This is a genomic window from Psychrobacillus sp. FSL H8-0487, assembly GCF_038008385.1.
GTDB classification, from domain to species: domain Bacteria; phylum Bacillota; class Bacilli; order Bacillales_A; family Planococcaceae; genus Psychrobacillus; species Psychrobacillus psychrotolerans.
Window position 1 is genome coordinate 749,729 of the sequence record NZ_JBBOZA010000001.1, and the last position, 922,746, is coordinate 1,672,474.

Here is a 922,746-nt window from a genome sequence, read left to right on the forward strand (position 1 = left end):
TAGTCTACAAATCCATGATATCCAGGGAGCAGGACACTATACTACTTTTGACAATCAAACAGTAGAAGGAATTCAAGGAGTCGTTACTTACTCGTTCTTGTTAAATGGTGCAACCTACTATCATATCCAAACACCAGATGAGTTAGCGGATACAAACCCACATACTTCTGAAGCCATTGTCCTTTACAGCGGAACAAACACATGGCCGATTAAAGTAGGAGATTTAGTATCAGTCACTGGGAAAGTGAGTGAATTTGCATATGACGGCTACGATGATCGTCAAACAACAGATTTGAAAACAACACAAATAAATGTTCGAAATGACCAAGGAGGAAAAGTCTCAGTCATTAAAAGTGGTGCAGCTTTACCAACTCCAATCATAATCGATGAAACTAAAATGTCTCTAGCTAAAATTGATAGCGACAATCTTACCGTTTTCAATCCAACAGTGGACGCAATCGATTTCTGGGAAAGTATTGAAGGAATGCTTGTACAAGTTGGAAATGTCAAAGCGGTGGCTCCACAAGAGCATGGAGACTTGATTACCGTTTTGGAAAATGCTCCAACAAACTCTCTTCATGGCGGGGTTTTATATGAGAAGGCCAATCAAAATCCGAACCGCATACAATTCCGTTTGGAACCAAATGGACCTGGTCGTGATTTCGAAGTAGCAACTGGAGATAAGTTTAAAGGGCCGATTACTGGAGTCGTAGGCTATTCATTCCAAAACTTTAAGATCTATGTCTCTTTAGCTGATATGAAGGCTGCTCATTCAAAAGGAACTGCGACACCAGAAAAAACAACAATTGTGAAAGAAGAAGATAAGCTAACAATTGCTTCTTATAACTTAGAAAACTTCTCGAATAACAAAACATCCACTACAGACGACAAAGCGCGTAAATTAGCAAGAGCAATTGCTACGGATATGCAAAGTCCTGATATTGTTGGTGTAACTGAAGTACAAGATAATAACGGAGAAAGCAGTGGAGACTCGAAGGCAGATCAAAGCTATACAAGACTTATTACAGCGATTAAAACAGCTGGAGGAGCAGACTACAAATATGTAAATATTGACCCTGTAAACAACTCAGATGGAGGTGCACCAAATGCAAATATTCGGGTTGGATTCCTATACAATCCGGACCGAGTAAAATTGACAGAAGGTGGTTCACCAGGAAGTGCGACAACGGCGGTTGGTTACAAAGATGGCAAGCTAACACATAACCCAGGTCGTATCGATCCAACAAATAGTGCATTTAACAGCAGCCGTAAACCATTAGTAGCTCAATTTGATTTTAAAGGCGAGAGCGTCATCGTTATTGCTAATCACTGGAACTCCAAAAGTGGTGATACACCATTATTTGGATCCATTCAACCACCGAAATACGACAGTGAAGGCCAACGTAAAAAAATTGCAAAAGTCGTGTCTGACTTTGTTGTAGATATTAAAACGAAAAACCCAGCAGCGAATGTTGTATCACTAGGTGATTTTAACGATTATCAATTTGCCGATGCCCTTTTAATTCACGAGGGTGAACAGATGACAAATATGATTAACAAAGTGGAAACGTCAGATCGATACACATACCTCTACCAAGGTAACTCACAAGTACTAGATCATATTTTAGTAACGAAAAATTTAGAATATAAAACGAAAATTGACATTCTTCATATTAATGCAGATTTCACTGATATGGCAGGACGTGCAAGTGACCACGATCCAGTAATGGTACAAATTGATCTATTAGAAGAAGATGTTGTTATTCCAATTACAGCTGAAAAAACATACGACATCAAAAATCTTCAAACGAAAAAACTAACTATTAGTAAGCCTAGTGTTTCTATTACTCTTGATGATTCATCCGAAATCATGGAAGGCATTCTGGTCATGAGTGGTTATGCAGAATTCCATGGAGCTGGCTTTGCAGAGCAAACGGTAACGATTAAGCCAGAAAATGCTGGCGCAATTATGGATTTCAAAGGTACCATTGTCCAAAAAGTAATTATTGATGGTACGAACATAAAAGAAATAAGAGGCGCTGAAAATATTCAAGAATTTGAATTTATTAACGGAGCAGATAGTAAAAATATTAAATTCACAAATTCCAAAGGGGAACCCATTGTGGTTCCTTCTTTACCTGGTGAAAATCAAGCACCAGTATTAAAGAAAGGTATTCCGAGTCATACAGTTAAAATTGGAGAGACCATTTCAATCCTATTAACGGATTATTTTGCAGACCCAGAAAACCAAGTACTAACTTTTACTTCTACATTAGGAACGATAGAAGGGGCAACGTTAAAACTAACCCTTGAAGAGGGAAGTCATATTGTAGGAGTTACCGCTACAGATGGTGAAGAAAGTGTAACAACAAGCTTCAGTGTACGCGTAACTTCGGCTAGTTCACCTACCGATGAATATTACAAAGATGCCAACGGTAAAGAAGGTCAAGCATTAAAAAATGCACTACATGAAATAATTGACGACCATACTCAACTTTCTTACGACCAAGTATGGTTAGCATTACGTGAAACAGATGAAAACCCAAACAATAAAAACAATGTCATATTGTTTTACTCTGGAGTATCCCGTTCTAAAACTGCCAATGGTGGAAACGTAGGTCAGTGGAACCGAGAACATACATGGGCTAAATCACATGGTGACTTCGGGACAAGTAAAGGACCCGGTACGGACATCCACCATTTGCGTCCGACAGATGTACAAGTGAACAGCTCAAGAGGAAATTTAGATTTTGATAATGGGGGAAGTCCTGTTAATAATTGTAATGGGTGCTATAAAGACGGAGACTCATTTGAACCGCCTAATCGTGTAAAAGGAGATGTCGCTCGAATTTTATTTTACATGGCAACTCGCTATGAAAAAGGAGATAAAGTAGATTTAGAACTAAACGAAAAGCTCGGTAATGGTAGCGCACCATATCATGGAAAGCTCTCCACCTTACTAAAATGGCATGAGCAAGATCCAGTAGATGAATTTGAACGCAATCGCAATGAAACCATTCAAAAATGGCAAGGTAACCGTAATCCGTTCATCGACCACCCGGAATGGGCAACATCAATCTGGAACTAGCACCTAATCCTAGAAATTTTAATAAATTGAAGTCCTGTAGAGATCCATCTCTGCAGGGCTTTTTATAATCTTCTTACACTTTCTATACGAGAGCAACAGACACCAATACGAGAGTTATCCTTATCTATACGGAAGAGTCACCGTCGCATACGATAGCCTCCCTACCTCACCCCCCATAAAAATACTAATTACTAATTTTTCTCATAGCATGGCCCATCTATTCATACAATGTATCAGTATCATATTTTGCATCAGTGTGCCTGATGCTTGTACAAAAATCCTAATGATACTTGCAGAAAGGATGCGGTCTTGAAAGAACATGCAGAAATGTTATTGCACAAAATTGCTGAACAGGGGGAAATCGAATGAGGAAGAAAATGTTTAATAAGGCCTTTAGTGCGTTCTTAATTCTAATGATGGTCTTTGCAATGCTAGCTCCAACAAGTGCGTTTGCTAACACAGGAAAGACGCCGTTTAAATCACAGGAGCCAAGCGAAAGTACATTGGCGATGAAAGCGGCTATTGCTGAACAACTAAGTCTTACAAATAGTGGTCCAACACTTCACAAAGATTTACAAGGATTATCTGGGGATGAAGAAGTGGCAGTAATTGTTCATCTTTCAGAAAAACCTGTAGCTCTTGAAAAAGGAATTACAGAGTTAGCGGGTAAAAGTTTTACGAAATCAGCGGCTAGCTCTGTCAAAGCAAAAGTAATTTCACAGCAAGCATCTGTAAAAAAAGAAATGAACAATAAAATGATTTCTTATAAAGAAATTTTTTCATATGACACAGTATTAAATGGCTTTGCAGCTAGCGTAAAAGCTAGCGATCTTGCTAAATTACTAACCATTAATGGTGTTACATTAGTCGAGCCAGATGCAACAGTGTATGCAATGAAAGACTCAAGTTCACTTCAACCGGCAAATCCAGAGGCGGATACACCAGTTGATGCCGCAATGAATACAAGTATCTCTTTCTTAGGCATTGAAAAGCTTTGGAACGAAGGAATTGAAGGACAAGGGGTTAAAGTAGCGGTACTTGATACAGGAATTGATGCGGATCATCCAGAATTTGCAGGTATTTATAAAGGTGGAAAGAACTTCATTCCAAATTCATCCACTTATACAAAAACACGCACAGAAGATGATGCTTCGGAGACATTACCTTCTGAACGTCCAGCAGGGACACCTGAATTTAATACAACGGGAAGTTCATTTTATACATCACATGGTACGCATGTTGCTGGCACAATTGCAGCAATTGGAGCAAATGAATATGGCATTAAAGGGATTGCACCTAAAGTAGATCTTTATGCATATCGTGTACTGGGAGCATATGGTAGTGGTTCAACTTCAGGTATAGTAAAGGCAATAGATACAGCAGTAATTGAAAAAATGGACGTTATCAACCTTTCACTTGGCGGAGGAGCAAACTCTGAAACGGATGCAGGATCATTTGCTATAAATAATGCTATGATGGCTGGGACTATCGGAGTTGTCGCAACAGGTAATGATGGTCCAAACCGTGGCACGATGGGAACTCCTGCTACAGCACGTTTAGGAATTGCAGTGGGTAACACAACAAATCCCGAAACGATGCATAACGGAGAAGTAAAAGTTTCAGTTGGAGACTATAACTTAACGAAACAACTTCAGTTAATGGGTACAACTTTTGGGAAGGATTTAGCAACACAACTTCAAGGTGAGTTTGACTTAGTGGCAGTACCCGGACTAGGGGAAGTAAAAGATTTTGAAGGAATTGATGTGAAAGGGAAAGTAGCTTTAATTGCTCGTGGTTCCATCGCATTTGTCGATAAAATTGAAAATGCGAGAGCGCAAGGAGCAGTTGCTACAATTATTCATAACTCTGCAACAGGATCGGGTACACCAAATGCATCAGGTACATTCCTTGGAGATTCATTTGCCTTCATTCCAACAGTTGATATGTCTTATACGGATGGAATGGCAATCCGCGCTGAACTAGCAAAAGGAACAGGCAAAGTTAGCTTTGGTAAGTTTGCATCCACAAAAACACTTGGAGATGACGTAAACGATTCAAGTTCACGTGGACCATCTACACCAAACTTTGATATTAAACCAGATGTAAGTGCACCTGGAACAAATATTATGTCTACGATTCCAATGTACAAAAAAGATTTTCCAGATGCTGTTTACGGGGAAGCATATGATCGTAAAACAGGAACTTCTATGGCAACACCACATATCGCTGGTATTGCTGCACTGGTAAAACAAGCAAATCCTGATTGGAATGCTTTTGATGTAAAAGTAGCGCTCTCCAATACGGCTAAAATCTTGGATACAACGAAGTATGATGTATTCGCTCAAGGTGCAGGCCGAGTAGATGCGTATGCAGCAGCTCATCCTGGTGCACTTGCTTATGCATTAGATACAGCGGTACGAGATGCTTCTGGAGCAGTAGTAGAAAACTTAAAGGGGACAGTTACTTTCGGCCCTCAATCACTGAAAGAAGGTAATATTTCCGTTACAAAAGAAATTTTAGTGAAAGATATTGCTGGTAAAGGTGGAAACTATAACGTCTCCGTAGATGTAACAAAATCATTTGGTGACGCAAAAGTGACGATTGACAAACCGACATTTAATCTTGCTGGAGAACAAGTGTTAAAAGTTACATTGACTGCTTCTAAAGCAACTGCACCTAATGGTTCTGAAATACTAGGATATATTCATATTACACCAGTTGATGGAACTAAGACGGAAACCTCCCTTTCTGTAGATAAAACAGAATTGAACATGAAAACGGGAGACAAACTTCAACTGAATGTAATAGAAACAACAACTCCAGTTGAAAGTGATTACACAGAAATTTCATTACCATTTGCAGCAGACTTTGGTGGAGCAGAGGCAACACAATTAAAAGATTACAAAATTTCAACAACAGATTTATCCTTTAATGGGGACGGAGTTCAAGATTCCGCAGTTCTTTCGTTTACATTAACTGGTGACGTAACAACAAACTATATAGAACTTTGGGATATTATGAATCCTGAAGGTGGGGAATACGGGGATGGCTATATTGGTTACTTACATTCAGGTGCAGCACTAGCAAAAGGATCTTATACCCTGAATGTTGCCGGACAGTACAAACCATGGGGTACTGCACCTGCAACAACTATTCCAGATGGTCTATATACAGTTGACTTTACTGGAGTTGCTGCTTCAGGAGTTGTCCAAGACTATGTAGGACCAATTGTAGTAAAAACTACGAAACCAGTAGTTAGTGGTTCTGTGACAGACGGAGTCGCAACAGGCCAAGTTACAGACAAATATATTGATTATAATGAAGAATTATATTTATACGGTTTAGACTATAATTTAAATGAAAAATTAAAAGCTTCCTATATTGCTACTGTAAATGGCATAGAAAAAGCAGCGGTCGCCTTTAATTTGAACCAAGATGGTAGCTTTACATTCCCAGTAACAGCTGACACAGACTCAATTAAATTAATTATTAAAGATGCAGCTGGTAACAGTGGAGAGCAAGTTATTGCAGGAGCAATTGTACCAACAGAGCCAGTAACGCCTGAAGAAGGAACAACACCTGAAGAAGAAACAACTCCAGTAGAACCAGGAGTACCTGAAGAAGAAACAACACCGGAAGAACCAACTGTTCCTGAAGAAGGAACAACGCCAGAAGAACCAACAGAATCGCTACTTAATACTAGTGAAACTTTAAGTATAGCTTCTTTTGAAACAAAAGAACTTCCACAACTGGTATTTGTTTCACCTTATGAAAATTTAGTTACACCAGATGAAATAGCTCCGAATAATAACAATTTTATAGACGGTCCGCCAAGCTATGGCACATTCGCATCGGATACTGTACTGAATGTAACGAAAGATGCAACTTACACAGTAGCTGATCCAAAAGTAGTTTCCGTAACAGAAGGATTAGTAACAGCTAAAGCAGCAGGTAAAACCACTATTACAGTAAAACATGGTGGCAAGGAAGTAACGGTAAATGTGACAGTTACAAATCCACCAACAACAGATCCAGGAACGCCAAGTAACCCAGGAAATCCTGGAGGCGGAGGTGGAAGCCCTGGAGCACCAAATCCAAGTCCGACTAAGCCAGATCCAGTAAAACCTACACCACCAGTGACACCAACGCCAAAACCAATCATATTTACAGACGTACCTGCTAAACATTGGGCTGCGGATTATATCCAAAAAGCTGCATTATTAGGCTTTATGAAGGGATATCCAGATGGCTCATTTAAACCAGAACAATCTTTAACACGTGCACAAGCAACATCGTTAATCGTTCGTGCATTAAAATTAGAAACACAAGAAGCAGCACCATTCTCGGATATCGCAAGTTATGCGACAGAAACAAAATCAGAAATTGCTGCAGGCTTTAAATTCGGCATTATCAAAGGGGAGAATGGGAAATTTAAACCTTCTGAAAAAGTGACGCGTGCGCAGCTTGCTTTAATGATTGAACGTGCATATGCATCTAAAACAGGTAAAAAATATGTAGCTACTAAAATAGCACCATTCTCTGATATTGCTGCCTACGACGAAGAAACAATCAATGCGATCTCTATGCTTTATGAGCTACAAGTAGTGGATGGTTCTGATGGTAAATTTAAACCGGCAGATCCGACAACTCGCGCCCATGCTGCGAAAATATTCACTAATTTTATGGGTGGATTAAAATAAAGTAATTAACTCTCCTTCTGTCCTAAAAGGCGGAAGGAGAGTTAATTTTGTTCTATTATGAAAACCGCAAAATCCCTGCTCCGCCAGTATATTTCCATTTACTGAAAGTAACTCAAGAAGAGCCCCAAGTATCATCACTGAACCCCATTAACGTCCCATGGAGAGCAAATGCCAGATGAAAGAAAATTCTAGCTAATAGCATTAAAATATTGAACTCCTTTTTCACCATCCTAAAGAAATAGAACAAACTTCCGTTCTACAAGTAAATATCTCTGTTCAGCGAGTATCAATCTACCGAGAGAGCTTATTCATCAAATGAAAGAAAGTAATTCTTTAAATAGCAAACAACCAGCACAATATAAAGAGTTATATAGTTAATGGAATCTAATATAAATACAAAGGGAGACAATGCCTTTGGTTTTACGACAAAAAAAGAACCTCCATAACCGCACAAAGTAACGTTATATTCTAAATGAACTGGTTATACTGAACTATATAAAAGATAAAAATTTGGAAACTGTGAAGTGCGTTCTGTATCTGGGCACCTAGGACGTATGGAGTGATTGGTGCAACCGGCCTGATTAGATGTGAGCTTATTGCTCAATTTAATTGGGCTTTTATTATTAGAGGGGAGGGGTTTAGGATTAGCAAAGAGTATGGTAAACGAATTATTACAGTGACACAGAAAATGACTGGCTCCAACAGGTCAATTATTAATTTAAATTCATTTAAGTCGATTCTCCAACTGGCTGATGAAAAAAAGCTTCCGATATTTTTAAACAAGAATCTGGATGAAGGTCGTCCCATTTTTTTTATAGTAGAAGGCAATTATGTATATAGCTATGAGTCGGCAGGTAGAGAGCTAGTTCGAAATACTACTACAAATGTTTCAGCTTTTCGTAACGTGTATGCGGAGAGTTAATCCGATTGAAACTTTTATTAAAAAGTATCTTTCCAGTAATTTGAACTTATTATTTCTCTATAGATACGTTTCACTTATTTTGACTTCATTTCTCTATTTATCTGGATCTCAACCCTCACTCATTTTTAAAGTTGGTGCTGTTGGATCTCTATGTATTGCAGCATGGATATTGACGGGATTACAACGGAGATATCTGGAGAATACAAATATAGTAAAAACAATTGTTTTAATTGAAACGTTTGGTATGACTTTGTTGCTCATATTTACTGGTGGCGTTTACAGTCCATTTAGCTGGTATGCATTGAATCCGATACTTGTTGCAGCAATCCTTTTAACCCCGCTATTTTGTTGGGGAATATTAACATTTTGTCTAGTAAGTGCAACATATATTGCACAACAGAAAAATAATATATTCATGCTTCTAGAAGGGAAATCCTATATCTATCTCGGCTTTATATTAATAACGATGCTAATAGGTTTGTTTTCTAGATTAACAAAAGAATTAAGGGAACACATAGAAGAGCTACACCAGGCAAATAATAAGCTAGCAAATATGAATGAGATATACGAGGAGACATTAAAGCAAATTATGTCCTTATATAACTTGTTGGAATCCCACTCTTCCAATATTAGTCCAAAAAAGCTAACAGAGACCATGACGCTAGCATTGATGAAATGCATGCAAAAGGATATGGCCTTCTTTTGGATAAAGGATTATACCTCTCAAAAAAACTATACTTCGAATGAGACAACTAATAGAAATTTAGATATGGATTTAACAAGAGACTGGGAGTATATAAGGCAACAAAAGAACGCCTTTACACATATTTATCAGAATGAACAGTATTGGATGAAGGTTATTAGGACAACGGAGTATATAGGAGTAATTGGTGTAAACATGTCTACTAATACAGAGATAAGAAATACTCTATTACTTCACCGTACATTCGAGTTTCTCGCAGAGCTTAGTGAATTGCTGTTGGAAAGAATTCATATGGATCGTATGATGGTTCATATGAAAATTACCGAAGAACGAAATCGGATTGCAAATGAAATACATGATAGTATATCACAGAAATTGTTTGGGATCGTCTATTCATTGCATAGTCTACAAGTTAAAAGTCGGAATATTGAAATTAGTGAACTTGAAAAGGAATTTGAGTTTTTGTCACAGACAGCTAATACGACAATGAAGGAACTACGGGCTTCTATTTATCAGTTAAGTACGGCTAAGAAGGGTGAAAAGCCGTTTCTTACGCTTATTGAAAATTATTTGGTGGAATATGCAAAGCTAAATGACATTCGTATTGTCTATGATCTTACTGGTGAAGAATCGTCCATTTCTACAAATAACAAAAACGGTCTATATCGAATCATATGTGAAGCGTGTGGAAATGCGGTAAGACATGGTAGGTGTACAGTAATCGAAATAACACTAGCTTTAGAAGAAGATAAAATTTATCTAGTCATTAAAGATAATGGAATAGGTATTCAGACGAAGATGGGATGTATGGAAGGCCAAGGGATTGGGCTTCCTAATATGCAAGAAATTGTCTATTCTATGGGGGGCACATTTCAGATAGGTGCACCTTATAAAATGGGAACTACTATTCAAATTGATATACCACAAGTTAAAAAGCAGAAAAAACAAGAGGTGTTGGGATAATGAGGGTAGTAATAATTGACGATCATCCATTAATTCGAAGAGGCTTGAATTCATTATTTTCCTTAAACGAATCTATGGATGTAATTGGAGAAGCTACTAATAGAAGAGAAGCGATGGAACTATTGAATGCAGTAAAACCAGACATAGCAATCGTAGACCTCCGATTAGGTGAGGAATCCGGAATCGAACTAATAATAGAGGCCATGCGTGTAGGTATTACCAGCAAGTTTGTCATACTTACTTCTTCCACGAATGAGGAAGACTTTAAAAGAGCAAAGGAAATTGGGGTGGTTGGTTATTTATTAAAAGAAGCCCTACCCGAAGAGCTTCTACATGCACTTCAAATGATTGGAAAGGGTCGTAAATACTATGATCCTAATGTTTTAGATCTACTCATGAAAGCTCCAGTTCCCTTGGATGAAGATGGTCATATTGAACAACTAACTCCTAAAGAGAAAGAGATATTAATCGAGCTAGGCAAGGGACATTCTAACAAAGAAATCTCCAAGACTCTTTATATAACCGAATTCACAGTGAAAAAACACGTCAGCCAAGTATTTGCGAAGCTAGGTCTTGCAGATAGAACTCAAGCAGCCTTATACGCAAACGCCACTGGCCTCGTCAAATACGTTGTGAATTCTTAATAGAATTAGTGGGGTAAGTAGAGTTCTAAGAGGGTTTAATAGTTAAAATACAATAACAATAGAATAGGTGGAAAAAACATGAAAAAAATCGTGACTTTTATAAGTGCATTAATTCTTTCTCTTATACTTGCCTTACCTACAGTGAATGCTGCTAGTTATAGCGATATACCTTCTACTCATGCATATCAAAAAGAAATATCATACTTATCTAGTTTGAATATTATTAACGGATATAGCGATAGTACATTTAAACCTTCCAATCTGGTGACTAATCGACAGGCTGCAGTTATGTTAGTAAGAGCGTTGAAGCTCGAAAATGAAGATACAGTGAATCCTGGTTTTAAAGATGTACCAACAACAGATTCAAGCTATAAAGAAATTGCCATTGCTACAGCAAATGGAATCTTTCCAAAAGGAACTAAATTTTCTCCCAACTCTCCTATCACACGTGAAGGAATGGCACGTGCTTTGGCAAATGCATTCAACCTAACAGGAACATATTCTGGTACTTTTTCTGATGTATCAAAAGATTATTGGGGATATGAATATATTGTAAAATTAGCAGCTAATAATATCACAACAGGTTATGATGATGGATCATTCAAACCAAAGAATACATTAACACGTGCACATTTTTCGGTATTTTTAGCACGCTCAATTAATCCAGAGATGCGTCCGACCGCAGTAAACAAACCACAAGTGGGGATAGGATTCTATCAAGGCCTAGTTCCAAAAAATTATAAAAATCCAGTAGATTTAAGTTATTTCAATACTTCAACGGAAGGCTATAGTGGTGATTATTTTAACAAAGCTAGTTATACAGGCAGTAAAACTAGTGGTACTTATTCATTACATTTAACAGATGAAAATGAATATGCTGATAGTAATCACACATATAGTGAAGATAAAACCCAGTTTACGTTTGACTCACATTGGACGCCTAAAGTTACGGTAAACTACCCAGTAACTGTAGGTGACAAAACTAGTTCTCGACATTTATATAAGGAGTATACTTACAATGAAGCGATTTATGACGGAAATGGTGAATGGATAGATAGTAAGGAAATCCTTATGAAAGAAAGAGAAGAAAAAATTACTAATAAGGTCATTTCTATCAATGGTACGAAAGACATTGGTGATAAGGAATTTCATAACCTAATTGTAATTGAACAGACAACAAATGACCCGTTTTTTGGAGTAGTAACCTACTATTTTTCGAAGAATGAAGGGTTAATGGGGTATTTTGGAAAGTCAATGACCTCTTCGAAAGAATTCCCTTACGATGAGTGATTTTCAAGAGCACAGCTGAAATGACAATCCCGTGTTGATTTTCCTAAGAAGATGAAAACCAAATTAACATAAAAAAGTATCTCAGTACAGTGTTTTCAAACATGGACTTGTGTATATAACCCCTGCATATAGAAATGGAGATCAATCGTCAAAACCTTTCGCATATCCTAAGAAAACTTCATAAACTATAATGTGGACTAAAACATAAACTCTCCCTGTCTCTAATTTTAGATGGGGAAGAGTTTATGATTTTTTATATACAAAACTATTTTAAAATAATAACTTCTAAATATCTTTTAAGGGAAACATATGGAAACTTTATATTGTTTTTGTTTCATAAATAAGATAGAGGGGGAGTATTTGTTAGAAGGATTCAAAATAATTTAAGTAATAGTACCGCAAAATATACCACAATATTACAAAAAATGACCTGATTGGGAACTTTTTTGGAATATTTTGTTTTAGTATTGCCTTTTAATGTGTTATAGTTGACCTTATAGGACATTATCATTATATTTTTAACAAACAAGGAGGAAATTGGATGAAGAATAATAAAAAAGCATACCAAAAGTTATTTAAAGTAGCGTTGGCAACATCAGTAGCAGCAGGTGCAATAGTAACTGTAGCTCCATTTAACACCGAAGCGGCAGGTTTCTCCGATTTAAAAACGACACATGCACATTATACTTCAGTAATGGATTTATCTGACAGAGGAGTGATTAAAGGTTTTACAGACGGTACTTTTAAACCAGAAGCTTCCGTTACTCGTGGACAAGCTGCAAAAATTATTGCTCTAACATTAGGCTTAGATACTAAAAACGTTATAAATCCAGGTTTCAAAGATATTAAAGCCGATAATGAATACTATGGTCCAATTGCTGCACTTGTAGCTGAAGGTATTGTATCAGGTAAAGAAAATGGTACGTACGCTCCAGGTGAAAAGTTGACACGTAGCCAAATGGCGAAAATTATCACATTAGCATTCGGATTTAAAGAAGGAAAGCTTACTGATACTAAGTTTAAAGATGTGAAAGCAACTGATTGGTACAATGGTTACCTTCAAACTCTACTAGACAATGAAATTACAACTGGAACAACTGCAACTACTTTTTCTCCGTACGATAATGTAAAACGTGGACAAATGGCATCATTCGTTGTACGCGCTGAAGCTGCTGCAAAACCGGTAACAGTAATAAGTGTGTCAGATAACTCTGTAGAAACTTCCGCTGGGACTTATACAGTTGCGGAAGATTTGAAGAAAGTTTTCAATGCGACAAACGCAGCGGCACTTAAAAATGCAAATATTAAGTTCACTGAAAAAGACGGTCAAATTGTTGCTGTAAAATCTCTAGAGATTACTGCTGATGGAACACAAGCTGCTAATATCGTATTTGATGGAGCAAGCGCTTCTATTACAAGTGATGTAAAAGTAAATGGAGACTATGTAACTGTTAAAAACCTTACGATCAATGGTAACTTAGCAATTGGTAAAGGTGTAGAAAACAGCTTTCTAGCAGACAAAATCGTAGTTAAAGGGAACACAGAAGTTTCCAACAAATCTACAGGTGTATCTGCAGCGGCTGTAAAAGTTGATGCAAAAATCACTTTCACCAATTCAACACTTGGTAAAGTTGTTTTAAACAAACTTAATGCACTATTAAACTTAACAGGTACTAGTTCTGTAACTTCAGTGAATGTAGAGTCAAATGCTACTATCACTGCTGATAGCAATATCACTATCCCAGTCGTAACAGCAGGAACTGGCGTAAGTGAAGTAACATTAAATGCAGCTACTAAAGAATTCTTTGTTAATGCTTTAAACTTTGCATTAAACGGTACTGCTAAAATCGAATCACTTGAACTGGTAAATAAAGACTTGAAAATAACACTAGGAACTAGCCTATCTATAGTAGATTTAGTATTACCAGTAGGGAAAGTTGCTTCAGAGTTAATCAGTAACTTCTCCGCTGTAAAAGATAAAATTCAAGAAATTGGCGGAGTTAAAAACCCTGATGCATCACCAGTGACACCTCCAGCATCTGGCGGAGGCGGCGGCACCGGCGGTGATAATGGATCTGGCGGTGGCGGTACCGGTACCGATTATGCTCCAGGAAATACATTACTAAATACTACCCTTTCAGCAAATGTAGGAGCAGGAAATACTAATGATCTTACTGTAACTTTAAATGAATCTACCAATGTATTTACAGTTAAAATCTCTAGTAATTCGACTGCAGTCCTTTCAGAATTTGAAACAGCAATCATTGATGTATTTACTCCTTTAAAAAATAGATCAGTTGTAAATTCTGCAAGAGTTAGCTTCACTGCTTATGGTCGTGACTATGTAATAAGTGATCCAAATATCAATAACAATCAAGACGTAGCAACAATAATTAATAATGCGTTAAACGAAGTTATTAATACTGGAATTACTGACCAGACTGCACTGAATTTACTAATTGGAAATTCTTTGACTATATCATTACAAGGAACAATTGATTCAAAACCTTTTAATACTACTTATGTATTTAATTTTGAAAGTAAATAAATAAGAAGTAAAGAAGTAAAGAAGTAAATAAGTAAAAACTCTACTTTTCTATATAGATTTGTAGAGTTTTTTAATTATACAAATTTAGAATAATAATATATCTCGTGATATCTCCCCCCATAATTCTCCAAATTCCCACAATATTCTATACGAACTTCAGCCTACATGCTAAACTAGTGTTAATATACTATTTTCCAAGAAAGGGGATTTTTATGAAGAAGAAACGTAAAAGAGGTAGAAAAGGAAAAAAACTGAAAATATTCTTATCGGTAGCTTTAGTTATTATCCTCGGAGCTGTAGGTTACCTACTATATGAATTTAAGTTTAAAACATATGACGTGGCAGATGATGAGGTTTCAGAGATTGTGGAAGATCCATATGTGTTGGAATTACCAGATGGTAGTAAAATTACGATGGATAAGGATGGAAATGTTGTAGAGGACAATTCTTCAACACAAACTGTTTCTAATGCAGGAAATTCAACATCAGTTGATGGGTCACCTGAACAAACAGAAACTTCAGGCCAAGAAGGGTCAACAAATTCCAATAATACTTCTTCTGAAGCAGGGGCTGATGGATCGACAACTACACCAGTATCCTCCGGCGGTTCGACAGCAGAACCAACAGTTGGTTCTATAAAAGAAAAGTATATCCCTGCTTTTTCAGCGCTTGAAGGACAAGCAGATGCAAAAATAAATGCACTAATTGGCCGTGCCAAAGCGGAGTATAAAACTAAGCAAACAAACGGGGAAGGAATTGACTTCGGTTATTTCTACAATAAATACATGGCTGCTGCAGAAGGTCTAGAAGGAAATACGGATACCATTTTCAATGGAGTTCTAGCAGCGGTAGAAAAAGATCTGGCAGCAAATGGCTTTGACAAATCATATGCAAATAGCTTTAAAAGCGAATATGAAGCTACGAAAAAAGCAAGAAGAGATAGCATTATTAGTAAAGCGCTCGGCAGATAAAAGCTTTTACAAAAAACGTTAGGACCTTTTACTAGGATCTAACGTTTTTTGCATTATCCTCTTAATACAAATGTAAACACTTAAAAAAGTTACCGCACCACACATATCAAGAAATACATCTTGCCCTGAAGGAGTCCGACCTCCCGTTAGCTGTTGATGGTATTCATCGGCAAGCGCCAAGATAAGTGTACACAGAAGAGCTAACCAAAAATGCAGTGTATTCCTCGGTAAAATAGCGTAAAAACCTATTGCGGCTAAACCAAAGAGAAAGAAGTGGGCACTCTTTCGAATGATAAATTCAACAAAATGATAATAACCTCGTTCTTCTACGGAGATTGTGTGACCCCAATATGGTAATTCTATTTTCTTGAGCTGACTTTCTAATGGTTTGGAGGTGAGTAAGTCTTCAAATAAGGGTATAAGAGACTGTTCCTCGTATGTTTGTCCAGAAGAGAAAAACAAAAGAAACAGTAGTATAAGTAAAAATATTAGTTTTTTCATAATAGAATAGTACCATATATTCGGGGGAAGTTCATTTGCTTTAGAAAACAAATGTTATACATATTCCCTCGAAAATTGTGAGAATTTGTCATCTAACAAGTAGCAATTATGTTATAATAGAGTCTATTAGGAAAATTCAATTGAAGAGTGAAGGGGAACATAGTACATATGGAAGAAACGATTAGTTTACAAGATTTATTTAAAACGATAAAGAAAAGAATGTCTTTAATTGTCGGATTAACATTTCTAGCAGTTGTAATTGCAGGTATTATTAGCTATTTCTTTTTAACACCAATCTATCAGTCTTCAACTCAAATTCTTGTCAATCAGCAAAAGGCACCTCAACAGCAACAACAATATGATTCCCAAGACATACAAACGAATCTTCAATTGATAAATACATATAACGTGATTATTAAAAGTCCAGCAATCCTTTCAAAGGTAATTCAAAATTTAGACTTGGATACAACACCTGCTGAACTCACGAAAAATATCACAGTTACGAGTGAACAAAATTCCCAAGTAGTAACAATAAGCGTACAAGATCCTGAATCTTTTAGAGCAGTAGATATAGCCAATACTACCGCAGCAGTATTTCAAGAAGAGATCAAAACATTGATGAATGTCGACAATGTGAATATTCTATCCCCTGCAATTCAACAGGAGAATCCATCACCAGTTAAACCGAACAAAATACTGAATATGGCAATTGCCGGAGTGATTGGGTTAATGCTTGGAGTAGGAATTGCTTTTTTACTAGAATATCTAGATACTTCCATCCGGAAAGAACAAGATGTGGAAGACCTCCTTCAGTTACCGATACTAGGCTTGATAAGTCCATTCCCTGAGAACAAAGATGTGGACGTTATGACTAATGTCAAATCGCGAAGAAAGAAGGTATAAGTAAATATGGCGAATAAGAAAAAAACAAATAGTTTAAGAGACGTAGCACGTAAGTTAGTAGTCGTAACAGATCCTAAGTCGGTTGTATCCGAACAATTTCGTACGACTCGTACAAATATAAACTTTTCGATGCCTGATGGTGACTTATCTACACTCCTAATTACCTCTTCTTTACCATCCGAGGGTAAGTCTACCGTATCGGCAAATTTAGCCTGTTTATTTGCACAAGAAGGTAAAAAGGTTGTGCTGATAGATGCAGATATGCGTAAGCCAACTGTGCATTACACGTTTCATATGACGAACACGATAGGGCTATCTAACTTGCTTACTAAAAAAATAGATGCGATGGAAGCAGTAAAGGAAACAGACATAGAAAATTTAAAAATCATCACAAGTGGTCCAATTCCCCCCAACCCAGCTGACTTACTTAGTGCTAAGTCAATGGATGAAGTAATAGTAGAACTTAAAAAGGAATTTGACCTGATTCTTTTTGATGCGCCTCCCGTGTTATCGGTGACGGATGCACAGATTTTGGCAAACAAAAGTGAAGGTACTATCCTAGTCATAAGTGCAGGATCTACAGATAAGGATAGTGCTTTAAAAGCGAAAGAGTTGCTACTAGCGTCCAAAGCAAAGATTATCGGGACTGTTATGAATAACTTCAAGCTTGAAAAGGATCATTACTACTATCAGTACTATGGAACTACTGAGTAAAAGCACTTAGGTGACTTTTGCTCTTTTTTTATTACTTAATATAGAAGATATAGGAGAATTCAACATGATAGATATTCACAGCCATATATTATACTCAGTGGATGATGGACCATCACAATTAGAAGAAACGATACAGATGTTTGAACAAGCGATAAGAGAGGGGATTACAGAGATAATATCCACTTCTCATGCGCATCATCCCTATTACAATGCGAGTGCTGCTGCAGTAACAGAGCAAATAGCTTCTTTGCAACAAGCGATAAAGGAAAGACAGCTACCTTTAACATTGCATAGAGGTCATGAAGTAAGATTAAAGGAAAATTTAGTAGAACTACTGAAAAAAAAGGAAATTCATACGTTAGCAGAATCCAAATACTTATTGTTAGAGTTGCCATCTAGCGGTATACCGAAATATACAATAGATATTATCCACCAGTTATTATCAGAGAATATACTACCTATTATTGCTCACCCAGAAAGAAACAAAGCAATTGCAGAAAATCCATCACGATTGGCAAAACTTATAAATCATGGAGCAGTATCGCAAATAACTGCTGGCAGTCTAGCCGGGCATTTTGGACGAGGCATTCAGAAGCTATCATTAGAGTTAGTAGATGCCAACTTAGTGCATACGTATGGATCGGATGTTCATAACTTGAAAAAGAGACCCTTTAAGTTTGATGCGGGATTAAGATTTTTAGAAAAGCATAAGAGACTAGATGCTGTCGATATTTTCCTCGAAAATAATGCAAGAATTATAGAAAACAACGAAATTATTATTTTAGAGCCAGAAGAACTAGGAAGACAGAAATGGTGGAATATCTTTACTTAAGAGGTGCGAATTTAGTAAGTATATGACGAAAATTGAAATGGCTATTATATAACCTATCACATAATATTCCTATAAGAATGTATCACAATGAAACTTTGTAACTACTTCTCCTAATATTTTGGATATTAATAGAATGTTTTTTCCTATTACATTTCCAGGGTGTTATAATTACATGTAGTTATTTTGGAGTTTTTTGTTGAAAAGGAGTGTTCAAATGTCATTGCCGAAGAGAATGTCATTACTCATCATTGTCGATTCAGCTATCGTATTATTTTCTATTTATATAGGTTACTTTATCTTATATCCAATTGATAATCTTTTAAGTAATACATTCCTTTTGATGAGTTCTCTAGCGATTTTCCTTGCACATCATGGATTTGCTATGTATTACGGACTTTATCGGAAGGTGTGGGAATATGCATCTATACGGGAGCTAGTGTCGATTTATAAAGCTGTTACTCTATCAATCTTAACGGTAGCTTTAGTACAATATTTAGTAAGAGGGGATGTATTAATACGTGCACTATCCATCACTTGGATGCTACATATTTTACTTATAGGTGGATCTAGACTTTCGTGGAGAGTTTTCCGAGATACTTATATATCCGGAGACAAGTCGACGGAGAAACGTAAACGAACATTAATCATAGGGGCTGGCTCTGCAGGGACAATGATAGCTAGACAACTACTAAAAAATACAGACTCTCCGCTAAAGCCAATAGCGTTTTTAGACGATGGATCAGCTAAGAAAGGTCTAGAGATTTTTAATATACGTGTACTTGGTGGAACCGATATTATCGCAGATGCTGTGTTGGATTTAGATATCGAACATATTATTATTGCGATACCCTCACTTGATAAATCTACAATAGCAGTTATTATGCAAAAATGCTTGGATACAGGTATTCACACACAGACAATGCCGTTTATCGAGGATTTGCTGACAGGAAAAGTTTCAGTCAACGAAATAAGAGATGTGAGAATTGAAGATTTACTTGGTCGTGACGAAGTAGAATTAGATTTAGATGCCATATCCTCTAAACTAACCGATAAAAAGATTTTAGTAACCGGAGCAGGCGGCTCGATTGGTTCTGAAATTTGTCGACAGGTAATAAGATTTAACCCTAAAGAAATAATTCTTCTAGGTCACGGTGAAAACTCTATATATACAATAGACATGGAACTACGACAAAAGGTTGCATCAAATACTAAAATAATTCCACTCATTGCAGATGTACAGGATCGCAATCGTATCTTTGACATTATGTCCGAGCATAAACCAGATGTGATTTATCATGCGGCAGCTCATAAGCATGTTCCGTTAATGGAGTACAACCCTATGGAAGCAGTCAAAAACAATATATTTGGAACGAAAAATGTGGCAGAGGCAGCAGATACGTTTGGCGTAGGCCATTTTGTCATGATTTCTACAGATAAAGCAGTGAACCCTCCTAATATAATGGGCGCTACGAAGCGTTTTGCAGAAATGATTGTTCAGAATCTTGCGAAAGAAAGTAAAACTAAATTTGCCGCTGTGCGTTTTGGAAATGTATTAGGATCTAGAGGTAGTGTTGTACCACTGTTTAAAAAGCAAATTGCAGTAGGTGGACCAATAACAGTAACAGATCCAGAAATGACTCGTTATTTCATGACTATTCCAGAAGCATCTAGACTAGTCATTCAAGCGGGAACACTTGCAAGTGGTGGAGAAATTTTCGTGCTCGATATGGGTGAGCCAGTGAAAATTGTTGACTTAGCTAAAAATCTGATCAAGCTATCGGGCTATAGCGTTGAGGAAATAGGTATAAATTATTCAGGTATTCGACCTGGAGAGAAGCTATTTGAAGAACTACTGGATGAAGATGAGATTCAGAGTAAGTATATATTTCCGAAAATTCATATTGGTGCAGCAACTCCGATAAGTCAGATGGAGTTGGAATATGTGATTGGGAAGTTACCAGAGATTTCAATTGATGAAATGAAGGAATTACTAATAGGACTTGCTAATCGGAAGAATGTAGAGTCATTAGTTTCGATGAAAGAGGCAAGTGCAACACATCAGGGGGCAATATGATGCAAAAAGTAAGAAAAGCTATTATTCCAGCAGCTGGACTTGGAACCCGTTTCCTTCCTGCAACGAAAGCAATGCCGAAAGAAATGCTACCAATTGTCGACAAACCAACCATTCAATATATTGTGGAAGAAGCAATTGAATCAGGTATTGAAGATATTATTATCGTAACAGGTAGAGGGAAAAGATCGATTGAAGATCATTTCGATAACTCATTTGAACTAGAACAGCTACTCGAAGACAAAGGCAAGACGGATGTCCTTGCAGATGTACGTAAATCTGCAAACATTGAAATCCACTATATTCGCCAAAAAGAACCAAAAGGTCTCGGACATGCTGTATGGTGTGCACGCAAGTTTATAGGGGACGAACCGTTTGCCGTATTACTAGGAGACGATATAGTCCAAGCGGAAACACCAGGTTTAAAACAACTGATGAATGTATTTGATAAAAAACAAACGTCCGTTATAGGCGTGCAACAAGTAGAAGATCATCAAACTCACCGTTACGGTATTATAGATCCTTTAGCCCAAGTTGGTCGTACTTATGAAGTTCGTAACTTTGTTGAAAAACCAGCTGCTGGGACTGCACCATCGAATTTGGCTATTATGGGGCGATATATATTAACTCCTGAGATATTTAGGTTCTTGGATAGACAGGAACAAGGAGCAGGTGGAGAGATTCAGTTGACGGATGCGATTCAGTATTTGAATGAAATGCAGACGGTGTATGCTTATGATTTTGAGGGTAAGCGGTATGATGTTGGGGAGAAGTTAGGGTTTATACAGACTACTATTGAGATGGCACTTCAACGAGATGAGCTAAAAACGGATTTACTTCTTTATTTAGAAAATTTATTAGAGCATGAGAAGAATCTTAGTAGAAAATAATCCACTATATAATAGAAGGAAGTCATATAAATGAGTGAAAGAATCTTCCTATCATCTCCACATATGAGTGATGAAGGTTATGAACAGCAATATGTTCAAGAAGCATTTGATACAAACTGGATTGCTCCACTTGGAGAAAATGTTAATCAATTTGAAAATGAACTAGCTGATATGGTTGGTATTAAAGCAGCTGCAGCATTAACTTCGGGAACAGCTGCCATTCACATGGCTCTTAAAGCAGCAAATGTAGGTGAAGGAGATATCGTCTTTTGCTCTACACTCACATTCTCGGCTACAGCTAACCCAATCATTTATCAAAATGCTATTCCTGTATTTATAGATAGCGATTATGAAACATGGAATATGTGTCCGAAGGCTTTGGAAGAAGCTTTTGAAAAATATCCGAATGTAAAAGCAGTGATTGTCGTACATCTTTACGGAATGTCTGCGGATATGGACAAAATAGTAGCACTTTGTAAAAAACATAATGTTGCTCTTATAGAAGATGCTGCCGAGTCACTAGGAACTTACTATAAAGGTAAACACACTGGAACTTTTGGAGATTACGGCATCTTCTCTTTTAATGGGAATAAAATCATTACCACTTCAGGTGGCGGAATGCTAGTTTCTAATAATGAAGAAAGAATCGCAAAATCTAGGTTTTGGGCTACTCAATCAAGAGATCAAGCCAGACATTACCAACATAGTGAACTTGGCTTCAATTACCGTATGAGCAATGTAGTTGCTGGTATTGGTAGAGGACAGCTTAAAGTGTTGAAAGATCGAGTAGCTAAGAAAAATTATATTCTTGCATTTTATAAAAGAGAACTTAATGGGCTAGAAGGTATTGAGTTCATGCCTAGTAATGAGTGGAATGAGCCTAACTATTGGTTAAGTGGTATGAATTTATATGGAAAAATTAGACCAATTGACGTAATGGATGCTCTTGAAAAAGAAAATATTGAGTCAAGACCTGTATGGAAGCCTATGCATTTGCAACCTTTCTTTGAGAAGTATGACTTTGTTGGGACAGATGTTTCGGAGAAGTTGTTTGAGAATGGGATTTGTTTGCCAAGTGATACGAAGATGATGGATGAGGATTTGAAGAGAGTTTGTGAGATTATTAAAGGGTTGTGGAAAGAATAATGAATGGCTTTTATAAAAGGTATGTAAAGAGAATAATTGATTTCATATTATCTTTAATGGCTATTATTGTATTAAGTCCAATTCTTTTGATAGTTGCTATTCTTGTAAGAGTTAAGCTTGGGGGTCCAATATTGTTTAAGCAGGAGAGACCAGGACTTCATGAAAAGATATTTATGATGTATAAGTTTAGAACGATGACGGATCAGAGAGATGCGAATGGGGAGTTATTACCTGACAGTGTGAGACTCACTGAGTTTGGTAGAATACTTCGTTCTACATCACTTGATGAACTTCCGGGACTATTTAATATAATAAAAGGTGATATGTCAATTGTAGGACCAAGACCATTATTAGTCCAATATTTACCTCTATATAATGTTCATCAAAAACGACGTCATGATGTTAGACCAGGCTTATCTGGTTTGGCACAGATTAGTGGTAGGAATGCTATTAGTTGGGAAGGTAAGTTTAAAAAGGATGTAGAGTATGTAGACAATGTGAGCTTTCTGGGAGACTGGAAGATTATTTTCCTTACTATTAAGAAGGTTTTTGTAAGGGAAGGTATTAATTCAGAGAGTACTGCAACGATGGAACCTTTTAAAGGAAGTAAAAGATAGGGGAGTATTTAGATGAAAGATATCGTGATAATTGGAGCAGGTGGATTTGGAAGAGAAGTTGCTTGGTTAATTGAAGATATAAATAAAATTAATGAAGAATGGAATATTATCGGGTTTGTAGATGATAATGAAAGCATTCAAGGTACAAATATAAATGGATATAAAGTTATTGGCAATATTGAATGGCTCAAAAATCAAAAGCTTAATTTAGTGAATGCAATCGGAGATACAATAGTGAAAAAGAAAGTAATTGGAAGACTAATAGAGAGTGAGAATACCTATCCAGTATTAATTCACCCAAGCGTTATTTTTTCAGACCAAGTATCATTTGGAGAAGGTTCTATAATATGCGCAGCTAACATTATTACAACTAATATTGAAATTGGTAACCATGTAATCATTAACTTAAACTGTACGATTGGACATGATGTGGTGCTAGGTAATTATACAACTGTTCTACCGAGTGTAAACGTTTCTGGTTTTGTGAAGACCGAGGAATGTGTAAGTATTGGAACCGGATCGGCTGTCATTCAAGGTGTGAAAATTGGTGAGAATACTGTTATTGGAGCAGGTTCCGTGGTTGTAAAAGATTTACCTGCTAACTGTACAGCTGTGGGGGCACCTGCAAAACCAATTAAATTTCATAATTAATATTTAGTATTTTTCTACTCAATGCCAACCGCTACTAACTATTGAATTAGGTATAAATGACATGTTGATTAGAGATAAATCTCATAAGAAGTTTGGTAAGGAGAGACAATGATGAAAAAAATCCTAATATTGGCAAATAATGATGTTGGTTTGTTTAAATTTAGAAAGGAGCTCATAGAAGAATTAGTAAAACAATATGAGGTATATATTTCACTTCCTTATGGAGACTTAATCCCTAAACTAGAAGAGTTAGGCTGTAAATTTATTGACACACCAATTAGTAGAAGAGGCACTAATCCATTAACGGATATTAAGTTGTTCTTGAATTATAGGAGTATTATTAAAGAAATCGGGCCAGATGTCGTTCTAACATATACTATAAAACCAAATATTTATGGAGGAATGGCATCTAGAATGATTGCAGTTCCTTACATTGCAAATATTACTGGTTTAGGTACTGCGGTTGAAAATGGCAGTATATTACAACGTATAACATTGTTTTTGTATAAGATATCACTAGAAACAGCTAAATGTGTATTTTTTCAAAACAAAGAAAATCAAGACTTTATTACGGATAAAATTGCAATTAGCAATCATAGATTGATACCTGGTTCAGGTGTTAATCTCGAGCGATATTCAATAATGGATTACCCATCGGGTGAAATAGTTAATTTTCTTTTTATTGCTCGTATTATGAAAGAAAAAGGAATTGATCAGTATCTAGAGGCTGCTGAATACATTAGAAAAAAATACACAAATACTGCATTTCATATCTTAGGTTATTGTGAAGATGCTTATGAAGACATTTTAAAAGAGTTGCAGGATAAAGGTATTGTTCAATACCATGGTATGCAAAGTGACGTTCGAAAGTTTCATGTGAATTCACACTGTACAATTCATCCCACGTATTATCCAGAAGGTATGTCTAACGTTTTACTTGAAAGTGCTGCTTGTGGAAGGCCAATGATAACAACAAATAGAGCGGGATGTAGAGAAATAATCGAGGATGGTAAAAATGGTTATTTTATAGAGCAAAAAAATAGTCAAGATTTAGTCGAAAAAATAGAAAAGTTTTTAAAGTTAGATAATAAAACTAAAAAGCAAATGGGAATTTCAGCAAGAAAGAAAATGGAGAATGAGTTTGATAGAAAAATAGTGGTGCAATCATATAAAGAAGAGATAGAAAAAGCCATGAGGTGATGAAGATTGGATTATAAAAAAATAATAAAGAATAAAGAGTTGCGATTTAAAATTTTACATTATCTAAGTTTTATTCCGGATTCTTGGATGCTTAAGCTACAATATAGAATAAAAATGGGTACGAAATTAAATTTGAAAAAACCCCAACGGTGGACTGAAAAGTTACAATGGTACAAGATATATTACAGAACTCCTCTTATGACTATATGTGCTGATAAGTATAATGTGCGAAAATATATTGAAAATAAGGGGTTAGATAATATATTGAATAGGCTATACAATGTTTATGAAAGTATAGACCAAATTGATTTAGATTTGTTACCCAAAAAATTTGTTATGAAGACTACTAATGGTAGTGGGACAAATATTTTATGTAAAGATAAGTCAGAATTACAACTAGATACAGTAAAGCGGTCTCTAAATGAATGGATGTTAAGGGATAACTTTTCGTCAGGAAGAGAGTGGTCATATAAAGATGTTCCTCCTAAAATAATAGTAGAAGAGTATTTGGAAGATGATAATAACCTTTTTGAGGGAATTAATGATTATAAGTTCTTTTGTTTTAATGGAAAGGCCAAATACATTGTATTCGATGTTGATAGAAATATAGATCATAAAAGGAATATCTATGATGCGGATTGGAATTTTATTGATGTCAGTACTGATCACCCGAACTTTGGGGATTGTGTTCCAAAGCCAGAAGGAATTAAAGAGATGTTGAGAGTTGCTAATATACTTGCTGTAGACTTTCCATTTGTCCGCGTTGATTTATATTGGATAAACAGTAAGGTGTATTTCGGAGAATTAACATTTTATCCATGGTCTGGGTATGTTCAATTTTATCCAGATGAGTTTGATTTTGAATTAGGTAAGCAATTCATTTTGCCAGAAAAAATATAAAAGAGGAAGATTAGTAATGTTAATTCGTATTTTGCATATTGTTACAAAGATGGATGCCGCTGGGATCGAAACGTTATTGATGAATTTTTACAGGAATATTGATAGAACAAAAGTACAATTTGACTTTTTAACTCATAGGAGTGAAAAGGGGTTTTATGACGATGAGATATCAGAACTTGGAGGAAGAATATACACAGTTCCTGCAATTAATCCGTTTAAACATCAGCAATATTTGAATTCATTGGACGAATTTTTTGACAATCATAGAGAGTATAAAATAGTTCATTCCCATATTAATACATACAGTATGTATCCACTGCGTGCTGCCATGAAGGCTGGGGTTCCAATTAGAATTGCACATAGTCATATTGCGAATGTACCATTTGATTTAAAGACACCTTTTAGAATCTATACTAAATCTAAGTTAACAAAGTATTCAACACACAATTTTGCTTGTTCAGAAATGGCAGGATTGTGGTTATTTGGCCGTGAAATAGCTTCTAATGGAACATTTAAAGTAATAAATAATTCAATAGATGCTTCGAAATATGTATATAATGAAGTTACTCAAAAAAATATTAGAAAGCAAATGGATATCGAAGGTAAATTTGTAATAGGTCATATTGGTAGGTTTAGTAAACAAAAAAATCATTTTTTTCTTGTTGATATATTTCATGAAATTTATAAAAAAGATCCAAATTCAGTATTAGTATTGATCGGTGAGGGTCCTCTTCAGAGTTCAATAGAAAAAAAAATAGAAGAATTAAAATTAAAAGAAAGTGTGATCTTTACAGGTGTTTCTACTAATGTAAATGAGCTGTTACAAGTAATGGATGTATTTGTTTTTCCTTCTAGATTTGAGGGCCTTGGGATAGTCGCAGTTGAAGCGCAGGCCGCTGGAGTTCCATGCATAGTATCTGAATATATTCCAGAAGAAGCATTTATTACTAATATAATAGAAAAGATATCTTTAAGTAAAAGTCCAAATGAGTGGGCTAATGCAATTTTAAAATTGGGTAATCATAAGAAAAAAAACACTCTTCAAGAAATAAACAAAGCAAAATTTGACATTGCTGAACAAAAAAATGAGTTGGAATATTTCTACCTGAATTCCCTTAAAGAATTAATATAATCTTAGTCCTACTATCTAAAAGAAATTAAAACTTAATTGAGAAATTATGATAACTAATCTAAAAACCATTGCAAATCTAAAAATACTTTGTAGCCTTAGTAAGGCTCAAAGATATTAAATGCTAATTGTACGAAAGGATCATTAATTTGAAAAAAATTTTATATTTTGGAATGACTGAGAATCTTGGTGGCACAGAAAGTTTTATTATTAATTTTTGGCGTGAATTTGATAATAAAAATATTAAGATTGATTTTGTAAAAACAGGAGATCATTTATACTTTGAAGATGAAATTCTTAAAAAAAAAGTCGAATTTTCACCCTGCCAACTAGAAGAAAAAATCCAATTAAATACTTTATAGCAGTATATAATTTTATTAAAAAACATAAAGAATATCAAATTATTCATGTCCATCTAAACACATGTAGCAGTATAGAACCAATAATAGTTTCTAAGTTATGTGGTAGAAAAGTTTTCGTGCATAGCCATAGTACATGGAAGGGCACGAAGAAAATTACAAAAATACTTCATAATCTTAATAAATTTATTATGAACTATATGGTAGACTTGAGATTAGCATGTTCATCCATGGCTGCAAAGGAAATGTTTGGCAAGAATGAACACATATTAATTAAGAATGCAATTCCAGCAAAAGAATATATATATAATGATAAAATAAGAAAGGAAGTAAGGACCCAATATGGTCTTGAGAAAAAGTTTATAATAGGACATGTTGGACGTCTATCATATTCAAAAAATCATGAATTTTTACTTAAAATATTCGTTAACATACATGAAAAAAATAAAGATGCTATTCTTTTATTGGTTGGAGATGGCGAGTTGCGAAACGATATTGAGAAAAAAATAGAAGAATTAGGTTTAAAAGAGCATGTAATATTAACTGGAGTCCGTAATGATATTTCAAGATTGTTACAGGCTATGGATGTGTTTGTATTTCCGTCTCATTTTGAAGGACTTGGAATTGTTGCTATTGAGGCACAGGCTTCGGGATTACCTTGTGTAATTTCAGATACTATTCCGCAAGAGGCTTTAATTACAAACGATATTAAACAAGTTTCATTAAATGTAGGTGTGGAAGTCTGGGCAGAAACAATACTGAATTATAAAGATAGTTTTAATAGAAAAAATACTTATCAGGAAATTAATAATGCTGGTTATGATATTAAAGAAGAATCATCGAAGTTAGAACAACTATATTTAAATAATATCTAAAATCTTTATAAAAATTAGGTTGATGGAGAACTGTTTACATGAGTTTAATAAATAAAAGTAATAAAATTTATTCTAAAAATTCAAATCGGTTTAATGTATTGATCATATACATTTTCATACTTATAGCTATTAGTTTAATTTCAACTTTAATAATTTCATTTGATAATGATAAGCCTACCTATTATAATTTATTACCATTATTGCCTATATCCTTTGGTTTAATCTCATGTGTTTTTGCAAATATTTATAATTATTTCTTTAGAAGTATAAGTGTAACTATTATTATAGCAACGTATTTTATGAGACTAGTAATTGTTCCTGTTTTTATGAGCTTTGGTGGTTATACTTCAAAAATAACAAACACAGAGGTTTTATTTTATGTTGATAATGCTATTTTATTAATGATATTTGAAATGATAATAGTTTTTAGCTTGTTGGCATTGAGTGTGAGTAAACTATCATTATCAGCAAGAAACGTAACAAAAAAAATAAAGATAAAAGAACAGTTTATTTCAAAATCACTAATTTTTAAAATTTTTCTATTTGGTTTAATAAGTTTTGAAATTTTAGTATTATTTTTGCATCCAGAGGTAGCTTCATATGTAGGTTTATTTACTCAATTTTCAGAGCAAGGAAGATTAGAACATGCAATTCAATCTATATACGTCCGAGAGATAGTACCGGGCCTTATTTTCACTTTATTCACTTTTATATTTAATATACTGCAGCTAATAATTCCAATATTATGTATTCAATTTATTAATCTAAAATTTGGAAAAGCTAATACCAAATTTGCAGTAAATTTATCGATTTTTGTTGTGTTTTTAACAGGAATAATTATGACCTCTGAAAAAGCAAACTCTATACTTATTGCATTGTCTCTTTTTTTAATTATTTACAATATCTACCCAACTCATATAAGGAAAAAAATTCCGTTTTTTGTTCTCTTTTTTATTGTTCTTGTTTTTGCTGGTTTAATCTTTAAATCAGGTGCAAATAGCAATAATAATTTCTTAAGCTCGATATCCACAATATTGAATGCATATTTTAGCGGACCAGCAAATGTAGCCGTGTCATTTTTAATGAGAGATGATATAAATATAAATATATTCTTATCGGATATAGGAAATTCCATTCCGTTCATCAAATTTTTCTTTCAAGATTTGATGACAACACCAAAGTTGTTTAATTATACTTTATATGGAAATACCAACTTTGCTGATCAAATAATACCTATGATAGGGCAAGGGTATTTTTATTTCGGATTTTTGTTATCACCAATCTTAGCATGCTTATTTATTAAGTTAGCTTTACTGTTTGAGAAAAAAGGAAATAGAGAAAGTAATGTTTTTAGTAAATATATATATATATTTATATCTATTGGTTTTGCTTCAGGACCTATTTTATATAGTTTAAATATTATGATTGGTGTATTTTGTACACAAGTTATATATATTTTAATAGTGAAAATTTCAAGTAAAAAGAAAAGAAATAAAATTCGATATAATTAAAATATGGAAGTTGGAAATTCTATTCGAACAAACAAATCGGGAATTGGTATTAGTTTTAATTAGAAACCAAATTAATTTACTGTTCGAAAATTTAATAAATTAGAGGAAAAAAATGCGTATAAAAAGTTCAATGGTAAATTTAGTTTTTGCTATTACAGGGCAGAGTTTAGGTTTATTAATCAGTTTTTTTGCTAGAATAGTTTTTATTCAAATCTTGGGGAAAGAATATTTAGGTCTTAATGGTCTTTTTACAAATATTTTAAGTTTACTTTCTTTAGTAGAATTAGGGATAGGTCCAGCAATAACTTATAGTTTATATAAACCTCTTGCTCATAAAGATATTTCTAAAGTAAAGTCACTGATGAGATTGTATAAAAAAGCATATATTACTATAGGAATACTTATTTTAATTTTAGGACTTTTGATGATGACTTTTTTAGAAGTTTTTATTAAAACTATTCCAGATATTCCTTACATCCATTTAATTTTCTTTCTTTTTGTATTGAATTCAGCAATATCTTACTTTTATTCTTATAAGCGAGCTTTAATCATTTCGGACCAAAAGCGCTATATTGCCACAATTTATAGATATTCATTTTTTATTTTATTAAATATTATTCAAATATTTATGTTGTATTTAACACAAAATTTTATTTTATTTCTTATTTGTCAAATATTAGTTACACTTGCTGAAAATATTGTCGTTTCAAAAAAAGCAGATAAACTGTATCCTTATTTAAAAGAAAAAAATATCCAAAAGGTTGATCAAGAAACATTTAAAGAAATTACTAAAAACGTACGTGCTATGATTGCTCATAAACTAGGCGGAGTAGTAGTAAATTCTACAGATAGTATTATTATATCTAAATTTTCAGGTCTAGTCACACTGGGAGTATTATCAAATTATCAGCTAATTATTAATGCATTAAATTTAATAACATCGCAAATATTTGCATCAATAACTGCTAGTGTAGGAAATTTAGGAGCAACTGAGAGTAAAGAAAAAAGTTTAGATATATTTAAAGTTGTATTTTTTATAAACTTTTGGCTTTATGGTTTTATATCGATCTCGTTAGTAATACTTATAAATCCATTCATTGAATTGTGGATTGGTAAAGAATTTGTCTTGAACATAAGTATAATATTTGTTATTATTTTAAATTTCTATCTAACAGGTATGAGAAAGAGTGTTTTAACTTTTAAAGAAGCATTAGGATTATATTGGTATGATCGATACAAGCCTTTGTTTGAAGTATTTATCAATCTTATTGCATCATTAATTTTAGTTCAAAAGTTTGGTATGCTTGGCGTCTTTATTGGTACAACTATAAGCACTATTACTACTTGTTTTTGGATTGAACCATTAGTTCTTTATAAGTATGGTTTTAAATCACCAGTATTTCCTTTTTTCTTTAAATACTTTATATACAGTCTTGTTACTGTTTCTATGGGTATCTTTATGATGGAAGTTAATGGATATTTCATTGGGGTTACATTGCTTAATTTTGTTGTTCAGTTATTCATTTGTATATTTGTGATTAATGGCATGTTTTTATTGCTATTTTATAGAACTGCTGAATTTAAATACCTAATACATATAGCGAACAATTTGTTTATTGGATTAAAGAAGAAGTAAGTTTTGATTATTGTCAATAAATATCTGGAATTTAGAGATAATAAAGATAACTTTACACCTAGAAGAAGTTAATAGGGAAGATACTTATCAGTATAATAGTAAAGGATGGCAGAACTATGTACAAAATAGCAGTAGCAGGAACAGGGTATGTAGGCTTAGTAGCAGGCGTATGTTTTGCTGAAGTAGGTCATCAAGTAACTTGTGTTGATATTGATGAAGTTAAAGTCGAACTCATGAAGTCTGGTAAAGCTCCTATCCATGAAACTGGATTAGAAGAACTAATGCAGAAAAATTATGCTTCAGGGAGATTGGATTATACAATTGATTTTAAATCTGCATATAAAGATGCAGATGCAATTTTTATTGGCGTAGGTACACCAGAACAGCCGGATGGTTCCGCAAATCTATCATATATTGCAACAGTTGCAAGACAAATTGCGGAGTCTGTTGAAAAAGATTGTTTAGTCGTTGTGAAATCGACAGTACCTGTTGGAACGAATGATAAAGTGGAACAGTTTATTCAAGACTTTTTAGTAAATGATGTGCGTGTGGAAGTGGCGTCAAATCCTGAGTTTTTAGCTCAAGGTTCAGCTGTACATGATACGTTACATGCAGAGCGAATTATTATCGGTACTGAGAGTGAATGGGCAGAACAAGTATTAAAGGGTATTTATGATCCATTTAATTTACCAATTGTTTCTGTCAATAGACGATCTGCGGAAATGATTAAGTATGCATCAAATGATTTTCTTGCCCTTAAAATTTCATATATGAATGATATCGCAAACCTTTGTGAGTTAGTTGGAGCTGATATTCAGGACGTTGCCAAAGGAATGAGTTTTGATAGTCGTATTGGAGGTAAGTTTTTAAATGCAGGTATTGGTTACGGTGGTTCTTGTTTCCCAAAAGATACGAAAGCATTAGAGAATTTAGCAAAACAAAATAATTATGAACTAAAAACGGTGAAGGCTGCTATTGACGTGAACCAAGATCAAAAAACTAAGTTATATAAAAAAGCTAGCAAAAGACTAATTACCTTTAGTGGTCTTAAAGTAGCGGTGCTAGGGTTGACTTTTAAACCTGGAACGGACGATTTACGAGAAGCAGCTTCTCTTGAAAACGTGCCATTGTTATTAGAGCAAGGTGCTGATATCTATGCCTATGACCCTATTGGAGCGGAGAACTTTGCTAGAGTGCATCCCGAAGGTAAGAATGGCAAAGGGACTATTACGTATGTTTCCAATATAGATCATGCATTAGATGGAGCAAATGTCTGCTTTATCTTTACTGAATGGGGAGAAGTCAAAGCCGTGACGCCTGAGACTTATAAGAAGTCGATGAGAACTCCTTTAGTATACGATGGAAGAAACATCTATAATGTAGAAGAGATGCTACAAGCAGGGGTAGAGTACTACTCCATTGGAAGAAAGCCTATTACTAGAGAAGTACTAATGGAGGCGAAAACGCTTGAATTACATTAGTTTAGATTGTAATAAAGTATACTTAGTCACTGGCGCAGCAGGTTTCATTGGTTATTTCTTATCAAGGAAACTCCTAGAACAAGGCTGTTCTGTGATAGGTATTGATAATCTGAATGATTACTATGATGTAAACCTTAAATATACTCGCTTAGAACAGCTCAAGCTTTATGAGAATTTTACCTTTATCAAAGGTGACATTTCTGACAAGTCAATGATTACGAATATCTTTGAAGTGTACAAACCTAATATTATCGTAAACCTAGCTGCCCAAGCAGGCGTGCGTTATTCAATTGAGAATCCAGATGTATATATTCAAAGTAATATTGTAGGATTTTATAATATCCTTGAAGCATGTAGAAATTACCCAGTTGATCATCTAGTATATGCTTCATCAAGTTCTGTTTATGGATCTAACAAAAAGGTTCCTTTTGAAGAAACAGATTTTGTGGACAATCCTGTATCTCTTTATGCAGCTACGAAAAAGTCAAATGAATTAATGGCTCATACTTATAGTCATCTATATAATATTCCAGCTACAGGTCTTCGATTCTTTACTGTATATGGACCAATGGGACGCCCAGATATGGCCTACTTTGGATTTACAGATAAATATTTTGCAGGGGAATCTATAAAGATATTTAATAACGGTGACTTTGAAAATGACTTATATAGAGATTTTACATTTGTAGATGATATTGTAGAAGGAATTGAACGTCTTTTAAGCAATACTCCTATAGGGGAAGTGCAACATAAAGTGTTTAATATCGGTAACAATAACCCTGAGAAGTTAATGGTATTTATCGATACATTAGAGAAATGTTTGGGCAATGCTTTGGGTAAAGAGGTAGTTTTTGATAAAGTATTCGAACCTATTAAACCTGGTGATGTACCTGCTACATATGCATCTACTGATTTATTAAAAGAAGCTGTAGGTTTTAAACCAGAGACTTCGATTGCAGAAGGTTTACAGAAATTCGCAAATTGGTATGTGGAGTATTATAAGGTTGACTAAGGGAAAAATGAAAAATAGCTATTCTATTACGTACTTTTATAAGTTACGCAATAGAATAGCTATTTTAGATTGCAGACAAAGTATATTAGTAATCTTAGAAAGATATTAAAATATGCTGTGTTAGCAAAAATAGTTAGCACCAAAAAATGCCCAAATGAATAAAGGTATTCTCCCCACTAGGTAGATTGATGAAAAACAAAATCTGATAAGGTTCTCCTTAGTGAAATTAGAGTATTATCATACAGCTTGAACCGCTTCTACTTCAACTAAAAGATGGTTCCACCTCGAACCAACGACTCTCTTTCTCACAGAGACGAAAACGCTTCGTTTTGCGAAAGGTGAAGGCGTAAATGGTGAACCATTAGAGCGAGTTTCCTTTGCGGAAGGCGAATCCATAAAAACGCATGGCTGTGTTAGAAACAGTTCTACACTATTTTGACAATAGACTACAATTTCATTTGCAAAACCATAAAAACACTCCTTTTGGTCATTTTCTGGAGAAAGGAGTGTTAACTTTTTGTTGGAAATGGAACAAAATTTAGGTGTTTGAAAGTAGCTATTTTTTAGAATTTTATTTATTGAAATGCGGACAAAAATCCAAACGTGTCCCTGTGTCAGAAACAAAGAAATAAAAAATATTGAATAATTTTAGATATTCATACATATGGTTTACAGAAGTCATAATCACTGGTCGATAATTCGTTCAAAAGCAATTGGCTTACCGCCAGTTACCTAAATGAAGCGAATGTGACGTAAACCTATATTTATATTCCACCTCGGAATTTTTAGGCAATCGTACATTTCCTTTTTTTGGATGCGTGTGATCGGCTATAAAACTGGAGGTTATTTGTCGTGGAAAACTTAAAAATGAAGAACACACAGTTAACGTATGGAGCTTTTCGTGGACCTAAATATCTATTAACAGGCCCAACGGGTTCTGGAAAAACAACATTTGTATCAAAGCTTGTTAATCCAAAGGCAGTCTCAATTATCACTCAAATGGTCGGTCAGGGCAGTTCTACTCTAAAGCCTAAAACATTTGTGATTTCTGCGGAAGTAGATTTTGAAAACTGTATAAGAATATGTGCAAAGCCGAATAGTCAGCCATTGAACCGCCATGACTATGATGAAGTTATTATGGAAACCTTTAGCTTGTTGGCAAAGCAGGCAGCAAAAGAAAATGTGAGAGTTGTTGAAACTGCTGAAAACCTTCTTATGAAAGGTTTTATAAAAGGAGAGAACTATGTGTCTTTCCTCGGTTTGTTGGAGGATGAAGGTTATGAGTGGATACAAGAAACAGCAGCTATTATTGATGAAGTCCAACGTGACGAATTGCGAGATTTATATGATGTTGCCCACGCTCGATTAGAAGATCCTGAATCTAAGAAGGCGAAGAGTAAAAGCATGGATTCTATTGATGCGAAGCTAGTAGACGTCTTTTGTGATTATTTGGACGGGACGGTCCATCAATTTTCTGGTAAAGATATTGGCTATAAATTAGCTGAACAATATAACAAGATTAATAATTTATTTACGACACTTGCGCAAGACTTTTTTGATAGTTCCGATGTTACACAAGATGGGTATTATACGATTGATTTCCCTTTATCTAACTTTATGGATGAGGAAAAGATTGAAAAAAGAAATGCCTTTTTCAGTAATAACGCTAATGAAGAAAATGTTTCAATAGAAGTGTTATATGAAGATATCATTGTATATGTTGGTATTAACATGGGGCTTGTTAAGGGCTTAGGATCAACCGCAGAGCAGTTTCATAACCGTAATGGGTTTATGGAGTTTGGCTTAATCGATACAATGGGTGCTTTTCATAAATATGGAGATAAGCAAGATGTGAAACACTACTTTGAGCAGTTAACTCGTGAGAATGATTATGACGGTGTTGTCCTGTTGACTCCCCTTTATTTAGGTGCAAATGAAAAAAAATTTTTGCAATTATCAAGTGACTTCTTTAGACAATTCCCATTTCATTTAGATGTCATTATGATTAGTAATAAAGTAGATATGGTTATTGATCAGTTTAAAAAGGAGTGGGCTAGCAAGAACATGGCCAATGACCCATTCAGTGATTTAGGAGGTTTTGGTGGTGAGGTAGAACCTAATTTAGATGACTTAAAAGAACACATAGACCATACGATAAAGCTGGTAGAACAGGAGGTTATATCAAATATTAATGATGAGGGGAATGGGCGTGCTAGTGTGTTGGCGCATTATGCAACCTCGTTTGTTGAAAATAGAATTGATCCTTTAGGTCTAACCCAATTAAAAAGTCTACCTCAAACGATAATAGAAATGATGAAGCGTTTTGGGCGGGCGAAAAAGTCATCGCATAAAATTAAAATAGAATTCGACCCAACCTACGGTTCTGACATTGGCATCCGTATTAATTCACCTTCTCTAGAGAGTGGAATGCAAAAGGTGTTAGATCCAGTTATGTTTCATAATATTATGCAGAACTGTAGAGCCAATGTTGGAAAAATCCCACACGGAAATAGCTTTAATGCTTTAATATTACGGTTATCATCTGGAGAAGGCCATCATGTGATATTGGATCAAAGGTTTGTAAATGTACATTCGTTTGATGTTAACTTTCCAGGAACTATTAAAAACTCAATTACAAAAAGTAAAGACGATTTAAAAAACATTCTTCGTCAATGCATTAAATTTGAAGGAGTGATAAATCTGACTCCTGATGTAGAGAAAGCACTATTTTTAAGGTTTCTTTCTCGGATAAACACTAAAAATATAACGGCATCGCTAGTTTATGAACAAACTTTTAGACCGGTACTGACTAAACCGTATTATGCATTTGGAGCAAAATTTCAATCGTATATTAATAATGTTAAAGTAAAACTTACAAATGCTAATCAGTGTTCTTGGTATGTATTAGCAGTAGAAAAAGAGGTACACAGAGCATTTAAATCGATGCTTGATACTGATGTATTGTATAAAAAGTAGAATGATATTAAGAGGGTGATTCTAAAAGGGATCATTCTTTTGTATATAAATGTAAGAAGCTCTTACACTTCATTCCTGAATAACTAATTATATTGTAAGTCTAAAGTCCATCCATCCAATCAAGAAACTCCTTCACGACTTTGCATGAAAAATGCGTCCCAGTTTCAGAAAATAAAGGTCTTGAGCAGCTTTTTATGAAATTACCACTGATTTTAGCTCGTTGATTATATTATTAGGTAATTTTTGAACCTTTGATTCTACTTGAAATTGGAAAGCGATTGAAGTAAAAAGGTCTTTTATTTCCTCATTACTATTTATTTTATATAACATTCAATTAAGTTTAAGTTTTCTATTTTACTTTCCTTTATAAAATGTAATGTTGTATTTCTCTTTAGAAGAAATTCAAACTCTCCGGGTCTACAACTAATGAAATTAACATAAAACCCATTTGTTCCTTTAGGGACATATATTTTTAAACGATATTTGTAATTGAAAACATGAGCAGGTGAATTATTTAACAGGGAAGTACTCATATATCCTTTCTCGATAAATTTTCTTTTCTTTTTAAATGGGTTAAAATTAATCGTTCTGTATACTATAATGTTTTCATTAACTCTATGTCCTTGGAGGAATTGATCCAAAGATTTTATTTCTCCGGAATTTATTTCTGTTGCTTCGGTTTCGTTTCTTAAGACTAGATTTAATGTAGGAGTATCTTCTTTGCAATATGTAGCTATTGTCTTCATAACTTCATTGTTAACTTCAGTGTTTTTATAATTTTGATTAGCCCACTGTTCAGCTTCATCTTCCTCGTTAAAATTTTTGAATGAAATTAGATTATGTTTTCTAGAAAAAAAACTCAATTCATCATCTCCTCCTGTAATAATAGGATATAGAAATTAATTTTATTTAGAACCTATATATACTATCAAAAAAGAAAAAGGAGACACTGTATTGGGCTCAATTGTACGCTCTTTTAGCGATTAACTAGAAATCGCTATTAAACAGTAATTAGTAATCATATATAAAAAAAGGAAAGCAGTCGAATTAAAACCTGAATTTCACGTCGCCGTTGAAGAAACAATTCAGAATTGTCTTGTACACAGGGACCTTTAAAAACGCTTCCCTGTGTTAGAAACAATTCTACATTATTCTGACAACTCAATAAAATGCATTATTTAATAAGTAAGCACCAAATAACGTCGACCTGACTAGTGGGTAGGCGTTATTTAGTGTTAAAAAACATCCCTGTGTTGGAAAGAATTCTACACTATTCTGACAATTAGCTGGAATTCATGTGACTTTATAGAAAACCTTGCAGAGTATAAACAGTTAACCCGAAAAAACGAGGGTTTAACCATTCTTAACCATCGCAGTTATTGACTAGTAGAAGAGGAAAAAGCCTTGCAAAAACTTTTCTTTACAAGGCACTATTAAATTATCTTTAGTTTAATATGTTTTTTAATTTAGGAATATAATAATTCTCTATATATTGGGAATCTAAATCTACATAAAGGCGACCATCACTTAATAACCAAAAAAGTTCCCCGCCATTAGTCATTGATACCGGATTTCCAACTGCTATTGCATTAGTTGGCTTCGTGCGTTTGTAAACTTCAGGCCCGTCTTCAGTAAGGTGAGTGTCATTGGAAAGTTGAAAGTACTTATCTTCTCTTGTGTTAAAAAGAAAACTTGGTCCAGAACTATAAATATGTTGTACATTAGAAATAGACGATACTCGCATGAAACCAATATTTGTTTTCATTGCTAGAAAGTCACCGTCGACAATTAACCTGTTATTAGAAACAAATACGTCATTGTCACCTGTAAGGAAAGCATACATGTCGGAATCATTAACTGCAATTTGTGTTACAACTTGTGCAAATGGTAATTTCACAAGTTCATCTTGCTGATCTGCCCATTGGTTTAGTTGTCCTATACTTTGCACGGATCCATCTTTTTGTAACACAAACAGTACTTTGGAGCCTGCCTCAATTTGTTTTACATTAGAGGGTGTAAGTTTCTTTATCGGAGAATCTTCATTTGTACCAAGCTTCAGAAAGTCATTTCTATCATAAATATATAACTCACCGGATTTCGTCAAAGCGGCAACAAATGCCCCACCAGATGCAATGGTTTCAATGTTGCTCAAGGACTTAATCTGTTTAGCCCCAGTATATTCATCATTTATTTCCCATACAGTACCATCTTTCTTCAGGATATATCCATTTTCCAATTCCTTCACATTTTTCGACAATTGAGTATACGTTTTTATATAACGATCTACTCCTGTTTCAATTCCAGAATTCCATTTAATAACATTACCGCTTATTGATAAAGCTGCTATTAGAAACTCTTGCTTTTGAGCGTCAAATCCTATAGACAATGGTATTTCTGGCAAAGAATTATCCATTTGATAGGACGGTTCTAATACTCTTGCAAGAAATACCGCAAAGTGAATGCGTGTTAATGGAATGTTGGGTTTAAATGATCCGTCATTGTAACCTGTTGTAATATTATTTGACGCTAAAATAGATATAAAAGCAGCTTGGGGGTTGGTAACTGGAACATCTCTAAATGTTTTGTTATATTGCTTCTTTAGAGAAAATGCATTGACTATTATTTTAGCCATTTGAGCGCGTGTCAGAACTGCATTTGACTCAAAAATAGCATTCCCGTTTTTATCCGTCTTTCCACTAATAATCCCCAACTCAAGTGCACTCGCAATATATGCATAACCGACATCACTTTCCCCTACATCCGAAAAATTAGGATTTTTTACATTTGTATAATCGACTTCAAGCGAGCGCATTAACATAGAAACGGCTTCCAATCTCGTAATTTGGTCATTTGGTCTAAATTCCCCTTGTTCTTGTACAATCCCTTCATCAACTAAAAACTGAATTTCCTCTTTGTACTCCTTCACATCAGTAAATGCGGCATTTGCTATTCCAGGTAAACAAAAAATCGAGAAGAAAATCAAACATAGAATTTTTTTCATAATGAGCCCCTTTAATCATTATTTTGATAATTGCAGTTTATTAGTTGAAGATTTTATTAAGACTAATGATGTGCACTTCCTATAACATTATTAATGGAAGAAGATAGATAAATATTAATCATTTCATGTATATGTTAGAAACTCAATAAACATGTCCAATAGATTTAGGGATAAAAAAGCATCCCTGTAAGACAGCGTCCCTGTGTCATCCACAATTTTGGGGGCAATTGAGTCTGACGCAGGGACGCTGGAAACGACCGAGGAGCTAGAGAGTTACTACATATTCAAAGAGTGAAAAGTTCGCCGTGGGATTAATAGTGGGTACTTACGAGACTAAGTTATCATACTCACCTCCCATGTGAAATCTTACTCTAAATACTATGTGTTTTTCTATGCAATTCTCTGCTTCGTCATTTTGCATTTCAATGTACAGTTATTATGCAATACACATATGTTCATGCAAACCTACATAAATCAAATACTTTTCATAATTGTTTCTTACACAGGGACAAAAAAAGGGAACAAAAACAAAACGAAAAATAGCAGCAACTGTTACTCATTCCTCATGTTCCTGAAAGAATTCAAATAACTTTTGTTTGCATAATTCTTCAAAAACACCTACAAAATAGCCAGCGATATTATAGATTTTTTTCTTTTGCGTAGCACGTAAAGCAATCGTCAGTGCTTGGTAACCAACATCTTCATAAAACTTCTGTTCTAGAGGGAGTAGCTGAATGCTACGGTAAGTAAGACTTCGATATACTCCGTACAAACGGCTTACGAGTTGCTGATCTGCTCCCAGCACAGCAAAAACTGTAGATTTGAACTGCTGATAGAACGAAGAATTTTTATTTTCATGAAAGAATCCACAGGATTTACAGAGTAGACGTTTTCTGTAGAATACGTATTATATAATAATTCTTTTTTAGAGATTAAAGAGATATCGGTTTCTTTTTCCGGAATGATAGTAGCAGCCCTTTGTAAGACAAGGTTTTCCTGCTCCCCACGAGTGATCAAACACGACTGGTCATAGTAAGGTAAAATGACTAAAATATTGCATAGCCTTTAGAAACTCTTCGAATGGTCGGAACCTTTTTGATGATCAACAGTTTTTCTAACTTACGCAAAGATCTTCTAACCGTAGCCTCCGATTTATCCGTAGCATAGCAAATCGTCGACACCTTCAAATGAGAAGCACCAGGAAACTTACATGCATATTGCGCTACCAGCGAAAGCAATGCACGGTCCGTCTCATTCATCTCCCCATAATTTACAAGTGTATGTTTTTCCACATGCTGATCCATTTCTGCTACTGTTTTAAAAGATTGATAAGCAGTAAGATAACTAGTCATCTGTACCTTCCTCCCATTTAAATAATGATAAGTCGCTGTCATTAGTTAAATAGTAGTATTTTGGAAGAAAGGATACATAAAGCAGTAAGAAAATCGCGCCCCTGCTTATCATACCGATTATAATTTAGCACCACTCCTGTATAATGAATTTACGTAATATTTCATTAATTTATTAAAGGAATCAAGACATTTAATTGCACTTTAATGGTTCACTTAGTTCTTGGTTAGTTTAATGTTGTAAATAAGACGCTACCTCAGGTAGGGATGTTTAATTAGATTATTATTCCTTAAAGAGCGACAACTATTTTTGCAACAGGTGCTATAGGAACAATAATTACAAAAGGATGCTCTTTAATAAGGAGTAGAGTGGGGGATATTATGTTAGAAAAGTTAGCTCAAGAGATTGCCAATACGACAAGTCAGGTTATTGGTCATGATGTACTAATTACTGATCAGCACGGAATTGTTCTTGGTTCAAGTGATCTCACAAGGATAGGTACATTACACCAAGCTTCTCTCGGTGCTATTTTCCGCCGAAAAGAAATGACTCATAGTGAAACTGTATCAAGGAAGATGAAGGGCGTTAAAGCAGGAATGACCATACCGATTGAATTGTTTGGGGACTATGTGGGAACGGTTGGGATTACAGGGGAACCTTCTGAAGTAGAAAAGTTTGGGATGTTAGCAAAAAAATACGCGGAAATACTATTACGAGAAGAAATCTCTAATAAGTCTTCTCTCTTGCGTGAGAGAGCACTGCAGAGTCTAGTTCAGGAAATTTCTATATTTAATTCCATACATAATGATGAAATGTTATTACAAGCTCGAGGTAGAGAATTGGGATATGACTTGAAGCGAACACGCATCGCCATTGTTATTGATTTTACTCAATTCAACCATATGCCAAATGAAAACCATCAACAGTTGTTAAAAATGGGGTCACCAGAGTTACATTTAGACTTTTTAAAGATAGAGCCTAGAGTAAAAAAAGTTTTTTCTAGTAGTGAAGATATTACAATTTCCTTGGGATCAGACAAATACGTTGTTCTCCATATATTAGATAATAAAATTAATGAAAGTGAAGTTTATACAAATGTAAAAAATAAGTGTAATGGACTCATCTTAAGTTTAAAAGAGTTAGAGGTTTACGCATCCATTGGTATTGGCACAATCGGGTATGATTTAAACGGTATAAATGCATCATATCATGCCGCTTGGAGAGCAATTCGAATTGGTAAAAAAGTGGATAATTCTCCTGAGGTTTTTAATATAAAGGATTTTATCTTGGAAGAATTATTATCCTATATTCACGAAAACAATGCTCGTCGTTTCATAGATGAAACGCTTATCGAGTTGAAGAAATCACCAGATTACGATGAACTATCTCGTACTATTCTAGTATGGTGTGAATCCAGCTTAAGTCCAATTAATTCTGCTGAAAAATTGAATATCCACCGTAATACTCTTTTCTATCGATTGACTAAAATCGAACAGATAACAGGAGCTAATCTAAGGGATTTCAGAAAAGTACTGCCATTTTATATAGCCTTGAAGATAACACAAATCAACGATTCTGAAATGGAAGAAATTTAGAATGTGCTCTGCGCACAAAAAAACAATGTTTTTTAATGGAATATTTAGTCTCTAAACATAATGCATATAACCACTTTACAATATAAGATACTTATATAAACAAAATTCAGAAAATTAAAAATGGTGGTGGGTTGTATTTGGAAATTTTAGATTGGTTGATTGTTATTGGTTATTTTGCCTTGATTGGTTTGATTGGATATCAAACAAGCAGGCGTATAAAAAATGTAAAAGACTATAATGTTGCAGGAGAGAAAGTTACATGGACCGTACTTTTTGCAAGTTTGTCGGCTTCCGTATTAGGAGGAGGAGCCTCGACTGGTATGGCGGGAAATGTTTATAACGATGGATATGTCTTTATGTTTGCCTTTTTTGCCTATGGGATTGCTAGCATTTTAGTTGGTTATTTTATTGCTCCCCGGTTAAAAGCTTATAAGGGAGCACAAACCGTAGGAGATATTATGGAAAGGCACTACGGGAAGTCAGCGAAATTAATAACGGGAATTCTCTCGGTAGGATTATGTACGGGAATTTTAGGTGGGCAAGCGTTAGCGTTAGGTACAATGTTTAATGTGATTTTAGGTATTCCACCCGTTGTAGGTATTCTCATCGGTATGGGATCTGTCATTGTCTACACGGCTTTTGGCGGAATAATGGCAGTTATACATACGGATAATCTTCAATTTATCCTGCTGGGTGTCATATTACCGCTTACACTAATCATCGGGCTGTTTTCGGTGGGAGGAACGGATATATTAGTTGCAAATATCCCTGATCTACATTTTACGTTGTTCGGAAATTGGGAGATAGCTACGTTTATTGGATTATTCGTTACTTTTCTTTTAGGGGAAGCTCTGATTCCACCGTATACACAACGAGTTTTTTCAGCTAAAGATTCTAAAACAGCTAGAAAAGGGTATATAATCTCTGGTTTCTTTTCCTTTGGATTCTTCTTCATCACAGCGTCTTTAGGCTTAATCGCTTTTGTATTATTCCCTGGGATTCAATCAGACCAGGCTTTGCCAACTATTGTAAAAGAACTTTTACCAGTTGGTGTTCTGGGACTAGCGATAGCTGCATTAATGGCCGTCATTATGTCTACGGCAAGTTCGTTTTTAAACTCAACGACCGTTTCTTTTATGCGCGATATCTATCCTTTTATTACGAGAAAAAAACAATCAGATAAACACGAATTATTTACAGGAAGAGTATTGACCATAATTGTCGGCATTGCTGCTTTGATTTTTGCTTTAAATGTCCCGAGTATCATAGCGGCATTGGAATATTCTTATTATCTTTGGGCACCGACCATTGTATTCCCGTTGGTGATGGGAATTATGCGGAAAATTCATAATCCAAAAGCTGGTATATATTCAATCATTGTAGGAATGGCTATCACTCTAATTTGGACTTTTCCCTTACAAGAACCTTTTGGTTTATCGGGGGTTCTCCCTGGATTTATAGCGAATATCATTACCTATATGACCATTTATCTATTAACAAAAAACAATAATGTAGTAGATTTAACAAATACAGTAGATAAGGGGATGCTCATGAATGATATTGTATAGTTTTTTACTCTACTTCATACCAGTTTTACTGATAATAGTTACCCTTATTACGGGTTACGTATGCACAAAACAATATATAAATGATGTCATTAAGAAATAGCAAGTGTGGGGAGTAATAGAAGAATCGTTAGATAGAAAATGTAGAAGGAGGAATAGTATGAAAAGAACGGTAGCAGTTTTAGGTGGAGGAAATGGTGGGCATACGTTAGCCGCAGATTTAAGTTTGGCAGGACATACAGTTCATTTATTTGAAATGGAAAAATTCAGTTACGCAATGAAAGGCGTTTTTGAATCGAAACGCATTGAATGTCTTGGTGATGTCTTAAATGGAACTGCAGAAATAGCTATGGTAACAAATGATATTGACCAGGCATTAGACGGTGCAGAGATTATCCTTATCGCTGTCCCTGCTTTTGCACATAGAGATTATGCAAAGCTTTTAGCAAATAAAGTGAAAGCAGACCAATTAGTCGTTCTTTTACCCGGGACGCTTGGATCGTTAGAATTCGCAAAGATTTGGGGAGATTTAGGGGTAAATAGCGACGTGGTGTTAGCGGAGTCAGATACCCTTCCATACGCAACAAGACTAGAGGGTGCTGGAAGAGTTCGAGTTAACGTAAAGATTAAAGTCCAAATAGGTGTGTTTCCTTCCATTCATACGGATTGGGCAGTGGCGTTACTCAATGATATCTTGAATATCGTACCTGTAAGTAATATCCTTGAGGCAGGGCTAAGTAGTATGAATCCAATTGACCATCCTCCAGGAACGATTTTAAATGCCGGTCGCATTGAGCGTTCCAATGGAGAATTTTATATTTATGAAGAAGGAATGACTCCATCGGTTATTCGAGTTATGGAACAACTGGATGAGGAAAGATTAAATATAGGTCAACAGTTCGGTTTGAATCTGATGACGATTGCGGAGCTTCTACATACTTCAGGGTATGGCCCGAAAGGCACTACCGGGGAGGTATTAAACGGTAGCCAAAGTTTGACACCGATTAAAGGACCCACTTCTTTAAATTCACGTTACTTATCTGAAGATATTCCTTTTGGATTGCGAACATTTGCATCTATCGCAAGTCATATTGGCTTAGAAACACCAGTCATGGATTCATTAATCACTTTAGGAGAAATTCTTGTAGGGGAATCCCTTCAATCAGATGAAAGAACAATCAAAGAACTAGGTATCAGCGAGCTTAGTAGCGAAGAAATTATAGAATTTATCCGAACAGGAAAGCGTAAAGTGGTTGTGTAAGTGATTAACAAACATTAGCATGCGAGGTAAAAGTTAAAATAAGCACATCAATAAAATCCCTGAAAACTTACTATTAGTAAAGTTTTCAGGGATTTTTATGAGATTCAATTACAGTGTTTCCGTACCGGCGGAGGAACATTAAGGATGTTGAAAAGAAAAAAAGTACCTAAATCATTATAATTAAAACCGACCTATTGAGTTATAGACATGCTTTAAAAGCATAGTATAGCTATATTGAAAATAGGGGGTAAATTCATTGTCTAATGCTTATATAGACATATTGGCATACTTTGGAATTGGCGGTGCCCATCCTGGAGGCTTTAGTCTAACCCAATCTATATTGGAAGCTGAAAATATACCACCAACCCATTCTGTATTGGATATAGGTTGTGGAACAGGGCAAACGGCAGCTTTCTTAGCCGAAAGATTTAATAGTCAGGTGACAGCGATTGATAAGCATCCCGTTATGGTAGAAAAAGCAAGACAACGATTTAAAAATAATAAGTCATCCGTCCATGTGATGGAAGGAGATATACAAAATATGGAATTTGTAGATAATTCCTTCGACTTAGTTATAGCCGAGTCTGTTATTGTTTTTACGGATATATCGAAGACGTTAAATGAACTTTCTAGGGTTTTGAAAAGTGACGGGACTTTAATTATGATTGAAATGGTAGCGGAGCAATACCTATCAGAAGAAAAACAACAAAAAGCATGTAGTCTTTACGGTATCAATGAAATATTAGATAAAGATGAATGGATATTGCGTTTACATCAAGCTGGGTTTACTCAAGTTGAAATAATGAGGACGCCATCTGTGCTTCTTCAAAGTGAAATTAACGACATCAATCCATCGGAAAACATAAAAATGGAACTCTTTGAGCTATGGGAGGAGCATAACGAGTTTATATTTCATAACCGGGATTTCATCGGGTATCGTGCCTTTAAATGTCGTAAAGCATAGTAGTAGTAGTAGTAGTAGTAGTAGTAGTAGTAGTTGACACGTTTCCCTGTGTAAAAAACTATTCTGACATTAAAAAGTTTGAACAATTTTTAAAAAAGATGTTTAATCCGTTTTAAGCGGGGTATATATTTAGTACAAGGCGGAACTACCGTAGGAAGGGACTGGTAAACGATGTGTTTACAAAAGACTTCGATGGATGATTTGCACAGCCTTGGCGGAAAATTTGCTTTACTGACGAAAGGTACGCTCGTCGGGAACCGATATATTTAGGTTCCGTTCCAACGTTTTTTACATGTAAGTGAAAGTTAAGTTTTTTGTGGAAGTGCACCTCAATGTCTAATAGTTTTTATTAGACACTCTTTACTGCACTGACGAGATGAAGTTTTAAATTGTCAGTTCCGGTTTATCCAAGCAACATAACAAATTTTCCGAGTGTATTCCCTGTTTAGGGAAAGAAGAAAGCGCAGTCCTTTTAGGATTGCGCTTTTTTCTTTTTTTATGAAGTTTATTATTCATTTTCCTTAAATACTTCTCCAGCAATTCCCATTGCATGAACTGCTTTTGGAAAGCCTACGTATCCGGTACAGTGGAGGATGATTTCGATAATTTCTTCTTTTGTTAGACCTACATTTAAGGCTGCTTGTAAGTGAACTCTTAGTTGATCGAAAGCACCTTGGGTGATCAGACTTGTGAGTGTGATTATTTCCCGTTGTGCGTGGGAAAGGGTGTTTCTCGAGTAGAGGTCGCCAAAGCCAAATGATACGATCATGTTCCATAGATCGGGTGAAATATCTTTGATGCCTGCCATGCCATTCCGTACTTCTTGCGAAAATAGTTCTTCCATTGCATTTATACCGGCCTCGTACCTTTTGTTGGTATCCATATTACTGCCTCCCCATTGTTGGTGGTATTTCGTTTTCATCTACTAATACTTCAATGACAATTGGTTTGTTTGTTTGTTCAATCTTATGTAATGCTTCGGCTATTTTATCGGTTAACTCATAAGGGTTCAGGCAGGTAAATGCTTCGAGCCCCATAGATTCCGCAAAGCGTGCTACATTCAGTGGAGTTTCATAGACACCACCGATAGATGTACCGATCATTTTTTGCATGCCTTTTTCCACCATATCTAAGCGTCCATTATTTAGCACGATGAATAACACCGCGGAGTTATAATTGAAAGCTGTTGAAAGTTCCGTGCCATGCATGAACATACATCCGTCTCCAACTAGACATACGATCTTTTCTTCCGGGGCAGCAAGTTTCGCGCCGATGGAATAGCCAATTCCGTTGCCCATTGCTCCGAATATATCATCAAAGAAGAACGTTCCTGGCTTATATATGTCAAAATATTTGATGCCATAAAAAGAGTGGCTCCCATCATCTCCGAAAACAATTGCATCGTGGGGAAGTGCATATCGCATCGAGCGCAATGCTTGGATAGCAGACATTCGTTCACCAGGGTTATTTTCCTGCAGCAATATATCATCGATTGGCTTTAAGAATGCTTCGCTATTTGTTTTTGGTATATCTTTTAATATTGCAGTCAGGTTTGCTTTTATATCCCCAAGTATAGGTGTAGTTGGCACCTGTATCGATTTACCTATAAAGGTTTGGTCATAATCGAAGTGGATTAGATGCTCTGGATACATCGCTTCCGATAATCCAGCGATAGACATATCACTTAACTGCGAACCAATAACAAGCATTAGGTCCACTTTTTCTTTTACATATGCAGTTGCTTCGTCTGTACCACCTAGTCCGAATGCACCTAAGGATAGCCTATGGTTGGAAGGGAATGATCCTTTCCCACCGGGCGTGGTAATGACAGGGATATTCCAATGCTCAGCAAGATGCTGCACTTCTGAGTAGGCTTTACTAGAATGCACACCTTTTCCTAAAAAGAGAAGAGGACGCTTTGCTATATTTAGTTTATCTATTACATCGCTCGTTTTAGGAGAAATCATTGCATGCGATTCTGGTAAATCTAGCAAGAACGGTTCAATCTGTTCTAACAAAATATCAAATGCGATCGACAGATGTACAGGTCCTTTTACACCAGATACTGCTTTTTCTAGTGCATGCTGCAAGAATGGCTGTAGCATATCTCCTCGTTCGACCCGAGCGCTAAACTTCGTGACAGATTTGAACATGTCCACTAGGTCCGCACCAAATATACTAGAATCCTGACCCATTGCTTTTCCGGTATCCTTCATCGAAGGGTGTCCAGTAATGATTAATAAAGGGAGATTAGATGCTTTTGCCTGGCCAGCAGCCGTGAGTAAATTAGTACCACCTGGACCAGACGTACCAACTGCAACTCCAATTTTTTGATTCATCAAGGCATAGCCAGCAGCTTCAAACCCTGCAGCCGCTTCGTGTTTACTTAATACAAATTCCATATCATGATTTAATATCTCAAACAGTATAGGGGATATGGCCTTCCCGGGAATGCCGAAAATATGATGAATTCCCCAGTGCTTAAAATTTGCTACTAATACCGATGATGTTGTTTTCATGGTGTCATTCTCCCTTTAAGGTCATTATTGTTCTAAATAGATTCTCTCAATCTCGTCTACAGGAAGAGGTTTACTAAAGAAATATCCTTGCGAAATATCACATTGATGGGTTTTCAGGAATTCTAGCTGTTCCTTTGTTTCCACGCCTTCAGCAATTACCTCTTTATGAAGATTATGTGCTAAGGAGATAATCGCTTTGATAATGACAGCATCTTGTTCATTGTTCATAATTTCACTGACGAACGATTTATCGATTTTAATATAATCGATTGGAAAATTCTTTAGGTAATTAAGCGAACTATAACCAGTACCAAAGTCGTCAATACTAATGCCGATACCGAGTGCTTTCAACTGCTCCAATACGTGGATAGAGTATTCGTATTCCATCGCCATATACTCCGTAATTTCCACGACCACATAAGCCGGATTGATACCTGTTCGTTCCAGTACCTCTTCCATATAAGTAATGAGATTTCTAGTTAGAAATTGTTGCGTCGATAAATTAACGGACACTTTTACAGGTGTCATTCCAGCATCTTGCCACTTTTTGTTTTGCGTACAGGCCTCATCAATGACCCATTCTCCAATTTGAGTGATCATCCCGTTTTCTTCTGCAAGTTTGATAAACTTATCTGGAGGTATCTGCCCAAGCGTTGGATGTTGCCAGCGTATTAATGCTTCAAACCCAATCAATTGACCAGTTTCGTTATTAATCTGAGGTTGATAATGGAGAACGAACTCATTTTTCTCCAGTGCTCTTCTTAAATCTATCTCGAGCATATAATCGTCCAACATGGCATCTAATAATTCAGATGTATGCACGACATAGCGATTTTTCCCTTGCGATTTTGCCTGATACATTGCATTATCCGCATAGACCATCAGCTGTTCCATTGTAATAGGATAGTCGGGATATATAGCAACTCCAATACTAGCAGTTGTATATAATTCCTTGCCGTCCACAAGAAATGGTTGTAGCAAGAGTTGAAGTATCTCTTCCGCTTTTGCTGTGACATAGTCTGTATCCGTAAAATCTTGCAATAGGAAAATAAATTCATCGCCGCCCATTCGTGCCAGCATCTCATTTTCTGCTAGGCAACCACTTAAACGAGTACTTACCTCGATTAATAACTTATCGCCGTAGGAATGGCTAAAGTTGTCATTAATGATTTTAAAACGATCCAAGTCGATATATAGGAGTGCTAAGGTCTTGTGATGACCTGTACTTAGTTCCTTAATAATGGATTCTATTTCCTTATTCATATATCGTCTGTTTGGCAGATTTGTTAAATCATCGTGAAAGGCTAAATAATTATATTGTTCCTGCAATGTGTATCGATCTGAAATGTCTCTAAACTGACCAAAGGCACCAATCATTTTGTCATCCTCATAAATGGGTTGTGCATCGAATAGGCAAACTACTAGGTTACCTGCATCATCTTCAAATTTTATTTCTTCATTTTTAAATATTTTTCCACTTTCCAATACTTCTTTGAAATACCTTCCAGTTAAATGCGATTCTAAAATATTTTTTCCCACTACTGATTCTCTACTGTTCTTTGAAATCATTTGAGCGAAATTATTAAACTCGGTTGTAATTCCTTTTTCATCCGTAATAACAATGCCGTTTCTAGTTCTACTTAACATAATCTGGTTCATAATATTAAGTTTCTTGTTTTGTTTTCTCAACAAGAGTTCTCTTTCGATCGAGTCAACAGACTGGGCGAGCATTGATAAAAACAGCTCATTTTGAAACTGGATAGGCATCATGATACACACGCTACCGAGCAAGTCATTGTCATCTGTATAGTTGAATGTAGTACCGTAGCAAGCTATTTCTTGAAGAAAGGTATGATAATGTTGTTCGCCTATCAGACTAATCGGATGTCTTTGCTGCAATGTCAGGCTAATAACATTCGTACCCGTCTCTTCTTGGATGAACAGGCTACCAGGTTTAATACCGAATTGTTCAATAGTAGACTTGATCGTTTCGTCGCCTTCAATTTCAAGCAAATACCCTGCAGCATCCGAAACGACAACTAGTATCGGAGTGCCTTTTAAGGAATCCAGTAACTTGTTGGAGAAAAAGCTAACCACTGATAATATTTCACTATACGATTTTCGCTTCTGTTCAAAAGCCACTTCGCTTAAAAAAGTCTTTGGTCTAGATACCTCGTTTGGATCCATCCCTGCAACCTTGCAGATTCTCTTAGACTCTGTAATGTAGTATGGCTCTGTAGTATTCATATTCTCCTCCTATAAAAATCTCTTTCCTATGTATACCCTCTTTTCAGAAAGGTGCGTAGTTTTTGATATAAAATAACAAAAAAAAGAATCCGCTCCTACAAAGGTTAAGACTGCTACGAAATAACCTGTAGAAAGAATTCCTAATCATAAATACTTTACTCTAAAAAGGGATTAAATTCAACAAAATGTCCCTGTGTAACAAACAATTCTGACAATAACGGATTTCAATATGTGTCCCTAGAATTGTGTCCTACACAGGGAACAACGTACTAATACATTACGTTTCCTACTCTAAAACATAACGTTCCCTGCGCCGTTACTACCGATAGACTCATTGGTTAATACAAGAGGAGTTTATTATTCTTAGGCTACCTAGGAATAAACGAATCATGCATGAATCTAAAGGAATATGGCATTGACGGATTTTGAAGAAGTATTGGAGCAGTTTGACCCGATGATTTCTGCTTGTATTCGAAAGCTAAACATTTATAAGAATCATGAAATCTATCGGCAAGCAGGGAGAATTGCATTATGGAAAGCATGGGTGAAGTTCGATGAGGGCAAGGGGAATTTTGCACCTTATGCTTATCGTTCCATATACGGTGGAATGTTGGATGAGTTGAAAAAAGAGAAGCGGCAGGAAGAGTACACTGACCCCATGGAGGATGAGAAACTAGCAGTCATGCTAGAAAAATCAATTGTTCTAAGTATAGTGAGTGAGGATTTAGAAAGAGCGATTGAATCCTTGCAAGCACAAGAGCGAGAACTACTGATGTGGATTTTTGTGGAGGGAATCTCGCTTCAGCAGGCAGCGACTCGAGTAGGAATAACGATACCAGGTATTAAAAAGAGACGGGAAAGAATCCTTGTAAAATTGAGAGAGCGAATAGAAACATAAGGTTTTCAAGAGAATCCAAGCCGAGAAAGTAAATTTCGACACTTTCTCGGTATTTATTTAGTAATAGTTTACCACTCGGACAGGAAAAAATGGTGAGGGATAGGACTAAGTTCTAAATATCCTATAAGAAAAAGGGGGAATTAGGAATTATTTTTAAAATATTCAATAAATTTAGTTAATTTAGACTAGTAAGTTCTGAAGTGTTTTGATAGGATAGACATGTATAGAGAGGGGACAAAAAGGGGGAAGTGTGATGAAGAAGGTTAAAGGGAATTCCGAATTGGTTAATCCCGAGACGTTAATGCTAGAATCCGTATTTACTGGGAAGGAAAAGACACGAATCGTGACGACCCATGGTATTTATTATTCAGAAGAGAGTACTTTACATTTGTTGGAAGGTGCGTGTAATCGCTATGCATCGACATTAGAAGGTCATTTAAAGGCAATAAAAAAATTGATGAATTATTCTGTAAAGACACCTCTGTTGATAGAACCAAATCTTTTCGGTGCTTTTCCAACTATGTCCTATAGACATTTGGAGTGTGTTTGGATATTCAATCACCCTATTCATGTGGAGGAGGTAACCAAAGGAAAGTCAATAATCCATTTTCCAAATGGTCACTCGGTTTTTGTCAATGCTTCCAAGCATGTATTGCTCAAACAACATCAAAGACTACACACCTCGTTAAATATATATGGTATCCACCACCATCGAAAAAAGTAGGGGACAAAGGAACCATAAAGTAACGTTTCAATTGTTTACGTAACTAAAAAGCTAAAGAATAGCATTGAAGGGTACTAAAATTATTGTCTCCTAACTAAATATTTTAAGAGTGTGGCGTCTGAAGATACTTTCAGATGCTTTTTTCTGCATATTATTGCAGTATAGTAAGTTCGTGGAATATTTTCCTTACTATAGAAAAAATGCTGTAAAAACAAGAGTAATATATGGGTTTATCTGTTAAGATAAATAGACATAATTGGAAAAGGTATAAGGTGGGATTGGTATGTTAAGTAAGCTTTTGCGTAAAAGGCAACCAGTAATAACCAGCGATTTAACTAAAAGAAAAGAGCTTGCGCAAATAGAACAATTGCCTGCCCATATAGCCATTATTATGGATGGAAATGGTAGGTGGGCAAAAAAACGCTCCTTACCAAGAATTGCCGGACACTATGAGGGGATGCAAACAGTTAGAAAGATAACAAGGTTTGCCAATGATGTCGGGATAAAAACGTTAACGTTGTATGCATTCTCTACGGAAAACTGGAAAAGACCCAAAAAAGAAGTAGAATATTTGATGAGGTTACCAGAAGAATTTATGGGCACCTATTTACCTGAGTTAATCGAGCAAAATGTTCAGGTGCAAATGATGGGGAATATCGATCTCCTCCCGGATCATACAAAAAGAGCCATAACAAAAGCAGTAGAAAGAACCTCTGATAATGATGGACTTATATTAAACTTCGCTTTAAATTATGGTAGTCGAGATGAAATTATTCAATCAGTTCAACAGATTGTAAACAAAGTGCAGCTCGGGACCATTTCCTGTGACGATATTACAGAAGACTTGATCAGTAGTCACTTAATGACAAAAGACTTAACGGAACCAGATTTACTAATCCGTACAAGTGGAGAGATTCGCCTTAGTAATTTCATGCTTTGGCAGCTAGCGTATACGGAGTTTTGGTTTACCAATACACTATGGCCTGATTTTGATGAACCTTGTTTAATGGATGCAATCGAAAGCTATCAAAAAAGAAATCGAAAATATGGTGGACTTAGAGAAGAAGATGTAGAAAAGAAGTAATAGATAAAACTTAATAGAGCAATAGAAACCCCATATCCATGAGTTATATGGGGTTTTGTTATATGAATTATTATTGAAAATGTTCATTTTACATACAATTTAGGTATTCAAATTTCTTCACATAATTGCAACCTTCACAAGCAAAACCAATTTGAACTTTGGTTTCTGGATGCTGATAGTAGATTTCATTCCAACCACATATATCACATTCCATCACATGAAAAATATCTCTAGGTCCGATGATAGTATCAAGTAGTAAAACAAAATCATTTTGCAATAACACACACTCCTTCGTTTTTTATTACTCACTATATCAGTAGGAATATAAAAATATCGTCGAAACCTTGTAAAGAGTTGAAAACATTTTATACTATACTTTTTTACTGTTCTTTATTCATTGGCAAAGAATTTTGTGTAAATGGAAGATTTAAAATGAAAAAACATTATAATTTAGGCATAGTCTTGTTGTGGATGATTTTAATCTATTTTCTTTTCACAGCAAACTGTATACGAGTCTATTAGGTTAAGTAGCGTGACCACTATGGTATTTACTAATATATTGGAATTATTTTTTCCGAATTCCGCATTTGAAGAAGAAAGTTTGGAACGGTAACATAGAAATCTTCGCACTTGTATTACCGATGTGGGCAGTGAAGCTTGCGTTGTATACTTCCATCGCCATTGGAAGTTTAGTAGGAATTTATCCAGCATTAAAGGCAGCAAGTATGAAACCTAGTAAGGCTTTACGGTTTGAGAAGACTTTTGGAAAATTGTAGTATATATGAATAGAATTTGGTGTTAAACTTTTCATAGAATATTAGATTGGAGTGTCGTATTTGATGAAATATTTCATATATCCTGTAGTTTTATTTGCATTAGGACTTTTATCACCGAATGTTTCCTATGCACAGACTGGAAACGAGGAATTATCTGGAACAGATAGAGTAATCGTGGAGCTAATAAATGAGGAGGGTAAAGAAGAGATTGAGAGTTTAACTTGGGATGAGTTAGAAAAGATGGAAGATATTCAACAGGTTGAAGTATTAGAACCCGATTATATTCGCTCCATCGGTGTTGTCCATACGAGTGAAGTGATGGAACCAACATGGTCAGTAAAGCGAATTGGTGTAGAACAGATGAAGAAGCAGCTAATATCGAAAAAAAAAGATGTAATTGTGGCTATTATTGATACTGGAGTAGACAATACACATCCATTGTTAGATGGTAGAGTGATGGCAGGTTACGATTTTGTAGATAATGATAGAAATCCGATGGACAAGCATATGCACGGAACGCATGTTGCAGGAATTATTGCACAATCCACGCCTGAGAATGTAAAAGTACTCCCTATACGTTCTCTAGATGAAAAGGGAAATGGATATGACACGAACATTGCTAAAGGAATTCACTATGCTGTAGATAATGGTGCTTCTATTATAAATATGAGTTTAGCGGGCGAAAACTATAGCACATATTTGGCAAATGCTATTGAATATGCGATTCAGCACGATGTACTAGTTGTAGTCGCATCAGGAAATAAAGGAATGAGTACGGAAAACTTTTACCCTGCATCCGAAAAAAGAGTAATAGTCGTCTCTGCAACAGATCAACACGATCAGGTAGCGGATTTTAGCAATACGGGTGCGTCGATTGACATTGCTGCTCCTGGTGTAAGTATTCTTTCCAGTATTCCAGGAGGAAAATATGCTCTTATGGATGGAACGTCAATGGCTGCACCTCATATTAGCGCTGTGTCATCCATGATAAAACTAGATGACCCGACTCGAACTATTCAAGAAATAGAAAAGTTACTCAAAAAATATGTAGATGATAAAGGTGCAACTAACTGGGACTCACTTTATGGAGAAGGAATTGTTAATGTTTCTTCCTATGAAAAGCATTCTCTCATCCAGCAAACACTTGCATCGGCAAATTATATCAACTTACCAAAATACACAAACGTTCCACTTAACAAAAAGTGGACAATCAATTTTAATCGTATACTCACCGACACTAAAATCATTTCTGTAGCTCTATACTCAGATGAACAAGAAGAACCCATTAAGGTTTCTTTTACAAAAGGTACAGCTAAGTTAATGGTTACACCCATTACTAATTTTGAACCAAACGCTCCCTATTTGCTCGACATTAGAGTTGTTGGTGGCGATCGATACCTGATGAATTTCCAAACAGGTTCCATGTAGAAGTAGTTGTACCAAGCGAAAAGAAACCATATTGACCGAAGATGATCAAACTGGTTTCTTTTTCGATTAATAATAACTTTTCTATAAGTCTTTCTTTAAATAGTAGTGCTTGTAGTCTCTTCCTACGTTATCTAAACTACCAAAGACTTCGTACCCATTTTTTTCATAAAACCCCAATGCTTGAAAGCTTAAAGTATCTAACTTTATAAAATCACATTCTTTTTCCCTTGCTATCTTCTCCATTTCTACCAATAATTTCGTTCCAAATCCTGATTTCCGTATATCTTCATCAATCATAAAAATATGGATTTCTAGCCAATTCCAACATACTTCAGCTAATATTCCACCCCGTACATTCCCACTATCATCCTTCAGATATAAATTAATTTCTTCGTATCTTCCTCTTAAATCTTCTGGAAAGTATTTTAAATTAAACTTATACAGCTCCTCATTAATATATTGTTTATCTGTTTTGTTTGTTTCTCTAGAAATATGTAAGTTCATAAGTGATTTCTCCTTCTATATTATGGAATAGGAAAGGTATGGAATTGGAATACTGCATTTTTACTTAATTGTTGGGAGGGATACTTTGTCAACCCAATCCTGAATGAATCGCTCTTGATGTGTATTCAAATTAGGTAGGTCATGACGGGGAAAAAAACGATGTTCATGACTTTCATCAGTTTTATGAAGTAACTCCCCTGTAAAGCTATATGTATGAAAAATAATCTGAACGCTGAAAATTTTATCGCCATTTTGATACTCTGTAAATCCTTCGTCACCTGAATAAAGACCAAACAATTGTAATTGTTCAACCGTTAATCCTGTTTCTTCAAGTGTTTCTCGAATAGCAGTTTCAAGAAACGTTTCTCCAGGCTCCATAACCCCACCCGGAATTCCCCATACATCCTGATCTGTACGATGTTGCAGTAAAATCTGATCCTTATGCTCAATAATAATCCCGCAACCTACTGTCATTAGCATTTCATTACCGATTAACGCACGAATTGTTTGTATGTAACTCATTATTGCCTCCATAATCTTATGTTTTGATGAATAAATAGCATTCTAGAGACGAGGTCCTCCTTAGAAAACTATTTCTTTAATAATAGGTTCGACAAATAAAACGTGTAATCCTTCTTACTATAAGTTTATCTGGTGCTATATAGTTTCTGGCACGTCCACCATATTTAAAATAAGACTATAATTTCTCATTGTGAAATATCTTGATTTCAAACTTCTTTTGACTTTACTATGTAAGTAACTTACCATTTATGTAGAGCTTTTTTAATAAAGGAGGTATATATGATTAAGGAATGGAATTTATTACGAGCAGTTACATGTTTATGTATTGTTTTTTTACATAGCACAACGCAAACGGCTTCAATTGTTTCTTATCCCGAAATCGAGTATTATCAATTTTTTCGAATTCTTTTGTGTTTCGCAACCCCAACATTCATCGTTCTGTCGGTTATTATATTAGCCAATAGGTATCCTGAAAAATTACCAAGCAACTTCTGGGAAAGTAGATTTAAGTTTATTTTTCTACCATTTCTCTCTTTCGCATTAATAGATGCGTTAGTCGTTTCTTATTCTACAAATACTGGTACATATTTTGCGGTGAAACTACTAAAAAATATAATGACAGGTTCCTTTGAGGGATGGTTTATCCTTGTTATATTCCAATTTTACTTTTTACATTTTCTTGTAACAAAATATAAAGTGTCGATGGCTTGGTTGGTTCCTACAAGTATCTTAATAATGTTATGGTACTTAAACTGGATGGAAAATAATCCAGATATATTTTTAGATTTCAACTATATACTCAAATTACCCTTTCTAGCTTGGGTGGGTTATTTTGCATTAGGTTATATAATTGGAAAGAATTATACAGTTATTTCCCAAAAACTATTTAAGCATAGATGGGCAACATTGTTATACATAGGTGTATCTTTTTCGCTTGTTTTTCTTTCCTATGAAGCTGGAAATACTCTAGTATATTCACGTAGATTTGATTTATTTCCATTTGTTTTATCGGTAACCTGTGCGCTGATTGCTTGGGGCCAGGCTATTCCTAACTTTAAAGTAGTGAAAATGCTTAATGACAATGCTTTTGGGATTTTCCTTGTTCACTGGCAAGTTCAGGTATTTTTAGCACCAATTACGGCAAATTACTTCCAACACACAAGTACCAGAGTTGTGGCATTGTTTATATTCTCTTTATTGGTATCTTTAATCGTTATCAAATTAATCTCGCTACTACCTTTTGGAGAATATATTATAGGAAAAACAAAGAAAAAAGCTCAAAATGATATCAAACTAGAACCGATTACAACATAAAGAAAGTCAGCAATCTTTTCAAATAAATTTAAGTGCTATAACTGCTACCAAGCGGTATAATATTCACTAGGTGATAAATATGAAAACAATCTCAATCTTAATACCAGCTTACAATGAGGAGCAGGTACTACATACTTTGATCAACCGATTAGATGCAGTAACAAGTGGACTGCCAAATTATCAATTTGAGTATTTATTCGTTAATGATGGCAGTACGGATAATACCCTATTTTTGTTAAAACAATTGGTGAATCATAGAAACGATATATCATATGTGAATCTTTCTCGGAATTTTGGAAAAGAGGTGGCGATGCTTGCTGGGTTTGACCATACAAAGGGACAAGCAGTTATTATTATTGATGCAGACCTACAAGACCCTCCAGAGCTCATCCCTGAAATGATTAGCTATTGGGAACAAGGCTATGATGATGTGTTTGCAAAGCGTCGTAGTAGAGCAGGGGAATCTTGGTTTAAAAAATGGTCCTCTTCCAGGTACTATAAGATATTGGAGACCCTTTCAAATATCCCAGTACAGCGCGACACAGGGGATTTTCGTTTGTTAGATCGTCGTTGTATTGATGCATTACAACAGTTACGCGAAGGTCAGCGGTACACTAAAGGTATGTATAGCTGGATTGGCTTTAACAAAAAGGAAATTCTTTTCGACCGTGATCCACGTGCAGCGGGGGAAACTAAATGGAATTATGGAAAACTTTTTAATCTGGCCATCGATGGAATTACATCTTCAACGATTGCGCCACTTCGCTTCTCTTCGTTGTTGGGTGTAATAATTTCTGTAGCGGCATTCTTCTTCATGATTATCGTTGTTATTCGTGCGTTTTTATATGGTGATCCTGTACCTGGATATCCATCTCTTATGGCAGTAATTCTATTTTTAGGTGGTATTCAGCTTTTATCATTAGGGATTATTGGAGAATATTTAGGAAAGGTTTTCTATGAGACCAAAGACCGACCTGTGTATTTTGTAGAAGAATATGTTTCCACTATCAAAAAAGATGATTCGGCTGAATAAGCTGGAATCATCTTTTTAATATTTTTCGGGATAGTAAAAAAGTAAAAGGAATTGTAACTACGGAAGCAATAAGAGCACCGATTCGATCATCCACCCCAAAATATGTAGAAAGTATATATAGTACAATAGTCGATATAATTATTTGGACGATATATGTCAAAGGAAATCGGAAAAATTTTCGCCATGTAGGTTTTGTATTATATGTAAAGTAAGAGTTCAAATAAAATGATCCTATCATACTTATGACAAAAGCTATCCAGTGGGAAGGCAAAAAATGCCAATCTATAACCTGAGAAAATAGTAAATACCACCCATAATAATGAAGCGTATTTAAAACTCCAACAATTATAAACTTCATTAACTCATTACGCATTTCAAAACCTCCATAAAGTGTATTGTACCTTAAACTATACTGTATCGTAAACTTTGCTAAAAAAAGGGTCATGTACCTAGAGGATTTTAGTTAAAAGGTAACTATGATTCGCTAGTATTCGACAGTACACTTAAAAGAGTACATTAGAAATGGGGGAAACGATGAAAAATTCACTAAAAATAATGGGAGCATTTCTCATCATGCTCCTCATCTGGAATAGTTATACGAATGTGACCAAAGCCTCTACTTTTCGTGAAGTATATACCGTGAACAGTGCATCCGGAGTTATTTTAAGAGAAGCTCCATCGACTGGTTCTACGTCACTTCATCACATGACTTACGGGACATCTGGAACTGTTTTTTCTGTAGAAAATGGTTGGGCTCGAATTCAAGTCGACGGTATAACAGGTTATGCGCCAGTTAGCTTTTTGAAAAAAGCAGTAGGGAACATAAAAATAGCAAGCTCTAAGGGTGGCGTTATTGTTCGAGAATCTGCAAGTGCAACCAGCAAGAATCTTGCAACACTTCAATATAAAATGATTGTCGAAGAATTTTCCGCTGAAAATGGATGGTCATTCGTTCAATACGGCAATATTACTGGATATGTTGCCTCTAACTTTATCGGGAAGCCAACTACTTATCCAGCTACAGTGACCTCTAAAAGTGGCGTAGTCGTGAAGAACATTGCGAGTTCAAGTGGTGCGAGTGTTGGGGCACTAATAAATAGAAAGAATGTCTTAGTCCATTCAGAGTTAGCTGGTTGGGCTTATGTGACTGCTGGAGATATGAGAGGGTATGTAGTAGCGAGCTTTCTTTCAAAGGGAACAGCTGCACCAACCACTAGCAATATAGTAAATCCCAAGCAGATCATTACACATCAAAAAATGACGACTTATTTACAACAGATCGCAGCAAAATATCCAAGCTTCACAGAACTAAAACAAATAGGAGCATCTGTAGAAAAGCGTCCCATTTATGCAATACGTATAGGAAATGGTAAAAAAGAAGTATTATTTGATGCTTCCGTTCATGCAAGAGAACATATGACAACAAATGTTTTGCTCGAAATGATCGACACATATAGTGCACACTATGCGGCGGGTAGTTCTTACCAGGGATACAATGTTAAATCTGTTTTGGACAAGACAGCAATCTGGTTTGTGCCAATGGTCAATCCTGACGGGGTAACACTTGTCCAATTGGGAGCAAATGCAGTAGCAAACAAGTCAAATGTCCTTGCTATTAATGGAAGCAGTAACTTTAACCGTTGGAAGTCCAATATCCGCGGCGTTGACTTAAATGATAATTTTGACTCGAGATGGTCTAAAATTAACAATTCTAGATCAGGCCCTTCCTATATGCAATATAGAGGTCCTCATGCATTTAGTGAGCCAGAGGCACAGGCATTAGGAAATTTCATGACTAGTAGACCTTTTAAAACGAATATCTCTTATCATTCATCTGGTCAAATTATGTATTGGTTTAATTATCAAAAAACAGCAGAGCTTAATAGAGATAAAGCTTTAGCCAACCAATTATCACAAATCACTGGATATAAGGTAATGCCTCCGCAATACCTTCCAGGTTCGGGAGCATCTGGTGATTACTTTATCCAAGAAACTGGGATGCCAGGTATCGTCCTCGAAATTTCACCATATGCAGGTGACAACCCTGTACCTTTAAGTAGATGGGATCGTATATGGACCGAAAATTCTAAGATTGGTTTATATATCGCAAATGAAGCATCTAAAAGATAGTCCTTTTACCTACAAATCGACATGATTTGTAGGTTTTTTTACATTTGAAACAATAATCAACATCACCTAGTTTACATACCTTATAAAAGGGGTACTCAGTTGCTAATGGTACAATGTAAAGTAGGGTGGGGAAAAAATGAGGAGTATGTTAGTTAAAATGGTGTTGGGATGTTCGTTAAGTTTAGTTTTCTTTTTTCCTAATATTGCTCTTAGTAGTTCAGGGGAGACAACAGGGACAGATAGAGTAATAGTAGAAATAACAGATAAAGAAGGAAATAAAGAAACAAAAAGCATTCCTGTAGATGAAGTTCAACCAAAATCAACCTTTAGGATATCCTCTTCTATGAGAGATCAGATAAACATTTTGCAACCAGATTATATACGAACAATTGATATGGCTCAAACAACAGATAAATATACTAAATCATGGTCGGTTAACCGGGTGGGAACAGAATGGATGAAATCAAAGATTGCTTCAAATGATGAAGAAGTAATCGTTGCTGTTATTGATACGGGGATAGATTATACCCATTCCTTCCTAAGAGAGAGAATGATAGATGGATATGACTTTGTTGATAATGACTCGGATCCAATGGATGAGCATTTTCATGGTACGCATGTAGCTGGAATTATAGTAGAATCAACAACAGCCAATATCAAAATTATGCCAATACGGGCGCTCAATCACTCTGGAAATGGCTATGATTCGAATATAGCTAAAGGAATCCATTTCGCTGTGGATAATGGTGCATCTATCGTGAACATGAGCTTCCAAGGAAATGAATATTCCGAGCATTTAGCACAAGCAATTGACTACGCACTTTCTAAAAATGTACTAGTCGTCGTATCATCTGGAAATCTTAGTGATGATACAGCTAATTACTATCCTGCTTCCGAAGAGAAAATATTAGTTGTATCCGCAACTGACCAAACTGATCAAATTGCTAGTTTTAGTAACACCGGTCATTCCATTGACATATCAGCACCTGGCGTCAGTGTCGTTTCCAGTGTGCCAGGAGAAAAGTATGCCGCCTTGCATGGCACATCTATGGCCGCTCCATATGTGAGTGGTGTCGCAGCTATGCTAATGTTAGAAGCACCAACTAGTTCGATAAAAGAAATTGAAAAAACGTTAAAAACTTATGTTGACGATAAAGGTGTTACAAACTGGGATCCGTTATATGGTGAAGGTATCCTTAATGTCTCTAATTATAAAAAGTATTCCCTAATATCGAGCGCGGTTAGTGCAAGTGATTATATTAATCTTCCCGAACATTCCAATGTTCCATTAGATAAGAAGTGGACCATATTGTTTAACCAAGTATTCTCGGACGACTCAACGATTGCTGTTAAACTATACACTGAGAACTATGAGATTCCTATAAAGCTCACACCAAACTTAGCTAACAAAAAAATAATGGTAGCTCCTATCGAGAACTATCAAGCTAACACGGATTATCTATTAGAAATTCAAGTGAAAAATGGAGATAAATATTTGATGAGATTTACAACAAAATAACTCTTTTTAGACTTGTAGATACGTTAAAATTATCTACAAGTCTATTTTTGTGTCGAGGAATTGTGTTGGTAGTTGGAGGAGATTATGTTTTGGTTGAATTTGTTTAGGAGGTGGTTGGATGTTGTTGTATGGTGGATAGAAGAATTTATGTGTCAGTTGGTAGAAGTTATGTGGTAGCCAGTTGCTGTTTAAAACATTGAATAAGCCGCCACAAGGGCGGCGGCTTATTCAATGTAATTTTATATTCACTTATTTACTAAATATCTGCGGGCGCCTGCATAATTTCTTTTATATGCCCCAGCATTCATCGATTCAATTTTCACCTTGGATGAAGCATTCGGAGCATGAAGCATTTTACCTGACCCAACGTATAAACCAACATGATAGACTTTTCCTTTACCACTGGCTCCTGCAAAAAATACTAAATCCCCAGGTTGTAAATTCTTTTTAGATACAGCAGTTCCTTTTGTTGCTTGATAAAAGGAGTCGCGTGGGATAAGGATTCCATGGTTTTTATAGACAGCATAAATAATTCCCGAGCAGTCATAGCCATATGCCGATGTACCAGCCCATAAGTATGGGAGATCTAAGAACCTTTTTGCTTCATTAACAATATCCTTTTGAGATGGTTTTGGAATGGCAACGTAATTTTTATATGTTTTAGCATCTTTTTTACTTAATAATTTGACTATATTTCCTGGTGTTTGCACGTAAAACCACTTTTCATCTTCTTTAATAATTGGGAGAATAGTAGAGTAACTGATATCCATAAACTTTTTCTTTTCTGCGTTATTATTATACAAAGTTGCCACCTTTGAAGTTACAATTGCAATGGAACAATTAGTATAGTTGGTCGTTGTAGATTTAATATGTGTTTTAGGAACCCAACCTGGATATCCTTCTTTTTGATAAGGTACATATTGATCTTTAATAGCGACACGAACCCAATTGCCCGTACTTTTAAGAACTGTTACTTCGTCTCCATATAGAGCCTGTGTATCTGTCTTTCCGACAAGCCACCATTTTTGTGATAGACTCATATCTTTTGTCCATTTCTTTATATCAACAGGGATTGAAGTGGAAGGTCTATCTACTTTTCTAGACATATTAGGTTTATTCCAAAGAGAGGTTACGGAAACATTTACTTTGAAAGTCTCTTTTTTACTTGGCTCTTCACACGATTTTGGAACAGGCACAGGCACAGGAACCGGAACCGGAACCGGAACCGGAACCGGAACCGGCTCTGGCACGGGTTCAGGAGTTGGAGCAGGCTTACTTAAATCTTTTCGAAAAACAGGATTTAGTATTCTTGCTAAAAATACTACGTAATTAGATTTCGTTGTTAGCGAATCAGGTTTGAATGTATTATCTGGGTAGCCAGTTGTTATTTTGTTTGCGATAAGGGCTTGAATAGACTCATTGGCCCAATGAGAAGAATCGACATCTTGGAAAGAGAGAGTTGTTGTGCCAGTGAGCTTAAAGGCATTAGTTAAAATAATAGCCATCTGTCCACGGGTTAAAGGATCGTTTGGCTTAAATTCACCTGCTGCGTTGCCACTCATAATTTGCTCATCAACAATTGCTGCTATTAAAGGGAAATACTCATCTGTTGGATTTACATCAACAAAATCAGGAGTTGGTCTATTTTCTAGGTTAATCGCAAGGGCATTTATTAGGATTTCTACTGCTTGTATACGGGTAATAGAGGTATCTCCACCGAAGTCCGTAGTAGGATCAGATGTAAGTATTCCTTTTTCTATAAGATAGGTAATCTCAGCTATAATAGGGGAGTCTTCCGGAATATCTTTAAAAACTGGAGCAGCTAAAGTAATTGAGGGTAATAAGAATAATGTGAAAGCTAAGATTAAAATGGTGACTTTTTTGGACATAATTACCTCCTGAATGTTAAATAGTGTGCAAATAGTATATGGTTAAACATTATTACCTAGAACAATTTAATTACAAATAAATAGGACAATAATAATGGGTAAATGCCAGTAAATTTAATACTAACTGTAAATTTAGAAAAGTCAATTTATTTTTATTGGGATAATAGTAGGTAAAAAGGATAAGTATTTTACGCTATTTGGCCAAAGTATAAAACTTTTTGTAACCTATTAGGTTGAAATGCGTTGTTAATGATGAGAGACTTCTTGTAGACTGATAGATTAGGAGGGGAAGTATATGAAGAAGTTAATGTTGATTTTAAGCTTTATATTAGTGTTAGGATTTTCATCTATTGTTCAAGCCGCAGGATTCCAAGATGTGCAAACGAGTCATCCATTTTATAAGCATATCAATTACCTATATGACGAGGGCATTGTAAATGGTGTGGATGCAGATCATTACAAGCCAAGTAATTATGTGACGAGAAGCCAAGCTGCATTAATGGTAGCTCGAGCTTTGAACTTGAACTTAACGGCTAAGAATACTATTTTTACTGATGTAGGGGATGATCACCATGCATCTGGTGCTATTCAATCTGCAGCTGATGCAGGTATTATTAACGGATATCCTGATGGAACTTTTAAACCGAATAATTATGTAACAAGAGGTCAGATGGCTAGTTTTATCGCACGCGCATTTGAGATGGAGGAAGAGGCACTACCATTTGCGGATGTCCCCCTGAATTCTTCTGCATATTCGGATATTCGAAAAGCCACTGCATTTGGAGTAGTTAGTGGCTATGCGAATGGGGAGTTTAGACCGAACAATTCAGTAACTCGTGCACATTTTGCTGGGTTTTTGGCAAGAGCGTTGAATGATGATTTACGTTTGACGGCAGATACCTGTGGATATGATCCAAATATTAAATCAAACCCAGATCGTCAAACGATGAACTGCTTGCTTACAACTGCAGCTAGAAATGCTGAAGTGCCAATTCCAGCGGAAATCGTTAAGGGGATAGCTTCCGTAGAGAGTAATGGATGGATTCATTTCCAATCTAATGGTGAGCCAATTATAAGTAGCGATGGCGGTATTGGGTTAATGCAAATTACGAGTACAGCAGGTTATGACGTGGAACGTATAAAATATGATTTAGTATATAATATTGATACTGCTATCGATATGCTTGGAAAAAATTATAAAAGAAGCAGTTTGCCAAAAATAGAGAATGCTAAACCAGAAGATTTAGAGGGATGGTATTTTGCAATAATGGCATACAATGGGACGAAAGCAGTCAATAGTCCGGTCTATCAGGCAACCGGAAAAAGAAATCCAAACGCATATCAAGAACGAGTCTATCAAACTATGGAGAAAAATGGATTATTAGAAACGAGTATTGACTTGTTAGATTTCAAAAAAGAAGACTTTATTTACGCGGAGGAAACAAACAATATAGAATTTGTTAAGAAATCATATCCATTAACTTCAAGCACCCTTACTACTGAGGAGTATGGAAATGGAGATAAAGTAAAATACAATGGATCAGGTCTTCGCAGTTCACCAAGTACTCAGTCGCCACTGACCTCGATTACAAAAGGTTCTGTAGTAACTATCATAGGTTCACCGGTATTTGATGAAAACAAAAATTCTACTAATCATTTTGTTTGGTATCCAGTCCAAACAGTTATAAATGGAAAAAGTGTAACTGGGTATATTGCTTCTCCGTACATTGTAAAGTAGCTTAAAACCGATTCCTTTCTTTGGGAATCGGTTTTTTTCTATGTTCTCCCCAGAAATTTTGCAATTCCTCACATAATTACCCCTAATCACCACATAAACCTAATGTTTCAAATATACTTCTGCCTATTAACGTAATAGTAGTTTTTTAAATTTACGAATTAATTACACTATTTACTTATTATCTTTGTTACAATTGTGTTGGTTTAATATTCCAAGTTGAGAAAGAAGGAAATTATTTTATGTGGAAAAAAGTTTCAGCATCAGCACTTGCGTTATCGCTTACAGTAGGGGGATTTGCGAATGTTGACTATGCTTCTGCGGCAAAAAGTCCAGATGTTACACGTGGTGATTATGTAAAAACAATGATCGACGCTATGGGTATAGAGTTAGGTACTGGAAAATCCGTTAAGTTTAATGATGTTCCTGATTCGTTAAAGCCCTACATTGAGAAAGCGCTGGAGTTAAAGCTTATAACTGGAAAGTCTGCGACTGTTTTCGCTCCAGATGAAAAGCTAACTCGTGAGCATGCATTTATTATTGCAACAAGAGCTATTGAAACAGATAAAACTTTTTCGGAGAATTTGTTAAACAAATTTACAGATAAAAATAAAATTAAGGTATCCAATCATAGTGAAATTGCAAAGGCAATTGGATTAGGATTCTTAAATGGATATCCAGATAAAACTGTAAGACCTTCTAATATTGTTAGTAAACATGAAATGAATAATATATTAAAACGCTTCTTGACAGAATATAAAAAGTCTCCATCTACTGTTTCGTTAAGAATCTTAGGAACTTCTGACATTCATACGAACATCGTAAACTATGACTACTATAAGGATACTGATTCTAATAGTTTAGGCCTTGCAAAAACTGCTACGCTTATTAAGAATGCTCGTTCAGAAAATAGCAATTCGTTACTTTTCGATAACGGAGATGCAATTCAAGGAACTCCACTCGGTTCGTACAAGCAAGCTGTAGATAAATTAGTAGATGGGGAAGAACACCCATCTGTAACGGCAATGGAACTACTTCAATATGATGGTGCTACATTCGGAAACCATGAGTTTAACTATGGTTTGGACTATTTAGATGAAGTAATGGATGATGCCAATTTCCCATATGTAAATGCAAATGTTCGTGATGCAGCAACGGGTAAATTAGCTTATGAGCCATATGTGTTAATTGACAAAGAAGTAGTTGACTCTAAAGGGAAGAAATCTATTATCCAAGTTGGAGTAACAGGTATCGTACCACCTCAAATTCTAAAATGGGACAAGTCTCACTTAGAAGGAAAAGTAAAGGTAGACGATTCAGTACAAGCAGTAGAAGCAATTGTTCCTGAGATGAAAAAAGCAGGAGCAGACGTAATTGTAGTTCTTTCCCATTCAGGTCTTGGAGATACCAAGCATGAGGTTGGCGAAGAGGATGTTACGTATCTTCTGACGAAAGTTAAAGACGTTGATGCTATTATTACAGGACATGCGCACCAAGTATTCCCTGGTAAAGTGGATGCATCTTTAACTAATGTGGATATCGAAAACGGCACTATTAATGGTATTCCAGTTGTTATGCCTGGTAAATTCGGTAGTCATTTAGGTGTAATCGATCTAGATCTAGTGAAAAAAGGTAACGAATGGGAAGTAAAACAATCTAAAGCGGAAGTTCGCACTATCGCTAAAGATTCAACGGATGTTGATAAAACAGTTGTAGACGCTGTAAAAGAAGCACATGAAGGAACAATTAAATATGTACGTCAAGCCGTAGGAACAACTACAGCTGATATTCATAGTTACTTCTCACAAGTACAAGATGATCCATCGATTCAAATCGTAACAAATGCGCAAACGCAGTATGTAAAAGCTAAACTAAAAGGTACAGCTAATGAGAAATTGCCAGTCCTTTCAGCAGGTGCGCCATTTAAAGCAGGAACAAGAAGCGATCCTGAGTACTACACATATGTACCAAAAGGCGAGCTAGCAATTAAAAACGTAGCTGACTTATATTTATACGACAACACTGTAGCAACGGTTAAAGTAACTGGAGCAGATGTTAAAGAATGGTTGGAAATGTCTGCGGGTCAATTTAACCAAATTGATGCAACTAAAACTGGCGACCAACAGCTGATCAATACAGACTTCCGCTCATACAACTATGACGTAATTGATGGGGTAACATACGAAATTGATGTGACGAAACCAGCAAAATACGATGCAGATGGAAATCTAGTAAATGACAAATCATCACGTATTACAAATTTACAATACGATGGTAAACCAATTGACTTAAAACAAGAATTCATCGTTGCAACAAATAACTACCGTGCAAATGGAACATTCCCAGGCGTACGAAATGCAACAGCAATTGAAATCTACCCAGATGAAAACCGTCAAACAATTATCGACTACATTCTTGCAGAGAAAACAATCGATCCATCTGCTGACGGCAACTGGAAATTCGCAGCACTACCAGGTAACGCAACAATCGTATTCGAATCCTCTAAACAAGCAGAAAAAGTAATCCCTGCTGACGGCAATATTAAGTATGTAGGTGAAGGTACGGATGGTTTTGGGAAGTATTCTATTAAGTGACCCTGTGTAGCACACAATTCTGATATCTAACTGTAGTATGCACACTCTCTAGGTTTTCTCTGGAGGGTGTGTTTTTTTGTTCCTGTGTACGAATACTTCAAAATTGTTTCGTACAAAGGGACAATTTTTTTTCCATAGCACTAGTAATTGACTTGTACATCCTTCAAATCTAAGATTAATCTAGATATCCATACATTATTCAATCAGTCAGCTGAAACTAACTGTTGAAATAGAAGGGCGGGGATTGTTAATTGATTACAAATGATTTTTATTCGCAGGAAAATGTAGGACCTTACGAGATTTATAATTTAGGAGATTTTAACTTGGAAGATGGCGGTATTATTCCAAATTTGAAGTTGGTATATACCACGCACGGTGAGTTAAACAGGTCAAAAAATAATGTAATAGTCATTCCTACTTGGTTTTCGGGTACAAGTAAAGATTATGAATCTTATATTGGTATAGACAGAGCTTTAAATCCGAGTGAATACTTCATCATAGTCATTAATCAGATTGGAAATGGAGTTTCCAGTTCTCCTCATAATAGCCCGGATCCTATTTCGATGGCGAACTTTCCGAATGTTCGAATTGGGGATGATGTGAGAGCACAACATAAACTCATTACTGAGAAGTATGGGATTGAAGAAATTGCTTTAGTTGTTGGGGCGTCGATGGGTGCTCAACAGACGTATGAATGGGCGGTTCGCTATCCAAATATGGTCAAACGAGCAGCGCCAATTGCGGGGACTGCCAAAAATACAGTGCATGATTTTTTATTTACCAAAACATTAAATGATGCAATTACGTCAGATCCAGGTTGGAAGGATGGAAATTATTCTTCCCATTTAGAAGTTTCAGATGGTTTAAAAAGGCATGCGGATATTTGGGCAGTGTTAGGACTGAGTACGGAGTTTTATAAACAAGAAAAATGGACTTTATTCGATATGAATAGTGTAGAAGAATTCATCAATGAATTTCTACACCCTTTATATGAAAGTTTGGATCCCAATTCATTACTTACAATGGGTTGGAAATGGCAACGTGGAGACGTCAGTCGAAATACAGGAGACAGTCTAGAAGAAGCACTTGGGCGAATAAAAGCAAAAGTGTTTGTTATGCCTATTAGCGATGATATGTTTTTTACAGTTAGAGATTGTGAAGCCGAGCAAAAAATGATTCCAAACAGTGAGTTAAAAATAGTTAATAGTGTTTGCGGTCATTTCGGTCTTTCTTTCTGGAGTAGATGGAGCGGATTACCATAGACAAATAGATAATTATTTAAATGAACTTTTATCTATCAATGTGGTAGAACCAGTTTGATTTTTTTGTCCCTATGTAAGAAACAATTCTATTAAATTAGCCCTCAGGAATTTACTTCTTGAGGGCTAATTTGTATGGAATTTAAATAGTCAGCTGTCCCTGTGTAAGAAACAATTGCAAATTGTTTCTTACACAGGGACAGCATATCATGTTCAAACTTGAACGAGCATATAGTACAAAAAGCAACAAAGGGGAAAATATATTGAATCGGAAAATACTTGATAAACAAGGGATTTTGCTTAATATTACAGCAACAGATTGGGAGGATGCTGTACGTATTTGTGGAGATTTACTTGTGCAAACGGGAAAAGTGGAAACAACTTATGTGGAGGCAATGATTCGTAATATACATGAGCTTGGACCATATATTCTAATAGCACCTAGTGTTGCAATGCCTCATGCACGTCCGGAAGATGGCGTGATTCAAGAAGGTATTAGTGTTGTCGTTTTAAAAGAGGAGATCGCATTTGAAAACGGCAAAAAATTTAAGGTATTAATAGGCTTGGCTGCTTTAAATAGTAAGTCTCATATTGACATTTTACAAAAAGTTGCGGAGGTGATTTCTCAAGCAGAATCTATTGAGCGTTTAAAAAATGCAACTAGGTATGATGAAATTCTTCGTTTATTCAATGAAAAAGAGGAGCATGAGTCTTGAAAATACTAGCAGTCTGTGGAATGGGTTTTGGATCTAGCATGATGTTGAAAATGACAATTGAAAAAATATTAAAGGAAAAAGGTATTACAGCGGATGTAGAGACTGCCGATTTTACTACAGCATCGAGTATATATGCAGATTTTATATTCACTAATGAAGAATTTGCTAAACAATTGGAGGGAGGAAAAGTAAAGGTTGTTAGTGTGAAAAATATTGCGGATTTAAATGAAGTTAGAGGTGCATTGGAGTCAGTATTAAACACATAAGGGGGATAGAGTATGGCTTTTTTTGAATTCTTAATGAATGAAATTTTAAGCATTCCTGCTGTGTTAGTTGGTTTAATGGTATTTATCGGACTCGTTGCTCAGCGTGCCGCTACGACGAAAGTGATGTCTGGGACGCTTAAGAGTATTATTGGTTTTCTTATACTTGGTGCTGGTGCGGGGGTCATTGTAGGTTCTTTAGATTCGTTAGGTGGAATTATTGATGAAGCTTTCCATATTCAAGGGGTAATACCGAATAATGAAGCGATTGTTGCTATCGCTCAGCAAATGTTCGGTACGGAAACAGCACTTATAATGGGATTTGGATTTATTGCAAATATATTATTTGCCCGTTTTACGCCATGGAAGTATATCTTTTTAACGGGACATCATACATTCTTTATGGCGGCTTTGTTGTCAGCTGTGTTAGGAACTACTGGGATGGATGGAGCTACTCTGGTTATTGTAGGTTCCTTATTATTAGGTTTTTTCATGGTAGCGATGCCTGCACTTGGTCAACCGTTTATGAGGCAAGTTACTGGAAATGACGATATTGCGATTGGTCATTTTGGGACGTTTGGTTATATTGCTGCCGGCTTTATTGGGAAATGGTTTGGCAATAAATCAAAATCCACTGAGGATATTGTAATCTCTGAGAAATGGTCATTTTTGAAGGATTCCTTAATCACTACTGCTTTAACAATGATAGCTATTTTCATCATTTTAGCGGTTCTAGCAGGTTCTGATGTGGTGTCTAATTTCTCTGGAGACCAAAACTATATTATGTTCAGTATTATGCAAGGTATTATGTTCGCTGCCGGGTTAAGTATTATTTTACTCGGAGTCCGTATGATTCTAAATGAAATCGTACCAGCATTTAAAGGTATTGCAGATAAGCTTGTTCCGGGGGCAAAACCTGCACTAGATATACCGATAGTATTCCCATATGCTCCAACTGCTGTAATGATTGGGTTCCTTTTCAGTTTTGCTGGAGGGCTTATTAGTATGGCGTTGTTAGGTGTATTGTCATTGCCTCTGATCATTCCGGGTCTTGTTCCTCATTTCTTTACTGGAGCGGGTGCGGGAGTATTTGGTAATGCAACAGGCGGTCGAATTGGTGCTGCTGCAGGTGGATTTGTAAATGGTGTATTAATCAGCTTCTTGCCAGCGTTTTTACTACCTGTGTTAGGAGAACTTGGTTTTGCAAATACAACATTTGGTGATTCTGATTTTGGTGTAATCGGTATTATTATTGGATACATTGCAAGTCTATTTAACTAAAATTTAAAGGTAGCCTTCTTTCGATTGGGAGAAGGTTACCTAATTTTATGAGGAGAGGTATTTTATTGATAGAGTCGATTGAACAACTAAGATTGACAGCTACTGTGCTGAGAAAAAGGATATTATCTACTGCTTATTATAAAAAACAGGGCCATGTTGGTGGTTCCTTATCTTGTGCAGATATTTTAGTTAGTTTATTTTTTCGTCAATTATCTATAGATCCGTCTAATCCAAGATGGGAAGATAGAGACCGCTTTGTGTTATCAAAGGGGCACACGGCATTGGGGTTATATGCGACATTGGCACTGAGAGGATACATTTCCGAAGAGGAACTTAAAACCTTCGATCAATTCGAGTCACGTTTACAAGCACACCCGGATATGACCAAGTTAGATGCGTTAGATATGTCGACAGGTTCCTTGGGACAGGGATTATCAGCTGCGGTTGGTATGGCAATAGGTGCGAAAAGGTTAAAGAAAGACTTTCATGTGTATTGTTTGATAGGCGACGGAGAATCGCAGGAAGGTCAAGTTTGGGAAGCTGCAAATATTGCTGAAAAGTATAAGTTAGATAACCTCATTGTTATTATGGATCAAAACGGGCTGCAGCAATATGGTTGGAAAAATGGCCATGACAGAATGAATCCAGAGAGTAACGGAAGAAGGAAGTTTGCCAGTTTTGGATTTGAAACATGGGAAGTAGATGGACATAGTATAGAAGATTTAGTTGCTGTGCTGGATGAGGTGAAGGGTAGGGGGAATGGTCAGCCTAAAGCAATTATTGCTAATACGACAAAGGGGAAAGGTGTTCGTTTTATGGAGAATAATTATGTTTGGCATTCTAAAGCCCCTAATGATGAGGAGTATAATATAGCGCTAACTGAACTAGAAGAGGGGGATTAACGGCATGTCTATAAGTGTACGCGACCAATTTGGAAAGCAATTAGCAAAGTTAGCAAAAGAGGATTCTAGAGTCCTTGCACTTGATGGAGATCTTGGAAATTCAACTCGTCTCGATTCTATAGAGAAGGAAACAGCCGATTCCTTTTTACAGATGGGAATTGCGGAACAAAATATGGTAGGGGTAGCAGCTGGTCTAGCTTCGGTAGGATTTCAGCCTTGGGTGTGCAGCTTTGCCACTTTTTTAACGAAAAGAGCATTAGACCAAATTATAGTCAGTGTTGCCCAGACTAATTTTGATGTGAAGCTAGTTGGCAGCTATAGCGGATTGCTAACTAGCAACACTGGTAAAACGCATCATTCCTTAGATGATATCGCGATCATGACGACAATCCCAAATATGACTGTCATAGCTCCAGGCGATGCTAGGGAAACGGTTGCTGCTATGAAAGCTATGCATAGAACAGTGGGACCTATGTATTTAAGGCTTACTAGGGATGAAACGATTCCTTCCTTTTTACCTGATGAAGACTTTGAAATTGGAAAAGGTAAAACTTTGGCGGAAGGTACGGATATGTTAGTAGTAACTACCGGGAGTACTACTTATCGTGTTGCCGAGGCAATTAAGCAAATGGAAGACGTTTCGATTGCTCATCAACATTTCCCAACCCTAAAGCCATTTGATAAAGAGCTGTTAATAGAAGGAGCTAGAAAAGTTCGTCAAGTAGTAACGGTGGAGGAGCATTATAAACGTGGCGGTCTCGGAAGTATTGTTTCAGAGATATTGTCAGAAAGCTTACCAAGGAAGATTTACAGAATTGGAGTTCCCGACAATTTTTTTGGTTGTGGAACAGATGAAGAATTATTAGAGGTAACCGGGCTTTCGGTGGAAGCTATTAGGAAGTCGTTGATTGACTTGTCCTTGTGTAAGAAACAATTTTGAATTGTTTCTTACGCAGGGATGTTTTTATATAAAAATATAAAATAAGTAATTCTAATTATCTATTTAAAAGCGTGAGTGTTATAATAATTTCAATATAATGTATAGTAGTGGGTTAATAGGTCTAATTATGGGTATATGAAAGTAGTAAAGATCCTGGAGTACCTCGACAAAATTTGTAGCAAATTAGGTGTTTCAATATATTACTAGTCTATTAAGTTTTAACGACATTGACTAATCTAGCAAGAGTTTAATATAAAATGTAGCTAATTACCATTTAGACCTTAGGAGGAGCAAGACATGACAGCAATTGAATTAAATGATGAATTTAAAAAAATATTGGAATACGGATACATATTAGGAAACGAAAATAAAACGATCAAAGCAAACGAGTTTATCGATGAGATGTCAGCTCAATTAAAAGTTTTATTTGAAAAGAGTAATGACCCTGTGTAACAAACAATTTTAATAAATATTAGTTTCATAAACCAATTAAGAAAATCGCCCTCAAGACTTCCAAGTTTGAGGGCGATTTTTTTGTTGATTTATTGGGGAAAGTTATCCGTTTAGCGAGTAAAGAGTGAGTATCGAAGGTAGGAGAGCGAGTAAGAGGAATCTGGAAATGAGTAAGCATGCACCTATCATTTTAAATTTAATTAATTATCAGAATAGTTTGCTGCACAGGGACGCAAAAAAAGAGACCAAATAGGAACCACCAAAAAAAGACAAAAAAAGTCCAAAACAAACATTGATTTCTCCAAAAAAGGTATTATAATTAACTTAAAAATACATGTCATATACATGTGTTTTATAGAATAAACTAATTATAAATAACACCATAAAACAAAAAAAGAGAATTGTATGGTGTTTATAAAGATACATATGTATTTTTATTTTGAAAGGTGAGGGAAACATTGAATGTTGCAAATATAGGTATTATTTTTGATGAAGTTAATGCGGAGAAAAATTGGGCGAATGGCAGCAATGTATTTGAGAATTTTTTGTTTGAAATTTTAGATCACTTTAGACTGCCTTATAAAAAAATAAATGAAATAGATGAGTATAGTGACTTTGATCTGTTAATCGTAGGTCACACGAGTAATAGTGTAGCGGCAAGCGCAAAAATATTAGCATATGCTCATACTGGTGGAACGGTAGTTTCATATGGCGGATTGGATGCTATTCGAAGTAAATTAGGATTTGCTAATATGTTTTCAACTAGTAAGGGTTATGCAGATTTATCTGCTTTTTTAAACCAACCTACCCCTTTGCGTTTTCTGGATGCACAGCCGTGGATTCTAAAAGGTAATTTAGAAGTGAAGGAATTTGGTTCTGTAAGTGATGAGGCAAAAACATGGCAGGGAGCATCTGCACTACAAAAAATTCAATATGGAACAGGAACGATTGAACGTTGGTCCATCCCGATTCCTCAGACAATAGTGGGATTACAGCAAGGAACGAAAGCTGTTGTGGAGGATGGGACACCAGCACCGGATGGTTCGGCAAATTTAGATGAGGATATCCTAAAAGCAGAGGACGGCTTTGAACTCGATTGGGTTTTGGATAGAGCGTTTACTGAAAGTGGAATGCCTTATTTCCCACATCCATATGCTGACCTTTGGAAAGAAGTAATAATAGAGCATCTCATAAAAATAGCACTAGGAAAAGGACTAACACTTCCATTTCTGGACTTTTGGCCTGCTGGTGTAGAGCATGTGGCAATGATATCCCATGATAGCGATCTAAATGTAGATGAATCTGCTCAAATTACTTTAGATACTTTGAAGGCTGCAGATGTACAGACTACATGGTGTATGATTGCGCCAGGATATAGCCCATCGATATACGATCAAATAAAAGAGAATGGCCATGAAATCGCCCTCCATTATAATGCTTTAGAAATGGAAGACGGGGTATGGTCCGAAGAAACTTTCCATTCTCAAAAAGAGTGGTTAGAAAAAACGACAAGTACGGCCCAAATTGTTTCGAACAAAAATCACTATACACGTTTTGAGGGTTGGGGCGAGCTATACGTTTGGTGTGAAAATAATGGGATACAAGTGGATCAATCTAGGGGACCAAGCAAAAAAGGAAATGTTGGGTTCTTATTTGGAACATGTCATCCTTATTTTCCGATTGCTTGGGCAGATGAAAAAAATAGATTATATGATGTTCTAGAAATTGGTTTCTTAACTCAGGATTTAAATCACAACACACTATCAGATGTGAGTGTTATTCAACCATTTTTAAATGGAGTAAAACTCGTAAATGGAGTGGCGCATTTTCTGTTCCATCAACATCATATTTACAACCAACCAAAAGTAAAAGAAGCTATTATTCAACTAATCACAACTGCTAAAGAACAAGGATTTACATTCTGGACTAGTAAACAAATAAATGATTGGGAACGAGCACGTCGTTCTGTAACAATTGATGGTACTAGTCGTTCTGGTATAAAGGTAACTAGCCTAGATGAAGAAAGTGATTTTGTGTTACTCATTCCTGTAGCTGATAATGTTGAATCTGATTTGGTAGTGAAACGATTCGGTATTTGTTGTAAGCAAGTTAGAGTGAACTGATCCTAATATGGGGGGCTAATAATGGGAGATAATATACTAGCATTACATGGTGGCCCGAAGGTAAAAGTGACACCTTTTGGAACAGGCAAACGTTTTGGATTAGAGGAAGCAAAGGAATTACTAGAGGCACTCGAGCAAAATACATTATTTTATCACTTTGGCAATAAAGTAAAACAGTTTTTACAGGATTTTAACGATCTATATAATGTAAAATACAGTGTCGCGACATCCTCTGGAACTGCAGCACTTCATGTTGCACTTGGAGCAGCTGGTATATCGGTTGGAGATGAAGTAATTACAAGCCCTATTACTGACCAAGGAACGGTGGTTGGAATTCTCTATCAAAATGCTATACCCATTTTTGCCGATTTGGATCCCCATTGCTATACTATGACTGCTGAATCTATCGAAGAAAAAATAACAGCAAAGACGAAGGCGATAATAGTTGTGCATTTAGCCGGCAACCCATGCGATATGGACCCTATCATGGAACTCGCTAAAAAGTATAATCTTAGAGTAATAGAGGATTGTGCTCAGAGTTATTTAACTACTTATAAAGGGCAACTTACTGGTACAATTGGGCATTACGGATGTTTTAGTACAAATGATTTCAAGCATATTTCTACTGGTGACGGAGGAATGGTGACCGTAAACTCAGGGGACGAATCAGATTATTTTACGACGCATGCATTTGCAGATAAAAATTATCGAAGACAAGAAGATACTGTGATGAAGGATTTAGAATACTTAGCGCCGAATTACCGTATGACAGAGTTACAAGGTGCGGTTGGAATTGCGCAGTTAAAAAAGCTTAACTGGATTTGTACAAGACGCAATGGGTTAGGGGAACGCTTACAGCAAGGAATCGCTACCATTAAAGCTGTTAATCCAATGAAAATAACCGGTGAAGGTTGGTGTAGTTATTGGTTTTATATGCTAACTTTAAATTTGGAACAGCTTACATGTACACGAGAGGAGTTTTCGGAAGCTTTAGCAGCAGAAGGAATTCCAAACCAACCTGGATATATTCCGAAGGTGTTATATGCACAGCCTATATTTCAAAAGGAGCAGGCGTATTTAAATAGCCATTATCCATTTAATCTAGGTTCCTATGATTATTCCATAGGAAGCTGTCCAAACGCCGAGAATATTTTAGAAACGGCCATTCGATTAAATATAAGTGAATTCTATACAGATCAAGATATAGAAGATATGATCATAGCCATCAGTAAAGTTGCTTCCTATTACTATAGGCACAATTCATAACAAAGTAATTACTTATTAGATCAACGTTGATTTCCGCTCCAACGCACTTTCATGTTTCGAAGCTAGCGCAGCGATGCAGAAACAGGCGGACGCTTTCCGTGGGCACGGCTTCAATCTCCTCGTCACTACGTTCCTGCGGGGCTTTCAGCTCGTGCACCTGTCGCTTCGCTATCGGTGCAGAAAACATTTCCTGTTCCCACTGGAGTCGCCGCCTTACGCTCCAATTAATAAAGTTCCTTTTAACTAAATGGAGTTATTGAATATAGTGTTACATAAATATGCGTATTTTATAAAGAAGTAAGTAAATATTTCTGGAAGGAGGGTCACCGTGCGCGATAATTTATTTGCAGATTACGGGATCCCCGTTTCAGCAGAGGAAGAAAGAACAGCTGCTATATGTATGAATTCAGAAGGTGACTATAGATTTGTGATTGCTGCGAAAGGGTTTGTTATTATTGTCAATTTGGAAAACGACGATGTAAAACAAGTATTCTTTCCGGAAAACAATGACGAATATCCTTATGCCTCCTTTAGTAGCAATGGATTATTTTATACTGGTGCAGCAAATATGTTTATGGTATTGGACCCTTTTAAGGAACAATTTATTCATTATAGTGTGATTGAAAATGGGGAAGAAATTGTAGGCTTTAGCTTTGCGGAGGACTTAGCAGGTAATATTTATTTTACTTCGTATCCGCACTGTCATTTACTTAAGTTTTCGCCTCCTTCTAAAGAGGTTATAGATTTTGGCAGTATGGACCTGACCGAAAAGTATCCAGGAACTGTTGCGATTGATCAGACAGGATGGGCATATTTAGGCATTGGAACGGAAAATAAAAATATTGTTGCCTATCATATAGAAAAAGGTTTGAAAAAAGGCCTTATTGAAGGACCGCAAAGGAAAAAAGGAACTGGATTTGTCTATCTAGGAGAAGATGGATCGGTATACGGACATATAGGAGATACCAGTTCTCCTGAGAGGATGAAGTTCTCTAATGGTGACTTCGAAACTGTCGCTATAGAAAAACTACCTCTTTCTTTATATGCAGGTACTGCATTTCAACGAATTCATCGCTATAAAGAAGGAAACTATCGGGTAGAGAAATACACCCTTTCAGAAGGTTTGATTGAACTTATCCATAGAGAAACAACACAAACTAAAAAAATTCAGTTTAGCTATACTTCCGATGGAGCAAAGTTGTCAACCATTTACCTTGGCTCAGATAACAATATATACGGTACTTCCATGCATCCACTACAATTTTTCCAGTTTAATAGTTCCACGAACACAATGACTAATTTTGGTGGAGAGGTTATTGAAAAAGGAGGAGGCGGGAATATTCCAGCCTATGCTTCTAGTGGGAATTTACTTATTGGAGTCGCATACGCAGGTGGAAAGCTATATGAATTTGATACGACGAAGAAGTTCAAAAAGAGTCAAAATCCGAAGTTGGTATTACAAGAAGAGAGTATCCATCGACCTCGCTGCGCAATTACTCTAAAGGACCAAGAACATATTGTTTGGGGAGGATTTCCTGGATATGGAATGGTCGGGGGATCATTAGGTATCTATCATATGAAAACGGAAGTAAATCTTCTGCTGACACATGAACAATTAGTAGAGAACCAAAGTACGATTAGCCTCGGACAATTGAGCTCTGGAGATATTCTGGGTGGAACGAGTATTGAGACACCAGGGGGAGCAGAGTCACGAGAAAGAGAAGCACGTTTATATGTATTAGACTGGAAGACTCAAAAGGTAAAAAATAGTTTTGTTCCAATTCAAGGTGCTCGGGAAATTGCTCAAATTTTTGTGGACCAATTTAATCGTGCTCATTGTCTAACAGATCAAAGTATCTATTTTGTATGTGATCCATCTACCGAACAAATACTTTTTCAAACAGATTTATCTAACTGGGGACAAATTGTACGAAATAGTTTTGCTTATGATGTAACGACTAATAAGCTCTTTTGTCTTCTAAGTGAAGCATTGCTTCGTATAGAGATCCAAGAGAAAAAGTGTGTAGAACCCCAAGTTGTTCATGCTCTACCAATGAGTGCAAGTAGTGGCCTTGTACTCAAAAACGATCGAATCTACTATGGTAGCGGAAGTCATTTATGTAGTATTCAAACTAGCGAAAAATAGAGGAGGGATGAAGACCATCTATACAATAAAAGCGATTGAAAAAGACGGGGCCCAACCGTTATTACAGAGTATAGGGAATATAGACGACTGGTATAAAAAAAGATCAAAGATACACCAGGATTGGTTAAATTGTATTGGTGGTCTTCCTCCTTTAGTTAAACCAGAGATGAAGATTAACTCATGGGAGATCTTTACCGATTATTACCTGATCAACATTTGCTACGCTACAGTTTTTGAAGACTGGGTACCTGCCAATCTTTTAGTTCCGAAACTACAACAAGTAGAAAACTTAACATCCAAAAGTGATGTACTTCACTTACTTAACTGCACGAATAGCAAGCCGTTTCCAGCAGTGATCGCTCTCCATCCGACGAGCGATAATGGAAAAGAAGATATATGTACAACAGCTGGAAGAAAGAATAGACAGTATGGATTGGAGCTTGTAAAAAGAGGATATGTAGTCTTAGCTCCAGATACGATAACTGCAGGAGAACGCGTTTTACCAAACGACAAGCCGTTTCAAACATCGACATTTGATAAGAAACACCCAGAGTGGTCCGCGGTTGCTAAGATGATTATTGACCATCAACAAGGTATTAGCTTACTGGAAAAACTGAGTATAGTAGACAAAACCAACATTGGAGCTATTGGGCATTCGTTAGGTGGGTATAATAGCTTCTTTCTAGCTGGAGTTGACAGAAGGATTAAAGCAGTTGTTTGTAGCTGTGGATTCTCTTTGTTTGCACAAGATCCAGAACAGCATCGGTGGGGCAAAAGAGAGTGGTTCAGCCATATTCCAAAGATTAGTGATTATATAAATGAAGGAATTGTACCATTTGAGTTCACTGAAATAGCTGCTCTAGTTGCTCCGACTCCGTTATTCATGTGGATGGGGCAAAATGATCACATATTTCCTCATTGGGAATCTGCAGCCAAAGGGTTAGTGGAACTTAACACCTTATATGAATGGATGGAAACAGGAGAACGCTTTACATCATTAATAGGAAACTCTGGGCATGACTTTCCATCTGAGATTCGTCAACTGGCCTATAGCTTTCTAGATCAATGGCTTAGTTAAAGTAGTCGTTCAAGTTTTCAAAGCAAATATGCTATCCTAAATAAATATAAACTAATCAATATGGTAGGGAGTTGAGACAATTGCTAAAACGGAAAAGTGCATTTGAAGATCGCTATAACAAGTTCATACATGAATTAAAAAATGAAATTATTTCGGGAAAGTTAAAGCCTGGAGAATTCATTCTCCCTGAAAATACATTAAGCAAAGTATATGACTTAAGTAGAGTATCTATTAGAAAAGTATTGGCAGAACTAGTAGATGAAGGCCTTATCGAGAAGATACCTGGAAAAGGAAACCGGGTAACTATTCCAAATGATACGCAAAAACAAACAATTACTTTAGGATGGTTTTCACATTCTTATGAGTTAGAAGTTGTTCATAAAATTATTGAACGATTTGAGATGCTCAACCCGTTCACGAAAGTAAATCTACAATTACTACCTAATAGTCAATATGTTTATAATCTAAAACAATCTTTGAAGCATGAGAGCGGACCAGATGTATTTATATTATCTGATTATCATTTTCGGGAACTAATGGATTCCAATTCATTGGATATCATAGATCCCTACTTACCGTATTTTATAGACCCAGAAAAAGATAGTTATAAACAAGTATTTGAAATGTTCACATACGACAAGAAAATTCCTGTAACACCTTTTGTATTCTCTCCAGTGATGATTTGCTATAATCGACGAATGTTTGAAGAGGCGGGAATTGCAAAGGATTTCAAAATGGAAAACTGGGATGATTTATTAGAGTTAGCAACCCGTACTACGAAGGAAATGGATAGAGAAGGCATGATTAACGAATACGGCTTTTGTTTTTCCTCCTCTACGAATCGTTGGCCGGTTTTTCTTTTGCAGAATAAGGGTAGTTTCATGGCAACCGATAGATCTAAATCCGTTATGAACAGTAAAGAAAATATAGAAGCATTGAATTACTGCGCTGATTTAATGTATAAGCATCAAGTTTCTCCAATTTTCTCTCATGGGAGTAATGAACTTGCCGAAAATCTTTTCATGCGAGAAGGAGCAGCAATGATTTTGACTACTTACTATTTTATGAATGAATTTAGAGATCATAAAATTGAATGGGACGTTGTTCCGCCTCCTCAAAATGATGCTCAAGGAACATTAATCATAGGAGGAGCTTTAGGGATTAGTGCAAATAGCAAAATAAAAGAATCTGCTCAAGCATTTGTTCAATTTATGGTAAGTACAGAAGCACAAACATTACTCAAGCAAAATGGTTGTACGATTCCAATGCTTCGCGAAGTTGCCGAGGATAACCATCTTCTGCAATCAGGCATTCATCCTGAAAAGTATAATGCTTTTAAAGAAGCTATGGGATTCTCCAAGACAATGAAAGACCTTCATCTCACCATTGAGGAGACTGAACTAGTAGAACGAGAGATGCAATTTTTCTGGGCCAATATGGAAAAGGCAGAGGATACGTGTAAACGAATTGAAGAACTTCTAAATTCAAAACAAGCGGTAAATAACGTTTAAACGTATTTGAAGTTCATCCATTCTCAAAGGAAATATGTTTTTAAAGAGGTGATTTACATGGAACTAACTGGTTGGAGAGGTTCACTATATCATTATATGGATTGGGCATTAAAGCTTGCATATCTCAATATTCTTTGGTTAGTAGGGATAATCATTGGTATAGGAATTGCAGGTTTTTTTCCCTCAACCGCGGCAATGTTCTCTGTAATTAGGAAGTGGACCCAAGAAGAGGAAGATATAAAGGTATTCGCTCATTTTAAAAACGAATATAAAAAGGAATTTCTTCAGTCCAATAAATATGGCTATTCCTGGGCAGTTCTCGGAGTAATAATATATGTAGATTTACAGTTCTTCCGTGGCATTCCTACTATTTGGGCATTAGTTATTTCTTTGTTCTTTTTTATACTTGGTGCCATTTATATAGTTTCTTTACTGTATGCATTCCCTGTTTACGCTCAATTTCAATTAACTATAAAGCAATACTTTAAAAATTGTTTACTCATTGTCCTTTCTAATCCATTATTTTCTGTATTAATGGTCTTAGGATTTTATTTCCCCTATTATTTAATGACTAAGGTTCCAGGGTTAATACCATTTTTCGGAGGCAGTCTTATAAGTCTAGTGTTAGTGATTATTTCTAATAGAATGTTCGAAACATTAGAGAAAAATAATAAGAAGTATATAGAAGAACAAGAAATAAAATAGTAAGTGTTTAATATGTACAAATCAAATTATTATAGAATACATGTATATTACATGTACTGAATGGAGTTAAAAGAAAGCAGGAATTTGAAAGGGGAGATTAGTTATTGAAACTAAAAGTCAAAAAAATTGACCCGCTAGATTCACCTTTAGCAGTATCAAATAATATCCCGATTAAAAGAAAAAAGAATTCCTTGAAAAGTAAATTATGGCGGGATCGCTATTTGTTACTACTAATCTTCCCCGGAGTTCTATACTTTCTTATTTATCGTTATATACCAATGGCAGGAATACTTTTAGCATTTAAGGATTATAGCCCGTTTCGAGGATTCGCAGAGAGTCCGTGGGTAGGGTTAAAGTATTTCAAACTAATCTTTGAAGATGCAGAAGTTATTCAAGTTATATGGAATACGTTACAAATTTCTATGCTACAAATCTTTTTTGCTTTTCCTATCTCTATAGTACTTGCCTTAATGCTGAATGAAATTAGAAATCAAGTTTATAAAAGATTTCTCCAGTCTATTGTATATTTACCACATTTCTTATCATGGGTAGTCGTAGTTGGGATAACCGTTATATTTCTTAGAAGTGAAGGGTTGATCAACGGAGTTTTAGTAAATTTTCTGGATCTCAATCCAATTCCGTTTTTAACAGACCCCACTTTGTTCAAACCTATAGTCATTTTACAGGTTATTTGGAAGGAATCAGGATGGGGTACTATTCTTTTCTTAGCTGCATTATCTGGTATAAGTCCACATCTATATGAGGCTGCTGTGATAGACGGAGCAAGTAGACTAAGGCAAATGTGGCATATCACTTTGCCAGCTCTTAAGAGTACAATTGTCATCCTATTAATACTTCGTTTAGGAAATGTCATGGATAGTGGGTTCGAGCAAATCTTTCTAATGTTGAACCCTTTCAATATGGAAACAGGAAATGTATTAGATACGTATGTGTATTTTAAAGGGATCCAGCAGGCTAACTTTAGTTTTGCCACAGCTGTAGGGCTGTTTAAAGGAATTATAGGTTTAATACTTGTTGTACTTGCCAATAGACTTGCGAAGAAGTTTGGCGAAGACGGCTTGTATTGAAGGACTTATAGATTTTGGTAGGGGGGTAGATTATGTTCAAATCTTCTGGTGGGGAAAGGGTAATGGAAATCATTAATAACATCGTTTTGTTATTAATAGCTGTAACGATGCTCTTTCCCTTCCTTTACATTTTTTCTGTTTCATTTTCAAGCGTAAGTGATGTACTCAATAGTGATTTCCTTTTATGGCCAAAGGAATGGGTGACAGACGCCTATTCGTATATCTTAGGGTCGGATCAATTTATCCGTTCTTTAGGGGTAACCGTTTATATTACTGTGGTTGGAACATTTGTTAATCTAGTTTTCACATCAACGATGGCCTATTCTTTAACAAGAAATATTATTGGACAACGATTAATCTTGTTCTTAGTATTGTTTACAATCTTATTTTCTGCGGGAATGATTCCAACTTATATTATTGTGAAAGAAACTGGATTATTAAATTCGTTATGGGCATTAATCATACCAGTGGCGATCAGTCCTTTTAACTTAATCATCATGACTCAATTCTTTAAAGGAATTCCAGAGGAACTAACAGAGGCTGCCATTATAGACGGGGCCAATGATATTCAAATTTTTACTAAAGTGATTTTACCGTTATCTAAGCCTGCTTTGGCAGCATTTGGTCTGTTTTATGCAGTGGGTCATTGGAATAGCTACTTCTCGGGAGTGCTCTACTTGAATGATCCGTCGAAGTGGCCAATACAAGTTATTTTACGCCAAATTGTTATTGTAAATGAACCAAATGCTGCACTGGGCGGTCATGCAGCAATGTTAGAGGCTTTACCTCCTCCAGAAACGGTTCAAATGGCGGCAATTTTATTGGCAACCTTACCAATACTTATTGTTTATCCGTTCTTACAAAAACATTTTGCAAAAGGAGTGATGCTTGGATCTGTAAAGGGTTAGTAACTAGAAATTTGTCTGTACTACTGTTTTACGAAGCCTTACAATAAGATAATTGGAGGGGTTAATGTGAAGAAAAAGCACAAAATAATTAGCTTTCTACTTCTTTTCCTAAGTTTTATGTTAGTTGCATGTACGGATGAAAAAACAGATGAAAAAGCAACTGTGGACGAAGGAAATGAAACAGCAGGAGAAAAAGCACCAGTTACACAAATTGATCCATTTGATCATTCAGAAAAATATACAATTACGGGGATGACATTCCGTTTTGGTGATCCACCTCCCTTAAAAAGTCCTGGTTTAGATATGATAAATGAGCGATTTAACGTAGATTATAAACCAGAGATTATCCCTCAAGGGGACTATGTGGAAAAATCATCTGCCATTGTAGCATCAGGCGCTATGCCAGATTTAATTGGATTTCAAGCTGGCGATACCCGTTTTTATCAGTGGGCAGAAGATGGAGCATTTCTACCTTTAGATGACTATTTATCACATTATGCAACGTTAGGAAACATTCCAGACTATATTTATAATTCTTTTAAAGTAGATGGAAAGATTTACGGCATTCCACGCTATTCTAATCCATATCCTGTAACGCCAATTATTCGTCAAGACTGGTTAGATAAATTAGGAATGGAAGTTCCAACAAATTACGAAGAGTTAGAGAAAATTGCCATCGCATTTACAAAAGAAGATCCAGATGGGAATGGTAAGGACGATACGTATGGGGTAGCTATTGGAGAAAATATTAACCCAAGTTTTAATATGGGAACTTACTGGGACTTCAATTCTTGGTACCACCAAAATGATGATGGTGATTTTATCCCTGGTATCATTTCGGATGGAAGAAAAGATTTAGTTCAATTTTTTGCTAATTTGTATAAAGAAGGCGCGATGACAAAAGACTTTGCAGTACTTGATTGGGCTAGTACTAATAATGAGTTTTACTCTGGTAAAGCAGGAATTTTCGTTGCTGGTGTTTCAGGAATGTCACAGGAATACTTTGATGGATTATTAGCTATTAATCCGGATGCAAAGCTTGTAGCAATTCCACCATTTGAAGCACCTGACAAATCGAAAGGATTTACAATGGGCTCAGGTAACTCAGGTATTCTTGCTTTAAATGCTAATCTTGCTAAAGACGAGGGTAAAATATACCGTGCATTAGAGTTAGTAGACTTTGGGAAAACATATTTCCCAGCTGAGGAAAAAAATCCGCAAAACGCGGACTTTGATTTCTATTTAGGTAAAGAAGGAACAGGTTATAATATGGAAAATGGATTGCCTGTTCAAGTTCCAACATTCTCTTCTGAAGGACTTTCTCCGTCAACTTATTTCCTAGATAACAGAGAACAGGTGCCTGAGGATGCGAAGATTACCTATGCAGATAGCTATACATTACCAGAATTGAAAGAGATGACCGCATCATTACAAGAAATGTTTGAAACGACCGATTTATATGTGGATCCTTCTCATGGAGTGCAATCCCCAACAAACCAAGAAAAGGGTACGGATCTATTTCAATTCTTAATCAATGAACAATCGAAAATGATTGCTGGCCAAAGACCATTATCAGACTGGGACGCACTTGTTAAAGAATATTTAGCAAAAGGCGGCGAAGCAATCATTAAAGAGACAAACGAAGGAATTAAGTCAAAAGGTTATACAGAAAGAGAATGGAAGTAATAAGAATATAGCCTGTTCGCTCATGCGAATAGGCTATTTTTAAAATATTTTTCCATCTGAAGCAGATAAAAAATGAAGTTGGAGGGTTTCAGTTGAAAACAGTCGAAGAACTAGAAAACTTAATGACCGAGCCATCGGATGCATTGGTAGAGGATATGCGTAAAATAGACGGAAATATTTTGATATTAGGTATTGGAGGCAAAATGGGACCGACATTAGCTATTATGGCTAAAAGAGCGATTGATAAAGCTGGAGTAGACAAAAAAGTGATTGGTGTATCTCGATTTTCCAATGGCACCTTAAAAGAAGATTTAGAAAAAGCCGGAATTGAAATAATTTCCACAGATTTATTAAACGATGAGCAATTGAAACTTCTTCCGAAAGAGAAAAATATCATTTATATGGCAGGCAATAAATTCGGGACAACTGGAAATGAACACTTTACTTGGGCAATGAATACATATTTGCCTGGTAGAGTAGCAGAGCACTTTAAAGGAGCAAATATTGTGGCTTTCTCTACTGGAAATGTTTATCCACTGGTACCACTTACACAAGGTGGCTGTGATGAACTGCATGAGGTTGCTCCAGTTGGAGAGTATGGTCAATCCTCTCTTGGGAGAGAAAGAGTGTTTACTTACTTCTCTCATAAAGATAATACGCCACTAACTGTTTTTAGATTAAATTATGCAATTGATATGAGATATGGCGTATTACTAGAAATAGCTCGTTCTGTATATAACGGAATTCCTTTGGACTTATCGATGGGTCATGTAAATGTTATTTGGCAAGGTGATGCAAATGAATATGCAATTAGATCATTGTTAAGAGCTAGCTCTCCTCCTACTATTCTAAATGTAACGGGACCAGAAACGTTATCAGTTCGATGGCTTGCAAATGAATTTGGAACGTTGCTAGGAAAAACTCCGGTTTTTGAAGGAGTAGAACAAGAAAATGCATTATTAAATAATGCCAGTAAAGCACATAAGGAATTTGGATATCCGCGTGTCTCCATAAGAGAGATGATTGAGTGGACAGCAACGTGGGTAGCCAACGATGGAGAAACGATTAATAAACCGACGCACTTTCAGGAACGGAAGGGGCAATTCTAAATGTCTTTAACACCAGAATTACAAAAGCATTTACAAGATGGAGCCTTTATCCCAGCTCATCCTTTAGCCTTGACAAGGGAGAAACAATTAGATGAATATGCCCAAAGAAGATTGACTAGATATTATATGGAGGCTGGTGTAGGTGGAATTGCAGTAGGTGTTCATACAACTCAATTTGAAATTAGAGATCCACAGTTTAATTTGTACGAAATTGTTTTACGGTTGGCGATGGAGGAAATTGAAAAAGCACAGTTACAGCGTCCATTCCTGAAAATAGCAGGTGCTTGTGGTAATACGGAGCAGGCTTTAAAAGAAACGAAAATAGCTAAAGAGTTAGGCTACGATATGGTACTTTTAAGTAACGGTGGGTTACAAGATTATTCTGAAAAGGAACTTATTGATCGAACGAAAGTTGTTGCAAATGAGTTGCCAGTGTTTGGTTTTTACTTGCAACCAGCTGTTGGGGGAAGAATCTTCAGTTATAAGTTCTGGGAGGAATTTGCAAGTATTCAAAACGTAGTAGCTATTAAAATGGCGCCTTTTGATAGGTATTTAACAATGGATGTAATTAGAGCTGTGTGTGCTTCACCTAGAAGAGATGAAATTGCACTTTACACTGGAAATGACGATAATATTATTTTGGATTTATTGACAATGTACGAATTTGAAGTAGATGGTAGGAAGGAGAGCAAAAGCATAGTTGGTGGTCTCCTAGGTCATTGGTCGGTCTGGACTCATGAAGCCGTGAAGCTTTTTGAGAAAGTAAAAGATGCTAGGCTTCATAGTCAAATAGATAAGCACTGGTTTTCTATTGCACAAAATGTCACAGATGCGAATTCAGCATTCTTTGATTCTAAAAATAGTTTCAAAGGGAGTATTGCTGGGATCAATGATGTGCTGAGCAGACAAGGTCTACTGCAAGGAAATTGGTGTTTAACTGACCATGAAGTTTTAAGTCCAGGTCAAGCAAAAGAAATCGACCGTGTTTATGAAACGTATCCACAGTTAAATGATGATGTTTTTGTACAGAATTTTCTTAGAAAAGACACAGAGTAGTTAATAGGAAAGACACATTAACATTCATGTGTCTTTTCGTTTTAAAGAAGGAAGGTTTTAACTTTACTAATAAATGCGGAGGATAGTCTATGAAAATAGGTTTAATAGGTTTGGATACATCTCATAGTGAGATTTTCACGCGATTGTTAAACGATTCGGAGGACGCTCATCATGTAAAAGGTGCTCAAATAACACATGTTATTCCAACTTACTCCGAAGACTTACGCATCAGTCGGGAACGTTTCCCTCAATACTACGAAATCGTCACCAATAAATATGGAGTTATTCCAGTTGAAGATGTAGAAGAGTTTATGACGGTCGTTGATGCAGTAATTATCGGAACGGTAGATGGTAGAAATCATTTAGAATGGTTTAAAAAAGTGGTTAGTTATAGTAAACCAGTATTCATCGATAAACCGATTGTCATGAACAGTTGGGAAATGAAAGAATTAATCAATCTTAGTAAAATTTATAATACCCCTGTTATGAGTTCCTCCTCTTTGAGATTTTCAGAATCAGTTGTACAAGCAAAAAGTGCAGATATCCAGAGTGGCTATTTTTTTGGACCGACCCCTCGTCAAGAGCAAATGCCAGGATACTTTTGGTATGGGATTCACTTAGTTGAAATGGTTGTCACTATATTTGGTACCGAAGTTGAAAAAATGAAAGTAGAGACATATAAGGATTGCGAACAAATTCACATGACATTTTCTAACGGAAAACACGCCATCATTCGAGGAGAAAACGAGTGGCATAATCGATTTGGAGCAACTATGCATACCAAAGAAAATGTTCATTCCTTACGTTTATGGGAAGAGGAGAAACCGTATTACGCAGGGTTAATCGAGCAAGTCGTACAATTTTTTGAAACTGGCATATCTCCGGTACCCATTGAGGAGACGAAGGAGATTGTTGGGTTACTCGAGGAGGTTTCGTCCCTGTGTAGTAAACAATTCTGAATGTTTTTAAATATACTTACTTTAGGTATAGTCCATTACACTTTAAACGTTTATACTAAATGGTAGATGGTGGTAATGTAGAAAGTAGGTAGATATAATGGCATCGATTGATCGCGAACTTTATGAATACATTCTTGTAAATTCAAGTAATATTACAACCAAATGGTTTACCGCAAAATGTGATTTTGACAGCCCTTTTTATTCTAATAATTTGAATCCCGAAATAGACAAAGTTTTAAAAGAGCAGCATGCATTAACTATTAGTACCGTAGCTTATGCTTTTTTGGAGGAAGAAAACGGCTTTCAGGAGCAACTTTTAATATGGGCTGAAACAGTAGCCCAAAGTAGAATTGAACATAATATACCGATCCATGACGTCATAAAGGCGCTAAATAAAACGCGTGAAACAATATGGCTATTTGTAGAGAACTTTGCATTTGCACATCATGATGATTTGCTCAATACCGTTGTGTTGAAGTGGAGTCGCTTGTTTAATACCGCATTCGATCAACTTATTCATAGTTTTTCGGAAAGGTATTACTATCTATCTAACAATAGATTGAATGCCCAACAAGCGTTGATAAATGAACTTAGTGTACCAGTCATACCAATTTTAGAGAGTGTCGGAGTTTTACCTATAGTAGGGGATATCGATACATTTAGGAGCAGGTTATTATTGGAAAGTGTCCCTAATACATGTGTGGAAATGAATATAGACAAACTTTTCATAGATATTTCATCTGTCACGTTTATGGATACAATGGTAGCAAATGAATTATTCCGTTTAATAGATGTACTTCAATTGCTTGGCATTAAGACTGTCTTATCTGGTATTCGACCTGAAGTGGCGCAGACTTCGATTCAACTTGGAGTCAATTTCGGGAATATTTCTACTTTTAGTTCATTAAAGCAAGCCTTGTTAAGGACTGGAGTTTATACTATTAGTGGAACTAGTAAAAAATAGAAGTTTAAAAAATAAAACACTTACAGGAGAGGTCTGTAAGTGTTTTTTTATGTCCCTGTGTAGCAAATAAATCTGAATGAAAAAAATAACGGGATTTAAGTATTAATAAATCTATTAATTTAAACCAATTATATTAGTATAAAATACTAATATATAATTTTGAATTAGGTTCAAAAGATATGCATTATATTTAGTAAACTAATACTATTTTACAATCTTTTGAATAATTAGAAATTTCGGTATTCGCACTAGTTTAATTGTGATAAATTGGTATTGTCACACTTAATTGGAAGTGTGAAAACTCAAGTTAAAGGGGAAATGAGATTTGAAGAAGTTTAAGTTTACGAAGTTCTTTAGTAGTATGCTAGCTGTGATTATGGTTTTATCTCTATTGGTTCCATTCTCAAATGCTAGTGCTGAAGAAGTTAAACCATTCAAGCAGAATAGTCAAAGTGAAAGTACTATTCAACTGAAGGCTGCTATAGCGGAACAATTGAGCTTATCTAAAGATGGCCCAACCCTTCATGAAAGTTTACAAAATGTGTCAGGCAATCAAGATGTTGCAGTAATTATTCATTTATCCGAGAAGCCTGTAGCACTAGAACAAGGAATTAGCCAAGTGAAAGGCAACAAATTCTCAAATGCGCGCGCAAATCAGGTCCGTGCAAATGTAAAAGCTCAACAAGCAAAAGTGAAAAAAGAACTAACTGTTAAACAGGTTCAATTAAAGCAAGGATATACGTTTGATACAGTATTGAACGGATTTGCAGCAACAGTTAAAGCAAGTGACATTCCGAAATTATTAACTGTAGAAGGAATTACGTTAATCGAACCAGATGCTACTGTTTATGCATCAGAAGAAAATACAACTAAATCTTCCGGTCTTATAAAAGATGAAACATTAGAAGCTCAAATGAATACAAGTGTTTCCTTCCTAGGCATTGAACAGCTATGGGATGAAGGAATTGAAGGACAAGGGGTTAAAGTAGCGGTACTTGATACAGGTATTGATGCAGATCATCCTGAGTTTGCTGGTATTTATAAAGGCGGGAAGAACTTCATTCCAAATTCATCTACTTATGCGAAAAATCGTGCAGATGATGATGCTTCCGAGACATTACCTTCGGAACGCCCAGCGGGAACACCTGAATTTAATACAACAGGAAGTTCATTTTATACATCACATGGTACACATGTAGCCGGAACGATAGCAGCAATTGGTGCAAACGAATTCGGTATTAAAGGGATTGCACCTAAAGTAGATTTGTATGCTTACCGTGTACTTGGAGCGTATGGTAGCGGAGCAACTTCAGGAATAGTTAAAGCAATTGAAACAGCTGTAATAGAAGAGATGGATGTTATTAATCTATCACTTGGTGGTGGAGCTAACTCTGAAACGGATGCAGGTTCATTTGCGATTAATAACGCGATGATTGCTGGAACTATTGGAGTAATTGCAACTGGTAACTCTGGTCCAAATCGTGGAACAATGGGAACTCCGGCTACTGCACGTTTAGGGATTGCAGTGGGTAACACAACGAATCCTGAAACAATGTATAACGGACAAGTAAATCTTACGGTTGGAGATTACAACTTAACGAAACAACTACAATTAATGGGCACAACATTTGGGCAAAATTTAGCAACACAACTACAAGGTGAGTTTGACCTAGTTGAAGTACCTGGGCTAGGGGAAGTAAAAGATTTTGAAGGAATTGATGTCAAAGGGAAAGTAGCTTTGATTGCTCGTGGTTCTATCGCATTTGTCGATAAAATTGAAAATGCAAGAGCGCAAGGAGCAGTTGCTACAATTATTCATAACTCAGCGACAGGATCAGGTGCGCCAAATGCATCAGGTACATTCCTTGGAGATTCATTTGCCTTCATTCCGACATTTGATATGTCCTATACGGATGGAATGGCAATCCGTGCGGAATTAGCAAAAGGAACAGGTAAAGTAAGCTTTGGTCAGTTTGCATCCACAAAAACACTTGGTGACGATGTAAACGATTCTAGTTCACGTGGACCATCTACACCAAACTTTGATATTAAACCAGATGTAAGTGCACCTGGAACAAATATTATGTCTACTATTCCAATGTACAAAAAAGATTTCCCTGAGGCTGTTTACGACGAAGCATATGATCGTAAAACAGGAACTTCTATGGCAACACCGCATATCGCAGGTATTGCTGCGCTTGTAAAACAAGCAAATCCTGATTGGAATGCTTTTGATGTAAAAGTAGCGCTTTCCAATACGGCTAAAATATTGGATACAAATAAGTATGATGTATTTGCTCAAGGTGCAGGTCGTGTAAATGCGTATGCAGCGGCACATCCAGAAATTCTTGCGTATGCATTAGATACGGCTGTATTAGATAGCAATGGAGCTATTGTGGATAACGTGAAAGGAACAGTTACTTTCGGTCCTCAATCATTGAAAGATGGTAATATTTCCGTCACAAAAGAGATTTTAGTAAAAGATATTGCTGGTAAAGGTGGAAACTATAACGTCTCAGTAGATGTAACAAAATCATTTGGTGACGCAAAAGTGACGATAGACAAACCGACATTCAATCTTGCTGGAGAGCAAGTGTTAAAAGTTACATTGACTGCTTCTAAAGCAACTGCACCTAATGGTTCTGAAATACTAGGATATATCCATATTAACGGTGGTAATTCAGAAGTTTCCTTGCCATTTGCGGCTGACTTTGGTGGAGCAGAGGCAACACAATTAAAAGACTACAAAATTTCAACAACAGATTTATCCTTTAATGGGGACGGAGTTCAAGACTCCGCAGTTCTTTCGTTTACATTAACTGGTGACGTAACAACAAACTATATTGAACTTTGGGATATTATGAATCCTGAAGGTGGGGAATACGGGGATGGCTATATTGGTTACTTACATTCAGGTTCCGCACTAGCAAAAGGATCTTATAACCTGAATATTGCAGGACAATATAAACCGTGGGGCACAGATCCTGCTACTACTATTCCTGATGGCTTATACACTATAGACTTCACTGGTGTTGCAGCTTCTGGAGTTGTGCAAGATTATGTTGGACCAGTTATCGTGAAAACAACAAAACCAGAAGTTGCTGGAACAGTAACTGAAGGCGTTGCAACTGGTCAAGTAACAGACAAATATATCGATTATAATGAAGAACTATATTTGTATGGATTAGACTATAATTTAAATGAGAAATTAAAAGCTTCCTATGTTTCTACTGTCAATGGTGAAGCAACTGCACCAGTAGCGTTTAACTTGAACCAAGACGGTAGCTTTACATTCCCAGTAACAGCTGAAACAGATTCAGTAAAAGTAATCGTTAAGGATGCTGCAGGAAATGTTGGCGAAGCATTAATTTATGAAAAAGAAATAGTAGAACCAGTAATAACTCTTTCTGTTAATCCAACTACGCTAGACTTAACTGCTGGAGAAACATCTCAACTGACTGTAACAGAAACATCTACACCTGTAGAAGGTGATGCAACTGATAAAGATGTAACAACAGAAGCAACTTATGTCGTAGCAGACGAAAGTATCGCTACAGTTAAAAATGGAGTAGTAACCGCAGTGGCAGAAGGTACGTCAACAATTACTGTTTCATATGGTAAAAATGAAGTTACCGTAAATATTACAGTAAAAGCACCTGTCGTTGTTGAACCTGTAGTAACACTAACTATCGACCAAGATCAGGTAGAAACTAGACCTGGTAAGGAAGTAAAAGTGAAAATTACAGAAGTTACAACTGTAGATGGTAAGACAACAGAAAAAGACGTAACGAACCTTGCATCATACAAAGTTAACAAAAATAACGTGGCGTCCGTTAATGCTGGCGTGGTAAAAGGTAAAGGCCCTGGAGAAACAACAGTTACCGTAACATATGGTAAGCATACGCTGACATTCGATGTGACTGTAGTAAACCCGGGAAAGGGTAATAATAAGTAAAAAACACTAAAAGAAGCAGCCCTACTCGATAGAAATGTTGAGTAGGGCATTTTTTTTCCCTGTGTAGCAAGCAATTCATAATTATCAGAATAGTTTGATGCACAGGGAACATCAGGGATGATTAAGCAATAGACTACCAGCTTTTATTTGTTTTTTGCATGGATTTATTTTTATAATATTTAACCGTGTCCATGTAACTTGCTATCCGGAAAAGTTATAGAGATGTAGATTTCAAATGATGTAATCGGGAAACTTTCCTGGTATACGTTTAGTTTAGTAGCAATCTTTGGACTATCTTTATTTGCAGTTACTAAAACAAATATGCATCCAATTCTAATCATTTTGCTGTCTGGAGTTTGTGGAATTATATTATATAGTTAAGATGTATAGGAGCTGAAAAAATGAACAAAGAAAATTCTTGTTGCTCAGTGAATAGAAATAGACAATCGATTCAAACCAGAGAGAATATAGTACAAAATAAAGAAAAGCTAGTTAAGGAAATAAAATTTAAAGAGAAAATGGTCTATTTGTCTGGAGGGGAATTTATAATGGGGACAAATGATCATGATGGCTCCCCAGAAGATGGAGAAGGACCTGCAAGAAGAATGAGCGTTTCTCCATTTTACATAGATCGCCATACAGTAACGAATAAAGAGTTTATGCAATTTGTTCAGGAAACAGGATATCAAACGGAGGCAGAGCAATTTGGTTGGTCATTTGTTTTTTATCACTTTGTAGAAAAAAATAAAGCAAAGGTAATACAACAGGTTCCTGGAACCCCATGGTGGCTAGTTGTTGAAGAAGCCTACTGGTACCAACCAGAAGGTCATGGATCTACAATCGACAATCGACAATCGAATGGATCATCCTGTTATTCAAGTATCCTGGAATGATGCAATAGCTTTCTGTGACTGGGCTGGAAAACGCTTACCAACAGAAGCAGAATGGGAATTTGCAGCGCGTGGGGGTCTGGAACAAAAGAAATATGCCTGGGGAGATGAATTAACTCCAAATGGTAAGCATCACTGTAATATTTGGCAAGGTAACTTTCCATATGAAAATACGAATGAGGATGGTTATCTAGGAACTGCGCCAGCACAGTCTTTCCCAAACCAATGGATTTGGTCTTTATAATGTAGCAGGGAATATATGGGAGTGGTGCTCGGACGCTAGACAAACAGATTCGATGGAATCTCAAAGTCATGCTTCAAAAGTGATGCGAGGTGGCTCTTATCTATGTCATGAGTCTTATTGTAATCGTTATAGAGTGGCTGCACGTAGTTCTAATACATCAGATAGTTCTACAGGAAATATTGGCTTTAGATGTGTAAGTGACGTTTGATAACTGATGGTAAGTAGATTAATAGAGGCAAGATATAATTAGAGGTACCGTTAATTCAAGCTCAATGTACGAGGGATAGATTTACTATAAGTAGAAAACAGAGGGATTTTGGTAAAGCAATAGAAAAGTAAATTAGATACCTATACTAAATCTAAGGTTTCCTTCATAGGAGGGAACCTTTTATAGAGTTTTCATCGAATAGGTTCTATCCTCTGTTTCTTCAATAACTCGGCAAACTGATTTGCGGGTACTGGTTTGGAAAACAAATATCCCTGAACGGTGTTGCAATTATAGTTTTGTAGAACCTTCAATTGCTCCATAGTTTCAACGCCTTCTGCGATTACATCCATGTTTAAGTGATTTGATAATTGCAGAATCATATGTACGATAAAATTTGCATCTTCTTGCTTAGTGTTACTCAAATCTTTAATAAAAGAACGATCAATTTTTAATATGTCAATTTTTCCATTAAAATGATGCAAATGGGATAACGAAGAGTAGCCAGTTCCAAAGTCATCTAAGGCAATTTTAATCCCTAACTTTTTTAACGCATCTAATTGGGAGAATACAATTTCCTCGTTCCTCATAATAGAAGTTTCGGTAATCTCTATTTCTAAATAACGAGCTTCAAGCTTAGTTTGCTCTAGTGTTTCCCTAGTACTGTTAACTAAATCTGTCTCCATGAAGCGTGAGGCAGATAAGTTGATAGACACTGGAATAGCAGGAAGTTTCGCATCTTGCCAAGCTTTATTTTGAGCACATGCAGTTTTCTTAACCCATTTGCCAATATCATTAATAAAACCTATTTTTTCAGCCAACGGAATAAAATCATTGGGCGATATTAACCCTAATTTAGGATGATTCCATCTAATAAGTGCCTCGGCACCAATAATAATATTTTCTTTCGTATTCACTTTAGGCTGGTAATACAATTCAAACTCGTTTCTATGTATTGCATATATAAGGTCCAATTCCAGCACGGAGGAGGAAGAAACAATTGCTTGGTCGCTATCCACTCCATTTAAGCTATTTAAATCAGTTTCACTATTTTTTTGATGATTATTTTTATTAACTGCGCTATGCTTAATAGACGAAAGAGTCGGTTCAAGATTCACTTTAGGCTGCATTGGTTTTTCTCCTTATATATGATTTGGTTTTGAAAGAGAAATCCAATAAGACTTTATCATAACAATCTTATTGGACGTGTCATCATTAGTTTGTGAAAGGTAAGTCATAAGTAGTAATTGGTTGTTTAAATGATTTTGCCTCTTCATTGTTACCATTTGGATAAAGTGCAACTGCTAATACGATTAATAAGATAATAGATAATTTTTTCATGTTTTTTTCCGTCCTTTTTTATATGATTTGGGGTGATTCTGTTGGAAATGAAATATTTAGGCTTAGAGATTAGTAAACTGAGAGCTGAGGCGGGTATTTCCCAAAAAGAGCTCTCAAAGGATATTTGTACACAGTCAACAATTAGTAGAATTGAAGCTGGTGAAGTATACCCAGCAATAGATACATTATTGAAAATAGCTTTAAAACTACAAGTCCCAGTAGAATACTTTATTGAAATGCTATTTCATAAAAACGTTTTTAAAAGTGAAGAACTAATAAATGATATTGAGTTTCACTTAAAAGAGCATAATTATCAAAAAATAATATCGATTATTAATTCAAATCAAATTGATAAAGATAATATTTGGTTAGATTTATACTGTGATTATATTTTAAATACTGCTAGATATTATTTAAAAATTATTTCACCAGAAGAATGTATAGTTAACTTAAAAAGTATTTTAAACTATTCAAATCCAACCACTATCCAGTTCAGATTTTTGCAAATAAAAATTAATAATACTATTGCTAACGTCCACGGTGAAAATGGTGAGAGTCAGAAGTGTCTATTTTATTACAATAAAATATTAAAAGAGCACATCCACAAAAACTACAGTGATTATAAAATATATAAAACTCTAATAACTGTTTTATTTAATAAATGTAAGATCCTTTATGATCTCAAAGAATACGATGAAGCTCTAAATACAGCAAATCAAGGAATCCAAAAGTCAAAGGAAAGTTCCTTTATGTTCCTAACTGGAAAATTCCTATACTATAAAGGCCAATGCTTAGAAAAGAAAGCGGCTCCTATAGATGAAATCAAAGAAGTGTATCAACAAGCACTGTTCTTCTTCGAGTTTCAAGATTTGCCTTTTTACATTCAAGCAATTAATCAAAATAAAAAGCAATTTTTACGGTAGACTGGGAGTCTTGGATTGATTCTCATAAAGTTTCTATTGGTAGAGTGATCTCCCCCATTTCCAAAAGAATATTACACACATTCGTTACTAAAAGATCATTTTATAAATGAGTACTAATTGCTTAACTATTCGTGTTTAAAATCCTTTTTACATTTCAAATATACTAGATAATTTGAAAAAAATCTGTAGGATATGCATAAATGGATATTTTCTTAAGTAATCTATAATTAGTTTCAACAACTTTTATTTAAAATTTTTCCTTAACAAGAATATCGGTCATTTTCTTAAGCTTTCACTTTGTAGAAGAAGCATCATAAATGGATATAAAATGGTGATACTAATGCTATTAGGAGGAATGCGATATGAAAGTGAGAATAGAGTGGATTTACAAAACGAAGCGAGGAGCGGAGATGGATTTCTTTTCAGAGGAAGTGCCCGCAGCGCAAGCGTTGCTATTTGCCGAAGATATGGAGCGTACCGGTCGACTAAAGCAAGTTACTTTTGTGGATAGGTTTGATAGTTCGTGGACAGTAAAGGAATTGAAGGGGTATTTGAAAGGTATTGAGACGGAGCCACATAATGTCACGGTTTATTTTGATGGGGGATATGATCGAGATACGAAAAGTTCGGGGCTAGGTTGTGTTATTTATTATGAACAAAATGGCAAGTCTTATAGACTTAGAAGAAATGCTGCTACGACGGGTTTGGAATCGAATAATGAGGCGGAGTACGCTGCTATGCATTTAGGGTTACAGGAATTGGATTTGCTAGGAGTTCATCATTTGCCTGTTCGATTTATAGGTGATTCACAGGTTGTGATTAATCATTTAAATGGTGAATGGCCAGTAATTGAGCAGGATTTAACTGGGTGGGCAGATCGAATTGAAGGAAAACTATCGAAGCTTGGCATACAAGCAGAATATGAGTTGGTGCCAAGGAAAATGAATGGAGAAGCAGACCGTCTTGCTACTCAAGGTTTAAATGGTATTGAGATTCAGGCTGTTATTGAATTAGTAAAGGATTGAATGTTAAAATGATGTTGATCATTAACTATATACAATATAAATAAACACCAGTGCCTAAGAGAGACACTGGTGTTTATTTATATTTTTAATCTTATAAGTGTGCTGCATTTTCCTGTTTTGCTGGTGAATCATTATTATCTTCTGGTAATGACTCTTCTTTTTTAGCTAATTTTTTATGTTGTGACTTAGGAAATGCTTGTTTTGCCTCAGCTTTTGAGTTAGCATCCTGTACGTTTTCGTTATAATATTGGACGCTTGTCATTGCTCCCTCTTCCACCATACGATTATCATCTGGATCGTTTGGATCAGAGTAACCTGTCTTTGTCGCCTGACTAGGTTTTGTGTTCTGAGAAGACATCATTGAATCGATCTTCGTTTTCGAATTTTTTACTGCTGTTTTTAATTGAGCTTTATTGTTTTTGTTTGTGAAATATACTGCTGCTAGCGCAGTAGCTGCCCCTATTATCAGAGATCTTTTATTTCCGTTTGCCATAAATCATCACTCCCTTTCCTTATATATACCCAAATGTTTTCATGCTCAATCCTTTTACTATTTATTTCATTTTTGTTTGTTTTAATATTCAATGGCAGTACAAATGCCCGATAACGTTTATCCTCATAATAGTGTAAAATAATTGTCTACATACATAAAAAGGAGAATAAAAGCATGACAGGAAACACACACATCATCGGCGGTCTTGCAGCAAGTCTTGCTTTTGCCCAAGTTTCAAATTATGATCCGGTATTATTAGTTGGAGCAGGCGTTGTTGGGGCAATCATCCCGGACATATGCCACGGAGGTAGTAAAATAGGTCGCAAATTTAAAGTATTATCAAAGGTGATTAACACACTTTTCGGGCATCGTTCATTCACACACAGTTTACTATTTTTAGTATTAATGGCATTTCTTTTGAATGGTTTTATTAACAATGATTCCATTATACTTGGTTTTCTGGTTGGGATGGCAAGTCATTACATACTTGATATGGCAACAAAAAATGGTATTAAATTAATGTACCCACTTAAGATAACGGTTCGATTTCCTGTAACTACGAGAACTGGTGGTACAGTTGAGTATGTCGTATTTGCAGCTTTATCAGTACTAACGGTCTATTTTGGCTACGGTGTATTTGGTAAATATATCTAAATCATTCAATATAGGATGTAATTCTGTAGAATATTTTTCATAACTATATAAATAAAAGAGGCTTATTCCACTTGTCCCGGGGGCGAAACAGTGGAGTAAGCCTCTTTTGTTAGTTATTGCACTCTTGCAAAACCGAAACCAGAAGCATAGTCGTCGCCAGTTGCTGCGCCGCTACCTCCTTTAATATCTACTGCTCTCGCACGGGTTTGTAAATTTGTGCGGAGTTGTGTATGGGACCAAGAGGGGTTTTGGGACCATACCTTTGCTGCCAGTCCAGCTACATGGGGAGTGGCCATTGATGTTCCGCTTATTGTATTATATCCACCATTATTCCAAGTGGAATATATAGATGCTCCAGGAGCTGAAATTTCTATATCTCCTTGTTGAATTACATAGTCTCCGTCAGTGGAGCTATATCCGCGTGAGGAGAAATCAGCAACCCGGTATGTACCGTTTTGTTGACGATTTTCTAGAGCTGCTACAGCCACAGCATTTACTAAGGCTCCTGGATAACCTATTGATCCTTGGGAAGGACCTGAATTTCCTGCAGCTGCAATTATTAATACTCCTTTGTTATAAGCGTAATTTACAGCACTTGTTATTAAACTATTACTAGCAGAAGAGCCAAGAGACATATTAATAACTGTTTTTGTTCCCGTAGAAACGGCTTGATCGGCTGCATGTCTAATTGCTGCGGCGATATCATCTGAATATCCCGATCCATCATCTCCTAGAACTTTATAAGCCCATAAGTCAGCACTTGGTGCTACTCCGTAAATTCCTGCTCCATCACTCCCACCATCTGCAAGGGCAGTGCCGGCAACATGCGTACCATGTCCATTTGCATCATTGCAGCTATTATTGACAATTGGAGTAGCGGTAGTAAAGTTTTTACATTGTTCCACTGTATTAGTTAAGTCATAATGATTAATATTTACTCCAGTATCTAAAACCGCAATATTAATACCTGCTCCACCAGAAGTAGCCGTTAAACTTGAATTATTATAAATAGCTTTTATTCCCCAAGGGGTTTGCTCGGTTGGATATTCACCTGCCATTGTTTCGAATTCAGAAGAACGTACATCTGCATCAAGTGTTACTTTGTCAATTTTTGTTACGGTTATATTTTTGTTTTTTTGAAGTGCATCATATTGGTTTTGGTTCATATTAGTGGAGAAACCATTCTCAGTTAACTTCCAACGAACTTGGTATTGATTTTTTATATTATTTTTTGTAGATTTATTATTACTTTCAACATAAACTCGAAATGTCTCTGATCCTTTAGCAGAATCGATTAATTCGGAAGAAGTTGCGTTTACTAATGAAGTACCTTGCAGTGGTATTGTTAATGAACCGATTAATGCTGCGCTTAGTAATAATAATTTTGCTTTGTTCATTTCTCCAAAACTCCTTTTCGATTTTTTTGTAGTGCAATTTAAAACTAGCATACAAAAGTAATTTTGTTTATTGGGAAAATTTAAACTACTATAGTATTATAAGAAAACTAGAAAGAATGTGATTATATGAAAATAGGACCATTGATCAAATATCATCGCACGAAGAAAAAAATGACCCAAGCTAAACTCTGTGAGGGGATTTGTTCAATCACGCATCTAAGTAAAATTGAGAATAATTTTAGAGAAGGAAATGCTGAAACAATTCAATTATTACTAGAACGCTTAAAAATCGATATAAAAGAAGTGGAAAAAGGGGAACGCAATATTCAATACCTACTCGACGAATTTGTTTCTTACCTTCAATATTATGATTTAGAAAAGTTACCTCTAGCTTATAAACAATTAGAAAATTTTAAGGACTTTATTGTTTTTACAGACTTTATGTACTTGTATGAACTATATAAGTTTAGGTACTTTCTATCTATGAATGAGCTAAAGGAAGCAGAGAAACAATATAAATGGTTACATGTTCAGAAACAGAATTTTTCCCAACATGAGAGGTATTTACTTTCCTATTTCCATTCGATATCTTTAGTAACAAGAGGTAAATATACGGAAGCTGATAAGAATCTAATGAAAATTATTCGACAAAATATTAATCTAGGTGTTTTTAAAGGAGAGGTTCTTTACCATATTGCGGTAGTTAAAGGCCACTTGGAGGAATCCAATCAAGCAATAATTTACGGAGAAAAAGCTTTGGAATATTTTAAAGAACAAATTAACTTTAAAAGAATTCTTTACACGTTGTTATCGCTTTCGATGAATTATTCACGTGTAAAAGTCTATGACAAAGCACTAGAAACATATGGACACTTACTAAGAAACGCTGAAATATTTAATTATGATTCTTTACTTCCTCAGGTTTATCATAATATTGGAGATTTACATTACATAATGGGGAATTATTCTATAGCAAATGCCTATTTTAAGAAGAGCCAAACAAGAATGCTAAGAGATACGGAAGATTTTCTATTATGTCTTTTCAATCTTGGACAAACAGAATACCAACTACAAAATTGGGATGCGAGCAAAGGTAATTTTGAATTATTAAAAGAAGAAGCTAGTAAACTTAAGGTTCACCATTATGGAATGTACGCAACCTTTTATTTAATACTCTTAGATAACAAAAAGTCCAAAGCCATGGATTATTTAGAGAAGAAGTTATTGCCGTATATTTCTACTGATGGGCGTTGTGCTGATGCGTATAAACTTTTTTCAAACCTCCTTTCTGATTTTTACAAGGAAGAAGGTAAATTTGATAAAGCAGTTTATTTTAAACTTTAAGGAGGTGAATCTTTATGAAGAAAGCTTTCGTAGTTTTAGCTATCATAGTAGTTTCTATTTCAATTAACTTGAATGTAGACAAAGTAGAATCTGTCGCAAATAGTACCATGTCAGATAGTCTATATCTTCCTATTCATCCTCCTATTATTTAAATAAGGGATCGCTTTTTACCAGTCTTTGAGTCAATTAACTCTGAGACTGTTATTTTTTTATGATAATTGAAATCTAAATATTCTCATATTGACTAATGGGTAGTGGAAATGGGATAGTAGAGAGAATATTATTAGAGGGGGATTACATATGACCAAAGCTTTAGTATTAGGTGGAACAAGGTTTTTTGGTGTGCAGTTAGTCGAATCTTTGTTGCAACAGGGAGTTGAAGTGACCGTTGCCTCGCGAGGTAATGTGGAAGATCCGTTTGGAGATAAAGTAAGTCGTATTAAGGTTGATCGTCTCAATGTGGGCAATATGCAGAAGAATTTTGTACATACGGATTGGGATATCGTATTTGATCAAATATGTTATTCATCTCAAGAAGCGATTGATACAATCGATGTGTTTGCCGGTAAAACGAAAAAGTATGTATTCACTTCTTCTAAATCCGTTTATGAACTAGGTGGTGGAGAACAAGGATTTATAGAAGAGGATTTCAATCCATTTGAATACAACTTAAATATTGGGCCAAAAGAAGACTTTTCGTATGGTGAAGGAAAAAGACAGGCAGAAGCAGCATTTTTCAGTCGTGCACCTTTCCCGGTTGTCGCTGTAAGATTTCCTATTGTAATTGGTATAAACGACTATACGGATAGACTCAATTATTATATTAAAAAAGTTCGAGATCAAGCTGATATTCATTTGGTCAATTTAGAAGCTGCCATGGATTTTATATCAGAGGAAGAGGCTGGCGATTTCTTAGCTTGGGTTGGGCAATCCGATTTTGAAGGTCCGATTAATGCGACATCTAATGGAAATGTGAAAATAGGAGAATTGCTTGCCTATATAGAAGAAAAGGTTGGCAAAACAGCGAAAGTAGTAGCAGATACGAAAGAAGAGAGTGATTCACCGTACAATATTTCTAAAACTTGGTTGATCAGCAATGAAAAAGCTGAGCGGCAAGGATATGAGTTTAGGGAGCTTAAAGAATATCTTCCTAGCCTAATAGAGGAGGCATTAATGAAAATAAATGCTAAATAGGTTCCTAGACTCTATTTAGCAAAAGTGAAAGATGCTCGTATCACAAGCATACAATCATTATATATTCCACCAGGAGGAGTGTTTGGGTATAAAAGCTGTAATTGGTGTGTCGTCAAATATAAAAGAGGATTTGCTATCAGTTCCAATGAGTAATGTGCGTGCAATCACACAATTTGGAGGAGTTCCAATTGTGTTACCAAATTTAGTAGGAGATGAAATTACAGAAATCGCAAATACAATTAATGGTCTTTTACTAACTGGTGGTGGAGATATTGACCCGACATTATTTGGAGAAGAGCCACTTCCGGGTCTAGGTAATATTGTTCCAGAGCGAGATCTATTTGAAATGGCACTTGTTCAAAAAATGCTAGAGTTAAATAAACCTGTTTTAGGAATTTGTCGTGGAGCCCAAATTATGAGTATTGCGATGGGCGGGGATATGTATCAGGATATCTATTCTCAAAAGGATGGACCATTACTACAGCATGATCAGCAGGCTCCAAATTGGCATGGCTCTCATTTTGTTGAAGTGACGGAGGAATCTTTGTTACGCAAAATAGTTGGAATGGAAAAATTTAAGGTGAACAGTTATCATCATCAGGCACTTAGAAATATGCCAGCAGGTTTTATCGTCAGTGGTGTCGCTAGTGATGGTGTAATTGAAGCTTTTGAAAGTACGAAGCATCTATTCGTTATGGGTATACAGTGGCATCCGGAGAGCTTGTTAACAAAAGGGGATGCTAGTTCGTGTGCAATATTTCAAGCCTTTATGAATGCATGTATGAAATGAATGTAGAATGTATTGTCTAGCTGTTGGACCTAAGCTTTAATAAACGACTGTTTATACAGTCGTTTTTATTATTCTCCTTTTTACTTAAAAAATGTAATTCATGAAATGTTTTTTCTAGGGAAAGCTATTTGAATCATGAATGAGGAGGTATTGCTTTGAAAATCGGGCTGAGGCAAGGGTTTTTTGTTTGTGTGCTTTCCTTTTTAATATCGACTAATGTTTCGGCCGCGGAGAAAGAGCCGACGCGTGAAGAAATTTTGGAAATGCGCATGGACTACTATATAAAGTATTCAAGTGAGATGCTCCCATGGTATTACTTGGCAGCAATTGACCAATACGAACGCAATTTACAAGAAGTTCGCAGTGATCTCCCAAAACGAGAGGGAGTTGTGGCGTTTCAATTTTCCGATGACTTTTGGGTTGGATTATTGAATCCTATAAAAGATGATCGGAATAGTACATCCATCACTTTTTTTGATGGTAGTGGACTTGATGGGAATAATGATGGCTTTGCTGATCTTAAACACGATGATGATGTGATGTTTACATTAACAAATTATTTAAGTGAGCGTGTCGTAACAGAAGAAGATTTTGAAAAAACACTGAAGGACTATTACACTCGAGATGAAGCAGTTAAACAAATTATGACAAATGCTGAAATTTATAAGCATTATAATACGGTAGACCTAGATGGACGTGCATTTCCACTGGCACTTCAGCATAATTACAGTTACCGCAGTACTTGGGGTGACAGAAGAGGCTGGGGCGGACGACGGATGCACGAAGGAACCGATTTGTTCGCTTCCTATGGTGTACCTGTGAAGTCCACAACTTATGGAATTGTAGAAACAAAAGGTTGGAATGATTATGGTGGCTGGCGTGTTGGAATTCGTGATGTAAATAATACTTATCATTACTATGCTCACTTATCAGGCTATGCAAAGGAATTAAAAGAAGGAGATATTTTGGAGCCAGGAACCGTTATCGGCTATGTCGGAAGCTCGGGTTATGGTCGGGAGGGGACCTCTGGTAAATTCCCACCACATTTACATTATGGAATGTATAAATTTAACGGACGTACAGAATGGGCTTATGATCCTTTCCCATTGTTAAAACGTTGGGAGCAGCAGGAAAAGAGTGCGAAAAAGAATCCAGCAGCAAATTAGTTGCTGGATTTACATTTCTATAAAAGCAAGCGTTAACCAAAAAAAATGAAGGAATAACACACTTACATAGAGAAAAATAGCAACATTCAATAAAACTACTATAAATGGTCTCGATTTTAATTTGGAAACAATACCTATTAGTAAAATAGGAAGAGCAATTTTTATCAGATAAAAGCCTATTAAGTTACCTTCATATAGGTTCCGCATAATAGGATTTGCTTCTGTAATATGATGACTTTGAATACCAAAATCGGTAAAGAAAGCATCGAGAGTAGCAAGTATTAATAGGATTATTCCTAATTTGACTAATTTATTTTGTATGAATGAGAGGGGATTTGTAAGCAATAGAAAATGTACTCCTTTTACTTTTTTCTATTAGTATGTGATTGAAGCAGCGGATTATATTCTTCATTTGCAAAATAGCTTACAATGAGATGAGGTAGGAAAGGATGTGCTAAAAATGAAGGATGTTCCATTTGTTTGTTCTTGGTCGGGAGGGAAGGATTCTGCGATGGCCTATTATCGGGCAATGAAAATGGGGATGAAACCGAAGAGGTTACTGACCATGTTCGAAGAAGAAGGAGAAATTTCTAAATCTCATGCACTACCATTTGAAGTAGTGACAGCTCAGGCAGAACGGTTAGGAATACCATTATCTATAAAAGAAGCAAGCTGGAGTTCCTATGAGGGACTATTTACCGAAGCAATGGACGAATGTCACGCTGAAGGAATTACTCATGGTGTGTTTGGAGATATTGATCTAGATGGGCATTTAGAATGGGTTCAAAATACATGTGCAAAATCGGATATAGTTGCGGTTCATCCCTTATGGAAAGAACCACGCCATAAAATTATTGTAGATTTGATAGATGCAGGATTTGAAGCCTGGATTGTAGTAGTGAACACTACAATGATGCCAGCTGAGTTTGTTGGAAGGAAGTTTTCAAAAGAGTTGATAGTACAATTGGAAGCTCTAGGAATTGATGCTTGTGGAGAAAATGGAGAATTTCACACGGTTGTTGTGGATGGCCCCATATTTTCTAGTAGAGTGCCTATAAAAATTGGACAGACTATAGTAAAGGGTGACTATATTTTCTCTCCGGTAATGATTAATGATTAATACAAACGGAAAAGGGTATCGTAAAGAAGAAAATACATATTATTTTGAAATGGTGGAGGAGAAAATTGACCAAAATGAATAGAGGAATTATAACTGCTTTATCGGCAATAGGTCTAGCACAGGGTTTGAAGGTATTAACACATAAGAAATTGACGGGCAATTGGGATTTGAAACAGGCGTTTACTACAGGGGGAATGCCAAGTTCTCACTCTGCAGGTGTCGCAGCATTAGCATCTTATGTTGCTGCCAATAAGGGAACTCGACATACAGAAACTGCTCTTGCTGTTGTTTTCGGGGCAATTGTTATGTATGATGCGCAGGGAATTCGAAGACATACAGGGGAAATTGCACAATTAGTAAACGATTTGGAAGATAATATTGCAGCACTTTCAGGGAATTTTCCAAGTTTTGAATATGTTCAAAGAGAAGGCGAATTAAAAGAACTTCTTGGACATCAACCAGTAGAAGTAATGGCAGGTGCAATATTAGGAACTGCATTTGGGATATTATGCGCTAAATTAGAAGATTAATTAATCCATTTAGATAGGAAAGGCCGAGTTAGATAGTAATTCTAACTTGGCCTTTCCTTTATTTATAGTCCATCTTCATACTCAATCTCTAAATCTGTTAAACAAACTCTAATAAATTGACAAAATAAAACCAAGTTGAAAAGCTCCAACTTGGCTAAATAAGGTTATTTCTTAGAATCGGTATAGGTTTTAACTTCCTTTTCACCATTATAAGCAATCTCTAAATTAAAGTTTTTATATTCTTCAATACCAAAGGCAAGTGTCACTCTTTGAATGACATCTTCATCTGCCATATCTTTGTTTAGTTGTAGCTCGCCTAAAACAGAATGAAGAAGTTCCTTGGCTTCTTCTCCTTTGATATCAGCAGCATCGAGTTCATTGGAGTAAAGAGAGTCTTTCGGTTCTTTACTATATTGAGCAACTACCGCATCTTTTGTATCGGCAGTATCTATTTTTAGATTAAACGTTTCGAATGCTACTTCTTTTGGCTCCTCTTCAGGAGTTTCTACAACAGTATCCTCTTCTGTTGTTACTTCTTCTTGTTTTTGAACTTCTGTTTCATTTAGTTCGTTTTCTTCTACCTCATCATTGTTGTCTCCACAAGCTCCTAGCAGTAATGCCGAAGTTAGAAATGTAGATGTAAGTACTTTAAATTTGGTGGTTTTCATCTAGTTGGCTCCTTTCCAGGTGTTTAAACCTACTCTTTTATTATATAACCCAAATTGTTCGCCTTAAACATTTTCGTATATTTTCAAATAAATGTAGAAAATGAGAAAATGATTATGATTATAATAATGGGGGTAAAGAAAAGCAATATTAAGTATAGGAAGGTGATGGAATGGGAAATTATAAAGAAATTACAACAGTTATTCAGTGGAAGAATATCTTTGATGAGTCAAAGGATAAAGCAATCCTAGTGTTCAAACATAGTACAACATGTCCTGTGAGTGCACATGCGTACGGGGAATTTACAGCTTTTAATAATTCAATAGAAAGTTATTTAGTGAAAGTTATAGAAAATCGTGCAGTATCTAATGAGATTTCAAATGACCTTGGCATTCAACATGAATCTCCTCAGGCGTTTGTCATAGCAAATAGTGATGTTGTATGGAATGCCTCTCACTGGAAAATTACGAAAAAGGAGTTAGATAAAGTAACTGGATCATTATAATAGATTGGAGCAATGAAATGGAATCAATACTAAAAGTAAAAAATTATTTAGTGGATAATGCCGAGAAGATTATACGAGACATGACGGATACAGCAAACGACAATCATAACCCGAAATTATCACCGGAAGAGCTGGAACAATTCATTCAAAAAAATACGCAGTTTTTAGTATTGTTGGCAGATTCCTTACAAGGTTCAAGAGAGTCGGCAGAGGAAGAACTGAAACAATGGAGTAAACAGACGGGGGAAGAAGAAGCTAAATTGTTCCGTCGATTTTCTAACATTATGAAACCGTACGCAAATCGCCGATTAATATTTTTACAAAAAATTTCTCAAATATCCATGGAGCATGGACTGTCTACAGAAGATGTTATTAAAGTAAATAATCGCTTTTGTTATTTAATGGATGTCAGTATGGCAGAAACGATTAGTGCGTATGAAATGTATCGGGATAAGTCAATAAAAGATCATCAACGTGAAATCAATGCACTATCTGCACCAATTGTTCCTATTCAGGACGGTGTGGCAGTATTACCATTAATAGGAGCGATTGATTATACACGGGTGCAGCATTTATTAAATTATGTTGTTCCGACCATTCCAGATTTGAAAATTGACTATCTCATTATTGACTTTAGTGGAACTATGGCAATAGATATGGAAATAGCACAGCATATATTCACTATTCACAATGTGCTCGGATTATTAGGTATCCATGTGTTATTCTCCGGTATTCGTCCTAACTTATCGATGACTGTTGTGAAAGCAGGGATTGATTTTACCTCTTTTAATACATATGGTAGTGTAAAAATGGCCATTAATAGTTTGAAGTAATAATCTGCAATAAATTCAATCCTATCTTCGAGGATTGGATTTTTTTGTATTTCTGTTTAACTTTTCTTTGTGGTGGGTAACTAATCTATGTCAAGGATAAAAAGTTGAATTGAAGGAGGAGAGAGTATGCTAGATCGTTATTACTGGAATGATACCTTATCTTATATACCGGAGTTAGTTGTTGCAATTCTTGTGCTTCTTATTGGATTTATCGTTGCAAAAGTATTGGAAAATGCAACTCACAAATTATTACGTAAATTTAGGGTAAATGAACGGTTAGGAAACACGAAGTCTAAATGGACCGTAGAAAAAGTTATTAGTAAGGTTGTTTTCTTCATCGTATTGATTTTAGCACTTGTTTTATTCTTTAATATATTGAATTTAAATACGATGGCAGCACCATTTGTTTCGATGTATTCTGGTTTGACGGGGGCTTTCTTGAACATTTTGAAAGCTGCTTTGATATTATTATTTGCTTGGGTTTTAGCTACTGTTGTGAAAAAAGGGATTCAAATGCTTGGATCAAAGTTCAATTTGAACAAGTATTCGGAGAAAGCAGGGTTTGACGCAAAACCTGAAAATCAAATGAAGTGGACAGATACTGCAGCTAAAGTTGCGTATTACTTAATCTTCCTATTATTCATTCCAGCAGTGTTAAGTGCACTAGGAATTGATGGGTTAAGTGGACCGTTTGAAGGAATGCTCGCGAGTTTCTTTACCTTTATACCGAAGTTAATATCAGCGGTACTTGTATTTGCTATTGGTTGGTTTATTGCGAAACTAGTTCGTAACTTACTAGAAAAGTTATTGCATTCAGCAGGATTGGACCGCTTAGCTGATAAATGGAAATTGTCCTCGTTTGTTGAGGGAACAAGTTTATCTAAAATTGTAGGCATCCTTGCATTTGTTTTAATAATGATTCCAGTTTCCATTACAGCACTGGAGATTTTAGAATTAGAAGGTATTTCAGGACCAGCCATTGCAATGTTAAATGATGTCATGACAATGCTGCCGAAAATTTTCGTAGCAATTGTTCTTGTATTAGTTGGTATTGTTGCAGCTAAATGGGTCAAGGATGTGGTTGTATCTCTCCTTGAAAAATTAGGTGTGAATTCTATTTTTGGAAAAATGGGCTTCCAATCTGCTAATGGAGCAGCACCATCGTTTGCTACTTTAATAGGGACAATTGTACAAGTCATTATTATCCTACTATTTGTAGTGGAAGCACTTCAATTATTAGAGCTAGACTTTATGGTAACACTGGCAACAGGTCTCTTTGCTTACTTGCCATCTGTAATTGCAGCTATTATTATTCTAGCGGTAGGCTTCTGGTTAGCTAGTTTAGTAGAAAAAATAGTTGGGAACGTGATGACGCATTCATCAGGAACACCACATTTCCTTCGTTATGTAGCAAAATATGCTATATTAGCATTTGCATTTTTCATGGCATTAGACCAATTAGGTATTGCCGCATCTATTATTAACGCAGCATTCATCCTTATTCTTGGAGGAGTGGCATTAGCATTCGGACTTGCATTTGGACTAGGTGGTCGTGAGCATGCTACAAAATATTTATCGAAAATGGAAAAAAGCTTAAATGATGCAGAAGTTTCTACTGAAAGATATCAACAAGAAAAAGAAACAATGAAAGAATCATTTATAGAAAACTTTCAAGATCCTAAAAAAGCGGAACAAAGCTTAAAGGGCACAAGTCCCCATATGGACGAAGTCAACCCTATTCAAGATGCGGATGTAAATGTTGTAAACCCAGCTCATGAGGAAGATTCTCCGAGTACGGGCTATAATATCCCATCAACGGATGATCTTCACCCGTTTGAAGACTTACCACCAATTGATGAAAGAAAAGATGAACAATAATATATGAATTGGCTCCAGTGAGTATAAAACTCGCTGGAGCTTTTTTTTGGAAAGGAATATTTTTTTGTATTTAGAAGCGAAAATTATTAATGACCACCATGATCATCGATCGATTATTGTCGCGGATCAATCGATTATTGCTATTGATCGCTCAATTATTAGTGGCTATCGATCGATTTTATGGGATCATCAATCGATTCACACTTTTATATGGTTGGAATTCCCCGTTAAAATAGTTATCGTTTTGCTACTAATTATGTATAATAACATTAAAGTTATAATATTATATAAATTCAGAATAATTGAATGTTAGATAGGATAAAGGGGGAATTGAATGTTAGTATCAGAGAGATTGGCATACTTAGCAAAGGAAACACCTAAGAAAATTATCACTTCTTTTCAAGGCAGGGAGACAAGCTACAAGGAATTGTTCGAGCAGGCAAAACGTCTTGCAGGATATTTTCAATCGAAAGGGTATGAGCAGGAAGATATCATAGCGGTATATTTGATAAATTCCGATTATTTTCTGACTTGTTATTATGCATGTCAGTTAGGCGGATTTACAATTCTTCCGATTAATACGAAGTTAACTGCTCCAGAAGTCAATTATATATTTAAGCATTCAGAGGCAAAGGCCTTAATATATGATACTCGATTACACTCAATATTAAATGACCTTCCAGAAACAATGAATAGTTTTGAGGATCTTTTATATTTAGGAGAAGAAAATACGCTTCTGGAAGTGTTCAATAATGATAGTTTGTTATTTAATGAAGGAAAAGTAGATGAAAATACAACGACTGTTATCTTTTACACATCTGGTACGACAGGTAAGCCAAAAGGGGTTATGCTTTCGGCGGCGAATGTTCGAGCAACGGCGAAGCTTTATGTGGAAGCACTTGAACTAAACTCAGCAGATCGTATGCAAATAGTAGCTCCTCTTTTTCATTGTGCAGCAAGTCATGTATTTAGTATCCCGGTTATTTATGCTGGTGGAACTGTTGTTATTGAAGAAGGCTTTTCTCCAGAACAAACAATGGATACATTAGAACAAGAGAAAATCACTGTCTTTTTTGGTGTTCCAGCGATGTATAGTATCTTATTGAATAGCCCTAAAATGGAAATACTCAAGTTAACTAATCTAAGATTGTTTACGTATGGTGCAGCGCCTATGCCATTTGAGTTAATCCGTAAAATAAAAGCAATGTATCCAGAAGTGAAAGTTCAAAATATATATGGGCAAACGGAAAACTCGCCGGCGGCAACGACGTTGAAGGATCGTTATGCCCTTAAGAAAGTAGGATCTGTCGGAGAGCCGGTACCAGGAACACAAGTGCGAGTAGTTGGCGAGCAAGGTAACCCTTTGCCTATTGGGCAAGTAGGTGAAATTGTTGTGAAGGGCCCTCAGTTAATGAAGGGATATTTGAAAAATGATGAAGCAACACGACAGGCAATTAGAGATGGGTGGCTGTACACTGGGGATTTAGGACGAATGGATGAGGATGGTCTATTATATATTGTCGACCGAAAAAAAGATATGATCATTCGTGGTGGAGAAAATGTATTCCCAGTAGAAGTAGAAGAGGTGCTTTATGAAATACCGGAAGTACTAGAAGCCGCAGTAATTGGTGTCCCTCATGAGGTATATGGGGAAGTTCCAAAGGCGTATGTAGTTTTGAAGGAAGGGAAACTACTTAAAGAAGAAGATATATTGGTTAAATGCTCCAAAAGTTTAGCGAAATATAAGCTCCCCGTAGAAGTCGAATTTATCGACTGCTTACCACGTAATGCAAGTGGAAAAGTCCTAAAGACTACATTACGAGACTGATAATAATGACATTCTACTTCTGATAAGGAATAGGATGTCTTTTTTTGTATTTCTCCAAATAATTAGCTAACCTGCAAAATTCATGTACAAGCGTAACTGATACAAAATAAAAAACAGACAAAAAGATGCCTGGTCTTCTAAAAAAATGTAGATATGCAATTGATTTCTGCTCCGAGCGTCCACATGTAACGGAAATCAGTAGTATGATTCATTCCATAACTACGTATTCATACTGTGTTTTTATATACTTATCTATTAAAAAAGCTTTCGGAGAGAAGATCCGAAAGCTAGAGTGTATTGAATCATGCAGCAATTACGATTTTCTTTTTCAGGAATCCAAGGGTTATAGCTGTTATAAAGGATCCCACGAGAATAGCGAATGCATACAATAGTATATTTATCGCACCTCCATCAACAAGGCCGATCACAAAAATTCCACCGTGAGGAGCGCGCAAACCAATGTCAAACAGCATTACCAATGCACCAGTGACTGCAGCTCCGGCAACAGAAGCTGGGATAACGCGTGCGGGATCTGCTGCTGCAAACGGAATAACACCTTCCGTGATAAAGCTAGCACCGAGCACATAAGCTGTCTTGCCGGCTTCTCGTTCAGGTTTTGTGAATTTATTTTTGAAAAGTGTGGTAGAAATCGCTACGCCAAGTGGCGGTACCATTCCTGCTGCCATGACAGTAGCAATGAAATTAAAGTTTTGTGCATCAAGCATAGCAATGCCAAATGTATAAGCCGCTTTATTGACAGGACCGCCCATATCAATAGCCATCATGCCTCCTAGAAGTAATCCGACAAGCACTAGATTTGTCCCACCAAGGCTTTCAAGAAAACTTGAAATGCCTGTATAGACTTTAGTCAATTCAGGATTGACTAACATCATGATTATTCCAGTAATGGCAATTGAAAACACTGGGAAGAACAATACTGGATTTAACCCTTCAAGTGAATTAGGAAGTCTTGAAAATATTTTTTTGACTAACAGCGTAACATAACCAGCGAGGAACCCGGCAATCAGTCCACCAAGAAATCCGGAACCACCACTTGCTCCTTCAACGCCTGTAACGGTTATAGCAATCAGTCCGCCGACCATTCCTGGTGCAAATCCCGGACGTTCGGCAATACTCATTGCGATAAATCCGGCTAGAACTGGAACCATTAGGAAGAAGGCATTGCCTCCACCAATAGTATTCAGCATCGCAGCGAATTCATTGTATTCAGGACTGTCAGGATTTGATGCATTTATGCCCCAGAAGAAGGAAATGGCAATTAGAATACCCCCACCTACGACAAATGGTAGCATATTGGAAACACCGTTCATTAAATGTTTATAAAACCCGCCTTTACCTTCACTAGAGGATGCTTCATCCTTTGAATTGTCATGCTTATAGATCGGTGCATCTTGGTTAACCGCTCGATTCAGTAAATCGTCTGTTTCATAAATGGCTTTGCCAACTGCAGTCTGGATGACATGTTTTCCATCGAAACGAGCCATATCCACTTTGGTATCTGCTGCCACGATAATAGCTTCTGCTTCTGTAATTTCCGCATCGGTCAGCCGATTTTTTACACCACTCGAGCCATTGGTTTCCACTTTCAGTGTAATACCAAGTTCTTTTGCACGATCATTGAGTTTTTCTGCCGCCATATAGGTATGGGCGATTCCTGTCGGACAGGCCGTAACCGCTAGAATCTTTTTAGCGGATGAACGAGGTTCATCCTTTTCTTCAAGCGGCTTTTCTGACCCTTCGGCTTCCATTTCCTTGTCTGTAATCGCTTGCAAAACTTGCTGTTTAGAACTGGCTGCAAGAATACGTGAACGGAATTTTTCATCCATTAAAAATGTGGCTAGTCTTGACAAGGCTTCCAGATGATCATCATTGGCACCTTCAGTGGCTGCAATCATGAAAAATAGATGAGCGGGTTGGCCATCCAATGATTCATAGTCGAGACCATGTTCAGATCTGCCGAATGCAATGGCTGGAGCATCGACTGCTACTGACTTGGCATGAGGAATGGCAATGCCTTCGCCAATACCTGTAGTGCTCTGATTTTCACGCGTTAGAATATCCTTCAGGAACGCTTGGCGGTCCACTAGTTTTCCGGCCTGTTCCAATTGTCCAGTCAATTCTTCCAGAACCTGTTGTTTTGAAGTGGCATTTAAATTCAGTATAATTGTTTCTTCTGTCAATAATTGTGTAATTTTCATCCTGTCACATCCTTCATCAGATTGGGGTGATTTCTACTTGTTCAAGTAATACTTCGACGCCTTGTTGATCACATAAATCTGAACGGAAGGCCGTGGCGCTTCCACTTGCAACACCGTAACGAAAAGCTTTTTCAGGATTTTCGTCTTTTGAATAGGAAGCGATGAAACCAGAAACGAGTGAATCGCCTGATCCTACTGTATTGATGACAAGACCAGTCGGCGCTTTAGCTCTTAAAGAGAGGTCTTTGGTAACGAGTAAAGCCCCGTCGCCGCCCATCGACACGATGACATGTTTGATGCCATTTTCTAAAAGTCTTCTGGCATAGTGATGCGCATCCTTAATAGTTGTGATTTCGGTATCGAATAATTCTCCTAGTTCCTCGAGGTTAGGCTTGATCAAAAAGCAGGGTACTTTTGTCAGTTTTTTCAGTGCTTGACCGGAAGTATCAAGTACAAAGTGCACTCCGTTCTCCCTACAGATTTCCGCAAGGTCAAGAAAATAGCTATCGGAGATGGAGATAGGAAGACTGCCCGCAAGAATGAACCAATCGCCTGTTTTCATGCCTTTTACTTTATTTGTGAGAACTAGTAATTGTTGCACCGTTAATTTTGGACCTGGCCCGTTTAATTCTGTTTCTTTATCTGCCTTTATTTTAATATTTATCCGGGTTATTTCAGAAGTTTCAATGAAATCAGTATCTACTCCTTCTTTTTGTAGAAATTCTTCTATATAGCTACCTGTAAAGCCGCCAGTAAATCCTAGGGCTTTGCTCTTAACACCAAGTCTGTTCAATACTCTGGAAACATTAATACCCTTGCCGCCAGGATAATAATATACTTCTTCGGAGCGGTTTAGTTTTCCATTTTCGAATGCCGCCAGGAAAACGGTATAATCGATTGATGGTGTAATAGTGCAAGTATAAATCATTCGAGCACCACCTTTACTGAAGTTTTTTTTCTGAAAATATCCAAAGTTTCTGCCGGTATACTATCGATGATGAGTTCGGCCTTTTCCAAATCCATGATTTTCGCAAAACTAACTTGATTGATTTTTGAATGATCAGCTAGCACAAAGGTTTTTCTAGACAAGGAACTTGCCAATAGTTTGATAGCTGCTTCTTCAGGATCGGGTGTCGTATACCCATATTGCTCATGCAGACCATTAACACCAAGAAAACAAATATCAAAACGATAATTTTTCATAGCCTGGGCAGTTTGAGAACCGACAAATGCACTCGTTTTAGACTTAAATAGTCCACCGGTTAAATACGTGGTGATGCCATAATCTTTCAAGGCATCAACGAGGGTCAAACCATTAGTTACAACCAAAAGGTTTTTGTTTTGCAAAAATGGAATCATTTGAAAAGTTGTGGTACCAGCATCCAAATAGACGCTGTCTCCTTCTTTGATCAGTTCCGCTGCAGCTTGTGCAACATGAATTTTTTCGGCTAGATTTTGAGTAGATTTATCTGTCACACTTTGTTCTATTAGATTGTTCCTAGTCAGAATAGCGCCTCCGAAAACGCGTTCTAGTTTCTGCTGGCTTTCAAGTTCTGTTAAATCTCTTCGAATTGTCGATTCGGAAGCCGCAGTTTCATCCACCAATTCTTGGATTTTTACCGTTTGTTTTTTTTCTAGCTTTTTTAAGATATAAGCATGTCTCTCGTTTGTTAACAAGTAATCAACCGCTTTCTTGAATAGAGTTAAATTTCTGTTAAATTAATAATACCTGAATTCATAATTTAATTCAATCACAAACATTCATAAACGTCCAAAAACAATCATTTTTTCTCTCTTTCTTAATTTTGCTCTCAACCTTTATCTAATGATGAATGGCGACAATAAACTAAGTCTTTGAGTATCTTTATAACGAGATATTATCCTGGTGCATTTTTGAAAAAATGATATAAAAGTAATGCGTATTATTTTTAATAATATTTTTATGATTTTTATACAACTAATTTTTAAATACGAAAACGAAAAAATATTAAGTAACTCTATATGGGAAAATTTAATGACAAAAGTCTATGAGCTTATAGGTCTAGTATTTTTGGAGGTTTTTGATAGGAATTTTGACTATAAGATTATGTAATGGTATTTATTATAATAAAGGAAAAGTTTTCTAATACTTATAAAAAAATTCTAGTTTATAGATTTTTTGAAATTAATAATTTTATTAGGTTTATAAACTAATAGATCGAGGGTATTGGGTATTAGTGGAACTTTGAATGTAGGAAGTACCTGTGGGTTCTGTTGAAAGCACTACACAGTTATTTTATAAATGTCATAAAATTTCAAAGAAAAGGGAGATGTTTGGAATGTCAGGAATTATTCGCGTAACACCAGCTGAGTTAGATGCTATGGCTTCTCGCTACAATCATGAATCAGGGGAGGTTGCTTCACAAATTGGTCGCCTAGATGGCATGATCGGTGAATTACAATCGATGTGGGAAGGTTCTTCTAGTGCTGCATTCGCTGAGCAATATGAAAGACTAAAACCTCATTTCAATGAAATGCGTGAATTATTAAGTGAAGTAGGTATTCAATTAAGCCGCGCTGGTCAAGCACTACAAGATGCAGATCAACAAGTTGCTAGTCAAATTCGTGGATAATTTATCAGTTAGCTTGTAAAAAAGTAGGGCGTCATTCCCACACAGGAAGGCGCTTTTTCCTTAAATGGGGTGAAAAAAGTGTATATAGAAATTACTGTTGATCTTTCTAAATACGATGGAAAAATCATCGATTTAAGACTTTCCGATTATTATACAATGAAAAAAATGATTGATATTGCCTGGCAAGCCAGTTCTATTTCAAAAAATCCACGCGAAGGTCATTGGGTGCGCGTTGTGAATAAAGATAAAATATTCCCGGGACATTTGACGTTAGCCCATTGCGGTATAACGACAGGTGATCGAATTGAAATTATTTGATAGGAGCTACAAAGATGGTCAATCATTCACATACATACTTGAAAAACCGAATCGGTGCGGAAATTAATGAAGAACCTTCTAAAACTACTTTTGTCTTTCAGAAAGAGAGAGTTGGGTTTAAACGAACAGAAGAGATTATTTTTTTAAAAGAAGTTAATCCAAAAATAAAAAAAGACATAGTCATAACCGACGATGAGTTAATTATTCAAGCAGATATTCCCGCATCTTTTAAGAGATATGATGCTATCCATGTGGAGGATGAAAAGTCTAGGTGGATGTTTGCATACCAATTAGTGGGAAAGGTATATTCACATCCTTACCCGCGCTTAAATTTAATCGTTTCTCCGGAAAATATTGTATATAGCAAAGGGATGGATCCGAGTTTTCTTTATTTTGGAGTGTTAGGTAGTTTACCACCCTTTGAAACAAATGATGAGCGGGTCTGGTTAGAAACAAAAGCCGTAGTTGCAGCTGCAATAGACGGCTCTTTCACATTTGAGGAGTATTTAAAGTATTCTGAGATTCTTGAATTGAGGGAACTAGGCTCTACGATTATGACAATGAAAGAAAGTGACTCCCTACTTAATTACATAAGTCAGCAAATGGAGTTATTAGAACAAAAAGAACTAGAAAATGTGAAGCTTCCTCGAAAGAAATGGAAATTTACTAAGTGGTTATCGATTGGGTTAGGTGTACTTATTATTCCTGCTATTGTATTTGCAATTATTTACTTCGTACATGAAAAGCCAAAAAACGAAGCCTTTATCGATAGTCAAATGTCATTCCTCGGTCAAAACTACAGCCAAGTAGTAACAATATTAAGCCCTTATAGCGTTAAGTCCATGCCGTTTATCGTGCTGTACGAACTTGCCTATTCCTCCGTTACAAATGAACGCTTAGATGAAGAACAAAAGAAAAATGTACTTTCTAATATTACCTTGCAAACGGATCCTGATTATTTGAAGTATTGGATTTATCTCGGACGTGGTGAGGCAGAAAATGCTGTGGATATCGCTAGAGCAATGGAAGATGGAGAGTTAATCACTTATGGTCTGTTGAAATTAAGAGAAGAAGTGAAGGCAGATAAAGATTTAACTGGTGAAGAAATGCAAGAAAAGCTAAATGAAATAGATCAAGAAGTAGCGGAATATGAGAAGTTAATGGAAGAAATAGAAGAACAAGAACAACAAGCAATAGAACAACAGGAACAGCAAGAACAAGAAAAAGAAGAACTAAAGAAAAAGGAAAAAGAACAACAAGCGCTGGAACAAAAACAAAAGGAACAACAAGAACTAGATCAAAAGCAAAAGGAACAACAAGAACTAGATCAAAAGCAAAAGGAACAACAAGATCAGCAAAAAACGGAACAACCAAAGTAATAGCAAACAAAAATATTGCTCCCTATATAAAATTCGAAAATGAATTGAAAGAAGGTGTACCTATTGCAACAATTATGGTTGTTTTATGACGAAAACTATCAGCAAATTACAATTCCTGAAAAAGGTTTTACCGCTTTGACGATTGGTCCAGCAATTGAACATGATATAACGATTCAGACGTTTCCCTTTATAAATGGACCATTAACGTTAAAAAAAGAGGAGGAAGGACTCGCCGTTTATAGCGAAGATAATTCCTTTGGAAAGTTAACAGATGATGAGGGATTGACAATTGAACAAAAGGAAAAGTCCCTCCACCTATATGCTTTTTCCACTCCGGTCTCTTCCGGAACATACTATATAGACTTTAAAAATGAAGTTTCATTTGATACCCAATTAGAAATCGCAACATTTCAAAGGCTGAAAACTAGTTTTCCAAGAATAGAATCTGGACATTTTTCACTAAATCAAATCGCAGATGGGTGGATTATAAAAAAAGACTACGGGTGTCCATTATATGTAAATGGGAAATTAGTGGACTCTAACACGATTCTAGCTAACGGTGATGTGCTTCAGTGGGCTTTTATGGAGATGAAATTACTTCAAAAAGACTTAATAGAGGTAACTGCTGCAGTTCCTTATACGACGAAACTTCCTATAATTGACATTCCGGCATCTGAAATATTGCAGATGTATCCAGATTATCGTCGAACACCAAGAATGATTTATGATCTTCCAGATGACAAAGTTTCGTTAACATTTCCTACCCAAGAAACGGAGGCTTCTGGAAGAGGATTATTGCTTATTATAGCACCGCCACTTGTGATGCTTGTTGTAATGGCACTTGTAGCTATTTTCATCCCAAGAGGAATTTTCGTCATTATTTCTATTACTATGTTTTTAACAGTATTAGTTACCTCTACCGTTCAATACTTCCGAGACAAAAAGAAAGATAAGCGAAATGCGGAAAAAAGACTTCGAGTTTATACCGCCTATTTAGAGAATATGAGAGAACAGCTTTATGAATTATCCGAGAAGCAGAAGAAAGTATTGACCTACCATTTTCCCTCTTTTGAAGAAATGAAACAAATGACGGAAGACTTGTCTAGTAGAATTTGGGAAAGAACGCTAGAAAGCCATGATTTTTTAGAATTCAGATTAGGAACAGGAAATGTGAAAGCTAGCTATGAAGTTAAACTATCCTCTGGAGATTTAGCAAACCGAGAAATAGATGATTTACTAGAACAAGCTCAGCGAATGGAAAAGGTTTACAAAGAAATTCCAGACGCACCAATTACAACGAAGTTATCAGAAGGCATCTTAGGTTTAACTGGTAAAGAAACCGTTATAAAGCGTGAATTACAACAAATAATTGGTCAATTGGCATTTTCACAAAGCTATCATGATACAAGATTTATCTATATTTTCAATCATGAGGAATATGCCGAAATGGAATGGATGAAATGGTTACCACATTTTAAACTGCCGCATATGCATGCAAGAGGTTTGATACATAACGAAGAAACGAGAGATCAATTATTATCTTCGTTATATGAAATTATTCGAGAGCGAGATACTGACGTCCAAAAGGGGAAAACAATATTTGCCCCCCATTTAGTTTTCTTCGTGTCAGATTATTCGCTGCTTGCTGAGCATGTCATCTTAGAATACTTAGAAAGCCAGCATACAAAAGACCTTGGCATATCTGTTGTTTTCGCAGAGTCTGCGCAGGAACGAATGACCGAAAATGTTCATACGCTCATTCGATATGTAAATGAACGCGAAGGAGATATCCTCATTGAGGCAGGAAAGGCTGTTGATATTCCTTTTTATTTAGATGAATTTGATGCTTCGACTAATGAAAGGTTTACACGAATGCTTCGAACATTGAATCACCAAGTAGGCATTAAAAACTCGATTCCAAACTCGGTAGGTTTCCTAGAGATGTTTGGTGTGAAAGATGTAGAGGATGTACCAATAGCACGAAATTGGACATTGAATGAGTCAGCAAAATCACTTGCTGTTCCAATTGGTTTCAAAGGGAAGAATGAACTTGTAGCATTGAATTTGCATGAAAAGGCGCATGGTCCCCATGGATTGTTAGCGGGGACAACTGGTTCAGGTAAAAGTGAATTTTTACAGACATATATTTTATCGCTTGCAGTCCATTATCATCCCCATGAAGTAGCTTTCTTATTAATCGACTATAAAGGTGGAGGAATGGCTCAACCTTTCAAGCATATTCCCCATCTTTTGGGAACAATTACGAATATAGAAGGTAGTAAAAACTTTAGTATGCGAGCACTTGCATCTATAAATAGTGAGCTCAAACGAAGACAACGTCTATTTGATCGATATGTTGTGTCGCATATTGATGATTACACAACCTTGTATAAAGAAGGAAAGGCAATGGAACCTCTTCCTCATCTATTCCTTATTTCGGATGAATTTGCAGAGTTAAAACGAGAGGAACCAGATTTTATACGAGAGCTTGTGAGTACGGCTCGAATTGGGCGAAGTTTAGGGGTACATCTTATACTGGCTACTCAAAAGCCCGGCGGTATTATTGACGAACAGATTTGGAGTAATGCGAGATTTCGAGTTGCACTAAAGGTTCAGGATGCATCGGATAGTAAAGAAATCCTGAAGAACGGAGATGCGGCTACGATTACTGTAACTGGACGTGGTTATTTGCAAGTTGGAAATAATGAAGTGTATGAGCTATTTCAATCTGCATGGAGTGGGGCTCCTTACAAGGAGGAAGTTTTAGAGGGTGAAGACGATGTGGCACTTATCACAGATCTTGGTTTATATCCACTTTCTGGTATTGCGACAAATGTGAAAAAGAAATCTAGTGGCTTGACAGAAATGGAGGCAGTTACTGCTAAAATTGCTAAGATAACTAGTGATTTGAATATCCAAAAGGTGGCTAGTCCTTGGTTGGAGCCGTTACCTTTGCGTCTTGAAAAACAACAAGAGGTAACTACTATTCAACCAGGGTTCCCTGTAGGAATGATTGATGAACCAGAAAAGCAAAGTCAGTCATCAATTGCCTATAACTGGACAAAGGATGGAAATATTGGCGTGTTCGGTTCCTCAGGGTATGGGAAATCATATACATTACTTACAACTATATTGGGACTTGCGGAAAATCTTTCTCCAGAAGAAGCAAATTTTTACTTGCTTGATTATGGAAATGGCTCGCTACTTCCTCTCAGACAGCTCCCTCATACTGCTGATTATTTCACGATTGATGAAGAGTTAAAAAGAGAAAAACTAGTGAAGCTTATGAAAGAAGAAATCACCAAAAGAAAGGTTACTTTCCAACAATCAGAGGTTAGTAACATTCATATGTATAATAATTTATCGACGGAAAAGTTACCTCTTCTATATATAGCCGTTGATAATTATGATATTGTCCGTGAGGAAATGGAAGAATTGGAAGCACAACTAATTCAATTTGGTCGAGATGGTCAATCGCTTGGAATTTACCTGTTTGTGGCTGCAACAAGAGTTCAATCCGTTCGACAGTCCTTAATGAATAATTTAAAAACTAAAATTGTTCATTATTTAATGGATGCAACGGAATCATTTACAGTAATCGGACGAGTACCATTTGACCTAGAACCTTTCCCGGGTAGAGCAATTCTAAAGAAAGAAGATGCCTACTTTACTCAAATTTACTTGCCAGCTAGTGGGGCAGATGACTATGAAGTATTAGAATCTATTAAGAATAAAGTAAGTAATTTAAGAGCGCAATATAAGGAAGGAACACATCCGTTACCAATTCCAATGCTTCCACTAGAGCTATCAGCTTCAAGTTTCTCTTTCTACTTGGATGGAAAGAAAAAGGATGCAATCGTTCCAATTGGATTGGATGAGGATACAGTTCTTCCAATTACCATCGACTTTAAGAAAAATCGTCATTGTCTACTCATAGGGCAAGTCCAAAGAGGGAAGACCAATACGATCACTTTGATGCTTCACACACTATTAGAACAGAAAACAGGGTTTATCTCTATATTTGATTCGTTTGACAGAGGATTATCCAAATTTACTGCTTATGAATCCATTGATTATCTGGAAACGAAAGAGAATTTAGTGGAATGGATTACTCGGACAGAGCAATATTATGCGGAAGTCGAACGGGACTATCTTGAAAGTATTCAACAAGGGAATCCAGGAAAAATCACGCTTTCTTATTTCATCATCGATGGCTATACAAGATTCCTGCAAGTAGCTGATATTACCATACAGGACAGACTAGCGAAATTGATGAAACGATACGGTCACTTAGGATTTAATGTCATCGTGTCTGGGAATAACGCTGAAATTACGAAGGGCTATGATGCCTTTACGAATGAGTTGAAGCTTGTTAGACAGGCGCTCGTCTACATGAAAAAGTCAGAGCAGACTTTGTTTACAGTTGCATATGAACGAAAAGAAGCAGAGCTTCCACTTGGATTTGCACATTATATTTTAAATGGGAATGCCATTAAAGTTAAAATCCCTTTAAGTGAGTTGGAGAGGACGAACGTACAATGAAATCAACTAAAAATACCAGACTATTAAAATATGGTGTTGGAATTCTATTAATACTAGTTATTCCTATTATCTTTTTCCAACTGATGGGCGTTAATATTCTCGATTTGAATAACTCGAACAAGCGCACTATTGCAATCGTAAATGAAGATATGGGATTAACAAAAGATGCAGAACAAGTACAAATGGGTGTCGAAGTAGTCTCTATTTTAGCAGAGGACTCAGATTTTGGTTGGAAAGTAATGGGACGTGGTGCGGCAGAAAATGGGTTAAAGTCTAACCAATACGATGCCATTGTTTATATTCCTTCCAATTTCTCGGAAAATATAATGTCTTATGATGAACAAAATCCGAAAAAAGCAGAGTTTGCTTATCAAGTTCAGCGTCAGAAAACGGGATTGCGTAAGGAACAGGTTTTACATGAAATAGAAGTAGCAACGGACCGCGTAAATGATAAAATTTCCACTTTATACTGGAGCTATATAGCGCAGGAAATGAATCATATAAAAAAAGAGTTTACGAGCATTTTAGGAAAAGAAACAGAATTCCTTAGTTCCATGTCTGCTTATTATAAGCCTGAGTCAGAAACATTAGCTGAACAGATGCAAACGCAAAAAGACCAAATGGCAGCATTGCAAACGACAATCGGGTCGGCAAATAATGCACATAATAGTCGAATTGAAAATGCAGATGCATTCGGATTACAGATGAATAACTTCATCACCTATATTCAGCAGTATAAAGAATTTCAAAATACACAAAGGCAAATATTACAACAAATACAGGATGCCAGTTTGGCAAAAATTCACGCAACAGCAGCAACACAGGCTGAACAATTTAATCAGTCCGTGCAAATGTTAGAAGAAAGTAATAACAATATAAATGAAGAAATTCAAAAAGTGAATTATGTTATCGATACAAATAAAGAAAAATTTAATGAATTATCCGAACTACGTAAAAATGAAGTGGATCGTCAACTGACAGATTTACTAGTAGTGCAGGGAACTGCAATCGATCGCTACAATAATACAATCTTAGATAGTTTAGAAAAAGGCATAGAAGCAGGGAAAAGTGGGAATGCAGTTCTTGCAGCAGCTTCCATAGGAACAGAGCCGAACCAATTTACTTCTATTAAAGAACAACTGGAGAAAAAAGCTGCGGACAAAGCTTCCGTTGTTCTACCTGGTTTAGAAGAACAGCGTGTGAAAGTGGATAGTATATTAACAGGGTTAACCTCTTTAAAAACAAAAGTGGCTGAAACGGATCCTGCATCGGCTTTTATAAGTGAAATTGATATCCTTCAAGCAGAATTAGGCTCGATTACAGCAGCTTTATCAGAAAGAGAAGCTACATGGGCTAATACAAACCAAACCGCAACGACTGACTATACGCAAGCTTCTGCAGAGTATGCAAAACTATTGGAAAACTATAACTCTATTTATAGAGAATACGAGTCTATACAACAAATTATAAATACTTACCCAACTGATACTGCACGTATTGGAATGGAAATAATGCAAAAAGAAAATGATTTGCTTGCTAACCCTAACGTTTCAAAGAATCAAAAAAGTAGATTACAAGAACTATTTGCAAAGGGAGCAGCTAAAACAGATACTAGTTCTTTGTTATCCTACTATGCTACTTTAGAGCAATTTGAATTTACGCTCAATGAGGGTGGAGGTAGTGCAAATAAGGATGCTATTTTAAAGGATGAAATTTTAACAGCATTGTTGAAAAATGTGGTAAATATTAATGAATTGGAGTTAGAAGGTTGGACTTCGGTTGAAGAAGGTATTCCAGAAACAGAACTAGGAATGTCTGATTTAAGTACAACATTTGCTGCAATCATGTCTGGTTACAAGGAAACTGCGGAACAACAGCACGCTTCTTTGATCAGCGAACTAAATTCTATCGATGAACAAGCAAATATTTTACTTGCTCAAATTCAGAATCCAGCGAATATGATTCCATCTGGAGAACCGGTGGCAACTACCTCTGAAGGGCAAGTAATGGCTGGTCAACAAAATGTCACTTCTCAGCTTGTAACATTAAGTGGAATGATTCAATCTTTATCGCAAAAACAAAGCAGTTTAGTAGATTATGCAAATGATTTAACTGTGAAAGCAGACAATATAAAAGAGACATCTAATGAATTCAGTGGTAAATGGGATACGAATGTAAATGCTATGTCTGATTTTGATAATGATATTCAAGAGTTTCTAGCTAACACGTATGTAGATGGTCAGGAAAATGGATATGCATTTAATCACTTTGTGAATCCATTGGAAGTAAAAGGCGAAGCAGCTGTTTCGGATGAAATGGAAAAAGTTCCGCCTGTTATTTTATTTATCATTCTACTAATTAGTAGTTTATTAATCGGCTATTTCTCTTATCAGATGAAAGAAGGACCTATTGGACTCCAGTTAGCTCTGACTGCTCTATTGTCTATACTTGTTGGTCTTATTATCAGTTTCTACAGTGTCTATATGTATATTTTAAATGACCACCGTGCACTAGAATGGACAATCTTTACTATTCTTTTATTGCTTGCTGGCGCAGCTATCATTCGTGCTGCATTAGAGTTCGGACAATCCGTTGGGTGGCTAGCTAGTGTGGCGTTGATGTGTTTATACATCATTCCATTATTAATACTTGCTGTACCTGATATTAATATGCCAGATGTCTTGTCTGCTGTTTATATGTCTATCAAATATGAACCTGAAACTAGCTTTATATGGGGAGCAGTGATTACAGCAATTATCTCTCTAGCAATGCTTGCTACTACTTACTTTATGAGTACTAATAAATCAAGAGCATCTGTGGCAGATGAAGCGTATGAGAGCTAAATACCGGTTCATCCTCCCACTGTTAGTATTAATGTTTATAGGAACTAGTTTTATCGTTGTTGCAGAAGAACCTAAAGAAGCAAAAGACTTGGATCCTTTGATTTATGAAAAACTAGAATTTAAGAAAAATACCGATTATCTACATGACAAGCAAAAAACAGAGATGAAAAATACAATTCCTGAAAAGCAATTTGATATATACTTTGACGGGAGAAATAAGCTTCCTAATCGAGGAGATACATCCTTTTTGTTTCAAACAGCTGAGCGCGGGGAAAAAAGTACCGTAACTGCGAAATCTTCAGAGCTAAAATTATTTTCTAGTTCTGATACAAAGAAACTAGAATTATCAGCTGCCGACATGAAGGAAGAGAAATCTTCAAATAATAGCGTAAGAAATATCCTGTTTTTCGGAATAATAGCGCTAGGTGTTCTGATGTTATTTGTCATTCTTTTACCAAGGCTAGTCAATGCTAATGATTCCAAAATAATTGCAAAATGAATTAGGAGGTAATGTATATGCTTGGTCATTATTATGCACTCTTAGCTAAAAAGAGGGAAGATTTGCAGAGATTAATAACATGTCAATCTTCTTTGCAGGGGAAACAATCCGAATATAACACGAATGAACCCAAATGTTTGGAACCGGAACTAACATCCACTACTTGGCAAGGAAATCACGCAAATAAGTTTGACGATATACGGGAATCTGGCATTCACACTAGTTATGTAGATATATCGGGAACTCAATTTTCTAATGTATTTAGTGCTATTTCCGCGAAAATTAGTGAATTGAATGCAGAAATTATATCGATTCAACAGATTATCGCCAATATTGAAGCAGAACAAGCACGGCAAGCTCAAGCGAAAGCATACTAACTTGCAAGGGGGAGAAACGTTATGTCTACAGAAGTTAAAATCGTCTATGCAGATGTAGAAAATCAGCTTGGAGAAATGACTGGTGCAGTTAATCTACTCAATCCAAAAGCAGAACCACCTATTAGTGGAAATACCCTAGATGTTGTTACAAAATTTAATGAGCTATCCTTAAAATTGGATCAATTACTTGTAAGATATCAAACATTGTCGACTGGAAATATTCAAACAACTTCTGCTTCTATTGACTTTATGGAAGAGTCCGATCAAAAAATATCAGCAGCGATGCAATGTACAGTAAATGGAACTAGTGTGGTGGCGAGATGAAAATACTAAGCGTACAACCATTTCATGAGGGACTTCAAGGGAATATTAATATGCTGTCAAGACTAGAAGGGGAAATTAATGCGATTCAAACTGCGGTTCAAGGCTTAGTTATGATGGAGGCATCGCTTAAAGGAGAAGGTGGGAATGCAATAAGATCATTCTATAATGATTGCCATCTCCCCTTTCTGCATTTCTTTTTAACATTTAAAGACCTATTCAATACAACCCTTACTACGATGAATTCCGCCTTGGATACTTTAGAGCCGGATGCTAATGGCTATATTCGACAAGCATATCTGGAAGGAGAAGTAGAAGATGGTCTAAACGAAATTTCTCAAGTAACCACTAGTTTAACGGACGAATCCAATAGTATTATCAATTCTGTTTCCGATATAGTTCCACTGCCACATTTAGACGATAGTGGTGTGCAAGAAGGTGTAACTAGCGCTAAAACATCTAGAAATAATACGGTTTCGGATTTAAATGAATTCGATTTGTCTCAAACCAATGCACTGCTTCTTATAGAGGCAGCCATGTTAAATATGGAAGCATGGCTAACAGATATGGAGTATTTAATGGAAGAAGGATTAACGGATGTTAACTTCCCAGCCGATAGTTGGAACTCAGTGCAAGATGCAACGCCGATTGGTCAATTTTATTTGCAGCATCAAATAGACATGCTTGCCTCAAATCCACGAGTAGAAGAAAATGGTGTGGAAGTGTCAGCCCCTACCCCTACTTCTACTGCTAAGGAAAGTTTATGGGAAGCTATTATGTCTACTGTAGGAGTTGGTATTGCCGATTGGAAAGAAAAACCTATTAATGCAGCTGCTACTTTATTTGGCACAGCTTTAGTTGGGAACTCCACTTACAAAGAAGTAAGATTAGCTGCCCAGGGCTTTGGAATTACTAGAACTACTAGAACAACGAAACAGAATGTCACGAAAACAGTTATTAAGATTACTAGACCAGACTTAATTGGAGTTAAAAATAAAACATACTCTGGAGCAAATGCGACAAACTATGAAAAGATTTTTAAAAGAGTAGATACAGCAACAAATATCAAATCCACGTTTCGTTTTTCTGCAAATAAACTTGGATATATTGGAGTATTTGCTACAGCCGGTGGAGATATCGTACATGGTATACAAAATAATGAGTCTGCGAGCGAAATAGCTGGTAATGTAACAGGTGACGTTGCAGTTGCTGGTGCATCAATGGCAGCTTCAGCATGGGCTGGGGCACAAGCTGGAGCAATGGTAGGTGTAGCTGGAGGACCCTTAGGCGTTGTTGCAGGAGCTGTTGCAGGATTAGTCGTAGGTGTCGTCGTAACTGCTGTTTTAAGTAAAGTGAAAATTATGGACGTTGATGGTGATGGTGAGACCGATTCTATAGGTGATGCTATTAAAATAGGAACTAAAGGTCTTATTGACGGTGTTGCTGGTTGGTTTGATTAATAGATTAATTGGAGGAGAAAGTGATTAAACAGCAAAATATGGACAGTAATACATTGTCTTACTTAAAATTTCAAACTCCCGAGATGAATAAAAAAAATATTATAGTATTTTTCATTATACTTTTATATTTCACCGGAATAATTCCTATAATAGGTGAACCGTTTTCCTATTCATTTTTTATGGCAGCAATAATACCAATTGCACTCATTTCTATATGGGCAATTGTTTATGTAATTGATCCTTATAAAAATGAAAAGTCCTATTATTTATTCTTCGGTATTTATGGAATAGTGAATACGTATGTATTTTTCTTAGTTGTAGTAAAACTACTTTATGTGAATATTGGAGTAGAAGGTACTAAACCGTTTGTTTTATGGCTAATGTTATTTATAGCTCTGTTAGTAGGAGTGAATATATTAAATGTTAGAGCTTTAAATTCAGGAACGTATGATAAGTTACAGAAGAAAAAGAGTCTAAATATGTCATGGGCAATGATTGGGGCTTTAGGGTATATTGTCGGTCAGTTTATATTATCGTTCATTTACAGTGATGACGCGGTAAGTACACTACTGATTGTGTTAGTTTCTTTACTTGCTCTTTTGACTTCCTATTTTTCCGTTTATATTCATCGTTATTATTTTATTCATAAGAATATAGAACTGGTAAAACAGGTATATCCAAACTTTAGTTTGCCGAAAAGTGAGAGAAATACGAGAAAGAAAAAGTTAAAATAAACGGTATATTTTAGCTGGAGTTAGTAAGGAGAGAATTCTAATTCAAAAAGAAAAAATGGATAACATTTTCTCGTCTTATTTAAAATTTGACTCACCTAAATCTAATAAAGAAGGAGTAATAGGATACTTACTTTTATTTTTGTATTTAATGGGGGTTTTCCCTATTTTAGCGGTTCCCTTCTCATTGCCATTTTTATTAGCAGCTATTGTCCCTGCAGCTTTAATAACATGTTGGGGAATTATTTATATAATAGATCCTTATAAATATGAAAAATCCTATTATTTATATTTAGGGGTATACGGTGTCGTCAATACTTACGTCTTTTTTGTAAGCATACAAAAAATGCTATACAAAAATCTTGAAATAAATGGTTGGTCTCCATTTATGTTTAATATAATATTATTCATTCTACTAATTTTGGGGATGAACTGGATGAACTGGAAAGCTCTTTATAGTGAGACATATTATAAGTTACAACAAAAAAGTTCTATTCCAGTAGGATGGGCATCTATCGCAGGGGCTTCGTATATATTAGGACAAATAATATTGTCCTTTGTCTATACAGACTCGGGGATCAGTATATTAATGATAGTTTGTCTTACTCTTTTATCTTTTTTTACGGCATTTTTATCTATTAATATTCACCGATACTTTTTTATCAGAAAGCATATGGATAGAGCGTTGGCAATTTACCCAGAATTCGGTTTACCAAAGGATGAGAGGCACGGAAACGAAAAGAAAAAAAGAAAGAGAAAAAAAAAGAAAAAGAAATAGAGGAAGAAGGGAAAATAATGATTCCAACATTTACTGTACAAGACATTTTTGTAATGATGCAAACGTTAAATACGAAAACTTTAATAGGCTTTTCGAATCCCTTCGAACATTTAACAAAGTACGAAATTGAAACGGAATGGGAGAAAACCTATAAAAAACTACATAAGATAAATCTAATTGACTTAGTCGATAAGGAAATAAAATTAGAAGAAAACTTTGGAAATGCACTATGGATCATGTCACGTACCAATATGGTTGTGGAGATTATAAAAGATGGGACTCAAAAAAGTTATTTTTATTTTAGTAAAGACCATGTAGTGGAATGCAAAGAGAACGATGACAGTGAGTTTACATTATATGTACATGGAACTCCAGACTATGTTTGGAATAATGTTATTTATCCTCGAATGCTTTTAGGTGTAGAAAGTCGCTCAAACGGTGAAGGGGAAACTATTCTTATACCTACTTCTTCCTATAATTCGTGGGTTAAAGCACGTTCCATAACGGATGTACAGAACTTGGAATCTATCAATTCGGGTGAGATTTGGAAGAGTGTTAGTAGTCAGTTGGATGCTGCATTAAAAAGTATGGTACATAATAATCGATTAATGGTATTTTTTAAAGAGGATAATCATTGGGTTATCGAAGGGATGCATGTGTTGACTTCACCTAGAAATAATTGGACATTCAAAATGGTGAAAAAAGACAATAAAGAGTTATTGGAAGGAAAACAAAGTTCCAATTTGGAAATTGTTTCAGAAATCTTAGATGTGTTAGTAAGGATGCAAAATCAACAAACAACACTTAATAAGTGATAGTAGAGAAATCAAGCACCTTTTCGTAAGTTGAAAAGAGTGCTTGTTGTCTATGGAGTAATATTTGTTTTATTCTTTTATGTATTATATTAACCCTCCAACAATACTAATAATAATTCTTTTGAGTGGGGAGTGTATCAATGGCTTGTAAGCTGAGTGAACAGGATTTTGAAGTGCTAAAAGAGCCTCTTAAATCAGGAAGACAGGCACCTGGTTCAATAGCTGGAGCACTATTTTTGACTATATTTCTACAGGGAATTCTATTTTCATTAGAGTATTTCTTTGTAGGAGTTAACACTACCTATCCATATAAAGATGAAATACTTTCAGTTCATTTATGGATAACTGGCGTATTAATTTTGTTTTCTCTTCTTTATTCTATTCCTGCAGTATATAAAAGAAGCGACAAAATGCAGTATTTTATTTCCATTTTAGTATCACAAAATTTATTTTCTGTTAGCTTTTTAATCTGTGCATTATTTTTGATAGGGAATGACGATGGGAGTGGAACAAAGGAAAGCTCAGAATCTTTACTAAACTTTACCTATGTAACGCTTGGAATTGGGCTGTTGGTCTTCGTTCTCACATGTATTCGTTTCTATATTTTGTTACAAAGAGGGGAGTATAGAAAAGGATCAAAAAAAGAAGAACTTCGTGGACGGTTTGAAGTGAAATCATATATACCTGTTGCTACTGTTGCAGGTACAGGATTGGTTTTTGTCATACAATATATTGCTAGAATATCTACACTCAATGATTTAAATATGATCATTTTCATTGTTATAGGTATAGGTTTATTTTTTACTATGGTATTTGTATTGCCAGAACAATTGGTGATATTATATTGTAAAATTCGTTTTCAAAGTTTTAACTTCAATGAGCGAGGTTATTTAAAGTAGAATACTATTAAATAATAGTAGAGAAATCAGGCACTTTTTTGTGTAATTAATCAAAGTGCCTGAAATCTCTATAGTAGAATTTCTTATGTATTTTCATGAAGTATTTTGACATTTAATTTTTCTAATTGCGCTAGGTTGATTGTATAGCTGTTTTCGGTCTCTACAAATATTCCGCCATCAACTTTATTTCTTTCAGCTGTACGGATATCTGTATTCGTTTCGAATATCAGATTATTACCACCTTTAAATTTCAGGTAAAATTTATACTTTTTCAATTCACCAGTATTACGCAATATTCTCCCTCCTTTAACGGAGTATAGCATTTGCCTATCTAAAGGTTAATAGATAAAAGATAGTTTTATTGGGTATATAGTTTATGAGACTTAATGAGGATACCTTTCTTATAGAATAAATTAGGTGATATTACTTAAGTAGTATATAATGAAGGGATGCTGAAAATACTGAATTAGAGAATATAAAGGAGTTTGATCATATGGGAAACAATACAATAAAAACGGAATTACCAGAGAATTATGAAGAACTAAAAAAGGCAGCTAATCGTACTGCAAGCTGGAAATCGCGTTACGATGCAGTAGTTGAATTAGGAAAGTATAATCACAGCCAAGTGAAGGATATATTAAGAACAAGACTTGCAAATGATCCGGTTTACAAAGTACAAGAGGCTGCTTTCCAAAGTTTATTGGATTTTGGAGAAGAAGCACAATTACCAAAGCGTAAAAAGTTTGAGTTAGTAAAAGGAGCAAACAAAGTGTTTGTTCGTGTTAAAAAGAGTTTGCCTAAAGACCATACATTTGAAGAGTTTTTAACAAAGTTAAAGAGAATGCGTATTGATGTATATGATACGTATGAAGGTGACAAAGGCGATGAATTCAAAACTTGGTTAGAAAACGAATGGTCTAACTTAAAATAATTTTAAATACAAAAAAGCAATTGTCTTCATAGGCAACTGCTTTTTTCGTGCATAAATTTATTATTTATACTTCTGAATTAAGTTGTATTCGGTAATAAGATTAAGTTTTTATAGAAAATAATTTAGTAAATAATAAGTATAAGTAATAATATTCCTTATTAGATTGACACTTAATAGGGTAGCGCATATATTTTAAATAGATAGTTAGTAATGATTGGAGAGAATATCATGGGGAAATTATGGGATACACCTGAGAAGCTGCGTACTTTGTTATGTGAATTGGTTAGTTGGGATAGTATTACTTTAACAGAAGGTGAAAGAGCATTTGCACCAAAATTAGTGAATAAGTTAGGGGAACTTCGCTATTTTCAAGACCGTCCGAGTTTATTACAAATGCATGATGCGGGGCTAGGAAGACAAGTAGTGACGGCATTATACAAACATCCTGAGGCGACCGAAACAGTAGTATTGATCAGTCATTTTGATACAGTTCAGACGGAAGAGTACGGTGTATTACAGCCGCTTGCGTATTTCCCTGAAGAGTTAACAAAAAGATTGATGGAAAATCCAGAAGAATTACCAGAAAGTGCTCGTGCGGATTTGGAGACTGGTAAATATTTGTTTGGTCGCGGTACGATGGATATGAAGATGGGTCTTGCCTTACATATGCAGTTGATAGAAAAAGCAAGTGTCGAGGAGTGGCCGATCAATCTTATTTTGACAACGGTTCCAGATGAAGAAGTCAATTCTGCTGGTATGCGTGCTGCTGTTACACATTTAGTACGAATACGGGAGGAATTCAACTTAACTTATAAGCTATTTTTAAATAGTGAACCTTCTTTTTCTCAAAATCCTACTGATATTGCAGAATATATTTATACAGGGTCGATAGGCAAAATTATGCCTGCTGCTTTGTTTTATGGGAAGGAAACGCATGTTGGGGAACCTATGAAAGGTATGACTGCCAATTATATTGCATCTTTCTTAACACAACGTATGGAATGGAATGATTTATTCCGGGAAACAGATCTTGGAGAAAGTACGCCGTTACCTGTTTCATTGCAGCAAAAGGATTTAAAATTATCTTATTCTACCCAAACACCTTATCGTGCTGTTGCATTATACAATGTGTTTTTACTAAAACGTACTGCATCGGAAGTAATGGATCTGTTCGAGGAAGTAACAGAAGATGCAATGAAGGCATTGAATGAAAGTTATTCCATGATTTGTGAGCGTGAACAAGTAACAGGTGTGGGACAAGTAAAAGTTATACGTTATGCAGAACTATTAGCATACGCAAATAAAAAGCTAGGCATCGAACAAGTGGAACAGCTTAAAGCACAAACACTTTCTAATGAGGAGTGGGATGATAGAGAAAAATCACTTCGTATCGTAGATGATCTGATGATCCAGTGTCAAGAGCTTGCACCAGCAACAGTGATCCTATTCGCGCCACCTTATTATCCGGCAGTGAACACATCGGATGATCCGGTGATAAAAGATGCAGTAGAATTGATGCAGCAAGCAGGTCGATCGTTTAACAACAAAATTGATCAAATACATTATTTCAATGGAATTTCCGATTTAAGTTATGTCAATTACGTGGATGACGGCAAAGGTTGGACCGCATTTGAAAAAAACACACCTGTTTGGGGAGATACTTATGATATTCCTTTTAACGATATGGCGAAGCTAAAAGGTCCTGTTTTGAACGTTGGACCATTTGGTAAAGATGCGCACCAAAAAACAGAGAGACTTCATGTAGACAGTGCATTTGTGGAGATGCCCGAAATGCTAGAAAAATTGTTGAAGAGTTTGTACTAAGTATACAAAAAAGACTTGAAGTCTAAGACTGTAGACAAACTCAATTTTAGGTGTATAGAGTTGAATATTAAACTCGGCAAGACCCACCACTTCGCTTTCCGTGGGCTTGGCTTCAGCCTCCTCGTCACTACGAAAACATATGCTCCTGCGTTTACTCGTCGCAAAGACATTGGTCAAACAAAGTTCGACCACTGTCTTTCCTGCGGGGTCTTCAGCTCAAGCTTTTCCCACTGGAGTCTTTGTGGTGGACCTTGCCTTATAAACAGTTCCAATAGAGTATTCAATATATAAGATGAATAAACATCCTTAGGAACATTCATAACCGTTTATAAAAATACCTTTGTCGTCAAGAGACTTCCTAAAAAAGGAAGTCTTTTTTACTTGCGCTTGTTAGCTGATTACTTTCGGATATAAGATGCGTGTATATTGTCGCTACAAATTGACTCACTAAAAGAGATAATTTACTTTCGAAACGAAAAAAACTGTTATATTTATGACTGATGGTTAGTTTACTAATCGCGTAACTTATTAGACTCTTTTGTATTTTAATAATATTTTGTTTATAAATATGTTGAATATCTTGGTTTTTTTGGAGATAATGAAACTAATAATTTTTTACGATAGGAGTAATTGGATGGAAATAACAATGAGAACTAATTTAGAACATAAAAATAGAGCAAATGATTATGTGCATGAAGTATTCGAACTAGTAAAGAATAGAAATCAAGGGGAAAAGGAATTTTTACAGGCAGCACGTGAAATCTTTGATTCACTACGACCTGTATTTCTAAAGCATCCCGAATATATACATAATGGCATTTTAGAACGCATAACGGAACCGGATCGAGTTATTACGTTCCGTGTTGCATGGGAAGATGACACTGGAAAAGTCCAGGTAAACCGTGGTTTCCGCGTCCAATTTAATAATAGCTTGGGGCCATATAAGGGAGGAATCCGTTTTCATCCAACGGTAAATAGTAGTATTATGAAATTTTTAGCTTTCGAACAGACATTTAAAAATGCTTTGACCGGACAACCGATAGGAGCAGGTAAAGGTGGATCGGATTTCAATCCTAAAGGGAAGTCGGAACGTGAGATCATGAGATTTACCCAAAGCTTCATCACCGAGTTAAGCAAATATATCGGACCTGATATGGATGTTCCGGCTGGAGATATCGGTGTTGGGAAAAGAGAGATTGGTTATATGTTCGGTCAGTATAATCGTTTAAAAGGTGGTTACGAGGCAGGAGTGTTCACCGGAAAAGATCCAAACCACGGTGGGAGTCTAGGTCGTAAAGAGGCTACAGGTTATGGGACAGTCTATTTTGTAGAAGAAATGTTGAATGCAAAAAACGATACCTTTGAAGGAAAAAAAGTAGTCGTTTCCGGATCTGGGAATGTTGCAATATATGCTATGGAGAAAGCTATAGAGCTTGGTGCAGTGGTATTAGCGTGTAGTGATTCAAGTGGGTATATTTATGATCCTCAGGGGATTGACGTAGAAACGGTTAAACAGTTAAAAGAGTTGGACAGTAAAAGAATTCAGGAATATATAAAGACTCATCCAAATGCAGTCTATCATGACGGCTGCACAGACATTTGGTCAGTAGCCTGTGACATTGCATTACCTTGCGCCACACAAAATGAAATGGAAAAAGAAGATGCTTTGTTGTTAATAGAAAATGGAGTAAAAGCAGTAGGGGAAGGTGCTAATATGCCTTGCACCGAGGAAGCTATTCTTGCATTCCAGGCAAAAGGGGTATTATTTGCTCCAGCTAAAGCAGCAAATGCTGGCGGCGTTGCAGTTTCCGCAATGGAAATGTCACAAAATAGCATGCGCTTATCATGGACTGTGGAAGAAGTAGATGAAAAGTTGAAACAGGTAATGAAGAATATATATACAAGTTGTTATAGTGCTGCAGAAAGTTACGGCCATCCAGGTAATCTGGTAATTGGAGCTAATATAGCAGGTTTCCTTAAAGTGGCGGATGCAATGGTAGCACATGGCATACATTAATCAATACAAAAGGGGCAACTCGAATAGAGTTGCTCCTTTTGCATATTTAGCATTGGTTCTTACTATGACAATAAAATTAGCTGTGGTTAAAGTAGTAATAAAACCTTTCGGAATTCACTGTTGAAATAGGGATACTATTATTCAATGAAATAGATACACATTGCTTAACACTATAAGAAATAAAGAAAGAGGTTGGTCTCGACAAAGTCGTGACCAACCTCTTTAAAAAACTTACGGGAAACCTGATTAAAGCTTAAATTTATTAACAATCTGATTTAATTGATGTGCAATATCATTTGTCTCGTTTGAACGAAGGGCAATCTCATCAATGGAAGCAGTTGTTTCTTCTGTTGCTGCTGAAATGGATGTAGTAACCTGCTCAATCTCTCTTATCGATTCAGTAAGTTGCGTGATTAACTCAACGACCTGTTTTGAATTATCGGCTTCTATTGTTGTCAGCTCTGAGATCATGGAAATTTCTTCAACTGTAATGGCAACGGCTGTAGAAATATCACTTAATGATTGAGAGGTCTGAAGGACAGTAGAAGAACCTGTTTCGATTAACTTTGTACTTTCTTCAGTAGATTCTACTACTAACTTAATACTCTCTGTAATGTCTTTTATAATTGTTTCAACTTGATCAACTTCGCTATTGGATTGTTCAGCTAGTTTTCTTACCTCTTCAGCGACTACAGCGAAGCCTTTTCCATGCTCTCCTGCACGAGCTGCCTCAATCGAAGCATTCAGTGCCAGTAAATTGGTTTGAGCTGCAATTGCTGAAATAGATCCAGTAATTTGTTGAATCTGTTTTGTTGCCTCATTTAGACGGCCAATTGTTTCACTGGTTTCAATAGAAGCAGTTTTGATTTTATCCATATCATGACTAATCTCACTTGCACGTGTCAGACCTTCCTTGGCAGTGTCCATAGTAGTTTTGGAATTTATGACCGTTGAATCTGCTCGATCTTTTGAAATTTGTAAACCTTGTGCGAGATTTTGCAAGATTTCGGATGAACGTTCTGCAGTAATCGTACCATCAGATACCGATGCGGCAGTTTCACTCATGTTTGTAGATACTTGATGAACAGCATCCTTCATCTCATTAAGAGAGATAGAGTTATTCTCGACATTATTCGTTAATTTTACTGATGTCGTTTGAATTGTTCCTATAATTTCTCTTAGATTTGACGCTAATGTATTTAATATTTTACTTAAATCTCCAACCTCGTCTTTACTAGTAAAGTTGGTGTCCTCTACTGTTAAATTACCTTTTGCAATTTCGCCAGCGTGTGCAATAAGTGCTGAAAGTGGTTTTGTTTTTCTTCTTATTAAATATAAAGTAATTAATGATGCTAAAATCAGTGGAATCAAACTAATAAGTATCCCCTTACTAACTACGTCCCATGTACGATCTGATACAATAGATGCATCAAAATCAATAACACTTATAGCGATAATATCCTTTGAAGGATCATGATCTTCAAAAATAGGTGCATATCCAGATAGTCTTTCTAAGTCAGCAAATTCATAAGCCTCTGAATAAGTAGCATGTTGCATTTCTACTAACATTGCAACAGCTTCTTTATCTATGTAAAACTGATCTCCGGCTTTGAACCCATCTTCTCTTAAATTGTCATCCATAGCGAGCAGTTTACCATCTAAATCTATAATGTACTGTGTTTCAAAGATTTCTTTATGAGCAGTAGTCCAATTTAGTTGTTCCCCAACACTTTCAATTGCTGAAGTATCTCCTGCTAGAATCTTTTTAACATCATCCGGTTGGATTAACCCAGTTGTGATATTGGCACATCCATATGCCTCAATTCCTGCTGCTTTATATAACTCGTTATAAGCAGTGTTGTACGTGGCAACGGAAGTGATTAATAGCATAGAAGCAATTATCCCAACAATGATCATTCCTAGATGCACTGTTAAATTATTTTTCATTTTAAACTCTCTCCTGTCTAACTTTCAAACTTATATAACATTTATAACATAACAATAGGGATAAAGATATAGTATTATAAGCGTGATTAATGCGCAAATGTGACTAATTACCTTCCATTTTAAATTTAAATGTATAATTCTTTGTCTTATTAACAGGCAAACTATTATAGGAAACACAGATTTAATTTATAAATTGATTTAGAATAATTTGAATCTATTAATAAAAAGTCTATCGAAACGACATAAACTCTGTAATATTATTGTTACACAACTGTAAAGGTAGTTTTGTTTGAAAGATGTTAGTATGGGTATAGAGAAATTTTCCGACATGAAAATAAATTTTTCAATCACATCTTTGGGGGAACATAATTTTGACTTCTTTGTTTAAAAAAATCATTACAATCTTTAGTTTAACTGTAGTTTTAGCCGCGGGAACATTTGCAGGAAATACAGAAGCAGCAAGCACTGTAGCATCCAATGAAATAGTATCGAGTGCGAAAAGTTTAGTAGGAATTAAATATCGTTATGGTGGAACAACGAAGGCTGGTTTTGATTGTTCAGGTTATATCGGTTATGTTTACAAAAGTAAAGGTGTTAACTTACCAAGAACAGCAGCAGGCATGTATAACTCTGGAAAAACAGTGAAAAAAGCAAATTTAGCAGTAGGAGACTTAGTATTCTTTAACACATCGGGTAAAGGCGTATCTCATGTTGGAATGTACATAGGTAGCAATAAATTTATCCATGCTTCAACTTCTAAAGGCGTTCGAGTAGATAAGTTAAATGATCCTTATTACTGGGGTAAAAAGTATGTTGGTGCTAAAAGAGTAGCAACTGTTACAGTAGCAAAAAAATAATTAAAATTATACAACCGTTCCGGCAATTTGCTGGAACGGTTTTTTGACTCATGTAATTTTATAATGGAGAATGTTGTCAAAAGGTGAAGTAAAGTTAGATAGTTTTAAATTATTTGAAAATAGTTTTAAAAAGGTATTTCTAATTTACGTAAAAGTAGTATAATTGCATATAATATATTGCACACTTAAAATTGTCGCAATTTACTAATTTATTCGATAGGGGACAAACACCATGAATAGTCTAAAAATCCGTTTCACAGAAAATGAAATGAAAAATGAGAAAACACCAGCTGAGCAGTTAGTGTTCGGTACAAAATTTACAGATCATATGTTTGTCGCTGATTATACTGAAGGGACAGGTTGGCATGATCATCGAATTGTCCCTTATCAAGCCCTTACTTTAGATCCATCAGCATCCATTTTACATTATGGTCAAACAGTTTTTGAAGGAATGAAAGCATATCTGTCAGAGGATGGAATTGTTCGTTTGTTTCGTCCAGAACAAAATATGAAACGTATGAATATTTCAGCTGATCGACTAAGTATGCCTCAAATAGAAGAGGAGTTAGCTCTTGAAGCTTTAAAACAGTTATTAGAAATAGATAAAGAGTGGATTCCTAAAGAGCCAGGTACTTCGTTATATATTAGACCTTTTATGATTGCAACAGAAGCGCATCTAGGAGTGTCCGCTTCTAAAACATATACATTCATTATTATTATGTCTCCAGTAGGATCTTATTATAAAGAAGGAATTCATCCAGTAAAGATTTTAGTGGAAAGTGAATATGTACGGGCGGTAGCGGGTGGAACTGGAACAGCAAAAACTGCTGGGAATTATGCTTCAAGTCTAAAAGCCCAGGAAGTTGCCGATCGTGAAGGCTACGCCCAGGTACTTTGGTTAGATGGACTAGAAAGAAAGTACATTGAAGAAGTAGGAAGTATGAATGTATTCTTTAAAATCGATGGCGAAGTAGTTACTCCAGCCTTAAATGGAAGTATTTTAGATGGGATAACGAGAAAATCCATCATTGAATTATTAAAATACTGGGGTGTCCCAATTACTGAACGCAAAGTTTCAATGGAAGAAATTCGTGAAGCGTACTTGAACGGAAAACTGGATGAGGCTTTTGGAACTGGTACTGCCGCTGTAATTTCCCCGATTGGAGAATTACGTTGGAAAGGGGAATTGTTCTACGTAAATAACGGAGAAACAGGAGAACTTTCACAAAAACTATATGAAACACTAACTGGTATTCAAAGAGGCGTTATAGAAGATCCATTTGGTTGGGTTGTTGAATTAAAAAAATAATATTTCGATATCGCTTCTCTTAACGGAGAGGCGATCATTTTATGTTGGCAGAATGGAGAATACTGATGAAACCACTAATAGGCATATGTGCCAACTATTTATCCGACGATGCAATAGGACTAGCAGCTGGCATTGGGGCGAAATATCAAGAATGGCAGTTACTAGCGGATGATTATATTGTAGCTATTGAAAGAGCCGGAGGGGTTCCAGTTATTTTACCTATCACTAGAGAAGTAGAAACTTTGATGCCACTCCTTCAGAAGTTGGACGGAATACTATTTTCTGGTGGTTCTGATATTGATCCGAATTTATATGGAGAATATCCGAAATTTGGTTTAGGAGCTATTGAACCACGCAGAGATGCTCATGAGATCAGACTGGCTCAGATTGCTTTAACGAAGTTAAACATACCAGTACTGGGCATATGTCGTGGAATGCAATTGCTTACAGTAGCAACGGGAGGCAAGCTTTATCAGGATTTAGCATCTCAAAAACCAGAAGGAATTAACCACTCCGTTCCAAAATCCATCAGACATCATGCATTTCATCCGGTTAGGATGGAAGTTGGTTCTGTATTGTATAATATTTATCAAGGTGACGTTTTGACAGTAAATAGTTTCCATCACCAAGCAGTAAAAGAGTTAGGGCAAGGTTTTAAAGCAACAATGATTGCTCCTGATGGAATTATAGAAGGGATGGAATGGGAAGAGTCAAACCGATTTGTTGTAGCCGTCCAATGGCATCCCGAAATGATGGAAGAAAAAGTGGATACAATCCGACCGATTTTCACTGCATTTGTTGAGGCTAGTAAAATGACGGCCGAAGTTAACGAATTAGTAGCATCAGTAGAGACTATAGCATAATGATGAAGAAAGTCCTCCCTACGTCAAGCTATATGGACGATGGAAGGATTTTTCTACTTCAATTTGAATAGTTTCACAGTACATAGTATAAGTTTGCATTTTTAATTCAGGATACTTTTTTATTAATGAATTTAGTAAATGCGTGTTAATATAAGAAGGTTTTCTTATTTTCTTATCCGTATAAAATATAAAGGAACTATAAGGGTAGTTTGCCAATCCTTCTAGGATAGCTCTTTGTGTATAAAGATGATTTCGATGAATATACTTACTAGCTTTTAATAACTCCTTCGCATCAGAAATCATATTAGTGTAATATCTAGTTTCGAATAACTGATCAGAGTATTTATATTTACGCTTAAAATAGGATGAGTATTGTTGATTAATGAATATTAAAACTTCAGAAAGTGGGATTATGGGAGAACGTATTAATAAATGGTAGTGGTTATTCGTAAGAGAGTAAGCGATTATAGTAAAAGTGTACATATTATTTGCCTGGTATAGCGTAGTAGTAAAAAATATGAAATCTTCTTTGTTTTTAAAAATATTTTGCTTATTATTGCCACGCATCGTAATATGATAAAATATTTCTGGTTGCCATACTTTCCTAATATTACCCATTTAAACCTTCCCCTCCTCTATATATTGATAACACTATATTTTATAAAAGCTTAAAATGCAATTGTCATAATTTGTGCTTTTAAGCAACAATTTCATTTTCACCTCAAAAACAGTCTCAAAACTCCATTTATCTCAAAGTTAAAGCCTCAAAATAAAATTCTTTAATAGTTCTCTATATGACAAGTAAACTAATGGAGTCAGTTATTATCGCATGATGTAGAAACTACATTGCGCTTTGTATGATAAAATAGGGGGAAAAGGAGTGTTTATATGAAGGACAAGGTGTTAATTGTAGAAGATGAAAAAAATATTGCACGTGTTCTTCAGTTGGAACTAGAATTTGAAGGATACGATGTAGATATTGCATATACAGGAACTGATGGATTGATCAAATATCGGGAGCAACAATGGGATTTAGTTTTACTCGATTTAATGCTTCCAGGTTTAAATGGCTTAGATGTATTGAGACGAATCCGTGCTACAGAAGACGAAACACCAGTAATCTTATTAACAGCAAAAAATAATACAGAAGATAAAGTCACTGGCTTGGATCTTGGGGCAAATGATTATGTTACTAAACCTTTTGAAATTGAGGAATTACTTGCACGTGTTCGCTCGGCAATTCGATTTACTAAAACATCGAGTGTAACTCCTGTTCAGGAGGAGAATATTCATGTTTTTCATACGCTTTCACTGAATGAGCAAACACGGGAAATTACTAATTCTGGAGAGTCTATCAATCTAACTCCACGAGAATATGACCTGCTATTATATATGTTGAAGCATCCTAACCAAGTATTGTCACGCGAACAGTTATTAGATGCTGTCTGGGGGTTTGATTATTATGGAGATACGAATGTTGTTGATGTTTATATACGTTATGTTCGGAAAAAGTTAGAAGAAAAACAACAATCTTCTTTAATTCAAACAGTGCGGGGCGTCGGATATGTGTTGAAGGAGCAAAAGAATGAAGCTTAAAACGAAAATACATCTATTCTCTACCCTATTGACGTTCCTAATCATAGGATTAATGAATATAGGTGTATATTTTTTATTTGAGGATATGGCCTATGATTCGGAATATACCCAGTTTAACTCGGATGTAGATGAAATGATCCAGGCATTAAGTAAAATGAAAGAAAAGGACGATCCTGCAACTATTTTACGTACTTATATTCCGCCTAATGGTGGGATTCGCATCTTAAATAATAAAGAAGAGCTGCAATTAGTTGTTCAGTCCATTGAAGAAATAACAAATTATCAACCTAACTTTGAAGATGGTGAACGTTACTCGATAGGTATGCTCAACGGGTCTCCTGTTTTGACGATTAGCAAACCAGTTATTTGGTCAAATGGAGAAGTAGTAGAAGTTCAAACGATGAAACAATTATTAGAAGTAGGAAACAATCTAGACTTTCTTCGACTTATCCTGCTTGGTGTCACCGTAGGTGGAATGCTATTAATGGCCTTATCAAGTGTTACTTTAGGAAAAATTATTACGAACCCAATTAGTAAATTAATCAATACAATGTCCCATAGTAGGATTTCAGGTAAATATGAAAAAATTACTGTCCACCCAAATCGAAAGGACGAAATGGCACAAATGGGCATCGCTTTTAATGAAATGATGGAGCAGCTGGAACAAAATTATAAAAAGCAGGAGCAATTTGTTTCTGATGCATCTCACGAATTAAAAACACCGTTAACAGTAATAGAAAGCTATGCAAAACTATTGTCTCGACATGGTTTCAATAATATTGAAATTGCGGAAGAATCCGTTCAGGCAATTATTAATGAAACTAGTAGAATGAAAGAAATGGTCTCACAAATGCTCGTTCTAGCAAAAAGCAACGGGAAACAACAACATAAATATGAATTAATAGATGTAAACATTTTAGTAACCGAAACTTTACAGTCGATGCGAACTGCATATGATCGAAATTTTCTTTTAAAAGGAGAAGGACCATTCTATATAAGTACAGATACTGAGCAACTAAGACAATTGCTTTTTATCATTTTGGATAACGCTCGTAAATACAGTGAAAAAGATATAAAGACAACTATTGCTGAAACTGATGATGGAGTTACTATTTCTATCATGGATTATGGGGATGGGATTCCGAAAGAAGACTTGGATCGGATTTTTGATCGTTTTTACCGAGTCGATGAGGCAAGAAATCGTAAAACGGGAGGTACTGGACTTGGTATGGCAATTGCAAAAGATATAGCAAACCGGCTATCTGCAACTTTAACTATTCAGAGTATGGTAGGATTTGGTACAACCATCCATATTTTTCTTCCCTCTAATCAAATTCTCATTGATTTTTAATGTTCGTCTATTAAGATGAATTTGAGGAGGCGTGCGTGAATGAAGTTTATGAAGATGAAAAAGTTTTTTATCGTTTGTTTCGCTACATTGGGAATTATAGTAATTGTATTCATAGTCAACATTGGCTCAGATCAATTGCCTATAACTGAAAACAATGTACGCACCCAACTCGAGCAAATGTATGATGCAGAAGTAGCAGAAGTGAAGAAAAATGAAGATGTTTATGAAGCTATTATCGCTAAGAGTGGACAAGTGTATTTGGTAGAAATGAATGCAACCACTGGTGATGTAAACTCGTTAGAGCACACAGATGAATTCACTATTAAAGAAGTACCTATTATAAAAAAAGAAGTCACTAATGGAGTAGTAGATAAGAGCCCAGTAGTTAGCCCAAAATCTACAAAAACCCAGCTTACTGCTGAAAAAGGGAAAAGTATAGGAGTTTCCTCCAAAGGGAGTTCTAACTTAGTGATTGCCGAAAAACCAAAAGAAGAAACTTCTAAGATAAAAAACGTCGGAAGTTCCAAAAATAATGAGAACAAAAAAGAAGGAACTTCAAAAACAGTTGAAGAGAAACCTATTAAAGTTATTAAAGACGTGTTAAATAAAGAAGTGAATAAAACTGAAACAGCTACTAAGGACAATAAAAAAGTAGAAAATGAAAAAAAAGAAGAGAAGATAGCAAAAGCCGAAGCTTCTAAAATAGCTAATGAATCTGAATTGCTTAAAGAAGATTCTGAACAGTTAGAAGTACTGAAGATCGAACCAACAAAAGCCGAAGCTTCTAAAACAGCAATATTAGAAGTTCCCAAATCAGAAGAATCGCAATCCTCCACAGAAACAATATCACTAAAGTCGGAAGAAACTAGTGACAATAATGCTACGATCCTCATTACTGCCGAAGAGTCTATTAAGCTTGCTATTGCATACCAAAAAGGTATAGTAGAAAGTAATAAATTTATTCGAACGAATGAAGGCGGGTATTATTTAGTTGTGATGGAAGTAGAATCATCGAAAGAAAAGAAACCAAAAGCAACTTTGCAAATACATGCAATATCTGGAAAGGTAATTTCGATTACGTGGCAATAAACACTCTCATCAAATTCTAATATAACTCTCTTGGTATTCTCATTTACTTACTATATTATAAAGTTAACAAATGAATATTGAACAGCTATATTAATTGGGGAAATATATTAGGGCAACCAACCTTAAATTAAACTTGATAGCTATATAAAATAACCACCTCATTCTATTATTCCCCGTAGATGAGGTGATTTTTATTGCATAAAATAAATGCATAGTTAAAAAGCGCAGTTCACTTTGTGAAGTGCGCTTTTAATAATTGCTCAATGAAATTAAAGAACAACTGGATGATTGAGTTCCATCAAATAGTTTCTGTCTTTTTGGTTAAGGCTTGTTTTAGACTTCCCTTGGTAAACAAAAAAGACTTAAATCCCAAAATAAAGGATTTTTGGATTAATTCTCCTTTTATTTGCGTTTATTTCGTTTTGTTAAACGTCCAAGTGCAAATGCACCGGCAGCAAGACCAATCATTGTATTAGTATTTTTATTGAAAACTTGTTTTACAACTAAGTTCATATTGGCTGGACGCTCTGCAAGACGTCGCATGAAGTAACCGTACCAATCTTGTCCAAATGGTACGTACGTACAGAAGTTGTAGCCTTCGCTAGCAAGTTGTTGTTGCATTTCTGTGCGGAAGCCATATAACATTTGGAATTCAAACTTATCATAAGGAATGTCATTATCTTTAATGAACTGTTTGATATGGTTAATCACATTATGATCATGAGTTGCAATAGAAGTAAATTTACCATTAAGAAGATGCCATTCAATAAGCTCTACATAGTTTTTATCAATTTCTTCCTTTGTTTGATACGCATATTCAACAGGTTCTTTATAAGCTCCTTTTACAATACGTAGGCGGAAGTTTTTGTACTTTTGAATATCTTCCTCTGCACGGTAGAAGTATGCTTGAATTACAGTTCCCACATTATCATAGTTTTTAGAAAGCTCGTCCAAAATATCGAATGATGGTTGTAAATGTTTGGTAGATTCCATATCAATATTGATGAAAGTACCATATTTATGTGCGATTTCAACAATTTCTTTTAAGTTATTTAATGCGAAGTCATAGTCAATATCAAGCCCAAGTTGGGATGGTTTTAAAGAAATATGCGCATCCACTTGATGTTCTTCAATTGCCTCAATTACTGCGATAATTTGTTCTTTAGCAGCCAATGCTTCTTCTTTTACGAAAACAAATTCGCCTAAATTATCTACTGTACAAGAGATACCCATTGCATTTAGCTTTTTGATGCTTTCAATAGTCTCTTCAATGTTTGTCCCAGCAACAACATGCTGTGCTCCCATTTTTAAACCATATTTTTTTGCGGCACCATTTAATACTTGATTCTCCGACAAAGCCATAAAGATATCTTTTAACATTGTAATGCTCCTATCTCTGTTTTGATGCTTAGATTATACCATAGTTCGCCTTGCTTTTAGTATTCATTTAGCTAACGTATGCCAAATTTTGTAGAAAAAAGGAGTGTGATATTTCTGGTTATTCAGAAATATTAAATAGGTAGGAGTTTAGATAAATTAAACAAATTGAGTTACTAAAGGTTGAGAAAATAGACATTAAGTATTTTATAAATCTCTTAGCAGTTTTGCGATTTGAAAGTATTTAAAAGAAGTAATATTTTTACGGTGATAAATATTAATAGAATATTACAACAATATTATTAAATAATATTGTTGTATTACAGTATAGTGATTTCTGTTAATTGAAAAAAGATAGGGGTACCAAAATAAAGAGGTTATATATTGTAAATTTTTCCATAGGTAATATTAGAACATCATATTTAGAGTCGCCCACTAATGAGAAAGAGGAGGAATTCTATATGAAGATTAATACTTTTAAAGTAACAGCTGCATCGGCTTTATTGGCTACAACAATTTTGGGATCACCGGTATTGGGAAATGCCCATGGTAAGGGAGAAGGTAGAGACGGTGGGCACAAAGATGACAAACAACGTTCTCGTCAAATGATTGGACAAAACCAAGATAATAGAGATAGAGGATATAAAATTAAAGGACAGTAAAATTACTGATAAAAATAAAGTTAAAAATAAGTTAGAGAAAGTAGAAAGCAAAACAGAGAAGTCCTCGAAAAAAATAAATGAAGTAAACACGTCAAATACAGTTCAAAATAAAGTGAAAAAAGTAGCGAAAGTTCCGGTAGTTTCATATGCAGAAGCAGATGAGTATGGGAAAATGACCGTTTTACCGTTAATTGCAGGGTTGGAAACTGCAAGAGCCAGTTTAGATTGGGATAATCTAACGAAAATTTATAACTTATTATTCAAAGAATTAAAAAAAGGAACTGAGATCTTCGGTAAAGTAGAAGGAAAGGAGAATCGTGACAGATTGATTGCCACGTATAAAGTTCCTGCCATTGAAAAAAGTACAGAGCTAGCTTTGCCAATATCTATTTACAATGGTATTAATCAAATAGAAGACCTTTTAAAAGCTAAAAACACAGTGAAAGCGGCTGTGAAAATTGAAAAACAGAAATTGTTAGTAGACAAATTAGGGAATATTGAAAATGATGCACTACTCACTAATTTGGTTGAAAAAGTAAACTCAGTAGATTCGAAAATTAAAGCTACCAAGGCTACAAGTAATAACTATCAAGCAGTTTCAATGAAAAAAGATCAGATGATTAGTCTGATCTTTTTTTCACTCTAAACAACTTTATTGTTCATAGGTTAACATAAAATCCTCTATTCAAAGACGATCGTATCTAACAAATAACGTTGAATTACTTTCATATTCGGTTCATAACCTATTCCATTCCCTTTTGGAACTTCTATATAGCCATTCTCCACAACTATTTCCGGGGAAATGATATCCTCCTCCCAATAATGAGAAGACCCTGCAGTATCACCTGGCAGTGTAAAATTGGGTAACGAGGTGAGGGCGATGTTATGTGCACGACCGATTCCTGTCTCTAACATTCCACCACACCAAACAGGAATGCCTTTTTCCATACATAAATCATGAATTTTCTTTGCTTCCGTCAGACCTCCAACACGCGCAATTTTTATATTTATAACATTTGTGCTCCCAAGCTCGATTGCTTTACGTGCATCAGCTACAGATAAAATACTTTCATCTAAGCAAATAGGGGTATTCAGCTGTTTTTGTAGTTGAGCATGATCGACAATATCATCATAAGCAAGTGGCTGTTCAATCATCATTAGCTGAAAATCATCCAGTTGTTTTAAAAGTTCAATATCCTCGAGTGTATAGGCTGAATTCGCATCAGCCATTAGAGGGTAATTAGGAAATGCTTCTCTCAGTTTTTGAATCACTTCGATATCATATCCAGGTTTGATTTTCACTTTAATTCGTTTGTACCCTTCTTTGATGTAATTGCTGACTACTTCTAATAATTTCTCTGTTGTTGTTTGGATGCCGATGCTAATGCCTACTTCAATTTTCTCGGTAACTCCTCCAAGTGCTTGTGAAAGTGATTGAGCAGTTCGTTTAGCATATAAGTCCCAAATAGCCCCTTCCACAGCAGCCTTTGCCATATTATTCTTTCGGATAGGTGCAAAAATTGCGCTTACTTCATCTGGATGACTAATTTCTTTGCTCAACACAAGTGGTATTAAAAAGTCCCTTATCATATGTAAAGTAGTTTGAACGGTTTCTTCTGTGTACCATGGTGCTTGGAAAGCTGCGGACTCTCCCCAACCAGAGTTTCCATTTTCATCAAAGACCTCTAGTAAGAAAAATTCTTTTTCTTGCATACTTCCAAAGCTAGTTACAAATGGGTTTTTCATTGTCATTTTCATATGCCGCATAGTTATTTTTTTTATAATCATGTTTAATAACTCCTCTAAAAACACTGTTATTATTCAACTTATCATGTTCTAGCTACTAAAACAAATTAAAAAAACCCTACTACTGTAGGGAAGTTAAGGTGTTTCATAATCCTCTTTTTCGATTTCCACTGTCGAAACAGGGGCGCCTTCCCAAATCATTTGAAGGGAAGCTTGTATATCTAAGTCATTTCTATAAGCCATTTCTTCTGGTTCAACTGGATTTGGTTTAATAGAAATCTCCTCCTTCCATTCTTTCTACTATTATATTAATCAAAAATAAAATAAATCATGGAACATTCAAATTTATTTTGATTATCAAAATCGGTTGAAAAAGGATTTTTAATGACGAAATGGCGGTGAAAATTCTATAGTTGTATTTAATGATATATTCTGACAATTGAAATAACTAATTGAGCAAGTAAAATAAGAGGAAATGAAGGGAGTGGATAAATTATGACAGTTGAGTATCTAGTACAAGTAATGAATCGCAGTATTCAAAAAGTGGAGGAAACAGTTGACCAGGTAGAACGTCATACAAATATGTCTAAGGCAGATCAGCATCAAATTATGCAAGCAGTATTGGAACTGAGTGACCGGATAAAATTAATTGAAATGCAAATAGATATAAATAAGATGAAAAGAATTCAGTAAAATGTATGTAATACTTCGAGTATTATGAGCATGCTTAGTATAAGAGATTGACATACTACTCAAAATGATGTAAATTACCAAATGGACGAACGTTTTTAGTTCATTTGATAATAATATTCGTATTTGGGAGTGTATATGATGGAAAATGTATTCGATTATGAAGATATTCAATTAATTCCGGCGAAATGTGTAGTTAATAGTAGATCAGAATGTGATACTACAGTCACACTTGGGGGACATAATTTTAAATTGCCAGTAGTGCCTGCTAATATGCAGACAATTATAGATGAAAATATTGCAAATTATTTAGCTGAAAATGGTTATTTTTATATAATGCATCGCTTTGAACCACAAAAACGTATTGCCTTCATCAAGAGTATGCAATCACGTAGCTTAATTGCATCAATAAGTGTGGGTGTCAAAGAAGAAGAATACACATTTGTAGAACAGTTGGCGGAAGAAAATCTAGTACCTGAGTTCATCACCATTGATATTGCGCACGGTCATTCTAATGCAGTTATTAACATGATTAAACATCTTAAAAAACATTTACCGAATAGCTTTGTCATTGCTGGTAATGTTGGAACTCCAGAAGCAGTAAGAGAGTTAGAAAATGCTGGAGCGGATGCAACGAAAGTTGGAATCGGACCTGGGAAAGTATGTATCACGAAGATTAAAACAGGATTTGGAACAGGTGGTTGGCAACTTGCGGCATTGCGTTGGTGTGCAAAAGCAGCTAGCAAACCCATAATTGCAGATGGTGGAATTCGTACACATGGTGATATTGCAAAATCCGTTCGTTTTGGCGCTTCTATGGTTATGATTGGCTCTCTATTTGCAGGTCATGAAGAATCTCCTGGAGTTACAGTCGAAAAAGATGGCAAGCAGTATAAAGAATACTTCGGTTCTGCATCTGAATTTCAAAAAGGCGAAAAGAAAAATGTTGAAGGTAAAAAAATGTTTGTAGAATATAAAGGTCCGCTAGAAGATACTTTAAGAGAAATGGAACAAGACTTGCAATCTTCTATATCATATTCAGGTGGAAATAAATTAGAGTCGATTCGTAATGTAGACTATGTAATCGTAAAGAACTCTATTTTCAATGGCGATAAAGTTTACTAAAAATTAATGTTATTTTAGATCTCTGAGTGCTACAATAAAGTTGATATTTATTGTTTGAATAATTACATTATTTGAGAAGAGGAGTGTTCTAAAATGGCTATTAATATATATCTTACTTTTAACGGGAATTGTCGAGAAGCTGCAGAATTTTATGCAGAAGTATTTAAGACAGAAAAACCAGAGATTATGACTTTCGGTGAATCACCGCAAAGCCCGGATTTTGTATTGCCTGCAGAAGCAAAAGACTTAGTTCTCCACACTCGCTTAAATATTAATGGAAGCAATATAATGTTCTCTGATACGTTTCCAGGATCACCGTTTACGGAAGGAAATAATATCAGTTTAGCTTTTGTAAGTAATGAAGAAGATACGGTTAAATCCGCATTTAATGCTCTTAAAGAAGGCGGTAAAGTGAGCATGGATCTTCAAGAAACATTTTGGAGTAAATGTTACGGTTCCTTAAGAGATAAGTTCGGTATTGAATGGCAATTTAGCCACGAACCAGATCAACTACCACAATAAAATAGGAAGTCATGCAATGTTCAAGTATACATTGCATGACTTTTTTTATTACTAAATAATTCAGAATGTAATAATAAATCGATGCTGTTTAAAGTATACTAGCATATATACCTACTAGAAAATTAATAGAAAGAAGAGATTAACCGATGAATATACAAATAAATCCTCGAGCACAAGCATTGAAAATTCCTGGAACACGACAATTCTCCAATCAATTAGTTCATTACCCGGATGCCGTTAATTTAACGATTGGTCAGCCGGATTTTCCGACACCTGCATCAGTAAAAGAAGCAGGTATCCGGGCAATTGAACAAAATTTAACCGGGTATTCGCATAATGCAGGGCTGCTAGAGTTAAGAAATGCAGTGAACTCTTTTTTCTTTGACAAATATGGTTTTTCATATGATCTTCAAAGTGAAATTATTATAACAAATGGTGCTAGTGAAGCAATCGATGCAGTCTTTCGAACAATTTTAGTAGAAGGAGACGAGGTTATTCTACCAGCTCCTACTTATTCAGGGTATGTACCTGTGATTGAACTTTGTGGAGCGAAAGTAGTGTATTTAGATACGACGGACACTAATTTCCAACCGTCTGCAGAAAGACTTGCAAACTTGATCAATGAGCGAACAAAAGCCGTGTTTTTCAATAATCCCTCTAATCCTACTGGGGTTGTTCTTACAAAAGAGACGATGGATGAATTAGTTGATGTGATACAAGAAAAGAATATATTTGTACTAACAGATGAAATATATAGCGAGAATACTTTCTCAGGAAAGCATCATTCCTTTGCAAGCTATGAGGAAATACGTGAAAAATTATTTTATATTCATGGTGTTTCCAAGTCGCATTCGATGACGGGTTGGCGAATCGGCTTCCTGATGGGGCCAGTAAATGTGATGGAGCATGTAGTAAAAGTGCATGCCTTCAATACAATTTGTGCCTCACTACCTGCCCAATATGCAGCAATGGAAGCACTCACAAATGCCAAAGACACTCCAAGTGAGATGAACTTGGAATATGTGAAAAGACGTGACTTTGTATTTAATCGACTAATAGAGATGGGACTGACGGTGGAAAAGCCAAATGGCGCTTTTTATATATTCCCTGATATAAGAAAGTATGGAATGAATTCCTTTGAGTTTGCTACGAAGCTATTACAGGAGGGCGGTGTGGCTGTCGTTCCTGGAAGCGCGTTTACAGCATACGGAGAAGGTTTCATACGCATTTCCTATGCGTACAATATGGCTGTGCTAGAAAAAGGAATGAATAGACTAGAAGAATTCCTTCTTACATTAAGTCCATCTCAATTCCTCTAGATTACGACGTGTTCATGACACAAATTAAAGGCTAATTCCATTATTTTGGAATAGCCTTTTTGCTATTGTCCTTCAAAATCTCCCGTAACACTAGTATTCAACCATCAACAGCGAGTAAAGCTTATTCGGCCATAGCTTCTTATTATTGCACTATTGTAGTTCCAAATGATCCTTCAATGTCCACGTGACATCGCTCATCTCTTCATCGTTGGGTACATAATACCAAATGCCGTCCATTCGCTGGCCACTACCATGCGTAAGCGTAATAGATTCGACATTTGTCAGTGAAGACTTATAACCTTTTTGAATATCCATCATTTGATCAAATGTCATATTTGTTCGAATGTTGTCCGCTAAGGAGGCCAAGAGATCCTTATAGTTGAGGAAGCTATTAAAAGAAGCCCCTTCCTTTAATATAGCTAAGAGAACTTGTTTTTGACGCTCCTGTCTTCCAAAGTCACCTAAGGGATCATTCTTTCGCATGCGAACATAACTAAGAGCACTATCACCGTCTAAATGTATGGGACCAGCTGCAAATTGGTAACCGTTTTCTTCAAAAGCAGATCGGTTCTCAACCGTGACACCGCCAACACTATCGACAATCTCTAAAAAACTTTCCATATTCACCTGTAAAACATAGTCAATTGGAATATCTAGAAGATTTTCAACAGAACGAAGGGCCATATCTATCCCACCGAAGGCGTAGGCATGATTTAATTTATCCATTTTCTCTAATCCGATAATTTCTGTATATGTGTCTCTTGGGATGCTTAATACTTTAACTGAAGCTAGAGAGGGGTTAGCGGTGAGGACAATAATAGTGTCGGACCGTCCGATATCTGCATCCCGTTCATCCACACCGAGTAGTAAAATGGAAATTGGTTCCTTTTCTACGAGTTCTACTTTCGTTTTTCTAAGTTCAGAAACTTTGCGAATCTTTGGTTCATGAATTGTATCGAGTGTAGTGGATACATTTTGATAAATACTTGTTGCGTATATAACACCAACTAAAAGGAAGCAACTAATAATTGTAATCCAAATTGTTTTCTTCGACATTCATGGTCCTCATTTCTTATAACTACAAGCCTTTTTGTAAATATATGAGTGTAAGTCCCAGAATATTAATTAGAACTGGTAATAGTATGTATAGTTTGGTTCTTTATTAAACAAGCGAAATAAATTAGATAAATTCTCAATTTACTTAAACTTAATATTTAAAATTATCTAAACTATAGTATAGTTAAAGAGATACATATTATAAAAGGGATGGTGTAGGAATGTATAGAAAAACTTACAAAAGTATAACAGCAGCATTAACGATTGCGGCTGGTTTGGGATTAGCTTTAGCACCTCAAACGAGTTTGGCAGCTGAGGGAGATTTTAACCTTACTATTATGCATACAAATGACACACATGCAAATGTGGATGCTGTTGCAAAAAGAGCGACAGTAGTAAAACAGATTCGTAGTGAACACAAAAATAATCTTCTTCTTGACGCAGGTGATGTTTTCTCTGGGACTCTATACTTTAACCAATATACTGGTTTAGCTGATCTAGAGTTTATGAATTTATTAAAATATGATGCGATGACTTTCGGAAACCATGAATTTGATTTAGGTGCTACATCAGATGGCCATTTAGGTCTTGCAGAATTCGTCAAAAAAGCCGGTTTTCCATTTGTAAGTGCAAATGTAGATTTCTCGAAGGATGTACTATTTGAAGGACTTCAAAATAAAGAATATTCATCTTCAGCTTCTAATGGTGAAATATATAATGGAATTATTAAAGAAATTGATGGAGAAAAAGTAGGTATTTTTGGATTGACAACTGCTGAAACTGTAGATATTTCTAGCCCTAATGATATAGCATTTGCGGATTATATAGAAGCCGCTAAGGGAGCAGTAGCTGCATTTGAAAAAGCTGGTGTCAATAAAATTATTGCTCTTACTCATATTGGTTATGATGATGCTGCAAAATATGATAATGATTTATTACTTGCGGAAAAGGTACCTGGAATCGATATCATTGTTGGTGGTCATACACATACAAAACTGGACGCACCTAAAGAGTTAACTGTAAAAGGTAAACCAGTTCTTATCGTTCAAGCAAATGAATACAATAAATTTTTAGGTCAATTAGATGTTTCATTTAATACGGAAGGTGTTATTACAGATCATACTGGTATTTTACATGATGTTGCAGCGGTAGAAATAGCTGATCCAGAAACAGTAAAACTACTAAAACCATATACTGATTCTATAGACAAAGTAAAAAACACCTCAACAGGTAAAGTAGCTTTACAGGGTCTTAATGGTGGACGTGGACTTTGGGGCGTTCGTGCCGGTGAAACGAATCTTGGTAACTTAATAACTGATGGTATGTTAGCTTCGGCCAAAAAAATAGACTCCGAAACTGTTATCGCTATGCAGAATGGAGGGGGAATTCGTGCTTCCATTGATGCTGGAGATATTACTGTTGGAGAAGTTCTAACCGTAATGCCTTTTGGTAATGCACTTGCTATAGCCTCAGTTACAGGTGAAGAGATTAAATCATTACTTGAACATGCTATTAGTGAGTTTCCTAAAGAAAAAGGAGCATTTTTACATGTTTCAGGTTTAAAATATGCTTTTGATGGGACTGCTGAAGCAGGGAAACGTGTTCTAAATATACAAGTTAAAGAAGGAGACAAGTATATAGAGTTAAATAATTCTAAAACATACAAAGTCGCTACAAATACATTTACAGCAAAAGGTGGAGATGGTTTCAAAGCTTTTGAAACTGCTTATGCTGAAGGTAGAGTTAGTGAACCAGGAAATGTAGACTGGGAAATGTTTATTGAATATATCACGACACTTGAAACAGTTAATCCGACAGAAGAAGGACGTATAAATGCAGTACTTCCTTTCAAAGACATAAATGCAACTGACTGGCACTATTCTTACATCCAAGACATATTCTATTCAGGTTTAGCGAAAGGAACTAATAGTACAACCTATTCTCCAAATAAACAATTGACTCGTGCTCAAGCTACATCATTAATTGTACGTGCACTTGGTTTGGAAGCAAAAGGGACTGCTACTTTTACAGATGTGGTTAATCTTCACGCTGATACAAAAGCTGAAATTGCTGCTGCGGCTGAGGCTGGTATTATAAAAGGGGTTGATGGTAAGTTCATGCCTCACAAGGCTATCACTCGTGCACAATTTGCGTTAATGCTTAACAGAGCTTATGATGCGAAAGTAGAAGTAGACTATGTAGTAAAAGGCAAATCTACATTTTCCGATTTAGGGAAATATGATGGAGAGTTTGTTAAAGCTATTAACATGGTAGAAGAATTAAATATTGGTTCTGGTACTGATGGGAAATTTAGACCTACTGAAGGAACTACTCGTGCCCAGGCGGCAAAATTTGTTTCCAATTTTACTAATTTATTAAAATAGATTCTAAAAGTCCCTTCACATCCATTGTGAAGGGATTCCTAGTTTATAGTCTACTTTTGATGTGTATACATAATATAAAGGAGGTAATTACTTGAGAAAGTTTAATAAATTCCTATTGTTGGGTTTAATCATGCTCGTGCTGTTTCCAGGAACTGTCCAGGCTTCTCTATTTACAGATGTTAAGGACGATGAATGGTATTATCCTGTATTAGTCTCCAACCAGAAAAACAATATTATTACTGGTTACCCAGACGGGACTTTTCGTCCTAATAATTCTATAAGTAGAGCCCAAGTAGCGCAAATTATAAATAGAGTTTTAAAATTATCTAATTCTACAAATTACCAACCTTCATTTATTGATGTTTCGAGTGATCATCCTGCATATCAGGACATTGCTGCGCTAACAAAAGCGGGAATATTTAATAACGGTAGAAATTTCAATCCCAATGATACTTTGACGCGAGCACAGCTATCTAAAATTATCGTTTTAATAAATGACTTCCAAGTGCAACAAGAAGTAAAAAGTTCATTTACAGACGTTTTGGAAAGTCATTGGGCGAACTCTTATATATCTTTTTTAGCAAAAGCAGGAATTACAACTGGTAAAACTAAAACTACTTTTGCACCTAACAATGCAGTAACAAGAATTCAGGCGCTAGTATTGTTAAATAGAAGTATGGAATATAAGAAAAACCCTTCAACTGATGAAACTATTTATGATCCATTTGAAAAAGTTTATAAGAAAATTGAACAAGCAAATGAGAGTTTTATCTCTGAAACTATTAAACTAGTTAATTTGGAGCGAAACAAGCATGGGTTAACTGCATTAGTTGAAGACAAAGTGCTATCCCAAATAGCATTTATAAAAGCGGATGACATGATTTTAAATAATTATTTTGAACATACTTCTCCAATATATGGAGCACCTTGGGATATGGCAGATGGGTTCGGTTACTTCTATAAGACCTTTGGTGAAAACATTGCCCATGGTTATGAAGAGTCAAATGAGGTGGTTACAGCATGGATGAATTCTCCAGGTCACCGGGCGAATATACTAAATAGTAAGTACACAACAATTGGTGTAGGTATAGCTTTAAATGAAAGTAACCAATATTATTATGTCCATATGTTCTCCAGTAAATAACACAATAAAGAGCTGATCAAGTCGTTTTAATCTTGAATCAGCTTTTTAATGTGTTATTTAAACAAATTCTGTAGTAATATCCTCTTGTTTTGTCATTAAAAAGAGTTATTTGTAGGGAAATTATGAAATTGAGTAAAAATGAGGATATTAATGGAAGCGAATCTTTGATATTATCGTAGGAGGATAAAGGAGAGGAGCTCAAAAGTGTTAGATAAATTAAAAAATATTATTACTATCAGTCTTGTGCTAGTATTAGCTTTTTCGCTATCGCTACAAGTGAATGCTGCAAATACTTTCTCAGATGTGTCGAATTCGGATGAAGGTTATAAAGAAATTGAATATATATATGTCAAGGGGATTATAAAAGGTTACAAAAGTGGCGGAGGTCAAAAGTTTCAACCAAATGAAGTATTAACTCGCTATCAAGCAGCTAAAATGCTTGTTCTAGCAGGTGGACATGGACCGTTAAAGGTTAGTAAATCGAGTTTCAAAGACGTTAAATTAAATGAATCTGAATACATTGAACAAGCAGTTAAACTAGGATACATGACCGCTACAGGAAATGGAAACTTTAGCCCTTTCAAACCTTTTACTCGGGATGATATGAGTATGGCTCTAGTAAAGACTTTCAAGTTAAGCTTAACTGAACATGCAAATAAGCCTATAATATTCACAGATATAAATAATAATGATGCATTAGCAAAATATGTTAAAGCTATAATGTATAACGGCATTACAAAAGGTTCACAAGGGAAATATATGCCGAATAGTGGAGTAACACGAAAACAATTTGCTCTTTTTATTGCTCGAGGAATGGAAGACGAATTTAAAGTAAACAAAGAAGTAGACGGGGTTACTGTGCCCGACTCTAGTAAGTCGGTAGGACAAGTCATTATTAATGTTAATAATGATACGTTAAATGTTCGAGCGGAGCCAAGCAATTCTGGAACAGTCGTAGGTAAATTAGTGGATAAAGAAAAGGTATTTGTCTATGAAATTACAGGAGACTGGCTAAAAATAGATTATAAAGGCAAATTACAGTACATTAGTAAATCATATACCAGTTTCTTAGATGTAAATGGCAAAGAAATTGGTGCATCTACAGGAAAAGTATCAACGACATCACCTGATTTAAACATTAGAAGCAAACCAACTTCAAACTCAACTATTGTTAATACTGTAAGTCAAAATACGGAATTGCTAACGTATGGGCTATACAATGGCTGGTATTTAGTAAAAGTCGATAATATACCAGGTTATATTAGTGCAACCTATACAAAGGATGCAACTAAACCTGAAGTAACAGTACCGGACAATTTAGGCAACCTGACTGGTAAAGTAACTGCAGCATCACTAAATGTTCGAAGTGGTCCAGGAGCATCTTATGCAAGTGTAGGTAGTTTGACAAAAGGTAAGGTAGTAACAGTTGAAAGTCTTAATGGTGCTTGGGCAAAAGTTAAATATGCTGGTGGACAAGGCTATGTAAGTAAAACCTATTTAAAACTGGTTAACCAATCTGGAAGTGTATTAAAGAACAGAATTATTTTAATAGATGCTGGTCATGGTGGAAAAGATCCAGGTGCTTCTAGTCAAGGTGTTACAGAAAAAAGTATAGTTCTCAAAGTATCAAAATTGGTGGAACAAAAACTTAAAAATGCAGGTGCGGGGGTTATCATGTCAAGAACTGGTGATACTTTTCCCTCACTTCAAGACCGCGTAGCACTTTCCAAGTCTACTAACTCAGAACTGTATGTAAGCATTCATGTAAATGCAGCTACCAGCAAAACAGCAAATGGAACGGAAACATTCTACAATTTATCAGCGAATGATAATGGTGCGGAAAGTAAAGTGCTTGCCACGAAAATTCAACAAGAAATTATAAAAAATGCAAATATGAATAATCGTGGTATAAAAGAAGGTGAGTTCTACGTAATTAAACAAATGGAAATTCCATCTGTACTGGTAGAACTAGGGTTTATATCAAATCAGCAAGATTTTAATAAGCTAGTGAATGACAAATATATTGAAATTTATGCTCAATCTATCTTTAATGGAATACGTGATTACTACTCAGTTCAATAGTATTCCGGTTCAGAGGCAGTGCTTAGTCAATCAATGACGAAGTGCTGCCTTTTTTGTCTGTAATCTTTTTGTTATATTTTTGTTATTTATATGTGATGAAACTGTAATGTTTAGTGCCTCCAAATGATGGTATGCTTACTACAGATTTTGCTAAAGAGAGAGGTTATACAACATAATGTTTAGGAATTTTTTAAAAGTATGTTTACTAAGTTCAGCCTTACTGATGATGAACATCTCAGCAGCTAATGCTGCATCGCCAAGTGAAATTAAAACGAAAGCTTATAATTATATTGGAACACCATATGTATATGGTGGCACTACGTCTAAGGGCTTTGACTGCTCTGGATTTATTCAACAAGTATTTCAGGATACAGCCATAGTCTTACCGAGAACAACTTCAGAACAATTTAAAGAAGGAATAACTGTAAGTAAAAGTGATTTAGAGACAGGTGATTTGGTATTCTTTAATACATCTGGCAAGGGTGTTTCTCATGCCGGAATATATATTGGATCTAACCAGTTCATTCATTCATCTTCCTCCAATGGAGTAAGTGTTTCTTCTATTAATGATCCTTATTATTGGGGCGATAAATACATAGGTGCAAAGAGAGTATTAGACCAATCACAAACTTCAGAAAAAGTTGAAGTAAAATCTGCAAGTATAGATATGAGCATTTTTGCTAGTAGAGCAGAAGTAGCGAAAAGTATCGTAGAGCAATTGAACCTTCCGCTAGCAGCTACAAAAGCAAATTATTCAGATGTCCCATCAACTTCTAAATATTATGAAGCAATAAATTCAGTGACCGCAGCTGGAATATTTAGTGGTAATGAACAAGGTAAATTTAATCCTTCTAAACCAATAACTAGAGCACATGTTGCGAAAGTTTTAGTCGAAGCTTTTAACTTGAAATCGACAACTGGTACTTATAACTTTACCGATGTAAGTAATTCACACTGGGCGAGTGAATATGTTCAAATATTAGCTCAAAATGGGATAACAATAGGAAAGCCTGATGGAAGCTTCGGAATAAATGATAATGTTACTTATTCACAAATGAATACCTTTATGACAAGACTTAAATAAGTAGATAGCTAAAATATACCCTTTGAGTAGTGATTATAAACCATGTAAATCATGGAATTTATATGACTACTTAGAGGGTTTCTATTTTTTAAAAATAAGAATTTAACAGTAATAGTAATTTGCAGAAATTGGACATAAACTTTTCAATGCGAAAAGGTATTTTATAAGTAAATATGATATAATAAAAAAATGCAATCTAGGGACTAGTTAGTTCCAAACGAAAGGAAGAACAAGATGAAGAGTGTTATTGTCCTTAGGCACTGTTACATAAAGGCATCATTGAATTTTTTTTCAAGCCTGCAGTTTATACTCAATAAAAGCATAAACTTTGTAAATAAAGTAGCCTCATATAGTTATCAACAATTGCATTCGAAAATATATTATGACAATCTAATACTTCCTATTAATACAGGTGGGATTGGTTATGAATAAATTGAAGTTCGCATCTATATTTTTACTATTATCTACAATAGTTTTGAAATTCTCAAGCATGATTAGAGATCTAGTTATAGCAGCTTACTTTGCCGATTCATTTGAAGCAGATGTGTATTTTGCTGCTATGACGATTCCAAACGCAATTATCTTGTTTTTACTTACGGGTATGAAAGATGCTTTTTTACCAAGTTATTATAAGTTTGAGGCGATTGGTAGAGGAGATTCTCATCTAACAAATATTATTAAGGGTACTTTTTGGATAGCTTTAGGAATAGCGGTTATTGGAATGCTACTAAGCTCACCGATTATACATACATTTTATCCGAGTTTTTCTGAATTTGAAGGCGGAATGGAAATTGCCATTTGGACAAGTATAATATATTTTTCCTCCGTTGTTTTAGTTGGAGTAAATGCTGTTTATGAGGGTTACTTTGATGCAAAAAAGAAGTTTTCTTTTTCTGTCTTTTCACAAACAAGTGTAGTATTAGTAACAATTGTATTTACGCTTTTATTTCATGATTTAATAGGAATAATCGCTGTGCCAATCGGATATTTAGCAGGAACTATATTGAGTTTACTTATTAAATTTGTTTATCGAACACCTAAGAAGTTTTTAAGCTGGAAACAGAAAATGGATAAAAAAGAAGTATTCGATTTTTATGGAATCTTCCTACCTGTTGGCTTGACTATAGCAGTTGGTCAAATTAACTTGACGGTAAATACTTTTTTTGCAGCTAGAATAGGTGTAGAAGGTACTGTATCAAATCTGAACTATGCATTTAGATTAGTTAATATTCCACAAGCAATCTTTGCTGTAACAATAGCAACAATTGTTTTCCCTATAATCGCTAGTGCAAGATCAGAGAATAATATGGTGAAATTCCGTAGGGGTATAGAAAAAGGAATATTATACCTACTTGTTTTCTTAACACCAGCTTTAACTGGAATGGTCTTTCTAATGGAAGAGTTAGTGAGTATCGTATACGAACGTGGTGCATTTACTGCTGCTTCTACTCAAGTAACAGCATCCTATGCAGTTTTATATATAGGTTCAACGTTCTTTTATTCTATTCAGGCTATAATTGCAAAAGGGTTTTATACTTTGGAAAAGGGTCATTATATGATGAGAATCGGTATAATCTCGATTTTTCTTAATATTATATCGAACTGGATATTTTCCAATTATTTTGGTGCACAAGGGATAGCGTTGTCAACTTCCATTGTTGCCGTTTTGTATTCTACAATTACTTTTGTAACTTTATGGAAGCTCATTGGTGGAATGAGCAAACTCTATTTGTTGAAAAATACTTTGCAAGTTGTAATTGCTACAACTACCATGTTTGTAACTATTAATATGGTAGACAAATTTACGGAAATAGCTGATTTACCACCACTATTACACATATTAACAATTGCTTTACCTGGTGCAGTAGTTTACTTTTTAGTTCTCATGTTATTCAAAAATGAATTCGTGAAAACTATTTTATCTAAGGGAGGAAATTCATCATCTATCTAGTGATGGTTACTAAATTATGAAAAATAACATAAAAAAACAAATTAAAAATTTGAACAAAATCGATACATTCTCACCATATTTCTTTTTACCATTTATATTAGTTTTATATTTCTTTATAAGTCTTTTTGATTTTCACCGATTTGAATTATTTAATGTAAATACATCCATCTGGCCGTCAGTTTTCTTAGCATTACTCTTTTACTATTTAGGCGTTTACTTTGTAGACAAAAAAGGGTGGACTTTCCCCACTCTTGGACTTTCTTTTCTTAGAGGGTATGTAATGTGGATGATTTGGGCACTTGTAATAATAGGAGCACTTGCATATTTTACAATGATGACAGGTGGAGATGTGGGGATTTCTGATGAATCCGTGCGTCGTAATCTTGATCCAAAGTTAAACTTTTTAAGTCAGCTACTTTGGTTTGGTGCTATTCTCATATTATCTTTAAAAATTATTAAGGAAAAAACTCTAACTAAAGGTAAATTGCTTATATATGCTGTTATTTATGGCGTAATAATGGTGGCATTCCTGATGATGGGATATAGAACGCCTATTATATTAATGCTATTTACAGGACTGATTATTTTTCATTATGCTGTTAAACGCATTAAGTTAACTTGGTTTTTAACTACCTTATTAATAATAGGAGTTTTCTTCTCACTATTCGGTTTCTTTAGAGTACTATCTGAAGATACAACCAAGGACTTTAACTCCAGAGAGCAACCAGATGTTGAACTGTCCGAGACTGATGAAGAAAAGTTAATTTCAGTTGAAAGAAAAGTTAATCTTGTTCCCAAATGGATACGTTCACTGAACGGAGAAGCTGTTACTGGACATATCGTTTTAAGTAAAATTATTGAGTCTACAGAAGAAGATGGTTATCTATATGGAGAAATACATGGTGGTATTTTCTCTACCGTTCTACCTGGTGAGCAAATTTCACCTCGTATGAAGGTTACAGAAATCGTAAACTCATTAAGCGTTGAAGAAGGTAAATATATAACTCGACCAACTAGAACTACAACACCAACATATATTGGTCAGCTCTTCTTAGACGGAGGATACTTGTTAGTTGCAATTGGATTCTTATTATATGGAGTGATCATTTCCATGTTGTATAATCAGGTAAAAAGAAACGGATATGATAGTTACCAGGCGGTGGCATTTGCGTTTGTATTAACTATTTTTACAGTTTCTATGCATACTGGATTGTTAGACTTAATATTCCTTCTAATGATTGGCTTTGTTATATTAACCGCAGCGTTGAGTAATGATAAGAAGTTAAAAGTTACGTCTTAATACAAACAACATATAAAAAAAGTCTCACACTTAAAACCTAGTGTGAGACTTTTTTTGATGAAAATAATTTCGGGAGTTTGATCTACTTTAGTCAAAGTGGCAAGAGATTGGTAGTAAGTAAAAAAAGAAAGAGCAGAGAAACTGCCCTTTCCATGAAAATTATTGAATCGTATTAATATCACGAACTAAGTCTTTATGAATAAACAAAGTCTGGTAGGTAGGAGAATCTGATAAAACTTCAACAAAACCATTAATATTAGGATTTACAATAATAACAGGCATATCGGAAAGCTTATAAGTAAATGCTGCCGAGAAATTTAGTGATGCATCCTTACGTACATTGACACCAGATGTTGTTGTCATTCCAATTTTGTAAGCTCCAGCATCTTTGAATCCTAAGAATTTATCAATTTTGTAGTATTGGCCAGCAGCTTTCGCACCCCAATATGGATCTGAAGCATATCTTACATTGAAGCCAATTGATTTATTTCCAAAAATTGCTCCATTTGCATACCCAGCAGTAGGGGGAATATAGTTTAAATTCCAAAATTTCTCCATCAGCTCTGTAATATTAGCTTCTACCGATGTAAATTTTTTGTTTAATGGATTTGTATCTGTTACATATAAACCAAATAGATTATTGTTGGTAAGAGCATGACTACTCAATCCATAAGTACTTTCGTTTTGAGCAAGTGCTAGAATCATAAGAGCATTAACTTGATATTTTGCTTCTGTAAGTTTTAATACTTCTCCTAAACCTACTAATTTACTGTTTAGTGTCGCGTCTTTATAATTTGGATAGCTCTTAGGAGATTGTTTATAAAGATTTTCAAGTCTGGTTAGTTCACTCATAATGTACGAGTCTATTTCTACAGCTGTATAATTTGTTTTGGACCGTGCAGGAAGGAACTGATAGTAATTAAAGTATTCCCCTGAAATAGCTGAATTATTTTCGTTATAGAAAGTATAACCATTCCAGCTGTAATATTTTTTTCCGGCCAGTAAGGAAGATGGTGCTTTTCCTATTATATAAGAAGCTTCCCTATTAGTAGAGTTATAGAAAATAGTATGTTTTAACTCACCATTTGTGACACTATAATAGGATCTGTTTGTTAAGAGTACATATGGCTTTAATGTTACTTTATCTAGTTTTACATATCCTATTCGATCAGCATATTGCACTTTTGCCCAGAATATCTTCTTACCAGAATAGTCCTCTTCAACCTCCGTACCCAAGTATTCCATTTCAGTATCAGTAGTTGCCGATGTTGAGACATACCTATTTTCTTCTTTAGGTAGGCTATAGACAACTGTATAGCCGTTTGTAATAACAAGACCAGATGGCATTTTAATAATGTTACCATTGCGTTCTATAACTTGGTTGGTTTTGGTAATTCCTTTTTGAGCTTCTTCAAATGACTTATATGGCTTACTATTAACTAATTCTTTGTTCACTATTTCTTTTACTTCAAAGGATAGGAAGTCTGGAAGACCTGCATAACCATTATCCTTTGCCACTTCTACTAATCTGTATATGAAAGTAGCTGCTTGTGCTATAGTTGTACTTTTTTGGGGATAAAAGTATACATTATTTCCTTCTGAACTTCCTTTTATAATTCCTAATTTTGCCCCAACAGAAACAGCAGTAATATACTCTTTCACAATATCTTTAGAATCTGTAAAAGTTAAATTACCAGTACTTGTCGGTATTGCTAAATAATCTAGTACGCGTGAGATCATAACGGCCATATGTTGGCGAGTGATAATCTCATTAGGTTTAAATTTTCCATCGGGATACCCTGTAATTATGCCAACTTCTGCTGCACTTAGAATATCTTTGGCAAATGGATGTGTAGAATATACATCTGTAAACGTACTCTCACTACTTGTGGGTAGTTGTAAGATCTTTGAAAGGTAACTAGCAAATTCTCCCCTAGTAACAGCACGGTATGGATAGTATTTACCGTCCTTATCGGGAAGTAAAATGTTATTTTCTACTAAATAGGTTAGTGATTTTTCATGCGAATTGCCAGTAAAATTACTTGCGGATGCATTTAGACTAGTAAATATACTAAAAGAGAGTAGCAATAAACCTACTAAAATAATTATTTTCTTCATAATTTAACACCTTTCTAATTATAGCTTGAATCATATTTTAACAGAATTAAACATTTTCTTTAAGAGTAAAAGGTCTCTAGTTTCATGAAAAATTGGTAAATGACTATATAAAATGAAACAAATGGAACATAGAATTCAAGTCTACAGTTTGTTATGCTCTTAATAGAATGGAAAGGATGGTGTAAGCTCTTAATTAAATGGAGCGTATAAATATGAAAAGTAAAGTTTTAAAAATAATTTTTATGTTACTAGTAATTATGATTATGGTGCCTCTTCAAGGATTAGCAGCACAAACAATAAACAAAGATATGAAGTTATCTACGGGAGTTCAGTACAAACAATACACAAATACTGGAGCTAAAGTTAACTCTATTAATCATCTAGCTATTAATCTAAATGATGCATATACAAAGGTAAGTATTGGATTGCCAAAGGATTTTAAAAGTAAGGAAACGACAACTAGTATTGCGACTCGAGACTCTTCGGAAGGCAATAGAGTAGTTGGTGCAGTAAATGCGGCATTTTTTGATATGAGTGAGGGATATCCACTTTTTTTACTCTCCCAACAAAATGAAATATTAAACGGTGGAGTTCTACTCGATTCAACTACAGAATATTTTAACCAACCGATTGCTTTTGGGGTAACGGCAAATGGAAATGCAGAAATAGATCTTTATGATTTTGATATAAAGATGAATTATGATAATTTGTCCTATGATATATCAGGATTGAATAGAGAAAGACGTGCTGATGAAGCAATTATCTTTACACCACAAAACATAAATACCGCTACAAACTCCAATCAATATGGTACCGAAGTAGTGTTTGAAACTGATACACCAATAAATTCTACATATTATGGTCAAAAAATTACGGGGAAAATAAAAAGCATTCATATGGGTTCTACCGCAAAAGTAACAATTCCCCAAAATGGTTTTGTATTATCTTTTCATGGTCCTAAATGGCGTGCAATTGGAGATAAGATGAAAATTGGAGAAGAGGTATCCGTTTCATTCGATATTGACTCTAAGTGGAAAGATTCACAATTCATGCTTGCAAGCGGACCAATGCTTGTAAAGGATGGAAAGAAACACGTTACTATGAATCTCTCAAGTTCTAGAGCAACTGAAGTTACTTCACGAAGTGCTATAGCAATTAGCCAAGATAAGAAAACTGTTCATCTAGTAACTGTTGATGGAGCAAATAAGAAAGGGATGAATATGTCCCAATTCGCAGATTATCTAGTTAGTCTTGGAGTTGATCGAGCTCTTAACCTAGATGGTGGTGGCTCGACAACTATGGGCATTAGAAACTATGGAAGTAATGCAGTTGTTTTGGCAAACACCCCTTCCGCAGGATCTCAAAGAAGAGTTTCAGCAATCTTAGAGGCTATTAGTACGGCTCCAACAAGTAACCCGAACTCTATCAACCTTTCTCGTAATACCGTGGGTACTATGTTAGTAGGCGCAACTTCTTCCTATAAGATTAACTATATATTAGATGAATTTTATAATCCTATAACAGTAAGTACTAGCAAGATAGTAAATAAGTCAGATAATAACTTAGTGTCATTTAATGGTACAAGTTTTACTGCTTTAAAAGAAGGTTCTGATAGAGTCCGTATAAATTACGATACTGCTACCCAATCATTCCCTCTAACAATTGTTTCGGGACCTACTAATTTGACGATTAAAGCTAGTGGGACATCAGCAAATGTTAATAGCAAGCTGACATTTACCGCAACTGCAACGGATGTAGACAAAAAAGCCTTGATTTATTCACCAGAACAGCTGAAATGGACAGTTGAAGGGGATATTGGGACTGTCTCATCAGCTGGAGTATTCACAGCGGGTAACAAGGCAGGAACTGGTAAAATAATTGCTCAGTTAGGTACAAAAAAAGCATCAGTCGGAATAGAAGTAAAATCAACAACAAAACCTACTACAAAATTTAGTGATATCCTAACTACAAATCCGTATATTACCGAGATTAATTATTTAACTAGTAAAGGTTTTATAAATGGTTATGAGGATGGAACATTTAGACCGAATAATGACATTACTAGAGCGCATGCGGCACTACTAATTAGTAGAATAAAAGGGTTAAACCTAGAAAGTATTACTGACCCTAATTTCCAGGATGTGCCAAAAACGCATCCGTATTATAAAGAAATAGCAGCAATAGCCAATTTAAATATTGTATCCGGTAAACAAAATGGAAAGTTTGATCCAAATGGCAAGTTAACTAGAGCTCAAATGGCTAAGATTTTAGTTAATGCTTATAATTTATCAGGAACAACAAATAAAAAATTTACGGATGTATCCAGTCAACACTGGGCTGTTAATGAAATAAGTGCATTAACTGCAAGCGGAGTTACCACTGGATTCCAGGATGGGACTTATAAGCCGGAAAGCCCTATTAATAGACTACATTTCAGTGTGTTCTTATATAGAATAACTCAATAGTTAATAAAAGCCTCTCCATCGTATGTGGCGAGGCTTTTATTATGTTATAATCAGATATTATAAAGACAAAAGGATGTTAAATAGATGAAAATAGGGATTGTGGGGAATTATGGGAATAATAATAATGGGGATGAAGCAATTCTATCAGGCATCCTTCAACAATTATTACATAATTTTCCTATACAAATAGAAGATATTACGGTTTTCAGTAACAATCCTCAACAAACTGTTAACCGTTATGGCGTAAAAAGTTATCCCCTCTACTATAAAAAGGGGAGGAATATCAATACTTTTATACATACGTACAAAAAAAATAGGAACTATATTAAATCACTGGATTTGTTGGTTATTGGCGGTGGTGGAATACTTATGGACTTTTATAAAAGAGAAGCTCAATTGTTTGGAACTTATGCATTAATGGCTAAGAATATGAGTGTTCCATACGTTGTATATGGCTGTGGTGCAGGTCCTATTCACACTTCTATGGGAAAATGGAGCTTAAGATTTATGTGTAGATTTGCAGATAGTATATCTGTAAGAGACCCACAATCGAAGCAACTTTTAGAAAGTATTGGTGTCAAAAGACCAATCACCATTATAGGAGATCCAGCATTTACCTTAAAACCAACATCAACTTCAAAGACGTACAATTCAACTCCAACTAAAATAGGGGTTTCTGCAGTGCCTTTCTTCAATTCCAATTATTGGCCACAGGGCAGTGAATCTAAATACAAGGCTTATATAAATGCAATGGCAAAAAATTTAGATAAACTAGCAGAAGCGCATGATGTAGAGTTTACTTTTTTTGCAACTAAGTTTCCTCAAGATGTGGATGCGACAAAACATATTAAAAACTCGATGAAATACAAAGAGCATGTCCAGATTATTGATAAAAATCTAATGCCACAAGAAATACTAGAAATAACTAACTTACAAGATGTTGTTATTGGAACTAGATTACATTCACTTATTCTAGCTACTGCAACAGCCACACCTATCATTGCGGTTTCTTATCATAAAAAAGTAAACGATTTTATGCATTTAGCGGGCTTAGGAGAATACTGTTTTAGTATGGATAGTATTGAACACAGTGAACTTATGTTTAAAGATTCTTTTAGTAAGATGAAAAAAGATTGGGATGGAACCGTAGAAAATACAAAAAAACTTTCCACTCATTTTAATGAAGAAGCTCGCAAAGGAGCTTCACAATTTACGAAGGCAGTGAGATAATATGAAGAAAATTTTTGTTATTAGTAATATGTATCCTACATCCAATCACCTATCCTATGGTATTTTCGTGAAAAATCAGGTGGAAGCTTTAAGAAAAGCGGGTATGGACGTCGAAATAGGAGCAAATACTAATCCGGCAACAGGGATGAAAAATGCTCTTAAAAAGTATACTTTATGGGCACTAAAGGTTATGAAAAAAGGAATATTCCAAAAAAAGAGTATTTCTATTACTCATGCACATTATGTATTTCCGTCAGGAGTTTTTTCATTATTCTTAAAGAAATTATTTAAAATTCCTTATGTAGTAACAGCACACGGCGGAGATATTGAAAAGATGGCAAAGAAAAATGCCACTATTCGAAAATGGACGACTACTATCTTACAAGAAAGTGCACATATCATAGCTGTTGGACCGACCCTTGCAGAGCAAATTGAAATAGACTTTCAGGTGCCTAAGGATAAAATTACGATTATGAGTATGGGTGTTAGTCGAGAAGTTTTCAAGATTGGCGATCAAAGCGAAGCAAGAAAACTTCTAAAATTATCATCAGATGAATTCCTATTCTCTTTTGTAGGAAATGTGATTAGACAAAAAGGTGTAGAAGAATTACTTCAAGCTTTTCAACAGGTTAAATTAGCTACAAATAGGAAAGTAAAACTAGCTATAATTGGCTCACGTCGAGATACATCCTTTATGGAAAAAATAGCACCTCTTTTAAACGACGATGTGCTATTAATTGATCCTGTTAAACAAGCAGATCTTGTCACATGGTTTCAAGCAAGTGATGTTTTTGTGCTGCCATCACATATTGAGGGCTTTGGATTAGTCGCTTTAGAGGCTATCGCATGTGGTATACCAGTTATTGCTTCGGACGTAGGGGGATTGTCTTCCTTATTAGCCAATGATGCAGGTCATTTAGTAGCTTCGCAAAATGCAAGCGCCCTAAAAGAGGAAATGTTAAAATCACTGGAATCTGAAAACTATTTTAATAGTAAAGAAACTGAGAAGATATTATATAAGCATGATGAAAAAAATATTATAAAAGATCTAATATCAATCTATGAGACTGCTGTTCCTGAGGGTAACAAATAGTGAATACATTTTTAAAAATTGTAGGAGCAGTAGCAGTTATAAATATAGTTGCTAGATTGTTTGGTTTTTTAAGAGAAATGATTATAGGATATCAGTACGGTACTAGCTATATAGCAGACAGTATTTTTACCGCGTACACAATTCCAAATTTCCTCTATTTAGTAATTGGTGGTGCATTTACTACTGCTTTCATATCCATATACAATCAAAAAAAAACAGATCAAGGATTATTTGTTAAACAAGCATTTACAACTGTAATTACGACAATTATTATAATTACTATCCTAATGTTATTGGCAACGAATCCAATATTGAATCTATTTTTCGGAGAAATGTCTGATGAAGAAAGTAGACTCGCTAGAAATTTGTTTTATTGGATGATGCCATCAACAATCTTCTTAGTCTTATCAACTTGGCTTAGTGGCATGTTAAATGTTAATGGCAAGTTTCACTTATCTAGTATCTCCATTCTTCTATACAATGCAGTATTCTTAATAATTTCCGTAGTGAGTTCTTATTGGATAGGACCAATCGCATATGGAATAGGCGCTTTAATCAGTGCATTGATCATGGTTGGATTTCTTATAAAAGGGTATAGAAAGCTAGAGAAGTTTCCAATTGGTGTATCCTTTCAACAAACCTGGACAACAAAACAACTTTGGAGGCTTGCACTTCCAATTATGCTTGGTGGAGCAACGATTCAATTTTATGCACTCATTCAGCGTATATTTTCAGCAACTCTATCAGATGGGTTTGTTTCGGCAGTAAATTATGCGACGAAGCTTACACAATTCCCACAAGCTATATTGATGACAGCAGTGACGACAGTAATATATCCAATGTTAAGTAAAAAAGTTGCTGAGAAAGATCATAATGCAGTAAAGAAAATATATACTAGTGGACTTAGATATTTAGTTATACTGTTAGTACCGGTGACCATTTTTTCCTTTTTTTATGCTGAAAACCTTATTCAAATTATATTTGAATACGGAAATTTTGATGAGGTCTCTACTGCTATAACAGCGCCAATTTTAGAAATATTTTTATTAACCATGTTCTTCTTAGCTGCGAATACGTATGTGACAAGATTCTATTATGCAAAAGGGAACTCAATTACACCAGTCATCTTTAGTATTATTAATGTCTTTGTTATTAATATAATTATAATTTATTTCTTGATTGACTCTATTGGAGCAATGGCTATAGCATGGGGAACTTTAATTTCTTCCGTTATAAATTTCATTATGTTATTTGTATATGCTAACAAGAAATATGAGTTAACCTTTTTTAATAGCTGGAACAAAGGAATTGGAAAGATATTTGTTGCGATTTTATTAATGGGATTTGTAACATATTTTTCAAACGAATTTATTCAATTATCTTCTAAATGGTTAACATTTTTGGTTGGATTGAGTATATTTGGATTCAGTTATGTGTGTTTCTTCCTATTGCTTAAAGTTGCTGAAGCAAATATAATTTTGATGAAACTAAAAAGTAGTATAAAACGTCTTATAAATATAAAAAATAAATGATATTATGTATATTTCCATGTTATAATGTATTGGATTTGAATAATACAGATTTAGATGAGGAGGAGAGACATGCTTGCCTTTACACTAGTGTTGGCATTTGTCGCATCCGTACTATTTACACCACTTGTAAAAAAATTAGCGTTTCGCGTTGGAGCAGTAGATAAACCAAACTATAGAAAAGTTCATGCTAAGATTATGCCGAGACTAGGTGGATTAGCTATCTTTATGGCCTTCCTGGTTGCTTTTTTTGTTTATAGACCCGATGGTCAATATGACAAAGCAATGTTACTTGGAGCGTTAATAATTATCATTACAGGTGCTTTAGATGATATGTTTGAGATTACAGCAAAAGCAAAATTACTTGGGCAACTTTTAGCAGCCTCAAGTGTTGCCATATATGGGGGACTACAAATTGAGTTTATAAACATTCCATTTATAGGCTATGAATTACAGTTTGGTTATTTTGCAATCCCGCTTACTATTTTATGGATTATAGCTATTACAAATGCAATAAATTTAATCGATGGTTTAGATGGATTGGCAGCTGGTGTTTCTGCCATAGCACTCTTAACACTATCAGGAATGGCTATTATAATGGGGACTCCATTTGTTGCTGCAATGGCAGCTATATTGGCAGCTAGCACATTAGGTTTCTTAGTATTTAACTTTTATCCTGCGAAGATTTTCATGGGAGATACAGGTGCACTGTTCCTTGGTTATATGATATCAGTACTTGCATTACTTGGATTTAAAGGTATAACAATGTTTGCATTGATCATCCCTATAATAATGCTTGGTGTACCTATTTCAGATACATTCTTTGCAATTGTTAGAAGATATCGCTCAAAACAGCCATTAATGGCTCCAGATAAATCTCATTTACATCATTGCTTATTAAATGTAGGATTTACACATCGTCAAACAGTTCTTATCATTTATGCAATAGCTGCAATGTTTGGTATTGCGGCATTAATATTCTCACAAGCAACAATGTGGGGAGCAATCCTCTTGCTAGTTGTTATGCTTATAGCGATTGAATTATTTGTAGAAGCAGTTGGTTTAGCAGGAAAAAATTATAGACCACTCTTAAATTTAGTGAAAATAATAGGTAGATCATAAAAAAACCTTTCATTCTATTATATAGAATGAAAGGTTTTTTTATGTTTATAGAGAATAAAAGATTATTAGAATATGTTATAGTGAATGAAAAAGGAGCTAAGAAGAAAATATTTCTTCTTAGCTCCTTATCTTTGCTAAGGGCGACTATCTGCTGCATAATTACTGCTTGTATCGGAATTATTACCTGAAATATTACTTGTTTCTGGCTGTAATCCAAGATGGCTTTTAAGAATATCTCTCGTTTCATCAAGGCTTTCATCGTCTAATTTCCAATAATAAACACCAGTTGACATATCATCATAACCTTCAAGAGATAGAGTATCTATTTGAGGCATTCCCTTTTTAATATATTCAAAGAAGGATTTCATTTCATCAAATGTTAAATCAGTCTTCATATTTTCTCCGACAGCATCAATCACTTCACCGTATTTAGTAAAGGACGAGGCAGAACTAGCTTTCTTAATAATAGAAGAAAGGATCATTTGTTGACGTTTCCCTCGTTCAATATCATTATCAAGTTTCCGAGTTCTAGCTAAAGCTAATGCTTCTCGACCGTTAAGCTCTTGTAATCCAGGGTTTAATGCAACTGTACGTTGATCGTTCTCATCTTTTTCTAGTAACTTATAAGGAACCTCGGCTTCGATTCCTCCTAACGCATCGATAACATCGATAAATGCATCAAAGTTCATTTTCACATAATAGTCTACTGGTACTTCTAGTAAATCTTCAATTGTTTCTATAGAAGCTCTAGTCCCACCATATGAATGAGCATGGGTAATTTTATCTTCATACCCGACTTCATCTATATAAACATATGAATCACGCGGGACACTTACTAATTTTACGGTTTTGGTCTTGTTGTTCAGCGTAGCTAGCATGAGTGCATCAGAGCGGCTGTTTGTGTCACCTTGACCACGTTGCTCACTATCGTCAATTCCTATAAAAAGAACTGAGACATTATCATTCAATGGTTCAACTTTCTCATCGCGTAATGGAGATTGATCTCGATTATCCACAATTTCAAAAGCTTTGTCTGCAGCAGTTTCTGCCTTTTTGGTTAAGAAAACTGCATAGGTAGATAAAGAAATAAGTAAGGACCCAATTACTATAAGAGAAACGGTTAAGAATTTGCGCTTCTTACTACTTTTCTTTTTCTCCTTTTTATATGCTCTTCTATTCATTTTTATAATCTCCCTTTATTCTAGATAACGCTAATAAGACGAAGAATCGACAAAATAGTTTCTTAAAATTTGGCATGCCCCTTATTATACTATGAATTTGATTATAGGTAAATTTATTTCATTACGAATTCCAAAAACTCTTTTTCGACAAGTTCGACTTTCGCCTGTCCATTAGTCATTTCAGCCATCCAGTTAATAAAGGTTTCTTCTTCATCTGCTTTTGTAAATACCATTACTTCGACAAGATCCGCATAGTTAATCTCTTTTAGAGGATAGACGGAGTTCCGAACTTCATTTTCCACTTTTCCTAGCCATGTGTAGTCTATAGAGATCTTCATCAGATGATGCAGCTTTCGTTCCACCACTTTTGCGGCGTCAATTCCTTCTGTAGTTGCTTTCCCGTAAGCTCTGATAAGTCCGCCACCACCGAGCTTAATACCCCCAAAGTAACGAGTGACGACAACAACTGTATCCTGTAGACCCTGTTTCTTCAATACTTCGAGCATTGGGACTCCTGCAGTTCCACTTGGTTCCCCATCATCATTGGCTTTTTGTATATTGTCATGCTCGCCAATAATGTATGCAGAGCAGTTGTGGTTAGCACTTTTATGCTTTTCTTTGATATTATTAATAAAATCTTGCGCTTGTTGTTCTGTTTCAGCCCGGCTCACATACGTTAGAAAACGTGATTTTTGAATGATTAATTCGCTCTCGCCATAGCCTTGGATAGTATGGTAATCTTTTCTCATAGATATATTTCCCCTCCTGATTCTATTGAAACATAGTTGTAAAGTAATTTTAATTTATTTTTAGTCACTTAGTGCTATAATAGGACATGTCATCATTTGTGAATGAGGACTCATTTGGGCGCATAAAGGAGAAAAAACAGATGACGAATATGAATTTTGAAACGCAATCGTTAGATGTTATTTTCGATCGAATGGTCGAAGTGATGGATCATTCGAAAAAGGATATATTCATTATAAGCGAACAGAGTCGACAAAGCTTTGAAGAAATGAAAGTGGAGTTAGAAATTATTCGTGGAGATATCGAGACAGTTATTATAGAAGGAGATTTGCTCGAATCAAAATCGAGGCACTCCCGAAATCGATTAGCTGAGGTTTCCAAGAATTTTGACTCGTACGATGAACCACAAGTTCGCCAAGCTTACGAAACTGCAAATGAAATTCAAATAAATCTTCTCATCAAACGTAGTGAGGAACGTCAGCTTAGACTTAGAAGAGATGATTTAGAACGCAGATTACAGGGCTTGCTAGAAATGATTGAACGTGCCGATCATCTGGTCAATCAGGTGAATATCGTCATGAATTACTTAACATCCGATTTGAAAAATGTAGGAGCAGCACTTGAAAATGCAAAAATTAAACAAGATTTCACCTTGAAAATTATCGAAGCGCAAGAAGAAGAGCGTAAAAGACTTTCAAGGGAAATTCATGATGGCCCTGCGCAAATGCTAGCGAATGTTCTTCTTAGAACAGATTTAATCAATCTTACATATCAGCAGCGTGGTGGAGAAGCAGCGATGAAAGAAATTTTAGACCTTAAAAAAATGGTTCGTGATGCTCTTTCAGAAGTACGTCGTATTATTTACGATCTACGACCTATGGCATTAGACGATTTAGGTTTAATACCAACGCTTCGAAAGTATATTACAACAATCGAAGAATACAACCCAACAGGTAGGATTAATTTCCAAAACTTTGGAGAAGAGAAAAGACTAGATACCAATTTTGAAGTAGCCATTTTCCGTATTGTCCAAGAGTGCTTAACGAATGGAACTAAACACGGGAAATTTACTGAAGCTTGGGTGAAAGTAGAATGGTTGAAACAAAAGATAAATATTATCGTCAAAGATAATGGAGCTGGTTTTGATCCAGAAGTAGCAAAAGAAAAATCCTTTGGTTTAATCGGAATGAAGGAACGAGTGGATTTGTTAGAAGGATCGATGAAAGTTATATCATCCCCTGGCAAAGGAACTAGTATTTTGTTTAGTATTCCATTAAATGAGGAATAGTAAATATGGCTTTTTAATTATAGGAGGAAATGAACATGACAAAAATAATAATCATAGATGATCACCAACTATTTCGCGAAGGAGTAAAACGTATTTTAGACTTTGAAGACTCTTTCGAAGTAATAGCAGAAGGTGACGACGGCCACGACGTTTTAAGTCTTTATGAAAAATATCTTCCAGATGTAGTATTGATGGACATCAATATGCCTACTAAAAATGGGGTAGAGGCTACAGGAGAATTACTAGTGAAATTCCCAGAAGCAAAAGTAATCATCCTTTCTATCCATGATGATGAGTCATACGTATCACACGCACTAAAAACAGGTGCTCTTGGATACATGCTAAAAGAAATGGATGCCAATGCAATTGTCTCCGCTATCAAAGTAGTAGCAAAAGGCGGTTCATACTTACATCCAAAAGTTACGAAGAACCTAGTTGCAGAATTCCGTCGCTTAAGCGAGCGCGAAAACAAAGGGAACTTCCATCAAACAGAAATTCGTCGTCCATTCCATTTACTAACAAAACGTGAATGCGAAGTACTTCAGTTACTAACAGATGGCCAAAGTAACCGCACAATCGGAGAAACACTATTCATCTCCGAAAAAACCGTAAAAAATCACGTATCCAGCATCCTTCAAAAAATGAACGTAAACGACCGCACCCAAGCCGTAGTAACCGGCATCAAAAACGGTTGGGTTGAAGTACGCTAATAATCATATATAATCCCACTCCAGTGTTTTGGAGTGGGATTTTGTTTTTTGGAGAAATACCGCTTTAAAAAGAGAAAGTTGCGCCAATGGAAGCAAATGTTGCGCGTAAAGCCACCAATGTAGCGAGAAACGACCTGGAAGTTGCGCAACCGCTGCCGAACGTTGCGAATCGCAAAAAAATTAACCCAAACGAAGTGAATGTTGCGGCAACGACGACCAATGTAGCGAGAAACGACCTGGAAGTTGCGCAACCACCAACAAACGTTGCACATCCCAAAAATGTTGCCCCAAACGAAGTAATGTTGCGAGAACGCCCACCAATGTTGCGGATAACCAATTAGAAGTTGCGCCAACCCCCACCGAACGTTTCACATCGCAAAAACATCACACCCGATTCATTTACTTCTCCACAAAGTATCGACTAGGACCAGAACCATGGGCTATCAAATCCATACTATTCAACATGCGCGATGCAGTATACTTTGAATCTATCATGCAAAATCTACGAAACTCTTTATTGGTGATTTTTCTATCAATTATCCGAAAGTAATCTCTGACAGCTGATTTATGGGCATAGCGATTATTTTTTCCACATGCCATACAACGCCACGTAGTATTCACACGTCTCATCCCCAAAACCCCACAACCAGGACACTCCACGCCTAGCCGAATCTCACTCACATTAATTAGATAATATTCACAAAGTGGAGGATACTCATAAGCGGACCTATTCTCCTCCAAAAGCTTCCCAACAACATCTAACTCTTCAACAGAAAAACTATTCTCACCACCAGAATTATTGTAAATCTGTGTCACTCTCTCAACCATACTCTCTAACTTATAAATGGGATAATGGGTAGGTTTTTGCATTATGCGGCAGGACTTGGCGGTCATGATGACAGCACCAGTCACTTTCATCTGTGGAAGGTTATTACGTAGAAATTCTTTCATGAAGCGAATATGTCGCATCAATTGAAAATACGGATTAGAAATGGGGGTCTCTGTTCCATTCTCTTCTTTATAAAAATCATCTAACTCTTCATTAAAATACAAGCGTCCACTTATATTCTTTGACTCGAGAACTATACAACATCGGTCGGTCACTACAAGGCAATCTATCTGCACTTTCCAATCATCCAGCACCAAACAGACATCCGAGAATACACGAAACTTACCGGCCAACCGCAACTCTCTCAGCCTCTTAAAAACCCTCTCCTCTCCGCGAACTCCAGCATCCATTTTCCGAATCTCTTCACGAATAAATTCAGAAGACGGAGATCCATCATTCAACCTTTTGAACAACGCAAAATGTCCACTCAATCCTTCAGCTCCTTTCTACCTATATCTTACATTCCAATACCGGAATATTCTACCTATTTTAAATGGGAACTTAATAATTGAGTTTTCGTCCTAATTATGACAAAATAACCTTCAGCAGGAGGAGACATATATGAAAATAATCCAAGCCATTACACTCGCGGCCTTCACACTAACGCTGGCAGCTTGCAATAGTAACGACGAAACAGCGCAAAACGCTAATTCCGCAACCGACATCGCTCCAACGAACACACAAACGACAACGGATCACGGTGCAGAAGATAAAAGCGAAACCAATATAGGCTTCGAATTGTCAGGTGACAATATTGAAGAAGCAACAAATGTACCAGAAAAAGAAAAAACGGCATTACTCGAATCTTTCACGGAATACATGGAATCATTTAACGCAGAAGACCCAGAACGCTATATGAACACAATTTCTAAAAATCCAGAAGGCTTCAACTACGACGCTGAAAAAGTCAAAGTAGAAGAAACGTTCAACGACTTTAACACAATCCGTACTGCTGATAATATTACGATTATTGAATATGATAAATCACAAGCTCAAGTATTCTCCAATATCCATACTTCTTTTGAACAAATGGACACAGGTGCTAAACTTGAACAGAACGGACGCCAAGTAACTGTATTCGTCAAAGAAGATGGCAAATGGCTAGTTTCTAGCGTCTACTATATAGGCGAAACAACTGAATAACAACGTATTCCCCAGACATATATGATAAATATCATGTTTGGGCTTTTTTATGCTATCATTTCTACCAATTATTCAGTAAACTACAATTAGGAGTGTGATTTATTAAATGAAGACAGCAATCGTAACCGACAGCACCGCATATATCCCGAAAGAAATTCGTGACCAACTGAATATTCATATGGTGCCGCTAAGCGTTGTCATCGGAAATGACACCTATCAAGAAGAAATAGACATTAACACCACAGAATTCTACGATAAAATCCGTAAAGGTGGAGCGCTTCCAAAGACATCCCAACCAGCCTTAGGAACTTTTATCGAAACATATGAAAAACTAGCAAAAGAGAACGACGCAGTTATCTCTATCCACCTATCTAGTGGCATCAGCGGAACGCTTGCCGGAGCAGAACAAGCAGGAGAAATGGTAGCTAACCTCGACGTACGAACGTTCGACACTGAAATTTCCTGTATGGTACAGGGCTTCTACGTACTTAAAGCAGCTGAAATGGCAGAGCAAGGTGCTTCACCGGACGCTATCCTACAAGAACTAAACAATATGAAACAAACGATGCGTGCATACTTTATGGTCGACAATCTAGACCATCTTCACCGCGGAGGAAGACTAACTGGCTTCGAGCGCGTCATCGGTTCCGTACTGCAAGTTAAACCGATTCTACACTTTGAAAACAAAGTCATCGTGCCGTATGAAAAAGTTCGTACGCGTAAAAAAGCGATGAAACGTATTTCGGACATGCTTCAAGAAGACTCAAACAAATTCAACATAAAAGCGACAATCATTCATGCTAACTACGAAAACGAAGCAATCGCATGGAAAGAAGAACTTCAAGCAACAATGCCAAACGTAGACTTCACGATCAGCTACTTCGGTCCTGTTATCGGTACACATCTTGGGGAAGGGTCCATGGGTCTTGGTTGGTACAAGATTAACTAATGAGGAGAATGCTCATGAACAAACAGCTCCAACAATTTCTAACTGGCCGCATATGGCTTCGCGAACACACCCCATTCCCACGCGAAGTCATCGACGCCCACATCGACTCCGGTCACATCCACCTAAAACCTGGTGTCCTCACAAAATCAGATTCAAACCTTTTTTGGCAATCAAACATGAACACCTGCAACAGATGCCACAATACGAACCCATCCTTATTTCACTCATTCAACTGTGCCCGTTGCAACAAAATTTGTACGTATTGCCGCCACTGTATCCGAATGGGGCGGGTGAGTAGTTGTTCTGAATTACTCCTTTGGGACAAGCAGCATGCTCGCAGCGCGAACGCACATGTCTTTAAATGGAACGGCCAGCTTACACCTCTCCAACAAAAGGCAAGTGAAGAACTACTCAATAGTGTCGAGCAAAACCAATCCCACCTAGTCCATGCAGTATGCGGAGCAGGAAAAACAGAACTCCTATTTCCAGCAATATTTGCATGTTTACAAGCTGGAAAAAGAGTTTGCGTTGCTGCACCAAGAACCGATGTAATTTTAGAGTTATTCCCTCGATTCCAGAAAGTCTTCCCAAACACAACAATTCATGAACTGTACGGTGGCTCACCTGACCAACATGATTTCGCCGAATTAGTACTTGCAACAACACACCAACTCTATAGATTTGAAAATGCCTTCGATGTCGTATTTGTCGACGAAGCAGATGCCTTTCCTTATTATGCTGATGAAACCCTCCAAAAAGCAGTTACTAAAGCCGCAAAACAAGACGCTGCCATTCACTATGTAACAGCCACTCCTACAAAATCATTAAAAACAACCAACCAATCTATACTCACAAGAAGATATCACGGCTACGACCTTCCAGTCCCTAAATTTGTAAGTTTATGGGGTTACGCTAGACAACTCAAAAAAGGAAAAATTCCTTCGAAACTACAAAACTGGATAAATGAAAAAATAGAAACAAACACGCCTTTTCTTATCTTCTTGCCTACTATCGAAATGCTAGAGAACTTCCCAGGTGATTTACCAAGGGTTCATGCAGAGCACCCAGATAGGAAAGAACTAGTGATGCAATTACGCGAAAAGAAAATCCCGGGCTTATTAACAACGACCATATTAGAAAGAGGAGTTACGATTGAAAACGTGAATGTAGCTGTAGTTGGAGCAGAGCAGCTCATCTTCACCTCCAGTGCGCTCATTCAAATAAGTGGACGAGTCGGTAGATCAGCACAGTATCCAGATGGAGACATTACTTTCTTTCACCACGGAATAAGCAGAGAAATGGATAAAGCGCAAGATGCGATAGAAGGGTGGAATCAATCATGACGTGTTTAATTTGTGGCACACTTTACCAACCATCAGCAACTTGGTCCAAGCTATTTTTATACGAGTTGGATTCTTCTACCTGCAAGAGATGCTTCGCAAAATTTGAAATCTCAAAGTCGACCATCGATTTTACCGATTTCCTAGACACTCCTTATGAAGGAGCAGTAGACTCAGTCTTTTGTCTATACACTTATAACGAACCGATGAAAGAATATCTACACCAATACAAATTCCTCCAGGACGTTGCATTAGCAAAAGTATTTTCTGGGAAGTTACAACAAGCATTTCAGAAGAATGGAGGCATTGTCGTACCCATTCCAATGCACCCAGAAAAGCTAAAGTTACGTACATTCTCCCATGTGGACGAGCTCTTAAATGCAGCACAAATTCCTTTTCAACATGTACTCACCAAAAAAACATCCGATTCTCAAGGGAAGAAAACAAAAAAAGAACGATTAAAAACAACAAACCTCTTCGAAGTAATAGGTATCATCGAAGCAACAAATTATATTTTATTCGATGATATTTACACAACTGGTGCTACCATCCATCATGCAGCAAAGATTTTAAAGGATGCAGGGGCCAAAAGAGTCGAAGTAATAACTTTAATAAAAGGGTAACTTGCCGATAAATAAAGTAAGAATAATATTTGGAGGTAACAACATGGGTGAACTAAAAAATTGTCCTTCATGCGACGAGTTTTTTAACTATACGGGATTGAGAGAAGTATGTAACAACTGCGCAATGAACGAAGAAAAACTGTACGAAACTGTCTACCGCTTCCTTCGCAAACGTGAAAACCGAGCAGCAACAGTAGAAAGAATTGTAGAAGCAACTGGAGTAGAAGAGTCATTACTACATAAATGGGTACGAAAAAATCGTCTTCAACCAGCCATGTTCCCGAACCTAGGCTATCCATGCGATAACTGTGGGAAAATAACACAATCAGGTAAACTATGTATAAAATGTACGGACGAATTAAAATCCGGTCTTCGTCAATTTGACGCAGCAAAAGAATTCCGCGAAAAAGTGTCTCAACAAGAAACTGGGACTTATTATTCAGACAGCAAGAAAAAATAACTCTCACCTTGTGTGGGAGTTTTTCTATGGGATGATAAAAGAAATTAAAATTGAGTTCCACTCAATAAAGCATGAGTATAACTCAAGCTCCTGATAGTTCCTTCAAAAGACCTTCTAATTCCACTAACCCCTTTAATTCCCAAGACCTATTCCACACAAATCGTTCAAATTACTCTAAACAATTCATTTTTCATGCCGAAATAATACATAGAGACTTCGAAAAGAAGAGGAGGACGAAATTTATGAAGATCACAAATATTGGTGTAAACCAAGTAAATCCATACAAACGCAATCAACAACAAGCTGAAAAAGTACAAAATACAACGAAAACAGCTGCAGATCAATTGGAAATTTCGTCTGCTGCGAAAAGCATGCAAACAAAATCATCTGTTGAAGTACAACAAGCGGAACGAGTGGCAGCTATAAAAGCTGACATCGACGCAGGAACTTACAAGGTAGATGCGAAACAATTAGCATCGAATATCCTGGATTACTACCGCTTATAAAAGGAGCTTACACACATGTCCATCGTTAAAATCATGCAGTCACTTACCAAACTAGATATGCTCCACAAAAGCTTGCTAGAGGTTGCATACAAAAAAACAGAAGCTATCAAAACGGGGGACATGGACAGTCTAAACCAACTGCTCAAGGAAGAGCAGGCACATGTAGCAGGCATTTCACAGCTTGAACAACAGCGTCAATCAGAGGTAACGGATTACCTTCGAGCAAAAGGAATTGCTCCTACTGACAACCCAACTGTTGCACTTGTCTTAGAAAATACCAACACAGACGAAGAAAATGCTCAACTAACAAAAACACGTAACAATCTATTGTTAACATTAGATACATTAAAAAACCAAAATGATTTGAACCAAAAACTAACAATGCAATCACTACAATTTGTTAACTTAACATTAGATGCATTAAGACCAAAGCCTGATCAAATAAACTACTCGAGATCTGAAGTACAAAGTCCCTCAAAAGACAAAGTTTACTTCGACTCACAAGCATAAGGAGGCGAACCCATGGGCTCAACATTTATGGGACTAGAAACAAGTAAACGCGGACTATACACACAACAATCCGCACTATATACAACTGGACATAATATCTCCAATGCAAACACGATAGGCTATTCTCGCCAACGAGTGAACATGGAAGCGACATTAGGATACCCAGGGACAGGTTTAAATGCACCAAAAATCCCAGGCCATCTTGGTACGGGTGTGCAAGCGCATTCTGTTCAACGTATTCGTGATTCTTTTATAGATACACAATATCGTCAAGAAGCCAATAAGTTAGGGTACTGGGAATCAAGATCTCAGGCAATCACACAAATGGAAGACGTGTTAAACGAACCTTCCGAATACGGATTAGCCAAATCGATGGATGAATTTTGGAAATCACTTCAAGACTTAAGTGTAAATCCAGAAAACGGGGGAGCTCGTTCTGTAGTAGTACAACGTGGGGTCGCAGTAGCTGATTCCTTCAATTACTTTTCCAAATCAATTTCACAAATCCAAGAAAATGCAGGTAAAGAAATCGGAATTTCATTAAAAGATGTAAACTCGATTTTAGAACAAATTGCTAGCATTAACGAACAGATACAAGCGATTGAACCAAACGGCTATATGCCAAATGACTTGTATGATGTTCGTGACACGTTGCTAGATGAGTTGTCCACGTACTTCCCAATCGAAACTAGTAATGTTAAGTCTGGTGGTAATTCCTTAGCTATTGCAGAGGGTTCTGTGACCGTATCTTTGAAATTAAAAGATGGTACGTCCCTAAAATTGATTGATGGAAAAGACTTTGCTCAACTACGTAATACTGGTCCAAGTGAAACAGATGGAGTGACACCAAAATCAGCAATCGAAGGCTTTCATATTGTCAGAATAGACATTAATGGAAATGATGTCCCTCTTAATAATAATTGGACGGATGCTGGAGCAGCAGTAACTCAAAATATCAATTCCTTTAGCGATTTAGGCAAACTTAAATCACTTGTAAATTCATATGGTCAAGTCACAGGCGATCCAGCAGCACCTGTAAAAGGATTATATCCAGATATGCTTACAAAATTAAATGAAATGGCGAAAGCATTTGCAGAGGAATTCAATAAAATTCACATGGGTGATCCAGCTAACACTACAAAGTATCCGCAAGGTTCAGATATTTATGGAAACCAAGGTGGAACTTTCTTTATTAATAAAGATGATAAAAGCGGAGCAGGAATAACTGCTGGAAATATCTATATCTCTTCAGATATTATTGCAGATCCAGGTAAAGTTGTTGCTTCTGATTCCAAGCCTGGAGATATTGAACCAGGTAACGGAAAGTTTGCATTAGTTCTAGCAAACATGAAATTTGCTAGCTTAGGTGACTTAGGAAATGTAAGTGCTCAAACCTATTTTGAAGGTCTTATCGGTCAATTAGGTGTAGACGGTCAACAAGCTTCCCGATTAGCTTTCAACTCAGCAACGCTGCAACAAGCAGTAACAGAACGTCGTGCCTCTGTTAGCTCTGTGTCACTGGATGAAGAAATGACAAATATGATCATTTTCCAACAAGCCTACAATGCATCGGCACGTATGATTACAGTAGTAGACGAAACATTAGACAAAATTATCAACGGCATGGGCCGTGTGGGATTATAATAGGGGGAACTAAACATGCGTGTAACCCAATCAATGCTATCGAATAATATGTTACGTAACTTATCAAATAGCTATAATAAAATGGGGAAACTTCAAAATCAAATTGAGACTGGGAAAAAAGTGAATCGTCCATCTGATGATCCAGTGGTGGCGATGAAGGGAATTGGCTACCGAACAGCCTTAGATAAAGTAGAGCAATTTCAACGTAATATCGGAGAAGTAAACAACTTATTAGACAGTTCTGACGATGCATTAGATAAAGTAGGCTCAGCTTTACACCGGGCCAATGAACTAGCAGTAAAAGCTGCCAGTGACACTACCACAGCAGATGATCGTGCAAAAATCGAAAGTGAGTTAGACCAACTCAGAGCACATATTCAAAACATTGCTAACACAAAAGTTGGAGATAAATATATTTTTAGTGGAACTAAGACGACAACACCTTTATTTGATGAAAAAACAGGTGAATATCCGACAACAAATTTAGATGGATTTAATAAAGATATTGAAATAGAAGTTTTCGATGGGATAACACTTAAAGCGAATACAAATGTAATTGATGTATTTAAAAATATCGATCAAATGTTTCAAGATATAAAAGATGGTAATGTCGACTACAGTGAGGCAATCGGCAAAATTGATGAACAAATGAATGGAGTTCTAACAACACGTGCTGACATTGGAGCTCGTCAAAACCGTGTAGAACTAATGAATGATCGATTGCAATCACAAGAGGTAATTGCTACTAAACAAATGTCTGAAAACGAAGACATTGACTACGAAAAGGCAATTACTGAAATGATTACCCAAGAATCGATTCACCGTGCCGCCCTGTCAGTAGGTGCTCGAATCATTCAACCAAGCTTAGTAGACTTTTTACGATAATATGAATGCGAAAGCGTCTATCTCAGCTCCGACAAGTAAATGGGGAGATTCATAGTCCAACACCTTGGACGTAGAAGACTCCCATTTAACCTCGAGGAGCTAGACGCTGAAGCTAGACAATAACAAAAGCGTTTGGACATATGCTCCAAACGCTTTCTTTAAAGGGTGAGAAAAGATGAATATCCCAAAACTCCAAATAAACTCAACAAAAGCACAAATCAGTTTAAATATACAAAAACCAGTGCAAAAAATTGAACAACCAAGTGCAAACCTAGATTTACAACAACCAAAAGCAATACAAACGATGAAAACAACGAAACCACAACTTTCGATAGACACGGAGCAAGCTCGAGCTGATGTCGATCTAAAAAGCGCCAGAAGAAGAATTGAAGACTTTGCTACAGAAGGGCGTCAAGGTGTATCAGAAGGTATCGCCAGACGTGCGCAGCAAGGAACCGAATTGATGAAAATCGAAAACGGCGGAAATCCCATAAAATCACATGCCCAACAAACGGGAAGACAACCCTATTCTTCCTTATCCATCAAATTCATTCCAACTCATGGTAGTGTAAAGGTCAACTTTCAACCGGGAAGTGTGGATATAAAAGTAGAACCACAACAAGTGATTAATAATACAACAACCAATAAGCCAATTCAAAACTATACACCAGGAAAAGTGTTAGTGGGAATGCAACAGCACGCATCCATTCAAATAGATTGGCTTGTATAAATAGATAGGAGTAAATTATATGAATCTCAAAACAGCATATTCAGGAGAGGTAGTGATTGATTCTACCGATATTCTTAAATTCGAACACGGAATTCCAGGATTCGAAGCTGAAAAAGAATTTGTATTACTTCCCATAGAAGATAATGAGGAGTTTACTGTCTTACAATCTTTGAAAACAGAAGAATTGGCATTCATTGTTACAAATCCTTATAACATCACGATAAACTATAATATTGAACTTGACGAAGCAACGGTACATGCTCTTCAAATAGTGGAACAAAAAGAGGTCGCTGTCTTTGCAATTGTATCCTTGAAAGAAACGATTGCAGAATCGACTGTAAACTTAAAAGCACCTATTATTCTAAATACATCCAACAAAAAAGCTAAACAAGTAATCTTAAACAATGAAGAGTACAGTATTCGTCACCTCATATCTTCAGAAAGTAAAAAGGGGTGATTAAATGCTAGTATTATCCCGAAAAGTTGGGGAAACGATTTGGATTGGGGAAGACATCGAAATCGTAATCTCAGAAGTAAAAGGCGAACAAGTAAAAATAGGAATCAGAGCACCGAGAAGTATTGATGTAATTCGTGGCGAATTAAGACAGGATGTGTCTACTTCTAATACTGAAGCAGTACTAAAAAACATGGACATTTTTAAGCCAAAAAAATAACAATTTATTAAATCGACAAAAAGATTCGAAAAATTTTATAAAACTATTAAACAATGTAAAAACATTCCGATACTATCTATGTAAGCAAGAAAAACGGGGTCCGGCCGGCTCGGTTCTCTTGTCTCATACAAAAAAACAAACCACTGCTCACAAGGAAGTGAGCAACACATTCCAAGGAGGAACTAATAATGAGAATTAATCACAATATCGCAGCACTTAACACACACCGTCAGTTGAACAGTGCAACTACTGCACAGTCTAAATCAATGGAGAAACTAGCGTCAGGTCTTCGTATCAATAAAGCTGGGGACGATGCAGCTGGACTAGCAATTTCAGAGAAAATGCGTGGACAGATTCGCGGGTTAGACCAAGCTTCTAAAAACTCACAAGATGGTATTTCTATGATTGCAACTGCTGAGGGTGCATTAAATGAAACTCATGACATTATGCAACGTATGCGTGAGTTGTCTGTTCAATCTTCAAATGATACAAATACAGCTGAAGATCGTAAAAATATTCAAGACGAAGTAAAACAATTGGGTGAAGAAATACAACGAATTGGTGAACAAACAGAATTTAACACAAAAAAATTAATCAATGGTGATATGGGTGCTGGTGTTAGTACTTCAACAACTCATGCTCTTACAGGCTCTTTGGAAAGTACAATGGGCGATGCTACAGCATTAAGTGGCCTTCTTGATGCTAATGGTAATAACTTGCAGTTAGCTGTCGGTGATAAGTTCACAATGACATGGTCAGAAAACGGTACTCAAAAGTCTGCTACACACACTGTAGGGGCCTTAACAGAGACTTTAAAAGATGTAACTGATAAAATTGCGGCTGATGCATCAGTGGCTTCTGTTGCCACAACTGCAGGGAAAATGGTTGTAACTTCTGCAACTGCTGGAACTGCAGGTCAAATAAATGGTCTTTCAATTTCGGTTACTAGTGCAGATGGAACAAGAAAAGAAGCTGCATCAAATGCCTTGTCTAACTTCACTACTACAACGGAAGCAAAAGATAAACGTGCGGATGGAAGTGCTGATTTTCAAATTGGTTCAAATCAAGGACAAACTCTCAACCTATCAGTAAATGATATGAGAGCAAGTACTTTGGGAGTAAGGGACCTTCAAGTTGGCTCAAAATCTCAAGCTGGAACTGCAATTAAAGTATTAGATCAGGCTATACAAAAAGTGTCTGTTGAACGTTCTAAACTCGGTGCAAATCAAAACCGTTTAGAACATACAATAAACAACTTGAACACTTCTTCTGAAAACCTAACTGCTGCGGAATCTCGTATCCGTGACGTAGACATGGCGAAAGAAATGATGAACCAAACTAAGAACTCTATTCTTTCTCAAGCAGCACAAGCAATGTTGGCTCAAGCTAACCAACAACCACAAGGCGTACTTCAATTACTTCGTTAATCATCGCCCCACAGCTTAGATTAGCTAAAAAATAGAGACTCTAGGGAATTTTCCTAGGGTCTCTTTTTATGCACTCTCATTCTCTAATACAGGCTGTCTGTAAGGGGGGTTATTCTTCATAATACTAAATACTATGTTTACGAGTCTTCTTTCTACATAGACCATAGCTTGTTTCTTCTTACGCCCCTCTTTGATTTTACTTTGATAATAATCATACATGATTGAGTTCATATTTTTTCTTATTTGTGTTAAGGCAAGGGAGTAAAAGGCTTTGTTAAGTTCTCTGTTACCTAATTTGTTTGAGTAATTTCTTTGGCTTTCCCCCGAACTGTGTTCAAGTGGAGCTATTCCAGCTATTCCAGCTAATTTAGCTAGTTTATTTGCCTTAGGAAACCTATTGACATCTCCAATATTGGCTAAGAACGTAGGTGCCAGTACTGTATCAATACCATTTATAGTCTTGAGCGGATATCCTGTTACGTCGATTAAGTTATCAAGGGTTTTATCAAGACCATGAATCTGACTTTCTAGATGTTCGAGGGAATTTATGAAAGATATCACACTTTCATTTTGTTCCTTCTGATAACCTGTCTTATTCCAGCCGCTATTATCAATAGCTAATAGTAACTCTTTTGCCTTCTTTTTAGGTACTGATTTATTAAAATTTTTTAGTTCTTCTATCAGTTCTCGCTCTGTGACCCCTTCAAGTAAGTTTGGTGAAGGATATTTCTTGAAGAAACCTTTTGCCGTTTTACTTTCTAGATCCTTAAAAAATTCTTTATGCATGGGGTAATGATGAACAAGGATATTCTGAAGTGACATTTTGAAATTGGCTTGTACACGTAATTTTTATGACTTACTACATTGAAACCTAGGCGGTCGTCCTTCTTGTTTCGTAGATAGTCATCTACTGTCATCTGCTAAATAGGTTGATTAAAAAAACTATGCTATTTCATGAATCCTCTTCCATACATGGTAAGAACATATATCTTATGGAAAATATAGGTTTAAACTATTCCTGAAGTGACGATATAACTACTGGTAGGAAATTCATTAGTTATTTGTAATGTTATGGATTAAAAATTTCTAGGAGTGTTGTTATGACGAAGAAAAAAACAATTAAGAATCAATCGTTTTTAGTTCCAATGTGGGTATTTATATTAACTATTTTTGAAAAACTATCACTTTTTGCTTTGATTGGATTTTTATTACCTAAGTTAAGAAGAAAGTATTGGTTTGTTGATAGTTGGGTAATTGGAAATTTACTTCTTTCAATTATTTCAGTGTATTTAGTCTATTTGCAAATAGTTCCGCATTATTTATCATATTGCTTGATGATTTATGGGTTTATTCGAGTATTTGAAATTTTTATTTATCAACTGAATGTTTTGCTTGTTCATCCTTTTAGACATGAAAATCCAGCTAGTTATTCACTTGTAGGATATAGGAGAATGACAATAGCTCTTGTACATAATTTTTTTGAAATTGTCTTTTGGTTTGCTACGACATATGTGGTATTTCAATTTTCTTTTGATACCTCACTAGAGAATCTAAACCCTTTCATTCTTATTTATTTTAGTTTTCTAACGATGGTGAGTTACACTAGTAATTTGGATAATAATAGTTGGACATTATTAGCTACGATTGTTCTTCATTTCCAAGCATTAATCGGTTTATTTATGACTCTTCTTTCACTAGCTAGGTTTATATCTTTATTACCTAGGCCAGGTACACTTGATATTTCTGAGCAAGAACAAGATATGAAGGAGCATATTAGTCGTATTGAACAAAAGTTAGAAGAGGTGAGAAGACAAATGATAAAGTGATTGAACGTAAAAATGGAATAAATGCATGTAATAGTACAAAGAAAAAAGGCTATAAATTGGTATGAATATTAAGTGGTATGACATGTTTTATTAAAGTTTGCCGGAGGAAATAAATGGTGAAGTATTTAAGGCCTTTTTTCAAAAATTAATAGTTTAATAGCACAAAGAGGATTGCTTGGCTATGGGGAAGATTTGAAGATCATGTAAATGACGGTTATTTAAACTAAATTTGCAATATATCACTACTGTTAACAGTAATTTTTTTTAGTAATGAGTTGAATAAATATAAATTAGATATTAATCTTATAGATGCGGAAAAATCAGGTGGGATAAGAATTAAATTAAACAAGACATATAATAGCAAAAATCGGACTTTGAAACCTACTAGCACTGGGGAGTCCGTTTTTTGTATTTTATGAGATTTTTAATTAATCATCCTTTCTTGTTAAGATAATTTCTAAAGAACCGATATAAACAATAAGATATATACTCAACAAGGAGGCAAGATCCGTATGGTCAATCGAATTTCTGATTCTGTTGTAAATATTCCACAAAATACATCTTTAATAACAGCTGGTATTGAACCGGTTGTACCCGTTTCTACAGAAAGTGAAAATAACTCACTTTCAAAGGGAAATGCTGAACAAGAGTATTTACCTGCTGAAAAAGCGAAAAAAATGGCAGATAGTATGAATAACTTTTTGGAGACAACTAACACCGAATTACGATTCAAGTATCATGATGAGTTGGAAACCTATTATGTGACATTGGTAAATTCAAAAACAGATGAAGTCGTTCGAGAAATTCCTTCAAAAAAACTGTTGGATATGTATGCGGCTATGTGTGATTTTGTCGGATTATTTGTAGACAAGAAAATATAAAGGGTTGGTGATTTCGTGCGTATTACTGGATTAGCAAGTGGTATGGATACTGAAACAATGATTAAAGATATGATGAAGGCTCAGCGTATTCCTTTAGATAAGATAATGCAGAAGAAGCAATACATGGAATGGCAAAGAGATGATTATCGAGCAGCAAATAAAAAACTATTTGATTTTCGTAATTTAACAAGCGATACTATGTTGCGTCAATCTACTTATATTCAAAAGACGGTGACTAGTTCAGCACCTGATGAAATTAGTGTGAAAAATGTAAACTCGACAAGCGATTTCACTGGGAAGATTAAAGTGAAACAGCTTGCGGAAGCAGCTACTATGCAGAGTACTGATCGAGTTTTAGCTTCTGATGCTGATTTGACTAAAAAACTAAAAGATTTGAATGTTCAAGTGCCCTCTACATTCACAATAAAAGCGATAAAAGAGGATGGAACGTTAGATAAAGTTGGTTATGAAGTTAAAATTGATGAAAACTCCACTATGCAAAGTGTGTTGGACGACATCAACAAAAGTTCGGGTGTGAATGCATTCTATGATTCCTTTACTGGAAAGATGGCATTTACTGCAAAAAATAGTGGTGAGATTGCAAATACAATTGGACCGGATGGAACTACTATTATTAACAATCCATCAGAGATTGTAGTCGAGGGAGATACTAATAATTTCTTGAAATTTGATACAGCAGTAGCGTCAGAAGGTAAGAATGCAATTTTTGTTTACAATGGTTTAGAGACACAGCGTCAATCTAATACTTTCCAAATCAATGGATTCGAAATCACATTGAAAAAAGCAACCCAAACAGACATTACATTTAGTTCTGCACCAGACACAGATAAAATTCTTGAATCAGTGACTAAATTTGTAGATCAATATAACAAGTTAATTGAGAATTTAAACAGCGAAATTCGCGAAAAAAAATATAGGGACTTCCAACCTTTATCTTCTGAAGAAAAAGCCGATTTGAAAGATAAAGAAATCGAACTTTGGGAAGAAAAAGCGAAAAGTGGAACGCTAAGGAATGATAGTGTTATTTCCAGTGCATTAAGTCAATTGCGTACTGCTTTGAATTCAGCTGTTGGTGGAGTAACGGGGGCCGATAGATTAAGTGAAATTGGTATTACAACTTCTAGCAACTATATGGAAAATGGAAAATTGGTGATTGATGAAGAGAAGTTGCGTAAAGCAATTTCAGATGATCCTAACCAGGTGTATGAACTTTTTGCAGGGGATGGTGCTACGGATTCAGAGAAAGGTTTGGCTAGAAAATTAATAGCTACTTTAGATGATACGCGTAAGAAAGTTATTGAAAAAGCTGGTACGGATACAGCGGTAAACACTACTTTCTCACTTGGACGTACATTAAAAGGCTACGATGATCAAATTACCCGTTTTGAAGCTCGCTTAGAAATGGTTGAAAGTCGCTATTATAAACAATTCTCGGCTATGGAATCTGCAATACTACGCGCGAATAGCCAATCTTCCTATTTAATGAATGCATTTGGCGGCGGTCAATAATAAATAATCTACAATCGTTACAAAAAAGAGGAGTGTTATCATGGCTGTGAATAACCCATATCAAGCTTATCAACAAAATAGTGTGACCCAATCTACACCGGGTGAGTTAACTCTTATGCTATATAATGGCTGTTTGAAGTTTTTGAACCAAGCAAAAAAAGGGATAGAAACAAAAGATATTGAGTTAAAAAATACGAATATCCAAAAAGCACAAAATATTTTACGTGAGTTAATGATTACGCTTGATCAAACACAAACTATCTCACAATCAATGGCTAGTTTATATGAATACATGATTAATCGTTTAATAGAAGCAAATATTAACAATGATGCTTCTCTTGTGGATGAAGTATATGCATTAACAACTGAATTTCGTGATACATGGAAACAAGTGATTCAAATAAATCGTCAAAAACAATATGGCTCCACAGGTGAAATATGATACGAGAGAGTCTAAACACCTGGAGAAATGTTACGGAACAGCTAGTACGTATTCTAGATGAGCGAGAAGAAGAAAAGCGAGATGCTATTATTTCTCAAATAGATGAGTTATTGAACCAACGTGATGTATTACAAGCGTCCATTCAAGAACCTTTTACAGATGAGGAAAAGACATTTGGACAAACGCTTCTTTCATTAGAAAAGATTCTTCAAGCAAAACTAAAAGTGTATATGAAAGATATACGTTTAGATATTTCTGACCAACAAAAAAAGAAAGTTTCGGTCCACGCCTACATGGATCCTTACAATAAGGTGTTCCGAGACGGTACTTTTTACGATAGTAAAAAATAAACAAACCGGCATTAGCTCATGCTTGTGCCGGTTTTTTATATTTACATATGAAATGGAGCTTTACAATGACAACTTTAACAGAAGAACAAACACATTTAGTTCGAGAATATACAGAAATGCTTGTGAACGTTGATGAAGCATTTGAATACGTGGTAGCAAGTTTTTCAGATTACGCTAAAACAGAAGGTGACCTTATATTAAGCGACATTCTTTCTGCTTTTGTTCAACTTATACAAGTGAATGAGGACTTAACGACTATTTACCATGAAAATATGGAAGTGAAGAACTCCATTATTAATTTCCAAGAAGTTATTGGTGCAGCTGAGAAGCTAAACGGTATTTTTGAAAAGTCTCAGGAAAAACAAGAGGTAGTTCAACAATATCTATACCCAGCATATAAAAAGTGGTATGAATCTATTCATCCACAATTAGTCGTATATACACAAGTATAAAATCAAACCCAATGAGGAAGAATCATTGGGTTATTTTTCTATCTTCAAAACTTATACTCCTTCAACAACCCCTCCAACTTCAAAGCCAGCCCAATACTCCCATCCACCTTCAACTTCCCAAACATAAAAGCAGTAGTGCTATTCAAATCTCCTGCAAGTAGTTTCATAAAGTCTTTCGAGCTTAATGTTAACTTACAATCTGCCTTGATCGAAGTGTCGTCCGAAACTTCAGCCGTTCCATTGGCTAAGATGAGCTGTTTCACACTTGGATGATCTCCAGTTAAATGAAACTCATAACGTACATTTTCATTTTGAATTGGTGCGGGGTTTTCATTCATCGTTGTTTCGATTAGTTGCCAAGTTTCGTTCATATATAATCTTCCTCTCTATTTGTGACTGAATATTCATTCATATTTAATTTTCTCATATTCGTCTCTTTTTGGCGAGTTAATATTTCCTGGGAAATTAAAAAATAGTAATGTGATTAGTAAGTAGAAATGTTATTATAAATATAATAGTTAAATAGAAGGAGGGTCTTTATGTTCAAGAAAGTGCTAATAGTAACAGTCTTACTTATTTCCTTTGCATCATCTGCTAGTGCTAATACCTTATATGAAGTTAAAAAGGGTGATACCCTATCGAAAATAGCTAAGCTTAATAAGGTGACAATCAATGATATTCGTTCATGGAATAAGTTGACGAAGGATAGTGTTTACATCAAACAAAAGTTAGTAGTGAAAAAGCCCGCTGTTGCGACTAAAACTCCGGCAAAGGTTGTTACTACTAAACCTGTTGTAGTTACTAGTACATCGAAACAGGAGACAGTAGTTACTCCAGTACAAGTAAAGGATGCACAGCTGATCACTGCACCATTCCAAGAACAAGAAAAGAGTTTATCTGGTAAGGGACAAGCTATGTATCCGTTAATAGTAGATTTTGCAAAACGTCTAGAAGGCATACCGTACGTATATGGTGGTTTTACAATGTCGGGGTTCGACTGTAGTGGATTTATTTATTTCTTACATACACAAGCTGGTTTAGATATTACGAGACAAAGTAGTGAGAGTTACTTCGCACAAACATCTGTTGTTTCGATACCTGTTGTAGGGGATTTAGTATTTTTCCAAAATACATATAAACAAGGAATCTCTCATATGGGAATTTACATAGGTGATAATAAGTTTATCCATGCGGGGTCTAAAGGTGTGGAAGTGACGAGTTTAGATTCTTCTTATTGGAAAGAACATTTTATTTCATTTAATCGATTTAATGCATTAACTGTGAAGTAAGGTCAAGGGGGATTAGACATGAAGTGGACTATCGGTAGGAAGATGTGGCTAGGGTTTGTTGCTATTTTAGTATTATTAATCATCGTTTCGGTTTTATCGGTTATGACGATTATGGATACCAGTGATAAATATCGATTTTTGCTAGATGATCGAGTAGTTAAAGTGAATCTAGTAAAAGATATTGAGTTATCTCAAAAAGACACGTCCGGAGCACTAATGGATTATTTACTATTTACTACAGATGCATCCAGAGCAAGTGTAGAGGAACATCAACAAATTACGAATAATTTAACTGCTGAATTACGTAATAAGTTGTTTTCAGAAGAGACGTTAGAGATGATGACAGAATTTGAAAAGAAAAATGATATGTTTGCGGCTATTAATGCAGATGCGATTAAAGCGAAAATGGAAAAAGATACTGCGGCGGTCAATAAACTTACTGCAAATGCGAAAACTACAAATGCAGATGCGTTAGTAGTACTAGAAGAAATTGAAAAGTTTTTACAAGACGATATGGATAAAACTAGAGAAGAGCTTACTAGTTATGAATTTGGGGCAAAAGTATTCGTTAGCTCCTTAGCGGCATTAGGTGTTTTACTAGGTGTTATACTTGCATACTTTATCAGTAGAAGTATCTCAGCACCCGTGAAGCGTGTTACGGCAGGCCTTACAGAAATTGCAACAGGTAACTTATTAGTTGATCCTATTGTGATTAAAAATAAAGATGAAGTCGGCGAAATGGCCACAGCATTTAATACAATGTCTAAAGACTTAAGAGATATTGTATCAGGAGTACGAGATTCTTCTATCCAGCTTGCTGCTAATGCAGAGGAACTTTCCGCTAGCTCAGAAGAAAGCTTAGCATCTTCTCAAATGGTAGCGAAATCTGCGGGAGCTCAAATGGTCTCAAGTGAACAGCAAGTGCATCATATGGATTCATCGGTTCAGTCAATGACAGAGCTATCACAAGGCATCAGTCAAATTTCTGTTAGCAACGAAGAAATGCTAGTGGCTGCAAATGATGTACAAAAACTAGTTCATACAGGATCTGATGTTGTATCAGATGTTGCTAAACAAATGGATACTATTCACACAACATTTACTGATACGACTATAATTATGAAGAATATGGCGAAGCATTCCAATGATATTCAGACGGTTACTGCTTTAATAACGGATATATCAGAACAAACGAATCTATTAGCATTGAATGCCGCAATTGAAGCAGCAAGAGCTGGTGAATATGGTAAAGGCTTTGCAGTTGTAGCCGATGAGGTGCGTAAACTTGCAGAGCAATCTAAGAACTCTGCTACAGAAATAGCTTCTATGGTTCAACTGATTCAAAGTGCATCAGGTGAGGCTGTTCATGCTATAACAGATGGTGGCGAGAAAGTGGAAGCTGGTATCGCTAAAACAACGGAATCCTTAAAGGTATTCCAAGGCATTGAAGAGGCTGTTGGAGAAGTAGGTCTTAAAGTAGAATCGGTTTCTGCAGCTATTGAGCAAATACAAGCTATGGCGGAGTCTGTTTCACAGGGCGCGATAGAAGTACAGCGACTTGCAACGCTTGCAGCAGATGGAGCTAATGATACTAGTGCAGCGACAGAGCAACAAATCGCTGCAAATGAAGAGATTTCATCCAATGCACAAGCATTAGCGGATCTTGCTGAAGCATTACAAAATAATGTGAGTCATTTTAAAATTTAAATTAAAACTGTCTATCCTATGTCATTTTATATGGCATAGGATATTTTACTATATTTTTTCAAAATATATGTGTCCAAATACCCTCCTGTTATGTATAATGATATAGTTACATTAGAATCATATAATACTAATATAAATAGGAAAAAGGGGATACAAATGAAGTTGACAATATCTAAGAAAATGTGGTTTGGTTTTAGTGCTGTTTTACTATTACTAGTAATCACAAGTGTTATTACTCAAGTAGGAACGTCAATGCTAACGGATAGATACAAGGGGCTATTAGATGATGACGTTGCAAAGATAGATTTAGTAGAAGAGATTACTGTCATTCAAAAAGATATGGCTACTGCTATATTAGAGTTTGTTATGTTCGGTAAGAGAGAAGCTGTGGATAAGTTCGATGCTGAAATAGAGAAAGGTTCCGTTGCAGCACGAGCTTTAATAGAAAAAGCTCCAGATGCAGAGTCCATGGAGTTAATGAAAGAGCTTCAAACGGAAACAGTGAAGTTATTTGAAAATAACAGTAAAATTATTGAAATGAAAAATGCGAATCAGCCTTTTGAACAATATGCAGCAAACTCATCGGAAATTAATGCCGGAGTACTTGATATTTTGGCAGAATTACAACAAGTCCAAGAAGAAAATTTGGCAGATACACGAGCGGAATTAGAAAAGTTTGAGGCTAACACGTCAAAATTACTAATTTTATTAACTATAGTAGCAATTATTATTGGAATTCTGATTTCTTACTTCATCGGAAAATCTATTTCTAATCCAATTCAAAAAGTAACGAAAGGTCTGGAAGAAATTTCTAATGGTAACTTAGCAGTTGAACCAATTATTATTAAAAATAAAGATGAAGTAGGCACAATGGCGAAAACATTTAATAAAATGTCGAACGATTTACAACAAATTGTATCAAGTGTACGCGATTCATCGATGCAGTTAGCAGCAAATGCAGAAGAACTTTCTGCTAGCTCCGAAGAAAGTCTTGCATCCTCTCAAATGGTAGCGAAATCTGCTGAAGAGCAAATGGTAGCGAGTGAACAACAGGTAAAACATATGGAGTCATCAATGAACTCTATGGAAGGTCTTAAGCAGGGCGTTTCAGAAATTGCTTCAAGTAACGATGAAATGTTACAAGCGACAGATGGCGTGCAAACTTTAGTAACAAAGGGTTCTTCTGTTGTATCAGAAGTAGCTAACCAAATGGAAACGATCCATACTACTTTCACTGAAACAACTGAAATTATGAAAAACATGGCTAAGCACTCTGATGAAATTCAAAACATTACATCGCTTATAACAGATATCTCCGAACAAACGAACTTACTTGCATTAAATGCTGCAATTGAAGCAGCTCGTGCAGGAGAATATGGTAAAGGTTTCGCGGTTGTTGCGGAAGAAGTTCGTAAGCTTGCGGAGCAATCGAAAAATTCCGCTTCTGAAATTGAGTCAATGGTTAAACTAATCCAATCTGCATCAGGGTCAGCAGTTAAAGCTATAACAACTGGTGGAGATAAAGTAGAGCAAGGTCTTGCGAAAACGACAGAATCTCTTCATGTTTTCGAAGAAATTGAAACTAGTGTAGTGGAGGTAGTGAACAAAGTAGAGCTAGTAACATCGGCTATTGGACAAATTCAAGAGATGGCTAATTCTGTTACAGAGAGTGCTCAACAAGTACAAACAATTGCTACGCACGCTGCAGATAGCGCAAGTGACACAAGTGCTGCTACAGAACAACAATTAGCTGCAAACGAAGAAATTTCTTCCAATGCTCAGTCTCTAGCAGATTTAGCAGAACAGCTACAAAATGAAGTTAGTCATTTTAAACTATAATTTTCCATGACCCTAAATTTTAAGTTAGATTTAGGGCCTTTTATTGCCTAAAATATAAATATTTTGACAATAAATGTAGTCAACTTTCCACTTGTATAATTAGGTTTGAATAGCATGTTTAGAGAAAAAGGGGATAATTATGAAATTAACAATTTCTAAGAAATTATGGGGTGGATTTACAGCAGTATTGGTGCTGTTAATAATAGCGAGTGCAATGTCTATGTGGACAACTTACGACATATCAAGTAAATATGATTCACTAATTGATGAAGAAATGGAACATGTGTCTCTTATCGAGAAAGTGGAACTAATTCAAAAGGACACGTCCACTTCAGTATTAGAGTATTTAATGTTTAGCAAACTAACTTCAGTGGAAAAACTAGAAAACAATTATAAACAAGTGACGGAGATTACAACTTCACTTTCTAGTGATCTTAAAGATACGACTTCAAAAGAGTTAGTAGAAGAATTACAGAAGAAATCTAAACAACTATACGAATCAAACAATCAAATAATTGAAATAAAAAAGAAAAATGGTATGTACCAAAAGAATGCATCCGAATCTACAAAGCTTAACTTGGAGATTGCGGAAGTATTAGTAGAACTAAAAACAAATGTAGAAAAAAGAGCAGAACAAACAAGAGACGAATTAAATACAAATGTAGGAACAGCTAATATTGTTACACTAATATTAACTATTCTTAGTATCGTAGTTGGAGTACTCGTATCACACTTTATAAGTAGAAGTATAGCTAAACCTATTACTAAAGTGACGAATGGTCTTGTAGAAATTGCAGACGGCAATCTTACAATAGAGCCAATTATTATAAAGAATAAAGATGAAGTTGGAGAAATGGCCACTACTTTTAACAAAATGTCTGGTGATTTACAACGTATAGTTTCTGGTGTCCGTGATTCATCGATGCAATTAGCAGCAAACGCGGAAGAACTAACTGCTAGTTCCGAAGAAAGCTTGGCATCTTCCCAAATGGTAGCAAAATCTGCGGAAGCTCAAATGCTAGCAAGTGATGAACAAGTAAATCACATGGATGCTTCAATGCAATCCATGACAGACTTACAAAAAGGTGTTTCACAAATTGCTTCAAGTAATGACGAAATGTTAAAAGCTACAGACGGAGTGCGATCGCTCGTTAGACAAGGGTCTAACGTCGTTACAAATGTAGCTAGTCAAATGGATAATATTTATACAACTTTCCATGAAACAACAGAAATTATGAAAAACATGGCAAAGCATTCCGATGAAATTCAAAACATTACTTCTATGATTACAGATATTTCCGATCAAACCAATCTGCTGGCATTGAATGCAGCAATTGAAGCAGCGCGCGCAGGTGAATACGGAAAAGGCTTTGCAGTTGTAGCAGAAGAAGTGCGCAAACTTGCGGAGCAATCCAAAAACTCAGCAGCAGAAATAGCAGCCATGGTCAATTTAATCCAAACGGCATCGAGTTCAGCGGTTAAAGCAATCACTTCGGGCGGAGAAAAAGTGGAAGAGGGCTTAGCGCAAACAACTGAATCCCTAAATGTCTTCCATCAAATTGAAACAAGCGTAGACGACGTTGTACAAAAAGTAGAATCCGTTACAATCGCTATAAGTAATATCCAAGAAATATCTAGGTCCGTAACCGAAAGTGTCCAACAAGTTCAATCATTAGCAACACAAGCGGCAGACGGAGCAAGTGATACAAGCGCTGCAACCGAACAACAATTAGCAGCAAACGAAGAAATTTCATCCAATGCTCAATTCCTAGCAGACTTAGCAGAAAAACTACAAAACGAAGTAAGTCACTTTAAAATATAACTAACACGACTCCTATTGCTTATAGGAGTTGTTTTTCTGTAGAAGTAGAGGGAAATTGCGCAAATGAACCGCAATGTTGAGAGAATGAGGCAGGATGTTTCAGATAAGATACCTCATGTTGTGCCAACAAGAAAAACGTTGCGAGAAACTAGAAAGTTGCGCAAAATTATATCACCCTAATTCTCAAAGATTATCTTCTAACATTCCAGAACTCGTCACAAAGTTATCAAGGGAAATCAGGTATACTTGCGGTAGGGAGTTGTTTCGAAATGTATACATTCATTATTTTCATACATGTGATAAGTGCAGTTTTATCGATAGGTCCGTTTTTTGTTCTGTTCCCGTTATTAAATAGGATGAAAGGCAAAAATAAAGAGATGATTGATACATCATTAGAAGTATTCCAAGCAGCTATTCGTCTAGTTAAACACGCTGGCCATGTGCTTGTTGGTTCAGGGATTCTACTTGTATGGCAAGGGAACTGGCCATGGACAACCTCGTGGGTAGTTATGACAATTGTCGTGATGGTAAGTTCAATCGTATTCCTAGCAAGAGCATTTAAACCAAATATTCGAGAATTCCGCGCAGGAACGATTGATTTGGATACACTCATCAAAAAATTAAAGTCCAATGTGTGGAAATATATATTATTGTTATTACTCATGCTTTGGTTCATGGTTGCAAAGCCAAATTTGTGGTAATAGATCGATCACCCTTTCTCTTTTTCGAGAAAGGGTTTTTATTTGTAAACTTGTGATTATTGATTTAGATATTGTGATTTGTAATGCGTGACTTGCGATTCTTCCAAACCAACTTGCGATTCACTGTGAACAACTTGCGAATAGACACACACAATTTGCGATTCAAAAGATATAACTCCTCCACAACTCTAATATCTTCCAAACTCATGTCATTTTAATAAAAAGTTCACAATTATTTTTTCTTTCTGCGAAATGCGATATATCGCAGATGAAAGCGATTACAAACAAAAAGAATATTCGAAAATAACTGACAATTTAAAAATTGGGTGTTGACGGGGCATTTTAAAGGCGATATGATATCAACAATATATTAATTATTGTGAGAAAATTCACAATGATAAATATTCAGAGCTGCAAAGCTAAACGCTACATAAGCGGAAAGTATAGGAGCGATTGAATTGAGAAGTGACATGATAAAAAAAGGCGTCGATCGCGCCCCACACAGAAGCTTGCTTTATGCAACTGGGGTTAAAACGAAAGATTTAGATAAACCGTTTATCGGTGTTTGTAACTCCTATATTGATATTATTCCTGGTCATATGCACTTAAACAAATTTGCCGAAGTTGTGAAAGCAGCTATTCGTGAAGCAGGAGGAATTCCATTTGAGTTCAACACGATTGGTGTAGACGATGGAATTGCAATGGGTCACATCGGCATGAGATATTCACTTCCTAGCCGAGAGCTTATTGCAGATTCTGCTGAAACAGTTATTAATGCGCACTGGTTCGATGGAGTGTTCTATATTCCAAACTGTGACAAGATCACACCAGGTATGTTAATGGCAGCAGTAAGAACGAATGTCCCATCTGTGTTTGTTTCAGGTGGTCCGATGGAAGCTGGTACTTCAGCCGACGGGAAACAACTTTCACTCACTTCTGTGTTTGAAGGAGTAGGTTCTTATAAGTCAGGTGGTATGTCAGCAGAAGAGTTACTAGATATTGAACAAAATGCATGTCCAACATGTGGGTCATGTTCAGGTATGTTCACTGCGAACTCCATGAACTCCTTAATGGAAATGCTAGGAGTGACACCTCCGGGTAATGGAACGATTATTGCAACTTCCGATGAACGTCATCGCCTTATAAAAGAAGCAGCACATCATCTAATACGAATGGTAAAAGAAGATGTGAAGCCTAGAGATTTAATAACAAAAGAAACGATCGATGATGCATTTGCGCTAGATATGGCAATGGGTGGTTCAACAAACACTGTTCTCCACACATTAGCAATTGCACACGAAGCTGAAATTGAATATAACGTGCGTGAGATTAATGAAGTCGCAAAACGTATTCCTTACTTATCGAAGATTATGCCAGCATCTGATTACTCCATGCATGATGTTCATCTAGCAGGAGGAGTTAGTGCCATTATAAAAGAGCTTTGTGAGATTCCTGGAGCGGTTCATCCAGATCGACTAACGATTACTGGAAAGTCACTCTATGAAAATGTGAAAGAAGCAGAAATTACGAATGATCAAGTCATACGCCGAAAAGAAAATCCATATAGTCCTGTAGGAGGCTTATCCGTATTATTTGGAAATATTGCTCCTGAAGGCGGAGTGATTAAAGTAGGTGCGGTGGATCCTTCTATTAAAGAGTTCACTGGTAAAGCGATTGTGTTTGATTCACAAGAAGCTGCACAAGAAGCGATTGATGATGGTACCGTTCAAGCAGGTCATGTCGTTGTTATCCGCTACGAAGGTCCAAAGGGTGGACCAGGAATGCCGGAAATGCTTGGACCAACTTCCGCGATTCAAGGCCGCGGATTAGGAACACAAGTAGCACTAATAACAGACGGTCGTTTCTCCGGAGCATCTCGAGGGATTTCAATCGGACATATTTCTCCAGAAGCTGCAGATGGGGGACCAATTGCTTTAGTTCAAAATGATGATTTGATCGCTATTGATTTAACAAATAGAACGATAGACTTACAAGTTAGCGATGAGGAATTAGCTTCTAGACAAGCAAACTTACAACCATTTGAACCAAAGATTAAAAAAGGGTATTTAGCAAGATATTCAAAACTAGTAACTTCAGCAAGTACTGGTGGAGTAATGAAAATCTAAGGATAAACTTTACAAACGGTTTTTATTAAAAATCAAATATATAAATCATTGATGAGGCAAAAGTTAAAGGAACCTTGTATTAACAGAGAGTCGGTGTGGTGGGAACCGACAATACAACCTTTAGCGACATCCCCTCGGAGTGAAGTGTTGAACGGGAAACCTTTTAGATACTTCCGGGTGTAGTTTAGCTACTCCCGTTATAAATGGATAGTGGGCAATTGCTTGTTATCTGCGAGGTAGCGGTTGCGCTACGAACTAGGGTGGTACCATGAAAAGAATTTCATCCCTATACAAAAGAACGATGGTTTCTTTGTGTGGGGTGAGATTCTTTTCTTTTTTATACATTTAACTTTAGTCATTTAAAGTGAGAGTTAAGTGAAGTTTTTCAAGCAAACTGGGCGATTTGATTAAAAAGGAGGAATTAATGATGAAGTTGACCGTTGAGGAAACTGAGCAAGTTTATGAAGAGCCAATAACCACACAGGCTCCTACACAGTTGAATGGTGCAGATGTTTTTATCGAAACGTTGAAGAAGCATCAGGTTGAAGTAATATTTGGTTATCCAGGTGGTGCGGTTCTACCTATTTATGACGCATTGTACAAAAATCCGATTAAACATATTCTTGCAAGACATGAACAAGGCGCTATTCATGCAGCGGAAGGATATGCCCGTGTTTCTGGAAAAGTTGGAGTAGTGATTGCTACTTCGGGACCAGGTGCAACGAATTTAGTTACCGGCATTGCCGATGCGATGATGGATTCCATTCCGTTAGTCGTGTTTACAGGGCAGGTTGCTACTACCGTGATTGGTACAGATGCATTCCAAGAAGCAGATATTATCGGTATTACGCAGCCTATAACTAAACATAATTACCAAGTAAAAGATGTAGCTGATTTTCCAAGAATCATTAACGAAGCTTTTCATATTGCTTCTACAGGTCGTCCAGGACCAGTTGTCGTAGATATACCTAAAAATATGGCTACCGGATTGTTCGTAACGCCAAAAGACGAAGATCAGGAAGTAAATCTTCCAGGGTATCAGCCAACGACAAAGCCAAACTTTTTACAAATTCAAAAAGCGGCTCAAGCTATTTCTACCGCCAAACAACCGTTAATCCTTGCTGGAGCAGGAGTATTATTTGCAAAAGCATCAGACGAACTTGCTGAATTTGCTGAAAAATATCAAATTCCAGTGACGAATACGCTGCTAGGATTAGGGGGCATCGAAGGTAATCATCCACTATTCCTCGGAATGGCAGGCATGCACGGAACCTATACAGCGAACATGGCCATCCAAACATGTGACTTACTTATAAATGTCGGTGCACGGTTTGATGACCGTTTAACAGGAAATTTAAATTATTTTGCTCCAAACGCTAGAGTTGTTCATATTGATATAGATCCAGCAGAAATTGGCAAAAACGTTCCAACAGAAATTCCGATTGTAGCGGATGCGAAAGAAGCATTAGAAGCTTTGATAGCGCATGATGCACCGAATGGAAATACAGCCGCTTGGCTAGAAAGCTTAAATATTTCTAAAGAGCAATATCCATTTCATTATCAAGCTAGCAAGGAACGTGGATTGCTTCCGCAGCAAGTTCTCGAGCTAGTACATGAGTATACAAACGGAGACGCGGTTGTCACAACTGACGTTGGACAGCATCAAATGTGGACTGCACAATATTATAAATTCAATCATCCACATAACTGGGTAACATCCGGAGGACTAGGGACGATGGGGTTTGGTTTTCCAGCAGCAATTGGTGCACAGCTAGCAAAGCCTGATGCGAAAGTGGTTTCAATTGTTGGGGATGCAGGTTTCCAAATGACGTTACAGGAATTATCTCTATTACAAGAGCTGAGAATTCCAGTAAAGGTAATTATTTTAAACAATCAAGCACTTGGTATGGTCCGCCAGTGGCAAGAGACTTTCCACGGTGAAAGGTACTCACAATCATTAATTTCGGTTCAACCAGATTTCGTGAAACTAGCGGAAGCTTACGATATCAAAGGGTATAAAATTGAAACGTTTGAAGACGCGAAGGTTCAGTTAAAAGAAGCATTAGAATCAGATGAACCAGTATTAATCGATTGCCGAGTAGTACAAAAAGAATTAGTCTATCCAATGGTTGTTCCAGGCACAGCCCTACATGAAATGATTGGGGTGAAACCAGAATGAAACGAATCATCACAGTAACCGTGATCAATCAAAGTGGAGTACTCAATCGTGTGACTGGCTTACTTATGAAGCGTCAGTTCAACATTGAAAGTATCACAGTAGGGCATACAGAAAATCCGCAAATTTCTAAAATGACATTTGTCGTAAATGTGGAGGATGAACAAAAGCTTGAGCAGCTATTAAAGCAACTACAAAAACAAGTAGATGTTCTGAAAGTAAATGATATTACCGAAAAACAAATTGTCGTAAGAGAACTGGCACTCGTAAAAGTTGCGTCGCCACCAACTGTAAGAGCAGAGGTTAATAGTATTATAGAACCTTTCCGTGCTTCTATTATTGATACTGGTAAAAACGTAGTCACTTTCCAAGTAACAGGTAGTCCAGAAAAAATTGATGCATTCATCGATTTGCTCAAACCCTATGGCATTAAAGAACTAACAAGAACAGGCGTAACCGCTTTTGTTCGCGAAACACAGAAAGTAAACGGCCCACAGCTATCCATTTTGAAATGAAATAGTGGCTTATGGATATTTAATGAAAGATTTTAGAAACTTATTTAATTGGAGTGTAATGCGGCGACTCCAGCGGGAAAAGCGAGTCCAGGTGAGACCCCACAGGAGACTTAGAAGAACGAAGGCTAAAAGCGCCACATCGTGTGGCAACGCCTTCGCGACCAACATTGTGTTGGCCTGAGGAGGCTCACGGACCGCCCGCGGAAAGCGTCCGCATGGAACGGAAATCTTTAGAAGTGATTAATGAATAAAAAATATAAAAAAACCAAATTCGAGGAGGAAATAACAATGGCTAAAATGTATTATAACGGAGATATCAACGAAGGACTTTTACAAGACAAAAAAATCGCAATCATCGGGTACGGATCACAAGGTCACGCACACGCACAAAACCTTAAGGATTCAGGATTTGATGTAATAGTTGGTATTCGTGCCGGTAAATCATTCGATCAAGCAAAAGAGGATGGTCTAGAAGTATATTCTGTAAAAGAAGCGGCAGAAAAAGCAGACGTTATCATGATCTTATTGCCAGATGAAAGACAAAAAGCAGTGTATGAAGCAGAAATTCAACCTTCGTTAAAAGCTGGCAAAACATTAGTATTCGCACATGGCTTCAACGTACATTTTGGTCAAATCGTTCCTCCAACAGATGTGGATGTATTCCTAGTAGCACCAAAAGGTCCTGGTCAATTAGTGCGTAGAACATTCGAAGCAGGAGCAGGAGTACCTGGATTATTCGCAGTTTACCAAGATGCAACTGGTCAGGCAAAGGATCTAGCACTTGCTTATGCAAAAGGTATCGGAGCTGCACGTGCAGGCGTTCTAGAAACAACGTTTAAAGAAGAAACGGAAACAGATTTATTCGGAGAGCAAGCGGTACTTTGTGGTAGTACAACTGCAATCGTTAAAGCTGGTTTCGAAACATTAGTAGAAGCAGGTTACCAACCAGAGCTTGCTTACTTTGAAACTTTACACGAATTAAAACTAATCGTTGACCTTATGTACGAAGGAGGAATGGCTACAATGCGTTCTTCCATCTCAGACACTGCAGAGTGGGGAGATTTCGTATCAGGACCACGTATCATTGATGCATCTGTTAAAGATCGTATGAAAGACGTATTAACAGATATTCAAGACGGTACTTTTGCAAGAGAATGGATTAAAGAAAACGAAACAGATCGACCAAAATATAATGCTATTAAAAAAGCAGAATCAGAGCACCAAATTGAAGTAGTTGGAGCTAAATTACGTGAAATGATGCCTTTCATCAATGAAGGGAAAAAAGTCAAGAAAGAAGTGGTGACTAGTGCGCAAAATTGAATTCTTTGACACAACTCTACGTGACGGCGAACAATCAGCTGGTATTAATTTAAATACAAAAGAAAAGTTAGAGATTGCTCGTCAGTTAGAAAAGTACGGTGTTTCCATTATTGAAGCAGGGTTTCCTGCTTCATCCCCTGGGGACTTCGAGGCAGTTAAGCTAATTGCAGATACGGTGAAAAATTCAGTCGTTACTGGTCTAGCTCGGTCGATTAAAAGTGATATCGAAACTTCTTGGGAAGCATTAAAAGGTGGAGTGCAACCACATCTTCACACATTTATCGCAACTTCACCGATTCATATGCAATATAAGTTAAATAAAACACCTGAGCAAGTAATCGAAATTGCTGTGGAATCTGTGAAACTAGCAAAAAAATATTTTCCACTTGTGCAGTGGTCTGCAGAGGATGCAACTCGCTCCGACAAGGATTTCTTAGTTCGTATTATGAATGAAGTCATTAAAGCAGGAGCAACAACAATTAATATTCCCGATACAGTGGGCTATGCGAGTCCTATTGAATACGGAGCTCTCTTCAAATACTTAAGTGAAAACGTAACAGGTATCGAAAAAGTGAAATTATCAGCTCATTGTCATGATGACTTAGGAATGGCTGTAGCTAATACATTAGCAGCTATCGAAAATGGAGCAACGCAAGTAGAAGGTACGATTAATGGTATCGGTGAACGTGCGGGTAATGCAGCACTGGAGGAAGTAGCTGTTGCACTACATATTCGCAACGATTATTACCAAGCAGATTCTGGCATTATATTAAAAGAAACAAAACGTACTAGTCAACTAGTAAGTCAGCTTACAGGCGTTGTAATTCAGCCCAATAAAGCGGTTGTCGGAAAAAATGCATTTGCACATGAATCTGGAATTCACCAAGATGGCATGCTTAAAAACCCGGAAACGTATGAAATCATTACACCTGATCTAATCGGTGACGTAGCTACTGAACTTGTTCTTGGAAAACATTCCGGTCGTCATGCTTTCTTCTCGAGAGCCGCGGAAATGGGCTTCCAGTTAAGTGATGAGAAACTAAATGCCGCATTTGTCGCATTTAAGAAACTGGCAGATCGTAAGAAAGAAATTGCAGAAGAGGACTTATTTGTTTTATTAACTGATCAGCAAGTGAAGAGCGGAGAAGTGGAATTGTATGAATTAGAGGAATTAGTCGTCCACTATGAAAACAATGTCCCAACCTCTACGATTACTGTAAAAGTACCATCAGGTGAACAAGTAGTGGAAACTTGCGCAGGTTCAGGTGCAGTAGAAGCAATATTCAATACACTAGAAAAGATTGTGAACGGCGAAGTTCGCATTTTAGATTACCGTGTATCGTCTGTATCTAAAGGACGCGACGCACTCGGTGAGGCAGTAATCAACTTAACACTCAACGGCAAAACATCCACTGGTAGAAATGCTTCCCAAGATGTATTGAAAGCATCTGCCAGAGCGTATATCAACGCCATCAATCGTCAATTAGTAAACGTTCAAATAAAAGAACAAGCCGCAGTAGGACAGTGAATAGGTGTTTGTAGTGAAAGGTGGCGACTCCAGCGGGATAAGCGAGTAAGTTGAGACCCCGCAGGGAGCGTAGCGAACGAGTAGGCTCGACCTCGCCCGCGGAAAGCGTCCACCTGTAACGGCTCAAAAGCCTTTTAAATCAACTTTGTAAATAAAAAAATGGGAGTGAATGAGATGGAAAAAACGATAACGGTATTACCGGGAGACGGAATCGGTCCAGAAGTAACAGAGGCAGCAGTAAAGGTGCTTCAAGCAATTGCAAAACGTTATAACCATACGTTCAACTTGCAATACGGATTAATAGGTGGAGCAGCAATTGATGCTTGTGAAAACCCACTTCCAGAAGAAACAATTAACGCATGTAGTCAAAGTGATGCCATCCTATTAGGCGCAGTAGGTGGGCCAAAATGGGATCAAAATCCATCTCATTTACGTCCGGAAAAAGGTTTGCTAGCTATTCGTAAGCATTTTGGATTGTACGCTAATATTCGTCCAGTCAAAGCGATTCCTGCATTACTAGAAGCATCTCCTCTTAAAAAGGAGGTAGCAGAATCAGTAGATTTAGTCATTGTACGCGAGTTAACGGGTGGTTTATATTTTGCTGAACCACGTAAGAAAACAAATGATTACGCAGTCGATACGTTAGTTTATACCCGCAATGAGATTGAACGAATTGTAGATACTGCTTTCCAATTAGCAAGAAGCCGTCGCGGCAAGCTCGCTTCTGTGGATAAAGCGAATGTATTGGATTCTAGTAAACTATGGCGTCAAATTGTGGAAGAGAAAAAACAAGGATATCCAGATGTGGAAGTAGAGCATATGCTAGTCGATTCAACAGCGATGAAGCTAATTACAAAGCCAGATTACTTTGACGTAATTGTAACGGAAAATATGTTTGGAGATATTTTAAGTGATGAAGCTTCCGTAATCACTGGTTCTTTAGGAATGCTGCCATCTGCAAGTACGCGTGAGGATGGTTTTGGTTTATATGAACCGGTCCATGGCTCTGCTCCTGATATCGCTGGACAAAATAAAGCAAATCCAGCCGCTACAATTCTTTCAACAGCAATGATGCTACGTGAGTCTTTCCAAATGGAAACAGAAGCAGCAGCAATTGAAGACGCAGTATTCAATGTATTAAATGATGGTAACTTCACAAGTGACTTAGAAATAAAGGGAAAACGAGTGCTTTCTACTACAGAATGGACTTCAAAAGTTTTAGAAGAATTAGACTCAGAATTTGTATCAGATAGTATTATGTTTTCTTATGTCTAACCAAAAGGAGAGAAACTAAATGGCAAAAACGATTATTGAGAAAATTTGGGATGAACATATTGTGTACGAGGAAGAAGGTAAACCAGACCTTCTCTACATCGATTTACACTTAATCCATGAGGTGACATCTCCCCAAGCGTTTGAAGGGTTACGACTAAATAATCGTAAGGTGCGTCGGCCAGATCTATGTTATGCAACGATGGATCACAATGTCCCAACTCGAAATAGAGAACAGATTAAAGACGTTATCGCTCGTAAACAAATTTCTACACTTCAACAAAACTGTGAAGAGTTTGGCGTTCCACTTGCCAATATGGACCATCCGGACCAAGGGATTGTTCATATTATCGGACCAGAGCTAGGTCTAACTCAGCCTGGTAAAACAATTGTTTGTGGAGACAGTCATACATCTACACATGGTGCATTTGGTGCCATAGCTTTTGGTATCGGTACTAGTGAAGTGGAGCATGTACTTTCAACGCAAACTTTATGGCAAGCTAAACCGAAAACAATGCAAATTAAAGTGACGGGTGAGCTTGGATATGGCGTTGCTGCAAAGGATATTATTTTAGCAATCATTGCGAAGTTTGGTATCGATATGGGTACAGGTTACATCGTCGAATATACTGGCGAAGCGATTCGAAAGCTATCAATGGAAGAGCGTATGACGATTTGTAATATGTCGATTGAAGCAGGGGCACGTGCTGGTTTGATCAGCCCGGATGAAACAACAGTTGAATTCCTTAGAGGGCGTGAGCATGTACCGGCAGGGGAAGCTTTTGAAACAGAAGCAGCACGTTGGTTAGCCCTAGCAACGGAAGAAGGGGCACTTTACGATAAAACGGTAGAAATTTCTACAGATGAAATTGAGCCGTTTGTCACATGGGGTACCAATCCTTCGATGGGTTCTGGTGTATCGCAAAATATACCATACACATCCGATTTTGCTGAAATAAGTGATCAACAAGCACATGAAAAAGCATTAGCTTATATGGGACTAGAACAAGGGATGCCGCTAGAGGACATCGCTATATCAAATGTATTTATCGGATCGTGTACAAATGCACGCTTAAGCGATCTTCGCACAGCAGCAACTGTTATTGCAGGTCGCAAAGTACATCCCAATGTTACTGCGATTGTCGTTCCAGGATCGCAAACGGTTAAAAAACAAGCAGAGCAAGAAGGCATCGACCAAATATTCCTTCATGCAGGATTTGAATGGCGCGAATCAGGCTGCAGTATGTGCCTAGCGATGAATGATGATATCGTTCCAGCAGGAGAGCACTGTGCATCCACTTCTAATCGAAACTTTGAAGGCCGTCAAGGTGCGGGTTCGAAAACACATCTGATGAGCCCAGCAATGGCAGCAGCAGCTGCAATCGAAGGTCATATTGTAGATATTCGCAAATTTGGACTAGTAAATGCATAAGGAGGAGGAAACTAAATGGAGCCTATCAATGAAATTAACAGTGTCATCACACCTTTAAATCAAAAAAATGTAGACACAGATCAAATTATCTCGAAAGAATTTCTAAAACGTATCGAACGTACTGGATTTGGAAAATACCTATTTTACCACTGGCGCTTCGATGCGAATGATCAACCAATTAAAGACTTCGTATTAAATGATGAACGATATAAAGAATCTACAATTCTAGTAGCCCATGATAACTTTGGATGTGGCTCCTCCCGTGAACATGCTCCTTGGTCCATCTTGGATTACGGATTTAGAGTAGTCATTGCACCGAGCTTTGCGGATATCTTCTATAATAACTGCATGAAAAATGGAATTTTACCGATTAAGTTATCGGTGAGTGAAGTGGAAGCCTTGCTAAGCAAAGAAGTATATAATGTCGCAGTTAATCTAGAAGCGCAAACCATAACAGGCGAAGATGGTGTGGTATATTCATTTGATATTGATCCATACCAAAAGAAAATGCTTCTAAATGGATGGGACGAAATTTCCTTAACCTTCCAATATGAAGATAAAATTAAAGCTTATGAAGACAAAAGAATAGCTAATTAGCAACTCAAAAACACCACTCCCTGATTGAGGAAAGTGGTGTTTTGATGTTTTACAAGAAGAGTGATTATAATATTGCGAGAGTTGCGTAAATCGAGGTATACGTTGCGTATACGACTTAAGATGTTGCGAATAATAAAAACGATGCGCAAAACTGTAATGCTCCGATTTTAATCCCATCATTTGCGATTTGTATCGACTAACTTGCGATTCCACACAATCATCTTGCGATATGTATCCACTAACTTGTGATTCTTTCCACAGACCTTGCGATTAACACTAACTAATTTGCGATTCACCATTATTACAAGCTCATCCTAAACTCTTCTCTTGACTTTATTAAGTAACTAAAATATAATTACTTACGAAAAGTAACCTATATAAATAACTGGAGGTATCAACATGAAATATCATAATAAACCAAACACATTTGTAGAATTAGTAGAGTTAAAGGTAGTGGATCTTCAGCGTTCCGTAGAATTTTATGAGAATATCATAGGCTTTACAATATTGGAACAGCAAGCTAACAAAATATATCTTACTGCCGATGGAAAAACAGCACTTCTTTCTATTGAACAACCAGAAAATATTATGCCAACTCAACAAAAAACTGCTGGATTATATCACTTTGCGTTATTATTACCAACACGTGCTGATTTAGGGGCAATTTTAAGATATTTTTCTGAGCTTAACATTAGAGTGGGAGCAGGAGATCACCTAGTTAGTGAAGCACTATATTTAAATGATCCTGATGGAAATGGCATTGAGATTTATACTGATCGTCCAGATTCTGAGTGGAAATGGGAAAATGAGTATGTGGAAATGGCTACCCTTCAAATTAATGCACAAAGTATTTTGACGGAAGGAGCTAATACCCCGTGGAATGGTTTGCCAGCAGGAACTGTAATGGGACATATACATTTACATGTCTCTGAACTAGATTTAACGAAAGAATTTTACAATGCTTTAGGTTTTGAGGTGATGACTCCTAATTATCCTGGTGCATTATTTATGGGAGCTGGTAAATACCATCACCATATTGGATTAAATACTTGGGCGGGAATTGGAGCACCTCCTACACCAGAAAACGTGGTTGGGTTAAAAGCATTCTCTGTCGTTTATCCTTCAAATGAAGAACTTCAAATAGCAATTACGAAAGTAAAAGCATTTGGATCAGAAATTTTTGAAGAAAATGGTATATACACCGTTAAAGATCCTTCTCAAAATAAAATTAAATTAACTATAAAATAAACAAATGACTCCGAGAAAATCGGAGTCATTTTTGAATCTTCTCCCTCTATCTATAGCTTCAACAAATTTCTACTCTCGCATCTTCATTTCGTTCATTTTTGAAATCATCTATCTGTGACAAAATATGCTTGAATTCGATCTTCCAAATCTATATAAGGTATTTTGTTGTTTCTTGCATTTATATCGACACCTCTAATCAGAGTATTCGACAGGTTAATACAATAAATTAAAGAGAAAAAAATTGAAATTTTACTAAGACTATTAAGAGGTTACACCGAAAGCTCCTTTGTAAATTTGTAAAATCCTTGTAAAGTTTCAGAAAACACACTCATTTAAGCAAAGTGTTATGCTATATTTCAGTGGGAGGTCGGAATACCTATGAAAAAATGGTCTACTATACCACTGCGAATGAAGTATTTAATTGCTATTTTTAGTTCCTTTATCTTATTTGGAGCGATGACTGTCTTATTGATTTTCCAAGTAGTTCACAACCAAGATTTAGCTAATGATATGGAAGTCTACTCACAAAATGTCGAGAGTACGGATATTATGCGATCGGAGGTAGCGAGTTTATATATTGCCATTTCCAATTTTGCTGGAGATCCTCTAGAAGAGTTTGACAAAGATTATGAATCGACAAAAGAGAATCTAGTTAATCTACAAATTTCTTCAAGTAAACAGATGCCCTATGTAGATTGGAAAACTTTCTCAGAAACCTTACAATCAATACAAACTACATATGAGAATAACTTAAAGGAATCGGTTATGAACAAAGAAAATGTCGCCAAACGAAGACAACTTCAGTCCATCAATGAAAAGTATGTAAGCCTGACAGTATTGCTAAAAGACGCTAGACAACTTGAATCTGACAAAAGAATTCTTTTAATAGAGGAAATGTCAGAGAGCCAGAAAAATACAATTTATATTGTCGTTGCATCGTTTCTAATCGCGGGATTACTATCACTCGCTCTAGTATTATTGACAAATCGACAAATTAAGACTCAGCTTTCGAAAGTAGTACTATCTGCAAAAGATATATCTCTAGGAAAACTAAATAGTGAACAAATAGACATATTATCAAACGATGAAATAGGAGAAGTATCAAAAGCGATGAATGAGATGAGAGCTAATCTTATTAATATCGTAAAAACGATCAAACTTACTGCAGAAAATCTAAATGCTAATAGCGTAAAGCTAAAGGGATATTCTAAGAATACGGTCGATAGTACAAATACCGTTAAACTAGCTATCCATGAAACTGGTGGAAGCATGCGCAATCAAAAAGAAGCTTCTATCGGTATCCGATCCTTTCTAGAGGAATTCTCCCATACTTTTGATGAAGTAACAGAGAAGGTTATTAAGTTAAACGGGGATTCAGCTATTGCTGTACAAATGGCGGATGAAAGTGCACTGGCATTGAGAAAAACGGCTGTAGAGTCTGCAAGGTTACGAAACTTATTTAAAGAAGCAGATCAAGAAAGAAAGCTACTTCAAGAAAGAACAGAGGAAATCGCTAGAATGACCACAATTGTACAGGCGATTTCAAAACAAACAAACCTCTTGGCACTGAATGCTGGCATAGAGGCTGCTAGATCAGGTGAAGATGGTAAAGGATTTGCTGTTGTAGCTGCAGAAGTGAAGAAATTGGCAGATGAAGTATCTGTTACAGCAAATACTATACGTCAAATATCCAATTCGATTACTCAACAAGGTACTCAAATGGCAAATGTGTTTGTCGAAGGAATGGAAACTTCCAAAAATAATGATGCAACGTTTAAAATGTTACATCAAAAGATGGATAAAATAGTTTCCTACATAAGAGATTCCAAGTATCAAAACGACCATATGAAAGATTCTATGTTAACTATTGAAAAAGAAAAGAATACTTCTGAGAAACTCATTTTTGCATTAATAGAATCGATAGAATCTAACACAGTACAAATGGAACTAACAGATGACATGCTTCTAGCTAATGTTCAAAATATCGAAAAGCTATCTAAATTGATAAATGATGTGAATGAGCAGGCAATTATTTTGGAGAATTCAAGCACAAGATTTGTAATATAAACTCTACCTAACAAGTAATCTTTTTTATACTTGTTAGGTTTTTTATATGCAAACGCTTGGAAATACTCGTTTTTCTTTGTAACATAATTGTTACATAACTGTAAAATTAAAAAGGTTTAAAGAATGGTAACATGAGTTTAGAGAAATAATCAGAAAATTTAAGACCTTGGGGGAACACGATGAATTTGAAATCTATGTCGCAAAAAGTCACGGCTATGTTATTATTATCTGTTCTCTTAGTAACAGCACCATTCGCAGTAAATACGCAAGCCGCAAGTTCTGTTAACTCATCTGAATTAGTCGCAACAGCTAAAGATTTAATTGGAACGAAATATCGTGGTGGCGGTACAACAAAAGCAGGTTTTGATTGTTCAGGATTCGTAAGTTATGTGTATAAAGATTTAGGAGTAAGCCTTCCGAGAACATCTTCTGGAATGTACGCTTCGGGTTCTAAGGTAGGTAAAAGTGATTTAGCTTCTGGTGACCTAGTATTCTTTAATACAGCTGGTAAAGGTGTATCGCATGTTGGTATATATATTGGTGACGGGAAATTTATCCACTCATCCTCTTCAAAAGGTGTTAAAATCGATAAGTTAAGTGATCCTCATTATTGGGGAGACCGCTATGTAGGAGCTAAACGAATTGCTGATGTAACAGTAGCGATAAATAAATAAAACATATACATGTCTGTTCTATCGTATAATTTACGGTAGAACTTTTTTGTTTCTTAAAATAGTGTAAATTATCTCATATCATTTGATAATTCTTTCCTCATTATGCATAATGAAGAAATATAAAATTTAAAAATATCGGAAGGAGAGGTGGATTTGAAGTATAATCGCAATGAATATTTTCGTTATACATTTGAAGAACCCTGTGACGCAACCTTTCGTCTAATCAAGCAAAACGAAGGCAATGTTGGTGTGGAGTTATCAAACAAAGGTGCCTGCAAAATCATAGACATAAGTCCGAATGGCTTGAAGTTGTTTAGCGAATTATTTATCTCCATAGATCAATTACATCATGTGGAACTGAATTTCACGTTAGATACAAATCCTATTTCCATGGTTGGGGAATTTGTATGGTCCCACCGCAAAGCATGGGGCCATGAGTATGGTGTTAAGTTGGTTGGAGATAGTGAAAGTGAACAGATGATTATTGGAGAGCTAAAAAAACGTCGACGGAAAGAAATGGAACTTAAAAAGTAAAAAATATTACAAGTTTCGACAAAAAATAAATAAAAACTTTAAAATAAGAAGGATATTTTAAAGGTGGTGTTGAAATATATATATAGAGTTAAATTAAAGGAGGAGTTTTCATGCTAAACTTTAACGTTCGTGGAGAAAATATTGAGGTGACTCCTGCAATACGTGAGTACGTTGAAGGTAAGATTGATAAAGTAGACCGTTACTTCAACGAAGAGATTCAAGCGACTGCAAACGTTAACTTAAAAGTGTATAACGACAAACAAACAAAAGTGGAAGTAACAATTCCTATGAAAAACTTAACACTACGAGCAGAAGAACGTAATGCAGATATGTATGCTGCAGTGGACTTAATCGTAGATAAACTAGAACGTCAAATTAGAAAATATAAAACAAAAGTAAATCGCAAGTTCCGTGAGCGTGAAGGTGTAGCTACATTTTTTGCTACAATCGATCCACCTGAAGGAGCAACTGATCATTCCGAAGAGGATGAATATAATATCGTCCGTACAAAACAGTTCGACCTAAAACCAATGGACCAAGAAGAAGCGGTATTGCAAATGAACATGCTTGGTCATAACTTCTTCATCTTTACAGATGCTGAGTCTAATGGTACTCATATCGTTTATAAACGCAGAGATGGAAAATACGGCTTAATCGAAACTAACTAAGCCTTTAAAGACTTATATCCAACTCTCCTCGTAATTGCGAGGAGAGTTTTTTGATTTAATAATGGACCTTATTTGCGTGCCTTTAGAACGAATGGTAAAATGTAGAGTAAGATATTAAATGGGAAGTGAAAATAGATGCTGGGTGTATTAAACAAAGTGTTCGATTTGAATAAACGTGAACTAAAACGCTTAGAAAAAATTGCGGATAAAGTAGAAGCATTAGAAAGTACAATGGAAGCCTTAACTGATGATGAACTTCGTGGGAAAACAGACGAGTTCCGCGGACGTTATGCAAAAGGAGAAAACATAGATAGTTTATTGCCAGAAGCATTTGCAGTAGCACGTGAAGGATCTAGACGTGTACTTGGAATGTTCCCTTTCCGTGTTCAAATTATGGGAGCAGCTGCTCTAAACGAAGGTAATATTGCGGAAATGAAGACTGGGGAAGGTAAAACACTAACTTCTACATTATCCATTTATTTAAATGCAATTACTGGTCTTGGTGCGCATGTTGTTACGGTCAATGAATACTTATCTAGTCGTGATGCTGCGGAGATGGGAAAATTATATAATTTCCTAGGTTTAAGTGTGGGATTAAATTTAAATTCCATGTCCAAAGAAGAAAAACGTGAAGCTTATGCTGCGGATGTTACGTATTCGACGAATAATGAGCTTGGATTCGATTATTTAAGAGATAATATGGTGTTATACAAAGAAGATAAAGTGCAACGTCCACTTCACTACGCTGTAATTGATGAAGTTGACTCGATCTTAATCGATGAAGCTAGAACGCCTTTAATCATTTCTGGACAAGCCAATAAAGCAGCACTTCTTTATAAACAAGCAAATGCATTTGTACGTACCTTAACAAAAGAAGTAGATTATTCTTATGAAGAATCTACAAAAGGTGTAACACTAACGGATACAGGTGTTGAAAAAGTAGAAAAAGCTTTTAATATAGATAACTTATTTGACTTGACTCATGTGCGTTTAAACCATGCAATCAATCAATCACTTAAAGCCCACGCTTCTATGCATTTGGATGTCGATTATGTCGTTCAAGAAGGTGACATTGTTATCGTCGATTCGTTTACGGGTCGTCTGATGAAAGGTCGTCGTTACAGTGATGGTCTTCATCAAGCGATTGAAGCAAAAGAAGGCTTAGAGGTTCAAAATGAGTCAATGACAATGGCTACAATTACATTCCAAAACTTCTTCCGTATGTACGATAAGTTGTCTGGTATGACAGGTACGGCAAAAACAGAGGAAGAAGAATTCCGTAATATATACAATATGAACGTTATTGCGATTCCAACAAATCGCCCAATAGCAAGGGATGACCGTGCAGATTTAATCTATGCTTCTATGAATGGTAAATACGAAGCAGCAGCGGCTGATATTGCAGAACGCAATAAAAATGGTCAACCAGTTCTAATAGGTACTGTTGCCATTGAAACCTCTGAAATTATTTCTAAATTGTTAACTAAACATGGCATTAAGCATAATGTATTAAATGCCAAAAATCATGAACATGAAGCAGAAATTATTGCGACTGCGGGACATTTAGGTTCTGTAACGATTGCAACAAATATGGCTGGTCGTGGTACAGATATTAAATTAGGTGACGGTGTCATTGAAGTTGGTGGATTAGCGGTTATTGGTACAGAGCGACATGAATCTCGTCGTATAGATAACCAATTACGTGGACGTTCTGGTCGTCAAGGTGACCCAGGGGTAACACAGTTCTACCTATCGATGGAAGATGAGTTAATGCGCAGATTTGGTTCCGATAATATGCGTGCGATGATGTCTAAGCTTGGTATGGATGACTCACAGCCAATTCAATCTAAAATGGTATCTCGTGCTGTGGAATCAGCACAAAAACGTGTAGAAGGAAATAACTTCGATTCACGTAAGCGTTTATTACAATATGATGATGTACTACGTCAACAACGTGAAATCATTTATAAAGAACGTAATGAAGTACTTGAAACAGATAATATGCGTGTACTAGTGGAGTCGATGCTATTTGGCGCAATTGAACGTTTAGTATCTACTCATACAAGCTCAGAGAATAAGGCAGACTGGAGCTTAAAAGGGATTGAAGACTATATTCAAGCGAATTTGTTGCCTGAAGGTGTCATTACACAATCAGAATTAGAAAGTTTATCTTCTGAAGAAATGATCGAAAAAATCAAACAAGAAGTTATAAGTTTCTACGATGCGAAAGAAGAAGAAATGACTGCCGAACGTATGCGCGAGTTTGAAAAGGTAGTATTACTTCGTTCTATTGACTCTAAGTGGATCGATCATATCGATGCAATGGATCAACTTCGCCAAGGAATTCATTTGCGTGCATATGGGCAAACGGATCCACTTCGCGAATACCAAAGTGAAGGATTCGCTATGTTCGAAGCAATGGTCGATTCCATCCAGGAAGACGTTGCTAAATATGCGATGAAAGCAGAAATTCGCAATAACTTAGAACGTGAAGAAGTAGCAAAAGGGCAAGCTGTAAATCCAAAAGAAGAAAGCGGCCCAGTGAAGAAAAAACCTATGCGTAAAGAAGTTTCTGTCGGACGAAACGACCTATGTCCATGTGGTAGCGGTGAAAAGTTCAAAAACTGTCACGGTGCAGTAAAATAATATAAAAAGCGCAAGACGCCTGTAACCCTCGACCGGCCTTGGAAAACTTTATCTTAATCGTAAGCGACTCGAGAGGTTGGCGTCTGTAGCAAGCCACTAAGAAATGCAGAATACGTTTACATGTCTTTACAATGTTATTGTAACGACAAAGTTTGAGCTATAACTAGACACCAGAAAGTCGGAGGAATACAAATGATAGAAATTGCAACAGTACGTAATGAACTAGATAGAACTTCAGGAAAGTTAAAAGACTTTAGGGGGTCTCTTTGACTTAGAAAACAAAGAGGTTCGTATTCAAGAATTAGAGGAGCTAATGACATTTCCTGATTTTTGGGATGATGCACAAGGAGCTCAAAAAGTAATAAATGAAACTAATGCTCTAAAAACAATAGTAGAAGAATATCGTTCTCTTGAATCTACGCAAGAAGATTTGGAAATGACTTTGGAATTGATCAAAGAAATGCCAGATGAAGAGTTGCAAGAAGATCTTGGGAAAGAACTCAATGAGTTTACAAACAAGCTGAGTGACTTTGAATTACAAATGTTACTTAGTGAAGAATACGACAAGCATAATGCAATTTTAGAATTGCATCCAGGTGCGGGTGGTACAGAGTCTCAAGATTGGGGTTCTATATTGCTTCGTATGTACCAACGATGGGCAGATAAACGCGGCTTTAAAGTAGAAACGATTGATTATTTACCTGGAGATGAAGCTGGTATTAAATCGGTAACTCTACTCATTAAAGGACATAATGCATATGGCTATCTAAAGGCGGAGAAAGGCGTTCATCGTCTTGTACGTATTTCACCTTTCGACTCATCAGGGCGCCGTCATACTTCATTTGTATCCTGCGAAGTAATGCCAGAGTTTACAGATGAAATTGAAATTGATATTCGGACAGAAGATTTGAAAGTTGACACTTATCGTGCAACTGGCGCTGGTGGACAGCATATTAATACAACTGACTCAGCCGTTCGTATTACGCATTTACCAACAAATACGGTTGTTACTTGTCAGTCAGAACGTTCGCAGATAAAAAATCGTGAGCATGCGATGAAATTATTAAAATCAAAATTATATCAATTGAAGATCGAAGAACAAGAAGCACAGTTATTAGAAATCCGTGGGGAACAAAAAGAAATCGGATGGGGAAGCCAAATACGTTCGTACGTATTCCACCCATACTCCATGGTAAAAGACCACCGTACAAATGAAGAAAGCGGAAATGTTCATGCCGTTGTAGACGGTGAAATTGATCCGTTTATTCACGCTTATCTACGGTCAAAAATAAACTAATAGACGTTTTAGAAACCGATGTTATAATTATATAGCATCGGTTTTTTAATTTTCAGAATATAAAGGACAGGGGAAAGAGTAATGAATATTAATGAGTTGAAAAATGAAGACTTACAGAGAAAAAATGTCATTTTATTTTTAGCTTATGCATTAGCAGCAGGTTTAGGATTACTTGTTCAAATTATTATTCAACAGGCAGTAGTTGTCATTATTTCAATTGGAATTCCATTTGTCATATCCGTAATTATGTTTATTATCGCTCGAAAGTCGATATATTTCGCACGTATATTCCCATATTTCGCCATACTAGCGGGGGCTATTACAGCCGTCAGCATGAGTTATTTCAATGAAGTAAGCATCGCTACAATCGTTTTAGCACTTTTCATACTAATTCTAAGCAGTTTACATTCAAAGCAGAGTATTTTTGTATACGGTTACATTTTATGCGTGTTCGCAATGATATTAAATGTAATGTGGGATGATTCAGGTATTTTTGAAGGACGAACTGTGAATATTTTCTTCATCCAGTTCATAATGGCACTAGGTATCTTCTTACAAGTAAGGCAAAGTAAGAATCTATTCACGAAAGTTGAAAAACTTTTAGAAGATGCTAAAGTTAAATCTGATGAAGAAACATTTCTACATCAAAAACTGGAAACTGCAGTGTCTGTCATTACATCTAATTTGGAGCAAATTCGTACGAATACATTTAATACAAACAATGCACAGGCAGAAATGCTTGTTGCGGTAGGGGAAGTAAGTATTGGTTCTCAAAAACAAGCAGATCATGTAGTGGATATTGTAAAATCTACTGAGGCCACTTCTGATTCAGTAAAAGAAATGGCTGGACATTTACATGAAATCGTCAAACAAGCTGAATTTGCAGAACAGAATGCTTCGGACGGTTCTATAGTGATGGAAAAGATGAAAAATGAAATTGATGAATTCACCGTATTTTTTGTGGAACTCAATAAAACATTTAATGGTCTTTCCGAAAAAATTAATGAAACAAATAATTTTGCGAGTGATATTCGCCAAATAACAGCACAAACTAATCTTCTAGCCTTGAACGCATCTATAGAAGCCGCAAGAGCTGGAGAACTTGGAAAAGGGTTTGCCGTTGTGGCAGAAGAAATCCGAAAGCTTGCTGGTGTCACTGATCAGTCTCTAGAAAAAATAGATGATAATTTAAACCAATTAAACAAATACAATCAAGAAGCTCTTAAAAAGTTAGAAAATGGAGTAAATCAAATTTATGCACAAGTTTCAACAGCCGATAAATCAAATAAATCATTTAATAAACTTCATGAAACAATGAAGAAACTGCAAAACGAGTTAGCTAAGTTCTTAAAGGATGTAGATATTATCTCCAATAATACAGAATCCATTAATATTAGTACGAGTGAATTTGCGGCTATTATTGAAGAAAGTACCGCGACTGTAGAAGAATTCAATGCAACACTTGTGCAAATAACAGAAGATCAGCAGGCAATTGCCAACTATATCGACGAAACGTATAAAGAAGCCCAAAGCATTAATACAAAATAGTTACTTAAAGAGTGTGTCTTAGGACATGCTCTTTTTAAATACAAATTAAAAAATATAGAGTGAACACTCCAGTTCATGGAATACTGATTTCCATTTCAGCTGGGCGCTTTCCGCGGGAACTCGACTTTCTCGCTTATTTGCTGGAGTCGTATTAACTATTAATTATAAATGAGCTTATCTAAACATGATAAAAGGTAAGGTTACAGTATCTAACATATTTGCCTAGAATGTTAGTTAGCGATTTATACGGCATATTGTCCGAAGGCAGTCAATTTAATAGTTACTTATTTTAATAAAAACACACAAATATGGTGTACTTTGTTGATTGGTGCGGAGGGAGGCGACTCCAATGGAATAGGATGTGTTAAAAGCCCCGCAGGAACGCTTAAGAGGAACTAAGGCTAAGAACGCCACTTCGTGTGGCAACGCCTTCGTGACCAACATCCTGTTGGCCTGAGGAGATTGAAGCTATGCCCACGGAAAGCGTCCGCCCAGAGCAAAAATCAACTTTATAATTATATTTTTAATCACTTATCCATGAACTTGAAAACAATTGTATGTATAACTCACTGTTTTGGAGAGATAACATCTATATAAGACAATCCACAACTCTCCTTTTCATCCACTTCACCTCGTCAACACGCCATCTTGTTGAAGTTCACAAATTACTTTTCACTTGTTATACTAGTGCAGGCAAACAAAGAATGTGGATGAAAGAGGAATGAAATGGAAACTAATATTAATCGTAGACAATATAAAGAACCACACCCCATTATTAAAAATTCCAAGGATTATGTTTATGTAATCATTGGTGCAGCTATTATTGCGATTGCATTCAACGTTTTTTTGTTACCGAACCAAGTAGCTTCTGGTGGAGTTAGCGGAATTAGTACAATCTTAAAAGGAGTCTTTGGTTGGGCGCCTGGACTTGTGCAATATGCATTTAATATTCCATTGTTTATAGCAGGACTTATATTTTTAGGCGCTAAATTTGGTATTAAATCGTTTGTCGGTACATTAGTGCTACCAGCAGTTGTTCTATTGACGGCTGCCTGGGAACCATGGACGATGAATCCATTACTTGGCGCATTGTTTGGTGGAATTAGTGTTGGTTTAGGTTTGGGTATCGTTTTTAGAGGTGGCGCATCTACAGGCGGAACAGATTTAGCAGCACAAATTATTACGAAGTATACGGGATTCTCTCTTGGGACAAGTGTGCTGTTAATAGATGGATTGATCGTACTTAGTGCAGCTTTTGTTTTTGATATTGAAAGGGCCCTTTATGCGTTAATAGCATTATTTGTTACCACTAAAACGATTGATCTCGTGCAACTAGGTTTTAGTCAATCAAAAATGATTTATATTATTACGAATAAACAGGATGAAATTAGAGATGCTATATATACCGAGATTGATCGCGGTGTAACGAAACTTCCAGCTTATGGTGGGTATACGAATGTGGAAAGACCAATTTTAATGGTCGTGGCTTATCAGACAGAGTTCACAAAGTTGAAACATATCATCAAAACTATTGACCCTGCTGCTTTTGTCATAGTTTCGGATGCCTATGAAGTACTGGGAGAAGGTTTCAAAAGATCATAAGTAAGGTATAATGAGTATGCAGATTAAATTTAACTTAGGGAGGTAATAACATGAATAAGAAACTCTTAGCTTTAATATTTGGAGCAGGATTAGTACTTGCTGCATGTGGTGGCGGAGATGATAAAGCTGATAAAGATACATCAACAGACTCTGGCACTACAACTACTGAAACAGCTTCAGTTGACGCAGAGAAAATTGTTAGCGCAAAATGTATTAGCTGTCATGGTCAAAACTTAGAGGGACAAGGTAACTTCCCGGCCCTTAACAATGTAGGTTCACGCCTATCACAAGATGAAATTTTAAATGTAATTGAAAACGGTAGAGGCGCAATGCCAGGAGGTATTATTTCTGGAGATGACGCAACTGCAGTAGCAGAGTGGTTAGCTGCTAAGAAATAATCTTTGAAAGTTAACAAACGAAATCAGTTGCTCTTTGAGTAGCTGATTTTTTTATTGAAATAAAAGAAGGAATCTTCTCACATAATGTAGAATATGGGGTAGTGGGTACAAGGTATGTAAGTGAAATTTACTAGTTAGGATAAAACGTAGATTCGACTTTAGACAATTCCCCCTATAATTACCTATAAAATGAAATCTAATTGTAACAAATAATAGCGTTTCTAATGTTATAATAGGCGTGTTGCATTTTATGACGAATCTAAATAGGTGGTTTATTAATGATAGAAATGATAAATGTCTACAAGAAATACCCAAATGGTATTGTTGCCGCAAACGGTATTGATGTAAAGATTGAACAAGGTGACTTTGTCTATGTAGTTGGACCAAGTGGAGCAGGAAAAACGACATTCATCAAAATGATGTATCGAGAAGAACGCCCAACCTCAGGAGATATTTTAATAAATGGTATCAATTTAGCTACTCTAAAAAATAGTAAAGTTCCCCTTTTAAGACGCCAAATCGGTGTAGTGTTCCAAGATTTTAAATTATTACCACGTTTGAGTGTTTATGAAAATGTGGCGTTTGCATTAGAAGTTATAGAAGAAACACCAAAAGTGATACGACAAAAAGTTATGGATGTATTAGAACTGGTAGGGTTGAAAGGCAAAGCAAGAATGTTCCCAACGGAGCTTTCAGGTGGAGAACAACAACGTGTGTCAATTGCAAGATCCATCGTCAATAGACCCAAACTTGTTATAGCAGATGAACCTACAGGAAACTTAGACCCAGAAACCTCATGGGAAATTATGAATATATTTAAAGAAATTAATGCTCGAGGAACAACAATTATTATGGCAACTCATAATAGAGAAATTGTTAATACTATTAGACACCGTGTTATTGCAGTTGAGGGTGGATTAATCACTCGAGACGAATACGGAGGAGAATACGGTTATGAAGGGTAGAACATTAGCAAGACACTTTAGAGAAAGCTTAAAGAGCATCAGTCGTAACGGATGGATGACATTTGCTTCGGTTAGTGCGGTAACAGTTACATTATTACTTGTCGGCGTTTTCGTCATGATTATGATGAACTTGAACAAAGTAGCAGATGACTTGGAGAAAGACGTAGAGATTAAGGTCTATGTCGAATTAACAGCAGATGAAGCAGCTATTACAAAGCTAGAACAAGATATTAAAGACACAACTGGAATTGAAGAAGTTACATATTCTCCAAAAGGAGAAGAATTAAGTAAATTAGTAGTTGATTTTGGAGAAGATTTACGATTATTTGAACAACAGAATCCACTACATGATGTGTTTTATGCTAAAGCTACCAACCCTCAGGAAACAGAAAAAGTGGCAGCAAAATTAGATCGTCTCGATAATACGTTTGAAGTTAAGTATGGGGAAGGTAAAATAGAAAAACTATTCTCCTTCTTGAACACAGGGAGAAATGTTGGATTAGTGCTAATCTTGGCATTACTATTTACAGCAATGTTCCTAATATCTAACACCATTCGTATCACAATTGTTGCAAGAAGAAGAGATATCGAAATTATGAAACTAGTAGGAGCAACGAATTGGTTTATTCGTATTCCATTCATCTTAGAAGGTATGTGGCTAGGGATTTTAGGAGCGATCATTCCTATAACATTAGTTACAGTACTCTACTCTAATATCTATAAATTGTTAGAGCCAAAATTAGAGTCAGGAAACTTATTTAAACTGCTCGAATTCTCGCCATTTATTTATCAAGTAAACGCATTAATATTATTAATGGGTGTACTTATTGGTATTTGGGGAAGTTTCATGTCGGTTCGTAAATTTTTACGGGTATAATTGGTAAATTGAAGGGAGCAAGATAGGTTTTGAGAAAACAGTCTAAATGGATGCTAAGAATTATGGCTATAGCTACTACTGGGGCACTTTTAATAACGACTCCTAGCGCTTTAGCGAATACTCTAGATGATTTAAAACAGGAACAAAAACAATTAGAGCAAAAGAAAAATAATATTGACTCAACTATCAAACATACAGAAGGTAAAATCGATCAAAATGTATCGAAAATAGATCAAATTATGGCTCAAATTAAAGAGTTAGACACTAAGATTATTAATACAGAATCACAGATTTCGGAAGTATTAAACCAAATAAAATTAACAACTACTGAAATTGAAAAGTTACAAGCTTCTATTAAAGAGCTTGAAAGAAAAATTGAAGAACGCGATCAACTACTAAAAGAACGTATTCGTGCTGTTCAAGTAAGCGGAGGATCTGTAAGTTACCTAGATGTTTTATTAGGGGCAAATAGTTTCATCGATTTTATCGACCGTTTTTCTGCTGTCAACACGCTGATGGATGCAGATCGTACTATCTTAGAAGAGCAAGCAAATGATAAAAAGCAATTAGAAGAACAACAGGCAAGTTTAAACAAAAAATTGCAACAGCAAGAAGATAGCAAAAATGAACTTTTAAGTTTAAAGGCCTCTCTGGATGGACAAAAAGCTTCTAAAGGTAATTTAGTAGACCAACTAGAGGTAGAGCAAGCAAAATTACATGAAGAAAAAGAAGTTTTAGAAACGGAATATGACGAAATTCTAAACTTAAGTCAAGAAACACAAAACAAAATCGTTTCTGAACAAAAAAGATTAGCAGAAGTTGCAAGAAAAGCAGCTGAAGAAAAGAAACGTAAAGAAGCAGCAGAAAGAAAACGTCAGCAAGCAGCTAGTGGTGGTGGTGGTGGTTCTTCAATAGCCATTCCAAATGTCTCTGCTGGGGCATGGACAAAACCAGCATCAGGTCGATACACTTCTGGATATGGTAGTAGAACACATCCAATTTCAGGAGGAGTAAAAACTCACTACGGTATTGATATTGCGAACAGTACAGGTACACCAGTACTATCTGCTGCTGATGGAGTTATTTCTTACGCTTCTCCACTGAGCACATACGGGAATGTAATCATGGTGACACATTCTATTGATGGTCAGACATTTACTTCTTTATATGCGCATTTAAGTAGTATTAAAGTTGGTGTTGGACAAGTTGTATCAAAAGGTCAGATTATTGGAGCGATAGGTACTACCGGTAATTCTACTGGACCTCATTTACATTTTGAGATTCATATTGGAAACTGGGAAGGTATGGCCAAAAACTCTGTTAACCCACTGAGATATATTTCATTATAATAGTATCCAACGCTTTTCCATTCGTGGAGAAGCGTTTTTTTATTGTAGATTTCATAATAAAATTCAAAATTGCTTATGGAAAGGGCTACTATGATTTTCGTTCTGTGCGGACGCTTACCGCGGGCGGTCCGTGAGCCTCCTGGAGAGTCTCACCTGGACACGCTTTTCCCGCAGGAGTCGCCGCACTGCATTTCAATCAATAAGTGAGTAGTGTTAACTTTGAAATTGAATCGATTTTAGTAGTATAAAAACGATGATTTGGAAATTTTAATATAGAAGGAAAAAACACTAGCTAGATTATTCAGCAAATAACCGATAGTAGTAAGTAACAAAAGGCAGTTACTACTGTGATTTACGTTTCGTGCGGACGCTTTCCGCGGGCGGTCCGTGAGCCTCTTGCAGAGTCTCACCTGGACACGCTGTTGCCGCTGGATTCGCCGCACTGCACTTCAATCAATAAGTGAGTAGTGTTAACTTTAAAATTGAATTTATTGAGTAGTATAAAAACGATGAATTGGAAATTTTAATATAGGAGGAAAAACACTAGCTAGATTATTCAGCAAATAACCGATTGTAGTAAGTAACAAAAGGCAGTTACTACTGTGTGATTTCCGTTCCGTGCGGACGCTTTCCGCGGGCGGTCCGTGAGCCTCCTGCGGAGTCTCACCAGGACACGCTGTTGCCGCAGGAGTCGCCGCACTGCACTTCAATCAATAAGGGAGTAGTGTTAACTTTAAATATTCAATTGTTGGTAGTATAAAAACGATGAATTGGAAATTTTAATATAGAAGGAAAAAACATTAGCTAGATTTTTCAGCAAATAACCGATAGTAGTAAGTAACAAAAGGCAGTTACTACTGTGATTTCCGTTCCGTGCGGACGCTTTCCGCGGGCGGTCCGTGAGCCTCCTGCGGAGTCTCACCAGGACACGTTGTTGCCGCAGGAGTCGCCGCACTGCACTTCAATCAATAAGTGAGTAGGTGTTAACTTTAAAATTCAATTGATTTAGTAGTATAAAAACGATGAATTGGAAATTTTAATATAGATGGAAAAAACACTAGCTAGATTATTCAGCAAATAACCGATAGTAGTAAGTAAAAAAGCAGTTACTACTGTGATTTACGTTCCGTGCGGACGCTTTCCGCGGGCGGTCCGTGAGCCTCTTGCAGAGTCTCACCTGGACACGCTGTTGCCGCTGGAGTCGCCGCACAGCACTTCAATCAATAAGTGAGTAGGTGTTAACTTTAAAATTCAATTGATTTAGTAGTATAAAAACGATAAATTGGAAAAGGTTAGTTAAGAGAAAATGATTCAGATCTAAAGAAATTAAATCCAGTATCATCAGTGATACTTAGGATGTGCGCCTTTCAAGCCGCATGAGCGCGAAGAATGAGACTTCTGAAAGGATGAAGGAGCTGAAAGCGACCATCCTGGAAGGCTCATGCGTAGCGTGCGGCCAGCGCCCATCTGTTTAGAAAACATTTTAAGAATGAGTTACTCGCTCTGGGTCTGTAATCTATTAGCGTCTGATATCTTAATAATGAACACTTCATAACTATAGATATTCAATTTAGTATCATCAGTGGTACTTAGGATGTGCGCCTTTCAAGCCGCATGAGCGCGAAGAATGAGACTTCATAAAGGATGAAGGAGCTGAAAGCGACTATCCTAGAAGGCTCATGCGTAGCGTGCGGCCAGCGCCCATCCGTTTAGAAGACATTTCATTAATCATTTACTCACACAGGAACGTTAAATACAAGCGGAACTGATTCAAATACTCCCACAATTCACTAGATACTGGCGTTCACAATGGGTTTACTCACCCTGCATACTCGCGAAACGGAAAAAATTGTCATAAATTAGCAAGAATGATTACTTTCTAATGATTTGTCTCTTTAGAATAATCTTCTCTATGTCATCAGCAGAAACTAGGATGTGCGCCTTCCAAGCTGCATGAGCGCGAAGAATGAAACTTCCCAAAGGATGAAGGAGCTGAAAGCGACCATCCTAGAAGGCTCATGCGTAGCTGCGACCAGCGTACATCCGTTTAGAAGACATTTCATTAATCATTTACTCACACAGGAACGTTAAATACAAGCGGACCTGATTCAAATACACGCACAATTCACTCGATACTGGCGTTCACAATGGGTTTACTCACCCTGCATACTTATTTACTCGCGAAACGGAAAAAATTCTCTAACAGCGGAACATAATTACTTTCTATTGTTATATTGTCCCTTTAGAATATATTCTCTATGTCATCAGCAGAAACTAGGATGTGCGCCTTTCAAGCCGCATGAGCGCGAAGAATGAGACTTCCTAAAGGATGAAGGAGCTGAAAGCGCCCATCCTGGGAGGCTCATGCGTAGCGTGCGGCCAGCGCCCATCCGTTTAGAGAACATTTTCATTAGCATAAATATCATTTACTCACTCAGGAACGTTAAATACAAGCGGACCTGATTCAAATACTCGCATAATTCACTAGATACTGGCGTTCACAATGGATTTACTCACTCTGCAAACTTATTTACTCTCGAAAAGGGGAAAATTCCCATAAATTAGCTAAGAATGATTACTTTCTAATGATTTGTCGTTTTAGAATATCTTCTCTATGTCATCAGCAGAAACTAGGATGTGCGCCTTCCAAGCCGCATGAGCGCGAAGAATGAGACTTCCTAAAGGATGAAGGAGCTGAAAGCGACCATCCTAGAAAGCTCATGCGTAGCGTGCGGCCAGCGCACATCCGTTTAGAGAACATTTTCATTAGCATAAATATCATTTACTCACTCAGGAACGTTAAATACAAGCGTACCTGCCTCAAATACTCGCATAATTCAATAGATACTGGCGGTCACAATGGATTTACTCACTCTGCAAACTTATTTACTCGCGAAACGGAAAAAATCCCCATAAATTAGCGAAGAATGATTAATTTCTAATGATTCGTCCCTTTAGAATATCTTCTCTATGTCATTAGCAGAAACTAGGATGTGCGCCTTCCAAGCCGCTTGAGCGCGAAGAATGAAACTTCATAAAGGATGAAAGAGCTGAAAGCGATCATCCTAGAAGGCTCATGCTTAGCGTGTGGCTAGCGCACATCCGTTTAGAAAATATTTCATAAGCTTACTTTTCACTACATAGTCACAATTGCAACTCTTTTAATTCGTATTTTAGGCAACGGATAACATATAATAAGGGCAGAGAAATGTATGTACCAAGTAGGAGGTATTATATGAAAAAGAAAATAATTGCGCTAGTAGTTATTGCTGCTCTAATAGGAATAGCCACAATATCGTTTGTTAGAGGTAATATCGATGAACAAGAAGCATTTGCAGGGGAGCAGATGGGCACAGATTTGGCAAAAAATCCTGCGAACGAAGGTTTAGGTCAAGGGAATGTGGCACCTAACTTTACACTCACGACATTAGCTGGCGAGGAAGTTACGCTCGCAGATTATAAAGGGAAGAAAATTGTTTTAAATTTGTGGGCAACTTGGTGTGGACCATGTAAAGCAGAAATGCCACATATGCAAAACTATTACGAAGATATGGCAGAGAAAGAAAATGTAGAAATTTTAGCTGTCAATTTGACAAGTAGCGATGTTGGAATCGATAAAGTGAAAGCCTTCCAAGATGATTATGCACTTAGCTTTCCTATACTTTTAGATGAAGATGGAATAGTTGGAGAAACCTATCAAGCGATTACAATACCAACGACGTATATGATCGATACGACAGGGACCATCCAAAATAAGATTGTTGGTCCAATGGATGAGCAAATGTTAGCAGACTATATAAGTAATTTAAAATAAGAATCGATTTTTGGGGCAAGTATTAAACTCCTCTTTTCACACATATATTAGTGGAAAAGTAGGAGGTTGAACTTGCGCAAAAGTCGATTTTTTCTTTATGGATTGCTAGTCGTTGTTGTTTTAGGTATCGGGTATATGTGGTTGATGAAACCATCAGCTACAGAACAAAAAGATGTAAGCAATAGTCAAGTCATTGATGAAGCGTTTCAATTGATCAAAAAAGAAGCAGTATTCTCCAAAAATGACAGTCTGCTCGTTGAAGGAGCGATTCGTGGTATGGCTGAGGCATTAGAGGATCCGCATAGTACGTATTTAACTATGGAAGAAGCAGCGAACCAAGAAGCATCACTAGCGGAGGAACGGGTTGGAATTGGAGCGGAGATTATGCTTTCGGCAGGAAAGTTTGTCGTAGTAGCACCTTTAAAAGATTCACCTGCTTTTAAAGCTGGCTTAAAGCCTCAGGATGAAATCGTTCGAGTAAATGAAGAAAGAGTAGAAGGAAAGTCAATGACGCAGTTAATGCAGTTATTAAGCGGTAAAAAAGGTACTAGTATAAAAATGACTGTATATCGGTCTAGTGAGAATCGCCATGTCGAATTACATATGAAACGGGACACGATTGCGATGCATACGGTTTCCAGTGATGTTTATGAAGTAGATGATTATTCTCTAGGCATTGTCAATATTTCATTATTCGGAGAGAAGACTGGAGAAGAATGGGAGAAACAAACGAAAGCTCTGGTAGAACGAGGAATAGATGGACTTGTAATTGATGTTCGAGGAAATCCAGGTGGCTATTTATATAGTGTTTCGACAATAATCGGTACTTTACTACCGAATGGTTCCACTTTTGCTTATATGCAAGATGCCAAAGGCGTTTTGGAAATGCTAAATACTGAAGCAAAAGATAATCAGTATTTAAACAAGCTCCCGGTGGTGTTGCTACAAAATGGGGGTAGTGCTTCAGCAAGTGAAGTATTAGCTGGGGCTTTAAAGGATAATAAGCGTGCAATGATTGTTGGCGAAAAAAGTTTTGGTAAGGGGACAGTGCAAGAAACACACCCACTTCAAAATGGAGGAAAGCTTAAAATCTCCACTCATAAATGGCTTACTCCGAAACAAGAGTGGATCCATCACAAAGGAATTCAAGCAGATTTACAGGTCGAGCCAGATGAATTATATATGATGGATATAAAATACTATCAAGGGAATTTTCATGTGGGAGACTTCGGGGAGGAAATAAAGTATGTTCAACAAGTATTAGGGGCAATTGGTTATAATATCAGTCGTCAGGATGGATATTTTGATGAAGATACACAGGATGCTATTGAAAAGTATCGACAAGAGAGAAGCCTAGACGAGTATAACGAGATTGATGATGTATTATTTCAGTCATTATCAAAAACTATTCTAGATTATAAAACTAGTAGAGAAAACGATAAACAGTTCCAAATGGGAGTGAGTTATTTACTTCACGATATCAAATAACAAAGTATATACGAAAATCCTATACGCAAAGCCCTCTACGTTTGTTACAATAATAGGAAGTATAGTTGTAAGTGAGGGGATGCGTATGGTGCAAGAAGTATTAATCGAATTGGTTAAAGGAATTGGACGTTTTTTCCTCCATCCAGCAGTATATGTTACGCTTCTCTTCTCAATATTGATCGGATACGTTCGCGTTAAAAGAGAAAGAAGACAATTTCGCACGAGGCTACTATGGGGATGGACCGAGGCAAAGGGGTTCTTGCTAGATGGTATCATTTGGGCACTTATTTTATCAGTTATTAGCGTAGCTATCGGATTAGTTATTCCTAATTCATGGCTATTGATATATAGCATGTGGATGCTATTATTTATACTATTGTTTACGTATCAGTTTGGTTCTGCTATTTATACAATTGCATTAGGTACGGCAACTGCCTATGCTATGTATACATTTAACTGGAGTTTAGACGTATTTACTTGGACTGTTTCTGGACTCGATGTTCTTCAGGCAGGAATTGTGCCAGTTGCTATAATTGCTGGATTGTTACTCATTGTAGAGGGCGTCCTTATTCAAAAGCATGGGTCAGCTCAAGCTTCACCAAAACTGGTTACTACTCATAGAGGTATCGAATCGATTGTATATCATGTGAAAAAATTATGGTTATTACCTATACTACTGGTGATTCCGGGGGATGTTATTCCTACGTATTTACCTTATTGGCCACAGTTTACACTAGGAGAAACTGCTTTTTCTTTCGTTGTATTTCCATTTGTAATTGGTTTCCAACAAAAATCTCAACATTCTCTACCTATTCATTTTTTTGCTGGGTACGGTAAAATTGTTTGGCAACTAGGAATTGTTATTACAATAATTGCAGCGATCGGTTATTTTGAGCCATTAGTAAGTGCAATTGCTATACTAATAGGTGTCATAGCGAGATTGCTAATTACTATTATAAAATACCAACAAGAAAAAACAGGGAACTATGCTGTATCGCCACAATCGAATGGTGTTATGATTGCAGGTGTGCTTTCTGGATCTCCTGCCGAGAAAATGGGTCTTTTAATAGGAGAACGTATTGTTAAAGTGAACGGACAGAAAGTTGAAAATGAACAGGAATTATATGAAGCAGTTCAAATAAATGCTGCTCATTGTCGCCTAGAAGTGCTAGATTCAAACGGAGAATTACGTCTTCGTCAGCACATACTATTTAGACATGATCATTATCGACTAGGTCTAATCTTAGTTAGATAGGAGAAGCTATGGAATCACTATCAATCACAACTCAAATAATATTGGCTATTTTTGCTCCGGGATTAATGGTCGTGTTATTTACACGTATCACTTTCAATCATTATGTTGCGCTAGTATTAACCGTAGCATTATTCGCAGCATCGGTCTACGCAGGCTATACACATAGATGGTGGATTTATGTGATTGACGCTGCATCCCTTACATTAGGATTTTGGTATAGTACCAATATGAAAACTAGTAATAATAAAGAAAATCCGCCTCTGTAAAGAGAGCGGATTTTTTGTTCTAAAAACTATGTACAAACAAACGGATTAAAATATCAAGCTATATACGGCTAAAACTCCAATTGTTCCAAGAACTACAATCATCACATTTGAAAATAGAAAAGCTAAACTAAACGCTACGGCTGCTCCTATTAAGCCAAATAAAAGATTGTCTTGTTGGACATATAAAATAGCCGGGAATATTAAAGCTCCTAATACTGCATAAGGAATATTACGCAATACGCCCGATACGACTGGAGGCAATTCTTTCCCTTCTAAAAAGGTAAGAGGAAATGCCCTTGGAATATATGTCACCAGTGCCATCCCAAGCAAAGTCCACCAATACCACATCCCCATTTTGTTACGCCCCTTTCGGTAAGTTTTTCCCTCTTTTTGCATAAATTACTTCAATTAAAATAGAAGATACCAATGTAGCAACTAAGATGGACCAACCAGTTGATAATAGCCCGGTCCAATAAAAGAAACCGTTAATTACTGCAGCTACAAGCGCAAGCATTACCACTTTACGATTTCCACGCATGGATGGAACAAGCAATCCAACAAACATCGCATACAAAGCAATGGACATTGCTGCTTTTAAAAATGCCGGGAGATTTGCACCAATGACATGTCCAACTGCGGTAAATATAACCCAGCTGCTATATGCAATTACAGCTACGCCAAAAGCAAAGGGAGTAGTTATTTTACTTTCTTTTTGTGTAGCCAATACTGAGAAACTCTCATCTGTAATACCAAAAGCATAAATCCCTTTGACCCATCTTTTTTCACTTTGCATCTTTTCATTAAGTGCAGCCGTCATTAAGAAGTGACGAATATTAACGACAAATGTATTTAAAACGATTAAAATAGGGTCAACCCCTTTTGAAATTAGTGTGAGGGACATATATTGAGCTGCTCCTGCATAAACAAAAATACTCATCGCGGTTGCTTCCCAAATAGATAGTCCGGTCGTTTTTGCTAGCAAGCCAAATGTCAGTGCAACTGGAAAGTAGCCGATCGCTATACTGACTCCAGCTTTCAAACCCGATAAAAACGAATTTTTATTCACAAAATGTTCACCACCTAAATGCATAATCATCAAATTATACTATAATTAGAGAGTTTTATGTACAGCAAAAATGGGAATAGTATAAATATACATATTTGGAGGAGAGCCAAATGCCGGAATGGTTTTCATTAGAAACTTTAACTAACTTAACACATGATTATCGAGCACTTGGACCGCTAATTGGTATCTTATTACCTTTTTTGGAAGCCTTTCTTCCATTTTTACCTTTAGTCGTTTTCATAGTAGCAAACGTCAATGCCTATGGATTATTGTTTGGATTTTTAATATCCTGGATAGGGTCTGTAGCTGGTTCCTATGCAGTATTCCTAGTCATCCGAAAATATGGACGAGCTCGCGCATTAGGTTTTATTACAAGACATATTAAAATTCAAAAATTAATAAAATGGGTAGAGCGAAATGGATTTGGACCACTCTTTTTACTCGTTTGTTTTCCATTTACACCTTCTGCTCTAGTTAATATTGTTGCAGGTCTTTCAGATATGAAGAAAAACACATATTTCTGGACACTGGCATTAGGTAAACTCATTATGATTTTCGTTGTTAGTTTTATTGGATCTGACATCAAAGCATTAATCACTCAACCAATTAGAACCGCTATTGTTATTTTTGTCATTGCAATCCTATGGTTTGTAGGTAAGGCAATTGAAAAGAGATTAAATAAAAAAGTAGAGGCTGATTTTAGATTGATCAGCAGCGAACGAAAAAACAAAAGAGGAGAAAGTCTTGAATAATGTGAAAAAAGAAATATGGGAATGGTTGGCAGCACTTGTAATAGGTATTTTAATCGTGACACTTGTCAAAGTATTCCTCGTGACAAATTATGAAGTAGTGGGCCAGTCAATGATGCCCACATTAAACGATAAAGATAAGGTAATAGTTAGTAAAATGACAGAAGTTAAACGCATGGATATTGTGATCTTCCATGGTGATCAGCAAGAAGATTATGTAAAACGTGTAATTGGTCTGCCAGGTGATACGATTACCTATGAGAATGATGAGTTGTTTATAAACAATAAAAGAGTAAAAGAACCTTATTTGCAGTCTTATAGTGCGTTCAATAATCCAAATGAGAACTTTACAGGTGATTTTGAATTAGAGGAACTAACAGGAAGTCAAAGGGTTCCGTCTGGAAAGTTATTTGTTCTAGGCGATAATCGTATTTCTAGTATGGATAGCCGATATTTCTATTTTGTAGATACTGAAGAAATTGTTGGTACGGTAAAAGCACGCTACTGGCCAATATCACAAGCTACATCCCAATTTTATTCCGAATAATTTCCCTCTCTGTAGTATGTTTTGTACAATAGAGATAGGAGATTATTCGGTTTTTTAATATTCCACAAAATATTGGATAACTCTAACATTCACAAAAATTATCTTCAGCATACTAAGCAAATTAATAGATTGTTCCTAGAAGGATATGTTGCTTTACGCTACATATGAACCTTCAGGAAGTCGTTAAAGCTCCTTCATCCAGGATTATTTATCCGTCCTGAGAGGTAAATGAGCACCGAGAGCAAGTAACGAATAGCAGTGCAAGTAACCAGTAAAAAGGTTGAGATTTCATTATAAGATATTAACTCACTAGAAAGGAGATTGAAAACCCAATGTCGCTACGAATAGTCAGTGGCCGATCAGGCTCTGGAAAAACAACTTTTATCCACGAAGAAATAATCACAGCTCTACAAAAAGCTCCTATAGGAGACCCAATATTCTACATAGTACCTGACCAGATGTCCTTTTCCAGTGAATATGACCTTGCAGCCGAATCCGGACTACCTGGGCTAATAAGAGCACAAGTAACGACATTTAAACGACTAGCATGGCGCGTTCTCCAAGAAACAGGAGGAATAGCTAAAGAAGAAATAAGTGGCTTCGGTTACCGAATGCTCATTCGTAGCCTACTTGAAAACCACAAAGACGAATTTACACTATTTAAACGAGCAGCAACCAAAAGAGGATTCACCGATCAAATTGAAGTGCTACTAAAAGAGTTTAGTAGATACTGTATGGATTATTCCACAATGGCAAATGCCCTAAACAATTTAGAAAATGTAAATGCACCCAAAACACTTATTGATAAATCCTCTGATATCATGCTGATGCTTGAAAAGGTTGAGCAAAAATTAGGCGTTAGCTACATTGACGGAGAAGGATACTTAACCTTATTAGCAAATAAAATAAAAGACTCTAGCCTCCTTGCAAATACAGATTTATATATAGATGGGTTTACTTCATTTACGCCGAGAGAATTAGAGATTATCGAGCAATTAATGAAACAAGTAAAACGTATTACCGTTGCCCTTCCTATGGAATCATTACAGGATGCAGTAGATGAACAATCTCTTTTTTATCAGCCTGCCAATACATGTGCAAGATTATTAGAAATAGCGCAGATGGAAAAGGTAGAAATTGAAGAGACTGTACATCAATCTGAACAGAAACGATTTAGGTCACCAGAAATTGCTCATATAGAGGCAAATCTTGATCAGCTTCCTCCTTTGCAAGCAAAATCAGAAGGAAATATTCACATAACGGAAGCAGCCAATCGTCGTGCGGAGATGCATGCTATAGCAAGACACATACGTGAGCTCATGCAACAAAAAAGTATTCGGTTTAACGAAATGGCTATTTTGCATAGAGATGCTGATACATACGAAGGTTTAATCGAGACTATTTTTCCACAGTATGATATACCGTTTTTCATTAGTAAGAAGAAACCAATGTTACATCACCCGCTCATTGAACTTAGTCGAACTATTCTTGAGATAATCCGAACAGACTGGAAGTATGAACCAGTTTTTCGTGCAGTGAAGACGGATTTGTTTTTCCCATTAGATGCTTCTAAAAAAACTTGGAGAGAGCGTGCTGATCGTTTAGAAAATTTTGTGTTGGCATTCGGAATTTATGGAGATAGATGGCTTGATGAGAGACGTTGGGTTTATAAAAAATATCGAGGCTTAGAGTTTTATTCCAAAGTACAAACAGATGAAGAGAAGAGTATTCAAGCAGTTATTCATACAATGAGAGATTTAATCGTCAAACCAATAAAACTTCTTTCCGATCAGCTGAAACAATGTAGAACTGGTAAGGATTTTGCAATAGCTATTTATACATTTATAGAGGCACTTAACGTATATGAAAAGTTACAAAGCTTAAAGCAAGCGGAAGAAGAAAATGGCCAATTGCTTCTAGCTTCCGAACATGAACAAGTGTGGAACGAATGGGTAAATGTAATAGACCAATTTGTCTTGATGTTTGGTGAAAAGGAAATGTCCTTGGAGGAAGTAGCGAAAATTTTAGACGAGGGTTACGACCAACTTACTTTTTCGGGCATTCCGCCGACGATTGATCAAGTAATAGTTGGAAATGTAGATATTATTCGGCTCACAAATATTAAAGCAGCATTTGTAGTAGGTGTTAACGATGGAGCATATCCAAAACGGATGGACCATGAAGGGTTATTAACAGATACTGAGCGTGAATGGTTCACGCAAATTGGCTTTGAACTAGCACCTACATCGAAAATGCGTTTAATGGATGAAAACTATTTAATATATAAAGCACTCGTAACCGCATCTCATTTCCTATACGTATCGTATCCGATGGCAGATAACGAAGGAAAAGCACTGTTGCCTTCCTTGTATATAAAAAAACTTCATCAGATGGTAAGCGACTTACCGGTCGAAATAGCTGTTGTGGATCCAAGTGATATGCTCTCGGACGAATTAGACTTAACTTCCATTAGTCATCCACGCCCTACATTACCTTATGTGGTTATGCAACTTCGAGGAGCACTAGCAACAGGTAAGTTAACTGAAGTGTGGCAGTCCGTTTATCAATATTATTTAGAGGATCCATATTGGTCCAAATTATTGAAGAGAATTACAAAGCCATTAATCCATGGCAATAAAACCGAAAGATTAAATGAAGAAATGACTGCTGCTTTATACGGAGAAACAATGATTTCTAGTGTGTCTCGGGTAGAGAAATACTATAGTTGTCCGTTTGCGCATTATGCATCCTATGGCCTAAAGTTAGAAGAACGTGCGGAGTATAGATTAGAAGCACCACAAATGGGAGACTTATTCCATGCGGCGTTAAAATGGATTGCGGATGAAACGAAGCGTATAGATATACAATGGTCTGATTTAACCCGCCCGCAATGCCACCAGCTTGCTAGACAAGCGGTCGATTATATTGTGCCTGTTTTTGTCCACCAATTGTTATTAAGTACAAACCGCTATCGATACATTCAACGAAAATTGGAACAAATCGTTGCTAATACGTTAATCGCTTTAAGTAGACATTCTAAAGGCTCGGGCTTTGTCCCGATAGCTATAGAAGCAGGGTTTGGTCCTGGAGAGGTATTGCCAGCTTTAGAAATTCCACTGAAGCGGAACCGGAAAATGCAATTACGCGGTCGAATTGACCGTGTTGATGCAGCTAATATTAACGGCAATATGTTTGTTCGAATTGTCGATTATAAATCTTCTAAAAAAGGGATTGATTTGAATGAGGTATACCATGGTATTTCTCTTCAAATGTTAACTTATTTAGATGTCGCTGTTGAAAATGCTGATGTGTGGCTACATGAAGATGCTGATCCAGCAGGAGTTTTATATGTGCATATGCATAATCCATTTATCCAATCACAAAAAGAAATGCAAGAGGAAGAACTTGAGGATGCTATTTATAAATCATATAAAATGAATGGCCTACTACTTGATGATCCAGAAGTAATTATGGAAATGGACGATCAGATCTCAGGATTTTCAAAGGTTATTCCCGTACGCATGAACAAAGACGGTAACTTATCGAGATCATCGTCCAAAGTAGTAGAACCGGAGCAAATGAGATTACTGCAGTCCTTTGTTCGTAAAAAGCATGAACAAGCAGGAAACGGGATGAATGCTGGCGATACTCGAGTATTACCCTATCGAATAAAAGATAAAATGCCATGTAATTATTGCTCGTTCCGTAGTGTTTGCCAATTTGATCCCGCGGATCCCGCACAACAAGTACGTGCATTGAAAGTGGAGCAGCCTGAAATAATAGCTGAAAAAATACGTGAGGAGATGAGTCCACATGAACATTCCTAATATGCCAGCAGAGTTAACATGGACACCTGCACAATGGAAGGCTATCTGGGCAACAGGTGCTGATGTACTTGTATCCGCTGCTGCAGGCTCGGGAAAAACCGCTGTTCTCATCGACCGACTCATACAAAAAGTCATTGCAAAAGAACAGCCGATCAATGTCGATGAGTTACTGGTTGTTACTTTTACTAATGCTTCGGCAGCAGAAATGCGTCATCGTATGGGAGAGGCCCTTGAAAAGGCTATTGCAAATGATCCAACATCGAATCACTTACGAAAGCAACTAAGTCTATTAAACAAAGCACAAATTTCTACATTGCATTCATTTTGTTTAAATATTGTTCGACAATACGCTTATATGCTTACGATAGACCCAGGATTCCGTATTGCAAATGAAACAGAAGCTGCAATTATGCGTGACGATATGTTAGCAGAAGTGCTAGAAGAAGCTTATCATGTCGACAATCCAGAGCCTATGTATCGATTATCGGACAGTTTCACATCCGATCGTGATGATCAATCCATCGAAGTGATGATTGAAAAGCTCTATTCTTATTCACGCGTTCATCCGGAGCCAGAGAAATGGTTACTGGCAATACCCGAAGCATATAATCTTTCGGAAGACATGACTATAGATGAGTTATCCTTTATCGGTTCATTGAAACTTGCGATCATACATCATTTAGAAGAGGCAATCGCCGTAACTGAAGAGATTCGTCGACTTGCAAACGAACCAAATGGGCCAGCACCTCTTGCAGATACTGCGGTAATCGACCAGCAAATGATTCAAGAGGCAGTAGACTTGATGAAAAATAGCTCTTGGCAAAGTGTTTTTCATTATTTCCAGGGCATTAAATGGGGAAGAGCGGCAGCGATAAAAAAAGACTCTTGCGATGAAGGGTTGAAAAACCAAGCGACTAACAAACGTACGAAAGTGAAGAAAATCATCAATGACTTAAAGGATAATTATTTCACTCGAACACCTGAAAGATTGTTAGAGGAAATGCGTTTAATGGCCCCACAGCTGCAAAAACTAGTGGAATTGACTATAGCATATGGGGAACGTTATACCACAGCTAAAAATGAAAAAGGTCTAGTCGACTTTTCAGACTTGGAACATTACGCATTAGATATTCTATCGGAGCAGGGGGAAAATGGTGAACTCATTCCTTCCGAAATAGCGAAGGAATATAAAGCTCGTTTTAAAGAAGTGCTTGTGGATGAATATCAGGATACAAATTTACTACAAGAAACCATTTTACAATTTGTTAAAAGTGGAGATGAAAATACTGGTAATATGTTCATGGTAGGGGATGTAAAGCAATCCATTTATCGTTTCCGTTTAGCGGAGCCAATGCTATTTTTAGGGAAATATCTCGCATTTAACGATCTTCCAATCGATTCAGGTATCAAAATCGATTTAAATGCCAATTTCCGCAGTAGAAAAGAAGTATTGCATGCAACGAACTATATTTTCAGTCAAATTATGGGTGAACAAGTTGGGGAAATTCAATACGATGAAGCAGCTTCGTTAAAACCTGGAGCACCGTATGAAGAAATCGAAACTCCTGTTGAACTGGCACTGTTATATGAAGTGGAGGACGGTAGTGCAGAACCAACTGAAGATGACGAAGAAACAATCGAAGTAATGGCAGAAGAAGAACTTAAAAAGTCACAAGCTGAAGCACGATATATTATTTCAAAAATAGACGAACTGATTCAATCCGAAGCAACTGTCTACGATCCATGGACAAAAACTCATCGACCCGTCCGGTATAGCGATATGGTCATATTAATGCGGTCGATGACATGGTCAGGAGAGGTTACAGAGCAATTTAAAGAAGCGGGTATTCCACTATATGCAGAGCTTTCGAAAGGATATTTTGAAGCAATTGAAGTGCTGATCATGCTACATACGTTGCGTACAATAGATAATCCATATCAAGATATATCACTTGCATCTGTTCTTAGGTCGCCGTTTGTTGGTCTAACAGAATCTGAGCTTGCACTTATCCGATTATCTGCTCCAAAAGAGCCTTTCTACGATGCGATGAAAACCTTTGTGTCTACCGGAGGAGCTGGACTATCATCTGATACTGCTGAGAAGCTGCAAAGATTTTTACTTCAATATGAAGATTGGCGCGATTTAAGTAGGAGAGGCTCACTTGCCGATTTAATATGGCAGATTTACCTAGATACGCATTACTACGAAATAGTAGGTGCGATGCCAAATGGTAAGCAAAGACAAGCAAACCTTCGTATTCTACACGACCGTGCAATCGATTATGAGAAAACTTCTTTTCGTGGGCTGTTCCGCTTTTTACGTTTCATCGATCGTATGCGTAAACGAGGGGATGACTTAGGGGCTGCACGTTCTATAGGAGAAAAGGAAAATGTTGTTCGTTTAATGACTATTCATTCTTCTAAAGGATTGGAATTTCCAGTTGTGTTCTTAGCGGGAATGGGTAGACCCTTTAACCAAATGGATTTTAATGAAGCTTATTTATTTGACCAATCTTTTGGACTTGCAGTAAAAGCAATTGATCCTGACAAGCGAATTTCTTACACTTCATTGCCATTTTTGTCTATGAAGGAACAAAAGCAAATGGAATTGAAAGCAGAGGAAATGCGAGTTTTATATGTAGCAATGACACGTGCGAAAGAACAATTATTCCTCATTGGGTCTATAAAAGATTTAGCAAAAACGTTAGAAAAATGGGTTGATGCCCAAAATGTTTTGAGTGAAGAAATGTTACCGGGTTATATGCGTGCGAAAGCGAAAGGGTATTTAGACTGGATTGGTCCAGCTTTAGCAAGACATACAAATTTCAGGCAGCTATCGGAAGTAAATGAAGCAAATCTCGTAGATAGCGAATCAAAATGGAAGATTGTTGCTAAATGTGTAGATGATTTAAAGCGCACTGTACAAGAGGAAGAAAAAGAGGCTGTTTTACTTGAGCAGCTAATAGATCCATCAAAAAGTGTTTATTCGCAGGATATTAAGGACCGTTTCGATACACCATATGTCCATGAAATTTCTACTCATAAACGTTCAAAGCAAACAGTTAGTGAGATGAAGAAAATTCAGCAGCTAATGGAACAATCGGACGATGACTATTTTAAAATGTCTGGTCCAACTAATCTAAAAAAAGTTGCAAAGCGTCCTTTCTTCCTGCAGCAGGAAACAGCTTTGACAGGTGCAGAAGCAGGTACTGCGGTCCATGCATTTATGCAAAATGTCGATCTTCAGGAACAAAAAAATGAAGAGCAGGTTCTCCTATTTGCAGAAAGGCTGGAAGAACGTGAAATTTTAACTAAAGCTGAACGAGCTGCTATAAAACCTAAGCAAATGGTTTCCTTCTTCCAGTCAGAAATGGCAGAACGTCTACGAAATGCGAAAGAAATTATGCGAGAATTTCCTTTTACGTATGCATTAGAGGACGCAGATGGAGATAAACAGATTATCCAAGGGGTCGTAGATTGCTTGTTTTTGGAAGAGGATGGTCGTTGGGTTTTATTGGACTATAAAACAGATAAAGTAAAGCATTTAGTTAAGGACGACTCCATATTACAAAAAGAGATGCAACAACGTTATCAGCTGCAATTGTCTCTTTATACACAGGCAATTGAGGCGATATTACAAGTAGAGATAAAAGAAAAAGTACTATACTTATTTGACGTAAATAGAACAGTGTCATTTTAGGGGGAAAAAGCTTGGCTATTAAACCAACAGGAGTCAATGAACGAATTATTTCGATAGATGTCATGAGAGGTTTTGCTCTACTCGGCATATTTGTCGTTAATATGCTATTTTTCCACTCTCCATATATTTATATAAATCCGTATACTTGGTTTCAAAATCCAAGTGATTTTGAAACGTTTAAAATGATTGACATTTTTGTACAAGGAAGTGTATATCCACTGTTTTCCATGTTATTTGGTTACGGTTTGGCTATGCAATTTCTGAAGTCTACGGCTAACGGCGGTCCATTTGCCAAATTTGCCGTTCGACGATTGACTATATTGTTAATAATCGGATGTATTCATGCGTTTCTTATTTGGGCCGGTGATATTTTGATAACTTATGCCCTAGCAGGATTTGTATTAATACTGATGATTAGATTAAAGCCAATTTGGTTACTACTCATTAGTATCTTCTTATTCTTAATACCAAATGGATTACTTTACGGTTTAGTATATTTAGGATCTTTATTAGAGCCAAATGCCACGATTATTTATACTGGCATTCAGGAAATTGAAGCTTCTATTGTTGCATATGGCCAAGGATCATGGGGCGATATTTTCTCTCAACGATTAGCAGACTGGTTATATATGAGTGGAAATGGACTCATCGTCATTTCGATGCTATTTACTATCGTCCCCTTCCTACTACTAGGTGCAGCAGCAGCAAAATGGAAGCTTATCGAAAGAGTAAGAGAATTAAAAGTATATTGGATGATTACAGTGTTAGTAATGTTAATAGTCGGTACAGTTATTAAATGGCTTCCATATTTACTAGAAGCAAACTTATTTACTATGGGTATCCAAGATACTTTTGGAGGACCACTTCAAGCAATAGCCTACGCAGGTATAATTGCATTAGTTTGCTCGATTCCTTTCGCAGCAAAAATACTTTCACCAATTTCGAAGGTTGGTAGAATGTCGATGACGACCTATTTAATGCAATCTATTATTGCGACTACTATTTTTTATGCTTATGGATTCGGATTATACGGGAAAATCGATTTAAGCACAGGAACGTGGATGGCTATAGGGATTTATGCTTTTCAAGTAGTCTTTGCAGAGATTTGGTTTACGAAATTTAAGCAAGGTCCGGTAGAAATGTTATGGAGAAAACTGACTTATTCGAATAATTAGTCGAAAATAGATGAAAATGAAGTTAATTTGTAATAGACTAAGAGATAGATTAAAACTTTTAAGGGAGTGTCCATCAAATGAAACTGTTATCATACCGTTTAAACGACAAAATTTACTTCGGACCAAAAGTAAAAAAAGAAGAGGCAGTATGGGATGTATTACACATTCAGGAGACGCTCCAAGTATTACCCAAATTTCCCACTACTATTATAGATGGAGTAGGTTTAGGGATGGATTTTCTCGAACAAATCCGTAAATTAGTAGAAGCGGCATCAAAGGCTGAACAGCCAAATAACTTCAAACGTTCCTTTACAGAAATAGAGTGGCTTTCACCAATTCCAAGAACACCAAAAAATATTATGGCAATTGGTAAAAACTATGCAGATCATGCAAAAGAAATGGGTGGAACGGCAAGTCAATTTGTTGTATTTACGAAATCTCCCACTTCCATTGCAGCAGATGAGCAAACTCTATCATTACACGCAGATATTACAAATTCCTTCGACTACGAAGGCGAGCTAGCTATTGTAATCGGTAAACAAGGAAAAAATATTCCAGAAAAATTAGCTTATGATTATATATTCGGTTACACAATTGCCAATGACTTAACTGCGCGTGATCTACAAACGAAGCATCAGCAATATTTCTTAGGGAAAAGTCTTGAAGGGTCATGTCCTATGGGGCCTTATGTAGTAACGAAGGATGAGTTACCAAATCCACAGGAGCTAGTTGTTGTGACTAAGGTAAATGATGAGATTCGTCAAAATGGTAAAACTTCCGATATGGTGTTTACAGTGGAACAAATTATTGCCGAGATTTCTAAGTCTGTTACCCTCGAGCCAGGTGATGTTATATTAACTGGAACACCGGCTGGGGTCGGCAAGGGATTTAATCCACCACGTTACTTAAAATCAGGAGATGTGGTAAAAATATCTATTGAAGGAATAGGTACATTAGTGAACAAATTCGAGTAACATGGTACACTAAATAGGATAGTAGTAAACTACAAGTATATTGAGGTGGAAAAAATGGATTTTCTAGCAAGAACAGATTTACACATTACCACTTGGGTAGTCGCACTAATCCTATTTTTTGTAGCATTAGCGATTGCTAAACCTAAAGTAGTTCATATGATTTTACGTTTGTTCTACATCCTAATCATCATTTCTGGGGTTGCTTTGTTCATCAAGGGCATGGACTTTGGTGAAGGAATGCTTTACGGATTTAAGTTCCTAGCAGGCATATTAGTAATTGGAATGATGGAAATGACTTTAGTGAAAAAGGCAAAAGGGAAACCGTACACAACTTTCTTAGTGTTAGTATTTGTTTTCTTCTTGATCGCACTTTTCCTTGGGTTCAAATTACCAATGGGTATCAACTTTTTAGCATAGGTTTTGGGAAGCTTTCACTTAGTGAAAGCTTCTTTTCATTTTATTGATATTGTGCTATTTTGAGAGAATAAGAGAGGGGGAGCTTTAGGTGGGAATAACATTGCTAATATTAGTCATTGTTCTAATGCTTGTTTTTGTAGGTGCGTCAGTTGTCATTGCAAATCTACAAAAAAACAATACTGATTCTCCTGGTGAACTCCAATCACATATCCTTCAAGAATTTCATAAAATCGAGAAACCACCAGAGTGATTGGTGGTTTTGTTTTTTATAAAAGTGTACTGCGGACAAGGGAATTGGAAAAAGGAACAGATGGTGTTTTCAGCCTATCAACATCTCAAAAAGTCACTCGGTAGTCGTAATGTAAAACATTGTTATAAAGCACTAGAAATACTTTTAGTATAGCTGTCACAGTTTGGACGAAATATAATAGATATTTAATGCTTTAATGGCGAAACAATAGCGATTAAAACAGAGCTTTGTTAAAATGAAATGTATATGCGTCAAAGGAGGATTTACCTTGAAGTTTACAAAATGGATTATAACTGGATTGCTGATGAGTAGTCTTTGCCTTACAACAACTCAGGTGAGCAATGCAGAAACGAATAACTCTATACATAACGAAAGTATTTATGATCTATATGTAGATCGTTACTTCAATAAATTAGGAACGAATGATTATGAGGTCAATCCCAAAGATCCCAATGCATTCGCAGGTGGGGACTTTCTAGGTGTTTTAGAAAAGATGACACATATTAAAGATATGGGTTTCACTACAATCTCTATTGGTCCTGTTTTTTCTACTGAATCTTATGATGGAAAGCGAATCTTGGATTTTGAAGAACTAGAGAGACACTTTGGGACAACGGAAGAATTTAACGAGTTATTAGATGAATCACACAAAAAAGATATGAAGATTATGGTTGAATTTCCTCTAAATAACTTTAGTGACCAACATATTTGGTCAACCGACAACAAAAAGAGTGATTGGGTACTATCAACAGAAAATGGTCAGATGCAATTGGATTTGACTAATAATGATGTACAACAGGCTCTTATTGATACCATCGTAAAATTTGCAGAAACCTACAAAATTGATGGAGTTAAATTGTCAGAGTTGGAGGGAGCGCCAACTGCATTTATTAATGATTTAATCGCTGCAGTAAAAGAAGTTCGTGATCCTATGTATGTCATCGCACTCGAAGAGTCAGAAGCGAATTTTGACTTGGACTATTCAGAACAGCAAATGATAGATTTCCGGGATACTTTCAAAAATACAGATTTACCTTCAGAGTCTATTTCTTCTACAAATGAAGATAGCCTTGTAATGGTGGATAATTTGTTAACAGAGAGAATTACGTATCATAGTGCAGTGGAAAATATGTTTCCGCCTACTCGCATTAAGATGGCAATCGGTACAATTCTTACATTACCGGGAGTACCGTATATGACATATGGTACGGAAATAGCGATGAATGGTCAAAAACCACAAGATAGCCACCAAATCATGAATTTCCGGGTAGATGAAGAGTTAATTGAATACTTAAAGGATATGGCCTCCATTCGCACAAAGTCTGAAGCAATGCGAACTGGTAAAATGGAATTATTAGAAAACAAAGATGGTTATGCAGTATACAAACGTTCTTCGGATGAAGAAACATTTTATGTGGTAGTGAATAATACAAGTGAGACCAAAAGAATAGATCTTTCTAGTGATGAAATCGGTGAAGATAAAGAACTGCTTGGTTTATTTGAATCGGATATAGTCCGTGCTACCGATGATGGTTCTTACCGTTTAGTATTAGATAGAGAGATTGTCGAAGTATATCAAGTTAAAGATGATACAGGACTAAATAGTGCTTATATCGCTGCAATGGTCATTGCTTATCTACTGTTTATGTTATTTTTGATCATTGTTTGGCGTAAAGGGAAACAACGCCGAGTAGATGAAGAAAAAAGTAAATAACTAAAAAAACTGTCCACCTGTATTTACGGGTGAACAGTTTTTTTGTGGGACTGCGAAAAACTATTTTTTACTAGGGAAATTATGAAGAGGTGGAGATACCAACCACCCTTTACTTTTGTTTAAGCGTAGAATTTTTGCACCAATTTGAGTTTTAGCTATATGAAATTGTCCGTAAAGCATAGCAATATCTTCGCGGATACTTTCACCCATTACTTTGCTACATGCTACTAGTCCAGCAGCTGAATCCATGGCTAATGCCGCTCCAATTTCAGGGTCATTAAATCGTGCACCAACCGGAATATCTTCAAGTCGAGCATCTGCGCGAGCAGGGGGTGCAGGTGGTAAACCAACGGAATTTACTTTTAATATCTTCTCAATTTGTTTATTTTCTTCTTCCATAGCTTTATAGCACTCTTCTATCAACTGTTTTAGTTCATCATCACCTGCATGATTATAAAAAGTTTGATATGCGGCGATTAACCCGTTATTAATTACTAAGTTTGACCACAGAGCATATACTTCACCGTAATGTAAAGGTTCTTCTTTTGGATTACCACTCAAAATTCCCATTGTCTCACTCCTAGTTTATATTTTCACAGAATTTCTCCATGTAAATGGTAGTATGTGAAGTAAATGAGAAAGTATTCTCCAAAAAAAATAAGATCTACATAAACTATAGATCTTACTTTAACTTTTATGGTCGTTTATTTAAGAAAAACAGTCCCATTGTTCCTGGACCAACGTGCGCACCAATAGTTGAACCGATGGAATATATTTCAATATTCTTCGGATTGAATCTTTCTACAATCATTTGCTTTAAATCTAGTACTGTCGCTTCATCATCACTATGACAAAGAGCGATTGTCTGTTCACTTATAGTATCTCCTCGTTCATCCATCATATCAAGCATACGCTTCAACACTTTTTTACGTCCACGGATTTTCTCTAAAGGCACGAGCTTGCCTTCTTCTACGTGGAGCAGTGGTTTAATATTAAGTAACCCTCCAACAAATGCGCTCGCTTTAGAAACTCTCCCACCACGTGCTAAATAATCTAAATCCTCCACGGTAAATAAATGTTCCATATGCTCGGCATGAAAATGTGCTTTTTCAATAATTTGAGCCGCATCCATTCCTTCATCACGCAGTCTAACTACTTCTTTAACGACCAAACCATATCCTAGTGATGCACATTGAGTATCGATAATCGTCAGTTTTAAATCTGGATACGTTTCTAATAATTGTTCCCGCATCATCATAGCTGTGCTATAGGTTCCGGAAAGAGCCGATGAAAATGCAATATATAATCCTTCTTCTCCTGACTTTGCAAGATCTTCAAATAAGCGTAAAAATAATTCAGGTGAAACTTGTGAAGTTTTTGGATGCTTCCCTGCACGTATTGCAGCATAAACTTCCGAAGAATCAATACTAATAATATCCTCGTATTCATCTTCCTCAATATGAACTCTAAGTGGTGCTAAAAGAACGTTATTTTCTTCAAAAAAACTCTTAGGTAAATCTGAAGCACTATCAGCAAATATTCTCATTTCCCATCCTCCTGTAACTCTATTTATTTGTATTAATTTCATAATTACTTGTTTCAAATTTAATATAACTTTTGCGTGGCATCATATTTTTAATCATTTTAGAAATTGTTGATTTTGGTTGTTGGAGGGTAACGTGTCCGCCTGGAGTGAAAAACAGCAGAATCTATTTAGTTAAGTTTAATCTTTCTATTAGGAATTCTGCAATACCATCTTCATTATTCGTTAAAGTTACTTCATTGGCGATGGATTGAAGAGGACTAATTGCATTACCCATAGCTACTCCAACACCAGCATATTCTATCATTTCTAAATCATTATCTTCATCACCAAACGCAATAATACGTTCCTTTGGTATGTTTAAGAACTTGGATACTTGGGAGAGTCCAACCGCCTTATTTAAACCATGGCGTACAATTTCAATAACATCCCAAGGTGCACCCCAACGACGATGATCGATTACTTCCGCGTGAACATCTCTTAAATGCTGGCGTACTAAATCGACCGAGTCTTCTTCTGCGTGGATAAGTAAACTAGTTGGGTCTGTTTTCAAAAGGCTGCGTAAATCTCCGGTAGTTACCTGTGGATTCCCTAATGAAAATGCTGAGAGTATTTTTTCATCGTGATAATGTAAATATACATCATCTAATACCTCCGCGAGCATATTTTTGATGGAATAACCTTCTACCGCTTCAACTACTTGTTTGACAACCTTTAAATCTATCGGTGTATGTACAGTTTTCCATGAGGATCTTCCAGGATGATGAACAAATGCTCCGTTAAAGTTAACAATTGGTGTACTCAAACCGAGCTCTTTATAATACATTTCACTGGATCTATAAGGTCTACCAGTGGCAATCATTACTTCATGTCCCTCATTTTTTGCCTGCTGAAGTATATTTTTAGTTTTTGTTGAAATTACTTTTTCATCGGTCAATAAAGTACCATCTAAATCTAACACGATTAAATTTGGTTTCATAAAAAAAACTCCCTTCTATCTTACTTTAAAGTGTATCGTTTTCAATGAATAACGTCAAAATGTAAAATCAGCCTCTTTGAACTCTTAAGATTACTTTGGTAGAATAATGATAGAAGAAAGGCGGGATAGCAATGATAGTTACTACCGAGGCATGGGGAAACATTCCGTTATTACATATTTTTAAAGAAGAAACAAAAAAGGATGCTCCAATTGTCATCTTTTTACACGGATTTGAAAGTGGAAAAGAGCATAACCTACATTACGCTTACCAACTTGTACAACAAGGCTGTCGCGTCATTTTACCAGATGCACATCTACATGGAGAACGAGATGAAAAATTAGATGAAGTAGAAATAAGTCTTCGTTTTTGGGAAATTGTTTTAACTTCTATCGAAGAAGTTGGGCATATTAAGCTTGAGTTAGAAAAACGTGGCTATTTCACAGGTCAAAAAATTGGTATAGGTGGAACGTCAATGGGTGGTATTACTACTCTAGGCTGTTTAACAGTCTATCCATGGATTGACGCTGCTGCTATTATGATGGGTACGCCTGGTTATGTAGAACTTGCGAAAGGACAAATTGCTTCCGTTGAACAAAAAGGATTCAAAGTACCATTGAATGCGGTTGAACGAAAAAATATGTTCGACACATTAGCTACTTTTGACGCATCAAACTATCCTGATAATCTTATTGAAACGCCATTATTCTTCTGGCATGGAGAAAAGGATCCTGTAGTACCATATGAACCAACTGCCCAATTTATCGCTTCGCTTAGAAAGCGATATGATAAAAAGAACATAGTCTTGATGAACGAGAAGTCAGCTGGACATGCAGTATCACGAAAAGGATTGCTAGCTTCTATGCAGTGGCTTGCGGATAGTTTGGCATAAACTGTTGAGTTTGATATGATTGATATATAGCCTGTTAAGCGGGATAAAATAGAGGAGGTTTTCAATATGAGTCAAGATGAAGAACAAGACATGAAGGATAGTATGATGGCCGCTCTGGAAAATGTTATCGACCCTGAACTAGGCATAGATATTGTCAATTTAGGTTTAGTATATGATGTGCAATTAGCAGATGAAGATATTGCAAAAGTTACCATGACATTAACATCAATCGGTTGTCCAATGGGTCCACAGATTGTAGATCAAGTAAAAACAGCACTTAGTGAACTACCTGAAGTAAAAGGAACAGATGTGAATGTTGTCTTCAATCCACCATGGTCAAAAGACAATATGTCCCGCTACGCTAAAATAGCACTAGGAATTAGATAATAAAATACATCGAGTAAAAAGTCGAATCCTAGTAGATTCGACTTTTTATTATGAAGCTCCACAATAGTGCCCTGAGTTAAACACGATTCCTTCTAAGTTTCACCTTCCAAAATCCAAACAAAAAAGCCGCTGAATTAGCTCAGCAGCTAGTCAATTCGACAAATATGCAATGGACAGTTATCACACTCAACTTCTGTGCGTAAAAAAGGTAGATTATGAATTGTAATCATACCATTATCTAACGATAGAACCCTTTTTTTCTTTAAGTCATTTAAAATCCGATTTACAACTTCTCTGCTAGTAGCACAAAAGTTGGCCAACTCTTGATTGGTCAATGCGCGATCTATTAGTATACCACCATCCTCTTGTTTTACCCCATATGTATTTGTTAATCGTATTAATGTGGACAATAACGCACCTTTTTTCCCATGGAGCAATAAATCTCTTAAGCGAGTTTCGTTTTTTAAATTATGCACTTGTAGGATTTGAAGCCATTCTTTCATAAGAGTAGAATCATCCGATAAGTATTTTTCCAATGTAGAACGAGATAATACTAATAAGTGGGTAGGTTCTATTGCATTTGCCGAAACGGAATGATACAAAACTTCGCAAAAAATAGAAGTTTCTCCTATAATCGTATTATTTCCAGTAATTCTCAAAGTTAATATTTTTCCGCTTTCTGTATCCTTACTTATGCGAATGGTACCTGTTTTTACAAGAAAAACATCTTCTGACCTTTCACCTTCTAAAAAAATGGATTGATCTTTATCTACTTTTAAGTTGACTCCATATTGTTCGAATAGTGCATGTATACCTTGTGAATTGGAACTTTGTTCATTCATAATTATTACTTCCTTTCCGATATTCACATTTGTTTTCATATGTGCACTTTCATATATAATAGCATATTTAGGTAATTTACTTAACCAAATATCATGCCATATTTCTTTACAAAGGTTATAGGAAAAACGTATACTTATATTAGTCAAAGAAGGTCAAACTATTTCGCGAGGAGAGGTTTGTAAAATGCAAATGAAACAGCAAGATGAAAAAAGTCCTTTAGAAACGTACGGTAGAAATCTAGTAAATGCAGTCAAAGAGGGGAAAATGGATCCTGTTATTGGGCGTGATCAGGAAATAAGGGATGTTATTCGAATCCTATCGAGAAAAACGAAAAATAATCCTGTATTAATAGGCGAACCAGGGGTAGGGAAAACGGCCATTGTAGAAGGACTAGCCCAGCGAATTGTACGTAAGGATGTACCAGAAGGCTTGAAAGAGAAACAGATTTTTGAGCTTGATATGAGTTCGTTAATCGCTGGTGCAAAATATCGCGGAGAATTTGAAGAACGCCTTCAAGCCGTTTTAAAGCAAGTGAAAGATAGCGAAGGACAAATTATTTTATTCATCGATGAAATTCATACGATAGTTGGCGCAGGGAAATCTGATGGTGCAATGGATGCCGGTAATATGTTGAAACCAATGTTAGCGCGCGGGGAATTGCATTGTATTGGAGCTACAACACTCGATGAATATCGAATGTATATTGAGAAGGACCCAGCACTTGAAAGACGCTTCCAACAAGTAATGGTCAGAGAACCTTCTATAGAAGATACAGTTTCTATTTTACGCGGACTGAAAGAACGCTATGAACTACATCACGGGGTGCGAATCCATGACCGAGCAATTGTAGCAGCGGCAGAGCTTTCAAATCGCTATATAACAGAACGGTTTTTGCCAGACAAAGCAATCGATTTAGTTGATGAGGCTTGCGCGATGATTCGGACAGAAATCGATTCAATGCCGCAGGAACTCGACGAAGTTACAAGAAAAATGATGCAGCTTCAAATTGAAGAACAAGCGTTAATGAAAGAAAAGGATGCAGCAAGTCAAAAAAGACTAGAGCAATTGCGTAAGGATTTAAAAGAATTAGAGACTTCAACAAGTGAAATGCGAACAAAATGGCAGCTAGAAAAAGAGGCTATTCAAGTAATTCAACAAAAACGAGAAGTACTGGATCTCTATCGCCGAGAATTAGAAGAGGCGGAAAATCAATACGATTTAAACTTAGCAGCAGAGCTTCGCCATGGTAAAATTCCCACACTAGAAAAAGAGCTTCAAGTGTATGAAAACCAAGTAAATGAAGATACAGAAACTCGTCTATTACGAGAAGAGGTAACAGCAGAGGAAATTGCCTCTATTGTTTCAAGATGGACTGGTATTCCTGTAACAAAGCTGGTAGAGGGAGAAAGAGAAAAGCTTTTACGCTTGAATGAAACATTAGGAGAGCGAGTAGTTGGACAAGATCAAGCTGTCCAGTTAGTGACAGAGGCGGTTTGGCGTGCAAGAGCAGGTATTAAAGATCCTCATAAACCAATTGGATCTTTCTTATTTTTAGGGCCTACGGGAGTTGGTAAAACGGAACTTGCTAAATCATTAGCGGCAAATTTATTTGACTCTGAGGAGCATTTTATACGTATTGATATGTCGGAATATATGGAAAAGCACAGTGTTTCTCGTTTGGTTGGAGCACCTCCAGGATATATCGGGTATGAAGAAGGCGGTCAATTAACAGAGGCTGTTCGTAGAAATCCGTATTCAGTCGTGTTGCTCGATGAAATAGAAAAAGCACATCCAGATGTCGCAAATATTTTATTGCAATTGATGGATGATGGACGAATAACGGATAGCCAAGGTAGAATTGTAAACTTTACAAATACAATTGTCATCTTAACTTCTAATATTGGCTCAGGGTACTTAGCAAATACAACTGGGGAAGTATCGGAACAAGATGAAAGCCTTGTGATGAGTGCATTACGTGAACATTTTAAACCAGAATTATTAAATCGTTTAGATGATATTATTATGTTCCATTCCTTAACCACGCATCATTTCATTAAGATTACAGAAAAATATGTGAAACAACTTCAAAGTCGTTTGCATGAACAAGAAATAGAGTTGCAAGTAGATGATTCAGTGATACGGTGGATTGTTGAGGAAGGTACAGATGCAGCATTTGGTGCAAGACCATTGAGACGATATATTCAACGTTACTTAGAAACGGCAGTAGCTAAATTGCTAATCGGTGGTACTGTTCTACCTGGCAGTAAGGTAGTTGCTAAAATGGAAGAGGATGAACTGAAAATCATGATGGAAAGTTAATAAAATCACAAGTATTAGGAAGAACTACAGGAAAACCAGACAAAAAGACGCGCGGTCCTCAAAAAACAGAAACGTAGATATGCCGTTGATTTCCTCTGCGATCGGGCGCTTTCCGCGGGCACGGCTTCAGCCACTTCTCTCGCTTACGCTCAGTCCAGGGTCTTCAGCTCGCGCGGTCCCGCTGGAGTCGCCGCTCTGCGCTCCAATCAACTAGACACACTTTATATAAAAGTATAATTGGATTTAAAACCACTTAAATATACTAGTTCTATCTTAAAATAAGTAATGATGAAATAGACTCAAATAAAAGAAAACCCAATCGCCTCTACATGATAAAATAGTATTCCTAACTAGGCAGACGGTTTTATCACTTTATTAACTTTGATTACTCTTATTATCTTAGGGATATACTTTGCCCTATCTCAGAGTGAAGACTACACTTTATATTGCGTGAAGTGGAAGGTGGCGACTCTTAGCGGGAGAGCTTGAGCTGAAGAACCCGCAGGAGCTTGCGGAGGAGGCTGAAGCCAAGCCCGCGGAAAGCGTCCACCTGAAATCGAAATCAGTAGCATTATTCATTCTTAAAAGTCCCGTAAAACCAGTGTTCATGTTGCATTTTTATATACTTTCTTGTCTATCACTAAAAAAAAGCCTCCCGTGTGGGAAGGCTTTTTTAGTGATGTGCTTTAGCTGTTGGTTCCTCAGGAATGATAGCTGCGATAATTAGAACCATAATTGCAACTGGAATGGACATGATAATACCATTCATGAACACAAATTCAACGTTTTGCACGGAACTTACTACATAATTTAACATTGTAACTAAAACTACTGACCAAAATACTGTCATTATATATTGCATGTAATTTCACCTCAGGCGCTAATTTTATATATATATCATAACATAGCATAGCATATTACAAAAGAATATTTGGCAAAAGGAACTCTGTTGTTGAAAAATGTACATATATTCGTTATTATTAATACCAGGTACTAATAATAGATTATAAGAAAAGAGGAACTTTCATGAATGCGGGAATAATTGGTTTAGGAACATATTCACCTGAGCATGTTTTGACAAATGAAGACCTTGAGAAAAGAATGGATACATCTGATGAATGGATAAGAACAATGACTGGTATAGAAGAACGTAGAATTGCTGGAGAAGAAGAAAATACATCTCATATGGCTGTGAAAGCTGCAAAAGAAGCTATAAAAGACGCAGGAATAACAGCTGATCAAATTGGATTGATACTTGTAGCGACGGTAACACCAGACCGTCCTTTTCCAAGTGTTTCAACAATGATACAGGAACAAATTGGCGCAACAAATGCTGCTGCAATGGACTTGTCGGCTGCTTGTGCAGGTTTTATGTATGGACTTGTTACAGCGAAGCAATTTGTGGAGTCTGATACATATTCCCACGTGCTTGTTGTGGGAGTAGAAAAACTCTCTAAAATTACTAATTGGGAAGATAGAAATACAGCAGTATTATTCGGAGATGGTGCTGGTGCTGCGGTAATTAGTAAAGTGTCAGAAGGACGAGGAATTTTATCTTTTGAACTCGGTGCTGATGGTAGTGGTGGGAAGCATTTATCACAAGAAGGTCCTCATCTTCATATGAATGGACGAGAAGTATTTAAATTTGCAGTAAGACAAATGGGCGAATCTGCGATTAATGTAATAGAAAAAGCTGGTCTAAACAAAGAAGAAGTGGATATGCTCATTCCACATCAAGCCAATATCCGTATAATGGAATCGTCCAGAGAAAGACTAGGATTACCAATTGAAAAGATGTCTAAAACAATCCATAAATACGGTAATACATCTTCGGCTTCTATACCATTGTCGTTATATGATGAAGTGATAAATGGCAAAGTAAAAGATGATGATATTATTGTGATGGTTGGCTTTGGTGGAGGATTAACTTGGGGTGCAATTGCATTAAAATGGGGAAAATAAGCGAACAATTTGGAAGGATGAATCTTACATGATGAAACGCAGAGTAGTAGTTACGGGTTTAGGAGCTGTTACACCACTAGGTAATAATATAGAAACAACTTGGTCGGGTATTAAAGAAGGAAAATCTGGAGTAGGTATGCTGACAAGATTAGATGCATCACAGTTTGCTGCTAAGGTTGCTGCTGAAGTAAAAGACTTTGATATAGAAAAATATATTGAAAGAAAAGAAGCACGAAAAATGGATCGCTTTACCCATTACGCATTAGCTGCTTCTATTATGGCTGTCGAAGATGCCAACCTGACAATAACAGAAGAAATTGGTCTTCGTACAGGAGTATGGATTGGTTCTGGTATAGGGGGAATGGAGACTTATGAAGCACAATTCCGTATCTTCTTAGAAAAAGGAGCACGCCGAGTAAGTCCATTTTTTGTACCAATGATGATTCCAGATATGGCAGCAGGGCAAGTATCCATTCATTTTGGCGCGAAGGCTATTAATTCTTGTTCGGTAACAGCGTGTGCATCTGGCACAAACTCAATTGGAGATGCATTTAAGGTGATTGAACGTGGGGATGCAGACGTGATGATTACAGGCGGAGCAGAATCACCTATTACTCATATGTCTGTAGCAGGATTTGTATCAAATACTGCCCTTACGTTAAATACAGATCCTGAGAAAGCATCTCGTCCATTTGATGCAAATCGCGATGGATTTGTAATTGGAGAAGGCGCTGGGATTATTATTTTAGAGGAATATGAACATGCCGTTGCACGTGGAGCTAAAATTTATGCGGAAATTATCGGATATGGCTCAACTGGAGATGCACATCATATTACAGCACCAGCACCAGGAGGCGAAGGTGCAGCTCGTGCGATGAAACAAGCCCTTGACGATGCTACAATTTCACCAGAACAAGTAGATTATATTAATGCGCATGGAACGAGTACACCATACAACGACCATTTTGAAACAATGGCAGTGAAAACTGTGTTTGGAGAACATGCATATAAACTTGCTATGAGTTCTACTAAGTCTATGACAGGCCATCTTTTAGGTGCTGCAGGTGGCGTTGAAGCAATCTTCACTGTATTAGCATTAAAAGAGGGAATATTACCACCGACAATGAATTTAGACACTCCAGATCCAGAATGTGATTTAGACTATGTGCCAAATGCTGCAAGAAAAGAAGACATCGAATATGCTATGAGTAATTCATTAGGTTTCGGTGGACATAATGCAAGTATATTATTCAAAAAAATATAAAATTATTCTCTCAAAGCATTTCCAAGGTTTATTTGGAAATGCTTTTTTTGAATTCTATAATTCATCGCTTTAAAGTGTTGATTCATCAGTGTTTTAATACACAAAACAACTTTTTTGTAAGAGAAAATGTTGAAATATGACGAATATATTAATATTCCAATAAAATATTTTAATTATTTATATATGCTTCAATCCTATGTTATAACTAGCTTTTTAGATTATTTAAATTTTCTCAAAGTATCCAATTAATCAAATAATGAAAAAATAATATTGCGATTGTAATAGAACTGTAATAGAATTTAACCAGAAGGTAATAATAAACAGAAAATTTAAACATTGAATGAGCAAGTAGACTTCTAAAATAATAGTTTAGTAGAGCGATTACTGAAAGGAGCAATATGTTGAACAACTTAGATCAGCTTTTAACCATAAACGACTTACATACAGGTTTTCGCATAAAAGATACATATTACGATGCGGTTGATGGTGTATCCCTAACCTTAAGAAGAAATGAAATACTTGCAGTAGTGGGCGAGTCAGGTTGCGGGAAATCTACATTAGCCACTTCTATTATTGGACTATATGACCATAACAAGACACGAGTTCAAGGAGAAATTCTATATAATGGGGAAAACCTAGCCCTGTTGAAAGAGGATAAGTTAAATGATGTCCGTGGAGAAGAAATAGGAATGATTTTCCAAGATCCGTTATCAGCTTTAAACCCATTAATGAGAATTGGTGAGCAGATTGAAGAAGGTCTTGTGTATCATACTAAAATGTCAAAACAAGAGCGCAATACGCGTGTATTAGAATTACTAAAACAAGTAGGAATCCCGAATCCAGATCGAATTGCTAAACAGTTTCCCCACCAACTTTCAGGCGGGATGAGACAACGTGTAATTATTGCAATTGCTATTTCTTGTAAACCAAATATTATTATTGCTGATGAACCGACAACTGCATTAGATGTTACAATTCAAGCTCAGATTCTGGATCTGTTGAAAGAACTTCAAAATGAAACAGGAGCAGGTATTGTATTAATCACACATGATTTAGGTGTAGTAGCTGAAACGGCTGACCGTGTTGTAGTTATGTATGCTGGGCAAATTATTGAAGAAGCACCTGTAGATGAGTTGTTTGCAAATCCTAGACATCCATATACACGTTCACTACTAAATTCTATTCCACAGATGAATAGTGAGAATGAAAAGCTACAAGTAATACAAGGTATGGTACCATCGTTAGTAAAATTACCAAGAGTAGGATGTAGATTTGCAGATCGTATCCCTTGGATTCCTGCTGAAGCACATGAAGAAAATCCGACATTGCATGAAGTATCTCCAGGTCATCTCGTTAGATGTACATGCTGGCAGCATTTTCACTTTGAAAGTGAAAAAGGAGGTAATCCCCTATGAGTTTCATGCAAATTAATGACCTAAAGGTGCATTACCCTATTCGTGGAGGATTTTTCAATACAGTTGTAGATAATGTGCACGCTGTAGATGGAATAAATCTTGAATTTGAAAAAGGGAAAGCATATGGACTAGTAGGAGAATCAGGTTGTGGAAAATCTACAACTGGCAAATCTATTATCGGTCTAGAGAAAATTACATCTGGAAACATTATTTATGAAGGCGTGGATGTTACAAACAAAGTAAGAAGTAGAAATTCCGCCTATAACCGTGATATCCAAATGATTTTCCAGGATGCACACTCTAGTTTGAATCCGCGAAAAAGAGTAGAGGATATCATCGCAGAACCTATTCGTAATTTCTTGAAACTTTCTCCTGGTGAAGAAAGAAAAAGAATAAATGAATTACTGGCGATTGTTGGGATGAGTGAGGAAGCAAGAATCAAATATCCCCATGAATTTTCAGGTGGACAAAAACAACGTATAGGTATTGCAAGAGCAATTGCAAGTAATCCCAAACTAATTATTGCTGATGAACCAGTATCGGCACTCGATTTATCCGTTCAGGCACAGGTTTTAAACTTTTTAAAAGATATTCAAGAGGAGTTTGGATTGAGTTTCTTATTTATATCCCACGATCTGGGAGTAGTTAAACATATGTGTGATAATATCTCGATTATGTATAAAGGACGTTTTGTAGAGTCTGGTAATCGAAATGATATTTATACAAATCCTCAACATATATACACGAAAAGATTACTGTCTGCAATACCCGAAGTAAATCCGACAAATCGCGAAGAGCGAAAGAATATTCGAAGAGCTGTAGAAGTAGATTATTTAACGAATCACCATAATTATTATGATGAGAATGGAAGAGTTTTTGATTTACAAACAATCTCCAATACACATCAAGTGGCAATGAGTGCTCAGAACAAAGGGGGCATGTAATATGTGGAAAACAATAATTAGGCGTATTCTCGTAATGATTCCACAATTATTTGTACTTAGTCTTTTAATATTTATAATGGCGAAGTTTATGCCTGGGGACCCTTTTACAGGATTAATCACTCCAGAAACAGATCCCGCTAGAGTAGAAGAACTTCGTATTAAAGCTGGTTTCTATGACCCATGGTATGTTCAATATGTGAACTGGATTGGGAATGCTTTTCAAGGAGACTTTGGACGTAGCTACACCTTTAACGTCCCTGTTGCTGATTTAATCGGAGAGCGTGCGTTGAATACATTATGGTTATCTTTGTTAAGTGTATTTTTATTATATTTAATTGCCATTCCACTAGGAGTTATAGCTGGTAGATTCCATGACTCTTTCCTAGATAAAACGATTGTATTGTATAGCTTTATAGTTTTTGCCATACCAACATTTGTATTAGGATTGATCAATCTGTTCTTCTTCGGATACGAATTAGGTTGGTTCCCTACTAGTGGGACCGTAGATATTAAATACGAGTCTGGAACAGCTGGCTTCATATGGAGTAAGTTCTATCATATTTTATTACCAGCGATTACGTATGCCTTACTTGCGACTACTGGGATTATTCAGTACTTACGTTCCGAAATTATTGATTCTAAGTCGTTAGATTATGTACGGACTGCGAAAAGTAAAGGTATTCCGATCAATAAAGTATATTCTCGTCATATATTACGTAACTCGTTGTTACCGATTGCAGCCTTTTTAGGGTTTACAATTACAGGACTTCTAACTGGATCTATCTTTATTGAAACTATTTTTGGATATCATGGTATGGGACAATTGTTCATTCACGCAATTAATGGGCGTGATTATAGTGTAATTACAGCACTTGTTATGCTTTTTGGATTCTTAACATTATTAGGAAGTCTATTATCCGATATCATCATGAGCATCGTTGACCCTCGAATTAGGATTGACTAAAAAATAATGGATAAGGAGAGTCCAAATAATGAAAAATACGGAAGCTATTGAAGCATCAAAAGAGATGAAAGTAAGCTCTCCCCCGACTGGTTTTCAAGTTATTGCGCGGGAGTTTATGAAAGATAAATTAGCAATGTTCTCATTAATATCGTTAATTGTAGTTATTGGAAGCATATATATATGGGCATGGCAAATTGACCAAACTCAGCTTATGCGAATCAGCTTGCGTGACAAGCTAGCAGAACCAGGTGAAAAATTCTGGTTAGGAGCCGATAAAGGTGGGCGGGATATCCTTGGCCAATTAGTAGTAGGTGCGCGTAACTCATTGACAATTGCAATATCAGTTACATTATTAACAGGCTTTATCGGTGTAGTCATTGGTTTAGTGACAGGCTATTTTGGAGGATGGATTGATAATATCTTTATGCGTATTATTGATTTCTTCATTACTATACCTTCTCTTATGATTATCATTGTATTTGTAACTATCGTACCAAAATATAATATTCTCATATTCATTTTAATAATGAGTGTATTCTTATGGGTAGGTACTGCGCGGGTTATTCGAAGTAAAGCTCTTTCTGAAAGTAGGAGAGACTATATAAATGCATCGAAAACATTAGGCACAGGTAATTTTGTTATTATTTTCAAAGAAATGATGCCGAATTTAAGCTCTCTATTAATCGTGGAGATGACACTAAATTTTGCTGGAAATGTCGGATTGGAAACTGGACTATCGTTTTTAGGTTTTGGTTTACCGCCGTCTACACCAAGTTTAGGAACACTTGTAAGCTATGCAACAGATCCATTCATAATGGAAAATGCCTGGTGGAACTGGTTGCCAGCAGCATTACTAATCTTATTACTTATGTTAGCGATCAATTATGTTGGTCAGGCAATTCGAAGATCTGCTGATGCACGTCAACGACTTGGTTAAAAATAGTTATTAGACGCTAGAGCGTTTGATATATAAAAAGAGAATAAAAAGGAGGAAAAAGAATGAATAAGAAACTTTTAGCTTTACTTGCATTACTTTTGACAATGATGCTAGTTCTTGCCGCGTGTAATTCAGATGAAGACACTTCAAAACCTGCTGATGAGCCGGATAAGACAGAAGACGGTGGAGAAAAGGAAGATGATGGTGCAGAGGAAAATGCTGAAGAGCCTGCCTCAGACGATTTATTCTCTGTAGTACTTGATAACGAAGGCGAAGCTATTAAAGGAGGAACTTTACAAGTTGCATTAGTAAATGATTCTCCATTCCAAGGTATCTTCTCTTATACTCTATATGAAGATGCTTATGATGCTGAAATAATGGATTTCGCAACTAATGTACTGTTTGACACTGATGGAGATTTCCTAATTTCTGATGGTGGTATTGCTACATTAGAAGTTGACGATGCTAACAATAAAGCAACTGTTAAGATTAAAGACGGAGTTAAATGGTCAGATGGAGAGCCTCTTAAAATTGAGGATTTAATCCAACCTTACTTAATTATTGGCCATCCTGATTATGCAGGAGTTCGTTATGATTCAGACTTCCAAAATATCGTTGGTGCTGTAGAATATCATGATGGAAAAGCAGATACAATTTCAGGTTTGAAAAAAGTGGATGAAACTACTTTAGAAATTTCATTCAACAAAGTTTCTCCAGCAATCTACTCAGGTGGAGATGGACTATGGTTTTATGCTGAACCAAGTCATATCGTAAAAGATATTCCTGTTGCTGAATTACTTGAAAGTGATGCTGTACGTAAAAACCCAGTTACTCTAGGGGCATTCAAATTCGACAAAATCGTTCCTGGTGAGACTGTACAATTTGTACGCAATGACAACTACTGGAAAGGTCAAGCGAAACTGGATGGGGTAGTGATCAAAACAGTTCCAACTGCATCAGCTGCTAAAGCATTAGAAACTGGTGAATACGATATGGCTCTTTCTTTCCCAACAAGCGCTTATGAAAATGTAAAAGATCTTGAAAATATTACGCTTCTTGGTCGTCAAGAATTGTACTACTCTTATGTAGGATTCAAACTTGGGAAATATGACTATGATGCAAGTGTTGCAATTACAAATGAAGAAGAAGCAAAAATGGGTGACAAAGTACTACGTCAAGCAATGGGTTACGCTTTAGACATCGAGCAAGTTAATGAAGTATTCTACTTCGACTTACGTGAGCGTGCTAATTCTCTAATTCCACCAGTATTTAAATCATTCCATGATTCTTCTATTGAAGGATATAACTATGATCCTGAAAAAGCTAAACAATTATTAGACGAAGCTGGATATAAAGATACTGATGGCGATGGTCTACGTGAAGATAAAAATGGAGAAAAACTTTCTATTAAATTAGCAGCTATGGCTGGTGATGAAACACAAGAACAAGTAATCTCTTACTACCTACAAAACTGGGGTGAGGTTGGCTTAGACGTACAATTAGCTACAGGTCGTCTAATCGAATTCAATACATTCTATGATAAAGTTCAAGCAGATGATCCAGAAATCGATGTATTTATGGGTGCATGGGGTACAGGTACAAACCCATCTCCAGCAGGTTTATACTCTAAAACAGCTGTTTATAACTTCAGCCGTTACACATCTGAAGACCTTGAAGGATTGTTAACTGCAATCGATTCTCCTGAAGCAATTGATGGAGAGTTCCGTGCTAAGAAGTTCCGTGAATGGCAAGAATATATGCAAGATGTTTCTGCTGTAATTCCTATGCAATTCCGTTACGAATTACGCCCAATCAATGATCGTGTGAAAAACTGGGACTTCGGTTATGACACTGATTTCGATTATATCGATGTCGAACTAGTGGCTGATACTCCAGTTAAATAAATATTTTTTAAAAAAACCGCTCTTAAACGAAAGTTTAAGAGCGGTTTTTCATATGGTCTTATAAGGATGTGATACTAATAAGATTATTAATATTTTTAGTCAGTTATGGAATAGCAGTAATTAGCTGCTCACATTTAGTACTTTATTTGAACTTTTTATCGCTAGGCTACTCTTGGAGATCCGTCCTCATGTATATGATGGTGTCGACGGATTTTATACTTTTATGTGTGTCTATACTAGCAATTACTTTAGTCGTCTTCTTCCGAGACCCATTGCAGCTTCCATCTTAACTAAAGTTTCATTTGCAAGAGCCTGGGCTTTCTCTGCTCCTAAGTCTAGAATTTCATCCAGCTCAGTAGAATTGAGTAACTGCTCATATCTTTGTTGAATAGGGGTAAGATGCGCAATAATGACTTCGGCCACGGAAGCTTTGAAATCTCCATATCCCTTACCTTCATATTTTTGTACAAGTGTTGGGATGGATACGTCTGTTAAAGCGGATTCAATTGTTAAGAGATTAGAAACTCCGGGTTTGTTTTCAGGATCGAAAGCAACGATACCTTCAGAATCTGTAACAGAGCTTTTAATTTTCTTTTCAATTTCCTTTGGACTATCCAAAAGTCTTATCGTAGCTTTAAGATTGGAATCTGATTTACTCATTTTCTTCAGTGGGTCTTGTAAGGATTTAATACGAGCTCCATTTTTGGGTAATTGAATTTGCGGAACGGTCAATACTTCACCATAACGTTTGTTGAATCTTTCAGCTAAGTCTCTCGTTAACTCGACATGTTGAGTTTGATCATCACCAACAGGTACAATATCCGTTTGGTATAAAAGTATATCCGCTGCCATCAATGGTGGATAAGTTAACAATGCTGCTGAAACAGCATCTTTACCAGTAGATTTATCTTTGAACTGAGTCATTCTTTCCAATTCACCAATATACGAAATACATTGCATAATCCAGCCAGCTTGTGTGTGAGCAGGAACTTCAGACTGTATAAATAAGGTGGATTTCTCCGGATCAATACCGACAGCAATATATAATGCTGCCAATGAGCGGATATGATCACTTAGTTCTTTCGGGTCCTGCGCAATTGTAATAGCATGCTGATCTACTATACAAAACACACAATCATAATCATGTTGTAATGCAGTGAATTGTCGGAAGGCACCAATGTAATTCCCCAGTGTGATAATTCCTGTTGGTTGTACGCCTGAAAAGATCTTCTTCATTTTTACTATCTCCTTTTGTATTGAAAAATAAAAAAAACATCACGCATCCCTATAAAAGGGACGAATGATGTTAAATCCGTGGTACCACCCAGCTTGCTAAAATAATTAGCCACTCTTGTTTCGTAACGTGAACGGGACGGTATATGCTACTTTACTTTCACATATACTGCTCAGAAGCCCATTCCATCTACCGTATGATCTGTTCACAGCGACCACAGACTCTCTTAGCATACGTCAGTAAATGTACTTTTCTTCTTCAAAGCTAAATTATTTAGTTTTGATTATTATATATAGAAGAAACACAAAAATCAAGGGATCTTAATTAGCTATAATAGATGAACAAAGCGATACACATACAAAACAAACTCGATAGTCCTAATGCGATAATCGGTTTATGTGGAAAAGAAAATACTTCTGATGGTAATCGCATCTGGCTTACATCATTTTTCATATGTTTAGGAGTAAATACTTTACGTGTACTTTCCGTAAAAAAATCAAAAAAACCTCCTGAAACGACATAAGTCATTAACCCTATAAATGTAATTGTACCGCCGACAAAAAAGGACATATTTATATAAGGTACGAGTTGGATTGTTTTATTAACTGTAAGCATTAATATAACAATTATTACCTGACAACTAAGAAAGTAAATCAATCTTTTTTTCATATTTCACCTCTATCATTTTTAAATTATAAAATAGACACAGAAAATATGCAAAAAATTGATTATTTAAATTGCCAAAAAAAAGCAATTTCTTTTCCAAAGATTCACAATTGTTAGGACAATGTAATGATATTGTTACACTATTGTAAAAATATAAAAAAAAAACCTGTACAAGCTTGAAAGAAAATGTATAATAATAAATGTAATGAATTTTTCTGAATATTTAAGGAGGTTATTTATTTGAAGAATAGCAAGCTTGTATGGCTTTTAAGCCTACTGTTAGTTGTTGCTTTATTCCTAGCTGCATGTGGTGGCGATGATAAGGAAACTAAAGATGATACAACTACAGACACAGACGATAAAGACGCAACAACTGAAGAAACAGAAGTAGCAGCAGACGAGGAACAAGTTCTTAACTTGATCATGACTGCTGAAATTCCAACAATGGATTCAGCTCTAGTAACTGACGCAGTTGGTTTTGATCTACTTAACAACGTAAACGAAGGTTTATACCGTTTGAATCAAGAAAACATTGCTGTTCCTGCAATCTCTGATGGGGAACCCAAAGTTTCTGAAGATGGATTAGTTTATACTTTCACATTACGTGATTCTAACTGGTCTGATGGTACTCCAGTAACTGCTAATGACTTTGAATATTCATGGAAGCGTGCTATGAACCCAGATACTGCATCTGAATATGGTCCATATATGATGGCTGGTGTCATCAAAAACGCTACTGCAATTTCTAATGGCGAAATGGAATACACTGAGTTAGGTGTTAAAGCACTTGATGAAAAAACTTTAGAAGTTTCTCTTGAAAAACCAATTCCTTACTTCTTATCACTAATGTCATTTGGAACATTCTTACCACAAAGTGAAGCATTCGTTACTGCGCAAGGTGAAAACTACGCGAAAAACTCTGAATCACTTTTATACAACGGACCGTTTACACTTGCTAAATGGGACGGAACAGGTTTATCTTGGCAACTACTTAAAAATGAAGAGTACTGGGATAAAGAAACTGTAAAGCTTACTGAAATTAATTATGATGTTATAAAAGAAACTGCAACAGCAGTTAACTTATATACAAATGGTGAAAAAGACCGTGCTGGACTATCTGGAGAATATGCAATGCAATATGCTGCTGATCCAGAGTTAGTAAATGAATTAGAAACTTCAGTATTCTATTTCAAATATAACCAAGAACGTAATGGAGAAAAAACTCCACTTGCTAACGTAAATATTCGTGAAGCAATTAGTAAAGCATTCAACAAAGAAGATTTAGCTTCTGTTGTATTAGCAAATGGTTCGACAGCTGCTTATTCATTCATTCCTTCAGATTTCGTGTTTGATGAAGATGGAAAGGACTTCCGTGACGTTAACGGAGACATGGCTGTATTCAATGTAGATGAAGCAAAAGCTGCATGGGAAAAAGGTTTATCAGAACTAGGAGTTACTGAACTTTCGATAGAAATTCTAGGTGGAGACACTGAACTTTCTAAAAAAATGGATGAATACTTCAAATCTCAATTAGAAGGTAATTTACCAGGATTGTCTATTACTCTTAAAGAAGTTCCATTTAATGTTCGTTTAGATCTTGATACAAACCAAGACTATGATATTCAAGTTGCAGGATGGGGACCAGATTATCAAGATCCATTCACATTCTTAAGCCTATGGGAAACTGATGGCGGTAACAACCAAATGTCATTCTCAAATCCTGAATACGATCAATTATTACAAGATATCAATGGTTCATTGGCTCTAGATACTGAAGCTCGTTGGGAAGCAATGGCTAAAGCTGAAAAAATGATCGTTGATGAAGAATTTGCAGTTGGACCAATCTACCAACGTGGATTAATGTTCCTTCAAAAACCATATGTAAAAGGTATAATTGCTCACCCATTCGGTGGAGATTATAGTTACAAATGGGCATATATTGAAGGTAAATAAGCTTATTAATAATTTTTAAAATCTCATAGCTAGAGAGTATATGGTTCCTAATGGATCATGTACTCTCTTTTTAAATGAATCAGAATTCACAAAATATTTAATATTATATTTTAGTTTTGACAACTATCCACATTAAATGTTTAATATATTAGTAGCATGTTAATGTCAAAAAAATATTGTTTGTTGGAGGTGCAAAGATGACAAAATACATTACTCGTCGTATTTTTTATATGTTTATTACGTTTTTCCTGATTGCGACGGCAACATTTTTTTTAATGAAGGCGCTTCCAGGATCCCCGATTAGCTCTGCTTCAAAACTATCCCCTACACAACTTGCGGTAGTTGAAGCGAAATATGGATTAGATCAACCGATTCCAGTACAGTATGCTAAGTATATGCTGAATCTAGCGCAAGGTGATTTAGGAAATTCATTCCAATTTAAGAATGCCAGCGTTACAGATTTAATAATAGATCGACTAGGACCATCTCTGATACTGGGTACTCAAGGTTTAGTTCTTGGTGTGACGCTCGGTATACTATTGGGCATGATTGCAGCATTAAGGCAAAATACTATTTGGGATTACGGTAGTACATTCGTGGCTATCATCGGTATATCTATTCCATCTTTCGTTTTTGCAACTTTCCTTCAATATTGGTTGGCAGTTCAATGGGAACTATTCCCGGTGGCATTGTGGAAGGATGGCTGGATGTCCAGCGTACTCCCATCTATTGCTTTAGCAATGGGACCACTTGCAACAGCTTCTCGATTTATACGAACGGAAATGATTGAGGTTTTAAGTTCGGATTATATTACTCTAGCAAAATCTAAAGGGGCCAACGGTTTTGAAATTGCATTTAAGCATGCTTTCCGAAATGCATTGATCCCGCTAGTTACAGTTTTAGGACCACTTGCAGCTGGATTATTAACTGGATCTCTAGTTATTGAACAAATCTTTGCAATCCCGGGTATCGGAGAGCAATTTGTTAAATCCATTATGTCTAATGACTTCTCTATAATTATGGGAACTACATTATTCTTCTCTGCATTCTTAATTGTCGTAATATTCTTAGTAGATGTGCTTTATGGCATTATCGATCCACGTATTCGTTTGTCAGGAGGTAAAGATTAATGAAACACGACTTACAAAAACCACCTGCATCTTCTTTTGAAAGAATTGAAATTGATTCTAGTCATGCGGAGCGTATATCAAAACCAAGTTTGAGTTTCTGGCAGGACGCTTGGCTTCGTATACGCAAGAACAAAGCGGCTATAGTTAGTATGTTCATTTTGGCATTCATAATCATCATGGCTTTTGTCGGACCTATGATTAGTCCACATGACTCGGAAACACAAACTATCACACACGCTAATTTACCACCAAAAGTTCCGGGTATTGAAAAGCTTGGAATAATGAATGGTGTAGGAACTCTTGCAGGTAAAGAAGTAGACTTATATGAGATGAAAAAGGTTGATACTTATTATTGGTTTGGTACAGACGGTCTTGGCCGTGATATGTTCTCTCGTGTTTGGGAAGGTACTCAAATCTCCTTATTTATCGCTTTTGTGGCAGCATTAATCGATATGGTAATCGGAGTTGCATACGGCGGTATTTCCGGATACTATGGTGGTCGTGTTGATGATATTATGCAACGTATTGTAGAAATTCTATACGGAATTCCAACACTTGTAATTGTTATTCTCATGCTTAGCTTTATGGACCCAGGAATAACGGCTATTATTATTGCTATTACTATAACCGGATGGATTGGTATGTCCCGTATAGTGCGTGGTCAAGTATTAAAATTCAAAAATCAAGAATTTGTATTAGCTTCACGCACATTGGGTGCTACAGATAGTAGAATTATTACTAAACATATTTTACCTAATATATTAGGTATTATTATCATTAATACAATGTTCACTATTCCAACTGCCATTTTCTTTGAAGCCTTTTTAAGCTTCATTGGACTAGGTTTACAACCACCTGATGCATCACTTGGGACACTAATAAACGATGGATATAAATTAATTAAGTTCCAACCACATATTCTATTGTACCCATCGATTATTATTAGTTTACTAATGATTGCATTCAACTTACTAGGTGATGGACTACGTGACGCACTTGATCCGAAGATGAAAGACTAAAGGAGGAAAGCGAATATGGAAAAGATATTAGAAGTTAAAAACCTAGAGCTTTCCTTCCATACATTTGCTGGTGAAGTAAAGGCCATTCGTGGCGTTAACTTCGACTTAAAAAAAGGGGAAACACTGGCAATAGTAGGAGAGTCTGGCTCTGGTAAATCAGTTACAACAAAAGCAATTATGCGTTTGTTACCTGAATCTAGTTCAGAATTTAAAAATGGTCAAATCTTATTTAACGGAAAAGATTTAACTAAGTTATCAGATAAAGAGATGCAAAAGATTCGTGGAAAAGATATTTCAATGATTTTCCAAGATCCAATGACTTCTTTGAATCCTACAATGACTATCGGCAACCAAATTATGGAACCAATTTTGAAACACCAAAAAATTGGGAAAGCTGAAGCACGTAAAGTAGCAATAGACTTATTGCGTTTAGTTGGTATGCCGAAACCTGAGGCGCGTATTAAGCAATATCCTCACCAATTCTCTGGTGGTCAACGTCAACGTATTGTTATTGCTATTGCGCTAGCATGTAATCCACAGATTCTTATTGCGGATGAGCCAACTACTGCATTAGATGTAACGATTCAAGCACAAATTTTAGAGTTAATGAAAGACCTTCAAAAGAAAATAGATACATCTATCATCTTCATTACACATGATCTTGGGGTCGTGGCAAATGTTGCGGATAGAGTAGCTGTTATGTATGGTGGTAAAATAGTTGAGATTGGGACCGTAGATGAAATATTCTATAACCCTCAACACCCTTATACATGGGGCTTACTAAGTTCAATGCCTTCATTAGATAGTGCTGATGAAAAATTATATGCAATTCCAGGAACACCACCTGATTTATTGTATCCACCTAAAGGTGATGCATTTGCACTACGTAGTGATTATGCTTTGAAAATAGACTTAGAAGAAGCACCACCATTTTTTAAAGTAAGTGATACGCACTCAGCTGCTACATGGTTGTTACATCCGGATGCTCCACAAGTTGAGCCTCCACTAGCAATTGTAGAACGTATGAAAAAGTTCCCAGGCAGCCGCTATTATGAAGGAACGGAAGGAGGGACTTACTAATGGCTGAAAAATTACTAGAAATTAAAAATCTTAAGCAGTATTTCAATCAAGGTAAGCCTAATGAAGTTCGTGCGGTAGACGATATCAGTTTCGATATATATAAAGGGGAAACACTTGGACTAGTAGGGGAATCTGGCTGTGGTAAATCCACAACAGGTCGAACAATTATACGCCTTTACGAAGCAACAGATGGACAAGTAATTTATGATGGTATTAACGTTCATGATAAAAAGTCGAAAAAAGATTTAAAATCATTTAACCGTAAAATGCAAATGATCTTCCAAGATCCTTATGCTTCGCTAAATCCGCGTATGAAAGTACTGGATATTATTGCGGAAGGTTTAGACATTCATGGACTTGTTAAAAATCCAAAAGAACGTAAAGAACGTGTTGTGGAATTATTAGAAACTGTAGGGTTGAACCGTGAGCACGCTGACCGTTATGCACATGAGTTTTCTGGTGGACAAAGACAACGTCTAGGTATTGCGAGAGCACTAGCTGTTAATCCAGAATTCATCATTGCCGATGAGCCAATCTCGGCATTAGACGTTTCTATTCAAGCACAAGTAGTTAACTTACTAAAAGAATTACAAGAAGAAAAAGGCTTAACTTATTTGTTTATCGCCCATGATTTATCAATGGTTAAGTATATTTCCGATCGAATCGGTGTTATGTATTTTGGTAAGTTAGTAGAACTAGCTTCTGCGGAGGATTTATATAAAAATCCAATGCATCCATATACACAGTCACTATTGTCAGCTATACCACTTCCAGATCCAAATTATGAACGTACTCGTGTGCGTAAATCATACGATCCTGCTTCTCATAATTATCAAGATGGGGAAGAGATAGCAATGCGCGAAGTAACGCCTGGACATTTTGTATATTGTTCAACAAAAGAGCTTGCCACTTTACAAACTATTTCAGGTTCACAAGTATAATAAATCAGCGACCATTCATACGAATGGTCGCTTTTTTTGAAAGAAAGTATATAAGGTACTGCACTGGATTCCAAGTAAATGATATGAAAATACTCACACCTTGCGATAAACCTTTCAATGAAGTATTACTTACTAGATTGACTGGAGTGTAATGTGGTGTCTTCTATAGGGCCGAGAAAACGTCAGCGGAAAGTATTTTGTGGACAAACGATGTGGTTCACCTCTTCAAGTATTAGCTGACTAATTAATAAAGCCGATATTCTGTACGAAGTGCCTTTTATATCATAAATTGATTTAATCGTATTTTTATGGGTATACATACAAGGTAAATATGAAATTCTCGCACTCTATTTATTTTTGGTCTAATGGCACTTTCTTTCATAGTTTGAACTTGTTAGAATAGAGTGACTTATAGGAGAGGGATTTTTAAAATATGAAAAAGTATCTAAGAGTAATAGCTTCGGCATCGATAGCAATGACAGTATTTATACCTGGTGCGGTTAGTGCCGAAACAAATTTATTTTCAAAAGAATTTTCTACTAAAGAATTTAGCTTTCAAGCAATAGACGAAACTCTTGTATCTTCATCTAAATTATTCACATATGATTCTGGTTTGACATTTGAATATCCAGATGCGGTAAGAGGTGTATATGTAACAGGGCATTCCGCAGGTGGAGAACGTTTTAATGATCTAGTGAATTTAATGGACACAACAGATTTAAACGCAATGGTTGTTGATATTAAAGATGATTTTGGAAACCTTACATACATCCCCAAAGAAGATTCAGCATTAGCAAAATACGATATTGGGAAACCATACATAAAAGATCCGCAAAAAATATTGAAAACCATGGAAGAAAAGAAAATTTACCCGATAGCGCGTATCGTTATCTTTAAAGATACAGAGCTTGCGGAGAGAAAGCCTGAATGGTCATTTGTAGATGGTACATCAGTCTGGAAAAATGGACGTGGGGAAGCATTTGTTAATCCTTTTATGAAAGAGGTATGGGATTATAATGTGGAAATAGCAATTGAGGCAGCTAAAATGGGCTTTAAGGAAATTCAATTTGACTATGTTCGTTTTCCAGAAGGTTTTGAGAAGAGAGAAAACACGTTAAAATACTCAATGGGTGAATATGAAAAGTCAGACCTAGATTTTGTTCAACGTAGGGTTTCGGCAGTTACAGATTTTGTAGCTTATGCAAAAGAAAAGCTTAAACCATATGGTGCTCAACTATCGGTTGATATTTTTGGATATTCAGCTACATTACCAGAGGCACCGGGAATCGGTCAAAATTTTAGTAAAATATCTGAAAATGTGGACGTAATTTCTTCCATGATTTACCCAAGTCATTGGACCTCTTACTTTGGAATTGCAAAACCAGATTTAGAGCCATATAGATTAGTACAAGAATATGCGAAGGTTGAAAATGCTAAACTGGCAGAGCTGGAAAACCCGCCTGTCTCACGTCCATGGCTACAAGATTTTACTGCTTCGTATTTAGGGGCGGGGAATTATCAACAATATGGTAAAGAGGAAGTAGAGGCCCAGATTAAGGCATTAAGCGAAGCTGGGATTAAAGAATATTTATTATGGAATGCAGGCAATAAGTATACTAAAGGCGTAGATTATACTCCTTAGGCATAGAATAACAAGAAAGTAGAATGATATTATCATTCTACTTTTTTCTTTTTTGAAACCTTTTTGCATTTAAAACGTACTATTAAGTATAACAGTTATTTTCATTAAGTATCACTAATTGAGAAAATAGTATTTTATGTTGGAGATGTTTAAGTTCTTGAAATGGTGGGTAATAATTAGTATATAACTAAAAATGATTCATTCTATATAAGGATTACCTAATAAGTAACACGAAATTGTGACAGTAATTTTTCCTAGTTAAATTTTTCATTAAAACGTATTTTAAAAAAATTAAAAGTGGTGTATACTAAAGAAAGTATATAACTACATTAAATTAATTATAATCTACTTTATATAACACAGACATTTGAAGGGACGTGTTTTTTAAAATGATGGTAACTTTATTCACTTCACCAAGTTGTACTTCTTGTAGAAAAGCAAAAGCGTGGTTAGAAGAGCATGAGATTGCATATAAAGAACGTAATATTTTTTCAGAACCACTTAGTATAAGTGAAATAAAAGAAATCCTTCGTATGACAGAAGACGGAACAGATGAAATTATATCAACACGATCTAAAATATTTCAAAAGCTGAATGTTGATTTAGAAAGTCTCCCGTTACAACGTCTTTACGAACTAATTCAAGAACATCCTGGCTTGCTACGTCGACCAATTATTTTAGATGAAAAGCGTCTACAAGTTGGTTACAATGAAGATGAAATTCGTAGATTCTTACCTAGAAAAGTACGTGCTTATCAATTACTTGAAGCACAACGTCTAGTTAACTAGTGTAATATTAAGCTAATTGTTTTTCAAAGTACTTTTTTGAAAAATAATTGGCTTTTCTTTTTTTCTTCCACTTGCATTCAAGGCTAAATTTTTCTACAATCCATGTAGTTTGATTAATAATTTTAAAAGTTAAGCAGGAATCCTTTTCTTTTTTTTATAAACGACATACAATAGTAATAGACACTACACATTTGAGACGGTAAGAAGCGAAAGGAGATGTGTTAAATGGATATCGAGCGTATCAATGATAACACTTTCAAAGTATACATTTCATACATCGACATTGAAGAAAGAGGCTTCAGCCGAGATGAAATCTGGTTCAATAAGGATAAGAGCGAGCAGCTTTTTTGGGAAATGATGGATGAGGTTCATGATGATGATCATTTTGAAGAATTAGATGGTCCTTTATGGATTCAAGTTCATGCGATGGAAAAAGGTTTGGAAGTGATTGTTACAAGAACGGAATTAACAAAACAAGATGAGCGTTTAGGGAATAATTCAGATGCTGATGATATATCTAGTAAAATATTTAAAAATGGGGTATCAAGTTCTATCGGTCCACATGAGTTTGATGATTTTTCAAGTTATATGGATGAATTAGATGAAATTCCAACGGATTATACATTTGTTTTTGAAAGCTTTGAGGATGTAATTGGGCTAGCAAAAAAATTAGATGAGGCAGATTTACAGACTTCTTTGTATTTTTATGAAGAGAAGTATTATTTGCATATCGTTTTTGATTTTGATGAAACCGAATTTGAATTGGTACTTAATACATTAAGTGTTGTTTCAGAGTTTGCAAATAATTCAAAGACAACCATTCATATAATTCAAGAGTATGGAAAAGAAATAATTTCCAGTGGAGTTCTAGACGAGTTAAATAAACATTTTTAAAACCTTCTATTTATAGAAGGTTTTTTTGATTGCTTCTTTATAGAATCTTTCTGAACATGCGCTAATACTTTTGTTTAAAGTAGTTGCATTATTTTTTGAAAATTTGTATATTGGTATTTGGAGGTGATACCAATATTATCAGCTTTAACAAGAGACGGAGAAATAATTGTACCTGCACAACATCCTCGAACCTTTTTAGATGTTTTAAAAACGAGCAATACCTTCTCCTGCGCTCAATGTAGCGAACAAGTTATTTTGAAAAATGGACCAATAAAAATCCCACATTTTGCTCATACTCGGAATATTTCCTGCAATCAGGCTTTTTCAGAAGGAGAAAGCGAGGACCATTTAAATGGTAAATTGGATTTATATGAGTTTTTGCAGAAACATTCATCATCCGTAGAATTAGAAGCTTACCTACCTTTTCTTCATCAAAGACCCGACCTATATGTTCAAAGCAATGTATACAAATTTGCAATAGAATTCCAGTGTAGTCAAATCCCCGTTACCACAATTCAGGAGCGTACAAATGGCTATATAACTAAGCAAATTATTCCTCTATGGATCTTGCGGACACCGAGAAGTTCCGACTTTCCAATCCATGAAATAGGCACTATGAAGCTATCCTCCTTTCGGCAACAGTTCTTTTATACGACCCCAAATGGAAAAACAATACTCACCTATTGCCCTCGAACAAAGTATTTTCATTATATTGCAAATCCAATGCATGTAAAGGCTAATAATTATATTGTAAAAGTTAAGAAGCTATCCTTGGAAGAGCAGTCCTGGCCCTTTGCGATACTAAAAAAGAATTCATGGGAAGAGTTTCAAAAATACTTATGCTTATACAAGCACCAGCGCTCCAAGCATTTAGACAATCTATACTTTTTTAATAGAAAAGGAGTCCAATCCTTGTTCCTCCAAATATGCTATAGATGGCGAATGCATCCCAAGAAAGTACCTTTTTTTATAGGTATTCCAACTAAACTAGCTGTTGTTTTTCCTACCCATGCGATTGAATGGCAAATTCAGTTTATAGATTATTTACATCAACTAGGTCTATCCATTCTACAAGCAGACTATCAAAATTGTGAAACTTTTCTATTAGATAGAAAGATATCATCCCAACCTTCCTCAGAACATATAAAAGCAGTAGAAAACTATCTTAATACGCTTCAACGCTGTCTAATTTCTACTGAAGATGCAATATATAATAGTAAAATGAATTATTATTTAATGAAACGATTGTTATACAGTGAATTCCTTGCAAATTGATTTGAATATTGAGAAAATAGAAGGTGATTCGAAATTCGAAACAGTAAGAGGGGGAGTTTAGTTTGACTACAGATACAAAAAATAAAATATTGACTCGTGACGAAGTAGCAGAAAATTTAACTTGGAAATTAGAAGATATTTTTGCTTCAAATGATGAATGGGAAAAAGAATATCTAGAGGTAGCGAAATTGTCAGAGAAGGCATCTTCTTATCAGGGAACAATCAGTAATGGTGCTGAAGCTCTGTTAGAAGTGTTGGCTTACCGTGATGAAATTACTTCAAGATTGCGTAAACTATATACATTTGCACATATGAGAACGGACCAAGATACTGCAAATAGCACATATCAGGCGATGGATAGCCGTATAAAATCATTGTATGTGAAAGTGTCTACTGTGCTATCGTTTTTAGTGCCAGAAATTCTTTCCGTCGATGAGACTGTAATTGCTAGTTATTTAGCTAAAAACAAGGATTTACAAGTTTATAAACAATTACTTGAAGAGATTAATAAAGAGCGTCCTCATGTACTTCCAAAAGAACAGGAAGCATTATTGGCACAGTTTTCGGAAGTTGCAGGTGCATCAGCTGATACCTTTGGTAAACTAAATAATGCAGATTTAGAATTTCCATTTATCAAAGATGAAGATGGCAATGATGTCCAACTAACTCATGGCAGATACTCACGTTTCTTAGAAAGTGAAGATCCGCGTGTACGTGAAGATGCTTTTAAGGCGATGTATGATACGTATGGAAAATTCCGAAACACATTTGCTTCAACGCTTACAGGGAATATTAAAGGAGACAATGTTAACGCTAAAATTCGTAACTATAAATCGGCACGTGAAGCTGCTATGTCTAACAATCATATTCCTGAGAGTGTATATGACAACTTAGTAAATACAGTCAATAAAAATGTTCATTTACTTCATCGATATGTAGCTCTAAGAAAAAAAGTATTAGGCTTAGAGGAAGTGCATATGTGGGATTTATACACCCCATTAGTGAAAGAATTGGATATGGAGTACACATACGAAGAGGCAAGTGATGCGATGCTTAAAAGCTTTGAACCTCTAGGTGATGAATACGTGTCTATTGTCAAGCAAGGACTTGAAAATCGTTGGGTTGATGTAGTAGAAACGAAAGGTAAACGTTCTGGCGCTTATTCTTCAGGAACATATGGTACAAACCCATATATACTTATGAACTGGCAAAACAACGTTAACAACCTTTTTACGCTTGCACATGAATTTGGCCATAGTATTCATAGTTATTATACTAGAGCTAATCAGCCTTATGTTTACGGAGATTATTCTATATTCGTGGCAGAGGTAGCTTCTACATGTAACGAAGCATTATTGAATGATTATCTACTAAAAACGATTGATGATCCAAAGAAACGTATTTACTTATTAAATCACTGGTTAGAAGGGTTCCGTGGAACTGTTTTCCGTCAAACTATGTTTGCGGAGTTTGAACATATTATTCACCAATTGGATCAAGATGGTGAAGCTTTAACAGCAGATAAACTGACAGAAGAATATTATAAGTTAAATCAAAAGTACTTTGGGGATGATATTGTAATTGACGAACAAATAGGATTGGAATGGGCTAGAATTCCTCATTTCTATTACAACTACTATGTATACCAATATGCGACTGGTTTAAGCGCTGCAACTGCTTTAAGTAACCAAATTTTGACGGAAGGTAAGCCGGCTGTAGACCGTTATATTAACGAGTTCCTAAAAGCAGGATGTTCGGATTATCCAATCGAAGTATTGAAAAAAGCTGGCGTAGACATGAACACTGCTGCTCCTATTGAAGAAGCGTGTCGCGTATTTGAAGAAAAATTAAATGAATTAGAACAACTACTTTTAGGAGAATAACAAAAAGGCTTGGCTTAATGCCAAGTTTTTTTTATGGAAATATACCGTAAGCACCAAAATACCTGAAAAAGAGATGCTGGTCGTAGTGAAAATGCGATGAAACATCTAAAAAGAAATTCGGCGATCATACGGATGAGCCGTCCAGTGTAATTCACCAACGGAAAATAGGTTTTAATATAGTGTCAGCTTTATCGTTCTCAGTAGTGCGCTGATAATATGTTAGGGATAGAGGTAAGACGTCCTATGATGTATGACGAATTTGTGAAAAGATAAGCTAATATATTGTATTATATAATATGGCGTGGTAAAGTAAGAGTGTGAAATAAATCACAAGATAACATACACCCCTTTGTTTGAACGTGAACATTTCTCCCATCCCCTTTGTAAATGAAAACACCCTTTCCTCGGTAGGAGGAAAGGGTGTTTTCTGTATTTATGACAATAAACAACGGCCTATCTTATAAAAGATAGGACGTTGTTTATTTATTTTAACCGCCATAATACGGTATTTGGTAAGAGTAGTCTTTCAACCTTTTGCAATAATAGAAGTTTTTTAAGCTCACGTTCTGCTAATTGATTAGAAATATTATAATAGCTTGCAATCTCACTTGTAGTTAAAGAATGGAATCGATCAAAAAGTTTTTCAAGCAACGGAGGGTCTTGTATTTCAGGCTCTTTATTTAACATTTCTTGTAGAATTTGTACATATATCTCGTAAGGATAATTTCCAGAAACTTTTAAGCCTTCATCTTCGATATTTTCATTAAAGAATACAATACTTGGAAAAGAGTCGACTTCCATTTCACAAGTAATGGATAAGTCGCTTTGGAAGGACCTAGCACATTCATTGGAAATAAAATCCCGTGTAAATTCATCAACATCGAGTTTAACTTCTTCTGCTATTTCCTGTAAAACAGAAAAGGATGTAACATTTTTAGTCTTCAAAAACAAATATTCTTGTATTTTTATGAAAAACCGTAAAGCAGCTTTTTTCCCTTGGAATTCAGCAGCTTTTACAGCAATTGAAGGGAAAACTGAATGTTCTATTTTAGAAATACTGAATGGATCATTACTCAAATCGGCATTGGGAAAGTTACAAACTGTATTTAACTTATTCAGTTTAGTACTTAATACAGTGCGTACAGTAAAGTACTGGCCATACTCTACTTGCAATTTCCGTAGGGTAGGTTGCATATCCCAACAAGTTGGACAAAGTGGGTCCAAAAAAACATACATTTCAAGCGGCTTGTTTACTACTGGGGATGTGCACGTATCAGACGGAATTTGTATTCTTGTCACGTTTTCTCCTCCTCATGACTCGTTTGATTGACCATGTGGTTGGCTGTAAGTTCTAAACGGCGATAAAATGTATCCCGAGACTTCCCTTCTAAACCCACTGTATCCATCGCATCTCTCATACAGGAAAGCCATGCTTGTGCTCTTTCAGGAGTGATAGGGAATGGATTATGTCGCATTTTCATCATCGGATGTCCGTGTTCTTCTGTATATAAATTAGGTCCACCTAAATATTGAGTTAAAAATTGTTTTTGTTTTCTTGCTGTTTCCGATAAATCATTAGGGAAAATCGGTATAAGCAGTGGATGCTTTGCTACATTGCCGTAAAACGTATCAACGAGCAGATGTAATTTTTCTGCTCCGATTTCATCGTAAGGAAGTATAGGCTGTTGTGTCATTTTCTTTACCCCTTTGCTCTAGCACTATATTCATTCTATCAACGAAACCTAAATATCTCAAACAATTAGATTATCTCATAGTAAACGGTAGTCGAATTTTAGTGTAGATAACTAACGAAAAATCTAATGAAAATAAGCCTTTTAATCCCTTTTGATAGGACAAATACATTATTTTATCTTATTCCCTCACCAAAGGGAATGGCATAAAAAAACAACCTACTAATATTAATAGGTTGTTAATGTTTCGGTTATGCATGGAAGTTATTCATCACTTTTTGTACGTAATTTTGTGTTTCTTTATATGGTGGAATACCATCGTATTTTTTTACTGCTCCTGGTCCTGCATTGTATGCAGCAAGCGCTGTTTCAATATTGCCATCAAATTTAGTAAGCATTTGACTTATATATTTTGCCCCACCCATTATATTTTGTTCAGGATCTAATGAATTAGTAACGCCTAAATACTTAGCCGTACCTGGCATTAATTGCATCAATCCGGAAGCACCAGCAGAACTAGTAGCAGAGGGGTTAAAGTTAGACTCTTGTTTAATAATTGAAGAAATCAGTTTTTCTGGAACATTGTACTTTTCTGCAGCTCGTTTAATAATTTCATCATAGTCTGTCCCATTTGTAGTAGGGGTTGAATAAGAAGAGATTAAATCCGCTAAATTACTCTGTGCAGAGTTTACACTAGATGGAACAAATACAGGGGATTTTCCACTATATAATAATGAAGAAATATCTTCATTTGTCTGACTCCCTGTACTAGCTTGTAAAACTTGTCCTAACATATCAGAAAATAAGGAAGGATTGGAAGAGTCATTTTGAGAGCTTTGCACACTACCTAAAGTTTGCATTGCATTTATTTCCATTAAAACTTTTAAGGATTGAATATCCAAAGGGATCAACCTTTCAACATATTGTTATATTTCACTAGGCGAGCAATTTTCTTATCAGTGTGTCGAATTGGAATATTATGTGCTTCCAACAATTCAAGAAACACTTTTTTTCCATAATTTACATCACTACTCTCATATTCTACCTCATAATCCTCTGTTTGACTATAAATGGAGTGATCTAAAAAAAGAGTCCCGTTTTTATAGGACATTTCGACACGATTTGTTTGTAAGCTTCCGATACAGAGTAAAGGAGTGGCAAGATTAAATTGCTGTAGAAAGGGAATAGAAGGGAAAGTGGATTGATTGATAATAGCATCCCTTTCAAAATCAGACACTTCTACTGTATTTTCTTCCATCACATGTTCTTCTATCGGTCGTTTAAGAGTAAGTTCATTTTTATTTGTTAATACGCGCAAGCGAAAGCCCATCCGATTGTCCTTGAAAAAGTTATTTTGTGTATCAAAGTAATAATTTGTTTGGGTGTGAAAGTCCTTTTGATCTATTTGAAAAAAGGATACAAAGCATTCAAATTCTTGTTTTGTTAGTAAGTTTTTAAACTCTATTTCTTTTTCGGATTGCATATTACACGACCTTTCCTATTATTTCTATTATATGCGCTTTTCAAAGAGATTCAATATGTTAAAATAGTGGAAGCATAGACAGAAAGGAACGATTTATTTTGCCTATTACTTATAATGTGCTTAGTGGTGTCCAATTAGAAAATGATATACGCTTTACGCTAGAAGTATTACCTAATAATCCTCAACTAAAAGCAGCGGGTCAAATGATTACTGATTCAGACTTTATGGCTTTTATTTATCTCTTAGAAGATGAAATAGGATATCATTACTTAAAGTTTGGTCAAGAAGTTTGGCCATTACTTGTAAACACCTTAAAAGCTGAAAAAGATCCATCGTTGCAAATCGGTGACAAAGAATTGATCTTACAGGGCTTTAAAGAGGAACTGAACATGCTAATTTTCAATATAGAAGGTAATGACAATTACGGTGCAGATTTCTCCAGAGCAGTGGAAGAAGCATTTAGTGAAATTTTACAACCATAGAACTAAGGTCATTGGAAGTGGAGGACAAGCTTATGGGGCAATGGGATCGCTTTTTAGAGCCGTACAAGCAAGCTGTGTCAGAGTTAAAAGTAAAACTAAAAGGAATGCGCGCGCAGTTTGAAAGAGATAATACAAATTCACCTATCGAATTTGTAACTGGTCGTGTCAAACCGTTGGCAAGTATATATGATAAATCACTTGAAAAAGGAATCTTATTTGAGCCTTCTGATACGTTAGCGCAAGAAATACCAGATATTGCTGGTTTACGGATGATGTGTCAATTTGTAGATGATATAGAAACTGTCGTAGTTCTGTTGCGCGCTAGAAATGACATAAGAATAGTAGAAGAGCGCGATTATATTTCCCACAAGAAACAAAGTGGGTATAGATCCTATCATATGATTATTGAATATCCAGTTCAAACAATTCACGGGGAGATAAATATTCTCGCTGAAATTCAAATACGTACATTAGCGATGAATTTTTGGGCATCTATCGAGCATTCATTGAATTACAAATATAAAGGAATCTTTCCAGAAGAAATTAAAAAAAGACTTCAATATGCGGCAGAAGCAGCATTTCGGTTAGATGAAGAAATGTCTTTAATCCGTGGAGAAATTCAAGAAGCACAAAAATACTTTAGTGAAAATAAGGAACTTTCTCATCCAAATCTCCTGGAATCCAAAAACGAAAGAGAGGGAACATGAATTATGAAATTTTTTATATTGTCCCGAAATGATGATTTATCGAATGAATTAATGGAAAGTGCCAAAACGTATCTAGTAGATTTTGGACTCGTTATTGATGAAGAAAATCCGGATATCGTCTTATCCATTGGTGGGGACGGCACATTATTACATGCATTTCATAAATATAAACATTTAACCCCTTCTGTTGCTTTTGTCGGACTTCATACAGGGCATCTAGGATTTTATGCGGACTGGAAACCAGAAGAGATTGAAAAACTTGTTATTAGCATTGCGAAAAAAGAATTTGAAGTAATAGAATATCCTTTACTTGAAGTAACGATCAATTATAAACATGGGGAAGACAGTTCGGTCTATTTAGCATTAAATGAGTCTACTGTAAAATCACCTGATGTTACATTAGTAATGGATGTGGAACTGAACGGAGATCATTTTGAGCGATTCAGAGGAGATGGTTTATGTATGTCTACTCCTTCCGGGAGTACGGCATATAACAAAGCACTTGGAGGGGCCATTGTGCATCCTTCGTTAGAAGCTATTCAACTTGCGGAAATTGCATCTATTAATAACAGGGTCTTCCGAACAGTTGGTTCATCACTGGTCTTACCGAAACATCACTCTTGTTTACTAAAGCCTGTGAAAGGACCGGATTTCATGGTTACTGTAGACCATCTTCAGTTATTACACAAAGATGTTCAATCTATTAAGTATCGAGTAGCAGATGAAAAAGTTCGTTTTGCTCGGTTTAGATCATTTCCTTTTTGGCATAGAGTACATTCTTCCTTTATCGATAGTGATTTAGAAATATGAAAGAAGATTTAATCCATTTAGAATTTCGAGTAAATGAGTCGCAACAATTACTTCGGGATGCAATTCGGCAATACGGTATTTCGAAAAAAGCATTGACTAGTATTAAATACGAAGGTGGGCAAATTACGGTTAATGGAGTGGAGAAGACCGTACGCCATAAGTTAGATATAGGGGATTCGGTCAAAATTACATTTCCACCTGAGAAAAAGAGTTTGGGATTAATACCTCAGCAAGTCGACTTTCCAATTTTGATGGAGGATGACCATCTTCTCATTCTTACAAAAGTTGCCGGCATAAGCACAATTCCATCTCGCGAACATCCCACCGGAACAATGGCCAATTATATAGCTGGATATTTGGAGAAAAGTGGACTGTCTTCTACAGTACATATTGTAACTAGGCTTGATAAGGACACTTCTGGTATCATTTGTGTGGCTAAGCATCGTCACGCACATCATTTATTAAGTGAAATGCAAAAATTAGGCCAAATTTCACGTGCTTATGAGGCTTTCGTTCACGGTCATATTGAACAAGATGAATTAGTTATTGATGCTCCTATTGGTAGAAAAAATGGTAGTATTATTGAACGTATTATCGATGACAATGGTAAACAGGCTAAAACCACTGTTCACGTATTATCTCGTTTTGAAATCGACGGAAAAAAACTTACGCATGTACGATTATATTTACATACTGGTCGTACACATCAGATTCGAGTACATATGATGTCTATTGGTCATCCATTAATCGGAGACGATCTATATGGTGGTGAACTCCAAATCATAAGTAGGCAAGCACTTCATGCGAAAGAACTAAAATTGATACACCCATTTACAAAAGAGCGTATGCACTTAGTTGCTCCATTTCCAGAAGATATGAAAGCGCTGATTCCCACTAATTATTCCTAAGTGACAGGAAGAATGGTGGGATTTCATATTTTTAGTAACTGAGTTCGTATTTATAAAAAGTTAGTGGTAGCCAAACCAACCTCATCGGTTTCTAATCCAGACGGACACGTCATTCCCTGTCACTTCGTCCACAGGGCGGTTTTAACATGGGAATCGCAGCTTTACGCTCCAATCAGCGAAGGTCATTAAACAAATACGAATTATAGGTTATAATTTAAGTTGTTTTGTGTGTTTCATATTGTTGATTTAGTTAAAAGATTACCTAAATTTTATATTAAATTATTTCCTAGGGAATATTAACATTGCTTATTTAGTGCTTACTTCATACAATAAATAAGCAAAATGCAGAGAGGAGGAGAAAGTGTGAAAGATGAAATCACCCAAGAGCCCTTAGAGGAATCTATCTTAATTGAATTTCTATTGAATGAATCAATGGAAGAGTTTAGAGAAGAATTTATGCAACTACATCCGTATGATCAGTCCATATTTTTTGAAAAGGTGGAGCCAGATGTACGTATGAAAATTTATCATTACCTTTCTCCTAAAGAAATAGCTGAACTATTTGAAGCAACAAAATTTGATGGCGAGCAATATGATTTGTTTATGCAGGAAATGGATATTACATATGCTGCAGATATGCTTTCCTTTATGTTTACAGATAATGCAGTAGATGTTCTAAATGAGTTAGGTAAAGATAAGGTTGCTAGTTATTTAAACATTATGGATAAGGAATCTGCAAAAGAAATTAAGGACCTCTTGCATTATGAGGAATATACAGCTGGGTCCATCATGACAACAGAATATGTAGTCATTCCAGAAAATTCAACATGTCGCTCAGCAATGACTATTTTGCGTAGCGCTGCACCTGAAGCAGAAACCATTTATTATTTATTTGTGGTGGATGATGATCATAAACTATCCGGTGTTATTTCACTACGTGATTTAATCATTGCAGATGAAGATACATTGATAAAGGATATTATGAATGACCGCGTAGTAAGTGTTTTAGTAAGTGTTGATCAAGAAGAAGTAGCAAGAATGATTAAAGACTATGATTTCCTAGCTGTTCCAGTAGTAGATTTTAAAAATCATTTACTGGGAATTGTAACGGTCGATGATATTTTAGATGTATTAGACGAAGAAGCATCAGATGATTACTCGAAACTTGCTGGTGTATCCAATATGGACACCTTTGATAAAGGACCATTACAAGCTGCTAGAAAAAGACTGCCTTGGCTTATTATTTTGTTATTCCTAGGAATGCTCACTGCTAATCTAATGAGTATTTTTGAACAAACACTAGATAAAGTTGCACTTCTTGCTGTATTCATTCCCCTAATCGCTGGTATGGCTGGTAATAGTGGGACACAAGCTCTAGCCGTTGCAGTTCGTGGTATTGCAACAGGAGATATAGAAGAAGAAAGTAAGACGAAATTACTTTTTAGGGAAGCTGGCACAGGACTGATTACTGGTCTCATTTGTGGTTTGCTTGTGGTCGGAGTAGTATTTTTTTGGAAACATGATTTGCTAATTGGTATTTTGGTTGGTTCATCGATTTTTGGTTCGATTTTTGTTGCTACTTTGGGAGGTTCTTTTATTCCTTTATTGATGCATCGAATGAAAATAGATCCCGCAGTCGCATCGGGACCATTTATCACAACAGTAAATGATGTCGTGAGTATTTTAATTTACCTTGGATTGGCCACTTTATTTATTTCATCATTGTAGTTTGTATCATATTTTTTAAAATTGCATAAAGTAAAGGAAAAAGGATGTGCTAATGAACTCATTTAATGATCCTTTGCTCTTTATAAAAGGCCCACCAGTTTTTCATCTGCCACCAAATGAACGAGCTGTAATTCCATACGAATTACTTGATGAAAGTACATCGATTTATGAAATACAGAAAAGTTATTCGACGAAGACACTAGCAATTATAGATAAATTAAAATTTTTAGCAAAACCATTTCAACGTAAAGTATATCAACCGTTAATATTTCATCTAAAAGGTGGAGTAACTGTGCCAGGTGAAGTAGAGCGGGTTGAAGAAAGTCAAGTTACTTTACTAGTTGGAAAAGAAGAATTGATGACGGTTCCATTAGAAGAGATCGAAAAGATTATGTGGCGTGGAAGTATATTGAAGTGAACTTAGGCTATCCTATTGTAGGATAGCTTTTTTGTGTTTAAAGAAATCATTGACAGGTGTTTCAAAAAAAACCACTAAAAAACCGCTCGGGTTCCCCCGAACGGAATAGACACTACAGATGAAACGATCAGTCACATACATCTAAAAATACATCGGCGATACATTCAATTGCACAGAAACAATTCAAATCTACAGTAATACAACTGCCAGTTGATCTGAAATTTCTAACTTTACAAAGTTTTCTTAAGTCGATTTTTGTACCACAATCGTTTAATAAATCAACTTCGTTACGTTCTCTGTCAAGTGGCTCTAAAACTCTTAATGTTGCACAGCAACCATCAAAGATATCTTCTACACGGAAGTAAACTGAAATACAATCACAATCAAATCTATCATTATCACGGAAGAACGCTTTAAAAGGATCTCCATCTTTAGTTAATAACATAAATACTCGTGTGTCTGCTTGACGTCTACTAGCAGGGCTAACAAGACCTCCAAGTGGTTCTAGAAAACAATTTGTCGGACATTGAGGGCAATCATCTGTTGCTTGATCTTGAATGTCCTTAATAGCACGGACAACATCACAAACACAATTTCCAGACTGCGTTACATCGGTAACATCACCTAATTTTCCACAACCCATTAAAATTCACCTCCTCTTCATCTCTTACTAACGTATGTGGGAAGTTCATCTTGACAAGGGCAAATATCTCGTAAGCAATTTGCATATTTCAAATACCAGCGAGCATACTAACACAAAAAAAGGAGCAAGTAATCATATGAAAAAAAGCTTAACTGTTTTTCTAATGGTTTTATTGTTGGGCGCTTGTTCAAGCGAGAAAGAAAAAGTGATATTCCCCTCAGATAATTCCTCTTCTTTAAAACCAATCATGCAAAAACAAGATACGATTTATGGTTATAAAAGTGTGATAAATGAGGAAGATATTTTAGTTGCAATCAATATAAATCGCTTCGATCGTTTCAATAAAGCAAAAATCGAAAAAAAAATTACTAAACAAATTGAAAAACAATTTCCGGAAAAGAAAGTACTTGTTACAGGGGATCAAAAACTTATGTGGGAAGTAGAAACCATCATCGAAAAGAAATTGAAACAAAAGGAACTAAAAAAGTCGATTGAAAAAATAAAATTGTTATCAAAGGAAGAGACCTAATGGACCAACAACAATTTCAAAAAATAGTAGATGAAAAAAATCCCAAAGTGCCATTTTTTATGAACATATTCAAAGCATTCATTGTTGGAGGAATCATCTGTACTATAGGACAACTTATTACATTTTTCTATATGCGCTTTTTCCCTTTTACAGAGGGGACTGCTGGAAATCCAACGGTTGCTACTTTAGTATTTATCGCAATGATTCTTACCGGAACTGGTTTATACAAAAAAATTGCCCAAATCGGGGGTGCTGGATCAGCGGTACCCGTTACAGGATTTGGTAATGCAGTAATTTCAGCTGCAATAGAGCATAAATCGGAAGGGTATGTATTAGGGGTTGGAGGCAATATGTTCAAACTTGCAGGATCGGTCATTTTATTTGGTGTACTATCTGCATTTGTCGTTGCACTTATTAAAACAATATTAGTGAATATAGGTGTTGTCTCATGGTAAATACGTTTGGAACTCTTCAGTTTACAACTAAAATTTGTATAGCCAATACGGGAACAGTGGTGGGACCAGTAGAAAAGGATAGTACTTTTGCTGATTCCTTTGATGAGGTTCTTTCATTAGAAACAGAAAAAGATGAAACAAATGAGCAGGCACATGCTCGGATGATTGAAAGTGCATGTCATTGGGCTGCTAAAAAAGGTCATACTCAAGTAGATAAAGTAGATGTTCTGATAGGAGGAGATCTTATCAATCAGTTATCTCCAACGAATTTTGCAGCGCGGAGCCTGGCTATCCCATACTTGGGGGTTTTTTCAGCTTGTGCCAGTTCGATGGAATCGGTTATTCTTGGCTGTCTTTTATTGGAGTCAGGAAATGCGCGGACTGTACTTGCGGGGGCTTCTAGTCATCATCAAGCTGTAGAGCGTCAATTTAGGTACCCGTTGGAGTATGGAACTCAAAAACCCAAAACATCTCAATGGACTGTAACTGGAGCAGGTTTTTCTCTGTTAGAAAAAGACTTGAAAAATACTCCAGTCGTCACCCATGCAACTATTGGCAAAGTGGTGGATAGTCAACAAACTAACCCATTACATATGGGTGCAGCAATGGCCTCGGCTGCTAGAGATACAATCGAGCGACATTTAACGAATACGAATAGTAAAATGGCTGACTTCGATGTAATTATGACAGGGGATTTAGGCAATATAGGAATTTCTATATTAAAGGAAATGTTTCAAGATGAAAATACTGGTGTTATCTTGCAAGATGCGGGTGCTCAGTTCTATGGAAATGATAAGTTTTTCAATGCAGGTGGTAGTGGAGCAGGCTGTTCTGCTGTTGTTTTCTTCGGTCAAATATACGATCAGTTAAAAAAAGGATCTTTTAAACGTGTTTTGTTAGTAGCTACAGGGGCATTATTATCCCCTTTATCATTTCAACAAGGGGAAACAATCCCTTGTATTGCTCATGCTATTGAATGTCGTATGGAAAAGAGGGGTTAACATGATTTCATCATTAGTGACTGCTTTTATCGTTGGTGGTTTGATATGTGTTGTTGGTCAAATTTTCATGGATGTATTTAAACTAACACCTGCACATACATTAAGTACTTTAGTGGTATTAGGTTCTATATTAGATGGGTTTGGTCTATATGAGCCATTGATTGACTTTGCTGGTGCAGGAGCGACGGTTCCTATAACTTCCTTTGGAAATTCTTTGACACACGGAGCACTAGCAGAAGCAGAAAAGCATGGGTTAATAGGTGTATTGACTGGAATGTTTGAAGTAACAAGCTCTGGTATAAGCTCTGCAATATTGTTTGGTGTCATTGGAGCGTTCATTTTTCAAAAGCGGAAGACAACGTACTAGTTGATTCGCCCTTTTTTCCTTTCTCCTCTCGCATACAATAAGTTGAAGAGGAGAGGAGGGAAAGAGTATGTATGACTACTGTGGTGGAGGATGCCAAGGATACCAAGGATACCCGGGGTATGCTGGAGGCAACGAATATGGTGGCAACAAAAGTTCAACCTTTGTACTAATCGTTGTATTGTTTATATTACTAATCATTGTTGGTAGAAGCTTTCTCCCTTATTAATAAAAAACAATAAGATGTGAGGGGGAAAAATTATGCAAAATTCATTTTTTAAATCTATAGAAAATAAAACCGGTGTGTCAATGGATGACCTATTTACGCTTGCCAATGCCATCTCACATGCTGATTTTACGGATGAGAAACAAGTTCGTAAAATTGTACGTAAAGTTGGCAAGTTAGCAAATAAACCTGTTTCTCAGGAATTAGAAGATGAACTTACACGCTCTATTTTACAGAGTGGTAGTTCGTTAAGTTTAGCAGATATTCAAAAACTATTATAAGTTTGTAAATTAATTAAACTTTTTATAAAAAAATAGGTTTAAGAATAATAGGATAGGGTAAAGCGTAATATAATAAAAATAATGTGGGGGTGGAGAACATGGGATATATTCTTCCAATACAACCGATTCAATCACAAGTTTATGCTAATAGAATGATTGGGAATGATTATAATTTTGCTTATATTGATAATATTCAACCTGTAAAATTTAAATCTGGTTTTGATGATCACTTAGAAGAGCAGGAACAATTTTTAGAAAAGGAAGCAGAGCAATTAATGGAACAAGAAAGACCATCAATCCAACCATTATTTAAAGGCTTTATCCATCCAAATCCAGTAAACTTATCTCCACTAATAGCTGAAATCAGTGGTAAAGGAAACAGTGTTAATACGTATGTTTAGTTCATAGTATTAGAAAAATCGCTTATCTACGATAAGCGATTTTTTCAGGATGAATCTTAATTATGAACTAACAACAACGAAAATAAAAGGTCCAGCTAATTCCATCATGGGATTAGCTGGACCTTTATTTATTACTCCGTCTGACTAAGTACTATGGTTATTTTTTATGTCCTTTTTTCTTTTCCTCTGAATGTTTCTCATCGTCAGCACTTTTTTCATTTGATTCTTTTTTTTCGTGTTTTTTCTTTTTATCTTTTTTGTCTTCATCTGTATTTTCAAAATTACTTGATTCTTTATGTTCTTTTTTAGTGTCTTGTTTTTTCTCTGAATCCTTTGAGTTCTTTTTTTCCTTTTTCTCTTTATCTTCTTTACTATCTTTTTCTTTTTTCGAATCCTTGTCTTTTTTGTTCACTGATCCTTCCTTTGCTCCTATTGTTTCATCTTCTGATTCGCTTACATTTTTATCGGCAATATCATTTGATGTATCTTCCGATTTATGATGAGGCATTTTTTTCTTTTTGTGGTCTTTCAAAATACTCACTACTTTCTATGATTTTAATGACACTATTACAGAATATGAAGAGATGCATCATATTGTTCGGGGAGTTAAGGTGATGGGGTGCTTGTATAATTAAAGTGAAATGGGCGTTTAACCAATACTCAGGTCCTCCAAGATACATATAGATACAAGGATAACTTAAAAGGAGGTTAGAAAGATGAATAAGAAAATGTTACTCTCTCTAGTAGACAAAGTAATTAAAGTAGATAGAGGAGGCCCAGAATCGAGAGTAGGTTTACTCTTGTCAGCTGAGGACGATTACTTTACTTTATTAACAGAAAACGATGGAATTATATATTATAGTACACAACATATTAAAAGTTTGACGAATCATTCTAAAAACCAGACAGAATTTAATCTTGAAATACCGAAAGATTTTGAGTATATTCAAGCCGATGATTTCAAAGGTATTTTGAATTGTCTAACACTACAGTGGGTAAAAATTAATCGTGGTGGGCCTGAAACACTAGAAGGTGTTTTAGATTCAGTTACAGATGATTATGCGATAATTGTGGCGAACGAAGAAATAATTCGAGTTGCTTTATTCCATATTCGTAATATTAGTTATGGAGTGAAGATTGAAAAAACGAAAAAAGACAAAGATAAAAGTGGTAAAGAGGAAAATAAAAATAACAAAGAAGATAATAAAAATGAATCAAAGAATCAAGAAGAAGCAAAGTAAAGCTAGTAAATAAGTATGCATTCGTCGCTTTTTTAATTAAAAGCGACGAATATTCTATAAGGGAGGTGACCTCCAAGTGCAGAAAAGAAACTTCGAAAACGTATTGTATGCCAATGAAAAGAAGAGTATAGGATTGTATTTAGCTAATAATCAATTCGTTGAAGGTATCTTATTAGATATTCAAGAAAATCATATTGTTTTGGAAGTGAATGAAAATACTTTCTATATAGCGATACATCAAATACAAGCAATTTCTAAGAATACTACCGATTTGTCTTTAGCAAAGAAGTTTAGTCCATATCTAGTTAGAAATGATATGACAGATGTGTTAATTGCATTAAGGTACCAATGGGTTACGGTAAAGAAATACGGAATTCCTACTCTTTACGGAATATTAAGCAGTATCTTCGAGGATCATATCATTCTAATAAATAGGAAAGAGTTATTTTTTATTCCTATTTCACATATTACCGATATTTCTAGCAATATATCTGAAAGTGACCTCTATTTTTCCAATAAGAAGGAACAACTGGCTATCCAAAAACTATACAGATTTAGTATTAGCAAAGGTTCTATTGAGGTTAGAAATGAGAATTTATCTGTGGAACAGGACAGAACTAAACTAATGGCCAATAAGATTGTTGCAAATGTGACAGCTCCTCTACGCGAACCGGAAGTAAGGAAGAATACAACCCCTGGTGAATTAACAGAGAAAGTTAGTACTTTAGTTAGTAAACAAGAAGTTGAGGCAGTGACGATTGGGATTACTGATAAATTAGTGGACCAGATTAAAATAACTGGGTTAGAGGATAATTACACTTCTGCTAAAGCTGAATTGGAGCAAAAAGGTAGCAGTGGAGATTTAGCAATTGCCGAGGCTATTATTTTAGAGTTAGAAGAGGAAGTATCCAGTATAGATGAAGTCGAAAGTGAAGTAACAGACTTAATAGCTGAAGATAAATTATTAGATAAAGCTATTCCTCCTCAATCAGAAGAACAACTTGAGATTTACCTAGATGAAATAAAAGATAAAATTGAAGAAGAACAAGTTAGTTTTGATTCCAATGAAGAACTAAATATTCCTGAAAAAAGGTCGGAAGTGAAGGGGAAAGATGTACTTCTAACGGCTTGGAGCTCAATGAATAGTGATCAATCTACTATTACATTACCAAAGAAAAATGATTTGAAAAATAAAATGACACCCCCAATTGAAAATAAATTAGTGACCACGTCCAAGCCGGAGCTAAATGAACAGACAGATTTTTCAAAACAATTTGGTGGAAACTCGGATGGGCAAGACAAACTAGATATCTTAGATAATCCACCGCGAACATTAGAAAAAAAAAACCCTCAATTAAATGTAAATGTGATGAGTAAAAAAGAAGTGAATGAAATGTTGGAGCAGCAATACTTTGCCTTGATGAATTACGCAGCAGTTCAAATTTCAAATGCGGTAAATTTTAAACAAACAGATAACAAATTATATTTTCACCCAAGAGTCGAGGGCAGTCCAGAAAAAGTGAGACAGTATGAAATGATTTATGGTTATCCAATATATGACTCTAGGCACGACACAGCTGCAATAGAAAAACAATATATATCGCTAATGAGACATGCAACGACAATGTACCGGAAGTTAAGACGGTAGTGTTTCCAGGACGAGTAAATACTAAAAGGAGTTGTGACCTTGAATAAAATTATTCAAAGTCTACTGAAGGAGTATGTCCAAATAGAGGTGTCAGGAAAAAAGTATTAAAGGGTACTCTAATTGATGTGGGAACAGATATTATAGTTATTTTCAATGGTACAGATTATATGTATATTCCTATCATTCATATCCATAGCTTCTGTCCTCTAAAGAAAAATGAGTTAGATACCCTTGCCCCAATAGAGTATTCTAGTATTAAAACTAGTGGAAATAATTATGAACTATCCTTACGAGTAACGCTACATCAAGCTCAGGGAAAGAGCACTGAAATATACTTAATAGATGATCAGCCCCTACATGGTTATATCACTGAGATAATGGATGATTATTTTGAATTTTATTCGCCGATTTATAAAACTATGTATATATCTACCAAACATTTAAAGTGGCTAATTCCTTATCCTACAAATGAATGTCCTTACGGGTTAAATAATCTGAAGTTCCAACTATCAGTGACAGAAGCTAGTGTTGATACTTTTAAAAACAAAATAGAAAAATTTATAGATAAGATTATTGTGTTTAATATTGGTGGAAGTAAGAGTCATATTGGAACTATAAAAAATGTAGAAGAACAAGTTGTCGAGTTGGAGGCAGCTAGAGCAGTTAAGGATTATATAAATATTGATCATATAAAAACGATTCACGGAGTATAAAAAATGTATATATTATATATAAAATTAGAAGCATGAAATATTTCATGCTTCTTGAAGTTGGGGATAGATAGAATTTATTTATTCTATTATGTAAAATAGTGAGTTTTATAGATTATTTTAGAGAATATGGACATACACCTCGTTTCTCTAATGGGAAAGGAATATACATACAAGGAAGGGGACAATCATAATAAGGAGAGGAAATGGTATATGTATGAGTTTGCAAATTGGAATCGCCATTCTGGTGTTCCTATCTACGATGCTAGTCATTTTTGTAAGACCTAGAGAAGTAAATGAAGCTTGGCCAGCAACAATTGGCGCTGGGATATTATTATTTGCAGGAATTGTGACTTTAGCAGACGTGTTTGATATTATCGATAAAGTTGGAGGGGCGTCCATTACGATAATATCGACAGTTGTCATGGCTGTCATATTGGAAAGCTTCGGTTTTTTCAACTGGGTAGCTACTAGAATTGTAGCTTTTTCAAAAGGATCAGGTTATCGATTGTATTGGTATATACAGTTATTATGTTTTGGAATGACATTATTGTTCAATAATGACGGGAGTATTTTGATAACAACTCCCATTTTAATACTACTACTTAAGAACATGAGACTAAAACCTCCTCAACAAATCCCCTATTTAATCAGTGGAGCTTTAATTGCGACTGCCTCCAGCGCACCTATCGGAGTAAGCAATCTAGTTAACTTAATAGCATTAAAGATTGTTGATATGTCTTTATGGATGCATACTTTAATGATGTTTGTCCCAGCAACTTTAGGGTTATTATTTATGTCCTGTTTGATGTTTGTCATTGTGAAGAAAAGACTGCCTGAAACTTTACCAAACTCTCTCATTAATGTGGAGGAATCATTTTTTACTCAAAACTTTCATCCACTGAAAGCAAGTATCTCCCTGGAGACGAAACATAAGCGTAGTAAATTTATGTTCAAGATCCTATTCTTTGTCTTAGTTGTAAGAGGGATGCTATTTTTTGCTTCTTATGTAAATATTCCCATTGAAATCGTTGCAGCAATTAGTTCGCTTATTCTATTACTATGGAGAGGGTATTATTTAAAATCTAATCCAATAGATATTTTGAAAAAGACTCCATGGCATATTCTACTTTTTGCATTTTCTATGTACGTAATTATCTACGGCCTACACAATGTCGGTCTAACTGCACTACTAGTTGAGTGGTGTGAACCGATTGTTCAGCAGGGGTTATTCCAAGCTAGTTTCATCATGGGGGGGGTAGTGTCCATACTATCAAACCTTTTTAACAATCATCCAGCCTTAATGATTGGGACGATAACATTAACAGAAATGGGCTTAGACCCGATTACTTTAAAAACAATTTATCTTGCCAATATTATTGGAAGCGATATGGGTTCACTGTTGTTGCCAATTGGCACACTTGCTTCTCTTATTTGGATGGACATCTTAAGGAAAAATAAAATTAAAATTACATGGAAAGATTATTTGAGCATCTCGATAAAAGTAATTCCTATAACAACGATTGTAACGTTAACCCTCTTATACTTTTGGGTGCAAATCGTTTTTAATTGAAAGAGATGAAAAGCCTATGATTAAGCGGGAACTTTTCAAACAAAATGGAGATTTCCTGCTTTACTATTTAAAACAAAAAACCATAAAAAGTCTTATCTCCAACTAGGATGTTTATGAAGTTTGGAATATTTTGATGAATTTTATATGGATACATATATGGTTTGAATTCATTCGTTAATAGTATATATATGATATAGCATGAAAGAATGCCACGGAAATGAAAATTTTGTAAATATTGGTCACTCAAAAAGTTTCCAAACGTAAAATGGAGAGTCTGACGTTAGTCAAAACTCTCCATAAAATTGTCGTATTAAATTTGTTTCTCCATCGCTCTGTGAGGAATTCCAGCCTCTAAAAATTCAGGTGAGGTAATAGTATAATTTCTTTTTTCATAAAAAAGAATGGCCTGACTTTGTGCATTTAGCTTTAGCTTATTAATGCCGGTAGAATTCGAGTAGTCCTCCATGCATTGCATCATGAGATTACCTAACTTTCGTCCACGATAACTTGGAAGAATACATACTCTTTCTACTTTACCTATTCCAGGTTCAATAACTCTAATTCTACCTGCGCCGAATGGAGTGCCTTCGTCGTATGCTACAAAATGTACTGCCTCTTCGTCATGCTCATCCAGTTCAAGATGAAGAGGGACGTCCTGTTCTTCAACAAAAACTTTTCTTCTAATTTTTATAGCATCTTCATATTCTTTTTCAGTTTCCACTTTCTTTGCGTACACCAATACTTACTCAGCTCCAGACAATCTAAATGTTTCGTATACAGTCCATGATCCATCTTCCAGTTGATATAAAAGATGTAGGCGATCGATTTCTTCTTCAAACTGTGCACCAATCATTTTCAATTGTGGCAGTATATCATCATGTTCACTTGCGTTCATCTTTTGAGCAATTGTAATATGAGGAACAAAAGAATAGCTTTCATCCTCATTATATTGAATATCATTTAAATCCTCATGCAGTTTAACTAGCTCAGCTGTTGGTTCCACATGAAAGTATATAGCATTAGTAACAGGGGCAAATGAACTTACCTTAGTTGTTTTTAAAGTAAATGGTTTATGATTACGCACTACTTTATTAACCTTTTCTGCGATGGTTTTAATCTCATTTTCATCGGCTTCAAATACACCTTTGACCGTCATATGTGGAGTGATTAAAGCATAGTGAGGGTCATAACGCTTTCTATAGGAGTTTGCGAAGTCCTGTACCTTTTTAGATGGAAAAGCAACAATTCCGTATTTCATTTTTCATTACCTCCTCAAATTATTAAAATACCAATATTACCTATTATAACAAATCTTTCTCTATAGGCTAAAATTTTGCAACAACGCTCTTTTTATATCTGGTTGCCAAAGCTTCCAAGTATGGTCTCCTGTTAATTCGTCATAAAAGGTCAAAAATCCTTTATTTTTAAATAAATTGTGTAACTCTCTATTTGGAGTAATGAAGTCCGTTAATAAACCGTCCCCTGTTTTCACGGCTTTTTCTTCCGTTCCAATGACGTGGTAAAGAGAAAATGCATGAACGTCTTTATATTTCTCGACGGATTCTATTACAGCCTGATTGACAAGTGGGGAGTGCATTATTACTCTTCCAAATGTATTTGGATAGGCTAAAGCTGTCATGAGTGACACAGTAGCAGCTAACGAATCGCCTATTAGTGATCTTCCCATTCCAACTTGATAAGTAGGATAGTTTTCATCTATATACGGTACTAATTCTTGCGCCAAGAAACGTTTGTAAGCAGGAAATTGAGAACCATCTGGATGATATTTATCTCTTCGATCTTTTACGTTTTTATAAGGTACTCCAACTATGATTATGTTCTCAATTGCTTGTTCTTCATATAACTCATCAGCCATTCGAGAAATTCTTCCTAGTTGAAAATAGTCTTTTCCGTCAGATGCTATTAGTACAGAGTATTTATAGAGAGGTGAATAATTTGGAGGCAAGTATATTAGAAGTTGCATTTCTTCCTGTAAAGCCTCACTAAAAAGCGATATATCTTGTATAGTTCCCTTGTTCATAATTTCCTCCTAATATCATTCATGTAGTACAGAAATTGTATCATATACTAGCAAAGAGGTATAATAAACGAAATGATAAAACAACAAGGGGGATAACAATATGGATAGACAAACATCTAGAGTCCATTCTCGTGAAGTAGAGCAAGCTACCAAAGACGCGTTAAAAAGACGTGGAGTTACTTTGGAAGAAATAGCAGAGATTGTATTTGAGATGCAATTTCCTTACAATAAGGGACTTACTATAGAACATTGTATAGAATCTGTTAAAAGTGTATTGAAAAAAAGAGAAATGCAACATGCGATATTAGTTGGTATCGAACTTGACGAGTTGGCAGAGAAGAAAATGCTATCTGCACCATTGCAACAAATAGTGGAAGCAGATGAAGGTTTGTTTGGGGTAGACGAAACGATTGCATTGGGAGCTGTATTTACTTATGGCAGTATAGCAGTAACTACATTTGGCCATTTAGATAAAAACAAAATTGGACTTATTTCAAAATTAGATACTAAAATTGGAGGAGCAGTTCATACATTTTTAGATGATTTAGTGGCGAGCATCGCTTCTAGTGCAGCTTCACGTTTAGCGCATCGGACAAGAGATTTAGAAGAACAAAATGAAACCTTTGCAGATATTTCACCTGAAGAAACAGTTCCAGAAGCTAAAATAAAAGGCGCAAGAACATAATATAAAAAATACAGTCAGTGGCGCCATCTCCCACTGATTGCATTTTTACTCACCGGACTTTTTGAAACCCGCTTGTATAGCATCCTGCTCAGTACAAAACCATTCTTCAGGATTAGTTTGTTCATAATATTTCCCGCTAGGTATATGGTAAATTTTTTTGCCTTGCCGATTAATATTGCCTTTGATATTACATTGTTCAGTTGTGGATTTTTCTTCTGCATTATTATTAGTTAGAACTTCAGCATTAAAACCTCTATTAGTAACATAGTTATCTGTCTCCCATATACCAATACTTCTTTCTTTAGCCACTTTAGAAGCTTCCTCAAACTCGTCTAAATATCGAGTGTTCGGAGGGAAGATATAGGCTGTCCTTGCTAGTCCCTCTTCGAGCAAAGTTTCTTGGACGCTTTCGCCGTCTACATACACATAAGCGAGCATTCTCCCATAGTCGTCTAGTCGATTTCCTACATCAAACTCAATGGTTACATTCCCACTCTTTATTATTTCCTTGTTGCGTTGTTTTGCTTCTTCACCAAATGGTTGTTTTCCTAGAGTGTGATGATTTGTTTCGGGAGTGTCTATTAACAAGTATCGAACTTTTTCTATGTCTCCATTATATTTAACTTTAATCGTATCACCGTCAATAACTTCCACAACTTCAACAGCTATTTGATTGGTACTTCCATCAGTTTGAATCACACCATTAGTGGAACTTTCATCACAACCATATAGAAGTACAGTGAATAGAACTAGATAAGAAAAAATCTTCTTCATTTATTATCACCCATTGTAGTTTAGCATATAAATAAAGAGGAAATAAAAAATCAGCTTTTCCTTATACAATAGAAGGGAAAAGCTGAAATCCTAAATAGATTATTCAATTAGTGTTTCTCCATTTCACCTTGATCCTCTTGAAAATATAAAAATGTTTCTTCTTCTAGTTCATTTAAACGCTCTTTATTTAGCCCTAATGCGAAAGCTCCTGTAAAAATGGGCTCCCACCAAGTTTCTGTTTCAGTCATTATTATTTCCTCCCTTTTAATAATTTGTTTTGTTTATATATACGATTTTTATACCCTGCTGAGCTTCGCATATAAACCAATTACGTGAAAAATGAATCGTTTAGCACAGGGATTCTGAAGTCTTATAGACTTATAGTTGTAGTCTATTGGTGGAAATGACTTCTTGCAATTAGTATTCCACGAAAGGTAGACTTCATGTATTGCATATTAAATGTTTATTCTTTCTTCTATTAGAAAAAAATAGTATGATTCCTTTAAGATTAAATGAATAAAAGGGGAGAATAAAAAATGAAATTTTCAGAGCAACAATTAAACCATATGCTAGAAGAGCATCAAGCCTATTTTTATGCTGGAATGACTCGACCTGTAGAATTTCGAATAGCCCAATTAGAAATACTTAAAAGTACGATTAAAAAATATGAAGCAGAAGTAATAGAAGCATTATACAAGGATTTAAGAAAGAGTGAATTCGAAGCCTATGTCACAGAAATAGGATTAGTTTATGACAATATTTCCTTTATGATTAAAAATATTGCGCAGTGGATGGAACCGAAGTACGTAAAAACACCTGTTGCTTTAATGCCATCTAAAAGCTTTGTTGTAAATGATCCTTATGGAACCGTATTAATAATTGCACCATTCAATTATCCATTCCAACTTATTATGGAGCCGCTAATTGGAGCAATTATTGGAGGAAATTGTGCAGTTATTAAACCTTCAGAAGCAACACCTCACACCACTAATATAGTGAAGAAAATTATTTCTGAAGCATTTGATCCGAGATATATTAGAGTATTAGAGGGAGAGAAGGAAGAAACCTCTTTGTTAATACATGCTCCTTTTGATTTTATATTTTTTACTGGAAGCGTCCAAGTAGGAAAAATAGTGATGAAAGCAGCTGCAGAGCGATTAACACCCATTGCTTTAGAATTAGGTGGGAAAAGTCCAGCGATTGTGGATCATACTGCAAATTTAGCTGTAGCAGCTAAACGTATTGTATGGGGGAAATTTGTGAATGCAGGTCAAACATGTATAGCGCCCGATTATGTATTAGTGGAAGAATCGGTAAAAGATAAGTTTATCGAACAGATGAAAAAAGCAATTAAACAGTTTTACGGAAAAGAATTGCAACAAAGTCCTGACCTAGGAAGAATAGTAAATGGTAATCATTTTGATCGCCTTAAGAGAATTTTAGAAGAGGAAAGTGACCATATTATTTTTGGAGGGAAAACGGATCGTGATGATTTGTTTATGGAACCAACTTTATTGAATGGAGTTGATTTCAATAGTCCGTCGATGGAAGAGGAATTATTTGGGCCGATACTACCTATAATTGCTTACAATGATTTACGGACTATAATCCAGCAAATTCGTAAGTTTCCAAAACCTTTGGCTGCTTATATGTTTAGTGAACATGAGAAAGCGCAGCAATTCTTTCTTCAAGAGCTACCATTTGGAGGAGGCTGTATAAATGACACAATCACGCATGCTGGAAGTGCTCATTTACCATTTGGCGGAGTAGGGAACTCAGGAGTACAATCCTATCACGGAGAAGCAAGCTTTACTCTATTTACACATCAAAAGTCTATCGTGAAAAAAAATACAAGCTTACCAGTAAATATCGTTTTCCCACCTTACAAGAACAAAGTGAAGCTAGTGAGAGGCTTACTAAAGTAATGGTATCACCCAATAGAGCTTTATAAAATGAGAAAAGCCATTCTAGTCTTTGTACTAGAATGGCTTTTTTTAAATACTTAATAGATTTCAAAATGTCACAATTCATAAATAACAAGTGAGTTATTATGGTGATTCCATTGACAAAGGGTGACTATTTTACTAAAATTGACTTAAATTACTAATACTAAACAATCATTTTAGGTAGGTGAGGCACTATGAAGTCTGTATTTAATACAAATAACGATGAATTATTATATGAAGTTAAAACTGCAATCTTCAATGAGTCATTGGGTAGCGATATAGCACTTCAGGAAAAGCTAGATGATGCCTTTTTTAAAATGGAGCTCATGGACTATGCAGTGAATGAAACGATGATAATAGGAGTGACCAATAAGGTAGGGCAAATATTATTCGTGAATGACCGCTTCTGCCAGATTACAGGATACTGTAAAGAAGAACTAATTGGAAATACACATAGAATTATTAACTCGAAAACTCATCCTGAAGCTTTCTTTAAAGACATGTGGTCTACTATTCTAAATGGACATACATGGACAGGTGAGATATGTAATAGACGTAAGAATGGCGAATTATATTGGGTGAAAACGTATATAATACCTGTTGAAACTAACGGATACGATACCTATTTTCTAAGTATCCGTACTGATATTACTATAGAAAAAGAAAAGGAAATATTATTGCAGTCCAAACTACTTTCTTCCTTTGAAACTGTGGCACACCATATAAACAATCTTGTCTTCAAAGTGGAAAAAGATAGTGAAAATAATTATGGTTTTTCATTGTTGACTGGGAAATTAGCCTCAGAGTTTTTAGCAAAGAAAGGTCTACAAACGATTCAACCTAGCATTAATTCCATAAAAAATAAAATATTAATTCCTATTTATAATATGAATACATACATCTCAGAAGAGATGACAAATCGATTATTATTTTATCTAAAAAAAGTTATTACTGGTGAGGAGGTCTCTTATAAGGAATGGTTAGATGATAGATGTATACATATTACAATCTCTCCTATTGAAACAAATGGAACAATAAGTGGCGCGATTGGTATTGGAAACGATATTACGGAACTTGAGTCGGCAAGGACTAAATTGACTGAGCTTGCCTACCGAGATCATTTGACAAATTCGTTTAATACTGCGGCTTTAGAAAGAGATATTATACAAGTGATAAACGAAAAAACACCTTTTAGTTTTCTATATATTGATTTGGACAGATTTAAAAACATTAATGATTCACTTGGTCATTTTACTGGTGACTCCCTCTTGAAGTTAGTAACGGCTAGGATTAAGAAATTTTACAATACTACAGGGGAGTTATATCGCATTGGTGGGGATGAATTTGTTGTGCTTATTAAGGGGCAAGCGGAAAGAACTAAAATGCTAGAAAATGCAAAGCTACTTATTCAAAAGGTAGAAGAACCTTTTAATATAGAAGAAATGGAAATTCATATATCCTGTTCCATTGGGATAGCTTCTTTTCCACTACATGGATCTAGTTATAAAGAAATTCACCGAGCAGCTGATTTAGCGTTAAATATTTCAAAGGAGAATGGTAAACGAAATGCGGTGCTGTTTGATTTGAAACATATGGAGGGGTATATCAACAAAGTAAGCTTAGAAAGTGATATACGTAGCGGATTGGACAAGCATGAATTTTATCTTGTCTATCAACCAAAAGTCAATTTAAAAAGAGGAAAGATTGAAGGCTATGAAGCACTGATACGTTGGAATAAAAAAGGAAAAGAAATTATTCCTCCAAATGATTTCATACCTTTCGCAGAAGAAACGGGGCTCATTATCTCCATTGGTAAATATGTTTTAGAAGAAGCATGTAGACAAGCTGCATTGTGGATTAAACAAGGGGTCCGTTTTAAAACTATTTCCGTTAATATAAGTCCTATAGAGCTAGAGCAAAATGATTTCTTAGCAAATGTACATACAATTCTAGAAAAAACAGGTTTACCTCCTCATTATTTAGAAATTGAGTTGACTGAAAATGTTTTGATGAAAAATATGGAAAGATTATTGAAGATATTACATGAACTTGAGTCAATGGGTATTAAACTTGCAATGGATGACTTCGGTTCTGGTTTTTCTAATTTCCGATATTTAAGTGAGTTACCGATTCATACATTGAAAATTGACCGTAGTTTGACAAGCCAAGTATTAATAGGTAGAGATGCAGTAATAGTATCCTCTATTATTAAAATTGGTCATAGCCTTGGTCTCGAAGTAGTAGCAGAAGGAGTAGAGACAGCGGAGGTCATTGAGTTTTTAAGAGAAAATGACTGTCATACTGTCCAAGGATATTATTTCTCTAAACCTTTAGAGGTCTATCAAGTACCTGAATTTGTGCTGGGAAATTAAATAAAAAAGTGGATTTACTCTTTCGTCTAGTCTATGACAACAGATAAGTAGTATTACTTTATCTAATGATAATCTAGAACCTTAAAGTGAATCCGCTTTTTTAGTTGTTGAAATAGTATTCTAATTAGGTGTATCTGATTATATAAGATTTTGTTAAGATAAGACTAAGGTAGTGAAAGGGGATAAAAAAGTGTCATATACATTTGAAGCAAAAGAAACAGTAGCATTATTAAAGCAATTAGTAGAAATTCCTAGTCCGTCTGGTTATACAAAAGAGATTATGGACTTTATGGAAAATATATTAAAGAAACTGCAAGTGAATTATATTCGGACAAATAAAGGTGCATTAATCGCTACTATAAAAGGAACAGATGATACAAAGCATCGACTTTTAACAGCCCATACAGACACATTAGGTGCGATGGTAAAAGAAGTGAAAGGTAGCGGAAGATTAAAACTTACGATGGTAGGCGGCTTTAATTGGAATGCTGTGGAAGGTGAGTACTGTACAATTCATACAGCAGATGGCAAAAAAATTAGAGGTACTATTTTAATGCATCAAACAACTGTGCATGTATATAAGAATGCGAGTGGTTTACCTAGGGATGAGCAAAATATCGAGGTTCGTATAGATGAAAAAGTATTAACGGCTGAAGATACACGTAAATTAGGTGTAGAGGTTGGAGATTTTGTTTCATTTGACCCTCGATTTGAAGAAACTGAAAATGGTTTTATCAAATCTCGCCATCTCGATGACAAAGCGAGTACAGCATTACTACTGCAATTAGTCAAAACCATTCAAGATACAGACATGACATTACCTCATACAACACATTTCTATATTTCTAATAATGAGGAGATCGGATATGGTGGTAACTCTAATGTGCCGGCTGAAACGGTGGAATATTTGGCTGTTGATATGGGTGCTATCGGAGATGGTCAATCGTCTGATGAGTACACCGTGTCTATTTGTGCAAAGGATTCTTCAGGACCTTACCATTACGAGCTAACTCGACGATTAGTAGAATTGGCGAAAAATGAAAATATTGAATATAAGTTGGATATTTATCCTTACTATGGATCTGACGCATCGGCGGCTATTCGTGCAGGATATGATGTGAAGCATGCACTATTGGGACCTGGTATTGAAGCATCTCATGCATACGAGCGTACACATATTGATTCGTTGGAAAATACAGCAAAACTTTTATATAGTTACGTAAATACAAAAATGTCTTAAGAGTCCTGCTTATTTAAGCTTAGCGCCTAACCTGCCAGATTCAATTTCGAATATAGGTTAAAGGTATACTGTGCCTTTAACCAATATTTGAAGTGATTTCTAGGTCGAAATTGGCGCTTTCGCTTTTTTTATCAAACTTCAACGTCATGCTCCATGAGTGATAACATATGGTTCGATAAAGAGGAAAAATGGTTTTTGCTGCGGTTTTTCCATTGATTTTCAGAGTAAACATTAGCACTTACGCTTTTTTTACTTGTTTTTTGCTCCCTAAATCCATATGATAAGAAAGTGAAATAAGAAGGAGATATAACAGAATGGATATAAAATTACAAGATGAAATATTGAAAAGAAGAACCTTTGCAATTATTTCCCATCCCGATGCTGGTAAAACGACTATTACGGAAAAGCTTTTGTACTTTGGTGGAGCTATTCGTGATGCAGGTACAGTTAAAGGTAAAAAATCCGGGAAATTTGCAACGTCTGACTGGATGGAAATCGAAAAGCAACGTGGAATTTCGGTAACATCATCCGTTATGCAATTTGACTATAATAATTGTCGTATAAATATATTGGATACACCTGGACATCAGGACTTTAGTGAAGATACGTATCGTACACTAATGGCTGTTGATAGTGCAGTTATGATAGTCGATGCTGCAAAAGGTATTGAAGCTCAAACGTTAAAACTATTTAAAGTTTGTCGTATGAGAGGAATTCCTATTTTTACGTTTATAAACAAACTTGACCGTCAAGGGAAAGAACCACTTGAACTTATGGAAGAGTTGGAAGAGGTTCTAGGTATTCAATCATATGCCATGAACTGGCCAATAGGTATGGGGAAAGAATTTTTAGGGATTTATGATCGTTTTAATGGACGGATTGAACAATTCCGTACGGATGAATCAGAGAGATTTCTTCCTATAGATGAGAATGGAGAACTTGCCGTAGATCATTCGATGAAAGCAACTTCTTATTACACTCAAGCAATGGAAGATATTATGCTGCTAAATGAAGCAGGTAATGATTTTGATGAGGAAAAAGTACTTGCAGGTGATTTAACACCAGTATTCTTTGGTAGTGCTTTAACAAATTTCGGGGTTCAAACATTTTTGGAGACTTATTTACAGTTTGCTCCAACCCCTCAACCACGCATGACTGAAAAAGAGGAAGAAGTAAATCCATTAAATGAAGATTTTTCTGGGTTTATCTTTAAAATTCAAGCAAATATGAATCCAGCTCATCGTGACCGTATTGCTTTTGTGCGAATTGTCTCTGGTAAATTTGAGCGTGGAATGACCGTGACTTTGGCTCGAACGGGGAAAACCTTCAAAGTGACACAATCTACACAATTTTTAGCAGATGACCGTGAAACAGTTGAAACAGCAGTTGCGGGAGATATAATTGGCCTATACGATGTAGGGAACTATCAAATAGGGGATACTGTTGTTGGAGGCAAAAAAGCATTTACGTATGAAAAACTACCTCAATTTACACCGGAATTATTTGTGAAAGTAACTGCTAAAAACGTACTTAAGTCGAAGCATTTCCATAAAGGAATCCAACAGTTAGTGCAAGAAGGAGCAATCCAATACTATAAGACACTTCATACAGAAGAAGTTATTTTAGGTGCTGTTGGACAGCTTCAATTTGAAGTGTTTGAGCATCGTATGAATAACGAATACAATGTCGATGTTCGAATGGAATCGATTGGCTCAAAAGTAGCACGATGGATTGAAAATGAGGAAGATGTAAAGGAATCGATGACAGGTCCACGCTCGATGCTTGTCCGAGATCGATATGATAATTATGTATTCCTGTTTGAAAATGAGTTCGCTACTCGTTGGTTCCAAGACAAATACGAGCATATTAAACTTTATAATTTACTTTAATCTCCAAGAGGTTGCCTATCAGGTGACCTCTTTCTTTTGTAATAATGGAAATTTTTTTACTAGCGGTCGAGAGCCAAATACTAGCGCTTCCAGTGGTTATACCTCTTGGAGCTCTATATATTACTGCTGTCATACTAGACTAAGCGTTCTCGAGGCACAATAACTTTCCAAGTGAAATTTTTATCCGAAAAAAGCGTGTAATAGCGTTCAATCTCATGGGGGCTTTTATTTACATGTGATAAAAATTTGAACTCTTCTTCTGTAGAGCATATGATATAAATAGCACAATAAGAAGGTGGTCCCCCGAAAATGAAAATTAGTGACTTTTCTATAAAAAGACCCGTATTTACAATTGTTATAATGTTCTTAATCATAATTCTGGGCGGGGTTTCATTTTTTAAAATACCTGTTACGTTAATACCAGATTTAAATCCACCAATCGCAGTAGTTGTTACAAATTATCAAGGGGCAAGCCCAGTTGAGGTAGATGAGAAAATTACGAAGCCCCTGGAAGCTTCACTTAGCACTTTGCCAGGAATTGAGTCTGTAAATAGTACTTCGCAAGAAGGGGCAAATTTCATCTTGCTAGAATTTGATTGGTCTACGGATATGGATGCTATTCAAATGGATGTTATGCAGCGTATCGATATTATTCCTCTCCCTGATGGAGCAGACAAACCACGATTCCTTAAATTTGATCCTGCCCAATTCCCGGTTATCCAACTTGCACTGAATGCGGAGAATTCTGAAACTGATATTCAGCTAATAGCTAAGCAATTAGAGAAAGAACTGTTAAGAACTGAAGGAGTTGCAAGTGTTAATATATCTGGTTCTTTGGTGGAAGAAGTGCAGATTTTACTGGATCAAGAGAAATTAAAAGCTAAAGGACTTACACAGTCAGATATTGTACAAGTCATTCAAGTAAATAATATTTCCCTTCCAGGTAATCCCGTTGAAACAAACGAGGATAAATCACTTACTACTCGTATCATTAGTACACTAACGTCTGTAGATGATATTAAAAACTTAGTTGTCACAGTTAACCCGTTAGATGGAACGGAAGTTACAATTGCTGATGTAGCAACGGTAGATTTAACAAAGGCAGAGCAGTTTTCGGAAACTAGAGCTAACGATGCACCGGCTGTTTTACTATCAGTTTTCCAAGAATCTAGTGCTAATACAGCTAATGTCTCCACATCTTTTCAAGAAGCATTAGATAAGCAATTGGAGAAAAAGGCGTTTCAAAATGTAAATGCCAATATACTTTTTGACCAAGGTGACTATGTGAAAATTGCCATTAATAATATTGGAACTACTCTTATAACGGGTGGATTACTGGCAATGGTTATATTATTTATATTCTTAAAGGGCATAAGAAGTCCTATTATAGTTGGGGTTGCTATTCCGTATTCCGTTATTGTCACGTTTGTTCTTATGTATTTTGCTGGTTTTTCTCTAAATATTATGACATTAGGAGCATTAGCTCTTGGTATAGGGATGCTTGTGGATAACTCCATTGTTGTTATTGAGAATATTGAACGACATTTAGGGTTAGGAAAAACACCAAAAGAAGCTGCCAGTATTGGAACGAAGGAGGTAGCAGGTGCTATAACTGCTTCGACTTTGACTACGGTAGCTGTGTTTGTTCCAGTTCTCTTTTTATCTGGTCTAATTGGACAGATATTCACAGAATTTGCGCTTACGATATCTTTCAGCTTGTTTGCATCATTAGTAGTAGCCATTACTGTTATTCCGATGATGGCAAGTAAATTATTGAAAAAGCCAAAAGGAAATATAGAGGCTAGAAGAAGAAGGTCGAAAACGTATAGTAATTTCGAACGATCGATTAAGTGGACTTTAGGTCATCGTGCCATGATATTAATAATTACCGTGATTCTTTTAGTAGTTTCGACTATCGGCTTATTCCGCGTTGGGACAGAATTTTTACCCGCTACAGATGAAGGATTTGTTACTATTGCGGTAGATCTAGAAAAGGGCTCTTCTTTTGCAGCTACTGATAAAGTAGTCAAGAAAGTAGAAAAAATTCTAAAAAAAGAAGAGGATATCGAGGTTTATGTCAGCTTTGTTGGAGGCAGTCAAGAAGGACAGTCTAGAGGAAGTGCAAATTCTAATACAGCAGAAATTTCTGTGAAATTAAAAGCATTAGAGGATAGAAATCGTTCTGTTTTCACTTTTGTAGATGAAGTGCAACCTAAGGTGGTAAAAGCTGTCGGAGCTGATGCAGAGATAAATTTCAATGTCCAAACTGCTTCTGGTTCTTCTCCGAATGTTGTGTCATTTACTGTGTTGTCTAACGATAAGAAAAAATTAGACACAGCAGTGAATCAATTACAGCAAGATTTAACCAGCTTAGATGGAGTTGTCCAAGTTACAAATGATTTAACTACTAAAGTAGAAGAAGTTCAGATAAATGTCATTCGAGAGAATGCTATAGATTATGGAATTGCTCCTGCGCAAATAGCTCAGACAGTAAATAATATGACGAGAGGGGTATTAACTTCTCAAATTATTGATGAAAATGATCAAGTTTTAGGTGTGTATGTAAAGTTTGATGAAAAGTATAGAAGTAATCTAGAGCAGTTGAAGCAATTGCAATTACGTACTCCTTCTGGTCAGTACATTGCTCTGGAAGAAATTGCGACAATTGATATAGCAGAAGGACCTGTAGCCATTCGAAGTGTCGATCAAGCTAGTGCAATCTCATTTTCAGTAAAATATGAGTCGGCGTATTCGCTAGGTGAAATGTCAGATTTAATCGATGAGATTATTCAGGAACAGAAATTTACAGAGGATATTGCCGTATCTTTTGGAGGCGATCGAGAATTATTAGATAACTCCAAGAATGATATGATATTAGCTGTAATACTTGCTGTAGTATTGGTGTTTATAGTGATGGCAGCACAGTTTGAATCATTCAAATATCCTTTTGTAATTATGTTCACTGTTCCACTCGTGGTGATAGGTATTTTCATTGGACTATTTACGACTAATTTACCAATAAGTATTTCTGCTATAATAGGAATTTTAATACTAGTGGGAATTGTTGTAAACAATGGTATTGTGTTGGTCGATTATATTAACCAACGTAAAAGGGATGGTATGTCTTCATATGATGCAATTATTACATCTGTACGTGATCGTGTACGTCCAATACTGATGACAGCATTGACGACAATATTAGGCTTAGTACCATTAGCTTTAGGAATTGGGGAAGGTACCGAGATTAATCAGCCAATGGCAATCACAGTAATAGGGGGATTAATAAGCTCCACTTTCCTCACACTATACGTAGTTCCGGTCATCTATAGTCTATTTGATAAAGAAACCAGAAGGAAACATCCAAATATTCTGTAAAATAGGGAAAAGAGTCTTCAGTTGGAGACTCTTTTTTTGTATACTGTAAAAAAGGGGTGTTTTTATTGTCGTCAGCATTAATAACAGGATTTCCAGGCTTTTTGGCAAAGAATATTATTAAAGAGTTAAGAAAGCAGGATGCTTATTCCAAAATATATGTACTTGTACTCCCTTCACAAAGTGGTTTAGCGGAGAAAATGATTGCTGAAATTTATCAAGATCAACACCATTCTCAAACTATTGAAATAATAGAAGGAGACATAACTCTACCGGATGTGGGGATTATTAAGAATACACTTGAAAAGTTACGAGACGAAGTCGAATATATTTGGCATCTTGCCGCTATATATGATTTAGCTGTCCCTAAGGAAATTGCATGGAAAGTAAATGTTCACGGTACAGAAATGTTTAATAGAGTAGTTCCACAGTTCTCTAAACTAAAGCGATATACATATTTTAGTACGGCTTATGTTGCAGGTTTGAGAGAAGGGAAATTATTAGAAACAGAATTAATTCGTCCAGCAGGATTTAAAAACCATTACGAAGAAACAAAATATGAGGCTGAATTACTTGTTGAAAAGTTAAAGGAAACAATACCCGTTACAATTATTCGACCGGGAATTGTAAGAGGCCACTCAGAAACTGGAGAAACGATTAAATTTGATGGTCCATACTTCTTTGTAAATATGATTTCTAACCTAAGAAAGCTTCCTTTTCTCCCATATTTAGGTAAATCCACTGCATGTATAAACGTAGTTCCAAGTGATTACATAACGAAAGCAGCCATCTATTGTTCACATAGCGAAGAAGCCATTGGTAAAACGCTTCATTTAACTGATCCCAATCCTTATCCAGTGGAAGAGGTATATAGAGCATTCGTAAAAGAACTTACAGGAAAGTATCCTAAAGGAAGGCTCCCGCTACCAATTGCGAAAACCGCAGTTGCTTTGTCTCCAGTTAGGAAATTCTTACAAGTTGAAAAAGAAACATTAGATTATCTAACATGGAATGCCACATTTGATACGACAAATGCTGAAAGTATTCTTACCAAAGTAGATATTACATGTCCAGACTTCATTCAAACGGTACCGACAATGATAGCATTCTATAATAAGCATAAGAATGACACTTCTTTTCATATTCCGATAAAGTGAACTTGAGCCCTCATTTATTTAAGACGTTTTAGCAGATTAAAAGTGATAATCATACGAATCGTTAATGTAGCATATAGTAGTTATTAGTTTACAAGAGGAAGAATAATGGTATAATTAGAACATAATTAAATAAACTTTTGACTAACGTCAAAGGGGAGTAGCTATAGGGAAACCTATTTCATAGTCGTCATTACGTGGTTATGCCACCGGTTATGATAGCAATTATAATATTTTTGCTTAGCAAGACCTTTGCCTTTTTAAGGCATGGGTCTTTTTATATGCAAAAAAGGAGGATTTTTTTATGGACACGGCAATATTATTGGAATACGGTTGGGTGTTATTAGTTCTAGTTGGTTTAGAAGGATTATTAGCAGCCGATAATGCAGTCGTAATGGCTGTAATGGTAAAACATTTACCGAAGGCGCAACAGAAAAAAGCATTGTTTTACGGTTTACTAGGTGCTTTTGTATTTAGATTTTTAGCGTTATTCATGATTACTTTCTTGGTGAATATTTGGCAGGTTCAAGCATTAGGAGCGGCATACTTGTTATTCATATCTATAAAACATATTTATGATCAACGTAAAAGCCCTGGACCACATATAGATGTGGAAGGAATGGAGCCTAAAAAAGGATCCGGTTTCTGGATGACTGTATTAAAAGTAGAGCTTGCAGATATAGCATTTGCTATTGACTCTATGCTAGCTGCAGTTGCAATAGCAGTAACATTACCATATTGGGGAACTTATGAAATTGGTGGTATTAATGGAGGGCAATTCGCAGTTATGTTCCTAGGCGGAATCATTGGTCTAATAATTATGCGATTTGCTGCACATAAATTCGTACAATTACTAGAGAAGATGCCTACATTAGAAACAGCTGCATTCTTAATCGTAGGATGGGTTGGGGTTAAACTTACTGTTATGACTTTATCACATCCAAACGTTGGCGTGTTAGATGAGCATTTCCCACATTCTACTCCATGGAAGTTAACTTTCTGGATCGTATTACTTGCGATTGCTATTGGTGGATACCTTTTAGGTGTTGCAAAACAGAAAAAAGAAGCAAAATAATTAGAGTAAAAGTGTAAAAAGATAGTTTTAGCTATCTTTTTACGCTTTTTTTTTTTACAATGAGATAATGATTACTCGAAATGTTGAAAGGAAATAAAATAATGAAGCAGCCACAACTTAAAAAGAGATTAAAATTTACACCTGCTCAAGTAATTGTTACGTATTATTTTATTGCTATAGCTATTTCAGTAGTTCTTCTTTCTCTTCCAGGAGTGCATAAACCTGGTGTAGAAGTCGCATTCATTGATAGTTTGTTCACGGCAGTGAGCGCAGTCTCTGTTACTGGTTTGACTGCAGTCAGTATTTTGGATACATATAGTGTCTTTGGTTATTTCATGATTATTCTTATTTTACAACTTGGTGGAATTGGAATTATGTCACTAGGGACTTTTGTCTGGTTAATAGCTGGGAAGAAGATTGGTTTACGTGAACGGCAGTTAATAATGGTAGATCACAATCAATCTAACTTATCAGGCGTTGTTCATCTAATAAAAGAGATTGTTAAAATTCTATTGCTTGTCCAAACTATTGGCGCAGCGCTATTAACTGTCTATTTTACACAGTATTTTGATACGATAAAACAGGCAGCAATTCATGGAATATTCACATCTGTATCCGCAACAACTAATGCTGGGTTTGATATTACTGGGCAATCATTATATGCATATCATCATGATTATTTTGTTCAAACGATTACAGGAATATTAATCGTTTTTGGAGCGATAGGTTTTCCAGTTTTAATTGAGGTAAAAGAGTTTTTATCGAACAAAAATAAGAATTTCCGCTTTTCTTTGTTTACGAAGTTAACGACTATTACATATGGAGCATTGTTGCTATTTGGAACTGTTATGATTTTTATATTAGAATTTTTTAATTCATTTAAAAGTATGCCGTGGCACGAGAAGTTTTTTACTGCATTTTTTCATTCAATTTCCACGCGGTCAGCAGGACTAACGACGATAGACGTTACTATATTTAGCGAAGGCACCAATTTTTTGATGAGTGTTTTAATGTTCATTGGTGCTTCACCTAGTTCTGTTGGAGGCGGAATTCGTACTACAACTTTCGCTATTGCGCTTCTATTTTTAATCCATTTTTCAAGGGGCAAAGAGAATATCCAAATTTTTGGTCGGGAGATTCACTTAATAGATGTGTATCGCTCGTATGCTGTTATTATTCTAGCTTTAGTAATGGTATTCACTGCTACCATACTTCTGACTGTAACGGAGCCTGGAGTTCCAATTTCCTCCTTAATATTTGAAATTACTTCTGCTTTTGGAACTTGTGGTATGAGTCTAGGTATTACAGGGGATTTGTCGAATATTGGAAAGGTTATTATTATGATTCTGATGTTCATAGGTAGAGTTGGATTAATCTCCTTCTTATTCACATTAGGAGGTAAGCATAACAAAACAAAGTATCATTATCCGAAAGAACGTGTAATTATTGGGTGAATGAAAAAACGAGCTATTCCTTTACGGATAGCTCGTTTTATTTTAGAAAAATAAGAAAGGCTCTATATTATTTGTGCACAAATGATAAGTGAGGAAACTCTGATTTACCAAAGGTAGTCAGTAGATATCCTTCTTTTTCTTCTATAGATCCTTGCATAAATGCATCTACATCAATAGAAACTGGTGTGATGAACGTTTGTTTGTATAATTCTCTTTCATTCAGCTGAAGCGTTGTAAAGGACTCCCCAGCAAGCTCTGGATTATCTAGTAATAATTTATACATCTTGGATTGTTCTTCCTTACTAAGGTCATTATTCCACCAAGGCTTACGAGGTTGAAACTTTTGGTTAGATAAATAATCTAATTTCATGACACTTCGAATAGTAGGCAATGATATATGATCTAGTCCTTCCAAGAACGTATAAAGTCTAGTATATAAATCCTCCAATTGATGACCGATTCTAGACCAGTTACGCTCTTCCCAGAATGTACCGAACTCTTGGAAGAAATCGAAAGGAGATTCAAATACATGTTCGAATAAATACTCTAATGTGCGGTCCATCCGGTGAGCATTCCAATACTTCTCCAGAACATCTTCTACTTGTTTAATACGCAAAATATCATCGAAGGTTAACACATTATTTGAAAATATTTCATATGGAGCTTGATCTACATAAACGTAGCCATATTTCTGGGCTTCAACTCTTAGTCCAGTTCCACGAAGTAACTTTAGAAAACCTAACTGAAGTTCCTCCGGACGCATTTCGAAGACTTCATTAAAAGTATTTCTAAATGAAGAATAATCTTCTTCTGGAAGACCTGCGATCAAATCTAAATGTTGGGCAATCTTTCCACCACTTTTAACCATAGTTACAGTACGTTTTAGCTTTTCAAAGTTCTGGCGACGTTGTACAAGTTCATTTGTTAAATCATTTGTAGATTGAACACCTATTTCAAAACGGAATAATCCTGCTGGAGCATTGTCGTTTAAAAATTGAATTACTTCAGGACGCATTATATCTGCAGTTATTTCGAATTGAAAAACAACTCCCGGTTGATGTTCGTCAATTAAAAATTGGAACATTTCCATTGCATAACTTCGACTAATATTAAATGTTCGATCCACAAATTTAATGATTCTTGCACCATTTTCCATCAAATAACGAATATCCTCTTTGACTTTGTCACGGTTAAAATATCGAACCCCAACCTCTATAGAAGATAAGCAAAATTGACAAGAGAAGGGGCATCCTCTACTTGTTTCTACATAGACAATACGTTTCGACAAATCAGGTAGATCTTCTACAAAACGATAGGGGGAGGGAGATAATCTTAAATCGAGTTTTGGAGGTAGCGGATTAAGTATAAATTTGTCATCTCGAACATAAGCTAAACCAGGAACATCTTTTATAGTTTGTTTATCGGATAAATAATTTAGTAAATCTTTAAAGGACTGTTCTCCTTCACCGACAACTACGTAATCTATTTCTCTAATTTGTCGAAGCCAGACATTAGTATCATAAGAAACTTCAGGACCACCTAAAACGACAACAACAGATGGGTCCACAGTTTTTAGCATTTTAATAACTTTTATTGTTTCTTCAATGTTCCAAATATAACAGCTAAAACCAACTACATTAGGCTTCTTTTGATAAAGGTCTGCCACAATATTAAACGTTGGATCTTTAATGGTATATTCAACTATTAAGGGGTGATACTCGGGTTCAGCATATGCTTTTAAACAGCGTAGTGCCAAGTTTGTATGTATAAACTTAGCATTCAATGTAGTTAATATAATATTCATTGTTCATAAACTCCTTTATTAGTATTTCTATTGTATCAGTCATTACTACTGTCGACAATATAGGTCAAAAGAATTATGTCAATCTGTCCGTCATTGTGGAATAATCAGAATAAATAATCACGTATAAATAAAATCTCTGTTTTTCAATCTTGTGGTGGAAATAATCCGAAAAGGCGGGTGTTTTCTTGTTAACAAAATATGAATATAAAGAAAATTTAGGGAATATATTCGAGCTTTTCTCGAGTGGACTTATATTTATTAATGACAAAGGGATATTATTAGATATGAATTCATATGCCGAAAAAATTCTAGACATCAACAAAGATGACTATGTTGGTAATCATGCTAATGATTTATGTGAGATGTTTAGTGTAAGTGATGAGGAGAAAAAGTTCCTAGTAAAAAAACTTAAAAAAGAAGGATATTTGGAAAATCATATGGAATACCAACCGATCGTTGGTGAATATAAATATGTACATGTAGTAATTTCTAAACAAAGTGATAGTGATTTATATTTATTAGAAATTAGTGATGAATCGGAAAAAATATATATGAAGAAAAGATTGGATCAATCGGAATCACTGCGAACATTAGGCCAATTAGCAGCAGGAATAGCACATGAAATTCGAAATCCTATGACATCTTTGAAAGGTTTTACTCAATTATTAACTCAAAATGCAACGGATGATGCGAAGCGTTACTTAACTGTAATTAATGAAGAAATCAATAAAATGGAAGAAATACTTACTCAATTTTTAGAACTCTCCAAACCAAGTAAATCTAAGTTTACTGTCATAAATATTGAAGAGATAATACTAGAAGTAGTGAGCTTTATGGGTCCCCAAGCATTACTAAAATCAATCAACCTTCATGTTACTAGCCAAACAAACGGAGAGTGTCAGGTAATTGGCGATAGTCAGCTACTTAAGCAGGTATTTGTAAACGCTATTAAAAATGGAATGGAAGCAATGCCTGATGGGGGAAATATTAATATTAATATTAATATTTCTTATAAGATAGGGAAGTTTGTTAGTATTTCTGTCTGTGATGAAGGACAAGGCATTGATGATGAACATATCAATAAAATTTTTCAGCCTTTTTTCACTACTAAATCAACCGGGACAGGTCTAGGGCTCTCACATGTTTACAAAGTAATTGAAGAGCATGGTGGAAATATAGAAGTTAGTAGTGTAGTAGAACAAGGTACTACTTTTGAATTTGTCCTTCCATTAAATAATAGTTTATAAAGCTTTTTGACATTTCAAAGCTTAGACCTATATAATAGTGGGTAATGTATTTTATATAGGTGAGGATGACGAAATATGACAGCTGAACAGTCAAACAGTGCATTAAAACTATTCATAGTATTATCTCGTGCCCATAAAGTAATCCATGAATGTACGAATCAGTTTTTTCAAGAAAATGGTTTAAATCCAACCGAATTTGCTGTACTAGAGCTTTTATATCATAAAGGTAAACAACCCCTTCAGCAAATTGGTAACAAAATTTTGTTGGCAAGTGGTTCTATTACGTATGTAGTTGATAAATTAGAAGGACGAGGGTATGTTAAAAGAGTATCGAGTCCTACGGATAGACGTGTAACATATGCAGAAATATCCGAAGAAGGTACGTTGTTTATGGATGAACTATTTCCGCGCCATGAGGAACAATTAGTAAGTCTTATGGGTGCATTATCCGAAGATGAAAAGCAGGAAGTCATTGAACTTACAAAAAAGTTAGGTTTATCAATTAAAAACTTATCATATTAATATTTTATCCTTTGAACCTTGCAATGTGAGCGGGGTTTTTGTTTTTTACCGAAAGAGATAGTGAGTGAAATTTGAATCTTCGAATGGATCACGCTCTAGTTTTCAAGAAAAATACTAGCCTGTTTTAAAAAGATATTAAAAAAAGAAGGAGTGGTCATGACGTTAGTCATGACCACTCCTTCAATAATTAGTCGGTTAATAATATAGCGAGTACTGTAATTATTTAGATTTAATTGTTTCAGCCATTTGTACAAATTTCTCAAGTGCAGGTGTAGCAGCTGTGTCAAAAACAGTTAACTTAACGAGCAATCCATCACGTTCAAATACATATCCAGAAACTTTGCCATCAGTTGTATCGATCTGATGAGCGGAAACATTTTTGATAGAATCATGTGTAGGAATCATATTGTCGTCCGTAATTTCTGTAACAGTAGAAGATTCATTGGATGCTTGCAATGAAGCCATTATATTCTCTTGAATTTCTTCAAGAGTAATTTCCTCTGCCGAGAAAGTTTCAATACGCATAGATTGTAAATCGTTTTCTTGGTTAAATAATAGGTCTTTATTTGGTTCTTCAGCAGTTAACTCATAGCCCTCCAACACAGTGATGGAATAGTTATTACTATCACTTTCCGTTGAGGTCCCTTCTAATTCTTTCTCAGGTGAAGCAGCTTGTGTTGTATCAACCTCACTATTTTCCGTTACTTCTGGGGAAGTTGTTACTTCCGTATTTTCAGTTTCTTGTGTATTACTATCCTGTTTCTCGGTTGATGTACTTGTCCCACAAGCTGTGAGAATTACTGTTAGTAATAGCATAGAAAGTAGCGTATAAATTTTTTTCATCCTTATTCAGCTCCCTTTTATAAAATAAAGTCTTTGCTTTTCATTCAATACTTGTCCAAATTCAGCATCTCAAGTTGCTACAGAATCTCAGCGATTGTTGGCTAACAAAGTACTCGCACATATTGACGAAAAGGTTTTTCATATGTTTCAAGTGATGGGTAATATTAAAAACAATAGAACAAGCAATGTGATATGGGCGAGAACAATTGCAGTAATACTACGTTTCCACTCATATAGTATACCAAAGATGATCCCTACGAAAAATCCTCCTAATATACCTATCCAAAAACCAGTGAAAATGAACGACAATCCAAATAGTAACGAACTTAACGCAACAGCATATTTAGGCTTCATAAATTTTTTTAATTTTTGTTGGATTAGTCCTCTCCAAAATACCTCTTCCCCAGGAGCGATGATGAATACTAACAGGAGATAATGCCAGATAGCGGATGGTCCAAAATGATTTAGAAATTTATCTATACTATTTGTCCAACTAGCTGGTCCCATGTCGATTAATAAGTATGATACTAGAATGCCTGCATAAGCAAATATCCCGAACATAACTCCAAGAAAAATTAAGCGAACTGAATTGTTGTCTTCTTCCATTTTGGAGAAGTAGAAAAAAGCTGCCATTAGGAAAAACACAGAAAACGTATAAAAGTACCAAAAAACTTCTTCGTTCGAAAAAGTAATCCAGGACAAAAAGTAAGCAAGAAATAGTGAAAATACTAACTGATAAATGGATAATTGACGAAACATAATACACATCCTTCTTATATTTAAAAAACCGTTCATCTTTTGAGAGGAACGGCATGACGTTTAATCTTCATTACTATATAATATTTTATAACGCTTATGATTTATTACTGTCTTTTCTTCTGCCTCAAGCTCGTTAAAGTTCTCCATATAAGTTAAGTTAACGATTACAGAATTTTCATTGACTTTTTCTACAATGCCTTGAAGACCATCTTTGAATTCAATAATATTCCCAACTTCAGCTATTTTCATAGAGTGCCCCATCCCCTTAAGAACGTAATATAATACAGTTTGCCTTAAAATAAGGAGTACGTAAAGTATTTTCACTGAAAATCTTAAAATATTTGTGAAAGGAATGAGATATATGCATGAATCATATGAAGAAAAACTTAATATGCTTAAAAATAGAGATCTTAAAGAAATAATCATCGAAAAAAATGAATTTCTAGCTTTTAGAAAAGAATTAGTTTTGCGCGAGGATTTTAAACACTTTTCTGGTAATGCAAAACAAGGTGGGCAGGTAGTATACACTTATTTAGATGTAGCTAGAAGTTAAGGATGTCATTAATTGTCGTCCGTTTGTTGGTTTAGCGCTTTTCAAAAATAGGTATACTTTAAAGAATATACATTTTTAAAAGGGGCGATTCAGTATGTCAGAAACAAGGTCAAATCAATTAGAAGTTACAAGAGAAAAAATGATAAAGTGCGCGATAGAAAAAGGAATCTTAAACAATGAAACGATTAAGTTAAGTGAAGAATTAGATCAATTATTAAATGATTTCCAATATACTGATATGAGTGATATAGAAACAAAAATAGAAGGATAATAGGGGGAGAGAGTAGATTGAGTAATATATCATTATTACAACAAGAACTGAACAAAGCTATCATTGGGAGAGAAACAGAAATTAAATTTATGTTAATGGGGTTGTTAGTGCAGGGTCATGTACTATTGGAAAGTGTTCCTGGCTCCGGTAAAACAATGATGGCTAAAGCTTTTGCAGAAGCTATTCATGGTGAATTTAAGCGTCTACAGTTTACTCCAGATGTATTACCTTCAGATGTTACAGGTATTAGTTATTTTCATCCTCAAAAACAAGAATTTGTTCTTCGGGTAGGACCAATAATGAGTAATATATTACTAGCTGATGAGATTAATCGTGCTACTCCTCGAACCCAGTCTAGTTTGTTAGAAGCAATGGAAGAAAAGCAGGTCTCAATAGATGGGGAAACAATTCCTCTGTTAAAACCATTTATGGTAATTGCCACACAAAATCCTGTCGAATCACAACAAGGAACTTTTCCATTGCCAGCAGCGCAGTTAGATCGTTTTTTGTTTAAATTGGCGATAGATTATCCTTCAAAGGATGAAGAAAAAACTATTCTAAAACAATTTGGTCGCACTCCAGGAAAAGTAAATATAGAGAAAATCGTATCTTTGGATCAGATCGAGATGTGGTCTGAACAAGTGAAAGAAATAACCGTGCATGAGGATATCATGACCTATATTATTCAAATTGTGCATAGTACAAGGAATCATCCGTACATAGAACTTGGACTTAGTAGCCGTGCTTCTCTGGCTATTCTTCAAGCAGCGAAGGCATATGCATTTGTGAACAACAGAACATTTGTAACACCGGATGATGTGAAGAGTGTTATCGAACCAGTATGTCTTCACCGCATGAAGTTATCACCTCAAGGAATGCTAATTCATAATTTAGCAGAGATTTTAACAACAATAGTTGAAGAGGTGGAAGCACCAGTGGAGGCTAATGTGCGATGAATTGGAATCGTCATGGTGCAGGTATGAAGAATACTAGAATGTATATAGATGTTCTAGTATTTTCTCTTATTCTCTGCTTTCTATTTAAGCAGTATATTTTAGTAACAATTATTTCATTTTTACTGATAGTAGCGCTGTTACAAATAATTTATTATCACCGAGTTGGAAAAAGGTTCGAATTTGTAAATGAAATAAAAAGAATACGCTTAATGAAAAACACTTCCTCTGATTTTACATTGACTTTTCACAACAAAGGACTCCCAATTTGGAATGCAGTTCTAAAAATTAGTTTTCAAACGAATATAGCTCCAGATGGTATAGCCAATACAACTATAGGAGAGTTTCACGAGGTTAGAATTCCTTTTTCAATAGGATATAAAAAAACCGTTTCCTTAAAGGTACCTATTAAAGGGATATCCAGAGGCCTTGCTAGAATTAGACAGCTCGAAGTACTGATACCTCATCCATTAACAGAAGGATCTATATTACTAGAGTACAAGCCGTTTATATTAATAGATGCTATTGTTTTTCCTACTATAAATGAAGTGAACACTAATTTTCCACCATCTAAATTGAAGCAAGGTGACTTACCTTTGAATGCTTCTTTGTTTGATGATCCTTTCTTCCCTGTAGGTACACGGGAATACGAGCCTGGCGATCAATTTCATCATATTCATTGGAAGGCTAGTGCAAAGACGGGACAATTACAAACAAAAGTTTTTACACGTGTGGCCAATGTGTCTGCTCTATTTGTTGTTAATGTTGGAGAAAGATACAGCGTTCTTTCTGATTTTGAAGAAAAAATAGAATGGCTAGCTTCCTACATAGATGCTTGCTACAGAGAAGATATCCCTTTCTCATTTGCTATAAATATCCGAGCAACAGGAAAAGTTCCTTTTGTACATCTACCACTTGGTAGTGGGGATTCGCATCGTATCCAAGCAATGGAATTGCTTTCCATCCTATCGATAGCTAATAGTATTATTCCTTTTGATAGATTACTAGCATACATAGATATACATGAGGAGTTACCAGTGGTGACGTATGTAATGACGCCTCATGTAGATAATTTTACATTGTGGCTCCATCGATGGGAGCAGAGCACGAATGTAATATTAATGGCGTCTACAAAGGTAGGGGGCATATCTAATGAATGAAGTGCTTAGTTCGAAAATGGTTCAAGCGGAGTCCCTGGGCAAATACATACAAGATATATGGATAATTGCCTTAGTGTCCGTTATTTTTCATCAGGAAACGAATATTGTGTTACCTTTTTTATGGATCATACTTCAGGTTTTCATTGTTAGCTGCGTGCAAATAATTATGAGTAAAACTGGTCCAAGGCCAATAATTCCGTATATAGTTCCTATGGGTGTTTTACTAATACTATTTCTATTTAATAGCCCACTCTGGTTATACATAATTGGGACGGGAATATCTATATGGCGCCTACAAATACGATTTAATAAAATTCAAGACGAACAGTCAGTAGAAAGTAATTATCATTTGAGTTTCTTCCTAGTATTTTTAGTAGTTCATTTTATTTGCTTAATCATTGGGATTGAGGACTATATTTTTCCTTTATATAGCATCGTCATTTTAGGTATTGTGATCCAAGGTGCAACGAGACTATATGCTGTGTGGATAAGCACAAATAAACAAAATTCAGCTTCCTTGTCTCACGTAGCAGGTGGATTTTCTATCGGATTAGTATTTGTAGTTGGTTTATCAATGTTGGTTTATTTTACAATACCATTGATAAGAACTGGGTTCGGTTTTCTGCTAGGTAAGGTGATGACTATAGCTATCATTCCATTTGTCCCTCTATTGGAATATCTAGACAAGTTATTAAATAAGTTAGAAATAAAAATTCCGGAAGAAATGGAACGCATCCCATCAGAAGAGCAAACGGAACTTGAACCACAAGAAGTTGTATCCGAAACTTTGGGAGGAGCTTTTCCATTTGAATTAATCTTCATTGTTTTAGCTATTCTGGCGATTATACTTTTTCTTCGATTTTTAATGAAAAACAAACCAGATGAGCTAATTGCAGAGCCTAGTGTAATTCATTATTTGAATAAAGAATTAGAAGATCAAAAAGAAGAACATGAACACATTGGTCAGCAATCCCTGTATAAAGTGGATACGTCTCTATTAAGAGAGAAGTATCAACAATTTGAAGTAGAGGCTTCGTTCTATACTTATAACCGGGCTAAAAGTGAGACAGTTCGTGATTGGTTCCGACGAATGGAATGGGTCGTGCAGGACGAGTTCTTTCAAGTATACGAAGAAGTAAGATACGGGGGCCAAACGATTTCTTCAGAGAAGGCCCAACTTTTTCAAACAAACCTGAAAACAATAAAAAATGAATTTTTTTTAGAAAAAGATGTTTAAAAAATATGGAGCGGGGCATAATAATAAAGAACACAGCAACATTCTCATTTCCCCCTTTTTAAGGATCATCCAAAAGTTATATGGATGGTCCTCTTTTTTTGGTACACTTAATGTATTAAAAAATATAAATGGGGGATTAACTATGTCAAAAAAATTTAATGTTGGTTTTATTGGTACAGGCGTAATGGGGAAAAGTTTAGTAAAGCATCTATTGAATGCTCATCATGAAGTAACGATTTATACAAGAACAAAAGAGAAGGCAGCTGACTTAGTCAAAGAAGGAGCAGTATTGGTTTCTTCCCCTAGCGAGGTTGCAAAGAAAGTAGAGATATTATTCACTATGGTTGGCTATCCACACGATGTGGAGGAAGTGTATTTTGGCGATAATGGTATTTTTCAAATAGACAATGTCAATCTAATTGTGATAGATATGACAACTTCGACACCAACTTTAGCTAAGAAAATTGAAGAAAAAGCAAAAGAGAAAGGGATGCTATCGTTAGATGCCCCTGTTTCTGGAGGAGATATTGGTGCACAGCTTGGAAAGCTTTCTATTATGTGTGGTGGGGAAAAATCGACATTTGAACAAGCACTTCCTTTTCTAAGTCTATTTGGAGAAACGATTTTATACCAAGGGGCAGCTGGTGCTGGTCAGCATACTAAAATGTGTAACCAAATAACTATCGCTACAGGTATGATTGGTGTTTGTGAGGCATTAGCTTATGGAAGAAAGGCTGGCTTAGACTTAGACCAAGTTTTACGTTCCATTTCAACAGGAGCAGCAGGATCATGGTCACTTAGTAATTTGGCCCCAAGAATGATAGCAGGAAATAATGAGCCTGGCTTTTATATTAAGCACTTTGTGAAAGACATGAAGATTGCTTTAGAAGAGGCGGATAAAATGGGTCTTCAATTACCAGGTATAGCACTTGCCAAATCCTTATATGAGGAACTAATGGAAGACGGGTATTCCGAAAATGGTACACAAGCCCTAATAAATATGTACAAATAATATAGTAATTATTTACTACTACATGTTATAATAACTGTACATATTATGAAGGTAGGCGAATTATCGTGAGCGACCAAAAAGGAATATTACTTGAAAGTGGCACAAATGAATTAGAAATCGTGGAATTTCAGGTTGGACAAAATAAATTTGGTATAAATGTGATTAAAGTTAAAGAAATAATTCAGCCTATTGGCATTACATTTATTCCACACGCGCACCCCCATGTGGAAGGGATTGTTCAACTTCGCGGAGAGGTATTGCCTGTAGTAAGCATGAACCGAGTCTTAGGAATTCCTGTTCAAAACAAGAGTGATCAAGAAAAATTTATAGTAGCAGAGTTCAATAAACAACGTGTCGTTTTCCATGTAGATAATGTCACGCAAATTCATCGTATCTCTTGGGATCAAATTGAAAAACCATCAGATATTTATCAAGGTAGCTCTTCCCATGTTATTGGAGTTATTAAAAGACAAGAAGAAATGATTCTATTAATAGATTTCGAGAAAATTATTGTCGATATTAATCCAGAATCAGGTATTAGTGTGGAGTCTGTGAAAAAACTTGGTAAACGTGAGCGATCAGATAAAAAAATTGTAATAGCAGAGGACTCCCCCTTACTTCGTAAACTATTACATGACACTTTGACGGAAGCAGGTTACGCAAACCTAGAATTTTTTGAGAACGGATTAGATGCTATTAACTATTTAGACCAAATAACTAAAGTGACGAATGATATTGCTGAGCATGTACAAATCGTTGTAACAGATATCGAAATGCCTCAGATGGATGGTCATACATTGACTAAAAAGATAAAAGAGCATACTATTTTATCCAAGTTGCCTGTACTTATTTTCTCCAGTTTGATTACGGATGATCTTCGTCATAAAGGAGACCAAGTCGGAGCAGAGGACCAAATTAGTAAACCAGAAATAGCTGAGTTGGTCTTGAAAATCGACAAATTTATTTTGTAGGTTCGTCTAGGTTTATATTGAATAACTCAAAAAAACTAGCAAGGGGATTAGTTTCTTCCTGCTAGTTTTTTTGTATATAATTTCTTACCTGTCTAAATAGGATTTCATGGTACGTTTATAGTTTTCTTTCATGTAAGACTTAGTACAAACAACAGGTTGCTTTGAAGGCTTTTTTACAATAAGTTGAGGACCAATATAATCGGTAAGTAACTGTTTAGCCATTTTTAAATTCATCTTTCTAATTGGGTTTCGATATGAGTCGTCTAAATGCCCAAGGTGGGGGAGGTTCTTAAAATCTTCTTTTACCGGAATCATATGAAAATAGTAGTCGGCATACTGGATTAAGACAGAGGATTGTTGTTGACTATTTTTAGGGTTTCGTACGAAATGAAGACCAACTTTTTTTGCTTTATTTTCAGCTATTAACTTTTCAATCGTTAACTTTTTTAATTCGTATAGCGGTTTATTGTCTATTGCTGTTTTCGCATGACGATTAACAGTATAAATTGCTGTTGCTATGTTTTTTTCATCAAATATAACGGACATATAATCCTCCTCGAAAGTTGCTCCATAATTATATCATACCAATTTTGTAGTTAATTGTGTACACAAACCAAAAGAATAGTGAAAAATAAATATATTTGAATAATTATCCTAAAGAAAGTAGTGAACAAACCGATAAAATGAAGTAAAGTTATTTATATATCAAGTACTTTTATGTAATCATTGGAGGACTATATGCATAATTCATCAAATAAAAATTTAGCTATCAGTGATTATTTAATAAAGATTATCGACGAAAATCCTTTGATTCCAACATTTTTGTTGAAAAAAGAGGAACAAAATAAATTTTCATTAATTTATGTAAATGATGCTGCTACTTCAATTTTAAATCCGTTAGATCAAAGCACATTAGAAGTAGTGTTAAACCAATTACAACCTATGCTTGTCAATAATAGTAAGCATAAGCTTTATCCAAATATACCTTTTACTATACATAAAAATTTATTTACATATGATATAACCATTGTCCTACTAGAAGATGGAATAGAACCGATCTATAGTGTGACAATGTATGATATGACGAACGAGGAGAAAGAAATAAGTATTTTAAAAGAGTTTAAAGATAAATATCTGTCTCTTTTTAATAATAATTTGGACCCCGTCATATCCGTTTTTGAGAATGGAGAGATCCTCGATCTAAACGGTACTACTTCAAAAATTTTAGGGTATAATCCAAAAGACTTAGTAGGACAATCTATTGAAATGTTAATAGACGAAAATTCGAGGAGAAATTTCCAGTTAATGATGAAACAAACATTAACAGGCTATCCTACAGAAATGCAAAGTTGCTTAATACAGCATGTTAAAGGGCATTATATACCGATGTATATAAAGGCTATCCCACTGGAAAAAAATAATATTGTGACTACTTTTCACTTAGTTCTGCGCGATACAACCGCAGAATCTGATGAACAAGAACAGCTATATTATCTTGCATATCATGATCACCTTACTGGCTTGTGGAATAGACGTGCATTGAAGGAACATTTACAAGATAATGTGGTGAATGCAATGTCAGGAACTGAAATTTCAGTAGTTAGGATAGATTTAGATCGTTTTAAAATGATAAATGAATCACTTGGCTACAATTACGGTGATGAATTGCTCAAGAAAATTGCAGATCGACTTGGATTATATATTGATAAATCCAGTAATTTATATAGACAAAGTGGCGACGAATTTGTTTTTATAGCGGTTGGTAAATCTAGAGACGAAACTAGTGACTTTGCAGAGAATATATTATTAGAACTTTCTAAACCTTTATACTTAGACCATCAAGAATATTTCGTCACGGCTTCAATTGGGATTTCGATGTTCCCCTATGATGGGAAAAAAATGGATGAGTTACTTATCAAAGCAGATCAAGCATTATATATTGCTAAAGATAGAGGAAGGGCACATTACCGTTTCTATCAAGAACAAATGAACTTAGCTTTTCCTAATGATGCATTAATGGAATCACATTTAAGAAGAGCAATTGAGAAGGAAGAATTCTCTATCCATTACCAGCCGCAAGTTAATCTAGTAACTGGTGAGATAAATTCGTTTGAAGCATTACTTCGTTGGAATAATAGGAAGTTTGGATATGTATCCCCTATGAATTTTATACCACTTGCAGAAGAATCAGGAATGATTATGCAAATAGGAGAATGGGTGCTAGAAGAAGTTTGTAAGCAGCTAAAGTATTGGCAAGAAAAAGGCTATCGCCCAGTTAGAATCGCAGTAAATATATCGCCAAAACAGTTTATCCAAGATAACTTCGCTAGAAAGATTAACGAAAAAATACAAAAGTATGGTATCAGTCCGAGTTCGTTAGAAGTGGAGATTACCGAGAGTGCTATGACCGATATGCAAGATACTTTTTCTACTTTAAAAGAACTGAAGAATATAGGAGTTGTTATTTCAATTGATGACTTCGGAACTGGTTATTCTTCACTAAGTTATTTAAAGAAATATCCTATTGATATTATTAAAATAGATCAATCTTTTATCAAAGATATGGAATTAGACGATAAAAATGCAGCTATTGCTAGAACTATTATCCAACTTGCGCACAACTTAGGGATGGAAGTAATTGCTGAGGGAGTGGAAAAGGATCGACAAGTAGAAATTCTCAAAGCGGCAAATTGCCAAAAAGCTCAGGGCTATTTGTTCAGTAAACCTGTCTCAATTGAACATATCAATGAATCTTATATGCAACGCACAAAGCCGTAAATTCGTTTAGAGAATTTACGGCTTTTTTTTATTATCTATGATAATATAATGAGTGAATGTTCATTCAATTTAAAAGGGGTGTTTATATTGTTAAAAGAGAAGACGATAATAGTTACTGGTGGTTCAAACGGGATGGGAAAATACATGGCGATGAAATTTGTTTCAGAAGGAGCAAATGTAGTCATAACTGGCCGAGATTTAGAAAAGTTGAAGAGCGCTAAAAAGGAAATAGAAGCATATGGTAGTAATATAGCGTACTTCCAAATGGATGTTCGTGAGCCTGAGCATGTAGAAGCAATGATTCAATTTGCAGATCAAACATTTGGCCATATTGATGGTTTAGTTAATAATGCAGCGGGTAATTTTATAGTAGAAGCTGAAAAACTTTCCCCTAATGGTTGGAAAGCAGTAATCGATATCGTACTTAATGGTTCTTTCTATTGTTCAAGTGCTATTGGAAACTATTGGATTAGCAAGGGGAGTAAAGGTTCTATTTTAAATATGCTTGCTACATATGCATGGGGGGCAGGAGCAGGAGTTGTCCATTCAGCTGCTGCAAAAGCTGGGGTAATGTCGTTAACAAGAACTTTAGCGGTTGAATGGGGAAGTAAATATGGTATCCGTGTAAATGGTATAGCCCCAGGACCTATCGAACGTACTGGTGGAGCAGGAAAACTATGGGAATCTGAAGAAGCTGCGAAACGAACACTTCAATCAGTACCACTGGGCCGACTTGGAAAACCAGAGGAGATTGCAGAACTCGCAACATTTATATTATCCGACAAGGCTTCATATATGAATGGAGAGATTGTTACGTTAGATGGCGGGCAATGGTTGAATCCTAATCCTTTCTAACATAAAAGTAAGCGATTACATGGTTTTTTTATTCCTTTAATATGCTATGATAGTTACATAGGGTGTTTTCTTATGATGAAAGCAAACAAAGGAGTAGGATGCAATGATAACTGTGAGCAGCAAAGACTTTTTACAAATTCCTATTTTGGAATTCATTATTTCTGCAGAGAAGGTTGCACATGTACAATTAGGAAATAACGCAGAACATGCTTTACTTGTACTTACTAAAACTGGATATTCTTCGATTCCAGTATTAGATGTAAAATATAGACTTCAGGGGTTAATAAGCTCTCAACAAATTACGGATGAAATTTTAGGATTAGAACATATTGAATATGAACGTTTACCAGATTTAAAAGTTGACGATATTATGAAAAAAGACATCGCGGTTATTCATGTAGATGAAAAATTTCAAAAAGGGTTGGATTTATTAGTAGATAACCCGTATATATGTGTCGTAGATGATGAGAAGACCTTTTTGGGGATTTTAACAAGAAGAGTTATTTTAAAGCAAATGAAAAAGTATCTTTATCAAGCACAATAAAATTTTAAACAGTTAGAAGGGAAGGCCAATCCTAGTTGGCCTTCTTTTTTTAGGAAAGTATACATTTGAACATAGAGTTTATGACCATATGAGAATAAATACTAAGGATTTTTGTTCAGGTGGAGCGATGATCAATAACCGTCGCTACAATATCTCATTTGTCTCACTCATCCCGCCGAAGTGGTGCCCTTGGATTTATAGTACTGTACCGGGAGCTTCTATCCGTTTTTTCTTATAAGCGTATAAAGCTTAAAATAATCCTATCCGAAAAGAGGTAAGCAAATGGTAACAGATTTTTTAATAATTCGTACATTAGCTGAGGAACAAAATATGAGAAAAGCAGCGGAAAGACTGTTTTTGTCTCAACCGGCATTGTCTCTTAGGCTGCAAACAATTGAAAAAGAGTGGAATACTAAGCTTTTTTTGAGATCACAAAAAGGTCTAACGGTTACGCCAGAGGGGGAACTTGTCATTGAGTTTGCTAACCAGATGCTTCAACAAAGAGAAGAAGTATTTGAAGCAATTCAATCCTTATCATCGAAAGTACATGGGACATTGAAAATTGCATGTGCTTCGATCGTTGGACAAAATTGGCTGCCAAAAGTATTAAAAGACTTTGTACAAACTTATCCAGAAGCGAAAATCTCATTATTGACCGGATGGAGCTCAGAAATTGTGAAATCTATTTATGATGGCGAGGCGCAGATTGGCATAGTGCGTGGCCAATCTGACTGGAAGGGAAATAAGATTCATTTGTTTAGAGATACTTTATATTTGGTGGACAAGGAGATGACGTCGATAGAGGAAGTGTTGACGACGGATAAGCCCTTTATTCAATTTAAAAGTGATTCTAACTACTACCAGGAAATTCAACAATGGTGGCAAAAACATTTTACGGTTAATCCGAAAAGGCAAATTATTGTCGATCAAATTGAAACTTGTAAGCAAATGGCGCTAAATGGAATAGGTTATGCAATTCTACCGTCGATCACTTTAACGGGTCATGAAGATGTCAACAAAATACCATTAACGAATAATGAAGAGCAATTTGAATTGACAAGAGATACATGGTTAATCGGCTATGATGCGGCTTTCAATTTACCCCAGGTTAATGCTTTTGTCGAAATTGTAAAAAAACATGCAAATAACTTTCAATAATGGAACCTAACGATACCATTAACGTACTAATACATATATAGACAAGGGGGGAAAAAGATGTATATTAAAAAGTTTGTGGTGGTTATTTCAGCATTAATATTTTATTTAATATTTACGCCATCATTAGAAGCTTTAGCTGCACCTGAACCTGAACTAAATGTAAAAGTAACAACTGGGTTTAATGGAAAAGCAAAATATGGGGAAGGATTGCCTATAACTCTAACCGTAGAAAACAAGGGAGATGCATTTTCAGGTGACATTGTCCTAGATTTAGCGGAATCCTATCGTTTAGGAAATGCCCAGTCTATTCCTTTTGAAATTGGCGCAGGGGAAACAAAAACTATCCAAATTGCAGTAAGTGGGCTATCGGAAGACTATATGTATTCTGGAAATAGTGTTCAGTTGATTCACTTTTTTGAAGGAGGATGGGAAAAAGGGAAATCTATTGCCTACAAAGGAAATAAGACGGTGAAACCAAATTTTTCAGACCCTGCAACTACTTTCTATTTAACATTGACGGAAAGTGCAGATCGCTTAAAGTTTCTCACTCAACTGAAACAACCAAATCAGGTGAACAACGAAATTATCCATGTAGCCCAGCAGAGTAACTTTACGTTACCTGATGAAGGGGTTGCTTGGGAAATGGCAGATTATATTATTATCGATGAGTTTGTAATTGCTGATTTAACGGAACAACAACAGCAAGCATTTATCGATTATGTATCGTCAGGCGGAATAATAGTAATTGGAGCCTCTGATAATGTAATAGGTGAGCTTGGAAATCTAGCTGACTATTTACCACTAAACTTACATACGACAACACAAAGTATTACTCCTCAGAATCTAAGTGCATTAACAGGGAGCTTGTTGACTAATGATTTAAAGTTATATGATGCGACTTTAAACAATGGGTCTACCCCACTAGTCCAACTCGATGGGATGATACTAGCTGGCAAGAAACAATTGGGAAGAGGAACAATCATCCAAACCACTTTTTCACTAGGGGATGCACCATTGGCAGATGATCCCGTTTATAATGACTTAATGTCTACTATATTGCAGTCAGTTCAAGTGAAAAATACACAAAGTATGTATGGTTATAATATGAAAGACGAGCTTGTATACAATCTAGGGGAAACGAATTCGTTATTTAGTTCCTTTAAGGTATCTACACCACTAATGATTGGAATTGTCGTATTTTATATGATCATAATAGTTCCACTGTTATATATTATTTTGAAAAGAAAAGATAAGCGTGAGTATGCTTGGGGTATCATTCCTCTCACTGCAATAATTGCATCCCTGGCTATTTTTGGATACGGCGCCAAGGATCGAATAGCAAGGCCGCAAGTTCAGCAATCATCGTTTCTTCAAGTAAATGAAGATAAGAGCCTACAAGGATATTATGCTGAATCTATATTGAGTAACAAAGGTGGAGATTTCACTTTTGAAGCGCCAAATACTACTACGATGGTTGCAAAAAGAGGTACTAACTCATTAACAGGTCAAACTGCAAATGTGCATGAAAATGCTATTATGGAAAAACATGCAGCCAAGAGTGAACTGATCTTCCGTGATGTTGGTTATTGGTCTGTATCTTCCTTATTTGGGGAGACCCAATTGCAAGACGTAGGTAACTTTAATGTAGATTTAACAGTAGATTCTAGTAAAATACATGGTACAGTTCAAAGTAATTTTCCTTTTGGCTTAAAGGATGTTTCTATTTGGTCGGGTAGTAAGCTATATAAGTTAGGTGACATGGCTGCTGGAGAAAAAATAGAGATAAATAAGGATTTGGGTACCGTTATGTTAATGCCCATTTCTAACCCATACGCTAGTGCAAGCTATGGAACATATAATGCAAATCAAATGGATCTAATAACACAACGTAAGCAAGCACTTTATTCATCAAGTCTTATGTTAAATAATTCAAATTCAACACCTGCTATAACTGGTTTTGCAGAAGATAATATTCTTCCAGTTGAATTGAAGGATAAAAAAGTGGAGCTTTCTGCCTTGCATTTAGTTATTCAACCTTTCACAGCTACTACTATTTTCTCTGGTGAATTTACACTCCCAGCTAATACGTTCTCAGTAGTTGTAAATACCGAGCAATTCGGTAAATACATGGAACCAGTCCAAGGCAATAACTTCGAGTGGTATTTAGATGATGGAGAATATAATGTGCACTGGAAAGTTCCAGACACACTTCCTTTAGATAAGGTGAATTGGACGCAGTTACAGATAGCGAATACAGATCGAAATTCTCATACTATTGAAATTTGGAACTTAGAAACAAAATCTTTTGAAGAGATTACAGAAAGTCGATTTACTTTAAATGAAAATATTAATACGTATATCGATCAATCAGGAGTAATCCAATACAAATTAATTAAAAAATCAGTACAAGGCGATCCATATACACGACTTCCAGAAGTGCGTATGAAGGGGGAAGTGAAGCAATGATAGAAATTAAAGGATTAACTAAAAAATACGGCTCATTTTTTGCACTTAATGATCTAAATTTAACGCTACAAGAAGGCACTGTATTTGGTTTCGTAGGTGCAAACGGAGCAGGGAAATCGACCACTTTTTCTATACTGGCTACATTACTGCAACCAACCTCTGGTGACGCCATTGTAAATGGCAAAAGTGTAAGGACAGATGCAAGTGAAGTACGTAAACAAATTGGTTATATGCCTGACTTTTTTGGAGTGTATGATCAGTTGAAAGCAAATGAATATTTAGATTTTTATGGCGCTAGTTATGGGATTTCTGAAGCGGAAAGAAAAGTATTAATTCCACAGTTGCTCGAACTAGTGAACTTGACTCATAAGCGTTATGAATATGTGGATTTACTTTCACGAGGGATGAAACAACGCTTATGCCTTGCACGAGCATTGATACATGATCCAAAGGTTCTTATATTGGATGAACCAGCTTCTGGACTTGATCCAAGAGCGCGGGTAGAGATGAGAGATATTTTAAAGCAGCTAAAAGGAATGGGAAAAACGATTCTTATATCCTCCCATATATTACCGGAGTTAGCGGAAATGTGTGATGAAATAGGTGTAATAGATGGGGGAAGACTGATCGCGCATGGCTCCGTTGCAGATATCCAAGCTCAGCTTGCAGGAGAAAGACATATTACGGTGAAAGTAAAAGGATTATTAGAAAATGTTGCTACTTTTTTTGAAGAGGATCCTTTTGTCTCTTCTGTGGAATTACACACGGATAAAAATTCAGTGACCTTCAATTATCGAGGGACTGATGACGATCAAATCGATTTACTTAAAAAGGCAATGGACCATTCGATTAGAATTATTTCCTTCGCCGAGACAGAAACGGATCTTGAGGATGTCTTTATGGAAATAACGAAAGGAGCGAAATAAATGAAGCAGGTGTTTTCTAACCCGGTATTGGTAAAGGAAATAAAGTTGCGCTTTCGTTCCCCAAAAAGTTTTGTAGGAATTCTATTTTATTTAATTGCTATGTGTATTTTTGTCTTTGGATTTATTTTACTAACAACTCAATTTACAGGAACTGGATATTTCCGTCCAGAAGAAAGCTTTTTTATGTTTGCAATGCTTACTTATATACAATTAGGTTTAATACTTTTCATCACTCCAGGCTTAACGGCAGGTGCTATTAGCTCAGAGCGGGAGAAACAAACATTGAATATATTATTAACGACCGCACAAACTTCTTTCCAAATTATTTCGGGCAAATTAACGTCATCTATTGCCTTTTTATTACTATTATTAATAGCCGGATTACCTATTTATAGTATGGTTTTCTTATTCGGTGGGGTATCACCAGGTCAATTAGGAATTATATTCTTGTTTTTCTTTTTAACGATGCTTGCTATTGGAAGTATTGGAATTATGTACTCGACCATCATTCGTAAGACGATTGTTTCTATGATTGCAACATATGGAACAATGATTTTCTTAAGTGGGGTGACGGGTTTTATTTATTTAGTAATTACAGGAATGAACAGCATGGTAGCTGGTTCGATGGCATCTTCCCCGTTCGGGCATTTCTTTGCGAGTATAAATCCGGTGGTCCTCGTCTTAACACTTATATCACCAGGGTCAGATACATTTATAACAGATACAACGAAGGTCGATTTCCCTATTTGGGCAGGCTACGCCATCTTCTATATTTGTATTACAGTAATATCAATTTTCATATCGGTGAAAAAATTACGAGTAAATATGAAACGGACAAAATAAGGAGGACAAATGGATGACTACTCCGAAAAAACTGATCAGATACGTCCAAAGGGCAAGAAATAGTCTAGCTATGGAGCATTATGTCAGAATGCTCCAAGCGGCCCTCTTTTATGGTTTTAGTGCCACTGCGCTTATCCTATTGGTATCTCGTTTATTTGTCTTTCCATATTATTTAAGAACTTCCATCATTGTTGGAAGTTCTGTTTTTATAGGCACTTATCTTTATGGTTTTTGGAAAAGACCCTCAAGTGGAGAAGCAGTACAAAAGTTGGACGCATATTTTGTTGATAATTTACTTGTAAGTGCTTTAAGTTTTCTAGAGGGGAAATCTCTTCTTGCTAAAGGATTAATATGCAAAGCAGAAACAAACAGTGAGAGTGCTTTCCTTCTTTTTAAGAAGCGTGACAAAAAATACTTTAAGCCCAAATGGATTATAGGGCTTGTTTTGGCTTTTGCAGCGGTTCTCAGTTTGTATGTATTCCCAGCTGCAACGCAATTAGAAGCTAAGGATTTGGAACAAGAGAAAGAGATTGTAAAGGAACTAAAGAAAGAAGTAAGTAAGCTTGAGAAAAAGGAATTGTCAAAGCCAGTAAAAAAAGAATTGAATGATCTTAAAGAAAAACTTAAAGATTTAGATATAGCAGAAGAAACTTTGCGTGAAGTGGTGAAAAAGCAAAAAGAATTAGCACTAAAAGAACAGAAGCTAGAAGAAAAGAAAAAGGTAGCCGAACAAGAAGGGACGTCTGAATCCTCTTTAAGTACCGAGGAGCAAAAAGAACTCGCTTCGTTAGAGGATATTAATAATGCACTAGCTAAAAGTGCATCAAATTCTCGAACTACACTAAGTAAGATGGGGAAATCTTTACCATACAGTGCTGGGGTAGCTCAAAATAATAGTTCGCAATCTTCAAGCAATAAAAATGGGCAGCAGGGAAAAAATCCACCTAATTCTGGCGCAGGACAAAGTCAAAGTCAAAGTCAAAGTCAAAGTCAAAGTCAAGGCCAGGGACAGGGACAGGGACAAGGCCAGGGACAAGGCCAAGGCCAGGGACAGGGACAAGGACAAGGACAAGGACAAGGACAGGGTCAAGGCCAAGGACAGGGTCAAGGCCAAGGAACAGGGTCAGGCGCAGGTTTAGGTTCAGGAAGTAGAGATTTACTGTCTATACCTACAAGGATTGGTGGAAACGGGAAAACTTCAGTCGATTCAGGTGGACTTGGAGACGGAAATTCTGCTAGTGAACAACCAGCGGATACTGCTATAACACGCGGCTCATCAAGACCATATAAAGAGGTAGTTAATGATTATTCGGAGTCTTATATAAAAAGTTCCGAGCGCATGCAATTACCAGCTGACTTACAAAGAATCGTTCAAGATTACTTTTCATCAGTTGAAAAAAGAGAATAACGGAGGGGAAACATGACTTATACAACAGAAGACTATATGGATATGAGTAAGCGTTTAGATGATGTTCGAACGGAAATAGGTCAATTTATAGTTGGTCAAAAGGAGGCTGTTGAATTCTCCATTTATTGTGTGTTGGCTGATGGGCATGCCCTCCTCGAGGGATTACCCGGATTGGGTAAAACAATGCTCATACGGACAGTTTCGGAAGTGTTAGATTTATCCTTTTCACGTATTCAATTCACGCCTGATTTAATGCCATCTGATATAACTGGTACTAGTATGATTGAAAGATTAGAAAATGGTAAACAACAATTTACCTTTCAAAAGGGACCAATCTTTAGCCAAATGGTGTTAGCTGATGAGATAAATCGCGCCACACCTAAAACACAAAGTGCACTGTTAGAGGCTATGGGAGAAAAAACAGTTACCGTGCTCGGTGACACTAAACAAATGGACCGACCTTTCTTCGTCCTTGCAACTCAAAATCCAATTGAAATGGAAGGTACCTACCCTTTACCAGAAGCTCAAATGGATCGTTTTTTATGTAAAATATTAGTAGCATATCCTTCTAAAGCCGAGTTAATGGAAATAACAAAACGCACGACAGGTGGGTTAACGATTCAACTGAATAAAGTAATGAACGCAGAAGAAATAGTGCGTGCACAGCAAATGGTAAAGGAAGTACTTATAGCAGATGATATGTTGGAATATGCAGTAGATATTATTGCCGCAACGCATCCTGAGGAAGCAAGCATCCCAGAAATAGCACAATATGTTCAATATGGAAGTGGTCCTCGTGGATTACAAAGTCTCATAAAGTTAGCCAAAGCGAGAGCATTGGTTGCTGGGAGATATCATGTGTCGATAGCGGATATTAAAACAGTTGCTAAACCGGTATTGAGACATCGTTTATTACTCAATTATGAAGGGGAAGCAGAAGGTAAAACGGCAGATGCACTAATCGATCTTATCTTACAAACAGTAAAACAAGGACAAGTTGTATGAGTAGTGAACAATTAGTACCAAAGGATTGGGCAGGTAAGCTAAGTAGATTATCCATCTCAACTAAATCGAATCTCAGAGGCCAACATAAAGGCTCCCACCGTTCTCAGCGTTTTGGTGCATCTCTAGATTTTTCGGATTTTCGCGAATACTCGCCAGGTGATGATGTACGGCAAATAGATTGGAATGTTTATGCACGTACAGACAAGTATTTTATTAAACGTTTTTTAGACGAACAAGAAATGCGAGTGCATATCTTACTTGATACGACTAAGTCTATGGGAGATTCACTGAAATGGAACTTTGCTAAGCAATTAGCTGCTTCTTTAGGAATTCTTGTATTACAGAGAGATGATCGATTATCTTTTTCAGCTGTTAATGAAGACAAAAAGCCGCCCTTTAGAAGAAAGGGTGCAACCTACCGAAAAGCGTTCGTTCAAACTATTTCTGACATAGACGAACCAGCAATGACTTCCACTTTTACAGATAATGCACTTCCTTTTTTACCTAAAGATAGTACTGTATTGTTTGTGATTACAGATTGTTTAGAAAGTATTGAGTCATGGGAACGATTTCTACAGAAATTGCCAAAATTCGCTGGTGATATTCGAATATTACAAGTAGTCACTGATGAGGAGCTCGCTCCATCATACGGTGGGGATGTTCAATTAGAAGATATTGAAACGTTGGAACAAGTAAATGTCTCGATTTCCACCAGGGTACTTGAATCATTTCATCGAGAAAGAAAAGAGCATCAACAACGATTAGAACTACTTTGTCATAAGTTTGGTATTAAAATACTGCAGGTAAATGCACATGAAGGAATATCACATACAATGTTTCAACAATTATTAAGAGCAAATTGGGTGCAATGAGGTGAATAGGTTTGGGTATTAATCAGTTAATATATTCTTGGACAGCCATTTTCCCAATTGCTGTGCTTTTATATTATTTTTTTCGAAAAAAATATGTAAAAAAATCTGTTTCCTCTACACTGTTTTGGCAGGAGGCAATGAAGGAAACAAAGGCATCCCCATATTTACAACATTTGCAGCGGAATGCTTTGTTTTATTTACAAATGCTCGCCATGCTTTTGCTGGTTCTAGCATTACTTCAACCGTATTGGAAAACAAAATCGATTGCTGGGGAACAGATTGTGTTTGTCGTAGATACTTCTGCAACGATGAAAGTAAATGTAAATAACGCTACTTCTCTTTTTGAACAGCATAGAAGTAAAATGCTTGAGTTAGTCGAGGAATTATCGGGTAAGCCCTTAACATTAATCACAACGGGAAATGAGCCAGTTGTCCTATTGAGGCAAGAAAAGAATACAGAGCAAATGATTAAAGAGATAAATAAACTAGAGATAAGCTATGAAGCAGAAAATATGTCAAAGTCTCTTGATTTTACCCAATCCTTTTTTCAAGATAAAGCAACCTCTGTGTATATTTTTACAGATGATTTAAAAAGGCAATCTCTTCCGTTGCAACATGAAAATGTAAGCTGGAATGTGGAAGCTTTAACAACTGAGGTTACCAATGCATCTATTAAAAGATTTGGTGCAACAGAAACAGCAAATGGAATTTCTACACTAGTTCAAATTGAAAATCAGTCAGAAAAAGAGAGTACAACAGAGCTGACGATATCCAATGAAGAGAAAATATTAGTAACGGAAGTTGTCAATTTACCGCCAAAAGAAACGATTACATTATCTTTTGATGAACTAGTCAATTCAAGTTATTTAAAAGCAAATATAGACATCCAAGATTCTTACCTTTTAGATAATGAAAATATTATATTCATGCAGGATCAATTGTCTAATGTTTTCATAGATAGCACCATACATTCGCTAGTTCGAACTGCTTTTCAGTCATTAGACATTAAAGTGAGTAGTGTTCCTCCAGAGCAAGTTGGTTTGTTGAAGGATGAAGGTATGATGGTCACCAATCAGTTTGGCGTAAATATAGAGGATGAAAGGCCAATCTTATATATAGGCAGGAACGATGCTATACCAAAGGAAGTAAATGGAAACGTTCAGACAACTGAATCTCCATTATTTGCTTTTGCTGATTTAAGGGACATATATGTGAGTTCAGTGTATCCGCCTATAGAGGGCTATACTACTATTGCTTCTGTAGGGGATGATCCATTCATCCAAACCTCACCATCTGGAAATATTATTATTCTTGCAGATATTCAAATGACAGATTGGCCACTGAGTCCTACGTTTCCACTATTTATGTGGAGTGTAAAGGAGCAACTTTCATCAGGAAGTGATTATTTAGGAACATTCACTCCTAACGAGAGAAAGCCTTTATCTCTTGGTGCTTTGGACGAGTGGGAAATTTATACGATGAATGATGAATATGAGTATGCTATTGAAAATGGTGGGAAGTTTGTAGCACCAAATAAACCAGGCATATATGTTCTACGTTCGAAAGATGCTGAGAAGAATCTTTCTGTCATATTGCCTCAAGAGGAAAAAGTAATTGAAAAAGGTACTTCATATAAAGTGAATGGACAACAGATGAATGCTGATGAAGACTATCAAGCCAATTCCTTTGTTCCATTTATATTAATATTACTAATTTTACTATTTGTAATAGAGTGGGAGGTGCAAAGAAGACGTGGATTTACGAGTTGACCAACCACTTTGGCTTTTACTATTAATTCCTATTGGCTTTTATTTTCTTTGGACTTGGCGAAAAGATAAGAAAATCTTTAAGCGAGAGGGGAAAGTAGTCTTTAGTATACGGATACTGGCTATTCTGTGCTTAATATTAGGAATTACTAATCCCTACCTTTTGTTACCTATCAAAGAAGAGCAGGTTCTGTTTTTGGTAGATCGCTCTGCTTCTCTACAAGGAACTGACAAACAAATAACGGAGTGGGTAGATGAAAGTTTAAAATCTAAAAAAATGAGCCATTTAGTAGGTGTTTATACATTTGCAGAGAATTTTCAAACGGAAGTAGCGCTAACAACGGGAGAAGTGAATTTACCAGTTTTCACTCCTATGTCAGATCCAAGTAATACAGATTTAGCGAAAGCCCTGCAGCTTTCAACAGGTATTATTGAGCCAAACAAAGCTACAAGAATTGTCCTCTTTACAGATGGGATAGAAACAATTGGATCTGTTAGTGATGAAATTGTGAAAATCGCAGGAGGGAATGTCACGATAGATGTTGTTCAAATGGCTCGACTGTCATCGGAAGATGTCGCTATAACTTCCTTTGAGACGCCGCCTGTGGCTTTTGAAGGAGAACAGCAACAATTAAATGTTACCCTTGATGCCACAAGTGAAGCAGTGGCCGAGTTACTTCTATATCAAAATGATCAGCTACTCACGCGCGAACAAATAAATGTAGAACCTGGCACTAATACGTATACATTTAGAAATGCATCTAAGGGCGAAGGATTACTTAAATATGAAGTACAAGTTGTGCTGGCCGAGGATGGACTAATAGAGAATAACAAGTTGACAAGTGTCACAAATGTAGAGAGTTCTCCACGACTTCTAATAGTTACGCATGACGGTAATTCTTCTAATATTGCCACAGTCATTGATCAACAAGCGATTACAACGGATGTTATAGATGCAGGTGTCCTGCCTTTTGATTTATCAAATTATTTATCATATGATGCGATTATATTTGATAATGTACCTGGTCATGTCGTCGGTGAACAGAAGATGATGGTTATTGAACAGGCTGTGAAAAACTTTGGTGTAGGCTTTATGATGGTCGGAGGGAAAAACAGCTTTGGCTTAGGAGGCTATTTTAAGAGTCCTATTGAGCGATTATTACCAGTGGAGATGGAGATAAAAGGAAAGCAACAACTGCCTTCACTGGGGTTAATCATCGTTATGGATAGGTCAGGTAGTATGAGTGGAACAAAATTAGAATATGCGAAGGAAGCAGCAGCGCGTTCTGTAGAAATGCTTCGAGAAGGAGATACACTCGGATTTATCGCTTTTGATGATCGACCATGGGAAATAATTGAGACTGCTCCATTGAATGACCAAGAAACAGCTGTAGAAAGCATACTATCTGTAGGGACAGGCGGAGGAACAGAAATTTATACGAGCTTAGCGCTAGCATACGAAAATTTATCACCTCTTAAACTTCAGCGAAAGCATATTATCTTGTTGACAGATGGTCAGTCAGCTACCAACAATGACTATCAAACGTTGATAGAAGGTGGTAAAGAGGGATTAATAACAGTCTCCACTGTTGCAGTTGGGCAAGATGCGGATAGATCTTTACTAGAAAGTTTAGCAGAAATGGGAGGGGGCACGTTCTACGATGTCCAAGATGAATCTACTATTCCTGCTATAATGTCCACCGAGACAGCAATTATCTCAAGAACCTATATTGAAGATAATCCGTTCTATCCCACTATTTTTGGAGATGCTGCATGGACAAGTTTGTTTGCAGAAGGAGTTCCTCAAATGAATGCCTATATTGCCACAACACCTAAACAAACAGCTTCCGTTGTTGTTGAAAGTGAAAAAGAGGATCCGGTATTAGCTGAATGGATGTATGGACTCGGTCGCACAATTGCTTTTACATCGGATTCCACTGGTGAATGGAGTGGTGACCTAGCGAGATGGGCTAATTGGGGAGATTTTTGGAATACAGCAGTCTCCAGGTTACTACCAGCATATAGTGAGGTGCCTTTTTCTATTCAAAAGTCCTCGGATGAATCCTTTACTGTTACAGATCCGTCAGGAAAGTCATCATTTTTGGACGTAGCAGTTGTCAATGAAAAAGGCGAAGAGGTTTCTGTTACATCTGAAGCAATTGCACCAGGTAAAGCAAGGGTAACAATAGATAGTGAACCAGGATTAGTGTTTTTCCGAATTTCCAATGAACAAGATGCTGTTTACCAGGCAGGTATTTCCGTTCCTTATAGCGAGGAATACAAAATACAAAAGCCGAATACAGCAATTCTGGAGATGATTACAAGTAGAACAAATGGAAAGATGCTAACCGAACCATCTGAAGCTTTCCGAGAAATGCAACTCTCTAGTTCAGAGAAACAATCTATTCAACAGTCTCTTCTATTGTTAGCTATCTTCTTGTTCTTTTTTGATATTACAATAAGAAGATTTGGTTTCCACTTATTGCTTTCTCCGTTCAAAAGATCTGGTAAAAAAGCGGAGCCAGTAAATACGACTACAACCTACGTGGGGAAACTAGTTAGAGAAAAGAAAAAGAGATAAGGCATAAAATTACCCAAAAAGGATGCTTGATGGTTGTGACAGAAGTCATAACCATCAAGCATCCTTAAAATTTCACTTCCGAGAAAGAGTATTGATAAGTTAATTCGAAATTAAATTATCGGTTTTTTTCTTTTAATCCATATAAGTGTGATAGCCCACGAAGCTAGTAGTATGATAGATCCTACAATGAACGGATAGCTTATATTAATATCAAAAAACATCCCTGCTAGCGCTGGTCCAATCATACTTCCTAAACTCATATAAGCATTATTCATACCAGCAGCATATCCTTGCTCATTACCAGCCATTTTAGAAATTACTGTATTTACTGCTGGTCGGATGAGTGTAGTTGCAGTAGAGAAGATAGATGCGACAAGTAATACAAGTGCAAAGCCGTCTACTACAAAGAATAGTAGAAAAGCTATTGCAGCAACAACCAAATTGACTAAGATAACATTTAATTCGCCAAAACGTTTAAATAGTTTCTCCACTACTAATGTTTGCACGATGACACCTATAAACCCACCAACTGTTAAGACAACAGCAATATCCTGTGGAGTATAGTTATACTTATGATCTACATATAATGAGAACGTCGTTTGGAAGTTTGCTATTCCAAAAGTGAAAACAAAAATTATGATTAACATCATGAAGTAAGGTGTCTTCACTGAATTTTTCATCTGTGTGATGATGTTTTCGCGCTTTTTAGGCTCCGACGGTATTTCGGAAACAGTATTTTTAATATCGGGTAGAATGATTAAAGATATTATTCCTGCAATCAAAGCTGCTAAAGATGCCATGTAAAATGGGAACGATAAGCTTACACTTGCTAAAAATCCTCCAAGCGCTGGTCCAATCATAAAGCCTAGTGACATAGAAGCTCCTAAGAATCCCATTCCTTTCCCACGCTCTTCTAATGTAGTAATATCTGCAACAAATGCCATAGTGGCTGGTATTAAAAAGGCTCCCCCAATACCACTTATAAATCGTGCAGCATACAACATCCATTCATATGTAGCTAACCCAAACCATAATTGAGATGCCGAAAAAATGACCAATCCTACAATAATTAGTTTTTTTCGTCCCAGTTTATCAGATAGGTCACCTGCAAGTGGGGAAAATAGAAACTGACCTAAGGCAAAGGAAGCTATAATAAATCCGAGAGCTTGACCTGCAACACCAAAGGTTTCTAGGTATTGAGGCATTACTGGAATTACTAATCCTATCCCCGACATAGCAATAAACATATTGAACATTAAAATATATAATGCCGAACTATTTGTTTTCTTCGCCATAATACTCCTGCTTTCTGTAATTACTTTTATGCGTCTATAGATTCTACCATATTCCTAAAAGAATAAAAACTTTCGAGTAACGAATTATATAATATTTAACATAAAAAAAACTGAGAAAAAAGACGCCCAATCCTCTAAAAATATGCCGTTGATTTCCGCTGCGAGCAACGCTTTCCGTGGGCACAGCTTCAGCCGATTCGCTCGCTCCGCTCCCCCTGCGGAAAGCGGCCACTGAAATAGAAACCAGTAGTATTATTATTCATTCATTCTCTCTTTCAATCATTAAAATAGTGTATATGGTAATTTATTATATAATTTCTACGCAATAAAAAGAGCCGTCACTATGACGACTCTCCCATTTAGTTAGCGCTCATTTTAAATTCTAAGAATAGTTCGTTATATTTACCAAGCATTTCAAGACCTAGGTTTTTATATACTTCTAGATTTTCTCTAGCTTCTTCTAGAGGATAGAATCGCTCATCAGAAGTTACTTCTTCATCCATTAACTCAATTGCTGCGGTATTTGGGATAGAATATCCAACATAATCTGCATTTTGTGCGGCAACTTCTGCATCTAACATAAAGTTGATAAACTCATGAGCACCTTCCACATTTGCAGCAGTTTTAGGTATAACCATATTATCGAACCAAAGATTCGATCCCTCTTCAGGGACTGAATAATCTAATCCTTCGTTTTCCCACATCATATCAGCTGCTTGCCCAGAGAAAGTAATAGCTACGGAAGCTTCTTCATTTATCATTAGCTGAGTTACTTCATCTCCGATAATTGCTTTTACATTTGGAGTCAATTCCTTCAGTTTCGCCGTAGCTTCCAGCAATTCTTTTTCTTCCGTAGAGTTAAGGGAATAACCGAGACTATTTAATCCCATCCCAATAATTTCACGTGCACCGTCTACTAGTAACACTTCACCTTCTAAAGATGGGTCCCAAAGTGATTCCCAGCTATCAAAGGTCTGTCCGTCTAGAAGAGAAGGATTGAACACAACTCCAACTGTTCCCCAGAAATAAGGAATGGAGTATTTATTTTTAGGGTCAAATGCTAAGTCTAAAAAGTATGGATCAATATTGCTTAGATTCGGAATTTTAGAATGATCAATTTCTTGCAATAGATCATTTTCTTTCATCTTTTCAATTGCGTACTCTGAAGGTACCGCAATATCATAAGAAGTTCCGCCTTGTTCTATTTTTGTCATCATTGCTTCATTGGAGTCAAATGTTTCGTACACAACACGATAACCTGATTCTTCTTCAAATTGAGAGATCAAATCGGGATCGATGTATTCACCCCAGTTAAAGATAGTTAATGTATCACTACTGGCATTGCCAGAGCTTTGGTTTAAATATTTATTGACACCAAACAAAATGATACAAACGACAACAATGGCTAAAGTTGCTCTAGTTATTTCTTTCATTTTCGAACCCCCATTCCGACAGGGTTTTTCCCGCGTTGGCTAACAAAATAATACCCAACCACGAGAACTAGTGTCACTATAAATATGATTCCCGATAAAGCATTAATCGTTAACGTAATACCAGTTCTTGCCATGGAGTAAATTTCAACTGAAAGTGTGCTAAAGCCATTTCCTGTAACAAAGAAAGTAACTGCGAAATCATCAAGAGAATATGTTAAGGCCATAAAAAATCCTGCGAAGATTCCAGGTTTAACAAAAGGGATAATTACGCGTGTCAGAATATCACGTTTGGATGCGCCAAGATCTGCTGCTGCATCAATGAGCGTACTATTCATGTCTTGTAGCTTCGGTAATACCATTAATACAACAATGGGTATACTAAATGCAATATGAGAAATTAATACGGATGCAAATCCAAGTTTTACCCCAATAGCTGTAAATAGTATTAGGAACGATGCACCAATAACAACATCGGGACTTACTATTAATACATTATTTAAAGAAAGGATAGATCTGCGCAGTGATTTGTTTCGCATAAATACAATGCCGATTGAACCAAATACACCAACTATTGTTGCTATTAATGCAGAAAGTAAAGCAACAATTACTGTATTGAGAAGTATCATGATCAAACGAGTATCTGAAAAGACAGCAGAATAATGTTCCCAAGTAAATGATTCAAAATTATTCATATTTCCACCACTATTAAACGAGTAAAAAATCAGATATAAGATAGGCGTATATAAAACGATAAATACAAGGGCTAAGTAAAACTTCGCTGACTTACTTGTTTTTTCCATTTGCATAGGCCCCCTTATCACGTTGACCAGTAATGATCATTATAATTACCATAAAGATGATTAAGAAAACGGCGATTGTGGAACCCATTCCCCAGTTTTGGGTAACTAAGAATTGCTGCTCAATAGCTGTACCCAAAGTAATAACTTTATTCCCCGCGATTAATCGAGTAATCATGAATAGCGAAAGGGAAGGGATAAATACAGCTTGAATTCCAGCTTTTACCCCATTAATAGTTAATGGTAGAATCACCTTTGAAAATGTCGTCCAGCTAGATGCACCTAAATCTCGACTAGCATCCATTAAGGAAGGATTTAACTTATCCAATGAATTAAAAATAGGCAAAATCATAAATGGGATAAATATATAGACTGATACAAAAACGAAACTAAAATCTGTAAATAAAATTTGTGTTTCTTCCAACCCAAATACATTTAGAAATGCATTTACAGGACCATATAAACCAAAAATTCCGATAAAAGCATAAGTTTTCAATAATAAATTTATCCAAGAGGGAATGATGATTAACAGCAACCAAAGCTGTTTATGTCGTGTTTTTGTTAGCAAATATGCTGTTGGATATGCAATAAGTAAAGTAAAAAAAGTTATAAGAAATGCATACCAAAACGAACTCAAGGTTAACTTTAAGTAAACTGAAGTAAAAAAGTTTTGATAATTATCTAAAGTGAAGTTTCCACTTAAATCGAAAAAGGAATAATATGCAATTAGAGCAATGGGAGCAACAACAAATAATACAATCCACACATAATAAGGTATTAAATAAAATGCTTTGGTAGTTTTAGTTTGCATATGCGTCTTCTCCATAAGACTCGAGACGTTTGTCAAATTCTTCTTCTGTTTCATTTAAACGCATAACGTGAATAGCCTCCGGGTCGAAATCTAAACCAATAGAAGCACCAACGTCTGCTTTTTTCGTAGAATGTACTAGCCATTCATTTCCCTCATCATCGTAAGTAGAAAGTTCATAGTGAACTCCTCTAAATAATTGTGTATCTACTTTTACCTTCATTTTCCCTTTATCAACAGCTGTTATTTCTAAATCTTCTGGACGAATGACGATATCTATTTTTTCGTTTGGATTTAGTCCTTGATCTACACATTCAAACTCTTTGTCACCAATTTTTACGCGGAAATCAGCGACCATTGTACCAGAAACAATATTTGACTCTCCGATAAAGTCAGCTACATAGCGATTAATCGGCTCATCATATATATCCATTGGAGTACCACTTTGTTCAATTTCGCCTTCATTTAACACGAAAATTTCATCAGACATTGCCAATGCTTCTTCTTGGTCATGTGTTACGAATATAAAAGTTTTGCCAAGTCTTTGTTGAAGCTCACGTAACTCATATTGCATTTCAGAACGTAATTTTAAATCTAATGCAGAAAGGGGCTCGTCCAATAGAATGATTTCAGGATCATTTACAATGGCACGTGCAATTGCTACACGTTGTCTTTGTCCGCCTGACATTTCAGCAATTTCTCTTTTTTCATAACCTACTAAGTTAACAAATTTCAAAGCTTCTATTACTTTTTGTTCGATTACTTTTTTGCCAAGCTTTTTAATGCGAAGACCGAATGCTACATTTTCAAATACATTTAAATGGGGAAATAACGCATAATCTTGAAATACTGTATTTACCTGTCTTTCATTGGCGGGGACATTATTAATGAGTTTGCCGTTAAAGTAAATACTTCCACTTGTAGGTTGCATAAAACCAGCGATTAAACGTAAAATTGTTGTTTTCCCACAACCAGATGGACCTAGTAAAGTATAAAATTTCCCTCGCTCTAACTCTAAGTTGATATTTTTTAATACGGTCGTTTCTGCATCATATGATTTTGTCACATTTTCAAAACGAATAATAGTATTGTCAGACATAATATACCTCCATTGTTATTTAAGTATCTTACAAATAAGAATTGTTAACGACATAGATTACCTTTGAAATTTCTTCCGCTGCATTTTGTAGCAGATGATTATCTGAAGCATCAAAATAAAGTGATTCACCAGCTGTAGCTATATAGTTTTGTTTACCTATAGTGAGTGTCACTTTCCCTTGTAGCACGTATATGAAAGTCTCGGAAAGAGAAGGTTCGAATTGTTTAAATTGTCCCCCAATATCCAATGAAATTAGTACTGGCTCCATTTCATTTTCATTGGATTCTGAAATTAGCCAATGAAGCTTGTACTTTTTTTCATCATCCAAGTAAATAGTTTGTTCTTCTTTCGGGTAATACACTTTCGTGCGAGAATGATCATCGTCATCAAAAAAATCTTTTGGCTTGGAACCTAGGACGTTTAAGATTGAAAACAATGTTTCGATAGAAGGAGAGTTTATATCTCTTTCCAATTGAGATATAAAACCTTTACTTAAATCGGTTCTTTCACCTAATTCTTCTTGTGTCAGTCCTTTTTTTAAGCGCAACTGTTTAATTTTTTTCCCAATTTGCATATTTTTAGGCTCCTTCGGAAATAAACTAGTATTTTTCAGACAAAGTTTATTTTAACACAACTTAAAGTTTACTTTAACAATTTATTTGAGGAATATCAAAATTTTTTTCTTTAACAGAACAAACGCTATTTTTGAAGAATGCATATACTAATGAATGCTGAAAGAAAGAAGGGATATAGGCAGTGAAGTTACGTACTAAATTACCGTCATTTCCAATGGATCCGAGATGGATAAATGGACAGATAAACAATGACAGACTAATAGGGGAAAAGCCCGTCCTAGTTTACTTTTGGTCAGTGAGCTGTTCATTATGTGGAGGAGCATATAATAACGTTAGATTGTGGAAAGAAAAATATAAGGAAAGTTTTCATGTAGTAGGCATTCATATGCCAAGATCTAGAGATGACTTATTCGAGAAGCCTATTCTAGATGCAATTCAACGAGGAAGGATGAAGGATTCTATTTATTTGGATCATGAACTAATCGTGACCAATCAATTTCAAAATCGAGTAGTTCCATCTTTTTATTTGTTTGATAAGAAAGGGCTATTAAGGCATATGCAAGCAGGCGAAAAAGGAATGATGATGTTAGAAAAAAGGCTGCTAATGCTTATAAATGAAAACGTAAAATAATGATTAAATTCTCTATCAATTAAAGGATTGGATATGTTAAACTTATCGCATTAGATATGTAGGAGGCATTTAGGATGCACAAAGAATTTGTTGTAGTCGGTTTAGGTAGATTCGGTGGTAGTATTGTCAGAGAGCTGATTGATCAAGGAGCAGATGTTATGGCAATTGATATAGCATCTGAACGTGTAGATGAGTTTGCGACCATTGCCACTCAGGCGGTAGTTGCTGATACAACAGACGAAGCTGTGCTGAAATCATTGGGTATTAGAAATTTTGAACATGTTATTGTTGCTATTGGAGACGATATTCAATCTAGTATTTTGACTACCTTAATGCTAAAAGAGATTGGCGTTAAGAAAATTACAGTCAAAGCACAAAATGATTACCATGAAAAGGTGTTAAGAAAAATTGGAGCAGATCAGGTAGTACATCCTGAAAGAGATATGGGTATTAGAATTGCAAACAATATTCTTTCCAACAATGTATTAGACTATCTTGAACTTTCTGATGAACATTCTATTATGGAAATAAGAGTCAATGAGAAAATAGCAAGTAAATCACTTATTGATTTAGATATCCGTGCAAAATATGGCATTAATATTGTGGCGATTAAACGAGGGAATAATATTATAGTTTCTCCACAGGCCGATGAAAATCTAATACTTAATGATGTGTTAATCATTATTGGAGCGGACGTAGATATTATACGTTTTGAAAAGAAAGTATTATCTTAAAAAAAGTATAAGTTATATAAAAGAGACTGTTTGTGACTCATGTCATAAACAGTCTCTTTGTGTATTAGTGAACTAATATATAACCCAAAGAAATCATTCTCCAAGTGTAAACCGAACACATAATTACTATTTCTCGTGAAATACTAGGTTTACGAGGAGGTGTGAAATGTCCAAAAAACCGGTTAGTACCAATAAGGAAGATGGTCACTTAGCATGGTGGCAACTATCTCTTATCGGAGTAGGATGTATTATTGGCACAGGATTTTTCTTAGCTTCTAGCATAGCCATCCAAATGACTGGTCCTTCGGTTATATTGGCTTTCACTATGGCAGCTTGTGCTACCTATATTGTGTTTGAGGCACTTGCTAAAATGTCAGCGAATGATCCACAAAAAGGATCATTTCGAACTTATGCCAAAAAAGCTTATGGACGTTGGGCGGGATTTAGTAGTGGGTGGGTTTACTGGTGTTCTGAAATATTGATCATTGGTAGTCAATTGACAGCGATATCTCTGTTAACCAAACTTTGGTTTCCAAAGGTAGCTCTATGGATATTTGCATTAATTTATGCAATTTGCGGATTGTTAGTGTTATTCATAGGAGCAAAGGCATTTGGAAAACTAGAAAGTGTATTCGCAGTGATGAAGATTGCTGCTATTTTTATGTTCATCATAATTGCAGTTTTGGCATTGACTGGAGTAATAGATGGCAACCCTAAAGATAATATTCCAAGTACATTAGAAGGTTTCTTTCCGAAAGGAATTTTAGGTTTTTGGAGTGCTCTTCTATTTGCATTTTATGCACATGGTGGAATTGAAGTAATGGGTGTCATGGCTATTCATCTGAAAAAGAAAGAAGATGCACCAAAATCGGGTAAGGTCATGTTAGGATTACTTGGTATAATCTATGTCACGTCTCTTATCTTGGCGTTATTATTAATGCCATATACTAAATTTAAGGATGACAAGAGCCCATTTGTTACAGCATTATCCGGTTTTAATCTGGATTTTTTTCCTCATGTTTTTACAGCGGCTATTATTATTGCGGGTTTTTCAACTATGTCAGCATCCCTATTCTCAGTTACGACAATTCTTACTACCTTATCTGAAGAGGGGGATGCACCAGCCATATTTAGTAAGCAAACAAAAAAGAAGTTTAAGATGCCTTTACCAGCAATAGCTCTAACTTCTGTAGGTCTTATTCTTTCTATAGTTACTTCCTTGTTGCTACCAGATAAAGTTTATCAGTATATAACTACTGCAGCCGCATTGATGTTGCTTTATAATTGGCTGTTTATCTTAGCTATGTATCACAGGCTAGTGGACACAACGAAAGCTGATAAGGTAAAAAGAGTAATCGGTATTATTCTTGTTTCGGCAGCTGTCAGTGGGGCGCTTTTTCATTCAACTAGTCGACCAGGTTTCTTCATCAGCGTCATATTCCTATCAATTATCGCGATCATCGTATTATTTTTACGCAAAAAGTGGAAAAAAGAAGAGGTTTAAAAAAGTAATTGATAAGCTTGAATGCCAAAATAAATTCCGAAACCAAGCATGGACAAAGAGGAAATGATAGAAATGATAACTAAAAATTTATTGGAAAGAAATTTCCGTGCACCACTAGATAGGAAAGCCATAAAAGTATCCCATAAAATAATACCCCCAATAATTGCAAAGCTATATAAAATGAGTTGACTATCCGTAATTTTTTGAGAGGCTTCAGCTAGTACTGAACCAAATATTCCTAACCAGAAAAGAATGGTTAAAGGGTTTAGCAAAGACAAAAGAAATCCTGAAGATAATGACTGTCTAAATCTAACTCTTTTTTCTTTATGGAAATTTAACTTAATCTTATGGAGCGTTAGTAGACTTTCTATCCCGGTGTAAGTTAGAACAAAGCATCCAAAGGACCATAGAAATATTTTGATATATGGAGAATCCACAAATTGTCCCACTCCAAAATAGACTAAAACCATATATAAAATATCAGCCAACAAAGCACCAAAGCCAAAAATCCATGCATGAAAGAATCCGTTCTTTATACCTGTATTTAATTGTGCCGCATTGACAGGTCGCACGGGTGCCGCTAAGGAAATACCTAAAAAAATATAAGTAAATATTGAGTTCATACTAGATGCCTCCATTGAAATGATATCCATGTATGATATTCAAAAGAGGGGACACGTACAACTAAGTTTTAGGGAAAAAAAATAACCTCAGAATTTTAGATTCTGAGGTTATTACTTATACTTCCATAATAATTGGAAGTATCATTGGACGACGTTTCGTCTTTTCATATAAATAAGGACTTAGAACGTCTATAATTTCATTTTTTAATTCAGACCATTCAGTCTCTTTACTTTGAATAGTGTATCGTAAATGTTTATTCAACATTTGTTGTGCCTCATTAATCATTGTTCCTGATTCACGCATATAAACGAAACCACGAGAGATAATATCAGGACCTGATACAATTTTTTTCTTCTCCATATCAGCACTTACTACAACAATAACTAAGCCTTCCTCTGATAAGACACGACGATCACGAAGAACAATATTCCCAATATCTCCAATTCCACTTCCGTCAATATAAATATCGCCAGAAGGAATTCGGCCAGCAACATGTGCTTCATCCGCACTCAAGGCAAGTACTTCTCCGTTTTCCATAATAAAGGTATTATCCGGATCTACATCGCAATCTACTGCTAATTCAGTATGAATCTTCAGCATTCGATACTCTCCGTGAATAGGCATGAAGAACTTAGGCTTCATAAGACGAAGCATAAGCTTATTCTCTTCTTGTGAACCATGCCCGGAAGTGTGAATATTGTTTAATGAACCGTGGATTACTTCTGCTCCTGCACGGAATAGTAAGTTAATCGTACGATTGACACTTGCTCTATTTCCAGGGATAGGTGAAGAAGAAAATACTACTGTATCTCCAGGTTGAATTTGAATTTGTCGATGTGTACCGTTAGCGATACGAGATAATGCTGCCATCGGTTCCCCTTGACTACCTGTACAAAGTATAAGTACTTCGTTCGCTGGTAATCGGTTCAATGCGCTTACATCCACAAACGTTTCTTTTGGAGCTGTAATATAACCAAGTTCACGACCGATTGTCATAGCATTATCCATGCTTCGACCAAAGACAGCAATTTTACGTCCGTGAAGAACAGCTGCGTCGGTTACTTGTTGAAGTCTATGAATATTAGATGCAAAAGTAGCAAAGATAATACGACCATCTACCTTACGGAAAATAGAATCCATGCTTTCTCCGACTTTACGCTCTGACATTGTAAAATTAGGGATTTCTGCATTTGTACTATCTGATAGTAAGCATAGCACTCCATCTTTTCCGATTTCAGCCATTTTTGTTAAGTTTGCTGGTTCACCTACAGGTGTGAAATCAAATTTAAAGTCACCCGTATGCACAATATTGCCGGGTGGTGTTTTTACCACTATCCCAAATGCATCTGGAATACTATGTGTTGTACGATAGAAACTTACAGAAGTTTTTCTAAACTTGATAACATCTTCTTCTTGAATAACGATCATTTTTGTTTGGCGTAGTAAGCCATGCTCTTCTAATTTATTTCTTAATAAACCAAGGGCAAGCTTTCCTCCGTAAACGGGTACATTAATTTGTTTTAAAAGATAGGGAATACCACCGATATGATCTTCGTGACCGTGAGTGATAAAGAGTCCTTTAATCTTGTCCACATTTTTTACTAAATAAGTGTAATCAGGAATTACATAATCAATGCCGAGTAAATCATCCTCTGGGAATTTAATACCAGCATCGATTAATATTATTTCATCTTGGAATTGAACGCCATATGTGTTTTTGCCGATTTCGCCTAGTCCGCCGAGGGCGAAAACCGCAGTTTGGTCATTTTTTACAAATTTCATATATTAAATCTTCTCTACTTTGTAATTCTCGCCGGCTTGTTCGTACTCTAAATGATTACCTTCAAGCAACTGAATTAATTCGATATTATATTTGCGGTCTATTAATAGCGCACGAACTTCGCGCTCAGTTTCAGCCTCTACATATAAACATTGTGTGTTTTCGCGAACTGGTACTTCTAGTACATTCTCTTGATAATAAACTTTAAAAATCATTTTATACTCTCCTTTTTCACGTTCAAAATAAATCAATTCTCTTTATATTATCATGACACTTATTTAAAATAAAGAAAAGCCCTCCATTTTAGAGGGCAAAAGTATTTTACCTGCGTTACGAGTAGTGTAATATCCCGATTTTAAGCCTTGTCCTAAAACTTTGGCGTTAGCGGGAGATTAAATTTACGTAAGCGGTCAAATGTTAAAACTATCAATCCTGTAGTGAAAAACTGAGGATTGAAGCCTACTTTAAGCAATCGTTTTGTTTCTAAGCATTCCACCGAGCCGTCTCAACCATTTCCTTTTCAGGCGTTTCAACATGGCTATTCACTCCTTATAGAGTATTATATACGCAAGAGTGAAATGTGTAAAGGATTATGACTGAAAAGTCAAATAATTCGCATTTTAGAATGGAGGATTTTTATGAAAAACAAAATTTTATTTTTTGATATTGATGGAACGATTTTAGACCATGATAAAAATATTCCCGATGGAGTAGAAGAGTCACTTCAAAAGGCCAGAGATAATGGACATGAAATTGTCATATCGACTGGACGCTCTCCTTTTACTGCTCAAGCTGTTTTAGATCGATTGAAAATAGATTCGTTTGTTTGTTATAATGGCCAAATTGTTCAGTTCAGAGGAGAAGTATTACATAAAGGGATTGTTGAGAGGGAAGAGTTGGCCCGACTAACGGAGTTTGCGAACAAAAGAAAGCAATCAGTTGTGTATATGGACAGTGATGAAATGGTTTCTAGCTTTCCTGATCACCAAGATGTATTCGATAGTATATCTACACTGAAAATAAATTTCCCGCGTTATGCAGAGGATTTCTATTTGACGAATGATATTCATCAAGCGCTTATCTTTTGCAGTTTAGAGGAACAAAAGGAATATGAACAAGCTTTTCCAAATTTAAAATTTGTCCGCTGGCACCGTGTTTCCTGTGATGTTCTTCCTAAAGGGATTTCAAAGGCTAAAGGGATGGATCTTTTGTTAAAACATATTGGAAGAGGACCCGAAGATGCGATAGCTTTCGGTGATGGCCTAAATGATATAGAAATGCTTCAGTTCGCTGGTACAAGTGTCGCAATGGGGAACTGTGTCGAAGAGTTAAGGGAACATGCTACCTTTGTTACGGATCATGTATCAGAGAGTGGGCTTTCCAACGCAATGAAAAAATTAAGGTTAATTTAAGGAGTTTACTAGATGTCCAAAAAGTTTGTCCTCATATATGGTGATGCATTTGTCGATTATATTGCAGAAGATCAAAGCAATAGTCGATTCACAAAGTTTTTAGGTGGTGCGACCGTTAATGTTGCTGCAGGAGTAGCACGACTCGGAGCAGCATCTTCGTTCATAACTGTAACCGGAGAAAATGAAACATCTGAATTTGTTAGAAATGAATTAGCAGCGGAGGGAGTAGATCTATCCTTTTCGCAAATAGTTCCCGAAAAAGAGGTTAGCGGTGTATATGTACATCTCTTGGAGAACAATGAACGTCATTTTGAACGTTATGTTGATGTTACCCCTGACATCCAAGTAGACTTTTCCGCTATTAAGAACGAGATAATTCATGAAACATCTGTTTTTCATTTTTGTTCTGGTACCCTATTTCATCCTATAGCTCTTGGGACAACTAGAAAAATTGTAGAGAATATGAAAAAGTCAAATGTACTTATTTCTTTTGATGCTAACATTAGACCATTACGTTGGAGTAGTGAAGAGAGTTGTAGAGAAACCATCTCTTCCTTTTTTAATATGGTTGATATATTGAAGTTAACAGAGGAAGAATTATTCTTTTTAACGGAAACGACATCTATAGAAGATGGTATCAAATCTATGCAGCAATATAATATCGAGGCTTTACTTATTACTATTGGTGCAGAGGGGACTTATGCGGTGCTTCACGGGGAAGTAGTACATGTTCCGGTAGAAAAAGTAATACCAGTCGATACGACTGGTGCTGGAGATGCTTTTGTCGCAGGCATTCTTTCAAAGATATACTTGGAGGGGCATCCTTCCACAAAAGAGGACTGGATACGTTACATCGCATTTAGTAATAGGTTAGGTGGAATCTGTGCCACTAAACCTGGTGCATTATCTGCTATGCCAAGATTGAAAGACTTACAATAATGGAGAGTGCAAAATGGTGGTTATAGTTGGTGCAATTACAAATAAAAAGTCTCGAATAGCCATCATATCACTACTACAAACGACAAATTAGAAACTTGAATACGATAACTAAAACGCCGGTTCTACATACGTAGGACCGGCGTTTTGTGTAAAAGTTTAAACTCGTTCATAAGGTACCGAATCTGGAATCGGAGCATATGGATTTTCTTTGTTGATGTGATCATAAAACATGATGCCATTTAAATGATCGAGTTCATGTTGGAAAGCAATAGCTGCTAATCCTTTTAAGCGTTTTTTAAATGGAGTTCCATCTGGGTAAAACCCTGTCGCGGTAATGCGTGCATATCTTGGCACATATCCTTCGATTACTTCATCTACAGATAAGCAACCTTCTCCAGCAGAAATATACGTTCTTTCTACGGAGTGACTAATTATTTTGGGGTTAACTGCTACGAAGCTTACTTCTAGATCGTTTTCATCTTCTAAGTGAAGTGCGAACATTCTTTTGTTAGCATTTACCTGTGGAGCAGCAATTCCAATTCCTGGTCGTATTTTATATTTTTCAACCATTTCATCGTCTTGGCTGTTAATAACATATTCCAGTAAATCATTGGCAAGAATTATATCTTCTTGTGATAATGGGAAGATAAGATCTTCTGTTTTTGTACGTAAAGATGGATGACCATCTCTGACAATATCATTCATTAAAATCATTTTTAATCGTCCTTTCAATGTTCATATATCTATTATAGCGAAATTTGTCTGTATACTAAACAAAAAACAGCCTATTCGTCAGTTGAATTTAATAGTTAATACAATTATAGTTGAATGGGTATAGGAGGTTACATGATGAAAATAAATAAATTTGTACTCATTTTAAGTAGTATATTACTACTTGCCGGCTGTAACTTTGGGGAGTCGACAGAAGAAAAGTTATCTAACATCTTAACGGAAATTTACGATCAAGAAGCCGATTATAGAGATGTACAAAAAGAACTAGCAGAAACAGAATCCAAAGAACAGGCAAACTTTCAGAAAATGATGGAACTGACTAAAGATCAAAAGGAAGAACTTACTACAATGGTAGAAGATACGGCAACTCTATTAGAAACTAGATTAACTTTAGTAGAAAAGGAAGCTGCATCGATAAACGCTACTACTGAGGATATTAAAAAAATTAATACACTTATTTCAGAAACCAAGGAAGCTTCGGAGAAAGAAACTTTAAAAAAAATGGAGACTTCATTGGAAGAACGTATTACAGCATATGAAGAAGTAACGACTAACTATAATGAGTTAGCTGATCTGCAACAAAATTTATATAATATGTTAATAGATGAATCTGCAGATATAACTGTCATTCAAGCACAGGTTCAAGATGTAAACATGCACAATGAAGTAGTGAAAAAATCCGTTGAAAAGTTTAATGAAGCAACAGCAAGGGTAAATGAAGTGAAGGAAGAAGTCTTAACTTCGTTACAGAAAGATGGAAAATAAAAAAGCAGCTCTAGACAGAGCTGCTTTTTTATATAAATATAGCAATCTGATATAGTACAGACATAATTTAGTAGTAGTACAGTTTATATAAGTTCTAATATTCCGACAATTAAATACATGGGTTTCATATGATTGACCCTGGATTTATTCTTGAGTATACTAAAAAGGAAATGTTGTTGTACTACTATAATTAAATAATAATTTTAATACAGAAGAAAAGGAGAGATGTAATAATGGCTGCAAACAAACCAGCGCAGTTAGACCCTATGAAAACGCTTCATGAAATCGAAGAAAAGTTTGAAATGTTTCAGATTTTAAATGAAGAAGGGGAAATTGTAAACGAAAAAGCAAATCCTAACTTATCTGACGAGGAACTAGTAGAGTTGATGAGTCGTATGGTTTATACACGTATTTTAGATCAACGCTCTATCTCTTTAAATAGACAAGGACGTTTAGGCTTCTATGCTCCAACAGCGGGTCAAGAAGCTTCTCAACTAGCTTCTCAATATGCTTTAGAAAAAGATGATTTTATCTTACCTGGATATCGTGATGTACCTCAAATAGTTTGGCATGGCTTACCTTTATGGCAAGCGTTTCTATTCTCACGTGGGCATTTTATGGGGAACCAAATTCCTGAAGGTGTAAATGTTTTCCCACCACAAATAATTATTGGTGCTCAATTTATCCAAGCGGCTGGTGTTGCACTTGGTATGCAAAAACGTGGTAAAAAAGCAATCGCCATTACTTATACGGGTGACGGTGGATCATCACAAGGGGACTTCTATGAAGGTATTAACTTTGCTGGAGCATTCCGTGTTCCTGCAGTGTTTATCGTTCAGAACAACCAATTTGCGATTTCTACCCCTCGCGAACTACAAACATCTGCTAAAACAATTGCACAAAAAGGAATTGCAGCTGGTATTCCTAGTGTTCTAGTTGATGGCATGGATCCACTTGCTGTTTATGCTGCTACGAAAGATGCTAGAGAACGTGCCATTAAAGGTGACGGACCTAGTCTTATTGAAACAGTATGTTATCGTTACGGTCCTCATACGATGGCTGGCGATGATCCGACTCGTTACCGTACTTCAGAAACTGATTCTGAATGGGAAAAGAAAGATCCATTAGTTCGTTTCCGTAAATACCTGGAAACAAAAGGTATCTGGAGTGAAGAAAAAGAAGCAGAAGTAATTGAAAAAGCAAAAGAAGAAATTAAAGAAGCTGTTAAGAAAGCAGATGCAGCACCAAAACAAAAAGTAACGGACCTTATCAATATTATGTATGAAGAAAATCCATATAACTTAGATGAGCAATTAGCTTACTACACTGAGAAGGAGTCGAAGTAACCGATGGCACAAATGACGATGATTCAAGCAATTACGGATGCACTCCGTACTGAGCTTAAAAATGATGAAAACGTTCTAGTCTTCGGTGAAGACGTAGGCGTTAACGGCGGAGTTTTCCGTGCAACTGAAGGATTACAAAAAGAATTCGGAGAAGATCGTGTATTTGATACACCACTTGCTGAGTCAGGTATTGGTGGTCTTGCCGTAGGTCTTTCCCTACAAGGGTTCCGTCCTGTTCCAGAAATTCAATTCTTTGGATTTGTTTTTGAAGTAATGGATTCTATAGCTGGTCAGCTAGCTCGTATGCGTTTCCGTACAGGGGGAGCATTTAATGCACCTGTTACAATCCGTTCTCCATTCGGTGGAGGAGTTCATACACCAGAAATGCATGCTGATAGTTTAGAGCTTCTTATGACTTCAACACCAGGTGTAAAAGTGGTTATTCCTTCTACTCCATACGATGCAAAAGGACTATTAATCTCTGCAATTCGTGATAATGATCCAGTAATTTTCCTTGAGCACATGAAATTATATCGTTCATTCCGTGGAGAAGTACCGGAAGAAGAATATACAATTCCTCTTGGAAAAGCTGATGTTAAACGTGAGGGTACAGATTTAACAATTATTGCTTACGGTGCAATGGTACACGAAAGTTTGAAGGCAGCGGAAGAACTTGAAAAAGAAGGGCACTCTGTAGAAGTAATCGATTTACGTACAGTTCAACCTTTGGATATCGAAACAATTATTGCTTCTGTAGAAAAAACGAATCGTGCAATGGTTGTTCAAGAAGCACAAAAACAAGCAGGGATTGCGGCAAACATTGTAGCAGAAATTACAGAGCGTGCTATTTTAAGTTTAGAAGCTCCAGTATTACGAGTAACTGCTCCAGACACTGTTTTCCCATTCTCTCAAGCAGAAACGGTTTGGTTACCGAATGCTACGGATATAGTAAATACAGCTAAAAAAGTTTTAACATTCTAATTTAAAATCTGCTATAGAAAGGGTGAATACATTGTCATTTGAATTTCGATTACCAGATATCGGTGAGGGTATACATGAAGGTGAAATTGTTAAGTGGTTTGTAAAAGCGGGCGATGAGGTACAAGAGGACGATATTTTATGCGAAGTGCAAAATGATAAAGCGGTTGTAGAAATTCCATCTCCTGTAAAAGGGAAAGTTACAGAAGTTCTTGTAAGTGAAGGAACAGTAGCTATCGTTGGAGATGTGCTTATTAAGCTTGATGCTCCTGGTTATGAAGACCTTAAATTTAAAGGCGATCATAGTGATGAGGAAAAAGCAGAAGAAAAAACAGAAGCGCAAGTTCAAGCAACTGCTGAAGATGGCCAATCAGTAGACAAAGAAAAGGTTGAAACTCTAGCAAAAAATGTTGAAGCTTCAGCGGAGAAAGTGACGACAACACCTAAAGAACAACCAAAAGGTGATACACGCGTTATTGCTATGCCTTCAGTTCGCAAGTTTGCACGTGAAAACGATGTAAGTATTTCGGATGTAACGGGTTCAGGTAAAAATGGCCGCGTTTTAAAAGAAGACATTGAAACTTTCTTATCCGGAGATCAGCCTACTGCAGTGGAAGAAAAAGCTGAAACAACTACTAATGCAGAAGCTGAACAACCAACTAAAACTTCAGCACCAGTTACATTTGAAGGTGAATTCCCTGAAACTAGAGAAAAACTTTCACCGATGCGTAAAGCAATCGCTAAAGCAATGGTACATTCTAAACATACAGCTCCACATGTAACGTTAATGGATGAAGTAGATGTTACTGAACTTGTTGCACATCGTAAGAAATTTAAAGAAATTGCTGCTGAAAAAAATATCAAGTTAACATATTTACCTTATGTAGTTAAGGCTTTAGTAAGTACTTTAAGAGAATTCCCTGCGTTAAACACATCTTATGATGATGAAACAAACGAGGTAATCCAAAAACATTACTTCAATATAGGTATTGCAGCTGATACGGATAAAGGTCTATTAGTTCCGGTTATCAAAAATGCTGATCGTAAGTCGGTTTTTGCAATTTCAGATGAAATTAATGCACTAGCTGGAAAAGCGCGTGATGGTAAACTTGCTGCTGCCGAAATGAAAGGTGCATCTTGTTCTATTACAAATATCGGGTCCGCGGGTGGACAATGGTTCACACCAGTTATCAACCATCCAGAAGTCGCTATTTTAGGAATTGGTCGAATTTCAGAGAAACCAGTAATAAAAAATAGTGAAATTGTGGCTGCACCTGTGTTAGCATTATCATTGAGCTTTGATCACCGAATGATCGATGGTGCGACTGCTCAACATGCGTTGAATCACATGAAGCGTTTGCTTAGCAGTCCAGAATTATTATTAATGGAGGCGTAAAAAATGGTAGTAGGAGATTTCCCAATCGAAACAGATACACTTGTAATAGGTTCAGGCCCTGGTGGATATGTTGCAGCAATTCGTGCAGCGCAAACAGGACAAAAAGTCGTAGTTGTGGAAAAAGAACATATCGGAGGAGTTTGCTTAAACGTAGGATGTATTCCTTCTAAAGCATTAATCTCTGTTGGTCACCGTTTTGAACAAGCAAAACATGCTGATGATATGGGAATTACAGCTACAGATGTAAAAATCGATTTTTCTAAATCACAAGCTTTTAAAGACAGTGTAGTAAAAAAACTGACTAGCGGTGTTTCTGGATTATTAAAAGGAAACAATGTCGAAGTAGTTATGGGCGAAGCTTATTTTGTTGATGCTAATACTGTACGTGTAATGGATGAAAAATCTGCGCAAACATATACATTTAAAAATGCAATTATTGCAACAGGATCTCGTCCTGTAGAAATTCCAACTTTTAAATACTCTAAACGTGTTTTAAACTCTACTAGTGCATTAAGTTTACCTGAAATTCCAGAAAACTTAGTTGTAATTGGTGGAGGATATATCGGTACAGAACTAGGTTCAGCATTTGCTAACTTGGGTTCAAAAGTTACGATTGTTGAAGGTGGCGATGATATTCTTGCTGGCTTCGAAAAACAAATGACAACAATTGTTAAAAAAGGCTTGAAGAAAAAAGGCGTGGAAATAGCTGTTAAAGCATCTGCAAAAGGTGTGGAAGAGTCAGATACTGGCGTAGTAGTAACTTATGAAGTTGGCGGAGAAGAGAAAAAAGTTGAAGCTGATTACGTTCTAGTTACTGTAGGTCGTCGTCCAAATACGGATGAAATGGGTCTGGAGGAAATTGGCATTAAATTCGCTGAACGTGGATTATTAGAGGTTGACAAACAATGTCGTACAAGCATTTCTAATATTTACGCTATTGGTGATATTGTTGCTGGTCCTCAGCTTGCACATAAAGCATCATACGAAGGAAAAGTAGCTGCAGAAGCAATCGCTGGGCAAACATCTGTTGTAGATTACCTAGCAATTCCTGCTGTTTGCTTTACAGATCCTGAAATGGCTACAGTGGGTCTTAATGAAGCACAAGCGAAAGAGCAAGGATATGACGTTGCTGCAGGGAAATTCCCATTTGGAGCAAATGGTCGTGCACTAGCTTTAAACGCTACAGATGGTTTCGTAAAACTAGTTTCACGTAAAGAAGATGGTTTATTACTTGGAGCTCAAATCGTAGGTCAAGGTGCTTCAGATATGATTGCTGAACTTGGTTTAGCAATTGAAGCGGGAATGACTGTTGAAGATATTGCAATGACTATTCATGCTCACCCAACTTTAGGTGAAATTGCGATGGAAGCTGCAGAAGTAGTTATGGGTCATCCAATTCATATTCTATCTAAATAACTTCTAACTTAAGTTTAACAATAGACTTGTTCGCTTTTGCGGCAGGTCTATTGTTTTTATTGTGGAAAGAAATTCTTCTGTTAAAGTTAATATGACTTTCTATATTTGAATAGTAATGAAGGGAATTGGGGAAATCCGTCGAATGAATAAAAAAGGGGTGATACATATGCTTGAAAACTCAAAAGGTATTGTAAGAAGAAAAGTAATAGTAAATATGAATGAAGTGCTTGAAAATCATAGAGATGATCATCTTCATATTTTGTATAAGTACCGTGGATTAGAAAATTACACTTCACAGTTATTGAATTATATTGAAGACGGTATCGCAGCAGGTGATTACGTGGTTCTTATAGAGAACTCTCGTCTTTACCCTGTTATTCAAAAAGAATTAAACGCACGTTTAACGAAAGAACAATTAGAGTTAATTCATTATGTAAATAGTATGGATTTCTATTGGTCAAGTGGAAGTTATCATCCTCCCTCAATCGCAGAGTATTTTAGTAAAACAATACAGTCTTATGTGGAAAATAAACTTTCTTTTCGCGCATGGGCACATGTCGAGTGGGCTAGCATGGAAGAGCCGCTACATCTTATAAAAGATCTTGAGGAAATAGTAGATGAAGCGGTAAATTCACTTTCCTTTCCCTTAATCTGTGCATATGAAGGAGAGAAAATGCCAGATTTTCTCAAAAATAGTTTGATGGAAACACATCCTTATGTTCTACTGGATGACGACTTCATAATCTCGGAACAATATCAGTCTTCGAAAACACTCTAAGGAAATCCTCTTTAGTGTGTTTTCTTTTTAACTACTATCAATCTAGTTTGCCTGTTAAAATATAGAGGAAGGGACTGGGTGATCATATTGAAACATACAACTTGGATGATATCAGCAGTAATGTTACTTGGACTTTCTGCATGTAGTGACGGTGATGAAAAGCCTAAAACAGTAAAAGAAAGTAATGAGACTACTACAGTATCTCAAGAACCTGTAGTAGAAGAAGTGGAAGAGGTTGTAGAAGAAGAAGTAGTGATCCAAGAAACTGAATCACTATACGAGCTAAATGAGGCAAATTGGACATTCAAACCAATTAAAGATGCCAATCCCAAAGCAGTTTTGCTTACAATCGATGATGCTCCTGAAAAATACGCAGTAGAAATGGCAAAAACGTTGAAAGAGTTAAATGCACCGGCTATATTTTTCGTAAATGGTCATTTTCTAGACACAGATGATGAAAAGAATAACTTAAAAGCAATTTACGATATGGGATTCTCTATTGGAAATCATACGCAAACACATGTAAATTTAAAAGAGAGCTCTGAGGAGCAGCAAAAAGAAGAAATTATAAAAGTAAATGAGACAGTAGAAGCTGTAATTGGCGAAAAACCGAAGTTCTTCCGAGCGCCTTTTGGGGTTAATACAGATTTTAGTAAGAGCCTTGTTAAGCAAGAGGGTATGCTTTTAATGAACTGGACATATGGATATGATTGGGAAAAACAATATCGGGATGCTGCTAGTTTGACGGATATTATGGTGAACACTGAATATTTGACAGACGGGGCTAATTTGTTAATGCATGATCGGGAATGGACTGCACAGGCATTACGAGGTATTGTGGAGGGTCTTCGTGCAAATGGATACGATTTAATTGATCCAAAAACAATTAAAGGAATACAATAATCTAAAGACCTTTGGATAATCCAAAGGTCTTCCTTTATGAATAAGAAAGTAGCTATTCTCTATTATTCTAAAATCACTTACCTGTTCTAAGACTTCCAGGAGGGCGAAGTACAGACAAACGTCCTTTGGTTACTGGGGAAGCTTGTCCAAATCATATCGGGAACGCATTAAACAGGTTTTGTACTTAAAGGTCCTGCGTATTTTTGTCTGGTTATATTAATAGACAGTGTATCTAAATCGGCGTAGAATTATTCCCTATATATCTATCAGTTTCTTGGAGGTGGAAGCTTTAAAAGAAATTCTTTTAAAGCAAAAAAATGGTTAAAGTTATCCGAATTGTATTTCAAGTAGTTATTTTATATCTTTTCTCGTTTATCGGGTCATGGATCGTTCAAAGTCTCTCTCTTCAATTTCCAGGGAGTATTGTCGGGTTGTTATTACTCTTTGTTTGCTTATATTTCAGAATAATACCGGTAGAACTTATAAAAGATGGGGCTGGATTTTTATTGGCTTTTCTAGCGTTATTTTTTATACCAGCGACTGTTGGAATTATGGATTATCCAGAACTCTTATCATGGGCTGGTTTAGGAATGGTATTAGCTATTGTACTTAGTACTGTAATTACTATTATTTTCACAGGAAGGTTCTGTCAGTACCTTGAGCGGAAGCTATTAGAAAAGGAGCTGATTGAATGATTGCATCCATGATGATAGTAGGAACTATTGTGCTTTTTTATATTATGTCTATCGTCTATAAACGATTTACATACCCGTTATTGTTACCTATTCTTTCTACAACTGTACTAATTGTTCTTATTTTAATAATTAGTAAAACACCTTATGATTCCTATATGTCTGGTGGTAAGTGGATAAATGAATTATTAGGGCCAGCTGTTGTTAGTATGGCCTATCCATTATATATTCATAAAGAGAAAATCTATAAATACAAGTTCCCGATTATCTTAAGTGTATTAAGTGCTCTTTTTTCAGGGATAATCAGTATTATGATATTATCTAAGTTATTGTCATTTGAAGAACATATTCTATTATCATTATTACCGAAATCCATCACTTCACCTGTTGCTATTCCGATAAGTGAAACAATAGGCGGTATACCAACTTTAACAGCTGTCTTCGTTATTCTTGCAGGTTTAGTGGGGGCTATTCTGGGACCCACTATTTTTAAAGTTTGTCGTATTGATAAGGCGATAAGTCGAGGGATTTCCATGGGAAGTGCTTCTCATGGTATTGGTGTATCTAAACTAGGAGAATACGGTGAGGAAACGTTAACAATGGGCTCTGTTTCAATGACTTTGAGTGCTATATTCGGGTCTTTCATTTTCCCGTTAATTGCTCTATTAATCTAGTTCTAAATTTAAGACTTCATTACAGTATGTGCATAATATAACGTATAAAAAAAGGAACTCATCGCCACGAGTTCCTTTTTTGTCAATATATAGCTTGATGTTCTTTAATGACATGAATCATTTCAAGTGTATCGTCCTCAGGACCTTGTACAGGCAATCCTGCTTCCATATTCATCGCTATATAATCGATATTACCCTGTGTAATTATTTCCCCGGGAATAAAGATTGGAATACCAGGCGGATATACCATTACAAACTCTGCAGAAATACGTCCACTTGCCTCTTTCAGAGGTACAGACTCTGTAGCCGCATAGAAAGCATCTCTTGGAGACATGGCAAGCCCAGGTATTTCAGGCAAAGTAACAAAAGGTTCTAATACCACTGCATCGGATTCATGTGCTGCAACCATTCTCGAAAGAGCATTAACAAGTAAATTAACCTCTTTCTTTGTATCTCCGAGTGTAATAAGGCATAAAATATTATACAGGTCAGAAAGCTCTACTTCTATATTTGCTTTTTCTCTCAGCCAAATTTCCGCATCATAGCCTGTCATGCCTAAGTCTTTCACACTTATTAATAGTTTAGTAGGATCAAAGTCAAATGTTGCAGACGTTTTTAAAATTTCATCTCCAACACAACGGATATGCGGAATAGCGTTAATACGTTTACGTGTATCTTTTGCAAGGCGAATGGCATCACCTATCAAGTCTTCCCCATGAATGGCTAACTGACGTCTAGCGGTGTCTAAAGATGCTAGTAATGGATAAGAAGTAGAAGTTGTCGTTAGCATAGACAAGATAGATTGTACGCGCTTAGTAGAAACTAACCCTTTTCTTACATTCAATATAGAACTTTGCGTCATGGAGCCGCCTAATTTATGCACAGAGGTTGCAGCCATGTCCGCACCAGCTTGCATTGCAGAAATAGGAAGAGAATCGTGAAAATGTATATGAACTCCGTGCGCTTCGTCTACCACAACTGGAATTCCCTTTTCGTGAGATAGCTCTACAATTCTTTTAAGATCTGCTGCCAATCCAAAATAGGTAGGATTAATAACTAGTAGTCCTTTTGCATCTGGATGTGCCTCTAATGCTTTTTCCACTGACTCTACGGAAATACCATGAGAGATACCTAATTCTTTATCTACTTCAGGATGGATAAAAACAGGGATCGCACCTGCAAAAACAATAGCGGACATAATCGATTTATGTACATTTCGCGGAATAAGGATTTTATCTCCAGGTCCACAAATAGTAAGTATCATGGTCATAATAGCACCACTTGTCCCTTGAACGGAGAAAAAAGTTTCATCCGCACCAAATGCTTCTGCCGCTAAATGTTGTGCTTGTTTAATGACACCTTTAGGAGAATGTAAATCATCTAATGGTGCAATATTGATCAAATCTATTGAAAGTACATTATCTCCAACGAACTCTCGAAATGCAGGGTCCATCCCTTTTCCTTTTTTATGCCCAGGAATATGAAACTGGATTGGATGACGATTACGATGCTTAAGTAATGCATCGAATAATGGAGTTTCTAATTGTGACAACGCTCCAACCACCTTAAGATAAATTTTTTTAAAACAAAAGAAATTATAGCATCTCATGTTCATTAATACTATTAAAATAATTGTCATTTGTATCATCAGAACAATTTTATTACACTATTCATATAAGGGGGGATTAGGAATGGCTTTTCAAACAAAGGTTACTGATTTATTAGGTACTAACTTTCCGATTATTCAAGGGGGACTGGCATATTTAGCATACTCGGAGTTATGTGCGGCTGTATCAAATGCGGGAGGCTTAGGACAGGTAACTGCTATGAGTTTGAAGACGCCAGATGAGCTACGTAAAGAAATACTTAAAGTAAGAATGTTAACGGAGAAACCTTTTGGTGTGAATTTCGCAATTGGACAGACTGGGAGACCTTATGAACATATGCTCCAAGTTGCTATTGATGAAGAAGTTCCAGTGATATCAATGACTGGTGGAAATCCAGCTCCTATTTTAGAAAAACTAGCAAATACATCTATTAAAAAATTAGTGTTAGTTGCAGCTAAGCGACAGGCTCAAAAGGCAGAACAACTTGGGGCGGACGCAGTAATGGTTGTTGGACAGGAGGGCGGGGGGCATTTAGGTAGAGATGATGTCGGATCTATCGTACTAATTCCTCAAGTGGTTGACGCTGTATCCATTCCAGTAATCGCTTCTGGTGGTATTGCAGATGGTCGAGGATGGATGGCTGCTCACGCACTTGGAGCAGAAGGGATTGAAATGGGGACAAGGTTCATCGCCACAAAAGAATGTATACATGCCTCCATGGCTTATCAAAATACATTAATAAAGAGCGGAGAAATGGATACAGTAGTTATCAAAAGATCCATTGGTGCTCCGGCAAGAGCTTTAAAAAATAGTTGGACTGATGAAATTTTAAGTATTGAAAAAGAGAATCCAACATATGATGCTCTTAAGGACTACATTAGCGGTAAGGCTAATAAGCAATTTATATATGAAGGCGATGAACGAAATGGATTTGGATGGGCTGGGCAATCAGTCGGGTTAATCGAAGATATACCTTCCGTACAGGAGCTATTCAATCGAATGGAAATGCAAGCAATGAACATACGAAATAAATGGAAATAATAGGAGGCAATATTATATGGAATACACATATCCTTTCTCTTTGGATTGGTCCACAGAAGAAATAGTAGATGTAGTGCAATTTTTTGAAGCGATAGAAAAAGCATATGAAAATGGGATCAAACGAGAGGAACTATTAAAGAGATATCGTAGGTTTAAAGAAATAGTACCTTCTATTGCAGAAGAGAAAACATATTTTCGTGAATTTGAAAAAGAAAGTGGATATATAAGTTTTCCTATTATTAAAAAGATGAAAGAACAATCGGAGAATATTATCATTAAAGGATAAAAATACCTCCTATACTCAAATAGTATAGGAGGAAAGTTTTTTACTTCATTTGGACCATCGTTTTATAAATTGGTAGTAAATGATCAAAAGTTTCTTCTGCAAATTTCAAAAATTCTTCCTCTGTAAATTGAACTGCTTCGTCTTTACTAATATGGCGGCCTACTAAAAATTCTGCTTTTTTTACATCTTTTAACCGTACCAACAGTTGTTCAAGACCTTCTTTCTTTTCTTTTTTTAACAAGGAGGCATCTGGCTTCATATGATCACCAGAAATGATAAAGTCCGAAGGCAAGTTGTTAAACAAACTTTTTTTCTTTAATAATCGTTCAGCAATGTTCACTTTATCGGGTGCTTCATAAATAACCGCCAAGATAATAAAAGCATGACTTCCCCATAACCCTATTTGGAAGTGAGGGAGTGCCTTGTAGCCTCTTTTATAAGGTGCAAATGCTACCCAACTATCTTTTGGAGGATTCACTGACCGTCTAGCATGCTTTGCTACATGAGCGTAATACTCTTGTCCGAGTAATGTAGAAAAATAATGACTATAATGATTTCCTAACTCTTCGAACTTAGGTCTAACTTTTTCGATCAATCCAGCCATTCTGTTTTCAAGTCCATCTATTTGAAAGACATCAAAATCTTCCTTTGTCCAAAATGTTTTGCTCATATGTAAACTCCTTTCAACTTCTATGTTTATTTTATAGGAAAATTGGGTAAAAATCTTGTAAGTAGTATTTTTCAGTAGACATTATTTATATAACCGCATACTTTATTATAAAGAATCTTCTGAATATTACGATACAAAAAAAGAAGGGGTGGTAGTGATGAGACAGGTAGTGCATATTATTCGTAAAGAAGACTTGGAAAAAGAAAAAATACAAACATTAAAAATGGAGTTAGACTATGAACTTGCAACGTTATTTGATGCAATGACGACTAACAATGAAAAAGAGATAAATGGATCTAAAACCCGCCTAGCTGAGATTCACCAGCTTTTGGAGGAACTCAATGCTCTCGATTAATGTTCCAATTATAGGAGTACCTTAAAAAAACACCTGCTAATGATAAGACAGCCGGTGTTTTTTTCTTTATACTAATAACATAAGCGTTAAAAAGGGGTGGGACAATTGGATTTACACAAGCTAGATACATACGCAAAGTCGTTAATAAAGGAAGCGGCATATAACATTAAAACTTCCTTATCTTCTGAACTCATTATTGAATCGAAATCCGAAGCCAATGACTTGGTTACTAATATCGATAAAGAAACAGAGCAATTTTTTATTAGGCATATAAAAGCAGATTTTGCTGAGCATCGAATATTTGGTGAAGAAGGATTCGGTGATGACATAAAAGATTTAAGCGGCTATGTATGGTTACTTGATCCGATAGACGGTACAACAAACTTCATACACCAAAAACAAAATTTTGCTATCTCATTAGGAATATTTAAAGATGGAGTAGGAATTCTTGGGTATATATATAATGTGATGGAGGATTCATTACTTAGTGGGTCCTTAAATGGTGGTGCCTATCTGGATGATTTGCGGTTGCCGAAGTTAAGTTCTGCTTCAGTGGAGGAGGCAGTCGTGGGAGTAAACGCAAGATGGGTAGTGCCAAATAGATATGTACATTATGAAGGGATGGTGAAATTACTTCAAACTGTTAGAGGTACTCGGTCACTTGGTTCTGCAGCAATCGAAATATCATATGTAGTAACAGGAAGGCTAGATGCCTATATGTCCATGCGATTATCACCTTGGGATATAGCCGGTGGATTGGTTATTGCAAAAGAGGTCGGAGCAATTGCTACGAATTTAGCATTTGAACATCTAGATTTACTAGATGCTGATAGCTTTATCGTTTCTAAACCAGGATTACATGAAGAATTATTAAAGGATTATATTCAACTAAAATAAAATCCAGCAGTATGAATCCTGCTGGATGGTATCTCGTATTTAAAGTAAACCTTCATCACGCATTTTTTTCTTTGTTTTGAAACCAAATCCCATAATAACAAATAATAAGATAAGAAATATAAAAACAAGTGGAATATTTCGCAATGCAATAGCGATTCCTATAAGTGCCATTGATAAAATTGCACCTAGAGAATATAGAACAAAAATCCATTTAATACTACCCAAATTGATTACCTCCAAAATAAATGATAAAAAATAATGTTACTTTAGTTTCACTTGTGATATAATAACACAGTTATGGACTCGAAAAAAGAATATGGAGTGGAAATATGACAAATATACGTCAAGATTTAAGAAACATTGCAATTATAGCACACGTTGACCATGGAAAAACGACATTAGTCGACCAATTATTGAAACAATCAGGAACTTTTCGTTCAAATGAACATGTTGATGAAAGAGCCATGGACTCGAATGATATAGAACGTGAACGCGGAATTACCATTTTAGCAAAAAATACAGCAGTCGATTACAACGGCACACGTATTAATATTCTTGATACGCCTGGACATGCTGACTTCGGTGGCGAAGTAGAACGTATTTTGAAAATGGTAGATGGTGTTTTACTAGTAGTAGATGCATATGAAGGTTGTATGCCTCAAACCCGTTTCGTATTGAAAAAAGCGTTAGAACAAAAATTAACGCCAATCGTAGTAGTAAACAAAGTAGATAAAGATTCAGCTCGTCCACTAGAAGTAGTAGATGAAGTTCTAGAATTGTTTATTGAATTAGGTGCGGATGAAGATCAATTAGAATTCCCAGTTATTTACGCTTCAGGTGTAAACGGAACTTCTTCTTTAGATGAAGATCCTGCTAAACAAGAAGAAAACATGAAATCACTTTTCGAAATGATTATCTCTGCTATTCCAGCACCAATTGACAACTCAGATGAGCCATTACAATTCCAAGTAGCTTTACTTGATTATAATGACTATGTTGGCCGTATTGGTATTGGTCGTGTATTCCGTGGAACAATTGAAGTAGGTCAACAAATTTCATTAATGAAACTTGATGGTACTGTTAAAAATTACCGTGTAACTAAATTATTTGGTTTCTTCGGATTAAAACGCGATGAAATCCAATCAGCTAAAGCTGGGGATCTAATTGCTGTTTCTGGTATGGAAGATATTAACGTAGGTGAAACAGTTTGTCCTACAACTCATCAAGAAGCATTAGTTCCATTACGTATTGATGAGCCTACATTACAAATGACTTTCTTAACAAACAACTCACCTTTCGTAGGTCGTGAAGGTAAATGGATTACTTCAAGTAAAATTGAAGAGCGTCTTCGTTCTCAATTAGAAACTGATGTATCTTTACGTGTTGAAGATACTGATTCTCCAGATGCTTGGACTGTTTCAGGTCGCGGAGAGCTTCATTTGTCGATCTTAATCGAAAATATGCGTCGTGAAGGCTTTGAATTACAAGTTTCAAAACCACAAGTAATCATCCGTGAAATTGACGGGAAAAAATGTGAACCAATCGAACGCGTTCAAATTGATGTACCAGAAGATAGTGTAGGTTCAATTATTGAATCTATGGGTACTCGTAAAGGCGAAATGATTGATATGGTCAACAATGGTAGTGGACAAGTTCGTTTAATCTTTATGGTTCCTGCTCGTGGGCTAATTGGTTATTCAACTGAATTCATGTCAATTACTAAAGGTTACGGTATCATCAATCATACATTCGATAGCTACCAACCAGTAGTTTCTGGTCGTGTTGGCGGACGTCATCAAGGTGTACTTGTTTCTATGGAAACTGGTAAATCAACAACTTACGGTATGATGGGTATTGAAGACCGTGGTACTTTATTCGTTGAACCAGGTACTGATATATATGAAGGTATGATCGTAGGAGAAAATACTCGTGATGCTGATATCACTGTAAATATTACAAAAGCAAAACAAAAAACAAATATCCGTTCTGCAAACAAAGACCAAACGAACGTAATTAAAAGACCTCGTATTTTAACGCTTGAAGAAGCAATTGAGTTCTTAGGGGACGATGAGTATTTAGAAATAACTCCTCAGTCAATCCGTTTACGTAAAAAAGTTCTTGAGAAGAGCGAGCGCGAACGTGTAACGAAAAAAATGAAAAATGCAGAACTTTAATAGCAACTGAAAGGGTGAATAACCTTGGAGGAAAAGCAATTCGTATTTGGTAGAATGTCTAGTATATCAAGATATATTTATGAGGTTATGCCAACTTACGATATAGCTGGTTATGTACTATTTCTTTTAATCTTCTTTCTGTCTGTGCTTGTGTACAAGCTTGGATTTGCAAAGAAATTGCGTTTTAGCCAAAATATCGTCATTTATGCATTTTTGTTATTAGGTTGTCTAATGTTGACGTTCCTTGCGTTTTTCCTTCCCGTAGTGGAGGGATTAATCGTGGCGGCATTAATCCTAATAATTTATAAAATACGTTTACGACTTGAAAAAAGACAAAGCCCGACTACTTAAATGTAGTCGAGCTTTTTCTTTTGAAGATAAACATTGATAAAGGAAATTCACTGTGAATACAGGTTTTCTGATGCATGTAAGAATGAAAAATACTGCTGATTTCCGTTTCAGGTGGACGCTTTCCGCGGGCGTTGCCTCAGCCTCCTCGCTTCGCGGTGGGGTCTTCGCCTAACGCTTTTCCCGCTGGAGACGCTACCTAGCACTCCAATCAATATAATGAGTAGTAGTCAACTGTAAGATTAAGCATAGCTTATCGTTTAGATGATAATAGTAGTCAAAGTTAATATAGTGATATTACCTAAAAGTTAGGGATACTATTCTGTATTGAAGGATAAAGAAGGAAGATTTCCTTTCTCACTAGTGAAAATGCAGTGAAATAGTAGATGTTTACTAATTAAAGAAGCGGAGCCTGCGAACGAAATTGCATCTTCGTGAGCTTGCTCTATCAATTGGAAAGTAACTTATCTCTAGTTATCCAAAAACGTACTTAACTGTTTCTAAGAGTTGTAGGAGTGGGACGGATAGATAAACGCCATAAGATTACCGAAAAAAGGGATGCTGGTTGGTTGTGACGAACAGTCACAACCAACCAGCATCCCTAAAAAATTCTCTCGATAATCATATAGAAAACGTATATCCAAAGCCCTTCGAAAACGATAGAAACTGGTATTGACCTAAAGCTAATTTACGATGTTTAATGTTTAAAATTCATTTTCAATCAGTCGTGAACTCTTATAAAAAATGAACTTTCCGCTTGCTAGACGGCGGTTTGTTCTTTCTTCAATGCGATCATGGCACTCAGGGCACATGTACGTGTGAATTGGGCGGTTTCTGAGTTTTTTCGCAAGTGGTAAATCATCTGGAAGCTCATCTATTCGATCGCAAATCGCGCATTGTACTTTCATCTAAACATCTCCTATTCTACACGGAATGCTGTGACAAATTTGATTGGAGCATTAATATTTGTTCCATCTTTTTTTAATATATGAACAGGACCATCCTCACGTAGTGGTTTACCTTTATGACTAAATTTCAATAATAGCTTATCTAAGTCTTCTAAAGAGAATATATATTCTTCCTCAGTAGTTTCAATCACAACTTTTGTAGCATTTGGCAAAGGTTCAGAATTTAGGATAAATGGCTTCATATCAATTCCGAAAGTACTTGTCAGTGCTTTTGTCCGTTCATATTTTTTCTCTGTTTGAAGAGTTGGTGGGTTTGTAGAGCCCTCGATAATCTCTCGTGACCAATGAGCAGATGTAACTTTTGTATACTCTTCTAGTTCATCTTTATATTCATACTTCCCAGAAAAAAACTCATCCAGATCGATTTTACGATCATCAAAAATCCAAACAGTAGGGTCTAATGTAATATTAAATTTAACTGCACCTTTAACTGGTATAATAAGTTCCAACAGAATTGCCTCCTCTAAACTATCTAATCTTCATAAGTATACCTTTAAATTAAAAAGTTCTAAAGAATATTTAACTATTTAGCTAACTTCAATAAGAGAATGCTTGCAATTTTCCTCTTCAAAAGATACACTTTAGGGAGCTAAATAATTAGAAATAATAAAAATGGGGGCGTCCTCATGGATACTAATATACAAATTTCGTATCAAGAAAAAGCTTTAGAGCTTTTGAAAAAAGATGCAGAAAAAATCGCGCAGCTTATAAAAGTGCAGATGGATAATTTAATGATGCCTCAATGCCCTCTATACGAAGAGGTTTTAGACACGCAAATGTTTGGATTATCTCGTGAAATAGATTTTGCGGTAAAACTTGGACTTTTAGAAAAGAGTGAAGGAAAAGAGATTGTTGCCTCACTTGAAAAAGAAATGTCTGTTTTACATGAGATCCATACAGAAAAATAATAAAACTCAAACAAACTATCTGTTTGAGTTTTTTTTCTATCCAAAGAAATAGAGGTATGATTATATGACTACATATTTAAAACGTTACGCTAAAAACTTTGACTACCCATTATTTTTTGTATACTTAGCTTTGTGCCTTTTCGGTTTGGTAATGATTTATAGCGCCAGTATGGGGTGGGCCGTACTCAATTATGGGTGGGAGCCAGATTACTTCTTTAATAAGCAAAAAACTAACTTATTACTTTGTATTCCGGTTTTATTTATAACAGCTTTTTTTCCATATAAACATTATAAAAACAAAACAGTAATGAAACTCATGCTTCTTGTGATGTTTACACTTTTATTTTCCGTCCACTTTATCGGTGTGGGTGGAGAGAGTGGTTCGCAAAGTTGGATAGATATAGGTTTTAATGTACAACCATCCGAAATTGCTAAACTAGTAATAATTTTATATTTCGCAGGTATATTTGCAAAAAAATCAGAAAATGGTACATTAAATAAATTAAACGAATCTGTTGGACCACCATTAATCGTGTTATTTTTTGTTTTCGTTTCAATCATGATGGAGACGGATGTTGGAAATACAATGATTATTAGTTTCGTTGCTATTTCAGTAATTGCAGCAAGTGGAATTAAATTTAAATCATTTTCCAAAATAATCGGATTAATTGGTATAGTTATAGTAGCGGGATTGTTTGCCATCTATATGCTAAAAGATGCGTTGTTGACAGAACGTCGTAGAGGGAGGTTAGAAGCGTTTTTCAATCCTTTTGATTACGAGCAAGGATTTGGATATCAAATTGTAAATGGTTATATTGCTATTGGATCAGGTGGTTTAACTGGTTTAGGCTTAGGGAATTCCAATCAGAAATATGGATATTTACCAGAACCACATACTGATTTTATCATGGCTATCATAGCAGAAGAACTTGGACTAATCGGAGTATTAATTGTTTTATGTGGATTGTTTTTTATTGTTTTTAAAGCTATTAGTATTGCTTTATCTACAAAAGATCCACAAGCTCGCATGATCGCTGCGGGTATTGGTAGTATTATAGGGTTTCAAACCTTTATAAATTTAGGTGGAATGCTTGGAATTATTCCGCTAACTGGGGTACCACTTCCGTTTATAAGTTACGGGGGTACTTCCGTAATTATTTTATCGGCAGCACTTGGGATATTGATGAACGTATCTATGTTCGTGAAGCATGAAAAAAATAGACAATAAGGGGCGAATTGAATGAATAAGATTAAAAAGATTGTAGTTGCAAACAGGGGAGAAATTGCAATCCGTATTTTTCGAGCATGTACGGAGTTAAACCTTCGAACAGTCGCTATATATTCAAGAGAAGATACCGGCTCGTTCCATCGATTTAAATCCGATGAGTCTTATCTTGTTGGTGAAGGTAAGAAGCCTATTGATGCATACTTAGATATTGAAGATATTATTCGAATTGCTAAAGAAAGTAAGGCTGATGCCATTCACCCGGGGTATGGTTTCCTTTCTGAAAATGTGGATTTTGCGAAGAGATGTGAAGAAGAAGGAATTATTTTCATCGGTCCAACATCCAAGCATTTAGATATGTTTGGTGATAAAGTAAAAGCCCGTGAACAAGCAACATTAGCGGGTATACCTGTTATACCGGGTAGCGATGGTCCTTTAGATACTGTAGAAGAGGTTAAGGCATTTGGGGAAGCCCATGGCTATCCATTAATGATTAAAGCTTCTTTAGGTGGCGGTGGACGCGGGATGCGCGTTGTTCAAACGGAAGATGAGCTTGAAAGTGCATTTGAACGTGCTAAATCAGAAGCGAAAGCGGCTTTTGGTTCAGATGAAGTATATGTAGAACGCTGTATTTTCGAACCTAAACATATTGAAGTTCAAATTCTAGGGGATACTCAAGGTAATTTAATCCATTTATATGAACGTGATTGTTCTATTCAAAGAAGACATCAAAAGGTCGTAGAAATAGCACCTTCAAATTCCTTGAATTCAGAATTGCGTGATAAAATATGTGATGCAGCTGTCCAATTAATGAATAATGTATCTTACATAAATGCAGGAACAGTAGAGTTTTTAGTGACAGATAATGAATTCTTTTTTATCGAAGTAAACCCACGCATTCAAGTGGAACATACAATTACAGAAATGATTACTGGGGTGGATATTGTCCATGCACAGATTAAAATCGCAGATGGTATTGCTCTTAATAGTGAAGAGATGGGGATTCCAAAGCAAGAAGATATCCCATTATTCGGATTCGCTATTCAGTCAAGAGTAACAACGGAGGACCCTTTAAATAACTTCATGCCTGATACAGGAAAGTTAATGGTATATCGTTCGGGTGGAGGGTTTGGTGTACGCTTAGACGCAGGAAATGGTTTCCAAGGGGCTATCATCACCCCGTACTACGATTCTCTGTTAGTTAAAGTTAGTACTTGGGGTATGTCCTTCAAGGAAGCTGCTGCTAAAATGGACAGAAATTTACAGGAGTTCCGAATCCGGGGGATTAAAACGAATATCCCATTTTTAGAAAATGTCGTAAAACATCTGAGCTTCATTTCTGGACAATTTAATACGAGTTTCATTGATTCTACACCTGAGTTGTTTTTATTCCCTAATCGCAAAGACCGTGGTACTAAGTTGTTAAATTATATAGGGAACGTTACTGTTAATGGTTTCCCAGGTATCGAGAAAAAGTCCAAGCCTATCTTTGGAGAGGCTAGAACACCTAGTTTTGATCTGAGCACTGCTCCACCTAAAGGCACAAAACAAATTTTAGATGAACAAGGTGCCGATGGAGTGATTAAATGGGTGAAGGAGCAACAGGGCGTTCTATTAACGGATACAACTTTCCGAGATGCACATCAATCATTATTAGCAACACGCGTTCGCTCTCATGACATGTTCGGTATTGCGAAAGAATCAGCGCAAGGAATGCATAATTTGTTTTCATATGAAATGTGGGGAGGAGCAACTTTTGACGTTGCTTACCGCTTCTTAAAAGAAAATCCATGGGATCGTTTGATAAAAATGAGAGAAATGATTCCAAATGTCTTACTCCAAATGTTATTCCGTGGAGCCAATGCAGTAGGATACAAAAACTACCCAGATAACGTTATAAAGGAATTTATACAAAAATCTGCAGAAGCGGGCATTGACGTGTTCCGAATCTTTGACAGCTTAAACTGGATAAAAGGGATGGAAGTTGCGATAGATGCAACTAGACAATCAGGGAAGATAGCAGAAGCTGCGTTATGTTACACAGGAGACATTTTAGATGACTCTAGAGACAAATATACGGTGCAGTATTATAAAGACATGGCAAAAGAATTAGAAAGCGCTGGAGCGCATATTCTAGCGATTAAAGATATGGCTGGATTATTAAAACCTGAAGCAGCTTATCGCTTAGTAAGCGAGTTAAAGAGCACGGTTGACATTCCTATACATCTTCATACACATGATACAAGCGGTAACGGAGTATTTACTTATGCAAAAGCAATTGAAGCTGGTGTAGATATAGTCGACACGGCATTAGGGGCTATGGCAGGTCTAACCTCTCAACCGAGTGCAAGTAGCCTAAGTTATGCGTTAAAAGGATCGAACAGAGAAGTTATAGGAAATATCGATGCTTTTGAGAAAATTTCTTATTACTGGGAAGATGTCCGCAAGTATTATCAAGACTTTGAAAGCGGTATGATGAGTCCACATACGGAAGTTTATGTTCATGAGATGCCAGGTGGCCAATATAGTAATCTTCAACAACAAGCGAAAGCAGTAGGGCTTGGCGATCGCTGGGAAGAAGTAAAAGAGATGTATTCTCGCGTTAACATGTTATTTGGTGATGTGGTAAAAGTTACTCCTTCTTCTAAGGTAGTAGGGGATATGGCTCTATTCATGGTACAAAATAACTTAGACGAAGTTTCTGTCATTACGAGAGGTAAAACCATCGATTTCCCAGATTCCGTTATAGAGTTTTTTGAAGGATATATTGGGCAACCTTATGGGGGATTCCCAAAAGAGTTACAGAAAGTAATTTTAAAAGATCGTGAACCAATTACAGTGCGTCCGGGTGAATTATTGGAGCCGGTTGATTTCGAAGCGATTAAAGAAATGCTATTCCATAAATTAGATCGCCCTGTTACTAGCCAAGAAGTTCTTGCTTATACGCTATATCCAAAGGTTTTTGAAGAATATAGTGAAACAGATAAAAACTTTGGGGATGTTTCTGTACTAGATACGCCGACGTTTTTATACGGATTGAGATTAGGAGAAGAAATTGAAGTAGAAATCGAAGTTGGAAAAACGTTAATCATCAAGTTGGTGTCTATAAGTGAGCCGACTCATGATGGTAACCGTATTATTTACTTCGAACTAAATGGTCAACCACGAGAAATTTCTATTCAAGATATGAATGTAGAAGTGAGTCATTTATCAAAACCTAAGGCGGATTTAACGAATGATGGTCATATTGGAGCAACTATGCCAGGTACTGTTCTGAAGGTTGCCATTTCTACAGGAAGCAAAGTAAAAAGAGGTCAACATCTTCTTATTACAGAAGCGATGAAAATGGAAACTACAGTGCAAGCACCATTTAATGGAGTTGTAAAAGAGATTCATGTTGTTGCTGGAGAAGCAATTGCAACAGGTGATTTATTGATTGTCATGGATAAAGAATAATTAAAAGGCTGTTAGACATTTCTGTCTAACAGCCTTTATTCTTTTTAGTTATTCAATTTACTTCTGGATAACAATAGAATCATATAACAGAGTAAACCGAATAGTAAGGAGATAAATAAAGAATGTAGTAAAGCTAAGTAAAGATTAAGTTTAGTTAATACAACTAACATACCGGTAACTACTTGGCACGAAACTAATATTAAAGAGATGGTCCATCCCCAGTAAATTGCGCGTTGCTGTTTATAATTTCGCATTACATGAATCGCAATAATGAGTATCCATATAAATATTAATCCTGCAGCAGCTCGATGTCCCATTTGGACCCACTCGTATAAATTAGTAGGAAGAGCAAACTGGTCATTATTGCATAAGGGCCAATCGTTACATATGAGACTAGATTCTGTATGTCGTACTAATGCGCCGGTGTAAATAACAATATAAGAATAAAGTGTTACACCAATTGTATGGAATTTTAATGTTTTGCCGATTCTAATCTTATCTGTATCAAACTTGCGATCAATCTCAAAAATTAATAAGGTCAGTAATAACACCGAAGCAAAAGAGATTAGAGAGATTCCAAAATGAAGAGCCAGTATAAAGTCACCTTGTCCCCATTTTACCTGGGCAGCACCAATTAATGCTTGCGCTACTAAGAAAAAAACTGCCATTGCTGATAAAAATTTTGTTTCTCGGACATGTCCAAGTGCTTTCCATGCCCAAACTGCAAGTGCTACGATTAATATACCAACAGCACCTGTAACTAGACGATGAGAGAATTCAATTAATACTTCAGCTGTTATAACATCAGGTATAAGTTGTCCATTACAGCCAGGCCAGTGTCTACCGCAACCCATACCACTATCGGTCTTAGTAACTAATGCTCCTCCTAATAGAATGAGCAGCATACCTACTGTAGAAGCAACAGCTAACCATTTTAAAATTTTATGAATGTGCATTACGCCACCTACTTTGTGTATCTTGCTCGTCTTGAAAAGACGGTATCTGCTTTTTGATGATATCGAATCGCGATGGAAAATACAATGTATAACCTTCAAACTAATATACCTAGTTATAGTTATTCACAAAATGTTCATAAATTCGTACTCTAACTTTCACAAATAAAATCTAGAAATGATTTACTATTGATATGTTCTGAGTATAAAAAAACTATCTAAACTATATTTATGCGAAAATTATCATTAACTGTAGAAATTAAGAAAGATTTTCGTTATAGTAAAAGGTAGCGGAATATGCTTACAACTTTGAAAGGAGGGGCAGCATGTCAAATGGTCATTCTATTACCGCGACTAATGAGAGGGAATCTGAACAAATTAATAATACTTTTTATCAAGATTTTCTATCGCTCATTAAAATAGGTATAGTTAACTCTAACTTATTTACAACATTTACTGGTATGTGGCTAGCATTTCAATTTACGGATCGAAACTTTCTTAGAGAGTTAGACATATTATTTTATACGCTAATTGGATCAGGCATGATTATCGCAGGTTCTGCAGCTATGAATAATTTTATCGATCGTGATATAGATCCTGTCATGAAGAGCAAAAAAGGTAGACCTACAGTTACTGGACGTTTTAGTCCAACATCAGTGTTAATAACTTCGTTTTCACTAATGATTGTAGGTGAAATATTGTTGTTTATGGCCTCTACTTCAGCTGGAGTTTGGGGACTAGCAGGAATCGTCAGTTACGTTGTGTTATACTCGATGTGGTCTAAACGAAAACATGTGAGTAATACTATAGTTGGCAGTATATCTGGCGCAATACCGCCGGTGATTGGATGGGCAGCTGTTGAACCTAGCTTAGGTTTTGGAGCATTAGCTTTATTTTTAATTATGTTTGCATGGCAACCTCCACACTTTTATGCGCTTGCGATGAAGCGCACGGAAGAATATCGTGCTGCTAATATTCCCATGCTGCCTGTAGTAAAAGGTTTCAAACGTACAAAAGTGTCAATTCTTTTATGGATTCTATTATTATTCCCATTACCATTTTTATTGATGGATTTAGGTGTACTATTTGTTGTGTTGGCAACAGCACTTAACTTGGGGTGGTTATACTTCTCTATAAAAGGTTTCCGTGTGAAAGATGATATCAAGTGGGCGACAGGGATGTTTATATATTCCTTAAACTATATGACGATATTATTCGTAGCTATAATTATTTTTTCTATCTTTATCTAATTGCTGGAATTCTTTCTTTAGTCAACAAGAATTCATATAAACAGAACCACAGTCCAAAGAAACATGAAAACAACTATGAAAGAGGGGTTTGATTTAGCTATGATGAGAGGGCTTAAAAAATGGCGACTTTTTTCACTGTTAGCAGCTCTAACGATTTTCTTATCGGGTTGTGGCGAAGAATACTTATCAACGCTTACACCTGCAGGACAAGTCGGAAGAGATCAATTTAATTTGTTATTACTATCATCTGCTATTATGGCTTTAGTTATTATTGTAGTAGTAATTATTTATGTTGTTGCACTAGTGAAATTCCGTCGTAAAAAAGTTGGGGAAGATGTTATTCCTAAACAAGTAGAAGGAAGTCATACGCTTGAAATAGTATGGACAGTTATTCCAATATTACTGTTAATCGTTCTGGCTATTCCAACTGTTTACTATACGTATAAACATGCTGATGTAGCTGCAATGGATCAAGTAGACGAAGAAGGTAACAAAACAAATGTAACAGTAAATGTTACTGCTAAACTGTATTGGTGGGAATTTGAGTATCCAGACCTTGGAATAGTTACATCTCAAGAGTTAGTAGTACCAACTGATCAAAAAGTATTTTTCAATTTAAAAGCTGCTGATGTGAAGCACTCCTTCTGGATTCCTACAGCAGGTGGTAAAATGGATACAAACGTAGAAAACGTTAACCAGTTCTATTTAGAATTTGATGACGCATCTGCAAGTTTAGAACAAGGTGTGTTCTATGGTAAATGTGCGGAACTTTGTGGACCGTCACATGCTCTAATGGATTTCAAAGTTAAAACATTGGAATCAGACGATTTCAATGCTTGGGTTGAATCTATGAAAACTACACAAAATGTTGCAACAGATGATCTTGCAACAGAAGGTGAAGAAATCTTTAATACTAGCTGTATAGCTTGTCATGCTACTTCAGGAGCAGGCACTACAGGTGGAGTAGGACCAAACTTAGCTACTTTTGGTGACCGTAATCGTGTTGCTGGATTTATGGCTCATGATGAAGAAAACTTAAAAAAATGGATTAATAATCCTCAAGAGTACAAACCGGGTAACTTAATGCCTCAGCCAGAAGCTATTAACGATGGCGAAAAGTTTAGTGAAGCTCAATTAGATGCTCTTGCAGCATACCTAATGGGACTATCTGTAGAAAAATAAGTTCCACAGATAAATTATGAGGGAGGTTAAAGTTGTGAGTTCTATCGCAAAGAAAAAAGGCTTTGGCGCAACTTTATGGGACTATTTAACAACAGTAGACCATAAAAAAATTGCAGTCATGTACCTTGCTGCCGGCGGTTTGTTCTTCGTAATCGGTGGTATTGAGGCAATGCTTATTCGTATTCAATTAGCACAACCAGATAATGATTTTGTTAGTGCTGGACTGTTCAATGAAATTATTACAATGCACGGAACAACGATGATTTTCCTAGCGGCCATGCCGATATTATTTGGATTTATGAACGCCGTAATGCCACTTCAAATTGGTGCACGTGACGTAGCGTTTCCATTTCTAAATTCACTTGGATTTTGGTTATTCTTGTTCGGTGGTATTTTCCTTAACCTATCTTGGTTTATGGGAGGAGCGCCTGATGCGGGATGGACTTCTTACGCATCATTATCGCTAGCGTCTCCTGGTCATGGTATTGACTTTTATGCACTTGGACTTCAAATAGCCGGTGCTGGTACTTATATAGGAGGTATTAACTTCCTTGTAACGATCATTAATATGCGTGCACCAGGTATGACATACATGCGTATGCCATTGTTTACTTGGACTACATTTGTAGCTAGTGCATTGATATTATTCGCATTCCCACCACTTACTATTGGTTTATTTTTCTTAATCTTAGACCGCATGTTCGGTGGTAACTTCTTTGATCATACAATGGGTGGTAATACGATTATTTGGGAGCATTTATTCTGGATTTTCGGGCATCCTGAAGTATACATCTTAATATTACCTGCGTTTGGTATATTCTCAGAAATATTTGCTTTATTCTCACGTAAACGTTTATTCGGTTACTCTTCTATGGTTTTTGCAACTGTATTAATCGGTTTCTTAGGCTTCATGGTTTGGGCTCACCATATGTTTACGGTTGGTTTAGGACCAACAGCTAATGCTATTTTCGCAGTTGCTACTATGGCAATCGCTGTTCCTACTGGTATGAAAATATTTAACTGGTTGCTTACGATTTGGGGAGGAAGTATTAAAGTTACAACTCCAATGCTTTATGCGTTAGGATTCATTCCTTCATTCGTAGCAGGTGGGGTAACTGGTATTATGCAAGCAGCAGCTCCGCTTGATTATCAATTACATGATTCATACTTTATCGTTGCTCATTTCCACTATGTAATCGTAGGTGGGGTAGTGTTAGCAATTTTAGCAGCAGTACACTTATATTGGCCTTTAATGTTCAACCAAATGTTAAGTGAAAAACTAGGTAAATGGACGTTCTGGTTCTTCTTTATTGGATTCCATTTAACTTTCTTCATACAGCATTTCTTAGGACTAATGGGTATGCCACGTCGCGTATTTACGTTCGGAGCAGATCAAGGTTGGGATTTATTCAACTTAATCAGTTCAATTGGAGCTGCATTCATGGCAGTGGGAGTTATTATTCTAGTAGTGAACATTATCATAACAGTTGTTAAGAATGTACCTGCTGGCAATGATCCATGGGAAGACGGCCGTACTTTAGAGTGGGCTATTCCTCAACCAGTTCCGTTTTATAACTTTAAACAAACTCCACTTGTTCGTGGATTAGATACATTCTGGATTGAAAAACAAGAAGGTAATAAAGAAGGTATGACATATGCAGAACCACTTTCTGATATCCATATGCCTAACAATTCAATCATTCCAATTGTTATGACTTTCGGTTTGTTTATCGCTGCATTTGGAGCATTATATAACGGTGAAAAAGATTGGGCTATTCCTGTTATAGTATTAGGTTTAGCAATTACACTTGGTTCTATGGCTGTTCGTTCTATAAAAGATGATCATGGATTCCATATTCACAAAGAAGATTTAATGAATGATAAAGGGGGTAAATAATAATGGACTTTAATAAAAAGTACACCCCACAAACTTGGCCAGATCATCCTGAGCAAGTTACTTTAGAAGGTAAGAATAAGTTTTTAGGTTTTTGGTTATTCCTTGGTGGAGAAACTGTACTATTTGCAAGTTTGTTTGCTACGTATTTAGCGCTTAAAAACAAAGGCCCAAGTGGGATGGAATTCTCTACTAACACACTATTCGAATTACCATTAGTATTTATTATGACGATGATTCTATTAACTTCATCGCTAACTAGTGTGTATGCAATGTATCATATGAAAAACCATAATTTTAGAGGTATGCAAACTTGGTTGGCTATCACAGTTCTGTTGGGATTAGCATTCTTAGGTTTAGAAATTTATGAGTTTAATCACTATGTACATTTAGGTTTTCATTATGGACAAAGTGCTTTCTCATCTGCATTCTTTACGCTTGTAGGTACTCATGGATTGCACGTTGTAATTGGACTAGGATGGATTATTCTATTAATGGTACGTAATGCAAAACGTGGATTTAGTTTGTATAATGCACCAAAATACTATACTGCTTCCCTATACTGGCATTTCATTGATGTAGTTTGGGTGTTCATCTTTACAGTAGTATACTTGATGGGAGTTGTTGGTTAATATGTCACACGACGCTCAAGTTTATGTGAGATCTCAAACAGAATTTGATTATATTAAGCAAAAACGCAAAAAGGATATGCGTAACCAAGTTACTACTTTTGGGATTATGATATTCTTAACTTTAATTTCTTTTACAGCAGTAGCTGCTGGATTTTCTGTCTATCTAATCGTTCCAGTGATTTTATTACTTGCTGCAATTCAAGTAGTGTTACAGCTTTACTACTTCATGCATATGAGTGAAAAAAATCATCAGGTAGTTGCGTTTTTCTTATACAGTGCTGTTTTGTTAGCTTTCACTTTTATCTTAACTTTCCTTACTATTATTTGGTGGGGTTAAACAACTTAAAGCCGAGACAAAGTTAAAAACTTTGTCTCGGCTTTTTTTGAGTAAAATGATATTTGAAAATAGGGAAATGTCATAGTTCGTTCATTGAAGTTATTGGGTTTGACCTATATAATAGAGGAAGTTACCTAAAAAGGAGCGATGATACTTATGCCTATAAGTATATTTGGATTCCAAGCATTGTGGAGCCCTATAATGATTGGTGTTATAGTATTTTTAACTATTTTATATTTTTTAATAACGGTCAAATGGCGAAATGACTTTAAAGTATCAGAGCCACTAAAAAAGAAAGAGGCTGCTTATTTTCTAATAGGTATAGTTCTTTTATATATTGTGAAAGGTTCACCTGTAGATTTAATGGCACATATAATGTTCTCTTTCCATATGGTTCAGATGGCATTATTGTTATTGTTAGTTCCGCCATTACTGATGAAAGGTATTCCTTGGTGGGTTTGGAAAGTAGTAATAGAATTGCCAGTAGTTCGTAAGGTTTTTCCAATATTAACAAAGCCATTACTAGCGCTTATAGTATTTTCTGGTTTGTTTTCGATTTATCACATTCCTTTGTTATTTGATACTATCAAACTGGATGAAGGACTACATGGCACATATACGTTTATCCTGTTCATCTCAGCAGTTTTCATGTGGTGGTCTATTATAGATATTGAGGAAGTTACTCAACGACTACATGGTTTAAAGAAGATTGGCTTCATAATAGGCAGTGCAGTCTTAATAACTCCTGCATGTGCGTTAATTATATTTACTGGGACACCTTTATATGATACGTATACGAATCCAGATGTTTGGTTGAAAGCAATGGAGCTATGTGTACCTGCAAGTACATTAGCAGGACTATCATTGAGTGGACCTGAATTATTTTCTAATATGTCACCTATCGATGATCAACAACTGGGTGGAATACTGATGAAAATCGTACAGGAAATAATTTATGCTGCATTTTTAATGTCTATTTTCTTCAAGTGGTATAAAAATGAACAAGATAATGCAGATGAAATCACACAAAAAGCTCTGGATGATTTAAAAGTCCAAGCTGACCTTTAAACTTAATAAAGTTATTCGAGGAGAATGATTAATGAATTTACCGGTTCTACCAACTATAAGTACATTTTTTATCGTGTTAAGTGCGGTGTTAGTTGCAATAGGTTGGGCACTTATTAAACAAAGAAAAATTAATGCCCACAAAAAAACGATGACTGCTGCTGCAATTTCGGCTTTACTTTTCTTCATCATCTATGCATCGCGAACTATTTTCATCGGAAATACAGCTTTTGGTGGTCCTGATGACATTAAAATTTACTACACTATCTTTTTGATATTCCATATTACATTAGCAACGACTGGTGCAGTTTTTGGCCTAGTTACTTTATACTTAGGTTATAAAAATAACATTAAAAAGCATCGTAAGATTGGGCCAATCACCAGTGTTATTTGGTTCTTTGTTGCAATAACAGGGGTTGCTGTGTATTTATTGCTATACGTATTCTATCATGGTGGAGAAACTACCTCAGTTATTAAAGCAATAATAGGCGGATAGATAAAGAACAAAACAAAAGGCAACGTTCTTATGGATTTATTCCATAAGAACGTTGCCTTTTAAAGATCATTAGAGTAGCTGCATTCTATTTTGCACTTTTACTTAATCATTTAAACCTTAAAATTTAGTTTTAGCATGCCGGACTCTTTTGCAGTGATAAATATGATAACAACGAGTGGACCTATTAAAAATCCAATAAAACCGAAAAGCTTTGCTCCGATAAACATAGCTATAAGGATTGCTAATGGAGATATACCCATTTGGGATCCCATCAACTTTGGTTCCACTGCTCTACGTATTATTAGTAAAACGACAGCTAAAATAGCCAATTTGGTTCCCATCACCATGTCTCCAGTTAAATAATGATAAATAGCCCAAGGTGCTAAAATAGCTATTGAACCTAATATAGGGATGATATCGATTATCCAAATGACAACAGCCATTATTAAAGCATATTTTGGTGTAATAATAAGCAGTAGCCCAAGGAATGCTGCACCTAAGATGATGAAGCTTGCTATAATTTGGGCTTTCATAAATCCAATAGCCACTTTTTTTATACTAGCAAACATAAATCGTACTTTACTTGCAGTATTATCAGTTAAATAATAAAAAAACTTTACTTGTAAATTATGCAAATCTAACATAAATAAAAAAAGAGCAATAATAAAAACTATAAAACTAACTAAGAAGTTTGGAATATTCGTCAGCAATGCAGTAATATTGCTATAGCTAAGTATATCTAGCAGGGCATCTCTCATACTTTCTAGTGTAGCGTCAAATTTATTTTGAATTGATTCTACTACTTCTTTAGGGAGTCCTTCTGTATATCGAAATAAACTGTTTTGCATATCAATCCATAATCCAGTCCAGTTATTAATATATGTAGGAATAGTCTGAGAGGTATAAATAAGCTGGCTAAAGAGTTTTGTTATTATTAAGTATAAAAGTCCGGAAATGACACTGATAAAAAGAGCAAAATTTGTTATGACTGCAGGTTTCCGCTTCCATTTAAATGTTTTTTGAGTGAACTTTACAATTGGCTCAATTATAATAGCAGTCAGTAATGCGAGTATAATAGGTATGGAAACTGGAAGGATAAATATTATTAACAACAAAAGAAAAATGCTTACAAAAAGATATTTTATATATTCCTTTTTAAAAAGATTTAAGACCATCATACACTCCTTTTCTATCGTTTATTAACAGTATAGACAAATTAGTAAATTTTGAACAGAAAAAACGCAAGAGAATGAAACTCTTGCGTTTTAGGATATTCCTATTATGCGTGAATTTCAAAAGCAGCTAACTCTGTTTTTACTGCAGCTAATGTTTGTTCACTTGATTTTAGTAAATGTTTTGGGAAAACTTCATTTTCACCATATTCAACACCATGAGGATAATAGTGTTTTCCTATAACAGGTTTTAAAAGAGTAATGTTCGCATCATGAGCACCTACATCGCCATCTTTTGTAAAACCAAATACTCGAAGATAAAAAGTACCTTCTTTGATTATATACTTTTTATCATATGTTACACGTTCATAATCCCATTGACCTGCACGAACTAAACCATGCTTTTTCATAAGATCGTCTAATATATTTAGATCAATGACAGTGTTTTCTATACCAGTGTTTTCGAAATACATTAAATTGTCCTCCCTCACGTTCATATTCCAAATAGAATCTGTTCCTACTAATATTAATGCAAATTTCATAATGTTGCAATGGTAACATTGTGTCTTTCTAGTTAAGCTTGGTATACTAGGAGAAATGGGGGAAGAAAAAGGTGAAAAAGATATGATGAATAATCTAATTAGAATTGTTATCGCTATAGCTATAGTACTAGTGATATTTATATATTTTGATAATCCTGTACATGAAAATAAACTGATAACTGGTTCCAATAATTCAGGTCAAGTAATTCCTGATACTACTCCGGAAGTTGTGGAGGTGGAGACAGTATTTACACGTCCTAAAGATGGCATTTCAACATTAGTAGGAGAATCGGCCCAATCGGTTGTGGAGATGTTAGGAAAACCAACTAGAACCGAGCCATCAGCATTTGGTTATGAATGGTGGGTGTACAATCAATCTCTTACAACTTATTTATTAATAGGTATAGAAGGAGACAAAGTAACTCAAGCCTTTGCAGCTGGAAAAAATGTAGAAGTGGCTCCATATAAAATTGGGCAACAACTAGCTGATATATATCGATTTACACTAGTACAATCGGAAATTACATTTTCCATAGATTCAAATACGTATACTTTTACACTTTCGGAAGAGGACATAAACAATAGAATACTAGTTCAGTTTGATAATTTATTTGCTATGTTATACATTGATACAGAAAGTCAACAATTAGAAGCAGTGAGATTTACAGATCCAAAGACTATTTTGTTACATAAGCCATATGATATTTTATATAACGGAATCATGGTAGAAGCAAAAACTCCCGACTCTCTTTCACAAGTAGCAATAGATCGTGCCAATGAGCGTCAAATTTATGAACTGACAAACGTATATCGTTATCGGAATGGTCTCCAACTTTTAGTATCTGATAATGAATTGCAAAATATAGCGATGGCTAATAGTGAAGAAATGGCTAGAAACAATATTGTGGCCAATGAAAAATTTGAAGTATCTAAGTTTAGTGATCAATTGAAAGAATCATCCATTGAATTTTCTAGTGCTGCCGGTAATACAGCTGCTTTTTACTTTGATGCTGGGGAAGCTGTAAATGGTTGGTTGAACTCTAAAGACCATCGAGAAATCTTATTAGGTAAAGACTTTACACATACTGGTATTGGGGTATACGGTAGCTATTATACTCAAAACTTTATCGAACGAAAAGCAGTAAATACACCCAAAAACATACCTCAATAATTAGTTAGAGACAAAGGTACCTTCACTATCCAAATACAAAGACCGAATATGCAAAGGCACTTGATGAAGAGCAGCGAATGTAGCTGCTCTTTTTTGTATGACTTCGATTGGCTCATCAATCTTTTCTTCAAGCTCTTTATAAGTCATAAAAGGAATAAGTTCCACATTGTCACTAGTAAACGGATCTGACGTCATTATACCAGGTACATCTTTATAAAATTCAACTACATCTGCATTCAAATGATAGCCATAGACTACTGCTGTTAAATCACTACCTCCTCTTCCTAATGTAGTGAAATTATGGGTGCTTTCTGAAAAACCTTGAAAACCAGGAACGATAACACAATGGAAATTTTTAAATGCTTGGTTTACAGAACTAAGATCTACTTTCTTTATAAGAGCATTTCCATACGTATCGTTCGTAATAATGCCAGCACTTTTCCCATAAAGAAGAGTAGAAGATATTCCTTGCGCTTTAAGTTCTGTTGTTAATACGGCACTCGAGATTAGTTCTCCACATGCGGAGAGTAAATCAGTTTCAATACTACTGTCGTTTAAAGGAAGCAAATCTAAAAGAGTATCAGTTGCATAGGGCTTTCCTCTACGTCCCATTGCTGAAACAACGACAAGAACCTGTTGATGGGTATTAATTGCTTGTTGGATTCGTTGTATTACTAATTGTCTGTTCTGATGATTTTGCATGGCAATACCGCCAAATTTTTGAACAATCATAATCTCAACCACTCTATTCGTGACATTTCAAACACTCCGTTCATACGATACAGGGAATTCATTTTACTGTATGCGATTTTACAAGAATGGTGTAGGGAGTGTGGTACTATTTATCCGTTAAACGAACTTTTAGAAGGATTAACATATAGGATTATCGGTGACTTTTCAATATGCCGTAAGAGCAAAATCATCAATTATTCAAAGCAAATTAAAGAAGGGGATATTTTTGTTTCCGAAAGAAATAATCTTCGCATTATTGATGAAGCAATTCAACTAGGGGCAATTGCAATAATTTCAGAAGTTTTTATAGCTGACTGCAGTGTTCCTCAGATTATTATTCCTTCGGATTTGGACCGGTTAAAGCAGAAAATTAGTGAAAAAACATACGAACTATATGGAACCAAAATGAAAACTGTAGCAATAACAGGTACTAATGGTAAAACAACAGTTGCATCTTTCATTGCTCAATTACTCATGCAGCAAAGGAAATCGGTTTGTGTAATCGGAACATTAGGCGTGTTTATAAACGGTAGGCAGTTGAAGCAAAATTTTCGAAATAATACTACGTTGCCATTTTATGATTTTATCCAAATTGTTCAGCATTGTTACAAGCATTCTGTTGAGTTCATTATATTAGAAGCATCTTCTCAAGGATTATTGGACAATCGATTGGGAAGCTATCCAATCGATATCGGTGTATTTTTAAATATTGGAAAAGATCATCTTGAATTTCATGGGGGAATGGTTCCTTACAAGAAATCAAAAGAATTACTCGTCCCGTTATGTAAAAAACTAGTAGTTAACGCAGATGACGAATGGTGTAGATCAGTAGCAGAAAATTCTTTTTTACCTATTACTAGTTTCGGTATAGATACTCGTAATGCGGTTGCTTTTAAACAGGAAAATGAAGCAGAAGACGAGATAATATATAAATTTAAGGTAAAGAACGAAGAGATTGAAGTGCGAATGAGAAATAGTGGATTTTATAACGGGATGAATCTCGCTGCAGCACTTGCGTCGTTATGGACTTTGAATATCCCGCTACAAAATATAAAACCAGTAACACTTCCAACTGGTAGATTTCAACAAATTGATAACCTTAAGGGGATAAAAGTATTCATCGACTATGCGCATACTCCCGATGCTCTGGAAGTATGTCTTACAACTATTAAATCCTTCGCTAAAAATAATATTTACGTTGTTTTTGGATGTGGAGGAGATAGAGATAAGAAAAAAAGAAACGAAATGGGGAAAGTTGCGACAACTTTTGCAACAAAGGCTATAATCACCTCGGATAATCCGCGTAGTGAAAGTCCAGCAGATATTATTAAAGATATTGTAAGAGGATTAGATGTACAGAAGTTTCAAATAGAACTAGATCGCAAAAAAGCTATTATATATGCTTTACAAATGGCGCAAGCAGGGGATACCGTGTTAATAGCAGGAAAGGGACATGAACAAGAGCAAATTTTACATGACCTTGTAGTCCCTTTTTCTGATCGTGATGTAGTTAATACCTATTTTGAAGAAGAGGGCGGGTTAATCACAAAAAATGATCCAGTAGCATAAGCTATTTTTCTTCCATCCGGTTGTGTTACCGTACATTCCATAACTATCGTTTGACGACCCTTATGTAGATATTTAGCAGTTGCGATTAAGGTTTTTTCTGTTGATGCTTTAACATAATGAATTGTCATATTCGTTGTAACTGCACCTTTGCCCTCAGGGTGTAGATCTCTGTTGATTAAAAAACCCATCGCATTATCGGAAAGTGTAGCAATAATACCGCCATGAGGCATATTGAAACTATTATGCGAGATTGGAGTTATTGGCATCGTGACAGTACATTGGCCTTCGTCATACTGGGTGTCCATTTGAAATACAGCATTTAAGTATGTAGGTGCTTCATTTTGTTGTTTTTGTTGAATCGCATTTAGAAAATCATTTACTAGGCTAAGTTCCTGTTCTGATGCATTTTCTGTCACTGTTTCAAATAAATTTTGTAGTTTGTTCATTATTTTCTCCTAACAATAAGTTAATAGTTTGGCATTTATTTTTACTTTTCTGGTATGATTAACAAGATTGGAGGTTAATCAAAATGATTATGACAAACGAATGGGTCGAGATAATGGATCAATCGGATATATTATGTACTATGATTCTTTCCTCTGAACAATTTTATCAATACTTAGATGCACATCGTGCTGTATATACAGATACATCTTTAGTAGGTGAGGTTAATAGCTTCACTAGGCTAAAAGAGCAATACGAAGAGGTTCAACGTTTCGGGAAATACCATCCTGATTATTCGAAAGTTATGAAAGACATCCGAGTAACTAAACGAAAATTAGATATGGTAGATGCAGTGGCGAATTTGAAAGTCGCTGAGAACGAATTGCAGGACTTACTGGACGAAGTGAGTTTATTAATTGGTAAATCTGTTTCAGAAGGTGTTAAAGTTCCTGTTAGTAACCCATTTTTTGCTTCTTCGGGTTCTAGTTGTGGAAGTGGCTGTGGTACAGGTGGATCTTGTTCTTGTTCAGCTTAAAGTTTCAAAAAGATTAGATGTGTGCATAAAATGCACACATCTTTTTTTTACAAAGAAATAAAGAGTCAATTTTATAATTATGTAATTAGTAGTATAATTCGAATAAAGTTGACTTCCACTCCAGGCGGACGCTTTCCGCGGGCACGGCTTCAATCTCCTCGTCACTGCGTTCCTGCGGGGCTTTCAGCTCGCGCTGTTCCCGCTGGAGTCGCCACCTTGCGTTCCAATCAACAATGATTGATTAAGAAGTGTAACCTTATAAACACTGTAATTTCTTCTGCACTGGACGCTTTTTGGTCCTAGCCTTAGTTGGGCACTACTATCTCAATTGATTGCAGTGTAAGGTGGCGACTCCAGCGGGATGAGTGAGACAGATGAGATATCACAACGACGCGAAGCGACGGTGATGGCTCATCGCTCACCCCGCGGAAAGCGTCCACCTGAAACGGAAATCAATAGAGGTGATATATATTATAGTTGAATCATACTTCTTCTAATTTAGAAACTAATCTAATTTCAAAACTTCCATTGCTAAGTCGGGTCTGTCGGTAATTATTCCTTTAGCGCCATTGCTGATAAGTTTTTTCATCACTTCTGGATCATTAATTGTCCAATAGTGAACAGGGATATTTAATGAATTCAAAAACTTTATAAATCCAGGATTATCAAGTGGAAATACATTTGATTTGACTGGAATCTGAAAAACATCTGCCTTTGGATGATATAGATGTTTTAGTTTGCTTGAGTATGCTGTATAGGCTTTTCTTACTTCTTTTTCACTGGCAGCAATTGCAACCGAGTTTTGTGCATATAGGTTAAATCTATCTAGTTGATCATCATAAAAACTCGCAACCACAACTCGATCGAATGCTTGATGTTCCTCTAAAAGTCTCCAAAGTTTTGAAGGCATTAAACTACCTTCATAGGTATTGGGTGCATCTTTCATATCCATATTGATAAGCATCTGTGGATATGAAATTAATAATTCCCCTAAAGTGATAATCTGTTCTCCACAATTTTTGTAAGAAGGAACTCCTTCAATATCTAAAAAATGATGCCCAAGATCTGCTTCTTTCAATTGGGCTAACGTATAATCAGATATTCTACCAGTAAAGTTAGTAACTCTGTTTAATTCTTCATCATGAAATACAACTATCTCTTCATCTTTTGTCAGTCTTATATCAATTTCAAAACCATGGACTCCAAGTTTGGCGGCTTGTTCAAATGCAGAAGGAGAGCATTCGGGTGCAAGAGCGGAGCCCCCACGATGAGCCAATATAATAGGTTGTTCATATTCCAATGCTTTTTTGGTGGTACGACTTTCGGGTTTAGAAAGTACTTTAGTACTAGCCCATGCTGCACCTGCAGCAGCAGCAAGTGCGAAAGCTACATTTGATTTTTTACCCATAGTTTCAATTCCTCCTTAAAAGAGTAAAATGTTTTTTTAAAAATATATAGGCATTTTCCTATTATATCTAAAGAACACAAAACTGTCAGTTAGTTGTTGTTGCTATCAAATTCCTCCCTATGTTATTCTTGAGAGGAAGAAATGAGGGGAAAAGTATGACAGAAAGACAAGGACTAATTGTCTATGTACATCATTTAAAACAAGCTAAATCCTTGCGAAAGTTTGGTCACGTTCATTATATTTCTAAAAGACAAAAATATGTCGTATTATATTGCGATCAAGATCAAATTGACGCTGCTAAGCAAAAGATGAACAAACTGCCTTATGTCAAGGAAATTTTAGAGTCATATAGACCGTTTTTAAAAACTGAATTTGAAAATAGTAAACCAGATAAAGCAAAAGAATACGATTACAAAATCGGACTGTAACTAGCCTATTGAAGCGGTGGTATTAAATTGTTTAAACGTAAGATACCGATTATATACTGATAATATAAATTAACATCCACATAGATGGAAGAATGTTTTATATCGACTGTTACAGGTTGGATAGCTATTTCGTTTAAAGCTTCCTTAAAAATACTGAGTCGTTTAGATTCTTTTTGGGTTTCAACAATACCCTCTCGACATATATATATGGGAAAGAAATTTGCAGTATTTACTGGTTTTAGAGCAATTGCTATGGAAAAATATTTTATATCGTCTTTAGTTGAAGAAAATATAAATGCTTGGTGTATACGCTCTTTGTTTACTTTTGCGAGTTCACATAGCTCGTAAATATCGCCATAACCTTCGCCTAGTTCTATAAAACGTTGGATCAATTGAAAACACTTCCTTTCTCATATATCTTACCACTTTGTTGGAGGACAATTCTATGAAATTTGTTTTAAGTTTTTTATGCCTATTCCTAATTGTAACTAATAGTGTTTTGCTCTTATTTCAATATGATGCGTACTCTTCAGGATTAGAAGAGAATGGACAAGTATTCTTCTATGAACAGGATGTAGAGATGAAAGTAAAAAAGGATAAGATTGTTATTAAACAACATTTTATCAATCTTCCTGAGGAAGAAGTTATTGTAACATGGCCGATTAATAGCGAAAATAGAAGCTGTGATTTAGATACGAGTGATAGTTGCAACCGCTTAACTGAAGACATGACTACGTTTAAAGCAGAAGAAAACTCTAAACAGAGCATTTCCTATGAAATTCCTTTAGTAGACGGTTTAAAGGATGGCCAATTAATCCAAGACTTCCTAGTTAAAATAGAAACTGGGGCTGTTTCGCTAACTTCACTTCAAATTACAGATGAACTAAAAAGAGGCGGTATGTGGGTATCAGGATTGCCTTTAATCGGTAAAACTTCCCTTGAGCTAATCGATTATTCACTTTCTATTGGCGCTGGGGATGTAGAAGAATTATATTGGCAGCAGAATGTCTTGCCTATCCAATATGAAGATGATTATTTTACAGTATACGCTTCGACTACTTTGCCGGATGAAATCACTAACTTACTTGGGGAATTAGATTATATAAATAGCGAACATTTAGCTGTAATTTTTGAGAAAAACAAAAGTAATATTGATGCTTCTCGAATTGCGTTTGTTCAACAGGAGGATATTGCTTCTATTCAAAATGAACTTATCGTTAAGAATATACAAGCACAATATGAATTACCTCGAGAGGATCAATTGATAGCTGAAGTCCTAAGTAGCTTTTTGTTAGACTTGCCTGTTGGCTCTCCAAAATCCAGTTGGATGTACGAAACGATAACAAATTATTTAACTTCCGAACAACGAAAGAAGTTTCAAACTGCTTTACTTAACAACAAACAAAAACTTACTGCAGCGAAGTTTGATGAGATTTTGACAGATATTATCAATCTAAAAACCTCCTTCTTTGTTTTGAATGAGCAGGCAGGTGCTGAAAATTTTCCATTATTATTTGAAGATTATAGACCCTTATATATCAATGAGTTACAACAGGAAAAAATGAAAGTTCTTTTTAAGGATGGCAAAATTCTTTATGAAGCAGAACCGCTGCTTTCTAATTTGGGATATACACTTAACCACACAGACAAGGGTTTATATGTGCAAAATGCAACAAGAGCATTTCGTTTTCCGATTCAAGAACCTTTCTATGTATTAAATGAAAAAAGATATGATGCTTTATCAGAACCATTTGAAGATATAGGTTCGCAGTTGTATATTGAAGAAGCGTGGATGATACGTTTGTTTTTAGTGAATATTGAAAAACAAGAAAAACGTATAAATATTACGCAATCCGCACTATTTTAGCATTGGAGTGTAGTTATGAGAGTAATATCAGGTTCGAGGAAAGGACTGCCATTAAAAGCAGTCCCTGGAATGAATACAAGACCTACCACCGATAAGGTAAAAGAGTCTATTTTTAATATAATTGGTCCATATTTTGATGGCGGTATTGCCGTTGACCTGTTTGCAGGCAGTGGTAACTTGGGTATCGAATCTTTAAGTAGAGGTATTGATACATGTATTTTTATCGAAAAAGATCCAAAAGCTATCCAAACTATAAAAGATAATTTGACGAAGTGTCGTCTGGAGGATTCTGGTGAAATATTCAAAGCTGATGCTACGAGAGCGGTAAAGGCTATTGAGAAAAGAGAACTCAAAATTGACTTATTATTTGTGGATCCTCCATATGACAAGTTAGTGTATTATGACTTAGTTCAATCATTAGTAGATAAAGGATGTATGAGTAAATCTGCTATTATTGTTTGTGAACATGAGAAAAATGTCACACTTGAAAAATCATATGGTGACTTTGAGCTAGTGAAAAAAGAGATATATGGAGGTACGGTCATCTCTATTTATCGTTGCCTTAAAGAAGAGGAGAATTAAATTGGGAAAAATAGCAGTAGTGCCAGGAACTTTTGATCCAATTACGAATGGTCATTTAGATATTATAAATCGAGGGGCATCTATTTTTGGAGAAGTTTTTATCGTTGTTTTGAATAACTCATCCAAAAACCCACTTTTCTCTGTGGAGGAAAGAATGCAATTGATCATAGATGCTACTTCTCATTTGCCAAACGTCAAGGTTCAAACATTTTCAGGGTTATTGATAGATTATGCTGAAAGTGTAAATGCAAGTGTTATTATTCGTGGTTTACGGGCTGTTTCTGATTTTGAGTATGAAATGCAAATCACTTCTATGAATCGAGTACTAAATAATAAAATAGAAACGTTCTTTATCATGACCAAAAATCAATATTCCTTCCTAAGTTCAAGTATCGTAAAAGAAGTAGCTAGGTATGGGGGCAAAATAGATGAACTTGTGCCATCTCATGTAGAGAAAGCATTAATAGAAAAATATAATACATATTAATGAATAGAGAACCTTGCGATTATGCAGGGTTCTTTTTTAAATATAGATAAAAATGCCTTATGCACAATATTCATGACGCTTTAAAGGATGAATAATACTGTTGTACTGCTTTCAGGCAAATGCAGTTCAAGCTATCCTATTAAACTCTCTAAGGGTTAAGATAATAGAGGATAAGGGCAGTCAAAGTGAATGTATGGATATTACCGTCTGCCTAAACAGAGATATGATTTTGTAGTCTTAAAAGAGACATTATATCAGATTATGTATCTTTTATTATTTTTACTATTTCACAGTGTTATAAAAAGAAAAACAGTACTGGAATTATTAGCATATGAAGAAAGCGGAAAAGGATGTATTTACGAATACTGATATTTGCTTTTTGAGCAAGAACGATTATTTGCATATGAATACTTATACCACTAAAAGCAATAATAAAAGCAACTACTAAAGGTAATAGTGCGGAGCCTGACAACATTTCACCAGCTAAGCTAATCCCACCAGTCATTTCAAAGAGAGATGCGACGAAAACAAGTAAGGTAGGGGAAATATTCGGTAAAATTTCTTTGACAGATTCAAATACGATAAAACTAACTGTAGTAAAAAATATAACCGTTGTACCGATTAGCAATAGTATTTGATATGTCTCTTTAATACTTTCCTGAAATGGAGATTCAGAAGACCTTTGAATATGTGTACTTGGTTGAATGGGTGGAGATAACACAATAAATACTAGCAAAAAAACTAAATTCACAGCATGTATAATGATTAAAAGTTTAATACCAGCAATTTCTGCATGGAAAATTTCAATTCCTACAAAGCCAATAACAAACATTGGACTAGGTGCATGGCATATCGCAAGCAACCAACTTGCATTGTTTTTATTTAAAGTACCTATATCTTTTAACGATGTTATAACTGCAGCTCCACTTGGAAATCCACCTATTGCACTTAGCAAATAAATATTTAAATACATTTTATATTTGTTAGTAGTATTTAAAAACGAGTTCTTAGAACGAATAAATAGCTGTGTTATTACTAAGTAGGGGAGTAAATAGGGTAGTAAAGCGGTAGTGAAAATCCTCATTCCTTCTAGTGCACCTTTGTGGGCAACGCCAGGCTGTAAAAATAAAAGTATAATAAGTGCCCAACTACCGATTGTTATTAGTCTATGCATGTAAAATTCATCCTTTGTTCACATAAATTTTGTCAGAAAAAAATGGAAGTGATAAACTAATATTCAAATGTGTTGTAGAAAGAGAGGGATAATTAAATGAAGAAGAGAAATCCGATAATCCTTCTTTTCATAGTAGTAATAGTGTTAGCGTTAGGTTTTTATCCGATGGACTCTTATATTTCTAAACCAGGTGGTGCATACGAACTTGAACCATTTGTAGAAGTAGATGGTGGGGATCAGGATGACGAGGGTACATTGAGTCTCCTAACAATCGCACTAGCAAAAGCTACCCCGGTTACTTATGCTTTTGCCAAAATAACGGACAACCAAAAAATATACAAAGCAAATGAAATTCGCCAAGAAGACGAAGATGAAACAGAATATAATGTTCGTCAATTAAAGCTTATGTCTAATTCTCAATTTAATGCTATTTCAGTTGCATTTAACCGAGCAAATAAGCCCTACACTATATCAAATAATGGGATATTTATTTTTAACGTGGTGGATGATAGTGCAGCTGATGGAATATTAGAAGCTGGCGATAAAATTTTACAAATGGATGATATCGGAGAATTAACCGAAGAGTCTATAAGAACATACTTAACTGGCAAAGGAGAAGGCGATGTCATTCGTCTAAAGGTTGAGCGTGATGGAAAACAGTTGGATAAAGAAGTATCCCTTAAAACAATACCTGGAGTGCTTGAAACGCCAAGTATCGGTATTAGTTATACGGCAGACAAAAAAGTGGAAACAACTCCTGTCGTACATATTAACTCCGAAGATATTGGAGGACCATCTGCTGGACTAATGTTCACCTTGGAAATCTTAAATCAATTATTACCTGAAGATATTACGAAGGGCTATAAAATAGCAGGTACTGGTGAAATGGGTCCTGATGGGACAGTAGGAAGAATTGGTGGGATAGATTTAAAAGTTATAGCTGCGGACAATAAAGACATGGAAATAATGTTCGCTCCTGATGATGATATTGATCCAACTATTTTAGCAAATAATCCTGATTTGACATCTAATTATGAAGAAGCTCTAAAATCTGCAAGAAAAATAGGTACGAAAATGAAAATCGTACCTGTGAAAACGATTGATGATGCTCTTGCGTATTTAGATCAGTTAAAGCCCAAATAAGCTATTCGATAATGGGAGCAATACGAAAATCACTTCCAACCATAGATTCTCCATACGAAGACTGTAAACCTAAGTAGTAGAGGTCGGCAGCTTTAATATCTAGTTGCAACTGTGTATCTTTTTTACTTGCGGCTACTCTACTTACAAGTGGAAGCTGCAAGTCTTTTTTTATGCTCTGTAAATATGCCTGTCCATTCTTGTTCATAGCTAAGGGTCTTATATATGTGGGAAAATCGATTTCTCGCAATTGGTTCCAAGTAAAATCTGTATAAATATGTGTTAGCATCCGCTGAATACGTGTCCATGTAAAACGCTTAGATTTTATCTGTTGCATAAAAGATTGAAAGTTCGTATGTGTTTTTGCCGCTTTCCAAATAGCATTTTCCATCCCTTCGGTAACTTCTGCTATTTGACCAAGCTCTTCTCTAGAGGAGCGAATTATTAGTAATCGTAATGCTGGATAGAACTGTTCCCAACTACCAAAAGATTCGTTATTGCTTTCCCATTCTGTTAATCCTAAAAGGCTTGTACTAGGCATGAAAGCATTTACCTCCGAAAGCTTCTGACCTTCAAAAAGCAATTTGCGAATACCCGTGGCACTGGCAATAGTTTCTGTTTTCAGAGCATCATCATGATAATTTGCCACGACACGTTGAATTGTCTCTGGCTTAATATCACTATTTAAATGATTTGCAGCCTGTATGTAATGGTATCCTAATATATTATTGGGTTTAGATAAATCTACTAATCGAACCGTCGTAGCTTCAGAAATTTCATTATAGGCTTCATTTAACGCTTTAGGATAACTAATACCTTTTTTCATATAACTTGCAATGGCCGTATTATATTCGTCATTTTTGGTTAATAATAGATTATAGGTTTCTTGAAATGCTTCTAATGATCCCTCTTCACTGCCGAAACAAAAGGAATGACATTTTAAAGCATCTAACAAGAAAATAGCACCTTTAGCAAAATCACTTGCCTGGGCAGTTGCAAATGCATAGGGAAGTTCAACTACTAAGTCAACACCCGCTGCAACGGCCATTTTTGATCGAGTCCATTTGTCAACAAGTGCTGGTTCGCCGCGCTGTAGAAAGTTCCCAGACATCACAGCAATGATAATATCGCTATTCGTTTTGATGCGGGTTTGTTGCAAATGGTGTAAATGACCGTTATGAAATGGATTATATTCTACAACAATTCCAGTTGCTTTCATATTCAAATCAAATCCTTTCTTTTATGCAAGTATAATGTTAAAATATTGTAGTGACAAGAAATTATCTTGACATCTAAATTCAGTCATTATATAATCAACTTTGTTGTCTTGAGGTGATAATCGTATGAAATGGACAATTCATCAGCTATCTAAATATCGTGAGAACGGACTAACTTTAGATGAATTCGTGGAACTCGAAAACGTGAAGAAGCGGAACCAAGACGTTCGAAGGATTTCAGCCGTTCACGTAAAAGGGCACTGCACATTTGGTGCAGCGCAAATGACTTGTCACTTTCAGCTTTCTGGAACTCTTATTTTACCGTGTGCACGCACATGGGAGGATGTAGAATTTCCATTTGAGATTGAATCTGATGAAATCTTCAACTGGTCTGAGTCAGCATTAACTTCTGCTAGCGACTATGATAATTTTCATGTAGTAGAAGGGGATGTTATTAACGTTGACCCAGTTCTAGAAGAATTAATTCTTCTGGAAATTCCAATGCAAGTGTATAAAGAAGGTGCAGACCACTTTAGACATGAGGGTGGAAATGGTTGGAGCTATGCAACAGATGAAGAACTTAAAGAAATGCAGGAAGATGAACAACCAAAAGTAGATCCAAGACTTGCTGATTTAGCAAAGTATTTTGATCAGACAGACGAATAATAGATCTGTAAGGAGGTGCCACCTATGGCAGTACCAGCTAGAAGAACTTCTAAAACTGTAAAAAGAAAACGCCGTACACATTTTAAATTATCCGTACCTGGTATGGTTGCTTGTTCAAACTGTGGTGAAATGAAATTGGCTCACCGTATTTGTAAATCTTGCGGTCAATACAAAGGGAAAGAAGTATTGAGCAAATAATTCAGTATTTGTTCCTTAAAAGACTACCAAAGAGATCATGGCTCTTGGGTAGTCTTTTTTTCTATATATATTTTAAAAAGGGGTGTCAGAATATGGATTATACTATAGTAAAAAAAGATGAAATTATCATTTTTGAAATAAATAGACCTGCCATTCATAATGCGATAAATATGGAAGTCTTAGCAGGTTTTAAAGAATTAGTACATACAGTGAAAAATGATAGTTCCATCAAACTAGCAGTAATTACTGGAGCAGGTGATAAGTCTTTTTGTTCTGGTGGTGATTTATCTGTTCTTCACAAGTTAAAAACAGAGCAAGAATCATTTGAAATGTTAAGTGAGGCGGCAACTATTTTGTATGAAGTCGCTACAATGACTATTCCAACATTAGCATTAGTTAACGGAACTGCAGTTGGTGGAGGCTGTGAGATTGCAACCTTATGTGATTATCGTTTAGTAAAGAAAGATGCAAGATGTGGATTCATACAAGGTCAGTTGGCCATTACTTCTGGATGGGGTGGTGGAACCTATTTATGGGAAAAAGGAATGCGTCAGGATCACACTCTCCAAATGCTTACTGAAGCGGTACCTTACTCATCTGACAAACTTCAAACTATTGGGTGGGTAACGGAAATTTTTGAAGGACATAAATATACAGCACTTGAAGCTTTTGTGCAAAGAATGATTGTGCCTCATGAGACTGTATTAAGAGCATACAAAATGCAATTAATACGTAAGTGGGAGCAGTCAAAATTATACGAAAGAATTATGGAAGAGGTAAGAACTTGTTCTGTTCTTTGGGAGCAGGAAGTACATCACGATGCGGTCAATTCATTTTTATCTAAAAAGAAATAATATGAGAGTCTATTTGCACCCACTTTGCATATATTAATAAAAAAGCAAAGGGTGATCCAGATGAATGTGAAATTGAGAAAAGATAGTTGGACTGAGGAAGAAGATAATCTTCTAAAAGAAATAATTTTGAATAAAATTAATCAAGGCCACACGCAAATTTCTGGTTTTCAAGAAGCAAGTGTATTACTTGGTAGATCTAAGCAAGCCTGTGCATTCCGGTGGAACAAAAATCTACGCCCTCAAATTATGAAAAAAGAACATAAACCAACTTCTTATTCTACTAAAGAGGCAGCAGATTCCTCCTCCCTTCAAAACCATTTGCAACTGGCGATGGAAAGTTACGATGAGATGAAGCATTCTTATAATGAAATTTCAAGTGCATACAATTTGTTGAAAAATGATTATGAACAGCTTTTAAACTGGGTTAAACAAGGTATTACGCATATTGAACGCAAGTAAAAGAAGCCTTTTTATAGGGCTTCTTTTGTTGTTCCTGGGGAGACAAAGCAGAATTTAGTTGAAATCGCTTTCAACAATCGTATAGACTAATATAGATGGGGGAAATGTTCAAACGAAGGGGGAAGTAAGATGAAGAAAGTATTAATCGCCAATAGGGGAGAAATCGCAAGACGTATTATTAAAACATGTAAGCGATTAAATATTGAAACAGTAGCAATCTATTCAGAAGCTGATAAAGATTTACCTTATGTGAAAGAAGCGGACTATGCTTTTGAGATTGGCCCGAGTCAAGTTCAGCAATCCTATTTAAAAGTAGATGATATTATCGCTCTTGCAAAAAGAGAAAAAGTGGATGCGATTCATCCGGGATATGGTTTTTTATCAGAGAATGCTGATTTTGCTCGTAAAGCAGAGGCTGAAGGTATAGTTTTTATCGGTCCTAGTCCTGATACAATGGAAAAAATGGGAGATAAAATCGAGTCAAGAATTACAATGATCAATGCAAACGTGCCAGTTGTCCCAGGAACAGAAGCGGGACTTGCTTCTGTAGAAGATGCGATAACGGCAGCTTCTTCGATTGGATATCCAATCATGCTTAAGGCAAGTGCAGGGGGTGGCGGCATAGGGATGATTCGTTGTGACGATGAAGAGACCCTCCTTAAACATTTTGAATCGATTAAAACACGAGCAAAATCGTATTTTGGTAGTGATGTAGTTTTTCTTGAAAAGTTCATTGATTCCTCTAGACATATTGAAGTGCAGATTTTTGGGGATACACATGGTAATATCGTTCATTTATTTGAACGAAATTGTTCGGTTCAGCGTCGTAACCAAAAAGTTCTAGAAGAGGCACCTTCTCCGAACTTCCCACAAGAAGCAAGAGAGAAATTATGGGAAGCTGCTGTGAATGCAGCGAAAGCTGTAAATTATATAAATGCTGGAACGGTAGAATTTATAGTAGATCATAATCATCAGTTTTACTTTTTAGAGATGAATACTCGACTACAAGTAGAGCATCCCATTACCGAAGCTATCACTGGGTTCGATTTAGTGGAATGGCAGTTAAGAGTTGCTGCCGGGGAAGAACTACCTGTGAGAGACCAAGCTTCGATAAAGTCTAATGGACATGCGATAGAGTTTAGAATATATGCAGAGGATCCAAAAACATTTTTCCCATCACCTGGAACTATTACAGTTCAAAATTGGGAAACAGATGAGGATGTCCGGATTGATGCTGGTTATGCGGAAGGTGACAAAGTTACACCATTCTATGATCCGATGATTTCTAAGGTTATTATCCATGCAGAAAATAGAAAATTAGCAATAGAGTCTGCACAAAAAGTATTCTCTTCTGCTAAAATAGAAGGTGTGAAAACAAATATTCCACTATTCCAACAGTTCTTGGATGATGAGAGTTTCATCAGTGGGGAGTATTCAACATCCGTTTTAGGGGAATGGATGGACAAACAAAGGGAGGAAGTTTCAAAATGAAAAATTTAGAATCGACTATGGCAGGTACAGTATTTACCGTAAATGTAGCAATTGGAGAAGAAGTGGCAGCTGGACAAGTAGTAATGGTGTTGGAATCCATGAAAATGGAGATTCCAATTGAAGCAGAAACAGCGGGTAAAATTGCCACAATCAATGCAAATGAAGGCGACTTCGTCAATGAAGGCGATGTATTAGTAACGTTTGAATAAAGGGGGTTTTACAACGTGGGAGAAACAAAAGCGTATAATGATAGATTAGAAGAAAAACTGGCATCTGTTTATTCAGGGGGACAAGCAAAATACCATGAAAAGATGAAAGAGCAAAACAAATTATTTGTACGAGATCGTTTAGCGTTACTTTTTGATAATGGGGAATACATCGAAGATGGTCGCTTTGCGAATGTGGAAGCAGGAGATTTGCCAGCAGATGGTGTTGTGACTGCTACCGGTAAAGTAAATGGGCAAACTGTTTGTGTCATGGCAAATGATTCCACTGTGAAAGCTGGGTCGTGGGGATCACGTACTGTAGAAAAAATAATTCGTATCCAAGAAATAGCAGAAAAAAATAGAGTACCAATGTTGTATCTAGTAGACTCAGCGGGAGCGCGTATTACCGATCAGCTAGATATGTTTCCAAATAGACGAGGAGCAGGAAGGATATTCCATAACCAAGTAAGGCTATCAGGGTTCATTCCACAAATTTGCCTATTATTTGGTCCTTCCGCTGCTGGGGGAGCTTACATCCCTGCTTTTTGTGATATTGTCTTTATGGTTGAAGGCAATGCTTCGATGTATTTAGGCTCACCTCGTATGGCAGAAAAAGTAATCGGTGAAAAAGTGACGCTAGAAGAGATGGGTGGAGCCCGTATGCACTGCACAGTCAGTGGAGTAGGGGACGTTCTTGTTTCAACAGAAGAAGAAGCAATTTCCGAGGCTAAACGCTATTTGGACTTCTTCCCGGCGAATTATACGGAGAAACCAAAACAAGTGGAACCTAAAGCCATTAAAGAAGGAAGAACACTAGAAGCAATCATTCCTGAAAATCAAAACGCGCCATTTGATATGTACGAAGCAATTGAAGCAATTATCGATGAAGGTACGTTCTTTGATGTGAAGAAGTTGTTTGCCCCTGAGTTAATTACAGGCTTAGCGCGAATTGATGGCAGAGCAGTAGGAATTATTGCCAATCAACCAAAAGCTAAAGGTGGAGTGCTATTCGTAGATTCAGCGGATAAGGCTACAAAATTCATCTCACTGTGTGATGCGTTTTCAATTCCGCTACTATTCTTAGCGGATGTTCCTGGGTTTATGATAGGAACGAAAGTAGAACGTGCTGGAATTATAAGACATGGGGCGAAGCTTATTGCAGCAATGAGTTCTGCAACAGTTCCAAAAATATCTGTTATAGTACGTAAAGCATACGGAGCAGGTTTATATGCAATGGCTGGTCCTGCATTTGAGCCGGATGTATGCATTGCCTTGCCTACTGCTCAAATAGCTGTGATGGGCCCAGAAGCGGCAGTAAATGCTGTGTACTCAAACAAAATTGAGGCAATCGAAGATCCAAAAGAACGTCTGAAATTTGTTCAACAAAAACATGCGGAATATAAAGAGGAAATTGATATTTATAAACTTGCTTCTGAAATGATTATCGATGAAATTGTAGCACCAAGCGATTTACGCGCAGAACTTGCAAATCGACTACGTTTTTATGAAGATAAACAAATAGTAAATGCACCTCGAAAACATCCGGTGCTTCCTGTATAATAATGATAAAGCTAAGGTCTACCCCAGAGGTAGACCTTTTTTAAGAGAAAGTATATATATATAAATTTACCATAACACTGGGTTTATAGAACTTTTAAGAACGGAGCGGAAAGAAACAGCATATCTACGTCTCTGATCTTAGAAGACCAAGAGTCTTTTTTCGGTTTTGCTAGAGTGAAAAAGTACCTGCTTTATTAAAGAACTTGGGGGTGACTTATGAAAATCGGTATTGTTGGTGCAGGAGCGATAGGCCTCCTATTTGGTGCATATTTGTCGGAATCAGATCATGACATTACTTTTTTAGTCAGAAAAACTAGTAAAGTACATCATTTATACATAGAAAAGAAAACGGAAAATCCGAAACAAATTACTTGTGATATAGTTTCGGACATAACTGATTTAAAACAAATGGATCTTATTATTATTGCAGTGAAGTATCATCATCTTACACATTTAGAAGATCAGCTAAATTCTTTACCAAAGCATATCCCTCTTCTGTTTTTGCAAAATGGTTTATCACACATATCTTTTCTACGGAAGTTACCACAAGAAACTGTCCTTATTGGTTCTGTATTACATGGTGCTACGAAAATAAATAATTCCACGGTTCAACACTTAGGAATAGGTCCAACTTATATTGGGTTTTATAAAGGGCAATGGGCTTCCATTAATAGTTTAATGGGGGGTAATAACGAGGAATTCCCTTTGATCTTTACCGGTGATATCGAACAAATGGTTGTGAAGAAAGCTATGTTAAATTGCTTGATTAATCCTTTGACTACTATTGCTCAAGTGACTAATGGGGAGCTAGTTGAAAATGACTCCTATAAAGCTATATTGAGAGGCATGTACGACGAAATGATGTTTGCTTTTGATGACTGGCGAGAAAGGATTACATGGGAGGAGGTTGTCTCCCTGTGTGAAAATACCAGGGAAAATCGTTCCTCTATGCTCAAGGACTTTGAGAATGGGCGAATGATGGAGTTAGATACCATTGTTGGAGCTATAATAGAAAAAGCCGCTCAAAGAAATAAAACTTTGCCTATTTTACAAGCATTCTATTTATTATTAAGTGAAATAAACAAAGAAGGTGATTACCGTCGTTAATGTTCTTTCGATTTTTGTAATATACCCAGTAGTCGTGTTTTTGCTTACATTTATCATTTGTAAATTTGTTTTACATAAAAGAAAAAAATCAATTGGCATTGCGTCCGATGTTTCGACTTTCTTTTTATACTTTTCTACTGCTAATTTGTTCTCATTCCTTTTCTCGAAAGGGATTGGTTGGTATCTTATTATTTTTTCCATTATATTAGCGACGATTATGACATGTTTAGACTGGCGTTCTAAAAAAGAAATTGAAATAATTCCATTGTTGAGGAAAATTTGGAGAATACTATTTTTACTATTATGTTGTTTTTATGCATTTTTATGGTTATTCGGAGTTATCCAATATGTTTTAACCTATATAAGCTAATAATTTTTACACATATATAGTAAGTGTTATACTCTTAAAGTATTTAAAATGATAGCTTTGGTGAATTTTCGCCAAAATGAACTTGAAAATAATAGAGGTGGAAAAAACGTGCGATTAGAGCAGTACACACAACCATTCGCTTCCTCATTTTATAAGAAATATTTGGAGGATGTAGCTAATTTATCTTCTTTCTTTCATTATGAATGGAACCAAAAGGCACTTAACAAAAGGGTTAAAGAAGCTAATTTTACTAAACATAAAAGAAATGAGCTTGCTGATGTAATTACTTCTTATATGAGTGAATATGGTATTTCAAAAAAAAGTAGTCAGCATATAAATGAACTTAAAGACAATGGGGTTGTAGTTATAGGCGGGCAGCAAGCAGGGATTCTTTCTGGACCGTTATATTCAATTCATAAAGCAATTTCGGTTATTACATTGGCAAAACAACAAAGAGAAACTCTAGGAGTACCTGTTATACCTGTTTTTTGGATTGCTGGAGAAGATCATGATATCGATGAGATAAATCATGTATACATAGATAGAAGCCGAACACTTCAAAAGCTTGTTTATCCAGAAAAGTCTCGAACGAAAAAAATTGCATCTGAAGCTACTTTTGATCACCAGTTAATAAAAGAGTATTTAGATGAAATTTTCAAAAGTTTACCCGAAACCTTATATACGAAAGATCTTAAATCTAATGTTTTAGAGCTTTTAGATAATAATTTAACGTATACAAGCTTTTTTACAGCCTTGATGAACGAACTATTTCAAGAGGAAGGTCTACTCTTAATAGACGCTGCGTATGAGCCATTAAGAAAATTGGAAAGTGATTATTTTCAACTTCAAATATTACATTCTTCAGAACTAGCTAAAGTAGTATTTGAGCATGAAGAAAAAATAGCGCTTGAAGGATTTGGTTCACCGATACAAGCAAAAGAGTCAGCGGCTCATTTGTTTTATGTTGAAGCAGGAGAACGTTTCTTATTAGAACGAGTGAACAATCAATTTGTTCATGAGGCAAAGGGAATCTCATTTACGTTGGACGAGATGATGGAAATTGCAAGAGAACATCCGGAGAAGTTAAGTAATAATGTGGTAACTAGACCAATCATGCAGGAAATGGTCTTTCCAGTACTAAGCTTTATTGCTGGACCAGGCGAGATTGCATATTGGGGCGTATTAAAAACAGCATTTGAGTTGTTTGACATGAAAATGCCAGTTCTAATGCCCCGTATTAGTATTTCGATAGTCAATGCAAATACGCAATCCTTATTAGAAAAGTTATCCTTTACGATTGAAGATGTGTGGGATGGATCTTTACAAGATGCTAAGTTGCACTATATAAATAGCAATCGTAACGAGGAAGTTCCTCACTTGATAGAGGAAATAAAAGCAGATCTTATAGAAAAGTACGGGAAGTTGGAGCAACTTTTGATGAAAGACGGTTTGAAGTTATCTCCATTAGTACAAAAGAATTTAAAAAATCATGAAAAACAATTGAATTTTATTAATAACGCAATTGAAGATACATTCCTTAGTAAGTTAGATGCGACTACTAATCGTTATGATCGTATTAGTATGAACTTAATGCCTAACGATGGTCTTCAAGAACGAACATATACACCGATTCAATTGATGAATGAGTATGGTCCATCTCTGATTAAACAGCTCTTAGAAGTACCATATGAATTTAATGGTAAACATCACGTGATTTATTTATAATTTGTATCCCCACTTTCATTAGTGGGGATTTTTTTTCTTGTTTTACAGTTTTCCAACTAGAGAGCTCAAGATTCCAACTAAACGTGCCAGAATCCCAACTAAGGGTACCAATATTCCAACTAACGACTAAATAGAGCTTCCTTCGCTTGGATTCTTGTCACTTGCCCCCACTTTTAAGATAATTCCTTCCTAATTTCACTGGAAATCGCAATAAACACAGGAACTTTTCCAAACTTTTCATGTATCAAAGTTATAGGATTTCTTTGTAGAATTTACTAGAAAACTTGTCTCAACAAGTACTAATTACACATTTTAAAGAAATATCGTCCTGTTTTTAAAAAAACGGTGGAGGAAAGTGGGGCGTTGTGGTATGTTAATGACATAAAGTGGGGTGAGTAGCATGTTCATGGGCGAATATCAACATAACGTTGATGCAAAGGGACGGTTAATAATACCATCCAAATTTCGAGAACACTTAGATGACAGTTTTGTCCTTACACGTGGTCTTGATAATTGCTTATTTGGTTATCCTATGAATGAATGGCGAAAACTCGAAGACAAACTTAAAGAACTTCCTGTAACGAAGAAAGATGCTCGAGCATTTACTCGTTTTTTCTTTTCCGGTGCAACCGAAGTAGAAATAGACAAGCAAGGGCGTATCAACATTCCGAGTAATCTCAGAAGTTATGCGAAGATGGATAAGGAATGTATCGTACTTGGAGTGTCAAATCGGCTTGAAATTTGGGCTAAAGATGCTTGGGAAAATTATTTTGTGGAGTCTGAGGATTCTTTCAATGATATTGCAGAAAATATGATTGGCTTTGATATATAACTCATCTAACTGGGTTTGTCCCGGTGGATTGTATTAAAGTCTAGACAAATGTCTTGGATTTCAGAGTTAAAGTTTAACTAGGAATAAATACGCCAAGATGTATTTTATTAAGAGGAGGAGAAACGCTTGTTTCATCATACGACCGTATTACTAAAAGAAACAGTAGATGGACTAGCTATTCGTCCTGATGGGATCTATGTGGATTGCACGCTAGGCGGAGCTGGCCACAGTGAATACTTAGTACAACAATTAAATGAAAAAGGTAGACTAATTTGCTTTGATCAAGATATGACTGCCATTGAAAATGCAAAGCTAAAACTTGCACCTTATTTAGACAAAGTTACCTTTGTCCATGCAAATTTTCGTTATCTAAAAGATGAACTTAACCAAATTGGTATTGAAAAGGTTGATGGGATTTTATATGACTTAGGTGTATCCTCTCCCCAATTAGACACACCGGAGCGAGGGTTTAGTTATAACTACGATGCCCCGTTAGATATGCGAATGGATCAAACAAGTGAGTTAACTGCTTACCATGTAGTCAATGATTGGCCATATGAAAAATTACTTAAGATATTTTTCCGTTACGGAGAAGAAAAGTTTTCTAAACAAATTGCGCGCAAAATTGAGAAGGCAAGAGAAGTTGAACCAATTGCTACCACTTTCCAACTTGTTGAGCTTATAAAAGAAGGTATTCCAGCTGCTGCTAGAAGAACGGGTGGACATCCTGCTAAACGAACTTTCCAGGCAATCCGAATTGCTGTAAATGATGAATTAGGTGCAGCAGAAGACTCACTAGAAGATGCAATTAAGCTTATAAAAGTAGGAGGAAGAGTAAGTGTTATTACCTTCCATTCCTTAGAAGATAGATTAACTAAAACAATTTTCAAAGAAGCATCTTCTTTACCAGAGTTACCACCAAATTTACCAATGATTCCAGCTGGTATGGAGCCAATGTTAAGAGTGGTTACAAGGAAACCGATAGTCCCTTCGGAAGAAGAGTTGGCAGTAAATAATCGCTCTCGTTCGGCTAAGTTACGTATTGTGGAAAAATTAATCGAAAAGGGAAGTGTCTAAATGGCTTTACGTAAACAGCAATCACAAACATACATACCACGCCCTTCTTACACTGAACAACCACAGGTACAGAAGCAGGCGAAAAAAAGTAATAATCTTATTTCTAAAGGAGAAAAAATACTATTAGTCGGGTTGTTAGCAATAGTTACTGCTTTATCTGTCATGATTATTCAAACGGAAAGCGCTGTGCGAGCAACTACTACAGATATTGCACTAATGGAAAAGGAAATTGACTCTACTATAAAAAATAATACTGACTTATCAGTACAAGTAAATGAATTATCTACCTATGACCGTATTTGGAAAAAGGCGGAAGAGCTCGGTTTGAAACTGAATGAGCAAAACGTTAAGGTAGTGCCAGGACAATGAATAAGAAATTTCGTTTTCAATGGGGAGCCTTTCTAATGTTTTTATTATATGGAGGGCTCTTTTTCTTATTACTTAGTCGTTTTGTATTTATACAATATACGGGTACTGCTGAAGGTCAAGTATTATCAACGAAGGCAGAGCACAAGTATAGTAGAGAACAGGTTCTTCAAGCTAGTAGAGGGAAAATAGTTGATCGTAACGGCGAGATAATAGCGCAGGATACACTTAGCTATAAAATGATCGCTGTCATTAGCCCGAACGCTTCTAACAATAGTGGTATACAAAGGCATGTTAGTGATCCAGCTAACACGGCCAAAGTTTTAGCAAAGTATATTGATATGACAGAACAAGAGATTACTAGTTTACTAGAGAAAAGTATAAAATCCGAGAAATACCAAGTTGAATTTGGTAAAGCTGGCAGGGATATTAGCAACAAAGTTATGGAAGAGATAAAAAGCAACAAACTACCTGGAATAACTTTTATCGAAGATTTAAAAAGATTATATCCTAATGGTCAGTTTGCTTCGCATTTGATAGGTTTTGCTTTAAAGGAAGAGAAAGAAGATGGAACAGCTGAACCTGTTGGCAAAATGGGTCTTGAATATATTTACGATGAAGAGTTAACCGGCACTCCTGGGAAAGTCGAATTCAAAAGTGATACTAAAGGCTTCTTACTACCGAATGCTGAGAAGATGGTGACAGAAGCTAAAAATGGCTTAGACATCTACCTCACTTTAGATAAGACCATACAAAACTTTTTAGAAGAAGCGATGAATACGGCACAAGAAAAATATAATCCAGAACGGATTACGGCTGTTGTAGCAGATCCAAAAACTGGGGAAATATTAGCTATGTCCCAGCGCCCTTCCTTTGAACCGAATACAAGAGAAGGATTATCTACTAACTGGCTAAATGAAGTAACTGAGCAAACGATTGAGCCAGGATCTACCTTTAAGATATTCACATTAGCCGCCGCTATCGAAGAAGGGGTCTGGGCACCTAATGCTACATATAAATCGGGTTCCTATAAGATCTTTGATAGAACTATAAGGGATCATAATGTAGTAGGGTGGGGGAATATAACGTATTTAGAAGGTTTCCAACGTTCATCCAATGTTTCAATGGCGTACTTGCTTAACCAAATAGGAGAGGAAACGTTCAATGAATATATTAAACTCTTTGGATTTGGACAGAAGACGGGTATAGACCTTCCCAATGAAGCAACTGGAATTATAGCAAATGGTGGTCCAGTTGAACGTATAACTACAACATATGGTCAGGGAACAACCGTAACACCTATACAAATGGTGCAAGGAATGACTGCTATAGCAAACGAAGGGAAGATGATGCAACCCTTTATAATTGATAAAATTGTCAATCCTAATACTAATGATGTAGTGGAGAATCATAAAGAGGCTGAAAAGAAATCTCCTATTTCTGCAGAAACTGCGCAGCAGGTAAAAGAAATATTGGCAAGTACGGTAACGTCAGAAAAAGGTACTGCCCAGAAATTTAAGTTGAATGGATATACTTCAGCAGGTAAAACTGGTACTGCTCAAATATCAAAACCTGGAGGGGGCTACTATAAAAATGATTTCCTACACTCATTCTTAGGAATGGCTCCTGTAGAGGATCCGCAGTTAATTGTTTATGTAATGGTTCATCGACCAAAATTGGAAATGACGGAAACTGGTTCTGATACAACATCCGAAATTTTCAACGCAGTGACAGAAAGAAGCTTGAAATATTTAAATATTGAGCCGGAAAACTTGGAACTTGCAGAATCAATTGAAATGCCGAATGTAGTTGGGGAAGATTTAATGGCAAGTCAAAGTAAATTGGAAGCACAAGGATTAAAGACAGTAGTTATCGGTCAGTCGGATAAGGTAGAAGAACAATATCCAGCGGCAAAAACAAGTGCTATTTCAAATAGTATAGTCTTTCTAAAGGGACAGGGAGATATTCAATTACCTGACTTTAAAGGTTGGTCGAAAAGAAATATTATGATATATAAATCGTTATCTAAGTTACCAATAGAAATTGTTGGAGAAGGTTTTGTAAATGAACAGAGCTTGACTGGAGGATCGATCGTAACTGCAGATACTCCAATCGTCGTGAAACTTGCAACTCCAGCAGAAGTAACAAATAATAAGGAAAATTTAGACGAATCACAAACTGATTTACCTCAGGACTAAATAGGGATAGAATAGTTAGTGTCATTTTCTCATAAGTTATCTAAAACGGACTAAAGGGGATTTGGCAATTTCAAAGTTAAAACAAATTGTACGTCTGCGCCTGATTTGGATTATGATTATTTTTTTGTTCGTCCTAGTTCTTCTCAAATTAGTTCAGCTTCAATTTTTCCAATTTGATGAGCTTACGACAAAGGCAAAAGAAAGCTGGGATAGAGAACTACCTTATGCTTCTCTCCGCGGGAATATTTTAGATCGTAATGGAGAAGTTATTGTAGGAAACAAGCTTGCACCGACCTTATTTTATATGCCTTCTCAAAATGAGAATCCTGAGCAAGTAGCCGAAGAAATTGGTTCCTTAATAGGGATGGACAAAAATGAGCTTTTAGAGCAAATAAACAAAAGAGCATACTTAGTGAAAATTGCACCTAAAGGAAAAAATATCTCGAGTGAACTTGCTATGGAAATACAAGATAAGAATATTAAAGGTTTGTATGCAGGAGTCGATTATTTAAGAGACTATCCATATGGCAATATGTTATCTAGATTAATAGGTTTTACTGGTTATGATGCACAAGGGCTTGCGGGAATCGAGTACCAATATGATTCTATTTTAAAAGGCAAATCCTCTGCTGTACGAATGTTTACCGATGCAAAAGGAGTACCACTTCCACATGTGGACGATGGATGGAAAAATGGTGTAAAAGGCAATCATGTACAGTTGACAGTGGATTTAGATATTCAGCAAGTAGTGGAACGTGAATTATCGCAAGCTATGCAGAAATATGAAGCGACACAAGCGATTGCGATTGTTATGAACCCCAAAAATGGTGAAATATTAGCACTTGCTTCTGCTCCTAATTTCGATCCGTCGGACTATCAAGAGGTGGATTCGACCGTTTACAATCGTAACTTACCAGTCTGGATGACTTTTGAACCTGGTTCAACTTTTAAGATTATTACATTGAGTGCGGCATTAGAAGAGAATGTAGTAGACTTACAGAATGATCACTTTCATGATAAAGGATATACCATGGTAGAAGGCTCTAGGCTTCGTTGCTGGAAAAGATCAGGACATGGAAATCAAACATTTTTAGAAGTTGTTGAAAATTCTTGCAACCCTGGTTTTATTGAGTTAGGAAATAGAGTAGGCGCAGAGAAGTTACAAGAATACATACGTAACTTTGGGTTCGGTAAATCTACAGGTTCAGGGATGGCAGGGGAATCCTCGGGTATTCTATTTAGTAAAGAGAACTTTGGACCAGTTGAACACGCCACAACCTCTTTTGGTCAAGGTATTTCAGTCACCCCTATTCAACAAGTGCAAGCTGTAGCTGCGGCAGTAAATGGTGGGTATCTATATAAGCCATTTATTGTAAAAAATACAATAGATGGTGAAACAAACGAAATCTTATCAAGTAGTGAACCAGAGATGAAGCGTCAAGTTATTAGTGAGGAAACTTCAGCCATTGTGCGAGATGCTCTGGAACATGTAGTTGCGGAGGGGTCGGGTAGAAATGCTTATCGTGATCAACTTCGAATTGGTGGCAAGACAGGTACAGCGCAAAAAGTTCAAAATGGCCGGTATATGGATGGAGAGTACATTGTATCCTTTATAGGTTTTGCACCAGCAGATAATCCAGAACTTATCGTATATGTTGCCATCGACAACCCTAAACACAGCACTCAATTCGGGGGAGTAATAGCAGCACCTATTGTTGGTCAAATTTTGGAAGATTCACTGAAGACAAAAGGAAGCGGCACCCAGATAGAAAAAGAGTATAGATGGGGAGATGTAGAGCAAGTACGTACACCGAACCTGGTAGGAACAAAAAGGAAGGAAATAACGTCCTATATGTATCCTTTCAATATTGTTTGGCATGGTGATGGAGACGAAATAATCTCTCAGCTGCCAAAAGAAAATGGGCTCATCCCATTAGATGGAACAATTCATGTATACACAAATAAATAAAATAGTACATTCATTAATAGTTGATCGTATTTAAGGAGATTTTTTTATGACATTGTCTACAACGGTTATTACACTTATTGTTAGTTTTATACTTACAGTTATTCTTGCTCCAATTGTTATTCCTTATTTAAGAAGGATGAAATTTGGTCAAAGCATAAGAGAAGAAGGGCCTCAGTCGCATCAAGTAAAGGCAGGTACACCTACAATGGGAGGGCTGATTTTCTTAACCTCCATCATTATTTCAACACTTGCTCTATCCCTTTATTTTGATAAATTAACGACTCAGTCCATTGTTTTGTTAGTTATCCTAGTAGGTTTTGGTGTTATTGGATTTTTGGATGATTTTATAAAAGTCGTTTTAAAAAGAAATTTAGGCTTAACATCTATCCAGAAACTAATTGGTCAAATTATTATTGCGATCATTGCCTACTTCTTATTAAAACAAGGACCCTTTGATACAAATATAGTTATACCATTTACAGAAATGGAACTTCAATTAGGTCAATTGTATATTGCATTTCTTATCTTTTGGCTAGTTGGTTTTTCAAATGCCGTTAATTTGACAGATGGCTTAGATGGATTAGTTGCAGGAACAGCAACAGTTGCCTTTGCAGCATTTGGTGTTCTAGCGCTTGCTTATGAACAGAGTGATATAGCTATATTTACATTCTGTGTATCAGGAGCACTTTTAGGGTTTTTATTGTTTAACAAATATCCAGCAAAAGTGTTTATGGGAGATACGGGTTCTCTTGCATTAGGTGGTGCGCTGGCCATGGTATCTATTCTAGTGAAACATGAATTATTATTGCTAATTGTTGGGATTATCTTTGTAATTGAAACGTTATCGGTGATATTACAAGTGATTAGCTTTAAAACAACGGGCAAACGTATATTCAAAATGAGTCCGATTCACCATCACTTTGAATTGTCGGGTTGGAATGAACGTAAAATAGTTACAGTGTTCTGGGCAATAGGTTTCATAGCTGCAATGATTGTAGTCTGCTTGGAGGTTTTGTGAGATGAAGAAATTACCACATGTAGTTCATAAAAAAATACTTGTTTTAGGTTTGGCAAAAAGCGGTACTGCAGCAGCTGAAACGCTACATGACTTAGGAGCATTTGTTACTGTGAATGATGCTAAGCCATTCGAGCAAAATGAAAATGCTCAGTACTTGTTATCAAAAGGTTTAACTGTTATTTGTGGAAGTCATCCTGAAGATATCTTAGATGAAGGCTTTAGTTTAATCGTCAAGAATCCTGGAATACCTTATAACAATCCAGTTATTACAGAGGCAAATAAAAGAGGAATACCTGTATGGACAGAAGTAGAACTTGCGTATCGTATTAGCGATGCTCCAATGATCGGAATAACCGGTTCAAATGGAAAGACTACAACTACTACATTGATATTTGAAATGCTTGCAGCTGCCGATAAAAAGCCCAAAATAGCTGGTAATATTGGTACAGTTGCAACTACTGTTGCAAAAGAAGCGACAGCAGAGAATATTATCGTAACCGAATTATCTTCATTTCAGCTTATGGGTACAGAAGAGTTAAAGCCAAAAGTTTCTGTACTACTTAACTTATATGAAGCGCATTTAGATTACCATAAAGATTTTCAGGAATATACAGATGCTAAATTTAAAATTACCCAACAACAAGATGCTACTGATTGGCTAGTTTATAATGGAGAACAGCAAATAGTGAAAGACTATGCTCAAATGAGTAAGGCAGCCAAAATACCTTTTTATGTTAGTAGTAAGACAAAAGAGGGTATAAGTGCAGATGAGCTATACGTCTACTGGAACGGTGAACGATTATTTGAACGATCTATTATTGCGCTGAGAGGTAAGCATAATTTAGAGAATGTACTTGCTGCGACAGCGACAGCATTACTGATGAAATGTCCTATTGAAGCTATTATACAAGTATTATCAACATTCCACGGGGTTAAACATCGTACTCAATTCATCAGGGAATGGAAAGGCCGTAAATTTTATAATGACTCAAAAGCTACAAATGCACTTGCAACTAAAAGTGCTCTAGAAGGTTTTACAGAGCCAGTTATATTAATAGCAGGTGGTGTGGACCGCGGCCATTCATTTGATGAACTAATACCTTACTTAGATCGTGTGAAAGCATTAGTCCATTACGGAGCAACTAAAGATCGATTGCAAAAGTTTGGAGAAGAGCAAGGAATCTCCTCGGTAGTTAGCACAGAAACCTTAGGTGAAGCATTTAAAATGGCATTAGCGACTTCATCCGAAGGGGATATCGTATTGCTTTCACCTTCATGTGCAAGTTGGGATCAATATGAAAGCTTTGAGATTCGTGGAGATGAATTTATCGACCATGTTACATCTTTAAAAGAGTAATGAAAGGATGACCTAAACGAAAGATACAAGAAAATTTATTTTCCTATCTTCTGTATTGTTTTTATCCATCATTGGTATATTCTTTGTCCACTCAGCGGGTTCCTATTGGAGCGAAGTCCATTACAAAGGACAAATGCCATTTGCATTAAAACAAGCAGCATATCTTATTGTAGGGATAGTTGGAGCCTTCATTATTCAAAAGGCAAGTTTCATACGGTCTGATGGATTTTGGAGAGGATTATATATAGTTGCGATTCTCATGCTAATTGGCGTTTTAATCCCTGGTATTGGAGTGGTTCGAAATGGATCACAAAGTTGGATTTCTCTTGGATTTATGAATTTTCAACCAGCAGAGTTAGCTAAAATAGCAGTATTAGGAGTGTTAGCTAACTCTCTAGCAAATGTAAAAAATTCTAGAATGAAAATGTATATTCAAAGTGGCCTTTTGTTATTATTGCCAATTGGCTTTATCATGGTTCAACCAGACTTTGGTTCCGCTTTTGTATTGGTTGTTGCTGTATTCTTTTTATTGTTTGCAGCAGGACTTCCGTTCAAGTTCTTTCTTTGGATAGGTATGAGTGGCATTATTGCTTTTGTACTGCTAATTGTTTCTGCTCCATACCGACTTGTGCGAATACAAGCCTTTCTAGATCCTTGGAATGACCCACTGGGATCCGGATTTCAAGCAATACAATCATTGCTTGCCATAGGTCCAGCTGGATTATTTGGTTTTGGGTATGGAAATAGCCGCCAGAAGTTTTTGTATTTGCCTGAACCACAAAATGATTTCATCTTTTCTATTTTGTTGGAGGAGTCAGGTTTCATCGGTGGGTTCATAATCGTATTAGCATTTTTAACGTTTTTTTCAACCAGTTTTTCGATGGCTGCGCGTGCAAAAACACGTGAACGTCAGTTAATGATTATTGGATTTACCTCTCTATTAGCAGTACAAACATTTTTAAATATGGGGGTAGTTACAGGTCTATTGCCAGTGACTGGGGTAACCTTGCCATTCATCAGTTATGGAGGTTCTTCGTTAGTGATGACCTGGGGGATTATTGGAATTATTTTAAACTTAGCTCAAGAAACTGAAAAAGAAGGGAGGCGGTAGAATGGAAAAAATCATCGATATTGAAGATCGTATACCTACCTTAAAAGAACGCAGAAGACGTAGAACAAATAAAAAATTTTCCATTCTACTTTTTCTCTTTGTTACTACGTTATTAATAGTTTTATATTTTCAATCCTCTTACAGTCAGGTTCAAAAGATTACAGTGGACGGTGAAAAACTAGTACCTAAAGAATTGTACATAGAGGAGAGTACCTTGAATATTGGCGAGTCGATGTGGAGTTTTAATGAAAGTAAAATTGAAAACCTCTTGGCTAAGAACGCATGGGTAGAATCAGTACAAGTTAAGCGAAAGTGGTTAACATCCGTTCATATTCAAGTTAATGAGTTTCATCAAATAGGTTATTTAGAGGATGGAGATTTTCTTCATATAATTTTAGAGAATGGACAGATTATTAAAACAGATGGACAAGTTTTACCAAAGGATGGACCTATCTTTTCAGGTTTTGACAATGAAAAAAACCGTTTGAGGATGATAAAAGAATTAAAATTATTGGACAGCGAAGTGTTAACAGGTATTTCTCAAATTAAATATGCACCAACTGAAAATGATGCATACTCTATCCTAGTATTTATGAATGATGGAAATGAAGTTAAGGCGATCATTCCATCATTCGGAGAAAAAATGAATTTTTATCCTTCCATTGTTTCTCAGCTAAATCCCGAAGTGAAGGGTGTTATTGATTTGGAAGTAGGGACATTTTTCCAACCATTTAAAGATGTGTATAATGTACCAGTAGAAGAGGAGGTTGTGGAAAGTGAAGAAGACCAAACTCCTTAAAGTACCATCTAGAGGGCTTATTACTATATCGATGGTAAGTTTAGTGTTAGGATTTATACTTGCATATTCGTATAGTATCTCATCTGAAGATAACGAAAAAAACGCTTCAAATCTCTCGAATTTCCAAGAACAAGAAAAGTATAGAGAAAAATTAGTGGAACAAAAAGAACGCAATAAAGAGCTAACAGAAGAAATTACTGATAAGCAACAAAAAATCCGTGCTTTTGAACATTCTTTTGTAGAGAGTGAAGAAAGTGTAGAAGAATTAGTAGAGGAAGCAGAAATACTTCGATTATTGATTGGAGATATTCCCTCACAAGGAAAAGGTATTACTGTTTCATTGGAAGACGGAGCTTATAATCCTTCTCAAGAAAATCCAAATGACTATATAGTACATGAAAGTCACGTATTTAAAGTGATTAATGAGCTTAAAATATCTGGTGCAGAAGCTATATCTATTAATGGCCAAAGACTTCATGCAAACTCTTATATAAGATGTACAGGCCCAGTGATTGTAGTAGATGGAAAGACCTTTCCAGCACCATTTACGATTGAAGCAGTAGGAGATCCGAAAGTATTGCTCTCTTCCGTAAATCTAGGAGGAGGTGTTGTTGACCAACTTACTAGTGATAATATAGTGGTGACTGTAGGAGAAAAAGATTTAATAACAATGCCTGCTTTACGTGAAGATGATTATAGCTAACTAATATAGTAATGCTACTCAACTGGGTGGGGTTTCTTCAATTCCCACTGGTAGTAAAACGGGATATAAGGAGGCCGAATAATGAGAAAAACCGTCTATATTCGGTTTACTATAGTTTTGTTAATAATTGGCTTTATGTTAGCGATACAATTTAACACAGTTCAAAATCCTGAAACAAGAGATACACGAGATATATGGGCTATTCGTCAAGAATTATCCAAAGAAACCGAAACACATTCCGAGCTGCTTTCGGAAATTTATGTATTAGATCAAACAATCTTGAAATATGGAAACATGGTAAGCGAAAGTGCAGAACTTGCTTTACAGGATACAGTAGAACAATTAAAAAAAGATATAGGTCTGGTTGAACATACGGGTCCAGGAATTATTATTAAAGTGGAGCCATCCTTAGAAAGCGTAGCACTTGGACAACCTGTGGAAGGTATTTCACCAGATTTGCTCATCCGACTTATTAATGAAATCAATCGTTTTAAAGCAAATGATATTGAAGTGGATGGTAAACGAATTATCTATTCTTCCCCAATTAGAGATGTAAATGGTAAAACTACAGTGAATAATATACCAGTAAGAAATGCACCATTTACTATTAAAATTGGAACCTCCACTTTTGAGGATGCGCAAAAAATGTATAATCAGTTAGAGGCCTCCACAATCGGAGATGACTTTTATATTGATAATTTAAAACTGAAGATTGGTAAGCCCGAGCAAAATATCACGATTTCCTCTTATGACCAAGCTCTAAATAACCAATTCTTAAAAGAAGTACCGGAAGGGGAGTCATGAAATGTGGTTGCCATTATTAGGGCTGATACTTGGGATTTCCCTCGGTTTATTAACGGAAATACAAATCCCTGAAATATATGAAAGCTATTTGTCTATAGCGGTATTGGCAGCACTTGATACTCTATTCGGAGGCATACGTGCACATCTACAGCATGTCTATGATGACAAAGTATTCGTTTCAGGATTTTTCTTCAATATAGCCCTTGCTGCAGCTTTAGCATTTTTAGGTGTACACTTAGGGATAGATTTATACCTAGCGGCGATTTTTGCGTTCGGTGTACGATTATTTCAGAATATAGCAGTTATCCGTCGAATTTTGCTCACAAAATGGTCAGAAAGAAAAAATTAATAAATTATTAGGTTTAAATTGACTATTTCTTTAGAAAATTTTAGACTTTATACTATTTTTACACTAGAATAATAAATAAAGAGTTCTTAGGAGGTGCCACGGGTTGAATCAATCAGAATTATACGTATCACTAGATATTGGGTCGTCTTCCATTAAGGTCTTAATCGGCGAAATGAATGAAGACTCGCTGCACGTAATTGGTGTTGGAAATGTAAAATCAAACGGAATTAGAAAAGGCACCATCGTAGATATAGATGCAACAGTTCAATCAATTAAAAAAGCGGTAAGTGAAGCCGAAAGAATGATCGGTATGTCTATTAATGAAATTGTATTAGGTATTCCGGCAAATATGGCAAATATACAAAATGTTAAGGGAGTAGTGGCTGTTAATCGTGATGATAGAGAAATAACTGATGGTGACTTAGAACGTGTTATAGAGTCAGCTCAAGTTATGTCTATTCCTCCTGAGAGAGAGCTTATTAATATAGCACCAAAACAATTCATCGTCGATCACTTAGAAGAAATTAAGGATCCACGTGGAATGATCGGGACACGTTTGGAGCTTGACGGTATTATGATGACTACATCCAAAACAATTTTACATAACGTGTTAAGATGTGTGGAAAGAGCTGGCCTTCAAATTAGAGAGATTTACTTACAGCCTTTAGCTGGTGGACACTTTGCATTAACCGAAGACGAAAAAAATCATGGGACAGCTTATATCGATATAGGTGGTGGTTCCACGACGATTGCTATTTTCAATGAAGGCCATTTAGTAAGCACTTCCGTTATTCCAGTTGGCGGTGACCATATTACAAAAGATTTATCGATTGTCTTAAAAACACCAACTGAACAAGCTGAAATGATTAAACTAAAATATGGACATGCTTTCTATGATGATGCTTCAGATGATGAACTATTTGAAGTGCCAGTAATAGGTGCAGATATGAAAGAACAATACTCACAACGTTATATTGCCGAAATCATTGGAGTTCGACTAGAAGAATTATTTGAAATGGTTCTAGAAGAATTTTATCGACTTGGGTTACAAGACTTACCAGGCGGAGTAGTTATTACTGGTGGAGTTTCTAAACTAGAAGGCTTAGGACAGTTAGCAAGACATATCCTTCAAACAAGAGTGAGACTATATACTCCAGATTACATTGGGGTTCGAGAACCTCAATATACAACTGCAGTTGGTCTTATAAGATATGCCTATAAAGAAGATCTTTTCTATGGTAAAATTGGTGATAGCCATGCGTTAGCGCATTCGGTTTCAAATGAAGCAGTTGCCGTTTCTAAAAAACAAAAACAGTCTGCTCAATCGACTAATGAACACAAGGATAGCGCCATGACAAAAGCAAAGAGATTTTTTGACAAGTTTTTTGAATAACAAACCATTTATCATAGCAGATAGAACATAGGAGGCAATAGCATGTTAGAATTTGAAACAAATGAAGATCAATTAGCGATCATTAAAGTTATTGGAGTAGGTGGTGGCGGTAATAACGCTGTAAATCGTATGATTGAACATGGTGTTCAAGGTGTAGATTTTATCGCTGTTAATACGGATGCGCAAGCACTCAATATGTCAAAAGCCGAAGTGAAATTACAAATTGGTGGAAAACTAACTCGTGGACTTGGTGCAGGAGCAAACCCTGAAGTCGGGAAAAAAGCAGCTGAAGAAAGTAAAGAGTTAATCGAGGAAGCTCTTAGAGGAGCGGATATGGTATTCGTAACAGCCGGTATGGGTGGCGGTACTGGAACTGGTGCAGCACCAGTTATTGCTCAAATCGCACGTGATTTAGGGGCATTAACAGTAGGTGTTGTAACACGTCCATTTACTTTTGAGGGGCGTAAACGTGCTACTCAAGCAGTAGGCGGAATTAGTATGATGAAAGAATCAGTAGACACATTAATCGTCATTCCAAATGATCGTTTGTTAGAAATCGTTGATAAAAACACGCCAATGCTAGAAGCATTCAGAGAAGCGGATAATGTTTTACGTCAAGGGGTTCAAGGTATTTCTGATTTGATCGCTGTACCTGGTCTTATCAATCTTGACTTTGCAGATGTTAAAACTATTATGTCTAACAAAGGTGCTGCTCTGATGGGTATCGGTATTTCTGCAGGAGAAAATCGTGCAGCTGAAGCGGCGAAAAAGGCTATTTCAAGTCCACTGCTTGAAACTTCAATAGACGGTGCGACAGGAGTCTTGATGAATATTACTGGTGGATCTAACTTAAGTCTATTTGAAGTGCAAGAAGCAGCTGATATTGTTGCCTCTGCATCCGATGAAGAAGTTAATATGATCTTCGGTTCGGTTATTAATGATAACTTAAAAGATGAAATAGTTGTAACTGTAATTGCAACAGGATTCAATGAAGAGTTAATCACACAAAAACAACCGCGTAGCACAGGATTTGGTGGAAACAGAGCACCACAACAACCAACAACAGCACCTATTAGAGAACAACGTAAAGAAGAAGTGCCGCAACAACAAGCGCCTCAACAAGAACGTCATGTTTCTCATAACCAACAAGAGGATGCGTTAGATATCCCAACTTTCTTAAGAAATCGTCAACGCAGAAACTAAACTAATATGCAAAAAGCAATCACTTCGGTGATTGCTTTTTTTTTTGAGTAAGTATATAAAAAATTATCGTTAATATTGGGTTCATGATAACTTTTTTGAATGGATTATCCTGCTGATTTCCGTTTCAGGTGGGGTTCAAAGGCTAAGAGCGCCACATCGTGTGGCAATGCCTTCGTGACCAGCATCTTGTTGGCCTCCGTGGGGTGAGCGATGAGCGATCACCGTCGCTAACGCGTCGATGTGATATCTCATCTGTCTCACTCATCCCACTGGAGTCGCCAACTTCCACTACAATCAAATATTAGTAGTACTCCACTATAAGGATATAGCATTGTTTTTTTGCTTAGATGATCAGGTTGGTCAAAAATTAGAAAGTAACCAATTATCTGTAATCGCTTTTCAATTAGAAATACTATAATCCAAAGAAGGATGGAGAAAGTAGATTTTCTTTCATACTGGTGGAAATTAAGAGAAATAATAAGTGTTCATTAAGTAAAACAGCAAAATTGCAAACGAAATTACATCTTCGAGAGCTTTCTCTATTAATAGTTAGTATTTATTCTCTAGTTATCCAAAACCGAACTAACCTGTTTCTAAAAGTTGTAGGAGGGCGGCGGAAAGACAAATGCCAAAGATTACTGAGAAAAAGGGATGGTGTTCGTGACGTCAGTCACGAACACCACCTTAAAAAAAATCAATCGGTAATCATACAGCAAAACTTCTGTCCAAAGCACTCCAGAAACGATAGAAACAGGTTTTTACCTTAAGGACCGTGTATCTTTTGCCCGGTTTTTCTTATGCATTACAAAGATGGAGGATATAAACTTTACACGACTTTTTGTTAAATCAAAATTTTTCCTAGTTATTATTATGTCGTAAAAAAAGAACGTTTTTGAACGGTCTTTTGACAAATTTCTTACACTTTAGATGCTAAGCTTTAATCAAAAGGAGGGAAGTTATGTATGCGGAAGTAATGATTGTAACCAATACTTTTTTCAATTACACCGTTTTAGCATTTGCCAATAAAATTGGGTGGATTGAAAATCAGAAAAGGTATTTATTTCTTTCTGCTCTAACAGCTGGAGTAATTACAGTCGTTTTCTCTCATTCTTTATTCGCAATATTTTTATCGTTTTTTGTAATGATTTCAATCGCTTTTTGGAAAAAACGTTCACAGATAATTAAAGCAATTATATTAACATTACTTGCTAGTGTCTTTGCTGGAGGATTGCTTACAGCTATCGCACCTTTGTATGACAATAGTGGTAATTTGTTTATGATTATTAATTTTGCCTTAATAGCGACTGGTGGTTTATATTTTTTGACAAAAAATGTATTGCATTTAAATATAGCAAATTCCGAAAGAGAGCTATTATATTCATCCAACGTTACGTTATTTGGAGTTTCTCAAGAATTAACCCTTTTTATAGATTCGGGAAATGTGTGTACAGAACCATTATCCAATGATCCTGTTCACTTTGTAGCGGCAGAAATGTTGCAAGAGATATTACCATATGAGTTATTTAAAGCAATTAGTGAATGGGAGTTTGAGGGAAGTGCTAGTTTGGATAAGATACCAAAAGAGTATGTTAGCAAATTACGATTAATACCAATTGCAACGATACAAAAACATAAAACATGGGTTATTGGTATCAAGTATGATCAGTGGTTGGTTGACGGTCAACCGTTACCTAAAGGATATATTGTGATGACGAAAGCAAAAGAAAAGTTTCCACATGAGGCGGATGGAATACTGCAAAGTTCCTCATATTTTCACTTGAAGAAAAGGAGTGTAGGCTAATGCTGATGAAATGGTTCCGTAAAGTTTATTATTGGGTACTATCTTTTAGACGAAAAAGTGTACATTATATTGGAGGCAATGAATCATTACCTAAACCATTATCGAGAGAAGAAGAAAGAGAAATGTTACTCGCATTTATGGATGGCGATGATCATGCAAGAGATGTACTAATTGAAAGAAACTTAAGGTTAGTTGTTTATATTGCGAGAAGATTTGATCAAACAAATACAAATATAGAAGATCTTATAAGTATTGGTTCTATAGGTCTTATAAAGGCAGTAGAAACATTTAATCTAGATAAAGGTATCAAGCTTGCCACTTATGCATCTAGATGTATAGAGAACGAAATTTTAATGCATTTACGAAAGACGAACCGTATGAAGTCAGAGGTTTCTTTTGATGAACCTTTAAATTCGGATTCAGATGGCAATGAACTATTATTATCAGATATTTTAGGGACTAGTGAAGATTTAATCATTGAAGATGTGGAAAAAAAACTAGAGCGCCAACATGTGTTCGAAGCAATAAATTTACTTGGAAATAGAGAAAAATATATAATGCAATGTCGGTTTGGGTTAAACGGCAAGGAAGAAATGACTCAAAAAGAAGTTGCTGATCATTTAGGTATTTCACAATCATATATATCCCGATTAGAAAAGAAAATAATATTGGATTTAAAGGAGCTCTTAAACGAACCTATTGCTTAATGGTTGAAATTGGATAGTATCATAAAGAATAATCTTACCTATACCGGACAAACTGACTTAGAACAATTAAAAAGTCCGGAGGAAGATCTATGACGAGAACAAAAGTTGAATTATGCGGCATTGATACATCTAAGCTTCCTTTACTTAAGCATGAAGAAATGAAAGAATTATTTATCCGATTACAAGCTGGTGAAGAATCTGTTAAAGACGAACTAGTAATGTGTAATTTAAGGTTAGTTTTAAGTCTAGTACAAAGGTTTGCTTACAGGGGAGAGCAAGCTGATGATCTGTTTCAAGTTGGTTGTATTGGACTCATCAAGTCTATTGAGAACTTCGATCTAAAGCATAACGTCCGTTTTTCTACGTATGCAGTTCCTATGATTATTGGAGAAATAAAAAGACATTTACGTGATCACCATTCAGTACGAGTATCAAGATCTTTGAGAGATATTGCATATAAAGCTATGAAAGCAAAGGAACAGTTTATAAACGAGCATTTACAAGAGCCAACCTTGGATGATTTATCCAAAGAGCTAGATATTCCGGTGGAAGATATTTTAATTGCTTTAGATGCCATTCAGGATCCAGTGTCTTTGCAAGAACCGATATTCAGTGACGGTGGCGATGCTATTTATATGATGGACCAATTATGCGACAATGATGTATCGGAAGATCAATGGGTCACTTATTTTACTGTGAAAGAAAGTTTTCAGAAGCTAGATACAAGACAAAAGAAAATATTAACGAAGAGAATTTACTATGGTGCAACGCAAACAGAAATAGCGATGGACTTAGGGCTATCACAAGCGCAGATATCTCGATTGGAAAAGAGTGCTTTATCAACTATTCAAAGTCAATTGAATCCATAATATTACTTCACCAAAGACAGACGTTTTTTTCTTTATAGAAAAAAACGTTTTTCTGTTTCATAAATTTAGAAAACGACAATAGTTAATACGTTTTGCAAGTCCCTGGGTTAATATTTCCCGGTTTGCGTGTAAAACTTTGACGAAAGCATGTTGTTGAAAGTGTGTATTCATCCTAACAAAGCTAGTAAAAGAGTTCCCTTATGAGTAAATCCAAACAAAGGTTTCATCATAATGGAATGGGTTTTTTTCCTATTTCGTTCATATACTAAATAAAGGGGGTTAGTGATGAAATTTTCAGATGCACAGCAAAAAGAAGTAATAGAAGCGAAAAGTGGTCAATTATTAGGCTATATTGTGGATGCAGAAATTGATAAAGACACTGGTTTTATTATTTCATTTATAGTAGAGGAAAATGGCGCTTATCCAACTTTTTTTAATAAAAAAAGAGAAACGAAGAAAATAGCAGTACAAAATATAGCGATAATTGGAAAAGATGTTATAATTGTCTCAAAAATATAGTCTTACAATGTTCTTCATTGATAAAACAACTTTTCATTGATACAATAAATATAAACAATTGATGAAAAGTTGGGTTTCGAATGACAAATGTAAAACAAAATTTAGAACAAATTCAACAACGTATGCAAAGTGCTAGCAATCGAGCAAATAGAAAGTTAGAAGATATAACTCTAATTGCAGTTACAAAGGAAGTTTCTGTTAATCGAACAAATGAAGTAATCGAGAATCGTGTTATGCATTTGGGTGAAAATAGACCAGAGGGTTTAAAGAAGAAGTTAGATGCCATTTCTAGTGATGTTCAATGGCATTACATAGGGTCACTTCAAACAAGAAAAGTGAAATCAGTAATTAATCATATAAAATACCTGCATTCATTGGATCGGATGAGCCTTGCAGATGAAATTGAGAAAAGAGCTACCTCTACGAAGGATTGTTTTGTACAAGTAAACGTATCGCAAGAAGAGTCAAAGCATGGTCTTCCTTATGATGAAGTAGAAGCATTTATAGATCAACTCCACAACCATGAAAAAATTCGTGTTATTGGACTTATGACGATGGCTCCTAATACAGAAGATGACACAATCATCCGAAATGTTTTTCAAAAATTGAAGCAACTTCAAAGTAAAATAGCAGCTAAACAAATAGTTAACGCACCTTGTACAGAACTTTCCATGGGAATGTCTGGAGACTATGAAATAGCAATAGAAGAAGGTGCTACCTTTATAAGAATTGGAACAGCATTGGTTGGAAAAGAGAAGGAGGGTATTGAATAGCATGAAAAACTGGATGAAAAATTTCTTTTACTTAGATGAAGAAGAGGAAGCATCAGAAACGCAGCAGTCAAGACCTCAACAACAAAAAACGTCAGATAACAATATAAAGCAACAAACAGCAAAGTCAGTACCTAAAGAACGTAAATTCAATACCACGCCTAAGGAAATAAATACTCCTAATCTTGTTAGTATTCAAAATGTCCAAAAGTCTTCCAAAGTAATATTAATAGAGCCAAGAGTATATGCAGAAGCACAAGATATATCTGAACACTTAAAAAGTAAAAAAGCAGTGATTGTAAATTTGCAACGTATTGACAAGGAACAAGGAATTCGAATTATCGACTTTTTAAGTGGAACAGTGTACGCTTTAGGTGGAGATATACAAAGAATAGGTACGGATATATTCCTTTGTGCACCCGATTCAGTAGAAGTCGATGGAGCAATATCGGATTATTACTATAACGACCTAGATTAACAGAGGAGTAATTATACTATGGCATTAGTTTTAACTTTATTAAGTTTAGGTGTTCGAATTTATTCGTATGCATTAATTGCATATATTTTAATGTCTTGGGTACCTAGCATTCAACAATCGAGTTTCGGGAAGTTTTTAGGTAGAATTTGTGAACCATACTTAGAACCGTTTAGAAAAATTATTCCACCACTAGGAATGATTGATATTTCACCAATCGTTGCAATTTTTGTATTAAACCTAGCAATGACGGGTATATATTATATAGCTAATATAGTTCTCTAACCTCACTTCCGTGGGGTTTTTTACTATAATTGAAAGGGAAATATTATAATGGAAAATGTATTGCAACATTTTAGAAAAGAAGAACAGCCTTTTATTGAGCAGGTTGTAAGTATGATGCGGGAAGTAGAGGACCGATATGCACCTAAGTTAACGGACTTTCTAGATCCTAGGCAGCAATTTATAGTAGACTCGATTCGTAGACAATATGAAGATATTGGTTCTAGCGCTGAAGGTGCATTAGAGGATGCGGAGAGAAGAAGAGTTCTATTGTTTCCATCCTATTATGTGCCATCGGAAATTGATTTCTCTATGAGAGTAGTTGAGGTCCATTACCCTACTAAATTTGTAACGTTAAAACATAAGGACGTGCTTGGTTCGATGATGTCCTTAGGAATTGATCGGAGTAAATTTGGAGATATACGTGTACAAGATGGTGCCATTCAGTTCGTGGTAGCTTTAGAGGTACTGGATTATGTCCGAGCTAATTTTACATCTATTGGAAAAGTGAAAGTTCATATCGATGATGTAGGAAATCCACAAGACTATTTTGTTCAACAGGAGGAATGGATGACTGAAACCTTAACGGTAAGCTCACTCCGTTTAGACACTGTAATTGCCTCAATTTTTAATATTTCTCGTCAAAAGTCTGCATCTCTTATTCAAAGTGGGAAAGTGAAAGTGAACTGGTCCGAGAAAGATCAAGTATCCCTTGAATTACAAGAACTCGATCTCATTTCTATAAGAGGACATGGAAGAGTGAAATTAATCATGATGGAAGGCAGGACAAAAAAAGATAAAATTCGATTACAAATAGGTAGATTAGAACTAAAAAATTAATTTTTATAAGAATATTTCAAATATAGATGTATTCAATCTCGTAGAAATGTATAATGGGAGAAAGAATACAAGTTTAGTAAAGTGAAGGAGATGTTAAAATGCCACTAACACCACTTGATATACATAACAAGGAATTTAGTAAAGGATTTAGAGGGTACAATGAAGATGAAGTAAATGAATTCCTTGACCAAATAATGAAGGACCTTGAAATTTTGACGAAAGAAAAAAAAGAATTAGAAACAAAGCTTAAAACATCAAGCGAACAGGTTGGTCATTTTACTTCGATTGAAGAAACACTACATAAATCCATTGTCGTTGCTCAGGAGGCTGCAGAAGAAGTCCGTCGCAATTCACAAAAAGAAGCGAAGCTAATTGTGAAAGAGGCAGAGAAAAATGCTGACCGAATCGTTAATGAAGCTTTAACGAAAGCTAGAAGAATTGCGATGGAAATAGAGGATCTAAAGAAACAATCAAAAGTTTTCCGCAATCGCTTTAAAATGTTAGTAGAAGCACAGTTAGACTTGATCAATACTGATGATTGGAATCATTTAATGCAATATGATGTGGATACAGAAGTAATTGATCGACTATCTGTAACAGAAGATTAACATTTCTTGACTCATCGCCATACTTTACCTATAATAATTTCATATCATATAATATGCGTAGAAAAAGACGTCTAAATTTGTTTTTGATAAAGCGACCTGAGGATGGTGAGAGCTCAGGAATATAAACTCTTTAGATTATCACTTTGGAGCAAGGGCACTGAACTTTTTAGTAAGTGTCTTCGGTTAGTGCCCCGTTATGGCATTCTAAGCGGCGATTTTTTGAGAAATCGCAAGTAGGGTGGTACCGCGAGCATAACTCCTCGTCCCTTTTTGGGATGTGGAGTTTTTTTGTTTACGTGTAGATTAATACAATTTTTACGTTTTTACTAATTAGGAGGTAATAAGATGGAATACAAAGATACGTTATTAATGCCTAAGACAGCTTTCCCAATGCGTGGAAACTTACCGGTGAAAGAGTTAGAAATCCAAGCAAAATGGGCAGAGCAGGATATCTATAAAAAAGTACAGGATCATACAAAAGATCGACCATTTTTTGTACTGCATGATGGACCACCGTACGCAAATGGTGATCTTCATATGGGTCACGCATTAAACAAAGTATTGAAAGATATGATTGTCCGTCATAAGTCTATGACAGGTTTCCACGCACCGTATGTTCCAGGTTGGGATACACATGGTCTTCCAATCGAGCAAGCATTAACAAATAAAGGTGTGAAACGTAAAGAACTGTCTTTAGCAGAGTTTAGAAAGCTATGTGAAGAGTATGCTTATCAACAAATTGATAATCAACGCTCGCAGTTCAAACGTCTGGGTGTTCGTGGTGACTGGGAAAATCCATATGTTACATTGACTCCTGATTTTGAATCACGTCAAATCGAAGTATTCGGTGCAATGGCTAAAAAAGGATACATTTATAAAGGATTAAAGCCTGTTTACTGGTCACCTTCAAGTGAATCAGCATTAGCAGAAGCTGAAATTGAATACCAAGATAAAAAATCACCATCTATCTATGTAAGCTTTAAGGTAACGGAAGGTAAAGGAGTTCTTGAAGAAGGAACAAAGTTTATCATTTGGACTACAACACCTTGGACTATTCCTGCGAACTTAGCTATTTCTTTACATCCAAAAGTGGAGTATGCAGTTGTCGAAACGAAGGGTTCTAAGTTTGTAGTTGCATTAGATCTAGTAAAAGCTGTTGCAGAAGAATTAGGCTGGGAAGAATATACAGTAGAGCGTACACTATTAGGTCAAGAAATGGATCGCTTAGTTGCAAAACATCCATTATACGATCGTGATTCTCTTATCATTCTTGGAGAGCATGTAACAACTGAATCTGGTACTGGTTGTGTTCATACAGCGCCTGGTCACGGGGAAGATGACTTTTATGTTGGTAAAGCTTATGGATTAGATGTCCTTTGTCCAGTGGATGACCGCGGTGTTATGACTGCTGAAGCACCAGGTTTTGAGGGATTATTTTATGATACATCTAACAAAGCAATTACAGAAGCTCTAGAAGCTGCTGGTGCACTTGAGAAACTTACATTCTTTACGCATTCATATCCACATGACTGGCGTACAAAAAAACCAGTTATTTATCGTGCTACCGCTCAATGGTTTGCTTCAATTGAGGCATTTAGAGATGAATTACTACAAGCAATTCGAGATACAAAATTTACTCCTGCATGGGGAGAGACTCGTCTATTTAACATGATTCGTGATCGTGGAGACTGGTGTATTTCTCGACAACGTGTATGGGGGGTTCCAATTCCGGTATTTTATGGGGAAGATGGAGAACCAATCCTGACAGAAGAGACGATTTCACATGTTTCTAAACTATTCCGAGAGCACGGATCGAATATTTGGTTTGAAAGAGAAGCGAAGGAATTATTACCTGAAGGATTCACTCATATTGGTAGTCCAAATGGTATCTTTACAAAAGAAACAGATATTATGGATGTATGGTTTGATTCGGGTTCATCTCATCAAGGTGTTCTAGAAGAACGGGATGATTTAGTATTCCCAGCTGACTTATACCTAGAGGGATCAGATCAGTATCGTGGTTGGTTTAACTCTTCTCTAATCACAAGTACTGCTATGTTTGGTCATGCTCCTTATAAAGGATTGTTAAGCCATGGTTTCACATTAGATGGCAATGGTCGTAAAATGAGTAAATCCTTAGGTAACGTTATCGTTCCTTCCAAAGTGATCAATCAGTTAGGTGCGGACATTGTACGTTTATGGGTAGCTTCCGTGGATTATACAGCAGATGTACGTGTTTCTGATGCGATTTTCAAACAAGTATCCGAAGTATATCGTAAAATTCGTAATACTTTCCGATTCTTGCATGGTAATATCAGTGATTTCCATCCGGTTAATAATCGTGTGGAATTTAAAGATCTACGTGAAGTCGATCAATATATGTATATGAAACTTCAAGAAGTAATTTCTACAGTAAGAGCGGCATATGATCGCTATGATTTCGCAAGTGTATATCATACGATTAATAATTTTGTATCAAGTGAGCTAAGTTCATTCTACTTAGACATTGCAAAAGATGTTGTGTATATCTATGGGGAGGATCACCCAGATCGTCGTGCAATGCAAACAGTTATGTATGATACGCTACTAGCGCTATTAAAACTATTAACACCTATTCTGCCTCATACAACAGATGAGCTTTGGGCTTACTTAGAGCATGAAACAGCAGAAAGTATTCAATTAACAGATATGCCAGAAGCCGTTAATTATCCTGAATTTAAAGAGTTAGCAGCTAAGTGGGATAAAATTATGGAATTACGTGATGATGTTCTAAAAGCATTAGAAGAAGCACGTAATGCAAAAACTATTGGTAAATCATTAGAAGCTAAAGTAGCTCTATATGTAAATGATGACTATAAAGAATTATTTGAAACAGATGCGATCGACTTTGCTCAATTGTTTATCGTTTCTAAGTTTGAATTAGGCGGGGCTCCTTCTGACGCACCTGCTAACAGCTTGGCATTAGAACATGCTTCCGTTGTAGTAGAAAAAGCAGATGGTGAAAAATGTGAGCGTTGCTGGACAATTTCCGAAACAGTGGGAACAGTAGAAGCACACCCAACATTATGTGCACGTTGCGCAGAGGTTGTGAAGTAAATAGTACGAAGAAATGTGGTCCTATTTTATATAGGGCCACATTTTTAAATATTTCGTTTTAATGAAGAGAGCCCTTAAATTCAACAATATACCTCATAACTGTAATGGAAGTCTATAATACAGCCGATCTAGTGCATAATATAAATACTCCTCATAAGCTGAAGAACATTTTCTATATTGAAATTTCTCTGCTCTTTTACGAATTGTATGGTTCTGTGTTAAACTAAGTGGAGAGTGTTCAATTTTTTACTGTAAAGAATTTGTTATGTGGGGGAAATAATGTGTGGAAATTTTATGGACTAGCTGCTTTTTTCATTGCGTTAGATCAATGGACCAAATGGCTTGTCGTTAAGAATATGTCACTTGGTGAACGAATTATTTTGTGGGACCCTTACCTAGCGCTACTTTCTCATAGAAATAAAGGAGCAGCCTGGGGCATTCTGCAAGGAAAAATAGGATTCTTTACCATAGTCACTATCATTGTTATCATTGGAATTATCTATTACTTCCATAAAGAAGCAAAAGGAAAACCGATGTTTCAAGTCGGTTTGATGTTACTGCTTGGTGGAGCAATTGGGAACTTTATTGACCGACTTTGGAGAGGCGAAGTAGTAGATTTCGTCGATGTTTTAATACCTATTATCAATTATGATTTTCCTATTTTTAATGTGGCGGATGCTGCACTAACTATCGGAGTTATAATTATAATAATATTTGTATTTCAGGAAGAACGAGCTGAAAAGAAAAAGGTGAAGTAATGGAAGATTTAACATTTATTATTGAAAATGAACAAGCAAAAGAGCGTATTGATAAAGCAGTGGCATCTTTTGAATCAGATTGGTCACGTACGCAGATCCAAAACTTTATAAAAGATGGACATGTTACTGTAAACAATGAACCAGCCAAGTCCAATTATAAAGTGAAAGTAGGAGATGTTATTGTCGTAACACCTCCCGATGCTATACCACTGGATATCCAAGCAGAAAACCTAAATTTAGAAATTATTTATGAAGATGCGGATGTCGTAGTAGTTTATAAACCTCGTGGAATGGTAGTACACCCTGCACCAGGGCATACAACTGGGACCCTCGTTAACGGTTTAATGCATCAGATTAAAGATTTGTCGGGTATTAACGGAGTTATGCGACCTGGAATTGTGCATCGTATTGACAAAGATACAACAGGTTTACTGATGGTAGCTAAAAATGATGTTGCACATGTCTCTTTAGTAGATCAACTGGTTAAGAAAACAGTTACTCGTAAATACACAGCAATTGTGCACGGCCGAATAGCGCATGATAAAGGGACAATAGATGCACCTATCGCTCGAGATAAAAGAGAAAGACAAAATATGGCAGTAGTGGATAACGGCAAACATGCTGTTACACATTTCCGCGTATTAGATAGATTTGATAAATTTACGTTAGTTGAATGCCAATTAGAAACTGGACGTACTCATCAAATTCGTGTGCATATGAAATATATTGGTTACCCACTTGCTGGAGATCCAAAATATGGTCCGAAGAAAACGATTAACTTTGATGGACAAGTTTTACATGCAGGATTATTAGGTTTCATTCACCCGAAAACGGGAGAATACTTAGAGTTCTCATACCCACTTCCAGATGATTTTACTAATTTGATACAAAATTTAAAAAATCAAACGTTGATTAATGAGGAATAGTACTCTATACTAAAAACAAGCAAACATTTACTTGCTAGTAATTTAAAAACTATATAGCTTCACCTTTAATAACAGTCCAGAGAGGCTGAGAAGGTACATGTGAACGTGACTCACTATCAATCTGCGGATTTTTAGGAATCACTCTACTTAATAACGCATTTACAACCTTCTAGGCTCTCGAGTCTAGAAGGTTTTTTATTTTGTTCAAAGGAGATGAGAAGGAAATGGGAGAAAAAGCAAATATTCTAGATGAGAAAGCGATAAATCGAGCACTCACAAGAATTGCACATGAAATTATTGAACGTAACAAAGGGATTGATGAGTGTATTCTAGTGGGCATTAAAACTAGAGGAGCGTTTTTAGCGAAACGTTTAGCAGATCGGATCGAGGTAATTGAGGGCAAGCCGATAAAAACAGGAGAGCTCGATATTACACTTTATAGAGATGACTTATCGTTAAAAAATAATACCGATGAACCTTTAGTACAGCAAGTGGATATTACGCATGATGTGAAAGATAAAAAAGTTATTCTAGTGGATGATGTTTTGTACACAGGTCGAACAGTACGAGCGGCAATGGATGCAGTTATGGATCTTGGAAGACCAGCTCAAATACAGTTAGCGGTATTAATCGATAGAGGGCACCGCGAGCTACCTATTAGAGCAGATTATGTTGGCAAAAATATACCCACTTCTAGTGGGGAGAGAATTGTCGTCAAAGTAACGGAAACAGACGAGGTAGATGCAGTATCCATTTACGAATAAGAATCTATTTAAAAGGTAGGGAAAATTCATGTCAAATGCCATTTTAGATGTAAATGATAAGCCATCAAGTGGACAGCTCATCACTTTAAGTTTTCAACATATGTTTGCAATGTTCGGATCGACTATTTTGGTACCGCAACTAGTAGGTTTGAGTCCTGCAATTGCATTATTAACAAGTGGGATTGCAACAATAATCTTCTTACTCGTAACTAAATTTCAAGTGCCGGCATATTTAGGATCGTCGTTCGCATTCATCGCACCAATTCTTGTGGCAGTAAATGGCTTGAATGAAGCGGGGGAAGCTATTAATCCGGGTAATGCAATGATCGGTGCGGTTTTCGTAGGATTGGTTTACGGAATTGTGTCGCTCGTAATTTGGAAAAGTGGCTATAAGTGGATTATGAAGCTGTTACCAGCAATCGTTGTTGGACCAGTCATCATGGTCATTGGATTAGGACTATCTGGTGTGGCAGTGGATATGGCGATGAATATAACAAATGCAGATTCAGGCTTAAAAGAATATAGCTTCTTACATTTCTCAGCGGCATTAGTGACATTGTTTACGGCAATTATCTGTACGGTTTTCTTTAAAAATATTATTAGTACAATGCCAATCTTAATAGGTTTAGTGGTGGGTTATATATATTCCATTATTATTGGGATTGTTGACTTTGCCCCAATTAAAGAAGCAAAATTATTTGCTTCACCAGACTTTATGCTACCTGGGGTACATTATGACTTTGTCATTACTACGAATATTTTACTAGTAATGGTGCCAATCGTCATCGTTACTATATCCGAGCATATTGGACATCAGCTCGTATTAGGAAAAGTTGTAGAGAGAGACTACATAAAAGAACCAGGGCTGCATAGGTCATTATTAGGTGATGGCTTAGGTACTTTAGTAAGTGCACTTATCGGTGGTCCACCTAAAACTACCTACGGGGAGAACATTGGAGTTTTAGCCATCACTCGTATTTATAGTGTCTATGTGATATTGGGTGCTGCTGTTGTGGCAATTCTACTATCATTCTTTGGAAAAGCGATGGCAGTTATATCAACGATACCAACAGCAGTCCTAGGTGGCGTATCTATTCTGTTATTTGGGATAATTGCAGCAAGTGGTTTACGGATGTTAGTTGATGCAAAAGTAGATTTCGGCAATAGTCGAAACTTAGTTATTGCATCCGTCATTCTCGTAATAGGAATTGGAGGAGCAAAATTCATCGTTACGGAAGCACTTAGCATTGAGGGTATGGCTTTAGCAGCAATTATCGGAGTTATACTAAATCTCATCCTACCTGGAAGAAAGCAAGCAGAAAGTACGGATTTATATCAAACTAAATAATTGGCCTTTTAAGAAGTTGAACAGTGAGTCAGCAAAAGGTTCGGATAGCAAGTTGGGATATTTCATATGATCCTGCTACTTGTCTATGCTTAAACGAACCTTCTCGAGACTTTTTCGAGGAGGTTTTCCTATTATTTGGATATTATCAAAAAATGCTTGGTGAGAAAGAAAGGTAGATGTTAAATGAAAAATTTGGTATCAATGAAAGAATTATCGACAGATCAAATACTTTCCATATTAAATCAAACAAAAGCGTTTCATGATGGTACTTCCTCAACCTTGAGGAATAATTACATGGTTTCAAACCTATTTTTTGAGCCTAGTACCAGAACGAAGATGAGTTTTGAAATGGCAGAAAGAAAGCTAAATTTAGAGGTCCTTCCATTCGATGCTGGATTCTCAAGCACCCTTAAAGGGGAAACACTTTATGACACAGTAAAAGTTTTAGAATCTATCGGTCTAGATGTATTAGTAATTAGGCATGAACAAAATAATTATTTTGAGGAACTCGTTGGAAAAGTAAAACCTGTAATTATTAACGGGGGAGACGGTACAGGAAATCATCCGACGCAAAGCCTTTTGGACATTTATACTATTTGGCAAGAGTTTGGGACCTTGCAAAATAAAGTAATAACAATTGTTGGGGATATTAGCCATAGTCGTGTTGCCAGATCAAATGCAGATGCACTTACAAGACTAGGCGCACAAGTCCGATTTGTATGTCCACCAGAATGGCAAGGAGAATTCGAAGCATTTAATAATTTCGACGAGGTAATAGAAGATAGTGATGTTCTCATGATGCTTCGTGTTCAACACGAAAGACATGATGGGAAGACAATATTTTCTAAAGAGCAATATCACCAAGCGTATGGTCTCACACTAGAACGAGAGAAAAAAATGAACAAAAGTGCAATTATCATGCATCCAGCACCATTTAACAGAGATGTGGAAATAGCCACTGAATTAGTTGAATGTAATCGTTCAAGAATCTTTAAACAAATGGAAAATGGTGTTTTTGTTCGCATGGCTGTCATTGAAATGATTTTGAAAGGGAGAGAATAACATGACAATAATTATTCAAAACGTTCAAATAGTTAACAATGAAGGGGAATTTGAAACGACTGCTGTTTTAGTTGAAGATGGTAAGATTGCTGCAATCGGAGCCAATGTCACATCAACTGTAGCACAACAAATAGATGGTAAAGGTCTCTTGCTCTCTCCGGGGTTTATTGATGTTCATGTACATTTACGTGAGCCAGGTGGAGAGCAGAAGGAAACGATAGAAACAGGAACAAATGCTGCCGCTAAAGGGGGCTATACAACTATTTGTGCTATGCCAAATACAAGACCAGTGCCTGATACAGCCGAAAACTTCTCACATGTTTTAGATTTAGTAGAGAAAAACGCACTTGTACGTGTCTTGCCATATGGTTCTATTACTATTCGACAAGCAGGTAAAGAAAGAACAGATATTAAATCGTTGAAAAATCTTGGAGCCTTTGCTTTAACGGATGATGGTGTTGGTGTTCAAGCTGCAGGTACAATGCTGGAAGCAATGGAAGAAGCTGCGAAATTTAATATTCCAATTGTTGCGCATTGTGAAGATAACTCGTTAATCTACGGTGGAGTTATGCATAAAGGAAAACGAAGTGAAGAGCTTGGATTGAAGGGGATCCCATCAGTTTCAGAATCCGTACATATTGCGCGTGATATTTTACTCGCAGAAGCAGCAGGGGCTCATTATCATGTATGTCATGTAAGTACAAAAGAATCTGTACGAGTAATACGAGACGCTAAAAAAGCAGGTATTCACGTAACAGCGGAAGTAAGTCCTCATCATTTAATACTTTGTGAGGATGATATTCCATCTGATGAAGCAATTTGGAAAATGAACCCACCACTTAGAGCTAAAGAAGATATGATGGCACTACGAGCGGGGTTAGTAGATGGAACTTTAGATTTTATCGCCACTGATCATGCTCCTCATACAGAAGAAGAAAAATCAAATGGATTTGAAAAAGCGCCGTTCGGAATTGTCGGTTTAGAGACAGCATTCCCATTATTATATACTCACTTCGTAAAACCTGGTGAGTGGACATTACAGCAACTATTGGATTACCTAACTATTAAACCAGCCAAAGTATTCGGATTTGAGTTTGGGAAGCTAGAAGTAGGATCACCAGCGGATTTGGTTTTAATAGACTTAAAAAAAGAACAAAAAATAGATAAAGAAACATTTATATCTAAAGGAAAAAATACACCGTTTAACGGAATTGTTTGTAATGGTTGGCCACAACTGACAATGTATAACGGAGAAATCGTATGGCAGGAGGAACAAATATGAAAACAAGATATTTAATATTAGAAGACGGTACGGTGTTTAAGGGAAATGCATTTGGTAGTGATGCAGGGACAATTGGTGAAGTGATTTTTACAACTGCCATGACAGGCTATCAAGAATCTATATCAGATCCTTCTAACTGTGGACAAATATTGACGTTTACGTATCCAATGGTTGGTAACTACGGTGTAAATCCTGATGATTTTGAAGCTATTAAAATAGGTCTTTCCGGAGTGGTTATAAGAGAGCTTGCGGAACAACCATCAAATTTCAGAAGTACAGGTACTTTGAGTGAATTTTTAAAAGGGAAAAACGTTCCAGCAATTGAAGGAATCGATACGAGAAAGCTTACTCGTATTATTCGTAAGCATGGTTCTCTAAAAGGCAGACTTACAAATGCTGGTGAAGAAGTGAATGTGGATCAAATTGTAAAAGAACTTCTCGCTACGGAAATCCCCAAAAATGTAGTGCAACAAGTTTCTATAACTCGTCCATATCCAAGTCCCGGACGAGGAAAGAGAGTCGTACTTGTGGACTTTGGTATGAAACACGGCATATTAAGAGAGCTAAATAAAAGAGATTGCGATATTATTGTTGTCCCTTATAATACATCAGCAACTGAAATTCTAGGTATGTACCCTGATGGTGTCATGCTATCTAACGGACCTGGAGATCCAACTGATATTCCAGAAGCAATTGAAATGGTCAAAGGAATTATTGGGAAAGTGCCGATTTTCGGAGTATGCCTTGGACATCAACTTATTTCACTTGCAAGTGGCGCTACATCCTTCAAGTTAAAATTTGGACATCGCGGAGGAAATCACCCAGTAAAAGATCTCAGAACTGGAAAAACAGAGTTAACTTCTCAAAACCACGGTTATGCAATTGATGCAGATTCCATCGCACAAACAGATTTAGAAATAACACATATAGCGTTAAATGATGGCACGGTTGAAGGAGTAAGACATACTAAATTCCCGGTATTCTGTGTTCAGTTCCACCCAGAAGGATCATCGGGACCAGAAGATTCAAAACATCTATTTGATGAGTTTATCGAACTAATGAATGCTGAAAGCAAAAAGGAGAGTTCACATGCCTAAACGTAAAGATATAAAAACAATACTAGTAATAGGTTCTGGTCCAATTGTAATCGGCCAAGCAGCGGAATTCGATTATGCGGGTACACAAGCATGTATCTCACTAAGAGAAGAAGGTTATAGTGTTATTTTAGTGAATTCAAATCCTGCAACTATTATGACAGATACAGAAATTGCAGATAAAGTTTATATTGAACCTCTCACGTTACCATTTGTTAGTAAAATCATTCGTAAAGAACGTCCAGATGCCATCTTACCAACACTTGGGGGACAAACTGGACTAAATATGGCAATTGAACTCGATGAGTCCGGCATTTTAGATGAACTAGGAATTGAAATATTAGGTACAAAACTGGAAGCTATTCACAAAGCGGAAGACCGAGATTTATTCCGTACGTTGATGAATGAATTAAATGAACCAGTTCCCGATAGCGATATTATTCATAATCTGGAAGAAGCAAAAGCATTTGTTGAGCGAATTGGTTATCCAGTTATTGTCCGTCCGGCATTTACAATGGGTGGAACTGGCGGGGGTATTTGTTATAACGATAACGATTTAGCTGAAATAGTGACAAGTGGTTTAAAATATAGTCCGGTTACACAGTGTTTACTCGAGAAATCCATTGCTGGATATAAAGAGATAGAATACGAAGTAATGCGTGATTCTGCGGATAATGCAATTGTTGTATGTAATATGGAAAACTTCGACGCTGTTGGGATCCATACTGGGGACTCAATTGTTGTTGCTCCTACACAAACATTGTCAGACCGAGAAAACCAAATGCTTCGAAATGTATCTTTAAAAATTATTCGTGCACTTAAAATTGAGGGTGGATGTAATGTACAGTTAGCACTGGATCCACATAGCTTCAATTACTATATTATTGAAGTGAACCCACGAGTTAGCCGTTCTTCTGCATTGGCATCAAAAGCAACTGGCTATCCAATTGCAAAACTTGCCGCTAAAATTGCTGTTGGTCTTACATTGGATGAGATGATGAATCCAGTTACCCAAAAAACCTACGCTTGTTTCGAGCCAGCATTGGATTATATTGTTGCCAAAATTCCTAGATGGCCATTCGATAAATTTGAATCGGCAAAACGTAATCTAGGAACACAAATGAAAGCTACTGGAGAAGTAATGTCTTTAGGCCGTACATTTGAGGAAGCAATTCTTAAATCAATACGTTCACTGGAAACTGGGCACTTCCATATCGAAATGAAAAATAGTGAATCAATTACAGATGCGTGGATGGAAAAACGCATTCGTCGTGCGGGTGATGAAAGATTATTCTTTATAGGAGAAGCACTCCGCCGTGGAGTATCTGTAGAAACGATACATGAGTGGAGTCAGATCGATCAATTTTTCTTAAACAAGCTTCAAAATATCGTGAAGTACGAACAAGTAATCCAAGCAAATCCTTTCGATCAAGAAGTGTTATATAAAGCAAAACGTATGGGCTTTGCAGATAAAACTATTGCAAAATATTGGCATGTAACTGAATTAGAAGTTTATAAATTTAAAAAAGAAAATGGAATTGTACCAGTTTATAAAATGGTCGATACGTGTGCAGGGGAGTTTGAGTCTGAAACACCTTACTTTTATGGAACATATGAAGAGGAAAATGAATCTATTCGTACGGAAAAGGAAAGTGTGATTGTGTTAGGGTCAGGGCCGATCCGTATTGGTCAAGGGGTTGAGTTTGACTATGCAACTGTACATTCTGTATGGGCGATAAAAGAAGCGGGCTATGAGGCAATTATTATTAATAATAACCCTGAAACAGTTTCAACCGATTTCTCCATTTCAGATAAATTATATTTTGAACCACTCACATTAGAAGATGTTATGCACATCGTAGACTTAGAGCAGCCAAAAGGGGTAGTTGTTCAATTTGGAGGACAAACGGCTATCAACTTAGCTGCTGGGTTGGAAGAAAGAGGAGTGAAAATTTTAGGTACAACGCTAGAGGACATTGATCGTGCAGAAAATCGTAATAAGTTTGAAGCAGCTCTTCATGAAATAGATATTCCACAGCCACTCGGAAAAACTGCTGTGTCTGTAGAAGAAGCAACGACCATTGCCAATGAAATAGGATACCCAGTATTAGTGAGACCTTCATACGTACTTGGTGGGCGTGCCATGCAAATTGTCTACACCGAAGACGAGATTAAACATTATATGGAGAATGCGGTGGAAGCAAGTCCTGAAAAACCAGTTTTGATTGACCGCTACTTAACTGGAACAGAAATAGAAGTAGATGCAATTTGTGATGGTGAAAATGTGTTAATACCAGGAATCATGGAACATATTGAACGTGCAGGAGTCCATTCTGGTGACTCAATTGCTGTGTATCCTCCACAGAAGCTTTCGCAATACCAGATGGATACATTGGTAGATTACACAACAAGACTTGCAAAAGGATTGAAAATTGTTGGATTGATGAATATTCAATATGTTATTTCAAAAGATGAGGTTTATGTTATTGAAGTAAATCCACGTTCAAGTCGTACTGTACCATTCTTAAGTAAAATCACATCAATTCCGATGGCGAATATCGCAACAAAAGCGATTTTAAGTCAATCAATTATAGAACAAGGTTATACACCAGGACTTGCTCCAACTAGCCCAGGTGTATATGTAAAAGTACCAGTGTTCAGTTTTGCGAAACTTCGTCGTGTAGACATTACACTCGGACCTGAGATGAAATCTACTGGTGAAGTAATGGGCAAAGATATCACGCTTGAAAAAGCATTATACAAAGGTTTAGTAGCAGCGGGTATGGAAATTAAAGATCATGGCACAGTGCTAATGACTATCTCAGATAAAGATAAAGCAGAAGGCATCGAAATTGCGAAAAGATTCTATGCAATAGGATTCCGCATTATGGCTACTCAAGGTACTGCTGAAGCAATTAAAAATGTTGGGATTCCAGTAGATATCGTTGATAAAATAGGTTCAAAAGGAACTACTTTACTAGATGTAATTCAAAAAGGGGAAGCACAATTTATCATTAATACGTTAACAAAAGGAATGCAGCCAGAACGTGATGGATTCCGTATTCGTAGAGAATCCGTAGAAAATGGCATCCCTTGTTTAACTTCATTAGATACTGCAGAAGCAATGCTGCGTGTCATTGAGTCAATGACATTCTCAACTGAAACGATGAAACATCAGGAGGTAAAGGCATGATTAGACAAGAACAAATGCAAGTCGTAAAACAAAGTGCTATTGCGACGAACATTTTTGAACTCACATTGACTGGACAGTTAGTACTGGATATGAAACAACCAGGTCAATTTGTCCATCTAAGAGTGTCTGATCAAATGGAACCTTTGCTAAGAAGACCAATAAGTATTTCATCTATAAATGAAAAAACTTTAGAATTTACAATGATATATCGCGCAGAAGGCAGAGGGACTACACTTCTTTCTGAAAAGAAACCAGGGGACCAAGTGGATGTACTTGGACCCCTTGGAAATGGTTTTCCAATTGATAAAGTAGAAGTGGGTCAGAAGGCTTTGCTAATAGGTGGCGGAATTGGTGTGCCACCTCTATTTGAACTATCTAAAAGGCTTGTGGAAAAAGGTGTAAAGCCTATTCATGTATTAGGATTTCAGTCGGAAGATGTTGTTTTTTATGAAAAACAATTTCAAGAACTTGGAGAAACTTATATTGTGACAGTGGACGGTAGCCATGGCTCTACTGGATTCGTAACAAATGTGTTAGAAAAGCTAGAAGATGATTTTGCAGTTTACTATAGCTGTGGGCCAACACCGATGCTAGCTGCTCTAGAAAAACTATACCCAGAAAAAGAAGGTTATTTATCTTTTGAACAACGTATGGGTTGTGGAATAGGGGCATGTTTTGCTTGTGTTTGCGATACAACAGAAAAAATAGAGGCTGATTATGTGAAGGTTTGTTCAGATGGTCCAGTGTTCCCGTCAGGAGTTGTTCGAGTATGAATAGATTAGCTACCCTTTTACCAGGTCTTTCTTTGAAAAATCCAATCATGCCAGCTTCTGGTTGCTTTGGGTTTGGTAAAGAATATGCGAAGTTATATGATTTATCGCAATTAGGTGCCATTATGATAAAGGCCACAACTCCTGAAACAAGATTAGGTAACCCTACACCACGTGTGGCAGAAACGCCGTCAGGAATGTTAAATGCAATTGGCCTGCAAAATCCAGGCCTAAAGAAAGTATTAGAAAATGAACTGACTTGGCTCGAACAATACGAAGTGCCAATTATAGCAAATGTTGCAGGCTATACTACAGAAGATTATGTCACGGTAGCAGAGGCAATCTCTCAAGCACCAAATGTTCATGCGCTTGAGCTAAATATTTCTTGTCCAAATGTGAAGCAAGGGGGAATTACATTTGGAACAGATCCTCTTATTGCTGAGGAGTTAACAAAAGCGGTGACAGCTGTTTCCTCTGTCCCTGTATATGTGAAGCTATCTCCAAATGTAACGGATATTGGAGAAATTGCAAAAGCGGTAGAAGCAGGCGGAGCTGATGGTATTACGATGATTAATACATTATTAGGATTGCGCTTAGACACTAAAACTGGTCGTCCAGTAATTGCAAATGTCACTGGTGGTCTTTCCGGTCCAGCTATTAAGCCAGTAGCACTTCGTATGGTTTATGATGTAGCCCAAAAAGTGTCTATCCCTATTATTGGAATGGGTGGTATTACTAACATTGATGATGTCGTGGATTTCTTATCGGCAGGAGCAAGTGCGGTTGCGATAGGGACAGCAAACTTTGTTGATCCATTCATTTGTCCTAATTTAATCGAACAGCTTCCAGCAAAATTAGATGAACTAGGATTTAACACCGTAACAGATTTAGTTGGAAGGAGTCATCGACTATGTTAAACAGTCCAATTATTGCATTAGACTTTGCCTCTGCAGAAGATGCATACCAATTTCTCACTCCATTTGAGCAGTCATTATTTGTAAAAGTAGGGATGGAATTATATTTACAAGAAGGGCCTTCTATTGTGTATCAACTAAAAGAGATGGGTCATGATGTTTTTCTTGATTTGAAGCTACATGATATTCCAAATACAGTAGGGCATGCGATGAAAGGTCTCGCTCGTTTAGGAGCAGATTTGGTGAATGTGCATGCGGCAGGTGGAGTAGCAATGATGATTGCAGCACGTGAAGGATTAGATGCTGGCACCACTGCTGGTAGTAAAAGACCTTCTATTATTGCTGTAACGCAACTAACTTCCACTTCTGAATTGCAAATGCAGCAAGAACAGCTGGTACAAACAACGATAGACGCATCAGTTGTTCATTATGCAGAGCTAGCTAAAACAGCAGCGCTAGATGGAGTCGTATGCTCCGTTTTAGAAGCCAAGAAAATTGCATCTGTCTGTGGTGAAGAATTTTTACGTGTTACTCCTGGTATTCGTTTAGCAGAAGGAGAAGCGCATGATCAGGTACGTGTTGCAACTCCAGCGAATGCTCGAATCCTTGGTTCTTCTCATATTGTGGTAGGTCGTGCAATAACAAAAGCGAATGACCCAATACAAGCATATGAAACTATTTTAAAAATGTGGGAGGAAAATGCATGAGCTTAGAAAACAAAATTGCCAAGGCACTTCTGGAAGTTGGTGCAGTTGCATTAAAACCGAACGATCCATTCACATGGGCTTCTGGTATTAAATCTCCAATATATTGTGATAACCGTATTACGATGTCATCACCAGCTATTCGAAAAGAAATTGCTCAGGGATTAGCAGAAGCCATCGACAAAAACTTCCCAGGAACTGAAGCAGTAGCTGGTACGGCAACTGCGGGGATTCCCCATGCTGCTTGGGTGAGTGATGTACTGGAACTTCCGATGATGTATGTCCGTTCAAAAGCAAAGGAACATGGTCGTGGCAATCAAATTGAAGGTAAAGTAGTCGCAGGACAAAAAGTAGTAGTCATTGAAGATCTAATCTCGACAGGTGGAAGCAGTCTAGTGGCAGTAGAAGCACTTCAAAAAGAGGGTCTAGAAGTACTAGGTGTTGTTTGTATTTTTACTTATGGACTACTAAAAGCAGATCAAGCATTTGAAGAAGCAGGGATTTCGTTCGTCAGTTTAACAAATTACGATGCTTTAACAACTGCTGCAAAAGAAGCAAGAATAATTAATCAAGAAGATATTCCTATGCTTGCTAAATGGCATAGTGATTTAAAAAGTGGACTACTACAATAGACTAAGTTGTAAACGATCTCTCTACAAAAGAGGGATCGTTTTTTATAGACAATTTTAACTTGAAACTAATTCTATTCTTACTCGTATATTTAGAAGGCTTTTTGTTAAGAGGAATTATGGGGAATTCAAAAGTTATTCATGAGTATACTGAAAAAAGGATAGAGCTATTTTGGTGGATTTTTTATCTGGTTGTTTTAACAGTAGGCTTTATTATTGGCTAAACATTAATAGTTTTTCCGATATATTTGCTTATTCAATTCGGGTCACCTTGTCTTATTTTTCCTCTTATACTTTGCTTGAATGAAACGAAATGAATAGTTATGCACTTATTTTTGTTATATGATGAGTTAATGATATGGAGAGAGCGAGTGTAATCGATGAAAATTTTAACAGTGATGGACCTTGTGAATAGATTTTCTCTAGAAGTTTTATCTGGTCACAATCAATTCCAGCGGGTAGTAAAGAAAACAAAAGTTCGACGTCCAGGCTTGGAGTTTATGGACAAGTTCGATTTTATAGCAACGGAACATATTCAAATCCTAGGGAAAAATGAAATAAATTATTTACACACACTCCAGATTGAAGAGTGTAAGTTACGTATAGGTAACATTATTCAATACGATCCACCTTGTATAATAATTACCTCCAACCAGGCCGAGCCTCCCGGTCTAATACAATATTGTGTAGAAAATGATATCCCACTATTGCGCACTCCTGATTCTACAAGCGCAGTAAGTGCAAAACTAGATGCATTTGTTGTAAAAGCGATGGCTCCAGAGATTTCAATTCATGGTGTTTGTGTGAATGTATCTGGTATGGGCATTTTGTTGCGGGGGAAATCTGGTGTCGGTAAAAGTGAAACAGCACATACACTAATAGGGCGTGGCCATAGGCTAGTAGCAGATGATATCGTTGTGTTAAAAAAGCTAAGTCCACAGACTCTTTTAGGTTCCCATAATGAGAAAAATAAAGAATTTTTGGCGCTACGAAGTATTGGTTTGTTGAATGTAGTCCGCCTATATGGCCGCACTGCATTTCAAGAGGAAACTCGAATCGCATTAGATATTGAGTTAACTAAATGGGAAAGCAATACATTAAATAATGAATTAGAATTAGAAACAAAATTTATAGATTATATGGGTGTTCAAATACCGCATATGCAAATCCAATTACAACCTGGCCGTGATGTTGCGGGACTTATTGAGGCGGCGGCAAATAATTGGTATTTAAAACAGCAAGGGTATAGTGCTGCAGAAGAGTTTGTAAAGCGATTAGAGGAAGATTTTGAAGAGGAAGGTTAATATTAATTGTTGGTTACATCATATTAGCAATAGGACTGTAATACTTGGTGGGATAACTAAAAACGTGCTATGTAGTCACTCGAAGTTTTCGACTGGTACTAAGCACGTTTTCAGTTTGAAGAAAGTATAGTCAAATATTGCTTATTGTAGAATGTTTGGTGTAGTTGAATTCTTATGACTTGATTTCGATACTTCTACTATGATGGATGAGTCTATATTCGAATTGTTAGATTTTCCGTTTGTATCAGTGTTTGCTTTTGCGGGAGCAGCTTGCTTATCATTAGTACTAGAAGCTGATTTTGAGTTGTTTCCACTTGATGTAGCATTTTTCTTACTAGTTCCCTCACTAGTTCCGGAAGCTTGTTTTTGCTCATTTTTAGTACCTGATGATTGTTGTGAACTTGCCATATTCGTTACTTCTTTGACTGCTTGACTTAACTGAGGGGCAATAGTTTGAGCGAGGTTACCGATTGATGATGAATTGCTCCCCATATTACTTTGGTCAGCCGAATTGCTAGTCTGATTTCCTCCTGCGTTCTGTGAGCCAGAAGTATTTTGAGACGAATTAGCATTTGTTAGTTTTTGTGCAAGACTTCCAACCATTTGCATGATCCCACCATGCTGGTTGTCAGTATTCCCACCTGATGCATATTGTCCTGTTTGAGTTCCATTAGCCATCTGGTTACTGGAATTGGCTTGTGCACCTGATTTAGCATTTTCATTTGCTAAATTATCCATCACCGTACCAATCGCTTTCGTCGGACAAAACTTTGTTGCTCCTTCAGCAGCTTTCATAGAACCAAAAAGGACGAGCATCTTCCCGCTTCTGCTTTTAGGTTCATGTAAAAGTCGTACAGTTCCATAAGTGGTCATTATTGAACCTAACATGAACCGAAAAAAAGCAGTTCCTGGACTAAGGTTTTGTTGGTTAAATGCCATTTGTCATGACCTCCTCTTTTCATTTTTTATTTCTCGGGAAATACTTTAATGTCAAAAAACAGATAATTAATTTAATCTTATCTGTTTCAGCATTATAATCCCCCCATCTACAGGTTTTATGCTATTGAATTGTTTTCCTTATCGATAGATGGAATTATCTTTTCATCATTTGATCTTGCGCCATTCTAACCATTTCTTTCACCATACTCCCACCAATTGGTCCACCAATTTTGCCTGCTTGTGCTGAAGTAAGTTTACCGTTATATCCATTATTTAAGGGAATACTTAACTCTTCTGCAACTTCGTATTTTACATCGTCCGGATTATTGCTTTTTAGCTTATAACCTTGCTCCTTCATAACTCGCAACTTTAATTTATCTAACTCCTCACGTGCAGAAGGTACTAGTATTTTATTTTTTTGCGGCATTTTGTTTCACTCCTTTTTGGTAGTCTTTCCGCAAAAGGAAAGCTTATTCTTTTAAAGATAATGCCCGATGCATAAAGAATTATATATAAATAACTAGGAATTCACTTTACCCTAATATTTTAAATGATTTTAATTAATATAATTAATTTCATTAATATTGAAAAAGATACTATAATATCATTTGGCGGTAAAAATTATCGCCATTCAAATAGGATTCCTATACAATATGAGGAATATTATTCGTATGGGGGAATTGACTATGGAACTTCGCAATCTAAAGACCTTTTTAGTTGTAGCTGAATGTGGAGGATTTACTCGAGCTGGTGAGCAGTTGGGATACACACAGTCGACAGTTACAAATCATGTAAGGGCATTGGAGGAAGCTGTTGGAAATCGCCTTTTTGACCGGCTAGGAAAAACAGTTGTTCTAACAGATGCAGGGAACCATTTAGCATCGTATGCAAAGGAAATATTACATCTTTATCAGGAAGCGGTCGATTCTTCCCGATTAAATACAGAGCCTTCCGGTACAGTATTGATCGGAGCAAATGAATCTTTAATGGTATATAGACTGCCAACTATTTTATATGAATTCAAAAGGCTGTATCCAAAAGTCCAACTTATATTACAACCTTCCGAAAGTCAGGAGCTTAATAATGAGTTGAAATCTGGGAAATTTGACTTGGCTTTATTTACAAATCCTGAAAAATTAGGACCTGACATTGTTACGAATGATTTAGTAAGAGAGACGTTGGTAATGATTGCACCTGCAGGACATCGATTATGTGGTAAAGCGATGATAACTCCAAACGACTTGGAAGATGAAGTATTACTTTTAACAGAGACCGGAAGCTATCGCGATTTGCTAGAAAGATGGATTAAAGAGGAGGGTGTTGGTTGTTCACGAATAGCTTTTTGGAATATCGAAGCTATTAAACAATCAGTGAAGTGTGGATTAGGTCTTTCCTATCTCCCTTTGATGACGGTGAGAGAAGAACTAGAACGAGGCAGCTTAGTTGCTTTACCTTGGGTGCACAGTGATGAATTTGTGACTACTCAACTAGCGTATCACAAAGATAAATGGCTTACCCCAGCAATGAATAAATTAATAGAAATAATCGAGAAGCACGCAAAGAAATGGGAGTCGGAAGACCGACAGTAAACTACATAGAGTGACACCTCCATCCGTGGAGGATTACAGCCTGTAAAAAGGGATAGAGTAGAATTTTTGTCTGGTTATTCGTAGGAGGATATACATAATATGGCACAACAACGTATGAAAGAAATATTGTTAATCATTATTGGATCATTGTTATTCGCAGTTGGGATTAACTATTTTGCAATTCCGTACAGATTATCCGAAGGCGGGGTAATTGGGGTAACGGTAATTACCTATTATCTATTTGAATGGTCACCAGGGGTTGTCAACCTGATGATTAATGCGGTCCTTTTGGCTATTGGTTATAAATTTTTTGACAAAAAGACAATGATATATACAGTAATTGGAATTGTTTTTTCTTCTTTGTTTCTGTTTCTAACAGAAGATGTAGGTCATCAATTGAATGGCGATACATTGCTAGCTGCTCTTTTCTCTGGTGTGTTTGTAGGTCTTGGTCTGGGTTTAATGTTCAGAGCAGGCGGAACTTCCGGAGGATCAGCCATTTTAGCTCGTTTAGCCAATCAGTATTTAGGATGGAGTCTAGGAAAAGGTGTTTTAGTTATTGATATTATTGTTATTGCGGGATCTGTATTTATCATTGGACAGGAAAAAGCAATGTACACGCTTGTTGCCGTATTTTTAGGTTCAAAAGTGATTGACTATGTAATTGAAGGATTAAATAGTCGAACTGCAGTGACAATTATCTCTGAACATTCGGAAGAGATTCGCCAATTTATAGTGTCCAATATGTCGCGTGGTGTAACAATTCTAGAAGGTCGAGGCGGGTACAGTCAAAATCAAAAAGAAGTTCTCTATATTGTTATAAACCAACCTGAACTAGTACAGCTGAAGCAAACTGTCAGTAGCGTAGATAAAAATGCGTTCGTTGTTGTTCACGAAGTCCGCGATGTATTAGGTAGTAGTTTTAGTGTCAATTAAAATAAAAGAAGATTTGGGTTAATAATTTGAAAGGCCACTTGATGTTAACGCATCAAGTGGTCTTTCCCATTGGTATTGATATTTCCCAAATAATGTTTGGAATGAACAAGTAAAGACTAAATTATTTATGTCTTGGTTAAGCTTGTATTGAGTCTCTTATGGTTGTTAGAAAGGTTGAAAATTAAAAGTCTTACTCTATAGGAAGTGTATTATCCGCTTATATTATGAATATGGTATGTAAAGACTATTTTGGCTTTAGTAAACAAAAATATTTTCCTTATTTTCGGAAAGAGGTGTTCAAGATGAGTTTTAAGATTGCAATCTTAGTATGTTTAACTCTAATGGGTCTCATTGCTATCATAACTTACTATTTAGGGAAAAAGGTATCAACGAACTTATTCAAATATATCCCTGTTTTTGCTTTGGGTTTTGGTTCAATCTTTTTTTACACTAGGCTAAAATTTATATCGTACCCAAATTCCTTCGAGAGCATTTTCGATAAAGTAGCTATTTTTTGTCTTTTAGTCGTGTTCACTATCGCATTGTTAGAAGCAGTCATCATAGAGATTGTAGCTAATACAGAATTATTTCGAAAAGGTTTTCTAGTTACGCGAAAAAGATTGAAATTATTAACTATAAAAAAAGAACAGGTCTGACAGAAGTAAAGATTTACTTCCAACAGACCTTTCTTTTAGCTTTTTTAGGTTAACATCTTTCTACTTCTTCATATTTCTAATCTTTTCTTCGTCCGGTGTGATAAATAAGGTGGTCTGTTCAAAATAGATGACAAATCCAGGTTTTGCCCCATTTGGTTTTTTCACTTGTTTAATTACGGTATAATCTACCGGAACTGAGGAAGATTCGCGTGCTTTACTAAAATATGCTGCAAGATTTGCTGCTTCTAATAGTGCTTGTTCTGACGGATTCTCTGAATGTATAACTACATGGGATCCAGGGATATCCTTTGTATGAAGCCATGTATCCGTTTTACGAGCTAATTTAAAAGTTACAAAATCATTCTGTTTATTGTTTTTGCCGACAGATATCTCGGTACCATCCGAGGCGATAAATCTTTCTGGTGTTGGCTTAACGGGCTTTTTCTTCTTTTTCGAAGCACGCATTTTCAGTAATCCTTGCTCCATTAACTCTTCTCGAATTTCTTCAATATCAGTTGGAGAGGCTTGCATTACTTGTTGGAGCAGCAACTCAAAGTAAGCAATATCATCTTTGGTAATTTCAAATTGCTGTTCTATTTTTAATAATGCAGTTTTAGCTTTTGTATAACGGCTATAATACTTTTGTGCATTTTGCGTAGCAGTTTTTCGGACATCTAAAGGAATCACAATTGTTTTTTCATTTTCATCGTAATAATTTACTAGCTCTACTTCTTTTAATCCTTTTTCAATCGCATGTGCATTTGCCATGACTAGCTCACCAAATAGTTGATAAGTTTCTAAGTTCTCTGCTTGTTCAAAGTCTTTTTGGAGTTTTTTCATTTTTAACTTCAATTTGTTTAATTCGTTTTGAAGCCATTTTTCTAAATCTCCTGCTTGCTGCTTCACACGGTCGCGTTCTGCTTTTGCAAAATAGACCCGATCCAATAAATTACCTAAACTTGCTTCATCGAATTTTTCGCCTTCCAAATGAGTTAATGCATTTGGTGAATAATAGGATTTTCCATTTACTTCTACAATTTGTTTTGTAGAGCCACCTTGCGTAATCTCTTGGATAAACTCCTTATAAATCTCCACTCTATCCGTTGAACTTTGGAATCTATACATGATTTCCTTCGCATGTAATGGAGAAAAACCAGAAATTTGATCCAAAATTTCTTTCGAATCATTAGCCGATTTAAGTACTGCTTCTAGTTTTTCTGAAACATCGAGTGGATTCAGCTTGTTTTGAGAAGGAGGAGCAATATAGGGCTGTCCTGGTAAAATAGTACGATAACTATTCATAGAAGGAGAGAGATGCTTTATACTTTCTAAGATTAAATTGCGAGTTGGATCTACTAAAAGCAAATTACTGTGACGTCCCATTATTTCCATATGAATTTCACGGGAAATATCATCACCGATTTCGTTTTTACTTTGTATTTGGAAAATAATAATTCGATCACTTTCATGTTGATGAATTCCAGTAATAATTCCACCTTCTAAATGCTTACGCAATACCATACAAAATAGTGGTGGTTGGGCTGGATTGTCAATTGTTTCGTGTGTAATTTGTACGCGTGAATAAGATGAATGAACTGAGAACAAAAGTTTGTAATTTTTACCTTGAGCTCTAATATGCATTAATATCTCTTGTGAATTGGGCTGGTGTATTTTAGAAATACGTCCGGACACGAGTTGTTGTAATTCTGTTGTCATAGATATAGTAAATAAACCGTCAAATGCCATAAGTACTCCTCTTTCAAATCATTATTTTTATTGTGCTGCGTGCGCCTTCGATATATCGAGCTCGAGCACCTAGTGCCTATAGTTACTTCATAATATCGAGGTCTTAGGATGTAGGTCATTTATTCGTTGTGACACGACGTCACTAAATTAGACGACTTCTAAAGCATCGGCGCTTGCACTTATCTAATATATCTTATCATTTTCCAGTACACTTGTGTTATAATCAGTTAAGTATGTAATTGGAAGAATTCGTTGTAGTATGACTGTATTTGAAGGAGACGTTATGCGAAGAGAAAAAGGTATATTGATCGTTTTATCAGGTCCATCAGGAGTAGGTAAAGGGACAGTTAGAAAAGAGTTGTTTTCCGAACCCGGTACAAACTATGAGTACTCTATTTCTATGACTACAAGAAGCCCTCGTGAAGGTGAAGTAGACGGAGTAGATTATTTCTTTAAACAAAAAGAAGAATTTGAACAACTGATTGAAGAAGGTAAATTGTTAGAGTATGCAGCATATGTGGGGAATTATTATGGAACTCCTATCGACTATGTGAATGCTACGTTAGATTCGGGACGCGATGTTTTCTTGGAAATTGAAGTTCAAGGAGCAGCGCTTGTTCGCGAGAAAGCTCCAGAGGCTTTATTTATATTCCTTGCGCCTCCAAGCCTTTCTGAACTCCAACAAAGACTTATTGGCCGAGGAACGGAAACAGAAGATGTCATCAGTTCACGTATTCAAGCTGCACGACAAGAGCTTGAAATGATGCATTTATATGATTATGTTGTAGAAAACGATGAAGTGTCTAAAGCATGTGCGAAAATTAATGCAATTGTCGTAGCCGAACATTGTCGTCGTGAACGTGTAGAAAAAAGATATTCAGCTATGCTGGAAGGAGAAATTTAATATGTTATATCCATCTGTAGATTCTTTAAAAACGCAAATCGATTCAAAATATTCTTTAGTGACGGTCGCATCCAAGCGAGCTCGTCAGTTACAAGAAGAAGGCGGAGAACGTCTAACTTCATATGTGTCCTATAAAAAAGTAGGAAGAGCGTTAGAGGAAGTTGCAGCTGGTGAGTTAACTATATTATCATCAAATGATTCTGTAGTTTATGAAGACGAAGTTTAAATATTTTTGTTAGCAATGACCTCCCAAAGAATGTACGTTTCTTTGGGAGGTTGTTGTTTAGAGGAGAGAATTCATAATGTTAACTTCTAAAAAAATTCTTATCTGTGTTACTGGTGGAATTGCTGTATACAAAGCAGTTGCGCTGGTTAGTAAATTGACTCAAGCAGGCGCAAATGTAAAAGTAATGATGACAAAATCAGCAATGGAATTTGTGCAGCCGTTAAGCTTCCAAGCAATGTCTAGGAATGATGTGTATTTTGACACATTTGATGAAAAGGATTCTAGTGTAATTGCACATATAGATTTAGCAGACTGGGCTGACCTGGTAATTGTAGCACCAGCAACAGCTAATGTAATTGGTAAGTTAGCAAATGGTATTGCAGATGATATGGTCACTACTACTTTATTAGCGACTACTGCTGATGTATGGATAGCACCTGCGATGAACGTACATATGTATGATAATGCTGCGGTTATTCGCAATATTGCCCAACTTTCAAAAGATGGATTTCATTTTATAGAGCCTTCTGAAGGTTTTTTAGCATGTGGATATGTTGGGAAAGGTCGTTTAGAGGAACCAGAGAAGATTGTACAGTTGGTGGAGGGATATTTTGTCCCGAAAGAACTACCTTTAAAAGGGAAAAAAGTTGTAGTTACAGCCGGACCAACAAGAGAGAGAATAGATCCTGTTCGTTTTTTAACTAACTTTTCTAGTGGGAAAATGGGTTACGCTATGGCAGAAGCAGCAGCTAGTCTAGGAGCTGAAACAATTTTGATATCAGGACCTGTCAGTTTAAATCCACCACCAAATGTAACACTTGTTTCTGTAGAAAGTGCCAAAGAAATGTTAGATGCCGTTTTACTTCATTTTGATACAGCAACAATGGTTGTCAAAACTGCTGCTGTGGCAGATTACAAACCAAAGGAAGTTCATTTGCAAAAGATGAAAAAACAACCAGGGGAGTCTGTAATTGTATTAGAAAGAACTACTGACATTCTTTTGGAGTTAGGGAAACGAAAAAAAGACCAATTATTAATAGGTTTTGCAGCAGAAACCAATGATGTGATCCACTATGCTAAAAGCAAGTTAGATAAGAAAAATGCAGATTATATTATTGCTAATGACGTGACGGAGGAAGGATCTGGATTTGGAACAGATACGAATGCTGTTACGTTAGTAGGTAAAAATATAGAACAGTATTTTGGACATCAAACTAAAAAAGTGCTCGCTCTACAATTACTGCAAACTATTATTCAATTGGAGAAAGATGATGCCAAATGATAGTAGAAGTTATCGTAGATGTATCAGCTTATCCTATTGATCGTCCTTTTGACTATATAGTTCCTGATAAATTAGAGACAGTGATAGAGCGTGGAAGTCGAGTGCATGTACCCTTTGGAAATAGAAAAGTACAGGGGTTTATAACGAATATTAAAGAAAAATCTGATTTAGATATGTCCAAGCTAAAAGCGATTATCTCAATAATCGATGTGGAGCCTGTTATAACCGATGAATTATTACAGCTTTCCAAGTGGATGACACAAAAAACACTCTGTTATGAAATAGATGCACTTCAAGTGATGTTACCTGCCGCTCTTCGTGCTTCATATAAAAAAGAAATTCGATTAGTAGAACATGATGGTATAGATATAGAAACATTAGCTCTGTTTGGGTCAAAAGAGTCTATATCATACGAAATTTTTGAAAAAGCCGGCATGCTAAAACAGATGAAAAAATATCTGGAACAAGGGAAGTTCCAGTTAGATACTGTCATTAAGCAACAAGGTAAGGTAAAAACAATTACCAAGTATCGTATGGTACAGGATGAGGAATTAGTTCTATCACAACTAAATACGCTACCCAAAAATGCAATCAAACAAAAAGAACTTATTGAATGGCTGTTACTTAAGAAGCAACCTTCGTATACAATGCTAGAACTTAAAGATTCTACGCAAACAAATAATCATACGGTTAAAGCTTTAATAGACAAAGGTATCTTAGAAACAAAAAACAAAGAAATATACCGTGAAATAAACAGCCTAGAGTATAACGATCAGGATCATAGATTTAAATTGACAGACGAACAACAGGAAGCTCTTTCTAAAATTAACAATGCACAGGATAATAATGAACATACTACTTTTCTGTTACATGGCATTACGGGTAGCGGGAAAACGGAAATTTATTTGAATGCTATTGAAAAGTCAATCAATGAAGGCAAACAGGCAATTATGCTTGTACCTGAAATATCATTGACCCCCCAAATGACTAGAAGATTTAAATTACGTTTTGACGATCAAGTAGCTGTTATGCATAGTGGGCTATCTGTCGGAGAAAAATTTGATGAATGGCGAAAAATTTGGCGTGGGGAAGTTAAAGTTGTTGTAGGAGCTAGATCTGCCATTTTTGCACCTTTTAAAAATTTAGGTTTGATAATTCTCGACGAGGAGCATGAATCTACATATAAACAAGAAGATACACCAAGATACCATGCAAGAGATGTTGCTATATGGAGAAGTAATTTTCATCAATGTCCCGTTATTTTAGGAAGTGCAACACCTTCACTTGAATCATATGCACGAGCTTCCAAGGGTGTATACAGTTTGTTAACATTACAAATGCGTGCAAAAGAACAGCCCTTACCAGTCGTGAATATTGTAGATATGCGTGCAGAGTTGAAAAATGGTAATCGTTCCATGTTCAGTGTAGATCTTGCGGATGCTGTAAGAGAAAAGCTAGAGAAAAAAGAACAAATTGTATTATTTTTAAACAAAAGAGGATTTTCATCATTCGTACTTTGCAGAGATTGTGGAACTGTAGTTGAATGCGATAATTGTGATATTTCGTTAACTTATCATCGAGAAGGCGAGCAACTGAAATGTCATTATTGCGGACATGAAGAGCCTGTACCGAAGCAATGTCCAGAATGTCAAAGTGAGCATATACGATTTTTCGGAACGGGAACTCAAAAAGTAGAAGAGGAAATCACTAAGTTATTTCCTTATGCAAGAGTTCTACGGATGGATGTAGATACGACTAGGACAAAGGGTTCTCATGAACGGATCTTAAAACAATTCGGAGACGGAGAAGCAGATATTTTGCTTGGTACCCAGATGATTGCTAAAGGGCTTGATTTCCCTAATATAACACTGGTTGGAGTGTTAAACGCGGATACCACTCTGCATTTAGCCGATTTTAGAGCCGCTGAAAAAACATTTCAGCTTATGACACAAGTTAGTGGTCGAGCTGGTCGACACGATAAAGAGGGACAGGTATACATTCAAACTTATACCCCAGAGCACTATGCCATTGAATATTCAAAGTCACAGTTGTATGAACCGTTCTATCATAAAGAAATGCTAGTACGAAAACAGTTTGAATATCCACCTTTCTACTATTTAACACTTGTTCAAGTAACACATGAAAATGTTATGTTAGCATCGGAATATGCAAAATTAGCGACTGATTGGTTACGAGAGAATCTGTCCCCTACTACGATGGTCATAGGACCAACATCTAGCGCTATTAGTAAGATACAAAATAGATATCGTTACCAATGTTTGATAAAATACAAAAAAGAACCAATACTAGTTGAAAAACTTCAACAGTTAATAAAAATATACCGAACAGAGTGGATAAAAAAAGGAATCATTTTAACGATTGATTTAGATCCATCCACTATTTTATAAGGTGTTTGAAAAGAGGAAAAGAAATGGCAGTACGTTCAATCATTACACATCCCAATGATGTATTATTAAAGAAATGTGAAGAAGTTACCAAGTTTGACAATAAATTAGCGGAACTTTTAGACGATATGTATGACACGATGGTTGCTTCAGATGGAATCGGCATAGCTGCACCACAAGTTGGAGAGACGATCCAGGCAGCTATCGTCGACTTAGGTGAAGGGCAAGATATTATCGAAATGATTAATCCTGAGATAGTGGAAGTCGGAGGTTCAGAAATAGAAGTGGAAGGATGTCTTAGTTTTCCCGACATTTATGGAGAAGTAGAACGTCCATTTTTTGTGAAAGTAGAAGCTCAAGATCGAACAGGAGCTTTATATGAATTACAAGCAGAGGATTATGAGGCAAGAGCGATTTTACATGAAATTGACCATTTGCACGGTGTTTTATTTACTACTAAGGTTGTTCGTTACGTTGAATTAGATGAAATTGAAAATGAGGTGGAAGAAGTATGACTTCTATTATCTTCATGGGCACCCCAGCATTCTCTGCCCCTATCTTGAGAATGTTAGTAGAAGAAGGCTATAAAGTAAAGGCTGTCGTGACTCAACCAGATCGACCAGTAGGGCGGAAGAAAGTGCTAACGGCCCCACCTGTCAAAGAAGAAGCTATTGAGCTTGGCTTACCTGTCATTCAACCAAACAAACTAAAGGGTTCCGAAGAGCTAGAGCAAATTATCGCACTAAAACCAGATTTGATCATCACCGCCGCTTTTGGTCAGATTCTTCCAAAAGAATTGTTAGACGTTCCTGAACTGGGATGCATAAATGTTCATGCCTCGTTGCTTCCTGCATACCGTGGAGGAGCTCCAATTCATCAGGCGATTATTGATGGCCAAAGCAAAACTGGTGTCACTATAATGTATATGGAAGAGAAATTAGACGCTGGAGATATCATCTCGCAAAGTGAGATATCTATTGAACATACGGATGATACCGGACTATTATTTGAAAAACTAAGTGCAGTAGGCTCTAACCTACTTAAAGAAACACTGCCTTCGATTATCGCTAAAGAGAATAATCGGACAAAACAAGATGACAGCCTAGTGACATTTGCTAAAAATATTTCTCGTGAACAAGAAAGAATGGACTGGAATAATTCAGCACTACAATTACACAATCAAGTCCGTGGGCTCCATCCGTGGCCTGTAGCATATACAACATTAGAGGGACAAGTAGTGAAGGTATGGAAAGCGGATACTATTAACACTCAAACAAACGAAAAGCCTGGAACTGTTGTAAAAATTGAGTCGGATTATTTCGTTGTACAAACTGGCAAATCAGATGCAATTCGCATTAATGAGTTACAACCAGCAGGTAAGAAGAAAATGTCCGCTGAAGATTATTTGCGCGGTGTAGGTTCGAAATTGCGAATAGGAGATACTTTTGAATGACTAAAAAAAATGAAAAGATTTGGACAGGTAATGTTCGAGATGCAGCCCTTACTATATTAATGGCTGTTGAAAAGCAACAAGCTTATAGTAACTTACTGTTACACCAAACAATCGAAAAATATACGATTGACGCTAAAGACCGCGCTTTGCTTACGGAACTAACATACGGCACACTTCAATATAAAATGACACTAGATTACTATTTGCAACCGTTTATAAAAGGTAAGTTAGATGACTGGGTGAAGCAATTACTCCGATTATCCTTATATCAAATTCATTATTTATCTCGAATTCCTGATCATGCTGCTGTGAACGAAGCAGTAGAAATCGCGAAAAGAAGAGGACATAAAGGGATTGCCTCAGCGGTTAACGGTATATTGCGGTCCATTTTAAGAGAAGGCGTACGTTCAACGGAAGATATTAAGGATAGAGAAGAGAGACTTTCCATCGAAACGAGCCACCCTCTATGGATGGTGAAGCGTTTCATATCCCAATATGGTTTTGAAACAACAGAAAAAATGTTAAAAGAAAACAACGAACCACCTGTGACTACTTTGCGAGTAAACTTATTTAAACGTACCGTTGATCAAGTAGTTCATCAAATGACTCAAGAAGGTCATGTAGTAGCTAAAAGTGAAATCATTCCTGAATGTATTTACCTGATCAACGGACAAGCAGCGAGAACAACTGCTTATCAAGAAGGCTTTGTGACCATTCAAGATGAAAGTTCAATGATTCCATCCTATGTTCTTCAGCCAGAACCTGGAATGACCGTTCTAGATATGTGTTCAGCACCAGGTGGGAAAACTACTCATATTGCTGAAAAAATGAAAAATACAGGGAAACTTGTAGCAATGGATATTCACCAGCATAAATTAAAGCTAGTGAAGGAAAATGCGGAACGTTTAGGATTTAGTTTCATTGAAACAGTGGAGATGGACGGAAGAAAAGCTAGTGAAAACTTTGCAGAACAATCATTTGATCGAATACTTGTTGATGCTCCGTGCAGTGGACTTGGCGTTATGAAACGTAAGCCAGATATTAAATATACTAAACAGGAAAAAGATTTTGCTTCTCTTAAACCAATTCAAATGAATTTGCTTGAAGAAGCATATAAACTATTAAAACCAGATGGATTAATGGTCTATAGTACTTGTACAGTGGATTTAGAGGAAAATGAAGGTACAACACAACTATTTTTAGATGCACATCCAGATATGAAACTTCAGCATTTTCCAGACGTTATTAAACGTATAAAGAATCAGGAAAAAGAAGGAACGCTTCAGATTTTCCCACAAGATTTACGCAGTGATGGATTTTACGTAGCTCTATTCCAAAAACAGAAATAGAGAACACTCTTTGCCAAATTCAAAAGAGGTGAATGATAAGATGAAGTTTGTTGTGAAGACGGATGTAGGTATGAAAAGAACGGTAAATGAAGATAGAGTAGAGGTTTTTAGGCGAGAAGACGGTCGTTTGCTAGCTGTAGTTGCTGATGGAATGGGTGGGCACAATGCTGGGGACGTAGCTAGTGACTTAGCTGTTTCTGAATTTAAAAAGTATTTTGCTGCATTCAATCCATTTATAGTAAAAGCAAAAGACTGGTTAACCTATACATTTCAATCGATTAACCAAACGGTCATGAGACATTCTAAAATGAGCGTAGAGTGCGCAGGTATGGGTACAACGTTAATCGCGGGTTTGTTTGAAAATCACCAAGGGATTATTGCCCATGTAGGGGATAGTCGCGTCTATTTAATATCTCCTGCGCAAGTGCTTCAAATTACACGAGATCATTCATATGTAAATGTGCTCATCGATTCGGGTGAAATAAGTGAAGAACAAGCGAAGACCCATCCCAACAAAAATGTTCTCATGAAAGCCATTGGTACGGAACGAACAATTCAACCAGATTTCTACGATATCGAGTTCCAACCAAACTCTTATTTACTTTTTTGTACAGACGGTTTGAGTAATAAGATAAGTGAATCATTAATGCAGTCCATTTTATATTCCAGTAAGACACTGGAAGAAAAAGGTCAAGATTTAGTGGAAGAAGCAAATAGTTTAGGTGGAGAAGATAATATTTCTTTAATCCTATTATATAACAATGCTGAGGAGGTGTAAGGATGCTGTTAGGCAAACGAATAAGTGGTAGATATAAATTACTTGAAATGATTGGCGGAGGCGGCATGTCCAATGTATATTTGGCACATGATATGATTTTAGATCGCGACGTAGCGATAAAAATATTACGGTATGATTTTGCAAATGAAGAAGAATTACGCCGCAGATTCCAACGTGAGGCCCTTTCTGCAACAAGCCTTACACATCCACATATTGTCAATATATATGATGTAGGCGAAGATGAGGATATTCATTATATTGTGATGGAATATGTGAAGGGTAAAACATTAAAAGAATACATATTGCAGAATGCACCGGTTTCACCAACAAAATCAGTATTGTTTATGAAGCAACTTACTTCAGCAATTTCTACTGCGCATAATAATCATATTATTCATCGTGATATAAAGCCACAGAACATTTTGTTGGATGAAGAGGAAAATGTAAAGGTAACTGACTTCGGTATTGCGATGGCACTTAGTGCCACATCTTATACACAGACGAACTCTGTTCTAGGTACAGTGCATTATCTATCGCCTGAACAAGCGCGAGGTGGCACAGCCACGAAACAGTCGGATATTTATGCTTTAGGTATCGTGTTATTTGAGCTATTAACTGGACAACTACCATTTTCAGGGGAGTCTGCAGTATCAATCGCCTTAAAGCATTTACAAACTGAAACACCGTCTATACGGAAAATTATTCCCTCTATACCACAAAGTATTGAAAATGTCGTCTTCAAGGCTACAGCAAAAGACCCAAAAGATAGATATCTTACGGCAGAAGAAATGGCAGATGATTTAGCAACTGCTCTATCACCTGAAAGAGCAGAAGAAGCAAAATTTGCAGTAGCTATTGATGATGATGCAACGAAGGTATTGCCTGTTATTAAAGAGCCTGTGCCATTTAATGAGATAGCTGACACCCAAAAAATATCCACATCAGATAAAGTTTCAAAACCAGGGAAGCCAAAAAGTAAGAACAAAAAAAGGAAGATATTTGGTGGGATATTAGGTGGACTAGTCCTATTAATATTATTAAGTTTCATCGTATTTCCGGGTCTCTTTAAAGCCGAAAAGGTAGAAGTTCCTGATGTTTCTAACCTAGAATTAGAAGAGGCGATTGAACAATTAGAGTCAGAAGGATTTAAAATTGGCGATGAAACATTAGAAGTTTCAGATGAAGTGGAAGAAAACAAAATTATTCGCACCACACCGGAAGCCGGTAAGTTTCGTGAAAAAAATAGTGAAATTCATTTATTTATATCGTCTGGAAAAGAATCTTTTGTCCTTGAAAATTATATCGGTAAGAATATAGATCAAGTAACTACATTGTTACCAAATTTCAATATAGAGATAAGTGAAGACTTTGATGATCAGCCAAAAGGAACTATAATAAAACAAACACCTGCTGCAGGAGAAGAGGTCATACCAGATGAAACAGATCTTCTATTTTCTGTCAGTAAAGGCCCAGATTTACGCACAGTTAGTGATTTGACTGATTGGAATGAAAAAGCTTTAAGTGATTATGAAAAATCATCTGGATTTAAGATTAAAGTTGCAAACAGAAAAAATTCGGACTCCATTCCAAAAGGAAATGTGATGGAACAATCACCGAAACCAAATGCAAAAGTAGATCCTGGAAGTACAATAAACGTAACAATTTCTGACGGTCCAAAGGCCAAGCCTACTAAATTCGTCGTGAAAACAGTTACGATTCCTTATGAACAACCTGCCGAAGAAGAGAAAGAAGAACCCGTTGAAGGCGAGGGCGATGAGGAAGAGGAAATAAAAGAAGAACCAGTTGCTCAGAAGCAAGTAGTTCGGATATACATTGAAGACAAAACACGTTCAATGTTGGAGCCTGCCGAAGAATTTGAACTTACTGAAACGGTTGTAAAACAATTGAAATTAGAAATTAGTGAAGGTAAAAAAGCAGCATATCGAATTGAGGTAAACTCTAAAACAATCTTGCAAGAAACAATTGGGTATGATGATTAAGAATAGGGAGGTTTCGGATGCCAACAGGTCAAATAAGAAAAGCATTAAGTGGATTTTATTATGTTTACGATAATGGAAAGGTTATCCAGTGTCGCGGGCGAGGTATATTTAGAAACAGAGGAGAATCACCTTTAGTCGGTGACTTTGTTGACTATACGGTGGAAGGAAATAATGATGGGACCATTACAGTTATCCATGAGAGAAAAAACAATTTAGTCCGTCCGCCTATTGCAAATATCGATCAGGCGATATTGGTTTTTTCCATTAAGGAACCAGACTTTAATACAATCTTACTCGATCGATTCCTAGTAGTATTAGAATCTTTTCATATTGAACCGATTATTTGTTTGACGAAAAGTGATCTAATGGATGAAAAATTAGAAACTCAAATTAGGGAATATATGAAGGATTACGAAAAAATAGGGTATCAATTATTTATGACATATAAAGACGATCCAGCGTTTGATGAGAAAATTACTCCTCTATTGGAAGGCAAGACAACTGTTTTGGCAGGTCAATCTGGTGTGGGTAAATCTACTTTGTTGAATACCATTTTACCTTCCTTAGATTTAAAAACTGGTGTTATTTCTAATGCATTAGGGCGAGGTAAACATACGACTAGACACGTGGAACTTATCGAGGTTTGCGGAGGTCTGCTCGCTGATACACCAGGTTTCAGCTCATTTGAGTTTGACTTGATGGAAAAAGAAGAACTTTATCGGTGTTTTCCGGAGTTTGTAGTTAAGCAAAATGATTGTAAGTTTAGAGAGTGCATGCATGTTAAGGAACCGAAATGTGCAGTAAAAGAAGCTGTAGATTCTGGTGAGATTAAGGCATATCGTTACAAACATTACTTGCAATTCTTAGAAGAAATTATGGATAGAAAGCCGAGGTACTAAATTATGGTGAAAATAGCTCCATCAATATTAGCAGCAAACTTTTCTAAACTTGGAGAAGAAGTATTAGAAGTAGAAAAAGCTGGTGCAGAACTAATTCATATCGATGTAATGGATGGTCATTTTGTTCCCAATATTACAATGGGACCAATTGTTGTGGAGGCACTTCGCCCACTTACAAAATTACCTTTAGATGTTCATTTAATGATTGAAAACGCAGATCAGTATATTGAGTCATTCGCCAAAGCGGGAGCAGATTATATTACAGTTCACGTAGAAGCGTGTCCTCATTTGCATAGAACTATCCAATTAATCCGTTCATTCGGTGTTAAACCTGGCGTTGTACTGAACCCACATACCCCAATAGAAACAATCCAGCACGTACTGGAAGATATAGATATGGTTCTTTTCATGACTGTTAACCCAGGATTTGGTGGACAGAAGTTTATTCACTCGGTTGTCCCTAAAGTGAAGCAGTTATCTGATATTATCAAACAACGAAATCTATCGATTGAGATTGAAATTGATGGTGGTATAAATGAAGAAACGATTAAACCTTGTGTCGAAGCTGGAGCTACTATATTAGTTGCAGGATCTGCCATTTATAATGCCCCTGATAAAGCAAAAGCTTTGCAAGCGATTAAAGCGGCCGGTTTAAGTGTAGTACCAAAATGAAACGTGTAGTTGTTTGTTCAGGTGGACCATCTAAGGAAGTTGTTGATTTTAAACAACTTCCTTTTCATCGAGACGAAGCTATTTTTATAGGTGCTGATCGGGGTGCATTGTGGTTGTTGAAAGAGGGCATATTACCAAATGAAGCAATCGGTGATTTTGATTCCCTAACAACAGAAGAGCTAAATTTGATGAAGACTAAAGTACAAAAAGTTACGGAACTACAATCGGAAAAGGATGAAACGGATACTCATATTGCCATCCTCACTGCTTTAGACTATAAACCCAATGAAGTAATCGTAACAGGAATAACTGGCGGACGGTTAGATCACTATGAGGCAGCTTTACATGATATTTGTCGTTTGCAATTAAAAAATCCATCAATAATATTTTCCATCCAAAACAAACAAAATATTATACAGTTTTTACCTGCAGGAACACATCAGATAAATTATGATGATCATTATAAATATGTGTCTTTTTTCTCTTTTGGAGAACAGGTAGAAAATATGACTTTACATGGATTTTTGTACAATGTTGATAAGGAATTTATGGATGTAGGGAATGCAAAATTTACAAGTAATGAACTTAAAGACCAAACAGGTACTATCTCTTTTACCGCGGGCATATGTTTAATGATAAGAAGTAGCGACTAAAAGGGAGGAATTGTGTGAAGGTCTACACATTTAGATTGCCTAAATCCGTAAGTAGTTTTGTGAAGGTTTGTATACGGCTATTTAAAAAAGAAGAAAAGAAGAAATGAAAAAATGCCAGGTCGACGAAAGTCGGTCTGGCATTAATTATGAGTGCGATTAAACGCGCTCAATTTTTCCTGATTTTAAAGCTCTCGCAGAAACCCATACACGTTTTGGTTTACCGTCTACAAGAATGCGTACTTTTTGAAGGTTAGCTCCCCATGTACGTTTAGTAGAGTTCATTGCGTGAGAACGAGCATTACCCGAACGAGCTTTACGCCCAGTGATTGCACATACTTTTGGCATTATATTTCCTCCTTTAAAAAAGAAGCTGAAAGATTTTTCAGTTCGATATTTCACATACTTTAATAATTTACCACAGACCTTAATGAAGTGCAAGACTTATCAAGAAAAAAACCTTTACAGTATAAAAAAGTGTAAGCGCCTATGCAAGCCCCGAAAAGCGCTGGAGGGATTTCAAGAAAAGGCGTCGTCCTTTGCCTTTCCTGAAATCCTGAAGCGACTCGAGGGGCTAGGCGCTGGAACTAGCCAGTATAAAAAAGCGTAAGACGCCGTTTAGCAGCGAAAATCACTGGAAGACTTAGTTTAAGAAAAATAATAGTGCCGCTGTGATTTCCACTTCAGGTGGACGCTTTCCGTGGGCGTTGCTTCAGCCTCCTCGCTTCGCTGAGGTGTCTTCGCCTAACGCTGTTCCCGCTGGAGTCGCCACCTTACGCTACAATCAATAAGTATGTAGTAATATATTATAAGATTTAACAAAGCTTATCGCTTAAATGTTAAGGTTGGTAAAATTTTAGAAAGTGTTATATGTAACCGCTTTTGAAATAGAAGTGTTATTATCCAATGATAGTTGAAGATTGCATACTTCCTTTATACTAGTGGCAATAAAGGAAGTAGTAAGTGTTTGCCCTCTAGAGAAGTATTATAGCTCCCGAAATTATATCTTCGAGAGCTTCCACTATGTATAGAAAGGTATCTTTTCTCTAGTTATCCGAAAATGTACTAACCTGTCTCTAAGAGTTAAAGTAGGGTGTAAGACAGACAAATGCTATAAAATTACCTATACAAAGAAGTGATAAAACAGGTTGTATAAAACTAGCACATTTTCCCAAACCGTTGAAAAAGTGGACGAAAGTAAACGTCTCTTTTATAATTTTAATGGGTGTAGTACAATAAAAGATAGTCAAAAAGACTTGGAGGTCTTATCATGTCAATTGAATTGAAAAATGAATTCGGACTAATTGATATATCACAAGATACAGTTGCTCAAATTGCTGGAGGAGCCGCTATTGAATGTTATGGAATAGTTGGTATGGCTTCAAAGCATCAAATTCGCGATGGATTAACAGATATATTAAGAAAAGAAAACTTCACTAAAGGTGTTTTAGTGAGACAAGAAAAAGAAGATTTACATATTGATATGTATATTATAGTTAGCTATGGCACAAAAATTTCAGAAATAGCCTACCAAGTACAGTCAAAAGTCAAATACACACTAAACAAATCTCTTGGTATGTCAGTGAAATCCGTTAATGTGTATGTTCAAGGAGTTCGCGTGGCAAACGTGTAAATAAGGAGAGAAAATAATGAAATCAATCAATGGTATCCAATTTGCAGACATGGTTCAGATGGGAGCACATCATCTTTTCCAAAATGCTGATTACGTAGATGCATTAAATGTATTTCCTGTACCAGATGGTGACACAGGGACTAATATGAATTTATCCATGACTTCAGGGGCAAAAGAAACAGCAGCCCATACTCATGAGCATATTGGAAAAACAGCTCAAGCACTTTCTAAAGGTTTACTTATGGGTGCTCGTGGAAATTCAGGAGTAATTTTATCTCAATTATTCCGTGGCTTCGGTAAATCAATCGAACAGTTAGATGTATTAAATGCAAAACAATTTGCTGATGCACTTAACTATGGTGTGGAAACTGCATATAAAGCGGTTATGAAGCCGGTTGAAGGTACTATCTTAACTGTTGCAAAGGATTCTGCTCGAAAAGCTGTAGAGGTTAGCGAAGATGTGGATGACATTCGTGAGCTAATGGAAGCGATAGTAGATGAAGCCAAAAAATCATTGGATAGAACACCTGATCTTCTACCCGTCCTAAAAGAAGTAGGAGTAGTTGATAGCGGTGGACAAGGACTAGTGTTTGTTTATGAAGGATTTTTAGCGAGTCTAAAAGGGGAAGCGTTACCGAGTAAGACGGTAGGGTCTTCAATGGATGATCTTGTTAGCGCTGAACATCATATGAATGTTCAAGGATTTATGGATACTGCTGATATTGAATTCGGCTTTTGTACAGAATTTATGGTTCGTTTTGAAGAAGGAAAAAAATCATTTGATGAAACGGCTTTTCGTAATGATTTAAGTGAATATGGGGATTCTTTACTAGTTATTTCGGATGATGAAATTGCAAAAATTCATATTCATTCAGAAACACCAGGTGAGGTTTTAACATATGGACAACAATATGGTGACCTTATCAAGATTAAAATTGAAAATATGCGTCAGCAACATACAGAAATCGTGGGAGAAGGATATTCCACTGGAGCAACAACGAAAAAAACAGAGGTTCATCCATATGCAATTGTTACTGTAGCGATGGGGACTGGCGTTTCTGAACTATTAAAAAGCTTAGGTGCATCAGCAGTTATCGAAGGTGGACAAACGATGAATCCATCTACTGAAGATATTGTCAAAGCTGTACAAGCGGTTGGAGCAGAGCGCGTATTGATCTTACCTAACAACAAAAATATCGTAATGGCTGCTGAGCAAGCTGCGGAAATACTAGGTATCGAAGCTGCTGTAGTTCCTACCAAAACAATCCCGCAAGGAATGGCTGCAATATTAGCCTTTAACCCGCAAGCAACTGTCGAGGAAAATAAAAACAATATGACCGAAGCATATGCACATGTCAAAACAGGACAAGTAACATTTGCTGTTCGAGATACATCTATTGATGGAGTCGAGATTAAAAAAGATGATTTCATGGCGCTTGCAGAAGGTAAGATTGTACTTTCTAAACCTTCCTTAAAAGAAGTAACTACTAGCTTGATCAAGTCATTAATGGATGAAGAGTCCGAAATAGTTACGGTCATTTATGGAGAAGATGTAAGTGCAGAGGATGCGAACGAATTCGCAGCTTTTATTGAAGCACATTATAAAGATATAGAAGTAGAAGTCTATAATGGGAAACAACCACTTTACCCATATATCTTATCTGTAGAATAATTTAGAAACCATGTAGAGCTAATCTTCTCTACATGGTTTTTTTATGTTTATAATTTAGAGCGAAAAATATTAAACAAGACCACATTAACTATTTAAGGTCTGGAACCCATATTTTATAAAGGATATTAGATTGGCTCACCCTGTGCCATGAATGGTTTGGTTCGTATCCTAATACATACACTAGAAAATATATCCCCGTATCTAATTGCCGAAGTTTACTAGATAAAATATAATACTTTGTTTATTTTGAGGTTAGAGTGTAAAATGGGGGTACTAAAACATCATGTGGAGGTTTAATCAGTGAAATTTAAATCTGTTTTTGATATTATCGGGCCAGTTATGATAGGTCCGTCCTCCTCCCATACTGCTGGGGCAGCTCGTATAGGGCGAGTAGCTAGGGACTTATTTGGAAAACAGCCTACATGGGCAAAAATATATTTATACGGGTCTTTCGCAGAAACATATAAAGGTCACGGAACGGATAAAGCAATTGTTGGTGGTTTGCTAGATTATGATACTTTTGATGAACGCATTAAAACAGCGTTTGAGGACGCGAAGCAAGCTGGTTTAACATATGAATTTATACCAGAGACCGCACATACAGAGCATCCGAATACTACACGGATCGTCATTGGTGACGAAAGCCGTGAAATGTCTATGGTCGGAATTTCTATTGGCGGCGGAAAGACGGAAATTACAGAGTTGAATGGTTTTCCACTACGTCTTTCAGGTGAACTAGCGGCTATTTTAGTAGTTCATGAGGATCGTTCAGGGTGTATTGCAAGTGTGTCAAACTGTTTAGCAAAATATGATATTAATATTGGACATATGGAAGTTTCGAGACGAGAAAAAGGAAATATGGCTTTGATGGTTATTGAAATCGATCAAAATGTGAATGAACAAATATTAAATGAAATTAGTGAATTGCCTAATATTACGCAAGTAACAAGAATCGCCGATTAAGGGGGAATACAAATGGAAGTTCTATTTCGTAACGTTCGTGAATTAGTAGAGCGAGCAACCCGGGAAAACAAACTGATCTCTGAAATAATGATAGAACAGGAAATAATGATTACAGATCGTTCTAGAGAAGATATAATGGCTCAAATGGATCGTAATTTGACGGTTATGGAAGAGGCTGTTGAAAAAGGCCTTCGTGGTGTTCAATCTACTTCGGGTCTCACTGGTGGAGATGCAGTTTTACTACAAAACTATCTTAAAAAAGGAAATACTCTTACAGGAGGGCTTATGTTAGATGCTGTTAGTAAAGCAGTGGCAACTAACGAAGTTAATGCTGCTATGGGAACGATATGTGCAACACCAACAGCAGGTTCGGCGGGAGTAGTTCCTGGTACTTTATTTGCAGTAAAAAACAAATTGAATCCTACTAGAGAACAGATGATACGGTACTTGTTCACATCTGGTGCTTTTGGATTTATAGTAGCGAATAATGCTTCTATTTCAGGAGCAGAGGGCGGTTGTCAGGCAGAAGTTGGTTCTGCTTCAGGAATGGCGGCAGCAGCAATCGTAGAAATGGCGGGAGGATCTCCTGCTCAATGTGCGGAAGCTTTTGCGATAACATTAAAAAACATGCTTGGGTTAGTTTGTGATCCAGTAGCTGGATTAGTAGAAGTACCTTGTGTGAAAAGAAATGCGATGGGTGCCGCTAATTCATTAGTGGCAGCAGATATGGCGCTAGCGGGTGTAACTAGTCGAATTCCATGTGACGAAGTAATAGATGCAATGTATCGAATTGGTCAATCGATGCCCTCTACTTTAAAAGAAACTGGTCAAGGTGGTCTTGCAGCAACACCTACTGGTAGATGGTTAGAGTCTAAAATTTTTGGTGGAGCAGTAGTTGGAAGTGGAAACTAATAAGTATGATTTAGTCGCTTCTCTAAAGGGAGTGGGAAGTAGTACAGCAAACGCCTTGCAAGACCTAGGTATTGTTACTTTAGAGGATTTAGTTATGACATTCCCTTATAGACACGAGGATTTCCGACTAAAAAATTTGGCAGAGACTGCGCATAATGAACGAGTGACAGTAGAAGGAAGGGTCGAAAGTGAGCCTTCCCTTCTTTTTTTAGGGAAAAACAAATCCAGAATGCAAGTTCGAATACTAGCAGGACAACACTTAATAAAGGCTGTATTTTTCAACCAAGGCTATTTAAAAGATAAGATAATTCCAGGTTCTATCGTAACCGTATCGGGAAAATGGGATCGAGGTAGACAGGTCATTAATGTCTCTACTTTTTCAATTGGACCAAAAACGGATTTACAAGATTTTGAACCGGTATATTCTTTAAAAGGCTCGATCAATCAAAAAACATTTCGTAAGTTCATGAGGCAAGCACTGGATCATTTAAAGGGATCTTTAGTAGATCCACTACCAGATTCTATTCGAGTGCCATACCGTTTACCAGGTATATCAGATGCTTTAGAAGGTATTCATTTCCCTCTAGATGCGGAACATTCCAAAGATGCAAGAAGGCGTTTTGTGTATGAGGAATTATTAGTTTTTCAATTAAAAATGCAGGCTATTAAAAAGGTTCGAAAAGAACAAAATGTAGGGAATGGGATTGCCTTCCATAATGATCTAGTTAAGAAGCTAATCGAAACTTTGCCATATGAACTTACAAATGCTCAAAAAAGAGTCGTCAATGAGATATGTCGAGACTTACGGGAACCTCATCGTATGAATCGCTTACTTCAGGGGGATGTTGGGTCTGGAAAAACAATAGTCGCCGCAATTTGTTTATATGCCGTCATTACAGCGGGGTATCAAGGAGCATTAATGGCTCCTACCGAAATCTTAGCTGAGCAGCATGCTAGTTCACTTGACGAATGGTTAGCTCCTATAGGTGTCCGAATTGCTTTACTGACCGGTTCAACAAAAACTAAAGCTAGAAGAGCAGTCTTAGAAAATCTAGCAGCTGGGACTATAGATCTTTTAATAGGGACGCATGCATTAATTCAACCAGATGTTGTATTTAAAAAGCTTGGGCTTGTCATAACCGATGAGCAGCATAGATTTGGTGTGGAGCAGCGGAGAGTCCTAAAAGACAAAGGGGAAAATCCAGATGTTCTTTTTATGACCGCGACTCCTATTCCTCGTACTTTAGCTATTACGGCTTTTGGGGAAATGGATGTTTCCATTATCGATGAAATGCCTGCAGGTCGTAAGAAGATTGAAACACATTGGATGAAACCTGATCAGCTACATAAATTGATAGCTCGATTAAAAAGTGAACTGGCTACCGGAAGACAAGCTTATATAATTTGTCCTTTAATCGAGGAGTCTGAAAAGCTTGATGTCCAAAATGCGGTAGATGTGTATAACATGATGACAGAAGAACTGAAGGGCACCTGCACAGTTGGTTTAATGCACGGAAGACTCCATTCGGATGAGAAAGAACAAGTAATGAGAGATTTCTCAGAAGGTGCTATCCAGGTATTAGTTTCCACTACAGTTGTAGAGGTTGGTGTAAATGTTCCGAATGCAACATTTATGATAATTTTCGATGCAGAGCGTTTTGGTCTAGCCCAGTTACATCAACTACGAGGTCGAGTTGGTCGAGGCGAACATCAATCATTTTGTGTATTGTTAGCTGATCCAAAGTCCGAAGAAGGAAAAGAGCGAATGGTTTCCATGACCGAGACTAATGATGGCTTTATACTAGCAGAAAAAGATTTAGAACTTCGAGGTCCTGGTGACTTTTTTGGGAAAAAACAAAGTGGACTTCCAGAATTTAAAGTAGCAGATCTTGTGCATGATTATCGTGCTTTAAATACTGCTAAAGTGGATGCTGAGAGGTTATTAGACTCTAAAGAATTTTGGGATTCGAGTGAAATGGCGGGACTCCGCGAGATGCTGATAAATTCAAAAGCTATGGATGGAGAACGAATTGATTAAAGAGAATGTAAGAAGGATTTTGAATCTATTCTTGCATTCTTTTTTTAATATTTATATACTGATATTAGTACCAAGTGCTAAAATGGTGGTGAGGATATGAAATACTCCAAAAAGGATAGGCAGAAATTACTTTTAGAAACATTAGATAAAAACCCGTTTGTGACGGATGAAAATTTAGCTTCTACTTTTCATGTAAGTGTTCAAACTATCCGACTGGATAGAATGGAATTATCTATTCCGGAATTGCGAGAACGTATTAAGTCAGTTGCTGCTCATAATTTTGGAGAAGACGTCAAGTCTCTTCCAATTGACGAAGTAATTGGAGAGATTATTGATATAGATTTGGATAAACAAGCGATTTCCATATTAGATATTACACATGATCATGTTTTTGCTAGAAATGGTATAGCAAGAGGACACCATTTATTTGCTCAGGCCAATTCATTAGCCGTTGCGGTTATAAATGATGATTTAGCGCTTACTCGAAAGTCTAATCTTACATTTGTTAAACCTGTAAAAGTAGGAGATCGTGTAATTGCTAAAGCAGTCGTGACATCCAGTGATGTCGAAAAGAATAGTACGTTAATAGAGGTTACTAGCAAGGTAGAAAATGAGACGGTTTTCGTTGGTCAATTTAGCATGTACCGAGTAACGATGTCATAAAAAAGGTGATTAATAATGAAAATTTCAATAGATGCAATGGGTGGGGACAATGCTCCTCATGAAATAGTAAAAGGCGTTTACGAGGCGTTAGAAGCGTTCCAAGATATAGAAATTCAGTTATATGGTGATGAGGAAAAGCTTGCCTCGTTAATAACGAAACATCAACGTTTAATAGTTATACATACAGATGAAGTAATTGAAGGGACAGATGAGCCTGTTCGTGCAATTAGAAGAAAGAAAAACTCCTCCTTGGTTAAAATGGCTGAATCTGTGAAAAGTGGAGATTCAGATGCTTGCGTGTCAGCGGGGAATACTGGCGCTTTAATGGCGGCTGGATTATTTATAGTTGGTCGTATCGATCAAGTAGATCGTCCTGCTTTAGCACCGACATTACCTACGCTTGATGGAAAAGGGTTTGTTATGTTGGATTTAGGTGCCAATGCCGATGCAAAACCTGAGCATTTAGAGCAGTTTGCGGTTATGGGTAGTATATATGCTGAGAAAGTTCGCGGTATTTCGAATCCTCGTGTGGGGCTGCTGAATATTGGGACAGAAGATATTAAAGGAAACGAGTTAACTAAAGCTGCCTTTAAGCTTTTAAAAGACGCACCTATTAATTTCGTGGGTAATGTGGAATCTAGAGATTTACTTAATGGAGTAGCGGACGTGGTTGTGACGGATGGTTTTACTGGGAACATGGTACTTAAAACGATTGAAGGTACAGCTTCGGGCATATTTACTTTATTGAAGGAAGCTTTTAATACATCTGCTAAAACAAAAATATCTTATTTACTGGCAAAAAATGAACTTAAAGTGTTAAAAAACACATTAGATTACTCCGAATATGGAGGAGCAGGATTATTCGGTCTGAAAGCTCCAGTTATTAAAGCGCATGGTTCCTCGAACGGTCGAGCTATCTATCATGCCATCAGACAGGCTCGTACAATGGTGGAGCATAATGTTGCGGACATAATTTCAACTACATTACGAAAGGAATCACCCAATGACTAAAATTGCTTTTATCTTCCCTGGCCAAGGTTCACAAACAGTGGGCATGGGTCAACAATTAGTAGAGAATAATACAGATTGTCATCATTTTTATGAACAAGCAAATGAAGTATTAGGATTTTCTTTGAGTGAGCTTATGTTGAATGGACCTGCAGAGGAACTTACCAAAACCTATAATGCACAGCCGGCATTACTCACTACAAGTTCCATGATTGCACACAAACTAAAACAAGCTGGAATCATACCTAATTTTACCGCTGGTCATAGTTTAGGTGAATATTCTGCCCTAGTTGCGTCAGATGTTCTAAGCTTTGCAGAAGCGGTTTTATTAGTTCATCAAAGAGGTTTATATATGAATGAAGCAGTACCTGCCGGAAAAGGTGCGATGACTGCGATTCTCGGATTAGGCAAAGATGAATTAGCAGCTGTTACTCATGATGTCACTTCAAACGGTGAGGTTGTGCAAATAGCTAATTTAAATTGTCCAGGTCAGATTGTTATTTCGGGAACTGCTGCAGGAGTATTAGAAGCATCAAGTAAAGCAAAAGAAGCTGGTGCTAAAAGAGCGATTCCTCTAGTAGTAAGTGGACCATTCCACTCCGAACTAATGAGACCTGCAGCGCAGCAATTAGATGCTGCAATTTCAGCAATTGAACTAAAGCAAGCTTCTATACCTGTCATTTCAAATGTAACTGCTGAACCAGTTACAGATGCTAGCCATATTAAAAATTTACTAGTTGAACAATTGTATTCACCTGTTCGTTGGGAAGAATCGATTCAACAGATGATAGAGCAAGGAACGACTATTTTTGTAGAATGTGGTCCTGGTAAAGTCTTAAGTGGTTTAGTGAAAAAGATCGATCGATCTGTAACTACTTATTGTGTGCATGATGAAGAGACATTACAGCAAGTTATTACTGAGCTAGGAGTTGAGCAACATGGGTAAATTAGATGGGAAATCTGCAATTGTAACTGGTGCTTCTCGCGGGATAGGAAAAGATATTGCTTTATACCTTGCGAATGAGGGAGCTAAGGTTGCTGTTAACTATAGTGGGAGTAAAGAGAGAGCAGAAGCTGTGGTAGAAGAAATTAAAGATTCAGGTGGAGAGGCTTTTGCTATTCAAGCGAATGTAGACAAAGCAGATGATGTTCAAAATCTAATAAGCTCCACTTTAGAGGAATTTGGTTCGATTGATATTTTAGTAAACAATGCTGGTATCACTCGTGATAATCTACTTATGCGTATGAAGGAACAAGAGTGGGATGATGTGCTTAATACGAATTTAAAAGGTGTTTTTCTTTGTACAAAAGCTGTGACAAGACAAATGATGAAACAACGAGCAGGGAGAATTATTAATATTACGTCGATTGTTGGAGTTTCTGGGAATGCAGGGCAGGCCAATTATGTCGCTGCTAAAGCTGGGGTTATTGGTCTAACTAAGTCATCTGCTAAAGAATTGGCCAGTCGTAATATAACAGTGAACTCGGTTGCACCTGGATTTATAACAACAGATATGACAGATGCTTTACCGGAAGATATTAAGTCTCAAATGTTAAGCCAGATTCCACTAGCTAAATTTGGAAATCCGGTAGACATCGCTAAGGCGGTTGCATTTTTAGCCTCGGAAGACGCAAATTATATAACTGGTCAAACAATTCATGTAAATGGCGGCATGTATATGTAAGGCTCCAGTCTATATAGGAGTTTTATGTATAAATTGTAGTAGCACTTTCATTACAAAGCAGTTTTTTGTATAATCATTGAGGGGAGGTGACTAATGTGTCAACTGTTTTAGAACGCGTAACTAAAGTAATCATCGATCGTCTAGGAGTAGATGAGAACGAAGTAAAATTAGAAGCATCTTTTCGTGAAGATTTAGGTGCAGACTCTCTAGATGTGGTAGAATTAGTAATGGAATTAGAAGATGAATTCGATATGGAAATTTCAGATGAAGATGCTGAACAAATTTCAACTGTAGGTAGTGCAGTTAAATATATTGAAAGCAAACAAGGTTAAATATTATGCAGTAGGAAGTCTACTACATAAAATTTAATAGTAGCAGAGGCGTTCTACTTATTCCATGTGAATAAGAGAACGTCTCTATTTCTTTTTGCACATTAGGCTAGAAACGGGTAAACTTAGATGAACATATGATAAGTGGAAAGGCAGATAATTCATGAAAGTAAATCGCAAAAAAAATAATATTCGCAGAGTAATTTTTTCAGAAACTGTAAAAGAACAATTTGAGCAGTTTCAGGAGCATTTCCAAATAAGATTTGAAAATCCAACATTATTGTATCAAGCCTTTACCCATTCATCTTATGTGAATGAGCATCGTCGTAAATTTTTTGCCGATAACGAACGTCTAGAGTTCCTTGGAGACGCAGTATTAGAATTGTCCGTTTCTCAATATTTATTTCAAAAATATACTGGCATGAGTGAAGGCGAGTTAACTAAACTCCGAGCGGCCATCGTTTGTGAGCCATCTCTTGTATTGTTTGCAAATGAGTTGAACTTCGGCAAATATGTATTGTTAGGAAAAGGGGAAGAGCTAACGGGCGGTCGTGAAAGACCTGCACTTTTAGCAGACGTTTTTGAAGCATATATCGGTGCATTATATTTAGATCAGGGATTAGAAACAGTTATAGAGTTTTTAGAAAAAATTGTTTTCCCCAAAATCGAACTCGGTGCTTTTTCGCATGTGATGGATTATAAAAGTCAATTACAAGAAATTATTCAACAACAAAATATTGGTACGTTAAGCTATGAAATAGTAGAGGAAAAAGGACCGGCTCATAATCGTACTTTTGTTTCTCGGGTTATTTTAAACACTAAAGAACTGGGTATCGGCGATGGTCGTTCTAAAAAAGAGGCAGAACAACAAGCTGCAAGACTTGCTATACTCGCATTAAGGGATTCAGAACAGGGGGAATAGTCATTGTTCCTTAAAAGATTAGAAATTGTTGGATTTAAATCTTTTGCAGACCGTATTGGAATTGATTTTGTTCCAGGAGTTACTGCAGTAGTAGGGCCAAATGGTAGTGGAAAAAGTAATGTTACAGATGCAATAAGATGGGTTTTAGGAGAGCAGTCTGCGAAGTCTCTTCGAGGTGCAAAAATGGAGGATGTCATTTTTGCCGGAAGTGATTCTAGAAAAGCATTGAACTTTGCAGAAGTGAACTTGATATTAGATAATGCAGACCAACGGGTAGCTCTTGATTTTTCGGAAATTAGTGTGACTAGAAGAGTGTTCCGTTCTGGCGACAGTGAATACTTGTTAAATAAACAAACATGCAGATTGAAGGATATTACGGACTTATTTATGGATTCTGGGCTTGGAAAAGAAGCGTTTTCTATTATTTCTCAAGGCCGGGTCGACGAAATACTAAATAGTCGACCTGAAGATCGCCGTACTATTTTTGAAGAAACTGCAGGTGTTTTAAAGTACAAGCAACGTAAAAAGAAAGCTGAATTCAAGCTAATTGAAACAGACGATAACTTAAATCGTGTTCTCGATATTTTGCATGAATTGGATAGTCGAATGGAGCCTTTGCAGATTCAATCCTCTCTGGCGTCCGATTATTTAATAATGTCCGCAGAACTTAAGGATATTGAAATTGCAGTTATCGCTCATGATTTAAGGGATTTTGTTCAAGAAAATATAGAATTAAAAACAAAGTTAAGTGAACTTCAGCACATCAAACAGTCTCTACTTTTACAAATTGACGAGCTGGAAAAAAATATTCAGCAAGACAGAAAAGTAATGACCGCTAGTGATGAAAAGTTGGATACAGAGCAAAGTGAACTAGTAGAATCCAGTTCTGAATTAGAACGCTTGGAAGGCAGAAAGCTGCTTTTGGCGGAGAAACAACAAAATGCTAGTCAACAAATATCGCAGCTTAAAAAGGCGCTAGCAGAAGAACGTTATAAAGTTCAAACGCTAGAAGAGCAAATGAAAACGAATAACAAAGAAAAATCTAATAAACAAGCTCAACTTAAAGTACTTCGTGCTAAAAAGGTTCAAATCGATCATGTGTTGAGTAAATCTGCTTCTGAAATGGAAGAAGAAATTGAAGATTTGAAAAGTACATATATCGATTTGCTAAATGAAGAAGCAACTATGAAGAACGAGATGAAACATATGGAGCAACAACTTCACTTTGAACTCGTTACTTCAGAAAAAATGGTTGCAGACTACCAAGAAATTAAAAACGAATTAGAAAAGCTAACAATCCGCAAAAACGAGTTAGACCCGTTATTGTCAAAATGTCAAAAGGATCTACAAGCAAGGCTTACGGATTATAAAACAAAAAGAGAAGTTTCAGAACGTCTAGAAGGTTCCTTTGAAGAGCAACAAACAATGCTTCAAAAAGCCTATCAGATGAAACACCAAATGCAAGCAAGAAGAGATTCATTGGAAGAGTTAGAATCTGAGTTTTCCGGGTTTTTCCAAGGAGTTAAAGAGGTTCTTATTGCGCGAGAAAAGAAGGAACTAAAAGGTATTCACGGAGCTGTTGCTGAACTAATTCAAATACCAGAATCATATATGACGGCAATTGATACTGCTATTGGTCCGCAATCTCAGCATATAATTACGGATAGTAGCCAGGATGCTAGAATTGCAATAGATTGGTTAAAGAAGAAAAGGGTAGGCCGAGCAACATTCCTACCACTACAGGTTATGAAATCTCGTAAAATAAACGAGTTCACACTCAATTCTATTCAAGACCATCCATCTTTTGTAAATACAGCGGATAAACTTGTTAATTATTCTGAAGGCTATCAAATTATTGTAGAAAATCTTCTTGGTAATATTATAATTGCCAAAGATTTAAAAGGGGCCAATGAAATGGCTGCTCGACTGCAATATAAATTCCGTTTCGTTACATTAGATGGAGATGTAGTAAATGCCGGAGGATCTTTAACAGGGGGGTCTGTTAAACAGCAGTCTTCTTTATTTACTCGTAAAGCAGAGCTTGAACAACTTAATATCAAGCTAGTAGAACTAGAAAAATCTGTTTTAGAAGCAGAAGTTTCTGTTTCTAAAAGAAAACAAGAAGTACAAGACTTGAAAATAGATTTAGAAGACACTCGAATTTCTGGTGAGCAACTAAGAGAATTAGAGCATAAACTTCTTTCAGAATCTAGAGAATGTGCTGCTATAATTTCTAGATTGACAAGTCAGTTATTGGAATATGACGAGGAAAAAACAGAGAAGAATCATCTCCATGAAGGCTTAGTTCAGAAAAAAACGCAAACTGCTGCCAGAAGTAAAGAAATTAACGAGTCATTGATTTCTATTCAGAAAACAATTGATGAACTACAGTCGTTGAAGCAACAATCTTTGCAAGAGAAAGATAAATTCCAAAATGAGTTAGGCGAATTACTTTCTCTTATCGCTGTTGTCAATGAACAACTATCTCAACTTGAGAAAGAAAAAGCTCTTTTGGAACAGTCTAGTACGGTGAGTGTACAAAAAGTGACAACCTTACAAAAGGAAATCGCTTGGTATGAAAATGATGACCAAGGGGAGACATCTCCGGAAGAATTAATAGATCTAATCGAAAAACATAAAAAGAAAAAAGAGTATTTAATCGTTCAAATACAATCAGGTAAAACTAAGCGGTCAGAACTTGCACAATTAATATTGCAAGCAGAACTGTCATTAAAACAATTGCAACAACAAGCTAATATACATCTTATGGATGAACGAACGTTAGACATAAAACAAAGTAAAATTGAAGTAGAAATGAAGTCGTTACAAAATCATTTAGAAGAAACTTATGAAATGACATTAGAAGATGCAGAGCAGAATTATCCATTTGACATGGACGAGGATTTGGCCCGTAAAAAGGTTAAATTATTAAAGCGCTCTATTGAAGAATTGGGTCCGATAAATCTTAGTTCCATTCAGGAGTTTGAACAAGTAAACGAACGTCATTCATTCCTAACTGAACAAAGAGAAGATTTGTTATCCGCTCAAGAGACATTACATGAGGTTATTAAAGAAATGGATGAAGAGATGACCATTCGTTTTGAAACAACCTTCAATGAAATTCAACGTCATTTTAAAGTAGTGTTCCGAGAACTATTTGGTGGTGGTCAGGCAGATTTGTTATTAACAGACCCAACGTCGTTACTTGATACGGGGATAGAGATTCTGGCTCAGCCTCCAGGGAAAAAATTACAAAACCTTTCTTTATTATCTGGTGGAGAACGAGCACTTACAGCCATTGCTTTACTATTCTCGATTTTACGAACACGCCCAGTTCCATTTTGTATTTTGGATGAAGTGGAAGCAGCACTTGACGAGGCTAATGTCACACGTTATAGCGATTATTTAAAGAAATTCAGCAACGATACACAGTTTATCGTGATTACACATCGTAAGGGTACAATGGAAGGCGCGGACGTCCTATATGGTATTACCATGCAGGAATCTGGTATTTCTAAATTAGTTTCTGTTAAATTAGAAGAGGAATTAGTAACTTAAAAGGAGTTTATATATGAGCTTTTTTAAAAAATTCAAAGAAAAAATGTTAGGTTCTACTCCAGAAGCAGAAGAAACAGTTTCTATAACAAATAAGTTTAAAGAAGGTCTTTCCAAAACAAGAAACCAATTTACGTCAAAGGTAAATGATTTAGTAGCCAAATATCGTAAAGTGGACGAAGACTTTTTTGAAGAACTAGAGGAAATATTACTTCAAGCGGATGTAGGTTTCGAAACAGTAACAGAATTAATGGATTCATTACGCTTTGAAGTACAACGCAAAAACATTAAAAATACTTCTGGCATTCAATCGGTTATTTCTGAGAAGTTAGTAGAAATTTATAATGCTGGTGAGGACGACGTAACGGAGCTTCAACTTGAAGAAAATGATTTATCTGTTATTTTGTTTGTCGGAGTGAACGGCGTTGGTAAAACGACGACGATAGGAAAACTTGCCCATCGTTTAAAAGGGGAAGGGAAAAACGTTATGCTAGCAGCGGGGGATACGTTCCGTGCTGGGGCTATCGAACAACTGCAAGTATGGGGAGATAGAGTAGGAGTCGAAGTTATTAAGCAGTCAGAAGGCTCCGATCCTGCAGCAGTTATGTATGACGCTGTAAGAGCTGCTAAATCTCGCGGTGTAGATGTGCTAATCTGTGATACTGCAGGTAGGCTACAAAACAAAGTAAACTTAATGAATGAGTTGGAAAAAATTCATCGTGTAATTTCTCGTGAAATACCAAATGCTCCTCATGAAGTGCTACTTGCGCTTGATGCTACTACAGGACAAAATGCACTTGTTCAAGCACAAACGTTTAAAGAAGTAACAAATGTAACGGGTATTGTCTTAACTAAGCTAGATGGTACGGCAAAAGGTGGTATCGTACTCGCGATACGCAATAAACTGCATATTCCCGTAAAGTTTGTTGGTCTAGGAGAACAGATGGATGATTTACAACCATTTGACGCAGAAAAGTATGTATATGGTCTTTTCGCTGATGGATTAGACTTGGAAGAAGCAGAAGAAATAGAGTCAGACAAGTAATTTTACTTGACAGATGTCTTTTCTCTTACTAAACTAGAGTATGATAAGTGATTAGCGAATGGGGAAAGTAATAACCCCATGCTGTAATTGATATGGTAAGGAGAGATGGAAATGATTGAAAAAACAACTCGCATGAATTTTCTCTTCGATTTTTACCAGGCTTTATTAACAGATAAACAAAGAAGCTATATGCAACTTTATTATTTAGATGATTTGTCTCTTGGGGAAATAGCAGAAGAATATACTATTTCAAGGCAGGCTGTATATGACAATATACGTCGAACTGAAGCTATGTTAGAAGAGTATGAGGAAAAACTAAGTCTGTTTTCCAAATTTCAACGTAGACAAGAAACGGTGGAACAACTGCTTTCTCTTGTAGAAGATCAATCATCTGAAAAAGAACTGATTCAACTCATTAATCAATTAAAAGAATGGGATTAGGAGGCGAACGTGCATGGCGTTTGAAGGATTAGCAGAGCGACTCCAAGGTACACTTCAGAAGATTAAAGGTAAAGGTAAAATCTCTGAAGCTGATGTAAAAGAAATGATGAGAGAAGTTCGTTATGCACTTCTTGAGGCAGACGTTAACTTAAAAGTAGTAAAAGAATTCGTTAAAAATGTTTCGGACCGTGCCGTTGGTCAAGACGTGATGAAAAGTTTAACGCCTGGTCAACAGGTTGTTAAAATCGTTAAAGATGAATTGACAGAACTGATGGGTGGAGAGCAAAGTCAAATTTCTTTCTCTACGAGACCCCCTACGGTTATTATGATGGTCGGTTTGCAAGGGGCAGGGAAAACAACTACTACTGGTAAATTAGCCAATGTCCTGCGTAAAAAGTACAACAAAAAGCCTTTATTGGTTGCTGCGGATATTTATAGACCAGCGGCCGTTCAACAGCTGCAAACTATCGGGAAACAGCTTTCTTTACCTGTGTTTGCATTGGGGACCGATATTTCCCCTGTTGAAATTGTTAAGCAGGCTATAGAACAAGCTAAGGAAGAACATCACGATGTAGTTATTATAGATACCGCTGGACGTCTTCATATTGATGAGACACTTATGCAAGAGTTAAAAGATATACGCGCAATTAAAGAACCTGATGAGGTATTTTTAGTTGTAGATGCAATGACTGGTCAGGATGCAGTCAACGTAGCAAATAATTTTAACGAAGCTATAGGTATTACCGGTGTCGTTTTAACGAAATTAGATGGAGATACACGTGGTGGTGCTGCGTTATCTATTCGCTCCGTTACTCAAAAACCGATTAAATTTGTCGGGATGGGTGAAAAAATGGATGCATTAGAGCCTTTCCATCCGGAACGAATGGCTTCTAGAATTTTAGGTATGGGCGATATGATGTCACTTATCGAAAAAGCTCAGGCAAATGTCGATGAAGAACGTGCGAAGGAATTAGAAGAGAAATTCCGTACGCAAAGTTTCACATTCGATGATTTCTTAGAGCAAATTGGTCAAGTGAAACAAATGGGACCTTTAGATGAAATTCTAAAAATGTTACCAGGTGCAGGTAAAATCAAAGGGTTGGAAAATGCGAAGGTAGATGAAAAACAGATGGATCGTGTAGAAGCCATCATTTATTCGATGACTACGCAGGAAAAAACAACTCCCGAGATACTTAATGGACCAAGAAAAAAGAGAATTGCTAAAGGGTCTGGTACATCTATTCAAGATATAAACAGATTACTGAAACAATTTGAAGACATGAAAAAAATGATGAAACAAATGACCAATATGCAACAAAAAGGCAAGAAAAAGATGAAAATGCCTGGTCTAGACTCATTATTTAAATAAAAAATATAGGGTGTTAAGAAAAAACACTTTACAAACAAATAAAAGCTTGATAATATACTATCTTGTGTGAAACTATTCGGAGGTGCAATGAAAATGGCAGTAAAAATTCGTTTAAAACGTATCGGAGCTAAAAAGTCTCCTTTCTATCGTATTGTAGTAGCAGACTCTCGCTCACCACGTGATGGTCGTCAAATTGAAACAGTAGGTACTTACAACCCACTTACTAAACCAGCTGAAGTTAAAATTAACGAAGAATTAGCTTTAAAATGGCTTCAAGACGGTGCAAAACCATCTGATACAGTACGTAACTTGTTCTCAGAACAAGGAATTATGGAGAAATTCCATAACGCAAAACTCGGCAAATAATCGGAGGGGACAATGTGAAGCAGCTGATCGAAGCAATCGTTAAACCGATAGTTGATTATCCAGAAAATGTGAAGGTTGAAAAAGAAGAAAATATAAACCGTATAGTTTATAAACTTTCTGTTCATCCTGAAGATATGGGAAAAGTAATTGGCAAACAAGGGCGTGTCGCGAAAGCAATTCGTACAATTGTTTACTCAGCAGCAGGCAGTCACCAAAAGAAAAAAACATATGTCGACATATTAGATTAAAAAGGAAGAACAATTTGTTCTTCCTTTTTTGATAGGTAGAAAACATTATACTCAGTATATGCGTAGCTCCATATATAAAAATGTCCTGTTAACAATTGTTTAAGGAACTTGTTAGAATGAATAATCCCATGATTTCCGTTACAGCTGGACGCTTTCCGCGGGCGTTTCCTCAGCCTCCTCGCTTTGAAAACATATGCTCCTGCGGTTACTCGTCGCAAAGACATTACCCAAACAAAGTTTGGCCAATGTCTTCGCTGCGGGGTCTTCGCCTAACGCTTCCCGCTGGAGTCGCCACCTTGCACTACAATTAATTAATGTGCAGTACTACACAAAAGATTGGGCATAGTTTATCGCTAAAATAAAAAGATTGGTCAAATTTTTAGCGATCAATTAAAATCAATTGTAATTATTTTAAATTAAAAAATGTTATCCAATAATAGATGAAGAATGCAGAAATCAATTTATATTATTTGAGAGAAAATACGACATTGTATGCAACTTTTCTTATATTACGTGGTTATGGTTGAATGTAGCGCAGGTCGGCGACTCCAGTGGGACAGCACGAGGGAGAGACTACAGGCTCGAGCCGTGCCCACGGAAAGCGTCCGACCGGAGTGGAAATCAACGGCATATTTAAATTTTTTTTGACTAGGAGGTAATCTTAATGGAATGGTTTAATGTAGGAAAGATAGTAAATACACATGGTATTTGGGGAGAGGTTCGAGTAATCTCCACGACTGACTTTGCAGATGAACGCTACGAGGTTGGAAGTGAACTTGCTTTACATAAAGCGGATGGTTCTAAACCAATTATGGTTAAGGTAGCAAGTCATCGTAGACATAAGAACTTTGATCTATTAACTTTTGAAGGTTATTCATTGTTAAAAGATGTAGATGTATTTCGTAATGCCATTTTAAAGGTATCTGAAAAATATCTTTCTGATTTAGAAGAAAATGAGTTCTATTTTCATGAAATTATAGGCTGTACAGTAGAGTCTACGGATGGCGAAATCATTGGAACTATAACGGAAATTATTCAAACGGGTGCTAATGATGTATGGACAGTACACCCAGAACAAGGGAAAAAAGATCACTATATCCCATATATTGAGGACGTAGTCAAATCAATTGATATTGAACATAAGAAAATTACCATAGAAGTATTGGATGGTTTACTGTCATGATGAATATTCACATTCTTTCTCTTTTTCCAGAAATGTTTACTGGTGTATTTAACTCATCTATTTTGAAAAAGGCCCAAGAAAAGAATGAAGTAGAAATAAATGTCGTGAATTTTAGAGACTACTCAGGGAATAAACATCATCAAGTAGATGATTATCCTTATGGTGGTGGGGCAGGTATGGTATTAAAGCCAGAACCTATTTTTAATGCCATAGAGGCACTTCCGCCGAGTCAAGGGACAAATAGACGTATTATCCTTTTGTGTCCACAGGGAGAGCGTTTTACGCAAAAAAAAGCGGAAGAGCTTGCTATGGAACAAGAGCTTGTTTTTATTTGCGGACATTATGAAGGCTACGATGAACGAATTCGGGAATATCTAGTTACTGATGAAATTTCTATAGGGGACTTTGTATTAACAGGCGGTGAGTTAGCAGCCATGACTGTGGTAGATAGCGTGGTAAGGTTACTGCCTAATGTATTAGGAAATGCAGAATCGCATGAAAAAGATTCTTTTTCGACTGGTTTGTTAGAGCATCCCCATTATACTCGTCCGGTTGAATATCGAGGTTATAAAGTTCCAGATGTTTTAATGTCTGGAAACCATGCGGCAATTGATAAATGGCGCAAACAACAATCTTTAAATAGAACGTTCACACGCAGACCTGATTTATTGGATCAAATAGAATTGACCTCGGAACAGGAATGTTTATTAAAAGAAATAAAAGGATAGTAATTTTATAATAATTATTGCGTCCGGTAATTAGGTGTGTTATATTTTATTATGTACTTTTATGGAAAGTACTGATTTTGGGTGTTCCGCTGCAACAGCAACTGTGTGTAAGAGCATTCTACAGAAGGAGAGAAAATGATGCAAAACATTATTTCAGAAATCACTAAAGAACAATTACGTTCAGACCTTCCTACATTCCGTCCTGGGGACACAGTTCGTGTTCACGTTAAGGTTGTAGAGGGAACTCGCGAACGTATCCAAATGTACGAAGGAGTTGTAATTAAACGTCGTGGTGGCGGAATTAGCGAAACTTTCACAGTTCGTAAAATTTCATCCGGTGTTGGTGTTGAACGTACATTCCCTGTACACACACCAAAAATTGCAAACTTAGAAGTTACTCGTCGTGGTAAAGTTCGTCGTGCTAAATTGTACTACTTACGTGACCTACGTGGTAAAGCAGCTCGTATTAAAGAACGTCGTTAATAGCAAAAGTAGATGTTGTAGCAAAGGTGGTTCCACTTTTGCTACAACATTTTTTATTTGAAGATAAGAAATTATACAATGTAGCATGAACACCCGATTTGAAGAACATTTAAGGGTGAATAATACTACTGATTTCCGTAGAGCATATAATAGAGTCATTAAAAGGGTATTTACTTTTTGTTCATGATAAACAAATCACACAAACTCCACGAAAATTGGATATTTGTTTTTGCTTGAAAAGAGTTTTCCTTGTACAATAAAGAGAATAACCAAAGGGGGCAAGTTAATGGAACAAGCAAAAAAGCAAAAGAATGAATTATGGGAATGGTCAAAAGCTTTATTAATTGCTTTTGGACTAGCTGCGATAATTCGCTTCTTTTTATTCACACCTATCGTAGTAGACGGAGAATCAATGATGCCCACATTAGAAAATGGCGATCGTATGGTTGTTAACAAGATCGGCTATATGGTTGGTGAGCCAGATCGTTTTGACATAGTAGTATTCCATGCCCCAGAGCAAAAAAATTATATTAAACGTGTAATAGGCCTACCTGGTGATCATGTGGAGTTTATAAATGATCAATTATACGTTAATGGAAAAGAAGTAGATGAACCATATTTAGATCAATATAAAAGTGAAATAACGGACGGTACACTAACAGAGGACTTCGCTATAGAAGGGACTCCTGCCGATGAGGAGATAATCCCTGAAGGTTATATTTTTGTTATGGGTGATAATCGAAGATATAGTAAAGACAGTCGACATATTGGACTAGTCGCTATTGATGAAGTTATTGGTAATACGAATATTGTTTTTTGGCCTCTGAATGAAATTGGTTTTATAAAGTAACAGGAGGTGCACGATGACAATTCAATGGTTTCCAGGTCATATGGCCAAAGCACGAAGAGAAGTAACCGAAAACTTAAAATTAGTGGATATCGTGTTTGAATTAATAGACGCACGATTACCACTATCATCTCGAAATCCAATGATAGATGAAGTGATCCATCAAAAAACGCGATTACTTATTTTAAATAAAATGGATATGGCAGATGAAATGCAGACTAAAAAATGGATTGCTTATTTCGAGGAAAAAGGACATCCAGCAGTGGCGATTAACTCTCTAGAGGGAAAAGGACTACAAACTGTATTCAAGGCCGCAAAAGAGCTTTTAAAGCCTAAATGGGATCGTATGAGAGATAGAGGAATAAAACCTCGTGCAATTCGCGCAATGATTGTTGGAATTCCGAATGTAGGGAAGTCCACGCTGATTAATCGTTTTGCCAAGAAAAATATAGCAAGAACAGGTAATACGCCTGGTGTTACGAAAAGACAACAATGGATCAAAGTAGAAAGAGAAATTGAATTGTTAGATACACCGGGTATCTTGTGGCCAAAGTTTGAAGATCAGCAAGTTGGTTATAAGCTTGCGCTTACTGGTGCTATTAAAGATGCCGTTATTAATATGGAAGATTTAGCGGTATATGGTCTAAACTTCTTGCAGGACCACTATCCAAAGCGGATGGAAGAACGGTATCAGATTACAGAAGTAAGCAAAGATTTAGTAGAAACTTTTGATCATATTGGCAAGTTAAGAAGATGTTATAGAAATGGTACCGAAATAGATTACGATCAAGTATCAGAACTAGTTGTTCGAGATGTGCGCAATCTAAATCTAGGTAGGTTAACGTTTGATTTTGTGGAAGAATATTAATGTTACTGATACCCTTTTTGCCAAATGGTAAAAAGGGTTTTCTCGTTTCTAAAGAGTGTTAGATGGAAGTGGATTTGTTGAATTTTATATATTATTGCCGATACATAGAATAAGAGTTAGAAAGCTGATGTGAATGAGATGTTAAGTATAAAAGAGATAAAAGAAAAATTAGAGCAATCTACAGGTTTAGAAACATGGATAACGGAGTTAGAGCAGGATGAACGAATTGGTGCACGCAAACTGTGGACAAGTTGGAAAAGAAAACAACAACAATTACTAGTAGAACGTCAGGCGCATGAAGAAAAAGTAGCCTTCGATAGAAGTTATTGTTCGGAGGATAAGAGTTTAGTAGCGGGAGTGGATGAAGCTGGAAGAGGTCCTTTGGCAGGTCCGGTCGTCACAGCTGCTGTAATCCTTCGAAATGATACGAAAGAATTAATAGGCCTAGATGACTCAAAACAAGTTTCTAGAACTAAACGAAATGAGCTAGCTATAGCGATTAAACAAAATGCAATTGCGTACAGCATACACTTTCAAACAGTTGAAAAAATCGATCAGTTGAATATTTATGAAGCAACGAAACAATCCATGACAGAAGCTGTTTTAAACTTAGAAGAAAAACCGAATGTCGTATTAGTAGATGCGATGAAATTGCCTATTGACATCGAAACGCATTCTATTATAAAAGGGGATGCAAAAAGCTTGGCAATTGCAGCAGCATCTATTTTAGCTAAAACCGCTCGAGACGAATACATGGATCAGTTACATGAGCAATTTCCGATGTATTTATTTAACAAACATGCAGGCTATGGTACAAAGTTACATGTCGAAATGATAGAGAAATATGGTCCTACCCAGCACCATCGAAAATCATTTGAGCCGATTAAATCAATATTAAGAATGAGGTGATTACGTGACTTCCACATCTTTTTCAATTACTCAATCATCTGCAGCTTCCGGGATAACTTCTTCTTTACAAGCACCTATGAAGGAAGGGCAAGTAGTTCATGGAACGATTAAAAAATTGTATCCAAACCAAACTGCCGAAGTACAAATTGGCAATCAAAAAGTAATAGCAAAATTAGAGACTCCACTAAAAGCTGGGGATTCTCATTTTTTTCAAGTAGAGAAATCAGCACCTGAATTACAACTAAAGGTAGTTACAGGGCCTCTCACACAAGGAAATACGTTAGCACAACAAGGCCAACAATTATTACAAGCAATGAACTTACCAAAAACAACTGAAATGCAAGCAGCTGTGCAGTTTTTTATAAAACAACAATTACCGGTTTCTAAAGATACATTAGTACAAGTAGAACAATTATTAAAACAAATGCCAAAAGATGTAACGTTAAAAGGTGCCCTCGAGGCTATCCAAAAAATAGTCGATATGAAACTGCCTTTAACTTTTACTATGCTCCAGACAGTAATGAGCGGGAAATCTACGGATGGAATGCATAATATTCTTCAAAATTTACAAACCCAATTACAGCAGGATCAAACAGTTATGCCAGGTTTAAAAAATAATATCCTACAAAACATACAAAAGTTAGCAGAGCCATTTAATGGCCCAGTTGCTGGAGCGATACTAGGTAAGCAGATAGAAAATCTTCAAAACCAACAATCCCCTCTATCATCACGCTTACCGATTCTACAAACGTTAAAGGAATCCAATGTGCTGCCAGCTACTGCGAGCCTTTTGAATCCAACCCCGATTACTGGTCAGCCGGCAATTGCAAATTCAGCTGGAGAATTGTTATTAAAACTTGAACAAGCCTCTCCTACAGAAAAGGGGCAAGTGTTAGAACAAGTTCGTAGTTGGGTTAGTCAACAGTCTTCATTAACGACCACCCAAAAGAATGAAGTGATAGCTTTACTGAAAAATAATAGTCAACCTAATCAACTTCAGCTAGTGAATAATGCATTGACAAAAATATTTGCCGAGCAAAGTCAGCAAGCAATTTTTACAAAAGATTTAAACGGGTTAACTCCCAAGGACCACTTGGTGTCGTTATTAGGGAAAGGCATTACAGAAGAAGCTATAACTCAAAATTTACAAAATGTAACGAATATAAGTAGAAACCCTACCAGCAGTAATATACTTACTCAAACCGTCATTCAAGCAGAGCAACAAGTTATGCAGCAATTAGATGGAAAAGCATTTGAGCACGCTATAAAAGATGTCTTACGATCTCTAGGATTCGGTTATGAAGCAAAACTAGGAAATAATAGCGAGGAAATAAGACAACTAGCTTCTCAATTAAAGCCACAAATTGTGGAGTTAATGCAAAACCAGACCATTTCTACTGCATTGAGAGATAGTGCAGAAACAGTGCTTGCACGCATGAATGGATTACAAATATTATCCAATGAAAATGGGCCGCAACATCAGTTGCTGATGCAAGTTCCTTTAGAGTTTCTAGGTAAAAAAATGGATGCTACACTTGAGTGGAATGGTCGGATGAAAGAAGACGGTAAAATCGACTCCGATTTTGCTAGGATTATGTTTTATTTGCAGCTAGATACTTTAAAAGAAACTGTTGTAGATATGCAAGTGCAAAATAGAGTCGTTTCGATTACTTTATATAACAATGACAAGGATTTAGTTCCAGTTGTAGATAAATTTAAAGAAATATTAAAGCAAGGGTTATCATCGGTAGGATATCAACTCTCGGGAGTATTCGTAAAAAGCTTTGAGGAACAAAAAATCACATCGGCTTTGATGGCAAAATCAAAGGCGCTTGATGCACAAGGAGTAGACATTCGTATATGAAAGATGAAAGGTATACTAGAAAAGAAGCTGTAGCAATAACGTATAATCCCGATCTTAATGATGCACCGAAGATAGTAGCAAAAGGAAAGGGTAAAATAGCAGAAAATATTTTAGCGAGAGCCGAAGAATTTAATGTTCCCGTCCAAGAGGATGCAAGTTTAGTAGAACTTCTCGGACAATTGGATATAAACCAATCGATTCCAGAGGAGTTATATCAGGCGGTAGCAGAGGTCTTTGCTTATATTTACAAAATAGATAAAGAAAAAGGAAATGCTATAAGATCTACCGACACATAGTCTGAATATTCGTCGTATTACGTAAATGCTATACTTTTGTGGACAAAATGTGACACTTTTAATACAATTAGAAGGGTAGTAAATTACTTGACATAAGTTTGATTGGAGGATGTAAGATGAATATCCATGAATATCAAGGAAAACAACTCCTTAGACAATATGGTGTAGCAGTTTCTAACGGGATTGTAGCTTTCTCACCTGAAGAGGCAGTTAAAGCGGCAAAAGAATTAGGAACAAGCGTTATCGTTGTTAAAGCTCAAATTCACGCAGGTGGTCGTGGTAAAGCTGGTGGAGTTAAAATCGCTAAAAATTTAGATGAGGTACGTGAATACGCGAAGGAATTACTAGGTAAAGTACTTGTTACTCACCAAACTGGTCCTGAAGGTAAAGAAATTAAACGCTTACTTATCGAAGAAGGAAGCGACATCAAGAAAGAATATTATGTGGGTCTAGTTTTAGACCGTTCAACTTCACGTGTAACATTAATGGGCTCTGAAGAGGGCGGTATGGACATTGAAGAAGTGGCTGCAAATTCTCCTGAAAAACTTTTCTATGAAGAAATTGATCCAGTTGTAGGATTAACAGGCTTCCAAGCACGCCGTATGGCATTTAATATGAACATTCCTGCTAAACTTGTGAACAAAGCAGCTAAATTTATGCTTGGTTTATATCAAGTTTATAAAGAAAAAGATGCTTCAATCGTTGAGATTAACCCATTAGTAGTAACTGCTGATGGCGATGTTTTAGCGCTAGATGCTAAATTCAACTTCGATGGAAATGCTCTATATCGTCATCAAGACATTTTAGAGATGCGCGACTATGATGAAGAGGATCCAAAAGAAATTGAAGCTTCAAAATATGACCTAAGCTATATCTCTTTAGATGGAAATATCGGTTGTATGGTTAATGGTGCAGGACTAGCTATGGCAACAATGGATACGATTAGCTATTACGGCGGATCACCCGCAAACTTCCTTGACGTTGGGGGCGGCGCGACTGCTGAAAAAGTTACAGAAGCATTCAAAATCATCCTTTCTGATAAAAATGTAAAAGGTATTTTTGTTAATATCTTCGGTGGAATTATGAAGTGTGATATTATCGCTGAAGGTGTTATTATTGCAGCGAAAGAATTAGGATTAGTAGTTCCACTTGTCGTTCGTTTAGAAGGAACTAACGTAGAATTAGGTAAAAAACTATTGAATGAATCGGGCTTAAATATCGTTGCTGCAGATTCAATGGCAGACGGCGCTCAAAAAATCGTTAATCTTGTAGGATAAGAAAGGCAGGGACAAAAAGTGAGCATATATATTAATAAAGATACTAAAGTAATTGTACAAGGAATTACGGGCTCAACTGCTCTTTTCCATACAAAGCAAATGTTAGAATATGGAACTAAAATCGTTGCTGGGGTTACACCTGGTAAAGGTGGAACAGAAGTAGAAGGAGTACCAGTTTTCAATACAGTTGAAGATGCTGTTAAAGCTACTGGCGCTAATGTTTCAGTAATTTATGTTCCAGCACCATTTGCTGCAGATGCGATTTTAGAGGCTGTTGATGCTGATTTAGATATGACTATTTGTATTACTGAACATATCCCAGTGCTAGACATGGTTAACGTTAGACGTTACATGGAAGGTAAGAAAACTCGTCTAGTTGGACCAAACTGTCCAGGTGTTATTACTGCAGATGAATGTAAAATTGGTATTATGCCAGGATACATCAACACTAAAGGTCATGTAGGAGTAGTATCTCGTTCAGGAACACTGACTTATGAGGCTGTTCTACAGTTAACTGATGCAGGTATTGGCCAATCTACATCTGTAGGTATTGGTGGAGATCCGGTCAACGGAACAAACTTCATCGATGTTCTAAAAGAATTCAACGATGACCCTGACACATATGCAGCAGTAATGATTGGGGAAATTGGTGGAACTGCAGAGGAAGAAGCAGCTGCATGGATCAAAGAAAATATGACAAAACCTGTTATTGGATTCATCGGTGGACAAACTGCACCTGAAGGCAAACGTATGGGTCATGCTGGAGCTATTATTTCTGGTGGACAAGGTACTGCAGAAGGAAAAATCAAAGCAATGGAAGCAGCTGGTATGAAAGTTGCAGCAACTCCATCTGTTATTGGTGCAACTTTAATCGAAGCGATTAAAGAAGCGGGTATATACGATTCTTGTAAAACACATTAATAAAGAGGTACGGCGCATCGGATGGTGCTGCCGTATTTTTTAAAATTAATATAACTGATTATTCGGTGTTCTAAAGGCTGACTCCAGTGAGGATTCCCTTGAACAACTTCAGAGTTCCCGAAATAGTATCAAACTTATATATTTCAGGGCTTTTAGCGTATGTAGAATACCTTAAAAGTGTCGTATTATCCGGTACAACACAAAGTTTTAAACCTGCAATAACTTATAAATCAGGCGCTCCCGCTTGTCAAAAAAGGAGGAAACCAATGGGTAAGAGTCCGTTTATTAACCGCTTTTTAGCTTTACATTATGTGTTTCCAGTACCATTAAATAAGCTATTTCCTCTATTAGAATATGATCCAGAACTAGAGAAATTTGAAAAAATTCCCCCGCAAAAATTGGCGAAATTATGTAAAATATCCCTCGAACGTGCTATTAAACTGCAAAAAATATTCCTAGAATTTGTCGAAATTCCAATGCTGCAAATGTATAAAAAACACTCGATTCTCCCCATTCTATTTTCTGATCCCAACTATCCTAAAAGTCTATTAGATTTGTATGACCCTCCTGCAGTAATATATTTAAAAGGTAAGTCAGAACTACTTACGAACTCTAAGAAACTAGCAATTATTGGTTCGAGAGAGGCAACAGATTATTCGGCCGAAAGTATTAAGGCAATACTTCCTCCTTTAATACAAGAAAAGTATGTGATTATTAGTGGTCTTGCAAAGGGGGCAGACACATTAGCCCATCAAATAACTATGAGTTTAGGTGGAAAAACGATTGGAGTACTAGGAACAGGTTTCTTTCACGTTTATCCTAAACAAAATCTTAAGTTAGCTACCGATATGGAGAAAAGTCAGTTGTTATTAACAGAGTATCCTCCGTATATAACTCCACAAAAGTGGAATTTCCCTAGGAGAAATCGAATAATAAGTGGACTCTCCCAAGGTGTAGTTATCACAGAAGCAACAGAAAAGAGTGGTACAGTTTCTACTATGGAACATGCTTTAGAAAATGGTAAGGAGATTTTTGCTATCCCGGGATCTATCCTTTCTCCGCTATCTATAGGACCGCATTTGCTTATATTGGAAGGTGCGAAACCTGTGTGGAATGGACATCAAATACTGGAAGAGTTAAATAAATAAAAAAACAAAAAAATGAAAAGTCTTGCTTTTATAAGAAAACTGTTATACATTTTGCAACAGGTATTTGTTTTGTAGATTAAAGCGAGTTACCTTCTATAAGGAGGGAAATTTATGTCGGATTATTTAGTAATTGTAGAATCACCAGCAAAGGCAAAAACAATAGAAAAATATCTTGGGAAAAAATATAAAGTCAAAGCATCGATTGGTCACGTTCGTGATCTTCCTAGAAGTCAAATGGGTGTAAATACAGAAAATAATTACGAACCAAAGTATATTACAATTAGGGGTAAAGGCCCGGTACTACAAGAATTAAAAACAGCAGCCAAAAAAGCGAAGAAAATTTATCTCGCGGCTGACCCCGACAGAGAAGGGGAAGCAATTGCATGGCACTTAGCTAACTCATTAAACGTTGATATTGAATCAGATTGTCGAGTAGTATTCAATGAAATTACAAAAGAAGCAATCCTCGAATCGTTTAAACATCCTAGACCAATAAATATGGATTTAGTAGATTCTCAGCAAGCAAGAAGAATTTTGGATCGACTTGTAGGTTACAATATAAGTCCTATCCTATGGAAAAAAGTAAAAAAAGGCCTTTCAGCTGGCCGAGTTCAATCTGTAGCTCTTCGTTTAATCATTGACCGGGAAAATGAAATTAATAGTTTCACGCCGGAAGAGTACTGGACGATTGAAGGACAATTTGACAAGAATAAGAAAGCCTTCGATGCACTTTATTATGGAAGTGAGAAAGAAAAGAGAAAACTTTCAAATAAAGAAGAAGTAAAAGAAGTACTGAAGTCGATGAAGGGCAAAAAATTTGAAGTTGCCAATGTCGTTAAAAAAGAACGGAAACGTAATCCTGCCCTTTCTTTTACTACTTCATCCCTTCAACAAGAAGCCGCAAGAAAACTAAACTTCCGAGCTAGAAAAACAATGATGTTAGCACAGCAACTGTATGAGGGAATCGACCTAGGGAAAAAACAAGGAACGGTCGGCTTGATTACTTATATGCGTACTGATTCTACAAGAATCTCGGATAGTGCAAAAGCAGAAGCTCAAGAATATATAAAAAACGAATTTGGATCTGAATATATTTCTACAAAAAAAGTAGAAAAGCAATCGAAAAAAGCACAAGATGCCCACGAAGCTGTTCGACCAACAAGTGTACTTAGAACACCAAGTGAACTAAAAGCGATTCTATCGCGTGACCAACTAAAATTATACAAACTAATATGGGAACGTTTTATAGCTAGCCAAATGGAATCTGCTATACTAGATACAGTGGCTGTTGACCTTAAAAATGGGGAAGTTTACTTTAGAGCAAATGGCTCCCAAGTTAAATTCCCAGGATTTATGAAAGTGTATGTGGAAGGTTCAGATGATCAAACCGACGATAAAGACAAGCTATTACCAGTTTTAGAAATCGGAGATAAAGTTAATGCATTGGCTATTGATCCGAAACAACATTTTACTCAACCTCCTCCAAGATACTCAGAGGCAAGACTTGTAAAAACATTAGAAGAATTAGGGATAGGTAGACCGTCTACTTATGCTCCAACATTAGATACGATTCAAAAACGTGGTTACGTTGCATTAGAGACGAAGCGTTTTGTTCCTACTGAACTTGGAACAATCGTCCATCAGCTAGTATTTGAATTCTTCCCGGAAATTTTGGATATTGAGTTCACGGCCCAGATGGAAAGAGATTTAGATAGTGTAGAAGAGGGACAAGTAAAATGGGTCGAAGTTATTGATGGCTTCTATCAAGGTTTTGAGAAGCGTGTCGTGTATGCTGACGCTGAGATGGAGAAAATTGTTATTAAAGATGAACCAACAGGAGAAGATTGTGAAAACTGTGGTTCACCAATGGTATATAAATTAGGGCGTTATGGTAAATTTATGGCTTGCAGTAACTTCCCAGAATGTCGTAATACAAAAGCAATCATCAAAGAGATAGGGGTCCCATGTAAAGCATGTGGGGAAGGCCAGATTGTGGAAAGAAAAAGTAAAACAAAACGTTTGTTTTATGGCTGTAACCAATATCCAACTTGTGAATTTGTTTCTTGGGACAAGCCAATAAGTCGACCATGTCCGAAATGTAACGAAATGTTAGTGGAAAAGAAATTGAAAAAAGGTATACAAATACAATGTGTTGCGTGTGATTATAAAGAAGATCCGCAAAGTTAGAAAGAAGGATACGACATGACTGAAATAGTAAACGTTATTGGTGCAGGATTAGCAGGAAGTGAGGCAGCGTGGCAAATTGCAAAAAGAGGTATAAAAGTACGTCTTTACGAAATGCGCCCTGTTAAACAAACTCCTGCGCATCATACGGACAAATTTGCTGAATTGGTATGCTCCAATTCGCTTAGAGCTAACAACTTAACTAATGCTGTAGGCGTTATTAAAGAAGAAATGCGTATGTTGGACTCTATTATTATACAATCTGCAGATAACAGTAGTGTACCTGCAGGAGGTGCTCTTGCTGTAGACAGACATGATTTCTCGGGTAGAGTTACAGATGCTATACGCAATCATCCGCTAATCGAAATTGTCAATGAGGAAGTAACAGAAATTCCAGAAGGTATAACCGTAATAGCAACCGGTCCATTAACTTCTCCAGCTCTTGCTGAAAAAGTGAAAGACATGACTGGCCAAGACTACTTGTATTTCTATGATGCAGCTGCTCCTATCGTTGAAAAGGATAGTATAGATATGGATAAAGTGTATCTAAAATCGAGATATGATAAAGGCGAAGCTGCATATCTCAATTGTCCAATGACGGAGGACGAATTTAATCGTTTTTATGATGCACTAATAGCTGCGGAAGTTGTGCCTTTAAAGGAGTTTGAAAAAGAAATTTTCTTTGAAGGCTGTATGCCAGTAGAAGTGATGGCAGCACGTGGGAGAAAGACATTATTATTTGGTCCGATGAAGCCTGTAGGTTTAGAAGATCCTAAAACTGGTCAACGTCCTTATGCAGTAGTTCAGCTTCGACAAGATGACGGTGCAGGAACACTTTACAATATTGTTGGTTTCCAAACACACTTGAAATGGGGACCACAAAAAGAAGTACTGAAGTTAATACCTGGTCTTGAAAACGTAGAGATAGTCCGTTATGGAGTTATGCATCGTAATACGTTCATTAATTCGCCATATGTCCTAGAACCAACTTATCAGTTAAAAGCAAATAACCAAATTTTCTTTGCTGGTCAAATGACGGGTGTAGAAGGTTATGTGGAGTCAGCTGGTAGCGGGTTATTGGCCGGGATAAATGCAGCTAAGCTTGCAAAAGGGGAAGAATTAGTCGTATTTCCACCTGAAACAGCGCTAGGAAGTATGGCGAGATATATTACTGAAGCGAACCCGAGAAACTTCCAACCTATGAATATCAACTTTGGTTTATTCCCTGAATTACAGCCGAAAGTTAGAGATAAAAAGGTGAAAGTAGAACAATTGGCAAATCGAGCGTTGACGACAATTCGAAATTTTATGAAAAAGACTGCGTTATAATTGCTAAAAGCCTCTTAAAAGTTGTATACTTTTAGAGGCTTTTACAATGGTTTATACTGGAGTTGATAATCATTATTGGATTTGAAGAACTTCATGCATTTATACAATACATACAATTAGAAAAAAATTATTCCGTTCATACAGTTCAGGAGTATGAAAAAGATATAAAGCAGTTTTTATCTTTTTTAAACAATGAAGGTGTTACGGATCTAAATGAAGTTGAGTATATTCACGCAAGATTGTATGTAACAAAGTTATATGATGAAAAGTTAGCGAGAACCTCTATATCGAGAAAGATATCCTCCATTCGCTCTTATTATAAATTCCTACACAAAGAATATAATGTTCGAGATGATGCGTTTCAATCTTTGTTTCATCCTAAAAGAGAAAAAAAACTTCCTCATTTCTTTTATGAAGAAGAAATGGTGCAATTGTTTGAGGGAAATAAGGGAACAGATTCTCTATCTGTACGAAATATTGCTATTTTAGAACTATTATACGCGACGGGGATGCGAGTGAGTGAACTTACATCGATTGAACTGCGTCATATAGATAGTAGCTATGGAGTCATGCGAGTGATGGGTAAAGGAAGAAAAGAACGATATGTCCCGGTCGGTGATTTTGCTTTAGCAGCGATAGATGACTATTTACAAAATAGTCGACCAAAACTGATGAAGAAAACCTCCCATACATTTTTATTCGTCAATAGTCGAGGAGAGCATTTAACGACAGATGGCGTAAGATATATTTTGAACCAAATGTTGAAAAAAGCCTCGATGAACTCAACTATTTATCCACATATGCTAAGACATACATTCGCTACACATTTATTAAATAATGGTGCTGATCTTAGGAGTGTGCAAGAGCTATTAGGACATTCCAGCTTATCTTCCACACAGATATATACACATGTAACAAAAGAGCATTTACGTAAAACTTATATGAATGCGCATCCGCGTGCGTAAATATTGGAGGTAATTTTAAATGGGTAATATTCATGCAACCACGATATTTGCAGTTAGTCACAATGGTAGCCAAGCAATGGCCGGAGATGGTCAAGTGACATTAGGTAACCAAGTAGTGATGAAACACACTGCGAAAAAAGTAAGAAGGCTTTTTAACGGTCAAGTTGTAGCAGGTTTTGCTGGCTCCGTAGCAGATGCTTTTACACTTTTTGAAATGTTTGAAGGCAAGCTGTTAGAATATAACGGCAATCTACAAAGAGCAGCAGTCGAACTTGCTAAACAATGGCGAGGAGATAAAATGCTTCGTCAATTAGAGGCAATGCTTCTAGTGATGGATAAAAATAGTTTGTTACTTGTTTCTGGAACTGGAGAGGTAATCGAACCAGATGATGGTATTTTAGCTATCGGTTCTGGTGGGAATTATGCATTAGCTGCTGGGAGAGCATTAAAACAGTTTGCAGGAGAGAATATGACAGCAGAAGAAATTGCTAAAGCGGCTCTAACTACTGCTGCAGACATATGTGTTTTTACAAACCATCAAATTATTGTGGAGGTATTAGGTGAATGAAAGAAGCTAACTTAACCCCAAAACAAATTACAGAGCATTTAAATAAATACATTGTTGGACAGGAAGCTGCTAAGAAAGCAGTAGCCGTTGCACTACGAAATCGTTATCGTCGACAATTATTAGACGATGAGATGAAAAATGAAGTGATTCCGAAGAATATTTTAATGATTGGACCTACCGGAGTCGGTAAAACAGAAATCGCTAGAAGAATTGCTAAGTTAACGAAGGCTCCATTTATCAAAGTAGAAGCGACCAAATTTACTGAAGTAGGCTACGTCGGTAGAGATGTGGAATCTATGGTAAGAGATTTAGTGGAAGCAGCTATTCGAATTGTTCGAGAAGAAAAGATGGACGAAGTGAAAGACCAAGCTATTCGATTGGCGAACGACGCGATTGTTAAGTTACTTGTACCTTCTTTGAAGAAAAAGAACGCAAATTCCAATCCATTTGAAGCGTTATTTGGAGGGAAGGAAGAAGATACTACAGATGTAGAAGATACAGATGTACGTTTAAAACGTTCGCAAATTGCCGAAGATTTAAGAGATGGCAAATTGGAGGATGAATTTATTACTGTGGAGGTTGTTGAACAAACTCCGTCTTTATTTGATGCTCTACAACCAGGTGGTATGGAGAGTATGGGCATGAATATGCAGGATGCCTTATCTAATCTTATGCCGAAGAAAAAGAAAAAGCGTAAAATGAAAGTAAAAGATGCCCGAAAAGTATTAATGCAAGAAGAAGCGAACAAACTAATAGACAAAGATGAACTTGCTCAAATAGCCATAGAAAAGACAGAACAAACAGGGATCATTTTTATTGATGAAATGGACAAAATAGCAAGTAAAAATAGTGGAGGATCTTCTGCGGATGTTTCGCGTGAAGGTGTTCAACGGGATATTCTACCAATAGTAGAAGGATCTACAGTTACCACAAAATATGGTGCAGTTAAAACGGACTATATTTTGTTTATAGCAGCAGGAGCTTTCCATATGGCTAAGCCGTCTGACTTAATCCCTGAATTACAAGGTCGTTTCCCAATTCGTGTAGAATTAGAAAAATTGACAAAAGATGATTTTGTCCGTATTTTAAAAGAACCGCGCCAATCACTTATTAAACAATATGAAGCTCTGTTGGAAACCGAAGGAGTAACTATTACGTTTTCAGAAGAAGCTATTGAAAGAATTGGTGAGATTGCGTATGAAGTCAATCAGGAGACCGATAATATAGGAGCGAGACGTCTTCACACTATTTTAGAGAAGATTTTAGAAGAGCTTTCGTTTGAAGCATCTGACATTTCTCCTGCTCATATACAGATTACTCCTGCATATATTGACGGCAAACTTGACAATATTGTGAAAAACAGAGATTTATCTCAATTTATATTGTAAAATCAAATCGTATTAGTATCTAAAACAATTAAAAACCTTTAGAATATTAAAATAAATAGGAAAATTAAATGGAGGATTCAATTCATGAATTTATTAACGAAAACAAGAAAGATTAACTCGATGTTACAAGCTTCTGCTGGTAAGCCAGTAAACTTTAAGGAAATGGCTGCTACTTTAAGCGAAGTAATTGAAAGTAATGCTTTCATCGTATCTAGAAAAGGAAAATTATTAGGTTTTGAAGTTTATCAACAAATTGAAAACGAACGTATTATTAAAATGATGGAAGAGCGTCAATTCCCTGAGAAATATACAAAAAACCTTTTTCATGTGGATGAAACATCATCGAATTTAGATGTATACAGTGAGCACTCGGTATTCCCTGAAGAAAACCGCGAACTATTTAAAGATGGTCTTACAACAATTGTACCAATCATCGGTGGTGGAGAGCGTTTGGGTACATTAATCTTAGGTCGTCTGAAACAAGAATTTGAAGACGATGATTTGATCCTTGGTGAATACGGTGCAACAGTAGTTGGAATGGAAATCTTACGCGAAAAATCAGAAGAAATTGAAGAAGAAGCTCGTAGTAAAGCAATTGTACAAATGGCTATCAACTCATTATCTTACAGTGAACTAGAAGCAATTGAACATATATTTGAAGAGTTAGATGGCAGTGAAGGTCTATTAGTAGCATCTAAAATAGCTGATCGTGTTGGAATAACAAGATCTGTTATCGTTAATGCACTTCGTAAACTAGAAAGTGCTGGAGTTATTGAATCAAGATCACTTGGGATGAAAGGAACATATATCAAAGTATTAAATGATAAGTTTCTTGCAGAATTAGCTCAACTTAAAATGAAATAATTTTTAAAACACCTTTCCTCGTCATGAGGAAAGGTGTTTTTTTTATGGGGAGATAATCGCAAATACAAATAGTTGTTTTTTACTATTTTGATGATAGAAACCTATACTATGACCAGAATTGACACATAATGTCGATGTTTATCAAATAAAAAGGAAAATAGTCCTATTAATTAGATGAAAAATCAATAGACACAATGTTACATAATCATTACAATTAGATTATTGTGATATTCAAAGATAGTTATTAAAAATTTTGTCTAAATATTTAAATAACGAGGTGAAAAAAATGAGTATATTTAGTGGTACTATTTCAAGTTTAGAAAAAGGCTTAGACTTTTCTGCGACGAAACAAAAGACAATTGCGCAAAATATAGCAAATGTCGACACGCCAAACTATAAGGCGAAAAGCGTCAGTTTTAATGAATTTTTATCTAGTGCTAAGCAATCCACTATCTCTGCAAATAGAACGCAAGCAAAGCATATTGATTTTGAAACTAAGGCAAGTACAGCAGGTGTGTTCAATTATTCAAATTACAGCTATAACCATAATGGTAATGGCGTAGACATGGATAAAGAACAAGCAAATCTAGCAACCAATCAAATCTACTATAATGCATTAATAGATCGAATGAGTGGTAAGTTAAATACGCTCCAAACTGTTGTTAGGGGAGGAAGCTAATTATGTCTATATTCCACGGTATGAATACAACAGCTTCAGCGTTAACTGCACAGAGGCTTAGAATGGATGTAATTTCCTCTAATATGGCAAATGTAGATACTACTCGAGCTAAACTTGTGAATGGTGAATGGCAAGCTTATAGAAGAAAGTCAGTAACATTGAAGCCAATCGATGGAAATTTTTCGAATTTTTTAAATGTAGCCATGGGTTCATCGGACAATAGAAGTGTTGGAAATGGAGTAAAAGTTACTAATGTAAAAGAAGATACAGAAACTCCTTTTAAATTAGTATACGATCCAACACATATTGATGCTGATGAAAATGGATATGTGGAAATGCCAAATGTTGATCCCTTAAAAGAAATGGTCGATTTAATATCGGCTACACGATCTTATGAAGCAAATGTAACAGTTTTCAATGCAAACAAAGCAATGTTATCTAAAGCTTTGGAAATAGGTAAATAAGAAAGAAGGTATAGTTTAAATGGCAATAGAATCCGTTTCATTATTTAATCCTTCACAAATAAATCCAGTTTCGCCAACTTCGAAACTAAGTCCTTCAGAAGCACAAGGTGACTTCGGCGATTTTTTAAAATCAGCCATTCAATCTGTAAATGAAAATCAAAAAGCTTCCGACGTAGCTACTGAAAAGCTTATAAACGGTGGCGATATCGAATTACACGATGTAATGATTGCCTCTCAAAAAGCAAGTATTACATTAAATACTACCTTAGAAATTAGAAACAAAGTTGTAGAGGCATATCAAGAAATTATGCGTATGCAAGTTTAACCTCTTTCGGTTAACGCGATAAATTTGGCAAAAATATTCACCATAACCGGAGGATAATAATGAATGAACGTATAAAGAAAATGACAAGCGACGTAACAATTTTTTGGAAAAGTCGCACTAAAATGCAAAAAGGAACAATGATTGGCAGTTTGTTAGCTGTTATTATTCTGGCGATAGTTATTACTACAATGATGAATAAAGTTAACTTCGTTCCGCTGTATACAGATGTATCTCCATCTGAAATAGGACGTATTAAAGAAACATTAGATGCACAAGGAGTTCCCAATGAAATTGCTCCAGGAGGGACATCTATCCTAGTACCAGCAGAGCAAGTGGATTCGTTATTAGTACAACTAGCTGCGGAGGGTTATCCACAATCAGGTATGATTGACTATAATTTCTTCTCTCAAAATGCTGGATTTGGTATGACTGATAATGAGTTTAATGTACTAAAGCTAGCTTCTATGCAAACAGAACTCGGTAAGTTGATAAAAGGTGTCGAGGGAGTAAAGGAAGCGCAAGTAATGATTACATTGCCGGAAGAAGGTGTATTTCTTTCACAAAGCAATGAAACTGCTAGTGCGGCAATAATTTTGAATACAGAGGCTGGGTATAAATTTACAGATTCACAGATTTTGTCCTTATACAACTTAGTATCCAAGTCCATTCCTAATTTAGCTGCAGAAGATATTAGTATTAGAAATCAGTACTTAGAGTACTTTGACTTAGAGCAAGCAAATGCAAATACAGCCGGTGCAAATGTATCCGATCAAATGTCAATCAAGAAAACAATTGAGCGTGATTTACAACGTCAAGTTCAAACGATGTTAGGTACTTTGATGGGACAAGATAAAGTAGTTGTCTCTATTACTACGGATATTGATTTTAAACAGGAAAATCGAGAAGAGAATCTAGTGGAACCTGTTGATGAAGAAAATATGGCTGGAATTGAAATTAGTGCACAGCGTATTTCTGAAACCTTTACTGGTGAAAATCCTGTAGCAGGAGGTACTCCGGCAACAGAAGATGCAACTGACAATTTCACGAACTATGTAGAAGGCTCCACATCAAATGGAGATTATGAACGACTAGAAGATACGATTAATAGTGATGTAAATCGAATTAAAAAAGAGATAGTTGAAAGTCCTTATAAAATTAGAGACATAGGCATTCAGGTTATGGTGGAACCACCTAATCCAGAAGATATAACAACTATGCCTGACGGTGTAGAACAGGATATAGAACAAATTCTTGCAACAATAATCCGCACTTCTATAGATGAAGAAGCTGGAGGAGAATTGACAGAGGAATTACTACAAGAAAAAATTGTCGTATCAGTACAACCATTTAATGGGAAAGCTACTGCGATAGCAAATACACAATCGGCTATTCCTTGGTGGGTTTATGTAATAGGTGGAATTCTACTTGTTGCAATAATTCTATTAGTTGTATCTTTACTTCGCTCTAGAAAAACCGATGAGGAAGAAATGATTATTCTAGAAGAACAACGTGAGGAATTTAATGTCGATGATATTAACACAGAAAAAGAAACAGAATCGACTCTTAGACGAAAACAATTAGAGAAAATGGCGAAAGATAAGCCAGAAGAATTTGCGAAGTTATTACGTACTTGGATAGCGGAGGATTGACTTTATACCAAAAATAAAGTTAAAGCCTCCGGCGAATGTCATAGATTCTGAAACAATATTACCCGGCTTGCCGGATTCAAAATCTTGATGTAAGTACGCCGAGGCGTAATTGATTGGGGGAACGGCTGTGAACAAGAAAGAAAAAGATTTAAGTGGTAAACAAAAAGCCGCGCTCTTATTAATTTCTCTCGGACCTGAAGTGTCTGCTTCTATTTATAAACATTTAAATGAAGAAGAAATTGAGCGTTTAACTCTTGAAATTTCAGGTGTAAAAAAAGTAGAGCCTAACATTAAAGAAGATATAATAGAAGAATTCCACACGATAGCATTAGCACAGGACTATATCTCACAGGGGGGTATTGGATACGCAAAAACAGTTTTAGAAAAAGCATTAGGCACGGAACATGCTCAGGCAATTATCAATCGACTCACATCATCTCTACAAGTGAGACCATTCGATTTTGCCAGACGTGCAGAGCCTGCCCAACTGTTTAACTTTATCCAAAATGAACACCCACAAACGATAGCTTTAATTCTCTCCTATTTAGAGGCGCAGCAAGCAGGAATTATTCTTTCCTCTTTACCACAGGAAATGCAAGCAGATATAGCTAAACGAATAGCAACGATGGACTCAACTTCTCCTGAAGTTATTAGTGAAATAGAATCAGTACTTGAACGCAAGCTTTCTTCAACAGTGACACAGGATTATACGGAAACAGGCGGTATAGATGCTGTCGTAGAAGTATTAAATGGTGTGGATAGAACTACGGAGAAAACCATTTTAGATGCTTTAGAAATACAAGATCCAGAACTTGCAGAAGAGATTAAGAAAAGAATGTTCGTATTCGAAGATATTGTTACATTGGATAATCGCTCGATTCAACGAGTTATTCGTGATTGTGAAAACGAAGATTTATTACTTTCTATGAAGGTTTCTAGTGAAGAAGTTAAAGACGTAATTTTCCGCAATATGTCTGTACGGATGGCTGATACATTTAAAGAAGAAATGGAAATTATGGGTCCAGTTCGTTTACGTGACGTAGAGGAAGCGCAATCTAGAATAGTAACGGTAATTAGAAGACTTGAAGATGCAGGAGAAATAATAATTGCTCGTGGTGGAGGAGATGACATCATTGTCTAAAATTTTCCGAAATGTATATTTGAGTGAATCGAAGGAAAATACCAAACCCATTCAAATAAGGAATTTATATGTTCAAGAAATGATGAACACAGACGAGCCGTTAACGATTGATGTTCTTACACAAGAGAGAAGTAAAATGTTGGAACAGGTAAACCAAGAGATAGTAGAAAAACGAGCTTTATTAACACAAGATATTGAAGAGACGAAACAATATGTTGAAAACCAGTTGAATGCATGGGAAGAAGAAAAGATTGCTTATCAGCAACAGGCATATGACGAAGCCTTTATACAAGGCTTAGAAGAGGGACGTTCAAAAGCTCAAGCCGATATGCAAAGCTCGCTAAAACTTGCTAATGATACGATGAAAATTGCTCATGAGAATGCTGCGAATTATTTACAACAACAAGAACAGGTCATTTTAGAACTAGCTCTACGAACAGCAGAGAGAATTATTGCCACGAAGCTAGAGGATAATGAAGAACTATTTTTATCTATTGTAAAAAGAGGGTTAAAAGAAGCGAGAGAAATGAAAGTGATTAAACTATATGTATCTCCCACTTACTTTGAACTTGTATCTAATAATAGAGAAGAGCTTTCCTCCATTTTTCCTGTAGATGTTCCATTTATGGTTTTTGTTGATGAAGATATGAATGAAACTGATTGTTATATAGAAACAAATCACGGAAGAATTGTAGTAAGTATTGATGAGCAATTGCAAGAATTACGACGTAAGCTTGTGGATATTCTAGACAATATGGAGTGAATGTGATGAAAGCTGTAGATTTAATACAACAAATTTCGAATATACCTACATTTAAAAAATATGGTCGAGTTAGTCGAGTTGTTGGATTAATGATTGAATCACAAGGTCCTGAAAGTTCCGTAGGTGATGTATGTAAAATCCATATAAACTCCGTCAAAACAGGAGCTTCTATTATTCTTGCTGAAGTTGTTGGTTTTAAGGAAGAAATTGTCGTCTTAATGCCCTATACGAATATAAGAGAGATATCTACTGGTTGTTTAGTCGAAGGAACAAATAGTCCATTAGAGATTAAGGTAGGGCCGGAACTTATAGGAAAAGTATTAGATTCCATGGGCAATCCAATTGATGGATCTGTTTTACCAAAGGGTTTAATGACTGTTGGAACAGAAAAAGATTCTCCAAATCCTTTAACTAGACCACCTATTGAAGAGCAAATAGAAGTAGGTGTTAAGGCAATTGACGGAATGCTTACTGTCGGAAAAGGCCAAAGGGTCGGTATTTTTGCTGGCTCGGGGGTAGGGAAAAGTACATTGCTTGGAATGATTGCTAGAAATACTAATGCGGATTTAAACGTCATTGCACTAATTGGAGAGCGCGGCAGGGAAGTACGAGAGTTTATCGAAAGAGATTTGGGAAAAGAAGGTTTAGAGAAATCGATTGTCGTAGCAGCTACTTCTGACCAACCTGCATTAATGCGCATAAAAGGTGCTTTTACAGCTACTGCTATTGCAGAATACTTCCGAGACAAAGGGTTAAACGTAATGCTTATGATGGACTCCGTGACTCGTGTAGCGATGGCACAACGGGAAGTTGGTCTTGCAGTTGGAGAACCTCCAGCTACAAGAGGATATACGCCTTCTGTATTCTCTATCTTGCCTAAGTTGCTTGAACGAACTGGCACAAATGAAAACGGCACAATTACAGCGTTCTATACTGTATTGGTAGATGGCGATGATATGAATGAACCAATAGCTGATACAGTTCGCGGAATATTAGATGGTCATATTGTGTTGGATCGTTCACTTGCTAACAAGGGACAGTATCCTGCTATTAATGTATTAAAAAGCATTAGTCGATTGATGAATCATATTTCAGACGACAAACATGTGAAAGCAGCGGAAAGATTACGAGATTTATATTTCACGTACGATAAATCAGAAGATCTTATTAATATTGGTGCATATAAGCGTGGGACATCTCGTGAGATTGATGAAGCTATACAATATGAACCTTTAATTACTTCCTTTTTAAAACAAGGGTATTTAGAGAAAGTATCTTTGGATTCTTCCGTCGATGAATTAGTGAAATTATCAGGTGGTGTTTCATAAATGGTTGCTTATCAGTTTAAATTTGCTAAAGTTCTAACGATTCGAGAACAAGAAAAATCAGAAACGGAATTGGCTTACAAAGAATCCGTGTCGTCCTTCGAGAAGGTTGCTACAGAGTTATATAATTTGTTGAAAAAGAAAGAAGATACAACAGATACTCAAAACAATCTGCTTATTTCTGGCCTTTCAGTAGACAATATTCATCATTATTCGAATTATATCGACGGTCTTCAAAAAAGAATTGATGTTGTTCAAAAGGAAGTTGTCCAAGCAAGATCTAAAATGAATTGGATGGAAGAAAAGCTACTCGAAAAGTCATTAGAGGTAAAAAAGTTTGAGAAGATTAAAGAAAAAGACCTATCACAGTTTCAAGAAGAGCAACAAAGACTAGAAACGATTCAATTAGATGAAATATCTTCTTTAAAGTTTCAAAACAAAGAGATTAGGTGAGTAGAAGCATGGCTGAAGCAAAAGGTTTAAGTAAAATAAAAATGCTCTTTTATTGGTTTATCATTCCTCTTTTATTTGCTTTACTTCTCTTACTGGTACTTGCTCAAATAGCAAATATAAATGTTTTTGAAAAAGCAAAAGAGATAGCTGGTTTTAGTGAAGAGCAGGTATTAACAGTAGACAAAAAAACAGAAGTACTAGAAGAAAGAGTAGTCTCGTTACAAGCTGAAATTCAAGAAAAAGAAGCTCGAATTGATAAAGTTCAAACGGAACTTGATAATTCTGCAACTGAGAAGGAAGCATTATTAATAGAACAAGAAAGATTGTTAGAAGAAATTGCAACATTAACAAGGAATCAGGAAAGTGCTAAACGAGATTATGCTGAAGTTGTTTCTACATTTGAAAAAATGTCCGCAAAAAAGGCTGCTCCAGTTATAACAAAGATGAGTGATGCGGAAGCTTTACGTATTTTAACAAGTCTCAAACCAGATACGGTAGCAAGCATTTATGAAAAAATGACTCCAGAAGATGCTGCAAAATATACAGAGTTAATGACGAAATAATTATTTCCATTTGAAGGGAGGTGAATATAAACGTGAATATCGCAATGCCCACAGGTACAAATGTAAATGCTGCTATTCAAACTAGTAGTAAAATACAAACGACTATGAATAACAGTCAAAAGTTCGGTTCCGTATTTGGACAAGTTTTATCTAATTCACAAGTACAAGCCACTGCTACACAACAAGGAAATCCCGATGGAAATGTACTACAAGACCTGTTAGCAATTCTAAATGCAACTTCATTAGAAGAGCTTCAATCAGTACTAGGAACAGAAGATTTAACTGTAAATCCTAAAGAGTTAAAAGCCCTTTTAGATAAGTTATTAGGTGCCGACAGTGATGTAAAAACGAATGAAGAAATACAACAATCAAATGTCTGGGATTTACTTGCTGGTATAAATGTGCAGGCAACCAAACTTACAGATGCGATTACTTCTTCTCTAAATGGACAAGGGCCAAGTGCTCCGGCAGATGCAAAACAAGCGATAGAATTACTAAAAATCGCACAGTTAATAGGAAATAAATCGGATTTAACCATTAAAGAAGAATCTACACTTTTTGATATGAAGCAGTTGCTTGAAAATGTGAAGGAAGTAGTAAGTAAATTGCCAACTAGTGAAACAATTTCTTCACCACAATTATTAAAACAACCGATTATTCATACTCAAATGGTAGTGAAACAAACTGCTCACACTTTACAAACAGAAGTTGTAACTGAAACAAAAGAAATTACATCAAACGTACAAGGCAGTACTACCACAGTAGTTCAAATAAAAGTAGAATCAGTTTCCTTAACCTTACCAACAGAAAAGGCTGGTCAGTCTGAGGAATTTATAAAAGAATTACAAAAAGTAATGAACCGTGTGCAGTTTGGACAAACAGGCGGTGTAAATAGACTAGTTCTTAAGCTATTTCCAGAGCATCTAGGTACGATTCGAATTGAATTGATACAAAAAGATGGTATGTTAACAGCAAGAATACTAGCATCAACTGCCTTAGGTAAAGAAATGTTGGATTCTAACTCAAGTCAATTGAGACAAGGTTTTGCAGGACAAAACATTCAACTGGAAAAGTTAGAGATTAGCCAGGCTTTACAAGATTCGGTGAGACAAGAGAAGCAGCAAAACTTCCAACAATCTTTTAAACAACAACAGCAAGAGCAGTCTAATGAAGAGACAAATACGGAAAGTCAGGAAACACCAATTTCCTTTGACGATTTCTTAACAGATATGGAGGTTTAACAGATGGCAGATATGACCCCAATTACTAAAGGCATGTATTTATCTAACAAAGCACCAACAACAAAAACCACAGGTAGTGGCGAATTAGGAAAAGATGCATTTTTAAAAATCCTTATGACACAGCTTCAAAACCAGGATCCAACTAAACCGATGGATGATGCACAATTTATATCACAAATGGCGCAGTTTTCATCTTTAGAACAGATGACTAACTTAACGAAAGCCTTTGAAGAATTTGCAGGTGTACAACAACAAAGTCAAATGATCGAATTCAGTAACTTTGTAGGCAAAGAAGTAAAGTGGCATGAACTTACAGATAAATTAGATGCTGATGGAAAGCCGATAACAAACGAAGGTACTGGATCTATTACAGGTATTAAATTTGTAGATGGAAGCGTGGAATTCACGTTAGCAGATGGAAAGAAGATAAATCCTGGAAATATTTCAGAAGTATTATCGAGTAGTTCTAATTCCAATAGTTTAGTAGAAGCTAGCATGCTAATTGGTAAAACAGTAGGTTATCAAAATGGAGATACCGTAAGCTCAGGAGTAGTACAATCAGTTTCAAAAAAAGATGGAAGTATTGTATATAATTTAGGTGGAGACGTGTCGATCAAAGCCGATCAGTTTATATCTATCCAATAAGAACGGAGACTTGCAATGGACAATATTTCGATAAATCGTGTTCCGCTGCAAACAAAAATCCGTCAACCAATCACATCCAATCAGGTAGCTTCACCAAAACAATCATTCTTACATCATTTACATGAAGCATCTGTTCAAACAGAATTAAAAGTTAGTAAACACGCCAACCAACGTTTACAAGAAAGAAATATTTATATTTCAGATGCAGAATGGCAAATAGTAAGCGACAAAGTTTCAGAAGCACGCTCTAAAGGTGTGAACGACTCACTCGTATTGATGGACCAAGCAGCATTAATTGTCAGTGCAAAAAATTCCACTGTCATTACTGCTATGAATCGCACGGAAGCGAAAAACCAATTATTCACAAATATTGACGGTACAATCGTACTGAACTAATTAAAATAGCAGGACCTGTAAAGGATGCTATGTGCAGCGGACTGATTGAAGCTAGCACGCAAATTGAAGGGAGAAAAAATATATGATTCGCTCAATGTACTCAGGTATTTCAGGTTTAAAAAACTTCCAAACAAAATTGGATGTAATAGGTAACAATATTGCTAACGTAAATACTTATGGTTTTAAAAAGGGTCGTACGGTATTTAAAGATCTTATTTCCCAGACAACTTCGGGGGCATCTGCAGCAACAGGTACACGTGGTGGTGTTAACGCGAAACAAGTGGGATTAGGTTCACAATTATCTGCCATTGATACAATCCATGCTGGTGGTTCACTTCAATCCACAGGTAATACTTTGGATTTAGCTATATCAGGTGATGGATTTTTTCAAGTAGCGGATGGCACAGGTGCCACAGCAACTGCCGGTCCTACAGGATATACAAATTATTTATATACACGAGCAGGAAACTTTTATATGGATCAGAGTGGATACTTAGTTAATTCTGACGGTAAATATGTCGTTGGTGTAGCTGGAACGCCAACTGGTACCCCAGCTAGTTATCCATTAGCTAGTTCTGTAACTGTCACTGCAAATAATGGTAATCTAGATTCTACTGCGCCATTTAATGGTATCCCTGATAAGAGTCCTGTTGGTACGGCAGGTACTTATAAACCAATACAAATCCCAACTGATGCTCAAAGTATGAGTATAAGCCAAGATGGTACTGTCACGTTTGTAGACAAAGGTGGAGAATTAAGATGGGCTGGTCAATTAGTGTTAGCTAAATTTCCTAATTCTGGTGGTTTAGAAAAAGCAGGTAATAATTATTTTAAATCATCGCCTAACTCTGGGACTCCCTTGAATGGTACTGGTACTCAAGATGGTCTTGGAACGATCAACTCTGGTTTCCTAGAAATGTCTAACGTAGATTTGTCAGAAGAATTCACAGACATGATCGTTGCACAACGTGGATTCCAAGCGAATACTCGTATTATTACAACTTCAGATTCTATTTTAGAAGAATTAATCAACTTAAAACGTTAATCTATTAAACTTTAAATTTACTTGAAAGGGAGGGTTGGGCCGTTCCTAAATGGTTCTGGCCCTTCATTATGATTAAGCTTACTCGTTTAAACGGCAAGGAGTTTTCGTTAAATGCTCTGTACATAGAGACTGTGGAGTCTTTTCCAGATACGACGATTACACTTACAAATGGTCATAAATATGTAGCGTTGGAATCTAGGGATGAAGTATACTCCAAAATATCTCAGTTTTACAAAGAAGTACATATTTTATCGAACCCGCATATAAGAGGTGAACAAGATGAAGAGTAAAAATAAACTATTAACCATTATGCTTATTATTTTAGTTTCGATTACATTATTAGGGGTAGTAGCTTTGCTAATAGTAATGCAGTTAAACAAAGCAGATAAAGATGATAAGCCGACCATTGATGAAATTATCGAATCCTCTGTAGATATACCAGAGATAACTACTAATCTAGCGTCAAATAAATTTATCCGTATATCTTTAAAGGTCCAGACGGACAGCGTTAAAGCAGCAGAAGAATTAACTAAACGGGATTTCCAAGTGAAAAATATAGTGATCACAGAACTATCTGAAATGACTCCTGAAGAATTAGATGGTAAAAAAGGTAAAGCAGTATTTGAATCAGCGCTTAAAACAAAAATTGGTGAGCTAATGGATGATGGAGAAATTCAACAAGTTTATATCACTTCTTATATTATTCAATAAAGAATATTTAAAAATTGGAGGTGGGCAGATTGGCAGGAGATATATTATCTCAATCGGAAATAGATGCGTTGTTGAGTGCACTCTCGACAGGTGAAATGACAGCAGATGAAATGAAAAGCGAACAAGAAGCTAGGAAAATAAGGACATATGATTTCAAAAGAGCACTTCGCTTTTCAAAAGATCAGATTCGAAGTTTAACGAGAATTCATGAAAACTTTGCTCGTCTATTAACCACATTTTTTTCTGCCCAGTTAAGAACATACGTACAAATTTCGGTCGTTTCAGTCGATCAAATACCTTTCGAAGAATTTGTTCGTTCGGTACCACATATGACATTGATCAATGTGTTTGAAGTACCACCGTTAGAAGGTAATATTCTGATGGAAATAAATCCTAATATTGCTTACTCCATGTTGGATCTAATGATGGGTGGAAAAGGACAAGCTCATACAAAAGTAGATAATTTAACGGAAATTGAAACGAAGATTATGACGAATTTATTTGAGCGTTCGTTTGATAATTTACGAGAAGCCTGGATAAATATTGCAGATATCGATCCGATATTAACAGAGCTAGAGGTTAATCCACAATTTTTACAAATGATTTCTCCCAATGAAACAGTTGTTGTAATATCCTTCAACACTATTATTGGTGAAACAAGTGGAATGATTAATATTTGTATTCCTCATGTAGTTTTAGAACCAATTGTACCGAACTTATCTGTGCGTTATTGGATGCAAACAAATAAAAAAGAAGTTTCACCTGAACAATTAGCTGTTCTGAAAAAACGAGTGAATGCTGCAGAAATACCTATAGTCGCAGAAATTGGGACAACGGATATATCTATAGAAGATTTATTGTATTTACAATTAGGAGATGTCATTCAGTTAAATACTAAAATTGATGACTCATTAACCGTTAAAGTTGGTGGTATTCCTAAATTTATTGGTCAACCTGGAAAACTAAAAAAACGAATGGCTGTACAAGTCATTGAAACTGTGAAAGGAGGAGAGGATGATGATGAGTGATGATATGCTCTCCCAAGACGAAATTGAGGCTCTCCTTAGAGGAACGAATATAAATGAGGAAGCTTCGAAAGAAGTAGAGATGGAAGATGTAAATGTAGAAGATTATTTAGATTCATTTGCTCAAGACACACTTGGAGAAATTGGTAATATCTCATTTGGTAGTTCTGCTACAGCCCTGTCTTCTCTTTTAGGACAAAAAGTAGATATTACTACACCTAATATTAGTATGATTAATAGTAGAAAATTACAAGAAGAGTTTCCTCATCCATATGTAGCAGTCCAAGTACAATATACTGCTGGACTAATCGGTATGAATCTTCTCGTTATAAAACAATCGGATGCTGCTATTATTGCAGACTTAATGCTTGGTGGAGATGGTTTAGATCCAAAGCCTGAACTTAGTGAAATACAGTTGAGCGCAGTTCAAGAAGCGATGAACCAAATGATGGGTTCCGCAGCAACATCAATGTCTACCGTTTTCAACAAAAAAGTAGATATTTCACCGCCTACGATCGACCTTATGAATCTTATGGAAGGGGAAGGAACAGATGCCATCCCTGAAAATGAGTTACTTATTAAAATATCTTTCCGTCTTAAAATTGGAGATTTAATCGATTCTAATATTATGCAACTACTACCATTAGAATTTGGGCAAAGCTTAGTGAAATCCTTAATAGGAGAAGATGAACCTGAATTAGCTGCTACTATTACAGAAGAAAAGGTATATCAAGCGCCTGTTCAACAGCAGCCTTCCATGCAAACACAACAAGTACATGAAGTGCCTTCGCAAGCGCCAATACAGTATACTCAGCAGCAAACACGACCGCAGGCACCGCCAGTGGAAGTGCAACAAGCACAATTTGCAAGCTTTGAAGCGCCGAGTTTATCGCAAAATGAATCGAGAAATTTAAATTTACTACTTGATATTCCTCTCCAAGTAACAGTAGAATTAGGTCGTACTAAGAGAACTGTAAAAGAGATTTTGGAACTAACAAGTGGCTCCATCATTGAACTAGACAAACTTGCTGGAGAGCCTGTTGATATTCTTGTCAATAATCGACATGTAGCCAAAGGGGAAGTCGTTGTTATTGATGAGAATTTTGGTGTACGTATTACAGATATTTTAAGTCAAGCAGAACGTATAAACAATTTAAGATAAGCACTGGAGGAGACATATTATGTCGAAAAGAATTTTAGTAGTAGATGACGCAGCTTTTATGAGAATGATGATTAAAGATATTTTAAGCAAAAATGGTTTTGAAGTTGTAGGTGAAGCTGGAGATGGAGTTCAAGCAATTGAAAAGTACAATGAGCTTAAACCAGATTTAGTAACGATGGATATAACAATGCCAGAAATGGATGGAATTGCAGCTTTGAAAGAGATTAAAGCAAAAGACCCGACTGCGACAATCATTATGTGTTCAGCAATGGGCCAACAAGCGATGGTTATTGATGCAATCCAAGCTGGAGCAAAAGATTTCATCGTTAAGCCTTTCCAAGCGGATCGTGTAATTGAAGCTATTTCCAAAGCTTTAGGGTAATGACATGAGGAAATTTCCCCTCGTTTTAAGTGTATTTCTTTTTTTAACTTTTGGAACTCAGCTTGTTGTGAAAGCAGAGGTAGATTCAAATGAAAGTGTTGAACAATACCTAAAGAACAATAATTCCAAAAATGAAAAAGATTCTGAAGTAATTATAGAAGAAACCCCAGATACTACAGAAACGACAGAACCCGTTTCTGCAGATGTTTCTGTTACAGCATGGGATTACATCAAAATGGTGCTTGCCCTTTTGTTTGTTATTGCTTTACTCTACGGAGTACTTCGTTTTGTAAATAGTAGAAACAAAACCTTTCAAACCAACCAGCTTATTCAGAATTTAGGTGGGGTCGGGGTAGGTCAAGGTAAATCATTACAGCTAATGCAAGTAGGTAATTCTATATTTTTAGTTGGTATTGGGGAAGATATTACTTTGTTAAAAGAAATAACCGATCCAGTAGAGATAGAAAATTTAACGAAAATATATGAAGCAAAAATAGATGTTGGAAAAAGTATTCCTTACATATTTGAGATAGTTGGTCGCTTGAAAGACAAAGGAACCTCACAGAAAAAGGAAAGTAAGCAACCTTCGTTTAAGGAGACATTCCAAAAGAGACTTCAAGATATTCAAAAAGACCGTAGTAATGTATTAAAGGATTGGAAGACGAAGGAGCGCGATAACAATGAATGAATTTGTCCAGTTTTTTTCGGACAGCGACCCGGCCAATCTTTCCACATCTATAAAATTAATGCTTTTACTAACGGTCTTATCTTTAGCTCCTAGTATATTAATATTAATGACTTCTTTTGCTAGAATAGTTATAATTTTATCATTTGTACGAACTGCACTTGCGACTAACCAAATGCCTCCGAACCAAGTGATAGTTGGTTTAGCGTTATTTTTAACATTTTTCATCATGGCTCCTACATTACAACAAGTCAATGAAGAGGCATTAACTCCTTTGTTTAATGAAGATATTACTTTAGAAGAGGCTTATGAAAATGCTAGTGGTCCCTTCAAAGAGTTCATGAGTAAGCATACAAGACAAAAAGATTTGGAACTTTTCCTAAGATATTCAGAAGCAGAAAGACCTGAAACAATAGAGGATATTCCATTAACGGTGATGGTACCTGCTTTTGCACTTAGTGAGATTAAGACAGCTTTCCAAATTGGATTTATGATTTTTATCCCTTTTTTAGTTATTGATATGATTGTGGCGAGTGTACTGATGTCAATGGGTATGATGATGTTACCGCCAGTTATGATCTCTTTACCGTTTAAAATATTATTGTTTGTATTGGTAGATGGATGGTATTTAGTGATGAAGTCTATATTACAAAGTTTTTAGGAGCTGATTGTATTGAATAATGAAATGGTAATTTCAATTGCCGAACGAGCAATTTGGGTCATTCTTCTTGCATCAGGTCCTCTTCTTTTAGTTGCTTTAATAACAGGTCTTGCGGTAAGTATTTTTCAGGCGACCACACAAATCCAGGAACAAACTCTTGCATTTGTGCCTAAAATTGTTGCAGTTTTAGTAGCTATCGTTTTCTTTGGTCCATGGATGCTTTCACAAGTAACTTCTTATGCAGCAGATATTTTTGAGAATTTGATAAGATACATTGGTTGATACGATGGATGAAATTTTACCAAATTTAACTGTATTTTTACTAATCGTTGCCCGTGTAACCGCATTTTTTGTAGTGTTACCATTATTCTCACATCGAACAATACCTGCATCACATCGGATAGCATTTGCTGTAGTTCTATCTTGGATGATGTATTATACGTTGGATGTAGAACCGTTTGAAATAAATGGAGATTATATTCTGTTAATCATTAAAGAAGTTATATCTGGATTATTTATAGGTTTACTAGCGTATATCATTATGTCAGCTGTTCAAATTGCGGGTGGATTTATCGATTTTCAGATGGGATTTGCAATGGCTAACGTTATTGACCCACAGACAGGTGCACAAAGTCCTTTAATTGGTCAGTTCTTGAATACTCTAGCTCTATTGTTGTTATTAGCACTAAATGGTCATCATTTATTGTTGGATGGTATTTTCTATAGCTATCAATTTATGCCGATGGAAATGGTTTGGCCAGCTTTTGGACAAGAAAATTATGTGGAATTTATTATGAAAACTTTTGCTGGCGTTTTTGCTGTTGCATTTCAAATGTCTATCCCAATAGTTGCGACACTATTTCTTGTGGATGTAGCCCTTGGTATAACTGCGAGAACGGTACCACAGTTAAATATTTTTGTCATAGGATATCCGATAAAAATAGGTGTAGGGTTTTTAGTCCTTCTCGTGATGATGGCTGTACTAATGGCAGTGATACAGAAAATGTTTGAAATTTTGGTCGTCGCAATGCGTGACTTGATGATAATTTTAGGTGGTGGCTAATATGATTGCTCTACGCTTAGATCTGCAGTTTTTTGCGGGAGAAAAAACAGAAAAAGCGACTCCTAAAAAGAGAGAAGATTCTCGTAAAAAAGGGCAAGTTTTAAAGAGTCCAGATGTAACAAGTGCTATTGTGTTACTCTCTGTTTTTGTTTTTCTATTTTTCTTTGCTGGTTTTTTAAGAACAGAGATATTTACATTTTTTAGTGTTGCATTTACTCATTATATGTTGATAGAAACCCTGACCATTGATACTGCAATCATTATTTATAAGGATATGTTAATTGAAATGGCTATGGTTCTGCTACCAATCATGTTAGTGGCTGTAGTAGCGGCTATAGCGGCAAATTTCTTTCAGTTTGGACTGCTATTTACGACAGAACCATTGAAATTTGATCTGAAAAAGATTGATCCTATAAAAGGTCTCAAAAGGATCTTTTCGATTAAAGCAATTATAGAGCTATTAAAATCTATCTTAAAAATATCATTTATTGGTTCTGTAACTACTTTAATATTATGGATGAATTTGGAACAGGTATTATCTCTATCATTCAAAACAGGTTGGGATACACTCGCCACTGTTGGATGGTTAACCGGAACTATGGGTATAGCTGCATCCTGTGTATTGTTGTTCATATCCATTTTAGATTTCTTTTATCAAAAATTTGACTATGAAAAAAATCTGAAGATGTCTAAGCAGGACATTAAAGATGAACATAAAAACTCGGACGGGGATCCAATTATAAAGTCACGTATACGGCAAAGACAAAGGGAAATGGCAATGCGTCGGATGATGCAAGAAATCCCTACAGCAGATGTTGTTATTACAAATCCAACACATTTTGCTATTGCTCTAAAATATGATGATGAATCAATGGAAGCTCCAACAGTAGTTGCAAAAGGTGCCGATTTCGTTGCACAAAAGATAAAACTAATTGCTAAGGAAAATAACGTGGTCATGGTAGAAAATAGACCACTAGCTCGTTCAATGTATGACCAAGTAGAAGTAGGTCAACGTATTCCAGATGAGTTTTTCAAAGCAGTTGCTGAAGTATTAGCTTATGTGTATCGTATTAAACAAAAAATTTAATGGCAAAGTTAGAGGTGGAAGTAAATGCAAGTCCGTGATATAACCGTATTGGCAGCTGTAATATCTATAGTGGCGATGCTCGTAATACCTCTTCCTCATTGGTTAATAAGTTTTCTTATTATTATAAATATTACAATAGCGTTATTAATATTAATGACTGCTATGAATATGAAAGAAGCTTTAGAGTTCTCTGTATTTCCAACTATCGTTCTACTTGTTACTTTATTTAGGCTTGCATTAAATATTTCTACAACAAGAGCAATTTTAGCAGAAGGTGATGCAGGTAAAGTAGTTGAAACCTTTGGTACCTTTGTTACAGGTGGGAATATGCTCGTTGGTTTAGTCGTATTTGCTATTTTGGTTATTATCAACTTTATCGTAATTACAAAAGGTGCGGAGCGTGTTTCTGAGGTTGCAGCTCGTTTTACACTCGATGCTATGCCTGGTAAACAAATGAGTATTGATGCGGATTTAAATGCAGGGATGATTTCTGAGAAAGAAGCTCGTGAAAGACGTGAAAAGGTTAGTGGCGAAGCGGACTTCTACGGAGCTATGGACGGGGCAACCAAGTTCGTAAAAGGGGATGCCATTGCGGGTATTATTATCGTTATAATAAACTTGTTATTCGGAATTATTATTGGTGTTGTTCAATTTGGACTTCCTTTTGGGGAAGCCGCAGTTCTGTTTTCTACTCTTACAGTTGGGGACGGTCTTGTTTCTCAAATACCAGCATTATTAATATCCACAGCTACAGGGATTGTTGTAACAAGAGCTGCATCTAAAGGTAATCTGGGTGGAGATATAACAGGACAATTGTTCAATCAGCCAAAACTTCTTTACGTAGCAGCCGTGACAATAACGCTTTTAGGTATTGTAACCCCGATTGGTTTAGTCTTAACTTTACCTATTGCTATTGCACTTGCCGTAGGAGCTTATATGATAAGTAAGGCTAGTCAAGAGGGTCCTGAAGAGTTGGAAGAATTTGAAGAGGAAGTTACAACGGATAATATGAAGAGTCCTGAAAATGTCATTAATCTACTAAATGTAGATCCAATAGAATTCGAGTTTGGTTATGGTTTGATTCCATTAGTGGATGCTGCCCAAGGCGGAGATTTACTTGATCGTGTTGTAATGATTCGTAGACAACTAGCACTTGAATTAGGTGTAGTTATTCCAGTAGTGAGAATACGAGATAATATTCAACTTCAACCAAACGAATATCGGATAAAAATAAAAGGTAATGAAATGGCTAGAGGCGAACTTCTTTTAGATCATTATTTAGCGATGAGTCCTGGTGATGATGATTCGATTGAAGGAATAGATACTGTAGAACCTTCCTTTGGATTACCTGCTAAATGGATAACGGAATCTGTCAAAGAGGAAGCGGAGATACTAGGTTATACCGTTGTCGATCCTCCAAGTGTTGTTTCGACACATATGACTGAAATTATCCGTAATAATGCACATGAATTATTAGGTCGTCAAGAAACAAAACAATTAATAGACCATATTAGAGAGACATATCCAATTTTAGTAGACGAGTTAACCCCTACTCCATTAACTGTAGGAGAAATTCAAAAAATATTGAGCAATCTACTAAGAGAGCATGTATCTATTCGAAACTTGCCAATCATTTTTGAGACACTTGCTGACTATTCAAAAATGACGTCGGATGCCGATGTATTAACAGAATACGCAAGACAATCTCTAGCGAAGCAGATTACAACTCAATATGCCGGAAATAACAATGTACTAAAAGTATTAACAGTCTCCGGAAAAGTAGAAAAACTTATTGCAGACAGTATTCAACAAACAGAACATGGGAACTATTTATCCATTGATCCTAATGATTCACAAGCTATATTGGAGTCTATGGCAAAAGAGATAGAGCGAGCTTCCATGATGGAACAGTCTCCAATTATTCTTTGTTCTCCTGCAGTAAGAATGTATGTTAGGCAAATGACGGAAAGATATTTCCCTCAAGTCCCAATTCTTTCCTATAATGAATTGGAATCCTCCATTGAGGTACAAAGTGTCGGGGTGGTGAATGTAGATTGAAGATGAAAAAATATACGGCTAGTACTATGCCCGAAGCAATGAAATTAATTCGTAAAGAACTTGGTGATGAAGCAGTTATACTAAGTTCTAAAGTAGTCTTTTCTAAAGGGTTTTTAGGTTTGTTTAAGAAAAAATCTATTGAAGTGTTAGCTGGAATGGATACAATCGAACAACCGAATAATACATTTGAGATGCCAACTATGGTGTCTCAAGAACAACAAAATGTTTCTTTAGAGATCCAAAAAGAATTAGCAGACTTAAAACAAATGGTTAAGAATATTAAAATTCCGGAAATGTTAAGTTCATACCCAGCTGAGATGAAAACTCTTATGGACTTTTTAGAAGAGCAAGAATTGTCAGAGGAGCTGATCACATCTGTTTGTGATGAGCTTTTTGTGCATCATAAAAAGAATACTGATGCTTTTGAAATAGAAGATCAACTTAGTCTAACCAAAAATTCTCTTCAAACTCAAATGGAGCATCTTCCGTTTGGTGGAATTTCTTATACTAAAAAATATATAAATGTACTTGGACCAACTGGTGTAGGAAAAACGACTACGATTGCTAAAATAGCTGCACGTGCAATTTTAGAAAAAAAGAAAAAGGTTGGCTTTATTACGACCGATACATATCGTATTGCAGCTATTGAACAACTAAAAACCTATGCTGGATTATTACAATCTCCATTAGAAATTGTATATAACGAAAAAGATTTACAAGAAGCAATGGTAAAGTTCGAACATTTAGATATCGTTTTTATCGATACGGCAGGTAGGAACTTTAAAGAAACTAAATTTGTAAGAGATTTGCAAAAGCTAATCGAATTTGAAGTGGATACGGAAACCTTCCTAGTACTCTCGTCTACATCTAAACAAAAAGACATGGAAGTGATAATAGAACAATTTAGTGAATTTCCTATTGATAAATTTATCTTTACGAAGATAGATGAAACAAATACTATTGGCTCAATTATCAATTTAATGGTTAAATATAATAAAGGACTTGCTTACTATACGGATGGTCAAGAAGTCCCGGAAGATATTATGGAAGCTAGTCTTGAAGGATTACTCAAATTGTTTTTAAAGGGGATTCGCTATGAGAGATCAAGCTGAAGAACTTAGAATGAAAATGCTTCGTAATCAAAACAGGCTTGGGCGTTCCTTAGCGGTAGTTAGCGGTAAGGGTGGAGTTGGAAAAAGTAATTTTTCTATAAATTTCAGCACAACTTTAAGTGGGCATGGCAAAAAAGTGGTGCTAATTGATATGGATATTGGAATGGGCAATATTCATATTTTACTAGGAAAATCGGTTCAATATAACTTGAAAGATTATTTAGTTGGAGAACAGCCCATAGAATCTGTGTTGTTTGAAGGTCCAAATGGCTTGCAATATATATCTGGAGGTTCTGGGTTAAGTGGTGTGATGGAGTGGACAGATGAAATGTTCAATCGCTTAATAGAAGCTTTCGAATATTTACAGAAAACCTTTGACTACATAGTTTTTGATATGGGGGCCGGTGCAACTAGTCAGACATTAGATTTGTTAATGTCTGTGGACGATATTATCGTCATTACGACAGCGGAGCCTACCTCTATTACGGATGCATATTCTATGATGAAATACATTTATTATAAAGATTCTGAAAAAAATTTCTATCTTATTTGCAATAGAGCATTTAGCGATGAAGAAGGGGCTGAAACAACGGGAAGATTAAAACTAGCTATGTCCAAGTTTCTCTCCAAAGAAATTACAATATTAGGTGTATTGCCCGAAGATACAGTTGTTCGAAAGGCAGTAAGGGAACAAACGCCATTTTCTATCTTATATCCACAAGCTGAAATAACGAAAAAGTTAAAAAAGATAGTCTATACATTTACCGACTTGGAAGATGCAATAGAAGCTACACCTAAGCAAACTAATTTCATATCTCGATTAAAAAGTCTTTTTTCAGGAAGGACGTGAGATGATGGACAATAAGTCAAAAAAGAAGTTATTAGTTGTAGATGACTCTGCATTTATGCGAAAACTAATCAGTGATTTCTTTGTGGATAGTAAATCGATAGAGGTAGTTGGGATTGCAAGAAATGGAAAAGACGCAATCGAAAAAATTAAAACTCTACAACCAGATGTTCTCACTATGGACGTTGAAATGCCTGTGATGAATGGTTTGGAGGCGCTCCGCCAAATAATGTTAGAAACACCAGTTCCTGTTGTAATGCTTTCCAGTACGACGAAAAGTGGAGCGGAAAGCACGATGCAAGCGATGGATTATGGCGCGGTAGATTTTATAGCAAAACCAAGCGGTACTATTTCCTTAGATTTACATAAGGTTAAAATGGAATTAGTAGAAAAAGTGGAACATGCTGCACAAGTATCCATTAACAAAATGCAGAAACGCTCATCATTACCTATAAGTTATGGAATATCAAAAAGTATCGAATTGAGAAATATACCTGAGAATACTAATACTGTTAAATGGGACAAGGCCAAAAAGAAAATGGTCTTAATTGGTACTTCAACAGGAGGACCTCGAGCTCTTCAGGAAGTAATTACAAAACTTCCAAAGAATATGAAAGCTCCTGTATTAGTCGTTCAACATATGCCGGCTGGATTTACAAAGTCTTTGGCACAAAGGCTCAATCAATTATCTGAAATTGAGGTAAAAGAAGCAGAAGATGGGGATTTACTACAAGATGGACACGCGTATATAGCACCTGGTGGCTTTCATATGCGTATACAGAAAAGAGTTTCGGCCTATTACATCGTTCTTGATGACAAAGAACCGCCTCGAGCAGGACATAGACCAGCGGTAGATGTACTTTTTGAAGATAATAGTCAGTTCAATGATTTCGACAAGATTGCCGTTATTATGACAGGAATGGGATCTGATGGATCTCTCGGTCTAAAACAGTTAAAAAATAGTGGAAACGTTGTGGCTATAACGGAATCGGCGAGTACATGTATTGTATATGGAATGCCAAAAGCTGCAGTAGAAACTAATTTAGTAAATGAAGTAGTAGATTTAGATCAAATAGCAAAAACTATCATACAATATCTACCTTAAGGGGTGTTAATCAATGGATACAAATCCATATTTTGAAATGTTTATAGAAGAAAGTAAGGAACATTTACAAGCCTGCAATGAACATTTACTAGAATTAGAAAAAAATCCTGAAAACATTGCAATTGTTAATGAAGTATTCCGCTCTGCACATACTTTAAAAGGTATGTCCGCAACGATGGGGTATGAGGATATCGCTAATTTAACACATAAAATGGAAAACATTTTAGATGAAATTAGAAACGGGCGTTTGCATGTAACAGTAGAATTATTAGACGTTGTTTTCATTGCTGTAGATCAATTAGAAGAGATGGTAATGGATATTGCTTCTGGTGGAAAAGGAAATCTAGATGTAACAGATACTGTTCAAAAGCTACATAAAATAGAAACAGGAGAAGAAATTCCAGTTGCTGCGACTACAGTAGAAGTCGCTGTAGAAAGTAATATTTCTCAAGAAAATTGGTTGTCTTATGATGATTATGAAATGACAGTTATAGAACAATCAGTCGAACAGGATTTCTCTACGTATGAAATTTCTGTCAAGCTGCGCGAAGATTGCTTGCTAAAGGCTGCAAGAGTATATATGGTCTTTGAATTATTAGAGAAAATGGGAGATGTTATAAAATCTTCACCCTCCGTTGAGAAGTTAGAAGGAGAAGATTTTGATGAAATTTTCTATGTAGCTCTAGTTACAAATGAGCCTTCCGAAGATGTGCAGAAGAAATTGATGAAGGTATCTGAAGTAACAGAAGTACTAGTTAACTCAGTTACATTAGAGCAACTGAAAAAACGCAATAATATCGAGGGTGCTAAAGTAGAAGAGACTCCATTTCCGGAAAAAACAGAAGTTATAGAAGGTAGTCAAGAGGTAGTGGCAGTAAAAACTACTGAAAAATCTCCTACTTCTAAAAGCAATCAAGTTCAGTCTAGTAAAACTATTCGTGTAAATATAGAACGTTTAGATGTATTGATGAATTTGTTTGAGGAGTTAGTAATTGATCGTGGTCGTCTACAATCAATCTCTGAGGAGTTACACAATAGCGAACTAGATGAAACAGTAGAACGCATGTCCCGTATCACTGGTGACCTTCAAAATATTATATTAAATATGCGTATGGTTCCAGTAGAAACGGTATTTAATAGATTCCCGAAAATGGTACGTCAATTAGCGCGTGATTTAAACAAAAAGATCAATTTAGAAGTTATTGGGGCAGAAACTGAATTAGATCGTACAGTCATTGATGAAATTGGAGATCCTCTTGTTCACTTAATTAGAAATTCTCTAGATCATGGTGTTGAAAGTCCTGAAATTCGTTTAGCTAAAGGTAAACCAGAGGAAGGTACAGTTGTTCTCCGTGCATACCATAGCGGAAATCATGTATTTATCGAGATTGAGGATGATGGTGCAGGTATTAACCGTGAGAAAGTGTTGAAAAAAGCTATAGCAAAAGGAATTGTATCGAATGAAGTAGCGCAAACACTAAGTGATAAACAAGTAGCAGAGCTTATTCTCTCTTCCGGTTTCTCTACTGCCGATGTTATTTCAGATGTTTCGGGTAGGGGAGTTGGTTTAGACGTTGTAAAAACGACAATTGAATCTCTTGGTGGTTTTATAGATATTTCGTCGACGGAAGGAAAAGGTTCTCTATTTTCTATTCAATTACCGTTAACACTTTCTATCATTTCCGTAATGCTTGTAGAACTTGGAGAAGAAATTTACGCTATCCCGCTATCTTCTATTATTGAGACTGCTATTATACGTTCTTCTGATATTTTAAATGCTCATAACCAAAAAGTGATCGATTTCCGTGGGAAAGTTGTTCCACTAGTATTTTTAGAAAATGTTTTTGATGTTCCGAGAGAAAGTACTGATGATGAATTCCATTCGGTTGTTCTTGTCCGTAAAGGAGATAAAATGGCTGGTCTCGTAGTAGATTCATTTATCGGTCAACAAGAAATTGTTTTAAAATCACTTGGTGCATATTTATCAAGTGTGTTCGCAATCTCTGGTGCAACTATTTTAGGTAATGGTAAAGTAGCACTTATTGTAGATTGTAATGCATTAATCAGTTAAAGAGCATCAATTAGAAAGGATGAGATAGCATTATGACAGAAGCCGTAGATTATAAAAATTTAAAAGTAGTCGTTTTTCAATTGGCAGATAAAGAGTATGTTATACCTGTTAGTCAGGTACAAGGCATTGAAAAACTTATATATATTACACGTGTGCCTAAAACTCCAGACTTTGTAAAAGGAGTTATCAACTTACGAGGAGTAGTTACTCCTATAATAGACTTAAAGAATCGCTTTGGATTAGGTGAGAGCAGTTTAGGTGAATCTACTCGTATTATTATAATTACGTTGGATGATATGAATGTCGGTGTAATTGTTGACTCTGCTAATGATGTATTAGATATACCTCTTGATGCAATTGAACCACAGCCTGAAGTGGTTGGAGGAATGGAATCAGATTTTATAGCTGGAGTAGCTAAAATCGATAGCCGCCTTTTAATACTACTGAACTTAAATCTTGTGTTAAATCCTATAAAGTCAGGAGTTTAATAAATGTACGATGATAAAATAACTTCTATACATTTAGATGTCTTAAAGGAAATAGGAAATATTGGTGCTGCACATGCTGCAACGGCATTATCGACATTGTTAAACAAAAAGATTGATATGAAGGTTCCAAAAGTAGAAATGGTATCCTTTGATGACATGATGGATTTAGCGGGAGGTCCGGAGAGGGTTGTTGCTGGTATTTATCTTCGGATTGAAGGAGATGTAACAGGTAGCATGTTCTTTGTACTACCTGTAGAACAAGCAAATCGATTTATCCGAAGATTGATACAAGATGAGGGCTTCGATTTTCAAACAGGTGAAGTTTCTGAAATAGGTGTCTCTGCCATGCAAGAGCTTGGTAATATACTTTCTGGTTCTTATCTATCTGCACTATCAGATTTTACTTCTTTAAAAATATATCCTACTGTGCCTGCCCTAAGCGTAGATATGGTAGGGGCTATTATTAGTTTTGGATTGGTAGAGTTATCCCATGTAAGTGATTATGTTATTGTAATTGATACTGCTATCAATGAAGAAGATGTTCCGAATGAGGAAAGTGTGAAAGGGCATTTCTTTTTATTGCCGGATCCAGAATCATTTGAAGCTATTTTTAAAGCTTTAGGAGTTAGCTAATATGAACGCACAGGGTCAAATAGTTAAAGTCGGTATTGCCGATATGAATATTGCAAAAGCTCCGGATAAAATACGTACTTCAGGACTTGGTTCATGTGTAGGGGTTGTTTTATATGACGACAGATCCACGACGGTAGGCATGGTCCATGTTATGCTGCCAGATTCAAGTCTTGGTAGGACTGAGGTAGTAAATATTGCGAAATTTGCGGATACTGGCATTCCTGCTATGGTGGAGCAACTCAAAATAGAGGGTATTCAGCCTTTTAAGTTAAAAGCTAAGATTGCTGGAGGAGCTCAAATGTTTCAATTTTCTTCTACTAAAGATACAATGCGAATCGGACCACGTAATGTTGAAGCAGTAAAAGAGTATTTAAAAAAGTATTCTATTCCTATAATCGCAGAAGATACTGGGGGAAATAGTGGTAGAACGATAGAATTTGATCCTATAACCAAATTACTAAATATTCGAACGGTGAATCAAGGAGTGAGAGATATATAATGGTAGGAACTATTCTTTCTAATTTTTGGGTAGCGCTTATTGCTTTTACTATATACTTTTTATTCTCATATCCTTTTATAGAGGGAATGGGTATTATTCTTGAAGCATGTATTATCTCTTTTGGATTTTTCCTTCTAACATTTTTAGCTAGGGCAATTATTAGTTATATAATTAGTAATCCGCAGGAAGAAATAGAAGACATACCTATTGCAAATGATGCCGGTATTTTAAAATCTGAAATTTCTCCAGAAGATTACGCTGAGTTAGTAAAGACAATGTTAGAGGAAGATGAAAAACCCAATGCAATATAACATAATATATTAAAAAATGAGGGGATCGATAGTTTCGATTCCCCTTTTTAGTGAGATTTTTGTTATAATAACTCTAATGATCAGATATATGGGAGAGGGGGATAATTGTGGCAAATCAAGATTCGACAGATGAACAGGTTCTTTGGAAGAGTTGGACTGAAAGCAAAGATCCTCAAGCCGGAGATTTACTCATGAGAAAATATGTGCCACTTGTAAACTATCATGTGCAAAGAATTGGTGCGGGTATCCCTAAAAATATATCTAGAGAAGAGCTTAAAAGTTTAGGAATGATGGGATTATTTGATGCTCTGAACAAGTTTGACTATAGTAGAGAGCTGAAATTTGATACTTATGCTTCCTTTCGTGTAAGAGGGGCTATTATCGACGGTTTAAGAAAAGAAGATTGGCTTCCACGTTCTTCAAGAGAAAAATCCAAGAAATTAGAAACGAAAATTGAAGAACTCGAGCAAAAGTTGATGAGACATGCGTCTGCTGAAGAGATAGCAGAATTTGTCGAGTTACCTGTTGAAGAGATTTATCAAACTGTACAGGAACATTTTTTCTCAAATGTACTGTCTATAGATGAGCAATTACAAGAAAGTGAAGAACCTGAACATAAATCATATGTAATTCGAGATGACTCTCAGAAAACACCAGAACAACAAATGGTCCAGCAGGAACTAATTGGTGATTTAGCCGGTCAAATTCAACAATTAAATGAAAATGAACAATTAGTGTTAAGTTTATTTTATACGGAAGAACTAACGCTCACAGTTATTGGGGAGATGCTTGGTCTATCTACATCGAGAATATCTCAAATTCATTCGAAAGCACTTTTTAAACTCAGAAAACTATTAATGCCTGAAATGACGAATGTATAGATAAAGGGGATACTACTATGAGTTTAAAACTAGCAGAACTTCAAATAGCTATTCCTAAAACCTTTGATGCTGGTAAAATAGCAGATCAAATACAACAACAAGGTGCAATTAGTCAATCTAACGCGCAAGCTGCCTCTGAAAAACAGCTAGAAAAAAATAGGGAAACCGTCATCAAGTCTTCGGAAACTTCGGAGACAAGCTCTCAGGACGAAGAGAAAGAGCGTATGGAGCACGAGCGGCAGAACAGAGAAAAGAAAGAGCGAGAATTGAAAGAGACAAAGCATCCCTTCAAAGGAAACTTTGTAGATTTTAGTGGTTAGGAGCAGTTATGTTAACGACTTTATTTATAATATTATTCTTAATGCAAGTTATAAGTTTTTACTTCATTGCTCTATTAAATGCCAAGATTTCTAAGTTTAATGAGATGGAACGAAAACAACAACAAGTTTTATTGGACATTGAAGATTCTTTTAGTGCTTATATAGCAGAAATCACAGATGAAAATAATCGCCTTATACAGGAATTACAAAATACAGAAGTACCTCATACTACATTTTCTAAAATTGCAGAAAATCCATCAACAAAAGAAGCTAGAGTATTTGAACCACCAACTTCTTTCGTCTCTAAGCAAGTTGCAGCAAGTAGTTATATGAAATCAGCTCAAACAACAGCAAAAAAAGTACCGGAAACTATGAGAGAAAAAGTGTTATTTCACCATGAAGAAGGAAGAGATCCTGACGAAATAGCGAAAATTCTCCAAATAGGAAAGACTGAAGTTGAACTTTTCCTGAAATTTAAAGATTAAAATAGTTGAAAGTATAAAAATGATATGTTATATTAGAAAACGGTATGAATACACACGCAGTTCGGATGGACTTAGCAGGTGCTCTATTTATAGAGTAGCTAAAGAAAAATGATGAATGCGGAAGACTAAACCAAACCAGGAGGAAACAAATCATGTCAGTAATCTCAATGAAGCAATTATTAGAGGCTGGTGTACACTTCGGTCACCAAACTCGCCGTTGGAATCCAAAAATGAAAAAATACATTTTTGTTGAACGTAACGGAATCTACATCATCGATCTTCAAAAAACGGTGAAAAAATTAGAAGAAGCTTATGATTTCATGCGTCAAGTAGGTCAAGACGGTGGGAAAGTTCTTTTCGTAGGAACTAAAAAACAAGCTCAAGAAGCTATTAAAGAAGAAGCAGAACGTTCAGGTAACTACTATATTAACCAACGTTGGTTAGGTGGTACTTTAACTAACTTCGGTACTATTCAAAAACGTGTAGCTCGTCTTAAAGCTATTGAAAAAATGGAAGAAGACGGTACGTTTGAAGTACTTCCTAAAAAAGAAGTTGTTCAACTTAAAAAACAACACGAACGTCTTGTTAAATTCTTAGGCGGTATCCGTGATATGAAAGCTGTTCCAGATGTAATGTTCGTAGTAGATCCACGTAAAGAGCGTATTGCTGTTGCAGAAGCTCGCAAACTTAACATTCCATTAGTAGGAATTGTTGATACAAACTGTGATCCAGATGAAATCGACTATGTAATTCCTGCAAATGATGATGCAATTCGTGCAGTTAAATTATTAACAGCTAAAATGGCGGATGCATTACTAGAAGCAAGACAAGGTGAAGACGAAGAAGTAACTTCTGCTGAAGTTGCAGCTGAGTAATACCTGAGTAATACGAATGTAATTAACAGGTGATAAGCGGCCAAACCTCTTATCACCTTTTTTTGAGAAAATGACATATTAATTGTACTAGGAGGAATTTATAATGGCAGTTACAGCACAAATGGTTAAAGAATTGCGTGAAAAAACTGGTGCAGGTATGATGGACTGTAAAAAAGCATTAGTAGAATCAGACGGTAATTTAGAAGCAGCAATCGACTTTTTACGTGAAAAAGGTCTTTCTTCTGCAGCTAAAAAAGCAGATCGTATCGCAGCGGAAGGTACTACTTTCATCCAAGTGGAAGGAAACAAAGCTGTATTACTAGAAATGAATGCTGAAACTGATTTTGTTTCTAAAAATGAATCTTTCCAACATTTAGTAAAAACTGTAGCATCTCATTTATTAGCTACAGAGCCAGCTTCAGTAGAAGAAGCACTACCTACAATTATTGAAGAAGGATTAACAGTAGAAAACTTAATCTCTAACGCAGTTGCGAAAATTGGAGAAAAAATTACATTACGTCGTTTTGTAATTGAAAATAAAACAGATGCAGATGCATTTGGTCCATACCTACACATGGGAGGACGTATCGGGGTTCTTACAGTAATTGAAGGATCAACTGATGAGCAAGCGGCTAAAGATGTAGCAATGCATATTGCAGCATTAAACCCTTCTTATATTTCACGTGATGAAGTTTCTGCTGAAGAAGTAGAACACGAACGCAAAATATTAACAGAACAAGCTCTAAACGAAGGAAAACCTGAAAATATCGTTGCTAAAATGGTAGAAGGTCGTCTTGGTAAATACTTTGAAGAAGTTTGTGTATTAGACCAATCATTCGTTAAAAACCCTGACCAAAAAGTAAAAACATTTGTTGAATCAACTGGTGGTAAACTAGTTTCATTCACACGTTACGCTGTTGGTGAAGGAATCGAAAAACGTGAAGACAACTTCGCTGAAGAAGTAATGAACCAAGTAAAAGGTAATTAATATAAGAAAAGCGGCAGACACCGTTCGACTCGATGGTTCAGCGCTTCCCCCGCGGAAGGCATTATCTTGAAACGAAAACCGGTAGTCGTCAATATGCGTCGTTGCTAGAAATAATATCAATAACAACCGGGGGACACGTAATTTGTGTTCCCTATTTTTCAAGATAGAGATGGAGGATACCTATGAACAAACCACAATACGAAAGAATCGTTTTAAAATTGAGTGGCGAGGCATTAGCTGGAGAACAAGGTTTCGGTTTATCTCCTGACATTATTAAATCTGTAGCCGAACAAGTGAAAGAAGTTGTAGATCTTGGAGTAGAGGTTGCGGTAGTTGTAGGTGGAGGAAATATATGGCGAGGTAAAGTAGGAAGCGAAATGGGCATGGATCGTGCTACAGCGGACTATATGGGTATGCTTGCTACAGTAATGAATTCACTAGCTCTACAAGATTCTCTTGAAAAAGCGGGTGTCGAAACACGTGTTCAGACATCTATCGAGATGCGACAAGTCGCAGAGCCTTACATACGTAGAAGAGCCATTCGTCATTTAGAAAAAAAACGAGTAGTTATTTTTGCAGCGGGAACAGGTAATCCATACTTCTCTACTGACACAACTGCAGCTTTAAGAGCAGCTGAGATAGAAGCAGATGTTATATTAATGGCCAAAAATAATGTAGATGGTGTTTACTCTGCTGATCCTAAAACGGATAGTACGGCAGTGAAATATGATACACTATCATTTATCGAAGTAATTCAACAAGGACTCCAAGTAATGGATTCTACAGCGTCTACTTTATGTATGGACAATGATATAGAGCTTATTGTATTTTCGATTATGGAAAAAGGAAATATTAAAAAGGCTGTGCTCGGGGAAACCATAGGGACAGTCGTTAGGAGGAATTCTTAATGCCGAAAAAAGTGATAGAGCAAACAAGTGATAAAATGACTAAAACAATATCGGTTTTTAGTAGAGAATTATCTACTATCCGTGCTGGGCGTGCTAGTGCTTCCCTACTTGACAAAATTACAGTAGATTATTATGGAGCTCCAACCCCTATCAATCAAATGGCTGGTATTTCTATACCAGAAGCTCGCTTATTAACAATCCTTCCTTATGATAAAACTATTTTAGGAGATATTGAAAAAGCGATCATGAAATCAGATTTAGGTATTACTCCTACTAATGATGGAACACTAATTCGTATTGCAATTCCAGCATTAACGGAAGAGCGTCGTAAAGAATTAGTAAAACTAGTAAAAAAAGAAGCAGAAGAAGCAAAAGTAAATGTTCGTAACGTTCGTCGTGACGGTAATGATGATTTGAAAAAACTTGAAAAATCTGGTGGAATTACAGAAGACGAGCTAAGAAATTATACAGAAGAAATTCAAAAACTTACAGATGCTAACATTGAAAAAATTGATGCAATTACTAAAGATAAAGAAAAAGAAATTTTAGAAGTTTAAACCTTATGAAGATGTAGTGAAGGTTAATGCTTTAATAAATACCAAAGTCTTCTTCAAATGATTTGTCTAGGTTAAGTATTTCTGAACTTTTATTTAAAAAAGGCGTCCTTTGAAAGGGACGTCTTTTTATATATGGGTTTATTTGTTATGATAGGGATAGACGTTCGACTTGGTAGATTGGGGGGTTCTAAATGTTTAATAAACTAATTCGTAAAAATGAGAAAAAGATCAATATTCATTTAGATGAACGTAAAGAAAATGCCCAAAAGGAACAGTTACCTAGCCATATTGCAATTATTATGGATGGGAACGGTAGATGGGCTAAAAAGAGGTCACTTCCCCGTATTGCTGGTCATCACGAAGGTATGAAGACTGTAAAAAAAATTACTCTATTTGCAAATGAAGTCGGGATAGATACGTTAACCTTGTACGCTTTTTCCACAGAAAATTGGAAACGTCCAAAAATGGAAGTCGAGTTTTTAATGCGACTACCCGAAGAATTTTTAGGGACGTATTTACCGGAGTTAATCGAACAAAATGTTCAAGTACGAATGATGGGAAATCATGATATGCTGCCTGAGCATACAAAAAGAGCTATTTATAAAGCGATGGATGAAACTGCCCAAAATGATGGACTGATTCTTAACTTTGCTATGAATTATGGAAGTAGAGATGAAATTGTACAGGCAGTCAAACGTATTGCAAAACAAATCGAACAAAAAGAGATTTTAGAGGATGAAATTACAGAAGAATTGCTGACAAATAATTTAATGACCAAAGACTTGTCGGAACCAGATCTTCTCATTCGAACAAGTGGTGAAGTTCGACTGAGTAACTTTATGCTTTGGCAGCTTGCTTACACGGAGTTTTGGTTTACAGAAACGCTTTGGCCAGACTTTGATGAGGCATGCTTATTAGAAGCTATTGAAAGTTATCAAAAAAGGAATAGAAGATATGGTGGACTTAAGGGGGAAGAAGTAAATTGAAACAGCGGATAATAACAGGTGCTATTGCTTTGGCACTATTTCTCCCAATTGTTTTGTTGGGAGGACCTGTTTTCACTATATTAGTATACATAATTGCAGCAGTAGGATTATATGAAATGCTTCGCATGAAGGACTTAAGTTTATTTTCATTCGCCAGTTTAGTTTCGTATCTACTCCTGTTTCTTTTGCTATTGCCATCATCATTTACAGATGATATTTTGCATTATACAGGGCACACGAAATTAGAGTGGTTGTTTGTTGGAGTATTTTTAGTATTAATCTATACAGTATTGGTGAAAAATCGTTTCACTTTTGATGATGCAGCTTTTGTCATTTTAAGTACACTATATGTTGGTATTGGTTTTTACTATTTTATTGAAACAAGAAATGAAGGTTTAGCATACGTTATTTTTGCATTGCTGATCGTATGGACAACAGATTCTGGAGCTTATTTTACCGGACGAAAAATCGGAAAAAGAAAATTATGGCCTGATATTTCTCCAAATAAAACAGTAGAAGGTTTTGTTGGAGGCATTATTTGGGCATTAATCACTGCTTTCATTATTCAATGGATAAGCCCACTTACTTCATCGATGCTTGTATTGATAGGAATTACAATTATTTCTTCTGTTTTTGGACAACTAGGTGACTTAGTAGAATCAGCGATAAAAAGACATTATAATGTGAAAGACTCTGGTAAATTATTGCCAGGTCATGGTGGAATTTTAGATCGATTTGACAGTATTTTATTTGTCTTACCGCTTCTTCACTTTTTACATTTTATCTAAGGAGACGACATTATTTCATGGTTAAAAAAATAAGTTTATTAGGTGCAACTGGTTCTATCGGGATACAAACACTGGATATAATAAAAGAGCATCCAGATAAGTTTCAACTAGTAGCATTTTCAGCGGGAAAAAATATAGAAATTACGAAGCAAATAATTCGAGATTTTTCAGTTCCTCTAGTTTCTGTGTTATTTGAAGAGGATGCAGTTCTGTTAGGGAAAGAATTTCCACGAACAGAACTAGTATTTGGTGATCAGGGATTAGTACAAGTTGCTGCTCATGCAAATGCAGATGTTTTAGTGAATGCTGTACTTGGAAGTGTAGGATTAAGACCAACATTAGAAGCTATTAAAAAAGGAATAACAATTGCAATTGCGAACAAAGAAACATTAGTAACTGCTGGACACTTAGTAATGAATGCAGCTAAGCAATATAATGTACCAATACTGCCGGTCGACAGCGAACATTCAGCCTTGTTTCAAGCGATGAACGGAGAAAAGCGTTCTGAAATTGCAAAGCTCATCATTACTGCTTCAGGTGGAAGCTTTAGAGACTTTACTCGGGAAGAGCTTAAAAATGTAACGGTAAAAGATGCACTGAATCATCCTAACTGGTCTATGGGGTCGAAAATAACAATTGATTCAGCCACAATGATGAACAAAGGTTTAGAAGTTATTGAGGCGCGAGTATTATTTGATATTCCTTATGATGATATAGAAGTGTTACTTCATCGAGAGAGTATTATACATTCATTAGTTGAATTCCAAGATACTAGTGTTATTGCTCAATTAGGAACACCAGATATGCGTGTACCTATCCAATATGCATTGTCTTATCCGGAGAGATTGACAAGAGAGTCAGCACCACGACTTAACTTAGCTCAAATAGGTAAGTTACATTTTGAAGAAATGGATTACACACGTTATCATGCTTTGAAATTAGCTATTGATGCAGGACGAGCAGGCGGAACTATGACAACGGTCCTAAATGCTGCAAACGAGGCTGCTGTATCCTTGTTTTTACAAGAAAAAATTGGTTTCTTAACAATTGATGAGCTAATCGAACGAGCTATGGATGAGCATACGATTCTTTCAAATCCAGATTTAGAAACTATTCTTCATGTAGATGCAAAAACAAGAAAATCTATTGAGAACATGGTAAAATGAAGAGATGTGAAAGTAAAAGCATAAACAGCTAGAAACTAAAGGTGGGATATAGTGGAGACAGCCATTGCGTTTATAATTATATTTGGAAGTATTGTATTTTTCCATGAACTCGGGCATTTTATCTTTGCAAAACAAGCTGGAATCATGGTGCGTGAGTTTGCAATAGGTATGGGACCAAAAATCTTTGGATATACAAAAGGTGAGACTCTTTATACACTACGATTATTGCCTATCGGTGGATATGTTCGTATGGCAGGAGAAGATATGGACTCCGTTGAGCTACAGCCGGGCTTTCGATTAGGAATCCGTTTAAATGATCAAGACGAAATTGATCAGATTTTATTAAATCAAAATAAGCATTATCCTGATATGTTGTTTTTAGAAGTAGAAAAATCTGATTTAACCGATAAAATGTTTATCGAGGGATACAATGAAGAAGAAAAGTTAGTAAGGTACAATGTAGCACGAAATGCTGTCATTAATGAAAAAGGCAGTGAAACAATCATTGCGCCAGCAGATCGTCAATTCGGATCCAAAACAGTTGGGCAGCGATCACTAACTATTTTTGCAGGACCACTTTTTAACTTTATCCTATCGTTTTTCATTTTCTTAGCGCTTGGGTTGTTTCAAGGAGTACCAACATATGAACCTGTTATTACAACAGTTGTGAAAGACAGTCCTGCTGCTCAAGCGGGCATGCAAGATGGCGATTTGGTAACTAAAATAGATGGATCTTCCATCACGACATGGGACGAATTATCAGAAAAAGTGAAAGTAAGTTCAAATGAACTGATGGAATTTACAGTAGAACGTGATGGACAAGAAGTTAATCTGTCTATGACACCCCAAGAAGTTGTAGCTGGAAAAGAAAAAGTTGGACAAATTGGTGTACAATACACTAGTCCAATGGAAAAAAATCCTGCCAAGGCGGTTGTCTTTGGAGCAGAGCAAACATATGAATGGACTAAACGTATATTTACGATACTTGGCACATTAATTACTGGTAATTTCTCTATAGATGATTTATCAGGTCCTGTTGGAATATATAAAGCGACTGAAGAAGTAGCGCAATATGGTGTATTCAATTTAATGCATTGGGCTGCAATACTTAGTATAAATCTAGGGATTATGAATTTATTACCATTACCAGCATTAGATGGTGGTAGACTATTATTCTTCTTGTTTGAAGCTTTACGAGGAAAACCGATAGATAAACAAAAAGAAGGTATGGTCCACTTTGTAGGTATTATGCTATTGATGGTACTAATGGTTGTCGTTACATGGAATGATATACAAAGATTTTTCTTCAATGGGTAAATAATTTTAAGGGGGGAAGTTCAATCATCTGAACTTCCTTTCTTTTACTGTGTATATAAAAGCACAAGCATCTAACACCCCAGACTAGCGCTGGAGCTAGACAGATCAGGGAGGGATACAAACTATGGACGACGGTAAAATGAGGATGCATTTGTTATTGCAGCAACTGGAGTTAACAGAGGATTCCTTCGTAAAGCATTTTGAAAATGCATCCATCGATCGATTCACTGTACATAAAAAAAATAGACAATGGGCTTTTCAAATTCAACTACAGGCCGTATTACCAATAGATGTATTTACGATTTTTCAAACAAGGTTAATAGAAAAGTTTTCTGGTATAGCGAATATCTTACTCACTATTCAAAGTGAAGGAAAAGACGTATCGCAGGAGCTTATCAACCAATATTGGCCATTAGTTCTGAAAGAATTAAGTGACATGGCACCACCTTTAAAAGACCGCTTATTAAAACAACAGCCCGAATGGAACGGTCAGATGATTCATTTAACCTGTGGGCAGGAAATTGAATTGCGAACGTTTAAAAAGAAATATATCGAACAATTGTCAGATGTATATGTAGGGTTTGGATTTCCAAAAATAGCATTCGACTTCCGTTTAGTTGAAGATACAGAAGCAATAGCGCAAGCGCAGTTAGAATTTCTTGAACAACGTCGTTTAGAAGAAGAAATGTTAGGTCAAAAAGCGTTAGAAGATATGCAAAAACGTGATCAAAATAGAACAGAGAATGGTATTCAGAATACAGACGGTCCTTTCCAACTAGGAGTGCCTCTTAAAAAAGATGAGCCAATTATTGACATAAAATCGATTCAAGATGAGGAACGCAGAGTAACGATCGAAGGTTTTGTATTCGACGTCGAAGTCAAAGAGTTGCGAAGTGGTCGTTCTCTTCTGACTGCAAAAGTTACTGACTATACAGATTCTATTTTAGTGAAGATGTTCTCTAGAGATAAAGAAGATGCCCAAATGATGGAACGACTACAAAAGGGAATGTGGATAAAGGTTAGAGGTTCCGTGCAAAATGATACTTTTGTACGAGATTTAATCATTATGGCACAAGATATGAATGAGATAAATCCGGCGGTACGAATCGATACAGCGAAAGAAAAACGTGTAGAGTTACATCTACATACACCGATGAGTCAAATGGATGCTGTTTCCTCTGTATCCTCACTTGTATCACAAGCAGCAAAATGGGGACATAAAGCTATAGCAATTACAGATCATGCGAATCTACAATCATTTCCTGAAGCATATGCTGCTGGGAAAAAGAATGGTATTAAAATTCTATATGGATTAGAAGCAAATCTTGTACATGATGGTGTTCCTATTGCTTATGATGAACAGCATACTGCATTAGAGGATGCTGTATATGTTGTATTTGATGTTGAAACTACAGGCTTATCTGCTACTTACGATAAAATAATTGAGTTGGCAGCTGTAAAAATGCAAAATGGTAATATTATCGATAAATTTGAACGATTTGTTAATCCGCATCACGCTCTTTCCGCTACTACGATCGAGTTAACTGGAATTACAGATGACATGGTTCAAAATGCGCCTGAAATAGAACAGGTTATAAAGGACTTTTATGAATTTATAGGTGATGGCATACTTGTTGCTCATAATGCATCTTTTGATATGGGCTTTCTATATGAAGGTTATCGGAGAACAGGAATAGATTATTTCAGTCATCCGGTTATAGACACATTAGAGCTAGCTAGGTTCTTACATCCAGAGATGAAGTCCCATCGACTTGGTACTCTAACTAAAAAGTTCAATATTGAGTTAACACAAGCACATAGAGCGATATTTGACTGTGAGGCAACAGGATATTTACTACTACATTTGTTAAAAGAAGCTGAGGAACATAAGATAGAGTTTCTAGATGACTTTAACAAGCATATTGGACAAGGGGATTCATATAAACGAGCTCGACCAACTCATTGCACAATCTTAGCTAAAAATGAGGTAGGTTTAAAAAACTTGTTCAAATTAGTATCACTTGCTCATACAACTACTTTCTATCGTGTACCTAGAATAAAAAGGTCAGTGCTGCAAAAACATAGAGAAGGGCTGATCATTGGTTCAGGGTGTGATAAGGGAGAGGTTTTTGAAGGTCTAATGCAAAAACCATTAGAGCAAGTGGAGGAAATTGCACAGTTTTATGATTACTTAGAAATACATCCTAAAGAAGTATATTCTCATTTAATCGAGGCAGAACTAGTTAGAGACGAATGGAACTTAGAAGATATCATCCGTAAAATGCTCAAACTAGGTAAAAAATTGAATTTACCAGTTGTAGCAACCGGCAATGTACATTACTTGCATGAAAATGATGCTATTTTTAGAAAAATACTTGTAAACTCACAAGGTGGAGCTAACCCGTTAAATCGTAACGGGTTACCTAAAGTACATTTTCGCACAACTAATGAAATGTTAGATGCCTTTGCCTTTCTTGGAGAAGACCTAGCAAAAGAGATTGTTGTCACTAATCCTCAAAAAATAGCCGATTCTCTTGAAGACATAAAACCGATTAAAGATGATTTATATACCCCAAAGATTGAGGGAGCAGATGAGGAAGTTAGATCTCTTACTTATTCCAAAGCAAAAGAAATTTATGGAGAAGTACTACCAGAGATAGTAGAAGCACGAATTGAGAAGGAATTAACATCTATTATTGGTCATGGTTTTGCGGTAATTTATTTGATTTCACATAAATTAGTGAAAAAATCTCTAGATGATGGCTATTTAGTTGGATCCAGGGGATCGGTAGGTTCTTCTCTTGTAGCTACAATGACAGAAATTACGGAAGTAAATCCACTACCGCCGCATTATGTATGTCCAAGTTGTCAGCATTCAGAGTTTTTCCAAGACGGATCGGTTGGTTCTGGGTTCGACTTACCTAACAAAAATTGTATTAACTGCGATACACCATATGTAAAAGAGGGGCAAGATATCCCGTTTGAGACTTTCCTTGGATTCAAAGGAGATAAAGTTCCAGATATAGATTTAAACTTTAGTGGTGAATATCAGCCTATTGCACATAATTACACCAAGGAATTATTCGGCGAGGACTATGTGTTTCGTGCTGGTACAATCGGAACGGTAGCTGAAAAAACAGCTTATGGATATGTCAGGGGCTATATGAACGATAATAATTTGGCTCTTCGTGGTGCTGAAATTGATCGTTTAGTTCAAGGATGTTCTGGTGTTAAGCGATCAACGGGTCAACATCCAGGTGGAATCATTGTTGTTCCTGATTATATGGATATATATGACTTTACCCCAATACAGTTTCCGGCCGATGCGCAGGATTCTGAATGGAAAACAACTCATTTTGATTTTCATTCCATTCATGATAATTTGCTAAAACTCGATATACTGGGACACGATGATCCTACTGTTATTCGTATGCTTCAAGACTTATCGGGAATTGATCCTAAGACAATTCCTACAGATGATCCAGAAGTGATGAAAATATTTAGTGGGACGGAATCGCTAGGCGTAACGGAAGAGCAAATAGACTGTAAAACTGGGACACTTGGAATTCCAGAGTTTGGTACTCGTTTTGTAAGACAAATGCTAGAAGAAACGAAACCTTCTACTTTCTCAGAACTTGTCCAAATATCTGGTTTATCTCATGGGACAGATGTATGGCTTGGAAATGCTCAAGAGTTGATACAAGCGGGGACTTGTCAGCTCTCTGATGTAATTGGATGTCGTGATGATATTATGGTTTACCTAATCTATCAAGGGTTAGATCCTTCCTTAGCATTTAAAATTATGGAGTCAGTTCGGAAAGGTAAAGGGCTAACTCCAGAATTTGAAGCTGAGATGAAAAAACAAGGGGTAGCTAATTGGTATATTGAATCCTGTAAAAAGATCAAATACATGTTCCCGAAAGCACATGCTGCTGCCTATGTATTAATGGCAGTTCGTATTGCATACTTTAAGGTGCATTACCCCATAATATATTATGCGGCATATCTTACTGTAAGAGCTTCTGACTTTGATTTGATCTCAATGGTCAACGGATCTCAAACAATTCGAGCAAAACTAGATGAGATTAATGCAAAGGGTCTTGAAGCATCTCCAAAAGAAAAAAACTTATTAACAGTATTAGAAATTGCATTGGAAATGACAGAACGAGGCATTAAAATTCAAAAAGTTGATCTATACAAATCACATGCAAATGAATTTATTATAGAAGGAAATACATTAATTCCTCCTTTTGATTCGATACCAGGATTAGGTACAAATGTTGCATTTCAAATTGCTAAAGCACGAATTGATGGTGAATTTTTATCCAAGGAAGATCTTCAACAAAGAGGTAAAGTATCCAAGACAATCATCGAATATATGGATGCGATGGGCTGTCTAGAAGGTCTGCCAGATGCCAATCAGCTTTCGTTGTTTTAGGAGGTAATTTGCAAGGCACCATGATGTATGGTAATATAAAACTACCAATGTTTCATAGTTCTGTGACGAAAGAGTGGGATTTCCCGCTCTTTTCTGTTGTTATATAGAAAATCATTGTTGTGTAGGAGGCTTATATGAGTAATATTATTAGTAAAATTGAAGAGCTTGTATCGCCTATTTTACAAGAGTTAAATTTAGATCTTGTAGATATAGAATATGTAAAAGAAGGTCGAGATTGGTTTTTACGTATTTATATTGATACTCCAAATGGCGGCATTGATATTGAACAATGTGCTCAAGTTAGTGAAAAACTAAGTGAAAAGTTAGATGTAGAAGATCCAATATCAGAAAATTACTTTTTAGAGGTTTCTTCTCCTGGAGCAGAACGACCTTTGAAAAAGGATTCGGATTTCACGAATGCGATTGGTAAGCATGTTTTTATCAAAACATACGAGCCAGTGAACGGAGCTAAGGAATTTGAAGGAACATTACTTTCTTATTCAATAGAAGAAGGCGCATTAATTGAAGTACGTGTGAAAACAAGAAGAGTAAAAATTCAAATTGAAAAAGAGAAAATTGCGCTTGCCCGTTTAGCAATTGATTTCTCTGCATAACGTATATGGAGGAGTGAAAGCAGTGAGTAGTGAATTTTTAGATGCGTTAACTGCGCTCGAACAACAAAAGGGAATTTCAAGAGATGTTTTAATAGAAGCAATAGAAGCTGCTTTAGTAACTGCCTATAAAAGAAATTTTAACCAAGCCCAAAATGTTCGTGTCGATATTAACCTTGCTACTGGTACTATGCTTGTTTATTCAAGAAAAGATGTAGTAGAAGAAGTAGCAGACGACCGTCTGCAAGTATCCTTAGAGGATGCTCAAGTTATAAATCCACACTATGCGATTGGTGATGTAGTTGAAGAGGAAGTTACACCACGTAATTTCGGTCGTATTGCAGCTCAAACGGCGAAGCAAGTTGTTACTCAACGTGTACGTGAAGCTGAACGTGGTCTTATCTACGAAGAATATGTGGATCGTGAAGATGATATTGTAAATGGTATTGTAGAACGATTAGATGCTCGTAATATTTACGTGGGATTAGGAAAAGTTGAGGCTGTATTACCAGCAAATGAACAAATCCAAACAGAGACATTCCGACCACATGAACGTATTAAAGTGTATATTACGAAAGTAGAACGTACTACTCGTGGACCACAAGTATTTGTTTCTAGAACTCACCCTGGCTTACTTCGTCGTTTGTTTGAAATGGAAGTTCCAGAAATCTTTGAAGGCATTGTAGAGATTAAGTCTATTGCTCGTGAAGCAGGGGACCGCTCGAAGATTTCCGTTTTTGCACATAATGATGAAATTGATCCTGTTGGTTCATGTGTTGGTGCAAAGGGAGCTCGAGTACAAACAATTGTTAACGAGTTAAGTGGAGAGAAAATTGACATAGTTGAATGGTCTGAAGATCCAGTAGTGTTTGTTGCAAATGCGCTTAGTCCTTCTAAAGTAATCGACGTTCAAGTAAATGAAGATGAAAAATCTACAACGGTAGTAGTACCAGATTATCAGTTGTCACTTGCAATTGGTAAGAGAGGTCAAAATGCTCGTCTTGCAGCAAAACTGACTGGCTGGAAAATCGATATTAAGAGCGAAACTGATGCAAGAGAACTTGGAATTTATCCAAATGAAAATTCTCCACAGCTTATCGTAGAAAAAATGGATGAAGAAGAATTGGATGATTTCGATTTTTATAAAGAAGAACAATAAGCAAGGATGGTGATTTAAAATGGCGGTTCAAAAGAAAATACCGTTACGTAAATGTGTTGCTACTGGTGAAATGTTTCCGAAAAAAGAAATGATTCGTATAGTCCGTTCGAAAGAAGGAGAAGTTTCCGTAGACCTAACAGGTAAAAAATCTGGTCGTGGCGCTTATGTATCCAAATCTATCGAAGCGGTAAACCAAGCGAAAAAGAAAAATTCACTAGGCACTCATTTAGAAGCACCAATTCCAAATGAAGTATATGACCAGTTAATCGTTGTTATTGAAAGAGATAAACTCAAATGAAAATAGAAGAACAGATATCTAATCTTTTAGGTTTAGCGACTCGAGCAAGAAAAACAATAACTGGTGAAGAATTAGTTGTAAAAGAAATAAGAAGTCAAAAGGCTAAACTAGTTGTTTTATCAAATGACGCTTCTAAAAATACAGCAAAAAAAATTAATGATAAATGTGCATCTTTTAACGTTGAGCTGCATGTCTTTGGAGACCGGCACGATCTCGGACATGCGACGGGAAAAGAGGCCAGGGTGGCAATAGCCATTATGGATGACGGTTTCGCTAAAAAACTGTCCGGCCTTCTCAACGAATATAACCGGGGGTGAGCTAATGACTAAAATCAGAGTTCATGAATATGCGAGACAAATAGATAAATCGAGTAAAGAAGTTATTGAGCAATTAGGAAAGATGAATATTCAAGTGACGAATCATATGTCTACACTTGAAGGAGAAACTATCTCTAAACTAGATGGTATTTATAAAAATTCTTCACAATCAAATACTAAACCTGCTTCAACATCTTCAAAACCTGCACAACAGACTCAATCAAGACCAACAAACTCAAACCAAGGTCAACAAAGACCAACATCTGGCGGGCAATCAAGACCGTCTAACCAAGGTCAACAAAGACCAACATCTGGTGGACAATCAAGACCGTCTAACCAAGGCCAACAAAGACCGGCATCTGGCGGACAGTCAAGACCGTCTAACCAAGGTCAACAAAGACCAACATCTGGCGGACAATCAAGACCGTCTAACCAAACGAATACAAATGCTGCAGCTTCAGGAAGTAATACGCAATCTAGCAGCACGCAAGGAACAAATAACCAACCTAAAAAGACGTTTACAAATAACAAAGCTCCAGCGGGTGCTTATCGTCCAGGTGGTCAAAATCGTCCAGGTGGCAATAGACCGGGTCAAAAATTCCAAAAACGTAGAAAAGGTCCTACTACACCAGTTCAACCACCAGTACCAAGAAAAGAACGTGAACTTCCAGCGAAGATTACGTTTACCGATTCTTTAACTGTTCTTGAACTTTCGAAAAAAATTGGTCGTGAACCAGCAGAAATTATCAAAAAATTATTCCTACTTGGCGTAATGGCAACAATAAACCAAGTATTAGATAAGGATGCAATTGAACTTATTTGTGCAGACTATGGTGTAGAAGTTGAAGAAGAAATCCGTATCGACATTACTGATTTAGAAGTTCACTTCGATCCAACGCCAGAAGACAGCACTAATCAATCAGAGCGTCCACCAGTTGTTACAATTATGGGTCACGTCGATCATGGTAAAACAACACTTCTTGACTCAATTCGTCATACAAAAGTAACTGCAGGAGAAGCCGGTGGTATTACTCAACATATCGGTGCTTACATGATTGAAGACAACGACAAGAAGATTACATTCCTAGATACACCAGGACATGCTGCATTTACGACAATGCGTGCACGTGGTGCAAAAATTACGGATATCACGATTCTTGTAGTTGCAGCTGATGATGGTGTTATGCCTCAAACAGTAGAAGCTATTAACCATGCGAAAGCTGCTGAAGTGCCAATTATCGTAGCAGTAAATAAAATGGATAAACCATCTGCCAATCCTGACCGTGTAATGCAAGAGTTAACAGAACATGGCTTAGTTCCTGAGGCATGGGGTGGAGATACTATCTTCGTACCAATCTCAGCACTAAAAGGAGAAGGAATCGACAACTTGTTAGAAATGGTTTTACTTGTTTCAGAAGTTGGAGAGTTAAGAGCAAATCCAAAACGTCTTGCTTTAGGAACTGTAATTGAAGCTCAACTTGACAAAGGTCGTGGTTCTGTTGCTACATTACTAGTTCAAGATGGTACATTAAAAGTTGGAGACCCTATCGTTGTTGGTCATGCATTCGGACGCGTAAGAGCAATGGTTAATGATCTTGGTCGCCGTGTGAAAGAGGCAGGACCATCTACTCCAGTTGAAATAACTGGTCTAAACGAAGTGCCACAAGCTGGAGACCGCTTTGTAGTATTCGAAGATGAAAAAACAGCTCGACAAGTTGGAGAGTCTCGTGCATCAGAAGCACAAGTTACTCAACGCTCAGAAAAAACTCGTGTAACATTAGACAATTTATTTGATCAAATGAAACAAGGGGAAATGAAAGAGCTTAACTTAATCGTTAAAGCAGACGTACAAGGAACTGTTGAAGCGATGGCTGCTTCCCTTATGAAGATAGATGTAGAAGGTGTTAACGTTCGCATCATTCATACTGGAGCTGGAGCAATTACTGAATCAGATATTAGTTTGGCAGCTGCATCGAATGCAATTGTTATCGGATTTAACGTTCGTCCGGATACAAATGCAAAACGTATGGCCGACCAAGAAGGCGTAGATATTCGTTTACACCGTATTATTTATAAAGTAATCGAAGAAATTGAATTTGCAATGAAGGGGCTACTTGACCCTGAGTTCCAAGAGAAAATTATCGGTCAAGCCGAAATTCGTGAAACTTTCAAAGTATCTAAAGTTGGTACGATTGCTGGTTCTTACGTAACGGAAGGTAAAATTTCTAGAGATAGTGGTGTACGTGTTATTCGTGAAGGAATTGTTATTTTCGAAGGCGAACTAGATACGCTAAAACGCTTTAAAGATGATGCTAAAGAAGTTGCTAAAGGATATGAGTGTGGTATCACTATTAAAAACTTCAATGATATCAAAGAAGGCGATATCGTGGAAGCTTATATCATGGAAGAAATTAAACGCTAATGATTGTCTATGCAGACTGTGAATTTCTCATTCCTACTGCACATTCTTTAAAAGAAAAACGAGCTGTTCTTCAAAGAATGCTCACAAGAACAAAACAAAAGTATAATGTTTCTATTTCAGAATTAGATCATCAGGATACGTGGCAGCGTACTAGCATTGGAATCGTTGCAATTGCTTCTCAAAAAGATGCGGCCGAACGAGAGCTAATGAACGCAATCCGATTTCTTGAATCTAATCCTGAATGGGAATGTATTAATATAAGTAAAGAATACTTATAAAGAAAATGAGGTGTAGCGATCATGTCAATGCGTGCTAACCGAGTTGCTGAGCAAATGAAAAAAGAATTGGGCGAAATTATCGGACGAAAATTAAAGGACCCACGTATCGGTTTTGTCACTATCACAGATGTAGCTGTTACTGGTGATTTACAACAAGCGACCATTTATGTTACGGTGCTTGATGGAAACCGCGCGGATACTTTAAGAGCTTTAGAACAAGCTAAAGGATTTATTCGTTCTGAAATAGGTCAACGTATTCGCTTACGTATAACGCCTGAACTAATCTTTGAATATGATGAATCTGCAGCATATGGTAATCGTATAGATGATTTATTAAGACAAATTAATAAGCCATCTGAGTAATAAAAACTAAGAAGTCTGCTTTGTTATTAAAGCAGACTTCTTTGTTATATATACAAGGGGTGAACTGGATGTACGAAGGAATATTGCCTTTATGGAAAGAAAAAGGAATGACCTCACACGATTGTGTTTTTAAACTTAGAAAAATATTGAAGATGAAAAGAATTGGCCATACAGGAACATTGGATCCAAGTGTGGAAGGAGTTTTACCTATTTGTTTAGGGCAGGCTACAAAAGTGTCAGAATATATAATGGATCAAGGGAAGACGTATATAGCTACTATTTCTATTGGTACATCAACAACTACTGAAGATGCAGACGGTGACATCGTTGTAAATGACATAACTCCTAAGTCTTTTTCTCGTGAACAAATTTTAGAAGTATTAGCGAAACTGACTGGGGAGATTACTCAAATTCCCCCGATGTATTCTGCAGTAAAAGTGAATGGAAAAAAACTATATGAATACGCTCGAGAAGGAAAAGAAGTAGAACGCCCAAGTAGGAAAGTGATGATTCACAATATAAGATTATTGGATGAAGCCCCTACTTTTTCAGGACAAGAAGTTACGTTCAACATTGAAGTCGACTGTGGAAAAGGTACCTATATTCGTACCCTTGCTGTTCAAATCGGGGAATTACTGGGATATCCAGCACATATGTCATCTCTAGTAAGAACAGCTTCTGGAAGCTTTTCTAAAGATCAGTGTCTCACTTTAAGTGAGGTGCAAGCTGCTGTGGATGAAGGTTCATTATCTGTAACATTACTTCCCTTAAAAGATGCATTAGCGACTTGGCCAACAGTTGAAGTCAATGATGATAACAACAAAAGTATAACTAATGGACAAGTAGTAGAAATTCATCCGTTATTAGCTGAAAACGAAAAAATAGTATTCGAACTGTTGGAAAATCCGATAGCAGTTTATATTAAACATCCGACGAAAAGTGGTATGATGAAACCAGAAAAAATGTTTTCATCTGAAAAAGGAGATTAATATGGACGTATATCACTTATCCTATCCAAACCATTTATTTAAAAATGATAAAAATGAAGCTTACTCTTTAGCGATTGGTTTTTTCGACGGAGTGCATAAAGGGCATCAAGCAGTCATTCAGGAAGCCCTCGATAAAGGGAAAGAGAAGAATATCAAAACAGCTGTGATGACATTTGATCCGCATCCTTCATTAGTACTTGGTGGCAGAAAAGAGAAAGTATTTTATATTACACCTATTCAAGAAAAAACAGATATATTGCAAAGCTTAGGGGTAGATGCAGTTTTTGTTGTTCGGTTTACTTCCGATTTTGCAAAGTTAACACCCGAAAAGTTTATAGAATTCTTTATAAACGGGACGAATGTCAAACACGTTACAGCCGGCTTTGACTTTTCATTTGGAGCTTTTGGTAAAGGTACCATGAAAGATATGGAGATTCTCTCTGAAGGGAAATATTCTGTATCAGTCGTAGAGAAAAAACAGCTCGTGGACGAGAAGATTAGCTCAACTAGAATAAGAGCTGAGCTAACGGCGGGTAATATGGAGCAAGTCAGAGAATTATTAGGCCGACCTTTCAAGTTAACAGGAGTTGTGATCCATGGTGACAAAAGAGGGAGAACTATAAACTTTCCAACGGCGAATGTTGAACCGACCGAAGGGCAATTTACACCAGCAACTGGCGTGTACGCAGTTAAAATACGCGTTCAGGAGACTTGGCATGAGGGAGTATGTAATGTAGGTTACAAACCAACATTTAATAATCCCGATGAGAAAAGACTTTCTATTGAAGTACATATTATTGATTTTGATCAATCCATCTATGGTGAGGAAGTAACGGTCCATTGGTATAAGCGAATTAGATCGGAACAAAAGTTCAATGGAATTGACGAGTTAAAAGAACAAATTGGAAAAGACAAGCAAGTTGCGATCGAGTTTTTTAAAAATGAAAATGAATAATAATAGATGGGCTACCGGAGATTAATTTCGGTAGCTTTTTTAAAATAGAAAAATACATCGTGTTTTAAGAGTCAAAAAATGAATAAATAATACTTGTGATTTCCGTTTCAACGTACTTTCATGTTTCGAAGCTAGCTTAGCGATGCAGAAACAGGTGGACGCGTTTCGCGGGGTGAGCGATGAGCTATCACCACAGCACACGCGTCGCTGTGATATCTCATCTGTCTCACTCATCCCGCTGAAGTCGCCACCTTACTCTCCAATCAATTGAGTGAGTAGTACTTAACTATTGATAGATCATAGCTTCTTGCATATAGAATAATAGTAGCCAAATTTAATATAGGGATATAACAGTCTAATATTGAATTGGGCTGTTATCATGTAACAAAGAATGTAGAAAGTGGATTTTCTTTATCTTAGTCTCTGTCAGCCAAATTTTCCAATCATATAAAGTGGATATAATTGATTGGAGCGCAGAGTGGCGACTCCAGTGGGACAGCGCGAGCTGAAGACCCTGGACTGAGCCTAAGCGAGGGAAGCGGCTGAAGTCGTGCCCACGGAAAGCGTCCGCTCGGAGCGGAAATCAATGACCTATCTACATTTGTATTTTTAGAGGATCGTTTTTTTACTTTGTTTTTAAAAGAATAATTCGATCTTGTCACTTACTAATTAGTTGCTTCACCAATCTATTTATGATAATCTTTATAAGTACAATACCGTACTTAACCTTTCCTTGGCTTTTTCGATTCTCCAACGATTGCTCAGGATTAGGGGATAACAAGAATTTTAGGAGGAAACCAACATGGCAATTACACAAGAACGCAAAAATGAATTAATCGCTGAGTACAGAACTCACGAAAGTGATACTGGATCTGCTGATATTCAAATCGCAATTCTTACAGAAGAGATTAACTCTTTAAACGAACATTTACGTACTCATAAGAAAGATCATCACTCACGTCGTGGTCTATTCAAAATGGTTGGACGTCGCCGTAACTTATTAAAATACTTACGTGAAAACGAAGTATCACGTTACCGTGATCTAATCGCAAAACTTGGTTTACGTCGATAAGATTCGATTTAGGAAAGCGGGATTTATCCCGCTTTTTCTTTTGCATAAAAAACTTCGCATAGTTGAAAGATTTTTGATACACTACTTATGATACATATAACTTTTATATACCCTTTTTTAAAGGAGTTTTTGAAGTCGAGAGGAGTCCAGATTACATGAGTGAAAAGAAAGTATTTACGTACGAATGGGCAGGACGCCCGTTGCAAGTAGAAATAGGACAACTTGCAAAACAAGCGAACGGGGCAGTATTAGTACGATATGGTGATACAACTGTATTATCTGTAGCAACTGCATCGAAAAACCCTAAGAATTTAGATTTCTTCCCTTTAACTGTGAACTATGAAGAAAAACTTTACGCTGTAGGTAAAATCCCAGGCGGATTTATCAAACGTGAAGGACGTCCTTCAGAACGAGCAATCTTAACAAGTCGTTTGATTGACCGTCCAATTCGTCCTTTATTCCCAGATGGTTTCCGTAATGAAGTTCAAGTGATTTCAATCGTGATGTCTGTTGATCAAAACTGTTCTTCTGAGATGGCGGCAATGTTAGGTTCATCTTTAGCGCTTAGCGTTTCAGATATCCCATTTGACGGTCCAATAGCTGGCGTTCAGGTAGGTTTAATTGGAGAAGAACTAATTATCAATCCAACTGTAGAGCAAATGGGTAAGAGCACTTTAGACTTGGTAGTAGCCGGGACAAAAGATGCGATTAACATGGTTGAAGCAGGGGCTAAAGAAGTTTCAGAGGAAACGGTACTTGAGGCAATTATGTTCGGTCATAATGAAATTATCAAGTTAATCGAATTCCAAGAAAAAGTAGTAGCTGAAGTTGGAAAAGCGAAAAAAGATATTCCTCTTTTTGAGTTAGATAAAGTACTTTTTGAAAAAGTAAAAGGTATTTGTGAAACAAAACTTGTACAAGCAATACAAGTACAAGAAAAACATGCTCGTGAAGATGCTATTACTGAAGTAAAAACAGAAGTCATTGCAATTTATACAGAAAAAGAAGCAACTGATGAGACGTTGAAGCAAGTACGTGAAATTTTAGATGCAATGGTGAAAGATGAAGTTCGTCGTTTGATAACAGAAGACAAAATTCGTCCTGATGGTCGTGGAGTAGCGGAAATTCGTCCACTATCTTCAGAAGTTGGCGTATTGCCTAGAACTCACGGTTCTGGATTGTTTACACGTGGACAAACACAAGCTTTGAGCATATGTACTTTAGGGCCCCTTGGTGATGTGCAAATTATCGATGGAATTGGCTTAGAAGAAACAAAACGTTTCATGCATCACTATAACTTCCCTCAGTTTAGTGTAGGAGAAACTGGTCCTATCCGTGCTCCAGGTCGTCGCGAAATTGGTCATGGTGCTTTAGGAGAGCGCGCTCTAGAGGCAGTTCTTCCAGATGAAGCTGATTTCCCATACACACTTCGTTTAGTAGCAGAAGTGTTAGAATCCAATGGATCAACATCACAAGCTAGTATTTGTGCATCAACTCTAGCAATGATGGATGCAGGTGTTCCTTTGAAAGCACCAGTTGCAGGGATTGCAATGGGACTTGTGAAAAAAGGTGAACATTATACTGTATTAACGGATATTCAGGGAATGGAAGATCATCTTGGAGATATGGACTTTAAAGTAGCTGGTACATCTAAAGGTATTACAGCACTTCAAATGGATATTAAAATTGATGGACTATCAAGAACAATTCTTGAAGAAGCGTTAGAGCAAGCTAAAATTGGTCGTATGCAAATTTTAGAAAGTATGCTTGCAACAATTTCTGATCCACGTGAGAAACTGTCCAAATATGCACCTAAAATTGTTGTGATTAAGATTAATCCGGATAAAATCCGTGATGTAATTGGACCAGGTGGTAAACAAATTAATAAAATTATCGATGAAACTGGCGTGAAAATTGATACAGAGCAAGATGGTACAATTTATATCGCATCAGCTGATGAAGAGATGATTGCACGTGCAAAAGAAATTATCGAGAACATTGTACGAGTAGCGCAAGTTGGCGAATATTATCTTGGGAAAGTTAAACGAATTGAAAAATTCGGTGCTTTCGTAGAATTATTCACTGGCAAAGATGGCTTATTGCATATTTCCGAAATTCAAGAAGAACGTACGAAAAATGTGGAAGATGTTCTAAAACTTGGGGATGAGCTATTAGTGAAAGTAATTGAAATTGATAATCAAGGTCGTGTCAATTTATCTCGTAAAATTGTTGTAAAAGAAGAAAAAGAACGCGCTGAGCAACAAGAAAACAAATAATTAATCAATTACATCAGCATGACAAAAAAGGTTGACCGTAGCCGTGTTGCTACGGCAACCTTTTTAAATAGCTGAATAGAATAAACTGAGGTGTTAATTTGATAAATAAACTAACTTGTAAAAATGGAATACGAATTGTTTCAGAACATATTCCTTATGTACGATCTGTGGCTGTAGGGATTTGGGTCGAGGCAGGATCAAGGTATGAGTTACCAGAAGAAAATGGCTTAACTCATTTTATTGAGCATATGTTATTTAAAGGAACTGAAACGAGAACTGCGAAACAAATTGCAGAAGAATTTGATCGTATTGGTGGTAATATCAATGCTTTCACTTCTAAAGAGAATACATGCTACTATGCAAAAGTATTAGATCATCATGCAGAACATGCAGTAGAAATACTAGCAGATATGTTTTTCCACTCTCAATTTGATGCAAATGAAATTGAGAAAGAAAGACAGGTTGTTTTGGAAGAGATTAATATGGTAGAGGACACACCCGATGATATTGTGCATGAATATTTATGGCAAGCGATGTATGAAAATGACCCGCTTGGTGCACCTATTTTAGGCACAGAGGAAACGTTGAATAGTTTCACAAAAGAAACGATTCAAGCATACATGAAAAAACATTATACCCCAGAAAATGTAGTTATATCTGTTGCGGGTAATATTCCAGAAGGACTACTAGAGTATATTGAAACATTATTTAGCCAACTAGAAAAATCGAGTAATGAGAAAATACCTATGGCAACTCCAGAGTTGAGAGCAGTACATGTCGAAAACTTTAGAGAAACTGAGCAAGCACATCTTTGTTTAGCCTATCCAAGTTTAAGTGTAAAGGCTGATAACATTTATAGCCTAGTTGTGATGAACAATATCTTGGGTGGAAGTATGTCTTCTAGGCTTTTCCAAGAAATCAGAGAAGAAAAAGGTCTTGCTTACTCGATCTATTCTTATCATTCGTCATATGAAGATACTGGTGCTCTTGCTATTTATGGTGGGACTTCTAGCAACCAATTGGAAGAACTATCTATGTCAATTCAGCAAGCGATACAAAATGTTCTTGAAAAAGGATTCACAGAAACAGAAGTATCTAATGCAAAAGAGCAATTGAAAGGTAATCTACTCCTTGGCTTAGAGAGCTCCAATGCTCGAATGAGCCGTAATGGTAAAAATGAATTGCTGTATGGTGAACATCGTTCATTAGATGAAGTAAGTGCATCAATTGATGAAGTCTCCTTACAATCGGTAATGGATCTTGCTGCAGAGACATTTTCCCATAAACCAGCCATCTCAATCATTAAACCAAAAGTCGATCAAATTTGATCGGCTTTTTTTATATTGGAAATATATTTTTTGTTTTTTAAGGACCAGGCGTCTTCTTTCCCGTTTTTTTATATTCACTTTGTACTGCGAAATGGCATATATATAAATAGAAATCAATAAGGGGGAGAATGATTGTTACTTTCGGAACTTGCAGAAAAAGAGCTGATCCAAGTTAAGGACGGGGCGAGATATGGCAAACTAGCAGACACTGAGTTACTCTTCAATCCTGAAAATGGGAAAATAGAAGGTTTTGAAGTTTTTCAAAAAACAGGATCCTTTTTTCAAGGAAATAAATCAGCGAAAAAAAAGGAATTTATCTCATGGGAAGAAATAATTCTCATTGGTAAAGATAGAATTCTGTTTAATGAGGCAAACAATGAAATTGGAAATAGTGAATATTCGTGAAAGAAAAATGTGCAATCATAGGTACAGACGCCCGTCTATCGTTTTTGAAGGAAACATTAGATAACGAACTAGAAGTAAAAATCTTTCCAACGACGATTTGGACGGAAGAACTAAAAGTCGCAATAATGGATTATCAACCTACCATCATTTTTTTACCTATTCCACCATTACAAATAGATAGTTCTTTCGTTTTGCCTGAGTCATGTCTTCTCCTTTTCGTTGGAAAAACGAATACAGAAATTGAACAGGAAATACAAAATAGCCAGGTCCATGCTTTTTATTATTTAGAGGATGAACAGTGGATTTGGGAAAATGCAAATCTTACAGCAGAGGGATTTATATATAACTTTTATAGAAGTGAAAACGAATCTATTTATAATAAAAAATTCATCATAACTGGGTATGGAAGAGTGGGAAAAAGACTTGCTTTTGCTCTACATCATTTAGGGGCAGAGGTAATTATCTCGGTTCGCTCTGAACATCAATTATTTGAGGCAAAAAGCTATGGATATCAGATAGAACAATTTGAGCATGTTGTTCATAATCAAGAAGCAGATACCAGCTATCTGATAAACACTATTCCAAACAGATGGCTGAGCACGTCTGATACGGCTAGATTTAAAAAAGTGTATGATCTAGCTTCAAATCCAGGATGTTTACTCGAGTCAGCCAATTCAATCCCAACAAATTATATCCATTCAACTAGCTTACCAGGATTGTATTTTCCCAAAGATGCAGGATATTTGATAGCAAAAGCTGTGCAAACTCAATTGGCTCTACTGGAGGGGGAAAAATAGTGTTAAAAGGTTTTCGAATTGGATTAGGAATAACTGCTTCTCATTGTACTTATGAGGAAGTTATCCCAATGATTAAACAGTTTACTGATCTAGGGGCAACTGTAGTTCCTATTATTACGTATTCTGTATTAACTGCGGCAACACGTTTTGGAACAGGGGAAGAATGGATTGAGAAAATAGAAGAGGCAAGTGGTAGTAAAGTAGTGTCAAAAATAGTGGAGGCAGAACCATTTGGACCTACAAACCCACTGGATTGTATGGTAATTGCTCCGATGACAGGCAACTCTATTAGTAAGCTTGCAAATGCCCAAACAGATTCACCTGTGTTGATGGCGGCAAAAGCAACATTGCGAAATGGAAAACCAGTAGTTCTTGGAATATCCACAAATGATGCATTAGGATTGAATGGAATGAACATTATGAAATTACTTTCTACTAAAAACATATACTTTATCCCCTTTGGCCAAGATAATCCTCATAGCAAACCAAACTCACTCATTGCTGACTTTACAAAAATAATTCCAACAGTTGAACATGCGATTCAATTCAAACAATTCCAGCCTTTGCTCATAAGTCATAAATTATAAATATTGATGAAGATGTATTTTCATGTATAATAAAATACAATATCAAAAATAGCATAGGTCTAGGGGGAGAGCTTTTCATGTTACAAGGTTATACAGTAGCAATTGTAGGAGCGACAGGAGCAGTCGGTCAAAAAATCATTGAAAAATTAGTAGAAAGAAGTTTTCCATACAAAACGTTAAAGTTATTAGCTTCTAAAAAATCAGCGGGTAAACAAGTAGAAGTAGATGGAAGTTCTTATACTATTGAAGAAGCAACACCTGAAGCTTTTGAAGGTGTAGATGTAGCATTTTTCTCTGCAGGTGGTTCAATTTCTAAAGTTCTAGCAAAAGAAGCCAGCAATAGAGGGGCAATCGTAATTGATAACACAAGCGCCTTCCGGATGGATAAAGATACACCACTTGTAGTTCCTGAAGTAAATAAACAAGCCTTACATGAACAAACAGGGATTATTGCTAATCCAAATTGTTCCACTATTCAGATGGTTTGCGCACTTGAACCAATTCGTCAGAAATTTGGTCTAACCAAAGTAATAGTTTCAACTTACCAAGCGGTATCGGGTGCCGGAGCTGCTGCAATTAATGAATTGACAACACAAAGTGAAGGTATAAAAGATAAACAAGCAAAACCAGAAATCTTACCTGTTAAAAGTGCTGAAAAGCATTATCCTATCGCAGGTAATGTTATTCCTCAAATTGACGTGTTCACCGAAGATGGATTCACTTTTGAGGAACATAAAATGATGGATGAAACTAAAAAAATTATGTCTTTACCAAATCTTGCTATTGCAGCAACTTGTGTAAGAGTGCCCGTTGTTACCGGACATTCCGAATCTGTCTATGTAGAGGTAGATCAAGAGAATGTATCAATCGATCAGCTAAAACAACTACTTGCAAACTCAGAGGGGATTACGTTACAAGACGCTCCTGACCAACAATTTTATCCTATGCCGTACTATGCAGATGGTAAAGACGACGTATTTGTAGGACGTTTAAGAAAAGATCCTTCCAACGATAAAGGATTTCATATGTGGATAGTATCAGATAATTTATTGAAAGGTGCAGCGCTAAACTCTATACAAATTGCAGAAGCACTTATTGCTGAAGGTATATTAAAAGAGGTGTAAAAATGAAGATAGGACCAATTGCTACGGCAATGGTTACCCCATTTCAAATAGATGGTTCCATCAATTATACTGTGACAGAATTATTAATTGAACATTTACTTTCGACAGGGACTGACTCTCTTGTCGTTTGTGGGACAACAGGAGAATCTCCAACTTTAACAATGGAAGAAAAACTTAAATTTATTAAATTCGTAGTAGAGAAAGTAAACAAAAGAGTACCTGTCATTGCAGGTACTGGAAGTAATAGCACAGCCGCATCCATTGACTTGTCTATAAAGGCTGAGGCTCTGGGAGTGGATGGCCTAATGATTGTCACCCCTTATTATAACAAACCCAATCAACGCGGGCTGATAGCTCATTATGAAGCTATTGCAAATGAAACAATACTGCCAATTATCATATACAATATTCCAAGCCGTTCTGTTATCAATATGGAACTTGATACATTGGTAGCTTTAAGTGAAATACCCTCCATTAAGTTTTTAAAAGATGCTAGTGGTAATTTAGATCAGATGACTCGAATAATGGCTAAAACAAAAGGGAATTTAGAAGTGTATAGCGGAGATGATTCACTGACTCTTCCATTACTAGCAATAGGGGGTACTGGAGTAATTTCGGTTGCTTCCCATATTGTAGGAAATGATATGAAGAAAATGATGGAAGCTTTTCAAAATGGAAATCATACGGAAGCTGCAAGAATTCATCAATCATTATTGCCGTTAATACAGGCACTCTTCAAACACCCCAACCCGATTGTCGTAAAATATGCGCTTTCTAAGATAGGATTAGAAGTGGGAAGCTTACGCTTACCACTCACTGAGATGACCGAAAGAGAAAAGCAGGAATTTGATGTAATCTGGGATGAATATTTGAATACTCAATAATTTGGCAGAAAGGCTGAAGATTTCCTATTTCAGCCTTTTTTTTATTTGTGTGAATCGCTGACGTCCGATATAATGAAAATACGTGGATGTTGGTCGGGTTAACTTCTTTTATAAAAAATTTAACAAGCTAACGTAAATAGATATCTCCCACCCTTGGAAAGGGCGGAGAGACGAATACTAATTAATAAGTAATAAAGATTCAGGAAGTACAAGCATTTGCTAGAAAGTAAAGCTTTCGGAGGATGTAAAAGGTGTTGAATGGAGACTTAGACTACAGAAAGCATAAAATCGTATTACTATTCGATAGTTGCAAACTGAACTGCATGACGCAGGACTAAGCACCATACACATCTAGATACAATTTCTCTGAGGCGTAATTGATTTATAGGAGGAAAAGATTTGGTAAAAGTAAAAAATGAACTTATTCGAATTATACCGCTCGGTGGAGTTGGAGAAATCGGAAAAGCAATGTACGTAGTAGAAATAGATGAAGAAATTTTTGTCGTAGATAGTGGTTTAATGTTCCCAGAAAATGAAATGCTAGGAATAGATATTGTAATTCCTGACATTACGTACTTAGTAGAAAACAAGGATCGTGTAAAAGGGATCTTCTTAACACACGGTCACGAAGATGCGATTGGTTCCATTTCATATTTACTTCAAAAAGTACAAGCACCGGTATATGGCTCTAAACTGACAATTGCTTTAGCAAAAACGCATTTAAAAGCGTTACCGACGAAACAACCAGTCAAGTTTTTCGAAGTAACAAATAAAAGTCGCATGAATTTCCAAGGAACCTATGTTACTTTTTTCCATACAACGCATAGTATTCCTGATTCTCTTGGGATTGTATTCCATACGTCTGAAGGTGCAATCGTTCATACCGGAGAATTTAAGTTCGACCAATCGGCTAAAGGAAAGTATCGTCCTGACATAGCAAAAATTGCTGGTTTAGGAGAAGATGGTGTATTTATACTTCTATCTGATTCAACAGAAGCAGAAAGACCAGGTTATACAACTTCTGAAGCAGTAATCGAAAACCAATTATCAGAAACATTCCACGCTGCTAAAGGTCGTATACTAGTCGCACTATATGCATCTAATTTTATTCGAATTCAACAAGTTATTGACAAAGCAATTGAAACAGGCAAAAAAGTCGCAATTGCAGGAAAAAGCTTAGAAAATATTTTCGAAATAGGGTTAGATCTAGGGTATTTCACTGTAGAAGAGGAGACAATTATTTCTATCAAGGAAATCTCTAAATACAATGATGAAAATATTGTAGTTATTGTCTCAGGTACACAAGGTGAACCACTAGAAGCCTTAGAAAAAATGATCCGTAAGCATCATAAAGATATTAAAATAAAAGATACAGATACTGTCTTGATCACGTTTACACCTTCTCCAGGTATGGAAGTAGGAATGTATAATACGATGAACCAGATTGCAAAAGTTGGAGCAAAAGTTCTTACTTCTGAAAAAAATGTTCATGTATCAGGTCATGGTAGTCAAGAAGATTTAAAAATGATGTTAAATCTAACAAAACCTAAATACTTTATACCAATTCAAGGGGAATATCGCATGTTGATAGCCCATTCAAAATTAGCTCAAGCAATTGGTATGACCAAATCGGAAATTTTCATCGCCGATAAAGGGGATATCGTAGAATATAAGAGTGGTAAAATGAGAATGAGTGGTCGAGTTCAAGCTGGCAATATCTTAATAGATGGAATCGGTGTTGGAGATGTAGGCAATATTGTTTTACGCGATCGCAAGCTGCTTTCACAAGATGGTATATTTATTGTTGTTGTTACTTTAAACCGAGCACAGAAGAAAATTGCTTCTGGACCAGAAATTCTTTCGAGAGGATTTGTTTATGTTCGTGAATCTGAAGAACTAATGGAAGAGTCTGCTAAGCTGGTCAGAACTGTTGTTGAAAAATATGTGAATAAAGAAACGTTTGAATGGACAAACATTAAACAAGAAATCCGTGATACGCTAAATTCATATTTATTCCAACAAACCAAAAGACGTCCAATGATTATCCCTATTATTATGGAATATTAATATGAATAAAGGATTTCCTTTCCGAATACGGAAGGAAATCCTTTTTATCTTAAAAGACAAGAAAGTATATAAAAAAGTAACTTGAATAAGTCATCCGTGGCAAGGGAAAGAATGAATAGTATTCTGATTTAATACAGTTGGACTATTTCTGCGTGTACGACTAGTATGAGGGAAATGTCTGTTCATAATCCTCCCGAAAACGTTCGTTGCCTGTTTAAGGACCTGGCGCATATTTCTGTTTTTTCTTCTAATAGATTTTTAAAATTACTTAGAAAGTAGGTGACACTTTGGCAAGAAAGAAAAAAAGACCAACTAAAAAGCCGTCTAAAAAAACAATGCATCCGCTCCTTTATGAAATTATTGGACTATTAATTATTGGATTATCCATTATTTCGTTTTTTGAATATGGGCTTGTGGGTGAATTTTTGTCTTATATTAGTTATTTCTTATTTGGGAATTGGCATATTGCAGTTCCATTTATGCTAATCGTGTATGCACTTATTATAATGATCAAACAATCCGTACCGGCATGGAACCATAGATTACTTTTAGGCTGTGCTTTTGTTTTGGGAAGTTTATTGTTATTTAGCCATATCGCATTATTTCAACAATTATTTGAAGGAAAAGCATTAGTAACCAACTCTGTTTTAAGAGAAAGCTATCGCGTTCTAGTAGAAAGCGGTGGGATTACCAATAGAAATACCTCATTAGGCGGCGGAATAATAGGTGCAATACTTTTTGCATCATTCCATGTTCTGTTTGCTTCGGCCGGTGCAAAAGTAGCGGGCTGGCTAATGTTATTTATAGGAATTGTGTTACTGACTGGAAAAGCCTTAGTTCCTTACTTAGTAGAAACGTTTCCGAAGCTAAAAGAAAGCTTCCTAAACAGACCGAAAAAAAAGAAGAAAAAACCTACACCTACAGCTACTCCTGTTAGTGGTCAGTCCCGTCGAAACAAAAAACAGGCTGCACAGGAAGAGGCTGTAACTGTAATAGAAGCAGTTCCTTTAGAAATAGAAGAAGAGGAGCAGTCTACTTCACCGATCATTTCTGCATTTACCGAACGTATAGCTAGAAAAGAAGTGGTAGAGCAGCCATCTGAACCCGTTGAACCTATAGAGATTAATTTGGAAAATGAAGCAGTTGAGAATGAAGATTATCAACTACCCTCTATTAGTTTGTTAGATGCACCTGCTCATAGTGATCAAAGTGGTGAATTGAATGCGATTCAAGCTAATGCTAAAAAACTAGAACAAACATTTTTAAGTTTTGGTGTTAAGGCAAAGGTTACTCAAGTTCACTTAGGTCCAGCAGTAACAAAATATGAAGTTCTACCTGATGTAGGGGTGAAAGTTAGTAGGATCGTTAGTTTACATGATGATCTAGCTTTGGCCTTAGCAGCGAGAGATATTCGGATTGAGGCACCTATACCTGGGAAATCGGCGATAGGGATCGAAGTCCCAAATAAGGAAGTAGCTATTGTAAGTTTGAGAGAAGTTTTGGAATCAGAAGAAAATAATATGCCGAGTCAGAAGCTATTAATTGGCTTTGGACGCGATGTAACTGGGCAAGCTGTGCTGGCCCAATTAAATAAAATGCCACATTTACTAGTAGCTGGATCTACTGGGAGTGGGAAGAGTGTTTGTATCAATGGCATAATTACAAGTATAATGATGCGAGCAAAACCGCATGAAGTGAAAATGATGATGATTGATCCAAAAATGGTAGAGCTTAATATGTATAATGGGATACCGCATCTACTTGCGCCCGTTGTAACGGACCCACGAAAAGCATCACAGGCCTTGAAGAAAATAGTCTCTGAAATGGAAAGAAGATATGAGTTGTTTTCTCATACAGGCACAAGAAATATGCAAGGGTACAATGAGCATATTGACAGATGGAACGAAGAGAATGAAGAAAAACATCCGAAACTTCCGTTTATAGTGGTTATAGTAGATGAATTAGCGGACTTAATGATGGTTGCTTCTAGTGATGTAGAAGATTCTATCACTCGCTTGGCTCAGATGGCTCGTGCAGCTGGGATTCATTTGATTATTGCTACACAAAGACCGAGCGTTGACGTGATAACAGGGATTATTAAAGCTAATATTCCTTCAAGAATTGCATTTGCTGTTTCCTCAGCAATTGACTCCAGAACTATTTTAGATATGGGAGGAGCAGAAAAACTATTAGGTAGAGGGGATATGTTATTTCTTCCAGCCGGTAGCTCGAAGCCAGTCCGAGTACAAGGGGCATTTTTATCAGATGCAGAAGTTGAAAGAATTGTAGATTTTGTTATTGAACAACAAAAGGCTAATTATCAAGATGAAATGATTCCAGATGAAGTGCAAGAGTCGGCAGAACAGTTAGATAGAGATGAATTATATGATGATGTTGTGCAACTAGTAACTGAAATGCAAACTGCTTCCGTCTCATTACTTCAAAGAAGATTTAGAATTGGTTATTCCAGAGCAGCCAGAATTATCGATCAGCTAGAACTTAGTGGGGTTGTCGGACCTTATGAGGGAAGTAAGCCAAGACAAGTACTGGTTTCTAAACACTCTGTGGATGATGATATTATGTAACCTAAAAGGTTAAATAGTATCACACTTTATAGAAAAAGTATGACAAAATAATTACAAATTCACATACTTTTTGTATCAACTTTTAAAATAATATAAATAAAAGTATTTATTTCATGTATTAAAAATGTTATAGTATGACTGATTAGTAGGAAAGTTTTACATCAGAGGTCTGATCTCTTCAAAATGGTGGTGTTTTAGATGACAATAAAAGTAGACCATCGGCATTTATATTTACAAGTGATTGATCGTCTTAAACAAGACATCGATAAGGGCATATTCAAAGAAAAGGAAAAGCTTCCTTCAGAATTTGAATTGGCCAAGTCATTAGGAGTAAGTCGCGCAACTTTAAGAGAAGCTCTTCGCTTATTGGAAGAAGAAAATGTAATAGTCAGAAGACATGGAGTGGGCACGTTTGTAAATTCTAAGCCCATTTTCACGTCTGGTATCGAACAGCTTTCTAGCGTCTCATCTATGATTCGTAAGGCTGGAATGGAACCAGGTACAGTTTACTTGAGTTCTATGCAAGCGATTCCATCTGAGGATGATATTTTAAGATTCCAGTGTGGAGATGAGCAATCGATTGTTACAATGGAACGTGTCCGTACTGCAAATGACGAACCGGTTGTGTATTGTGTCGATAAGGTTCCGAAAAATTATTTACCTAATGATTTTCTCATTAGAGAAGAAGGCTCTATTTTTACTGCATTAGAAGAGTCTGGAGAAATACATATTTCATATGCGGTGACTTACATTGATCCTGTGGGTTACCACGAGATCGCATCTCCTACTTTGAACTGTGAGCCAGAAACTTCCTTGCTTGTTTTAAAACAACTCCATTACGATGAAAACGATCGTGTGGTTTTGTACTCGAAGAATTATTTTCGAGCGGATAAATTTAGCTTTCACGTTGTTCGGAAAAGGGTGTAAAATGCAACAATTCCTGCTAATAAGAAAATAAATGGGGGTTTTCAAATTGACAAAACGTAAATTTGGATTAGGTCTATCACTAGTACTTGCTGCTGGAACTATCCTAGGAGCATGTGGGTCTAAAGATGAAGAAACAACTACACCAAAAGATTCAGAAGGAACAGGTTCTGAAGGTACAACTGAAGCAGTAGATTTTTCTCTAGCAATGGTAACTGACGTTGGTGGGGTTGATGACAAATCATTCAACCAATCAGCTTGGGAAGGTATTGAAGCGTTTGGTAAAGAAAATGGTCTTGAAAAAGGCGATGGTGGATATGACTACCTTCAATCAACATCAGATGCAGATTATATTACAAACATAAATAACTTAGTACGTCGCGACTTTGATGTAGTATATGGTATTGGATTCCTAATGGAAGAACCAATTAAAACGATTGCTGCACAACAAAAAGACGCTCAACTTGCAATCATCGATTCAATCGTTGATGCTCCAAACGTTGCTTCTGTAATGTTCAAAGAGCAAGAGGGATCATTCCTTGCAGGTGTTGCTGCTGCTCTAATGTCTGAGTCTAAACAAATCGGTTTTGTTGGTGGAATGGAAATTCCGGTAATTGAACGTTTTGAAGCAGGATTCTTAGAAGGTGTTAAAGCTGTAGATCCATCTATTAAAGTAGATGTTCAATACACTGGTAAATTTGATGATGCTGCACTTGGTAAAACAACTGCTAACCGTATGTATTCTTCAGGCGTAGATATTATTTTCCACGCTGCTGGTGGTACAGGTAATGGTGTATTTGCAGAAGCAAAAGAACGTAAAACAAAAGATGCTAACGCAAACGTATGGGTAATCGGAGTTGACTCTGACCAATACGAAGAAGGTGCTGTAGGCGATACTAACGTAACACTTACTTCTATGTTGAAAAAAGTTGGAACTGCAGTTCAAAACATTGCAAAAGATGCAATGGCTGGAAACTTCCCAGGTGGAACAACTGTAACTTATGGTTTAGCTGAAGAAGGTGTTGGTCTTGCGGATTCTCGTGGAGCTATTCCACAAGATGTTCTTGACCAAATTGATGAGTTCACTAAGAAAATCGCTGATGGGGAAATCGTTGTTCCTGAAACAGTAGAATAATAATATTAACGAACATCATAAAGACCGATCTCTCTCGGTCTTTATGATATTTTAAATTAGTAGACGAAAGATTTTAACTATTCAAAAGTCTAGAGTCTTTCGTGTATTAATTTAGTACTAGTATGATAGTGGGGAGTGAGTTCATTGGATTATGTAATAGAGATGCTTGGCATAAGGAAAGAGTTTGGATCGTTTGTTGCAAATGATAACATTACCCTTCAGTTAAAAAAGGGAGAAATACATGCTCTTTTAGGAGAAAATGGTGCTGGTAAATCCACGCTTATGAACGTTTTGTTCGGATTATATCAACCAGAGGCCGGCGAGATAAAAGTAAAAGGAAAGACAGTTAAAGTTACAGACCCAAATGTTGCCAATGATTTAGGCATAGGAATGGTGCATCAGCATTTCATGCTCGTTGAAAACTTTACAGTAACAGAAAATATAATATTAGGTAATGAATTAACTAAAGCTGGTATGGTGAATATTAAAGATGCAGCTAAGAAAATTCAAAAATTGTCTGAAATGTATGGATTAGATGTAGATCCTAATGCGAAGATTGAAGATATTTCGGTTGGGATGCAGCAACGAGTTGAAATTTTGAAAACGCTTTATCGTGGTGCGGATATTCTTATTTTTGATGAGCCGACTGCTTCACTAACTCCTCAAGAAATAAATGAACTTATACAAATTATGAAACGCTTAATACAAGAAGGTAAATCGATTATATTAATAACACATAAGTTAAAAGAGATTATGGATGTATCTGATCGAGTAACAGTTATTCGTAAAGGTGAAGGAATTGGTACTGTTATAACTGCAGAAACAAATCCCAATGAATTAGCATCATTAATGGTTGGTAGACAAGTAGAATTCAAAACTGTTAAAAGTGAAGCTAATCCAACAGACGATACACTTGTTGTTAAAGACCTAGTAGTCGCAGATTATCGTGGTATTGATAAAGTAAAAGGCCTAAACCTAACAGTCCGCAAAGGAGAAATTCTAGGGATTGCTGGTATTGATGGGAATGGTCAAAGTGAGTTAATCGAAGCAATCACTGGTCTTCGCAAAGCAAAAGCCGGTTCTGTTTCGATAAACGGGAAAGATATTACGAACAAAAAGCCACGTAAAATTACGGAGGCTGGTGTAGGGCATATTCCACAAGATCGTCATAAGCATGGTTTAGTTTTAGACTTTTCAATCGGACATAATATTGCATTACAAACTTACTATCAAAAACCTATTTCAAAAAGTGGAATTATGAATTATAAAAAAGTTTCTGAGTTGGCGCAAAAAGTTATTAATGATTTTGATGTGCGAACGCAAGGAGAGCATACACCTGCTCGTGCACTGTCTGGAGGAAATCAGCAAAAAGCAATTATTGGACGAGAGGTTTTACGTGATCCAGATTTGTTAATCGCAGCTTTACCGACACGAGGCCTTGATGTAGGAGCTATTGAATTTATACACCAACGTCTTATTGAACAACGAGACAACGGAAAAGCGGTACTTCTACTTTCATTCGAATTAGATGAAGTTATGAATGTATCCGATCGTATTGCAGTTATTTATGATGGACAAATTGTAGATACATTATTGCCAAAAGAAACCTCAGAACAAGAACTTGGTTTATTGATGGCGGGTCAAAAGAAGAATTCAAACATAGCTAAACAGGGGGATACAACTCATGTCGAATAGAGTAGTCAATATACTTGTCCCTGTAATTTCTGTTATTTTAGGATTACTTGTAGGTGCCATTGTCATGCTGGTAAGTGGGTATGATCCTATACTAGGTTACACGGCACTATGGAATGGTATTTTTGGAGATGCTTATGCAATTGGAGAGACAATTCGTCAAATCACTCCATATTTACTTGCTGGTTTATCCGTGGCATTTGCTTTCCGTACAGGACTATTTAATATCGGGGTGGAAGGGCAATTATTAGTTGGATGGTTTGCCGCTTCTTATGTAGGGATTGCATTTGATCTACCGATGTATATCCATCTACCATTCGCTATTATCGCAGCAGCATTAGCTGGAGCGGCCTGGGCTTTTATCCCAGGTTTATTAAAAGCGAAACTACAGGTACATGAAGTAATTGTAACAATTATGATGAACTATATTGCCTTACATACAACAAACGCTTTAATTAAAGTGGTGTCGGATGGTGGAGACAATACTGGAACGATTAATGCTTCGGCTTCATTGAAATCTGCATTTTTCGAAAGTATTACAGATTACTCTCGTTTGCATTATGGTATTTTCATAGCTCTTGCTATGGTACTGCTAATGTGGTTTATATTAGAAAAAACAACAACTGGTTATGAGTTAAAATCGGTTGGATTTAACAAACATGCATCTGAGTATGCAGGGATGAATGTAAACAAAAATATCATTCTTTCGATGGTTATTGCTGGAGCATTTGCTGGATTAGCTGGTGCTATGGAAGCATTAGGTACGTTCCAATATGCAAATGTTAAGGGTGGATTTACTGGAATTGGATTTGATGGAATAGCAGTAGCTTTATTAGGTGCCAATACACCACTAGGAGTAATTTTCGGTGCGGTGTTATTTGGATCATTAAAATACGGAGCTCTCAATATGCCAAACGAAGCTGGTATTCCAGTAGAAATCGTTTCTATTGTAATAGCTATTATCATATTCTTCGTAGCGTGTGGATACGTTATTCGCTATTTCCTAGAAAAAGCGAACAAGAAAAAGGAGGCGAAGTAATATGAGCTTCTTAGATGTTTTATATTTTATTATTCCAGCAGCTATTTTCTATGCAGCTCCGTTAATCTTCGTAGCAATAGGAGGAGTCTTCTCCGAACGTTCTGGTGTTATTAACATCGGACTAGAAGGTTTAATGGTTATGGGAGCATTCATCGGTATTCTATTTAACTTAATGTTCGTGGATACATTTGGCGCAATGACTCCATGGGTTTCGTTAATCGCAGCAATGCTTGTATCCGGATTATTCTCTGTTATGCATGCTGTAGCATCGATTTCTTTCCGCGCGGATCAAACAATATCCGGGGTTGCGATCAATATGCTAGGTGTTGCAATTGCTCTTTTCTCGGTGAAAATGATCTATGGTAAAGGGCAAACAGATTATATTCAAGAACGATTTATCCGATTCGATATTCCATTCTTGAGTGATTTACCAGTAATTGGACCTATGTTATTTAAAGATGTATATGGTACCTCTATTTTAGCGATTGGTATCGCTGTGATGGCTTGGTTTGTTATTTATAAAACTCCATTTGGATTACGTCTCCGTGCAGTTGGGGAACATCCAATGGCAGCAGATACAATGGGTGTAAATGTAACAAAAATGCGTTATATTGCAGTTATCCTATCAGGTGCGCTTGCAGGTTTAGGTGGAGCAGTATATTCTCAATCGATTTCTGGTGAATTCAGTCATACTACTATAAATGGTCAAGGGTTCATGGCACTGGCTGCCATGATATTTGGTAAATGGCATCCACTAGGAGCGCTTGGAGCGGCATTATTCTTTGGATTCGCTCAAGCATTAAGTATAATTGGTGGACAAATTCCATATGTGAAAGAAGTGCCAACATACTTCTTACACATCTTGCCTTATGCTTTAACTATTTTGGCGGTTGCTGGATTTATTGGAAGAGCATACGCACCAAGAGCAAGTGGGATTCCTTATATCAAAGGAAAACGTTAATTGATAGTTTTGTAGTGAAGATACTCTAAACTTTTTATAATTTGATTGGAACATAAATCGACAGTCAAGTATTCAATGCTTAAAATTTAATGGAAAAAATGGAAGAGGGGCCAATTAATTGGTCCCTTTTTGTTTGTACTGATATAATTAGAGGATGTATAGTGAATCACTATCTGAGATACACTAGAAAGAAAAAGGGGGATCACTTATGTTTCAACAATTTGAACTTGCAAGTGGCGTAAAGCTTTTTGTGAGACCAACAGAACAATTTAAAACGATCAATATATCGTTCAAATGGAAACAACCATTAACAGTAGAAAAAGCTGCTGTGCGTGCAGTATTAGCGAATATCTTACAATTTAGCAATGAAGTATATCCTACAAATGTAGCTTTTAGAAAACGTTTAGATGATTTGTACGGTGCCGTCTTATACTTTGATACGACGAAAAAAGGGAGCCACCATATTTTTTCATTGAACGCAGAAACTGTAAATGATGCATACTTATCCAATGAAAAAATTGTCGATGAAGTCTTTTCTTTATTACATACGGTTATTTTCAAGCCAAATTTGGTGAATGGGAAATTTGATGAGTCGATTGTTAAACGAGAAAAAGAACAGGTTATTGAACGTATTCAATCTATGTATGATGACAAAACAAGATACGCTCAACAGCGCTTGTTAGAGAATATTCGCCCTAATAGTCCTGCTTCCATAACGTCTAATGGGACAGTAGAAGCTGTCAAAGCAATTACAAACGATCAACTGATTGATATGCATCATGATTTACTAACAAAAGATGATTTATCCATCTATATAGTAGGGGATGTTAACGTGCAGGAAATAAAAGATAAAATGCAAAGTCATTTTTCTTTTGCTGATCGTACAGAGAAGATTGTAAAAGCAGTAGATATACCAAAAGAAAGTAATAACAAGGAATTTCTTCATGAAATTCAAGATATGAAACAAGGTAAGCTCCATATTGCTTATCAAACACCTATCACATTCTTCTCGGAAGAATTTCCGGTTATGCAGCTGACGAATGGTATTTTAGGTGGATTTTCACATTCGAAGATTTTTATGAACGTACGTGAAAAGGAAAGTATGGCCTATTATGCATCGAGCAGTTATTCTTCGCTCTATGGTTTAATCTTTGTGCTAGCAGGAATAGATTCTAATTTACAAGAAAAAGCAGTTGCATTAATCGATGAACAACTAAAAGCATTGCAAAACGGTGAAATCTCTGACTTAGAATTAAATCAAACGAAATCCATGCTTACCAATCAGTTGAAAGAAGCTTTGGATTCAGCACGTGCTCAAATTGAAATTTATGATCAATATAAAGAGCTAAATACCTCTTTCACTGTTGAAGAATGGGTAGAAAAATGGATGCATGTTACAAAAGAAGAAATACAACAAATGGCTTTAACAATTGAAAAGGAATTTGTTTATTTCCTTTCAGGTAAGGAAGGTGCAACAAATGAATAAAGAGTATTTTCAACAATTAGATGAAACATTATATAAAGAAACACTTCCAAATGGATTAGATGTCTATATTCTTCCTAAAAAAGATTTCTCTAAGACATTTGTCACTTTTACCACAAAATATGGCTCGATTGACCGTGAATTTATACCTCTAGGTAAAGAGGAGCCTGTTGTTGTTCCTGATGGAATTGCCCATTTTCTAGAACATAAAATGTTCGAAAAAGAAGAAGGAGATGTATTCCAAAAGTTCAGCGAAAAAGGGGCATCTGCGAATGCATTTACTTCTTTTACGAGAACAGCGTACTTGTTTTCTTCGACCGACCATGTTTTAGATAATACGAAAACTTTATTGGATTTCGTGCAACAGCCATATTTTACAGAACAGACAGTAGAAAAGGAAAAAGGAATAATTGGTCAAGAAATTACTATGTATGATGATCAACCAGATTGGCGTTTATACTTTGGAACAATCGAAAATATGTATAAAGAGCATCCAGTAAAGATTGATATTGCTGGTACAATTGACACGATTAGTCATATTACTGCAGAACATCTTTATGAGTGTTACAACACTTTCTATCATCCATCAAATATGGTGCTTTTCGTAGTGGGAGCTGTTAATCCAGAAGAAATGATGGATTTCATCAAAGCAGATCAAGCGGCGAAGAAATTCGAGGAGCCACAAGAAATTAAACGTTTCTATCCTGAAGAACAAAAAGCAGTGGATATAAAAGAGCGTACTCTTCAGATGGATGTTCAAAAGCCTAAAGTTTTATTCGGTATTAAAGCTAGTAATACGGATATTTCCGGTGATGAAATGTTAAATTACGAGTTGGCAATGCAAGTTGCGATTGAAATGATATTTGGCAGAAGTTCTGCATTTTATCAAGAAATATATGAAAATGGTTGGATTGATGAATCTTACTCTGCTGATTTCTCTATGGAGCAAGGATATGGATTTACAATGATTGGTTCAGATACTGTTAATCCAACTGAACTAAACGACAAAATAAAAGAAACGATTAAGCATTTTGCTTCCAATTGGAACGTAGAAGAACAGGACTTACAACGTATTGTCCGTAAAAAAATAGGCTTTTTCTTACGTGCGCTGAATTCGATAGAATATATTGCCAATCAATTTACTCGTTATTCATTTAATGACATGAATTTGTTTGATGTAGTGCCAGCTCTAGAAAAACTTACAATGGACCAAGTGAAATCGGCATTCCTATCGTTAGCAGACGAAGATGCTCATACTGTGTTTACCATATTACCTTTTGAGAAACAAAATGACTAAAAAGTTTGCATTAGTGCTAGGTGCATCTGGTGAAATTGGTTCCGCAATTTGTCGTAATCTTGCAGAAGCTGGTTGGTCCTTGTACCTTCACTATGCTAATAATAATAAGCGTATTGAAAAGCTGTTAACAGAACTAAATGAGTCCTATTCTGAACAAGAGTTTATGGTTGTGCATGCGGATATGAGTAAGGCAGATTGTATTGAAAAAGTTGCAGATAGCATCTTCGCCCTTAATGCAATTGTATTTGCCCAAGGGCATAGCCTTTACAAAGGATTAGAGGATACTACTATAGATGAGATACGTTTGTTGTTTCAAGTGCATGTAGAACATCCTATGGCCTTATTAGGAAAACTAAATAGCAAGCTTCGACAACAGACTAGTAGCTCAGTCGTCTTTGTAGGTAGTATATGGGGAGATACGGGTGCATCTTATGAAGTGGCTTACTCTGCTGCTAAAGGTGCTCAGCATGCTCTTGTAAAGGCTTATGCTAAAGAGGTTGCCTTACAGAGGACAAGGGTAAATGCAGTTTCTCCAGGTTTTATCGATACAAAGATGAATACCCATATTGAAGAAGAAGCTCGTCAGCTGATTTTGGAAGAAATCCCTGCCGGTATTTTGGGATCTCCACAAGATATAGCGAATGCTGTCGCATTTTTAACGAGCGAAAAGGCAAGTTATATAACCGGTCAAGTTATTCGAGTAAATGGAGGATGGTATATTTAATTTCCTCCTTACTGTTTTTTATAGTGAGCACAAGGGTAAAAGAAAGGAGAGTATTACAGTCTCTTTTCTTTTTTTCTTTTATTCGACTACAAAATCATATATGATAGAACTAATCATGAAGTGAAACGTCATCTACAGAGAAGGGAAAGATATAACATGGCTAGTGAATGGTTTTTTGAATATGAAATTCAAGTTAATCGTCCGGGACTTTTAGGTGACATTTCTTCTTTACTTGGTATGCTTCGAGTTAATATTGTAACGATCAATGGTGTAGATGAAGGCAGACGGGGTATGCTTATAAAAGCAGAGAAAAAAGAAAATATTGAACGTTTTGAACATATTATTTCTACTATGGAAACGATTCAGTTGACTAAATTCAGGGAACCCAAACTCAGAGATCGACTTGCGGTTCGTCATGGCCGGTATATTCAGCGTGACGCAGACGATAAAAAAACCTTTAGATTTGTGCGTAATGAACTAGGGCTCTTAGTAGATTTCATGGCTGAAATCTTTAAGCAAGAAGGGCATAAACTAATTGGGATTAGAGGTATGCCGAGAGTAGGGAAAACGGAATCGGTCGTCGCAGCAAGTGTATGTGCAAATAAAAAGTGGATATTCTTGTCTTCTACAATGATTAAGCAAACGATTAGAAACCAATTGGCAGGGGATGAGTTTAGCGATCGTAATATTTTTATATTAGATGGAATTGTAACGAGAAAATCAAACGATGAAAAGCATCTCCAATTAGTCAGGGAAATGATGCGGATGCCAACAATCAAAGTTGTTGAACATCCGGATATGTTCATCCAACATTCGGAGTATTCTATTGATGATTTTGATTATATTATCGAGCTTCGTCACACTCCTGACGAACAAATCACATATGAAATGATGGAAAAAAACCACGGAATGTCTGACAAAGGAATGACTGGCTTTGGCGGATTTGGTGGATTCAATTTTTAACGGGCAGGTGTTTTAGTTGACTGAACTTGGGGCTCGCTTAAAAGAAGCGAGAACAGCAAAAGGTTATAGTATTGAGGATTTGCAAGAAATAACAAAAATTCAAAAACGGTACTTGGCAGGTATTGAAGAAGGAAATTATGCAAGTATGCCAGGTGCATTTTATGTTCGTGCATTTATTAAACAATATGCAGAGGCAGTTGGATTAAATGGAGACGAATTATTAGAAACGTATAAATCGGAGATTCCTTCGCCATCCAACGAGGATGTAACGAAGAGTATTCCTACAACTCCTTCTAGAAGAGCATTAGGAGGCCGATCATCTAGTAAGATCATGGAGATTTTCCCAATGATTATGGTAGTAGTCTTTGTTATCGCAATTATCATAATGTCGTGGTTTTTATTCCAAAACAGGGCGGATGAGCCGGAAGATACTGTAACAAGTGATGAGCTAACACAAGAGAACAAGCCAACATTTGAGGACAATGAAAATATACAACCTGCTGATAAGGAAGAGCCTAAGGAAGAAGAAACAGTTGAAGAGGTAGAAGAAGAAGAAGAAGAACCAAAACCTACACAACAGCTAAGTTTCGTCGATTTACAAGGGGTAACTTCAAATTATAATTTAACCGGTGCGGAAACCTATTTAGTAAAATTGGTTGCAGTAAATACTACATGGTTGAATATTAGGGATGAAAACGACAAAATTATTGCGGATCAATCTGTAAAGGCTGGAGAAACGTACGAATTTGATGCAAGTGCATTATCGAAAATACGTATACGTCTTGGACACGCTCCAGGAAATATTGTTACAATAAATGATGAAGTTGTAGAGTTTAAAAGTGCAGAAATTACTCAAAATGCAGTAATACAGTTCAACAAATAGTCATCTTTATGATGGCTATTTTATTTGATATTGAAAGGAGTTATTTTTTATGAAAATGAATATACCAAATCAAATCTCTTTGTTCCGTATATTTTTAATCCCAATTTTTATGTTTTTTATGCTTATAGACTTCAATTGGGGAGATATTACACTACTGGGAGCAACAATTCCAGTTGGACATTTAGTAGGTGCAATTATCTTTATAATTGCTTCTATTACTGATTTTATAGATGGTTACTATGCGAGAAAGTATAACTTAGTTACCAATATGGGGAAATTTCTTGACCCTCTCGCAGACAAATTATTAGTTTCTGCAGCTCTAATCATTTTAGTTGAGTTTGGAATGGCACCGTCATGGGTAGTTATATTAATTATTAGCCGTGAGTTTGCAGTAACTGGCCTTCGATTAATATTAGCGAATGAAGGCGAGGTAGTCGCAGCCAATCAACTAGGCAAAATAAAAATGTGGACTCAAATAGTTGCGATTTCTTCCCTATTATTGGGTAATATATTCTTTGAAATGTTCCATATTCCTTTTGATATGATCATGCTTTACGTGTGTTTATTCTTTACTGTATGGTCTGGATGGGATTACTTTTATTTGAATCGCAAAGTGTTACTAGATTCTAAGTAGGAAGGAAGTACTTTATGAAAGCAGAAATTATTGCAGTAGGTTCTGAATTATTACTAGGTCAGATTTCTAATACAAATGCCCGCTTTATATCTACTCAGCTAGCAGAGATTGGGTTGGACGTATACTATCATACGGTAGTAGGAGACAATGCGGATAGGTTGGTAGAATCCATCCAAATAGCAGAAAAACGTGCGGATTTAATCATATTCACAGGTGGGTTAGGTCCTACAAAAGATGATTTAACAAAAGAAACTATTGCCAAGCATTTGGGAATGAACTTAGTGCTAGATAATCATGCAATCATGTATATTGAGGATTTCTTTAAGCGTATGGGTCGCAATATGACAGAAAACAACAAAAAACAAGCACTTGTTTTAGAAGGAAGCACCGTATTAGAAAACAAACATGGTATGGCACCTGGTATGTTACTAACTACCGATAGTCATTCATATATGCTTCTTCCTGGTCCACCAAAAGAGATGGAGCCTATGTTCCAATTTGAAGCGAAGCCACTATTACCGAAGCTTCTTTTAGATGAAAATGTTATTATGTCCCATGTTATTCGGTTCTATGGAATAGGGGAAGCCGAGCTAGAAACAGAAGTCCAAGATCTCCTAGATAACCAAACAAATCCCACACTTGCACCCCTTGCTTCTGATGGAGAGGTTACTCTTCGATTAACAGCAAAGAGTAATTCGGAGGATGAGGCTTGGAAAAAGATTGAAGCATTACAAGCTGAAATTTTAAACAGAGTTGGTAAATTTGTTTATGGATATAATAATGACTCTTTACCTTCGAAACTTAGAGAAATACTTATCGAAAATGACTTGACTATTTCAGCAGCTGAAAGCATGACAGCAGGACTTTTCCAATCAGAACTTGCTGCAGTGCCGGGAATGGGAGAAGCATTGGTTGGTGGGATGATCACTTATACAGAAGACGTGAAGATAAACCAACTAGGTGTAGATGCTGCTATTATTGAGAAATATAGCGTTGTTTCAAGTGAATGTGCAGAGCAAATGGCACTTAAAGTAAAAGAAAAATTTCAAACCGATATAGGTGTAGGTATTACTGGAGCTGCTGGTCCTGATGGTCATGGAGGGCAACCTGCTGGCACGATTTGGATTGGAATTGCATTAGGGGATTCGAAGCCAGTGACCTATAAGCTCAATCTTTCAGGTTTACGAAACACGAACAGAATTAGAACAGTGAAATTTACAATCTATTATCTAATAAGACTACTGCGTGAGCAAACATTATCGAAAATTTAATTTAGATCAATAAAACGGCCCAAAATTCAATTTTGAGTCGTTTTTCATACTCAAAATTAAATAGATGCAAAAAATAAACGAATGAACGTTCGCTTTTTTCTTGTAAATTTCTCAAAGACCGAGTATAGTAAGAATAGAAATAAAAAACATCATCATTTCTTTTAGGAGGAAATTAATTGGCTAATAATGATCGCAAAGCAGCATTAGATATGGCGTTAAAACAAATAGAGAAACAATTCGGTAAAGGTTCTGTTATGAGATTAGGAGAAAAGACAAATCTTGAAATTTCTACTTCTTCAAGTGGTTCTTTAGCATTGGATGCTGCATTAGGAATAGGTGGATATCCAAGAGGACGTATTATTGAAATATACGGCCCAGAGAGTTCAGGTAAAACTACAGTAGCACTGCACGCAATTGCAGAAATACAAAAAACTGGTGGGCAAGCTGCATTCATCGATGCTGAGCATGCATTAGATCCAGTTTACGCACAAAAACTAGGTGTAAATATTGATGAATTACTTTTATCTCAACCGGATACAGGGGAGCAGGCACTTGAAATTGCAGAAGCACTAGTACGTAGTGGTGCAATTGAAATACTAGTAATTGACTCTGTAGCAGCTTTAGTACCTAAAGCTGAAATTGAAGGAGAGATGGGAGATTCTCATATGGGTCTTCAAGCTCGACTAATGTCTCAAGCATTACGTAAACTTTCTGGTGTTATTAGTAAATCGAACACAATCGCTATTTTCATCAACCAAGTTCGTGAAAAAATTGGAGTAATGTTCGGAAATCCGGAAACTACAACAGGTGGTCGTGCGCTTAAATTCTATAGTTCTGTGCGTTTAGAAGTAAGACGGGCAGAAGCAATCAAGCATGGTACAGATATTATGGGTAATAAAACAAAAATTAAAGTAGTGAAGAACAAAGTTGCTCCACCATTTAGAACTGCGGAAGTAGATATTATGTATGGTGAAGGAATTTCTCAAGAAGGAGAAGTAGTTGATATTGGTTCTGAATATGACATTATTCAAAAAAGTGGTTCTTGGTATGCGTACAATGAGGAGCGTATAGGACAAGGTAGAGAAAATGCAAAACAATATTTAAAAGAGAATCCTGCTATTAAAGCAGAAATTACAGGTAAAATCCGTGAATCTCTTGGAATGGCAGCAGGGTCTTTAACGATTGGTGCACATGACATTGAAGAGGACGAAGACGAAGAATTTGAATTATTATTAGAGGATAAGTAATAACAAGAAAGAAAGTCTCTCATTCATTTGAGAGACTTTTTTTGAAAACATATAAATTGTATGTTGTAGACTAGTTCCTTCTGGATAAATAATAATCCTGTTATAATTTCCGTTTCAAATGACTTGTCATTCATCTCGGGCTTTAAAATTAGTAACATTATCAAATAGAAAATGGCTTATTTAAGCACCTCTAAAAGGATAGAAACAAGTTTTGATCTTATAAAAGCTTGTGTTTAAATTCATTTGAATGGAATTTTGCACAAACATCTATCTATTTTGTCCTACTTTATATATATTATACCTCCCTTCCTTGACAGAGTATTTCTACATCTATACAATTAAAATTGTATAATTTCTTTATTATTAAATGATTATAGGCATTACGTATATGGTTTTGTATATACGTGCCGACTGAAACTAAAAAGTATAGCATTAGGGGGTGTTCGAATGACAGAAATTATCATCTCCGCTTTGCTTGGTCTGATTGTCGGTGCCGTTGTTGGTTATATTTATCTAAAAAACGTGAACGATTCAAAAGTGACTGGTGCAAAACAATCTTCAGCTAATCTCATAGATGAAGCAAAGCGAGAAGCGGAAGCGTTGAAGAAAGAAGCACTTTTAGAAGCCAAAGATGAAGCTCACCAATTACGAAATGAAGCAGAATCTGACATCCGTGAACGCCGTATGGAACTGCAAAAACAGGAAAATCGGTTAGTACAAAGAGAAGAGAACCTTGATCGTAAAGATGATGCTCTAAACAAGAGAGAAGTAAGTCTTGAGCGTAAAGATGATGCTCTAACTGAAAGACAACAGCATATCGAACAAAAAGAACGCAAAGTGGATGAACTAGTTAAAGAGCAACAAACAGAACTAGAAAGAATTTCTACTTTAACCCGTGAAGAAGCGAAGTCAATAATTCTTCAGGAAGTAGAGAATGAGCTTACTACGGATATTGCTGTGATGACAAAGGAATCGGAGACTAGAGCTAAAGAAGAATCCGATAAAAAATCTCGAGAGATTCTTTCCCTTGCGTTACAACGTTTTGCTGCAGACCATGTTGCTGAAACAACGGTTTCTGTAGTGAATCTGCCGAATGATGAGATGAAAGGTCGCATTATAGGACGTGAAGGTCGAAACATTCGAACACTTGAAACGTTAACTGGTATCGATTTAATTATTGACGATACACCAGAAGCAGTAATTCTTTCAGGCTTTGATCCAATTCGAAGAGAAACAGCTCGTTTAGCACTTGAAAAACTGGTACAGGATGGACGAATTCATCCGGCGCGAATCGAAGAAATGGTAGAAAAGTCTAGAAGAGAAGTAGATGAACAAATTCGTGAAATTGGAGAACAAACTACTTTCGATATGGGGATTCATAATTTACATCCAGATCTTATGAAAATTCTAGGTAGACTTCGTTATCGTACAAGTTATGGCCAAAATGTATTAAAACACTCCACAGAAGTTGCCTACTTGTCAGGGTTGTTGGCAGCAGAGCTTGGTGAAGATGTAACACTTGCAAGACGTGCAGGGTTGCTACATGACATTGGGAAAGCAATTGACCATGAAGTGGAAGGTAGCCACGTAGAAATCGGTGTCGAGCTAGCAACAAAATACAAAGAACATCCAGTAGTTATTAATAGTATTGCTTCCCATCATGGGGATACAGAAGCTACTTCCGTTATTGCTGTATTAGTGGCAGCTGCCGATGCATTATCTGCAGCACGACCTGGTGCAAGAAGTGAAACATTAGAAAACTACATTCGTCGCTTGGAGAAATTAGAGGAAATTTCTGAATCCTATGAAGGTGTAGAAAAATCATTCGCTATTCAAGCTGGTCGAGAAATTCGTATTATGGTTCGTCCAGATCAAATTGATGACTTAACTGCTCATCGTTTGGCAAGAGATATCCGTAAACGAATTGAAGAAGAGTTAGATTATCCTGGTCATATAAAAGTGACTGTTATTAGAGAAACTAGAGCAGTAGAATATGCAAAATAACATCTAGTATAGATGTGAATGCTTTATGGTAGTATTAACAAAAAGGCTTCGAAATGAAGCCTTTTTTTCGTGAAAGGAATTGATGTAGTAATGAGAATATTATTTATAGGTGATATCGTTGGTTCAATGGGACGAGACACGTTAGAGGATTATCTACCAAGACTGAGAAGAAAATACGATGTAGATGTAGTCATTGCAAATGGAGAAAACGCAGCGGCAGGACGCGGGATTACAAAAAGTATTTTCCAGTCATTGCTCCATATGGGAGTAGATGTGGTGACAATGGGTAACCATACTTGGGATCAAAAAGAAATCATGGATTTTATCGATGACACAGACTACTTAATACGACCTGCCAATTTTTCAGAAGACGCACCTGGTAAAGGAATGACATCCATTTCTAAAAATGGTCATACCATATCAGTGATTAATATGCATGGTAGAACGTTTCTACCACCACATGATGATCCTTTTAAAATGGCAACAGAGATGGTGTCAGAAGCCCAAAAGCTATCACCGATTGTCTTTGTAGACTTCCATGCCGAAGCGACAAGTGAAAAAATTGCATTTGGTTGGCATTTAGATGGAAAAGCTTCTGTTGTTGTAGGAACACATACACATGTTCAAACTGCAGATTCTCGTATTTTACCTGGAGGTACCGCATATATTACAGACGTGGGAATGACAGGTCCTTATGATGGAGTTTTGGGTATGAAAAAAGAGGATGTACTTTACCGCTTTCAAACAAATATGCCAACGCGATTCGAGGTACCGAAGGAAGGTCGTTCTGTGCTCAGTGGTTTCTTCGTAGAAGTGGACAATACTACTGGAAAAGCGATACACCAGGAAAGAATTTATATAAATGAGGATTACCCATTTAAAGGTTAAAAAGTCTAAAAGATTACTCCTGCGCATACGTTAGGTTATGGACCAGAAGCAAGTTCATAATATAGCGACAAAAGGAGAAATGATAGTGGATTCTTTAAAAGTATCTTCCCGTTCAAACCCAAATTCAGTTGCTGGGGCATTAGTTGCAGTAATAAGAGAACAAGGGTATGCAGAGATGCAAGCAGTAGGAGCAGGAGCATTAAACCAGGCTATCAAAGCGATAGCAATTGCCAGAGGATTTGTAGCTCCAAGTGGAACAGACTTAACTTGTTCTCCTGCCTTCACCGATATTGTCATTTCAGGTGAAGATCGAACAGCTTTAAAGTTACTTGTTGAAAAAAGATCAAAATAGACGAGAGGTCGCTGCTCATAGAGTAGCGACCTCTCTTTTGTAAGAGGTCTGGTGAGCACTGATAATAGCGAAATGATTTCAGTTGGATTAGCTTCAGCCTCCTCGCCGCATTTCACTCCAAACTATTCGAATAAAATGTGACGATAAGCTTCCGTCAAAGGTCTGAATTTCTATAAAAATATAGAGAATACATAGTGATAACTTAAACTTCATGATAAACTTATGAAGGAAATTAGTATTTAATCGAATAGTAAGGAGATGTTTATATGTTGCAACAGCTTTCTTGGAAAGTAGGAGGGCAGCAAGGAGAGGGAATTGAGAGTACAGGAGAAATATTCTCAATGGCGATGAATCGCCTTGGATACTATCTATACGGATACCGTCATTTCTCTTCACGTATTAAAGGTGGCCATACAAACAATAAAATCTGTGTACGCCCAACACAAGTTCGTACAATACCAGATGATTTAGATATTTTAGTAGCATTTGATCAAGAAACAATTGATGTAAATTACAAAGAGTTAACGGAAAAAAGCATTGTTTTAGCAGATGCAAAATTCTCACCAGTGGCACCTGAAGACTGTAAGGCCCCAATGTATATCGTCCCTTTCACAGAGATAGCTGCAGAACTTGGGACATCTCTTATGAAAAACATGGTAGCAATTGGCGCCAGTGCAGCATTACTTAACTTAGACAAAGCAGTATTCCAAGGTGTGGTAGATGAAATATTCGGTAAAAAAGGACAAGAAGTAGTAGAAAAAAACATGCAAGCTATTCAACAAGGTTTTGATACAATGGCGGAGCAGCTCGGAGATCGTCTAGGAGAATGGGAAATTGCTCCTGCGGATGGAAAACACCGTATGTTCATGATTGGAAACGATGCAATTGCATTTGGGGCATTAGCTGCAGGTGTTCGTTTTATGGCAGCATATCCAATCACACCTGCCTCAGAAATTATGGAATATATGATTAAAAAACTACCACTCTTTGGTGGTGCAGTTATTCAAACAGAAGATGAAATTGCTGCCGCTACAATGGCGATTGGTTCAAACTATGGAGGTGTTCGTGCATTTACTGCATCAGCGGGTCCAGGACTGTCGCTCATGATGGAAGCAATCGGACTTTCTGGTATGACTGAACAACCACTTGTCATCGTGGATACACAGCGTGGTGGACCTTCAACAGGTTTACCAACTAAACAGGAACAATCCGACTTAATGCAAATGATTTATGGAACACATGGCGAAATTCCAAAAGTGGTTATTGCACCAAGTACTGGAGAAGAAGCTTTCTACGATACTATTCAAGCATTCAATATTGCAGAAGAATTGCAACTTCCCGTAATAATCTTATCTGATTTACAACTATCACTTGGTAAACAAACAGTGGAGCCATTTGATTATTCGAAGGTTGAAATTCGTCGTGGAAAATTAGTGGAGAATGAAGAAATACCGGTAACGGAAGATAAATCGTACTTCAAACGCTATGAACTGACTGAAGATGGGGTATCACCACGTGTCTTACCAGGCACACAGCATGCGATTCATCATGTAACTGGTGTAGAGCATGATGAAACAGGTAAACCATCGGAGGCAGCTACAAATCGTAAGGCTCAAATGGACAAACGTTTAGGAAAGCTTAATCATATTAACTTCAAAGAGCCTGTATATGTAAACGCACCATATGAAGAGGCTGATATACTATTTGTTGGTTTCAACTCTACTAGAGGTGTGTTGGAAGAATTACAACAAACACTTATTGAAAGTGATGTTAAAGTAAATCATGCGCATATTCGCTTAATCCACCCATTCCCAGTGACGGAAATGCAATCACTAGTTGCGAAAGCAAAAAAAGTGGTAGTAGTGGAAAACAATGCAACTGGACAATTAGCAAATATCATCAAAATGAATGTCGGTGGTCATGATAAATTGGTGAGTGTCACAAAATATGATGGCACACCATTTTTACCATTACAGCTTGCAAAACAAGTAAAGGAGTTGCTAACAGATGGTAACATTTAAAGATTTTCGTAATAACGTAAAACCTAACTGGTGTCCAGGATGTGGTGACTTCTCAGTGCAGGCAGCGATTCAACGTGCTGCTGCAAATGTTGGCATTCAACCACATGATTTAGCTGTAATTTCTGGTATCGGTTGTTCTGGACGTATTTCTGGATATATTCACTCATACGGTTTTCATGGCATTCATGGGCGTGCACTACCAATAGCTCAGGGCCTAAAAATGGCAAACAAAGATTTACACGTTATCGCTTCTGGTGGAGATGGAGATGGCTTTGCAATAGGTATGGGTCATACCATTCACTCGATACGTCGTAATGTAGATATAACTTATGTTGTTATGGATAACCAAATCTACGGATTAACAAAAGGGCAAACGTCTCCACGTTCAGCAGAGGGCTTTAAAACGAAGTCAACTCCTGGTGGAGCAATTGAACCATCCGTGCAGCCATTAGAACTAGCTCTTACATCCGGAGCAACATTTGTAGCGCAAGGATTTTCTTCTGATATTAAAGAGCTAACTGCTATTATTGAGGCGGGCATTAATCACAAAGGCTTCTCGTTTATAAATGTATTTAGCCCATGTGTAACATACAATAAAGTAAATACGTATGACTGGTTTAAAGAGCATTTAACTAAGCTTTCTGCTGTAGAAGGATATGACTCTACAAACAGAGATGAAGCTATGAAATTAGTAATGGAAACAAAAGGTCTTGTAACAGGTATCATATATCAAGACGAAAATGCACCATCATACCAAGAACAAGTTCCTGGGTATGCGCCAACACCACTTGTCGATCAAAATTTGAAGATGAGTGAACAGGAATTCAATGCTTTAATTCAAGACTTTATGTAATGGTTTCAGGGCTCATGAATGTCAAAAGTTCATGAGCTTTTTTTCTGCGAACGAAAGCCCATTAAAAATGGATTATGGCCTATAACAAGCCTATAGCCCATAAAAACTAAGCAAGTCCATAAATGATAGAGTATAGCCCATAAATATTCTCATCTAGCCCTCTAGCATGAAGATATAGCCCATAACCTCTCCCAACTAATCCCGATAAACTAAGTATATGCACTTAATTTGTCTAATTAGGCAATTTTAAGCTGAAAGCCTTGTGGCAATACATAACTATTCAGTATAATAGTAGGGATATTCGTACTTTTCACGAATGAAGGAAAGGAGAGTTCTTATGAACGAGGAATCACGTTTACAAAGTACTCAAGTGAAGGAAGCTAGCTCTTTGAATAAAAAATCCGATAAGGATTATAGTAAATATTTTCAAGCAGTCTATACTCCACCATCATTAAAAGATGCGAAAAAACGTGGCAAAGAAGAAATAGAGTACCATAACGACTTTGCTATTGCAGAACAATTTAAAGATATGGGTCAAAACAGAAAATTTTATATACGCACATACGGTTGTCAAATGAATGAACATGATACAGAAGTAATGGCAGGTATTTTCATGCAACTAGGTTATGAACCTACGGATACTGTAGATGATGCCAATGTGGTTTTACTTAATACTTGTGCAATTCGTGAAAACGCTGAAAATAAAGTATTTGGTGAGCTTGGTCACTTTAAGCATTTAAAACAAAAAAATCCTGATGTCCTAATTGGTGTATGCGGATGTATGTCCCAAGAAGAATCAGTTGTAAAAAAAATATTAAAAACTTACAATCAAGTAGATATGATTTTTGGAACACATAATATTCACCGTCTTCCTGAAATATTAAACGAAGCATACCTTTCAAAAGAAATGGTTGTAGAGGTTTGGTCTAAAGAAGGAGACGTTATAGAAAATCTGCCGCGAGTACGTAAAGGTTCTATTAAAGCCTGGGTCAACATTATGTACGGCTGCGATAAATTCTGTACATATTGTATCGTTCCATATACACGTGGAAAAGAGCGTAGTCGTCGTCCGGAAGATATTATTCAAGAAATTAGACATCTTGCTGCGCAAGGATACAAAGAAGTAACATTGCTTGGTCAAAATGTTAATGCTTACGGAAAAGACTTTGAAGATTTGAATTATCGATTTGGTGATTTAATGGATGATCTTCGGAAAATTGACGTAGCACGTATTCGTTTCATGACTAGTCATCCTAGAGACTTCGATGATCATTTGATCGAAGTGCTTGCCAAGGGAGGAAATTTAGTCGACCACATTCATTTACCTGTTCAATCTGGGTCTTCGGATATTCTTAAAATAATGGCTCGTAAGTACACAAGAGAGCACTACTTAGAGCTAGTTAGAAAGATAAAAGCAGCTATACCGAACGTCTCATTGACAACGGATATAATTGTTGGCTTTCCAAATGAAACAGAGGAACAATTTGAAGAAACAATGTCTTTGTATAAAGAAGTAGGATTCGAAATAGCATACACGTACATTTACTCTCCTCGAGAAGGTACACCAGCTGCAAAAATGGTAGATAACGTACCGATGGAAGTGAAAAAACAACGACTTCAGCGATTAAATAAGCTGGTGAATGATATGTCTGCGGAGGCTATGAAAAAGCATGATGGACAAATTGTGGAAGTTTTAGTCGAAGGTGAAAGTAAGAATAATCCTGACGTACTTGCAGGTTATACGAGCAAAAGTAAACTAGTAAATTTTGTAGGACCAAAAGATATCATTGGGACATTAGTTAAGGTTAAAATAGTAGAAGCAAAAACATGGTCACTTACTGGGGAACTAGTAAATGAAATAATCGAGCAAAAGGTGGGAGTATAATGTCTACAACTAAATATACAAGAGAAGATATTATTGAAAAAGCAAAAGAAATAGCAACAATGATTGCAAATACGGAGGAAGTTGAATTCTTCAAACGTGCAGAAGAACAAATTAATGAGAATACTAAGGTACGTGAAAAAATAGCAAGTCTAAAAAGCTTACAAAAACAAGCAGTTAACTTTCAACATTTAGGGAAAGAAAAAGCACTTAGCCTAATAGAAGGAAAAATTGCTGCTATCGAAGAAGAAATCGATGGACTACCAATTGTACAAGAATTTAAACAATCCCAAGGTGATGTAAATAGCCTTCTACAATTAGTAGCTAATTCCATTTCTAACAATGTAACCAATCAAATTATTGAAGCAACTGAAGGTGATTTACTTAGAGGCGAAACTGGTTCAAAAGTAAAAAACACAACATATGATGGTTGCTCATAAGTAGAGCTTAAAATAGAGCATGCATGTAATCCTAACACGATTATATGCATGCTTTTTTCAATGCTTCTAAAACCTGAAAATACTAAATAGGTTGACAATTAAATAAACTTATATGTTAATATTAATAAGTGCAAGGGGATTTTATATAAAAAGGGAGGAAATGGAATGAAAAGAAGGCAATTAAAGTTGTTGAGCATACTAAGTATTTTAGTTTTAATGATACTTGCAGCCTGTGGTTCTACAGATGAGGATTCTTCTGATAGTGATTCAGGTAAAACTAAAGAGGATATTAAATTTTTAAGTATGCTAACTGGTGGAACGCAAGGAACCTACTATCCGTTAGGTGGAACTTTTGCGGATCTAATCACTACGGAAACAGGTGTTAAAACTACTGCGGAGGTATCTCAAGCATCAGCAGCTAATATGACAGCATTACAAGAAGGCGAAGGAAATATCGCTTTCGTTCAAACGGATATTGCTTACTATGGTACTGAAGGAATAATGATGTTTGAAGGTAAGAAAACAGATGCTGTTTCTGCACTAGGTGCGTTATATCCTGAAACAGTTCAATTAGTAACATTAGCGGATTCTGGAATTACTTCTTTTGAAGATCTTAAGGGGAAAAAGGTTTCTGTTGGAGCTCCAGGATCAGGTACTTATGCAAATGCAGAGCAATTGCTTGAGATCCATGGTTTGTCAATGGAGGATATTGAAGCGCAAAGTTTAGATTTCGGTGAGTCAACAGATGGTATTCAGTCTGGACAAATTGATGCTGCATTTATTACGGCTGGTTATCCAACTGGTGCTGTAGAAGCGCTAAATGCTACAAACAAAGTTTCGATTATTTCAGTGAGCGATGAAAAAGCAGATGCATTAATCGAGAAATATCCATATTATGCGAAGGATACAATCCCAGCTGGTACTTATGGTATTAAGGGAGAAACACCTACAGTTTCAGTACTTGCAATGCTAGCAGTAAACAAAGATCTTTCTGAAGACTTAGTATATAAAATAACAAAAGCGATATATGGAAATACAGATAAAATTAGTCATGCAAAAGGTGAATTCATCAAAGCCGAAACAGCTCTAGATGGTATAGGAATTGAAGTTCATCCCGGAGCAAAAAAATACTTCGATGAAGTCAATAAATAATTATAAAGTAAGAAGGGGCTCTGTTGCGAATTGCTTCGAGTCCCTTTTTGTTAAAAAAAGTGAGGATTAATCACTTTATGAAAAAAATAATTTGGCCATTTTTGATTATTTTCTTTTTAACTTTATTTTGTTTTATCCCTATTTTCTCAGCTTTTACTTTTACAGAAACTAGGACCGAGCACCCAAGTATTCATTTTATCCCATTAGAAAAAAAGGATCACTTTCAAATTATATTTACACATACTATTCACCTGACTGATGTGATAGAGAATTATAGAGTATTAGAATCAAATGAAATTAAATTGGCTTCTATGCAATATAGTGATGTGGCGATTGGCATGCCTGGTTATGCAGAGGAAGGCCAGACATTGAGTTATGAAAATGGTGTTTACACGCTTAAATACGATAAAGCGGTATTAAAGGATTTTATTTTACATATTGGAGATGTGGACAATAAATTAGATTTTCATTACAACGAGAAAAGTTTCGATTTAAAAGAAGAGTTAGATCGAGGCAAGTCTTATGAATTTAAAGTAAAAAAAATATCACTCTTTGAAAAAGTGAAAGGAGTCGAATTAAATGAAAGATAAGAACCAACAACCATTACAAGACGATCAGTTTGAAGAGCTATCTTTGGAAGAACAGCAAGAAATATTAGAAAAGTACGATCTAGAGTCGAACACTCGGACATTAGGTGGAGTGCTAAAATATATTATCTATTTTGGATTAATGGCATTCTCTTTATTTCAACTTTATACAGCCATATATGGTCAATTTCCCGCTCAAATACAACGAACAGTCCATTTAGGTTTCGGTCTAGTTTTTATCTTTTTACTTTTTCCAGCACGTAGAAAATTTTCGAAGACAAAAATACCATGGTATGATTTCATACTAACAGCTGGTGCTTTGTTAATTGGAACTTATTGGACGATAAATTATACTCGTTTAGTACAAAGTTTAGGTTCATTGGAGAGTATGGACTTCATTGTTGGATTACTAGCAGTATTGCTTGTATTAGAGGCTTCTAGAAGAGCGGTTGGTTTGCCTATTACTATAATTGCTGCAATCTTTTTAGTGTACGCATACCTAGGACCTTATTTCCCAGCATTTATGGCTCATAGGGGTCAAAGTGTCGATAATATTGTGAATTTAATGTTCTACACAACTGATGGTATTTTAGGAACACCTCTTGCTGTTTCATCTACTTATATTTTTGCCTTTTTGCTTTTCGGAGCATTTTTAGTGAAAACCGGAGTAGGACAATATTTTAATGATTTGTCTGTTGCAGTGGCTGGAAAGTTAGTTGGAGGTCCTGCAAAGGTTGCTATTTTTTCATCTGCTTTACAGGGTACTATTTCGGGAAGTTCGGTAGCAAATGTTGTTACTTCTGGTGCCTACACAATTCCAATGATGAAATCGCTTGGGTATAAGAAGGAGTTTGCTGGTGCAGTTGAAGCATCGTCTTCTACTGGTGGACAGTTGATGCCACCAATTATGGGTGCAGCCGCATTCTTAATGGTTGAATTTATAGGACGTGGAGTAACGTACTGGGATATTGCAAAAGCAGCGGCAATTCCAGCTCTATTATATTTTACAGGAATATGGATTATGACCCATTTTGAAGCGAAGCGTTTAGGTTTAAAAGGATTAACAGATGATCAAATGCCAGATCGGAAGGAAATCTTTAAAAAGATTTATTTAATTTTACCTATTTTCCTAATCATTATTTTAATGATGGTAGGCGTTCCTGTTATTCATTCAGCGTTATATGGGATTTTAGCTTGTATTGCAGTAGGGTTTATCAACAAAGATACTAAACTTGGTATCAAGGAAATTTTAGATGCTTTAGTGGATGGGGCAAGAACAGCTTTAGCGGTTGTTGCAGCTACTGCGTGTGCAGGAATTATCGTCGGAGTAGTAGTAAAAACTGGATTAGGCTTAAGTCTAGCTACAAGTTTGGTTAAATTAGCTGGTGGAAGTATCTTATTAACATTATTCTTTGTTATGATAGCTTCTCTAATTTTAGGGATGGGTGCACCAACTACAGCAAACTATGTAATTACATCTACAATTGCAGCACCAGCGATTATTACTTTGTTAGCGCCTGATGTTGCACAAAGTGCAGTTCCAATTGTTGTTCTATTATCTGCACATTTCTTTGTTTTCTATTTTGGAATAATAGCAGATATTACACCTCCTGTTGCACTCGCCGCCTTTGCCGCTTCAGGGATATCTGGTGGAGATCCTATAAAGACCGGTTTAGAGGCTTCGAAATTAGCAATTGCAGCCTTTATAATTCCATACATGGTGGTCTTTTCTCCAACATTGTTAATGATTGATACCACTTTGTGGGAAATTATCTGGGTCACATTTACTGCAATAATAGGGATGATTTCTATTGGCGCAGGAATGATAGGGTATTGGTATAGAAAGGTTAATTGGTTGGAAAGAATTTTGGCAGTAGGAGCAGGATTACTATTGATCTACCCAGAGAGCATGTCGGATATAATAGGGCTTGTATTATTTGGGGTACTATTTGCAATTCAATTATATACTCGGGAAAAGGAAGACACGAAAATTATAGCAGTATAAACATAAAAAATACGAACCATAATGGTTCGTATTTTTATGTTTTCTTCAAATCGAGAGATACTTGTTTAAATATTAGGGAATGCCTATTATAGGGCATTCTCTTTTAATAGGCAAAAGAGAGCCAAGGGAAGCGTATCTGTAGCGTGTAAGGGTATAATAATGAATAATAAGTAACTAGTATTGCTTTTTTAACTCAAGAAAGGAAGATTCGATGAAGGAAGAGAATTTAAATATAGGATGGAACTTGGAAAATACGTATACCGAACTTCCAGAATTACTGCATACAGCTATAAATGTAAACCCTGTTAGTAATCCTAAACTGGTTATATTAAACGATACGGTGGCAACATCTCTTGGGCTAAATTCGAAAGAGCTAGAAAGTACTCATGGTGTTGAGGTACTTGCTGGTAATAAGGTGATTGAGGGCGGTATACCTTTAGCTCAGGCTTATGCTGGTCATCAATTTGGAAATTTTACCATGTTAGGTGATGGAAGAGCACTGTTGCTTGGTGAACAAATAACTCCGTCGGGGGAGCTAGTAGACGTACAATTGAAAGGCTCTGGTAGAACACCATATTCTCGTGGGGGAGACGGACGAGCGGGCCTCGGGCCGATGTTACGTGAATATATTATTAGTGAATCGATGCATGCTCTAGGAATTCCAACAACCAGAAGCTTATCAGTAGTTACAACCGGAGAGAGTATTATGCGAGAAACTGTTCAACCGGGTGCAGTGATGACACGTATTGCTGCAAGTCATTTACGTGTAGGTACTTTTCAATTCGCTGCAAAATGGGGCACATTCGAAGATCTTAAAGCTTTAGCGGATTATGCAATAGAAAGACATTACCCAATTTTATTGGCTAATGAAAATCGCTATCTTGCATTCCTTAAAGAAGTGATTGAACGCCAAGCGGCATTGATAGCAAAATGGCAACTTGTCGGTTTTATACATGGAGTGATGAACACAGATAATATGACAATAAGCGGAGAGACAATCGATTATGGACCTTGTGCTTTTATGGATATATATAATCCGAAAACAGTATTTAGTTCCATTGATAGACAAGGTCGTTATGCTTATGAAAATCAGCCAAATATAGCCGCATGGAACTTAGCGAGATTGGCAGAAAGTTTATTGCCTCTTATTCACGAAGATCTGGATGAAGCTGTGCAGCAAGCGCAAGAAGCGATGGTGGCCTACCCTGTAACTTATGAAAATTATTGGTTAACAGGAATGGGGAATAAGCTAGGGATTTTTAATATAGAAAAAGAGGATATTTCCCTAATCGAAAACCTTCTTGAACTTATGGAAAAATACGAAGTAGATTATACAAATACATTCCGATTATTGACTCTTGATAAAGTGGAAGAAACTGAATTATTCGGTAAAAATGGATTTGAACAATGGTATGAAAAATGGAAAACTAGACTTGAAAATCAACAGGTGTCAGAAGAATTTATAAAGCAACTAATGCAGAAAAGTAATCCAGTAGTTATTCCGAGAAATCATCGAGTAGAAGAAGCGCTTGATGCAGCAGTGAATAATGAGGACTATAGTGTATTAAACAATTTGCTAAGTGTAATTTCACATCCTTATGATTACAAGGCAGACTATATGGATTATACTACTCTTCCTCCTGATACTTCAGGACCGTACAAAACGTTTTGCGGTACCTAATGCTAGGGAAAGAAAAGTCTGTGAACCTTAAAAGTTTACGGGCTTTTCTCACTTACAGGAGAGGATAAATATCAAAAACTGAAAAGTATTACGTTATGCAGATTTAATCTTGTAACTCAGTCTTTTTTTCTTTAAAATTAATAGTAATCATATTTGTTTAATCTTTTTATGAATAAGGGAGTTTTAGAAATTATGCAGAAAAATAAAGTAGCGGATAAAGTCCGTAGAATAATTTTAATCGTAATAGGAGCAGCTATAGCTGGTTATGCACTGGAAGCAGTGTTAATACCAAACTCAGTTATTGACGGCGGCGTAACAGGTGTTAGTATCATGGGAACATATTTGTTTAATATACCACTTGGACTTTTACTCTTTATATTAAATATACCGTTTGTATATATTGGTTATAAACAAGTGGGGAAAACCTTTGCAATAATGAGTATTATTGGTATAGCATCCCTATCTATTTCAACAGTTTTAATGCATCAAATTGAGCCGATTCTGAGTGCAAAAGATCCACTATTAGTAGTAATATCTGGAGGGGTAATGCTAGGTATTGGTATTGGTGTGGTATTACGTAACGGTGGTGCACTTGATGGTGCAGAAGTTTTAGCGGTTCTAGTATCTCGAAAAGTACCATTTTCAGTAGGAGATATAATCTTATTTATTAATGCGTTTATTTTTCTAGGTGCTGGTTTTATATATGGTTTAGAAGGAGCACTCTATTCAGCTACTACTTATTACATAGCTAAAATAGTTATTGATGTTATTCAAGTTGGACTTGAAAGTTCCAAATCAGTTCGAATAGTTAGTAAAGAATCCGAGGAAATTGGGTCTGCCATACAGGATCGTTTAGGTCGTGGTGTAACGTACTCCAGTGGTCGCGGAGGTTTCTCCAATGAAACTATGGATATTGTTACATGTGTAATCACTCGCATGGAAGAAAACAAGTTAATAACAATTATTAAAGAATTGGATCCTGGTGCTTTTATTGTGATCACAGATGTGGCAGAAGTAAGAGGCGGTACGTTCAAAAAACGAGATATTCACTAAAATATAAATACCCGTTAGATGAGTATATACGCTCATTTAACGGGTATTATTGTTTTAAAGTTATTTTCGTTTCTTCTTCCCGAGATCTTTTACAGAAGTTTTGCTTTTATCTACCACTTTTTCAAATTCTACCTGAACCTGAATACCATTTTCTTCTGTTTCCTGTACATTAATTACTTTACCTTTTCTACCTTTGATTTTAAGATCATCATCGATGGAAGGGATATCTCTTAATACTTGAGTTAAAATAACCATATTTTTCTCCATAAAATGAACTGCAAACATTTCCATTTCCCCTTACTTTATAATTTAGAATCTATGTATTTTATGATTATTTAAAAGTTATAGAACTTTAAAATAGATAAACCATATTAGTTTATTGTTAAATTGTTTAGTGTTAAACTAAATTGGAAATCATTAGAGAAAAAGGAGTGTTAAAGATGAGTAAACTTCAAGATAAAGTTGTAATCATTACTGGTGGTGCTGGTGGAATTGGATTTGGGATGGCAAAAGCAATGGCTAAAGAAGGAGCAATCGTTGCAATTGTAGATGTGAATGAGGAGACAGGTAAAGCAAGTGAGAAATTGTTACAAGAAATTTCCCCAAGATCAATGTTTTTAAAAGCAGATCTTATGGATCGCGAAAACTTACCAAACATCATTAAAACAATAGTTGATAACTATGGTAAGTTGGATGTACTTGTAAATAATGCACATGCATCAAAACAATTAACGATTGAGAATATTACACAAGCGGATCTTGATCTATCATTTGGGACTGGATTCTATCCAACATTCTTTTTAATGCAGGCTGCACTGCCTTACTTAAAAGAAACAAAAGGAAATATTATTAACTTTGCTTCAGGGGCAGGATTGGCTGGTCATGAAACTCAAGGAGCATATGCTGCTGCTAAAGAAGCAATTCGTGGGATATCACGTGTAGCTGCAAACGAATGGGGTCGTTTTGGTATTAATGTGAATATTATCAGTCCAGTTGCTAACTCAGAGGGAGTACAAGCATGGGCAAAAGCTCAACCTGAATATTATGAAGCAGTACTAAGTAAAATACCGATGGGTCGTTTCGGTGAAGTAGAAGAGGATATTGGACGTGTAGCAGTATTTTTAGCTAGTGAGGATTCAAGATATATTACAGGTCAAACGATGATGGTTGATGGTGGATCCATCATGTTGCGTTAATAGAAGGATTTAGTATGGAGAAAACAAATTTATTTAAATTGATTCACGCAACTGAAATAATCTCAAACGAAAATATAGTTAAATTCTCTTCTAAATTTGAATTTCCAGTAGGAATATCTGCAATTTTGGTACTAGCTCAATTACGTGCAAATGGTCCGGTAATGCAAAGTGATTTAGCAGAGACCTTAGGGTATACAAAAGGAGCAATCACAAATATTTCTAGCAAGCTCGTGAAGTTCGAATTAGCGGAACGACTGTATAGTGAAGAAGATCGCCGGACGATCCATCTTCAGATTACAGAAAAAGGGCGATCTGCTTTAATGGAAGCACAAAAGATTGGCGAAGAAATATTTGTGGAGTTATTTGAAGAGTTGACTGTGGAAGAGTTAGATCAGTATTTATATATACAGCAAAAAATATTAAACAGTATGAAAAATAAAAGATTGTCATCATTATGAACTAATTATTTTTTTAGAGAAAAGTTGCTAAGACCCTCAACACAAGAGGTTCTTAGCTTTTTATGTTTTTCAAAATCCTTTTGTATCATGTAAAAGTACTCAACTCCTTGCAATTAAGATATGAAATTGTTATGCTAATAACAATTTTATAACATTCCTTCGGGGTCGGGTGAAATTCCCAATCGACAGTAAGAGAGAAATCTCAAAGCCTGTGAGCCGTAAAACGCATGATTTGGTGAGAATCCAAAGCCGACAGTTAAAGTCTGGATGGGAGAAGGAGAAAGTCGCCTATTTGGAGGTTTTTTAGTTATGCTAAAAAAGGAACAAAAGGCTTATTAAAGTATGACTTCTCTCGCATCCATAAATTTGGGTGCGTTTTTTAATGTCTAGCTATAGCGTTTGTCGGGACATGATACCGCGAGCATAGGCACTTCTACTTTTTAAAATTGAATAACTATCCTTCGGGGTCGGGTGAAATTCCCAATCGACAGTAAGAGAGAAATCTCAAAGCCTGTGAGCCGTAAAACGCATGATTTGGTGGAAATCCAAAGCCGACAGTTATAGTCTGGATGGGAGAAGGAGTAGTTCAATGCTTTTTGAGAGAAAAACACAAAAGGCTTATTTGAATCTACCTAATTTCCCTCCGACACTTAAGTGTACGGAGGTTTTTGTTTGAAGTAGGCTTTAGATTCCATCTAAAAGTACTTACTAATAAGGAGGATACGATGTTTACAGGAATTGTTGAAGAGCTTGGCACCATTAAGAACGTACAAACATCTGCTAGCAGTATGCAACTTATTATCCGAGCAAAACGAATTTTAGAGGACATCAAATTAGGTGATAGTATTGCAGTGAATGGTGTCTGTTTAACAGTAATCGCATTTTCAAGATTTGAATTTACAGTGGACGTTATGCCAGAGACGTTTTATGCAACTACAACAAAATTATTAAATAGCAGTTCAGTTGTCAATTTAGAAAGAGCATTAGAGGCAAACGGTCGATTCGGTGGACATTTCGTTACAGGACATGTGGATGGTGTGGGTACCATATTGAAAAAGCGCCATGCAGCAAATGCAGTGTATATCGATATTATAGTATCAGAAGAAGCAAGTCACTTTTGTATTCCAAAGGGGTCTATAACGATTGATGGAACAAGTTTAACTATTTTTGATATAAATAAGTCGACAGTAACAGTTTCATTAATTCCCCACACAAATAAGGAAACAGTTCTAGGCATGAAAAAAGCGGGTGAACTCGTTAATATCGAAGGTGACATGCTAGGGAAGTACGTGCATCAATTTAGTACAAAGAAAAATGAATCGACTATCACCCAGGACTTTTTACAGCAGAACGGTTTTTAAGGAGAAATTAGCATGCTAAATACGATAGAAGAAGCAATTACAGATTTAACACAAGGAAAGCTTATTATTTTAGTAGATGATGAAAACCGCGAAAATGAAGGGGATTTCCTTTGCTTAGCAGAATTTGCAACACCAGAAAACATCAATTTCATGGCGAAGTATGGTCGAGGATTGATTTGTATGCCTATTCATGAAGAAATCGCAGAGGTATTGCAATTACATCCGATGGTTTCTAATAATACAGATTCTCATCAAACTGCATTTACTGTGTCGATTGATCATGAAAACACTTCAACGGGCATAAGTGCATTTGATCGATCAGAGACGATGTTACAAGTCATTAAGCCACAAGCAAAGGCACAACAGTTTAAACGACCAGGACATGTCTTTCCGCTAATCGCAAAGCCAGGTGGTGTACTGGAAAGACGAGGTCATACGGAAGCTGCAGTTGACCTTGCCATGCTTTGTGCATCAGCTAAATCAGGTGTAATTTGCGAAATAATGAACGATGATGGTTCAATGGCACGCTTACCAGATTTACTGGAACTTGCCAAACAATATCAATTAAAGATTGTCACAATCGAAGAACTATCAAGGTACTTAATAAATATTAAAGCTAGCTAAGGAGAGAATAAGATGGTAAAAACAATCGAAGCAAATTTAATCGGAACAGATTTGAAAGTAGGTATTGTTGTCGGACGTTTTAATGATTTCATCAATGCAAAACTAGTTGACGGTGCAATAGATGGGTTAAAACGTCATGGTGTCGTTGAAGAAAGTATTGAAGTTGCTTGGGTTCCTGGTGTATTTGAAGTACCATTTATTGCAAAAAAAATGGCGGATTCCCAAAAATACGATGCAATCATTGGTCTTGGTACAGTAATCAGAGGTTCAACGACACACTATGATTATGTTTGCAACGAAGCAGCAAAAGGAATTGCACAAGTAGGTTTACAAACTGGAGTACCAGTTATTTTTGGTATCGTTACTACAGAATCTATAGAACAAGCTATTGAACGGGCAGGTACAAAGGTCGGAAACAAAGGATACGATGCAGCCGTCTCTGCAATTGAGATGGCCAATCTGTTAAAGGTTATGGCGTGATAAAATTGGTTTACTTAAATTTAGAAATGACTTAGAAACAATAGAAAAAGTATAAACAATTAATCCGAAACTTCATGGATTTGAACATGGATCAATTCATTAGTATCAGTAATATATTCAATTTTAACAGAGACTCCAAATTCTTTGTCACTCTCTTTTAACCTTAGACGGAACTTTTCAATGGTCGAATTTTCTTTCGGTTCACTTCCTTCATAAAGATAGTCAATTATACTTGCATGGGGAAATTTGGATTGAGTTTCTTTTACAGCAACTTGTCCCCATTTAGCATAGGCAGGGGTTTCCTGATGAGTAGGAGCGGTTGTAGGTATATATGTTGTTAATGTCTGCATAGAAGCTATAATGGTAAGTTCGATAACTAGTTTTTGCATAATTCATCACTTCTCCTTTCCTTTAGAATGTGTCATTCAAAAGAAATCATTCTATCGTTATTTTGATTCCTAATGAGGAGAGCAATAATTCTGACAAAATATAAAATTGTAATATAATGAAAGAAGAACATGATTTGAATTAGAGGGGGCAACATAATGGAATTAGGATTAGCTGGAAAAGTAGCAATCGTTACGGGCTCAAGTAAAGGGATAGGTTTACAAACAGCTTTACAATTAGTGCAAGAAGGAGCTAAGGTAACTCTTTGTGCTCGAGGAGAAGAACAATTAAAAGAGGCTGCGGCATTTATTAAAAGTGAAACAGGGGCACAAGTACTTATTGTTCCTGCGGATATTACCAAAGAAGAAGCATGCAAAGAAATTATTCAAAAAACAGTAGATCATTATGGACGTATTGATATTTTAGTTAATAATGCTGGTACTTCTTCTGCAAACCCTTTTGAATCAGTAGAAACAGATTTGTGGCAAACAGATTTAGATTTAAAATTATTTGGAGCTATAAATACGTCAAAAGCTGTAATACCCTATATGAGAAAAGCGGGCGGAGGAGCAATTGTAAACGTAACAGCAGTATTAGGAAAAACACCTCCTGCTAGTTCGCTGCCAACAACTGTTAGTCGAGCAGCTGGAATGGCATTGACTAAAGCGATGAGCAAAGATTTGGGAAAAGATAATATTCGAGTTAATACAGTATGTATTGGTCTTATTAGAAGTCATCAAATCGAATTGAAGTGGAAAAAAGAAGCTCCAGAACTTACTTGGGAAGAATATTCTAAAAATGTAGTTGGTCCAACGATTCCACTTCAGAGAATTGGTGAAACTTTAGAAGCAGCAAATGTCATTACTTTTTTAGTGTCAGATGCCGCGTCTTATGTAACGGGAACATCTGTTAATATTGATGGTGGATCTGGTGGGACGCTTTAAATAAAAAAAGAACCCGAATGTAAACTCCTTTAGGATCCGTCACACCTCAGCTTCTGTAGAATAATATAGTGCTATGAACAACCTAATACAGTAGGGGTGAGCGTATGCCGGCTATAACGGGGAGACAGTATATTGAACGGATTGATGAGCTAAAAACGGATATTTGGATTGAGGGGAAACGTGTAACAGGTAACATTTCGGAGCATCCTGCGTTTAAAGGAATTATTAAGAGTCAGGCTGCATTATATGAACTTCAGCATCATCAAGACTTAAAGGATATTTTAACGTATCTATCTCCAACAACTAAAAATAGGGTTGGTATTTCATATTTACAGCCAAAGACGAAGGAAGATTTAGTAACAAGACGCACAATGATTCAGCAATGGGCTAGGAGTAACAACGGGTTAATGGGGAGAAGTCCAGATTATATGAACACAGTTTTAATGGCTCTAGCTTCATCTGTGCACCTTTTGCAGGATCAAAAAAACTGTTTCCCGGAAAACCTACAATCATTTTATGAATACGCAAGAGAAAAAGATATTTCTATGACTCATACATTTATAGAGCCACAAGTAAATCGGACTCAATTGTATATAGAACGTTCGAAAGAGCCAATTGCTGCAAAAATTGTAGATAAAAACGAGCATGGAATTATTATAAAAGGGGCTCGACTTCTTGCGACACAAGGTGGAATAACGGATGAGCTTTTAGTTATCTCTGCAAATGGGAAGGAAGAAGATGGAAATGGTTTCGCATTTTCAATACCTAGTAATACAACAGGGTTAAGGTTCATATGTAGAGAATCATTTGTTGGAGGTGATTCGTCTTTTAACTATCCATTAAGTTCAAGGTTTGAAGAAATGGATAGTATTGTTGTATTTGATAACGTATTAGTGCCTTGGGAACGTGTATTTTTTTATGATAATGTTCCTATCACCAATATTTTTATGAGATCGAATTCTTTCTTGCCTTTTACACTTCATCAAGTAGTATCTAGGCAAATTGTGAAAACTGAATTCATATTAGGAATAGTCCATTCTATTATTGAAACTATTAATATTGGGGAATACCAACATGTGCAAGAAAAAGTCTCTGAAATAATTATTGCTTTGGAAACAATGAAAGCACTAGTGATTAAATCAGAAGTAGAAGCCAAAATAGACAAAGGTGGATGGATGCAGCCAGATCGGTCTACATTACAAATTGCCATGAATGTATATCCTCGCGTATATCCGCGTTTTACCGAAATTATTCAACTATTAGGTGCCAGCGGATTAATGTCTATTCCAACAGGAAGTACTTTTCAATCACCTGTAGGAAATGAATTAAATCATTACTTACAATCTCATGAAAATACGGGTGAGGATCGTGTACAACTTTTCCGCTTAGCGTGGGATTTAACAATGAGTTCTTTTGGTACTCGGCAAACGTTATACGAACGTTTCTTCTTCGGTGATCCTGTTAGACTAGCTAGTCAGCTATACTTCTCCTATGACGCAGATGAATATATGCAACGAGTGAAAGATTTTCTCGATTTATCTAAGGAACATTAAGAGAAATGTAGTATTTAAATACGGTGACATAACAACCTATAATTGTATAGAGCCAACCCCATCCTTTTTCTTAGATGGGGTTGTTGTATGTCTTCTATACAAATAGTTTATAAGTCTTATCAAGCAGATACCTTGAAGTAATAGTAACTTGATTCTATTATCTAATGGAGACGTTATATAATGAAGGGAAGTAAATATATGAATAAGAGACTTCAACCTGTTCCTGTATCAGTTTTGGATTTAGTGGCAGTAAAGGAAGGCCAAACAAACAAAGAGGCTTTTGAGGATATGGTTAGCCTAGCGCAACACGTAGAAAAGATCGGTTACAGTCGATACTGGCTAACAGAACATCATAATTCACCGAATGTTGTTAGTTCAGCAACTTCCATTCTAATCGGCCATGTGTTGGAAAATACCGAAACGATTAAAGTAGGATCAGGTGGAATTATGTTACCAAATCATGCACCTCTTGTAGTTGCAGAGCAGTTTGGGACACTGGAAAATATCTATCCAAATAGACTAGATTTAGGACTTGGTCGTGCACCTGGTACAGACATGCAAACAGCTCGTGCACTCCGCAGGACTACACAGGAAACTGCTTTTTCTTTTCCACAGGACGTGGTAGAATTGCAAAATTACTTTAAATCGCTAGATAACCAAGGAGCTGTTCGCGCATTTCCGGGAGTCGGTGCCAATGTACCAATATATATTCTAGGTTCAAGTACTTCAAGTGCACAATTAGCTGCTCGTTTAGGACTACCGTATGCATTTGCTGCACATTTTGCTCCTCAGCAGTTGGAACATGCAATACAAATTTACCGAAATCAGTTTGTTCCTTCAGAGTATTTATCTGAACCTTATGTGATTGTTTGTGTAAATGTAATAGGAGCAGAAACTGATGGAGAAGCGAAACTGCTTTCTACTACTAGTGATCGATTTTATTTAAATGTGGTGTCTGGTAAAAAGAGCTTATTACAGCCGCCAGTGGAAAGCTTGAATGGTGTGTGGAATCATTTAGAGGAAAATGCAGTACGTGCAATGTCGACTTATACTTTTAAAGGCAGTCGAAATACAATAACTGAGCAATTAAAACCATTCTTAGAAATATACCATGTAAATGAATTGATGGCTGTTACATATGTTTATGACCAGGAAGCTAGAAAACGTTCATATGAAATATTCAAGGAAGCCGTTGACCAACTTTAAAAGCAAACGAAACATGACGAATCCCTAAAGGACCTCGTTATGTTTTTTTATTATTTTATAAAGTTAACTAAATCCCAAATGCTGATTTACAAATTAAAATCTTGGGTAGTAGTAGCATTGGATACTAAACGCATAGTAGAATCTGAAATTTGTAACTAAGAAAATAAAGATTTTTAAAGACTAGGTACTGTTGCTTTTCCAATTGAAAAATTTTGCATAATATATAATTATTAAATGTTTTAATGGAAGCGCTTTCGTCTTTGTTTAAATTGTCTAGAATAAAAGAAATTGGTTAACAATCACTGTATAGATATTATTAAAGGAGGTCTCGTATATGAAAGTCAACAATGCTATGGAAGTTTTAGATCGGATGCGTTTACCGAATGGAGCCTATACTGCCAGTGTTTCGCAAGACTACAATTATGTCTGGATACGTGATATTGTATACACAGTTTTGCCTTTTTTACAAAGCCAATCTGATCGGTATGAAAAAGCATATTATGCGTTATTTGATCTATTTAAAACCTATGAATGGAAAATAGACATCCATAGAGAACAAAAACCAGTCTACCTTTTTGAATATATCCACTCACGCTATTCTACAGATTTAGAGGAATTGAACCAAGAATGGGGTCACGCTCAAAATGATGCAATTGGAGCATTTTTATGGGGTGTGGGAGTAGGGGTGAGCCATGGTCATAAAGTTATTCGTGATGAGAAAGATATCGCTATTGTTCAGAAGCTGGTCGATTATTTAGAGTGTCTTCAATACTGGCAGGCAAAGGATAATGGTATGTGGGAAGAGAATATGGAACTTCATGCCTCAAGTGTAGGAGCTTGTGTTGCTGGATTACGTTCTGTGAAAATGTTAGTAAACGTAAAGGATGAACTAATTCAAAAAGGTGAAGAGACGTTGCGTTTTCTTTTACCTAGAGAAAGTGAAACGAAAGAAACAGATTTATCCCTGCTTTCACTAATCTATCCATATCGTATAGTTGAAAGGAAAACTGCTCTTAAAATAGTTGAAATGGTTTCTGAAAAACTTGAACGCACACATGGCTGTATTCGTTATCACAATGATCAGTATTATAACGAAGGCAGCGAAGCAGAATGGTGCTTTGGACTACCTTGGCTCGGACTATGTTATTTGGAGCTAGGTATGTATGACAAAGCTTTCGAATATATTAGTAAAACAGAGCGAATTATCCCAGAAAATTGGGAAGTTCCTGAGTTATATATTGGTGGTAAAAATGTTCCAAATGGTAACACTCCACTTGCTTGGTCTGTCTCACTTTCCTACTTATTTTTAAATCGTATGATTGATGCATCTTCTACCCCAAAAGGGAGGACAGCTAATAGCTAATCTCTGGTCAATGCACTTTAGTGTATTATCGTTATTAATATTTACAGAACAAAATATATTAGTAAAAGTCCTTCAGTGCATGGAGGATTTTTTATTTTGTCGAAATTTATATATTATTGGCAATAGTGAAATATTAAAAGGTGTTTAAAGATTAATGGCGAATAATTTAGGGGAGAACTGGTATTTGAATGAAAAGAATCATAGATTGAAAGAGGTGTTTAAATGGTAGAGATTATGAAGTTGGATCACCGGCGACTCCCAAGTGATTTTGATGTATACCTTTTTCATGAAGGAACGTTGTATGAAAGCTATAAGATGCTTGGAGCTCATCTAATTGAAGAGAACGAAGTGCAAGGAGTTCGTTTTGCAGTTTGGGCACCGAATGCTAAAAAGGTATCGGTTGTAGGTAATTTTAACAATTGGATTGGTACAATGCATCGATTGGAACGTTTGGATCAATCTGGAATCTGGGTGCTATTTGTTCCCGACTTAGCACAAGGAGATATTTATAAGTATGAGGTTACAGGTCCAGACGGACAAAAAGTATTAAAAGCAGATCCTTATGCTTTTTATACGCAGCTTCGACCAGAAACAGCTTCTATTATCTACAATTTAAATGCATTTGAATGGTCAGATCAGAAATGGATGACTCAGCGAGTAAAGAAAGATATGTATCATAAACCGATGGCTATTTATGAAGTTCATTTGGCTTCCTGGAAACAAAAAGAAGATGGTGAGTTTTATAGTTATCAAGAATTTGCTGACGAACTAATTGAGTATGCAATCGATAATGGATTTACCCATATTGAGTTAATGCCTGTTATGGAGCATCCTTACGATGGTTCATGGGGTTACCAAATTACTGGTTATTATTCAGCGACTAGCAGATATGGGACGCCTGAGCAATTAATGTATTTTATAGATCAATGCCATCAACAAGGGCTTGGTGTGATTCTTGATTGGGTGCCAGCGCATTTTTGTAAGGATATCCATGGACTTGGAAGATTTGATGGGACGCCTCTGTTCGAATCAGCAGATCCCATGCGAGCAGAGAGACCTATCTGGGGAACATATAGCTTTGACTATAGTAAACCCGAAGTCGTCAGCTTTCTCATTTCAAACGCCATATTTTGGATGGATGTCTATCATGTAGATGGATTTCGGATTGATGCAGTTTCATCCATGATTTATTTAAATCATGATAATCCTCTTCCTGTAGAGTTGAAGAATCAGTATGGTGGAGGAGAGAATCTCGAAGCAATTGAATTTCTAAAAAAGCTAAATGAAATCATTTTCCGGAGATTTCCTGGCGCACTTATGATGGCGGAGGAAGCTACGGAATGGCCACTTGTAACAAGTCCTACAAGTCTAGGGGGTCTTGGGTTTAACTACAAATGGAATATGGGCTGGTCTAATGATGTACTCAAATATATGAAGCTGGATGTGAATGAACGACCGAAGCATCATCACTTATTAACCTTTTCCTTTTTATATGCATTTTCGGAAAACTTTGTTCTTCCATTTTCGCATGATGAAATGGTTCACGGCAAAAAGTCATTACTAAATAAAATGCCCGGGGATTACTGGCAAAAATTTGCGAACTTACGCCTTTTATTTGGCTATTTGTTTACGCATCCCGGCAAAAAGCTTTTATTTATGGGTAGTGAATTTGGTCAATTTGACGAATGGAAATATCAGCAGGAGATGGATTGGATGCTGTTAGATTTTGACGCTCACTCTAGTTTTTTTAATTACTATAAAGAGTTAAATAAATTTTATCAAAAAACCACTTCCCTTTGGCGGCTGGATCATGAGCAAGCTGGATTTCAGTGGATCGATGCAGACAATACGGAACAAAGTGTGATTACGTTTATGAGAAAAGGAAAACGTAAGGGTGATTACTGCATTATAGTTTGTAATTTTTCAACCGAGGTTTACCACAATTATCAAATAGGAGTTCCTACTAAAGGTAATTATTATGAAGCATTTAGTAGTGATGCTGCATCATTTGGTGGTTCGGGACAGTTGAATTCTACTATTAGGAGCACTAATCCATTTCCTCGTAACAATCAACCTTATAGCCTAGAAATAACTGTACCACCATTAGGAATGGCGATATTCATGAAAGAAACAAAAACTAGAAAAAGGGGAGACCATCTAAATGGCATCTAAAAAGTGGATTGCAATGCTTTTAGCAGGAGGTCAAGGTTCGAGGCTCGGGGAATTGACGAGTGACTTAGCTAAACCCGCAGTACCATTTGGAGGGAAATACCGAATTATCGATTTTACGTTAAGTAACTGTACACATTCGGGTATCGATACCGTTGGCATACTTACTCAATATCGGCCGCATATTTTAAATTCATATATTGGAAACGGACGGCCATGGGATCTGGACCGTAATAACGGTGGGGTTTCTATGCTTCCACCTTATCAAGGGAAAGATGGCGGTGAATGGTATAAAGGTACGGCTAATGCTGTGTACCAAAATTTTCATTTTATCGATCATAATGATCCGGAATATGTACTTGTAATTTCGGGGGATCATATTTATAAGATGGATTATAACAAAATGCTTGAAGATCATATGGAAAATGATGCACATGCGACCATTGCTGTCATAGAGGTACCTTGGGCAGAAGCAAATCGCTTTGGTATTATGAATACCAACGAAACTGATCAAATTATACAATTCGATGAAAAACCACAAAATCCAAAAAGTAACCTAGCCTCCATGGGTGTATATATATTTAATTGGAACCATCTTAAACAATATTTAACAGAAGACGAAGAGGATATTAGCTCTTCTAATGACTTTGGAAAAGATATTATACCAAAAATGCTGAAGAATGAAGCAAAACTACAAGCGTACCGATTTAAAGGCTACTGGAAAGATGTCGGGACGATTGAAAGCTTGTGGGAGGCACATATGGATCTATTGGAAGAACCATCAAATTTTAAGTTAGGAGATCCAAACTGGCAAATTTACGCAGGAAACGCCAACCACCCTCCACAATATATATCAGAAGATGCGAATGTAACCCAATCATTAGTGAATGAAGGCTGTTTAGTATTTGGGAATGTCGACCATTCTGTTCTGTCATATAATGTTCAAGTTGGAAGTGGCTCAAATGTAAAGAATTCGGTCATTATGCCAAATGTAAAAATTGGAAATAATGTAATAATAGAAAAAGCAATAATCGGTAGCGGTACAGTTATAGAAGATGGGGCAATAATCTCTGACACGAAAAAAGGACTTATATTAATAGGAGAAAATCAACAAATATCTTCGGAAAGTGCTTTGCTGCAAGCTTTATAATAGGAGGTATTTTTAATGAGGAATGTCTTAGGTGTTATTAATCTTGTAAATGAAAGACCTATATTAAAAGAATTGACCCATCACCGTTGTTTAGCTTCCTTACCTTTTGGCGGACGCTACCGAATGATTGACTTTACAATGTCCAACTTTATGAACGTCTCAATAAGTAAAGTTGCTATTTTCACCAAAGATAAATATCGGTCATTGATGGATCATCTTGGCTCCGGAAAGGAATGGGATTTGGATCACCGCTCACAAGGTCTATTTATACTTCCGTCCATTCATCCAGATGAAAAGATTAAAGGCGACTTACAACAATTCTATGATCATTTAGAATTTTTTCAACGAGCAACTGCAGATACTGTAATTATTGCACCCGGTCACCATATTTGTAAAATTGACTTTAATGATGTGTTAAAAAAACATGAAAGCAATAAAGCAGATATTACGGTTCTGTATAAGGATTATGATGGGGGGGCAGTTAAAAGGCCCATTTATCATCAGTGTTCACTGGACACTGACGGTGCAGTTCGTGATATAAACTTTTTTACAGCACCGAAGAAAGGTGACCATATATGTTTAGAAACATATGTGATTAAGAAACAACTTTTAATAGATTTAATAAAGAATTGCATAGAATACGATGAATATGATTTTTTAAAAGATATTGTGAAAGCTAACTTGATAAATCTTAAAGTGCAAGGGTATCAATACACGGGTTATATGCCATTTATTCACTCCTTAGAAACATACCATGCTAGTAATATGGAGTTTCTTAACCCAGAAATTCTTCGACATTTTTTCTATGATTCATGGGAAGTTTTCACCAAGATCAAACACGAAGCTCCTGCCGAATTTACGAATTCCTCCAAGGTATCTAACTCATTAATCGCCAATGGATGTATTATCGAAGGCACTGTGGAAAATAGTATTATTTTTCGTGGAGTAAAGGTTAAAAAGGGAGCGGTGGTGAAAAATAGTATCATTATGCAAAAAGGGGATATTGAAGAGGGAGCACGTATAGAAAACGTAATTACGGATAAACAAGTAATTATCACTAAAAATCAGAAAATCACAGCGATAAATAAGCCGGTTGTTATCAAAAAAGAAGTAGTAGTTTAAACGGGAGGTCCACTTACATGAATGTGTTATTTGCAGCCTCAGAGTGCGCTCCATTTATAAAGACAGGGGGGTTAGGCGATGTGATTGGTGCTTTACCCCATTCTTTAAAAGAACAGGGCGTCAATGTTAGCATAATATTGCCTAAATACGATGATCTCCCATTACAGTTTAAAGAACAAATGCAATGGATTAAAAGTATTGAAGTACCTGTAGGATGGAGACGTCAATTTTGTGGTATAGAGAAAATTCACTATCAGGGAATAACCGTATATTTTCTGGATAACGAATACTATTTTAAAAGACATGGTAGCTATGGATTTAGAGATGATGGTGAACGGTTTGCATTCTTCTCTCGGGCTGTACTAGAAGCTATACCTTTTTTAGAAGAGCGCCCGCATATAATACATTGCCATGACTGGCAAACAGGATTGATACCTGTCCAATTGAAAGCCAATTATAACAACAACCCATACTATCAGGGATTAAAAACTGTGTTTACCATTCACAATTTACGCTACCAAGGGGTATATCCTAAATCAGTTCTGTCTGATTTATTGGATCTTGACGACCAATATTACCGTATAGATGCCTTAGAGTTTTATGGGAGTATTAGTTATCTCAAGGGAGGACTAGCTTTTGCAGACTGCCTAACGACTGTAAGTCCAACCTATGCATCTGAAATACAGTCTTCCTACTATGGCGAAAAACTGGACGGGTTTTTACGTAAAAGAGGTGCTAATCTGCAAGGAATCATAAATGGATTAGACAATGACTGCTATAATCCTAAAAGTGATGGAAGTTTATTGCTTCCATTCGATGATTCTAAGGGAAAGGCAGCTAATAAAAAACATTTACAGGAAACACTCGGCCTACCTATACAAGCTAATACTCCGATCATATCAATGGTTACTAGATTAGTTGACCAGAAAGGGATAGATTTGATTTTACATGTCTTTCATGAAATCATCGGTTTGGATGTTCAGTTTGTTTTACTAGGAACTGGAGATCATCAGTATGAAGAATCGTTCAGATATTTTGAAGACATTTATCCTGATAGGGTGTCAGCTAATCTGTTTTTTGACGAATCATTGGCTCGACAAATTTATGCTGGTTCAGATATATTTCTAATGCCATCCCAATTTGAGCCATGCGGAATAGGGCAATTACTCGCCTTTCGATACGGAACCTTGCCGCTCGTCCGTGAAACAGGTGGGCTGAAGGATACAGTAATTCCTTACAATGAAATAACCGAAGAAGGAACTGGATTCAGCTTTGCTAATTATAATGCCCATGAATTGTTACATACAATTGAACGTGCAGTAGGCCTATTTCGCTTCCAACCTACAAAGTGGAACAACCTGATAGAACGCGCAATGGATTTGGATTTTAGCTGGTCAGCGTCTTCTCTACAATATATAAAATTGTATGAGGAACTCCTAAAATCGGATAAATAAAACAGAAAGGATGACGCAGACTCAAAAGTTGCGTCATCTTTAGTCTGCAATTAAAAGTCAAGTGAGCCTAGAACACCAATTAATGATTTTTATCTGTTTTTTTGGTTATTTTGTTTTTCATTTTTACCTTTGGCTTCGTTTGAAGATAATTCTCCTGAAAATTCTTCTCGATTATCGCTTCGTGAATTTGGTTCTTTTTTCTTAAAGTTTGGTTTGCTTTTGTTTGACAAAGTTAAGTCACCTCCTAGAGTTTAATGTGCTCCGTATAGTTGGAGTTATTCAAAATGATAAGTTCTTTAATTTTAAGGTGAAAAACGTATTAGTTCGTTGAAGTTCTATATTTCATTTTTTCTGCTTACACTTAATGTAAGTAAGTGTGAATGGAGATGAATGGTCTTGGTAAAAAAATACGGAATATCCGCTCTTTTGTTATTTGGAGTATATATATTAGTGATGTATGTATATATTTTTCATAGCAATAGTGGAGGTATACCTGAATCCTTGCAGGGGACAGTCGCAGATCCGCATACTTTTATGTCGGAGCAAGAAGTATACCTGAGTGAGGAATATTCAAAAATAAAGAATTTCCTCTTTTTTGTCGCGACACCTTTTGAGTGGCTAGTTTACATTTTCATATTAGTTTCTGGCCTTTCTCAAGCGTTTGAAAACTCGCTACTCATTAAAGTAAAATGGGGAATTATTAAAAAAGCAGTATATTTATTCTTGTTGTCCTTGTTTATATTCATCGTGTTATTTCCATTGGACTATTATAGGTATTATTTAAGTAAAAACTACGGAATCAGCAACCAAAATTTTTCTTCTTGGATGCGAGATAATCTCATCGATTTTTGGGTCAACTATGGTATGACTGTAGTGATTGTAACGGTGCTGTATTGGCTTATCTATAAAAACACAAAGAAATGGTGGATAAATGCTAGCCTCTTAATGATACCGTTCTCTATATTCATGATGTTCATTCAACCAGTAGTAATCGATCCATTATATAATGATTTCTATCCGTTAACGGATAAAGAATTAGAAACAAAAATTCTCACATTAGCTGAGCAAGCAAATATTCCTGCCAACCATGTATATGAAGTGAATATGGCAGAAAAGACAAATGCTCTGAACGCTTATGTAACGGGAATCGGGAGTAATTCAAGAATCGTATTATGGGATACGACATTAAATCAGCTAACAGAGGGTGAAATTCTATTCGTAATGGCACATGAAATGGGCCATTATGTAGAGAAACATATTTATATTGGAATAGTAGTGTACACTTTCACGACCATTTTAGGGTTATGGTTAATAGCAAAACTAATGCCTTGGATAATCGCTCGTTTCGGAAGTCGCTTAAAAATAAAACAGATACACGCTATTCATTCGTTTCCACTGTTTCTACTAATTACATCCGTTCTTTCATTCGCTTCTAGTCCGTTAACAAATTACATTTCCAGGTATGAAGAAACAAGAGCTGATGATTACGCAATCGAGTTAGTGGCAGAGCCAAGTGCTGCTGTGAGCACTTTTCAAAAACTAACCATAGCTGGATTAAATGAAGTGAATCCTCCACTCCTAGTAAAATGGTTTCGATATTCTCATCCAACAATGCTTGAAAGAATTAATAAAGTAGTCGATGATACCAGTGAATAAGAAGAAAGAAAAAAAGACTTGCCCATTACGGTGCAAGTCTTTTGATAGTTCATATAACTAAAGAAATTAATATTAAACTTCATTTATTATGGCTAATTTTATCATTAAAGTGCCTGTAAAATAAGGCCGATTGTAGAGTATATTATTACCGTAAAATAAATAACAATCATGTGCACTAAAGAGAATTTGAACATTTTATTTGCCCAATCTTTTATATCCATTTTGCGTGTACCGAATAGGCTCAAGCCTAACCAAAATAAGCCTAGAGCAAGTGACACTAAGGTTAGACCTAAGCTTAGTGGTAAAAATAAAAAGCTAGATAGCACTAATAAAATTAAATAGAAGTTTGTTTGAATATATGTGCGTTTTTTCCCCATGACAACAGGGAGCATCGGTATTTTTGCTGCAGCGTAATCTGCTTTCTTGCGAATGGCTATAGAGTAAAAGTGTGGCATTTGCCATATGACCATTATTAAAAATAACGCCCAACAAGCTGGATGCCAAATATCAGGACCGACTGCTGCCCAACCGATTAAAGGAGGCATAGCTCCTGAAATACTACCAACTTCCGTATTCCAAATAGTATGACGTTTTGTCCACATTGTATAAGGGACTACGTAGAAAAACACCCCTAAGAACCCTAGTAAAGATGCTAACGGAGAAGCTATATATAATAAAATTAATCCGATTACTAATAATAAAATAGCAACGATCAAAACTTTCTTAATCGATATTTCACCTGTTACAGTTGGACGAACCTTAGTCCGTGCCATAATGGCATCAATATCGCGGTCATAAATGTTATTGAATGAACCTGCCGCAGCAATTACAGCTGCTGTACCTAAAAATGCAAACACTATATTCCAAATATTATCTGTAAAGCTGTACTGATATGTATATAATGCGAGCATTAATCCAGCAACCATTGGAATTAGATTGGACTTGATAATTCCTGTTTTAACTACTTGAGCCCATAACGTCTTTTGTGATTTTTTGTTCATTGTATTTGTTAGCTCCTTGTTTACCCACTTGAACTAATATAACCTAATTGCTTAGCAAAATTCCATTATATTATCTCTTTTTCTTCATTACTTATGAACATTTTAGGGCTATTTCTACATATATAAGACGGATGTCGAGCATTTTTGCATTTAGAACAATGCAAGCAGTACCTAAATTTCTCTCATAGTCTTTGTATATATGATTCTATCACTATTTTCGGGGCAAAATATGTTTTTATACTTATCAAATTCTTTGGTATAGAATATAACCATCTTTTGAACATACTAAAAAAATAAAGTATTTTAAATGTAGAATGAAAGATAGATATAAAATGGAATTTAAATAAGGAGGGGACAGTTTGATAGATAAAGAAAAACAAATAGAGACACTTCTCTATGGAAATCCATTAGACTTTGCTTGTAAAACGCTGGGTGTTCCAAATATGAGAAATCATGAATACTCTAAAGTTTTTACAGTTAGCAATGAAGAGGTATATGAATATATTACAATTCACGGTCTGCCACATAGTGATTCAGCGAGTAAGTATTCTCTAGATGAGGGTTTCCATTATTTTGAGGAAGAAGGTAATTGGTATACCTTTTTTAGAGAGAGAGGTTGCATCTACAATGAACAGAACTTTGATGACTATGAACTTGGTAAAAAGTATATAGTTACTACTTTGCTACAATTAAGTGGTACTGGGTTATATTAGTTGTTGTTTTTAACGAACTATTGTAAATTTGGCCTATCCATTTTCAACTTTCATCTTTCACCTCCTATCAATAATGGTATTTTGATTAACTGCAATATACTTGATTTGTCTAAAGCATAAAGAAAGAAATTTTTAAACTTGTGTTGTATATTGTTTATTGAGGAGGGATTATTTATGATTAACGAAGAAATAAAAAAGTTATCGGATATTTTGTTACAAAGTCTCTATGATTATCATTTTGCTAATAATGGCGGAAGTTATACATTACCTAAAGCAATGGTTAATGCTGACCCCAGTAGCAAACATGCTATTGAATACCTTATCGAACAGGGTTATGCCATAGATAGTGGGCAAGGATCAGAAAACCTTGTTTTAGCAATAACAGCTCAAGGCATGGACTATATTAATAATAAATAAGTAATCAAAGGAACGTCCACCCGGGCGTTCTTTTTAAATGTATACAGGAGCTCGACCATTGGGAAAAAGTGACGAGAGAGCAGTCAATTTCGATTCAATAGTGCATTTAATGTGTATTCAGTAAATGGAAAACGCGACAGACAAGTTTTCTATATTTTGCTAAATGGATTGGATGGTTGTTAGGTGTGATAAACTAAAGATGTTAGGGAAAAGGAAGTGGACGTTGATATGGAGATAGAGATTTCAGAAACAACAGAAAAACACATTTTAGAAAAGTATCCACATTTAACAAAAAGCGATGTACAAGTTCTTTTCTCAGAAGGACAAATTGTTAAAGAGCCCGAAGATATTTCATTTAAACCAGAACATGAATTAAGATTTGATCACTTAAAACGATCAAGTTGCACGCTACACGTTCCCAAGACGATAGCAAACATATTAGAAGTTGACTCAACTATTGACTTAATCCCAGATGAGGATGGGATTATCTTCAAACAAGAAATGGAAGGCAATTGAACTTTGCCTCCCAGTAATGTACATTTGTTAAAAGCTAAACATTGAATACTAACGAAGGACAACTGATGGTAGTTGTTCTTTATTTTGCCTAATTAATTTGTGACAATCAATTCCAATCACATTATGATTATTGAGGAGGGGTGTGTATACCCTGCCAATTCTACTAATGGTCTTTTCGTTAATTATTTCATAACTAAACTTGCTCAATAAATTCGTTTCCCCCCTTGACCATTACCTATTTTGACTAGCATTATTAAATTTCATGTATACTATTGTTAAATAGGATTTTGGAGGGACATTTTTGGAAAAACTTATTATAAATGCTGGAGAAGTACAAAAATTTTTAGCTAAACAGCATGGAAACGCATTTGATATTTCATCAAGTTCGCTTGTTTCAGACTTGTATAGCGCTTCTCTGCTAGTACGCCATGATATTGAAAAAGAACTTTTAATGAATCAGAAGCTTTCTTGGTCGGCCATGCTTATGCTTTATACACTTTGGGTTTGGGGGCCAAGTGAAACAAGAATTATCGCAAAACGATTACAATTAGCTACTTCGTCGGTAACAAGCTTAACGAATACACTTGAAAAAAAGGGGCTCGTTTTTCGTACGTATGAACCAAAAGACCGCCGATTAGTTTTAGTAAATCTAGCAGCCTCTGGAGTTGATTTACTTACTGTCTTATCTAAAGAAGTAAATGAGAGAGAACAGGTTCTTACGAGCAAATTAACAAAAGAAGAAATAGATCAATTCAACCATTTATTACATAAATTACTAAATAAATAATTTCCCTTATATAAGACCATAAACAAAAAGGTTGTGAGTAGACACAAAAATGTCTGCTCATAACCTTTTTTAAAATAACTATATACAGGACTAATTAAAGTGGGTATTACAAAAGTTGCAAAATATTAGTTCCAGTGACCGGCCTTCATTAATTTCTCTTTTTGTTTAAATGCAACCGTTACTAATAACATGGAGATAACGATCATCACGATAATCGCGACTAATACAATATTATAAGAATCTGTTAAATCTTTTATTAATGAGTAAAGTGGTAAAGCTACGATACCTGCAACAGCTAAACCTATAGAAGCAGTAGCATAAATATCAGCATAGTTTTTGTTACCGAATAATGAAATGGTAAGTAGAGGTCCTAATGTACCGATAGATGATGACAAGAAACCAAATATAATAGCACCGATCATAATCATTACTTTAATTTCACCGAATAACAGGAATAAAATGAATGTTACTAAACCAGAAATTAAGGCTACAAAAGTAGTACCTTTTGCACCAATTTTATCTGCTAAGAAACCAAATGTTAATGAACCAATTAATAAACCAACCATGAATAGCCCCATTAAAGTACCACCGAATGCAGTATCGAAGCCTTTAGTAATTGCGAAAGTTGGTACGTGTTGTGCGAATGCAGCAACAGATGTTAAGAAGAAGAAAAATGCCATTAATGCGAAAAAGGCAGGAGATTTTTTCGCAATGTTAGATGCGATCCCTTTGTTTGCTTCTTCATTAGCAGCAGTTGCTTCCGTGTCTTCTGCGTTTATTTCGTCATCTCCATAAGCACCTTTTTTACCAGGAGCAAAACGGATGAATAATAAAATTACGATAATTGCCCCTACACCTAATGTTAAACCAGAAGTAGTGTAAGCTGAACGCCAGCCTTCATTTGCAATTAATTTACCAACCCAAGGAGCGATAAAAGCACCGAAAGCACCAACAGTCGCCATCATAATACCTAAAGCTAAACCTTTAGATTTTTTGAACCAGTTGTTAATAATTACTGGACCAGCGATTTGTGCAACGATAACATAACCAATCGCACATGGAATGGCAAGTATGTACCAGCCCCATACGCTGTTCATGAAGCCCATTGCAGCGAATGCACCTGCGTGGAAAATAACACCTACAATTAAAATAATACGGATATCCGCTTTTGTGATTAATTTACCAGCAAATGGTAAGAATATCATCGTTACGATTGACATAATCGATACGTATAAAGATAAACTAGATAAACTCATACCTAAGTCATCTGAAACAGGTGTTAAGAATAAACCTGTTGCGTTGTTAAGACCACCACGAGCAAAACCCATCATGATCGCAACACCTAGTAAAACGAACCAAGCATAATGAATGCCTTTTTTTGACTTGTTTGCCATCTTAATATAACTCCCTTTATATTTTCTTCTAGATGTATGCGATTTCAAAGTATTAAAACCAAAAAAAAGCTTTATAAGGACAGTAAGCCTATCAATAAATTAATGTGAGGTTTTAAGTTTAATACCGAATATAATGGTTGTTCACTCGTGACTCGAATGACAACTGTTATACCTTAGGAACTTTAAAGCATAATTAGAGACTTCAATATTATGCAACAAAAACTACAAAATGGAAATCTTTTTATTTCAATTCGAATGATATTTTATATTTATGTGAAGATATACTCTATTAAACTTAATAGTAAAACCCTTAAACAAGCGGAAATCACAGGGAATAACCACTAACGTTGGTGGTTATTCAACTGCGTTTTTTTGAAGAGGGCATATAACCTTGCATAAAAATGTTGAAGATTGTCCAATGCTTTTGAATACCTAACAACTAGCTGAAATTGATGATTACCAAACTAACTACTTATGAATTGATGGAATACTTCATTACCATTAATCCGTATTGGTCGAAGTAACCGAGTTCAAAGGATAAATTATTTAATAGGCTTCACAAAAATAGGTGTGTGGTTTATAAGTTGAAAATGTTGTTTAAATAAAAAAAGTCACAACCCTATATATATCAAAGGTTGTGACTGCATTATTAGTATGGTCCCGAGTGGCCTCGAACCAGCGACCCCCATTTTGTCAAAGAACTCACCGCTAGCTTGACGGATGAGGTAAACAGTATCACGGATTTGGTGAGTAATATTGTTGCCTTTCCCGTGATAGCGAAGTGCTGAAGAGGTGGGGATTAGTTCACTATCGATTTCTTTGAGCAAAAAGCTTTTTCTTTATGTTTAAGTAGTTTTTCATTTCGTAAGTCAAATAAAATAGATTCGCTCGTACTTCAAATTCTTCTCTTGTCTTCGGTAACTCCATCTCGCGGATTATGGCATTTAATTCATCTAACTTATTTATTGAAATGTTCGTTGTATCTCCCGAGTGAACGTTCCTACTTAAATCCTCCAAGAATTCTGCGAACATTTCTTTCTGTTTGATGTCTAGGCTAAAGGAAGAGAAAATAGCAATGATTTTCATCATATGCTTTAGAAGTTCTAGTTGATCCTCTCTCATTTCCAAATAATAATAATCTATATTTTGTTTTCGTAATAGTTGATTTTCTACATCTTGATTGGCAAGGCTTTTGGATTGATTGATTAAATCTTCTACTTCAAGTATTTCCTTCCCATCCCAGTTCCGCATATTATCCCTTAAATGGGCAGAGAATTCATAAAGTATAATTTCAAACCGTTTTTCAATCTCCTTTTTAAAAACCTCAATATCTCGTTTGAAATTTGGCATGAAACTATTGACGAGAACAGCAATTCCCATCCCGATGAAAATAATGTATAGCTCGTTCAGAAACATTGTCCAGTCAGCATTCTTTACCGTATAAACATGTAATACGACAACCATACTTGTGACAAAACCACCCTGAATGTGAGCTCTTACGAGGATTGGAACAAATAACAAAATAAATAAAGAAAAGACAATGGGATGATAACCTAATACCTCGAATATCAATGAACCAAGCAGCAAAGATAAAAGGGAGGCAAAGAATTTATCCTTAATAGTAATTAATGTCTTTTTTTTCGTTTTCTCAATACACATAATAACAATAATTGCTGCAAATGTTGCAAATTCCAAATCCAATAAACTCGCAATCCACATTGCCAGCCCTGCTCCTACAGCAGTCTTTATCGTCCGATAGCCCATACCAGTCATGGAAGCACCACCTTATTTTATTTTCTATGTAATACTTGCAGGTTATCTGTTTTGATATTCACTTAATTCACATATATGTATTCAATAATACACTCTTAACCAAATTCCATCGACTTCGATCAATATGTAGTGTATTCATTGAATAGTTCCCGAACGATTACTCCTAATTCATCTATTTATAGTTTAACACGGAGATAATAAACTTTTATATACTGGTGCATCTTCAGTCGTTCAGATTTAGATGTCTCTACAGTAAATGTCTCGTAGGAGTTACGCAATTATGAGTACAAATAGCTAACACAATTCGAAACACGGATATTCTTTCCATGTTAAAAGAAATTTATTTGAAAATATGTAAGCTACCTTGGTTCAAGATTTAGTGCAGAGAGATACGTGGAATAAAGATATATTAAGATATTATGTGCATATAATTACCAATTAAAATCCTAAGATTATCATGTAAACTATAAAGATGAGAAGTTGAGAATCTCCCTTCGAAACTCTCTTACAATCATAATGAAAATAGATTGGGGCCTCACTGTTGAAGAAGTGAGGCTTTAACTTATTTATTCATTTAACTTACATAGAAGGTATGATAATTTTTAAGGAGGATAGATTACTATGGAAAAATATATTGTTGAACAAATTGACGATTTCTTTGGTGTGTTTTCTAATAATAAAAACAAAGATCTAAATCGTTTACTTATCCCGTATAAATTGATTAAGGTTCCTTTGAGTAAAGGGGACGTAGTCGAAATAGAAAGAAATGATAAGGGGTACCAAATAAATGTTTTATAAGTAAGAGATGTAGTGGAGTAATTATTCTAGTCATTTTTAAACGCCTATAATATAGGTGTTTTTTTATATTCAAAAAATTTAAGAACAGTTCGTAAAAGTTCACTTTTACGAACTGTTCTTAAAGTGTCATTATTGTGGACTTTATCCTTATGATTATTTCACCAAGACAAAATCAATGATTGGTCTTGTTTGTAATTCTTTTTTTGCTTCTCGAATCGGTTTGATTGCTGTTAATTCAACAACCATTTCGCGAACAACATTCCGCTTAGTCATTACATCTTCCAATATTTGTTGAAACGATAGATGTTGGTATTTTTCTTCGCTTACGAGTAAAGTAATCTTATCAGCTTTCCAATCTCCTCTATATCCATAATCGGCCCGCCAATAATAAGGTTGTGAAAAATAACCGAATGATTGTAAAAAGTACTGCTTTACATGAGTTGGGTCTTCAAAAGCATCATCACTTGCTCCGTATGGAAGTCGAAATTTGGCCTTCGCACCCGGTTTTGCAATCCGATGAAGTTCCTGCATCATCGGTAATGTATGTTGAATATGTTCAATTAAATGACTCCCATAAAACTCCTCAATACTGTTATCTTCAAACGGAAGTGGAACTTCCGCACAGGCATCCAAATTTGCAATAACATCCACACCTTTTAGTGCAACAAAATCCAGATTGATCCAATCCTCAAGAATTGTATGCCCGCATCCAAGATGAAGACGATTTAACTCCATTTGTTCAGCATTACTTTCATTCAATAACATTCATTCCTTTCAGAAACAAAATGATCAATTAAAAACGTCTACAATTGCTCAAACTAGTATATGAACGAATTTCTTTTCTGTTCACAGTCCTTGTCATATCGTGGGACGCCTGAAAAGTCCGGTGATCTAGCTATTCTACAATGAGAAATAAAACTAAATTGGAGAAGTATTCCGATTTAACGAAATTAAAAATGAAAAAACCAACAAGATTTAAAGGAAGGTGGTTAATTTTGTATAATTATAAATTCTCAACTGCTTATTTTGCTTCCTCTGGAGCAAGTTTTTCTGCATATTATGAAATTAATTGATCATAAATAGCTGAATTTGGTATATTCATAGTTTCTTAAAATGATGAGCCTTTTTCAATGTGGCTACTTTCCATTCAAATTTAATGTGCCTGTCTTCAATATTTTCCTGTGGAGTAAGCTCAATATGCAATAGATAAAGCAGATTTAATTAGGGTTTGAGACGTATCATAAGGGGTGCTTATAATGATAGGCGGTAGTCATTCTTTCTACACTCTAAGTCAACTTCGAAAGAGGTTAGGTGACATCTTCTAGTTATCGGTTAAAAGTAAAGTAACAAAACAAAAAAAGCACTCACATACGTGAGTGCTTGGGGAGAAAATAAGGCTTACCAACCACGGAACCTTACTATATTAGTATAATACAGTTTGGTGGGGTTTTAATTTCCTTTATTTAGCTGTATATCCAATTACCCAACAATGACCTATATTATTTCGAGCTACCGGTTAAATAGTTAATATGATTGAGGAGGATTATGAATAGAGAAACTCTCAAATCAATGTGTGAGTGATCTAGCACGTTCCTTTAAATACAAACCATTTTTTTATTGTGCTTTGAAATTATTAGTGTCCATTTGGGCATGATATCAAGTAGAAGTTACCTAAGGAGGAAAGGAATTGGAAGTATTATTAAATAAAATACACGAAGATATTGATTATCTCAACTCGCAGGGTAAGCAGGTAAAGGAAATAAGAATGAACCCAAACATTTTTGAGAGTATGATTGAACTTACTGATGTTAAGTTTTCAAAGGGTGTAGCTACTGTATTTGGAATTATTATCAAAGCAGATGAAAGTATTGAAAAATATGTATTTGTTCTTGATGAGGTCACTTAATTACAAGTGGCTTTTTTTGTACCCCAACAATACTACAAATAATCATTACTAACCACATCTATTAGTACAAAGAAGTTGTGTGCAGTAATATAGCTGAATTTTTTGTTTTTTTGTAGATATGTATCTTCTTAACCTTTTTCTCTTTTTTAAATATTTTTACATCTTTTAATGGAAAAATATAATATTGACGATTCAAATTAAACTTGTTATGATTCTCCTATTGTTTTTAAAAAGAAAATATATACCTTGTATAAATTCAAGAATATGGCTTGAGAGTTTCTACCAGCTACCAATAAATAGCTGACTACAAGGAATGGGAAATTAATGATATTTTTTTATCCCATTTTGTAGAGAAACTTTGTCCAAATAGTGGTCAAAGTTTTTTTGCTATCCAGAGAAAGTAAAATGAATAGGTTGTAACACGAACCTAGGATCATTACCTTCAATCTTGCAAATAGGAGATTACAACATGAAAAACTTTTTTAAATTTGCAGAACGGGGTACTTCCTATAAAACGGAAACACTTGCCGGTATCACAACTTTCTTATCTATTGCCTATATTTTAGTCGTGAATCCAATTATCCTAAGCCAATCTGGTATGGATCATGGTGCTGTATTTACTGCAACTGCTCTTACTGCAATCATCGGTACACTTCTGATGGGCTTACTTGCGAACTTCCCAATCGCCATTGCACCTAGTATGGGATTAAATTCATTCTTTACTTTTTCGGTATGTATTGGAATGGGTATTGACTGGCAAGTTACTTTAACGGGCGTTTTTGTTGCCGGAATCATTTTTATGCTATTAAGTTTAATGAAAATTCGTGAGAAAATTATTAATATCATTCCAATCGATTTAAAATACGCTATCGCTTCTGGTATTGGATTTTTCATCACATTTATCGGTTTAAAAAATGGTGGAATCATTATCGGCAATGCGGATACATTTGTTTCGATTGGTGATTTAACTTCACCGATGACCTTATTAGCTATTATTGGTCTTATTATTACAATCATTATGTTAGTACGTGGGATTAATGGCGGTATTTTCTACGCAATGGTTATTACAACGGGTATTGGTATGATTTTCGGTTTAATCGAAGTTCCTTCATCGATTATTGGAAGTATCCCAAGCCTAGAACCAACATTTGGTGTTGTGTTTGGCCATTTAGATGAAATCTTTAATGTACAAACACTGACAGTTATTTTCACCTTCTTAATCGTTGCCTTCTTTGATACAGCTGGTGCATTAATTGGATTAACGAGCCAAGCAGGAATGATGAAAGGTAATAAGATTCCGAATATCGGTAAAGGATTACTTGCTGATTCTGCTGCTGGTGTAATTGGTGCTATTTTAGGTACCTCAACTCCTGCTACAAGCGTTGAATCTTCTGCTGGTATTGCTGTCGGAGGAAAAACTGGCTTTACTTCTGTCGTTATAGCGGCTTGTTTTGTAGTTGCTTTATTCTTCTCCCCACTTGTTAACGTTATTTCGGTGGAAGTTACATCAGCTGCATTAATTATTGTAGGTGCCTTAATGGCAATGGAAATCCGTAAGATTGATTGGACGAAGTTAGAAATTGTCATTCCATCATTTTTGACAATTATTATGATGCCTCTAACTTCTAGTGTTGCAATCGGTATTGGATTAGGTTTTATTCTTTATCCAATTTGTTTAGTAGCACAAAAGCGTTATAAAGAAATTCATCCAATTATGTATGTTCTTTGTTTATTATTCCTTTTATACTTTGCATTTATCGTATAGGAAAGAGTATTAGAGACCTAGGAACACACATTTGTGATTGGATAGAAAGCAACACCTAAAGGAACATACACTATGAAAGAAAGTAATAGTACAGTTTTATTTAACCCTGCTTATTAATTTGAGCGGGTTTTTTTTGTTAGATGTTTTGTTTAAAGGAACCAAAGAAAGAAACAAATATAATTCTTAATGACAAGGTGGATTACCTTAGTCGCTCAACAATCTTTGCATAATCTATAAATATTAATTAGAAAGGAGGAGGATAAGATGTCTGGTTATAATGGAGGAGACTGCTACGGCGATAATTCTAATAACGGATCTAGCTTCGTATTGATTGTAGTATTGTTTATCTTACTTGTTATTGTGGGAGCTAGTTTTATGAGTTACTAAAAAAGGAAAATTACGAGAGAGTTAGCTTAGCCAATAACACTTTTTAGACATGGATATAATGATATGTCTTCTTTCAGGAAAAGTGTTAGTTAAGAGAACTTTTCTTTTTGTACTTCCTTCTTTAAAAGCGCCTTCTCATTCATTGAGATGGTCGCTTTTTTATTTCCCCAAAAATTACTAGTTGTAAAATAGAACTATTGTTCGTATACTAAAAAACAAGAGGGGGAACGAATGTGCGTATAAATATTTTGAAGTCGTTGCAGTTTGATCAAATATCTGAAATGATTTATATGAATAATAACGGTGAAATTAGCAAGCGAAGAGTAAAGGTATTAAGTGTGGAAAGTAATACATTTAAAGCTTTTTGTTTTTTACGAAATACTAAAAGGACTTTTAAAGTAAATAATGTACTAGCATTTGTTCCCTTCACACAAAAGGAGCGTGAAGTTATATGAACGTTGAATTTTACGAACCAGTTTTTGATTTATCCAAGGTTCAAGATAGAGGGAATAAAAAATGGGTAGCTATGATGCTTCCCGAACACGTTTCTTTACTTAGAGAATACGGTAAAGAGATTAAAAGAGAACCTATCCCTGAATTAGATGAATGGGATTATGATGCAATTCAACATACTTTAGATATGGCCATTAAAAGCAAAGCGGATACTAAAGTTAAATTGTGGAGAGATGGAGCATTCTTTTACAATAGAGGAATTGTAGAAAGTGTGGATTTACGAAGAAGAGTTATTGAACTAGAAGACCCATTTTCTTTGCTACAATTAAAATTAGATGAAATAGTAGATGTAACCATAATAGATTAAGGTTGTGAAAGTATTGGATAGAACCGAGGAACTATTTAACCAATTAATGGATGAGCATCCTCCAGAATTAATACTTGGTGCATTAGATGAAATGTCACGAATGAATAGGAACGAATTATTATCACTTGGAAGTAAAAATATAAATAGAGTTGAGGCTGCAGAAGCTAAAAACCACCAACCTGATTAATGGAAGGTGATTTATTTTATTAACAATAATTCTATTAAAGTGCTTGTCTTTCTGACATATAAAGCGTTAAATCGTATAGGGAATGATTAGATGCAAAATGTAATTAAACCAATTAAAGTAAAGTTAGAAAACCAATCATAAACAATAAATCTAAGGGGTGCTTGTTTCAGAAACCTTAACAGATAAAAGGACTTCTATGAATAAATAAAACATGACTTAATGGCAGACTTACACGTCTGCCAATTTTTTATTATTTTTTGTAACGAATTCCTCATAACTTAGTCTTATTTATGAAAGGAGGTAGAAATGTGCCTGAATTTGAGAGGATTTACAATCAATACTTTAGGGATGTCTACTCGTTTGTACTGTTGTTAAGTCGCAACGAAAAGATAGCTGAAGAAATTACACAAGAAACATTTTTTAAGGCATTAAAAAATATTGATAAATTTAGCGGGAAGTGCAAACTTAATGTATGGCTTTGTCAAATAGCTAAGAATACATACTTTACCTATCTCAATAAACAAAAGCGTTTTGATACTGACGATATACCTGAAGTAAGTGTAAGTAGTATTGAAGAAATCATACTAAATAAGGAAGAAATTTTCCGTATTCACAAGGTATTACGTCACTTAGAAGAGCCTTATAAAGAAGTTTTTACGTTAAGAGTATTTGGTGAACTTTCCTTCAAACAAATAAGTGAACTCTTTGAGAGAACGGAAAGTTGGGCGAGAGTCACGTTTCACCGAGCCAAACGTAAAATTCAAGATTTGCTAAAGGAGGAATAGGAAATGAGTAAAGTATCATGTGAAATAGTTCAAGATTTGCTTCCATTATATTATGACAATGTGTGTAGTGATGATAGCAAAAGAATAGTAGAAGAACACCTTGTTGAATGTGAGAGTTGCAAAGAGGAACTATATAGAATAAAAGCTGATTTTATATTACCAAAAGAAGAAATGGAGAGAAATAAGAATGATGGCAGTGCTATTAAAGGTATTTCATCTTTCTGGAACCGTTCAAAAACCAAATCATTTATTAAAGGGGGAATAATTAGTGCATTATTGTTATCGTTTATCACATTAGGATATTACGGTTTGTTTCATTGGCACATAACAAACGTTCCAATCGAAATGGTAGAGATAAAGAACGTAAGTAAGTTGGAAAACGGAAGTATCGTTTATGAAAATGATATAACAGATGGTTATAGTATATATAGAATAAAATATGATATGGATGAAAAAGGGAACTTTTACTTAACTCCATTACGACCAATAATTAAGAGCAGGGCACAGCCGCCATATTCTATGGTGAAGGGGTATGATATTTTTAATATCGAAGGTCAAGAAATGAATCGTGAGGGTGCGGAGATAAAGGCGTTGTATTACGGAACTCCAGAAGATAATATATTGATTTGGAAAAAAGGAATGGATTTACCCAAGGCAAGCAAAGATATAGAAGATATGTTTCACGTTGAATAAAATGAGGGCGTTGCATTCGTCCAACTATCAGTTACTTTAATCGTATGAGGGAGATAACCGAGTGACCTAAAGGAAGTTGCATTACACGGTTATTCAAATGATACTGAAGATGAAACTTAAGATAGAGTATTACCGACTATATATACAGGGGGTGTTACATTGGTTCAAAAATTATTTTATGTACTGATTGCATTAATATTTTTAATGATTAGTGGATGTTCGAATGATGGGGAAGTAACCACTGTAACAATTGATAGTATTGATGCTGAAGAGATTTTAAAATTGGATTCTAATGCTGATATTTTTCAATATGATGGAGTTATCTACAAAACTAATATTGATTGGGTTGAAGAATTGTCTTTAACAAAAGATGTTCAAATCGGTGAAATAAAAACAAAAAATGATGCAAATACAAATTTTAAAGATGAGATGTCGAATAAACTTCCTGTTGGTGCAAAGATTTTTTCTGCCAAAGAAAGAGGAGATATTTTAATTGTTGAATCTGAAGGAGAAATCAAAAAATATCTTGTAATCGTTGAAGGGTAGATGGACTCATGGATAATATTAAAGTGGTTAGAAAGCTTACGCTTATTTTAGGAAGACATCATGATGGAGAAGAAACTCTAAATAGTATAAAAACAGAGTATTCTTCTAAATCTGTGGAAGAATTAGTAGTTTTAGCTTAAGTGGGGATTCAATTTGGAAAATCATAGAGGCATACCTAATAAGAGCAAGAGCAATTCTGAAATTAACTCATGAAGGATTAGCTATTACTGAAATTGTAGGAAATAGTCCAGGTGCACGTACATATTCAACTGTGCGCGCATTTTTTAGATACTTACGTCCACATTTTTCCTTCATTATCCAGGTATGTACATACTCTAATTCACCAGGGTTTAAATCGATGAAAATGAAAGGCTAATTGTTATTGGCAAGTAGCGATAAAAACTACCAGTGGATGAGTGTATTAGCAACATTCTTTAGACTCCAGCTTTTTAAATAACAACATTTACTTACATATTAGCAAGTTCTCTCAGTAAAGATAAAATCAAACTACATATTCATTACTATCTATTTAACTACTATTTTCTTTATCTGGTAGTGAAAGAGTCACGTTCTATTTTTTGTTTATTAATTCGTATGGTTTATTTTTTTGGATATTATCACTTCTCCCTTTACCTTCTCACGTATAAATGGAATATTATAACTATTAATAGTTTGCTGGAGGGGGAGAAGCATGTTCATCTGTGGGGTATTATTGTATAATAAAGAATATTTTGAAGTGGCTATTTCTATATGCTCGATGAGGCAAAGCCTATGAAAATATTGGATGTAGATATATTTCAAGATGGGTTACAGCGCAACCTAACTATGTTAGACAGGCTAAGCAGTGAAATGAAATCAATCCACCAGGCGGTGGAGGGTCTAGTTCAGATGGAGGATCAATTAAAGGGAGCAGGAGGTAATGCCATCCGCTCTTTTTACCAGGAATGTCATTTACCGTTTCTTCATTTTTTTCAGTTGTTTTTCTGAACAGTTTAAACAAGTGCTTAACCAGATGGAGGCAGCACTTCATTCACTGGAACCTGATTCCTCCGGTTACATACTCGAAACTTTCCTTGACGGAGAGCTAGAACAGGGACTTACGCTTATTGGCGAACTCACTGCTAGCTTAACGGATGAGGCAAACAGTATCATGGATCAAGTGAGTGATATTGTAGCCCTGCCCCATTTAGACGATAGCGGAGTGCAGGAGGGAGTCATTAGTTCTAAAAGAAAACGTGATGATACCTTAACGCAACTTTATGAATTTGATGCTACCCAGACATACGCACTGAACCCCATTGAACAAGGTTTGCAGTCAATGGACACATGGCTGACGGATATGGAAGGACTGTTCCAAGCTGGGGTGAAGGATATAAACTTTTTGCCGAGTCAGTGGGATGTCCTTACGTTTAGAAATGATATTAGAACAGAGCTGTTCTCAAAAGTATACTTAAATCCAAGTGACTTATGGGTAAAAGAACAGGAGCAACTAATCGGTACGATGATTACTGCAGCGACTTTCCAAACGTTGGAAGGAAAGAAACTGAAGACTATTGAAGAAAACGTAGCGGAAAATATAAAATATCATGCGTATGATAATGGTTTACTCATTAAAGAGTATGTTGTAGGGCAAACAGTTTTCTATGAAGTTGTTTCCAAAGTTGAATATAAAGAAGAGGTTATAGTCGACAAACCGAAAGAAAACAAATTACTAGATTCTTTTCAGTTTGTATTAGATATTGCAGGGCTTATACCTGGTGTTGGTGAAATAGCAGATGGCATAAATGGTGTTATCTATTCAGCCAGAGGGGATGCATTAAATGCGGGACTTTCTTTTTCGGCGATGATTCCCTTTGCAGGCTGGGCGAGTACGGCTGGAAAATTCGTAAATAAAGGAAGCGATTTATATTCATCAAGAAATGTTTTGAGTACGGAGAAGGTGGAGTCCATCTATTCGCCAATTTACCAGGATGTCGTCAACAGTCCACTGGGCAAAACTCAAAATCAACTAGATACCTTATATAAAACTCATTCCGAATTGAATACGCCAAATGCCCTTATGTTTAATTTGCCACCTGTAAAAACTGATATCCCTACGACCATCAAAAGTGGAGATGCGGATATTGGAGCTAAGGGTACGGATAAAGTTGATGCTCAAAAAATTATAAACAAAGACGGATCTGTTACTATTAAAGGTGAAGGAGTCATTTCAGAGGTTATTGATAATAGACCTTATCAAGATCCTAAAAGTAGACCATCATTTAGAAAGAGAGTACCCGAAGTAACTTTTGAGAATGCAAAAGGTCCAGATGGATTGGTGCGAGATCCACTCTATCCAGAAAAAATAATTGAATGGGAACCTGGTCAACCTAGAAAAAATGTTTGGGACATGGGACATCTTCCAGAACATAAATATTCCGATATGCATAAGAGATATTTAAATGGTGAGTTAACACCAAAAGAATTACGGGATTGGTATAATAATCCTGATAACTATCGTCCAGAATTACCGAGTACTAATAGGAGTCATAAAATAGAATAATTAACAGGGGTGTTGACAATAAAAGTAGATTTAATTGCAAAATTAAAAAATACGAGTGAATTTATGAAAGTATACAAAGATGGTGATGAAAAAAACGTATTTGATGGGAAAAGTTTGATATTTTTTTCGTTGTCAAATACTGACTTACCTTCACGCTATGAAATCAGTAATTTTTTATTAGATAAAAATATTGATGTCTTATGTAAAAATGATGAAGGTGAGACCGTGCTACATGTTTTATTAGGGCAACGAAAAAATGATATTGAGGAAACTTATAGATTATGTAAAAGATTTATCGAAAATGGTGTTAATATAAATGAGAAAGATGGAAAGGGGCAAGTTGCATTAATTTATATAATTCGAATGAATAAATCAGACGAAGAATTAGAAAAGTTATATAATTTGTATTTTTCTCAACCAAATTTAGATTTTAATTCTAAAGATAATACAGGATTTTCAGCTATTGAATACGCTAGAAAATTCCCATATAGATCAAGTTTTATTGAAAGGGTTGAAAGGTATGAATCAAAAAGAACCTATTGAATTTATTAAAAAAGCTGGGGCATGTATTGTTTCAAAAAATATAATAAATGAAACAGGAAAGTTGAAATGGATATTGAGAGAGAAATCTATAGATGCAGTGGATAATGGTTGGAGATTTTTTTCAGAAAATGATGATGATGAATACATTAATAATCCTGATAATTTAGTAGTTTGTGATTTTAATACAGTAGCAAATATAGAACCGGCCATTTGGGGAATATACGAACTACCAATAGGTAGTGACTTACAATTAGTTTCTGAAAATGGAAAAATAAGATTTGTTGATAATTTAACTGGTAAAGAAGTTTGACGATCTTTAATTAGTTTTAATTTCAAATTAATTGGTAGTCATGGATTGGATAGTACTATTGCTCTTCCTAACCTTGATGATGAAATTGTATCACTAGCTAGTCATTTAAGTCTTTACATTAGGCTGTGAACTGACTATCCTAATAAAACACCCTATTATGCAGCCAATTGACGGTATTGAACCGACGATTGGCTGTTTAGTTTCGTGTGAATATGGAAATATGGAGATCGTCAGTTTGCATTAGATTTAGCCGGGCTCATACCTGTTGTTGGTGTGGTATCAGATGGCGTAAATGGTGTTATCTATGCGGCAAGAGGGATGCTTTAAATACTGGACTATCTTTTTCTGCGATAATTCCCTTTGCAGGCTGGGCAAGTACGGGTGGAAAAATTCGTAAAAGGAAGCGATTTATATCAATCAAGAAATGTTTTGACTACGGAAAAATTAGAGTCCACCTATTAGCCAGTTTATCAAGATGTTGACAACAGTCCACTAGGCAAAACTCAAAATCAACTAGATACCTTTTATAAAACTCATTCCCAATTGAATACGTCAAATGCCCTTATGTTTAATTTGCCACCTGCAAAAACGGATATTCCTAAGAGTATCAAAAGTGGAGATGCTAAGACTGAAATAAAGAATGTGGATGTAGGGGCTAAGGGTACGGTAAGGCAGATAGACTATACTAGAGGTTTTGACGTGGCGCCTAAATATAGTTCTTATGAGCAAAGGGTAAAAACTACACCCGTTAATAAAGGTGAATGGAGTAGCGAACGAGCAGAATCGTTATTTATCTCTGATAAGACCGGAGAAATTAAAAAATATCTTGATGAGGCTGGTGTTGACTGATTTGAGTACAAAAACGGAATGCCAGACTTCTCTTCATTTTCCAAAGGTGAAATTAAATTAGAAAACATGACTAATGATAGAAAATCAAATTTTTCGATTGCTAATGAAGAATTGGCGAAAAAGTGGAGTACACCAGATCAAAAATGGACAACAGAAGATATAGCTGATTGGCGAGAAGATAATAAATATACTTGGCACGAACTTAATGACTTGGAAACAATACAATTGGTACCAAGTAAAATCAATAGTGTTTTTAAACATTTGGGTGGAGTTGGCGAATATAATATAAAAGTTAAGTTAGGAGAGTAATAAGAAATGACAATTATTAATGATGATTTATTTGGAAAACTTGAATATAAAAACGACTTTTGGAGAGGAAAAACAACTATTAGAATGTTCGATTTGGAAAAAGAAATAATATTAAGCGTTGATGCACAAGAAAGTGCTGATTTTTCAAATGTACAAAGAGAAGCATTTCTTAATTTTATTCAAGATATGAAAAATATAATAAATGAGGCAGAAAAGCAAGTATATGATTACTATATTGAGAACTATGAAGAGTACAGAGAGATGTTAGGGAATAATTCAGAAGCAGACAATTTTGCTCCAAAAATTGATTCTATTTCAGATTTAAAAAGATTAGTGAAGCCAACTGAATTAATTGTAAGAAGAGTAAGGAAGAATGGAAAAAGAAGACTGGGTTTGCTTTGCGATGTCTCTTGGGATATTGAAAATGGTTTAGGAATAAAAATTGAAGACGAAATTGTAGAAGAAGTAGGTTATCAAGATATTGTACTTTAAATCAGCAAATATAACTGATGCTAAGATTGACCTTGAATGGCTAACAGCTTATTCAAGGTTTTTTTGATGTCGTCAACAGTCCACTGGGCAGAACTCAATATCAACTAGATACCTTTTATAAAACTCATTCCCAATTGAATACTCCATATACCCTTATGTTTAATTTGTCATCTGCAAAAACGGATATCCCTACGAGTATCAAAAGTGGAGATGCGGATATTGGGGATAAGGGTACGGGTAATAAAACTAATGCGTGAAGGCGTGGATCACCAGTATTAATTATGAAACATGACAAGTTGTCGCTAATAGGAGTAGTAAGAAGTGGTGACGAGGAAGAAAGCCATACGGAGTGTTTAAAGACTGATTTCTTTAATCGTATTAATAAGGAATTTAAATTTGTGCCAGAGAATACGTGGTAGGTTAGTTATCTAAGTTGAATTAAACAATAAATAGTTAGTTAGATTTGAGCAAACTCATTTGTTGTTGATGAGTTCGCTTCTCCTTATAAATCTTATTAATAAATTTCATTTATGCTCTTCTTTTTCCAAACCCAATATTACTACTTTAAAACTAAAAAGTATGCGTAAGTCCAAAATGAGGAACTATTTTATTAATCAATTTGAATAGCAAAGTGAGATCCATGATTGTGGGAGAAAGTTAGCTGTTTTACCTGGTTCATATATTTTCTCCCTAACAATTTTTCTTTGTTTTTCTTATAATTTCAGAAGTTTTACTATTCATATGTTTTTTTAGATTTTCTTCTAATTTTATAATTTTCTAATTTTTTGATTAACATTTGTAAATTCACTTTCCATAGAATTAATCTTTTCCAAATGTTCAACCCTTTGTTTTTGGTATTTAATTTCTAGTTCTTTTTTTTGAATCTCTTTATTATCTAAATTTTGATTTTTCTTTCTGTTATTAAGTTCTGATACATAGAATAATACAAATGCAAAAGCAAAAGAGAGCATGGTTGCTTGGGGTCCATATTTATCAATCATCGGAATTATAGCTGGGTTAACATTTATATTCAATATGGACAATTTTGTTGTGCAATTATTCATCTTCCTTTTATGTATCATAACATTTTTAATTATTGATTTAAGAATTTTTGGTATTAAGTTTGGACATGAGGATATTACGCATTTCGAAAGAATTTTAATATGGCTAGTAATACTTATTATTGCTGTCTCTTTTTTATCATTTTTTTGGGAAAGTCTGTACAAATTGATGGTTTATTTTTTTGGATATTATCACTTCTCCCTTTACCTCCTCGCGTATAAATGGAATATTATAACTATTAATAGTTTGCTAGAGGGGGAGAAGCATGTTCACCTGTAGGGTATTATTGTATAATAAAGAAAATTGGGAAGTATTTATTTCTAAGAAGAGGCAAAGCCTATGAAATTATTGGATGTAGATTTATTTCAAGATGGGCTACACCGCAACCTAACTATGTTAGACAGGCTAAGCAGTGAAATGAAATCAATTCACCAGGCGGTGGAGGGTCTAGTCCAGATGGAGGATCAATTAAAGGGAGCGGGAGGAAATGCGATACGCTCTTTTTACCAGGAATGTCATTTGCCGTTTCTTCATTTTTTTCAGTTGTTTTCTGAACAGTTTAAACAAGTGCTTAACCAGATGGAGGCAGCACTTTATTCATTGGAACCTGATTCCTCCGGTTACATACTCGAAACTTTCCTAGATGGGGAGCTAGAGCAGGGACTTACACTTATTGGCGAACTAACGGCTAGCTTGACGGATGAGGCAAATAGTAACATGGATCAAGTGAGCGATATTGTTGCCCTTCCCCATCTAGACGACAGTGGAGTGCAGGAGGGAGTCATTAGTTCTAAGAGAAAACGGGATGATATGTTAAACCAACTCTATGAATTTGATGCTACCCAGACGTATGCACTGAGTCCGATTGAACAAGGTTTACAGACGATGGACAAGTGGTTGACGGATATGGAAGGACTGTTCCAAGCTGGGGTGAAGGATATAAACTTTTTACCGAGTCAGTGGGATGTCCTTACGTTTAGAAGCGACATTAGAACAGAATTGTTTCCGAAGGTATACTTAAATCCAAATGACTTATGGGTAAAAGAACAGGAACAGTTGATCGGTACGATGATTACCGCAGCGACTTTCCAAACGTTGGAAGGAAAGAAACTGAAGACTATGGAAGAAAACGTAGCGGAAAATATAAAATATCATGCGTATGATAATGGTTTACTCATTAAAGAGTATGTGGTAAACGAAACTGTTTTCTACGAAGTTGTTTCTAAGGTTGAATATAAAGAAGAAGCCGTTACAGTCGACAAACCGAAAGAAAACAAATTCCTAGATTCTTTACAGTTGGGTTTGGATATAGCGGGATTTATACCAGTTGCAGGTGAAATTGCAGATGCGGCAAATGGTCTTATCTATTCAGCTAGAGGGGATGCATTAAATGCGACACTTTCTTTTTCAGCGATGATTCCGATTATAGGTTCAGTTAGTACGGGTGGGAAGCTTGCGGTAAAAGGAAGTAAGGCAATAGAGGAAGCTCAGGATGCGATACTTCTGAGATACGCTCAGGGTTAGTGGAAGTAATAAGATTAAATAAATCGAAATATCCGGATATGTTTAATAGATAACAGGGGGTAGACTCAATTGGAAATTCTATTTGAACTTACTGAATTAAAGAATAATCGATTGTTAAGAGATGAGAATGAAGTAGAAAAATTTGAGAAATCTATAGAAAATATTTTAGAGATGAAAGATGTTAGTCATATAGAAGTATTGTGTCAAGGGTTTGATGATTTAAATGAAAACGACGAAGTAATGTTTGGATTGATTCATGCGATTGAATCTTATGATAACATTGTTGATTCTGAAGCATCTCTAAAAGTATTAGCAAACTCTATTCCTAAAATGCTTCCTCATGCTAAAGAATGGTTAAAGATACTTCAAAAGAGGATCTTAAATCATGAGCCATCGTTGAATATTTATAAGGAAATTATACCTACCTTGAATAAAGATGTTCAAGCATATATTATTTCTCAATTAATTGTTATTAAAGAAAAGAACACAAGTAAATTTGAAAAAAGTGTAAATTTAATATTGGAATACTTAAAATAATATTACAACCTTGAATGGATACAACCTTTCAAGGTTTCTTTTTGCTCTTTTTACCAGGAATGTCATTTACCGTTTCTTCATTTTTTCCAGTTGTTTTCTGAACAGTTTAAACAAGTGCTTAACCAGATGGAGGCAGCACTTCATTCACTGGACCCTGATTCCTCCGGTTACATACTCGAAACATTCCTAGAAGGAGACAAGAACAGGGACTTATACTTATCGGTGATCTCACCGCTAGCTTGACGGATGAGGCAAACAGCATTATGGATCAGGTGAGCGATATTGTCGGCCTTCCCCACTTAGAATAGCGGAGTGCAGGAGGGAGTCATTAGTTCTAAAAGAAAACGTGATGATACTTTAACGCAACTTTATGAATTTGATGCTACCCAGACTTACGCACTGAGTGAGTGGCACTTAGTTTCAAGGGCTCCACAATTTAAGTATTGGAATATTGGTGCTGAAGAGATTAAAGATTTAAGAACAGCTATAACCGATGTCAAATTTGTCAATCCAAACGGTGTTCATGGAGGATTAGGCTCAACTAAAGCACATAATGAATTGTTAGCAATAATAGATACTTCTAGCGACTATAATACATTTGTTAGACGACTTAATAATTGGGCTAATTAAGATTAGAGGGTGGAGTTTCGTCTTTACCACAAGGTCTAAGATTAAAGTAGGAGGATACTATAATGGAAAAACAAGGATGGGTTTCAATTTGGTTAGGGAATATTAACGATGAGGACTCAATAGGAGAGTATGTTGATTTAACGTATGATGAGGAGGGCGAGTCTGTCCCTTCCCAATTCTTTATCGATTTTAATATTGATATGGATGAAACAGATGAGGATACTATAGAAAAAGCGGTCTATAAGAATAGTAGTAGTGATATTTCAGCATTATTAGATGGCTGTTCGTATGAAGAAATTGTCATCCCAAAAATCCAGAAAAGTATAAACCTAAAGAAATCATATAATGCAGTAATTTTAATATATAATTTTGAATATAAAAATGAAATTAGTTCAACAGGTACTTTTGACTTTATTGCTACTACAAATTATGAATAAGATAACTTTAAAAGGTTCTAATTAGTAAGTCTCCAGGCAAAGAGATTGATATACCTGAGATATAATGTAATTTATGTGAAACCTTGATTGGCAAAGTGCCTTTCAAGGTTTCTTTGTTGAAGAGATACCTAGTGACGAATGAACTATTTATTACTTACAGAATAGAGATAAACCTTGCAATCCCAATCTGATGATTTAACAAATTTTTTAGTACGTACAACACCTTTAAATTGTATGCCCTATTTAATGAATTTCATTTTGTGTAAATAACTGTTCAACTAGAAAAGCAGAACAGAACAGATACTATCACACGTTCAAGCAGATGGTGAAATAAAGCGAGAATATCAGACATCTAGAGATTTTATCATTCAAAGCATAGTTCGAGATATTATTTTTAAGAAACAGGAAATCAAGAAGGTGGATAAAGAGTTAAAGGTAACTATTCAGACATTAGGTATGCAGCTTGAAACTATGCCAGGAATTGATACGGTTACTTCGTCCGCTTTAATTGCAGAAATCGGTGATATTCATCGGTTCGTAAACTCTGATAAACTTGCAAGATATGCAGTAATAGCCCCTATCAAAATGGGTTCGGGCGGTAAGGAAACGATGAAGAAAACGAAACAAGGTAATCGAAAGCTATATGACATCTTTTACTACCTAGCTGTCCAACAAGTTCAAGTATGTAAAGGGAGTAAAATTCCTCGTAATCCTGTCTTTTACGCTTACTATAATCAAAAGTTAAGTGAAGGGAAATCTAAGTCTCAAGCCCTTCTTTGCATTATGAGAAGATTAGTCAGAATAATCTATTGTATGATGAAAAATAAGACGGCTTATATCATGCCAGATCAACCTGAAACTATAGCTAGTTAATCATATGGATGGTGGTTGAATAGACTGCCATCCTTTTATTAAGTACTTTTTTGAAATTCCTAAGGGTACGGATAATGCTAAAAGGCCAGGGGGATATCTAAAGGGAGATGTTGATGAACATGGCTATTTAAGTCCTGGGGTTAATCGCGCAACAGGAAATAAAAATATTGCTTCAGATAATCGAATACAGTCTCACCATCCAATACAAAATGAATGGGCGAATAGATGGGCTAGAGAGGGAGGATTTGATTATAACGAAAAGAAAGCTTCCGCAATACTTCTCCCTTCAAGCTCGGGCCAATCCCATGCAATAATTTCTTCTATGCAGAGGAAACGGAGAAAAACTGAGGGCTTTAATTCAGATATACGTTATGAATTTAATGAGAGCTATAGGGAAATGATTGAGGCAGGAGTTGATCCAAAAACTGCCCGTAAAGCAATGGGAGATGCATATAAATATTTTGATAGTTTAGGAGGATTTGTCAAATGATTAAATTATCCAAGGTTTCAGACTTGGCAAAAAATACAGCAGCAAGTGATATTGAAATCCAAGAAGTAGAAAATCTATTGAAATTAGAATTACCAAATGTATACAAGGATTTATTAAGATATACAAATGGCTTTTCAATAGGTGGTGGGTTGGTTATTTATGGTACGGAAGATCTAGTGGAAAGAAATGAAACTTGGGAAGTAGATGAGTATGCAAGTGGGTTTGTTGCTATCGGTGACGATGGTGGAGGAAATGTTTTTCTAATGTTTCAAGATGCGGATGAAAAAGAGGTATTAGTTATTGATTCTGGGGATATGAATCCAAGCCATTCTAATTTAGTTACCTCGGATTTTAACAAATGGGTGAATAGTGGTTGTTTAAATGAAATAGATCAGAAAACAAGTATTGAGATCCCTGATACTTGTAATATTTTGTTAGTAAAACCTCCTAATGAAGGCTTAAAAGATTTAATAAAAATAAAGAACGTATTAGGAATTGAAATTTCAACAGCAGATTTGCTTAAGGGTTCAAAAAACCCTCCATTTATATTAGTAGAAAGATTTCCATATGGTAAGGCGAAAAAACTAATGGAAAAATTAGGTTCAACTAGTACGGTGCTGAGTATAGAACCTATTCGGCACTGACTGTCCTTTTTGGGGCCGAAATAAAACATAAAACACCCTATTATGCAGCCAATTGACGGTATTGAACCGGCGATTGGCTGTTTAGTTTCGTATGTATTATGGATCAAATGAGCAATATTGTTGCCCTGCCTCATTTAGACGATAGCGGAGTGCAGGAGGAAACGGTGATACAACAGGGTTTCTTATATGTACTATCCAAAGGATGGTCTCGACTGGTCTCGAACCAGCGACCCCCACCTTGTCAAATTTGTTCCCTTAAATAACCGGTTAAACTGAATTCAATATAGTTAAATAAGTCTGATTTAATAAGGTTTTCATGACTGTTAAAGTCATTCCAGTAAAATAAGTTCGGTACAAAAAAATAATTATGCGGACAAATTGCAGACAAAAGAGTAAACAGGTGGTCTGTATTACTCATTTAATGAAAACAGATTGATGAATCTACAATAGTGAAAGATATGGAACTAAAGGAAGCAAGAGCAGACTACCAAGCAAGGTGAGAAAAGGAGAAATTGAAAAAGGTCATCATAAGCAAGGTTTATCTTTTGGTGGTGAAAATGTAAATTCTAACATAAAGAAAACAGGAGAGTCATCTAATCGCCGTGAGCAAATTGATGATTTGGATTTGGATTTTTATCGTGAGTTGGGTTATGGTAAAAAGGATGCTAAGGTATTAAAAATACATGAGAATGAAGATAGTATTATTTTATTTAGTAATAATCCACAACATACAGAGTTACTACCTTTCAAAATTAAGTTTTGAAATTGCAACGAGAAAATGGAAGTAGATAATTCGTAGGGTGAAAGTAGGTGTATTTATGAATGGATCACAAAATCTTATGAACAGTATATGGTTTGGAGAAAAACCAACTCTTTCCCAATCTCAAATCAAAGAAAATTTATTGAAGGCCGTTACAGAAACGGAAGTTATACTTAACTTAATAGAATTATATAAAATAGGGGATTTTACTCAAACACCATTATTAATACAATTAATGAATCATACTAAAGATGAGGCAGTTTTGAACTTATGTATTAGAGTATTTTTAGTTATCGCAACGCATGATGACATAAGGGAATCAAATAATCTTCGCTTTCTTGGTGAGGGAACAGAAGAAACAATAAACACTTTTGCATCAGCAGCCACTACATCACTCTCTCTTCATATAATTCCATACTTATTAGCATTACTTGAAGAATGGGATGAAATTAGTGATACATCTCTTATTATTAAAGATTCTATTGGTTCTTTCCTTAACTTTGAAGAACAAATTGGGGAAGAGGCAACTGTAGATGAAATAGGGGATTTTTATTATAAATATTGTGAGAAGCATGAGACGGGAAATTATTACTTTCAAGAAAATTTAGCTTTTCCTGGAGACTTGGCAAAAAAGTTAGTACAGAGAGTTATGATTGCAGCAAATAATGAAGAACCATTAAGTATGGAGTTAATCCCATCTTTATTATCAATTTGGAGTGGTGAAAAGGCGCCTGGGGATTTTAGCACTATCATTAGTGCAAGCAATTATAAAGATTTGATTGAATATATAAATGGACTTCCCATGAAAAACTGGGAAAAGGGTAAAAAATATTTTTACGGATACAAGCTTTAAACAATAAAAGCCTGGTAAATGGTATTTAAAGTTATTGATATATATTTTATATTGCAGTAACATTCTAGAGATTTTTAGATAAGTTACATGACTAAGATATGATTTACCAATACGACATTTTAAATCTATGAAGTTTTTTTAAGAAAAAACTCCAAAATTTATGAAATTACACAGGCTCATTGGTTTAAAGATAGAAAAAGTACAGAATTACTTTATATAGCTAACTATAAAGCACTTGATTGCACTGCATTTTAGGTAACAAGTGTTTTTGTTTTACATAAGATATTTAAGTTATGAACGACATTATTGATACTTTACTGAAATTCATAGCCCATGAAGGTAGTACATCATGGAGTACGGGGAAGATTTAAAAATACGCCAACAAGATTTTAGAGATGGAAGAATAGGTAATGGGTTCAATTCAAAAATTAAATGTTTTTTTTACAATTGTATTCATAAAATAAAAGAAAACTTTGAGAATAGGGATGATGTGGATGAAACAACCTTAGATCTTATTTCAAACCTAGAAGAAGTTAAAACGATTTACTTCATAAATTCAGATAAATTCGGAGCACGTAAAAATGTGTCCCTGTGTTAGAAACATTCGGGTTTATTTAAACAAACATGAATACTTAAATATTCATGTTTGTTTCAAACACAGGGACAAAATTGAATTGGAGTATATAATTAAAGGAGTAGAAGGACTTGATAATGAATGAGATTTTTGTTAAATCACTTTATGAGTCTATAGTTAAAGAGAATCTGAAAATATACAAAAACTTGTATGAAACTACGAATGTGACTCCTAAAACGGATGAAGAGAGTTTAACTGATGAAAATAAAGATATATTAATGAGGATAATTGAACAAACCATGATTGATACTATTTCAAACATGCTAGGAGTAATTGATGGAAGTTCAACTTTAAAAGATTGTTCGTTTGAACCTAAATTACTGCTTGATTCTATTGATACTGAAGGAGAACTGCAAGATTCGTTTTTAGAATTCATAGAAGAAAGTGATAGTATCAGCTAATTGAATTTATTATTACAGAGTTTTTCATTTAGAGCACAATTAAGATAAATTTCTATTACCTTGATTGGCTAAATGCCTCTCAAGGTTTTTTTCTATGATTTATATTAAATCAGCTGATATTTGAATGAGACAATTAGAAAATAATTTGTTTGAGAATCGAGAAAACACGAAAATTTTTTGTGAAAAGCATTGTGCGCTACACTTTATAAAGCAGGAAATAGGCATGGTGGAAACCGAAAGAAAACAAATTCCTAGATTCTTTACAGTTTGTATTAGATATTGCAGGGCTTATACCTGGTGTTGGTAAAATAGCAACTGGCATAAATGGTGTTATCTATTCAACAAGAGGGGATGCATTAAATGCGACACTTTCTTTTTCGGCGAGGATTCCCTTTGCAGGCTGGGCGAGTACGGCTGGAAAATTCGTAAATAAAGGAAGCGATTTATATTCATTAAGAAATGTTTTGAGTACGGAGAAGGTGGAGTCCATCTATTCGCCAATGTATCAAGATGTCGTCAACAGTCCATTAGGCAAAACTCAAAATCAACTAGATATCTTATCTAACACTCATTCCCAATTAGGTACGCCAAATGCCCTAATGTTTAATTTGCCATCAGCAAAAACGGATATCCCTACGAGTATTAAAAGTATAGATGCCGATGTTAAAACTGAAATTAAGAATCTTGATGTTGGGGCTAATGGTACGGATAATGTTAAACCTACTAGTAATAGACTAAAATATATGGGGAGAACACCAAGTAAGTTATCAAAAACTGAAAGAGAAGTTATTGAAAGAATGTCTCAAGAAGATAAGATACAAAAAGTACGTGGCAAAACTCAATTCTTAGACGGTGAAAATAAATGGCGTCCCTTAAATGAAGCGGACATGGCACACAAACGGATGCCGTTACTTGGTGGAATGAAGTTGGAAGGGATTATGGTCCTAAGTCTAAGGAGGTAAGAGAATGGATGCTTGATTCCAATAATTATTATCTGGAACATTATAGTATAAACCGTTCTCAAGGTGCTAGTTTAGGTCGGAAATATTTACCATCGGAAAATTAGGGGGAGTTTATATTGGAATTACAAGATGAACTTTATGAAAGAATAGTTAGTTTATGTTCACAAGGTGATGACTTAGTTAATAATTTTGAATTTGAGAATGCAATAATAATGTACTTGAAAGCTTTAGATTTAGTTCCTGAACCTAAACATAATTGGGCAGCAAGTACCTGGATTTACACAGCATTAGGTGATACATGTTATATAAATAAAGATTTTGATGCTTCTAAAGACTTCTTATTTAATGCGATTAATTGCCCTAATGGAATAGAAAACCCTTTTATATTGTTACGTCTCGGTGAAGATTGGTATGAATTAGGAGATGTTAATAAAGCGAAAGAATATTTACTAAGAGCATATATTCTTGAAGGATACTCAATTTTTGAAAACGAAGATGATAAATACTTTGATGTTATTAAAGGTGAAATTTAGGAGATGATTAATAATGGCTTATGTAACAGGTGAAAAAGGTGCTCACATACAGGGATTGATGGATCAGAGCAATGAAGAATTTGATAAAGGAAATTTAGAAGAGTCTGTTTCTTTATTAGAACAAGCATGGGGAGAACTTCCGGCTGACAAAATAATTTTTGATGAAAGTTTTTTAATAATATGGGGTATTTTAGATATATCTATTATATTAAACGATACTGTAAGGATGAAAAAATGGGTTGATAATATATTTGTCGCTGATCCCGCAAGAGGAGATACAGGAGAAAGAGAATTGTGGGCTGGAAAGGTGGCTTTTGAGTTAGGTGATTTATCAGTAGCAAAAGAGTATCTTGATACAGCAAATCAGAAATCAAGAGGTAGGTGCTTTGGTGTAGAAGATGCGAAGTATTTGAAATTTCTAAAAAACAATAAATAGTATGGAACATATATGAACTTAAAGCACTTGTCTACTGTAAGCGACAAGTGCTTTTTTACATTTTTACTTACATGGGTCTAAAGATTACGATTATTTATAGGTTAAATGACTGGAGATTATAGTGATCAGAAGGATTTTTTGGGTCCGGTATCAGAGAAACATATTTGTAATGCAGAAGAAAACCTTGGGTTGAAGTTTCCACAAAGCTATCTTGGAGATGCTGGTATTTCAGAAGATACTGTAAACGATATTACAAATAAAGCGTTAAATCATATGAAAAATACTCTATAATAAGGAATGATAAGATGCAAAATGAATTAAACCAATTAATGATGAAGTTAAAAAAATCAATTATGAATGAGAATTTTATTGATGTTACTTATGATGTTGTTGAAGAAATAGAAGAAAGGGAGGATGCTTTTGAAGCCATTTTGCCCATTTTTAAGTTGATGGAAAAATATCCAAATATAAATTTTGGTAGACCTGGGCCTCTTGTGCATTTTGTTGAAAAGTTTTATAAAAATGGATATGAAGAAAAGCTTGTTGAATCACTTAAAAGGGAACCTACACAACATACTGTTTGGATGTTAAATAGAGTTATCAATGGTTCTCAAGGGGACAGAAAAGCATATTTTATAAATGTATTGGATAATATTATTGCGTTTCCTAATCTTGATGAAGAAATTGTATCACTTGCTAGACATTTTAAGTCTTTACATGAATAAGTATTAAGTTAAAAGAATTTCAATATAATCCTGATAACTATAGATTAGAGACGCCTCTACAAATCGAAGTCATGAATTTGAATAAATAAAAGGGGGTAGAGAAATAAAAATATTAAATATTTTTGATGCTGCTAGAGATGGAACGCTTGATGACTTAAAGAGGTTTTACGATGGTAACATTAACCAAGTTGATGAGGAATTAGATATTAATTTACTGTATAGCATTGGCAAATGATAAAAATTCAAATGAAAAAATTAAAATTATTAATTTTTTAATAGAAGAAGGAATAGATTTAAATTATTCTACGTGAAAAAATAATAGATATACTTTGCATATGTTTTATTTCAATGTCCTTCGTCCTAGTCCTGATTATAGTTTAGAGGTTACTAAAATCTTTATTGATAATGGCTTAAATATAAATGCCGTAGACAGATATAATGCAATTCCTTTTAAATATGCAATTACAATAAATAAATTACCAACTAACGATAATAAAACATTATATAAATTACTTTTGGATCATGGCTCAAATTATAAATTAGAGGATGTATTTAATAAATCTTGTTTAGATTATTGTAAAGAATATTCTTGGAGAAATGATTTAGTAGATATTATTAAGGAGTATGAACATGGAAAAAATTAATTTGGATTATGGTGGATTTGTTGTTTCAAATAACGTAATCGAAGGGAAACCGATAAGGTATACGTTCCGAGAAAAGTCAGATATTCCAAAATTGAATGGATGGACAATTTATTCCATCGAAGATAATGATGATTATGTTAATAATCCTGATAACTTTAAAATAATGGGGGCGACTTCAATAATAAAAATTGCCCCAGTTATGTTAGAAATTTTTGATGCTCCATATGGAACAGATATATGTTGGCTATATGAAGAAGGAGTTCATATTGGATTTTATGATTTAGTAAATGAGAAAGAAATTAGTATTAGTGAAATTTTAAGTGATAAATAATTTATTAAATGTTAACACTGGCTATGAATTAGGAGACGTTAATAAAGCGAAAGAATATGCACTAAAAGCATATATTCTTGTGACTTGAAGCATAAACTTTCCGTGTGGAAGGTTTATGCTTTATTTAGTTCTACAACAGAATTTATCAATTAAGTAATCACTTCTGCATCTAGGGAAGAAGTTTTGACATTGACAGTCTAAGGGTACGGATAATCTCGGAATTATCTCAGCTAACTCAATGTTCGCCTGGAAATGTTATTTTTGGTCAATTAGATAACTTAGGACGACCAACTGGAGTAATAGCTGCAATTACACAGGATGTGATTGTGACTGGTAGTAAGGCTAGTCAATCAATTTTGCCACATGGATTCTTAGGTGGTGGACCAGGGAGTCTGGGTCATGCGCGGGGACATTTATTGAGTAACCAATTGGGTGGTTCAGGGAAAGATGCAAGAAATTTAGTCACTCTTTACCAGTTACCTGTAAACTCTCCAGTTATGAGAGATTTTGAGACTTCTGTTCGATCAGCTGTTGATAGAGGTGAAGATATAAGATATCTATCAATTCTAATTTGGCTTTTCTTTAGATGTAACAATATTAAATAAAAAATAGGAGTGTATATATTTGGATAAATTAATTAAAATTCTTCCTCCACCAGAATTTCCACAAAAAACTGAAGATAAAGAACAATGGCGAATTTTTTTTGATACACTTGGTTCGGAATTGCCTTCAGATTATGTGAAATTTATCGAAACTTATGGTACTGGTGGCGTTGACAATTTTTTGTGGATATTAACTCCATTTGTAAATGATGATAATGTAAATTATCTTGTGAAACAGAAGGAAATGACGAATGCTTATATTCAATCTAAGAAAAGTTTTCCACAGTATTATAAACATGATGTTTACCCTTCAAACGGTGGATTACTTCCATGGGGATACACAGATAACGGTGATGAATTATACTGGTTAACCGAGGGAGGGCCTGACGAGTGGAAAATTGTGGTGTACGAGTCGAGGGCACCGGAGAATTATACTTATTTACTTACAATGGTAGAGTTTTTATATCGAATAATAACTAAAGAATTAGTATGCAATGCGTTCCCAGATGACTTTCCAAGTGATGAAACTGCATTTGTTTCAGTAAATGTTGAGTAGTTTACTTAACCTTGATTGGCTTAATGCCTCTCAAGGCATTTTATTTAAAACAAAGCTGCAGCGACTTTTCTAGCGATGCATGGAAAGAAAGTTAAGACTATTGAAGAAAACGTAGCGGAAAATATAAAATATCATGCGTATGATAATGGTTTACTCATTAAAGAGTATGTAGTAGATCAAACTGTTTCTACAAAGTTGTTTCCAAGGTTGAATATAAAGAAGAGTCCGTTACTGTAGACAAACCGTAAGAAAACAAATTACTAGATTCTTTACAGTTTGGATTAGATATAGCAGGCTTTATACCTGTTTTTGGTGAAATAGCGGATGGCGTAAATGGAGTTATCTATACGGCAAGAGGGGATGCATTAAATGCAAGCCTTTCTTTTTCCGCGATGATTCCCGTTGCTGGCTGGGTAAGTACGGGTGGAAAATTCGTAAATAAAGGAAGCGATTTATATTCATCAAGAGATGTTTTGAGTACGGAGAAGGTGGAGTCCATCTATTCGCCAATTTATCAAGATGTCGTCAACAGTCCACTGGGTAAACTCAATATCAATTAGATGATACCTTATATAAAACTCATTCCCAATTGAATACGCCAAATGCCCTTATTTTGCCACCTGCCAAAACGGATATCCCTACGAGCATCAAAAGTGGAGATGCTGATGTTAAGACTGAAATAAAGAATGTGGATGTTGGTGCTAAGGGTACGGATAATCCTAGAACAAGGTTACCAAGAAATAATGGTCATTGGGAAGGTGAACCAGGTAATGGAAAATGGTATTCTGATAAGCCAGAAGTTATAAGTATAACGAATGGTGAAGGGGTGGAATTTGCAAAGAGTAGACCTAACTTCACACCTTGGTCAGAGGGTAATATTGTATTTGAAAAAGGAAAGTTAACTGGTTCGAATGATGACTTTTCAATAGTATATGAAAAAATACAACATGGGAATGTTCCGCATATTGGTTCTGCATCTGATTTAAGAGGAGGATATTAAATGGAACAATTAAAAAAGAAGCTAGAGGAAGTAATTGACTTTGATATAAAAGAGATAGATAAAATTTGGGGTGAAGATGACATAAAAACACTTGAAGAAAATTATAAGTTAAAGTTACCTCAAGATTATGAATTTTATTTGCAACATTATGGTAATGATTATATTAAAGAAGATTATCGTTTTATTCCTTCATTAGATTTGCCGAAAAAAATTAAGCAAACTCAATTCGAGATAGACTCTATTTACGGATTATATAATGACGAGAATAAAATTGATAACAAAGCAAACTATTATAAAAGTATATTACCAACTGATTTATTTCCAATTGCAGATTTACCAGGCAAAGATTTAATTTGCATAGGAAAGTCAGATGATAAAAAAAATAAAATATATATTTGGTTTCACGAAATGGAAGGAGAGAATGTTTTCTTGGTTTCTGACTCTTTTGAAGGTTTTATACAAGACTTTAAAAGTATAAAAGTAACTAAAAACAATCTCGATAACGTTAAATTAAATTTGGGTGATAAATTAAATGCACTTCTAAATAATGCTTCTAAAAAAATATAAATGAATTAAGTTAAACTAACGAAAATTTACAAATAATTAGAGTTGCGGAGGAGAAATAGAAATATTTGAGAATTTTAATGAGTGCTTTAAAGCGAAAAAAACCTTGATTGGAAAAATGCCTTTCAAGGTTTTTAAATTCTAATTTCTTTCCTTGTAGTAAAAGAATCATGGTCTATTTTTTGTTTATTAATTCGTAGGTGTTAGCGGAGTACAGGAGGGAGTTATTAGTTCAAAATGAAAATGTGATGATATTTTAACGCAAATTTTTTGAATTTGCTGGGTGGGCAAGTACGGGTGGTAAACTTGCTGTAAAAGGAAGTAAGGCAATAGAGGAAGCTCAGGATGCGAGCGAAGCAGTGGATAATGGTACTAATGGAGATAGAGGTATAGATACAACTGTTAAACCAAATGATGTAGTGCCTTATCGACCTAGTAATTCAAAAATCATCATGGTGTTATGGATGTAAGGGCTAAATATAATGTTCCAAACTATGTAAGTAGGGGTGGGAATACCCCAACAGTAGCACTTTTAAAAGAACAATATGCTGCTACAAAAGCTATTTATTGGCAATCAGTCTCTCCAAGGGAGATACAAGAACTAACAGAAAGAATGTTTGATGCTGCAAATGTTCCCAAATCAGCCAGACAAGAATATTATAGTTCCTTTAATAAATATAATTATCGGGAGTGAAGCTAATGGAAAAGATAAAGCAGTTGCTCACGCACATAAACACGTTACCACATTGTCGTATCTTTGAGCCTTCTGGATTACCCATTATTGACGAAGAAAAAGATATTTTATCTAATGATTTAAAAGAGTTTTATAGTCTTTGTGGGGGATTAGTTCTATTTGAAAATGAAGAGTATCCAATTTATCTTGTGTCTCCTGATAATTTTGTACTGGCAAATCCAATAATAGTAGGAGAATTATGTGAAGAAGATATTTCATCTAACTGGTATATTATTGGTAATGATGGAACGGATGAATACTTAACGATTGACCTCAATGAAGATAGACTAGGTAGATGCTACGATAGTTTTTATGACCGTCATGGGCTTGTAGGGGAATCCCAGATTATAGCTACTTCGTTTACTGATTTACTTGACGCACTTATAAAAAATAAAGGGCAATATTGGTATTGGCTAAGAAGTGATTTTATCTCCCTAGGTGACGCATATGATGATATTGAATAGCTAATCATTTGTATAAAGAAAAAAGTCGACCTTGATTGGCTATATGCCTTTCAGGGTTTCTTTTTTTGTTGGGGACTATCCAGTGACGAATAGTTCATTGGTGCAATTACCAAAAGAATGATAAGCAGGTTTAGAAGTTTCATTAGAACAGAGCTGTTCCCAAAAGTATACTTAAATCCGAATGACTTATGGGTAAAAGAACAGGAGCAACTAATCGGTACGATGATTACCGAAGCGACTTTCCCAACGTTGGAAGGAAAGAAACTAAAGACTATAGAAGAAAACGTAGCGGAAAATATTAAATATCCGTATGAAGTTTTTAGGAGAAATGATATAGACTGGAATCATGTAAGAACTTCTGGAGATAAGAGATTTATTGGTAAAACAAATGCTGAAGCATTTGGTAGTGGGTTAGCGCCGCAATTACTTGATGGAGGACTTGCAACTCTACATCATATTGGACAAGATTCAAGAGGTCCTTTAGCTGAAGCAAGTACAAGATATCATGGAGTTGGAAAATATGGTCGAGATATTTTACACAGCCAATTTGGTAAAAGTAAACCTAACCCTAGTTTTCCTATAGATCGAAAAAAATTCAATGCAGATACAAGAGAATATTGGAAATTTAGAGTAGAAAATAAATAAATTGTAGAGAGGGATTGTAGTATGGATAAAAAAATTTTAGAAATGAAAAAAAGTTACGAAACTCTTTTTCCTGAAGATGGAATTAACAATGCAGAGTTAATAGAAATAGAAAAAAAATTAGAAATAGAATTGCCAGAATCTTTTTGCGAAATATCAACATTTTTTAGTGGCGGATATTTGGGTAGTATAAGTAATTATTCTTTTACCAGGGTGGATAGTAGCTTAAATATCATCGATGAAACAATTAGATTGAGAGAGACTGTAAATTTGCCAACCAGATTTGTCGTTCTAGCTGAGCCATCAGAAAGTCTTATAGTCATGGATACAAAAAGTACTCCCTCAGTTATTTGGTTTGATGCAGTGGAAATTTCTGAAATAGAAAAAAACTCTTTTACCTCAAAACCAGATGAATGGGATACCTATGCTGATTATTTTAAAGTATTTCTTGAGGAAGAAGAGGAAGAGCGAGGGTTATAGGTTTCACAACTCCTTATAAGATATTGTGATAGTAGGTGATACATGTTAGTGAATAAAGAATTGGTGCTTTTAAAGACACCTTAGTTTATGCGATTAATTGCCCTGATGGCATCGAAAACCATTTATTATGTGTCCACTTGGCAGAACTCAATATCAACTAGATACCTTATATAACACTCATTCCCAATTGAATACGCCAAAAGCCCTTATTTTGCCACCTGCCAAAACGGATATCCCTACGAGCATCAAAAGTGGAGATGCCGATGTTAAGACTGAAATAAAGAATGTGGATGTTGGTGGTAAGGGTACGGATAATGTCGTCACTACGGATAGTCGTCCTGATTTCGTCGGTAAATTAAAAGGTGAGGAAGTCATACTTCCTAATGTTAAAATAGAAAAGGTTACGTTTAATAAAAGAAATCCAAATGACACAGCTCATTTGCGAAAGGATTTTACTAAGTTCAGGAAAGATATGTTGAAATCTATGGCTAATAATCCTGAAAAAATAAAAGAACTAAAAAAGGCTGGAATTTCAGATAATGATATTGAAGATATGAATGAATACGGACTAGTTCCTGACGGTTGGCACGTCCATCATAAAATCCCTTTGGATCAAAGTGGTACCAATGATGTGGAAAACTTAGTTCTAATAAAAAACGATCCCTATCACAAGGTTATTACAAATGAGCAAAATTCATTAACAAAGGGTATGAAACCTGGGGACAGTAAAATAGTTGATTTTCCTATTCCAGAAGGAAACATTTATCCTCCTAATAAGGAATAAATAATTTTAGAAGGTGATTATATGTGGAGAGAGCAAGTTAGTCAGATTTCCAAAATAAGAGAGAAACGAAATCGAAAACTCAATTTACCTACCAATGAAAACGAGTTATCAAGATTTCGTAAATCTGTAGTAGAAAAATTTGGTGAAGATGTACTGCCACAGCAATACTATGAATATCTACAAACAGTTAATGGGATTGAATTTAATGGACTTATAATTTATGGAATTGACCAAATTTTTTTGGATTCGAAGCCAATAAATCATGTGGATAGTTTTTTTGATGCGAATGAGACATGGGAGTCAATTAAAGACGAAGATGAACTGATTTTTTTTGGAGATTCAGATATAGCTTGGTATTGTTATAATATTTCTAAAAAAAGTTTTGTTGAACTAGATAAGCCTTCAGGTGAGCTTATGGAAAATTTTTGCGATTTTGACACTATGCTTGAATCTGCTTTCTCTTCAGCACTTAGTTAAATGTATAATCCGCAGCCAATTTTTGGAGGATGGACAGTGTAGTGTAGCACACAGAACCATACCAACAACTAACTGTTTAAAGGTATGAGATAATAGCAACTGATTCTGGCTATTTGTTATTGGAATTCGTAAAGAAAGAAATTGAAGATTATTATTCACTATTTCTGACCTTGATTGGCTTATGCCTTTCAAGGTTTCTTTTGTTAAAACTGAAATTAAGATATCAAAAACTGGAAGAGAAGTTATTGAGAGAATGTCTCAAGAAAATAAGATACAAGACGGTGAAAATAAATGGCGTCCCTTAAATGAAGCGGCCATGGCACACAAAACGGATGCCGTTACTTGGTGGAATGAAGTTCGAAGGGATTATGGTCCTAAGTCTAAAGAGGTAAGAGAATGGATGCTTGATTCCAATAATTATTATCTGGAACATTATAGTAGTTACGACACTCAAAGGCATAAAAAAAGACCGTCTATTGACAGTCATGTTCTTGAAGTTAAACTACTCATTATTTAACATTAAGTAACTTCTGTTTAAACTCACTCAACACTCTTTTTCGTTCTTCATAATCATCTTCACCGGCTTCTTCCCAAAGTTCAAGGTCTGCACCACGTTTAATCAATTCAATAGCATTCTTACGCACTTGTTCTTGAAGACACTTTTTATCTAACTGTATTGCTGAAAGACCAATATATACTAAAGACAGTACTTCCAAATCATCATCAATATTATATTTACCTAAATATTCCTCTAATATTATTTGAGTTGCTAATTCTACAGATTTACCTTCTTCCAAGTAATCAATAAAATCACCCCTTACATCACAAGTAGTATCATCATCAAATATTCCTGTTCCCCAAGCACCCATTATTAACACTCCTCAATCTTTTACCTTTAGTTTAACTGAAAACAGTTTTTATAAATAGAATTTCATAAGATTATTTTCTTCAAAATTACGAAGATATAGGGAACTATCAATATTCAACACATTCAAGAGAGTACTCATATTCACGAAACAATGCACCACCACACCACTCAAAAGGCACCCTCAATAGTCGCTACTAAAAAGAGGTGTCTAGGGAAATAATGAATAGGTTATATAAACACCCTCACAGCGTCTACAATGAGATATGAGAGGTCTAAAGAAGAAGAGGGATAAAAAAGGGGGAGGGGTGAAGGATAGAACTAGCCTCATGTGGACCGTGTAGAGAGGGTAAAGAGAGTAGAGAAAGAAGAAAAGAATAGGTAATGTATGACAAAGGAAAGGAGAGAGAGAGAACGGCAACCAACAAAAAGACAACAGAAAAAGAGAGAAAGGAATAACTGAAAAAGGGTAATTAAGTACAGATGACGCTATTAGTTCTGCTTATTGGAATTGGTATAGATTCACATAATAGGAAGGGGGTATTGGGAGTCTTAAGGCCTATAACACCCTCGACCGATGCCCAAACTAGATTAACACCATTTTTAAAACTGTATTGTCACAAACCTTGTTGTAGAAGGCAATTCTAAGCCTTTTAACTTTCATTCAGTGGGTAGTTATCCATCTCGAATTGTCTAAAAGGCAATGTAATAAAGGGATGGTTAGAGATTTAGCTAATATTTTAGCAGCGACTTTAAAAAATAAATTTGTGGAATTTTATAGAAAGTATTTCTCTGTTTTGGCGAAAATCATCAACACAACAAACTGAATTTATGATAGTAGAGTGAAATAGCCGTTTTGGAGATATTACTTTGCCCCTACATGAAATTTCACTATATACCACTTCACTATTTGAATAGAAACACCGGTTATCTGTTGTATTACGCACGGAAACAGGGTCAAAACAAGATCCTCGAAATGTGTTACATGCGTTGAAAAGACTGATTACCACTTCAAACGTAACCCGTATTCGATTCCATGATTTCCGTCATACCCACGCATCTATTTTAATTTCTAAGGGAGTTGATGTTGTGAAGGTGTCAAAACGTTTGGGACACGCGAATGCTAAAATTACCTTAGAAACATATGCTCACCTCGTACCAGATGAAAATTACGATTTAGCAGATGTTTTTGAAAAAACACTGGAAAAAATCTCGTGAGCAATCCGTGAGCATTTGTAAAATCCGAGGTTTAGTATAGGAAGTGTTCCGAAAGAAAAAAGCCCTTAAACGTTGTTATATCAACGTTTACAGGCTATAGGAAATGATGGTCCCGACTGGTCTCGAACCAGCGACCCCCACCTTGTCGAATTTGTAACCCCTGAAGTTTGTCAACGGTGACCGCTTCTTCTTTATATTCACTTCGTTCCGCACAAATATTTCCAACTAGCCATGAATTTTCCACTGAAACTCAGATTAATTAAACGGTTGCCTCGACTAAATGTGCTGTTTTTAGGCGGCGGCGTACTACAACACCAAACCATGCAGCTAGTACTGCTTTTATTACACCTACTATAATAAACGGTGCCACGCCACCCATAAATGCTGCTGTCCACGTCAAGTCAGCAATGATTTTTAACCAAACTGTCCCGAATAACAGTGTGACAACCATACCAATTAAATTTGCCACAATTGCATGTGAAATTGTGACACTAAATTTTCTCAAGTAAAGTCCCATAAGTATCGCTGATGGCAAGAATCCAATAATATAGCCACCTGTTGGCCCAACTACAATCCCTAATCCTCCTGAAAACCCACTGAATACTGGCATCCCTACTGCGCCAATTAATATATACACTATTACCGATAATACACCTAATCTCATTCCTAGAATGGTAACGACTAAACCGATTGCTAAAGTTTGCCCAGTAATTGGTACGAGTGGAAGAGGAATCGTCACCTGCGCGAGTATAGAAATAATTGCTGCGCCAATTGCTGCTAATACATATTGATAAGTACCACCCTTTTTCAAAATAAACTGCCCCCTTTAATGTGTTAACCTGTTTTTTTATTTTGGTTAACACAAAGGTAAAACACTTCACTTATATTGTCAATGAAAATTTTTTAAAAAAATTTCAGATGATATCTATTCGAATGCATAGTCGGTAGAAAAAAGCAGTAGCCGTCCCTCGATTAAAAAAAATGGTGTAACAGTAAAAGAAGACTATTAATTAAAAACTTGCAGTGACCTAAACAAACGAGACAAATAAAAACACCTTTCGTTGAAAAACGGGTATACAAAACCTAAATTCAATGCGGAGATGTTTTTTCTATGGGTACAAGAGTCAGTTATCCAGTAGAAGTAAAAATGAAGGCTATTGAAATGCGATTGGCTAAGGTACCTGTAAAAGAAGTAATGGAAGAATTAAATATTCGAAACTATACGCAGTTGAAAACATGGATGAGATGGTATCGAAATGGAGAAATCCACCGTGTTTACCAACGAGTTGGCAAACAATATACCTTCGGCAAAGGACCGGAATATGAAAGTGAAACAGCCAAACTACAGGCCGAGAATCGGTATTTGAAACAGCAGATTGAAGTCTTAAAAAAGTACGAGGAATTGGAAAGGAAGTGGCGCCAAAAGTAGTGATTCAATTAGTAGAAGAGTTAAAGGGTGTAATGCAGGTTGGAGAGATCTGTCCTCACCTTGGCGTAGGTTGCTCATCCTACTTAGGTATGGTTTTTTCTTTTTAGACCTAGATAATATAATAGGAAATTGTGTGTTGTTATAATTTCAAAAAAAACGTTTTTAAATTCGTCACACATCGGTCACGTAACACTAATTTTTACTTATTTTAAAGGCTATAAATGAAATTGAAAAAAGCCTAAAACCGTTGAGGTTAAAGGCTTTTGAATAGATGGTCCCGACTGGTCTCGAACCAGCGACCCCCACCTTGTCGAATTTATCTCGCTTATATAATCTAGATAAACTGAGTTCGATTAGATTAAATAAGTCTGGTTTAATAAGGTTTTCGAGACAGTGAAAATCATTTCAGTAAAGTAAGATCGGTACAGAAAATTAATTATGAGGACAAATTGCGGACAAAAGAGTAGACAGGTGGTCTGTATTACTACTTTTATGAAAACAGTGTGTAACAGTTGTTTCTTAGTTTCCCCTCATTATAAAACATCTTCATATCATTCGTTTTTCATTTTTTGAGCTACCTTCCATAGAAATTCATCTTTAGCAAATACAAATCAAAGATAAATCGTTCATCAGTGTAACCATATTTATCAAGGACAATTTTTAAACAATCAGTAGATCCAAAGCCAACATGCAATTCCCCTATTAATTCTCTTTTAGGCTGAATTTCTATACTAAAACTGCTCCCATCTCAGATTCGAAACCGTAAACGACATGCTTAGATCTCACTTTATTTTGGTAGTCTTTTACAATCAATATTCCGGAAACAATGGTTACAGGATTGGTACTTAGGTTTCTTAAGGAAATATCTAAAAGTGCGGTTCCATCTTCAGGCTTTATGGCTCTCAGATGTTCACCAATTATTTTAATTTCAAATTCCAATATGTAATTTCCATGGAGCACGGAAACTATTCAGTAGTTGAATAAGAATAGAGACTGGGACATAGCTAGTCTATCAATTAAAAAAACGTGAAATCGGTCAACTTGATTTCACGTTTTTTTAGGTAGCTTATTTCTTGTAAGAAATACTCCATTGTAGTTGTTTGGGAGATATCCTTATCCTGGTAAGCATCCGCTGTAATAAAAAACTATAAATAATTGTAATTAAAGCCTCGCAAACTTTACTAGGTCGTAAAGTTTGCGAGGCTTTTTATTTTCGGTGAATTTTATCTTAACCCTTTTTTGTTTTAGAGGAATCCTTAGCTAGAAGGTTTTCTCTGCGTAAAGATAAATCTCTCCAGTAATAAGTTGTACCAGGATGTTATCGTTTTCGAAAAAACACATCCTATTTAACTCCACTTAGTTTATTTATGAATAGTTCTCAATTTATATCTATTTTACCTTATAAACACTTTAAAAGTTGTCAAAACTAGAAAGTATTATAAAACGTTAGAAGGTATGAATTTGAAAAAAGTCGGTCCAATAAGTATTTTACACGTTGTTGCTTTATCCATGACTATGATTGGATTAAAAAATCATGTCACTATTCTACCTCCTATTCTAGAGGTAGGAGGTAGAGATGGGTGGATTTCTGTCATATTGGCTGCAGTAATCATGGGCTTATGGATTTTTATACTTGTTTATATTTATAAGCAAGCTAAACAGAGGCCATTGTTGGAGTGGCTTCAGGAGGCAACAGGTCCCAAAACTAGTACAATTTTTCGTTACGTAGTAGGGATCTATCTGTTCGTATCGGCGGCCTTTACAATGCGTGAAGCGATGCAATGGGTGAAAACAACCTTCTTGCCTACCACCTCCATTATCGTCTTATTAATAATTTATATCGTTTTGTGCATCCTATTAGCAACTAGCAGTATTCAAACTATTGCCATTGTAAATGTCATGGTCTTGTTTGGTGTTTTAGTTTTAGGTTTTTTTGTAGCCTTTGTGAATATTCAAGTGAAGGATTATTCATTACTACGACCTTTTTTGGAGCATGGCTGGGAGCCAGTGCTAAAAGCCAGTGTTTTTCCTGCTGCAGGTTATATCGAGCTAATACTACTTCTCTTTTTACAACAACATATTAAGGACAAGATGAGATGGTTCCATTTTGCGATCATTCTGTTCTTGTTAATGGGGCTAACCTTAGGTCCATTATTGGGGGCTATTACAGAGTTTGGACCACACGAGGCAGCCGAACAAAATTATCCGGCATATGAGGAATGGGGTTTAGTTACCATTGGGCAGTTCATTGAACATCTAGACTTTTTTTCCATCTACCAATGGTTAACTGGTGCCTTTATACGTGTTGGACTTCTCTTATTCATCACAGTTGACCTTCTTAAAATGAATAAAAAGAAGTCTGTATGGTTCATATTAGCCCCTGCGTTCTTTATCCTTTGTATGATTTTAACCGTAATAAATGACAATTTATTTCTTTTCATCAAAGGTAATTACTTTCTTATAGCTACTTTCGTATTCTTTTTACTCGTATCAATCTTCCTGTTCTTGATAGCTTTCTTTCATAAAAAAACAACTAAAAAAGAGAAAAAACGTAGGAAAGGAGGTAAACAAAGTGAAACCACCGGAGGGGATACTAAATCTTCACACAATAAAGGAACTATTCAAGAAGAATGAAGATGTCATATTTCAGTTGTACAACTACGGGAAATATAAAGTCCATTTTATCACCTGTGATTCTATGATCGATCTTCAACTACTAAATGAGACCATTGTTCCACGGGTACAAGAAACGTGTAGTGAGGTTAGCGAGGAACCACTTGAAGAGTTCATTTTGAATAAGCTTTATATACCAGATTTACAAAAGGTTAAGACAAAAGAAGATTTAATCTCAAGAATCTTTAATGGTTTTCTAATTCTTTATTTTGAGGATGAAAATCTTACGCTCTCAAGTAATATTGCTAAAAAGCCGAATAGAAATCCTGAGGAGTCTAGGATGGAAGTACTTATTAAGGGGCCAAGGGATAATTTTATTGAGGATATATCGGTTAATATTGCTTTAATAAGAAAAAGATTACCTACCAATTCCCTGAACGTGGAAAAACTCGAATTAGGAAAAAGGTCAAAAACGACAGTTGCCGTACTTTATATGGATGATATTGCTAATAAGGATATTCTGAAGGATATTATGAGTCAATTAAATGAAGTGGATATTGATATCGTTTTTAGTGGTGAACTGCTACTAGAAATGATAAATAAAAGATCGCCTATCTTCCCAAGAAATGATTATACAGGTCGGCCAGACTTTGCTGTACAAGCTTTAGTAAGGGGAAGGTTTGTTATTCTAGTAGATGGTGTCTCTTATGTAGTCATTACTCCTGTCAATTTGTTTTTACTTTTAAAAGCAGGGGAAGACGTGGAATATCCAATCGCTTTTAGTAGTGCGGAAAGAGTGCTGAGGATAATTGGTCTAATGATAGGATTAGCTTTGCCAGCCTTTTGGCTAGCGCTTACTACTTTTCATCAGGACCAACTACCCTTTCAATTACTAGCCACCGTTGTTCAAAATAATTCCGGACTACCGTTGCCCTCAGCCGTTGAAATGCTGACGATGCTTGGTATGTTTGAGTTATTTAGGGAGGCAGGCTTACGATTGCCAAGCGTTATTGGTGGAACCATAAGTGTAGTAGGTGGTCTAATCATAGGGGATGCAGCTATAAGAGCAGGCTTAACTAGCCCTGCAATGATTGTTGTGATAGCTATATCCACAATCGCCACCTTCACTTTAGTGAATCAGTCGCTTGTCACTGCTGTAAGTATAGTTCGAATCATACTCATACTGATTACATCTATTCTAGGATTGTTTGGATTTTTTATTGCTTTATATTTTTTATTGCTTTATTTATCAAATATCAGAATATTTGGAGTTCCTTATATGAATATTGCAACGGATTTGAGCTGGTCAACTATTAAAAGATCTCTTATAAGGCCTGCGCCCAAAAACTATAAAGAACGTCCTCATTCTTTAAACCCTCAGGATTCTACTCGAATTGGAGGAGAAGATGATGAAGAGAATAACTAAACAATTGTGCATTCTTTGCTTAGTTCTACCTCTACTTACCAGCTGTTGGGATGTGGATGAACCAAATAGAATACGATACATCTATGCAATAGGGATAGATTATAAAGAGGATAAGTATGAAATACATGCTCAAATCATCGACTTCATCAATATTGCAAAAACGGAGCAACCAAACCAGGATGCTATTCAGGTGGAAGTTGGCAAGGCTAAAGGAGACACTATAGAAGAGGCATTCTTTGAATTGTATAAATCGACGGATTTGAAGTTATTCTGGGGGCATATGACATATATGGTACTTTCAGAGGAAGCGCTTAAAGAAGGAAGAGCTAATGTTGTTATTAACGCCTTTTTAAGATTTAGGGAGATTAGATATCAAACGTGGGTATATTCAACGAATGATCCTATCGGTGAAATTATGTTGCTAAATCCTCTTTTTAACAGCGCCATGACTAGACTTAAACTAGCAGATCCTATGAGTTCATACCAACAAGAGTCCTTTGTAGAACCAATAGATTTTCGGAAGCTCGTTATCCGTTTAAATGAACCTAGTTACGAAGTAAACATACCCTATGTGAAAATAGACGATAATTGGGAGAATGAAAAAGAAAAAGATAAACTACCGAAATTCGAGGGAGTAGGTGTCGTTACTCCAGATGAATTTAAAGGCTTTATCTCAGGCGAAAAGATTAATGGATTACAGTGGATGACTAAGGAAACTAAAAAAGGGGAAATTACAATTCCTCGTGAAGATAAGTTTGTTTCGATTACTATAGATAATCTAAAAATAAAAGTAAAACCTAAAGTTCAAGGCAATGATGTAAAATTTGAAGTAAAATTAAATATGAATGCTTTACTAAGTAGCTTTGAAGGAAAAATTACTGAGAAAGAGATTCGCCAATTTGTGAAGAAACAAATAAAGAAAGAAATCGAAGAAACCTATTTAGAAGGACTGGAAAAAGACGTGGATATTTATCGTCTATCAGAATATTTGTACAGAAGTGATGTGAAGAATTGGAACAAAGTACAAAAGGATGGCAAAGTCCCCTTGACAGAAAACTCTATTAGCAGCATAACAATAGATGTTAATAAAGTTTATACAGGGAGAAAAGCATTTAAAGAAACAATTGAGTAGCTTAATTGCTTGTTCTATAGGAAATAAGGGGATAGGATAGAAGAAAATGTTCTATTTTCCTTATTAATTTATAAAAAATGATAAATACCCTTGACAATAAATCAAACAGGGTAAACATATGGGTAGAAAAGCGGGGTTCTCACCTAAAGCTATGCAAAAAGCTATTGAGCAGTATAGCAATAGAGCTGATAACAAAAATGCAGGGGTATTTTTAAAGCACCATATGGAAAAGTATAAAGAAAATATGGAGAAAATACCTGAAGAAGAAATAGCTATTGTGCCACCTACTTTAGGTTTAAAGATAATTGACGAACTTTTAACAGTAACAAATGAAGATATAGCAGAATTATTTATTAATTTACTCACGAATGCTTCTACTCTATCTGGAGTGAGATATGCACATCCAAGTTTTATCGAAGTAATTAAAAACATAAGTGAAGATGAAGCTAAGATAATAAACGAAGTTTATCATAGACAACAAAATAATGTTCAATATACCTACTTAGCAAAACTAGATGGAGGAGTTATTCCTTTAACAGATAAAGTTAACAACGTTGCAACTTTATTAAGTTTAAATTTTGAGGAAAATTCAACCGTTTATATGGAAAATTTTATTAAACTAGGTATACTGGAAGACACTAGTGTTTATTATGACTTTCAAATTGATGAATTTGAGAAACTAGAGCACATTTTGTTAGAAAAAAAGAAATTGTTTGAAGAAAGAGTTTTTGAGCAACAAAAGAATGGGAAGTGGTTGAATGCAAGTATTATCCTCAATAAGGGAAATTATATTTTAAGTTCCTATGGTAAAAGTTTTGTAGATAGTGTTACAAGTAATAAAGCTAGCACCGATTAAGACTTTTCAATTGAAATTCTAAACAATTCAGAACGTCCACATGGACGTTCTTTTTATTATCCATATATCTAAAGGGGGACTGAGGATGATGGAAGGAGAGAAAGCAGGTGACACGTTTGCAAATTACAGGATTTAAATCAATCGGAGCGTTATTAGCTGGTTTTGCTATGTATATGCTCCAAATTGTAAACGAGGCGATAGTTGTCCTCGTTTTTTTAATGTTTCTAGATATGCTAACAGGTGTAATGAGGTCATTTTTGACAAAGAGTTGGAACCTACTGTGTGGTAAAATAAGTTTAAATGAAATGCCAGAAAATTTGTATATAGTTCTTAATTATAATTATTGTCTTCCGATAACAATTTAGTGGACAAAATCTAATATTATCGAGGGATAAAATGAAAAAGAAGAGGAAAAAACGAAAAGCACTAAAGTATTTCTTTTTAATAATTTTGATCATATTTTTATTCTTTGGTCTCATGAGTTGCGCTAAAGACATGGAAATAATAAAAAAAGAGAAAGCAGAAGAATTTATTTCTTATTGTGAAAATCCCTATGCGTTTTGGAAAGGTGTTAATGGAAAAAGCTGTGATGATGCAAGAAAAACTTATTATGAATACACAGATGAAGAGTGGAAAAAAGCAAAGAGGAGTTTAATAGAAACCGAGGGTATTACTGAGGACGACTATTTATCTGACGTAATAAAGGAAGAAAGGCAAGAGTAATCCTAATTTAGAGAATTGGTTATTGTGGTAGGGGAAATTACAAATAGTGGTTTATATTTATAGGTTTTACGATAGATTTATTTAAATTTTTGCACCATATTTGCACCAATCATGAAAATGGAAATAAAATCAATATAAATAAAAAAGTCGTAAACCTTATTGTAGCAAGGTTTACGACAGTGATTTATGATGGTCCCGACTGGTCTCGAACCAGCGACCCCCACCTTGTCGAGGTGGTGCATAGTTTACAGAGTGTTCTAGAAGTCTTTGCTTATAAGGTTTCATTGTTTATTAATTTTACATTATTTTATTAATTGGGGACATTCCGTCGCCATTATGTCGCCAATAATACGCCCTCTAAAGCCAAGTTTTTTGTATGTAGTTACTTTAATAATTAATTATTCATTTGTTGTAGATGAATACCGAATAGGTAGACTGAAAGAATGTCACATTAATGCGTTATATTTTAAGAATCCAGTCTTTTACTAGATTGGGTTCTTTTTTATATTCTATTATTCATGTTTGTTTTTATAGGAGCAGCTACAACTTAGACTAGCCCAGGTTGATAGTAAATCTATCGGGGGGGATGGTTACAGGTTAAACGCTATTCACCTAAGTGTTAACCACTTGAACAGATGCTTACTGAAAAGAGGTACTAAATATTTGTAAGTTTTAATATAGAAATAGAAGAAATTATCACAGGTGTATCTGAGATTATAACTTTTAATAACCCTAAAAAATATGATTATTCTACATTGGTTAGATAGATTTTAAACTTATTATAAGTAAACTTATTTTTTTATGAAGATGATATGTGAGAACTGTGAGCAAAGCCATTTTGAAGGGTTAGTTCAAAGCTATGGAAGCCCTATACTTTCCGAGGAATTAATACACTTGATTCTAATATAACCCGTTCTCGATATAGCTACATGGATTTGATTGTTAAACGAAACGAAAACCTCTTAGGGAAAATTCTAAGAGGTTTTTTTGTAATCAAGAAAGTACTTCTGTTTGTACTAATTTAATATACTTCAAATGTGTTTTATTTAGTCCATTGATGTTGCTAAGATTTTTTAGCATATCTTTATTTGTATGCATAGGTTTTAGTAGTTCTTTTCTTTTAGAAACAAAACCGTTTGAGATTAGGAAATTATTAGTTAGAAAAATTCCATTTATATCTAGTATATATTCAATTATTTTAAATATTTTTTCAATGTTTCTAGTTGTACTTTTAAAACAATCATTAAACATCATTGGGAGTTTATTATGTGCAATCATTTCCAACATTTTTAAAAGTTCGATACTGAAAGAAGGCTCAATACCGCTTTCTACATAAACTCCATTGTCAATTACAATAATATCGTGTGATTTTGAGAAATCAATTATTTCACGTAAGGATTCATTGTGGAGAGTAACTTTGGGATAACTTATACCTTTATTAGACCACGAGCCTAGATGTCTAAGTGCAGCCGCTGTCATTGGATATGATTTTAATAAAGTTAAATAAATATTGTTTTTGGATGGCACTTGATAACATAGGGATTCTAAATCTACCCTTTTGAAATACTCAATAGAACTATATGTTAACTGTTTTACAGAGCTTTCGGGCAGAGGGCTTTTTTTAAAGCCATACTTCATGGCAGCTTCATCTGTGCTAACTAGGTTTTCAAATTCACTATTTCTAATTGCAACTACTACTAATGCTCTAATCTCAATTGAAGCATCAAAAGGTTCAAAATGAGTTGCTTCTTCTAATCCAATTGTTAAAATAGCTCTTCTACTTTTAACATCATTCCAAATGCTTAAAAGGGAATATAGACGGGGAGTAATGTCTTCAATAATAGAATCAACCACTATAAACGGTAAGTTGTAGGAGTTCAAAAAAGGTTTTAGTATCTGTTCTTCATACGTTTTTACAACATCCATCATAAAATCACTTCTTTCTAAGTATTTCTCCTTTTAATTGTAAGACCTAACAGATATTAATAGTAGGCTTATATTGCTACTTTTAAGAATTTATTTTTCCTATATTCCCAAATTACAACCATTACTTTTACAATAGAAAATGTAAGAACATATTAGGAAGTGGTGGTTGCCCAATAATTGTGAACGGAATATATGTCTGAACCTTTGATATAACTGCTAAAGTAACTCGCTATACATTACAAAACGCTACAGCTGTAGCTGTATTATTCTTAACTACAGAAGCAGTAGTAGCAGATATTCCAGAAGCAGACGGCGGTATGGGTATGCCTGATATGGGCGGCATGATGTAATTCTTTTTACATCAGTTTCTGTGAAGTAGTGTAAATCACAATTAGTACAGTTATAACCACTTCTCATAATTAGAGAGGTGGTTATTTTTTATGCTTTTGAAATTTGCTTCTCAAGATTTTTTAGCGGATAGAAAGACACGCATAATACATTGAATAACTTAAAATATATAAAGAAGAAAGCTTATGAAAAAAACATACACCAGTTAAGTTTAAATCCAGCCTTTATTTGGACTGGGTTCTTTTCATTGTCTCAAAGAGCAGACGTACATACATAATCAGTCTCATAACTAACCTCTAGAAGCCATTAGAATCATTTTTAAGGCTTCTGTTTAGTAAAGTGACAATTATATCTATGGATAGTCTCTGATAGTTGTAACGCTTAATATGCAGGTTTAAATACTTAAGTGCTATAATAATAGTTATAGCACCTAATTAATGTAAAATAAATATATATAATGAACTATTTTTGGTTGCTTATTGAGAGTTTGATATGTACAATAAGAACTAATAGAAGTAATAAAGTATTTATATTGTATAAAAGATAGACTTACAAAAACAGAAAGTGGTGAAAAATTGGATAATCAAATGCTAATTGAAGAATATGTTAAAAATGAAAAAGACAAAAATATGTTACTAACTGCAACTACTTTGAGTGAAGAAGATTTAAGTATTCAATATACACTATTAGAAATTTATTTAAATACACTAACAAAGCTATATGATTTTGAAATCATATTAAAAGACAAACGAACGTACAAATTGGACACTTCTAAGTATGTTGTTAGGGTAGCTATTTTAGATTCAGGTGACTACTGTTTTTATACAATAAATAAAAGGACAAATCAGAAAGGAAATTATAGAAGAGCTCTTAGCTTCAGAGCTTTTAAATTTAGTCTTGAAAAATTCGTCTTATGATAAATATTGTAATGGAGGGAAATGTTGTGATTATAGATAAAGAAATTTATAGAGAATTTATTAAAGATGAATATAAACTTCAATTCTATTTAGGTGAAGATGAAGAGCCCGAAATAGTTAGTCAAATTTTGTCCATTATAATAAGATATCTAAAATCTTTAGATGAAGAAGGGGATATCGAGAACTTTTCCTTTGAGGGAAATCGATTTGAGATTAATACACCAAGATATCTTATATATATATTGGTCATTCACAGTGGAGATGTTTTTCGGTATACTCTCAACAAGAAGACAAATCGTAAAGTTAATTATGATAAAAGAATGGGCTTGGATTCAAGAGCAGTTCTGAAAATGATAGGAAATTTTCTATGAAAAGGGAGCGAATATGCTCTCTTTTTTAATTTATTTTAGAAAATTTATATTTGGGGGATTTTGGTACAGTTATTAGGAAATTATACCTGAAGAATTTATTCTGAGGCCATTTTTGATACTATTAATAAGCATATAGATTTTTTAAACATAGGAGGTAGAATTATGACAGTATCAGATTTAATTTCTCTTGAAGAAGTAGAAGCATGGAACAGCGGTGACATTATAACAATTGCAGCACCAACTGGAAAAGGGAAAAGCCACTTCATTAAGAATTCAGTTTATGAAGTTGCAAAACAAAACGGTAAACGTATTTTATTCTTAGTGCATCGGACAAATTGTTATACTCAATTTGCTGATGACCTTCAAGAGAAAGTAGAAGACGGTGAAATTGTACAAGAAGATAAAACAGATATTATTGACTTGAAAACATACCAATCTATTGATATGCAAAATAGTAATAAGAATATTCCAGACTTTAATTTAAATAAGTATGACTATATTGTATGTGACGAGTTCCATTATTTTATGTCGGATGCTTCATTTAATGGAACCACAGATGTTTCACTGGAAGCTATCTTAAATGAATCTGATGCAGTAAGAATATTAGTGAGTGCAACGAGTAAGTATATGAAATATTATCTAAAAGAATTAAATGAATTTGAAACAATTGATTATGAATTTGAACCTGATACTAATTTCATTGAACGTCTGGAGTTCTATTATAATGATAATGTTCTAGAAAAATATATTGATGGTGCGATAAAAAAACAACTTAAATCAATATTTTTTATTGATAACACCAAGAAAGCGTATGAGTTACACATGAAATATAAAGATATAACATTCTTTAACTGTGCAAAAGGTAATGATTATTACCGATATGTAAATGATAAACAAATTGAAAATATGCTTATAAATAAGGGATTTGATAAAGTAGATGAAGATGGCAATGAGGACTCTACTGCAGGCAAATTGATTCTAATTACTACTAGTGTTATGGATGCAGGAGTAAGCATTTTGGATGATGATTTAAAGCATATTGTATGTGACATTAAGGACACTGAAAAGCTAATTCAGTGTATTGGTCGTAAACGTAGAAAAGAAGGAGAAAAAATTATCCTTCATATTAAAGCTTTAAGTAATAAACAACTCGGTGGTATCGAATCCTCAGCAAAAATTAACAATAAGCATGCTGATTATCTAAAAGAACATGGAGAAATTGAATACATCAAAGAATACGGAAGGGAATACGATAAGACTAATACTATCTACATTAAGAATAAAGAAGAGGGTGGCTTGGAATTAGTAGTAAATGAAATGAGATATACGCATAATTTTATCAAATACAAAGAAATGTTGCATATGAAGAAATTTAACTCTAAGCATAACTACTGTGAATATATAAAGTCTAAATTCAAAGCTGAAGAGTATACTATTTATAGCTTAGAGTCAGAGCAAAAAAAGATTGAATTGGAAAACTATCTTTCTGGTATATTAGGTAACCGCTTATCCAAAAACGAACAGAAGGAATTAATAGAGATAATTGATTTGAAAGTAAATGGTAGAATGATAAGAAGCTATGAAAAACTTAATCAAGGGTTAGAAATGCTTAACTTAAAATATAGAATAACCGCTAAGAAAAGTAATAGTACTAGATATTGGACTATTGAGAAATTAAAATGAAGGGACAATTTAGGTGATAACCTTTATATTAAGCTATACAACAATATTGTCCCTATTGGAAATAGAAAAAGATAATTCAATTGGTGAGGGTTACGAAGTAACCAGAACGCGGGTAAAGGCTGCAAGCCTTTAAGTATTTAAGGAAATTACTAGTAGTGTATCGACCTTCAAAGTTGGTACACTTTTTTATTTGTTAATGGAGTGGATAAGTGTAAAAAAATTTACTGTTAAATTACGATAGGCATAATAAATTCAGTAATACTATTTGACGAAAACCCTTATGTATCAACTGTTTTCTACAATCTGCTCCTAGGATATTTCACTTCTATCGAAGTAAATTAGCTCTCGAATAGGTTTTTAGTTTATTAGACATGTACAAAAACCCTATTAATCTAATGATTTGGATACACCAATATATCATATTCGGCTTCGATGAGATTCGATAGAGGAATATTGATGTGTGACATATCGTGTTTGGAGCAGTTGTTATTAGATATAGTAGTAGTGAGAGGCTATGTTAAAGTTATTGGTTGAATTTGTATAGAAAAATGAGCTTGGAGAGGGAATTTCCAAGCCCTGCGATTTAGTTCAATAAGAAAAAGTGCTTTACTCCTTCTTGAAGTAAAGCATGCGTTAGTTGAATAAATCCAATTATTAGCTATTAGCTATATCTATTATATTTTTCTACATATTTTTACTTTGTTGAAGAAGTTTAGATTGCCCTGCCCTTTCCCATCCTTCCACAGTCTCATATGCTTTTTCAGGAGTAAACCCTTTTCCTACAAGAACCCCCATTAGAATAAATTCTTGAAGAATATGAGTAGCATTTATTCCTCTTGTAACATCCTCCAATCCTTCATTTACCAAAAATTCAGTGTACCGTACCCATTCATCTGGAGTCTTGCCAGAAATAACTGTATTTCCATTGCTATGACCGTTTTCTTGTTGAGCAGCCATCGCATCTGCTTTCGTAGGATGAACAGTACCGAATGGATGGTTAGGAGGAGCATATATTGAATAAAGCTTTAGTGGAATATTACCTGTATTTGTAAGATTATGCCATGTTCCAGCAGGTATCATGATTGCAGAATCATCATATACATTTCTTCTAAAATTTAAATTATCTTTACTCTTGCCCATTTGAGTAATACCCTGACCCTGTTCAATACGTAAAAATTGGTCAACATCAGGATGTATTTCTAGTCCAATATCTTCTCCGGGATTTAGACTCATTAATGTAACCTGCAAATGGTTTCCAGTCCATATTGCTGTACGATAAGTGTTGTTTTGTTTCGTAGCTTCATTAATATTAATGACAAATGGGTTAGCTCCAAAATCTTTTAACATTCCTCTTACATTACCATTAGAAACGTTATAGGCTTCAAATTGATTTGCTCGAATTGTCCCATCAGGATTAGACCAGTTATTTGGGTTACCACTATAATTATATGAATCATTTCGATAATAAGGGTACTGATATAGATAACCATAAGGAGTATAATACATTTTTTTCAATCCTTTCACAGATGCATGTATTATAATATGCCCCTATTTTAAAAATGTCCTTTTTATATTTTTAATGGAAACAAGTATTATTCTTATCTAAATTAAAATTACATACATTACTTGACTCTTCCGTACATAATCTCATGATAAATGTATTAATTTTACTAAATCAACGTCGCGTTACTTTTTTCTTAGCCCATCTCTTATTGAACTAACCTGCTTCTTTAGTTCAATAACAAAAAAGGCTTTACTCCTTCTTGAAGTAAAGCACCCGTTACTTTAAGTGTAATTCTTCACAATGTACCTTGCTTAAACCTTGGCATAAATACAAGTATCAGTCAGTTTACTTCCATCTGCGGATAAATCCTCATTCTTTAAAATCCCTTCTAACTCAAATCCTAATTTTTCAGGAATAGAACGACTCTTTAGGTTTGTGGATTCACATCTAATTTCAACTCTCTTAAAGTTCATATGATTTAAACCTAGTTCACATAGTCCTTTTACCGCTTCTAACATATATCCGTTACCCATAAATCTTGTGTTAATCCAATAACCAATATGACTTTTTGGGATGTCCCAGTTTAAACCTTCAAAACTTGTTACTCCTATAAAATCATTAGTTTCTTTATGGAAAATCAGGAAACGTAAACTATCTCTTTTCATGAAGTTAATATATGCTTCTCTCAAATTTACTTCTGTTTCCTCCAGAGTAGGGATTGTCTGTGCAAATGGCAACCAAGCCTTTAATTCATTAAAAGAATCTTTAATTGCATCATTAACAATAGTACCGTCTCCTGATTGCCTAGGTGCTCGTAATAATAACCTTTCTGTCTCTATTTGTAATGGAATGTCTAATAATAATGGATTCACTACAATTCCCCCTTGCCATAACTTATTTATTATATCCTTGTTAAACTCTACTTCTTACTTTAGTTGAATAACAATACAGGCTATCTACTACAGACCTCACTTATGTATATTCTTCAACCTTGTTAAACTAACCTGCTGCTTTACTTGAACAAGAAAAGAGAGTTGTATCATCAGCTCTCCAATTTACTAAAGCACCCGTTAGTTGAAGAAAGTTCGGATTTTAGTACGGGTTACACCCTTTCTAACACTTAATAACAATTATCAGACCTACCATCAAACGATATAGTGAATCGTGCTGACTTAGGGTCGTTATTCGATGTTGAATCCATACCATTTTGATACATTGAATTAGGTATTTTCTTTATTCTTACACCTGAATTATTCAAGTAGTACGCCTCTGTTTTATGCCAACCGATTTTATTGAAATCTTCCTGAGATGTAGAAGTTATTACCTTCCCATCTTTAGGAATATCTATTATTATTTCATTATCCATCATGTCTAAGGGTTCATGTCCCTTTTGACTATAATAGATTGTCATACAACCTTTAAATCCTTCAGGAACGTGATAAATAACTGTCTCTTTTGAGGTGTCTATGTTAGCAATTAGTACTATAAGAAGTACCCCTATTAAAACAATTGCAATCCATCTTTTCTTCCACTTCAACATGTACTCCTCCCATTTTAATAAACGTGAGATTTTTTTATAATATTCTTCTTCAACTAAACTGCTTCGTTAGTTCAATAAGAAAAAGAGTTACCTCTGGCACCCCGTGATTTTTTACTAAAGCATCCGTTAATTGAATAAGTTCAACAAAGAGGGCATCAATCCTTTTAAAATCAAGGGAAATTTTAGTACTACAAGATTATTTTTATCTCTTCAACTTTGCTCCCAAATTTTTCAGGAGCTTCGTTCTTGATATCATTTAATAAGTTCAATACCATCTCCTGATTTTGAACATCAACCTCTTTTAATGCTTCTCCAAATAGTTTCCTATATTCATCATGGTTTAAAATCCTAAAATGCAAAATTTCTATCCAATCTCTGCATTTTTCAATGTTATCTGGAATGGCATTTATCAGTGATTTTAAACCTTCTTTTGGAGAAAATTCACTTAAATATTCTATTGTGTGTACAAGCCCCCACATTACTTCTTCATGTTCTGTGTCATCCTCTAATACTTCAATCAACTTTCCAATTATATTATAATCCTCTGTTTTACCTATATCTTCTAATGCTTCTTCAAATAATAGAATTTCATTTTCAGTTCTCATAAAACGATTTAACTTCAAAGTATTGATTTGATTATTTAATTTCATGTGACTCCACCTCTTTAGCTCCAAATTTCTATATGCACCAACATTCTTATTCAACTAATCTGCCTCGTTAGTTCAATAAGAAAAAAGGCTTTACTCCTTCTTGAAGTAAAGCACGCGTTAGTTGAAGAAGAAAGATTGAGTTGTAAATGAATTACAATAGAAACATCAACAACCAAGTTATACTAAATATGATATAAGTAGCTGAAATAGTCATCCAAAATGTATTTTTAGAGGTACCAGCATTACTATCACTACTAACTTTTTTGATTAATGCTACTAAATTTAAGCAAAATACTATTGCTAAAATTGGATTTAAAAAAAATCCTGCTTGAACTAATAATTCCATATTGTCACCCCTCATTTGTAAAAGGAAATACTCAAAAACTACACTAATATTGACAAATTCGTCATTCTTCAAATAATATCCTCTAATTGAACTAAACTGCTGCGTTAGTTTAAGTGAACACTTTCACAATCTTATATTTATTTTAACATAAATACTCAGCGTTAAAGTTAAATAGAGGAACCAATTTCAATTTATTATTAGATAGTTCTTAATGATTTCAAGTTATGAAAATATTGGTTTTCGTAACCTAGAAAAGATACAATAATATTAACAAAATGTTACATAAAGTGGGGTATTTCAAATGGGTGAAGTGGTAAAGGTGGAAGTCTTCGCAGAAAATAAAAAAGTGAATGAAGCTATTCAACAACAAGTTAATAAGAAGTTAGAAATGTATAAAGGTGACTTCAAGCGATTTGAACAGTATTGCAAGGAATCTAGCAGAGCTATTTCATTTGATGCACTAGAGAAATATCTATATCAAACTATCGCAGAAGATAAACTAAAGCTATCGACATTTAATAGACGTGCTGCTGGTGTATCTTATTATCTTGTCAACCAATACAACCAGTTTGAAACAGTGGGACAAAAGCAACGTATTGCGCAGTTACGTAGTATGTATAACGATAAAGGACACAGCGAACAGAAGTTGATGAAAGGACAGTCAGCAAAGGATAAAGAAGAAGTAATGAACGAGATAAATAAACTTGATACAAGAGCGAAAGCGATTAGCTTATTAAATCTAATTACAGCGTGTAGACCGTCAGAAATGATTACTATTCAGATGAAGCATATTGATTTAGATAATCATTCAATCAGTGTATATATGCAAAAACAAAGTCAATGGAAAACAAAACGATTAACACTTGAATGTGTGAATGCTTTACGCAAATATATTAAAGAGTATCAGCTTACAGATGAAAATTATCTTGTATGCAGAACAGATAAACATGGAAACATACAACGAGATAAATCAATTAGCGATACAGCATATAGAAAATCCGTTCATAAGTGGTTAGGATTTGCACCCTATAGCTTACGTAAAACTCAAATAAGTAGTATGCATGAAGCTGGGGCAGATTTAGCGACAATCGCCAAACAGAGTGGACATAAGAGCTTAGAGACTATTACTAAGCATTATTTGGAAGTGAATGACACAACAGTAGACAAATATCTGTAAATCAAACTAAAAAGAGCGTTTATTTATTAAAATGAACTGCTCCAATTGTCTATATAAATAGAAGAAACAGCCATAAAATAATGATTTTATCAATAAGTTGTTAGTGTTTAAAGTACTACAAATTAGGGGTTTTAGTATAGTGTGATTTGATGATGGGGCGGTATTTTCCAACCTAAGAAAAAATAGTAGTGAAGTGAAAAGCAGAGCTGGTACTATTCTACAACCAAAGTATAGATTTAAGGAGCAGCCATATATTATTGGACTGCTCCTATCTTTTATATATAGAATATGGAATCTATTATTATGAACAATTTTTTAATCTTTACAATGAAATCACAATTTTATTTATTTGTACTATCATAAAAACTTGCATAACTGTGGGATTAAAAATAAGTGTAAATAATTTTATAAAAAACGATAAACGAGGAAACAAGCGAAATGAAAAAATTACTTAAAATGAACAGAGTAAAGAAAACAGATAATTGAAGACAGTACATTATTAGTTGCCTAAAGTGGAGCATGTTATTGATGCACTTTTTTATATATTCATATTACTTCACTAAAATGGTATGATTTTCCTGGTGAGATTGTATAGATTAATAAAAAGGAGGTGCAGAAATGGCTAAAAAGAAAGAGAGAATGTGTCCATGCGGAAGTAAAATATTATTTTCTAATTGTTGTCTATATCCTAAAGAGGGTGATACACCTGAAGAAATTAAAAAGAAGATTACTAGAGTAGTAATTTCTACATTTGATTACGTTGGTGAAAATAGAGGAGAAACATGTCTGTATGTTTCTACTTTGATAAAGGATATTCTAAATGAATTTGGAATAAAAAGTTATGTAGTAGCAGGTTCATCTAAATGGAAGTATGTAACAACCTTTTATGCATGGAATCCTCCAAAAGAATTCCATGCATGGGTTGTAACAGAGTATGGAGAAAAAATAGATTTAGCATGTGATGCATTAAATGAACGAATTGATATGCAAGATAAAATCGGGAAAAATACACCAACGAGATGCTGGAAAAAAGAATTAAGTGATAGAGAATATATACCAAAAGATTTTGGCGCTAAAAGTTTTTCTTTTGACTATAAAGGATACAATAAAATTAAAAATCAAGCTTTCAAGCAACTAAGAATGTAATTTATATAATGGCTAAAAAAGAAATCTAGACTATTCAATGTAATAAAACGATTAACGAATTCAAGGAGGGACTGAAATAAATGGGAGATTTATTAAAAGATATGGAATACTGTATAAAATATTCAACAGACTATTATAGATTTGAATTTATTAATTGGCTATCTAATATCTGCCCAATAGTTGATGGTGGTAGGGGAATGGTAATCACAGGAGATTGTATAAAAGAAGATGAAATCATAAAAGAGCATACTCAGAGACTACAATTGATAAATAAAAGTTTTGCTAGTAATGAAGAAATTGAAAAAATGTTTTTATTACTTTTAAAGAGTTTGTTGGATGAATTTATCGGAAAATATGTACATAAACAGGAAGGAAAAGAAGTTATTCTTTTGACTTTATATGCGTTTAAAGAATCAAATTCATTATTTAGCTCTGTTTTACTTTCAAATATATATGGGGAAAGCATGAAATTTAATCATTCTTTATTACAATTAGTATCAGATACATTGTCTAATTACAAAAAAGATAATAATAAACTAGATGTCTTTAAAGAAATTGAAGGATTACTTGCGAAAGATAAATATGGGATTGAAGTATTAATAGAGAGTATAATTGATTATACTCCAAGTGAGGGTACGATAGACTTCAACAACTTTCATTCTAATATTGCAAAATATGTTCGAGATATAGGAAATTTAATTACATTAAAGGATTTTGTTATTTCTAACCTCCTAAGTAGCACAACCATATTTTGCAACCCTGATGGAAATTTAATAGTAGAGATGGAACATGACGATGTCCAAAAAGTACAAGAAATTAACACTCAAAATATAGAATGGTTAGAAAAAAAAGAAAATGATAAATTTATTGTAAATGAGAAATATCATAAAAGATTAAATCATGTTATTAAAGTAAGATTAGGGTTAAATGAGGAGGAAATAACTGAATTATTTAATATGATTGGTAAAGAGAAATCCACATGGCAACTTTGGAAAATGGAAGGTCTTGAAAAATATTTTTTGAAATTTAACGAATATAATCTGGATGATATAAGAAAATTTATTGATGTTCTAACTAGATATCCTGAGACATTTAATATAAATCGCTTTTTAGATAGTAAAAGGAATTCAAGAATTTCAAGAAAATGTATTATTCCTATTTTAGATGATTTTTGTATTTTCTCAGATAATGTATTAATGGAAGTCTTATCGTATTTAATGATTGATGTATATGATAGAACTTTTTACGAAGGTGAATTAAAGAAAAGAGTTGAAAAAATTCTTGGAGATATTGATATTAGTTTCGAAATAGAAGTATTGACAAAACTTTTGACTTTTGACGATGTAAAAGTAAAACATTCGTTGCACAAGATAAAAAATACAGAGATTTGTTCACCAAATGAAATAGATTTATTACTGATACATAATCATGATATTTTTGTAATTGAGTGTAAAAATTTCATATTTAAAAGTGACCTAAAAGCAATTAATAATGAACTTATGAAAATGAAAAAGTCTATATCGTATAAGTTAAAAACTAAAATTGATTTTGTAAATAAAAATTTGGAATTGATTTTAAATAATGAATTTGATATACATGATAATATTGCTGAATACAAAATTCATGGTATTATAATAACAAATAAATTTTCAATTTCTTCAGCTTATAAAGATTTATCATATGACTCAATTAATTACACACAAGTCCTTAACTACTTTGGTAAGAAGCTTAATAAAGAATAAAATATCTGCAGATTAATAAAATATATAACTATACTAAATTTTATAAAAAGTTTCATATAGATGAGCTAGAAACGAAAGATTATACAAGAGTGTGTAGGAAGACTTCCAGGGAGTCCATCCTATTAAAATTGAACGGACACTTACGAAATTGAACCCTCTTATATGAAACTGTATGCACGGTGGTGTAAGAGGGTGGCTAGTCAATTTGTCTCCTACTCGATTATGTAGGAGCTCTTGCTCTCAGTGAAATATTCTAGAAGTGGTCTATGCCTCTCATTTAGCCCCCTCTAACTACTCCCCATAATATTAAATTTTGGAGCAGCCAAAAATCATTGGTCTGCTCCTTTTTTATATAGCCACTATTAAATTAAATGAAGCCTTGAACAATAATAATGATATAATTATTTGGAATATTAAGATAGAAATGGAGGTAATTCGTATATGAAAAATGATACCTATGAATAAAAGTAATTTGCATGTTAATTATCGCTCTTAGTTTTGTAACTATTGCTTGGAGTATGTGGAAACTTGTTGGTATATTGTCAATTTAAATAGAAAGTGAAGACGTTAAGCGATAAATGAAAAGTCTTATGCAGCAATGCTTCTACATTTCACTGATACTCGTACAATTAATAAAGTGAGATGTTGTTGTTGTTGTTTTACTTTTTCAAAAAATAAATAAATACAGGAGGAGACAATGGAAATATTTCTATGGGATAAATATGGAGAAGAAGTAAATGAAAAAACAAAGTATTGGGTAGATGTATGGGTAGATTTAATTGATAACTATAACAAAAACGCTTACGGTCTTAAATTAATCAATCCACATATTATTATAAATGAAATTATAGATGAAATCATATCTAATAAAATGAGAAACAAAGAAAATAAATCATATTTATTAAAACAAATAAATATTTTTTTAGAAAGTGACAAAGTAATTATTCAGAAATATAAATCTGAATTTATTACTATTAGAGAATATTGGATCTACGTCAAGATTCTGGACACAAAAAGATTAAGTTTTTTTCTGCACAACCACCATTCATGGAGTGTTCCACATCCCAAGTAAATCGTCAAAGTGAAAAGAGCCTTTGACAATTTACTTGGGATGTGGAGAGAATAATTCATGGATGTTGTGCCTGAAAAATGTGGGGGGATTGGCTTATACCCCTAAGACTCAGGCTGCTGCGCGACACATTATTTCATACGCCTCTGGCGTTACAAAGCCGATGCTTCCATGAATTCGTTTGCGATTATACCAACCTTCTATATATTGAAATAAGGAGATTCTCGCATTCTCAAAGTATTCATATCTTTTTTGATAAACTTCTTCTTTTTTGAGTGTGGCATGAAAGGACTCGATGCATGCATTGTCATAAGGACATCCTTTTCGACTGAATGATGCAATCATTTCATATCTTTTTAACTGTTCTTGAAATGCCTCACTTGTATATTGAGTACCCAGATCCGTATGGATGATTAGTCCCGGCGCTGGATTTTGGGCTTTGACGGCACTTTTTAAAGCATCCAACACGATTTCTGTGGTCATCGTACGGGAAAACTTGTAGCCTACTATTTTCTTTGAATGCAAATCGAGGACAGACGCTAGATAACACCAGCCATCTCGAAGCGTATGGATATACGTGATATCTGCCACCCATTTTTCATTGATTGTGGTTGTTGTAAAATCTTGCTTCAACACATTTTCTCGTTCTTCCACTGGTGTCTGTGTACTTGCTGGACGGTATTTCTTTACAATGTTTGACTGGATGCCTGCTCGTTTCATCAGACGTTGGACTCTTTTTATACTGCAAGAATAGCCTTCTTTTAAAAGTACTCGATGTATTTTTGGGGCGCCATAGATACCTTTGCTTTCTTTATGAATCGCTATTATACGATCCAATATTGCCTCATTGGCCACGTGGTAGCTGTTCAGTTTCTTATGAAATGATTGATAATAAGTACTTTTAGGCATCTTTAAAATGCGACACATCACTTGTACTGGATGATGTCCGCTTTCATTTGTAATGTAGTCGATCAGTTCTTCGTCCTCTATTTTCTCGCGAATATGGTCATAGCCTTTTTTAGGATTTCAAGCTCCTGTTTTAACCGGAGGTTTTCTTTTTGAATCATTTCTACATCGGATACAGTTAATTCCTTTGTCCCTTCGATTGTAGAGAGTTGTTTAATCCATTTATAGATGGTTACTTCTGAAACACCATATTCGCTAGATAGTTGGCTGACCGGGGTACCTGAGCTGTGAAGCTCCACTACTGTTTGTTTAAATTCTTGGTTATAACGTTTTTGACTCATAATACAGACACGACCTTTCGTTAGTTCAATTTTATTGACTTAACCAAGATGTGTCCATATATCTATTCTACATTCATATCTTAATTCTGATAAAAATGAATATTTATTAAGTATCTGTAGAAAAATTAATAATATCTTTATTAGCGATACTTACCTAATACAAACATATGAAATGTTAAAATCTGTTCTAAAATCCACCGAAAAAAATCAATATACAAACATAGCTCTCTTAAGTCAAAGTATTATTGTCGAACTATTACTTAAGGGATATTCCATGAAAAGTATTAAAAAAATGCCATTAGATATATTTTCAAAAGAAAATTCTTTTTATACGAATTATCCACATAATATGAAGCAAGAAGAATATGAGAACGTTGAGGAATATTATGCTGCTTTAAAAGAAAAGATTGATAATCTTGCTATTTCAGATAGATTAAATGATTTTGAACTATACTTTGATATAGAACCATTTGAACAAATTGTAATATTCCCTATTGAGGGATTAATAACATATGAAGGATATAAATTAGGCGATGTTAATTTTTATTCACCAAGAGTCGAAAAATATATTAAAAATCCCTCAGATTCAGACTATGAATTATTTAATAGAAAAGAAGAAGATATTTTTAATGCAATAGTGAAAGTTAAAGCAATTGACTATATATCAGGCAAAAGAATGGCGATAGACAAAATTGAAAAGAGTTTTGATTTACTAAAAACCTATTATGGCAGTAAAACTAATTTGATTATTAATAGTAGTAAATATATTACATTAAATAAAGAGTATAAAATAGCATCCAGTGGAAGTTCTTCAAAAAATGATGAGTATTTTAAATTAAAAAACTCTCTTGAAATTGATAACTACGAGAATAATGAGATTGACCTTATTTTTCAAAACCTTGAAAAATATATTTTTCAAAGTCTGGAAATGCATTCTCAAACTCAGAGTAAAATAATTTCATCTCTCCATTGGTTTAGAAAAGGAGAAGAAACAGTAAAGGCGGAAGATAAATTACTTAATTACTGGATAGTAGTTGAAAATTTATTGGATTTTAAAGTAGGAAATGAAGATAGTAAAAGCTTAATTTTAAATAAAGATATAGAAAATACTTTTAATTTGGCAAAAGAGTTAATTCCATCTATTGAGATAAAAGAGCTGAAAATGAGTATATTCCTTGAGTTATTTATGTATTTACGAAATTTAATGGGGCGAGCTTCTATTTCAACTTCAACTGGAGAGATACGGAAAGCACTTGAAATTCCTATGGAATTACAGAATATTTGTAATCTTAATTCGACGGGGTCTTTTAATTTAGAGCCTTTTGTAAAGAATTTAGAAGAGCTTAAAAAATATAGTAATAGAAAGATTATTAGCGATAAGATTGAAACAGCTCTAAATTTTTACCAAGATAATAGTTTTGCTCATACCTTTTTTGAAGAAAAAATAAAGTTGATACAAGATGAATTATTAAATATATATAGGTATAGAAATAAAATAGTACATAACGCACATTATGATGATACTTTACTGCCTCATTATGTTAAAAAAATACAAAATTATGCAAATAATTTGTTGAGGTATGTACTGTATGAACAAAGTATTAATAATACTATAACTTTAAAAGAGATATTCTTTAAAGTACACTATGAAACGAAACTGTTGTTAAAAAAATTAAATGATGAAGAAAATATAGATATTTTTAGTTATAAAATGTGATTTACTCACCACTAAAAAAATAATAATAAGTTCTATGGGTGAGTCTATTTAGTAAAGACTCACCCACTTTTATATCTATAAAAGAATCATTTATTGTGATTGTTGAATAGCTTAAATAACTATAAAATAAGTGTTTTGATGAATAAGGTTTAGGGGGGGAGCTGTTTCCCAATTTTTGAAGAGGATTTATTCAAGTAAGCAGAGGGGGCAAGTATTTTCACACACTCATAGTAAAAGAGTATTCATATCGTTGGGTTGTTCCTTTTTTAGATTGCCATTATTAAATCAAATGAAGCTTAAACAGGTGATATTGTAAAAATAAGTATTGTAGATTCAGAATATTTAATAGAAATTTTGGAAGATGAAATAACTGATATGAAAGATAAAGTTAGCTCTTTGCTTGAAAAATTAAAGAATAAGCAGTGGCTAACTTGCAACCTAACCTAATTGGGCAGGTTGTTTTTTTATGCCATATAAGTGGAGTCTGTTTTCCCATCAGACAGCTAAGATTTATATGGACGAATTTGCGAATATGTACACGTAAGGAAAAGTGAACCGCGCAAAAATTTTATTGAGTGGTTTGAGAAATGAATAAAGTGATGTGAGAATACCAACTCTTTACTTCTGTGGGAGTAAGATGCAAGGATTGAGTATGCTATCCTATTCTTTTTTGTATGTTCGGTAACGAAAATAGAGATAGTTAGCATTAGTTATGCACATCATAAGCTAAAATAATTAATTGTAAATAATTTTAATTTTGTTTAGCTTAAAAAAGTAGCTGCTAAAAATAAATAAATAATTTTTGTGATTTTTTCATATGGATAGTTGGTATAATAGGGTTTTTATATTTAGCAGCAAAAAAAAATAAAAATATTCATTGAAAGAAAGATTAGCTCATGTTACAGTGAGCATGACGAAAAATAAGGGGGAAGTTTAATGGTATTAAGAATCAATAAGAGGCTAGATTATTTTTCAAGTTTTGACCCTACTAAAGAATCGAAACCTATTTCTTTAGGAAATTTATGTAAGGACATTGAAGAAGGTCGTTTGACACTTCCTATTTTCCAAACGGGTATTCGATGGAAAGTAGAAAAATCGGTTGAATTATTGAATTTTCAACTTACTGGAAAAGCAGCTGTTGCGCCTATTTCTATTAATATTATTGAAAATAAGGATATTGCAGTACCGCAAGTTAAATTTATTTCAAGAGATTTAGTTCCAGAAGAAGAATTAGGGGGGAAACATTCGGTAAACGATGGTCAGCAGCGTATTAGTTGCAACTTTAAAGCGTATACTGATGACGATGAGTTTCGTAATATAGTTTTAGATATTACAACTGGAAAATTCCTTTTAAATAGTGGTACGATGCGAAAGTCGCAAATTCCAGTGGGGAAACTTTATAATAAAGACCCTAAAGTTTTTGAAAAATTCTGTAGAGATAATGCTGAGATGCAGACTTTTGAAGTTCAAAGTTTACTAACTAGAATTCGAAATAAGTTCCTTTCATACTACTATACTGTTAACTATGCAAAAGACTTATCTGGAGAAGAACAAATGGAGTGGTTTGAAGTACTAAATTTAGCTGGAAGTAGAGTTACAGATACAGAAATGCATTTAACTGAAATGTTAGTAAAAGGTGTTGATTACTATAAAGAGTACGCTGAGAAGTTCGGAGAAAAGTTAAAAGAGTCTGGATTAGATGGATTATTTGTACAAAAAGCTACAGAAATTTCAATTCCTTTAGCAGCTTTAAATCCTGCTTATGAAATCATCAAAGAAAAGTCCCATACGGCAAACTTTAGTCCGATGCCTTCTGATGTCAAAGCTTCATTGATTAGTAAACTTAAAGCAGAACAGCTACGTATTATTTTTAGTTGGACTTTAGGGTCTCTAGATAGGGTGCTCGCTTTTATTGAGGAGCAGCAATTAACAGAACCTAAACGGATTGATTATTTAACATACCTAGTGGGGGCGTTTGTAGTTTTAGGGGAGGCGGAACTAAATCAAGCTCAAATAGACTTTTTAGTGGAGTGGTATCAAAAGGTTGAATTTACTAAGAAAGATAATGGAGCTCGTCGCAAAATCTTTGATGAATTAATTGAAGTAGCAAAAATGTAGTTTGATAAGATAAAAAAATAAAGTTTGCTGCAAGTAAAGGAATTAAAAATATAAGAGTAAGCACATTGTCAAAAGGGAGTTCTATTGAACTCCTTTTGTGTTATGTTGTCAGTAATTCAAAGAACAATTGCAATATAATTTCTTGCTACGTTATAATAGAAGAAAGGCAATTAACTAACCGAGTTAGTAAAAGGTTAGACTCTCTTAGCAAACGTAGACGTACCTAAATACTTCGGTGGTATTACAAAAGAAGAGCTTGTTCAATTAATTTATTGATAAATGGAAGAGAGTCTGACGTATGTTGGGCTCTTTTTATATTTCACAGGATTTTCGAATTTTGCTTTTGAGGATTTATGATTGACAACGCTAATTTAATGAAATACCTTTTAAATACAAGGAACAATCATGGCTTTAGAGGGCATCACGAGAGGATGTTTGCTATGAAAGGTTCAGTAAGAAAAGATGGTAGCAGTTGGTTGTATGAGGTAACGGTTAATACTGACCCTATTACTAATAAAAGAACAAGGAAAAAGAAAAGAGGCTTTAAAACAAAGCGAGAAGCGGAAAAAGCACTAGCTGCGTTAATTACTACTGTAGATAGTGGAAAGTATATTGAATCATCAACAATGCTTTTTGAAGAGTATTTACAAGAATGGTTTCAGACAAAGCGAAGCCAAATAGGGAAACAGACTGCTAAAAATTATGAATCTAATATACTGCATCATATAATTCCATATTTAGGGAAGAATCCCTTGTCCAAGTTAAATACGCCCATTATCCAAAAGTTCATCAATTCATTAGTTGATAAAGGCTTGTCCAATGCTACTATTAAAAAGATTTATAACATCTTAAATAACGCCATTCAGAAGGCATTTAATCTTGAGTTAATATCTAAGAATATAGCGTCAATGGTTGAATTACCGCAAGTTGTTAGGATTGAAATGAAGGTATGGAGTATTGACGAAGTAAAATTATTTCTAAAGGCAGCAAAGGAAAGTAGATATTATATTGCTTTTCATTTAGCCATTACAACTGGAGTAAGACAAGGGGAACTGTTAGCTTTGAGATGGAAAGACGTTGATTTGGAACGGGGAACGATTCATATCAGACAAACTTTAAGTCATGATGGAAAAGAGTTTTTATCAGGTGCTAAAACCGCTTCTGGTATTCGTCCAATTAGCTTATTATCTGAAACCATTAATATGCTGAAAAAACATAAGACCACAATTGTAAAAGAAAAACTAAAAGCTGGAACAGACTATAATGATAATGATTTAGTAGTCTGTACGTGTTTTGGAACGGTGTTAACTCCTAGAAACTTAACAAGGACATTTAAAGGATTAATTGAAAAAGCGAATGTACCTATAATTAGGTTTCATGATTTAAGACATACACATGCTACTTCACTTTTGATAGAGGGTATACATCCAAAGATTGTTGCGGAACGATTAGGTCATAGTAGAGTAAGTATGACATTAGATATCTATTCGCATGTATTGCCAAATATGCAAAAAGAAGCAGCAGAGAAATTAAATAAAAGCCTATTTGGATGTTGATTATTTCATACTGTCGCCAATGGGTCGCCAAATCCGTCGCCATTTAGCCAAATACACTTAAACGTCTCAGAGTTTATTAAAAGAAAAAACCCGTAAACGTTGATATATAAACGTTTACAGGTTATGAAAAATGATGGTCCCGACTGGTCTCGAACCAGCGACCCCCACCTTGTCGAGGTGGATTAATAATGAAGGAATGTTGTTGTAGAGGGCTTTATAGTAGTGTTAATTATCATCATTTTTATTGTTTTTTATTATTTAATCCCAGTTTTAACCCCAATTTAACCCCAATCATTTATTTATTGATTTAGGTTGGAAGAGGCTTTCTAAGGTATCGGCTGCAGCTTGATCAGCAGAACGCAACGCATGTCCATAAGTGTCCATTGTGATTTTAATATTTGCATGGCCCAATCGTTCTGAAATTATTTTAGCATGTACACCCTGAGCAATAAGTAAACTTGCTGAAGTATGCCGTAGATCATGAAGTCGAATGTATTTAATGTCTAATTTCTTAGCGAATTTATTCCACCAGTGAGTTGCAGAAGAAGGATGAGCAAATGTTCCATTCCGTTGATGGAATAACCATTCACGGTCTGTTTCTGTCCAGTTCTTGGCCTTTAACTTTTCTTGTATCCAATAAACGCGATACTTTCTTAACTCTTCTACAACAGATGTTGGAAGAGAAACAAGACGATTCGATGAATCAGTTTTTGTATTTTTAATTTCTGTTTTTCCATCAGCTGATATAATGCTTTCATGTATATCAATTCGACTGTTTTCGAAATCGATATCTGACCATTCAAGTGCTAAGTTTTCACCACGTCTGATACCAGCAACAATTGCAAGTATCGCAAACATGCGCCATTTGAAAGGTTCATCATTCAGAGCCTTAAATATAATTGCAACTTCATCTTCATCATAAGCGTTCACTTCTTTTTTATTTCTATTCTTAGGTTTTGTAACGCCATCTAAAGGATTTTTCACAAGTACCTTCCATTGAATGGCGTATTTAAAAATACTTCGCAATGTTCTATAAACATCAAACTTAGTATAAAAAGAAAGTTCTACTGTACTACCATCTTTTCTCTTCAATCCGTCCATGAGCGATTGCAACATCATAGTGTTGATCTCGTCCATTCGAACATGACCAATCACAGGTAAGATGTTAAGGGTTAACTTAGATTCATAGTTAGCAAAAGTTGTACTGGACAGTTCTTTCTTTGCGAATTTCTCTAGCCACTCGTTTGCAAATGCTGAAAACAACATTTTCTCCGGCAGTACATAGTTTCCAGATAGGACTTCATCTTTAAACTTTAAATATTCACGATCCAAATATTCCTTAAGTTGCTTAGGTGTGTATTTACCCTCCACAGTTAAAGATTTACGTTCTTTTGGATACTTACCTTCAGCATTTTTAGGTAGGTAGACAGTGAAACGATAAGAGTTATCGCCGCGCTTCTCTATATTCGCCAATGTAATCTCTCCTTTCAATTGTATAAGAAAAGAGCTTGCTCATTTAGCTAGCCCTTGTGAGTAAAAGTCATTCATTAGAAATTCACGATTAACTTTTCTAAACGACCAATGATTCTTATGTTTCTATCCGTATTAGGATTGAAAATACGAGGAGGATATTTTTGATTTTCACTTTGAAGAATAAAGTTACCATTACTTCTAAAGATTCTTTTTAAAACAATTTCATCCTCTATACAAACAGCTGCTATCTCTCCGTTTTCAACTTCGTCTTGCTTTCTCATAAATAATATATCTCCATCAAATATTCGAGCACCTGTCATTGAATCGCCACATGCACGAACATAAAAATAGTCTCCGCTTTTTAACCACTCTTCAGGCGTAGCAATATACTCAGATGGTGTTTCGTAGATAACTAAACCTTCTCCACAAGATACATTTCCGTAAAGTGGAATATGAACTTCTTCTGAATTGTTATATTCTTCAACATCAAAAAAGTGTGTAAATGGAACATTAAATATATCTGCCATCATCATAATCTTATCCATTAATGGTTTATTAGCATCTCGTTCCCAAGCCGATACTGCAGTAGGAGCAACGCCTAATTTTTTAGCAAGGCTCTCTTGTGTGTATTTATGTTCTTTCCTTAAAGTTTTAATTTTTGTTCCAACACTCACGTTAATTCACCCCGAATTTAATAATAAATTAATTATATATTGTAACTGTAATAAAGTACAGTAAAACTGAAACTTTTATATCATTTTTGTATATAAGTACAGAAAGTGTGTTGTTTTTTGTTGAAACTACAGAAAATCTGTAGTATTGTAATAACAGGAGGTGAACAGATATGAATTATACTTTAGAACAAGCGCGAATATTAGCTGGGTTAACACAACTCGAAATGTCTAAAAAAATGAAGATGTCAGAGAAAACGTATATCCAGTACGAAAAGTATCGTCGCATTCTTCGTATGGATCAAGCTTACTTATTCATGAAACATGTGAACGTCCCGTTTAATAGTATAATTTTTTTTGCTGGTCAACTACAGAATTTCTGTAGTTCGAAAGGTGAAGTATTTAATACTCAGGTGAATTGAGGTGATTGGCTTGGAAAAAATTACTCTGACTGTAAATGAAGTAGCCGAATTATTAGGAGTATCTATTGGAACTATTTATACAATGGCAAGACTACATGAAATACCTCATAAAAAAATTCGAGGACGAGTTTTATTCCATAAAGAAACTATTGAAAAATGGTTTACCAATGAGGAGGTATCACAGTGAGAAAATTAAACAATTATTTCTTTGACACTGAATCTATTAATCTATCAGATGGTCTTTGGTTCTACGGAACATACATCGTCACAATTGCAATCACATTAGGAATATTCATTTCAATCTTATAAAGGAGATGAAGTAATTGAAACTTAGTAAATGGTTATCCATTCCATTAGAACAACGACTTGTGCTGATTAGTAATGCGATTAAGTCATCTAAAGTTTTCAAATAGAATCGAAGGGAGAAAACGATTATGAAAAATAGATTCAGAGATTTGAATGCTAAAGCAAAATTTCACTTAGAACAGTTGATGGAGGAAATTCATCATGTTGCTTATAACGAAGGTTATGAAGTTGGACATGAAGTTGGTAAGCAAGAACCAATCAAAGGTGTAAGACCTTTAACGGCAATATTTGATGAAATGCATGATGTTCCAATTTTAACGCCTAATCAACAACGTGCTGAATTGATACAGAAGGCTAAGGATTTTGTAGAAGCTATGAAATGTGGAGAAGGAAATGTTTTTGATAAAGTCGGTCGTCTTAGCAGATTAGAATTCTACAGAAAGAATAATAGAGTGACTTGTGTTATAAACCCTTGGGATAACTATTCTAAACGTTCCATTGGACGATCAACATGTTCACAAGGAGATGTATTCAACGAACATATAGGACAAGTAATTGCATTTGCTAAGGCAAAGAACATATCCATTCCAGTAGAGTTTTTGGAAGCTGTTCAACCGAGTGAGGTTTTGGTTGGGATGATAGTTAGAAATGAAAAAGAGTTTCCGGAAGCTGCAGAAGGACCAATTAACAGAGGTGAAATATTTAAAGTCGTTAAAAATGATAGACCTCCGACAAAAGGTGAATGCCAAACAAATTCTGGAATTGCTAAATCTGCAACCATCATCGACGACACAAATGCGCAATACGAGATTCCATCATGAATAAGAATATTCAACAACTAGCTGCAATGGTCGCTGTGGTTGATAAATCCATTCAAAACGATAATATGGAACAGATTATCAGTGTTGATGTTGTGAAATTTCCAGAAACAAAAATTCATATCACGAAAGAATTATTTCTATCCACTTTTTCCGAATATGAAAGAGGTCCACTTAAATATTTAGAAGGACAACAAGAATTGTTTGTTTACCTGGAAGGTATTAGAGTTTTCGCACTTACAGATATAGAAGGTGATTCAAATGCCGAATGACATCGAAAATCCAATATTAAGCGGTGGTCATCCACAGATTGATACTTACCAGTCAATTATTCTAGGCGATTGCACAAACACAAAATGTAATGAAGATATCTATTCTGGTGAAGGTTATGAATTTAATGGTCAATTATTTTGTGGAACACATTGTATTGGTGAGCATTTGGTTAATGAAGGACATGCTATTGAGTTGAGTGTGAGGTATTGAGAGGAGGTGTAATAAATGATTGTACGTGATTTAATCGCAAGTTTACTAGATTACGATATGGACGCTAAAGTCGAAATTCGAGTTGATTCGAAAGAAGATTCGTTTGATACAACTGAATTCGAAATGGAGGAAATTAGTTTTTCTTTCAGCAAATATGTAACTTTAAAAATTAAGCCAGATAGTCATGTAGTTGTTGATGAAGCTTCCTATGAAGATTTAAAACAAGAAAAAATTGAATCCGAAGAACTTGCAGAAAGAATGAGTTCATTTGTGGAAGAGTTGGAACAAAAGGTTAATGAAATGGAACTAAATTAAAAAAGACCCCTTTGCAGAGAGGTCCTTAAATCAATACATCTAATAATTATTATACACAAAATGGAGGGGAATATAAATGAACAAACTTCAAGAAGTTGAATTAGAAGAAATGGATTCGGTTGAATCTGAATTTAATAAATTCGAAATTAATGATATCGATAGCTTGAATTGGGCTTTTCGTAAATTATCAGCTTTAAAGTCTAAGGAAAAAGAAACGAAGCAACTTGCAGATAAGGAGCGCATTCGCATTACATCCTGGGAGCAAAAGGAACTATCAGCTGTGAGAAGTAGCATCGATTTTTTCGAAACGATGGCAGCTCAATATCATATGAAGCAACTTGCAGAAGATCCTAAGGCTAAAACAATCAGTACCCCTTATGGAAAAGTGAAATCAACAACTAGTAAGGCTCAACCGGATAAAGAAGATGAAGATAAGCTTCTCGCATTTGTTAAAGCGAATAATTTACCTTTCGTTAAAACCACTGAAGAAATCAAGTGGGGTGACTTGAAGAAAACGTTACAAGTCGTTGAAAAAGATGGTGTACAAATTGTAATCAATGTAAACGGACAAGCAGTTCCAGGTGCAACAGTAAAACCACAAACTACTACTTTCAAAGTAGAAATAGAATAGGAGACTAAATTCATGGCAAAAGTACAACTTAATCAAAAGGAACAACATTACGCAGGCACTCGTGAGCAAGCTGAAGAAATCGTTTTAACTGCTAAAGAAAACGAAAATCTTCAAATGCACAAAATCTCTGAGAAATATAACAAGTTTGGTCAATATTTCTTAATCGATTTAACTTTCGCTTATCAAACTCCTAAAGAAGTAATGGAGAGTCGTCCACAAGATGATGCGCCAGAAGGACAAATGACTATTGATGAAGGTGTTGAATACACTCTCGAAAAAGACGGCAGTATTTCTGTTCCTGAAGGTCAAATATCTGATGAAGAAATCGATGCAGTTGAATTTGTGGAAGAACAAGAGGAATCAGAAACACCAATAGATCCAGTAAATGATGATGAATTGCCATTTTAATAAAGGAGTGTGGAAGTATTGACTCAACAATTTGATTTCAGCACTCACAATGCAGAACAAATTACAGACAAACCTGGCAAAACTTATTTAACATATTGCCCACCTGGATTAGGAAAAACTCACACGTTGAATTTTCTTCCTGGTAAAACATTGGTGCTTGATGTAGATAGGACTAGCCATGTATTAAAAGGTAATCCAAATATCGACATCATATATGTTGATAATCAGAACACTTGGGATTTTTGGCAAGCGTTGTTACTTCACCTTGAATCAATCAAAGGGAAATATGACAACATTGCTATTGATAACGTTTCCGAATTGGAACGCTGCTTACTTTCAAACCTTGGATACATCGGAAAAAATCAAGGAGTTCCTGCACAAGGTGATTATCAAAAAATGCAATTCAGAGTAGTGAATAGTTTCAGATGGATGAAAAACTTAGCGGATCGCATTGTATTCACCGCTTGGGAAACAACGGATTTATATACGTCAGCAGATGGTCAACAATATAACCGGAGCTACCCTCAAATTAACGGGAAAATTCTTAACAACGTATTAGGTTTATGCGATGTAGTTGGTCGATTAATGATTAAGGATGAAGGTATTAGAGGATTTATATTAGAAGGCACTAATAGTATTTATGCAAAAAACCAATTAGACACTCGCAAAGGATGCAAGCAAGAAGACATTTTTCTATCAACATCCAATGATGAAGTGATCACAGAAGGAGAGAAAAAATAATGTCATTTTTTAAATTTGATGAAGAAAACGCAAGCTCGGGGTTTGAATTAGTAGCAGAAGGAAAATACGAAGCAACAATCGTTAATGCAGTTGCTGGATTAACAGGAAACAAAGATCCAAAAATTACAGTAGATTTTGAGATTCGTAGTGATGTTCCTCAAAATCATCAAGGTGCAAAGGTTTTATATAACACCTTCACATTCAGTCACGAAGTAGCGGTGAAGATTGTAAACTCTTTATTAAAATCATGTGGGTTCTCACATGGCCACGATTTCAAGGGTGCAGATGATATGGCTAAGCAATTAATCGGTAAGAATCTACAAATCACTATAAAGCACGAAGAATACGACAAAGAGGTAGATGGTAAGAAAGAGAAACGTACTGCTGCTAAAGCAAAATATTATGATGTTTCCACTATTAATCCACCTGTTTCATCGGCTGGTCCAATAGTTGTCGGCGATGACGATCTACCATTCTAAATAAAACTTAATAGAGAGGTCGGTATTTAGCTGACTTCTCTTTTTTTTACCCAAAAACAGAGAAATACATCAATATCGGAGGGCAATATGAAAGAAAATCCATACAATTTTAATGAAATCCCAGCTGAATTAAAAGCTCTCCCTCAATGGATTTTGTGGAAGTCTGAGAAAAAGGGTGAAAGATACACAAAGGTTCCATATCAAACAGATGGAGTTATGGCACAAGCGAATAACAGAAGTACCTGGTCCACATTTGCAACAGCCGTTAAATTTTACCTGGATGGTGAATATGACGGAATTGGTTTCGTATTCAGTCGTCAAGATAATTACATCGGAATTGATATAGACAAGTGTGTTGTAGATGGCAAGGTTAATACCTTTGCAAATGAGATCATCGAAACGATTGATTCATATACCGAATTCTCTCCAAGTAGAGAAGGTATTCATATCATTGTCAAAGGGAATCTTCCACAGAATGTTATTGGAACGGGTCGCAAAAATACGCAGCATGGATTAGAAATTTATTCATACGGTCGTTATTTCACCTTTACTGGAAATACGGAAAATGCAAATGAGATTTATGAACGAACAGATGAGTTGGCAGAAGTATTCGAACAATATTTTGATGATAGTGACATCCAAGGCCGAGTGAATCTAGCTGAATTTGAAAAAGATGAAATCAAACTTTCCAATGAATCATTATGGGAGAAAATGTTCCGTAGTAAAAATGGTGACGAGATCCGTAGTTTATACAATGGAAATTTACTAAAGGACGATCACTCAGGAAGTGATTTAGCATTATCCAACCATCTTGCATTTTGGACCGGTAAAAGTTCCACTCGAATGGATTCAATGTTTCGTGAAACAGGTCTTATGCGTGATAAATGGGATATTATCCATCATTCCAGTGGAGAAACATACGGGGAAAGAACAATTGCAGAAGCAATATCCTCTACTACTACAACTATTTTAGATAACAAACAGCAATACGAAGAATTTTCTTTTGACTTCCACAATGATGATGTAGAAGTTGTGGAGGACAAACCGAAAAAGAAATTTCGTTTGAACGAATTAGGAAATGCTGAACGTATTGCAAGTGAATATGGACACATTATCCGTTATGTAGGCGATATGGGATGGATGATCTGGGACGGAAAACGTTGGAAATTTGATAACAAAAAGCAAATTGAACGTATTGCAAACAAGGTCCTACGTGAATTAGAAAAATCAGAAGACGAATTCGAACGGAAATGGGCTCGATCTTGTGGCAAACGTAATATTCGTATGAATAGCATCAAAGATTTAATGCCGTTGGTACCAGGAGAAAGAGAAGAATTCGATATGCATAAGTATTTGTTCAATATCGAAAATGGAATTATTGATTTGAAAACAGGCAAGTTGCAGCAACACGATAGAGATTTGAGATTAACCAAAATATCAAGTGTCTCATTCGATGAAAATGCTAAATGTCCTGCATGGTTAAAATTCCTAGATCAAATATTCAAAGGCGATAAAGATTTTATTGATTACATGCAACGTTTGGTGGGTTATTCACTTACAGGTGACATTTCCGAACAGTCGATGTATTTCTTAGTCGGTAGTGGATCAAATGGTAAATCAACGTATGTGAACACTGTAAAAAACCTTCTTGGTGATTATGGATTACAAACGAAATCAGATACTTTTATCAAGAAAAAAGATACAGGTGCAAACAATGATATTGCCAGACTAGCTAGTGCACGATTTGTATCAGCTGTTGAATCAGAAGAGGGCGAAAAGTTACAGGAATCACTTGTAAAAACAATAACAGGTGGAGAGCCGATTTTAGCTCGTTTCTTGCGTCAAGAATTCTTCGAGTTTACACCTGAGTTTAAAGTGTTCTTCACTACAAACCATAAACCAATTATTGGTGGTGTGGATGATGGTATTTGGCGCAGGGTGAAGATCATTCCATTTACTTTAAGTCTAAAACCACATGAACGAGATAAAAAACTTGAAGAAAAGTTGTCGCTAGAAATGCCAGGGATATTAAATTGGGCAATTGAAGGCTGCCTGAAGTGGCAGAAGTCGGGCTTGAAAGAACCTCGTGTAGTAGTAGAAGCAACAGGTAACTACAAAGAGGATATGGATATTTTAGCGCCATTCTTAAATGAAGCTTGCTACATCGATGAACCAAAAAATGAATCCATCAAAATCGAAGCGAAAGAATTATACAACGTTTATGACAGTTGGTGCTATAAATCCGGCGAACGTACTCTGGGGAATCGATCGTTTTATAGAATGTTGGAAACAAAAGGTTTTGGAAAAGTAAAAGGTGCAGGAAATAAATCATTTTTAACAGGAATTACCATAAAAGAGCGTGCGCCCGTTACTAAAGGTGTTACCGAAAACAGTGAAAATGGTTTTTTTAAGGTCATTCAATAACCCAAAGTTACTTTAAATAATCCTTAGTAAAATAGTATGAATTAAGTAATGCCAACGCTTTAAGTTAGATATTTATTAATATAGTTATTTTAGTTATTGGGATATTAGTTAATAAAAAATAAAAAATATATATATACAGTCTCTTAAGAGCACTAACCTGGTTTTTCGATAACGAAACTAACTTTTTAAGGTGAAAATAGAGTTGAACTATTGATACTACAACGTTTCCGAAGATTTTCCTTTAATAACTTTCGGTTGCTTAAGGGTTATTTTAGTTAGTTTAAGCGCATCTTTTAAAATATTGATAACGAGGTGATATAAATGGATGAATTTATCAGAGAGAATATTGTAAAAAAAGAAAATCATGAAATAACGCAAGATGAAGTATATGCAAGATATTTGAGATATTGCGAAGCAATAAATATTAAACCTCTAAATAAAGTTTGGTTCGGAAGAAGTATGAACGTATTCGATTTCAGCACAAAACAGATTGGAAATAATACAAGAATTTATCATGGTTTGGGGCTGAATGAATGCAAGTATTAAAGATCCTATCAGACATTTGGAAAAGTGGTGCTGATATGAAATTAGATTCTGATGGACAAATTGAATTGAAAAATCATCAATTAGTACCAGCGGAAACAATGAAGGTTGCTGAAGGTATATTTCCAAAAATCGAAAAATGGTTCCAATCATGGAAAAACGAAAGTAGTGAAAATATCACACTTATGAAAATGGTTCATCAAATGTGCGGATGGCAACAAAACGATAAATTGAATGAATGGCTATGTGCTGAAGATGATTCACTCGAATTATTTAACGACTGGATGATCATGCTCGCTCAAAATGGTTGGATAGATATTTATTCCGATTTTCGATTATATGCAAATGATGAATCTATAAAAATGGGAAAAGAATTATATAAGCGTGCGGTGATGTATGCGAAGAAAGGGGCATGACGATGAGAGAGATTAAGTTTCGTCTTTGGTGCAAAGATTTAGAAGAAATTATTGAGGTTAATAAAATGGGGTTCGAAAACAATGAGTTATGGTACATCGAATGCATTGACCATGATAAAGAGTTACTATACTTCTCAGAAAAAAATGACCATGTATTAATGCGATACACAGGCCTATTGGATATCAAAGGTAAACAGATTTATGATGCTGATTTAATTAAAGATGACGAAAACTTCATTTGGGAAGTCATTTACAAGCAAGGTGCTTTTTACGCTAAGTGTGATGATTTGATGGCAGTACAATTGCTTTCATCAGTAAATCTATTCGGAGTTGTTGTAGGAAACAAATACGATAATCCTGAATTGTTAGGTGATACGAATTGATTTCTTACCATTACACAGATACCGAATTAAATAAAATTCTTAAAACACTCACGATTGTCGTTGATACTCGTGAAAATGTAAATGGCCATATCCTTGATTATTTGAACCAAAAGCAAATACCAGTGAAAATTCAAAAATTAGATACTGGTGATTATGGTTGCATGATTCCTAGAAATGAAGAGTTAGGAATAACACGAGATATTTATTTAAGTAGTCGCGTTGAACGTAAAGCACACATAGATGAGATCACAGGTAACTTACAAAAAGATACACGTTCTGCATTTGAAAATGAGTTAATTCGTTCGCAAGGCATTCCCTTCACTTTAATTGTGGAGGACCAAGACGGTTACTCGAAAATGATAAATGGTAAATATCGTTCGAAATACAATCCTTTAGCTTTACTTGGAACACTGAATACTTTCAAAGCAAAATATAATTTTGAAATTGTCTATATGGATAAGAAATTCAGTGGAAATTGGATATATCACCACTTTTATTACCAAGCTAAGCATTATTTAAAATCAGGAGCTTTTTAATATTAAAGGAGTGTTCACATGACAACAAATCCATATGGATATATGCAAAACAACCAAATAACAATCAATCGTGGAACTATCGAAGAATTAAACTCTGCTATTGCTGATTTAGTAGAACGTGGATATGAAGTAGTTAAACGTGATGATACTGAATCTGTTACCTATGGGAAGAATTTCAACTATAACGATGGTCGTGGAAGTAGATATAAATACAAAGGTGATGATGTTAGTTTTTCGAAGTGTAGGGCGGTTATGAGAAGAATTGTACCTTATGGGGAGGAATCAAAATGATTACCGACATTATCATTCTAGTAATAGCTATTGGAGTTCTTGTAAATAGTTTTGCTGTTATAAATTTAGTGAAGCGTGTTAAACGATTGGAGAAGTAACTGCAACGTTGACACATAATGCGAAATCCAAAATACAAATTAACCTTTTAAAAAGTATTTATTCTAAGTGAGAAGTGGATTCACCATAAATATACACAGCTTCGGTTAAAAGCTGAATATCACATTTTATATGTTCTTTGATCTCCAAACATTCACATAAGTAATAGTCATCAATTAATTTATTTAGTTCTTTATAAATAAGATTCATAACAAACACCTCCTTTTAATAGTACCTTAGTATTGATTATTATGCCCTATTGTTAAGGCAACGAAACATTAAAATAAAATAATTACCAAAATTGTCGCAGTCGACACATTAGGCGAGATAAGGAGGAATAGAAAATTGAAAAGATGGGATTGTGATATGTGCAATACAGATATAGAGGTTGCTGATGATTACGAAGCTGAGATTTGTTGTAGTGGTTATATGTGTGGTTGCTACGGAAAGCCAGTAAATCCTGTACTTTGTGACAAATGCGAAGAACAATTATTCGGAAAATCAATAAATTAGTTTACAACGCAGTTCGACCAAAAGGTGAAGGAAGGAAACCATGAAAACTCAATTTACAAATGAAGAACTTAAAATCATGAGACAACATAATGTGCCTGAGACAGTGGCGTACAACAGGTTTCATTTTCAAAAGTGGACTAAGCAAAGAGCCATTACAGAAGAATTACATTATGGCAAAGGTAGGAGGAAGGTGAAGGTAGATGTCTGACAAACAACGATTAGCTTCTATTAAACACAATTTAATCCCTAACATTCACACGTTAGGATTAGAACTCGATACGCAAAAAGCAATAGTCAGTGATATTCGATTCCTAACTGAACAAGCACAAAGTCTTGAGAATGCAGTCAAATGGGGACAAGAAAAGGAAAAAGAAGCAAAGCAATTGCGTAAACAACTGGAGGCATTGAATTGACTATAGATGAAGAAATCATAGCAAATGATATCTTGCGTGAAGTAAGTAATTTACTAGAATTACAGACTGTTAAAGGAATAGCTAAATATGGTCATACTGTTGAACCGGATTCGCTTTCTGTTCTCCAATGGCATAAGCATCATCGAGAGGAATTATTAGATTCTCTTGTATATACAACAATATTAATAAATCAGATGGAAAAGGCTCTATCTGTGGAGGGAAAACAATGAACTACGAAACAACCATGGTTACAGTCAATACACATATACTCCAGGAACGTTTTAGACAAAATATTAAATGGGGTAAGCAAAATCATAACAATGGTAGATGGTTAGCAATCCTCGGTGAAGAGTTCGGAGAAGTATGTGAAGCAATGCAACAAGGTAGTATTGCCAGTAAAGATACCGATGCGAATAATCTTTATGAAGAATTAATACATGTAGCTGCTGTTGCGAGTGCATTTGCTGAACAGGTATTAAGAGACGGAAAGTAGGTGGTCCATGTGTATGAATGGTTAAAAAACTATCAAAATCTTGAAGATGAAATTGCAGATTTAGAATTTAATATTAATCGAAATAAAAACGAACTAGATCGTTGGGTTTCTGGAGACTTAATAAAAGTAAAATTAACTTCTGAGAGCCATGGTGCTCAGTTGGAAGAAATAATTGAAGTAGCTGAACGTGAATTAGCAACTAAAATGAACGACTTAGAAGATATGAAAAAGTTAATTAACACATTTAGAGGACTAGAAAACAAAATTCTTTATATGAAGCATGTGGAGGGTAAAACACTTATTTCAATTGCAGATGAAATAGGTAAAAGTCCAAATTATATTTACAATAAGCATGCACAGATTATGAAGATGATTGATTATGCACACAGCGTGAATGGTTGACATATGGGAGGAAGGAGTGAATCCATGAAGGTCAGAAAAGAATACCGAGTATGCGATAGATGCGAGGATAAAATAAATGAACGTTGGTATAGATTGGTTAACATAACAAGGTTTAAAAGAAGATTGATCGTAGAAGGACATGTACTCGATAGAGCGTTTGACTTATGCGGAAAATGTACCGAAAAGTTTGATCGTTTCATGGAAGGTTCTCTTGATGATGACAAACCAACAGAACACGAAAAGTATTTTCGGAAATAACAAATCTTAGTAACCAAGGAATTTCAGAAACCTAACTTAATGTGATGTTAAGTTGTAATTAAATTATAGAAGCTATTGAAAAAACCAATTATTATAAGACTATAAAGAACCGACGAAAAAGTTCTTTAAAGTTTTCTCCCTTCGAAAAAAGCATCTGGACTTAATTGTTCGGGTGCTTTTATAATGTAAAATTACTAGAAGGACTTTCCCTTTTACTTGTCGAATAGTGACAAAAAGAAAGGGGAGTGTATAAATGAAAGATTTATTAAAAGTTCTTACGGTACAAGAAGGATCAGTAGATAAGTATTTAAATGAGGGTTGGGAAATAATTGACACAACTAAAGAAGGTTACGGTGATGGAGGATTCTATTTAAAATATCACTTAGGACTATCAACTAGATCGATGATGAAAAAATATAAAGAGATTATTGATACTTACGAGGATTATGGTTTTAAAGAACAATTATTCGAAAAGGTCGCTGTCAATAATGGTGAAAAATACGAGGATTACTCCAATACGCAAAGCGGTCGGAGAACTAAAGATATAACGACAGACTTTATGGAAAGATATGAAAAGGTTGTTCATGATAAAGAAGTTGTTTATTTTAAGAAGAATGATAAAGATGGAGAGATTTATTTTTAAATAGTTTTATCAAATTTCTATCAGTGACAATCATTTCCAATCACATTATGATTAGTGTGGAGGGAGGTGTTATGCATGACAAAATCGCCTACATTATTAGAGGCAATAGAATTTACTCCTGGTGGAGGAGCACTGCTTGGTGTAATAAAAGAAACAATGAGACTCACTGGTTTAACGAAAGAGGAAATTAGTGAAAGATTAGAACCGTACACTGATATAATTTTACGTGAGAGTCCTTTAACTGATGAAGAAATAAAAGAAATTACCGCTGTACTTTTAAAGAAAAATAAATGACAAAATCAGAGTCACATCCATTCGGGTGTGGCTTTTTATTATACATAAAAGGATGTGACTGTATGTGTTTAAAGTGTTCCTTGATGCCTTTATTTGAAAAGGGTGTAGAAAGAAGGCTCGAAGAATCAATAATGCAAGGCACAACACCAAGATACAACCATAAAAACAATTACAGAAATGGTATACGGAACATGCTTAAAAGGTAATCGAAAATCCTGAAAGGATGTGGTCATTCTTGAATACTGATAAGTCAAATCGAGAAAGGGAATGGTGATCCATTATCTGTGAGCTATCAGTTGAATAGTAAATATGATTGTGGAGGGATTACGTGACTATAACGAAAGTAATAGATTGGCAAAGCTTAAATGGTAAGTCATTAAAGATCATTGTAGCTGAACCAAACAATACGGTTATTGGGATAGATGAAGAATCAGGTAAGTCTTATGTGTTACATCAAGAACAACCAATGATGTTAAGAACATTTGATATAGAACCTACTAAGAGGCGTGGTTGGTTATAACAATTGATTGTGGAGGGATATGAATGGCAAATAAATGTTTCAACTATCCAAATTGTAACAATGAAGCAACAACAGAATTTTGTCCCGAATGTTTAATGAATGGAGGAATCAAGGTGGAGAAAGTAAATGATAGATTAACAAAAGAAGATCTAACAAACCTATTCGATGTAGCACGCGAGAAACAATTACCATTTATATTTGTATCAATTGAAGCTGAAGGCATAAAAGAAGTAATCGCTTTTCCTTCTGAATCATTCGATGCTAAAGAAAAGTTTTACAACAACGCTTACAGTGATGAGTTAGTACATGTAATGAATAGCAAAGTACGTATCACTAATGTTATTGCTGGGGATGTTGCAGCATTACTTTACATTTAACTGAGAGTAACAGGTAGGTGATTAACATTGTCTGAATACAAATCAGTAGAACAAAAAGCAAAGTTCTATAACAGTTATGCATGGAGAAAGTTATCTAAACACATTAAACAACGTGACAACAACGAATGCCAAGAATGTAAACGCAACGGTAAAGTTTCTATTGATACCAATGAATACAGTGAGAAAGCAAAGCGAAAGAAAATAAAACTCGTTGTCCATCACATTAAAGAACTAGAGCATCATCCAGAGTTAGCATTAGATACAGACAATCTCGAAGTAGTATGCGTTGATTGTCACAACAAAGAACATGATCGTTCATTCGAAAAGAAGATAAACAAATGGGAATCAGACGAGAGGTGGTAAGGATTATGAATAAAAAAATAAATATATTACCCCCCCTCAAAATATTTTGAGAAAAAACTTTTGGCCCTACACCGGTTGGAGCCTGTTCTGTCCAGATTTTTAGAGAAAAGCATGAATCCACGTGAGAGGGGGGAGGGGTATATTGGAAATCGAGAAATTAGAACTGCAATTGATGAGTCGTATTGATTGCGACGACTTGATTGAAGTCAAAAAAATTAAACGTTACATCCAGCTGATAAATTTAGATATTCAATGTGATGCTGCTATTGAAAAAGATGGGGCTACAATTATTGTCGAAAATGGCAAACAGCGATATATCAAGACGCATCCGGCCATGACAGAAAAAATGAAAATTAATACTCAGCTAATTGCTCTTGAAAAGTCATTCAATTTTGTTAGCGAAGGAGCAGCCCCTTCCTCTACTGCATCAACTGTGGAAGGAAAAGAAGAATTTACGGATGCTGATTTAGTTGATTAGTAATAAGTATGTAGATGAATATATTCAGCTCTATGAATCTGGGAAGATAAAACTAAATAAAGAACGGATCCAACTGATTGAATATTTGCAAGAGCATGTATTGAATCGGAATGATTTGTATTTCAATGACGAAATGATTGAGAACTGTATTAAGTTTGGTGAGAAGTGGTATTTTCCACTGCAGCCATTCCAAAAGTTCTTGATAGCATTCGTCTTTTTATTTTTCACTAAGAACGATCGCGTATTTTACCGTAAGCATTTATGGATGATTGGTCGTGGTGCTGGTAAGAATGGTTTGATTTCAGTAATCACTCATTTCTTAACAACTCCCCTTCACGGAATACGTGAATATAACGTCTCTATCGTCGCGAACAGTGAAGAACAGGCGAAGACATCCTTTGATGAAACATACGGTGTAATCGGACGAAATAGCACCTTAAAAGCGATGTTCGCACGAACGAAAGAAAAAATTACAAATAAGAAAACAGAATCTGTTTTAAAATACCGTACATCCAATGGTGAAACAAAAGATGGTTTACGTGACGGTATGGTTGTGTTTGATGAAATTCATCAATATGAATCAAACAAAGATGTAAGGGTTCATGTTAGTGGTCTTGGTAAAAAAGCAAATCCACGTGAATTTTATATTGGTACAGATGGATATGTGCGTGATGGATTCTTAGATAAGTTGAAAGAAAAGGCTTTGAAGGTATTACGTGGAGAAGCAAGAGCAAATGCCTTGTTCCCCTTTATCTGCAAATTGGATGATGAATCAGAAATCGATGATGCATCTAATTGGGAGAAATCTAATCCAATGTTATGTGAACCTCGTAGCGGTTACGCACAAGGTTTATTCGACACCATATTTGAAGAGTACGAAGATTTAGAGGACGATCCTTCCAATCGTGAAGAATTCATGACAAAGCGTATGAATTTACCTATTACGGATTTGGAAAAGTCAGTTGCGAAATGGGAAGAAATTCTTGCTACTAACCGACCTATTCCGGAGGATGAATTAATAGGTCGCGAATGTATCGGATGTTTGGATTATGCGAGTATTCGCGATTTCGCTGCATGTGGCTTGTTGTTCCGCGACAACGGTGATTATATTTTCAAAACGCACTCATACGCACGTAAAGAATTTGTTGATAAATTCTACAGCTATTCTAAGAAACATGACGCAGAAATGGCTGGGAAGAAAAAATTTGCGCCTATCCGTAAATGGGAAGAAGAAGGTCTTCTTACTGTGATAGATGCAGAAACAATAGATCCTAATGCAATTGTGCAATGGTTTGTGCAGATGCGCGAATTATATAATATCAAAAAAATTATTGCCGATAATTTCCGAATGGAATCATTGAGACCTCTCTTTGAAGCTGAAGGATTTGAAGTGGAAGTGGTGAGGAATCCAAAAGCCATCCACAGTTTATTAGCTCCACGTATTGAAATGGCATTTGCGAACAGAAAAATTATTTGGGGAGATAATCCTTTAATGAATTGGTACACAAACAATGTCCTGGTGTTTATTAAAAAAGATGGCAACAAAGAGTATTTGAAGAAAGAGCCGATTCGACGTAAAACAGACGGCTTCCAAGCTTTCGTACATGGCTTATACAGAGCAGATGAGATTGTGGAAGACAGTAGTTTCTTCATCGGTGATATTGATTTCTAAAGGGGGTGATAAAATTTGGGATTCTTAGATGCAATTTTTAAAAGAAATAGCGAGTTAGAATTTTTGTTTGATATGGAATTATTCGAAGATAAAGCCAAGAGATTACACATGAAAAAGCTAGCTATAGAAACGTGCATTTCGTTTATCGGGAGGACGATCAGTCAATCGGAATTTAGAGTGAAAAATGGCGATACCTTTATAAAAGATGAACTGTATTACCGTTTGAATGTACGGCCCAGTAAAAATGTGACGGCTAGTACGTTTTGGCAAACATTTATTTATAAATATATTTTCGAAAATGAGTGCTTAATTATTCAAGCAGATAAAGGTGATCTATTAATAGCGGATAGCTTTATTCATAAAGAATATGCGGTATTTGATGATATATTTTCAAATGTTGTTGTGAAAGATTTCGAATTCAAAAGGACTTTCAAGCAAAGTGAAGTTATTCATCTAAGATATGGAAATGAAAAATTAACTCCACTAATTGATAGTCTATTCACAGATTACGGGGATTTGTTCGGCAGCGTTTTAAAAGCTCAAAAAAGAAAGAACCAGATTCGCGGAACCGTAGATATGGATATGACTACTGCCAAAACTGAAGAAGAACGTGAAAAACTAAAAGGCTATATCAATAAGCTTTACGATGCATTTGAAAAGAAGGACATTGCAATTGTTCCTCAACAAAAAGGCGTTAAATACGAAGAAGTATCATCCAATGGATTAGCTGGTCAAAGCGTAGATGAAATTAATAAAGTGACAAATGGATTTTTAGATCAAATTGCATTTGCTCTTGGTATTCCTATTAGTCTTTTGCGAGGAGATATGGCTGATGTAGAAAAACAGACGAAGAACTATATGTTTTTTACCATTGCTCCTTTGCTGAAAAAGATAAAAGATGAAGCTAATGTAAAGTTTTTTACTCAAAAAGAATACCTTGCCGGACAGAGTATTGAGATTCGAAAAGCTTCATATCGTGATATTTTCGACTTGGCTACTTCTATTGATAAATTGAAATCCTCAGGTTTTGCTAGTAGTAATGAATTAAGAGATGTAGCAGGATGGGAAAGGGTAGATGATCCAATTATGGACGCTTACTTTGTCACTAAAAACTATCAAGAAGGTTCAGAAGCACTTAAAGGGGGTGAGAATGAATAATGCGTAGAAATTTGAAAGAGGATTTTTTAAAGTCCTTCAAAAACCAGTCTCACATTGAGCAATTAAAAAAAGTTGAGCGTAAGTTCGAAACGTTTCAAAATGAAACAACGAATGCTACAGAAATAACGATATACGGAATTATCGGAGATTCATGGTGGGATGATTCAGTTTCAGCAGCGGATATTGATAATGCTCTTAAATCTATTAATGGTGATATTGTTATCAACTTAAATAGTCCTGGTGGTGACGCTTTTGACGGTATTGCTATTTATAACCGCTTGAAGAAACATGATGGCAAAGTAATTATCAATATTGACGGTTGGGCGTGTTCAGCAGCTTCAGTTATTGCAATGGCAGCAGATGAATTAAATATGGGTATGGGATCAATGATTATGATTCATGAAGCGAGCACTATTGTATGGGGCAGTAAAACGGACATGCGTAAAGAAGCGGATGTTTTAGACAACCTAGAGGATGGAATCATTGATATCTACATGACTAAAGCAAATGTTGAACGTGAAGAAATGCGTAACATGGTAGATGCTGAAACGTGGTTTAGTGCACAAAAAGCAATTGAAATTGGCTTCGCTACTGCTACATCATCAACTGTGGAGGACAATGACGACGATGAACTAACTCAAATGAAAGTAGAAATGCAAGCTATGAAAGATGAGCTACATCAATTAAAAAATATGGAACCAGAAAAGCCAACTCCTGTTAAACAAAACAGAGCAGTAAGGCTTTTTTAATTACACAAAAAATGGAGGAATTATATAATGACAATTAAATTCAACAAATCAGAAACGTTTCAAAATGCAAAAGCAGCACTTACTGCAGTTTTATCAAAAGAGGAAGTAACAGAAAAGGAAACAACTGAAGCGTACGAAAATTATTTCTATGCACTTCAAACTGAAGTTTCTACTGCTATTCGAAACCAAGTTAATGACGAAATGCTTGACCGTTCTATTATTCAAAATAGAGGGCAAAATGTTTTAACTTCTGAAGAGACAAAATTTTTCAAGAACGCTGTAGAATTTGGTGGATTTGATAAAGAAACAATTCTACCGGTAACTACACAGGAACGTATCTTTGAGGATATCGTTCAGGAACATCCATTACTTGATGCATTAGGACTTCAAGATCTTGGTGCAGTAACTCGCTACATTTACTCTGATGCTGAAAAGAACTTTGTATGGGGTGAATTGTTCGGTCCTATTGCTGGTCAAATTGCTGCTGGTTTCAGAGAAGAACAAATTTCTCAATTGAAACTTACTGCTTTCGCTGTTCTACCAAATGACATGATTGAACTTGGACCAGTGTGGGTTGAGCGTTATGTGCGTACTGTAGCGGTTGAAACTATCTCTGTTGGTCTTGAATACGGTTTCGTTAATGGTAATGGACAGTCTCAACCAATCGGATTAATGAAAGATAAGAATCCAGATACAGGTGCTATCACAGATAAAGTTTCATCTGGAACTTTAACTTTCGCACCATCGGAACGTGGTGAGGTTATAGCAGGAGAACTTTATGGGGTGGTTAGTGCTTTATCTAAGAATGCAAAAGGTGAAACTCGTAAGGTGAAAAATAAAGTAGTTATGGTAATCAATCCTATTGATGAAATTGCAGTCTCTTTCCGTAATACTATTCAAACAGCAAATGGTCAATGGGTAATGGCACTTCCATATAACCTTCAAGTTGTTGAGTCAGAAGAAATCCCTGTTAAAAAAGCACTATTCTTTGTAAAAGGTGAATACGTTGCTGCAATCGCAGGTGGTTACAAGTTGAAGAAATTTGATCAAACTTTAGCTATGGAAGATGCAACTTTATTTACAATCAAACAGTTTGCGAATGGTAAACCAAAGGACAACAATGCTGCATTAGTTTATGACTTGGATATTGATTTTACAACTACACCATCAGTCTAATAAATAGAAAAGGAGTAGATGAAGATGGCATACGAAGTAATTAACAAATTCATTGATTCTGAGGACAATAACACACTCTATAACGTAGGTGATAAGTATCCGAAAGGAGACTTCAAACCTACCAAAAAACGTATTGATGAATTATCCAAAGTACATCCGAAGTACAAGGTTGCTTTTGTTAAAGAAAAAGAGCAGCCGAAGGATAAAAAGAAATCAACAAAGGAGTGAGTTGAATGGATGTAACTCCTGAAATTTTAAATGAGTTTAAAGAAAGGATGCGATTAGGGGATGATGAAGATTCAAACCTATTACGTATCCTTTTATCATCCCTACAAGCTTTGACTAAGGTTTGTGGGGATTATGATATCCAAACTGACGAGACGTTTAAAGAGCTTGTTTTTGAGCGTTCTCGTTATGCTTATAATGATTCATTGGAATACTTCAATGATAATTTTCTAAGCATGATTAATAGTTTAGGAATCTCTAAAGCCTTGGATGAAATTGTGTTAGAAGGTGATGCAAATGCAGAAATTTAAATATAAACCTAAACCAAATGCAGGGAATATGAGGCATCGAATCACCTTTCTAAAACCACCAGGTGAAATAGTAAACGGTTGGCCATCCAAAGAATGGTCGGAGCATGTGACTGTGTGGGCTGAAATTAAAACATTAAAAGGCGCTCGATTATTTGAAGCAGCAGCTGTTCAAATGCAAGATATGAAAACTTTCGGGATTCGATACCGTGATGATGTGAGTGACAATATGAGGATCCGTCATAAAGGACAGGATTACGATATAACCTCTATGACAAATGACGATGAGAAGGATGAATATTTCACCATTCTTGTTCGGGAGGTGCTTTGATTGGAATTACAACTAACAGGTTTGGAAGAAACACTTCAAAACTTAAGTAGCTTAAATATATCGGAGCAACTAGAAAACAAAGCATTAAACAAAGCCGGGAAAATTACTCAAAAAGCAATTATTGCTGAAGCAAACTTTGGCGATCGTTCTGATGGAGTAATCAAGGAGAATATCAAACTAAAGCGTCCAAAAAATGGCGAGGTTGTCATCCACACTGGACGAGCTTATCATTCTCATATACTTGAGTTTGGACGAAGCGCAGGGTCTACCATAACCAAAGGCGGAAAAAAAGTAACGTGGGGTAAAATTAATCCAAATCCATTTTTCTCTCGAGGATACGAACAAAGTAAATCAGAATCTATGAATGCAATAATCGAAGAAATTCAGGGAGCGCTAGGACTATGAGAGATATAGTTGATTTGGTGTCGTCCACACTTACAAGCATTGGAGTTAAATCTGCTTTTCAATCGTATCCACCAGGACCCAATGGTTTACCTGCTGAGTATGTTACTTTTTTAGAATATACTTCAAATCCTTCATTAGAAGCCGCTGACAAGGAAATAGAAACCGAGAGACTAATACAAGTAAATGTTTGGTCAAAGGGCAACTACTATCAGCTTGTGGAGGACATACGCAAGGTACTAGAACAAACAGGATTTCAACGAACATCAGAATTTGATGCACCTTATACAGATGGCGATTCGCACTTTAACAAAGTGTTGCGATTCGCTTTTTTTGATGAATATTAAAAAACACTAGGAGGAATTACAAATATGGCTATTCAAGAAAAAGTAGAAAAAATTAGTCTTAAAAAATTACATTACGCGGTGATGACAGATGAAACAACAGAGGAGCACGGAGAAGTTAAAACAATGAACATGCCTATTGAATTAACTCTTACTCCCAACTTTTCAGAAGGTACATTTGATGCAGGAGATCAAGTAGTTGCGAATGAAGTTCAACTGGATACGATTACACTTGCTGGACAAGTCGCTGATTTACCTTCAGAAGTACAAGCGGACTGGTATGGTCACCAATTATCTGATGATAAAGGTGTAATTATGAACACTAATGATACACCTAATTACTTAGCGATTGGTTTTGAATCAGGATCTAAATTAGTTTGGTTATTTAAAGCTAAGATTCGTCCAACTGAAGAATCAAATGCTACGAAGAAAAAAGGTGAAATTGCATATAAACAAAGTGGATTCAGTGGAGAAGTTATTCCGTTAGCAGATGGAACGCTTAAACACACAATACGAACTACTGATCCACTTGTTACAGAAACACCAACTACATTCTTTGCAACTGTTAAAAAACCAGTAGTAACACCAACACCATAATTTGAGAGGGGTCTAGTACCTCTCTTTTTTATTTATCAAAATAAGAAATGAGGAATTATACATGAAGATAGTATTGCGTGTGGATGGCAAAGAAAGAACATATACAGAGGATTTTGTAAAAGGAATCGTCTTTCGAAAAGCTTTGGAATTGAACAAGAAAGTTCGTGAAGCAACTAACGTTGGTGAAGCTGAATTTTATGATGAATTCGTTGATTTTCTAGCGTTCGCATTTGGTAATCAATTCACTGCAGAAGAAGCTTGGGATGGATTGAGTGTTACACAGATTCAAACAGAGCCAACTCGTATATTCAACGAAGTATTAGGCTTAGGGGGATTAGTTACTCAACCAGGTGATGAAGAGGGAAACGAAACGGGGAAGTAACAGATTTCGATTCCTATGAATGGATAAAAGGTTGGTATCGTGAGCGAATGCAAGAAGGATATAAACTACATGAAATAGATCAAATGGATATTAGATTTTTCTTTGAATTACGAATGATTGAAATGGAAAATGTCACAGCTGATGAATTGCCATGGCTGTGATTTTTTGTGTTCAAAAATAAGACAGTGACTGAAAGACGGTGAGAATATGACAACAGAAATTGGAAGTTTAGCAGTTTCCCTATCCATGGATGCTTCGAATTTTAACGGATCCATCAATCAGATGAATAGACATCTTAGTTCAATGGGTTCTGAATTAAGAGCTGCTAAAGCATTAGGTGCAGATTATGGAAAATCTGTGGAGGGATTAACATCTAAAAAAGAAATATTAACAAGATCCGTTGCTACTTCATCAGTTAAATTAACCGAAGAACGTCGTAAGTATGATGAATTAGTTGCTAGTGGAACAGCGAATGAAGCAACGCTAGAACGTCAAGCTAGACGTGTAAATGAAGCACAAACTCAATATAACCGTTTAACTACAGAATTAAATGAAGTTACAGAAGAATTGCGAATTCAATCCTCTGCATGGACTCAAGCCGGAGAACGTATGGAAGCTGTCGGCAATAAAATGAAAGCTATTGGCGACGGTATGACTAATGTTGGTAAGAAAATGTCCATGGCAATTACGGCACCAATTGTCGCTGCAGGTACTGCATCAGTTAAAATGGCAGCAGATTTTGAAGCACAAATGGATAGAGTTGGAGCAATAGCCGGTGCTACTGCAGGAGAAATGGATGCATTGAATGAATCTGCATTGAGATTAGGTGCCGATACTTCAAAATCTGCAAGCGAAGTAGCTGTTGCAATGGAAGATATGGCGGCTATGGGATTCAATGCAGTGGAGATTATGGGTGCTATGCCTGGTGTAATTTCAGCTTCTGAAGCATCTGGTGAATCGTTAGCATTAGCAGCACAAACGGTTGCAGCAGCTTTAAATGTATGGGGACTTGAAGCATCTGAAGCAAGTAGAGTGGCGGATGTCTTGGCAATGGCGGCTAATACGTCAGCTGCAGGAATTGACGATATGCAATTAGCGTTTAAATACGCAGGTGCACCAGCGGCAGCATTAGGAATACAACTTGAAGAAGTAGCAGCTGCTATTGGTATTATGACGGATTCCGGTTTAGATGGCTCTAACGCAGGTACTGCTTTACGTGCATCTTTATTAGCATTAAATAATCCAGCTAAAGCACAAGAGAAAATAATGAAGCAATTAGGATTTTCTTTAACAGATAGTAGCGGAGAAGCTAAAAGTCTATCTGGAATAGTTGGAGATTTAGCTAAGTCACTGGAAGGTGAAACGGAAGCGCAAAAGGTAGCAACGCTTGCAAAATTAGTCGGAACAGAAGCGGTTAGTGGATTCCTTGCGCTGATTAAAGCAGGTCCAACAGAAATAGATAAAATGACTACAGCACTTGAAAATAGTGGTGGAGCTTCTGCCGAAACTGCTGCTAAGATGAAAGACAATTTAAATGGTGCTCTTGAAGAATTGGGCGGAACTATTGAAACTGCAGCAATAACTATTGGTAATAAACTAATTCCAACTCTTCGAGAAGGCGCAGAATCTATCCAAGGAATGGTAGATAAGTTCAACGCTCTTTCACCAGAAGCACAAAAGAATATTCTTGTAATGGCAGGAATAGCGGCAGCAATTGGTCCTGTATTAGTTATAGGTGGAACATTAGTTAGTTCAATCGGTGCAATTATTACGGCAGCAGGAGCAATGGCTGGAGCAATAGGTGTTGCTGGAGGTGCTACTGCCACTTTTGGTGGAGCATTAGCAGTTATCACCGGTCCTATTGGATTAACAGTAGCGGCAGTAGCAGGACTTGGATTGGCAGTCGGTTTGATTGCTAAAGATTTAAGGGAAGATGCAATTCCAGAAGTTGATAGATTTGGAGAAAGTGTTTCAGAATCTACCAAAAAGGCATTAGGATCATACTTCGAATTATCTGATGGTGTATCGCAGTCGATGGCTAACCTATCTATAACTTCTGGAACAGTTACTGAAGAAATTAAAAATAGCATGGTAGCTCAATTTGATGAAATGAATAATCAAATTTTAGCAGGTATGGAACAAAAGCATGCTGAACAAATTGAAGAATCGAGAATTTTCTTTGCGAATTCAAATGTGCTTTCGGATGAGCAAGAAGCTAGAATTTTAGAACGCCAAGTTAATTCTTCAGCGCAACAAAAAGCAGAACAACAAGATCGCGAAGATAGATTTAATGCAATTATAGAAAAGGCTTATCAAGAAAAAAGAGAATTAACAACTATAGAAGAGGCAGCGATTAACGGTATTAAGGAAGAAATGAATCGAGCTGCAGTTAAAAATCTATCTGACAGTGAAATTGAGCAAAAGATTATTCTTGAACGTATGGCTTTGGCGGCAGGAGATTTATCTGCACGACAAGCAGCGGAAGTTGTAAAAAACTCGGCTGAGCAACGCGATAAAACCATCAAAGCTGCAGAAGAACAATACGACGGTCAGTTGGGTTGGATTATCCGTCAACGTGATGAAACACATGACATAACAAAGGAACAAGCCGACCGAATGATTGCTGAAGCAGGCAAGTCAAGAGATTCTACAGTTGCTCACGCTAAAGGCATGCATAGTGAAGTAGTAGGAGAAGCAAAAAAACAAGCACAAGGACATGTTAAAGAAGTTGATTGGGAAACTGGTCAAATCAAGTCTAAGTGGGGAGTTTTATGGGGTGATTTGAAAAAGGGGTGGAATGATTATACATCCTACCTAACTAACACCAACATGAAGCAAATTGGTGTAGATCTCATGAGCGGATTAAAGAATGGGATTGACTCCATGGGCGGAGCTATTATCAAATCAATGAAAGATGTTTCAGGATGGATTACTAAAACCATTAGAACAGATCAAGAAGTCAAATCTCCATCTCGTAAAATGAAGCGCATCGGAGTAAACATTGGTGAAGGATTAGCTATTGGTATTGCTTCCACAAAGTCTATAAATGAAAAAGCGATAAATGAAGTCGGTAAAACTATTACAGACGTAACCAAAAAGAACGCTTCTGAGATAGCTAAGATAGCATCTGATGCAGAAAAAGAACGGACTGCTATACAAAAAGAAAGTGCAGCTAAAATTGAAGAAATAGAGCGTAAGTCAGCACAAAATGTGGAGACGATTCAAAAAACATCCGTCAATAAAAAAGGAGCGCTTACTGCATCTGGTTCACAACGTTTAATTAATGATAAACGTGATACTGCCGCTAAGATCGCAAAAATTGAAGAAGATGAGCAAAAGAAACTTGCGAAAGTTAATGATAAATCTTGGGCTGACATACAGAAAAAAGAACAAGAAATATCTAATGAACGTCTTAGTTCTGTAAAAAAATTCATCTCCGATAAAAAAGCAGCTGAAGAAATTTCGTTAAATGATGAAGTGGAAATTTGGAAGGTTTCAATTAAACATTTCAAAGATGGTACAGAAGAAAAAAGAATTGCTCAACTAGCTTTGCGAGATGCTCAACGTGCAGTTGATAAAGAAATGCTTGAATCAGGTATTGCTTACATCGATGAAAAGAAACGACTTGGTCAAATTTCTCTTCAAGATGAAATCAGATTGCTAGATGAACTTAGTTCGCATTTTGCCGAACACTCTACTAAATTTGAAACTATCCAGAAACGTAAAGCACAAGTGGTGAAGCAAGTTAATGATGATGTCATTAGAATCAATGAGAATTTTTCCGCTAAGATGGTCGATATCGATAAAAAGATGTCAGACGGAATATTAAAAGCTAATGAAGAACTTGCGAGTAAAACGAAGTCCATTAATGAGCGTTTGGCAGCTGATACTTTAAAAGCTAAAGAAGAATTAGCTACTAAATCACAATCGATAAACGATCGATTAATTGCGGATCAACAACGCTTAACTGATGAGTATGCTAAAGCTGTGGATGACCAGTACAAAAAAGTACTTAACTCCACTGGACTATTTGAAAGATTCGATATGATTCCAAAACAATCAGGTGATGCTCTTTCTAAAAATCTACAATCTCAATTAGATGGCTTAAAAAGTTGGGAAGCGGAAATCGGTAAGTTATCGAACAAAGCGATTGACGATGGTTTACTAGCTGAATTAAAAGAGATGGGACCTAAAGCTCTTCCACAGTTATTAGCCCTTAATTCAATGACTGAAGAACAGTTGAGTAATTATTCGAATATGTATCAAGAAAAATCAGCATTTGCTCGCGCTTCAGCTGAAAAAGAAATGGCAGGATTGAAAGAAGATACTCAGCGACGTTTGGAAGAATTACGAGCAGTTGCTAATGTGGAATTAGAGCAACTTAAAAATGACACATATATCCGTATTAATGAAATGCGAATGATAGCAGATTCGGAATTAGCGCAATTAAGAACTGATACAAATTTCCGTATTACAGAAATGCGTTTTGCTGCTAATGAGCAATTGAACTTGTTAAAAACAGAGTGGGTTACTGAGATTAACAACATTACGAAAGCCACTGACGAGGAATTTAAGTCGTTGACAGATGTCGGTAAGAACGCAGGACAAAACTTACTAGACGGATTAGCTTCAATGGAATCATCTTTGGTTGAAAAAGCGAGAAATATTGCAATGGCAGTTAATGCAGCATTACAAAGTACGCTTGGTGGTTCTGGAACTGTGGATATTAGTGGAGTTGGTGCTTCTGGAACATCTTATACACCATCATCAAAAAGCTATACTGCATCAAGTACGATTAACGTATATGCACCAACAGCAAGCGCATCTGAAATAGCACGCAAAAACCAACAATTGCAACGAGATTTAGCTATGCAATGGTAAGGGAGGGTGTACATGAAAAAACTATCTTATACAAACTCAAAAGGGGATTCAATCACTTTTGATCGTCACAATTATCTGTTCACCGCCCTTACTGGTTTTGGTGAGGTTGGGGCAGATATTCAAACGCAGAAAGCGCCATATCAAGATGGGTCAACATTTATCGACGTGGTTCTAAATGAGAGAGCAATTTCGTTTGAGGTTTCAATACTAGGAATAAATGAAGTGGATATTGCGCAGAAACGAACTAAGCTTGCGCAGGTATTCAATCCCAAACTTGGTATGGGAAAGTTATCTTATAAGGTGGGTACGGTTGAAAGAGTAATAGATGTCGTTGTAGAACATGTTCCGACGTTTTTACCAGGTAAGGATGTTAGAGGGAGAAGGTTTCAGCGGTCAGTCATTGACCTAATGGCGCACAACCCATTTTGGAGGACTGAAAATGAGCATGTAGAACAACTAGTAACATTTAGTGGAGGCTTAACTTTCCCATTAATTCTACCAACTATTTTTGGTAATCAAAAATTAGATGCGAAGTCCAGGATTATCGTTAATGATGGTGATTCACCAACACCAATAGAGGCTACTTTTGAAGGTCCGGCAACTTCTCCTATTCGAATCGAGAATGAAACAACTGGTAAATTTATTGAAGTAGCGCAAAATTTATTAGCGGGTGAAAAGTTATGGATAAGTACTGCATTTGGGAAAAAAAGAGTGGAAAAAATAGCGGTTGATGGCACGAGAACCAATGCCTTTAACTATATAAATCTAGCGAGTACATTCTTCCAATTAGAATCAGGTAATAATCTATTAACCTACTCAACTGGTGAAGATTACGAGAAAGCCCCAGTCACAATAAAATTCTATCCAAGATATTTAGCAGTTTAAAAAGTGAGGTGAGATGAATGGCAGAAGAATTTTTTATGTTTGATTCAGTCGATGCAGATCGTGAAGTGACTGCTGCTGATTTTGCAAAATATTATCATGAGCTACTTACTAACGGTGTGTTTTATCGAAACAATTTACCCTCATTAAAAGTAGCAAAAAGTGTTGGGCTAGTTTCCAATATAGAAATAGGCGCCGCTTTTGTGGAGGGCTATCTGTATAGGAATACCGCACCAATTGATTTATTACATGCTACTGGTAACGCATCGTTTCCACGTATTGACCGAGTGGTTGTCCGTTTAAATCGTAACATTGCTAATCGTGATATACGTGTTGTTATTAAACAGGGTATACCTGCAACCACTCCATTAGTTCCTGCACTTGAACGAAATGATTTAGTTTATGAATTAAGCCTAGCACAAGTACGAGTGAACGCAGGAACTCCTGCAATTGCGACTGTCATAGATGAACGATTAGATCAATCATTGTGTGGAGTAGTATCAAGTATTGTTCAAGTGCCGACTGATGTATTTCAACAGCAATGGAACAACTTCATTGGATCTATTCAAACTGGAGCTCCAGCACTCGGTGGAATGTTAATTAGTGTGCAAAATACAGCACCTACAAATCCGAAAAATAAAGATATTTGGATAGATACAAATTAATAGTTTTAAAGTCACAGATTGAAACGAGGTGAAATAAATGATTCGGATATTTTCAGATGGATTTGAGTTTATTACAGAGATTGATGCAATTGAAAGTGTGATGTGGACAAAACGATGGCATAAACAAGGTGAATTCCAAATTGTTGTTAATCAACACATGGAGAATGTGGATGAGTTGTTAGAAGGGCGCATAATTAATATTGGATTGGATAAGACGGGTGTTATTGCTCATATTGAAGAAACAACATCCGAGAACGGTAAAGGTAGCGATCAATTACTTATAAGAGGATATGATTTAAAAGGGTTGATAGCTAAGCGCTTTACTATCCCTCCTGTTGGACAAGCCTATGATGCACAGACATCAAACGCTGAAACATTAATGAAACGGTTTGTTAATAACAATGCAGTCACGACTACACCAGAACGTATAATTCCAAACTTATCAATTGCTCCCAATCTAAATCGTGGGAGCTCTTTCTTTTATCAGACTCGTTTCAAAAACTTAGCTGATGAATTAGAAAAAATAAGTGTCTCGTCTGGAATAGGATGGGATGTTTTGTTTGATGGAACTTCTTATGCGTTTGATGCACTTGAGGGTCGAGACTTAACCAGTATCCAGAACATAAATCCTCCTGTTATTTTTAGCGCTGAATTTGATAACGTAAAATCACAAAAGGTGATTGAATCGGCTCTCGATTACAAAAACGTAGCAATTGTGGCCGGGCAAGGTGAAGGTGCTGAACGTGAAGTAGTTTTAATTGGTAATGCAAGCGGTCTTGCAAGAAATGAGATTTATATTGATGCTCGTGATATCGAAGAAGGTGGAAACCTTTTAGATCGTGGGGAGCAAAAACTAGCTGAATACGCAAGAGTAGAATCTTTTGAAACATCTGTTTTAACATATGGTCCATTTGTTTACGGTCAAGATTGGAATTTAGGCGACATCGTAACTGTTCAAAATGCAAAGAAAACACGTACTGCACATTTACGAGTAACAGAAGTTGTGGAAGTCATCGAAAAAGATGGGTATCAACTAGATGCTATTTTTGGTCAGCCAATGCCTACAATCATCGAGAAAATTAAACGTGAATTAGATGAGCCTGTTTCTGAAGGTGGAACGATAGGCGAAACTGGAACTCCTGGTACAGATGGTGTGGATGGTGTTGGACTTGACTATGTGTGGAATGGAACATCTCTTGGGGTTAAACGTAATGACGACACGAGCTTTCAATACTCCAACCTTATCGGACCTCGAGGGTTGCAAGGGCCACAAGGATTAAAAGGTGATACCGGTTCTTTTGGTCCTCAAGGCATACAGGGTCCTATCGGTGCTACCGGTCCACAAGGATTAAAGGGAGATAAGGGTAATACCGGTGATGTCGGTCCACAGGGACCAATTGGTTTGACTGGTGCAAAAGGCGATATAGGAGCACAAGGACCAATTGGAGCAACAGGAGCAAGAGGTTTACAAGGAATTCAAGGCGTTCAAGGTCCCAAGGGCGACAAAGGCGACACAGGGTTAACTGGACCACAGGGTATTCAAGGTCCAAAGGGAGATACAGGCGACCAAGGTGAGATGGGTCCCCCCGGATCCTCTCAATCTTATGTATTATTTGAGAAAGAATTTGTCACTACAGAAGATCAAGTGTCATATAGTTGGACGGATGGAGTGAATTATCCTGTTGGGATTAGGGCGGTAAATTTATTTGTAAATGGCGAAAGACAACCACAAACTGCTTTTACAGAACACGCAAACGGTAAAGGTATCACCTTGAAACAAGGATTATCTGAAGGGCAATACATTTTAGTTTCAGCTCAAATGGCAGTGGTTGATATACAAGGTCCTAAAGGCGAAAAAGGAGATACAGGTGAAACCGGACCAATCGGACCCATTGGACCACAGGGAATCCAGGGTGTGAAAGGAAATACCGGTTCAACCGGAGCTACTGGTCCGACAGGTCCTATTGGTCCTCAAGGACTCAAAGGTGACATGGGTTCACAGGGTGCTCAAGGTATTCAAGGACCACAAGGTGTAGCTGGTCAAGACGGTAAGACCTGGCACTCAAGCACCGCTATTCCTGCAACCAGTTTGGGTGTAGTTGGTGATTTTCATCTAAATACATCTACCTGGGATATCCGAGAGAAAACAGGAGCTAGCGTTTGGACAGTTCGAGGAAATATTAAAGGTGTTGTTGGTGCAACTGGTGCTCAGGGTCCACAAGGAATTCAAGGGGTAAAAGGGGACACTGGATCTGTTGGACCCCAAGGTCCAATAGGTCTAACTGGTGCACAAGGAATACAGGGAATAAAAGGTGATAAAGGGGATAAGGGTGACGTTGGAGCAACTGGACCTCAAGGAATTCAAGGTTTGAAGGGTGATACAGGTTCTACAGGTGCCCAAGGGATTCAAGGTCCTAAAGGAGACACAGGACCGATAGGACCACAGGGACCCAAAGGGGATAAAGGAGAGCCAGGTGCAGCGGTAGCAGATTCCGTTGAATGGGCGAAAGTGTTAAATAAGCCTAATAACCTTGAAACTACTACCGGTTCACAAGACAAGATTGATGCTTACAAAGCGTATCACGCAGGAACCACCGCACCAACAAATAAAAATCTTATATGGATTGACACAAATTAAAAGGAGTTGAAAATATGGCACAAGATAAATATTGGGACGGTACCAAATGGGTGCCAATCTCTGCATCTTACGAAGAGTTTACGACACATAAGGCAGAAGATGCGATACACCTAGCAACTGGTACTGCTAACGCAATTACAATATTAACAGGCTCAGATTACACCTATGGACAGTTTAAACAACTAAGATTTAAAGCAGTTGCAAACAACACAGGGAATGTAACTATTAATGTAGATGGTAAAGGTATTGTTCCTGCATTAAAGTTTGACGGTACTCAATTAGCTGCAGGAGCCATCAAAGCAAACAAAATCTATGATTGGTACTACGACACTGCAAGTGGTGGACGTTTTTTCTTAATAGCTAAAGCATCGGGAACCGCCGTTGTTGGGGATGTTTTAGCAGGAAAACCTTTCAGCAACGATGATGGTGAGCAAATTGGAACAATGCCTAATAGGGGTAGTGTAGGTACACAAAATCTTACATCTCAAAATGCACAGTACGTCATACCCGCAGGTTACCATAACGGTTTAGGAAAAGTACAAGCCACTTATGAAGCAGGCAGACCCATGCAAATGGGAACATTTAACGGTGCTTCACCAGTTCTCACTATTACTGGATTACCGTTTACTCCAATAAGAGTTATGTTTTTTAACACTAATGGTTACGACTGGTGGGGTCTTGCTGAAAAAACGACACCTTCTCCTAACACTTGGAAGATGGTGTGGTGGAACGTAAGTAATGGTGCTACGGTAGTCAAACTTTCTGACCCTGTAAGTTGGACAGCTAATGGATTTACATTACCTAACGTTTATGTCCCTAATACTATTGGAACATGGATAGCATTTGGTTGAAATATTAAGGAGGAATTAATTTGAAAAAAACATTGATTATTTATGACAAAACGGGATATGTTATGTCAATCAGAAGTGGAGAGCCAGCACCAAGAGAACCTATAGGAGTTCCATTTTTGTGGGTAGATATTCCAGAAGGTAAACAAATAAAAACCACAGACGGAATAGGTGTAGATGTTTCAGTAACACCGCATCAAGTTATTTTAGAGGATATACCAAAAACAGAAGCCGAAATACTTAACGACAAATTAGATAATGCAATATTAGAGTTAACAACTCTTATTTCAATGGGAGGTATGTAATTTATGTTTACCAAAAATAGTGTAATCGTACAAACATGGGTAAAGGCGGTGCGAAATGGTGATAAAGAGTTGTCGGAAGTGCCTAACTTATCTAACCTTGTTGCTGTTGTTACTGAAGTTGTGGAAGGAGGCGAGCCAAATGTTTAATGAAAATAGTGTGATTGTACAAGTGTGGTTTAGTGCAGTTTTGGGCGGGGCATACACATACGAAAAAGTACCGAATCTATCTAATTTACGTGATGAAGTGGGTAAGAAGTTAACGACAATGGGATATGATATTAAAGAAGACGCAGCTTAAGCTAGCGTTATTTTTTATTAAATTCTAATGTTGCTAGCCAATCAAAAAAAATTGTATATAAAACCTTCTTTCGATACCGATATTAGTAGTGTGGTTACTGAGAGTGGGTGATGAGATGGTAATTTTTATTTTTGAAGTAATAAAAGATTTGGATGATTACAAGTGGTTACTAACAATTATTGGTTTTTTGGGTCCTATGATTCTTTTTACGATAAAAACATGGATTGACAATTACAATAATATTCCATTAGAGAGAATACTTACTTCTAATATTAGTAATATAAGTAACGAGATATTTATTATTATTACTATTTTTATAAGTTGTTTTTTCTTATTGTTATTTGGGGTTTCTGATGAAATGGAAGATATGATAGAAAGTTCCTCAGTTAAGATAGTTTTCATCTCTCTTCTTTTCTCCGACTTTATACTTACTGGTGTAATAATTATTTTTAGAAGTATATATTTATATTTTATGAAACCAAAGTATGAATACTTTGTAATGTTCAATAAAACAGATGAGTATTCTGAATGGAAATTAGTAAAACATAGTGGTAAAAGAGGATACATGATTCGAAATAATAAAGGAGTAATTTCATTTATCCAAGATATCTCTACAATTCAATTTAAAGAAGTGAAGAGGAAAAAATAATTATATTTTATATGGAACATCTGTGAAAAAAAGGGCTTTTCAATTATCGCTACAACATATGAGGAACATTATGTGTCGTATCAATAATTAAATAATCAACATCTAGGGCATCCAATTGGGTGCTCTTTTTATTTATAAAAAAGGGGTGAGAGGGTGACACGAGGAGTAGGTTCAATGCAAGAAACCTTTGAAAAGGTTATAAAACATGATGAACTATTTCATGATGAAGTTTTACCGAGATTAAAAAAAGTAGAAGAAGTACAAGAGGATTTTAGATTAGAGATGGCAGAATTTAGAGTGGAAATAGGGAAGATTACTGCATCTCAAACTAGCTTAGAATTGACGGTTATGAAAGACGGTCAACAAACCAGGGACTTACTTGGTAAATTCGTTGATCATTATTTCAGTACAGATGATAAAAAGCTTGTGACGAAAGAAAAGGTCACGATGAGACGACTAAGTAGGACAGAAAAAATTATACTTGGTTTTTTCGCTATTCTCGGTGGATCTGGCGGCGTAATTGCAGGAGTAATAACTATCATGGAAAAATTTCAATAATTGGAGGAATACACAATGAAAATTAACTGGAAAGTACGATTCAAACACAAACCATTTTTAATTGCATTATTCGCTTTAGTGATGTTACTTGTTCAACAGGTAGCATCTTTTTTTGGATTCGATACAACTATTTACAACAACCAGGTAACAGATTTATTTAATACAGTATTAGCAATTTTAGTATTGCTAGGTGTAGTCTCTGATCCAACTACAGAAGGAATGTCGGATAGCAAACAGGCTATGTATTATAACAAACCGCGCGATGAGGTGAAATAATGATTGTATCATTAAAAACACTCATAGATCGCTCTGTTAAACGTTTAGGTAATGTTCATCCACAGATAAAAGAATACACCATTGAACTACTTACTCGATGTTATAAAGAGGGTATCTTAATACAGATTTCAAGTGGTTATCGTTCCAATATAGACCAAGCATATATTTATGGACAAGGTAGACCATCGTACACTTGGAATGGCAAAAAATATGGTTCTAGTGGATCTATTGTTTCTAATGCTCAACCTGGTGCATCCGTCCACAATTATGGACTAGCAATAGATTACTTCCTAGTATCAGATGATGGCAATCAATCATTGTGGACGGTCAACGATAAGTGGAGACGTGTTGGAGCTATTGCTAAATCAATGGGATTTGAGTGGGGTGGAGATTGGACAAGTTTTAAAGATTATCCTCATTTGCAATTCACGAAAGGATTATCTATTGCACAATTAAAAGAAGGAAAACGTCCATCATTCCCACCAATAAAAAAAGAGGAGGTCAAAGAGGTGACAATTACAAAAGGTATCTTCCGTATTAAAACAGGAACATTTCCAAATGCTCGAGCATTCGGAGATGCAGCGGAAAAAATTAAAGCTGATTTTGGGATGTTGATATATGAGGCTGCTGATACTACTTCATTCAATCCTAACTATCGTATTTACACCGGAACATTTACTACAAAAGAAGCTGCAGAGGATGCAGAAGCGAAGATTAAAGAGAAATATGGATGGATCACCTATCTGATTGATGAAACAAAATAATTTTATTGTTGCCCTGCCTACTTTATTGTGGGTGGGGCTTTTTATTGTGATGATTTTTGTCGAAATAATGCTTTACTACTATTTTGTTGATATATTAGAAGTATACAGAAAGGGGTGCTAAATAATGTTTACAATTAAAGATACTATGTTTGTTCAAGATTTATTTAAGCTAACTAAACCTAAATTAAAAGAAATAGCTACAAATTTAGACATTGACTCTACTTTAAACAAGAACGAGCTTGTAATTAGGATAAATGAAAAAAAGGATGAGTTAACTACTACGGCTACAAAGGTTATTGAGGAATCAATATTGGCAACCAAGTCTACTGCAATAACTTGGTTTAAGTTTGATCCAAAGTTGACTCATGATGAGTTTAAAGATTTAGTTATTGAAAACACTGCATTTAATCCGTTTGAAGAAACTAATCAATACGATGAAAACAATCTTACTACGGAACCTACACTTTTGGTAGCATCATCTAGAGAGGATCAGACGGGTGTTTATTTACGATTTATTTATAAAAGTGGCGTAAGATACGAAACTACACCTACTTCAATTCGTCCTGTGTCCAGAGCAACTATTTCTACTGTTTATTATGATGTTGAAATGGGGATATTAGAAGTAAGAGGAGATACAAAAAAGTCATTAGAAATAGCTAGAACTGTCGCACAAATGTTAAATTTACAAGTTACTATGGAACCAGTTGAAACACCATTTAATCAAGAAATCGGTAGTATAGCTGATCAATTAGGTGGAAAGCTAATAGAAACTACTTCTAAGCCAGAAATATATTTTGAAGAGTTTAGTGAAGATGAGCTAAATTCTGTTTTTGGAGTGCTTCACACTTTAGATGAATATATGCAAACAAAAGATTCCAGTGCATTAGAAGTGCAATTACAAGCAGTATCCGATTCTTTTGGACAAGGGGAGGCAATGGTACCATTTGCAGCTCTAGTGTTATCGGGATTAGAAACGGTTGGTGTTGCAAGTAGTAGCGAAATAAGAACATTGCCTCTTTTTAGTTATTTAGAACCACATCTACAACATCAAGGTGGATTTATCAAGTTTCCTTATACAATTAGGAATGTAGAAGAAACATTTACCATAAGAATAGGTATGAATACAAATAGTGTGGTTTTTGTATCACAAGTAACAGAAGAAATAATTGACTTTGTTAGACGGAATGTTATTATTTAATTAATTCTCTAAAGGAGGTTAGATCATGACAAATAAGTTTGTATTAAGAGGGGAAATTGAAAAATTTCTAGAAATTTTGTCTATAAGTCGTGTAGACAGATTTTATCCTACAGCTTTGTCTAAATATCTCAATATACCTCCTAGTGAAGCGTTTAATTATTTATTAGAACGTGCAGGAACTGGTGACCAGCTACTTTTAAAGTGGGAAGTAAGATGCCCAGAATGTAGTCGAACACTTGAAATAACAGAGCAACGTGATTTAATTAATGAGTATGAATGTAATTGTGGAGAAGAAATTGAAATTACAATGAAGGATTTATATCCAGTATTTCAAATTAATCCTGAATATAAAGCATATATAAAAGATGAAAAAAAAAAAGTTCAGTACTGGACAACTCCACTGAAAATATTGGATTATCCCCTAGTATTTTAAACGGGAGTTCAATGGATTTAGAGAGTTTAGTAAAAGATGAGTCATACTTTTCGGGAAAAGCAATGTCAGTACTTAAAGAGGCAGTTGTTGTATTTAATTTAGCAGAAGGGGGAATTATTATGGCTGAAGAGTTTAATGATAGAAAGATACTAGGTAGTTTCAATAATTCAGAGCTATCTGGAAATAATGCAATTCAATCTGACCATGTTACCCAATCACAACAAATAAGTAAGGGTGAATATGAAAAAGCTTTCGATGAGTTGAATGAATTAATAAAGGGTCTCTCCGATGAAATTGTTAAAGAACAGGCTGAGTTGTTTTCTGAAACATTGAAAGAAGCGTTAAAGGCAAAAGATAAGTCTAAAGGCGAGAAGGTTATTAAGTTCTTAGTTACTACTTTAGGTTTAGTTACACCATTAGTAACAATTGCACGACTCACAGGAATTCCACTGCCTAATTAATATTTCAAGAATGAAAAGCGACCTACTCTTTATTGAGTTGGTCGCTTTTTTATTCTATAGAAATTATTAGAGGTATACGTAACTTACCTGTACTAGTCCATCCTCTCGCTTTCACTTTGCAATTATAAGGTGTAGTCATTGAAATCAACTTTTCTCTAACTTCCTTAGTAAATCCGATTGACACACTTCCTATATAACTTCCATCCACACTTCTTAGTTGCACAGTTAATGGACCAAATGTAACCTTCGAAACAATACATTCGTGATAACTCCAATTAATAATTTTCCTCCAATTGTCAGAACGTTTGCCAGTTAAATATGGTGTTTTTAAACGTTTAGCTACAATACCTTCCATTTTGTTTTCTTTCATTAAATTAAATACCGCTTCGCCTTCAGTGTATATGTAAGGTACTAAATTAATATGTGGTACATCTATATTTGATAAAGCTTCAGTGAGTATTCCTTTTCTTTCTTCCAGTGGGTACCTTGTAACTAATTCATTTTTATAGGTAATAATATCAAAGGCCATAAACATTATTTCTTGGTCTAGATTTCCACTAAACCGAGACATTACGCCTTCAAAATCATCTGGTGCTACAGTTCCAGGTGCTATTAGTTCTCCATCGAGTAATACTTCAGGACCTGAAAATTTAAGTTCTGGGAAACGATTTGTTGTAATTGTGCCATGACGTGTATATGAGAAGTTATTACCTACTAAAAGTCTTATTCCATCGTATTTAGGTTCATAAATCCAACCTTCTTCTGAACTAACCTTATCTTGATACTTTAAAAGCATTGGTTTCACGGTTTTCATAATGCTTCATCCACCTCAACATATATTATTTCCAATTAGAAAAATTACAATACATAGGTGATGTGAATGAAATTAGAAAAATTTACTTGTTGTAAAATCAAACGAATGTTCGTATACTAAACAAAAGAAGGAGGGAACAAGTGTGCGTATAAATCTAATGAAATGTATGGAACGGAATCAGCTAGTTGAATTAATGTATTTGGATTCTAAGGGGAATATAAGTCAAAGACGAGTGAAGGTCCTAAAGATTCAAGGTGATATTTTTCAAGGGTTTTGTTTTAATCGAAATGCTAAACGTACTTTTATTATTAATAATGTGCTCGCATGTGTTCCCATAATTCATAAGGAGCGTGAAGTTGTATGAACAAACGTCAATTGCAAATTTATGAGTACATCAAACACTTTTTAGCTGAAAATAAATATTCTCCATCAATGAGAGAGATCACTGCAGCAGTTGGTCTAAAATCTGTTTCATCCGTACATGGTCACCTGGACAGACTGAGAGAGAAAGGCTATATCGATTTCATAAACTCATCCCCAAGAACTTTACAAATAATCCGATGATTGATTATAGCAAACTACCTAACCGTTCCATTGCTTGTATCGATATGATGAGTTTTTATGCGTCCTGTATTGCAGTATTACACGACTTAGATGTTAGGACAGTACCTATTGCAGTCGTAGGGAATTTAGAGCAAAAAGGCTCTGTAGTATTGGCTGCATCACCTGCAATGAAAAAGAGATTTCGAGTAAAAACTGGAACACGACTTTATGAAATACCTAATCATCCAGACATAAGAATATTCGAACCTAAGATGCAGTACTTTCTCGATATGTCGATGGCAGTTACTAATATCCTCCACAAATACGTACCTCCTGAAGCGGTTCATGTTTATAGTGTGGATGAATCCTTTATTGATCTTACTGGTACTGAAAAACTTTGGGGACCACCAGAACGGACTATTAAAGAAATACAAAAAGAAATATTAGAAACCTTACAATTACATTCAACAGCTGGTATGGGTCCCAATATGTTAATGGCAAAATTAGCACTAGACCTAGATGCAAAGAAAACAGGTTTTGCTAAATGGAGCTATGAAGATGTTCAAACAAAACTATGGCCAGTAACTCCGTTAACAGAAATGTGGGGAATTGGTAGAGGTACTGAAAAAACATTAAATAATATGGGGATTTTTAGCATAGGTCAGTTAGCTAGAACACCTTTGGAAATATTAGAAGAAAAATTTGGTGTTATGGGTAATCAATTATTTCATCATGCACACGGAATCGATTTATCAGATATGGGCTCGCCTATAGAGGACCGACAAGTCAGCTTTGGTAAAAGTCAAATCCTCATGAGAGACTATACGAAAATTGAAGATGTAAAAGCAGTCATACTAGAAATGTGTGAGGATGTAACAAAGAGAGCAAGAGATACTTTCCAATCAGCTAGAACTATTTCATTAGGAATTGGTTATAGTAAAGATGCTTTTGGTGGAGGATTTCAGCGATCTCGAACAATTCATGAGGCCACGAACGATACCATGAAAATATATAATGTCTGCTTAGATTTATTAAAAGAAAATTATAATAGAAATCCTGTTAGGCAAATAGCCATTTCCATAACAAAATTAGAAGATGAACATTCCATGCAGCTTAACTTTTTCGAAAAGGACAATTGGAAAATACGAAAACTAGCTACTGCAATGGATAACATTCGAAATAGATTTGGTTCCGCCTCATTATTAAGAGCGGTATCCTATACTCCTGCAGGTACAGCGGTTAAAAGGTCGAAAATGGTTGGTGGCCATAAAGAATAGGAGGACTTTGTTTGATTAGAGATCGCGGTATGATGAAATGGCAAGGCATGATGTTAACGGAGCATGTAGCGATGTTGAAAGAATATAACCAGGAAATTAAAAAAGATCCTAAACCAGAGCTAGACGAATGGGACTATGATGCCATCCAACATACTTTAGATGCTGCTATTAAAAGTAAAGCGGATACGAAAATTAAAAGATGGAAAAATGGAGAATTTATTTATAATAGAGGAACAGTAGAAAGTGTGGATTTACAAAGAAGAGTAATCGAACTTGATGATCCATTTTATTTATTAAAATTAAATTTAGACGAAATAGTAGATGTAACTATAATGGATTAAATAGAAGGACTTTCCTTCCCCCTATCGAATAGATACTCAAAGGGGGGAGTTAAGTGAAAAAATATGAAGTCAAAGTTACTTTTTATAACGGACAAAGGTATGATTTTGAAACTAATTCAGATGTACGGAGTTTAAAGCCCATTGATATAAATGGCGCACGTATGATTATGACAGAAGAAGAAGTTGCAATTAATATTATTCATATTAAAGACATGAAGGTAATTGAACGAACTTAATATTAGTATAAAACCACCAACCAGATTAATGGAAGGTGGTTGTTTTTATTTTATATTGAAATCTTGTCTGCCTAATTCGTCGCCGCCAATACCTTGATTAGCAACTAATGTGACAGGTGTTTCTAAGTCATCTAATTCATATGCCATTGCATTCTTAACAGTACCATCCTTTTTTATAGATTCCATTTGAGAGTCTAAAAAAGCTTCATCTGGAAGTGAACCTACTTCTAATTCGTTTATAGAATTAGGATTATTATCTTGGATAACTGTGAATACAGCGAACCATGCAGTCATTGGGTCAATATCTTTGTCACTTAAATTTGTTGTATCGTACCAAATAGCGAATACCGGTTTTTCACTATATTCATTTCCTGGCTCACCTGGTTGAATTACTTTTGTTTCAGTAATATTTATTTTTAAGTCGACTAATTTAGCTTCATTATCCTTAAAATAAACATCACTAGTGGTTTTTTCAGTAGTTTCTTTTTCCTCTACACTTGTATTAACTGGAGTGGCTTCTTCTGTTTCTTTGGTTGTTTTTTCATCATCACCACATGCGCCAAGTAGCAACATACTAATGACAGCGGCACTAAAAATTATTTTATTTTTCATATACTTATTCTCTCCCTTCATTACTCATCTTAGTAGATTTGTAATTGAAAGTACATAACAAAAAACAGACAACTTTAATTAGTTATCTGTTTTTTTAAATAGAATTTCTATTTGCATATCCAATGCTTCAGCTATCTTTTCTAAATCAGCAACGGAGTATGAGCCACTAGCCATTTTCTTAGATAGGTTTGATTGAGTCATACCAATTTTTTCTGCTAGTTGTGTAGCGTTAATTTCCTTGTCCACTAATAACTTCTTTATTTCCTTAGTTAATTCCATCCTCTCACTCCTTAATTATTCTTATTAAAGATATTATATCACAAATTCAAATAAAATATGAATTAAATTCATGAAATAGTTGTATTATTAATTTAAATCATATAATATGAATTTAAGGAATAAATAATGAAGGTGTGGTGAAAACAATGGCATTCGAATACCTGTCAGAGCATGCAACATTCAAATCTGTGGAGGACATGGATTCAAACGTAAAAAAGCATATTGATAAATACAGATTAGATTTAACTACATCGGAACGTGCCATTGTTTTCATGATTGCTGGCCGTTCATTAATGTATCCTGGTGCTAGTCATTTGAAAGCTGAAACTATTGCAGACAAAACTAATACTTCTCGTAGTACAGTAATGAGAGGAATTAAGAAACTGATCTCATTAAAAATTATTGAAAAAGTAACCCAAACGAAGTTAAACGGAATCAAAGGAGCGAGCATTTATAAAATTTTACCTTATGATGACACATCGAATGTGACACAACGAGAAGAGGTAGCTGAAGCTAGTAACGACGTGGCTTGTCCTCCACAATGTGAGGACCTAAGCATTAAATCTTTTAATCTTTTAAGTTCTAAACAAGCAAAAAATATATATAGCATTTCAGAAGAATTAGCTTTGCAATCTGAAAACAAAAAAGCATACATGACTGAGTACCAGGTGATGTTATTTGATTTCATGAATAGCTTATCAATGAAAGAGGAATTAAAGGATCAGTTGCATAAAGCAGTGTTATCTACTGATCTGAATAATATATCTGATTTCATTAAAGCGAAGAATGTTATTTTCAAGATTATTAGTGATATTGCAGATGGAACATTGACGATTACTAACACATTACGAAGTGCATTCGTAGGAGCTTATAATAAAGCATTTGAGCGTTCTAATAAGAAGACATCCACTTCCTCATCTGTGGAGGAACAACCACGTGTGAGTAAGCCTGTGAAGTTTTATAATTGGTTAGAAGAGGTAGAAAGTCGTCCACAGATTGATAGTAGTGGTCATTATTCAAATTTGGAGAATTGGTTGTTGTGGTAGGGGAGATACTGCCTTGTGGTTTATCTTTATAAGTTTTACTTTAGATTTATATGAATTTTAACCCCATTTTAACCCCATTGACGATACTTTTAAAAGTGTCTGTATAAATAAAAAAGCCACAACCCTATATGTACCAAAGGTTGTGACTGCATTATTAATATGGTCCCGACTGGTCTCGAACCAGCGACCCCCACCTTGTCGAGGTGGTGCTCTCCCAACTGAGCTACAAGACCGATTTAATGTAAAGAACTCTTTAAAAATTAATGTTTCTAGATATAAATATACTATAATGTAGGGCGCTAGTATATACCTAAAAAATCCTGAAGTGCAAAGATCAACATCCAAGATTACAACCAAATAAAAAATCATATCCTTGAAGGCTTAACGCCTTTCAAGGTTATTTTTTAGTTTAGTTATATAAAAAAGGAGAAATTAGAATCTAGTCAGGTAATACAATAAAATGCATTACATATTATCAACTTTTCTTAAGCTACAAAAGCTATAGTATAAAATTACTTCTCACATGCAATGCCATCTTTATCACGATCGCTTTTAATGTTAGCTTCATAAATCTCTTTTGATACAAAAGGAGTAAATTTAGTTTTTCCGCCTTTGTTTTTAATATTTGCAGCCTTGGCTACTCCACCTTTATAGGTTTTGTTTAACTCTGTGCAATTGCTGAATTTCTTAGCTGCCGCCTCTGTCTCTGTCGGTGCTGTTGTAGAAACCCCCAAAATTAATGTTGCGGAAAGTATGATTACAGAAAATCGTTTCATAGTAAATCCTCCTAAGTTTTTGAACTAAGTTGTGGTGAGTCAAAAGGTGCGTGTAAAGATAACTACATATTACAATATAATATGGGAAAATCTCCTTTGATTTTACCAAAATATTCAATGTTACCTAGACTTTAACATAAAGTAGGCGAATGTGTATATAGCATATAAATTAATTCGATTATTTCTACTGACATAAAATCCTCACATCTTTCTTAGTTCTGTCACTTGTCTGTAGTGGCTCCATTCTACTAAGATGGAGAGATGGGGAGGTGCTACGATAATGTTATTGGAAGCACAGGACTTTATTCATCTTTTTTATAGGGAAACTGGTAAGGCGGAAATAGACATGCATATACGTTTAAAAGAAATAGAAAGTCAGATTAATACAGTAGGTGCCTACGAACACACTACTGAAGAGCTAGAATTCGGTGCCAAGGTGGCATGGCGTAATAGTAATAAATGCATAGGTCGTCTGTTTTGGCAAAGCCTTACCGTTTTTGATAAACGACATTTACATAACGAGGAAGCTGTATTTGAGGCACTCATCGCCCATATGCAGTTTGCGACAAATGAAGGTCGAATTCGGCCGACTATCACAATATTTTCACAAAAGGATATTCGCGTATGGAATCATCAGCTTATCCGATATGCTGGCTATGAAACGGAGAACTGGATTATTGGAGATTCCGATTCCATAGAATTCACGAAAAAATGTGAGGAACTTGGTTGGAAGGGGAAGAGAACCAATTTTGATGTGTTGCCACTTGTTATTCAGGTGAAGGATCACCCACCGAAATTATTTGATATTCCGGAGCAGTATATTTTAGAGGTACCAATTCGTCATCCTGAATATGACTGGTTTGAAGATTTAGAGATGAAGTGGTATGCAGTACCCATGATCTCGAACATGAAGTTGGAGATTGGAGGCATTACGTACGCTGCTGCTCCGTTTAATGGATGGTATATGGGCACAGAAATTGGTGCACGAAACTTAGCTGATGACTATCGCTACAATATGTTACCTTCAGTTGCTAGAGGAATGGGATTAAATACGAAATCTAATGCTTCTCTGTGGAAAGACAGGGCTCTTTTGGAACTAAATACAGCTGTATTGTTTTCCTTCAAAAAAGATGGTGTCAGTATTGTAGATCATCATACGGCTGCGCAACAATTTAAGAAATTTGAAGAAATTGAGAAAGATGCAGGTCGTGACGTCACAGGTAATTGGACATGGCTTATTCCTCCAATGTCACCTGCCACCACGCATATTTTTCATAAGCCATATAATAATGAGAAAGTAACGCCGAATTATTCCTATCAACCTTCACCGTATTAAAAAAGGAGCATGATTAATCATGCTCCTTTTAAATGTAAATTTAATTTGTTCTTTAGACTTCCTCCGAAACAAAACGATCTCTTCCTGCATGCATTCCAGCAAAGAAAAGAAGAATAACAGTTACGATAAATAGTATTTTAGGAATCTCCCAGCTACCCGTTGCATCATGGATAAATCCAAAAAATACAGGACCGACTGCTGCAAGTAAATAACCAAATGACTGCGCAACACCCGATAAATCTGCTGCTCCCATAGGGGTACGCGAACGAAGAGAAAAGAACATCATGACCAGTCCGAATGATGCCCCACCACCTAAGCCTAGTGCAACCATCCATAGAAGTGTCAGTGAGATATCCCCATATAACAGTCCAGTGAAGCCTATTAAATAGAAAATCGTAAATACCAAAACTAATATTCGCTGATCCTTAAATCGACCCGCAAGAATTGGGATAAGAAAAGTCATTGGAAGTTGTGCAAATTGCATAATGGACAGCATCCAGCCGGATTTTTCGGCCTCCATTCCTTGGGTTTGCAATATTTCAGGAATCCATGCTGCAGTTGTATAAAATATGAGTGATTGTAAACCCATGCATAAAGTAATTGTCCATGTTAGAGGTGATTTTAATATTGACTTGGCTTTTTCTACATTAGTTGAAGAGGGCACGACATCTATTTCTTGTTTTTTCTTGACCTGAGGTAACCAAATAATACATGCAATTATTGCAAGAATAGCCCAAAATCCGAGCGCACCTTGCCAACCATAAGATGTTCCATCTGCTATTGGATAGCTGATACCTGCACCAATACCCGCAGATAAGTTCATAGAAACAGTGAATACTCCAGTCATAAGTCCAAGCTGTAAAGGAAATTTTAGCTTTATAAAACTTGGAAGTAGTACATTTCCAAATGCTATAGCAACACCTATAAGCGCAGTACCTAAAAGTAAAAGAAAGGGCGTTCCGAGCGAACGAATAATAATTCCTATTGCCAACAATAGAATAGCTAGAAATAGTGTCATTTCCATCCCAAGTCGTCGCGCAATCTTTGGGACAAAGGGAGAGACAATAGCAAAAGCTAGCAGAGGAATCGTTGTGATAAATCCTGCAAGGACATTGGAAATGTCTAGTCCATCTCGTATATACGAGATAATTGGTCCAACGGCGGTAAGCGGTGCACGTAGAGTGGTGGAGATGAAAACAATTCCAATTATCAATAAAATAAAAGCCTTTTTATTCATTTCATTAGTAGTTAACAAATATCTTCTCTCCTTACGAGATTATGTAGTCCAACTTTAGAAAATGCTACACTCTTTGTCCTTGAAGTTCAATAGTTAGAATTAGAAAGAATTTTCTCTATATCAAAATAATGGAATATTGAGAGTATTGATATGATAATATGAATATGTAAATATTTAGAATTTGAGAATGATATATACAGAGGGGGAGTATGATGAATACTAAAAAAGTGTTGTCACTGAATGGTGTTTCAAAGAGTTTTGGACACAAACAAGTATTAAAAGGTGTCAATTTAGATGTATATGAAGGTCAAATTATTGGCTATATCGGACCAAATGGAGCAGGGAAAAGTACAACTGTCAAACTAATGCTTGGTCTAATAGATGGCTACACAGGGCTTATTGAAATTTTCGGAGAAAATATTATTAAAGGTGATTATTCCTATAAAAAACGCATTGGCTACGTGCCGGAGACAGCCGAGCTCTATGAAAATCTAACTGCTTTTGAATATCTCACCTTCACTGGCGAACTTTATGGATTAAGCAGTAAAGAGGCGGAGGTAAAGGCTTTCGGATTGATGAAGGAATTTGGTTTAGAGGCTGTTTTTCATCAACGAATTTCCTCCTTTTCCAAAGGGATGAAACAGAAGGTATTAATCATATCTAGTTTGCTACATAACCCAGATTTATTGTTTTTTGATGAACCGTTAAGTGGTCTAGATGCAAACAGTGTCATGGTTATTAAGGAAATACTAGCAAAGCTTGCAGAACAAGGGAAGACTATTTTTTATTCTTCACATATTATGGATGTCGTTGAGAAAATTAGTAATCGCATTGTACTATTAGTAGATGGTCAAGTTGTGGCAGATGGATCTTTTGAAGAGTTGAAAATGCAAAACCAGGAAGGTTCTTTAGAAGACATCTTCAATCAGTTGACTGGTTTTACTGAGCATGAGGAAATTGCAGAGCGATTTGTGAATTTAGTTCGTGGAGGCAGGAAAGATGAATGATTTTGCGTCACTGAGAATTCTAGATCGCTTTAGGTCCGTTTTTCAAAGGTTGAATATAGACTATGATGTGATGCGTTTGATCTTACAGCTAAAGCTGACGATGGATAGTAGAAGAATGCAAGCAATTTTTAGTGGTTCTAATGTGAAAAAAGAAGGAAATCAGTTTCTTAAATCCTTATGGATGTATGGGTTATTTGGTGTTCTCTTTTTAGTTCCTTTTCTATTTTTAGGCAATGAGTTTCTGTTCTCACTTACTATCATGTTTAGCTCGTTATTTATCATTTTAATGACATCGATGGTTTCTGATTTTTCTGCTGTTCTACTAGATATACGAGACAAAAATATTCTTCATCCGAAACCTATTAGCGCAAAGACTTTAAATGCAGCGAAGATTACTCATATTATGATATATATGGTTCTTTTAACTGGTTCGTTTGTAATTATTCCTCTCATTGTCAGTGTCTTTAAGTTTGGTATTATATTTGCGCTCCTGTTTTTATTTGAAATATTATTGGTTAGCAGTTTGTCTGTAGTATTGACTGCCTTTGTATATCTATTTATCCTACGTTTCTTCAGTGGGGAAATGTTAAAGGATGTTATTAACTACGTGCAAATTTTCCTGGCGATTGGCATGGCGATTAGTTATCAATTAGTGGGTCGTGTGTTTCAAATAGTTAATATTGACATTACGTATACTTTTACATGGTGGCATATGTTCCTCCCGCCATTTTGGTTTGCCGCCCCCTTCGAATTAATCTTAAATAAAGATTTTTCCGTTCCGATTATTATCTTATCGCTGTTTGCTATTCTAGCTCCATTTCTTGCAATAGCACTATATATACGTTTAATGCCGTCCTTTGAAAGAAATCTTTCTAAATTACAAAGTGATGCTAACAGAACGAAAAAGCGAAACCGTCAATTACAAGGAGTTTGGGCAAGAATTCTTTGTAGAACCAAAGAGGAACGGACTTTTTATAAGTTTGCCACTCTACTGTTAAAAGAAGAAAGAGAACTAAAGCTCAAAATATTTCCTTTGTTAGGATTTGCGATTATTTTTCCTTTTATCTTTTTATTCAATACGATAAGCTCTAGTTCATTTGAGGAAATGAGAAGTGGAAGTTCTTTTATGGTCATCTATTTTTCTTTAATAATGATTCCATCCGTTGTGCAAATGCTAGAGTACTCTGGTAACTATAAAGGGCAATGGATTTTTTATGCAGCTCCTATCAAAAATAAAGCACTTGTATATAGTGCAACTTTAAAAGCGAGTATCATGAATTATTTCATACCTATTTTAGCGATTTTAAGTGTAATATTTCTCTGGATTTTTTCTTTCCGAATTTTTTTGGACTTAGTGGTTGTTCTACTAGCTACAATCGTTCTAACACTCGTATCCTATGGGATTTTTAGTAAAGGGAAGTTCCCTTTCATAAGCTCACATGAGCATACGCAAACTAATGGCTTCATCAAAGTTTTCGGCAGCATGTTCCTAGTTGGGGTTATGGCAGCGATACATGCATTTATTTTGCTCATTCCTTATGGTTTACCGATATATGCGGTCATTCTGTTTATAAGTATTATCATAGGTTGGAAATTAATGTTCTCAAGAGGGTAACAACGAGGGAGGTTAGGGCTTTGCAAACAACAGAAGATATAAAAAATTTAATACTAGAAGATAAATGGATGATGGATATATTAAGAGCAACTCAACGACTAGACCTTCCAGACTGGTGGATATGCGCGGGATTTGTTCGGTCCAAAATCTGGGATGCATTACATGGCTATATAGAAAGAACGCCTTTAGAAGATATCGATGTAATTTATTTTGATGCTAACAATAAGGAAGAATCAGAGGAAAAAAAGTGGGAGGATCAATTACGTAAACTAATGCCAACAATTCCTTGGTCAGTAAAAAATCAGGCGAGAATGCACAAGATCAATAATTTGCCGCCTTATCATTCTTCAGCGGAGGGAATAGCCAATTTTCCTGAAACGGTGACTGCCATTGGAGTGAAATTAATTGGACAAAATGATATAGCGCTCGTAGCTCCATATGGGGTAGCGGACATTCTGAAGCTACATGTGAAACCAGTCCCTCACTTTGCAGAAGATAAAAATCTTATGGTAGTATTTGAGCAACGTATTCAGGGGAAAAACTGGCAGTCAAATTGGCCTAAAATAACAATTGAATAGACGTATGATGTGACAAAAAGTGAGTTAATGATGGTTTTCCTCTTTTTATTCTACATAACATTTGTAACAAGATGAACCGATTGGGCGATGGGCGCATATGATGTTATGACTTGATTACAAGGAGGAAAAAAATGAAACACATGCGCCATATTGTGACGAAAGCTGTTGTTGCGAAAGGTAAAAAGAGAACAGAATCCTGTGAAGTGCTTCGTCCACCGAATACACCATCGAGTATTTTAGGTTGCTGGGTTATTAATCACACATGTTCGTCTAAAAAACACGGAAGATATGTAGAAGTAACTGGGAAATTTGATATTAACGTTTGGTATGCGCACCATGACCATTCCAAAACGTCCGTATTCACGGAAACAATCAATTATAAAGATCGCATTAAACTACATTATCGCGATAAAGACACTACGGGAGAAGAAGTACATGTACGTGTGCTGCAACAACCAAACTGTACAGAGGCTATTATTATTTCAGGTGGTACACAATTCCAAGTAACAGTAGAAAGAGAGATACTTGTTGAGGTCGTTGGGGAAACAACTATTTGTATTCAAGTACATGAAGCGGAATTTGAAGAAGAATGGGCATATGGAGAAGAAAGTTCATCTAGTTCATCTTCCAGTTCCTCTAGTTCGAGTTCCACAGGCTCCTCTAAAGAAGTGGATGATTCTTCGTCCATTTAACAAGCCGGCTATTACTACCGGCTTTTTTTTGACGAAAAATAATTTAAGCACTGTATTATTTTTCTCTCGTTAGCTTTATAAATACCATTTTCAAATGAAAATATGCAGGCATGTAGTAAAGAAATTTTTGGAAGTGCTTATAAAGTTCATTCCATTATAAAACACTGAATATCTCTCGTGATAAAGGAAAAACTAACAAAGATTAAAAACGAGAGGAGTGTTCTCAATGAAAGAACGTAAGCAACCACATGAAAAGTTCAAACTAAAAGATAACGGATTATCATCGATGCAAGAAGTTATATATCCAAAAGAATTCAAGCGTGCTGACAAAGAGTCATTTAAGAAAAATCCAATTAAAAAGTAACAGACTATTTGAACCCTGATTAGGTTACTTATTCAGGGTTCATTTTATTCGTCATGAATAGATGAATCCTTTCATTGATTCTTCCAACTCCCTCATTTTTCATTGTTTTTTGGTATAATCATTATATTAGTAAAGAAGAGAGAAGGATTTAAATGACTACACAGACTCCAATGATGCAACAATACTTAAAAATTAAAGAAGACCACATAGATGCGTTTTTATTTTTTCGTTTAGGTGATTTTTATGAATTGTTTCATGATGATGCTATTAAAGCTGCCGCGATTTTAGAAATTACATTGACCAGTAGGAAGGACAATATTCCGATGTGTGGCGTTCCTCATCATTCTGCGCAAGGATATATTGAAACACTTATAAGTAAAGGATATAAGGTCGCTATTTGTGAGCAGGTAGAAGATCCAAAGCATGCAAAGGGTGTTGTGAAAAGAGAAGTTGTACGTCTTGTTACACCAGGGACGCTTATAGAAGGAAAAGCAATGCAAACCAAGTCTAACTATTTTATTGCTTCTGCTGACTTACTTGCATCAAACGAAGTTGCTTTTGCTTATTTGGATGTTTCGACAGGTGATGGTTTTACGACTATTCTTTCTGGTGATGAAAAAGAGGTCGTACAGGAACTACTCTCCATCCAAGCAAAAGAACTAATCGTCAGTGAACAAATGTATGTACTGATTAATGATTTATCAACAATCCATGATTTTACGGTTTCGATTGAAAAAGAGGAGTTAACAGATGAAGCGATTCAAAAGTACATTCCGAATCATCCTAAACAAACGCATCAAACAGTAAAAAGACTTTTACAATACATTCAAAAAACACAAAAACAATCTCTTTTACATATTCAGCCTTTCACGTTTCAGCAAAGAGAATCCTTTTTGGCAATGGACTACCATTCCAAACGGAATCTAGAGCTAATATCATCTATCCGAAGTGGTGACCAAAAAGGGACGTTATTATGGCTACTAGATGAAACGGTAACGGCAATGGGAGGCCGAAAGTTAAAGCAATGGATTCATCAGCCACTTGCAAACAAACAATCGATTGAAGCACGTCAAGAAATAGTGACAAGTTTTCTAAATGACTTTATGCTTCGTGAGGAGATTAAAGAGGCTTTTAAGGAAGTATATGATTTAGAAAGACTTGTAGGAAGAATTGGATTTGGAAGTGCTGGAGGAAGGGACCTTGCGCAGTTAAGACAATCTCTTTCAAAGGTGCCAATTATAAAGCAACTACTCAGTGAATCGGAAGATATGGTGTTGCAAAAACTTGGAGCTGCTTTAGAGGATTGTGAAGTTATTTGGAGAAAGTTACAAGAAGCAATCAGTGAAAATCCTCCGATTGCCGTAAAAGACGGTGGAGTGATTAATAACGGTTACCATGAACGACTGGACCAACTTCGCGATGCTTCCGTTAACGGTAAAAAATGGATTGCCGCATTAGAGCAAAGAGAAAGAGAAATTACAGGTGCCAAAAATCTAAAAATAGGATATAACCGTATTTTTGGCTACTATATTGAGTTAACTAAATCGTATATTCATTTAGCAGATGAGTCTAGATATGTTCGAAAACAAACGCTTGCGAACGCTGAAAGATATATAACAGATGAACTGAAAGAAAAAGAATCTCTTATTTTATCTGCAGAAGATGAAAGCCTAGTACTTGAATATGAACTATTTACCCAAGTTAGGGAAGAAATTAAAACATATATACCGCTTGTTCAGAAATTGGCAAAACAAATTAGTGAGCTAGATGTCTTTATATCATTTGCTCAAGTGGCAGAGGACCATCGTTTAACAAAGCCTGTGTTTCATGATTCTAATGCCATGATCATTAAAGAAGGTAGACATCCAGTTGTTGAGAAAATGATGAACAATCAGCTATATGTACCGAATGATTGTGTACTTACGGAAGAGACCAATATGCTGTTGATCACCGGACCAAATATGTCGGGTAAAAGTACTTTTATGAGACAAATCGCGATTACAACGGTGATGGCGCAAATAGGGTGCTATGTACCTGCAGAATCTGCAAAGTTACCAATTGTCGATAAAATATTTACTCGTATTGGAGCTGCGGATGATTTGGCGGGTGGCCAAAGTACATTTATGATTGAAATGATGGAATCACAGCATGCTATTATGAATGCAACAAATAAGAGCTTGCTTTTGTTTGATGAGATTGGGCGCGGTACTTCCACATATGATGGCATGAGCTTAGCTCAGGCAATGATGGAATATATTCATGAAAATATAGGTGCTAATACGCTATTTTCTACACATTATCATGAACTGACTGAGTTAGAAGAATCGTTATCGAAGCTTCGAAATGTTCATGTTTCAGCAACAGAAAAAGATGGCAAAGTTGTCTTTCTACATAAGTTAAAAGATGGCCCAGCGGATAAGAGTTACGGTATTCACGTAGCTGAGTTGGCGCAACTACCAGAACAAATTATTTGCCGCGCCCGTGAGATTTTAGCAACTTTTGAAGATCAGGAAGAAAAGGGAGAAAGTGCTGTAAATGTAAGCGAAACGCAATTATCATTTTTTGATGAGCAACCAAAGATACGTAAAGAACTAGTTACTATCCCAGAAAATAAAGCGACAGATAAAATTATGAAAAAGTTAAAGAAAGTCAATATATCGGGTACTACTCCATTAGAAGCGTTACAACTTTTATACGAGCTACAAAAAGAGCTAGAATAACCCAAAAGTAGGTGAATGAAATGGGACAAATCATTGTAATGGACGAATTGCTGTCCAACAAAATTGCAGCCGGTGAAGTGGTGGAAAGACCAGCTTCTGTTGTAAAAGAATTAGTTGAAAATGCCATAGATGCTGATAGTACTTCTATTGAAATTACGCTGGAAGAAGCAGGACTGTCTAAAATTCAAGTTACCGATAATGGTAAGGGGATGGACGCAGATGATGCGCTAAAATCATTTTCTAGACATGCGACCTCTAAAATAACTACAGAGCATGACCTTTTTAGAATCCGTTCATTAGGTTTTCGGGGAGAGGCACTTGCTAGTATAGCCTCTGTATCTAAGATTAGTTTATGGACATCAAATGGTGAAAATATTGGGTCAAAAGTAGAGTTAGAAGGTGGGAGGGTAATATCTAATACCCCAGGTCCGATTCGGAGAGGAACGGATATTGTTGTAAGTCAACTATTTTACAATACGCCAGCTCGTTTAAAATACTTGAAGACGATTCAAACGGAATTAGGTCATTCAATAGATTTGATAAATCGCTTAGCAATCAGTTATCCAGGGATTGCCTTTAAACTTACGCACAATCAACAAACCATTATGCAGACGAGTGGTAGAGGCGATTTAAAACAAGTTTTGGCTGCCATATACGGAATATCTAACGTGAAAAAAATGGTCGCTTTCGACAATGATTCATCGGATTTTCGTATTTCTGGTTTTGCGACATTGCCAGAAATAACGAGAGCATCTAAAAACTATATAACGGTTTTAGTGAACGGTCGTTGGGTAAAGCACTATGGTATAAATAATGCGATAGTAGATAGCTACCATACATTGTTGCCGATAGGTAGATATCCAATAGTAGTTCTAAATATTGAAATGGATCCAATTCTTACCGATGTCAATGTTCATCCGGCCAAGCATCAAATTCGACTAAGCAAAGAAAAAGAGCTAATGGAATTGGTTCGTATAACAATCCGTTCTATTATGCATCGAGTGCAGAAACCACCAGAAATTATAGAGAAGCCAGTTGAGAAAAAGCAACCAAGTGTACAATTCAATTTCTTTAAACAGACGTATGAGCCAGTTCAAAAGGATCCAATAACACCTGCCAATGATGGAGTGTATTTTGACCAGGCTCACAGTTCACCTGAAAAACAGACAAGTATCATATATGAAGAAGTAGATCCGCTTACAGACTTCGAAGTCCAACCAATTGAAAATATCGAAGAGAAGAAGCCATTTCCTGATTTACATGTAGTAGGTCAAATCCATGGAACATACATTGTTGCCCAAAGTGATGATGGTTTTTACTTGATAGATCAACATGCTGCACAAGAACGGGTTAAATATGAGTTTTACAAGGAGAAGATAGGGGAAGTAAATGCAGATGAGCGACAATCGCTGTTGCTGCCGCTAACTTTTCACTATTCTTTGGACGAGGCATACCGTATTAAAGAGTCTTTGGATGAATTAATAAATGTAGGGATATTTTTAGAGGAGTTTGGTTCTTCAAGCTTTGTCGTAAGAGATTATCCTACATGGTTCCCTAAAGGTCAAGAAACGAAGATTATTGAAGGTCTAATCGAACAAGTATTGAATAACCGTAAAACAGATATAAAAAAACTGCGAGAAGATGCAGCAATTATGATGAGCTGTAAGCTTTCTATCAAAGCAAATCATTATTTAACGATGAGGGATATGGAGCAGTTGCTTGAAAGCTTAAAAAATGCAAAGCATCCATTGACTTGTCCACATGGTAGACCAGTTATCATACATTTTTCTACTTATGAAGTGGAGAAAATGTTCAAACGAGTTATGTAGGGGGAAGCCAAAATGGGAAAATATATATTATCGATCGATCAAGGAACGACAAGCTCTAGAGCAATACTATTTGATGAGCTCGGCAATATTGTTCACTCTGCTCAACGAGAATTTAAACAATATTTTCCTAAATCTGGTTGGGTTGAGCATGACGCAAAAGAAATCTGGGGATCTGTATTATCCGTATTAGCTGCTGTTCTAACGGAAAGTGGTAGCCAACCAGAGGACGTTCATGCTATTGGAATTACAAACCAACGGGAGACGACCGTTGTATGGAACAAACACACGGGAAGACCGGTATACAACGCGATTGTTTGGCAATCGAGACAAACACAATCCATCATTGAAGAATTGAAGAAGGCTGATTTAGAAACGTTTTTCCAAGAGAAGACGGGCTTGAAATTGGACCCGTATTTTTCTGCAACAAAGGTAAAATGGATACTGGATAATGTGGATGGTGCGAGAGAACAAGCAGAAGCAGGCGATTTACTTTTTGGAACGATAGATACATGGCTAATTTGGAAGCTCTCTAATGGAAAAGCCCATGTTACGGACTACTCCAATGCTTCCAGAACAATGCTCTATAATATATATGATCAGCAATGGGATGCAGAGATTTGCGAGAAGCTTGCTATACCTATGGAAATGCTTCCAAAGGTTGCCTCATCATCTGAAGTATATGCACAGACAGATCCTTCTGTTTTCTTTGGTAAAGAAATAGATATAGCAGGAGCTGCTGGAGATCAACAGGCTGCGCTTTTTGGGCAATGCTGTTTTGACAAAGGCATGGCGAAAAACACATATGGCACTGGCTGCTTTATGCTTTTAAATACGGGAGAAGAAGCAGTTGCCTCTCCGTCTGGTTTATTGACAACTATTGCGTGGGGGATTAATGGTAAAGTAACCTACGCGTTAGAAGGTAGCGTATTCGTTGCTGGCTCTGCAATTCAGTGGCTTCGAGATGGGCTTCGCATGATAAAAAGTGCACCTGAATCTGAAGTTTATGCAAAAAAAGTTGGATCCACAGACGGGGTCTATTTTGTTCCCGCATTTGTAGGATTAGGAACGCCTTATTGGGATTCTGAAGCGAGAGGCTCTATTTTCGGATTAACTAGGGGAACAACTAAAGAGCATTTCATCCGTGCGACGATAGAATCCCTCGCTTATCAAACAAAAGATGTGCTTGATACGATGGAAAAAGATTCTGGAGTAGATGTAGAGACATTGCGAGTTGATGGTGGAGCAGTAAGCAATGAGTTTCTTATGCAGTTCCAAAGTGATATGTTAAATTTGCCTGTTGAACTTGCCAAGCTTAATGAAACCACGGCGTTAGGAGCGGCTTTCCTAGCGGGTCTAGCTACAGGCTTCTGGAAAAATGAACAAGAACTTACTAACTTGCGAGAAAGTCAAAAGCAGTACAAGCCAAAAATGGAAACGAAGAAAAGAGATCAACTATATAGAGGCTGGACAAAAGCAGTTGAGGCAACACGTATTTTCAAACTTTCAGATGAAGAGGTGGAATGATTGAAGTCTTCTGTAGAACGCGAGCAAATAGTGAATACTTTAAATTATTATGAGTTTGACTTATTGGTGATAGGTGGAGGTATAACCGGCGCGGGTATTGCGCTAGATGCCGTTACTCGAGGCATGTCTGTTGCGTTAGTAGAGATGCAGGATTTTGCTGCGGGAACTTCTAGTCGGTCAACAAAACTTGTGCATGGTGGTTTACGATATTTAAAGCAATTAGAAGTGAAAATGGTTGCGGATGTAGGCAAAGAAAGAGAAATAGTGTATGAAAATGCAGTTCATGTGACGGAGCCTATATGGATGCTACTGCCCTTTCATAAAAAAGGAACATTTGGTCCTCTCACTACATCAGCTGGGTTGAAAATGTATGATTATTTAGCTGGTGTCAAAAAAGATGAGAGAAGATTAATGCTTTCTGACCATGAAGCTCTGGAAAAAGAACCCCTCCTAAAAAGTAAAGGTTTACTTGGTGGAGGTTATTATGTTGAATATCGTACGGACGATGCTCGACTAACCATTGAGGTCATGAAAAAAGCAATGGAAAAAGGGGCAGTGTGCTTAAACTATGCTAAAGCTCGTTCCTTTATTTATGATGACTATAACCAGGTAATTGGAGCGGAAATTGTAGATACAGTAAGCAATAAAAGAATTTCGATTCATGCAAAAAAAATAGTAAATGCTACTGGTCCTTGGGTAGATGGAGTTCGTGCTTTAGATGCTATTGAAAATAACAAAAAACTGAAGCTCACAAAAGGTGTTCATGTGGTTATCGATCAATCTGTTTTCCCTCTTAAACAAGCTGTCTATTTTGATACTCCTGATAAACGAATGGTTTTTGCTATCCCAAGAGATGGAAAAACATATGTAGGGACTACGGATACATTCTTTGAAGGTGATATTCGACATCCTGTAGCAACGCCGGAAGATGTCGATTATCTAATTGAAGCCATTCATGCTATGTTTCCATTAGTTCACGTTACAGCAAATCAAGTGGAGTCTACTTGGGCAGGGGTTCGTCCATTAATATATGAGGATGGAAAGGATCCATCCGAAATTTCTCGAAAAGATGAGATTTGGCAATCGGAGGCAGGCTTATTTACAATAGCTGGAGGTAAACTAACAGGATATCGGAAAATGGCAGAAACAATAGTAGATAAAATATCCAAACAATTAGGAAATGAAAAATATGGTCCATGTGTAACTAAGCGTTTATCATTATCCGGTGGGGATATTGGTGGCTCTGAGCAATGGGAAGCCTTTCTTACTCAGAAGGAAGAAGTGGCTCCAGCTTATGGTCTATCTCGTATAGAAGGTAGAAAATTGGCTAAAATGTATGGGACGAATGTCGATAAAGTATTTCAGTATGCACAAATTCTTTCTACTATCCCTTCAACTTTGCCTTTATCGCTTGTCGCTCAAATCTATTACGCGGTGCATGAAGAAATGGCATATTCTCCTGTAGACTTTTTAGTAAGAAGAACAGGTATGCTCTATTTTGATATACAGCATTTTAAAGAGTATAAAGAAGAAGTAGTAAAAGTGATGGAGCAATTATTGCATTACTCTAAAGAAGAAACGACTGCGTTTAATAAACAACTAGAAATACTTTATACCGAAGCTACATTAAAAGAAAGCAGGGATTAAGCTGAAAACTATCTTAGAAGGCAAAATGTCAGATAATCATCTTATTCATATTGTTAAGTTTTCCCCTGATACACCCCCAATAGCTCATATCCATCTTCTGCATGGAATGGTAGAGCATATCGGTCGTTATGATGAATTCGCAACATTCTTAATGAGTAAAGGTTTTGTTGTTACTGGTCATGATCATCGTGGTCATGGCATAACTGCTGAAAAAAACGGTGAATTTGGCTATTTTGCAGATAAGTTAGGATTCGAGCGTGTAACAGAAGATGTTCGGGAAGTGTTATTGCATGTGCGAGAGGAATTGGGTGATATGCCGCTCATTCTATTTGGCCATAGTATGGGGTCGTTTGTAGCTCGTAGATATATGCAAAAGTATAGCGACTCTTTAACTAAAGTGGTCCTTTCAGGTACTACTTTTAGTCCTGGAGTTATGAGTGAAATCGGTAAAGTGGTCGCTCAGCTTGTATCCGCTGCTAAAAGCCCAAAATCTGAAGGGACTTTGATAAATGGTATGGCATTCGGAGGATTTAATAAACAAATTCAAGATACGAAGACGCCATTTGACTGGCTTACAACTGATGAAACAGAAGTACAAAAATATATAGAAGATCCACTATGTGGTTTCGTACCATCGAACCGATTTTATATAGATCTATTTGATGGGTTAAGAATAATCCACGATGACAAAAAAAATAATCATATAAAAAAAGATTTACCTGTTTTAATTATTAGTGGTATCAAGGACCCTGTTGGTAAGGATGGCAAGGATTTATTTAAAGTCGCAAAGGGCTATAAAAAAGTCGGAATGTCTAAAGTTACTGTCCATTTGGTAGAGGATGCAAGGCATGAAATACTAAAAGAGGTAAACAAACTTCAAACATATGAAATAATTGTAAATTGGATGTTGGAATAATGCTAAATAGAACAAACGTAATTGCTATAGTCGGGCCAACTGCTGTTGGGAAAACAGCTTTAAGTATTGAATTGGCTAAAGCATTTAATGGAGAAATTATTAATGGCGACTCCATGCAGGTGTACCGTGAGCTTGATATTGGAACTGCAAAAGTTACAAAAGAAGAAATGGAGGGAATTCCTCATCATCTTCTAGATATTAAAAGTCCAGAAGAGAGTTTCTCTGTAGCGGAGTACCAAAGCCTCGTCCGAGGAAAAATTGAAGAAATTACAGCAAGAGGTAAACTTCCGATAATAGTAGGAGGAACTGGTCTATATATTCAGTCGGTTCTGTTTGACTTTAGATTTACGGAACAACCGGATCGCGATGAAAACAGACTCGCCGAATTAGAAAAAATGTCTCCTGATGATCTATTTGACCTTTTGCATTCTCTGGATCCAGAAGCAGCAATGGAAATACATCCGAATAACGTCCAACGGGTAATTCGGGCAATTGAACGAGTAGAGCTTACAGGGAAACAAAAGAATGCTATAGAGCAAAACCAAGGCCATGAGAAGGTTTATCATCATTATATTATTGGCCTATCCATAGATCGGGAGCAATTATATAATCGTATCAATCAGCGAGTAGATATAATGTTGGAAAATGGGCTTCTAGAAGAAGTGAAAACGCTCCATAGTAAAGGGATCAGAGATGTGCAATCCATCCAGGCAATTGGCTATAAAGAAATATATGCTTATTTGGACGGAGATGTTTCCTTCGAAGATGCAATAGAACAATTAAAGCAAAACTCGAGAAGGTATGCAAAAAGGCAACTAACCTATTTCCGAAATAAAATGGCTATTAATTGGTTTAATCCTTTCACGGATGCAAAAAAAATATTGAAAGAAATTAATGAGTTTATGCAGGAAAAAGAATAAAAAAAGCGAATATTAACATAGTAGTGTGTTTAAACATGCAAATTGTATAATGGGGGTATTGGGATGAAACCTACAAATATTCAGGATTTATATTTAAATCAACTTAGAAAAAACGACATTTTTGTAACAGTATTTTTGTTAAATGGTTTCCAACTAAAAGGGTTAGTTAAGTCATACGATAATTTCACTGTCCTGTTTGAATCAGATGGAAAGCAACAGTTAATCTACAAACATGCAATTTCCACATTTGCTCCTTCAAAACCAGTTAAACTGACAGAAGAATAATATGGATTGTTTGACAGATAGCTATGCTCCCATTATGATTTTATAGAAGAAATCACAGAAGCGGAGAGTTTAAAATGAATGTTATTACAACAGAACAACTTTTAGAAAAATTAGATGCTGGTGAGCAAATCAGTGTCATAGATGTACGTGAAAGTGATGAAGTGGCAACTGGGATTATTCCTGGAGCTAAACATATCGCTTTAGGTCAAATCGAAAACAGCATGGATCAACTCGACAAATCAGTTCCTCATTACATAGTTTGTAAAGCAGGTGGCCGTAGTGCAATGGCCTGTGAGATTTTAGAGGAAAACGGATATGAGGTTACGAACATTGCTGGTGGTATGATGGACTGGGACGGAGAGTTACAGTTCTAACTTAACTTATCAAATTACAGTGGACTTTATCGATAGAGCTCGATAAAGTCTGGGCTCAAATAGGCCAAGGTATATTTGATAATAACTAAGGGCTAATTTCATTTATGAGATTAGTCTTTTCTATTTGTAATATAAATATTAGGAGAATATAACATGACATTTACAACAACTTTATCGAATGAAATATTAGAGCTTGCTGAGAAGGTAGAATCCAAAGTAGCGCCATATCAAAAGCTTGTAGAAAAAACTGCCTTTTTAAATCAACAAAAAGTAATTCAAGCCTTTAAGACACATGGTGTTAGTGATCATCATTTTCACCCATCCTTTGGATATGGCTATGATGATGAGGGACGAGATACATTAGAAAAAGTGTATGCAACGACATTTGGTTCAGAGGCTGCGCTTGTTCGCCCTCAAATTATTTCAGGTACACATGCTATTTCTATTAGTTTGTTCGGCGTCTTAAGACCACAGGACGAATTGCTATATATAACCGGTAAACCTTACGACACGTTACAATCGATCGTAAGTGGTGGAGAAGAGGATACAGGGTCTTTAGCTGACTTTGGTATATCGTATAATCATATAGATTTACTGGAAACTGGGGACATCAATTGGGATGCTGTAAAAAATGCTGTAAAAAGCAATACTAAGGTAATTGCTATTCAACGTTCGAAGGGCTATGCGGTACGTCCTTCGTTTACAATAGATCAGATTAAGCAAATGGTTATCGAAATTAGAAGTATAAAAGAGGATGCAGTAATTTTCGTAGACAATTGTTATGGAGAATTTGTAGAAGAGTTGGAACCTACAGATGTAGGGGCAGATCTAATGGCTGGTTCTCTGATTAAAAACCCAGGTGGTGGGCTAGCGAAAATTGGTGGCTATATAGCGGGTAAAGAAGAATTTGTCACTAAATGTGCATACCGTATGACTTCTCCTGGTATAGGAGCGGAAGCAGGCGCTTCTTTACATGCATTAATGGATATGTATCAAGGATTCTTCCTTGCCCCACATGTCGTATCTCAGGCAGTCAAAGGAGCTATCTTCACTTCAGCTCTTTTAGAGGAGGTAGGAATGAACACGGAACCCCATTTTGCCGAGCAGCGCACCGATTTAATACAATCGGTCTCTTTTCAAAATGCTGAACAAATGATTCAATTTTGCAAAGCAATACAAATGCATTCTCCGGTAAATGCTCAATTTATGCCTGAACCGGCTTATATGCCTGGTTATGCAGATGATGTCATAATGGCGGCAGGTACATTTGTACAAGGTTCTAGTATGGAGTTAACAGCTGATGGACCGATTCGTCCACCTTATACAGCGTTTATCCAAGGTGGATTAACCTATGAACATGTGAAATATGCTATTTTAGGGGCCGTACAAACGTTAAACAGATAGTAAAGTGAAGCCATTTCCGATTAACAGGGAGTGGTTTTAATTTTCTGAAAAATAATTGTTAGTTTTCCTGACATGATGTTGACATGTTAGCTAACATAACATATAATAATCTTATAACCTACTAGGAGGTGCAGTGATGGAAAAGGAATGGAGACGCTCGATGCCATTACTTTCGATGAATATTGTTATGCAGCTGACTGGTTTGACTGCTAGACAAATTCGTTACTATGAAGAGCAAGAACTGGTTCACCCTGCACGGACGGAAGGTAAACAACGCATGTTTTCATTGGATGATATAGATATACTTTTGGAGATTAAGGATCTACTAAAAACAGGAGTTAATATTGCTGGGATTAAACAAATCTTTGAAATGAAAAATAGTCCAATTACTACGAAAGATGTTCGACAAGTGATTTCGGACAGAGAACTACGTGCAATTGTAAAAGAAGAAATGCATTTAGCTCAAAGGCAACAAAGAGCTTCTTTACGACAAGGGGACCTATCTCGATTTTTCAGATAATCGAGGTTCATATATAACTTAAATAGGAGAGTGAAATAATGAGCAAGTATACAAAAGAGGATATTAAAAAGTTCGTTCAAGAACATGAGGTGAATTTTATTCGTCTTCAGTTTACAGACATACTAGGTACGATTAAAAACGTAGAAATTCCAGTGGGTCAGCTCGATAAAGCTCTTGACAATAAAATGATGTTCGACGGATCTTCTATTGAAGGATTTGTACGAATTGAAGAATCAGATATGTACTTAGTACCAGATTTAGATACATGGGTAGTATTCCCGTGGATTACGGGCAAAGGGAAAGTAGCTCGTTTAATCTGTGATGTAAATAAAGCAGACGGAACTCCATTTGCAGGAGATCCTCGTAATAATTTAAAACGTGTCTTGAAGGAAATGGAAGAGTTAGGATTTACAAGCTTTAACTTAGGACCTGAACCTGAATTTTTCCTATTCAAATTAGATGCGGCGGGAGAGCCAACGCTTGAACTGAATGACCATGGTGGTTACTTTGACTTAGCACCTATGGATTTAGGTGAAAACTGCCGCCGTGATATCGTTTTAGAACTTGAGGAAATGGGCTTTGAAATTGAAGCATCTCATCATGAGGTTGCTCCAGGTCAACATGAAATTGACTTTAAGTATGCTGATGCAGTGACAGCATGTGATAATATTCAAACGTTCAAACTGGTTGTTAAAACAATTGCACGTAAACACGGATTGCATGCGACGTTCATGCCAAAACCACTATTTGGTGTAAATGGTTCAGGAATGCACTTTAACGTATCTCTATTTAAAGGGAAAAACAATGCATTCTATGATGAATCAGCTGAAATTGGCTTAAGTGAAACAGCTATGCAATTTATGGCCGGTGTACTGAAGCATGTACAAAGCTTTACAGCGATTACAAACCCGTTAGTTAACTCGTATAAACGTCTCGTTCCTGGATACGAAGCACCTTGTTATGTAGCTTGGTCAGGACAAAATAGAAGTCCTTTAATCCGAATTCCTTCTTCAAGAGGTGTAAGTACACGTATTGAAGTTCGTTCAGTAGATCCTGCAGCAAATCCATATCTTGCAATGGCAGTAATTCTACAAGCAGGATTAGATGGTATCAAAAATAAACTAACTCCTCCACCAGCAGTAGACCGTAATATTTACGTGATGACAGAAGAGGAACGTATTGAAAATGGTATTCATAATCTACCTCCAACTTTACATGCTGCTGTACAAGAATTAGGTAAGAATGAAATTATTCGCGGAGCACTTGGTGAGCATATCTACGCTAACTTTGTAGAAGCGAAAGAAATCGAATGGGATATGTTCCGTACAACTGTACACCCATGGGAACGTGAGCAATACTTGAAAATGTATTAATAGTAAAAGCGTTGGGGCACTATGCTCCCAACGCTTTTTTATTTGTTATAGGTTCGTGGTAAGTATTTTAAATAATACCACATTTCTAGCATGAAATTATTCAATTTCTTTCATGTACTCATCAAATTTATCTATAGAACGTGCAGCAATCTTCTTGGAAACATGTGCATATTCGTCCGATGTATTTTGCATAGAACCGTGGCCCAGTTGTTCCTGTACAAACTTCATATCAGTACCAGCTTCCAATAACAAAACAGCATGTGTGTGTCTTGAGAGATATTCCCAATTTCCTCTAAGCATTCTTTAAAAGCATTAAAAGGGTAGACTTAGGTAAAGGTGTACCATTATCACGACACAAAACAAGATTCAAAACGTGACTAACCGGTGCTTTACTTCAAGAAAAAAGAGTTGCCTATGCAACTCAATTTACTTTAAATGTAGCCTACTTTTTAATTTAGTTAATGAACGATGTATTAGATATCATTTATTCAAAACCATTTTGGGGATGGCGCAGGAGATGCACATAAATACTAAAGTATTATTGCATCTCCTGTTTCTATATTTTACAAACAAGCCTCTAATGCAATTTTCATCATATTATTTAATGATGTTTGCCTTTCTTCAGCACTAATTTCCTCATGGGTTACTAAAGAATCTGAGATAGTTAGTATACTCGCTGCTTTTTTCCCTAATATTCGTGCGTTATGGAATAATGCATAGCTTTCCATTTCTGTACAAATACAATTATGGTCATTATAAAAATCAACATGATTTGGAACATTATCTTCATGATAAAATACATCACTTGAATGTACTCTACCTTTAACAATAGGAGTGTGGATGCGATTTGCAGCATCTTCAATCTTCTTCGTTAATAACTCGTTAGGAAGCTGGATATCATTTTCTACCCCAGCTTGAACCTTTGCAAATGTTGATTCACTCCATGCACTATCTACAAGAACAATATCATGAATGTTAAGTTCATCTGTATAAGCACCTGCACTACCTACTCGAATAATATTTTCTACATCATAGAACTTAAATAACTCGTAAGAATAAATACCTATACTTGCCATTCCCATCCCAGATCCCATTACGGATATTTGTTTTCCTTTATAACTTCCTGTATAACCAAACATGTTACGTACACTATTAAACTGAACTGGATTTTCTAAATATGTTTCTGCAATATATTTCGCACGCAAAGGATCTCCTGGCATTAAAACTGTTTTTGCAATATCTTCAAATTTTGCAGTATTATGTGCTGTTGTCATGTGATATCTCTCTCCATTTCGTATTTAAGACAGACCACTTATAATCAGTTGCCTGTATAGTGGTCTAACTTACATTATATTGTCGAGTAATTGTCACGGTCAAGGTTATATGAATAATGTCCGGCGAAACAAGCCGAAAAGGGGTGAGCGGGGATGCCCGAAAGAGTTGGACTAAGTAAGGTCGTGGGAAATTATAAATCAACAATCATGGTCACTCCATCTGAATTTGTATAGATTGTAAATTCTTAAAAAGTGTCTGTTTATTTTTTCTATGGTACTATCAAAATAGTAATATTTTGAATGCTATAATCGTGAATTTATGACGAAAGTAGGAAATCAATTGGACAGAAATCAAAATTTGTATGATTTTCTTAAAAGTAAAACATGGCAATTAACAGAAAGATGGTATGAGAGTCTAAACAAAGATCAAAATGGAATTTATGGTACTTCTAATCTAGAAGAGATACAATTGCTTAAACAACAAAACCATCTATTCCATGAAAAATTCGTTGAAATGTTTAATAACTCAGATGAAGTATGTGAAAAAAGTTTTGATGATTTTATTACAATGATTGTTAATGATGAAGGTCACCAACATACTCTGCTTACAGAAATAATAGGGGAATTTTTTAGGCAACAACAACTTTACTTGGAATTGCTCGAAGAATTTATGGATCAGTATCCTAATGAACTTTCAAGCAAACAAATAATAGCGTATACAAACGCTATATTGACTACAATCAATAACGTTGTACTCAAATTTACTAATGAATTTATTGAACAATCCAAAATAAGATTAAAATCCCAACAAGAGATGATTATTGAACTAAGTGCACCGGTAATTAAATTAGATAGCACCATAGCTTTGTTACCACTAGTTGGAGAAATTGACACAAACAGAGCCAAAGTAATTTTAGAATCAACACTGCAACAATGTTCTAAATTGCAAATCAATCACTTATATATTGATTTGCTAGGGGTTCCTATTGTAGATACAATGGTTGCACATCAGCTTTTTCACATGATTAATGCGCTAAAATTAATTGGAGTAAGTACTTCATTATCAGGTGTACGTCCAAGTATTGCACAAACAACCGTACAACTAGGGATTGATTTTAGAGATATAAAAACTTATTCAAGTATTGAACAAGCTATGAGAAAACATAATAACAATTAATAAGGGGACGTTCCATTAGGAGCGTTCTTTTTAATTATCCATATATCTAAAGGGGAAGTGAGAGAAAATACCGCACAAATTGGTATCGGTTTAATAGTTAACAGCTCAGGTCTAATAGATTTAGCTGAATACAATAACTATGTGGATGCCTTTATACTATTTTTAATTGCAGGGGTGTAGTTGCAGATCCTACTACACAAGGATCTGATAGTAAACAAGCTTTAATTTATAACAAACCAAAAGAGAAATGAGGTGAGATTATGACTGTATTAGTAAAGACATTAATAAATCGTTCTGTTAATCGTATAGGAGCTGTTCATCCTTCTTTGAAGGAATATACAATTGAATTAATTAAGCGTTGTTACAATGAAGGTATTTACGTGCAAATATCATCTGGATTCCGTTCGAATGAGGACCAAGCCTATATTTATGGACAAGGTAGACCGAATTATATTTGGAATGGTAAAGTATATGGTTCAAAAGGGAGTATCGTTTCTAATGCTCCACCAGGAACGTCCATCCACAATTATGGACTATCTATTGATTATTTCCTTGTATCAGATGATGGAAATCAATCATTGTGGACGGTCGATGATAAATGGAAACGTGTTGCAGCTATTGCTAAATCAATGGGTTTTGAATGGGGCGGAGATTGGAAGGGTTTTAAAGACTATCCTCATTTGCAGTACAACAAAGGCCTAACAATCGCTCAATTAAAGGCTGGACATCGACCTGTATTTCTACCACTTAAAGCAGCAGAAGATGTTGCTAATGATAAAATCATGTGGGGTAAAACGGAACTTAAACCAAGTCAGATTGGTAAGGTTACAATCTTGAAACGCATTAACCTATGGCAAGATGGCCCAGACGGTAAACTTCAAATGGTTCGTATTCTGAATCCTGGTGAAGAGTATCGAGTGTATCGATATCGTGACAATCATGGTGGCCAATATAATGTTGGTGGCGGTATGTGGGTTACTAAGATGCCAGAACATGTTAAATATGAAACACCATCTAAAGCATTGTTAGCAAAATTAAATAGTAAATAATTCTATTGCCCTGCTCATTAAAATGTACCCCATAGAATAGACACTTAAAAAAGTCTATCCTATGGGGTACTTTTGTTTATAATGAGAAAAAACATGTTAGGGCGGATCAAAATGACAATAAGTTTATTTACTGAAAATGAAATAGAACTGCTGAAATGCAATCCTAATGTACGTGCAGTTAGTGAAAAAGGAATTACCTATACAGACGAATTTAAACGTAGATTTATTTCTGAAAATGAAATGGGGAAATTACCTCGTGCTATTTTTGAGGAAGCTGGCTTTGATGTGGAGTTAATTGGTATGGAGCGTATTAAATCTGCAGCTAAGCGGTGGCGAGCTGCCTATCATGAAAAAGGGATACTCGGATTAGAAGATACGAGGAAAAAGAATAGTGGGAGACCTTTAGAGAGAGAACTAAGTTTAGAAGAAAAATACGCTCGATTAGAGGCGCAGAATCGATTATTACAAGCGGAAAATGAACTCCTAAAAAAGCTCGATTTACTCGAAAGGCAGATGATGAAAAAGAAACAAAACTCCTAAGCGAACAGAAATTCCAATTGATCCACGACACGATTGAAAAATATCAATTAAAGCGTATGGTTCGTTTTCTGTGTGTATTAATTGGCGTATCTCGATCGGGCTACTACAACTATTTCTCAGAAAAAGCCATGCAAAACCGCGAAGAACGCAAGTTAGCAGATGAAGAAGTAAAAGAAATTATTCTAAAAGCGTTTCTTTTCCGCCGTCGAAAAAAAGGCGCGCGTCAAATAAAAATGACGTTAGAAAATCAGTATCTCATTACATATAACTTAAAACGAATTCGTCGCATAATGAAAAAATTTGGGATCATTTGTCCATTTCGAAAAGCGAATCCTTATCGAAGAATGGCAAAGGCAACACAGGAACATCGCACATTACCAAATCTATTAAACCGCCGGTTTAAGCAAGGAGTCATTGGTAAAGTTCTATTAACAGACATTACATATTTAAGTTATGGAAAAGGAAAACGTGCCTATTTATCCACCATTAAAGATGCAGAAACGAATGAGATACTAGTATATGAAGTATCCGATAAAGTAACCTTAGATATCGCACTAAGTACCTTAAAAAAATTAAAAAAGAAAGAGATAAAACTATCTAAAGAGGCATTTATCCACTCAGATCAAGGCTTCCATTATACAAGTCCTCAATTTCAAAAACTGGTAAAGAAAATGGGATTAGGTCAATCCATGTCACGTCGTGGAAACTGTTGGGATAACGCACCTCAAGAATCGTTCTTTGGCCATTTTAAGGATGAAGTAGACTTGAAGTCTTGCAAAACTTTAGAGGATTTAATACGAGAGATTAAGAGTTATATGACGTATTATAATCATTATCGAGGTCAATGGAACTTAAAAAAGATGACGCCTGTACAATACAGACATCATCTTCTTCAAGTTGCTTAAGAGCTTTTTTTAAAATGTCCTTTACAAAGGGTACACTTTACATTAGAGTGGGGCTTTTATTTTTTGCCTTCTCATGTAAAATATTAGTAACTGTAAGAGTTTTCTTATTGAACTAACGCGGCAGTTTAGTTGAAGAAGGTGTGGGGAAGAATCTTGAAAATTAATACTTCAGTTGAAAGATGATGAGTTTCCTGGAAAAATAAAAGACTTGATTAAATAAAAATGTAGTTTAGTATTGCATTAATAAAAGCAGAGCAATTATCAGAATTGCATCTGCTTTATATTTAATATTAATCACCCATCAAACAATGATAACAATAATATCCGGATTCGATTATCTCACCATTTTCCCCGGTATCTTCATCAATTAAAATATCAACCTGTTTACAATATTCACATTCTAAAAATTTCTCTTTTTCAAACTGTGTTTTACATGTTAAGCATTTGCAATATTCCTCTGAAGAAGAAATAATTAGTGATTCATTATGACAAAATGGACAATATTTTAGTGAATCAAATTCTTTATATGTAAACGTCCCAGCTTCTTTATCTAAATCAGCGTACTTGTATATAAAATCATTAATTGCTAAATTGCCACCATAATTACAAAAGATACATATCTCTTCATCTACATCCAGTGTGTGTTCTTGGTTGCATTGAGGACAATCTATTTTAAAAGAATGGTTTGAAGTTAATTCATTTTTAATTCGCTTGTATCTTTCACAAAGATAATTCTCTTGACTATGAAGTAGTTTGGATATTTCATTGAAAGTACTGTTTCCATAAATTTTAGGGAATTCCCTATTTATAAAAGGAACAATATAACTAAGTGAATCATAAATAATAGCTCTTAACTGATAATGGTTTTCGTTAATTTGAAAATGTTCAATTCTATTTCGAGTTTTTTTCAATCTATCTATTGAACTTATAAACTGCTCTGATATTGAGATTTTACAAATGTGTTGAAGTCTAGATAATGCAGTGTCCAGGTTTATACTTTTAAAATCACCCTCGATATAACTATCATATTTAGCTTTGTTTAAATCTTCAAAAACAAAGGCCCAATGATCATTTGATAGTCGTGCTTTAAAAATCAATTCTATACCTGCGTTCAAGTGTAATACAGCATATTTTATTGAAGGTGCATGGTCGGTACTGTCTTCTAATTCATATAAACATTTATTAATAAAATCTAATCCATTATCTAAAACATTTAATTGCAACTCCAAAAAGATCACTCTTTCCCTATTTTAGTAACATCAAATTGATAAGTTCTAATAATTTCTTCCACAAAAGAGTAAGAGAAATGCATTTATTAATAGTATTTTAACAGTTTGTTATTTAAATAAAACAATTCCACATTATAAATAATTTAAATTGTGTATGTGGCAGTTTACTCATTTTATTAAATCATTATAAAATTTTAAAAACTACATAGTTTGTGAAGTTTGATATTATTTGAACAATACCTCTTAGTAAATTAGATATTTGTGGTGAATTTCAGATAATATTGTGAAGAAATGCAATAAAACTAATTATATTTCTGACTGTACGTGTATTTATTACTTTAAGGAGGTTGAAGATGAATCTTAGCTTTTTAATACAAGATATAGTTAAAATTTGCAAAGAGTTAAACGAATTAGGGGAAGTAAGTTTTAATCATTCAATTCAATATGATGGTGTTTATATCCCTAAAGTATTTTTTAATAATGCTACTTATCAGAGTACCATTGAAAAACTTATGAAAAAAGAAGAACTTAGAAAACTATTATCTAATACTATGATTGTAGGAACTTTCAATAAGCTAATTAAAAACCAGCTAAATAACAGCAGTATACCTTTAACTGAAGCTGTAAAAGAATTTGACAAGCTGTTAGAGAATGTTAAAACTTATAAAGTTTATGTACCTTTAAAGGGAATAGAGCTGTTTTCTGATAATGTGAAGATTTCAGAAAAAGTGAAAATTATAAAACTTGATAGCCAAAATATTAACGAATACCTCCCCTATATAGATCAGGAAGATGATATTAATTTATTATTACCTACAGCTTTGGAGTTGGAAATTTCTACAGCGGATTTTGAAAAAGCTATGGAACTATCTATTGATATTGGTAAGTACGTTGTTAATTTTTTAAGATTGGTAGATTACAATGGTTGGGATGAAGAAAACCTTTCTGTTAGGCTTCCAGGATATGGATCAATTAAAGAGGGGCTACGTGTTTATACGGTAGATAGTGAAAAAAGAAATGGAACACTATCTAAGCAAAATAAAAATGACGATACCGAATTTCTTGAACTAGATAAAACTACTTTAGAGGATATGGATAGACTTGGAAGTAGTATGTTTGGAAAACTTATTGACAATTACTTAGAATTTCAATTATTGGACTTAGATCAATCCATATTACGTTCTATTATTTGGTTTGGTGAATCTAAAGTTGAAGTAGATAATGTCGCTAGATTTATTAAATTAATGCTTTCAATTGAGTGCCTATTTAATACAAATAATTCTGATCCAATAACAGCTACCTTAAGAGATCGTATGGCATTTACATTGGCGAATACAAAGGAAGAAAGATTGGAGATTGCCAAAAAAATGAATGATTTGTACAGTTTACGTTCAAAAATTGTACACCACGGTAATTCAAGGATAAAGTTATTGGAACTATTAAATTTAGAAAACTTAGCTGCTGATGCGATTGTTCAATTTCTAACGAATGAAAAATTATTAGAAATAAAAACTAAAAAAGAATTACAACAATATTTCGAGGAATTAAAATATACTTAATTCCATAGGTAACTTGAGTGGTATTAGGGTGTAATGATTTTTTACTAACGGGTGCTTTAGTTAAAAAAGACCATCAAAAAAATGAACTGATCCAATAAAGTTAGACAAATAATTTAAGCAGCTTCTAAGATCTGCGTTCGGTATTCAACCGGGCTCAGGTCTTTTAATTTTGCCTTCATTCGCTTGTGATTATAATACTCCATATATTCTTCTAATTCCTTTTCAAAATGCACTATACTCTCAAACTCTTGTAAATAAAACAGTTCAGACTTTAAGAGGCCAAAGAAATTTTCAATGACTGCGTTATCTAAACAGTTCCCTTTACGAGACATACTCTGCGTAATTTGATGTGCTTGTAATGTCTGTTGATATTTTTTCATTTGATAATGCCAGCCTTGATCGGAGTGAAGGATGACTTCGTCTCCTGGCTGGAGGCGCTGAACAGCTTCGTCTAACATATCTCCTACAAGTTGGTAGACCGGTCGATTCATGACTTTATATGCGATTATTTCTCCATTACACAATTCAAGAACACGAGATAGATATCGCTTTTCTCCAAATAGATGGAATTCAGTAACGTCAGTTACCCATTTTTGATTCATTTTCTCTGCCTTAAAATTACGTTGTAATACATTAGGTGCGATTTTCCCGAGGTTTCCTTTATAAGAGCGATACTTCTTCATACGGACCTCACATTTTAAACCCATTTCATTCATCAAGCGGTTGATGGTTTTCGGGTCATGTATAAAGCCGTATTTTTGCAGTTCTTTCGCGATGCGACGGTAACCATAACGTCCCTTATGTTCGTGATAAATAATCTTGATTGCTTCTTTTACCGCTTCATATTTATCGGCTTGATCCAATCGTTTTTCCCATTAGTAATAAGTACTGCGTGGAATGTCAGCGACTTCAACTAAATCCACGACCTCATATTGTTCCTTTAGTTCAAAAACTACCTGCGCTTTGATTTTGTTTGTAATTTTTCCTGCATCTGAACTAAAGCGTTTAACTTTTTTAAATAAGCATTTTCCATTTCTAAATGTTTGATTTTTGCTTGTAGGGCTTCCATAGAGTCTTCGGCAGGGATGGATTTTTCTGGTTCAACTTTTTTCGTTTCTTTTTTCATAGATGCACGCTCCTTTTTCTTTGGTTCTAGCGCGTCCAATGCTTTTGTCTTAAGCAATTGATCCCACCGATAAATGATACTCGGAGAAGAAATATTAAATGTGCTTGCCGTTTCTAGAAAAGACGTACCTGTTTCGTTCATAAAATTAAGTACGTGTAGTTTAAACTCAGATGAGTAGCTTGTATAGCATTTCTTAAACCCTTTTTCACCCTGTACTTCAAATAATTTCACCCAAGTAATGACTTGAGATTTAGCTACGCCAATGCTTTCTGCAATAGTTTGATAGCTTTCGTTTCCAGTTAAATAGCGTTTTACCGCTTGTAATTTAACTTCTAATGTATATTTAGACATAAAAACACCCCGTAAATGTTAGTTGGTGTCTAACATTTACGGGGCAGTTCAAAATGATGGTCTATTTTTATGTAGAATGTGAAATGTTACACTTAAACTAACGAAGCAGTTTAGTTGAAGAAGGAACTTCAAACATTCATGGAGAAGTAACAACTATAAGTGGTGGAATTAGTGAAAAATAGTCGTGAAAGTGGATTTTATTATTTGAAATTGAATTATAGAACGAAATTTGTTCGAACTTTGTGGATGATTCCTCTTGCTATATTTTTATCCTTTCAACTGCTATTAATGGATATCAATTCAAAGTTTAGCGTATTTTTGTTGGTACTTTTGATAGTTACTCTAGTAGTTCAATTAATTTATACGTATTTTAAGTGGAAAAGTGAAAGACAAACGGTAACTCTTAAAAACATGTGAATATGGGGGTGTTTCTGTATCTAAATAGAGACATCTAGGAGAGTTCAATATTCAATAAGATAAAATTATGGATATGTATAATTAGTCTATATTTTCTTTTGGGGATAATGCTTGGTACGATAAAGATGAAAACGAAAACATATATCGTGATGCATTATCTATAGGAGGGGATGAAACAAATGCCATATTCTATCAAACCAATTGCTTTTGTAAATAATACTAGAAAAGATATCTTGGATGATAATTGGGGTTCAGTCATATCAACGATTGAACTTGAGGAAAATATAAATGAAGCTTCATTAAAAGGGATTAATGAATTCTCACATTTAGAAATCGTTTTTTTATTTAATAAAGTCTCAGATGATAAAATTCAGTATGAAGCAAGACACCCAAGAAACAATAAAGATTATCCAGAGGTTGGAATATTTGCCCAGAGAGGGAAAAATAGACCAAATAAATTAGGGGTAACTATTGTAGAACTTATTGAACAAAAACAGCGAATATTAATAGTTAAGGGATTAGATGCATTAGACGGAACTCCGATTATCGACATTAAGCCAGTAATGAAAGAATTTCTACCAAAAGATGAAGTAAGCCAACCAGAATGGTCAATCTCTTTGATGAAAAATTATTGGAAGGATTAGAAGTAACTATTTCATAAACTCTGTAATAGAAATGAGGGGTTCCCTTGATTAAAATAATTTATATTAGTAATAGAAAAAACGCAGCAGATGTTTTAAACATTCAAATACCATCATATAAGGTAGAGGCAGAAATTATTGGTTCATATGAAATACCACCATTAAAGGATACGGTTCATACTTTGCAACATTGCGGAGAGGCATTCTTTGGTTATTATGAAAATGAAATACTATGCGGAGTAATATCTATAAAAGTAGATGATGATGAAGTTGATATACATAGGTTAATCGTACATCCAAACCATTTTAGAAAAGGAATTGCGCAGTTGCTTTTAAATTTTATTGAAACTAAGTTCGAGGTTGAAACAATAAAAGTAGCAACGGCTTCTAAAAATACTCCTGCAGTTAGTTTTTATAAAAAGAATGGATTTCAAAATATTAAAGAGTTAATAGTAAATGAACAACTATCCTTAACCTTTTTTGAAAAGAAATTATAATTATCTTCTTGAAGTAACGGGTGCTTTAGTAAAACAAGATATCTTTAAAAAATTCTGAGGAGGCATAGCATGAAACAATATAAAATCAGAATTACTCCGTATAGCTCCAAATACGCAGAACAAACAGTGGATATGTGGCGAGATAGTAAGAAACAGGCTATTTGCCAAAAAGAAATTCACGACTTTGAAAATCACGTATATTTTTTAAGTCATATATTACCTGAACAGTTTCAAATAGATTTAGCGTTAATTGATGAAGAAGTTGTTGGAATGATTGCCTATAACGATAGCGAGATAAGCCAACTATATATTCATATAGGGTATCAAGGAATCGGTATAGGTCGGACATTACTAGATAAAGCAAAAGCACAATCAAGTGGAAAGTTAACATTGTACACATTTGAAGTAAATGAAAAAGCACAACGGTTTTATGAAAACCATGGGTTTAAAATCATAAGTAGAGGACATAAAAATGAAGAAATTTTACCAGATATTAAATATGAATGGATATCAAAAAATGATGTTATTGATAAAACTGAAAAATAATAAGTCATCATAATAAAAGTAATTAAATGAATTTTTAACGTGAGATTGTGAATAAGTGTACTTAAACTAACGAGGTGCTTTACTTCATGAAGGAGTGAAGCACTTTTCTTATTGAACTAAAGCAGCAGGTTAGTAGTAGAAAGTATTTGTCATCATTAATGGTATAATTATTTATAAATATAAAAAACGAAAATTTCAGATTTCATTTATTTATTACAAAGGAGTATATAAATGAGTGACAATAAAATGCTTATTACTTTCAAAAGTGATCTTTACAATTATTCATTGGAACAGCTAAGGTATATCTCGGAAGAAGGGGTTTGGTCTATTGGACAGATGTATGACCATTTAATTGTTGTTGCCCAAGAGTATCTTGATAATATGGAAACATGTGCTTCATTAAATGAGGAACAACCCCTTGGGAAAACCCAGTTTGGTGAGCAATTATATAGGAACGGCGGGTTTCCACCTATTAAAATAAGATTACCAGATGAACTAAATTCTCCACCAAATAATTCAGACAGCAAGGAAGACCTAATTAGCAGGATGGATCAGTTAATTCAAAGATTGAGTCAATGGGAATCGAAAGTGGATTATATTAACCCAAATAATAAAGTTGAACATGGAGGGTTCGGTTGGCTGAATGCTAGGGAATGGTATGATTTGTTTGGAATGCATTCTCGTCATCACTTGCGTCAAAAAGATGAGTTGGAAAGGTATATATTATAGGTGAAAATTACATCATAAATTGGGTGCTCTTCTTCAACTAACGGGTGCTTTACTTCAATAAGGACCTACTTTTATTAGGGGAGATTTGTTAATGAATGAAAAACAAGAATTACTTTATCAGAACTTAAAAAGTATAAAGGACGTTTGGAGAGAATCAGCAGTTGATAGTTTGAATCCAAACACAGATTTAATTGCTTGGACTGATGTGGAAGAATCTCTTAAAATAATGCAACAAAAACTCTCAAGTCGAGAGGAACTAGAAACGTATAGGAAAGTAGTTAATAACGTGATATAGGGTGTAATGCATTCAATATTAGTTATGATTGATGGTGGCGATGAACTTGCTGATAAATTTTTAGTTGATTTAATTGATAGAGACACTAAAGAATCACTACAAGAAGATATTGCTTTGCACGAAGAATTTTATGGCTATTTACTTGATAAAGAAGAGGTGTAAGGTAGTTTCCTTATTAAGATAATGGGTGCTTTAGTTAAATATTCACTTTCCGAAATAACCTATATAAAATTACTGCGTATTTAAAGGATAAAATGTTACCACGAATCTATCACGATACCGTTATACTTAGTTGCTTTTAATTATAGTAACGTGAGCAATACTTGAAAATGTATTAATCTGATAGTATAGGATTTTATAATGGGGTGAGTGATAAAGAGTTTCACTCAAATGTTAGATACCCCAATTTCCCCCAAAATTTAAAAACACCTTTCAGTCTTTTATTGACTTGATCGGTGTTTTTTTATTTATTATTGGTCGATCTACTGAGTTAAAAGGAAATGAAGAGAGTTAATATTACTTTAAATAAGGGCCTCAAACTAAAAAGGAGGAATGTGCGTAAGGAAACTCGAATAGATTGTTACTATATATATTTTTTGAAATTTTAGTTTTTTAATTTTGCACTAAATTGGTTAAAAGTTATTATTAGGAGGCAAGATGTGTAATGCACAATAAGTTAAGTTATTCTAAAAAACACCCTATAATAAGTATTATACTATTGAAGTCATTTTTTTACTAGTCGTTTTTATAGCAGGTGCAATCGCTACGATTAAACAATTAAGTTACAATACACCTATATTAATATCGTTCATACCAACAGCGCTATTTTTACTTTTTTATTTTTCATGGAAGAGAAAGTGGACTTATTATGGTTTTAAACGAGAAATGAAAAGAGCAAATTGGATACTGTATTTACCTCTACTGATTATTTTAATCGTATTATGCCTTCAAGGGTTTAGTTCGCATGCGCTTGAAACGATTATTTTCTATGTTGGCTTTGCTATTTTAATCGGTTTTGTGGAAGAAAGTATTTACAGAGGAATAATGATAAAAATATTATTACCACTAGGTATTCTTCCAGCTATCCTGACTTCGAGCATATTATTCTCTGTCACACATATGCTTAACTTGTTATCTGGACAAAGTTTGGGGCAAACTGGACTACAATTGGCTTATTCTTTTCTAATTGGTATTGTACTAGCGCAATTATTTATTAAAACTGGCAACATTTTACCACTGATTCTGTTTCATAGCCTTCATAATCTAATTCAATTTTTAGGAAGCGGAGGATCTAGCGCAACTCTTGACACAATCGTGATTATTATATTAGGTGTCACTGCTATTTGGTTGTCATTATCTCTGAATAAAAAAACAGAGCGAAAACTTGAGCTCATTAGTGAATGAATTATAAATAAAAAACAAACTAACCTTATTCTACGATTGAGGTGCTTTGAATTCTTCTATGATTTCACATAACCTAAAATTAACAAGTATCCTATCCGGAGGACTGTACTCCCAAAGGGATCAGGAGGAATACATTGAAAATGTAAAAGCGTTGGAGCTATATGCTTCCAACGCTTTTTATGTATAATCCAATTGAGTTTCAGGCATCTCGACTTGTTTCTCACCTTTGGAAGCTCTGAATAAGCTATTTTATAAAATTTCATAGTGATACCAAAAACTGAATTGAATAGATTAGGTAGATTTAATATTGAAAATCAGAATCGACAATTAATAAGGCATCAGTTAAAAGATTAATATCTATGAGGATCTGTTCTTTAATATGTGTGAAGGGACATTTATAATAATCATCAATTAGATTATTTAATTCTTTATAAATTAATATCATAGTTAAATATACACCCCTTTGAACTATATTGCCTATTACTTATTATCTAACAAAACTAGTGTAAATGGAAGTGATTTGCATAAAATTTTAAGTGATAAAAATTACTCTCCTAACAAACTGGAGAGTCACGGCGTTATTAATGCTTGACCCTCCATATGCATTTCTTATTAACAAAAAGAGTTTTGTTCTTGAAAAACATAATTATCTTTTGGAGATAATGTTTAGTTTATAAACTAAACTGCCAATATGCTATGCACTGTAAGTTGTCCGAGATATCGACCGGGATTTGCGGAATATCCAGATACGGTTGGAGAAGTGACAGTAGTCTCAACTACAATTCGTCCAGAGTTGCCTAATAGGCCTATTGCTAGTAACGTATCTCCGGATGTAATTGCAACGTCCTGAGAGCTACCTGAATTGTTACCTGAAAAAAGTGGAATAGTAGCAACTACGATTCCAAGAAGATTAACAACTTCTAGAGTTGCAGTTACAGAAGCCGTTTCGTTAGCTGCAAACGCAAAATAAGCGGAAAGAGGTAATGCTAGAGTGAGTAGTGGCAAAGTTCCAATATTAAAGATACTTTGAAATGTCACGGTTTGACTGGACTCTGTGTTAGGAGACCAAATATAAGCACTACTTCCATCTACTAAAGGTGAAACCATTGCTGGTAGAGTTGGTACAGCGGGTGTCGGAAGCGTTCCAGGTGGTGCAGCTGTATCTGCAATTACATTAGTATTTGCAGGGGTAGTAAACTCTTGAAGTACAAGAACCATATAATTCACCTCCTTATAATAGATTAGCCGTTTGGACGGCATAATATAATATATGTAATAGAAATTAGGAGGACTAGTCATTTTGATTGTCTCGTAAGAAAAAGAATGAAATACTATTAATATTGAAATCTAACACTACATGGAAAACTATATAGTGTGGGTAAATAAGAATAATAAAAAAAGCTCACTTCGTTAAAAAATAAGTGAGCTTTCTGTGTTTATATCTAACTTTCTTTTTTCTAAAATTCTTAATGCATCCTTCAACAGATTAATGTCAATCAAAATTTCTTTCTTCAAATAGTGGTTATTGCATCTATAATAATCATTAATAAGCTTTTTTAGTTCTTCTATAATTAGTTTCATAAATTATTGCCCCTTTATATAGTTATATAGGTCTACAAAAAATAATATTAGTAATTTAACATATGCTTGATTATAAATATTAATACCCAAATTTACTCATTTCTAATCTTTTTTACAATTTATTAGGAAAATATGATGATTATTGACTATATGTTATTAATCATTCGAGCATTAACTAGTGAGAGGGATTGTTCTCTACTTATTAATAGGAGGGAGGTTATAAATTGTTTATAAGACCAAGCGAAGGAGAAATTACATCTCGTTTTGGAGAAATTCGAAAAAATAGTAATGTTAAAGTCCATAAAGGAGTTGACATTGGGAGTGATGGTAGTCCGATTATAAGAGCATCTGCCAGTGGTAAAGTGACTAGAGCGAAAGTTATTGGAGGATATGGAAATACTATAACGATTGCACATACTTTAAACGGTAAAAAGTACGAAACCTTATATGCGCATCTAAAAACTATTACTGTGAAAGTGGGACAAAGTGTTAAACAAGGTCAACAAATAGGTATTAAAGGGAGTACAGGAAATAGTACAGGTATCCACTTACATTTTGAAATTCACATTCCATCTTACGATGTAGGTCAGCCAAATGCGGTAAATCCTTTAAAGTATATAAGTGAAATAAATGTCACTGAAGTTCAGAAACTCTTAAATTCAGCAGGTTATAAATTGATAAATGACGGGATAGAGGGACCCTTAACTATTTCGGCTATTAAAGACTTTCAAAAGAAAAAGGGCTTAACAGTTGATGGGGTAGTCGGAACAAAGACTTTAGCTGCCCTCAAGAAGAAGAAGTAGTATTACTAGTTTACCAAAGCTACTAATTACTTATGTATAAAAATAAAACCCCTCAACCATTAAGGTAAAGGGGTTTTTCGATGATTTCAACGAAAATGTCCACTTTTCGTTGAAATATGATATCGGCTCTTTGTTATCTTACGTTTATTTGTCTATATTGTCAAGTTCGACAAAACTATTGAATATTACGGTAAACTCCAACTACTTTTCCAAGTATACTAACTGAATTTACAATGATAGGTTCCATGGAAGAATTTTCGGGTTGCAGACGGAAATAGGACTTTTCCTTGAAGAATCTTTTAACTGTTGCTTCATCTTCATCAGTCATTGCGACAACAATATCGCCATTATTGGCAGATTGCTGTTGTTTTACAACCACATAGTCACCATTTAATATTCCAGCCTCTATCATACTATTACCCATAATCTCTAACATAAATAAATTATCATCTGCAGTTCCAAATGTTTCTGGAAGTGGGAAGAATTCTTCTATATTTTCAATTGCTGTAATAGGGATACCAGCAGTAACTTTACCGATCAACGGTACATGAACCACATTGTGTTTTTCAGCAACGCTGCCCAAGCCATCCAGAATCTCAATAGCGCGTGGTTTTGTTGGATCTCTCCTAATTAAACCTTTACTTTCCAGTCGTGCTAAATGTCCATGAACAGTTGAACTAGATGCTAAGCCCACAGCTTCTCCAATTTCTCTAACGGATGGTGGATAACCTTTTTTACGAACTTCTTCTTTTATAAAAGCAAGTATATCTTCTTGTCTTTTAGATGCTTTTTTCATATGTTCACCTCTTTTTGAATAATTATCTCTATCCTTTTCTATCTTAATAATAGTATAACAGGGGAAGAACAGTAATGCAAACATAGGTTCTAATTATTGTTGACAAAAACAAACGTTCGCATTAATATTAAATATACATTACGAACACACATTCTATTAGGGGGATTTTAAATGACCTGGATGAAAGAAAATTACTTTTTAACAATATTTGTAGCATGCAGTATTGCATTTACAATGTTTATAATAATCTCGAATTCTTTTTCGACAGACGAGAGCCAACATATTAATATAGAACAAGGAGATTCTTTGTGGGCTTTAGCACAAGAATATGGAACGAATGAAGATAAGCTAAAATGGATCGATAAAGTAATTGCGATGAATAATTTGCAAGACGGTCATATTAAAGCGGGGGAAGTTATTATTATTCCAGTCATTGAAAAAAGTTACCATTTCAATCATGATACGGAGATAGCGGGCGATACAAAGTGAAATCAGTTATATATTGTCGAGTGAGTACAGAAAAAGAGTCTCAAGAGACTTCATTAACAAGGCAAGAGGAAGAATTGATAGAATTTGCAAAACTAAATAATTATGAAGTTGAAAAAGTATTTTCAGATCAACATAGTGGATATGATATTGAACGCGAAGGCTTATTAGATTTACTTGACTATATTAAACAAAATGAAATTAAAGCGGTATTTGTACAAGATGAGACACGTATTGGCAGAGGAAACGGTAGAATGGCTGTTCTACATTTACTTCAAAAAACCAATACTTCGATTTATACGTTACAGGATAAAGGTGTCATTAATCTAAACGAAATGGATACTATGCTCTTGGAAATATTGGCGCTAGTGGAGGAGTATCAGCGGAAATTACACAACGCAAAAATTAAAAGAGGTATGAAAAAAGCAGTGTCTCAAGGATATAGACCTGAAAAAAACTTGAAAACAAGAGGTAATCCCGAAGGAAGAGAGAGAATAGACGTGCCATTAGAAGAAGTAGTTAGACTTCGTAATGCTGGTCTTACCTATGAAGAGATTTCGATGACTCTAAAAGGTTTGGGGTTTAATATTAGTAAAGCAACTGTACATCGACGTTATATGGAGTACATAGAAACACACGGAGTGAAATGACTTGCACTCTGTGTGTTTTTTCCTTACCTTTATATAAGGATAAAGTGAAAGGGTGAAAAGAATTGTTAAGCAAAGAAAAATTAGCGAGAATTAGTGAGTTATCGAGAAAATCTAAAACTACAGGACTTTCCATGGAAGAAGCAAAAGAACAAAGCTCTTTACGTAAAGAATATTTGGAAACTTTTCGCTCTACTATGAGAGATACCATTGAAAGTGTAAAAGTAATTGACCCTGATGGAAATGATGTAACACCTTCAAAAGTTCAAGAAGCAAAGAAAGGAAAGTTTCTGAATTAAATTATCATTTCAAAACCATTGATAATACAGACATTCTTGTCTAAACTAGATATATAGCAAAAAATTTGTTTGAGAGGATGTCATTCATGTCATTACAATCCGATTTATTAGCAATTAATACTATTAGAACATTATCAATTGATGCAATTGATAAAGCAAATTCTGGTCACCCTGGTTTACCAATGGGGGCTGCTCCAATGGCATACACATTATGGACAAAGCATTTACGTCATAACCCAAGTAACCCAACGTGGTTCAACCGTGACCGCTTTGTGTTATCTGCTGGACATGGTTCTATGCTTTTATATAGCTTGCTTCATCTTGGTGGGTACGATTTACCAATGGAAGAAATTAAGAACTTCAGACAATGGGATTCTAAAACTCCCGGACATCCAGAGTTTGGTCACACTGCAGGAGTAGAAGCAACAACAGGACCACTTGGTCAAGGTATTGGTATGGCGGTCGGAATGGCAATGGCAGAAGCACATTTAGCTGCTACGTACAATAAAGACAACCATTCAATTATTGATCATTATACGTACGCATTATGTGGTGATGGTGATTTAATGGAAGGTGTGGCTGCAGAAGCAATTTCTTTAGCTGGACATCTTAAGTTGGATAAATTAATTGTACTATATGATAGTAATGATATTTCTTTAGACGGTGATTTACATAAATCATTCTCTGAAAATGTTGAAAAACGTTTTGACTCGTATGGTTGGAACTATATTCATGTAAAAGACGGAAATGACATTGAAGAAATTTCAAATGCCATTGAAAAAGCGAAGTCTCAAAATGACAAGCCAACGATTATTGAAGTTAAAACTGTTATTGGATTCGGTTCTCCTAATCGTTCTGGTAAATCCGATGCGCACGGTATGCCATTAGGAAAAGACGAAACTCTTTTAGCTAAAGCTGAATATAAATGGTTATTTGAAGAAGATTTCTATGTACCTGAAGAAGTTTATGACACATTTAAACAAGCTTCAAACGTATTGGGTGTTGAAGAAGAATCTTCGTGGAATGAAAAACTTAAGCAATATGAGTCGGAATTCCCTGAATTAGCTGCAACATTAAAAACAGCAATTTCTGGTAAGTTACCAGAAAACTTTGCAGATGCACTTAAAACATACGAAGCAGGTACTTCTCATGCAACCCGTTCGGCTTCAGGTGAAGCGATTAATGCAATTGCTCAAAACTTACCTTCATTCTTTGGTGGTAGTGCTGATCTAGCCGGTTCAAACAAAACTACTATGAAGAATGTAGGAGATTTCTCAGCTGACGATTATGCAGGGAAAAACATTTGGTTTGGTGTGCGTGAATTTGCAATGGGAACTGCTTTAAATGGTATGGCTTTACACGGAGGACTAAATGTCTTTGGTGGTACATTCTTCGTATTTAGTGACTATGTTAGACCTGCAATTCGTTTATCTGCCTTGATGGGTCTTCCAGTAACATACGTATTTACACATGATAGTATCGCAGTTGGGGAAGATGGACCAACTCATGAACCAGTTGAACATTTAGCTTCTTTACGAGCAATGCCAGGTTTATCGGTAATCCGCCCTGCAGATGCAAATGAAACAGCGGAAGCATGGAAATTAGCAGTTTCATCTAAAAATAACCCAACAGTTTTAGTCCTTTCTAGACAAAACTTGCCAACACTAGATCATTCAGTAGAACTAGTAAGAGAAGGAGTTTCAAAAGGGGCTTATGTAGTAGCACCTAATGAAAAAGCAGAAGCAATATTACTTGCAACTGGTTCTGAGGTAAGTCTTGCAGTGGAAGCACAACAAGCACTTTCTAAAGAAGGTATTGAAGTATCAGTAGTTTCTATGCCATCATGGGATCTTTTTGAGAAACAAGATGCTGCTTATAAAAACTCTGTATTACCTTCTCATTTAACAAAACGTCTTGCAATTGAAATGGGTGCATCATTAGGATGGCATCGTTATGTTGGATTTGATGGAGACGTAATTGCTATTGATAAATTCGGTGCAAGTGCTCCAGGTGAAATCGTTATGAAAGAATATGGTTTCTCCGTGGAAAACGTAGTTTCAAAAATGAAAGCATTACTTCAAAAGTAAAAAGTTGTACGAGCAATTCGAATACTTTGTCATATAAGTATTCGAATTGCTTTTTTATTTCGAATTATATAGAATGCCAAAAGAATCTATAGTATAATTTCTAATGGTGTCTTGTACACGTAGATAAGTATGTAAAGGAGGAGAATATATGCAAACATGGATTTGGATCGTTATTATAATCGTTGCGTTAATTGCTGGTGCAGCATTAGGTTTCTTTGCAGCGCGTCAATATATGATGAAATACTTAAAAGAAAACCCACCTATTAATGAACAAATGCTTCGTATGATGATGACACAAATGGGTCGTAAGCCTTCAGAAAAACAAGTTAAACAAATGATGAATCAAATGAATAAAATGCAAAAATAATAAAAAGCACTCAGCTGAGTGCTTTTTATTTGTTTAGCAAATTGTTTTCTTGTAGGAAATCAGCCACCACTTGCTCATATTCCTTACTATTTTCATTGAAAGATTTAGCATGTGCGCCAATATCAAACATTTTCAAGGTTTTTGGGCCTTGTTTTTTTTCATATAACTCCTCGGTCATTTTAGGTAATATAAAATCATCCTGTAAACTATGAATAAATAAAACAGGTTTTTCTATTTTGTCAATAACATCAATTGGAGAGACGAGATTTAGCGTATATCCATCCCGCAACTTCAGAAACAAGTTAGCAAATCGAATGGCAAGACTTGATCTGAGAGGCGTGGACTGGGTCATTATATGATAAACTTGTTTCTCAAAATCCGAAAATGCACAATCGGAAATATAAAAATCGGCGTCATCTATAATAGATCCAGCATAGAGTAATGTTGTAGCAGCCCCCATAGATTCTCCGTGAATACCTAAAACAGCATCTTGACCAGCTCTTTCTCTTACAGCTTCTACTACAGATTGTAAATCTATTTTTTCATAAAACCCAAAACTTGTTGTTTTGCCACCAGAATCTCCATGTCTGCGGTGGTCATAAACAACACTATTGAAACCGAGTCGCTCGAACATACGAACAAAACGAAGTGAGTTAATCTTGTTTTCTGTAACCCCGTGGCAAATAACGACGTAATTATTTGTTTCTAGTGGTTCAACAAAAATTGCTTTTAGGGAATACCCATTCTTAGATTCAATCCATTGCTCCGTTTTGTTTACAGCATTAAACCAAGCTTCATCTAATCGTTTTGATGTAATTTCACGATTCAAAATAAAATCATTTTCTTTCTTTTTCATATACATAAGTCTATTAGTTACAAAGAAACCAAAGAACGTAGCCATAGCTGTTAAAACACTAGTAAAAATACTCGTCCAAATAATTACACGTTTCTTCATCCGATCAACCCCTACTTACTTTTGAATAGTTTATACATTCCCGTATCTATCGGTCTGGACACATAAGGTTCAACTACTTCTACTGCTTTAAGTAATGAATTGAGATCTATATTCGTCCTTATACCCATTTGATGTAGCATATTCACAACATCCTCAGTTGCTACATTTCCTGTAGCCCCAGGTGCAAAAGGGCATCCTCCTAGTCCGCCAGCAGATGTGTCAAAGCGATTAATACCTGCTTGTAAGGTCGCTAAAATATTGGCGATACCCATTTTACGTGTGTCGTGAAAATGAGCGGTAATGAGCGTTGCAGGGAATTCCTTCTTGAGTGCAGTAAATAATTCATAGCTTTCTTGTGGATTAGCCATTCCAATTGTATCAGCGACACTAAGTTCGTTTACACCCCATGAAACGAATTCTTTGCATAGTGCTAGTGTGTCCGAAGACTCCATTTTGCCCTCATATGGACAGTAAAAAGCAGTTGAAATACAGGCACGTACGAAATGACCATCTTGTAGTAGTTTGCCCACAATAGGTCTTAGTTCATCCATACTTTCTTTTGTAGTTTTATTTATATTATTTTTATTAAAACTGTTAGAGACACCTACAAAAACAGCGAAACTTTGTGCTCCGGATTGTTTGGCTAATTCGACACCTTTATTATTTGGTGTAAGTACTAACTGTCTACCCATCTTTTTCACTTGAGTCACTATGTCGTTCGCATCTTTCATTTGTGGTACCCATTTCGGTGATACGAAAGAAGTTATTTCCATTTCTTCAATTCCGGCTTGCTGAAGTTTTTCGATAAAAGATAATTTTATATCGGTTGGTACCTCATTTTTTTCATTTTGCAAACCGTCTCTCGGACCTACCTCGATAATTGTCACTTTATTTGGTAAACTAATCATAATCATCCCTCCCTCTTTATTGTAAAGAAAGGATGGTTAAACAAGCAAATTTAAATTGAACTTTGTAAAAATTTGTTTGATACAGGGGAAACAAGGAGGAAATCACATGACAAATGAAGTTGTGATCGTAAGTGCAGTTAGAACTGCAATTGGTTCGTTCCAAGGGGCTTTGAAAGATGTACCAGCTACTAAACTAGGTGCTATTGTTATTGAAAAAGCATTAGAAAAAGCGGGGCTTTCTAAAGAAATCGTGGATGAAGTAATTATGGGGAATGTCCTTCAAGCAGGTTTAGGACAGAACCCAGCAAGACAAGCCTCCATCCAAGCAGGGCTGCCACAGTCAGTTTCAGCTTTAACGATAAACAAGGTATGTGGTTCTGGTCTAAAAGCAATTCATCTTGCGACGCAAGCTATTATTGCGGGAGATGCAGACATTATTGTTGCAGGTGGAATGGAGAATATGAGTCAATCTCCATATTTACTAAAAAACGCAAGAGATGGCTTCCGTATGGGTGATCAGAAGGTAGTAGATAGCATGATTTCAGATGGTCTGTGGTGTGCATTTAATGATTATCATATGGGTGTGACTGCTGAAAATCTATGTGATCAATATAATATTACTAGAGAAGAGCAAGATAAATTTTCTGCACGTTCTCAAGAGAGAGCTGCACTGGCGATGGAAGAAGGTAAATTTGCAGATGAGATCGTGCCTGTAGAAATTCCTCAACGAAAAGGAGATCCGGTTGTCTTTTCGCAAGATGAGTATCCGAAAAAAGGTTCTACGGAAGAAAAACTAGCGGGTCTACGTCCAGCGTTTAAAAAAGGTGGCTCTGTAACTGCTGGTAATGCTTCAGGTATTAACGATGGAGCAGCAGCGGTAGTAGTAATGTCCAAAGCTAAAGCAGATGAACTTGGCCTCAAACCACTTGCGACAATCGTTGCAAATGCATCGGCAGGAGTGGATCCAAGCGTCATGGGGATTGGACCGGTAGAAGCAGTTAAAAAAGCATTGAAAAAATCGCAATTATCACTAGCAGACATAGAGTTAATCGAAGCAAATGAAGCTTTTGCGGCACAATCGATTGCTGTTGATAGAGAGCTGTCGTTTAATCATGATATACTAAATGTAAATGGTGGAGCAATTGCATTAGGTCATCCTATTGGGGCAAGCGGTGCTCGTATTTTCGTTACTTTACTTCATGAAATGGAGAAGAGAGATGCAAAAACCGGTCTTGCTACACTTTGTATAGGTGGTGGCCAAGGAGTTGCGACTATAGTTAAACGCTCATAAAAAGAAGGTGAATCAATTGGCTAAGAAAAAACAAAGACAACAACAACAAGTAAAGCCTGCTAAGCAAGTAGAAGAAGGTAACTCCTTATCCGATCAGCTTTCTTCTGATATTTTAGCGAAACTAAAAGAAACGAAGAACCAATTAGTATCAGCTGAACAAGAAAAAGAAGAAGAAAGACAAGCACAGCTAGCTTTTGAAAAGAAAGAAAAAGAAAAAAATAAATCTTTTGAAGAACTGTTAGATGAATACGGCTTTGGTAATAGTTCAAAATTTTAAACAAGAAAACCTATTTGCTTCGGCGAATAGGTTTTTTGGTGGGAAAAATATCTTTTTCCAAAGTTATAAAAAAAGCCAGTCGTGAAGTAGATCACGGCTAGCCATCCTATAATATTATATTAAATTCGATGTTCTTTATAAATATCTTTCTTTGTTAACTCACTTGCTTTTTGTAATATACTTTCTGGAACTTCCAAGTGGTATGACTGAAGAGATTCTAACAGCTGCTTCTCACTACTTGCGCCGAGAATCATGGAACCTGTTACATCGTTCTGTAAAACATAATGTTGAGCAATGGAACTTAAAGGAGCTTCCAAATCATTTAGTTCTTTTAGAGCCTCTAGTAATTCCTGGTGACTATAGCTTAAATAATCCTCAGTTTTAGATGCTCTAGATAAACCTTCCTTGGTTAATAGTCCTTTAGCTAGTGTTCCTCTACTAAAGAGCGTAGCTGAGTTATTTTCTAATAGAGAGAACCATTCTTCAGGTCTTCTATCTAGCAAACTATATTGCATCATTACAGAAACTGCATTACTTTTACTTAAAAAACGTTCTATGACATTTGGACGAATGGAGGAGATTCCATATTCACGGATAAGTCCTTCTTTTTGAAGTGACTTCATCGTGTCTATCACTTCGTCTACATTATCTTCCATCGTGCCTCCGTGCAACTGATATACATCTATATAATCAGTTTGGAGACGTTTCAGGGAAGCGTGTACGGCATCCGTTAACCATTCTTTTGATGGATCCCATGACCAACCATCTCCAGATTTGTTTAAACGATTTCCAACTTTCGTAGCTAATATTATATTTTGTCTTTTATCCTTAAGGGCATTACCGACAATTTTTTCATTTTCGCCTTTATCATATAGATCAGCTGTATCAAAATACGTTATATCATTTTCCAAAGCTACTTGAATAATTTTATTGGCAACCGTTTGGTCTGTAGGAAGGGACATACAACCTAATCCGATTTCTGAAACGTATAGATCACTTTTACCTAATTGTCTTTTCTTCAAGTTTTATCACGTCCTTTTCTACATGGTACAATGTCAATTAGATAGATTCAACTAAAGTGAAATGATATATAGGAGAGGGAGATATATTATGAAAAAATTTGAGGAAAAAACAATTCAATCTGAGCTTAAATTTAAAGGTAGAATCATTACTTTACAAGTAGACGAGGTAGAATTACCAAATGGTAAAACTAGTAATAGAGAGATTGTTAAGCACCCTGGTGCGGTAGCCGTGATAGCTGTGACAAAAGACAACAAAATAATTTTAGTAGAACAGTTTAGAAAAGCATTAGAACGATCCATTATCGAAATTCCTGCCGGGAAAATAGAAATTGGAGAAGCGCCTGAAATAACTGCATTGCGGGAATTGGAAGAAGAGACGGGCTATACGACTGACAATTTACAATACATTCAATCATTTTCCACATCACCAGGGTTTGCTGATGAGATTATCCATTTATACTTTGCAGATAATATTGTAAAGATGGAACAACCAGTTGGGTTAGATGAAGATGAGTTTGTAGAGTTATTACATGTTAGTCTTACCGAGATGGAAGAAATGGTGAAGAAACAACAAATCTATGATGCTAAAACTGCATTCGCATATATTTGGTTGAAAGATTATTTTAAAGAAGCATGATTTAAGTTAGTACAAGCATATGATGGAAGTAGATAGGGGGGTGTTCCAATTTGAACCAGACTTATACTATTTTCATCTCATTATGTGTGCTTGTAGTTAGCTTTGTCGGAGGTTTAATATTATTTGAACAAAGTACGGTAGAACAGCAGCAATGGATTATAAATCTCTTGGATGCACGCGTTCTATTAATAGAGCGGCCTACTTTTTTAGAAACTATTTTTCCTCATTTAATGGTTGCGATTGTGTTTTTCTTGTTTTATCAACATCGTTATTTACGAAAACTTATTTTAGTTATTTGTGCGTTTAAAATTACATTCTATGGGTATTGTTCTAGTTATCTACTGCAAACACAGGAATCTACTTTTCCATATGTGTTCTGGTGGTTTCCATTTCAACTAGTTTATTGTATCTTATTATTAGCATTAGCAAATCGGATTAATATTTTTTCGCTATCCTTTTATATAATTGTTATAATTATAGAGTTCATCTTAATACCATTTATATTATTTAATAATTAGTTCTTTCTAATAATTATTATTATGTGAATCTCTTGTAATGAGAATTCAATTATTGGTATAATGGATTCAGGTAAGGAGGCGTCATATGGAAAGCCGTATTGATCGTATAAAAAAACAATTATCTGGTGCGAGCTATAAACTGACGCCACAGCGTGAAGCGACAGTCCGAGTTTTGCTTGAAAATGAGGAAGATCATTTAAGTGCAGAAGATGTATTTTTACTAGTTAGAGAGAAATCAGCTGATATAGGACTAGCAACAGTTTATAGAACGCTTGAGTTATTAAACGAATTGAATGTAGTAGACAAAATTCAATTCGGGGACGGCGTATCTCGCTATGATTTAAGACAAGAGGGTGCAGCACATTTTCATCACCATTTGGTTTGTATTGAATGTGGAGCTGTAGATGAAATTCAAGAAGATTTGTTAGAAGATGTCGAAGCAATTGTCGAGAAAAAATGGAACTTTAGGATAAAAGATCATCGTCTAACATTTCACGGTATTTGCTACCGTTGCCAAGAAGAGAAATAGGGATGTACTATTACCTAAGTCAGTAATGACAACGTTCTGAGGTTAACTCTTCTTAGAAGTAAATTAGAACCGACTAGAGGGTCTAGGTACTGTCGCTAGACAGTTGCCGATTAATTATCATTACTTTCTTAAATAAACAAAAGGATAGCTTTTTAGCTATCCTTTTTTTAAATGATTATTTTATATGAGGGGTGAAATACATGAACAATGGACAACTGCATTTAGAAGATTATTTGCACTTTCTACAAATAGAACGTCAATTAGCGAACAATACACTAATTTCTTACAAAAAAGATTTATCCGATTATTTGCAGCATATATTTGAGATTCAACAAATACATAGTCTTGATGAGATAGAACGCACACATATCGTTCTTTATCTTCGAAACTTAAAAGAAAATGGCAAATCTGCACGGACGATTTCAAGGCATATTTCATCTATTCGTTCTTTTCATCAGTTTTTATTAAGAGAGAAAGTGGCAAATACAGATCCAACTGTCCATCTGGATCTACCTCAAATGGAACAAAAGTTGCCAACATATTTATCCGTAGAGGAATTGAATAACCTTTTAAATAGTATAGATATATCTAAGCCACAAGGGCAGAGAGATTTAGCTATGTTTGAGCTTATGTATGCAAGTGGAATGCGAATTAGCGAATGTTTAAACTTAAATCTAGAGGATATACATTTATCCATGGGATTTGTTCGTGTATTTGGGAAAGGTGGCAAAGAACGAATCATACCTTTAGGTGGTTCTGCCATTAGAACTTGCACAGATTATATAGAAAATGCTAGATTGACTTTATTGAAGTCTGAAAAAACAGAAGCTATTTTTATCAATCAACGTGGGAAACGTCTAACTAGACAGGGTATATGGAAATTACTGAATAAGCATGCCGCCGCTGCTGGAATTTCTAAGGAAATTACTCCTCACGTACTGCGGCACTCGTTTGCCACTCACCTAATAGAAAATGGTGCAGATTTGCGTGCTGTTCAAGAGATGCTGGGGCATTCGGATATATCTACAACACAAATTTATACGCATGTTAGCAAAAGCCGATTAAAGGATGTTTATAAACAATTTCATCCTAGAGCTTAAATTGTCAGAGGTCTGACCTGTACATTTTTCAATTTTTTGTTAAACTAGAAGAAAACAGTAGGAGGTTATGTTATGAGTAAATTTAAGCGCATACATGTGATTGTTATGGATTCTGTTGGTATTGGTGAAGCACCAGATGCAAACGTATTTGGTGACGTAGGATCTCATACTATTGGACATATTGCCGAAAAAATGAACGGCCTACATATGCCCCAGATGGAACAACTGGGACTTGGTAATATTGATGATATACAAGGGATTAAACATGTTGCAGCACCTACCGCTTATTTTGGAAAAATGCAAGAAGCATCTGTGGGAAAAGATACAATGACAGGGCACTGGGAAATCATGGGTTTGAATATTGACACACCATTCAAAGTATATCCAAATGGATTCCCGGATGAACTAATCTCTCAATTAGAAGAAAAAACTGGTCGCAAAGTTATTGGGAACAAACCTGCAAGTGGAACAGAAATTTTAGACGAACTTGGCGAAGAGCATATGAAAACGGGGGCAATCATTGTTTATACATCTGCTGACCCTGTACTTCAAATTGCAGCACATGAGGAAATTATTCCTTTAGAAGAATTATATCGTATTTGTGAAATTGCTCGTGAGTTAACCCTTTCAGAGGAATTTCTAGTAGGTCGTATAATTGCTCGTCCATTTATTGGAGAGCCTGGGAAATTCGCTCGTACATCAAATCGCCATGACTATGCGTTAAAACCTTTTGGCCGCACCGCTATGAATGAATTAAGTGATGCTGGATTAGACGTAATTGCAATTGGAAAAATAAATGATATTTATAACGGTGAAGGTATTACTTCTACAGAAAGAACAAAAGATAATATGGATGGTATGGATAAATTCATTGCAACGCTGGATAAAGATTTCACTGGCATTAGCTTTTTAAATTTAGTAGACTTTGATGCACTATTTGGCCACCGTCGTGATCCACTAGGTTATGGTAAGGCTTTAGAAGAATTTGATGTTCGTCTAAATGAAGTACTTCCAAAGTTAACCGAGGAAGATTTATTAATAATTACAGCGGACCATGGAAATGATCCAACGATGCCAGGAACTGACCATACGAGAGAATATGTTCCGTTAATTGTATATTCTCCACAGTTCAAGGAAGTAAAAGAGTTACCATTACGCAACACATTTGCTGACATTGGAGCAACGATTAGTGAGAACTTTGGGGTTAAAAAACCTCAATTTGGAGAGAGTTTCCTTTCTCTATTAAAATAACACTATGCTTAAAATGGAAGCATAATCAAAATGAAGGAAGTGTATATACGATGAGAATGATCGATATTATTGAAAAGAAAAGAGACGGTAGTGCTCTTACAAAACAAGAAATTGAATTTTTTATAGAAGGATATACGAATGGGTCGATTCCAGATTATCAAATGAGTTCACTTTTAATGGCTATCTTCTTTCAAAATATGACGGATGAAGAAAGAGCTAATTTAACAATGGCTATGGTTAATTCGGGAGAAACAATTGACCTTTCTGCCATCGAAGGCGTTAAAGTAGATAAGCATTCTACTGGAGGAGTTGGCGATACAACTACTTTGGTACTCGGACCGCTCGTTGCTGCTTGTGGTGTCCCAGTTGCTAAGATGAGTGGTAGAGGACTAGGGCATACTGGTGGAACAATCGATAAACTAGAGGCGATTGAAGGCTTCCATGTAGAGTTAACATCAGAACAATTTGTGAAACAAGTAAATGAACTAAAAGTAGCGGTAATTGGCCAAAGTGGTAATTTAACTCCTGCGGATAAAAAATTATACGCTTTACGTGATGTTACTGGTACTGTGAATAGTATTCCATTAATAGCAAGTTCGATCATGAGTAAGAAAATTGCTGCTGGGGCCGGTGCTATCGTATTAGACGTTAAAACTGGTGACGGAGCATTTATGAAAACGACAGAAGATGCGAGAGCCCTTGCAACAGCAATGGTCCGTATAGGGAATAATGTTGGAAGAAAAACAATGGCAATTATTTCAGATATGAGTCAACCCCTTGGAAGAGCAATCGGGAATTCATTAGAAATCGTGGAAGCTATTGATACCTTAAAAGGTAATGGACCTGATGATTTAACAGAGCTATGTTTGACACTTGGTAGTCAAATGGTAGTAGTAGGAGAAAAAGCTGAAACTCTAGAAGAAGCAAGAGAAATGCTGCTTGCTGTGATCGAAGATGGGTCAGCATTAGAAATCTTTAAACAATTCATCAAATGGCAAGGTGGAAACGAAAAAATCGTTGATGATGTTTCTTTACTACCTCAAGCAGCGTTCAAATTCGAAGTTCCAGCATCTGAAGATGGTTTCATCACATTTATGGAAGCAGACGAAATCGGAACTGCGGCAATGCTTCTAGGAGCAGGAAGAGCTACGAAGGAATCTGAGATAGATTTAGCTGTTGGCATAGTACTCAACAAAAAAGTTGGAGACGCTGTCAGCAAAGGAGAGTCACTTGCTACGATCTATTCAAACAGAGAAGATGTTCAAGACGTAATGGATAAATTAACTAAATTTATCGATATCGAAGCTGCTAAAAAAGATGCACCACCTTTAATCTATGAAGTAATAACTGCATAAATTATTGATTGGGAAAGAGTATTATGACTTCGGTCATGATACTCTTTTCTTTTTTTGTGAATTTGGTGTTGCTTTGTTTTCTATGGTTTTGGCGCTCTCTCGTCGGTCACATACAAGCGAAGTTGCTATGAATTCTTGCGCTCCATATTTACTTACTTACGGACGACTTGCTTTACTCGTGCTAGAGATTCCATTACTACGAATCAGATAATTATTACAATTACATAGTTTAAATAGGCATCTTACTAAAAGTTTTTAAAAACTTTTGTGAGATGCCTATTTTTTGATTAAAAAAATGTTTATATTCCCATACTTTATATGACCATCCTCTGTCGAAAATCGACTAATAACCGATGTTTTCTTCTACTTTTGTCACGCGCAAGGAATTATCAAGGAGCATGTGGAATAGCGCTATCTAAGGAGGCGATTTTATGATTCATGAAGTAGAAAAAGTAGGAGACGAAATTATTATTATTCGATTAAAAGGTGAATTAGATCATCACAGTACAAATGACATTAGAAATGAGATAGTTCCAATGATTAAAAACGGGTCTATTAAAGTATTAGTTTGGAATTTGAAAGATTTACATTTTATGGATAGCTCGGGAATAGGATTGATCTTAGGAAGAATGAGGGAGCTTGCTCCAATAGATGGACAAACGATTATTGTTAACCCATCTCCGACTATGCGTAAAATTTTTCAGTTTGCAGGTTTAAGTCCTTATATTTATAGCGAATCCGAAATTGAAATAATGTCTAAGTTAGGGGGAATAGTTTATGGACAATGAGATCACATTATCTTTTATCGCTAAAAGTGAAAATGAGGCTTTAGCAAGAATGGTTATGTCTAGCTTTATCGCGACGATTGACCCGACTATTGAGGAGTTATCTGAATTTAAAACGGTTATTTCTGAAGCGGTGACAAATGCTATCGTACATGGTTATGAAGAAGACGGAGTAGGTAAAATTGAACTGCATGCACAACGAATAGATAGAGAAATTGTCGTTTCGGTTGTAGATTATGGACGTGGAATTCGTGATGTCAATCAAGCTCGTGAGCCATTATTTACGACAAAACCTGAGCAAGAACGTTCAGGGATGGGCTTTACGATTATGGAAAGCTTTAGTGATGGTGTTGAGATTTACTCCATTCCTGATAGGGGGACAACAGTAACGATCACGAAGCAATTTGTACCAATTCAAGAATCATGCAGGATCGTCTAATGATAAATAAAAAACCGTCTACTTTACTTACTCAAGAAAAAATGCGAGAGCTCATAGCGCTATCACAGACTGGTGATAAACTAGCAAGGCAACAAATGATTGAGGGTAATACAAGGCTTGTATGGTCTATTGTTCAGCGTTTTGCTTCCAGAGGAGCAGATCTAGAGGACTTGTTTCAAATTGGCTGTATTGGCTTGATGAAATCCGTGGACAAGTTTGATTTGTCCTACGAGGTTAAGTTTTCGACGTATGCGGTTCCTATGATAATAGGAGAGATACAGCGATTTTTAAGAGATGACGGAATGGTGAAAATTAGTAGGTCGATTCGAGAATTAAACTTCAAAATTCGGCATGCAACCGATGACTTTTTGAAAACGTTCGAGCGTCAACCGACTATTTTGGAGCTTGCACATATTTTAGAGGTAACTAGAGAAGAAGTAGTGATGGCTACAGACGCTCTTCGTGATCCAGCATCATTGCAGGAGCAACTGTATGAGAACGATAGTGGAGATGCTTTGACGTTAATGGACCAGATGAAGGATGAGCGGTCTGAGAAACCGTTCGAGCATATTCCTCTACGAGAGCTAGTTGAGAAGCTAGAAAAAAGAGAGCAAATGATTATCTATTTACGCTATTACCTAGATTGTACACAGAGTGATATTGCGGAACGCTTGGGAATTTCTCAAGTTCAAGTATCCCGATTAGAAAAGAAAATATTAACCCAGTTAAAAAGTTGGCTAGTACCTGTAGGTCAAACGAATACAAATGCAAAAGATAGGTGATTGAAACGAAACCTTTGTTTAATAGTATGGATGAAGCCGAATCTTATTTAAAAGAAAAGTTCGGAGTAAATGAGTCTTATGATGTGGGAATTTTACATACCCATTTATATGAATTTCCAGTTCTACTCGTCTATATTAATGGGTTAATTGATGGAATGGTAATTACTCAATTATTGACGAACACTCAAATGAAAATTGCAGATAAAACTATAAGTGAAAATGAGATTATGGAACATTATTTTCCTTATTATTCTATAACGCAATATGACTCCAAGGAAAAATGGATAGTTGCACTGTTAAGTGGACAAGTAACGTTTATATTGTCGAATGGAACAGTGTATACAATTGATGTACGTTCTTATCCCGGAAGAACACCTGAAGAACCGGACAATGAAAAGGTTATCAGGGGCTCTAGGGATGGTTTTACAGAAAATATAGTTCAAAATACGGCGCTCATTAGAAGAAGGATTCGAGATACCAATTTACGCTTTGAGTTACACCAAATTACAGAGTTAGGTCAAACAGATATTGCAATATCTTATATAAAAGATATTGCAAATGAAGATAATCTTACGCAAATTCGTGATCGAATCAAGCAAATCAAGCATGATGGAATTACGATGACAGATAAAGCCTTGGAAGAATGGCTTTTTAAACAAGGGTTCCATCCTTTGCCTTTTGTGCGATTTACAGAAAGGCCAGATATAGCTGCCGCACATTTACTAGAAGGACATATAATAATAGTAGTAGATACATCTCCATCCGTTGTGATAGTCCCTACGACCCTGTTTCACCATCTCCAACATGCGGAAGAGTACAGGCAAGCACCAGCGATTGGGACTGTTGTCAGATGGATTCGATTTTTAGGTTTTCTGCTTAGCTTGTTTCTATTACCATTTTGGTACTTGCTATCGGTTCATCCGGAGTTTGTACCAAAGGCACTAGATTTTATTGGTCCTAAAGAAATGACTGATATACCATTATTATTACAGATATTATTTGCAGATATTGGGATAGAATTTCTAAGACTGGCTGCTATTCATACTCCAACTCCATTATCAACGGCAATGGGTATTATAGCTGCATTAGTCATTGGACAAATGGCAGTGGATGTAGGCATTTTTGTTCCAGAAGTTATATTATATACAGCTATAACAGCGATCTTCACTTTTTCTATTCCCTCATATGAGCTTAGTATTACAACAAAAATATTTAGGACAATTATCCTGCTGAGTACAGCGTTATTTGGACCAAATGGATTTTTTGTCGCTTCTCTAGCACTGCTTTGGTATATAAGTTCTGTAAAACCTTTAAATGTACCTTATTTATGGCCACTTCAGCCCTTTTTTCCAAAAGCATTTTTGCGCTTAATCATACGATATCCTATGCCTAATGATGCTAAAAGACCATTTATAACAAGATCACCTGATCGTAAACGGTCATAATGTGCATTGCCATTTCCTTATCTATTGTGATAAAGTTCTAATAGATATAGGGAAAAGAGGCGAACTAAATGGTGCTAGTTTCACAGCATGCTGTAAACGAAAAAGGTCACTTAATGATTGGTGGAATAGATAGCTTAGAGCTTGCGAAAACATATGGAACACCATTGTTTGTGTACGATTTATCTCTTATTAGAGAACGAGCACATGCATTTATCCAGACCTTCCGAGATCAACATATATCGGCACAAGTTGCCTATGCGAGCAAAGCATTTTCTAGTGTTGCAATGTACCAAGTGATGCAGCAAGAAAACTTATCTTTAGATGTAGTATCTGCAGGAGAATTATTTACTGCGATTAAAGCGGGATTTCCAGTGGAACGAATTCATTTTCATGGAAATAATAAAAGCAAAGAAGAATTATTATTAGCGCTTGAGCATAATATTGGTTGTATAGTTGTCGATAATTTTTACGAAATAGAATTATTAAAGATGCTTACTGCAACGCACAAGCAAAAAGTTAAAATTTTACTTAGAGTAACGCCTGGTGTTGAAGCTCATACACATGATTATATTACGACAGGCCAGCAAGATTCTAAGTTTGGCTTTGACTTGTTGAATGGACAAGCGGACCAAGCATTTCTGGATGTGTATCAAGATGAATATATTCAGTTACTTGGTCTACATTGTCATATTGGTTCACAAATATTTGAAACAATAGGCTTTAAAGTGGCAGCAGAGAAGCTCATTACTAAAATGATCGAATGGCATACAGACTATGGCTTCTTATGTAGCGTTTTAAACCTAGGTGGTGGCTTCGGTATAAAATATACGGATGAGGATGCTCCACTTGAACCTGCCGTATATGTGAATGAAATGATCCAAATCGTAAAAGAACTCGTGCACAATTCTTCCTTTAAAATGCCAGAAATCTGGATAGAACCGGGTAGGTCATTAGTTGGAGATGCAGGGACGACATTATATACAATTGGATCTGAGAAAGAAGTACCGGATGTTCGGAATTATTTAGCGGTTAATGGGGGGATGTCTGATAATATTAGACCTGCTTTATATGGAGCACAATATGATGCAGTTATTGCAAATAAAATGGATCTCCCGGCGACTAAAAACTATACAATTGCAGGAAAATGTTGTGAGTCTGGTGATAAATTAATCGAAGATATTCAGTTGCCTGTATCTGAGCCTGGTGATATACTGGCAATGTTCTGTACAGGTGCCTATGGTTACTCCATGGCAAGTAATTATAATCGGTTAACGAGACCAGCAGTAGTTTTTGTAGAAAATGGAAAACATCAATTAGCTGTAAGAAGAGAAACTTTGGAAGATCTTATACATCTTGACCTTCCTCTTGCAATGGAGAAGGAGTGAACAAGATGAAAAAGGCAAACGTTATACTGTTTCTAATGATATTTATCGTAGGAATTGTATGGGGATTAATATATTGGTTATTTATAGCTCCTAATGCTAATTTGTAAAATCGATAAAATTCAGGTACTATAAAACAGATATTTTAACAAACTGGACTTTGTTAAATTTAATGTGAAATAATGCGTTTATAGAATCTATGAATCTGAACGTATAATTTTGCCGATAAATTATTAACCAAGCCATGAAATTAAAAGAGGGTTTTAATGATGCTACTTCGCTATAAAAAAACATTTGAGAAAATTTCAATGGGACTACTTTCCTTTATGCCCCACGAAAAAGATGTAAAAAAACTTTTAGAAACAATTCATGAGTATGAGACAAATCCATCATGGCATTTGTTTCTTTGGAAGAAAGAGGACGATTTAGTAGGGTTAATAGGGGTGCGGATGGAAGATACTGAAGCAGTTATACAACACATTTCGGTCAATCCTTCCCATCGCGGAGAAGGACTTGGAAAAGAAATGTTGCTAAAACTGCCAACTGTCCTACAAACAACCTCTATAAAGCCATCAGAGGATGTTGAATCATTTTATACTAAATGCCAAACAAAAAAAGAAGGAGAATGACTTGGAACCTTATAAGTCATCTCTCTTTTTTTTCTCTCTATCCCGTTCCTCCAGTATTTCAGAACGATCTCGAAGCATATGTTTATGAATAAGAAAATGTAAATCATCGTTCATTTCTATATCGAGGTTATTAACTAACGTTTGTAAAGTAGGATTGGTTACCTCAATGTAGAATGTTTGGAAGTCTTGACTACTAGTCATTAATTCAAGTGCGAGATTCATATTTTCTGTTAACTTTTGGTAGTTGATGTTCTCAAAGAAAGGAGAGTTCTTTGTTTCATCCATTCTTTTTAAACTTGTTTTCATCGTTTTAATCGCTCCACTAAAATTCCCGCGACGCCAGTGATACATAGAAGTTGCTAACAAGATTAAAGCAGTCAATGCGTGTTTTTTATGTCTTGGGGAAACTTCCTTCCAATAGTCTTCCAATAACTCATGACACTCAAAATAATCGAAGGTTTCATTGAAATGTTTTAGAAATGACACAAAACTAGTATGAAATGTAGGGTGCAATGCAATCACCTTTCCTCTATAATAATGTTAAAAATCGATATTAGGTGGAGTTTTATGTCTTATGAAGTAAAAACAGATGCGTTTGAAGGCCCTCTAGATTTATTATTACATTTAATAAATCGTTTGGAAATAGATATATACGATATTAAAATGGCAGAAATCACAGAACAGTATATGGATCATGTTCACGCCATGCGAGTACTAGAACTCAATGAAGCCAGTGAATACTTAGTAATGGCAGCAACCTTACTATCTATTAAAAGTAAAATGTTATTACCAATTCACCAAGACGATGATATGGACGATGCTTTCGATGTGGATTTAGCAGATCCTAGGGATGAACTCGTACAAAGATTAATAGAATATAAGAAGTATAAAGAAGCGGCAGAAAACTTGCATGAGATGGAGGAAACCCGTTCACTCTATTATTCTAGACCACCAACCGATTTAAGTGAATACCAAACTAGTAAACAAATTGAATTACTCGAACTAGACGCAAATGTGTACGATATGCTTGGTGCTTTTCAAAAAATGTTACGTAGGAAACAACTAAACGCACCTCTTAATACGAGAGTAAGTAAGCAAGATATATCCATTAAAGCTCAGATGAAAAATGTTATTGACGTATTAAGAAAAGGTGGAGGGAAACTATCATTTTATGATTTGTTTCCAACTAGAGATAAACAAACGATTGTCACTACTTTTTTGTCCCTACTGGAATTGATGAAACGCCAGATTATTTCAGTGGAACAAAAAAGTAATTTTGATGATTTGTTTGTACAGTTGCGAAAGGGAGATATCGAAAGTGAATTCCAAGATGAAATTGATGAGTAATTTAGAAAGCCTATTATTTGTAAGTGGGGAGGATGGGCTAACTAAAAAACAATTAGCATTTTTAACAAGTTCCAAAGAAGAGGAAATAGAAGAGATACTCCATGAAATGATGCAAGAATACAAACTGAATAGCAGTAGAGGTATTGAGATAAAGCAATTAGCAGGAACTTATCAGTTAGTAACAAAACAACAAAATATAGAAATTATCCAAAGGCTAGTAGAAAATCCTACACCACAGTCATTGTCTCAGGCATCTCTTGAGGTGCTAGCTATTATTGCTTATAAGCAACCTATTACAAGAGTGGAAATGGAGGAAATTCGGGGAGTTAAGTCGGAGCGACCAATTCATACTCTTTCTGCTAAAGGTCTTATACAAGAGGTAGGTAGGGCAGATGGGACGGGTCGAGCTATTTTATATGGAACGACCAATGAATTTCTACAGTACTTTGGATTAGAAGATATTAAAGCACTTCCACCGCTTCCAGAAGACTTATCTGTTGATGAAATGGAAGACACAGATTTGTTTATGACAAAATTTCAAGAGACATTTGAAGGGTAGAAATAATTGAATGAGGAGTATGGTTCATTTATAAAAAATTAGGATTATTTTTGTTGCTGTTTCTTTTGTGGAATGTGAATGAGGCAAAGGCTTCATCTTCTTATGTTGTTATTGATGCAAGTACGGGAAGACTATTAGAAGGTAGCAATGCTAACGCAGAGCTTCCTATTGCGAGTCTAACTAAAGTATGGACTGCTTTAACGGTGTTGGATAATGTTCCGCTAGATGATGAGATAACCATCTCCAATGCTGCGGCAACTCAAGAGGGATCCTCCCTATATCTACAAGCAGGAGAGGTTTGGACGGTGGAATCCTTGTTGTATGGATTGCTGTTACATTCAGGAAATGATGCAGCTTATGCGCTTGCTGAGCATACAGGTGGCTCAATAGACGGTTTTACTAAGTTGATGAATGAAAAGATACAGTTGGCTGGGTTAGAAAATGCTCATTTTACTAATCCTTCAGGACTTCATCATGAGGAACACTATGCTTCTGCATTAGATATGGCTAATATGTTTCGCTTGGCAATGCAAAATGAAGCATTTACAAAAATTGCTTCTGCTAAAACTTATAAACCAAAGGAAAAATCTGTCTCATGGAGAAATAAGCACAAATTATTACACTACAATAAATTTGCTATTGCCGGAAAAACAGGTTATACAAAAGTAGCTGGGAGAACACTTGTGACTTATTTTGAAGACGATGGAAAAAAAGTGATCGTTGTAACATTAAACCATTCGAATGATTGGAATACGCACTCTTCTCTTGCGACAAATGTTTTTCAGTCATATGACAATGTGAAAGTTGTAGAAAAAGGAAAGTATCGCTTGTTGGATAAACAGGTTATAGAAGTTAAGAAAGATTATTTCCTTTTACTAAAAAAAGAAGAACAAGAGGAAGCCAAAAATGTGTTAATCATTCCACGTAAATCTTCAGAGAAAAAACCTTATCTTTGGAATGTTACGATAAATAATGAGGTCGCATTAAAATTTGAAGTAAAGAAAATTAAATAAATTCTAAAGAAGACAGTTATTATAAAAGACTGTCTTCTTTTAATTTCCCCCAAAGTATGACATAATTCAGTCATATGAATTGGATAGAATGGACGAGGTGAATGTATTGGAAAGATTACAAAAAGTGCTCGCACATGCAGGTGTGGCATCAAGAAGAAAAGCAGAAGAAATGATTACGCAAGGAAAAGTGAAAGTGAATGGTAAAGTAGTCACGGAGCAAGGGTTAAAAGTGTCTGACAATGATGTAGTGGAAGTAGAAGGGGTAAAATTAGAAAAAGAGCAAAAAGTATACTATCTACTTTATAAACCTCGTGGAGTGATTTCTGCAGTATCAGATGATAAAGGCAGAAAAACAGTGACGGACTTATTACCTAATGTAAAAGAACGTTTGTATCCTGTTGGAAGACTGGACTATGAAACGTCAGGAGTGCTACTTTTAACGAATGATGGCGATTTTTCATATGCGCTTACACATCCAAAATATAAAGTAGATAAAACATATGTAGCTCGTATAAAAGGGATACCTTTGAAGGAACAATTACGTCCATTAGAGCGTGGAATCGTTTTAGAAGACGGGAAAACAGCTCCTGCTAAAGTTAAGTTATTATCCTCTGAGCGTAAAGCGGATAAATCAATTGTAGAGATCACTATACATGAAGGGAAAAACCGTCAAGTACGTAGAATGTTCGATGCAATAGGTTTTCCTGTTCAAAAACTAAAAAGAGAACAATTTGGTTTCTTAGGGCTTCATGGCTTAAATGCTGGCGAGTGGAGAGAATTGACTAATCATGAAGTGAAGAAAATGAGAGTGTTAGCAGAGACGGGAAAAATAGGTAAATAAATTTTGAGTGTTCACAAAGCCTTCATAAGTAAGGCTCTTTTAAATTGTAAATTTTGTTATAATTATTCATGATTATGCTTGGAAATGGAGGTTAGCAAATTGGCTCAATCTAAAAAGCAAAGATTTTATATGAGAACCGCTATATTAGCAGTACTCGTCGTAGCTATAGTTTTTACCGTATACTCCAACCTAAATAAAGAGAAAAATGCTGTATTGCAAGTAGGAGATAAAGCTCCGGACTTTGTTTTAGTAGATATGGATGGTACGGAAAGACGTTTGTCTGATTATAAAGGACAAGGCGTGTTTTTGAATTTCTGGGGTACATGGTGTAAACCTTGTGCAAAAGAGATGCCGGCGATGGACAACCAATACGCAGAATTTACTGATAAAGGTGTTCAAACACTGGCCATTAATATTGGTGAATCAGATCTTAAGGTAAATAGCTTTTTAAATCGATATGGTTTAACTTTCCCTATAGCAATTGATCGCAATAAAAGTGTAATGGAATCATATAATATTGATCCACTACCAACAACATTTTTGGTCAATCCCGAAGGTAAAATTGAAAAAATTATAAAAGGCGAAATGACTGAAGAAGATATTGCGAATTTTATGGATCAAATTAAACCTTCATGAAGGAGTCTTTAAAAATGGACAAGATAGTTTGTACATGTGGAAACGTGAATCCAGCTGGTACAGAATTATGTGAGAGCTGTGGTCGTCCATTAAATGATGAGACAAAAGAAAAAAAAATTGTAGATATGCGCTATGAAGGATCTGCAAGACGGTCTCAAACGTATAATAAGACGATAATTGATAAAGTATGGAATTTCTTTTCCAGTGTAAAAGTAGGTATGTGGATAATTGTTGCTATTTTAGTTGCAGCCGCGATTGGAACAATACTTCCACAAGTATTTTATGTGCCTGCAACAAATGAAACGGATATTGCAGCATATTATGAGCGAATTTATGGCACATTTGGAACGCTATATTATCAGCTTGGCTTATCGGACTTATATAGCTCTTGGTGGTTCCAGGGATTGGTTGGTATGCTAGGGATTTCCTTAGTTATCGCAAGTTTAGACAGAGTCATACCACTATATAAATCTCTAAAAAAACAAAAGACAAAAAGGCATATCAGTTTCTTAAAACGACAACGTGTTTATGGTATTGGTAAAGCTGATGTTTCAGAAGAGTCTCTACTTAAAGCGGAAGAAAAGCTTAAAGAGCTTAAATACAATGTGAAACGTGAAGGTAATGCTATATTGGCTGAACGTGGACGGTTTTCACGTTGGGGGCCATACGTAAACCATTTAGGACTTATCATATTCCTTTTTGGTGTAATGCTACGCGCACTTCCTGGTTTCTATGTGGATGAAACGATGTGGTTACGTGAAGGAGAAACACTTTATGTACCTGAAACCCATGGATACTTTTTAGAAAGTAAAGAATTTATTTATGAGACATACTCGAAAGAAGAATCCAAAGAAGTTTATGGTGAAGCGATTGATCGAGTGGGTACAATTGCAAAGAACTATCAAACAGATGTAGCTTTGTATAAGGGTCCTGAAGGCGCTGTTGCAGGTCATACAGAGGATTTAACATTTGAAAAAGAAGCTTCTATTCAAGTAAATAAACCAATTAAATTCGATAACTTTTCGGTGTTCCAAATGGACTTCCGATTGGATGAGTTAGCAACGATGACTTTCCAGTTACAGGATAAACAAACACAACAATCTTTTGGAGAATTTACAATCGATCTAGCTGATCCACAACCCATTTATGAACTAAATGATGGTTATAAAGTTGAAGTAATGGACTATTATGCAGATTTTACTGGATTTGAAGAAGGGGTTCCGCAATCTCAATCACCGCTTCCTAATAACCCAGCATTTCTAATCAAAATGTATAGCCCTGAATTTCCTAAAGGGGAAACAAGTTTTGTCATGATTAAAGAGACAGTAGAACCTTTAGGGGAAAACCAACATAAAATTGCATTCCAAAGTGTCGAGACAAGAGACGTATCTGGTTTAACAGTTCGTAAGGATTTAACACTTCCACTTCTTGCACTTGGAGGCCTTATCTTCATGATTGGTGTAGCACAAGGGGCGTATTGGAATCACCGTCGAATTTGGATTCAGTTATTAGAAGATGGACAAACGGTTATTGCCGCGCATACAAACAAAAACTGGTTGAGTGTTAAGAGAGATTTGGACAAGGTTACAGATGTAGCTCATCTTCCAAAATATCTAGATCAGCAAGATATAGATTCTTTAGAAGAAAAAGTGGATAAAGTGGAAGGAGTTTAACATAATGGATATGGCATCCTTAAGTAGTACATTATTATTTATAGCTTTTGTAGCATATCTTATTGCTACGTTTTTATTTGGAGGAGCAGTAAAATCTTCAAATACTCAAACTACCAAGTCCTTTGATAGATGGGGCAAATTAGCGATTACCGTTACCATTTTAGGATTTATCGCTAATATTGGTTATTTTATCACTAGATGGATTGCTGCAGGACATGCTCCTGTAAGTAATCTATTTGAATTTACTACTGCATTTGGGATGATGGTTGTAGGAGCATTTATTCTTATATACTTTATATATAAAACACCTGCTCTAGGATTGTTTGCTTTACCAATTGCCGTGTTAATCATTGCATATGCAAGCATGTTCCCAACAGAAATTACACCTTTAATACCAGCTTTGAAAAGTTACTGGCTGACTATTCATGTAATTACTGCCGCAATGGGTGAGGCAATTTTAGCAATAAGTGCAGTAGCAGGATTTATATACTTGTTGAAAAATATTGACCTGACAAAAAAATCCAAAGAACGCTTTTGGATTGAGGCAGTTATGTATGTTTTAGTACTTGTTGTAGGATTTGTTGTTTCCACGCTGTCATTTTCACTTGCGGATTACAGTGCAGAGTACTCGTATATAAGTAAAGATGAAACAGAGCATAATATTGAGTATACAATGCCAGCGCTTTTTGGTATGAATGAGTCAGTAGCGATTACAGAAGGTGCATTAGATCCACTTATTGAGATGCCACCCCTAGTAAATGCTAAAAAATTAACTACTGTGGTATGGTCGATTCTAATCGGTTCTGTAATCTATTTATTACTTCGTTTAATATTACGTAAGCGTCTTGCAACTGTATTACAACCACTTACGAAAAAGTCTAATTCTCAATTGATGGATGAAATTGGTTATCGTTCCGTATTAATTGGGTTCCCTGTGTTTACACTTGGGGCCTTAATATTTGCTATGATATGGGCACATGAAGCGTGGTCGCGTTTCTGGGGCTGGGATCCAAAAGAAGTATGGGCTCTTATCACTTTCTTATTTTATGCAGTGTTCTTACATCTTCGCTTATCAAAAGGTTGGGAAGGTAAGAAGTCTGCCTGGATCGCTTTAATCGGATTCATCATAATTATGTTTAACTTGATTGCAGTAAATCTAATTTTAGCAGGATTACATTCTTACGCTTAAAAAAGTGTAAGCTTTTATAAATGCTAACTAGACAGAAACGAAACAGAATGTGTGTACTTGTGGAAAGCTCTTTACTCTTTATATAACAAGGGGGGAAGGGCTTTTCTTTCATTTTGGATACAGTAATTGTACAATGTAAAGTAGATGTTGATAGAAAGGTTTGATAAAACTATGTCTGAAACAATTAAACTTCTAGTAGTTGAGGATGAAGAACGTATTCGTCGTCTTTTGAAAATGTATTTAGAGCGAGAAGGTTACGAAGTAGAAGAAGCTGAAAATGGGGAAGTCGCATTAAAGTTAGCCTTAGAATATGATTATAATTGTATCCTTTTAGATATAATGATGCCTGAAAAAGATGGTATAGAAGTGATGACAGAACTACGTGTTCATAAAGAAACTCCTATTATATTATTGACAGCTAAAGGGGAAGAAGCTAATCGCGTAGAAGGTTTTGAACTAGGAGCAGACGATTATATAGTGAAACCGTTTAGCCCTAGAGAAGTAGTGTTACGAGTAAAAGCTTTGTTAAAACGTTCTACTGCATTTGCACCTTCACAAGGATCGTCTATTTCTAAAGAAATAGTAGTTTTTCCACACCTTACAATAGATCATGATGCTCATAGAGTAACTGCAGATGGTGTAGAGGTAGGTTTAACTCCTAAGGAATATGAATTACTTTACTTCTTAGCAAAAGCACCAGACAAAGTATTTGATCGCGAGCAATTATTAAAAGAAGTTTGGCATTATGATTTCTTCGGTGATTTAAGAACAGTTGACACTCACGTAAAACGGTTGCGTGAAAAGTTAAACAGAGTTTCCGAAAAGTCTGCTAAAATGATTGTAACTGTATGGGGTGTTGGGTATAAATTTGAGGTTATAAATGAATAGACTTTGGAATAGTGTTGTCGGGAAGCTATGGGGAACCATATTGCTTCTCGTCTTATTTGTGTTATTTATTGTAACCGTTTTATTACTTGAATTTTTAGGAGATTTCCATACAGAACAAGCAGAGGACACCCTTCGCAAAGAAGCAGTGACCATAGGGAAAATAGTTGAGCAACATGAAAATGTAGAAGATTCGTTTGAAATAATCCGAGATATATTAGGTACAGAAACGAATACATTAATTGTACGTAATTCTGAGTCCATTTTTTTGTCTATCCATGAGGGCCTCAACAAAGAGGTAGTACAGGAAAAGATATTGGATGATAAGGACTTATCTAAAATATATACATCTAATGAACCAATCGTCAAAAAAATGCTAATGCCCGCTATAAATAGTGAGGATCGGATGGAAGATTATATCATTTTAGCCGCACCTTTAGAATCCAATAAAAATATCCATGGTGCTGTTTTTATCTATCAAAGTTTAGAGGTTGTCAGTAAAACGACAAATAGTACTACGAAAATTGTTTTCTTATCTGGATTTATCGCCTTACTTTTAACTACGATGTTCACATTCTTTTTAACTTCACGAATTACATTACCACTAAGATCTATGAGAGAAGCTGCAATCCAGTTGGCGCAAGGTAATTTTGAAACAAAAGTTCCGTATCTTCAAAAAGATGAAATAGGGGAACTAGGAATCGCCTTTAACCAGATGGGTAAACAATTGAAGCATCATGTAGAAGTGATTAACCAAGAAAAGGAACAATTAGCAAGTATATTAACGTCTATGACGGATGCTGTTATTACTTTTGATACGAAATTTGAAGTTCAAGTTAAAAACCCTCAGGCAGATCTTCTATTCGATAAGTGGTATAAAAATTTGGAAGCAACAGAAGATTCTAAACTTCCTGCTGAGCTCCAGCACTTATTGGAATATGTGTTTGAAGTAAAAGAAGAGTTTGACGAAGAATTAGAGATTAAAGGATCCTATTTTGCAGCATCTATAAGCCTTTTATATTCAAGTGGAAATGTCGTGCGAGGAGCAGTAATCGTGCTTCGTGATATGACGGAACAACATCGTTTAGATAAAATGAGATCAGATTTTATCGCGAACGTTTCACATGAGTTAAGAACTCCTATTTCGATGCTTCATGGGTATTCAGAAGCAATAATCGATAATGTAGTGACCACGGAAGAAGACAAAAATGAAATGATGCGTATTATATATGATGAATCTAAGCGAATGGGAAGATTAGTAACCGAATTGTTAGATTTAGCACGCTTAGAGTCAGGATATCTTAGTATATATAAAGAGAACGTTCTAGTCGTTCCGACAATTGAAAGAATTACGCAAAAATTTGACCAGGCTGCTAAAGAAAAAGATATTGGCTTGTACTTTGAACATAACCTGACAGAGAACTTATCCATGCATCTAGATGAGGATCGTATGGAGCAAGTACTAACCAATTTAATCGATAATGCACTTAGACATACTCCAGAAAATGGTTCTGTTACCGTGCAATTGAGTATGACAGACGCACAGTTCGTTATAAAGGTTATCGACACAGGGTATGGGATTCCGAAAGAAGATCTTCCATATGTATTTGAACGTTTTTATAAAGCAGATAAAGCCAGAACAAGGGGAAAAAGTGGCACAGGCTTAGGATTGGCTATTGCTAAAAACATAGTAGAACGACATGATGGTGTGTTATCAGCGGAAAGCGAAATAGGGATAGGAACATCCTTTATCATTAAATTGCCAATAGAAACCGTGTAACAAATACTTACTTGAAACGACTAATTGATAGAACGGGGGGAGCATATGAATGACTCCGTTTTCCACCGCTTGTATGATACCTATCATCAAGATGTTTTTCAGTTTCTCATATATTTGGTGAAAAATAGACAAACTGCGGAAGACTTGGTCCAAGAAGTATATGTACGAGTACTCAGAGCTTATAGTAGCTTCGAGGGGAAAAGTTCAGAAAAAACATGGTTATTCTCAATAGCCAAAAACATAGCAATTGACCATTTTAGAAAACAAGCTGTCCGGAAAAAGAGATTATTTGACTCATTTGACTGGGAAACGATGCAACTTGCATCTTCAGATATGCTACCGGAAGATTTAGTGCAGCTCAATGATGAGATGAGAACATTATTAGTTGCGTTGGATGATTGTACGGGAGATCAGAAAATGGTTATTATAATGCGGTATTTCCAGGAGCTTTCGATTGCAGAAACATCGGAAATCTTAAATTGGTCCGAAGGGAAAGTGAAGACAACGCAACATCGTGCAATAAAAGCACTTCGTGAGCGATTATCTGATAAGCAAAAGGAGGCAGATGTTCATCATGAGTGAGAAAAAAGCAGAAGACCGTGAATTAGATGAACTATTAAAAAAGATGCCCAAGTTTACAGATAAGCGCTCAAAAGAAGAAATTTACCAGCAGCTTAAGTCAAAAATAGAAACGCAAGAGAAATTTGAGCAACGTAAACGAATACAGGTGTCTATGAACAAATGGCTACCATTTATCATTTCTGTAGCATCTGTATTATTATTAACCGTACTCGTCTCTTCCTATATAAATAACAATGAGAGTTCCACAGCTGATACTGTCGAAGAATCGACCACAGCAGACGATCAAATGAGAACTCTAGAAGTACCAGAGGAATCCTCTATGGATGCTAAGGAAGAAGAATCTGTTGGTATGACAACTATGTCTGAAAAGTTAGCTCCTAATGTAGAATTAGCCCCATTTGATAGGACTTTTACTTCTGTTTATGAGCAGGATTTAGGGGATGGAACGGTATTTCATTTTTCTCTATTGGAAAATGCGCTCACTGTACCAATCACGATTGTCATTCCTCAAGAGAAAATAGAAGCGGATTTTCCAAATATGGAACCTAGTAGCTTAGAATTATATAATCAGTATGCTTTGGAGATTGACGAAACTTCTCTTGGTTTCCAAGAATATCATCCTTACAAAGGCTACTTTATAGCAGAAGGTAAAATATTAAAACATTACTTACCAGCAGATCATGGTTACGATTCTGCACCTGGAACAGCTGTACCATACATCTCTTCAATCAATGAAGTCTTTACCGATTTTGATTCGTTCTTAAGAGTAAATGAAGATGGATCCCCAATCGAATGGGATCAAGTAGGTACTATAGATGAACCTTTGGTGTTAACTGGTACAGAGCAGAAGGTAAATTATTTTGCATATAAGGCTTTTAATCAGGTGACCTATTTAACACCAAACTTCAATAAAACTTTCAATACACTATTAGAAGCATTGCAGGGGATGAAAAATCCTGAAAATGAAATTTATACTTCTGTTATTCCGAATGATGTAACTTATTCAGTTAAGGAAGATAAGGGACTTGTTGTACATTTTGATGAGCCTTTAGATTTGGAATCACTAAATGCAAGTGAGGCATCCCGTTTGATAGAAGCTTTCTCGCTTACAGCTGCAAGCTTCAATCAAACTATCCGATTAGAGAATATCGTACAAGAAAAATGGAATGAAGTAGATTTTTCAAGTCCACTTCCAGTTCCAGTGGGTCCAAATGGTTTTACTATGCAAACAATTCAATAATAAAAAATGCCATTGCTTATTAACTTAAGCTTGGCATTTTTGTTTTAAGATATATGTGATAGCCCATACATTTGTGAAAATAGCCCATAAGGCTTCGAATACCGCCCATAAGCAATCCGATACAGCCCTTAAATTTTTATTATCGCTCATAACATAAATTTGCCTAGTATTCTCAGTTGCAAACAGGTCTGTTGCATATATTGTTTTAATTTGATAAAATGTTATTAATTCAAGATATATTCTTGGAGGACAACAAAATATTGATTCATCTTCGGGGCAGGGTGCAATTCCCGACCGGCGGTATTAGAAATTTATTTCTTCAGCCCGCGAACCTTAACAGGTTGATTTGGTTAAATTCCAAAGCCGACAGTATAGTCTGGATGGGAGAAGGTGAAGGTGCAGTCGTTTTTCGTATGCTTATACGGATACGCTTATTAAAGTGTACCTTGTTTCTCCCTTGAACTTCTATAAGTTCGAGGGATTTTTTAAGTATGCAAACGTTCTGAACCTTTCTTCTTGTGGAGTGAATCGCAAAAGGAGAGAGGATTTATGTTAAAAGGCAAAACGCGAATGCTTATTGCAGTCGCAATGCTGAGTAGTATTTCTTTTGTTTTAATGCTACTTGCATTTCCATTACCGGTTTTACCGGCTTATTTAAAGGTGGACTTTAGTGATATACCAGCATTAATCGCTGCAATCACAATGGGACCAGTTGCAGGAATTTTAGTCGCATTTTTAAAAAATGTGCTAGATTGGTTATTTGCAGGAAGTCCAACTGGTGTACCTGTTGGTCATATGGCTAACTTTGTAACTAGTATCTTGTTTATCACACCTGTGTATTTGATTTATCGCAAAGTTACTTCGTCCAAAGGCATTATGGCAGGACTCGGAGCAGGTACAGTCTCTATGGCTATTGGGATGAGTGTACTAAATTATTATGTATTTTTACCAATGTACGCTTATTTCTTAAATTTCCCTATGGAAACAGGCACTGCTTTGTTTAATACGATCATTTTTGGTATATTACCATTTAATCTTATTAAAGGTATATTAGTAACGATCGTGATGATTGTTTTATTCAAACGAATGAAGCCATTGCTTGATAAAGTAACTAGTTCATATATGAAACCTAATACAAACTAACAAAAAGTTGTTTCTCCACTAGGAGGAACAACTTTTTTTAAAAAGAAAATATACTTGGTTCATGGAGCTGAAAAGAAAGAATGATAATACTGATTTTCGCTTCAGGTGTACGCTTTCCGCGGGCTTGGCTTCAGCCTCCTCGTTCGCTGCGCTTCTGCGGGGTCTTCAGCTCAAGCTACCCGCTGGAGTCGCCGCCTTGCGCTACAATCGAATAAACGAGTAGTACCCAACAAGAAGATTTAACATAGCTTATCGCTTAAGTCACAAGAGTGTTAAAATCTTAGAAATGGAAAAGTTATTTGTATTCACTTTTGAATTAAATGTTATTTTTATCCATTGATAGATGAAGAAGGTAGATTTCTCGTACATTAGTGGAAATAAAGAGAAATAGTAAGTGTTGCCAAAATAAAAAAGCAAACGAGTGAACGAAATTGCATCTTCGGGCTCGCACGATGTGGGTCAGGCAGTCGTTGCGACAGGATGTCGCGTACTTAGACTGTCATCCATCACCTCTAAGAATAAGAAAGTATCTTATCTCTAGTTATCTAAAAACGCCCTTACCTGTTTCTAAATGTTGTAGAAGGGTGAGACAGTCAAACGATAGTAATAAGTCTGTCCAAAGCCATGCGAAAACAATTGAAACGGATATTGACCGACCTAGCGTCTATTTGTCTGATATTATTAGAATGAAAAATGGTGATTATGACAAAGTCACAACCACCATTCCATATACTATTCGTATTTCAGTGCGTCGCCTTCGAATGATTCATCTGCGACTTTAATAGAATCAGTAGGACAGCCTTCAAAAGCGTCTTCCATATCTTCCATTAGTTCTTCTGGAACTTCTGTTGTACCCATGTTATTATCTAGAATAACGAAGGCAATACCTTCATCATCATAGTCATAAATATCTGGGGCAGCGGCTCCACATGCTCCGCACGCTATACATGTATCTTTATCTACAATTGTATATTTTGCCATTATTATATTCTCTCCTTTATAACTACTAACACGAATATGCTATCGTATTCATTCTAAAGATGTTTTCCCTATATTTCAACCAAAATACTTCAGAAAAGAGAGGTATTCCTATGCATTTTCATCAAATATTACTATTTATTATACATAAGTTATCCGGACAACGTTCTGAGAATGCTCCTTATTATTTATTAAAAGGTAAAAAATCAGGACAAACTATTCAAGATGTGACATATTTTCAACTTCATGCTTTTTTCTCTATTCTCCCACAATTATCGAAGGAAGACTATGATATTGGAATTAATGAGTTGCATAACCTTGATCTAATTCAGGTAGAGGAATCACTCGTCTATATTACAGAAAAAGGAATAGCTACAGTAGGGGAAGGTAAAGAGTTTCTATTCAATGGCTGGGAATACAGAGGGAGGGAACAATTATTTTGGAAAAGATTGGACTTAGTGATCCAAACTTTGTCCCAGTTCCAAGCAAAAGAGAAAAAATTTGTGCCAAACCAAAAGGATATGGCTATTCAGAATTTCGTCAAGGACTTCCTCATCCAACATAACTTTCGTGAATTTAACTTGAGTAATGATCTAAAGCAAGAGATATTCCGATTGCTTGAAAGTCCTTTGTTAAATGATTTACACAGGACATTATTTGTTTATCGACTTAGTGGATATAAAAAAACTGGTTTGACTTGGGAACAATTGTCTCGTTACTATGATTTAACTGATATGAACGCAAAGATAAATTTCTTAGAGTGCTTACATAATATATTGGACAATATTGATATAAATACTAGTCCTTTGTTGTTTTCTTTAGCAAAAGGTATTCATCTAGACACTCCTCTCACAGATTCTGCTTTTAAAACGAATAGCCTTTTTGAAAAAGGGTATACAATGGAGGAAATAGCTAGAATAAGAAAGTTAAAGATTAACACAATAGAAGATCATGTAATTGAAATAGTTTCATCCGATAAAAATTTCTCTGTTTCGGCATTTATATCGAGTGAGCAAGTTGAAAAGATTCTTCATTTATCCAAAGAGTTACATACGAAAAAGCTTACTGTGATAAAAAATAGAATACCCGAACTAACTTATTTTCAAGTACGTTTAGCACTAACAAAGGGAGAACAAATTCATGGATAAATTAAATGAAATTCTTCAGAAAAGATTTGGCCATGCTACTTTTCGTGCTGGTCAACAAGAAATAATTGAACAAATAATAGAAAAAAAAGATGTTATCGCAATACTTCCTACAGGAATGGGGAAATCACTTCTCTACCAACTACCTGCTTATCTGATGGAAGGTACTGTGGTTATTGTGTCACCTCTTTTGTCCCTTATGCAAGATCAAGTGGAACAATTGAAAATACTTGGAGAAAAAAGAGTTATTGCTATTAATTCCTTTTTATCTTTGCAGGAGAAGGAGATGGCTATTCGTCGATTAGCTGACTATAAATTCATATTTACTTCTCCCGAAATGCTGCAAAATGAACAATTTAACCTAGCACTTCGAAAACTTTCTATTGCTTATGTAGTGGCGGATGAAGCACATTGTATCTCACAATGGGGCTTTGATTTTAGACCAGATTATTTAAGGATTTCCACTTGGCTCCAATCAATTGGTTCAGTGAACGTTCTAGCCTTAACAGCTACTGCGACAGCCGAAGTGGTGGATGATATTAAAAAAACTCTACAAATGAATGCACCATTTGAATATATTCATTCACTTGATCGACCGGCTATAGCCTATGAAATGATAGAGGTAGATAACCAACAACAAAAAATGAAGTGGATACTAGGCAGAGTCACCTCCACAGAGGGGCCAGGAATAATTTATACACAGTCTCGTAAAAAGACAGAGACATATGCAGCAGCACTGCGAGAACAAGGAATTTCAGTTGGATTTTATCATGCTAAAATGGAACAAAGTGATAGAATATTAATCCAGCAGCAATTTCAGCAAGAGCAACTAGAGTGGATCTGTGCGACAAATGCATTTGGAATGGGTATACACAAAGATAATATAAGACAAATTATTCATGATCATATTCCAACTTCGATTGCGGGGTACATGCAAGAGGTTGGAAGGGCTGCGAGAGATGGAAAACAAGCAATCGCTTCTCTTTTGTATACTCCAACGGATGTGGAGCAAACTTTTTACGTTACGATGCAAGACTTCCCTGAGGAACAAGACATTCAAATTGCTTACCAATCTTCTTATTCTGAAGTCGAACAAGCAGAAACAACGACCCGAATTCTTACTTACTGGAAAGAACGTTTAAACGAACATGAAACAATTGAATTATTTAAGGATATAAAACAAAAGAAGTGGCAGGATATACAAAAATTTTATACCATGATACGAAATGATATATGTATAAGACAACAACTACTTCATTATTTTGACCAAAGATTGATAGAGAAACCGTACTATTGTTGTTCCAAATGTAAGATGGAAGCTGCGAATATTTTACAAAAACGAACAGAGGAAAAGAATAGTCAAGAAGAATTAAATTGGAAAAAAAGGTTAAATATCCTCCTTCCTACATAATACATTTGATAAGTTTACTTTTTCTACAATATTCGTCATAATAGAAGTAGAAATGATGGCAGAAATGGAGTTTGAGTAAAATGAACCAAGATGATTACCAAAAAAAAATCGACGAACATCGACAATCCATAGGACAAGATGACGATTCTAATAACATGAGAAGAAGTAGAAGTTTAAATAAGAAACCCAAGAAGAAATCTAAGAACCTATTAATTCCTACCGTATTTTGTGTTTTCATATTAATACCAGTTAGTATATTTATCTATGTTCAATTTTTCTATCAAGCCGATCCAAACAAGGCGGAAGTAGTGAAAAATGATGCGATACATGTTGAAACACAATCAATTAATAACGGAACAAAAAAAGATGAAACAAAAGAAGAAGTGACTCCAACAGAACCTGTTACTCCTGAAACAACGGAGCAGCAAGCTGAAAAGCCTGCAGAAGTAGTCAAAGAGGAGCCAAAAAAGGTAGTTGTGGAAGAGCCTAAGAAAGAACCAGCGGCGGTGGAGAAAACGGAACCTACCGAAGTTGCTAGTTCTAGAACGCATATCGTAAAGGAAAATGAAACACTATATCGGATAGCGGTCAATTATTATAAGGATGGAAATGCTGTCGAAAAGATAAAGTCTGCTAATGGCCTGTCTTCAAATGAAATTTCAGTTGGTCAAAAGTTAGTACTACCTTAAACATAGAGAAAGAAGGATATTTCTTTTAAATGTTGAATATATAAAGTATATCCTAAGTTGGAAGAGGTGCTAAAATGTTTGTAAAAAGTGTTATGATCCCAAAAGAAAAATGTGTAACAGTTCAAGTAGATACAATAGTCTCATCGGCTCTTCGTCTACTTGAAGAAAAAGAAATGGATGCTTTACCTATTTTAGATAATGGGAAATATGTTGGTATGTTCAACAAATATCTTTTATATAAAGCTCATTTTTATAGTAAATTGGATAAAGAAGCTTTCATGGAGCAAACGAAAGTTACGGATATTATGACAAACGAAGATGTTTTTGTTGGTTACGAGGATGTTTTCGAAAACGCAATGATTAAGCTTCATGATTTCCCAGTCCTTGCTGTTGTTGAGGAAGGGAAGTTCCTTGGATTAGTTACACGCTATGATGCAGTAGAACAGTTTAAAAGTGCATTTGGTATGAATAGTAAAGGAACGCGTATTACATTCACCTCGGTGGAATCAGAAGGACGGATTCAAAAAATGACAGATGTCCTTCATAAATACCATGCCTCTGTTATTTCAATCGTAACTTTTGATGAGACCGATAAATTATTCAGACGCATTGTATTAAAGATTGAAAATGATTCAAAAATGGATCGAATTTTAGCTGATTTAGAAAAGTCAGGTTTCCGTGTACTACACATTGATAAAGAAGAGTAGAATGATCAATTGCACAAGTGCAGGGCAGGGGAATTTCCCTGTCCTTTTCCATGTTGTTTGGGGGTATAGAATTGGTTGTATGGATTATTAGTGTTTTGTTGTCTATCGTAATTTTGCTTTTCTTATATATGTTATTTTTAGCTTTTCAAACTAACGTTCATACCCATTCTTTGTATATCAATGAGTGGACAAAAGATATTCAATTTCGTGTCTTTTTCATATCAGATATTCACCGAAGAAAAATAAGTGATAAGCTAATTCAAAGCCTCATCGGTAAAGTAGATATAGTTGTAATAGGTGGAGATTTGACAGAAAGAGGCGTTCCTTTAAAAAGAACAAATGAAAATATTAAGCAGCTTGCTAAGCTTGGAAATACTTGTTACGTATTTGGGAATAATGACAGAGAAGTTGGTGCGCAGAACTTAAGTGATATCTTAGAAGCACATGCTGTTTATATATTGGAAAATCGGTCTGTTGAGTTTGAAAAAGATAAATTTTCCTTACGCATTGTTGGGATTAACGATGGTTTCGAAGGGAATGTAAAAATGTATGAAGCTTTCAAGGATGTTAAAGAATCTGATGTCATCGTTTTTGTCACCCATGCTCCAGCCTATTTCAATAATGCTAAAAAAATAAGTAAGCCACATCTTCTTTTAGCTGGTCATCTTCATGGCGGCCAAATACGCTTTGGACCATTTGGAATTTATGAAAAAGGAAGCTACAGAGAAAAAGAAAATAGTGCTGAACTCATTAGCAATGGTTATGGCACAACGGCAGTTCCACTTCGACTTGGAGCGAAATCTGAATGCCATCTCATTACCATTAGTGGAAGACATTAAGTGAATAAAAGAAAGGAAGTTTTTTGGGTGTATCAACAAGTAGATGTATTAATAGTAGGGGGAGGTCCTTGTGGGTTATCAGCTGCTATTTCTACACAAAATATTGGACTAAAAACCATCGTAATTGAAAAGGGAAATGTTGTAGAGGCTATTTATAATTATCCTACACATCAGACCTTTTTTAGCACAAGTGAGAAATTATCAATAGGTGATGTACCATTCATAGTAGAAGAGAGAAAACCAAAACGAAATCAAGCTTTGGTTTACTACCGAGAAGTAGCAAAACTTAAAAACATTGATGTTCATAAATACGAACAAGTTCTAAAAGTAGAGAAACAAGAAAATAATTTTTTAGTATATACATCTAAAGAAACTTATTTGGCAACGTATGTAGTCATAGCAACTGGCTATTATGATCATCCAAATTATATGAACATACCAGGCGAGGAATTAGCAAAAGTTCGTCATTATTTCAAAGAGGGGCATCCCTACTTTGGGTTAGATATATTAGTAATAGGTGGGAAAAATTCTGCGATAGATGCAGCCTTAGAACTGAACAAAGCAGGAGCCAATGTTACAGTAGCATATAGAGGAAATGAGTATTCACCAAGTATAAAACCTTGGGTACTTCCAGAGTTTGATGGTCTTGTAAGAAATAAGGAAGTACAAATGCACTTTAATACAGAAGTAATAGAAGTAGGGGCATCTGAGGTAACGCTAAAGGGTAGTCAAACAGGCGAGTTTCAAATACCGAATGACTTTGTATTTGCAATGACTGGGTATCATCCTGATCATGCATTTATAAGGGAAATGGGTGTGGATATTGACGAAGCTACAGGTAGACCATCCTTTGATGCAGAAACAATGGAAACAAATGTAGAAGGAATTTTCATAGCAGGTGTTATTGCGGCAGGGAATAACGCAAATGAAATTTTCATTGAAAATGGACGATTCCATGGGGATCAGATTGCAAACGAAATTAAAAGAAAAAATAATAATCAAACTGACTAACCCAAAAATCATCCATCCGCAAGTATCAGTACATTAAGAGCGAGTATTCAGCAATTGAACGTAAGTAAAAGACGTCTCTCTCCAAGTCCCTATAAACACTATTAACCAACATAAAAAAGTAGCATGACGTAAACTCAGTTACGTCAGCTACTCTTTTTTTATCTTCCTAAAACACAACTCAAAAAATATACTCAATCGCTTTTAGCGGATCAGGATGGTTCAGTGCAATTAGTAAAGCAAGGCGAGCTTTTTGTCCATTTAATCCTTGCGCAAAAATCACACCTGCATCTTTAAGACCTTTTCCGCCACCTTTATAACCATACACATCTTGCGCAATTCCATTAAAGCATCTGGAAACTAATACAATCGGAATCCCTTTATTTAATGTTTCTTCTATCACAGAGACAAGGCGAGGGGGTACATTTCCTTGCCCTAAACCTTCCAATACTATTCCATCATATCCAAGATCAATCGATGCTTGTAGCAAGTCTGGCTCCATTCCTGCATACACTTTAAACAATGCAACTTTTTTTTCGATATGCTCAATTGGAAAAACAAGACGATGATTGGGAGAATGGTGAAAATGTACTATTGATTTAGATATAAATCCTATTGGGCCATATTGCGGACTCTGAAAAGTACTAACATTGCTAGCGTGAGTCTTCGTCACATTTTCTGCAGTATGTATTTCATCGTTTAATACCACTAGTACACCTTTCATTTTTGCATCATCCGAAGAAGCCACTTGTATCGCTGATAACAAGTTATATAGCCCGTCAGCTCCTATCTCATTGGATGAACGCATGGCACCTGTAAGGACAATAGGAATGTCCGTATCTACTGTGAGATCCAAAAAGTAGGCAGTCTCTTCTAATGTATCTGTACCATGTGTAATAACAACCCCATCAATATTGTCCGATAAAATATATTGGTCAATAAGCTGTTTTAGCTCCATCATCTCGATAGGTGTTATATGAGGAGAAGGGAGATTAAAAGCATCTATTTCCACAATATTAGCTAATGATCTAAGTTTTTCTGCCTCGATTAAAAGCGGATTTTGATCTGCTGGTACAACAGCTCCTGTTTCTGCATGTACTTGCATGGATATCGTACCACCTGTGTGAATTAATAAAATAGTTTTCATAGTGAGTAAGTACCTCCCAAAATTTGCGTATTTAAGGTATAATAGTAATAATGAAATGGAAGGAGTAAGTTTATGTTTATACTACTTTCCGTTGCAATAGCCCCTGCTTTAGCACTGTTAAGCTATTTTTACTTGCGAAAAGAAATTTCTGCAGAACCCTCCAGATTATTGTTACATACATTTATATATGGCGCCATATTAACGTTTCCAATTTTATTTATTCAACATGTTCTTCAAGAGGAACAGATCTTTTCTTCTCTATTTATCCATCAAGCTATTGTAACGAGTGCACTAGAAGAGTTTTTTAAATGGCTAGTTCTAATTGTCGCTATCTACAAACATGTGGAATTCGATGATCCCTATGATGGCATATTATATGGTGCTAGCGTAGCACTAGGTTTTGCGACTGTGGAAAATATACTATATTTATTGAACTTTGGTATGGATGAAGCTATCTTACGTGCAATTCTACCTGTTTCCAGTCATGCGCTATTTGGTGTTTTAATGGGATATTATATCGGTAGAGCGAAATTTACTACTTTAACTAAATCTCGTTATGAAATATTGTTTGCATTAATAGCACCGCTATTCTTACATACTATTTATAATAGTATATTAAGTATTACAGGACTAGAGCTTTTATTGATGGTACCATTCATGTTGTTTTTGTGGTTGTTTAGTTTATCCAAAGTTAAAAAAGCTCATGTTCTATCTCGTAGAAAAAGATATGCAAATCATGAATATTACGTTGAAGAAAAAGTCTAGCAAATGCTAGACTTTTTTTGTATAATTTGGCGCATCTTACTCCATGCTAAGAAAAAAGGAGAGATGTCGTTTGAAACAACTAAAGTACATCCTGATTAGTTTACTATTTTGTACATTCAGTTATTCGTTTATCAGTGAGCAACCAACTACCCAGGCTTTTTCTGCTCAGACATTAGAACGAGGTGCCTATGGAGACGACGTTATTGAACTCCAGGCAAGATTACAGTATATCGGATTTTATAAGAGTGACATAGATGGCAAGTTTGGTTATAGTACCTACTGGGCATTAAGGAATTTCCAGGAAAAATACGGTCTGCCGATAGATGGACTGTTAGGACAAGACACTAAGAAAAAACTAGTAGGTGTTTCGGATTACGATAAAAAATTTGTACACGATCAAATAAATAAAGGAAATAGTTTTACTTATTACGGTGGGATTGATCTAGATAAACAAGTAAAAAACAAAAAAGAAGAAAGTACAAATATGCAATTGCCACCACAATATTCGGAAAAAGATTTGAAATTGATTGCAAATGCTGTATACGGTGAGTCGCGTGGAGAGCCTTATGAAGGACAAGTGGCAGTTGCTGCGGTAATTCTAAATCGGGTTGAACATCCTGAATTTCCAAATACAGTTTCGGAAGTAATCTTTCAACCTTTAGCCTTCACTGCAGTAGCGGATGGACAGATTTGGCTTGAGCCAAATGAAAGGGCTAAGGAAGCAGTATTAGATGCACTCAACGGTTGGGATCCTACTGAAAATGCTATTTATTACTTTAATCCGAAAACAGCAACTAGTAAGTGGATTTGGAGCCGACCACAAATTAAAACAATTGGACAGCATATATTCTGTTCATAAGGAGATAAAATGAAAAAAATTATATGGGTTATCGTGTCTACTGTTGCTGTAGTCTTCCTTGTGTATCATTTCTCTGTTCAGTCTCAAAATAATAGGCTTGAGAATGCATTAGCAGTACAATATTCAAATCAATTGACCTCAGCTTCAGAGAAATTGACGAAGCTAACAGAATCCGTAGATCAGACAATGCTGTTTACCGATAAGGAAGCATTAGAGCAGCCTTTAGATGATGTGTGGAGGATTTCCTCGGATATAAGAACTTCGATAAGTGCATTGCCGATAAATAACGAAACATCTGCTATATGGATGAATTATCTAAACAGATTAGGAAATGGTGCTGCACAAGTCAAAGATGGCAAGGTTCCTATTGAAGAATGGCAAAAAAATATGGCTGGTGCTAGAGAAAACTTGCAGGAACTTTCAAATCAGTGGGCATTTACAAACAAAGACGGTGGGAGTAAGGATTATATTGTTAAAGCATTTGTTCAGAACAAATTAGATCAAAATGGCGAAAAGAGTTGGAAGTCGCTAGGTAACTCAGTGAAAGCTTATACAGAAAGCGATTTCCCAATGACTGCTAGTGAAGCGGATCAACAAAAGAAAAAAGATTTACAGCATATTAAAGACGCCGATATTACATCAGCGGAAGCAAAAGAAAAGTTCTTTAAATTGTTTCCAGAATTTAAGGACGCAAAGATTCACATAACGGAAAGCTCACAGGATGCCCCTTATCCTTTTTACCATATCCAATTTCATGAAGGTATTCGTATAGGATACGCAGATTTGACTAAAAAAGGTGGACATTTACTATCCTTTTTAATGGAAAGACCTTTTGAAAAGACAACTATAACTGTGCAGCAGATGAAAGATAAGTCCGCTGAGTATATTAAAACTTTAGGATTTACTGACACGGAGATGGTTGAATATCGTGAAAATTCGATTGCTTGGCATTTATCATTTGCAAGAAAAGCGGAGGATAACGATGCTTTAATTTATGCAGATGGAATCCAATTAAAGATTGCGAAGGATAATGGAGAATTGCTTGGCTTAAATGCGATGGAATACATTCAAAAAGAAAAAATTGATAAACAAAAAATAGTACCAATCGATAAATCAGAGCTTTTTTCAAGTAACTTTTCGGTAGAAGAAGAGCGATTAGCATATGTGGAAAATAAACAGCTACAACAACGTTTGGCCTATCAATTGATAGCTGTAAACGAGTCTATTGGCACATATAAAATTTATATTGATACTGAAAACCACGAAATTTTACATGCAGAAAAACTTCCGTAGAGCTTTTTTCTATAGAATTATATCCATTTCAGTGTCATAATAGAAAATATATTATGACACTAAAAGAGGATTGCCTATGAAAATCAAACTTGGTACACAATTAATATTAGAGCCAACCTTTACGGATAAAACGGAAAAATATCAATGTAAAGTTGTGGATTTAGATGATCAATTTATATATATCGACTATCCCATGGATACACTTTCCAATAGAACAGTTTTCCTAATGGATGGTATGCAGCTTAGAGCGAGCTTTGTAGAAGAATCTAAAGCCGTTTATGCATTTCAAACAGAGGTCCTAGGTAAAAAGTCTAAACAAATACCGATGATTAAGCTTGCATTACCGCCAGATTCGGAATTTTTGCGAATTCAGCGAAGAGATTTCGTCCGTGTTAATACTTCTATTGATATATCCGTTCAATTCGAAGAGGAAAGATACCAATTTGTCACAGATGATATAAGCGCTGGAGGAACAGCAATTATTTTAAACACGCCAGTAAATTTTAAAGCAGGTGATGAAGTCTCTTTGTTAATTCCATTGTTGTTTAATAATGGAGATATTAAATACGTCTCCACACTAGCACAAGTGATTAGAATATGGGATAAAGGTTCTTTAACCATCGCTTCTTTACATTTTACGGATACAGATGACTTAGACAAACAACAAATTGTAAGATTCTGTTTTGAACGTCAACTATTGATCCGAAAGAAAACAATGAGTTAAATCAAAATAGAGGTTACCCAGAAGTTTAAACTTTTGGGTAACCTCTTCAAATTTGAAGGAAAAAACAAGTTATATTTTAGAAGCTTGCTTTTTCCTCATTAATGCTGTTCTATGATAAAATGTATAGGAATAGAGTGGAGGCAAATAAAGTGAAAAAACAAATACAAATAGCCATAGATGGCCCAGCAGCAGCAGGTAAGAGCACGATAGCAAAAAAAACCGCAGAGTTATTAGGTTATACATATGTAGACACAGGTGCAATGTACAGGGCAATCACGTATAAAGCATTACAACAAAACATAGATTTGCTAGATGAAGATAAATTAACTGCTTTATTAAAAGAAACTATAATTGAGTTAAAGCCTTCTCCAGAGGGTCAATTAGTATTTCTTGACCAAGTGGCTGTTACGGACGAAATTCGTTCTAAAGAAGTAACATCTTCTGTATCGGCTGTTGCTGCACATGCAACGTTACGGGAAGAAATGGTTAAGAGACAAATGCAAATGGGTAAAAACGGTAGCATCGTGATGGATGGTAGAGATATAGGTACCCATGTATTAAAAGATGCTGAGCTGAAGATATTTATGAGCGCCAGTGTAGAAGAAAGAGCGAATAGAAGATATTTAGAAAACCAAAATAGAGGAATTGAAACAAACTTAGAAGAACTTAAACAAGAGATTGCTTTACGAGACAAGCTAGATAGTGAAAGACAAGCATCGCCATTGATCCAGGCAGAAGATGCTATTTATATAGATACAACATTATTAACAGTTGATGAAGTATCAAATAAAATTATGCAACTAGCAAAAGAAAGGATGTCTTAATTTGAATCTATATTCGTTTGCAAAGACGGTTGTTTTTTCAGCATTAAAACCACTTTATAGATTTGAAGTTATTGGAACAGAACATTTCCCAAAAGATGGAGGGATTTTGTTATGTTCTAATCACATTAATGCTTTGGATCCACCGGTAGTAGGCATATTAGCACCGCGACCTGTGCACTTTATGGCAAAAGCAGAATTATTTAATGTACCCCTCTTAAAAGGTATATTACCTGGCGTTAACGCCTTCCCGGTGAAAAGAGGGCTTAGTGACCGAGACGCACTTCGAACAGCTATTAAACTCTTAAAAAGTGGGGAAGTTGTAGGTTTATTTCCGGAAGGAACTAGAAGTAAAGATGGCAAGCTAGGAAAAGGATTTAGTGGAGCAGGGTTCTTTGCTTTACGCGGGGAAGCTAATGTTGTTCCTTGCGCAATAATTGGCCCCTATAAACCTTTTAAAAAGTTAAAGGTAGTCTATGGTGAACCAATTGATATTGCGCCGTATCGTGAAAGAAAAGCTTCTGCTGATGAAGTTACTGAAAAAATAATGGAAAAAATAGCTGAGTTATTAGAAGCACATCAGTCTAAATAGTTAGAATCTTTTCGTTTTTAAAGTGCTTCCTTTTGTAATTCTGTATCAGTTCGCATAAAATAGAATAGAAACGCTGTGAAGGAGGAATATCATATGTCTGAAGAAATGAACTTAAACGACACGAATGAGTTTAAAGAGGGTGAACTAGTAAAAGCAACGGTTGCACAAGTAGATGAAAAGTCTATCATTGTAACAATTGAAGGAGCACCTTTTGACGGGATAGTACCTATAAGCGAACTATCTAGCTTGCATATTGAAAAAGCATCCGACTCCGTTTCCATAGGTGACGAATTAGAGCTAATGATTACCAAAGTGGAAGAAGCTAACTTTGTCCTTTCTAAAAGAAGAGTAGATGCAGAAAAAGCTTGGGATAGATTAGAAAAACAATTCCAATCTGGAGAAATAATTGAAACAGAAGTAAAAGAAGTTGTAAAAGGCGGATTAGTAGTAGATTTAGGTGTCCGTGGATTTATACCTGCTTCCCTAATAGAGGATCATTTTGTAGAATCCTTTGAAGATTATAAAGGGAAGGTAATGACCTTTAAAATTGTAGAACTTGAAAAAGAGAAAAATAGACTTATCCTGTCCCATAAAGCAGTTGTTGAAGCTGAAAAATCTGTTAGCAAACAACAAACATTTGAGTCCATTAAAAGTGGGGATATTTTGACGGGTACAGTACAACGTTTAGCTTCGTTTGGCGCATTTGTCGATATAGGTGGAGTAGATGGACTTGTTCATATTTCACAAATTTCGTACGAGCACTTAGACAATGTTACGGACGTTTTAACCGAAGGGCAAGAAGTTAAAGTAAAAGTATTATCGATCGATCGCGATGCCGAAAGAATTTCTTTATCCATCAAAGATACACTGCCTGGTCCTTGGTCTGTGGTAGAAGAAAAAGTTGCAAAAGGAGCAACACTTACTGGGAAAGTGAAGCGTCTAGTTTCATACGGTGCATTCGTAGAAGTATTCCCAGGAGTTGAAGGTTTAGTGCACATTTCGCAAATTGCACATAAGCATATTAGCAATCCACAAGAAGTTTTAAAAGAGGGCGAAGAAGTACAAGTTAAAGTACTAGATGTTAATAGTGCTGAAAAACGTCTCTCCTTAAGTATTAAAGAATTACTTGAAAATGAAGATAAATACAACATAGAAGATTATCAAATGCCAGAAGAATCACGTGGGTTTTCTATAAGTGATGTATTAGGAGACAAGCTGAAAGGCTTCACTAATAATAACTAACATAATATACGATCTTAAACAGGTGACTTCAATAAAGTCGCCTGTTTTTGTCTTTTTGTTGTATAATACAACATAGACGAAGTTGGAAGGATGAAAAAGTAATGACAAAACCAGTAGTAGCAATCGTTGGTAGGCCTAATGTCGGCAAATCGACTATATTTAATCGAATCGTAGGAGAGCGTGTATCTATCGTGGAAGATATTCCAGGTATTACACGTGATCGTATATATAGTTCTGCCGATTGGTTAACAAATGAATTTAATATCATTGATACAGGTGGTATAGAACTTAGCGACGAACCGTTTTTAGAACAAATTAAGCAACAAGCAGAAATAGCGATGGACGAAGCAGATGTAATCATCTTCTTAACTAACGGTCGCGAAGGAATTACAGCAGCAGATGAATATGTTGCAAAAATTTTATATAAAACGAAAAAACCAATCGTTTTAGCTGTTAACAAAATAGACAATCCGGATATGCGTGAAATGCTTTATGACTTTTACGCTTTAGGACTGGGAGAACCTTTCCCAATCTCAGGTTCTCATGGACTTGGTCTAGGAGATTTACTAGATGAAGTAGCGAAAAACTTCCCAGATGTAGAAGATGTAGACTACGGGGAAGAAGTTATTAAGTTTTCTCTAATTGGGCGTCCTAATGTAGGGAAATCTTCTTTGGTCAACGCATTTTTGGGACATGATCGTGTAATCGTAAGTGAAATCGCTGGGACAACAAGAGATGCGATTGATACGGAATACTCTTTTGATGGTCAAGAATACGTAATGATTGATACAGCAGGTATGCGTAAAAAAGGGAAAGTATATGAAACAACTGAGAAATACAGTGTTTTACGTGCATTAAAGGCGATTGAACGATCTGACGTTGTTTTAGTTGTTCTGAATGCTGAAGAAGGTATTCAAGAACAAGATAAAAAAATTGCTGGTTACGCTCATGAAGCCGGTAAGGCAGTTATTATCGTGATGAACAAATGGGATGCTATTGAAAAAGACGATAAAACGATGAATGTAATGACAAAGAAAATTAGAGATCATTTCTTATTCTTGGATTATGCTCCGATTGTTTTCGTTTCAGCTAAAACAAAGCAACGTGTTCATGCACTTCTACCAGTTATCAATCAAGTAAGTGAAAATCATGCAATGCGTGTTACGTCATCTGTTCTGAATGAAGTTATAGAAGATTCTGTTGCAAGAAATCCGGCTCCAACTGATAAAGGGAAACGTCTGCGTATTTACTATGCAACTCAAGTGGCTATCAAACCACCAACTTTCGTGGTATTTGTTAATGAACCTGAGATGATGCATTTTTCTTATGAAAGATTTTTAGAAAATCGTATTAGAGAATCCTTTGACTTTGAAGGAACTCCAATTCGTATTATTACGCGCGCAAGAACTTAATCCTATTAGTTTTAAAGGAGCGAAATAGCGATGGAAAAAGTAACTGTATTGGGTGCAGGAAGCTGGGGAACAGCCCTAGCTATGGTTCTTGCAAACAATGAACATGACTGTTTACTGTGGTCCCATAGAGAGGATCAGGCAACAGAAATAACTACAAATCATACCAATAAAAAATATTTACCTGAGACTATTTTACCGACTAATTTAAAGGCTACTAGTGACTTTCAGCAAGCGATTCAACATGCAAATGTTATTGTCATTGCTGTTCCCACTAAAGCTATTAGAGAAGTTTGCCAAAATATGCTACCTTTCTTAGCTGAAAAGAAGCTATTTGTACATGTTTCGAAAGGTATTGAACCTGATTCCCTAAAAAGAATATCAGAAATGATTGCGGAAGAACTGTCAGAGGATGTTACAGAAGCAATCGTTGTATTGTCTGGGCCAAGTCATGCAGAAGAGGTTGTCTTAAAGCATCCAACAACGATAACAGTTGCAAGTGAAAATATGGTTGCTGCCGAAAAGGTTCAAGATTTGTTTATGAACAAATCTTTCCGCGTCTATACTAACGACGATGTTATTGGTGTAGAAATTGGAGCAGCACTCAAAAATGTAATTGCTTTAGCCGCTGGGATAGTAGATGGATTAGGTTACGGTGACAATGCAAAAGCTGCACTCATTACGAGAGGTCTAGCTGAAATATCCCGTTTAGGTATTAGTCTAGGTGCTCAACCTTACACGTTCTCTGGATTAACAGGTATGGGTGACTTAATCGTAACCTGCACTAGTGTGCATTCTAGGAATTGGCGTGCTGGTAATATGTTAGGTAAGGGAGCTACACTTAATACAGTGTTAGAAGAGATGGGTATGGTTGTAGAAGGTGTGCGTACTACAAAAGCAGCATATCAACTAGCTACAAAGCAACAAGTGGACATGCCTATTACTAAAGCTCTGTATTCTGTCTTATTTGAACAGGTCAATCCTAAAGAGGCTGTAGACATCCTTATGCATCGTACAAAGAAGCATGAGTTAGAAGATTATAAAACGTTCTAAAATTGTCACAAATGGAAAGAGTTGTTGTTAAAAACAACTCTTTTTTGACTGTATACTAGAAATATTATTTTTATTAAAGCTTCTTTTCCATGTTCCTTCTGAAATTTTTGTTATACTCTGTCTAGCTCCTGTACAATGTATGTTACAGAAGCCCTTTGTCAGAATTACATAGGCGCTTGCTCAATTCTAGTATGTTATACTTTTTTATTGTAGAAAGGTGTGGAAGTTGTTGTGGTGTTATTAGTTTCATCAATGGATAAAATGTGGATATCGTTTGGATCTATGGGTTGTATGTTTTTAGCTATGGCTTTTATGTTTTTTGTAAAGACAAAACTAAAGAATAAATTATTGAAATTTATATTAGGTTTGATCGCTTACATATTATTGTTTATAGGTTTCATTACGATGATCTATATTATATCTAACCCAACTAAGGCTTAGTAAGGAGATTCCTATGAAAAACTTTAAACTTATTGCTGTGTTCATTATGATAACGGTTTTCTTAGCAGGATGCGGTTATAAAAGTGGTTATGAGCCTGAAAATTTATTGCCATATGAGGACCAACTAACTGCAGTTCAAACTGCTGTTGACAGTTTTCAAAAAGATTCCGGTGGACTTTTACCGATAAAAACGCGTGATATGGAAACAGATCAATATATTAAATACCCAATCGATTTTAGCAAAATTATTCCATCAAAGCTTGGAAAGGCTCCTGCCAATTCTTATGAGGCTGGGGGGATCTATCAATATGTACTCATGGATGTAGAAGAGAATCCTACGGTTAAGTTAGTAGACCTACGTATTGCAGATACGTTGCGTGATATTAACCATCGAAAGAGTATAAATGGATTTGGTCCTATAGCTGAAACGATTGTAGATGGCGTATATAAGCTAGATTTCAAAAAAATGGGTTATGACAGCGAGTTAACTGTTCAAAGCCCTTATTCTGATACTCAGTTGCCTATAGTGGCTACTGGTGATGGGGAAGTCTATGTAGATTACTCCATCGAATTGAATAGACTACTTCAGGAATCTGATAAGAAAATAGAGCCTGGAGATGATATTCGGTTTTTGTTAACGGACAAATTTGCGATTGTGCCAGCATACTCTCTGCCTTATACGGTAAATGAAAAGAATGAACCTGTTTTTATGATGAATAAATAATAAAAATAGGGCTAAAAGATATTGTTTCTTTTAAGATAATTCCTTTTTCTGTCGTGTTCAAAGATCTTTGAATAGAGTAGTTTGACAGAGGTTGGTTGTGACGGACGTCATGACCGGCCTCTGTTTTATGCATTTGTTTATCCGTTGCTCTCCTAGAAACAGATTTCTACGTTTCGTGATTTAACTAGGAGACCTCTTCGTAAAAGAAAAAAACAAAGCGCTCTAATTTGTTGAATTATTATGTTTCCTAATGCTTGTTACATATTTACTTTCTTAATCTTTGTAAAAAGACGTTTCGTGCAATATGCATGAAACGTTTTTTTTGTGCATATATTAAATTGCTAAGAAAGGAGAGTATCCATGTCGAGTAAACTGTATGAACAGATAGCAGAAAGAACGAATGGTGATGTGTATATTGGTGTAGTCGGCCCTGTCCGAGTAGGTAAATCGACTTTTGTAAAACGAGTAATGGAGCTAGTAGTAATTCCTAATATTCAAGAAGAGGCCGAGCGTCTACGTGCACAAGATGAATTGCCGCAAAGTTCACCAGGTAATGTGATTATGACAGCTGAGCCTAAATTTGTGCCAGCACACGGGACAAATATACATCTAGGAGAAGACCAGCTACGCTTACAAATCAGACTAGTAGATTGCGTCGGTTACATGATTGACGGCATTAAAACACATTCTGGTGAAGAAGGTCAAAAGTTGGTGCACACCCCATGGCATAGCGAAGCAATACCTTTTGAGGAAGCTGCTAGGATTGGGACAGACAAAGTAATTAGAGATCACTCTACAATTGGAATTGTTGTTACGACAGATGGATCTGTTAATAATATTCCTCGAATGGCCGTTGAAAGTGCTGAACAACAAATAATTACCCAATTGAAGGAAATTGGTAAACCATTTGTTATCGTTCTAAACAGCAAAAATCCAGGTCATTTAGAAACAATTCAACTAAGTGAAGAATTACAAAGACAACATGAGGTTCCAGTAATTGCAACTGCCGTTGATCGCATGACTGCTGAGGAAATTCAATACATACTCCAACAAGCACTCTATGAATTTCCGATCACGGATATCGAATTAGTTAAGCCTGATTGGACGGATGTATTAGAACCAGATCATTTTGTCAATAATGCAATCACTTCCTCGTTACAGGAGTGGCTACAATTAGTATCCAAAATGAAAGACGTAAAGGAATTAGCTTCTAGATTTAAGCAAGTTCCTTTTATACAATCTGCAGAAGTGGTTGAGGCTAACCCCGGCAGAGGATCGGCATGTATACAAATTGGCTTAAAACCTGAAGTATTTCAAGAGGTTTGTGATGAGTGGCTAGATGAGCCTATTGAATCGAAAAAAGACTGGCTGTTATTCGTAAAAGAGGCTTCTACTGCTAAAAAGGCTTACAATAAATTCTCAGAAGCTCTAGAAGCTGCAAAGAAACATGGCTACGGCGTATCATTACCAACTATACAAGATTTTCAGCCGACTGCACCAGAAATTATTAAACAGAATAATTTCTATGGTGTCAGTTTAAAAGCAAAAGCCGCATCTCTCCATATTATTCGAGTGGATATGGAAGCAGAATTTGCTCCATTAATAGGGTCAGAGTTTCATAGTCAGCAATTATTAAAAGATTTAAAACATGGTTTTTTACATGACAGAGATGCTTTATGGCAAACGCAGGTTTTTGGTACTTCCCTAGTCGAAGTTTTAAAAGAAAGTTTGCGATACAAAACAGAGAGTGTTTCTGATGTTGCGAAGAAAAGAATGCGAGAAACGATTGAAAGAATGGTTAATGAAGGTGATCGAGGGATGGTCACATTTATATTGTAAATCCAACACAGGGCTTTTTGCGACTATGCAAAAAGTCCTGTTATTGCGTTAAATTGCCCTTTTTTTGAGGAAACTTAGCGAAACTCGTGCAAATAGTGTTGCGTAGGTTTTTCTGTTGTGATACTCTTTTTACAGGATTGAAGCTATCTTCCTTTGAGAGGAGGTGAATGGTATGAATAAAACAGAACTAGTTAACTCTGTTGCAGAAGCTACAGAACTTTCTAAAAAAGACGCTTCTAAAGCTGTTGAAGCTGTATTTGAATCAATTCAAACTGCTCTTGCAGATGGCGAAAAAGTTCAATTGATTGGTTTCGGAAACTTTGAAGTTCGTGAACGTGCTGCACGTAAAGGACGTAACCCACAAACAGGTGAAGAAATCGACATCGCTGCAAGCAAAGTACCTGCGTTTAAACCAGGTAAAGCACTTAAAGACGCAGTTAAATAACTGATGTTGTAGTACATAGAACGGTTATTGTGGAGCTTGCTTCACGGTAACCGTTCTTTTCAATTAAATGCTAATCTCAGATTGTTCGATAACTTCTAAAAGAAATTTAAATAATTTAAAGAAATCTAATATACAAATATTTGCAAATGATAGAGCGACCGGGATAAATTTATTTATTATAAGCATTTCATATGCTAAGATGCAATTGGTATAATACATAGTTTTAGGGGGTCTACAGATGACAAATGTCGATCTGAACAAAATAGAAGAAGCGGTCAAAATGATTTTAGAAGCAGTTGGTGAGGATCCTAACAGAGAAGGATTGTTGGATACACCTAAAAGAGTTTCTAAAATGTACGCAGAAATGTTCGAAGGCTTACATCAAGATCCAAAAGAATATTTTAAAACCGTATTTAACGAAGATCATGAAGAGTTAGTTTTAGTGAAGGACATACCATTTTACTCCATGTGTGAACATCATTTAGTTCCTTTCTACGGAAAAGCACATGTGGCATATATTCCTCGAAATGGTGTAGTTACTGGTTTGAGTAAACTTGCCAGAGCTGTCGAAACAACCGCGAGACGTCCTCAACTACAGGAAAGAATCACTTCAAGCGTTGCAGATGATATAATGCAAATGTTAAATCCGCATGGAGTTTATGTAGTAGTGGAAGCAGAGCATATGTGTATGACGATGCGAGGTATTAAAAAACCTGGTGCCAAAACAATTACTGCGGTAGCGCGTGGAATTTTAGAAACAGATGATGTTAAACGCTCAGAAATACTTTCATTCATAAAGATGAAGTAACACCTTTGGATGTCGGCTTTAGAATATGGTATGATGGAAAAAGACTGTGAACAAAGGAGACTATAAAATGTCTAGTTCAGATTATATTGTGATAAAAGCTGAAGAAGATGGAGTTCATGTAATTGGTCTTACAAGAGGAACCGATACTAAATTTCATCATTCTGAAAAACTGGATAGTGGCGAAGTAATGATTGCTCAGTTTACAGAACATACATCAGCTATAAAAATTAGAGGAAAAGCATCCATTCATTCATCAAATGGAATTATACAATCCGATTCTAAAAAGTAGTTATTAATATAACCATATAGACAGATTAAGCGCGGTTGGGAAATGGAGTAAGGTGTATGAACGAAGCATTGATCAAACAACATATAAAGCAATATAAAGAAGCTGTTCTCCATCAAGTTCAACAAAGCACATTGTTGAAATATACTGGGGCTCCTGTCATTGATGAAGAGCGTTTGTTTTTTACACTTTTACCACTTTTAAATGGAGAAGAATGGGAAGAATCCCAAAGAAAGTCTGCTATTGCAGTAACTCTTATCTTTTCTGCCTTAGCTGCTCATGATTTAGTAAAAGAGTTGAATGCAACTAGCAAAGATCAACAGTTACAAGTATTAGCTGGAGATTATTACAGCGGGAAGTATTATCACCTATTAGCGAGCGATGGACAACTAGACTTAATCCAGATTTTGTCGGAAGGTGTCGCGACTATTTCAGAACATAAAACAAGATTTTATGACCGACAAATTTATGGGTTCGATCAGCTCATACAATCCATTCAACTCATAGAATCTCAATCCATTGAACAATTACTTGAGTATTATTCTTTTCATGAGTATGTATTCGTAATGAAAGAGTCTCTCCTCCTCATTGCTTTAAAAAAGGAACTTGCAGCATATGAGCAAGGTGAACAACCATTTTATATTAGTAAGTCAAGTCAGTTACAGGCTAATATTAATATTCTCCAGTTGGAGATAGAAAAGATTGAATCTATACTTATGGATGAGATTAAAAACTCTGAGCTATTAGAAGAACAACTAAAAAGTATAATTCTAGAAAAGTTATTGAAATGCACCTTAGAAAAGCAGTTGAGAGAAGGTTAAGTCGTGGAAAAATCAAAAGAACAGCATGTACATGAAGTGTTTGAAAAGATATCTGATAACTATGATTCGATGAATTCGGTTATTAGCTTTCAACAACATAAAGCATGGCGTAAAGATACGATGAAGGCTATGCAAGTAAAACCTGGAAGCAAAGCATTGGACGTATGTTGCGGGACAGCAGACTGGACAATTGCATTGGCGGAGGCAACTGGGCCAACTGGTGAGGTAAGGGGATTAGATTTTAGTCAGAACATGTTAAATGTGGGATTAGAAAAAGTGAAGCATATCTCACAAATTGAGTTAATCCAAGGAAATGCTATGGAGCTGCCATTTGAAGATAATTCCTTTGATTTTGTAACGATTGGTTTTGGATTACGCAATGTTCCAGATTATACACAAGTGTTAAGTGAAATGAATCGTGTTGTTAAACCAGGTGGGATGGTCGTTTGCTTAGAAACGTCTACACCAGATTCGAAATTATTTAATGGTTTATTCCGATTCTATTTCCGTTATATCATGCCATTATTCGGAAAACTTTTTGCAAAAAGTTATAAAGAATATTCATGGTTACAGGAGTCTGCTAAAGAGTTTCCAAATCGGGCTGAGTTAACTAAGCTATTCGAAAAAGTGGGCTTGGTCAATGTAACGAGCAAACCATATAGCGGTGGGGCGGCAGCTAGACATATTGGCTTTAAAAAAGATATTTAAGTGAGTGAGGTTGTAACCGTGGACAAGATGAAATTAAAGTTACTCTATTCCGATTTGAAATCGGATCTTGATATCATCGAAAAAGAATTAGCTGTAGCGGTAAATTCTTCTTCTCACTTATTGAATGAGGCGTCTCTTCATCTGCTATTAGCCGGAGGAAAGCGGATTAGACCAGTTTTTGTGTTGCTTGCAGCAAAATTTGGAAACTATTCGATAGATTCTATAAAAAGCGTAGCTGTTTCAGTTGAACTCATTCATATGGCTTCCCTCGTCCATGATGATGTAATAGACGATGCAGAAACTAGACGAGGCAGAGAAACGGTGAAGGCACAATGGAATAATCGGGTCGCAATGTATACAGGAGACTTTCTTTTTGCCAATGCAATTGAATACATAACAGATTTACAAAATACATATGCACATGAAGTGTTATCTCATACGATGGTTGAACTTTGTATTGGGGAAATTATTCAAATTGAGGATAAGCACTATTTAGAACAAACAGTTCGTGACTACTTACGCCGCATTAAACGGAAAACGGCTATATTAATTTCAGCTAGCTGTGAATTAGGAGCAATTGCTTCCCAAGCAGATGAGGAAACGGTCAAGCATTTGAAATGGTTTGGCTATTACGTCGGTATGTCATTCCAAATCATAGATGACATTTTGGATCTTACATCTACAGATGAGGAGTTAGGTAAACCTGCTGGATCTGATCTTGCACAGGGGAATATTACATTGCCTGTTTTATACGTTAAAAACGATCCAGATATTGAACCATTATTAAAAGAAAGTTTAGCAGGGACAATAAGTGACGAGAATCGACAAATTCTGTTAACTAAAATTCGGGACTCAGATGGCATCAATCGAGCTAAACAAATTAGTAATCTTTACTTGCAAAAAGCGCTAAATGAAGTAAAGCAATTGCCGGCAAATTCCGCTAAAAAATCATTACAAAACATTGCATTGTTTATGAGTAAAAGGAAATTTTAAATGGTATTTTGTTCAGTTACCTGCCTTTAAAACCTAAACTTTAGCTACCGTCTATTAATTTAATTTGAAAATAATGAATTATAATGATAATATTTGTAACGGTGGAGAATAAGTCCATTATATATATTCGAGGAGTGTTAACTATGGAAAAAACATTTTTAATGGTAAAACCTGATGGCGTACAACGTAACTTAATCGGTGAAATCGTAGGTCGTTTTGAAGCAAAAGGATTCCAATTAGTTGGAGCAAAATTAATGCAAATTCCTACTGAACTTGCTGAAGAGCATTACGGCGAGCATAAAGAACGCCCATTCTTCGGGGAATTAGTAGAATTCATCACTTCTGGACCAGTTTTTGCAATGGTTTGGGAAGGGGAAAATGTTATTTCAACTGCACGTTTATTAGTTGGAGCAACAAACCCTAAAGAATCAGCTCCAGGAACTATCCGTGGAGATTTCGCATTAACTGTAGGGAAAAACATTATTCATGGTTCTGATGCTCCTGAAAGCGCTGAACGTGAAATTGGATTATTCTTCAAGCAAGAAGAGCTAGTATCATATAAAAAAGATGCTAATAACTGGATTAACTAATCCAGAAAATGGTTGTTTATGACTTCGGTCATAAACAACCATTTTTTTATTTAGGATTAAGTAATTATTGAAAATTGTCTGGTGAACAAGCTTCATTCTCCTCTTCGTTAAACTCAAGTCATTACAATCAGTAGTACTAGCTCAACCATAAGATTAAGCATAGCCTTTCGCTTAGATGATAAGAGTAGTCAAAGTAAGTGGCTGAAGGCGTGCCCACGGAAAGCGTCCGCTCTGAGCGAAAATTCAATGGCAAGGACTGGTGTCTTTTTTGACCGGTTCTTCTTATTTTATAAAAGTAAGATATAACAGATGAAAAGAGCTATATCATAGCCACTCGGTTTCAATTTATAAAAAAATAGGCAAATGCTCACATTTATCAGTCTTTTTAGTATGTTCTAAATGCTATGTATACGATATACTAAATAAAGGTTTTCAGAAAGGGGCGAAATCATTTTGCCGGATTACATAAAATTTGTGGATTCCATAAAGAAAAAAACAGGCATTGATCTTGCAGCATATAAAGAAGCGCAGATGAGACGCAGACTAACTTCATTATATGAAAAAAAAGGTTACAAAAACTTTGTTGAGTTTTATCAAGCACTTGATTCCAACAGGGATTTGATGAATGAGTTTCTAGATAGAATGACGATTAATGTTTCAGAGTTTTATCGGAACGCAAAACGCTGGGATATATTACAAACGAAAATATTTCCAAAGTTATTAGAAACAAATAAACGATTGAAAATTTGGAGTGCCGCATGCTCTACTGGCGAAGAGCCTTATACCATTGCAATGGTTTTGTCCAATCATGTTCCTTTATCTCAAATTGCCATACATGCTACAGATTTAGATGAAAATGCAATTCAACGTGCAAAAGTTGGTATTTACCCAGAACGTTCACTAGCTGAGGTACCAATTGACATTAAAAATAAGTACTTTGAGACACAAACACCATTTTATAAGATAAGTGATTCCGTTAAAAAGACCGTCACATTTAAAAAACATAACCTATTGAAAGATACATATGATAAAAATTTCGATTTGATTGTTTGTCGTAACGTCATGATTTACTTTACAGAAGCTGCAAAAGATCAAATTTATCAAAACTTTAGTGATTCTCTGCGACCTGGAGGAATTCTATTCGTCGGTAGTACAGAACAGATATTCAATCCAGGTAAGTACGGGTTTGAAACCGAAGACACCTTTTTCTATCGGAAAAAATAAGTGGAACTGTCCGATGCATTTCGGGCAGTTTTCTTCTAAGCAAAGATAAAGGTTAATAGGTTCCATAAATTAAGTTATACGGAAGTGAAGCGTTAATCGATCATGATAATCGATTAATGAGGATGGAAGAACTTCAGTGGTTTTTGTTTGTGTAAGAGGCTTTCGTAGGCTCTTGCGCTTTTCTTCTATACATGGCACCAAAATTTTGATATAGTGATAAACAAATACTTTAGCGAGTTGAAGGAGGAAAGCGTTGTGAGATACTTAACTGCAGGTGAGTCACATGGACCACAACTAACAGCGATTATTGAAGGATTACCAGCGCAATTGGAAATAACGAGTGAAATGATAAATAAAGAGTTAAAACGTCGACAGGGTGGACATGGTCGTGGAAGACGTATGCAAATTGAAAAAGATACAGTAGCTATAACATCAGGTGTACGTCATGGGAAAACGTTAGGCTCTCCAGTTTGTCTAGTTGTAAACAATGATGATTGGAAGCACTGGACAAACATTATGGGAATTGAACCGCTTGGAGATGAAATCGATCCAGAGGATATTAAAAGACAAATCACTAGACCACGTCCAGGACACGCCGATTTAGTTGGTGGTATGAAATATGGTCATCGTGATTTACGTAATGTTCTGGAGCGTTCCTCCGCACGAGAAACTACTGTAAGAGTGGCAGTAGGAGCCGTTGCAAAAGAGTTGTTAAGCAAACTAGGAATAACTATTGTGGCTCATGTTACGAAAATTGGTGGGATTGAAGCTAATTTGGATTTGGCTAATGGAAAGACAATAGAAGAAATCCGTACAATTGTAGAAGATGATCCTGTTTATTGTTTAGATCCTCAAGCCTCTGCACAAATGGTAGAAGCTATTGATAATGCAAAAAAAGCAGGAGATACAATTGGTGGAGTAGTAGAAGTAATTGTTTCTGGAATGCCAGCTGGAGTGGGAAGTTACGTTCATTATGATCGTAAACTAGATGGTAAACTCGCAATGGCGATGATGAGTATCAATGCATTTAAAGGAGTAGAAGTAGGGTTGGGATTCGAAATGGCTAATCTTTTTGGAAGCCAAGTTCATGATCAGATTTCTTGGAGTGCAGATAAGGGGTATACACGTGATACAAACCGTCTAGGGGGTCTAGAAGGCGGCATGTCCACAGGAATGCCAATTGTAGTACGTGGTGTGATGAAACCAATTCCTACGCTTTATAAGCCACTTCAAAGTGTTGATATTGATACAAAGGAGCCGTTTAAAGCAAGTATTGAAAGGTCTGATAGCTGTGCGGTACCAGCAGCTTCAGTAGTTGCAGAAGCTGTTATTGCTTGGGAAATTGCACAAGCGGTTCTAGATACTTTTCATGGAGATAAACTAGAAACATTACTTGCAGATATAGAGAGTCATAGAGCTTATACAAAGGGGTTTTAATTGATGTCTATCCAAGTAAAAACAAAAGACTCCGTATATGAAGTTTATCTAGGAGAAGATATTCTACAATCCTTTTGTAGTAGAGAAACAGATAAATTATCCAAATATGATCAATTGGTCATAATCACAGATGAACACGTGTGGAGTTTACATGAGGAATATGTACGCAGTAATTTTACGCTACCATTTAAACTTTATATTGTTCCTAATGGTGAATCCTGCAAAACATTTGAATCCTATTATCAAGTCCAATCATTTTTATTAGATGAAAATTGTTCTAGAAACTCTGCGCTTCTGGCATTAGGGGGAGGAGCAGTTGGAGATTTGACTGGGTTTGTAGCAGCAACCTTTATGCGTGGTATTCCTTTTTACCAAATTCCAACGACTATCTTAGCACATGATAGTGCCGTTGGGGGTAAGACTGCGATCAATCACCCGAATGGAAAAAATATGATTGGAGCTTTCTATCAACCTACGGAAGTAATATATGACTTTCATTTTTTAAAAACGTTACCAGAAGGAGAAATTCGCTCAGGATTAGCGGAAGTGATCAAACATTCATTGATCAGTGATGCTAAATGGATGGATGAATTTCTTAATCTTCCAAACCTATTGGCAATCGAAAATAAACAATTATTGCATTGGATTGAAAAAGGAATTCGAGTTAAAGCGCATATTGTTGAGCTGGATGAAAAAGAACAGTCTTACCGAAAGTTTTTGAATTTTGGCCATACATATGGTCATGCGATTGAGGCCTCTGTAGGTTATGGGCAAGTCACGCACGGTGAAGCTGTGATGATCGGTATGATCCCAGCATTAATGCTAAGTGAGCTTCACGGGAATGTGGAAAAGGGTTATGCAAGAAGGGTTTATGACCTAGCAAATAGACTTGGGTATAATTTTACACACGTGCTTCATTGTTCATTTGAAAGCTTATCAATGTTTATGCAAAAAGATAAAAAATCGATGAATGGAGAACTCCACTTTGCATTGCTTCAAGAAATAGGGCATCCATTTATGCAGAAAGTTTCGGTAGATGAGATTAAACGTTGTGATAATCAGCTACGACAATGGGTGAAGGAGGAGAACAAATGATTAGAGGAGTAAGAGGAGCAACCACCGTATTAGCAGATTCAAATGACTTAGTTCTGCAGGAAACAAGACGTCTTGTGGAAACAATGGCAAAATCGAATGATATTTTACCCGAAGACATTGCTTCCGTGATCATTTCTACTACGCCGGATATAACTTCTGCATTTCCGGCACGTGCGGTTCGAGGCATAGAAGGATGGGCATATGTACCGGTAATGTGCACCCACGAGATGAATGTACCAGGTGCTTTGGAAAAATGTATTCGATTACTCATGCATATAAATACAGATAAAAACCAACAACAAATCGAGCATATCTATTTAAATAATGCAGTCGCATTAAGACCAGATTTACTTAAATAATTTATAGAATTGAGGGGTTAAAATGAAATTTAAGCAACAGATTAATGGGTTACATGCATATCAGCCTGGAAAAACTACCGATGAAGTGAAGAAAATGTTCAACTTAGAAAAAGTGACGAAACTTGCATCCAATGAAAATCCTTATGGTGCTTCACCAAAAGTTAAAGAATACTTTGCAAACGCAAATATAGATTTTGCTATCTATCCAGATGGATATGCATCAAATTTAAGAGCTGCTGTGGCAAATCATTTGAACGTCTCTGAAAAGCAATTATTATTTGGCAATGGATCTGACGAAAATATTCTGATTGTATCAAGAGCTATTTTACGACCTGGATTGAATACTATTATGGCAGATTTAACATTTGGTCAATACAAGCACAATGCGGTTGTGGAGGGAGCAGAAGTGCGTGAAATACCCCTTACTAAAAATGGAGAACATGATTTAAATAACATGCTAGCAGCAATTGATGAAAATACTGCAATTATTTGGGTGTGTAATCCAAACAATCCAACAGGGACTTTAATACCTAGCGATAAATTGAAACAGTTTATCGAGAAAGTGCCAAATGAAGTATTAATTGTTTTAGATGAAGCATACACAGAATACATAACAGATAGTAACTACAAAGATTCTCTTGGATTATTAGAAAACCATCCGAATGTCTTAATAATGCGTACATTTTCTAAGGCATATGGTCTGGCAAGCTTCCGTATTGGATATGCTATTGGCTCGGAATCAGTAATAGCTCAGCTAGAACCAACTCGTGAGCCATTTAATAATACGGTTATAAGTCAGCAGGTAGCACTTCTTGGATTAGAAGATCAAGCGTTTATTAATGAATGCAAAGAGAAAAATAATGCGGGGAAAGCTCAGTACGTGACTTATTGCAACGAAAGAAATCTGCATTATTTCCCTTCGCAAACGAATTTTATCTTAATGGAAGTGAAGGCAGATAGTGATGCAGTTTTCCAAGGTTTGATGAAGCGTGGATTTATAGTTCGAAGTGGAAATGCATTAGGGAAACAAGGGTATTTACGTATTACCATTGGAACGGAACAACAAAATAGTGAGTTATTAGAAAAGCTTGATGAGGTTCTTAAAGAGGAAGGCGTTTTATAATGCAACAAAACGTATTCATTATAGGACTCGGATTAATAGGTGGATCCTTGGCACTAAGCTTAAAGCGCAATAAAGATGTGAAAATAATTGGATATGACGCGAATGGCCAAACGTTAAAAACAGCGAAAAGAATTAGTGTCATTGATGAGATAGCGACCAATATAGAAGAGAGTAGTGCCTTTGCAGATGTCATTGTTTTTGCTACTCCCGTGAGTGAAACGATTCGTTTGATGAAAGAATTACCGAAATGGCAATTGAAGAAACAAGTGATTATTACAGATACAGGAAGTACAAAAAAAGAAATTATGAAAATCGCGATATCATTAAAGGAGCAGGGCATAACTTTTATAGGGGGGCACCCTATGGCTGGCTCTCACAAGAGTGGTGTGGAGGCTGCTAGACCAATCCTGTTTGAAAATGCCTATTACTTGCTAACCCCTTTTGAAGATGAAACCGATGAGCGTGTTCAAGTGTTGATCAATCTATTGCAGGTAACGAAAGCGAAGGTAGTACAAGTCGGAGCAGAAGAGCATGACCATATGACCGCTGTAGTTAGTCATTTCCCCCATTTAGTTGCTGCGTCTCTGGTGCATCAATTGTCTTTCGAGAATGAACAATATCCATTTACGAAACAACTGGCGGCAGGAGGATTTCGTGATTTAACAAGAATCGCTTCTGCCAACCCTATTGTTTGGAGGGATATAACGCTTCAAAATCGGCAGGAATTAACGGATCAATTGAAAGCGTGGACTAATGAAATGATTAAATTACAAGAACTGCTTTCATATGCGGATTCTAGTGATATAGAAAATTATTTTAATGTTGCTAAAAAAGTACGAGATGATCTTCCTATTAATACGCAAGGCGCGATGTTTAGTGTATTTGATCTGTATGTGGATGTACCAGATTATCCTGGTGTTATATCTGAGATTACAGGTTATTTGGCAAAAGATAATATAAGTATTACAAATTTACGAATCGTAGAAACTCGTGAAGATATTTTTGGAATTTTAGTTATCAGTTTTCAATCGACAAATGATCGTGCTAAAGCGGTAGAATGTATTGCAAATAATACAACATTTGAAACATATATTTCTTAGGGAGGGAAGACATTGTTAACTAGTAAGAAGTTAGATTATGTACAGCCCTCTTTGAAGGGCACTGTTCGTATACCGGGAGATAAATCCGTCTCTCATCGCTCTATTATGTTTGGCGCTATTGCTGAAGGAACTACAACAGTTGAGGGTTTCTTACAGAGTGATGATTGCTTAAGTACAATTGATTGCTTTCAAAAGCTTGGAGTGGATATATCCATCGAAGGGGAGAAGGTAACGATTAAAAGTGACGGAATTGCGAACTGGAAGGAACCTGACGAAATATTATATACGGGGAATTCGGGAACAACTACTCGTTTAATGCTCGGAATTTTAGCAGGCTCCTCCGTGTCCTCCGTTTTAATAGGGGATGAATCTATTCAAAAACGTCCAATGAGAAGAGTAACGGATCCTTTAAAAGATATGAATGCTAAACTAATCGGGCGAGAGAATGGCCAGTTTACACCAATTGCAGTTGAGGGTACTCAATTACAAGCTATTCGTTATACAATGCCTGTAGCTAGTGCGCAAGTGAAGTCTGCCATTTTACTAGCAGCTTTAAATGCAGATGGAGAAACTATAGTGGAAGAACTAGAAACTTCTCGGGATCACACAGAGAAAATGTTACAACACTTTGGTGCAACCATTGCAGTAGATGGTAAAATGATACGTTTACAAGGTGGACAAAAGTTAACAGGAACTCATGTGGTCGTACCTGGAGATATTTCCTCTGCTGCCTTCTTTTTAGTAGCTGGAGCAATTGTTCCTAATAGTAAAATTACCTTAACAAATGTAGGTTTAAATGAAACAAGAACAGGCATTATGGACGTTCTGCAAGCAATGGGTGCATCCTTTACAGTGAATGACTCAGAAAACAGTAGTCATGAAGAAATGGGTACAATTGAAATTGAATCTTCTAATCTTGTAGGTACTGAAATTGGTGGAGAACTTATCCCACGACTAATTGATGAAATTCCTATTATTGCCCTACTTGCTACCCAAGCTACTGGAAAAACTGTTATAAAAAATGCAGAAGAGCTCAAAGTGAAAGAAACAAATCGTATTGATGCAGTAGTGAATGAATTAAAGAAACTGGGCGCAAATATTACTGCCACCGATGATGGGATGATAATAGAGGGACCAACTTCGCTCCATGGTGGGGATCTGCTTACTTATGGAGATCATCGTATTGGAATGATGGCTGCAGTAGCGTCTCTAATCACCACTGAACCCGTAACAATTGATAATGCAGGATGTATTGCTGTTTCTTACCCAACATTCTTTGAAGATATTTCAAGTGTTATCAAGTGATGCTTGTATGACTAACTGTTTTTAGGATATTTAAGATGAAACAGACACCCTCTTTTTCCAAAGAGGGTTTTTTTCTTGTTCAAAAACAAATGTTCTTGTAGGATAAAGGTATAATGAAAGTATGGTGATAATATGGACAACTTTACTCCCTTTATCCACGCGATGGAAGAAGGAAACATAGAAAAAATTAGTACAATGCTTGAAAGCTTTTTATTGAATGGCGATCCCGACGAGCAATACCAGTTAGCAGATCTATTAACACAATCTGGTTTTTTACAGGAAGCTATTTCAATCCTAGAACATCTTCAGTTTTTATTTCCTCAGGAAAATCAATTGAAAATCGATCAAGCCCAGCTGTATTTAGAAATGGACAAAGAAGATGAAGCACTAGAAATGCTAACGACTATCGAAAAAACAAGTGACGCTTATCCGCAAGCACTACTCACGTTAGCAGACTACTATCAAATGCTTGGACTATATGAGGTTGCAGAACAAAAGATAAACGAAGCACTGACACTTTTACCTAAAGAGCCTTTGCTTTTGTATGCTAAAGGTGAATTATTGTTTGAAACCGGCAGATACTTAGAAGCAGCACGTGTGATGGAGGATCTACTGCCCCATCAAGAATCACTTCAGGCTATCGATTTGTCCCTTAAACTAGCAGAAATTTATAGTGCAGGAGCAGCCTATGAAGAAGCGATTCCATACTATGCATTAGCGCTTGAAAAGGAAGTAGCTCCAGACGTACTATTCCATGCAGCTTATGCATCGTTCCAAGTGCAGCAATATGAAACTGCTGCCAAGCAATTGGAGGACCTCCTTCAAATCGATCCTGACTACTTCTCAGGCTATATGTTACTTGCAGAGACCTATGCGATGCTCGAAAAAAATGAGGATGCTCTAAAAGCAATTACAGATGGAATCGCTCGTGATGAGTTTGAAAAAGAATATTATTTATTTGCAGGTAAAATTTCCTTGAAATTGGGTAAAGTGAAGGAAGCAGAAACTTTTTTAAGAGAAGCAATTGCATTGGACCCAGAATATATGGATGCTATCTTCATTTTATCTTCGTTGTATTCAACAGAAGAAAAAGATGAAGAGTTAGTGGAGCTCTATGAAACGTTGAAGCAGGAGCATTTTGAATGGTCTGCCATGTATCCGTTTTTGGCAACAGCTTACGAAAGATTAGAATTGTATGAAAAAGCATACGAATTTTATCAGCTTGCATATACTGAACATATAGAGGATGTTCCATTTTTAGAAAAGTATGTTTATTTCCTTCTAGAGGAAGGGAAAAGGGCAGAAGCAAAAGAAGTTGTACTGATTTTACAAAAACTTCAACCGGAAAATAGTGAATGGTTTGAAATGTTCGAATAAATGAGGGAAGGAGAGGTTACGTGACTGCTTCTGTTTCAGTTGGTGAGAAAAAAGAATTTGTTCGTTGGTTTTTGAAAAAGTATCAGATGAAAAGAAGAGAGTGCGTGTGGATCTTGAATTATTTAATAAGCCATGAGACATTGTTAAATAATGTACACTTCGTAGAGGAGGCACATTATTGTCCTCGAGCAATGATCATGTCTGTGACTACGTCCTCAGGTATACCTTTTAGATTTTACAAGGGAAGTATTATGACCGCTGATGCTGAAAAATCTTTCCATGATTTACGATTACATCCAGAAGAGGATATGTATATTCAATTAAACTTTCAAATGATGCCACCAAGTCCAGAGTATCTTGCAGTACTAGAAGAGAATCCTTATATGCCAAAATATTTACAGATCAATGAGAAGGATAAAATGATAGCTGAGGATATAGTTAGTGAAAGCTTGTATTCATTTCAAGTAGAGCAATTAAAAAAGCAAATTGATAAAGCAATTGATGATAATAACAAAGAAAAGTTTATGGAACTTTCTTCGTTGTGGAAGCAAATACAACATAAAGAGATGTAGGAGAGGTTACAAATGCATTGGAACGGAAAAGATAGCACAGTTTTTCAAGCACAAAAAGAATATATAGATACAGCAGTGATTCCACTTATACAGATTGATGGTTCTGATGAAGGTTTCCGTTTTGCAGCCTCAGCAGCTGAATTCACATTGTCATTAGCAAACGTAATTGAAAATCAGTTCAAAGGGAGGATTGTTTTATTTCCTTCCTTCTCTTATACAAAGAGTCAGGACAAGCAAACGATATTTGAAACTTGGCAAGAAGAACTAAACAAAGCCTCATTCAAACACATCTTTTACGTTACTTCTGATAGAGACTGGAGTACAATGGGAGAAGAACAAAATATTATATGGATTCCATCTATTCCACTGGACTCCATGGACCAAAAAATGAGAAACTCAGTATTAGAAGATCAATTACGACAACTTATTCCGATTTTTGCGAAAATATGGGCGAATTAGTGACAATTTGGAACATAATTTGCCTATAAAGTTTATAATTCGAGGAAATCGAATATTGACCTTCCTTTTTTATTGATATATCATGTATATGTCCTAGTATTATTATTCAAGCAAGTATGTCCATTGGACTGAACCTTTAAGTAAGAGGGGGGAAAAGGATGAGTAACAATAAAGTATCAAGACGTCAGTTTTTAAGTTACACCCTAACAGGTGTTGGCGGATTTATGGCAGCTGGAATGCTTATGCCAATGGTACGATTTGCAGTTGATCCTGTATTGCAGAAAAAAGAAGGCGGAGATTTTGTATTAACGGAGAAGAAAATTGCCGATATTACAGAAGTTCCAGAACGTGTTGACTTCACTTTTGAACAAGTGGACGCATGGTACAAGTCTGATATTACCAATGCAGCTTGGGTATACAAAGAAGGCGATGAAATTATCGCACTTTCTCCTGTATGTAAGCATTTAGGTTGTACAGTAAACTGGGAAGCAGACCCAGCGCACAAAAATCAATTCTTCTGTCCATGTCACGCTGGTCGTTACGAGAAAAATGGTAAAAATGTACCAAAAACACCACCTCTAGGTCCGTTGGATCAATATGAAGTTCGTGAAAATGACGGGTTCTTAGAAATTGGGAAAGCTATTCCTAACACATTAGTTTAAAGTAAGGGGGTACGACATCAGTGCTTAATAAAATCTATGATTGGGTGGATGAACGTCTTGATATTACTCCTATATGGCGTGATATTGCAGACCATGAAGTACCAGAACACGTAAACCCTGCACATCATTTTTCGGCATTTGTATACTGTTTCGGAGGATTAACGTTCTTCATCACGGTAATTCAAATTCTTTCAGGTATGTTCTTAACTATGTATTATGTACCTGATATTGAAAATGCATGGGAATCTGTTTACTATCTTCAAAATGAAGTAGCATTCGGTGAAATTGTACGTGGGATGCATCACTGGGGAGCATCACTTGTAATTGTTATGATGTTCTTACATACATTGCGTGTATTCTTTACTGGTTCTTATAAAAAACCTCGTGAACTAAACTGGATGGTCGGAGTACTAATCTTCGCTGTTATGTTAGGTTTAGGATTTACAGGTTACCTATTACCGTGGGACATGAAAGCATTGTTCGCAACTAAAGTAGGTATTGAAATTGCAGCATCTGTTCCATTCGTTGGTGGAATTATTAAAACGCTTTTAGCTGGTGATGAAACAATCATCGGTGCACAAACATTAACAAGATTCTTTGCGATTCATGTGTTCTTCTTGCCAGCTGCTCTATTTGCATTACTTGCAGCTCACTTTATCATGATTCGTCGTCAAGGTATTTCTGGACCACTTTAATGGGTAAATGGAACAGATAATTGTTACAAGGAGGGGACACTATGCATCGCGGAAAAGGCATGAAATTCGTTGGAGACTCACGTGTACCAGATCTTTCTAACCGTAAGAAAAACACTCCAAAAGACTATTCTGAGTATCCAGGCAAAACAGAAGCTTTCTGGCCTGACTTTTTACTTAAAGAATGGTTAGTCGGTGCGGTATTCTTAGTTGGTTATTTGGTATTAACTGTTGCACATCCATCGCCACTTGAACGCCCAGCTGATCCAGCTGACACAGGTTATATTCCAGTACCAGACTGGTATTTCTTGTTTTTATACCAATTATTGAAATATGAATTTGCTTCAGGACCATTTAATATTATTGGAGCAATCGTAATGCCAGGATTGGCTTTCGGAGCGCTATTATTAGTACCATTTTTAGATACAAGCAAGGAAAGAAGCCCATGGAAACGTCCATTACCGACAGGATTCATGCTTCTAGCAATTGCTTCAATCATTTACTTAACATGGGAATCTGTTGTAAACCATGACTGGGAAGCTGCTAAAGCTTACGGTGAGATTAAAGAAGAAGTATCAGTCGAGTTTGATGAAACTTCCGAAGGTTATCAACTTTATCAAGGTTCTTCTTGTATTGGGTGTCACGGTAACTCCTTTGAGGGCGGTATCGGTTTACCATTAGTAGGATTAGAATATACTGCTGAGGAAATCGTTGAAATCGCTCATGAAGGTAAAGGCGGTATGCCTGGTGGAACATTTACAGGTACCGAGGAAGAGTTACAAAAACTAGCTGAGTATATCACTACATTACAACCAGCAGAATAATTTTAACAAATGAAGAGAGTCAGGAAACTGACTCTCTTTTTTTCTTACACAAAAAGGGAGTCCAAATAAATGAAAGAATTGCTAATGTATATAAAACTAGTTCTCTTTAACAAAACATTTATGTGGCTATTATTCATAGTAAATCTACTTGGCACTATTTATGGCTACATTTGGTATGAAAGTCAGTTGTCCCAAACGGAGGCGAAATTCCTACTATTCGTTCCTGATAGTCCTACAGCAAGTTTGTTTTTTACAATTGCTTTATTTGCTTGGTTATTAAAGAAAAACTGGAAGTTGATTGAAGCTCTAGCTTTAATCACACTAGTTAAATATGGATTATGGGCTGTAGTCATGAATATTTGGACATATGTTGAAAATGATTATCTAGGTTGGATGGGGTGGATGCTCGTAGCATCGCATTTTGCAATGGCTGTTCAGGCTATTCTCTACATTCCTTTTTATCGCTTTAGATGGATACACATCATTATAGCTGCTATATGGACATTACATAATGATGTGATTGATTATGTCTTTGATCAGATGCCAATATATAGTAGTCTAGATAAGTATGCTGATCAGATTGGTTACTTTACATTTTGGCTATCTATTGCTTGTATTTTGTTAGCTTCCTTTATTTATCAACAAAGGTCAAAGCGTATTAGTTGAATGTCTCTATTATTCCTATTAAAATAAGAAGTATAGATTATAGAGGGGGAAAAAATTTGGCTTCTTATCTTATATACTTTGCAATAATTCTGTTATTGCCTTTGTATGCACAAATGAAAGTTAAAAGAACATATAAAAAATATTCAAAAGTTCGTTCTACATCCGGGATGACAGGGGCTCAAGTAGCAAGAACAATTCTTGATGCAAATGGTTTAGCTGATGTTCAGGTTGTGGAGAGTAGAGGGTTTTTAAGCGATCACTATAATCCAATGACAAAAATAGTGGCATTATCTTCTCATAATTTCCATGAAGCTTCTGTTGCAGGTTCTGCGATTGCAGCACATGAAGTCGGTCATGCCATTCAACATAAAGAATCATATTCGTTTTTAAATTTACGTCATAAATTAGTGCCAGTAGCTAATATTTCGTCAAATGCTTCTTGGGTTTTCATCATGATCGGTATGATAGCTAGTTTCCCTAATCTGATGTTGATAGGGATCGTGTTATTAGCTGCTGGTGTTGTATTCCAAATTGTAACATTACCTGTAGAATTTAACGCTTCGAGTAGAGCAATGGATCAAATGGTTTCTCACGGCATTATTCGCAATGAGGAAGAACGTCACGCGAAAAAAGTATTAAGCGCAGCTGCTTTAACTTATGTTGCTGCTACAGCAGTTGCTGTTTTAGAGTTATTACGTTTAGTATTAATCTATACTGGAATGAGTCGAAACGATTAATAAAGTTTAAAAAATGGAGGGAGATGACTGTAGTCATCTCCCTCCATTTTCATTTGCAAATTAATTGCAAATGAATTGTTCACTTGTAACATCATCTAACGAATTCGAATAAAGGGTCGATTTTTCCTCAAGAGTTTTAGCACTTCAACATAATTATTAATTTTTTGGGCTCTGTTAAAGAAAAAGGTTGATAATCGTTATATATTGCGAAGAACAGCCATTTAATTTAATAAAGATTTAATGTACAATCAAGTTAATATTCAAACGTAATATGATAAGTCATGTTATCCCCCAGTGATTTTTGTCATACAGCGTACATAAAGGAGCAAAGTTTCATGCATAATAGTCCAATTTAACACCCTTCATTTTTTTCAGGCAATTCAGAAGAAAATGGGGGATAATATTGAAATCAAATCGTAATTTTCTTTTTTTAATGATTGGCCAATCATTAGCTAATATAGGCGACGTGTTGTACATTGTCGGTGTTATTAGCATTATTTACAGTTTAACCGAGTCAGCTACCGCATCAGCCTTCGTTCCGTTTACAATTACTTTTTCTATGTTTATTTCAAGTGTTTTAACACCACTGCTAATAGGTAAGTACAATTTGAAACGTTTATTAGTTGGTTCACAAATAGGAAAAACATTATTTTTATTGGGCTTAGGATTTTTTTGATGATGGGTTTTAATTCAAATAACTATTATTTCATATTTGTAGCGATTGGTTTGATTGCTCTTCTTGATGGTTGTGCGAATCCAATTAGACAAACTTTAATTCCTTTTTATGTAGCGGAAGAAAGCTTAGTAGAAGCAAACGGAATAGCAGAAACAGTTACACAAACTATCCAAATAGGGACTTGGTTTTTTGGAAGTATGCTATTAATCGTATTCAGTCCAAACCAACTAATCTGGATAGTTACTGTACTATTTATTTTTTCAAGCATTTTCTTGAGTTTGTTAAAAAATGTAGAACACAAAGAAGAAAGACAAGAAAAAAAATGGTCTCAATTAATCAAAGGTTGGCGAACTATTAAACGGACACCGTTATTAAAAACAGTGGTCCGTATGGAATTTTTTGAAACTATTGCTGGCTCAGTTTGGATAGCAGCAATAATATTGGTCTATGTCGAACAGGCTTTAAAGGCGGAAGAATATTGGTGGGGTTATATTAATGCAGCTTTTTTTATAGGCTTAGTAGTCGGAAGTTTATTGTGCATTAAGTTTTCCTTGTTTGTAGATAAAAAACGTCACGTTTTTATCATTACAGGAGCGTTTATGACTTGCATTTTTACGGTTGTATTTGGATTGACGAGTTTCCCTGTAATCGCAATGGTGCTATCCGTCTTAATTGGGCTTTTTGGACAATTGAAAAATATACCTCAACAAACATTAATTCAAACAAGCGTACCCAAAGACCAATTAGCAACTGTTTATACTTCTCTTGGCACTATTGGAACAGGCACATTTGGAATTGCCTCCCTAACAATGGGTATTCTTTCAGATTACTTCGGTGTACGTAGTATTTTTATTGTTTCTGGTATTTTACTTGCAATAGTTAGTATTATGGCTTTAAAGAATCAGAATTTGTTTAGAAAAACGATGGAGTCAGAATAATATATTTAAAAGAGAGAAGTAATTTTACTTCTCTCTTTTAATTCAATCTCTTTCTTCATAAATACGCGTTACCCTAATCACGATTTAAGGTGAATATATACGACTTAAGAAAAGAGTTAGCTATATTTCGGTAAGGAGGAGCCGTGTACGTAAATAGTGCAAGCACGGCTCTTTGAGGGGGGAGGAACACAATCTAACGCAAGGTAGAGAGGTTCCCTTCTACTCGCCTAGTTTAATAAGAAGGTTTTTCTACGATTATGTTGAATAAGTTAATATATGTAAGTTATTGAACAAAAGGAGGACTTTATATGAGTATTACGATTCGTAAGATGCAGTCCGCAGATACAAAACAAGTTCAAAATATAGCGAATACAACTTGGAATGCTACATATGAGGGCATAATTCCATTAGAGGTACAAAATAACTTCTTAAATTCAGCTTACAATGATGAAGGTATGAAACAACGTTTAGAACGTTCTATTCTTTATGTTGCGGAAGTTAATGGTAAAGTTGTCGGTTTTGCAAACTATTCCCAAGTAAGAGATGGTGGGATTGTTGAATTAGCTGCTATCTATCTTAATCCAGAGTTTCAAGGGAAAGGAATAGGTACTGCTTTATTACAACAAGCAATTAATGAATTAAAAGGTACAAAAGAGATTTATATAAACGTTGCAAAAGAAAATAAGATTGGAATGACCTTTTATGAAGCGAAAAGGTTTGAAATTGTAAAAGAGTTTGATGATGAATTAGATGGGCATATTTTAAGAACAGTACGGATGGTTAAGAAAATATAATTATTAAGCGTAGCTTTACTTCAAGAAGGGGTAAAGCTTTTTCCTAATTGTACTAAAGTCGCAGGGTAGCTGAATAAAGAAGATTGAAAGGAAAGTAATTTACAAAAAAGGGATGGGAAGTAAGCTCGCTATTATACCAGTAAACATGGAGATGAAAGCTATACAAAAAATAAATCAATAATTTGGTGGATAGTGAATACCACAGTTTGGGGAATAGTGAGTATGATTCTTATTGTTTGGTGTTTTCATAATCACTTTGGATAACTGGTGGTTTCAAATGTACTTAAACAAACGTCCTGCATTACTTGAACAACGGTAAACTCCTTTCTTCTCAAGTAACTCTGCAGATAGTGAATAATTCGAGGGGGAATTGAGTTGAAAATTATTAAAATAATTCTTGCTTTAGTTGTAATGGCGGTTTCTACATACGGCTTATTTACAAGAGATTTTTCGTATGGTCCAATATCATCTTTATTGCTTGGAATTTTTATTGCAATTATAGGAATAGAGGAATTTAAAAATAAAGGTAAAAATAGTTGGGGAATGTTTTTTATACTAGTCTCTTTATTAGTTATTGTGGTGGCTCTATTTAGTTTCTAATAGAATTGAGAGAGAGATTCTCAGCTAATTCAGTGTTAAGTTCTAAACAATAACCATTTCTATTAAAGTTAGCGAAGGATTGTACTTAAAGTAAAGCCTTTTTGCTTATTGAACTAAAGTGGCAGTTTAGTTCAACAAGGAAACTTATAAAGAGATGAAGCTGACTGAAAATTATTCGAAATTAATATAAGGGAGCTATTCCAATGAAGGAAATATTGAAGTACATAGACAGCAATTTTCCAAACCTAACAAGTAAAATGCATCTAAGGTTTGAACTAGGTGAGCCATATGAAAATGGAACTAAAAAAAGAATAAACCAAGTTGTAACAAGAGTTACTACATTATTTGAAGAATTGTTCAAGAAAGATGATATTATTTATGTTTATATAAAAGATTGGGAAGTAACCGAGGACATCATGTTTGGAAATACTTCTCCAGAATACCTGTATGATTTACTCAGTAAACAAAATATAGAAGAGGAAACTTTGTTCGATATAGATGAGGATTATGATGAGTTAACTGGTAAAACCATAGAAATCAAGAATGAATACAAAGTGAAACTTCTATTCTCACAATTAAATTTTATTCCTTACAAGGAAATACTTGAAGGTATAGGAAATTATGAACAAGGAAGAGAACCTTCTATTGGACAATCTGTTTATTTTATAAGCACCCAGAAGGATATAATATTTCATATGTATGATGACCGAGGTTGTGATGTTTTCAGCATAAAAAAAGATAATCTTTTACCTTTATATCATAAGTATAGAAAATGGATCTTAGATTATAATCGTATTGAAATTGACCATTCCCTTGGTGTAGGGTTATTCAATTGCTATGAAACCTCTGAAGAAAAGGAAAAAAGACTTAAGGCAAACAAAATAAAAATAAAACAAACCCAAATAAACTTATCGCAGGTGAATACATGTCACATTACCCATGTACTTGCAATACCAAATGAATTTGCAAGAGAATGTATTAATGAGATAAGTGAAACAGGATTTAATATTGCCATTGAAGATAAAAAATTCGATTATTCTACAATTAAAGTAACTAAAACAGAAGCTTTGGCACTTGTTGATTATCAAACTGAGCTTATGTTTTTATATTCCCAAAAATATAAAGGTATTTATAAAGGATGGTCAGTAATAAAAGCTTTTTAATTAGAAGTGTTGGAGTATTAATTATTAATTCCCTTTATCATACAGGACGACGAGGACTAAACGCCTCTTTGTTGAACTTACTGAACTAATGGGTGCTTTACTTTAAGAAGGAGAAAGCCTTTTACTTGTTTAGTTGAAGAAGAAAGGAAAGGAGTCTTTTATGTACAATGTATTGTATTTATATCCAGTCTTGAAACAGAATAAGGAACGGTTTATAGAAATTAATAAAATGGCCTCTGTTATTTACAAGGAATATGGTGCGATTGAAGATGATACTTACCAAAGCACTTTTATTGATGCTATCTATGGTTGTAAAGGGATGGATTCATCGGTTGAACTACAGGAAAATGAAACTTTGATGTGCTCAGTTTCTACATTCAATAATAAACATCATCACGATGTTGTTATGAAAGAAGTTGACGCTGATCATAGAATTGAAAAATTATATAATGAGATGCTTAACGTTATTGATATGAGCCGAGTAGTTCGAGGTGAGTTTGAAAAGGTTTAATTAGAAAATAGATACTCCTCTTATTTCATTAAGTCGGGATTGTCGGCTATAACTATTTCTGTTGCCTTTTTAATTGTTTTTTTAATTTATAATTCTTCTTCGTCTGTGTTAACTGTAACTGATTTTACTGTCACTGAAAAAGGGTATTCTAACGATAACAATGAAGCATGGATAAAGGGATTTAACCCTAATGCCCCAGTAGGACATCAAGAAGAGACTAAAGTAATTGTTAGGGAACCAATGGTAATGAATTTAATTCAGAAAGATAAGACGTATTACGTAAGATACACGATAAAAAGAAATGGTTTAATCTTTCTTAGTGGTATTGAAACTATTGAGGATCCCAAATAAGCTTAGTTATTCAAATAACGGATCCTTTACTTACAGAAGGGGTAAAGGCTTTTTTCTTATTGAACTAAAGCATCAGTTTAGTTTAACAAGAGTTGAATTATTGAATACCAAAATAGATTTTATCGTCTAATTGAAAAGAGGTTAAAGTATTATGAAATTAAAAATTTTATATTTAACCTTAGCGGTATTTTCGATATGGATAATCATAGGTTGTTCAAATAAACAAGTTATAGAAAAAACAAATGATACGGATAATTTTGGAGTTGTTAGGGCAGTAGCATGGGAATTTATAAATGAAAAAGGTTGGTATGACAGGGCTAAAGAAGATTGGCAAAGTGCGAAAGTGAAAAAACGATTGCTGATAATAGCTATGAATTGTTGGATAAAACTTATGATGGAAAAGAGGTATTAACGGTTTCGTTCGAAGATAAAGATAATGTTGTATTCGGTACACCTTTAATCCTCGTTGACCCCAATACCAATGAAGTAATTGGCTATATACCAAGTGAATAAAATAAATTTTATTAAGCTAACGGGTCTTTACTTCAAGAAGAAGTAGAGCCTATTTTTTTACTGAACTAAAGAATCAGATTAGTTGAAGAAGGAATAACTAGAGGGAAGTAGAATATATTTAAAAGGTCTTTTCTCTTAAATTAAGTACGTGTTCATAATGATAAGTTATGATGATCAAAAGCTCTTTTTCCTTAACATTGGGGGAGGTGTGAAAGGAGTAGTTTATTTGAAATCTAATATTTCTCTCTAGATAATAAAGTATTAAAAATTGTAGACCCCGAAGTCTTCTTATTTAACCGATTTGGCGAAAGAAGAATTAAAGTCATAGGAACATTTTACTGAGGAATATGATACAAAATACTTATCAGGTTTTAACCAGAAAAGATTTAATAATAATCTATTAAAAAGAGAGGAGAATTCAAATAGATTCATCAAATTTCAGGATTAGCAGGCTATTTTTGTACTTTGTACTCGTGTCATTATTCCTCTTTGTATCGGGTAATATCGGACAATATTTGATAGAAAAACAAGATATGGATCGACAAATAGGCATGCTCTTACAAGGAGTAATCTTTACTGGGTTAACGCTTTTTATACTTTATATACTTAAAAGAAAAAACCCAGACGTTTTTAGTAACATTGGCTTGAAGGGTGTAAAATCATCATCTAAGTTGATAGTGGGAATTACTTTGCCTTTTACTTTAGTCCTATTAGGAATTTTAACGGCTTATATATTTGGTGGCATTGAAAATGTTAGATTTAATTTTACATCAAGTGTTATAATTGTCATTTTAATCAATGCACTGACAGCATTTATGTATGAGGCATTTCCAGAAGAAGTCTTTATACGTGGGTTAATATTTCAAGAGTTGAATAAGAAATTTCGCTTCATCATCTCATTAATTTTGCAACCGTTGATGTTCATTTGTATTCCGATTACTGTAATGGCATTGGAGTCAATATTCTTTAGTGATCCATTTGTAATAACGATAGATTATATTATATTGCTCCTCACTTTTGGAATTGCTCTACAGCTATATAGAAAGTATACAGGAACATTATGGATGAGTATTATTTTCCATATTGTTTATCTTGAAGTGGTTCGATATATTTCTATGGGTGGTATTTATAACCCTGATGTCGCTCTTATAGAGTTTGATGAGGCATTTGGAGGATTCATGACTCTATACTTGTCATTTTTGTTTATAGTGGTATTTAGTGTAGTGGTGTTGTCACTTTTATTACTAATTGAAAGCAGAAAAAATAAGTTATAAAACTTAACTTATTTTTTCTGTTTTTAGTCGTTTAACATTTGAAAAAACACTTATTCAACCAAACGGGTGCTCTAGTTGAGTATCTAATGCGGCAGTTTATGGTAATTTGTTTAATATTGGAACTTCTGGTTATTTTAAACGTATTAAAATAAAGTAACAGATTAGTTGAAGAGTGTTGTTTAACTTGTGTTCAACAATCGTGCCAGTTTGTAGAAAACATAACAGGAGGTAAATAAATGGATGCTTTGATGTTAGATGGATGGACTCCTATATTGCTTTGCGGAATTGTGTTTGCAATTGTGATGTTTATTACGTCCCGTAAAGTTTCAAGAAAATCTTTAATTTCCACTTCTACTGTATTAAGTCTAATTTGTATCGGGGTAATTATTTATAGCGTAATTGGAATTGGTGGTTGGGATGGTATGGGACTGGGTTTATTTATGATTACTATTTTAGCAGGAATATGGATAGGTACTGTTATTGGAGATATCTCAAGGAGTTCAAATTTATAAGAATGTCATCTCGTTTTTCACTTATTAATGTTTACTCTTTTATCTGCTACCGTTACTTCCAGAGCATGACTATTCTATACACCCGATTGCGGAAAAATGAATTTTATATTTATTAAAATATTAGGAGGAATCCATTATGTTAGACTTTAAAACTACTGATTTATGCGACGACTATTCAGATGAACTACAAATTAGCGATATCGCATTTAGTTCTTTCGGAAAAAAGACACGTTTTTCAGGAAAAATTGAAACTGTAAGTGTGTATGAGGATAAAGTGCTCCTCGTTGAAGCACTTGAAAGTGTACAGGAAGGCTCCGTAATTGTTGTGGACGGTGGTGGTTCTAATCGATGCGCACTTCTTGGCGATCATTTAGCGGGCATAGCGCAGTTAAGAAAGTTATCAGGCGTTATTATTAACGGTTATGTTAGAGATTCTGTTGATCTTGCTAAAATGAATGTTGGTATTCTTGCGTTAGGAACAAATCCCCTGAAAAGTAAAAAAGATGGAACAGGCGAGCGCAATGGCAAATTCCACTTTGGTGGAGTCAACTGGAATCCAGGAGAGTATGTTTATGTGGATGAGGACGGGGTTATTATTTCTAAACAGTCTCTTTTATAAAAAATAGAGTATTTACTAACGCTGCATAGAATTTTAAAAATGCCCTTTTCCATTTGGATAGACATATGGGGAGACAGGAACAAGGGTTTACCCATAAATATCAAATTAATTCCCAAATATTACTCTTATCTTTTGTATAGTAACCTTTTTTACTTTTGATATTTAGACATAAAAAAACTCCCGTAAATGTTAGATTTTGTGTCTAACATTTACGGGGCAGTTCAATATGGTTGGCTTTTTCGTTCACTTTAGTTGCGGAAGTCGATAATAATGTTAGATCTGATTGGACGGAACAAAAGAGCACTTTTTAATGATGGAAGCATATACGCTTGCCAACTGTTCTTTATTTTGCACTAGTTTTTGTACGTACTGGTTTAAAGATAGACAGTAGGAAAATCAATAAACCTGCAATACCAATTCCTAAAATAGTGTTGAAAGATTCCCCTGTGTAGAAGCCGCTACCAAAGTAGAAGATTTCACGTAAACCTTCAGAAGCAAACCGAATTGGTACCCAAGGACGAATGAAGTTTACAAAGAAACTTGGAAGCATTTCTTGTGGCGTCATTAGAACACCCATACCTAATAGCATAACGACCATAAATAACGTAATAGCAGGTTTGCCAATCCATGCAGTTATAGCTGATACCAATAAGTAGAAACAGAATGCTGCAAAAGATACAAATAAAGCGACTAAAAAGTAGCTTGGCATATTAATACCAGCAATCTGTGCTAGTGTTGCAACAGTAAAGCCTGAGAACAGGGCGATAATTACACCGAATAATACTTGTCCACTCATTAGACGTAATGTTTGTTTACGTGTTAGCATTTCTTTTTTAAAGATGCTAGATGTAGCTAGGAAGACAATGAAGCCACCGATTAATGCTCCAACCCAAGCAGGCACGGCCAATAATGTCGGTGCACTCCCATTCGCTGTGGCAGTAGTGATTGCATTGAATACTTTTTCTTCAGATACGACGGGGTGGATAAGCACAGATGCTTGGTTAGCATCTATTTGTTGATCGCCCAATTGTCCTATAAGGTTTGTTGAATATTGATCGCTAATTTGGGTAACTAATCCATTTAAAGCAGTTTTCGCAAAGTTTGCACCTGTCATGTTAAAACCTTGATTAATATATATTTTGAGAGTTGCTGATGTGTTACTTGTCATGGCATTTTGTACGGCATCGTTATACCCTTCAGGAATAACTAGAGCTGCATAATACTCTTTTTGAGCAAACAACTCTTCAATATCTGCTTCTTTTTCACTTGAAAAAGCTAACATCGGTTCCTCACCGTCGATACCTTTACTCATTTGTTCGATTGCTTCTTTTACAGCATCCACATGACTGCCTTCATCACTCGTTATAAGCGCAATTGGTAGATTTTTAACTTTTGGATCTCCTTGAGCAAATAAGTTCAAAGAGAATAGAGCAATTATTAATATTACAGCGAAAGGAGCAACCCATGCTAATTTTTCTTTAAATAATCTCAACTGGAATTCATCCTTTCTCAATTTACAACATGTTGTTTAGTGGTACTTGTATATCTTACAATTTACGCGTATATTAAAGCAATAAACAAAAGTTAACAGTGTGTTCATTTTTGGGAGGAGTAGATTTTTTGAGTATTTATACAGAAAAAAATCGCAAAACAAAGAAACTTATCCAAACGTCATTTATGCAGATTATAGAGAATAAGTCATTTGAAGCAATTACGGTAGGTGACATTACAAAAGTTGCGCAAATAAATCGCGGGACATTTTATTTACACTATAAAGATAAATTTGATTTACTTGATCAAATTGAGCAACAGTTATTTGAGGATTTAGGCAATCATATTGATGAATTGCAAAAATATTATTCATCTATGCAAAAATTTGAAAAGAATCAAGAACAATTAGCTGCTACCTTATTTAACTCGATTAAAATGCATGCGCCAATGTTAAAAATATTTTTAAGTGATCGTGGTAGAGCTGGTTTTCATCTTCGATTTAGAGATGCCTTTTCAGAAAAAGTGCGTGTTAATTTAGAGAAAAATGAAAGTTTCCATGCAAACTTAAAGGTGCCAATGGAATACTATTTATCCTTTATCACATCAGCATTTTTAGGATTAATTGAACAGTGGATTCAAAATGGTTTAGATAAGACCCCTGACGAAATGACAGCGTTATATATCGAGATTATATCTATTATTCAAAAGAACCAATCAGGTTTATAAGCTCGGAATATATAATGGTGATGAAAAAGCATCTGATACATCCTGCTCAAATATTTGAGTGGGTTTTTTTGTCTTGTGATGAAATATATTAATAAATTTGGCGGATTTCTATATCTCTAATTCTGCTTAATTGGTGAAAGTTTATATAAAGTTTATATAGCTTGTATATGATGAGAAATGTAAATAAATAAGGAGGTTATTATATGTTTTTGGCATTAAAAGAACTAAAACATGGTAAGTTACGTTTTACAATGATTGGGCTTATCATAATATTAATCGCATGGCTTGTATTTATTCTTTCGGGTTTAGGAAATGGATTATCTACACTAAGCGCTGCGACGATTAAAAACTGGGAAGCAGAGCATGTTGTTTATGAAAATGGGGCGGGTGCGACATTTTCAAAATCATTATTATCTCAATCGCTGCAAAGTAAAATTGAAGCGCAGCCAGGGGTAGAAGAAGTTACACCATTTTCTCAGTCAGTCATAGCAATCTTACCAATTGATGGTGTTGCTGAAGGGGAGGACAAAGTAGATGCTGCTTTATTAGGTATTGAAGCAGGCTCATTCTTACACCCAGAAGTAATAGAAGGTAAAGCCGTTGATCCGAAGATTAAAAATGGTGTGGTTGCTAATATCACGTTAAAAAATACAAATGGCTATGAAATTGGTGATTCTGTAGCAATTGATGGTTCTGAACTAAATGCAGAAATTATTGGTTTTGTGAAAAACGAGACATTCAATCACTTGCCTTCACTATTTGCAAATATGGATTTTGTACGGGAGTATAAATATTCTGCACCCGGATCAAATAATGGAGTAGAAGATGCTATCAATGCATTCGCCATATTAGGTAAAGACGTGGATGCAGCACAAATTGAAAAAGAAGTCGATGGCGTGGAAGTAGTTACCAAATCCGCTGCTATCAATGGTATGCCAGGTTATACTGCGGAAAATGGTACAATAATGATGATGCTTGTGTTCTTAATTGTCATTTCAGCTTTCGTAATTGCAGTTTTCTTCTATGTTCTAACAATCCAAAAAACACAACAATTTGGTGTGATGAAAGCAATTGGTGCTTCAAATGGATTTATAGCTAAAGCAATCGTATCTCAAGTATTCGTGTTGTCATTTTTTAGTATTTTAATAGGTATTGGCCTTACATATCTAACTGCGATGGTATTCCCAAAAGAAATGCCATTTAATTTAGATCCTGTATTAGTTATTATTTATGGAATAGTACTATTAGTGATATCTGTTGCTAGCTCGTTGTTTTCAGTTCGTCGAATTTCAAAAATAGATCCATTAACCGCGTTAGGGAGGGTTGAATAATGACTTTAAGCATGAAAAATGTCTCAAAGGTATATAAAGAAGGCGAATCACAAATAGTAGCTTTAGATCAAGTTTCAATGGAGGTTGCTTCTGGAGAGTTTGTGGCCATTATTGGCCCATCAGGTTCTGGAAAGTCAACATTTCTATCGATTGCTGGGGCATTATTAAAACCTTCACAAGGTGAAGTCAAAATTGATAATAAAGATATTGCAACACTAAAAGATAAAGAGCTTTCCAATTTACGATTACATGAAATAGGATTTATATTACAAACGTCTAATTTAATGCCTTACTTAAATGTTTTAGACAATTTACTTCTATTAAAAAAGATGTCGGGTAAAGTAACAAAACAAGATGAAGCCTTTGCAAAAGAATTATTAATAGAGCTTGGTTTGAGTAGTAAATTCGAAAAATTCCCTAATGAGCTTTCTGGTGGTGAACGACAACGTGTAGCAATCGCGCGTTCATTTATGAATGATTCATCTCTTATTTTAGCGGATGAACCTACAGCATCATTGGATACAAACCGTGCAAATGAGGTCGTGTCCCTTATTTCAAAAGAGGTTAAAGCACGTGGTAAGGCAGCTATTATGGTAACCCATGATGAAAGAATGTTGGCATATTGCGACCGCGTTTACCGCATGGAAGATGGTAAATTAACGTTACAATAATATAATTAATAACTTACATGAAACCAAATTCACTAGAAAGCGGAGGCGTTACTATGCACATTTTATTAGTAGATGATGATTTAGATACATTACAACTAGTAACTATACATTTGGAACGTGAAGGGTATAAAGTGCATAATGCTGACAATGCGGAAGCAGCACTAACTTTACTTGAAACTTACAAAGTGGATTTGGCGATTGTAGATGTAATGATGCCGGGTATGAATGGTTTTGAGTTAACAGAAATTTTGACGGAAGATTATGATATCCCGGTGATTTTATTAACAGCTAAAGGTCAATTAGCAGATAAAGAACAAGGATTTACTGCTGGATCAGAAGATTACATAGTAAAGCCATTTGAACCTAGCGAATTATTATTTAGGGTTGCAGTTGTTTTGCGTCGTTATGAAAGATCTTTAGAAAACTTCATAGAAATTGGGAATATGAAAATTGATCGAAAAAACTATGAAGTAATTATAAAAAAAGAAACCGTTTTGTTGCCTTTGAAGGAATTTGAACTACTCACTTTGTTAGCATCACGAAGTGGAAAAATCGTGCAACGAATTTTTCTAATTGAGCATACATGGGGAATTGATATGGAGGGTAATGACTATACGCTGAATACACATATTAATCGATTAAGGGAACGATTAATACGTTACGAGGCAAATGTTGAAATTATAACCGTTCGTGGAATTGGTTATAAATTAGAGCTGTTGAAATGAAAACACTTTATCGACAATTTATTAGCGCGACTGTATTAATTTTGTTTTGCAGTATTATCGTCGGATTTGCCCTTGCGAATATTATTTACTTTTCAGTCTCAAAAAACAATATTGATTCACAGAATGTAGAGTTTGCTCAAGAGGTTGCGAATGGAATTGAAAATATGCATGATTCGAAGGATTCTATGCATGCCTATTTATCATTAATCGGTAATTCAGGATATCAAATCTATCTAATATCTAGTTCTGGAGAAAAATACCCCTTTGGTGAAGAATTTCAAAATCTAAAGATACCCCCTGAAACAGTTCAAACTATTATGGATGGTGAAATATATCATGGGATGAAATATGCACCGAGTTCGTTATTAATGATTGGACATTTTTCCAATAGCTTGGAAAATTCCGTTGGGGTACCTGTTGTTACACAGCAAAACCAATATGCATTATTTTTGAGACCCGATAACAAGTCCATTTTCTCGGATATCCATGTTGTATTAATGAGCTTTGTCGTTGCAATCGCTATCATTAGCTTACTCGGTGTGGCTGTTATGACACGAAACCTAATACGACCGATTTCATCCTTAACGGAAGCTACTAAGGCGGTAAAAAACGAAAATTTCAATTACCGATTAAATATTTCACGAAACGATGAGATTGGCCAATTGGCGGAAAATTTTAATTTGATGCAGCAGCAGCTTGCTCATAATGATGAATTACGCAAGGGATTTGTAAATGACGTTTCTCATGATTTTCAATCACCATTAATGAATATTCAAGGTTACTCTGATCTACTTCAAACTGATGAACTAAAGAAAGAAGACAGGTTACAGTATGCAGCCATTATTCAGCGAGAATCTAAGCGATTATCGAACTTAACAAAACAGTTACTTATCTTAACCTCTTTAGATCAGGCTTCTTATTCCTTACAAAGGAATAGTGTCCGATTAGATGAACAGTTAAAAGAGATTATAAGGAAGTCGCAATGGCGAATCAATGAACGTGAATTAGAATTATCCTATAAATTAGAACCTGTAGCTATTCAAGGGGATGCAGAATTACTCATGAGTGTGTGGGATAATTTATTGAGTAATGCTATTAAGTATTCTGAATTAGGAAGTATCATCTCTATTACTTGTCGAGAAGTACATGGTGAAATTCAAATTATTTTCAAAGATACAGGAATAGGGATTAGTAATGAACAATTAGCGCAAATATTTGTCCGCTTTTATCGAGTAGATACAGCTAGAAAAAAAGATGGTACTGGACTAGGACTATCAATAGTCAAGAAAGTTGTGGAGTTACATGGTGGACAAGTAAATGTCACTAGTAAAGTCGGAAAAGGAAGTACATTTGTAATTAAATTACCAATTAGAAGGAGTTAACATAATGGAAAAGAAATGGTCAATTCGATTAATTCGTTTTGCTGCTATATTTGGAATAATCGGTACGTTTTTAGGGTCTAAAATGAGTGGAAGTATGGATTATTCATTGCGTCCCATACATGCACATATATTATTAGTAGGATGGTTATCCGTATTTGCATGGGGAATATTTTATAGAGTGTATACTGTAAAATACAAAAAACTTGTACCTATACACGCTATTACAGGAATGTTAGGTGCACTTGGTCTAACGTTTGGTATGTGGATGTATAATTTAAACCCATTTAACTTAAATGAAACATTTGTGATGATTTTGTTCATTGTAGGCGGAACTTTATTGTTATTGGCATTTGCATTATTTGTAGTTATTACCTTCTTAACAGAGGATACGAAACAAATTAAGTAAAAGACATTGTGAAGAAATACATTAAAGTAACAGGTGTTTAGTAAAGAAAGACAGAAAAGAGTTTGGAAGTTTTGAACTGCCCCCTGTCAAATAGACAGTGGAAATAAATAAAAGACACTAGGCGGCTTTAGCTCTGTATTCTAAGGGACTAAGGCCGTTTAATCTTTTTTGTAATCTTTCCGTATTATAAAATTGAATATACTCATCAATAGCTTTCTTCAACTCTTCAAACGTACTGTACTTGTTTAAATGATACTTCTCACATTTCAGTGTTCCCCAAAATCCTTCCATTGGTCCATTATCAATGCACCGTCCTACTCTTGACATACTCTGTACTATTTCTGCTTTCTCTATTTTCCTTTTAAATGTAGAGGAAGTATATTGATATCCTCGGTCACTGTGAAGCAGTGGAGTTGCTCCTGCGCTAACTTCCAAAGCTAAATCAAGGGTTTTAAACACCAATGAATTATTATTGGAAGTACCTAGTACATAGCTCACAATAGATCCATCATATAAATCCAAAATCGCACTCAAATAAGCTTTCTGTGAGACTCCGTATTTCATTTCGGTCACATCAGTCAGCCATTTTTCATTTGGCTTCTCGGAGTTGAAATTCCTGTCCAACACGTTTTCAGCCACGTGCCGTGGTGTACTTGATTTATACTTCTTGCGCTTACATCGAATAACCGCCTGGATTCCGACAATCTTCATCAGTCGGTAAACACGCTTATGGTTAATAGACTTCGATAAGGTACGTCTCAGATTCATCGTTATGCGGCGATAACCATATATACCATCCACCTTATTATGTAGAAGTAATATCTCCTTAAGAATTTCCTCATTCAACTTCTCACTTTTCGAAGGGACGCGATCAAGCCACTTATAGTAGCCAGAACGTTGAATTTTCGAGATCTCACATAAAAGAACAATGGAAAATTTCTCTTTCTCATGAAGTTCTTGAATGGCTATATATTTATCGGTCAATCGAACTTGGCTTAAGGACGTCTCTTTCAACGCCTCCTTTCTAGTTCCTCTAACTTTTTTAAAAATGCAACTTCTGCACGAAGACGCTCATTTTCCTTCTCTAACTTCTTCATATCACGTTGGTACTTCTCATCGGGAGTTAATTCTAGCTCTGCCTTAGTCCGGCCGCGCCTGTCTTTAAGTCCGTCTTCTCCTTCTTTCTCAAACTTCTTTACCCATTGATACACCTGTTGATAGGAAACGTTGAACTGTTCCGACGCCTGATGATAATTTTTTCCATTCTGAAAACAGTACATAACTATTTCCAAACGTTCTTCAAGTGCAGTAGACCGACCTTTAATCATAGAGTTATTCATCCTTTTCATCTCTTTTAAACCTCTATGATCATTATAAATCTTTATCCACCTTCGTAACACTGAGCCACTGGAAATTTTGTACTTGCGTACAATCTCGGTTTGAGAATAGTTCCCGGAAAGACAGTCAAGCACCGCAGCCAGTTTCACTTCTTTAGAATACCTTTTCCATCCATTAGGATTATTAAGCCCGTCCATTCCATATGTTTGGAACTGGTAAATCCATTCTTTAATTGTTTCGTCAGAAACATTGTATTGACGACAGAAGTCTATACTTGAAGTTTTTCTATTCTCATAAGATACAATTACCTCATACTTTTGTTGTGCAGTAAAAGCACTTTTACCCATAAAAAAACCCCCAATAAAGGAAACAGATTTTTTATTATTTCATCTGTCTACCTTATTGGGAGCATATCATTTCATTTTCCAAGCTCTTTTTTAATATGTGAACAATTATTATTAAATTTGGCTAAGTAAAAGGTAAGGGTTAATTGATTTTTAGTAAAAGCATTATGAATTTAACCTGCATCTAAAAGTTTGTAAAGAATGTACTTAACTAACGCGGCAGTTTCATTGAAGAAGAAGGTTATTTTGCTACTGTGTTGAATAAGTTAATATATGTAAAATATTGTGCAAAAGGGTTGCTTACTTCAAGTTTGGAGATGGATCAATGAAACCTATATTATTGATTATTGGATTATTACTCTGTTGCATGTATATCTTGAGCGGTTTTTACATTCGAATTAAAAGAAGGCCAGTTTCCGGAACTCCATTTATTGTCACAGGAATAATAGGGATTTTTGTTTTTTTGATATATTCTTTTTTCTTCACTTAAATTTCGATTATGCAGTTAGTCAAATAAGGATATGAGAATAGATTCTACTTAGACTAATGGGTGCTAAGTTAACAAGTGGCTGCCGGTATGGGTAACTTTTCTTATTGAACTAACACAGCAGGTTAGTTCATTATGAAATCGAAATTTTGTGGTATTATTTACTGCAAAAGAGGGAGAGGAATTAATGAACAATGGGAATATGAACATTAGAAAAGCTGTTTTATCAGACGTAAAAGGAATAGCAAAAGTACACGTTGCTTCTTGGAAAACTACGTATAAGAATATAGTTTCAGACCAATATTTTAATAATTTAACATACGAAAGTAGAGAACGGCTATGGGAAAACAATATTCCTAATGGCGGGGTATATGTAGCAGAGACCAATGGCGGGGAAATTGTTGGTTTTTCTACTGGTGGATTAGAAAGAAGCGGGAATTACCATGGGTTCGAAGGGGAGTTATATGCAATATACATTTTAAAAGAGTATCAGGGCAATGGTTTAGGAAAAGCACTTGTTAAACCAATAATTGAAGAAATTGCAGAATTGGGATTAAACTCTATGCTTGTTCTTGTCTTAAAAGATAATATTTCTCGTCTGTTTTATGAATCACTTGGTGGGAAAAAAATAGATGCTGTTGAAGTTGAGATTTCAGAGAAAAAACTTACCGAACTTGTGTATGGTTGGGAAGATATTAGAAATATATTTTAGTTTTCCTACTTCAACTATGGGTGCTTTACTTCAAGAAGGAGTAAAGCCTTTTTCTTATTGAACTAACGAAGTCTTAAATTAAGAAGGAATTTGAGATATAGTATATAAAAATCACTAAAAAGGTGGTAGTAAAATGATTTAACCACTGTATTTTAGTGTATCTGGTGAATATGAAAAAATTGATTATTGGGTTCCTTTGATGAACTATTTTTTATCACAATCAGATACGATAGAAATCCATTGTTGGAATGAAGAAGCAGTTGTTGTCGAGGAAACAAAATCAATGCTTAAAGGCTCATTCGAAACAATCACGGAAAATAACCTCACTATTTTCAAGGGAAATAAAGCACTAAATGTTGTAACCCATTTATTATCAAATAATGTAAATATCGAGGGGGAGATAAAATGGTTCTCTATTTTTTTGAGTAAAAACTCCACCACTATTTTTCATTCCGAACATTGGGGTATGGAGTTTTTTGCACCCAATGTTAATGTTAACGAAAAAGATATAGCCTTCATTAAATCGGTAATGCCTATCGAAACGAATTTTAATCAGTATAAATAGCGAGATTACTACTTCCTTCTTCAACAACGAGGTGCTTTAGTTTAGTTTAACAAGATAAAATATTAATAAGTGGGTGATTAAATGTTATTAACTCCTTTAGGTGCTATTAAATTGTTTGTTAATGATGAAGAAGTGGGATTTACTGTGATAAAATTAGATTTAGAATTGCATTGTCGAGATGTAAATGGTAGGTATTTAATTCAATATGAGTACAAAAGTGAAATGAAGGATCAAGAAATTAAATGTTGCATACCTTCAATAGATGTAAAGGGAGATGTTGAAAGTGGCGAAAGGCTTGAAGCAATATCTTTTTACAGAAATGATATAAAACTCACAATTGGGATAGTAGGAGAATTTGTAGACGGCACAAATTATATTGATTATGGTGGGGATTACTTGAGTAATGGAATTCAATATGTAACATATCCCACTACTTCAGATAGAAAATTTTATTTTGGTGTTTGTTGGATTCAACCATTGACAGAAGAAAATGATAATCAAACTTGGTTTGGAGCTGACCCAACTTTAATGGGGAATTTATAATTTGTGCAGAGTTACTCTTAAAGTAACGGGTGGTTTACTTCAAGAAGGAGTAAAGCCTTTTTCTTATTCAACTAAATCGGCAGTTTAGTTGAACAAGGGGAACTTTATTTTTTGAAATAATTCGAACTTCTATTACTTTTATACGTAATAAAGTAAAATAATAGATTAGTTCAATTGAAATAAAGGAGGGGATGAAAATGAGTATTTTTAAAAAGGTGAATTTAAAAGGCTTTTTATGGATTTTCATTATGGCTTTATTTGGAGTGTCTTTTATAACGCATACCCATAGTTATTTCAATACTAAAGAAATAAATTTACTCATTACTGGCTGTTATGAAAATGGTGGAGAAGTCAAATTAGAAATCCATAATAATCTCACAAGTAGTTATTCTTTTGAATGTAAGCCGAAATAGATTTAATTGTAAATATTCATTGTAAAGCAGGAACTTAATTTAATTGAGTTCCTCCATTTTCATCTTCAACTATCGGGTGCTTTACTTCAAGAAGGAGTATAGCTTTTTTTTCTTAAAATAAGTAGTTTAGTTCAATAAGAGAAACAAAAAGATTACTCTGTTCCTTTAGGGTCATGTTTTATCTTTTATTCTTCTCTTTAATTGGATTAAAGTTATTAGTACACCTAAATTTATTGCTATTAGAATAGGAAATCCGAAGTAAATAACATAGAGTATCCAGTTCAATGCATCCTTTTCAGAAAGTAATTCCATTTTATCACCTCAAGTAACCGTATGAAGAAAACTATACTATCATGCCATTACGACTGTAATATAAAAGAGAAGGTGCTTCGAGATATCACAACGACGCGTGTGCTGTGGTGGTAGCTCATCGCTCACCCCGCGAAACGCGTCCACCTGTAGCGTAAATCAGAAGTATCATTCATTCTTTAAAATTTTATAAATAATCCAATATTCATGCTGTGTTCTATATTATTGCTTATCTATTAAAAAAGGATCACCCAAGTAAGATACTTGAATAATCCTTCACACTAATCTATCGGATTTTTCTCATCATCTAAAGTGAAACCTTCTCCCATTACATCCTTTACTTCTGTTATAGACACAAATGCATGTGGATCGATAGAACTTATAACCGACTTCAATGCACTTATCTGGTTTTTCGCTACGACGCAATAGATTACTTCCCGACTACTTTTTGTGAAATGTCCATGTCCGTTCAATATTGTTACTCCGCGAGATAATTTATTCGTAATGAGATCAGCAATCTCATTTTGCTTGTCTGAAATGATAAATGCACCTCTAGCAGAATATGCGCCTTCTTGCACAAAATCTATAACTCTTGCGCCAACGTATACAGCAACAAGCGTATACATCATGGAACGCTCATTAAGGAAAGTCGCCCAGGATAACAAAATGACAAATGCATCGAAGATAAACATCGTTTTACCCATGCTCCATCCCTTGTATTTGAATACAAGTCGGGCGATAATATCGACCCCTCCGGTTGTACCACCATATTTGAAAATAATACCTAAACCTACACCTACAAAAACCCCAGCAAATAGTGAAACTAGAAACAAGTCACCTTCTAGCCCAAGATGGAATTCATAAATATCAAATAATTTTAAAAATACGGATACTGAAACAGTGCCAATCACTGTATAAGCAAACATTTTCCGCCCAAGCAACTTCCAACCTAAGAAGAACATTGGTATATTTAATAAAAGGTTCATCAATGCTACATCCCAGTTGAATGCAAAATATAAAACGAGAGTAATACCAGAAAATCCACCTTCACCAAGTTCATTTTGCATATTAAAGTGAACAAAGCCAAAACTATAAATGGCTGATCCCAATATAATCATTATAATATTTTTTAATTTAAGTCCAACTCCCATTGTTACACCTCGCTTATTAGTTCATACTTATGTTATTATCGATTATTTTGATGTTTTTGACAACTAGCTGCTTTTCTTATTAGGATATACACGAAGGAGAGATAGATTAAATGGTAGAGAAAAAAACTTTATCTGATTTACAACTAGAAGTAGATACATACATAAACCAGTTTAAAGAAGGTTATTTCCCACCAATGGAACTACTAGCAAGACTTACGGAAGAACTAGGGGAGCTCTCCCGTGAAGTTCAACATAAGTATGGGACAAAGAAAAAGAAATCTACAGAAGTGGAGAAAGAAATTGCGGATGAGATGGGAGATTTCTTTTTCGTACTATTATGTTTAGCAAATGCAGAAGGTATAGATCTGCAGCAATCATTAGAGCAAGTCTTAAACAAATATAATACAAGAGATAAAGATAGATGGACGATTAAGGAGGACTAATAATGGTTATTAAAGTAGCGGTAGCAGGCCCAAGAGGTAAAATGGGAAGAGAAGCAGTAGCAACTGTAATAAAAAACGAAAATTTTTTATTAGTGGCAGTTTTGGATAATAAGCAAGAGACAGAGTGCTTAGGGGATAACATTCCCATCTACACATCTTTAAACTTATTAATCGAACAAACAGAACCTGATGTATTAGTTGATCTGACTATTCCTTCAGCCGTTTTTGAGCATGCGATGACTGCACTTGACTATGGTGTGAGACCAGTTATTGGTACAACGGGCTTTACTGATTTACAATTAGATACATTAAGAAACAAAGTAGAAGAGGTACAAGTAGGATGTATTATTGCCCCAAACTTTTCTATAGGTGCGGTGCTTATGATGAAGTTTGCACAAACAGCAGCAAAATATTTGCCGAATGTGGAAATTATTGAGATGCATCATGATCAAAAAGTAGATGCTCCTTCTGGAACAGCAATTAAAACAGCTCAGATGATACAACAAACACGCACTTCTATGGAACAGGGACATCCGGGTGAAGAAGAGATAATTCCAGGTGCAAGAGGAGCAAAAATGGATGGCATGCATATACATAGTGTCCGATTACCTGGTTTAGTTGCACATCAACAGGTGCTTTTAGGTGGAGAGGGGCAATTGCTAACACTACGTCATGATTCTTTTGACCGCGCATCCTTTATGTCTGGAATTGTATTGTCTATCAATGAGATCATGGAGCGTGATGTTCTGATTTATGGTTTAGAAGATATTATTTTATAGGAGGGAAACAATGAGAATTGCATTAGTTGCACATGACCAGAAAAAAGAAGATTTGATACAGTTCGTAACAGCATATAAGTCAATATTAATAGAGCACGAATTATTTGCTACCGGAACAACCGGAACACGAATTATAGATGAAGTTGGTTTAAATATATTTAGATATAAATCTGGACCACTAGGTGGAGACCAGCAAATAGGATCAGCGATTGCAAATAACGAAATGGATATGGTTATATTTTTCCGAGATCCACTTACCGCTCAACCGCATGAGCCAGATGTAACGGCGCTTATTCGACTTTGCGATGTATATCAGATCCCACTTGCAACAAATATGGGAACAGCTGAAATCCTTTTAAAAGGTATAGAACAAGGTTTTTTAGATTGGCGTTTACTAGAAGAGAGACGTTCACGTTAAGGAAGTGATTAAGTGCGTAAATTGAAAATAGGAATTACTTGCTATCCATCTGTTGGGGGATCAGGAGTAATTGCAACAGAATTAGGAAAGATGCTTGCAGCAAAAGGGCATGAAATACATTTCATCACATCTGGGATCCCTTTCCGACTAAATAAAATATCTCCAAAGATCACATTTCATCAAGTGGAAGTGAATAGCTACTCTGTTTTTCAATATGCTCCATACGATATTGCTTTAGCCAATAAAATGGCAGAGGTAATTGTAGATGAGCAATTAGATGTATTGCATGTACATTATGCTATTCCTCATGCGGTGTGTGCAATACTGGCAAAGGATATGGCAAACTCAGATATCGGCATTGTTACTACTTTACATGGAACTGATATAACCGTTTTAGGATATGATTCATCGTTAAAAGGAGCAATAAAGTATGGGATAGAAAAATCAGATGTCGTAACGGCAGTGTCTCATTCCCTTGGCCAAGAAACAATGGATTTAATATCTCCCAATAAGGATATTGAGACGATATATAATTTTATTGATGAGCAAGAATATACTAAAAAGGATGCAGGTAATCTAAAGGAATTATTAGGTATAAAACCACATGAAAAAGTAGTAATTCATGTTTCTAACTTTAGAAAAGTAAAGCATGTTCCGGATATAGTACAGAGCTTTAAGCTTATCCATGAAGAGGTTCCTTCTAAATTACTATTAGTAGGAGATGGACCCGAAAAACATCCTATTATGGAATCTATTAAAGGTACATCTATCGAAAATGATGTTCTCTTTTTAGGTAAACAGGAAAATCTATCAGAACTATATTCCATAGCAGATCTTATGCTATTGCTTTCTGAAAAAGAGTCTTTTGGTTTAGTGCTATTAGAAGCAATGGCTTGTGGAGTGCCTTGTATAGGAACGAATGTAGGTGGCATTCCTGAAGTAATTACGAATGGCGATAATGGATTTATCGTGGAACTAGGGGATTGGAAAAAGGTAGCAGAACATGGTGTGGAAGTTTTACAAAACCCCTCATTACATAAACAGATTGTCGATAGGTCTTTAGAGGTTATACGGGATCGATTTAGTTCTAAAAGTATTGTAGAGCAGTATGAAGAAATGTATGAAAGAGTGGCGAGAAAATAGCTTGATGAAAAATCGGTGGCCGGCAGCTTATAAAATAATAGAAGAACTAGAACAGGCAGGCTTTGAGGCGTTTGTAGTAGGAGGGGCTGTCCGAGACTTTGTACGTAATGCTCCTGCAAATGATGTAGATATCACTACAAATGCTACTCCCTTGGAGGTCAAACAGATATTTACTCATACTATTGATGTTGGAATCGAACATGGGACTGTTTTAGTTGTAGTAGATGAGCCTATTGAAGTAACTACGTATCGCTCGGAATCTACCTACTCTGATTTTAGACGACCAGATGGTGTAACATTTGTACGTAATTTACAAGAGGATCTTCAACGAAGAGACTTTACGATAAATGCAATGGCCTTAACTAAAGAAGATGAGCTTGTCGATTATTTTGGAGGCAAAAAAGCTATCGAGGAAGAAATAATTCAAGCGGTTGGAAATCCTCAGTTAAGATTTTCAGAGGATGCATTACGTATGTTAAGAGCAGTACGTTTCTCAGCGCAGCTGAATTTTACACTTGAGCAAGAGACCTTTCAAGCAATTCGTTCCTTACATGCACTTATTGAGCATGTCTCCATTGAAAGAGTGAAAGTGGAGCTAGAAAAGATATGGCTAAGTGACTTTCCTTTCAAAGGGATGAAACTTTTTGTAGAAAGTGGATTATCTCAGAATTTCCCTGGCGACTGGGAAAGGCATCTACAAAGTTGGGACAACTTCTCGAGTTTTAATGTTAAAGCTAATGGATGGGCCTTCTTTGCTCTATTGCAGTCGAACGAAAATATTAACATTCTGTTAAATCATTATAAATGCTCAAATGATGAGAAAAGACATGTAAAAAATGTGTTGGAAGCAGTTTATAGTTTGGAAAAAGGTGCTTGGACGCTTGATGAATTATTCCTTTTTAGGGAGGAAGTTCTGACAGTAGCTTACCACTTTGGAAACTCCATTTTTTCAAATGAAATAGCTCATCCACTTGCGAAATTTTTACTACAGAAACGCACACTTCCCATTACTTCTAAAAAAGATATTGTTGTGAATGGAAATGACCTGATTGAATGGACAAACAAAAAAAGAGGCCCATGGATAAAAGAAGTATTAGACATATTAACGGGTATGATTGTAAATGGCAAAATAAATAATGACAGACACGAAATAAAGGAATGGTTTTCTCATGAATATCTCCATTAAAGAAAAAATTCTTTCAACGCTTATCAATGCTAAAGGGGAACCGGTCTCTGGCCAGAAGTTAGCAGATGAACTACATATTTCACGAACCATGATCTGGAAGCATTTGAAAAGTATCGAAGAAGATGGCTATGTAATTGAAGCTATCAAAAAGAAGGGGTATATACTCCAGTCTATACCGGATTTAGTTACGCCAGAGCAAATTCTTCCTAAACTTAACACGAAACAATTAGGAAGAAATATTGATTATTATACATCTTGTACATCCACTCAAATTATTGCGGCTGACAAAGCACGTCAGGGTGCCTCTCATGGAACGGTTATTATTTCGGAGGAACAAACTGCTGGAAAAGGAAGGTTAGAACGCAGCTGGGATTCTACTGCAAATAAAGGCATATGGATGAGTGTTATTATTCGTCCAAATATAAGTCCCGAGTTTGCTGCTCAGTTTACACTGGTTTCAGCTGTAGCTATCAATCAAGCTATTCAAGAGGTAACTAATCTTACACCTCAGATTAAGTGGCCAAATGATATATTGATAAACGGAAAAAAAGTCACCGGTATTTTGACGGAATTACAGGCAGATATGGATATAGTCCATTCAATTATTATAGGAATTGGTGTCAATGTAAATCAGGAACTAAGTGCATTTGACGAATCCATCCAAAACATTGCCACTTCATTGAAAATGGAAAATGGAGAAGAGGTGGATCGTTCCTTATTGGTAGCTAAAATACTTTACTATCTAGAAAAATATGGCGATCTATATGTAGAAAAAGGCTTTGAACCTATTAAAATACTATGGGAAAGCCATAACTGCACGATTGGAAAACGTATACGTGCCACTATGTTACGAGAAACACTTGAAGGTGTAGCTTTAGGTATTACGAAAGATGGAGTTTTAGAGCTGAGATTAGATAGTGGTGAAATTCGTGGTATTTATTCGGCAGATATTCATTTGCTAGGAAGAAGTTAGTTTGGACGGATTTCATTTTTTTTGTTATTCTGTATGTGTTGGGCAGTATCCTTTTAGAACTGCACCTTTAGAAAAAGAGTTTTGTTAACTAAATAGTCTGCCTTGATCTATATGACAGGGACGGGAAAACCTATGAATACAATTTTTCTGCCCTTCTGTCCATTTCGGAATAGAAGGGCTTTTATATGGTTTTCTCTTCACCACAAATGGAGGGATTTTGTATGAAAACAACGAGTAACTTTATTAGTATGAAAAAAAACGACGAGAAAATTACGATGATGACAGCTTATGATTTTCCGACCGCTAAATTTGCGGAAGAAGCAGGAATGGATATGATTCTTGTGGGTGATTCACTAGGTATGGTCGTTTTAGGCTATGACTCTACTGTTTTCGTAACGATGGACGATATGATTCATCATGGTAAAGCAGTTAGACGCGGGGCGAAGGATACTTTTGTAGTGGTCGATATGCCTTTTGGGACGTTTCACGGTTCATTGGATTCAGCATTAACTAATGCGGTTCAACTTATGCAGCAAACGGGTGCACAGGCTGTGAAACTCGAAGGTGCGGATGATGTATTGCCAGTCATTGAAAAATTGACGTTTGCCGGTATTCCAGTTATCGCTCATCTAGGTTTGTTGCCTCAATCTGCGGGTGTACTAGGTGGATATAAAGTACAAGGAAAAACTGCAGCAGCAGCAGAAAAGTTAATAGAAGACGCAAAACTATGTGAAAAAGCTGGCGCTTGTGCCGTCGTTTTAGAATGTATTCCACATCAACTGACTGACACTATTTCTAAGGCTCTAACGATTCCTACTATTGGTATTGGAGCAGGTGCACAAGCTGACGGGCAAGTGTTAGTTTTTCATGATATGGTAAAGTACGGTACACATCATATTCCTAAATTTGTGAAGGAATTTGCAAATGTTGGAGAACCAATTTTAGCTGGTATTAAACAATATGTAGAGGAAGTTAAAAATGGTACTTTCCCAACAGTAGAACATTCCTTTACGATGAAGGAAGAGCAACTTTCCGCACTATATGGAGGCAATCATGCAAACAATACAAACGATAAATGAGCTAAAACAAATAATCGAACTAAATAAAGACAAAACGATAGGTTTCGTTCCCACAATGGGCTATTTGCACGAAGGACATCTGGCCTTATTAACTAAGGCTAGAATCGATAATGACATAGTCGTGGCAAGTATTTTCGTGAATCCTGCTCAGTTTGGTCCAAATGAAGATTTAGACAGATATCCAAGAGATATTGAAAGTGATACACAACTAGCTACAGATGCTGGAGTAGATGTATTATTTGTTCCAAGTGCAAAGGAAATGTATCCTTTTGAAAGTGGTATCTCTATAGGGGTAGGAAATCTTTCCACTAAGCTATGTGGTGAAAGTAGACCAGGACATTTTGATGGTGTCCTAAAGGTAATTACTAAATTATTTAATCTTGTTCAGCCAACGAAGGCATACTTTGGACAAAAGGATGCACAACAACTAGCTATAATTGAGACATTTGTGAATGCGTATAATTTCCCAGTAGAAATAGTTCGGGTACAGACAGTGAGGGAGCTTGATGGACTTGCTAAGAGCTCGCGGAATGTATTTTTAAGCGAACAAGAACGATTAGAAGCAGTTCATTTGTATAAAGCTTTGCAATTAGCTACAGAAACATGGGAAAAAACAAATGACTTACCAGCAGCAATTGCAAAAGGGAAAGAGCATATTGAGAGCAACACCTCTGGTAAGATTGATTATTTAGAAGCATTATCTTATCCAACGTTACAGTCAGTTACAGATGATACGAAGGAAGTACTGTTTGCGACAGCCGTATTTTTTGAGAAGGCACGTTTGATAGATAATATTTTAAAAGAAAAAAAGGATGTGTAATATATGTTGCGAATGATGTTAAATGGGAAGATCCACCGAGCAGTAGTAACAGAAGCTGATTTAAATTATGTAGGAAGTATTACAATAGATCAGAATATACTAGATGCTGTAGGTATGTTACCTAACGAAAAAGTGCATATAGTAAATAATAATAACGGTGCACGTTTTGAGACATATATTATCTCAGGTGAACGAGGTAGTGGTGTTATTTGTGTAAATGGAGCAGCTGCACGGCTAGTTCAACGTGGGGATGTAGTAATCATACTATCGTATGCATATGTGATGAATGAAGAAGCACAATCACATAAGCCAACAGTGGCGATTATGAATGAAGATAATTCTATCAAACAAATCATCCATTACGAACCCGAAGCAACAGTTATGTAATTGAATACAAAATACGCCTGCCATTCAAATCAGTGACACTGACTTGAATGGCAGGTTATTTATATCTAATCGGCTACTTCTTCTTTTTAAAATTGTTCGACAAATTATGTATAGATTATCGATGTAATAGTTTTAATACTTGTTTAGAAACTTCTTGCATGTGTGGCAAAGAAATTTTGGTGTAGCATGTTGGATTGAAATGTTAATCGCACAACCTATAGCGCGTTATGCTATGAAATCACTCCATGCGAGTCAAGCGAAGAAAGTTGAAAGTGTCAACAGTTAAAGAAATTTGGTTTTCTTTTGCCTACACTAGATTTATGGGACTTGAAGAAGCGAACTGCATAAAATTATCGAAAAAAAGAGATATTGGTTGTGACATCCGTCACATCCAGTATCCCTTTAAATACATTCGGTAATAATATAGTGAAGAATACAGGTTCTAAGAGAATTGTGGCGTGTCCTTTGCCCATCTCCTCTTATTCTCTGTAGACTAAACTTTATACTAGTATGTTTATCTTGGATTATATTTCTTCTTGGAAATAGATTTTATAAAACTTCCGATTTGTAGCTTCATCATAGCCAACTTCAATCAGCTCATTGACTTGTTCAATATCTCGTACATTCACTTGAATTTCAATATTGGAATCTAATTTAATTTTACGTTTATACGTTTTTTCTGCTTTTGCAATGGCACTTTCAGAAATGATCGTTTCATATGGTTTTACTGAATTGACAATTATATCTTTTTGAACTGAAGCTGTTTTTTCAAAGACTGTGTCAATATAATTATCTACCTGGAACTCTTCTTCATTTCTAAAGTATTCGAGTGTCTTATTCAAATAACCCAATTTCTCGGTATTCGTATAGTTTTCTTCCTTAATAATATACTTTTTACATTCTGTTAAAGCTAACTCTGTTTTGTGATAATGCTCATCTGCTACTTTAATCTTCAAAAAACGCTCTTGCCAGAATACGACATCTTCTTTCTTTTTTGTTTTCATAAAGACAGCTGGTACTACGTCTGGACCCATGTCCATGATGACCGCCATATTATTGATTTTTTTTACATTAATTCCGTCAATGCCATTCACAACCATTTTATTTTGCTCATTTTTCACATCTAAAAACATTTCTTTTTCATCAATTTTGACGATAGCTATTACTTTTTTCACTTCGTTATGCCATAGGCAATTATCAAATAACCCTATGAATAAATCTCCGTGTTTAATATTTGGATGCTGAGAAACACTTTTTAAATGAGTGGCAATATGGTTGGATTGCTCTAGGAAACTAGTATCCTGATCAAATATGGAGTTTACATACGTATATACTTCATTCAATCCTATGTCTGATTCGTGGAAAAACTCGAATTGTTGCTCCAAATCAATTTTGTTAAAAGCTAATTGAGTAAAAGCCGCTTCCAACATCGTTTCAGGTTGGGAGAGTGCTTCATCGCCTAGTACAAGCGTATCGCCGACGTGATGTACAACATATTTCGATAATTTACTTTCACTTACTTCTAGCACGGTGTTCACCTTCTAATCTTTAATTGTAGACAATTTACCATATCATACTTCGCATCAGATTTTCATGAATTAATTAAAAAAGTAATGTATGGATTCAATTTTTAATCAGAAAACAGAGTAATAGAGGTTATTTATTCGTGTGATTGTAAGAAAAAAGAATTATTTGAAAATAAAAATTATAGTAGTTGTTTCCAATAATTTTCTATGATATATTATCATCAATACTTATTAAAGTTCTTTAATAAGTATATTTAAGTAGGAGGTGGAGTTAGTGAATGCTACTCCAAAGTCTGTGAGGAAAGTAATTCTTTCGAGTATTAGGAAGTTGCTTTTAGAGTTTGAAAGTGCAACAAAAGCTGAACTCTGCGATAAATTAGACATTAGTTTCCCAACTATAAGTAAGTTTCTTGCTCAAATGGAGAAGAGTGGAGAGGTTATTTCAGTAGGTTTAGATGAATCTAGTGGAGGTAGACGAGCAAAAAGGTATAAGTACAATCCTGAGCATACGCTTGGACTTTCCATTTTTTTAGAGAGGCAAGAAACAAATTATGCGATCTTTAATTGTGTGGGAGAGGTGAAAGAGCGGGGGGTAATTCCAAGTGTATTAGTGGAAGGTGGCTTACAGCTATTAACTATGAGCATGGAAAAATTAATAGCAGTATACCCAAAAATTAGCTCTATCGCAATAGGAGTACCTGGTTCTGTTGATAATGGAAGGATTTTTCATATACCTGGATATGTGAACTTTCAAAATTTTGATATTAAAGGATTTTATGAAAATCATTTTTCGATACCTGTGGTTGTTGAGAACGATATGAATGCTGCCGTACTCGGATATCACCATTATAAGGGGGGGAAGAACAATCCCTCCCTTGTATATTTGTATATAGGTCAAAATGGTCCTGGTGCAGGTTTTTTGATAAATGGAGATGTGGTGCGTGGGAGTACATTTTTCGCTGGGGAGATTTCGTTCGTCCCTCAGTATGATGAGCAGAATTTATGGCAAGCGTTAGAAAACAATGGAACTGAATCTAAAGAAGCTCCTTTTTCTCAAGATTATCAGATTGATCCGATTAGCCGATTAGTAGCATCATTTACAGCTAGCATTAACCCACATACCATCATTTTTTTCAAAGATGAAGTGGATGAAGCGTTAGTAGAAAAAATTACTAGTGCAAGTTCTAATTATGTTCCACCAGAACATCTTCCTGAGCTAACTATAAGTGATTGGAAACAAGATTATTTATATGGACTACAAAGATTAGGGATAGAGCTTATGTTGAATGAAATAAAATAATTGGAAGTATATGAGGTGAAACATGGCAACATTTCTTTTAATAATAATCTATTTGGCTTTTATTAGTTTAGGTTTACCTGATTCATTATTAGGAGCAGCTTGGCCTGTGATGCAAGGGGACTTAGGGGCTCCACTTGAGACTGCTGGACTATTATTTATGACCATAGCATGTGGCACAATAATCTCTAGTCTTATTAGTGGAAGGATTCTCAAACGGTACGGGACTGGGAAAGTCACATTTGTCAGCGTATTAATGACCGCTGTTGCCTTGCTTGGATTTCATTTTGCTCCATCGATTGTTTGGTTAATGGTTTGTGCTGTTCCACTTGGATTAGGAGCTGGGGCTGTAGATACGGGGTTAAACGATTATGTAGCTGTAAATTACAAGGCGAGGCATATGAGTTGGTTACATTGTTTTTGGGGAGTCGGAGCTACTTTAGGTCCGATTATTATGGCTCAGTTTATATCAGGGGACAGTTCTAGTTCTTGGAGAAATGGATATTTTCTTATTGCAGCTATTCAGTTTGCATTAGTTATTATTCTTTTCTTCACTTTGCCTTTATGGAAAAAAGTAAAAGTAAAAAGAAATGATCGTTTACTAGAGGAAATTGACGAGCTAAAAGCTGTAATTAATGAAAAAGAGACTAATACAAAGCCACTTCAAACTAAAGGAGTAAAATGGGCTCTGACTACATTCTTTTTTTATTGTGGAGTTGAAGCAACTGTGGGTCTTTGGGGAAGTAGTTTCTTGGTAAATATTAAAGGAATAAGTGTAGCAACAGCTGCCGGTTGGATCTCTTTTTATTACGCAGGGATAACTGTTGGCAGATTAATAACAGGTTTTATCACTTATAAAGTTACCAACCGTTCGCTCATTAGGTGGGGGCAGTTAATAGCATTGAGTGGTGCCATAATATTAGTATTACCGTTACCGTCCGCTTTCTCATTTGTCGGATTTATAATTGTCGGATTAGGATTAGCGCCGATATTTCCATGTATGTTGCATGAAACACCAACACGTTTTGGGAAAAAGCATTCTCAGACGATTATGGGCTATCAAATGGCGTTTGCTTATACGGGCACAACATTCATGCCACCACTTCTTGGTTTCATGGCTTCTCAGATGACTATTGGGATTTTCCCGATTGTTATTGTCATTTTTGCTGTAGCAATGCTATTAAGCTCAGAAAAACTTAATATAATACTAGGGAGGAAGAATGCATACTAAAGGAATGATCAAAATTCAAATTTCATTATTTATTGCTTGTAGAAAATGAAATATATATACTTCATTTTCTTTTTTTGTTATTCACCAGTAAATAAAAGGTTTTTTAGCTTAAAAGGTTGAATAAGTGTTGTATATAATAATTTTGGAACTTATGAATTTAGTAATGAGTGTAGTAAGTTAATCATTCATTAAAGAAAAGGTGATTTTATGATTATATGGATAAACGGGGCATTTGGTTCAGGGAAAACGCAGACTTCATATGAATTACATCGTAGGATTCCTAATTCTGTTGTCTTTGATCCAGAAAAAACGGGCTTTTTTATTAACAAAAATATTCCAACTGAGCTTAGTAAACCGGATTTCCAAGATCACAGTGTCTGGAGAGAACTAAATTATACTACGTTAAAATACATAGCGAGTGAATACAATGGGGTAATTATTGTACCAATGACTATTGTAAATCCACAATACTTTGAAGAAATAATAACAAAGCTAAGAAAGGATGGTGTCGTAGTAAATCATTTTGTCCTTTGGGCATCCAAGGAAACGCTGATAAAGAGACTGAGAAGTAGAGGAGAGAGCAAACACTCTTGGGGTGCTTTGCAAATAGAAAGGTGTATAGAAGGCTTATCCAATGATATATTTAAACATCGTATTGAAACCGAACACATGTCCATTGAAAGAATAGCTGAGACCATTGCATCTATGTTAGACATCCGTTTACTAAATGACAACAGAAGTAAACTGAGCAAAAGGTGGGACAGAATCAAAATTCAAATAAAACAGTTATAGAACTAATTTTATTCAAAAAAAAAGAGACCTACTAGTTAGGGTCAATTTGTAAAAATATTATTCTCTATATATTCTACTACCGTATCTACATTATCGGAAGTTTCTGTCTTGTGATTGTTGATATTGGTAACTTGAAATAGACTTTCTGATAAACTTACTGTAAATAAGGCTTCATTGTTATGGTCATTGATTGTAATGGAGATTTTAGAATCTTGAAATTGTTGTAATGATAACAACATGTTTTTTAAATGTTGAGATGACATTTCCTCGAACTCCTCTCTAAGGAGTGACAACCTCGGAAGTCACTAATCCAATTGTGTACTGCTTGATTATACCATAGTTTCTGGAAATTCCAATCATTACGACTATTCTGTTCTTTTTTTATCCTATTTTTTATAAAAGTTATTTAGAAACTCCAGGATACGTATTAATACGGTCTATATTTCCAAATTAAATTAGGCTTTTTAGGATTGTTTAAAGATACTAATTCCTTTTTAAACGTATTTACGCAAGTATATGGAGGGAAATTGATCGGAACGTGATTTTAAGAATTTTCCGTTTATCCATATGTATCTTGTTTGAAAGTAAAAATTTCGTCACTGGAAAGTGAATGTGGTACAATTTTTTTAGAACAAAAGGACTGTGAGTTGAGGAATGATGGAAAATCATAAATATGCAGTTGTCGATATTGAAACAACAGGCCACTCATCGACGAATGGTGACCGTATTATTCAGCTTGCAATTGTATTTATTGAAAATAACAAATTGGTAAACACATATACGACTTTTATAAACCCAGAAAAGCCAATTCCTCTATTTATCCAGGATCTGACTAATATAGCGGAAAGTGATGTTGAAAAAGCACCATTATTTGAGGATATTGGAGCAAAAGTATTGGGTATGCTGCAGGATCACATTTTTGTCGCTCACAATATTCACTTTGACTTACCATTCCTTCAGAAGGAACTAAAGAGAGTAGGTCTTCCAAACCTAGTATGCAAAACAATGGATACGGTAGAATTCACAAAGCTAATGTTTCCGAACCTTTATAGCTATAAGCTTCAGGATATAGCAAATGAGTTAGAAATCAATTTAGAATCTGCTCATAGAGCTGATGACGATGCTCTGGCAACTGCTTATTTGCTGATAAAATGTATCGATCAATTAATGAAGCTACCGCTAAAAACTATCGAATTATTACATAAACGTTCCTTTCAGTTAAAATCTAATTTATCTATATTATTTTTTGATGTACTTGTTGAAAAAAGAAAACAGGTAGTGTCAGAAGGTTTTCTACTTTACCGAGGGATTCCGATAAAGGAAATTTCTGATGAACAACATGAAGAAACCGATTCATTGTCATTTCCTGAAACAAGGGACAAGAAAATTGAATTATTTAGTAAAAGTATCCCCAGCTTTGAAGAACGTGAGGGACAATTTGAATTGATGGATCAAATTCAAGCATCCTTAACAAATGAATTAGAAATAGTTTGTGAGGCCGAAACGGGAATTGGTAAAACACTAGGCTATCTATTACCTGCTGTCCTCTATTCATTCCAAAAGAAAAGACCTGTAATTATAAGTACATATACAACTCATTTGATCGATCAATTGGTGAGTGAAGAAATACCAAAGATCAACGCAATTTTAGAAACTAATGTGAAGGTAGCAACATTAAAAGGAATGCATCATTATATTGATCTGTATAGCTTTTGGCAGCAGGTTCAACTGGAAGATGAGTCATATGATGAAACCTTTACGATTATGCAAATTTTAGTATGGCTTACTTTAACCGAGGATGGCGATTTAACTGAGCTTAATGCCTCGGGTGGCGGCCAATTATTTGTCGATAAAATCAGAAGAGGAAGCTTGTCTAACAAAAAAGAAGTAGGAGCAAATGATTTTTATGAAAGAGCTCTTCGTAAAAGTGAAGACTGCCATATTTTAGTTACAAATCATGCAATGGTAATGACCGATCAAGAAAGAGAACAACCAATATTAACAGCTGGTTGTGCAATGATTGTCGATGAGGCCCATCAAATGATTCACGCTAGTATGTCTCGCGGTGAGCGTATTTTCTCTTATACCAATTGGAAATATGTTTTAGGACAATTTGGGACACTTGATACCGAGCAATTGTTGCAGAAATTGGAGCTTTTGCATGTTCCATTATCTATTCAAATTCAATTAGAAAAGCAATATGTAGAAACCATTGAGAAATTTGATAAGGCTGTTTCCTATGTAATTGATGCCTTTCTTCAGAAAAGTAAAAGGAACGGGAAGAGCACTAAAAAGACAGTAGAATTAGATGACCTGGAGTTAGACCAAACTATTTTCCGCTCCGTTGCAAATTCGATTCAGGTTTTCATCTTTTCTACCAAATCTATGATTGACTCATACAGTAAACATGTGGAAGACGAGAAAATACAATCATTTATCAATGAATGGCAATATTGGATTAGAGAGTTAGTCATTAAAGTCAGTGAATGGGATGAAATTTTCTTACAGAACAGAGTGACAGAGGCAAGATGGTTAGAAGTTGATACTCGGAGTATTCCTGGTAGCCTTACTGTTATAAAAAGACCACTAAATTATAGAGAAGATATTAGAAAAGCCTTAATGGCGCATCGAGAAGTGGGAGCGGTTATTTGGACGTCTGGAACAATTACGGTACCTTCTAATAGGCATTTCATCACGACCCAACTCGGGTTGGGTACAGAAATACCTATCTATCAGTATAAAGCCGCTAGCGATTATTATAGTGGAGCGGAACTGCTAATTGTGGAAAATATGCCCGACATTAAACAGGTATCGCAAAGTGATTATATTGAAGCGGTTGCGGAAGCAGTGGTCCAAACTGTTCTTGTATCAGAAGGTAGATGCTTTGTTTTGTTTACCTCCCAAGATATGCTTCGTAAAACTGTGGAATTAATACAAGATACTCATTTGTTGGATGATTATATGCTTTTTGCACAAGGCATGACATCTGGAAGTAGGATGAGATTATTAAAGTCATTCCAGCGGTTCTCCAAATCAGTTCTTTTTGGGACGAATAGCTTTTGGGAGGGAGTGGATGTTCCTGGTGATGCCTTATCGGTTATCATTATGGTTCGGTTACCATTCTCTTCTCCAGACGATCCATTATTCAAAAAAAGAGCAGAATTGTTAACGAAAAATGGGCAGAATCCATTTTCTGCTTATTCTTTACCAGAAGCGGTGTTGCGTTTTAGACAAGGTTTCGGTCGTCTGATTCGATCATCTTCAGATAAAGGCGTTTTCATCGTCTTGGACAGACGTATAGAGACTAAGTCATATGGAAGAGACTTTTTACAGGCTATTCCTAATATTCCTGTTAAGAAAGTATCGCTAGAAAATATGGTCTTAGAGCTAGAAAATTGGTATACTGATGAAGGATGATTTTAGAAAGCGGGTTGGAATATGGAAAACAAAATAGAAACGCTATCAACTGTTATAGTTGACTACCAATCAGACTTATATAAAATAGTCGATGTATTGAATCGTACGCTTAAAGAGAAAGACTTAATGTTTGGGCTTGCTCTTGATAAGCAAGATGAAAATAAAGCGGTTTTCACCATTTATAGGACGTAACAGATGGGACTTAAAAAGTGGTTATTATTTATGGTTATTTTTGCATTAAGTTTAACGATTGTTATTAGCTTATTAATTTACTTTCAAGCCAAAGGTCCATTTTCTGAAGCAACGGATAAAGCAGAATCGTATGTTTTGGAGAACAATTTGCTAGCTCAGGTGGATAAAACTTACGTATATAACAATACTTCCACTTTTTACACCGTAATTGGTTCGACAGCTAAAGGGGAAAAAAAAGCATACTTTTTACCTCATGGGAAATCGGACGAAAAAATTATGGAAGTGAATCTGGAAGAAGGAATATCAGAGCAACGAGCAGTAGACTTGGTGATGAAAGATGTTAAAGATGGTAAGCTTTTACATGCTAAACTCGGTGTAGAAGATATAGGGCCGGTGTGGGAAATAACCTATGTAAATGCAGAAGACAACCTCAATTATGTATATTTGTTATTTGATAATGGAGAATGGTGGAAGCGAATTTCGAACTTATAGTCAAAAATTTTGGAGGGTATAATGAAAAAAATCATGATTAAAGATATGGCCAACCATGTTGGAGAAACAGTAAAAATGGGCGCTTGGCTTGCTAATAAGCGCTCAAGTGGTAAAATTGCCTTTTTACAATTACGCGATGGTTCTGGTTTTGTACAAGGTGTAGTAGTAAAAGAAGATGTTGGGGAAGAAATCTTCCAAACTGCAAAGGGTTTATCGCAAGAAACTTCTATGTATGTAATAGGTGAAGTGATTAAAGATGAACGTTCTTCTTTTGGATATGAACTTCAAGTAAAAGAAATAGAAGTAATTCATGCAGCAGTCGATTTCCCTATAACTCCTAAGGAGCATGGTACGGAATTTCTAATGGACAACCGTCATTTATGGTTACGTTCTAGAAAGCAACATGCCATTATGAAAATTCGTAACGAAATAATTCGTGCTACATATGAATTCTTTAATGAAAATGGTTTTGTTAAAATGGATCCACCTATTTTAACAGGTTCATCGCCAGAAGGTACTTCTGAATTATTCCATACTAAATATTTTGATGAAGATGCATATCTTTCACAATCAGGACAATTATATATGGAAGCAGCGGCTATGGCATTAGGAAAAGTATTTTCTTTCGGACCAACATTCCGTGCAGAGAAATCTAAAACTCGTCGCCACTTAATCGAATTCTGGATGATTGAACCAGAAATGGCTTTTGTTGAATTTGAAGAAAGCTTAGAAGTGCAAGAACAGTATGTTTCATTTATTGCGCAGGCAGTATTGAAAAACTGTACACTTGAATTAGAGCGTCTTGGTCGTGATACGTCTAAATTAGAAAATATTCAAGCACCATTCCCACGTATTTCATATGATGATGCTATTAAGTTTTTACAAGAAAAAGGCTTTGATGATATTAAGTGGGGAGATGATTTTGGATCACCTCATGAAACAGCAATCGCAGAAAGCTTTGACAAACCAGTATTTATTACTCACTATCCAATAGGCATTAAACCATTTTACATGCAGCCACATCCAGAACGTGATGATGTAGTTTTATGTGCTGATTTAATCGCTCCTGAAGGGTACGGAGAAGTAATTGGTGGTTCTGAGCGTATTCATGATTATGAATTGATGAAACAGCGTATTAAAGAGCATAACCTAGATGAATCCGCTTATGCTTGGTACTTAGATTTGAGTAAACAAGGGGCTGTACCACATTCTGGATTTGGTTTAGGATTAGAGCGCACAGTAGCATGGTTTAGTGGGTCAGAGCATATCCGTGAATCTATTCCGTTCCCACGTTTGTTAAATCGTTTATACCCATAAAAAGTAAATAGAAATTATATAGAGAGAAAGGAGTACGAGCATGCAAAAGCGAGATCGACTCCGTATCTGGACTGAGCAGGGAAATGTAACTATTTCCCAGCTTTTTTTTAGTCACTATAAAGCGATCAATATTAGAGATGAGGAAGCTATTCTTTTATTGCATTTAATCGCTTATGGAGAAGCAGGAAATCATTTTCCTACCCCACAGAACTTAGTGGAACGTACTTATTTTAGTGAAGATAAAGTAGTGACTATTTTGCAACGCCTTATGCAGAAGGGGTTAATACAAATAGAAAAGCATCTAGATCAAAATGGGATACATTATGAATACTATTCCTTTCATCTATTATGGGAGCTATTAGTAGATTATATGGAACAGCTACAAAACGACGATAAAGACCTTCACAGTAAAGAGGAGGAAGGGGATATATATAAATTATTCGAACAAGAATTTGGTCGATTATTATCTCCTATGGAATGTGAAACAATTGGTATGTGGTTTGACCAAGACAAACATTCTGTATCGCTGATTCGATTGGCATTAAAAGAAGCAGTACTTTCTCAAAAACTTAGTCTACGTTATATAGATCGAATTTTATTTGATTGGAAGAAGAAAAATATTAAAACGGTGGAAGCTGCTGAAAATCAGTCCGCACAATTTAGACAGCATATGCCAGTTCAAAATCCAACGGAACAGCCATCGTCTAGTGTGAAGGTTCCATTTTACAACTGGTTAGAAGAAAGAGAGTAGGTGTAAACTTTGCTTACAAAGGTACAATGGCTCTACTGCTTAGATGAAATGGAGCAAATGTTCCCGGATGCACATTGTGAGTTAGTTCATGAGAATCCATTTGAATTATTAGTTGCCACTCTATTATCCGCACAATGTACAGATGTGTTAGTCAATAAAGTAACAAAAAACTTGTTTCAAAAGTATAAAAAACCGGAGGATTATTTAGCTGTATCCATTGAGGAATTACAGACAGATATTCGTTCGATTGGTTTATTTCGAAATAAGGCTAAAAATATACAAGCACTGAGTAGGCAGCTAATAGAATTGTATAACGGAGAAGTGCCCCCTGACCGTGATTTACTCACTACGTTTCCAGGAGTAGGTCGGAAAACGGCTAATGTAGTAGTTTCGGTTGCATTCGACATTCCGGCGATTGCGGTAGACACACATGTGGAAAGAGTTTCAAAGCGATTAGGTCTTTGCAGATGGAAAGATTCTGTGCTACAGGTGGAAGAAACGTTAATGAAAAAAACACCAATTGATTTATGGTCAAAAACGCATCACCAGCTAATTTTCTTTGGTCGCTATCATTGTAAAGCGCAAAACCCAAATTGCCCAGAATGCCCTTTACTCTCGGTTTGTAGAGAAGGGAAGAAGAGGATGAATAAGATTGTCCCACAATAATCAACGTTATTTCGATGAATGGGAAATAATGAGGGAAGAACTACTTCAGTTAATCCGAAATAAAGATCCGAAAAAAAGTGAGCTAATGCGAAAGGGTATTCATCAGCTAATGTATATACTTGATGAGACAGAAGAAGCAACACCTCTTAACTATATGGAACGCACTACATTCATCAAGTCCAATATAGATAAACATGTTGCTTTTGTTCAACTCGATGAGCTTTTTAAAGAAACAAAGAAAAAATTAGCGCGTATACGTGCACAATCCAAAAGCGAGTGAATCCAAGAGATTCATTCGCTTTTTTAGTTTTTAGTAGAATTAGCTTAAGGGAGTATGACAACATCCTTCATGAAATAATGGAGAGCATCAAAAATGTGTCTATTTTAATAACATAAACCAACGGGAAGGGAAAAGGCATAGTAAACATCTTTACTTTTATAATATAATAATTTAATATAGTTAAAGCAAAGTACTTTAATTGAAGTACTTTAATCGAAGTTTAGTTGAAGAAGGGAAATAAAGAATGAAATTCAAACAATTTTTAAACTTACAAGGCTTTAAAGCATCTATTTTTATGGGCATATTTTATGCTATAGCTATGCTATTAATTTTTCTATTAGGCTATTCAGCATTACCCGGTAATATGGATGAACTAAAAGTTGCGATTATTAATGATGATGCTGGTGAATCCGGTTCACAAATAGCGGAACAGTTGACCGAATCTTTACCATTTAAGATAGATACAGAGTTAACAAATGAAAAAGCTTTAGATAAATTAGGAGATAACAAGTATGCATTAGTTATCCATATTCCTGAAACATTTACAGAAAATGCTCAAAAAGGTGAATCAGCTCAAATTGATTTCACTGTAAACGAAGCATCAGCTACAATGGTTTCATCAGCAATGAACTCAGTTGTAACAGAAATTAACAACCAGTTAAGTACAAGCTTCTCCACACAAACGGCTCAAGGTGTATTATTAAATATGAATGTACCTGAAGAGCAAGCGACTGCAATAGCAGAGCAAATCGAAACGGCTTATGTAGGAAACTATGTCATCATGAATGATGTGCCAGATGGTATGCACAACAGCATGTTACCTATGTTCTTAACGATGGCTTGTTATGTAGGAGCAATGATTGCGGCAATGCAACTAGTCGGTGCCTTTAAACTTAGCCGTGGTAAAGCGTCTAAAGTAAAACTATTCACTTATGTACAAGGTTCAGCATTGATCATAGCAGTTGTTTCAACGATCTTTGCATTAATAGTGGCGTTTTCAATTGCAGATTTGGATACAAGTATTATATTCAAACTTGCAGGTCAACAAATCTTGTTATATATGGCGGCATTTAATGTATGTGCAATCTTCACATTCCTAATTGGTGAAGCAGGTATGATTATTAATATCCCTGTATTATTATCACAAACGATTGCGAACGGTGCGACAATGCCTCGTGAAATGATGTATGGTTTCTTTAACTTCGTTAGTCATATTTCACCTATGTACTATTCCGTACAATCGTATTATGCGGTTATGTTCGGTTCTACAGAACAATCTCCATTCTTATGGGGCTTAGTAGCTGTAGCAGTCGGAGCAATGATAATCAATATGATCATCGTGAGATTCGTTCACAAAGACGTACCATTGGATGTAATAGCAAGCGCAAATACAAGCGTCCCAGTAAATGCTCAGCCAATAGTAAATAATTAATAATAAAGCTTCAATCATGTTACATGGTTGAAGCTTTATTACTTCTAATGTAAATTAAGTATGGAGGTGTATTATGTCAATCCAAATTTATATTTTAAGTAAGTTAATGGCAGAGGATAATTATCCTTATAAATTAAAAAAAGAATTATCAGATCCTATTCCATTTGATAAAATAGGTGATTTAACAGAAAGCAAACTATACTATCATTTTGAATCTCTTTCCAAGCAGGGACTAATCCAGCAGGTAGAAGTCATCAAGGAAGAAAATCGACCAGATAAACAGGTTTATACCATAACTGAAAAGGGTCGTGAAGACCTGCCTAAAAAAATATATGAACTATTTGAAAAAGCAAATAAGCTAGCAGAAGTGATCGTTGGATTAATGTTTTTACGTTATGTAGAGAAATCCCACATCATTCTTATTTTGGAGAGAAAGCTAGAAAGCTTGCACTCGAAGCAGTTACAATTAAAAGATATCTATAGTCACATTCACGTAGAGGATACTGTGCAGGAAATGGTGGACTTTGCGGATGCATATTTCTCGGATACGATCGCAAATGAAATTATTTGGCTCGAGAAGTTAATTGTCAAATTGAGAAATAGGGATATAAATGAATCTTGAGATAGTATGTGGAGAGCATTGCACTTAAATAGCCTAAATCTAACATAAATAAAGAAGCAGATCTTGACTAATGTCAAGATCTGCTTCTTTATTATTAAGGGGTTGTTCCGGTATCATCAATTTCTCCGGTTTCTCCAGTACCTCCAGTACCTCCAGTACCTTCAGTTGGAGGGACAGTCGATCCATCATCAGGCTTCTCTGTTCCTGCGCCAGGACCAGGACTTGCACCACCTGCACCAGGATCTGTCCCTGGATTTGACCCATTACCGTTGTTGCCATTGCCGTTATTGTTTCCATTTCCATTATTACCATTATTACCGTTGTTGCCATTATTACCATTATTATTTTCATTACCATTATTCGAGCCGTCTGGATTTTTTGGCTCTTCTTCAATTGGCTCAATTTCATCTAATTCTTCTTCAACTTCAGCATCTAACGTTAATTGTACGGAAACACTTTCACTTCGGATACCGTCTGAGACTGCGGTAACGCTGAACATATATGTGCTTCCTGGAATTAGACTTTGTATGATTAAACCTTTTTGTTTAGTCGTTTCAATTAATTCATTGGCTCCGTTATCTACCTTAACGGCAACTTCAAATTGAACTTCCGATTCTAAATCTTCTTGCTCAAAATCCCAAGATAATGTGGCAGTAGAAGCTAGTTCATCATAATCCACAGAAAGATTGGATGGTGAATTCAATTCTAGTTGTTCATATTCCTCAGAAACTGCGGTTGGCTCTGTGCCTTTTACAAATAGTTCCGTCAGTTTTAGTTCGTCAGGTGTATATTCACTTGCTAGTTTAAGAGGGCTTGAGCCTTTTTCAATTGTGGCTTCTACGACAGAACTTGGTTTCTTAAATTTCTCATTAGCTGTGTCTGTAGAAATGTTAGCCATAACTTCATGGAAAATATTTTGAGGAAGATTACGTTCCTCATTCGTTGTCATTGGTGTTTTCATCTCTGGATATCCAGACCAAATAGCAATTGAGTAGTCTGTTGTGTATCCAGCGAACCAAACGTCAGGAAAGGCGCTACTTGGTAGGTCCCATTTATTCATATCATCTTTACTATAGTTTGATGTTCCTGTTTTACCAGCAATGTCTAACCCGCTGACATCTGCTCGCTTACCGGTACCTTTTGTCAATACATCACGTAATACATCGGTAACCATATAAGCGGTAGAATCTTTCATAACTTCTTTAGATTTTGGTTTATAATTTTTTTCTGTTTTGCCATCACGATATACGATTTTATTAATCGAATATGGCTCTGTATGGACTCCGCTATTTCCAAAAGCTGCATAAGCTCCGGCTAATTGAATAGGGGACATTGCCTTAGAAGTACCGCCGATTGCACTACTTTCTGTTATATTCCCAAGATCAATTCCAAATCGGTCTATAAATTCTGCGGCATTCTTTGTACCAACTTCTTGCAGTGTTTTAACAGCAGGAACATTTCGAGAATTATATAACGCTTCTCTAAATGTCATCTTACCTTTGTATTTACCATCGAAGTTTCGTACTACTTGCTCAGTTCCCGTATAGGTAATTTTTTCATCGGTAATTGTTTGTCCTGTTGACCAGCCTAGGTATTCTATAGCTGGACCATAATCAATCAGTGGTTTAATCGTCGAGCCAAGTGAACGTGTGGTCATGTCCTGAGCAAAGTTAAAGCCTCTGTCAGCTCCATAATTTCTACCACCACCAACAGCTGCAATAGCACCTGTTTTCGTATCGATTACTGATACGGCTGACTGGATATCTTCAGTAGGGAACATATCAGAGTTTAATGTTTTCTCTACTTGTTGTTGAGCATTTGGTTGTAATGTCGTGTAGATGGTAATCCCTTCAGAGATAGCACCCCCATCTCCATTTGCTTCTAATTCATTTAAAACGATATCTATGAAAGCATCATATTTAGAATCCTGTTTAGCAACTCGTTGATCTTCGGGTAGTAGTGCCTCTTCAATAGGGACAGCTTGAGCTGCTTTCATTTCTTCCTCTGTAATTTTGCCGTGTAGATTCATCAAATGTAATACAACATTTCTTCGATCTTTTGTAAGTTCTGGGTTTTTAAACGGGTTAAACGCATTTGGACGTTGTGACATACCTGCAAGAACTGCGAATTGATCTAAAGTAAGGTCTTTTAAGTCTTTACCATAGAAATGTTGAGCTGCTGTCCCATAACCGTAAATTCTTCCAGACATTAGTACTTTATTAAAGTACATTTCAAAAATTTCTTCTTTTTGATATTTTCTCTCAAGCTTTATGGAAAGATAAGCTTCTTGTGCTTTTCTTTTTAAAGTTTTTTCATTTGTAAGAAACGAGTTTTTTATGACCTGTTGTGTAATCGTACTTGCTCCTTGATCACCAAAACCATTTGTGAGGTTAGCGAGTACGGCTTTCCCTAAACGTAATACATCGACACCGAAATGATCGTAAAAACGAGCATCTTCTGTAGCGATAATCGCATCTTCCATTTGTTGTGGAATATCGTCATAAGCGACATATTCCCTGCTCTCCGCCCCAACTGTTGCGAAAAGATCACCGTTAGCGTCTAACAATTTTGGGCTTATTGGATCTTTTAATGAAGTTTCATCGAGCTCAGGGGCACTGCTAGCATAGAAGGCGAATAATGACCCTCCACCTATAAGTCCGACGACACCAATAATGACAATGGTTAATAAAATTCTTTTTACCCACATTTTAGCTGGTGTTTTAGATTGTTTCTTTTTTTGTACTTGTTTTCTTCGTTGTTCACGAGTCATTTTTTGCTCACTCATAAACGTCTCCTCACTTTCACTTTATACGTTCAAGTCATTAACTATTTTTATATAATCAATTCTTGGTGCATATCTTGGAGTAATTTCTATTGCATGTGATTCCATTTCAGATATGGCAATAGACTTCCTTCCTCCTGTTAGCATTCTATCCCAAAACAATGATAATTGTTCAAATGGCAAACAAAAATAACGATCTAATGCAGAAAAACGGACGAGCAAAAAGGTAATCCCTTGTTGTTTAGACACCTTTCGCATATGTTCTACCTGATGAAGATGAATATTTTTTAAGGGAAACGCTGTTCTATTTTCCGTTTCTTTTGCTTCAAAGTCAATATATCTCCCTTTATATACTCCATTAAAATCGGTTGTAGAAGGAGTACGGTAGTAAGCTTCTTTAATAACAGCACTACTCCTTGAGGGATAATCTACTTTGACGACTTGAATAGGTATCGGCTTTTTATGAACAACAGCTATATCCTGCGCAATATAATATTCATTTGCATCACTAATTTCGTCCTCTAACGTCTTACCCCTATTGCTGAATGAGTAATCCTTTTTCTTTTCTTTTGTTGCTTGGATCACGGGGACATACGCTTTTCCATTTGGATAATGAATAGCCAAAATAATCACCTCTTTATGCTATTAGTTTATCACAAGTAGATTAGACGAACAGCTATTAAAGAAGGTTTCATATTCCGAAATGTCGAGTAGGCACTTGTTTTGTCTATCGAGAAGATGCTTTGTCATACAGGAAGGAGAGTAAATAAATCCAGCGAATAAATACTAAAAAAGGGGGACTATAAAATGAACAAAATTGAAAGATTAATAGATCAGTTAGAGCTTCTAGAATTTTTATTGGAAACGAGATTAAATGACGAGCAGGATAAATTTGAAGAGGATTTTAGTAAAAACTCATTTCGATTATTAGGCAAGCTAGAAAAAATTGAAAACAAATTGTAAGGAATGTACGTTCGCTTAGAACTAGTAATATTAGTGTGAATTTGCTAAACTGTAAATAGAATGCGAGGGATCACTTTGTCATTATTAAAGCTTAGCAACCAACTAATGAAAGAATGCGATGATTGCATTTTACGTTTTCATCAATATAGAGAACTTGATAAAGAGCCAGATTTTTTTATAGATGTAAAACCACATGCATATAAAATAGATGAGATCTGTCTGGAATGGGAACAATTGGTCCGGAAATGGATTCAAGTGAAACGTCCAAAATATGTCCACCCAAGCCAAATTGACTCATTACTTGAATCCATGAAACAGTTTATCGTGCAATCTTACTATAAAGGGACAAGCAAAAAAAGATTTCTTTCGTCTGTCCATTCATCCAAATACACGCTAGAAACAATTATTCAAGCTATTAAGGAAGTAGGGGATGAATATGCTTGAAAAACAAAGCATTCATCAATTATTAGATGCGTGGAAAGTGGATGAAAATCGCTTTCCACAAATTGAACATATTCACACAACCGAAGAAAAAGAAGCAATTTATGCTCCATTTCCAGAGACAATGCATTCGTCCATTCAAAAGGCACTGAAAAGCCGTGGTGTAAATCAGTTATATATACATCAGCGACTAGCCTTCGATTCAGCATCATCCGGTAAGTCTTACACAACGATCACTCCTACAGCCTCTGGAAAGTCACTTTGTTATCATCTCCCAGTACTACAATCGATTATGGAAGATCCAACCTCACGGGCAATCTATCTATTTCCAACAAAAGCATTAGCACAAGATCAAAAAAGCGATCTAAATAATTTGATTGAAGCAACAGGGGAAGAAATACTAAGTTACACATATGATGGTGATACAGCCCCGGGTATTAGACAAAAAATTCGGAAGTCTGGACATATAGTCTTAACTAATCCTGATATGTTGCATTCGGGTATCTTACCACATCATACAAAATGGGTTACTCTATTTGAAAACTTAAAATATATTGTGATAGATGAAATCCATACATATAAGGGTGTTTTTGGGAGTCATGTTGCACATGTTATAAGACGTCTGAAAAGAATTTGTGCATACTACGGAAGCAATCCACAATTTATTTGTACTTCTGCGACCATCAAAAATCCAAAGGAACTAGCTGAAAATTTAACGAATACACCTCATGAATTGATCAACCAGAACGGTGCACCAGCGGGGAGAAAACATTTCATATTTTATAATCCTCCAATAGTCCATCCAGTTTTTAATGTGAGAAGGAGTGCCGTTTTAGAAGTTAGAGATTTGGCACAGGAATTATATGTAAATGGTATTCAAACAATTGTTTTTGCGAAGAGCCGTGTGCGAGTAGAAATGCTTGTGACGTATTTACAATCCTTAGTTAGTAAAAAGATTAATGATCAAACAATAAGAGGTTATCGAGGCGGTTATTTGCCTTCGGAAAGAAGGACTATTGAAAAGGGACTAAGAGAGGGAGTAATTAGAACGGTTGTTAGTACCAATGCATTAGAGTTAGGAGTCGACATTGGACAGCTGCAGGCGTGTATTATGACGGGATATCCAGGGAACATTGCTAGCGCTTGGCAACAAGCTGGACGAGCAGGTAGACGACAGGATGAAGCACTTATTATATATGTGGCCGGGTCTACCGCTCTTGATCAATATGTAGTAAAACACCCTGAATACTTTCTTGGACAGTCTCCAGAAGAAGTAAGGATTCATCCGGATAATATGATAATTTTGATGGATCATTTAAAATGTGCCTCCTTTGAATTACCTTTTTCACCTGCCGATATGTATGCAGAATTTTCTATACAGGAGTTACTAGCATTTCTTGAAAGTGAAGGTGTCCTTTTAAAAACATCAGAAAAATGGCATTGGATGTCTGATAGTTTTCCGGCAAGTAATATAAGCCTACGTTCCGCATCTCAAGAGAATGTTATTATTATCGATCAATCAATTCCAACTAAAACTAGGGTTATTGGTGAAATGGATCAATATAGTGCGATGACATTACTTCACGAAGAAGCTATTTACTTACATCAGGGAACTCAATTCCAAGTAGAAATTTTAGACTGGGAAGAGAAAAAAGCATTTGTGCGAGAAGTCGATGTCGATTATTTTACAGATGCTAATATAGCAATTGAGTTAAAAGTATTAAGCGAAGATAGAGCAAAAGAAGCTGACATTGGGATACTTCGATTCGGTGACATTATAGTGTTAGCACAACCAACTATATTCAAAAAGATTAAGTTTGATACACATGATAATATCGGTTCTGGTCAAATCCATTTACCACCAATAGAATTACATACTTCTTCTACCTGGTTTAGTTTTGATAAACCAGACGGTTGGAAAGACACTTTGTTGTCAGACGCAATGACAGGGGTTTCTTATGCGTTACATGCTTTTATCCCACTATTTATTCATTGTGATGCGAAGGATATCCATGTTGTGCCTCAGGTTAAATCGATTCACGGAGAAAAACCGACTTTTTATATGTATGATAGTTATCCAGGTGGAATCGGTCTCTCTGAAAGAATGTTTGATCTTTGGAATGAGTTAGTACCAAAAGTAACAGTTCAGGTAGAGAGTTGCTCTTGTATGCATGGCTGCCCTGCATGTATTGGTGCTCAAGACGCGGAGTTGAATCTAAAGGAAGAAGTGATTAAGTTACTTCATTTATTGCAGGTGGACCGCCATGTCGTATGAAAAAAAACTCATGCAAATGAAGAATTTAGTGAAAAAGAAGCCAATTGAAGAGGTAGTAAAAAAGGAAGAGTCAGAAATGGCGCTTCCCTTTTACGTTGAACCGTGGAAAAATGCAGGGTTAAAATTTATACAAGAAGAAAAAGGATTTTACTTTGTAAAGGAAACTTTTTATCCTTTGGGGCATATACATGGGAATATTGGGCTTAATAAACTACAACAGGCAATAAAGTTTATGCAGGAAGTCTATCCGACGCATCCTTTAACTATTACTAAAGAAAGTCCCTTTTGTTTTTATGATACAGAAACGACCGGGTTAAAAGGTGCGGGAGTACTTATTTTCTTAAACGGAGTGTTAAAGGAAGTGGAGGATGGGTTCTTGCTTACTCAATTTGTGCTAGCTGATCCAGGTCAAGAGGTAAGTTTCTTAAAGGCGACTGATTTTTGGGTAAACGAACAGACTATTATTACGTATAACGGGAAGAGTTTTGACCTTCCCCAGCTGCTATCAAGATGGACGATGAATAGAAACGATTTACCACGATTAAAGCACCATCATCAAATTGATTTAATGCATTCTTCTAAAAGAATTTGGAAGGGTGAATTAGAGCGTTTTAAGTTAAAGCAAATAGAGGAAATGAAGCTTGGATTTAAAAGAGAAAATGATATACCTGGTCACCTAGCACCAATAATCTATTTTGATGCAGTGAAAAGTGGTAATCCTATCAATTTGATGAAGGTATTAAAGCATAATGAATGGGATATTTTATCGCTTGTAACGCTTTATATTCTCTCCGTAGAATTACTTCAAGAAAAAGATGTAGTGGAAACAGCCACAACTTATACTAATATCGCTAAATGGTTTAGAGATTTAAAAACGATGAATACAAGTATGGATTGGTTTACTTTTGTCGTAAATAATTTTTCTGCAGAAGAGACTAGTATCGCTTACTATTTCGTGGGTCTCCATTTAAAACGAGCTCGTTCTTACGAGGACAGTTTGAAAGCGTTTGAACAAGCATTGAAAGAGATTTCTGGGAAATATCGTATAGAGGTTTATATTGAGCTGGCAAAGCTATTCGAACATCAAGTAAAAGATTTCCCAAAAGCTTTAGAAATGACGCAGCAGTGCATAGAATATGAAGCAAAACTTAATAAAGACGTACAGTCTCGCTTGAAAAAGGAACTTACTAAGAGAGAAATGAGAATAATTCGGAAGTTAAATATTTCCCGGGAAAGCGCAGAACATAACAAAAAACGCATATAAACGGCTGAAAAAACTCCATTATTCGACACCGATATGCTATAATATGAGTAGCGAATTGTTGATGGAAGGAAGATACCATATGGAATTTAAACTAAAGGCATCTGATATATTAGAAAAAGAATTTAAAACGGGTTTAAGAGGTTATAACCAAGAAGAAGTAGATGTTTTTTTAGACGATGTTATTCAAGATTACGAGGCTTATGAAAAAAGAATTGCACAACTCCAATTAGAAAATAATAAACTAAAAGAACAACTAGAGGAAATGCCAAAGAGAACACAAGCTGTTGCTCCGCAAACTGGGGCAACTAACTTTGATATTTTAAAGCGTCTTTCACATCTAGAAAAACATGTTTTTGGTAGTAAATTGTACGAATAATTATTACTAAGTTTCCTATAGATATCACAGCTCTACTTGTAGACTAATCGGGCATGACTTACGAAAAAAGATGCTAAAGACAATTTGGCATAATCTTATATTGAAAAACTTTGGAGATTCGTATATAATGGAAATACCACTTATATATTCGGGCAATCGCTGCAATGCTAGACATTGTAGAGGAAAGTCCATGCTCACACAATTCTGCGATGAATGTAGTGTTCGTGCTTAGTGAAAAAATAAACTAAGGTAGCTATTAATAGCTAACGGCGGGATGAAGGCCTAAGTCTTAGGATATGGCTGACAATCTCTGAAAGTGCCACAGTGACGGAGCTGTATAGGAAACTATACAGGTGGAACGAGGTAAACCCCACGAGTGAGAAACCCAAATTATGGTAGGGGCATTTTCTTGAAGGAATTGAACGGATAGAAAAACAGATTTCATCTGTAGATAGATGATTGCCGTCCACATACGTACGAGGTAATGCACCGTTTGAGTACCGTGGAAACAAAACATGGCTTATTGAGTGTATGAGTGGCTATATTTAATAACTAAGAAGCTCTCCATTAACGGAGAGCTTTTCTATTATATGAATAATTTTACTGAATTACGTAATAGGGGAGGTAAAAGATTATGAAAAAACAACCACCCGAACGTTTACAGAGCTTTTCAATTGAATTATTGGAACAAATTCTTCAGTCAACAACTGAAGGTATTATGATTACAAATGAAAAAATGCAAATTACTATGGTAAATAATGCTTTTGAGACACTTACAGGTTATCGGTCATCTGAAATACTCGGGAAATATCCAAACATATTACAATCCGGGAAACAGGATGCCGATTTTTATAAAGTAATGTGGTCTAAAATTCGCTCCAATGGATCATGGAGGGGCGAGATTTGGAATAGACGAAAAAATGGAGAAATATATCCAGAAATTCTTTCTATATATAGCGTATTTGATAAAGTAGGGCAGCTCACCAATTATTACGGGGTTTTTTCCGATATCTCTATAGAAAAAGAGACGGAAAAAGAACTTGAAGAACTAACTCAATCCGATTTATTAACCAATATTCTGAATCGAAATGCTTTCAATGAATTATTATTTGAGAAAGTAAATAATTCTATACATAGTCATGCTATATTATTTATTGATTTAGATCGGTTTAAGCAGATAAACGACACCTTGGGGAATGAAGTAGGTGACCAAATATTAATAGAGGTTACTAACAGAATAAACTCGATAGCTGGTTCTTCCGATATTTTTGCTCGTTATGGTGCAGACGAATTTGTCTTTTCTAGATCCAACATAGAATATCAAAAAGAAGCTGCAAACTTGGCTAAGGATATTACAAAGCTCTTTAACAAACCATTTCTCATAAATGATACAGAAGTATATGTCACTGCAAGTATAGGAATTAGTATTTTTCCGCAAGATGGTAAAGATATTGAGAAATTGATAAATAAAGCAGACAAGGCAATGTATTTTGCAAAACAAAATGGTAGAAACCAATATGCTTTTTATTTTGATGATTTAAAGAAAGACTCAAAACGAATAATTGTACTAGAAGCAGAGCTCAGAAAAGCTATTCAAAATAAAGACTTTTTCATTCACTATCAACCAAAAATCGGATTAGCTAAACAAGATATAATTGGGGTAGAAGCTTTAGTAAGATGGAACAATGTTAAGTTAGGTTTTGTCTCACCCGCTGAATTTATACCAATTGCGGAGGATACTGGTCTAATTATTCCTTTAAGTGAGGTAATATTAGAAAAAGTTTGTTTGGATATACTGGAGTCAAGATCTCAAGGGAAGATACATATATTACCGGTGTCCATTAATATCGCATCTGTTCATTTTCAACAGGATGATTTTATAGAACGTATAAATTCTATACTAATGCAATATAATTGTAGTCCGCACCTATTGGAATTAGAGCTTACAGAACGTACAGTGATGAAGGATTCAGACGATATAGTAAATAAACTTGTTAAACTAAAAGCAATGGGTTTTAAAATTTCAATTGATGATTTTGGAACTGGATACTCATCTCTAAGTTATTTGAATAGATTCCCACTAAATTATTTGAAAATAGATAAAAGTTTTATTCAACAAATTACTAACTTACAAGATAAGCAAGCTATTGTAGAGACAATCATATTAATGGCTCATCGGCTGCATATAAAAGTTGTAGCAGAGGGAGTAGAAACGATAGGTCAAGTAAAGCTTTTACAGCAAATGGGCTGCGATATCATTCAAGGATATTATTATAGTAAACCATTAGCGGCAAAGGAGCTTATGGATTTTATCGAGTTATGGGAAATTTATAGACAGGAAAGGAATATATAATGACAACATTTAAATTAGTAGCAACGTCAGCTATGGGATTAGAATCAATCGTTGCAGATGAAGTAAAAGCATTAGGATATGAAACAACAACGGAAAATGGCAAGGTTTATTTTGAAGGGGACGAGCGTGCAATTGCGCGTGCAAATATTTGGTTACGTGTTGCAGACAGAGTTAAAATAGTAGCTGCTCAGTTTCCGGTAAAAACCTTTGATCAACTGTTTGAAGGCACAAAAGCTGTACAATGGGAAAAGTATTTACCTGTCGATGCAGCATTTCCGGTTCAAGGAAAATCAGTCAAATCTACATTATTCAGCGTACCAGACTGTCAAGCAATAGTAAAAAAAGCAGTAGTGGAACGCTTAAAATTAGCACATAAAAGAACTGGTTTTTTAGATGAATCTGGAGCAACATTCAAACTGGAAATAAGTATATTAAAAGATATAGCTACCATTACAATAGATACAAGTGGTGCAGGTCTTCATAAACGTGGTTACCGCCATGGACAAGGGGAAGCACCACTAAAGGAAACACTTGCCGCAGCTTTAGTGAAAATTTCTAAATGGAATCCGAACCGACCATTTGTAGATCCTTTTTGTGGATCCGGTACTATTCCGATTGAAGCAGCAATGATTGGACAAAATATTGCACCAGGGTTTAATCGCGATTTTCATAGTGAAGCATGGCCATGGATGCCAAAAACAGTTTGGGAAGAAGTACGTAATGAGGCAGAATCATTGGCCAATTATGATCAAGAACTTCAAATTTTCGGTTCAGACCTTGATCCTAAAATGATTCAAATTGCGGAACAAAACGCATTTGAATCTGGATTTGGTGACATAATCACATTCAAACAAATGCATGCAAAGGATTTTACTACATCTTTGACAGATGGAGTAATAGTTAGTAACCCACCTTACGGAGAACGTATTGGTGAAGTGGAAGAAATCGAGCAGGTTATTGGTGAACTAGGGTATTTAATGAGCCAGTATCCTTCCTGGTCTGTCTATATGTTATCGTCTATGGAAAACTTTGAGAATGTATACGGTAGACGTGCAACTAAGAAGCGTAAATTATTTAATGGATTTATTCGAACGGACTACTATCAGTTCTGGGGTAAACGTTCATAACAGTAAGGGGGACTAGTTCCCCTTGCTGTTATATTATTATTTAAGGGAGTTTTTAGATGAAGCAAGCTTTACCATTCCAACTTTCAAAAGACCGTTCTTTCTTCGAATCATTAGGAGACTGGATGGGTGATGTATTATATGATGAATTACCCGAAAAAGGTTTTGAGTGTCGCGACGAACAGATTTTCATGGCATATCAAATTGAAAAAACGTTAAAAGAAAGAAATGTGCTATTTGCTGAAGCGGGAGTAGGTACTGGTAAAACCATTGCTTATTTGCTTCCGGCTATTGCGTATGCTCGTTATTCTGGAAAACCGGCTTTAATCGCATGCGCAGATGAAACACTAATTGAACAACTTGTAAAAGAAGCTGGAGATATTTTTAAACTTCAAGACTATTTAGATATAAAAATTGATGTGCGATTAGCAAAATCACGTGATCAATATTTATGTTTGAAACGATTAGAAGAAGCACAAAAAGATGATGATAATGAATATTTCTTAGAAGAAATTGAAGATCAAGTTCCGGACTTTGTATATGCACATTCATCTATGCAAAAAATTTATCCATATGGAGAGCGCAGTCAGTTTGCTGGAGTAAGCGATGAGGATTGGCAGAAAGTTAATTATCATCCAACTCAGCAATGTATGGTTTGTGATTTGCGAAATCGTTGTGGACAAACAATTCATCGACAGCATTATCGTGAGTCTACAGACTTAATCATTTGCTCACATGAATTTTTAATGGAGCATATTTGGACAAAAGAATCTCGTATACGTGAAGGTCAAATGCCATTATTACCCGAGGTATCAATGGCCGTATTAGATGAAGGGCATTTACTTGAATTCGCTGCTCAAAAAGCTTTAACGTACGAAATTCAAAGTGAAACACTTATTCGATTACTGGAAAAAGTAATGGTTGACGGTGTGCGAGAAAAAACATTGAACTTAATGGAAGTTCTCCAAGAATTACACGATAAGATATTTGGTTTGTTACGTATTGGTAGTAACATGGAAGAAACGGATCGGATGAAAGTTGATAAATCTTTCGAGTTAATGGAATTGTGTAAACAGGCAATTCGAGTAACTGATAGCTTGTTAGAAGAATTTGTGTTCGAGTCTGAGTTATATACGATTCCTGAATACGAGCTACGTATGGTAGAAGAATTTTTAGAGCAATACACATTCTCTCTTCGTTTATTCACCGAAAAAGGGGACGGAATTGAATGGTTAGAGATCATTGATGGTTATGAAACGTTAATCATCATGCCGAGACTAGTTACGGACATTTTAAATGAGAAGCTATTTACTTCTAAAATACCTATTGTCTTTTCTTCCGCTACATTATCTATAGAAAAGGACTTTACGTATATTGCAGATTCTTTAGGAATCGAAAAATTCCAATCGTTCTCTGTGGCATCTCCATTTGATTATGACGAAGTGATGAAGATATACACGGAGGAAATGGAACAGCAAGAGAAGCCTTATCATGTGGAGAAACTATTAAATAACCCAATGCAAACCCTTATTTTGTTTAAATCCAAAGCAGCAATGGCTTCTTTCCGAGCTACTATAGGTGATAGAAGCGATATCGTCTTTGAAGGAGATCGGGAGCTTTCAACCATTGTAAAAGAATTCCAAAATGGAGAATACTCCACTTTATGTTCCTATCATCTTTGGGAAGGGTTAGATTTACCTTTAGAAGCCTTAACCAGAGTTATTATTTACGATCTACCATTTCCACCTGTAGATCCACTATTTGATGCAAAACGTTCTTTCTCTAACAATCCATTTGAGGAAGTAGAATTGCCATTTATGCTTTTAAGATTACAACAAGGTATTGGGCGTTTGATCCGTACATCTAGTGATTACGGGGAAATTCATTTATTGTTAAATGAAGAAGAAGCATTACAAGAAAGTAGATTTACAGGGGTATTACCTACACCAATTTCGAAATGAATCAAGGGGGAATAGAAATGTCTGTAGAACAAAATTTTTTAGATTATGTGAAGAAAATTGGTGCTTATCAAGAAGCATTAGGGGTGCTTTATTGGGATATGCGTACTGGTGCTCCGAAAAAAGGTATTGATCAGAGATCTGAAGTTGTAGGAGTACTTGCAACGGATGTATTTAATTTATCGACTTCAGACGATCTTAAAGAATTACTAGACCAGATGGAACTTGAGCTGGATTCTGTAAACGAAGTAAGTAAACGTGTGTTTGAAGAAGTAAAAAAGGAATACAATCTCAGCAAGAAAATTCCAGCAGATGAATACAAGAAATTTGTTATTCTTCAATCTAAATCAGAATCTGTTTGGGAAGAGGCAAAAAACAACAATGATTGGTCTATGTTCCAACCATATTTAACTGAAATGGTTGCTACGCTAAAGAACTTTGTAGAGTATTGGGGAGTTACAGATAACAATCCTTATAATGTATTGTTGGACCAGTATGAGCCTGGCATGACGACTGAAATTTTAGATCAAGTTTTTAATGAACTAAGAGAAAAAATTGTGTCGTTATTAAAACGCATTTCAGAATCTCCAAACCAGCCAAAAACAGATTTCTTGTTCCAATCTTTTGATAAACAAAAACAACAGTCCTTTAGTTTAGATATACTAAAACAGCTTGGATATGATTTTGATGCGGGAAGATTAGATGAAACAGTGCATCCATTTGCTACTGGTTTAAATAGAGGTGACGTGCGCATCACGACTAAGTATGATGAGTTCGATTTCCGTTCGGCAATATTTGGTACTATTCATGAATGTGGTCACGCGATATACGAGCAGAATGTTGCAGAAGAGTTAACAGGTACACCTTTAGCGGGTGGGGCTTCCATGGGTATTCATGAATCCCAATCCCTGTTTTATGAGAATTTTGTAGGACGTAATCCAAAGTTCTGGGAACAAAATTATGAAAAGCTACAAAGCTATTCACCTGAACAATTTGGGGAAGTTCCTGTGGAAGACTTTCTTCGAGCTATCAATGAAGTAAAACCTTCTTTAATCCGGATCGAGGCGGATGAGCTGACATATGCTCTTCATATTATGATTCGCTATGAGATTGAAAAAGGATTGTTTAACGGTGATTTAAAAGTAGAAGATCTCCCTGAAATTTGGAATTCTAAGTACGAAGAATATTTGGGTGTTAGTCCATCTACTAACGCAGAAGGAATTTTGCAGGATGTCCACTGGGCTGGGGCTAGTTTCGGTTACTTCCCGTCTTATGCTCTTGGTTATATATATGCATCTCAATTCAAAGCAGCGATGCTAAAGGATATTCCACAGTTTGATAGTTTGTTAGAACAAGGCAATTTAGCACCTATCAAGGAATGGCTTACACAAAACGTGCATCAGTATGGTGCTCTTAAAAAACCTTTAGATATTCTGAAAGCAGCAACAGGTGAAGGTCTTAACGGTAAATACCTTGCTGATTATTTAGAAGAAAAGTATACAAAAATCTATAAACTTTAAATAAAAGGTGACCCAAGCGACGAATGTTGCTTGGGTCTTTTTAAAAGATTAAGAAAGTATATAATATGCAGTATAAACATTGGGTTTACAAAACTTTTTAGAATGAATATTACTAGATTTCCATTCAGGTGGGGTTCAAATGCTATGAGCGCCATGTGGCAACGCCTTCGTGACCAACATCCTGTTGGCCACCGCGGGGTGAGCGGCTGAAGCCGTGCCCACGGAAAGCGTCCGCCCGGAGCGGAAATGAACGGCATATCTACGTTTCTATTTTTAGAAGACCGGGCGTTTTTTACCCGGTTTTTCTTATAAAGGGAATTGTTTTTGGTATTTATTATTTTTATTGAACGGGTGCTTCTCTGTTCCTAGTGGACTATAGAAAAATGGTTAGTCTGGACATAAGTCTCGACTAACCATTTTTTAATATTTTATTGTTACCAGAATTTATAACCTTTTGAACCTGGAGGAGCATTTTGAATCATCTCAAAGACTGGAACAGTGTAAGCAAATAGGATTAATGCAATACATATTGTTAACCAAATCTTCCAATTTTCCAACCACATTGGAGTCTTTTCCGCGTTCTCTGAAACTTCACCAACAGGGAATTCTGTTTCACCCTTAGGAGCAAACCATAATAAATTTGCAACAATATAAAGCACTAATATGATCCCGATGAAAAGAATTGTTCCTCCAACTGCTTGTGCTATTTGATAAGGTATCCATTCAGTTGCTTGTTGTGCACCACCATAAGTGGAGAAATCCGAACGACGAGGCGCACCCATTAATCCTACAACATGCATTGCACCTGACATGATCGACATTCCGAATGCCCAAACAATAGCCTGAATAATTGCTAACTTGTTCATTTGTTTCGTCAATACTCTACCCGTAAGATGAGGTATTAACCAATAAGCGGCTCCAAAGAAAGTCAGTACAACTGTCGTTGCCAGTGTTAAATGGAAATGTCCAGTTACCCAAATAGTGTTGTGTATTAATGCATTCATCTGATGAGAAGCATTAATAATACCGCCAGCACCAGCAGGGATAAATGCAGCCATACCGATAAATGGAACTGTAAACCTAGCATCATTCCATGGTAGTTTTTTGAACCAACCGAATAATCCACGACCACCCAGTTGTCTTCCTCGTAACTCAAAAGTAGCGAACATAGAGAAAGCGGTTAACAATGAAGGGATAACAACCATCATTGTTAATACTACTTGTAAGAACTTCCAGAACGAATCAATCCCGGGTTCTGTCAATTGGTGATGGAAACCAACAGGAATGGAGAAGAGTAAAAATAACATAAAGGAAAGCCTTGCTAATGCATCAGAGAATATTTTCCCTCCAATGATCTTAGGAATAACAACATACCAAACCATATAGGCAGGTAACAACCAGAAGTACACTAATGGATGACCGAAATACCAGAATAATGTACGAGAAAGCAATACATCAACCTTATCCACCCATCCTAATGACCAAGGAATTAGTTGGAATACTACTTCTACAGCTACTCCTAAAGAACAGATAATCCACATCGCCAAATTGACAATTACCATAAATGATAAGAGCGGGCTAGGTTGCCCTGGATTTGCTTTACGCCATTCCACATATTTCATAATCTGTGCAATAGCTACTATCCATGACCCAACTACAACTAGTGCCATACCTACGTAGAAAATCCAATGTGCTTGAAGTGGTGCGTAAAAAGTATACAATACAGAAGCTTCATTGAGTAATACCATTATGGAAGCAGCAACTGTACCTGCAGTCATTACCCAGAAACCAATCCACCCGACTAATCGTTGTTTGTCTGATAACGTACCGGATGTTTTACTAATTGCAGCAATTTGAAAACCTAATATAAAATAAGTTGTTAAGATAAGTCCTAATAAAACCCCATGAATAGTTAATACTTGATAATAGCCAATCCCCCAAGGGAGTGTAAATTGACCTGAGCGGACAAGGACTTGTAATAATCCACAAAGCCCCCCGATGAATAAAGCGATAAATGCTACATATATATGAGCTAGTGCCAGTTTCCCATCTCGTCGATCAACTCTTACAAAGTCTTGTGCTTTTTCTTTAATAGTTGTCATTTTACTCTACCACCTTTAACATGGACGTCATTGTGGTATGTCCTACGCCACAATATTCATTACATAAGATTAAAAATTCACCAGGTTTGTCTACTGTTGTTACATATTCCGAAACATAACCTGGCTCTAGAATCATATTAATATTAGTTCCAGCAACTTGAAATCCATGAACTACATCTTTAGTAGTTGCTATGAACTTTATGGTCGAACCTATAGGTACCTCTATTTCGGGTGGATTATAATAGAACGCAGACGCTACAAGAACGACTTCATAATCCCACTCTTCACCTTCTACTTTATGAACTCCTGGTTTATTAAAAGGAGCTATCTCATCAACTCGCTCAGGGTCGATATAAATTTTCCCGGAAGGGGGATGGGAGCCATAATGAAATGCACTAAAACCGACGATAGTTAAAAATAATACCAATGAGCTAATTCCAAATGTTAGCCACCACTTTTCATACTTATGAATATGCATAAGTCTTAAACCTCCAATTTAAATTCAAAATCTGTCTATGAATAAGTAAAATGCCAAGAACCAAGTAACTAATATAAATGCGCCAACGAAACCTACGGAATAAAGTGTCCCTTTTAAATCAGAGTCTTTTTCTTTCTTTTTCGACATTTACTTACACCTCCTTCTACCAAACTCTATAGTCTCATCATAAATATAATAGTCGTGAGATGATGTGATAAAAATCACACATACGGTTATTAACTGTGAAATATATGTGAAATCTGGTATTTTTGGAACACAATTACCTTCCTGTAATGATTTTAGGCAAAAAAAAAGAACCTTCCTATTAAAAGGAGGTTCGTTTTCTATTCATCTATCGTTAAGATTATGGTCATTTCACCTATATTTTCAATTTCTACAGGCAGTCTAAAAGCATGTTGGAAACCATATAATCTGCTAGTGCCAACAATAACAGTAGGTGGAGTAATATCAATTTCAACTCCACTTGCAGCAACGGAGGTACATAAATTACCTGCTATCATATTCCCGAGTTCACCTGTAAATGATTCGAGCATTTCACCTTCTAATGGCATTCCGAACATAGTAGCTCCAATTGCAGAAAAGGATTCAGCCGCAGAGTCAATAATAATACGCCCTTTAATATCACCGATGATTCCGATAAGTACGCCCATTTCCTTTTGCACAAATGGTTGAACCATCAGGGAAGGTGACTTTATATCCATTGAAATAGGTATTACTGATTTCAAGGATTGGATTGTTCCATTTAAAATTGTTTGAATATGTTTAGAAGTACTCATTTTAACCCTCCGACTAGTATAGATGTATCAATTTTAACATGTTATATAGGAAAAAAGAATAGGTATTGTAGAAATTTAAAATATACTATGGTATTATGTCAATGAGAATGAATATCAAATTCAGTTGAGAGGGCGATTTTTTATGTTAGCTATTTTCATTGGATCAGCTATTTTAGTTTATGGTGGGGTAACGGCATATATTTTAAAATCTATAGCTCCTAAAGCGAAAACAATATGAAACAAAGACGAAATGACTTTATTTGTGAAAACAAGTAGAGTCATTTTTAAAAGATTAGGAAAGTATTTAAAAATTTACGATGAACACTGTACGATTTTATCCTTTTAACTTTGACCACTCTTATCATTTAAGCGAGAGGCTACGCGAAATCTTATGATTGAGTACTACTCCCTATTTTGATTGGAGCGCAAGGCGGCGACTCAAGCAGGAAAGCTTGAGCTGAAGACCCCGCAGGAGCATAGCTAACGAGGAGGCTGAAGCCAAGCCTGCGGAAAGCGTCCGCTTGAAGCGGAAATCAGCAGTGGTCTTCATTCTTTCAAGTAGCCCGAGTTCTGAATTTAAGAAAGGGAAGGAAGCAGTGCCCATGGAAAGCGACCACTCGGAGCGGAAATTGCACGCATATCTACGTTTCAGTTCCTTAAGGACCGTACATCTTTTTGCTCGGTTTTTCTTTTAACTAAAAGAGTGAAAGAATATTGTTTTAGGCTTTAAAACTTTGCTATGATAGATGTATATTGTCGAATTATGAAGGAGATTAACTTTTTATATGCAGAACTCAAATGAATTACAAATGATAAAAGAACAAAATGCTTTACTTGCAACGATCTTCCAACAGAATAATGATGATGAACGCTATCGTAAGTCTAAATTATTTACAGGGAAATTAGAAAAAGGCACATTTACTATCGCTTTTGCAGGTCACTTTTCTGCAGGGAAATCTAGTATGATTAATGCCTTAGTTGATGAGCAAATACTGCCAACTAGCCCGATTCCAACCTCTGCAAATATTGTGACGGTTCAAAATACAGCAGAAAATTATGCTCTTGTTCACTTTGTGGATCAACCACCTGTTAGATTTTCAGGGGAGTATGATATTCAATTAGTAAAAAAATATTCAAAAGACGGAAGTAAAGTATCTCAAATTGAAATAGGACATGCTGGGTCTAATCTTCCCGAAGGAATTACTATAATGGATACTCCTGGAGTTGACTCGACTGATGATGCACATCGCGTTTCCACCGAATCTGCCCTTCATTTGGCAGATATTGTTTTCTATGTGATGGATTACAATCATGTTCAGTCTGAGTTAAACTTTCAATTTACAAAGCAATTACTTCATTATAATGAGAATGTATATTTAATCGTAAATCAGGTAGATAAGCACAGAGAAGTAGAACTACCATTTGCAGCTTATAAGCAATCTGTTACAGATGCATTTAAATCGTGGTCGGTTGATCCGAAAGGAATATTTTATACAAGCCTAAAAAATAAAGATTTCATACATAATGATTTTCCGCAAGTTCAACAAATCGTTACTAGTTCTATTGAAAATAAAGAGGATTACTACCTTACACTGGCCCAGGCAACGCTAGAAAAGTTAAAAGATGAGCATTTACATTTTTTAGAGGATGAAAAAGCTACTTGTTTTCAAGCCTTTGAAAGTCAGCTAAGTGAAGAAGATTGGAATAATAAAGAGGATATCAAAGAACAATTGGAACTAGCTCAAACGCAAGTAAAACTTCAAGATGTTACGCTTTGGAGAAAAACATTTGAAGAACTTCGAAAAAACATACTTGAAAATGCTTCTATAATGACGTTTGAAATGCGTGAAGCTTTAAAGTCTTATGCAGAAAGTAAGCAACCTACTTTTAAAGTTGGATTTTTGGGTAGTAAAAAGAAAACTGAAGAAGAAAGACAAAGAAGACTTAACGAAATTATTAGCATGTTAGAAAAAATAATTTCCACCAATATAACTTCTCATATGAAATTGTTAATGAAACGTATGTTAAAAGATGTTTCCTTATTAACAGAAGATAAAATCCATCAGATTGATGAAATTCAGTTTGCTATTTCTCCTAGTTTGATTGAAAATTCTCTTCACGAAGGTGCAAGTACGACTGGTAATGCGATTCTAAATTTCGCCAATCGAGTTACAGAAGCGGTAAATCGTTACTACATCAACCAAACAGATGTATGGAAAGAAGAAAATATACATTATATAGAAGAAAGTCCGTTGGAAGATGAGGACCAAATACTATCAAAAACAGCGGAGCTCAATGAAAAGAGACTAGCTATTCAATCATTGGAAGAAATAGATACACGAATAGAAACATTTGAAAAAAACGTCACTACTCCTTCGTTGCCAATTAGAAAAGACAGAGATAAATTATTAAAAAGCTGGGAACAAGAACGACTTCAATTTGAAGGTTCTATTACAGATTATGAAGAACAAGCGCATACTACGGAGCAACCTATTGTAAATGGAGCAAAGGAAGAAGAAGTAAAGGACGAAGAAGTTCTTCTCTCCGCGGAGGCAGTAGTGAGTCGTGCGAAAAGAATTGGTGAAGTATTAGCAGAATTACCTGCTTTTGAAGAAGCTGCTGCAACGATAAAAAGAAAAGCTTTACGAGTGGAAAATCAACAATTTACTATCGCGTTATTTGGTGCATTTAGTGCCGGGAAATCTAGTTTTTCGAATGCTTTAATGGGGGCAAATGTGCTGCCGGTTTCACCAAACCCTACAACCGCAGCTATTAACAAAATTCATCCTGTGTCTGAAAATCATTTACATAATACTGCTGATGTAGTGTTGAAATCAGAGGGGCAAATTTTAGAAGATGTGAGTTATGCTTATGAGCAGCTTGGAATAACTGTCCATACATTAGAGGAAGCTTTTGAAAAAGCTAGTACGGTTATGCAAGAGAAGGTAGCTGAAGAGGTACACAAATCATTCGTTACTGCATTTTATAAAGGGTATCCAACATTTAAAGGGCAATTTGGAAATGTTCTGCATGTTTCTGGAGATGAATTTGGCCAATTTGTAGCGGATGAATCGAAAAGCTGTTTTGTAGATTTTATTGATTTTTATTATGATTGTGAATTAACGAGACTAGGTGTGACATTAGTAGATACACCTGGAGCAGATTCGATTAATGCGAGACATACCGGAGTAGCTTTTGACTATATTCGTAACGCTGATGCTGTATTGTTTGTTACTTATTTCAACCATGCATTTTCAAAAGCAGACCGTGAGTTTTTAATACAGCTGGGAAGAGTAAAAGATGCCTTCGAGTTGGATAAAATGTTCTTTGTTGTTAATGCTATCGATTTGGCAGATTCAGAAGAGGAGGCCAATTTAGTAAAACAATACGTCCAGGACGAACTACAAAGTTTTGGTATTCGTTTCCCAAGAGTTTACGGGGTATCTAGTTTACAAGGGTTAAAAGAGAAACTCAATGGATTATCATTGCATGAAGGAATGCAACAGTTTGAAGAATCTTTTCATCATTTTCTTGAAAAGGATCTGAAGCAAATCTCTATATCTGCTCTTGAAGAGGAAGCAACTCGTCAACAATCGAAACTCCTTGGCTTAATAGAACAGACGGAAGTAAATCTGGCCCGAAAAGACCAACGTCTAGTCGAGCTTCGAAATCAAGAACAAAATATTCGTAAACGCTATACAAATTCTAAATACACACAGATTGCAAAAGATGCTAACCAGGAGCTAGATACACTACTCTATTACGTATTACAACGTGTATATTATCGTTTCAATGAGTTCTTTAAAGAGGCATATAATCCATCATTATTTGCAAATAACTCCGCAACAATTGCATTGGATATTGCTTTAAAGGATATTCTTAAAATGATACGTTTTGATATCGAACAAGAAATGCGGGTCTCCAATTTCCGTATATTGCAATATATTCAGCGACAAATCCTGCAATTAGAAAAAGAAGAAGTACGCGTACTAAAAGATTTGAATACAAGCTTTACATTTAGTCCACATGAAGTTACCGAGAGAGAATTACTAGATTTTGTAGGACCATTTGAAAGCATTACTAAATATGAACATGTAAAATCCTATTTTAAAAATTCCAAGAGCTTTTTTGAGAATAATGAAAAAGAAAAATTACGTGATACTTTATCTGATGAAACCAAAGTGGAGGCAGATCAATACCTATCAAATGAAAAAGAACGTTTAGGAAAGTGGATAGAACAATACTCGGATATTGAATCGGAGGCTCTACGTTTGAAGTTACTACAAGAATCGATTACGCAAATTGATGCGGAACGAAAATTATTAGAGCAGGAACAAACACTTCATTTGTGGAAATCAGTATATGCGCGACTATAAAGGAGGGCTTAGATGGCAAAAGTATTTATTGAATTAGGAGAGATTTTAGAGAATAATCCCCGTTTTATCGATACTCGCTTTGATCTTGGTGAAAAAAGTGCGGGTCGTCAAATGTATAACAAGGGACATATAGAAGGTGCAGTATATTGGGATTTGGAAGAAGATTTATCAGATATGTGCAGTCAAGATGGTCGTCATCCAATGATTTCGAAGGAAAAAATGACAAGACTGGTTCAGCAAGCTGGTTTAAAATTAGATGATTATATTGTAATTTATGATCAAGGAGCTACACCTTTTGCGTTACGTGCCTATTTCTTATTGGAGTGGGCAGGATTTAAACATATATATGTATCCCGTTCCGGCTACGAAGAGTTGAAGGGCAAGTTACCAGTTTCTAACATGGAGTCTGTCCTACCACATACTTCAACAATCCCTGAATGGAACAACGATAAGTTACTGACAATGGCTGAAGTAAGGAAAGTTGTAGCGCAGGAAAAAGAGGGTCAATTAATAGATGCAAGATCAAATGTACGCTATAAAGGTGAAAGTGAACCAATCGATTCAATTGCTGGGCATATCCCATCAGCTATAAACTTTGACTGGGAGCAACTGAAGAAAAACGGGAAATTCTTAGAGCAGAAAGAATTAAAGGAAAAGTTAAGTCAATTAGCTCCAATTGACAAACCTGTGATAGCTTATTGTGGTAGTGGCGTTACAGCTGCGCCTTTGTATGGTTGTCTGAAAGAGGCGGGCTATGAAAATGTTCAGCTATATGTTGGTAGCTACAGTGATTGGATTAGAGAAAATGAAGTAGAAATAGATATGACACAAGCATAATTATATCTTTTTAACCTTTTTTCCAGTATAATAAGTTGTCTTGGGTAAATAACTATAGTATAATAGGCAAATTGTATACGCATGAAATGAGGGCTTATAATGAAAAAATCTATATATGGTCTAACAAGAGATCAGTTAATCGAATGGCTAATGGGTCAAGGCCAAAAAAAATTCCGCGCAGAGCAAGTTTGGGACTGGTTGTACATTAAACGTGTACAAAGCTTTGCAGAAATGACCAATGTAAACAAGGAATGTCTTCAGATTTTGGAAGAAAATTTTGTTATACAGACGTTAAAGGAAAGTGTTAAGCAAGAATCTGCAGATGGCACCATTAAATTCTTATTTGAAATGCAAGATGGTAATTTAATCGAAACTGTACTAATGCGCTTTAAATATGGTCTTTCAGTGTGTGTGACGACGCAGGTAGGGTGTAATATTGGATGTAGTTTCTGTGCAAGTGGATTACTTAAAAAGAGCCGTGACCTTGACGCAGGAGAAATTGTGGAACAAATCATGAAGGTGCAATTCCATTTGGACCAAATTCAAAAGGAAGAACGTGTCAGCCATATCGTTGTTATGGGTATCGGGGAGCCGTTTGATAACTATAAAAACTTGATGAACTTCCTACGTACTGTAAATGATCAAAAAGGACTTGCTATTGGTGCTCGTCATATTACAGTATCAACAAGTGGTCTTGCTAAGAAAATTATGGATTTTGCGGAAGAGGATCTTCAAGTAAATCTTGCAGTTTCATTGCATGCTCCTAATGATGAGCTTCGCTCGAGAATTATGGTTATCAATAAGGCATTCCCTATTGAAAAAGTAATGGCAGCTGTAGATTATTATTTAGAGAAGAAAAATCGTCGTATTACTTTTGAATATATACTACTCAAAGATGTAAATGACCATGTAGAAGAGGCACTTCAACTTGCTAAACTTCTAGAAAACAAACGTCATCTTTCGTATGTGAACTTAATCCCATACAATCCAGTAGATGAGCATGGTCAATATCAACGAAGTGATGAAAAATCGATTAGTGCTTTCTTCCAAACATTGAAAAACAAAGGGATTAATTGTGGTGTTCGTATGGAGCAAGGTAGTGATATCGACGCTGCATGTGGTCAATTAAGAAGTAAACAAATTAAAAAAGATAAAGTAAAAGTAAACAATTAAATTGTGCATGAATGAAAAAACGCATTAGCCATTATGGCTATGCGTTTTTTTATCGTCTTTTTCAGGTAAATCATCAATTGTATGCTTAAATGCGTACCCTTTATTAATAGTGAAAATAGTGAGACCTAATACTATTAAGAAAATAAAAATACTAATAATAATTACAGTAGTCATTTATATACCTCCTAATTCGGATTATTAGTTATATCATAGCAGATATTTTAATATACATCGTAAGGGTTTTAACCTTAAAGGCAATAAGTAAAAAAATAAGGCTATGTTAAAGTTAATGCTAGATTTTGTATAGAAAAAGGCGAACTTGGAAAAACACTTTCAAGCTCACCTTTTTCTGTTATTTCTTGGCTGTTTCAAAATAATTTTTTCTTTACCTTCCCAGGATGAACAAGTGAAAAAGTAACATAGCTTATTTTATAATTCGAATATTTCTCATGTAAACATAAAGTTCTATACCGAGCATAAAGAGCGTTGCAACTAAGAATCCAATCATAAAAATTTCATGTAAAAGAGCAAAATACGCTATATAAATTACAATAGCAATTAAAAATAAAATAACTAAAAGATGAAACTTTACTGCTTTTTGATTATTCACGATTTGCTTTTTTATATTACTGTTACCTTTAATCAAATTGTCTAAGCTAATATTCATTTCATCGCTTAATAAAATTAAATTTTCAATATCTGGGGCACCTTTTTCTTGTTCCCATTTTGAAATAGCCTGTCTAGTAATTCCAATTTTATTTGCCAATTGTTCTTGGCTTAAATTATTTCTTTTACGATAATCTAAAATCGATTTACCAATTTTCATTTTTATCATTCCTTTCTAAATTTGATATCACCACCATATCAAATTTTTTTCTGTGGCAAAAGAAACCAATGATTTCAAGTTCGCAACGCTCCGTTGCAATTAAATGCTACAACTTACGATTTCTTAACTTAATACGTATGCAACCGAAAAGAAGTTGCAAAAATCCATTTCTACTTATTAAACTAACCTGCTTCATTAGTTAAGTGAACACTTTCAAAAAACTATATCTATTTTAACATAAATTTCCAGTATAAATTTATATAGGGAAACCTATTCTTCATAATCATTAACGACTATCAACCTTTTTCTTTAGAGTCAAAAATAAAAGCATATAAATTAAATTAATTAATAATTCATAATGTTATTGACTATTATTCTTATCCGGTGTAACATTGCTTTATCGTAATACTTTAGCGAGTTGAATCGCTGATGTATTGAATGTAAAATGGGGGTATTAAAGATGGGAAAAACAAAGAAAAAGTTTGGTATGGTATTATCCGCTGCTGTTTTACTATTAGCTGCATGTGGTACAGATGATTCTGCTGCAACAAAATCCACTTCTGCAAAGTCTGGCGATAAAGAAGTATTTAAAATAGGTGTTACTCAAATTGTAGAACATCCATCATTAAATGCAGCTTACGAAGGATTTCAAAAAGCAATTGAGGATGCAGGACTAGAGGTCGAATATCAATATGAGAATGCTCAAAATGATAATAGTTTAAACTCAACTATTGCTAATAATCTAGTAAACTCAGGAGCCGATTTAATATTTGCCAATTCAACGCCTAGTGCTCAAGCAGTTGCGGCTCTTACAGAGGACATTCCGATTGTATTTACTTCTGTAACTAACGCTGTTGATGCTGAACTTGTAGATTCAATGGAAAGCCCAGGTGGAAATGTAACTGGAACAGTTGATACACAACCTGATGCGATTCCAAATACTATTGCATTTTTGAAAAATGAGTTAGGTGCAAAGAATGTTGGTATGGTATTTAATGCAGGAGAGCAAAATTCACGTTCATCTGTAGATGCAGTAAAAGAAGAAATGGCCAAAGTTGGTCTAAATGTAGTAGAAGCTTCCGTTTCAACATCAGCTGAAGTGAAGCAAGCAACTGAATCTTTAATAGGGAAAGTTGACTCCTTATATATCATCACTGACAATACGGTTGTTTCAGCTCTTGAATCCGTAGTAGATGTTGCTAATGAGCATAAGTTACCGATGATGGTAGGCGAGTTCGATTCTGTTAAACGTGGCGGATTAGGAGCATATGGCTTTGAATTTTATGACATCGGTTATGAAGCTGGAGAAATGGCTGTTAAAATCTTGAAGGGTGAAAGTAAACCAGCTGATTTGGCCGTTCAATATCCACAAAATTTGAAATTTGTTTTAAACAAAGATACTGTTGATGCCCTTGGAATAGAAGTAAAAGATGAATGGGAATCAGAATTTGCGGAATAGATAGGAGTTTGATGTTTTATGTTTACAGCAATCTTTGGGTCAGTTGAGCAAGGGTTTATATATGCACTTATGGCTCTCGGTGTTTATTTGACCTTCCGAGTGTTGGATTTTCCTGATTTGACGGTTGATGGAAGCTTTGTAACAGGAGCAGGAACAGCAGCGGCGATGATAGTGTTAGGCTATCATCCTGCTATTGCAACACTCGTTGCTATATTTGCAGGATTCCTAGCAGGATTTATGACAGGGATTTTACACACGAAAGGGAAGATTAATCCACTACTGTCGGGAATATTAATGATGATTGCTTTGTATTCCATCAATTTGAGGATAATGGGTTTTACAATTGAGAATTCTGTAGGAAGACCTAATATCCCTTTGATGAATGAAGGAACTATATTTAGCCAATTTTTCAGTTGGTGGGGAAGCTTAGGTATAGATGATACTATTAATGGATTCTTAACTTCTTTAGGTATACAATATGTTCCTAAAACTTGGGGGACACTAGTAATTGTAGCTATTTTAATAGTTATAATAAAATTTATTTTTGATTGGTTCTTAAAAACGGAAGTTGGTTTAGCAATTCGTGCAACCGGTGATAACAAGAAAATGATTCGCAGTTTTTCAGCAAATACAGATACGCTTGTCATATTAGGATTAGGTATCTCCAATGCCCTTGTTGCATTTTCTGGAGCTTTAATCGCTCAGTATACAAAAGCTGCTGATATAGGGTTGGGTATTGGAATGATAGTAATCGGACTTGCCTCCGTCATAATAGGAGAAGCAATTTTCGGTACGAAAACAATCGTTAGAACAACTATTGCTGTAATCACTGGTGCTATCATTTATCGTATCGTTTTAGCATTAGCGCTTCGCGTAGAATTCTTGGATGCAGGAGATATGAAGCTAATTACTGCATTTATCGTAATTGTAGCGCTCATTTTACCTCAGTTCTTCGAAAAACGACGTGAAAAGAGCAGGAAAGCAAAACGACATGCATTGCGTGAATCGGAAGTCTTAGCTCTTAATAGAAGTAAGGAGAGTGAGAACCTTGCTTAAATTAAATAATATTAACAAAATTTTCAATGAGAGTACTGCAGATGAGAAAATTGCATTAGATCGTATAAATTTAACGCTAAATGTTGGTGACTTTGTTACCGTTATTGGAAGTAATGGTGCGGGTAAATCTACCATGTTAAATATGGTTTCTGGGGCATTGACTCCCGACTTTGGCCAAATTTATATTAATGGAGAAGAAGTGACAAAATTACCCGAATTTAAACGATCCAAGTTGATAGGAAGAGTGTTTCAAGATCCAATGTCTGGTACTGCACCAACCATGACAATTGAGGAAAACTTAGCAATTGCCTATTCTAGAAATAAAAAAAGAAGCTTGAAAATTGGAGTTGATAAACAGAGGAAAGAACTTTTCCTTCACTCACTTGAAAGCTTGCATTTAAATCTTGAAAACCGGTTAAACGCTAAAGTTGGACTGCTTTCAGGTGGAGAAAGGCAGGCATTATCATTGTTAATGGCTACATTTACAAAGCCTTCTATATTATTGCTAGATGAGCATACAGCTGCCTTAGATCCTTCTCGAGCAGAACTAATAACTAATTTGACCGAAAAGCTTGTCAAAAAAGATAATCTAACCACTTTAATGGTTACTCATAATATGCAGCAAGCATTAGACTTAGGAAATCGTTTGATCATGATGGATAAAGGACAAATAATATTAGAGGTTGGGGAAGAAGAGAAGAAACACTTAACCATTGAAAAGCTAATGCAAGAGTTCCAACGTATTCGTGGCCAAAAGTTAACAAGTGATCGAGCATTATTATCGTCCTAAACAACAAAAAGAGCAGCCATGGGTTGCTCTTTTTGTCTGTTTAATGAGTCACGAATAGATAAACGTTTCCTTTCCGTAAGTATTGTTTAGTTAAAGCCATTCTAGAGGGTTTTTAACTATATAAAACAGTGGTTAGTAGTAACCTAAGTTACTACTAACCACTCTGTGAGTAAAGCTATGTTATTAAGTGGATATATTAAGCCATTGCAGCTTCGATATTGCCCCACGGAATTTCCATTGCTTCTGCAAGACCTTGTCCGTATGCAGGATCTGCTTTATAGCAGTGAATGATGTGACGAATCTTAATGAATTCTTCTACGCCATCCATATTGCGTGTTGTGTTATCAAAAAGAACTTGTTGGTCTTCTGGACTCATCAATCTGAATAGTTTACCTGGTTGCTCATAGTAGTTATCATCATCTTCACGGAATTCCCAAATTCCAGCATCTCCATGAAGTGGTAAACGTGGCTCAGTATATTGAGGTTGAGTTTTCCATTTTCCATAACTATTTGGCTCATAAGGTAATGTTCCACCTAAGTTACCGTCCACACGCATTGCTCCGTCTCTATGGAAAGAGTGTACCGGGCATTTTGGTGTGTTAACTGGAATTTGATGATGATTTACACCTAAACGATAGCGTTGTGCATCACCATAAGAGAATAGACGACCTTGTAACATTCTGTCTGGAGAGAAGCTAATACCAGGTACAACGTTAGCTGGTGTGAAAGCCGCTTGCTCTACTTCAGCAAAATAGTTTTCAGGGTTACGGTTAAGTTCCCATTCTCCAACTTCAATTAGAGGGAAGTCTTTTTTATACCAAACTTTTGTCAGGTCGAATGGATTGTAAGGCATGTTGTTAGCTTGCTCTTCTGTCATTACCTGAATGTACATTTTCCATTTCGGGAAATTGCCTTCTTCGATATTATCGTATAGGTCACGTTGGTGACTTTCACGGTCCACACCAACAACTTCAACTGCTTCTTGATCAGTTAAGTTTTCAATGCCTTGTTGTGAGCGCATATGGAATTTAACCCAAACGCGTTCATTGTTAGCATTGATCATACTGAATGTATGGCTACCAAATCCGTGCATTGTACGGTAAGATTTTGGAAGTCCTCTGTCACTCATTACGATAGTCACTTGGTGAAGTGCTTCCGGTAATGATGTCCAGAAATCCCAGTTGCTATTTGCACTGCGCATACCAGTACGTGGATCACGTTTAATAGCGTGATTTAAATCTGGGAAGTTAAGTGGGTCACGGAAGAAGAATACAGGAGTGTTGTTACCAACTAAATCCCAGTTACCTTGCTCTGTGTAGAAACGCATAGAGAATCCACGGATATCACGTTCAGCATCTGCTGCTCCACGTTCACCAGCTACTGTGGAGAAACGAACGAACATTTCAGTTTCTTTACCGATTTCTGAGAAAAGAGCTGCTGAAGTATATTGTGTAATGTCATGAGTAACAGTAAATTTACCGTAAGCACCAGATCCTTTTGCATGCATACGACGCTCAGGAATTACTTCTCTATCAAAATGTGCTAGTTTTTCTAATAACCATACATCTTGTAATAATAATGGGCCACGTGGTCCAGCTGATTGCGAGTTTTGATTGTCTACTACAGGCGCGCCCGCTGCAGTTGTCATTTTGTTATTGTTGTTGTTTTGATTTTCTGACATTCAATTTCCCCCTAGATTAGAATATTTATAATACAAGAATCATTATATCAAACAGATTAAAATATTGCTAGAATAGAGGTGTGAAGATTTTTAAAAACTTTATATTAGTATATTAAAAAATGTAACATCAAACGCTATAAACGTTGATGTTACACAGGTTTTTATCATATAAGTAATTCAAATAGAGTGCTATCTTTATTTACTTCTTTGTAGGAAAACCCATTCTCATTCATACGATAAAGAATACCAGAATAGTCTTCTTTGTTTTTCAATTCGATGCCCACAAGTGCAGGTCCACTTTCTTTGTTATTTTTTTTAGTATATTCAAAAGTGGTAATATCATCATTTGGTCCAAGAACCGTATCCAGGAATTGACGTAATGCTCCTGCTCTTTGAGGGAATTTGACGATGAAATAATATAGTAACTCTTCATAGATTAATGATTTTTCTTTAATCTCTTGCATACGCCCAATATCATTATTACCCCCACTTATGACGCAAACTACAGTTTTCCCTTTGATTTCTTCCCTATAAAAGTCCAATGCTGCTACGGATAGAGCACCAGCAGGTTCAGCGATAATTGCATGCTTGTTGTATAAATCTAATATCGTCGTACAAACTTTTCCTTCCGGTACAAGAACAATATCATCCACGTACTTTTTGCTTAGTTCATAAGAGAGATTTCCAACACATTTTACTGCAGCTCCATCTACAAATTTATCTATTAAATCTAGCTTAATTGGACCTCCGTTTTGGAAAGCAGCCTGCATACTTGCAGCTCCCTCAGGTTCAACCCCAATTACTTTGGTGAAAGGAGAGACATTCTTTATATAAGTAGATAGTCCAGATATTAAGCCTCCACCACCAATGCTACCAAACAAATAATCTATAGGAACATCAATATCATTCATTATTTCTACAGCAACAGTTGCTTGCCCCGCAATGATATCCGGATCATCGAATGGGTGGATGAAAATTCTATCCTCCGTATCTGCATAAGCCGTTGCACTTTCTGCGGAATCATCAAATGTATCACCGGCTAGAATGATTTCCACAAATTCACGTCCAAACATTCTCACTTGATCAATTTTTTGTGAGGGCGTGGTTAAAGGCATGAAAATCTTTGCGATGATACCGAGTTGTGCACATGCATAAGCGACACCTTGTGCGTGGTTACCAGCACTTGCACAAACTACTCCTTTTTCCCTTGCTTCTGTCTCAATTGTTTTAATCTTATAGTAAGCCCCACGTAATTTAAAAGAGCGGACATGTTGTAAATCCTCTCGTTTGAAATAAATAGTTGCTCCATACTTTTCTGATAAATACTCGTTTTTTTGTAAGGGAGTATGATAGACGACATCTTTTAAAAACTGATGTGCAATTAGGACATTCTCCACTTGTATTGATTTCGTATCTGTTAATTGCATAAGGCGGTATACCTCCAATTTCATTTAAAAGATTAATATAGTTTATCACACTACATCGCTAAAATGCTAGTTAATATTGATAATTCTAAATTGTTTTATAAATGGTTTAATGTTCGTTATTAACATTAAAAGTTTAAATTAAACAAAATATATTGACTTTATTGGTAGAATCGAACATAATATGTTCATAGTAAACGTTTTTATGAAAAGGAGAATTGTATGACTCCGATATTAAGAAAGAAACGCATCATTGAAGAGCTTGCCATAAATGGAAAAGTAGAAATTTTGGATTTAGTAAATTTACTAGATGTATCTGCGATGACCATTCGTCGTGATCTAGATGAACTAGAAAAACAGAAGAAATTGATAAGAACTCACGGTGGAGCCGCAATACCCGAGGCTATTATTGCCGAACAGAGCTATATTCAAAAAATTTCTGAAGCTCATCCACAAAAAGTAGAAATTGCTGAAATCGCTATAGGACTTGTAAAAGATGGTATGAAAATTTTTCTCGATTCTGGTACTACTAATTTTGAAATTGCCAAACGTTTAAAACAGAAAATAAATTTAACGATTGTAACAAATGACATTAAAATAGCTGCAGAATTGATGGATAGCAAAGTGGAAGTCATTATGTTAGGTGGAAAAATTCAAAATGGTGTAGGGGCAGTTTTCGGAACATATGCAGAAAATATGTTAAAAGAAATCCATGTAGATATTTTGTTTTTAGGTGCCCATGCAGTTCATTCAACACTAGGCATTACATCTGCTACTTTTGAAAAAGCTTCTATAAAGAGAGAAATGATTAATAGTAGCGAATCAGTTTATCTAGTAGTGGATGCTCAAAAGTTCGGAAAGAAAGCGTTTGCTAAAATAGCGGATATCGATTGCGTGACAGCTATCATAACAGATCAAACACTTCCAGAAGAAGTAGAAGAAATCTACAGTGAAATGACTACCTTTATTAAGGGCGTGAAAAAATGAAAGTTGGAATTATTGCAGATGATTTAACCGGTGCTAATGCAACTGGAGTTCTCCTTTCTAAAAATGGGTTCAATAGTGCTACTGCAGTTTTTGGGGGAGAGGTGCCAAAAACGGGTGGTTTTACTTCCATTAGTGTTGACACAGATAGTAGATATTGTGCACCAAGTATTGCACAAAATAGAGTGTTGAATGCGTACGAACAGCTTTCGACATGGGGGGCAAGTATTTTTTGTAAGCGCATTGATAGTACGGTACGTGGAAACCTTGGAGTAGAAACAGACACATTATTAGATGCAATAGGAAAAAATAGTGTGGCAGTAGTTGTTACATCTTATCCAGATTCAGGACGTATCGTATCTGGGGGGTATCTATTGATAGATGGTGTACCAGTTGAATCTACGGACGTTGCGAAGGATCCAATGAATCCAATTACAATCTCTCATGTGCCTACTATAATGATAGAGCAAAGTCAGTATCCAGTTTCCCACATAGGATTAGGGAGAGTTTTAAAGGGAAAAAATAGTATTCAATTGGAAATGATGAAACAAATAGAAACTGGAAATCGGATTATTGTTGTAGATGCTGTGACAAATGAAGACATTGATCATATAGCAGAGTCGATGGCTGCAATTGAGGGAGTGGTTTTTGTGCCCGTGGATCCAGGTCCATTATCCGCATCTTATAGTCGTTTAATGGCTCATCAGCATGTGTTGACGAATAAGTTCATCGTAACGGTTGGTAGCATAACTCCTTTAACTGGAAGACAACTAAATTATCTAATAGACAAGAAAAATGCTGACCCTGTTTATGTCAATACGGAGGCATTAGCTTCTACTACTAGTACGTGGGACGAAGAAATAGAGCGTGCGATGAAGGAAGCAATCATTAAATTAGAGGATCAAGAAGTATTAATCATCACTACGTATGCACCGGGTTCAGGGAAACTAGATTTAAAAGAAATAGCTGTTAGAGAAGGAGTAACAGAAGAAAAGCTTGCCAAGCGCTTAACGGAAGGTTTGGCTAGAGTTACTCACAGTGTTATTGACCAAACAGAACATGCAATTGATGGAATGTTTTCCAGTGGTGGCGATGTGACAGCAGCTCTATGCTCTGTCAGTGAAGCGCAGGCTATTGGTTTGCAGGATGAAGTACTTCCTTTAGCGGCATATGGTCATTTTATAGGAGGAGCTTTCGATGGCATTCCTGTAATTACTAAAGGTGGCATGGTAGGGGATAAGTACTCTATTTATAAGTGTGTAAGATTCTTAACAAACAAAAAAGAAGAAGGAAGTGTTTAGGATATGACTACAGTTCGAGAAATTATTGCAATTCCTATGGGAGATGCGGCAGGTATTGGACCTGAAATTACAGTTAAATCTTTAGCTAAAGAAGAACTTTACACAATGTGTAAACCTCTTGTTGTAGGGGATGCGAATATACTTCGTAAAGCAATCGAAGTAACTGGTGTAAATTTAAAAGTTCGTGTCGTTTCATCACCAGCAGAAGGTTCCTATGAGTTTGGGACGATAGATGTAATGGACTTAGCAAATATTAATATGGAAGATTTCGCGCCAGGAGAGGTTTCGGCACAAAATGGACAAGCAGCATTTGAATTTATCAAACGCTCAGTGGAACTTGCAATGGCTGGCGAAGTTAAAGCAATTGCAACTACTCCGATCAATAAAGAATCATTAAAAGCAGCAAAGGTTCCTTATATCGGTCATACAGAAATGCTTGAGGATTTAGGTGGTGCTCCAGATCCACTAACAATGTTCCAAGTAAAAGGAATGCGTATATTCTTCTTAACAAGACATGTGTCAGTTGCAGAAGCAATTACGCAAATGACGAAAGAAAGAGTTCGTGATTATTTAAATAGATGTGATAAAGCTCTACAACGTCTAGGAGTTGAGAGTCGTAAGCTTGCAGTCGCAGGATTAAACCCCCATTCAGGGGAGGGCGGTCTATTTGGTATGGAAGAAGTAGAAGAAATTAAACCAGGTGTCGAACTTGCGAAAGCAGATGGAATTGATGCCTACGGTCCAGTACCGGCAGATTCAGTTTTCTTCCAAGCACTAAATGGTAAGTATGACGCTGTTCTTTCTCTATATCATGATCAAGGTCATATCGCGGCGAAAATGACGGATTTCCACCGTACAATATCTATTACAAATGGTCTGCCTTTCCTACGTACGTCTGTTGATCATGGTACTGCATTTGATATAGCGTGGAAAAACATTGCATCTGAGGTAAGCATGTACGAATGTATTAAACTTGCTGCTGAATATGCACCGAAATTTACTCGTGAATCATTATAAGTAATTAGTATAGAAGGAAAGTATTATACTTTCCTTTTTTAAAAACAGAGGATTGAAAGGGGTTTCATGGGATGTCATCTGAGTCACAAGTAATTTTAGGTCTTATCATTGGGGTAATTCTATTAGTTTATCTAGTAGTAAAAACGAAAATTCATGTGTTTTTAGCATTAATAATCGCAGCAGCAATAACAGGAATCATCGGAGGAATGTCACCACCTAAAGTAGCCGATGCCATAATTGGTGGTTTCGGTAGTACGTTAGGGTCCATTGGTATCGTAATTGGGTTTGGAGTTATGATGGGTAGATTATTGGAAGTTTCCGGTGCTGCAGAACGTTTAGCATATGCACTTATCAAGTTTATAGGAAAGAAAAAAGAAGAATGGGCCATGGCCCTTGCAGGATACATAGTTGCGATTCCTATATTTGTAGATTCTACGTTTATCATTTTAACGCCATTAATAAAATCTGTTGCAAGAAAAACTGGTAAATCAGTTGTTGCAATTGGAATTCCGTTGGCAATTGGTGCGGTAGCAACGCATCATGCGGTTCCACCAACTCCAGGACCACTAGGGGTTGCAGGAATTTTCGGAGTAGACATTGGTCAAATGATTATTTATGGATTGATTTTTGCAATTCCTATTATGTTAGTTGGAGTTTTCTATGGTAAGTGGTTAGGTAAGAGAATATATCAATTGCCAAATGAAGATGGCACGGACTGGGTTCGTCCTGAGGATGAAATGACATATGATGAATTTGTTCAACTCTCAGATGAACGTAATAAAGAGCTACCTTCCTTGTTCCGTTCTATATTACCGATTGTCTTACCGATTGTATTAATCTTCCTGAATACAACGTTGACAGCATTAGAAATTACGGGTGGAATTTATGATTATCTTATTTTCTTAGGCCAACCAATTATTGCGGTAGGGTTAGCTGTAATTGCAGCGATTTATGCATTAGCAGGACGTTGGAGTCGTGAAGATACACTTGCCAGGATGGAAGAAGGTATGAACGCTGCCGGGGTTATTCTATTAATCACTGGTGCAGGTGGAGCATTCGGCTATGTATTACGTGAAAGTGGAGCTGGGGATTATATTGGAAATCTCGTAGCTTCCTTACCATTACCTGCTGTATTAATACCGTTCATAGTTGCCTCCCTTATAAGGTTGATCCAAGGTAGTGGGACTGTTGCAATGATAACAGCTGCATCTATTTCAGCACCAATTCTAGTTAATATAGATGGTGTAAATATGGTGCTGGCAGCACAAGCCGCAGCACTTGGCGCAATGGTATTCTCATATTTTAGTGATACAATGTTTTGGGTTGTTAACCGGTCACTTGGTATCACAAATACGAAAGAACAGATTATGGTATGGTCAGTACCAACTACATTAGCTTGGGGTGCATCACTAATAGCTATTCTGGTTGCAGATATATTTGTTTAATAATTTTTTCTAAAGACGCTCTCTACGGGCGTCTTTTTACTATTAGAAAATAATTCATTTTAATGGTGAGCGAATAATACGTAATTATCAATTCCATTCTTCTAAAACGATTTAAGAGCGACTGCAGGACAAAAATGGAACATGTTATAGATCTATAAGAGAATCGAAAGTCTTGAATATAACGAATTTTTTCGCTCAGTAGAAGGAAATTTAAATAGATGCTAGGAGTGAAAGGGTGTATAGTGTTTAGAGTGGTTTTATAGATTCGGTGAGATGTTGAAGGGAAGTAATAGGGTTGAAAAAAATTTTCACAAAGTCCACAATGCTACTCTTGTTTTTAATTTTTGTTTGGGGAGCAAGTTGGCCTATATATAAACTTGCATTACCATATACTCCTCCCGTCATATTTGCAGGAATGAGAGCAACAATGGGTGGATTACTATTAGCAGTAATATTATTTAAAATTAGGGATAAATTAAATTGGCGTGAGAATTGGCGTCTGTATTGCACTTCTGCCTTATTAAATACAACTTTATTTTTTGGAATTCAAACAGTCGGGTTAAATTATTTACCGGGTGGATTATTTTCCATTCTTGTATATTTTCAACCTGTATTATTAGGGCTTTTTGCATGGATTTGGCTCGGTGAATTTATGACTCCTGGAAAGATTTTGGGGTTAGTAATTGGCTTTATAGGTATTGTTATTGTGAGCTTGGATGGTTTGACTTTCCATGTATCAGTTATTGGTGTAATTTTAGGGTTATTAACTGCTTTCTTTTGGGCTTTAGGTGTTATATACGTCAAAAAAGTGAGCAATAGAGTGAATCCATACTGGATGGTTTCCATGCAATGTATAATAGGCGGTTTTGTATTGATAGGATTCGGGAGCTTTTTCGAGGACTTCTCAGATATCGTTTGGAATAGTAAATATATCAGTGCCTTAACATATGGTTCCGTATTAGGTATACCTCTGGCACAAATAGTATATTACAAACTTATTAGAGAAGGTGAAGCTAGTAAGGTAGGTTCCTCCACTTTTATGGTACCAATTATTGCCGTCATATTAGGAGCGGTATTCCTTGATGAACCAATTACATATTTACTCATTATCGGATTAGTTATGGTTGGCATTAGTATCTTCCTTGTAAACTATAGAAGTAAAAAGAAACTGATAGACTATAGTAATAAACGCTAATAATTTTAATAGAAGGTGATAAAATGAAAAATAAGACTGTAGTTCGTTCAATGGATATCTTAAACTTGTTTCTCGAAAACCCAGAACTCACTTTTCAAGAGATAATTGATCTATCTCAAATACCGAAAACTTCTGTTTACAGAATGCTTCTGACTTTAGAAGAAATGGGTTTCGTGGAAAAAGGAAAAGATTCAAAATACCGATTGGGTTTATTGTTTCTAACGTATGGAAACCTTGTAGCTTCCCGATTAAATTTGAGGCAAATTGCTTTTGATATTATGCAAGAATTACATAAAGAACTAAAAGAAGCTATAAATTTAATCGTTCGCCAAGGCGATGAAACAATTTATATTGAAAAAGTGGATGTCTATCAAAAAGTTCGCTTGTATACTGCTGTCGGGAGAAGAAGCCCTCTTTACGCAGGGGCATGTGCAAGGGCTATTCTTTCTTTTTTACCTGACCAAGAAATCGAGACCTATCTAAATAAGACAGAGTTTGAAAGAATTGCAACTGGAACAATAACTACTAAAGAAGAGTTATTAAAATCTATAAGTGATGCAAGGGTAAATGGATATACAATAAGCCATTCTGAACTAGAGGATTATACTTCAGCAATTGCAGCACCCATTTTGGACTTTAAAGGGGAAGTAGTAGGTGGGCTTAGTATTGCAGGTATCGAAGCTAATTACCAAGATGAGAATATTGATTTTTATGCCCAAAAAGTAATGAAGGCTGCTGACGAGATTTCATATAAGCTAGGCTACACTAAACCCCCTCAATAAAAAATGAGGGGGTTTTGAATTTATGGATATAGTTTAAAGTTAATCGCTTTTTTGATAAGGTGTATCTTTTGTTCATTTTGAATGAATGCCTGCTCTGCTTCTTCCAATGTTACTAATTTAAACTGGATAGTAGCTTTGGGTGGAAGTTGAGCAAGGGTAGGCAAATCTGCAGAAATTACCTGTCCTATCTTTGGATAACCACCTGTTGTCTGTCTATCGGCCATAAGAATGATTGGCTGTCCACTAGGGGGGATCTGAATAGTACCAAATGTAACTCCTTCCGATAACAGTTCAAAGTTTTCAGAAAGAGAAAGTGATGATCCCTCTAACCGATATCCCATTCGATCAGACTGTAACGATAAAGTGAAAACTTCCGTCAAAAGTTTATGTTGACTTTCTTTATCGAACCTATCAAATTCTGTCCCCTGTATTACTCGAATTATTTGATGGTTGCCCAAATTTATCAACTCATTATAATTTATGCTCCAATTGCCCTTGTTTTTCTGCCTAATTTTTGACGTTTTGCTATTGAAGACTTTTGAAGAAGTTAGAGGAAGCACATCTCCTTTTTGTAAGGCCCTCCCTTTAAATCCGCCAATATTGGCACGAAGATACGTGCTTTTACTACCCATCACCTCAGGAATGTCAATTCCTCCTGCAATTGCTATATATGCTCTACTTCCATCTATGGCTGTATGAAATTTTAACACCGAGTTTTTCCTAACAATAATCGGGCTCCATAGCGGTGCAGGCTTATCATTTATAGTAGGTAAGAAATTAGCACCAGTTATAGCAATTAGTGTATCTTCCTCAAATTGAAGCTTAGTTCCATACAGTGTGATTTCAAGAGCAGCCTCATTTTCAATATTACCTACTAAGAGATTACCAAGCCTTAAGGAATAGGAATCCATTGCTCCACCTACGATAACACCGAACTTTTGAAAGCCGTACCTTCCTAAATCCTGAATAGTAGTCAGCAATCCCTGGTGTAGCACTTTGATACTCATTTCTTCAACCCCTCGTATAAGAAGTATTCCTCAGGCGCAATGGAAACAAATTGAATTTTGTCGCCTGCCTGTAAAAGTGTGGGAGGAGACTGTTTTGGAAGAAATAAGTTTAGGGGAGTTCGACCAATGATTTGCCATCCACCAGGTGTTTCTAACGAATAAATCCCTGTTTGTTTACCAGCAATACCTACTGAACCTTGCGGAATAGATAATCTTGGGGTGTCTCTTCTTGGAGTAGCTATTCGTTCATTCATACCTCCCATAAAAGGAAATCCCGGTGCAAATCCTAGCATATAAACCAAACATTCACTACTTGTGTGAATATCAATAACCTCGTCTATTGTTAGATTATTTACTGACGCAACATTCTCTAAATCAGGACCGAATTCACCACCGTAGCAAACTGGAATAGTTACAGTTCTTGTGTCGGTTCTGTTCTCCAAAGTTATTTGTTGAACAATTTTCTTTATATGATTACTCACTTTATCATAGGCGCTATTCGAACCACTGTGTACGTTTTGTACCAAAAAAGGATTATAGTACACGGTAATATTATTATAAGCAGGTACGTATTCTATAATTCCCTTAAAGGGATTAGTAGAAATCCGCTCTGAGAGACTTTTTACAAGTTTATGTAGGGTAGGACTTATACCTTCTCCAAGCTGAACAATAAGTGCAGAATCGCCTAAAGGTTTAATGTCGACTTCTAACTGGGAAGAATTCATAATTGGAAAAACTCCTTTAGTTTCGAATTGCGGTACTTTAGTTCTTAAAAATGAACTATATAAATTATTATAATTGTCTAAATTTAAATTACAAGTTTTGTTTTTGCACCATATTTAATAACCTAATAAAAAATAATATCTATTCAGAAAAATCAAACTGTGGTAAACTTTTTTTAAGTTTCAAAACTAAGGTTCCATATTGCGGAACTAATCAGAGCTGATTCTATTATTATATCTGGGGAGGGTTTAGAAAAATGTTTAAAGTAGATATAAATTGTGATTTAGGTGAAAGTTTTGGACGTTATCAATTAGGAGAACAAAAAGAGATATTGAAATATGTAACTTCTGCTAATATAGCATGTGGTTTTCATGCGGGAGATCCTAGTGTGATGCGAGAAACTGTAAAACTAGCTATAGATTATGGGGTTAAAATCGGTGCACATCCAGGTTTACCAGATTTAAACGGATTTGGTCGTAGAGAAATGAATATCTCTCCCCAAGAAGGCTACGACATGGTAGTTTATCAAATAGGAGCATTACAAGCATTTTTAGCAACTTTTGATGAAAAGATGCAGCATGTAAAACCTCACGGAGCATTATTTAATATGGCAGCGAAAAACAAAGAGCTAGCCGAGGCTATAGCTCAAGCAGTTTATGATGTGGATCCATCCATAATTCTCTTTGGGCTAGCGAATAGTGAATTAAC

912 protein-coding genes, 2 tRNA genes, 1 other RNA gene, 11 pseudogenes, 5 riboswitches and 3 other annotated features (2 of these 934 only partly in view) are annotated in these 922,746 nt (G+C 35.8%); of the genes and pseudogenes, 781 read left to right on the top strand and 145 right to left on the bottom strand.

The window, feature by feature from the left end:
* From MHI47_RS03650 to MHI47_RS03685, 8 genes are all read left to right on the top strand, one after another.
* A protein-coding gene (locus MHI47_RS03650; RefSeq protein WP_340829568.1) for an endonuclease crosses the window boundary here: on the top strand, positions 1-3,088 show its 3' portion. Its footprint begins 1,628 nt before the window's first position; only the last 3,088 of its 4,716 coding nucleotides appear in the window; its start codon lies beyond the left edge, outside the window; it ends in the stop codon at positions 3,086-3,088.
* A 365-nt stretch (positions 3,089-3,453) separates the two neighbouring features.
* The gene (locus tag MHI47_RS03655; RefSeq protein WP_340829570.1) at positions 3,454-7,788 is read left to right on the top strand and encodes a S8 family serine peptidase; all 4,335 of its coding nucleotides are present in this window, start codon (positions 3,454-3,456) and stop codon (positions 7,786-7,788) included.
* 503 nt (positions 7,789-8,291) lie between these two features.
* A riboswitch (cyclic di-GMP riboswitch) is annotated at positions 8,292-8,375 on the top strand.
* On the top strand, positions 8,348-8,710 hold the full coding sequence (locus tag MHI47_RS03660; protein ID WP_340829572.1) for a DUF5305 family protein: 363 nt from the start codon (positions 8,348-8,350) through the stop codon (positions 8,708-8,710). (Overlaps the previous riboswitch by 28 nt.)
* Before the next feature lie 169 nt (positions 8,711-8,879).
* Positions 8,880-10,376, top strand: coding sequence for a sensor histidine kinase (locus MHI47_RS03665; protein ID WP_340829574.1), 1,497 nt, complete (start codon positions 8,880-8,882; stop codon positions 10,374-10,376).
* Entirely contained in the window at positions 10,376-11,020 is a 645-nt protein-coding gene (locus tag MHI47_RS03670; RefSeq protein WP_340768364.1) for a response regulator transcription factor, read from the top strand. The genes MHI47_RS03665 and MHI47_RS03670 overlap by 1 nt, the downstream gene beginning before the upstream one ends.
* Positions 11,021-11,098: 78 nt before the next feature.
* Positions 11,099-12,310: an S-layer homology domain-containing protein gene (locus MHI47_RS03675; RefSeq protein ID WP_340829575.1), complete on the top strand. Its 1,212-nt coding sequence runs from the start codon at positions 11,099-11,101 to the stop codon at positions 12,308-12,310.
* A 541-nt stretch (positions 12,311-12,851) separates the two neighbouring features.
* Entirely contained in the window at positions 12,852-14,858 is a 2,007-nt protein-coding gene (locus MHI47_RS03680; protein WP_340829577.1) for an S-layer homology domain-containing protein, read from the top strand.
* Positions 14,859-15,070: 212 nt separating this feature from the next.
* Positions 15,071-15,829, top strand: coding sequence for a hypothetical protein (locus MHI47_RS03685; RefSeq protein WP_340829580.1), 759 nt, complete (start codon positions 15,071-15,073; stop codon positions 15,827-15,829).
* Between the two features lie 18 nt (positions 15,830-15,847).
* Here MHI47_RS03685 and MHI47_RS03690 read toward each other — a convergent pair whose 3' ends face one another.
* A complete protein-coding gene (locus MHI47_RS03690) occupies positions 15,848-16,330 on the bottom strand; it encodes a VanZ family protein (RefSeq protein WP_340829583.1) in 483 nt (160 codons plus the stop codon).
* 168 nt (positions 16,331-16,498) lie between these two features.
* Between MHI47_RS03690 and MHI47_RS03695 the strand changes: the two genes are divergently transcribed.
* From MHI47_RS03695 to MHI47_RS03780, 18 genes are all read left to right on the top strand, one after another.
* On the top strand, positions 16,499-17,233 hold the full coding sequence (locus MHI47_RS03695; protein WP_340829584.1) for a YveK family protein: 735 nt from the start codon (positions 16,499-16,501) through the stop codon (positions 17,231-17,233).
* 6 nt (positions 17,234-17,239) lie between these two features.
* Positions 17,240-17,947 (top strand): CpsD/CapB family tyrosine-protein kinase, encoded by a 708-nt coding sequence (locus MHI47_RS03700; RefSeq protein WP_340829587.1) that lies wholly within the window; start codon positions 17,240-17,242, stop codon positions 17,945-17,947.
* A 64-nt stretch (positions 17,948-18,011) separates the two neighbouring features.
* On the top strand, positions 18,012-18,779 hold the full coding sequence (locus MHI47_RS03705) for a tyrosine-protein phosphatase (RefSeq protein ID WP_340829589.1): 768 nt from the start codon (positions 18,012-18,014) through the stop codon (positions 18,777-18,779).
* A gap of 214 nt (positions 18,780-18,993) precedes the next feature.
* Positions 18,994-20,853, top strand: coding sequence for a polysaccharide biosynthesis protein (locus MHI47_RS03710; protein WP_340829591.1), 1,860 nt, complete (start codon positions 18,994-18,996; stop codon positions 20,851-20,853).
* Positions 20,853-21,740, top strand: a complete 888-nt coding sequence (gene galU, locus MHI47_RS03715) for a UTP--glucose-1-phosphate uridylyltransferase GalU (protein WP_340831996.1) — start codon at positions 20,853-20,855, stop codon at positions 21,738-21,740. The genes MHI47_RS03710 and galU overlap by 1 nt, the downstream gene beginning before the upstream one ends.
* Positions 21,741-21,770: 30 nt before the next feature.
* Positions 21,771-22,886, top strand: coding sequence for a DegT/DnrJ/EryC1/StrS family aminotransferase (locus tag MHI47_RS03720; protein ID WP_340829593.1), 1,116 nt, complete (start codon positions 21,771-21,773; stop codon positions 22,884-22,886).
* Complete coding sequence (locus MHI47_RS03725) at positions 22,886-23,503, top strand: sugar transferase (protein ID WP_340829596.1); 618 nt, start codon at positions 22,886-22,888, stop codon at positions 23,501-23,503. The genes MHI47_RS03720 and MHI47_RS03725 overlap by 1 nt, the downstream gene beginning before the upstream one ends.
* Before the next feature lie 12 nt (positions 23,504-23,515).
* Positions 23,516-24,154, top strand: coding sequence for an acetyltransferase (locus tag MHI47_RS03730; protein ID WP_340829600.1), 639 nt, complete (start codon positions 23,516-23,518; stop codon positions 24,152-24,154).
* A 111-nt stretch (positions 24,155-24,265) separates the two neighbouring features.
* Positions 24,266-25,354, top strand: coding sequence for a glycosyltransferase family 4 protein (locus MHI47_RS03735; protein ID WP_340831997.1), 1,089 nt, complete (start codon positions 24,266-24,268; stop codon positions 25,352-25,354).
* A 6-nt stretch (positions 25,355-25,360) separates the two neighbouring features.
* Positions 25,361-26,254 carry an ATP-grasp fold amidoligase family protein gene (locus MHI47_RS03740; protein WP_340829602.1) on the top strand — a complete coding sequence of 298 codons (894 nt, stop codon included), beginning with the start codon at positions 25,361-25,363 and terminating at the stop codon, positions 26,252-26,254.
* 16 nt (positions 26,255-26,270) lie between these two features.
* The gene (locus tag MHI47_RS03745; RefSeq protein WP_340829604.1) at positions 26,271-27,386 is read left to right on the top strand and encodes a glycosyltransferase family 1 protein; all 1,116 of its coding nucleotides are present in this window, start codon (positions 26,271-26,273) and stop codon (positions 27,384-27,386) included.
* Between the two features lie 146 nt (positions 27,387-27,532).
* Positions 27,533-27,745 carry a hypothetical protein gene (locus tag MHI47_RS03750; protein WP_340829606.1) on the top strand — a complete coding sequence of 71 codons (213 nt, stop codon included), beginning with the start codon at positions 27,533-27,535 and terminating at the stop codon, positions 27,743-27,745.
* Between the two features lie 227 nt (positions 27,746-27,972).
* Complete coding sequence (locus tag MHI47_RS03755) at positions 27,973-28,617, top strand: glycosyltransferase (RefSeq protein ID WP_340829608.1); 645 nt, start codon at positions 27,973-27,975, stop codon at positions 28,615-28,617.
* 38 nt (positions 28,618-28,655) lie between these two features.
* A complete protein-coding gene (locus MHI47_RS03760) occupies positions 28,656-30,128 on the top strand; it encodes an O-antigen polymerase (RefSeq protein ID WP_340829609.1) in 1,473 nt (490 codons plus the stop codon).
* A 112-nt stretch (positions 30,129-30,240) separates the two neighbouring features.
* Positions 30,241-31,764, top strand: a complete 1,524-nt coding sequence (locus MHI47_RS03765; RefSeq protein ID WP_340829611.1) for a lipopolysaccharide biosynthesis protein — start codon at positions 30,241-30,243, stop codon at positions 31,762-31,764.
* A gap of 116 nt (positions 31,765-31,880) precedes the next feature.
* Positions 31,881-33,245 carry a UDP-glucose dehydrogenase family protein gene (locus MHI47_RS03770; RefSeq protein WP_340829616.1) on the top strand — a complete coding sequence of 455 codons (1,365 nt, stop codon included), beginning with the start codon at positions 31,881-31,883 and terminating at the stop codon, positions 33,243-33,245.
* Entirely contained in the window at positions 33,232-34,257 is a 1,026-nt protein-coding gene (locus MHI47_RS03775) for a GDP-mannose 4,6-dehydratase (RefSeq protein WP_340829618.1), read from the top strand. Before MHI47_RS03770 ends, MHI47_RS03775 begins: the two co-directional genes overlap by 14 nt.
* A gap of 852 nt (positions 34,258-35,109) precedes the next feature.
* A complete protein-coding gene (locus MHI47_RS03780; protein WP_340829620.1) occupies positions 35,110-37,233 on the top strand; it encodes a hypothetical protein in 2,124 nt (707 codons plus the stop codon).
* A gap of 314 nt (positions 37,234-37,547) precedes the next feature.
* Here the strand turns inward: MHI47_RS03780 and MHI47_RS03785 are convergent, their stop codons facing one another.
* From MHI47_RS03785 to MHI47_RS03800, 4 genes are all read right to left on the bottom strand, one after another.
* Entirely contained in the window at positions 37,548-38,096 is a 549-nt protein-coding gene (locus tag MHI47_RS03785; protein ID WP_340829621.1) for an ADP-ribosyltransferase, read from the bottom strand.
* 581 nt (positions 38,097-38,677) lie between these two features.
* Positions 38,678-40,234, bottom strand: coding sequence for an S-layer homology domain-containing protein (locus MHI47_RS03790; protein ID WP_340829623.1), 1,557 nt, complete (start codon positions 40,232-40,234; stop codon positions 38,678-38,680).
* Positions 40,235-40,790: 556 nt separating this feature from the next.
* Entirely contained in the window at positions 40,791-41,039 is a 249-nt protein-coding gene (locus MHI47_RS03795) for a hypothetical protein (protein WP_340829626.1), read from the bottom strand.
* A gap of 241 nt (positions 41,040-41,280) precedes the next feature.
* On the bottom strand, positions 41,281-41,586 hold the full coding sequence (locus MHI47_RS03800) for an ArsR family transcriptional regulator (RefSeq protein ID WP_340829628.1): 306 nt from the start codon (positions 41,584-41,586) through the stop codon (positions 41,281-41,283).
* A 378-nt stretch (positions 41,587-41,964) separates the two neighbouring features.
* Here MHI47_RS03800 and MHI47_RS03805 point away from each other — a divergent pair, with 378 nt between their 5' ends.
* The 4 genes from MHI47_RS03805 (at position 41,965) to MHI47_RS03820 (ending at position 46,969) form a co-directional block, all read left to right on the top strand.
* Positions 41,965-43,179: a CdaR family transcriptional regulator gene (locus MHI47_RS03805; protein WP_340829631.1), complete on the top strand. Its 1,215-nt coding sequence runs from the start codon at positions 41,965-41,967 to the stop codon at positions 43,177-43,179.
* A 137-nt stretch (positions 43,180-43,316) separates the two neighbouring features.
* Positions 43,317-44,747, top strand: coding sequence for a sodium:solute symporter family protein (locus tag MHI47_RS03810; RefSeq protein WP_340768373.1), 1,431 nt, complete (start codon positions 43,317-43,319; stop codon positions 44,745-44,747).
* Positions 44,748-44,904: 157 nt separating this feature from the next.
* Complete coding sequence (locus MHI47_RS03815) at positions 44,905-46,005, top strand: NAD/NADP octopine/nopaline dehydrogenase family protein (protein ID WP_340829632.1); 1,101 nt, start codon at positions 44,905-44,907, stop codon at positions 46,003-46,005.
* Positions 46,006-46,261: 256 nt separating this feature from the next.
* Complete coding sequence (locus tag MHI47_RS03820; RefSeq protein WP_340829634.1) at positions 46,262-46,969, top strand: class I SAM-dependent methyltransferase; 708 nt, start codon at positions 46,262-46,264, stop codon at positions 46,967-46,969.
* Positions 46,970-47,477: 508 nt separating this feature from the next.
* On the opposite strand, the gene MHI47_RS03825 is transcribed toward MHI47_RS03820, so the two are convergent.
* Genes MHI47_RS03825 through MHI47_RS03835 form a run of 3 tightly spaced genes read right to left on the bottom strand, consistent with a single transcriptional unit; the run spans position 47,478 to position 51,735 of the window.
* A complete protein-coding gene (locus MHI47_RS03825) occupies positions 47,478-47,891 on the bottom strand; it encodes a carboxymuconolactone decarboxylase family protein (protein ID WP_340829637.1) in 414 nt (137 codons plus the stop codon).
* On the bottom strand, positions 47,854-49,488 hold the full coding sequence (locus MHI47_RS03830) for a thiamine pyrophosphate-binding protein (RefSeq protein WP_340829639.1): 1,635 nt from the start codon (positions 49,486-49,488) through the stop codon (positions 47,854-47,856). The genes MHI47_RS03825 and MHI47_RS03830 overlap by 38 nt, the downstream gene beginning before the upstream one ends.
* Before the next feature lie 24 nt (positions 49,489-49,512).
* Complete coding sequence (locus MHI47_RS03835) at positions 49,513-51,735, bottom strand: EAL domain-containing protein (RefSeq protein WP_340829641.1); 2,223 nt, start codon at positions 51,733-51,735, stop codon at positions 49,513-49,515.
* A gap of 415 nt (positions 51,736-52,150) precedes the next feature.
* Between MHI47_RS03835 and MHI47_RS03840 the strand changes: the two genes are divergently transcribed.
* The 3 genes from MHI47_RS03840 (at position 52,151) to MHI47_RS03850 (ending at position 54,441) form a co-directional block, all read left to right on the top strand.
* Positions 52,151-52,633 carry a sigma-70 family RNA polymerase sigma factor gene (locus tag MHI47_RS03840; protein WP_340829643.1) on the top strand — a complete coding sequence of 161 codons (483 nt, stop codon included), beginning with the start codon at positions 52,151-52,153 and terminating at the stop codon, positions 52,631-52,633.
* A 253-nt stretch (positions 52,634-52,886) separates the two neighbouring features.
* Positions 52,887-53,357, top strand: a complete 471-nt coding sequence (locus tag MHI47_RS03845; protein WP_340829645.1) for a competence protein ComK — start codon at positions 52,887-52,889, stop codon at positions 53,355-53,357.
* Between the two features lie 283 nt (positions 53,358-53,640).
* Positions 53,641-54,441: an isoprenyl transferase gene (locus tag MHI47_RS03850; protein ID WP_340829648.1), complete on the top strand. Its 801-nt coding sequence runs from the start codon at positions 53,641-53,643 to the stop codon at positions 54,439-54,441.
* 88 nt (positions 54,442-54,529) lie between these two features.
* Here the strand turns inward: MHI47_RS03850 and MHI47_RS03855 are convergent, their stop codons facing one another.
* Entirely contained in the window at positions 54,530-54,724 is a 195-nt protein-coding gene (locus MHI47_RS03855; protein ID WP_340768385.1) for an acyltransferase, read from the bottom strand.
* Positions 54,725-55,028: 304 nt separating this feature from the next.
* On the opposite strand from MHI47_RS03855, the gene MHI47_RS03860 reads away from it, so the two are divergent.
* Together MHI47_RS03860 and MHI47_RS03865 are read left to right on the top strand one after the other, a co-directional pair.
* The gene (locus MHI47_RS03860; RefSeq protein WP_340829650.1) at positions 55,029-55,217 is read left to right on the top strand and encodes an ABC transporter permease; all 189 of its coding nucleotides are present in this window, start codon (positions 55,029-55,031) and stop codon (positions 55,215-55,217) included.
* Between the two features lie 63 nt (positions 55,218-55,280).
* On the top strand, positions 55,281-56,645 hold the full coding sequence (locus MHI47_RS03865; protein ID WP_340829652.1) for a S8 family serine peptidase: 1,365 nt from the start codon (positions 55,281-55,283) through the stop codon (positions 56,643-56,645).
* 81 nt (positions 56,646-56,726) lie between these two features.
* On the opposite strand, the gene MHI47_RS03870 is transcribed toward MHI47_RS03865, so the two are convergent.
* Both MHI47_RS03870 and MHI47_RS03875 read right to left on the bottom strand, forming a co-directional pair.
* Complete coding sequence (locus tag MHI47_RS03870) at positions 56,727-57,149, bottom strand: GNAT family N-acetyltransferase (protein ID WP_340829653.1); 423 nt, start codon at positions 57,147-57,149, stop codon at positions 56,727-56,729.
* A gap of 60 nt (positions 57,150-57,209) precedes the next feature.
* Positions 57,210-57,671: an NUDIX hydrolase gene (locus MHI47_RS03875; protein WP_340768389.1), complete on the bottom strand. Its 462-nt coding sequence runs from the start codon at positions 57,669-57,671 to the stop codon at positions 57,210-57,212.
* Positions 57,672-57,950: 279 nt separating this feature from the next.
* Between MHI47_RS03875 and MHI47_RS03880 the strand changes: the two genes are divergently transcribed.
* Positions 57,951-58,985, top strand: coding sequence for an acyltransferase family protein (locus MHI47_RS03880; protein WP_340829656.1), 1,035 nt, complete (start codon positions 57,951-57,953; stop codon positions 58,983-58,985).
* Positions 58,986-59,064: 79 nt separating this feature from the next.
* Positions 59,065-60,018 carry a glycosyltransferase family 2 protein gene (locus tag MHI47_RS03885; protein WP_340768391.1) on the top strand — a complete coding sequence of 318 codons (954 nt, stop codon included), beginning with the start codon at positions 59,065-59,067 and terminating at the stop codon, positions 60,016-60,018.
* Between the two features lie 7 nt (positions 60,019-60,025).
* On the opposite strand, the gene MHI47_RS03890 is transcribed toward MHI47_RS03885, so the two are convergent.
* Positions 60,026-60,391: a GtrA family protein gene (locus MHI47_RS03890; protein ID WP_340768392.1), complete on the bottom strand. Its 366-nt coding sequence runs from the start codon at positions 60,389-60,391 to the stop codon at positions 60,026-60,028.
* 161 nt (positions 60,392-60,552) lie between these two features.
* Here MHI47_RS03890 and MHI47_RS03895 point away from each other — a divergent pair, with 161 nt between their 5' ends.
* A complete protein-coding gene (locus MHI47_RS03895) occupies positions 60,553-62,148 on the top strand; it encodes a M14 family zinc carboxypeptidase (RefSeq protein ID WP_340829659.1) in 1,596 nt (531 codons plus the stop codon).
* 136 nt (positions 62,149-62,284) lie between these two features.
* Positions 62,285-63,667, top strand: a complete 1,383-nt coding sequence (locus tag MHI47_RS03900; RefSeq protein ID WP_340829663.1) for a S8 family peptidase — start codon at positions 62,285-62,287, stop codon at positions 63,665-63,667.
* 245 nt (positions 63,668-63,912) lie between these two features.
* Here the strand turns inward: MHI47_RS03900 and MHI47_RS03905 are convergent, their stop codons facing one another.
* The gene (locus MHI47_RS03905; protein WP_340829665.1) at positions 63,913-65,556 is read right to left on the bottom strand and encodes an S-layer homology domain-containing protein; all 1,644 of its coding nucleotides are present in this window, start codon (positions 65,554-65,556) and stop codon (positions 63,913-63,915) included.
* A 295-nt stretch (positions 65,557-65,851) separates the two neighbouring features.
* Here MHI47_RS03905 and MHI47_RS03910 point away from each other — a divergent pair, with 295 nt between their 5' ends.
* The 24 genes and pseudogenes from MHI47_RS03910 to MHI47_RS04025 all read left to right on the top strand — a co-directional run bounded on the left by MHI47_RS03910 (position 65,852) and on the right by MHI47_RS04025 (position 97,595).
* Complete coding sequence (locus MHI47_RS03910) at positions 65,852-67,294, top strand: S-layer homology domain-containing protein (protein ID WP_340829668.1); 1,443 nt, start codon at positions 65,852-65,854, stop codon at positions 67,292-67,294.
* A 239-nt stretch (positions 67,295-67,533) separates the two neighbouring features.
* Positions 67,534-69,885, top strand: a complete 2,352-nt coding sequence (locus MHI47_RS03915; protein WP_340768399.1) for a bifunctional 2',3'-cyclic-nucleotide 2'-phosphodiesterase/3'-nucleotidase — start codon at positions 67,534-67,536, stop codon at positions 69,883-69,885.
* 251 nt (positions 69,886-70,136) lie between these two features.
* A complete protein-coding gene (locus MHI47_RS03920) occupies positions 70,137-71,147 on the top strand; it encodes an alpha/beta fold hydrolase (protein ID WP_340829670.1) in 1,011 nt (336 codons plus the stop codon).
* A gap of 260 nt (positions 71,148-71,407) precedes the next feature.
* Positions 71,408-71,860, top strand: a complete 453-nt coding sequence (locus tag MHI47_RS03925) for a PTS sugar transporter subunit IIA (protein ID WP_340829673.1) — start codon at positions 71,408-71,410, stop codon at positions 71,858-71,860.
* Positions 71,857-72,126 carry a PTS sugar transporter subunit IIB gene (locus tag MHI47_RS03930; protein ID WP_093537172.1) on the top strand — a complete coding sequence of 90 codons (270 nt, stop codon included), beginning with the start codon at positions 71,857-71,859 and terminating at the stop codon, positions 72,124-72,126. Before MHI47_RS03925 ends, MHI47_RS03930 begins: the two co-directional genes overlap by 4 nt.
* Before the next feature lie 12 nt (positions 72,127-72,138).
* Complete coding sequence (locus MHI47_RS03935; protein ID WP_340829676.1) at positions 72,139-73,404, top strand: PTS ascorbate transporter subunit IIC; 1,266 nt, start codon at positions 72,139-72,141, stop codon at positions 73,402-73,404.
* A 65-nt stretch (positions 73,405-73,469) separates the two neighbouring features.
* A complete protein-coding gene (locus tag MHI47_RS03940) occupies positions 73,470-74,306 on the top strand; it encodes a transketolase (RefSeq protein WP_340829679.1) in 837 nt (278 codons plus the stop codon).
* Positions 74,307-74,310: 4 nt separating this feature from the next.
* Entirely contained in the window at positions 74,311-75,246 is a 936-nt protein-coding gene (locus MHI47_RS03945; protein WP_340829682.1) for a transketolase family protein, read from the top strand.
* A gap of 297 nt (positions 75,247-75,543) precedes the next feature.
* Entirely contained in the window at positions 75,544-75,699 is a 156-nt protein-coding gene (locus MHI47_RS03950; protein WP_340761613.1) for a hypothetical protein, read from the top strand.
* A gap of 458 nt (positions 75,700-76,157) precedes the next feature.
* On the top strand, positions 76,158-77,822 hold the full coding sequence (locus tag MHI47_RS03955) for a hypothetical protein (protein ID WP_340829688.1): 1,665 nt from the start codon (positions 76,158-76,160) through the stop codon (positions 77,820-77,822).
* 21 nt (positions 77,823-77,843) lie between these two features.
* Positions 77,844-79,088, top strand: coding sequence for a DegT/DnrJ/EryC1/StrS family aminotransferase (locus tag MHI47_RS03960; protein ID WP_340829691.1), 1,245 nt, complete (start codon positions 77,844-77,846; stop codon positions 79,086-79,088).
* 328 nt (positions 79,089-79,416) lie between these two features.
* The gene (locus MHI47_RS03965; RefSeq protein WP_340829693.1) at positions 79,417-81,234 is read left to right on the top strand and encodes a hypothetical protein; all 1,818 of its coding nucleotides are present in this window, start codon (positions 79,417-79,419) and stop codon (positions 81,232-81,234) included.
* Positions 81,235-81,241: 7 nt separating this feature from the next.
* Entirely contained in the window at positions 81,242-82,312 is a 1,071-nt protein-coding gene (locus MHI47_RS03970) for an alpha/beta hydrolase family protein (RefSeq protein ID WP_340829695.1), read from the top strand.
* Between the two features lie 80 nt (positions 82,313-82,392).
* Positions 82,393-83,823 carry an extracellular solute-binding protein gene (locus MHI47_RS03975; protein ID WP_340829697.1) on the top strand — a complete coding sequence of 477 codons (1,431 nt, stop codon included), beginning with the start codon at positions 82,393-82,395 and terminating at the stop codon, positions 83,821-83,823.
* Positions 83,824-83,880: 57 nt separating this feature from the next.
* Positions 83,881-84,528 (top strand): YesL family protein, encoded by a 648-nt coding sequence (locus MHI47_RS03980; protein WP_093537180.1) that lies wholly within the window; start codon positions 83,881-83,883, stop codon positions 84,526-84,528.
* A 164-nt stretch (positions 84,529-84,692) separates the two neighbouring features.
* Positions 84,693-85,616 (top strand): ABC transporter permease, encoded by a 924-nt coding sequence (locus MHI47_RS03985; RefSeq protein ID WP_407691711.1) that lies wholly within the window; start codon positions 84,693-84,695, stop codon positions 85,614-85,616.
* 32 nt (positions 85,617-85,648) lie between these two features.
* Positions 85,649-86,524, top strand: coding sequence for a carbohydrate ABC transporter permease (locus tag MHI47_RS03990; RefSeq protein ID WP_093537181.1), 876 nt, complete (start codon positions 85,649-85,651; stop codon positions 86,522-86,524).
* A 66-nt stretch (positions 86,525-86,590) separates the two neighbouring features.
* Positions 86,591-88,210: an extracellular solute-binding protein gene (locus tag MHI47_RS03995; RefSeq protein WP_340768422.1), complete on the top strand. Its 1,620-nt coding sequence runs from the start codon at positions 86,591-86,593 to the stop codon at positions 88,208-88,210.
* A gap of 92 nt (positions 88,211-88,302) precedes the next feature.
* Positions 88,303-89,319, top strand: coding sequence for an NAD-dependent epimerase/dehydratase family protein (locus MHI47_RS04000; protein ID WP_340829699.1), 1,017 nt, complete (start codon positions 88,303-88,305; stop codon positions 89,317-89,319).
* Positions 89,320-90,375 carry a dihydrodipicolinate synthase family protein gene (locus MHI47_RS04005; RefSeq protein ID WP_340768424.1) on the top strand — a complete coding sequence of 352 codons (1,056 nt, stop codon included), beginning with the start codon at positions 89,320-89,322 and terminating at the stop codon, positions 90,373-90,375.
* An 89-nt stretch (positions 90,376-90,464) separates the two neighbouring features.
* A complete protein-coding gene (locus MHI47_RS04010) occupies positions 90,465-91,334 on the top strand; it encodes a Gfo/Idh/MocA family oxidoreductase (RefSeq protein ID WP_340768425.1) in 870 nt (289 codons plus the stop codon).
* A 97-nt stretch (positions 91,335-91,431) separates the two neighbouring features.
* The gene (locus MHI47_RS04015; protein ID WP_340768427.1) at positions 91,432-92,298 is read left to right on the top strand and encodes an STAS domain-containing protein; all 867 of its coding nucleotides are present in this window, start codon (positions 91,432-91,434) and stop codon (positions 92,296-92,298) included.
* Positions 92,299-92,623: 325 nt separating this feature from the next.
* A complete protein-coding gene (locus tag MHI47_RS04020; protein ID WP_340829701.1) occupies positions 92,624-96,253 on the top strand; it encodes a S8 family serine peptidase in 3,630 nt (1,209 codons plus the stop codon).
* 401 nt (positions 96,254-96,654) lie between these two features.
* Positions 96,655-97,595: pseudogene (locus MHI47_RS04025) on the top strand (formylglycine-generating enzyme family protein).
* A 191-nt stretch (positions 97,596-97,786) separates the two neighbouring features.
* Here MHI47_RS04025 and MHI47_RS04030 read toward each other — a convergent pair.
* Together MHI47_RS04030 and MHI47_RS04035 are read right to left on the bottom strand one after the other, a co-directional pair.
* Positions 97,787-98,722, bottom strand: a complete 936-nt coding sequence (locus MHI47_RS04030; RefSeq protein WP_340829703.1) for a putative bifunctional diguanylate cyclase/phosphodiesterase — start codon at positions 98,720-98,722, stop codon at positions 97,787-97,789.
* Between the two features lie 85 nt (positions 98,723-98,807).
* The gene (locus MHI47_RS04035; RefSeq protein WP_340768442.1) at positions 98,808-98,933 is read right to left on the bottom strand and encodes a hypothetical protein; all 126 of its coding nucleotides are present in this window, start codon (positions 98,931-98,933) and stop codon (positions 98,808-98,810) included.
* A gap of 47 nt (positions 98,934-98,980) precedes the next feature.
* Between MHI47_RS04035 and MHI47_RS04040 the strand changes: the two genes are divergently transcribed.
* Together MHI47_RS04040 and MHI47_RS04045 are read left to right on the top strand one after the other, a co-directional pair.
* Entirely contained in the window at positions 98,981-99,856 is an 876-nt protein-coding gene (locus MHI47_RS04040) for a helix-turn-helix domain-containing protein (protein ID WP_340831999.1), read from the top strand.
* 362 nt (positions 99,857-100,218) lie between these two features.
* Positions 100,219-100,881 carry a ribonuclease H family protein gene (locus MHI47_RS04045; RefSeq protein WP_340768443.1) on the top strand — a complete coding sequence of 221 codons (663 nt, stop codon included), beginning with the start codon at positions 100,219-100,221 and terminating at the stop codon, positions 100,879-100,881.
* A 91-nt stretch (positions 100,882-100,972) separates the two neighbouring features.
* Here MHI47_RS04045 and MHI47_RS04050 read toward each other — a convergent pair whose 3' ends face one another.
* Positions 100,973-101,374, bottom strand: a complete 402-nt coding sequence (locus MHI47_RS04050; protein WP_340829705.1) for a hypothetical protein — start codon at positions 101,372-101,374, stop codon at positions 100,973-100,975.
* A gap of 174 nt (positions 101,375-101,548) precedes the next feature.
* Here MHI47_RS04050 and MHI47_RS04055 point away from each other — a divergent pair, with 174 nt between their 5' ends.
* The gene (locus MHI47_RS04055; protein WP_340829707.1) at positions 101,549-102,028 is read left to right on the top strand and encodes a metal-dependent hydrolase; all 480 of its coding nucleotides are present in this window, start codon (positions 101,549-101,551) and stop codon (positions 102,026-102,028) included.
* Between the two features lie 113 nt (positions 102,029-102,141).
* Here MHI47_RS04055 and MHI47_RS04060 read toward each other — a convergent pair whose 3' ends face one another.
* Entirely contained in the window at positions 102,142-103,425 is a 1,284-nt protein-coding gene (locus MHI47_RS04060) for a S8 family serine peptidase (protein WP_340829709.1), read from the bottom strand.
* Between the two features lie 126 nt (positions 103,426-103,551).
* Here MHI47_RS04060 and MHI47_RS04065 point away from each other — a divergent pair, with 126 nt between their 5' ends.
* The 5 genes from MHI47_RS04065 to MHI47_RS04085 all read left to right on the top strand — a co-directional run bounded on the left by MHI47_RS04065 (position 103,552) and on the right by MHI47_RS04085 (position 107,919).
* Positions 103,552-104,769, top strand: coding sequence for a helix-turn-helix domain-containing protein (locus MHI47_RS04065; RefSeq protein WP_340829710.1), 1,218 nt, complete (start codon positions 103,552-103,554; stop codon positions 104,767-104,769).
* 14 nt (positions 104,770-104,783) lie between these two features.
* Entirely contained in the window at positions 104,784-104,921 is a 138-nt protein-coding gene (locus MHI47_RS04070; protein ID WP_175496261.1) for a hypothetical protein, read from the top strand.
* Between the two features lie 148 nt (positions 104,922-105,069).
* A complete protein-coding gene (locus MHI47_RS04075; RefSeq protein ID WP_340829711.1) occupies positions 105,070-105,963 on the top strand; it encodes an NAD-dependent epimerase/dehydratase family protein in 894 nt (297 codons plus the stop codon).
* A gap of 88 nt (positions 105,964-106,051) precedes the next feature.
* Positions 106,052-106,753, top strand: a complete 702-nt coding sequence (locus MHI47_RS04080) for a gamma-glutamyl-gamma-aminobutyrate hydrolase family protein (RefSeq protein ID WP_340832001.1) — start codon at positions 106,052-106,054, stop codon at positions 106,751-106,753.
* 161 nt (positions 106,754-106,914) lie between these two features.
* Positions 106,915-107,919 (top strand): M23 family metallopeptidase, encoded by a 1,005-nt coding sequence (locus MHI47_RS04085; RefSeq protein WP_340764383.1) that lies wholly within the window; start codon positions 106,915-106,917, stop codon positions 107,917-107,919.
* Positions 107,920-107,928: 9 nt separating this feature from the next.
* On the opposite strand, the gene MHI47_RS04090 is transcribed toward MHI47_RS04085, so the two are convergent.
* Positions 107,929-108,264, bottom strand: coding sequence for a DUF5658 family protein (locus MHI47_RS04090; protein WP_093537205.1), 336 nt, complete (start codon positions 108,262-108,264; stop codon positions 107,929-107,931).
* A 115-nt stretch (positions 108,265-108,379) separates the two neighbouring features.
* Here MHI47_RS04090 and MHI47_RS04095 point away from each other — a divergent pair, with 115 nt between their 5' ends.
* Positions 108,380-109,039, top strand: coding sequence for a Dph6-related ATP pyrophosphatase (locus MHI47_RS04095; RefSeq protein WP_340771334.1), 660 nt, complete (start codon positions 108,380-108,382; stop codon positions 109,037-109,039).
* Positions 109,040-109,104: 65 nt separating this feature from the next.
* On the top strand, positions 109,105-109,569 hold the full coding sequence (locus tag MHI47_RS04100) for a divergent PAP2 family protein (RefSeq protein ID WP_340829713.1): 465 nt from the start codon (positions 109,105-109,107) through the stop codon (positions 109,567-109,569).
* Between the two features lie 164 nt (positions 109,570-109,733).
* On the opposite strand, the gene MHI47_RS04105 is transcribed toward MHI47_RS04100, so the two are convergent.
* The gene (locus MHI47_RS04105) at positions 109,734-110,237 is read right to left on the bottom strand and encodes a YusW family protein (RefSeq protein WP_340829715.1); all 504 of its coding nucleotides are present in this window, start codon (positions 110,235-110,237) and stop codon (positions 109,734-109,736) included.
* A gap of 170 nt (positions 110,238-110,407) precedes the next feature.
* On the opposite strand from MHI47_RS04105, the gene ytxJ reads away from it, so the two are divergent.
* The 5 genes from ytxJ (at position 110,408) to MHI47_RS04130 (ending at position 115,279) form a co-directional block, all read left to right on the top strand.
* Positions 110,408-110,740: a bacillithiol system redox-active protein YtxJ gene (gene ytxJ, locus MHI47_RS04110; protein ID WP_340829717.1), complete on the top strand. Its 333-nt coding sequence runs from the start codon at positions 110,408-110,410 to the stop codon at positions 110,738-110,740.
* 17 nt (positions 110,741-110,757) lie between these two features.
* Positions 110,758-111,573 (top strand): STAS domain-containing protein, encoded by an 816-nt coding sequence (locus tag MHI47_RS04115; protein ID WP_340761649.1) that lies wholly within the window; start codon positions 110,758-110,760, stop codon positions 111,571-111,573.
* Positions 111,574-111,699: 126 nt separating this feature from the next.
* Positions 111,700-113,451: a mechanosensitive ion channel gene (locus MHI47_RS04120; protein WP_340829719.1), complete on the top strand. Its 1,752-nt coding sequence runs from the start codon at positions 111,700-111,702 to the stop codon at positions 113,449-113,451.
* Positions 113,452-113,497: 46 nt separating this feature from the next.
* The gene (locus tag MHI47_RS04125) at positions 113,498-113,764 is read left to right on the top strand and encodes a hypothetical protein (protein ID WP_340829721.1); all 267 of its coding nucleotides are present in this window, start codon (positions 113,498-113,500) and stop codon (positions 113,762-113,764) included.
* Between the two features lie 21 nt (positions 113,765-113,785).
* On the top strand, positions 113,786-115,279 hold the full coding sequence (locus tag MHI47_RS04130; RefSeq protein WP_340829722.1) for a class I adenylate-forming enzyme family protein: 1,494 nt from the start codon (positions 113,786-113,788) through the stop codon (positions 115,277-115,279).
* Between the two features lie 302 nt (positions 115,280-115,581).
* On the opposite strand, the gene MHI47_RS04135 is transcribed toward MHI47_RS04130, so the two are convergent.
* Genes MHI47_RS04135 through MHI47_RS04145 form a run of 3 tightly spaced genes read right to left on the bottom strand, consistent with a single transcriptional unit; the run spans position 115,582 to position 119,175 of the window.
* Positions 115,582-117,498: a PTS fructose transporter subunit IIABC gene (locus MHI47_RS04135; RefSeq protein ID WP_340829724.1), complete on the bottom strand. Its 1,917-nt coding sequence runs from the start codon at positions 117,496-117,498 to the stop codon at positions 115,582-115,584.
* A gap of 16 nt (positions 117,499-117,514) precedes the next feature.
* Positions 117,515-118,426 carry a 1-phosphofructokinase gene (gene pfkB, locus MHI47_RS04140; RefSeq protein WP_340829726.1) on the bottom strand — a complete coding sequence of 304 codons (912 nt, stop codon included), beginning with the start codon at positions 118,424-118,426 and terminating at the stop codon, positions 117,515-117,517.
* Positions 118,423-119,175, bottom strand: a complete 753-nt coding sequence (locus tag MHI47_RS04145; protein ID WP_340768464.1) for a DeoR/GlpR family DNA-binding transcription regulator — start codon at positions 119,173-119,175, stop codon at positions 118,423-118,425. Before MHI47_RS04145 ends, pfkB begins: the two co-directional genes overlap by 4 nt.
* Before the next feature lie 641 nt (positions 119,176-119,816).
* On the opposite strand from MHI47_RS04145, the gene MHI47_RS04150 reads away from it, so the two are divergent.
* From MHI47_RS04150 to MHI47_RS04215, 13 genes are all read left to right on the top strand, one after another.
* Positions 119,817-120,110, top strand: coding sequence for a WXG100 family type VII secretion target (locus MHI47_RS04150; protein ID WP_090565261.1), 294 nt, complete (start codon positions 119,817-119,819; stop codon positions 120,108-120,110).
* 78 nt (positions 120,111-120,188) lie between these two features.
* Positions 120,189-120,428, top strand: a complete 240-nt coding sequence (locus MHI47_RS04155) for an EsaB/YukD family protein (protein WP_093537215.1) — start codon at positions 120,189-120,191, stop codon at positions 120,426-120,428.
* Between the two features lie 14 nt (positions 120,429-120,442).
* Entirely contained in the window at positions 120,443-121,807 is a 1,365-nt protein-coding gene (gene essB / locus MHI47_RS04160) for a type VII secretion protein EssB (protein ID WP_340829727.1), read from the top strand.
* A gap of 63 nt (positions 121,808-121,870) precedes the next feature.
* Positions 121,871-126,349: a type VII secretion protein EssC gene (gene essC, locus MHI47_RS04165; protein ID WP_340829728.1), complete on the top strand. Its 4,479-nt coding sequence runs from the start codon at positions 121,871-121,873 to the stop codon at positions 126,347-126,349.
* The gene (gene esaA / locus MHI47_RS04170) at positions 126,346-129,192 is read left to right on the top strand and encodes a type VII secretion protein EsaA (RefSeq protein WP_340829730.1); all 2,847 of its coding nucleotides are present in this window, start codon (positions 126,346-126,348) and stop codon (positions 129,190-129,192) included. Before essC ends, esaA begins: the two co-directional genes overlap by 4 nt.
* Positions 129,173-129,691: a type VII secretion protein EssA gene (gene essA / locus MHI47_RS04175; protein WP_340768470.1), complete on the top strand. Its 519-nt coding sequence runs from the start codon at positions 129,173-129,175 to the stop codon at positions 129,689-129,691. Before esaA ends, essA begins: the two co-directional genes overlap by 20 nt.
* Positions 129,692-129,708: 17 nt before the next feature.
* Positions 129,709-130,068: a YwqH-like family protein gene (locus MHI47_RS04180; RefSeq protein ID WP_093537220.1), complete on the top strand. Its 360-nt coding sequence runs from the start codon at positions 129,709-129,711 to the stop codon at positions 130,066-130,068.
* Positions 130,069-130,089: 21 nt separating this feature from the next.
* Positions 130,090-130,392, top strand: coding sequence for a YwqI/YxiC family protein (locus MHI47_RS04185; RefSeq protein ID WP_340829732.1), 303 nt, complete (start codon positions 130,090-130,092; stop codon positions 130,390-130,392).
* On the top strand, positions 130,389-131,849 hold the full coding sequence (locus MHI47_RS20175; protein WP_445678292.1) for a ribonuclease YeeF family protein: 1,461 nt from the start codon (positions 130,389-130,391) through the stop codon (positions 131,847-131,849). The genes MHI47_RS04185 and MHI47_RS20175 overlap by 4 nt, the downstream gene beginning before the upstream one ends.
* Before the next feature lie 20 nt (positions 131,850-131,869).
* Positions 131,870-132,583, top strand: a complete 714-nt coding sequence (locus MHI47_RS04200; RefSeq protein WP_093537223.1) for a hypothetical protein — start codon at positions 131,870-131,872, stop codon at positions 132,581-132,583.
* 184 nt (positions 132,584-132,767) lie between these two features.
* Positions 132,768-133,358, top strand: a complete 591-nt coding sequence (locus MHI47_RS04205; RefSeq protein ID WP_340829735.1) for a hypothetical protein — start codon at positions 132,768-132,770, stop codon at positions 133,356-133,358.
* Between the two features lie 17 nt (positions 133,359-133,375).
* The gene (locus MHI47_RS04210; RefSeq protein ID WP_340829737.1) at positions 133,376-134,173 is read left to right on the top strand and encodes a hypothetical protein; all 798 of its coding nucleotides are present in this window, start codon (positions 133,376-133,378) and stop codon (positions 134,171-134,173) included.
* Between the two features lie 140 nt (positions 134,174-134,313).
* Positions 134,314-135,072 (top strand): ABC transporter ATPase, encoded by a 759-nt coding sequence (locus MHI47_RS04215; protein ID WP_340829739.1) that lies wholly within the window; start codon positions 134,314-134,316, stop codon positions 135,070-135,072.
* An 83-nt stretch (positions 135,073-135,155) separates the two neighbouring features.
* Here the strand turns inward: MHI47_RS04215 and MHI47_RS04220 are convergent, their stop codons facing one another.
* The gene (locus MHI47_RS04220; RefSeq protein ID WP_093537227.1) at positions 135,156-135,365 is read right to left on the bottom strand and encodes a hypothetical protein; all 210 of its coding nucleotides are present in this window, start codon (positions 135,363-135,365) and stop codon (positions 135,156-135,158) included.
* A 200-nt stretch (positions 135,366-135,565) separates the two neighbouring features.
* Here MHI47_RS04220 and MHI47_RS04225 point away from each other — a divergent pair, with 200 nt between their 5' ends.
* From MHI47_RS04225 to gdhA, 3 genes are all read left to right on the top strand, one after another.
* On the top strand, positions 135,566-136,003 hold the full coding sequence (locus tag MHI47_RS04225; RefSeq protein WP_093537228.1) for a HEAT repeat domain-containing protein: 438 nt from the start codon (positions 135,566-135,568) through the stop codon (positions 136,001-136,003).
* Between the two features lie 228 nt (positions 136,004-136,231).
* Positions 136,232-137,827 (top strand): M20/M25/M40 family metallo-hydrolase, encoded by a 1,596-nt coding sequence (locus tag MHI47_RS04230; RefSeq protein ID WP_340768481.1) that lies wholly within the window; start codon positions 136,232-136,234, stop codon positions 137,825-137,827.
* Between the two features lie 634 nt (positions 137,828-138,461).
* Positions 138,462-139,844: an NADP-specific glutamate dehydrogenase gene (gene gdhA / locus MHI47_RS04235; RefSeq protein ID WP_340761665.1), complete on the top strand. Its 1,383-nt coding sequence runs from the start codon at positions 138,462-138,464 to the stop codon at positions 139,842-139,844.
* Positions 139,845-140,090: 246 nt separating this feature from the next.
* On the opposite strand, the gene MHI47_RS04240 is transcribed toward gdhA, so the two are convergent.
* Positions 140,091-141,791 (bottom strand): methyl-accepting chemotaxis protein, encoded by a 1,701-nt coding sequence (locus tag MHI47_RS04240; protein WP_340829740.1) that lies wholly within the window; start codon positions 141,789-141,791, stop codon positions 140,091-140,093.
* A gap of 371 nt (positions 141,792-142,162) precedes the next feature.
* Here MHI47_RS04240 and MHI47_RS04245 point away from each other — a divergent pair, with 371 nt between their 5' ends.
* The 3 genes from MHI47_RS04245 (at position 142,163) to MHI47_RS04255 (ending at position 144,820) form a co-directional block, all read left to right on the top strand.
* Complete coding sequence (locus MHI47_RS04245) at positions 142,163-142,648, top strand: C40 family peptidase (RefSeq protein WP_245762690.1); 486 nt, start codon at positions 142,163-142,165, stop codon at positions 142,646-142,648.
* 232 nt (positions 142,649-142,880) lie between these two features.
* On the top strand, positions 142,881-143,957 hold the full coding sequence (locus MHI47_RS04250) for a branched-chain amino acid aminotransferase (RefSeq protein WP_340829743.1): 1,077 nt from the start codon (positions 142,881-142,883) through the stop codon (positions 143,955-143,957).
* Between the two features lie 65 nt (positions 143,958-144,022).
* Positions 144,023-144,820, top strand: coding sequence for a gamma-glutamyl-gamma-aminobutyrate hydrolase family protein (locus tag MHI47_RS04255; protein ID WP_340829745.1), 798 nt, complete (start codon positions 144,023-144,025; stop codon positions 144,818-144,820).
* Between the two features lie 18 nt (positions 144,821-144,838).
* Here the strand turns inward: MHI47_RS04255 and MHI47_RS04260 are convergent, their stop codons facing one another.
* Complete coding sequence (locus MHI47_RS04260) at positions 144,839-145,438, bottom strand: transposase (RefSeq protein ID WP_340829747.1); 600 nt, start codon at positions 145,436-145,438, stop codon at positions 144,839-144,841.
* Between the two features lie 270 nt (positions 145,439-145,708).
* On the opposite strand from MHI47_RS04260, the gene MHI47_RS04265 reads away from it, so the two are divergent.
* From MHI47_RS04265 to MHI47_RS04275, 3 genes are read left to right on the top strand one after another with little or no spacing between them, the layout of a single operon-like run.
* Positions 145,709-146,416, top strand: a complete 708-nt coding sequence (locus tag MHI47_RS04265; RefSeq protein WP_340829748.1) for a response regulator transcription factor — start codon at positions 145,709-145,711, stop codon at positions 146,414-146,416.
* Positions 146,406-147,767, top strand: coding sequence for a sensor histidine kinase (locus MHI47_RS04270; protein ID WP_340829750.1), 1,362 nt, complete (start codon positions 146,406-146,408; stop codon positions 147,765-147,767). Before MHI47_RS04265 ends, MHI47_RS04270 begins: the two co-directional genes overlap by 11 nt.
* A gap of 39 nt (positions 147,768-147,806) precedes the next feature.
* Complete coding sequence (locus MHI47_RS04275; RefSeq protein ID WP_340829751.1) at positions 147,807-148,856, top strand: hypothetical protein; 1,050 nt, start codon at positions 147,807-147,809, stop codon at positions 148,854-148,856.
* A 402-nt stretch (positions 148,857-149,258) separates the two neighbouring features.
* Here MHI47_RS04275 and MHI47_RS04280 read toward each other — a convergent pair whose 3' ends face one another.
* Positions 149,259-150,236, bottom strand: coding sequence for a proline dehydrogenase family protein (locus MHI47_RS04280; RefSeq protein ID WP_340768497.1), 978 nt, complete (start codon positions 150,234-150,236; stop codon positions 149,259-149,261).
* Positions 150,237-150,694: 458 nt separating this feature from the next.
* Between MHI47_RS04280 and MHI47_RS04285 the strand changes: the two genes are divergently transcribed.
* Together MHI47_RS04285 and MHI47_RS04290 are read left to right on the top strand one after the other, a co-directional pair.
* Positions 150,695-150,895 carry a hypothetical protein gene (locus tag MHI47_RS04285; RefSeq protein ID WP_340829752.1) on the top strand — a complete coding sequence of 67 codons (201 nt, stop codon included), beginning with the start codon at positions 150,695-150,697 and terminating at the stop codon, positions 150,893-150,895.
* Positions 150,843-151,541 carry a hypothetical protein gene (locus MHI47_RS04290; RefSeq protein ID WP_340829755.1) on the top strand — a complete coding sequence of 233 codons (699 nt, stop codon included), beginning with the start codon at positions 150,843-150,845 and terminating at the stop codon, positions 151,539-151,541. The genes MHI47_RS04285 and MHI47_RS04290 overlap by 53 nt, the downstream gene beginning before the upstream one ends.
* 35 nt (positions 151,542-151,576) lie before the next feature.
* On the opposite strand, the gene menC is transcribed toward MHI47_RS04290, so the two are convergent.
* Positions 151,577-152,683, bottom strand: a complete 1,107-nt coding sequence (gene menC, locus MHI47_RS04295; protein ID WP_340829756.1) for an o-succinylbenzoate synthase — start codon at positions 152,681-152,683, stop codon at positions 151,577-151,579.
* Positions 152,684-153,136: 453 nt separating this feature from the next.
* Here menC and MHI47_RS04300 point away from each other — a divergent pair, with 453 nt between their 5' ends.
* The 4 genes from MHI47_RS04300 (at position 153,137) to MHI47_RS04315 (ending at position 156,297) form a co-directional block, all read left to right on the top strand.
* Positions 153,137-153,334 (top strand): hypothetical protein, encoded by a 198-nt coding sequence (locus tag MHI47_RS04300; protein WP_093537242.1) that lies wholly within the window; start codon positions 153,137-153,139, stop codon positions 153,332-153,334.
* A 138-nt stretch (positions 153,335-153,472) separates the two neighbouring features.
* Positions 153,473-154,456 (top strand): GMP reductase, encoded by a 984-nt coding sequence (gene guaC / locus MHI47_RS04305; protein WP_340829758.1) that lies wholly within the window; start codon positions 153,473-153,475, stop codon positions 154,454-154,456.
* Between the two features lie 93 nt (positions 154,457-154,549).
* Positions 154,550-154,978 (top strand): VOC family protein, encoded by a 429-nt coding sequence (locus tag MHI47_RS04310; RefSeq protein ID WP_093537244.1) that lies wholly within the window; start codon positions 154,550-154,552, stop codon positions 154,976-154,978.
* Between the two features lie 146 nt (positions 154,979-155,124).
* Entirely contained in the window at positions 155,125-156,297 is a 1,173-nt protein-coding gene (locus MHI47_RS04315) for an aminotransferase class I/II-fold pyridoxal phosphate-dependent enzyme (protein WP_340829760.1), read from the top strand.
* Positions 156,298-156,447: 150 nt separating this feature from the next.
* Here MHI47_RS04315 and MHI47_RS04320 read toward each other — a convergent pair whose 3' ends face one another.
* Positions 156,448-157,353 carry an LCP family glycopolymer transferase gene (locus tag MHI47_RS04320; RefSeq protein WP_340829761.1) on the bottom strand — a complete coding sequence of 302 codons (906 nt, stop codon included), beginning with the start codon at positions 157,351-157,353 and terminating at the stop codon, positions 156,448-156,450.
* A gap of 221 nt (positions 157,354-157,574) precedes the next feature.
* On the opposite strand from MHI47_RS04320, the gene MHI47_RS04325 reads away from it, so the two are divergent.
* From MHI47_RS04325 to MHI47_RS04350, 6 genes are all read left to right on the top strand, one after another.
* Positions 157,575-159,737 (top strand): 5'-nucleotidase C-terminal domain-containing protein, encoded by a 2,163-nt coding sequence (locus MHI47_RS04325; RefSeq protein WP_340829762.1) that lies wholly within the window; start codon positions 157,575-157,577, stop codon positions 159,735-159,737.
* 91 nt (positions 159,738-159,828) lie between these two features.
* Positions 159,829-160,881, top strand: coding sequence for a CAP and S-layer homology domain-containing protein (locus MHI47_RS04330; protein WP_340768506.1), 1,053 nt, complete (start codon positions 159,829-159,831; stop codon positions 160,879-160,881).
* Positions 160,882-161,085: 204 nt separating this feature from the next.
* Complete coding sequence (locus MHI47_RS04335; protein ID WP_340829764.1) at positions 161,086-162,963, top strand: N-acetylmuramoyl-L-alanine amidase; 1,878 nt, start codon at positions 161,086-161,088, stop codon at positions 162,961-162,963.
* Between the two features lie 175 nt (positions 162,964-163,138).
* Positions 163,139-164,047: a C40 family peptidase gene (locus tag MHI47_RS04340; RefSeq protein WP_340829766.1), complete on the top strand. Its 909-nt coding sequence runs from the start codon at positions 163,139-163,141 to the stop codon at positions 164,045-164,047.
* A 424-nt stretch (positions 164,048-164,471) separates the two neighbouring features.
* The gene (murJ, locus tag MHI47_RS04345; RefSeq protein ID WP_340829767.1) at positions 164,472-165,998 is read left to right on the top strand and encodes a murein biosynthesis integral membrane protein MurJ; all 1,527 of its coding nucleotides are present in this window, start codon (positions 164,472-164,474) and stop codon (positions 165,996-165,998) included.
* 16 nt (positions 165,999-166,014) lie between these two features.
* Entirely contained in the window at positions 166,015-167,298 is a 1,284-nt protein-coding gene (locus MHI47_RS04350; RefSeq protein WP_340768511.1) for an oligosaccharide repeat unit polymerase, read from the top strand.
* A gap of 159 nt (positions 167,299-167,457) precedes the next feature.
* On the opposite strand, the gene MHI47_RS04355 is transcribed toward MHI47_RS04350, so the two are convergent.
* On the bottom strand, positions 167,458-169,416 hold the full coding sequence (locus tag MHI47_RS04355; protein WP_340829770.1) for an S-layer homology domain-containing protein: 1,959 nt from the start codon (positions 169,414-169,416) through the stop codon (positions 167,458-167,460).
* A gap of 212 nt (positions 169,417-169,628) precedes the next feature.
* On the opposite strand from MHI47_RS04355, the gene MHI47_RS04360 reads away from it, so the two are divergent.
* The 5 genes from MHI47_RS04360 to MHI47_RS04380 all read left to right on the top strand — a co-directional run bounded on the left by MHI47_RS04360 (position 169,629) and on the right by MHI47_RS04380 (position 176,855).
* The gene (locus tag MHI47_RS04360; RefSeq protein WP_340829772.1) at positions 169,629-171,881 is read left to right on the top strand and encodes an S-layer homology domain-containing protein; all 2,253 of its coding nucleotides are present in this window, start codon (positions 169,629-169,631) and stop codon (positions 171,879-171,881) included.
* An 84-nt stretch (positions 171,882-171,965) separates the two neighbouring features.
* Positions 171,966-173,111, top strand: a complete 1,146-nt coding sequence (locus MHI47_RS04365; protein WP_340829774.1) for a polysaccharide pyruvyl transferase family protein — start codon at positions 171,966-171,968, stop codon at positions 173,109-173,111.
* Position 173,112: 1 nt separating this feature from the next.
* Positions 173,113-174,204, top strand: a complete 1,092-nt coding sequence (locus tag MHI47_RS04370; RefSeq protein ID WP_340829775.1) for a glycosyltransferase — start codon at positions 173,113-173,115, stop codon at positions 174,202-174,204.
* Positions 174,204-175,736 carry a murein biosynthesis integral membrane protein MurJ gene (murJ, locus tag MHI47_RS04375; RefSeq protein ID WP_340829777.1) on the top strand — a complete coding sequence of 511 codons (1,533 nt, stop codon included), beginning with the start codon at positions 174,204-174,206 and terminating at the stop codon, positions 175,734-175,736. Before MHI47_RS04370 ends, murJ (MHI47_RS04375) begins: the two co-directional genes overlap by 1 nt.
* Positions 175,737-175,805: 69 nt before the next feature.
* Complete coding sequence (locus MHI47_RS04380; protein ID WP_340768519.1) at positions 175,806-176,855, top strand: glycosyltransferase family 4 protein; 1,050 nt, start codon at positions 175,806-175,808, stop codon at positions 176,853-176,855.
* A gap of 134 nt (positions 176,856-176,989) precedes the next feature.
* On the opposite strand, the gene MHI47_RS04385 is transcribed toward MHI47_RS04380, so the two are convergent.
* Positions 176,990-178,036 (bottom strand): LCP family protein, encoded by a 1,047-nt coding sequence (locus MHI47_RS04385; protein ID WP_340829779.1) that lies wholly within the window; start codon positions 178,034-178,036, stop codon positions 176,990-176,992.
* A gap of 113 nt (positions 178,037-178,149) precedes the next feature.
* Entirely contained in the window at positions 178,150-178,785 is a 636-nt protein-coding gene (locus tag MHI47_RS04390) for a YigZ family protein (protein ID WP_340829781.1), read from the bottom strand.
* 140 nt (positions 178,786-178,925) lie between these two features.
* Here MHI47_RS04390 and MHI47_RS04395 point away from each other — a divergent pair, with 140 nt between their 5' ends.
* From MHI47_RS04395 to MHI47_RS04405, 3 genes are all read left to right on the top strand, one after another.
* Complete coding sequence (locus MHI47_RS04395; protein WP_340829783.1) at positions 178,926-180,071, top strand: sensor histidine kinase; 1,146 nt, start codon at positions 178,926-178,928, stop codon at positions 180,069-180,071.
* 35 nt (positions 180,072-180,106) lie between these two features.
* On the top strand, positions 180,107-180,781 hold the full coding sequence (locus tag MHI47_RS04400) for a response regulator transcription factor (protein WP_340829786.1): 675 nt from the start codon (positions 180,107-180,109) through the stop codon (positions 180,779-180,781).
* 86 nt (positions 180,782-180,867) lie between these two features.
* Positions 180,868-181,122 (top strand): hypothetical protein, encoded by a 255-nt coding sequence (locus tag MHI47_RS04405; protein WP_340829788.1) that lies wholly within the window; start codon positions 180,868-180,870, stop codon positions 181,120-181,122.
* Between the two features lie 58 nt (positions 181,123-181,180).
* Here the strand turns inward: MHI47_RS04405 and MHI47_RS04410 are convergent, their stop codons facing one another.
* Positions 181,181-182,101 carry a nuclease-related domain-containing protein gene (locus tag MHI47_RS04410; protein ID WP_340829790.1) on the bottom strand — a complete coding sequence of 307 codons (921 nt, stop codon included), beginning with the start codon at positions 182,099-182,101 and terminating at the stop codon, positions 181,181-181,183.
* A gap of 130 nt (positions 182,102-182,231) precedes the next feature.
* Here MHI47_RS04410 and MHI47_RS04415 point away from each other — a divergent pair, with 130 nt between their 5' ends.
* The 13 genes from MHI47_RS04415 to MHI47_RS04475 all read left to right on the top strand — a co-directional run bounded on the left by MHI47_RS04415 (position 182,232) and on the right by MHI47_RS04475 (position 192,561).
* Entirely contained in the window at positions 182,232-182,813 is a 582-nt protein-coding gene (locus MHI47_RS04415; RefSeq protein WP_093537273.1) for a nuclear transport factor 2 family protein, read from the top strand.
* Between the two features lie 106 nt (positions 182,814-182,919).
* Positions 182,920-183,762: a DegV family protein gene (locus MHI47_RS04420; RefSeq protein ID WP_340829791.1), complete on the top strand. Its 843-nt coding sequence runs from the start codon at positions 182,920-182,922 to the stop codon at positions 183,760-183,762.
* Between the two features lie 290 nt (positions 183,763-184,052).
* Positions 184,053-185,105: a DEAD/DEAH box helicase gene (locus MHI47_RS04425; RefSeq protein ID WP_340829793.1), complete on the top strand. Its 1,053-nt coding sequence runs from the start codon at positions 184,053-184,055 to the stop codon at positions 185,103-185,105.
* Positions 185,102-185,725: a ComF family protein gene (locus MHI47_RS04430; protein WP_340829795.1), complete on the top strand. Its 624-nt coding sequence runs from the start codon at positions 185,102-185,104 to the stop codon at positions 185,723-185,725. The genes MHI47_RS04425 and MHI47_RS04430 overlap by 4 nt, the downstream gene beginning before the upstream one ends.
* Before the next feature lie 43 nt (positions 185,726-185,768).
* The gene (locus tag MHI47_RS04435; protein WP_340768528.1) at positions 185,769-186,185 is read left to right on the top strand and encodes a TIGR03826 family flagellar region protein; all 417 of its coding nucleotides are present in this window, start codon (positions 185,769-185,771) and stop codon (positions 186,183-186,185) included.
* A 242-nt stretch (positions 186,186-186,427) separates the two neighbouring features.
* Complete coding sequence (gene flgM, locus MHI47_RS04440) at positions 186,428-186,691, top strand: flagellar biosynthesis anti-sigma factor FlgM (RefSeq protein ID WP_340829797.1); 264 nt, start codon at positions 186,428-186,430, stop codon at positions 186,689-186,691.
* Between the two features lie 15 nt (positions 186,692-186,706).
* Positions 186,707-187,201 carry a flagellar protein FlgN gene (locus tag MHI47_RS04445; protein WP_340829799.1) on the top strand — a complete coding sequence of 165 codons (495 nt, stop codon included), beginning with the start codon at positions 186,707-186,709 and terminating at the stop codon, positions 187,199-187,201.
* A 12-nt stretch (positions 187,202-187,213) separates the two neighbouring features.
* Positions 187,214-188,845, top strand: coding sequence for a flagellar hook-associated protein FlgK (flgK, locus tag MHI47_RS04450; protein ID WP_340829801.1), 1,632 nt, complete (start codon positions 187,214-187,216; stop codon positions 188,843-188,845).
* A 15-nt stretch (positions 188,846-188,860) separates the two neighbouring features.
* Positions 188,861-189,730 (top strand): flagellar hook-associated protein FlgL, encoded by an 870-nt coding sequence (gene flgL / locus MHI47_RS04455; RefSeq protein ID WP_340829803.1) that lies wholly within the window; start codon positions 188,861-188,863, stop codon positions 189,728-189,730.
* Between the two features lie 175 nt (positions 189,731-189,905).
* A complete protein-coding gene (locus MHI47_RS04460) occupies positions 189,906-190,460 on the top strand; it encodes a DUF6470 family protein (RefSeq protein WP_340829804.1) in 555 nt (184 codons plus the stop codon).
* A gap of 19 nt (positions 190,461-190,479) precedes the next feature.
* Positions 190,480-190,917 carry a flagellar assembly protein FliW gene (gene fliW / locus MHI47_RS04465; protein ID WP_340829806.1) on the top strand — a complete coding sequence of 146 codons (438 nt, stop codon included), beginning with the start codon at positions 190,480-190,482 and terminating at the stop codon, positions 190,915-190,917.
* A gap of 4 nt (positions 190,918-190,921) precedes the next feature.
* Complete coding sequence (gene csrA, locus MHI47_RS04470) at positions 190,922-191,134, top strand: carbon storage regulator CsrA (protein ID WP_340829808.1); 213 nt, start codon at positions 190,922-190,924, stop codon at positions 191,132-191,134.
* A gap of 188 nt (positions 191,135-191,322) precedes the next feature.
* On the top strand, positions 191,323-192,561 hold the full coding sequence (locus tag MHI47_RS04475; RefSeq protein ID WP_340829809.1) for a flagellin N-terminal helical domain-containing protein: 1,239 nt from the start codon (positions 191,323-191,325) through the stop codon (positions 192,559-192,561).
* Between the two features lie 66 nt (positions 192,562-192,627).
* Here the strand turns inward: MHI47_RS04475 and MHI47_RS04480 are convergent, their stop codons facing one another.
* Entirely contained in the window at positions 192,628-193,383 is a 756-nt protein-coding gene (locus MHI47_RS04480) for a transposase (protein WP_340829811.1), read from the bottom strand.
* Between the two features lie 278 nt (positions 193,384-193,661).
* On the opposite strand from MHI47_RS04480, the gene MHI47_RS04485 reads away from it, so the two are divergent.
* The 6 genes from MHI47_RS04485 (at position 193,662) to MHI47_RS04510 (ending at position 198,042) form a co-directional block, all read left to right on the top strand.
* Entirely contained in the window at positions 193,662-194,387 is a 726-nt protein-coding gene (locus MHI47_RS04485; RefSeq protein WP_340829813.1) for a hypothetical protein, read from the top strand.
* Between the two features lie 512 nt (positions 194,388-194,899).
* The gene (flaG, locus tag MHI47_RS04490) at positions 194,900-195,268 is read left to right on the top strand and encodes a flagellar protein FlaG (protein WP_340829814.1); all 369 of its coding nucleotides are present in this window, start codon (positions 194,900-194,902) and stop codon (positions 195,266-195,268) included.
* Positions 195,269-195,283: 15 nt separating this feature from the next.
* On the top strand, positions 195,284-196,798 hold the full coding sequence (locus MHI47_RS04495; protein ID WP_340829815.1) for a flagellar hook-associated protein 2: 1,515 nt from the start codon (positions 195,284-195,286) through the stop codon (positions 196,796-196,798).
* A gap of 40 nt (positions 196,799-196,838) precedes the next feature.
* The gene (gene fliS, locus MHI47_RS04500; protein ID WP_340829816.1) at positions 196,839-197,240 is read left to right on the top strand and encodes a flagellar export chaperone FliS; all 402 of its coding nucleotides are present in this window, start codon (positions 196,839-196,841) and stop codon (positions 197,238-197,240) included.
* A complete protein-coding gene (locus tag MHI47_RS04505; RefSeq protein WP_340829818.1) occupies positions 197,237-197,590 on the top strand; it encodes a hypothetical protein in 354 nt (117 codons plus the stop codon). Before fliS ends, MHI47_RS04505 begins: the two co-directional genes overlap by 4 nt.
* Before the next feature lie 65 nt (positions 197,591-197,655).
* Positions 197,656-198,042, top strand: a complete 387-nt coding sequence (locus MHI47_RS04510; RefSeq protein ID WP_340829820.1) for a hypothetical protein — start codon at positions 197,656-197,658, stop codon at positions 198,040-198,042.
* 44 nt (positions 198,043-198,086) lie between these two features.
* Here the strand turns inward: MHI47_RS04510 and MHI47_RS04515 are convergent, their stop codons facing one another.
* On the bottom strand, positions 198,087-198,413 hold the full coding sequence (locus tag MHI47_RS04515) for an SCP2 sterol-binding domain-containing protein (protein WP_340829822.1): 327 nt from the start codon (positions 198,411-198,413) through the stop codon (positions 198,087-198,089).
* Positions 198,414-198,581: 168 nt separating this feature from the next.
* On the opposite strand from MHI47_RS04515, the gene MHI47_RS04520 reads away from it, so the two are divergent.
* From MHI47_RS04520 to MHI47_RS04665, 30 genes are all read left to right on the top strand, one after another.
* Positions 198,582-199,331, top strand: a complete 750-nt coding sequence (locus tag MHI47_RS04520; RefSeq protein ID WP_340829823.1) for a C40 family peptidase — start codon at positions 198,582-198,584, stop codon at positions 199,329-199,331.
* A gap of 18 nt (positions 199,332-199,349) precedes the next feature.
* On the top strand, positions 199,350-201,038 hold the full coding sequence (locus MHI47_RS04525; RefSeq protein ID WP_340829825.1) for a methyl-accepting chemotaxis protein: 1,689 nt from the start codon (positions 199,350-199,352) through the stop codon (positions 201,036-201,038).
* Positions 201,039-201,194: 156 nt separating this feature from the next.
* On the top strand, positions 201,195-202,877 hold the full coding sequence (locus tag MHI47_RS04530) for a methyl-accepting chemotaxis protein (protein ID WP_340829826.1): 1,683 nt from the start codon (positions 201,195-201,197) through the stop codon (positions 202,875-202,877).
* Between the two features lie 139 nt (positions 202,878-203,016).
* Positions 203,017-204,699, top strand: a complete 1,683-nt coding sequence (locus MHI47_RS04535) for a methyl-accepting chemotaxis protein (protein ID WP_340829828.1) — start codon at positions 203,017-203,019, stop codon at positions 204,697-204,699.
* Between the two features lie 269 nt (positions 204,700-204,968).
* Positions 204,969-205,400, top strand: a complete 432-nt coding sequence (locus tag MHI47_RS04540; protein WP_340829830.1) for a hypothetical protein — start codon at positions 204,969-204,971, stop codon at positions 205,398-205,400.
* 458 nt (positions 205,401-205,858) lie between these two features.
* Positions 205,859-207,526, top strand: coding sequence for a dihydroxy-acid dehydratase (gene ilvD, locus MHI47_RS04545; RefSeq protein WP_340829832.1), 1,668 nt, complete (start codon positions 205,859-205,861; stop codon positions 207,524-207,526).
* 39 nt (positions 207,527-207,565) lie between these two features.
* Positions 207,566-207,817 (top strand) — a binding site (T-box leader).
* 136 nt (positions 207,818-207,953) lie between these two features.
* The gene (gene ilvB, locus MHI47_RS04550) at positions 207,954-209,705 is read left to right on the top strand and encodes an acetolactate synthase large subunit (protein WP_340832003.1); all 1,752 of its coding nucleotides are present in this window, start codon (positions 207,954-207,956) and stop codon (positions 209,703-209,705) included.
* The gene (ilvN, locus tag MHI47_RS04555) at positions 209,702-210,217 is read left to right on the top strand and encodes an acetolactate synthase small subunit (protein WP_093537301.1); all 516 of its coding nucleotides are present in this window, start codon (positions 209,702-209,704) and stop codon (positions 210,215-210,217) included. The genes ilvB and ilvN overlap by 4 nt, the downstream gene beginning before the upstream one ends.
* 288 nt (positions 210,218-210,505) lie before the next feature.
* Positions 210,506-211,537 carry a ketol-acid reductoisomerase gene (gene ilvC, locus MHI47_RS04560; RefSeq protein ID WP_340829833.1) on the top strand — a complete coding sequence of 344 codons (1,032 nt, stop codon included), beginning with the start codon at positions 210,506-210,508 and terminating at the stop codon, positions 211,535-211,537.
* Positions 211,524-213,065 carry a 2-isopropylmalate synthase gene (locus MHI47_RS04565; RefSeq protein WP_340768555.1) on the top strand — a complete coding sequence of 514 codons (1,542 nt, stop codon included), beginning with the start codon at positions 211,524-211,526 and terminating at the stop codon, positions 213,063-213,065. Before ilvC ends, MHI47_RS04565 begins: the two co-directional genes overlap by 14 nt.
* Positions 213,066-213,239: 174 nt before the next feature.
* Positions 213,240-214,340 carry a 3-isopropylmalate dehydrogenase gene (gene leuB, locus MHI47_RS04570; RefSeq protein ID WP_340829834.1) on the top strand — a complete coding sequence of 367 codons (1,101 nt, stop codon included), beginning with the start codon at positions 213,240-213,242 and terminating at the stop codon, positions 214,338-214,340.
* Positions 214,341-214,359: 19 nt separating this feature from the next.
* Positions 214,360-215,769 (top strand): 3-isopropylmalate dehydratase large subunit, encoded by a 1,410-nt coding sequence (gene leuC, locus MHI47_RS04575; protein ID WP_340829835.1) that lies wholly within the window; start codon positions 214,360-214,362, stop codon positions 215,767-215,769.
* Positions 215,770-215,784: 15 nt separating this feature from the next.
* A complete protein-coding gene (gene leuD, locus MHI47_RS04580; protein ID WP_340829836.1) occupies positions 215,785-216,366 on the top strand; it encodes a 3-isopropylmalate dehydratase small subunit in 582 nt (193 codons plus the stop codon).
* Positions 216,367-216,765: 399 nt separating this feature from the next.
* The gene (locus tag MHI47_RS04585; protein ID WP_340829837.1) at positions 216,766-217,614 is read left to right on the top strand and encodes a VOC family protein; all 849 of its coding nucleotides are present in this window, start codon (positions 216,766-216,768) and stop codon (positions 217,612-217,614) included.
* A 378-nt stretch (positions 217,615-217,992) separates the two neighbouring features.
* On the top strand, positions 217,993-219,681 hold the full coding sequence (locus tag MHI47_RS04590; RefSeq protein ID WP_340829839.1) for a methyl-accepting chemotaxis protein: 1,689 nt from the start codon (positions 217,993-217,995) through the stop codon (positions 219,679-219,681).
* Positions 219,682-219,860: 179 nt separating this feature from the next.
* Complete coding sequence (locus tag MHI47_RS04595; RefSeq protein ID WP_093537309.1) at positions 219,861-220,355, top strand: C40 family peptidase; 495 nt, start codon at positions 219,861-219,863, stop codon at positions 220,353-220,355.
* A gap of 153 nt (positions 220,356-220,508) precedes the next feature.
* On the top strand, positions 220,509-220,889 hold the full coding sequence (locus MHI47_RS04600; RefSeq protein ID WP_340829841.1) for a PilZ domain-containing protein: 381 nt from the start codon (positions 220,509-220,511) through the stop codon (positions 220,887-220,889).
* Between the two features lie 110 nt (positions 220,890-220,999).
* Positions 221,000-221,557 (top strand): ribosome hibernation-promoting factor, HPF/YfiA family, encoded by a 558-nt coding sequence (hpf, locus tag MHI47_RS04605; RefSeq protein ID WP_340829844.1) that lies wholly within the window; start codon positions 221,000-221,002, stop codon positions 221,555-221,557.
* Between the two features lie 135 nt (positions 221,558-221,692).
* Complete coding sequence (gene secA, locus MHI47_RS04610; protein WP_340829845.1) at positions 221,693-224,203, top strand: preprotein translocase subunit SecA; 2,511 nt, start codon at positions 221,693-221,695, stop codon at positions 224,201-224,203.
* A gap of 192 nt (positions 224,204-224,395) precedes the next feature.
* Positions 224,396-225,500, top strand: a protein-coding gene (gene prfB / locus MHI47_RS04615; RefSeq protein WP_407691709.1) for a peptide chain release factor 2 whose coding sequence is annotated in 2 segments (ribosomal slippage) — positions 224,396-224,461 and positions 224,463-225,500 — 1,104 coding nt in all. Because the reading frame shifts where the segments join, the coding sequence is not laid out codon by codon here.
* Positions 225,501-225,581: 81 nt separating this feature from the next.
* A complete protein-coding gene (locus tag MHI47_RS04620; protein WP_093537313.1) occupies positions 225,582-227,048 on the top strand; it encodes a methyl-accepting chemotaxis protein in 1,467 nt (488 codons plus the stop codon).
* A gap of 726 nt (positions 227,049-227,774) precedes the next feature.
* Positions 227,775-228,650 (top strand): YitT family protein, encoded by an 876-nt coding sequence (locus tag MHI47_RS04625; protein ID WP_093537314.1) that lies wholly within the window; start codon positions 227,775-227,777, stop codon positions 228,648-228,650.
* A gap of 50 nt (positions 228,651-228,700) precedes the next feature.
* Complete coding sequence (gene cccB / locus MHI47_RS04630) at positions 228,701-229,048, top strand: cytochrome c551 (protein ID WP_093537315.1); 348 nt, start codon at positions 228,701-228,703, stop codon at positions 229,046-229,048.
* Between the two features lie 278 nt (positions 229,049-229,326).
* Complete coding sequence (ftsE, locus tag MHI47_RS04635; protein WP_093537316.1) at positions 229,327-230,013, top strand: cell division ATP-binding protein FtsE; 687 nt, start codon at positions 229,327-229,329, stop codon at positions 230,011-230,013.
* Entirely contained in the window at positions 230,003-230,890 is an 888-nt protein-coding gene (ftsX, locus tag MHI47_RS04640; protein ID WP_093537317.1) for a permease-like cell division protein FtsX, read from the top strand. The genes ftsE and ftsX overlap by 11 nt, the downstream gene beginning before the upstream one ends.
* Before the next feature lie 29 nt (positions 230,891-230,919).
* Positions 230,920-232,239: a murein hydrolase activator EnvC family protein gene (locus MHI47_RS04645; protein WP_340829848.1), complete on the top strand. Its 1,320-nt coding sequence runs from the start codon at positions 230,920-230,922 to the stop codon at positions 232,237-232,239.
* Positions 232,240-235,474: 3,235 nt separating this feature from the next.
* Entirely contained in the window at positions 235,475-236,053 is a 579-nt protein-coding gene (locus tag MHI47_RS04650) for a peroxiredoxin family protein (RefSeq protein WP_340829850.1), read from the top strand.
* A 72-nt stretch (positions 236,054-236,125) separates the two neighbouring features.
* Entirely contained in the window at positions 236,126-237,541 is a 1,416-nt protein-coding gene (locus MHI47_RS04655; protein WP_340829852.1) for a S41 family peptidase, read from the top strand.
* An 85-nt stretch (positions 237,542-237,626) separates the two neighbouring features.
* Complete coding sequence (locus MHI47_RS04660; protein ID WP_340829854.1) at positions 237,627-238,796, top strand: PDZ domain-containing protein; 1,170 nt, start codon at positions 237,627-237,629, stop codon at positions 238,794-238,796.
* Between the two features lie 8 nt (positions 238,797-238,804).
* Entirely contained in the window at positions 238,805-239,062 is a 258-nt protein-coding gene (locus MHI47_RS04665) for a CsbA family protein (RefSeq protein WP_093537322.1), read from the top strand.
* A gap of 45 nt (positions 239,063-239,107) precedes the next feature.
* Here the strand turns inward: MHI47_RS04665 and MHI47_RS04670 are convergent, their stop codons facing one another.
* Together MHI47_RS04670 and MHI47_RS04675 are read right to left on the bottom strand one after the other, a co-directional pair.
* The gene (locus tag MHI47_RS04670) at positions 239,108-239,416 is read right to left on the bottom strand and encodes an AzlD domain-containing protein (protein ID WP_093537323.1); all 309 of its coding nucleotides are present in this window, start codon (positions 239,414-239,416) and stop codon (positions 239,108-239,110) included.
* A gap of 4 nt (positions 239,417-239,420) precedes the next feature.
* Complete coding sequence (locus MHI47_RS04675; protein ID WP_340829855.1) at positions 239,421-240,128, bottom strand: AzlC family ABC transporter permease; 708 nt, start codon at positions 240,126-240,128, stop codon at positions 239,421-239,423.
* A gap of 110 nt (positions 240,129-240,238) precedes the next feature.
* Between MHI47_RS04675 and MHI47_RS04680 the strand changes: the two genes are divergently transcribed.
* From MHI47_RS04680 to MHI47_RS04720, 9 genes are all read left to right on the top strand, one after another.
* A complete protein-coding gene (locus tag MHI47_RS04680) occupies positions 240,239-240,880 on the top strand; it encodes a TVP38/TMEM64 family protein (protein ID WP_340761750.1) in 642 nt (213 codons plus the stop codon).
* A gap of 1 nt (position 240,881) precedes the next feature.
* Entirely contained in the window at positions 240,882-241,424 is a 543-nt protein-coding gene (gene lepB / locus MHI47_RS04685; protein WP_340832004.1) for a signal peptidase I, read from the top strand.
* A gap of 332 nt (positions 241,425-241,756) precedes the next feature.
* Positions 241,757-245,251: a helicase-exonuclease AddAB subunit AddB gene (gene addB, locus MHI47_RS04690; protein ID WP_340829856.1), complete on the top strand. Its 3,495-nt coding sequence runs from the start codon at positions 241,757-241,759 to the stop codon at positions 245,249-245,251.
* On the top strand, positions 245,238-248,951 hold the full coding sequence (addA, locus tag MHI47_RS04695) for a helicase-exonuclease AddAB subunit AddA (RefSeq protein WP_340768582.1): 3,714 nt from the start codon (positions 245,238-245,240) through the stop codon (positions 248,949-248,951). The genes addB and addA overlap by 14 nt, the downstream gene beginning before the upstream one ends.
* Positions 248,952-248,962: 11 nt before the next feature.
* Entirely contained in the window at positions 248,963-250,126 is a 1,164-nt protein-coding gene (locus tag MHI47_RS04700) for a DUF418 domain-containing protein (protein WP_340768584.1), read from the top strand.
* A gap of 77 nt (positions 250,127-250,203) precedes the next feature.
* Positions 250,204-251,100 carry a fumarylacetoacetate hydrolase family protein gene (locus MHI47_RS04705; protein ID WP_340829857.1) on the top strand — a complete coding sequence of 299 codons (897 nt, stop codon included), beginning with the start codon at positions 250,204-250,206 and terminating at the stop codon, positions 251,098-251,100.
* A 54-nt stretch (positions 251,101-251,154) separates the two neighbouring features.
* On the top strand, positions 251,155-251,517 hold the full coding sequence (locus MHI47_RS04710) for a YisL family protein (protein WP_093537330.1): 363 nt from the start codon (positions 251,155-251,157) through the stop codon (positions 251,515-251,517).
* Between the two features lie 88 nt (positions 251,518-251,605).
* Positions 251,606-251,767 (top strand): hypothetical protein, encoded by a 162-nt coding sequence (locus tag MHI47_RS04715; protein ID WP_175496271.1) that lies wholly within the window; start codon positions 251,606-251,608, stop codon positions 251,765-251,767.
* A 268-nt stretch (positions 251,768-252,035) separates the two neighbouring features.
* Positions 252,036-253,481 carry an alpha-amylase family glycosyl hydrolase gene (locus MHI47_RS04720; RefSeq protein ID WP_175496272.1) on the top strand — a complete coding sequence of 482 codons (1,446 nt, stop codon included), beginning with the start codon at positions 252,036-252,038 and terminating at the stop codon, positions 253,479-253,481.
* Positions 253,482-253,541: 60 nt separating this feature from the next.
* Here MHI47_RS04720 and MHI47_RS04725 read toward each other — a convergent pair whose 3' ends face one another.
* The 3 genes from MHI47_RS04725 to MHI47_RS04735 form a co-directional block, all read right to left on the bottom strand.
* On the bottom strand, positions 253,542-254,051 hold the full coding sequence (locus MHI47_RS04725; RefSeq protein ID WP_093537332.1) for a DUF3231 family protein: 510 nt from the start codon (positions 254,049-254,051) through the stop codon (positions 253,542-253,544).
* Positions 254,052-254,175: 124 nt separating this feature from the next.
* A complete protein-coding gene (locus MHI47_RS04730) occupies positions 254,176-255,027 on the bottom strand; it encodes a DegV family protein (RefSeq protein WP_093537333.1) in 852 nt (283 codons plus the stop codon).
* Between the two features lie 163 nt (positions 255,028-255,190).
* Positions 255,191-256,003: a Cof-type HAD-IIB family hydrolase gene (locus MHI47_RS04735; RefSeq protein WP_340829858.1), complete on the bottom strand. Its 813-nt coding sequence runs from the start codon at positions 256,001-256,003 to the stop codon at positions 255,191-255,193.
* Positions 256,004-256,134: 131 nt separating this feature from the next.
* Here MHI47_RS04735 and MHI47_RS04740 point away from each other — a divergent pair, with 131 nt between their 5' ends.
* Positions 256,135-256,893 carry a prolyl oligopeptidase family serine peptidase gene (locus tag MHI47_RS04740; protein ID WP_340761758.1) on the top strand — a complete coding sequence of 253 codons (759 nt, stop codon included), beginning with the start codon at positions 256,135-256,137 and terminating at the stop codon, positions 256,891-256,893.
* Positions 256,894-256,959: 66 nt separating this feature from the next.
* Positions 256,960-257,280, top strand: a complete 321-nt coding sequence (locus MHI47_RS04745) for a metal-sulfur cluster assembly factor (RefSeq protein WP_093537336.1) — start codon at positions 256,960-256,962, stop codon at positions 257,278-257,280.
* Positions 257,281-257,426: 146 nt separating this feature from the next.
* On the opposite strand, the gene MHI47_RS04750 is transcribed toward MHI47_RS04745, so the two are convergent.
* Positions 257,427-258,122, bottom strand: coding sequence for a Crp/Fnr family transcriptional regulator (locus MHI47_RS04750; RefSeq protein ID WP_340768591.1), 696 nt, complete (start codon positions 258,120-258,122; stop codon positions 257,427-257,429).
* A gap of 184 nt (positions 258,123-258,306) precedes the next feature.
* On the opposite strand from MHI47_RS04750, the gene MHI47_RS04755 reads away from it, so the two are divergent.
* Entirely contained in the window at positions 258,307-260,442 is a 2,136-nt protein-coding gene (locus MHI47_RS04755) for an ATP-dependent Clp protease ATP-binding subunit (protein ID WP_340829861.1), read from the top strand.
* 673 nt (positions 260,443-261,115) lie between these two features.
* Here MHI47_RS04755 and MHI47_RS04760 read toward each other — a convergent pair.
* Positions 261,116-261,304 (bottom strand): YjzD family protein, encoded by a 189-nt coding sequence (locus MHI47_RS04760; RefSeq protein WP_340761764.1) that lies wholly within the window; start codon positions 261,302-261,304, stop codon positions 261,116-261,118.
* A 164-nt stretch (positions 261,305-261,468) separates the two neighbouring features.
* On the opposite strand from MHI47_RS04760, the gene MHI47_RS04765 reads away from it, so the two are divergent.
* The 7 genes from MHI47_RS04765 (at position 261,469) to MHI47_RS04795 (ending at position 269,832) form a co-directional block, all read left to right on the top strand.
* Entirely contained in the window at positions 261,469-262,404 is a 936-nt protein-coding gene (locus MHI47_RS04765; protein WP_340761765.1) for a beta-ketoacyl-ACP synthase III, read from the top strand.
* Between the two features lie 28 nt (positions 262,405-262,432).
* A complete protein-coding gene (gene fabF / locus MHI47_RS04770; RefSeq protein WP_340761767.1) occupies positions 262,433-263,668 on the top strand; it encodes a beta-ketoacyl-ACP synthase II in 1,236 nt (411 codons plus the stop codon).
* A 401-nt stretch (positions 263,669-264,069) separates the two neighbouring features.
* Positions 264,070-265,083, top strand: a complete 1,014-nt coding sequence (locus tag MHI47_RS04775; protein ID WP_245762632.1) for an ABC transporter ATP-binding protein — start codon at positions 264,070-264,072, stop codon at positions 265,081-265,083.
* The gene (locus tag MHI47_RS04780; RefSeq protein WP_093535613.1) at positions 265,080-266,027 is read left to right on the top strand and encodes an ATP-binding cassette domain-containing protein; all 948 of its coding nucleotides are present in this window, start codon (positions 265,080-265,082) and stop codon (positions 266,025-266,027) included. The genes MHI47_RS04775 and MHI47_RS04780 overlap by 4 nt, the downstream gene beginning before the upstream one ends.
* 1 nt (position 266,028) lies before the next feature.
* A complete protein-coding gene (opp4B, locus tag MHI47_RS04785; RefSeq protein WP_340829863.1) occupies positions 266,029-266,991 on the top strand; it encodes an oligopeptide ABC transporter permease in 963 nt (320 codons plus the stop codon).
* Positions 266,992-267,019: 28 nt separating this feature from the next.
* Positions 267,020-267,928, top strand: coding sequence for an ABC transporter permease (locus tag MHI47_RS04790; RefSeq protein WP_093535609.1), 909 nt, complete (start codon positions 267,020-267,022; stop codon positions 267,926-267,928).
* Positions 267,929-267,990: 62 nt separating this feature from the next.
* Positions 267,991-269,832, top strand: a complete 1,842-nt coding sequence (locus MHI47_RS04795; RefSeq protein ID WP_340768594.1) for an oligopeptide ABC transporter substrate-binding protein — start codon at positions 267,991-267,993, stop codon at positions 269,830-269,832.
* A gap of 243 nt (positions 269,833-270,075) precedes the next feature.
* Here the strand turns inward: MHI47_RS04795 and trpS are convergent, their stop codons facing one another.
* Together trpS and MHI47_RS04805 are read right to left on the bottom strand one after the other, a co-directional pair.
* Complete coding sequence (gene trpS / locus MHI47_RS04800) at positions 270,076-271,068, bottom strand: tryptophan--tRNA ligase (RefSeq protein WP_340761769.1); 993 nt, start codon at positions 271,066-271,068, stop codon at positions 270,076-270,078.
* A 53-nt stretch (positions 271,069-271,121) separates the two neighbouring features.
* Positions 271,122-271,337 (bottom strand) — a binding site (T-box leader).
* Between the two features lie 53 nt (positions 271,338-271,390).
* Positions 271,391-271,735: a DUF3899 domain-containing protein gene (locus MHI47_RS04805; protein WP_340829865.1), complete on the bottom strand. Its 345-nt coding sequence runs from the start codon at positions 271,733-271,735 to the stop codon at positions 271,391-271,393.
* 237 nt (positions 271,736-271,972) lie between these two features.
* Between MHI47_RS04805 and MHI47_RS04810 the strand changes: the two genes are divergently transcribed.
* The 11 genes and pseudogenes from MHI47_RS04810 (at position 271,973) to pepF (ending at position 284,337) form a co-directional block, all read left to right on the top strand.
* Positions 271,973-273,685, top strand: coding sequence for a peptide ABC transporter substrate-binding protein (locus MHI47_RS04810; protein WP_340829867.1), 1,713 nt, complete (start codon positions 271,973-271,975; stop codon positions 273,683-273,685).
* Between the two features lie 197 nt (positions 273,686-273,882).
* Positions 273,883-274,815: an oligopeptide ABC transporter permease gene (gene opp3b / locus MHI47_RS04815; RefSeq protein ID WP_093535599.1), complete on the top strand. Its 933-nt coding sequence runs from the start codon at positions 273,883-273,885 to the stop codon at positions 274,813-274,815.
* Positions 274,815-275,834 carry an oligopeptide ABC transporter permease gene (gene opp3C / locus MHI47_RS04820; RefSeq protein ID WP_093535597.1) on the top strand — a complete coding sequence of 340 codons (1,020 nt, stop codon included), beginning with the start codon at positions 274,815-274,817 and terminating at the stop codon, positions 275,832-275,834. The genes opp3b and opp3C overlap by 1 nt, the downstream gene beginning before the upstream one ends.
* A gap of 15 nt (positions 275,835-275,849) precedes the next feature.
* Entirely contained in the window at positions 275,850-276,914 is a 1,065-nt protein-coding gene (locus MHI47_RS04825) for an ABC transporter ATP-binding protein (protein ID WP_093535595.1), read from the top strand.
* Positions 276,914-277,855 carry an ABC transporter ATP-binding protein gene (locus tag MHI47_RS04830; protein WP_340829869.1) on the top strand — a complete coding sequence of 314 codons (942 nt, stop codon included), beginning with the start codon at positions 276,914-276,916 and terminating at the stop codon, positions 277,853-277,855. Before MHI47_RS04825 ends, MHI47_RS04830 begins: the two co-directional genes overlap by 1 nt.
* Positions 277,856-278,288: 433 nt before the next feature.
* On the top strand, positions 278,289-279,497 hold the full coding sequence (locus tag MHI47_RS04835; protein WP_340829871.1) for a putative glycoside hydrolase: 1,209 nt from the start codon (positions 278,289-278,291) through the stop codon (positions 279,495-279,497).
* Positions 279,498-279,889: 392 nt separating this feature from the next.
* On the top strand, positions 279,890-280,285 hold the full coding sequence (gene spxA / locus MHI47_RS04840; RefSeq protein ID WP_175453953.1) for a transcriptional regulator SpxA: 396 nt from the start codon (positions 279,890-279,892) through the stop codon (positions 280,283-280,285).
* A gap of 225 nt (positions 280,286-280,510) precedes the next feature.
* A complete protein-coding gene (gene mecA, locus MHI47_RS04845; protein ID WP_093535589.1) occupies positions 280,511-281,179 on the top strand; it encodes an adaptor protein MecA in 669 nt (222 codons plus the stop codon).
* Positions 281,180-281,302: 123 nt separating this feature from the next.
* Positions 281,303-281,959 (top strand): annotated as a pseudogene (locus tag MHI47_RS20180) (competence protein CoiA); the annotation flags it as partial.
* A 132-nt stretch (positions 281,960-282,091) separates the two neighbouring features.
* Positions 282,092-282,454: a hypothetical protein gene (locus MHI47_RS04850; RefSeq protein WP_340829872.1), complete on the top strand. Its 363-nt coding sequence runs from the start codon at positions 282,092-282,094 to the stop codon at positions 282,452-282,454.
* Positions 282,455-282,516: 62 nt separating this feature from the next.
* Positions 282,517-284,337 (top strand): oligoendopeptidase F, encoded by a 1,821-nt coding sequence (gene pepF / locus MHI47_RS04855; RefSeq protein WP_340829874.1) that lies wholly within the window; start codon positions 282,517-282,519, stop codon positions 284,335-284,337.
* Between the two features lie 483 nt (positions 284,338-284,820).
* Here the strand turns inward: pepF and MHI47_RS04860 are convergent, their stop codons facing one another.
* The 4 genes from MHI47_RS04860 to MHI47_RS04875 form a co-directional block, all read right to left on the bottom strand.
* Positions 284,821-285,636, bottom strand: coding sequence for a ClpXP adapter SpxH family protein (locus MHI47_RS04860; RefSeq protein ID WP_245762631.1), 816 nt, complete (start codon positions 285,634-285,636; stop codon positions 284,821-284,823).
* Positions 285,633-286,031 (bottom strand): globin domain-containing protein, encoded by a 399-nt coding sequence (locus MHI47_RS04865; protein WP_093535583.1) that lies wholly within the window; start codon positions 286,029-286,031, stop codon positions 285,633-285,635. Before MHI47_RS04865 ends, MHI47_RS04860 begins: the two co-directional genes overlap by 4 nt.
* Positions 286,032-286,279: 248 nt before the next feature.
* The gene (locus MHI47_RS04870; protein ID WP_245762630.1) at positions 286,280-286,930 is read right to left on the bottom strand and encodes a lytic transglycosylase domain-containing protein; all 651 of its coding nucleotides are present in this window, start codon (positions 286,928-286,930) and stop codon (positions 286,280-286,282) included.
* A gap of 5 nt (positions 286,931-286,935) precedes the next feature.
* Entirely contained in the window at positions 286,936-287,511 is a 576-nt protein-coding gene (locus tag MHI47_RS04875; protein WP_340829876.1) for a CYTH domain-containing protein, read from the bottom strand.
* 98 nt (positions 287,512-287,609) lie between these two features.
* Between MHI47_RS04875 and MHI47_RS04880 the strand changes: the two genes are divergently transcribed.
* The 6 genes from MHI47_RS04880 to MHI47_RS04905 all read left to right on the top strand — a co-directional run bounded on the left by MHI47_RS04880 (position 287,610) and on the right by MHI47_RS04905 (position 292,564).
* Positions 287,610-287,993 (top strand): UPF0738 family protein, encoded by a 384-nt coding sequence (locus tag MHI47_RS04880; RefSeq protein WP_340829878.1) that lies wholly within the window; start codon positions 287,610-287,612, stop codon positions 287,991-287,993.
* A gap of 32 nt (positions 287,994-288,025) precedes the next feature.
* Positions 288,026-288,700, top strand: coding sequence for a GTP pyrophosphokinase (locus MHI47_RS04885; protein WP_093535578.1), 675 nt, complete (start codon positions 288,026-288,028; stop codon positions 288,698-288,700).
* Positions 288,701-288,703: 3 nt separating this feature from the next.
* A complete protein-coding gene (locus tag MHI47_RS04890; protein WP_340761781.1) occupies positions 288,704-289,510 on the top strand; it encodes an NAD kinase in 807 nt (268 codons plus the stop codon).
* Positions 289,507-290,418 (top strand): RluA family pseudouridine synthase, encoded by a 912-nt coding sequence (locus MHI47_RS04895; protein ID WP_340829879.1) that lies wholly within the window; start codon positions 289,507-289,509, stop codon positions 290,416-290,418. Before MHI47_RS04890 ends, MHI47_RS04895 begins: the two co-directional genes overlap by 4 nt.
* A 342-nt stretch (positions 290,419-290,760) precedes the next feature.
* Positions 290,761-292,146 (top strand): magnesium transporter, encoded by a 1,386-nt coding sequence (mgtE, locus tag MHI47_RS04900; RefSeq protein WP_093535572.1) that lies wholly within the window; start codon positions 290,761-290,763, stop codon positions 292,144-292,146.
* 52 nt (positions 292,147-292,198) lie between these two features.
* On the top strand, positions 292,199-292,564 hold the full coding sequence (locus MHI47_RS04905; protein WP_340761784.1) for a hypothetical protein: 366 nt from the start codon (positions 292,199-292,201) through the stop codon (positions 292,562-292,564).
* A gap of 127 nt (positions 292,565-292,691) precedes the next feature.
* On the opposite strand, the gene MHI47_RS04910 is transcribed toward MHI47_RS04905, so the two are convergent.
* Complete coding sequence (locus MHI47_RS04910) at positions 292,692-293,207, bottom strand: CotY/CotZ family spore coat protein (RefSeq protein ID WP_340761785.1); 516 nt, start codon at positions 293,205-293,207, stop codon at positions 292,692-292,694.
* A 136-nt stretch (positions 293,208-293,343) separates the two neighbouring features.
* On the opposite strand from MHI47_RS04910, the gene MHI47_RS04915 reads away from it, so the two are divergent.
* The 7 genes from MHI47_RS04915 to MHI47_RS04945 all read left to right on the top strand — a co-directional run bounded on the left by MHI47_RS04915 (position 293,344) and on the right by MHI47_RS04945 (position 296,464).
* Positions 293,344-293,736 (top strand): hypothetical protein, encoded by a 393-nt coding sequence (locus MHI47_RS04915; RefSeq protein WP_340829881.1) that lies wholly within the window; start codon positions 293,344-293,346, stop codon positions 293,734-293,736.
* Complete coding sequence (spoVAC, locus tag MHI47_RS04920) at positions 293,736-294,191, top strand: stage V sporulation protein AC (protein WP_340829882.1); 456 nt, start codon at positions 293,736-293,738, stop codon at positions 294,189-294,191. The genes MHI47_RS04915 and spoVAC overlap by 1 nt, the downstream gene beginning before the upstream one ends.
* Positions 294,185-295,192 (top strand): stage V sporulation protein AD, encoded by a 1,008-nt coding sequence (locus MHI47_RS04925; RefSeq protein WP_340829883.1) that lies wholly within the window; start codon positions 294,185-294,187, stop codon positions 295,190-295,192. Before spoVAC ends, MHI47_RS04925 begins: the two co-directional genes overlap by 7 nt.
* A 1-nt stretch (position 295,193) precedes the next feature.
* Positions 295,194-295,559 carry a stage V sporulation protein AE gene (gene spoVAE / locus MHI47_RS04930; RefSeq protein WP_093535560.1) on the top strand — a complete coding sequence of 122 codons (366 nt, stop codon included), beginning with the start codon at positions 295,194-295,196 and terminating at the stop codon, positions 295,557-295,559.
* Positions 295,560-295,626: 67 nt separating this feature from the next.
* Positions 295,627-295,785 (top strand): YjcZ family sporulation protein, encoded by a 159-nt coding sequence (locus MHI47_RS04935; protein WP_093535558.1) that lies wholly within the window; start codon positions 295,627-295,629, stop codon positions 295,783-295,785.
* A gap of 32 nt (positions 295,786-295,817) precedes the next feature.
* Positions 295,818-296,063, top strand: a complete 246-nt coding sequence (locus tag MHI47_RS04940; RefSeq protein WP_340761790.1) for a stage VI sporulation protein F — start codon at positions 295,818-295,820, stop codon at positions 296,061-296,063.
* A gap of 98 nt (positions 296,064-296,161) precedes the next feature.
* Positions 296,162-296,464, top strand: a complete 303-nt coding sequence (locus tag MHI47_RS04945) for a hypothetical protein (RefSeq protein WP_340829884.1) — start codon at positions 296,162-296,164, stop codon at positions 296,462-296,464.
* A gap of 157 nt (positions 296,465-296,621) precedes the next feature.
* Here MHI47_RS04945 and MHI47_RS04950 read toward each other — a convergent pair whose 3' ends face one another.
* Entirely contained in the window at positions 296,622-296,996 is a 375-nt protein-coding gene (locus tag MHI47_RS04950; protein ID WP_340829885.1) for a hypothetical protein, read from the bottom strand.
* A gap of 184 nt (positions 296,997-297,180) precedes the next feature.
* Between MHI47_RS04950 and MHI47_RS04955 the strand changes: the two genes are divergently transcribed.
* From MHI47_RS04955 to MHI47_RS04970, 4 genes are all read left to right on the top strand, one after another.
* Positions 297,181-297,705 (top strand): hypothetical protein, encoded by a 525-nt coding sequence (locus tag MHI47_RS04955; protein ID WP_340761793.1) that lies wholly within the window; start codon positions 297,181-297,183, stop codon positions 297,703-297,705.
* A gap of 76 nt (positions 297,706-297,781) precedes the next feature.
* Positions 297,782-299,353: a DUF2642 domain-containing protein gene (locus tag MHI47_RS04960; protein WP_340829886.1), complete on the top strand. Its 1,572-nt coding sequence runs from the start codon at positions 297,782-297,784 to the stop codon at positions 299,351-299,353.
* 125 nt (positions 299,354-299,478) lie between these two features.
* Positions 299,479-300,066 carry a DUF6897 domain-containing protein gene (locus MHI47_RS04965; protein ID WP_340829887.1) on the top strand — a complete coding sequence of 196 codons (588 nt, stop codon included), beginning with the start codon at positions 299,479-299,481 and terminating at the stop codon, positions 300,064-300,066.
* 214 nt (positions 300,067-300,280) lie between these two features.
* Positions 300,281-301,636 carry an arsenic transporter gene (locus tag MHI47_RS04970; protein ID WP_340829888.1) on the top strand — a complete coding sequence of 452 codons (1,356 nt, stop codon included), beginning with the start codon at positions 300,281-300,283 and terminating at the stop codon, positions 301,634-301,636.
* A gap of 310 nt (positions 301,637-301,946) precedes the next feature.
* Here the strand turns inward: MHI47_RS04970 and MHI47_RS04975 are convergent, their stop codons facing one another.
* The 3 genes from MHI47_RS04975 to MHI47_RS04985 are packed head-to-tail and all read right to left on the bottom strand — an operon-like array spanning position 301,947 to position 303,677.
* Positions 301,947-302,375, bottom strand: coding sequence for a GNAT family N-acetyltransferase (locus tag MHI47_RS04975; RefSeq protein ID WP_340768616.1), 429 nt, complete (start codon positions 302,373-302,375; stop codon positions 301,947-301,949).
* 3 nt (positions 302,376-302,378) lie between these two features.
* Positions 302,379-302,894: a YjcG family protein gene (locus MHI47_RS04980; protein WP_093535540.1), complete on the bottom strand. Its 516-nt coding sequence runs from the start codon at positions 302,892-302,894 to the stop codon at positions 302,379-302,381.
* 60 nt (positions 302,895-302,954) lie between these two features.
* Positions 302,955-303,677, bottom strand: coding sequence for an alpha/beta hydrolase (locus MHI47_RS04985; RefSeq protein WP_340829890.1), 723 nt, complete (start codon positions 303,675-303,677; stop codon positions 302,955-302,957).
* Positions 303,678-303,777: 100 nt separating this feature from the next.
* Between MHI47_RS04985 and MHI47_RS04990 the strand changes: the two genes are divergently transcribed.
* Positions 303,778-304,362: a phosphatidylglycerophosphatase A family protein gene (locus tag MHI47_RS04990; protein WP_093535536.1), complete on the top strand. Its 585-nt coding sequence runs from the start codon at positions 303,778-303,780 to the stop codon at positions 304,360-304,362.
* A 45-nt stretch (positions 304,363-304,407) separates the two neighbouring features.
* On the opposite strand, the gene MHI47_RS04995 is transcribed toward MHI47_RS04990, so the two are convergent.
* Positions 304,408-305,136 carry a thermonuclease family protein gene (locus MHI47_RS04995; protein ID WP_340761799.1) on the bottom strand — a complete coding sequence of 243 codons (729 nt, stop codon included), beginning with the start codon at positions 305,134-305,136 and terminating at the stop codon, positions 304,408-304,410.
* 107 nt (positions 305,137-305,243) lie between these two features.
* Positions 305,244-305,384: a hypothetical protein gene (locus tag MHI47_RS05000; protein ID WP_175496189.1), complete on the bottom strand. Its 141-nt coding sequence runs from the start codon at positions 305,382-305,384 to the stop codon at positions 305,244-305,246.
* 288 nt (positions 305,385-305,672) lie between these two features.
* Between MHI47_RS05000 and MHI47_RS05005 the strand changes: the two genes are divergently transcribed.
* From MHI47_RS05005 to MHI47_RS05040, 8 genes are all read left to right on the top strand, one after another.
* On the top strand, positions 305,673-307,061 hold the full coding sequence (locus MHI47_RS05005; RefSeq protein WP_340829891.1) for an aldehyde dehydrogenase: 1,389 nt from the start codon (positions 305,673-305,675) through the stop codon (positions 307,059-307,061).
* A gap of 215 nt (positions 307,062-307,276) precedes the next feature.
* A complete protein-coding gene (locus MHI47_RS05010; RefSeq protein WP_340829893.1) occupies positions 307,277-309,454 on the top strand; it encodes a sensor domain-containing protein in 2,178 nt (725 codons plus the stop codon).
* 190 nt (positions 309,455-309,644) lie between these two features.
* On the top strand, positions 309,645-310,694 hold the full coding sequence (locus tag MHI47_RS05015; protein ID WP_340829894.1) for a M42 family metallopeptidase: 1,050 nt from the start codon (positions 309,645-309,647) through the stop codon (positions 310,692-310,694).
* Positions 310,695-311,008: 314 nt separating this feature from the next.
* The gene (locus MHI47_RS05020) at positions 311,009-312,583 is read left to right on the top strand and encodes a peptide chain release factor 3 (RefSeq protein ID WP_093535526.1); all 1,575 of its coding nucleotides are present in this window, start codon (positions 311,009-311,011) and stop codon (positions 312,581-312,583) included.
* 309 nt (positions 312,584-312,892) lie between these two features.
* The gene (locus tag MHI47_RS05025; RefSeq protein WP_340829896.1) at positions 312,893-315,958 is read left to right on the top strand and encodes an efflux RND transporter permease subunit; all 3,066 of its coding nucleotides are present in this window, start codon (positions 312,893-312,895) and stop codon (positions 315,956-315,958) included.
* A 65-nt stretch (positions 315,959-316,023) separates the two neighbouring features.
* Entirely contained in the window at positions 316,024-317,112 is a 1,089-nt protein-coding gene (locus MHI47_RS05030) for an SDR family oxidoreductase (RefSeq protein ID WP_340829898.1), read from the top strand.
* Positions 317,113-317,413: 301 nt separating this feature from the next.
* Positions 317,414-318,184 carry a TerC family protein gene (locus MHI47_RS05035; RefSeq protein WP_093535520.1) on the top strand — a complete coding sequence of 257 codons (771 nt, stop codon included), beginning with the start codon at positions 317,414-317,416 and terminating at the stop codon, positions 318,182-318,184.
* Between the two features lie 101 nt (positions 318,185-318,285).
* On the top strand, positions 318,286-319,638 hold the full coding sequence (locus tag MHI47_RS05040; protein ID WP_340829899.1) for a TrkH family potassium uptake protein: 1,353 nt from the start codon (positions 318,286-318,288) through the stop codon (positions 319,636-319,638).
* Positions 319,639-319,705: 67 nt separating this feature from the next.
* Here MHI47_RS05040 and MHI47_RS05045 read toward each other — a convergent pair whose 3' ends face one another.
* Positions 319,706-321,442: a B12-binding domain-containing radical SAM protein gene (locus MHI47_RS05045; protein WP_340829900.1), complete on the bottom strand. Its 1,737-nt coding sequence runs from the start codon at positions 321,440-321,442 to the stop codon at positions 319,706-319,708.
* A 185-nt stretch (positions 321,443-321,627) separates the two neighbouring features.
* Between MHI47_RS05045 and MHI47_RS05050 the strand changes: the two genes are divergently transcribed.
* Positions 321,628-322,689: an ATP-binding protein gene (locus MHI47_RS05050; RefSeq protein ID WP_340829901.1), complete on the top strand. Its 1,062-nt coding sequence runs from the start codon at positions 321,628-321,630 to the stop codon at positions 322,687-322,689.
* A 75-nt stretch (positions 322,690-322,764) separates the two neighbouring features.
* Entirely contained in the window at positions 322,765-323,211 is a 447-nt protein-coding gene (locus tag MHI47_RS05055) for a MarR family winged helix-turn-helix transcriptional regulator (protein ID WP_340768628.1), read from the top strand.
* Positions 323,212-323,430: 219 nt separating this feature from the next.
* Here MHI47_RS05055 and MHI47_RS05060 read toward each other — a convergent pair whose 3' ends face one another.
* The 3 genes from MHI47_RS05060 to MHI47_RS05070 all read right to left on the bottom strand — a co-directional run bounded on the left by MHI47_RS05060 (position 323,431) and on the right by MHI47_RS05070 (position 325,062).
* Complete coding sequence (locus MHI47_RS05060; protein WP_340829902.1) at positions 323,431-324,054, bottom strand: hypothetical protein; 624 nt, start codon at positions 324,052-324,054, stop codon at positions 323,431-323,433.
* A gap of 147 nt (positions 324,055-324,201) precedes the next feature.
* Positions 324,202-324,813: a CPBP family intramembrane glutamic endopeptidase gene (locus MHI47_RS05065; RefSeq protein WP_340829904.1), complete on the bottom strand. Its 612-nt coding sequence runs from the start codon at positions 324,811-324,813 to the stop codon at positions 324,202-324,204.
* A 60-nt stretch (positions 324,814-324,873) separates the two neighbouring features.
* Positions 324,874-325,062, bottom strand: coding sequence for a YkvS family protein (locus MHI47_RS05070; protein WP_093535505.1), 189 nt, complete (start codon positions 325,060-325,062; stop codon positions 324,874-324,876).
* Positions 325,063-325,174: 112 nt separating this feature from the next.
* Here MHI47_RS05070 and MHI47_RS05075 point away from each other — a divergent pair, with 112 nt between their 5' ends.
* The 7 genes from MHI47_RS05075 to MHI47_RS05105 all read left to right on the top strand — a co-directional run bounded on the left by MHI47_RS05075 (position 325,175) and on the right by MHI47_RS05105 (position 330,970).
* Positions 325,175-325,366, top strand: a complete 192-nt coding sequence (locus MHI47_RS05075; protein ID WP_340829905.1) for a hypothetical protein — start codon at positions 325,175-325,177, stop codon at positions 325,364-325,366.
* A gap of 94 nt (positions 325,367-325,460) precedes the next feature.
* Positions 325,461-325,637 (top strand): aspartyl-phosphate phosphatase Spo0E family protein, encoded by a 177-nt coding sequence (locus MHI47_RS05080; RefSeq protein WP_340761813.1) that lies wholly within the window; start codon positions 325,461-325,463, stop codon positions 325,635-325,637.
* A 17-nt stretch (positions 325,638-325,654) separates the two neighbouring features.
* Positions 325,655-326,593 carry an AAA family ATPase gene (locus MHI47_RS05085; protein WP_093535499.1) on the top strand — a complete coding sequence of 313 codons (939 nt, stop codon included), beginning with the start codon at positions 325,655-325,657 and terminating at the stop codon, positions 326,591-326,593.
* The gene (locus MHI47_RS05090; protein ID WP_340829907.1) at positions 326,590-327,750 is read left to right on the top strand and encodes a DUF58 domain-containing protein; all 1,161 of its coding nucleotides are present in this window, start codon (positions 326,590-326,592) and stop codon (positions 327,748-327,750) included. Before MHI47_RS05085 ends, MHI47_RS05090 begins: the two co-directional genes overlap by 4 nt.
* Positions 327,743-328,987, top strand: coding sequence for a hypothetical protein (locus tag MHI47_RS05095; RefSeq protein ID WP_340829909.1), 1,245 nt, complete (start codon positions 327,743-327,745; stop codon positions 328,985-328,987). Before MHI47_RS05090 ends, MHI47_RS05095 begins: the two co-directional genes overlap by 8 nt.
* 142 nt (positions 328,988-329,129) lie before the next feature.
* A complete protein-coding gene (locus tag MHI47_RS05100; RefSeq protein WP_340829911.1) occupies positions 329,130-329,999 on the top strand; it encodes an NAD(P)-dependent oxidoreductase in 870 nt (289 codons plus the stop codon).
* Positions 330,000-330,064: 65 nt separating this feature from the next.
* A complete protein-coding gene (locus MHI47_RS05105; protein WP_340761818.1) occupies positions 330,065-330,970 on the top strand; it encodes a chemotaxis protein in 906 nt (301 codons plus the stop codon).
* Between the two features lie 84 nt (positions 330,971-331,054).
* On the opposite strand, the gene MHI47_RS05110 is transcribed toward MHI47_RS05105, so the two are convergent.
* A complete protein-coding gene (locus tag MHI47_RS05110) occupies positions 331,055-331,516 on the bottom strand; it encodes a YkyB family protein (RefSeq protein WP_093535488.1) in 462 nt (153 codons plus the stop codon).
* Positions 331,517-331,708: 192 nt separating this feature from the next.
* Here MHI47_RS05110 and MHI47_RS05115 point away from each other — a divergent pair, with 192 nt between their 5' ends.
* The 12 genes from MHI47_RS05115 to MHI47_RS05170 all read left to right on the top strand — a co-directional run bounded on the left by MHI47_RS05115 (position 331,709) and on the right by MHI47_RS05170 (position 348,172).
* Positions 331,709-333,748 carry a sensor domain-containing protein gene (locus MHI47_RS05115; RefSeq protein WP_340829914.1) on the top strand — a complete coding sequence of 680 codons (2,040 nt, stop codon included), beginning with the start codon at positions 331,709-331,711 and terminating at the stop codon, positions 333,746-333,748.
* Between the two features lie 87 nt (positions 333,749-333,835).
* Positions 333,836-334,603 (top strand): 2,4-dienoyl-CoA reductase, encoded by a 768-nt coding sequence (gene fadH / locus MHI47_RS05120; protein ID WP_093535484.1) that lies wholly within the window; start codon positions 333,836-333,838, stop codon positions 334,601-334,603.
* Positions 334,604-334,706: 103 nt separating this feature from the next.
* Positions 334,707-335,147, top strand: a complete 441-nt coding sequence (cbpB, locus tag MHI47_RS05125) for a cyclic-di-AMP-binding protein CbpB (protein WP_093535482.1) — start codon at positions 334,707-334,709, stop codon at positions 335,145-335,147.
* A 282-nt stretch (positions 335,148-335,429) separates the two neighbouring features.
* A complete protein-coding gene (locus MHI47_RS05130) occupies positions 335,430-336,305 on the top strand; it encodes a LysR family transcriptional regulator (RefSeq protein WP_093535480.1) in 876 nt (291 codons plus the stop codon).
* Between the two features lie 57 nt (positions 336,306-336,362).
* On the top strand, positions 336,363-338,771 hold the full coding sequence (locus tag MHI47_RS05135) for a hypothetical protein (protein ID WP_340829917.1): 2,409 nt from the start codon (positions 336,363-336,365) through the stop codon (positions 338,769-338,771).
* The gene (locus MHI47_RS05140; RefSeq protein WP_093535476.1) at positions 338,768-339,697 is read left to right on the top strand and encodes an ABC transporter ATP-binding protein; all 930 of its coding nucleotides are present in this window, start codon (positions 338,768-338,770) and stop codon (positions 339,695-339,697) included. Before MHI47_RS05135 ends, MHI47_RS05140 begins: the two co-directional genes overlap by 4 nt.
* A complete protein-coding gene (locus MHI47_RS05145) occupies positions 339,698-340,540 on the top strand; it encodes an ABC transporter permease (protein WP_340829919.1) in 843 nt (280 codons plus the stop codon). It begins immediately after the preceding gene.
* Between the two features lie 13 nt (positions 340,541-340,553).
* The gene (locus tag MHI47_RS05150; RefSeq protein ID WP_340829921.1) at positions 340,554-341,948 is read left to right on the top strand and encodes a hypothetical protein; all 1,395 of its coding nucleotides are present in this window, start codon (positions 340,554-340,556) and stop codon (positions 341,946-341,948) included.
* 12 nt (positions 341,949-341,960) lie between these two features.
* Positions 341,961-342,953, top strand: a complete 993-nt coding sequence (locus MHI47_RS05155; protein ID WP_340768645.1) for an AAA family ATPase — start codon at positions 341,961-341,963, stop codon at positions 342,951-342,953.
* On the top strand, positions 342,950-343,825 hold the full coding sequence (locus MHI47_RS05160) for a DUF58 domain-containing protein (protein WP_340829922.1): 876 nt from the start codon (positions 342,950-342,952) through the stop codon (positions 343,823-343,825). The genes MHI47_RS05155 and MHI47_RS05160 overlap by 4 nt, the downstream gene beginning before the upstream one ends.
* Positions 343,826-343,836: 11 nt before the next feature.
* Entirely contained in the window at positions 343,837-345,594 is a 1,758-nt protein-coding gene (locus MHI47_RS05165; RefSeq protein ID WP_340829924.1) for a vWA domain-containing protein, read from the top strand.
* Positions 345,578-348,172: a VWA domain-containing protein gene (locus MHI47_RS05170; protein WP_340829926.1), complete on the top strand. Its 2,595-nt coding sequence runs from the start codon at positions 345,578-345,580 to the stop codon at positions 348,170-348,172. Before MHI47_RS05165 ends, MHI47_RS05170 begins: the two co-directional genes overlap by 17 nt.
* A 110-nt stretch (positions 348,173-348,282) precedes the next feature.
* On the opposite strand, the gene MHI47_RS05175 is transcribed toward MHI47_RS05170, so the two are convergent.
* The 6 genes from MHI47_RS05175 to MHI47_RS05200 form a co-directional block, all read right to left on the bottom strand.
* Positions 348,283-349,467 carry an MFS transporter gene (locus MHI47_RS05175; protein WP_340829928.1) on the bottom strand — a complete coding sequence of 395 codons (1,185 nt, stop codon included), beginning with the start codon at positions 349,465-349,467 and terminating at the stop codon, positions 348,283-348,285.
* Positions 349,468-349,826: 359 nt separating this feature from the next.
* On the bottom strand, positions 349,827-350,900 hold the full coding sequence (locus tag MHI47_RS05180; RefSeq protein WP_340829929.1) for an ABC transporter substrate-binding protein: 1,074 nt from the start codon (positions 350,898-350,900) through the stop codon (positions 349,827-349,829).
* A complete protein-coding gene (locus MHI47_RS05185; RefSeq protein ID WP_093535460.1) occupies positions 350,897-351,700 on the bottom strand; it encodes an ABC transporter permease in 804 nt (267 codons plus the stop codon). Before MHI47_RS05185 ends, MHI47_RS05180 begins: the two co-directional genes overlap by 4 nt.
* The gene (locus MHI47_RS05190) at positions 351,684-352,508 is read right to left on the bottom strand and encodes an ABC transporter permease (RefSeq protein ID WP_093535458.1); all 825 of its coding nucleotides are present in this window, start codon (positions 352,506-352,508) and stop codon (positions 351,684-351,686) included. Before MHI47_RS05190 ends, MHI47_RS05185 begins: the two co-directional genes overlap by 17 nt.
* On the bottom strand, positions 352,498-353,604 hold the full coding sequence (locus MHI47_RS05195; RefSeq protein WP_340829931.1) for an ABC transporter ATP-binding protein: 1,107 nt from the start codon (positions 353,602-353,604) through the stop codon (positions 352,498-352,500). Before MHI47_RS05195 ends, MHI47_RS05190 begins: the two co-directional genes overlap by 11 nt.
* Before the next feature lie 28 nt (positions 353,605-353,632).
* Positions 353,633-354,178, bottom strand: coding sequence for a helix-turn-helix domain-containing protein (locus MHI47_RS05200; protein WP_093535454.1), 546 nt, complete (start codon positions 354,176-354,178; stop codon positions 353,633-353,635).
* 182 nt (positions 354,179-354,360) lie between these two features.
* On the opposite strand from MHI47_RS05200, the gene MHI47_RS05205 reads away from it, so the two are divergent.
* From MHI47_RS05205 to MHI47_RS05215, 3 genes are all read left to right on the top strand, one after another.
* Positions 354,361-354,810 carry a TlpA family protein disulfide reductase gene (locus MHI47_RS05205; protein ID WP_340829933.1) on the top strand — a complete coding sequence of 150 codons (450 nt, stop codon included), beginning with the start codon at positions 354,361-354,363 and terminating at the stop codon, positions 354,808-354,810.
* A gap of 74 nt (positions 354,811-354,884) precedes the next feature.
* Positions 354,885-355,544, top strand: coding sequence for a potassium channel family protein (locus MHI47_RS05210; protein WP_093535450.1), 660 nt, complete (start codon positions 354,885-354,887; stop codon positions 355,542-355,544).
* Between the two features lie 166 nt (positions 355,545-355,710).
* Entirely contained in the window at positions 355,711-357,048 is a 1,338-nt protein-coding gene (locus MHI47_RS05215) for an amino acid permease (RefSeq protein WP_340761830.1), read from the top strand.
* Here MHI47_RS05215 and MHI47_RS05220 read toward each other — a convergent pair.
* The 3 genes from MHI47_RS05220 to MHI47_RS05230 all read right to left on the bottom strand — a co-directional run bounded on the left by MHI47_RS05220 (position 357,045) and on the right by MHI47_RS05230 (position 359,667).
* Positions 357,045-357,671, bottom strand: a complete 627-nt coding sequence (locus MHI47_RS05220; protein WP_340829935.1) for a LysE family transporter — start codon at positions 357,669-357,671, stop codon at positions 357,045-357,047. The two genes, MHI47_RS05215 and MHI47_RS05220, sit on opposite strands and share 4 nt — an antisense overlap.
* 115 nt (positions 357,672-357,786) lie before the next feature.
* Positions 357,787-359,454 (bottom strand): ribonuclease J1, encoded by a 1,668-nt coding sequence (gene rnjA / locus MHI47_RS05225; protein WP_093535444.1) that lies wholly within the window; start codon positions 359,452-359,454, stop codon positions 357,787-357,789.
* A gap of 3 nt (positions 359,455-359,457) precedes the next feature.
* Positions 359,458-359,667: a DNA-dependent RNA polymerase subunit epsilon gene (locus MHI47_RS05230; protein WP_093535442.1), complete on the bottom strand. Its 210-nt coding sequence runs from the start codon at positions 359,665-359,667 to the stop codon at positions 359,458-359,460.
* 423 nt (positions 359,668-360,090) lie between these two features.
* On the opposite strand from MHI47_RS05230, the gene MHI47_RS05235 reads away from it, so the two are divergent.
* Both MHI47_RS05235 and MHI47_RS05240 read left to right on the top strand, forming a co-directional pair.
* Positions 360,091-360,864, top strand: a complete 774-nt coding sequence (locus MHI47_RS05235; RefSeq protein WP_340829937.1) for a Cof-type HAD-IIB family hydrolase — start codon at positions 360,091-360,093, stop codon at positions 360,862-360,864.
* Positions 360,865-360,876: 12 nt separating this feature from the next.
* Positions 360,877-361,803 carry a carbohydrate kinase family protein gene (locus MHI47_RS05240; protein WP_340829940.1) on the top strand — a complete coding sequence of 309 codons (927 nt, stop codon included), beginning with the start codon at positions 360,877-360,879 and terminating at the stop codon, positions 361,801-361,803.
* A 156-nt stretch (positions 361,804-361,959) separates the two neighbouring features.
* Here MHI47_RS05240 and def (MHI47_RS05245) read toward each other — a convergent pair whose 3' ends face one another.
* Positions 361,960-362,517 (bottom strand): peptide deformylase, encoded by a 558-nt coding sequence (gene def, locus MHI47_RS05245; RefSeq protein ID WP_093535436.1) that lies wholly within the window; start codon positions 362,515-362,517, stop codon positions 361,960-361,962.
* A gap of 135 nt (positions 362,518-362,652) precedes the next feature.
* On the opposite strand from def (MHI47_RS05245), the gene MHI47_RS05250 reads away from it, so the two are divergent.
* The 9 genes from MHI47_RS05250 to MHI47_RS05290 all read left to right on the top strand — a co-directional run bounded on the left by MHI47_RS05250 (position 362,653) and on the right by MHI47_RS05290 (position 371,483).
* Complete coding sequence (locus MHI47_RS05250) at positions 362,653-363,300, top strand: YkyA family protein (RefSeq protein ID WP_175496186.1); 648 nt, start codon at positions 362,653-362,655, stop codon at positions 363,298-363,300.
* Positions 363,301-363,533: 233 nt separating this feature from the next.
* On the top strand, positions 363,534-364,646 hold the full coding sequence (gene pdhA, locus MHI47_RS05255) for a pyruvate dehydrogenase (acetyl-transferring) E1 component subunit alpha (protein ID WP_340761834.1): 1,113 nt from the start codon (positions 363,534-363,536) through the stop codon (positions 364,644-364,646).
* Positions 364,647-364,649: 3 nt separating this feature from the next.
* Positions 364,650-365,627, top strand: a complete 978-nt coding sequence (locus tag MHI47_RS05260; protein ID WP_093535430.1) for an alpha-ketoacid dehydrogenase subunit beta — start codon at positions 364,650-364,652, stop codon at positions 365,625-365,627.
* A 31-nt stretch (positions 365,628-365,658) separates the two neighbouring features.
* Entirely contained in the window at positions 365,659-367,020 is a 1,362-nt protein-coding gene (locus MHI47_RS05265) for a dihydrolipoamide acetyltransferase family protein (RefSeq protein ID WP_340829941.1), read from the top strand.
* A 3-nt stretch (positions 367,021-367,023) separates the two neighbouring features.
* Complete coding sequence (lpdA, locus tag MHI47_RS05270; RefSeq protein WP_093535426.1) at positions 367,024-368,436, top strand: dihydrolipoyl dehydrogenase; 1,413 nt, start codon at positions 367,024-367,026, stop codon at positions 368,434-368,436.
* Positions 368,437-368,602: 166 nt separating this feature from the next.
* Positions 368,603-369,214 (top strand): MEDS domain-containing protein, encoded by a 612-nt coding sequence (locus tag MHI47_RS05275; RefSeq protein WP_340829943.1) that lies wholly within the window; start codon positions 368,603-368,605, stop codon positions 369,212-369,214.
* Positions 369,215-369,301: 87 nt separating this feature from the next.
* On the top strand, positions 369,302-370,117 hold the full coding sequence (locus tag MHI47_RS05280; protein WP_340771344.1) for a polysaccharide deacetylase family protein: 816 nt from the start codon (positions 369,302-369,304) through the stop codon (positions 370,115-370,117).
* A 317-nt stretch (positions 370,118-370,434) separates the two neighbouring features.
* On the top strand, positions 370,435-370,812 hold the full coding sequence (locus MHI47_RS05285; RefSeq protein WP_340761837.1) for a CidA/LrgA family protein: 378 nt from the start codon (positions 370,435-370,437) through the stop codon (positions 370,810-370,812).
* Positions 370,809-371,483, top strand: coding sequence for an LrgB family protein (locus MHI47_RS05290; RefSeq protein WP_340761838.1), 675 nt, complete (start codon positions 370,809-370,811; stop codon positions 371,481-371,483). The genes MHI47_RS05285 and MHI47_RS05290 overlap by 4 nt, the downstream gene beginning before the upstream one ends.
* An 82-nt stretch (positions 371,484-371,565) precedes the next feature.
* Here the strand turns inward: MHI47_RS05290 and MHI47_RS05295 are convergent, their stop codons facing one another.
* Positions 371,566-373,035, bottom strand: a complete 1,470-nt coding sequence (locus MHI47_RS05295) for an aminotransferase class I/II-fold pyridoxal phosphate-dependent enzyme (RefSeq protein ID WP_093535418.1) — start codon at positions 373,033-373,035, stop codon at positions 371,566-371,568.
* Between the two features lie 139 nt (positions 373,036-373,174).
* Here MHI47_RS05295 and MHI47_RS05300 point away from each other — a divergent pair, with 139 nt between their 5' ends.
* Together MHI47_RS05300 and MHI47_RS05305 are read left to right on the top strand one after the other, a co-directional pair.
* On the top strand, positions 373,175-374,131 hold the full coding sequence (locus tag MHI47_RS05300; RefSeq protein ID WP_340829945.1) for an NAD(P)H-dependent flavin oxidoreductase: 957 nt from the start codon (positions 373,175-373,177) through the stop codon (positions 374,129-374,131).
* A 16-nt stretch (positions 374,132-374,147) separates the two neighbouring features.
* On the top strand, positions 374,148-374,417 hold the full coding sequence (locus MHI47_RS05305) for a UPF0223 family protein (protein ID WP_093535414.1): 270 nt from the start codon (positions 374,148-374,150) through the stop codon (positions 374,415-374,417).
* Positions 374,418-374,457: 40 nt separating this feature from the next.
* On the opposite strand, the gene MHI47_RS05310 is transcribed toward MHI47_RS05305, so the two are convergent.
* On the bottom strand, positions 374,458-375,087 hold the full coding sequence (locus tag MHI47_RS05310; protein ID WP_340761840.1) for a YktB family protein: 630 nt from the start codon (positions 375,085-375,087) through the stop codon (positions 374,458-374,460).
* 157 nt (positions 375,088-375,244) lie between these two features.
* Between MHI47_RS05310 and MHI47_RS05315 the strand changes: the two genes are divergently transcribed.
* Positions 375,245-375,442 (top strand): hypothetical protein, encoded by a 198-nt coding sequence (locus MHI47_RS05315; RefSeq protein WP_093535410.1) that lies wholly within the window; start codon positions 375,245-375,247, stop codon positions 375,440-375,442.
* A gap of 105 nt (positions 375,443-375,547) precedes the next feature.
* On the top strand, positions 375,548-376,339 hold the full coding sequence (locus MHI47_RS05320) for an inositol monophosphatase family protein (RefSeq protein ID WP_340829946.1): 792 nt from the start codon (positions 375,548-375,550) through the stop codon (positions 376,337-376,339).
* A gap of 39 nt (positions 376,340-376,378) precedes the next feature.
* Here MHI47_RS05320 and MHI47_RS05325 read toward each other — a convergent pair whose 3' ends face one another.
* The gene (locus MHI47_RS05325) at positions 376,379-376,564 is read right to left on the bottom strand and encodes a YlaF family protein (RefSeq protein WP_093535406.1); all 186 of its coding nucleotides are present in this window, start codon (positions 376,562-376,564) and stop codon (positions 376,379-376,381) included.
* Positions 376,565-376,668: 104 nt separating this feature from the next.
* On the opposite strand from MHI47_RS05325, the gene typA reads away from it, so the two are divergent.
* The gene (gene typA / locus MHI47_RS05330; protein WP_093535404.1) at positions 376,669-378,513 is read left to right on the top strand and encodes a translational GTPase TypA; all 1,845 of its coding nucleotides are present in this window, start codon (positions 376,669-376,671) and stop codon (positions 378,511-378,513) included.
* 24 nt (positions 378,514-378,537) lie between these two features.
* Entirely contained in the window at positions 378,538-378,864 is a 327-nt protein-coding gene (locus tag MHI47_RS05335; protein WP_245762629.1) for a YlaH-like family protein, read from the top strand.
* 701 nt (positions 378,865-379,565) lie between these two features.
* Here the strand turns inward: MHI47_RS05335 and MHI47_RS05340 are convergent.
* Positions 379,566-379,769, bottom strand: coding sequence for a YlaI family protein (locus tag MHI47_RS05340; protein ID WP_093535402.1), 204 nt, complete (start codon positions 379,767-379,769; stop codon positions 379,566-379,568).
* 11 nt (positions 379,770-379,780) lie between these two features.
* Positions 379,781-380,278, bottom strand: a complete 498-nt coding sequence (locus MHI47_RS05345; RefSeq protein WP_340761842.1) for a peptidyl-prolyl cis-trans isomerase — start codon at positions 380,276-380,278, stop codon at positions 379,781-379,783.
* 177 nt (positions 380,279-380,455) lie between these two features.
* Here MHI47_RS05345 and MHI47_RS05350 point away from each other — a divergent pair, with 177 nt between their 5' ends.
* The 3 genes from MHI47_RS05350 to pyc all read left to right on the top strand — a co-directional run bounded on the left by MHI47_RS05350 (position 380,456) and on the right by pyc (position 385,418).
* Positions 380,456-380,737: a YlaN family protein gene (locus MHI47_RS05350; protein ID WP_093535398.1), complete on the top strand. Its 282-nt coding sequence runs from the start codon at positions 380,456-380,458 to the stop codon at positions 380,735-380,737.
* A 64-nt stretch (positions 380,738-380,801) separates the two neighbouring features.
* Positions 380,802-381,965 carry an FtsW/RodA/SpoVE family cell cycle protein gene (locus MHI47_RS05355; protein WP_340761843.1) on the top strand — a complete coding sequence of 388 codons (1,164 nt, stop codon included), beginning with the start codon at positions 380,802-380,804 and terminating at the stop codon, positions 381,963-381,965.
* A gap of 12 nt (positions 381,966-381,977) precedes the next feature.
* Entirely contained in the window at positions 381,978-385,418 is a 3,441-nt protein-coding gene (gene pyc, locus MHI47_RS05360) for a pyruvate carboxylase (protein WP_340829948.1), read from the top strand.
* Between the two features lie 44 nt (positions 385,419-385,462).
* Here pyc and MHI47_RS05365 read toward each other — a convergent pair whose 3' ends face one another.
* Positions 385,463-386,374, bottom strand: a complete 912-nt coding sequence (locus tag MHI47_RS05365; protein WP_340761846.1) for a COX15/CtaA family protein — start codon at positions 386,372-386,374, stop codon at positions 385,463-385,465.
* Positions 386,375-386,697: 323 nt separating this feature from the next.
* On the opposite strand from MHI47_RS05365, the gene cyoE (MHI47_RS05370) reads away from it, so the two are divergent.
* From cyoE (MHI47_RS05370) to MHI47_RS05400, 7 genes are all read left to right on the top strand, one after another.
* Positions 386,698-387,621, top strand: coding sequence for a heme o synthase (cyoE, locus tag MHI47_RS05370; protein WP_340761847.1), 924 nt, complete (start codon positions 386,698-386,700; stop codon positions 387,619-387,621).
* Positions 387,622-387,720: 99 nt separating this feature from the next.
* A complete protein-coding gene (gene coxB / locus MHI47_RS05375; RefSeq protein ID WP_093535388.1) occupies positions 387,721-388,803 on the top strand; it encodes a cytochrome c oxidase subunit II in 1,083 nt (360 codons plus the stop codon).
* A gap of 34 nt (positions 388,804-388,837) precedes the next feature.
* The gene (locus tag MHI47_RS05380) at positions 388,838-390,700 is read left to right on the top strand and encodes a cytochrome c oxidase subunit I (protein WP_093535386.1); all 1,863 of its coding nucleotides are present in this window, start codon (positions 388,838-388,840) and stop codon (positions 390,698-390,700) included.
* A 2-nt stretch (positions 390,701-390,702) separates the two neighbouring features.
* Positions 390,703-391,329 (top strand): cytochrome (ubi)quinol oxidase subunit III, encoded by a 627-nt coding sequence (locus MHI47_RS05385; RefSeq protein ID WP_340761848.1) that lies wholly within the window; start codon positions 390,703-390,705, stop codon positions 391,327-391,329.
* 1 nt (position 391,330) lies between these two features.
* Positions 391,331-391,666, top strand: a complete 336-nt coding sequence (ctaF, locus tag MHI47_RS05390) for a cytochrome c oxidase subunit IVB (protein WP_093535382.1) — start codon at positions 391,331-391,333, stop codon at positions 391,664-391,666.
* A 156-nt stretch (positions 391,667-391,822) separates the two neighbouring features.
* Complete coding sequence (ctaG, locus tag MHI47_RS05395) at positions 391,823-392,734, top strand: cytochrome c oxidase assembly factor CtaG (protein ID WP_340761849.1); 912 nt, start codon at positions 391,823-391,825, stop codon at positions 392,732-392,734.
* 31 nt (positions 392,735-392,765) lie between these two features.
* Positions 392,766-393,227 (top strand): DUF420 domain-containing protein, encoded by a 462-nt coding sequence (locus tag MHI47_RS05400; RefSeq protein WP_340761850.1) that lies wholly within the window; start codon positions 392,766-392,768, stop codon positions 393,225-393,227.
* Between the two features lie 110 nt (positions 393,228-393,337).
* Here the strand turns inward: MHI47_RS05400 and ytvI are convergent, their stop codons facing one another.
* Positions 393,338-394,405, bottom strand: a complete 1,068-nt coding sequence (gene ytvI / locus MHI47_RS05405) for a sporulation integral membrane protein YtvI (protein WP_340768670.1) — start codon at positions 394,403-394,405, stop codon at positions 393,338-393,340.
* Between the two features lie 101 nt (positions 394,406-394,506).
* Positions 394,507-394,872: a YugN family protein gene (locus MHI47_RS05410; RefSeq protein WP_340761852.1), complete on the bottom strand. Its 366-nt coding sequence runs from the start codon at positions 394,870-394,872 to the stop codon at positions 394,507-394,509.
* Between the two features lie 124 nt (positions 394,873-394,996).
* Here MHI47_RS05410 and MHI47_RS05415 point away from each other — a divergent pair, with 124 nt between their 5' ends.
* A complete protein-coding gene (locus tag MHI47_RS05415) occupies positions 394,997-396,112 on the top strand; it encodes a CAP domain-containing protein (protein ID WP_340768672.1) in 1,116 nt (371 codons plus the stop codon).
* Here the strand turns inward: MHI47_RS05415 and MHI47_RS05420 are convergent, their stop codons facing one another.
* A complete protein-coding gene (locus MHI47_RS05420; protein ID WP_340761855.1) occupies positions 396,113-396,844 on the bottom strand; it encodes an amino acid kinase family protein in 732 nt (243 codons plus the stop codon).
* On the opposite strand from MHI47_RS05420, the gene MHI47_RS05425 reads away from it, so the two are divergent.
* Entirely contained in the window at positions 396,833-398,413 is a 1,581-nt protein-coding gene (locus tag MHI47_RS05425; RefSeq protein ID WP_340829950.1) for a UDP-N-acetylmuramoyl-L-alanyl-D-glutamate--2,6-diaminopimelate ligase, read from the top strand. The two genes, MHI47_RS05420 and MHI47_RS05425, sit on opposite strands and share 12 nt — an antisense overlap.
* On the opposite strand, the gene MHI47_RS05430 is transcribed toward MHI47_RS05425, so the two are convergent.
* Positions 398,362-398,859, bottom strand: a complete 498-nt coding sequence (locus tag MHI47_RS05430; RefSeq protein WP_340829951.1) for a PaaI family thioesterase — start codon at positions 398,857-398,859, stop codon at positions 398,362-398,364. The two genes, MHI47_RS05425 and MHI47_RS05430, sit on opposite strands and share 52 nt — an antisense overlap.
* A gap of 83 nt (positions 398,860-398,942) precedes the next feature.
* Between MHI47_RS05430 and MHI47_RS05435 the strand changes: the two genes are divergently transcribed.
* Complete coding sequence (locus MHI47_RS05435; protein WP_093535364.1) at positions 398,943-399,392, top strand: YlbF family regulator; 450 nt, start codon at positions 398,943-398,945, stop codon at positions 399,390-399,392.
* 505 nt (positions 399,393-399,897) lie between these two features.
* Here the strand turns inward: MHI47_RS05435 and MHI47_RS05440 are convergent.
* Complete coding sequence (locus tag MHI47_RS05440) at positions 399,898-400,800, bottom strand: glycerophosphodiester phosphodiesterase (protein ID WP_340829952.1); 903 nt, start codon at positions 400,798-400,800, stop codon at positions 399,898-399,900.
* Between the two features lie 155 nt (positions 400,801-400,955).
* On the opposite strand from MHI47_RS05440, the gene MHI47_RS05445 reads away from it, so the two are divergent.
* Complete coding sequence (locus MHI47_RS05445) at positions 400,956-401,228, top strand: YlbG family protein (RefSeq protein ID WP_090562904.1); 273 nt, start codon at positions 400,956-400,958, stop codon at positions 401,226-401,228.
* Positions 401,229-401,233: 5 nt separating this feature from the next.
* Here the strand turns inward: MHI47_RS05445 and MHI47_RS05450 are convergent, their stop codons facing one another.
* Positions 401,234-401,620: a DUF7147 family protein gene (locus MHI47_RS05450; protein ID WP_093535360.1), complete on the bottom strand. Its 387-nt coding sequence runs from the start codon at positions 401,618-401,620 to the stop codon at positions 401,234-401,236.
* 53 nt (positions 401,621-401,673) lie between these two features.
* Here MHI47_RS05450 and MHI47_RS05455 point away from each other — a divergent pair, with 53 nt between their 5' ends.
* Genes MHI47_RS05455 through coaD form a run of 3 tightly spaced genes read left to right on the top strand, consistent with a single transcriptional unit; the run spans position 401,674 to position 404,164 of the window.
* A complete protein-coding gene (locus tag MHI47_RS05455; RefSeq protein ID WP_340829954.1) occupies positions 401,674-403,095 on the top strand; it encodes a hypothetical protein in 1,422 nt (473 codons plus the stop codon).
* A 15-nt stretch (positions 403,096-403,110) separates the two neighbouring features.
* Complete coding sequence (gene rsmD / locus MHI47_RS05460; protein WP_340829956.1) at positions 403,111-403,677, top strand: 16S rRNA (guanine(966)-N(2))-methyltransferase RsmD; 567 nt, start codon at positions 403,111-403,113, stop codon at positions 403,675-403,677.
* A gap of 1 nt (position 403,678) precedes the next feature.
* Positions 403,679-404,164: a pantetheine-phosphate adenylyltransferase gene (coaD, locus tag MHI47_RS05465; protein ID WP_093535354.1), complete on the top strand. Its 486-nt coding sequence runs from the start codon at positions 403,679-403,681 to the stop codon at positions 404,162-404,164.
* A gap of 295 nt (positions 404,165-404,459) precedes the next feature.
* On the opposite strand, the gene MHI47_RS05470 is transcribed toward coaD, so the two are convergent.
* Complete coding sequence (locus tag MHI47_RS05470) at positions 404,460-405,338, bottom strand: hypothetical protein (protein WP_340829958.1); 879 nt, start codon at positions 405,336-405,338, stop codon at positions 404,460-404,462.
* Positions 405,339-405,434: 96 nt separating this feature from the next.
* Here MHI47_RS05470 and MHI47_RS05475 point away from each other — a divergent pair, with 96 nt between their 5' ends.
* Positions 405,435-406,481 (top strand): SepM family pheromone-processing serine protease, encoded by a 1,047-nt coding sequence (locus MHI47_RS05475; protein WP_340829960.1) that lies wholly within the window; start codon positions 405,435-405,437, stop codon positions 406,479-406,481.
* 1 nt (position 406,482) lies between these two features.
* Here the strand turns inward: MHI47_RS05475 and MHI47_RS05480 are convergent, their stop codons facing one another.
* Positions 406,483-407,697 carry a nucleotidyltransferase gene (locus MHI47_RS05480; protein WP_340829962.1) on the bottom strand — a complete coding sequence of 405 codons (1,215 nt, stop codon included), beginning with the start codon at positions 407,695-407,697 and terminating at the stop codon, positions 406,483-406,485.
* A gap of 124 nt (positions 407,698-407,821) precedes the next feature.
* Here MHI47_RS05480 and MHI47_RS05485 point away from each other — a divergent pair, with 124 nt between their 5' ends.
* The 47 genes from MHI47_RS05485 to hprK all read left to right on the top strand — a co-directional run bounded on the left by MHI47_RS05485 (position 407,822) and on the right by hprK (position 456,225).
* The gene (locus tag MHI47_RS05485; RefSeq protein ID WP_093535346.1) at positions 407,822-408,361 is read left to right on the top strand and encodes a YceD family protein; all 540 of its coding nucleotides are present in this window, start codon (positions 407,822-407,824) and stop codon (positions 408,359-408,361) included.
* A 24-nt stretch (positions 408,362-408,385) separates the two neighbouring features.
* Positions 408,386-408,559, top strand: a complete 174-nt coding sequence (gene rpmF / locus MHI47_RS05490; RefSeq protein ID WP_090562877.1) for a 50S ribosomal protein L32 — start codon at positions 408,386-408,388, stop codon at positions 408,557-408,559.
* Positions 408,560-408,651: 92 nt separating this feature from the next.
* Entirely contained in the window at positions 408,652-409,413 is a 762-nt protein-coding gene (locus MHI47_RS05495; protein ID WP_340829964.1) for an enoyl-CoA hydratase/isomerase family protein, read from the top strand.
* Positions 409,414-409,473: 60 nt separating this feature from the next.
* Entirely contained in the window at positions 409,474-409,872 is a 399-nt protein-coding gene (locus MHI47_RS05500) for a hypothetical protein (RefSeq protein ID WP_093535342.1), read from the top strand.
* 129 nt (positions 409,873-410,001) lie between these two features.
* Positions 410,002-411,363: an acetyl-CoA carboxylase biotin carboxylase subunit gene (locus MHI47_RS05505; RefSeq protein ID WP_340761864.1), complete on the top strand. Its 1,362-nt coding sequence runs from the start codon at positions 410,002-410,004 to the stop codon at positions 411,361-411,363.
* The gene (locus tag MHI47_RS05510; RefSeq protein ID WP_340761865.1) at positions 411,360-411,572 is read left to right on the top strand and encodes an acetyl-CoA carboxylase biotin carboxyl carrier protein subunit; all 213 of its coding nucleotides are present in this window, start codon (positions 411,360-411,362) and stop codon (positions 411,570-411,572) included. Before MHI47_RS05505 ends, MHI47_RS05510 begins: the two co-directional genes overlap by 4 nt.
* Positions 411,573-411,587: 15 nt before the next feature.
* A complete protein-coding gene (locus MHI47_RS05515) occupies positions 411,588-413,129 on the top strand; it encodes an acyl-CoA carboxylase subunit beta (RefSeq protein ID WP_340761866.1) in 1,542 nt (513 codons plus the stop codon).
* 216 nt (positions 413,130-413,345) lie between these two features.
* Complete coding sequence (locus tag MHI47_RS05520) at positions 413,346-414,236, top strand: 2-dehydropantoate 2-reductase (protein ID WP_340829966.1); 891 nt, start codon at positions 413,346-413,348, stop codon at positions 414,234-414,236.
* A complete protein-coding gene (locus MHI47_RS20185; protein ID WP_445678017.1) occupies positions 414,220-414,606 on the top strand; it encodes a DUF3397 domain-containing protein in 387 nt (128 codons plus the stop codon). Before MHI47_RS05520 ends, MHI47_RS20185 begins: the two co-directional genes overlap by 17 nt.
* A 108-nt stretch (positions 414,607-414,714) precedes the next feature.
* Complete coding sequence (gene bshC, locus MHI47_RS05525) at positions 414,715-416,331, top strand: bacillithiol biosynthesis cysteine-adding enzyme BshC (protein WP_340829968.1); 1,617 nt, start codon at positions 414,715-414,717, stop codon at positions 416,329-416,331.
* Positions 416,332-416,731: 400 nt separating this feature from the next.
* Complete coding sequence (mraZ, locus tag MHI47_RS05530; protein ID WP_093535328.1) at positions 416,732-417,163, top strand: division/cell wall cluster transcriptional repressor MraZ; 432 nt, start codon at positions 416,732-416,734, stop codon at positions 417,161-417,163.
* A gap of 126 nt (positions 417,164-417,289) precedes the next feature.
* Positions 417,290-418,240, top strand: a complete 951-nt coding sequence (gene rsmH / locus MHI47_RS05535; protein ID WP_340829970.1) for a 16S rRNA (cytosine(1402)-N(4))-methyltransferase RsmH — start codon at positions 417,290-417,292, stop codon at positions 418,238-418,240.
* Positions 418,241-418,609, top strand: coding sequence for a cell division protein FtsL (gene ftsL, locus MHI47_RS05540; protein ID WP_340761869.1), 369 nt, complete (start codon positions 418,241-418,243; stop codon positions 418,607-418,609).
* 35 nt (positions 418,610-418,644) lie between these two features.
* Entirely contained in the window at positions 418,645-420,804 is a 2,160-nt protein-coding gene (locus tag MHI47_RS05545) for a penicillin-binding protein (RefSeq protein WP_340829972.1), read from the top strand.
* Between the two features lie 112 nt (positions 420,805-420,916).
* Entirely contained in the window at positions 420,917-422,773 is a 1,857-nt protein-coding gene (locus MHI47_RS05550) for a penicillin-binding transpeptidase domain-containing protein (RefSeq protein WP_340832006.1), read from the top strand.
* Between the two features lie 46 nt (positions 422,774-422,819).
* Positions 422,820-423,791: a phospho-N-acetylmuramoyl-pentapeptide-transferase gene (gene mraY / locus MHI47_RS05555; RefSeq protein ID WP_093535322.1), complete on the top strand. Its 972-nt coding sequence runs from the start codon at positions 422,820-422,822 to the stop codon at positions 423,789-423,791.
* A gap of 1 nt (position 423,792) precedes the next feature.
* Entirely contained in the window at positions 423,793-425,148 is a 1,356-nt protein-coding gene (murD, locus tag MHI47_RS05560; RefSeq protein ID WP_340829974.1) for a UDP-N-acetylmuramoyl-L-alanine--D-glutamate ligase, read from the top strand.
* Positions 425,149-425,203: 55 nt separating this feature from the next.
* Positions 425,204-426,259: an FtsW/RodA/SpoVE family cell cycle protein gene (locus tag MHI47_RS05565; RefSeq protein ID WP_322788060.1), complete on the top strand. Its 1,056-nt coding sequence runs from the start codon at positions 425,204-425,206 to the stop codon at positions 426,257-426,259.
* A 1-nt stretch (position 426,260) separates the two neighbouring features.
* Positions 426,261-427,058 carry a cell division protein FtsQ/DivIB gene (locus tag MHI47_RS05570; protein WP_340761874.1) on the top strand — a complete coding sequence of 266 codons (798 nt, stop codon included), beginning with the start codon at positions 426,261-426,263 and terminating at the stop codon, positions 427,056-427,058.
* A gap of 31 nt (positions 427,059-427,089) precedes the next feature.
* Positions 427,090-427,761 (top strand): DUF881 domain-containing protein, encoded by a 672-nt coding sequence (locus tag MHI47_RS05575; protein ID WP_093535741.1) that lies wholly within the window; start codon positions 427,090-427,092, stop codon positions 427,759-427,761.
* Positions 427,762-427,842: 81 nt separating this feature from the next.
* A complete protein-coding gene (locus MHI47_RS05580; RefSeq protein WP_093535314.1) occupies positions 427,843-428,565 on the top strand; it encodes a DUF881 domain-containing protein in 723 nt (240 codons plus the stop codon).
* Position 428,566: 1 nt separating this feature from the next.
* Positions 428,567-428,914: a small basic family protein gene (locus MHI47_RS05585; RefSeq protein WP_093535312.1), complete on the top strand. Its 348-nt coding sequence runs from the start codon at positions 428,567-428,569 to the stop codon at positions 428,912-428,914.
* Positions 428,915-429,017: 103 nt separating this feature from the next.
* Complete coding sequence (gene ftsA / locus MHI47_RS05590; RefSeq protein WP_093535310.1) at positions 429,018-430,307, top strand: cell division protein FtsA; 1,290 nt, start codon at positions 429,018-429,020, stop codon at positions 430,305-430,307.
* Between the two features lie 42 nt (positions 430,308-430,349).
* Positions 430,350-431,510, top strand: a complete 1,161-nt coding sequence (gene ftsZ, locus MHI47_RS05595; RefSeq protein ID WP_093535308.1) for a cell division protein FtsZ — start codon at positions 430,350-430,352, stop codon at positions 431,508-431,510.
* A 958-nt stretch (positions 431,511-432,468) separates the two neighbouring features.
* Positions 432,469-433,311, top strand: a complete 843-nt coding sequence (locus MHI47_RS05600; protein ID WP_093535306.1) for a sigma-E processing peptidase SpoIIGA — start codon at positions 432,469-432,471, stop codon at positions 433,309-433,311.
* Entirely contained in the window at positions 433,311-434,018 is a 708-nt protein-coding gene (gene sigE / locus MHI47_RS05605) for an RNA polymerase sporulation sigma factor SigE (protein WP_093535304.1), read from the top strand. Before MHI47_RS05600 ends, sigE begins: the two co-directional genes overlap by 1 nt.
* A gap of 89 nt (positions 434,019-434,107) precedes the next feature.
* A complete protein-coding gene (gene sigG / locus MHI47_RS05610; protein WP_093535302.1) occupies positions 434,108-434,887 on the top strand; it encodes an RNA polymerase sporulation sigma factor SigG in 780 nt (259 codons plus the stop codon).
* A gap of 285 nt (positions 434,888-435,172) precedes the next feature.
* Entirely contained in the window at positions 435,173-435,406 is a 234-nt protein-coding gene (locus MHI47_RS05615) for a YlmC/YmxH family sporulation protein (RefSeq protein ID WP_093535300.1), read from the top strand.
* Between the two features lie 80 nt (positions 435,407-435,486).
* Complete coding sequence (locus MHI47_RS05620; protein ID WP_093535298.1) at positions 435,487-436,179, top strand: YggS family pyridoxal phosphate-dependent enzyme; 693 nt, start codon at positions 435,487-435,489, stop codon at positions 436,177-436,179.
* Between the two features lies 1 nt (position 436,180).
* Positions 436,181-436,654, top strand: coding sequence for a cell division protein SepF (locus tag MHI47_RS05625; protein ID WP_093535296.1), 474 nt, complete (start codon positions 436,181-436,183; stop codon positions 436,652-436,654).
* A gap of 18 nt (positions 436,655-436,672) precedes the next feature.
* On the top strand, positions 436,673-436,936 hold the full coding sequence (locus tag MHI47_RS05630) for a YggT family protein (RefSeq protein ID WP_093535294.1): 264 nt from the start codon (positions 436,673-436,675) through the stop codon (positions 436,934-436,936).
* 48 nt (positions 436,937-436,984) lie between these two features.
* On the top strand, positions 436,985-437,773 hold the full coding sequence (locus tag MHI47_RS05635; protein WP_093535292.1) for a YlmH family RNA-binding protein: 789 nt from the start codon (positions 436,985-436,987) through the stop codon (positions 437,771-437,773).
* Between the two features lie 98 nt (positions 437,774-437,871).
* Positions 437,872-438,381: a DivIVA domain-containing protein gene (locus tag MHI47_RS05640; RefSeq protein WP_093535290.1), complete on the top strand. Its 510-nt coding sequence runs from the start codon at positions 437,872-437,874 to the stop codon at positions 438,379-438,381.
* A 49-nt stretch (positions 438,382-438,430) separates the two neighbouring features.
* Positions 438,431-438,652 (top strand) — a binding site (T-box leader).
* A 74-nt stretch (positions 438,653-438,726) separates the two neighbouring features.
* Positions 438,727-441,477, top strand: coding sequence for an isoleucine--tRNA ligase (gene ileS, locus MHI47_RS05645; protein WP_340829976.1), 2,751 nt, complete (start codon positions 438,727-438,729; stop codon positions 441,475-441,477).
* Positions 441,478-441,758: 281 nt separating this feature from the next.
* Complete coding sequence (gene lspA, locus MHI47_RS05650; RefSeq protein ID WP_093535286.1) at positions 441,759-442,235, top strand: signal peptidase II; 477 nt, start codon at positions 441,759-441,761, stop codon at positions 442,233-442,235.
* Positions 442,235-443,161, top strand: a complete 927-nt coding sequence (locus MHI47_RS05655) for an RluA family pseudouridine synthase (RefSeq protein WP_093535284.1) — start codon at positions 442,235-442,237, stop codon at positions 443,159-443,161. Before lspA ends, MHI47_RS05655 begins: the two co-directional genes overlap by 1 nt.
* 224 nt (positions 443,162-443,385) lie before the next feature.
* Positions 443,386-443,925: a bifunctional pyr operon transcriptional regulator/uracil phosphoribosyltransferase PyrR gene (gene pyrR, locus MHI47_RS05660; RefSeq protein ID WP_093535739.1), complete on the top strand. Its 540-nt coding sequence runs from the start codon at positions 443,386-443,388 to the stop codon at positions 443,923-443,925.
* A 28-nt stretch (positions 443,926-443,953) separates the two neighbouring features.
* Positions 443,954-445,273 (top strand): solute carrier family 23 protein, encoded by a 1,320-nt coding sequence (locus tag MHI47_RS05665; protein WP_340829977.1) that lies wholly within the window; start codon positions 443,954-443,956, stop codon positions 445,271-445,273.
* A 183-nt stretch (positions 445,274-445,456) separates the two neighbouring features.
* On the top strand, positions 445,457-446,335 hold the full coding sequence (locus MHI47_RS05670) for an aspartate carbamoyltransferase catalytic subunit (protein ID WP_093535280.1): 879 nt from the start codon (positions 445,457-445,459) through the stop codon (positions 446,333-446,335).
* 1 nt (position 446,336) lies between these two features.
* The gene (locus MHI47_RS05675; protein WP_340768695.1) at positions 446,337-447,617 is read left to right on the top strand and encodes a dihydroorotase; all 1,281 of its coding nucleotides are present in this window, start codon (positions 446,337-446,339) and stop codon (positions 447,615-447,617) included.
* Positions 447,614-448,714: a carbamoyl phosphate synthase small subunit gene (locus tag MHI47_RS05680; protein WP_340768696.1), complete on the top strand. Its 1,101-nt coding sequence runs from the start codon at positions 447,614-447,616 to the stop codon at positions 448,712-448,714. Before MHI47_RS05675 ends, MHI47_RS05680 begins: the two co-directional genes overlap by 4 nt.
* Positions 448,707-451,904, top strand: a complete 3,198-nt coding sequence (gene carB / locus MHI47_RS05685; RefSeq protein ID WP_340829979.1) for a carbamoyl-phosphate synthase large subunit — start codon at positions 448,707-448,709, stop codon at positions 451,902-451,904. Before MHI47_RS05680 ends, carB begins: the two co-directional genes overlap by 8 nt.
* Positions 451,901-452,677: a dihydroorotate dehydrogenase electron transfer subunit gene (locus MHI47_RS05690; RefSeq protein WP_340761883.1), complete on the top strand. Its 777-nt coding sequence runs from the start codon at positions 451,901-451,903 to the stop codon at positions 452,675-452,677. The genes carB and MHI47_RS05690 overlap by 4 nt, the downstream gene beginning before the upstream one ends.
* Positions 452,674-453,591: a dihydroorotate dehydrogenase gene (locus tag MHI47_RS05695; RefSeq protein ID WP_340829981.1), complete on the top strand. Its 918-nt coding sequence runs from the start codon at positions 452,674-452,676 to the stop codon at positions 453,589-453,591. The genes MHI47_RS05690 and MHI47_RS05695 overlap by 4 nt, the downstream gene beginning before the upstream one ends.
* Entirely contained in the window at positions 453,585-454,295 is a 711-nt protein-coding gene (gene pyrF, locus MHI47_RS05700) for an orotidine-5'-phosphate decarboxylase (protein WP_340829984.1), read from the top strand. The genes MHI47_RS05695 and pyrF overlap by 7 nt, the downstream gene beginning before the upstream one ends.
* Positions 454,292-454,924 carry an orotate phosphoribosyltransferase gene (gene pyrE / locus MHI47_RS05705; protein WP_340829985.1) on the top strand — a complete coding sequence of 211 codons (633 nt, stop codon included), beginning with the start codon at positions 454,292-454,294 and terminating at the stop codon, positions 454,922-454,924. Before pyrF ends, pyrE begins: the two co-directional genes overlap by 4 nt.
* A gap of 377 nt (positions 454,925-455,301) precedes the next feature.
* The gene (gene hprK / locus MHI47_RS05710; protein ID WP_340761887.1) at positions 455,302-456,225 is read left to right on the top strand and encodes an HPr(Ser) kinase/phosphatase; all 924 of its coding nucleotides are present in this window, start codon (positions 455,302-455,304) and stop codon (positions 456,223-456,225) included.
* Positions 456,226-456,366: 141 nt separating this feature from the next.
* On the opposite strand, the gene MHI47_RS05715 is transcribed toward hprK, so the two are convergent.
* A complete protein-coding gene (locus tag MHI47_RS05715) occupies positions 456,367-457,164 on the bottom strand; it encodes a hypothetical protein (protein ID WP_340829987.1) in 798 nt (265 codons plus the stop codon).
* Positions 457,165-457,318: 154 nt separating this feature from the next.
* Positions 457,319-457,591 (bottom strand): alpha/beta-type small acid-soluble spore protein, encoded by a 273-nt coding sequence (locus MHI47_RS05720; RefSeq protein ID WP_340829989.1) that lies wholly within the window; start codon positions 457,589-457,591, stop codon positions 457,319-457,321.
* Between the two features lie 259 nt (positions 457,592-457,850).
* On the opposite strand from MHI47_RS05720, the gene MHI47_RS05725 reads away from it, so the two are divergent.
* The 3 genes from MHI47_RS05725 to MHI47_RS05735 all read left to right on the top strand — a co-directional run bounded on the left by MHI47_RS05725 (position 457,851) and on the right by MHI47_RS05735 (position 460,345).
* Positions 457,851-458,753 (top strand): LysR family transcriptional regulator, encoded by a 903-nt coding sequence (locus MHI47_RS05725; RefSeq protein WP_093535256.1) that lies wholly within the window; start codon positions 457,851-457,853, stop codon positions 458,751-458,753.
* Positions 458,754-458,852: 99 nt separating this feature from the next.
* The gene (locus MHI47_RS05730) at positions 458,853-459,689 is read left to right on the top strand and encodes a YitT family protein (RefSeq protein WP_093535254.1); all 837 of its coding nucleotides are present in this window, start codon (positions 458,853-458,855) and stop codon (positions 459,687-459,689) included.
* A gap of 302 nt (positions 459,690-459,991) precedes the next feature.
* Positions 459,992-460,345 carry a hypothetical protein gene (locus MHI47_RS05735; RefSeq protein ID WP_340829990.1) on the top strand — a complete coding sequence of 118 codons (354 nt, stop codon included), beginning with the start codon at positions 459,992-459,994 and terminating at the stop codon, positions 460,343-460,345.
* A gap of 60 nt (positions 460,346-460,405) precedes the next feature.
* Here MHI47_RS05735 and MHI47_RS05740 read toward each other — a convergent pair whose 3' ends face one another.
* A complete protein-coding gene (locus MHI47_RS05740; RefSeq protein WP_340829991.1) occupies positions 460,406-462,091 on the bottom strand; it encodes an Rqc2 family fibronectin-binding protein in 1,686 nt (561 codons plus the stop codon).
* A gap of 283 nt (positions 462,092-462,374) precedes the next feature.
* Here MHI47_RS05740 and gmk point away from each other — a divergent pair, with 283 nt between their 5' ends.
* From gmk to spoVM, 13 genes are all read left to right on the top strand, one after another.
* Positions 462,375-462,995 (top strand): guanylate kinase, encoded by a 621-nt coding sequence (gene gmk, locus MHI47_RS05745; protein ID WP_340764399.1) that lies wholly within the window; start codon positions 462,375-462,377, stop codon positions 462,993-462,995.
* 1 nt (position 462,996) lies between these two features.
* Positions 462,997-463,221: a DNA-directed RNA polymerase subunit omega gene (gene rpoZ / locus MHI47_RS05750; protein ID WP_093535248.1), complete on the top strand. Its 225-nt coding sequence runs from the start codon at positions 462,997-462,999 to the stop codon at positions 463,219-463,221.
* Between the two features lie 76 nt (positions 463,222-463,297).
* Complete coding sequence (gene coaBC, locus MHI47_RS05755) at positions 463,298-464,503, top strand: bifunctional phosphopantothenoylcysteine decarboxylase/phosphopantothenate--cysteine ligase CoaBC (RefSeq protein ID WP_340829992.1); 1,206 nt, start codon at positions 463,298-463,300, stop codon at positions 464,501-464,503.
* Positions 464,500-466,911: a primosomal protein N' gene (gene priA / locus MHI47_RS05760; RefSeq protein WP_340829993.1), complete on the top strand. Its 2,412-nt coding sequence runs from the start codon at positions 464,500-464,502 to the stop codon at positions 466,909-466,911. Before coaBC ends, priA begins: the two co-directional genes overlap by 4 nt.
* A gap of 23 nt (positions 466,912-466,934) precedes the next feature.
* Positions 466,935-467,423 carry a peptide deformylase gene (gene def / locus MHI47_RS05765; protein WP_340829996.1) on the top strand — a complete coding sequence of 163 codons (489 nt, stop codon included), beginning with the start codon at positions 466,935-466,937 and terminating at the stop codon, positions 467,421-467,423.
* Positions 467,420-468,361: a methionyl-tRNA formyltransferase gene (fmt, locus tag MHI47_RS05770; RefSeq protein ID WP_340768708.1), complete on the top strand. Its 942-nt coding sequence runs from the start codon at positions 467,420-467,422 to the stop codon at positions 468,359-468,361. The genes def (MHI47_RS05765) and fmt overlap by 4 nt, the downstream gene beginning before the upstream one ends.
* A complete protein-coding gene (rsmB, locus tag MHI47_RS05775; protein WP_340829997.1) occupies positions 468,358-469,710 on the top strand; it encodes a 16S rRNA (cytosine(967)-C(5))-methyltransferase RsmB in 1,353 nt (450 codons plus the stop codon). Before fmt ends, rsmB begins: the two co-directional genes overlap by 4 nt.
* 10 nt (positions 469,711-469,720) lie before the next feature.
* On the top strand, positions 469,721-470,488 hold the full coding sequence (locus MHI47_RS05780; protein WP_340829999.1) for a Stp1/IreP family PP2C-type Ser/Thr phosphatase: 768 nt from the start codon (positions 469,721-469,723) through the stop codon (positions 470,486-470,488).
* A 2-nt stretch (positions 470,489-470,490) separates the two neighbouring features.
* Positions 470,491-472,488, top strand: coding sequence for a Stk1 family PASTA domain-containing Ser/Thr kinase (gene pknB / locus MHI47_RS05785; protein ID WP_340830001.1), 1,998 nt, complete (start codon positions 470,491-470,493; stop codon positions 472,486-472,488).
* Positions 472,489-472,505: 17 nt separating this feature from the next.
* The gene (rsgA, locus tag MHI47_RS05790) at positions 472,506-473,387 is read left to right on the top strand and encodes a ribosome small subunit-dependent GTPase A (RefSeq protein ID WP_093535232.1); all 882 of its coding nucleotides are present in this window, start codon (positions 472,506-472,508) and stop codon (positions 473,385-473,387) included.
* 3 nt (positions 473,388-473,390) lie between these two features.
* Complete coding sequence (gene rpe / locus MHI47_RS05795) at positions 473,391-474,059, top strand: ribulose-phosphate 3-epimerase (protein ID WP_093535230.1); 669 nt, start codon at positions 473,391-473,393, stop codon at positions 474,057-474,059.
* Positions 474,056-474,712 carry a thiamine diphosphokinase gene (locus tag MHI47_RS05800; protein WP_340768714.1) on the top strand — a complete coding sequence of 219 codons (657 nt, stop codon included), beginning with the start codon at positions 474,056-474,058 and terminating at the stop codon, positions 474,710-474,712. Before rpe ends, MHI47_RS05800 begins: the two co-directional genes overlap by 4 nt.
* Positions 474,713-474,726: 14 nt before the next feature.
* Entirely contained in the window at positions 474,727-474,819 is a 93-nt protein-coding gene (gene spoVM, locus MHI47_RS05805; RefSeq protein ID WP_093535226.1) for a stage V sporulation protein SpoVM, read from the top strand.
* Positions 474,820-474,868: 49 nt separating this feature from the next.
* Here spoVM and rpmB read toward each other — a convergent pair whose 3' ends face one another.
* On the bottom strand, positions 474,869-475,057 hold the full coding sequence (gene rpmB / locus MHI47_RS05810; protein ID WP_090562690.1) for a 50S ribosomal protein L28: 189 nt from the start codon (positions 475,055-475,057) through the stop codon (positions 474,869-474,871).
* A 922-nt stretch (positions 475,058-475,979) separates the two neighbouring features.
* On the opposite strand from rpmB, the gene MHI47_RS05815 reads away from it, so the two are divergent.
* From MHI47_RS05815 to MHI47_RS06420, 122 genes are all read left to right on the top strand, one after another.
* The gene (locus MHI47_RS05815) at positions 475,980-476,342 is read left to right on the top strand and encodes an Asp23/Gls24 family envelope stress response protein (protein WP_093535224.1); all 363 of its coding nucleotides are present in this window, start codon (positions 475,980-475,982) and stop codon (positions 476,340-476,342) included.
* A 16-nt stretch (positions 476,343-476,358) separates the two neighbouring features.
* Positions 476,359-478,014, top strand: coding sequence for a DAK2 domain-containing protein (locus MHI47_RS05820; RefSeq protein WP_340830003.1), 1,656 nt, complete (start codon positions 476,359-476,361; stop codon positions 478,012-478,014).
* 300 nt (positions 478,015-478,314) lie between these two features.
* The gene (gene sdaAB / locus MHI47_RS05825; protein ID WP_340830005.1) at positions 478,315-478,977 is read left to right on the top strand and encodes an L-serine ammonia-lyase, iron-sulfur-dependent subunit beta; all 663 of its coding nucleotides are present in this window, start codon (positions 478,315-478,317) and stop codon (positions 478,975-478,977) included.
* A gap of 12 nt (positions 478,978-478,989) precedes the next feature.
* The gene (sdaAA, locus tag MHI47_RS05830) at positions 478,990-479,889 is read left to right on the top strand and encodes an L-serine ammonia-lyase, iron-sulfur-dependent, subunit alpha (protein ID WP_093535218.1); all 900 of its coding nucleotides are present in this window, start codon (positions 478,990-478,992) and stop codon (positions 479,887-479,889) included.
* Positions 479,879-481,927 carry an ATP-dependent DNA helicase RecG gene (recG, locus tag MHI47_RS05835; RefSeq protein WP_340832008.1) on the top strand — a complete coding sequence of 683 codons (2,049 nt, stop codon included), beginning with the start codon at positions 479,879-479,881 and terminating at the stop codon, positions 481,925-481,927. Before sdaAA ends, recG begins: the two co-directional genes overlap by 11 nt.
* Positions 481,928-482,023: 96 nt before the next feature.
* A complete protein-coding gene (fapR, locus tag MHI47_RS05840) occupies positions 482,024-482,590 on the top strand; it encodes a transcription factor FapR (RefSeq protein ID WP_093535216.1) in 567 nt (188 codons plus the stop codon).
* A 15-nt stretch (positions 482,591-482,605) separates the two neighbouring features.
* Positions 482,606-483,601, top strand: a complete 996-nt coding sequence (plsX, locus tag MHI47_RS05845; RefSeq protein WP_340830008.1) for a phosphate acyltransferase PlsX — start codon at positions 482,606-482,608, stop codon at positions 483,599-483,601.
* Positions 483,594-484,544, top strand: coding sequence for an ACP S-malonyltransferase (gene fabD / locus MHI47_RS05850; RefSeq protein ID WP_340761905.1), 951 nt, complete (start codon positions 483,594-483,596; stop codon positions 484,542-484,544). Before plsX ends, fabD begins: the two co-directional genes overlap by 8 nt.
* Positions 484,537-485,283 (top strand): 3-oxoacyl-[acyl-carrier-protein] reductase, encoded by a 747-nt coding sequence (gene fabG / locus MHI47_RS05855; protein ID WP_340830009.1) that lies wholly within the window; start codon positions 484,537-484,539, stop codon positions 485,281-485,283. Before fabD ends, fabG begins: the two co-directional genes overlap by 8 nt.
* A 95-nt stretch (positions 485,284-485,378) precedes the next feature.
* Entirely contained in the window at positions 485,379-485,615 is a 237-nt protein-coding gene (gene acpP, locus MHI47_RS05860) for an acyl carrier protein (protein ID WP_093535208.1), read from the top strand.
* A 160-nt stretch (positions 485,616-485,775) separates the two neighbouring features.
* Positions 485,776-486,534, top strand: a complete 759-nt coding sequence (rnc, locus tag MHI47_RS05865; RefSeq protein WP_093535206.1) for a ribonuclease III — start codon at positions 485,776-485,778, stop codon at positions 486,532-486,534.
* A 3-nt stretch (positions 486,535-486,537) separates the two neighbouring features.
* Positions 486,538-490,092, top strand: coding sequence for a chromosome segregation protein SMC (gene smc, locus MHI47_RS05870; protein ID WP_340830010.1), 3,555 nt, complete (start codon positions 486,538-486,540; stop codon positions 490,090-490,092).
* Between the two features lie 13 nt (positions 490,093-490,105).
* Entirely contained in the window at positions 490,106-491,134 is a 1,029-nt protein-coding gene (gene ftsY / locus MHI47_RS05875) for a signal recognition particle-docking protein FtsY (protein WP_340830012.1), read from the top strand.
* 111 nt (positions 491,135-491,245) lie between these two features.
* Complete coding sequence (locus tag MHI47_RS05880; protein WP_093535200.1) at positions 491,246-491,575, top strand: putative DNA-binding protein; 330 nt, start codon at positions 491,246-491,248, stop codon at positions 491,573-491,575.
* A gap of 13 nt (positions 491,576-491,588) precedes the next feature.
* Positions 491,589-492,944, top strand: coding sequence for a signal recognition particle protein (ffh, locus tag MHI47_RS05885; RefSeq protein WP_093535198.1), 1,356 nt, complete (start codon positions 491,589-491,591; stop codon positions 492,942-492,944).
* A gap of 93 nt (positions 492,945-493,037) precedes the next feature.
* Positions 493,038-493,310: a 30S ribosomal protein S16 gene (gene rpsP / locus MHI47_RS05890; RefSeq protein WP_093535196.1), complete on the top strand. Its 273-nt coding sequence runs from the start codon at positions 493,038-493,040 to the stop codon at positions 493,308-493,310.
* A 14-nt stretch (positions 493,311-493,324) separates the two neighbouring features.
* Positions 493,325-493,558 carry a KH domain-containing protein gene (locus MHI47_RS05895; RefSeq protein ID WP_093535194.1) on the top strand — a complete coding sequence of 78 codons (234 nt, stop codon included), beginning with the start codon at positions 493,325-493,327 and terminating at the stop codon, positions 493,556-493,558.
* 664 nt (positions 493,559-494,222) lie between these two features.
* Positions 494,223-494,741, top strand: a complete 519-nt coding sequence (rimM, locus tag MHI47_RS05900) for a ribosome maturation factor RimM (protein ID WP_093535192.1) — start codon at positions 494,223-494,225, stop codon at positions 494,739-494,741.
* Positions 494,741-495,469 carry a tRNA (guanosine(37)-N1)-methyltransferase TrmD gene (gene trmD, locus MHI47_RS05905; RefSeq protein WP_093535733.1) on the top strand — a complete coding sequence of 243 codons (729 nt, stop codon included), beginning with the start codon at positions 494,741-494,743 and terminating at the stop codon, positions 495,467-495,469. The genes rimM and trmD overlap by 1 nt, the downstream gene beginning before the upstream one ends.
* Positions 495,470-495,607: 138 nt before the next feature.
* Positions 495,608-495,952, top strand: a complete 345-nt coding sequence (gene rplS, locus MHI47_RS05910) for a 50S ribosomal protein L19 (protein ID WP_093535190.1) — start codon at positions 495,608-495,610, stop codon at positions 495,950-495,952.
* Between the two features lie 286 nt (positions 495,953-496,238).
* Positions 496,239-496,802, top strand: a complete 564-nt coding sequence (lepB, locus tag MHI47_RS05915) for a signal peptidase I (RefSeq protein ID WP_340830014.1) — start codon at positions 496,239-496,241, stop codon at positions 496,800-496,802.
* A gap of 13 nt (positions 496,803-496,815) precedes the next feature.
* Positions 496,816-497,667, top strand: coding sequence for a ribosome biogenesis GTPase YlqF (ylqF, locus tag MHI47_RS05920; protein ID WP_340761909.1), 852 nt, complete (start codon positions 496,816-496,818; stop codon positions 497,665-497,667).
* Positions 497,668-497,805: 138 nt separating this feature from the next.
* Positions 497,806-498,576 (top strand): ribonuclease HII, encoded by a 771-nt coding sequence (locus tag MHI47_RS05925; RefSeq protein ID WP_093535731.1) that lies wholly within the window; start codon positions 497,806-497,808, stop codon positions 498,574-498,576.
* A 4-nt stretch (positions 498,577-498,580) separates the two neighbouring features.
* Positions 498,581-500,440, top strand: coding sequence for a hypothetical protein (locus MHI47_RS05930; RefSeq protein WP_340830015.1), 1,860 nt, complete (start codon positions 498,581-498,583; stop codon positions 500,438-500,440).
* Entirely contained in the window at positions 500,437-500,736 is a 300-nt protein-coding gene (locus MHI47_RS05935; RefSeq protein ID WP_340830016.1) for an EscU/YscU/HrcU family type III secretion system export apparatus switch protein, read from the top strand. The genes MHI47_RS05930 and MHI47_RS05935 overlap by 4 nt, the downstream gene beginning before the upstream one ends.
* 116 nt (positions 500,737-500,852) lie before the next feature.
* Positions 500,853-502,013, top strand: coding sequence for an ADP-forming succinate--CoA ligase subunit beta (gene sucC, locus MHI47_RS05940; protein WP_093535180.1), 1,161 nt, complete (start codon positions 500,853-500,855; stop codon positions 502,011-502,013).
* Between the two features lie 18 nt (positions 502,014-502,031).
* The gene (gene sucD / locus MHI47_RS05945; protein ID WP_093535178.1) at positions 502,032-502,934 is read left to right on the top strand and encodes a succinate--CoA ligase subunit alpha; all 903 of its coding nucleotides are present in this window, start codon (positions 502,032-502,034) and stop codon (positions 502,932-502,934) included.
* A gap of 266 nt (positions 502,935-503,200) precedes the next feature.
* Positions 503,201-504,082 (top strand): DNA-processing protein DprA, encoded by an 882-nt coding sequence (gene dprA, locus MHI47_RS05950; protein WP_340830018.1) that lies wholly within the window; start codon positions 503,201-503,203, stop codon positions 504,080-504,082.
* Between the two features lie 111 nt (positions 504,083-504,193).
* Positions 504,194-506,269 carry a type I DNA topoisomerase gene (gene topA / locus MHI47_RS05955; protein ID WP_340830020.1) on the top strand — a complete coding sequence of 692 codons (2,076 nt, stop codon included), beginning with the start codon at positions 504,194-504,196 and terminating at the stop codon, positions 506,267-506,269.
* Positions 506,270-506,284: 15 nt separating this feature from the next.
* A complete protein-coding gene (gene trmFO / locus MHI47_RS05960) occupies positions 506,285-507,595 on the top strand; it encodes an FADH(2)-oxidizing methylenetetrahydrofolate--tRNA-(uracil(54)-C(5))-methyltransferase TrmFO (RefSeq protein WP_340830021.1) in 1,311 nt (436 codons plus the stop codon).
* A gap of 65 nt (positions 507,596-507,660) precedes the next feature.
* The gene (gene xerC, locus MHI47_RS05965) at positions 507,661-508,560 is read left to right on the top strand and encodes a tyrosine recombinase XerC (protein WP_340832009.1); all 900 of its coding nucleotides are present in this window, start codon (positions 507,661-507,663) and stop codon (positions 508,558-508,560) included.
* Between the two features lie 19 nt (positions 508,561-508,579).
* Entirely contained in the window at positions 508,580-509,128 is a 549-nt protein-coding gene (hslV, locus tag MHI47_RS05970; protein ID WP_093535170.1) for an ATP-dependent protease subunit HslV, read from the top strand.
* On the top strand, positions 509,125-510,516 hold the full coding sequence (gene hslU, locus MHI47_RS05975) for an HslU--HslV peptidase ATPase subunit (RefSeq protein WP_340768730.1): 1,392 nt from the start codon (positions 509,125-509,127) through the stop codon (positions 510,514-510,516). Before hslV ends, hslU begins: the two co-directional genes overlap by 4 nt.
* 84 nt (positions 510,517-510,600) lie before the next feature.
* The gene (gene codY, locus MHI47_RS05980; RefSeq protein ID WP_093535166.1) at positions 510,601-511,380 is read left to right on the top strand and encodes a GTP-sensing pleiotropic transcriptional regulator CodY; all 780 of its coding nucleotides are present in this window, start codon (positions 510,601-510,603) and stop codon (positions 511,378-511,380) included.
* A gap of 286 nt (positions 511,381-511,666) precedes the next feature.
* Positions 511,667-512,059 carry a flagellar basal body rod protein FlgB gene (gene flgB, locus MHI47_RS05985; RefSeq protein ID WP_340830023.1) on the top strand — a complete coding sequence of 131 codons (393 nt, stop codon included), beginning with the start codon at positions 511,667-511,669 and terminating at the stop codon, positions 512,057-512,059.
* A gap of 2 nt (positions 512,060-512,061) precedes the next feature.
* Positions 512,062-512,523: a flagellar basal body rod protein FlgC gene (gene flgC, locus MHI47_RS05990; protein ID WP_340830025.1), complete on the top strand. Its 462-nt coding sequence runs from the start codon at positions 512,062-512,064 to the stop codon at positions 512,521-512,523.
* Between the two features lie 19 nt (positions 512,524-512,542).
* Positions 512,543-512,848, top strand: coding sequence for a flagellar hook-basal body complex protein FliE (gene fliE, locus MHI47_RS05995; protein WP_093535160.1), 306 nt, complete (start codon positions 512,543-512,545; stop codon positions 512,846-512,848).
* 59 nt (positions 512,849-512,907) lie between these two features.
* The gene (gene fliF, locus MHI47_RS06000; RefSeq protein ID WP_340830029.1) at positions 512,908-514,497 is read left to right on the top strand and encodes a flagellar basal-body MS-ring/collar protein FliF; all 1,590 of its coding nucleotides are present in this window, start codon (positions 512,908-512,910) and stop codon (positions 514,495-514,497) included.
* Positions 514,498-514,624: 127 nt separating this feature from the next.
* Entirely contained in the window at positions 514,625-515,638 is a 1,014-nt protein-coding gene (gene fliG, locus MHI47_RS06005; RefSeq protein ID WP_093535156.1) for a flagellar motor switch protein FliG, read from the top strand.
* Entirely contained in the window at positions 515,622-516,401 is a 780-nt protein-coding gene (fliH, locus tag MHI47_RS06010) for a flagellar assembly protein FliH (RefSeq protein ID WP_340830031.1), read from the top strand. The genes fliG and fliH overlap by 17 nt, the downstream gene beginning before the upstream one ends.
* A gap of 5 nt (positions 516,402-516,406) precedes the next feature.
* Complete coding sequence (gene fliI, locus MHI47_RS06015) at positions 516,407-517,729, top strand: flagellar protein export ATPase FliI (RefSeq protein ID WP_340830033.1); 1,323 nt, start codon at positions 516,407-516,409, stop codon at positions 517,727-517,729.
* Positions 517,730-518,179 (top strand): flagellar export protein FliJ, encoded by a 450-nt coding sequence (fliJ, locus tag MHI47_RS06020; protein WP_093535150.1) that lies wholly within the window; start codon positions 517,730-517,732, stop codon positions 518,177-518,179.
* 8 nt (positions 518,180-518,187) lie between these two features.
* The gene (locus tag MHI47_RS06025; RefSeq protein WP_340830035.1) at positions 518,188-518,742 is read left to right on the top strand and encodes a MotE family protein; all 555 of its coding nucleotides are present in this window, start codon (positions 518,188-518,190) and stop codon (positions 518,740-518,742) included.
* 32 nt (positions 518,743-518,774) lie between these two features.
* A complete protein-coding gene (locus tag MHI47_RS06030) occupies positions 518,775-519,983 on the top strand; it encodes a flagellar hook-length control protein FliK (protein WP_340830037.1) in 1,209 nt (402 codons plus the stop codon).
* Positions 519,984-519,986: 3 nt separating this feature from the next.
* Positions 519,987-520,628 (top strand): flagellar hook assembly protein FlgD, encoded by a 642-nt coding sequence (flgD, locus tag MHI47_RS06035; RefSeq protein WP_340830038.1) that lies wholly within the window; start codon positions 519,987-519,989, stop codon positions 520,626-520,628.
* Positions 520,629-520,643: 15 nt separating this feature from the next.
* The gene (locus tag MHI47_RS06040; RefSeq protein WP_093535142.1) at positions 520,644-521,024 is read left to right on the top strand and encodes a TIGR02530 family flagellar biosynthesis protein; all 381 of its coding nucleotides are present in this window, start codon (positions 520,644-520,646) and stop codon (positions 521,022-521,024) included.
* 82 nt (positions 521,025-521,106) lie between these two features.
* Positions 521,107-522,069 (top strand): flagellar basal body rod protein FlgG, encoded by a 963-nt coding sequence (flgG, locus tag MHI47_RS06045; protein WP_340830039.1) that lies wholly within the window; start codon positions 521,107-521,109, stop codon positions 522,067-522,069.
* A 68-nt stretch (positions 522,070-522,137) separates the two neighbouring features.
* Positions 522,138-522,359: a flagellar FlbD family protein gene (locus tag MHI47_RS06050; protein ID WP_340761929.1), complete on the top strand. Its 222-nt coding sequence runs from the start codon at positions 522,138-522,140 to the stop codon at positions 522,357-522,359.
* Positions 522,349-522,780 carry a flagellar basal body-associated protein FliL gene (gene fliL / locus MHI47_RS06055; protein WP_340830041.1) on the top strand — a complete coding sequence of 144 codons (432 nt, stop codon included), beginning with the start codon at positions 522,349-522,351 and terminating at the stop codon, positions 522,778-522,780. The genes MHI47_RS06050 and fliL overlap by 11 nt, the downstream gene beginning before the upstream one ends.
* Positions 522,781-522,809: 29 nt before the next feature.
* Positions 522,810-523,808: a flagellar motor switch protein FliM gene (gene fliM, locus MHI47_RS06060; RefSeq protein ID WP_093535134.1), complete on the top strand. Its 999-nt coding sequence runs from the start codon at positions 522,810-522,812 to the stop codon at positions 523,806-523,808.
* On the top strand, positions 523,801-524,967 hold the full coding sequence (fliY, locus tag MHI47_RS06065; RefSeq protein ID WP_340832010.1) for a flagellar motor switch phosphatase FliY: 1,167 nt from the start codon (positions 523,801-523,803) through the stop codon (positions 524,965-524,967). The genes fliM and fliY overlap by 8 nt, the downstream gene beginning before the upstream one ends.
* A gap of 19 nt (positions 524,968-524,986) precedes the next feature.
* Complete coding sequence (locus MHI47_RS06070; RefSeq protein WP_093535132.1) at positions 524,987-525,349, top strand: response regulator; 363 nt, start codon at positions 524,987-524,989, stop codon at positions 525,347-525,349.
* A 4-nt stretch (positions 525,350-525,353) separates the two neighbouring features.
* On the top strand, positions 525,354-526,037 hold the full coding sequence (locus tag MHI47_RS06075) for a flagellar biosynthetic protein FliO (RefSeq protein ID WP_340830043.1): 684 nt from the start codon (positions 525,354-525,356) through the stop codon (positions 526,035-526,037).
* Positions 526,030-526,695: a flagellar type III secretion system pore protein FliP gene (gene fliP, locus MHI47_RS06080; RefSeq protein ID WP_340830045.1), complete on the top strand. Its 666-nt coding sequence runs from the start codon at positions 526,030-526,032 to the stop codon at positions 526,693-526,695. The genes MHI47_RS06075 and fliP overlap by 8 nt, the downstream gene beginning before the upstream one ends.
* A 12-nt stretch (positions 526,696-526,707) precedes the next feature.
* Entirely contained in the window at positions 526,708-526,977 is a 270-nt protein-coding gene (gene fliQ / locus MHI47_RS06085) for a flagellar biosynthesis protein FliQ (protein WP_093263173.1), read from the top strand.
* A 4-nt stretch (positions 526,978-526,981) separates the two neighbouring features.
* On the top strand, positions 526,982-527,758 hold the full coding sequence (fliR, locus tag MHI47_RS06090; protein ID WP_340761932.1) for a flagellar biosynthetic protein FliR: 777 nt from the start codon (positions 526,982-526,984) through the stop codon (positions 527,756-527,758).
* A 1-nt stretch (position 527,759) separates the two neighbouring features.
* Entirely contained in the window at positions 527,760-528,845 is a 1,086-nt protein-coding gene (gene flhB, locus MHI47_RS06095) for a flagellar biosynthesis protein FlhB (RefSeq protein ID WP_340830046.1), read from the top strand.
* Positions 528,846-528,869: 24 nt separating this feature from the next.
* Entirely contained in the window at positions 528,870-530,903 is a 2,034-nt protein-coding gene (gene flhA / locus MHI47_RS06100) for a flagellar biosynthesis protein FlhA (protein ID WP_340761935.1), read from the top strand.
* Positions 530,900-532,015, top strand: a complete 1,116-nt coding sequence (gene flhF / locus MHI47_RS06105) for a flagellar biosynthesis protein FlhF (RefSeq protein WP_340830047.1) — start codon at positions 530,900-530,902, stop codon at positions 532,013-532,015. The genes flhA and flhF overlap by 4 nt, the downstream gene beginning before the upstream one ends.
* Positions 531,999-532,865: a MinD/ParA family protein gene (locus tag MHI47_RS06110; protein WP_340768749.1), complete on the top strand. Its 867-nt coding sequence runs from the start codon at positions 531,999-532,001 to the stop codon at positions 532,863-532,865. Before flhF ends, MHI47_RS06110 begins: the two co-directional genes overlap by 17 nt.
* Before the next feature lie 4 nt (positions 532,866-532,869).
* Positions 532,870-533,967 (top strand): protein-glutamate methylesterase/protein-glutamine glutaminase, encoded by a 1,098-nt coding sequence (locus tag MHI47_RS06115; protein WP_093535725.1) that lies wholly within the window; start codon positions 532,870-532,872, stop codon positions 533,965-533,967.
* A 13-nt stretch (positions 533,968-533,980) separates the two neighbouring features.
* Positions 533,981-536,038, top strand: coding sequence for a chemotaxis protein CheA (locus MHI47_RS06120; protein WP_340830048.1), 2,058 nt, complete (start codon positions 533,981-533,983; stop codon positions 536,036-536,038).
* 32 nt (positions 536,039-536,070) lie between these two features.
* Positions 536,071-536,526 carry a chemotaxis protein CheW gene (locus MHI47_RS06125; RefSeq protein WP_093535113.1) on the top strand — a complete coding sequence of 152 codons (456 nt, stop codon included), beginning with the start codon at positions 536,071-536,073 and terminating at the stop codon, positions 536,524-536,526.
* A gap of 3 nt (positions 536,527-536,529) precedes the next feature.
* Entirely contained in the window at positions 536,530-537,159 is a 630-nt protein-coding gene (locus MHI47_RS06130; RefSeq protein WP_340830050.1) for a chemotaxis protein CheC, read from the top strand.
* A 1-nt stretch (position 537,160) separates the two neighbouring features.
* Complete coding sequence (locus MHI47_RS06135) at positions 537,161-537,658, top strand: chemotaxis protein CheD (protein WP_340761940.1); 498 nt, start codon at positions 537,161-537,163, stop codon at positions 537,656-537,658.
* Positions 537,658-537,969: a hypothetical protein gene (locus MHI47_RS06140; RefSeq protein WP_340830052.1), complete on the top strand. Its 312-nt coding sequence runs from the start codon at positions 537,658-537,660 to the stop codon at positions 537,967-537,969. Before MHI47_RS06135 ends, MHI47_RS06140 begins: the two co-directional genes overlap by 1 nt.
* A 107-nt stretch (positions 537,970-538,076) precedes the next feature.
* Positions 538,077-538,850, top strand: a complete 774-nt coding sequence (locus MHI47_RS06145) for a FliA/WhiG family RNA polymerase sigma factor (protein WP_340830053.1) — start codon at positions 538,077-538,079, stop codon at positions 538,848-538,850.
* A 17-nt stretch (positions 538,851-538,867) separates the two neighbouring features.
* A complete protein-coding gene (locus tag MHI47_RS06150) occupies positions 538,868-539,170 on the top strand; it encodes a hypothetical protein (protein WP_093535103.1) in 303 nt (100 codons plus the stop codon).
* Positions 539,171-539,178: 8 nt separating this feature from the next.
* Positions 539,179-539,655, top strand: coding sequence for a DUF6115 domain-containing protein (locus MHI47_RS06155; RefSeq protein WP_340761942.1), 477 nt, complete (start codon positions 539,179-539,181; stop codon positions 539,653-539,655).
* Between the two features lie 152 nt (positions 539,656-539,807).
* Positions 539,808-540,530, top strand: coding sequence for a 30S ribosomal protein S2 (rpsB, locus tag MHI47_RS06160; protein ID WP_090562513.1), 723 nt, complete (start codon positions 539,808-539,810; stop codon positions 540,528-540,530).
* Between the two features lie 103 nt (positions 540,531-540,633).
* Positions 540,634-541,518 (top strand): translation elongation factor Ts, encoded by an 885-nt coding sequence (tsf, locus tag MHI47_RS06165; RefSeq protein WP_093535099.1) that lies wholly within the window; start codon positions 540,634-540,636, stop codon positions 541,516-541,518.
* Between the two features lie 182 nt (positions 541,519-541,700).
* Complete coding sequence (gene pyrH / locus MHI47_RS06170) at positions 541,701-542,426, top strand: UMP kinase (protein WP_340830054.1); 726 nt, start codon at positions 541,701-541,703, stop codon at positions 542,424-542,426.
* Positions 542,426-542,983 carry a ribosome recycling factor gene (gene frr / locus MHI47_RS06175; RefSeq protein WP_093535095.1) on the top strand — a complete coding sequence of 186 codons (558 nt, stop codon included), beginning with the start codon at positions 542,426-542,428 and terminating at the stop codon, positions 542,981-542,983. Before pyrH ends, frr begins: the two co-directional genes overlap by 1 nt.
* A gap of 191 nt (positions 542,984-543,174) precedes the next feature.
* Positions 543,175-543,969, top strand: a complete 795-nt coding sequence (locus MHI47_RS06180) for an isoprenyl transferase (protein ID WP_340768759.1) — start codon at positions 543,175-543,177, stop codon at positions 543,967-543,969.
* On the top strand, positions 543,966-544,757 hold the full coding sequence (locus MHI47_RS06185; protein ID WP_340830056.1) for a phosphatidate cytidylyltransferase: 792 nt from the start codon (positions 543,966-543,968) through the stop codon (positions 544,755-544,757). Before MHI47_RS06180 ends, MHI47_RS06185 begins: the two co-directional genes overlap by 4 nt.
* A gap of 17 nt (positions 544,758-544,774) precedes the next feature.
* A complete protein-coding gene (gene dxr / locus MHI47_RS06190) occupies positions 544,775-545,923 on the top strand; it encodes a 1-deoxy-D-xylulose-5-phosphate reductoisomerase (protein ID WP_093535089.1) in 1,149 nt (382 codons plus the stop codon).
* Between the two features lie 51 nt (positions 545,924-545,974).
* On the top strand, positions 545,975-547,240 hold the full coding sequence (gene rseP, locus MHI47_RS06195; RefSeq protein ID WP_340768762.1) for an RIP metalloprotease RseP: 1,266 nt from the start codon (positions 545,975-545,977) through the stop codon (positions 547,238-547,240).
* Positions 547,241-547,364: 124 nt separating this feature from the next.
* The gene (locus tag MHI47_RS06200) at positions 547,365-551,678 is read left to right on the top strand and encodes a PolC-type DNA polymerase III (protein WP_340830058.1); all 4,314 of its coding nucleotides are present in this window, start codon (positions 547,365-547,367) and stop codon (positions 551,676-551,678) included.
* A 134-nt stretch (positions 551,679-551,812) separates the two neighbouring features.
* Positions 551,813-552,292, top strand: a complete 480-nt coding sequence (gene rimP, locus MHI47_RS06205) for a ribosome maturation factor RimP (protein ID WP_093535083.1) — start codon at positions 551,813-551,815, stop codon at positions 552,290-552,292.
* A gap of 22 nt (positions 552,293-552,314) precedes the next feature.
* Positions 552,315-553,448 (top strand): transcription termination factor NusA, encoded by a 1,134-nt coding sequence (nusA, locus tag MHI47_RS06210; protein WP_340761949.1) that lies wholly within the window; start codon positions 552,315-552,317, stop codon positions 553,446-553,448.
* Between the two features lie 19 nt (positions 553,449-553,467).
* Positions 553,468-553,746 (top strand): RNase P modulator RnpM, encoded by a 279-nt coding sequence (gene rnpM, locus MHI47_RS06215; protein ID WP_093535079.1) that lies wholly within the window; start codon positions 553,468-553,470, stop codon positions 553,744-553,746.
* Positions 553,743-554,063: a YlxQ family RNA-binding protein gene (locus MHI47_RS06220; RefSeq protein WP_093535077.1), complete on the top strand. Its 321-nt coding sequence runs from the start codon at positions 553,743-553,745 to the stop codon at positions 554,061-554,063. The genes rnpM and MHI47_RS06220 overlap by 4 nt, the downstream gene beginning before the upstream one ends.
* A gap of 4 nt (positions 554,064-554,067) precedes the next feature.
* Positions 554,068-556,485, top strand: a complete 2,418-nt coding sequence (infB, locus tag MHI47_RS06225; RefSeq protein WP_340830060.1) for a translation initiation factor IF-2 — start codon at positions 554,068-554,070, stop codon at positions 556,483-556,485.
* Positions 556,485-556,763: a DUF503 domain-containing protein gene (locus MHI47_RS06230; RefSeq protein ID WP_093535073.1), complete on the top strand. Its 279-nt coding sequence runs from the start codon at positions 556,485-556,487 to the stop codon at positions 556,761-556,763. The genes infB and MHI47_RS06230 overlap by 1 nt, the downstream gene beginning before the upstream one ends.
* 21 nt (positions 556,764-556,784) lie before the next feature.
* A complete protein-coding gene (gene rbfA, locus MHI47_RS06235) occupies positions 556,785-557,126 on the top strand; it encodes a 30S ribosome-binding factor RbfA (RefSeq protein WP_093535071.1) in 342 nt (113 codons plus the stop codon).
* 68 nt (positions 557,127-557,194) lie between these two features.
* Complete coding sequence (gene truB / locus MHI47_RS06240; protein WP_340830062.1) at positions 557,195-558,115, top strand: tRNA pseudouridine(55) synthase TruB; 921 nt, start codon at positions 557,195-557,197, stop codon at positions 558,113-558,115.
* A gap of 1 nt (position 558,116) precedes the next feature.
* Entirely contained in the window at positions 558,117-559,070 is a 954-nt protein-coding gene (gene ribF / locus MHI47_RS06245; RefSeq protein WP_093535067.1) for a riboflavin biosynthesis protein RibF, read from the top strand.
* Positions 559,071-559,872: 802 nt separating this feature from the next.
* Positions 559,873-560,142: a 30S ribosomal protein S15 gene (rpsO, locus tag MHI47_RS06250; RefSeq protein ID WP_090562453.1), complete on the top strand. Its 270-nt coding sequence runs from the start codon at positions 559,873-559,875 to the stop codon at positions 560,140-560,142.
* A 155-nt stretch (positions 560,143-560,297) separates the two neighbouring features.
* Complete coding sequence (pnp, locus tag MHI47_RS06255) at positions 560,298-562,418, top strand: polyribonucleotide nucleotidyltransferase (protein WP_340830064.1); 2,121 nt, start codon at positions 560,298-560,300, stop codon at positions 562,416-562,418.
* Positions 562,419-562,516: 98 nt separating this feature from the next.
* Positions 562,517-563,746 carry a M16 family metallopeptidase gene (locus tag MHI47_RS06260; protein ID WP_093535063.1) on the top strand — a complete coding sequence of 410 codons (1,230 nt, stop codon included), beginning with the start codon at positions 562,517-562,519 and terminating at the stop codon, positions 563,744-563,746.
* A 132-nt stretch (positions 563,747-563,878) separates the two neighbouring features.
* The gene (locus tag MHI47_RS06265; RefSeq protein WP_093535061.1) at positions 563,879-564,151 is read left to right on the top strand and encodes a YlmC/YmxH family sporulation protein; all 273 of its coding nucleotides are present in this window, start codon (positions 563,879-563,881) and stop codon (positions 564,149-564,151) included.
* The gene (locus tag MHI47_RS06270; RefSeq protein ID WP_340830065.1) at positions 564,148-564,948 is read left to right on the top strand and encodes an NAD(P)-dependent oxidoreductase; all 801 of its coding nucleotides are present in this window, start codon (positions 564,148-564,150) and stop codon (positions 564,946-564,948) included. Before MHI47_RS06265 ends, MHI47_RS06270 begins: the two co-directional genes overlap by 4 nt.
* The gene (locus MHI47_RS06275; RefSeq protein ID WP_093535057.1) at positions 564,948-565,535 is read left to right on the top strand and encodes a dipicolinate synthase subunit B; all 588 of its coding nucleotides are present in this window, start codon (positions 564,948-564,950) and stop codon (positions 565,533-565,535) included. Before MHI47_RS06270 ends, MHI47_RS06275 begins: the two co-directional genes overlap by 1 nt.
* Before the next feature lie 77 nt (positions 565,536-565,612).
* The gene (locus MHI47_RS06280; protein WP_340830067.1) at positions 565,613-566,659 is read left to right on the top strand and encodes an aspartate-semialdehyde dehydrogenase; all 1,047 of its coding nucleotides are present in this window, start codon (positions 565,613-565,615) and stop codon (positions 566,657-566,659) included.
* Between the two features lie 2 nt (positions 566,660-566,661).
* Positions 566,662-567,543, top strand: a complete 882-nt coding sequence (gene dapA / locus MHI47_RS06285; RefSeq protein WP_340830069.1) for a 4-hydroxy-tetrahydrodipicolinate synthase — start codon at positions 566,662-566,664, stop codon at positions 567,541-567,543.
* Between the two features lie 399 nt (positions 567,544-567,942).
* Positions 567,943-569,610: a ribonuclease J gene (locus tag MHI47_RS06290; RefSeq protein WP_093535051.1), complete on the top strand. Its 1,668-nt coding sequence runs from the start codon at positions 567,943-567,945 to the stop codon at positions 569,608-569,610.
* A 335-nt stretch (positions 569,611-569,945) separates the two neighbouring features.
* Positions 569,946-572,195 carry an FtsK/SpoIIIE family DNA translocase gene (locus tag MHI47_RS06295; protein WP_340832011.1) on the top strand — a complete coding sequence of 750 codons (2,250 nt, stop codon included), beginning with the start codon at positions 569,946-569,948 and terminating at the stop codon, positions 572,193-572,195.
* A gap of 198 nt (positions 572,196-572,393) precedes the next feature.
* Entirely contained in the window at positions 572,394-573,122 is a 729-nt protein-coding gene (locus MHI47_RS06300; protein ID WP_093535049.1) for a GntR family transcriptional regulator, read from the top strand.
* Between the two features lie 46 nt (positions 573,123-573,168).
* On the top strand, positions 573,169-574,254 hold the full coding sequence (locus MHI47_RS06305) for a BMP family lipoprotein (protein WP_093535047.1): 1,086 nt from the start codon (positions 573,169-573,171) through the stop codon (positions 574,252-574,254).
* A 144-nt stretch (positions 574,255-574,398) separates the two neighbouring features.
* Positions 574,399-575,949 carry an ABC transporter ATP-binding protein gene (locus MHI47_RS06310; RefSeq protein WP_093535045.1) on the top strand — a complete coding sequence of 517 codons (1,551 nt, stop codon included), beginning with the start codon at positions 574,399-574,401 and terminating at the stop codon, positions 575,947-575,949.
* Positions 575,939-576,985, top strand: coding sequence for an ABC transporter permease (locus MHI47_RS06315; RefSeq protein WP_093535043.1), 1,047 nt, complete (start codon positions 575,939-575,941; stop codon positions 576,983-576,985). The genes MHI47_RS06310 and MHI47_RS06315 overlap by 11 nt, the downstream gene beginning before the upstream one ends.
* Position 576,986: 1 nt before the next feature.
* Positions 576,987-577,946 carry an ABC transporter permease gene (locus MHI47_RS06320; protein ID WP_093535041.1) on the top strand — a complete coding sequence of 320 codons (960 nt, stop codon included), beginning with the start codon at positions 576,987-576,989 and terminating at the stop codon, positions 577,944-577,946.
* A gap of 208 nt (positions 577,947-578,154) precedes the next feature.
* Entirely contained in the window at positions 578,155-579,432 is a 1,278-nt protein-coding gene (gene yfmF, locus MHI47_RS06325; RefSeq protein ID WP_340830071.1) for an EF-P 5-aminopentanol modification-associated protein YfmF, read from the top strand.
* Positions 579,425-580,726 carry an EF-P 5-aminopentanol modification-associated protein YfmH gene (yfmH, locus tag MHI47_RS06330; protein ID WP_340761960.1) on the top strand — a complete coding sequence of 434 codons (1,302 nt, stop codon included), beginning with the start codon at positions 579,425-579,427 and terminating at the stop codon, positions 580,724-580,726. Before yfmF ends, yfmH begins: the two co-directional genes overlap by 8 nt.
* Entirely contained in the window at positions 580,719-581,450 is a 732-nt protein-coding gene (ymfI, locus tag MHI47_RS06335) for an elongation factor P 5-aminopentanone reductase (protein ID WP_340830073.1), read from the top strand. Before yfmH ends, ymfI begins: the two co-directional genes overlap by 8 nt.
* Before the next feature lie 156 nt (positions 581,451-581,606).
* Complete coding sequence (locus MHI47_RS06340; RefSeq protein ID WP_093535033.1) at positions 581,607-582,413, top strand: DUF3388 domain-containing protein; 807 nt, start codon at positions 581,607-581,609, stop codon at positions 582,411-582,413.
* A gap of 16 nt (positions 582,414-582,429) precedes the next feature.
* Positions 582,430-583,296: a helix-turn-helix domain-containing protein gene (locus tag MHI47_RS06345; RefSeq protein WP_340830075.1), complete on the top strand. Its 867-nt coding sequence runs from the start codon at positions 582,430-582,432 to the stop codon at positions 583,294-583,296.
* A gap of 55 nt (positions 583,297-583,351) precedes the next feature.
* Entirely contained in the window at positions 583,352-583,930 is a 579-nt protein-coding gene (pgsA, locus tag MHI47_RS06350; protein WP_093535721.1) for a CDP-diacylglycerol--glycerol-3-phosphate 3-phosphatidyltransferase, read from the top strand.
* A gap of 14 nt (positions 583,931-583,944) precedes the next feature.
* On the top strand, positions 583,945-585,201 hold the full coding sequence (locus MHI47_RS06355) for a competence/damage-inducible protein A (RefSeq protein ID WP_340830076.1): 1,257 nt from the start codon (positions 583,945-583,947) through the stop codon (positions 585,199-585,201).
* Between the two features lie 176 nt (positions 585,202-585,377).
* On the top strand, positions 585,378-586,448 hold the full coding sequence (gene recA / locus MHI47_RS06360) for a recombinase RecA (protein ID WP_340761964.1): 1,071 nt from the start codon (positions 585,378-585,380) through the stop codon (positions 586,446-586,448).
* A gap of 447 nt (positions 586,449-586,895) precedes the next feature.
* Complete coding sequence (rny, locus tag MHI47_RS06365; protein WP_093535027.1) at positions 586,896-588,452, top strand: ribonuclease Y; 1,557 nt, start codon at positions 586,896-586,898, stop codon at positions 588,450-588,452.
* Between the two features lie 90 nt (positions 588,453-588,542).
* Positions 588,543-589,340: a TIGR00282 family metallophosphoesterase gene (locus MHI47_RS06370; RefSeq protein ID WP_340830077.1), complete on the top strand. Its 798-nt coding sequence runs from the start codon at positions 588,543-588,545 to the stop codon at positions 589,338-589,340.
* An 85-nt stretch (positions 589,341-589,425) separates the two neighbouring features.
* Entirely contained in the window at positions 589,426-589,692 is a 267-nt protein-coding gene (locus MHI47_RS06375; protein WP_093535025.1) for a stage V sporulation protein S, read from the top strand.
* A gap of 266 nt (positions 589,693-589,958) precedes the next feature.
* Positions 589,959-591,713, top strand: coding sequence for a 2-oxoacid:acceptor oxidoreductase subunit alpha (locus MHI47_RS06380; protein ID WP_093535023.1), 1,755 nt, complete (start codon positions 589,959-589,961; stop codon positions 591,711-591,713).
* Positions 591,700-592,566 (top strand): 2-oxoacid:ferredoxin oxidoreductase subunit beta, encoded by an 867-nt coding sequence (locus MHI47_RS06385; RefSeq protein ID WP_093535021.1) that lies wholly within the window; start codon positions 591,700-591,702, stop codon positions 592,564-592,566. Before MHI47_RS06380 ends, MHI47_RS06385 begins: the two co-directional genes overlap by 14 nt.
* 337 nt (positions 592,567-592,903) lie before the next feature.
* Positions 592,904-594,451: a tRNA (N6-isopentenyl adenosine(37)-C2)-methylthiotransferase MiaB gene (miaB, locus tag MHI47_RS06390; RefSeq protein WP_340830080.1), complete on the top strand. Its 1,548-nt coding sequence runs from the start codon at positions 592,904-592,906 to the stop codon at positions 594,449-594,451.
* Complete coding sequence (locus tag MHI47_RS06395; protein WP_093535017.1) at positions 594,451-594,888, top strand: RicAFT regulatory complex protein RicA family protein; 438 nt, start codon at positions 594,451-594,453, stop codon at positions 594,886-594,888. Before miaB ends, MHI47_RS06395 begins: the two co-directional genes overlap by 1 nt.
* Positions 594,889-595,053: 165 nt before the next feature.
* Positions 595,054-596,040 (top strand): TAXI family TRAP transporter solute-binding subunit, encoded by a 987-nt coding sequence (locus MHI47_RS06400; RefSeq protein WP_093535015.1) that lies wholly within the window; start codon positions 595,054-595,056, stop codon positions 596,038-596,040.
* Positions 596,041-596,117: 77 nt separating this feature from the next.
* Entirely contained in the window at positions 596,118-596,630 is a 513-nt protein-coding gene (locus tag MHI47_RS06405; RefSeq protein ID WP_340830081.1) for a DUF1850 domain-containing protein, read from the top strand.
* A complete protein-coding gene (locus tag MHI47_RS06410) occupies positions 596,620-598,632 on the top strand; it encodes a TRAP transporter permease (RefSeq protein ID WP_093535013.1) in 2,013 nt (670 codons plus the stop codon). Before MHI47_RS06405 ends, MHI47_RS06410 begins: the two co-directional genes overlap by 11 nt.
* Before the next feature lie 211 nt (positions 598,633-598,843).
* A complete protein-coding gene (locus MHI47_RS06415; protein ID WP_340830083.1) occupies positions 598,844-600,313 on the top strand; it encodes a protein adenylyltransferase SelO in 1,470 nt (489 codons plus the stop codon).
* A gap of 168 nt (positions 600,314-600,481) precedes the next feature.
* Positions 600,482-601,366 carry a YitT family protein gene (locus MHI47_RS06420; protein ID WP_407691697.1) on the top strand — a complete coding sequence of 295 codons (885 nt, stop codon included), beginning with the start codon at positions 600,482-600,484 and terminating at the stop codon, positions 601,364-601,366.
* Between the two features lie 60 nt (positions 601,367-601,426).
* Here MHI47_RS06420 and MHI47_RS06425 read toward each other — a convergent pair whose 3' ends face one another.
* A complete protein-coding gene (locus MHI47_RS06425; protein WP_093535007.1) occupies positions 601,427-601,651 on the bottom strand; it encodes a hypothetical protein in 225 nt (74 codons plus the stop codon).
* A gap of 155 nt (positions 601,652-601,806) precedes the next feature.
* On the opposite strand from MHI47_RS06425, the gene MHI47_RS06430 reads away from it, so the two are divergent.
* The 5 genes and pseudogenes from MHI47_RS06430 to ribH all read left to right on the top strand — a co-directional run bounded on the left by MHI47_RS06430 (position 601,807) and on the right by ribH (position 605,485).
* On the top strand, positions 601,807-602,562 hold the full coding sequence (locus MHI47_RS06430; RefSeq protein WP_093535005.1) for an SDR family NAD(P)-dependent oxidoreductase: 756 nt from the start codon (positions 601,807-601,809) through the stop codon (positions 602,560-602,562).
* 14 nt (positions 602,563-602,576) lie between these two features.
* Positions 602,577-603,020, top strand: a complete 444-nt coding sequence (locus MHI47_RS06435) for a MarR family winged helix-turn-helix transcriptional regulator (RefSeq protein ID WP_093535003.1) — start codon at positions 602,577-602,579, stop codon at positions 603,018-603,020.
* A gap of 151 nt (positions 603,021-603,171) precedes the next feature.
* A riboswitch (FMN riboswitch) is annotated at positions 603,172-603,303 on the top strand.
* Between the two features lie 170 nt (positions 603,304-603,473).
* A riboswitch (FMN riboswitch) is annotated at positions 603,474-603,605 on the top strand.
* A gap of 140 nt (positions 603,606-603,745) precedes the next feature.
* Complete coding sequence (gene ribE / locus MHI47_RS06440) at positions 603,746-604,381, top strand: riboflavin synthase (RefSeq protein ID WP_340830088.1); 636 nt, start codon at positions 603,746-603,748, stop codon at positions 604,379-604,381.
* A 12-nt stretch (positions 604,382-604,393) separates the two neighbouring features.
* Positions 604,394-604,981 (top strand): annotated as a pseudogene (gene ribB, locus MHI47_RS06445) (3,4-dihydroxy-2-butanone-4-phosphate synthase); the annotation flags it as partial.
* A gap of 36 nt (positions 604,982-605,017) precedes the next feature.
* Positions 605,018-605,485: a 6,7-dimethyl-8-ribityllumazine synthase gene (gene ribH / locus MHI47_RS06450; RefSeq protein WP_340830090.1), complete on the top strand. Its 468-nt coding sequence runs from the start codon at positions 605,018-605,020 to the stop codon at positions 605,483-605,485.
* A gap of 59 nt (positions 605,486-605,544) precedes the next feature.
* Here ribH and MHI47_RS06455 read toward each other — a convergent pair whose 3' ends face one another.
* The gene (locus MHI47_RS06455; protein ID WP_340830092.1) at positions 605,545-605,874 is read right to left on the bottom strand and encodes a DUF3889 domain-containing protein; all 330 of its coding nucleotides are present in this window, start codon (positions 605,872-605,874) and stop codon (positions 605,545-605,547) included.
* A gap of 156 nt (positions 605,875-606,030) precedes the next feature.
* On the opposite strand from MHI47_RS06455, the gene MHI47_RS06460 reads away from it, so the two are divergent.
* The 8 genes from MHI47_RS06460 to glgA all read left to right on the top strand — a co-directional run bounded on the left by MHI47_RS06460 (position 606,031) and on the right by glgA (position 616,833).
* Positions 606,031-606,816, top strand: a complete 786-nt coding sequence (locus MHI47_RS06460; RefSeq protein WP_340830093.1) for an SDR family NAD(P)-dependent oxidoreductase — start codon at positions 606,031-606,033, stop codon at positions 606,814-606,816.
* A 104-nt stretch (positions 606,817-606,920) separates the two neighbouring features.
* Complete coding sequence (gene hpaB, locus MHI47_RS06465; RefSeq protein ID WP_340830095.1) at positions 606,921-608,369, top strand: 4-hydroxyphenylacetate 3-monooxygenase, oxygenase component; 1,449 nt, start codon at positions 606,921-606,923, stop codon at positions 608,367-608,369.
* A 198-nt stretch (positions 608,370-608,567) separates the two neighbouring features.
* On the top strand, positions 608,568-609,575 hold the full coding sequence (locus tag MHI47_RS06470; RefSeq protein ID WP_340830097.1) for an LLM class flavin-dependent oxidoreductase: 1,008 nt from the start codon (positions 608,568-608,570) through the stop codon (positions 609,573-609,575).
* A gap of 334 nt (positions 609,576-609,909) precedes the next feature.
* A complete protein-coding gene (locus MHI47_RS06475) occupies positions 609,910-610,938 on the top strand; it encodes a glycoside hydrolase family 15 protein (RefSeq protein ID WP_340761983.1) in 1,029 nt (342 codons plus the stop codon).
* Positions 610,939-611,160: 222 nt separating this feature from the next.
* The gene (gene glgB, locus MHI47_RS06480; RefSeq protein WP_093534983.1) at positions 611,161-613,110 is read left to right on the top strand and encodes a 1,4-alpha-glucan branching protein GlgB; all 1,950 of its coding nucleotides are present in this window, start codon (positions 611,161-611,163) and stop codon (positions 613,108-613,110) included.
* Positions 613,100-614,257 carry a glucose-1-phosphate adenylyltransferase gene (locus tag MHI47_RS06485; protein ID WP_340761985.1) on the top strand — a complete coding sequence of 386 codons (1,158 nt, stop codon included), beginning with the start codon at positions 613,100-613,102 and terminating at the stop codon, positions 614,255-614,257. The genes glgB and MHI47_RS06485 overlap by 11 nt, the downstream gene beginning before the upstream one ends.
* 15 nt (positions 614,258-614,272) lie before the next feature.
* Positions 614,273-615,379: a glucose-1-phosphate adenylyltransferase subunit GlgD gene (glgD, locus tag MHI47_RS06490; RefSeq protein WP_093534979.1), complete on the top strand. Its 1,107-nt coding sequence runs from the start codon at positions 614,273-614,275 to the stop codon at positions 615,377-615,379.
* A 17-nt stretch (positions 615,380-615,396) separates the two neighbouring features.
* Positions 615,397-616,833 carry a glycogen synthase GlgA gene (gene glgA / locus MHI47_RS06495; protein ID WP_340830098.1) on the top strand — a complete coding sequence of 479 codons (1,437 nt, stop codon included), beginning with the start codon at positions 615,397-615,399 and terminating at the stop codon, positions 616,831-616,833.
* 89 nt (positions 616,834-616,922) lie between these two features.
* On the opposite strand, the gene MHI47_RS06500 is transcribed toward glgA, so the two are convergent.
* Entirely contained in the window at positions 616,923-617,063 is a 141-nt protein-coding gene (locus MHI47_RS06500) for a hypothetical protein (protein ID WP_340830100.1), read from the bottom strand.
* A gap of 166 nt (positions 617,064-617,229) precedes the next feature.
* Between MHI47_RS06500 and MHI47_RS06505 the strand changes: the two genes are divergently transcribed.
* Positions 617,230-618,489: a M48 family metallopeptidase gene (locus tag MHI47_RS06505; RefSeq protein ID WP_340830101.1), complete on the top strand. Its 1,260-nt coding sequence runs from the start codon at positions 617,230-617,232 to the stop codon at positions 618,487-618,489.
* 104 nt (positions 618,490-618,593) lie between these two features.
* On the opposite strand, the gene cyoE (MHI47_RS06510) is transcribed toward MHI47_RS06505, so the two are convergent.
* Positions 618,594-619,490 (bottom strand): heme o synthase, encoded by an 897-nt coding sequence (cyoE, locus tag MHI47_RS06510; protein ID WP_340830102.1) that lies wholly within the window; start codon positions 619,488-619,490, stop codon positions 618,594-618,596.
* A gap of 359 nt (positions 619,491-619,849) precedes the next feature.
* On the opposite strand from cyoE (MHI47_RS06510), the gene MHI47_RS06515 reads away from it, so the two are divergent.
* The 4 genes from MHI47_RS06515 to MHI47_RS06530 all read left to right on the top strand — a co-directional run bounded on the left by MHI47_RS06515 (position 619,850) and on the right by MHI47_RS06530 (position 621,923).
* Complete coding sequence (locus tag MHI47_RS06515; protein WP_340830103.1) at positions 619,850-620,203, top strand: hypothetical protein; 354 nt, start codon at positions 619,850-619,852, stop codon at positions 620,201-620,203.
* A 174-nt stretch (positions 620,204-620,377) separates the two neighbouring features.
* Positions 620,378-620,620, top strand: coding sequence for a hypothetical protein (locus tag MHI47_RS06520; protein WP_340830104.1), 243 nt, complete (start codon positions 620,378-620,380; stop codon positions 620,618-620,620).
* Between the two features lie 228 nt (positions 620,621-620,848).
* The gene (locus MHI47_RS06525; RefSeq protein ID WP_093534967.1) at positions 620,849-621,136 is read left to right on the top strand and encodes a hypothetical protein; all 288 of its coding nucleotides are present in this window, start codon (positions 620,849-620,851) and stop codon (positions 621,134-621,136) included.
* A gap of 301 nt (positions 621,137-621,437) precedes the next feature.
* Positions 621,438-621,923, top strand: coding sequence for a MarR family winged helix-turn-helix transcriptional regulator (locus MHI47_RS06530; protein ID WP_340761991.1), 486 nt, complete (start codon positions 621,438-621,440; stop codon positions 621,921-621,923).
* 125 nt (positions 621,924-622,048) lie between these two features.
* Here the strand turns inward: MHI47_RS06530 and MHI47_RS06535 are convergent, their stop codons facing one another.
* Together MHI47_RS06535 and MHI47_RS06540 are read right to left on the bottom strand one after the other, a co-directional pair.
* Positions 622,049-623,317 carry an MFS transporter gene (locus MHI47_RS06535; protein WP_340768819.1) on the bottom strand — a complete coding sequence of 423 codons (1,269 nt, stop codon included), beginning with the start codon at positions 623,315-623,317 and terminating at the stop codon, positions 622,049-622,051.
* Positions 623,318-624,124: 807 nt separating this feature from the next.
* A complete protein-coding gene (locus tag MHI47_RS06540) occupies positions 624,125-625,090 on the bottom strand; it encodes an aromatic acid exporter family protein (protein WP_340768820.1) in 966 nt (321 codons plus the stop codon).
* Between the two features lie 621 nt (positions 625,091-625,711).
* On the opposite strand from MHI47_RS06540, the gene MHI47_RS06545 reads away from it, so the two are divergent.
* A complete protein-coding gene (locus MHI47_RS06545; protein ID WP_175496179.1) occupies positions 625,712-625,888 on the top strand; it encodes a hypothetical protein in 177 nt (58 codons plus the stop codon).
* A gap of 153 nt (positions 625,889-626,041) precedes the next feature.
* Here the strand turns inward: MHI47_RS06545 and MHI47_RS06550 are convergent, their stop codons facing one another.
* A complete protein-coding gene (locus MHI47_RS06550) occupies positions 626,042-626,647 on the bottom strand; it encodes a class I SAM-dependent methyltransferase (RefSeq protein WP_340768821.1) in 606 nt (201 codons plus the stop codon).
* 928 nt (positions 626,648-627,575) lie between these two features.
* On the opposite strand from MHI47_RS06550, the gene MHI47_RS06555 reads away from it, so the two are divergent.
* The 16 genes and pseudogenes from MHI47_RS06555 to MHI47_RS06630 all read left to right on the top strand — a co-directional run bounded on the left by MHI47_RS06555 (position 627,576) and on the right by MHI47_RS06630 (position 638,022).
* Positions 627,576-627,794, top strand: coding sequence for a lactate dehydrogenase (locus MHI47_RS06555; protein ID WP_340768822.1), 219 nt, complete (start codon positions 627,576-627,578; stop codon positions 627,792-627,794).
* Positions 627,795-628,020: 226 nt separating this feature from the next.
* Positions 628,021-628,121: riboswitch (purine riboswitch) on the top strand.
* A gap of 142 nt (positions 628,122-628,263) precedes the next feature.
* On the top strand, positions 628,264-629,559 hold the full coding sequence (locus tag MHI47_RS06560) for an NCS2 family permease (protein ID WP_340768823.1): 1,296 nt from the start codon (positions 628,264-628,266) through the stop codon (positions 629,557-629,559).
* A 264-nt stretch (positions 629,560-629,823) separates the two neighbouring features.
* Complete coding sequence (locus MHI47_RS06565) at positions 629,824-629,946, top strand: YjcZ family sporulation protein (RefSeq protein WP_340768824.1); 123 nt, start codon at positions 629,824-629,826, stop codon at positions 629,944-629,946.
* 233 nt (positions 629,947-630,179) lie between these two features.
* Entirely contained in the window at positions 630,180-630,401 is a 222-nt protein-coding gene (locus tag MHI47_RS06570) for a transcriptional regulator (protein WP_340830105.1), read from the top strand.
* Complete coding sequence (locus MHI47_RS06575; protein ID WP_340768826.1) at positions 630,398-630,766, top strand: YolD-like family protein; 369 nt, start codon at positions 630,398-630,400, stop codon at positions 630,764-630,766. Before MHI47_RS06570 ends, MHI47_RS06575 begins: the two co-directional genes overlap by 4 nt.
* Before the next feature lie 13 nt (positions 630,767-630,779).
* On the top strand, positions 630,780-630,953 hold the full coding sequence (locus tag MHI47_RS06580) for a hypothetical protein (protein WP_340768827.1): 174 nt from the start codon (positions 630,780-630,782) through the stop codon (positions 630,951-630,953).
* A 308-nt stretch (positions 630,954-631,261) separates the two neighbouring features.
* Positions 631,262-631,738, top strand: a complete 477-nt coding sequence (locus MHI47_RS06585; RefSeq protein ID WP_340768828.1) for an RNA polymerase sigma factor — start codon at positions 631,262-631,264, stop codon at positions 631,736-631,738.
* Positions 631,739-631,741: 3 nt separating this feature from the next.
* Positions 631,742-632,431, top strand: coding sequence for a zf-HC2 domain-containing protein (locus MHI47_RS06590; RefSeq protein ID WP_340830106.1), 690 nt, complete (start codon positions 631,742-631,744; stop codon positions 632,429-632,431).
* Positions 632,432-632,590: 159 nt separating this feature from the next.
* Complete coding sequence (locus tag MHI47_RS06595) at positions 632,591-632,977, top strand: hypothetical protein (RefSeq protein ID WP_340768831.1); 387 nt, start codon at positions 632,591-632,593, stop codon at positions 632,975-632,977.
* 771 nt (positions 632,978-633,748) lie between these two features.
* Positions 633,749-633,964 (top strand): T7SS effector LXG polymorphic toxin, encoded by a 216-nt coding sequence (locus MHI47_RS06600; protein WP_340830107.1) that lies wholly within the window; start codon positions 633,749-633,751, stop codon positions 633,962-633,964.
* A 25-nt stretch (positions 633,965-633,989) separates the two neighbouring features.
* On the top strand, positions 633,990-635,519 hold the full coding sequence (locus tag MHI47_RS06605) for a T7SS effector LXG polymorphic toxin (protein ID WP_340830108.1): 1,530 nt from the start codon (positions 633,990-633,992) through the stop codon (positions 635,517-635,519).
* 9 nt (positions 635,520-635,528) lie between these two features.
* Positions 635,529-636,062 carry an ankyrin repeat domain-containing protein gene (locus MHI47_RS06610; protein WP_340768833.1) on the top strand — a complete coding sequence of 178 codons (534 nt, stop codon included), beginning with the start codon at positions 635,529-635,531 and terminating at the stop codon, positions 636,060-636,062.
* A complete protein-coding gene (locus MHI47_RS06615) occupies positions 636,040-636,372 on the top strand; it encodes a DUF2185 domain-containing protein (protein WP_340830110.1) in 333 nt (110 codons plus the stop codon). Before MHI47_RS06610 ends, MHI47_RS06615 begins: the two co-directional genes overlap by 23 nt.
* A 564-nt stretch (positions 636,373-636,936) precedes the next feature.
* Entirely contained in the window at positions 636,937-637,221 is a 285-nt protein-coding gene (locus MHI47_RS06620) for a hypothetical protein (protein WP_340768835.1), read from the top strand.
* A 15-nt stretch (positions 637,222-637,236) separates the two neighbouring features.
* Positions 637,237-637,530: pseudogene (locus MHI47_RS06625) on the top strand (HNH endonuclease); the annotation flags it as partial.
* Between the two features lie 6 nt (positions 637,531-637,536).
* The gene (locus MHI47_RS06630) at positions 637,537-638,022 is read left to right on the top strand and encodes a DUF6985 domain-containing protein (RefSeq protein WP_340768837.1); all 486 of its coding nucleotides are present in this window, start codon (positions 637,537-637,539) and stop codon (positions 638,020-638,022) included.
* Positions 638,023-638,789: 767 nt separating this feature from the next.
* Here MHI47_RS06630 and MHI47_RS06635 read toward each other — a convergent pair.
* Positions 638,790-639,086 (bottom strand): hypothetical protein, encoded by a 297-nt coding sequence (locus MHI47_RS06635; RefSeq protein ID WP_340768838.1) that lies wholly within the window; start codon positions 639,084-639,086, stop codon positions 638,790-638,792.
* 337 nt (positions 639,087-639,423) lie between these two features.
* On the opposite strand from MHI47_RS06635, the gene MHI47_RS06640 reads away from it, so the two are divergent.
* From MHI47_RS06640 to MHI47_RS06780, 29 genes and pseudogenes are all read left to right on the top strand, one after another.
* Positions 639,424-640,608: a T7SS effector LXG polymorphic toxin gene (locus tag MHI47_RS06640; protein WP_340830112.1), complete on the top strand. Its 1,185-nt coding sequence runs from the start codon at positions 639,424-639,426 to the stop codon at positions 640,606-640,608.
* A gap of 69 nt (positions 640,609-640,677) precedes the next feature.
* Entirely contained in the window at positions 640,678-641,145 is a 468-nt protein-coding gene (locus tag MHI47_RS06645; protein ID WP_340768840.1) for an Imm30 family immunity protein, read from the top strand.
* Positions 641,146-641,163: 18 nt separating this feature from the next.
* The gene (locus MHI47_RS20190) at positions 641,164-641,388 is read left to right on the top strand and encodes a T7SS effector LXG polymorphic toxin (RefSeq protein WP_350474549.1); all 225 of its coding nucleotides are present in this window, start codon (positions 641,164-641,166) and stop codon (positions 641,386-641,388) included.
* Between the two features lie 156 nt (positions 641,389-641,544).
* A pseudogene (locus MHI47_RS06650) lies at positions 641,545-641,825 on the top strand (T7SS effector LXG polymorphic toxin); the annotation flags it as partial.
* A gap of 12 nt (positions 641,826-641,837) precedes the next feature.
* Positions 641,838-642,212 (top strand): immunity 22 family protein, encoded by a 375-nt coding sequence (locus tag MHI47_RS06655; protein ID WP_340768841.1) that lies wholly within the window; start codon positions 641,838-641,840, stop codon positions 642,210-642,212.
* A 288-nt stretch (positions 642,213-642,500) separates the two neighbouring features.
* Positions 642,501-643,085: pseudogene (locus MHI47_RS06660) on the top strand (transposase); the annotation flags it as partial.
* 202 nt (positions 643,086-643,287) lie between these two features.
* Positions 643,288-643,575, top strand: coding sequence for a hypothetical protein (locus tag MHI47_RS06665; protein WP_340771358.1), 288 nt, complete (start codon positions 643,288-643,290; stop codon positions 643,573-643,575).
* Positions 643,572-644,219, top strand: coding sequence for an SMI1/KNR4 family protein (locus tag MHI47_RS06670; protein ID WP_340768842.1), 648 nt, complete (start codon positions 643,572-643,574; stop codon positions 644,217-644,219). The genes MHI47_RS06665 and MHI47_RS06670 overlap by 4 nt, the downstream gene beginning before the upstream one ends.
* 496 nt (positions 644,220-644,715) lie before the next feature.
* Entirely contained in the window at positions 644,716-644,982 is a 267-nt protein-coding gene (locus MHI47_RS06675; RefSeq protein WP_340768843.1) for a hypothetical protein, read from the top strand.
* 55 nt (positions 644,983-645,037) lie between these two features.
* The gene (gene imm47 / locus MHI47_RS06680) at positions 645,038-645,832 is read left to right on the top strand and encodes an Imm47 family immunity protein (protein ID WP_340832012.1); all 795 of its coding nucleotides are present in this window, start codon (positions 645,038-645,040) and stop codon (positions 645,830-645,832) included.
* Positions 645,833-646,543: 711 nt separating this feature from the next.
* Positions 646,544-646,867 carry a transposase gene (locus MHI47_RS06685; RefSeq protein ID WP_340768845.1) on the top strand — a complete coding sequence of 108 codons (324 nt, stop codon included), beginning with the start codon at positions 646,544-646,546 and terminating at the stop codon, positions 646,865-646,867.
* A gap of 464 nt (positions 646,868-647,331) precedes the next feature.
* Entirely contained in the window at positions 647,332-647,829 is a 498-nt protein-coding gene (locus tag MHI47_RS06690) for a hypothetical protein (protein ID WP_340830113.1), read from the top strand.
* 116 nt (positions 647,830-647,945) lie between these two features.
* Positions 647,946-648,362, top strand: coding sequence for a tetratricopeptide repeat protein (locus tag MHI47_RS06700; protein WP_340830115.1), 417 nt, complete (start codon positions 647,946-647,948; stop codon positions 648,360-648,362).
* A 13-nt stretch (positions 648,363-648,375) separates the two neighbouring features.
* Positions 648,376-648,798: a hypothetical protein gene (locus MHI47_RS06705; RefSeq protein WP_340768851.1), complete on the top strand. Its 423-nt coding sequence runs from the start codon at positions 648,376-648,378 to the stop codon at positions 648,796-648,798.
* Positions 648,799-648,936: 138 nt separating this feature from the next.
* Complete coding sequence (locus MHI47_RS06710; RefSeq protein ID WP_340768853.1) at positions 648,937-649,089, top strand: hypothetical protein; 153 nt, start codon at positions 648,937-648,939, stop codon at positions 649,087-649,089.
* A gap of 14 nt (positions 649,090-649,103) precedes the next feature.
* On the top strand, positions 649,104-649,523 hold the full coding sequence (locus MHI47_RS06715; protein ID WP_340830117.1) for a hypothetical protein: 420 nt from the start codon (positions 649,104-649,106) through the stop codon (positions 649,521-649,523).
* Positions 649,524-649,858: 335 nt separating this feature from the next.
* Complete coding sequence (locus MHI47_RS06720; protein ID WP_340768855.1) at positions 649,859-650,167, top strand: hypothetical protein; 309 nt, start codon at positions 649,859-649,861, stop codon at positions 650,165-650,167.
* The gene (locus tag MHI47_RS06725) at positions 650,154-650,498 is read left to right on the top strand and encodes a DUF2185 domain-containing protein (protein WP_093534943.1); all 345 of its coding nucleotides are present in this window, start codon (positions 650,154-650,156) and stop codon (positions 650,496-650,498) included. Before MHI47_RS06720 ends, MHI47_RS06725 begins: the two co-directional genes overlap by 14 nt.
* Before the next feature lie 320 nt (positions 650,499-650,818).
* Complete coding sequence (locus MHI47_RS06730) at positions 650,819-651,103, top strand: DNA/RNA non-specific endonuclease (protein ID WP_340768857.1); 285 nt, start codon at positions 650,819-650,821, stop codon at positions 651,101-651,103.
* 19 nt (positions 651,104-651,122) lie between these two features.
* On the top strand, positions 651,123-651,656 hold the full coding sequence (locus tag MHI47_RS06735) for an SMI1/KNR4 family protein (RefSeq protein ID WP_093534939.1): 534 nt from the start codon (positions 651,123-651,125) through the stop codon (positions 651,654-651,656).
* A 589-nt stretch (positions 651,657-652,245) separates the two neighbouring features.
* Positions 652,246-652,656 carry a hypothetical protein gene (locus MHI47_RS06740; protein WP_093534937.1) on the top strand — a complete coding sequence of 137 codons (411 nt, stop codon included), beginning with the start codon at positions 652,246-652,248 and terminating at the stop codon, positions 652,654-652,656.
* Positions 652,657-653,223 (top strand): SMI1/KNR4 family protein, encoded by a 567-nt coding sequence (locus MHI47_RS06745; protein ID WP_093534935.1) that lies wholly within the window; start codon positions 652,657-652,659, stop codon positions 653,221-653,223.
* Positions 653,224-653,603: 380 nt separating this feature from the next.
* Positions 653,604-653,914, top strand: a pseudogene (locus MHI47_RS06750) (sugar-binding protein); the annotation flags it as partial.
* A 5-nt stretch (positions 653,915-653,919) separates the two neighbouring features.
* Entirely contained in the window at positions 653,920-654,417 is a 498-nt protein-coding gene (locus tag MHI47_RS06755) for an SMI1/KNR4 family protein (RefSeq protein ID WP_340830119.1), read from the top strand.
* A 117-nt stretch (positions 654,418-654,534) separates the two neighbouring features.
* Complete coding sequence (locus MHI47_RS06760) at positions 654,535-655,062, top strand: HNH/ENDO VII family nuclease (protein ID WP_340830121.1); 528 nt, start codon at positions 654,535-654,537, stop codon at positions 655,060-655,062.
* A 21-nt stretch (positions 655,063-655,083) separates the two neighbouring features.
* Positions 655,084-655,539 (top strand): SMI1/KNR4 family protein, encoded by a 456-nt coding sequence (locus tag MHI47_RS06765; RefSeq protein ID WP_340830122.1) that lies wholly within the window; start codon positions 655,084-655,086, stop codon positions 655,537-655,539.
* Between the two features lie 187 nt (positions 655,540-655,726).
* Positions 655,727-656,323 carry an HNH endonuclease gene (locus tag MHI47_RS06770; RefSeq protein ID WP_340830125.1) on the top strand — a complete coding sequence of 199 codons (597 nt, stop codon included), beginning with the start codon at positions 655,727-655,729 and terminating at the stop codon, positions 656,321-656,323.
* A 21-nt stretch (positions 656,324-656,344) separates the two neighbouring features.
* Positions 656,345-656,800: a YrhA family protein gene (locus MHI47_RS06775; protein ID WP_340830128.1), complete on the top strand. Its 456-nt coding sequence runs from the start codon at positions 656,345-656,347 to the stop codon at positions 656,798-656,800.
* A 253-nt stretch (positions 656,801-657,053) separates the two neighbouring features.
* Positions 657,054-657,317, top strand: coding sequence for a GH-E family nuclease (locus MHI47_RS06780; protein WP_340830130.1), 264 nt, complete (start codon positions 657,054-657,056; stop codon positions 657,315-657,317).
* Here the strand turns inward: MHI47_RS06780 and MHI47_RS06785 are convergent.
* Positions 657,310-657,669 carry a DUF4259 domain-containing protein gene (locus MHI47_RS06785; protein WP_093534925.1) on the bottom strand — a complete coding sequence of 120 codons (360 nt, stop codon included), beginning with the start codon at positions 657,667-657,669 and terminating at the stop codon, positions 657,310-657,312. The two genes, MHI47_RS06780 and MHI47_RS06785, sit on opposite strands and share 8 nt — an antisense overlap.
* A gap of 959 nt (positions 657,670-658,628) precedes the next feature.
* On the opposite strand from MHI47_RS06785, the pseudogene MHI47_RS06790 reads away from it, so the two are divergent.
* Positions 658,629-658,883, top strand: a pseudogene (locus MHI47_RS06790) (tyrosine-type recombinase/integrase); the annotation flags it as partial.
* Positions 658,884-659,142: 259 nt separating this feature from the next.
* Here MHI47_RS06790 and MHI47_RS06795 read toward each other — a convergent pair.
* Positions 659,143-659,694, bottom strand: coding sequence for a biotin transporter BioY (locus MHI47_RS06795; RefSeq protein ID WP_340768865.1), 552 nt, complete (start codon positions 659,692-659,694; stop codon positions 659,143-659,145).
* Positions 659,695-659,994: 300 nt separating this feature from the next.
* Between MHI47_RS06795 and MHI47_RS06800 the strand changes: the two are divergent.
* A pseudogene (locus MHI47_RS06800) lies at positions 659,995-660,395 on the top strand (IS3 family transposase); the annotation flags it as partial.
* Positions 660,396-661,038: 643 nt separating this feature from the next.
* Here MHI47_RS06800 and MHI47_RS06805 read toward each other — a convergent pair.
* On the bottom strand, positions 661,039-661,251 hold the full coding sequence (locus MHI47_RS06805) for a hypothetical protein (protein WP_093534918.1): 213 nt from the start codon (positions 661,249-661,251) through the stop codon (positions 661,039-661,041).
* A 522-nt stretch (positions 661,252-661,773) separates the two neighbouring features.
* Here MHI47_RS06805 and MHI47_RS06810 point away from each other — a divergent pair.
* The 6 genes from MHI47_RS06810 (at position 661,774) to MHI47_RS06835 (ending at position 667,062) form a co-directional block, all read left to right on the top strand.
* Positions 661,774-662,946: a GerAB/ArcD/ProY family transporter gene (locus tag MHI47_RS06810; RefSeq protein WP_093534916.1), complete on the top strand. Its 1,173-nt coding sequence runs from the start codon at positions 661,774-661,776 to the stop codon at positions 662,944-662,946.
* On the top strand, positions 662,885-664,351 hold the full coding sequence (locus tag MHI47_RS06815; protein ID WP_340830135.1) for a spore germination protein: 1,467 nt from the start codon (positions 662,885-662,887) through the stop codon (positions 664,349-664,351). Before MHI47_RS06810 ends, MHI47_RS06815 begins: the two co-directional genes overlap by 62 nt.
* Positions 664,332-665,483, top strand: a complete 1,152-nt coding sequence (locus MHI47_RS06820) for a Ger(x)C family spore germination protein (RefSeq protein WP_340830137.1) — start codon at positions 664,332-664,334, stop codon at positions 665,481-665,483. The genes MHI47_RS06815 and MHI47_RS06820 overlap by 20 nt, the downstream gene beginning before the upstream one ends.
* Before the next feature lie 118 nt (positions 665,484-665,601).
* Positions 665,602-666,339 (top strand): DUF4393 domain-containing protein, encoded by a 738-nt coding sequence (locus MHI47_RS06825; RefSeq protein WP_340830138.1) that lies wholly within the window; start codon positions 665,602-665,604, stop codon positions 666,337-666,339.
* Between the two features lie 107 nt (positions 666,340-666,446).
* Positions 666,447-666,704 carry a phage holin family protein gene (locus MHI47_RS06830; protein WP_093534911.1) on the top strand — a complete coding sequence of 86 codons (258 nt, stop codon included), beginning with the start codon at positions 666,447-666,449 and terminating at the stop codon, positions 666,702-666,704.
* 31 nt (positions 666,705-666,735) lie between these two features.
* Positions 666,736-667,062 (top strand): hypothetical protein, encoded by a 327-nt coding sequence (locus tag MHI47_RS06835; RefSeq protein WP_093534909.1) that lies wholly within the window; start codon positions 666,736-666,738, stop codon positions 667,060-667,062.
* Between the two features lie 190 nt (positions 667,063-667,252).
* Here MHI47_RS06835 and MHI47_RS06840 read toward each other — a convergent pair.
* Both MHI47_RS06840 and MHI47_RS06845 read right to left on the bottom strand, forming a co-directional pair.
* Positions 667,253-667,334: transfer RNA gene (locus MHI47_RS06840), tRNA-Val, on the bottom strand.
* 721 nt (positions 667,335-668,055) lie between these two features.
* A complete protein-coding gene (locus MHI47_RS06845) occupies positions 668,056-668,991 on the bottom strand; it encodes a hypothetical protein (RefSeq protein WP_340830143.1) in 936 nt (311 codons plus the stop codon).
* Between the two features lie 215 nt (positions 668,992-669,206).
* Between MHI47_RS06845 and MHI47_RS06850 the strand changes: the two are divergent.
* The 4 genes and pseudogenes from MHI47_RS06850 to MHI47_RS06865 all read left to right on the top strand — a co-directional run.
* Positions 669,207-669,338: pseudogene (locus MHI47_RS06850) on the top strand (hypothetical protein); the annotation flags it as partial.
* A 573-nt stretch (positions 669,339-669,911) separates the two neighbouring features.
* On the top strand, positions 669,912-670,253 hold the full coding sequence (locus MHI47_RS06855; protein WP_340830145.1) for a hypothetical protein: 342 nt from the start codon (positions 669,912-669,914) through the stop codon (positions 670,251-670,253).
* 26 nt (positions 670,254-670,279) lie between these two features.
* The gene (locus MHI47_RS06860) at positions 670,280-670,624 is read left to right on the top strand and encodes a hypothetical protein (RefSeq protein WP_340830147.1); all 345 of its coding nucleotides are present in this window, start codon (positions 670,280-670,282) and stop codon (positions 670,622-670,624) included.
* 162 nt (positions 670,625-670,786) lie between these two features.
* The gene (locus MHI47_RS06865; RefSeq protein ID WP_340830150.1) at positions 670,787-672,307 is read left to right on the top strand and encodes a DEAD/DEAH box helicase family protein; all 1,521 of its coding nucleotides are present in this window, start codon (positions 670,787-670,789) and stop codon (positions 672,305-672,307) included.
* Positions 672,308-672,991: 684 nt separating this feature from the next.
* Here the strand turns inward: MHI47_RS06865 and MHI47_RS06870 are convergent.
* The 5 genes from MHI47_RS06870 to MHI47_RS06890 form a co-directional block, all read right to left on the bottom strand.
* Complete coding sequence (locus MHI47_RS06870; protein WP_340830152.1) at positions 672,992-673,813, bottom strand: cupin domain-containing protein; 822 nt, start codon at positions 673,811-673,813, stop codon at positions 672,992-672,994.
* A gap of 309 nt (positions 673,814-674,122) precedes the next feature.
* Positions 674,123-674,683: a GNAT family N-acetyltransferase gene (locus MHI47_RS06875; RefSeq protein WP_340830154.1), complete on the bottom strand. Its 561-nt coding sequence runs from the start codon at positions 674,681-674,683 to the stop codon at positions 674,123-674,125.
* A gap of 248 nt (positions 674,684-674,931) precedes the next feature.
* Positions 674,932-675,351, bottom strand: coding sequence for a DUF6843 domain-containing protein (locus MHI47_RS06880; protein ID WP_340830156.1), 420 nt, complete (start codon positions 675,349-675,351; stop codon positions 674,932-674,934).
* 188 nt (positions 675,352-675,539) lie between these two features.
* Entirely contained in the window at positions 675,540-676,001 is a 462-nt protein-coding gene (locus tag MHI47_RS06885; RefSeq protein WP_340830158.1) for an Imm30 family immunity protein, read from the bottom strand.
* A gap of 151 nt (positions 676,002-676,152) precedes the next feature.
* A complete protein-coding gene (locus MHI47_RS06890; protein WP_093536839.1) occupies positions 676,153-676,347 on the bottom strand; it encodes a hypothetical protein in 195 nt (64 codons plus the stop codon).
* Positions 676,348-676,648: 301 nt separating this feature from the next.
* On the opposite strand from MHI47_RS06890, the gene MHI47_RS06895 reads away from it, so the two are divergent.
* The 4 genes from MHI47_RS06895 to MHI47_RS06910 all read left to right on the top strand — a co-directional run bounded on the left by MHI47_RS06895 (position 676,649) and on the right by MHI47_RS06910 (position 681,484).
* The gene (locus MHI47_RS06895; RefSeq protein ID WP_340830160.1) at positions 676,649-677,524 is read left to right on the top strand and encodes a tyrosine-type recombinase/integrase; all 876 of its coding nucleotides are present in this window, start codon (positions 676,649-676,651) and stop codon (positions 677,522-677,524) included.
* Positions 677,525-678,142: 618 nt separating this feature from the next.
* A complete protein-coding gene (locus MHI47_RS06900; RefSeq protein ID WP_340830161.1) occupies positions 678,143-678,670 on the top strand; it encodes a hypothetical protein in 528 nt (175 codons plus the stop codon).
* An 80-nt stretch (positions 678,671-678,750) separates the two neighbouring features.
* Positions 678,751-680,412 carry a nuclease-related domain-containing protein gene (locus tag MHI47_RS06905; RefSeq protein ID WP_340830163.1) on the top strand — a complete coding sequence of 554 codons (1,662 nt, stop codon included), beginning with the start codon at positions 678,751-678,753 and terminating at the stop codon, positions 680,410-680,412.
* Positions 680,413-681,109: 697 nt separating this feature from the next.
* Positions 681,110-681,484, top strand: a complete 375-nt coding sequence (locus MHI47_RS06910) for a hypothetical protein (RefSeq protein WP_340830164.1) — start codon at positions 681,110-681,112, stop codon at positions 681,482-681,484.
* Between the two features lie 108 nt (positions 681,485-681,592).
* Here MHI47_RS06910 and MHI47_RS06915 read toward each other — a convergent pair.
* Positions 681,593-682,728 (bottom strand): IS3 family transposase gene (locus tag MHI47_RS06915; RefSeq protein ID WP_340830166.1). Its coding sequence is split into 2 segments (ribosomal slippage): positions 681,593-682,503 and positions 682,503-682,728, totalling 1,137 coding nucleotides; the frame shifts between segments, so codons are not numbered across the junction.
* 274 nt (positions 682,729-683,002) lie between these two features.
* Here MHI47_RS06915 and MHI47_RS06920 point away from each other — a divergent pair.
* The 3 genes from MHI47_RS06920 (at position 683,003) to MHI47_RS06930 (ending at position 688,119) form a co-directional block, all read left to right on the top strand.
* Positions 683,003-684,445 (top strand): hypothetical protein, encoded by a 1,443-nt coding sequence (locus MHI47_RS06920; protein WP_340830167.1) that lies wholly within the window; start codon positions 683,003-683,005, stop codon positions 684,443-684,445.
* A 936-nt stretch (positions 684,446-685,381) separates the two neighbouring features.
* Entirely contained in the window at positions 685,382-686,563 is a 1,182-nt protein-coding gene (locus MHI47_RS06925) for a hypothetical protein (protein ID WP_340830169.1), read from the top strand.
* A 440-nt stretch (positions 686,564-687,003) separates the two neighbouring features.
* Entirely contained in the window at positions 687,004-688,119 is a 1,116-nt protein-coding gene (locus MHI47_RS06930) for a site-specific integrase (protein ID WP_340830171.1), read from the top strand.
* A 291-nt stretch (positions 688,120-688,410) separates the two neighbouring features.
* Here the strand turns inward: MHI47_RS06930 and MHI47_RS06935 are convergent, their stop codons facing one another.
* Both MHI47_RS06935 and MHI47_RS06940 read right to left on the bottom strand, forming a co-directional pair.
* On the bottom strand, positions 688,411-689,592 hold the full coding sequence (locus MHI47_RS06935) for a tyrosine-type recombinase/integrase (RefSeq protein ID WP_340830172.1): 1,182 nt from the start codon (positions 689,590-689,592) through the stop codon (positions 688,411-688,413).
* 74 nt (positions 689,593-689,666) lie between these two features.
* A complete protein-coding gene (locus tag MHI47_RS06940; protein ID WP_340830174.1) occupies positions 689,667-690,266 on the bottom strand; it encodes a LexA family protein in 600 nt (199 codons plus the stop codon).
* A 170-nt stretch (positions 690,267-690,436) separates the two neighbouring features.
* On the opposite strand from MHI47_RS06940, the gene MHI47_RS06945 reads away from it, so the two are divergent.
* The 17 genes from MHI47_RS06945 (at position 690,437) to MHI47_RS07025 (ending at position 699,459) form a co-directional block, all read left to right on the top strand.
* Complete coding sequence (locus MHI47_RS06945; protein WP_340830177.1) at positions 690,437-690,685, top strand: helix-turn-helix transcriptional regulator; 249 nt, start codon at positions 690,437-690,439, stop codon at positions 690,683-690,685.
* A 10-nt stretch (positions 690,686-690,695) separates the two neighbouring features.
* A complete protein-coding gene (locus MHI47_RS06950; RefSeq protein ID WP_340830179.1) occupies positions 690,696-690,872 on the top strand; it encodes a helix-turn-helix domain-containing protein in 177 nt (58 codons plus the stop codon).
* Complete coding sequence (locus tag MHI47_RS06955) at positions 690,869-690,994, top strand: hypothetical protein (RefSeq protein ID WP_340830181.1); 126 nt, start codon at positions 690,869-690,871, stop codon at positions 690,992-690,994. Before MHI47_RS06950 ends, MHI47_RS06955 begins: the two co-directional genes overlap by 4 nt.
* Before the next feature lie 125 nt (positions 690,995-691,119).
* Positions 691,120-691,812 (top strand): hypothetical protein, encoded by a 693-nt coding sequence (locus MHI47_RS06960; protein ID WP_340830182.1) that lies wholly within the window; start codon positions 691,120-691,122, stop codon positions 691,810-691,812.
* A complete protein-coding gene (locus MHI47_RS06965; protein WP_340830184.1) occupies positions 691,809-692,081 on the top strand; it encodes a hypothetical protein in 273 nt (90 codons plus the stop codon). The genes MHI47_RS06960 and MHI47_RS06965 overlap by 4 nt, the downstream gene beginning before the upstream one ends.
* The gene (locus tag MHI47_RS06970; RefSeq protein ID WP_340830185.1) at positions 692,071-692,292 is read left to right on the top strand and encodes a hypothetical protein; all 222 of its coding nucleotides are present in this window, start codon (positions 692,071-692,073) and stop codon (positions 692,290-692,292) included. Before MHI47_RS06965 ends, MHI47_RS06970 begins: the two co-directional genes overlap by 11 nt.
* Positions 692,293-692,307: 15 nt before the next feature.
* The gene (locus MHI47_RS06975) at positions 692,308-692,607 is read left to right on the top strand and encodes a hypothetical protein (RefSeq protein ID WP_340830188.1); all 300 of its coding nucleotides are present in this window, start codon (positions 692,308-692,310) and stop codon (positions 692,605-692,607) included.
* A 76-nt stretch (positions 692,608-692,683) separates the two neighbouring features.
* Positions 692,684-693,238, top strand: coding sequence for a host-nuclease inhibitor Gam family protein (locus MHI47_RS06980; RefSeq protein WP_340830189.1), 555 nt, complete (start codon positions 692,684-692,686; stop codon positions 693,236-693,238).
* Positions 693,239-693,250: 12 nt separating this feature from the next.
* Entirely contained in the window at positions 693,251-693,646 is a 396-nt protein-coding gene (locus tag MHI47_RS06985) for an organic solvent tolerance protein OstA (protein WP_340830191.1), read from the top strand.
* 18 nt (positions 693,647-693,664) lie between these two features.
* Positions 693,665-694,387 (top strand): AAA family ATPase, encoded by a 723-nt coding sequence (locus MHI47_RS06990; RefSeq protein WP_340830192.1) that lies wholly within the window; start codon positions 693,665-693,667, stop codon positions 694,385-694,387.
* Positions 694,387-694,866 carry a DUF669 domain-containing protein gene (locus MHI47_RS06995; RefSeq protein ID WP_340762658.1) on the top strand — a complete coding sequence of 160 codons (480 nt, stop codon included), beginning with the start codon at positions 694,387-694,389 and terminating at the stop codon, positions 694,864-694,866. Before MHI47_RS06990 ends, MHI47_RS06995 begins: the two co-directional genes overlap by 1 nt.
* Positions 694,867-694,953: 87 nt before the next feature.
* Positions 694,954-697,290 (top strand): phage/plasmid primase, P4 family, encoded by a 2,337-nt coding sequence (locus tag MHI47_RS07000; RefSeq protein WP_340830194.1) that lies wholly within the window; start codon positions 694,954-694,956, stop codon positions 697,288-697,290.
* Positions 697,291-697,611: 321 nt separating this feature from the next.
* Positions 697,612-697,836: a primase-like DNA-binding domain-containing protein gene (locus MHI47_RS07005; protein ID WP_340830197.1), complete on the top strand. Its 225-nt coding sequence runs from the start codon at positions 697,612-697,614 to the stop codon at positions 697,834-697,836.
* Positions 697,824-698,249 (top strand): hypothetical protein, encoded by a 426-nt coding sequence (locus MHI47_RS07010; protein WP_340830198.1) that lies wholly within the window; start codon positions 697,824-697,826, stop codon positions 698,247-698,249. Before MHI47_RS07005 ends, MHI47_RS07010 begins: the two co-directional genes overlap by 13 nt.
* 2 nt (positions 698,250-698,251) lie before the next feature.
* A complete protein-coding gene (locus MHI47_RS07015) occupies positions 698,252-698,632 on the top strand; it encodes a YopX family protein (RefSeq protein ID WP_340830200.1) in 381 nt (126 codons plus the stop codon).
* Positions 698,629-699,168 (top strand): ERCC4 domain-containing protein, encoded by a 540-nt coding sequence (locus tag MHI47_RS07020; protein WP_340830202.1) that lies wholly within the window; start codon positions 698,629-698,631, stop codon positions 699,166-699,168. The genes MHI47_RS07015 and MHI47_RS07020 overlap by 4 nt, the downstream gene beginning before the upstream one ends.
* Positions 699,169-699,186: 18 nt before the next feature.
* Positions 699,187-699,459 (top strand): hypothetical protein, encoded by a 273-nt coding sequence (locus MHI47_RS07025; RefSeq protein WP_340830204.1) that lies wholly within the window; start codon positions 699,187-699,189, stop codon positions 699,457-699,459.
* A gap of 156 nt (positions 699,460-699,615) precedes the next feature.
* On the opposite strand, the gene MHI47_RS07030 is transcribed toward MHI47_RS07025, so the two are convergent.
* Positions 699,616-699,765 carry a hypothetical protein gene (locus tag MHI47_RS07030; protein ID WP_340830206.1) on the bottom strand — a complete coding sequence of 50 codons (150 nt, stop codon included), beginning with the start codon at positions 699,763-699,765 and terminating at the stop codon, positions 699,616-699,618.
* Between the two features lie 135 nt (positions 699,766-699,900).
* Here MHI47_RS07030 and MHI47_RS07035 point away from each other — a divergent pair, with 135 nt between their 5' ends.
* The 39 genes from MHI47_RS07035 (at position 699,901) to MHI47_RS07225 (ending at position 726,509) form a co-directional block, all read left to right on the top strand.
* On the top strand, positions 699,901-700,068 hold the full coding sequence (locus MHI47_RS07035; RefSeq protein ID WP_340830207.1) for a hypothetical protein: 168 nt from the start codon (positions 699,901-699,903) through the stop codon (positions 700,066-700,068).
* Positions 700,069-700,108: 40 nt separating this feature from the next.
* The gene (locus MHI47_RS07040; RefSeq protein ID WP_340830208.1) at positions 700,109-700,276 is read left to right on the top strand and encodes a hypothetical protein; all 168 of its coding nucleotides are present in this window, start codon (positions 700,109-700,111) and stop codon (positions 700,274-700,276) included.
* Positions 700,269-700,481, top strand: a complete 213-nt coding sequence (locus MHI47_RS07045; RefSeq protein ID WP_340830210.1) for a hypothetical protein — start codon at positions 700,269-700,271, stop codon at positions 700,479-700,481. Before MHI47_RS07040 ends, MHI47_RS07045 begins: the two co-directional genes overlap by 8 nt.
* Entirely contained in the window at positions 700,478-700,711 is a 234-nt protein-coding gene (locus tag MHI47_RS07050; RefSeq protein ID WP_340830211.1) for a hypothetical protein, read from the top strand. The genes MHI47_RS07045 and MHI47_RS07050 overlap by 4 nt, the downstream gene beginning before the upstream one ends.
* Positions 700,708-700,974: a MazG-like family protein gene (locus MHI47_RS07055; protein WP_340830213.1), complete on the top strand. Its 267-nt coding sequence runs from the start codon at positions 700,708-700,710 to the stop codon at positions 700,972-700,974. The genes MHI47_RS07050 and MHI47_RS07055 overlap by 4 nt, the downstream gene beginning before the upstream one ends.
* Positions 700,975-700,983: 9 nt before the next feature.
* A complete protein-coding gene (locus tag MHI47_RS07060; protein ID WP_340830215.1) occupies positions 700,984-701,376 on the top strand; it encodes a hypothetical protein in 393 nt (130 codons plus the stop codon).
* A 24-nt stretch (positions 701,377-701,400) separates the two neighbouring features.
* Positions 701,401-701,634 carry a hypothetical protein gene (locus tag MHI47_RS07065; RefSeq protein WP_340830216.1) on the top strand — a complete coding sequence of 78 codons (234 nt, stop codon included), beginning with the start codon at positions 701,401-701,403 and terminating at the stop codon, positions 701,632-701,634.
* 253 nt (positions 701,635-701,887) lie between these two features.
* Positions 701,888-702,277, top strand: a complete 390-nt coding sequence (locus MHI47_RS07070; protein WP_340830217.1) for a hypothetical protein — start codon at positions 701,888-701,890, stop codon at positions 702,275-702,277.
* A gap of 75 nt (positions 702,278-702,352) precedes the next feature.
* Positions 702,353-702,571, top strand: coding sequence for a hypothetical protein (locus tag MHI47_RS07075; protein ID WP_340830218.1), 219 nt, complete (start codon positions 702,353-702,355; stop codon positions 702,569-702,571).
* 328 nt (positions 702,572-702,899) lie between these two features.
* The gene (locus tag MHI47_RS07080) at positions 702,900-703,091 is read left to right on the top strand and encodes a hypothetical protein (protein ID WP_340830219.1); all 192 of its coding nucleotides are present in this window, start codon (positions 702,900-702,902) and stop codon (positions 703,089-703,091) included.
* Positions 703,092-703,114: 23 nt separating this feature from the next.
* Entirely contained in the window at positions 703,115-703,468 is a 354-nt protein-coding gene (locus MHI47_RS07085) for a hypothetical protein (protein ID WP_340830220.1), read from the top strand.
* Between the two features lie 27 nt (positions 703,469-703,495).
* Positions 703,496-703,831 carry an HNH endonuclease gene (locus tag MHI47_RS07090; protein WP_340830221.1) on the top strand — a complete coding sequence of 112 codons (336 nt, stop codon included), beginning with the start codon at positions 703,496-703,498 and terminating at the stop codon, positions 703,829-703,831.
* 142 nt (positions 703,832-703,973) lie between these two features.
* Positions 703,974-704,309, top strand: a complete 336-nt coding sequence (locus tag MHI47_RS07095) for a P27 family phage terminase small subunit (protein WP_340830222.1) — start codon at positions 703,974-703,976, stop codon at positions 704,307-704,309.
* Positions 704,302-705,981, top strand: coding sequence for a terminase TerL endonuclease subunit (locus MHI47_RS07100; RefSeq protein WP_340830223.1), 1,680 nt, complete (start codon positions 704,302-704,304; stop codon positions 705,979-705,981). The genes MHI47_RS07095 and MHI47_RS07100 overlap by 8 nt, the downstream gene beginning before the upstream one ends.
* 72 nt (positions 705,982-706,053) lie before the next feature.
* Complete coding sequence (locus MHI47_RS07105; RefSeq protein WP_340832013.1) at positions 706,054-707,139, top strand: phage portal protein; 1,086 nt, start codon at positions 706,054-706,056, stop codon at positions 707,137-707,139.
* The gene (locus MHI47_RS07110) at positions 707,139-707,888 is read left to right on the top strand and encodes a head maturation protease, ClpP-related (RefSeq protein WP_340830225.1); all 750 of its coding nucleotides are present in this window, start codon (positions 707,139-707,141) and stop codon (positions 707,886-707,888) included. The genes MHI47_RS07105 and MHI47_RS07110 overlap by 1 nt, the downstream gene beginning before the upstream one ends.
* A gap of 27 nt (positions 707,889-707,915) precedes the next feature.
* A complete protein-coding gene (locus tag MHI47_RS07115; RefSeq protein ID WP_340830227.1) occupies positions 707,916-709,064 on the top strand; it encodes a phage major capsid protein in 1,149 nt (382 codons plus the stop codon).
* A gap of 24 nt (positions 709,065-709,088) precedes the next feature.
* The gene (locus MHI47_RS07120; RefSeq protein ID WP_340830229.1) at positions 709,089-709,292 is read left to right on the top strand and encodes a hypothetical protein; all 204 of its coding nucleotides are present in this window, start codon (positions 709,089-709,091) and stop codon (positions 709,290-709,292) included.
* Between the two features lie 5 nt (positions 709,293-709,297).
* On the top strand, positions 709,298-709,600 hold the full coding sequence (locus tag MHI47_RS07125; protein ID WP_340830230.1) for a hypothetical protein: 303 nt from the start codon (positions 709,298-709,300) through the stop codon (positions 709,598-709,600).
* Complete coding sequence (locus tag MHI47_RS07130) at positions 709,587-709,928, top strand: phage head closure protein (RefSeq protein ID WP_340830232.1); 342 nt, start codon at positions 709,587-709,589, stop codon at positions 709,926-709,928. The genes MHI47_RS07125 and MHI47_RS07130 overlap by 14 nt, the downstream gene beginning before the upstream one ends.
* The gene (locus MHI47_RS07135; RefSeq protein WP_340830233.1) at positions 709,929-710,333 is read left to right on the top strand and encodes an HK97-gp10 family putative phage morphogenesis protein; all 405 of its coding nucleotides are present in this window, start codon (positions 709,929-709,931) and stop codon (positions 710,331-710,333) included.
* A complete protein-coding gene (locus MHI47_RS07140) occupies positions 710,330-710,677 on the top strand; it encodes a hypothetical protein (RefSeq protein ID WP_340830234.1) in 348 nt (115 codons plus the stop codon). Before MHI47_RS07135 ends, MHI47_RS07140 begins: the two co-directional genes overlap by 4 nt.
* A gap of 24 nt (positions 710,678-710,701) precedes the next feature.
* A complete protein-coding gene (locus MHI47_RS07145; RefSeq protein WP_340830236.1) occupies positions 710,702-711,271 on the top strand; it encodes a major tail protein in 570 nt (189 codons plus the stop codon).
* 61 nt (positions 711,272-711,332) lie between these two features.
* Complete coding sequence (gene gpG, locus MHI47_RS07150; RefSeq protein WP_340762632.1) at positions 711,333-711,653, top strand: phage tail assembly chaperone G; 321 nt, start codon at positions 711,333-711,335, stop codon at positions 711,651-711,653.
* 207 nt (positions 711,654-711,860) lie between these two features.
* Positions 711,861-716,534, top strand: coding sequence for a phage tail tape measure protein (locus tag MHI47_RS07155; RefSeq protein ID WP_340830237.1), 4,674 nt, complete (start codon positions 711,861-711,863; stop codon positions 716,532-716,534).
* 12 nt (positions 716,535-716,546) lie between these two features.
* Entirely contained in the window at positions 716,547-717,419 is an 873-nt protein-coding gene (locus tag MHI47_RS07160; RefSeq protein ID WP_340830238.1) for a phage tail family protein, read from the top strand.
* A 17-nt stretch (positions 717,420-717,436) separates the two neighbouring features.
* On the top strand, positions 717,437-718,081 hold the full coding sequence (locus MHI47_RS07165; RefSeq protein ID WP_340830239.1) for a hypothetical protein: 645 nt from the start codon (positions 717,437-717,439) through the stop codon (positions 718,079-718,081).
* Positions 718,082-718,118: 37 nt separating this feature from the next.
* Positions 718,119-720,719 (top strand): Gp37-like protein, encoded by a 2,601-nt coding sequence (locus MHI47_RS07170; protein ID WP_340830240.1) that lies wholly within the window; start codon positions 718,119-718,121, stop codon positions 720,717-720,719.
* A 14-nt stretch (positions 720,720-720,733) separates the two neighbouring features.
* On the top strand, positions 720,734-721,570 hold the full coding sequence (locus MHI47_RS07175; RefSeq protein ID WP_340830243.1) for a hypothetical protein: 837 nt from the start codon (positions 720,734-720,736) through the stop codon (positions 721,568-721,570).
* Positions 721,571-721,590: 20 nt separating this feature from the next.
* Positions 721,591-721,872 (top strand): hypothetical protein, encoded by a 282-nt coding sequence (locus tag MHI47_RS07180; RefSeq protein ID WP_340830244.1) that lies wholly within the window; start codon positions 721,591-721,593, stop codon positions 721,870-721,872.
* A gap of 3 nt (positions 721,873-721,875) precedes the next feature.
* A complete protein-coding gene (locus tag MHI47_RS07185; protein ID WP_340830246.1) occupies positions 721,876-722,019 on the top strand; it encodes a hypothetical protein in 144 nt (47 codons plus the stop codon).
* Complete coding sequence (locus MHI47_RS07190) at positions 722,012-722,170, top strand: hypothetical protein (protein WP_340830248.1); 159 nt, start codon at positions 722,012-722,014, stop codon at positions 722,168-722,170. Before MHI47_RS07185 ends, MHI47_RS07190 begins: the two co-directional genes overlap by 8 nt.
* Before the next feature lie 115 nt (positions 722,171-722,285).
* Positions 722,286-722,819: a hypothetical protein gene (locus MHI47_RS07195; protein WP_340830249.1), complete on the top strand. Its 534-nt coding sequence runs from the start codon at positions 722,286-722,288 to the stop codon at positions 722,817-722,819.
* A 174-nt stretch (positions 722,820-722,993) separates the two neighbouring features.
* The gene (locus MHI47_RS07200; protein WP_340830251.1) at positions 722,994-723,377 is read left to right on the top strand and encodes a hypothetical protein; all 384 of its coding nucleotides are present in this window, start codon (positions 722,994-722,996) and stop codon (positions 723,375-723,377) included.
* Positions 723,378-723,392: 15 nt separating this feature from the next.
* Positions 723,393-723,653 (top strand): phage holin, encoded by a 261-nt coding sequence (locus MHI47_RS07205; protein WP_340830252.1) that lies wholly within the window; start codon positions 723,393-723,395, stop codon positions 723,651-723,653.
* Positions 723,653-724,417, top strand: a complete 765-nt coding sequence (locus tag MHI47_RS07210) for a M15 family metallopeptidase (protein ID WP_340830253.1) — start codon at positions 723,653-723,655, stop codon at positions 724,415-724,417. Before MHI47_RS07205 ends, MHI47_RS07210 begins: the two co-directional genes overlap by 1 nt.
* A gap of 124 nt (positions 724,418-724,541) precedes the next feature.
* Complete coding sequence (locus MHI47_RS07215) at positions 724,542-725,615, top strand: hypothetical protein (protein WP_340830254.1); 1,074 nt, start codon at positions 724,542-724,544, stop codon at positions 725,613-725,615.
* Between the two features lie 25 nt (positions 725,616-725,640).
* Positions 725,641-726,048, top strand: a complete 408-nt coding sequence (locus MHI47_RS07220; RefSeq protein WP_340830255.1) for a hypothetical protein — start codon at positions 725,641-725,643, stop codon at positions 726,046-726,048.
* An 11-nt stretch (positions 726,049-726,059) separates the two neighbouring features.
* A complete protein-coding gene (locus MHI47_RS07225; protein WP_340830256.1) occupies positions 726,060-726,509 on the top strand; it encodes a hypothetical protein in 450 nt (149 codons plus the stop codon).
* 49 nt (positions 726,510-726,558) lie between these two features.
* Here the strand turns inward: MHI47_RS07225 and MHI47_RS07230 are convergent, their stop codons facing one another.
* Positions 726,559-727,323, bottom strand: coding sequence for an ATP-dependent DNA ligase (locus tag MHI47_RS07230; protein WP_340830258.1), 765 nt, complete (start codon positions 727,321-727,323; stop codon positions 726,559-726,561).
* A gap of 142 nt (positions 727,324-727,465) precedes the next feature.
* Between MHI47_RS07230 and MHI47_RS07235 the strand changes: the two genes are divergently transcribed.
* Genes MHI47_RS07235 through MHI47_RS07255 form a run of 5 tightly spaced genes read left to right on the top strand, consistent with a single transcriptional unit; the run spans position 727,466 to position 729,720 of the window.
* Positions 727,466-727,687 carry a transcriptional regulator gene (locus MHI47_RS07235; RefSeq protein ID WP_340830259.1) on the top strand — a complete coding sequence of 74 codons (222 nt, stop codon included), beginning with the start codon at positions 727,466-727,468 and terminating at the stop codon, positions 727,685-727,687.
* The gene (locus MHI47_RS07240; protein ID WP_340830260.1) at positions 727,684-727,887 is read left to right on the top strand and encodes a LexA family protein; all 204 of its coding nucleotides are present in this window, start codon (positions 727,684-727,686) and stop codon (positions 727,885-727,887) included. The genes MHI47_RS07235 and MHI47_RS07240 overlap by 4 nt, the downstream gene beginning before the upstream one ends.
* A complete protein-coding gene (locus tag MHI47_RS07245) occupies positions 727,884-729,143 on the top strand; it encodes a Y-family DNA polymerase (RefSeq protein WP_340830262.1) in 1,260 nt (419 codons plus the stop codon). The genes MHI47_RS07240 and MHI47_RS07245 overlap by 4 nt, the downstream gene beginning before the upstream one ends.
* Before the next feature lie 11 nt (positions 729,144-729,154).
* Positions 729,155-729,484, top strand: coding sequence for a YolD-like family protein (locus MHI47_RS07250; protein WP_340830263.1), 330 nt, complete (start codon positions 729,155-729,157; stop codon positions 729,482-729,484).
* Positions 729,485-729,537: 53 nt separating this feature from the next.
* Positions 729,538-729,720, top strand: a complete 183-nt coding sequence (locus MHI47_RS07255) for a hypothetical protein (RefSeq protein WP_340830264.1) — start codon at positions 729,538-729,540, stop codon at positions 729,718-729,720.
* Between the two features lie 45 nt (positions 729,721-729,765).
* Here the strand turns inward: MHI47_RS07255 and MHI47_RS07260 are convergent, their stop codons facing one another.
* Positions 729,766-730,332, bottom strand: coding sequence for a DUF5067 domain-containing protein (locus tag MHI47_RS07260; RefSeq protein ID WP_340830265.1), 567 nt, complete (start codon positions 730,330-730,332; stop codon positions 729,766-729,768).
* 78 nt (positions 730,333-730,410) lie between these two features.
* Positions 730,411-730,611, bottom strand: coding sequence for a helix-turn-helix domain-containing protein (locus MHI47_RS07265; protein ID WP_340830266.1), 201 nt, complete (start codon positions 730,609-730,611; stop codon positions 730,411-730,413).
* A gap of 146 nt (positions 730,612-730,757) precedes the next feature.
* On the opposite strand from MHI47_RS07265, the gene MHI47_RS07270 reads away from it, so the two are divergent.
* Positions 730,758-731,657 (top strand): helix-turn-helix domain-containing protein, encoded by a 900-nt coding sequence (locus MHI47_RS07270; protein ID WP_340830267.1) that lies wholly within the window; start codon positions 730,758-730,760, stop codon positions 731,655-731,657.
* Positions 731,658-731,817: 160 nt separating this feature from the next.
* On the opposite strand, the gene MHI47_RS07275 is transcribed toward MHI47_RS07270, so the two are convergent.
* Together MHI47_RS07275 and MHI47_RS07280 are read right to left on the bottom strand one after the other, a co-directional pair.
* Positions 731,818-731,890: transfer RNA gene (locus tag MHI47_RS07275), tRNA-Val, on the bottom strand.
* A gap of 279 nt (positions 731,891-732,169) precedes the next feature.
* Entirely contained in the window at positions 732,170-732,433 is a 264-nt protein-coding gene (locus MHI47_RS07280; protein WP_093534907.1) for an excalibur calcium-binding domain-containing protein, read from the bottom strand.
* A 280-nt stretch (positions 732,434-732,713) separates the two neighbouring features.
* Between MHI47_RS07280 and MHI47_RS07285 the strand changes: the two genes are divergently transcribed.
* On the top strand, positions 732,714-733,769 hold the full coding sequence (locus tag MHI47_RS07285; RefSeq protein WP_093534905.1) for a nitric oxide synthase oxygenase: 1,056 nt from the start codon (positions 732,714-732,716) through the stop codon (positions 733,767-733,769).
* A gap of 52 nt (positions 733,770-733,821) precedes the next feature.
* Here MHI47_RS07285 and MHI47_RS07290 read toward each other — a convergent pair whose 3' ends face one another.
* A complete protein-coding gene (locus MHI47_RS07290; protein ID WP_340830269.1) occupies positions 733,822-735,024 on the bottom strand; it encodes a CynX/NimT family MFS transporter in 1,203 nt (400 codons plus the stop codon).
* A gap of 194 nt (positions 735,025-735,218) precedes the next feature.
* On the opposite strand from MHI47_RS07290, the gene MHI47_RS07295 reads away from it, so the two are divergent.
* The 16 genes from MHI47_RS07295 (at position 735,219) to glnA (ending at position 752,774) form a co-directional block, all read left to right on the top strand.
* Positions 735,219-736,013 (top strand): ABC transporter ATP-binding protein, encoded by a 795-nt coding sequence (locus tag MHI47_RS07295; RefSeq protein WP_093534903.1) that lies wholly within the window; start codon positions 735,219-735,221, stop codon positions 736,011-736,013.
* The gene (locus MHI47_RS07300; protein WP_340830271.1) at positions 736,006-737,628 is read left to right on the top strand and encodes a hypothetical protein; all 1,623 of its coding nucleotides are present in this window, start codon (positions 736,006-736,008) and stop codon (positions 737,626-737,628) included. The genes MHI47_RS07295 and MHI47_RS07300 overlap by 8 nt, the downstream gene beginning before the upstream one ends.
* A gap of 68 nt (positions 737,629-737,696) precedes the next feature.
* Positions 737,697-738,206: a nucleotidyltransferase family protein gene (locus MHI47_RS07305; RefSeq protein WP_340832014.1), complete on the top strand. Its 510-nt coding sequence runs from the start codon at positions 737,697-737,699 to the stop codon at positions 738,204-738,206.
* A gap of 131 nt (positions 738,207-738,337) precedes the next feature.
* Positions 738,338-738,898: an outer spore coat protein CotE gene (gene cotE, locus MHI47_RS07310; protein ID WP_093534899.1), complete on the top strand. Its 561-nt coding sequence runs from the start codon at positions 738,338-738,340 to the stop codon at positions 738,896-738,898.
* Between the two features lie 226 nt (positions 738,899-739,124).
* Positions 739,125-739,262 (top strand): YfhE family protein, encoded by a 138-nt coding sequence (locus MHI47_RS07315; protein WP_340762025.1) that lies wholly within the window; start codon positions 739,125-739,127, stop codon positions 739,260-739,262.
* A 152-nt stretch (positions 739,263-739,414) separates the two neighbouring features.
* Positions 739,415-741,982, top strand: coding sequence for a DNA mismatch repair protein MutS (mutS, locus tag MHI47_RS07320; protein WP_340830272.1), 2,568 nt, complete (start codon positions 739,415-739,417; stop codon positions 741,980-741,982).
* Between the two features lie 20 nt (positions 741,983-742,002).
* Positions 742,003-743,811, top strand: a complete 1,809-nt coding sequence (mutL, locus tag MHI47_RS07325) for a DNA mismatch repair endonuclease MutL (RefSeq protein ID WP_340762027.1) — start codon at positions 742,003-742,005, stop codon at positions 743,809-743,811.
* A 12-nt stretch (positions 743,812-743,823) separates the two neighbouring features.
* Complete coding sequence (gene glpK / locus MHI47_RS07330; RefSeq protein ID WP_340762028.1) at positions 743,824-745,335, top strand: glycerol kinase GlpK; 1,512 nt, start codon at positions 743,824-743,826, stop codon at positions 745,333-745,335.
* On the top strand, positions 745,336-746,982 hold the full coding sequence (locus MHI47_RS07335) for a glycerol-3-phosphate dehydrogenase/oxidase (protein ID WP_340830273.1): 1,647 nt from the start codon (positions 745,336-745,338) through the stop codon (positions 746,980-746,982). It abuts the gene before it with no gap.
* Positions 746,983-747,007: 25 nt separating this feature from the next.
* Positions 747,008-747,898 (top strand): alpha/beta fold hydrolase, encoded by an 891-nt coding sequence (locus MHI47_RS07340; RefSeq protein ID WP_340830275.1) that lies wholly within the window; start codon positions 747,008-747,010, stop codon positions 747,896-747,898.
* Positions 747,898-748,818, top strand: a complete 921-nt coding sequence (miaA, locus tag MHI47_RS07345; RefSeq protein WP_340830276.1) for a tRNA (adenosine(37)-N6)-dimethylallyltransferase MiaA — start codon at positions 747,898-747,900, stop codon at positions 748,816-748,818. The genes MHI47_RS07340 and miaA overlap by 1 nt, the downstream gene beginning before the upstream one ends.
* A gap of 63 nt (positions 748,819-748,881) precedes the next feature.
* On the top strand, positions 748,882-749,103 hold the full coding sequence (hfq, locus tag MHI47_RS07350; protein ID WP_093534885.1) for an RNA chaperone Hfq: 222 nt from the start codon (positions 748,882-748,884) through the stop codon (positions 749,101-749,103).
* A gap of 74 nt (positions 749,104-749,177) precedes the next feature.
* Positions 749,178-749,477, top strand: coding sequence for a rhodanese-like domain-containing protein (locus MHI47_RS07355; RefSeq protein ID WP_093534883.1), 300 nt, complete (start codon positions 749,178-749,180; stop codon positions 749,475-749,477).
* A 153-nt stretch (positions 749,478-749,630) separates the two neighbouring features.
* The gene (locus tag MHI47_RS07360; RefSeq protein WP_340830277.1) at positions 749,631-750,881 is read left to right on the top strand and encodes a methionine gamma-lyase family protein; all 1,251 of its coding nucleotides are present in this window, start codon (positions 749,631-749,633) and stop codon (positions 750,879-750,881) included.
* A 136-nt stretch (positions 750,882-751,017) separates the two neighbouring features.
* Complete coding sequence (locus MHI47_RS07365; protein ID WP_093534879.1) at positions 751,018-751,401, top strand: MerR family transcriptional regulator; 384 nt, start codon at positions 751,018-751,020, stop codon at positions 751,399-751,401.
* 38 nt (positions 751,402-751,439) lie between these two features.
* Positions 751,440-752,774 (top strand): type I glutamate--ammonia ligase, encoded by a 1,335-nt coding sequence (glnA, locus tag MHI47_RS07370; RefSeq protein ID WP_093534877.1) that lies wholly within the window; start codon positions 751,440-751,442, stop codon positions 752,772-752,774.
* Positions 752,775-752,870: 96 nt separating this feature from the next.
* On the opposite strand, the gene MHI47_RS07375 is transcribed toward glnA, so the two are convergent.
* Positions 752,871-753,002, bottom strand: a complete 132-nt coding sequence (locus MHI47_RS07375; RefSeq protein ID WP_340830278.1) for a hypothetical protein — start codon at positions 753,000-753,002, stop codon at positions 752,871-752,873.
* 335 nt (positions 753,003-753,337) lie between these two features.
* A complete protein-coding gene (gene deoD, locus MHI47_RS07380) occupies positions 753,338-754,048 on the bottom strand; it encodes a purine-nucleoside phosphorylase (RefSeq protein ID WP_093534875.1) in 711 nt (236 codons plus the stop codon).
* A gap of 340 nt (positions 754,049-754,388) precedes the next feature.
* Here deoD and MHI47_RS07385 point away from each other — a divergent pair, with 340 nt between their 5' ends.
* The 5 genes from MHI47_RS07385 to MHI47_RS07400 all read left to right on the top strand — a co-directional run bounded on the left by MHI47_RS07385 (position 754,389) and on the right by MHI47_RS07400 (position 757,719).
* Entirely contained in the window at positions 754,389-755,225 is an 837-nt protein-coding gene (locus MHI47_RS07385; RefSeq protein ID WP_340830280.1) for an STAS domain-containing protein, read from the top strand.
* Positions 755,226-755,282: 57 nt separating this feature from the next.
* Entirely contained in the window at positions 755,283-755,405 is a 123-nt protein-coding gene (locus tag MHI47_RS07390; protein ID WP_340830282.1) for a hypothetical protein, read from the top strand.
* Entirely contained in the window at positions 755,384-755,476 is a 93-nt protein-coding gene (locus MHI47_RS20195; protein ID WP_445678308.1) for a phage holin, read from the top strand. The genes MHI47_RS07390 and MHI47_RS20195 overlap by 22 nt, the downstream gene beginning before the upstream one ends.
* Positions 755,477-755,485: 9 nt before the next feature.
* The gene (locus MHI47_RS07395; RefSeq protein WP_340830284.1) at positions 755,486-756,274 is read left to right on the top strand and encodes a M15 family metallopeptidase; all 789 of its coding nucleotides are present in this window, start codon (positions 755,486-755,488) and stop codon (positions 756,272-756,274) included.
* Positions 756,275-756,385: 111 nt separating this feature from the next.
* Positions 756,386-757,719, top strand: a protein-coding gene (locus tag MHI47_RS07400) for an IS3 family transposase (protein ID WP_340830286.1) whose coding sequence is annotated in 2 segments (ribosomal slippage) — positions 756,386-756,773 and positions 756,773-757,719 — 1,335 coding nt in all. Because the reading frame shifts where the segments join, the coding sequence is not laid out codon by codon here.
* A gap of 290 nt (positions 757,720-758,009) precedes the next feature.
* Here the strand turns inward: MHI47_RS07400 and MHI47_RS07405 are convergent.
* Positions 758,010-758,948 carry a hypothetical protein gene (locus tag MHI47_RS07405; RefSeq protein WP_340830288.1) on the bottom strand — a complete coding sequence of 313 codons (939 nt, stop codon included), beginning with the start codon at positions 758,946-758,948 and terminating at the stop codon, positions 758,010-758,012.
* Between the two features lie 353 nt (positions 758,949-759,301).
* Here MHI47_RS07405 and MHI47_RS07410 point away from each other — a divergent pair, with 353 nt between their 5' ends.
* Positions 759,302-760,507, top strand: a complete 1,206-nt coding sequence (locus tag MHI47_RS07410) for a hypothetical protein (RefSeq protein ID WP_340830289.1) — start codon at positions 759,302-759,304, stop codon at positions 760,505-760,507.
* A gap of 113 nt (positions 760,508-760,620) precedes the next feature.
* On the opposite strand, the pseudogene MHI47_RS07415 reads toward MHI47_RS07410, so the two are convergent.
* A pseudogene (locus MHI47_RS07415) lies at positions 760,621-761,984 on the bottom strand (IS3 family transposase).
* Between the two features lie 596 nt (positions 761,985-762,580).
* On the opposite strand from MHI47_RS07415, the gene MHI47_RS07420 reads away from it, so the two are divergent.
* The 7 genes from MHI47_RS07420 to MHI47_RS07450 all read left to right on the top strand — a co-directional run bounded on the left by MHI47_RS07420 (position 762,581) and on the right by MHI47_RS07450 (position 766,513).
* Positions 762,581-763,045: an SAM-dependent methyltransferase gene (locus MHI47_RS07420; protein WP_340771394.1), complete on the top strand. Its 465-nt coding sequence runs from the start codon at positions 762,581-762,583 to the stop codon at positions 763,043-763,045.
* Positions 763,046-763,089: 44 nt separating this feature from the next.
* A complete protein-coding gene (locus tag MHI47_RS07425; RefSeq protein ID WP_340830291.1) occupies positions 763,090-763,539 on the top strand; it encodes a GNAT family N-acetyltransferase in 450 nt (149 codons plus the stop codon).
* Between the two features lie 69 nt (positions 763,540-763,608).
* Positions 763,609-764,085: a GNAT family N-acetyltransferase gene (locus tag MHI47_RS07430; protein ID WP_340830293.1), complete on the top strand. Its 477-nt coding sequence runs from the start codon at positions 763,609-763,611 to the stop codon at positions 764,083-764,085.
* Between the two features lie 231 nt (positions 764,086-764,316).
* Positions 764,317-764,814: a DinB family protein gene (locus MHI47_RS07435; RefSeq protein ID WP_340830295.1), complete on the top strand. Its 498-nt coding sequence runs from the start codon at positions 764,317-764,319 to the stop codon at positions 764,812-764,814.
* Positions 764,815-764,905: 91 nt separating this feature from the next.
* The gene (locus MHI47_RS07440) at positions 764,906-765,109 is read left to right on the top strand and encodes a hypothetical protein (RefSeq protein ID WP_340830297.1); all 204 of its coding nucleotides are present in this window, start codon (positions 764,906-764,908) and stop codon (positions 765,107-765,109) included.
* Positions 765,110-765,115: 6 nt separating this feature from the next.
* Positions 765,116-765,271 (top strand): hypothetical protein, encoded by a 156-nt coding sequence (locus tag MHI47_RS07445; RefSeq protein WP_340830299.1) that lies wholly within the window; start codon positions 765,116-765,118, stop codon positions 765,269-765,271.
* 723 nt (positions 765,272-765,994) lie between these two features.
* On the top strand, positions 765,995-766,513 hold the full coding sequence (locus MHI47_RS07450) for a CPBP family intramembrane glutamic endopeptidase (RefSeq protein ID WP_340830301.1): 519 nt from the start codon (positions 765,995-765,997) through the stop codon (positions 766,511-766,513).
* A 678-nt stretch (positions 766,514-767,191) separates the two neighbouring features.
* Here MHI47_RS07450 and MHI47_RS07455 read toward each other — a convergent pair.
* Positions 767,192-767,731: a hypothetical protein gene (locus tag MHI47_RS07455; RefSeq protein WP_340762055.1), complete on the bottom strand. Its 540-nt coding sequence runs from the start codon at positions 767,729-767,731 to the stop codon at positions 767,192-767,194.
* Between the two features lie 192 nt (positions 767,732-767,923).
* Positions 767,924-768,094, bottom strand: a complete 171-nt coding sequence (locus tag MHI47_RS07460; RefSeq protein ID WP_340762056.1) for a hypothetical protein — start codon at positions 768,092-768,094, stop codon at positions 767,924-767,926.
* Positions 768,095-768,318: 224 nt separating this feature from the next.
* On the opposite strand from MHI47_RS07460, the gene MHI47_RS07465 reads away from it, so the two are divergent.
* Positions 768,319-768,897: a peptidoglycan DD-metalloendopeptidase family protein gene (locus MHI47_RS07465; RefSeq protein WP_340762057.1), complete on the top strand. Its 579-nt coding sequence runs from the start codon at positions 768,319-768,321 to the stop codon at positions 768,895-768,897.
* A 175-nt stretch (positions 768,898-769,072) separates the two neighbouring features.
* On the opposite strand, the gene lexA is transcribed toward MHI47_RS07465, so the two are convergent.
* Positions 769,073-769,693: a transcriptional repressor LexA gene (gene lexA / locus MHI47_RS07470; protein ID WP_093534865.1), complete on the bottom strand. Its 621-nt coding sequence runs from the start codon at positions 769,691-769,693 to the stop codon at positions 769,073-769,075.
* A gap of 171 nt (positions 769,694-769,864) precedes the next feature.
* On the opposite strand from lexA, the gene yneA reads away from it, so the two are divergent.
* From yneA to MHI47_RS07495, 5 genes are all read left to right on the top strand, one after another.
* Positions 769,865-770,182 (top strand): cell division suppressor protein YneA, encoded by a 318-nt coding sequence (gene yneA / locus MHI47_RS07475; protein ID WP_093534863.1) that lies wholly within the window; start codon positions 769,865-769,867, stop codon positions 770,180-770,182.
* On the top strand, positions 770,179-770,829 hold the full coding sequence (locus tag MHI47_RS07480; protein WP_093534861.1) for a YneB family resolvase-like protein: 651 nt from the start codon (positions 770,179-770,181) through the stop codon (positions 770,827-770,829). Before yneA ends, MHI47_RS07480 begins: the two co-directional genes overlap by 4 nt.
* A 62-nt stretch (positions 770,830-770,891) precedes the next feature.
* Positions 770,892-771,125 carry a DUF896 domain-containing protein gene (locus MHI47_RS07485; protein WP_093534859.1) on the top strand — a complete coding sequence of 78 codons (234 nt, stop codon included), beginning with the start codon at positions 770,892-770,894 and terminating at the stop codon, positions 771,123-771,125.
* Between the two features lie 86 nt (positions 771,126-771,211).
* Entirely contained in the window at positions 771,212-773,212 is a 2,001-nt protein-coding gene (gene tkt, locus MHI47_RS07490; protein WP_093534857.1) for a transketolase, read from the top strand.
* 148 nt (positions 773,213-773,360) lie between these two features.
* A complete protein-coding gene (locus tag MHI47_RS07495) occupies positions 773,361-773,579 on the top strand; it encodes a YneF family protein (RefSeq protein WP_093534855.1) in 219 nt (72 codons plus the stop codon).
* 25 nt (positions 773,580-773,604) lie between these two features.
* Here the strand turns inward: MHI47_RS07495 and MHI47_RS07500 are convergent, their stop codons facing one another.
* Together MHI47_RS07500 and MHI47_RS07505 are read right to left on the bottom strand one after the other, a co-directional pair.
* On the bottom strand, positions 773,605-774,534 hold the full coding sequence (locus MHI47_RS07500; RefSeq protein ID WP_340830303.1) for an alpha/beta hydrolase: 930 nt from the start codon (positions 774,532-774,534) through the stop codon (positions 773,605-773,607).
* A gap of 11 nt (positions 774,535-774,545) precedes the next feature.
* The gene (locus tag MHI47_RS07505) at positions 774,546-775,442 is read right to left on the bottom strand and encodes a hydroxymethylglutaryl-CoA lyase (protein ID WP_340830305.1); all 897 of its coding nucleotides are present in this window, start codon (positions 775,440-775,442) and stop codon (positions 774,546-774,548) included.
* A gap of 106 nt (positions 775,443-775,548) precedes the next feature.
* Between MHI47_RS07505 and MHI47_RS07510 the strand changes: the two genes are divergently transcribed.
* Together MHI47_RS07510 and MHI47_RS07515 are read left to right on the top strand one after the other, a co-directional pair.
* On the top strand, positions 775,549-776,733 hold the full coding sequence (locus MHI47_RS07510) for an acetyl-CoA C-acetyltransferase (protein WP_340830307.1): 1,185 nt from the start codon (positions 775,549-775,551) through the stop codon (positions 776,731-776,733).
* Positions 776,734-776,740: 7 nt separating this feature from the next.
* The gene (locus MHI47_RS07515) at positions 776,741-777,010 is read left to right on the top strand and encodes a DUF3886 domain-containing protein (RefSeq protein ID WP_340830309.1); all 270 of its coding nucleotides are present in this window, start codon (positions 776,741-776,743) and stop codon (positions 777,008-777,010) included.
* Positions 777,011-777,129: 119 nt separating this feature from the next.
* On the opposite strand, the gene MHI47_RS07520 is transcribed toward MHI47_RS07515, so the two are convergent.
* Positions 777,130-778,032, bottom strand: coding sequence for an aldo/keto reductase (locus MHI47_RS07520; RefSeq protein ID WP_340830311.1), 903 nt, complete (start codon positions 778,030-778,032; stop codon positions 777,130-777,132).
* 88 nt (positions 778,033-778,120) lie between these two features.
* On the opposite strand from MHI47_RS07520, the gene MHI47_RS07525 reads away from it, so the two are divergent.
* The 12 genes from MHI47_RS07525 to MHI47_RS07580 all read left to right on the top strand — a co-directional run bounded on the left by MHI47_RS07525 (position 778,121) and on the right by MHI47_RS07580 (position 788,884).
* On the top strand, positions 778,121-778,669 hold the full coding sequence (locus tag MHI47_RS07525) for an NUDIX hydrolase (protein ID WP_093534843.1): 549 nt from the start codon (positions 778,121-778,123) through the stop codon (positions 778,667-778,669).
* Between the two features lie 50 nt (positions 778,670-778,719).
* On the top strand, positions 778,720-779,187 hold the full coding sequence (locus MHI47_RS07530) for a hypothetical protein (protein ID WP_093534841.1): 468 nt from the start codon (positions 778,720-778,722) through the stop codon (positions 779,185-779,187).
* Positions 779,188-779,272: 85 nt separating this feature from the next.
* Complete coding sequence (gene fur / locus MHI47_RS07535) at positions 779,273-779,716, top strand: ferric iron uptake transcriptional regulator (protein ID WP_093534839.1); 444 nt, start codon at positions 779,273-779,275, stop codon at positions 779,714-779,716.
* 200 nt (positions 779,717-779,916) lie between these two features.
* Positions 779,917-780,816, top strand: coding sequence for a site-specific tyrosine recombinase XerD (xerD, locus tag MHI47_RS07540; RefSeq protein ID WP_340830313.1), 900 nt, complete (start codon positions 779,917-779,919; stop codon positions 780,814-780,816).
* A 72-nt stretch (positions 780,817-780,888) separates the two neighbouring features.
* Positions 780,889-782,067, top strand: coding sequence for a phosphopentomutase (gene deoB / locus MHI47_RS07545; RefSeq protein ID WP_093534835.1), 1,179 nt, complete (start codon positions 780,889-780,891; stop codon positions 782,065-782,067).
* Between the two features lie 50 nt (positions 782,068-782,117).
* A complete protein-coding gene (locus MHI47_RS07550) occupies positions 782,118-783,422 on the top strand; it encodes a pyrimidine-nucleoside phosphorylase (RefSeq protein ID WP_093534833.1) in 1,305 nt (434 codons plus the stop codon).
* 431 nt (positions 783,423-783,853) lie between these two features.
* Positions 783,854-784,210: an STAS domain-containing protein gene (locus MHI47_RS07555; RefSeq protein ID WP_093534831.1), complete on the top strand. Its 357-nt coding sequence runs from the start codon at positions 783,854-783,856 to the stop codon at positions 784,208-784,210.
* The gene (gene spoIIAB, locus MHI47_RS07560) at positions 784,200-784,646 is read left to right on the top strand and encodes an anti-sigma F factor (protein ID WP_093534829.1); all 447 of its coding nucleotides are present in this window, start codon (positions 784,200-784,202) and stop codon (positions 784,644-784,646) included. The genes MHI47_RS07555 and spoIIAB overlap by 11 nt, the downstream gene beginning before the upstream one ends.
* Positions 784,646-785,428, top strand: a complete 783-nt coding sequence (locus tag MHI47_RS07565) for a SigF/SigG family RNA polymerase sporulation sigma factor (protein WP_340762065.1) — start codon at positions 784,646-784,648, stop codon at positions 785,426-785,428. Before spoIIAB ends, MHI47_RS07565 begins: the two co-directional genes overlap by 1 nt.
* Before the next feature lie 26 nt (positions 785,429-785,454).
* Positions 785,455-786,873, top strand: coding sequence for a spore germination protein (locus MHI47_RS07570; RefSeq protein ID WP_340764422.1), 1,419 nt, complete (start codon positions 785,455-785,457; stop codon positions 786,871-786,873).
* A 68-nt stretch (positions 786,874-786,941) separates the two neighbouring features.
* On the top strand, positions 786,942-788,258 hold the full coding sequence (gene lysA / locus MHI47_RS07575) for a diaminopimelate decarboxylase (protein WP_340830315.1): 1,317 nt from the start codon (positions 786,942-786,944) through the stop codon (positions 788,256-788,258).
* Between the two features lie 266 nt (positions 788,259-788,524).
* Positions 788,525-788,884 carry a GNAT family N-acetyltransferase gene (locus MHI47_RS07580; RefSeq protein ID WP_093535697.1) on the top strand — a complete coding sequence of 120 codons (360 nt, stop codon included), beginning with the start codon at positions 788,525-788,527 and terminating at the stop codon, positions 788,882-788,884.
* Positions 788,885-788,893: 9 nt separating this feature from the next.
* On the opposite strand, the gene MHI47_RS07585 is transcribed toward MHI47_RS07580, so the two are convergent.
* A complete protein-coding gene (locus tag MHI47_RS07585; protein WP_340830317.1) occupies positions 788,894-789,406 on the bottom strand; it encodes a DUF309 domain-containing protein in 513 nt (170 codons plus the stop codon).
* 45 nt (positions 789,407-789,451) lie between these two features.
* Here MHI47_RS07585 and MHI47_RS07590 point away from each other — a divergent pair, with 45 nt between their 5' ends.
* The 12 genes from MHI47_RS07590 to MHI47_RS07645 all read left to right on the top strand — a co-directional run bounded on the left by MHI47_RS07590 (position 789,452) and on the right by MHI47_RS07645 (position 801,772).
* A complete protein-coding gene (locus tag MHI47_RS07590; protein WP_093534819.1) occupies positions 789,452-790,231 on the top strand; it encodes a segregation/condensation protein A in 780 nt (259 codons plus the stop codon).
* The gene (scpB, locus tag MHI47_RS07595) at positions 790,203-790,790 is read left to right on the top strand and encodes an SMC-Scp complex subunit ScpB (protein ID WP_419958312.1); all 588 of its coding nucleotides are present in this window, start codon (positions 790,203-790,205) and stop codon (positions 790,788-790,790) included. Before MHI47_RS07590 ends, scpB begins: the two co-directional genes overlap by 29 nt.
* A gap of 53 nt (positions 790,791-790,843) precedes the next feature.
* Positions 790,844-791,803 (top strand): D-alanyl-D-alanine carboxypeptidase family protein, encoded by a 960-nt coding sequence (locus MHI47_RS07600; protein ID WP_340768952.1) that lies wholly within the window; start codon positions 790,844-790,846, stop codon positions 791,801-791,803.
* A gap of 106 nt (positions 791,804-791,909) precedes the next feature.
* A complete protein-coding gene (locus MHI47_RS07605) occupies positions 791,910-792,644 on the top strand; it encodes a pseudouridine synthase (RefSeq protein WP_093534815.1) in 735 nt (244 codons plus the stop codon).
* A gap of 99 nt (positions 792,645-792,743) precedes the next feature.
* Positions 792,744-793,280 carry a thiol-disulfide oxidoreductase ResA gene (gene resA, locus MHI47_RS07610; RefSeq protein WP_245762618.1) on the top strand — a complete coding sequence of 179 codons (537 nt, stop codon included), beginning with the start codon at positions 792,744-792,746 and terminating at the stop codon, positions 793,278-793,280.
* 14 nt (positions 793,281-793,294) lie between these two features.
* Positions 793,295-794,953: a cytochrome c biogenesis protein ResB gene (resB, locus tag MHI47_RS07615; RefSeq protein ID WP_093534811.1), complete on the top strand. Its 1,659-nt coding sequence runs from the start codon at positions 793,295-793,297 to the stop codon at positions 794,951-794,953.
* Between the two features lie 4 nt (positions 794,954-794,957).
* A complete protein-coding gene (ccsB, locus tag MHI47_RS07620) occupies positions 794,958-796,142 on the top strand; it encodes a c-type cytochrome biogenesis protein CcsB (RefSeq protein ID WP_093534809.1) in 1,185 nt (394 codons plus the stop codon).
* Positions 796,143-796,313: 171 nt separating this feature from the next.
* The gene (locus tag MHI47_RS07625) at positions 796,314-797,030 is read left to right on the top strand and encodes a response regulator transcription factor (RefSeq protein WP_093534807.1); all 717 of its coding nucleotides are present in this window, start codon (positions 796,314-796,316) and stop codon (positions 797,028-797,030) included.
* Positions 797,023-798,807 (top strand): ATP-binding protein, encoded by a 1,785-nt coding sequence (locus MHI47_RS07630; protein ID WP_340830319.1) that lies wholly within the window; start codon positions 797,023-797,025, stop codon positions 798,805-798,807. The genes MHI47_RS07625 and MHI47_RS07630 overlap by 8 nt, the downstream gene beginning before the upstream one ends.
* Before the next feature lie 45 nt (positions 798,808-798,852).
* On the top strand, positions 798,853-799,389 hold the full coding sequence (gene sigX / locus MHI47_RS07635) for an RNA polymerase sigma factor SigX (RefSeq protein ID WP_093534803.1): 537 nt from the start codon (positions 798,853-798,855) through the stop codon (positions 799,387-799,389).
* The gene (locus MHI47_RS07640) at positions 799,382-800,629 is read left to right on the top strand and encodes a hypothetical protein (RefSeq protein WP_340830321.1); all 1,248 of its coding nucleotides are present in this window, start codon (positions 799,382-799,384) and stop codon (positions 800,627-800,629) included. Before sigX ends, MHI47_RS07640 begins: the two co-directional genes overlap by 8 nt.
* Positions 800,630-800,892: 263 nt before the next feature.
* Positions 800,893-801,025: riboswitch (FMN riboswitch) on the top strand.
* 153 nt (positions 801,026-801,178) lie between these two features.
* On the top strand, positions 801,179-801,772 hold the full coding sequence (locus tag MHI47_RS07645; RefSeq protein WP_093534799.1) for an ECF transporter S component: 594 nt from the start codon (positions 801,179-801,181) through the stop codon (positions 801,770-801,772).
* A 732-nt stretch (positions 801,773-802,504) separates the two neighbouring features.
* Here the strand turns inward: MHI47_RS07645 and MHI47_RS07650 are convergent.
* Positions 802,505-802,753 carry a ferredoxin gene (locus tag MHI47_RS07650; RefSeq protein ID WP_093534797.1) on the bottom strand — a complete coding sequence of 83 codons (249 nt, stop codon included), beginning with the start codon at positions 802,751-802,753 and terminating at the stop codon, positions 802,505-802,507.
* Positions 802,754-802,863: 110 nt separating this feature from the next.
* Here MHI47_RS07650 and MHI47_RS07655 point away from each other — a divergent pair, with 110 nt between their 5' ends.
* The 6 genes from MHI47_RS07655 (at position 802,864) to MHI47_RS07680 (ending at position 808,552) form a co-directional block, all read left to right on the top strand.
* Entirely contained in the window at positions 802,864-803,898 is a 1,035-nt protein-coding gene (locus MHI47_RS07655; protein ID WP_340830322.1) for a helix-turn-helix domain-containing protein, read from the top strand.
* Positions 803,891-805,306, top strand: coding sequence for a RecQ family ATP-dependent DNA helicase (locus MHI47_RS07660; RefSeq protein WP_340830324.1), 1,416 nt, complete (start codon positions 803,891-803,893; stop codon positions 805,304-805,306). Before MHI47_RS07655 ends, MHI47_RS07660 begins: the two co-directional genes overlap by 8 nt.
* Before the next feature lie 80 nt (positions 805,307-805,386).
* Positions 805,387-805,995 carry a LysM peptidoglycan-binding domain-containing protein gene (locus tag MHI47_RS07665; RefSeq protein ID WP_093534791.1) on the top strand — a complete coding sequence of 203 codons (609 nt, stop codon included), beginning with the start codon at positions 805,387-805,389 and terminating at the stop codon, positions 805,993-805,995.
* Between the two features lie 74 nt (positions 805,996-806,069).
* Positions 806,070-806,702 carry a CBS domain-containing protein gene (locus MHI47_RS07670; RefSeq protein WP_340830325.1) on the top strand — a complete coding sequence of 211 codons (633 nt, stop codon included), beginning with the start codon at positions 806,070-806,072 and terminating at the stop codon, positions 806,700-806,702.
* 71 nt (positions 806,703-806,773) lie between these two features.
* Positions 806,774-807,541, top strand: a complete 768-nt coding sequence (locus tag MHI47_RS07675; protein ID WP_340830326.1) for a metallophosphoesterase — start codon at positions 806,774-806,776, stop codon at positions 807,539-807,541.
* Positions 807,542-808,552, top strand: coding sequence for a YpdA family putative bacillithiol disulfide reductase (locus MHI47_RS07680; protein ID WP_340830327.1), 1,011 nt, complete (start codon positions 807,542-807,544; stop codon positions 808,550-808,552).
* Positions 808,553-808,730: 178 nt separating this feature from the next.
* Here the strand turns inward: MHI47_RS07680 and MHI47_RS07685 are convergent, their stop codons facing one another.
* Positions 808,731-809,696 (bottom strand): asparaginase, encoded by a 966-nt coding sequence (locus MHI47_RS07685; RefSeq protein ID WP_340830328.1) that lies wholly within the window; start codon positions 809,694-809,696, stop codon positions 808,731-808,733.
* Between the two features lie 72 nt (positions 809,697-809,768).
* Between MHI47_RS07685 and prsW the strand changes: the two genes are divergently transcribed.
* From prsW to rraA, 45 genes are all read left to right on the top strand, one after another.
* The gene (prsW, locus tag MHI47_RS07690) at positions 809,769-810,461 is read left to right on the top strand and encodes a glutamic-type intramembrane protease PrsW (RefSeq protein ID WP_093534783.1); all 693 of its coding nucleotides are present in this window, start codon (positions 809,769-809,771) and stop codon (positions 810,459-810,461) included.
* Positions 810,462-810,504: 43 nt separating this feature from the next.
* Entirely contained in the window at positions 810,505-811,320 is an 816-nt protein-coding gene (gene sleB / locus MHI47_RS07695) for a spore cortex-lytic enzyme (RefSeq protein WP_093534781.1), read from the top strand.
* A gap of 9 nt (positions 811,321-811,329) precedes the next feature.
* Entirely contained in the window at positions 811,330-812,613 is a 1,284-nt protein-coding gene (locus MHI47_RS07700; RefSeq protein ID WP_340830329.1) for a PepSY1/2 domain-containing protein, read from the top strand.
* Between the two features lie 76 nt (positions 812,614-812,689).
* The gene (locus tag MHI47_RS07705; protein ID WP_340830331.1) at positions 812,690-813,337 is read left to right on the top strand and encodes a flagellar brake protein; all 648 of its coding nucleotides are present in this window, start codon (positions 812,690-812,692) and stop codon (positions 813,335-813,337) included.
* Between the two features lie 149 nt (positions 813,338-813,486).
* Positions 813,487-814,161 carry a (d)CMP kinase gene (gene cmk / locus MHI47_RS07710; protein ID WP_175496167.1) on the top strand — a complete coding sequence of 225 codons (675 nt, stop codon included), beginning with the start codon at positions 813,487-813,489 and terminating at the stop codon, positions 814,159-814,161.
* A gap of 1 nt (position 814,162) precedes the next feature.
* Positions 814,163-814,750, top strand: a complete 588-nt coding sequence (locus MHI47_RS07715; RefSeq protein WP_093534775.1) for a lysophospholipid acyltransferase family protein — start codon at positions 814,163-814,165, stop codon at positions 814,748-814,750.
* 93 nt (positions 814,751-814,843) lie between these two features.
* Positions 814,844-815,992, top strand: a complete 1,149-nt coding sequence (gene rpsA / locus MHI47_RS07720) for a 30S ribosomal protein S1 (protein ID WP_093534773.1) — start codon at positions 814,844-814,846, stop codon at positions 815,990-815,992.
* A gap of 101 nt (positions 815,993-816,093) precedes the next feature.
* Positions 816,094-817,404 carry a ribosome biogenesis GTPase Der gene (gene der, locus MHI47_RS07725; RefSeq protein WP_093534771.1) on the top strand — a complete coding sequence of 437 codons (1,311 nt, stop codon included), beginning with the start codon at positions 816,094-816,096 and terminating at the stop codon, positions 817,402-817,404.
* Between the two features lie 30 nt (positions 817,405-817,434).
* Complete coding sequence (locus tag MHI47_RS07730; protein WP_093534769.1) at positions 817,435-818,454, top strand: NAD(P)H-dependent glycerol-3-phosphate dehydrogenase; 1,020 nt, start codon at positions 817,435-817,437, stop codon at positions 818,452-818,454.
* A 261-nt stretch (positions 818,455-818,715) separates the two neighbouring features.
* Positions 818,716-818,895: a DUF2768 family protein gene (locus MHI47_RS07735; RefSeq protein WP_340764432.1), complete on the top strand. Its 180-nt coding sequence runs from the start codon at positions 818,716-818,718 to the stop codon at positions 818,893-818,895.
* Positions 818,896-818,908: 13 nt separating this feature from the next.
* Positions 818,909-819,619 (top strand): LptM family lipoprotein, encoded by a 711-nt coding sequence (locus MHI47_RS07740; RefSeq protein ID WP_340762082.1) that lies wholly within the window; start codon positions 818,909-818,911, stop codon positions 819,617-819,619.
* 360 nt (positions 819,620-819,979) lie between these two features.
* Positions 819,980-821,458: a stage IV sporulation protein A gene (gene spoIVA, locus MHI47_RS07745; RefSeq protein ID WP_093534765.1), complete on the top strand. Its 1,479-nt coding sequence runs from the start codon at positions 819,980-819,982 to the stop codon at positions 821,456-821,458.
* Between the two features lie 172 nt (positions 821,459-821,630).
* Positions 821,631-821,903 (top strand): HU family DNA-binding protein, encoded by a 273-nt coding sequence (locus MHI47_RS07750; protein ID WP_093534763.1) that lies wholly within the window; start codon positions 821,631-821,633, stop codon positions 821,901-821,903.
* A gap of 238 nt (positions 821,904-822,141) precedes the next feature.
* A complete protein-coding gene (gene folE / locus MHI47_RS07755; RefSeq protein ID WP_093534761.1) occupies positions 822,142-822,711 on the top strand; it encodes a GTP cyclohydrolase I FolE in 570 nt (189 codons plus the stop codon).
* A gap of 67 nt (positions 822,712-822,778) precedes the next feature.
* Positions 822,779-823,000, top strand: coding sequence for a trp RNA-binding attenuation protein MtrB (gene mtrB, locus MHI47_RS07760; protein WP_093534759.1), 222 nt, complete (start codon positions 822,779-822,781; stop codon positions 822,998-823,000).
* A 56-nt stretch (positions 823,001-823,056) separates the two neighbouring features.
* Positions 823,057-823,818, top strand: coding sequence for a heptaprenyl diphosphate synthase component 1 (locus MHI47_RS07765; RefSeq protein ID WP_340830332.1), 762 nt, complete (start codon positions 823,057-823,059; stop codon positions 823,816-823,818).
* Positions 823,819-823,821: 3 nt separating this feature from the next.
* Entirely contained in the window at positions 823,822-824,526 is a 705-nt protein-coding gene (locus tag MHI47_RS07770; RefSeq protein WP_093534755.1) for a demethylmenaquinone methyltransferase, read from the top strand.
* A gap of 27 nt (positions 824,527-824,553) precedes the next feature.
* Entirely contained in the window at positions 824,554-825,519 is a 966-nt protein-coding gene (hepT, locus tag MHI47_RS07775; RefSeq protein ID WP_340832015.1) for a heptaprenyl diphosphate synthase component II, read from the top strand.
* Positions 825,520-825,662: 143 nt separating this feature from the next.
* Positions 825,663-826,109 (top strand): nucleoside-diphosphate kinase, encoded by a 447-nt coding sequence (gene ndk, locus MHI47_RS07780; protein ID WP_093534753.1) that lies wholly within the window; start codon positions 825,663-825,665, stop codon positions 826,107-826,109.
* Positions 826,110-826,562: 453 nt separating this feature from the next.
* Positions 826,563-827,333 carry a CheR family methyltransferase gene (locus MHI47_RS07785; RefSeq protein WP_093534751.1) on the top strand — a complete coding sequence of 257 codons (771 nt, stop codon included), beginning with the start codon at positions 826,563-826,565 and terminating at the stop codon, positions 827,331-827,333.
* Between the two features lie 255 nt (positions 827,334-827,588).
* Entirely contained in the window at positions 827,589-828,770 is a 1,182-nt protein-coding gene (aroC, locus tag MHI47_RS07790) for a chorismate synthase (protein ID WP_093534749.1), read from the top strand.
* A gap of 3 nt (positions 828,771-828,773) precedes the next feature.
* Positions 828,774-829,865, top strand: a complete 1,092-nt coding sequence (gene aroB, locus MHI47_RS07795) for a 3-dehydroquinate synthase (protein ID WP_340830333.1) — start codon at positions 828,774-828,776, stop codon at positions 829,863-829,865.
* Positions 829,862-830,224, top strand: a complete 363-nt coding sequence (gene aroH, locus MHI47_RS07800) for a chorismate mutase (protein ID WP_093534745.1) — start codon at positions 829,862-829,864, stop codon at positions 830,222-830,224. Before aroB ends, aroH begins: the two co-directional genes overlap by 4 nt.
* Positions 830,225-830,246: 22 nt before the next feature.
* Positions 830,247-831,347, top strand: coding sequence for a histidinol-phosphate transaminase (gene hisC / locus MHI47_RS07805; protein WP_340830334.1), 1,101 nt, complete (start codon positions 830,247-830,249; stop codon positions 831,345-831,347).
* Positions 831,347-832,447 (top strand): prephenate dehydrogenase, encoded by a 1,101-nt coding sequence (locus MHI47_RS07810; RefSeq protein WP_340830336.1) that lies wholly within the window; start codon positions 831,347-831,349, stop codon positions 832,445-832,447. The genes hisC and MHI47_RS07810 overlap by 1 nt, the downstream gene beginning before the upstream one ends.
* Positions 832,448-832,459: 12 nt before the next feature.
* Positions 832,460-833,752: a 3-phosphoshikimate 1-carboxyvinyltransferase gene (gene aroA, locus MHI47_RS07815; protein WP_340830338.1), complete on the top strand. Its 1,293-nt coding sequence runs from the start codon at positions 832,460-832,462 to the stop codon at positions 833,750-833,752.
* Between the two features lie 132 nt (positions 833,753-833,884).
* Positions 833,885-835,129 carry a tetratricopeptide repeat protein gene (locus tag MHI47_RS07820; RefSeq protein ID WP_340830339.1) on the top strand — a complete coding sequence of 415 codons (1,245 nt, stop codon included), beginning with the start codon at positions 833,885-833,887 and terminating at the stop codon, positions 835,127-835,129.
* Positions 835,130-835,149: 20 nt separating this feature from the next.
* Positions 835,150-835,701, top strand: coding sequence for a ReoY family proteolytic degradation factor (locus MHI47_RS07825; protein ID WP_093534735.1), 552 nt, complete (start codon positions 835,150-835,152; stop codon positions 835,699-835,701).
* Positions 835,702-835,713: 12 nt separating this feature from the next.
* Entirely contained in the window at positions 835,714-836,160 is a 447-nt protein-coding gene (locus MHI47_RS07830; protein ID WP_340830341.1) for a YpiF family protein, read from the top strand.
* A 158-nt stretch (positions 836,161-836,318) separates the two neighbouring features.
* Positions 836,319-836,822 carry a QcrA and Rieske domain-containing protein gene (locus MHI47_RS07835; protein WP_090561754.1) on the top strand — a complete coding sequence of 168 codons (504 nt, stop codon included), beginning with the start codon at positions 836,319-836,321 and terminating at the stop codon, positions 836,820-836,822.
* A 20-nt stretch (positions 836,823-836,842) separates the two neighbouring features.
* Positions 836,843-837,517 (top strand): menaquinol-cytochrome c reductase cytochrome b subunit, encoded by a 675-nt coding sequence (gene qcrB, locus MHI47_RS07840; protein WP_093534731.1) that lies wholly within the window; start codon positions 836,843-836,845, stop codon positions 837,515-837,517.
* 41 nt (positions 837,518-837,558) lie between these two features.
* Positions 837,559-838,338, top strand: coding sequence for a menaquinol-cytochrome c reductase cytochrome b/c subunit (locus MHI47_RS07845; RefSeq protein ID WP_093534729.1), 780 nt, complete (start codon positions 837,559-837,561; stop codon positions 838,336-838,338).
* A gap of 69 nt (positions 838,339-838,407) precedes the next feature.
* Positions 838,408-839,004, top strand: a complete 597-nt coding sequence (locus MHI47_RS07850; RefSeq protein ID WP_340830343.1) for a DUF1405 domain-containing protein — start codon at positions 838,408-838,410, stop codon at positions 839,002-839,004.
* A 56-nt stretch (positions 839,005-839,060) separates the two neighbouring features.
* On the top strand, positions 839,061-839,741 hold the full coding sequence (locus MHI47_RS07855) for a zinc metallopeptidase (protein WP_093534725.1): 681 nt from the start codon (positions 839,061-839,063) through the stop codon (positions 839,739-839,741).
* 403 nt (positions 839,742-840,144) lie between these two features.
* Entirely contained in the window at positions 840,145-840,417 is a 273-nt protein-coding gene (locus MHI47_RS07860) for a hypothetical protein (RefSeq protein WP_340830344.1), read from the top strand.
* Positions 840,417-841,355 (top strand): MFS transporter, encoded by a 939-nt coding sequence (locus MHI47_RS07865; RefSeq protein ID WP_340830345.1) that lies wholly within the window; start codon positions 840,417-840,419, stop codon positions 841,353-841,355. Before MHI47_RS07860 ends, MHI47_RS07865 begins: the two co-directional genes overlap by 1 nt.
* Positions 841,356-841,663: 308 nt before the next feature.
* The gene (locus MHI47_RS07870; RefSeq protein WP_340830346.1) at positions 841,664-842,149 is read left to right on the top strand and encodes a GNAT family N-acetyltransferase; all 486 of its coding nucleotides are present in this window, start codon (positions 841,664-841,666) and stop codon (positions 842,147-842,149) included.
* Between the two features lie 375 nt (positions 842,150-842,524).
* Positions 842,525-842,749, top strand: coding sequence for a DUF3953 domain-containing protein (locus tag MHI47_RS07875; protein WP_340830347.1), 225 nt, complete (start codon positions 842,525-842,527; stop codon positions 842,747-842,749).
* A gap of 203 nt (positions 842,750-842,952) precedes the next feature.
* Positions 842,953-843,912 (top strand): DUF3885 domain-containing protein, encoded by a 960-nt coding sequence (locus tag MHI47_RS07880; protein ID WP_340830348.1) that lies wholly within the window; start codon positions 842,953-842,955, stop codon positions 843,910-843,912.
* Positions 843,913-844,072: 160 nt separating this feature from the next.
* A complete protein-coding gene (locus MHI47_RS07885; protein WP_340830349.1) occupies positions 844,073-844,423 on the top strand; it encodes a DUF1428 family protein in 351 nt (116 codons plus the stop codon).
* Positions 844,424-844,462: 39 nt separating this feature from the next.
* Positions 844,463-844,774: a hypothetical protein gene (locus tag MHI47_RS07890; protein WP_340830350.1), complete on the top strand. Its 312-nt coding sequence runs from the start codon at positions 844,463-844,465 to the stop codon at positions 844,772-844,774.
* A 151-nt stretch (positions 844,775-844,925) separates the two neighbouring features.
* Positions 844,926-845,186 carry a hypothetical protein gene (locus tag MHI47_RS07895; protein ID WP_340830351.1) on the top strand — a complete coding sequence of 87 codons (261 nt, stop codon included), beginning with the start codon at positions 844,926-844,928 and terminating at the stop codon, positions 845,184-845,186.
* Positions 845,187-845,745: 559 nt separating this feature from the next.
* Entirely contained in the window at positions 845,746-846,561 is an 816-nt protein-coding gene (locus MHI47_RS07900; protein ID WP_340830352.1) for a CPBP family intramembrane glutamic endopeptidase, read from the top strand.
* Between the two features lie 236 nt (positions 846,562-846,797).
* Positions 846,798-847,073 (top strand): YesK family protein, encoded by a 276-nt coding sequence (locus MHI47_RS07905; protein WP_340830354.1) that lies wholly within the window; start codon positions 846,798-846,800, stop codon positions 847,071-847,073.
* Positions 847,074-847,209: 136 nt separating this feature from the next.
* On the top strand, positions 847,210-847,692 hold the full coding sequence (gene rraA / locus MHI47_RS07910; protein WP_340830355.1) for a ribonuclease E activity regulator RraA: 483 nt from the start codon (positions 847,210-847,212) through the stop codon (positions 847,690-847,692).
* 343 nt (positions 847,693-848,035) lie between these two features.
* On the opposite strand, the gene MHI47_RS07915 is transcribed toward rraA, so the two are convergent.
* Entirely contained in the window at positions 848,036-849,184 is a 1,149-nt protein-coding gene (locus MHI47_RS07915) for a YhgE/Pip domain-containing protein (RefSeq protein ID WP_340830357.1), read from the bottom strand.
* 128 nt (positions 849,185-849,312) lie between these two features.
* Between MHI47_RS07915 and MHI47_RS07920 the strand changes: the two genes are divergently transcribed.
* The 6 genes from MHI47_RS07920 to MHI47_RS07945 all read left to right on the top strand — a co-directional run bounded on the left by MHI47_RS07920 (position 849,313) and on the right by MHI47_RS07945 (position 854,424).
* The gene (locus MHI47_RS07920; protein ID WP_340830359.1) at positions 849,313-849,909 is read left to right on the top strand and encodes a TetR/AcrR family transcriptional regulator; all 597 of its coding nucleotides are present in this window, start codon (positions 849,313-849,315) and stop codon (positions 849,907-849,909) included.
* Between the two features lie 203 nt (positions 849,910-850,112).
* Positions 850,113-851,240, top strand: coding sequence for an ABC transporter permease (locus MHI47_RS07925; protein ID WP_340830360.1), 1,128 nt, complete (start codon positions 850,113-850,115; stop codon positions 851,238-851,240).
* Complete coding sequence (locus MHI47_RS07930) at positions 851,240-851,911, top strand: ABC transporter ATP-binding protein (protein WP_340830362.1); 672 nt, start codon at positions 851,240-851,242, stop codon at positions 851,909-851,911. The genes MHI47_RS07925 and MHI47_RS07930 overlap by 1 nt, the downstream gene beginning before the upstream one ends.
* Positions 851,912-851,964: 53 nt before the next feature.
* A complete protein-coding gene (locus MHI47_RS07935; protein ID WP_340830364.1) occupies positions 851,965-852,636 on the top strand; it encodes a response regulator transcription factor in 672 nt (223 codons plus the stop codon).
* A complete protein-coding gene (locus MHI47_RS07940; protein ID WP_340830366.1) occupies positions 852,633-854,018 on the top strand; it encodes a sensor histidine kinase in 1,386 nt (461 codons plus the stop codon). Before MHI47_RS07935 ends, MHI47_RS07940 begins: the two co-directional genes overlap by 4 nt.
* 4 nt (positions 854,019-854,022) lie before the next feature.
* A complete protein-coding gene (locus tag MHI47_RS07945) occupies positions 854,023-854,424 on the top strand; it encodes a hypothetical protein (protein WP_340762105.1) in 402 nt (133 codons plus the stop codon).
* A gap of 117 nt (positions 854,425-854,541) precedes the next feature.
* On the opposite strand, the gene MHI47_RS07950 is transcribed toward MHI47_RS07945, so the two are convergent.
* Positions 854,542-856,109, bottom strand: a protein-coding gene (locus tag MHI47_RS07950; RefSeq protein WP_340829369.1) for an IS3 family transposase whose coding sequence is annotated in 2 segments (ribosomal slippage) — positions 854,542-855,470 and positions 855,470-856,109 — 1,569 coding nt in all. Because the reading frame shifts where the segments join, the coding sequence is not laid out codon by codon here.
* 671 nt (positions 856,110-856,780) lie between these two features.
* On the opposite strand from MHI47_RS07950, the gene MHI47_RS07955 reads away from it, so the two are divergent.
* The 4 genes from MHI47_RS07955 (at position 856,781) to MHI47_RS07970 (ending at position 858,826) form a co-directional block, all read left to right on the top strand.
* Positions 856,781-857,305, top strand: a complete 525-nt coding sequence (locus tag MHI47_RS07955; protein ID WP_340832016.1) for a GNAT family N-acetyltransferase — start codon at positions 856,781-856,783, stop codon at positions 857,303-857,305.
* 199 nt (positions 857,306-857,504) lie between these two features.
* Entirely contained in the window at positions 857,505-857,870 is a 366-nt protein-coding gene (locus MHI47_RS07960) for a hypothetical protein (protein ID WP_340830368.1), read from the top strand.
* A gap of 81 nt (positions 857,871-857,951) precedes the next feature.
* On the top strand, positions 857,952-858,413 hold the full coding sequence (locus MHI47_RS07965; RefSeq protein WP_340830369.1) for a hypothetical protein: 462 nt from the start codon (positions 857,952-857,954) through the stop codon (positions 858,411-858,413).
* Positions 858,414-858,610: 197 nt separating this feature from the next.
* The gene (locus MHI47_RS07970) at positions 858,611-858,826 is read left to right on the top strand and encodes a hypothetical protein (RefSeq protein ID WP_340762111.1); all 216 of its coding nucleotides are present in this window, start codon (positions 858,611-858,613) and stop codon (positions 858,824-858,826) included.
* A 590-nt stretch (positions 858,827-859,416) separates the two neighbouring features.
* Here the strand turns inward: MHI47_RS07970 and MHI47_RS07975 are convergent.
* Positions 859,417-860,286 (bottom strand): YitT family protein, encoded by an 870-nt coding sequence (locus tag MHI47_RS07975; protein WP_093534659.1) that lies wholly within the window; start codon positions 860,284-860,286, stop codon positions 859,417-859,419.
* A 110-nt stretch (positions 860,287-860,396) separates the two neighbouring features.
* Here MHI47_RS07975 and MHI47_RS07980 point away from each other — a divergent pair, with 110 nt between their 5' ends.
* From MHI47_RS07980 to panD, 9 genes are all read left to right on the top strand, one after another.
* Entirely contained in the window at positions 860,397-860,729 is a 333-nt protein-coding gene (locus MHI47_RS07980) for a nucleotide pyrophosphohydrolase (RefSeq protein ID WP_093534657.1), read from the top strand.
* A 2-nt stretch (positions 860,730-860,731) separates the two neighbouring features.
* Positions 860,732-861,508 (top strand): 4-hydroxy-tetrahydrodipicolinate reductase, encoded by a 777-nt coding sequence (dapB, locus tag MHI47_RS07985; RefSeq protein ID WP_340830371.1) that lies wholly within the window; start codon positions 860,732-860,734, stop codon positions 861,506-861,508.
* Positions 861,509-861,518: 10 nt separating this feature from the next.
* Positions 861,519-861,926, top strand: coding sequence for a methylglyoxal synthase (mgsA, locus tag MHI47_RS07990; RefSeq protein ID WP_093534653.1), 408 nt, complete (start codon positions 861,519-861,521; stop codon positions 861,924-861,926).
* 12 nt (positions 861,927-861,938) lie between these two features.
* On the top strand, positions 861,939-863,069 hold the full coding sequence (bshA, locus tag MHI47_RS07995) for an N-acetyl-alpha-D-glucosaminyl L-malate synthase BshA (protein WP_340830372.1): 1,131 nt from the start codon (positions 861,939-861,941) through the stop codon (positions 863,067-863,069).
* Entirely contained in the window at positions 863,047-864,255 is a 1,209-nt protein-coding gene (locus MHI47_RS08000; protein ID WP_340830374.1) for a CCA tRNA nucleotidyltransferase, read from the top strand. The genes bshA and MHI47_RS08000 overlap by 23 nt, the downstream gene beginning before the upstream one ends.
* Positions 864,239-865,228, top strand: a complete 990-nt coding sequence (locus MHI47_RS08005; protein WP_093534647.1) for a biotin--[acetyl-CoA-carboxylase] ligase — start codon at positions 864,239-864,241, stop codon at positions 865,226-865,228. The genes MHI47_RS08000 and MHI47_RS08005 overlap by 17 nt, the downstream gene beginning before the upstream one ends.
* Before the next feature lie 221 nt (positions 865,229-865,449).
* Entirely contained in the window at positions 865,450-866,307 is an 858-nt protein-coding gene (gene panB / locus MHI47_RS08010; protein WP_093534645.1) for a 3-methyl-2-oxobutanoate hydroxymethyltransferase, read from the top strand.
* Positions 866,282-867,127, top strand: coding sequence for a pantoate--beta-alanine ligase (gene panC, locus MHI47_RS08015; protein ID WP_093534643.1), 846 nt, complete (start codon positions 866,282-866,284; stop codon positions 867,125-867,127). The genes panB and panC overlap by 26 nt, the downstream gene beginning before the upstream one ends.
* Before the next feature lie 3 nt (positions 867,128-867,130).
* Positions 867,131-867,514 carry an aspartate 1-decarboxylase gene (gene panD / locus MHI47_RS08020; protein ID WP_093534641.1) on the top strand — a complete coding sequence of 128 codons (384 nt, stop codon included), beginning with the start codon at positions 867,131-867,133 and terminating at the stop codon, positions 867,512-867,514.
* A gap of 524 nt (positions 867,515-868,038) precedes the next feature.
* On the opposite strand, the gene MHI47_RS08025 is transcribed toward panD, so the two are convergent.
* Complete coding sequence (locus MHI47_RS08025; RefSeq protein WP_340830377.1) at positions 868,039-869,043, bottom strand: hypothetical protein; 1,005 nt, start codon at positions 869,041-869,043, stop codon at positions 868,039-868,041.
* Positions 869,044-869,305: 262 nt separating this feature from the next.
* Here MHI47_RS08025 and MHI47_RS08030 point away from each other — a divergent pair, with 262 nt between their 5' ends.
* The 3 genes from MHI47_RS08030 (at position 869,306) to MHI47_RS08040 (ending at position 872,360) form a co-directional block, all read left to right on the top strand.
* On the top strand, positions 869,306-870,340 hold the full coding sequence (locus tag MHI47_RS08030) for an ROK family protein (RefSeq protein WP_445678293.1): 1,035 nt from the start codon (positions 869,306-869,308) through the stop codon (positions 870,338-870,340).
* Positions 870,341-870,362: 22 nt separating this feature from the next.
* On the top strand, positions 870,363-871,568 hold the full coding sequence (locus MHI47_RS08035; protein WP_340830381.1) for an MFS transporter: 1,206 nt from the start codon (positions 870,363-870,365) through the stop codon (positions 871,566-871,568).
* A gap of 207 nt (positions 871,569-871,775) precedes the next feature.
* Positions 871,776-872,360 carry an AAA family ATPase gene (locus MHI47_RS08040; RefSeq protein WP_340830382.1) on the top strand — a complete coding sequence of 195 codons (585 nt, stop codon included), beginning with the start codon at positions 871,776-871,778 and terminating at the stop codon, positions 872,358-872,360.
* A 41-nt stretch (positions 872,361-872,401) separates the two neighbouring features.
* Here the strand turns inward: MHI47_RS08040 and MHI47_RS08045 are convergent, their stop codons facing one another.
* A complete protein-coding gene (locus MHI47_RS08045; RefSeq protein WP_093534631.1) occupies positions 872,402-872,623 on the bottom strand; it encodes a hypothetical protein in 222 nt (73 codons plus the stop codon).
* 391 nt (positions 872,624-873,014) lie between these two features.
* On the opposite strand from MHI47_RS08045, the gene dinG reads away from it, so the two are divergent.
* The 9 genes from dinG to MHI47_RS08090 all read left to right on the top strand — a co-directional run bounded on the left by dinG (position 873,015) and on the right by MHI47_RS08090 (position 881,529).
* A complete protein-coding gene (gene dinG / locus MHI47_RS08050; RefSeq protein ID WP_340830383.1) occupies positions 873,015-875,777 on the top strand; it encodes an ATP-dependent DNA helicase DinG in 2,763 nt (920 codons plus the stop codon).
* Positions 875,778-875,798: 21 nt separating this feature from the next.
* On the top strand, positions 875,799-875,969 hold the full coding sequence (locus MHI47_RS08055; RefSeq protein WP_093534627.1) for a YpmA family protein: 171 nt from the start codon (positions 875,799-875,801) through the stop codon (positions 875,967-875,969).
* Between the two features lie 3 nt (positions 875,970-875,972).
* Positions 875,973-876,461, top strand: coding sequence for a cell wall elongation regulator TseB-like domain-containing protein (locus MHI47_RS08060; protein ID WP_340830384.1), 489 nt, complete (start codon positions 875,973-875,975; stop codon positions 876,459-876,461).
* 21 nt (positions 876,462-876,482) lie between these two features.
* Positions 876,483-877,778 (top strand): asparagine--tRNA ligase, encoded by a 1,296-nt coding sequence (gene asnS / locus MHI47_RS08065; protein ID WP_093534623.1) that lies wholly within the window; start codon positions 876,483-876,485, stop codon positions 877,776-877,778.
* Between the two features lie 40 nt (positions 877,779-877,818).
* Positions 877,819-878,529 carry a DnaD domain-containing protein gene (locus tag MHI47_RS08070; protein WP_340762124.1) on the top strand — a complete coding sequence of 237 codons (711 nt, stop codon included), beginning with the start codon at positions 877,819-877,821 and terminating at the stop codon, positions 878,527-878,529.
* A 9-nt stretch (positions 878,530-878,538) separates the two neighbouring features.
* A complete protein-coding gene (gene nth, locus MHI47_RS08075) occupies positions 878,539-879,195 on the top strand; it encodes an endonuclease III (RefSeq protein WP_340762125.1) in 657 nt (218 codons plus the stop codon).
* A complete protein-coding gene (locus MHI47_RS08080) occupies positions 879,182-879,475 on the top strand; it encodes a YpoC family protein (RefSeq protein ID WP_340769013.1) in 294 nt (97 codons plus the stop codon). The genes nth and MHI47_RS08080 overlap by 14 nt, the downstream gene beginning before the upstream one ends.
* Before the next feature lie 244 nt (positions 879,476-879,719).
* Entirely contained in the window at positions 879,720-880,907 is a 1,188-nt protein-coding gene (locus MHI47_RS08085; protein ID WP_340769014.1) for a YhgE/Pip domain-containing protein, read from the top strand.
* A gap of 73 nt (positions 880,908-880,980) precedes the next feature.
* Positions 880,981-881,529: a PadR family transcriptional regulator gene (locus tag MHI47_RS08090; protein WP_340762128.1), complete on the top strand. Its 549-nt coding sequence runs from the start codon at positions 880,981-880,983 to the stop codon at positions 881,527-881,529.
* A 94-nt stretch (positions 881,530-881,623) separates the two neighbouring features.
* Here MHI47_RS08090 and MHI47_RS08095 read toward each other — a convergent pair whose 3' ends face one another.
* Complete coding sequence (locus MHI47_RS08095) at positions 881,624-884,314, bottom strand: PBP1A family penicillin-binding protein (protein WP_340830386.1); 2,691 nt, start codon at positions 884,312-884,314, stop codon at positions 881,624-881,626.
* Positions 884,315-884,335: 21 nt separating this feature from the next.
* Positions 884,336-884,935 (bottom strand): Holliday junction resolvase RecU, encoded by a 600-nt coding sequence (gene recU, locus MHI47_RS08100; protein WP_340769016.1) that lies wholly within the window; start codon positions 884,933-884,935, stop codon positions 884,336-884,338.
* A 183-nt stretch (positions 884,936-885,118) separates the two neighbouring features.
* Between recU and MHI47_RS08105 the strand changes: the two genes are divergently transcribed.
* From MHI47_RS08105 to MHI47_RS08150, 10 genes are all read left to right on the top strand, one after another.
* Positions 885,119-885,274, top strand: coding sequence for a hypothetical protein (locus tag MHI47_RS08105; protein WP_175496162.1), 156 nt, complete (start codon positions 885,119-885,121; stop codon positions 885,272-885,274).
* Positions 885,275-885,349: 75 nt separating this feature from the next.
* Positions 885,350-885,718 (top strand): YppE family protein, encoded by a 369-nt coding sequence (locus MHI47_RS08110; protein ID WP_093534606.1) that lies wholly within the window; start codon positions 885,350-885,352, stop codon positions 885,716-885,718.
* On the top strand, positions 885,711-887,990 hold the full coding sequence (locus MHI47_RS08115; RefSeq protein ID WP_093535686.1) for a DEAD/DEAH box helicase: 2,280 nt from the start codon (positions 885,711-885,713) through the stop codon (positions 887,988-887,990). Before MHI47_RS08110 ends, MHI47_RS08115 begins: the two co-directional genes overlap by 8 nt.
* Positions 887,980-889,254, top strand: a complete 1,275-nt coding sequence (locus MHI47_RS08120; protein WP_340830387.1) for a ribonuclease H-like domain-containing protein — start codon at positions 887,980-887,982, stop codon at positions 889,252-889,254. The genes MHI47_RS08115 and MHI47_RS08120 overlap by 11 nt, the downstream gene beginning before the upstream one ends.
* A gap of 79 nt (positions 889,255-889,333) precedes the next feature.
* Positions 889,334-889,630, top strand: coding sequence for a cell division regulator GpsB (gene gpsB / locus MHI47_RS08125; protein ID WP_093534602.1), 297 nt, complete (start codon positions 889,334-889,336; stop codon positions 889,628-889,630).
* Positions 889,631-889,774: 144 nt separating this feature from the next.
* Positions 889,775-890,158, top strand: an RNA gene (rnpB, locus tag MHI47_RS08130) — RNase P RNA component class B.
* 106 nt (positions 890,159-890,264) lie between these two features.
* The gene (locus MHI47_RS08135; protein WP_340830388.1) at positions 890,265-891,983 is read left to right on the top strand and encodes a putative bifunctional diguanylate cyclase/phosphodiesterase; all 1,719 of its coding nucleotides are present in this window, start codon (positions 890,265-890,267) and stop codon (positions 891,981-891,983) included.
* On the top strand, positions 891,983-893,110 hold the full coding sequence (locus MHI47_RS08140; protein WP_093534598.1) for a THUMP domain-containing class I SAM-dependent RNA methyltransferase: 1,128 nt from the start codon (positions 891,983-891,985) through the stop codon (positions 893,108-893,110). The genes MHI47_RS08135 and MHI47_RS08140 overlap by 1 nt, the downstream gene beginning before the upstream one ends.
* 56 nt (positions 893,111-893,166) lie before the next feature.
* Positions 893,167-895,068 carry an ATP-dependent DNA helicase gene (locus tag MHI47_RS08145; RefSeq protein ID WP_340830389.1) on the top strand — a complete coding sequence of 634 codons (1,902 nt, stop codon included), beginning with the start codon at positions 893,167-893,169 and terminating at the stop codon, positions 895,066-895,068.
* 17 nt (positions 895,069-895,085) lie between these two features.
* Positions 895,086-896,585 carry a carboxypeptidase M32 gene (locus tag MHI47_RS08150; RefSeq protein ID WP_093534594.1) on the top strand — a complete coding sequence of 500 codons (1,500 nt, stop codon included), beginning with the start codon at positions 895,086-895,088 and terminating at the stop codon, positions 896,583-896,585.
* A 434-nt stretch (positions 896,586-897,019) separates the two neighbouring features.
* Here MHI47_RS08150 and MHI47_RS08155 read toward each other — a convergent pair whose 3' ends face one another.
* The 4 genes from MHI47_RS08155 to MHI47_RS08170 form a co-directional block, all read right to left on the bottom strand.
* Positions 897,020-898,687, bottom strand: coding sequence for a b(o/a)3-type cytochrome-c oxidase subunit 1 (locus tag MHI47_RS08155; RefSeq protein ID WP_340830390.1), 1,668 nt, complete (start codon positions 898,685-898,687; stop codon positions 897,020-897,022).
* Between the two features lies 1 nt (position 898,688).
* A complete protein-coding gene (locus tag MHI47_RS08160; RefSeq protein ID WP_093534587.1) occupies positions 898,689-899,165 on the bottom strand; it encodes a cytochrome B5 in 477 nt (158 codons plus the stop codon).
* A gap of 24 nt (positions 899,166-899,189) precedes the next feature.
* Positions 899,190-899,312 carry a cytochrome c oxidase subunit 2A gene (locus MHI47_RS08165; protein ID WP_093534585.1) on the bottom strand — a complete coding sequence of 41 codons (123 nt, stop codon included), beginning with the start codon at positions 899,310-899,312 and terminating at the stop codon, positions 899,190-899,192.
* 197 nt (positions 899,313-899,509) lie between these two features.
* Entirely contained in the window at positions 899,510-899,962 is a 453-nt protein-coding gene (locus tag MHI47_RS08170; RefSeq protein ID WP_340762135.1) for a chemotaxis protein CheX, read from the bottom strand.
* Between the two features lie 785 nt (positions 899,963-900,747).
* Between MHI47_RS08170 and MHI47_RS08175 the strand changes: the two genes are divergently transcribed.
* The 3 genes from MHI47_RS08175 to rlmN all read left to right on the top strand — a co-directional run bounded on the left by MHI47_RS08175 (position 900,748) and on the right by rlmN (position 906,348).
* Positions 900,748-904,338: a dynamin family protein gene (locus tag MHI47_RS08175; RefSeq protein ID WP_340830392.1), complete on the top strand. Its 3,591-nt coding sequence runs from the start codon at positions 900,748-900,750 to the stop codon at positions 904,336-904,338.
* A gap of 12 nt (positions 904,339-904,350) precedes the next feature.
* A complete protein-coding gene (locus tag MHI47_RS08180; RefSeq protein ID WP_340830393.1) occupies positions 904,351-905,175 on the top strand; it encodes a sulfurtransferase in 825 nt (274 codons plus the stop codon).
* Positions 905,176-905,274: 99 nt separating this feature from the next.
* Positions 905,275-906,348, top strand: a complete 1,074-nt coding sequence (gene rlmN, locus MHI47_RS08185; RefSeq protein WP_340762138.1) for a 23S rRNA (adenine(2503)-C(2))-methyltransferase RlmN — start codon at positions 905,275-905,277, stop codon at positions 906,346-906,348.
* Between the two features lie 24 nt (positions 906,349-906,372).
* Here the strand turns inward: rlmN and ytzI are convergent, their stop codons facing one another.
* Positions 906,373-906,522, bottom strand: coding sequence for a YtzI protein (ytzI, locus tag MHI47_RS08190; RefSeq protein WP_094030739.1), 150 nt, complete (start codon positions 906,520-906,522; stop codon positions 906,373-906,375).
* A 250-nt stretch (positions 906,523-906,772) separates the two neighbouring features.
* The gene (locus MHI47_RS08195) at positions 906,773-907,174 is read right to left on the bottom strand and encodes a helix-turn-helix domain-containing protein (RefSeq protein WP_340830394.1); all 402 of its coding nucleotides are present in this window, start codon (positions 907,172-907,174) and stop codon (positions 906,773-906,775) included.
* 460 nt (positions 907,175-907,634) lie between these two features.
* On the opposite strand from MHI47_RS08195, the gene MHI47_RS08200 reads away from it, so the two are divergent.
* From MHI47_RS08200 to MHI47_RS08210, 3 genes are read left to right on the top strand one after another with little or no spacing between them, the layout of a single operon-like run.
* Complete coding sequence (locus MHI47_RS08200) at positions 907,635-908,633, top strand: ABC transporter substrate-binding protein (protein WP_340830395.1); 999 nt, start codon at positions 907,635-907,637, stop codon at positions 908,631-908,633.
* Positions 908,634-908,651: 18 nt separating this feature from the next.
* Complete coding sequence (locus MHI47_RS08205) at positions 908,652-909,689, top strand: ABC transporter permease (RefSeq protein WP_340830396.1); 1,038 nt, start codon at positions 908,652-908,654, stop codon at positions 909,687-909,689.
* Positions 909,682-910,479: an ABC transporter ATP-binding protein gene (locus tag MHI47_RS08210; RefSeq protein WP_093534571.1), complete on the top strand. Its 798-nt coding sequence runs from the start codon at positions 909,682-909,684 to the stop codon at positions 910,477-910,479. Before MHI47_RS08205 ends, MHI47_RS08210 begins: the two co-directional genes overlap by 8 nt.
* 196 nt (positions 910,480-910,675) lie before the next feature.
* Here MHI47_RS08210 and MHI47_RS08215 read toward each other — a convergent pair whose 3' ends face one another.
* Complete coding sequence (locus MHI47_RS08215) at positions 910,676-912,160, bottom strand: catalase (protein WP_093534569.1); 1,485 nt, start codon at positions 912,158-912,160, stop codon at positions 910,676-910,678.
* Between the two features lie 164 nt (positions 912,161-912,324).
* On the bottom strand, positions 912,325-913,587 hold the full coding sequence (gene ilvA, locus MHI47_RS08220; RefSeq protein WP_340830398.1) for a threonine ammonia-lyase IlvA: 1,263 nt from the start codon (positions 913,585-913,587) through the stop codon (positions 912,325-912,327).
* A 219-nt stretch (positions 913,588-913,806) separates the two neighbouring features.
* Here ilvA and MHI47_RS08225 point away from each other — a divergent pair, with 219 nt between their 5' ends.
* From MHI47_RS08225 to MHI47_RS08250, 6 genes are all read left to right on the top strand, one after another.
* Positions 913,807-914,571: a DeoR/GlpR family DNA-binding transcription regulator gene (locus MHI47_RS08225; RefSeq protein WP_093534565.1), complete on the top strand. Its 765-nt coding sequence runs from the start codon at positions 913,807-913,809 to the stop codon at positions 914,569-914,571.
* A complete protein-coding gene (locus tag MHI47_RS08230) occupies positions 914,568-915,869 on the top strand; it encodes a four-carbon acid sugar kinase family protein (protein WP_340830400.1) in 1,302 nt (433 codons plus the stop codon). Before MHI47_RS08225 ends, MHI47_RS08230 begins: the two co-directional genes overlap by 4 nt.
* A gap of 3 nt (positions 915,870-915,872) precedes the next feature.
* Entirely contained in the window at positions 915,873-916,886 is a 1,014-nt protein-coding gene (gene pdxA / locus MHI47_RS08235; RefSeq protein ID WP_093534561.1) for a 4-hydroxythreonine-4-phosphate dehydrogenase PdxA, read from the top strand.
* A gap of 71 nt (positions 916,887-916,957) precedes the next feature.
* The gene (locus MHI47_RS08240; protein ID WP_093534559.1) at positions 916,958-918,331 is read left to right on the top strand and encodes a GntP family permease; all 1,374 of its coding nucleotides are present in this window, start codon (positions 916,958-916,960) and stop codon (positions 918,329-918,331) included.
* A gap of 295 nt (positions 918,332-918,626) precedes the next feature.
* Positions 918,627-919,526, top strand: a complete 900-nt coding sequence (locus MHI47_RS08245) for a DMT family transporter (RefSeq protein WP_340830401.1) — start codon at positions 918,627-918,629, stop codon at positions 919,524-919,526.
* Positions 919,527-919,549: 23 nt separating this feature from the next.
* A complete protein-coding gene (locus MHI47_RS08250) occupies positions 919,550-920,308 on the top strand; it encodes an IclR family transcriptional regulator (protein ID WP_340830402.1) in 759 nt (252 codons plus the stop codon).
* Between the two features lie 20 nt (positions 920,309-920,328).
* Here MHI47_RS08250 and MHI47_RS08255 read toward each other — a convergent pair whose 3' ends face one another.
* Positions 920,329-921,315 (bottom strand): 5-oxoprolinase subunit C family protein, encoded by a 987-nt coding sequence (locus MHI47_RS08255; protein ID WP_340830403.1) that lies wholly within the window; start codon positions 921,313-921,315, stop codon positions 920,329-920,331.
* Complete coding sequence (gene pxpB / locus MHI47_RS08260) at positions 921,312-922,040, bottom strand: 5-oxoprolinase subunit PxpB (RefSeq protein WP_340830404.1); 729 nt, start codon at positions 922,038-922,040, stop codon at positions 921,312-921,314. Before pxpB ends, MHI47_RS08255 begins: the two co-directional genes overlap by 4 nt.
* 254 nt (positions 922,041-922,294) lie before the next feature.
* Between pxpB and pxpA the strand changes: the two genes are divergently transcribed.
* Positions 922,295-922,746, top strand: partial view of a 5-oxoprolinase subunit PxpA gene (gene pxpA / locus MHI47_RS08265; RefSeq protein ID WP_093534549.1) — the 5' portion only. The gene runs 310 nt beyond the window's last position; 452 of the gene's 762 nt are visible here — the first part of the coding sequence; it begins with the start codon at positions 922,295-922,297; the stop codon falls past the right edge of the window.

What these genes read in the sequence shown, in the direction of transcription:
- MHI47_RS03655 (WP_340829570.1), top strand. Translation starts at nt 3,454, where the DNA reads ATGAGGAAGAAAATGTTTAATAAGGCCTTTAGTGCGTTCTTAATTCTA.
- MHI47_RS03670 (WP_340768364.1), top strand. Translation starts at nt 10,376, where the DNA reads ATGAGGGTAGTAATAATTGACGATCATCCATTAATTCGAAGAGGCTTG.
- MHI47_RS03675 (WP_340829575.1), top strand. Translation starts at nt 11,099, where the DNA reads ATGAAAAAAATCGTGACTTTTATAAGTGCATTAATTCTTTCTCTTATA.
- MHI47_RS03680 (WP_340829577.1), top strand. Translation starts at nt 12,852, where the DNA reads ATGAAGAATAATAAAAAAGCATACCAAAAGTTATTTAAAGTAGCGTTG.
- MHI47_RS03685 (WP_340829580.1), top strand. Translation starts at nt 15,071, where the DNA reads ATGAAGAAGAAACGTAAAAGAGGTAGAAAAGGAAAAAAACTGAAAATA.
- MHI47_RS03690 (WP_340829583.1), bottom strand. Translation starts at nt 16,330, where the DNA reads ATGAAAAAACTAATATTTTTACTTATACTACTGTTTCTTTTGTTTTTC.
- MHI47_RS03695 (WP_340829584.1), top strand. Translation starts at nt 16,499, where the DNA reads ATGGAAGAAACGATTAGTTTACAAGATTTATTTAAAACGATAAAGAAA.
- MHI47_RS03700 (WP_340829587.1), top strand. Translation starts at nt 17,240, where the DNA reads ATGGCGAATAAGAAAAAAACAAATAGTTTAAGAGACGTAGCACGTAAG.
- MHI47_RS03705 (WP_340829589.1), top strand. Translation starts at nt 18,012, where the DNA reads ATGATAGATATTCACAGCCATATATTATACTCAGTGGATGATGGACCA.
- MHI47_RS03710 (WP_340829591.1), top strand. Translation starts at nt 18,994, where the DNA reads ATGTCATTGCCGAAGAGAATGTCATTACTCATCATTGTCGATTCAGCT.
- galU (WP_340831996.1), top strand. Translation starts at nt 20,853, where the DNA reads ATGCAAAAAGTAAGAAAAGCTATTATTCCAGCAGCTGGACTTGGAACC.
- MHI47_RS03720 (WP_340829593.1), top strand. Translation starts at nt 21,771, where the DNA reads ATGAGTGAAAGAATCTTCCTATCATCTCCACATATGAGTGATGAAGGT.
- MHI47_RS03725 (WP_340829596.1), top strand. Translation starts at nt 22,886, where the DNA reads ATGAATGGCTTTTATAAAAGGTATGTAAAGAGAATAATTGATTTCATA.
- MHI47_RS03730 (WP_340829600.1), top strand. Translation starts at nt 23,516, where the DNA reads ATGAAAGATATCGTGATAATTGGAGCAGGTGGATTTGGAAGAGAAGTT.
- MHI47_RS03735 (WP_340831997.1), top strand. Translation starts at nt 24,266, where the DNA reads ATGAAAAAAATCCTAATATTGGCAAATAATGATGTTGGTTTGTTTAAA.
- MHI47_RS03745 (WP_340829604.1), top strand. Translation starts at nt 26,271, where the DNA reads ATGTTAATTCGTATTTTGCATATTGTTACAAAGATGGATGCCGCTGGG.
- MHI47_RS03755 (WP_340829608.1), top strand. Translation starts at nt 27,973, where the DNA reads ATGGCTGCAAAGGAAATGTTTGGCAAGAATGAACACATATTAATTAAG.
- MHI47_RS03760 (WP_340829609.1), top strand. Translation starts at nt 28,656, where the DNA reads ATGAGTTTAATAAATAAAAGTAATAAAATTTATTCTAAAAATTCAAAT.
- MHI47_RS03765 (WP_340829611.1), top strand. Translation starts at nt 30,241, where the DNA reads ATGCGTATAAAAAGTTCAATGGTAAATTTAGTTTTTGCTATTACAGGG.
- MHI47_RS03770 (WP_340829616.1), top strand. Translation starts at nt 31,881, where the DNA reads ATGTACAAAATAGCAGTAGCAGGAACAGGGTATGTAGGCTTAGTAGCA.
- MHI47_RS03790 (WP_340829623.1), bottom strand. Translation starts at nt 40,234, where the DNA reads ATGAAAAAAATTCTATGTTTGATTTTCTTCTCGATTTTTTGTTTACCT.
- MHI47_RS03800 (WP_340829628.1), bottom strand. Translation starts at nt 41,586, where the DNA reads ATGACTAGTTATCTTACTGCTTATCAATCTTTTAAAACAGTAGCAGAA.
- MHI47_RS03805 (WP_340829631.1), top strand. Translation starts at nt 41,965, where the DNA reads ATGTTAGAAAAGTTAGCTCAAGAGATTGCCAATACGACAAGTCAGGTT.
- MHI47_RS03815 (WP_340829632.1), top strand. Translation starts at nt 44,905, where the DNA reads ATGAAAAGAACGGTAGCAGTTTTAGGTGGAGGAAATGGTGGGCATACG.
- MHI47_RS03825 (WP_340829637.1), bottom strand. Translation starts at nt 47,891, where the DNA reads ATGAAAACGAAATACCACCAACAATGGGGAGGCAGTAATATGGATACC.
- MHI47_RS03830 (WP_340829639.1), bottom strand. Translation starts at nt 49,488, where the DNA reads ATGAAAACAACATCATCGGTATTAGTAGCAAATTTTAAGCACTGGGGA.
- MHI47_RS03835 (WP_340829641.1), bottom strand. Translation starts at nt 51,735, where the DNA reads ATGAATACTACAGAGCCATACTACATTACAGAGTCTAAGAGAATCTGC.
- MHI47_RS03845 (WP_340829645.1), top strand. Translation starts at nt 52,887, where the DNA reads ATGAAGAAGGTTAAAGGGAATTCCGAATTGGTTAATCCCGAGACGTTA.
- MHI47_RS03850 (WP_340829648.1), top strand. Translation starts at nt 53,641, where the DNA reads ATGTTAAGTAAGCTTTTGCGTAAAAGGCAACCAGTAATAACCAGCGAT.
- MHI47_RS03865 (WP_340829652.1), top strand. Translation starts at nt 55,281, where the DNA reads ATGAAATATTTCATATATCCTGTAGTTTTATTTGCATTAGGACTTTTA.
- MHI47_RS03870 (WP_340829653.1), bottom strand. Translation starts at nt 57,149, where the DNA reads ATGAACTTACATATTTCTAGAGAAACAAACAAAACAGATAAACAATAT.
- MHI47_RS03875 (WP_340768389.1), bottom strand. Translation starts at nt 57,671, where the DNA reads ATGAGTTACATACAAACAATTCGTGCGTTAATCGGTAATGAAATGCTA.
- MHI47_RS03880 (WP_340829656.1), top strand. Translation starts at nt 57,951, where the DNA reads ATGATTAAGGAATGGAATTTATTACGAGCAGTTACATGTTTATGTATT.
- MHI47_RS03885 (WP_340768391.1), top strand. Translation starts at nt 59,065, where the DNA reads ATGAAAACAATCTCAATCTTAATACCAGCTTACAATGAGGAGCAGGTA.
- MHI47_RS03890 (WP_340768392.1), bottom strand. Translation starts at nt 60,391, where the DNA reads ATGCGTAATGAGTTAATGAAGTTTATAATTGTTGGAGTTTTAAATACG.
- MHI47_RS03895 (WP_340829659.1), top strand. Translation starts at nt 60,553, where the DNA reads ATGAAAAATTCACTAAAAATAATGGGAGCATTTCTCATCATGCTCCTC.
- MHI47_RS03900 (WP_340829663.1), top strand. Translation starts at nt 62,285, where the DNA reads ATGAGGAGTATGTTAGTTAAAATGGTGTTGGGATGTTCGTTAAGTTTA.
- MHI47_RS03905 (WP_340829665.1), bottom strand. Translation starts at nt 65,556, where the DNA reads ATGTCCAAAAAAGTCACCATTTTAATCTTAGCTTTCACATTATTCTTA.
- MHI47_RS03910 (WP_340829668.1), top strand. Translation starts at nt 65,852, where the DNA reads ATGAAGAAGTTAATGTTGATTTTAAGCTTTATATTAGTGTTAGGATTT.
- MHI47_RS03915 (WP_340768399.1), top strand. Translation starts at nt 67,534, where the DNA reads ATGTGGAAAAAAGTTTCAGCATCAGCACTTGCGTTATCGCTTACAGTA.
- MHI47_RS03935 (WP_340829676.1), top strand. Translation starts at nt 72,139, where the DNA reads ATGGCTTTTTTTGAATTCTTAATGAATGAAATTTTAAGCATTCCTGCT.
- MHI47_RS03945 (WP_340829682.1), top strand. Translation starts at nt 74,311, where the DNA reads ATGTCTATAAGTGTACGCGACCAATTTGGAAAGCAATTAGCAAAGTTA.
- MHI47_RS03950 (WP_340761613.1), top strand. Translation starts at nt 75,544, where the DNA reads ATGACAGCAATTGAATTAAATGATGAATTTAAAAAAATATTGGAATAC.
- MHI47_RS03960 (WP_340829691.1), top strand. Translation starts at nt 77,844, where the DNA reads ATGGGAGATAATATACTAGCATTACATGGTGGCCCGAAGGTAAAAGTG.
- MHI47_RS03970 (WP_340829695.1), top strand. Translation starts at nt 81,242, where the DNA reads ATGAAGACCATCTATACAATAAAAGCGATTGAAAAAGACGGGGCCCAA.
- MHI47_RS03980 (WP_093537180.1), top strand. Translation starts at nt 83,881, where the DNA reads ATGGAACTAACTGGTTGGAGAGGTTCACTATATCATTATATGGATTGG.
- MHI47_RS03990 (WP_093537181.1), top strand. Translation starts at nt 85,649, where the DNA reads ATGTTCAAATCTTCTGGTGGGGAAAGGGTAATGGAAATCATTAATAAC.
- MHI47_RS04005 (WP_340768424.1), top strand. Translation starts at nt 89,320, where the DNA reads ATGTCTTTAACACCAGAATTACAAAAGCATTTACAAGATGGAGCCTTT.
- MHI47_RS04010 (WP_340768425.1), top strand. Translation starts at nt 90,465, where the DNA reads ATGAAAATAGGTTTAATAGGTTTGGATACATCTCATAGTGAGATTTTC.
- MHI47_RS04015 (WP_340768427.1), top strand. Translation starts at nt 91,432, where the DNA reads ATGGCATCGATTGATCGCGAACTTTATGAATACATTCTTGTAAATTCA.
- MHI47_RS04030 (WP_340829703.1), bottom strand. Translation starts at nt 98,722, where the DNA reads ATGCAGCCTAAAGTGAATCTTGAACCGACTCTTTCGTCTATTAAGCAT.
- MHI47_RS04035 (WP_340768442.1), bottom strand. Translation starts at nt 98,933, where the DNA reads ATGAAAAAATTATCTATTATCTTATTAATCGTATTAGCAGTTGCACTT.
- MHI47_RS04040 (WP_340831999.1), top strand. Translation starts at nt 98,981, where the DNA reads ATGAAATATTTAGGCTTAGAGATTAGTAAACTGAGAGCTGAGGCGGGT.
- MHI47_RS04045 (WP_340768443.1), top strand. Translation starts at nt 100,219, where the DNA reads ATGAAAGTGAGAATAGAGTGGATTTACAAAACGAAGCGAGGAGCGGAG.
- MHI47_RS04050 (WP_340829705.1), bottom strand. Translation starts at nt 101,374, where the DNA reads ATGGCAAACGGAAATAAAAGATCTCTGATAATAGGGGCAGCTACTGCG.
- MHI47_RS04055 (WP_340829707.1), top strand. Translation starts at nt 101,549, where the DNA reads ATGACAGGAAACACACACATCATCGGCGGTCTTGCAGCAAGTCTTGCT.
- MHI47_RS04060 (WP_340829709.1), bottom strand. Translation starts at nt 103,425, where the DNA reads ATGAACAAAGCAAAATTATTATTACTAAGCGCAGCATTAATCGGTTCA.
- MHI47_RS04065 (WP_340829710.1), top strand. Translation starts at nt 103,552, where the DNA reads ATGAAAATAGGACCATTGATCAAATATCATCGCACGAAGAAAAAAATG.
- MHI47_RS04070 (WP_175496261.1), top strand. Translation starts at nt 104,784, where the DNA reads ATGAAGAAAGCTTTCGTAGTTTTAGCTATCATAGTAGTTTCTATTTCA.
- MHI47_RS04075 (WP_340829711.1), top strand. Translation starts at nt 105,070, where the DNA reads ATGACCAAAGCTTTAGTATTAGGTGGAACAAGGTTTTTTGGTGTGCAG.
- MHI47_RS04095 (WP_340771334.1), top strand. Translation starts at nt 108,380, where the DNA reads ATGAAGGATGTTCCATTTGTTTGTTCTTGGTCGGGAGGGAAGGATTCT.
- MHI47_RS04105 (WP_340829715.1), bottom strand. Translation starts at nt 110,237, where the DNA reads ATGAAAACCACCAAATTTAAAGTACTTACATCTACATTTCTAACTTCG.
- ytxJ (WP_340829717.1), top strand. Translation starts at nt 110,408, where the DNA reads ATGGGAAATTATAAAGAAATTACAACAGTTATTCAGTGGAAGAATATC.
- MHI47_RS04115 (WP_340761649.1), top strand. Translation starts at nt 110,758, where the DNA reads ATGGAATCAATACTAAAAGTAAAAAATTATTTAGTGGATAATGCCGAG.
- MHI47_RS04120 (WP_340829719.1), top strand. Translation starts at nt 111,700, where the DNA reads ATGCTAGATCGTTATTACTGGAATGATACCTTATCTTATATACCGGAG.
- MHI47_RS04130 (WP_340829722.1), top strand. Translation starts at nt 113,786, where the DNA reads ATGTTAGTATCAGAGAGATTGGCATACTTAGCAAAGGAAACACCTAAG.
- MHI47_RS04135 (WP_340829724.1), bottom strand. Translation starts at nt 117,498, where the DNA reads ATGAAAATTACACAATTATTGACAGAAGAAACAATTATACTGAATTTA.
- pfkB (WP_340829726.1), bottom strand. Translation starts at nt 118,426, where the DNA reads ATGATTTATACTTGCACTATTACACCATCAATCGATTATACCGTTTTC.
- MHI47_RS04150 (WP_090565261.1), top strand. Translation starts at nt 119,817, where the DNA reads ATGTCAGGAATTATTCGCGTAACACCAGCTGAGTTAGATGCTATGGCT.
- essB (WP_340829727.1), top strand. Translation starts at nt 120,443, where the DNA reads ATGGTCAATCATTCACATACATACTTGAAAAACCGAATCGGTGCGGAA.
- esaA (WP_340829730.1), top strand. Translation starts at nt 126,346, where the DNA reads ATGAAATCAACTAAAAATACCAGACTATTAAAATATGGTGTTGGAATT.
- essA (WP_340768470.1), top strand. Translation starts at nt 129,173, where the DNA reads ATGAAGCGTATGAGAGCTAAATACCGGTTCATCCTCCCACTGTTAGTA.
- MHI47_RS04180 (WP_093537220.1), top strand. Translation starts at nt 129,709, where the DNA reads ATGCTTGGTCATTATTATGCACTCTTAGCTAAAAAGAGGGAAGATTTG.
- MHI47_RS04185 (WP_340829732.1), top strand. Translation starts at nt 130,090, where the DNA reads ATGTCTACAGAAGTTAAAATCGTCTATGCAGATGTAGAAAATCAGCTT.
- MHI47_RS20175 (WP_445678292.1), top strand. Translation starts at nt 130,389, where the DNA reads ATGAAAATACTAAGCGTACAACCATTTCATGAGGGACTTCAAGGGAAT.
- MHI47_RS04210 (WP_340829737.1), top strand. Translation starts at nt 133,376, where the DNA reads ATGATTCCAACATTTACTGTACAAGACATTTTTGTAATGATGCAAACG.
- MHI47_RS04215 (WP_340829739.1), top strand. Translation starts at nt 134,314, where the DNA reads ATGGCTTGTAAGCTGAGTGAACAGGATTTTGAAGTGCTAAAAGAGCCT.
- MHI47_RS04225 (WP_093537228.1), top strand. Translation starts at nt 135,566, where the DNA reads ATGGGAAACAATACAATAAAAACGGAATTACCAGAGAATTATGAAGAA.
- MHI47_RS04230 (WP_340768481.1), top strand. Translation starts at nt 136,232, where the DNA reads ATGGGGAAATTATGGGATACACCTGAGAAGCTGCGTACTTTGTTATGT.
- gdhA (WP_340761665.1), top strand. Translation starts at nt 138,462, where the DNA reads ATGGAAATAACAATGAGAACTAATTTAGAACATAAAAATAGAGCAAAT.
- MHI47_RS04240 (WP_340829740.1), bottom strand. Translation starts at nt 141,791, where the DNA reads ATGAAAAATAATTTAACAGTGCATCTAGGAATGATCATTGTTGGGATA.
- MHI47_RS04250 (WP_340829743.1), top strand. Translation starts at nt 142,881, where the DNA reads ATGAATAGTCTAAAAATCCGTTTCACAGAAAATGAAATGAAAAATGAG.
- MHI47_RS04255 (WP_340829745.1), top strand. Translation starts at nt 144,023, where the DNA reads ATGAAACCACTAATAGGCATATGTGCCAACTATTTATCCGACGATGCA.
- MHI47_RS04260 (WP_340829747.1), bottom strand. Translation starts at nt 145,438, where the DNA reads ATGGGTAATATTAGGAAAGTATGGCAACCAGAAATATTTTATCATATT.
- MHI47_RS04265 (WP_340829748.1), top strand. Translation starts at nt 145,709, where the DNA reads ATGAAGGACAAGGTGTTAATTGTAGAAGATGAAAAAAATATTGCACGT.
- MHI47_RS04270 (WP_340829750.1), top strand. Translation starts at nt 146,406, where the DNA reads ATGAAGCTTAAAACGAAAATACATCTATTCTCTACCCTATTGACGTTC.
- MHI47_RS04275 (WP_340829751.1), top strand. Translation starts at nt 147,807, where the DNA reads ATGAAGTTTATGAAGATGAAAAAGTTTTTTATCGTTTGTTTCGCTACA.
- MHI47_RS04280 (WP_340768497.1), bottom strand. Translation starts at nt 150,236, where the DNA reads ATGTTAAAAGATATCTTTATGGCTTTGTCGGAGAATCAAGTATTAAAT.
- MHI47_RS04285 (WP_340829752.1), top strand. Translation starts at nt 150,695, where the DNA reads ATGAAGATTAATACTTTTAAAGTAACAGCTGCATCGGCTTTATTGGCT.
- menC (WP_340829756.1), bottom strand. Translation starts at nt 152,683, where the DNA reads ATGATTATAAAAAAAATAACTATGCGGCATATGAAAATGACAATGAAA.
- MHI47_RS04300 (WP_093537242.1), top strand. Translation starts at nt 153,137, where the DNA reads ATGACAGTTGAGTATCTAGTACAAGTAATGAATCGCAGTATTCAAAAA.
- guaC (WP_340829758.1), top strand. Translation starts at nt 153,473, where the DNA reads ATGGAAAATGTATTCGATTATGAAGATATTCAATTAATTCCGGCGAAA.
- MHI47_RS04310 (WP_093537244.1), top strand. Translation starts at nt 154,550, where the DNA reads ATGGCTATTAATATATATCTTACTTTTAACGGGAATTGTCGAGAAGCT.
- MHI47_RS04315 (WP_340829760.1), top strand. Translation starts at nt 155,125, where the DNA reads ATGAATATACAAATAAATCCTCGAGCACAAGCATTGAAAATTCCTGGA.
- MHI47_RS04320 (WP_340829761.1), bottom strand. Translation starts at nt 157,353, where the DNA reads ATGTCGAAGAAAACAATTTGGATTACAATTATTAGTTGCTTCCTTTTA.
- MHI47_RS04325 (WP_340829762.1), top strand. Translation starts at nt 157,575, where the DNA reads ATGTATAGAAAAACTTACAAAAGTATAACAGCAGCATTAACGATTGCG.
- MHI47_RS04340 (WP_340829766.1), top strand. Translation starts at nt 163,139, where the DNA reads ATGTTTAGGAATTTTTTAAAAGTATGTTTACTAAGTTCAGCCTTACTG.
- murJ (WP_340829767.1), top strand. Translation starts at nt 164,472, where the DNA reads ATGAATAAATTGAAGTTCGCATCTATATTTTTACTATTATCTACAATA.
- MHI47_RS04350 (WP_340768511.1), top strand. Translation starts at nt 166,015, where the DNA reads ATGAAAAATAACATAAAAAAACAAATTAAAAATTTGAACAAAATCGAT.
- MHI47_RS04355 (WP_340829770.1), bottom strand. Translation starts at nt 169,416, where the DNA reads ATGAAGAAAATAATTATTTTAGTAGGTTTATTGCTACTCTCTTTTAGT.
- MHI47_RS04360 (WP_340829772.1), top strand. Translation starts at nt 169,629, where the DNA reads ATGAAAAGTAAAGTTTTAAAAATAATTTTTATGTTACTAGTAATTATG.
- MHI47_RS04365 (WP_340829774.1), top strand. Translation starts at nt 171,966, where the DNA reads ATGAAAATAGGGATTGTGGGGAATTATGGGAATAATAATAATGGGGAT.
- MHI47_RS04370 (WP_340829775.1), top strand. Translation starts at nt 173,113, where the DNA reads ATGAAGAAAATTTTTGTTATTAGTAATATGTATCCTACATCCAATCAC.
- MHI47_RS04380 (WP_340768519.1), top strand. Translation starts at nt 175,806, where the DNA reads ATGCTTGCCTTTACACTAGTGTTGGCATTTGTCGCATCCGTACTATTT.
- MHI47_RS04385 (WP_340829779.1), bottom strand. Translation starts at nt 178,036, where the DNA reads ATGAATAGAAGAGCATATAAAAAGGAGAAAAAGAAAAGTAGTAAGAAG.
- MHI47_RS04390 (WP_340829781.1), bottom strand. Translation starts at nt 178,785, where the DNA reads ATGAGAAAAGATTACCATACTATCCAAGGCTATGGCGAGAGCGAATTA.
- MHI47_RS04395 (WP_340829783.1), top strand. Translation starts at nt 178,926, where the DNA reads ATGACGAATATGAATTTTGAAACGCAATCGTTAGATGTTATTTTCGAT.
- MHI47_RS04400 (WP_340829786.1), top strand. Translation starts at nt 180,107, where the DNA reads ATGACAAAAATAATAATCATAGATGATCACCAACTATTTCGCGAAGGA.
- MHI47_RS04405 (WP_340829788.1), top strand. Translation starts at nt 180,868, where the DNA reads ATGGAAGCAAATGTTGCGCGTAAAGCCACCAATGTAGCGAGAAACGAC.
- MHI47_RS04415 (WP_093537273.1), top strand. Translation starts at nt 182,232, where the DNA reads ATGAAAATAATCCAAGCCATTACACTCGCGGCCTTCACACTAACGCTG.
- MHI47_RS04420 (WP_340829791.1), top strand. Translation starts at nt 182,920, where the DNA reads ATGAAGACAGCAATCGTAACCGACAGCACCGCATATATCCCGAAAGAA.
- MHI47_RS04430 (WP_340829795.1), top strand. Translation starts at nt 185,102, where the DNA reads ATGACGTGTTTAATTTGTGGCACACTTTACCAACCATCAGCAACTTGG.
- MHI47_RS04435 (WP_340768528.1), top strand. Translation starts at nt 185,769, where the DNA reads ATGGGTGAACTAAAAAATTGTCCTTCATGCGACGAGTTTTTTAACTAT.
- flgM (WP_340829797.1), top strand. Translation starts at nt 186,428, where the DNA reads ATGAAGATCACAAATATTGGTGTAAACCAAGTAAATCCATACAAACGC.
- MHI47_RS04445 (WP_340829799.1), top strand. Translation starts at nt 186,707, where the DNA reads ATGTCCATCGTTAAAATCATGCAGTCACTTACCAAACTAGATATGCTC.
- flgK (WP_340829801.1), top strand. Translation starts at nt 187,214, where the DNA reads ATGGGCTCAACATTTATGGGACTAGAAACAAGTAAACGCGGACTATAC.
- flgL (WP_340829803.1), top strand. Translation starts at nt 188,861, where the DNA reads ATGCGTGTAACCCAATCAATGCTATCGAATAATATGTTACGTAACTTA.
- MHI47_RS04460 (WP_340829804.1), top strand. Translation starts at nt 189,906, where the DNA reads ATGAATATCCCAAAACTCCAAATAAACTCAACAAAAGCACAAATCAGT.
- fliW (WP_340829806.1), top strand. Translation starts at nt 190,480, where the DNA reads ATGAATCTCAAAACAGCATATTCAGGAGAGGTAGTGATTGATTCTACC.
- csrA (WP_340829808.1), top strand. Translation starts at nt 190,922, where the DNA reads ATGCTAGTATTATCCCGAAAAGTTGGGGAAACGATTTGGATTGGGGAA.
- MHI47_RS04475 (WP_340829809.1), top strand. Translation starts at nt 191,323, where the DNA reads ATGAGAATTAATCACAATATCGCAGCACTTAACACACACCGTCAGTTG.
- MHI47_RS04480 (WP_340829811.1), bottom strand. Translation starts at nt 193,383, where the DNA reads ATGTCACTTCAGAATATCCTTGTTCATCATTACCCCATGCATAAAGAA.
- MHI47_RS04485 (WP_340829813.1), top strand. Translation starts at nt 193,662, where the DNA reads ATGACGAAGAAAAAAACAATTAAGAATCAATCGTTTTTAGTTCCAATG.
- flaG (WP_340829814.1), top strand. Translation starts at nt 194,900, where the DNA reads ATGGTCAATCGAATTTCTGATTCTGTTGTAAATATTCCACAAAATACA.
- fliS (WP_340829816.1), top strand. Translation starts at nt 196,839, where the DNA reads ATGGCTGTGAATAACCCATATCAAGCTTATCAACAAAATAGTGTGACC.
- MHI47_RS04505 (WP_340829818.1), top strand. Translation starts at nt 197,237, where the DNA reads ATGATACGAGAGAGTCTAAACACCTGGAGAAATGTTACGGAACAGCTA.
- MHI47_RS04510 (WP_340829820.1), top strand. Translation starts at nt 197,656, where the DNA reads ATGACAACTTTAACAGAAGAACAAACACATTTAGTTCGAGAATATACA.
- MHI47_RS04515 (WP_340829822.1), bottom strand. Translation starts at nt 198,413, where the DNA reads ATGAACGAAACTTGGCAACTAATCGAAACAACGATGAATGAAAACCCC.
- MHI47_RS04520 (WP_340829823.1), top strand. Translation starts at nt 198,582, where the DNA reads ATGTTCAAGAAAGTGCTAATAGTAACAGTCTTACTTATTTCCTTTGCA.
- MHI47_RS04525 (WP_340829825.1), top strand. Translation starts at nt 199,350, where the DNA reads ATGAAGTGGACTATCGGTAGGAAGATGTGGCTAGGGTTTGTTGCTATT.
- MHI47_RS04530 (WP_340829826.1), top strand. Translation starts at nt 201,195, where the DNA reads ATGAAGTTGACAATATCTAAGAAAATGTGGTTTGGTTTTAGTGCTGTT.
- MHI47_RS04535 (WP_340829828.1), top strand. Translation starts at nt 203,017, where the DNA reads ATGAAATTAACAATTTCTAAGAAATTATGGGGTGGATTTACAGCAGTA.
- MHI47_RS04540 (WP_340829830.1), top strand. Translation starts at nt 204,969, where the DNA reads ATGTATACATTCATTATTTTCATACATGTGATAAGTGCAGTTTTATCG.
- ilvB (WP_340832003.1), top strand. Translation starts at nt 207,954, where the DNA reads ATGAAGTTGACCGTTGAGGAAACTGAGCAAGTTTATGAAGAGCCAATA.
- ilvN (WP_093537301.1), top strand. Translation starts at nt 209,702, where the DNA reads ATGAAACGAATCATCACAGTAACCGTGATCAATCAAAGTGGAGTACTC.
- ilvC (WP_340829833.1), top strand. Translation starts at nt 210,506, where the DNA reads ATGGCTAAAATGTATTATAACGGAGATATCAACGAAGGACTTTTACAA.
- leuB (WP_340829834.1), top strand. Translation starts at nt 213,240, where the DNA reads ATGGAAAAAACGATAACGGTATTACCGGGAGACGGAATCGGTCCAGAA.
- leuC (WP_340829835.1), top strand. Translation starts at nt 214,360, where the DNA reads ATGGCAAAAACGATTATTGAGAAAATTTGGGATGAACATATTGTGTAC.
- leuD (WP_340829836.1), top strand. Translation starts at nt 215,785, where the DNA reads ATGGAGCCTATCAATGAAATTAACAGTGTCATCACACCTTTAAATCAA.
- MHI47_RS04585 (WP_340829837.1), top strand. Translation starts at nt 216,766, where the DNA reads ATGAAATATCATAATAAACCAAACACATTTGTAGAATTAGTAGAGTTA.
- MHI47_RS04590 (WP_340829839.1), top strand. Translation starts at nt 217,993, where the DNA reads ATGAAAAAATGGTCTACTATACCACTGCGAATGAAGTATTTAATTGCT.
- MHI47_RS04595 (WP_093537309.1), top strand. Translation starts at nt 219,861, where the DNA reads ATGAATTTGAAATCTATGTCGCAAAAAGTCACGGCTATGTTATTATTA.
- hpf (WP_340829844.1), top strand. Translation starts at nt 221,000, where the DNA reads ATGCTAAACTTTAACGTTCGTGGAGAAAATATTGAGGTGACTCCTGCA.
- secA (WP_340829845.1), top strand. Translation starts at nt 221,693, where the DNA reads ATGCTGGGTGTATTAAACAAAGTGTTCGATTTGAATAAACGTGAACTA.
- MHI47_RS04620 (WP_093537313.1), top strand. Translation starts at nt 225,582, where the DNA reads ATGAATATTAATGAGTTGAAAAATGAAGACTTACAGAGAAAAAATGTC.
- MHI47_RS04625 (WP_093537314.1), top strand. Translation starts at nt 227,775, where the DNA reads ATGGAAACTAATATTAATCGTAGACAATATAAAGAACCACACCCCATT.
- cccB (WP_093537315.1), top strand. Translation starts at nt 228,701, where the DNA reads ATGAATAAGAAACTCTTAGCTTTAATATTTGGAGCAGGATTAGTACTT.
- ftsE (WP_093537316.1), top strand. Translation starts at nt 229,327, where the DNA reads ATGATAGAAATGATAAATGTCTACAAGAAATACCCAAATGGTATTGTT.
- ftsX (WP_093537317.1), top strand. Translation starts at nt 230,003, where the DNA reads ATGAAGGGTAGAACATTAGCAAGACACTTTAGAGAAAGCTTAAAGAGC.
- MHI47_RS04650 (WP_340829850.1), top strand. Translation starts at nt 235,475, where the DNA reads ATGAAAAAGAAAATAATTGCGCTAGTAGTTATTGCTGCTCTAATAGGA.
- MHI47_RS04660 (WP_340829854.1), top strand. Translation starts at nt 237,627, where the DNA reads ATGGTGCAAGAAGTATTAATCGAATTGGTTAAAGGAATTGGACGTTTT.
- MHI47_RS04665 (WP_093537322.1), top strand. Translation starts at nt 238,805, where the DNA reads ATGGAATCACTATCAATCACAACTCAAATAATATTGGCTATTTTTGCT.
- MHI47_RS04670 (WP_093537323.1), bottom strand. Translation starts at nt 239,416, where the DNA reads ATGGGGATGTGGTATTGGTGGACTTTGCTTGGGATGGCACTGGTGACA.
- MHI47_RS04680 (WP_340761750.1), top strand. Translation starts at nt 240,239, where the DNA reads ATGCCGGAATGGTTTTCATTAGAAACTTTAACTAACTTAACACATGAT.
- addB (WP_340829856.1), top strand. Translation starts at nt 241,757, where the DNA reads ATGTCGCTACGAATAGTCAGTGGCCGATCAGGCTCTGGAAAAACAACT.
- addA (WP_340768582.1), top strand. Translation starts at nt 245,238, where the DNA reads ATGAACATTCCTAATATGCCAGCAGAGTTAACATGGACACCTGCACAA.
- MHI47_RS04705 (WP_340829857.1), top strand. Translation starts at nt 250,204, where the DNA reads ATGAAACTGTTATCATACCGTTTAAACGACAAAATTTACTTCGGACCA.
- MHI47_RS04710 (WP_093537330.1), top strand. Translation starts at nt 251,155, where the DNA reads ATGGATTTTCTAGCAAGAACAGATTTACACATTACCACTTGGGTAGTC.
- MHI47_RS04725 (WP_093537332.1), bottom strand. Translation starts at nt 254,051, where the DNA reads ATGGGAATTTTGAGTGGTAATCCAAAAGAAGAACCTTTACATTACGGT.
- MHI47_RS04730 (WP_093537333.1), bottom strand. Translation starts at nt 255,027, where the DNA reads ATGAGAATATTTGCTGATAGTGCTTCAGATTTACCTAAGAGTTTTTTT.
- MHI47_RS04735 (WP_340829858.1), bottom strand. Translation starts at nt 256,003, where the DNA reads ATGAAACCAAATTTAATCGTGTTAGATTTAGATGGTACTTTATTGACC.
- MHI47_RS04740 (WP_340761758.1), top strand. Translation starts at nt 256,135, where the DNA reads ATGATAGTTACTACCGAGGCATGGGGAAACATTCCGTTATTACATATT.
- MHI47_RS04745 (WP_093537336.1), top strand. Translation starts at nt 256,960, where the DNA reads ATGAGTCAAGATGAAGAACAAGACATGAAGGATAGTATGATGGCCGCT.
- MHI47_RS04750 (WP_340768591.1), bottom strand. Translation starts at nt 258,122, where the DNA reads ATGAATGAACAAAGTTCCAATTCACAAGGTATACATGCACTATTCGAA.
- MHI47_RS04755 (WP_340829861.1), top strand. Translation starts at nt 258,307, where the DNA reads ATGCAAATGAAACAGCAAGATGAAAAAAGTCCTTTAGAAACGTACGGT.
- MHI47_RS04760 (WP_340761764.1), bottom strand. Translation starts at nt 261,304, where the DNA reads ATGCAATATATAATGACAGTATTTTGGTCAGTAGTTTTAGTTACAATG.
- MHI47_RS04765 (WP_340761765.1), top strand. Translation starts at nt 261,469, where the DNA reads ATGAATGCGGGAATAATTGGTTTAGGAACATATTCACCTGAGCATGTT.
- fabF (WP_340761767.1), top strand. Translation starts at nt 262,433, where the DNA reads ATGATGAAACGCAGAGTAGTAGTTACGGGTTTAGGAGCTGTTACACCA.
- MHI47_RS04780 (WP_093535613.1), top strand. Translation starts at nt 265,080, where the DNA reads ATGAGTTTCATGCAAATTAATGACCTAAAGGTGCATTACCCTATTCGT.
- opp4B (WP_340829863.1), top strand. Translation starts at nt 266,029, where the DNA reads ATGTGGAAAACAATAATTAGGCGTATTCTCGTAATGATTCCACAATTA.
- MHI47_RS04790 (WP_093535609.1), top strand. Translation starts at nt 267,020, where the DNA reads ATGAAAAATACGGAAGCTATTGAAGCATCAAAAGAGATGAAAGTAAGC.
- MHI47_RS04795 (WP_340768594.1), top strand. Translation starts at nt 267,991, where the DNA reads ATGAATAAGAAACTTTTAGCTTTACTTGCATTACTTTTGACAATGATG.
- trpS (WP_340761769.1), bottom strand. Translation starts at nt 271,068, where the DNA reads ATGAAGAAGATCTTTTCAGGCGTACAACCAACAGGAATTATCACACTG.
- MHI47_RS04805 (WP_340829865.1), bottom strand. Translation starts at nt 271,735, where the DNA reads ATGAAAAAAAGATTGATTTACTTTCTTAGTTGTCAGGTAATAATTGTT.
- opp3b (WP_093535599.1), top strand. Translation starts at nt 273,883, where the DNA reads ATGACAAAATACATTACTCGTCGTATTTTTTATATGTTTATTACGTTT.
- opp3C (WP_093535597.1), top strand. Translation starts at nt 274,815, where the DNA reads ATGAAACACGACTTACAAAAACCACCTGCATCTTCTTTTGAAAGAATT.
- MHI47_RS04825 (WP_093535595.1), top strand. Translation starts at nt 275,850, where the DNA reads ATGGAAAAGATATTAGAAGTTAAAAACCTAGAGCTTTCCTTCCATACA.
- MHI47_RS04830 (WP_340829869.1), top strand. Translation starts at nt 276,914, where the DNA reads ATGGCTGAAAAATTACTAGAAATTAAAAATCTTAAGCAGTATTTCAAT.
- MHI47_RS04835 (WP_340829871.1), top strand. Translation starts at nt 278,289, where the DNA reads ATGAAAAAGTATCTAAGAGTAATAGCTTCGGCATCGATAGCAATGACA.
- spxA (WP_175453953.1), top strand. Translation starts at nt 279,890, where the DNA reads ATGGTAACTTTATTCACTTCACCAAGTTGTACTTCTTGTAGAAAAGCA.
- mecA (WP_093535589.1), top strand. Translation starts at nt 280,511, where the DNA reads ATGGATATCGAGCGTATCAATGATAACACTTTCAAAGTATACATTTCA.
- MHI47_RS04865 (WP_093535583.1), bottom strand. Translation starts at nt 286,031, where the DNA reads ATGACACAACAGCCTATACTTCCTTACGATGAAATCGGAGCAGAAAAA.
- MHI47_RS04875 (WP_340829876.1), bottom strand. Translation starts at nt 287,511, where the DNA reads ATGCAATCCGAAAAAGAAATAGAGTTTAAAAACTTACTAACAAAACAA.
- MHI47_RS04885 (WP_093535578.1), top strand. Translation starts at nt 288,026, where the DNA reads ATGGGGCAATGGGATCGCTTTTTAGAGCCGTACAAGCAAGCTGTGTCA.
- MHI47_RS04890 (WP_340761781.1), top strand. Translation starts at nt 288,704, where the DNA reads ATGAAATTTTTTATATTGTCCCGAAATGATGATTTATCGAATGAATTA.
- MHI47_RS04895 (WP_340829879.1), top strand. Translation starts at nt 289,507, where the DNA reads ATGAAAGAAGATTTAATCCATTTAGAATTTCGAGTAAATGAGTCGCAA.
- mgtE (WP_093535572.1), top strand. Translation starts at nt 290,761, where the DNA reads ATGCAGAGAGGAGGAGAAAGTGTGAAAGATGAAATCACCCAAGAGCCC.
- MHI47_RS04905 (WP_340761784.1), top strand. Translation starts at nt 292,199, where the DNA reads ATGAACTCATTTAATGATCCTTTGCTCTTTATAAAAGGCCCACCAGTT.
- MHI47_RS04910 (WP_340761785.1), bottom strand. Translation starts at nt 293,207, where the DNA reads ATGGGTTGTGGAAAATTAGGTGATGTTACCGATGTAACGCAGTCTGGA.
- MHI47_RS04915 (WP_340829881.1), top strand. Translation starts at nt 293,344, where the DNA reads ATGAAAAAAAGCTTAACTGTTTTTCTAATGGTTTTATTGTTGGGCGCT.
- spoVAC (WP_340829882.1), top strand. Translation starts at nt 293,736, where the DNA reads ATGGACCAACAACAATTTCAAAAAATAGTAGATGAAAAAAATCCCAAA.
- MHI47_RS04925 (WP_340829883.1), top strand. Translation starts at nt 294,185, where the DNA reads ATGGTAAATACGTTTGGAACTCTTCAGTTTACAACTAAAATTTGTATA.
- spoVAE (WP_093535560.1), top strand. Translation starts at nt 295,194, where the DNA reads ATGATTTCATCATTAGTGACTGCTTTTATCGTTGGTGGTTTGATATGT.
- MHI47_RS04935 (WP_093535558.1), top strand. Translation starts at nt 295,627, where the DNA reads ATGTATGACTACTGTGGTGGAGGATGCCAAGGATACCAAGGATACCCG.
- MHI47_RS04940 (WP_340761790.1), top strand. Translation starts at nt 295,818, where the DNA reads ATGCAAAATTCATTTTTTAAATCTATAGAAAATAAAACCGGTGTGTCA.
- MHI47_RS04945 (WP_340829884.1), top strand. Translation starts at nt 296,162, where the DNA reads ATGGGATATATTCTTCCAATACAACCGATTCAATCACAAGTTTATGCT.
- MHI47_RS04955 (WP_340761793.1), top strand. Translation starts at nt 297,181, where the DNA reads ATGAATAAGAAAATGTTACTCTCTCTAGTAGACAAAGTAATTAAAGTA.
- MHI47_RS04970 (WP_340829888.1), top strand. Translation starts at nt 300,281, where the DNA reads ATGAGTTTGCAAATTGGAATCGCCATTCTGGTGTTCCTATCTACGATG.
- MHI47_RS04980 (WP_093535540.1), bottom strand. Translation starts at nt 302,894, where the DNA reads ATGAAATACGGAATTGTTGCTTTTCCATCTAAAAAGGTACAGGACTTC.
- MHI47_RS04985 (WP_340829890.1), bottom strand. Translation starts at nt 303,677, where the DNA reads ATGAACAAGGGAACTATACAAGATATATCGCTTTTTAGTGAGGCTTTA.
- MHI47_RS04990 (WP_093535536.1), top strand. Translation starts at nt 303,778, where the DNA reads ATGGATAGACAAACATCTAGAGTCCATTCTCGTGAAGTAGAGCAAGCT.
- MHI47_RS04995 (WP_340761799.1), bottom strand. Translation starts at nt 305,136, where the DNA reads ATGAAGAAGATTTTTTCTTATCTAGTTCTATTCACTGTACTTCTATAT.
- MHI47_RS05000 (WP_175496189.1), bottom strand. Translation starts at nt 305,384, where the DNA reads ATGACTGAAACAGAAACTTGGTGGGAGCCCATTTTTACAGGAGCTTTC.
- MHI47_RS05005 (WP_340829891.1), top strand. Translation starts at nt 305,673, where the DNA reads ATGAAATTTTCAGAGCAACAATTAAACCATATGCTAGAAGAGCATCAA.
- MHI47_RS05010 (WP_340829893.1), top strand. Translation starts at nt 307,277, where the DNA reads ATGAAGTCTGTATTTAATACAAATAACGATGAATTATTATATGAAGTT.
- MHI47_RS05020 (WP_093535526.1), top strand. Translation starts at nt 311,009, where the DNA reads ATGGATATAAAATTACAAGATGAAATATTGAAAAGAAGAACCTTTGCA.
- MHI47_RS05025 (WP_340829896.1), top strand. Translation starts at nt 312,893, where the DNA reads ATGAAAATTAGTGACTTTTCTATAAAAAGACCCGTATTTACAATTGTT.
- MHI47_RS05035 (WP_093535520.1), top strand. Translation starts at nt 317,414, where the DNA reads ATGGACACGGCAATATTATTGGAATACGGTTGGGTGTTATTAGTTCTA.
- MHI47_RS05040 (WP_340829899.1), top strand. Translation starts at nt 318,286, where the DNA reads ATGAAGCAGCCACAACTTAAAAAGAGATTAAAATTTACACCTGCTCAA.
- MHI47_RS05045 (WP_340829900.1), bottom strand. Translation starts at nt 321,442, where the DNA reads ATGAATATTATATTAACTACATTGAATGCTAAGTTTATACATACAAAC.
- MHI47_RS05055 (WP_340768628.1), top strand. Translation starts at nt 322,765, where the DNA reads ATGACAGCTGAACAGTCAAACAGTGCATTAAAACTATTCATAGTATTA.
- MHI47_RS05060 (WP_340829902.1), bottom strand. Translation starts at nt 324,054, where the DNA reads ATGAAAAAAATTTATACGCTACTTTCTATGCTATTACTAACAGTAATT.
- MHI47_RS05065 (WP_340829904.1), bottom strand. Translation starts at nt 324,813, where the DNA reads ATGTTTCGTCAATTATCCATTTATCAGTTAGTATTTTCACTATTTCTT.
- MHI47_RS05070 (WP_093535505.1), bottom strand. Translation starts at nt 325,062, where the DNA reads ATGAAAATAGCTGAAGTTGGGAATATTATTGAATTCAAAGATGGTCTT.
- MHI47_RS05075 (WP_340829905.1), top strand. Translation starts at nt 325,175, where the DNA reads ATGCATGAATCATATGAAGAAAAACTTAATATGCTTAAAAATAGAGAT.
- MHI47_RS05080 (WP_340761813.1), top strand. Translation starts at nt 325,461, where the DNA reads ATGTCAGAAACAAGGTCAAATCAATTAGAAGTTACAAGAGAAAAAATG.
- MHI47_RS05090 (WP_340829907.1), top strand. Translation starts at nt 326,590, where the DNA reads ATGAATTGGAATCGTCATGGTGCAGGTATGAAGAATACTAGAATGTAT.
- MHI47_RS05095 (WP_340829909.1), top strand. Translation starts at nt 327,743, where the DNA reads ATGAATGAAGTGCTTAGTTCGAAAATGGTTCAAGCGGAGTCCCTGGGC.
- MHI47_RS05100 (WP_340829911.1), top strand. Translation starts at nt 329,130, where the DNA reads ATGTCAAAAAAATTTAATGTTGGTTTTATTGGTACAGGCGTAATGGGG.
- MHI47_RS05110 (WP_093535488.1), bottom strand. Translation starts at nt 331,516, where the DNA reads ATGTCCGTTATATTTGATGAAAAAAACATAGCAACAGCAATTTATACT.
- MHI47_RS05115 (WP_340829914.1), top strand. Translation starts at nt 331,709, where the DNA reads ATGCATAATTCATCAAATAAAAATTTAGCTATCAGTGATTATTTAATA.
- cbpB (WP_093535482.1), top strand. Translation starts at nt 334,707, where the DNA reads ATGATAACTGTGAGCAGCAAAGACTTTTTACAAATTCCTATTTTGGAA.
- MHI47_RS05130 (WP_093535480.1), top strand. Translation starts at nt 335,430, where the DNA reads ATGGTAACAGATTTTTTAATAATTCGTACATTAGCTGAGGAACAAAAT.
- MHI47_RS05135 (WP_340829917.1), top strand. Translation starts at nt 336,363, where the DNA reads ATGTATATTAAAAAGTTTGTGGTGGTTATTTCAGCATTAATATTTTAT.
- MHI47_RS05140 (WP_093535476.1), top strand. Translation starts at nt 338,768, where the DNA reads ATGATAGAAATTAAAGGATTAACTAAAAAATACGGCTCATTTTTTGCA.
- MHI47_RS05145 (WP_340829919.1), top strand. Translation starts at nt 339,698, where the DNA reads ATGAAGCAGGTGTTTTCTAACCCGGTATTGGTAAAGGAAATAAAGTTG.
- MHI47_RS05150 (WP_340829921.1), top strand. Translation starts at nt 340,554, where the DNA reads ATGACTACTCCGAAAAAACTGATCAGATACGTCCAAAGGGCAAGAAAT.
- MHI47_RS05155 (WP_340768645.1), top strand. Translation starts at nt 341,961, where the DNA reads ATGACTTATACAACAGAAGACTATATGGATATGAGTAAGCGTTTAGAT.
- MHI47_RS05160 (WP_340829922.1), top strand. Translation starts at nt 342,950, where the DNA reads ATGAGTAGTGAACAATTAGTACCAAAGGATTGGGCAGGTAAGCTAAGT.
- MHI47_RS05175 (WP_340829928.1), bottom strand. Translation starts at nt 349,467, where the DNA reads ATGGCGAAGAAAACAAATAGTTCGGCATTATATATTTTAATGTTCAAT.
- MHI47_RS05180 (WP_340829929.1), bottom strand. Translation starts at nt 350,900, where the DNA reads ATGAAAGAAATAACTAGAGCAACTTTAGCCATTGTTGTCGTTTGTATC.
- MHI47_RS05185 (WP_093535460.1), bottom strand. Translation starts at nt 351,700, where the DNA reads ATGGAAAAAACAAGTAAGTCAGCGAAGTTTTACTTAGCCCTTGTATTT.
- MHI47_RS05190 (WP_093535458.1), bottom strand. Translation starts at nt 352,508, where the DNA reads ATGCAAACTAAAACTACCAAAGCATTTTATTTAATACCTTATTATGTG.
- MHI47_RS05195 (WP_340829931.1), bottom strand. Translation starts at nt 353,604, where the DNA reads ATGTCTGACAATACTATTATTCGTTTTGAAAATGTGACAAAATCATAT.
- MHI47_RS05200 (WP_093535454.1), bottom strand. Translation starts at nt 354,178, where the DNA reads ATGCAAATTGGGAAAAAAATTAAACAGTTGCGCTTAAAAAAAGGACTG.
- MHI47_RS05210 (WP_093535450.1), top strand. Translation starts at nt 354,885, where the DNA reads ATGCACAAAGAATTTGTTGTAGTCGGTTTAGGTAGATTCGGTGGTAGT.
- MHI47_RS05215 (WP_340761830.1), top strand. Translation starts at nt 355,711, where the DNA reads ATGTCCAAAAAACCGGTTAGTACCAATAAGGAAGATGGTCACTTAGCA.
- MHI47_RS05220 (WP_340829935.1), bottom strand. Translation starts at nt 357,671, where the DNA reads ATGAACTCAATATTTACTTATATTTTTTTAGGTATTTCCTTAGCGGCA.
- rnjA (WP_093535444.1), bottom strand. Translation starts at nt 359,454, where the DNA reads ATGAAATTTGTAAAAAATGACCAAACTGCGGTTTTCGCCCTCGGCGGA.
- MHI47_RS05230 (WP_093535442.1), bottom strand. Translation starts at nt 359,667, where the DNA reads ATGATTTTTAAAGTTTATTATCAAGAGAATGTACTAGAAGTACCAGTT.
- MHI47_RS05235 (WP_340829937.1), top strand. Translation starts at nt 360,091, where the DNA reads ATGAAAAACAAAATTTTATTTTTTGATATTGATGGAACGATTTTAGAC.
- MHI47_RS05240 (WP_340829940.1), top strand. Translation starts at nt 360,877, where the DNA reads ATGTCCAAAAAGTTTGTCCTCATATATGGTGATGCATTTGTCGATTAT.
- def (WP_093535436.1), bottom strand. Translation starts at nt 362,517, where the DNA reads ATGATTTTAATGAATGATATTGTCAGAGATGGTCATCCATCTTTACGT.
- MHI47_RS05250 (WP_175496186.1), top strand. Translation starts at nt 362,653, where the DNA reads ATGAAAATAAATAAATTTGTACTCATTTTAAGTAGTATATTACTACTT.
- pdhA (WP_340761834.1), top strand. Translation starts at nt 363,534, where the DNA reads ATGGCTGCAAACAAACCAGCGCAGTTAGACCCTATGAAAACGCTTCAT.
- MHI47_RS05260 (WP_093535430.1), top strand. Translation starts at nt 364,650, where the DNA reads ATGGCACAAATGACGATGATTCAAGCAATTACGGATGCACTCCGTACT.
- lpdA (WP_093535426.1), top strand. Translation starts at nt 367,024, where the DNA reads ATGGTAGTAGGAGATTTCCCAATCGAAACAGATACACTTGTAATAGGT.
- MHI47_RS05275 (WP_340829943.1), top strand. Translation starts at nt 368,603, where the DNA reads ATGCTTGAAAACTCAAAAGGTATTGTAAGAAGAAAAGTAATAGTAAAT.
- MHI47_RS05285 (WP_340761837.1), top strand. Translation starts at nt 370,435, where the DNA reads ATGGTTAAAGTTATCCGAATTGTATTTCAAGTAGTTATTTTATATCTT.
- MHI47_RS05290 (WP_340761838.1), top strand. Translation starts at nt 370,809, where the DNA reads ATGATTGCATCCATGATGATAGTAGGAACTATTGTGCTTTTTTATATT.
- MHI47_RS05300 (WP_340829945.1), top strand. Translation starts at nt 373,175, where the DNA reads ATGGCTTTTCAAACAAAGGTTACTGATTTATTAGGTACTAACTTTCCG.
- MHI47_RS05305 (WP_093535414.1), top strand. Translation starts at nt 374,148, where the DNA reads ATGGAATACACATATCCTTTCTCTTTGGATTGGTCCACAGAAGAAATA.
- MHI47_RS05310 (WP_340761840.1), bottom strand. Translation starts at nt 375,087, where the DNA reads ATGAGCAAAACATTTTGGACAAAGGAAGATTTTGATGTCTTTCAAATA.
- MHI47_RS05315 (WP_093535410.1), top strand. Translation starts at nt 375,245, where the DNA reads ATGAGACAGGTAGTGCATATTATTCGTAAAGAAGACTTGGAAAAAGAA.
- typA (WP_093535404.1), top strand. Translation starts at nt 376,669, where the DNA reads ATGACAAATATACGTCAAGATTTAAGAAACATTGCAATTATAGCACAC.
- MHI47_RS05340 (WP_093535402.1), bottom strand. Translation starts at nt 379,769, where the DNA reads ATGAAAGTACAATGCGCGATTTGCGATCGAATAGATGAGCTTCCAGAT.
- MHI47_RS05350 (WP_093535398.1), top strand. Translation starts at nt 380,456, where the DNA reads ATGGATACTAATATACAAATTTCGTATCAAGAAAAAGCTTTAGAGCTT.
- MHI47_RS05355 (WP_340761843.1), top strand. Translation starts at nt 380,802, where the DNA reads ATGACTACATATTTAAAACGTTACGCTAAAAACTTTGACTACCCATTA.
- pyc (WP_340829948.1), top strand. Translation starts at nt 381,978, where the DNA reads ATGAATAAGATTAAAAAGATTGTAGTTGCAAACAGGGGAGAAATTGCA.
- MHI47_RS05365 (WP_340761846.1), bottom strand. Translation starts at nt 386,374, where the DNA reads ATGCACATTCATAAAATTTTAAAATGGTTAGCTGTTGCTTCTACAGTA.
- cyoE (WP_340761847.1), top strand. Translation starts at nt 386,698, where the DNA reads ATGTCAAATGGTCATTCTATTACCGCGACTAATGAGAGGGAATCTGAA.
- coxB (WP_093535388.1), top strand. Translation starts at nt 387,721, where the DNA reads ATGATGAGAGGGCTTAAAAAATGGCGACTTTTTTCACTGTTAGCAGCT.
- MHI47_RS05385 (WP_340761848.1), top strand. Translation starts at nt 390,703, where the DNA reads ATGGACTTTAATAAAAAGTACACCCCACAAACTTGGCCAGATCATCCT.
- ctaF (WP_093535382.1), top strand. Translation starts at nt 391,331, where the DNA reads ATGTCACACGACGCTCAAGTTTATGTGAGATCTCAAACAGAATTTGAT.
- ctaG (WP_340761849.1), top strand. Translation starts at nt 391,823, where the DNA reads ATGCCTATAAGTATATTTGGATTCCAAGCATTGTGGAGCCCTATAATG.
- MHI47_RS05400 (WP_340761850.1), top strand. Translation starts at nt 392,766, where the DNA reads ATGAATTTACCGGTTCTACCAACTATAAGTACATTTTTTATCGTGTTA.
- ytvI (WP_340768670.1), bottom strand. Translation starts at nt 394,405, where the DNA reads ATGATGGTCTTAAATCTTTTTAAAAAGGAATATATAAAATATCTTTTT.
- MHI47_RS05410 (WP_340761852.1), bottom strand. Translation starts at nt 394,872, where the DNA reads ATGTATTTCGAAAACACTGGTATAGAAAACACTGTCATTGATCTAAAT.
- MHI47_RS05415 (WP_340768672.1), top strand. Translation starts at nt 394,997, where the DNA reads ATGGGGGAAGAAAAAGGTGAAAAAGATATGATGAATAATCTAATTAGA.
- MHI47_RS05420 (WP_340761855.1), bottom strand. Translation starts at nt 396,844, where the DNA reads ATGATTGTTCAAAAATTTGGCGGTATTGCCATGCAAAATCATCAGAAC.
- MHI47_RS05430 (WP_340829951.1), bottom strand. Translation starts at nt 398,859, where the DNA reads ATGAACAAACTACAAAATTTATTTGAAACAGTGACAGAAAATGCATCA.
- MHI47_RS05435 (WP_093535364.1), top strand. Translation starts at nt 398,943, where the DNA reads ATGATTATGACAAACGAATGGGTCGAGATAATGGATCAATCGGATATA.
- MHI47_RS05440 (WP_340829952.1), bottom strand. Translation starts at nt 400,800, where the DNA reads ATGGGTAAAAAATCAAATGTAGCTTTCGCACTTGCTGCTGCTGCAGGT.
- MHI47_RS05445 (WP_090562904.1), top strand. Translation starts at nt 400,956, where the DNA reads ATGACAGAAAGACAAGGACTAATTGTCTATGTACATCATTTAAAACAA.
- MHI47_RS05455 (WP_340829954.1), top strand. Translation starts at nt 401,674, where the DNA reads ATGAAATTTGTTTTAAGTTTTTTATGCCTATTCCTAATTGTAACTAAT.
- rsmD (WP_340829956.1), top strand. Translation starts at nt 403,111, where the DNA reads ATGAGAGTAATATCAGGTTCGAGGAAAGGACTGCCATTAAAAGCAGTC.
- MHI47_RS05470 (WP_340829958.1), bottom strand. Translation starts at nt 405,338, where the DNA reads ATGCATAGACTAATAACAATCGGTAGTTGGGCACTTATTATACTTTTA.
- MHI47_RS05475 (WP_340829960.1), top strand. Translation starts at nt 405,435, where the DNA reads ATGAAGAAGAGAAATCCGATAATCCTTCTTTTCATAGTAGTAATAGTG.
- MHI47_RS05480 (WP_340829962.1), bottom strand. Translation starts at nt 407,697, where the DNA reads ATGAAAGCAACTGGAATTGTTGTAGAATATAATCCATTTCATAACGGT.
- MHI47_RS05485 (WP_093535346.1), top strand. Translation starts at nt 407,822, where the DNA reads ATGAAATGGACAATTCATCAGCTATCTAAATATCGTGAGAACGGACTA.
- rpmF (WP_090562877.1), top strand. Translation starts at nt 408,386, where the DNA reads ATGGCAGTACCAGCTAGAAGAACTTCTAAAACTGTAAAAAGAAAACGC.
- MHI47_RS05495 (WP_340829964.1), top strand. Translation starts at nt 408,652, where the DNA reads ATGGATTATACTATAGTAAAAAAAGATGAAATTATCATTTTTGAAATA.
- MHI47_RS05500 (WP_093535342.1), top strand. Translation starts at nt 409,474, where the DNA reads ATGAATGTGAAATTGAGAAAAGATAGTTGGACTGAGGAAGAAGATAAT.
- MHI47_RS05505 (WP_340761864.1), top strand. Translation starts at nt 410,002, where the DNA reads ATGAAGAAAGTATTAATCGCCAATAGGGGAGAAATCGCAAGACGTATT.
- MHI47_RS05510 (WP_340761865.1), top strand. Translation starts at nt 411,360, where the DNA reads ATGAAAAATTTAGAATCGACTATGGCAGGTACAGTATTTACCGTAAAT.
- MHI47_RS05520 (WP_340829966.1), top strand. Translation starts at nt 413,346, where the DNA reads ATGAAAATCGGTATTGTTGGTGCAGGAGCGATAGGCCTCCTATTTGGT.
- mraZ (WP_093535328.1), top strand. Translation starts at nt 416,732, where the DNA reads ATGTTCATGGGCGAATATCAACATAACGTTGATGCAAAGGGACGGTTA.
- ftsL (WP_340761869.1), top strand. Translation starts at nt 418,241, where the DNA reads ATGGCTTTACGTAAACAGCAATCACAAACATACATACCACGCCCTTCT.
- MHI47_RS05545 (WP_340829972.1), top strand. Translation starts at nt 418,645, where the DNA reads ATGTTTTTATTATATGGAGGGCTCTTTTTCTTATTACTTAGTCGTTTT.
- MHI47_RS05550 (WP_340832006.1), top strand. Translation starts at nt 420,917, where the DNA reads ATGATTATTTTTTTGTTCGTCCTAGTTCTTCTCAAATTAGTTCAGCTT.
- mraY (WP_093535322.1), top strand. Translation starts at nt 422,820, where the DNA reads ATGACATTGTCTACAACGGTTATTACACTTATTGTTAGTTTTATACTT.
- murD (WP_340829974.1), top strand. Translation starts at nt 423,793, where the DNA reads ATGAAGAAATTACCACATGTAGTTCATAAAAAAATACTTGTTTTAGGT.
- MHI47_RS05570 (WP_340761874.1), top strand. Translation starts at nt 426,261, where the DNA reads ATGGAAAAAATCATCGATATTGAAGATCGTATACCTACCTTAAAAGAA.
- MHI47_RS05575 (WP_093535741.1), top strand. Translation starts at nt 427,090, where the DNA reads ATGGTAAGTTTAGTGTTAGGATTTATACTTGCATATTCGTATAGTATC.
- MHI47_RS05580 (WP_093535314.1), top strand. Translation starts at nt 427,843, where the DNA reads ATGAGAAAAACCGTCTATATTCGGTTTACTATAGTTTTGTTAATAATT.
- MHI47_RS05585 (WP_093535312.1), top strand. Translation starts at nt 428,567, where the DNA reads ATGTGGTTGCCATTATTAGGGCTGATACTTGGGATTTCCCTCGGTTTA.
- ftsZ (WP_093535308.1), top strand. Translation starts at nt 430,350, where the DNA reads ATGTTAGAATTTGAAACAAATGAAGATCAATTAGCGATCATTAAAGTT.
- MHI47_RS05600 (WP_093535306.1), top strand. Translation starts at nt 432,469, where the DNA reads ATGTATGCGGAAGTAATGATTGTAACCAATACTTTTTTCAATTACACC.
- sigE (WP_093535304.1), top strand. Translation starts at nt 433,311, where the DNA reads ATGCTGATGAAATGGTTCCGTAAAGTTTATTATTGGGTACTATCTTTT.
- sigG (WP_093535302.1), top strand. Translation starts at nt 434,108, where the DNA reads ATGACGAGAACAAAAGTTGAATTATGCGGCATTGATACATCTAAGCTT.
- MHI47_RS05615 (WP_093535300.1), top strand. Translation starts at nt 435,173, where the DNA reads ATGAAATTTTCAGATGCACAGCAAAAAGAAGTAATAGAAGCGAAAAGT.
- MHI47_RS05620 (WP_093535298.1), top strand. Translation starts at nt 435,487, where the DNA reads ATGACAAATGTAAAACAAAATTTAGAACAAATTCAACAACGTATGCAA.
- MHI47_RS05625 (WP_093535296.1), top strand. Translation starts at nt 436,181, where the DNA reads ATGAAAAACTGGATGAAAAATTTCTTTTACTTAGATGAAGAAGAGGAA.
- MHI47_RS05630 (WP_093535294.1), top strand. Translation starts at nt 436,673, where the DNA reads ATGGCATTAGTTTTAACTTTATTAAGTTTAGGTGTTCGAATTTATTCG.
- MHI47_RS05635 (WP_093535292.1), top strand. Translation starts at nt 436,985, where the DNA reads ATGGAAAATGTATTGCAACATTTTAGAAAAGAAGAACAGCCTTTTATT.
- MHI47_RS05640 (WP_093535290.1), top strand. Translation starts at nt 437,872, where the DNA reads ATGCCACTAACACCACTTGATATACATAACAAGGAATTTAGTAAAGGA.
- ileS (WP_340829976.1), top strand. Translation starts at nt 438,727, where the DNA reads ATGGAATACAAAGATACGTTATTAATGCCTAAGACAGCTTTCCCAATG.
- MHI47_RS05655 (WP_093535284.1), top strand. Translation starts at nt 442,235, where the DNA reads ATGGAAGATTTAACATTTATTATTGAAAATGAACAAGCAAAAGAGCGT.
- pyrR (WP_093535739.1), top strand. Translation starts at nt 443,386, where the DNA reads ATGGGAGAAAAAGCAAATATTCTAGATGAGAAAGCGATAAATCGAGCA.
- MHI47_RS05665 (WP_340829977.1), top strand. Translation starts at nt 443,954, where the DNA reads ATGTCAAATGCCATTTTAGATGTAAATGATAAGCCATCAAGTGGACAG.
- MHI47_RS05670 (WP_093535280.1), top strand. Translation starts at nt 445,457, where the DNA reads ATGAAAAATTTGGTATCAATGAAAGAATTATCGACAGATCAAATACTT.
- MHI47_RS05675 (WP_340768695.1), top strand. Translation starts at nt 446,337, where the DNA reads ATGACAATAATTATTCAAAACGTTCAAATAGTTAACAATGAAGGGGAA.
- MHI47_RS05680 (WP_340768696.1), top strand. Translation starts at nt 447,614, where the DNA reads ATGAAAACAAGATATTTAATATTAGAAGACGGTACGGTGTTTAAGGGA.
- carB (WP_340829979.1), top strand. Translation starts at nt 448,707, where the DNA reads ATGCCTAAACGTAAAGATATAAAAACAATACTAGTAATAGGTTCTGGT.
- MHI47_RS05690 (WP_340761883.1), top strand. Translation starts at nt 451,901, where the DNA reads ATGATTAGACAAGAACAAATGCAAGTCGTAAAACAAAGTGCTATTGCG.
- MHI47_RS05695 (WP_340829981.1), top strand. Translation starts at nt 452,674, where the DNA reads ATGAATAGATTAGCTACCCTTTTACCAGGTCTTTCTTTGAAAAATCCA.
- pyrF (WP_340829984.1), top strand. Translation starts at nt 453,585, where the DNA reads ATGTTAAACAGTCCAATTATTGCATTAGACTTTGCCTCTGCAGAAGAT.
- pyrE (WP_340829985.1), top strand. Translation starts at nt 454,292, where the DNA reads ATGAGCTTAGAAAACAAAATTGCCAAGGCACTTCTGGAAGTTGGTGCA.
- hprK (WP_340761887.1), top strand. Translation starts at nt 455,302, where the DNA reads ATGAAAATTTTAACAGTGATGGACCTTGTGAATAGATTTTCTCTAGAA.
- MHI47_RS05715 (WP_340829987.1), bottom strand. Translation starts at nt 457,164, where the DNA reads ATGGCATTTAACCAACAAAACCTTAGTCCAGGAACTGCTTTTTTTCGG.
- MHI47_RS05720 (WP_340829989.1), bottom strand. Translation starts at nt 457,591, where the DNA reads ATGCCGCAAAAAAATAAAATACTAGTACCTTCTGCACGTGAGGAGTTA.
- MHI47_RS05725 (WP_093535256.1), top strand. Translation starts at nt 457,851, where the DNA reads ATGGAACTTCGCAATCTAAAGACCTTTTTAGTTGTAGCTGAATGTGGA.
- MHI47_RS05730 (WP_093535254.1), top strand. Translation starts at nt 458,853, where the DNA reads ATGGCACAACAACGTATGAAAGAAATATTGTTAATCATTATTGGATCA.
- MHI47_RS05735 (WP_340829990.1), top strand. Translation starts at nt 459,992, where the DNA reads ATGAGTTTTAAGATTGCAATCTTAGTATGTTTAACTCTAATGGGTCTC.
- MHI47_RS05740 (WP_340829991.1), bottom strand. Translation starts at nt 462,091, where the DNA reads ATGGCATTTGACGGTTTATTTACTATATCTATGACAACAGAATTACAA.
- gmk (WP_340764399.1), top strand. Translation starts at nt 462,375, where the DNA reads ATGCGAAGAGAAAAAGGTATATTGATCGTTTTATCAGGTCCATCAGGA.
- rpoZ (WP_093535248.1), top strand. Translation starts at nt 462,997, where the DNA reads ATGTTATATCCATCTGTAGATTCTTTAAAAACGCAAATCGATTCAAAA.
- coaBC (WP_340829992.1), top strand. Translation starts at nt 463,298, where the DNA reads ATGTTAACTTCTAAAAAAATTCTTATCTGTGTTACTGGTGGAATTGCT.
- priA (WP_340829993.1), top strand. Translation starts at nt 464,500, where the DNA reads ATGATAGTAGAAGTTATCGTAGATGTATCAGCTTATCCTATTGATCGT.
- def (WP_340829996.1), top strand. Translation starts at nt 466,935, where the DNA reads ATGGCAGTACGTTCAATCATTACACATCCCAATGATGTATTATTAAAG.
- fmt (WP_340768708.1), top strand. Translation starts at nt 467,420, where the DNA reads ATGACTTCTATTATCTTCATGGGCACCCCAGCATTCTCTGCCCCTATC.
- rsmB (WP_340829997.1), top strand. Translation starts at nt 468,358, where the DNA reads ATGACTAAAAAAAATGAAAAGATTTGGACAGGTAATGTTCGAGATGCA.
- pknB (WP_340830001.1), top strand. Translation starts at nt 470,491, where the DNA reads ATGCTGTTAGGCAAACGAATAAGTGGTAGATATAAATTACTTGAAATG.
- rsgA (WP_093535232.1), top strand. Translation starts at nt 472,506, where the DNA reads ATGCCAACAGGTCAAATAAGAAAAGCATTAAGTGGATTTTATTATGTT.
- rpe (WP_093535230.1), top strand. Translation starts at nt 473,391, where the DNA reads ATGGTGAAAATAGCTCCATCAATATTAGCAGCAAACTTTTCTAAACTT.
- MHI47_RS05800 (WP_340768714.1), top strand. Translation starts at nt 474,056, where the DNA reads ATGAAACGTGTAGTTGTTTGTTCAGGTGGACCATCTAAGGAAGTTGTT.
- rpmB (WP_090562690.1), bottom strand. Translation starts at nt 475,057, where the DNA reads ATGCCAAAAGTATGTGCAATCACTGGGCGTAAAGCTCGTTCGGGTAAT.
- MHI47_RS05815 (WP_093535224.1), top strand. Translation starts at nt 475,980, where the DNA reads ATGTCAATTGAATTGAAAAATGAATTCGGACTAATTGATATATCACAA.
- MHI47_RS05820 (WP_340830003.1), top strand. Translation starts at nt 476,359, where the DNA reads ATGAAATCAATCAATGGTATCCAATTTGCAGACATGGTTCAGATGGGA.
- sdaAA (WP_093535218.1), top strand. Translation starts at nt 478,990, where the DNA reads ATGGAAGTTCTATTTCGTAACGTTCGTGAATTAGTAGAGCGAGCAACC.
- fapR (WP_093535216.1), top strand. Translation starts at nt 482,024, where the DNA reads ATGAAATACTCCAAAAAGGATAGGCAGAAATTACTTTTAGAAACATTA.
- plsX (WP_340830008.1), top strand. Translation starts at nt 482,606, where the DNA reads ATGAAAATTTCAATAGATGCAATGGGTGGGGACAATGCTCCTCATGAA.
- fabD (WP_340761905.1), top strand. Translation starts at nt 483,594, where the DNA reads ATGACTAAAATTGCTTTTATCTTCCCTGGCCAAGGTTCACAAACAGTG.
- fabG (WP_340830009.1), top strand. Translation starts at nt 484,537, where the DNA reads ATGGGTAAATTAGATGGGAAATCTGCAATTGTAACTGGTGCTTCTCGC.
- rnc (WP_093535206.1), top strand. Translation starts at nt 485,776, where the DNA reads ATGAAAGTAAATCGCAAAAAAAATAATATTCGCAGAGTAATTTTTTCA.
- ftsY (WP_340830012.1), top strand. Translation starts at nt 490,106, where the DNA reads ATGAGCTTTTTTAAAAAATTCAAAGAAAAAATGTTAGGTTCTACTCCA.
- MHI47_RS05880 (WP_093535200.1), top strand. Translation starts at nt 491,246, where the DNA reads ATGATTGAAAAAACAACTCGCATGAATTTTCTCTTCGATTTTTACCAG.
- ffh (WP_093535198.1), top strand. Translation starts at nt 491,589, where the DNA reads ATGGCGTTTGAAGGATTAGCAGAGCGACTCCAAGGTACACTTCAGAAG.
- rpsP (WP_093535196.1), top strand. Translation starts at nt 493,038, where the DNA reads ATGGCAGTAAAAATTCGTTTAAAACGTATCGGAGCTAAAAAGTCTCCT.
- rimM (WP_093535192.1), top strand. Translation starts at nt 494,223, where the DNA reads ATGGAATGGTTTAATGTAGGAAAGATAGTAAATACACATGGTATTTGG.
- trmD (WP_093535733.1), top strand. Translation starts at nt 494,741, where the DNA reads ATGAATATTCACATTCTTTCTCTTTTTCCAGAAATGTTTACTGGTGTA.
- rplS (WP_093535190.1), top strand. Translation starts at nt 495,608, where the DNA reads ATGCAAAACATTATTTCAGAAATCACTAAAGAACAATTACGTTCAGAC.
- lepB (WP_340830014.1), top strand. Translation starts at nt 496,239, where the DNA reads ATGGAACAAGCAAAAAAGCAAAAGAATGAATTATGGGAATGGTCAAAA.
- ylqF (WP_340761909.1), top strand. Translation starts at nt 496,816, where the DNA reads ATGACAATTCAATGGTTTCCAGGTCATATGGCCAAAGCACGAAGAGAA.
- MHI47_RS05925 (WP_093535731.1), top strand. Translation starts at nt 497,806, where the DNA reads ATGTTAAGTATAAAAGAGATAAAAGAAAAATTAGAGCAATCTACAGGT.
- MHI47_RS05935 (WP_340830016.1), top strand. Translation starts at nt 500,437, where the DNA reads ATGAAAGATGAAAGGTATACTAGAAAAGAAGCTGTAGCAATAACGTAT.
- sucC (WP_093535180.1), top strand. Translation starts at nt 500,853, where the DNA reads ATGAATATCCATGAATATCAAGGAAAACAACTCCTTAGACAATATGGT.
- dprA (WP_340830018.1), top strand. Translation starts at nt 503,201, where the DNA reads ATGGGTAAGAGTCCGTTTATTAACCGCTTTTTAGCTTTACATTATGTG.
- topA (WP_340830020.1), top strand. Translation starts at nt 504,194, where the DNA reads ATGTCGGATTATTTAGTAATTGTAGAATCACCAGCAAAGGCAAAAACA.
- trmFO (WP_340830021.1), top strand. Translation starts at nt 506,285, where the DNA reads ATGACTGAAATAGTAAACGTTATTGGTGCAGGATTAGCAGGAAGTGAG.
- hslV (WP_093535170.1), top strand. Translation starts at nt 508,580, where the DNA reads ATGGGTAATATTCATGCAACCACGATATTTGCAGTTAGTCACAATGGT.
- hslU (WP_340768730.1), top strand. Translation starts at nt 509,125, where the DNA reads ATGAAAGAAGCTAACTTAACCCCAAAACAAATTACAGAGCATTTAAAT.
- codY (WP_093535166.1), top strand. Translation starts at nt 510,601, where the DNA reads ATGAATTTATTAACGAAAACAAGAAAGATTAACTCGATGTTACAAGCT.
- flgB (WP_340830023.1), top strand. Translation starts at nt 511,667, where the DNA reads ATGAGTATATTTAGTGGTACTATTTCAAGTTTAGAAAAAGGCTTAGAC.
- flgC (WP_340830025.1), top strand. Translation starts at nt 512,062, where the DNA reads ATGTCTATATTCCACGGTATGAATACAACAGCTTCAGCGTTAACTGCA.
- fliE (WP_093535160.1), top strand. Translation starts at nt 512,543, where the DNA reads ATGGCAATAGAATCCGTTTCATTATTTAATCCTTCACAAATAAATCCA.
- fliF (WP_340830029.1), top strand. Translation starts at nt 512,908, where the DNA reads ATGAATGAACGTATAAAGAAAATGACAAGCGACGTAACAATTTTTTGG.
- fliH (WP_340830031.1), top strand. Translation starts at nt 515,622, where the DNA reads ATGACATCATTGTCTAAAATTTTCCGAAATGTATATTTGAGTGAATCG.
- fliI (WP_340830033.1), top strand. Translation starts at nt 516,407, where the DNA reads ATGAAAGCTGTAGATTTAATACAACAAATTTCGAATATACCTACATTT.
- fliJ (WP_093535150.1), top strand. Translation starts at nt 517,730, where the DNA reads ATGGTTGCTTATCAGTTTAAATTTGCTAAAGTTCTAACGATTCGAGAA.
- MHI47_RS06025 (WP_340830035.1), top strand. Translation starts at nt 518,188, where the DNA reads ATGGCTGAAGCAAAAGGTTTAAGTAAAATAAAAATGCTCTTTTATTGG.
- flgD (WP_340830038.1), top strand. Translation starts at nt 519,987, where the DNA reads ATGGCAGATATGACCCCAATTACTAAAGGCATGTATTTATCTAACAAA.
- MHI47_RS06040 (WP_093535142.1), top strand. Translation starts at nt 520,644, where the DNA reads ATGGACAATATTTCGATAAATCGTGTTCCGCTGCAAACAAAAATCCGT.
- flgG (WP_340830039.1), top strand. Translation starts at nt 521,107, where the DNA reads ATGATTCGCTCAATGTACTCAGGTATTTCAGGTTTAAAAAACTTCCAA.
- MHI47_RS06050 (WP_340761929.1), top strand. Translation starts at nt 522,138, where the DNA reads ATGATTAAGCTTACTCGTTTAAACGGCAAGGAGTTTTCGTTAAATGCT.
- fliL (WP_340830041.1), top strand. Translation starts at nt 522,349, where the DNA reads ATGAAGAGTAAAAATAAACTATTAACCATTATGCTTATTATTTTAGTT.
- fliY (WP_340832010.1), top strand. Translation starts at nt 523,801, where the DNA reads ATGAGTGATGATATGCTCTCCCAAGACGAAATTGAGGCTCTCCTTAGA.
- MHI47_RS06070 (WP_093535132.1), top strand. Translation starts at nt 524,987, where the DNA reads ATGTCGAAAAGAATTTTAGTAGTAGATGACGCAGCTTTTATGAGAATG.
- MHI47_RS06075 (WP_340830043.1), top strand. Translation starts at nt 525,354, where the DNA reads ATGAGGAAATTTCCCCTCGTTTTAAGTGTATTTCTTTTTTTAACTTTT.
- fliP (WP_340830045.1), top strand. Translation starts at nt 526,030, where the DNA reads ATGAATGAATTTGTCCAGTTTTTTTCGGACAGCGACCCGGCCAATCTT.
- fliR (WP_340761932.1), top strand. Translation starts at nt 526,982, where the DNA reads ATGGATGAAATTTTACCAAATTTAACTGTATTTTTACTAATCGTTGCC.
- flhB (WP_340830046.1), top strand. Translation starts at nt 527,760, where the DNA reads ATGATTGCTCTACGCTTAGATCTGCAGTTTTTTGCGGGAGAAAAAACA.
- flhA (WP_340761935.1), top strand. Translation starts at nt 528,870, where the DNA reads ATGCAAGTCCGTGATATAACCGTATTGGCAGCTGTAATATCTATAGTG.
- MHI47_RS06110 (WP_340768749.1), top strand. Translation starts at nt 531,999, where the DNA reads ATGAGAGATCAAGCTGAAGAACTTAGAATGAAAATGCTTCGTAATCAA.
- MHI47_RS06115 (WP_093535725.1), top strand. Translation starts at nt 532,870, where the DNA reads ATGGACAATAAGTCAAAAAAGAAGTTATTAGTTGTAGATGACTCTGCA.
- MHI47_RS06120 (WP_340830048.1), top strand. Translation starts at nt 533,981, where the DNA reads ATGGATACAAATCCATATTTTGAAATGTTTATAGAAGAAAGTAAGGAA.
- MHI47_RS06125 (WP_093535113.1), top strand. Translation starts at nt 536,071, where the DNA reads ATGACAGAAGCCGTAGATTATAAAAATTTAAAAGTAGTCGTTTTTCAA.
- MHI47_RS06130 (WP_340830050.1), top strand. Translation starts at nt 536,530, where the DNA reads ATGTACGATGATAAAATAACTTCTATACATTTAGATGTCTTAAAGGAA.
- MHI47_RS06135 (WP_340761940.1), top strand. Translation starts at nt 537,161, where the DNA reads ATGAACGCACAGGGTCAAATAGTTAAAGTCGGTATTGCCGATATGAAT.
- MHI47_RS06140 (WP_340830052.1), top strand. Translation starts at nt 537,658, where the DNA reads ATGGTAGGAACTATTCTTTCTAATTTTTGGGTAGCGCTTATTGCTTTT.
- MHI47_RS06150 (WP_093535103.1), top strand. Translation starts at nt 538,868, where the DNA reads ATGAGTTTAAAACTAGCAGAACTTCAAATAGCTATTCCTAAAACCTTT.
- MHI47_RS06155 (WP_340761942.1), top strand. Translation starts at nt 539,179, where the DNA reads ATGTTAACGACTTTATTTATAATATTATTCTTAATGCAAGTTATAAGT.
- rpsB (WP_090562513.1), top strand. Translation starts at nt 539,808, where the DNA reads ATGTCAGTAATCTCAATGAAGCAATTATTAGAGGCTGGTGTACACTTC.
- tsf (WP_093535099.1), top strand. Translation starts at nt 540,634, where the DNA reads ATGGCAGTTACAGCACAAATGGTTAAAGAATTGCGTGAAAAAACTGGT.
- pyrH (WP_340830054.1), top strand. Translation starts at nt 541,701, where the DNA reads ATGAACAAACCACAATACGAAAGAATCGTTTTAAAATTGAGTGGCGAG.
- frr (WP_093535095.1), top strand. Translation starts at nt 542,426, where the DNA reads ATGCCGAAAAAAGTGATAGAGCAAACAAGTGATAAAATGACTAAAACA.
- MHI47_RS06180 (WP_340768759.1), top strand. Translation starts at nt 543,175, where the DNA reads ATGTTTAATAAACTAATTCGTAAAAATGAGAAAAAGATCAATATTCAT.
- dxr (WP_093535089.1), top strand. Translation starts at nt 544,775, where the DNA reads ATGGTTAAAAAAATAAGTTTATTAGGTGCAACTGGTTCTATCGGGATA.
- MHI47_RS06200 (WP_340830058.1), top strand. Translation starts at nt 547,365, where the DNA reads ATGGACGACGGTAAAATGAGGATGCATTTGTTATTGCAGCAACTGGAG.
- rimP (WP_093535083.1), top strand. Translation starts at nt 551,813, where the DNA reads ATGAGTAATATTATTAGTAAAATTGAAGAGCTTGTATCGCCTATTTTA.
- rnpM (WP_093535079.1), top strand. Translation starts at nt 553,468, where the DNA reads ATGGCGGTTCAAAAGAAAATACCGTTACGTAAATGTGTTGCTACTGGT.
- MHI47_RS06220 (WP_093535077.1), top strand. Translation starts at nt 553,743, where the DNA reads ATGAAAATAGAAGAACAGATATCTAATCTTTTAGGTTTAGCGACTCGA.
- infB (WP_340830060.1), top strand. Translation starts at nt 554,068, where the DNA reads ATGACTAAAATCAGAGTTCATGAATATGCGAGACAAATAGATAAATCG.
- MHI47_RS06230 (WP_093535073.1), top strand. Translation starts at nt 556,485, where the DNA reads ATGATTGTCTATGCAGACTGTGAATTTCTCATTCCTACTGCACATTCT.
- rbfA (WP_093535071.1), top strand. Translation starts at nt 556,785, where the DNA reads ATGTCAATGCGTGCTAACCGAGTTGCTGAGCAAATGAAAAAAGAATTG.
- truB (WP_340830062.1), top strand. Translation starts at nt 557,195, where the DNA reads ATGTACGAAGGAATATTGCCTTTATGGAAAGAAAAAGGAATGACCTCA.
- ribF (WP_093535067.1), top strand. Translation starts at nt 558,117, where the DNA reads ATGGACGTATATCACTTATCCTATCCAAACCATTTATTTAAAAATGAT.
- rpsO (WP_090562453.1), top strand. Translation starts at nt 559,873, where the DNA reads ATGGCAATTACACAAGAACGCAAAAATGAATTAATCGCTGAGTACAGA.
- pnp (WP_340830064.1), top strand. Translation starts at nt 560,298, where the DNA reads ATGAGTGAAAAGAAAGTATTTACGTACGAATGGGCAGGACGCCCGTTG.
- MHI47_RS06280 (WP_340830067.1), top strand. Translation starts at nt 565,613, where the DNA reads ATGTTACAAGGTTATACAGTAGCAATTGTAGGAGCGACAGGAGCAGTC.
- dapA (WP_340830069.1), top strand. Translation starts at nt 566,662, where the DNA reads ATGAAGATAGGACCAATTGCTACGGCAATGGTTACCCCATTTCAAATA.
- MHI47_RS06295 (WP_340832011.1), top strand. Translation starts at nt 569,946, where the DNA reads ATGCATCCGCTCCTTTATGAAATTATTGGACTATTAATTATTGGATTA.
- MHI47_RS06300 (WP_093535049.1), top strand. Translation starts at nt 572,394, where the DNA reads ATGACAATAAAAGTAGACCATCGGCATTTATATTTACAAGTGATTGAT.
- MHI47_RS06315 (WP_093535043.1), top strand. Translation starts at nt 575,939, where the DNA reads ATGTCGAATAGAGTAGTCAATATACTTGTCCCTGTAATTTCTGTTATT.
- MHI47_RS06320 (WP_093535041.1), top strand. Translation starts at nt 576,987, where the DNA reads ATGAGCTTCTTAGATGTTTTATATTTTATTATTCCAGCAGCTATTTTC.
- yfmF (WP_340830071.1), top strand. Translation starts at nt 578,155, where the DNA reads ATGTTTCAACAATTTGAACTTGCAAGTGGCGTAAAGCTTTTTGTGAGA.
- yfmH (WP_340761960.1), top strand. Translation starts at nt 579,425, where the DNA reads ATGAATAAAGAGTATTTTCAACAATTAGATGAAACATTATATAAAGAA.
- ymfI (WP_340830073.1), top strand. Translation starts at nt 580,719, where the DNA reads ATGACTAAAAAGTTTGCATTAGTGCTAGGTGCATCTGGTGAAATTGGT.
- MHI47_RS06340 (WP_093535033.1), top strand. Translation starts at nt 581,607, where the DNA reads ATGGCTAGTGAATGGTTTTTTGAATATGAAATTCAAGTTAATCGTCCG.
- pgsA (WP_093535721.1), top strand. Translation starts at nt 583,352, where the DNA reads ATGAATATACCAAATCAAATCTCTTTGTTCCGTATATTTTTAATCCCA.
- MHI47_RS06355 (WP_340830076.1), top strand. Translation starts at nt 583,945, where the DNA reads ATGAAAGCAGAAATTATTGCAGTAGGTTCTGAATTATTACTAGGTCAG.
- rny (WP_093535027.1), top strand. Translation starts at nt 586,896, where the DNA reads ATGACAGAAATTATCATCTCCGCTTTGCTTGGTCTGATTGTCGGTGCC.
- MHI47_RS06370 (WP_340830077.1), top strand. Translation starts at nt 588,543, where the DNA reads ATGAGAATATTATTTATAGGTGATATCGTTGGTTCAATGGGACGAGAC.
- MHI47_RS06380 (WP_093535023.1), top strand. Translation starts at nt 589,959, where the DNA reads ATGTTGCAACAGCTTTCTTGGAAAGTAGGAGGGCAGCAAGGAGAGGGA.
- MHI47_RS06385 (WP_093535021.1), top strand. Translation starts at nt 591,700, where the DNA reads ATGGTAACATTTAAAGATTTTCGTAATAACGTAAAACCTAACTGGTGT.
- miaB (WP_340830080.1), top strand. Translation starts at nt 592,904, where the DNA reads ATGAACGAGGAATCACGTTTACAAAGTACTCAAGTGAAGGAAGCTAGC.
- MHI47_RS06395 (WP_093535017.1), top strand. Translation starts at nt 594,451, where the DNA reads ATGTCTACAACTAAATATACAAGAGAAGATATTATTGAAAAAGCAAAA.
- MHI47_RS06400 (WP_093535015.1), top strand. Translation starts at nt 595,054, where the DNA reads ATGAAAAGAAGGCAATTAAAGTTGTTGAGCATACTAAGTATTTTAGTT.
- MHI47_RS06405 (WP_340830081.1), top strand. Translation starts at nt 596,118, where the DNA reads ATGAAAAAAATAATTTGGCCATTTTTGATTATTTTCTTTTTAACTTTA.
- MHI47_RS06410 (WP_093535013.1), top strand. Translation starts at nt 596,620, where the DNA reads ATGAAAGATAAGAACCAACAACCATTACAAGACGATCAGTTTGAAGAG.
- MHI47_RS06415 (WP_340830083.1), top strand. Translation starts at nt 598,844, where the DNA reads ATGAAGGAAGAGAATTTAAATATAGGATGGAACTTGGAAAATACGTAT.
- MHI47_RS06420 (WP_407691697.1), top strand. Translation starts at nt 600,482, where the DNA reads ATGAATAAGGGAGTTTTAGAAATTATGCAGAAAAATAAAGTAGCGGAT.
- MHI47_RS06425 (WP_093535007.1), bottom strand. Translation starts at nt 601,651, where the DNA reads ATGTTTGCAGTTCATTTTATGGAGAAAAATATGGTTATTTTAACTCAA.
- MHI47_RS06430 (WP_093535005.1), top strand. Translation starts at nt 601,807, where the DNA reads ATGAGTAAACTTCAAGATAAAGTTGTAATCATTACTGGTGGTGCTGGT.
- MHI47_RS06435 (WP_093535003.1), top strand. Translation starts at nt 602,577, where the DNA reads ATGGAGAAAACAAATTTATTTAAATTGATTCACGCAACTGAAATAATC.
- ribE (WP_340830088.1), top strand. Translation starts at nt 603,746, where the DNA reads ATGTTTACAGGAATTGTTGAAGAGCTTGGCACCATTAAGAACGTACAA.
- ribH (WP_340830090.1), top strand. Translation starts at nt 605,018, where the DNA reads ATGGTAAAAACAATCGAAGCAAATTTAATCGGAACAGATTTGAAAGTA.
- MHI47_RS06455 (WP_340830092.1), bottom strand. Translation starts at nt 605,874, where the DNA reads ATGCAAAAACTAGTTATCGAACTTACCATTATAGCTTCTATGCAGACA.
- MHI47_RS06460 (WP_340830093.1), top strand. Translation starts at nt 606,031, where the DNA reads ATGGAATTAGGATTAGCTGGAAAAGTAGCAATCGTTACGGGCTCAAGT.
- hpaB (WP_340830095.1), top strand. Translation starts at nt 606,921, where the DNA reads ATGCCGGCTATAACGGGGAGACAGTATATTGAACGGATTGATGAGCTA.
- MHI47_RS06470 (WP_340830097.1), top strand. Translation starts at nt 608,568, where the DNA reads ATGAATAAGAGACTTCAACCTGTTCCTGTATCAGTTTTGGATTTAGTG.
- MHI47_RS06475 (WP_340761983.1), top strand. Translation starts at nt 609,910, where the DNA reads ATGAAAGTCAACAATGCTATGGAAGTTTTAGATCGGATGCGTTTACCG.
- glgB (WP_093534983.1), top strand. Translation starts at nt 611,161, where the DNA reads ATGGTAGAGATTATGAAGTTGGATCACCGGCGACTCCCAAGTGATTTT.
- MHI47_RS06485 (WP_340761985.1), top strand. Translation starts at nt 613,100, where the DNA reads ATGGCATCTAAAAAGTGGATTGCAATGCTTTTAGCAGGAGGTCAAGGT.
- glgD (WP_093534979.1), top strand. Translation starts at nt 614,273, where the DNA reads ATGAGGAATGTCTTAGGTGTTATTAATCTTGTAAATGAAAGACCTATA.
- glgA (WP_340830098.1), top strand. Translation starts at nt 615,397, where the DNA reads ATGAATGTGTTATTTGCAGCCTCAGAGTGCGCTCCATTTATAAAGACA.
- cyoE (WP_340830102.1), bottom strand. Translation starts at nt 619,490, where the DNA reads ATGAACAAAAAATCACAAAAGACGTTATGGGCTCAAGTAGTTAAAACA.
- MHI47_RS06520 (WP_340830104.1), top strand. Translation starts at nt 620,378, where the DNA reads ATGATTAACGAAGAAATAAAAAAGTTATCGGATATTTTGTTACAAAGT.
- MHI47_RS06525 (WP_093534967.1), top strand. Translation starts at nt 620,849, where the DNA reads ATGGAGATAGAGATTTCAGAAACAACAGAAAAACACATTTTAGAAAAG.
- MHI47_RS06535 (WP_340768819.1), bottom strand. Translation starts at nt 623,317, where the DNA reads ATGGCAAACAAGTCAAAAAAAGGCATTCATTATGCTTGGTTCGTTTTA.
- MHI47_RS06540 (WP_340768820.1), bottom strand. Translation starts at nt 625,090, where the DNA reads ATGACTGGTATGGGCTATCGGACGATAAAGACTGCTGTAGGAGCAGGG.
- MHI47_RS06545 (WP_175496179.1), top strand. Translation starts at nt 625,712, where the DNA reads ATGGAAAAATATATTGTTGAACAAATTGACGATTTCTTTGGTGTGTTT.
- MHI47_RS06560 (WP_340768823.1), top strand. Translation starts at nt 628,264, where the DNA reads ATGAAAAACTTTTTTAAATTTGCAGAACGGGGTACTTCCTATAAAACG.
- MHI47_RS06565 (WP_340768824.1), top strand. Translation starts at nt 629,824, where the DNA reads ATGTCTGGTTATAATGGAGGAGACTGCTACGGCGATAATTCTAATAAC.
- MHI47_RS06575 (WP_340768826.1), top strand. Translation starts at nt 630,398, where the DNA reads ATGAACGTTGAATTTTACGAACCAGTTTTTGATTTATCCAAGGTTCAA.
- MHI47_RS06590 (WP_340830106.1), top strand. Translation starts at nt 631,742, where the DNA reads ATGAGTAAAGTATCATGTGAAATAGTTCAAGATTTGCTTCCATTATAT.
- MHI47_RS06600 (WP_340830107.1), top strand. Translation starts at nt 633,749, where the DNA reads ATGAAAATATTGGATGTAGATATATTTCAAGATGGGTTACAGCGCAAC.
- MHI47_RS06605 (WP_340830108.1), top strand. Translation starts at nt 633,990, where the DNA reads ATGGAGGCAGCACTTCATTCACTGGAACCTGATTCCTCCGGTTACATA.
- MHI47_RS06615 (WP_340830110.1), top strand. Translation starts at nt 636,040, where the DNA reads ATGAATCAAAAAGAACCTATTGAATTTATTAAAAAAGCTGGGGCATGT.
- MHI47_RS06620 (WP_340768835.1), top strand. Translation starts at nt 636,937, where the DNA reads ATGTTTAATTTGCCACCTGCAAAAACGGATATTCCTAAGAGTATCAAA.
- MHI47_RS06630 (WP_340768837.1), top strand. Translation starts at nt 637,537, where the DNA reads ATGACAATTATTAATGATGATTTATTTGGAAAACTTGAATATAAAAAC.
- MHI47_RS06635 (WP_340768838.1), bottom strand. Translation starts at nt 639,086, where the DNA reads ATGAATAATTGCACAACAAAATTGTCCATATTGAATATAAATGTTAAC.
- MHI47_RS06640 (WP_340830112.1), top strand. Translation starts at nt 639,424, where the DNA reads ATGAAATTATTGGATGTAGATTTATTTCAAGATGGGCTACACCGCAAC.
- MHI47_RS06655 (WP_340768841.1), top strand. Translation starts at nt 641,838, where the DNA reads ATGGAAAAACAAGGATGGGTTTCAATTTGGTTAGGGAATATTAACGAT.
- MHI47_RS06670 (WP_340768842.1), top strand. Translation starts at nt 643,572, where the DNA reads ATGATTAAATTATCCAAGGTTTCAGACTTGGCAAAAAATACAGCAGCA.
- imm47 (WP_340832012.1), top strand. Translation starts at nt 645,038, where the DNA reads ATGAATGGATCACAAAATCTTATGAACAGTATATGGTTTGGAGAAAAA.
- MHI47_RS06685 (WP_340768845.1), top strand. Translation starts at nt 646,544, where the DNA reads ATGAATGAGATTTTTGTTAAATCACTTTATGAGTCTATAGTTAAAGAG.
- MHI47_RS06705 (WP_340768851.1), top strand. Translation starts at nt 648,376, where the DNA reads ATGGCTTATGTAACAGGTGAAAAAGGTGCTCACATACAGGGATTGATG.
- MHI47_RS06715 (WP_340830117.1), top strand. Translation starts at nt 649,104, where the DNA reads ATGCAAAATGAATTAAACCAATTAATGATGAAGTTAAAAAAATCAATT.
- MHI47_RS06720 (WP_340768855.1), top strand. Translation starts at nt 649,859, where the DNA reads ATGTTTTATTTCAATGTCCTTCGTCCTAGTCCTGATTATAGTTTAGAG.
- MHI47_RS06725 (WP_093534943.1), top strand. Translation starts at nt 650,154, where the DNA reads ATGGAAAAAATTAATTTGGATTATGGTGGATTTGTTGTTTCAAATAAC.
- MHI47_RS06745 (WP_093534935.1), top strand. Translation starts at nt 652,657, where the DNA reads ATGGAACAATTAAAAAAGAAGCTAGAGGAAGTAATTGACTTTGATATA.
- MHI47_RS06755 (WP_340830119.1), top strand. Translation starts at nt 653,920, where the DNA reads ATGGAAAAGATAAAGCAGTTGCTCACGCACATAAACACGTTACCACAT.
- MHI47_RS06760 (WP_340830121.1), top strand. Translation starts at nt 654,535, where the DNA reads ATGATAAGCAGGTTTAGAAGTTTCATTAGAACAGAGCTGTTCCCAAAA.
- MHI47_RS06765 (WP_340830122.1), top strand. Translation starts at nt 655,084, where the DNA reads ATGGATAAAAAAATTTTAGAAATGAAAAAAAGTTACGAAACTCTTTTT.
- MHI47_RS06775 (WP_340830128.1), top strand. Translation starts at nt 656,345, where the DNA reads ATGTGGAGAGAGCAAGTTAGTCAGATTTCCAAAATAAGAGAGAAACGA.
- MHI47_RS06780 (WP_340830130.1), top strand. Translation starts at nt 657,054, where the DNA reads ATGTCTCAAGAAAATAAGATACAAGACGGTGAAAATAAATGGCGTCCC.
- MHI47_RS06785 (WP_093534925.1), bottom strand. Translation starts at nt 657,669, where the DNA reads ATGGGTGCTTGGGGAACAGGAATATTTGATGATGATACTACTTGTGAT.
- MHI47_RS06820 (WP_340830137.1), top strand. Translation starts at nt 664,332, where the DNA reads ATGATGAAGAGAATAACTAAACAATTGTGCATTCTTTGCTTAGTTCTA.
- MHI47_RS06825 (WP_340830138.1), top strand. Translation starts at nt 665,602, where the DNA reads ATGGGTAGAAAAGCGGGGTTCTCACCTAAAGCTATGCAAAAAGCTATT.
- MHI47_RS06835 (WP_093534909.1), top strand. Translation starts at nt 666,736, where the DNA reads ATGAAAAAGAAGAGGAAAAAACGAAAAGCACTAAAGTATTTCTTTTTA.
- MHI47_RS06845 (WP_340830143.1), bottom strand. Translation starts at nt 668,991, where the DNA reads ATGATGGATGTTGTAAAAACGTATGAAGAACAGATACTAAAACCTTTT.
- MHI47_RS06865 (WP_340830150.1), top strand. Translation starts at nt 670,787, where the DNA reads ATGACAGTATCAGATTTAATTTCTCTTGAAGAAGTAGAAGCATGGAAC.
- MHI47_RS06870 (WP_340830152.1), bottom strand. Translation starts at nt 673,813, where the DNA reads ATGTATTATACTCCTTATGGTTATCTATATCAGTACCCTTATTATCGA.
- MHI47_RS06880 (WP_340830156.1), bottom strand. Translation starts at nt 675,351, where the DNA reads ATGTTGAAGTGGAAGAAAAGATGGATTGCAATTGTTTTAATAGGGGTA.
- MHI47_RS06885 (WP_340830158.1), bottom strand. Translation starts at nt 676,001, where the DNA reads ATGAAATTAAATAATCAAATCAATACTTTGAAGTTAAATCGTTTTATG.
- MHI47_RS06890 (WP_093536839.1), bottom strand. Translation starts at nt 676,347, where the DNA reads ATGGAATTATTAGTTCAAGCAGGATTTTTTTTAAATCCAATTTTAGCA.
- MHI47_RS06895 (WP_340830160.1), top strand. Translation starts at nt 676,649, where the DNA reads ATGGGTGAAGTGGTAAAGGTGGAAGTCTTCGCAGAAAATAAAAAAGTG.
- MHI47_RS06900 (WP_340830161.1), top strand. Translation starts at nt 678,143, where the DNA reads ATGGCTAAAAAGAAAGAGAGAATGTGTCCATGCGGAAGTAAAATATTA.
- MHI47_RS06905 (WP_340830163.1), top strand. Translation starts at nt 678,751, where the DNA reads ATGGGAGATTTATTAAAAGATATGGAATACTGTATAAAATATTCAACA.
- MHI47_RS06910 (WP_340830164.1), top strand. Translation starts at nt 681,110, where the DNA reads ATGGAAATATTTCTATGGGATAAATATGGAGAAGAAGTAAATGAAAAA.
- MHI47_RS06920 (WP_340830167.1), top strand. Translation starts at nt 683,003, where the DNA reads ATGAAAAGTATTAAAAAAATGCCATTAGATATATTTTCAAAAGAAAAT.
- MHI47_RS06925 (WP_340830169.1), top strand. Translation starts at nt 685,382, where the DNA reads ATGGTATTAAGAATCAATAAGAGGCTAGATTATTTTTCAAGTTTTGAC.
- MHI47_RS06930 (WP_340830171.1), top strand. Translation starts at nt 687,004, where the DNA reads ATGAAAGGTTCAGTAAGAAAAGATGGTAGCAGTTGGTTGTATGAGGTA.
- MHI47_RS06945 (WP_340830177.1), top strand. Translation starts at nt 690,437, where the DNA reads ATGAATTATACTTTAGAACAAGCGCGAATATTAGCTGGGTTAACACAA.
- MHI47_RS06960 (WP_340830182.1), top strand. Translation starts at nt 691,120, where the DNA reads ATGAAAAATAGATTCAGAGATTTGAATGCTAAAGCAAAATTTCACTTA.
- MHI47_RS06965 (WP_340830184.1), top strand. Translation starts at nt 691,809, where the DNA reads ATGAATAAGAATATTCAACAACTAGCTGCAATGGTCGCTGTGGTTGAT.
- MHI47_RS06970 (WP_340830185.1), top strand. Translation starts at nt 692,071, where the DNA reads ATGCCGAATGACATCGAAAATCCAATATTAAGCGGTGGTCATCCACAG.
- MHI47_RS06975 (WP_340830188.1), top strand. Translation starts at nt 692,308, where the DNA reads ATGATTGTACGTGATTTAATCGCAAGTTTACTAGATTACGATATGGAC.
- MHI47_RS06980 (WP_340830189.1), top strand. Translation starts at nt 692,684, where the DNA reads ATGAACAAACTTCAAGAAGTTGAATTAGAAGAAATGGATTCGGTTGAA.
- MHI47_RS06985 (WP_340830191.1), top strand. Translation starts at nt 693,251, where the DNA reads ATGGCAAAAGTACAACTTAATCAAAAGGAACAACATTACGCAGGCACT.
- MHI47_RS06995 (WP_340762658.1), top strand. Translation starts at nt 694,387, where the DNA reads ATGTCATTTTTTAAATTTGATGAAGAAAACGCAAGCTCGGGGTTTGAA.
- MHI47_RS07000 (WP_340830194.1), top strand. Translation starts at nt 694,954, where the DNA reads ATGAAAGAAAATCCATACAATTTTAATGAAATCCCAGCTGAATTAAAA.
- MHI47_RS07005 (WP_340830197.1), top strand. Translation starts at nt 697,612, where the DNA reads ATGGATGAATTTATCAGAGAGAATATTGTAAAAAAAGAAAATCATGAA.
- MHI47_RS07010 (WP_340830198.1), top strand. Translation starts at nt 697,824, where the DNA reads ATGCAAGTATTAAAGATCCTATCAGACATTTGGAAAAGTGGTGCTGAT.
- MHI47_RS07015 (WP_340830200.1), top strand. Translation starts at nt 698,252, where the DNA reads ATGAGAGAGATTAAGTTTCGTCTTTGGTGCAAAGATTTAGAAGAAATT.
- MHI47_RS07025 (WP_340830204.1), top strand. Translation starts at nt 699,187, where the DNA reads ATGACAACAAATCCATATGGATATATGCAAAACAACCAAATAACAATC.
- MHI47_RS07030 (WP_340830206.1), bottom strand. Translation starts at nt 699,765, where the DNA reads ATGAATCTTATTTATAAAGAACTAAATAAATTAATTGATGACTATTAC.
- MHI47_RS07040 (WP_340830208.1), top strand. Translation starts at nt 700,109, where the DNA reads ATGAAAACTCAATTTACAAATGAAGAACTTAAAATCATGAGACAACAT.
- MHI47_RS07045 (WP_340830210.1), top strand. Translation starts at nt 700,269, where the DNA reads ATGTCTGACAAACAACGATTAGCTTCTATTAAACACAATTTAATCCCT.
- MHI47_RS07055 (WP_340830213.1), top strand. Translation starts at nt 700,708, where the DNA reads ATGAACTACGAAACAACCATGGTTACAGTCAATACACATATACTCCAG.
- MHI47_RS07065 (WP_340830216.1), top strand. Translation starts at nt 701,401, where the DNA reads ATGAAGGTCAGAAAAGAATACCGAGTATGCGATAGATGCGAGGATAAA.
- MHI47_RS07070 (WP_340830217.1), top strand. Translation starts at nt 701,888, where the DNA reads ATGAAAGATTTATTAAAAGTTCTTACGGTACAAGAAGGATCAGTAGAT.
- MHI47_RS07075 (WP_340830218.1), top strand. Translation starts at nt 702,353, where the DNA reads ATGACAAAATCGCCTACATTATTAGAGGCAATAGAATTTACTCCTGGT.
- MHI47_RS07085 (WP_340830220.1), top strand. Translation starts at nt 703,115, where the DNA reads ATGGCAAATAAATGTTTCAACTATCCAAATTGTAACAATGAAGCAACA.
- MHI47_RS07105 (WP_340832013.1), top strand. Translation starts at nt 706,054, where the DNA reads ATGGAATTATTCGAAGATAAAGCCAAGAGATTACACATGAAAAAGCTA.
- MHI47_RS07110 (WP_340830225.1), top strand. Translation starts at nt 707,139, where the DNA reads ATGCGTAGAAATTTGAAAGAGGATTTTTTAAAGTCCTTCAAAAACCAG.
- MHI47_RS07115 (WP_340830227.1), top strand. Translation starts at nt 707,916, where the DNA reads ATGACAATTAAATTCAACAAATCAGAAACGTTTCAAAATGCAAAAGCA.
- MHI47_RS07120 (WP_340830229.1), top strand. Translation starts at nt 709,089, where the DNA reads ATGGCATACGAAGTAATTAACAAATTCATTGATTCTGAGGACAATAAC.
- MHI47_RS07125 (WP_340830230.1), top strand. Translation starts at nt 709,298, where the DNA reads ATGGATGTAACTCCTGAAATTTTAAATGAGTTTAAAGAAAGGATGCGA.
- MHI47_RS07130 (WP_340830232.1), top strand. Translation starts at nt 709,587, where the DNA reads ATGCAGAAATTTAAATATAAACCTAAACCAAATGCAGGGAATATGAGG.
- MHI47_RS07140 (WP_340830234.1), top strand. Translation starts at nt 710,330, where the DNA reads ATGAGAGATATAGTTGATTTGGTGTCGTCCACACTTACAAGCATTGGA.
- MHI47_RS07145 (WP_340830236.1), top strand. Translation starts at nt 710,702, where the DNA reads ATGGCTATTCAAGAAAAAGTAGAAAAAATTAGTCTTAAAAAATTACAT.
- gpG (WP_340762632.1), top strand. Translation starts at nt 711,333, where the DNA reads ATGAAGATAGTATTGCGTGTGGATGGCAAAGAAAGAACATATACAGAG.
- MHI47_RS07155 (WP_340830237.1), top strand. Translation starts at nt 711,861, where the DNA reads ATGACAACAGAAATTGGAAGTTTAGCAGTTTCCCTATCCATGGATGCT.
- MHI47_RS07160 (WP_340830238.1), top strand. Translation starts at nt 716,547, where the DNA reads ATGAAAAAACTATCTTATACAAACTCAAAAGGGGATTCAATCACTTTT.
- MHI47_RS07165 (WP_340830239.1), top strand. Translation starts at nt 717,437, where the DNA reads ATGGCAGAAGAATTTTTTATGTTTGATTCAGTCGATGCAGATCGTGAA.
- MHI47_RS07170 (WP_340830240.1), top strand. Translation starts at nt 718,119, where the DNA reads ATGATTCGGATATTTTCAGATGGATTTGAGTTTATTACAGAGATTGAT.
- MHI47_RS07175 (WP_340830243.1), top strand. Translation starts at nt 720,734, where the DNA reads ATGGCACAAGATAAATATTGGGACGGTACCAAATGGGTGCCAATCTCT.
- MHI47_RS07185 (WP_340830246.1), top strand. Translation starts at nt 721,876, where the DNA reads ATGTTTACCAAAAATAGTGTAATCGTACAAACATGGGTAAAGGCGGTG.
- MHI47_RS07190 (WP_340830248.1), top strand. Translation starts at nt 722,012, where the DNA reads ATGTTTAATGAAAATAGTGTGATTGTACAAGTGTGGTTTAGTGCAGTT.
- MHI47_RS07195 (WP_340830249.1), top strand. Translation starts at nt 722,286, where the DNA reads ATGGTAATTTTTATTTTTGAAGTAATAAAAGATTTGGATGATTACAAG.
- MHI47_RS07200 (WP_340830251.1), top strand. Translation starts at nt 722,994, where the DNA reads ATGCAAGAAACCTTTGAAAAGGTTATAAAACATGATGAACTATTTCAT.
- MHI47_RS07205 (WP_340830252.1), top strand. Translation starts at nt 723,393, where the DNA reads ATGAAAATTAACTGGAAAGTACGATTCAAACACAAACCATTTTTAATT.
- MHI47_RS07210 (WP_340830253.1), top strand. Translation starts at nt 723,653, where the DNA reads ATGATTGTATCATTAAAAACACTCATAGATCGCTCTGTTAAACGTTTA.
- MHI47_RS07215 (WP_340830254.1), top strand. Translation starts at nt 724,542, where the DNA reads ATGTTTACAATTAAAGATACTATGTTTGTTCAAGATTTATTTAAGCTA.
- MHI47_RS07220 (WP_340830255.1), top strand. Translation starts at nt 725,641, where the DNA reads ATGACAAATAAGTTTGTATTAAGAGGGGAAATTGAAAAATTTCTAGAA.
- MHI47_RS07225 (WP_340830256.1), top strand. Translation starts at nt 726,060, where the DNA reads ATGGATTTAGAGAGTTTAGTAAAAGATGAGTCATACTTTTCGGGAAAA.
- MHI47_RS07230 (WP_340830258.1), bottom strand. Translation starts at nt 727,323, where the DNA reads ATGAAAACCGTGAAACCAATGCTTTTAAAGTATCAAGATAAGGTTAGT.
- MHI47_RS07240 (WP_340830260.1), top strand. Translation starts at nt 727,684, where the DNA reads ATGAACAAACGTCAATTGCAAATTTATGAGTACATCAAACACTTTTTA.
- MHI47_RS07245 (WP_340830262.1), top strand. Translation starts at nt 727,884, where the DNA reads ATGATTGATTATAGCAAACTACCTAACCGTTCCATTGCTTGTATCGAT.
- MHI47_RS07260 (WP_340830265.1), bottom strand. Translation starts at nt 730,332, where the DNA reads ATGAAAAATAAAATAATTTTTAGTGCCGCTGTCATTAGTATGTTGCTA.
- MHI47_RS07265 (WP_340830266.1), bottom strand. Translation starts at nt 730,611, where the DNA reads ATGGAATTAACTAAGGAAATAAAGAAGTTATTAGTGGACAAGGAAATT.
- MHI47_RS07270 (WP_340830267.1), top strand. Translation starts at nt 730,758, where the DNA reads ATGGCATTCGAATACCTGTCAGAGCATGCAACATTCAAATCTGTGGAG.
- MHI47_RS07280 (WP_093534907.1), bottom strand. Translation starts at nt 732,433, where the DNA reads ATGAAACGATTTTCTGTAATCATACTTTCCGCAACATTAATTTTGGGG.
- MHI47_RS07285 (WP_093534905.1), top strand. Translation starts at nt 732,714, where the DNA reads ATGTTATTGGAAGCACAGGACTTTATTCATCTTTTTTATAGGGAAACT.
- MHI47_RS07295 (WP_093534903.1), top strand. Translation starts at nt 735,219, where the DNA reads ATGAATACTAAAAAAGTGTTGTCACTGAATGGTGTTTCAAAGAGTTTT.
- MHI47_RS07300 (WP_340830271.1), top strand. Translation starts at nt 736,006, where the DNA reads ATGAATGATTTTGCGTCACTGAGAATTCTAGATCGCTTTAGGTCCGTT.
- MHI47_RS07305 (WP_340832014.1), top strand. Translation starts at nt 737,697, where the DNA reads ATGATGGATATATTAAGAGCAACTCAACGACTAGACCTTCCAGACTGG.
- cotE (WP_093534899.1), top strand. Translation starts at nt 738,338, where the DNA reads ATGAAACACATGCGCCATATTGTGACGAAAGCTGTTGTTGCGAAAGGT.
- MHI47_RS07315 (WP_340762025.1), top strand. Translation starts at nt 739,125, where the DNA reads ATGAAAGAACGTAAGCAACCACATGAAAAGTTCAAACTAAAAGATAAC.
- mutS (WP_340830272.1), top strand. Translation starts at nt 739,415, where the DNA reads ATGACTACACAGACTCCAATGATGCAACAATACTTAAAAATTAAAGAA.
- mutL (WP_340762027.1), top strand. Translation starts at nt 742,003, where the DNA reads ATGGGACAAATCATTGTAATGGACGAATTGCTGTCCAACAAAATTGCA.
- glpK (WP_340762028.1), top strand. Translation starts at nt 743,824, where the DNA reads ATGGGAAAATATATATTATCGATCGATCAAGGAACGACAAGCTCTAGA.
- MHI47_RS07340 (WP_340830275.1), top strand. Translation starts at nt 747,008, where the DNA reads ATGTCAGATAATCATCTTATTCATATTGTTAAGTTTTCCCCTGATACA.
- miaA (WP_340830276.1), top strand. Translation starts at nt 747,898, where the DNA reads ATGCTAAATAGAACAAACGTAATTGCTATAGTCGGGCCAACTGCTGTT.
- hfq (WP_093534885.1), top strand. Translation starts at nt 748,882, where the DNA reads ATGAAACCTACAAATATTCAGGATTTATATTTAAATCAACTTAGAAAA.
- MHI47_RS07355 (WP_093534883.1), top strand. Translation starts at nt 749,178, where the DNA reads ATGAATGTTATTACAACAGAACAACTTTTAGAAAAATTAGATGCTGGT.
- MHI47_RS07360 (WP_340830277.1), top strand. Translation starts at nt 749,631, where the DNA reads ATGACATTTACAACAACTTTATCGAATGAAATATTAGAGCTTGCTGAG.
- MHI47_RS07365 (WP_093534879.1), top strand. Translation starts at nt 751,018, where the DNA reads ATGGAAAAGGAATGGAGACGCTCGATGCCATTACTTTCGATGAATATT.
- glnA (WP_093534877.1), top strand. Translation starts at nt 751,440, where the DNA reads ATGAGCAAGTATACAAAAGAGGATATTAAAAAGTTCGTTCAAGAACAT.
- MHI47_RS07375 (WP_340830278.1), bottom strand. Translation starts at nt 753,002, where the DNA reads ATGAAGTTTGTACAGGAACAACTGGGCCACGGTTCTATGCAAAATACA.
- deoD (WP_093534875.1), bottom strand. Translation starts at nt 754,048, where the DNA reads ATGACAACAGCACATAATACTGCAAAATTTGAAGATATTGCAAAAACA.
- MHI47_RS07395 (WP_340830284.1), top strand. Translation starts at nt 755,486, where the DNA reads ATGACTGTATTAGTAAAGACATTAATAAATCGTTCTGTTAATCGTATA.
- MHI47_RS07410 (WP_340830289.1), top strand. Translation starts at nt 759,302, where the DNA reads ATGAATCTTAGCTTTTTAATACAAGATATAGTTAAAATTTGCAAAGAG.
- MHI47_RS07420 (WP_340771394.1), top strand. Translation starts at nt 762,581, where the DNA reads ATGCCATATTCTATCAAACCAATTGCTTTTGTAAATAATACTAGAAAA.
- MHI47_RS07430 (WP_340830293.1), top strand. Translation starts at nt 763,609, where the DNA reads ATGAAACAATATAAAATCAGAATTACTCCGTATAGCTCCAAATACGCA.
- MHI47_RS07435 (WP_340830295.1), top strand. Translation starts at nt 764,317, where the DNA reads ATGAGTGACAATAAAATGCTTATTACTTTCAAAAGTGATCTTTACAAT.
- MHI47_RS07440 (WP_340830297.1), top strand. Translation starts at nt 764,906, where the DNA reads ATGAATGAAAAACAAGAATTACTTTATCAGAACTTAAAAAGTATAAAG.
- MHI47_RS07445 (WP_340830299.1), top strand. Translation starts at nt 765,116, where the DNA reads ATGCATTCAATATTAGTTATGATTGATGGTGGCGATGAACTTGCTGAT.
- MHI47_RS07450 (WP_340830301.1), top strand. Translation starts at nt 765,995, where the DNA reads ATGAAAAGAGCAAATTGGATACTGTATTTACCTCTACTGATTATTTTA.
- MHI47_RS07455 (WP_340762055.1), bottom strand. Translation starts at nt 767,731, where the DNA reads ATGGTTCTTGTACTTCAAGAGTTTACTACCCCTGCAAATACTAATGTA.
- MHI47_RS07460 (WP_340762056.1), bottom strand. Translation starts at nt 768,094, where the DNA reads ATGAAACTAATTATAGAAGAACTAAAAAAGCTTATTAATGATTATTAT.
- lexA (WP_093534865.1), bottom strand. Translation starts at nt 769,693, where the DNA reads ATGAAAAAAGCATCTAAAAGACAAGAAGATATACTTGCTTTTATAAAA.
- yneA (WP_093534863.1), top strand. Translation starts at nt 769,865, where the DNA reads ATGACCTGGATGAAAGAAAATTACTTTTTAACAATATTTGTAGCATGC.
- tkt (WP_093534857.1), top strand. Translation starts at nt 771,212, where the DNA reads ATGTCATTACAATCCGATTTATTAGCAATTAATACTATTAGAACATTA.
- MHI47_RS07495 (WP_093534855.1), top strand. Translation starts at nt 773,361, where the DNA reads ATGCAAACATGGATTTGGATCGTTATTATAATCGTTGCGTTAATTGCT.
- MHI47_RS07500 (WP_340830303.1), bottom strand. Translation starts at nt 774,534, where the DNA reads ATGAAGAAACGTGTAATTATTTGGACGAGTATTTTTACTAGTGTTTTA.
- MHI47_RS07505 (WP_340830305.1), bottom strand. Translation starts at nt 775,442, where the DNA reads ATGATTAGTTTACCAAATAAAGTGACAATTATCGAGGTAGGTCCGAGA.
- MHI47_RS07510 (WP_340830307.1), top strand. Translation starts at nt 775,549, where the DNA reads ATGACAAATGAAGTTGTGATCGTAAGTGCAGTTAGAACTGCAATTGGT.
- MHI47_RS07525 (WP_093534843.1), top strand. Translation starts at nt 778,121, where the DNA reads ATGAAAAAATTTGAGGAAAAAACAATTCAATCTGAGCTTAAATTTAAA.
- fur (WP_093534839.1), top strand. Translation starts at nt 779,273, where the DNA reads ATGGAAAGCCGTATTGATCGTATAAAAAAACAATTATCTGGTGCGAGC.
- xerD (WP_340830313.1), top strand. Translation starts at nt 779,917, where the DNA reads ATGAACAATGGACAACTGCATTTAGAAGATTATTTGCACTTTCTACAA.
- deoB (WP_093534835.1), top strand. Translation starts at nt 780,889, where the DNA reads ATGAGTAAATTTAAGCGCATACATGTGATTGTTATGGATTCTGTTGGT.
- MHI47_RS07550 (WP_093534833.1), top strand. Translation starts at nt 782,118, where the DNA reads ATGAGAATGATCGATATTATTGAAAAGAAAAGAGACGGTAGTGCTCTT.
- MHI47_RS07555 (WP_093534831.1), top strand. Translation starts at nt 783,854, where the DNA reads ATGATTCATGAAGTAGAAAAAGTAGGAGACGAAATTATTATTATTCGA.
- spoIIAB (WP_093534829.1), top strand. Translation starts at nt 784,200, where the DNA reads ATGGACAATGAGATCACATTATCTTTTATCGCTAAAAGTGAAAATGAG.
- MHI47_RS07565 (WP_340762065.1), top strand. Translation starts at nt 784,646, where the DNA reads ATGATAAATAAAAAACCGTCTACTTTACTTACTCAAGAAAAAATGCGA.
- MHI47_RS07570 (WP_340764422.1), top strand. Translation starts at nt 785,455, where the DNA reads ATGGATGAAGCCGAATCTTATTTAAAAGAAAAGTTCGGAGTAAATGAG.
- lysA (WP_340830315.1), top strand. Translation starts at nt 786,942, where the DNA reads ATGGTGCTAGTTTCACAGCATGCTGTAAACGAAAAAGGTCACTTAATG.
- MHI47_RS07580 (WP_093535697.1), top strand. Translation starts at nt 788,525, where the DNA reads ATGCTACTTCGCTATAAAAAAACATTTGAGAAAATTTCAATGGGACTA.
- MHI47_RS07590 (WP_093534819.1), top strand. Translation starts at nt 789,452, where the DNA reads ATGTCTTATGAAGTAAAAACAGATGCGTTTGAAGGCCCTCTAGATTTA.
- resB (WP_093534811.1), top strand. Translation starts at nt 793,295, where the DNA reads ATGGACAAGATAGTTTGTACATGTGGAAACGTGAATCCAGCTGGTACA.
- ccsB (WP_093534809.1), top strand. Translation starts at nt 794,958, where the DNA reads ATGGATATGGCATCCTTAAGTAGTACATTATTATTTATAGCTTTTGTA.
- MHI47_RS07625 (WP_093534807.1), top strand. Translation starts at nt 796,314, where the DNA reads ATGTCTGAAACAATTAAACTTCTAGTAGTTGAGGATGAAGAACGTATT.
- MHI47_RS07630 (WP_340830319.1), top strand. Translation starts at nt 797,023, where the DNA reads ATGAATAGACTTTGGAATAGTGTTGTCGGGAAGCTATGGGGAACCATA.
- sigX (WP_093534803.1), top strand. Translation starts at nt 798,853, where the DNA reads ATGAATGACTCCGTTTTCCACCGCTTGTATGATACCTATCATCAAGAT.
- MHI47_RS07640 (WP_340830321.1), top strand. Translation starts at nt 799,382, where the DNA reads ATGAGTGAGAAAAAAGCAGAAGACCGTGAATTAGATGAACTATTAAAA.
- MHI47_RS07645 (WP_093534799.1), top strand. Translation starts at nt 801,179, where the DNA reads ATGTTAAAAGGCAAAACGCGAATGCTTATTGCAGTCGCAATGCTGAGT.
- MHI47_RS07650 (WP_093534797.1), bottom strand. Translation starts at nt 802,753, where the DNA reads ATGGCAAAATATACAATTGTAGATAAAGATACATGTATAGCGTGCGGA.
- MHI47_RS07655 (WP_340830322.1), top strand. Translation starts at nt 802,864, where the DNA reads ATGCATTTTCATCAAATATTACTATTTATTATACATAAGTTATCCGGA.
- MHI47_RS07660 (WP_340830324.1), top strand. Translation starts at nt 803,891, where the DNA reads ATGGATAAATTAAATGAAATTCTTCAGAAAAGATTTGGCCATGCTACT.
- MHI47_RS07665 (WP_093534791.1), top strand. Translation starts at nt 805,387, where the DNA reads ATGAACCAAGATGATTACCAAAAAAAAATCGACGAACATCGACAATCC.
- MHI47_RS07670 (WP_340830325.1), top strand. Translation starts at nt 806,070, where the DNA reads ATGTTTGTAAAAAGTGTTATGATCCCAAAAGAAAAATGTGTAACAGTT.
- MHI47_RS07685 (WP_340830328.1), bottom strand. Translation starts at nt 809,696, where the DNA reads ATGAAAACTATTTTATTAATTCACACAGGTGGTACGATATCCATGCAA.
- prsW (WP_093534783.1), top strand. Translation starts at nt 809,769, where the DNA reads ATGTTTATACTACTTTCCGTTGCAATAGCCCCTGCTTTAGCACTGTTA.
- sleB (WP_093534781.1), top strand. Translation starts at nt 810,505, where the DNA reads ATGCTAAGAAAAAAGGAGAGATGTCGTTTGAAACAACTAAAGTACATC.
- MHI47_RS07700 (WP_340830329.1), top strand. Translation starts at nt 811,330, where the DNA reads ATGAAAAAAATTATATGGGTTATCGTGTCTACTGTTGCTGTAGTCTTC.
- MHI47_RS07705 (WP_340830331.1), top strand. Translation starts at nt 812,690, where the DNA reads ATGAAAATCAAACTTGGTACACAATTAATATTAGAGCCAACCTTTACG.
- rpsA (WP_093534773.1), top strand. Translation starts at nt 814,844, where the DNA reads ATGTCTGAAGAAATGAACTTAAACGACACGAATGAGTTTAAAGAGGGT.
- der (WP_093534771.1), top strand. Translation starts at nt 816,094, where the DNA reads ATGACAAAACCAGTAGTAGCAATCGTTGGTAGGCCTAATGTCGGCAAA.
- MHI47_RS07730 (WP_093534769.1), top strand. Translation starts at nt 817,435, where the DNA reads ATGGAAAAAGTAACTGTATTGGGTGCAGGAAGCTGGGGAACAGCCCTA.
- MHI47_RS07735 (WP_340764432.1), top strand. Translation starts at nt 818,716, where the DNA reads ATGTGGATATCGTTTGGATCTATGGGTTGTATGTTTTTAGCTATGGCT.
- MHI47_RS07740 (WP_340762082.1), top strand. Translation starts at nt 818,909, where the DNA reads ATGAAAAACTTTAAACTTATTGCTGTGTTCATTATGATAACGGTTTTC.
- spoIVA (WP_093534765.1), top strand. Translation starts at nt 819,980, where the DNA reads ATGTCGAGTAAACTGTATGAACAGATAGCAGAAAGAACGAATGGTGAT.
- MHI47_RS07750 (WP_093534763.1), top strand. Translation starts at nt 821,631, where the DNA reads ATGAATAAAACAGAACTAGTTAACTCTGTTGCAGAAGCTACAGAACTT.
- folE (WP_093534761.1), top strand. Translation starts at nt 822,142, where the DNA reads ATGACAAATGTCGATCTGAACAAAATAGAAGAAGCGGTCAAAATGATT.
- mtrB (WP_093534759.1), top strand. Translation starts at nt 822,779, where the DNA reads ATGTCTAGTTCAGATTATATTGTGATAAAAGCTGAAGAAGATGGAGTT.
- MHI47_RS07765 (WP_340830332.1), top strand. Translation starts at nt 823,057, where the DNA reads ATGAACGAAGCATTGATCAAACAACATATAAAGCAATATAAAGAAGCT.
- hepT (WP_340832015.1), top strand. Translation starts at nt 824,554, where the DNA reads ATGAAATTAAAGTTACTCTATTCCGATTTGAAATCGGATCTTGATATC.
- ndk (WP_093534753.1), top strand. Translation starts at nt 825,663, where the DNA reads ATGGAAAAAACATTTTTAATGGTAAAACCTGATGGCGTACAACGTAAC.
- aroB (WP_340830333.1), top strand. Translation starts at nt 828,774, where the DNA reads ATGTCTATCCAAGTAAAAACAAAAGACTCCGTATATGAAGTTTATCTA.
- aroH (WP_093534745.1), top strand. Translation starts at nt 829,862, where the DNA reads ATGATTAGAGGAGTAAGAGGAGCAACCACCGTATTAGCAGATTCAAAT.
- hisC (WP_340830334.1), top strand. Translation starts at nt 830,247, where the DNA reads ATGAAATTTAAGCAACAGATTAATGGGTTACATGCATATCAGCCTGGA.
- MHI47_RS07810 (WP_340830336.1), top strand. Translation starts at nt 831,347, where the DNA reads ATGCAACAAAACGTATTCATTATAGGACTCGGATTAATAGGTGGATCC.
- MHI47_RS07820 (WP_340830339.1), top strand. Translation starts at nt 833,885, where the DNA reads ATGGACAACTTTACTCCCTTTATCCACGCGATGGAAGAAGGAAACATA.
- MHI47_RS07830 (WP_340830341.1), top strand. Translation starts at nt 835,714, where the DNA reads ATGCATTGGAACGGAAAAGATAGCACAGTTTTTCAAGCACAAAAAGAA.
- MHI47_RS07835 (WP_090561754.1), top strand. Translation starts at nt 836,319, where the DNA reads ATGAGTAACAATAAAGTATCAAGACGTCAGTTTTTAAGTTACACCCTA.
- MHI47_RS07845 (WP_093534729.1), top strand. Translation starts at nt 837,559, where the DNA reads ATGCATCGCGGAAAAGGCATGAAATTCGTTGGAGACTCACGTGTACCA.
- MHI47_RS07850 (WP_340830343.1), top strand. Translation starts at nt 838,408, where the DNA reads ATGAAAGAATTGCTAATGTATATAAAACTAGTTCTCTTTAACAAAACA.
- MHI47_RS07865 (WP_340830345.1), top strand. Translation starts at nt 840,417, where the DNA reads ATGATGGGTTTTAATTCAAATAACTATTATTTCATATTTGTAGCGATT.
- MHI47_RS07870 (WP_340830346.1), top strand. Translation starts at nt 841,664, where the DNA reads ATGAGTATTACGATTCGTAAGATGCAGTCCGCAGATACAAAACAAGTT.
- MHI47_RS07880 (WP_340830348.1), top strand. Translation starts at nt 842,953, where the DNA reads ATGAAGGAAATATTGAAGTACATAGACAGCAATTTTCCAAACCTAACA.
- MHI47_RS07885 (WP_340830349.1), top strand. Translation starts at nt 844,073, where the DNA reads ATGTACAATGTATTGTATTTATATCCAGTCTTGAAACAGAATAAGGAA.
- MHI47_RS07895 (WP_340830351.1), top strand. Translation starts at nt 844,926, where the DNA reads ATGAAATTAAAAATTTTATATTTAACCTTAGCGGTATTTTCGATATGG.
- MHI47_RS07905 (WP_340830354.1), top strand. Translation starts at nt 846,798, where the DNA reads ATGGATGCTTTGATGTTAGATGGATGGACTCCTATATTGCTTTGCGGA.
- rraA (WP_340830355.1), top strand. Translation starts at nt 847,210, where the DNA reads ATGTTAGACTTTAAAACTACTGATTTATGCGACGACTATTCAGATGAA.
- MHI47_RS07925 (WP_340830360.1), top strand. Translation starts at nt 850,113, where the DNA reads ATGTTTTTGGCATTAAAAGAACTAAAACATGGTAAGTTACGTTTTACA.
- MHI47_RS07930 (WP_340830362.1), top strand. Translation starts at nt 851,240, where the DNA reads ATGACTTTAAGCATGAAAAATGTCTCAAAGGTATATAAAGAAGGCGAA.
- MHI47_RS07935 (WP_340830364.1), top strand. Translation starts at nt 851,965, where the DNA reads ATGCACATTTTATTAGTAGATGATGATTTAGATACATTACAACTAGTA.
- MHI47_RS07940 (WP_340830366.1), top strand. Translation starts at nt 852,633, where the DNA reads ATGAAAACACTTTATCGACAATTTATTAGCGCGACTGTATTAATTTTG.
- MHI47_RS07945 (WP_340762105.1), top strand. Translation starts at nt 854,023, where the DNA reads ATGGAAAAGAAATGGTCAATTCGATTAATTCGTTTTGCTGCTATATTT.
- MHI47_RS07955 (WP_340832016.1), top strand. Translation starts at nt 856,781, where the DNA reads ATGAACAATGGGAATATGAACATTAGAAAAGCTGTTTTATCAGACGTA.
- MHI47_RS07960 (WP_340830368.1), top strand. Translation starts at nt 857,505, where the DNA reads ATGAACTATTTTTTATCACAATCAGATACGATAGAAATCCATTGTTGG.
- MHI47_RS07965 (WP_340830369.1), top strand. Translation starts at nt 857,952, where the DNA reads ATGTTATTAACTCCTTTAGGTGCTATTAAATTGTTTGTTAATGATGAA.
- MHI47_RS07970 (WP_340762111.1), top strand. Translation starts at nt 858,611, where the DNA reads ATGAGTATTTTTAAAAAGGTGAATTTAAAAGGCTTTTTATGGATTTTC.
- MHI47_RS07975 (WP_093534659.1), bottom strand. Translation starts at nt 860,286, where the DNA reads ATGGGAGTTGGACTTAAATTAAAAAATATTATAATGATTATATTGGGA.
- MHI47_RS07980 (WP_093534657.1), top strand. Translation starts at nt 860,397, where the DNA reads ATGGTAGAGAAAAAAACTTTATCTGATTTACAACTAGAAGTAGATACA.
- dapB (WP_340830371.1), top strand. Translation starts at nt 860,732, where the DNA reads ATGGTTATTAAAGTAGCGGTAGCAGGCCCAAGAGGTAAAATGGGAAGA.
- mgsA (WP_093534653.1), top strand. Translation starts at nt 861,519, where the DNA reads ATGAGAATTGCATTAGTTGCACATGACCAGAAAAAAGAAGATTTGATA.
- MHI47_RS08000 (WP_340830374.1), top strand. Translation starts at nt 863,047, where the DNA reads ATGAAAGAGTGGCGAGAAAATAGCTTGATGAAAAATCGGTGGCCGGCA.
- MHI47_RS08005 (WP_093534647.1), top strand. Translation starts at nt 864,239, where the DNA reads ATGAATATCTCCATTAAAGAAAAAATTCTTTCAACGCTTATCAATGCT.
- panB (WP_093534645.1), top strand. Translation starts at nt 865,450, where the DNA reads ATGAAAACAACGAGTAACTTTATTAGTATGAAAAAAAACGACGAGAAA.
- panC (WP_093534643.1), top strand. Translation starts at nt 866,282, where the DNA reads ATGCAAACAATACAAACGATAAATGAGCTAAAACAAATAATCGAACTA.
- panD (WP_093534641.1), top strand. Translation starts at nt 867,131, where the DNA reads ATGTTGCGAATGATGTTAAATGGGAAGATCCACCGAGCAGTAGTAACA.
- MHI47_RS08035 (WP_340830381.1), top strand. Translation starts at nt 870,363, where the DNA reads ATGGCAACATTTCTTTTAATAATAATCTATTTGGCTTTTATTAGTTTA.
- MHI47_RS08040 (WP_340830382.1), top strand. Translation starts at nt 871,776, where the DNA reads ATGATTATATGGATAAACGGGGCATTTGGTTCAGGGAAAACGCAGACT.
- MHI47_RS08045 (WP_093534631.1), bottom strand. Translation starts at nt 872,623, where the DNA reads ATGTCATCTCAACATTTAAAAAACATGTTGTTATCATTACAACAATTT.
- dinG (WP_340830383.1), top strand. Translation starts at nt 873,015, where the DNA reads ATGATGGAAAATCATAAATATGCAGTTGTCGATATTGAAACAACAGGC.
- MHI47_RS08055 (WP_093534627.1), top strand. Translation starts at nt 875,799, where the DNA reads ATGGAAAACAAAATAGAAACGCTATCAACTGTTATAGTTGACTACCAA.
- MHI47_RS08060 (WP_340830384.1), top strand. Translation starts at nt 875,973, where the DNA reads ATGGGACTTAAAAAGTGGTTATTATTTATGGTTATTTTTGCATTAAGT.
- asnS (WP_093534623.1), top strand. Translation starts at nt 876,483, where the DNA reads ATGAAAAAAATCATGATTAAAGATATGGCCAACCATGTTGGAGAAACA.
- MHI47_RS08070 (WP_340762124.1), top strand. Translation starts at nt 877,819, where the DNA reads ATGCAAAAGCGAGATCGACTCCGTATCTGGACTGAGCAGGGAAATGTA.
- MHI47_RS08085 (WP_340769014.1), top strand. Translation starts at nt 879,720, where the DNA reads ATGAAATTCAAACAATTTTTAAACTTACAAGGCTTTAAAGCATCTATT.
- MHI47_RS08090 (WP_340762128.1), top strand. Translation starts at nt 880,981, where the DNA reads ATGTCAATCCAAATTTATATTTTAAGTAAGTTAATGGCAGAGGATAAT.
- MHI47_RS08095 (WP_340830386.1), bottom strand. Translation starts at nt 884,314, where the DNA reads ATGAGTGAGCAAAAAATGACTCGTGAACAACGAAGAAAACAAGTACAA.
- MHI47_RS08105 (WP_175496162.1), top strand. Translation starts at nt 885,119, where the DNA reads ATGAACAAAATTGAAAGATTAATAGATCAGTTAGAGCTTCTAGAATTT.
- MHI47_RS08115 (WP_093535686.1), top strand. Translation starts at nt 885,711, where the DNA reads ATGCTTGAAAAACAAAGCATTCATCAATTATTAGATGCGTGGAAAGTG.
- MHI47_RS08120 (WP_340830387.1), top strand. Translation starts at nt 887,980, where the DNA reads ATGTCGTATGAAAAAAAACTCATGCAAATGAAGAATTTAGTGAAAAAG.
- gpsB (WP_093534602.1), top strand. Translation starts at nt 889,334, where the DNA reads ATGGAATTTAAACTAAAGGCATCTGATATATTAGAAAAAGAATTTAAA.
- MHI47_RS08135 (WP_340830388.1), top strand. Translation starts at nt 890,265, where the DNA reads ATGAAAAAACAACCACCCGAACGTTTACAGAGCTTTTCAATTGAATTA.
- MHI47_RS08140 (WP_093534598.1), top strand. Translation starts at nt 891,983, where the DNA reads ATGACAACATTTAAATTAGTAGCAACGTCAGCTATGGGATTAGAATCA.
- MHI47_RS08145 (WP_340830389.1), top strand. Translation starts at nt 893,167, where the DNA reads ATGAAGCAAGCTTTACCATTCCAACTTTCAAAAGACCGTTCTTTCTTC.
- MHI47_RS08150 (WP_093534594.1), top strand. Translation starts at nt 895,086, where the DNA reads ATGTCTGTAGAACAAAATTTTTTAGATTATGTGAAGAAAATTGGTGCT.
- MHI47_RS08155 (WP_340830390.1), bottom strand. Translation starts at nt 898,687, where the DNA reads ATGACAACTATTAAAGAAAAAGCACAAGACTTTGTAAGAGTTGATCGA.
- MHI47_RS08160 (WP_093534587.1), bottom strand. Translation starts at nt 899,165, where the DNA reads ATGCATATTCATAAGTATGAAAAGTGGTGGCTAACATTTGGAATTAGC.
- MHI47_RS08165 (WP_093534585.1), bottom strand. Translation starts at nt 899,312, where the DNA reads ATGTCGAAAAAGAAAGAAAAAGACTCTGATTTAAAAGGGACACTTTAT.
- MHI47_RS08170 (WP_340762135.1), bottom strand. Translation starts at nt 899,962, where the DNA reads ATGAGTACTTCTAAACATATTCAAACAATTTTAAATGGAACAATCCAA.
- MHI47_RS08175 (WP_340830392.1), top strand. Translation starts at nt 900,748, where the DNA reads ATGCAGAACTCAAATGAATTACAAATGATAAAAGAACAAAATGCTTTA.
- MHI47_RS08180 (WP_340830393.1), top strand. Translation starts at nt 904,351, where the DNA reads ATGGCAAAAGTATTTATTGAATTAGGAGAGATTTTAGAGAATAATCCC.
- rlmN (WP_340762138.1), top strand. Translation starts at nt 905,275, where the DNA reads ATGAAAAAATCTATATATGGTCTAACAAGAGATCAGTTAATCGAATGG.
- ytzI (WP_094030739.1), bottom strand. Translation starts at nt 906,522, where the DNA reads ATGACTACTGTAATTATTATTAGTATTTTTATTTTCTTAATAGTATTA.
- MHI47_RS08195 (WP_340830394.1), bottom strand. Translation starts at nt 907,174, where the DNA reads ATGAAAATTGGTAAATCGATTTTAGATTATCGTAAAAGAAATAATTTA.
- MHI47_RS08200 (WP_340830395.1), top strand. Translation starts at nt 907,635, where the DNA reads ATGGGAAAAACAAAGAAAAAGTTTGGTATGGTATTATCCGCTGCTGTT.
- MHI47_RS08205 (WP_340830396.1), top strand. Translation starts at nt 908,652, where the DNA reads ATGTTTACAGCAATCTTTGGGTCAGTTGAGCAAGGGTTTATATATGCA.
- MHI47_RS08215 (WP_093534569.1), bottom strand. Translation starts at nt 912,160, where the DNA reads ATGTCAGAAAATCAAAACAACAACAATAACAAAATGACAACTGCAGCG.
- ilvA (WP_340830398.1), bottom strand. Translation starts at nt 913,587, where the DNA reads ATGCAATTAACAGATACGAAATCAATACAAGTGGAGAATGTCCTAATT.
- MHI47_RS08225 (WP_093534565.1), top strand. Translation starts at nt 913,807, where the DNA reads ATGACTCCGATATTAAGAAAGAAACGCATCATTGAAGAGCTTGCCATA.
- MHI47_RS08230 (WP_340830400.1), top strand. Translation starts at nt 914,568, where the DNA reads ATGAAAGTTGGAATTATTGCAGATGATTTAACCGGTGCTAATGCAACT.
- pdxA (WP_093534561.1), top strand. Translation starts at nt 915,873, where the DNA reads ATGACTACAGTTCGAGAAATTATTGCAATTCCTATGGGAGATGCGGCA.
- MHI47_RS08240 (WP_093534559.1), top strand. Translation starts at nt 916,958, where the DNA reads ATGTCATCTGAGTCACAAGTAATTTTAGGTCTTATCATTGGGGTAATT.
- MHI47_RS08250 (WP_340830402.1), top strand. Translation starts at nt 919,550, where the DNA reads ATGAAAAATAAGACTGTAGTTCGTTCAATGGATATCTTAAACTTGTTT.
- MHI47_RS08255 (WP_340830403.1), bottom strand. Translation starts at nt 921,315, where the DNA reads ATGAGTATCAAAGTGCTACACCAGGGATTGCTGACTACTATTCAGGAT.
- pxpB (WP_340830404.1), bottom strand. Translation starts at nt 922,040, where the DNA reads ATGAATTCTTCCCAGTTAGAAGTCGACATTAAACCTTTAGGCGATTCT.